This window comes from Microbacterium sp. LWH7-1.2 (assembly GCF_038397755.1).
Taxonomy (GTDB): domain Bacteria; phylum Actinomycetota; class Actinomycetes; order Actinomycetales; family Microbacteriaceae; genus Microbacterium.
Window position 1 is genome coordinate 2,324,674 of the sequence record NZ_CP151637.1, and the last position, 913,829, is coordinate 3,238,502.

The 913,829-nt window shown below is 69.8% G+C and carries 812 protein-coding genes, 8 tRNA genes, 14 pseudogenes and 1 riboswitch (2 of these 835 only partly in view); of the genes and pseudogenes, 395 read left to right on the forward strand and 439 right to left on the reverse strand.

What is annotated here, in order from left to right:
- The 9 genes from MRBLWH7_RS10865 to MRBLWH7_RS10905 all read left to right on the forward strand — a co-directional run.
- Positions 1-4,539: the 3' portion of a DEAD/DEAH box helicase gene (locus tag MRBLWH7_RS10865; RefSeq protein ID WP_341994331.1), read on the forward strand. It extends 336 nt beyond the left edge of the window; the window shows 4,539 of its 4,875 coding nt (coding positions 337-4,875); its start codon lies beyond the left edge, outside the window; the stop codon is at positions 4,537-4,539.
- The gene (locus tag MRBLWH7_RS10870) at positions 4,532-5,320 is read left to right on the forward strand and encodes a DNA-formamidopyrimidine glycosylase family protein (protein WP_341994333.1); all 789 of its coding nucleotides are present in this window, start codon (positions 4,532-4,534) and stop codon (positions 5,318-5,320) included. Before MRBLWH7_RS10865 ends, MRBLWH7_RS10870 begins: the two co-directional genes overlap by 8 nt.
- 308 nt (positions 5,321-5,628) lie before the next feature.
- Positions 5,629-6,825 (forward strand): ABC transporter ATP-binding protein, encoded by a 1,197-nt coding sequence (locus tag MRBLWH7_RS10875; RefSeq protein ID WP_342002017.1) that lies wholly within the window; start codon positions 5,629-5,631, stop codon positions 6,823-6,825.
- Positions 6,826-6,945: 120 nt separating this feature from the next.
- Positions 6,946-8,130: an extracellular solute-binding protein gene (locus MRBLWH7_RS10880; protein ID WP_341994335.1), complete on the forward strand. Its 1,185-nt coding sequence runs from the start codon at positions 6,946-6,948 to the stop codon at positions 8,128-8,130.
- The gene (locus tag MRBLWH7_RS10885; protein ID WP_341994337.1) at positions 8,123-9,073 is read left to right on the forward strand and encodes an ABC transporter permease; all 951 of its coding nucleotides are present in this window, start codon (positions 8,123-8,125) and stop codon (positions 9,071-9,073) included. Before MRBLWH7_RS10880 ends, MRBLWH7_RS10885 begins: the two co-directional genes overlap by 8 nt.
- Entirely contained in the window at positions 9,070-9,990 is a 921-nt protein-coding gene (locus MRBLWH7_RS10890) for an ABC transporter permease (protein WP_341994339.1), read from the forward strand. The genes MRBLWH7_RS10885 and MRBLWH7_RS10890 overlap by 4 nt, the downstream gene beginning before the upstream one ends.
- 28 nt (positions 9,991-10,018) lie before the next feature.
- A complete protein-coding gene (locus MRBLWH7_RS10895; RefSeq protein ID WP_341994340.1) occupies positions 10,019-10,576 on the forward strand; it encodes a cysteine hydrolase family protein in 558 nt (185 codons plus the stop codon).
- 112 nt (positions 10,577-10,688) lie between these two features.
- The gene (locus MRBLWH7_RS10900; protein WP_341994343.1) at positions 10,689-12,119 is read left to right on the forward strand and encodes an FAD-dependent oxidoreductase; all 1,431 of its coding nucleotides are present in this window, start codon (positions 10,689-10,691) and stop codon (positions 12,117-12,119) included.
- A complete protein-coding gene (locus MRBLWH7_RS10905; protein ID WP_341994345.1) occupies positions 12,116-12,457 on the forward strand; it encodes a cupin domain-containing protein in 342 nt (113 codons plus the stop codon). The genes MRBLWH7_RS10900 and MRBLWH7_RS10905 overlap by 4 nt, the downstream gene beginning before the upstream one ends.
- Before the next feature lie 5 nt (positions 12,458-12,462).
- On the opposite strand, the gene MRBLWH7_RS10910 is transcribed toward MRBLWH7_RS10905, so the two are convergent.
- Positions 12,463-14,046 (reverse strand): PucR family transcriptional regulator, encoded by a 1,584-nt coding sequence (locus tag MRBLWH7_RS10910; protein ID WP_341994347.1) that lies wholly within the window; start codon positions 14,044-14,046, stop codon positions 12,463-12,465.
- A gap of 168 nt (positions 14,047-14,214) precedes the next feature.
- Here MRBLWH7_RS10910 and MRBLWH7_RS10915 point away from each other — a divergent pair, with 168 nt between their 5' ends.
- The 4 genes from MRBLWH7_RS10915 (at position 14,215) to MRBLWH7_RS10930 (ending at position 18,457) form a co-directional block, all read left to right on the forward strand.
- A complete protein-coding gene (locus MRBLWH7_RS10915; RefSeq protein ID WP_342002020.1) occupies positions 14,215-15,768 on the forward strand; it encodes a CoA-acylating methylmalonate-semialdehyde dehydrogenase in 1,554 nt (517 codons plus the stop codon).
- A gap of 32 nt (positions 15,769-15,800) precedes the next feature.
- Entirely contained in the window at positions 15,801-17,189 is a 1,389-nt protein-coding gene (locus MRBLWH7_RS10920; RefSeq protein ID WP_341994349.1) for an aspartate aminotransferase family protein, read from the forward strand.
- A 146-nt stretch (positions 17,190-17,335) separates the two neighbouring features.
- Positions 17,336-17,743, forward strand: coding sequence for a transferase (locus tag MRBLWH7_RS10925; RefSeq protein ID WP_159847092.1), 408 nt, complete (start codon positions 17,336-17,338; stop codon positions 17,741-17,743).
- A gap of 144 nt (positions 17,744-17,887) precedes the next feature.
- Complete coding sequence (locus MRBLWH7_RS10930; RefSeq protein WP_341994352.1) at positions 17,888-18,457, forward strand: thermonuclease family protein; 570 nt, start codon at positions 17,888-17,890, stop codon at positions 18,455-18,457.
- 21 nt (positions 18,458-18,478) lie between these two features.
- Here MRBLWH7_RS10930 and MRBLWH7_RS10935 read toward each other — a convergent pair whose 3' ends face one another.
- A complete protein-coding gene (locus MRBLWH7_RS10935; protein ID WP_341994355.1) occupies positions 18,479-18,877 on the reverse strand; it encodes a DUF1304 domain-containing protein in 399 nt (132 codons plus the stop codon).
- Between MRBLWH7_RS10935 and MRBLWH7_RS10940 the strand changes: the two genes are divergently transcribed.
- On the forward strand, positions 18,876-19,064 hold the full coding sequence (locus MRBLWH7_RS10940; RefSeq protein WP_341994356.1) for a hypothetical protein: 189 nt from the start codon (positions 18,876-18,878) through the stop codon (positions 19,062-19,064). The two genes, MRBLWH7_RS10935 and MRBLWH7_RS10940, sit on opposite strands and share 2 nt — an antisense overlap.
- A 7-nt stretch (positions 19,065-19,071) precedes the next feature.
- Complete coding sequence (locus tag MRBLWH7_RS10945; RefSeq protein WP_341994357.1) at positions 19,072-19,671, forward strand: LysR substrate-binding domain-containing protein; 600 nt, start codon at positions 19,072-19,074, stop codon at positions 19,669-19,671.
- Between the two features lie 215 nt (positions 19,672-19,886).
- Here MRBLWH7_RS10945 and MRBLWH7_RS10950 read toward each other — a convergent pair whose 3' ends face one another.
- From MRBLWH7_RS10950 to MRBLWH7_RS10965, 4 genes are all read right to left on the reverse strand, one after another.
- Positions 19,887-22,418, reverse strand: coding sequence for a CHAT domain-containing protein (locus tag MRBLWH7_RS10950; RefSeq protein WP_341994358.1), 2,532 nt, complete (start codon positions 22,416-22,418; stop codon positions 19,887-19,889).
- A gap of 20 nt (positions 22,419-22,438) precedes the next feature.
- Positions 22,439-24,217: a S8/S53 family peptidase gene (locus MRBLWH7_RS10955; RefSeq protein WP_341994360.1), complete on the reverse strand. Its 1,779-nt coding sequence runs from the start codon at positions 24,215-24,217 to the stop codon at positions 22,439-22,441.
- Between the two features lie 72 nt (positions 24,218-24,289).
- Positions 24,290-24,757, reverse strand: coding sequence for a hypothetical protein (locus tag MRBLWH7_RS10960; protein ID WP_341994362.1), 468 nt, complete (start codon positions 24,755-24,757; stop codon positions 24,290-24,292).
- A complete protein-coding gene (locus MRBLWH7_RS10965) occupies positions 24,747-25,364 on the reverse strand; it encodes a sigma-70 family RNA polymerase sigma factor (protein WP_341994364.1) in 618 nt (205 codons plus the stop codon). Before MRBLWH7_RS10965 ends, MRBLWH7_RS10960 begins: the two co-directional genes overlap by 11 nt.
- 124 nt (positions 25,365-25,488) lie before the next feature.
- Here MRBLWH7_RS10965 and MRBLWH7_RS10970 point away from each other — a divergent pair, with 124 nt between their 5' ends.
- Positions 25,489-26,232 carry a GMP synthase gene (locus MRBLWH7_RS10970; protein WP_341994366.1) on the forward strand — a complete coding sequence of 248 codons (744 nt, stop codon included), beginning with the start codon at positions 25,489-25,491 and terminating at the stop codon, positions 26,230-26,232.
- Position 26,233: 1 nt separating this feature from the next.
- On the opposite strand, the gene MRBLWH7_RS10975 is transcribed toward MRBLWH7_RS10970, so the two are convergent.
- The 4 genes from MRBLWH7_RS10975 to MRBLWH7_RS10990 all read right to left on the reverse strand — a co-directional run bounded on the left by MRBLWH7_RS10975 (position 26,234) and on the right by MRBLWH7_RS10990 (position 29,957).
- Positions 26,234-27,034 carry a tryptophan-rich sensory protein gene (locus tag MRBLWH7_RS10975; protein ID WP_341994369.1) on the reverse strand — a complete coding sequence of 267 codons (801 nt, stop codon included), beginning with the start codon at positions 27,032-27,034 and terminating at the stop codon, positions 26,234-26,236.
- A 76-nt stretch (positions 27,035-27,110) separates the two neighbouring features.
- A complete protein-coding gene (locus tag MRBLWH7_RS10980; protein WP_341994372.1) occupies positions 27,111-27,596 on the reverse strand; it encodes a glutaminase in 486 nt (161 codons plus the stop codon).
- On the reverse strand, positions 27,593-28,795 hold the full coding sequence (locus MRBLWH7_RS10985; RefSeq protein ID WP_341994374.1) for a cation:proton antiporter: 1,203 nt from the start codon (positions 28,793-28,795) through the stop codon (positions 27,593-27,595). Before MRBLWH7_RS10985 ends, MRBLWH7_RS10980 begins: the two co-directional genes overlap by 4 nt.
- Before the next feature lie 19 nt (positions 28,796-28,814).
- The gene (locus tag MRBLWH7_RS10990) at positions 28,815-29,957 is read right to left on the reverse strand and encodes a hypothetical protein (RefSeq protein WP_341994376.1); all 1,143 of its coding nucleotides are present in this window, start codon (positions 29,955-29,957) and stop codon (positions 28,815-28,817) included.
- A 65-nt stretch (positions 29,958-30,022) separates the two neighbouring features.
- On the opposite strand from MRBLWH7_RS10990, the gene MRBLWH7_RS10995 reads away from it, so the two are divergent.
- Positions 30,023-30,613 (forward strand): TetR family transcriptional regulator, encoded by a 591-nt coding sequence (locus MRBLWH7_RS10995; RefSeq protein WP_341994377.1) that lies wholly within the window; start codon positions 30,023-30,025, stop codon positions 30,611-30,613.
- A gap of 14 nt (positions 30,614-30,627) precedes the next feature.
- On the opposite strand, the gene MRBLWH7_RS11000 is transcribed toward MRBLWH7_RS10995, so the two are convergent.
- The 7 genes from MRBLWH7_RS11000 to xylA all read right to left on the reverse strand — a co-directional run bounded on the left by MRBLWH7_RS11000 (position 30,628) and on the right by xylA (position 38,468).
- Entirely contained in the window at positions 30,628-31,449 is an 822-nt protein-coding gene (locus MRBLWH7_RS11000; protein WP_341994379.1) for a GTP pyrophosphokinase family protein, read from the reverse strand.
- A gap of 74 nt (positions 31,450-31,523) precedes the next feature.
- Entirely contained in the window at positions 31,524-32,366 is an 843-nt protein-coding gene (locus MRBLWH7_RS11005; RefSeq protein ID WP_341994381.1) for a transposase, read from the reverse strand.
- A gap of 186 nt (positions 32,367-32,552) precedes the next feature.
- Positions 32,553-33,641: a class I SAM-dependent methyltransferase gene (locus MRBLWH7_RS11010; protein ID WP_341994383.1), complete on the reverse strand. Its 1,089-nt coding sequence runs from the start codon at positions 33,639-33,641 to the stop codon at positions 32,553-32,555.
- 140 nt (positions 33,642-33,781) lie between these two features.
- Positions 33,782-35,398 carry a LuxR C-terminal-related transcriptional regulator gene (locus MRBLWH7_RS11015; RefSeq protein ID WP_341994385.1) on the reverse strand — a complete coding sequence of 539 codons (1,617 nt, stop codon included), beginning with the start codon at positions 35,396-35,398 and terminating at the stop codon, positions 33,782-33,784.
- Positions 35,343-35,714, reverse strand: coding sequence for a hypothetical protein (locus MRBLWH7_RS11020; RefSeq protein ID WP_341994386.1), 372 nt, complete (start codon positions 35,712-35,714; stop codon positions 35,343-35,345). Before MRBLWH7_RS11020 ends, MRBLWH7_RS11015 begins: the two co-directional genes overlap by 56 nt.
- 93 nt (positions 35,715-35,807) lie before the next feature.
- On the reverse strand, positions 35,808-37,112 hold the full coding sequence (xylB, locus tag MRBLWH7_RS11025; RefSeq protein ID WP_341994388.1) for a xylulokinase: 1,305 nt from the start codon (positions 37,110-37,112) through the stop codon (positions 35,808-35,810).
- Positions 37,113-37,277: 165 nt separating this feature from the next.
- Entirely contained in the window at positions 37,278-38,468 is a 1,191-nt protein-coding gene (xylA, locus tag MRBLWH7_RS11030; RefSeq protein WP_341994390.1) for a xylose isomerase, read from the reverse strand.
- Positions 38,469-38,832: 364 nt separating this feature from the next.
- Here xylA and MRBLWH7_RS11035 point away from each other — a divergent pair, with 364 nt between their 5' ends.
- A complete protein-coding gene (locus tag MRBLWH7_RS11035) occupies positions 38,833-39,099 on the forward strand; it encodes a hypothetical protein (protein ID WP_341994391.1) in 267 nt (88 codons plus the stop codon).
- Between the two features lie 84 nt (positions 39,100-39,183).
- A complete protein-coding gene (locus tag MRBLWH7_RS11040) occupies positions 39,184-40,353 on the forward strand; it encodes an ROK family transcriptional regulator (RefSeq protein WP_341994392.1) in 1,170 nt (389 codons plus the stop codon).
- Between the two features lies 1 nt (position 40,354).
- Here MRBLWH7_RS11040 and MRBLWH7_RS11045 read toward each other — a convergent pair whose 3' ends face one another.
- Positions 40,355-41,350 carry a LacI family DNA-binding transcriptional regulator gene (locus tag MRBLWH7_RS11045; protein ID WP_341994393.1) on the reverse strand — a complete coding sequence of 332 codons (996 nt, stop codon included), beginning with the start codon at positions 41,348-41,350 and terminating at the stop codon, positions 40,355-40,357.
- Positions 41,351-41,521: 171 nt separating this feature from the next.
- Between MRBLWH7_RS11045 and MRBLWH7_RS11050 the strand changes: the two genes are divergently transcribed.
- Genes MRBLWH7_RS11050 through MRBLWH7_RS11065 form a run of 4 tightly spaced genes read left to right on the forward strand, consistent with a single transcriptional unit; the run spans position 41,522 to position 47,024 of the window.
- Positions 41,522-42,811 (forward strand): extracellular solute-binding protein, encoded by a 1,290-nt coding sequence (locus tag MRBLWH7_RS11050; protein WP_341994395.1) that lies wholly within the window; start codon positions 41,522-41,524, stop codon positions 42,809-42,811.
- A 12-nt stretch (positions 42,812-42,823) separates the two neighbouring features.
- The gene (locus MRBLWH7_RS11055) at positions 42,824-43,849 is read left to right on the forward strand and encodes a sugar ABC transporter permease (protein WP_341994397.1); all 1,026 of its coding nucleotides are present in this window, start codon (positions 42,824-42,826) and stop codon (positions 43,847-43,849) included.
- Positions 43,846-44,730, forward strand: coding sequence for a carbohydrate ABC transporter permease (locus MRBLWH7_RS11060; protein WP_341994399.1), 885 nt, complete (start codon positions 43,846-43,848; stop codon positions 44,728-44,730). The genes MRBLWH7_RS11055 and MRBLWH7_RS11060 overlap by 4 nt, the downstream gene beginning before the upstream one ends.
- On the forward strand, positions 44,727-47,024 hold the full coding sequence (locus tag MRBLWH7_RS11065) for a glycoside hydrolase family 3 N-terminal domain-containing protein (protein ID WP_341994401.1): 2,298 nt from the start codon (positions 44,727-44,729) through the stop codon (positions 47,022-47,024). Before MRBLWH7_RS11060 ends, MRBLWH7_RS11065 begins: the two co-directional genes overlap by 4 nt.
- A gap of 74 nt (positions 47,025-47,098) precedes the next feature.
- On the opposite strand, the gene MRBLWH7_RS11070 is transcribed toward MRBLWH7_RS11065, so the two are convergent.
- The 3 genes from MRBLWH7_RS11070 to MRBLWH7_RS11080 are packed head-to-tail and all read right to left on the reverse strand — an operon-like array spanning position 47,099 to position 50,105.
- Complete coding sequence (locus tag MRBLWH7_RS11070) at positions 47,099-48,190, reverse strand: Gfo/Idh/MocA family oxidoreductase (protein WP_341994403.1); 1,092 nt, start codon at positions 48,188-48,190, stop codon at positions 47,099-47,101.
- Positions 48,175-48,867 carry a ThuA domain-containing protein gene (locus tag MRBLWH7_RS11075; protein WP_341994405.1) on the reverse strand — a complete coding sequence of 231 codons (693 nt, stop codon included), beginning with the start codon at positions 48,865-48,867 and terminating at the stop codon, positions 48,175-48,177. The genes MRBLWH7_RS11070 and MRBLWH7_RS11075 overlap by 16 nt, the downstream gene beginning before the upstream one ends.
- Complete coding sequence (locus MRBLWH7_RS11080; protein ID WP_341994407.1) at positions 48,864-50,105, reverse strand: Gfo/Idh/MocA family oxidoreductase; 1,242 nt, start codon at positions 50,103-50,105, stop codon at positions 48,864-48,866. Before MRBLWH7_RS11080 ends, MRBLWH7_RS11075 begins: the two co-directional genes overlap by 4 nt.
- 77 nt (positions 50,106-50,182) lie before the next feature.
- On the opposite strand from MRBLWH7_RS11080, the gene MRBLWH7_RS11085 reads away from it, so the two are divergent.
- The 3 genes and pseudogenes from MRBLWH7_RS11085 to MRBLWH7_RS11095 form a co-directional block, all read left to right on the forward strand.
- Entirely contained in the window at positions 50,183-51,181 is a 999-nt protein-coding gene (locus tag MRBLWH7_RS11085; RefSeq protein ID WP_341994409.1) for a LacI family DNA-binding transcriptional regulator, read from the forward strand.
- Between the two features lie 107 nt (positions 51,182-51,288).
- Complete coding sequence (locus MRBLWH7_RS11090; RefSeq protein WP_341994411.1) at positions 51,289-52,704, forward strand: aspartate aminotransferase family protein; 1,416 nt, start codon at positions 51,289-51,291, stop codon at positions 52,702-52,704.
- A gap of 37 nt (positions 52,705-52,741) precedes the next feature.
- Positions 52,742-53,032 (forward strand): annotated as a pseudogene (locus tag MRBLWH7_RS11095) (hypothetical protein); the annotation flags it as partial.
- Between the two features lie 150 nt (positions 53,033-53,182).
- On the opposite strand, the gene MRBLWH7_RS11100 reads toward MRBLWH7_RS11095, so the two are convergent.
- The 9 genes from MRBLWH7_RS11100 to MRBLWH7_RS11140 all read right to left on the reverse strand — a co-directional run bounded on the left by MRBLWH7_RS11100 (position 53,183) and on the right by MRBLWH7_RS11140 (position 63,399).
- The gene (locus tag MRBLWH7_RS11100; RefSeq protein WP_341994414.1) at positions 53,183-53,506 is read right to left on the reverse strand and encodes an ATP-dependent DNA ligase; all 324 of its coding nucleotides are present in this window, start codon (positions 53,504-53,506) and stop codon (positions 53,183-53,185) included.
- 42 nt (positions 53,507-53,548) lie between these two features.
- A complete protein-coding gene (locus MRBLWH7_RS11105) occupies positions 53,549-54,124 on the reverse strand; it encodes a helix-turn-helix domain-containing protein (protein ID WP_341994415.1) in 576 nt (191 codons plus the stop codon).
- 548 nt (positions 54,125-54,672) lie between these two features.
- Positions 54,673-56,232 carry an SLC13 family permease gene (locus MRBLWH7_RS11110; RefSeq protein WP_341994417.1) on the reverse strand — a complete coding sequence of 520 codons (1,560 nt, stop codon included), beginning with the start codon at positions 56,230-56,232 and terminating at the stop codon, positions 54,673-54,675.
- Positions 56,233-56,270: 38 nt separating this feature from the next.
- Complete coding sequence (locus tag MRBLWH7_RS11115; RefSeq protein ID WP_341994419.1) at positions 56,271-58,328, reverse strand: NAD(P)-binding protein; 2,058 nt, start codon at positions 58,326-58,328, stop codon at positions 56,271-56,273.
- Positions 58,329-58,352: 24 nt separating this feature from the next.
- On the reverse strand, positions 58,353-59,513 hold the full coding sequence (locus tag MRBLWH7_RS11120) for a cystathionine gamma-synthase (protein WP_341994421.1): 1,161 nt from the start codon (positions 59,511-59,513) through the stop codon (positions 58,353-58,355).
- A complete protein-coding gene (locus tag MRBLWH7_RS11125; RefSeq protein ID WP_341994423.1) occupies positions 59,510-60,523 on the reverse strand; it encodes a pyridoxal-phosphate dependent enzyme in 1,014 nt (337 codons plus the stop codon). The genes MRBLWH7_RS11120 and MRBLWH7_RS11125 overlap by 4 nt, the downstream gene beginning before the upstream one ends.
- Before the next feature lie 190 nt (positions 60,524-60,713).
- The gene (locus tag MRBLWH7_RS11130) at positions 60,714-61,481 is read right to left on the reverse strand and encodes an ABC transporter ATP-binding protein (RefSeq protein ID WP_341994426.1); all 768 of its coding nucleotides are present in this window, start codon (positions 61,479-61,481) and stop codon (positions 60,714-60,716) included.
- Positions 61,457-62,332, reverse strand: coding sequence for an ABC transporter permease (locus tag MRBLWH7_RS11135; RefSeq protein ID WP_341994427.1), 876 nt, complete (start codon positions 62,330-62,332; stop codon positions 61,457-61,459). The genes MRBLWH7_RS11130 and MRBLWH7_RS11135 overlap by 25 nt, the downstream gene beginning before the upstream one ends.
- Positions 62,332-63,399, reverse strand: a complete 1,068-nt coding sequence (locus MRBLWH7_RS11140) for an ABC transporter substrate-binding protein (protein ID WP_341994429.1) — start codon at positions 63,397-63,399, stop codon at positions 62,332-62,334. Before MRBLWH7_RS11140 ends, MRBLWH7_RS11135 begins: the two co-directional genes overlap by 1 nt.
- A 247-nt stretch (positions 63,400-63,646) precedes the next feature.
- Here MRBLWH7_RS11140 and MRBLWH7_RS11145 point away from each other — a divergent pair, with 247 nt between their 5' ends.
- Positions 63,647-65,062: an LLM class flavin-dependent oxidoreductase gene (locus MRBLWH7_RS11145; protein ID WP_341994431.1), complete on the forward strand. Its 1,416-nt coding sequence runs from the start codon at positions 63,647-63,649 to the stop codon at positions 65,060-65,062.
- 267 nt (positions 65,063-65,329) lie between these two features.
- Here MRBLWH7_RS11145 and msuE read toward each other — a convergent pair whose 3' ends face one another.
- The 10 genes from msuE to MRBLWH7_RS11195 form a co-directional block, all read right to left on the reverse strand.
- Entirely contained in the window at positions 65,330-65,905 is a 576-nt protein-coding gene (gene msuE, locus MRBLWH7_RS11150; RefSeq protein ID WP_341994433.1) for an FMN reductase, read from the reverse strand.
- Entirely contained in the window at positions 65,902-66,531 is a 630-nt protein-coding gene (locus MRBLWH7_RS11155; protein WP_341994435.1) for an alkylhydroperoxidase domain protein, read from the reverse strand. The genes msuE and MRBLWH7_RS11155 overlap by 4 nt, the downstream gene beginning before the upstream one ends.
- Entirely contained in the window at positions 66,528-67,136 is a 609-nt protein-coding gene (locus MRBLWH7_RS11160; RefSeq protein ID WP_341994437.1) for a CMD domain protein, read from the reverse strand. Before MRBLWH7_RS11160 ends, MRBLWH7_RS11155 begins: the two co-directional genes overlap by 4 nt.
- Positions 67,133-68,245: an LLM class flavin-dependent oxidoreductase gene (locus MRBLWH7_RS11165; RefSeq protein WP_341994439.1), complete on the reverse strand. Its 1,113-nt coding sequence runs from the start codon at positions 68,243-68,245 to the stop codon at positions 67,133-67,135. Before MRBLWH7_RS11165 ends, MRBLWH7_RS11160 begins: the two co-directional genes overlap by 4 nt.
- The gene (locus MRBLWH7_RS11170; protein WP_341994440.1) at positions 68,242-69,879 is read right to left on the reverse strand and encodes an ABC transporter ATP-binding protein; all 1,638 of its coding nucleotides are present in this window, start codon (positions 69,877-69,879) and stop codon (positions 68,242-68,244) included. The genes MRBLWH7_RS11165 and MRBLWH7_RS11170 overlap by 4 nt, the downstream gene beginning before the upstream one ends.
- On the reverse strand, positions 69,876-70,685 hold the full coding sequence (locus tag MRBLWH7_RS11175) for an ABC transporter permease (protein ID WP_342002022.1): 810 nt from the start codon (positions 70,683-70,685) through the stop codon (positions 69,876-69,878). The genes MRBLWH7_RS11170 and MRBLWH7_RS11175 overlap by 4 nt, the downstream gene beginning before the upstream one ends.
- 271 nt (positions 70,686-70,956) lie before the next feature.
- Positions 70,957-71,937 carry an ABC transporter permease gene (locus MRBLWH7_RS11180; protein ID WP_341994442.1) on the reverse strand — a complete coding sequence of 327 codons (981 nt, stop codon included), beginning with the start codon at positions 71,935-71,937 and terminating at the stop codon, positions 70,957-70,959.
- Between the two features lie 16 nt (positions 71,938-71,953).
- Complete coding sequence (locus MRBLWH7_RS11185; protein ID WP_341994444.1) at positions 71,954-73,597, reverse strand: TIGR04028 family ABC transporter substrate-binding protein; 1,644 nt, start codon at positions 73,595-73,597, stop codon at positions 71,954-71,956.
- Positions 73,598-73,772: 175 nt separating this feature from the next.
- Positions 73,773-75,182, reverse strand: a complete 1,410-nt coding sequence (locus tag MRBLWH7_RS11190) for an NtaA/DmoA family FMN-dependent monooxygenase (protein ID WP_341994446.1) — start codon at positions 75,180-75,182, stop codon at positions 73,773-73,775.
- Positions 75,179-76,039 carry a sulfurtransferase gene (locus tag MRBLWH7_RS11195; protein WP_341994448.1) on the reverse strand — a complete coding sequence of 287 codons (861 nt, stop codon included), beginning with the start codon at positions 76,037-76,039 and terminating at the stop codon, positions 75,179-75,181. Before MRBLWH7_RS11195 ends, MRBLWH7_RS11190 begins: the two co-directional genes overlap by 4 nt.
- 215 nt (positions 76,040-76,254) lie before the next feature.
- Between MRBLWH7_RS11195 and MRBLWH7_RS11200 the strand changes: the two genes are divergently transcribed.
- A complete protein-coding gene (locus tag MRBLWH7_RS11200) occupies positions 76,255-76,845 on the forward strand; it encodes a hypothetical protein (RefSeq protein WP_341994450.1) in 591 nt (196 codons plus the stop codon).
- A gap of 118 nt (positions 76,846-76,963) precedes the next feature.
- On the opposite strand, the gene MRBLWH7_RS11205 is transcribed toward MRBLWH7_RS11200, so the two are convergent.
- Entirely contained in the window at positions 76,964-79,096 is a 2,133-nt protein-coding gene (locus tag MRBLWH7_RS11205; RefSeq protein ID WP_341994452.1) for a DEAD/DEAH box helicase, read from the reverse strand.
- Positions 79,097-79,171: 75 nt separating this feature from the next.
- Between MRBLWH7_RS11205 and MRBLWH7_RS11210 the strand changes: the two genes are divergently transcribed.
- Positions 79,172-79,435 (forward strand): hypothetical protein, encoded by a 264-nt coding sequence (locus MRBLWH7_RS11210; protein WP_341994453.1) that lies wholly within the window; start codon positions 79,172-79,174, stop codon positions 79,433-79,435.
- A 20-nt stretch (positions 79,436-79,455) separates the two neighbouring features.
- Here the strand turns inward: MRBLWH7_RS11210 and MRBLWH7_RS11215 are convergent, their stop codons facing one another.
- Positions 79,456-80,514, reverse strand: a complete 1,059-nt coding sequence (locus MRBLWH7_RS11215; RefSeq protein WP_341994455.1) for an FUSC family protein — start codon at positions 80,512-80,514, stop codon at positions 79,456-79,458.
- Positions 80,515-80,525: 11 nt separating this feature from the next.
- Complete coding sequence (locus MRBLWH7_RS11220) at positions 80,526-81,152, reverse strand: TetR/AcrR family transcriptional regulator (protein WP_341994457.1); 627 nt, start codon at positions 81,150-81,152, stop codon at positions 80,526-80,528.
- A 131-nt stretch (positions 81,153-81,283) separates the two neighbouring features.
- Between MRBLWH7_RS11220 and MRBLWH7_RS11225 the strand changes: the two genes are divergently transcribed.
- The 3 genes from MRBLWH7_RS11225 to MRBLWH7_RS11235 all read left to right on the forward strand — a co-directional run bounded on the left by MRBLWH7_RS11225 (position 81,284) and on the right by MRBLWH7_RS11235 (position 83,602).
- Positions 81,284-82,105 (forward strand): sugar phosphate isomerase/epimerase, encoded by an 822-nt coding sequence (locus MRBLWH7_RS11225; protein WP_341994459.1) that lies wholly within the window; start codon positions 81,284-81,286, stop codon positions 82,103-82,105.
- Positions 82,105-83,235: a Gfo/Idh/MocA family oxidoreductase gene (locus tag MRBLWH7_RS11230; protein ID WP_341994461.1), complete on the forward strand. Its 1,131-nt coding sequence runs from the start codon at positions 82,105-82,107 to the stop codon at positions 83,233-83,235. The genes MRBLWH7_RS11225 and MRBLWH7_RS11230 overlap by 1 nt, the downstream gene beginning before the upstream one ends.
- A 67-nt stretch (positions 83,236-83,302) precedes the next feature.
- The gene (locus tag MRBLWH7_RS11235; RefSeq protein WP_341994462.1) at positions 83,303-83,602 is read left to right on the forward strand and encodes a hypothetical protein; all 300 of its coding nucleotides are present in this window, start codon (positions 83,303-83,305) and stop codon (positions 83,600-83,602) included.
- Here MRBLWH7_RS11235 and MRBLWH7_RS11240 read toward each other — a convergent pair.
- The 7 genes from MRBLWH7_RS11240 to iolC form a co-directional block, all read right to left on the reverse strand.
- Positions 83,577-85,121, reverse strand: coding sequence for a M20/M25/M40 family metallo-hydrolase (locus tag MRBLWH7_RS11240; protein WP_341994463.1), 1,545 nt, complete (start codon positions 85,119-85,121; stop codon positions 83,577-83,579). The two genes, MRBLWH7_RS11235 and MRBLWH7_RS11240, sit on opposite strands and share 26 nt — an antisense overlap.
- A gap of 369 nt (positions 85,122-85,490) precedes the next feature.
- Positions 85,491-86,768: a GNAT family N-acetyltransferase gene (locus MRBLWH7_RS11245; RefSeq protein WP_341994464.1), complete on the reverse strand. Its 1,278-nt coding sequence runs from the start codon at positions 86,766-86,768 to the stop codon at positions 85,491-85,493.
- A gap of 39 nt (positions 86,769-86,807) precedes the next feature.
- Positions 86,808-88,721, reverse strand: coding sequence for a 3D-(3,5/4)-trihydroxycyclohexane-1,2-dione acylhydrolase (decyclizing) (iolD, locus tag MRBLWH7_RS11250; protein ID WP_341994465.1), 1,914 nt, complete (start codon positions 88,719-88,721; stop codon positions 86,808-86,810).
- Positions 88,721-89,635, reverse strand: a complete 915-nt coding sequence (iolB, locus tag MRBLWH7_RS11255; RefSeq protein WP_341994467.1) for a 5-deoxy-glucuronate isomerase — start codon at positions 89,633-89,635, stop codon at positions 88,721-88,723. The genes iolD and iolB overlap by 1 nt, the downstream gene beginning before the upstream one ends.
- Before the next feature lie 92 nt (positions 89,636-89,727).
- Entirely contained in the window at positions 89,728-91,281 is a 1,554-nt protein-coding gene (locus MRBLWH7_RS11260; RefSeq protein ID WP_341994469.1) for a CoA-acylating methylmalonate-semialdehyde dehydrogenase, read from the reverse strand.
- Positions 91,282-91,300: 19 nt separating this feature from the next.
- On the reverse strand, positions 91,301-92,197 hold the full coding sequence (locus MRBLWH7_RS11265) for a deoxyribose-phosphate aldolase (RefSeq protein WP_341994471.1): 897 nt from the start codon (positions 92,195-92,197) through the stop codon (positions 91,301-91,303).
- Positions 92,194-93,153, reverse strand: coding sequence for a 5-dehydro-2-deoxygluconokinase (iolC, locus tag MRBLWH7_RS11270; RefSeq protein WP_341994473.1), 960 nt, complete (start codon positions 93,151-93,153; stop codon positions 92,194-92,196). The genes MRBLWH7_RS11265 and iolC overlap by 4 nt, the downstream gene beginning before the upstream one ends.
- Positions 93,154-93,324: 171 nt before the next feature.
- On the opposite strand from iolC, the gene MRBLWH7_RS11275 reads away from it, so the two are divergent.
- Positions 93,325-94,083, forward strand: a complete 759-nt coding sequence (locus MRBLWH7_RS11275) for a GntR family transcriptional regulator (RefSeq protein ID WP_341994475.1) — start codon at positions 93,325-93,327, stop codon at positions 94,081-94,083.
- A gap of 26 nt (positions 94,084-94,109) precedes the next feature.
- On the opposite strand, the gene panB is transcribed toward MRBLWH7_RS11275, so the two are convergent.
- The 4 genes from panB to MRBLWH7_RS11295 all read right to left on the reverse strand — a co-directional run bounded on the left by panB (position 94,110) and on the right by MRBLWH7_RS11295 (position 99,105).
- Entirely contained in the window at positions 94,110-94,970 is an 861-nt protein-coding gene (panB, locus tag MRBLWH7_RS11280) for a 3-methyl-2-oxobutanoate hydroxymethyltransferase (RefSeq protein ID WP_341994477.1), read from the reverse strand.
- Positions 94,970-95,815, reverse strand: a complete 846-nt coding sequence (panC, locus tag MRBLWH7_RS11285; RefSeq protein ID WP_341994479.1) for a pantoate--beta-alanine ligase — start codon at positions 95,813-95,815, stop codon at positions 94,970-94,972. Before panC (MRBLWH7_RS11285) ends, panB begins: the two co-directional genes overlap by 1 nt.
- Positions 95,812-96,549: a Rossmann-like and DUF2520 domain-containing protein gene (locus tag MRBLWH7_RS11290; protein ID WP_341994481.1), complete on the reverse strand. Its 738-nt coding sequence runs from the start codon at positions 96,547-96,549 to the stop codon at positions 95,812-95,814. Before MRBLWH7_RS11290 ends, panC (MRBLWH7_RS11285) begins: the two co-directional genes overlap by 4 nt.
- A gap of 201 nt (positions 96,550-96,750) precedes the next feature.
- Positions 96,751-99,105 (reverse strand): arylsulfatase, encoded by a 2,355-nt coding sequence (locus MRBLWH7_RS11295; RefSeq protein ID WP_341994484.1) that lies wholly within the window; start codon positions 99,103-99,105, stop codon positions 96,751-96,753.
- A gap of 332 nt (positions 99,106-99,437) precedes the next feature.
- Here MRBLWH7_RS11295 and helR point away from each other — a divergent pair, with 332 nt between their 5' ends.
- A complete protein-coding gene (helR, locus tag MRBLWH7_RS11300; protein ID WP_341994486.1) occupies positions 99,438-101,612 on the forward strand; it encodes an RNA polymerase recycling motor ATPase HelR in 2,175 nt (724 codons plus the stop codon).
- A 144-nt stretch (positions 101,613-101,756) separates the two neighbouring features.
- On the opposite strand, the gene MRBLWH7_RS11305 is transcribed toward helR, so the two are convergent.
- The 3 genes from MRBLWH7_RS11305 to MRBLWH7_RS11315 form a co-directional block, all read right to left on the reverse strand.
- Positions 101,757-102,224 (reverse strand): hypothetical protein, encoded by a 468-nt coding sequence (locus MRBLWH7_RS11305; RefSeq protein WP_341994488.1) that lies wholly within the window; start codon positions 102,222-102,224, stop codon positions 101,757-101,759.
- Between the two features lie 47 nt (positions 102,225-102,271).
- Positions 102,272-103,195, reverse strand: a complete 924-nt coding sequence (locus MRBLWH7_RS11310; RefSeq protein WP_341994489.1) for a trypsin-like peptidase domain-containing protein — start codon at positions 103,193-103,195, stop codon at positions 102,272-102,274.
- 61 nt (positions 103,196-103,256) lie between these two features.
- Entirely contained in the window at positions 103,257-104,225 is a 969-nt protein-coding gene (locus MRBLWH7_RS11315) for a squalene cyclase (RefSeq protein ID WP_341994490.1), read from the reverse strand.
- Positions 104,226-104,351: 126 nt separating this feature from the next.
- Between MRBLWH7_RS11315 and corA the strand changes: the two genes are divergently transcribed.
- The 3 genes from corA to MRBLWH7_RS11330 all read left to right on the forward strand — a co-directional run bounded on the left by corA (position 104,352) and on the right by MRBLWH7_RS11330 (position 109,075).
- Positions 104,352-105,350 (forward strand): magnesium/cobalt transporter CorA, encoded by a 999-nt coding sequence (corA, locus tag MRBLWH7_RS11320; protein WP_341994492.1) that lies wholly within the window; start codon positions 104,352-104,354, stop codon positions 105,348-105,350.
- A 111-nt stretch (positions 105,351-105,461) separates the two neighbouring features.
- Complete coding sequence (locus MRBLWH7_RS11325; protein WP_341994493.1) at positions 105,462-107,552, forward strand: primary-amine oxidase; 2,091 nt, start codon at positions 105,462-105,464, stop codon at positions 107,550-107,552.
- A 188-nt stretch (positions 107,553-107,740) separates the two neighbouring features.
- Entirely contained in the window at positions 107,741-109,075 is a 1,335-nt protein-coding gene (locus MRBLWH7_RS11330) for a DUF222 domain-containing protein (RefSeq protein ID WP_341994495.1), read from the forward strand.
- A 103-nt stretch (positions 109,076-109,178) separates the two neighbouring features.
- On the opposite strand, the gene MRBLWH7_RS11335 is transcribed toward MRBLWH7_RS11330, so the two are convergent.
- Positions 109,179-110,702 (reverse strand): APC family permease, encoded by a 1,524-nt coding sequence (locus MRBLWH7_RS11335; protein ID WP_341994497.1) that lies wholly within the window; start codon positions 110,700-110,702, stop codon positions 109,179-109,181.
- A 162-nt stretch (positions 110,703-110,864) separates the two neighbouring features.
- On the opposite strand from MRBLWH7_RS11335, the gene MRBLWH7_RS11340 reads away from it, so the two are divergent.
- The 3 genes from MRBLWH7_RS11340 to MRBLWH7_RS11350 all read left to right on the forward strand — a co-directional run bounded on the left by MRBLWH7_RS11340 (position 110,865) and on the right by MRBLWH7_RS11350 (position 113,780).
- Complete coding sequence (locus MRBLWH7_RS11340; protein WP_341994499.1) at positions 110,865-111,782, forward strand: helix-turn-helix domain-containing protein; 918 nt, start codon at positions 110,865-110,867, stop codon at positions 111,780-111,782.
- A gap of 89 nt (positions 111,783-111,871) precedes the next feature.
- Positions 111,872-113,281, forward strand: a complete 1,410-nt coding sequence (locus MRBLWH7_RS11345; RefSeq protein WP_341994501.1) for an aldehyde dehydrogenase family protein — start codon at positions 111,872-111,874, stop codon at positions 113,279-113,281.
- Between the two features lie 109 nt (positions 113,282-113,390).
- Positions 113,391-113,780 carry a DUF5684 domain-containing protein gene (locus MRBLWH7_RS11350; protein ID WP_341994504.1) on the forward strand — a complete coding sequence of 130 codons (390 nt, stop codon included), beginning with the start codon at positions 113,391-113,393 and terminating at the stop codon, positions 113,778-113,780.
- A 60-nt stretch (positions 113,781-113,840) separates the two neighbouring features.
- Here the strand turns inward: MRBLWH7_RS11350 and MRBLWH7_RS11355 are convergent, their stop codons facing one another.
- The 7 genes from MRBLWH7_RS11355 to MRBLWH7_RS11385 all read right to left on the reverse strand — a co-directional run bounded on the left by MRBLWH7_RS11355 (position 113,841) and on the right by MRBLWH7_RS11385 (position 120,068).
- Complete coding sequence (locus tag MRBLWH7_RS11355; protein WP_341994506.1) at positions 113,841-114,848, reverse strand: alcohol dehydrogenase catalytic domain-containing protein; 1,008 nt, start codon at positions 114,846-114,848, stop codon at positions 113,841-113,843.
- Positions 114,849-114,872: 24 nt separating this feature from the next.
- Positions 114,873-116,585, reverse strand: coding sequence for an IlvD/Edd family dehydratase (locus MRBLWH7_RS11360; RefSeq protein ID WP_341994508.1), 1,713 nt, complete (start codon positions 116,583-116,585; stop codon positions 114,873-114,875).
- Between the two features lie 141 nt (positions 116,586-116,726).
- Positions 116,727-116,987 carry a hypothetical protein gene (locus MRBLWH7_RS11365; protein WP_341994510.1) on the reverse strand — a complete coding sequence of 87 codons (261 nt, stop codon included), beginning with the start codon at positions 116,985-116,987 and terminating at the stop codon, positions 116,727-116,729.
- 185 nt (positions 116,988-117,172) lie between these two features.
- Positions 117,173-117,613, reverse strand: coding sequence for a VOC family protein (locus tag MRBLWH7_RS11370; protein WP_341994513.1), 441 nt, complete (start codon positions 117,611-117,613; stop codon positions 117,173-117,175).
- A gap of 10 nt (positions 117,614-117,623) precedes the next feature.
- Positions 117,624-119,138, reverse strand: a complete 1,515-nt coding sequence (locus tag MRBLWH7_RS11375; RefSeq protein ID WP_341994515.1) for an aminotransferase class V-fold PLP-dependent enzyme — start codon at positions 119,136-119,138, stop codon at positions 117,624-117,626.
- A gap of 62 nt (positions 119,139-119,200) precedes the next feature.
- Complete coding sequence (locus tag MRBLWH7_RS11380; protein ID WP_341994517.1) at positions 119,201-119,656, reverse strand: GyrI-like domain-containing protein; 456 nt, start codon at positions 119,654-119,656, stop codon at positions 119,201-119,203.
- A gap of 10 nt (positions 119,657-119,666) precedes the next feature.
- Positions 119,667-120,068, reverse strand: coding sequence for a PPOX class F420-dependent oxidoreductase (locus MRBLWH7_RS11385; protein ID WP_341994519.1), 402 nt, complete (start codon positions 120,066-120,068; stop codon positions 119,667-119,669).
- A 123-nt stretch (positions 120,069-120,191) separates the two neighbouring features.
- On the opposite strand from MRBLWH7_RS11385, the gene MRBLWH7_RS11390 reads away from it, so the two are divergent.
- Positions 120,192-121,049, forward strand: coding sequence for an aldo/keto reductase (locus tag MRBLWH7_RS11390; RefSeq protein ID WP_341994521.1), 858 nt, complete (start codon positions 120,192-120,194; stop codon positions 121,047-121,049).
- 47 nt (positions 121,050-121,096) lie between these two features.
- Here MRBLWH7_RS11390 and MRBLWH7_RS11395 read toward each other — a convergent pair whose 3' ends face one another.
- A complete protein-coding gene (locus MRBLWH7_RS11395; protein ID WP_341994524.1) occupies positions 121,097-121,399 on the reverse strand; it encodes a hypothetical protein in 303 nt (100 codons plus the stop codon).
- A 118-nt stretch (positions 121,400-121,517) separates the two neighbouring features.
- Here MRBLWH7_RS11395 and MRBLWH7_RS11400 point away from each other — a divergent pair.
- Positions 121,518-121,608 (forward strand) — tRNA-Ser (locus MRBLWH7_RS11400).
- A 609-nt stretch (positions 121,609-122,217) separates the two neighbouring features.
- On the opposite strand, the gene MRBLWH7_RS11405 is transcribed toward MRBLWH7_RS11400, so the two are convergent.
- The 4 genes from MRBLWH7_RS11405 to MRBLWH7_RS11420 form a co-directional block, all read right to left on the reverse strand.
- The gene (locus MRBLWH7_RS11405) at positions 122,218-123,054 is read right to left on the reverse strand and encodes a carbohydrate ABC transporter permease (RefSeq protein WP_341994526.1); all 837 of its coding nucleotides are present in this window, start codon (positions 123,052-123,054) and stop codon (positions 122,218-122,220) included.
- Positions 123,054-123,899 carry a sugar ABC transporter permease gene (locus MRBLWH7_RS11410; protein WP_341994528.1) on the reverse strand — a complete coding sequence of 282 codons (846 nt, stop codon included), beginning with the start codon at positions 123,897-123,899 and terminating at the stop codon, positions 123,054-123,056. The genes MRBLWH7_RS11405 and MRBLWH7_RS11410 overlap by 1 nt, the downstream gene beginning before the upstream one ends.
- 194 nt (positions 123,900-124,093) lie before the next feature.
- A complete protein-coding gene (locus MRBLWH7_RS11415) occupies positions 124,094-125,422 on the reverse strand; it encodes an extracellular solute-binding protein (RefSeq protein WP_341994530.1) in 1,329 nt (442 codons plus the stop codon).
- A 98-nt stretch (positions 125,423-125,520) separates the two neighbouring features.
- A complete protein-coding gene (locus MRBLWH7_RS11420; RefSeq protein WP_341994532.1) occupies positions 125,521-126,552 on the reverse strand; it encodes a LacI family DNA-binding transcriptional regulator in 1,032 nt (343 codons plus the stop codon).
- Between the two features lie 17 nt (positions 126,553-126,569).
- On the opposite strand from MRBLWH7_RS11420, the gene MRBLWH7_RS11425 reads away from it, so the two are divergent.
- From MRBLWH7_RS11425 to MRBLWH7_RS11480, 12 genes are all read left to right on the forward strand, one after another.
- Positions 126,570-128,114 (forward strand): alpha-L-fucosidase, encoded by a 1,545-nt coding sequence (locus MRBLWH7_RS11425; protein ID WP_341994534.1) that lies wholly within the window; start codon positions 126,570-126,572, stop codon positions 128,112-128,114.
- Between the two features lie 34 nt (positions 128,115-128,148).
- A complete protein-coding gene (locus MRBLWH7_RS11430) occupies positions 128,149-129,450 on the forward strand; it encodes an enolase C-terminal domain-like protein (RefSeq protein WP_341994536.1) in 1,302 nt (433 codons plus the stop codon).
- A gap of 140 nt (positions 129,451-129,590) precedes the next feature.
- Positions 129,591-129,725, forward strand: coding sequence for an aldo/keto reductase (locus MRBLWH7_RS11435; RefSeq protein WP_342002024.1), 135 nt, complete (start codon positions 129,591-129,593; stop codon positions 129,723-129,725).
- A gap of 348 nt (positions 129,726-130,073) precedes the next feature.
- Positions 130,074-130,706, forward strand: coding sequence for a hypothetical protein (locus MRBLWH7_RS11440; protein WP_341994538.1), 633 nt, complete (start codon positions 130,074-130,076; stop codon positions 130,704-130,706).
- 144 nt (positions 130,707-130,850) lie between these two features.
- Positions 130,851-132,008, forward strand: coding sequence for a DUF4232 domain-containing protein (locus tag MRBLWH7_RS11445; RefSeq protein ID WP_341994540.1), 1,158 nt, complete (start codon positions 130,851-130,853; stop codon positions 132,006-132,008).
- A gap of 155 nt (positions 132,009-132,163) precedes the next feature.
- Positions 132,164-135,715 (forward strand): putative Ig domain-containing protein, encoded by a 3,552-nt coding sequence (locus MRBLWH7_RS11450; protein WP_341994542.1) that lies wholly within the window; start codon positions 132,164-132,166, stop codon positions 135,713-135,715.
- Positions 135,716-136,250: 535 nt separating this feature from the next.
- On the forward strand, positions 136,251-137,462 hold the full coding sequence (locus MRBLWH7_RS11455) for a hypothetical protein (RefSeq protein ID WP_341994544.1): 1,212 nt from the start codon (positions 136,251-136,253) through the stop codon (positions 137,460-137,462).
- 190 nt (positions 137,463-137,652) lie between these two features.
- Entirely contained in the window at positions 137,653-138,474 is an 822-nt protein-coding gene (locus tag MRBLWH7_RS11460) for a sugar ABC transporter permease (protein WP_341994548.1), read from the forward strand.
- Entirely contained in the window at positions 138,471-139,442 is a 972-nt protein-coding gene (locus MRBLWH7_RS11465) for a carbohydrate ABC transporter permease (RefSeq protein WP_341994550.1), read from the forward strand. Before MRBLWH7_RS11460 ends, MRBLWH7_RS11465 begins: the two co-directional genes overlap by 4 nt.
- Positions 139,443-139,528: 86 nt before the next feature.
- Positions 139,529-141,664: a glycoside hydrolase family 36 protein gene (locus tag MRBLWH7_RS11470; RefSeq protein WP_341994552.1), complete on the forward strand. Its 2,136-nt coding sequence runs from the start codon at positions 139,529-139,531 to the stop codon at positions 141,662-141,664.
- Positions 141,665-141,749: 85 nt separating this feature from the next.
- Positions 141,750-142,745 carry a hydroxyacid dehydrogenase gene (locus tag MRBLWH7_RS11475; protein ID WP_341994554.1) on the forward strand — a complete coding sequence of 332 codons (996 nt, stop codon included), beginning with the start codon at positions 141,750-141,752 and terminating at the stop codon, positions 142,743-142,745.
- A 17-nt stretch (positions 142,746-142,762) separates the two neighbouring features.
- Complete coding sequence (locus MRBLWH7_RS11480; protein ID WP_341994556.1) at positions 142,763-143,341, forward strand: hypothetical protein; 579 nt, start codon at positions 142,763-142,765, stop codon at positions 143,339-143,341.
- A 234-nt stretch (positions 143,342-143,575) separates the two neighbouring features.
- Here the strand turns inward: MRBLWH7_RS11480 and MRBLWH7_RS11485 are convergent, their stop codons facing one another.
- Positions 143,576-144,556 (reverse strand): glycoside hydrolase family 43 protein, encoded by a 981-nt coding sequence (locus MRBLWH7_RS11485; RefSeq protein ID WP_341994558.1) that lies wholly within the window; start codon positions 144,554-144,556, stop codon positions 143,576-143,578.
- Between the two features lie 333 nt (positions 144,557-144,889).
- Here MRBLWH7_RS11485 and MRBLWH7_RS11490 point away from each other — a divergent pair, with 333 nt between their 5' ends.
- From MRBLWH7_RS11490 to radA, 7 genes and pseudogenes are all read left to right on the forward strand, one after another.
- The gene (locus tag MRBLWH7_RS11490) at positions 144,890-145,930 is read left to right on the forward strand and encodes a LacI family DNA-binding transcriptional regulator (protein ID WP_341994561.1); all 1,041 of its coding nucleotides are present in this window, start codon (positions 144,890-144,892) and stop codon (positions 145,928-145,930) included.
- Positions 145,931-146,024: 94 nt separating this feature from the next.
- Positions 146,025-146,936, forward strand: a complete 912-nt coding sequence (locus tag MRBLWH7_RS11495) for a family 43 glycosylhydrolase (RefSeq protein ID WP_341994563.1) — start codon at positions 146,025-146,027, stop codon at positions 146,934-146,936.
- Between the two features lie 315 nt (positions 146,937-147,251).
- Positions 147,252-147,791 carry an alpha-L-fucosidase gene (locus MRBLWH7_RS11500; RefSeq protein ID WP_342002026.1) on the forward strand — a complete coding sequence of 180 codons (540 nt, stop codon included), beginning with the start codon at positions 147,252-147,254 and terminating at the stop codon, positions 147,789-147,791.
- Positions 147,683-147,907, forward strand: a complete 225-nt coding sequence (locus MRBLWH7_RS11505; RefSeq protein ID WP_341994565.1) for an alpha-L-fucosidase — start codon at positions 147,683-147,685, stop codon at positions 147,905-147,907. The genes MRBLWH7_RS11500 and MRBLWH7_RS11505 overlap by 109 nt, the downstream gene beginning before the upstream one ends.
- Positions 147,908-148,056: 149 nt before the next feature.
- Positions 148,057-148,879, forward strand: a pseudogene (locus tag MRBLWH7_RS11510) (MFS transporter); the annotation flags it as partial.
- Between the two features lie 52 nt (positions 148,880-148,931).
- Positions 148,932-149,885: an L-lactate dehydrogenase gene (locus MRBLWH7_RS11515; RefSeq protein ID WP_341994567.1), complete on the forward strand. Its 954-nt coding sequence runs from the start codon at positions 148,932-148,934 to the stop codon at positions 149,883-149,885.
- Between the two features lie 126 nt (positions 149,886-150,011).
- On the forward strand, positions 150,012-151,382 hold the full coding sequence (gene radA / locus MRBLWH7_RS11520; RefSeq protein WP_341994569.1) for a DNA repair protein RadA: 1,371 nt from the start codon (positions 150,012-150,014) through the stop codon (positions 151,380-151,382).
- A 186-nt stretch (positions 151,383-151,568) separates the two neighbouring features.
- Here radA and MRBLWH7_RS11525 read toward each other — a convergent pair whose 3' ends face one another.
- From MRBLWH7_RS11525 to MRBLWH7_RS11550, 6 genes are all read right to left on the reverse strand, one after another.
- A complete protein-coding gene (locus MRBLWH7_RS11525; RefSeq protein ID WP_341994571.1) occupies positions 151,569-151,979 on the reverse strand; it encodes a dehydrogenase in 411 nt (136 codons plus the stop codon).
- 43 nt (positions 151,980-152,022) lie between these two features.
- Positions 152,023-152,739, reverse strand: coding sequence for a GntR family transcriptional regulator (locus tag MRBLWH7_RS11530; protein WP_341994573.1), 717 nt, complete (start codon positions 152,737-152,739; stop codon positions 152,023-152,025).
- Positions 152,740-152,867: 128 nt separating this feature from the next.
- Positions 152,868-153,641 (reverse strand): 3-oxoacyl-ACP reductase, encoded by a 774-nt coding sequence (locus MRBLWH7_RS11535; RefSeq protein WP_341994575.1) that lies wholly within the window; start codon positions 153,639-153,641, stop codon positions 152,868-152,870.
- 11 nt (positions 153,642-153,652) lie between these two features.
- On the reverse strand, positions 153,653-155,011 hold the full coding sequence (locus MRBLWH7_RS11540) for an aldehyde dehydrogenase family protein (RefSeq protein WP_341994576.1): 1,359 nt from the start codon (positions 155,009-155,011) through the stop codon (positions 153,653-153,655).
- Entirely contained in the window at positions 155,008-155,733 is a 726-nt protein-coding gene (locus tag MRBLWH7_RS11545) for a gamma-glutamyl-gamma-aminobutyrate hydrolase family protein (RefSeq protein ID WP_341994577.1), read from the reverse strand. Before MRBLWH7_RS11545 ends, MRBLWH7_RS11540 begins: the two co-directional genes overlap by 4 nt.
- 7 nt (positions 155,734-155,740) lie before the next feature.
- Positions 155,741-157,096 carry a glutamine synthetase family protein gene (locus MRBLWH7_RS11550; RefSeq protein ID WP_341994579.1) on the reverse strand — a complete coding sequence of 452 codons (1,356 nt, stop codon included), beginning with the start codon at positions 157,094-157,096 and terminating at the stop codon, positions 155,741-155,743.
- Between the two features lie 190 nt (positions 157,097-157,286).
- Between MRBLWH7_RS11550 and MRBLWH7_RS11555 the strand changes: the two genes are divergently transcribed.
- On the forward strand, positions 157,287-158,855 hold the full coding sequence (locus MRBLWH7_RS11555) for an amino acid permease (protein WP_341994581.1): 1,569 nt from the start codon (positions 157,287-157,289) through the stop codon (positions 158,853-158,855).
- Positions 158,856-158,980: 125 nt separating this feature from the next.
- On the opposite strand, the gene MRBLWH7_RS11560 is transcribed toward MRBLWH7_RS11555, so the two are convergent.
- From MRBLWH7_RS11560 to MRBLWH7_RS11570, 3 genes are all read right to left on the reverse strand, one after another.
- Positions 158,981-159,676 (reverse strand): hypothetical protein, encoded by a 696-nt coding sequence (locus MRBLWH7_RS11560; protein WP_341994583.1) that lies wholly within the window; start codon positions 159,674-159,676, stop codon positions 158,981-158,983.
- Positions 159,677-159,754: 78 nt separating this feature from the next.
- Positions 159,755-160,258 (reverse strand): amino-acid N-acetyltransferase, encoded by a 504-nt coding sequence (locus MRBLWH7_RS11565; protein ID WP_341994585.1) that lies wholly within the window; start codon positions 160,256-160,258, stop codon positions 159,755-159,757.
- Between the two features lie 80 nt (positions 160,259-160,338).
- Complete coding sequence (locus MRBLWH7_RS11570) at positions 160,339-162,864, reverse strand: ATP-dependent Clp protease ATP-binding subunit (RefSeq protein WP_341994586.1); 2,526 nt, start codon at positions 162,862-162,864, stop codon at positions 160,339-160,341.
- A 214-nt stretch (positions 162,865-163,078) separates the two neighbouring features.
- On the opposite strand from MRBLWH7_RS11570, the gene MRBLWH7_RS11575 reads away from it, so the two are divergent.
- Positions 163,079-163,702, forward strand: a complete 624-nt coding sequence (locus tag MRBLWH7_RS11575; RefSeq protein ID WP_341994588.1) for a hypothetical protein — start codon at positions 163,079-163,081, stop codon at positions 163,700-163,702.
- Positions 163,699-163,929 carry a helix-turn-helix domain-containing protein gene (locus MRBLWH7_RS11580; RefSeq protein WP_341994590.1) on the forward strand — a complete coding sequence of 77 codons (231 nt, stop codon included), beginning with the start codon at positions 163,699-163,701 and terminating at the stop codon, positions 163,927-163,929. Before MRBLWH7_RS11575 ends, MRBLWH7_RS11580 begins: the two co-directional genes overlap by 4 nt.
- 128 nt (positions 163,930-164,057) lie before the next feature.
- Here MRBLWH7_RS11580 and MRBLWH7_RS11585 read toward each other — a convergent pair whose 3' ends face one another.
- The 4 genes from MRBLWH7_RS11585 to MRBLWH7_RS11600 form a co-directional block, all read right to left on the reverse strand.
- Positions 164,058-165,038, reverse strand: coding sequence for a hypothetical protein (locus tag MRBLWH7_RS11585; RefSeq protein ID WP_341994591.1), 981 nt, complete (start codon positions 165,036-165,038; stop codon positions 164,058-164,060).
- Positions 165,039-165,370: 332 nt separating this feature from the next.
- Positions 165,371-166,108, reverse strand: a complete 738-nt coding sequence (locus tag MRBLWH7_RS11590; protein ID WP_341994593.1) for a hypothetical protein — start codon at positions 166,106-166,108, stop codon at positions 165,371-165,373.
- Positions 166,109-166,234: 126 nt separating this feature from the next.
- Positions 166,235-167,701 carry a cardiolipin synthase gene (gene cls, locus MRBLWH7_RS11595; RefSeq protein ID WP_341994595.1) on the reverse strand — a complete coding sequence of 489 codons (1,467 nt, stop codon included), beginning with the start codon at positions 167,699-167,701 and terminating at the stop codon, positions 166,235-166,237.
- A gap of 164 nt (positions 167,702-167,865) precedes the next feature.
- Positions 167,866-168,060: a hypothetical protein gene (locus tag MRBLWH7_RS11600; RefSeq protein WP_056372494.1), complete on the reverse strand. Its 195-nt coding sequence runs from the start codon at positions 168,058-168,060 to the stop codon at positions 167,866-167,868.
- 171 nt (positions 168,061-168,231) lie between these two features.
- Here MRBLWH7_RS11600 and MRBLWH7_RS11605 point away from each other — a divergent pair, with 171 nt between their 5' ends.
- Positions 168,232-169,542, forward strand: coding sequence for a DUF4192 family protein (locus MRBLWH7_RS11605; protein WP_341994599.1), 1,311 nt, complete (start codon positions 168,232-168,234; stop codon positions 169,540-169,542).
- Positions 169,543-169,571: 29 nt separating this feature from the next.
- On the opposite strand, the gene lysS is transcribed toward MRBLWH7_RS11605, so the two are convergent.
- Entirely contained in the window at positions 169,572-171,095 is a 1,524-nt protein-coding gene (lysS, locus tag MRBLWH7_RS11610; protein ID WP_341994601.1) for a lysine--tRNA ligase, read from the reverse strand.
- Positions 171,096-171,243: 148 nt separating this feature from the next.
- Here lysS and MRBLWH7_RS11615 point away from each other — a divergent pair, with 148 nt between their 5' ends.
- On the forward strand, positions 171,244-172,452 hold the full coding sequence (locus MRBLWH7_RS11615) for an MFS transporter (protein WP_341994603.1): 1,209 nt from the start codon (positions 171,244-171,246) through the stop codon (positions 172,450-172,452).
- A 28-nt stretch (positions 172,453-172,480) separates the two neighbouring features.
- On the opposite strand, the gene MRBLWH7_RS11620 is transcribed toward MRBLWH7_RS11615, so the two are convergent.
- The 13 genes from MRBLWH7_RS11620 to tilS form a co-directional block, all read right to left on the reverse strand.
- Positions 172,481-172,780, reverse strand: a complete 300-nt coding sequence (locus MRBLWH7_RS11620; protein WP_341994605.1) for a hypothetical protein — start codon at positions 172,778-172,780, stop codon at positions 172,481-172,483.
- Between the two features lie 27 nt (positions 172,781-172,807).
- The gene (gene panC, locus MRBLWH7_RS11625; RefSeq protein WP_341994607.1) at positions 172,808-173,653 is read right to left on the reverse strand and encodes a pantoate--beta-alanine ligase; all 846 of its coding nucleotides are present in this window, start codon (positions 173,651-173,653) and stop codon (positions 172,808-172,810) included.
- On the reverse strand, positions 173,650-174,363 hold the full coding sequence (locus MRBLWH7_RS11630; protein ID WP_341994609.1) for a Rossmann-like and DUF2520 domain-containing protein: 714 nt from the start codon (positions 174,361-174,363) through the stop codon (positions 173,650-173,652). Before MRBLWH7_RS11630 ends, panC (MRBLWH7_RS11625) begins: the two co-directional genes overlap by 4 nt.
- Positions 174,360-176,177, reverse strand: a complete 1,818-nt coding sequence (locus MRBLWH7_RS11635; RefSeq protein WP_341994611.1) for a PH domain-containing protein — start codon at positions 176,175-176,177, stop codon at positions 174,360-174,362. The genes MRBLWH7_RS11630 and MRBLWH7_RS11635 overlap by 4 nt, the downstream gene beginning before the upstream one ends.
- Positions 176,174-176,773, reverse strand: a complete 600-nt coding sequence (locus MRBLWH7_RS11640) for a PH domain-containing protein (RefSeq protein WP_341994613.1) — start codon at positions 176,771-176,773, stop codon at positions 176,174-176,176. The genes MRBLWH7_RS11635 and MRBLWH7_RS11640 overlap by 4 nt, the downstream gene beginning before the upstream one ends.
- Entirely contained in the window at positions 176,715-177,212 is a 498-nt protein-coding gene (locus tag MRBLWH7_RS11645) for a DUF3180 domain-containing protein (RefSeq protein ID WP_341994614.1), read from the reverse strand. Before MRBLWH7_RS11645 ends, MRBLWH7_RS11640 begins: the two co-directional genes overlap by 59 nt.
- On the reverse strand, positions 177,209-177,766 hold the full coding sequence (gene folK, locus MRBLWH7_RS11650) for a 2-amino-4-hydroxy-6-hydroxymethyldihydropteridine diphosphokinase (protein ID WP_342002028.1): 558 nt from the start codon (positions 177,764-177,766) through the stop codon (positions 177,209-177,211). The genes MRBLWH7_RS11645 and folK overlap by 4 nt, the downstream gene beginning before the upstream one ends.
- Positions 177,763-178,158: a dihydroneopterin aldolase gene (folB, locus tag MRBLWH7_RS11655; protein WP_341994615.1), complete on the reverse strand. Its 396-nt coding sequence runs from the start codon at positions 178,156-178,158 to the stop codon at positions 177,763-177,765. Before folB ends, folK begins: the two co-directional genes overlap by 4 nt.
- Complete coding sequence (gene folP, locus MRBLWH7_RS11660) at positions 178,158-178,985, reverse strand: dihydropteroate synthase (RefSeq protein WP_341994616.1); 828 nt, start codon at positions 178,983-178,985, stop codon at positions 178,158-178,160. Before folP ends, folB begins: the two co-directional genes overlap by 1 nt.
- Complete coding sequence (folE, locus tag MRBLWH7_RS11665) at positions 178,982-179,572, reverse strand: GTP cyclohydrolase I (RefSeq protein WP_341994618.1); 591 nt, start codon at positions 179,570-179,572, stop codon at positions 178,982-178,984. Before folE ends, folP begins: the two co-directional genes overlap by 4 nt.
- Positions 179,573-179,581: 9 nt before the next feature.
- On the reverse strand, positions 179,582-181,591 hold the full coding sequence (ftsH, locus tag MRBLWH7_RS11670) for an ATP-dependent zinc metalloprotease FtsH (RefSeq protein WP_341994620.1): 2,010 nt from the start codon (positions 181,589-181,591) through the stop codon (positions 179,582-179,584).
- Between the two features lie 291 nt (positions 181,592-181,882).
- The gene (hpt, locus tag MRBLWH7_RS11675) at positions 181,883-182,434 is read right to left on the reverse strand and encodes a hypoxanthine phosphoribosyltransferase (protein ID WP_341994622.1); all 552 of its coding nucleotides are present in this window, start codon (positions 182,432-182,434) and stop codon (positions 181,883-181,885) included.
- Between the two features lie 14 nt (positions 182,435-182,448).
- Complete coding sequence (gene tilS / locus MRBLWH7_RS11680) at positions 182,449-183,447, reverse strand: tRNA lysidine(34) synthetase TilS (protein WP_341994624.1); 999 nt, start codon at positions 183,445-183,447, stop codon at positions 182,449-182,451.
- Between the two features lie 159 nt (positions 183,448-183,606).
- On the opposite strand from tilS, the gene ppa reads away from it, so the two are divergent.
- Positions 183,607-184,140 carry an inorganic diphosphatase gene (gene ppa, locus MRBLWH7_RS11685; RefSeq protein ID WP_341994626.1) on the forward strand — a complete coding sequence of 178 codons (534 nt, stop codon included), beginning with the start codon at positions 183,607-183,609 and terminating at the stop codon, positions 184,138-184,140.
- A 70-nt stretch (positions 184,141-184,210) separates the two neighbouring features.
- Here ppa and MRBLWH7_RS11690 read toward each other — a convergent pair whose 3' ends face one another.
- Positions 184,211-185,506: a peptidoglycan DD-metalloendopeptidase family protein gene (locus tag MRBLWH7_RS11690; RefSeq protein WP_341994628.1), complete on the reverse strand. Its 1,296-nt coding sequence runs from the start codon at positions 185,504-185,506 to the stop codon at positions 184,211-184,213.
- Between the two features lie 321 nt (positions 185,507-185,827).
- On the opposite strand from MRBLWH7_RS11690, the gene MRBLWH7_RS11695 reads away from it, so the two are divergent.
- From MRBLWH7_RS11695 to MRBLWH7_RS11705, 3 genes are all read left to right on the forward strand, one after another.
- A tRNA-Glu gene (locus tag MRBLWH7_RS11695) sits at positions 185,828-185,900 on the forward strand.
- Between the two features lie 20 nt (positions 185,901-185,920).
- A tRNA-Asp gene (locus MRBLWH7_RS11700) sits at positions 185,921-185,994 on the forward strand.
- Positions 185,995-186,071: 77 nt separating this feature from the next.
- Positions 186,072-186,144, forward strand: a tRNA-Phe gene (locus MRBLWH7_RS11705).
- Between the two features lie 123 nt (positions 186,145-186,267).
- Here the strand turns inward: MRBLWH7_RS11705 and MRBLWH7_RS11710 are convergent.
- On the reverse strand, positions 186,268-187,392 hold the full coding sequence (locus MRBLWH7_RS11710; protein ID WP_341994630.1) for a site-specific integrase: 1,125 nt from the start codon (positions 187,390-187,392) through the stop codon (positions 186,268-186,270).
- A 167-nt stretch (positions 187,393-187,559) separates the two neighbouring features.
- On the opposite strand from MRBLWH7_RS11710, the gene MRBLWH7_RS11715 reads away from it, so the two are divergent.
- Together MRBLWH7_RS11715 and MRBLWH7_RS11720 are read left to right on the forward strand one after the other, a co-directional pair.
- The gene (locus tag MRBLWH7_RS11715; RefSeq protein WP_341994632.1) at positions 187,560-187,871 is read left to right on the forward strand and encodes a transposase; all 312 of its coding nucleotides are present in this window, start codon (positions 187,560-187,562) and stop codon (positions 187,869-187,871) included.
- A gap of 640 nt (positions 187,872-188,511) precedes the next feature.
- A complete protein-coding gene (locus tag MRBLWH7_RS11720; RefSeq protein WP_341994634.1) occupies positions 188,512-188,742 on the forward strand; it encodes an integrase core domain-containing protein in 231 nt (76 codons plus the stop codon).
- Here the strand turns inward: MRBLWH7_RS11720 and MRBLWH7_RS11725 are convergent.
- Complete coding sequence (locus tag MRBLWH7_RS11725; RefSeq protein ID WP_341994636.1) at positions 188,715-189,143, reverse strand: DUF3237 domain-containing protein; 429 nt, start codon at positions 189,141-189,143, stop codon at positions 188,715-188,717. The genes MRBLWH7_RS11720 and MRBLWH7_RS11725 overlap by 28 nt on opposite strands.
- A gap of 774 nt (positions 189,144-189,917) precedes the next feature.
- Positions 189,918-190,241: a helix-turn-helix domain-containing protein gene (locus MRBLWH7_RS11730; RefSeq protein WP_341994638.1), complete on the reverse strand. Its 324-nt coding sequence runs from the start codon at positions 190,239-190,241 to the stop codon at positions 189,918-189,920.
- A 689-nt stretch (positions 190,242-190,930) separates the two neighbouring features.
- Between MRBLWH7_RS11730 and MRBLWH7_RS11735 the strand changes: the two genes are divergently transcribed.
- Positions 190,931-191,542 (forward strand): GIY-YIG nuclease family protein, encoded by a 612-nt coding sequence (locus tag MRBLWH7_RS11735; RefSeq protein ID WP_341994639.1) that lies wholly within the window; start codon positions 190,931-190,933, stop codon positions 191,540-191,542.
- A 279-nt stretch (positions 191,543-191,821) separates the two neighbouring features.
- The gene (locus MRBLWH7_RS11740; protein WP_341994641.1) at positions 191,822-192,406 is read left to right on the forward strand and encodes a hypothetical protein; all 585 of its coding nucleotides are present in this window, start codon (positions 191,822-191,824) and stop codon (positions 192,404-192,406) included.
- A gap of 115 nt (positions 192,407-192,521) precedes the next feature.
- Here the strand turns inward: MRBLWH7_RS11740 and MRBLWH7_RS11745 are convergent, their stop codons facing one another.
- A complete protein-coding gene (locus MRBLWH7_RS11745; protein ID WP_341994643.1) occupies positions 192,522-193,499 on the reverse strand; it encodes a hypothetical protein in 978 nt (325 codons plus the stop codon).
- Between the two features lie 155 nt (positions 193,500-193,654).
- On the opposite strand from MRBLWH7_RS11745, the gene MRBLWH7_RS11750 reads away from it, so the two are divergent.
- The 4 genes from MRBLWH7_RS11750 to MRBLWH7_RS11765 all read left to right on the forward strand — a co-directional run bounded on the left by MRBLWH7_RS11750 (position 193,655) and on the right by MRBLWH7_RS11765 (position 196,153).
- Positions 193,655-194,392, forward strand: a complete 738-nt coding sequence (locus MRBLWH7_RS11750) for an AAA family ATPase (RefSeq protein ID WP_341994645.1) — start codon at positions 193,655-193,657, stop codon at positions 194,390-194,392.
- A 94-nt stretch (positions 194,393-194,486) separates the two neighbouring features.
- Complete coding sequence (locus MRBLWH7_RS11755; RefSeq protein ID WP_341994647.1) at positions 194,487-194,915, forward strand: DUF6228 family protein; 429 nt, start codon at positions 194,487-194,489, stop codon at positions 194,913-194,915.
- A gap of 46 nt (positions 194,916-194,961) precedes the next feature.
- Entirely contained in the window at positions 194,962-195,513 is a 552-nt protein-coding gene (locus MRBLWH7_RS11760) for a DUF6578 domain-containing protein (RefSeq protein WP_341994649.1), read from the forward strand.
- A 67-nt stretch (positions 195,514-195,580) separates the two neighbouring features.
- Positions 195,581-196,153, forward strand: coding sequence for a hypothetical protein (locus tag MRBLWH7_RS11765; RefSeq protein ID WP_341994651.1), 573 nt, complete (start codon positions 195,581-195,583; stop codon positions 196,151-196,153).
- Positions 196,154-196,292: 139 nt separating this feature from the next.
- On the opposite strand, the gene MRBLWH7_RS11770 is transcribed toward MRBLWH7_RS11765, so the two are convergent.
- From MRBLWH7_RS11770 to MRBLWH7_RS11810, 9 genes are all read right to left on the reverse strand, one after another.
- Positions 196,293-196,844, reverse strand: a complete 552-nt coding sequence (locus MRBLWH7_RS11770) for a hypothetical protein (protein ID WP_341994653.1) — start codon at positions 196,842-196,844, stop codon at positions 196,293-196,295.
- Between the two features lie 314 nt (positions 196,845-197,158).
- A complete protein-coding gene (locus MRBLWH7_RS11775; protein WP_341994634.1) occupies positions 197,159-197,389 on the reverse strand; it encodes an integrase core domain-containing protein in 231 nt (76 codons plus the stop codon).
- Between the two features lie 640 nt (positions 197,390-198,029).
- A complete protein-coding gene (locus MRBLWH7_RS11780; protein WP_341994632.1) occupies positions 198,030-198,341 on the reverse strand; it encodes a transposase in 312 nt (103 codons plus the stop codon).
- Between the two features lie 184 nt (positions 198,342-198,525).
- Positions 198,526-198,936, reverse strand: a complete 411-nt coding sequence (locus MRBLWH7_RS11785) for a RidA family protein (protein WP_341994655.1) — start codon at positions 198,934-198,936, stop codon at positions 198,526-198,528.
- A gap of 1 nt (position 198,937) precedes the next feature.
- The gene (locus MRBLWH7_RS11790; RefSeq protein ID WP_341994657.1) at positions 198,938-199,375 is read right to left on the reverse strand and encodes a cupin domain-containing protein; all 438 of its coding nucleotides are present in this window, start codon (positions 199,373-199,375) and stop codon (positions 198,938-198,940) included.
- 1 nt (position 199,376) lies between these two features.
- Positions 199,377-200,105, reverse strand: coding sequence for a ribonuclease activity regulator RraA (locus tag MRBLWH7_RS11795; RefSeq protein WP_341994659.1), 729 nt, complete (start codon positions 200,103-200,105; stop codon positions 199,377-199,379).
- Positions 200,102-200,506, reverse strand: coding sequence for a nuclear transport factor 2 family protein (locus tag MRBLWH7_RS11800; protein WP_341994661.1), 405 nt, complete (start codon positions 200,504-200,506; stop codon positions 200,102-200,104). Before MRBLWH7_RS11800 ends, MRBLWH7_RS11795 begins: the two co-directional genes overlap by 4 nt.
- Complete coding sequence (locus tag MRBLWH7_RS11805; protein WP_341994663.1) at positions 200,503-201,351, reverse strand: VOC family protein; 849 nt, start codon at positions 201,349-201,351, stop codon at positions 200,503-200,505. The genes MRBLWH7_RS11800 and MRBLWH7_RS11805 overlap by 4 nt, the downstream gene beginning before the upstream one ends.
- 107 nt (positions 201,352-201,458) lie before the next feature.
- Positions 201,459-203,036: a 4-hydroxyphenylacetate 3-hydroxylase N-terminal domain-containing protein gene (locus MRBLWH7_RS11810; RefSeq protein WP_341994665.1), complete on the reverse strand. Its 1,578-nt coding sequence runs from the start codon at positions 203,034-203,036 to the stop codon at positions 201,459-201,461.
- Between the two features lie 200 nt (positions 203,037-203,236).
- Between MRBLWH7_RS11810 and MRBLWH7_RS11815 the strand changes: the two genes are divergently transcribed.
- Complete coding sequence (locus MRBLWH7_RS11815) at positions 203,237-204,154, forward strand: adenylyltransferase/cytidyltransferase family protein (RefSeq protein WP_341994667.1); 918 nt, start codon at positions 203,237-203,239, stop codon at positions 204,152-204,154.
- On the opposite strand, the gene MRBLWH7_RS11820 is transcribed toward MRBLWH7_RS11815, so the two are convergent.
- Together MRBLWH7_RS11820 and MRBLWH7_RS11825 are read right to left on the reverse strand one after the other, a co-directional pair.
- The gene (locus tag MRBLWH7_RS11820; protein ID WP_341994669.1) at positions 204,119-205,123 is read right to left on the reverse strand and encodes an AraC family transcriptional regulator; all 1,005 of its coding nucleotides are present in this window, start codon (positions 205,121-205,123) and stop codon (positions 204,119-204,121) included. The two genes, MRBLWH7_RS11815 and MRBLWH7_RS11820, sit on opposite strands and share 36 nt — an antisense overlap.
- Before the next feature lie 173 nt (positions 205,124-205,296).
- Positions 205,297-206,790 carry a cytosine permease gene (locus MRBLWH7_RS11825; protein WP_341994671.1) on the reverse strand — a complete coding sequence of 498 codons (1,494 nt, stop codon included), beginning with the start codon at positions 206,788-206,790 and terminating at the stop codon, positions 205,297-205,299.
- 280 nt (positions 206,791-207,070) lie between these two features.
- Here MRBLWH7_RS11825 and MRBLWH7_RS11830 point away from each other — a divergent pair, with 280 nt between their 5' ends.
- The 4 genes from MRBLWH7_RS11830 to MRBLWH7_RS11845 are packed head-to-tail and all read left to right on the forward strand — an operon-like array spanning position 207,071 to position 211,251.
- Positions 207,071-208,648: a 4-hydroxyphenylacetate 3-hydroxylase N-terminal domain-containing protein gene (locus MRBLWH7_RS11830; RefSeq protein WP_341994673.1), complete on the forward strand. Its 1,578-nt coding sequence runs from the start codon at positions 207,071-207,073 to the stop codon at positions 208,646-208,648.
- Positions 208,641-209,210, forward strand: coding sequence for a flavin reductase family protein (locus tag MRBLWH7_RS11835; RefSeq protein ID WP_341994675.1), 570 nt, complete (start codon positions 208,641-208,643; stop codon positions 209,208-209,210). The genes MRBLWH7_RS11830 and MRBLWH7_RS11835 overlap by 8 nt, the downstream gene beginning before the upstream one ends.
- Positions 209,207-210,409, forward strand: coding sequence for a hypothetical protein (locus MRBLWH7_RS11840; RefSeq protein WP_341994681.1), 1,203 nt, complete (start codon positions 209,207-209,209; stop codon positions 210,407-210,409). Before MRBLWH7_RS11835 ends, MRBLWH7_RS11840 begins: the two co-directional genes overlap by 4 nt.
- Positions 210,406-211,251, forward strand: coding sequence for a fumarylacetoacetate hydrolase family protein (locus MRBLWH7_RS11845; protein ID WP_341994683.1), 846 nt, complete (start codon positions 210,406-210,408; stop codon positions 211,249-211,251). The genes MRBLWH7_RS11840 and MRBLWH7_RS11845 overlap by 4 nt, the downstream gene beginning before the upstream one ends.
- Before the next feature lie 13 nt (positions 211,252-211,264).
- Here the strand turns inward: MRBLWH7_RS11845 and MRBLWH7_RS11850 are convergent, their stop codons facing one another.
- Entirely contained in the window at positions 211,265-211,609 is a 345-nt protein-coding gene (locus tag MRBLWH7_RS11850; protein WP_341994686.1) for an L-rhamnose mutarotase, read from the reverse strand.
- On the reverse strand, positions 211,606-212,256 hold the full coding sequence (locus MRBLWH7_RS11855; RefSeq protein ID WP_341994689.1) for an alpha/beta hydrolase fold domain-containing protein: 651 nt from the start codon (positions 212,254-212,256) through the stop codon (positions 211,606-211,608). The genes MRBLWH7_RS11850 and MRBLWH7_RS11855 overlap by 4 nt, the downstream gene beginning before the upstream one ends.
- 44 nt (positions 212,257-212,300) lie before the next feature.
- On the opposite strand from MRBLWH7_RS11855, the gene MRBLWH7_RS11860 reads away from it, so the two are divergent.
- The gene (locus tag MRBLWH7_RS11860; RefSeq protein WP_341994692.1) at positions 212,301-212,663 is read left to right on the forward strand and encodes a hypothetical protein; all 363 of its coding nucleotides are present in this window, start codon (positions 212,301-212,303) and stop codon (positions 212,661-212,663) included.
- A gap of 366 nt (positions 212,664-213,029) precedes the next feature.
- Here MRBLWH7_RS11860 and MRBLWH7_RS11865 read toward each other — a convergent pair whose 3' ends face one another.
- From MRBLWH7_RS11865 to MRBLWH7_RS11880, 4 genes are all read right to left on the reverse strand, one after another.
- On the reverse strand, positions 213,030-213,413 hold the full coding sequence (locus MRBLWH7_RS11865) for a hypothetical protein (protein ID WP_341994694.1): 384 nt from the start codon (positions 213,411-213,413) through the stop codon (positions 213,030-213,032).
- A 324-nt stretch (positions 213,414-213,737) separates the two neighbouring features.
- The gene (locus tag MRBLWH7_RS11870) at positions 213,738-214,556 is read right to left on the reverse strand and encodes an MBL fold metallo-hydrolase (RefSeq protein ID WP_341994696.1); all 819 of its coding nucleotides are present in this window, start codon (positions 214,554-214,556) and stop codon (positions 213,738-213,740) included.
- Positions 214,557-214,598: 42 nt separating this feature from the next.
- A complete protein-coding gene (locus MRBLWH7_RS11875; protein WP_342002030.1) occupies positions 214,599-215,375 on the reverse strand; it encodes a cyclase family protein in 777 nt (258 codons plus the stop codon).
- Between the two features lie 132 nt (positions 215,376-215,507).
- Positions 215,508-216,152 carry a TetR/AcrR family transcriptional regulator gene (locus MRBLWH7_RS11880; RefSeq protein ID WP_341994698.1) on the reverse strand — a complete coding sequence of 215 codons (645 nt, stop codon included), beginning with the start codon at positions 216,150-216,152 and terminating at the stop codon, positions 215,508-215,510.
- Between the two features lie 309 nt (positions 216,153-216,461).
- Between MRBLWH7_RS11880 and MRBLWH7_RS11885 the strand changes: the two genes are divergently transcribed.
- From MRBLWH7_RS11885 to MRBLWH7_RS11915, 7 genes are all read left to right on the forward strand, one after another.
- Positions 216,462-218,054, forward strand: a complete 1,593-nt coding sequence (locus MRBLWH7_RS11885) for an ABC transporter substrate-binding protein (RefSeq protein ID WP_341994700.1) — start codon at positions 216,462-216,464, stop codon at positions 218,052-218,054.
- Positions 218,055-218,116: 62 nt separating this feature from the next.
- Entirely contained in the window at positions 218,117-219,058 is a 942-nt protein-coding gene (locus MRBLWH7_RS11890) for an ABC transporter permease (protein WP_341994702.1), read from the forward strand.
- Positions 219,055-220,917, forward strand: a complete 1,863-nt coding sequence (locus tag MRBLWH7_RS11895) for a dipeptide/oligopeptide/nickel ABC transporter permease/ATP-binding protein (RefSeq protein ID WP_341994704.1) — start codon at positions 219,055-219,057, stop codon at positions 220,915-220,917. The genes MRBLWH7_RS11890 and MRBLWH7_RS11895 overlap by 4 nt, the downstream gene beginning before the upstream one ends.
- The gene (locus MRBLWH7_RS11900) at positions 220,914-221,789 is read left to right on the forward strand and encodes an ATP-binding cassette domain-containing protein (RefSeq protein ID WP_341994705.1); all 876 of its coding nucleotides are present in this window, start codon (positions 220,914-220,916) and stop codon (positions 221,787-221,789) included. The genes MRBLWH7_RS11895 and MRBLWH7_RS11900 overlap by 4 nt, the downstream gene beginning before the upstream one ends.
- Before the next feature lie 87 nt (positions 221,790-221,876).
- Positions 221,877-224,306 carry a glycoside hydrolase family 3 C-terminal domain-containing protein gene (locus tag MRBLWH7_RS11905; protein WP_341994707.1) on the forward strand — a complete coding sequence of 810 codons (2,430 nt, stop codon included), beginning with the start codon at positions 221,877-221,879 and terminating at the stop codon, positions 224,304-224,306.
- 104 nt (positions 224,307-224,410) lie between these two features.
- Positions 224,411-226,900, forward strand: a complete 2,490-nt coding sequence (locus MRBLWH7_RS11910) for a TIM-barrel domain-containing protein (protein ID WP_341994709.1) — start codon at positions 224,411-224,413, stop codon at positions 226,898-226,900.
- Positions 226,901-227,024: 124 nt separating this feature from the next.
- On the forward strand, positions 227,025-228,032 hold the full coding sequence (locus MRBLWH7_RS11915) for a Gfo/Idh/MocA family oxidoreductase (protein WP_341994711.1): 1,008 nt from the start codon (positions 227,025-227,027) through the stop codon (positions 228,030-228,032).
- Positions 228,033-228,414: 382 nt separating this feature from the next.
- Here MRBLWH7_RS11915 and MRBLWH7_RS11920 read toward each other — a convergent pair.
- The 5 genes and pseudogenes from MRBLWH7_RS11920 to MRBLWH7_RS11940 all read right to left on the reverse strand — a co-directional run.
- Positions 228,415-228,621, reverse strand: a pseudogene (locus tag MRBLWH7_RS11920) (IS110 family transposase); the annotation flags it as partial.
- 320 nt (positions 228,622-228,941) lie between these two features.
- Positions 228,942-229,145: pseudogene (locus MRBLWH7_RS11925) on the reverse strand (IS110 family transposase); the annotation flags it as partial.
- Positions 229,138-230,539 (reverse strand): annotated as a pseudogene (gene glgP, locus MRBLWH7_RS11930) (glycogen/starch/alpha-glucan family phosphorylase); the annotation flags it as partial. The pseudogenes glgP and MRBLWH7_RS11925, both read right to left, overlap by 8 nt.
- Positions 230,523-232,092: pseudogene (locus MRBLWH7_RS11935) on the reverse strand (alpha-amylase family glycosyl hydrolase); the annotation flags it as partial. The pseudogenes MRBLWH7_RS11935 and glgP, both read right to left, overlap by 17 nt.
- The gene (locus MRBLWH7_RS11940; RefSeq protein ID WP_342002032.1) at positions 232,091-233,197 is read right to left on the reverse strand and encodes a LacI family DNA-binding transcriptional regulator; all 1,107 of its coding nucleotides are present in this window, start codon (positions 233,195-233,197) and stop codon (positions 232,091-232,093) included. The gene MRBLWH7_RS11940 and the pseudogene MRBLWH7_RS11935, both read right to left, overlap by 2 nt.
- Before the next feature lie 56 nt (positions 233,198-233,253).
- Between MRBLWH7_RS11940 and MRBLWH7_RS11945 the strand changes: the two genes are divergently transcribed.
- The 4 genes from MRBLWH7_RS11945 (at position 233,254) to MRBLWH7_RS11960 (ending at position 237,927) form a co-directional block, all read left to right on the forward strand.
- On the forward strand, positions 233,254-234,621 hold the full coding sequence (locus MRBLWH7_RS11945; RefSeq protein WP_341994713.1) for an extracellular solute-binding protein: 1,368 nt from the start codon (positions 233,254-233,256) through the stop codon (positions 234,619-234,621).
- Positions 234,618-235,601: a sugar ABC transporter permease gene (locus MRBLWH7_RS11950; protein WP_341994715.1), complete on the forward strand. Its 984-nt coding sequence runs from the start codon at positions 234,618-234,620 to the stop codon at positions 235,599-235,601. Before MRBLWH7_RS11945 ends, MRBLWH7_RS11950 begins: the two co-directional genes overlap by 4 nt.
- Positions 235,602-235,726: 125 nt before the next feature.
- On the forward strand, positions 235,727-236,545 hold the full coding sequence (locus MRBLWH7_RS11955; protein ID WP_341994717.1) for a carbohydrate ABC transporter permease: 819 nt from the start codon (positions 235,727-235,729) through the stop codon (positions 236,543-236,545).
- Between the two features lie 5 nt (positions 236,546-236,550).
- Entirely contained in the window at positions 236,551-237,927 is a 1,377-nt protein-coding gene (locus MRBLWH7_RS11960) for a lyase family protein (RefSeq protein ID WP_341994719.1), read from the forward strand.
- A 402-nt stretch (positions 237,928-238,329) separates the two neighbouring features.
- Here the strand turns inward: MRBLWH7_RS11960 and MRBLWH7_RS11965 are convergent, their stop codons facing one another.
- Positions 238,330-238,500 carry a hypothetical protein gene (locus tag MRBLWH7_RS11965; RefSeq protein WP_341994721.1) on the reverse strand — a complete coding sequence of 57 codons (171 nt, stop codon included), beginning with the start codon at positions 238,498-238,500 and terminating at the stop codon, positions 238,330-238,332.
- A 767-nt stretch (positions 238,501-239,267) separates the two neighbouring features.
- Between MRBLWH7_RS11965 and MRBLWH7_RS11970 the strand changes: the two genes are divergently transcribed.
- Positions 239,268-239,732 carry a hypothetical protein gene (locus tag MRBLWH7_RS11970; RefSeq protein WP_341994724.1) on the forward strand — a complete coding sequence of 155 codons (465 nt, stop codon included), beginning with the start codon at positions 239,268-239,270 and terminating at the stop codon, positions 239,730-239,732.
- Between the two features lie 9 nt (positions 239,733-239,741).
- Here MRBLWH7_RS11970 and MRBLWH7_RS11975 read toward each other — a convergent pair whose 3' ends face one another.
- The 5 genes from MRBLWH7_RS11975 to MRBLWH7_RS11995 form a co-directional block, all read right to left on the reverse strand.
- Positions 239,742-240,467: a hypothetical protein gene (locus tag MRBLWH7_RS11975; protein ID WP_341994726.1), complete on the reverse strand. Its 726-nt coding sequence runs from the start codon at positions 240,465-240,467 to the stop codon at positions 239,742-239,744.
- A gap of 1,042 nt (positions 240,468-241,509) precedes the next feature.
- On the reverse strand, positions 241,510-241,818 hold the full coding sequence (locus MRBLWH7_RS11980) for a hypothetical protein (RefSeq protein ID WP_341994727.1): 309 nt from the start codon (positions 241,816-241,818) through the stop codon (positions 241,510-241,512).
- 139 nt (positions 241,819-241,957) lie between these two features.
- Complete coding sequence (locus tag MRBLWH7_RS11985; RefSeq protein ID WP_341994729.1) at positions 241,958-242,218, reverse strand: hypothetical protein; 261 nt, start codon at positions 242,216-242,218, stop codon at positions 241,958-241,960.
- 144 nt (positions 242,219-242,362) lie between these two features.
- Positions 242,363-243,694: a hypothetical protein gene (locus tag MRBLWH7_RS11990; protein ID WP_341994731.1), complete on the reverse strand. Its 1,332-nt coding sequence runs from the start codon at positions 243,692-243,694 to the stop codon at positions 242,363-242,365.
- 34 nt (positions 243,695-243,728) lie between these two features.
- Positions 243,729-245,855: a CHAT domain-containing protein gene (locus MRBLWH7_RS11995; protein WP_341994733.1), complete on the reverse strand. Its 2,127-nt coding sequence runs from the start codon at positions 245,853-245,855 to the stop codon at positions 243,729-243,731.
- A gap of 197 nt (positions 245,856-246,052) precedes the next feature.
- Here MRBLWH7_RS11995 and MRBLWH7_RS12000 point away from each other — a divergent pair, with 197 nt between their 5' ends.
- From MRBLWH7_RS12000 to MRBLWH7_RS12010, 3 genes are read left to right on the forward strand one after another with little or no spacing between them, the layout of a single operon-like run.
- A complete protein-coding gene (locus tag MRBLWH7_RS12000) occupies positions 246,053-246,838 on the forward strand; it encodes a hypothetical protein (RefSeq protein WP_341994735.1) in 786 nt (261 codons plus the stop codon).
- Complete coding sequence (locus MRBLWH7_RS12005) at positions 246,835-247,845, forward strand: zeta toxin family protein (protein ID WP_341994737.1); 1,011 nt, start codon at positions 246,835-246,837, stop codon at positions 247,843-247,845. The genes MRBLWH7_RS12000 and MRBLWH7_RS12005 overlap by 4 nt, the downstream gene beginning before the upstream one ends.
- Positions 247,842-248,423: a recombinase family protein gene (locus MRBLWH7_RS12010; RefSeq protein ID WP_341994739.1), complete on the forward strand. Its 582-nt coding sequence runs from the start codon at positions 247,842-247,844 to the stop codon at positions 248,421-248,423. Before MRBLWH7_RS12005 ends, MRBLWH7_RS12010 begins: the two co-directional genes overlap by 4 nt.
- Here the strand turns inward: MRBLWH7_RS12010 and MRBLWH7_RS12015 are convergent.
- The 8 genes from MRBLWH7_RS12015 to MRBLWH7_RS12050 form a co-directional block, all read right to left on the reverse strand.
- Positions 248,420-248,755: a hypothetical protein gene (locus tag MRBLWH7_RS12015; protein WP_341994741.1), complete on the reverse strand. Its 336-nt coding sequence runs from the start codon at positions 248,753-248,755 to the stop codon at positions 248,420-248,422. The genes MRBLWH7_RS12010 and MRBLWH7_RS12015 overlap by 4 nt on opposite strands.
- Positions 248,756-248,999: 244 nt before the next feature.
- On the reverse strand, positions 249,000-249,221 hold the full coding sequence (locus tag MRBLWH7_RS12020) for a hypothetical protein (protein WP_341994743.1): 222 nt from the start codon (positions 249,219-249,221) through the stop codon (positions 249,000-249,002).
- Between the two features lie 39 nt (positions 249,222-249,260).
- Positions 249,261-249,566 carry a hypothetical protein gene (locus tag MRBLWH7_RS12025; protein WP_341994744.1) on the reverse strand — a complete coding sequence of 102 codons (306 nt, stop codon included), beginning with the start codon at positions 249,564-249,566 and terminating at the stop codon, positions 249,261-249,263.
- Positions 249,563-250,630, reverse strand: coding sequence for a hypothetical protein (locus tag MRBLWH7_RS12030; RefSeq protein WP_341994747.1), 1,068 nt, complete (start codon positions 250,628-250,630; stop codon positions 249,563-249,565). Before MRBLWH7_RS12030 ends, MRBLWH7_RS12025 begins: the two co-directional genes overlap by 4 nt.
- Positions 250,627-250,902 carry a glutaredoxin family protein gene (locus tag MRBLWH7_RS12035; RefSeq protein WP_341994749.1) on the reverse strand — a complete coding sequence of 92 codons (276 nt, stop codon included), beginning with the start codon at positions 250,900-250,902 and terminating at the stop codon, positions 250,627-250,629. Before MRBLWH7_RS12035 ends, MRBLWH7_RS12030 begins: the two co-directional genes overlap by 4 nt.
- Entirely contained in the window at positions 250,899-251,417 is a 519-nt protein-coding gene (locus MRBLWH7_RS12040; protein ID WP_341994750.1) for a hypothetical protein, read from the reverse strand. Before MRBLWH7_RS12040 ends, MRBLWH7_RS12035 begins: the two co-directional genes overlap by 4 nt.
- 2 nt (positions 251,418-251,419) lie before the next feature.
- A complete protein-coding gene (locus tag MRBLWH7_RS12045; RefSeq protein WP_341994752.1) occupies positions 251,420-252,085 on the reverse strand; it encodes a ParA family protein in 666 nt (221 codons plus the stop codon).
- Between the two features lie 27 nt (positions 252,086-252,112).
- Positions 252,113-252,346 carry a hypothetical protein gene (locus MRBLWH7_RS12050; protein WP_341994754.1) on the reverse strand — a complete coding sequence of 78 codons (234 nt, stop codon included), beginning with the start codon at positions 252,344-252,346 and terminating at the stop codon, positions 252,113-252,115.
- Between the two features lie 125 nt (positions 252,347-252,471).
- On the opposite strand from MRBLWH7_RS12050, the gene MRBLWH7_RS12055 reads away from it, so the two are divergent.
- On the forward strand, positions 252,472-253,050 hold the full coding sequence (locus tag MRBLWH7_RS12055) for a hypothetical protein (protein ID WP_341994756.1): 579 nt from the start codon (positions 252,472-252,474) through the stop codon (positions 253,048-253,050).
- 114 nt (positions 253,051-253,164) lie between these two features.
- Here the strand turns inward: MRBLWH7_RS12055 and MRBLWH7_RS12060 are convergent, their stop codons facing one another.
- Together MRBLWH7_RS12060 and MRBLWH7_RS12065 are read right to left on the reverse strand one after the other, a co-directional pair.
- Positions 253,165-254,433 (reverse strand): IS256 family transposase, encoded by a 1,269-nt coding sequence (locus tag MRBLWH7_RS12060; RefSeq protein WP_341994761.1) that lies wholly within the window; start codon positions 254,431-254,433, stop codon positions 253,165-253,167.
- Positions 254,434-254,856: 423 nt separating this feature from the next.
- Positions 254,857-255,570: a ThuA domain-containing protein gene (locus MRBLWH7_RS12065; RefSeq protein ID WP_341994763.1), complete on the reverse strand. Its 714-nt coding sequence runs from the start codon at positions 255,568-255,570 to the stop codon at positions 254,857-254,859.
- A gap of 90 nt (positions 255,571-255,660) precedes the next feature.
- Between MRBLWH7_RS12065 and MRBLWH7_RS12070 the strand changes: the two genes are divergently transcribed.
- Positions 255,661-256,680: a LacI family DNA-binding transcriptional regulator gene (locus tag MRBLWH7_RS12070; protein ID WP_341994764.1), complete on the forward strand. Its 1,020-nt coding sequence runs from the start codon at positions 255,661-255,663 to the stop codon at positions 256,678-256,680.
- 10 nt (positions 256,681-256,690) lie between these two features.
- Here the strand turns inward: MRBLWH7_RS12070 and MRBLWH7_RS12075 are convergent, their stop codons facing one another.
- A complete protein-coding gene (locus tag MRBLWH7_RS12075; RefSeq protein WP_341994766.1) occupies positions 256,691-258,529 on the reverse strand; it encodes a beta-L-arabinofuranosidase domain-containing protein in 1,839 nt (612 codons plus the stop codon).
- Positions 258,530-258,595: 66 nt separating this feature from the next.
- Here MRBLWH7_RS12075 and MRBLWH7_RS12080 point away from each other — a divergent pair, with 66 nt between their 5' ends.
- On the forward strand, positions 258,596-260,779 hold the full coding sequence (locus MRBLWH7_RS12080) for an alpha-galactosidase (protein WP_341994769.1): 2,184 nt from the start codon (positions 258,596-258,598) through the stop codon (positions 260,777-260,779).
- A 23-nt stretch (positions 260,780-260,802) separates the two neighbouring features.
- Here the strand turns inward: MRBLWH7_RS12080 and MRBLWH7_RS12085 are convergent, their stop codons facing one another.
- The 6 genes from MRBLWH7_RS12085 to MRBLWH7_RS12110 all read right to left on the reverse strand — a co-directional run bounded on the left by MRBLWH7_RS12085 (position 260,803) and on the right by MRBLWH7_RS12110 (position 268,222).
- Complete coding sequence (locus MRBLWH7_RS12085; protein WP_341994771.1) at positions 260,803-261,885, reverse strand: Gfo/Idh/MocA family oxidoreductase; 1,083 nt, start codon at positions 261,883-261,885, stop codon at positions 260,803-260,805.
- A complete protein-coding gene (locus MRBLWH7_RS12090; protein ID WP_342002034.1) occupies positions 261,882-262,634 on the reverse strand; it encodes a ThuA domain-containing protein in 753 nt (250 codons plus the stop codon). The genes MRBLWH7_RS12085 and MRBLWH7_RS12090 overlap by 4 nt, the downstream gene beginning before the upstream one ends.
- Positions 262,635-262,666: 32 nt before the next feature.
- Entirely contained in the window at positions 262,667-264,988 is a 2,322-nt protein-coding gene (locus MRBLWH7_RS12095; protein WP_341994773.1) for a glycoside hydrolase family 3 N-terminal domain-containing protein, read from the reverse strand.
- Positions 264,988-265,896 carry a carbohydrate ABC transporter permease gene (locus tag MRBLWH7_RS12100; protein WP_341994775.1) on the reverse strand — a complete coding sequence of 303 codons (909 nt, stop codon included), beginning with the start codon at positions 265,894-265,896 and terminating at the stop codon, positions 264,988-264,990. The genes MRBLWH7_RS12095 and MRBLWH7_RS12100 overlap by 1 nt, the downstream gene beginning before the upstream one ends.
- Positions 265,896-266,879 (reverse strand): sugar ABC transporter permease, encoded by a 984-nt coding sequence (locus MRBLWH7_RS12105; protein ID WP_341994778.1) that lies wholly within the window; start codon positions 266,877-266,879, stop codon positions 265,896-265,898. Before MRBLWH7_RS12105 ends, MRBLWH7_RS12100 begins: the two co-directional genes overlap by 1 nt.
- Before the next feature lie 62 nt (positions 266,880-266,941).
- On the reverse strand, positions 266,942-268,222 hold the full coding sequence (locus tag MRBLWH7_RS12110) for an extracellular solute-binding protein (RefSeq protein WP_341994780.1): 1,281 nt from the start codon (positions 268,220-268,222) through the stop codon (positions 266,942-266,944).
- Between the two features lie 267 nt (positions 268,223-268,489).
- Here MRBLWH7_RS12110 and MRBLWH7_RS12115 point away from each other — a divergent pair, with 267 nt between their 5' ends.
- Together MRBLWH7_RS12115 and MRBLWH7_RS12120 are read left to right on the forward strand one after the other, a co-directional pair.
- On the forward strand, positions 268,490-269,491 hold the full coding sequence (locus MRBLWH7_RS12115) for a LacI family DNA-binding transcriptional regulator (RefSeq protein WP_341994782.1): 1,002 nt from the start codon (positions 268,490-268,492) through the stop codon (positions 269,489-269,491).
- 318 nt (positions 269,492-269,809) lie between these two features.
- Positions 269,810-272,170, forward strand: coding sequence for a glycoside hydrolase family 95-like protein (locus MRBLWH7_RS12120; protein WP_341994784.1), 2,361 nt, complete (start codon positions 269,810-269,812; stop codon positions 272,168-272,170).
- On the opposite strand, the gene MRBLWH7_RS12125 is transcribed toward MRBLWH7_RS12120, so the two are convergent.
- A complete protein-coding gene (locus MRBLWH7_RS12125; RefSeq protein ID WP_341994786.1) occupies positions 272,163-274,520 on the reverse strand; it encodes a glycoside hydrolase family 2 TIM barrel-domain containing protein in 2,358 nt (785 codons plus the stop codon). The two genes, MRBLWH7_RS12120 and MRBLWH7_RS12125, sit on opposite strands and share 8 nt — an antisense overlap.
- Positions 274,521-274,770: 250 nt before the next feature.
- Here MRBLWH7_RS12125 and MRBLWH7_RS12130 point away from each other — a divergent pair, with 250 nt between their 5' ends.
- A complete protein-coding gene (locus tag MRBLWH7_RS12130; protein WP_341994788.1) occupies positions 274,771-276,096 on the forward strand; it encodes an enolase C-terminal domain-like protein in 1,326 nt (441 codons plus the stop codon).
- Here the strand turns inward: MRBLWH7_RS12130 and MRBLWH7_RS12135 are convergent.
- Positions 276,086-276,847, reverse strand: coding sequence for a FadR/GntR family transcriptional regulator (locus MRBLWH7_RS12135; RefSeq protein WP_341994790.1), 762 nt, complete (start codon positions 276,845-276,847; stop codon positions 276,086-276,088). The genes MRBLWH7_RS12130 and MRBLWH7_RS12135 overlap by 11 nt on opposite strands.
- A gap of 402 nt (positions 276,848-277,249) precedes the next feature.
- Between MRBLWH7_RS12135 and MRBLWH7_RS12140 the strand changes: the two genes are divergently transcribed.
- The 4 genes from MRBLWH7_RS12140 (at position 277,250) to MRBLWH7_RS12155 (ending at position 283,173) form a co-directional block, all read left to right on the forward strand.
- Positions 277,250-278,236 carry an ABC transporter permease subunit gene (locus MRBLWH7_RS12140; RefSeq protein WP_341994792.1) on the forward strand — a complete coding sequence of 329 codons (987 nt, stop codon included), beginning with the start codon at positions 277,250-277,252 and terminating at the stop codon, positions 278,234-278,236.
- On the forward strand, positions 278,233-279,192 hold the full coding sequence (locus MRBLWH7_RS12145; RefSeq protein ID WP_341994794.1) for a carbohydrate ABC transporter permease: 960 nt from the start codon (positions 278,233-278,235) through the stop codon (positions 279,190-279,192). Before MRBLWH7_RS12140 ends, MRBLWH7_RS12145 begins: the two co-directional genes overlap by 4 nt.
- A gap of 70 nt (positions 279,193-279,262) precedes the next feature.
- A complete protein-coding gene (locus tag MRBLWH7_RS12150; protein ID WP_341994796.1) occupies positions 279,263-280,933 on the forward strand; it encodes an ABC transporter substrate-binding protein in 1,671 nt (556 codons plus the stop codon).
- A 275-nt stretch (positions 280,934-281,208) separates the two neighbouring features.
- Positions 281,209-283,173, forward strand: coding sequence for a glycoside hydrolase family 36 protein (locus tag MRBLWH7_RS12155; protein ID WP_341994798.1), 1,965 nt, complete (start codon positions 281,209-281,211; stop codon positions 283,171-283,173).
- Here the strand turns inward: MRBLWH7_RS12155 and MRBLWH7_RS12160 are convergent.
- Positions 283,155-283,712, reverse strand: a complete 558-nt coding sequence (locus MRBLWH7_RS12160) for a dihydrofolate reductase family protein (protein WP_341994800.1) — start codon at positions 283,710-283,712, stop codon at positions 283,155-283,157. The two genes, MRBLWH7_RS12155 and MRBLWH7_RS12160, sit on opposite strands and share 19 nt — an antisense overlap.
- Before the next feature lie 148 nt (positions 283,713-283,860).
- Here MRBLWH7_RS12160 and MRBLWH7_RS12165 point away from each other — a divergent pair, with 148 nt between their 5' ends.
- The 3 genes from MRBLWH7_RS12165 to MRBLWH7_RS12175 are packed head-to-tail and all read left to right on the forward strand — an operon-like array spanning position 283,861 to position 288,421.
- Entirely contained in the window at positions 283,861-284,337 is a 477-nt protein-coding gene (locus MRBLWH7_RS12165; protein ID WP_341994802.1) for a DUF2975 domain-containing protein, read from the forward strand.
- A complete protein-coding gene (locus tag MRBLWH7_RS12170) occupies positions 284,337-284,582 on the forward strand; it encodes a helix-turn-helix transcriptional regulator (protein ID WP_341994804.1) in 246 nt (81 codons plus the stop codon). The genes MRBLWH7_RS12165 and MRBLWH7_RS12170 overlap by 1 nt, the downstream gene beginning before the upstream one ends.
- Positions 284,579-288,421, forward strand: coding sequence for a hypothetical protein (locus tag MRBLWH7_RS12175; protein WP_341994806.1), 3,843 nt, complete (start codon positions 284,579-284,581; stop codon positions 288,419-288,421). The genes MRBLWH7_RS12170 and MRBLWH7_RS12175 overlap by 4 nt, the downstream gene beginning before the upstream one ends.
- A gap of 9 nt (positions 288,422-288,430) precedes the next feature.
- On the opposite strand, the gene MRBLWH7_RS12180 is transcribed toward MRBLWH7_RS12175, so the two are convergent.
- Both MRBLWH7_RS12180 and MRBLWH7_RS12185 read right to left on the reverse strand, forming a co-directional pair.
- Positions 288,431-288,946 (reverse strand): ACT domain-containing protein, encoded by a 516-nt coding sequence (locus MRBLWH7_RS12180; RefSeq protein ID WP_341994808.1) that lies wholly within the window; start codon positions 288,944-288,946, stop codon positions 288,431-288,433.
- Between the two features lie 133 nt (positions 288,947-289,079).
- Positions 289,080-289,502: a hypothetical protein gene (locus tag MRBLWH7_RS12185; protein WP_341994810.1), complete on the reverse strand. Its 423-nt coding sequence runs from the start codon at positions 289,500-289,502 to the stop codon at positions 289,080-289,082.
- Between the two features lie 100 nt (positions 289,503-289,602).
- On the opposite strand from MRBLWH7_RS12185, the gene MRBLWH7_RS12190 reads away from it, so the two are divergent.
- Positions 289,603-290,766: a polysaccharide deacetylase family protein gene (locus MRBLWH7_RS12190; RefSeq protein ID WP_341994812.1), complete on the forward strand. Its 1,164-nt coding sequence runs from the start codon at positions 289,603-289,605 to the stop codon at positions 290,764-290,766.
- Between the two features lie 248 nt (positions 290,767-291,014).
- Positions 291,015-292,589 (forward strand): sugar transferase, encoded by a 1,575-nt coding sequence (locus MRBLWH7_RS12195; protein ID WP_341994814.1) that lies wholly within the window; start codon positions 291,015-291,017, stop codon positions 292,587-292,589.
- Positions 292,590-292,824: 235 nt separating this feature from the next.
- On the opposite strand, the gene MRBLWH7_RS12200 is transcribed toward MRBLWH7_RS12195, so the two are convergent.
- Both MRBLWH7_RS12200 and MRBLWH7_RS12205 read right to left on the reverse strand, forming a co-directional pair.
- Positions 292,825-294,315, reverse strand: a complete 1,491-nt coding sequence (locus tag MRBLWH7_RS12200; RefSeq protein ID WP_341994816.1) for a glycerophosphodiester phosphodiesterase — start codon at positions 294,313-294,315, stop codon at positions 292,825-292,827.
- Positions 294,316-294,393: 78 nt separating this feature from the next.
- Positions 294,394-300,411 (reverse strand): DNRLRE domain-containing protein, encoded by a 6,018-nt coding sequence (locus tag MRBLWH7_RS12205; protein ID WP_341994817.1) that lies wholly within the window; start codon positions 300,409-300,411, stop codon positions 294,394-294,396.
- Positions 300,412-300,910: 499 nt separating this feature from the next.
- On the opposite strand from MRBLWH7_RS12205, the gene MRBLWH7_RS12210 reads away from it, so the two are divergent.
- A complete protein-coding gene (locus MRBLWH7_RS12210; protein WP_341994819.1) occupies positions 300,911-302,281 on the forward strand; it encodes a glycosyltransferase in 1,371 nt (456 codons plus the stop codon).
- A gap of 100 nt (positions 302,282-302,381) precedes the next feature.
- Here MRBLWH7_RS12210 and MRBLWH7_RS12215 read toward each other — a convergent pair whose 3' ends face one another.
- The gene (locus MRBLWH7_RS12215; RefSeq protein WP_341994821.1) at positions 302,382-306,137 is read right to left on the reverse strand and encodes a LamG-like jellyroll fold domain-containing protein; all 3,756 of its coding nucleotides are present in this window, start codon (positions 306,135-306,137) and stop codon (positions 302,382-302,384) included.
- A gap of 258 nt (positions 306,138-306,395) precedes the next feature.
- Between MRBLWH7_RS12215 and MRBLWH7_RS12220 the strand changes: the two genes are divergently transcribed.
- Positions 306,396-307,085, forward strand: a complete 690-nt coding sequence (locus MRBLWH7_RS12220; protein ID WP_341994823.1) for a CDP-alcohol phosphatidyltransferase family protein — start codon at positions 306,396-306,398, stop codon at positions 307,083-307,085.
- A gap of 10 nt (positions 307,086-307,095) precedes the next feature.
- Here the strand turns inward: MRBLWH7_RS12220 and MRBLWH7_RS12225 are convergent, their stop codons facing one another.
- Positions 307,096-308,298, reverse strand: a complete 1,203-nt coding sequence (locus MRBLWH7_RS12225) for a hypothetical protein (protein WP_341994825.1) — start codon at positions 308,296-308,298, stop codon at positions 307,096-307,098.
- A complete protein-coding gene (locus MRBLWH7_RS12230; protein WP_341994827.1) occupies positions 308,295-309,434 on the reverse strand; it encodes a glycosyltransferase family 4 protein in 1,140 nt (379 codons plus the stop codon). The genes MRBLWH7_RS12225 and MRBLWH7_RS12230 overlap by 4 nt, the downstream gene beginning before the upstream one ends.
- Positions 309,435-309,551: 117 nt before the next feature.
- Here MRBLWH7_RS12230 and MRBLWH7_RS12235 point away from each other — a divergent pair, with 117 nt between their 5' ends.
- Positions 309,552-310,106: a DapH/DapD/GlmU-related protein gene (locus tag MRBLWH7_RS12235; RefSeq protein ID WP_341994829.1), complete on the forward strand. Its 555-nt coding sequence runs from the start codon at positions 309,552-309,554 to the stop codon at positions 310,104-310,106.
- Complete coding sequence (locus tag MRBLWH7_RS12240; RefSeq protein ID WP_341994831.1) at positions 310,103-311,206, forward strand: glycosyltransferase; 1,104 nt, start codon at positions 310,103-310,105, stop codon at positions 311,204-311,206. Before MRBLWH7_RS12235 ends, MRBLWH7_RS12240 begins: the two co-directional genes overlap by 4 nt.
- Here the strand turns inward: MRBLWH7_RS12240 and MRBLWH7_RS12245 are convergent.
- Complete coding sequence (locus MRBLWH7_RS12245) at positions 311,203-312,684, reverse strand: hypothetical protein (RefSeq protein ID WP_341994833.1); 1,482 nt, start codon at positions 312,682-312,684, stop codon at positions 311,203-311,205. The two genes, MRBLWH7_RS12240 and MRBLWH7_RS12245, sit on opposite strands and share 4 nt — an antisense overlap.
- A 201-nt stretch (positions 312,685-312,885) precedes the next feature.
- Between MRBLWH7_RS12245 and MRBLWH7_RS12250 the strand changes: the two genes are divergently transcribed.
- Positions 312,886-314,529, forward strand: coding sequence for a polysaccharide biosynthesis tyrosine autokinase (locus MRBLWH7_RS12250; protein ID WP_341994835.1), 1,644 nt, complete (start codon positions 312,886-312,888; stop codon positions 314,527-314,529).
- Positions 314,530-314,538: 9 nt separating this feature from the next.
- The gene (locus tag MRBLWH7_RS12255; RefSeq protein ID WP_341994837.1) at positions 314,539-315,096 is read left to right on the forward strand and encodes a hypothetical protein; all 558 of its coding nucleotides are present in this window, start codon (positions 314,539-314,541) and stop codon (positions 315,094-315,096) included.
- 9 nt (positions 315,097-315,105) lie between these two features.
- On the opposite strand, the gene MRBLWH7_RS12260 is transcribed toward MRBLWH7_RS12255, so the two are convergent.
- A complete protein-coding gene (locus MRBLWH7_RS12260) occupies positions 315,106-316,875 on the reverse strand; it encodes an endo-1,3-alpha-glucanase family glycosylhydrolase (protein WP_341994839.1) in 1,770 nt (589 codons plus the stop codon).
- Positions 316,876-317,369: 494 nt separating this feature from the next.
- Between MRBLWH7_RS12260 and MRBLWH7_RS12265 the strand changes: the two genes are divergently transcribed.
- A complete protein-coding gene (locus tag MRBLWH7_RS12265; protein ID WP_341994841.1) occupies positions 317,370-318,101 on the forward strand; it encodes an SGNH/GDSL hydrolase family protein in 732 nt (243 codons plus the stop codon).
- Positions 318,102-318,232: 131 nt separating this feature from the next.
- Positions 318,233-318,703, forward strand: coding sequence for an adenylyltransferase/cytidyltransferase family protein (locus MRBLWH7_RS12270; RefSeq protein ID WP_341994843.1), 471 nt, complete (start codon positions 318,233-318,235; stop codon positions 318,701-318,703).
- A gap of 57 nt (positions 318,704-318,760) precedes the next feature.
- On the opposite strand, the gene MRBLWH7_RS12275 is transcribed toward MRBLWH7_RS12270, so the two are convergent.
- Positions 318,761-319,909, reverse strand: a complete 1,149-nt coding sequence (locus MRBLWH7_RS12275; protein WP_341994844.1) for a glycosyltransferase — start codon at positions 319,907-319,909, stop codon at positions 318,761-318,763.
- A 136-nt stretch (positions 319,910-320,045) separates the two neighbouring features.
- On the opposite strand from MRBLWH7_RS12275, the gene MRBLWH7_RS12280 reads away from it, so the two are divergent.
- From MRBLWH7_RS12280 to MRBLWH7_RS12310, 7 genes are all read left to right on the forward strand, one after another.
- Positions 320,046-320,318, forward strand: a complete 273-nt coding sequence (locus MRBLWH7_RS12280; protein WP_341994846.1) for a glutaredoxin domain-containing protein — start codon at positions 320,046-320,048, stop codon at positions 320,316-320,318.
- 251 nt (positions 320,319-320,569) lie between these two features.
- On the forward strand, positions 320,570-321,418 hold the full coding sequence (kynA, locus tag MRBLWH7_RS12285) for a tryptophan 2,3-dioxygenase (protein WP_341994848.1): 849 nt from the start codon (positions 320,570-320,572) through the stop codon (positions 321,416-321,418).
- Positions 321,418-322,398 carry a hypothetical protein gene (locus MRBLWH7_RS12290; RefSeq protein ID WP_341994850.1) on the forward strand — a complete coding sequence of 327 codons (981 nt, stop codon included), beginning with the start codon at positions 321,418-321,420 and terminating at the stop codon, positions 322,396-322,398. The genes kynA and MRBLWH7_RS12290 overlap by 1 nt, the downstream gene beginning before the upstream one ends.
- The gene (locus MRBLWH7_RS12295) at positions 322,385-323,650 is read left to right on the forward strand and encodes an aminotransferase class V-fold PLP-dependent enzyme (RefSeq protein WP_341994852.1); all 1,266 of its coding nucleotides are present in this window, start codon (positions 322,385-322,387) and stop codon (positions 323,648-323,650) included. Before MRBLWH7_RS12290 ends, MRBLWH7_RS12295 begins: the two co-directional genes overlap by 14 nt.
- Before the next feature lie 236 nt (positions 323,651-323,886).
- The gene (locus tag MRBLWH7_RS12300; protein WP_341994855.1) at positions 323,887-325,365 is read left to right on the forward strand and encodes an MFS transporter; all 1,479 of its coding nucleotides are present in this window, start codon (positions 323,887-323,889) and stop codon (positions 325,363-325,365) included.
- Positions 325,366-325,534: 169 nt separating this feature from the next.
- Positions 325,535-327,325 carry an aldehyde dehydrogenase family protein gene (locus tag MRBLWH7_RS12305; protein WP_341994856.1) on the forward strand — a complete coding sequence of 597 codons (1,791 nt, stop codon included), beginning with the start codon at positions 325,535-325,537 and terminating at the stop codon, positions 327,323-327,325.
- Positions 327,322-328,968, forward strand: coding sequence for a GMC family oxidoreductase N-terminal domain-containing protein (locus tag MRBLWH7_RS12310; RefSeq protein ID WP_341994858.1), 1,647 nt, complete (start codon positions 327,322-327,324; stop codon positions 328,966-328,968). The genes MRBLWH7_RS12305 and MRBLWH7_RS12310 overlap by 4 nt, the downstream gene beginning before the upstream one ends.
- Positions 328,969-329,192: 224 nt before the next feature.
- Here the strand turns inward: MRBLWH7_RS12310 and MRBLWH7_RS12315 are convergent, their stop codons facing one another.
- From MRBLWH7_RS12315 to MRBLWH7_RS12325, 3 genes and pseudogenes are all read right to left on the reverse strand, one after another.
- Complete coding sequence (locus MRBLWH7_RS12315; protein WP_341994860.1) at positions 329,193-330,764, reverse strand: DEAD/DEAH box helicase; 1,572 nt, start codon at positions 330,762-330,764, stop codon at positions 329,193-329,195.
- Positions 330,765-331,360: 596 nt separating this feature from the next.
- Positions 331,361-332,326 (reverse strand): annotated as a pseudogene (gene pip / locus MRBLWH7_RS12320) (prolyl aminopeptidase); the annotation flags it as partial.
- Entirely contained in the window at positions 332,323-333,192 is an 870-nt protein-coding gene (locus tag MRBLWH7_RS12325) for a neutral zinc metallopeptidase (RefSeq protein WP_341994862.1), read from the reverse strand. The pseudogene pip and the gene MRBLWH7_RS12325, both read right to left, overlap by 4 nt.
- 94 nt (positions 333,193-333,286) lie before the next feature.
- Between MRBLWH7_RS12325 and MRBLWH7_RS12330 the strand changes: the two genes are divergently transcribed.
- The 3 genes from MRBLWH7_RS12330 to MRBLWH7_RS12340 all read left to right on the forward strand — a co-directional run bounded on the left by MRBLWH7_RS12330 (position 333,287) and on the right by MRBLWH7_RS12340 (position 336,735).
- The gene (locus MRBLWH7_RS12330) at positions 333,287-334,315 is read left to right on the forward strand and encodes a malate dehydrogenase (protein WP_341994864.1); all 1,029 of its coding nucleotides are present in this window, start codon (positions 333,287-333,289) and stop codon (positions 334,313-334,315) included.
- A 56-nt stretch (positions 334,316-334,371) separates the two neighbouring features.
- Positions 334,372-336,144, forward strand: coding sequence for a sodium:proton antiporter (locus tag MRBLWH7_RS12335; RefSeq protein ID WP_341994866.1), 1,773 nt, complete (start codon positions 334,372-334,374; stop codon positions 336,142-336,144).
- 99 nt (positions 336,145-336,243) lie between these two features.
- Positions 336,244-336,735: a dehydrogenase gene (locus tag MRBLWH7_RS12340; protein WP_341994868.1), complete on the forward strand. Its 492-nt coding sequence runs from the start codon at positions 336,244-336,246 to the stop codon at positions 336,733-336,735.
- Positions 336,736-336,748: 13 nt separating this feature from the next.
- Here MRBLWH7_RS12340 and MRBLWH7_RS12345 read toward each other — a convergent pair whose 3' ends face one another.
- The 12 genes from MRBLWH7_RS12345 to MRBLWH7_RS12400 form a co-directional block, all read right to left on the reverse strand.
- Entirely contained in the window at positions 336,749-337,501 is a 753-nt protein-coding gene (locus tag MRBLWH7_RS12345; RefSeq protein WP_341994870.1) for a hypothetical protein, read from the reverse strand.
- Positions 337,498-339,123: a serine/threonine-protein kinase gene (locus tag MRBLWH7_RS12350; protein WP_341994872.1), complete on the reverse strand. Its 1,626-nt coding sequence runs from the start codon at positions 339,121-339,123 to the stop codon at positions 337,498-337,500. The genes MRBLWH7_RS12345 and MRBLWH7_RS12350 overlap by 4 nt, the downstream gene beginning before the upstream one ends.
- Positions 339,120-340,535 carry an FHA domain-containing protein gene (locus tag MRBLWH7_RS12355; RefSeq protein ID WP_341994874.1) on the reverse strand — a complete coding sequence of 472 codons (1,416 nt, stop codon included), beginning with the start codon at positions 340,533-340,535 and terminating at the stop codon, positions 339,120-339,122. Before MRBLWH7_RS12355 ends, MRBLWH7_RS12350 begins: the two co-directional genes overlap by 4 nt.
- A complete protein-coding gene (locus tag MRBLWH7_RS12360; protein ID WP_341994876.1) occupies positions 340,535-341,386 on the reverse strand; it encodes a protein phosphatase 2C domain-containing protein in 852 nt (283 codons plus the stop codon). The genes MRBLWH7_RS12355 and MRBLWH7_RS12360 overlap by 1 nt, the downstream gene beginning before the upstream one ends.
- Positions 341,386-342,627, reverse strand: coding sequence for an RDD family protein (locus MRBLWH7_RS12365; protein WP_341994878.1), 1,242 nt, complete (start codon positions 342,625-342,627; stop codon positions 341,386-341,388). Before MRBLWH7_RS12365 ends, MRBLWH7_RS12360 begins: the two co-directional genes overlap by 1 nt.
- Positions 342,624-345,134 carry a transglutaminase-like domain-containing protein gene (locus MRBLWH7_RS12370; RefSeq protein WP_341994880.1) on the reverse strand — a complete coding sequence of 837 codons (2,511 nt, stop codon included), beginning with the start codon at positions 345,132-345,134 and terminating at the stop codon, positions 342,624-342,626. The genes MRBLWH7_RS12365 and MRBLWH7_RS12370 overlap by 4 nt, the downstream gene beginning before the upstream one ends.
- A complete protein-coding gene (locus tag MRBLWH7_RS12375) occupies positions 345,131-346,390 on the reverse strand; it encodes a DUF58 domain-containing protein (protein WP_341994882.1) in 1,260 nt (419 codons plus the stop codon). Before MRBLWH7_RS12375 ends, MRBLWH7_RS12370 begins: the two co-directional genes overlap by 4 nt.
- Positions 346,390-347,361, reverse strand: coding sequence for a MoxR family ATPase (locus tag MRBLWH7_RS12380; RefSeq protein ID WP_341994883.1), 972 nt, complete (start codon positions 347,359-347,361; stop codon positions 346,390-346,392). Before MRBLWH7_RS12380 ends, MRBLWH7_RS12375 begins: the two co-directional genes overlap by 1 nt.
- Before the next feature lie 50 nt (positions 347,362-347,411).
- Positions 347,412-353,414, reverse strand: a complete 6,003-nt coding sequence (locus MRBLWH7_RS12385) for an Ig-like domain-containing protein (RefSeq protein ID WP_341994885.1) — start codon at positions 353,412-353,414, stop codon at positions 347,412-347,414.
- A 271-nt stretch (positions 353,415-353,685) separates the two neighbouring features.
- Complete coding sequence (locus tag MRBLWH7_RS12390; RefSeq protein WP_341994889.1) at positions 353,686-356,034, reverse strand: excinuclease ABC subunit UvrA; 2,349 nt, start codon at positions 356,032-356,034, stop codon at positions 353,686-353,688.
- Positions 356,035-356,280: 246 nt separating this feature from the next.
- The gene (locus MRBLWH7_RS12395) at positions 356,281-358,527 is read right to left on the reverse strand and encodes an LLM class flavin-dependent oxidoreductase (RefSeq protein WP_342002036.1); all 2,247 of its coding nucleotides are present in this window, start codon (positions 358,525-358,527) and stop codon (positions 356,281-356,283) included.
- Positions 358,528-358,566: 39 nt separating this feature from the next.
- A complete protein-coding gene (locus tag MRBLWH7_RS12400) occupies positions 358,567-359,139 on the reverse strand; it encodes a DNA-3-methyladenine glycosylase I (protein WP_341994892.1) in 573 nt (190 codons plus the stop codon).
- Positions 359,140-359,388: 249 nt separating this feature from the next.
- Here MRBLWH7_RS12400 and MRBLWH7_RS12405 point away from each other — a divergent pair, with 249 nt between their 5' ends.
- Positions 359,389-359,796: a glucose-6-phosphate dehydrogenase gene (locus MRBLWH7_RS12405; protein ID WP_341994894.1), complete on the forward strand. Its 408-nt coding sequence runs from the start codon at positions 359,389-359,391 to the stop codon at positions 359,794-359,796.
- An 18-nt stretch (positions 359,797-359,814) separates the two neighbouring features.
- On the opposite strand, the gene MRBLWH7_RS12410 is transcribed toward MRBLWH7_RS12405, so the two are convergent.
- Positions 359,815-361,920, reverse strand: coding sequence for an acyl-CoA dehydrogenase (locus MRBLWH7_RS12410; RefSeq protein ID WP_341994896.1), 2,106 nt, complete (start codon positions 361,918-361,920; stop codon positions 359,815-359,817).
- Positions 361,921-362,130: 210 nt separating this feature from the next.
- Complete coding sequence (locus tag MRBLWH7_RS12415; protein ID WP_341994898.1) at positions 362,131-363,120, reverse strand: IS481 family transposase; 990 nt, start codon at positions 363,118-363,120, stop codon at positions 362,131-362,133.
- A 130-nt stretch (positions 363,121-363,250) separates the two neighbouring features.
- Here MRBLWH7_RS12415 and MRBLWH7_RS12420 point away from each other — a divergent pair, with 130 nt between their 5' ends.
- Both MRBLWH7_RS12420 and MRBLWH7_RS12425 read left to right on the forward strand, forming a co-directional pair.
- The gene (locus MRBLWH7_RS12420; protein ID WP_341994899.1) at positions 363,251-363,607 is read left to right on the forward strand and encodes a VOC family protein; all 357 of its coding nucleotides are present in this window, start codon (positions 363,251-363,253) and stop codon (positions 363,605-363,607) included.
- Positions 363,608-363,611: 4 nt separating this feature from the next.
- A complete protein-coding gene (locus MRBLWH7_RS12425) occupies positions 363,612-364,424 on the forward strand; it encodes a glycoside hydrolase family 16 protein (RefSeq protein ID WP_341994901.1) in 813 nt (270 codons plus the stop codon).
- Between the two features lie 7 nt (positions 364,425-364,431).
- On the opposite strand, the gene MRBLWH7_RS12430 is transcribed toward MRBLWH7_RS12425, so the two are convergent.
- Together MRBLWH7_RS12430 and ddaH are read right to left on the reverse strand one after the other, a co-directional pair.
- Positions 364,432-366,129, reverse strand: coding sequence for a formate--tetrahydrofolate ligase (locus tag MRBLWH7_RS12430; RefSeq protein WP_341994903.1), 1,698 nt, complete (start codon positions 366,127-366,129; stop codon positions 364,432-364,434).
- Between the two features lie 57 nt (positions 366,130-366,186).
- A complete protein-coding gene (ddaH, locus tag MRBLWH7_RS12435) occupies positions 366,187-366,951 on the reverse strand; it encodes a dimethylargininase (RefSeq protein WP_341994905.1) in 765 nt (254 codons plus the stop codon).
- Positions 366,952-367,117: 166 nt separating this feature from the next.
- On the opposite strand from ddaH, the gene MRBLWH7_RS12440 reads away from it, so the two are divergent.
- Together MRBLWH7_RS12440 and MRBLWH7_RS12445 are read left to right on the forward strand one after the other, a co-directional pair.
- Positions 367,118-368,596, forward strand: coding sequence for an amino acid permease (locus MRBLWH7_RS12440; RefSeq protein ID WP_341994908.1), 1,479 nt, complete (start codon positions 367,118-367,120; stop codon positions 368,594-368,596).
- Positions 368,593-369,486 carry a universal stress protein gene (locus tag MRBLWH7_RS12445; protein ID WP_341994909.1) on the forward strand — a complete coding sequence of 298 codons (894 nt, stop codon included), beginning with the start codon at positions 368,593-368,595 and terminating at the stop codon, positions 369,484-369,486. Before MRBLWH7_RS12440 ends, MRBLWH7_RS12445 begins: the two co-directional genes overlap by 4 nt.
- A gap of 64 nt (positions 369,487-369,550) precedes the next feature.
- Here MRBLWH7_RS12445 and recQ read toward each other — a convergent pair whose 3' ends face one another.
- The 7 genes from recQ to MRBLWH7_RS12480 all read right to left on the reverse strand — a co-directional run bounded on the left by recQ (position 369,551) and on the right by MRBLWH7_RS12480 (position 378,020).
- Complete coding sequence (gene recQ / locus MRBLWH7_RS12450; RefSeq protein WP_341994911.1) at positions 369,551-371,566, reverse strand: DNA helicase RecQ; 2,016 nt, start codon at positions 371,564-371,566, stop codon at positions 369,551-369,553.
- A gap of 103 nt (positions 371,567-371,669) precedes the next feature.
- On the reverse strand, positions 371,670-372,317 hold the full coding sequence (locus MRBLWH7_RS12455) for a hypothetical protein (RefSeq protein ID WP_341994913.1): 648 nt from the start codon (positions 372,315-372,317) through the stop codon (positions 371,670-371,672).
- Between the two features lie 352 nt (positions 372,318-372,669).
- Positions 372,670-373,935 (reverse strand): ADP-dependent glucokinase/phosphofructokinase, encoded by a 1,266-nt coding sequence (locus MRBLWH7_RS12460; protein ID WP_341994915.1) that lies wholly within the window; start codon positions 373,933-373,935, stop codon positions 372,670-372,672.
- Positions 373,936-373,963: 28 nt separating this feature from the next.
- Positions 373,964-374,827, reverse strand: a complete 864-nt coding sequence (locus tag MRBLWH7_RS12465) for a ketose-bisphosphate aldolase (protein WP_341994916.1) — start codon at positions 374,825-374,827, stop codon at positions 373,964-373,966.
- A gap of 40 nt (positions 374,828-374,867) precedes the next feature.
- Complete coding sequence (locus MRBLWH7_RS12470) at positions 374,868-375,713, reverse strand: carbohydrate ABC transporter permease (RefSeq protein ID WP_341994918.1); 846 nt, start codon at positions 375,711-375,713, stop codon at positions 374,868-374,870.
- Between the two features lies 1 nt (position 375,714).
- Complete coding sequence (locus MRBLWH7_RS12475; RefSeq protein WP_341994919.1) at positions 375,715-376,647, reverse strand: sugar ABC transporter permease; 933 nt, start codon at positions 376,645-376,647, stop codon at positions 375,715-375,717.
- Positions 376,648-376,727: 80 nt separating this feature from the next.
- Positions 376,728-378,020 carry a sugar ABC transporter substrate-binding protein gene (locus MRBLWH7_RS12480; protein WP_341994921.1) on the reverse strand — a complete coding sequence of 431 codons (1,293 nt, stop codon included), beginning with the start codon at positions 378,018-378,020 and terminating at the stop codon, positions 376,728-376,730.
- Between the two features lie 225 nt (positions 378,021-378,245).
- Between MRBLWH7_RS12480 and MRBLWH7_RS12485 the strand changes: the two genes are divergently transcribed.
- Positions 378,246-379,055 (forward strand): DeoR/GlpR family DNA-binding transcription regulator, encoded by an 810-nt coding sequence (locus MRBLWH7_RS12485; protein ID WP_341994923.1) that lies wholly within the window; start codon positions 378,246-378,248, stop codon positions 379,053-379,055.
- A gap of 9 nt (positions 379,056-379,064) precedes the next feature.
- On the opposite strand, the gene MRBLWH7_RS12490 is transcribed toward MRBLWH7_RS12485, so the two are convergent.
- A complete protein-coding gene (locus MRBLWH7_RS12490) occupies positions 379,065-379,601 on the reverse strand; it encodes a DUF1697 domain-containing protein (protein WP_341994925.1) in 537 nt (178 codons plus the stop codon).
- Positions 379,602-379,782: 181 nt separating this feature from the next.
- Here MRBLWH7_RS12490 and MRBLWH7_RS12495 point away from each other — a divergent pair, with 181 nt between their 5' ends.
- Complete coding sequence (locus MRBLWH7_RS12495) at positions 379,783-380,661, forward strand: SDR family oxidoreductase (RefSeq protein ID WP_341994927.1); 879 nt, start codon at positions 379,783-379,785, stop codon at positions 380,659-380,661.
- 37 nt (positions 380,662-380,698) lie between these two features.
- Here the strand turns inward: MRBLWH7_RS12495 and MRBLWH7_RS12500 are convergent, their stop codons facing one another.
- Together MRBLWH7_RS12500 and MRBLWH7_RS12505 are read right to left on the reverse strand one after the other, a co-directional pair.
- The gene (locus MRBLWH7_RS12500; protein ID WP_342002037.1) at positions 380,699-383,248 is read right to left on the reverse strand and encodes a DUF3516 domain-containing protein; all 2,550 of its coding nucleotides are present in this window, start codon (positions 383,246-383,248) and stop codon (positions 380,699-380,701) included.
- 163 nt (positions 383,249-383,411) lie between these two features.
- A complete protein-coding gene (locus tag MRBLWH7_RS12505; protein WP_341994929.1) occupies positions 383,412-384,269 on the reverse strand; it encodes an SGNH/GDSL hydrolase family protein in 858 nt (285 codons plus the stop codon).
- Positions 384,270-384,471: 202 nt separating this feature from the next.
- On the opposite strand from MRBLWH7_RS12505, the gene MRBLWH7_RS12510 reads away from it, so the two are divergent.
- Positions 384,472-384,792, forward strand: a complete 321-nt coding sequence (locus tag MRBLWH7_RS12510) for a GNAT family N-acetyltransferase (protein ID WP_341994931.1) — start codon at positions 384,472-384,474, stop codon at positions 384,790-384,792.
- 14 nt (positions 384,793-384,806) lie between these two features.
- Positions 384,807-385,793 carry a pirin family protein gene (locus MRBLWH7_RS12515; RefSeq protein ID WP_341994933.1) on the forward strand — a complete coding sequence of 329 codons (987 nt, stop codon included), beginning with the start codon at positions 384,807-384,809 and terminating at the stop codon, positions 385,791-385,793.
- A gap of 114 nt (positions 385,794-385,907) precedes the next feature.
- On the opposite strand, the gene MRBLWH7_RS12520 is transcribed toward MRBLWH7_RS12515, so the two are convergent.
- On the reverse strand, positions 385,908-388,928 hold the full coding sequence (locus MRBLWH7_RS12520; RefSeq protein WP_341994935.1) for a S8 family serine peptidase: 3,021 nt from the start codon (positions 388,926-388,928) through the stop codon (positions 385,908-385,910).
- 140 nt (positions 388,929-389,068) lie between these two features.
- Here MRBLWH7_RS12520 and MRBLWH7_RS12525 point away from each other — a divergent pair, with 140 nt between their 5' ends.
- The 5 genes from MRBLWH7_RS12525 to MRBLWH7_RS12545 all read left to right on the forward strand — a co-directional run bounded on the left by MRBLWH7_RS12525 (position 389,069) and on the right by MRBLWH7_RS12545 (position 394,036).
- Complete coding sequence (locus tag MRBLWH7_RS12525; RefSeq protein WP_341994937.1) at positions 389,069-389,620, forward strand: ECF transporter S component; 552 nt, start codon at positions 389,069-389,071, stop codon at positions 389,618-389,620.
- Between the two features lie 73 nt (positions 389,621-389,693).
- Positions 389,694-391,670 carry an ATP-binding cassette domain-containing protein gene (locus MRBLWH7_RS12530; protein ID WP_341994939.1) on the forward strand — a complete coding sequence of 659 codons (1,977 nt, stop codon included), beginning with the start codon at positions 389,694-389,696 and terminating at the stop codon, positions 391,668-391,670.
- Positions 391,667-392,515 carry an energy-coupling factor transporter transmembrane component T gene (locus tag MRBLWH7_RS12535; protein ID WP_341994941.1) on the forward strand — a complete coding sequence of 283 codons (849 nt, stop codon included), beginning with the start codon at positions 391,667-391,669 and terminating at the stop codon, positions 392,513-392,515. The genes MRBLWH7_RS12530 and MRBLWH7_RS12535 overlap by 4 nt, the downstream gene beginning before the upstream one ends.
- Before the next feature lie 31 nt (positions 392,516-392,546).
- The gene (locus MRBLWH7_RS12540) at positions 392,547-393,419 is read left to right on the forward strand and encodes a siderophore-interacting protein (RefSeq protein WP_341994943.1); all 873 of its coding nucleotides are present in this window, start codon (positions 392,547-392,549) and stop codon (positions 393,417-393,419) included.
- A 53-nt stretch (positions 393,420-393,472) separates the two neighbouring features.
- Positions 393,473-394,036 (forward strand): ECF transporter S component, encoded by a 564-nt coding sequence (locus MRBLWH7_RS12545; protein ID WP_341994945.1) that lies wholly within the window; start codon positions 393,473-393,475, stop codon positions 394,034-394,036.
- Between the two features lie 624 nt (positions 394,037-394,660).
- Here the strand turns inward: MRBLWH7_RS12545 and MRBLWH7_RS12550 are convergent.
- On the reverse strand, positions 394,661-395,824 hold the full coding sequence (locus MRBLWH7_RS12550; RefSeq protein ID WP_341994946.1) for an acyl-CoA dehydrogenase family protein: 1,164 nt from the start codon (positions 395,822-395,824) through the stop codon (positions 394,661-394,663).
- Positions 395,825-395,970: 146 nt separating this feature from the next.
- Positions 395,971-397,317, reverse strand: coding sequence for a M15 family metallopeptidase (locus tag MRBLWH7_RS12555; protein WP_341994949.1), 1,347 nt, complete (start codon positions 397,315-397,317; stop codon positions 395,971-395,973).
- Positions 397,318-397,438: 121 nt separating this feature from the next.
- On the opposite strand from MRBLWH7_RS12555, the gene MRBLWH7_RS12560 reads away from it, so the two are divergent.
- Positions 397,439-399,607, forward strand: a complete 2,169-nt coding sequence (locus MRBLWH7_RS12560) for an intein-containing Rv2578c family radical SAM protein (RefSeq protein WP_341994951.1) — start codon at positions 397,439-397,441, stop codon at positions 399,605-399,607.
- A gap of 10 nt (positions 399,608-399,617) precedes the next feature.
- Here the strand turns inward: MRBLWH7_RS12560 and MRBLWH7_RS12565 are convergent, their stop codons facing one another.
- Positions 399,618-400,538, reverse strand: a complete 921-nt coding sequence (locus MRBLWH7_RS12565; protein ID WP_341994953.1) for an alpha/beta hydrolase — start codon at positions 400,536-400,538, stop codon at positions 399,618-399,620.
- Positions 400,539-400,608: 70 nt separating this feature from the next.
- Between MRBLWH7_RS12565 and MRBLWH7_RS12570 the strand changes: the two genes are divergently transcribed.
- On the forward strand, positions 400,609-401,268 hold the full coding sequence (locus MRBLWH7_RS12570; protein WP_341994955.1) for a TetR/AcrR family transcriptional regulator: 660 nt from the start codon (positions 400,609-400,611) through the stop codon (positions 401,266-401,268).
- Between the two features lie 62 nt (positions 401,269-401,330).
- Positions 401,331-402,608 carry a nucleotide disphospho-sugar-binding domain-containing protein gene (locus MRBLWH7_RS12575; RefSeq protein ID WP_341994957.1) on the forward strand — a complete coding sequence of 426 codons (1,278 nt, stop codon included), beginning with the start codon at positions 401,331-401,333 and terminating at the stop codon, positions 402,606-402,608.
- Between the two features lie 11 nt (positions 402,609-402,619).
- On the opposite strand, the gene MRBLWH7_RS12580 is transcribed toward MRBLWH7_RS12575, so the two are convergent.
- On the reverse strand, positions 402,620-404,290 hold the full coding sequence (locus tag MRBLWH7_RS12580; protein WP_341994959.1) for a DEAD/DEAH box helicase: 1,671 nt from the start codon (positions 404,288-404,290) through the stop codon (positions 402,620-402,622).
- A gap of 1,171 nt (positions 404,291-405,461) precedes the next feature.
- Between MRBLWH7_RS12580 and MRBLWH7_RS12585 the strand changes: the two genes are divergently transcribed.
- A complete protein-coding gene (locus tag MRBLWH7_RS12585; protein WP_341994961.1) occupies positions 405,462-406,082 on the forward strand; it encodes an antibiotic biosynthesis monooxygenase in 621 nt (206 codons plus the stop codon).
- A gap of 61 nt (positions 406,083-406,143) precedes the next feature.
- Positions 406,144-407,229: a DUF998 domain-containing protein gene (locus MRBLWH7_RS12590; protein WP_341994963.1), complete on the forward strand. Its 1,086-nt coding sequence runs from the start codon at positions 406,144-406,146 to the stop codon at positions 407,227-407,229.
- Positions 407,230-407,268: 39 nt separating this feature from the next.
- On the opposite strand, the gene MRBLWH7_RS12595 is transcribed toward MRBLWH7_RS12590, so the two are convergent.
- Entirely contained in the window at positions 407,269-408,075 is an 807-nt protein-coding gene (locus MRBLWH7_RS12595; RefSeq protein ID WP_341994965.1) for a hypothetical protein, read from the reverse strand.
- Between the two features lie 94 nt (positions 408,076-408,169).
- On the opposite strand from MRBLWH7_RS12595, the gene MRBLWH7_RS12600 reads away from it, so the two are divergent.
- Positions 408,170-408,973 (forward strand): MBL fold metallo-hydrolase, encoded by an 804-nt coding sequence (locus MRBLWH7_RS12600; protein ID WP_341994967.1) that lies wholly within the window; start codon positions 408,170-408,172, stop codon positions 408,971-408,973.
- 6 nt (positions 408,974-408,979) lie between these two features.
- Here the strand turns inward: MRBLWH7_RS12600 and MRBLWH7_RS12605 are convergent, their stop codons facing one another.
- Entirely contained in the window at positions 408,980-409,690 is a 711-nt protein-coding gene (locus tag MRBLWH7_RS12605) for a hypothetical protein (protein WP_341994969.1), read from the reverse strand.
- A 49-nt stretch (positions 409,691-409,739) separates the two neighbouring features.
- Between MRBLWH7_RS12605 and MRBLWH7_RS12610 the strand changes: the two genes are divergently transcribed.
- The gene (locus MRBLWH7_RS12610; protein WP_341994971.1) at positions 409,740-410,891 is read left to right on the forward strand and encodes a hypothetical protein; all 1,152 of its coding nucleotides are present in this window, start codon (positions 409,740-409,742) and stop codon (positions 410,889-410,891) included.
- Between the two features lie 311 nt (positions 410,892-411,202).
- Here MRBLWH7_RS12610 and MRBLWH7_RS12615 read toward each other — a convergent pair whose 3' ends face one another.
- Together MRBLWH7_RS12615 and MRBLWH7_RS12620 are read right to left on the reverse strand one after the other, a co-directional pair.
- Complete coding sequence (locus MRBLWH7_RS12615; RefSeq protein WP_341994973.1) at positions 411,203-412,030, reverse strand: alpha/beta hydrolase; 828 nt, start codon at positions 412,028-412,030, stop codon at positions 411,203-411,205.
- Positions 412,023-412,364 carry a hypothetical protein gene (locus tag MRBLWH7_RS12620; protein WP_341994975.1) on the reverse strand — a complete coding sequence of 114 codons (342 nt, stop codon included), beginning with the start codon at positions 412,362-412,364 and terminating at the stop codon, positions 412,023-412,025. Before MRBLWH7_RS12620 ends, MRBLWH7_RS12615 begins: the two co-directional genes overlap by 8 nt.
- A 210-nt stretch (positions 412,365-412,574) precedes the next feature.
- On the opposite strand from MRBLWH7_RS12620, the gene MRBLWH7_RS12625 reads away from it, so the two are divergent.
- Positions 412,575-413,153, forward strand: coding sequence for a TetR/AcrR family transcriptional regulator (locus MRBLWH7_RS12625; protein ID WP_341994976.1), 579 nt, complete (start codon positions 412,575-412,577; stop codon positions 413,151-413,153).
- A gap of 160 nt (positions 413,154-413,313) precedes the next feature.
- Here the strand turns inward: MRBLWH7_RS12625 and MRBLWH7_RS12630 are convergent, their stop codons facing one another.
- From MRBLWH7_RS12630 to MRBLWH7_RS12645, 4 genes are all read right to left on the reverse strand, one after another.
- Positions 413,314-414,393 carry an ABC transporter substrate-binding protein gene (locus MRBLWH7_RS12630; RefSeq protein ID WP_341994978.1) on the reverse strand — a complete coding sequence of 360 codons (1,080 nt, stop codon included), beginning with the start codon at positions 414,391-414,393 and terminating at the stop codon, positions 413,314-413,316.
- Positions 414,394-414,671: 278 nt separating this feature from the next.
- Positions 414,672-415,235 carry a dihydrofolate reductase family protein gene (locus MRBLWH7_RS12635; RefSeq protein ID WP_341994980.1) on the reverse strand — a complete coding sequence of 188 codons (564 nt, stop codon included), beginning with the start codon at positions 415,233-415,235 and terminating at the stop codon, positions 414,672-414,674.
- Between the two features lie 110 nt (positions 415,236-415,345).
- Positions 415,346-416,455 carry an acyl-CoA desaturase gene (locus MRBLWH7_RS12640; protein ID WP_342002038.1) on the reverse strand — a complete coding sequence of 370 codons (1,110 nt, stop codon included), beginning with the start codon at positions 416,453-416,455 and terminating at the stop codon, positions 415,346-415,348.
- Between the two features lie 184 nt (positions 416,456-416,639).
- On the reverse strand, positions 416,640-416,843 hold the full coding sequence (locus MRBLWH7_RS12645) for a cold-shock protein (RefSeq protein WP_045296627.1): 204 nt from the start codon (positions 416,841-416,843) through the stop codon (positions 416,640-416,642).
- A gap of 622 nt (positions 416,844-417,465) precedes the next feature.
- On the opposite strand from MRBLWH7_RS12645, the gene MRBLWH7_RS12650 reads away from it, so the two are divergent.
- Positions 417,466-418,680 (forward strand): MFS transporter, encoded by a 1,215-nt coding sequence (locus MRBLWH7_RS12650; RefSeq protein ID WP_342002041.1) that lies wholly within the window; start codon positions 417,466-417,468, stop codon positions 418,678-418,680.
- On the opposite strand, the gene MRBLWH7_RS12655 is transcribed toward MRBLWH7_RS12650, so the two are convergent.
- The 3 genes and pseudogenes from MRBLWH7_RS12655 to MRBLWH7_RS12665 all read right to left on the reverse strand — a co-directional run.
- Positions 418,665-419,234, reverse strand: a complete 570-nt coding sequence (locus MRBLWH7_RS12655; protein WP_341994982.1) for a hypothetical protein — start codon at positions 419,232-419,234, stop codon at positions 418,665-418,667. The two genes, MRBLWH7_RS12650 and MRBLWH7_RS12655, sit on opposite strands and share 16 nt — an antisense overlap.
- A 134-nt stretch (positions 419,235-419,368) precedes the next feature.
- Positions 419,369-419,863: a hypothetical protein gene (locus MRBLWH7_RS12660; RefSeq protein ID WP_341994984.1), complete on the reverse strand. Its 495-nt coding sequence runs from the start codon at positions 419,861-419,863 to the stop codon at positions 419,369-419,371.
- Positions 419,864-419,988: 125 nt separating this feature from the next.
- A pseudogene (locus tag MRBLWH7_RS12665) lies at positions 419,989-420,399 on the reverse strand (orotidine 5'-phosphate decarboxylase / HUMPS family protein); the annotation flags it as partial.
- On the opposite strand from MRBLWH7_RS12665, the gene MRBLWH7_RS12670 reads away from it, so the two are divergent.
- Positions 420,338-420,490, forward strand: a complete 153-nt coding sequence (locus tag MRBLWH7_RS12670) for a LuxR C-terminal-related transcriptional regulator (protein WP_341994985.1) — start codon at positions 420,338-420,340, stop codon at positions 420,488-420,490. The pseudogene MRBLWH7_RS12665 and the gene MRBLWH7_RS12670 overlap by 62 nt on opposite strands.
- 84 nt (positions 420,491-420,574) lie before the next feature.
- Here the strand turns inward: MRBLWH7_RS12670 and MRBLWH7_RS12675 are convergent, their stop codons facing one another.
- The 5 genes from MRBLWH7_RS12675 to aztB form a co-directional block, all read right to left on the reverse strand.
- Positions 420,575-421,321 (reverse strand): aminoglycoside phosphotransferase family protein, encoded by a 747-nt coding sequence (locus MRBLWH7_RS12675; protein ID WP_341994987.1) that lies wholly within the window; start codon positions 421,319-421,321, stop codon positions 420,575-420,577.
- A gap of 270 nt (positions 421,322-421,591) precedes the next feature.
- The gene (gene aztD / locus MRBLWH7_RS12680) at positions 421,592-422,803 is read right to left on the reverse strand and encodes a zinc metallochaperone AztD (RefSeq protein ID WP_341994989.1); all 1,212 of its coding nucleotides are present in this window, start codon (positions 422,801-422,803) and stop codon (positions 421,592-421,594) included.
- A 28-nt stretch (positions 422,804-422,831) separates the two neighbouring features.
- On the reverse strand, positions 422,832-423,752 hold the full coding sequence (gene aztC / locus MRBLWH7_RS12685; RefSeq protein WP_341994991.1) for a zinc ABC transporter substrate-binding protein AztC: 921 nt from the start codon (positions 423,750-423,752) through the stop codon (positions 422,832-422,834).
- Positions 423,749-424,981 carry an ABC transporter gene (locus MRBLWH7_RS12690; protein WP_341994993.1) on the reverse strand — a complete coding sequence of 411 codons (1,233 nt, stop codon included), beginning with the start codon at positions 424,979-424,981 and terminating at the stop codon, positions 423,749-423,751. The genes aztC and MRBLWH7_RS12690 overlap by 4 nt, the downstream gene beginning before the upstream one ends.
- Positions 424,982-425,040: 59 nt before the next feature.
- Positions 425,041-425,883 (reverse strand): zinc ABC transporter permease AztB, encoded by an 843-nt coding sequence (aztB, locus tag MRBLWH7_RS12695; RefSeq protein ID WP_341994995.1) that lies wholly within the window; start codon positions 425,881-425,883, stop codon positions 425,041-425,043.
- Between the two features lie 56 nt (positions 425,884-425,939).
- Here aztB and aztA point away from each other — a divergent pair, with 56 nt between their 5' ends.
- From aztA to MRBLWH7_RS12710, 3 genes are all read left to right on the forward strand, one after another.
- Positions 425,940-426,623, forward strand: a complete 684-nt coding sequence (aztA, locus tag MRBLWH7_RS12700; protein ID WP_341994996.1) for a zinc ABC transporter ATP-binding protein AztA — start codon at positions 425,940-425,942, stop codon at positions 426,621-426,623.
- 45 nt (positions 426,624-426,668) lie between these two features.
- Positions 426,669-427,232, forward strand: coding sequence for a TetR/AcrR family transcriptional regulator (locus tag MRBLWH7_RS12705; RefSeq protein ID WP_341994998.1), 564 nt, complete (start codon positions 426,669-426,671; stop codon positions 427,230-427,232).
- 209 nt (positions 427,233-427,441) lie between these two features.
- On the forward strand, positions 427,442-428,866 hold the full coding sequence (locus MRBLWH7_RS12710) for an MFS transporter (RefSeq protein ID WP_341995000.1): 1,425 nt from the start codon (positions 427,442-427,444) through the stop codon (positions 428,864-428,866).
- Positions 428,867-429,026: 160 nt separating this feature from the next.
- Here the strand turns inward: MRBLWH7_RS12710 and MRBLWH7_RS12715 are convergent, their stop codons facing one another.
- From MRBLWH7_RS12715 to urtA, 8 genes are all read right to left on the reverse strand, one after another.
- The gene (locus MRBLWH7_RS12715; protein ID WP_341995002.1) at positions 429,027-429,605 is read right to left on the reverse strand and encodes a helix-turn-helix domain-containing protein; all 579 of its coding nucleotides are present in this window, start codon (positions 429,603-429,605) and stop codon (positions 429,027-429,029) included.
- Positions 429,605-430,168 (reverse strand): helix-turn-helix domain-containing protein, encoded by a 564-nt coding sequence (locus tag MRBLWH7_RS12720; protein ID WP_341995004.1) that lies wholly within the window; start codon positions 430,166-430,168, stop codon positions 429,605-429,607. The genes MRBLWH7_RS12715 and MRBLWH7_RS12720 overlap by 1 nt, the downstream gene beginning before the upstream one ends.
- A complete protein-coding gene (locus MRBLWH7_RS12725; RefSeq protein WP_341995006.1) occupies positions 430,168-431,886 on the reverse strand; it encodes a hypothetical protein in 1,719 nt (572 codons plus the stop codon). Before MRBLWH7_RS12725 ends, MRBLWH7_RS12720 begins: the two co-directional genes overlap by 1 nt.
- A 60-nt stretch (positions 431,887-431,946) precedes the next feature.
- Positions 431,947-432,627: an urea ABC transporter ATP-binding subunit UrtE gene (gene urtE, locus MRBLWH7_RS12730; protein WP_341995008.1), complete on the reverse strand. Its 681-nt coding sequence runs from the start codon at positions 432,625-432,627 to the stop codon at positions 431,947-431,949.
- Positions 432,627-433,448 carry an ATP-binding cassette domain-containing protein gene (locus tag MRBLWH7_RS12735; RefSeq protein WP_341995010.1) on the reverse strand — a complete coding sequence of 274 codons (822 nt, stop codon included), beginning with the start codon at positions 433,446-433,448 and terminating at the stop codon, positions 432,627-432,629. Before MRBLWH7_RS12735 ends, urtE begins: the two co-directional genes overlap by 1 nt.
- Positions 433,445-434,536 (reverse strand): urea ABC transporter permease subunit UrtC, encoded by a 1,092-nt coding sequence (gene urtC / locus MRBLWH7_RS12740; protein WP_341995012.1) that lies wholly within the window; start codon positions 434,534-434,536, stop codon positions 433,445-433,447. The genes MRBLWH7_RS12735 and urtC overlap by 4 nt, the downstream gene beginning before the upstream one ends.
- Positions 434,533-435,417, reverse strand: coding sequence for an urea ABC transporter permease subunit UrtB (urtB, locus tag MRBLWH7_RS12745; protein ID WP_341995014.1), 885 nt, complete (start codon positions 435,415-435,417; stop codon positions 434,533-434,535). Before urtB ends, urtC begins: the two co-directional genes overlap by 4 nt.
- A gap of 114 nt (positions 435,418-435,531) precedes the next feature.
- On the reverse strand, positions 435,532-436,833 hold the full coding sequence (gene urtA, locus MRBLWH7_RS12750) for an urea ABC transporter substrate-binding protein (protein WP_341995016.1): 1,302 nt from the start codon (positions 436,831-436,833) through the stop codon (positions 435,532-435,534).
- 276 nt (positions 436,834-437,109) lie between these two features.
- Here urtA and MRBLWH7_RS12755 point away from each other — a divergent pair, with 276 nt between their 5' ends.
- The 8 genes from MRBLWH7_RS12755 to MRBLWH7_RS12790 all read left to right on the forward strand — a co-directional run bounded on the left by MRBLWH7_RS12755 (position 437,110) and on the right by MRBLWH7_RS12790 (position 443,818).
- Entirely contained in the window at positions 437,110-437,412 is a 303-nt protein-coding gene (locus MRBLWH7_RS12755) for an urease subunit gamma (RefSeq protein ID WP_341995018.1), read from the forward strand.
- Positions 437,413-437,421: 9 nt separating this feature from the next.
- Complete coding sequence (ureB, locus tag MRBLWH7_RS12760) at positions 437,422-437,754, forward strand: urease subunit beta (protein ID WP_341995020.1); 333 nt, start codon at positions 437,422-437,424, stop codon at positions 437,752-437,754.
- Positions 437,754-439,457, forward strand: coding sequence for an urease subunit alpha (locus MRBLWH7_RS12765; RefSeq protein WP_341995022.1), 1,704 nt, complete (start codon positions 437,754-437,756; stop codon positions 439,455-439,457). The genes ureB and MRBLWH7_RS12765 overlap by 1 nt, the downstream gene beginning before the upstream one ends.
- Positions 439,457-440,131, forward strand: coding sequence for an urease accessory UreF family protein (locus tag MRBLWH7_RS12770; RefSeq protein ID WP_341995024.1), 675 nt, complete (start codon positions 439,457-439,459; stop codon positions 440,129-440,131). The genes MRBLWH7_RS12765 and MRBLWH7_RS12770 overlap by 1 nt, the downstream gene beginning before the upstream one ends.
- Positions 440,124-440,906 (forward strand): urease accessory protein UreG, encoded by a 783-nt coding sequence (gene ureG / locus MRBLWH7_RS12775; RefSeq protein WP_341995026.1) that lies wholly within the window; start codon positions 440,124-440,126, stop codon positions 440,904-440,906. The genes MRBLWH7_RS12770 and ureG overlap by 8 nt, the downstream gene beginning before the upstream one ends.
- A 4-nt stretch (positions 440,907-440,910) precedes the next feature.
- A complete protein-coding gene (locus tag MRBLWH7_RS12780; protein ID WP_341995028.1) occupies positions 440,911-441,642 on the forward strand; it encodes an urease accessory protein UreD in 732 nt (243 codons plus the stop codon).
- 73 nt (positions 441,643-441,715) lie between these two features.
- Positions 441,716-442,828 (forward strand): HoxN/HupN/NixA family nickel/cobalt transporter, encoded by a 1,113-nt coding sequence (locus MRBLWH7_RS12785; protein WP_341995030.1) that lies wholly within the window; start codon positions 441,716-441,718, stop codon positions 442,826-442,828.
- Between the two features lie 714 nt (positions 442,829-443,542).
- Entirely contained in the window at positions 443,543-443,818 is a 276-nt protein-coding gene (locus MRBLWH7_RS12790) for a MerR family transcriptional regulator (protein WP_341995032.1), read from the forward strand.
- 38 nt (positions 443,819-443,856) lie between these two features.
- Here the strand turns inward: MRBLWH7_RS12790 and MRBLWH7_RS12795 are convergent, their stop codons facing one another.
- Both MRBLWH7_RS12795 and MRBLWH7_RS12800 read right to left on the reverse strand, forming a co-directional pair.
- The gene (locus MRBLWH7_RS12795) at positions 443,857-444,057 is read right to left on the reverse strand and encodes a hypothetical protein (RefSeq protein WP_341995034.1); all 201 of its coding nucleotides are present in this window, start codon (positions 444,055-444,057) and stop codon (positions 443,857-443,859) included.
- Positions 444,058-444,426: 369 nt separating this feature from the next.
- Positions 444,427-444,906 carry a hypothetical protein gene (locus tag MRBLWH7_RS12800; protein WP_341995036.1) on the reverse strand — a complete coding sequence of 160 codons (480 nt, stop codon included), beginning with the start codon at positions 444,904-444,906 and terminating at the stop codon, positions 444,427-444,429.
- 193 nt (positions 444,907-445,099) lie between these two features.
- On the opposite strand from MRBLWH7_RS12800, the gene MRBLWH7_RS12805 reads away from it, so the two are divergent.
- Positions 445,100-445,774 carry a TetR/AcrR family transcriptional regulator gene (locus MRBLWH7_RS12805; RefSeq protein WP_341995038.1) on the forward strand — a complete coding sequence of 225 codons (675 nt, stop codon included), beginning with the start codon at positions 445,100-445,102 and terminating at the stop codon, positions 445,772-445,774.
- Between the two features lie 77 nt (positions 445,775-445,851).
- Here MRBLWH7_RS12805 and moeB read toward each other — a convergent pair whose 3' ends face one another.
- The 6 genes from moeB to MRBLWH7_RS12835 form a co-directional block, all read right to left on the reverse strand.
- Complete coding sequence (moeB, locus tag MRBLWH7_RS12810) at positions 445,852-447,054, reverse strand: molybdopterin-synthase adenylyltransferase MoeB (RefSeq protein ID WP_341995039.1); 1,203 nt, start codon at positions 447,052-447,054, stop codon at positions 445,852-445,854.
- Positions 447,051-447,863 (reverse strand): thiazole synthase, encoded by an 813-nt coding sequence (locus tag MRBLWH7_RS12815; RefSeq protein WP_341995041.1) that lies wholly within the window; start codon positions 447,861-447,863, stop codon positions 447,051-447,053. The genes moeB and MRBLWH7_RS12815 overlap by 4 nt, the downstream gene beginning before the upstream one ends.
- Entirely contained in the window at positions 447,826-448,065 is a 240-nt protein-coding gene (thiS, locus tag MRBLWH7_RS12820; protein WP_341995043.1) for a sulfur carrier protein ThiS, read from the reverse strand. The genes MRBLWH7_RS12815 and thiS overlap by 38 nt, the downstream gene beginning before the upstream one ends.
- The gene (gene thiO, locus MRBLWH7_RS12825) at positions 448,062-449,279 is read right to left on the reverse strand and encodes a glycine oxidase ThiO (RefSeq protein WP_341995045.1); all 1,218 of its coding nucleotides are present in this window, start codon (positions 449,277-449,279) and stop codon (positions 448,062-448,064) included. The genes thiS and thiO overlap by 4 nt, the downstream gene beginning before the upstream one ends.
- Before the next feature lie 9 nt (positions 449,280-449,288).
- Entirely contained in the window at positions 449,289-451,022 is a 1,734-nt protein-coding gene (gene thiC / locus MRBLWH7_RS12830; RefSeq protein ID WP_341995047.1) for a phosphomethylpyrimidine synthase ThiC, read from the reverse strand.
- Positions 451,021-451,129: riboswitch (TPP riboswitch) on the reverse strand. (Overlaps the previous gene by 2 nt.)
- 75 nt (positions 451,130-451,204) lie before the next feature.
- A complete protein-coding gene (locus MRBLWH7_RS12835) occupies positions 451,205-451,804 on the reverse strand; it encodes a TetR/AcrR family transcriptional regulator C-terminal domain-containing protein (RefSeq protein WP_341995048.1) in 600 nt (199 codons plus the stop codon).
- A 77-nt stretch (positions 451,805-451,881) separates the two neighbouring features.
- On the opposite strand from MRBLWH7_RS12835, the gene MRBLWH7_RS12840 reads away from it, so the two are divergent.
- Genes MRBLWH7_RS12840 through MRBLWH7_RS12865 form a run of 6 tightly spaced genes read left to right on the forward strand, consistent with a single transcriptional unit; the run spans position 451,882 to position 456,345 of the window.
- A complete protein-coding gene (locus tag MRBLWH7_RS12840; protein WP_341995049.1) occupies positions 451,882-452,529 on the forward strand; it encodes a biotin transporter BioY in 648 nt (215 codons plus the stop codon).
- Entirely contained in the window at positions 452,526-453,620 is a 1,095-nt protein-coding gene (locus MRBLWH7_RS12845) for a class I adenylate-forming enzyme family protein (RefSeq protein ID WP_341995050.1), read from the forward strand. The genes MRBLWH7_RS12840 and MRBLWH7_RS12845 overlap by 4 nt, the downstream gene beginning before the upstream one ends.
- Positions 453,610-454,734 carry a thiolase family protein gene (locus tag MRBLWH7_RS12850; RefSeq protein WP_341995051.1) on the forward strand — a complete coding sequence of 375 codons (1,125 nt, stop codon included), beginning with the start codon at positions 453,610-453,612 and terminating at the stop codon, positions 454,732-454,734. Before MRBLWH7_RS12845 ends, MRBLWH7_RS12850 begins: the two co-directional genes overlap by 11 nt.
- Positions 454,731-455,414: an ABC transporter ATP-binding protein gene (locus MRBLWH7_RS12855; protein WP_341995052.1), complete on the forward strand. Its 684-nt coding sequence runs from the start codon at positions 454,731-454,733 to the stop codon at positions 455,412-455,414. Before MRBLWH7_RS12850 ends, MRBLWH7_RS12855 begins: the two co-directional genes overlap by 4 nt.
- Positions 455,408-456,019, forward strand: a complete 612-nt coding sequence (locus MRBLWH7_RS12860; RefSeq protein ID WP_341995053.1) for an energy-coupling factor transporter transmembrane component T — start codon at positions 455,408-455,410, stop codon at positions 456,017-456,019. Before MRBLWH7_RS12855 ends, MRBLWH7_RS12860 begins: the two co-directional genes overlap by 7 nt.
- Positions 456,016-456,345 carry a CHY zinc finger protein gene (locus MRBLWH7_RS12865; protein ID WP_341995055.1) on the forward strand — a complete coding sequence of 110 codons (330 nt, stop codon included), beginning with the start codon at positions 456,016-456,018 and terminating at the stop codon, positions 456,343-456,345. The genes MRBLWH7_RS12860 and MRBLWH7_RS12865 overlap by 4 nt, the downstream gene beginning before the upstream one ends.
- 40 nt (positions 456,346-456,385) lie before the next feature.
- On the opposite strand, the gene MRBLWH7_RS12870 is transcribed toward MRBLWH7_RS12865, so the two are convergent.
- Both MRBLWH7_RS12870 and MRBLWH7_RS12875 read right to left on the reverse strand, forming a co-directional pair.
- A complete protein-coding gene (locus tag MRBLWH7_RS12870; protein ID WP_341995057.1) occupies positions 456,386-456,763 on the reverse strand; it encodes a hypothetical protein in 378 nt (125 codons plus the stop codon).
- A gap of 67 nt (positions 456,764-456,830) precedes the next feature.
- Positions 456,831-457,541 carry a lysophospholipid acyltransferase family protein gene (locus tag MRBLWH7_RS12875; RefSeq protein WP_341995059.1) on the reverse strand — a complete coding sequence of 237 codons (711 nt, stop codon included), beginning with the start codon at positions 457,539-457,541 and terminating at the stop codon, positions 456,831-456,833.
- A gap of 90 nt (positions 457,542-457,631) precedes the next feature.
- Between MRBLWH7_RS12875 and MRBLWH7_RS12880 the strand changes: the two genes are divergently transcribed.
- Positions 457,632-458,312: a DUF2461 domain-containing protein gene (locus MRBLWH7_RS12880; RefSeq protein WP_341995062.1), complete on the forward strand. Its 681-nt coding sequence runs from the start codon at positions 457,632-457,634 to the stop codon at positions 458,310-458,312.
- A 77-nt stretch (positions 458,313-458,389) separates the two neighbouring features.
- Positions 458,390-459,121: a flavodoxin family protein gene (locus MRBLWH7_RS12885; RefSeq protein ID WP_341995063.1), complete on the forward strand. Its 732-nt coding sequence runs from the start codon at positions 458,390-458,392 to the stop codon at positions 459,119-459,121.
- A gap of 52 nt (positions 459,122-459,173) precedes the next feature.
- Here MRBLWH7_RS12885 and MRBLWH7_RS12890 read toward each other — a convergent pair whose 3' ends face one another.
- From MRBLWH7_RS12890 to MRBLWH7_RS12935, 10 genes are all read right to left on the reverse strand, one after another.
- Positions 459,174-459,773 (reverse strand): dihydrofolate reductase family protein, encoded by a 600-nt coding sequence (locus MRBLWH7_RS12890; protein ID WP_341995065.1) that lies wholly within the window; start codon positions 459,771-459,773, stop codon positions 459,174-459,176.
- A gap of 73 nt (positions 459,774-459,846) precedes the next feature.
- Positions 459,847-461,517 (reverse strand): alkaline phosphatase D family protein, encoded by a 1,671-nt coding sequence (locus MRBLWH7_RS12895; RefSeq protein ID WP_341995067.1) that lies wholly within the window; start codon positions 461,515-461,517, stop codon positions 459,847-459,849.
- A 45-nt stretch (positions 461,518-461,562) separates the two neighbouring features.
- Positions 461,563-462,156, reverse strand: coding sequence for a hypothetical protein (locus tag MRBLWH7_RS12900; RefSeq protein WP_341995069.1), 594 nt, complete (start codon positions 462,154-462,156; stop codon positions 461,563-461,565).
- Positions 462,157-462,220: 64 nt separating this feature from the next.
- Entirely contained in the window at positions 462,221-462,811 is a 591-nt protein-coding gene (locus MRBLWH7_RS12905; RefSeq protein ID WP_341995071.1) for a dihydrofolate reductase family protein, read from the reverse strand.
- A 62-nt stretch (positions 462,812-462,873) separates the two neighbouring features.
- Positions 462,874-463,731 carry a helix-turn-helix domain-containing protein gene (locus MRBLWH7_RS12910; protein WP_341995073.1) on the reverse strand — a complete coding sequence of 286 codons (858 nt, stop codon included), beginning with the start codon at positions 463,729-463,731 and terminating at the stop codon, positions 462,874-462,876.
- Positions 463,732-463,926: 195 nt separating this feature from the next.
- Complete coding sequence (locus MRBLWH7_RS12915; protein WP_341995075.1) at positions 463,927-464,892, reverse strand: glycoside hydrolase family 43 protein; 966 nt, start codon at positions 464,890-464,892, stop codon at positions 463,927-463,929.
- Positions 464,893-464,939: 47 nt separating this feature from the next.
- On the reverse strand, positions 464,940-466,232 hold the full coding sequence (locus MRBLWH7_RS12920; RefSeq protein ID WP_341995077.1) for a family 1 glycosylhydrolase: 1,293 nt from the start codon (positions 466,230-466,232) through the stop codon (positions 464,940-464,942).
- An 8-nt stretch (positions 466,233-466,240) separates the two neighbouring features.
- Positions 466,241-467,128 carry a carbohydrate ABC transporter permease gene (locus MRBLWH7_RS12925; protein WP_341995080.1) on the reverse strand — a complete coding sequence of 296 codons (888 nt, stop codon included), beginning with the start codon at positions 467,126-467,128 and terminating at the stop codon, positions 466,241-466,243.
- Positions 467,125-468,066 (reverse strand): sugar ABC transporter permease, encoded by a 942-nt coding sequence (locus MRBLWH7_RS12930; protein WP_341995082.1) that lies wholly within the window; start codon positions 468,064-468,066, stop codon positions 467,125-467,127. Before MRBLWH7_RS12930 ends, MRBLWH7_RS12925 begins: the two co-directional genes overlap by 4 nt.
- Positions 468,067-468,134: 68 nt before the next feature.
- Entirely contained in the window at positions 468,135-469,394 is a 1,260-nt protein-coding gene (locus MRBLWH7_RS12935; protein ID WP_341995084.1) for an ABC transporter substrate-binding protein, read from the reverse strand.
- A gap of 177 nt (positions 469,395-469,571) precedes the next feature.
- Between MRBLWH7_RS12935 and MRBLWH7_RS12940 the strand changes: the two genes are divergently transcribed.
- Complete coding sequence (locus MRBLWH7_RS12940) at positions 469,572-470,576, forward strand: LacI family DNA-binding transcriptional regulator (protein ID WP_341995086.1); 1,005 nt, start codon at positions 469,572-469,574, stop codon at positions 470,574-470,576.
- A gap of 196 nt (positions 470,577-470,772) precedes the next feature.
- On the opposite strand, the gene MRBLWH7_RS12945 is transcribed toward MRBLWH7_RS12940, so the two are convergent.
- Both MRBLWH7_RS12945 and MRBLWH7_RS12950 read right to left on the reverse strand, forming a co-directional pair.
- On the reverse strand, positions 470,773-471,198 hold the full coding sequence (locus tag MRBLWH7_RS12945) for a group 1 truncated hemoglobin (RefSeq protein WP_341995088.1): 426 nt from the start codon (positions 471,196-471,198) through the stop codon (positions 470,773-470,775).
- A 242-nt stretch (positions 471,199-471,440) separates the two neighbouring features.
- The gene (locus MRBLWH7_RS12950; protein WP_341995090.1) at positions 471,441-472,157 is read right to left on the reverse strand and encodes a hypothetical protein; all 717 of its coding nucleotides are present in this window, start codon (positions 472,155-472,157) and stop codon (positions 471,441-471,443) included.
- A gap of 308 nt (positions 472,158-472,465) precedes the next feature.
- On the opposite strand from MRBLWH7_RS12950, the gene MRBLWH7_RS12955 reads away from it, so the two are divergent.
- The 4 genes from MRBLWH7_RS12955 (at position 472,466) to MRBLWH7_RS12970 (ending at position 475,066) form a co-directional block, all read left to right on the forward strand.
- Positions 472,466-472,996 carry a sigma-70 family RNA polymerase sigma factor gene (locus MRBLWH7_RS12955; RefSeq protein WP_341995092.1) on the forward strand — a complete coding sequence of 177 codons (531 nt, stop codon included), beginning with the start codon at positions 472,466-472,468 and terminating at the stop codon, positions 472,994-472,996.
- Positions 472,993-473,268 (forward strand): hypothetical protein, encoded by a 276-nt coding sequence (locus tag MRBLWH7_RS12960; protein WP_341995094.1) that lies wholly within the window; start codon positions 472,993-472,995, stop codon positions 473,266-473,268. The genes MRBLWH7_RS12955 and MRBLWH7_RS12960 overlap by 4 nt, the downstream gene beginning before the upstream one ends.
- A 166-nt stretch (positions 473,269-473,434) precedes the next feature.
- Entirely contained in the window at positions 473,435-474,202 is a 768-nt protein-coding gene (locus MRBLWH7_RS12965) for a hypothetical protein (protein ID WP_341995095.1), read from the forward strand.
- 180 nt (positions 474,203-474,382) lie between these two features.
- Positions 474,383-475,066 (forward strand): phosphatase PAP2 family protein, encoded by a 684-nt coding sequence (locus tag MRBLWH7_RS12970; RefSeq protein WP_341995097.1) that lies wholly within the window; start codon positions 474,383-474,385, stop codon positions 475,064-475,066.
- A 144-nt stretch (positions 475,067-475,210) separates the two neighbouring features.
- On the opposite strand, the gene MRBLWH7_RS12975 is transcribed toward MRBLWH7_RS12970, so the two are convergent.
- Positions 475,211-475,735 (reverse strand): nucleotide disphospho-sugar-binding domain-containing protein, encoded by a 525-nt coding sequence (locus MRBLWH7_RS12975; RefSeq protein WP_342002042.1) that lies wholly within the window; start codon positions 475,733-475,735, stop codon positions 475,211-475,213.
- A gap of 118 nt (positions 475,736-475,853) precedes the next feature.
- Positions 475,854-476,081 (reverse strand): hypothetical protein, encoded by a 228-nt coding sequence (locus MRBLWH7_RS12980; RefSeq protein WP_341995100.1) that lies wholly within the window; start codon positions 476,079-476,081, stop codon positions 475,854-475,856.
- A 336-nt stretch (positions 476,082-476,417) separates the two neighbouring features.
- On the opposite strand from MRBLWH7_RS12980, the gene MRBLWH7_RS12985 reads away from it, so the two are divergent.
- Complete coding sequence (locus MRBLWH7_RS12985) at positions 476,418-477,116, forward strand: hypothetical protein (RefSeq protein ID WP_341995102.1); 699 nt, start codon at positions 476,418-476,420, stop codon at positions 477,114-477,116.
- A 103-nt stretch (positions 477,117-477,219) separates the two neighbouring features.
- Here MRBLWH7_RS12985 and MRBLWH7_RS12990 read toward each other — a convergent pair whose 3' ends face one another.
- The 8 genes and pseudogenes from MRBLWH7_RS12990 to MRBLWH7_RS13025 form a co-directional block, all read right to left on the reverse strand.
- Positions 477,220-478,560, reverse strand: coding sequence for a class I SAM-dependent methyltransferase (locus tag MRBLWH7_RS12990; RefSeq protein WP_341995104.1), 1,341 nt, complete (start codon positions 478,558-478,560; stop codon positions 477,220-477,222).
- Complete coding sequence (locus MRBLWH7_RS12995) at positions 478,557-479,936, reverse strand: FAD-binding oxidoreductase (protein WP_341995106.1); 1,380 nt, start codon at positions 479,934-479,936, stop codon at positions 478,557-478,559. Before MRBLWH7_RS12995 ends, MRBLWH7_RS12990 begins: the two co-directional genes overlap by 4 nt.
- Before the next feature lie 1,251 nt (positions 479,937-481,187).
- A pseudogene (locus MRBLWH7_RS13000) lies at positions 481,188-484,250 on the reverse strand (efflux RND transporter permease subunit); the annotation flags it as partial.
- 93 nt (positions 484,251-484,343) lie between these two features.
- Positions 484,344-484,715 carry a fluoride efflux transporter CrcB gene (gene crcB, locus MRBLWH7_RS13005; protein ID WP_341995109.1) on the reverse strand — a complete coding sequence of 124 codons (372 nt, stop codon included), beginning with the start codon at positions 484,713-484,715 and terminating at the stop codon, positions 484,344-484,346.
- Positions 484,712-485,125, reverse strand: coding sequence for a CrcB family protein (locus MRBLWH7_RS13010; RefSeq protein WP_341995111.1), 414 nt, complete (start codon positions 485,123-485,125; stop codon positions 484,712-484,714). Before MRBLWH7_RS13010 ends, crcB begins: the two co-directional genes overlap by 4 nt.
- Before the next feature lie 828 nt (positions 485,126-485,953).
- Positions 485,954-486,970, reverse strand: coding sequence for a DNA topoisomerase IB (locus tag MRBLWH7_RS13015; RefSeq protein WP_341995113.1), 1,017 nt, complete (start codon positions 486,968-486,970; stop codon positions 485,954-485,956).
- A gap of 72 nt (positions 486,971-487,042) precedes the next feature.
- Positions 487,043-487,309 carry a Rho termination factor N-terminal domain-containing protein gene (locus MRBLWH7_RS13020; RefSeq protein WP_341995116.1) on the reverse strand — a complete coding sequence of 89 codons (267 nt, stop codon included), beginning with the start codon at positions 487,307-487,309 and terminating at the stop codon, positions 487,043-487,045.
- Between the two features lie 45 nt (positions 487,310-487,354).
- Complete coding sequence (locus MRBLWH7_RS13025) at positions 487,355-488,239, reverse strand: SDR family oxidoreductase (RefSeq protein ID WP_341995118.1); 885 nt, start codon at positions 488,237-488,239, stop codon at positions 487,355-487,357.
- Between the two features lie 212 nt (positions 488,240-488,451).
- Here MRBLWH7_RS13025 and MRBLWH7_RS13030 point away from each other — a divergent pair, with 212 nt between their 5' ends.
- A complete protein-coding gene (locus MRBLWH7_RS13030) occupies positions 488,452-488,616 on the forward strand; it encodes a hypothetical protein (RefSeq protein ID WP_181911764.1) in 165 nt (54 codons plus the stop codon).
- A gap of 89 nt (positions 488,617-488,705) precedes the next feature.
- Here the strand turns inward: MRBLWH7_RS13030 and MRBLWH7_RS13035 are convergent, their stop codons facing one another.
- Positions 488,706-489,488 (reverse strand): MerR family transcriptional regulator, encoded by a 783-nt coding sequence (locus MRBLWH7_RS13035; RefSeq protein WP_341995122.1) that lies wholly within the window; start codon positions 489,486-489,488, stop codon positions 488,706-488,708.
- 278 nt (positions 489,489-489,766) lie between these two features.
- Here MRBLWH7_RS13035 and MRBLWH7_RS13040 point away from each other — a divergent pair, with 278 nt between their 5' ends.
- Entirely contained in the window at positions 489,767-490,693 is a 927-nt protein-coding gene (locus MRBLWH7_RS13040; protein WP_341995124.1) for a DUF4097 family beta strand repeat-containing protein, read from the forward strand.
- A gap of 5 nt (positions 490,694-490,698) precedes the next feature.
- Entirely contained in the window at positions 490,699-491,307 is a 609-nt protein-coding gene (locus MRBLWH7_RS13045) for a PadR family transcriptional regulator (protein WP_341995126.1), read from the forward strand.
- A gap of 230 nt (positions 491,308-491,537) precedes the next feature.
- Here the strand turns inward: MRBLWH7_RS13045 and MRBLWH7_RS13050 are convergent, their stop codons facing one another.
- Positions 491,538-492,077 carry a universal stress protein gene (locus MRBLWH7_RS13050; protein ID WP_341995128.1) on the reverse strand — a complete coding sequence of 180 codons (540 nt, stop codon included), beginning with the start codon at positions 492,075-492,077 and terminating at the stop codon, positions 491,538-491,540.
- A gap of 168 nt (positions 492,078-492,245) precedes the next feature.
- Between MRBLWH7_RS13050 and MRBLWH7_RS13055 the strand changes: the two genes are divergently transcribed.
- Positions 492,246-492,443 carry a DUF3073 family protein gene (locus MRBLWH7_RS13055; RefSeq protein WP_018173852.1) on the forward strand — a complete coding sequence of 66 codons (198 nt, stop codon included), beginning with the start codon at positions 492,246-492,248 and terminating at the stop codon, positions 492,441-492,443.
- 99 nt (positions 492,444-492,542) lie between these two features.
- On the opposite strand, the gene MRBLWH7_RS13060 is transcribed toward MRBLWH7_RS13055, so the two are convergent.
- Genes MRBLWH7_RS13060 through purM form a run of 3 tightly spaced genes read right to left on the reverse strand, consistent with a single transcriptional unit; the run spans position 492,543 to position 496,482 of the window.
- Positions 492,543-493,778 (reverse strand): MFS transporter, encoded by a 1,236-nt coding sequence (locus MRBLWH7_RS13060; RefSeq protein ID WP_341995131.1) that lies wholly within the window; start codon positions 493,776-493,778, stop codon positions 492,543-492,545.
- 57 nt (positions 493,779-493,835) lie between these two features.
- Complete coding sequence (gene purF / locus MRBLWH7_RS13065; protein ID WP_341995132.1) at positions 493,836-495,296, reverse strand: amidophosphoribosyltransferase; 1,461 nt, start codon at positions 495,294-495,296, stop codon at positions 493,836-493,838.
- 34 nt (positions 495,297-495,330) lie between these two features.
- On the reverse strand, positions 495,331-496,482 hold the full coding sequence (gene purM, locus MRBLWH7_RS13070) for a phosphoribosylformylglycinamidine cyclo-ligase (RefSeq protein ID WP_341995133.1): 1,152 nt from the start codon (positions 496,480-496,482) through the stop codon (positions 495,331-495,333).
- Between the two features lie 129 nt (positions 496,483-496,611).
- On the opposite strand from purM, the gene MRBLWH7_RS13075 reads away from it, so the two are divergent.
- Entirely contained in the window at positions 496,612-497,223 is a 612-nt protein-coding gene (locus MRBLWH7_RS13075) for a zinc-binding alcohol dehydrogenase (RefSeq protein ID WP_342002044.1), read from the forward strand.
- Positions 497,224-497,231: 8 nt separating this feature from the next.
- Here MRBLWH7_RS13075 and MRBLWH7_RS13080 read toward each other — a convergent pair whose 3' ends face one another.
- Complete coding sequence (locus MRBLWH7_RS13080; RefSeq protein WP_341995134.1) at positions 497,232-497,585, reverse strand: potassium transporter Trk; 354 nt, start codon at positions 497,583-497,585, stop codon at positions 497,232-497,234.
- A gap of 116 nt (positions 497,586-497,701) precedes the next feature.
- The gene (locus MRBLWH7_RS13085) at positions 497,702-498,070 is read right to left on the reverse strand and encodes a sterol carrier family protein (protein WP_341995136.1); all 369 of its coding nucleotides are present in this window, start codon (positions 498,068-498,070) and stop codon (positions 497,702-497,704) included.
- 236 nt (positions 498,071-498,306) lie between these two features.
- Here MRBLWH7_RS13085 and purD point away from each other — a divergent pair, with 236 nt between their 5' ends.
- The 5 genes from purD to MRBLWH7_RS13110 all read left to right on the forward strand — a co-directional run bounded on the left by purD (position 498,307) and on the right by MRBLWH7_RS13110 (position 502,547).
- Positions 498,307-499,581 (forward strand): phosphoribosylamine--glycine ligase, encoded by a 1,275-nt coding sequence (purD, locus tag MRBLWH7_RS13090; RefSeq protein ID WP_341995139.1) that lies wholly within the window; start codon positions 498,307-498,309, stop codon positions 499,579-499,581.
- A 3-nt stretch (positions 499,582-499,584) separates the two neighbouring features.
- Positions 499,585-499,977, forward strand: coding sequence for a hypothetical protein (locus tag MRBLWH7_RS13095; RefSeq protein ID WP_341995141.1), 393 nt, complete (start codon positions 499,585-499,587; stop codon positions 499,975-499,977).
- An 86-nt stretch (positions 499,978-500,063) separates the two neighbouring features.
- Positions 500,064-500,765: a DUF2306 domain-containing protein gene (locus tag MRBLWH7_RS13100; protein ID WP_341995142.1), complete on the forward strand. Its 702-nt coding sequence runs from the start codon at positions 500,064-500,066 to the stop codon at positions 500,763-500,765.
- A gap of 4 nt (positions 500,766-500,769) precedes the next feature.
- A complete protein-coding gene (locus MRBLWH7_RS13105; RefSeq protein ID WP_341995145.1) occupies positions 500,770-501,897 on the forward strand; it encodes a histidine kinase in 1,128 nt (375 codons plus the stop codon).
- Complete coding sequence (locus MRBLWH7_RS13110; RefSeq protein ID WP_341995147.1) at positions 501,894-502,547, forward strand: response regulator transcription factor; 654 nt, start codon at positions 501,894-501,896, stop codon at positions 502,545-502,547. The genes MRBLWH7_RS13105 and MRBLWH7_RS13110 overlap by 4 nt, the downstream gene beginning before the upstream one ends.
- Before the next feature lie 128 nt (positions 502,548-502,675).
- Here MRBLWH7_RS13110 and MRBLWH7_RS13115 read toward each other — a convergent pair whose 3' ends face one another.
- From MRBLWH7_RS13115 to MRBLWH7_RS13125, 3 genes are all read right to left on the reverse strand, one after another.
- Entirely contained in the window at positions 502,676-502,834 is a 159-nt protein-coding gene (locus MRBLWH7_RS13115; RefSeq protein ID WP_169583593.1) for a hypothetical protein, read from the reverse strand.
- Between the two features lie 62 nt (positions 502,835-502,896).
- Complete coding sequence (locus MRBLWH7_RS13120; protein ID WP_342002047.1) at positions 502,897-504,399, reverse strand: DHA2 family efflux MFS transporter permease subunit; 1,503 nt, start codon at positions 504,397-504,399, stop codon at positions 502,897-502,899.
- Positions 504,400-504,470: 71 nt separating this feature from the next.
- Complete coding sequence (locus tag MRBLWH7_RS13125) at positions 504,471-505,091, reverse strand: PadR family transcriptional regulator (protein WP_341995151.1); 621 nt, start codon at positions 505,089-505,091, stop codon at positions 504,471-504,473.
- 101 nt (positions 505,092-505,192) lie between these two features.
- On the opposite strand from MRBLWH7_RS13125, the gene MRBLWH7_RS13130 reads away from it, so the two are divergent.
- Positions 505,193-505,546 carry a hypothetical protein gene (locus MRBLWH7_RS13130; protein ID WP_341995153.1) on the forward strand — a complete coding sequence of 118 codons (354 nt, stop codon included), beginning with the start codon at positions 505,193-505,195 and terminating at the stop codon, positions 505,544-505,546.
- Positions 505,547-505,623: 77 nt separating this feature from the next.
- The gene (locus tag MRBLWH7_RS13135) at positions 505,624-506,595 is read left to right on the forward strand and encodes a phosphoribosylaminoimidazolesuccinocarboxamide synthase (RefSeq protein ID WP_341995155.1); all 972 of its coding nucleotides are present in this window, start codon (positions 505,624-505,626) and stop codon (positions 506,593-506,595) included.
- A 25-nt stretch (positions 506,596-506,620) separates the two neighbouring features.
- On the opposite strand, the gene MRBLWH7_RS13140 is transcribed toward MRBLWH7_RS13135, so the two are convergent.
- Both MRBLWH7_RS13140 and MRBLWH7_RS13145 read right to left on the reverse strand, forming a co-directional pair.
- Positions 506,621-508,198, reverse strand: coding sequence for a hypothetical protein (locus tag MRBLWH7_RS13140; RefSeq protein WP_341995157.1), 1,578 nt, complete (start codon positions 508,196-508,198; stop codon positions 506,621-506,623).
- Entirely contained in the window at positions 508,180-508,959 is a 780-nt protein-coding gene (locus MRBLWH7_RS13145; protein WP_342002049.1) for an ABC transporter ATP-binding protein, read from the reverse strand. Before MRBLWH7_RS13145 ends, MRBLWH7_RS13140 begins: the two co-directional genes overlap by 19 nt.
- 259 nt (positions 508,960-509,218) lie before the next feature.
- Here MRBLWH7_RS13145 and MRBLWH7_RS13150 point away from each other — a divergent pair, with 259 nt between their 5' ends.
- Together MRBLWH7_RS13150 and MRBLWH7_RS13155 are read left to right on the forward strand one after the other, a co-directional pair.
- On the forward strand, positions 509,219-510,565 hold the full coding sequence (locus MRBLWH7_RS13150; protein WP_341995158.1) for a solute carrier family 23 protein: 1,347 nt from the start codon (positions 509,219-509,221) through the stop codon (positions 510,563-510,565).
- A gap of 195 nt (positions 510,566-510,760) precedes the next feature.
- Positions 510,761-511,600, forward strand: coding sequence for a VOC family protein (locus MRBLWH7_RS13155; protein WP_341995162.1), 840 nt, complete (start codon positions 510,761-510,763; stop codon positions 511,598-511,600).
- 1 nt (position 511,601) lies between these two features.
- Here the strand turns inward: MRBLWH7_RS13155 and MRBLWH7_RS13160 are convergent, their stop codons facing one another.
- The 5 genes from MRBLWH7_RS13160 to MRBLWH7_RS13180 all read right to left on the reverse strand — a co-directional run bounded on the left by MRBLWH7_RS13160 (position 511,602) and on the right by MRBLWH7_RS13180 (position 517,554).
- Positions 511,602-512,642 carry a LacI family DNA-binding transcriptional regulator gene (locus tag MRBLWH7_RS13160; RefSeq protein WP_341995164.1) on the reverse strand — a complete coding sequence of 347 codons (1,041 nt, stop codon included), beginning with the start codon at positions 512,640-512,642 and terminating at the stop codon, positions 511,602-511,604.
- Between the two features lie 56 nt (positions 512,643-512,698).
- Positions 512,699-514,177 (reverse strand): family 1 glycosylhydrolase, encoded by a 1,479-nt coding sequence (locus MRBLWH7_RS13165; RefSeq protein WP_341995166.1) that lies wholly within the window; start codon positions 514,175-514,177, stop codon positions 512,699-512,701.
- 65 nt (positions 514,178-514,242) lie between these two features.
- Positions 514,243-515,154: a carbohydrate ABC transporter permease gene (locus tag MRBLWH7_RS13170; protein ID WP_341995168.1), complete on the reverse strand. Its 912-nt coding sequence runs from the start codon at positions 515,152-515,154 to the stop codon at positions 514,243-514,245.
- The gene (locus MRBLWH7_RS13175) at positions 515,151-516,179 is read right to left on the reverse strand and encodes a sugar ABC transporter permease (protein ID WP_341995170.1); all 1,029 of its coding nucleotides are present in this window, start codon (positions 516,177-516,179) and stop codon (positions 515,151-515,153) included. Before MRBLWH7_RS13175 ends, MRBLWH7_RS13170 begins: the two co-directional genes overlap by 4 nt.
- A 133-nt stretch (positions 516,180-516,312) precedes the next feature.
- Positions 516,313-517,554: an ABC transporter substrate-binding protein gene (locus MRBLWH7_RS13180; RefSeq protein ID WP_341995173.1), complete on the reverse strand. Its 1,242-nt coding sequence runs from the start codon at positions 517,552-517,554 to the stop codon at positions 516,313-516,315.
- A gap of 345 nt (positions 517,555-517,899) precedes the next feature.
- Between MRBLWH7_RS13180 and purS the strand changes: the two genes are divergently transcribed.
- Positions 517,900-518,148, forward strand: coding sequence for a phosphoribosylformylglycinamidine synthase subunit PurS (purS, locus tag MRBLWH7_RS13185; protein WP_341995176.1), 249 nt, complete (start codon positions 517,900-517,902; stop codon positions 518,146-518,148).
- A complete protein-coding gene (purQ, locus tag MRBLWH7_RS13190; protein ID WP_341995178.1) occupies positions 518,145-518,852 on the forward strand; it encodes a phosphoribosylformylglycinamidine synthase subunit PurQ in 708 nt (235 codons plus the stop codon). Before purS ends, purQ begins: the two co-directional genes overlap by 4 nt.
- 150 nt (positions 518,853-519,002) lie before the next feature.
- On the opposite strand, the gene MRBLWH7_RS13195 is transcribed toward purQ, so the two are convergent.
- The gene (locus MRBLWH7_RS13195) at positions 519,003-519,434 is read right to left on the reverse strand and encodes a DUF1761 domain-containing protein (RefSeq protein ID WP_341995180.1); all 432 of its coding nucleotides are present in this window, start codon (positions 519,432-519,434) and stop codon (positions 519,003-519,005) included.
- Positions 519,435-519,538: 104 nt separating this feature from the next.
- Here MRBLWH7_RS13195 and MRBLWH7_RS13200 point away from each other — a divergent pair, with 104 nt between their 5' ends.
- Positions 519,539-520,471, forward strand: coding sequence for a 2-hydroxyacid dehydrogenase (locus MRBLWH7_RS13200; RefSeq protein WP_341995181.1), 933 nt, complete (start codon positions 519,539-519,541; stop codon positions 520,469-520,471).
- Positions 520,472-520,534: 63 nt separating this feature from the next.
- On the opposite strand, the gene MRBLWH7_RS13205 is transcribed toward MRBLWH7_RS13200, so the two are convergent.
- Positions 520,535-521,089: an NTP transferase domain-containing protein gene (locus MRBLWH7_RS13205; protein WP_341995182.1), complete on the reverse strand. Its 555-nt coding sequence runs from the start codon at positions 521,087-521,089 to the stop codon at positions 520,535-520,537.
- Positions 521,090-521,179: 90 nt separating this feature from the next.
- Here MRBLWH7_RS13205 and MRBLWH7_RS13210 point away from each other — a divergent pair, with 90 nt between their 5' ends.
- The 10 genes and pseudogenes from MRBLWH7_RS13210 to MRBLWH7_RS13255 all read left to right on the forward strand — a co-directional run bounded on the left by MRBLWH7_RS13210 (position 521,180) and on the right by MRBLWH7_RS13255 (position 531,896).
- The gene (locus tag MRBLWH7_RS13210) at positions 521,180-522,361 is read left to right on the forward strand and encodes an XdhC family protein (RefSeq protein ID WP_341995183.1); all 1,182 of its coding nucleotides are present in this window, start codon (positions 521,180-521,182) and stop codon (positions 522,359-522,361) included.
- A complete protein-coding gene (locus MRBLWH7_RS13215) occupies positions 522,358-523,716 on the forward strand; it encodes an 8-oxoguanine deaminase (RefSeq protein WP_341995186.1) in 1,359 nt (452 codons plus the stop codon). The genes MRBLWH7_RS13210 and MRBLWH7_RS13215 overlap by 4 nt, the downstream gene beginning before the upstream one ends.
- Positions 523,717-523,726: 10 nt before the next feature.
- Positions 523,727-524,566, forward strand: a complete 840-nt coding sequence (locus MRBLWH7_RS13220; protein ID WP_341995188.1) for an FAD binding domain-containing protein — start codon at positions 523,727-523,729, stop codon at positions 524,564-524,566.
- Positions 524,563-524,919, forward strand: a pseudogene (locus MRBLWH7_RS13225) (2Fe-2S iron-sulfur cluster-binding protein); the annotation flags it as partial. The gene MRBLWH7_RS13220 and the pseudogene MRBLWH7_RS13225, both read left to right, overlap by 4 nt.
- Positions 524,844-527,315, forward strand: coding sequence for a xanthine dehydrogenase family protein molybdopterin-binding subunit (locus MRBLWH7_RS13230; RefSeq protein WP_341995190.1), 2,472 nt, complete (start codon positions 524,844-524,846; stop codon positions 527,313-527,315). The pseudogene MRBLWH7_RS13225 and the gene MRBLWH7_RS13230, both read left to right, overlap by 76 nt.
- 163 nt (positions 527,316-527,478) lie before the next feature.
- Positions 527,479-528,600: an ABC transporter substrate-binding protein gene (locus tag MRBLWH7_RS13235; protein ID WP_341995192.1), complete on the forward strand. Its 1,122-nt coding sequence runs from the start codon at positions 527,479-527,481 to the stop codon at positions 528,598-528,600.
- Between the two features lie 22 nt (positions 528,601-528,622).
- Entirely contained in the window at positions 528,623-529,489 is an 867-nt protein-coding gene (locus MRBLWH7_RS13240; RefSeq protein ID WP_341995194.1) for an ABC transporter ATP-binding protein, read from the forward strand.
- A complete protein-coding gene (locus MRBLWH7_RS13245; RefSeq protein ID WP_341995196.1) occupies positions 529,489-530,298 on the forward strand; it encodes an ABC transporter permease subunit in 810 nt (269 codons plus the stop codon). The genes MRBLWH7_RS13240 and MRBLWH7_RS13245 overlap by 1 nt, the downstream gene beginning before the upstream one ends.
- A complete protein-coding gene (locus MRBLWH7_RS13250; RefSeq protein WP_341995198.1) occupies positions 530,295-531,155 on the forward strand; it encodes an ABC transporter permease subunit in 861 nt (286 codons plus the stop codon). Before MRBLWH7_RS13245 ends, MRBLWH7_RS13250 begins: the two co-directional genes overlap by 4 nt.
- Positions 531,156-531,278: 123 nt before the next feature.
- On the forward strand, positions 531,279-531,896 hold the full coding sequence (locus MRBLWH7_RS13255) for a TIGR00730 family Rossman fold protein (RefSeq protein ID WP_341995200.1): 618 nt from the start codon (positions 531,279-531,281) through the stop codon (positions 531,894-531,896).
- 35 nt (positions 531,897-531,931) lie between these two features.
- On the opposite strand, the gene MRBLWH7_RS13260 is transcribed toward MRBLWH7_RS13255, so the two are convergent.
- From MRBLWH7_RS13260 to MRBLWH7_RS13285, 6 genes are all read right to left on the reverse strand, one after another.
- Positions 531,932-532,621 carry a YoaK family protein gene (locus MRBLWH7_RS13260; protein ID WP_341995202.1) on the reverse strand — a complete coding sequence of 230 codons (690 nt, stop codon included), beginning with the start codon at positions 532,619-532,621 and terminating at the stop codon, positions 531,932-531,934.
- Positions 532,622-532,676: 55 nt separating this feature from the next.
- Positions 532,677-533,996: a Zn-dependent hydrolase gene (locus tag MRBLWH7_RS13265; protein ID WP_341995205.1), complete on the reverse strand. Its 1,320-nt coding sequence runs from the start codon at positions 533,994-533,996 to the stop codon at positions 532,677-532,679.
- The gene (locus tag MRBLWH7_RS13270; RefSeq protein ID WP_341995207.1) at positions 533,993-535,225 is read right to left on the reverse strand and encodes an alanine--glyoxylate aminotransferase family protein; all 1,233 of its coding nucleotides are present in this window, start codon (positions 535,223-535,225) and stop codon (positions 533,993-533,995) included. Before MRBLWH7_RS13270 ends, MRBLWH7_RS13265 begins: the two co-directional genes overlap by 4 nt.
- Entirely contained in the window at positions 535,222-536,847 is a 1,626-nt protein-coding gene (locus MRBLWH7_RS13275) for an AtzH-like domain-containing protein (protein WP_341995209.1), read from the reverse strand. The genes MRBLWH7_RS13270 and MRBLWH7_RS13275 overlap by 4 nt, the downstream gene beginning before the upstream one ends.
- On the reverse strand, positions 536,840-537,937 hold the full coding sequence (locus MRBLWH7_RS13280) for an acetamidase/formamidase family protein (protein WP_341995211.1): 1,098 nt from the start codon (positions 537,935-537,937) through the stop codon (positions 536,840-536,842). Before MRBLWH7_RS13280 ends, MRBLWH7_RS13275 begins: the two co-directional genes overlap by 8 nt.
- Before the next feature lie 83 nt (positions 537,938-538,020).
- Positions 538,021-539,319, reverse strand: coding sequence for a dicarboxylate/amino acid:cation symporter (locus MRBLWH7_RS13285; RefSeq protein WP_341995212.1), 1,299 nt, complete (start codon positions 539,317-539,319; stop codon positions 538,021-538,023).
- A 295-nt stretch (positions 539,320-539,614) separates the two neighbouring features.
- Between MRBLWH7_RS13285 and MRBLWH7_RS13290 the strand changes: the two genes are divergently transcribed.
- Positions 539,615-540,337, forward strand: coding sequence for an FCD domain-containing protein (locus tag MRBLWH7_RS13290; RefSeq protein WP_341995214.1), 723 nt, complete (start codon positions 539,615-539,617; stop codon positions 540,335-540,337).
- A gap of 52 nt (positions 540,338-540,389) precedes the next feature.
- Here MRBLWH7_RS13290 and allB read toward each other — a convergent pair whose 3' ends face one another.
- Positions 540,390-541,793 carry an allantoinase AllB gene (allB, locus tag MRBLWH7_RS13295; RefSeq protein ID WP_341995216.1) on the reverse strand — a complete coding sequence of 468 codons (1,404 nt, stop codon included), beginning with the start codon at positions 541,791-541,793 and terminating at the stop codon, positions 540,390-540,392.
- A gap of 181 nt (positions 541,794-541,974) precedes the next feature.
- Between allB and uraD the strand changes: the two genes are divergently transcribed.
- The 3 genes from uraD to MRBLWH7_RS13310 all read left to right on the forward strand — a co-directional run bounded on the left by uraD (position 541,975) and on the right by MRBLWH7_RS13310 (position 544,759).
- Entirely contained in the window at positions 541,975-542,502 is a 528-nt protein-coding gene (uraD, locus tag MRBLWH7_RS13300) for a 2-oxo-4-hydroxy-4-carboxy-5-ureidoimidazoline decarboxylase (RefSeq protein ID WP_341995218.1), read from the forward strand.
- Positions 542,499-543,692: an FAD-dependent urate hydroxylase HpxO gene (gene hpxO, locus MRBLWH7_RS13305; protein ID WP_341995220.1), complete on the forward strand. Its 1,194-nt coding sequence runs from the start codon at positions 542,499-542,501 to the stop codon at positions 543,690-543,692. Before uraD ends, hpxO begins: the two co-directional genes overlap by 4 nt.
- A gap of 467 nt (positions 543,693-544,159) precedes the next feature.
- Positions 544,160-544,759, forward strand: coding sequence for a pyridoxamine 5'-phosphate oxidase family protein (locus tag MRBLWH7_RS13310; protein WP_341995221.1), 600 nt, complete (start codon positions 544,160-544,162; stop codon positions 544,757-544,759).
- Positions 544,760-544,786: 27 nt separating this feature from the next.
- Here MRBLWH7_RS13310 and MRBLWH7_RS13315 read toward each other — a convergent pair whose 3' ends face one another.
- On the reverse strand, positions 544,787-545,305 hold the full coding sequence (locus MRBLWH7_RS13315; RefSeq protein ID WP_341995224.1) for an adenine phosphoribosyltransferase: 519 nt from the start codon (positions 545,303-545,305) through the stop codon (positions 544,787-544,789).
- Positions 545,306-545,378: 73 nt separating this feature from the next.
- On the opposite strand from MRBLWH7_RS13315, the gene MRBLWH7_RS13320 reads away from it, so the two are divergent.
- From MRBLWH7_RS13320 to MRBLWH7_RS13330, 3 genes are all read left to right on the forward strand, one after another.
- Positions 545,379-547,061 carry a glycoside hydrolase family 13 protein gene (locus MRBLWH7_RS13320; RefSeq protein WP_341995225.1) on the forward strand — a complete coding sequence of 561 codons (1,683 nt, stop codon included), beginning with the start codon at positions 545,379-545,381 and terminating at the stop codon, positions 547,059-547,061.
- 36 nt (positions 547,062-547,097) lie between these two features.
- Complete coding sequence (locus MRBLWH7_RS13325) at positions 547,098-548,117, forward strand: LacI family DNA-binding transcriptional regulator (protein ID WP_341995227.1); 1,020 nt, start codon at positions 547,098-547,100, stop codon at positions 548,115-548,117.
- 202 nt (positions 548,118-548,319) lie between these two features.
- Positions 548,320-549,546 carry an amidohydrolase gene (locus MRBLWH7_RS13330; RefSeq protein ID WP_341995230.1) on the forward strand — a complete coding sequence of 409 codons (1,227 nt, stop codon included), beginning with the start codon at positions 548,320-548,322 and terminating at the stop codon, positions 549,544-549,546.
- Positions 549,547-549,614: 68 nt separating this feature from the next.
- Here MRBLWH7_RS13330 and MRBLWH7_RS13335 read toward each other — a convergent pair whose 3' ends face one another.
- The 3 genes from MRBLWH7_RS13335 to MRBLWH7_RS13345 form a co-directional block, all read right to left on the reverse strand.
- Positions 549,615-550,085 (reverse strand): SRPBCC family protein, encoded by a 471-nt coding sequence (locus MRBLWH7_RS13335; RefSeq protein ID WP_341995232.1) that lies wholly within the window; start codon positions 550,083-550,085, stop codon positions 549,615-549,617.
- Positions 550,086-550,090: 5 nt separating this feature from the next.
- Complete coding sequence (locus MRBLWH7_RS13340; protein WP_341995234.1) at positions 550,091-550,795, reverse strand: hemerythrin domain-containing protein; 705 nt, start codon at positions 550,793-550,795, stop codon at positions 550,091-550,093.
- 93 nt (positions 550,796-550,888) lie between these two features.
- On the reverse strand, positions 550,889-551,989 hold the full coding sequence (locus tag MRBLWH7_RS13345; RefSeq protein WP_341995236.1) for a VanZ family protein: 1,101 nt from the start codon (positions 551,987-551,989) through the stop codon (positions 550,889-550,891).
- 209 nt (positions 551,990-552,198) lie between these two features.
- Between MRBLWH7_RS13345 and MRBLWH7_RS13350 the strand changes: the two genes are divergently transcribed.
- The 3 genes from MRBLWH7_RS13350 (at position 552,199) to sufU (ending at position 556,057) form a co-directional block, all read left to right on the forward strand.
- Complete coding sequence (locus MRBLWH7_RS13350) at positions 552,199-554,211, forward strand: APC family permease (protein WP_342002050.1); 2,013 nt, start codon at positions 552,199-552,201, stop codon at positions 554,209-554,211.
- 71 nt (positions 554,212-554,282) lie between these two features.
- A complete protein-coding gene (locus MRBLWH7_RS13355; RefSeq protein WP_341995238.1) occupies positions 554,283-555,584 on the forward strand; it encodes a SufS family cysteine desulfurase in 1,302 nt (433 codons plus the stop codon).
- Entirely contained in the window at positions 555,581-556,057 is a 477-nt protein-coding gene (gene sufU / locus MRBLWH7_RS13360; protein ID WP_341995241.1) for a Fe-S cluster assembly sulfur transfer protein SufU, read from the forward strand. The genes MRBLWH7_RS13355 and sufU overlap by 4 nt, the downstream gene beginning before the upstream one ends.
- A gap of 102 nt (positions 556,058-556,159) precedes the next feature.
- On the opposite strand, the gene MRBLWH7_RS13365 is transcribed toward sufU, so the two are convergent.
- Together MRBLWH7_RS13365 and MRBLWH7_RS13370 are read right to left on the reverse strand one after the other, a co-directional pair.
- Positions 556,160-557,020 carry a DUF4097 family beta strand repeat-containing protein gene (locus MRBLWH7_RS13365; RefSeq protein WP_341995242.1) on the reverse strand — a complete coding sequence of 287 codons (861 nt, stop codon included), beginning with the start codon at positions 557,018-557,020 and terminating at the stop codon, positions 556,160-556,162.
- On the reverse strand, positions 557,020-557,514 hold the full coding sequence (locus tag MRBLWH7_RS13370; RefSeq protein ID WP_341995244.1) for a toxin-antitoxin system HicB family antitoxin: 495 nt from the start codon (positions 557,512-557,514) through the stop codon (positions 557,020-557,022). The genes MRBLWH7_RS13365 and MRBLWH7_RS13370 overlap by 1 nt, the downstream gene beginning before the upstream one ends.
- Positions 557,515-558,093: 579 nt before the next feature.
- On the opposite strand from MRBLWH7_RS13370, the gene MRBLWH7_RS13375 reads away from it, so the two are divergent.
- The 6 genes from MRBLWH7_RS13375 (at position 558,094) to MRBLWH7_RS13400 (ending at position 566,047) form a co-directional block, all read left to right on the forward strand.
- Positions 558,094-558,183: a potassium-transporting ATPase subunit F gene (locus tag MRBLWH7_RS13375; protein WP_116195031.1), complete on the forward strand. Its 90-nt coding sequence runs from the start codon at positions 558,094-558,096 to the stop codon at positions 558,181-558,183.
- A complete protein-coding gene (kdpA, locus tag MRBLWH7_RS13380; protein WP_341995248.1) occupies positions 558,183-559,865 on the forward strand; it encodes a potassium-transporting ATPase subunit KdpA in 1,683 nt (560 codons plus the stop codon). Before MRBLWH7_RS13375 ends, kdpA begins: the two co-directional genes overlap by 1 nt.
- 3 nt (positions 559,866-559,868) lie before the next feature.
- Positions 559,869-562,073, forward strand: a complete 2,205-nt coding sequence (gene kdpB / locus MRBLWH7_RS13385) for a potassium-transporting ATPase subunit KdpB (RefSeq protein ID WP_341995249.1) — start codon at positions 559,869-559,871, stop codon at positions 562,071-562,073.
- Between the two features lie 14 nt (positions 562,074-562,087).
- On the forward strand, positions 562,088-562,702 hold the full coding sequence (kdpC, locus tag MRBLWH7_RS13390; RefSeq protein WP_342002052.1) for a potassium-transporting ATPase subunit KdpC: 615 nt from the start codon (positions 562,088-562,090) through the stop codon (positions 562,700-562,702).
- A gap of 139 nt (positions 562,703-562,841) precedes the next feature.
- Positions 562,842-565,367: a DUF4118 domain-containing protein gene (locus MRBLWH7_RS13395; RefSeq protein WP_341995250.1), complete on the forward strand. Its 2,526-nt coding sequence runs from the start codon at positions 562,842-562,844 to the stop codon at positions 565,365-565,367.
- Positions 565,364-566,047, forward strand: a complete 684-nt coding sequence (locus tag MRBLWH7_RS13400) for a response regulator transcription factor (protein ID WP_341995252.1) — start codon at positions 565,364-565,366, stop codon at positions 566,045-566,047. Before MRBLWH7_RS13395 ends, MRBLWH7_RS13400 begins: the two co-directional genes overlap by 4 nt.
- Positions 566,048-566,247: 200 nt before the next feature.
- Here MRBLWH7_RS13400 and MRBLWH7_RS13405 read toward each other — a convergent pair whose 3' ends face one another.
- The 3 genes from MRBLWH7_RS13405 to MRBLWH7_RS13415 are packed head-to-tail and all read right to left on the reverse strand — an operon-like array spanning position 566,248 to position 568,522.
- The gene (locus MRBLWH7_RS13405; RefSeq protein WP_341995254.1) at positions 566,248-567,126 is read right to left on the reverse strand and encodes an alpha/beta hydrolase; all 879 of its coding nucleotides are present in this window, start codon (positions 567,124-567,126) and stop codon (positions 566,248-566,250) included.
- A gap of 17 nt (positions 567,127-567,143) precedes the next feature.
- Positions 567,144-568,124 carry an SRPBCC family protein gene (locus MRBLWH7_RS13410; protein ID WP_341995256.1) on the reverse strand — a complete coding sequence of 327 codons (981 nt, stop codon included), beginning with the start codon at positions 568,122-568,124 and terminating at the stop codon, positions 567,144-567,146.
- A 2-nt stretch (positions 568,125-568,126) separates the two neighbouring features.
- Complete coding sequence (locus MRBLWH7_RS13415; protein WP_341995258.1) at positions 568,127-568,522, reverse strand: metalloregulator ArsR/SmtB family transcription factor; 396 nt, start codon at positions 568,520-568,522, stop codon at positions 568,127-568,129.
- Positions 568,523-568,729: 207 nt separating this feature from the next.
- Between MRBLWH7_RS13415 and MRBLWH7_RS13420 the strand changes: the two are divergent.
- Positions 568,730-568,936, forward strand: a pseudogene (locus tag MRBLWH7_RS13420) (IS481 family transposase); the annotation flags it as partial.
- An 86-nt stretch (positions 568,937-569,022) separates the two neighbouring features.
- On the opposite strand, the gene MRBLWH7_RS13425 reads toward MRBLWH7_RS13420, so the two are convergent.
- From MRBLWH7_RS13425 to MRBLWH7_RS13440, 4 genes are all read right to left on the reverse strand, one after another.
- Positions 569,023-569,763, reverse strand: coding sequence for an ABC transporter ATP-binding protein (locus MRBLWH7_RS13425; RefSeq protein WP_341995260.1), 741 nt, complete (start codon positions 569,761-569,763; stop codon positions 569,023-569,025).
- Positions 569,760-570,611, reverse strand: coding sequence for an ABC transporter permease (locus MRBLWH7_RS13430; RefSeq protein WP_341995262.1), 852 nt, complete (start codon positions 570,609-570,611; stop codon positions 569,760-569,762). The genes MRBLWH7_RS13425 and MRBLWH7_RS13430 overlap by 4 nt, the downstream gene beginning before the upstream one ends.
- Positions 570,612-570,625: 14 nt before the next feature.
- Positions 570,626-571,432, reverse strand: coding sequence for an ABC transporter substrate-binding protein (locus MRBLWH7_RS13435; RefSeq protein ID WP_341995264.1), 807 nt, complete (start codon positions 571,430-571,432; stop codon positions 570,626-570,628).
- A gap of 574 nt (positions 571,433-572,006) precedes the next feature.
- Positions 572,007-573,782, reverse strand: coding sequence for a gamma-glutamyltransferase family protein (locus MRBLWH7_RS13440; protein WP_341995266.1), 1,776 nt, complete (start codon positions 573,780-573,782; stop codon positions 572,007-572,009).
- A 128-nt stretch (positions 573,783-573,910) separates the two neighbouring features.
- On the opposite strand from MRBLWH7_RS13440, the gene MRBLWH7_RS13445 reads away from it, so the two are divergent.
- The 6 genes from MRBLWH7_RS13445 to MRBLWH7_RS13470 all read left to right on the forward strand — a co-directional run bounded on the left by MRBLWH7_RS13445 (position 573,911) and on the right by MRBLWH7_RS13470 (position 580,617).
- Positions 573,911-575,554, forward strand: coding sequence for an amidohydrolase family protein (locus MRBLWH7_RS13445; RefSeq protein WP_341995270.1), 1,644 nt, complete (start codon positions 573,911-573,913; stop codon positions 575,552-575,554).
- Positions 575,555-575,591: 37 nt separating this feature from the next.
- On the forward strand, positions 575,592-576,029 hold the full coding sequence (locus MRBLWH7_RS13450) for a hypothetical protein (protein ID WP_341995272.1): 438 nt from the start codon (positions 575,592-575,594) through the stop codon (positions 576,027-576,029).
- A gap of 105 nt (positions 576,030-576,134) precedes the next feature.
- Positions 576,135-578,468 carry a phosphoribosylformylglycinamidine synthase subunit PurL gene (gene purL, locus MRBLWH7_RS13455; protein ID WP_341995274.1) on the forward strand — a complete coding sequence of 778 codons (2,334 nt, stop codon included), beginning with the start codon at positions 576,135-576,137 and terminating at the stop codon, positions 578,466-578,468.
- Positions 578,469-578,574: 106 nt separating this feature from the next.
- Positions 578,575-578,712, forward strand: a complete 138-nt coding sequence (locus MRBLWH7_RS13460; RefSeq protein WP_181911767.1) for a hypothetical protein — start codon at positions 578,575-578,577, stop codon at positions 578,710-578,712.
- Positions 578,713-578,784: 72 nt separating this feature from the next.
- The gene (locus MRBLWH7_RS13465; protein ID WP_341995277.1) at positions 578,785-579,591 is read left to right on the forward strand and encodes a hypothetical protein; all 807 of its coding nucleotides are present in this window, start codon (positions 578,785-578,787) and stop codon (positions 579,589-579,591) included.
- A gap of 39 nt (positions 579,592-579,630) precedes the next feature.
- A complete protein-coding gene (locus MRBLWH7_RS13470; RefSeq protein WP_341995279.1) occupies positions 579,631-580,617 on the forward strand; it encodes a hypothetical protein in 987 nt (328 codons plus the stop codon).
- A gap of 295 nt (positions 580,618-580,912) precedes the next feature.
- On the opposite strand, the gene MRBLWH7_RS13475 is transcribed toward MRBLWH7_RS13470, so the two are convergent.
- From MRBLWH7_RS13475 to MRBLWH7_RS13500, 6 genes are all read right to left on the reverse strand, one after another.
- Positions 580,913-581,902, reverse strand: coding sequence for an IS481 family transposase (locus MRBLWH7_RS13475; protein ID WP_341995282.1), 990 nt, complete (start codon positions 581,900-581,902; stop codon positions 580,913-580,915).
- Positions 581,903-582,277: 375 nt separating this feature from the next.
- A complete protein-coding gene (locus MRBLWH7_RS13480; protein ID WP_341995284.1) occupies positions 582,278-583,345 on the reverse strand; it encodes a 1-acyl-sn-glycerol-3-phosphate acyltransferase in 1,068 nt (355 codons plus the stop codon).
- Positions 583,345-584,253 carry a patatin-like phospholipase family protein gene (locus MRBLWH7_RS13485; RefSeq protein WP_341995286.1) on the reverse strand — a complete coding sequence of 303 codons (909 nt, stop codon included), beginning with the start codon at positions 584,251-584,253 and terminating at the stop codon, positions 583,345-583,347. Before MRBLWH7_RS13485 ends, MRBLWH7_RS13480 begins: the two co-directional genes overlap by 1 nt.
- A gap of 138 nt (positions 584,254-584,391) precedes the next feature.
- Positions 584,392-585,294, reverse strand: coding sequence for a glycine betaine ABC transporter substrate-binding protein (locus MRBLWH7_RS13490; protein WP_341995288.1), 903 nt, complete (start codon positions 585,292-585,294; stop codon positions 584,392-584,394).
- Positions 585,295-585,315: 21 nt separating this feature from the next.
- The gene (locus MRBLWH7_RS13495; protein ID WP_341995290.1) at positions 585,316-586,293 is read right to left on the reverse strand and encodes an ABC transporter permease subunit; all 978 of its coding nucleotides are present in this window, start codon (positions 586,291-586,293) and stop codon (positions 585,316-585,318) included.
- Complete coding sequence (locus MRBLWH7_RS13500; RefSeq protein ID WP_341995292.1) at positions 586,290-587,639, reverse strand: glycine betaine/L-proline ABC transporter ATP-binding protein; 1,350 nt, start codon at positions 587,637-587,639, stop codon at positions 586,290-586,292. Before MRBLWH7_RS13500 ends, MRBLWH7_RS13495 begins: the two co-directional genes overlap by 4 nt.
- A 413-nt stretch (positions 587,640-588,052) precedes the next feature.
- On the opposite strand from MRBLWH7_RS13500, the gene MRBLWH7_RS13505 reads away from it, so the two are divergent.
- From MRBLWH7_RS13505 to MRBLWH7_RS13515, 3 genes are read left to right on the forward strand one after another with little or no spacing between them, the layout of a single operon-like run.
- Positions 588,053-588,445 (forward strand): GntR family transcriptional regulator, encoded by a 393-nt coding sequence (locus tag MRBLWH7_RS13505; RefSeq protein ID WP_341995295.1) that lies wholly within the window; start codon positions 588,053-588,055, stop codon positions 588,443-588,445.
- Positions 588,442-589,359 (forward strand): ABC transporter ATP-binding protein, encoded by a 918-nt coding sequence (locus MRBLWH7_RS13510; protein WP_341995297.1) that lies wholly within the window; start codon positions 588,442-588,444, stop codon positions 589,357-589,359. Before MRBLWH7_RS13505 ends, MRBLWH7_RS13510 begins: the two co-directional genes overlap by 4 nt.
- Positions 589,356-590,051, forward strand: a complete 696-nt coding sequence (locus tag MRBLWH7_RS13515) for a hypothetical protein (RefSeq protein ID WP_341995299.1) — start codon at positions 589,356-589,358, stop codon at positions 590,049-590,051. The genes MRBLWH7_RS13510 and MRBLWH7_RS13515 overlap by 4 nt, the downstream gene beginning before the upstream one ends.
- A 102-nt stretch (positions 590,052-590,153) precedes the next feature.
- On the opposite strand, the gene MRBLWH7_RS13520 is transcribed toward MRBLWH7_RS13515, so the two are convergent.
- On the reverse strand, positions 590,154-590,447 hold the full coding sequence (locus MRBLWH7_RS13520) for a chorismate mutase (RefSeq protein ID WP_045302127.1): 294 nt from the start codon (positions 590,445-590,447) through the stop codon (positions 590,154-590,156).
- A 133-nt stretch (positions 590,448-590,580) separates the two neighbouring features.
- Between MRBLWH7_RS13520 and MRBLWH7_RS13525 the strand changes: the two genes are divergently transcribed.
- The 3 genes from MRBLWH7_RS13525 (at position 590,581) to MRBLWH7_RS13535 (ending at position 594,816) form a co-directional block, all read left to right on the forward strand.
- The gene (locus MRBLWH7_RS13525) at positions 590,581-591,804 is read left to right on the forward strand and encodes an AI-2E family transporter (protein WP_341995302.1); all 1,224 of its coding nucleotides are present in this window, start codon (positions 590,581-590,583) and stop codon (positions 591,802-591,804) included.
- 72 nt (positions 591,805-591,876) lie between these two features.
- Complete coding sequence (locus tag MRBLWH7_RS13530) at positions 591,877-593,487, forward strand: LuxR C-terminal-related transcriptional regulator (protein ID WP_341995303.1); 1,611 nt, start codon at positions 591,877-591,879, stop codon at positions 593,485-593,487.
- Between the two features lie 210 nt (positions 593,488-593,697).
- On the forward strand, positions 593,698-594,816 hold the full coding sequence (locus MRBLWH7_RS13535) for an NAD(P)/FAD-dependent oxidoreductase (RefSeq protein ID WP_341995305.1): 1,119 nt from the start codon (positions 593,698-593,700) through the stop codon (positions 594,814-594,816).
- Positions 594,817-594,819: 3 nt separating this feature from the next.
- Here MRBLWH7_RS13535 and MRBLWH7_RS13540 read toward each other — a convergent pair whose 3' ends face one another.
- The 3 genes from MRBLWH7_RS13540 to MRBLWH7_RS13550 form a co-directional block, all read right to left on the reverse strand.
- Entirely contained in the window at positions 594,820-596,016 is a 1,197-nt protein-coding gene (locus tag MRBLWH7_RS13540; protein WP_341995308.1) for a beta-propeller fold lactonase family protein, read from the reverse strand.
- Positions 596,017-596,026: 10 nt separating this feature from the next.
- The gene (locus MRBLWH7_RS13545) at positions 596,027-597,313 is read right to left on the reverse strand and encodes an adenylosuccinate synthase (protein ID WP_341995310.1); all 1,287 of its coding nucleotides are present in this window, start codon (positions 597,311-597,313) and stop codon (positions 596,027-596,029) included.
- A 150-nt stretch (positions 597,314-597,463) separates the two neighbouring features.
- Positions 597,464-597,679 (reverse strand): hypothetical protein, encoded by a 216-nt coding sequence (locus MRBLWH7_RS13550; protein WP_342002054.1) that lies wholly within the window; start codon positions 597,677-597,679, stop codon positions 597,464-597,466.
- A 116-nt stretch (positions 597,680-597,795) separates the two neighbouring features.
- Between MRBLWH7_RS13550 and MRBLWH7_RS13555 the strand changes: the two genes are divergently transcribed.
- The gene (locus MRBLWH7_RS13555) at positions 597,796-598,308 is read left to right on the forward strand and encodes a DUF1990 domain-containing protein (protein WP_341995312.1); all 513 of its coding nucleotides are present in this window, start codon (positions 597,796-597,798) and stop codon (positions 598,306-598,308) included.
- Positions 598,309-598,319: 11 nt separating this feature from the next.
- Here the strand turns inward: MRBLWH7_RS13555 and MRBLWH7_RS13560 are convergent, their stop codons facing one another.
- On the reverse strand, positions 598,320-599,588 hold the full coding sequence (locus tag MRBLWH7_RS13560) for a D-alanyl-D-alanine carboxypeptidase (protein WP_341995314.1): 1,269 nt from the start codon (positions 599,586-599,588) through the stop codon (positions 598,320-598,322).
- Positions 599,589-599,862: 274 nt separating this feature from the next.
- Between MRBLWH7_RS13560 and MRBLWH7_RS13565 the strand changes: the two genes are divergently transcribed.
- The 8 genes from MRBLWH7_RS13565 to MRBLWH7_RS13600 all read left to right on the forward strand — a co-directional run bounded on the left by MRBLWH7_RS13565 (position 599,863) and on the right by MRBLWH7_RS13600 (position 610,178).
- Positions 599,863-600,591, forward strand: a complete 729-nt coding sequence (locus MRBLWH7_RS13565; protein ID WP_341995315.1) for a nitroreductase family deazaflavin-dependent oxidoreductase — start codon at positions 599,863-599,865, stop codon at positions 600,589-600,591.
- Between the two features lie 148 nt (positions 600,592-600,739).
- Positions 600,740-601,501 (forward strand): Pr6Pr family membrane protein, encoded by a 762-nt coding sequence (locus MRBLWH7_RS13570; protein WP_341995316.1) that lies wholly within the window; start codon positions 600,740-600,742, stop codon positions 601,499-601,501.
- Between the two features lie 255 nt (positions 601,502-601,756).
- Positions 601,757-602,491, forward strand: a complete 735-nt coding sequence (locus tag MRBLWH7_RS13575; protein WP_341995318.1) for a Pr6Pr family membrane protein — start codon at positions 601,757-601,759, stop codon at positions 602,489-602,491.
- Positions 602,492-602,580: 89 nt separating this feature from the next.
- Positions 602,581-604,023, forward strand: coding sequence for an argininosuccinate synthase (argG, locus tag MRBLWH7_RS13580; protein ID WP_341995320.1), 1,443 nt, complete (start codon positions 602,581-602,583; stop codon positions 604,021-604,023).
- A gap of 136 nt (positions 604,024-604,159) precedes the next feature.
- Positions 604,160-604,801 (forward strand): helix-turn-helix domain-containing protein, encoded by a 642-nt coding sequence (locus MRBLWH7_RS13585; RefSeq protein WP_341995322.1) that lies wholly within the window; start codon positions 604,160-604,162, stop codon positions 604,799-604,801.
- The gene (locus MRBLWH7_RS13590) at positions 604,798-605,556 is read left to right on the forward strand and encodes a hypothetical protein (RefSeq protein WP_341995324.1); all 759 of its coding nucleotides are present in this window, start codon (positions 604,798-604,800) and stop codon (positions 605,554-605,556) included. Before MRBLWH7_RS13585 ends, MRBLWH7_RS13590 begins: the two co-directional genes overlap by 4 nt.
- A complete protein-coding gene (locus tag MRBLWH7_RS13595) occupies positions 605,553-607,391 on the forward strand; it encodes a YhgE/Pip domain-containing protein (protein ID WP_341995326.1) in 1,839 nt (612 codons plus the stop codon). Before MRBLWH7_RS13590 ends, MRBLWH7_RS13595 begins: the two co-directional genes overlap by 4 nt.
- Positions 607,392-607,577: 186 nt before the next feature.
- Positions 607,578-610,178: a penicillin acylase family protein gene (locus MRBLWH7_RS13600; RefSeq protein ID WP_341995328.1), complete on the forward strand. Its 2,601-nt coding sequence runs from the start codon at positions 607,578-607,580 to the stop codon at positions 610,176-610,178.
- Positions 610,179-610,298: 120 nt separating this feature from the next.
- Here the strand turns inward: MRBLWH7_RS13600 and mnhG are convergent, their stop codons facing one another.
- The 7 genes from mnhG to MRBLWH7_RS13635 form a co-directional block, all read right to left on the reverse strand.
- Positions 610,299-610,655: a monovalent cation/H(+) antiporter subunit G gene (gene mnhG / locus MRBLWH7_RS13605; RefSeq protein ID WP_341995330.1), complete on the reverse strand. Its 357-nt coding sequence runs from the start codon at positions 610,653-610,655 to the stop codon at positions 610,299-610,301.
- Positions 610,655-610,921 carry a monovalent cation/H+ antiporter complex subunit F gene (locus MRBLWH7_RS13610; protein WP_341995332.1) on the reverse strand — a complete coding sequence of 89 codons (267 nt, stop codon included), beginning with the start codon at positions 610,919-610,921 and terminating at the stop codon, positions 610,655-610,657. Before MRBLWH7_RS13610 ends, mnhG begins: the two co-directional genes overlap by 1 nt.
- Positions 610,918-611,517: a Na+/H+ antiporter subunit E gene (locus MRBLWH7_RS13615; RefSeq protein ID WP_341995334.1), complete on the reverse strand. Its 600-nt coding sequence runs from the start codon at positions 611,515-611,517 to the stop codon at positions 610,918-610,920. Before MRBLWH7_RS13615 ends, MRBLWH7_RS13610 begins: the two co-directional genes overlap by 4 nt.
- Complete coding sequence (locus tag MRBLWH7_RS13620; RefSeq protein WP_341995336.1) at positions 611,514-613,097, reverse strand: Na+/H+ antiporter subunit D; 1,584 nt, start codon at positions 613,095-613,097, stop codon at positions 611,514-611,516. Before MRBLWH7_RS13620 ends, MRBLWH7_RS13615 begins: the two co-directional genes overlap by 4 nt.
- Complete coding sequence (locus tag MRBLWH7_RS13625; protein ID WP_341995338.1) at positions 613,094-613,639, reverse strand: Na(+)/H(+) antiporter subunit C; 546 nt, start codon at positions 613,637-613,639, stop codon at positions 613,094-613,096. The genes MRBLWH7_RS13620 and MRBLWH7_RS13625 overlap by 4 nt, the downstream gene beginning before the upstream one ends.
- Positions 613,636-616,572 (reverse strand): Na+/H+ antiporter subunit A, encoded by a 2,937-nt coding sequence (locus tag MRBLWH7_RS13630; protein WP_341995339.1) that lies wholly within the window; start codon positions 616,570-616,572, stop codon positions 613,636-613,638. The genes MRBLWH7_RS13625 and MRBLWH7_RS13630 overlap by 4 nt, the downstream gene beginning before the upstream one ends.
- Before the next feature lie 153 nt (positions 616,573-616,725).
- Positions 616,726-617,793 carry a LacI family DNA-binding transcriptional regulator gene (locus MRBLWH7_RS13635; protein WP_341995341.1) on the reverse strand — a complete coding sequence of 356 codons (1,068 nt, stop codon included), beginning with the start codon at positions 617,791-617,793 and terminating at the stop codon, positions 616,726-616,728.
- Between the two features lie 82 nt (positions 617,794-617,875).
- Here MRBLWH7_RS13635 and MRBLWH7_RS13640 point away from each other — a divergent pair, with 82 nt between their 5' ends.
- Complete coding sequence (locus MRBLWH7_RS13640; protein WP_341995342.1) at positions 617,876-619,105, forward strand: MFS transporter; 1,230 nt, start codon at positions 617,876-617,878, stop codon at positions 619,103-619,105.
- Between the two features lie 35 nt (positions 619,106-619,140).
- Here the strand turns inward: MRBLWH7_RS13640 and MRBLWH7_RS13645 are convergent, their stop codons facing one another.
- On the reverse strand, positions 619,141-620,535 hold the full coding sequence (locus tag MRBLWH7_RS13645; protein WP_341995343.1) for a ParA family protein: 1,395 nt from the start codon (positions 620,533-620,535) through the stop codon (positions 619,141-619,143).
- Between the two features lie 139 nt (positions 620,536-620,674).
- Here MRBLWH7_RS13645 and nucS point away from each other — a divergent pair, with 139 nt between their 5' ends.
- From nucS to MRBLWH7_RS13665, 4 genes are all read left to right on the forward strand, one after another.
- Positions 620,675-621,370, forward strand: a complete 696-nt coding sequence (gene nucS, locus MRBLWH7_RS13650) for an endonuclease NucS (RefSeq protein ID WP_341995345.1) — start codon at positions 620,675-620,677, stop codon at positions 621,368-621,370.
- Between the two features lie 63 nt (positions 621,371-621,433).
- On the forward strand, positions 621,434-622,153 hold the full coding sequence (locus MRBLWH7_RS13655) for an HAD hydrolase-like protein (protein WP_341995346.1): 720 nt from the start codon (positions 621,434-621,436) through the stop codon (positions 622,151-622,153).
- Positions 622,146-623,417, forward strand: coding sequence for a hypothetical protein (locus MRBLWH7_RS13660; RefSeq protein WP_341995348.1), 1,272 nt, complete (start codon positions 622,146-622,148; stop codon positions 623,415-623,417). Before MRBLWH7_RS13655 ends, MRBLWH7_RS13660 begins: the two co-directional genes overlap by 8 nt.
- 38 nt (positions 623,418-623,455) lie before the next feature.
- Positions 623,456-625,567: a DUF2156 domain-containing protein gene (locus MRBLWH7_RS13665; RefSeq protein ID WP_341995350.1), complete on the forward strand. Its 2,112-nt coding sequence runs from the start codon at positions 623,456-623,458 to the stop codon at positions 625,565-625,567.
- Positions 625,568-625,661: 94 nt separating this feature from the next.
- On the opposite strand, the gene MRBLWH7_RS13670 is transcribed toward MRBLWH7_RS13665, so the two are convergent.
- Positions 625,662-625,868, reverse strand: coding sequence for a cold-shock protein (locus tag MRBLWH7_RS13670; RefSeq protein ID WP_137845695.1), 207 nt, complete (start codon positions 625,866-625,868; stop codon positions 625,662-625,664).
- Between the two features lie 373 nt (positions 625,869-626,241).
- Here MRBLWH7_RS13670 and MRBLWH7_RS13675 point away from each other — a divergent pair, with 373 nt between their 5' ends.
- Positions 626,242-626,874 (forward strand): GntR family transcriptional regulator, encoded by a 633-nt coding sequence (locus tag MRBLWH7_RS13675; protein ID WP_341995354.1) that lies wholly within the window; start codon positions 626,242-626,244, stop codon positions 626,872-626,874.
- Between the two features lie 128 nt (positions 626,875-627,002).
- Positions 627,003-627,410 (forward strand): GNAT family N-acetyltransferase, encoded by a 408-nt coding sequence (locus tag MRBLWH7_RS13680; RefSeq protein ID WP_341995355.1) that lies wholly within the window; start codon positions 627,003-627,005, stop codon positions 627,408-627,410.
- Between the two features lie 59 nt (positions 627,411-627,469).
- Here the strand turns inward: MRBLWH7_RS13680 and MRBLWH7_RS13685 are convergent.
- Positions 627,470-627,553: transfer RNA gene (locus MRBLWH7_RS13685), tRNA-Leu, on the reverse strand.
- A gap of 157 nt (positions 627,554-627,710) precedes the next feature.
- Between MRBLWH7_RS13685 and MRBLWH7_RS13690 the strand changes: the two genes are divergently transcribed.
- From MRBLWH7_RS13690 to pknB, 7 genes are all read left to right on the forward strand, one after another.
- Entirely contained in the window at positions 627,711-628,454 is a 744-nt protein-coding gene (locus MRBLWH7_RS13690; protein WP_341995357.1) for a DUF3662 and FHA domain-containing protein, read from the forward strand.
- The gene (locus tag MRBLWH7_RS13695; RefSeq protein ID WP_341995359.1) at positions 628,451-628,990 is read left to right on the forward strand and encodes an FHA domain-containing protein; all 540 of its coding nucleotides are present in this window, start codon (positions 628,451-628,453) and stop codon (positions 628,988-628,990) included. The genes MRBLWH7_RS13690 and MRBLWH7_RS13695 overlap by 4 nt, the downstream gene beginning before the upstream one ends.
- A gap of 18 nt (positions 628,991-629,008) precedes the next feature.
- Positions 629,009-630,247: a PP2C family serine/threonine-protein phosphatase gene (locus MRBLWH7_RS13700; RefSeq protein ID WP_341995361.1), complete on the forward strand. Its 1,239-nt coding sequence runs from the start codon at positions 629,009-629,011 to the stop codon at positions 630,245-630,247.
- Positions 630,244-631,638 carry an FtsW/RodA/SpoVE family cell cycle protein gene (locus tag MRBLWH7_RS13705; protein WP_341995363.1) on the forward strand — a complete coding sequence of 465 codons (1,395 nt, stop codon included), beginning with the start codon at positions 630,244-630,246 and terminating at the stop codon, positions 631,636-631,638. The genes MRBLWH7_RS13700 and MRBLWH7_RS13705 overlap by 4 nt, the downstream gene beginning before the upstream one ends.
- A complete protein-coding gene (locus tag MRBLWH7_RS13710) occupies positions 631,635-633,095 on the forward strand; it encodes a penicillin-binding transpeptidase domain-containing protein (RefSeq protein WP_341995365.1) in 1,461 nt (486 codons plus the stop codon). Before MRBLWH7_RS13705 ends, MRBLWH7_RS13710 begins: the two co-directional genes overlap by 4 nt.
- Entirely contained in the window at positions 633,092-634,801 is a 1,710-nt protein-coding gene (locus MRBLWH7_RS13715; protein ID WP_341995366.1) for a serine/threonine-protein kinase, read from the forward strand. The genes MRBLWH7_RS13710 and MRBLWH7_RS13715 overlap by 4 nt, the downstream gene beginning before the upstream one ends.
- Positions 634,802-634,895: 94 nt before the next feature.
- Positions 634,896-636,590, forward strand: a complete 1,695-nt coding sequence (gene pknB, locus MRBLWH7_RS13720; RefSeq protein WP_341995368.1) for a Stk1 family PASTA domain-containing Ser/Thr kinase — start codon at positions 634,896-634,898, stop codon at positions 636,588-636,590.
- Between the two features lie 50 nt (positions 636,591-636,640).
- On the opposite strand, the gene MRBLWH7_RS13725 is transcribed toward pknB, so the two are convergent.
- From MRBLWH7_RS13725 to MRBLWH7_RS13735, 3 genes are read right to left on the reverse strand one after another with little or no spacing between them, the layout of a single operon-like run.
- A complete protein-coding gene (locus MRBLWH7_RS13725; RefSeq protein WP_341995370.1) occupies positions 636,641-637,282 on the reverse strand; it encodes a gamma-glutamyl-gamma-aminobutyrate hydrolase family protein in 642 nt (213 codons plus the stop codon).
- On the reverse strand, positions 637,279-637,464 hold the full coding sequence (locus MRBLWH7_RS13730; RefSeq protein ID WP_341995372.1) for a hypothetical protein: 186 nt from the start codon (positions 637,462-637,464) through the stop codon (positions 637,279-637,281). The genes MRBLWH7_RS13725 and MRBLWH7_RS13730 overlap by 4 nt, the downstream gene beginning before the upstream one ends.
- Positions 637,464-638,228, reverse strand: coding sequence for a class E sortase (locus MRBLWH7_RS13735; protein WP_341995373.1), 765 nt, complete (start codon positions 638,226-638,228; stop codon positions 637,464-637,466). Before MRBLWH7_RS13735 ends, MRBLWH7_RS13730 begins: the two co-directional genes overlap by 1 nt.
- A gap of 97 nt (positions 638,229-638,325) precedes the next feature.
- On the opposite strand from MRBLWH7_RS13735, the gene MRBLWH7_RS13740 reads away from it, so the two are divergent.
- Entirely contained in the window at positions 638,326-638,565 is a 240-nt protein-coding gene (locus MRBLWH7_RS13740; RefSeq protein ID WP_341995375.1) for a cell division protein CrgA, read from the forward strand.
- A gap of 164 nt (positions 638,566-638,729) precedes the next feature.
- Here the strand turns inward: MRBLWH7_RS13740 and MRBLWH7_RS13745 are convergent, their stop codons facing one another.
- Together MRBLWH7_RS13745 and MRBLWH7_RS13750 are read right to left on the reverse strand one after the other, a co-directional pair.
- Positions 638,730-639,623: a rhomboid family intramembrane serine protease gene (locus MRBLWH7_RS13745; RefSeq protein WP_341995377.1), complete on the reverse strand. Its 894-nt coding sequence runs from the start codon at positions 639,621-639,623 to the stop codon at positions 638,730-638,732.
- A gap of 94 nt (positions 639,624-639,717) precedes the next feature.
- Positions 639,718-640,290 (reverse strand): peptidylprolyl isomerase, encoded by a 573-nt coding sequence (locus MRBLWH7_RS13750; RefSeq protein WP_341995379.1) that lies wholly within the window; start codon positions 640,288-640,290, stop codon positions 639,718-639,720.
- A gap of 96 nt (positions 640,291-640,386) precedes the next feature.
- Here MRBLWH7_RS13750 and MRBLWH7_RS13755 point away from each other — a divergent pair, with 96 nt between their 5' ends.
- Positions 640,387-640,902: a DNA helicase gene (locus MRBLWH7_RS13755; protein WP_341995381.1), complete on the forward strand. Its 516-nt coding sequence runs from the start codon at positions 640,387-640,389 to the stop codon at positions 640,900-640,902.
- On the forward strand, positions 640,895-641,392 hold the full coding sequence (locus MRBLWH7_RS13760) for a YbaK/EbsC family protein (protein ID WP_341995383.1): 498 nt from the start codon (positions 640,895-640,897) through the stop codon (positions 641,390-641,392). The genes MRBLWH7_RS13755 and MRBLWH7_RS13760 overlap by 8 nt, the downstream gene beginning before the upstream one ends.
- Positions 641,393-641,406: 14 nt before the next feature.
- Here the strand turns inward: MRBLWH7_RS13760 and MRBLWH7_RS13765 are convergent, their stop codons facing one another.
- The 3 genes from MRBLWH7_RS13765 to MRBLWH7_RS13775 all read right to left on the reverse strand — a co-directional run bounded on the left by MRBLWH7_RS13765 (position 641,407) and on the right by MRBLWH7_RS13775 (position 642,078).
- A complete protein-coding gene (locus MRBLWH7_RS13765; RefSeq protein ID WP_341995385.1) occupies positions 641,407-641,847 on the reverse strand; it encodes an NUDIX hydrolase in 441 nt (146 codons plus the stop codon).
- 73 nt (positions 641,848-641,920) lie between these two features.
- Positions 641,921-641,993: transfer RNA gene (locus MRBLWH7_RS13770), tRNA-Ala, on the reverse strand.
- A gap of 11 nt (positions 641,994-642,004) precedes the next feature.
- A tRNA-Ile gene (locus MRBLWH7_RS13775) sits at positions 642,005-642,078 on the reverse strand.
- An 88-nt stretch (positions 642,079-642,166) separates the two neighbouring features.
- On the opposite strand from MRBLWH7_RS13775, the gene MRBLWH7_RS13780 reads away from it, so the two are divergent.
- Complete coding sequence (locus tag MRBLWH7_RS13780) at positions 642,167-642,880, forward strand: VIT family protein (RefSeq protein ID WP_341995387.1); 714 nt, start codon at positions 642,167-642,169, stop codon at positions 642,878-642,880.
- 57 nt (positions 642,881-642,937) lie between these two features.
- Here the strand turns inward: MRBLWH7_RS13780 and MRBLWH7_RS13785 are convergent, their stop codons facing one another.
- From MRBLWH7_RS13785 to dnaA, 7 genes are all read right to left on the reverse strand, one after another.
- Positions 642,938-643,342 (reverse strand): DUF3566 domain-containing protein, encoded by a 405-nt coding sequence (locus MRBLWH7_RS13785; RefSeq protein ID WP_045301979.1) that lies wholly within the window; start codon positions 643,340-643,342, stop codon positions 642,938-642,940.
- Entirely contained in the window at positions 643,339-645,984 is a 2,646-nt protein-coding gene (gene gyrA, locus MRBLWH7_RS13790; RefSeq protein ID WP_341995390.1) for a DNA gyrase subunit A, read from the reverse strand. The genes MRBLWH7_RS13785 and gyrA overlap by 4 nt, the downstream gene beginning before the upstream one ends.
- A gap of 100 nt (positions 645,985-646,084) precedes the next feature.
- Positions 646,085-648,127 carry a DNA topoisomerase (ATP-hydrolyzing) subunit B gene (gyrB, locus tag MRBLWH7_RS13795; protein ID WP_341995392.1) on the reverse strand — a complete coding sequence of 681 codons (2,043 nt, stop codon included), beginning with the start codon at positions 648,125-648,127 and terminating at the stop codon, positions 646,085-646,087.
- Between the two features lie 121 nt (positions 648,128-648,248).
- Positions 648,249-648,809 carry a DciA family protein gene (locus tag MRBLWH7_RS13800; protein ID WP_341995395.1) on the reverse strand — a complete coding sequence of 187 codons (561 nt, stop codon included), beginning with the start codon at positions 648,807-648,809 and terminating at the stop codon, positions 648,249-648,251.
- Positions 648,802-650,016, reverse strand: coding sequence for a DNA replication/repair protein RecF (gene recF, locus MRBLWH7_RS13805; RefSeq protein ID WP_341995397.1), 1,215 nt, complete (start codon positions 650,014-650,016; stop codon positions 648,802-648,804). The genes MRBLWH7_RS13800 and recF overlap by 8 nt, the downstream gene beginning before the upstream one ends.
- 52 nt (positions 650,017-650,068) lie before the next feature.
- Positions 650,069-651,223, reverse strand: coding sequence for a DNA polymerase III subunit beta (gene dnaN / locus MRBLWH7_RS13810; protein ID WP_341995398.1), 1,155 nt, complete (start codon positions 651,221-651,223; stop codon positions 650,069-650,071).
- Positions 651,224-651,702: 479 nt separating this feature from the next.
- Positions 651,703-653,151, reverse strand: coding sequence for a chromosomal replication initiator protein DnaA (gene dnaA / locus MRBLWH7_RS13815; RefSeq protein ID WP_341995399.1), 1,449 nt, complete (start codon positions 653,149-653,151; stop codon positions 651,703-651,705).
- 310 nt (positions 653,152-653,461) lie between these two features.
- On the opposite strand from dnaA, the gene rpmH reads away from it, so the two are divergent.
- The 9 genes from rpmH (at position 653,462) to MRBLWH7_RS13860 (ending at position 664,661) form a co-directional block, all read left to right on the forward strand.
- Positions 653,462-653,599, forward strand: a complete 138-nt coding sequence (rpmH, locus tag MRBLWH7_RS13820) for a 50S ribosomal protein L34 (RefSeq protein ID WP_005054680.1) — start codon at positions 653,462-653,464, stop codon at positions 653,597-653,599.
- Positions 653,600-653,607: 8 nt separating this feature from the next.
- Positions 653,608-653,943, forward strand: a complete 336-nt coding sequence (gene rnpA, locus MRBLWH7_RS13825) for a ribonuclease P protein component (RefSeq protein ID WP_341995411.1) — start codon at positions 653,608-653,610, stop codon at positions 653,941-653,943.
- Positions 653,940-654,296, forward strand: a complete 357-nt coding sequence (yidD, locus tag MRBLWH7_RS13830; RefSeq protein ID WP_181911772.1) for a membrane protein insertion efficiency factor YidD — start codon at positions 653,940-653,942, stop codon at positions 654,294-654,296. The genes rnpA and yidD overlap by 4 nt, the downstream gene beginning before the upstream one ends.
- A gap of 8 nt (positions 654,297-654,304) precedes the next feature.
- Positions 654,305-655,456: a membrane protein insertase YidC gene (yidC, locus tag MRBLWH7_RS13835; protein ID WP_341995414.1), complete on the forward strand. Its 1,152-nt coding sequence runs from the start codon at positions 654,305-654,307 to the stop codon at positions 655,454-655,456.
- A 35-nt stretch (positions 655,457-655,491) separates the two neighbouring features.
- The gene (locus tag MRBLWH7_RS13840) at positions 655,492-656,010 is read left to right on the forward strand and encodes a R3H domain-containing nucleic acid-binding protein (protein WP_341995416.1); all 519 of its coding nucleotides are present in this window, start codon (positions 655,492-655,494) and stop codon (positions 656,008-656,010) included.
- 47 nt (positions 656,011-656,057) lie between these two features.
- Positions 656,058-656,681: a 16S rRNA (guanine(527)-N(7))-methyltransferase RsmG gene (gene rsmG, locus MRBLWH7_RS13845; protein WP_341995418.1), complete on the forward strand. Its 624-nt coding sequence runs from the start codon at positions 656,058-656,060 to the stop codon at positions 656,679-656,681.
- A gap of 2,661 nt (positions 656,682-659,342) precedes the next feature.
- Complete coding sequence (locus MRBLWH7_RS13850; RefSeq protein ID WP_341995420.1) at positions 659,343-660,332, forward strand: IS481 family transposase; 990 nt, start codon at positions 659,343-659,345, stop codon at positions 660,330-660,332.
- A gap of 2,416 nt (positions 660,333-662,748) precedes the next feature.
- Positions 662,749-663,672: an AAA family ATPase gene (locus MRBLWH7_RS13855; protein WP_342002056.1), complete on the forward strand. Its 924-nt coding sequence runs from the start codon at positions 662,749-662,751 to the stop codon at positions 663,670-663,672.
- Entirely contained in the window at positions 663,672-664,661 is a 990-nt protein-coding gene (locus tag MRBLWH7_RS13860; protein ID WP_341995421.1) for a ParB/RepB/Spo0J family partition protein, read from the forward strand. Before MRBLWH7_RS13855 ends, MRBLWH7_RS13860 begins: the two co-directional genes overlap by 1 nt.
- On the opposite strand, the gene MRBLWH7_RS13865 is transcribed toward MRBLWH7_RS13860, so the two are convergent.
- Complete coding sequence (locus MRBLWH7_RS13865; RefSeq protein ID WP_341995423.1) at positions 664,656-665,921, reverse strand: sigma-70 family RNA polymerase sigma factor; 1,266 nt, start codon at positions 665,919-665,921, stop codon at positions 664,656-664,658. The two genes, MRBLWH7_RS13860 and MRBLWH7_RS13865, sit on opposite strands and share 6 nt — an antisense overlap.
- Before the next feature lie 56 nt (positions 665,922-665,977).
- Here MRBLWH7_RS13865 and MRBLWH7_RS13870 point away from each other — a divergent pair, with 56 nt between their 5' ends.
- Entirely contained in the window at positions 665,978-666,325 is a 348-nt protein-coding gene (locus MRBLWH7_RS13870; protein ID WP_341995425.1) for a tryptophan synthase subunit alpha, read from the forward strand.
- 23 nt (positions 666,326-666,348) lie between these two features.
- On the opposite strand, the gene MRBLWH7_RS13875 is transcribed toward MRBLWH7_RS13870, so the two are convergent.
- The 5 genes from MRBLWH7_RS13875 to MRBLWH7_RS13895 form a co-directional block, all read right to left on the reverse strand.
- The gene (locus tag MRBLWH7_RS13875) at positions 666,349-666,765 is read right to left on the reverse strand and encodes a YciI family protein (RefSeq protein WP_341995427.1); all 417 of its coding nucleotides are present in this window, start codon (positions 666,763-666,765) and stop codon (positions 666,349-666,351) included.
- A gap of 215 nt (positions 666,766-666,980) precedes the next feature.
- The gene (gene trxA / locus MRBLWH7_RS13880) at positions 666,981-667,304 is read right to left on the reverse strand and encodes a thioredoxin (protein ID WP_045301944.1); all 324 of its coding nucleotides are present in this window, start codon (positions 667,302-667,304) and stop codon (positions 666,981-666,983) included.
- 94 nt (positions 667,305-667,398) lie between these two features.
- Positions 667,399-668,403, reverse strand: coding sequence for a thioredoxin-disulfide reductase (trxB, locus tag MRBLWH7_RS13885; protein ID WP_341995430.1), 1,005 nt, complete (start codon positions 668,401-668,403; stop codon positions 667,399-667,401).
- 139 nt (positions 668,404-668,542) lie between these two features.
- On the reverse strand, positions 668,543-670,162 hold the full coding sequence (murJ, locus tag MRBLWH7_RS13890; protein ID WP_341995432.1) for a murein biosynthesis integral membrane protein MurJ: 1,620 nt from the start codon (positions 670,160-670,162) through the stop codon (positions 668,543-668,545).
- A complete protein-coding gene (locus tag MRBLWH7_RS13895; protein ID WP_341995434.1) occupies positions 670,159-672,408 on the reverse strand; it encodes a DUF6049 family protein in 2,250 nt (749 codons plus the stop codon). Before MRBLWH7_RS13895 ends, murJ begins: the two co-directional genes overlap by 4 nt.
- Positions 672,409-672,524: 116 nt before the next feature.
- On the opposite strand from MRBLWH7_RS13895, the gene MRBLWH7_RS13900 reads away from it, so the two are divergent.
- Positions 672,525-674,045, forward strand: coding sequence for a methyltransferase (locus MRBLWH7_RS13900; RefSeq protein ID WP_341995436.1), 1,521 nt, complete (start codon positions 672,525-672,527; stop codon positions 674,043-674,045).
- A 45-nt stretch (positions 674,046-674,090) separates the two neighbouring features.
- The gene (locus MRBLWH7_RS13905) at positions 674,091-675,518 is read left to right on the forward strand and encodes a CCA tRNA nucleotidyltransferase (protein ID WP_341995438.1); all 1,428 of its coding nucleotides are present in this window, start codon (positions 674,091-674,093) and stop codon (positions 675,516-675,518) included.
- A gap of 44 nt (positions 675,519-675,562) precedes the next feature.
- Here the strand turns inward: MRBLWH7_RS13905 and MRBLWH7_RS13910 are convergent, their stop codons facing one another.
- Positions 675,563-676,126: a hypothetical protein gene (locus tag MRBLWH7_RS13910; RefSeq protein WP_341995440.1), complete on the reverse strand. Its 564-nt coding sequence runs from the start codon at positions 676,124-676,126 to the stop codon at positions 675,563-675,565.
- A 26-nt stretch (positions 676,127-676,152) separates the two neighbouring features.
- Complete coding sequence (locus MRBLWH7_RS13915; RefSeq protein ID WP_341995441.1) at positions 676,153-676,602, reverse strand: helix-turn-helix domain-containing protein; 450 nt, start codon at positions 676,600-676,602, stop codon at positions 676,153-676,155.
- 163 nt (positions 676,603-676,765) lie between these two features.
- Between MRBLWH7_RS13915 and MRBLWH7_RS13920 the strand changes: the two genes are divergently transcribed.
- The 11 genes from MRBLWH7_RS13920 to MRBLWH7_RS13970 all read left to right on the forward strand — a co-directional run bounded on the left by MRBLWH7_RS13920 (position 676,766) and on the right by MRBLWH7_RS13970 (position 690,155).
- Entirely contained in the window at positions 676,766-677,968 is a 1,203-nt protein-coding gene (locus MRBLWH7_RS13920) for a globin domain-containing protein (RefSeq protein ID WP_341995442.1), read from the forward strand.
- Between the two features lie 13 nt (positions 677,969-677,981).
- A complete protein-coding gene (locus MRBLWH7_RS13925; protein ID WP_341995444.1) occupies positions 677,982-678,695 on the forward strand; it encodes a DivIVA domain-containing protein in 714 nt (237 codons plus the stop codon).
- A 38-nt stretch (positions 678,696-678,733) separates the two neighbouring features.
- Positions 678,734-679,111 (forward strand): group 1 truncated hemoglobin, encoded by a 378-nt coding sequence (locus tag MRBLWH7_RS13930; protein ID WP_341995445.1) that lies wholly within the window; start codon positions 678,734-678,736, stop codon positions 679,109-679,111.
- Between the two features lie 54 nt (positions 679,112-679,165).
- Complete coding sequence (locus MRBLWH7_RS13935) at positions 679,166-680,506, forward strand: transcriptional regulator (protein WP_341995447.1); 1,341 nt, start codon at positions 679,166-679,168, stop codon at positions 680,504-680,506.
- A 137-nt stretch (positions 680,507-680,643) separates the two neighbouring features.
- Entirely contained in the window at positions 680,644-682,194 is a 1,551-nt protein-coding gene (locus tag MRBLWH7_RS13940; RefSeq protein ID WP_341995450.1) for an aldehyde dehydrogenase family protein, read from the forward strand.
- Between the two features lie 6 nt (positions 682,195-682,200).
- On the forward strand, positions 682,201-682,620 hold the full coding sequence (locus MRBLWH7_RS13945) for a DUF779 domain-containing protein (RefSeq protein WP_341995453.1): 420 nt from the start codon (positions 682,201-682,203) through the stop codon (positions 682,618-682,620).
- Between the two features lie 155 nt (positions 682,621-682,775).
- A complete protein-coding gene (locus tag MRBLWH7_RS13950) occupies positions 682,776-684,413 on the forward strand; it encodes an ABC transporter substrate-binding protein (RefSeq protein ID WP_341995456.1) in 1,638 nt (545 codons plus the stop codon).
- Between the two features lie 87 nt (positions 684,414-684,500).
- Positions 684,501-685,589: an ABC transporter permease gene (locus MRBLWH7_RS13955; protein WP_341995457.1), complete on the forward strand. Its 1,089-nt coding sequence runs from the start codon at positions 684,501-684,503 to the stop codon at positions 685,587-685,589.
- A gap of 1 nt (position 685,590) precedes the next feature.
- On the forward strand, positions 685,591-686,583 hold the full coding sequence (locus MRBLWH7_RS13960) for an ABC transporter permease (RefSeq protein WP_341995459.1): 993 nt from the start codon (positions 685,591-685,593) through the stop codon (positions 686,581-686,583).
- A complete protein-coding gene (locus MRBLWH7_RS13965; protein WP_341995463.1) occupies positions 686,583-688,253 on the forward strand; it encodes an ABC transporter ATP-binding protein in 1,671 nt (556 codons plus the stop codon). The genes MRBLWH7_RS13960 and MRBLWH7_RS13965 overlap by 1 nt, the downstream gene beginning before the upstream one ends.
- Before the next feature lie 93 nt (positions 688,254-688,346).
- Positions 688,347-690,155 carry an SLC13 family permease gene (locus MRBLWH7_RS13970; protein ID WP_341995466.1) on the forward strand — a complete coding sequence of 603 codons (1,809 nt, stop codon included), beginning with the start codon at positions 688,347-688,349 and terminating at the stop codon, positions 690,153-690,155.
- A gap of 26 nt (positions 690,156-690,181) precedes the next feature.
- On the opposite strand, the gene MRBLWH7_RS13975 is transcribed toward MRBLWH7_RS13970, so the two are convergent.
- From MRBLWH7_RS13975 to MRBLWH7_RS13985, 3 genes are all read right to left on the reverse strand, one after another.
- The gene (locus MRBLWH7_RS13975) at positions 690,182-690,670 is read right to left on the reverse strand and encodes an FBP domain-containing protein (RefSeq protein WP_341995469.1); all 489 of its coding nucleotides are present in this window, start codon (positions 690,668-690,670) and stop codon (positions 690,182-690,184) included.
- 248 nt (positions 690,671-690,918) lie between these two features.
- Positions 690,919-692,082 carry a hypothetical protein gene (locus MRBLWH7_RS13980; RefSeq protein WP_341995473.1) on the reverse strand — a complete coding sequence of 388 codons (1,164 nt, stop codon included), beginning with the start codon at positions 692,080-692,082 and terminating at the stop codon, positions 690,919-690,921.
- 93 nt (positions 692,083-692,175) lie between these two features.
- Positions 692,176-692,811, reverse strand: coding sequence for an SGNH/GDSL hydrolase family protein (locus tag MRBLWH7_RS13985; protein WP_341995476.1), 636 nt, complete (start codon positions 692,809-692,811; stop codon positions 692,176-692,178).
- A 206-nt stretch (positions 692,812-693,017) separates the two neighbouring features.
- On the opposite strand from MRBLWH7_RS13985, the gene MRBLWH7_RS13990 reads away from it, so the two are divergent.
- From MRBLWH7_RS13990 to rplI, 7 genes are all read left to right on the forward strand, one after another.
- Entirely contained in the window at positions 693,018-694,217 is a 1,200-nt protein-coding gene (locus tag MRBLWH7_RS13990; protein WP_341995479.1) for an acyl-CoA dehydrogenase family protein, read from the forward strand.
- 29 nt (positions 694,218-694,246) lie between these two features.
- Positions 694,247-694,906 carry a hypothetical protein gene (locus MRBLWH7_RS13995; protein ID WP_341995481.1) on the forward strand — a complete coding sequence of 220 codons (660 nt, stop codon included), beginning with the start codon at positions 694,247-694,249 and terminating at the stop codon, positions 694,904-694,906.
- Positions 694,907-695,073: 167 nt separating this feature from the next.
- A complete protein-coding gene (locus MRBLWH7_RS14000) occupies positions 695,074-696,390 on the forward strand; it encodes a M23 family metallopeptidase (RefSeq protein WP_341995483.1) in 1,317 nt (438 codons plus the stop codon).
- Between the two features lie 167 nt (positions 696,391-696,557).
- Positions 696,558-696,926, forward strand: a complete 369-nt coding sequence (rpsF, locus tag MRBLWH7_RS14005; RefSeq protein ID WP_116195173.1) for a 30S ribosomal protein S6 — start codon at positions 696,558-696,560, stop codon at positions 696,924-696,926.
- Positions 696,927-696,931: 5 nt separating this feature from the next.
- Positions 696,932-697,462 carry a single-stranded DNA-binding protein gene (locus MRBLWH7_RS14010; protein ID WP_341995487.1) on the forward strand — a complete coding sequence of 177 codons (531 nt, stop codon included), beginning with the start codon at positions 696,932-696,934 and terminating at the stop codon, positions 697,460-697,462.
- Between the two features lie 74 nt (positions 697,463-697,536).
- On the forward strand, positions 697,537-697,791 hold the full coding sequence (gene rpsR, locus MRBLWH7_RS14015; RefSeq protein WP_045301896.1) for a 30S ribosomal protein S18: 255 nt from the start codon (positions 697,537-697,539) through the stop codon (positions 697,789-697,791).
- 11 nt (positions 697,792-697,802) lie between these two features.
- Positions 697,803-698,255 (forward strand): 50S ribosomal protein L9, encoded by a 453-nt coding sequence (gene rplI, locus MRBLWH7_RS14020; protein WP_341995492.1) that lies wholly within the window; start codon positions 697,803-697,805, stop codon positions 698,253-698,255.
- Positions 698,256-698,338: 83 nt separating this feature from the next.
- Here the strand turns inward: rplI and MRBLWH7_RS14025 are convergent, their stop codons facing one another.
- From MRBLWH7_RS14025 to MRBLWH7_RS14035, 3 genes are all read right to left on the reverse strand, one after another.
- Positions 698,339-699,613, reverse strand: a complete 1,275-nt coding sequence (locus tag MRBLWH7_RS14025; RefSeq protein WP_341995494.1) for a GNAT family N-acetyltransferase — start codon at positions 699,611-699,613, stop codon at positions 698,339-698,341.
- A 306-nt stretch (positions 699,614-699,919) separates the two neighbouring features.
- The gene (locus MRBLWH7_RS14030; RefSeq protein WP_341995495.1) at positions 699,920-701,536 is read right to left on the reverse strand and encodes a hypothetical protein; all 1,617 of its coding nucleotides are present in this window, start codon (positions 701,534-701,536) and stop codon (positions 699,920-699,922) included.
- Between the two features lie 119 nt (positions 701,537-701,655).
- Positions 701,656-702,636 carry a hypothetical protein gene (locus MRBLWH7_RS14035; protein WP_341995496.1) on the reverse strand — a complete coding sequence of 327 codons (981 nt, stop codon included), beginning with the start codon at positions 702,634-702,636 and terminating at the stop codon, positions 701,656-701,658.
- Between the two features lie 615 nt (positions 702,637-703,251).
- On the opposite strand from MRBLWH7_RS14035, the gene dnaB reads away from it, so the two are divergent.
- From dnaB to MRBLWH7_RS14070, 7 genes are all read left to right on the forward strand, one after another.
- A complete protein-coding gene (dnaB, locus tag MRBLWH7_RS14040; protein WP_116195182.1) occupies positions 703,252-704,625 on the forward strand; it encodes a replicative DNA helicase in 1,374 nt (457 codons plus the stop codon).
- A 105-nt stretch (positions 704,626-704,730) separates the two neighbouring features.
- Positions 704,731-705,225 (forward strand): GNAT family N-acetyltransferase, encoded by a 495-nt coding sequence (locus MRBLWH7_RS14045; RefSeq protein WP_341995499.1) that lies wholly within the window; start codon positions 704,731-704,733, stop codon positions 705,223-705,225.
- Between the two features lie 168 nt (positions 705,226-705,393).
- Positions 705,394-705,942, forward strand: a complete 549-nt coding sequence (locus tag MRBLWH7_RS14050; protein WP_341995501.1) for a hypothetical protein — start codon at positions 705,394-705,396, stop codon at positions 705,940-705,942.
- A 227-nt stretch (positions 705,943-706,169) separates the two neighbouring features.
- The gene (locus MRBLWH7_RS14055; RefSeq protein ID WP_341995504.1) at positions 706,170-706,508 is read left to right on the forward strand and encodes a metalloregulator ArsR/SmtB family transcription factor; all 339 of its coding nucleotides are present in this window, start codon (positions 706,170-706,172) and stop codon (positions 706,506-706,508) included.
- The gene (locus MRBLWH7_RS14060; protein ID WP_341995506.1) at positions 706,505-707,170 is read left to right on the forward strand and encodes a cation transporter; all 666 of its coding nucleotides are present in this window, start codon (positions 706,505-706,507) and stop codon (positions 707,168-707,170) included. The genes MRBLWH7_RS14055 and MRBLWH7_RS14060 overlap by 4 nt, the downstream gene beginning before the upstream one ends.
- Positions 707,171-707,256: 86 nt before the next feature.
- Complete coding sequence (locus MRBLWH7_RS14065; RefSeq protein WP_341995508.1) at positions 707,257-707,763, forward strand: alpha/beta fold hydrolase; 507 nt, start codon at positions 707,257-707,259, stop codon at positions 707,761-707,763.
- 163 nt (positions 707,764-707,926) lie between these two features.
- Positions 707,927-708,376, forward strand: a complete 450-nt coding sequence (locus MRBLWH7_RS14070) for a GNAT family N-acetyltransferase (protein ID WP_341995510.1) — start codon at positions 707,927-707,929, stop codon at positions 708,374-708,376.
- Between the two features lie 188 nt (positions 708,377-708,564).
- On the opposite strand, the gene MRBLWH7_RS14075 is transcribed toward MRBLWH7_RS14070, so the two are convergent.
- Both MRBLWH7_RS14075 and MRBLWH7_RS14080 read right to left on the reverse strand, forming a co-directional pair.
- Positions 708,565-711,639 carry a hypothetical protein gene (locus MRBLWH7_RS14075; RefSeq protein WP_341995512.1) on the reverse strand — a complete coding sequence of 1,025 codons (3,075 nt, stop codon included), beginning with the start codon at positions 711,637-711,639 and terminating at the stop codon, positions 708,565-708,567.
- A 223-nt stretch (positions 711,640-711,862) separates the two neighbouring features.
- Positions 711,863-714,376, reverse strand: a complete 2,514-nt coding sequence (locus MRBLWH7_RS14080) for a transglycosylase domain-containing protein (RefSeq protein WP_341995513.1) — start codon at positions 714,374-714,376, stop codon at positions 711,863-711,865.
- Between the two features lie 157 nt (positions 714,377-714,533).
- Between MRBLWH7_RS14080 and MRBLWH7_RS14085 the strand changes: the two genes are divergently transcribed.
- The gene (locus MRBLWH7_RS14085) at positions 714,534-715,100 is read left to right on the forward strand and encodes a dihydrofolate reductase family protein (protein ID WP_341995515.1); all 567 of its coding nucleotides are present in this window, start codon (positions 714,534-714,536) and stop codon (positions 715,098-715,100) included.
- A gap of 51 nt (positions 715,101-715,151) precedes the next feature.
- Here MRBLWH7_RS14085 and MRBLWH7_RS14090 read toward each other — a convergent pair whose 3' ends face one another.
- Complete coding sequence (locus MRBLWH7_RS14090; protein WP_341995517.1) at positions 715,152-716,063, reverse strand: LysR family transcriptional regulator; 912 nt, start codon at positions 716,061-716,063, stop codon at positions 715,152-715,154.
- A 73-nt stretch (positions 716,064-716,136) separates the two neighbouring features.
- On the opposite strand from MRBLWH7_RS14090, the gene MRBLWH7_RS14095 reads away from it, so the two are divergent.
- Complete coding sequence (locus MRBLWH7_RS14095; protein WP_341995520.1) at positions 716,137-717,111, forward strand: EamA family transporter; 975 nt, start codon at positions 716,137-716,139, stop codon at positions 717,109-717,111.
- Here the strand turns inward: MRBLWH7_RS14095 and MRBLWH7_RS14100 are convergent.
- On the reverse strand, positions 717,108-718,526 hold the full coding sequence (locus MRBLWH7_RS14100) for a DUF222 domain-containing protein (RefSeq protein ID WP_341995521.1): 1,419 nt from the start codon (positions 718,524-718,526) through the stop codon (positions 717,108-717,110). The two genes, MRBLWH7_RS14095 and MRBLWH7_RS14100, sit on opposite strands and share 4 nt — an antisense overlap.
- 360 nt (positions 718,527-718,886) lie before the next feature.
- Between MRBLWH7_RS14100 and MRBLWH7_RS14105 the strand changes: the two genes are divergently transcribed.
- Genes MRBLWH7_RS14105 through MRBLWH7_RS14115 form a run of 3 tightly spaced genes read left to right on the forward strand, consistent with a single transcriptional unit; the run spans position 718,887 to position 722,246 of the window.
- Positions 718,887-720,404 carry an MATE family efflux transporter gene (locus MRBLWH7_RS14105; RefSeq protein ID WP_341995523.1) on the forward strand — a complete coding sequence of 506 codons (1,518 nt, stop codon included), beginning with the start codon at positions 718,887-718,889 and terminating at the stop codon, positions 720,402-720,404.
- Positions 720,405-720,427: 23 nt separating this feature from the next.
- Positions 720,428-720,988, forward strand: coding sequence for a hypothetical protein (locus MRBLWH7_RS14110; protein ID WP_341995524.1), 561 nt, complete (start codon positions 720,428-720,430; stop codon positions 720,986-720,988).
- 10 nt (positions 720,989-720,998) lie between these two features.
- A complete protein-coding gene (locus MRBLWH7_RS14115) occupies positions 720,999-722,246 on the forward strand; it encodes an alpha/beta hydrolase (protein WP_341995526.1) in 1,248 nt (415 codons plus the stop codon).
- A 93-nt stretch (positions 722,247-722,339) separates the two neighbouring features.
- Here MRBLWH7_RS14115 and MRBLWH7_RS14120 read toward each other — a convergent pair whose 3' ends face one another.
- The 4 genes from MRBLWH7_RS14120 to MRBLWH7_RS14135 all read right to left on the reverse strand — a co-directional run bounded on the left by MRBLWH7_RS14120 (position 722,340) and on the right by MRBLWH7_RS14135 (position 726,407).
- Positions 722,340-724,622 (reverse strand): esterase-like activity of phytase family protein, encoded by a 2,283-nt coding sequence (locus MRBLWH7_RS14120; RefSeq protein WP_341995528.1) that lies wholly within the window; start codon positions 724,620-724,622, stop codon positions 722,340-722,342.
- Between the two features lie 167 nt (positions 724,623-724,789).
- Positions 724,790-725,266, reverse strand: a complete 477-nt coding sequence (locus tag MRBLWH7_RS14125; RefSeq protein ID WP_341995530.1) for an ATP-dependent endonuclease — start codon at positions 725,264-725,266, stop codon at positions 724,790-724,792.
- Entirely contained in the window at positions 725,263-726,150 is an 888-nt protein-coding gene (locus tag MRBLWH7_RS14130; protein ID WP_341995532.1) for a LysR family transcriptional regulator, read from the reverse strand. Before MRBLWH7_RS14130 ends, MRBLWH7_RS14125 begins: the two co-directional genes overlap by 4 nt.
- Before the next feature lie 68 nt (positions 726,151-726,218).
- Positions 726,219-726,407, reverse strand: coding sequence for a hypothetical protein (locus MRBLWH7_RS14135; protein ID WP_342002195.1), 189 nt, complete (start codon positions 726,405-726,407; stop codon positions 726,219-726,221).
- Here MRBLWH7_RS14135 and MRBLWH7_RS14140 point away from each other — a divergent pair.
- Positions 726,324-727,200: pseudogene (locus MRBLWH7_RS14140) on the forward strand (aldo/keto reductase). The gene MRBLWH7_RS14135 and the pseudogene MRBLWH7_RS14140 sit on opposite strands and share 84 nt — an antisense overlap.
- A gap of 67 nt (positions 727,201-727,267) precedes the next feature.
- The gene (locus tag MRBLWH7_RS14145) at positions 727,268-728,071 is read left to right on the forward strand and encodes a MerR family transcriptional regulator (RefSeq protein WP_341995533.1); all 804 of its coding nucleotides are present in this window, start codon (positions 727,268-727,270) and stop codon (positions 728,069-728,071) included.
- 60 nt (positions 728,072-728,131) lie between these two features.
- On the opposite strand, the gene MRBLWH7_RS14150 is transcribed toward MRBLWH7_RS14145, so the two are convergent.
- Entirely contained in the window at positions 728,132-728,818 is a 687-nt protein-coding gene (locus MRBLWH7_RS14150; protein ID WP_341995535.1) for a type 1 glutamine amidotransferase domain-containing protein, read from the reverse strand.
- A 118-nt stretch (positions 728,819-728,936) separates the two neighbouring features.
- Between MRBLWH7_RS14150 and MRBLWH7_RS14155 the strand changes: the two genes are divergently transcribed.
- Positions 728,937-729,839: a LysR family transcriptional regulator gene (locus tag MRBLWH7_RS14155; protein WP_341995537.1), complete on the forward strand. Its 903-nt coding sequence runs from the start codon at positions 728,937-728,939 to the stop codon at positions 729,837-729,839.
- A 66-nt stretch (positions 729,840-729,905) separates the two neighbouring features.
- Here the strand turns inward: MRBLWH7_RS14155 and MRBLWH7_RS14160 are convergent, their stop codons facing one another.
- Together MRBLWH7_RS14160 and MRBLWH7_RS14165 are read right to left on the reverse strand one after the other, a co-directional pair.
- Positions 729,906-730,085, reverse strand: coding sequence for a CsbD family protein (locus tag MRBLWH7_RS14160; protein ID WP_341995539.1), 180 nt, complete (start codon positions 730,083-730,085; stop codon positions 729,906-729,908).
- Positions 730,086-730,123: 38 nt separating this feature from the next.
- Entirely contained in the window at positions 730,124-730,915 is a 792-nt protein-coding gene (locus tag MRBLWH7_RS14165; RefSeq protein ID WP_341995541.1) for a YrzE family protein, read from the reverse strand.
- A gap of 160 nt (positions 730,916-731,075) precedes the next feature.
- On the opposite strand from MRBLWH7_RS14165, the gene MRBLWH7_RS14170 reads away from it, so the two are divergent.
- Positions 731,076-731,888 (forward strand): alpha/beta hydrolase, encoded by an 813-nt coding sequence (locus tag MRBLWH7_RS14170; RefSeq protein ID WP_341995543.1) that lies wholly within the window; start codon positions 731,076-731,078, stop codon positions 731,886-731,888.
- Positions 731,885-732,193 (forward strand): SelT/SelW/SelH family protein, encoded by a 309-nt coding sequence (locus MRBLWH7_RS14175; RefSeq protein WP_341995545.1) that lies wholly within the window; start codon positions 731,885-731,887, stop codon positions 732,191-732,193. Before MRBLWH7_RS14170 ends, MRBLWH7_RS14175 begins: the two co-directional genes overlap by 4 nt.
- Before the next feature lie 79 nt (positions 732,194-732,272).
- Here the strand turns inward: MRBLWH7_RS14175 and MRBLWH7_RS14180 are convergent, their stop codons facing one another.
- Together MRBLWH7_RS14180 and adhP are read right to left on the reverse strand one after the other, a co-directional pair.
- Positions 732,273-732,710, reverse strand: coding sequence for a hypothetical protein (locus MRBLWH7_RS14180; RefSeq protein WP_341995547.1), 438 nt, complete (start codon positions 732,708-732,710; stop codon positions 732,273-732,275).
- Between the two features lie 165 nt (positions 732,711-732,875).
- Positions 732,876-733,946: an alcohol dehydrogenase AdhP gene (gene adhP, locus MRBLWH7_RS14185; RefSeq protein ID WP_341995549.1), complete on the reverse strand. Its 1,071-nt coding sequence runs from the start codon at positions 733,944-733,946 to the stop codon at positions 732,876-732,878.
- A gap of 169 nt (positions 733,947-734,115) precedes the next feature.
- On the opposite strand from adhP, the gene MRBLWH7_RS14190 reads away from it, so the two are divergent.
- From MRBLWH7_RS14190 to MRBLWH7_RS14200, 3 genes are all read left to right on the forward strand, one after another.
- Entirely contained in the window at positions 734,116-735,501 is a 1,386-nt protein-coding gene (locus MRBLWH7_RS14190) for an aminotransferase class V-fold PLP-dependent enzyme (protein WP_341995552.1), read from the forward strand.
- Between the two features lie 96 nt (positions 735,502-735,597).
- Positions 735,598-736,326 (forward strand): acyl-CoA synthetase, encoded by a 729-nt coding sequence (locus tag MRBLWH7_RS14195; RefSeq protein WP_341995554.1) that lies wholly within the window; start codon positions 735,598-735,600, stop codon positions 736,324-736,326.
- Positions 736,323-736,667: an amino acid transporter gene (locus tag MRBLWH7_RS14200; protein ID WP_341995557.1), complete on the forward strand. Its 345-nt coding sequence runs from the start codon at positions 736,323-736,325 to the stop codon at positions 736,665-736,667. Before MRBLWH7_RS14195 ends, MRBLWH7_RS14200 begins: the two co-directional genes overlap by 4 nt.
- Positions 736,668-736,706: 39 nt before the next feature.
- Here the strand turns inward: MRBLWH7_RS14200 and purB are convergent, their stop codons facing one another.
- Both purB and MRBLWH7_RS14210 read right to left on the reverse strand, forming a co-directional pair.
- Positions 736,707-738,104, reverse strand: a complete 1,398-nt coding sequence (purB, locus tag MRBLWH7_RS14205) for an adenylosuccinate lyase (protein WP_341995558.1) — start codon at positions 738,102-738,104, stop codon at positions 736,707-736,709.
- A 47-nt stretch (positions 738,105-738,151) separates the two neighbouring features.
- Positions 738,152-738,655: a low molecular weight protein-tyrosine-phosphatase gene (locus MRBLWH7_RS14210; RefSeq protein ID WP_341995560.1), complete on the reverse strand. Its 504-nt coding sequence runs from the start codon at positions 738,653-738,655 to the stop codon at positions 738,152-738,154.
- Positions 738,656-738,818: 163 nt separating this feature from the next.
- On the opposite strand from MRBLWH7_RS14210, the gene MRBLWH7_RS14215 reads away from it, so the two are divergent.
- The 3 genes from MRBLWH7_RS14215 to MRBLWH7_RS14225 all read left to right on the forward strand — a co-directional run bounded on the left by MRBLWH7_RS14215 (position 738,819) and on the right by MRBLWH7_RS14225 (position 743,410).
- Positions 738,819-741,437 carry an ExeM/NucH family extracellular endonuclease gene (locus MRBLWH7_RS14215; protein WP_341995563.1) on the forward strand — a complete coding sequence of 873 codons (2,619 nt, stop codon included), beginning with the start codon at positions 738,819-738,821 and terminating at the stop codon, positions 741,435-741,437.
- A 156-nt stretch (positions 741,438-741,593) separates the two neighbouring features.
- Positions 741,594-741,896 (forward strand): hypothetical protein, encoded by a 303-nt coding sequence (locus MRBLWH7_RS14220; protein WP_341995565.1) that lies wholly within the window; start codon positions 741,594-741,596, stop codon positions 741,894-741,896.
- Between the two features lie 8 nt (positions 741,897-741,904).
- Positions 741,905-743,410 carry a hypothetical protein gene (locus MRBLWH7_RS14225; protein WP_341995567.1) on the forward strand — a complete coding sequence of 502 codons (1,506 nt, stop codon included), beginning with the start codon at positions 741,905-741,907 and terminating at the stop codon, positions 743,408-743,410.
- A gap of 1 nt (position 743,411) precedes the next feature.
- On the opposite strand, the gene MRBLWH7_RS14230 is transcribed toward MRBLWH7_RS14225, so the two are convergent.
- On the reverse strand, positions 743,412-743,801 hold the full coding sequence (locus MRBLWH7_RS14230; RefSeq protein WP_045301844.1) for a phage holin family protein: 390 nt from the start codon (positions 743,799-743,801) through the stop codon (positions 743,412-743,414).
- A gap of 127 nt (positions 743,802-743,928) precedes the next feature.
- On the opposite strand from MRBLWH7_RS14230, the gene MRBLWH7_RS14235 reads away from it, so the two are divergent.
- The 4 genes from MRBLWH7_RS14235 (at position 743,929) to MRBLWH7_RS14250 (ending at position 748,751) form a co-directional block, all read left to right on the forward strand.
- Positions 743,929-745,017: a histidinol-phosphate transaminase gene (locus MRBLWH7_RS14235; RefSeq protein WP_341995572.1), complete on the forward strand. Its 1,089-nt coding sequence runs from the start codon at positions 743,929-743,931 to the stop codon at positions 745,015-745,017.
- Between the two features lie 95 nt (positions 745,018-745,112).
- Positions 745,113-746,243 carry a thiamine pyrophosphate-dependent enzyme gene (locus MRBLWH7_RS14240; RefSeq protein ID WP_341995574.1) on the forward strand — a complete coding sequence of 377 codons (1,131 nt, stop codon included), beginning with the start codon at positions 745,113-745,115 and terminating at the stop codon, positions 746,241-746,243.
- Between the two features lie 56 nt (positions 746,244-746,299).
- Positions 746,300-747,265 (forward strand): transketolase C-terminal domain-containing protein, encoded by a 966-nt coding sequence (locus MRBLWH7_RS14245; protein WP_342002058.1) that lies wholly within the window; start codon positions 746,300-746,302, stop codon positions 747,263-747,265.
- 121 nt (positions 747,266-747,386) lie between these two features.
- Positions 747,387-748,751: a dihydrolipoamide acetyltransferase family protein gene (locus MRBLWH7_RS14250; protein ID WP_341995576.1), complete on the forward strand. Its 1,365-nt coding sequence runs from the start codon at positions 747,387-747,389 to the stop codon at positions 748,749-748,751.
- Between the two features lie 26 nt (positions 748,752-748,777).
- Here the strand turns inward: MRBLWH7_RS14250 and MRBLWH7_RS14255 are convergent, their stop codons facing one another.
- Entirely contained in the window at positions 748,778-748,969 is a 192-nt protein-coding gene (locus MRBLWH7_RS14255; protein ID WP_341995578.1) for a hypothetical protein, read from the reverse strand.
- A gap of 145 nt (positions 748,970-749,114) precedes the next feature.
- Between MRBLWH7_RS14255 and MRBLWH7_RS14260 the strand changes: the two genes are divergently transcribed.
- The 8 genes from MRBLWH7_RS14260 to MRBLWH7_RS14295 all read left to right on the forward strand — a co-directional run bounded on the left by MRBLWH7_RS14260 (position 749,115) and on the right by MRBLWH7_RS14295 (position 756,669).
- Complete coding sequence (locus MRBLWH7_RS14260) at positions 749,115-750,098, forward strand: zinc ABC transporter substrate-binding protein (protein ID WP_341995580.1); 984 nt, start codon at positions 749,115-749,117, stop codon at positions 750,096-750,098.
- On the forward strand, positions 750,095-750,931 hold the full coding sequence (locus tag MRBLWH7_RS14265) for a metal ABC transporter ATP-binding protein (protein ID WP_341995582.1): 837 nt from the start codon (positions 750,095-750,097) through the stop codon (positions 750,929-750,931). Before MRBLWH7_RS14260 ends, MRBLWH7_RS14265 begins: the two co-directional genes overlap by 4 nt.
- Positions 750,928-751,806, forward strand: coding sequence for a metal ABC transporter permease (locus MRBLWH7_RS14270; protein ID WP_341995584.1), 879 nt, complete (start codon positions 750,928-750,930; stop codon positions 751,804-751,806). Before MRBLWH7_RS14265 ends, MRBLWH7_RS14270 begins: the two co-directional genes overlap by 4 nt.
- Before the next feature lie 45 nt (positions 751,807-751,851).
- Positions 751,852-752,265 (forward strand): transcriptional repressor, encoded by a 414-nt coding sequence (locus tag MRBLWH7_RS14275; RefSeq protein ID WP_341995586.1) that lies wholly within the window; start codon positions 751,852-751,854, stop codon positions 752,263-752,265.
- Positions 752,266-752,308: 43 nt separating this feature from the next.
- Entirely contained in the window at positions 752,309-753,319 is a 1,011-nt protein-coding gene (locus MRBLWH7_RS14280; protein ID WP_342002061.1) for a permease, read from the forward strand.
- On the forward strand, positions 753,312-754,502 hold the full coding sequence (locus tag MRBLWH7_RS14285) for a TIGR03943 family protein (RefSeq protein ID WP_341995588.1): 1,191 nt from the start codon (positions 753,312-753,314) through the stop codon (positions 754,500-754,502). Before MRBLWH7_RS14280 ends, MRBLWH7_RS14285 begins: the two co-directional genes overlap by 8 nt.
- Positions 754,492-755,913, forward strand: a complete 1,422-nt coding sequence (locus MRBLWH7_RS14290; protein WP_341995590.1) for a hypothetical protein — start codon at positions 754,492-754,494, stop codon at positions 755,911-755,913. The genes MRBLWH7_RS14285 and MRBLWH7_RS14290 overlap by 11 nt, the downstream gene beginning before the upstream one ends.
- 78 nt (positions 755,914-755,991) lie before the next feature.
- Complete coding sequence (locus tag MRBLWH7_RS14295) at positions 755,992-756,669, forward strand: DNA-3-methyladenine glycosylase (protein ID WP_341995592.1); 678 nt, start codon at positions 755,992-755,994, stop codon at positions 756,667-756,669.
- Here MRBLWH7_RS14295 and MRBLWH7_RS14300 read toward each other — a convergent pair.
- A complete protein-coding gene (locus tag MRBLWH7_RS14300) occupies positions 756,653-761,827 on the reverse strand; it encodes a hypothetical protein (RefSeq protein ID WP_341995594.1) in 5,175 nt (1,724 codons plus the stop codon). The genes MRBLWH7_RS14295 and MRBLWH7_RS14300 overlap by 17 nt on opposite strands.
- A 391-nt stretch (positions 761,828-762,218) precedes the next feature.
- Here MRBLWH7_RS14300 and rpmB point away from each other — a divergent pair, with 391 nt between their 5' ends.
- The 6 genes from rpmB (at position 762,219) to MRBLWH7_RS14330 (ending at position 766,818) form a co-directional block, all read left to right on the forward strand.
- Entirely contained in the window at positions 762,219-762,455 is a 237-nt protein-coding gene (gene rpmB / locus MRBLWH7_RS14305; protein WP_013584774.1) for a 50S ribosomal protein L28, read from the forward strand.
- Entirely contained in the window at positions 762,455-762,625 is a 171-nt protein-coding gene (gene rpmG / locus MRBLWH7_RS14310; RefSeq protein ID WP_013584775.1) for a 50S ribosomal protein L33, read from the forward strand. The genes rpmB and rpmG overlap by 1 nt, the downstream gene beginning before the upstream one ends.
- A 3-nt stretch (positions 762,626-762,628) precedes the next feature.
- A complete protein-coding gene (gene rpsN / locus MRBLWH7_RS14315) occupies positions 762,629-762,934 on the forward strand; it encodes a 30S ribosomal protein S14 (protein WP_018173549.1) in 306 nt (101 codons plus the stop codon).
- A 124-nt stretch (positions 762,935-763,058) separates the two neighbouring features.
- Positions 763,059-764,585, forward strand: a complete 1,527-nt coding sequence (locus MRBLWH7_RS14320; protein WP_341995610.1) for an alpha-L-arabinofuranosidase C-terminal domain-containing protein — start codon at positions 763,059-763,061, stop codon at positions 764,583-764,585.
- Positions 764,586-764,621: 36 nt separating this feature from the next.
- Entirely contained in the window at positions 764,622-765,623 is a 1,002-nt protein-coding gene (locus MRBLWH7_RS14325) for a LacI family DNA-binding transcriptional regulator (protein WP_341995612.1), read from the forward strand.
- 94 nt (positions 765,624-765,717) lie between these two features.
- Positions 765,718-766,818: an alpha/beta hydrolase gene (locus MRBLWH7_RS14330; RefSeq protein ID WP_341995614.1), complete on the forward strand. Its 1,101-nt coding sequence runs from the start codon at positions 765,718-765,720 to the stop codon at positions 766,816-766,818.
- Between the two features lie 285 nt (positions 766,819-767,103).
- On the opposite strand, the gene MRBLWH7_RS14335 is transcribed toward MRBLWH7_RS14330, so the two are convergent.
- The gene (locus tag MRBLWH7_RS14335; RefSeq protein WP_341995617.1) at positions 767,104-767,958 is read right to left on the reverse strand and encodes an alpha/beta hydrolase; all 855 of its coding nucleotides are present in this window, start codon (positions 767,956-767,958) and stop codon (positions 767,104-767,106) included.
- 121 nt (positions 767,959-768,079) lie between these two features.
- Between MRBLWH7_RS14335 and MRBLWH7_RS14340 the strand changes: the two genes are divergently transcribed.
- The 3 genes from MRBLWH7_RS14340 to MRBLWH7_RS14350 all read left to right on the forward strand — a co-directional run bounded on the left by MRBLWH7_RS14340 (position 768,080) and on the right by MRBLWH7_RS14350 (position 771,254).
- Positions 768,080-768,673 carry a TetR/AcrR family transcriptional regulator gene (locus MRBLWH7_RS14340; RefSeq protein WP_341995619.1) on the forward strand — a complete coding sequence of 198 codons (594 nt, stop codon included), beginning with the start codon at positions 768,080-768,082 and terminating at the stop codon, positions 768,671-768,673.
- Between the two features lie 211 nt (positions 768,674-768,884).
- Entirely contained in the window at positions 768,885-769,172 is a 288-nt protein-coding gene (locus MRBLWH7_RS14345) for an HU family DNA-binding protein (protein WP_045301792.1), read from the forward strand.
- A gap of 102 nt (positions 769,173-769,274) precedes the next feature.
- The gene (locus MRBLWH7_RS14350) at positions 769,275-771,254 is read left to right on the forward strand and encodes a cytochrome c oxidase assembly protein (RefSeq protein ID WP_341995622.1); all 1,980 of its coding nucleotides are present in this window, start codon (positions 769,275-769,277) and stop codon (positions 771,252-771,254) included.
- A 1-nt stretch (position 771,255) separates the two neighbouring features.
- Here MRBLWH7_RS14350 and MRBLWH7_RS14355 read toward each other — a convergent pair whose 3' ends face one another.
- From MRBLWH7_RS14355 to MRBLWH7_RS14365, 3 genes are all read right to left on the reverse strand, one after another.
- On the reverse strand, positions 771,256-773,025 hold the full coding sequence (locus tag MRBLWH7_RS14355) for a SulP family inorganic anion transporter (protein ID WP_341995624.1): 1,770 nt from the start codon (positions 773,023-773,025) through the stop codon (positions 771,256-771,258).
- A gap of 69 nt (positions 773,026-773,094) precedes the next feature.
- Positions 773,095-774,234 (reverse strand): hypothetical protein, encoded by a 1,140-nt coding sequence (locus tag MRBLWH7_RS14360; RefSeq protein ID WP_341995626.1) that lies wholly within the window; start codon positions 774,232-774,234, stop codon positions 773,095-773,097.
- 92 nt (positions 774,235-774,326) lie between these two features.
- A complete protein-coding gene (locus MRBLWH7_RS14365) occupies positions 774,327-775,160 on the reverse strand; it encodes an NAD(P)/FAD-dependent oxidoreductase (RefSeq protein ID WP_341995628.1) in 834 nt (277 codons plus the stop codon).
- A 53-nt stretch (positions 775,161-775,213) separates the two neighbouring features.
- Here MRBLWH7_RS14365 and MRBLWH7_RS14370 point away from each other — a divergent pair, with 53 nt between their 5' ends.
- A complete protein-coding gene (locus tag MRBLWH7_RS14370; protein WP_341995630.1) occupies positions 775,214-775,699 on the forward strand; it encodes a MerR family transcriptional regulator in 486 nt (161 codons plus the stop codon).
- 9 nt (positions 775,700-775,708) lie between these two features.
- A complete protein-coding gene (locus MRBLWH7_RS14375) occupies positions 775,709-777,073 on the forward strand; it encodes a DEAD/DEAH box helicase (RefSeq protein ID WP_341995632.1) in 1,365 nt (454 codons plus the stop codon).
- Positions 777,074-777,273: 200 nt separating this feature from the next.
- On the opposite strand, the gene MRBLWH7_RS14380 is transcribed toward MRBLWH7_RS14375, so the two are convergent.
- The gene (locus tag MRBLWH7_RS14380; protein ID WP_341995635.1) at positions 777,274-777,936 is read right to left on the reverse strand and encodes a biliverdin-producing heme oxygenase; all 663 of its coding nucleotides are present in this window, start codon (positions 777,934-777,936) and stop codon (positions 777,274-777,276) included.
- A gap of 30 nt (positions 777,937-777,966) precedes the next feature.
- Positions 777,967-778,308, reverse strand: coding sequence for a DUF2470 domain-containing protein (locus MRBLWH7_RS14385; protein WP_341995637.1), 342 nt, complete (start codon positions 778,306-778,308; stop codon positions 777,967-777,969).
- Between the two features lie 80 nt (positions 778,309-778,388).
- Between MRBLWH7_RS14385 and MRBLWH7_RS14390 the strand changes: the two genes are divergently transcribed.
- From MRBLWH7_RS14390 to MRBLWH7_RS14400, 3 genes are all read left to right on the forward strand, one after another.
- A complete protein-coding gene (locus tag MRBLWH7_RS14390) occupies positions 778,389-779,657 on the forward strand; it encodes a serine hydrolase (RefSeq protein ID WP_342002063.1) in 1,269 nt (422 codons plus the stop codon).
- Between the two features lie 68 nt (positions 779,658-779,725).
- Positions 779,726-780,568, forward strand: coding sequence for an EamA family transporter (locus tag MRBLWH7_RS14395; RefSeq protein WP_342002065.1), 843 nt, complete (start codon positions 779,726-779,728; stop codon positions 780,566-780,568).
- 37 nt (positions 780,569-780,605) lie between these two features.
- Positions 780,606-781,601 carry a Gfo/Idh/MocA family oxidoreductase gene (locus MRBLWH7_RS14400; RefSeq protein ID WP_341995638.1) on the forward strand — a complete coding sequence of 332 codons (996 nt, stop codon included), beginning with the start codon at positions 780,606-780,608 and terminating at the stop codon, positions 781,599-781,601.
- An 18-nt stretch (positions 781,602-781,619) separates the two neighbouring features.
- Here MRBLWH7_RS14400 and MRBLWH7_RS14405 read toward each other — a convergent pair whose 3' ends face one another.
- Together MRBLWH7_RS14405 and MRBLWH7_RS14410 are read right to left on the reverse strand one after the other, a co-directional pair.
- On the reverse strand, positions 781,620-783,083 hold the full coding sequence (locus MRBLWH7_RS14405) for a glutamate--cysteine ligase (protein WP_341995640.1): 1,464 nt from the start codon (positions 783,081-783,083) through the stop codon (positions 781,620-781,622).
- A gap of 35 nt (positions 783,084-783,118) precedes the next feature.
- Positions 783,119-783,313: pseudogene (locus MRBLWH7_RS14410) on the reverse strand (substrate-binding domain-containing protein); the annotation flags it as partial.
- Between the two features lie 116 nt (positions 783,314-783,429).
- Between MRBLWH7_RS14410 and MRBLWH7_RS14415 the strand changes: the two are divergent.
- From MRBLWH7_RS14415 to MRBLWH7_RS14435, 5 genes and pseudogenes are all read left to right on the forward strand, one after another.
- Positions 783,430-783,804, forward strand: coding sequence for a PfkB family carbohydrate kinase (locus MRBLWH7_RS14415; RefSeq protein WP_341995642.1), 375 nt, complete (start codon positions 783,430-783,432; stop codon positions 783,802-783,804).
- 140 nt (positions 783,805-783,944) lie between these two features.
- Positions 783,945-784,115, forward strand: a pseudogene (locus MRBLWH7_RS14420) (2-dehydro-3-deoxyphosphogluconate aldolase); the annotation flags it as partial.
- A gap of 62 nt (positions 784,116-784,177) precedes the next feature.
- Positions 784,178-784,501, forward strand: a complete 324-nt coding sequence (locus MRBLWH7_RS14425; protein ID WP_341995643.1) for a bifunctional 4-hydroxy-2-oxoglutarate aldolase/2-dehydro-3-deoxy-phosphogluconate aldolase — start codon at positions 784,178-784,180, stop codon at positions 784,499-784,501.
- Positions 784,498-784,788: a hypothetical protein gene (locus tag MRBLWH7_RS14430; RefSeq protein WP_342002197.1), complete on the forward strand. Its 291-nt coding sequence runs from the start codon at positions 784,498-784,500 to the stop codon at positions 784,786-784,788. Before MRBLWH7_RS14425 ends, MRBLWH7_RS14430 begins: the two co-directional genes overlap by 4 nt.
- A gap of 39 nt (positions 784,789-784,827) precedes the next feature.
- Positions 784,828-785,718 carry a PfkB family carbohydrate kinase gene (locus tag MRBLWH7_RS14435; RefSeq protein WP_341995645.1) on the forward strand — a complete coding sequence of 297 codons (891 nt, stop codon included), beginning with the start codon at positions 784,828-784,830 and terminating at the stop codon, positions 785,716-785,718.
- Here MRBLWH7_RS14435 and MRBLWH7_RS14440 read toward each other — a convergent pair.
- From MRBLWH7_RS14440 to MRBLWH7_RS14470, 7 genes are all read right to left on the reverse strand, one after another.
- Positions 785,699-786,124 (reverse strand): pyridoxamine 5'-phosphate oxidase family protein, encoded by a 426-nt coding sequence (locus tag MRBLWH7_RS14440; RefSeq protein WP_341995647.1) that lies wholly within the window; start codon positions 786,122-786,124, stop codon positions 785,699-785,701. The two genes, MRBLWH7_RS14435 and MRBLWH7_RS14440, sit on opposite strands and share 20 nt — an antisense overlap.
- Before the next feature lie 117 nt (positions 786,125-786,241).
- The gene (locus MRBLWH7_RS14445; protein ID WP_341995649.1) at positions 786,242-787,339 is read right to left on the reverse strand and encodes an NAD(P)-dependent alcohol dehydrogenase; all 1,098 of its coding nucleotides are present in this window, start codon (positions 787,337-787,339) and stop codon (positions 786,242-786,244) included.
- Positions 787,336-788,838: an aldehyde dehydrogenase family protein gene (locus MRBLWH7_RS14450; RefSeq protein WP_341995651.1), complete on the reverse strand. Its 1,503-nt coding sequence runs from the start codon at positions 788,836-788,838 to the stop codon at positions 787,336-787,338. Before MRBLWH7_RS14450 ends, MRBLWH7_RS14445 begins: the two co-directional genes overlap by 4 nt.
- Before the next feature lie 73 nt (positions 788,839-788,911).
- Positions 788,912-789,631 (reverse strand): alpha/beta hydrolase, encoded by a 720-nt coding sequence (locus MRBLWH7_RS14455; protein ID WP_341995653.1) that lies wholly within the window; start codon positions 789,629-789,631, stop codon positions 788,912-788,914.
- Positions 789,632-789,764: 133 nt separating this feature from the next.
- Entirely contained in the window at positions 789,765-792,017 is a 2,253-nt protein-coding gene (locus tag MRBLWH7_RS14460; protein WP_341995655.1) for a LuxR C-terminal-related transcriptional regulator, read from the reverse strand.
- Between the two features lie 53 nt (positions 792,018-792,070).
- Positions 792,071-794,113, reverse strand: a complete 2,043-nt coding sequence (locus MRBLWH7_RS14465) for a DapH/DapD/GlmU-related protein (protein ID WP_341995657.1) — start codon at positions 794,111-794,113, stop codon at positions 792,071-792,073.
- Positions 794,113-794,186 (reverse strand) — tRNA-Gly (locus MRBLWH7_RS14470). Before MRBLWH7_RS14470 ends, MRBLWH7_RS14465 begins: the two co-directional genes overlap by 1 nt.
- 540 nt (positions 794,187-794,726) lie before the next feature.
- On the opposite strand from MRBLWH7_RS14470, the gene MRBLWH7_RS14475 reads away from it, so the two are divergent.
- Positions 794,727-798,506, forward strand: coding sequence for an alginate lyase family protein (locus tag MRBLWH7_RS14475; protein ID WP_341995659.1), 3,780 nt, complete (start codon positions 794,727-794,729; stop codon positions 798,504-798,506).
- 220 nt (positions 798,507-798,726) lie between these two features.
- Here the strand turns inward: MRBLWH7_RS14475 and MRBLWH7_RS14480 are convergent, their stop codons facing one another.
- From MRBLWH7_RS14480 to MRBLWH7_RS14510, 7 genes are all read right to left on the reverse strand, one after another.
- Positions 798,727-799,188, reverse strand: coding sequence for a VOC family protein (locus MRBLWH7_RS14480; protein WP_341995660.1), 462 nt, complete (start codon positions 799,186-799,188; stop codon positions 798,727-798,729).
- Between the two features lie 59 nt (positions 799,189-799,247).
- Positions 799,248-800,546: a DUF6596 domain-containing protein gene (locus MRBLWH7_RS14485; RefSeq protein ID WP_341995662.1), complete on the reverse strand. Its 1,299-nt coding sequence runs from the start codon at positions 800,544-800,546 to the stop codon at positions 799,248-799,250.
- Positions 800,543-800,947 carry a YciI family protein gene (locus tag MRBLWH7_RS14490; RefSeq protein ID WP_341995664.1) on the reverse strand — a complete coding sequence of 135 codons (405 nt, stop codon included), beginning with the start codon at positions 800,945-800,947 and terminating at the stop codon, positions 800,543-800,545. The genes MRBLWH7_RS14485 and MRBLWH7_RS14490 overlap by 4 nt, the downstream gene beginning before the upstream one ends.
- 225 nt (positions 800,948-801,172) lie before the next feature.
- Positions 801,173-801,967 (reverse strand): hydroxyacid dehydrogenase, encoded by a 795-nt coding sequence (locus MRBLWH7_RS14495; protein WP_341995666.1) that lies wholly within the window; start codon positions 801,965-801,967, stop codon positions 801,173-801,175.
- A 230-nt stretch (positions 801,968-802,197) separates the two neighbouring features.
- The gene (locus MRBLWH7_RS14500) at positions 802,198-803,115 is read right to left on the reverse strand and encodes a carbohydrate ABC transporter permease (protein ID WP_341995668.1); all 918 of its coding nucleotides are present in this window, start codon (positions 803,113-803,115) and stop codon (positions 802,198-802,200) included.
- Positions 803,112-804,104, reverse strand: coding sequence for a sugar ABC transporter permease (locus tag MRBLWH7_RS14505; protein WP_341995669.1), 993 nt, complete (start codon positions 804,102-804,104; stop codon positions 803,112-803,114). Before MRBLWH7_RS14505 ends, MRBLWH7_RS14500 begins: the two co-directional genes overlap by 4 nt.
- 5 nt (positions 804,105-804,109) lie before the next feature.
- Positions 804,110-805,453, reverse strand: a complete 1,344-nt coding sequence (locus MRBLWH7_RS14510; protein WP_341995670.1) for an extracellular solute-binding protein — start codon at positions 805,451-805,453, stop codon at positions 804,110-804,112.
- A gap of 140 nt (positions 805,454-805,593) precedes the next feature.
- Here MRBLWH7_RS14510 and MRBLWH7_RS14515 point away from each other — a divergent pair, with 140 nt between their 5' ends.
- Positions 805,594-806,670 (forward strand): LacI family DNA-binding transcriptional regulator, encoded by a 1,077-nt coding sequence (locus MRBLWH7_RS14515; protein ID WP_341995672.1) that lies wholly within the window; start codon positions 805,594-805,596, stop codon positions 806,668-806,670.
- Positions 806,671-806,738: 68 nt separating this feature from the next.
- Here the strand turns inward: MRBLWH7_RS14515 and MRBLWH7_RS14520 are convergent, their stop codons facing one another.
- Positions 806,739-807,848 (reverse strand): tyrosine-type recombinase/integrase, encoded by a 1,110-nt coding sequence (locus tag MRBLWH7_RS14520; protein ID WP_341995674.1) that lies wholly within the window; start codon positions 807,846-807,848, stop codon positions 806,739-806,741.
- A gap of 248 nt (positions 807,849-808,096) precedes the next feature.
- Here MRBLWH7_RS14520 and dcd point away from each other — a divergent pair, with 248 nt between their 5' ends.
- On the forward strand, positions 808,097-808,702 hold the full coding sequence (gene dcd / locus MRBLWH7_RS14525; protein ID WP_045299427.1) for a dCTP deaminase: 606 nt from the start codon (positions 808,097-808,099) through the stop codon (positions 808,700-808,702).
- A gap of 5 nt (positions 808,703-808,707) precedes the next feature.
- On the opposite strand, the gene MRBLWH7_RS14530 is transcribed toward dcd, so the two are convergent.
- Complete coding sequence (locus MRBLWH7_RS14530; protein ID WP_341995680.1) at positions 808,708-809,634, reverse strand: hypothetical protein; 927 nt, start codon at positions 809,632-809,634, stop codon at positions 808,708-808,710.
- A gap of 265 nt (positions 809,635-809,899) precedes the next feature.
- On the opposite strand from MRBLWH7_RS14530, the gene MRBLWH7_RS14535 reads away from it, so the two are divergent.
- Positions 809,900-810,547: a helix-turn-helix transcriptional regulator gene (locus MRBLWH7_RS14535; protein WP_341995683.1), complete on the forward strand. Its 648-nt coding sequence runs from the start codon at positions 809,900-809,902 to the stop codon at positions 810,545-810,547.
- A gap of 9 nt (positions 810,548-810,556) precedes the next feature.
- On the opposite strand, the gene MRBLWH7_RS14540 is transcribed toward MRBLWH7_RS14535, so the two are convergent.
- From MRBLWH7_RS14540 to MRBLWH7_RS14605, 14 genes are all read right to left on the reverse strand, one after another.
- Positions 810,557-811,240 (reverse strand): hypothetical protein, encoded by a 684-nt coding sequence (locus MRBLWH7_RS14540; RefSeq protein ID WP_341995685.1) that lies wholly within the window; start codon positions 811,238-811,240, stop codon positions 810,557-810,559.
- Between the two features lie 91 nt (positions 811,241-811,331).
- Complete coding sequence (locus MRBLWH7_RS14545; protein WP_341995687.1) at positions 811,332-812,297, reverse strand: NAD(P)/FAD-dependent oxidoreductase; 966 nt, start codon at positions 812,295-812,297, stop codon at positions 811,332-811,334.
- Positions 812,290-812,619: a ferredoxin gene (gene fdxA / locus MRBLWH7_RS14550; protein ID WP_045299416.1), complete on the reverse strand. Its 330-nt coding sequence runs from the start codon at positions 812,617-812,619 to the stop codon at positions 812,290-812,292. Before fdxA ends, MRBLWH7_RS14545 begins: the two co-directional genes overlap by 8 nt.
- On the reverse strand, positions 812,616-814,010 hold the full coding sequence (locus MRBLWH7_RS14555; RefSeq protein WP_341995689.1) for an FAD-dependent oxidoreductase: 1,395 nt from the start codon (positions 814,008-814,010) through the stop codon (positions 812,616-812,618). Before MRBLWH7_RS14555 ends, fdxA begins: the two co-directional genes overlap by 4 nt.
- Before the next feature lie 43 nt (positions 814,011-814,053).
- Positions 814,054-814,842 carry a uroporphyrinogen-III C-methyltransferase gene (gene cobA, locus MRBLWH7_RS14560; RefSeq protein ID WP_341995692.1) on the reverse strand — a complete coding sequence of 263 codons (789 nt, stop codon included), beginning with the start codon at positions 814,840-814,842 and terminating at the stop codon, positions 814,054-814,056.
- On the reverse strand, positions 814,839-815,765 hold the full coding sequence (locus MRBLWH7_RS14565; protein ID WP_341995694.1) for an ABC transporter permease: 927 nt from the start codon (positions 815,763-815,765) through the stop codon (positions 814,839-814,841). The genes cobA and MRBLWH7_RS14565 overlap by 4 nt, the downstream gene beginning before the upstream one ends.
- On the reverse strand, positions 815,755-816,606 hold the full coding sequence (locus MRBLWH7_RS14570) for an ABC transporter ATP-binding protein (RefSeq protein WP_341995696.1): 852 nt from the start codon (positions 816,604-816,606) through the stop codon (positions 815,755-815,757). Before MRBLWH7_RS14570 ends, MRBLWH7_RS14565 begins: the two co-directional genes overlap by 11 nt.
- A 2-nt stretch (positions 816,607-816,608) precedes the next feature.
- Complete coding sequence (locus MRBLWH7_RS14575; RefSeq protein ID WP_341995697.1) at positions 816,609-817,691, reverse strand: ABC transporter substrate-binding protein; 1,083 nt, start codon at positions 817,689-817,691, stop codon at positions 816,609-816,611.
- Between the two features lie 55 nt (positions 817,692-817,746).
- Positions 817,747-819,057, reverse strand: a complete 1,311-nt coding sequence (locus MRBLWH7_RS14580) for a GTP-binding protein (RefSeq protein WP_341995699.1) — start codon at positions 819,055-819,057, stop codon at positions 817,747-817,749.
- On the reverse strand, positions 819,057-820,016 hold the full coding sequence (gene cysD, locus MRBLWH7_RS14585; RefSeq protein WP_341995701.1) for a sulfate adenylyltransferase subunit CysD: 960 nt from the start codon (positions 820,014-820,016) through the stop codon (positions 819,057-819,059). Before cysD ends, MRBLWH7_RS14580 begins: the two co-directional genes overlap by 1 nt.
- Entirely contained in the window at positions 820,013-820,756 is a 744-nt protein-coding gene (locus MRBLWH7_RS14590; protein WP_341995703.1) for a phosphoadenylyl-sulfate reductase, read from the reverse strand. Before MRBLWH7_RS14590 ends, cysD begins: the two co-directional genes overlap by 4 nt.
- Entirely contained in the window at positions 820,753-822,480 is a 1,728-nt protein-coding gene (locus MRBLWH7_RS14595) for a nitrite/sulfite reductase (RefSeq protein WP_342002067.1), read from the reverse strand. Before MRBLWH7_RS14595 ends, MRBLWH7_RS14590 begins: the two co-directional genes overlap by 4 nt.
- A 176-nt stretch (positions 822,481-822,656) precedes the next feature.
- The gene (locus tag MRBLWH7_RS14600; protein WP_341995705.1) at positions 822,657-823,346 is read right to left on the reverse strand and encodes a sirohydrochlorin chelatase; all 690 of its coding nucleotides are present in this window, start codon (positions 823,344-823,346) and stop codon (positions 822,657-822,659) included.
- Between the two features lie 145 nt (positions 823,347-823,491).
- Positions 823,492-824,451 carry a hypothetical protein gene (locus MRBLWH7_RS14605; protein ID WP_341995707.1) on the reverse strand — a complete coding sequence of 320 codons (960 nt, stop codon included), beginning with the start codon at positions 824,449-824,451 and terminating at the stop codon, positions 823,492-823,494.
- 117 nt (positions 824,452-824,568) lie between these two features.
- Between MRBLWH7_RS14605 and MRBLWH7_RS14610 the strand changes: the two genes are divergently transcribed.
- The gene (locus MRBLWH7_RS14610) at positions 824,569-825,174 is read left to right on the forward strand and encodes a MarR family winged helix-turn-helix transcriptional regulator (RefSeq protein WP_341995709.1); all 606 of its coding nucleotides are present in this window, start codon (positions 824,569-824,571) and stop codon (positions 825,172-825,174) included.
- Between the two features lie 91 nt (positions 825,175-825,265).
- Here MRBLWH7_RS14610 and MRBLWH7_RS14615 read toward each other — a convergent pair whose 3' ends face one another.
- From MRBLWH7_RS14615 to MRBLWH7_RS14625, 3 genes are all read right to left on the reverse strand, one after another.
- Positions 825,266-827,311, reverse strand: a complete 2,046-nt coding sequence (locus tag MRBLWH7_RS14615) for a VWA domain-containing protein (protein WP_341995711.1) — start codon at positions 827,309-827,311, stop codon at positions 825,266-825,268.
- Between the two features lie 122 nt (positions 827,312-827,433).
- Positions 827,434-828,015, reverse strand: coding sequence for a hypothetical protein (locus MRBLWH7_RS14620; RefSeq protein WP_341995716.1), 582 nt, complete (start codon positions 828,013-828,015; stop codon positions 827,434-827,436).
- Between the two features lie 123 nt (positions 828,016-828,138).
- Positions 828,139-829,620 (reverse strand): MFS transporter, encoded by a 1,482-nt coding sequence (locus tag MRBLWH7_RS14625; protein WP_341995717.1) that lies wholly within the window; start codon positions 829,618-829,620, stop codon positions 828,139-828,141.
- Positions 829,621-829,701: 81 nt separating this feature from the next.
- On the opposite strand from MRBLWH7_RS14625, the gene MRBLWH7_RS14630 reads away from it, so the two are divergent.
- The 7 genes from MRBLWH7_RS14630 (at position 829,702) to MRBLWH7_RS14660 (ending at position 837,359) form a co-directional block, all read left to right on the forward strand.
- Complete coding sequence (locus tag MRBLWH7_RS14630; RefSeq protein WP_341995719.1) at positions 829,702-831,285, forward strand: MFS transporter; 1,584 nt, start codon at positions 829,702-829,704, stop codon at positions 831,283-831,285.
- A gap of 96 nt (positions 831,286-831,381) precedes the next feature.
- Positions 831,382-831,870: a TrkA C-terminal domain-containing protein gene (locus tag MRBLWH7_RS14635; RefSeq protein WP_341995721.1), complete on the forward strand. Its 489-nt coding sequence runs from the start codon at positions 831,382-831,384 to the stop codon at positions 831,868-831,870.
- 1 nt (position 831,871) lies between these two features.
- Positions 831,872-833,071, forward strand: a complete 1,200-nt coding sequence (locus MRBLWH7_RS14640) for a cation:proton antiporter (RefSeq protein WP_341995723.1) — start codon at positions 831,872-831,874, stop codon at positions 833,069-833,071.
- 203 nt (positions 833,072-833,274) lie between these two features.
- Positions 833,275-835,146, forward strand: coding sequence for a molecular chaperone DnaK (dnaK, locus tag MRBLWH7_RS14645; protein ID WP_341995725.1), 1,872 nt, complete (start codon positions 833,275-833,277; stop codon positions 835,144-835,146).
- A gap of 2 nt (positions 835,147-835,148) precedes the next feature.
- Positions 835,149-835,766 carry a nucleotide exchange factor GrpE gene (locus tag MRBLWH7_RS14650; RefSeq protein WP_341995728.1) on the forward strand — a complete coding sequence of 206 codons (618 nt, stop codon included), beginning with the start codon at positions 835,149-835,151 and terminating at the stop codon, positions 835,764-835,766.
- Positions 835,767-835,781: 15 nt separating this feature from the next.
- On the forward strand, positions 835,782-836,780 hold the full coding sequence (locus MRBLWH7_RS14655; protein ID WP_341995729.1) for a DnaJ C-terminal domain-containing protein: 999 nt from the start codon (positions 835,782-835,784) through the stop codon (positions 836,778-836,780).
- 108 nt (positions 836,781-836,888) lie between these two features.
- The gene (locus tag MRBLWH7_RS14660) at positions 836,889-837,359 is read left to right on the forward strand and encodes a MerR family transcriptional regulator (protein WP_341995731.1); all 471 of its coding nucleotides are present in this window, start codon (positions 836,889-836,891) and stop codon (positions 837,357-837,359) included.
- Position 837,360: 1 nt separating this feature from the next.
- Here the strand turns inward: MRBLWH7_RS14660 and MRBLWH7_RS14665 are convergent, their stop codons facing one another.
- From MRBLWH7_RS14665 to MRBLWH7_RS14685, 5 genes are all read right to left on the reverse strand, one after another.
- Positions 837,361-838,056: a metalloregulator ArsR/SmtB family transcription factor gene (locus MRBLWH7_RS14665; RefSeq protein ID WP_341995733.1), complete on the reverse strand. Its 696-nt coding sequence runs from the start codon at positions 838,054-838,056 to the stop codon at positions 837,361-837,363.
- The gene (locus tag MRBLWH7_RS14670; protein ID WP_341995734.1) at positions 838,053-838,412 is read right to left on the reverse strand and encodes a hypothetical protein; all 360 of its coding nucleotides are present in this window, start codon (positions 838,410-838,412) and stop codon (positions 838,053-838,055) included. The genes MRBLWH7_RS14665 and MRBLWH7_RS14670 overlap by 4 nt, the downstream gene beginning before the upstream one ends.
- The gene (locus MRBLWH7_RS14675) at positions 838,409-838,867 is read right to left on the reverse strand and encodes an OsmC family protein (protein ID WP_341995736.1); all 459 of its coding nucleotides are present in this window, start codon (positions 838,865-838,867) and stop codon (positions 838,409-838,411) included. The genes MRBLWH7_RS14670 and MRBLWH7_RS14675 overlap by 4 nt, the downstream gene beginning before the upstream one ends.
- A gap of 116 nt (positions 838,868-838,983) precedes the next feature.
- A complete protein-coding gene (locus MRBLWH7_RS14680) occupies positions 838,984-839,775 on the reverse strand; it encodes a DUF5979 domain-containing protein (protein ID WP_342002069.1) in 792 nt (263 codons plus the stop codon).
- A 39-nt stretch (positions 839,776-839,814) separates the two neighbouring features.
- A complete protein-coding gene (locus MRBLWH7_RS14685; RefSeq protein WP_341995738.1) occupies positions 839,815-841,212 on the reverse strand; it encodes a DUF2252 domain-containing protein in 1,398 nt (465 codons plus the stop codon).
- 54 nt (positions 841,213-841,266) lie between these two features.
- Between MRBLWH7_RS14685 and MRBLWH7_RS14690 the strand changes: the two genes are divergently transcribed.
- Positions 841,267-842,361 (forward strand): AI-2E family transporter, encoded by a 1,095-nt coding sequence (locus MRBLWH7_RS14690; protein ID WP_341995740.1) that lies wholly within the window; start codon positions 841,267-841,269, stop codon positions 842,359-842,361.
- Positions 842,362-842,403: 42 nt separating this feature from the next.
- A complete protein-coding gene (locus MRBLWH7_RS14695; RefSeq protein WP_341995742.1) occupies positions 842,404-843,489 on the forward strand; it encodes a DUF998 domain-containing protein in 1,086 nt (361 codons plus the stop codon).
- Here the strand turns inward: MRBLWH7_RS14695 and MRBLWH7_RS14700 are convergent.
- Positions 843,478-844,821: an ion channel protein gene (locus tag MRBLWH7_RS14700; RefSeq protein WP_341995743.1), complete on the reverse strand. Its 1,344-nt coding sequence runs from the start codon at positions 844,819-844,821 to the stop codon at positions 843,478-843,480. The genes MRBLWH7_RS14695 and MRBLWH7_RS14700 overlap by 12 nt on opposite strands.
- A gap of 111 nt (positions 844,822-844,932) precedes the next feature.
- On the opposite strand from MRBLWH7_RS14700, the gene MRBLWH7_RS14705 reads away from it, so the two are divergent.
- Entirely contained in the window at positions 844,933-845,802 is an 870-nt protein-coding gene (locus MRBLWH7_RS14705) for a potassium channel family protein (protein WP_341995746.1), read from the forward strand.
- 99 nt (positions 845,803-845,901) lie between these two features.
- Here the strand turns inward: MRBLWH7_RS14705 and MRBLWH7_RS14710 are convergent, their stop codons facing one another.
- Genes MRBLWH7_RS14710 through MRBLWH7_RS14720 form a run of 3 tightly spaced genes read right to left on the reverse strand, consistent with a single transcriptional unit; the run spans position 845,902 to position 847,100 of the window.
- Positions 845,902-846,237 (reverse strand): SHOCT domain-containing protein, encoded by a 336-nt coding sequence (locus MRBLWH7_RS14710; protein WP_342002071.1) that lies wholly within the window; start codon positions 846,235-846,237, stop codon positions 845,902-845,904.
- 29 nt (positions 846,238-846,266) lie between these two features.
- On the reverse strand, positions 846,267-846,683 hold the full coding sequence (locus MRBLWH7_RS14715) for a DUF6325 family protein (protein ID WP_341995749.1): 417 nt from the start codon (positions 846,681-846,683) through the stop codon (positions 846,267-846,269).
- A gap of 24 nt (positions 846,684-846,707) precedes the next feature.
- Positions 846,708-847,100 (reverse strand): SHOCT domain-containing protein, encoded by a 393-nt coding sequence (locus MRBLWH7_RS14720; protein ID WP_341995750.1) that lies wholly within the window; start codon positions 847,098-847,100, stop codon positions 846,708-846,710.
- Between the two features lie 165 nt (positions 847,101-847,265).
- Between MRBLWH7_RS14720 and MRBLWH7_RS14725 the strand changes: the two genes are divergently transcribed.
- Complete coding sequence (locus tag MRBLWH7_RS14725) at positions 847,266-848,405, forward strand: AI-2E family transporter (RefSeq protein WP_341995751.1); 1,140 nt, start codon at positions 847,266-847,268, stop codon at positions 848,403-848,405.
- 57 nt (positions 848,406-848,462) lie between these two features.
- Here MRBLWH7_RS14725 and cls (MRBLWH7_RS14730) read toward each other — a convergent pair whose 3' ends face one another.
- From cls (MRBLWH7_RS14730) to MRBLWH7_RS14745, 4 genes are all read right to left on the reverse strand, one after another.
- Entirely contained in the window at positions 848,463-849,938 is a 1,476-nt protein-coding gene (gene cls / locus MRBLWH7_RS14730) for a cardiolipin synthase (protein ID WP_341995752.1), read from the reverse strand.
- A gap of 112 nt (positions 849,939-850,050) precedes the next feature.
- Positions 850,051-850,965: a formylglycine-generating enzyme family protein gene (locus MRBLWH7_RS14735; RefSeq protein WP_341995754.1), complete on the reverse strand. Its 915-nt coding sequence runs from the start codon at positions 850,963-850,965 to the stop codon at positions 850,051-850,053.
- Positions 850,966-851,111: 146 nt separating this feature from the next.
- On the reverse strand, positions 851,112-851,951 hold the full coding sequence (locus MRBLWH7_RS14740; RefSeq protein WP_341995755.1) for an LLM class F420-dependent oxidoreductase: 840 nt from the start codon (positions 851,949-851,951) through the stop codon (positions 851,112-851,114).
- Positions 851,952-851,964: 13 nt separating this feature from the next.
- Entirely contained in the window at positions 851,965-852,603 is a 639-nt protein-coding gene (locus tag MRBLWH7_RS14745; RefSeq protein ID WP_341995756.1) for a hypothetical protein, read from the reverse strand.
- Between the two features lie 127 nt (positions 852,604-852,730).
- Between MRBLWH7_RS14745 and MRBLWH7_RS14750 the strand changes: the two genes are divergently transcribed.
- The 3 genes from MRBLWH7_RS14750 to MRBLWH7_RS14760 all read left to right on the forward strand — a co-directional run bounded on the left by MRBLWH7_RS14750 (position 852,731) and on the right by MRBLWH7_RS14760 (position 856,598).
- Complete coding sequence (locus tag MRBLWH7_RS14750; protein WP_341995758.1) at positions 852,731-853,948, forward strand: glycosyltransferase; 1,218 nt, start codon at positions 852,731-852,733, stop codon at positions 853,946-853,948.
- A 6-nt stretch (positions 853,949-853,954) separates the two neighbouring features.
- Positions 853,955-855,211, forward strand: a complete 1,257-nt coding sequence (locus MRBLWH7_RS14755; RefSeq protein ID WP_341995760.1) for a glycosyltransferase — start codon at positions 853,955-853,957, stop codon at positions 855,209-855,211.
- Positions 855,212-855,575: 364 nt separating this feature from the next.
- Positions 855,576-856,598 (forward strand): helix-turn-helix domain-containing protein, encoded by a 1,023-nt coding sequence (locus tag MRBLWH7_RS14760; RefSeq protein ID WP_341995762.1) that lies wholly within the window; start codon positions 855,576-855,578, stop codon positions 856,596-856,598.
- A gap of 31 nt (positions 856,599-856,629) precedes the next feature.
- Here the strand turns inward: MRBLWH7_RS14760 and MRBLWH7_RS14765 are convergent, their stop codons facing one another.
- A complete protein-coding gene (locus MRBLWH7_RS14765; protein ID WP_341995764.1) occupies positions 856,630-857,040 on the reverse strand; it encodes a hypothetical protein in 411 nt (136 codons plus the stop codon).
- 216 nt (positions 857,041-857,256) lie between these two features.
- Here MRBLWH7_RS14765 and MRBLWH7_RS14770 point away from each other — a divergent pair, with 216 nt between their 5' ends.
- Together MRBLWH7_RS14770 and MRBLWH7_RS14775 are read left to right on the forward strand one after the other, a co-directional pair.
- Entirely contained in the window at positions 857,257-858,921 is a 1,665-nt protein-coding gene (locus MRBLWH7_RS14770; protein WP_341995768.1) for a SulP family inorganic anion transporter, read from the forward strand.
- A 94-nt stretch (positions 858,922-859,015) separates the two neighbouring features.
- On the forward strand, positions 859,016-861,229 hold the full coding sequence (locus MRBLWH7_RS14775; RefSeq protein ID WP_341995770.1) for an AAA family ATPase: 2,214 nt from the start codon (positions 859,016-859,018) through the stop codon (positions 861,227-861,229).
- Positions 861,230-861,443: 214 nt separating this feature from the next.
- Here the strand turns inward: MRBLWH7_RS14775 and MRBLWH7_RS14780 are convergent, their stop codons facing one another.
- On the reverse strand, positions 861,444-862,025 hold the full coding sequence (locus MRBLWH7_RS14780; RefSeq protein WP_341995772.1) for a nitroreductase family protein: 582 nt from the start codon (positions 862,023-862,025) through the stop codon (positions 861,444-861,446).
- A 129-nt stretch (positions 862,026-862,154) separates the two neighbouring features.
- On the opposite strand from MRBLWH7_RS14780, the gene MRBLWH7_RS14785 reads away from it, so the two are divergent.
- Positions 862,155-862,997, forward strand: a complete 843-nt coding sequence (locus MRBLWH7_RS14785) for a UbiA family prenyltransferase (protein ID WP_341995774.1) — start codon at positions 862,155-862,157, stop codon at positions 862,995-862,997.
- A gap of 172 nt (positions 862,998-863,169) precedes the next feature.
- Here MRBLWH7_RS14785 and MRBLWH7_RS14790 read toward each other — a convergent pair whose 3' ends face one another.
- The 4 genes from MRBLWH7_RS14790 to MRBLWH7_RS14805 form a co-directional block, all read right to left on the reverse strand.
- Positions 863,170-864,303, reverse strand: a complete 1,134-nt coding sequence (locus MRBLWH7_RS14790) for an NAD(P)/FAD-dependent oxidoreductase (protein WP_341995776.1) — start codon at positions 864,301-864,303, stop codon at positions 863,170-863,172.
- Positions 864,296-865,000, reverse strand: a complete 705-nt coding sequence (locus MRBLWH7_RS14795; protein ID WP_341995778.1) for a methyltransferase domain-containing protein — start codon at positions 864,998-865,000, stop codon at positions 864,296-864,298. Before MRBLWH7_RS14795 ends, MRBLWH7_RS14790 begins: the two co-directional genes overlap by 8 nt.
- Positions 865,001-865,016: 16 nt before the next feature.
- Positions 865,017-866,171, reverse strand: a complete 1,155-nt coding sequence (locus MRBLWH7_RS14800) for a type III polyketide synthase (RefSeq protein WP_341995780.1) — start codon at positions 866,169-866,171, stop codon at positions 865,017-865,019.
- 132 nt (positions 866,172-866,303) lie between these two features.
- Complete coding sequence (locus MRBLWH7_RS14805) at positions 866,304-867,728, reverse strand: MFS transporter (RefSeq protein ID WP_341995782.1); 1,425 nt, start codon at positions 867,726-867,728, stop codon at positions 866,304-866,306.
- 57 nt (positions 867,729-867,785) lie between these two features.
- Between MRBLWH7_RS14805 and MRBLWH7_RS14810 the strand changes: the two genes are divergently transcribed.
- The 3 genes from MRBLWH7_RS14810 (at position 867,786) to MRBLWH7_RS14820 (ending at position 869,429) form a co-directional block, all read left to right on the forward strand.
- On the forward strand, positions 867,786-868,322 hold the full coding sequence (locus MRBLWH7_RS14810) for a winged helix-turn-helix domain-containing protein (RefSeq protein ID WP_341995784.1): 537 nt from the start codon (positions 867,786-867,788) through the stop codon (positions 868,320-868,322).
- 88 nt (positions 868,323-868,410) lie between these two features.
- Positions 868,411-868,878: a ribonuclease E activity regulator RraA gene (gene rraA / locus MRBLWH7_RS14815; RefSeq protein ID WP_341995786.1), complete on the forward strand. Its 468-nt coding sequence runs from the start codon at positions 868,411-868,413 to the stop codon at positions 868,876-868,878.
- A 59-nt stretch (positions 868,879-868,937) separates the two neighbouring features.
- Complete coding sequence (locus MRBLWH7_RS14820) at positions 868,938-869,429, forward strand: nucleoside deaminase (RefSeq protein WP_341995788.1); 492 nt, start codon at positions 868,938-868,940, stop codon at positions 869,427-869,429.
- 90 nt (positions 869,430-869,519) lie between these two features.
- On the opposite strand, the gene xdhC is transcribed toward MRBLWH7_RS14820, so the two are convergent.
- The 3 genes from xdhC to MRBLWH7_RS14835 are packed head-to-tail and all read right to left on the reverse strand — an operon-like array spanning position 869,520 to position 874,312.
- The gene (xdhC, locus tag MRBLWH7_RS14825; RefSeq protein WP_341995790.1) at positions 869,520-870,353 is read right to left on the reverse strand and encodes a xanthine dehydrogenase accessory protein XdhC; all 834 of its coding nucleotides are present in this window, start codon (positions 870,351-870,353) and stop codon (positions 869,520-869,522) included.
- Between the two features lie 9 nt (positions 870,354-870,362).
- Positions 870,363-872,795, reverse strand: coding sequence for a xanthine dehydrogenase molybdopterin binding subunit (xdhB, locus tag MRBLWH7_RS14830; protein WP_341995792.1), 2,433 nt, complete (start codon positions 872,793-872,795; stop codon positions 870,363-870,365).
- Positions 872,792-874,312, reverse strand: coding sequence for an FAD binding domain-containing protein (locus MRBLWH7_RS14835; RefSeq protein ID WP_341995794.1), 1,521 nt, complete (start codon positions 874,310-874,312; stop codon positions 872,792-872,794). Before MRBLWH7_RS14835 ends, xdhB begins: the two co-directional genes overlap by 4 nt.
- 136 nt (positions 874,313-874,448) lie before the next feature.
- On the opposite strand from MRBLWH7_RS14835, the gene MRBLWH7_RS14840 reads away from it, so the two are divergent.
- Positions 874,449-874,862: a VOC family protein gene (locus tag MRBLWH7_RS14840; protein ID WP_341995796.1), complete on the forward strand. Its 414-nt coding sequence runs from the start codon at positions 874,449-874,451 to the stop codon at positions 874,860-874,862.
- Between the two features lie 7 nt (positions 874,863-874,869).
- Here MRBLWH7_RS14840 and MRBLWH7_RS14845 read toward each other — a convergent pair whose 3' ends face one another.
- Positions 874,870-876,237 (reverse strand): glucose-6-phosphate dehydrogenase, encoded by a 1,368-nt coding sequence (locus MRBLWH7_RS14845; RefSeq protein WP_341995798.1) that lies wholly within the window; start codon positions 876,235-876,237, stop codon positions 874,870-874,872.
- 251 nt (positions 876,238-876,488) lie between these two features.
- Here MRBLWH7_RS14845 and MRBLWH7_RS14850 point away from each other — a divergent pair, with 251 nt between their 5' ends.
- Positions 876,489-877,328 carry a hypothetical protein gene (locus MRBLWH7_RS14850; RefSeq protein WP_341995800.1) on the forward strand — a complete coding sequence of 280 codons (840 nt, stop codon included), beginning with the start codon at positions 876,489-876,491 and terminating at the stop codon, positions 877,326-877,328.
- A 75-nt stretch (positions 877,329-877,403) separates the two neighbouring features.
- Here MRBLWH7_RS14850 and MRBLWH7_RS14855 read toward each other — a convergent pair whose 3' ends face one another.
- Together MRBLWH7_RS14855 and MRBLWH7_RS14860 are read right to left on the reverse strand one after the other, a co-directional pair.
- Complete coding sequence (locus MRBLWH7_RS14855; protein ID WP_341995802.1) at positions 877,404-878,513, reverse strand: ABC transporter permease; 1,110 nt, start codon at positions 878,511-878,513, stop codon at positions 877,404-877,406.
- A complete protein-coding gene (locus MRBLWH7_RS14860; RefSeq protein ID WP_341995804.1) occupies positions 878,510-879,394 on the reverse strand; it encodes an ATP-binding cassette domain-containing protein in 885 nt (294 codons plus the stop codon). The genes MRBLWH7_RS14855 and MRBLWH7_RS14860 overlap by 4 nt, the downstream gene beginning before the upstream one ends.
- Positions 879,395-879,606: 212 nt before the next feature.
- Here MRBLWH7_RS14860 and MRBLWH7_RS14865 point away from each other — a divergent pair, with 212 nt between their 5' ends.
- Positions 879,607-880,176 carry an NADPH-dependent FMN reductase gene (locus tag MRBLWH7_RS14865; protein WP_341995806.1) on the forward strand — a complete coding sequence of 190 codons (570 nt, stop codon included), beginning with the start codon at positions 879,607-879,609 and terminating at the stop codon, positions 880,174-880,176.
- A gap of 444 nt (positions 880,177-880,620) precedes the next feature.
- On the opposite strand, the gene MRBLWH7_RS14870 is transcribed toward MRBLWH7_RS14865, so the two are convergent.
- Positions 880,621-881,478, reverse strand: a complete 858-nt coding sequence (locus tag MRBLWH7_RS14870) for a response regulator transcription factor (RefSeq protein WP_341995808.1) — start codon at positions 881,476-881,478, stop codon at positions 880,621-880,623.
- Positions 881,475-882,755, reverse strand: a complete 1,281-nt coding sequence (locus MRBLWH7_RS14875) for a sensor histidine kinase (protein WP_341995810.1) — start codon at positions 882,753-882,755, stop codon at positions 881,475-881,477. The genes MRBLWH7_RS14870 and MRBLWH7_RS14875 overlap by 4 nt, the downstream gene beginning before the upstream one ends.
- 191 nt (positions 882,756-882,946) lie before the next feature.
- On the opposite strand from MRBLWH7_RS14875, the gene MRBLWH7_RS14880 reads away from it, so the two are divergent.
- Genes MRBLWH7_RS14880 through MRBLWH7_RS14890 form a run of 3 tightly spaced genes read left to right on the forward strand, consistent with a single transcriptional unit; the run spans position 882,947 to position 884,749 of the window.
- Positions 882,947-883,384 (forward strand): VOC family protein, encoded by a 438-nt coding sequence (locus tag MRBLWH7_RS14880; RefSeq protein WP_341995812.1) that lies wholly within the window; start codon positions 882,947-882,949, stop codon positions 883,382-883,384.
- Positions 883,385-884,104, forward strand: a complete 720-nt coding sequence (locus MRBLWH7_RS14885; RefSeq protein ID WP_341995814.1) for a helix-turn-helix domain-containing protein — start codon at positions 883,385-883,387, stop codon at positions 884,102-884,104. It begins immediately after the preceding gene.
- A gap of 27 nt (positions 884,105-884,131) precedes the next feature.
- A complete protein-coding gene (locus tag MRBLWH7_RS14890) occupies positions 884,132-884,749 on the forward strand; it encodes a dihydrofolate reductase family protein (RefSeq protein WP_341995816.1) in 618 nt (205 codons plus the stop codon).
- Positions 884,750-884,800: 51 nt separating this feature from the next.
- Here MRBLWH7_RS14890 and MRBLWH7_RS14895 read toward each other — a convergent pair whose 3' ends face one another.
- Positions 884,801-885,640, reverse strand: a complete 840-nt coding sequence (locus MRBLWH7_RS14895) for an exodeoxyribonuclease III (protein ID WP_341995818.1) — start codon at positions 885,638-885,640, stop codon at positions 884,801-884,803.
- A 136-nt stretch (positions 885,641-885,776) separates the two neighbouring features.
- Here MRBLWH7_RS14895 and MRBLWH7_RS14900 point away from each other — a divergent pair, with 136 nt between their 5' ends.
- From MRBLWH7_RS14900 to MRBLWH7_RS14920, 5 genes are all read left to right on the forward strand, one after another.
- On the forward strand, positions 885,777-888,125 hold the full coding sequence (locus MRBLWH7_RS14900; RefSeq protein ID WP_341995820.1) for a hypothetical protein: 2,349 nt from the start codon (positions 885,777-885,779) through the stop codon (positions 888,123-888,125).
- 333 nt (positions 888,126-888,458) lie between these two features.
- Positions 888,459-889,190: a hypothetical protein gene (locus MRBLWH7_RS14905; protein WP_341995823.1), complete on the forward strand. Its 732-nt coding sequence runs from the start codon at positions 888,459-888,461 to the stop codon at positions 889,188-889,190.
- A gap of 71 nt (positions 889,191-889,261) precedes the next feature.
- On the forward strand, positions 889,262-889,840 hold the full coding sequence (pyrE, locus tag MRBLWH7_RS14910) for an orotate phosphoribosyltransferase (protein ID WP_341995825.1): 579 nt from the start codon (positions 889,262-889,264) through the stop codon (positions 889,838-889,840).
- Between the two features lie 173 nt (positions 889,841-890,013).
- Positions 890,014-890,604 carry a carboxymuconolactone decarboxylase family protein gene (locus tag MRBLWH7_RS14915; protein WP_341995828.1) on the forward strand — a complete coding sequence of 197 codons (591 nt, stop codon included), beginning with the start codon at positions 890,014-890,016 and terminating at the stop codon, positions 890,602-890,604.
- 10 nt (positions 890,605-890,614) lie between these two features.
- On the forward strand, positions 890,615-891,502 hold the full coding sequence (locus MRBLWH7_RS14920; RefSeq protein ID WP_341995830.1) for an RNA polymerase sigma-70 factor: 888 nt from the start codon (positions 890,615-890,617) through the stop codon (positions 891,500-891,502).
- A 133-nt stretch (positions 891,503-891,635) separates the two neighbouring features.
- On the opposite strand, the gene MRBLWH7_RS14925 is transcribed toward MRBLWH7_RS14920, so the two are convergent.
- Both MRBLWH7_RS14925 and MRBLWH7_RS14930 read right to left on the reverse strand, forming a co-directional pair.
- Positions 891,636-892,208 carry a YdeI/OmpD-associated family protein gene (locus MRBLWH7_RS14925; RefSeq protein ID WP_341995831.1) on the reverse strand — a complete coding sequence of 191 codons (573 nt, stop codon included), beginning with the start codon at positions 892,206-892,208 and terminating at the stop codon, positions 891,636-891,638.
- Positions 892,209-892,218: 10 nt separating this feature from the next.
- Positions 892,219-893,643, reverse strand: coding sequence for a PLP-dependent aminotransferase family protein (locus MRBLWH7_RS14930; RefSeq protein ID WP_341995833.1), 1,425 nt, complete (start codon positions 893,641-893,643; stop codon positions 892,219-892,221).
- A gap of 69 nt (positions 893,644-893,712) precedes the next feature.
- Between MRBLWH7_RS14930 and MRBLWH7_RS14935 the strand changes: the two genes are divergently transcribed.
- The gene (locus MRBLWH7_RS14935; RefSeq protein WP_341995835.1) at positions 893,713-894,750 is read left to right on the forward strand and encodes an aldo/keto reductase; all 1,038 of its coding nucleotides are present in this window, start codon (positions 893,713-893,715) and stop codon (positions 894,748-894,750) included.
- A gap of 517 nt (positions 894,751-895,267) precedes the next feature.
- Here the strand turns inward: MRBLWH7_RS14935 and MRBLWH7_RS14940 are convergent.
- A complete protein-coding gene (locus tag MRBLWH7_RS14940) occupies positions 895,268-896,077 on the reverse strand; it encodes an HAD-IIA family hydrolase (RefSeq protein ID WP_341995837.1) in 810 nt (269 codons plus the stop codon).
- A gap of 40 nt (positions 896,078-896,117) precedes the next feature.
- Here MRBLWH7_RS14940 and MRBLWH7_RS14945 point away from each other — a divergent pair, with 40 nt between their 5' ends.
- The gene (locus tag MRBLWH7_RS14945) at positions 896,118-897,062 is read left to right on the forward strand and encodes an SDR family NAD(P)-dependent oxidoreductase (RefSeq protein ID WP_341995839.1); all 945 of its coding nucleotides are present in this window, start codon (positions 896,118-896,120) and stop codon (positions 897,060-897,062) included.
- A 143-nt stretch (positions 897,063-897,205) separates the two neighbouring features.
- Positions 897,206-897,898 carry a VIT1/CCC1 transporter family protein gene (locus tag MRBLWH7_RS14950; protein ID WP_341995840.1) on the forward strand — a complete coding sequence of 231 codons (693 nt, stop codon included), beginning with the start codon at positions 897,206-897,208 and terminating at the stop codon, positions 897,896-897,898.
- A 130-nt stretch (positions 897,899-898,028) separates the two neighbouring features.
- Here MRBLWH7_RS14950 and MRBLWH7_RS14955 read toward each other — a convergent pair whose 3' ends face one another.
- Together MRBLWH7_RS14955 and MRBLWH7_RS14960 are read right to left on the reverse strand one after the other, a co-directional pair.
- Positions 898,029-898,664 (reverse strand): metal-dependent transcriptional regulator, encoded by a 636-nt coding sequence (locus MRBLWH7_RS14955; protein WP_341995842.1) that lies wholly within the window; start codon positions 898,662-898,664, stop codon positions 898,029-898,031.
- Positions 898,665-898,687: 23 nt separating this feature from the next.
- Positions 898,688-900,001 carry an Nramp family divalent metal transporter gene (locus tag MRBLWH7_RS14960; protein WP_342002073.1) on the reverse strand — a complete coding sequence of 438 codons (1,314 nt, stop codon included), beginning with the start codon at positions 899,999-900,001 and terminating at the stop codon, positions 898,688-898,690.
- Between the two features lie 201 nt (positions 900,002-900,202).
- Here MRBLWH7_RS14960 and MRBLWH7_RS14965 point away from each other — a divergent pair, with 201 nt between their 5' ends.
- Both MRBLWH7_RS14965 and MRBLWH7_RS14970 read left to right on the forward strand, forming a co-directional pair.
- Positions 900,203-900,346 (forward strand): hypothetical protein, encoded by a 144-nt coding sequence (locus tag MRBLWH7_RS14965; protein WP_341995844.1) that lies wholly within the window; start codon positions 900,203-900,205, stop codon positions 900,344-900,346.
- Between the two features lie 117 nt (positions 900,347-900,463).
- Positions 900,464-901,078, forward strand: a complete 615-nt coding sequence (locus MRBLWH7_RS14970; protein ID WP_342002075.1) for a TrmH family RNA methyltransferase — start codon at positions 900,464-900,466, stop codon at positions 901,076-901,078.
- Positions 901,079-901,103: 25 nt separating this feature from the next.
- Here the strand turns inward: MRBLWH7_RS14970 and MRBLWH7_RS14975 are convergent, their stop codons facing one another.
- Complete coding sequence (locus MRBLWH7_RS14975) at positions 901,104-902,423, reverse strand: MATE family efflux transporter (protein ID WP_341995846.1); 1,320 nt, start codon at positions 902,421-902,423, stop codon at positions 901,104-901,106.
- Positions 902,424-902,641: 218 nt separating this feature from the next.
- Here MRBLWH7_RS14975 and MRBLWH7_RS14980 point away from each other — a divergent pair, with 218 nt between their 5' ends.
- The 3 genes from MRBLWH7_RS14980 to MRBLWH7_RS14990 all read left to right on the forward strand — a co-directional run bounded on the left by MRBLWH7_RS14980 (position 902,642) and on the right by MRBLWH7_RS14990 (position 906,787).
- Entirely contained in the window at positions 902,642-904,606 is a 1,965-nt protein-coding gene (locus MRBLWH7_RS14980) for a M13-type metalloendopeptidase (RefSeq protein ID WP_341995848.1), read from the forward strand.
- A 64-nt stretch (positions 904,607-904,670) separates the two neighbouring features.
- On the forward strand, positions 904,671-905,582 hold the full coding sequence (locus MRBLWH7_RS14985) for a serine hydrolase (protein WP_341995849.1): 912 nt from the start codon (positions 904,671-904,673) through the stop codon (positions 905,580-905,582).
- A gap of 74 nt (positions 905,583-905,656) precedes the next feature.
- A complete protein-coding gene (locus MRBLWH7_RS14990; protein WP_341995852.1) occupies positions 905,657-906,787 on the forward strand; it encodes a 5-methyltetrahydropteroyltriglutamate--homocysteine S-methyltransferase in 1,131 nt (376 codons plus the stop codon).
- A gap of 47 nt (positions 906,788-906,834) precedes the next feature.
- Here MRBLWH7_RS14990 and MRBLWH7_RS14995 read toward each other — a convergent pair whose 3' ends face one another.
- Together MRBLWH7_RS14995 and MRBLWH7_RS15000 are read right to left on the reverse strand one after the other, a co-directional pair.
- Positions 906,835-907,620 carry an ABC transporter permease gene (locus MRBLWH7_RS14995; RefSeq protein ID WP_342002078.1) on the reverse strand — a complete coding sequence of 262 codons (786 nt, stop codon included), beginning with the start codon at positions 907,618-907,620 and terminating at the stop codon, positions 906,835-906,837.
- A gap of 5 nt (positions 907,621-907,625) precedes the next feature.
- On the reverse strand, positions 907,626-908,324 hold the full coding sequence (locus tag MRBLWH7_RS15000) for an ATP-binding cassette domain-containing protein (protein ID WP_341995854.1): 699 nt from the start codon (positions 908,322-908,324) through the stop codon (positions 907,626-907,628).
- Between the two features lie 184 nt (positions 908,325-908,508).
- Here MRBLWH7_RS15000 and MRBLWH7_RS15005 point away from each other — a divergent pair, with 184 nt between their 5' ends.
- On the forward strand, positions 908,509-909,054 hold the full coding sequence (locus tag MRBLWH7_RS15005) for a helix-turn-helix domain-containing protein (protein ID WP_341995856.1): 546 nt from the start codon (positions 908,509-908,511) through the stop codon (positions 909,052-909,054).
- Between the two features lie 33 nt (positions 909,055-909,087).
- Here MRBLWH7_RS15005 and MRBLWH7_RS15010 read toward each other — a convergent pair whose 3' ends face one another.
- Genes MRBLWH7_RS15010 through MRBLWH7_RS15025 form a run of 4 tightly spaced genes read right to left on the reverse strand, consistent with a single transcriptional unit; the run spans position 909,088 to position 912,627 of the window.
- The gene (locus MRBLWH7_RS15010; RefSeq protein WP_341995857.1) at positions 909,088-910,053 is read right to left on the reverse strand and encodes a VOC family protein; all 966 of its coding nucleotides are present in this window, start codon (positions 910,051-910,053) and stop codon (positions 909,088-909,090) included.
- Between the two features lie 22 nt (positions 910,054-910,075).
- The gene (locus MRBLWH7_RS15015; protein WP_341995859.1) at positions 910,076-911,155 is read right to left on the reverse strand and encodes a 4-oxalomesaconate tautomerase; all 1,080 of its coding nucleotides are present in this window, start codon (positions 911,153-911,155) and stop codon (positions 910,076-910,078) included.
- Positions 911,142-911,858, reverse strand: coding sequence for a 4-carboxy-4-hydroxy-2-oxoadipate aldolase/oxaloacetate decarboxylase (locus tag MRBLWH7_RS15020; protein WP_341995861.1), 717 nt, complete (start codon positions 911,856-911,858; stop codon positions 911,142-911,144). Before MRBLWH7_RS15020 ends, MRBLWH7_RS15015 begins: the two co-directional genes overlap by 14 nt.
- Positions 911,859-911,871: 13 nt before the next feature.
- Complete coding sequence (locus MRBLWH7_RS15025; RefSeq protein ID WP_341995863.1) at positions 911,872-912,627, reverse strand: PIG-L deacetylase family protein; 756 nt, start codon at positions 912,625-912,627, stop codon at positions 911,872-911,874.
- 143 nt (positions 912,628-912,770) lie between these two features.
- On the opposite strand from MRBLWH7_RS15025, the gene MRBLWH7_RS15030 reads away from it, so the two are divergent.
- Positions 912,771-913,829, forward strand: partial view of an aminomethyl transferase family protein gene (locus MRBLWH7_RS15030; RefSeq protein WP_341995866.1) — the 5' portion only. The gene runs 348 nt beyond the window's last position; only the first 1,059 of its 1,407 coding nucleotides appear in the window; its start codon is at positions 912,771-912,773; the stop codon falls past the right edge of the window.

The window sequence follows — 913,829 nt, forward strand, 5'->3', positions numbered from 1 at the left end:
ATCGGGCAGTCGGCGCGGCGCCTCGGGCTGACCGTGCCCGACGTGACGGTCGGCGTTCGGTCGGGTGACACGCCCGCGGGCGACCGGCGCAAGCTGGTGCAGACGCCGCCCGACATCCTCATCACGACGCCCGAGTCGCTGTACCTCATGCTGACGAGTCGGGCGGGCGAGACGCTGCGCGACGTGCACACGGTGATCGTCGACGAAGTGCACGCCGTAGCGGCCACCAAGCGCGGCGCGCACCTGGCCGTGAGTCTCGAGCGCCTCGACGCGCTGCGCCGTTCGTTCGTCCCCGACGGCGCACCGGCTCAGCGCATCGGGCTGTCGGCGACGGTGCGCCCGATCGACGAGGTGGCGCGGTTCCTCGGCGGTGCGGAGCCCGTCGAGATCGTCGCACCGCGTGCGAGCAAGGCGTTCGACATGAAGGTCGTCGTGCCCATCGGCGACATGCTGAACCCGCCTCCGCCGCCGAGCCCGTTCACGTCCGAGGGTGACGGCGCGTGGGAAGCGCCCGGCGCTGCGGATGAGCCGATCGACGAGGACTGGTTCGCCGACGGTCAGTCGACGGGCTCGGGACCGCGGGCTACCGGCGCCGGCGAGACAGAGATGACGGGGTCGGTCTGGCCGCACGTCGAGGAGGCGATCGTCGACCGCATCCTGCTGCACCGCTCGACCATCGTGTTCTGCAACTCGCGACGCCTCGCCGAGCGCCTGACCGGCCGGCTGAACGAGATCTACTCCGAGCGCCTCGGCCTCGATCTGCCCGACCAGACCGTACCCGCCGCCATGATGGCGCAGGCCGGCGCGACGGCGGGCGCCGACCCGGTGCTCGCGAAGGCGCACCACGGGTCGGTGTCGAAGGAGCAGCGAGCGCAGGTCGAGGAGGAGCTGAAGTCCGGCGCCCTGCGCTGCGTCGTGGCGACGTCGAGCCTCGAGCTCGGCATCGACATGGGCGCCGTCGACCTCGTGATCCAGGTCGAGGCGCCGCCGAGCGCCGCCTCGGGCCTGCAGCGCATCGGCCGCGCCGGTCACCAGGTCGGCGAGGTGAGCCGGGCCGCCCTGTTCCCGAAGCACCGCGGCGACGTGCTCCACACCGCGATCGTCACCGAGCGCATGCTCGCGGGTGAGATCGAGGCGATCGCCATCCCGCAGAACCCGCTCGACATCCTCGCGCAGCAGACCGTGGCCGCCGCCGCCGTCGGCCCCGTCGACGTCGAAGGCTGGTACGAGACGCTCAAGCGCAGCGCGCCGTTCCGCTCGCTCCCGCGGTCCGCCTACGAGGCGACGCTCGACCTCATCGCCGGCCGGTTCCCGTCCGACGAGTTCGCCGAGCTCCGTCCCCGTGTCATCTGGGACCGCGATCTCGGCGTGCTGACCGGGCGCCCCGGCGCACAGCACATCGCCGTGACGAGCGGCGGCACGATCCCCGACCGCGGCCTCTTCGGCGTCTTCATCGCCGGCGAATCGCAGAACGCGCGCGTCGGCGAGCTCGATGAGGAGATGGTCTACGAGTCACGCGTCAACGACGTCTTCACCCTGGGCACGACGAGCTGGCGCATCGTCGAGATCACACACGACCGCGTGAACGTGGTGCCCGCGTTCGGGCAGCCGGGCAAGGTCCCGTTCTGGCACGGCGACGGCATCGGCCGTCCCGCCGAGCTGGGCGAGGCGCTCGGCAGGTTCTCGCGAGAGGTGTCGGCGGCGAAGCCCGACAAGGCCGAGTCGCGACTGCGCGAGGCGGGCCTCGACGAGTTCGCGCAAGACAACCTGCTGGCCTACCTCGCCGAGCAGCGCGAGGCCACCGGCACCCTTCCGACCGACCGCCAGCTCACGGTCGAGCGCGGCCGCGACGAGGTCGGCGACTGGCGCGTGATCCTGCACTCGCCGTACGGCATGCAGGTGCATGCGCCGTGGGCGCTTGCGGTGAACGCGCGCATCCGCGAGCGGCTGGGCGTCGACGGGTCGGCGGTCGCGAGCGACGACGGCATCATCGCCCGGATCCCGGATGCCACGGCCGAGCCCCCGGGCGCGGACCTCTTCGTCTTCGACCCTGACGAACTCGATCAGATCGTGACCGAGGAGGTCGGCGGCTCCGCCTTGTTCGCCTCGCGATTCCGCGAGTGCGCTGCCCGCGCGCTGCTGATGCCCCGCCGCAACCCGGGCAAGCGCACGCCGCTGTGGCAGCAGCGCCAGCGGTCGGCGCAGCTGCTCGAAGTCGCCCGGCGCTACCCGACCTTCCCGATCATCCTCGAGACCCTCCGCGAGGTCCTGCAGGACGTCTACGACGTGCCGTCGCTCCTGCGTCTCATGCGCGGGATCGGCGAGCGCCGCATCCGTCTCATCGAGACGGAGCCCGCCCAGCCGTCGCCGTTCGCGCGCGATCTCCTGTTCGGCTACGTCGGCGCGTTCATGTACGAGGGCGACTCGCCGCTGGCGGAGCGCCGCGCCGCGGCCCTCTCCGTCGATCCGGCGCTGCTGTCCGAGCTGCTCGGCAAGATCGAGATGCGCGAACTCCTCGACCCCGACGTGATCGCCCAGTTCGAGCGCGAGGCGCAGCGGCTCGATCCCGAGCGCCGGGCGCGCGGGCTCGAGGGCGTCGCCGACCTCCTGCGCCTGCTCGGTCCGCTCGACGCGGCCGAGATCGCGGCGCGTCTCGAGCCGGCCCCTGCTGCCCGGTCGGTGAGCAAGCGAGAAACGCGGTCGTTGAGCGAGCCTGCGAGTCGAAACGCAGAGTCGAGACGCGCCGAACCATCGAACGGCCTCGACCACGAGGCCGAGGCATCCGCGCATCTGGACGCCCTCATCTCCGCGCGGCGCGCGATCCCCGTCACGATCGGGGGCATCACCCGCGTCGCCGCGATCGAAGACGCCGGACGGCTGCGCGATGCGCTCGGCGCGGCGTTGCCCGTCGGCATCCCCACCGCGTTCCTCGAGCCCGTGGCCGACCCGCTCGGCGACCTGGTGGCGCGGTACGCGCGCACCCACGGTCCTTTCACGGCGGATGCTGCGGCCGACCGTCTCGGCGTCGGCGTGGCGGTCGCGCGCCTCACGCTGCAGCGACTCGAGTCTCAGGGACGTGTCACGAGCGGGTTCTTCCTGCCCGAGTCCTCGACGACGGCACGCGCCGACGAGGCGGACTGGTGCGACACGGAGGTCCTGCGCCGGCTGCGCATGCGCTCGCTCGCCGCGATCCGCGGCAGCGTCGAGCCGGTGCCGCAGCACGCGTACGCACGATTCCTGCCCGTGTGGCAGCATGTCACGCGTCCCCTCGAGGGCATCGACGGCGTCGCGGCGGTGGTGGAGCAGCTCGCGGGGGTGCCGATCCCGGCCAGCGCGTGGGAGTCGCTCGTGCTCCCGGCACGCATCGCCGACTACACCCCTGGCATGCTCGATGAGCTCACCGCCACCGGGGAGGTGGTGTGGTCGGGCCACGGCAGCCTTCCTGGCCGCGACGGCTGGATCGCACTTCACCCGGCCGACGCGGTACCCCTCACGCTCGCCCTCCCTGACGAGGGCGAGGAGGTCGTCCCGGGATCCCTCGACGCCCAGCTGCTGTCCGCGCTCGGCGGAGGCGGTGCCTACTTCGCCGCCCAGCTGCGCCAGACCACCGGTGCCGAGAACGAGCAGTCCGTCGTCGACGCACTGTGGCGCTTGACGTGGTCGGGTCTCGTGACCAACGACACCTTCGCGCCGGTGCGGGCGCTCGTCTCGGGCGGATCGCAGGCCCACCGCGTGAGCCGCCGGACACCCCGGGCCCGGCTGTACCGGGGCGCGGCGGTGCGGGCGGTGGCAGCATCCGTCCCCGCGCGTCCGCCCGCGATCGGCGGCCGATGGTCGCTGCTGCCCGCCGCCGAGCCCGACGCCGCCGTGCGGGCGACCGCGACGGCGAGCCTCCTCCTCGACCGCTACGGCGTGGTGACGCGCGGGGCGGTGCAATCCGAGGGGGTGCCCGGTGGATTCGCCCAGACGTACCGCGTGCTCGCCGGCTTCGAGGAGGCCGGTCACTGCCGCCGCGGCTACGTGATCGAGAAGCTCGGCGCGGCGCAGTTCGCGGCGTCGGCCACCGTCGACCGGCTGCGCGAGTTCGCCGGCCTCTCCGATCCGCCACCGCTCCGGGCGGTCACGCTGGCGGCGACCGACCCGGCCAGCCCCTACGGGGCTGCGCTCGCCTGGCCCGCGCTCGAGGGTGTGTCGCACCGCCCCGGTCGCAAAGCCGGCGCCCTCGTCGTGCTCGTCGACGGCGCGCTCACGCTGTACCTCGAGCGCGGCGGCAAGTCCGCACTCGCCTTCACCGGCGACGAGGCGGCGCTGGCCGCCGCCACCCGCGATCTCGCGGCGACGGCTCGCGCGCGGCGCCTCGACACCCTCACGATCGAGCAGGTGAACGGCGCGTTCGTGTACGGCACGTTCGTGGGCAAGACCCTCCGCGACGCCGGCTTCGTCGAGTCCCCGCGCGGGCTGACGCTGCGCCGCCTGACGGCGGGCGACGCCCTCCGACAGGCTCAGGGACCGGAGGACAGGGCGGGCGCGCGTGCCTGAGGGCGACACCGTCTTCCGCGCCGCCCGGCGACTGGACTCGGCTCTCGCCGGCGCGACCGTGACGCGCTTCGAGTTGCGCGTTCCTCAGCTGGCGACGGTCGATCTGCGCGGCGAGGTCGTGCACGATGTCGTCTCGCGCGGCAAGCACCTCCTGCATCGCATCGGTTCGTGGACGCTCCACACGCATCTCAAGATGGAGGGCGAGTGGCACGTCTACCGTCGCGGCGAGCGCTGGCACGCACCGGCGTTCCGTGCCCGGGCGATCATCGGCGCGACGGCACCCGACGGCACGGAGTGGGAGACCGTCGGTTTCGACCTCGCCGAGATCAAGCTCGTGCCCACGACAGCCGAAGACGAGCTGGTGGGCTACCTCGGCCCTGATCCGCTCTCCGACTCCTGGGACCCCGAGGAGGCCGCGCGGCGCCTGGCCGCCGACACCCGCGCGGTGCACGTCGCCGTGCAGGACCAGCGCAACATCGCCGGTTTCGGCAACGAGTACGCGAACGAGATCCTCTTCGTCCGCGGTGTCCTCCCCACGACACCGGCGAATGAGACGGATGCCGCCGCCATCGTGGATCTCGGCGCCCGCATGATCCGCGCGAACCGCAACCGGTCCGGCCGCACCTTCACCGGTGACGCCCGCCCCGGTCGGTCGACGTGGGTGTACCGTCGCGAAGGCCGCCCGTGCCGTCGTTGCGGCACCCTGATCGAGGGTGGGAGCCTCGGCGCCGATCCGACGCGAGACCGCATCGTCTTCTGGTGCCCCACCTGTCAGCGCTGAGCCCGGATCCCAGGGGGCATGGGCTCGGGTTTCAGCACGCTTTGATCACGATGCGCGGCGGACGAAGTGTCGCCCCGGGCTGCAGCATCCGTCCCCCGCGTTCGTGTCTCCGGTGAAACCGCGCGGTTCCCTGGGCGTTACACAACGCCGGACGATCTGTCTCACCGGCCGCTGCCGCCGAACAGAATCGTCCGGTTCGGTCTTCGATCCGTTGCGGGTGCCCACATCGCCATATTGAATACCTCCACACCCGATAGGCCGTGCAGAGTGGCGCGACCGGCGATCAGAAGGACCCTCACGAGGTGACGATGTCCACAGGCACGGCCGCAGCGCAGGCGACGGCGGAGCACGTTCCCACCGACGGCGAGGGCGTGCGCGGAGCCGTCGTCCTGTCGGGGATCACGAAGTACTACGGCGAACAGCTCGCCGTCGACGACCTGTCGCTCCAGGTCCAGCCGGGCGAGTTCATCTCGCTTCTGGGGCCGTCGGGCTGCGGCAAGACGACCACGCTGCGGATGATCGCGGGATTCGAGCACCCGGATGCCGGCGACATCCGCATCTCCGGTCGCTCGGTGCTCGCCGCGCCGCCGTACAAGCGTGACGTCAACACCGTCTTCCAGGCCTACGCCCTGTTCCCGCACCTGTCGGTCGCCGAGAACGTCGCATACGGGCTGCAGCAGCGCCGCACCCCGAAGGCCGAGGTACGCGAGCGCGTCACGCAGGCGCTCGACATGGTGCAGATGCGCCGTTTCGGCGATCGTAAGCCGACGCAGCTGTCGGGCGGTCAGCAGCAGCGCATCGCGCTGGCCCGTGCGCTGGTGAACCGTCCCGCGGTGCTGCTGCTCGATGAGCCGCTCGGTGCGCTCGATCGCCAGCTGCGCGAGGAGATGCAGCTCGAGCTCAAGCTGCTGCAGTCACGCCTGGGCATCACCTTCGTCTTCGTGACGCACGACCAGGGCGAGGCACTGTCGATGAGCGACCGCATCGCGATCATGCGTGCCGGCCGGATCGAACAGCTCGCCGACGCCGACACCGTCTACGCACGCCCCGCTTCGGCGTACGTCGCGGCGTTCGTCGGACAGCAGAACTTCTTCCGTGGCCCCGCCGCCGAGGCAGGGGCGGCGATCACCTCGCCGTACGCGCTGGTGCGCGCCACCTCACCCGTGCTCACTGCCACGAACCTCGGCGAGGCGGCCGTGCGCCCCGAGTTCATCCGCATCGAGAAGGACGCCCCGGCGGGCGCGGCGGCCGAGGCGTTACCCGAGGCCAACACCGCGCGCGGCGAGCTGATCGGGGTGTCGCACCTCGGCGACACGATGCAGTTCCTCGTACAGCTCGGGCCGGACCAGAGCCTCATCGTGCGACGCCCGACGCCCGACGCGCCCGCGCTCTCCATCGGCGACGCCGTCGTGTGCACGTGGGCGGCGCACCACGTACTGCTGTTCCCCGCCGCCGACGACGACGCGGCGAAGCAGGGTGGTTACATCGCACCTCCGACCGCCTGACCGCACCATCCAGACCCGACGCACGACCCGCTTGCCCGACGCACCACCCGCAGTCCGACGCCCGCCCGCAGCCGCAGCATCCGCTCGCCCGGCTCCCGTTCTCGAATTCAGGAGTACCCGATGACTCAGCCTCGCACCCCGCTCCGCATCCTCGCTCCCGAGGGCGCCGCGCCCCTCATCGCGCGCGAGCTGTCGCGTCGCCGGTTCCTGAGCCTCGCCGCGCTGGCCGGCGGCGCCACCGTGCTGGCCGCCTGCGCTCCCGGCGGCAGCGGCTCCCCCGCCCCGCAGGCGACCGGAGGCGCCCTCGAGGACAGCCTGTCGGTGTACACATGGGCCGAGTACGACGCGCCCGAGGTCGTCGAAGCGTTCACCGCCGAGCTCGGGCCGAAGGTCACGCTGGACTCCTACGGATCGAACGAGGAGCTCATCGCCAAGCTCGTCGCGGCGAAGGGCACATCGGGCTACGACATCGTCGTACCCACGGGCGTCTTCATTCCGCAGATGATCGAGCAGGGACTCCTGCAGAAGCTCAACAAGGAGCTGCTGCCCAACCTCTCGAACATGGACCCGGCGTTCCTCGGCCGCGCATGGGACCCGGGCAACGACTACTCGATCTGCAAGGCGTGGGGCACGACGGGCTACGTGTACGACAAGACCGTGATCACCCGCGAACTCACCACGTGGGCCGACTACTTCGACGCCGCCCAGAACGAGGCGAGCGGCAAGACCGCGATGTCGGACGACCCTGCCGGCGTCGTCGGTTCGTACTTCTGGGCCAATGACCTGGACTGGAACACCGACGACCCCGACGAGCTCGAGGCGGCTCGCGCCTTCCTCGTGGAGAAGATCGCTCCCCATGTCGCGGCCTTCGACTCCGCGGCGGGCGCCAACACGATTCCGCAGGGCACCCATGCCCTGCTCATGGCCTGGAACGGCGACGCGCGACTGGGCATCCAGGAGTCGTCCGAGCCTGACCGCTGGCAATGGGTGCTGCCGGGCCCGCAGACGGAGCTCTGGATGGACAACTGGGCGATCGCGACCGGGGCGACCCACCCCGAGGCGGCTCACGCCTTCATCAACTTCGCGATGACCCCTGAGAACCAGCTGCTGAACCTCGAGTGGGTCGGCTACAACGTCGGCGGCAAAGACATGCAGGCGGCGGCCGAGGAAGCCGAGGTGGAGCGTCTCGACATGATCTTCTTCACTCCCGAACAGCTCGAGAGCATGCACGAGCAGGTGCTCAACGACTCGCTGAGCACCCGCGTGGAGATCTACAACGAGGTGAAGGCTGCCGCCGGTGCGTAATCGCGCCGCCGGCGCGGTCGGTCCCGCCCTCGCCGGACCGGCGTGGGCGTGGCTGCTGGTGTTCTTCGTCGCGCCGGTCGCCATGGTCGTGTGGTTCAGCTTCGGCTACAAGCCCGGCGTCTTCGGCACCCACGCCAACGACATCCTGTCGTTCGACCGGTACATCGAGGCCATCTCGCCGACGTTCCTCGCGACCTTCCAGAACACGCTGTGGGTGGGGATCATCGGCACGGTGCTCTGCTTCGCGATCGGGGCGCCGGTGGCGTACTGGATGGCCTTCAAGGTCAAGCCGCAGCGCCGCGGCATCCTGATCGCCCTCGTCCTCGTGCCGTTCTGGACCAACTTCCTCGTCCGGACCATCGGCTGGCAGGTGATCCTCGCCCCCGAGGGATGGCTCTCGACACTGCTTCAGGGCATCGGCGTGCTCGACGGGCCGCTCGAGCTGCTGTACACGCGCACCGCCGTGATCATCGGCGTCGTCTACAACTACCTGCCGCTGATGATCCTCCCGCTGTTCGTGGCTTTCGATCGGGTCGGGCCGGCGCTGCGCGAGGCATCCAAGGACCTGGGCGCCGGCAAGATCACGACCTTCTTCCGCGTGACGCTTCCGCTGTCGCAGCCGGGCATCGTCGCCGGCGTGCTGCTGGTGTTCATCCCGCTGATGGGCGACTACATCACCGCGACGGTGCTGGGCGGTGCGAAGGGCAACATGGTGGGCCAGCTCGTCGCGGGACAGTTCCAGACCGCGCAGAACTGGGCCCTCGGATCGGCCATGGCCGTGCTGCTCATGCTCCTGATCATGGTCGCGATCGGGGTGTGCGCCGTGGTCATCTGGCTCGTCGCACAGCCGTTCCGCTCGCGCAACCGGCTGGTCCTGGGGCCGGTTCCCGAAACTGCGGAGACGGATGCTGCGCCCGCAGCGGCGCTGGAGGTGACGACGTGACCACGCAGACCGAGACCGAGACGATCCTGCAGGCCGAGACGCGCGAGGCTCGTCCCGGTGCCGCGCCGCGCCGGCGCGCGCACAGGTGGTGGTCGGACATCGCCTTCGGCGTGTGGGGCGTGCTCGTCATGCTCTTCCTGTTCCTGCCGATCATCGTGATCGTCGTCCACTCGTTCAACACCGGCCGCCTGCTCGCCGTGTGGGACGGCTTCGGCTTCGACGCCTTCGGTTCGATCCTCGTGAAGCCGGCGATCCAGAACGCCGTGCGCGTATCGCTCATCACCGCGCTGATCGCGGCGATCATCGCGACGGTCCTCGGGACCCTCGCGGGCATCGCCATGGCACGGCATCCCGGCAAATGGGTGTGGTGGTTCCTCGGGCTCCTGCTCCTGGTGTCGGTGACCCCCGAGATCGTCGACGCGGTCGCCCTCCTGCCCTTCATGGTGTTCCTCGGACAAGACGTCGGGATCACGATGTTCAACGACGGCATCGTGCGTCTGTCGGTCGGATCGTCGCTGTTCGCGACGGCCGTGGTGTCGTACATCGTGCGCGCCCGGCTGGTGGGTCAGGACGCGCAGCTGGAGGAGGCATCCGCCGATCTCTACGCCAAGCCGTTCACCACCTTCCGCCGGGTCACGCTCGCCCTCGCGATGCCCGCGGTGCTCGCCGGCTTCCTGCTGGCATTCACGCTGAGTCTCGACAACACCATCGTGGCCGCGTTCGTGCAGGTGTCGGGCACGACGCCGTGGCCCGTCTATGTGCTGAGTGCGCTGCGGACCGGTCTGCGCCCCGAGATCGCCGCGGTGTCGACGATCATGCTCGTGCTGACCCTCGTCGCCCTCGCTCTGGTGGCGCTCGTGCTCAAGCGGGCGGGCGACTCCGCGACGCAGATCGCCCGCACGATGACGGGCGGCTGATCCGGTTGCGCGACCCTATGCTGTTGCGGTGACCCGACTCCTGCTCCTCATCGACATTCAGCGCGACTACTTTCCGGGAGGGCGGCATCCGCTCGTCGACCCGGATGCCGCCGCGGATGCCGCCGCGCGACTGCTCGCTGGATTCCGTGCATCGGGTGAGCGTGTCGTGCACGTGCAGCACGTGTGGGACGGACCGGATGCCGCGTTCTTCGCCCCCGGAACCCCCGGGGTCGAATTCGATCCGCGCGTCGCGCCCGACGGCGAGGAGCACGTCATCGTCAAGCACGAGCCGAACGCGTTCCTCGGCACCGGGCTCGAGTCGCTGCTGCGCGCAGCGGATGCCGACGAGATCGTGGTCGCCGGGATGATGTCGAGCATGTGCGTCGACGCCACCGTGCGCGCGGCGTCCGATCTCGGCTTCCGCATCGCGGTCGCACAGGATGCGTGCGCCGCACCCGACCTCGCCTACGATGGCCGCACCGTACCGGGCGTCCAGGTGCACCTCGCGTTCATGGCGGCGCTCGACGGCACCTACGCCCGCGTCGCCGACGTCGATGCGCTGGTCGGCGAACTCGTCGCCGGCTGACACCGCGACAACCTGTCCGGCCCGCCGGACAACTTCCGACACGCCACGCCCGCATCGACCCGCCCGACGGGTGAGGATGGGAGCACCACACACCGCATCGGAGTTGATAACCGTGGGCACGACCGTCTTCGAACGACAGCGGCCGGCAGCATCCGTCGTCCAGCACGCCCTCGCCGAGACGAGGCACTCGGTGTTCTGGCGCGACGACCTTCCCGACAGCCTCCTGCCCGATCGACCCGCGCTCGTCGGCACGCACCGCGCCGACCTGGTCGTCGTCGGCGGCGGCTACACCGGGCTGTGGACGGCGCTCCTCGCCACCGAGCGCGACCCTGATGCGAAGGTCGTCGTCGTCGAGGCGCAGCGTGTCGGGTGGGCGGCGTCCGGTCGCAACGGCGGCTTCTGCGAGGCCAGCCTCACCCACGGCCACGAGAACGGCATGGCCCGCTGGCCCAAGGAGATGCCTGCTCTCGACCGCCTGGGGCATGAGAACCTCGATGCGATCGAGGCGTCCGAGGCCCGCTTCGGCATGGACTTCCAGTTCGAACGCACGGGACAGCTTGCTCCCGCCGTCGAGCCGCACCAGGTGGAGTGGCTGAAGGAGTGGGCCGCCGAGGGCGAGGAGGGCGTGGTCTATCTCGATCAGGCCGAAGCCCAGGCATCCGTCCACTCCCCCACGTACCTCGCCGCGGTCTGGGAGAAGAACGCGTGCGGCATGGTCCACCCCGCGCGAATGGCCGCCGAGCTCGCTCGCGTCTGCGAGGAGCGCGGCGTCGTGATCTTCGAGCGCTCGCACGTCACCGGGCTCGACACGAGCGGACCCGGTGTGGTCGTGATCACCCCCGACGGGCGGGTGGAGGCGTCCCGTGCCGCGCTCGGCACGAACGTCTTCCCGTCGCTCATCAAGCGCAACCGGCTCATGACGGTCCCCGTCTACGACTACGTGCTCATGACGGAGCCGCTCACCGGCGCCCAGCTCGACTCGATCGGCTGGCAGGACCGCCAGGGCATCGGCGACATGGCGAACCAGTTCCACTACTACCGGATCACCAAGGACAACCGGATCCTGTTCGGCGGCTACGACGCGATCTACCGGTACGGCCGCAAGATGAACGCCGAGTACGAGAACCGGCCTGAGACCTGGGCCAAGCTCGCGAGTCACTTCTTCACCACCTTCCCGCAGCTCGAAGGGCTGCGCTTCACGCATGAGTGGGCGGGCGCGATCGACACCTCGACCCAGTTCACGGCGTTCTTCGGCACCGCCCGGGACCGCCGGGTCGCGTACGCGGCCGGTTTCACGGGACTCGGTGTCGGATCGACCCGCTTCGCCGGCGAGGTCATGCTGGATCTGCTCGACGGCGTGAAGAACGAACGCACCGAGCTCGAGATGGTCCGCAAGCGGCCGCTCCCGTTCCCGCCCGAGCCCGCCGCGTCGATGGGCATCAACGCGACCCGCTGGTCGCTCGACCGCGCCGACCACAACAAGGGCAAGCGCAACTTCCTGCTGAAGACGCTCGATGCGCTGGGCCTGGGATTCGACTCGTGAAGCCCGCAATCGTGACGGATGCCGCGTCCCTCGCGCTCGAGTGCGAACCGCTCCGCGCCGACCAGGTGGTCGACGGCTCGCCCGCCACCGGGTTCGCCCAGCTCGGGGAGTTCGGCGGCGCCGAGATCGGCGTGTGGGAGCACACCCCGGGCGCGTCGAGCGACGTCGAAGCGGACGAGGTCTTCGTCGTGCTCTCGGGCTCGGCGACGGTGTCGTTCGACGATCCCGCGCTCGAGCCGATCGAGCTCCGCGCAGGGTCGGTGGCACGCCTGACGGCGGGCATGCGCACGGTGTGGACGGTGCGCGAGACGCTCCGCAAGGTCTACATCACGGGCTGAGCCCTTCAGCGTCCTGCCGACCTCCGTACCAGCAGCGCCAGGTGCAGCGCGGTCTGGGTCTCGCCGTCGTCGAGATCGGCGCCGAGCAGCTCCTCGATGAGGGCGATCCGCTGATAGAACACCGACCGGGACAGGTGGGACGCGCCGGCCGCCGCCGTGCGGTTGCCCGGGTGAGCGAGCATCGCCTCGAGAACGTCGAGCAGGTCGCCCGAGCGAGACAGGTCGTAGGAGATCAGCGGTGCCAGCATCCGCTCGCCGTGCTCGAGCACGCGGTGGTCGTCGCGCAGGGCGGTCACCAGCTGCACGAGCGGGCGGTTCTCGGCGCGCCGCAGGTGCGGACCGCGTCCTGGGCGACGCCGTCGGCCGCCAGCGAGATCCACCGCCTCGTGCACCGAGGCGAGCGCCGCATCGATGCCTTCCGCGCCGCGCCCCACCGACACCGTGACGCGCTCCACGTCGCCGGCGTCGACGAGCGCGCGCACGAATTCGACCACAGCGGCATCGTCGAACACGGCGTCGGGCGGCAGCGAGACCAGCATCGTCGCCGCAGGGGCGGCGACGCCCGCCGGCGCCGAGCCCGCCAGCGCGCGCCCTCGCAGGGTGCGAGCTGCCACATCCGCTCGCTCCGCCGCGACCGGCGCTCCCGACACGACCAGCCCGTACAGCTTGGCTCCTCGTAACGGAAGGCCGGCGGCCTCGAGACGAGCGGCAGCGCCGCCGACCCCGGCGAAGCGGCCGGCGAGCAGTCCATCCACCAGACGCCGCCGGCCGATACGCGCCCACTCGTCGGCATCGCCGTCCGCGAGCCGGCCGACCGCGAGGGCGATCGCACCCTGCTCGAGCACGGCAGTGCGCCCGGCGGCGTGCTCCGGTCCGGGCAGTGCGATGAGATTCCCCCAACGGATGCCGCGCGCCTCGACCGGGACGATCAGCCAGTCGTCCGCACCGGCCGGGATGTCGCGCTCGCGGCGCTGCTCCGAGCGCCGGTGTGCGGAGCGCGACCGCAGCTCCCACTCGGTGAAGAGCTCCTCCTCCATCGCGAGGGGGACCTCGGCGGCCACGACCTCGTAGCCCAGGTTCTCGAGCACGATGGGCGCGCCGAGCGTCTGCGCGAGCTGGTGGACGATGAAGTCCGCGGGCGATCCGCGCAGCACCAGGGCCGTGAAGCGCTCGCGCACCTCGTCGCGGGCGCGCAGCGCGTCGGTCTGCCCCGTGATGATGCGACTGTGGACGGCCTCGGTGACCGTCACGAACTTGAGCTCGCGGTGGAGCACGACGAGGGCGAGGCCGCGTTCGCGAGCGGCCTCGACGACCACCGCGGGGACGTAGCGATAGTGCGTGCCCAGCTCGAGCACGAGGCCGGAGAGTCCTGCGTCAGCGAGCTCGTCGATGAACCGACGCAGCTCGCCGGGCTCGACCGGCCACGACGAGCCGGTCGACAGCAGCAGTTCGCCGCCGTTGAGCAGCCGCGCGACGCCCGCGCTGTCGGACACGTGCAGCCATCGCACGCGCGCATCGAGCGCGTCGTCGCCGACGAGCACTTCGGGGACACCCTGCGCGACCGCGTCGAGCGCGATCACTTCGCGCACGGTCGGGAGGATCTCATCTGCGGATCGATCTGCCGGACGATCCGTGTGGATCGTCCGATCTTCGCGACGGTCGGGCACCTTGGCCGCCTCTTCTTCTCTGACAGGCTGGGACCTGTCAAGCCTAGAGGATCGCCGCACGATCTGTCCGACGCCGAGAAGGAGCCACTCATGAGCATCACCGAGAGCACTGTCGCCACGACCGGCATGGATGCCGACGTCCGTGTCGTCTCGCATTGGATCGATGGGGCGGAGCGTGGGTCGTCGTCGGGTCGGACGGCGCCGGTGTTCAACCCGGCGACCGGTGTTGTGTCGGCGCGGGTGGCGTTGGCGGATGAGGTGGAGATCGGTGCGGCGATCGCGTCGGCCGAGGCCGGCTACCAGGTGTGGAGCCAGTACTCGATCGCGAGGCGGCAGAGCGTGGTGTTCGCGTTCCGGGAGATCCTGAACGCCCGCAAGCGGGAGTTGGCGGAGATCGTGACGGCGGAGCACGGCAAGGTGCTCTCGGACGCGATGGGGGAGATCCTGCGGGGTCAGGAGGTGGTGGAGCTGGCGTGCGGGTTCCCGCATCTGATCAAGGGCGCGTTCAGTGAGAACGCGTCGACCGGGATCGATGTGTACTCGCTGAAGCAGCCGCTCGGGGTGGTAGGGGTGATCAGCCCGTTCAACTTCCCGGTGATGGTGCCGTTGTGGTTCGTGCCGATCGCGATCGCCGCGGGCAACGCGGTGGTCCTCAAGCCCAGTGAGAAGGACCCGTCGGCGGCGTTGTGGCTGGCCGCGGCGTGGCAGGAAGCGGGCCTGCCGGACGGGGTGTTCACGGTGCTGCAGGGCGACAAGCTCGCCGTGGACGGGCTGCTCACCAGCCCGGTGGTGCAGTCGATCAGCTTCGTCGGGTCCACCCCGATCGCGCAGTACATCTACGAGACCGCGTCGAAGCATGGCAAGCGGGTGCAGGCGCTGGGTGGTGCGAAGAACCACATGCTGGTGCTCCCCGACGCCGATCTGGACCTGGTCGCCGACCAGGCCGTGAACGCCGGGTACGGTGCCGCCGGGGAACGCTGCATGGCCATCTCGGTCGTGCTCGCCGTGGAACCGGTCGCCGACGACCTCATCGGCAAGATCACCGACCGCATCAGCCGGCTCACGATCGGCAACGGGGCGGGGGTGGACGGTGTCGAGCCCGACATGGGACCGCTGATCACCGACCTCCACCGGAACAAGGTCTCCGAGTATGTCGACATCGCCGAAGCCGATGGCGCCACCATCGTCGTCGACGGCCGCGACTGCACGGTGGCCGGGCACGAGGACGGGTTCTTCTTCGGCCCCACCCTGATCGACGACATCCCCACCACCAGCAAGGCGTACCGGGAGGAGATCTTCGGACCGGTGCTGTCCGTGGTCCGCGTGCAGTCCTACGACGAGGGGCTGGAGCTGATCAACTCCGGCCGGTTCGGCAACGGCACCGCGATCTTCACCAACGACGGCGGCGCGGCCCGCCGGTTCCAGAACGAGGTGCAGGTCGGCATGATCGGCATCAACGTGCCCATCCCCGTCCCGGTCGCGTACCACTCCTTCGGCGGCTGGAAGGCCTCCCTGTTCGGCGACGCGAAAGCCTACGGCGTCCACGGCTTCGACTTCTTCACCCGCGAGAAAACCATCACCAGCCGCTGGGCCGACCCCGCCAGCCACGGCGGCATCAACCTCGGCTTCCCCCAGAACAACTGACCCGACCCTCGATCCTGAGAGGACTCCCCCGCATGACAGACACACTCGCTCTCATCGACGCCTCCCGCGCGCTCCCCGACCCCGAAGGCGACGCCCGCGTGCGCGCGGACGACCGCGGCCACGTCTTCCACTCGTGGAGCGCGCAGGCGCTCATCGATCCGCTGCCCATCGCGGCGGGCGAAGGGTCGACGTTCTGGGACTACAGCGGCACCGCCTACCTCGACTTCAGCTCGCAGTTGGTGAACCTCAACCTCGGGCATCAGCATCCGGATCTCGTCCGCGCCATTCAGGACCAGGCCGGCCGTCTCGCGACGATCCAGCCGTCCATGGCGAACGACGTGCGCGGCGAGCTGGCCCGGCGCATCGCAGAGGTCGCGGGCGACGGGTTCGAGAAGGTGTTCTTCACGAACGGCGGCGCCGACGCCAACGAGAACGCCGTGCGCATGGCGCGCCTCGTGACCGGCCGTCGCAAGGTGCTGTCGATGTACCGCAGCTACCACGGCAACACCACGACCGCGATCTCGCTGACCGGCGACCCGCGCCGCTGGCCGAACGAGCCGGCCGACGGCTCGACCGCGAAGTTCTTCGGCCCCTACCCGTACCGTTCGGCGTTCCACTCGTCGAGCGTCGAGGAGGAGACGCAGCGGGCGCTCGAGCACCTCGAGCAGACCGTCGTGCTCGAGGGTGCGACGACGATCGCGGCGATCATCATCGAGACGATCGTCGGCACCAACGGTGTGCTCGTGCCGCCGCCCGGGTACCTCGCCGGTGTGCGCGAGCTCTGCGACCGCTACGGCATCGTGTACATCGCCGACGAGGTCATGGTCGGGTTCGGCCGGGTGGGCGAATGGTTCGCGTTCCAGGCGTTCGACCTGCAGCCCGACCTGATCACGTTCGCGAAGGGCGTGAACTCGGGTTACGTGCCGCTCGGCGGCGTCGTGATCTCGGATCGCATCGCGTCCCACTTCGACACCGTGTCGTTCCCCGGCGGGCTCACGTACTCGGGCCACCCGCTCGCGTGCGCGGCGGGCGTCGCCACGTTCGAGGTGTTCGAGCGCGACGGCATCCTCGAGCGCGTGCGCGACCTCGGTTCGCGGGTCGTCGAACCGCGCCTGCGCGACCTCGCGTCGCGGCATCCGTCCATCGGCGATGTGCGGGGAATGGGCCTCTTCTGGGCGATCGAGCTCGTCAAGGACCGCGAGACCCGCGAGCAGCTCGTGCCGTTCAACGCGAGCGGAACGGATGCCGCACCCATCACCGCGGTCGCCGCGGCGTGCAAGCGCGACGGCCTGTGGCCCTTCACGCACTTCAACCGCGTGCACGTGGCGCCTCCGCTCGTGATCACCGAGGACGAACTCGTGCGCGGCATCGACATCATCGACCGTGCCCTCTCAGCCGCCGACGAGTACGTCACGCGCTGATCAGCGCCCCTTTCCGACCCCGCGTCCACCGAGGACGCGGGGTCGTCACGCGCCCGAGACCGAATCGTTCCGATGCGCGGGAATGAATCACCCCGGCCCACCGTTATTCCTGTACTCAGCACCATGTGCTGCTCCAGGAGGGGAACGTGGGCAAGAACTACATCGACATCGAGAACGACCAGGGCGAGACGCTGCGCTACCGCAAGCACGTCAATGGTCGTGGCCTCATCGCGCATGGAGCGAAGGTGCACCCGAGCGCCATCGTCGAAGCGGGGGCGTATGTCGAACCGGGCGTGCAGATCGCCGCAGGCGCGCACGTCGGCCGTGGCGTGTGGGTCGAGACGGATGCCGTCATCGGGCCCGACGCCGAGATCGCACCGCATGCCCACATCGGGCCGCGCGCAGCCATCGGCCCGCGCGCCAAGATCGGGGTGCGCACCCAGGTGGGGCACGACGCCCGTGTGGCCGGAGGCTCGCTCATCGGCGACGACGAGACGATCGCCGACGGCGAGCGCGTCGCCACCGACAAGCGAGGGCTGCGCCTGGCCGCCTGACGCCGTCGGCCTGACGCCCGCCCGACGCCCACACCAACGTCGGCCAGGGCTCCTCGAGGGCCGCAACACGCGGAATGCGCGCGACGAACCCGCGTGTCGTGGCACCGGAGGCGTCACGTCGTCGCCACCGCCTAGGCTCGCGTCGTGGTCAGACGCGTCGTCCTCGGCATCCTGGTGCTCGTCCTCGCGGGCACGGCGTACTGGTGGTTCATCGGGCGCGATGACGCCTCCGTGGAGGTCGCACCGACCGCGCCGGGCACTGCCGCCACGATGCCGGCGATCCCTGCCGACGCGTTCGAGATGACGGTCGAGAGCGTCCACGACGGTGACACGCTGCGCGCTCGCGTCGCGGTGCCGAACGCCGTCGTCGGCGATCTCGAGTCCACGCGCGTGCGCCTTCTGGGAATCGACACCCCCGAGATCTCCCCCGAAGCCGACTGCTGGGGCGCGGAGGCGACGGCGAAGCTGACGTCGCTCGTCCCCGTGGGATCGACGATCTGGGTCGCCGCCGACGTCGAGGTGCACGACCAGTACGGCAGGACGCTCCTCTACATCTGGACGCCCGACGGCCGCTTCGTGAACGGCGAGCTCGTCGCGCAGGGCGACGCGCGAGTGGAGGTCTATTCGCCGAACCGGGCTGAGGAGTCGCTGCTGCGCTCGCTCGAGGCCGCGGCCGTCACCGCGGCTGCCGGGCAGTGGGGGGCGTGCGGCTGAGCCGTCGGGAGAACGCGCCGGTCAGGCGAACAGGAAGAGCACGAAGCCGATGAGCGGAAGCGTGCCCTGGATGAGCGCGGGACGCAGGTATCGCAGCCCCGACGTCAGCAGCACGAGTGCGGCGGCGACCATCGAACCGAGGCTGAACAGCACCAGTGCGAGCCCCGCGGCAGCCATCGGCGAGCCGTCTGCACCGGCGTAGATCAGCACGAGCCCGATCACGACCCCGATGGCGAGGAACAGGTTGTAGAAGCCCTGGTTGTACGCCATCGGCTTCGTCGTGTCGGCGGCCGCCTGATCTGCGACGCCGAACCGCTTCCAGATCTTCGGCTGCGTCCACTGGACGCTCTCCATCACGAAGATGTAGACGTGAAGAAGCGCTGCGAGCGCCGCGAAGACCGTAGCCACAATCGTCACCATGAGCGAACCATATCGCCCCGGCTACGCTGAACAGCATGGCGAAGGGCGGGTCGCGCACAGGCGGACGAGGACGCGGCGCATCGGGCAGGCGTCCGGGCGCAGCATCCGGGTCGTCCTCGAAGCCGAAGACCGCGAAGACCCGGCGGCCGCAGCCGTCGCCCGGCCCGTCGCCGACCCCACCCGTTGAGCCCCCCATGCCCGCGGTCTTCACGCTCGGCGCGATCCCGGGTGCGACCCCCGGCAAGTGGATCGACATCTGGAACGAACGGATGCCGCAGACCCGCCTCGAACTCGTGCCGCTGGCCGTCGCCGATCAGCGGTGGGCGCTCCAGGGCGGCGAGGTCGACGCGGCCATCGTCCGGCTGCCGATCGACCAGGACGGCCTCCACGTCATCCCGCTGTACGACGAGGTCCCGGTGGTCGTGTGCGCGAAGGATTCGCACCTCACCGCGGCCGATGAGGAACTCGACGCCGCCGACCTCGTGGGCGAGGTGCTGATCGTTCCGCAGGACGCCGTGCTCGACCTCCATCTTCCCGGCACGGTTGCGCCACGGTTCGACGCCCCCGCCGACACCGGCGAGGCGATCGCGACCGTCGCCGCGGGCGTGGGGATCGTCGTGGTGCCGATGTCGGTGGCGCGGCTGCATCACCGAAAGGACGTCGAGTACCGCCCTTTGAGCGGGGGCCCGATCTCGACGGTCGCCCTCGCGTGGGACGCCGAGCGGACCACCCCGGCGGTCGAGGCGTTCGTCGGTATCGTGCGCGGCCGCACGGCGAACTCGTCGCGCGGCTGAGATCCGGGGCTCCCACGGCGAGAGCGCGAGAGTGAGGGGTGCCGCCCCCAGTCCTGTGCAGCACCCCTCGAGGATCGGCGACGAAGACCTGCAATCGATTCTGCGTCCCGCGTCGGTCTTCTCGGCCGCTCCCCCGACCCCGGTCGGTGAAGCGCAAGCCGTTCCGATGACCAGGAGCACGCAGCATCCGTCCTGATACACGAAAGTGGGAAATCTCAGAAGCCGGCGCCGTGCACCTGGAAGGGGGCCACGATGCCGGTGCGAACGGATGCTGCGGCCAGCGCCTCCGACGGCGCGACGCCCGCGGCGAGCCCCTCGTGCATCGCGGCGAGGAGTTCGCACGCGGCGTCATCGGCGACGATGACAGGTGCCGCGATCACGCTGCGAGCGCCGGCATGGAGCCAGATCCGCGTCATGCCCAACGCTTCCTCGCCCCATCTCACGGAGGAGCGACCCACTTCGCACGCAGAGAGGACGACGGTTGAGGGAACGCGTGGGATCAGATCGATGTCGTACCCGAACAGGGTTCCGTCGGCGAGTTCGAGGCCAGAGAACATCGGGTTGTCCAGCGCATGCCGACCGTGCGCGGCCACATGCAGAACGTCCACCTGAGAGGCGAGAGCGGTGACTTCGGTGACCGTCGCGTCGCCCCCGGTCTTCACCGCCGCACGACTCCATGCTGCGGAACCCGCGGACACCTCCTCCTCTCCGCGAGCGACGCGCGGCCCGACGGCGAAGCCGGCGATGCTCGGAGCACGAGCCGCGCGCGAACGCTGCGCGATCCAGGCGGTCACCGAGGTCGCCACCGAAACCGGGCGATGGACGATTCCCGGGAGCATCATCCATGGGACTCCGGCGAGGATGCCCGCCGCCGTGATCAGAATCCGCTCAGCTCCCGAGAGTGCGCCGACGGGTGCGCACAGGATCCGGGACAACGTCGCGAGCCGCTCGTCGAGCCCGCGGCGCACCACCGCTGCCATCGGTCCGGCGGTGACCGTTGCGGCCATGTCGAGGTCGGCGCGCAGACCCCTCAGCGCCGATCGGGCGGCAGCCCAGTCCAGCCGGACCAGCTGCGTGCTCTGTGGAGAGGCGGCGAGCGCAGCGAGCTCGACGCCGTCGAACACGTAGGACACGAGCACATCGCCGGCGCCCAGTTCAGCGATCGCGTCACGGAGACTCGCACGGACTCGCAGCTCGCCGGCGGCTGTCTGCGACCACTGCCGCTGACGGGCGCGGTCGCTGAGCAGAGCCGCCCGTGGGGTCGCCAGCCAGTCGCCGTCGGGCGCCGCAGTCCGCAGCACGCGCAGCTCGGCCAGATCGGCCGCGAGCTCGGGGTCAGGCGGCGGGCGCAGCGGCGGAAAGGATCCGCTGACCGAACGTGCTCGCTCCGACCACTCGAAGACCGCGGCATGATCTCCAGACCGGAGCGCCGATGCCAGGCCTGTCGTGATCAGCCCGGCCCCTCTCATCGAGGCGGAGACCTGGATATCGAGACTCCCCACGGCACGGCGGGTGCGGTCGAGAAGATCAAGACCGGCGGCCGCGTGGCGCCGGGTGTCCGCTTCTCGCCCCTCGACGGCGGCGGTCGCTGCACGCAATTCGTGCGCAAGGAGCCCGACCTCGAGCGGCGTGCGACGCCCGACCCGCGCCACCGGCAGTGCAGCACGCCGGTCCGTCCGGAGCCTGGCCAGCGCGTCTGTGAGCCTGAGCGCTTCCGCCTCGGAGCCGAATCCGTGAGCCTGGAGAGCGGCGGTGACGTCGGACACCTTCGTGCGCGGGGGCAGCCGCCGCCCCGCCCGCACCGGGCCACCGGTGCGGTCGACGCGCCCGAGCGTGAGACGCGCACGCAGTCCGATCGCCTCGGCGCGCACCGCCCAGCCCGGACTCCCGATCGCGGCGAAGCGCCGCGCAGAGGCGGCCGCTGCACGCGCCGCCCGGGCGGGGTCGTGACTGAGCAGGGAGCGGGCGAGGTTGTAGTCGGCCGTGGCGCGATCGCGCGGCGCGCGATGGCGTCCGAAGGCTTCCGACACCGCCGCAAGGCTTCGCTCCGCCTCCGTCACGAGTCCGGCCTCCCGCAGCACTTCCGCGCGGTCCAGCTCGTTTACGGCAGCCCACATCGCCGACTCGCCGTCCAGTGGCTCACGCACGGACTGCATCGTCTGCAGAGCGGCGACGAGATCGCCCGCGAGCATCAAGGTGTATCCGCGGTTGTGCACGGCGAGGTTCGCCTCGGTGGTCATGCCGGCCTCGCGGTACGCATGCTCGGCTGCCGCCAGGTCGGCCATCGCGGTCTCGAGCTGACCGCGCTGCATGTCGACGAGGCTGCGATTGATCCTCATGTTCGCCTGTCGCACCGGCTCGTCCCGGAGCCCGCTGATGCTCTTATCGAGCCATGCGGCGGCATCGTCGAGGAGGCCACGCTCCAGCGCGAGGGCGCCGAGCTGACCGTGCAGCTGCGCGATCGTCACGTCGTCCAGCCCACCCTGACGGAGCGCCTCGAGGCACAGTCGCTCGCCGGCATCCACGTCTCCGGTGCGCGCGAGCACGTACGCGGTCGTGCCCACGATGCGCGCCATCAGGTTGCGGTCGCCGTCGCGCTCGGCTGCCGTGCTCGCCTCGGCGAGCACACGCCGCGCGTCTGCGTAGCGACCGAGATTGGCGAGCTCGACGCCGCGGGCATACGAAGCCCCCGCGTCGATACGAGTCCCCATGGAGCAATCATGGCGCCAAGAGCGCCTGCGGGCCACGCCGGATCCCGCCTCGGGCGCTACCCGGCGGGAAGCCGCGACCGATCCAGCGCTGTGATCGACTCCCGTGCCTCCTCCACAGGATCCTTCTTGCTGCTCACGGCGGAGGGACGCATCAGCCGCGGGGCGAGCTTCGCCGCGACGCTTCCCGCCACGAACGGCGCGGCGAACGAGGTGCCGCTCCAGACGGCGAAGCCGCCCTCATCGCCGTTGTCGAAGTCGTCCGGGTCGAGGCTCTGCCGGCGGCGTTCCGCGCGGTCGTTGCGGGACCCGGCCTGCAGCCCACCCTCGAAGGAAGGGAACACGCTCAGCACCGACGTGCCCGGCGCATAGAGGTTCACCCACTCCCCGATGTTGCTGAACAGGGCGACCGACGTCCGCTGCGGGTTGAGTGCACCGACCGCGAAGTGCTTCGCACCTCCGTCAGGTTCGTCGAAGCTGAGGAGCGGGTCGCCCCAGTTGTACAGCGCCGCGGGGAAGGTCGGCCGCTCGGTCGCGTCGTTTCCAGCCGAGCACACGATGACGCACCCCCTCGACCTCAGGTTCCGCAGCGCCTCGAACAGGCGGAGGCTGAACCGGCCATCCTCCGGGGTCTCGTGGTAGTAGCCGAGCGAGAGGTTCAGGACGTCCAGATGATGGGGGTCCTCATCGGTGCCTGCGTCCATCCAGTCCGCGACCTGTTCGAGCGCCGTGATGAGCTCGCTCTCGAGGACGCTGCCGTTGCTGTCCGCCACGCGGATCGCGATGAGGTCGGCGTCAGGACAGACCTGACGGAGTACGCCCGCCACGAACGTCCCATGCCCGGCGGCATCATCGAGGAAGCCGTCGAGGGGACCGGCGAGGTCGCCGAAGCGCTCGGGGTCCGTCGCCGGGTCGTTGACGCCGATGACACCGGAGCCGTCTGCGGCATCGATGGTGCGCACGACGGACCGGCCGTCGGGCGCCGTGAACCAGGGATGCTCGCCGCAGCCGGTGTCGACGAATGCGATCACGGGCCGCCGGCCGCCCTCTGCGAGCGTGTGCCGATCGGCCGGCGGGGCGCCGATGTAGGTGACCAGTTCGAGCCCGCCGGAGCCCGGATACGCGTATCCGTCGGTGCCGCTCGGGTTCGTCCGGCCGTGCGGATTCGTCCGGCCATGCGGGTTGGTGCGTCCGTGCGGATTCGTCCGTCCGTGCGGATTCATGTCGATCGGGTCCACCCCGAGGACGTGGTCGAGGCTCACCTGGGCGAGCACTGGGTCATCGGTCGCCCTGACGCGGCGCGCCTTCACGTCGGGCTCCGCCGCGGCTTCGGCACGGTGCGGCGGGTCGTTCGCGATGGCCGCCTCCAGCGACACACTCCGCGTGGCGGCCGCCCGAGCGGTGAGGTCGACATCTTCCGCCTCGGCCTCGCCCCGCGCGAGGCTGCGGGGTGCTACACCCATCCGCTCGGCGATGAGAACGTCGCGGCGTGCCTGCTGCAGCAGGCGCCAAGCGTCCACGGGCGGAACGGGCTCGTCGTCGCGCCCCTCCCGCGGCGCCTGGACGATGCGAGCGCGCGAAAGTGCCGCCGTGTCCTTCCCACTCGGCAGCGGCTCCAGCTCCACGTCCCACCCCAGCTTCGCTCCTGCCCCCTTAAGCGCCTGCTCGGCGGCGCCGGGGTCTCCTGAGATCACCAGGTGCCCGGGCACGTACACCGTGTCGTAGGCCTGCAGATCGGGGACCGGCTCACGGCGCGGGTCGAGGACGACGCCCTTCGGCTCACCCGCGACCTCTCGCTCTCGCCAGGTGCGCCGCTGCTCGCTCTCGCCCTTCGCCATGTCTTCTCCTCACACACATGGGAGCCGCGACCCCCAGGCCGCGGCATCCGTCTTCGTATCTCGAACTGGTTGTCAGACTTCGAACTGCGGGGTCTGGAAGTCGCGCATCGCGCCGTCGGCGTCGCGCACCACCAGACGAAGCCGCGCCATCCCCGGCGTGACCTCGTCGAAGGCGAAGCGTCCGTGCTCGCCCGGTTCGGCCGACCACTCGCGGTCGCCCTGGATCAATCGGATGGCGAGGGCCGTGGCATCCACCCACCCGTCCACACGACGCCCGCCGTCCTCCGTGGCGGTGACGTGCAGCAGCACGCTGGTCGTGCCGTCGCTGAACTGCAGGGTCGCGGTGTCGGTCTCGCCGCGCACGGCGGCGAACGTCCCCTCGACGAGCGTCAGGAGGGCGTACTCCCTCGACAGGTCCTCGACGGCGACCGCCGCGACCATCCGGTCGACGAGGTCGGCCGGCACCGGGTCGACGTGCTCCCACATGCGCCGCATTCGTGCGAAGAGCGCGGCGTCGGCCGCAAAATCCTCAGTTTCCATCGTCGTCACCTCTCCATCCGTCTCCCTCGAGTACGGCGCGTAGCTTCGCGAGGCAGCGCTGGCGGGTCGGTCCGATCGATCCGATGGGCATCGCGAGGTCTTCGGCGATGCGGGCGTAGTCGGGGCGGTCCTCGAACGCGACGATCCGCAGCAGGCGCTGGCATCGGTCGTTGAGCGTGGCCACTGCGGTCCAGAGACGACGGGTCTCGTCGTCCTGCGCGGCGGTCTGCTCGGCGGATTCGTGGACCGGAAGGTGCGGTTCGAGCGACTCGGCCTCCGTGGCATCGGCACGCCGATGCTGTTTGCCGACCCGCCACGCCTCACGGCGCGCGCACATCGTGAGCCACCCCGACACCGCGAGGGGGTCGTTGATGGTCTCGTGACGACGCACGAGTGTCAGCCAGGTCGTCTGCACGACGTCCTGCGCCAACGCATGGTCGAGCCCGTACGCCCTCACGACGTGCCATAGCGGCGGCGTCATCAGGCGAACGAGTTCGTCCATCGCACGGCTGTCGCCATCACGCCACCGCACGAAGAGTGCGGCGGCGCGCTCCCATCGCGCCGGCTCCACGGAGTCGACGGATGGTTCGGCGCCAGCCTGCGTCATAGCGCCCATTCTGTCCACACCATGCCCGAGCGCGGTAGTGCAGGTTTGATACACGGATACCGCGTGAACACCCACGGTTTCCGCCGTCTCCCAGCTTCACCGGGCGGAGACCTAGACTGCGTGCATGACGACCGCGCCGCTGCTCTATGTCTGCGTGCGCCCGCAGCTGGGTGCGGCGGCCGCCGAATACGAGTCCTTCCGCGCCGCGATGCACCTCGACGAGAGCCGTCTCGCCCACCACGACCTGGTGCGCGAGCCGCTCCCCGACGACGCGTTCGAGCGCTACGCCGGGTTCCTCGTGGGCGGCAGCCCGTTCAACGTGACCGACCCCGAGTCGACGAAGACCGACGCACAGCGGCGCCTCGAAGCGGGTCTCGCGCGCATCGCCGAGCGCACCGCGACGGGCGACGGACCGGCCGCCCTCTTCACCTGCTACGGCATCGGCATCGCCACCCGCACGCTCGGCGGCACCGTGAGCCGCGCCTTCCCCGAAGACACCGGCCCGGTGGCGGTGCAGCTCACGAAGCAGGCCTCGTCCGACCCGCTGTTCGGCCGTCTCGCCAACCGCTTCGCGGCGCTCACCGCCCATAAGGAGGGCACCGAGAGCCTGCCCCCTGGCGCGGTCCTCCTGGCGCGCAACGACGGATGCCCCGTCCAGGCGTACCGCGTGGGCGACCGGCTCTACGCGACGCAGTTCCACCCCGAGCCGACGACGAAGGCGTTCACCGAGCGCATGGCGGTGTACCGCGACGACGGCTACTTCGATTCGGCGGACTACGATGCGATCGCCGGACGCGTGCTCGCAGCATCCGTCACGGAACCCACCCGTCTGCTGCGGGCGTTCGCCGACCGCTTCGCGGCCGGCTGACTCAGGCTTCGGCGTTGCGAAAGGCGATCACCGCGCGCGCCGCGGTGCCGATCAGCGCGGTGCCGAGGATCACGGCGGCGACGATGATGGCCGTCACCCCGATCGCGGTGCTGTGCGGCTCACCCGCCAGCCGGCCGACAGCGACCCAGACCAGCCCCCACGCGAGGGCGAGCGCGGGTGCGAGACGCCAGTGGCTCGCGAGCTCGATCCCGAGCCCGATGACGGCGACGGCGATCAGCACGACGACGCCCCACAGGTCCGCCGATGACTCCCACTCGGGCGGGCCGATCGACGTCAGCCACGCCGCGATGTTCGCGACGGTGGCGAGCGTCACCCAGCCCAGGTGCAAACCTGTCACCCCGTCGACGAGCAGCCGGTCGGCCCAGCCGCCGGCGGGCTCGATGACGGTGCGGCTGAACGTGACGCCCAGAAGCGCCAGCAGGACGATGATCGCGAGCACCGTGAGCGCGAGTGATCCGAACTGGGCCGTCACGAGCCACAGCCCGTTGAGCGCCATCGTGCCGGCGATCAGGTAGCCGAGCGCCCGCTGCCGCTCGCTGCCGCGTTGACGCGGCAGCGCCTGCCACACGGTGTAGGCGAACAGGCCGACGTAGATCACGGTCCAGATCGAGAAGGCCGGACGCGCCGGCGCGAGGTACGAGCCGTCCTGGTCGAGCGCGCCGTTCTGCAGGTCCTGCACCGGTGTGCCGCCGAACAGTCCGGTGCCGACCATCGCAGCCACGATCATGAAGCAGAACGCGCTGATGACGATGATCTGCCGGGCGAGGTCCTTGGCGGTCATGCTCACACGGTAGGACGGGCATCACCCCTGGACGAGGGCTCTTGACATCGGTGACGACGGCCGATAGCGGTCCGCCTCACGCGCCACGTGGCGGGTCCAAGAGCAGCGCGACACGCTCGGAGAGGTACGCCTCGAGCGGCATGAGTCCCCCGGCGGCGCTCCACCTCACGCTGGGCACGCCGTCAGCGGAGTACAGCGGGGCGGATGCCTCGCCTCTGTCGACCGCGCCGGGCTGCAGCATCCGCCATCCGATGTGCACGGTCTCGCCCTCCGCGAAGCCGCCGCGGCGTGCGGCCGCGGCGAGCTCGGCGCGGTGTCGCTGCGATTCGGCGGCGTAGCCGCGCCGGGCCTCCTGGCGGGCACGGAGGATGTCGCCGGTCGCGAAGACGGCGTCGTCGGTGAGCAGGAGCACGCCGAGGTGCCACGCCGCGCCCCGGCGTTCGATCCGCGGTGCGCGCGCCACCCCCAGGAAACGCTTGGGCACCACCAGCTCGCCGAGGGCCTCGCGGGGCGCGCCGGCGAGCCGCGATCGTGCGGCGTCGAGAAGCTCGAGGGTGCTCACGCCATGTCGTCCCGCAACGACGGGCTCGCCTTCAGCCGCTCGCCGCGCAGCGCCATGCCGATGAGGGGGAACAGGAGCACGGACAGCATGCCGCCCGCGACGAGCACGGTCTGCTGCGTGGTGTCGAGGATCTTCTCGTCCACGCCGATCTGGGTGACGGCGACGATGATCGGGAGCCCGGTCGCGCCCAGGAGTGCGATCGAGAGGCGCTCGCGGCGAGACGACCCCTCCGGCGCCGCGAGGGTCGACGGCAGACCGCGGACCACGAACAGGGCGACGAGCACGACCGGCACGAGCCAGAACAGCACCGGGTCGTCGAGCAGCGACTGCAGGTCGAACGTGATGCCGGTGTAGATGAAGAAGATGGGGACGAGGAAGCCGAAGGCGACGCCTTCGATCTTGCTCTCCACGGCGTGACGGTCGTGCTCCGATGCATCGCGCATGAGGAGGCGCCAGATGATGCCCGCGGTGAAGGCCCCGAGCAGCATGTCGAGGTCGAGGATGACGCTGAGCGCGACGAGAGCGGCGAGGATCACGAAGACCACGCGGATCGCGAACTGCCCGGAGGTGTGCAGCGTCGAGTTGACGAACGAGTGCATCGCACCCCGCGGCACGCGGAACGCGAGCCAGAGTGCGAGGCCCGCGAAGAGCGCGAACAGCGCGAGCACGATGGTGGAGAGCCCGGGCTCGCGTCCGCCGAGGAAGATCGAGATGGCGATGAGGGGTCCGAACTCGCCGACGGCGCCGATCGCCGCGACCGCCTTGCCGAACGGCGTGGGCAGCTCGCCGGCGTCCCGCAGGATCGGCAGGAGGGTACCGAGCGCGGTCGAGCACAGCGCGACGCCGATCACGATGGCGGCCTCACCGGGGGCGAGCAGCCAGCCCGCGGCGACGCCGGCGGCGAGGCTGAGAAGCCAGCCGAGCGACGCGCGGCGGCCGAGCCGCCCGCGGAACGACCCGAACTCGATCTCGGTGCCGGCGACGAAGAACAGCATCGCGAGGCCGAAGTTGGCCAGCGTGGCGACGAGGGGGGTGGGGCCTGTCCATCCGAGCACCGCCGGACCGATCAGGATGCCCAGCAGCAGCTCGAACACCACCACCGGCACCCGCACCCAGTGGCCGAGTGCTCGCGCCAGCAGCGGCGCGAGGACCGCCATCAGCGGGATGAGCAGGAGCGTCGCGGGTGTGAGACCGTCCACGCGAACAGACTAGCCAGGGTCACCCCGTCGAGGAGGGCTCCAGCTGGCGCTCCGGCGGCGTCAGCTCGGCGCGGTCGCGCTGATGGCCGATGAGCGCCAGGACCACCCCGCCCGCGAGCCACACGCCGAGGATCGTCCACTGCGCCCAGGTGGAGGCATCCGGGAAGTACATCACCGAGCGCAGCAGGTTCGCCGATGCCCCCGGCACGAAGAACTGACCCACGGCGCCCCAGGGCTCCGGGAGGAACTGCGGCGGCTGCGCCGCACCGGCGATCGGGTTCGCGATGAACATCGTGATGATCGCGCCGACCGCGATCCCCGGAGGGCCCATCAGCGCGGCGAGCCCGATGATGAGCGCGGAGGTCGCCGTCACGCCGAGGCCGAGCACCGCCGCGTTGAGCAGCCAGTCCCCGGTGAGGATGCCGAACCAGGTCTGCATCACCAGCGCGATGAGCGCGCCGGCCGCGACCCCGAAGACGAGGAGGCCCACCAGGCGGCGGACGATGCCCTGCACCAGCAGCGTCAGCAGGATGCCGCCGAGCATGCCGCCCAGCACCATCGGGAAGACGGATGCTGCGAGCCCGGCGCCGATGCTGTCGCCGTCGGCCAGCGGCACGACGTCCGTGACGGTGACCGTCGGGATCTCCGGAGCCGCCCCCGTAGCGCCCTCGGGGAGCTGCGGCATCTGACCTGTTTTCAGCGCCCCCACGATCGCCGTCAGCTGGTCGGTCAGCGCGGCTTTCGCCGCTGTGTCGATCTGCGACTGCATCTGGGCGGCGACGGCGCGCAGCGCCTGCGCGGCGACGGGGCTCGCTGCGGTCGCGACGAGCACCTCCGGCTCGTCGCCCAGGAGGATCGCGCCGTACAGCGAACGGGACTCGATCTGCGATACGGCGTCGTCGCCGGAGTCGACGCCCTCGAGATCGAAGGGCGCGGGGTCCTGCTCGGCGAGCTTGTCTTCGACCGCGCTGACGGCTGCGTCCGGCCCGGCGATGCCGACGGGGAGGTTCTGGGCCTGCGAGGTGGCCGCGGGCCAGACGAAGGCCATCACGATCACGGCGACGATCACCGAGCCGACCAGGCCGAACATCGCGGCGACGCCCCACTTCGTGCGCCGGGCGGGTGCGGCATCCACCGACGCCGTCTCACGGTGAGCGTTCATTGCGTCCTCCTAAAAAAGAATCGTGATTCTGTTTGTGACAATAACAGAATCGCTATTCTGTTTCCATGCCCAAGGTGTCGAAGGAATACCGCGAGGCCCGCCGCGACGAGATCGCGCGCGCCGCACTGCGCGCCCTGGAGCGCAACGGCGTGCGTGACACGTCCATCGCCGACATCGTCGCGGAGTCAGGCCTGTCGACCGGTGCGATCTACTCGCACTTCACCAACAAGGCCGAGCTCGCCCGCTACGTCGTGGGGCGCTATCTGCTTCCCCGGATCGACGCCCTCGAAGGCGCGGGTCGGGGCGGCGAGATCGTGACGCCCCGCGACGCGCTCCGGGGGATGCTCTCGATGTTCGAGGACGTCGGACTGTCCCCCTCGCTCATCCTGCAGTTCTGGGGCGAGGCGATGGTCGAGCCCGGGGTCCACGACGAGATGCTCCGCACCGCTGCACACCTGCGCGCCTCCCTCGCTCTGGCGGTCGGGCCGTGGGCGCGCGCGCAGAGTTCGGACGAGAAGACGGCCGAGATCCTCGCGACCGAGACGGCCCGGTCGATCGCGGCTCTGGCGCAGGGCTACATCGCCAACAGCGCCGTGTTCGGCCCGCGCCCCGTCGAGGACTACCTCGAGAGCGCGGCCGCCGTCCTCGCGAGCTGACCCGCCCGTGCGGCCTAGACGGGTCGGACCTCGGCGTCCTCGCCGCGCAGGGGCGCGGCATCCGCTGCCGTCTCGGCGTGAGCGGTCGCGGCCGTGATCTCGCGGATCGCCACGGGTGCGGTCCGGCCGGCGCTGCCGCCGCCGATCTGCGTGGCACTGCCGCCCCGGATCTGCCGGTGCAGGCGCTCCATGCGCGCGTCGAGCTCGGCGGCGGTCTCGGCCGCGTCCTTGAGGCTCTCGAGCAGCTCATCGGGCACGCGCGTCGCGTACTTGTAGTAGATCTTGTGCTCGAGGCTCGCCCAGAAGTCCATGGCGATGGTGCGGAACTGCACCTCGACCGGCACCTCGATGCGGCCGGTCGACAGGAACACCGGCACCTCGAGGATCGCGTGCAGGCTCTTGTAGCCGTTGGACTTGGGCGACGCGATGTAGTCCTTGACGCCCCGCACCCGCACGTCGTCCTGCGCGGTGAGCAGATCGAAGAGGCGGTACACGTCGGCCGTGAAGCTGCATGTGATGCGGATGCCGGCGATGTCGGTGATGTTCCGGCGGATCGACGCGAAGTCTCCGTCGATGCCCTTGCGCTGCACCTTCTCGACGAGGCTGTCGGGCGACTTGACGCGGCTCGAGACGTGCTCGATCGGGTTGTAGTCGTGCGTCAGCAGGAACTCGTCGCGCAGGATGCCGATCTTCGTCTCGACCTCCTGCAGGCCGAACCGGTACTCCATCATGAAGCGCTGCAGCTCGTCCCTGAGCTCCCGCAGCTCGCTCGGCGAGACCGTGATCTCGCCTTCGTCGGACGCCGTCGCGGGCACCAGAGGTGCGGGAGTCGCCATGCCGTTCACGCTAAGCGGCGGCCCTACGAGACTCCTGTGAAGAACGGATGCTGAGCCCTGGCGACGGCCGCAGGTCAGGCGTCATCGAGGGCCAGCTGGGCGCGCTCGGCAGCCTGCGCAGCCTCGCGGGACTTCGCAGCTGCCTCGGACCGCTCGCGCTCGACGGCGTCGAGCTTCTCGGTGGCTGCGCGCTCGTCGCCTTCGAGCGCGGCGAGATCGCGGCGGAGGTCGTCGATGCGCTCGCGGACATGGTCGACCCGTTCCTGCGCCTTGGCACGGCGGGCGTCGACACGGGCGAGCTCCCGCTCGGCCTCGTTCGCGAGACGCTCGGCCTCGCGCGCGGCCTTCTCCGCCGCCTTGCGCGCGCGGCGATCGGCGAGGTCGTCCCGCGGCGGCGGCGCCGGGATCGCGTCCGGGAGCGTCCCGCCGACGGCGTCGGCGAGCGCGGCCGGGTCGATGTCGCCGGCTTCCAGCGGCTTGACGAGCCGCGCGGTGAGGACGGCGGCCGCGGCCGCAGCATCCATCACCGCCGCATTGATCGTCGCCGCGACGTCGTCGCGCGCCGTCGCGCTCAGGGTGCCGCCCGCCTCTTCGGCGAGTCCGACCGCCTGCTTCGCGAGGGCGGCCACGAGCTGCCGCCGCTGCCGGCTGAGGCGCGAGAGCTCCGCGGCGTCGAGGTCGTCCTGGGCTTCGCGCAGGGCCGCCGACAGCTCGACCGCATCGGCGAGCTGCCCGTCGCGCGCGAGCAGGTTGACCGCCCAGGCGGAGACCGTGGGCTTGCGCAGCGCCTTGAGCCGCTTGGCCAGCACGGGTGCCGCGAGGCCTGCGCGCGCGTTGCGCGCCGCGGTGAACTCCGCCGGCGGCAGGGCGTACAGCTCGGCGGCGAGAGCGTCGAGCTCTGCGTCAACGTCGGCCATGCGCCCATTGTGTCCCATCGCCCGACCGTTCTCAGGACCGACCGCGACGAGCGCGACCAAACGCCGCGGTGCCGCGGCGACCGAGGGGCGCAGCATCCGGAACAGTCCTGCGAACGGTGTGGAACGCCGCAGGATCGCAATTCCGGATGCCCCGCCGCGAAGCACTCGCGACGGGGCCGCCACGGGTCAGACGAACTCGTAGAACCGGAAGGTCCCGAACTCGGGGATGAGGATGCGGACGTCGCTCCAGCCGGCTTCCCGTGCGTAGCCGCGCAGCGTCGACGGGCGCATCACCGTGCCGGTGCCGGCGCTGGGGCGGTGCGAGAGGCCGTCGGGCAGGCACACGAACAGGCTGAACCCGTAGAGCAGGCGCTCGAGTTCACCGGCGTCGGCGCTGAAGTGCTCCTCGGTCGCCTCGTCCATGACCACGACGGGTCCTCCTTCGCGCACCGCACGACGCGCAGCGGCGAGCACCTGGGCGGGATGCGGCATGTCGTGCAGGCACTCGAAGGCGAACACGGCGTCGAAGGGGCCGTGCTCGTGGACGAGCGCGGCATCGCACAGCAGGAACTCGACCCGGTCGGCGACACCGGCCTCGGCGGCGTTGCGCCGGGCGATCTCGACCGACGCCTCGTCGACATCGAAGCCGACCACCGCCAGCTGCGGATACGCCTGGGCCAGCGAGATCGACGACCACCCGCCGCCGGAGCCGAGGTCGGCGATGCGGGCTCCGGGTCGCCGCAGCACGTCGTCGAGGCGACCGACGTCGGCGAAGAGCGCCGGGACCTGCTGCAACCAGGGCCGGTTCAGGTCGGCCTGGGCCTCCCGCGCGTGCGCGCCGAGCTGCTCCCAGCTCACCCCGCCGCCCGTGCGGTACGCATCGATGAGCGCCTCCAGCTGGGTCCCGGACGCCGCAGCCATGCGAGCGAAGGGCTCCAGGTAGGCCGTGCTGGCGCGGTCGAGCAGCACCTCGGCGACCCCGGGAGCGAGGCGGAAGCTCCGGGCGGCGGCATCCGTCGCGCCGTCGACGTCGAGGATTCCCGTCGCCGCCTGCTGCTCGAGCCACTCGCGGGCGTAGCGCGGATCGGTGTGCGTCCGGCCGGCGAGCTCGCCGAAGGTGAGGCCGTCGGCGTCCGCCAGGGCGGCGTACCACCCCAGCTGCGAGCCCAGGTGCACGGACATCAGGTCCATCCAGGCGAGCGTCGCTTTCATGACCCGGTCCGCGAACGCGGTCGTCGCGTCCTGCGCGGTGTCGGTGATGGTGATCGTGGTCATCGTGATCTCCTTCGTGAAGCGTGAGCGTCCATCTGACGACGAAGCTACGGATCCTGCGGCGCAGCGCGCGTCGGGAGAAACGCGCAATCCAGCGGCGGCCGTCTGCACCATTCGATGCAGGACGTCGCCGAGCGCGGTGCTCAGCGGCGCCGGCCGCGCTCGCGCCACCACGCGGCGGCGGCGGTGCGCGAGCCGACGTCGACCTTCACGTAGATGTTGGCGAGGTGCCGGCTCACGGTCTTCTCGCTGATGAAGAGCTCGTCGGCGATCTGCCTGTTCGCCTTGCCCTGGGCGACGAGCTCGACGATCTCGCGCTCCCTGGCTGTCAGCGGCCCGCCGTCTTCGGCAGACGCCGATCGCACGACCACCGGCGGCGCACCGAGCCGCTCGAAGATCACGCCCGCCTGCTCCCGCAGCTGTGCGGCGAGGGCCCGCTCGCCTCGCAGCTCCTGCGCGGTGGCGAGCCAGCTCAGCACGTTCGCCTGCTCCCACGGCTGCCCGAGGCGCCGGAACCGGTCGAGGGCCGTGTGCAGCCGACCGATCGCGCCCACGGCATCGCCGGCATGGATCAGGAGGATCCCCCGGGCATGCGCCGCCCACGCGTGGAACCCGTCGCTGCCGAAGGCCCGCGCGTCCTCCTCGAGTTCGTCGAGCAGGTGCTCCGCCTCCTGCGACCGCCCGTCCGCGAGCGCGATCTCGATCGCCGGACGCAGCAGCCGAGCTCGGCCGACGCGATCCCTCTGCTCGAGCATGGCGGCGATCATCGCCGCCGCGCGCTCGGTGTCGCCCTCCGCGAGCGTCAGCAGCGCTTCGCCCGGCACAGGGTCGACGCCCGCCTCGCTCGCACGGCGGTACGCCTCCCGCGCTCCGGCGGCGTCGCCGCGGAGGCGCCGGATCTCGCCCAGCTGGTTCCAGCCCTCGCCGGCGATCCAGGGATGATGGGATCCGAGGTCCTCGCACGCGCGCTGCAGCGCCGCTTCCGCGGCATCCCATTCCCCGCTCGCCGATTGCAGCTCGAGGCGGTGCACGCGGCAGACGCCGGCGTAGACGACGTGCGCGCCGCGCGCGGCGCACCACGCCTCGGTCGCGCGGGTCCAGTCGGCCATGCGGCGGAAGTCGGCGAGCTCGTGGCACACGTGGATGGTGGTGCACAGCACGTCGCCCGCCCACTCGGCGTCGAGCTCGTCCGACACGACGCACAGCATGGCCTCGTCGAGCTGCGCGAATCCCTCCGCGGTGCGCCCCGCCCGGATGAGGTGCATCCCGGCCACGACCGCGCTCAGCGCCGACACCGCGGGCTGACGCAGCATGGCTGCCAGCTCCCGCATGCGCGACACGCTCTCGGCGGGCCACAGCGCGCCGGTGTCGTCGAGGTCCATGCTCGCCGTGAGGTACACCTCGTAGGCGTGCCCGCGGCCGTCGGGAAGATCGGCGAGGATCCTCCGCGCGCGTCGCAGCCAGGCGGTGCCCACCGTCATCTCGCCACGGGTCAGTCGCACGAGTGTCACGACGAGTGCCGCCTCGGCCGCGCCCATCGCGTCGCCCTCGTCCGTCAGTGCCCGGAACGCCGATTCGAGGTGCGTGAGGCCCGCTTCCTGCCGCCCGAGCCACCATTCGCACGACCCGAGAGCGCGCAGGTCGGCGCCGGTGGCCGCGACGTCGCGGCGGCCTGCCTCGAACGCCTCGCGCGCCGTCTCCCAGTCACCGGACCGGTATGCCGTCCGCGCTCGCTCGAGCGCGTCGACCGTGTCCGCCATGCGGGAATGGTACCGCCGTCGTCGCGCCATGTCCGGGGATCGCTGCGCGGCCTCGCCGCGGGTGCGCCGACAGCCCGTACAGCGCGAGCATGACGGCCATCGTCGTGAGGTAGAAGCCGTGCAGCACCCAGATCGGACCGAACGGCAGGCTCAGCACGTAGACGGTGTAGACGGCGTTGCCGACGTTGCCCATGACGAGCGCGCTGAGGCTGTACGAGCGCAGGTCGCCGGATCGCACGGCCTTCACCACCATCGGCAGGTTGGCCGCGGCGAAGAGCACGGTCGAGACCGTACCGGCGAGCGTCGCAGCGTCCATATAGGGAAGATACGGATGCTGCCACCGCCGATACATCGGCAGTTATACCCATTTCCGCCAGGGGCAGGTCTGCCGCCCGCCCCAGTCGCGGCTTCACGCAGAGAGGACGGATGCCGCCTGCCGCGCGGCGCCGAGGGCAACGTACTCCCCCGGCTCGGGCACTTCGACCGGCAGGCCCAGCACGAGCGGCGCGACCCGGCGCACCGCCTCGGACTGCGCGCCGCCGCCGACGAGCAGCGCGCGTTCGAGCGGCACGCCGAGTCCGCGGAGCGCTTCGAGGCCCGCGGCGAGGCCGGAGAGCATCCCCTCGACGGCGGCGCGCGCGAGATTCTCGCGCGTCGTCGAGGCGAGGGTCATGCCGGTGAGCGACGCCGTGGCGTCGGGCAGGTTCGGCGTGCGCTCGCCCTCGAAGTACGGCACGAGCGTGAGTCCCGCGGCGCCCGGCTCGGCGGCCAGCGCGAGCTGGGAGAGCTCGGCGTGATCGACGCCGAGGACACGTCCGATCGCATCCAGCACGCGCGCCGCGTTGAGCGTGGCGACGAGCGGCAGGAAGCGGCCCGTGCAGTCTGCGAATCCGGCGACCGTCCCAGTGGGGTCGATCGTGCGCTCCTCGCTCACCGCGAAGACGGTTCCGCTCGTGCCGATCGACACGACCACGTCTCCGGGACCCGCGCCGAGCCCGAGCGCCGCGCCCGCGTTGTCGCCGGCGCCGCCGCCGACGCGTCGGCCCGCGGCATCCGTCACCCATTCGTCGGGTCCGAGCACGCGCGGAAGCACGGCGTCGTGCCCGAGTGCGGCGACGAGGAGGTCGCGGTCGTAGCCGCCGGTCGCAGGGTTCCAGTAGCCGGTGCCCGAGGCGTCGGAGCGGTCGGTGACGAGCTCGTCGAGCAGGGGACCGCGCGGCGAGTCGCCGGAGGGCCCGAAGCCGCGCAGCCGCCAGGTCAGCCAGTCGTGCGGGAGCGCGACTGCTGCGACCCGCGCTGCGTTGTCGGGCTCGGTGTCGCGCAGCCAGCGGAGCTTCGTGATCGTGAAGGATGCGACGGGCACGAGGCCCGTCCGCCGTGCGAGCTCGTCGGCCCCGAACTCGGCTGTGAGGTCGGCCGCCGCCTGCGCCGAGCGGGTGTCGTTCCACAGCAGCGCATCGCGGACGACCCGGCCTTCGGCGTCGAGCGCGACCATGCCGTGCTGCTGCCCGCCGATCGCCCACGCCTCGACGTCGTCGATCCCGCCGGCGTCGGCGATCGCCGCCTGCAGCGCGGTCCACCACGCCTCGGGGTCGACCGACGTGCCGTCGGGGTGCGACGCGCGCCCCTGCCTCACCACCGCCTGGGTCGAGGCATCCGTGATCACGACCTTGCAGGACTGCGTCGACGAGTCGACTCCCATGACGAGGCTCATCGCTTCCCACTTTCCTTCATGTCCCGGTTTGTGCTTTTCATGTCCCGATTCCCGCCCCTGGAGCCGCCCCACACAGCGGAAAGTGGGACATGCTCCGCCGGAGACGGGAGGAAGACGGATGCGGCGGCCGACCTGTTCGGTCCGCCGCCGCGGTCTCGCATCAGGTCAGCCGCGGGCGCCGAGCAGGTGCTCGGTCGCGAGCTGCTGCAGACGGACGAAGCCGAAGCCCTTCCCGCCGAGGTACACCGACGGGTCGAAGTCCTCGTATGCCGAGCGGTCCGCGAGGAAGTCGTCGTACGACTCGCCGTCGTTGAGCGTCGGCACCGAGAGCTCGTCGACCTTGGCTGCGGCGAGCGCCTCCTGCACCTCGGGGTCGGCGCGGAAGGCCGCGGCGCGCTCCTTGAGCAGCAGGTAGGTGCGCATGTTCGCGGCGGCCGAGTCCCACACGCCGGTCTCGTCCTCGGTGCGCGAGGGCTTGTAGTCGAAGTGACGAGGGCCGTCGTAGGCGGGGACGCCGCCGGGGCCGCCATTCTCGAGCAGGTCGACCAGCGCGAACGCGTTGTGCAGGTCGCCGTGGCCGAACACGAGGTCCTGGTCGTACTTGATGCCGCGCTGACCATTGAGGTCGATGTGGAAGAGCTTGCCGTGGAACAGCGCCTGCGCGATGCCGGCGGCGAAGTTGAGGCCCGCCATCTGCTCGTGACCGACCTCGGGGTTGAGGCCGACGAGCTCCGGGCGCTCGAGCGAGTCGATGAACGCGATCGCGTGGCCGAGCGTCGGGAGCAGGATGTCGCCGCGCGGCTCGTTCGGCTTCGGCTCGATGGCGAAGCGGATGTCGTAGCCCTTGTCGGTGACGTAGTCGCCGAGGAGGTTCACGGCCTCGCGGTAGCGCTCGAGCGCGGCGCGGATGTCTTTGGCCGAGTCGTACTCGGCACCCTCGCGGCCGCCCCACATGACGAAGGTCTTGGCACCGAGCTCGGCGCCGAGGTCGAGCTGGCGGAAGACCTTGCGCAGGGCGAAGCGGCGCACGTCGCGGTCGTTCGACGTGAAGCCGCCGTCCTTGAAGACGGGAGCCGAGAAGAGGTTGGTCGTCACCATCGGGATGATGAGGCCGGTGTCGTCGAGCGCGCCCTTGAGGCGGTCGATCTGCGTCTGGCGCTCAGCATCCGTCGATCCGAACGCGAACAGGTCGTCGTCGTGGAAGGTGAGGCCGTAGGCGCCGAGCTCGGCGAGCTTCTCGACGGCGTGCACCACGTCGAGGTGATTGCGGGTCGGCCCACCGAAGGGATCGGTGCCGTTGTAGCCGATGGTCCAGAGGCCGAACGAGAACTTGTCGGCGCGGGTGGGGGTGGGCATGACGCTCCTTCGCGAGAAATGTTGCTGCCGACAACCTATACCAGAATGCATGCCGCGTCCACCCCGCATCACCGGCATACGACCGTCGGTGCGCCTCGACGGCCGCCCTGTGTCCGGTTGTGACCGGAAGTTCACCAGGCATTAACACGACCCGCGGAGGACAGGGCGGACAATGGTCTCGGGAACGAGATCCGCTTCGCGGCGACGTCGGCATCAGTCCCTAGTCGGCCTTTCCCACCTGCGTCAACCCCTGTGCGGAAGCTGGCCGTCAGGCGGAGGATCGGGGCATGACGAGAGGAGTCTCCCCATGGTGCTCGAGAGGCCGTCCTCACCCGCGCGGCGCAATGCTCTGCGATCGCGTGTCATGCCGTCACTGAAGGAACTGCCGCCACGGCGCCCCGAGCCCCCGGCCCCCGACGACTCACCCGTCCGGTGGGAGCGCATCGACCTCGACCGCTACGAGGTCCGCGCCGGCGGAGCGACCGTCGGCTTCATCGACGTCGTCGGAGCGGTGTTCGTCGCCCTCGCCGGACGTCGCTATGACCGGGCCGTCGAGGTGCTCCAGACGCTCGATTTCGCGGTGGCGGTCGGGTCGATCTCGCCACCCGGCGCCGAGCGCCCTTCCCCCTGACCCTCCGGACCGCACGTGCGACCCGTTTGACCGGCCGCGCAACAAATCCCGGGACGCCGCCCCGCCGCACCCTACAGTGAGACGGTGAGCGATCCGTCCGCAGCCGAGGGTGTGCGTCAGCGCAACCTGGCGCGGCTGCTGCGTCTGGTGCACCTCGAAGGCCCGCTCTCCCGGGCGCGGCTGACCGAGTCCACCGGGCTCAACCGATCGACGATCGCCGACCTCGTCGCCGAGCTGGTGCGGGAGGGGCTGGTCGTAGAACGTGCGCCCGACCCATCCCGCCGCGTCGGGCGCCCTTCTCCGGTGGTCATCGCGGATGCGCGGGTGATGGCGATCGCCGCCAACCCGGAGGTCGACGCCCTCACGATCGCCGCCGTGGGGCTGGACCGGGGCATCCCGGTCCGCGAACGCATCGAGCTCGACCACCTGCTGTCACCGGAACAGACGGCACGGCTCATCGCCGAGCGCGTCGAGAGCTGGCGGGCCGGCGAACTCGCCGACGCGCGCATCGTCGGCGTCGGACTCGCCGTGCCCGGGCTCGTGAGGGCGGCGGACGGGCTCGTCCGCAACGCCCCGCACCTGCACTGGGCCGACGCGCCGGTTCGCGACCTCGTCGCCGACGCCACCGGCCTGCCGACCGTCGCCGGCAACGACGCGACTCTGGGCGCCATCGCCGAGCACCTCTTCGGCGCCGCAGCCGGCTTCGACGACGTGATCTATCTCAACGGCGGCGCCAGCGGCATCGGCGGCGGCCTGATCGTGCACGGTCAGCCCCTGCTGGGCGCCGGCGGGTACACAGGCGAGTTCGGTCAGAATCGCCCCGGCATCGCCTCGGCGACCGACCGTCGCGCCGGCGACGGCGTCCTCGAGGACGAGGTGAGCAGATCCCGGCTGCTCGCCGCCGTCGGACTCCAGACGGCCGACGAGCCCGCGCTCGCGGCGGCTGTGGCCGCCGCCGGCCCGACCGCGGCCGAGGAGGTCGCGCGACAGCGCCGCATCCTCTCGACCGCCCTCGCCAACGCCGTCAACGCGCTCAACCCCTCGGTGGTCGTGCTCGGCGGCTTCCTCGCCACCATCGCCGCAGTCGATGTGCCGGGACTCGGGGCCATGGTTCAGGAGCAGACCATGTCGGCGACCAGCGAGGAACTCCTCATCCGCGTCGCCTCACTGGCGGAGGATCGCCTGCTGATCGGCGCCGCGGAGGCCGCCTTCGCCGAACTTCTCCGAGACCCCGGCGGCGCCGCTCGGAGCTGAATCACGGTGGTGGCGCGGTGGTGTCCCGTGGCACGAGGCGCGTCGGCAGCTTCACGTGCGTGACCGCGGGCGTCTTGCCCTCCATCAGTTCCAGCAGCATGCCGACCGCCTCGGCACCGAGCACCTGCATGGGCTGGCGCACCGTCGTGAGCGCGGGCGTGGCCTTGGAGGCCTCGGGCACGTCGTCGAATCCGATGACCGACAGCTTGCGCGGGACGTCGATGCCCAGCTCGGACGCGACCCGCACGATCTCGAGTCCCGAGGTGTCGTTGGCGGCGAAGATCGCGGTCGGCCGGTCGGGTCGGCGGAGCATCTCGAGGGCGGCCATGCGCACGGCGTCCTGCTGGTAGCTCCCCGAGCCGACGAGAGCCGGGTCGAGGGGGATGCGCGCATCGGCCAGCGCTCGTCGATAGCCGGCGTCGCGCGCGATCGAAGACCGGAGATCCGGGCGACCCGCGATGAAGCCGATGCGCGTGTGCCCGAGTTCGATGAGGTACCGCGTCGCCAGCAGCGCGCCACCGAAGCTGTCGCACTCGACGGTGGGGAGATCCGCGGGACCGGTGTGCGGGTCGATGGCGACGACCGGCACGTCGGCGCCGACGTTCACCACGGTCGGGGTGACCATGATCGCGCCGTCGATGAGCGTGCCGCTCAGCCGGGAGAGCGACCGCCGCTCCCACCCCTCGGCGGCACCGTGCGACCCGGAATACGCGAGCAGGTCGTATCGCGAGTCGCGCAGCGCCTCGCCCACGCCCTTGAGGATCTCAGCGCTGAAGGGCTCGAAGTCCGCGACGAGGACGCCGATGACACCCGTCTTGCGTGATCGCATGCTGCTGGCGATGAGGCTCGACTCGTAGCCGAGCTCCGCCACCACGGCGAGCACCCGATCCACCGTCTCGCTTGCCACTCCGTAGCGACCGTTCACAGCTTTCGAGACGGTTGCGACCGAGACGCCGGCAGCGGCGGCGACGTCGGTGATGGTGGGTCGGCGGGTCATATCTCGAAATCATAACGGCCTCGAAACCGTTATTGAAAACGTTTGACAAGATATTTGTTGTCAACACAGACTTTTTTTGCCCGGTCTGCACGCCGGGCGGCGCGCGACCCGATCGCGTCGGCCACCTGCACCTCGCAGCAGAGGTGCCCTCGAAGAAGAGACGGGAATCACATGATGGGCAAGAGAATCCTCGCGGGTTCTGCAGCACTGGTCATCGGCGCGCTGGCGCTCGCCGGATGCAGTGCCGGCGGCGGCAACGAGAGCGGAGACGGCAACGTCGAGATGACGCTGTGGCAGAACTCCACCACCGGCCCGGGCCAGCAGTTCTGGAAGGACGCGATCGCCGCGTTCGAAGACGAGAACCCCGGCGTCACGATCAAGATGCAGTCGATCCAGAACGAGGACATGGACGGCAAGCTGCAGACCTCGCTCAACGCGGGCGACCCGCCGGACATCTTCCTGCAGCGAGGCGGCGGCAAGATGGCCGCCATGGTGCAGGCGGGTCAGCTGATGGACCTGACCGGCAAGATCGAGGGCGAGGCGAAGGAGAACATCTCGGAGGGCTCCTTCAAGGCCGAGACCTACCAGGACAAGGTGTGGGCGATGCCCCTGTCGGTGCTTCCCGGCGGCATCTTCTACAGCCAGGACCTCTACAACGCGGCGGGCGTCACCGAGACTCCGACGACGATCGACGAACTCGTCGAGGTGAACGACAAGCTGAAGGCCACCGGCGTCGCTCCGCTCGCGCTCGGCGCGAAGGACGCGTGGCCGGCAGCGCACTGGTTCTACTGGTTCGCGCTGCGCGAGTGCTCCCCCAAGACCGTGGAGGAGACGGGCGACTCGAAGGACTTCAGCGACCCGTGCTGGCTCAAGGCCGCCGAGGATCTCGCGGACTTCGCCGCCACCGAGCCGTTCAACGAGGGCTTCCTCACCACCTCCGCCCAGCAGGGCGCCGGCAGCTCGGCGGGCCTTGTCGCCAACCACCAGGCGGGTGGCGAACTGATGGGGGCGTGGGACCCGGGCGTGATCGCCTCGCTCACCCCTGACGAGAAGCCTCTCCCCGACCTGGCGTGGTACCCGTTCCCCGAGGTGCCGGGCGGTGAGGGCGAGCCCGGCTCGATGATGGGCGGTCTCGACGGCTACTCCTGCTCCGCGCAGGCGCCGAAGGAGTGCGTCGACTTCCTCAACTTCATCGCGTCGGACGCGCAGCAGACCGCCTACTACAAGGCGTTCAACTCGCCCCCCGTCAACCAGGCCGCGCAGGCCGAGGTGACCGAGCCGTACCTCCAGCAGATCCTCGAGGCCTACAACGCGGCCCCGTTCGTCTCGCAGTGGCTCGACACGATCCTCGGGCAGAACGTCGGCAACGCGCTGAACGTCGCCGTGGTCGACATGCTCTCCGGCCAGAGCACGCCCGACGAGATGATCGCTGCGGCCAACTCGGCCGGCGCGAAGGGATAAGGAACACTCCGCATGCACAAGAGCGCGACACCGAGCACGGACGATCGCCCGGAGACGGATCTCGCGCAGCGGACCGGGGGCGGCGGCGACACGCCGCCGCCCTCGGCATCGCCGCGCCGCCGGCGCCGCGGGATCGGATGGTCGGGCCGCCTGGAGATCGCGGTGCTGGTCGGACCCGCACTGATCTTCTTCGTCGGCTTCGTCATCTTCCCGGTCATCATGGCGGCGTACTACGGCTTCTTCAACTGGCACGGCTACGGCCCGCCGACCGAGTTCATCGGCCTCAAGAACTACGTCACGATCCTCACCGACCCGGACTTCCAAGAGGCGCTGGGCCACAACGGCTTCATCATGGTGATGTCGCTGGTGCTGCAGGGGCCCGTGGCGCTGCTGCTGGCGCTCCTGCTCAACCGCAAGATGCGCGGGCAGTCGATCATCCGCGTGCTCATCTTCGTTCCCTACGTGATCGCAGAGGTCGTCGTGGGAACGGGCTTCAGCCTGATGCTCGCCACCAACGGCGCGCTCAACGGGCTGCTGGAGAACCTGGGCCTCGACCAGCTCACACGCGACTGGCTGGCAGATCCCAGCATCGCGATCTGGACGCTCATGGCGATCCTGACGTGGAAGTACGTCGGCTTCGCCGTCATCCTCTTCCTCGCCGGTCTGCAGGGGATCCCGGAGGAGCTCTACGAGGCGGCCGCCATCGACGGCGCCACCTACTGGCAGATCCAGCGACGGATCACGATCCCGCTGCTCGGCCCGACGCTGCGCATCTGGGCATTCCTGTCGATCATCGGCGCGCTCCAGCTGTTCGACCTCGTCTACATCATCTGGGGCCAGTACGTGGCACCCGTCGCCGGCACCTCGACGATGGCGACCTACATGGTCGCCAACGGCCGCAACGCGGGCAACTTCGGGTACGGCAACGCCGTCGCCGTCGTCATCTTCCTCATCTCTCTGATCGTCGCGCTCGTCTACCAGCGCTTCGTCCTGCGCCGCGACACGGCGGGGGCACTCACCGAAAGGACCGACGGATGACCGCCGTCCCCGTCGCGATCGACGCTGTCGCGACCACGCCACCGCACGCGCCGCGGCGCCAGCGCATGCGAGCCGGCACCCCCGCCGTCTACTTCGTCGCGCTCGTCGTGATCGCGCTGATGCTCGGGCCGGTGATCTACATCATCCTGGGCGGCTTCCGCTCCAACTCGCAGATCACCACGAACCCGGCGGGCCTGCCCGATCCGTGGGTGTTCACGAACTACCTCGACGTGCTCACCGAGAGCACGTTCTGGACGCTCGTGCTCAACTCGACGATCGTCGGGGTGGCCACCACGGTCGGAGTCATCGCGCTGGGCCTGATGGCCAGCTACGTCCTCGCCCGCTACCACTTCCGCGGGCGCGGGGCGCTGTACGCGCTCTTCGCCGCGGGACTCATGTTCCCGATCACGGTCGCCATCACGCCGCTGTACATCGTGGTGCGCGACATGGGACTGATCAACACATTGGCCGGCGTCATCCTCCCGCAGATCGCCTTCGCCCTGCCGACGACGATCATCATCCTGGTGCCGTTCCTGCGGGCCATCCCCGACGAGATCCAGGAAGCGGCCTTCATCGACGGCTGCAGCAGGCTCGGCTTCTTCTGGCGGATGGTGGTCCCGCTCGCGGTACCCGGAGTGATCACCGTGGGGATCCTCGCGTTCATCGCGAGCTGGAACAGCTACCTGCTGCCGCTGTACCTGCTCAACGACAACGCGAACTTCACGCTCCCCCTGGGCGTGCAGGCCTTCTCGTCGCAGTACTCGGTCGACACCGCGAAGGTGCTCGCCTTCACCTCGCTGTCGATGATCCCCGCGCTGGCGTTCTTCAGCCTGTTCGAGAGACGGATCGTCGGCGGTCTGACGGGAGCTGTCAAGGGATGAGCGACCACGAACTGCGCGCCGTCTCGGAGCGCGTCCTCGCACTGCACGCCCGGATGTCCCTCGACGAGAAGCTCGCACAGCTCGTCGGGTACTGGGTCGACCAGGGGAACGAGGTCGTCGCGCCGATGGCCGGCGAGATGGTGACCTCGACGCGGTACGAGGACGCCACCGCCCACGGCATCGGACACCTCACGCGCGTCTACGGCACGCGGCCGGTGGACCCGGTCGCCCGCGCCGAGTGGCTCTGGGCGGAGCAGCGACGCCTGCGGGAGCAGACGCGCCTCGGGATTCCCGCCATCGTGCACGAGGAATGCCTCACCGGGCTCGCGGCGTGGAAGGCCGCGACCTTCCCGACGCCGCTGGCCTGGGGGGCGGCCTTCGACCCCGCGCTCACCGAGGAGCTCGGTGCGGCGATCGGTCGTTCCATGGCCGCGCTCGGAATCCACCAGGGCCTCGCGCCGGTGCTCGACGTCATCATGGACCCCCGATGGGGCCGTGTCGACGAGTGCATCGCCGAGGACCCCTACGTCGTCGGCACGATCGGCACCGCGTACGTGAAGGGACTGCAGTCGGCCGGCGTCCACGCCACCTTGAAGCACTTCGCGGGGTACTCCGCGTCGCAGGCGGGCCGCAACCACGCGCCCGTGCACATGGGGCACCGACGGCTGCAGGACATCATGCTCCCGCCGTTCGAGATGGCGGTCCGCGACGGCGGGGTCCGGTCGGTGATGAACTCGTACGCCGAGATCGACGGTGTCCCCGTCGCCTCCAACCCGGGACTGCTCACCGCCCTCCTGCGCGACGAGTGGGGATTCGACGGCACCGTCGTGGCGGACTACTTCTCCGTCGCGTTCCTTCACGCCCTGCACGGGGTCGCGGCCGATCTCGGCGAGGCCGCGCTGCTGGCGCTGCGCGCCGGGATCGACGTCGAGCTGCCGACGGGCGACGCGTTCGCCGAGCCCCTGCGCGCGCTCCTCGACTCGAACGCCCAGGCGCGCGCCGATGTGGACCGCGCCGTGCTGCGCGTGCTCTCGCAGAAGGAGGAGCTGGGCCTGCTCGACGAGGACTTCTCGTCGCCGCCGACCCAGATCGACCTCGATGGCCCGGAGCTTCGCGATCTCGCCCGTCGGACGGCCGAGGAGTCGGTCGTCCTGCTCGCCAACGACGGTGTGCTCCCACTGGCGGCGCCGCGCACCATCGCCCTCATCGGCCCCAACGCCAACGCGGCGGAGTCACTGATGGGCTGCTACTCGTTCGCCAACCATGTGCTCGCTCACCATCCGGGCACGCCGCTGGGCTTCGCGATCCCCACCGTCGCCGAGGCGTTGCGCGCGGAGTTCCGTGACGCGGACATCGTGCTCGAACGGGGCTGCGAGGTCCAGGGCGACGACGAGCACGCCATCGCGGCCGCCGCCAGCGCGGCGGCCGACGCCGAGGTCGCGATCGTGGTCGTGGGCGATCGCGCCGGCCTGTTCGGACGGGGCACCGTCGGCGAGGGCAACGACGTGGACGACCTGGAGCTGCCCGGTGTGCAGCGCCGGCTCGTCGAGGCCGTGGTCGCCACGGGCACCCCCACCGTCGTGGTCGTCGTCTCCGGGCGCCCGTACGCGATCGGCTGGATGCTCGACGGCGCAACGGCTGCCGCTGCGGTGCTGCAGGCCTTCTTCCCCGGGGAGGAAGGCGGACCCGCGATCGCGCGCATCATCTCAGGCGCGACCGAGCCGTCCGGCCGGCTGCCCATCTCCCTTCCTCGCTCGGCGGGCGCCCAGCCCTACACGTACCTGCACCCGGTCCTCGGCGGCCCCACCGAGATCACGAGCGCCGACAACACGCCGGCGCGGCCGTTCGGCTTCGGACTGACGTACACCTCGTTCGCCCGAGAGGATCTCACGGCTTCGGATGCCGCCACCGACGGCACGATCACGGTGCAGGTGCGTCTGTCGAACGTGGGAGACCGCCCGGGCACCGATGTCGTGCAGCTCTACGCACGGGACCTCGTCGGCTCGGTCACCCGCCCCGTCGCACAGCTCCTCGCGTATCAGCGCGTCGCGCTGGAGCCCGGGGAGTCGGCGACGGTCACCTTCACGGTGCCGACGTCCCGGCTCGCGTTCACCGGACGGGACGGTCATCGCATCGTCGAGCCCGGTGCGGTGGACCTGTGGGTCGGCGGCTCCTGCGCCGAACGCGACACCGAAGCCCGGATCGAGCTCGTCGGCCCCGTTCATCCGATCACCGCCGACGCAGCTCGGACGGCCACGGCGACGGTCTCGGCCCTGGTCCCCGACCCCCGTTGACCGAGAAGGGCCCGGAGTGCCGCTCACGGCGCTCCGGGCCCTTCATCGTTCGCGCGGATCACCGCGCACGGTGGTCAGCGGCTTCTCCAGACCTCCGCGGGCGTCAGGGGGACGAGCGAAGGGCGCTCGACGGTCGTCGTCAGCGGCTCCCGCGCACCCGAGGCGGCGGACGCGGCGAGCGCGGTCATGATCTCCAGCACATGCAGGGCCATGGCGCCGCTGGCGCGCACGTCGCCGGCGGCGAAGTCGATGAGCCCGATGCCGCGGCCCGAGTCGACGTACCCCGCCGACGGATCCAGCGTCTCCCACGAGCCGGCGCGCGGATGCAGCTGCACGTCCCCCGCGAAGTTGTTCGGGTCGGGAACGAGCAGGGACCCGTCGACCCCGTGCACCTCGATGGGCGCGGCGGTCGAGCGTACGCCGTCGAAGCTCATGGTCACGGTCGAGATCGCGCCCGACGCGTGATGCAGGATGCCCGTGAGGTGCGTGTCGACCTCGACCGGCACGCGCTCCCCCACTCGGAGGCCGGAGCCGATCACGCGCTCGTCGCGCGACCGCGACGACGCACCCGACACGGCGGTCACGGGTCCGAGCAGCTGCACGAGCGACGTCACGTAGTACGGCCCCATGTCCAGCAGCGGCCCGCCGCCCTCGCGGTAGTAGAAATCGGGCTGCGGATGCCACGACTCGTGGCCGGCAGAGATCCACATCGCCGATGCCGACACCGGCTGCCCGATGCGCCCGTCGTCGATCGCGGCGCGCGCGGTCTGGACGCCGGTGCCGAGCACCGTGTCGGGCGCACCCCCGACGCGCACGCCCGCGGCGGCCGCGGCATCCGTGATCCGGACTGCGTCCGCGAAGGTCGCCGCGAGCGGCTTCTCGCCGTAGACGTCCTTGCCCTGCGCGATGGCGGCGAGTGCGATCTCGGCGTGGGCCGCGGGGATCGTGAGGTTGAGGACGGTGCGGATGCCGCGATCCTCGAGCAGCTCGGAGGTCGTGAGCGCGCGGCACCCCGGGATGCCCTCCGCCGCAGCCTGTGCCCGGGCGAGGTCGAGGTCGGCGACCGCGGCGATGCGCACGCTCGACGCGCTCAGGAGCGTGTCGAGGTACTGCCGTGAGATGACGCCGAGCCCGACGATCCCGATGTCCGTCACCGTGCCGCCCACAGCAGCCCCCTCTCGATGATGGTGCGGACGTTGTCGTCCCGCAGCACGTCGAGGCTGTGCCCCGGCGTCGAGACGAACACGCGGCCCTGGCCCCAATCGCGCGTCCACACCGCGGGCGAGACGATCGGGCGATGCCACGGGTGGTACGGCTGCACGGGGTGCGTCGTCGTCGCCAGCACGTCGTTGAGATCGTCGTGCAGCACCCAGTACTGCTCGGTGGTGAGGACGAAGTCGCCGATGCCGGCGGTGATGTCGTGCGTGCGGCCGAGCTCGGTGATCTCGACCGTGTAGTCGAGGTAGTTGTCGGACTGGTCGCCGTGCACCTCGTCGGGGTGCTTCGACGGGTGGGTCGCGAACTGACCTCCCACGAGCTGGAGGTAGTCCGAGCTCGCGCGGAACGAGTCCGCGATGCCGCCGTGCCAGCCGGCGAGGCCGGTGCCGGCGGCGACGGCGTCGCGGAGTCCACGGATCGCCTCGTTGGAGGCCTGCGACATCGTGACCGACTGCAGCACGAGGTCGACCTCTGCCATGCGGTCGGCGTCGGCGTACACCTCGGGGTCTTCCTCGACGGTGACGTCGAAGCCGCTGGAGCGGAGGAACGGCAGGTAGAGGTCGGTCGCCTCGACCGGGTGGTGGCCGTCCCATCCGCCGCGGACGACGAGGGCGGTGCGGGTCATACGGGGATCCCTTCTTGATTCCGCTCGTCGAGCGTGCTTGTGGGTCGCAACGCGGCGGCTCCCACCGGCGTGAGGATGCTGTCGTGGGCGGCGCTCTGCTCCACCGCGGCGAGCACGCGCTGCACCTGCGTCGCGTCGGCGAAGCCCGGCGAGACCGGGATCTCGCCGGCGACGGCGCGCACGAAGTCGACGGCCTGGTGCGTGAACAGGTGCTCGTAGCCGAGACCGTGTCCTGGGGGCCACCAGGCTCCGGCATACGGATGCTGCGCCTCGGTCACCTGCACGCGCCGGAAGCCCTGCGCGTCATCGGCGGCGGCGTCGTACACCTCGAGCTCGTTCATGCGCTCGAAGTCGAACGCGATCGACCCGCGGTCGCCGTTGATCTCGATGCGGTTGGCGTTGCGGCGACCCGTCGCCAGCCGCGTGGCCTCGAAGACGCCGAGCGCTCCGCCCTCGAAGCGCGCGGTGAAGGCGGCGGCGTCGTCGACAGTCACCGGAAGCCGGTCGGACGTGTCGTCGGCCACGCCTCCCAGCCCCTCGACCGCCGAGCGGCGCGGGCGCGAGGTGACGAATGTGCGCACGGTCGCGGACACCGCCGAGATGCTCTGACCGCTCAGCCACTGGGCGGTGTCGATGCTGTGCGCGCCGATGTCGCCGAGCGCGCCGGAGCCCGCGCGATCGCGATCGAGGCGCCACGTGTGCGGGGAATCGGGGTCGCTCAGCCAGTCCTGCAGGTACTGCGCGCGCACGTGCCGGATCTCGCCGATGCGGCCCTCCGCGATGAGCTCGCGGGCGAGCGCGAGCGCCGGCGTGCGACGGTAGCTGAAACCGCACATCGCGACCACGCCGGAGCGGACGGAAGCTGCGGCCGCGGCATCCGTCATCTCCTGCGCCTCGGCGACCGAGTTCGCGAGCGGCTTCTCGCACAGCACATGCTTGCCGGCGGCGAGCGCGGCGAGCGCGATCTCGGCGTGGGTGTCGCCGGGCGTGCAGATGTCGATCACGTCGATGTCGTCGCGCTCGACGGCTTCTCGCCAGTCGACTCCGTGCTCGGGCCACTCCCAGCGCGCGGCAGCCTCGGCGGTCGCGTCGGCGCGGCGGCCGATGAGGAGCACCCGCTCCGGCGCGAGCGGGAGGTCGAAGAAGTGCGGCGCCGTGCGCCAGGCCTGCGTGTGCATGCGGCCCATGAAGCCGGTGCCGATCAGCGCGATCCGCAGCGGCGATGTCATCGTCGTCATCGTGGTGGCCCTTTCCCGACCACCGACGATGCCACCCGGACTCGCGTCGGTCGAGGAACTTGCGCAAAACTGGTCGCATGCCCGCTCGCGTGACCCTCGCCGCCGTCGCGGCCGACGCAGGAGTGAGCGTGGCCACCGCCTCACGGGCCCTCTCGGGCCGCGGCGACCTCGCGCCGGCGACTCGACGCCGGGTGCTGACTGCGGCGCGCACGCTCGGGTACGCCCGCGACGCGGCAGCCGGCGGGCGTCCGCCCGGCACCGCGCGTCTCGTCGACCTCGTGCTCGGATGGTTCCACAACGCGTACTCCGACGAGGTGACCGCGGGCGCGCGGAGCGCGGCCGCCGCTGCCGGCTTCGACCTGGTGCTCACCGAGGAGCGCGACACCCCCGACGACGACTGGCCGATGCGCATCCGCCGGCGCGGTTCGGCGGGCGTGGTGCTCGGGCTGATCTCGCCGACGGCATCGCAATTGGCCGCGATCACGGATGCGCAGATCCCGGTCGTGCTGATGGATCCGCAGGCCGAGACCTCCCGGGGACTCCCGAGCGTGCGCACGACCGACCGCGACGGCGGGTTCGCGGCGGCCAGCCATCTCGTGCAGCGCGGCGCGACGCGGTTCGCCATCGTGCTCGGCTCTCCGCCGTACCGCTACGGCCGCGCGCGGAACGCGGGCTTCCGCGAGGGACTGCGTTCGGCTGCCCCCGGCGCCGACCTCGTCGCGCTGCAGGCGGACTGGAGCGGCGCGGCCGCGCGCGAGGCGGCGCTCCCGGTGCTCCGCGGCCTGCGGCCCGGTGAACGGCTCGGCATCTTCGCGTGCACGGACGAGATGGCGGCGGGGGTGTACTCGGCGGCTGCCGCGGCCGGGCGCCGCATCCCCGACGAGGTGCTCGTCGTGGGCTTCGACGATCTTCGTGCCGCGCGATGGCTGACCCCGCCCCTCACGACCGTGCGTCAGCCGATCCGCGAGATGGCCGCGGCCGCCGTGACGGCCCTCGCCGACGCCGCGGCCGGCGCTGCACTTCCGCCGTCGCCGATCGTGCTGCCGACCGAGCTCATCGCCCGCGGCTCCACCTGATGATCCGGACGGACCGGTGGCCACGGCATCCGAACCGGACGAAACGTCGCATGTCGGGGCGCGGGGCACGCGAGTAGCGTGGGAGCACGTCCGACGGAAGGCTCCCCATGACCACCACCGCGCAGTCCGTGACCAGACGCCCTGCCCGAAGCGACGCCGAACTGCAGCAGATGGCCAAAGACCACCTGTGGATGCACTTCGCCCGCCAGTCCGTGATGACCGACGGGCCGGGTGTGCCGATCATCGTCAAGGGCGAGGGTCACCACATCTGGGACTCGCAGGGCAAGCAGTACATCGACGGCCTCGCCGGCCTTTTCGTCGTCGCGGCGGGCCACGGCCGCAAGCGCCTCGCCGAGGTGGCTGCGAAGCAGGCGGAGCAGCTCGCGTTCTTCCCCATCTGGTCGTACGCGCACCCCGCCGCCATCGAGCTCGCCGACCGTCTCGCCGACTACGCGCCGGGCGACCTCAACAAGGTCTTCTTCTCCACCGGCGGCGGCGAAGCGGTCGAGACCGCGTTCAAGCTCGCGAAGTACTACTGGAAGATCCAGGGCCAGCCCACCAAGCACAAGGTGATCTCGCGCTCGGTGGCCTACCACGGCACGCCGCAGGGCGCGCTCGCGATCACCGGCATCCCGGCCATGAAGTCGATGTTCGAGCCGGTCACCCCTGGCGGCTTCCGCGTGCCGAACACCAACTTCTATCGTGCCGACGACATGGGCGCACCCTCCGGCAGCCTCGAGGAGTTCGGTGTCTGGGCGGCCGATCGCATCGAGGAGATGATCCTCTTCGAAGGACCCGACACCGTCGCCGCGGTCTTCCTCGAGCCCGTGCAGAACTCCGGCGGCTGCTTCCCGCCGCCCCCCGGCTACTTCCAGCGCGTGCGCCAGATCTGCGACAAGTACGACGTGCTCCTCGTCTCCGACGAGGTCATCTGCGCGTTCGGGCGCATCGGCCACATGTTCGCGTGCGACGCGTACGGTTACGTCCCCGACATGATCACGTGCGCGAAGGCCATGACCAGCGGCTATTCGCCGATCGGCGCCACCATCGTGAGCGACAAGATCTACGAGCCGTTCGCCCACGGCGACCGCGCTTTCTACCACGGGTACACCTTCGGTGGTCACCCGGTCTCGGCGGCGGTCGCGCTCGAGAACCTCGACATCTTCGAGGAAGAGGGCCTCAACGAGCACGTGCGCGAGAACTCGCCGATCTTCCGCTCGACCCTCGAGAAGCTCACCGACCTCCCCATCGTCGGCGACGTGCGCGGCGACGGGTACTTCTTCGGCATCGAGCTCGTCAAGGACAAGGCGACGAGGGAGACCTTCGACGACGACGAGTCCGAGCGGCTGTTGCGCGGGTTCCTGTCGAAGGCACTGTTCGACGCGGGACTGTACTGCCGGGCCGACGACCGCGGCGACCCCGTCATCCAGCTCGCGCCGCCGCTCACGATCGGGTCGAACGAGTTCGACGAGATCGAGCAGATCCTGCGCAGCGTCCTCACAGAGGCGTGGACGCGACTCTGACCGCACACTGCGCCGCCGCGGGGGTTATGGTTGGCGCGTGGGCACGATCTACTACGGCGGCGGCGCCATGCCGATCCATATCGAGGACCGCGCACTCGCGCACCTGAAGGTCGTCATCGCGACCAAGCTGCGACGCGATGAGAGCTTCACGGTGTCGTGGAAGCACCCGGACGACCAGCCCAGGGGCCGCAGCACGATCTGGCTGCACCCGTCGATTCCGCTGCGCTTCGTCTTCGACAATCCCGAGCCCGCGGAGCTCAGCCGCGCATGGATCGAGGAGCTGGCGAACTCGGCCAGCTCCACCGGCGGCATCATGCTGGTCGCCGAGCACTTCGACACCGGCCCGGTGCCCGTGCAGGGCGTTGAGGGCGATGCCCCCGACGTGACGCTCGGCAACGTCGATGTCGACCACCTGGACGTCGACCGTCTCACCGTGGGCGGCACCGAGGTGAACCCTGACGACGTCGCCGGGTAGCGCTCACGCCTCGGTCGCGGGCGGCGCGTCGTCCTCTTCGGGCTCCGGCAGGATCGACAGCCCGCTGGGCCCGCTCGCGGAGAGCATGAGCTCCTCGACCCAGCGACGGTTGATGCGTGGCTGACGACTGCCGAAGAAATGGAACTGGATCGGCACCGCGGGGTGGATCCAGAAGCTCCGCCGGCCGCTGCCGTCGCCGATCTCGACGTCGAACATGAACGGCTCGGAGCGTCGCAGCTTGTTCATCATGACGATACGAAGATGCGCCAGCGTGCGGTCGTCGATGTCGACCGAGTTGGCGTTGGTGTCGTAGATGAACCGGCCCATGGCAGGAGCCTAGTGCCGGATCAGCGCGGCGCGAATGCCTGATCAGCGCGGTGCGAACGCCGCCGCGAACAGCGCTCGCGCCCGGCGTGCGACTGCCGGCCGCTGCGCCGGATCGGCGCGGGCGAGCCCGGTCGCCAGCATCCCCGTCGCGAGGGTCACATCCTCGGTCTCGATCTGCGATCCGATGCGCCCGGCGGCCCGGTCACGCGCGACGAGACGCTCCACGAGCGCCTGGAATCGCGCGCCCAGCGACGCGACCCGGCGGTCGGAGAGATCCGCGGTGATGAGCTCGATGAACGCCGTCGACACGACCGCCTGAGCGACGACGCGGTCGAGCAGGTCGTCGATCGTGCGATCGGGCGACGCCGTGTACTCCTCGAGGTCGCGCACATTGTCTTCGAAGACGGCGACGGCGAGGGCGGTTCGGTCGGGGAAATGACGGTACAGGCTTCCTTGCCCGACGCCGGCGCGCTTGGCGACGGCGCTGAAGGGGGCCTGCAGGCCTCCTTCGGCATAGACCTCACGGGCAGCGGCGATCAACGCCTTCCGGTTGTCGGCTGCTGCGGCGGGGCCTCGGTTCTGGCGAGGGAGCGCACGGGGGGATGCGGTGCTCGGCACGGGTGTAGCCTAGTACCGGACACTGATGTCCGGTAGGAGCGGCCCCGAAGGATCCTCATCCCCCGGACCCGCAGCCCCGCTGACGGCATCACAAAGTGACAGGAATCAGCACCACCACCGCTTGACGAGTCGCCAAGACCCCCGACCCGACGGCCGGCATCCTGGCGAGTCGCCAAACCGCCTCGCCCGACGCCCCCGTTTAGCGAGTCGCCAAGACCCTGCGCCCGACGGCCCACGTTCTGGCGAGTCGCCAAAACCCCTCACCCCCGACGCCCGCGGTTAGCGAGCGGCCAAGACCCTGCGCCCGGCGGCCGGCGTTCTGGCGAGTCGCCAAAACCCCTCACGCCCGACGCCCGACGCCCGCGTTTAGCGAGTGGCCAAGACCCTGCGCCCGACGGCCCGCGTTCTGGACAGTCGCCGAAACCTTGCACCTGACGGCTCGCTTTCCGGCGAGTCGCCAAACCCTTGTCACGGCCCGCGTTCTGGCGACTCGCCAAGACCCCTCACCCTACGGTGCGACCCGTGGCGAGTCGCCAAAACGTACGCCGTCAGAAAGGCCAGACGAGCGGGACGTACCAAACCGCCACCACGAGGAAGAACAGCACGAGCGGCAGGCCGAGCTTCCAGTAGTCGCCGAAGCGGTAGCCGGCGGGCTCCATCACCATGAGGTTCGCGGGCGTCGCGATCGGCGTGAGGAAGGCCGCCGCACCGGCGACGGTCAGCGCCATCATGAAGGGCTGCACCGAGAGGTCGAGCGACTGCGCGACCGAGATGGCGACGGGCGCGACGATGAGCACCGTAGCGGTGTTACTGATGAGCTGCCCGAGCACGACCGTCAGCCCGCAGAGGGCGAGCAATGCCGCGTGCGGCCCCGCCTCGCCGAGGAACGACAGCATCCCGTTCGCCACGAGGTCCGCCGTGCCGGTGCTGATGAACGCCGTCGACAGCGGGATCATGCCGGCGATGAGCACGATGGTCGTCCACGAGATCGCGTGGTACGCCTGCGTCACCGTCACCGTGCGGGTGAGCACGAGGGCGCACGCGGCCAGCAATGCGGCCACCGCCGGGGGGACCAGCCCCGTCGCGAGCAGCAGGATCATCGCGAGCAGGATGCCGATCGCGCGCTTCGCGCCCTTGCCGAGCGGGACAGACCGGCGCAGCTGCGCGGGATCGTCCACGGCGAGCACGCCAGGCTGATTCGTCTTTCGCGACAGGTCGTCCCATGCCCCCTGCAGCAGCAGCGCGTCGCCGGCCTGCACGACGAACTCGGTGCCCTTGAGCTGCTCGTCGCCGCGACGCGCCGCGAGCACCACGAGGTCGCCGTCGGGTGTCGTCATGCCGGCGCACACGTGCTTGCCGATGAGCGGCGACCGTGGCGCCACGACCACCTCCGTGACGCCGGTCTCGGGGCCGAGCAGCATGCCGGTGTCGAGGGTGAGCGAGTACTGCTGGCGCAGCAGGCGCGCGTGCCGCACGAGGTCGAGCGGCATCAGCGCGCCCTTGCGCTCGGGCACGAGACCGCCGCCGACGAGGAGGAACGCGACGGTTCCGAGCAGGACCGGGATGCCGACCAGCGCGAATTCGAAGTACCCGAACTCGCGTCCTCCGGAGGCAGCGGCGAACTCCGAGACGATGATGTTGACCGGCGTGCCGGTGAGCAGCAGCAGCGAACCGGCGGATGCCGCGAACGCGAGCGGCATGAGGAGCTTCGACGAGGCGATGCCCGCGCGGGCGGCGACGACCACCACGAGCGGCAGCAGCGCGGCGACCGCGCCGTTGATGCTGATGAGGGCCGTCAGTGCGGCGACGAGGAGCGCGATCACGACCAGGAGCGTGGAGCGCTTCGTGCCGGCACGCCCGATCACCTTCTGCCCTGCCCAGGCGGTGACGCCGGTGGCGTCGAGGGCCTCGCTCACCACGAAGAGGCCCGCGATGAAGAGGACTGTCGGATCGCCGAACCCCGCGAGCGCCTGCGGCAGTGTCAGCACGCCGGTGAAGAAGAGGGCCAGCGCGACGCCGATAGCCACGACGCCGATGGGCACGCGGTTGCTCACGAAGGCGACCACCGCGAGCACGAGGATGACGAGCGTTGCGGTGACGGGGTCCACGGCCCCAGCGTAGCCACCGCCCCACGGCGGGTCCGATGTCAGCCGCGGAGCGTTGCGAGGCCGGCGACGTCGTAGGCGAGCTCGACGGCGTCGAAGATCGCCGCGTCGATGGTGCGGGGTGCGAAGGCGTCGCCGATGGTGACGACGCGGCGAGGGCCGGATGCTGCGGCCGCGGTGTCCGCGCCGATCCGAGGCGCTTCGAGGCCGGGGACGCCCACCGACGCGCGCGGCTCGATCGCCACGACCGCGTCGACGCCGGGGATCGCGTCGGCCGCGCCGGTCAGCATGTCCCGCGTGGTCACGGCGCCCGCCTCGATGAGCTCGACCCGGTGCGCGACGCTCCGGCGGAAGCCGCCGTGCGTGCCGAGGCGCTCCAGCAGCAGCGGTCGGTCGTATCCGGCACCGATGTGCGGGAACACGGTCTCGAAGGGCGTGATCAGCTCCATCTCGTCGACCCGCTCGAGCAGGGTCAGCACGATGCCCGCCGCGAACGCGGTGCCGTCGCCGTCCACCACCGCGATCCTGCGGCCGAGCCGAGCCCCCGAGACGGCCGCGAACGCGTCGATCGTGCCTTCGGCCGGGAAGCCGCCGACGTACGCGCCGCCGAGCGCGAGCGAGGTCGTGACCGGCGCGACGGCGCCGGTGGCGACGACGATGCCGTCGGCCCCGAGTGCGCGCAGCGTCTCGGCCGTCGCGTCGATGCCGAGCCGCACGTCGACGCCGACAGCCGCGAGGTCGCGCTCGAGATCGTCGACGAGAAGACCCACGCTCTCGCGCCCGGGCACGCGACGGGCGAGGCGCAGCTGTCCGCCGAGCTCGTCGGTCCGCTCCAGCAGGGTGACCGCGTGCCCGTCGGTGGCGAGCTCCACCGCCGCCCGCATCCCCGCCGCCCCGCCACCCACGACGAGCCACCGCTGCGGCGACGTCGTCCGCGGCCGCTCGCCGCGTTCGAGCTCGCGACCGACGAGCGGGTTGACGGTGCACGACATCGCGAGTCCGCGACTGCCGCGGCCGAGGCATCCCTGATTCAGGCGGATGCAATGACGGATGCCGCGCTCCCCCGCGTCGACGGGTGCGAGTCCGAGCAGCTTGCGGCCGAGGTCGGGGTCGGCGATCTGGGCACGGGTGAGCGCGACCATGTCGGCGACGCCGGAGGCGACGACCTCCTCGGCCTCCTCGACCGAGCGGGCCGCGCCGACACCGAACACCGGCACATCCGGGTTCGCAGCCTTGACGGCGGCGACGTCGTCGCGCAGCCAGGCGAAGGGCATCGGCGACGACGGGAAGACGTAGTGCACATTGTGGTAGCCACCGGCGGCGAGATCGAGGAAGTCGATCCGGGCCTCCTGCCGGAGGCGGGCGATGACCTCCCGCATGCCGGCGCCGCCGATGCCTTCGGGGTGGAACTCGTTCGCGACGATGCGGATCCCCACGGTGAAATCGTCGCCCACCCGCGCGCGCACCGCGCGCAGCACCTCACGCGGGAACCGCGTGCGCCCTTCGAGGTCGCCGCCGTACTCGTCGGCGCGGGTGTTGTAGAGCGGCGAGAGGAACTGGTGCAGCAGATACCCGTGCGCCATATGGATCTCGACACCGTCGAACCCGCCCGCGCGTGCGTGCTCGGCCGACACCGCCCAGCCCTCGACGAGCGAGGCGATGTCGGCGCGATCCATCTCGCGGGTCGCATGCCCCGTCGACGGTGAGATGATCCTCGACGGCGCGTACACCGTCCGCGGGCCGTCCGGCCCGTCGGGCTGCGCCTGTGCGCCATGGTGGTTCAGCTGCACGAAGATCCTCGCACCGGCTTCGTGCACAGCATCCGTCATGCTCTTCGAGGCGGCGACGCCCTCAGGACGATACGCGTCCTCGAAACCCCTGATCGACCCCGTCGGGTGCACGAAGTGGTTGCCGGCGACGAACAGCCCGCACCCACCGAGCGCGCGGCGCACGTAGTACGCGGTCTCCCGGTCGGACTCGACACGGTCGGAGTACTGCTTCGAATGCGCCGTCTGCATGATGCGGTTCGGCACTGTGACGCTGCCGATCCGCAGCGGGTCCCCGAGGACGGACGAACGGATGCCGGGCCTCGCGGTCATGCCCCGAGCCTACGTCCGGTCGTGTCAGAGCCCGGAGAGGGCCTGGTCGAGGTCGGCCAGGAGGTCGGCGGACGACTCGATGCCGACCGAGAGACGCACGACCTCCGGCGGGACGGCGAGCTCGGTGCCGCGCACCGAGGCGTGCGTCATCTCGTCGGGGTAGTTCATGAGCGACTCGACGCCGCCGAGCGACTCGGCCAGCTGGAACAGACGCGTCGACTCGGCGAAGCGACGTGCGGACGCGGCATCCGCCAGCGCCACCGACACGATCCCGCCGAACCGGCTCATCTGCCGCGCGGCGAGCTCGTGGCCGGGGTGCGAGGCGAGACCCGGGTAGTACACGCGCGCGACCGAGCCGTGGCCCGACAGGAACTCGGCGATCTCCTGCGCGTTCTCGCTGTGCCGCTGCATGCGCAGCGCCAACGTCTTGATGCCGCGGGTCGTGAGCCACGCGTCGAGCGGGCCGGACACGGCGCCGACCGCGAACTGCAGGAACTTCACCTCGCCGTACAGCGTGTCGTCGTTGAGCACGAGCGCGCCCCCGACGACGTCGGAGTGCCCGCCGAGGTACTTGGTCGTCGAGTGCACGACGACGTCGGCGCCGAGCGCGAGGGGCTGCTGCAGGGCCGGCGACGCGAACGTGTTGTCGACGACCACCAGCGCGCCGGCCTCGTGGCCCAGGCGCGCGAGCCCGGCGATGTCGGTGATGCGCAGCAGCGGGTTGCTCGGCGTCTCGACCCACAGGATGCGTGCCGGGCGCTCCTCGAGGGCCGCGCGCACCGCGTCGAGGTCGCTCATGTCGACGACCCGGATGCCGACGCCCCACCCGCCGAGCACGCGCGCGATGAGGCGATAGGTGCCGCCGTAGACGTCGCTGCCGAGCAGCACCTCGTCGCCCGGCGTGAGTGCCGCGCGCAGCAGCGCGTCCTCGGCGGCGAGGCCCGACGCGAACGACAGCGCGTGCGCGCCACCCTCGAGGGCGGCCAGCTGCGTCTCGAGCGCGGTGCGCGTCGGGTTCCCGCTGCGGCCGTACTCGTACCCCTGGCGCAGCCCGCCGATGCCGTCCTGCGCGTACGTCGTCGAGAAGTGCACCGGCGGGATGACGGCGCCCGTCGTGGGGTCGAAGGCCTGCCCGGCGTGCACCGCCCGCGTCTCGAAGCCGCGGTCGTTCGTGGACTCGGTCACTCGGGTGCTCCTTCGGTGGCGGTGACGGATGCCGCGGGCCCGGGCTGTGCAGGGGGCGCGAGGTCGGCGGGGCCGACGTCGAAGCCGTGGTCGCGCATCCAGCCGTCGTCGTAGAACCGGTGGAGATAGCCGCGGCCGTGGTCGGGCAGCAGGACGACCACGACGGCATCGGCGGGGAGGTCGCGCGCGGTGCGCAGGGCCGCGACGACCGCCATCCCGCTCGATCCGCCGACGAGGAGCCCCTCCTCGCGGGCGAGGCGCCGTGTCATCGCGAACGTCTCGGCGTCGGGGATGCGGTGGATCTCATCCGGCACCGACGGGTCGTAGCTCTCGGGCCAGAAGTCCTCGCCGACGCCTTCCACCAGGTAGCCGTGCAGGGGTCCGCCGGAGTAGATCGACCCCTCGGGGTCGGCGCCGACCACACGCACCGCGCCGCCCGACACCTCGTGCAGGTACCGGCCGGTTCCCGTGATCGTGCCACCGGTGCCGATGCCGGCGACGAAGTGCGTGACGCGGCCGTCGGTGTCGCGCCAGATCTCCGGTCCGGTGGTCTCGTAGTGGCTGAGCGGCCCGTTCGGGTTCGCGAACTGGTTCGGCGTGAACGCGCCGGGGATCTCGCTGACGAGCCGGTCGGCCACGCTGTAGTACGAGCGCGGATCATCGGGAGGCACGCTGGTCTCGGTCACGACGACCTCGGCGCCGTAGGCCCTGAGCACGTCGACCTTGGCGCCGGCGAACTTGTCGGGCACGACGAAGATCATCCGGTAGCCGCGTTCGATGGCGACGAGCGCGAGGCCGACGCCGGTGTTGCCGCTCGTCGGCTCGACGATCGTGCCGCCGGGCTTCAAGAGGCCGTCACGTTCGGCGGCATCGATGATGCGGCGGGCGATGCGGTCCTTGGCGGAGCCGCCGGGGTTGAAGTACTCGACCTTCGCAAGCACCGTCGCGGCGATGCCGTCGGTGACACGGGTCAGCTGGACGAGGGGGGTGTCGCCGACAAGGTCGGCCACGCTCTGGGCGTAACGCACGATGAGTCCTGGTGTGTTGCCGCGCGGGTGCGCGGGAGGTTGTCGGGGTCGCGGAATGAAGCGGACGCTTCAACAGCAGAGGCGACAACACCGACAGGTCAACACGCGGACGAGTCTAGCCCGTGGGTGGGACGGAACGCGATGGGATGCCGCGACCGCCGGCTCATTGCGGTCATGGCGGGTTCACCTCGTCGGTGCCCGCGTCGCCTGCGGAGCGCTGCGGGGCGACCCCGAGCGACTCGAGCAGCTGCTCCCGGTAGCGGATGAAATCGGGATGCTGCGCGCTGCGCTCGTCAGGAAGGTCGATCTCGAGATCGAGGGCGAAGGTCCCTTCGTCGATCACGAGCACCCGGTCGGCGAGCGCGACAGCCTCGTCGACGTCGTGGGTGACCAGCAGCACCGCCGGACGATGCACGCTCAGGAGCGTGCGCAGCAGCGCGTGCATGCGGATGCGCGTCAGTGCGTCGAGCGCCCCGAACGGCTCGTCGGCGAGCAGCAGCTCCGGCTCGCTGACGAGCGAGCGAGCAAGCGCCGCGCGCTGCTGCTCGCCGCCCGAGAGCTCATGCGGCCACGCCCGCTCGCGTCCCGCGAGGCCGACCTCCGCGAGCACCCGGCGCCCCCGCTCGGCGGTTCCGGCACCCGACTGACCGAGGATCACATTGTCGAGCACGCGGAGCCAGGGCAGAAGGCGCGAGTCCTGGAAGACGAGGGACACATTGCGCGGAACGAACACCTCCCCCGAGCCATCCACCCCGTCGTCCAGTCCGGCGACCGCGCGCAGCAACGTGCTCTTGCCGGAGCCGCTGCGCCCGATCAGTGCGACGAACTCGCCGCGCCCGATGCGCAGGTCGACGGCGTCGAGCACGGTGCGGTCGCCGAACGATCGGGTCAGCGCGGAGACCTCGACCGCGGAGGTCAGCCGGCCAGCGTGCGTCGCCATGACAGCACCTTCCGCTCGAGCAGTCGGACGAGGGCGTCGGAGGCGAACCCGAACACGCCGTAGACGACGAGGCCGACCAGGATGATGTCGGACTGCGCATACAGCTGAGCCTGCGCCATCATGTAGCCGATTCCGGATGTCGCGTTGATGGTCTCGACCACGATCAGAGCGGTCCACGACCCGACCACCGCGAGCCGGAACCCGACGAAGAACCCGGGGAGCGCTCCGGGCAACAGCACCGACCGGACGTACTGCCAGCGACTCAGCCCGAGCGACTCGGCGAGCTCGATGTACCGCCGGTCGATGCCGGTCAGCCCGCTGTAGGTGTTGATGTAGACCGGGATCAGCACGCCCAGGGCCACGACGGTGATCTTGAACTCCTCGCTGATGCCGAGCCACAGGATCAGCAGCGGGATCAGCGCGAGGTTGGGAACGGCGCGCTTGACCTGCAGCGTGCCGTCGATGAGCGAGTCGCCGAGGCGGTTGAATCCGGCGAGCACCGCGAGCACGACGCCGGTGAGGGTTCCGATCGCGAGGCCGAGAACCGCCCGGCTCAGCGACGCGCCGATGTTCTCACCGAGCCGGCCGTCCTGGATCAGCGCCCACGCCGTCTGCAGCGCGACGTCGGGCCCCGTGAGCAGGCGCGGATCGAGCAGGCCCGCCCAGGCCGCCGCCTGCCACACGGCGACGATGATCAGCGGGCCCAGCAGTCGCGACCCCGGGATGGCGGGCCGGCGGCCGAGCCGGCGTCGTCGCGACCGGCGGATCAGCCCCGTTGCCGCGCCTTCCGCGACGCCTGAGCGGGAGACGAGGGCGGAGCGTCCGCCGGAGGATGCGATCGTGGTGGTCATCAGCCGGCCCGATACTCATCGGAGACGGCAGCGACCGCGTCGCCTTCGAACCGCCGGTCGAAAAGCACCTCGGCGTCGAAGTCCTCGATGAACCCGCCCTCCACGAGGAGCTCGATGGAGGACTGCGCCCATTCGACCGCGCGATCCCAGTCGGCCGGGAACTGCGGCTTGTTGGCCGTCGCCCAGATGCGGTCGGCATCCTCCACGGTCACGCCTTCGGTGTCGACGTAGTAGAACTGCTTCCACGCGTCGGCGTTCTCCCAGGCCCAGACCTGTCCTTGCGCCCAGACGCGGATGTAGTCGCGAACGGCGCGCACATTCTCGTCATCGGCGAGCACTTCGGTCGGCACCCACAGGATGGTGAGGAGATCGGGCTCTTCGGACGGGATCGCCACTGCGCCGTCCTGCGCGTACTGGTCGATGTACTTCGTCACCGCCGGCTCGGACAGCGGGGCGACATCGACCTGCCCCGATTGCAGGGCCGTGAGGAACTGCGTGCTGGGCAGCTCCACGAACTCCACCTCGTCGTTCGAGATGCCCGCCGTCTTCAGGGTGCGCAGTACCGTGTCGCCCTGCGACTGACCCTGCGAGAACGCGATCCGCTTGCCCCTGAAGTCGGAGAGGTCGGCGATGTCGGTCCCGGGTGCCGTGGCGAACACGTAGGAGGGCTGCGGCCGCTCGAGCACGCCGACGATCGTGGCGTCGAAGTCGATCGCGTGGGCCTGGATCGGCGGGATGATCGCGTTCGACGCGATGTCGAGCGAACCGGAGCGGAACGCCTGGATGACATCCGGCCCGGCGCTCACGTTGACCCACTCCGCCACCGTGAAGGCGGGCGGCTCGATCTCGGATCCCGCCGCTTCGAGCTGCAGCTGCGTCGTGCGACCCGCGACACGCAGGCTCGTGTCGGAGTCCGGCTCGCCGGGCGGCAGCGGTGACGCCGCCAGTTCGGTGGTCGACGTCGCCGCGCTCGCGGAGGCGCATCCTGCGAGGCCCATCGCCACCGCGCTCGCCAGGAGCAGGGAGATCGCTCTGACGGCCGGTCTCGTGCGTGTTGCGTCAGTCATGTCGTCCTTTCGAAGGGAGCGGGGAGAACTCGTTGGGAGCGATCATCGGGACTTCGCCATCCGAGCGATCGCGCTGCCCGTCATCGGCGTTAACAGGGGGATGCGCGACGTCACCGTCTGGCATCCGCGGTCATCGCGCGGCGAGAAACGCTCGCCCGGTGTCAGGGTGGGCCTGGCGCGACCCACCCGCGCGAGTGGGTTTCGCCCGCCGACACCCGCACCGCACCTGAGCCGGAAGGACATGTAGATGACCCATAGGAATCGAAGCTCGGAACACCGTCCGGGACGGCTGCACCTGAACGCCTTCCTCATGAGCACGGGGCACCATGAGGCGTCGTGGCGTCTGCCGGAGAGCGATCCGTCGTGGACCTCGTCGAACATCGAGCATCTGCGGCGTCTGGCCCAGCTCGCCGAACGCGGCAAGCTGGACTCGATCTTCTTCGCCGACGGTCCGGGGCTCCAATCCGATGTGGGGCGCCGGCCGGCCGGATCCCTCGATCCGCTGATCGCGCTCACTGCGATCGCCGCCGCAACCGAGCGCATCGGGCTCATCGCGACCGCGTCGACGACCTACAACTCCCCGTACAACCTCGCGCGGCGATTCGCCTCCATCGATCATGTGTCCGGTGGCCGTGCCGGGTGGAACGTCGTCACGACGGCAGGTCCTGACATCGCCCGCAACTTCGGTCTCGACGACCAGCCCGCGCACGCGGTGCGGTACGAGAGGGCTGGAGAGTTCCTCGACGTGGCCTTCAAGCTCTGGGACTCATGGGAGGACGACGCCGTGCTCGCCGACCGGGCGAGCGGCGTGTGGGCTGACCGGACGAAGATCCACGGGGCGGAGCACGTCGGGAGGCACTTCTCCGTGGCCGGGGCGCTCACCACGCCTCGCTCGCCGCAGGCGCGCCCACTCATCGTGCAGGCGGGCTCGTCCGAGGACGGCAAGGCGCTGGCGGCACGGTACGCGGAGGCCGTGTTCACTGCCCATCAGACGCTCGGCGACGCCCGCGCGTTCTACGCCGACATCAAGGAGCGCACCCTCGCGACCGGTCGAGGCGCCGACGAGATCAAGATCCTGCCTGGCATCGTGCCGGTGATCGGTTCGACCGAGGCGGACGCCCTCGCCAAAGAGCGGGAGCTCGACGAGCTCATCGTCCCCGAGTACGCCCGGGCGCAGCTCGCGAAGACCCTGCGCCTCACACCGGAAGACCTTCCGTTCGATCGCCAACTTCCGGCGGACCTTCCGGGCGAGGACGAGATCGAAGGCGCGAAGAGCCGCTACACCCTCATCGTCGAACTCGCGCGACGCGAGCGGCTGACGGTGCGCGAGCTCATCGGGCGCCTGGGGGGTGGCCGCGGCCACCGCACCTTCGCCGGCACGCCGGAGCAGGTGGCCGACGCCCTTCAGGACTGGTACGACGCGGAGGCCGCCGACGGCTTCAACATCATGCCTGCCGTGCTGCCGTCGGGGCTGGAGCAGTTCGTCGATCACGTCCTGCCGGTGCTCCGGCAGCGCGGGCTGTTCCGCGAGGAGTACGAGGGAACCACCCTCCGGGACCACTACGGACTGGCCAGGCCCGAGAGCCGCTACGCGTCGAGGGAGTCGGCCGTCCAGGCCGGTTCGGGTGCTGAGGTGCGCGAACTCGCGAAAGCGGGCGCCTGACCGCGGCGCCGTCACCGGGCACCGCCCCTCACCGCGGATGCCGGACATGTGGTCCGGCGTCCCTCACCGATCCTGAGCTGGCGCCCGCCCGCGCCGATACGGACGCGGCAGCCTCGGACGAGGCCGCCGCGTTCGCAGCATCCGCCCCTCGATCCTGCAAAGGCTGGCCGCCGGCCGGGCGGCGCGGCGGCAGACCATGCGCGCGAATCCCTCACCCGCGCGGCGAAGGGGCCGACGCACACGCGACGGCCCCTTCGTGGCCGAGTGTCACCAGGTGGTGACGTACTCCGACGAGCTGACGAGCCGCGCCTGCTCGATGATCGGCAGTGACCGGCCCACCGCCTGCGATACCCGGCGCTGGACGTCGGACGACGCCAGCTGACGGTCGACGAAGTCCGAATCGGAGGCGTAGACGCCGAGGGGCAGCGTCAGCGCCTGGAAGAACCCGAACAGCGGCCGCAGCTGGTGCTCCAGGATGAGCGCGTGCCGCTCGCCTCCGCCGGTGGCCGCGAGGAGCACGGGCGTGCCGACGAGATCGTACTGGCCGACGAAGTCGAAGAGGTGCTTGAACAGGCCGGTGAACGACGCGCGGTACACCGGCGACCCCACCACGAGCAGGTCGGCCGACTCGATGAGCTGCAGCGCCTCCTCGACCTCCGGTGCGACCTCGTCGCGCCGGAGCGCGCCGGCGAATCCCGGCCCGAGCGACGCGACCTCGATCAGCGTCGAGTCGATCTCGATGCGGGTTCCCACCTCGGCGAGGATCGTGCGAACGAGCGCAGTGGTGCGGCTCGGCTCGTGGAGGGATCCCGAGACGCCGACGACGTTCAGCGGACGGCTCATCGGCCATCCCCCTCCGGGGGCGCGACCGGACGCCCGATCGACAGCATGAGCCGGTTCGCCCAGTTGAAGAAGGCGGCGCCGTGCACGACGTCGGCGATCTCCAGCTCGTCGAGTCCTGCGGCGCGCAGGAGCGCGACGTGGCTCGCATCGAACGCCAGCGGCGTCGCGGTCAGTGCGGCCGCAGCGGCGACGATGGCGTCCCAGCGCTTCCCGAGCTCCGCCCCGATGCCCTCGGCCAGGAGCCGGTCGACGAGTTCCGGCGCCTTCGAGTGGTGAGCGGCGAAGCGCGCGTGCACCGAGGCGCAGAAGACGCAGCCGTTGACGCGCGAGGCCGCGGTGGCGGCGAGCTCCCGCTCGGCCCGAGGGAGTCCTTCCGCCGCGTTGTAGAAGATGTCCTTGTCGACGAGCGTGCGTGCCCGCAGGATCTCGGGATCCCTCGCGAGCAGCCGGAAGTAGTCGCTCGCTGCACGCTGCCGGTCGACGAGGCCGTCGTAATGGCGTTCGGTGAGCTCGTCGACGGCAAGGGGCTCCAGCCACGGCAGCCAGCCCACCTCGGCGCGCGTGAAATCGCGGGGGTGTGCGTCGTCGTGGACGAGGACGGCCGTCGCGGTGGTGACGCCGGTCATGCGGAGACCTCCTGGGATGCGGCGATGGCGCGCAGGCCGGCGGCCACGCGCTGCTGGAAGGCGAGGAAGGACACCAGCTGAGACAGCGTGATGACCCCGTCAGCGCTCCAGCCGGATCCGACGAGTCGACGCTGGTCGGCGTCATCCGCCTCACGCGGTCGGAACACCAGCAGATGGGCGTGAGCGAGGGCCGCGGTCACGCGTTCCCCGAGGGCGTCACGCACCTCGGCGCCCGGCTCGTAGCGACGACCGTCGCTGCTCTCGCCACGCAGTCCCTCCTCGCGGTAGGCCCCGAACGGACCAGCTGTGGCCGCGGCGGATGCCTCCGCCAGCACGATCGCGGCACGCTCGGGGTCGGCGCCCCGCGCCGCATCGGCGTAGAAGGCGGCCGTCGCGTCGTCGGCGGTGGAGCGGGTGGCGAACGCGGCGACGAGGAGCCGCTCGGGGAGGGGGAACGCGCTGTCGTCGACGGGCGCGAAGAGGGCGTCGTGGCTCGCCTGCAGCTGCTCGCGCGTGACGGGGCGCCGGCGGCGCAGCTCGTCGAGCGCGTCACCGGCGCGCACGCCGACGAGTTCGTCGACGACGTCGAGGGTAGCGGTGGTCATGGTGTCTCCTTTCCGAGACGGCTGAGGGGTTCGAGGCGGCGGTGGCGTGGGTCCCAGCCGAGCGCGGGAGCCACCTCGGTGGCGAACAGCTCGATGGAGCGCAGCACGAAGTCGTGGGGGGCATCCACCGAATGCACCTGGAAGGCGATCTCGGTGGCGCGCGCGAGAGTCGAATCGGCCGCGAGCGACGCGATCACCTGCTCGGGTGTGCCGAGGTGCGTGTCGGTGCCGGCGATGAGCTCGTCCAGAGTGTCGCCGGGAATGTGGTGCCCGGAGCGGCGGAGACCCTCCGCCCCACGGCGCAGACCCACCTCGGCGAACCGCAGCGCGTCGGCGCGATCGTCGGCCACGAAGACGGTGCGGGATGCCGTGATCCGTGGGGTCGTCCCCGCCGGGAGCGCCTCGAGGTAGCGGTCGATGATCGGGTGCTGCACGTCGGCTAGCGTCGCCTCCTGCGCGTCGGCCGGGCGTGGCTGGGTGCGCGAGAGCAGCAGGCCGTGGCCATGGGCGCCGGCGCGGGTGCCTCCCGGGGCCGAGAAGGTGGCCTGCCACACCCGCGACGCGAGGGGCGCGCGCGGCGCGGTGGGCGTGGCACCTTCCCGTCGGGCGCCGGTCCGCGACGTGGCCGTGCCCTCCGTCGTCGGATCGGGGTAGAGCGTGTTGCCGCCGCCGATCTCGCGGCCCGCGAGGGCGTCGAGGAGCACCGCGAGCTTCGCGTCGTACACGGCGGCCTTCGCGGCGACGTCCTGACCGAAGGGCACGAAGGACGACGGGGTGCCGCCGCTCCCGAGGCCGAGGTCGATCCGGCCGCCCGAGAGCAGGTCGGCGACGGCGGCGTCCTCCGCCACACGCACCGGGTCCTCGAGCGGGAGCGTGATGACCCCCGTACCGAGGCGGATCTCACTCGTCGCCGCCGCGGCGTGCGCAAGGAACACCAACGGTGCCGGCAGTCCGCCCTCCGCCGCACGGAAGTGGTGCTGCGCGACCCACGCCCGCCCGATGCCGAACCGCTCGGAGTGCCGGATCTGATCGGTCGCGAGGCGGTACCGCTCGGCGGCGGGCGCATCGTCCAGCAGGCGGGTGAAGAAGGCCAGTGACGTCACGGTCATGCCGCGACCTCCGATCGTCCGGGCACGGCAGCCAGCAGCTCGCGCGTGTAGGCATGGGCGGGGGCGGTGAAGATGTCCTCGGTGCTGCCCGACTCGACGATCCGGCCTCGTCGCATGACCGACACCGTGTGGCTGATGCGGCGCACCACGGCGAGGTCGTGGGAGATGAACAGGTACGTCAGCCCCAGTTCCTGCTGCAACGACGCGAGCAGCTCGAGGATGCGCGCCTGCACGGTCACGTCGAGCGCCGAGACGGCCTCGTCGAGCACGACGACCTCGGGCCGGATCGCGAGCGCGCGGGCGATCGCGACGCGTTGCCGCTGCCCGCCCGACAGCTCGCGCGGCGAGCGCTCGAGCACGTCCGAAGGAAGCGAAACGCGGTCGATGAGCTCGGCGGCCCGCGCCCTCCGCCCGGAGCGCGTGCCCTCGCGGAAGTTGTGCAGCGGCTCGGCAACGATCTGTGCGACGCTCTGGCGCGGGTCGAGCGACGAGAAGGGGTTCTGGTACACCAGCTGCACGCGGCGGCGCAGCCGCCGGAGTTCCTCGCCTCTCAGTCCCGCGATGTCGTCTCCGTCGAGCTCGATGCGGCCGGCGTCCGGATGCAGGAACCGCGTGACCAGGCGCGCGGTCGTGGTCTTGCCCGACCCCGACTCACCAACGAGCGCATGCGTCGTGCCGCGGCGCACCTGGAACGACACGTCGTCCACGGCGCGGAAGGCCTCCCGCCCGCGACCGCTTACGGCGAACTCCTTGACGAGTCCCTCCGCCGCGATGGCGTACGGGTTCTCGCCGGCGACGGCCGCGGCGTCCCGCAGGAACAGCGGCGCAGCCGGCCGCTGGAAGTCGCCGGTCGCGAGGGCGGGCGCGTCGGCGAGCAGCTGACGGGTGTAGGGATCGGACGGCGACGACAGGATGCCGGAGGTCGGCCCTTGCTCGACGATCCGGCCGTGGTTGAGCACGACGACGCGCTGGGCGCGGTCGGCGGCGATCCCGAGATCGTGCGTGACGAGGAGAACCGAGGTACCCTCCTCGCGGCGGAGGTCGTCGATCAGATCGAGGATGCGCCGCTGGACTGTGGCGTCGAGCGCGCTCGTCGGCTCGTCGGCGATGATCAGCCGCGGCCGCAGCGCGATCGCCGTGGCGATGAGCACCCGCTGCCGCATGCCGCCCGACAGCTCGTGCGGGTGCTGCCGTGCCCGCAGCGCGGGATCGTCGAGCCCGACGCGGTCGAGCAGCTCGAGCACACGGGCGCGGCGAGCCGCGGCATCCCGTATCCCGTGAAGGCGGAGGACCTCGCCCACCTGCGCGCCGACCGGACGCACCGGGTCGAGCGACGACACCGGGTCCTGCGGCACCAGGCCGACCTGCGCCCCACGCACGGCGCGGAGGCGCTTCTCGCCCCAGCCGGCGACGTCCACGCCGCCGATCGCGATCGACCCGCCGTCGACACGCCCACCCTCGGGGAGCAGGCCGATCAGGGCGTGCGCGGTGGTCGACTTGCCGGAGCCCGACTCTCCGACGAGCGCGACGACCTCGCCCTCGCCGACCGAGAGGTCGACGTCGTGGACGACCTCACGGCGGCCGGTCCGCGTCTGATACGACACACGCAGGCCCCGCACGTCGAGCACGTTCATCGGGTTCCCCTTCCGATCGACTGGCTGATGCGGTTGGCGCTCAGCACGACCACCAGCACGACGAGGCCGGGCAGCGTGGTGAGCCACCACGCGGTGGCGACGTAGTTGCGCCCCTCGGCGATGAGCAGCCCCCACTCCGGCGTCGGCGGCGGCGCTCCGTAACCGAGGAACCCGAGGGTCGAGATCGCGAGGATCGCGGTGCCGAACTGGAGAGCGGCGAGCCCGACGACGGCGGTGAGCGAGTTCGGCAGCACGTGGCGGCGCAACACCGACAGGAAAGATCCTCCGCTGCCGAACGCGGCCTCGACGTAGTCGGTCCGGCGGACCCGTACGACCTCCGAGCGGGACAGCCGCGCGAAAGAGGCGACGCTGACGATTCCGACGGCGATCGCGGCGTTAACCGTGCCGAAGCCCAGGAGGATGATCACGGAGAGCATGAGCAACAGCCCTGGGATCGAGAGCAGCACGTCGACCAGGCGCATCAGGATGTCGTCGACCCAGCCCCCGACCGACCCCGCGAGGACGCCGACGGCGGTGCCGGCCGCCAGCCCGACCGTGACGGCCATGAGTGCGCCGGACAGCGAGTAGACGGCGCCGTGGACGACGCGCGCGTAGAGGTCGCGCCCGATCGCGTCGGTCCCGAACCAGTGCGCGGGGCTGGGGGGCAAGAGCTTGTCCGCCGGCACGCCGACGAGCGGGTCGTACGCCGTGAACAGCCATGGCGCGACCGCCCAGAGCACGGCGATCACGATGACCGCGATCGCCGCCGCCAGCGTCCACGAGGGTCGCCGTCCGCGCGCGAAGATCCGCGCGACCGACGAGCGACGCACGGGGCGCCTGTCGGGGGCACCTGCGTCGAGCGCGATCGGATCGACGACGGTTCCGCTTGCCTCATCCCGTGCGATCGCGGCGGCACCGGCGTCCTGGACATCTGTCGTGATCTGAGCGCTCACGGACGCACCCACTCCCGCTGTCCACCGTGTCGCGGGATCTGCGAAGCGTGTCCCGCTTTCGGTCGGCTGCGACCCGATCGACCGACCGGATGGGGGACATGGTCGGCTGTGTGGACGAGATCTCTCATGCGGGAGCCTCCTGCAGCGCGGGGGTGGTGGACGGGGTGCGGGCGGCGCGCGCGCCGGCGCGCAGCCGCGGGTCGAGCACGGGGTAGAGCACGTCCACCACGAGATTGACGACGACGAAGGTCAGCGCGGCGAGCACGACGATGCCCTGGAGGACCGGGATGTCCTGGTTGGCGACGGCCTGCTCCGTCACGCGGCCGATGCCCGCGCGTCCGAACACCGTCTCCGTGACGACGGCGCCGCCGATGAGCTCGCCGAACAGCACGCCGGCGATCGTCAGCGTCGGCAGGAGGGCGTTGCGGGCGACGGAGCGCCACAGCACCCACGACGGCGACGCGCCCTTCGCGCGGACCACCGTGACGAACGGCTGCAGCTGCACGTCGTCGATGCTGCGCACCAGGATCTGCGCGAGCGGCGCCGAGATCGGCACTGCGAGGGTGATGACCGGGAGGATGAGGCCCGCCACCGGGTCGGCCCCGACGATCGGCACCCATCCGAGCCCGAACGAGAACACCTGGATCAGCACGATGCCGAGCCAGAACACCGGCACTGCGACGAACACGCCCGGCAGCGCCTGCAGCAGATGGCGGAGCCACGTGAACGGAGACAGAGTCGACAGGAATGCGATCGCGAAGGCGATGACCGCGGCGAGCGCGAACCCGAGGGTCGCGAGCGCTGCCGTCGGAGGGAGAGCCTCGCCGATGAGCTGGAGCACGCCGGTGCCGTACTGCGTGGAGTATCCGAAGTCGCCCTGCACGTAGCCCAGGAGAGTGACCCCGTATTGCTCCCACCATGGCGAATCCGCGCCGTACGCGGTGCGGATCGACTCGATCTGCTCGGGTGTGAGCCCCAGCTCGGGGTTGTCGTACTTGATCAGGATGGCGTCGCCCGGCAGCAGCTGCAGGAGGATGAAGGTGGCCGTGAAGGCCGCGATCAGGACGATCGCGGCCTGCCCGGCGCGGCGGAGCGCGTAGCTCATCGGTCAGGCTCCGGTCCTACTTCTGCTCGTCGAGCCACACGTCGTAGAACAGCGGACGCGCGACCGACTCGAACTCGACGCCGTGGACGTGGGGCGCCGCGCCGTAGACCTGCGGCTCCTCGAACAGCGGGATGACGTACGCCTGCTCGGCGAGGTAGTCCTGCACCGCCTGGGACGCGGCGATGCGCTCGTCGGCGTCGGGCGTCGAGGCCACGGCCTCCAGCAGCCGGTCGAGCTCGGGGTCGTCGGACAGCAGCGTGTTGCGGTTCGTCGTGTAGAACTGGCTCTTGATGACGTCGAGGTCCGCGCGTCCGACCATCGAGTGGTACAGGGGTGTCTTGAGCGGATCCTTGATGTCCTCGGCATAGGTGCCGGCATCCGCCGACTTCACGTTGAGCTCGACGCCGATCTTCTTCAGCTGCTGCGACACGAGTTCGAGCGTCTGCTTGGACAGTGGCTGCGGCTTGGCCTCGTAGACGTCCAGCGACAGGCGCTGTCCGTCCTTCTCACGGATGCCATCGGCTGCGGGTTCCCAGCCGGCTTCGTCCAGGAGCTCCTCGGCCTTCTCGGGGGCGTACTCGTAGTGGTCGGACTCGTCTTTGTAGCCGAGGGCGGAGGAGCTGAGAGCGGAGGTCGCGCGCGGGTAGTTCGCCGTGAAGATCGTGTCGACCACCTCCTGGCTGTCCACCCCCGCCACCAGCGCCTGGCGCACGCGGATGTCGCTCAGCAGCGGATTCGTGAACCGCAGGCTCAGTCCGTTGTTCACGCCGCGGGTCTGCGGCGCGTAGAGATCGAAGCCGGACGACTCGACCCGTGCCTCATCGAACGCCTGCACGTACCGGATGTAGTCGGCCTGGCCCGACAGCAGGGAGCCGATGCGCACGCTGTCCTCGGGGGTGACGATGAGGTGGATCTCGTCCAGGTAGGCCCGGCCCTGGTGCTCGAAGCTCGGCGGCGCCCAGTCGTAGTCCTCGCGGGCCTCCAGCGTGAGCTCGGTGCCGAGCTTCTCGTCGGTGATGACGAACGGCCCCGAGCCGACGATCTCGGTCGCGTTGCCGGCGCCGAGCTCCTCGAGGGTGCGGTCGAGCGTCGCCGGCGACAGCAGGCCCGAGTTGATGGTCGAGGTCGCCTGGAGGAAGCCGGGGGCGGGTGCCGAGAACCGGAACGTCACGGTGTCGGCGTCGACGACCTCGCTCGAGGCGTAGTTGTTGATCGCCTCCGAGACGGTCAGGCCCAAGGCCGCGTCACCGAGGCCGTACGTGTCGAAGTTCTTCGCCACGGCCGCCGCGTCGAGCGGCGTGCCGTCGGAGAACGTCACATCGTCCCGCAGTTCGAAGGTGTACTCGGTCGCGTCGTCGTTCACGGCCCACTCGGTGGCGACCCACGGCTCGATGTCGAGCGTCTCCGGGTTCTGCCACGTCAGGCGCGCCGCGATGTTGTTCACGATGCCGCCGTTGGGGTAGAAGCCGGCCTGCGGCGGGTAGAGGTTCGTGTAGGTCTGGTGCTCGAGGTAGGTGAGTGTGCCCCCGGTGACGGGGTCGCCGGCCGCTGCGGCGGCGTTCTCTGCGGCGGGCTGCGGCGACGCGCACGCCGTGAGGAATGCCGCAGTCAGGAGGACGGCGACGGCACCGGCGACGATTCGCGATGCGGGACGGGACATGGGTTCTCCTGTGGGCCTGGGGTGGTGAGGGGGTACACGCCACGCTAGGGAGCGGCATTCGGTCATCGCCGTCGGGCTGTTACGGCCGTTCACCGCACGAAAGCGGGGGTCACCGACGTTCACATGGGGTAATGCGGGTGGGACTGCGCGCTTCCTCTCGCTGGTTCCCCAGCGCTCAACGACCGGTGGCGGCGGCCGGCGCGGAATCGTGAAGAAGGCAGGGCGAGCCGAGACCGAGCCGATCCCGCAGCGTCGCTCCGGACCGGCCGATGAGCCCGCGGCGCCGCAGCTCGGGCACCGCGAGGGACGTGAAGGCCTCGAACTGGGCGGGCTGGAAGGCCGACAGCACGTTGAACCCGTCGGTGGCTCCGGCGTCGCGCCAGAGCTCGAAGTGATCGGCGATCGCCTGGGGGCTACCGACCACGAAGTTCGCCGGCACGGCGTGAGCGGCGATGAGATGCCGCCACGTCACCGGGTGGGACCCGCCGAGGTCGCGGCCCGTGCGCGCGGCGACGACATCAAGCGTCTGCGCCGCGGCCTCCGCGAAGCGTCCAGCCGTCCCCGGGGGTACGGCGTCGTCGATGGATGCCTCGCGCATCGGGTCGTCCGGACCGATCTCCGCGACGTCGAGGAACGAGGTCAGCGACCGATTCTGGGGGAAAGCGGTGCGTCGGGCGTGGTCCGATGCCCCGTCGTCGATGGGCACGAGCAGCAGGAGGCGGTCGACGATGGCGCGGGCCGCGGCAACCGTCGCCGCCACCACCGGCACGACCGGGACGATGACCTTCAGATCGTCAGGATCGCGACCGGATGCCTCGGCCAGCGCCCGCAGCTCGGCACGCGTGGCCGCGGCCACTGCCGGGTCGCCGGCCGCGATGAGGGCGAGGTCGGCCTCGGCCGCCGCGAGCGCACGCGAGCGCGGCGAGGTGCCGGCGTGCACGATGGGCGGATGCGCCTGCGGGGGACGGGCGACGTTCAGCGGACCCTCGACCCGCACCTGCGTGCCGGCGAAGGCCGCCGGTCGCAGCCGGTCTGCGTCGATGAGCACGCCCGTCGCGGTGTCGGCGATCCAGGCATCGGCATCCCATGACTCCCACAGCAGCCGCAGCGCCCGCACGAACTCCCCCGCGCGGTCGTAGCGCGTCTCGTTGTCGGCGTGCGCGTCGCGGCCGTGGTTCGCGGCGGCGCGCGGTTCGGCGCCGGTGACGAGGTTGATGCCCGCGCGACCGCCCGTGAGCAGGTCGAGGGATGCCGTCGCCCGCGCCGTCGCGTAGGGATCCGCGTACGTCGAGTTCACGGTGGCGATGAGCCCGATGTGCTCGGTGACGCCCGCGAGGTAGAGCGCAGCGCTGAGCGGGTCGATGCGCGCGAGAAGGTAGGGGTCGCGGAACTCGAGGTCGGGGCCCGTCGCCAGCCAGTCGCCGAAGAAGAGGTAGTCGAGGTCCGCGTCCTCGGCGACGCGGGCGATGCGACGCAGAACCGCGGCATCCGTCTGAGGGTCGGCGTGCGCGCCCGGGTACCTCCACCCGGACGGATAGGCGCCGAGCGTGCGCACCATGACGCCGACGATGAGCGGCTCGGTCATACCGGCACCACGTCGAGCGACGGAGCGGGGCCGACGGCGGCCAGTCGGCCTCGCGAGCGCGACCACTGACTCCACGACCCCGGATACACCACGACGTCGATGCCGGCGACGGCGCCGGCGAGCGCCGTGTGCGTCGCCGCGATGCCCGAGCCGCAGTAGGCGGCCACCGCAACGCCGTCCACCACGCCCGCGGCCGCGAACTGGGCGCGTATCTCATCGGGCGAGCGGAACCTGCCCGCGGTGAGGTGCACCGTCGTCGGGAGATTGACGGCGCCGGGGATGTGACCGCCGACCGGATCGTGCGGCTCGCTGTCACCGCGGTACCGCTCCGGCGCGCGAACGTCGAGCAGCAGGCCATGGTCGGGCCACTCCTCGACGCCGTCGATGTCGGCGACACCGCCGGTGATCTCGTCGAGCACGACGTCCCCGGGCGGCCGGGGCAGCACGTCACCGGTCTCGAGCGGCAGACGCTCGGCGAGCCAGCCGCGCAGGCCGCCGTCGAGCACCCGCACGTCGGCGAGACCCGACCGCGTCAGCACCCACCACGCGCGCGCGGCGGCGACGGAGTGCACGTCGTCGTACGCGACGACGGTGTCGCCGCTGCGGATGCCCCACCGCCGCGCCGCAGCCTCGAGCTGCTCGCGAGGCGGCAGCGGATGGCGCCCTTCGCGCGGGTCGCCCCGGCGTGCCAGTTCGTGATCGAGATCGACATAGACCGCACCCGGCAGATGCCCGTCGAGGTAGGCCGGCCGCCCCTCGGGCTGGTCGAGCCGCCAGCGCACGTCGAGGATCCGCGGCGGGGTGCCGCCGCGGATCAGGGTGGCGAGCTCGGTCGGCGAGATGATCGGGGAAGGCATGCGGCCATGCTCGCCCGGCCGCTGACGGCGCGGAATGTCGCGACGACATACGCCGCGACACGACGACACGGAGGGTCACACGCGGTCAAACGGCGTGTCATCCTGGGGGCGTCGCGGGTCGAAGTCGGGACGGCACGTACGGAGTGTCTCGACACGAATCCGGGGCGCGTCGGGCGGGCTGCCATACGATTCCGCCAGAACCGATGGAGGAACGGATGCCGCACCCTCGCGCGACACGTGAGTCCCGGGCTCCGCGACGCTCGCGCCCGACCCGGCTGCTCGCGGCACTCGCCATCGCGGCGGGGCTCACGCTTCTCGTCGGATGCGGCAACGGCGGGATCCCGATTCCCACCGCACTCCCGACGGCCCTGCCCACGAACCTTCCGACGAGCCTGCCGACCCCGACTGCCTCCCCCGCGCCGACGGTCGAGCCGACGCCCGAGCCCACGCGGGTTCTGCCGACTCGCTCCCCCTCCCCGACGCCGGAGCCCACACCGGAACCGACCGTGGTGCCCGAACCCACGGCCGACCCCACGGCACCCGCGCCGGTTCCCACCGTCGTCCCCGAGCCGACGGCCACGCCGGCGCCGGAACCGACACCGACGCCCATTCCGACACCCACGCCCAGGCCTACGGTGACGCCCACCGTCACCGCGACGCCCTCGCCCACCGCCGAAGCAGGCGACAATGCCGCCGCGTCCATCGACTGGGTGCCGTGGGTCGTGCTGGCGGTGCTGCTCGTGGCGGCCGCGGTGATCTACCTCATCGTGCGCCGGCCACGGCCGAAGCCACCCACGGAGCCCTGAGTTCTGCTGCGCGCTCGGCACGTTTCGACTCGCTCGTTCCTCGCTCGCTCAACGACCGGAGGGAAGGCCGGGAGGCGGCAGCGGGAACGGGGAGCGGCAAGGCGGGGAGCGGGAGGCGTCAGCCGCGGAGAGCGAGGGCGAACGGGAGCACCTCGGTCGCCCCCGCGAGGCGGAGTTCCCGCGCAGCGACGGTGAGGGTCCAGCCGCTGTCCACGCGGTCGTCGACCAGGAGCACCGGCCCGGCGGGGAGGCCGAGGCCGGCGGCCGAGAAGCGGCCCCAGACTCCCGCCACACGGAAGGCGCTGTTGCCACCCGGCTGCCCGAGAGGACCGCCGTCGACGAGGTCGAGCGACCCCAGGAACGGGAGCCGCCCGACATCGGCGAGACCTCGGGCGAGCGACTCCACGAGCTGCGTCCGCGACCGCGACGGCATCGCGACGACCGCGACGGGGCGCCGCTCCCAGCCCCACTCCGCCAGCACCCGCGCGCAGGCCTCGAGCACGTTCGGCGGCACCGGCGCGTCCGGTGCACCGGCGGCGAACAGGTCTCGCAGCGCGCCGCCCCACCCGAGGTCGGTGAGACGAGCGAGGGCGCGTCCTTCAGCCGCCTGCTCCTCGGCGGGAATCCGTCCCTTCACCGGCACCCCGAGCCTGTCGGCACCCGTCGGCCACTGCCGCCTGGGCTCGATCGGCACGCCGACGCGGTCGAGGGCGGCGGTCGCAGCATCCGTCGCACCGGAGGCGATCGTCGTGGAGAACCAGGCGCCCGCACAGTTGTCGCAGCGGCCGCAAGGGGCTGCGGTGTCGTCGTCGAGCGAGCGCTGCAAGAACTCCATGCGGCAGCCGGAGGTCTCTTCGTACTCGATCATGTGCTGCTGCTCGGCGACACGCTCGGCCGCGATGCGGCGGTAGCGCTCCTCGTCGTAGGTCCACGGCTCACCGGTGGCGATCCAGCCGCCACGCACGCGGCCGACGGCTCCGTCGACGTCGAGCACCTTCAGCAGCAGCTCGAGCGGCGTGCGGCGGACGTCGACGACCGCCTCGAGCGCAGGCGTCGACATCGGCCCCGTCGATGCGGCGAGCGCGCCGAGCACCCGCTCGGCGCGGTCGCGGTCGGGCATCGACGCGGTCGCGAAGTAGTGCCAGATCTCGCGGTCCTCGGTGCCGGGCAGCAGCAGCACGTCTGCGGAGTCGGTCGCGCGGCCGGCACGACCGACCTGCTGGTAGTACGACACCGGTGACGACGGGGCCCCGAGGTGCACGACGAATCCGAGGTCGGGCTTGTCGAATCCCATGCCGAGGGCGCTCGTCGCCACGAGCGCCTTCACGCGGTTGTCTTTGAGGAGCGCCTCGGACTCCTCGCGCTCGTCGGTGTCGGTCTGCCCGGTGTAGGCGCGGACGTCGTACCCGCGCTCGCGCAGCAGCCGTGCGGTGTCGTTCGCGGCGGCCACCGTCAGGGTGTAGATGATGCCGGATCCCGGGAGGTCGCCGAGGTGGCTGAGCAGCCACGCCAGCCGGCTCGGAGAGTTCGGCAGCCGCAGCACGCCGAGCCGCAGCGACGCCCGCGCGAGCGGACCGCGGATCGTGAGGACGCCGGGGGTCGCCACATCCGTCCCTGCAGTTCCGGCGGTTCCGGCGTCGAGCTGCTCGGCGACGTCGGCGACGACGCGGCTGTTGGCGGTGGCGGTGGTCGCGAGCACCGGCACTCCCGCGGGCATGCGCGCGATCAGGTCGCGCAGGCGCCGGTAGTCGGGGCGGAAGTCATGGCCCCAGTCGCTGATGCAGTGCGCTTCGTCGACGACGAGGAGGCCGATGCGGGCGACGAGCTGAGGCAGCTGCTCATCGCGGAACGACGGATTGTTGAGACGCTCGGGCGACACGAGCAGCACGTCGACCTCGTCGCGGTCGAGCCGGGCGAGCACGTCACCCCACTCGTGCGCGTTGGTCGAGTCGATCTTCACGGCCCGCACCCCGGCGCGCCGAGCGGCGGCGATCTGGTCCCTCATGAGCGCCAGGAGAGGCGACACGAGCACGGTCGGCCCCGCCCCGCGCCGTCGCAGGAGCAGCGTCGACACGAAGTACACCGCCGATTTGCCCCACCCCGTGCGCTGCACGACGAGCGCCCGACGGCGATCGTCGACGAGGGCCTCGATCGCTTCGAACTGCCCATCGTGGAAGTCGGCGTCGTCGCGGCCGACGAGAGTGTGCAGCACATCGAGGGCTTCGCTGCGGGTCGTGGTGGTCGCTGTCACCCTTCCACCCTGCCTGACACGACCGACACCGGCGACCGGTCGTGTTACCGTGGCCGCGACGGAGGGGGTGTGCCCATGGCCGAGACCGTCACCGCTGTGCTCCGCCTCGTCGCCGAGCTGCTCGCCTCCGCGCTGCGCCCCTCGGCCGACCTGCTCGGCTCGGTCGCGCGATCACTGTCGGAGATCGCTCCCGCGCCTCATCCTGAGGCCGGCGCGCTCGTGATCGCGGTCGCCGTCGTCGCAACGCTCGCCGCAGCGCTGTACCTCGCCACGACGGTCGCGTGGACGCTGGTGCAGCGGCTCGTGCTGCGGAGGGTCTATCCGCTCGCGACGGCGTGAGGCCGCAGCATCCGTCCGGATCAGCCCGCCGGGTCGTCGCGCGCGTGGAGCAGACCGCTCACCGCACCGAGCACCGCGCCCGCGAGCGTGTCGACGACGCGCTCCGTCGCCACCGCGACCGTGTCGACCGCTCCGGTCGCCGCTCCCGTGAGCAGAAGCACGAGCGGCGTGATGAAGACGAGGGCGAGAGCGTAATTGCGCACGACGAACAGCTCGATCGTGAACTGCAGCCCGCCCAGGAGCAGCGCGAGCCACAGCGCCGGGATCGGCAGCGGAGCCAGGAGCAGGTAGACGCCGACGCCGAGGATCGTGCCGATCATGCGATGCAGACCGCGGATGAACGCGGCCCGCCGGTCGGCGGCGACGCCCACGACGGCGATCGCGGCACCCACGATCCAGTACGCACGGTCCGGGTCGACCAACAGTCCCACGCCGATCCCGACCACCGTCACGAGCGCGACTCGGGCCACGAGCAGCCGCTCAGCCGGCGGCCACGACGGGCCGGGCAGCACCTCACGCAGCGGCCGCGCGGCGCGCCGACGCCGGCTTCGCAGCATCAGCGGAGCCAACGACACGAGCGAGGAGAACAGGATGCCGCAGGCCACCGCAGCGACGTAGGTGGCAGCATCCGCTCCCGAGGCGACGATGTGCGCCGACAGCCCGTACACGAGCACGACGAAGAGGGGACCGGGCGGACCGACCGCGAAGCCGAACATCGCCACCGCCGCGGTGATCGCGACCACCGCGAGCCCCACCAGCGTCGCCACCGGAGACGGACCCGCGAGGGCGCCCAGCACCGCCGCCAGGACGAGCCCACCGGCGACGAAGGGCACGACGCGCGCCCGCTCGCGCACCGGGAGATGCGTGCCGTACAGCGCGACGAACGCGCCCGTCGCCGCCTGGAAGCCGAGGTCGGGACGCCCGAGCAGGGTCATCGCGGCGATCGGCACCGCCATCGCGATCGCTGCGCGCAGGCCGATCGCCCACCTCGGTGCCGGCGCGGGAGCGAGGCGGAACAGACTCGTCGCCGCGTGGCGCAGGTCGGCTGCGAACCTCCGGCCGGCGCTGCGGTGCGGCATCCGTGCTCCCGTCAGACCGCCGGACGCTCGGCGCGCGCCGGCTCCGAGAGCAGCTGGTCGAGGAGGGCGAGCGCCGCGTCCTGCGGAGCGTCGGGGTCGAGCAGCCACTGGGTCTGCAGACCGTCGGATGCTGCGATCACCAGCGCTGCGGTGGCCATCGGGTCGACGTCGGCCCGGATGCGGCCGGTGCGCTGATTGTGCCGCACGCGTTCGGCGATCTCGGCACGCACGCGCACGAAGCGCTCCGTCGCGAACGCGCGAGCGGCGGGGTGCCCCTCTTCCAGGGCCGAGGCGACGAGCGACGAGTACAGCTGCACGAGGCCCTGCACCTCGTGGTTCGCGTCACTCCACCGGCGAAGGAGCTCGGTGGGCGTCACATCGAGCGGAGCGGGCTCCCAGTCGTCGCCGCGCGCCTCGGACTGCCGGTAGACGGCGATCAGGAGCTCCTCGAGCGACCCGAAGTAGTGCTTCAGCGCGGCGTGAGTCACGCCGACCTCCTCGGCGATGGCCCGCAGGCTGGTGCGGTCCGAGCCGCGCTTGGCGAACACCTCGATGGCGCGGTCGAGGATCTCCTGGCGACGGGCGACGCCCTTCGCGTACGACCCGCGCGGGGTCGTCTGATGCTCGTCGTCGGCCATCCCACCATGTTATCGAAGTAAAACCTCCACCTGGAGGTTTTCGTGGTACCGTTTCCAGCAGCGCGGCGAGTCCGCCCGCGCTCGCCACCCCAGACAGACCTGTCGAAGCAGACACCGAAGGAGCGCGACCGATGCCGGTCCAGACATCCATCCAGCTGTTCACCGTCCGCGAGGCTCTCGAGTCCGACCTCGAAGGCACCCTGGCCGAGCTCGCATCGCGCGGCTTCACCGCCGCCGAGCCCTACGACTTCGTGCACCGGGCCGAGCCGCTCGCGGCCGCACTGAAGGCGACCGGCATCGCCGCGCCGACCGGCCACGCGTTCCTCGCCTCGACGTCGTTCGTCAATCCCGACGGTACGACGACGACCCGCGCGGTTCCCGCTCCCGAGGCCGTCTTCGACGCCGCCGAGACCCTCGGCATGACGACGGTCATCGAGCCCTACACCGACCCCACCCTCTGGCAGAGCCGGGAGCAGATCGCCGACATCGCCCAGCAGCTGAACGCTGCGGCCGAGCTCGGCGCCGCCCGCGGCATCCGTGTCGGCTACCACAACCACGCGCACGAGCTCGAGGCGACGTTCGACGGCAAGACCGGCCTCGAACTCCTCGCCGACCTGCTCGACGAGCGCGTCGTGCTCGAGATCGACCTGTACTGGGCGGCCCGCGCCGGCGTCGACTCGCCGGCCCTCCTGCGCACCCTCGGCGACCGCGTGATCGCCGTCCACGTCAAGGACGGCACGCTCGAGGCCGAGGCCGTCGCCGCCTACCCGCCGGCCGACCAGGTCCCCGCCGGCCAGGGCGTCGTGCCGCTCGCCGAGGCGATCGCGGCGGCGCCGGCCCTCGAGGTCGCGATCGTCGAGTTCGATCACTTCACCGGCGGCGACCTGTTCGACGCGGTCGAGCAGAGCCGCGTCTTCCTCGACGAGACGCTCAGCGAGAAGGCAGCCGTCTGATGGCCACGTCTACCTCCGGAGCCCTCGGCGTCGGCATCATCGGCGCGGGCAACATCAGCGACCAGTACCTGACGCACCTGTCGAGCTTCCCCGACGTGCGGGTCATCGCGATCGGCGACGTACTCGAGGACCGCGCCAAGGCGCAGGCCGAGAAGTACGGCGTGCCGCACGCCGGCGGCGTGGATGTCGTGCTGAACGACCCCGACGTCGACATCGTCGTGAACCTCACGATCCCGGCCGTGCACGTCGAGGTGTCGGAGGCGATCATCGCCGCGGGCAAGCACGTGTGGACCGAGAAGCCCATCGGCATCGACCGCGAGGAGTCGGCGCGACTGCTCAAGACGGCGGATGCCGCGGGCCTGCGCGTCGGCGTCGCTCCTGACACCGTGCTCGGCCCGGGCGTGCAGACGGCCAAGCGCGCGATCGCTCGCGGCGACATCGGCCGCCCGCTGTTCGCGACGACGACGTTCCAGTGGCAGGGCCCCGAGCTCTGGCACCCGAACCCCGCCTTCCTCTACGCCAAGGGCGCCGGCCCTCTGCTCGACATGGGTCCGTACTACGTCTCCACGCTCGTGCACGTGTTCGGTCCGGTCGCGTCGGTCGCGGCTCTCGGGCTCCAGGGCGTCCCGACCCGCACCGTCAAGTCCGGCGAGCTCGCCGGCCAGGAGTTCCCGGTCGAGATCCCGTCGACGCTGTCGGTGCTGATGGACTTCGAGCAGGGCGGTCAGGCGCAGAGCCTGTACAGCACCGACTCGCCCCTCAAGCGCCACGGCATCGTCGAGATCAACGGCACCGAGGGCACCATCGTGATCCCCGACCCGAACATGTTCGGCGGCGACATCTCGATCATCCGTCCGCTCACCGACGCGACGGTGAGCGAGCAGGAGATCCTCGAGGTGCCCCAGGAGGGCGTGCTCGCCGGCCGCGGCCTGGGCCTGCTCGACATGGCACGCTCGATCCGCGACGGTCGCCCGCACATCGCCACCGGCGAGTTCGGCTACCACGTGCTCGACACCCTGCTGTCGATCGAAGAGGCGGCCGCGTCGCGCACCTACGTCGACGTCCAGAGCACCCTCGGCGAGGTCGGCTCGCTCCCCGCGGACTTCGACCCGCTGGCCGCGACGCTCTGATCCGACGCCGGCGCGCTCGAAGGCCCCCTGCCGCACAGCAGGGGGCCTTCGAGCGTTGAGGAGACGGATGCCTCCCCCCGGCGCCTCAACGATCCATCTCACGTCCGACGCGAAAGCGGCGACGTCGAACTGGACATGGCGGCTGCTCGAGCTCGCGGGCAGTCACCGCACGCCGCTCCGCGGAGTCGTACCCGGGCTGTGCTTCGCTGCGCGCCGCGTCGGCGCGCTTCTCGTGCACAGCAGCCGCTCTTGCTCGTCGACGTCGGGGGCCGCGCGTCGCACGCTCGGCCTCACGCTGCTCGTCCCGGATGCCGCGGGCCGCGGCATCCGGGATCCTCCCGTCACCGCAGCGGCGAATTGCCCTTGAACGCGGGCGACCAGTGGCCGAGCGCCTTGCCCTTCGCCGTGCCGTTCACCGCGGACTGGGTCTGCGCGAAGATGAGCGTCGCGTGCGCGGCCGCGTCGGCCAGCTGCTCGAGGAGCACCGGGTCGATGTTGTCTATGTCGTCGCACGCCTGGTGGTAGCACGGGTCGAACGCCACGCCCGCCGTTCCGCCGAACTTCACCGCCTGGTCCGCCGTCTTGATGTCCTCGGCGCCGGAGAACAGACCGCCCGCGGGGATGCCTGCCCCGATGAACGCGAAGTAGTCGCTGCGCCCATCGAACGCCGTCGGCTCGGTGGCCAGGTCCTCCGCGGCAAACCACTCCTCGAACACGCCCTCGACGACGTCGGAGCCGTTGGGACCGGTGGTGCCGAAGCCGTTACCGTCGCCGTCGTAGATGAACCGCCCGCCGTTCGGCGAGCCGAGCATGTCGAAGTTCAGGTTGACGGCGTGGTTCTTGATGTCGGTCTTGCTCAGCTGCGACACGTAGTAGTTCGACCCGTTCAGGCCGTCCTCCTCACCGCCCCAGAAGGCGAAGCGCACGCGGTTCTCGGGTTCGATGCCCAGCGCAGCCATCTGGAGCGCCGTCTCGAGGAGGGTCGCCGTGCCTGAGCCGTTGTCATTGATGCCGGGGCCTTCAGGAACCGAGTCGAGGTGGGCGCCGACGACGACGGTGCGGTCCGTCCGGCCGGCCGGGGTGTCGGCCAGCAGGTTCCAGGTGTCGATCGTGGTGGCATTCGTGACCACCGCGATCTCCATCACCAGTCCCGCGGTTCCGACGAGCTGCTGACCGACCTCGAACGAGGTGCTGACCACGGGGACGGGATCGGCGGTCCAGTCGGCGCTGCCGAGCGTTCCACCGAAGACACCGAAACGGTCGTCACTGGGGTCGACGTTGCCCTGATTGAAGATGATGACGCCCACCGCGCCTTCGGCGACGGCGTTGGCCGCCTTCACGCTGAAGTCGCACGAGCCGCGCTGAAGGAGTGCGATGGACCCCTCGACGAAGTTCGCGAAGTCGGTCGTCTCGCAGCCGCTCGTCGACGCGCGGTCACCGGCGAGATTGACGTCGACCGCCTGCACCGGCGCCTCGACCACCCCGTCTCCGGAGAACTCCATGGGGTAGAACTCGTCGAGGAAGTCGTACGACACCGTTCCCGGGGCCGTCTGCGCGAGGGTCGATCCTTCGTAGTCGACGAGGTCGTACGAGAACGCCTGGCGCTGAGTGAGGTACCCCGCGGCCTGCAGCGTCGACTCGACGTACTCGAGCGAGGCCAGATAGCCGCTGGTTCCGGCTGCGCGGGTGCCGCCGTTGGCGTCCGCGATATCTTGCAGCGCTTGCAGGTGGGTCTCGAGGCCCGTAGCCGTCACGGCGTCGGTCAGTGCCGTGGTGTCGGTGGGCGGGGCTGCCAGCGCCGGGGCGCTGACGGTCGCGACGGTCAGGCCGCCGACGATGAGGGCAGACGCGGCGATCGTGGCGCTGCGTCGATTTCTTTGGGTCACTGCTGCTCCTCAGGGGTTTCGGGAGTTGCGAGGTGCCGGCGCCGATGGCGACGCCTGAGCGGGAACCTACAACTCTCCGAAGCCCCTGGGAAGAGCCCCGGCGACCGCGCGCTCAGTTGCCGAAGAGGTCGCCGATGCCGGGGAGCTCGAAGTTCGAGAGTTGGTCGCCGAAGCCCGACAGCGACTCGCCGGCGCCCGAGACCCGATCGCCCGCGCCGCCGAGCTCCGCGCCGCCCGCGAGGGCGTCGAGGTCGATGCCTCCCGCGATGGCGTCGAAGTCGATGCCCGAGGCGACGACATGCAGCCTGGGCCGGACCGCGCCCGGTCACCGCGCGGACGGCGGCACTCTCAGCAGATTGATCGATTCCGCTACAGGCGGCCGACCGTCTCGATGTCCTCGAGGAAGTCGGCGGCGACCTGGGCCGAGACCGTGGCGCGGGTGCCGGCGATCGCGGCGGTGTAGTCGTCCATGAACGGCCCCTCGGGCTCGGACGAACCCGAGTCCACAGCGTTCTCGAGGGCCGACTGCGACGCCTTCCGCGCGGCGAACTCGATGTCGGCGGGCGAGAAGCCGTCGGTCATCGCGACCAGCTCCGGCACGTCGATCCCCACGGCGGCCTCCGGGATGTACCGGCGCCAGATCGCATCGCGGGCCTGCTGGTCGGGAAGGCCGATCGGGATCACGTAGTCGAAACGACCGTGCCGGAGGAACGCGGCATCCAGCGACCTGATGAAGTTCGTCGCGCAGATCAGGAGGCGTCCCGGCTGCTCGCGGAAGGCCGGAATGATCTTGAGCAGCTCGTTCGTGACGCCCTGCGTGGGCGACGGCGGCTCGCCCTGGCGGTGCGAGGCGATCTCCTCGACCTCGTCGATGAAGACCACGGCGTGCTCGAGCTCGGCGATGGTCGCGAATGTCTCGCGCAACGCACCCGCCAACCCGCCGGGGTGGGCCGCGAGGCGCGACGGGAACACCTCGACGAACGACCACTCCAGGCGCGAGGCGATCGCCTTCGCGAACGTCGTCTTGCCGGTTCCGGGCGGTCCGAACAGAACGATCGCGCGCGGCGGCACCACCCCGAACCGCTCCGCGAGCTCCGACTGCGCGAGCGGCAGCACCACCCGCCGCTCGAGCAGCTCCTTCTCGGTGTTCATGCCGCCGACCGCGTCCCACAGCCCGCGGGGCAGCACGCGCCCGCCGAGCTCGGCGAGGCGCTTGAGCTCCTCACGCTGCACGGGGATATGCCGCTCGAAGTAGTGCAGGTCCCGCATCAATTCGAAGCCCTGGTGCAGGAACGCGCCCATCCGGGTCTCGGCGGCCGGCATGAGGGCGGAGAGTTTGGAGATGCCCTGCGGTGCCATGCGCGCCTCCAGCGCGGCGAGGAGGGAGGAGCCGATGCCCACGCCCCGCACGTGCGAGGCGGTGGCGAGGAACACCACCCAGCCCTGCGCGTGCGCGGCCCGGCCGATCGCCGCGCCGACGACCTGCTCGCCGACGACGGCGACCACGGCGTGGTCCTTCGCGCAGGAGGCGAGCACCTCGGAGAGGCTGTACACCGGCTCGACGCCCTCGGCGGTGACCTGCTCCCAGAGCCGGAGGATGCCGTCGACGTCGTCGGCGTGATAGTCACGGATGCGCCAGCCTGCCATGGCCCGGGCTCCCTTCGGTGCGAGGTGGGTCGCCTCAGGCTAGCCGAGGAGCGGTCTCTGGTTCGCCTGCTGGACGAGGTACTCCTCGCGCGCCCGCCGGGTGGATTCGAGGGTGGAGACCTCGGGCACCGGCACGTCCCACCAGCCGGCCCCGTCGGGCGCGTAGATGAGCGGGTCGCTGTTGATGTGGATGAAGGTCGACCGATCGGATGCCTTCGCCTGTGCGACGGCCGCCTTGAGGTCGTCGATGGCGGAGGCGCCGGGCTCGATCTCGATGACGTCGAGGCCGTAGCTGCGCGCATTCATGGCGAGGTCGACCGGGAGGATCTTCTCGCCCTGGAAGTTGCGGGCCTCGCTGTCGTACTCGCGGTACCTGGTGCCGAAGCGCTCCGAGCCGACCGTCTCCGACAGGTGGCCGATGGAGGCGAAGCCGTGGTTCTGGATGAGCACGACGATGAGCTTGATGCCCTCGGCGACCGCGGTGACGAGCTCGGTGTTGAGCATCAGGTACGAGCCGTCGCCGACCATGACGATGACGTCGCGGTCGTCGCCGTCGGCGAGCAGGCCGCGCTTCGCGCCGAGTCCCCCGGCGATCTCGTAGCCCATGCACGAGAACGCGTACTCGACGTGGTACCCGAGCGGATCACGCACGCGCCACAGCTTGTGCAGATCTCCCGGGAGCGACCCGGCGGCCTGCACGATGACATCCTCGGGCGCGCTCGTCGACTGGACAGCGCCGACGATCTCGGGCTGGCCGGGCAGCGCGAGCCCCGAGGGGGCGAACGCAGCATCGACCGCAGCATCCCATTCCGCTTTCTCGCGCGCGATGCGCTCGCGGTACTCGGGGCTGACCTCGAAGCCCTCCAGCTCGATGGCGAGCTCGGCGAGAGCCTCGCGGGCGTCGGCGATCACGGGAAGCTGCGAGCCGTGCTTGTACGCGTCGAAGGACGCGATGTTGATGTTCACGAACACGACGTCGGGGTTCTGGAACGCCGTGCGAGACGCCGTCGTGAAGTCGCTGTAGCGCGTGCCGATGCCGATGATGACGTCGGCCGCGGCCGCGAGGCGGTTGGCGGCGAGCGTGCCGGTCGCGCCCACGCCGCCGACGTTCTGCGGGTGGTCCCAGTTCAGGGCACCGCCGCCGGCCTGCGTGGTGCCGACCGGGATGCCGGTGGCTTCGACGAGCTCGCGGAGCCGGTCCTCGGCGCCGGAGTAGATGACGCCACCGCCGGCCACGATGACGGGGTTCTTCGCACCACGGATCGCCGCGACTGCGCGGGCGAGCGGCCCGCGCTCGGGCAGCGGGCGGCGGATGTGCCACTCGCGGTCCTGCAGGAACTCCACCGGAACGTCGAGCGCCTCGGCCTGCACGTCCTCGGGGAGCGCGATGGTGACGGCTCCCGTCTCGGCCGGGTCGGTGAGCGCGCGCATCGCCGCCAGCGCGATCGAGAAGAGCTGCTCGGGGCGATGCACGCGGTCGAAGAAGCGCGACAGCGGGCGGAAGGCGTCCGTCACCTGCAGGCCGATGTCCCACGGCTGCTCGAGCTGCTGCAGCACCGGGTCGGCGACACGCGTCGCGAACGTGTCGCTCGGCAGGAGCAGGGCCGGCAGCCGGTTCGTCGTCGCGAGGGCCGCAGCGGTGAGCATGTTCGCCGCCCCGGGGCCGACGGAGGCGGCCGACGCGTAGGTGCCGCGGCGGCGGTGCATGCGCGCATAGCCGACGGCCTGGTGCACCATCGCCTGCTCGTTTCGTGCCTGGTAGTACGGCATCAGGTCGGGGTTCTGGACGTTGACCTGCTTCAGCGCCTGCCCGATCCCGGCCACGTTGCCGTGACCGAAGATGCCGAGCATGCCCGGGATCGTCCGCTCGCGGATGTCGCCGTCCACGGTCCACTGGTGCGCCAGGAACTCTACGAGCGCCTGGCTCACCGTCATCCGTCTGGTCCCGCCCATCAGCGGCCGCCTTCCTTGTCGCTCGTGTACGGCAGTCGCTCGTCGAAGCTCTGCCCGGTCCAGGTGTCGCGCACCCAAGCATGCGCGGGGTCGTCGCTGATCAGCCACTCCCGCTCGGGGTCGGGGCCGGCCATGACGTTGAGGTAGTACAGGTCGTAACCGGGCGCCGCGACGGCGGGGCCGTGGTAGCCGAAGGGCACGAGCGCGATGTCGCCGGTGCGCACCATGGCGTTGATCTCGATCTCGCCCGCCGGGGATGAGTAGGTGCTGAACATGCCGAACGCGGCCTCGGCCGCAGCATCCGATCCCGACACCGGCGCCGTCTCGAAGTAGTAGATCTCCTCGAGGCGCGACTCGTGCCCTGGCACGTGCTCGTCGTGCTTGTGCGGCGGGTACGACGACCAGTTCTCGGCCGGCGTGATGACCTCGCACACGATGAGACGGGCGGCGTCGAGCGCCTGCGGCGTGCCGAAGTTGTGCACCTGCCGGCTCGAGCGACCGGCACCGCGCAGCTCGACCGGCGTCTCGGACGCGGGGATGTACTGCCACTCGCGCGCCCCGCTCGTCGGCGCCTCGGCGATCGCGACGCGCCCCTGGCCGCGGACCTCGGCGGTCGTGCCTGCGGGGAGGTAGAGCACGTCCGTCGGGCCGTCGAACACCGAAGCCCGGCCGTGCAGACGGGTCTCCCACTCACCCGGGAAGTGGCGGTGCACCACCTGGAACGATCCGGCGAGCGGGACGATGATCCGCTCGACGCCACGCTCGTCGAGGGTCAGGTGCTCCCCGTCAGAGAGGGTCCCCACGCGGATGCCGGTGTGCTCCCACCCGGGAGTCGCCCCGTCGACGACGCTCTCCCAGCCGTCACGGGCGAGGTCGCCTCGGCGGTGGAACCAGCGCTGGTCCGAAGTGCTCATCTCGTGCTCTCGTGTGTCGATTCTGCGGGACGGATGCTGCGGCGCACGGGGCGTTTCGACTCGCTTCGCTCGCTCAACGACCGAGGGTCGGGTCAGTTGTTCTGGGGGAAGCCGAGGTTGATGCCGCCGTGGCTGGCGGGGTCGGCCCAGCGGCTGGTGATGGCTTTCTCGCGGGTGAAGAAGTCGAACCCGTGCACGCCGTAGGCTTTCGCGTCGCCGAACAGGGAGGCCTTCCAGCCGCCGAAGGAGTGGTACGCGACCGGGACCGGGATGGGCACGTTGATGCCGATCATGCCGACCTGCACCTCGTTCTGGAACCGGCGGGCCGCGCCGCCGTCGTTGGTGAAGATCGCGGTGCCGTTGCCGAACCGGCCGGAGTTGATCAGCTCCAGCCCCTCGTCGTAGGACTGCACGCGGACCACGGACAGCACCGGTCCGAAGATCTCCTCCCGGTACGCCTTGCTGGTGGTGGGGATGTCATCGATCAGGGTGGGGCCGAAGAAGAACCCGTCCTCGTGCCCGGCCACCGTGCAGTCGCGGCCGTCGACGACGATGGTGGCGCCATCGGCTTCGGCGATGTCGACATACTCGGAGACCTTGTTCCGGTGGAGGTCGGTGATCAGCGGTCCCATGTCGGGCTCGACACCGTCCACCCCCGCCCCGTTGCCGATCGTGAGCCGGCTGATCCGGTCGGTGATCTTGCCGATGAGGTCGTCGGCGACCGGTTCCACGGCGAGCACGACCGAGATGGCCATGCAGCGTTCCCCGGCGGCACCGTACCCGGCGTTCACGGCCTGGTCGGCGACCAGGTCCAGATCGGCGTCGGGGAGCACCAGCATGTGGTTCTTCGCACCACCCAGCGCCTGCACCCGCTTGCCATGCTTCGACGCGGTCTCGTAGATGTACTGCGCGATCGGGGTGGACCCGACGAAGCTGATCGACTGCACCACCGGGCTGGTGAGCAGCCCGTCCACGGCGAGCTTGTCGCCCTGCAGCACCGTGAACACCCCGTCCGGCAGGCCCGCTTCCTGCCACGCCGCGGCCAGCCACAACGCCGCCGACGGGTCCTTCTCACTGGGCTTGAGGACCACCGCGTTGCCCGCGGCGATCGCGATCGGCACGAACCACAACGGCACCATCACCGGGAAGTTGAACGGGCTGATCACCCCCACCACCCCCAGCGGCTGCTTCAGCGAGTACACATCGATCCCGGTCGACGCGTTCTCACTGAACGCGCCCTTGATCAGATGCGGGAACCCGCACGCCAGCTCCACCACCTCCTGACCGCGCAGGATCTCCCCCATCGCGTCCGAGAGCACCTTGCCGTGCTCCGCCGTCACGATCTCCGCCAACTCCCGCTTGCGGGCGTTCAGGATCTCCCGGAACGCGAACACCACGCTCTGCCGCCTCGCGATCGAGTACTGGCTCCACACCTGGTAGCCGGCCTCGGCCGACGCGATCGCCGCACCGATCTCCACCTCATCCGCCAACGCCACCCGCGCCGACACAACACCGGTCGCCGGGTTGAACACCGGCGCCGTCCGACCCGACGACGACCCACGCTCCGCCCCATCGATCCAATGCGAGACGACACGGACGTCGGCATCCATGCCGGTCGTGGCGACTGAAATGTCGGTGATGCTCATAGGAGTTCCTTCGTCGGGTTCAGAGGTCGGTGTGGACGAGGCCGGCCGCGGTGTCCACGGCGGCGGCGACGTCGTCGTCGGGCGGGTAGAGAAGAGTGCGTCCCACGGTCAGCCCGCGCACGCCCGGGAGCGACAGTGCGTCCTCCCAGGCGGCGAACGTCTCGTCGGGGTCGACGCCGGCGTCGCCGCCGAGCAGCAGCGTCGGCATGGTCGTGGCGGCCATCACCCGTTCCATGTCGTCGACGACCGGCAGCTTCATCCAGGTGTAGGCGCTGGCGGCCCCGAGACCGGATGCGATCGCGATCGACAGGATCACGGCATCCGTCGAAAGGTCGTTGACGATGCGCCCGTCGACGCGGCTGCTGAGGAACGGCTCGAGCATGATGGGCAGGCCTGCGGCCGATGCCTGGGTGACGGCATCCGTCATCGCGGTGAGCGTCGAGACGGTGCCGGGGTCGTCCAGGTCGACGCGCACGAGGGTCTTCGCGAAGTCGATGCCAGACGCGACCATGGTGGCAACGTCGTAGGCGGTCATGCGGTCGTCCATCTCGAACGACGCGCCGCGCAGGCCCCCGCGATTCATGGACCCGACGACGATCTTGTCGTCGAGCAGGCCCAGCGTCGCGAGGTCGTCGATGATGTCGGGCGTTCCCAGCACGCCGTCGACACCGGGGCGGCTGAGCGCCGTCGCCAGGCGGTCGAGAAGTCCGTACCGGTCGCCCATCGCCATCGGGTTCGACCCGACCCCGAGCGCGCCACGGGCGGGGTGGTCGGCGGCGACGATGAAGAGGCGTCCGTCGCCCCGCAGCACCTCACGTCGGCGGCGGTCCGCCAGCGCCGCGCCGATGGTGGCGGGCTGCGTGGCACGGATGTCGCGGAGGCGCGCGAAGTCGTCCGCAGTGAGGAACTGCGTCATCGGGACACTCCCGTCTCGAGGATCGCAGCCACCTCGGCCTCGGTGGGCATCGCCGTCGAGCACTCCAGGCGCGAGGCGACGATCGCGCCGGCGACGTTCGCGAAGCGGAGGATGCGCTCGAGGTCCCACCCGGCGAGCAGCCCGTGGCACAGCGCGCCACCGAAGGCGTCACCCGCGCCCAGCCCGTTCACCACGTCGACCCGGTACGGCGGCACGACGACCGACTCGTCGCGAGTCTTGGCGAGCACGCCCTTGGGCCCCTGCTTCACGATCGCGAGCTCGACGCCGCGCTCCAGCAGCGCATCGGCGGCGCGCTCAGGCTCGGTTTCGCCCACGGCGACCTCGCACTCCTCGCGGTTGCCGACGGCCACCGTCGCGTGCTCGAGCACTGCCGCCACCTGGACACCCGCCTCGGCCGGGTCGGCCCAGAACATCGGACGGTAGTCGAGGTCGAACACGGTGTGCCCCGCGGTACGCGCCTGCAGCGCGGCGTGATGCGCCGCACGGCTCGGCTCCTGGCTGAGCCCGGTCGCCGTGAACCAGAAGATGCGCGCCGAGCGGACCGCCTCGAGGTCGAGGTCGGCGGGCGCCACGTCGAGGTCGGGCGCCTTCGGCTCGCGGTAGAAGTACAGCGGGAAGTCGTCCGGCGGGAAGATCTCGCAGAAGGTGACCGGAGTCTTCAGCGCGGGGTTCACACCCACGTAGCGGTTGTCGACGCCGAGACGCTCCAGCTCGGCGAGCAGATAACGACCGAACGGGTCCTCGCCGACACCGGCGATCAGCGCGACACGGCGACCGTGCCGTGCGGCGGCCACGCTGACGTTCGCAGCGCTGCCACCGAGGAACTTGCCGAACGTCTGCACCTCTTCGAGCCCGACTCCGGACTGGAGCGGGTAGATGTCGACGCCCAGCCGTCCGAAGGCCAGGACGTCGAGGGGAGAAGTGTTCTCGGTCATACTCCGCTGTACAACTCTCTGCGCGCCCGAAGGTCGCGCATCGGTGGATGCATTGTCCTGACAATAGCACAAGCACCGCGTGCAATGTCATCCCGCGTGTGGTCGACTGACAAAGTTGAGTCGTTGTAGCATTGTCGGGACATTATGCTGTCGGGACTTGGGAGTTGAGTGATGACAGACGACGTGGTCAAGATCGACGATCTGCTCGCGAGCCTGGACCGTACCGGCCCCGTGCCGCTGTACTTCCAGGTATCCACCGCCATCGAACAGGCGATCCGTTCCGGCGAGATCCCCGCAGGCGCGCGCCTCGAGAACGAGATCGCGATCGGCCAGCGGGCGGGACTCTCACGGCCGACCATCCGCCGGGCGATGGAGGAGCTCGTCGACAAGGGACTCCTGGTGCGGCGCCGCGGCATCGGCACACAGGTCGTGCAGGGGCAGGTGACCCGCCAGGTCGAGCTGACCAGCCTCTACGAAGACCTCAAGAGCTCCCAGCACGAGCCGGGCACCCTCGTGCTCGAGCACGATACCCGGCCGGCCGATCCCGCCACCGCGGAGGCGCTGCGTGTTCCGGTCGGCTCCGACATCGTCTACCTGCGCCGCCAGCGCTCCACCGACGGCGTGCCGGTGGCGGTGCTCACGAACTATCTCCCGATCGAGTTCGCAGACATCACCACGGAGCAGCTGCAGCGGAAGGGCCTGTACGAGATCATGCGCGCGCGGGGCGTCGCCATCCGAGTCGCCAATCAGAAGATCGGTGCGCGCCGCGCCCACGGCGACGAGCCGGGGCTGCTCGACATCGACAAGGGCGGTCCCGTCCTCACGATGGAGCGGGTCGCCTTCGACGCTTCCGGCCGCGCCGTCGAGTTCGGCCACCACTGCTACCGCCCCGACATGTACAGCTTCCAGACGACGCTCGTGGCGAAGTGAGCGCTGAGCGGATGCTGCGGCCCTGATCAGTCGCGCGAGCGGGCGTCGAGCTCGGCGCGGGCGGCCTCGATCGCGACGTCGGTCGCGGAGTACCCGTGCTCGGGGCCGGGGAACACCCCGCCCCGGACCTCGCGGGCGTAGGCGGCGACGCCGGCCACCATGTCGGGGCCGATGGCGCCGTAGCGCTTGACGAACGCCGCGGTCTTGCCCTCGGTGATGCCGAGCAGGTCGTGGATCACGAGCACCTGGCCGTCGGCGGGACCGGCCCCGATGCCGATCACCGGGATCTCGAGCGCCGGCAGCACGACGGCGGCGACATCGGCGGGCACCGCTTCGATGACGAGCACGCTCGCCCCAGCGGCTTGCACGGCGAGGGACTCGCGCACGATGCGCGCGGCCGACTCCGCGGTGCGCCCCTGCGCGCGGAGGCCGCCGAGAGCCACGGCTGTCTGCGGGGTGAGACCCACGTGCGCGACGACGGGGATGCCCGCGTCGGCGATCGCACGGATGCGGCTGAGCCGCGCCTCTCCCCCGCCCTCGAGCTTGACGGCGTCGGCGCCGGCCTCCTTGACGAACCGGATCGCGGTCGTGACGGCCTGTTCGTCCGACACCTCGGTCGACCCGAACGGCAGGTCGGCCACGACGAACGCCGACTGCACGCCGCGGCGCACGGCGCCGGCGAGCACGAGCATCTCGTCGACGGTGACCGCGACGGTGGAATCGTGCCCGAGCACGACCTGCGCGCCGGAGTCGCCGACGAGCACCATGTCGACCTCGGCCTGCTCCGCGACGCGAGCGGTCGGGTAGTCGTAGGCCGTGACCATCACGATCGGCTCGCGGCGCGCCTTCATCTCGGCGAGTCGCTGCAGGGTGACCTGTGCGCGCATCACGCACCTCCTAGGACGGTGTTGTCGATGAGCCGCGTGCTGCCGACGCGGGCTGCGATCGCGACAAGCACCGGTCGGTCGACCGTGTGCTTCGGGGCGAACGTGATCGGGTCGACGAAGGCGACGTACTCGGGACGGATGCCGGATGCCTCGAGCGTCGCGAAGGCACGGGCGCGCAGCGCCTCGGTGTCGGCGATGCCGGCGGCGGCAGCATCCGTCACCTCCTGCAGTGCGTGCGGGATCGCGAGGGCCCGCGTCCGCTCGTCCGGTGAGAGGCGCGTGTTGCGACTGGAGCGGGCGAGGCCGTCGGCATCGCGCGACGTGGGGCACACGACGAGGGTGACAGGTATGCCGAGGTCGGCCACCAGGCGGCGGATGACCGCGACCTGCTGGGCGTCCTTCGCGCCGAAGTACGCGTGGTCGGGAAGCGCCGCGAGCATCAGCTTCGTCACGACGGTGGCGACGCCGTCGAAGTGCGCACGGCCGCGCTCGGCGCCCTCGAGGGTCTCGGCGATCGCGCCGCCGACGCTCACGGTGGTGGCGAAGCCGTCGGGGTAGACCTCGGAGGCTTCCGGGGCGAAGACGACGTCGACCCCTTCGGCCTCGGCGAGCGCGAGGTCGGCCCCCTCGGTGCGGGGGTACGCGGCGAGATCGGACTGCTCGTTGAACTGCGCCGGGTTGACGAAGATCGTCATGACGACGGTCTCGTCGGTGTTGCGGGCAGCACGCACAAGTGTCGCGTGCCCCTCATGGAGGGCGCCCATCGTCGGGACGAGGCCGATGCTGCCGCTACGGCGCTCTCGCAGCGCGGCGCGCAGGTCGGCGACGGTGCGGACGACGATCATGAGCCCGCCTCCTGTCGCGCGCGGAGGTCGCGCGTCGCGGCGACCAGGGCGTCGAAGAGCTCGGCGCGCTCGGGGAGCCGCTGGGCCACGGCGGCGCGCTGGCGGGCGACGGTCTGCTCGTCGCCGCGGGCGATGGGCCCGGTGAGGGCTGCGGCTGCGTGAGCCTCCCAGTTCGCGACCGTGGCGCGCACGAGCGGTGCGAGCGCCTCGCGGGGAACACCCGCGGTCGCGGCGAGGTCCTCAGCGAAGGACTCGAGCGTCACCAGGAAGTTCGAGGCGATCGACGCGGCCGCGTGGTACGCGGGGCGGTCGGCATCGGAAACGTCGAACGGCCTCATCCCCAGCGCGTCGGCGAGCGCATGCGCGGCGGCGAGGGCCTCCGCGGTCGACCCGGCGAGGGCCGCGGGCACGCCCGCGAAGGACGTTTCGCCGGTCACGGTGGTGAGGGGGTGGATGCTGAGCGCCTCGTGCGGTGCGAGCGGCTCGAGCGTCGTCGCGCCCGAGAAGTGTCCTACGACACGGTCCGGTGCGATGAGCGCCGCCGCGACGCCGATCTCGGCATCCGGCACCGCGAGCAGCACGATGTCGGCGCGCTCGCCCGTCGCGCCGCGGCCGAGGGGACCTTGCACGTCGACACCGGCTCGACGGAGCGCAGACACCATGGCACGACCGACGCGACCGTCGCCGACGATCGCGACGCGGGCAAGCGCGTGCGCGGAGTGCGAGTCCGGCATCGTCGTCGTCTCCCGTCACGGCGCATGGATCCGGTCCAGGACGGCTGAACCAGGTTCAAAAGTACCCGGGACGGCGCGAGCAGGCGAACGGGAGGGATCGCACGCCGAGCACGCGACGGGCTGAGGGGCGCAGCATCCGTCGTCCGTGAACGAGAGCGGCCCCCGACCGGCGAGAGTCGGGGGCCGCCGCTTTGTGCCCCGCTACGCCTGGGCGGGCACCTTGTACGCGACGTGGACGCGGCCGATCTCACCGTCGAAGGCGAACGGCATCTTGTCGACGTAGGCGCGGGAGACGGCACCGCCGTAGGCGCGGCCGATGTCGAGGCAGTCGTTCGCCGTGAACAGCAGCGGCGCACTGACGGGCACCGTGCCCGACGCGACCTCCGTTCCGTCGACCCGCAGCACGACGCTGAGCGGGCCGCCCGGTCGCGGCTCGACGTACGACGTCTCGATCTCGATCGTGTGGTCGCCCGCCGCGAGCGGCTCAGCGGCCGCGATGGTCGTCCGTTGCACCAGGAAGAGGTTGTACTCGTACGTGAGGATGCCGTCGACGACGAACGCGGTCAGACCGCCGCCGGCGCCGCCGAGCTTGTAGAGCACGCCGTTGGCCTTCTCGCCCACGGTCGCCTCGACGGTGACCAGGTTCGGTCTGTTGCCGAGAGCGGGCGCGCAGAACTCCGGCACCCGGGTGGTGTCGCCTGTCATCTCCCACTCGGTGTAGGGCGGGGCGAACCGCAACTCCGGGTGCAGCGGCACGACCCACAGTCCGCCGCCGATGGGGAGGACCTTGTTCTTGGCTGCTTCGATCCAGAACACGTCCTTGAGCTGCGCGAGCTTGTCGGGATGCTGGTCGGCGAGATCCTTCGACTGGCTCCAGTCCTCGTCGAGGTGGTAGAGCTCCCACCTGTCGTGGTCGGGCGTCCAGGTCTGGATCCCCGGCGCCAGCCCCGGGACCCAGGGCAGGCGCGGGCCGGTCGTGCACGCCATCCAACCGTCCTCGTAGATCGCGCGGCTCGCCATCACCTCGAAGTACTGCACACGGTGGCGGCCCTCGGCGGTCTTGTCGACGATCGAGTAGGCGAAGCTCGTGCCGTCGATCGGGTCCTGCGGGACGCCGTTCACCGTCTCGGGGTGCGAGATGCCGAGGATCTCGTAGAGCGTCGGAGCCAGGTCGATGACGTGGTGGAACTGGGTGCGCGGCGCCGGGTCGGGCGCGATCCGCCCAGGCCACTGGATGAACATCGGGTTGCGGGTGCCGCCGAGGTGGGAGGCCATCAGCTTCATGCCCTGATACGGGGTCGACCCCGCCCAGGCCCACGCTGCGTGGTACTGGTTGTCGGTCGCCGGCGTGCCCAGTGCGTCGAGGCCGCCGAGCTCCTCGAGAGCCGCGATGTGCTGGTCGATCGTGGTCGGGATCATGTTCTGCGCGAGCAGCTCGCTGATCGTGCCGTTCTGGCCCTCGCCCGATGAGCCGTTGTCGCCCCAGATGTAGATGACGATCGTGTCGTCGGCGTAGCCCAGTCGCTCGAGCTCATCGACCACACGGCCGGCCTGCACGTCGGCGTGCTCGCCGAACCCGGCGCACACCTCCATGAGACGGGCCTGGAACGGCTTCTGGTGGTCGGGGATGTCGTCCCAGCCCTGCAGCGAGTCGGGCCGGGGCGTGAGCACCGCGTCCTCGGGCACCCAGCCCGCCGCCTTCGCCCCCACGAGTGCCTCCTCGCGGTAGACGTCCCACCCGTCGTCGAAGACGCCCTTGTACTTGTCGGCCCACTCCTTGTGCACGTGGTGCGGGCCGTGGATGGCGCCGGTCGCCCAGTACATGAAGAAGGGCTTGTCGGGCGAGAGCGCCTTGTGGTCGCGCAGCCACGCGATCGCATCGTCGGCGATGTCCTCGCTGAGGTGATACCCCTCCTCCGGCGACTTCGGCGGCAGCACCGACGTCGTGTTGCGCACCAGGTTGGGCTCGTACTGCGACGCCTCGCCCGCGAGGAAGCCGTAGAAGTACTCGAAGCCGTTGCCGGTCGGCCAATTCTCGTATGGGCCGGCCTTGGTGGTCTCTTCGGCGGGCGTGTTGTGCCACTTGCCCCACGCCGCGGTCGAGTAGCCGTAGTTGCGCAGCACCTCGGCCATGGTGGCGCTCGACTTCGGGATGTGACCCGAGTAGCCGTCCCAGTCATTGGCGAGCTCGGCGATCTGACCGGCGCCCACGCGGTGGTGGTTGCGACCGGTCAGCAGCGAGGCGCGCGTCGGCGAGCACATCGACGTGGTGTGGAAGCGGTTGTAGCCGATGCCGCCCTGGCGGATGCGATCGAGCGTCGGCGTGGCGACCTTGCCGCCGAGAGGCGCCGGGAGCGCGGGCCCGGCGTCGTCGATGAGGATGACGAGCACGTTGGGCGCGTTCTCGTTCAGATGGCGCTCGGGCGGCAGCGGCGAGTACGTCGACTCGGCGAGCGTGCGGCCCGCGTAGCTGCCGGACGGCTTCGGCGGGAAGGGAAGCGTCCGTGCGGGTGGGAGCGGCTCCCCCACGACAGAGGTGCGGTCGTCAGCGGTCATGCGTGTCTCCTGTCCCCGAGCAGTGGGCGGGCGCAACGGGCCCCCACGAGGTCACCGTATCGAGCGGCGCGCTCAGCGGGCATCATTCGGATCGCGTGAACCCCTCCGCCGAGGTGAACGATGCGTGACAGCGGCGTGAGCTGCCGGGATGGGGCGGGGCCCGCGCACGCAGAGGCGCGACCTTCCTGCCACTACCAGGATATCCGTGGGTGGGGGCCTTGCGGCAAGGGCCCCTCGAGGGCGCATACTGGTCGGTCGCGACGCTCCTGCCCCGTTTCCCACCCACTCACTCCGCCCGAACCCGCGTCGCGAAGCCGCCTGGAGCCGATGCCGTGAATACCCTTCCGATCAGCGATTCGAACCCGCGCTCTCCCTCAGCCGAGCTCACCGCCTTCCACCTTCCCGCCCGCCTCTCCGCCAAGTCCGACCCGGCGCTCATCGGCGGCGACGAGCAGCACTTCGCCGCGATCGCCGACGCCCTCGAGCGCTCGATCGCGGGACTCGGGCTGCGCCTCGACGAGCTGCGCCGCCGCCCCGGCGGGCACGGCCAGGCGGGCGTCGAGCGAGACATCGAGATCCACCGCGTCTCGGCGCGGCTGCGGGTGCTGCGCCGCTTCGGGGTCGACGCGTGTCTGGGCCGCATGGTTCCCGCCGACGGCTCCGAGCCCGTCTACATCGGCCGCTTCGGACTCACGGATGCTGCCGGCCACCGCCTGCTCGTCGACTGGCGTACGCCCGCCGCCGAGCCCTTCTTCGCCGCCACGCACGCGCACCCCTCCGGGCTCGTGAGCCGCCGGCGGTACCGCTGGACCGGCGATCACGTCACCGATTACTGGGACGAGGTCTTCACCGCCGAGGGGCTCGACCACAACGCGGCACTCGACGACCAGTCCGCATTCATCGCGAGCCTCGGAGCGAGCCGCTCGCCCCGCATGCGCGATGTGCTCGGCACGATCCAGGCCGATCAGGACGCCATCATCCGCGCCGGCTCACGGGGTGCGCTCGTCGTGGACGGCGGCCCCGGTACGGGCAAGACCGTGGTGGCGCTGCACCGCGCCGCGTACCTGGTGTACTCCGACCCGCACCTCGGCGAAGGGCGCGGCGGCGTGCTGTTCGTCGGCCCGAGCCCCGCGTACCTCTCCTACGTGGAGGATGTGCTCCCCAGCCTCGGCGAGGAGAGCGTGCAGACCTGCACCCTGCGCGACCTCGTGAGCGAGGGCGCGGCGGCGGGGCCTGAGACCGACCCCGTCGTCGCGCGACTGAAGGCCGACGCACGCATGGTGGACGCGATCGAGCCCGCCGTCCGGCTCTACGAGGAGCCGCCCACCGAGGGCCTGCTCGTCGAGACACCGTGGGCCGAGCTGTGGCTCGCGCCACAGGACTGGGCCGAGGCGTTCGCGTCGGCCGAGGCGGGCCTGCCGCACAACGAGGCGCGCGACCAGGTCTGGGAGACGGTCCTCGACATCCTCACCGACCAGGTCGACGGCGAAGAGGTGCCGCTGCACCAGCTGCGGCGGGCGCTGGCTCGCAACGAGGAGCTGACGCGCGCCTTCGGCCGCGCGTGGCCGCTGGTCGAGGCATCCGTTCTCGTGTCCGATCTGTGGAGTGTCCCCGCGTATCTGCGCCGCTGCGCTCCATGGCTCGAAGCGGATGAGATCGCGGCGCTCCAGAGATCGGATGCTGCCGCCTGGACGACCGCGGATCTGCCACTGCTCGACGCGGCCCGGCGCCGGCTGGGCGGTCCGGGGGCGTCGCGACGACGCCGGGAGCGCGAGGCGAAGCTCGCGCAGGAGCGCGAGTACATGGCGCAGGTCGTCGACCGTCTGAAGGAGGCCGGCGACGAGATGGTGCAGTGGCTCGACGGCGACGACCTGCGCAACAGCCTCGTCGACGAGTCGGTGCTCGACGCCGTCGACCCCGACCTGCTCGCGGGGCCGTTCGCGCACGTGGTCGTCGACGAGGCCCAGGAGCTCACCGATGCGCAATGGCGGATGCTGCTGGCCCGCTGCCCGTCGCGCAGCTTCACGGTGGTCGGCGACCGGGCGCAGGCGCGGCACGGCTTCCACGAGTCGTGGCAGGATCGCCTGGAGCACGCCGGTCTGAGCGAGGTCGGCGTGTCGTCGCTCACGATCAACTACCGCACGCCGAGCGAGGTCATGGCCGAGGCCGAGCCGGTGATCCGCGCGGCGGTCCCCGACGCGAACGTGCCCACGTCGATCCGTTCGAGCGGGGTGCCGGTGCGCCGCGGCGCGGTGGCGGAGCGCGACGCCATCCTCGCCGAATGGCTCGACGGGCACGGCGAGGGTGTGGCGTGCGTCATCGGCGATCCGTCCTTCGCCCCGCAGGAGCGCGTGCGCTCGCTCACCCCTGAGCTCGCGAAGGGCCTCGAGTTCGACCTCGTCGTGCTCGTCGAGCCGTCGACGTTCGGTGACGGGACCGAGGGTGCCGTCGACCGCTACGTGGCGATGACCCGAGCCACCGAGCGCCTGGTGGTGCTGGAGGGTTGATCCCGTCGCCCGTTGCCCTGGACCGCGGCGCTCAGGGGTCGCAACACGCGGAATCGACACGATCATCCCGCGAGTCGCGCCCCCCGAATCCCCGCGTGACCCGCGGGCTGAGCATCGACAACGACACCTACGTGCCGTGACGGGTCAGTCGCGCTGCACGTAGTGGCGCACGGTGTCGTCCCTCTCCACGAGGAACCGATCGTCCTCCGGGTAGTACACCGCCCTGCCGATGTCGTCGCCCGCGAACTCTCGGATGCTGTCCAGGCTGTCCCACCGCGAAAGTGCCAGGATCTCCGTGAGGCCGTGAGGGAGTTCTCGCGTCAGCGTCCACGCGTCCCGATTTCCGGGAAGCGCGCGATACTCGGCGATTCCCGTCCGCTCGACATAGGCGACGTATTCGTCGCGGTCCTCCGTGCGGATCACTCCACGCCACACTCGGACGATGCTCCGGTGGTGGCTGTGGTCTTCGACGTCGGGCTCTGCCCGCGCGACGTCGGCGACCTCCTCCTCGGGGCGGGGTGGGATCGTCTCGTCGACTTCGAGCTCGGGGATGCTCGACTCACCCGGCCCGGGAACGTGGGCGTGAGAGAAGTGCTCGTCATACGTGGACACCGCGACTCCTTCCTTCGTCGACAGTCACAGCGTAGATCCGCGCGCGGTCAGCGCACCCGAAGTTCCTCCGGAAGCACCACGACGTCGACCAGCGCGCCGTTGCGCCAGAGGGTCATCTCCATGCGGCGGCCGATCGCCCCCTCCACCATGCGCCGCTGCAGTGCTGTCGGGTCGGCGATCGTGACGCCGTCGAGCGAGAGCACGATGTCCCCGACACGGGCACCGGCCACGGCGGCGGGACTGTTCGGGACGACCGACACCACCTGCATCCCGACCTTCGACCCGGCCTTCGCCGCGACGTGGGGACCGAGCGGCACGGTCGAGCCGGCGATGCCCAGCCACGCGCGCCGTACGCGACCCGCAACTCGCAGTGCGTCGATGATCTCCCGCGTCGTGGCGTTGATCGGCACCGCGAGCCCCAGGCCGATGCCGGCGACCGCGGTGTTCACCCCGACCATGCGGCCGGCGCTGTCGGCGAGCACGCCGCCGCTGTTGCCCGGATTGAGGGCCGCGTCGGTCTGGATCACCTCGTCGATCACCCGGCCCGAGCGCGTCGGCAGCGAGCGTCCGAGTGCCGACACGATCCCCGCGGTCACGCTGCCCGAGAATCCGCGCGGATTGCCGAGGGCGACCACGAGCTGCCCGACCCCGAGCTTCGAGGCATCCCCCATCGTCAGCGGTGGTGGGGTGTCGACGTCCGCGCGGAGCACGGCCAGGTCCGACAGTGGATCGGCGCCGATGACGGATGCTGCCGCCACCGTGCCGTCCGGGAACGCGACCTCCACCCCGATCGCGCCCTCCACCACATGCGCGCTCGTGAGCAGGTGCCCCTCCGACGTGATGACCGACGCGCTGCCGGCACCCGCGCCCTGGCGGGTGCGCACACTCACCGCCGCGACGGACGGCAGCACGGTCTGCGCGACACGCATGACCGTCGAGGAGTAGGCGTCGAGTGCCTCCTGGTCGTCCACGAAACCAGTGTCGACCCGTCACGGATGCTGCGGCCGAAGTTCGCCGAAGGCGGAAGCCTCGTCAGATCGGGGCATCCCACCAATCCAGCACCCGCGTGCCGATCAGCGTGAGCCAACGCGAGGGCTCGCCCTCGGCGACGTCGACGTCGAACCAGGTGCGACCCGGCAACGGGGTGCCCTGCAGCCAGGTGCCGTCGGGCTGCCGGGCTGCGCGCACGACCTCGACGGCGTCCGCGAGCCTCGGATCGGGTGGAGTGCCCTCGAGCAGTGCGACGTCGCGGAAGTGATCGAGCGCGACCAGGGCGCTGTAGCGATGCCGGTTCGGATAGACGAATCGCGTGACGAAGTCGCCGACGACCTCGCCGGTCGTCGCCCGATTCATGAGATGGCGTGACAGGAGGTACTCCTCGCCGCCGTGGCGGGCGTCGCGCATGCTCGTGTCACCCGTGATCCGCTCGTACGCGAGGATGCCGCGCGCCGCGTTGAGCGTCGAGTGGAAGGACGAACGCACGGAGTCGCCCTCTTCCGCCTCGCAGTTCCAGCCCCCGTCGGCGAGCCGATGCTCGGGGAACCACGCGACCAGTTGCGAGACGTCGGCTCCGAGCCAGGCGCCGCTCGCCAGTGTGTACGAGTTGATGCAGACGTCGACCTCTCCGCCCCAGTACGACAGGTCGTCGTACTCCCACCTGCTGTTCTCGGCGATCTTCTCCGCGGTGCCATCGAGCACGGCGGCATCGACGCCCCACTCACGGAGGTCCTTGAGCACCCACGTCGTCGCGACCCAGGGCTGGCCGGGCTCGTCCTGTTCGGCCCTTCCGAAGAAGCCTGCGGGGAAGAAGGCACCTCCTGCCCATTGCCCGTCGGCGTCTTGTTCCGCCAGCAGCCGCGCACCGAAGCCCTCGGTCCCCACCCGGGCGCGCGTAGCCTCCCAGACTTCGGGCGGAGCCCCCGCGATATCGCGCTCCACCTGCCAGCGCAGCGCCGGATCGGAGTCGAGGAGCCAGTCGAGCACATCGCGATCGATGGTCATGCGGGCAGGCTAGCCACCGCCGCCGACAACGTCGAACTCTGCACACCGCCCCGGCCGCAGCATCCCTCCGTCCGAGAAGCGTGAGGATCGTCGCCCGCCGACCCGCGGGTCAGGCAGAATTGCCCGATGCCCATCGTCGACAACGGCGTGTACGTCGCCGGTAAGCGGATCGAGAATCCGTCGAGCCTCGCCGAGACCTTCGAGTACACCCGCGCACATCACGGGATGGCGTGGATCGGGCTCTTCCGCCCGACCCCGGAGGAGATCGCCGAGGTCGCCGACGAGTTCGCCCTGCACCCTCTGGCGGTCGAAGACGCACTGACCGGACACCAGCGATCGAAGCTGGAGCGCTACGGCGACATCCTCTTCGTGGTGCTGCGTCCGGCGCGGTACATCGATGAGACCGAGACGGTCGACTTCGGCGAACTGCACGTCTTCGTCGGCCCCGATTTCATCGTGACGATCCGGCACGCGGAGTCTCCCGACCTCAGCCGCGTCCGTCGGCGGATGGAGCAGGAGCCCGAGCTGCTCGCACTCGGTCCCGAGGCGGTGCTGTACGCGATCCTCGACGAGGTCGTCGACGAATACACGCCGGTCGTCGAGGGCGTCGAGAACGACATCGACGAGATCGAGGACGCGCTGTTCGAGAACGGCGGTGTCACGCTGTCCAAGCGCATCTACGACCTGTCGCGCGAGGTGATCACGCTGCAGCGCGCGGTCGCACCGCTCGCCGACATGCTCGAGTCGCTGCAGCGCGGCGCGCCGAAGTACGAGGTCGACCTCGAACTGCAGCGCTCGCTCCGAGACGTGCACGACCACGCCCTGCGCATCATCGACAAGACCGCGGCGTTCCGCTCGATCCTCGACAACGCCCTCACCGTCAACGCGACGATCGTCACGCAGCGCCAGACCGATACCGCGCTCGTGCAGAACGAGCAGGTCAAGAAGATCTCGGGATGGGCCGCGATCCTCTTCGGCCCCACCCTGGTGGGCACCATCTACGGCATGAACTTCGTGTATATGCCCGAATTGGAATGGCCGCTCGGCTACCCGATGGCGCTCGCCCTGATGGCGGCGACGAGCCTCACCCTCTACTGGGTGTTCCGCAAGCGCCACTGGCTCTGAGACCTGAGCCCGCGCCGGGTGGCGTCGCACCAGGAGTCACGGTTCCTGCGCACCCGGTCAAGCCACCGGGGCTTGTGAAGGGGAGAGTGGGGGCGGATCGAAGGAGGCCCCATGCCTGCGCACACGCCCGACGCGCCAACTCAGCCCCACGACAACCCGGACCTCATTCCGGTGATCGCCGTGACGGAGGCCGAGCCGCGGCATCCGCTCGACCCGCTCACCGCGGGCGAGATCGAAGCGGCGCGCGAGATCCTCGTGTCGGCGGGCCTGCTGGGCGACACGGTGCGCGTGCCGATGCTGCTGCCCGACGAGCCCACCAAGGACGAGCTCGCCGCCTGGTCGCCAGGTCAGCCGTTCGATCGTCGTATGGACGTGACGCTCATGGATGCCGGCACCGGCGCCGTGACGGAAGCCATCGTGTCCGTCACGCGCGGCGTCGTCGTCGCGACGCGCGAGCTCGATCCGACCGCGGCGCCCTACGGCCAGCCGCAGTACCTGTTCGAGGAGTACGACCGTGCGGCGGAGATCGTGAAGGCCTCGCCCGAGTGGCGCGCCGCCATGAAGCGCCGCGGCCTGGAGGACCGCATCGACCTCGCCTTCTGCTCGCCCCTGGCCCCTGGCTTCGTCGGGCGTGAGAACGAAGTAGGGCGCCGCGTCATCCGTTCGCTCACGTTCCTGCGCGACAGCGAGGACGACATCCCGTGGGCGCACCCGGTCGAGGGCCTCATCGTGCACGTCGACCTCGTGTCGAACGCGGTCATCGGCATCGAGGACGAGGGCGACGTGCCGGTCCCGGCGGGGAGCGGGAAGTACACGCCGGCTGCCGTCGGCCCGGCCCGCGAGACGCTGAAGCCCATCGAGATCACGCAGCCCGAGGGGCCGAGCTTCTCCGTCAGCGGATCGCTCGTGCAGTGGGAGAACTGGTCGATGCGCGTCGACTTCAACGCGCGCGAAGGACTCGTGCTGCACGACGTGCGCTTCGACGACCGCCCGGTGCTGACCCGCGCGAGCGTGCCCGAGATGGTCGTGCCCTACGGCGACACCTCGAACACGCGCTTCTGGATCAGCTACTTCGACGCCGGCGAGTATCTGCTGGGCAAGAACGCGAACCACCTCGAGCTCGGCTGCGACTGCCTCGGCGTGATCCGGTACTTCGACGGCCATATCGCCGACGACCATGGGCACCCCGTGAAGATCCCGAACGTCGTGTGCATGCACGAGGAGGACTACGGGATCCTCTGGAAGCACACAGAGCAGGGACCGGTCGGCTCGCACGTCCGCCGCTCGCGGCGCCTGGTCGTCTCGTACTTCTCGACGATCGGCAACTACGACTACGGCTTCTACTGGTACTTCTCCCTCGACGGCTCGATCCAGCTCGAGGCGAAGGCCACCGGCATCGTGTTCGTCGGCGGTGGTGTGCCCGGCTCGACGAGCAAGCACGCGCCCGAGATCGCTCCGGGTGTGTTCGCGCCGGTGCACCAGCATCTGTTCTCGGCGCGCCTCGACGTCGCGATCGACGGGGAAGACAACGAGCTCGTCGAGATCGACGCCGCCCGCATCCCGATGGGCGACGCGAACCCCTTCGGCAATGCGTTCACCTGGACCGAGACGCCGCTGCGCACCGAGGCCGAGGCCCAGCGCGTCGCCGACACGTCGGTCGCGCGCGTGTGGGAAGTGCGCAGCGCCTCGAAGACCAACTACCTCGGCAAGCCCACGGCGTACCACCTCCTTCCCCAGCCGACCGCGCTGCTCATGGCCGACCCGGCATCGTCGGTCGCGGCGCGCGCCGCCTTCGCGACGAAGCACTTGTGGGGCACCGCGTACGACCACGACGAGCGCTGGCCCGCCGGCCGCTATCCGAACGCGCACCAGGGGGGCGCCGGGCTGCCGGCCTACACGTCGGACGACCGCTCGATCGACGGCGAGGACCTCGTGCTGTGGCACACCTTCGGCCTCACCCACATCCCGCGCCCCGAGGACTGGCCCATCATGCCCGTCGACTACGCCGGGTTCTGGCTCAAGCCCTACGGCTTCCTCGATGTGAACCCCGCGATGAACATCCCCGAGTCCTCGCAGGCGCACGCTGTCGGCCACAGGGTTACGGGCGCCGCGGGCGCCCCGGGCGCGACCGGTCCTCGGGTGGCGGGCGCAACCGCGGACGCCGGCTGCGGCATGGGTGCGGAGTGCGCCTGCGGACACTGAGAGCGCGGGGGCGAGAAGACGGGTGACGGATGCTGCGGCAGCCGTCACCCGTCCGCTCTGGTGACAGCGCCCGGCGTCACCGTGCGTCGTTCGGGGCTTGACCTGAGCGTGGGTTTGCTGCGCGAGAACGTGATGAAACTTCGCCTTCAGGCATTGAGACTTTCGAATATTTGTTCTACTATGGACTCATGCCCGAGACGCCTCCTCCTCCCGAGAGCGAGGATGGCAGGTGGTCGTTCGGGGCGGAGGAAGAGTTCGTGCCGCCCGTGCCAAATGCGGTGGACCTGGTCGTCGAGACCGCGACGATGATGTCGGTGTTCGCGGCGCAGCGATTGCTGCGCGTCGACGCGATGCGGCGGGACCTGCTTCGCGAGGCCGACGGCCGAGGCGACGGGGTGCGGGACATCGTGGAGCGGTCGATCCGCCTCGAGCTGGCGGCGGCGATGCGTGTCACCGAGTACGCCGCGGGGCGTCTGATCGCGCAGGCCGAGGCGCTGGTGCGGCGCTACCCGGCTGCGCTGGAGGCGCTGGGGTGGGGTCGCATGACCGAGAAGCACGCCGAGATCATCGCGGATCTTCTTGATGAGGCGCCGCCGGAGCTACGCGAGATGTTGCTGCAACGTGCGGTGCCGCTGGCGGCGTCGGAGCCGGTGGGCACCTTCCGGCGGGCACTGCGGACGCTGATCGACACCGCCCAGGCGACGACCCTGGAAGAGCGGCACCAGCGTGCGCTCACGCAGCGACGCATCGCCGTCGAGCGGGGGCAGGACGGCATGGCCGGACTGTGGATCTTCGGCGCCGAAGTGGAGATCCACGCCATCCACGGTCGGCTGACGCAGATGGCGAAGGCGATCGCACGTGTGGACGGTAAGACCCGCACCCTCGATCAGCTACGCGCCGACGTCGCGACCGACCTCCTCATCGATGGCACCACCGATCACCTCCCCGAGGCGGCGTCCGGCATCCGGGCGCAGGTCGTCGTCACCGTACCGGTGCTCGCGCTACTCGACGACGAGTACGCCGATGCCGGCGACCCGCCCGTGGTCGAGGGCATGGGCCCGATCCCGCTGTCGAAGGCCCGCGAGTTGTGCGGCGGCGACGCGCGGTGGATGCGGGTGCTGACCCACCCCGAGACCGGCATCGTGCTCTCCGTCGGCCGCGACAGCTATCCGCCGCCGGCCCCATTGAAGAGACTCGTCAGATGGCGGGCCGACCGATGCATGGGTCCCGGCTGCTCGATGCCGGCCTCTCGCTGTGAGATCGACCATCAGATTCGATGGGCCGACGGCGGCGAGACATGCCTCGACAACACCCTGCCGTTCTGCAAAGGCCACCACCTCGTCAAAGACAACACCGACTGGCAGGTCCGGCAGATCGAAGGCTCGGGCGGAGCCGTGGCGTGGACGTCTCCGACGGGGCGCCGGTACATCGTGCAGCCCGAGCGCAAGGTCCCGACATTCACCGTTCGGCCCCCGGCACGTTCTGATATCGGCGATGGACTGGGCGCAGAGGCACCGTTCTGACCGACCGCGAACGACCTCGCCGCGATTCGAGCACACCGTGGCGCCCCGAACATGAGGGGCGACGGATGCTGCACCACCCATCGCCCTTCTCGGCGTCAGCGGGTCACACGCCCACCGCCTCGCTGCCGAGATGCGGTGCATCCGCCTCCTCCGCGCCGTGACCGATCCGGCGGTAGACGTCGGGCTTGGCCTTGCGGAGCCAGTACGCCCACAGCACCGCCGCGACCGACGGCACCAGCAGGATCGCGGGCAGGATGAACGTCGTCGGCGTCGACTGCGGTTGGCCGAGCAGCACGTCCCAGTTCACGAGAATGAGGATCCAGACGATCCCGAGCGCGACGAGCGCGACGATGGGCGCCACCAACCGGGTTCCCGCACCGACGTCGCGCCCGTCCCGTCGGAAGAACCCGATCACGGCGGCCGACACCAGCACCATGAGCAGCACGAGGCCGAAGGCGCCGAGGTTCGTGAGCCAGGTGAAGAGCGTGAGCACCGGGTAGGGGCCGCTCGCGGGGTTCCAGCCGCTCTCGGCGACCGCGAAGCCGATGATCACGACGAGCGCGAGCACCGACTGCGCGAGCGAGCCCGCCCAGGGCGCACCGCTCGAGGTGCGGACCGTGCCCAGTTGACGCGGGAGCACGCCCTCACGGCCGAGCGAGAACGCGTAGCGCGACACGGCGTTGTGGAAGCTCACCAGCGCGGCGAACAGGCTCGTGATGAAGAGGATCGACATGAGGTCGACCCACAGCATGCCGAGGTGCTCGGCGGCGAAGTTGAAGAACAGCGGCGGACCCGCCTCCTCCGGAGTGATCCCGGTGGGGTCGGTGATCTTCGCGGGGCCGACGGCGAGCGCGAGCGCCCACGACGAGATCGCATAGAACACGCCGATGACGGCCACCGCAAGGAAGGTCGCGCGCGGGATGGTGCGCTTCGGGTCCTTCGACTCCTCGCCGTAGATCGCGGCGGATTCGAAGCCCATGAACGCCGCGATGCCGAAGGCGAGGACGGCGCCGACACCCGGCACGAAGAGCGCGGACGGGGTCATCGGCGCCAGGGTGAAGTCCTCGGCGGGGTTCGCGAACGCCACGACGTCGAAGACGATGACCGCGAGGAACTCGAGGGCGACGAGCACGCCCAGCACCTTCGCCGAGAGATCCACGCGGTTCACACCGAGGATGCCGACCACGACGATCCCCAGGATCACCCAGACCCACCACGGGCTGGCCCAGCCGGTCTTCGACTCGATGAACGACGAGATCTGGAAGCCGAACATGCCCCAGATGCCGATCTGCATCGCGTTGTACGCGATGAGCGCGAGCACCGAAGCGCCCACGCCGGTCGGGCGGCCGATTCCCTGTGAGACGTACGAATAGAACGCGCCGGCGTTCGTGATGAAGCGGCTCATCGCGGCGTAGCCGATCGCGAAGATCGCGAGCGCCGCGGCCAGGACGATATAGCCGAACGGGATGCCGTCGACATGCGTGACCGAGTAGGCGCTGGTCACGCCGCCGGCGACGACGGTCAGCGGCGCCGAGGCGGCGATGATCATGAAAGCGACCGCGAGGACCCCGAGGCGGCGATGCGCTGCCGTGCGGGTCGTCGAGGTCGTGGGGCCGGAGGTGGCCATGTGCAGCTCCTTCGATGCTCAGGTCGGGTGGGGATCATCGTCCCGATCCCCGCGCATCGGGGGTTGACGCCGCGGGCAGAGTCCTTGCCTGTGGGGGCACATCGGCCGCTCGCGTGGTAAACTCGCGAATCGTATACGATTCGGCCACAGTGAGGTGAGCCCATGTCTGAAGAACCCCTGTCGTTCACGGCGTACCGCCACGCCGTCTCGCAGGCGGTCGTCGCGCTCGACGTGCACGCCGACCAAGACGAGAGCTTCCGCGGCGCCCTCGACGCGGCCGTCTCGGGCGACATCCACGTCTTCGGCATCGCTGCCGACGGCCACAGCGTCCACCGCACCCCGGGGCTCATCTCCCGCGCACCCCAGCAGTACTTCAAGTTCTCGCTCATCGAGCGGGGGACCGGCCTCATCGTTCAAGACGGCCGCGAGATCTCGCTGCGCGCCGGCGACATGGCGATCTACGACACCGACCGCCCGTACTCGCTCCTGTTCGACGAGACGATGCGGATGTCGGTCGTGATGTTCCCGAAGGTCCTGCTCGACATCCCCGCCGAGACCATCGGCCACGTCACCGCGACCCGCCTCGACGGCGCCGGCGGCGTGGGCGCGATGATCGCTCCGTACGTCGCCTCGCTCGCGCGCGGGGCCGGCGAGCTCGACGCGCATCTGGCGCGCCGCATGTTCCGTACGGCCGTCGACATGGTGGGAACTCTCCTCGAGGCCAATCTCGGCCGCGAGGCGACCAGCACCGACGCCCACGGCGCGCTCATGCGCCGCGTGCTCGACCACATCGATGAGCACCTGTCCGACAGCGAGCTCTCTCCCGGCCAGATCGCCGCCGCGCATTTCATCTCTGTACGTCACCTGCATGCGCTGTTCAACGAGCAGGGCACCACGGTCTCGACCGTCATCCGCACCCGCCGCCTCGAGCGCTGCTACGACGCACTGGTCGACCCGCAGCAGGCGCACCGCTCCATCACCGACGTCGCGCTGGCGAACGGGTTCGTGGATGCCGCCCACTTCAGCCGCACGTTCCGCGCGCACTTCGGGGTGCCGCCGAGCGGGGTGCGTCCGGCGTAGCGCGCGCGGTCAAGCAGCCTGCGCGGGCGGTCAACTGCGGCCCGCAGCATCCTCCGACAATCGAGTCAGACCCGATCGAGGAGGATCCCATGACCGTCGCGACGTCGCTTCTGGACGCCATCACCGTTTCCGAGACGGAGGGGCGGGCGATTCCGGATGCTGCCACCCGCGAGACGATCGGCTACGCGCCCGTCCACACCGTGGCCGACCTCGACGCCGCCGTCGCCGCCGCGCGCCAGGCCCAGCCGGCGTGGAACGCGCTCGGCCACGCCGAGCGTTCGCGCATCCTGAACGCGATCGCCGACGACATCGAGGCGAGCGCCGAGGAACTCGCCCAGCTGCTGTCCCGCGAGCAGGGCAAACCGCTCGACGGCCCCAACGCCCGGTTCGAGGTGGGAGCGTGCGCGGTGTGGACCCGCACCGCCGCCGACACCCCGCTCGAGCCCGAGGTGGTCTTCGAGGCGGGCGACTCGCGCGCCGAGGTGCACTACGACGCACTCGGCGTCGTCGGCGCGATCGGCCCGTGGAACTGGCCGATGATGATCTCGGTGTGGCAGATCGCGCCGTCGCTGCGCATGGGCAACACCGTCGTGGTCAAGCCCAGCGAGTTCACGCCCCTGTCGGTGCTCGCCCTCGCCGAGGTCTTCAACCGGCACCTGCCCGAGGGCGTGCTCACCGTCGTCCCGGGCGACCGCGAGGTCGGCGCGGCGATCGCCGGGCACCCCGGCATCGACAAGATCATGTTCACCGGGTCGACGGCCACCGGCCGCCGCATCGTCGAGTCGTCGGCCGGCAACCTCGCACGGCTCACCCTCGAGCTCGGCGGCAACGACGCCGGCATCGTGCTGCCCGGCACCGACCCGGCCGCGATCGCCGAGGACCTGTTCTGGGGCTGCTTCATCAACACCGGCCAGACCTGCGCCGCACTCAAGCGCCTCTACGTGCACGACTCCGTGTACGAGGAGGTCATCGACACCCTCGCCGGCATGGCCGAGGTGATCCCGATGGGCCGTGGACTCGACGAAGGCAACATGCTCGGCCCGCTCCAGAACGAGAAGCAGTTCGACATCGTGCGCGACCTCGTCGACGACGCCCGTGAGCGCGGCGCCCGGGTCGTCGTCGGCGGCGAAGCCGCACCCGAACTCGGCCCGCTGTTCTACCGCACCACCGTCGTCGCCGACATCGAAGACGGCGCGCGACTGGTCGACGAGGAGCAGTTCGGCCCCGTCATCCCGGTGATCCGTTACTCGGACGTCGACGACGCCGTGCGCCGCGCGAACGCCTCGGAGCAAGGCCTTGGCGCCTCGGTGTGGTCGGCGGATGTCGACGCCGCCGTCGAGGTCGCCAAGCGCCTGCAGGCGGGCACGGTCTGGATCAACGGACACGGCGGCCTGAACCCGATGGTGCCGTTCGGCGGCACCAAGGCGTCCGGCTACGGCCAGGAGTTCGGCGTCGCCGGTCTCAAGGCCGTCGCCGCGCCGAAGGTCATCAGCCGATGACCCGGGCTCACGTGGACACGGCCACCTGCGCGTGTCCACGAGTGTCGGCGGATCGCCGGGTGATGTGGCGGTACCGGGTCGCGCCGCGTGAACCCCATACGCTCAGCGCATGATCTTGCTCTCTGACATCGAACCCATCAACCAGGGCGTCTCCGCCGGTGCCGTCTTCGGCTACGTGGTCGTCGGCCTCATCTACTGGATCGCCTCGATCGCCGCCTACTGGAAGACGTTCACGAAAGCCGGTTATCCGGGATGGCTCGCGATCATCCCGATCGTGAACCTGTTCGTGCTCGTCAAGGTCGCGGGGTACTCGGCCTGGCTCGGACTGCTCTGGTTCGTGCCGATCGCCAACCTCGTGCTCGCGATCATCGTCGCCTTCCGCAACGGCCGCGCGTTCGGCCACGGCGGCGCGTTCTCGTTCTTCCTGCTGTTCCTGCTCAACCCGATCGGGTACTTCATCACCGGCTTCAGCAACGACACCTACACCAAGCCCGCCTGAGCCCGCTCCGGTGACAGAGCGAACGCCCCCGGCTGCGACCGGGGGCGTTCCCGTCTGCGGTCAGAGCACGACATGGAATTTCGGGCCTGGCCCCGCACCCTCCGGCCGCTCGCCGGCGAGGATCGCGGGCAGCTCCTCGAGGGTGACCGTCGCGGCGACCAGCGGGCGGGGATCGACGACGCCGGCGGCGTAGGCGTCGATGGTGCCCGCGAGGCCGGGTGAGGCGCTGAGCACACCGACGGCCGTGACGTCCTTCAGCGCCAGGTCCCGAGTGTCGATGAGGCTCGGCGTTCCCGCCAGGCCGATGTAGACGAGCCGACCACCGGGCTCGACCAGCTCGAGCGCCTTCGCGGGAAGCTGCGGGGCGTTGGATGCCTCGATCACGGCGTCCCACGGCAGCGGAGGCATGCGCTCCTGGGTCCAGATGTGGTCGAAGCCGAGCGACCCGGCGAACTCCAGCGCGCGGTCGTCGCGCGCGAGCAGGTGCACCTCGGCACCGGCGGCGCGCGCGAACATCGCGCTCAAGAGCCCGATCGTGCCGGGACCGAGCACGAGGCAGCGATCGCCCGGGCGGAGAGCCGCGCCCGCGACCGCCCGGAACGCGTTGCCTCCGGGTTCGACCAGGGCGCCCATCGCGTCGTCGACGCCGTCGGGCAGCCGGTGCAGCGATGAGACCGGGGTGGCGACCTTCTCGGCGAGTGCGCCGGCCTTCCCGCCGCGGATGCCGAGTTCGAGCCGGTTCTCGCAGACATGCTGCCGGCCATGCTCGCAGCGGCGGCAGGCGCCGCACCCGAGCATGGTGTCGCCGGTCACCCGCCGCCCGATCCACTCCGGGTCGACGCCCGCGCCGACGCCCGAGACGGTGCCCATCCACTCGTGCCCGATGCGCATCGGGTAAGCGGCGTGGCCGGCGTGCAGGTACGCCATCTCGCCGGTGAAGAACTCGACATCGGTGCCGCAGATGCCCGCGCGGCGCACGTCGACGACGACCTCGCCGGCCGCCGGCTCGGGATCCGACACCTCCTGGAGCTCGGTGCGGTGCGGCGCCGTGATCACGAGCGCCCTCATCGCCGGCCCCGTCCGCGCCACGCCTCAGTGGGACTCACGCGTCACCTCGGAACCCGACGCCCCGACGAGGAAGTCCAGGTCGGCGCCGCGGTCGGCTTGCAGCACATGGTCGATGTAGAGACGCTCCCATCCCCGTCGCGGGTTCGCGAACGCCTTGACGGTGGCCGGGTCCGGCACCCGTCGCGCCAGTTCCTCCGCCGGGACGTCGAGGTCGAGGCGGCGATCGCGCACGTCGAGGCTGATCCAGTCGCCCGTCTGCACGAGGCCGAGAGGACCGCCCGCGGCGGCCTCGGGGGTCACGTGCAGCACCACGGTGCCGTAGGCGGTGCCCGACATGCGGCCGTCGCAGATGCGAACGATGTCACGGATGCCGCGTTCCAGGAGCTTCTTCGGAATGGGCATGTTGGACACCTCGGGCATGCCCGGGTAGCCCTTCGGCCCGCAGCCGCGCAGCACCGTCACGGAGTTCTCGTCGATGTCGAGATCCGGATCGTCGACGCCTGCGTGAAAGTCCTCGATCGAGTCGAACACCACCGCACGGCCGCGATGCGCCAGCAGGTGCGGCGACGCGGCCGCGGGCTTGATGAGCGCGCCGCCCGGCGCGAGCGAGCCCCGCAGTACCGAGATACCGGCGTGCGGCTGCAGCGGGGTGTCACGCGGGGTGATCACGTCGGCGTCCCAGATGCGGGAATCCTCGAGGTATTCCACGAACGGGCGGCCGGTGATCGTGAGCGCAGACGGGTCGAGCTGATCGCGCACCTCTCGCATCACCGCGAGGAATCCGCCCGCCCGGAACAGATCGTCCATCAGGTACTGCCCGGCGGGCTGCAGGTTGACCAGCAGCGGAACCTCGGCGCCGATCCGGTCGAAATCGTCGATCGTGAGGTCGATCCCGAGGCGCCCGGCGATCGCCAGCAGGTGCACGACCGCGTTGGTCGACCCTCCGATCGCAGCCAGGGCGACGATCGCGTTGTGGAAGTTCGCCTTCGTCAGGAACGTGGACGGGCGGCGATCCTCCGCCACCAGCGCCACTGCGAGTGCGCCGGTCAGGTGTGCGGCCTCCAGCAGGCGTGCATCCGGCGCGGGTGTGCCCGCGACCCCCGGCACGACCATGCCGAGCGCCTCGGCGACGAGCGCCATCGTCGAGGCGGTGCCCATCGTGTTGCAATGGCCCTTCGAGCGGATCATGGACGACTCGCTCTTCAGGAACATCGCCTCGCTCAGCGTTCCGGCGCGCACCTCCTCCGAGAGCCGCCAGACATCCGTCCCGCAGCCGAGCGCCTCATTGCGGAAGTGTCCGGTCAGCATCGGGCCGCCGGGCACCACCACGGCGGGAAGATCGACGGATGCTGCGGCCATCAGCAGCGACGGGATCGTCTTGTCGCAGCCGCCGAGCAGCACGACCCCGTCAATGGGGTTCGCGCGCAGCATCTCCTCCGTCGCCATCGCCGCCATGTTGCGCCACAGCATCGCCGTCGGGCGCACGTTGGTCTCCCCCAGCGACACCACGGGCAGCTCCAGCGGGATGCCGCCCGCCTCGTAGATGCCGTTCTTCACCGACTGCGCGACCTCGGTGAGGTGGGCGTTGCACGGGGTCAGGTCCGACGCGGTGTTGGCGATCGCGATCTGCGGACGCCCCGTGAACGCCGAGTCCGGGACACCCCGCCGCATCCACGCCCGATGGATGTACGCGTTGCGGTCATCACCCGAATACCAGTGGGAGCTGCGCAGCGTCACCGTCGACCCTCATCCCCGCCCCGCAGATGCCGGGCGCTTTCCGCCATCCTGCCCGAAAACACCTCGGGCGGAGACCCGAAGGTCGCCGCCCGAGGTGCTCGGGTCGGTCTTACTTGGTCACGGTCACCTTGAGCGGGGCGCTCACCGTGGTGCCGGCGGGGTTCGTGAACTCCACCGTGTAGGTGTACGTGCCCTCGCTTTGCCCGACACCGGCAGGGTCGCGCGCTGCGCGCCTGGCGTCGCCGCCTTCAGGTCACCCGCGCCGGCCTCGACGCCGTTCTCGAGGAACCGGTACGAGGTCGCGTTGGTGCCCCACCACAGGTCGGCGGTGACGATGTACGTGCCCGCTCCGTTCTTGACGTCGGTCGACAGGACGGGCTTGCCGGGCGAGGCATCCGTCACCTTCACGGTGAGCGGCGGTCGAGACGATGGTCGCGCCTCAGCGAGGGCGTGCGCCGCCCGGTGCAGCGCGTGTACCTCCTGCTCGAGCTGCTGCCGCGCGACTCGACGGTCGCCGCCGCGGGCTCCCGGGCGTCAGAGGCCTGATCTGCCGGCACGAGCCGCCGCCCTTCGGCGGGATCGCGGGCTCAGTCGTCGAGCCGTTGCCCGAGTTCGATGATGAGTCCCTCCGGGCCGCGCACGTAGCAGACGAGCCACTGGTCCTCGTAGTTCACGAGCTCGGCCATCGTGTCGTACCCCGCAGCGCGGACCTTCCCGAGCAGCGCCTCGACGTCATCGACGCGGTAGGCGAGATGGCGCAGGCCCAGGGTGTTCGACGGGAGATCACCGACGGGTGCCGGGCTCTCCGGTCGCAGGAACTGCGAGAGCTCGATCGCTCCCGAGCCGTCGGGCGCGGTGAGGAAGACCATCTCGACGTCGGTGCCGGTGAGCCCGTTGACGCGATCGGCCCACGTGCCGCCGACGCGCGCCTTCTCCCCGCAGCGGAACCCCAGCATCTCGAAGAAGTCCGCCACCGCCTTCAGATCCTGGACGATGACGCCGACGTGCTCGAAGCTGCGGACACCCACCCTCGCGACCTTAGGCGCCCGGCGGCGGCAGCGGTACCCCCGCGACGACCTGGATGGTGTCCAGCGTCGGATCGGCGGCGTACGCGATGCGGCCGCCGTCGGCCCGTGCCTCTCGCAGCGCGTCGAGCGCGCCCGCGGTGACGATCTCCCCCGGCGCGAGCACCGGCACCCCCGGCGGATACGGGGCGATGAGCTCCGCGCACACGCGTCCGATCGCAGCATCCGCGTCCACCGTCTCGTGCGTCGCGAAGAAGGCCTCGCGCGGGGTGAGAGCGGGTCGCGACTCCACCGACCACGCCGCCGAGGGCCTGACAGGACGAGGGATGCCGCGGCGCCGGTCGATCGCGGCCGTCAGCGCCTCGACCAGCCCGGTGAGGGAACGCTCGTCGTCGGCCACGGTGATCAGCGGCACGAGCACGTCACGGTCGGCCATCTCGAGCGTGATGCCCTCGGCGAGCAGGTCGTCCTCGATCGCGTGGCCGTGCCCACCGGTTCCTTGGATCAGCACGACGAGCTTCGCCGGGTCGACGGCGAGCGCGCCGTCGGGATGGTCGGCGGGTCGCCCCTCGAGCACCGTGACGCCCTCGACCGCCGAGAGCCGCCGACGGGCCTCCGCCACCAGACCGACCATGCGGCCGACGAGCTCCTCGCCGTCGCGCCGCAGCATCGCACGCGAGGCATCCGTGCTCGCGAGGATCGCGCCGGCGGAACTGGTGGTGTGGGATGCCTCGAACCCCCGCTGCAGCCGGGCCGGGTCGAGCAGTCCGCCGTCACGGGTCGTGCGCGCGAGCAGCAGCGCGCCCTGGCTCCAGGCGGGAAGGGTCTTGTGGGCGCTCGTCACAAGGGCGTCGGCACCGCGAGAGAGCGCGTGGTCGGGCACGAGCGGCGAGAACCCGAAGTAGGCGGCCCACGCCGCATCGACGACGAGCGGCACTCCGGCGTCGTGCGCCGCGTCGGCGATGTCGGCGATGTCGGACACTGTGCCGACGTACGACGGGTCGCCGATCAGCACGCCGCACGCGTCGGGGTTCGCCGCCAGCGCCGCCCGCACGTCGTCCACTCGCACGGCGCCCGGCAGCCCCGTCGTGGCGTCGATCTCGGGCCGGACCCACACCGGCCGGAGCCCGGCGAACACGATGCCGAGCAGCACCGAGCGGTGCAGCGTCCGTGAGACGATCACCGGCTGGCCGGGCCGCCCGAGCGCGAGCACCGCGGCCTGGTTCGCATGGGTGGAGCCGCCGACCGACAGCCGGCACCAGTCGACGCCCCACGCCTGGGCCGCCCGCGTCTCGGCGGCGGCGAGCAGCCCGCGGCTCTGCTTCATCGTGTCGAGCCCGGCGAACAGCGGCGCATCGCCGCGCACGACGTCGCCGAAGAGGTCGCGTCGGTGCTTGTGCCCCGGTATGCTGAAGGGCGCCACCTCGCCGGCGTCGACGTCGCGCTGGAACTGCAGCCATGCGGCGAGCAGCGGGGCGTCCGCCGCGTATCCGCGCGGATCGCGCAGGTCGAGGTCGGATGCGTCCACGAGCACGACCCTAGCGGTGGGGGTGGACGCCGTCAGCGCAGGAGGAAGGCGAGCTCCACGGCTCACCGAGTCTTCCGCGGCTCGAGACGCGGATCCGTGAGGTAGTTGTCGAATCGCGCCGCCCAGCGGTCGCCGGCGGGAGAGCCGGCGACGTCGAACACGAGGCCCTCCTCGGCGGCCCATGTCTGCAGCAGACGGTTGGCCTGCAGCGAGTGGTTCCGGTACGCCGGCACCGCGTACTCCCCCGCGGGGATCGCACCGACGCTCACGCGTGCTCCGCCCGGGGCCGAGGCCGGTGCGCCGACCTCGAGGTACATCTCACCCGCCATGTCGACGGTGTGCAGACGCAGGAAGAACGGCCCTTCGGGTTCGAAACCCTGTTCGTCCAGCCACCGGATGAATTCTGCGAGGAGCCGGTCGCGCTCGGCGAGCATTCCCCGGAACGGCGTCCGCCGGCGGATGCCCAACGTCCGACGTTGTGCACGGGACTCCACTCGGGGGCCGTCGAGGATCTCCATCGGCACGACTCTAGGAGGCGGCGCGGTCCTCTCGGAAGAGTCCGCCGCTGCCCATCGCGCGAGCCGGGGTCAGAAGGATGGCGACCCGGAGCGGGTTCACGCGCGGCTGGCGGTACCGCTCGGCGTAGAGGGCTACCGCGAGCGCCACCTCGTCAGGGTCGTCGTGGACCGTCGCGGTGCCCTGGAAGGAGAGCCAGCGAGCGCCGTCGACCTGGCTGATCGTGGCGGTGCCGTCGCGCCGCACGTTGCGGACCTTCTGCGAGTCGCGCGACGTGATGACCCGCAGCACGCCGTCGTGCAGTGTGAAGCCGACCGCGACCGCGTGTATGCCGCCCCACGACGCCAGCGTCGAAAGCGTGCCGATGTGTCGCTCGTGCACGAACTCGACGCCCGCCTCCGACAGTTCCCGCACACACTCAGACTACCGGGAGGCTCGGCGTCGTGACGCGACGGGACTCCCGCCGGGACCCCGCAGAACCTACAGTCGTTGAAAGACCCGAAGAGGCGCCTCCAGCACCCCGAGAAGGAGGCAGGCATGGTGACCACCATCCCGCTTTCGAGCGGAACACGGATGCCGCAGCTCGGCCTGGGCGTCTACCTCGTGACCGACGTCGCCCTGTGCGAGTCGAGCGTGAGGTCCGCCCTCGGCTCGGGGTACCGGCTCATCGACACCGCGGCCATCTATCGCAACGAGCGGGCGGTGGGGCGCGGCATCCGTTCCTCCGGAGTCCCCCGCGAGGACATCTTCCTCACGACGAAGCTGTGGCCCTCCGACTACCGATACGACAAGGCGCGTGCCGCGATCGGCGGCGCGCTGGAACGGCTCGACTGCGGACCCCTCGATCTGCTCCTGCTGCACCAGCCCGTCGGCGACGTGAAGGGCGCGTGGCGGGCGATGGAGGATGCCGTCGAGCAGGGCGTCGTCCGGGCGATCGGAGTGAGCAACTTCACCGTGCCCGACCTGGAACGCCTGCTCTCGGTGGCGCGGATCCCACCCGCCGTGGACCAGGTCGAGCTGCACCCCCACTGGCAGCAGCCGGAGCTGCTCCCCTATCTCGCCCAGCACGCGATCGTGGCGGAGGCGTGGTACCCCCTCGGTCACGGTTCGACCACGCTCCTGGCGGAGCCTGCGGTCGTGGGAGCGGCGGCCGCGCACGGGAAATCGGCGGTGCAGGTGATCCTGCGCTGGCACGTGCAGCGCGGGTTCGTCGCGATTCCGAAGTCGACCAACCCCGCCCACATCGCCGCGAATATCGACGTCTTCGATTTCGAGCTCAGCCCTGCCGAGATGGCCGGAGTCGACGCGCTCGGCGAGGACCGTCCGATGTTCCGCCTTCCCCGCTGGATGATGGCGGCCACGATGCCGCTGGCGCGCCCGCGACCGCTCGGGTAGAGGATGCCCGGGTGATCAGCGAGGTCGTGATGCCCGTCTGAGCCGGCTCAGCCGGTGCGGGTGCCGACGATGGTCGACGGCGGGAAGGGACCGGCCTGAGCCGTGCCCGTCAGCCGGTTGCCGACGACGTGCAGTGTGACGGCCAACGACATCGGCAGCGGTGCAACGAGGTCGAGCGTGAACTCGGCGGTGTCGCCCGAGACCCTGCCGCCGCGGATCGCGATCGGGCCGGTGGGACCGATCGCGGTGCCGGTGAGCGAGGTGCCGACCGTGGTCAGCGTGACGTCGAAGTGGTGAGAACCCGCCAACGTCGCGACCTCGAGCGCCCACGTGCCGTCTATCGCTGCCACGCCCATCCCTCTTCCGCCCGGACGACCACGCGGCCGTCGAGGCCATTCTGCTCGAACACGCGCCGGCACGCACAGCGCCGATTCGCGGCATCCGTCGTCGTGTCGTAAGCTTGTCGGCGGTGACGTGTCCGAGCGGCCGAAGGTGCAACTCTCGAAAAGTTGTGTAGGGTAACCCCCTACCGTGGGTTCAAATCCCACCGTCACCGCCACTTTTATCCCAGATCAGCCCTGCTTCTTGTGGGGCTGATCTGGGTTGTGGGAAGAAATCGGGAAGAACTCAAGCCGTGCCGGTTAACTCCTTGACCTGCGGTTTGATGCCAGAGTGATTTCGGCCGGTTAATGATCACTAACAGTCCCACGGTAGGTGGTTGCCGCGGCGGTTCCTCGTGACGGCGTTGCCGCCTCGGCAGGAGGCCTGATCAACGGTGTGTCGCCGCAAAGGGCGCAAGGCGCTTCCGCGTGTCTGACGGCACTATCGGGCGAAGGAGCGGGACGAGGGCGAGGAAGACCCCCTCGGTGTTGGCTTGCGCTCCTGATGTGTCTCAGGGTGACCCTTTGCGCCGTCGTGGGTCTGCATCGGACGGATCGGGCTGCCGTCGTGGCTGTGACCGTCGCTGTGTTGGTGAGTGTTCGCGTGGTGGATGGGTTGAGCGTGCCTTGCAGGACGACGGCAGCGGTGTCAACGGCCGGTACCGTCGCGAAGTCGCAGGTGATGTGCACGGCAACGTGGATTGCACAGGGAGAAGTGGCATGAGCTGCGATGGCGGGTCTGCTGGTGGACCGGACGCAGAGTGGTGACGGACTGCCCTGCGTCCCGGTCATTCCTTGAGGCCGCCGACAGCAAGGCCGCGGGTGACGTAGCGGAATGCGAACACGATGATCAGCACGGCCGGCACGGCGAGAAGCACGAGCGCGGCGTAGTACTGCGATGACTCGGCGGGCGTGGCCGCGAACGCGCCGCGGATGCTTTGAACTGCTTGAGCCGCGGTGGCGAGTTCCGGCGATTTCAGGATGACCGAGGCGAACACGAAGTCCTGCAGTGACCACATGATGCTGAGCGCGGCGAGGTTCACGAGCGGTGCGCGCACGAATGGAACGGCGACGTGGCGGAAGATCTGCCAGTGGTTGGCCCGGTCGAGCACCGCTGCTTCGACGTACTGCCGGGGGATGTCATCCATCCGGTTGCGTAGCAGCAGGATAGCGAACGGGAGTGTGAGCACCGCTTCGGGCAGCGCGACGCCGAGATGCGTGTTGAACAGGTGCAGTGTTCCGCTGAGGTAGTACACCGGGACGAGGATGGCGGTGGCGGGCACGGCGAGGAACAGCAGCACGCAGTAGTAGATGGGCTCGCGACCGGGGAAGTCGACGAACGAGAACGCGTACGCGGACAGCGCGCCGATGGTGCAGACGAGCGTGGCGTGCATGATCGCGATGATCGCGCTGTTGAGGAAGGTCTGCGGGATGGATACCCCGTTCAGGTCGCGGGTGAGCACCGATACGTAGTTCTGGATGCCGCCTACGGCGACCGACATCTGTACCGCGTTCACGAGCGGTGCGGCGAAGAACACCGCGATGATGCCGACGGCGGCGTAGATCAGGATCCGGTCCCGGTGGCGGGTGCGGAGGGGTAGGACGTCCTCTGCGGACTTGGACATCAGGATGCCTTCTTCTTTCGCTGGACGAGGACCTGCACGAGTGAGATCGTCAGGGCGATGACGAGCACGATGATGGACGCTGCTGCGGCGAACCCCACACGGTCGGCACCGAGGGTGGCCTGGTAGATGTAGGTGCCGGCGATCGCGGTGCGTCCGCCGGGCTGCCCGCCGGTGGAGAAGAAGATGATGTCGAAGGCGCGGAAGCTGCCCAGCAGCACCGACAAGATCACCGTGATATGGGTGGTCCGCAGCAGCGGGTACAGGATGATGCGGTAGATCTGCCAGATCGAGGCGCCGTCGAGCGTCGCGGCCTCCAGGATGGATGCGTTCACCTGGGTGACATCGGTGGTGTAGTACATGATCGGCAGACCGATCATGTAGGTGAGCAGCACGAAGATGGCCACGTACGCGGCGGTCGGGTTGCCTAGCCAGTCCTGCGCGAGGAACGGCAGCCCGACGCCCCGCAGGAACTGGTTGATCGCACCGTCGCTGGTCTCGAGCATCCGACCGAACACTGTCGCGAACAGCGACAGCGGGATGAGAGACGGCAGCAGGAACACGATGTAGAAGACGCGCCGCAGCCGCAGACCCGACGCCAGCATCATCGCCAGGACGAAGCCGAGCGTGAGGGAGATGAGCACGCTGACGACGCCGAACAGCACGGTGTTGAACAGGGAGATCTGGAACGCGGGGTCCGTCAGCACGAGCAGGAAGTTCTGCCATCCGACGTCGACTGCGTGCTGGAAGGTGAGTCCCACGCGTTGCGTGCTCACCACTCCCAGCAGTCCGAAGCTGAAGAGGAAGTACACGCCGTAGAACAGTGCGAGCGGGGCGAGGAAGATCACGGCGACCCGGATGCTGTGTAGCCGTGACCGGGAGCGCGCACGTCGGGACGATTGCGCATTCGGGTTCGTCGTATCGGCAGCCACTTCGCTGCGCGGGCCTGCCGATCCGTTGCGATGGGGCAGTCGAGGGTTCCCCGAAGGGTCCCGCGGCGTGGTGCCGCGGAACCCCTCGGTTGTGGGGCGGGTGGTCATCGTCACTTTTCGTCGCCGTGCGGGTAGCGCCCGGACTCCCACTCCGCCTGCATGTGCGCCGCGGCATCCTCCGGCGTCGTGGCGCCGCGCAGCACATCGAGGATCGCATTGCCCTCGACCTGATTCAGGAAGTCCTGGTTGCTGTCGCGCTTGGAGGTCGGGGCGGAGATCACCTGTGAGACATTGGCGAAGCCGTCCTGCGCGGCTGCGCTCTGCAGCACGGTGTCAGGCAGCTCGTAGCCGACCCTGCTGGGCACGAGGACGAGGTCCTTCGCCCAGACATCCGCCGCGTCTTTGCCGAGCATGAACGCGATGAACTTCTTCGCCGCGGCGGTGTTCTTCGAGTTGGCAGGGATGGCGAGGCCGCCCTCCGCGAGAGCCCGGACGGCGGGATCACCGCCGTTCAGCACCGGGAGGGGTGCCGCGCCGACGTCCTTGAGCGCGATCTTGTTCGCACCGCGGTAGTCGGCCGACAGCAGCGAGTTCTGCCAGGAGCCGTCGAGGTAGAACAGCGCCTTGCCCGCCGTGAACAGCTCGCTCGGGCGGGAGCCCTGCAGGCTGAGCACGTCGGTGCTGACGATCCCGTCATCGAACAGCGACTTGTACGCGGCGAGTCCCGCGACCAGGGCCGGCTGATCCCACGCCCCGTCGCCGCCGATGATGTCATCGGACAGGCCGGGCGAGTCCTGCTCGGCGATGCCGAACAGCATCTCCTCCTGCCACCAAGGGTCGCCGGCGAACACGACCGGTGTGACGTCGGCGCGGGCGGCCTTGACGGCGTCGACGGCGGTCTTCCACTCTCCACCGGTCTTCGGCACCGAGAGGCCGAGCGAGTCGAGGATCTCCGCGTTGTAGTACAGTACCGGGCTGCCGATGGAGCCCAGCGGGATGGAGTAGAGCACGCCGTCTGACGCGATCTCCTCCGTCTGCTTGACCATCGACGGCTCGACACCGTCGAGCAGGTCGTCGCCCCACTCCGAGACGGGCGTGAGGTAGTCCTTCACGGTGTTGGTCATGGCGGACACCTGGACCCCGACGACGTCGAGGTCTTCGCCGCCGCCGAGGGCCAGCGGCAGCTGCTTCTGGTAGTCCGCGGCCTCGAAGGTGCGCAGCTTGACCGTGATGTCCGGGTTCTGCTTCTCGAACGCCGCGATGGCCGCGTCGAGGGTCGCTTGCGGCGGGAACCAGGTCCAGTAGTTGATGGTGACGGGTCCGGTGTTCTGCGCGACGGGTTCCGCGCCGCCGACGCCGCCGGACGATCCGCAGCCGGCGAGCAGCACGACCGCCGAGACGGCGGCGGTTACACCGAGTAGGCTTCGGGTGAACTTCATGAAAGTCCTCACTTCGTTGTGATGGTGTTCTTGTGTGGTGATAAGACCGGGTCGGGCGTGCCAGCGCCCGATCCGGCATGCTGTGCGAGGGGTGCGGGTTAGGAGGTTCGGTCACCTCGTTTCCCGGCATCCGCGGGCGGTGCCGTAGACGCGTGGACCTCCAAGCGCGTAGGCAGGACGATCTCGCGGCCTTCGCCGGAGTAGTCGCCGCTGACGCGCTCGAGCAGAAGACGAGTCGCCGTTTCCGCCATCTCGGCGGTCGGCTGCAGGATGCCAGTGAAGTAGGGGTCGAGCACGGCGTCGCTGGGTGCATCATCGAACGTGACGATCGAGAGCTCGTTCGGAACCTTCACGCCGAGGTCGCGGCTGGCACGCGCCGCGCCGACCGCGATCAGGTTGTTCGCGGTGACGACTGCGGTGGGGCGGGTGTCCGCTTGCAGAACCGCCTGCATCATCCGGTAGCCGCCGTCCGCGGTGTACGGAGCGTGGTGCAGGGAGACGGGTTCCAGCTCGGCGGCGGCGAGAGCGGCGGCGAACCCCTGGGTGCGCTCGCGCGCGGTGACGATCTCGCGCGGGCCGGACAGCATCGCGAGTCGCTCATGGCCGAGCCCAATCAGGTACCGCGTCAGTTCCTCGGCGGCCGTGCGGGAATCTGACCTGACGACGTCAACGTCGTTGTACGGCATCGGGTAGCCGATCACACTGATCGGCACGTTCTGGCCCATCACGAAATCGACGGAGTCGGGGCGGTTCGTCACGGGGGAGAGCACGACACCGTCGACGCGGTGCTCGATAAGAGTGCGCAGCTGGTCCAGCTCGTTCTTCTCGCTCGCCTCGGTATGGGTGAACACCACGGTGTAGCCCCGTTCCCGCGCCGCTTCTCCGACGCTGCGGATCTGCTGGATGGCGAAGGGGTTGTTGATGTCGGAGACGACCAGGGCGATCACCATGGTGCGATTCGTACGCAGGCTCTGGCCCAGCATGTTGGGCACATATCGCAGCTCGGCGATCACCGCCTCCACACGTGCGCGGGTCGCCGGAGAGACCGAGTCCGGCTGGTTGATCACACGCGATACCGTCATCGGCGCGACTGACGCGCGTTCGGCGACATCACGGATCGTGACCATCATTCCTCCTCGGGAGCTACTTGCCGGACAGCGGTGGTACGCGTACCATCGCCAGGGATGTTACGCGTACCATTGCCGCGACACAAGTCCCGCCCACAAAGTTCAAAGGCAGTTCAATGACGACCTCCTGGTTCACCGACGCCGGCCTCGGCGTGTTCATCCACTTCGGCCACGCCTCCTCACGGGGCTGGGAGCTGTCCTGGCAGATGACCGGGGGTGTCGTCGGGCAGTACCCCGCTCTGGAGCCGGTCCCGTGCGAGGAGTACTTCGCGAACGCCTACACGTTCGATCCGCAGGCGTTCGACGCCGACGCCTGGGCCGACGCAATCGCGGGCAGTGGGGCGCGGTACGCCGTGATCGGGGCCAAGCACCACGACGGATTCGCGATGTACGACTCCGCGCACAGCGACTACTCGATCGTGAAGGCGACGCCGTTCGGCCGGGATCTGCTCGCCGAGGTGCTTGCCGCGCTGCGTGCGCGTGGACTGCGGATCGGGATCTATCTCTCGATGCCCGATTGGCATCACCCGGACTACCCGCGGATGACGGATGCCACCACCACGAAGCCGTATCGGCTGGACAGCTGGGTGCGCACGGATGAGCAGCAGTGGGGCCGCTACCGCGAGTACTTCCTCGACCAGCTCACCGAACTGCTCTCCAACTACGGCGCGATCGACGTGTTGTGGCTGGACGGCGAGTTCGAGCACACCGAACAGGAGTGGGATTTCGCCGACATTCGGGCCCGGGTCCGCGCCCTGCAGCCCGAGTGCCTGGTCAACGACCGCTGCGTCGGGCACGGCGATTTCATCACGCCCGAGCAGCAGCTGCCGGAGAGCGCACCGGAAGGACCGTGGGAGGTGTGCCTCACCATGAACGACACGTGGGGTTGGAGCACCGTCCGCCAGCGCTGGAAGTCGGTTCCCGAAGTGCTCACCCACCTCGTGGAAGCCACCACCACCGGCGGAAACCTGCTCCTGAACGTCGGTCCCCGCGGCGATGGCTCATTCCCGCCGGAGGCCCTCCGGACGCTGCAGGCCGTCGGGCGTTGGATCGACCGCAACCATGAAGCGGTCGGCGGGCTCAGCCCTGCTCCTTCGCACATCTCGAGCCGACTGCCCATGGCGTCTCGGACCGTCCACGGAATCACCCGCGTCTACGTCTATTGCACGCTTCAGCCATACCAGCACCTCACGGTCAGAGGCGTGCCGGTGCAGCGGGTGCGCGCGGTGCGGGTACTCGGAGACGCGCGGGGCCTGCCCTTCACGGCGGTGCCCCGCCTGCCGGACGTACACGCCGGCGCGCCCGATCCACGCGGCGAACTGGTCGTCGAGATTCCGTCCGAGCTCGCTGCGCAGCTCATCCCCGTGATCGCGATCGACCTCGAGCCGGAGCCCGCGGCACGGCCTGCGGACATCCACACACACCCGATGGATACGCACAGGGCGCAGCCGAGGTTCGATCAGCACGACCGACGCCGTTACGCCACCGCGGCGCCTCCCGGCATCACCGACCCGGACGACAGCTGCCGAGAAGAACCATCGCTGGTCCCCGGCACGCTGTCGTAGCGACCCCCTCACCCGCTACTCAGGAAGACCACCAATGAGCACGATTGTCAGCGTCGACACCCAGGATGTTCGCTTCCCGACGTCGCTTCATCTCGACGGCTCCGACGCCATGAACCCCGACCCCGATTACTCGGCCGCGTATGTCACGGTCCGCACCGACAGCACGGACGGTCTTGAAGGACACGCGTTCGTGTTCACGATCGGCCGCGGCAACGACGTGCAGGTCGCCGCGATCGACGCGCTGCGCGGACACTTTGTCGGCGCCGACGTGGAGACTCTCCTGTCGGACATGGGCGGCGTGCATCGAGCGCTCATCCGCGATTCCCAGCTGCGCTGGCTCGGGCCCGAGAAGGGCGTCATGCACATGGCGATCGGCGCGGTCGTGAACGCACTGTGGGACCTGCGCGCGAAGCGCGCCGGGCAGCCGTTGTGGCAGCACCTGGCGGGACTGAGCCCGGAGGAGATCGTCTCCCTCGTCGACTTCCGCTACCTCACCGACGCGCTGACCCCAGGGGAGGCGCTGCAGATCCTGCGGCGGGCGGAGCCGGGACGCGCCGAACGGATCGCCGACCTGACGGCCGTCGGCTACCCGGCATACACGACATCACCGGGCTGGCTCGGCTACTCGGACGAGAAGCTCGACCGGCTCTGCCGGGCTGCCGTCGCCGACGGGTTCCCGCTGATCAAACTCAAGGTCGGAGCGGACGTGGACGACGATGTGCGCCGCCTGCGCATCGCACGCGACGCCGTGGGACCCGACTTCCCCCTCGCCATCGACGCCAACCAGCGCTGGGATGTCGCCGACGCCATCCGCTGGGTGAACACGCTGGCCGAGTTCCAGCTGGCGTGGATCGAGGAGCCCACCAGTCCCGACGACATCCTCGGTCACGCCGCCATCGCCGCAGCGGTCGCCCCGGTCCGCGTCGCGACCGGCGAGCATGCCCAGAACCGGATCATCTTCAAGCAACTGCTTCAGGCCGACGGGATGCAGGTGATGCAGATCGACGCGTCACGTGTCGGCGGCATCAACGAGAACATCGCGAACCTGCTGCTGGCCGCGAAGTTCGACGCCCCGGTCTGCCCCCACGCCGGCGGCGTCGGCCTGTGCGAGGCGGTGCAGCACCTGTCGATGTTCGACTACGTCGCCGTGTCGGGCACCATGGACGGACGGATGATCGAATACGTCGATCACCTCCACGAACATTTCGTCACCCCCACGCGGGTCGTTGGCGGTCGATACCAGGCGCCGGTGGCACCCGGAGCCGGCACTGAGATGTGGCCTGCGTCGCTGGACGTCTACACCTGGCGCGGCGCGCACCCATCGGTGACCGTATGAGCGCCGCCGCGGGCGAGCAGTGGGCGCCGATGGTGGAGGTGTTCCACCATGCGTGACGTGCTCCGCCGTCTCGGGCCGCTGGGGTTCGGTGTGCCGCGCGGTTCGGCAACCTCCCCGTAGAGACCGACAACAAGGCCGGCATCGCTGCCGCGGACGCGGCGTGGGGGCACGGCATCCGGTACTTCGACGCCGCCCCGCAGTTCGGACTCGGACTCTCCGAGCGGCGGCTCGGCGCCGCGCTGTCGACCCGGTCGCGTGATGAGTTCGTGGTGTAGACGAAGGCCGGCCGGGTGCTCGAGCCATCCAGACCGACTACCGTCCGGGTGACCCCGACGATGTTGGTTTGTGGTGCCGTGCGTAATCACAGATAGAGCCGGGAAGTGTCACCACCAAACACCACCGGAACCTCACCGATGTCTTGACCCCGAAATGTCGCCGATGTCCTGAGACATGACACCGCCACTTGGGCCAGATGAACGTCCCTCTCGGACGGTTTGGATCTGCCCATTCTTCGTTCCGTGGCGCAGCGGCCCCTCCTCGACCGAGACGGAGACTCACTCATTCGGGTGAACTTCGCCGGCGCGAAGCGAGAGGGGCAGTCCGTTGCATGAGAGGATCCGATCATGCGTCGACCCGGGCCTGCCCGCGCGGCCGCGAGCATGGTGATCGCTGCGGCCCTCGCTTTGACAGCCACCGCCTGTGCGACGGGTGCCGACGACTCGCCGGCTCCCGCCGATCCTTCGCTCATCGCCGAGAGCGCGAGCAGCTGGGCAATCGCGCCCGAACTCGTCTTCACTACCGTGGTCGTCGGGTACGACCTCGCGCCGCAGTCGGTCGGACCCAGCAACTCGGAGGGGATGTCGGCGACGTGGGTTGACTCGAGCACAAGCGCGATGCTCACCATCCGCACCGATCGCGGGGAGTTCACGCCCGCGATCTGTGCGGCGACACCGCTGGAGGAGGCGGTCGACGCGGCGGTGACATGTGCCGAAGCGGACGGCGTGTGGCATCGATCAGCAGGGGACGTCCACGAGTACGTCGCGGTCCGCGGCGACGCTCTCATCCGAGTGAGCGGCGTGGGCGCACCGCCCGCAGACCTGCTGGCGGCGGCGCAGGCGGTTCATGTCCCGTCGACGACTGAACTCGCGATGCTCTTCTCCGATGCGCCGGCACATCCCACGGCGCCGGTCGAGCGCGGCGATCTGCCCGAGAATGGCGACGGTGCGCCGATCGACCCGACCGGACCGGGCGGCTGAAACCCGGCCCCGACGACACACGCGTCGCCCGGTTCCCGCCCGCCCCTGCCGATCCCGAGGCGGCGCGACAGCTTCTGCCGCTGCCTGCGCCCAGTACACTCGCCCGGGTCCGCTGGTTCGCTGGCACCCATCAGAGGAGAAGGAATGCGTCGTGGCCTGATCGGTGGCGCTGTGCTCGCCGTCTTGTGGTTCGCGTTCGGTTGGACGCCGTTCGTGCTCCAAGGTGCGGGCGGGAGTCTGGCGACCCTGGCTCAGCTCATACCGTCGCCGATGCGGTACGGCATGTTCGGACTGCCGGCACCGTGGGTGGTCCTCGTGCAGGTGCTGACGGCAGCCGTACTGGTCGCGGCGTTTGCGGTACTCGCCATGTCGCTCGCACCTCGCGGGCGCTTCACGTTCGCGGCAGGCTGGCTGGCCGCGGTTCTCAGCGCGTTCCTGATCGGCGCGAGCCTCGATCTCGGGAACCTCTTCGTCTGGATCGGACGATTCGGGGTCCGAGGCGCACTCGGCACCATGGGCGCCGCGCCCCTCACGGTGTGGTGGGCGGTCCTCGTTGGATGGATCCCGTCTCTGGTGACGATGAGCCTGCAGCGCGGACACGCGGTCGAGACGGAAGCGGGCGCGGGGACGGATGCCGCACCCGCTCGCCGCTCCCGAGTCTCGACGTCCGTCGTTGCGGCGGCGTTGGTCGCCGCAGTCGCGGTGATCGCGCTGCCCGTCGCCGCGCAGGCCGGCAGCGCAGCCGCACAGGAGCAGCTGCGCCAGGAACAGGCTGACGCCCAAGCCGGCGCGGACCCGGACGGCGCCGCACTCGCCGATCCCGCCGCATCCGGAGCCCCCGTACCGTCTGCCGCACCCACAAGCATCGAAGCTGCCGACGGCGCCTGCACGGCCGAGAAAACGACGATCCTGGCCCCGGCTGCAGATGCCGCGACCGGTCACCGCGGACAGGCGCTGCAGCTGGTGAACACCTCCGACGCCCCGTGCGTCGTCAACGGGTATCCGGACGTCGCCTACGGCGACCAGAACGGCCACCTCCTGGAGGTGACGGTCGAGCGCGGCCACTCATTCATGGCCGAAGACCCCGGCCCGGAGCCGATCACCCTCCAGCCCGGTGAGGCCGTGTTCGCCGTCATCGGGTGGGATGCCAACTCGGTCCACGGACAGTTGGCCGCCCGCAGCCTCTGGGTCGCGGCATACCCCGGTGCGGCCCGGCTCACCTGGGAAGTCTCGATGGACATCATCCCTGGCACGACGGTGCATGTCACGGCATGGCAGGTTCGCAATCCCGCCGCCGGCTGACGCGTCGCGTCCGCCCGCCACGTGGCAGTGCGCGAGCTTCTCGTCGCGTGGACCCAGCTCGGGTTCGGACACATTCCCTTCCTTTTCGATGACTGCACGAGCACACGTCGTGTGAGCGACGCTGGGAGCGCAATCGACCATTGCCCCGGCACTGCATGTTGGGTATCGTGCGTTTGGATAACGATTGCCTTGATGCGATCCATCGTGTTTCTTCATCAGCCGGGTTGTCCAAACCCGGCCGGCAATCGTTCCATCCCGTGGCCCCCTCAACGAAGAAGGTGCTGATCATGAGTCAATTGCAAGCAGCCTCTCGGAGCTCCGCGCTCCGAAGAGTGCTCACCCTCGGGACCGCGGCAGGCGTCGCGCTGAGTCTCCTGAACTCCGTGCCGGCCGGCGCCGCGAGCGATCCGGCGGGAGCGGGCACCTGTGAGGTGCAGTTCCACCCGACCGAGAGCGAGGCGGGCTTCACCCATCCCGGTATCGGGCTCACGGAGCCCATCCTCCAGAACGTCCGCACGCAGCTCGCGGCCGGAGCCGAGCCGTGGGCATCGGGCTTCGAGGCGCTCAAGCGCTCGAGCGCGGCGGCTGAGTCCGTAAGGCCTTCCAACGCCGCCGGCAACGACCCGACCAAGCCGAGCCGGACCGTCTTCGACGCGGGCACCCGAGGGATGTTCGAAGCCGACGGCCTGAAGGCGTACACCCAGGCCGTCCTGCATGTGCTCACGGGGAAGGCTGTCCATCGGGCGAATGCCCTGGCCATCATCCGCAACTGGGGACAGATGGATCCGACCAGGTTCTCGTACTACGTCGATTCGCACATCCACAACGGCATGCCGCTCTTCCGGATGGCCTCTGCCGCCGAGCTGCTGCGGTACACCACTTGCGGCGACCCCGCTCTCGTGCTGACCGACGCGGACGCAGATGCCTTCAGCACGAACCTGATCCGCCCCGCGATTGCGACGTTCATGTCTTCGCCGGACCGCTTCATGAACCAGCACAACTATCCGCTGCTGGGCTCCATGGCCGGATCGATCTTCATGGACGACAAAGACCTCTACGGCGAGAAGGTCGAGTGGTTCACCGTCAACGAGTCGGCCAAGGACGAGGGTTTCAACGGCTCGGTCGCACGGCTCGCCCGATGGGTCAACCGGAACGACAAGACCGGTGAGGCGATCGACGACCCGCACGTGCAGCTGACCGAGATGGGACGTGACCAGGCGCATGGCGGCGGCAACCTCACGAACTTCGCAGCCCTTTCGCGGATGATGCTCGCGCAGGGCACCGGGGTCGATCCCGTGCACGGCACGGTCTCGACTGCGGAAGACGCGGTCGGGCCGTACGAGTTCCTGGACGATCGCATTCTGCACGCGGCTGACTATTTCTGGCAGTTCATGTCAGGCCGCGACCCCGAGTGGACCCCGATCGCCTACGCGATCTCACCGGACGGCACGATCCGTGACACCTACGACCACATCGCAGACGGCTACCGCGGACGCTACGCCACCGCGAGCTTCTGGGAGATCTACTACTACTACACGTATGTGCGCGGTCAGAACGTCGCGGAACTCGCTCCCTTCTTCGCCGAGGCGTATTCCCAGCGCCCGACCCCGGTGCAGATCGGCTGGGACGGCCGCGACGGCGGCGGCGACTCCTGGATGTTCGCACCCGCCGAGGCGATCGGCGAGGTAGCGACGACGCCGAACTCCGATCCGGACATCCTCGAGGTCGAGCACCGCTACACCCACCTCGCAGGCGACGTCACGCGGGAAGACGGCTTCGTTCGCATGGGAGAGGGCTCGAAGATCGCCTATCTCAGCGGCGCCACCGCCAAACCCGAGCAAGCCCTCCGCGTCCGCACCGAGGGGAACGCCGTGATCCACCTCGGCGGCGTGAGTCATGACGACACCGTCCGGCGCGACACGTCGATCGTGGTTCCGGGCACGGCGGGCCAGTGGCGTTACGTCACGGTCCGACGCGCGATGGACAACATCCTCTTCATCGAGACCGAGGGGGCGACCGTCGACATCGACCACATCCACGCCGACGCCGAGGCCGATCTCGACGGCCCCGTCTTCCCCGAAGACGCGAGCGATCGAGTCGTCGGCTGGAAGGGAGCGGCGATGAGCCTGGATCTGTCGGCGACCGCTACCGAGGCCACGAGCTACACCGTGAACGGGCTGCCCGACGGCGCAGCGTTCGACGCGCAGTCCGGTGCACTGACATGGACGCCCGGTCGGACCGGTTCCTCGACGATGACCGTGGCCGCCGACGACGGCACGAGCGTCGCCGCCCGACAGGTCACGCTCGAGGTCGCGCAGAATCGTGCGGCCGCGATCGAGATCGCTCGGAAAGGCTTCGACGAGAATGCCGGGTACGAGTCCGCGACGGCGGCGACGTACGCGGACGCGGACGCGCGTGCCCGCGAACTCCGTCGCGACGGATCGGACGCCGAGTACCTTCAGTCGCTGGCCGATGTCGTCGCAGCGGTGGGTGGGCTGCGCCTGACATCTCCGAAGACTGAACTGGACGGCAGCCTGGACTACCCCGGGCTCGTCGCCTCCTCGACGGCGGGGGATCGCACCGCGCTGCTGGTCGACGGTGACAACCAGACCGGAACCGTGTACCCGCAGGCGGTGAACATGGCTCATGTCCTCGACTTCGGGGCCGACTTCCGGGTATCGGCCAGTGGGTTCGGATTCCAGAGCAACATCTTCGCGGACCGGCTCGCCAATTCGGCGGTGTTCGGCTCCAATGACGGTGCGAACTGGACACGACTGACTCCTGGCGCCACGGCGTTCACCCAGGACTTCAACACGCTGGACGTCGATCCGGCGTTGCAGGAAGACCAGTTCCGGTATCTGAAGGTCCAGATGCTCGAACAACTTCCCGACGTCCTCTACGGGATCATCCGCGGGGTGTTCGAGATGACCGAGTTCCGCATCTACGGCGAGCGACACGAGATCGGCAACCAGATCGATTCGGCCGTCGTCACCTCCCCCGACGCTGTTGCCAGGAAGGTGTCGGTGGGTGACACCGTGAACGTCACCGTGACGACGAAGCAGCCGGTCGAGGGCGTCACCGTCAACGTGATGGGCGTCGAGAAGACCGCCGCCTCCGAGGACGGCGTCACCTGGCTGGCCCCTGTCGTCCTCGACGGCGTCGCAACCGGTCCGGTCACCCTCGCCGTCGACTACACAGACGACGGCGTCGCCGGACCAACCCTGCACGGCGTCACCGATGGAAAGAGCCTGTTCGTCGGCGGCGCCCGGGATCAGCGGATCGATGTCGCGAGCGTGGGCGCGGTGGTCGCCTCCGACAAGCAGTGGCCGGGCAACGCCCTGCCTGCCGACGAGGTGGGCTACCTGCTGTTCGACGGCGACGCCAGCACGGCGGGCGACCTCATCATGGGTGAGGGCGCGTATTACACGGTGGACTTCGGCTCCGAGAAGTCGCTGCGACTCCGAGAGGTGTTCTTCCTTCCGCGTGAAGGCAGCAACGCCGCTCGAGCGAACGGAGTCCTCGTGCAGGGATCGCATGACGGCCAGACCTGGTCCGACCTGACTGCGCCGCTCGCGGGCAGCGCATCAGGCGTATGGATGCAGCGTGCTGTCACCGACGACGCGTCGTATCGCTACTTCCGGATCTGGAATCCGGTCCGCTGGCACGGCAATATGGCGGAGGTGCAGTTCTTCGGCGACTTCCAGTGACCCGGCGCTGAGCCGGGCGGCCGATGAGCCGTCGAGAGGGGTTCCGTCGGCGCGCAGCCCCCTCCTCGCCTAACCGGCGACGAGGCTGACGTGGTCGAAGTCGGCGTGCCATCCCTCGCCGTCCAGGTCTTCCGCGCGGATTCCGGCGAACGTTCCGGTGAATCGGGCGACCAGCGAATAGTCCGAGTCACGATCCCTTGCGCCAATGATGGATAGCGATTGCCGTTAATCGTGCACTTTTCGCGCGCTCTAGCCCAATGATCCATCCGCCTATCTCCCACTCGATATCAACGTCACATTGACATGGGCAGCGGAGCGCAATCATACTTGGATGACGTTATCCGTCCGATGCTCGGTGGGCCGATGACATCCCTGCAGCAATCCGCACATCGTGGGTGTGCGTCACGAAGGAGTGAACATGCGATCAGAACACCGGGGCGCCCTCGCCCTCACCGCGGGCATTGCCGCCGCCACCCTCCTCGCCGGGTGCAGCGGCACAAGCCCGACCCCATCAGCAACGGAGGAGACGGGGCCCGTGACGATCGATGTCTGGGGATGGGACCCGATCACCCAGCAGATCGTCGACGCGTTCAACGACAGCCAGGACGACATCACGGTCAACTATGTCCTGCAGCCGAGCAACACCGCCGCGCAGACCAACTTCCGCAACGTCATGGAGTCCCAGGACGACATCCCCTGCCTGCTTCCCGGCATCACTCCGCTTGCGACCTCGTTGGTGAACGGCTGGGCGCAGGACATCACCGAGTACGTCGAGCCGGTCGCCGATCAGTTCAACGCCGGCGCCTTGGCCAGCGCCAAGATCGGCGACACGTTCTACGGCGTCCCGACCGGAGCGTCGGCGCAGTTCATGATGGTCAACACGAAGACGCTCGCGGATCACGGCGCAGATGTGCCGTCGACCTGGGAGGAGCTTGTCGAGACGGGAAAGGAGTTGGCTCCTGCGGGTATCAAGGTCATCAATCTCGCGGGTGAGGACCCGTCGACGCTGGTGAACCTGTCTCAGCAGGCCGGCGCCAAGTGGTTCCAGATCGACGGCGACAGCTGGACGGTCAACCTCCACGACAAGGCCACACTCAAGGCCGCAGGCATTCTCCAGGATGTTGTCGACAACGACCTCAACTCCACTCAGACGTATCAGGACCGACCGGCGCTGTACTCCTACTTCGACAGTGGACAGCTCGCAGCTCTGCCCACGCAATGGTGGTCGCTGACCGGTCTGCAGACCAACTTCGTCAATTCGCTCGGCCAGTGGGACGCCGTCCCCCTTCCGCAGTTCTCGGGATCGAAGGAGCACCTCGCAACAGGTTTCGCCAACCCGGCCATCGTGCCGGTCGGCTGCGAGCACCCCGAGGCCGCCGTCGAATACGCCACATTCGCGGCCGTGGACCCGGCGGGTATCGAGGCGAGCCGGAACCCGGACACCGGTGCGATCAGCGTCCCGACCGCGCTGAAGGACGTATCGGAGTACACCGAGGCCATCGTGCCCGACAGACTCTTCGCGCAGTCCCCTGCGGAGGTCGGCGAGATCATCGCCGACGCGCAGGCTGACGTGATCGGCAAGTTCGAGCAGGGTCCGAACTACGACGCGTGGTTCCCCGAGCTGCAGGACCAGTGGGGCAAGTTCGTCGCCAAGCAGATCACCCTCGAGGAGGCCATCGCCAACGTCGAGGCCTACATCGCGACGGACCTCGAGAACAAGGGGATCGACTACTCGATCGCCAAGTAGACCCCCGACACATCAAGGAGAGGAGACGCGGATGTCTTCCGTAGCAGTGGTTCGTGATCGCGGGACTGATCCCTCGGCTCCGTCCGAACCGACCGGGCGCGGAGGATCCGCGTCTCCTCGCCGATCGTGGCGCCACCTCCAGCGGCTGAAAGGGGCGTCGTTCACCTGGCCTTTCTTCGCGGGTTTCGCGGTGTTCACCGTGCTTCCGGTCGTCCTGGCATTGGGCCAGAGCCTGTTTTCGGAGAAGTCCTCGGGCTTGGGGTTCGGTGGCGCCGAGGTCAGCTTCTCCGGTGTCGACAACTTCGTCCGCGGTCTCACCGACCAGATCTTCTGGGAGTCGATGCTCCGGGTCGGGATCTATGCGGCGATCGTCGTGCCCGTGACGCAGGTCGTGAGCCTCGTTCTGGCCCTGCTGGTCGACGCCGTCACGCGTCGCGTGGCCGGTCGCTTCCGCTTGTCGCTGCTGATCCCTTACATGATTCCGGGCATCGTGGCGACGATGATCTGGATCTACCTCTACAGCCCCGTGGTCGGCCCGCTCCAGCCGGTCTTCGATGCCTTGGGCCTCGACATCAATTTCTTCTCGGGGTCGATGATCTGGCTGTCGATCGGCAACCTTGCCCTCTGGGGGACCATCGGCTTCAACATGCTGATCCTGTATGGCGCGCTCCAGGCGGTGCCGCGCGAGCTCTTCGATGCAGCGCGCGTTGACGGAGCATCCGATTTCCGCATCGCGATGTCGATCAAGGTGCCCTACGTGCGAGGTTCGCTCGTCTTGACCGGACTCCTGTCCATCATCGGCACCCTGCAGATCTTCGCCGAGCCGACAGTGTTCCGCGCGGTGTCTCCTGAGACGATCACCAAGGACTTCACTCCAGCGATGGTGATCTTCAACCAGGCGTTCCAGGTCGGCAACCTCAACTACGCCGCCGCGCTGTCGATCATCCTCGCTGCCGTCGTCGGCATCGCCTCTGCGGTCATCTACCGCCTTACGAGCAAGGTCGACCAATGAGCCTTTCAGACATCAGCCTCGCGACCGTCGAGACGACCGAAGAGGTGAGGAGAGCGGAGCGAGCGGCCGTGCAGGCTGCCCGCCGCAACCGGCGACGCGGGCGTGATGGAGACGACGCGGGCACGGCCGTCGCGCGCGGCGGCTCGAAGTGGTTGGTGCTCGCAGGCTTGATCCTGTTCACCATCTACTCCGTCGGCCCGGCGTGGTGGCTGATCGTGTCGGCGACGAAGTCGAAGGAACAGCTCTACACGACGAACGGCCTCTGGTTCGCAGACTTCCACCTCTTCGAGAACTTGTACACGCTCTTCACGTATCAGGATGGCGTCTTCGGGCGCTGGCTGTGGAACTCCACGCTCTACGCCGTTGCCGGCGCGACCGGCCAGACGATCATCGCTCTGGCGGCCGGCTACGGCTTGGCGATGTATCAGTACCGCGGCAAGGGCACGTCGATGGCGTTCATCATCGGCTCCTTCCTGATCCCGGGCGCGCTGCTGACGATTCCGTCCTACTTGCTGTTCGTGCAGCTCGGGATCTACGACACCATCTGGGCGATGATCATCCCTGCGTTCTTCGGTTCCTTCTCTGTCTACCTCGCGAAGGTCTACGCCGAAGGCGCGGTGCCCGCCGAGCTGTTGGAGGCCGCCCGCATCGACGGCGCCGGCGAATACCGCACCTTCTTCAGCATCGGGCTGAGACTGCTCACGACAGCTGGAGCGACGATCTTCCTGCTGCACTTCGTCGGAATATGGAACGCCTTCTTCGGGCCGCTCGTCTTCCTCCGGTCACGCGACCTCTGGCCGGTCATGCTCGGGCTGTACTCGTGGCTCGGTCGCGGCATGGATTCCACCGTCGACCTCACCAGCCTGGTGATCACCGGGTCGCTGGTCGCCACCATCCCCATGGTGATCCTCATGGTCGCCATGCAGCGGTACTGGCGCGCCGGCGTCACCATGGGGAGTCTCAAGTGACGGCGTCGGCCGGACTCCCGCCCAACACCTTTCCATCCCAATCCACCTTCTGGACAGAGGAGTCCGCCATCGTCGACGAAATCGTCATGTCTGCCCGCTTCGGGTCGATCGATGCAGCAGCCGCCGAGGCAGAGGCGGCGGCAGAGGCAACGCGGATGCCCGTCGCCGACGTCCGCTGGTCGGCCCAGCGGCCGATCTCGCTGGCGTCGCTCGACGGTTCGACGATGCTCGGCCGCGACGACGTCCCGCTCGTCGAAGTATTCACGTCGCGTGAGCAGCGCGCCCGATCCAGCCAAGCGTACGTCCGGTCCGCGGTCGGAGCCCGCCTGCGCGTGCGCAAGGTCGTCGAGGACGCCGACGCGGGCGCGGACCGCATGGTGATCGAGCAGCACGACGATGCCTCGGGCCTCACCGTCACGACGACGTTGACCCGTCCCGCCGGGCTGAGCGCGGTGCGCATCGAGACGGTTGTGCACAACACCTCGAACGAGCCCGTCACCGTCACGGCGATCACGACGTCGTTCGGGATCAGGCAGACGGAACAGCTCGACGGCATCATCCTCGGGGTGGCCGCGAGCGAATGGCTCGCCGAGAACCGTTGGCGGGAGGTGCCGCTCACGGATGTCATGCCCACGCTCGATCTCGCCCTCCACGCGCAGGACGGACGTGGGCACTTCGGCATCACGAGCCGCGGTGGCTGGTCCAGCGGCGAACACCTGCCCACCGGTTTTCTCGTCGACGACGACTCGGGGGAGGCCGCCGCGTGGCAGATCGAGACGAGTGCGGGCTGGCACATGGACTTCGCGGCCACCCGCAACGGCGCGACGCTCTCGCTCCTCGGACCGGCAGACCTCGAGCATCACTTCGCCCACGAACTCGACCCCGGCGCCTCGTTCGAGGCCGTGGCCGTCGCCGTCGCAACCTCGACGAAAGGGCGAGACGGCGCGATCGCACAGCTGACGGAGTATCGCCGCTGGCTGCGCGGCGAAGCACGTCAAGCGTCAGATGCGCCGATCATCTACAACGACTTCATGAACACCCTCATGGGCCAGCCGACGACGGAGGCGCTCCTGCCGCTCATCCGTGAAGCAGCCGCAGCCGGCGCGGAGCTGTTCTGCATCGACGCCGGATGGTTCGCCGACCCGACGATCGGCGACTGGTGGGACACCGTCGGTGAGTGGACCGAGGCGCCCGCCCGATTCGTCGGCGGCCTGCGTGCGGTCTTCGACGAGATCCATCGGCTCGGCATGAGATCGGGAATCTGGCTCGAGCCCGAGGTCGTCGGGGTCAAGAGTCCCATCGCCGACTCGCTCCCCGACGAGGCCTTCTTCCAGCGGTTCGGGCAGCGAGTGCGCGAGCACGACCGCTACCATCTCGATCTGCGTCATCCCGCGGTACGGAGCCGACTCGACCTGGTCGTGGATCGCCTGGTCGCCGAGTTCGGCGTCTCCTATTTCAAGCTCGACTACAACATCAACCCCGGCGCGGGCACCGAATGGCGGGCTGCCGCACCCGGAGACGGCCTGCTCGGCCACACCAGGGCGCTCCGCGACTGGCTGGTGGGGATCGGTTCGCGGCATCCCGACGTGCTCGTCGAGAACTGCAGTTCCGGAGCGATGCGGGCCGACTACTCGCTCCTCTCGGTCACGCACCTCCAGTCGACGAGCGACCAGCAGGACTTCCTCCTGTACCCGCCGATCGCGGCGTCGGCCCCGGCGCACATCGTGCCCGAGCAGTGCGGCAACTGGGCGTACCCCGCGGCCGGCATGACCCCCGAGGAGATCGCGTTCACCATGGTCACCGGCCTCAGCGGCCGCTTGTACCTCTCGGGGTTCCTCGACACGCTCGACGAGGCGCAGCGCGCGCTCGTGCACGAGGCCGTCACCTTGCATCGACGTGACCGGCACCGACTGGGGTCGGCCATCCCGTTCTGGCCGCTCGGTCTGCCCGAGTGGGACGACGAGGTCGTCTGCCTGGGCATGCGCCACGACGATGGCCTGACGCTGTTCATCTGGGATCGCGGGGAGGAGCGGGCCGATCTCCTCCTTCCCGACGTGCAGGGGATGGCGTCCGTCGCCTATCCGAGCGCCCCCGCATCACCCTGGTCACTCGAGCCACGCGCCGATGGTCTCGCCGTACGCACATCGCCCGGGCCGACCGCGCGAGTAATCACGGTGGTGGGCCCCCGGCTCGGAGCCCGCCCGACCGGACGCGGAGCGTGACCACCGTGACCGACCGGGTCCCGTTCAACACGCACCCACGAACGGCCGCCGGCGGCACTGCCCGCCGGCGGGAGGAGGAAGCTCGATGCCCACGATGAAGGCCGCGTTCGCCATGACGCCCGAGCTGTTGCCGTTCGTCTTCGGCGACGATGAGGTTCGCCGGCTCCAGCAACTCGTCGACCTGGACCCGCGACGCGTTCTGAATGCGGACGCGGGCCTCCAGGACATCGAGGAGGAAGAGCTCGCGGCCATCAACCTCCTGATCACGGGGTGGGGTGCGCCCCCGATCGGACCGAAGCAGCTCGCCATGATGCCCGCCCTCCGCGGCGTGGTGCACTGGGGTGGGGGCGGTGGATTCCTGGACGAAGTCGCGACGGCCCGAGGCATCCCCGTGTCGACTGCGCGGGCCGCGAATGCCCTCCCCGTGGCGGAGTTCACGATCGCCATGATCACTCTGGCCGCCAAGGACGCGTTCTGGGCCTCACGCCTGTACCGCCGCGAACAGCGACAGATCGATCGCGAAGCCGAGCTCCCCCACACCGGCCTGTACGGCACCACGATCGGCCTCGTCGGGGCATCGACGATCGGGAGACTGGTCATCGAGCAGCTTCAGGGTCGAGACGTCGAGCTGCTCGTCTACGACCCGTACCTGACCGACGCGGATGCCGCACACCTCGGTGTCGAAACGGTCCGCGATCTCGAAGATCTCGCGCGCCGCAGCACCGTGCTCTCGCTCCACGCGCCGGCGATGCCGCAGACCGATGGGATGATCTCGCGTGCGGTGCTCGCCGCGATGCCCGACGGCGCGACCCTCGTGAACACGGCGCGGGGCTCGCTCGTCGACCAGGACGCCCTGGTGGAAGAGCTCGCCGAGGGCCGGCTTGGGGCGATCCTCGACGTCACCGATCCCGAGGTGCTGCCGGAGGGACATCCGCTGTACACGCTTGCGAACGTGTTCCTCACCCCTCACCTCGCGGGATCCACCGGGACGGAGCTCCGCCGGCTCGGCCGCGCGGCGCTCGCCGAGGTCGAGCGATTCGTCGCCGGCGCGCCGTTCGAGTATCCGATCACCAGCCCCTGACCCGGCGGAGTACTGCAGTGACCTCGGCTACCGCTTCGCACGTCGACCAGCGGTCCGCCATCGAGTGGACCCACCCTCGACTGCACCTCCGTTTCGACCACGACGCCGACCACCCGGTCTCCCTCGTGCACTGGTCGAGCCTTCCCGACGCACCGTCGATCGTCGTGCCGTCGGTGATCGTCGACCTCAGCGTCGCCGGGGAGGAGCGCGAACGCCACAACCAGAGCCTCCTCCTCTGGGGGGCCGGGCGGCGCCTGCGCTACACCGGCCACGATGCGGACGGCGACGAGCTGCGCATTGACCAGCACGATCCCCTGAGCGGTCTCGAGGTGACCAGCGTCTTCAGGGCGGCGGGGCCGGGAGTCCAGCTCCGGCACGTCGTGCGCAACGGCGCGCAGGGCGAAACCGTGCTCCTGGCGGTGAGTTCCGCGCTCGTGTCGGTTCCGGCTCTATCTGTCCGGCTTCCTCGAGGGGCTCAGCGAGGAGCAGTTCGCCCTCGCGTGAGGCCGTCGCCGTCCACAAGGAATCGCGCCACCGCATCGCCGGGACGCATCCGGCACGGCCGCTCGACCTCCCGGGCTGGGACGACGACGTGATCGCGCTGCAACTCGATGCCGGTTCCGAGTCGCTGCGGGGCGCTGTGGTCGAGACGTACCGCAACCCAGATCGCGCTGCCGACGCTCCGCGGACGGAGCCTCGAGCAGGTCTATCCGGTCACCTTGCCGGAGTGGACCATCCGAACGGTGCACGGCGCGCCGACCGTCGAGGCTTACGCAGGGCCCTCCGCGCGGATCTTCGCGGTGCGGTGACCGAGCCGCCGCCAGTCACCCTCAGACTCGCTCGACACCGCCCCAGGCGGTGCTGAGCCGCTCGTACTCTTCCGCGGTCACCGGCAGGACGACCCCGTGGCAGGGGTCGCTCGGCAGCCGGAAGTCCTCGGAAGGAGCCCACTGACCGCCCGCCAGGTCGGTCGACTCGAACGGGACATAACGGCGTTCGGGAGTGAACTCATCGATCCAGAGGAACCACTTCTCGTCGGTGTTCGACTTGTACACCAACGGCCCCTCCCCTCGGCTGATCGCACCCAGACCGATGCCTGCGGCCAACGGCCTCCAATGCATCGCGGTCAGCGACTCGGACGTCTCCGAGAACACCGACTTGCCCTGAGGGGCCACGCCGTCCCGGGCCCGTTCATCCTTGAGGAAGCGGTAGTAGAGGCCATCGTGCAGGATCACCGTGGCGTCGATCGTCTGCCACCCGCGGTCGACCCACACGCGAGGCTCGGAGAACTCCCGGAAGTCGCGCGTGAACGCGTACATGATCCGGTTGTAGCTCGCACCCGCGTGCTCGGCGTCGTCGTAGAGCGTGGAAGACCAGTGCACCAGGAAGGCGTCATGCCCGGGATCCCACACCGACTCCGGGGCCCAGGCGTTCCCGGCCTCGGGCGGTGCCACCTCGACCAGGCGACCTTCGTCCCAGTTCACGAGATCCGTAGACTCCCAGACGACGATCGAGCGGCTGCCGTGGCGCACGTGCCGGTCCCAGTCGGTGCTCGCATGCACGCGCAGATCCGTCGCGACAAGGTAGAAGCGATCCTCGCCGGGGGCGCGGACGATGTGCGGGTCGCGTACCCCGCGCTCGCCCAGCTTCGAGGAGAGCACCGGTCTGCCGCCGTTGAGGTCGTCGAAGTGCAGCGGGTCGTTCCTGTCGCTCAGCGCGAAGTGGATCTGCTCACCGTCGTCCGACTCGCGTTTGAAGTGGGCGTAGAGGTAACCGACGTACTCGGGATGCTGTCTACCGTTGGAGGTCATGAAGGTGCACCATCTCTCGGGTCGTTCGATGGACCGGCGTGCCGCCGGGGCCGAGCGTCAGCGCGCCGCGATTATCGCTGACGCCGGTGGATATCGCTATCCTTACTTCGCCCACTATACCGACTCACGCTACGGGCAGTTCTCCGATGTCCGGACGGATGACAGTGGGGTTTCCGTTCCGAGCCGGGTGGTCGTGAGCCCGCCCGGGCGGCGTCGCGTGCAGTGGCACGCGAATGAACCCGGCCGCTTTCATCTCCGCGCCCCAACCGATCGGCCCTGTCGGGTGACGGCTAGGATATCGTTTGCACCGCAAGGGCCTGGAAGGAGCCGATGTTGCCCCCCGAGAAGCCCCCGACACTGACCGACGTCGCTCGCCTCGCCGGCGTGTCCGTGCCCACCGCGTCTCGCGCGTTGAACGGCGGGGTGCGTGGCACCCAGAGCGGCACCCCCGAACTGCGACGCCGCGTGCATGATGCTGCCCGCGCCCTGGGGTACTCCGTGAACCCCGCGGCGCAGGCGACGAAGGGCGGGCGCGCGCGCACCGTCGCACTGCTCGTGAGCGACATCGAGGACTTCGGCTCCGCGACGATGATCTCGGGCGTCATGCACGCCGCCGAGAAGCGCGGCGTCTCCGTCGCCGTGCGCACCACGCTCGACGACCCACTCCGTGAGCTGGACCTGCTCACCGCCCTCAGGGGGGAGCGACACCGCGCGGTCGTCATCGCCACCGCGAGAACGACCGACAAGCACCGCGAGCGAGCACTGGAAGCGCAGCTGCGCACCCTCGCGGAGCACGGAACGCGCGTCGTGATCGTGGGTGACAATTCTCTCGGCTTCCCGTCGGTCACCGTCGACAATCACGAGGCAGCGCGTCTCCTGGCGGATTCGCTGGTCCGATCGGGCAAGCGGCGCTTCGCCGTGCTGTCGGGGCCGACGATCGAGATCACGTCGAACGACCGAGTCCAGGGGTTCCTCGAGGGGCTCTCGGCTCACGGCATCGCCGTGCCCGCGTCGGACATCGTGTCCCGCGCGTTCTCCCGCGACGGCGGGTATGCCGCCGTCGATCAGCTTGCCGAAAGGATCGGGGAGCTCGACGTCGTCGCCGCCATGAGCGACGCGATGGCGGTGGGTGCGATCGCCCATCTCCGTGAGCTGGGCATGGAGTCGCCTCGCGACGTGGAGGTCACGGGCTTCGACCACGTTCCCATGCTGGGCGACGTCCTTCCCCGGTTCAGCACCGTGGAGGTGCCCCTCGAAGCGTTCGGCGAGGCGGCGCTGTCGTTGGCGTTGGACGACGACGATCCGGAGCCCCAAGCCCGCGTCGCCCTCCGCGCGACGCCGATCGTGCACGGCAAACCGGTCGCTCGTTCGTAGCCGCCTCCGGACCCGTTCGCGCGGATTGGCAAACGCTATCCTTATCGATACGCTCTTTCGAACACGCACTGAGCAAGGGAGCATCGTGGAGCCGATGAGCAGACTCGACGTGCACGGTGGCCGCATCCGGCCCGGCGCGATCGTCTACGACGACCGCGACGAGGTCGCTCAGCTGCACGGCATCGGCATCCAGCGCGTCGGAGAGCTCTGGTACGCCTGGGGCGAGGACAAGACGGCCGGGGGAACCTTCACCGCTGTCGCCTGCTATTCCTCTCCCGACCTCGTCTCTTGGCGCTACGAGGGCGACGCGCTCGCCGCGGCGGACGGAGATCTGGGGGCCGACCGCGTCATCGAGCGGCCGAAGGTGCTCCAGCGCCCCGACGGCGCCTGGGTGATGTTTCTCCACGCCGACACCGCAGACTACTCGTATGCGCGCGTCGGATACGCCGTCGCGGAGCATCCGGCGGGGCCCTACCGCTACCTGCACAGCGAACGGCCGATGGGGAACATCAGCCGCGATATCGGCGTGTATCAAGAGGGCGACGTCGGCTACCTCTTGTCCGAAGACCGCGACAACGGGCTGCAGATCTACCGCCTGCGTCCCGACTACCTCGGCGTCGAAGATGTCGTGGCGACGCTCCGACAGCAGCAGCGCCCTGAGGTCGGATACGAATCGCCCACGCTTGTTCGCAAGGATGGCCTCTACTATCTGTTCGGCTCGGACCTCACCGGATGGAGCACGAACGACAACATGTACACCACCGCACCTTCTCTCGAGGGGCCGTGGGACCGGTGGCGTCCCTTCGCTCCCGCCGGCAGCGCCACGTTCGACTCTCAAGTCAGCGTCGTCGTCGCTGTCGGCACCGGCCACCTGTACGTCGGCGACCGGTGGCAGCGGGACTCGCTCGCGACATCTCCCCCTGTCTGGCTTCCGATCACCATCGCCGACGGCGCAGCCACCATGCAGTGGCACGACACATGGAGCCCGCAGGCCGCCTTCGCCTGACCTCCCCGCTCCCGGTCGCTTCGCCGCGCCACACCCCCTGAGCGGGCCCCACGTGCGCTCGCACGCGCTTGAAGTGTCTTCAACCCGAGAACGCAGCGATGATGTGCTGCCTGAGCCCGTGGAGCACCTCGACAACTCCGCCGCGCTCGACGACGTCCGCGCCGTCATCGAGCAGGGTGCGTACGATGCGGATTGGAATTCTCTGTCCGCGTACACACCGCCGCGCTGGTACCGGGACGCGAAGGTTCGGCATCTTCATCCACGGGGGGGGTGTACTCGGTTCCCGCGTTCGGGAACGAGTGGTACTCGCGCAACATGTACCTGGCGGGCACCTCCGAGTTCGAACACCATGTGCAGGTCTACGGCGAACACCGCGACTTCGGGTACAAGGACTTCATCCCCGAGTTCCGGATGGAGCAGTTCGAACCCGCGGAGTGGGCAGCGCTCATGCGCGCCGCCGGCGCCCAGTTCGTCGTTCCGTTGGCGGAGCATCACGACGGATTCGCAATGTACGACACGGAGCGCTCACGGTGGAGCGCGGTGCAGATGGGACCGCGTCGGGACGTGTTCGGCGACCTCCTCGAGGCAGTGGATGCCGCGTGGATGGTGCGCGGAGCATCCTGGCACCGCGCCGAGCACTGGTTCTTCATGAACGGTGGGGCGCGTTCGCCCCCGGAAGCCCGGTCTACGACATCGAACGAGGCACGATGTGAACCCAGCCCGACGTGTGGCAAAACGACACCGCCGTGTCGAAGTCCGCGTGGTGCTGGATCGAGGGTCACCACTACAAGACTGCGCAAGACCTCATCGCGGAGCTCGCGGACGTGGTCTCCAAGAACGGCAACCTCCTGCTGAACATCGGCCCCAAGCCCGACGGCACCATTCCGGAAGCCGAGCAGCGGATCCTGCGCGAGATCGGCGCCTGGCTGTCTGTCAACGGCGAAGCCATCTACGGCATCCGCCCATGGTGATCGCGGCAGAGGGGCCGACGGAGACGCAGGCAGGGTCGATGGTCGACTCCACCACCCCCGCGTACACGAGCAGCGACATCCGCTTCACCACGCGCAGCGACGTCACGGGACGCTACGTGTACGCGATCATCCTTGCCGTCCCCGAGTCGCAGTGGGTCGTCGACGCGTATCTCATCACGCTCGGCGCGCTGATCCTCGTCGCAGGATCCGTGAGCGACGCCTACGGGCGGGGTGCTCGTGCTGCGTATCGGGCTCATCGGCTTCGGCGTCGCCTCTCTCCCGCTTCTGGTCGGCGCAGTGCTCTTCCTCGCGTTCGTGCTGCGGCAGCGTACGGTGCGGCACCCGATCCTTCCGCTCGACCTGTTCCGCGTGCGCAACTTCTGGACGGGCAACGTCTCGACCACGTTCATCTACGGCGCGCTGGCCCTCAACGGGCTCGTCGTGGTCGTGTACCTGCAGGAGGGCGCCGGCCTGCCCGCCACTCTCGCGGGACTCGCGAGTCTGCCGATGACGATCCTGTTGATCCTCTCCAGCTCCCGCGTGGGCGCGCTCAGCGGCCGGTGGGGGCCGCGCTTCTTCATGACCGCAGGCCCCCTGACGATGGGCGTCGGCGCGCTCCTGCTCCTCACGGTGGACACGGACTTCTCGTACTGGTGGCAGGTGCTGCCGAGCATGATCGTGATGGGCGCCGGCCTCGCGCTCACCGTCGCACCTCTGACGTCGGCGATCCTCGGCTCGATCGAGCCCGAGCGCTCGGGCATCGCCTCCGCCGTGAACAATGCGGTCGCACGCGTGGCCGGACTCATCGCCATCGCCCTGCTCGCCACCATCGTCGGCGGCGCGCTCGACCTCGAGGGCTTCCACCGCTCGGCCATCGTCACGGCCGTGCTCATGATCGCCGGTGGGATCACCTCGTTCTTCGGCATCCGCAATCCGGATCGCGCGCAGGGCTCGGGTATCGGCGCGCCTTAGACCCGGCGATCAACGGTGGCTCGCAGCATCCGTGGACTGCAAGACTGACCGCATGGCCGTCATCGAGAATTCGAAAGTCACCATCGTCGGAGCCGGCAGCGTCGGTTCGAGCGCCGCGTATGCCGCGCTCATCCGCGGTTCCGCCCGCCACGTCGCCCTGTACGACATCGCCACTCAGAAGGTCGAGGCCGAGGTGCTCGACCTCGCGCACGGCACGCAGTTCACGGGCACGAGCGACATCATCGGCGGCAGCGATCTGTCGGTCGTCGAAGGCTCGCACGTCGTCGTGATCACGGCGGGCGCCAAGCAGAACCCGGGTCAGACGCGCATCGAGCTCGCCGGGGTGAACGCCGGGATCATGAAGACGATGATGCCGCAGCTGCTGAGTGTGGCGCCCGACGCCGTCTACGTCATCGTCACGAACCCGTGCGACGTGCTCACGGTGCTCGCACAGGAGCAGACCGGCCTTCCGCCCGAGCGCATCTTCGCGTCGGGCACCGTGCTCGACACGTCGCGTCTGCGCTGGAAGCTCGCCGAGCGCGCCGGGGTCTCGACCTCGAGCGTGCACGCGTACATCGTGGGCGAGCACGGCGACACCGAGTTCCCGCTGTGGTCGAAGGCCACGATCGGCACCGTCCCGATCCTCGAGTGGGTCACGCCTGCGGGCGACCGCATGACGGTCGACGAGCTCGACCAGATCGCCATCGACGTGCGCGACGCCGCCTACAAGGTGATCCAGGGCAAGGGCGCGACGAACTATGCGATCGGCCTGTCGAGCGCGCGCATCATCGAGGCGATCCTGAACGACGAGCGCGCGGTCATGCCCGTCTCGCCCGTGCTGCACGACTTCCACGGCGTCGACGGCGTGGCACTGTCGGTGCCGTCGGTCGTCAGCGCGGCGGGCGCCGTGCCCATTCGCGAGACGCAGTTCGCCCCCGATGAGCTCGAGCTGTTCCACGCCTCCGCCGACGCGCTGAGGCAGGTGGCCGACTCGCTGCGCGGCTGATCGGCTGACGTGAGGAGGACGGATGCTGCGGCCCGCGGCATCCGTCCCCCTCATCCGTGCGGGCGGGCCGTCGTTCCCGCGCGGGGGCTCACGGGAGATGTCGCGGGCTGGACGTAGGCTCATCGCATGCCCGCTGCCCGACGCCCGACGCAGACCGCCCCCTACCGGTGCACCGAGTGCGGCTGGACCACGCTCAAGTGGGTCGGGCGCTGCGGCGAGTGCCAGCAGTGGGGCACCGTGGTCGAGGCCGCCGAGCAGACCGGCATCCTCCGGTCCGTCACGCCGGTGTCTCCCGGAGCGGGGCGCGCGGCCCAGCCGATCACGCGCATCGACACGTCCGACGCACCGCGGCGCACCACCGGTGTCGGCGAGTTCGACGGCGTCCTCGGCGGCGGGCTCGTGCCGGGCGCCGCGATCCTGCTGTCCGGCGAGCCGGGCGTCGGCAAGTCCACGCTGCTGCTCGAGGTCGCGGCGCAGTCCGCCCAGGCAGGACGCCGCGTGCTCTACGCGAGCGCCGAGGAGTCGACCGCGCAGGTGCGGCTGCGCGCCGAGCGCACCGGCGCCCTCCACGACGAGCTGTACCTTGCGAGCGAGACCGACCTCGCCACGATCCTCGGGCATGTCGACGACGTGACCCCCGATCTCCTCATCGTCGACTCGGTGCAGACGGTGTCGTCGGCGCTGTCTGAGGGCATGGCCGGGCATCCCTCGCAGGTGCGCGAGGTGGCGGCGACGCTGATCCGCGTCGCGAAGGAGCGCGGGCTGCCGACGATCATCGTCGGCCATGTCACGAAGGACGGCTCGATCGCCGGGCCCCGCATCCTCGAGCACCTCGTCGACGTCGTGTGCCAGTTCGAGGGCGACCGGCAGACGTCGCTGCGGTTCGTTCGAGCGCTCAAGAACCGCTTCGGGCCGACGGACGAAGTCGGATGCTTCGACATGACCGGCGCCGGCATCGCCGAGGTTCCCGACCCCAGCGCGCTGTTCCTCGGGCACGGCAGCACCGAGCCGGGAACGTGCGTCTCGATCGCGCTCGAAGGGCGACGGGCGCTCCCCGTCGAGGTGCAGGCGCTCACCATCGACAGCAAGTCGGGCAACCCGCGGCGCATCGTGAACGGCGTCGATGCCGCACGAGTCGCCACCGTGCTCGCGGTCCTCGAGAAGCGGATGAAGATCAGGACCTCGGATCAGGACGTATACGTCTCGACGGTCGGCGGGGTGAGATTCGCCGAGCCGGCGGCCGACCTCGCGATCGCGCTCGCCGTGGCCAGCGCGGTCGAGGGGTGGACGATTCCCCGGCACATCGCCGTGGTCGGCGAACTGAGTCTGGCCGGCGAGGTGCGGCCCGTCACCCAGGCGACGCAGCGGCGCAGCGAAGGCGCACGTCTCGGCTATCGGGACGTCATCGACCACCGCTCAGGATCGCTGGGCGGCGCCGTCACCGACGTGCGGGTGCGGTCGAAAGACGGGCCCGGTGAGGACATTCCCGAGTTCTGAGGTTCTGCGGGTCCGCTCAGCGGCCGCGAGGCCGACGTCGACGCCCAGGGTCGACGTACCCGAGCATGATGGGGATCACGAGTCCGGCCGCGCACACGATTCCGACGAGCAGGAATTCCACCCGGCGAGTCTGCCCCGTGGTCCCCGCGGACGCAAACCCTTCGCTCGGAGTGTCTGAATCCGCGGTCAGGCGTCGAGCGCGGCGATGAGGTCGGCGGGCGAGGCCTGCAGCGGGTAGGGTCCGGCGATGTCGAAGAAGACCGTGGTGATCTCATCCTCGTGGGCGCCGAGGAAGGAGCGCAGCCACGCCGGCGACTGGAGTGCGACGCCCGGCGGCAGCGTCTCGGGCTTGTGGGCGGCGTCGCTGAACAGCAGCAGCGCGATGTCGCCGGTCTTCGCGTCGCGGTAGGTCCACACCTCGCCGACGTCGAGCGGGTTGTCGCGGTGGCCGGGCCGCATCAGCGGCACGACGGTCGGCCCGTGCCGCAGCGCGAAGGCGACGGCGGCCATGTCCTGGGTCTGGAGCGCGTCGCCGAGCTGCGTGTTGCGGAACTCGAGCGGTTCCTTCGCCTTCTTCGCGCGCTTCTTGCCTGCCACCCGTCCAGCGTAATCGCCCGCAGAAGCGGTCCAGGAGCGGGCGTCAGGCGAGGAAGCCGCGCAGCAGGGCCTCCGAGCCGGCGAGGTGTTCGAGAATGGCGGCCTCCGCGGCATCCGGTCGCCCTGCGAGGATCGCGGTCACGATCCGCTCGTGCTGCACGTTGGAGTGCTCGATGTTGCGCGGCAGCAGCGGGAACGTATCGAGCCACTCGTTCACGCGCGCGCGGTTCTCGGCGGCGAGCGCGACGAGGGAGGGGATTCCGGCGAGCTCGGCGATCGTCAGGTGCAAGAGGGTGTCGAGCCGGCGATAGTCGGATTCGGATGCCTCGGCCACGACCTCGTACCGCGCCCACAGCTCGTCGCGGGCGACGGCGTCGAGCGTGCGTCCTGCGGCGGCGCGGGCCGCGCCTGCTTCGAGCACTCGCCGCAGGCCCAGGACGTCTTCGAGCTCGGCGGGCGTGACGTCGCGCGGGTGCGGCGGCTGCGGCAGCGGATCCGCGACGAACGTGCCGCCGTATCGCCCGCGGCGGCGCACGAGGTAGCCGGTGTCGGCGAGCTCGCGGATCGCCTCGCGCACGGTGTCCCGGCTCACGGCATACAGCACGGCGAGCTCGCGCTCCGACGGCAGGGACTCCCCCGGCGCGACGACTCCGAGCCGGATGGTCTGCACCAGGCGCGCGACGGTGTCCTCGAGCGCGTTGCCCTCGCGCACCGGTCGGTAGACGGCCTTGCGAACCTCCTGCAGCGGGGCGTCGGTCATGGCTGCGCCCCCTTCCCCTGCACCGTTTGCAGGACGATCCCGATGTGACCTGCCCGGCGCGCGGGTTTCGGCATCCGTTCAGGCAATCGGTCCTGCAAACGGTACTGGGTTCGCATTGGAGTCGGACCTTACAGCGGCGTGACGTAGGCGTTCGTGATGCCGCCGTCGACCACGAAGGCGGTCGCCGTGATGAACGACGCGTCGTCCGAGGCCAGGAAGGCGACCGCGGCGGCGAGCTCCTCAGGCTCGGCGAACCGGCCCATCGGCACGTGCACGAGCCGGCGCTGCGCGCGCTCGGGGTCCTTGGCGAACAGCTCCTGCAGCAGCGGGGTGTTCACCGGCCCGGGGCACAGAGCGTTCACGCGGATGCCCTGCCGTGCGAACTGCACGCCGAGCTCGCGGGTCATGGCGAGTACGCCGCCCTTCGACGCGGTGTACGAGATCTGCGACGTCGCCGAGCCGAGCAGCGCCACGAACGACGCGGTGTTGATGATCGACCCCTTGCCCGCCGGCACCATGTGCCGCAGGGCCGCGCGGGAGCACAGGTACACCGACTTGAGGTTCACGTCCTGCACGCGGTCCCACGCCGGCAGCTCGGTCGTCTCGATCGAGTCGTCGTCTGCGGGCGAGATGCCGGCGTTGTTGAATGCGATGTCGATGCGGCCGAACTCGGCGGCGACGCCGTCGAACACCGCGTCGACCTGCGTCTCGTCGGCGACGTTCACCTGGCGGAAGACGCCGTCGACATCGTCCGCGGCGACCTCGCCGCTGGCCGGGTCGAGGTCGGCGATCACGACACGCGCGCCCTCCGCCGAGAACCGCCGCGCCGTCGCCAGCCCGATCCCGGACGCGCCGCCCGTGATGATCGCGACCCGGTCCTTGAGTCTCGCCGTCAGATCCATGCTGTTCCCTCTCAGTCCGTCGCGAAGAAGACGTTCTTGGTCTCGGTGAAGTGCTCGGCGGCGTCGGGGCCGAGCTCGCGCCCGAGACCCGAAGCCTTCATCCCGCCGAACGGCGTCCAGTACCGCACCGACGCGTGCGAGTTGACCGACAGCACACCGCTCTTCACACCGCGCGAGACCCGCACCGCGCGGCCCAGGTTCTCGGTCCAGATGGAGCCGGCGAGTCCGTAGATCGTGTCGTTCGCCAGGCGGATCGCGTCGGCCTCGTCATCGAACGGGAGCACCGCGACGACGGGGCCGAAAACCTCCTCCTGCGCGATGCGGTCGCCGCGATCGGCCAGCACCACAGTCGGCGCCAACCAGAAACCGTCGCCGTCCGGGGCCGAGCCGCGGAACGCCACGTTCGCGCCGTCGAGGAATCCCTCGACCGTGCTCCGATGGGATTCCGAGATCAGCGGCCCCATCTCCGTCCCCTCGTCCGCGGGGTCGCCGACGCGCCACGCCCGCACCGCGGGCTCGAGCAGCTCGAGGAAGCGGTCGTACACGGGCCGCTCGACCAGGATCCGGCTGCGGGCGCAGCAGTCCTGGCCGGCGTTGTCGAACACGGCGCCCGGCGCCGCGGCCGCCGCCTTTTCAAGGTCGGCGTCGGCGAACACGATGTTGGCGCTCTTGCCGCCCAGCTCCAGGGTCACGGGCTTCAGCTCGCGCGCACAGCCGGCCGCGACATCCGTTCCCACCGACGTCGAGCCGGTGAAGACGACCTTGCGCACGTCCGGGTGCGAGACGAAGCGCTGCCCGACCACCGAGCCCGAGCCGGTGATCACCTCGAAGAGCCCCTCCGGCAGTCCGGCGAGAAGCGCGAGTTCCCCGAGGCGCACCGCCGTCAGAGGAGTCAGCTCAGCAGGTTTGAGCACGACGGCGTTGCCTGCGGCGAGCGCCGGCGCAAAACCCCACGACGCGATCGTCATCGGGAAGTTCCACGGCACGATGATCCCGACGACCCCGTACGGCTCGTGGAAGGTGACGTCGAGACCGCCCGCGACCGGGATCTGCTGCCCCGAGAGCCGCTCGGGCGCACCGGCGGAGAAGTTCAGCACCTGCGCCACGTGCGACGCCTCCCACCGGGCCGACGCGATCGGGTGCCCTGAGTTGAGCACCTCCAGCTGCGCCAGCTCCTCGACGTGCGCCTCGACGACACGCGCGAACGACCGCAGCGCGTCCGCACGCGCGACCGGCGGCAGCGACGCCCACGAACGCTGTGCGGCGACGGCGCGCGAGATCGCAGCATCCGTCTCGTCCACGCTCGCCCGCGCGACCTCGCGGATCGGCAGCGCGGTCGCGGGGTTGATGACGGTGAACACGGCGCTCATGCGGTCGGCACCTCCCGAGATGCGTAGACGGATGCCGCGGCCACGAGTCCCGCGAACAGCCGGCGGTCCTCCTGGTTCTGCTCAGGGTGCCACTGCACTCCGAGGACGTAGCCCTCGCCGTCGGACTCGAACGCCTGCACGAGACCGTCGTCGCTGTGGGCGGTCGCCACGAGGCCGTCGCCGAGCCGGTCGACGCCCTGATGGTGGTAGCTGTGCACCGCGAGCGCGCCGGGGCCGACGAGCCCCGCCAGACGCGATCCCTCGTCCACCAAGACGTCGTTCGTCGCGAAGACGCCGCCCCCGACGCGGAACCGTTCGGTGCCGAGCACCTCGGGCAGGTGCTGGTGCAGCGTGCCGCCGCGTGCGACGTTCACGAGCTGCAGGCCGCGGCAGATCGCGAGCACCGGCAGCCGTCGCTCTTCCGCGCCTCGGAAGAGCGCCAGCTCCCACGCATCGCGATCCGGGCGGGCAGCGTCCGTGAGCGGATGCCGCTCGGCACCGTAGAGCTCCGGCTGCACGTCGAGGCCGCCGGTGAGGATGAGGCCGTCGAGCCCGTCGAGCACCGCGTCGGCGGCGATCTCGGGATCCGGCTGCGGCGGCAGCAGCACCGCGATGCCGCCCGACCCCGTCACCGAGTCGAAGTAGACCTCCGGCAGGAAGGCCGCCCGCACGTCCCACACCCCCTGCTTCGCCTGCTCGAGGTAGGTCGTCAGACCGATCACCGGCTTCCTAGAGGCGTTCGAAGCCACGGACCCTCTCCCAGTCGGTCACGGCGCCGTCATAGGCCTCGACCTCGATGCGCGCCTGGTTCAGGTAGTGGTCGACCATGTCGTCGCCGAAGGCCGCGCGGGCGATGGCCGACTCGTCGAACAGCTGCGCCGCTTCGCGCAGCGTCGTCGGAAGGTGGTCGACGCCCGCGGTATACGCGTTGCCCTCGAGTCGATCAGGCAGCGGCAGCTCGTGCTCGATGCCGTGAAGCCCTCCCGCGATGATCGCGGCGATGCCGAGGTACGGGTTGACGTCGCCGCCGGGCACACGGTTCTCGACGCGCAGTGATGAGCCGCGGCCGATCACACGCAGCGCGCAGGTGCGGTTGTCGACACCCCACGCGATGCCGGTCGGGGCGAACGAGCCCTTCGCGAACCGCTTGTACGAGTTGATGTTCGGCGCGTAGAGCAGCGTGAACTCGCGAAGCGTGGCGAGGATGCCGGCGATCCAGTGCTCCATGAACGGGCTGAAGCCGTGGTCGCCTTCGCCCGCCATGACGGGATCGCCCGCAGCGGAACGCACCGACAGGTGGATGTGGCAGCTGTTGCCCTCGCGCTCGTTGAACTTCGCCATGAAGGTCAGGGACTTGCCGTGGTGCTCGGCGATCGCCTTCGCGCCGTTCTTGTAGATCGCGTGCTGGTCGGCGGTCTCCTGCGCCTCGGCGTAGCGGAACGCGATCTCCTGCTGACCGAGATTGCACTCGCCCTTGACGCCCTCGGTGTAGAGGCCGGCCCCGTCCATCGACAGGCGGATGTCGCGCAGCAGCGGTTCGAGACGGCCCGAGGCGAGCAGGTCGTAGTCGACGTTGTAGTCGGTCGACGGCGTGAGATCGCGATAGCCCTTGGCCCAGGCATCCCGATAGGTGTCGTCGAAGACGATGAACTCGAGCTCGGTGCCCGAGAAGGCGACGAGACCGCGGTCGGCAAGGCGCTGACGCTGGCGGTTCAGGATGTCCCGCGGAGACTGCACGACGGGCTCGCCGTTCTCCCACGTGAGGTCGGCCATGACGAGCGCCGATCCGGGAAGCCAGGGGATGCACCGGAGGGTGGAGACGTCGGGCTTCAGCATCATGTCGCCGTAGCCGGTCTCCCAGCTCGACATCGCGTAGCCGTCGACCGTGTTCATGTCGACGTCGACCGACAGCAGGTAGTTGCACGCCTCGGCGCCGTGGGGCAGCACCTCCTCCTGGAAGAGCCGCGCCGACACCCGCTTGCCGACCAGGCGCCCCTGCGCGTCGGCGAACGCGACGACGACGGTGTCGATGTCTCCGGCGGCGATCCCGGCGTTCAGCTGCTCGACGGTGAGGTTGCCCGGCACCCGTTCCTCCTCCTGCTGTCGACGTGCGACGAGACTCGTGAGCGCGGTCCTCCCGAACCGCGCTCACCCGCACACTCTAACCAAAATCCGTTTCAAAGGTAGACACAGCCGACCAATAGGCACCACAATCGGCGAAAAGTGCATGAGCGCGACCCGAGCGCACCTCCCTTCGCGAATCCTTGGAGGACCGATGTCCCAAGCGAGCAGTGCCACTCCGCCGGAATCCCCGGCATCGTCCACCGCCACCTCAGCGAAGGTCGCGGGAGCGACCTATACGAGGGCCGGCCAGGACTACTTCGAGAAGCGCGGCCTGAAACGAACCGCCGGCGTGTGGGGTCTGTGGGGCCTCGCCGTCGCCGCGGTCATCTCGGGCGACTTCTCGGGATGGAACTTCGGCATCGACTTCGCCGGCTTCGGCGGCATGCTGATCGCCTTCGTCATCCTCGTCGCCATGTACTACGGCATGATCTTCTCGATCGGCGAGATGGCCGCCGCCATGCCCCACACCGGCGGCGCCTACTCCTTCGCGCGCTCCGCGATGGGTCCGTGGGGCGGCCTCATCACCGGCGCCGCCGAGACGATCGAGTACGTCGCGACGACCGCGGTCATCGTCTTCTTCTCGGCCTCGTACGCCGACGCCATCACCTCCGAGCTGCTCGGGCTGTCACTGCCCGGCTGGGTGTGGTGGATCATCCTGTACGCGGTCTTCATCGCCCTGAACGCCGCCGGCGCCAGCATCTCCTTCACGTTCGCGATCGTGGTCTCGGTGATCTCGATCGGCATCATCCTGGTGTTCTCCGCGATGGCGCTGTTCTCGGGCGCCTTCCAGTGGGCGAACCTGTGGGACATCGTCCCCGACCCCGGCCAGACGGAGTTCCTGCCGCACGGCGTCCTGCCGATCCTGTTCGCCCTCCCGTTCGCCATGTGGTTCTTCCTCGGCATCGAGGAGCTTCCGCTGGCGGCAGAGGAATCGCACAACCCGGTGCGCGACATCCCGCGCGCAGGCTTCTGGGCGCGGGGCACGCTCATCGTCACCGGTCTGCTGGTGCTGTTCCTCAACACCGGCGTGCTGGGCGCCGAGGCGACGGGCGTGGCCGCCGAACCCCTGCTCGACGGCTTCCGCGCCATCGTCGGCGACCAGCTGGCGGCGCTTCTCGCGCTGTTCGCCCTCGTGGGCCTCCTCGCCTCGCTGCAGGGCATCATGTTCGCCTACGGCCGAAACATGTACTCGCTCTCCCGCGCGGGCTACTACCCGCAGTTCCTGTCGCTCACGGGAAAGCGCAAGACGCCCTGGGTGGCGCTGGTGGTCGGGGCGGTGATCGGCTTCATCGCGCTGGTCATCATCGAGTTCGCCGGCGGCTCGGGCAGTGTCGCGGGCGCCATCGTCCTCAACATCGCGGTGTGGGGCGCGGTGCTCGCGTACTTCCTCCAGATGGTGTCGTTCATCATCCTGCGCAAGAAGCTGCCGAACGTGGAACGCCCCTACCGCAGCCCGTGGGGCATCACCGGAGCGGTCATCGCGGCCGCGATCGCGCTCCTGATCTTCGTCGGATTCCTGCTCAACCCCACGTTCCTGCCCGCGATCATCGCCATCGCGGTCGTCTACGTCGTGCTGCTCCTCGGCTTCGGCCTCTTCTTCCGTCACCGCCTGGTGCTCTCGCCGGAGGAGGAGTACGCGATCTCGGGCGGCTCCCACGGCGACCCGCAGGCGGAGGGCTACGACGCGATGGAGACAGAGGTGTTCGGCGACAAGTCCTAGGTGTTCGGCCAAAACACCTGTGCAAGGGGAACGGAGCGGGGCGCCCTGGGGGACGCCCCGCTCCACTGCGTCACGCGAACGCAGATCGGTTGCGCCCGCGGTCTTCCTGAAGCTCGGGGTTCGGGTCAGTAGAGCAGGAACTGCTTCGGCTCGGTCGAGGGGATGCCGCCGATCTCGACGGAGAGATGGTACGAGGCACCGCCCCCGGGAGCCATCGGCCGGTTGCCGTCGGCGCAGGTGCCGACCGCGGACCGGGTCCGATCCCACGAGAGGGCGGTCGCGCTCGACACGGTCTGACCGGCGGCGATCAGCACGATCATGTCGCTGGGCTCGCTCTGGCAGTCGGTCGACCGCCACCAGATGTCGTCGCCGCTGGTGACCGTGAAGGACTGGGCGCTGGTGCCGACGTTCATCGTGCAGTCGGGGCCGTTGTTGGTGAGCTTGATGGTGAACTGCGGCTGCTGATCGCCCGCGTACGTGTCGGCGCTCGTGACAGGCTCGACTGTGATCTCGCTGGCGACACACGGCTGCGCGGAGGGGGTCGCCCCGGGAGTCGGGGTCTGACCCTCGACGACCGCGCCCTCGACGGCGCCGGTGTCGGGTCCTCCCGTCGACGCCTGCGACGACGGGACCGGCAGCGACTCGGCGGTGTTCTTCGTCTCGGGCTTCTCGTCGGACGACGTGGTCGCCGCGCCCGCCCACGGTTGCGCGATGAGCAGCCAGACGATGCCGGCGATGACCAGCAGCCCCACGATCAGCACGAGCCGCCGGCGACGGTACACCGCCTTCGAGGGACGACGTCGGGGGGTGGTGCCGGTCATGCTCAACAGGCTAACGGCGGGCGTCGCCTTCGCCCGTCGGCGCGCCCCGGATGCCGCGACCCGGCGCGCCAGCGCAGATCAGAGACGCTTCAGCATGCGGGTGTTGCCGAGGGTGTTCGGCTTCACGTGCGCGAGGTCGAGGAACTCCGCGACGCCCTCGTCGGGCGAGCGGATGAGCTGAGAGTAGACGTCGGGGTCGACGACCTGCTCGCCGATCTGCTCGAACCCGCGGCGCGTGAAGAAGTCGACTTCGAACGTGAGGCAGAACAGGCGGGTGAGGCCGAGCGCGCGGGCGTTCGCCTCGAGACCCTCGACGATCGCACGACCCACGCCGTGGTGCAGCCAGCCGTCGGCCACGATCAGGGTGCGCACCTCGCCGAGGTCCTCCCACATGACGTGCAGCGCACCGCATCCGATGATGTCGCCGTTCGCATCCTCGGCGATGAGGAACTGCTGAGTCGCCTCGTAGAGCACGACCAGGTCCTTGCCGAGCAGGATCCGCCGCTGCACGAACGGCTCGAGGAGCGCCTGGATGCGGCGGACGTCGCTCGTGCGCGCCGGCCTGACGGTGAACTCTGCCACCCGTCAAGCGTAGATCCCCGCAACGACGAGAGCGGATGCCGCGGCCCTGGGCCGCAGCATCCGCTCTCGTCGAATCGGGGCTAGGAGTTCGCGGCGAGGTCGGGCGTCGCGGTGATCTCGCCGTTGTGGACGACGCCCACCGCGACCTTCTCACCGCGCGGGCCGTGCTCGAACACGAACTCGCCGTTCTGCGCGTCGACCTTCACGTGGTCGCCGGGGTCGAGCTCGCCGTGCAGGATCTTCTCCGACAGGCGGTCCTCCACCTCGCGCTGCATGGCGCGACGCAGCGGCCGGGCGCCGAGTGCCGGGTCGAAGCCGATGTCGATCAGCTTGTCCTTCGCGGCATCCGTCAGCTCGATCGTCATGTCGCGGTCGAGCAGGCGCTCGCCGAGGCGCTTGGTGAACAGGCCCACGATCTGGCGCAGCTCGTCCTTGTCGAGCTGCGGGAAGACGATGATGTCGTCCACGCGGTTCAGGAACTCGGGCTTGAAGTTGCGCTTCAGCTCCTCGTTGACCTTGCCCTTCATGCGCTCGTACGTGGTGCCGCTGTTGCCCTCGACCTGGAAGCCCACCGGGCCGCCGGCGATCGCCGACGAACCGAGGTTCGTCGTCATGATGATCACCGTGTTCTTGAAGTCGATCACGCGACCCTGACCGTCGGTCAGGCGACCCTCTTCGAGGATCTGCAGGAGCGAGTTGAAGATGTCGGGGTGGGCCTTCTCGATCTCGTCGAAGAGCACGACCGAGAACGGCTTGCGGCGCACCTTCTCGGTGAGCTGACCGCCCTCTTCGAATCCGACGAACCCGGGAGGGGCACCGAACAGCCGCGAGACCGTGTGCTTCTCGCCGAACTCCGACATGTCGAGCGAGATCAGCGCGTGCTCGTCATCGAAGAGGAATTCGGCGAGCGCCTTGGCGAGCTCCGTCTTTCCGACGCCCGTGGGGCCGGCGAAGATGAACGAGCCCGACGGACGCTTCGGGTCCTTGAGCCCGGCACGCTGACGGCGGATCGTCTTCGAGAGGGCGGCGATCGCCTCCTCCTGGCCGATGACACGCTGGTGCAGCGCCTTCTCCATGAAGACGAGACGGCTCGACTCCTCCTCGGTGAGCTTGAACACCGGGATGCCGGTCGCCTGGGCGAGCACCTCGGCGATCAGGCCCTCGTCGACCACGGCGTGGCTGGCGACGTCACCCGAGCGCCACTGCTTCTCGAGGCGCAGGCGCTCGGCGAGGAGCGACTTCTCCTCGTCACGCAGCGATGCGGCCTTCTCGAAGTCCTGCTCCTCGGAGGCGCGCTCCTTGTCTTCGCGGACCTTGGCGATCTTGTCGTCGAACTCGCGCAGCTCGGGCGGGCTCGACAGGATCGACAGACGCAGGCGGGCGCCGGCCTCGTCGATCAGGTCGATGGCCTTGTCGGGCAGGAAGCGGTCCGAGATGTACCGGTCGGCGAGGTTCGCCGCCGCGACGATCGCGCCGTCGGTGATCTGCACCTTGTGGTGCGCCTCGTAGCGGTCGCGCAGGCCCTTCAGGATGTTGATCGCGTGGGGCAGGCTCGGCTCGGCGACCTGGATCGGCTGGAAGCGGCGCTCGAGCGCAGCATCCTTCTCGAAGTGCTTGCGGTACTCGTCGAGCGTCGTCGCACCGATCGTCTGGAGCTCGCCGCGAGCGAGGAGGGGCTTCAGGATCGAGGCGGCGTCGATCGCGCCCTCGGCAGCACCCGCACCCACCAGGGTGTGGATCTCGTCGATGAAGACGATGATGTCGCCGCGCGTGCGGATCTCCTTGGTGACCTTCTTCAGGCGCTCCTCGAAGTCACCGCGGTAGCGGGAACCGGCGATGAGCGAGCCGAGGTCGAGGGAGTAGAGCTGCTTGTCCTTGAGCGTCTCGGGCACGTCGCCCTTGACGATGGCCTGGGCGAGGCCCTCGACGACCGCCGTCTTTCCCACACCGGGCTCACCGATGAGGACGGGGTTGTTCTTGGAGCGGCGCGACAGGATCTGCATCACGCGCTCGATCTCCTTCTCGCGCCCGATGACCGGGTCGAGCTTGTTGTCGCGCGCGGCCTGCGTGAGGTTGCGGCCGAACTGGTCGAGCACCTGCGAGCCGCCCTGCGTGGTGCCCTGGGTCTGCTCGCCCTGCCCGCTCGCGACGCCCGCGGGCTCCTTGCCCTGGTAACCCGAGAGCAGCTGGATGACCTGCTGGCGCACCTTGTTGAGGTCGGCGCCGAGCTTGACCAGAACCTGGGCGGCGACGCCCTCACCCTCACGGATGAGGCCGAGGAGGATGTGCTCGGTGCCGATGTAGTTGTGGCCCAGCTGCAGCGCCTCGCGGAGGCTGAGCTCGAGCACCTTCTTGGCGCGCGGCGTGAAGGGGATGTGGCCGGTCGGCTGCTGCTGACCCTGGCCGATGATGTCCTGCACCTGCTCGCGCACAGCATCGAGCGAGATTCCGAGGCTCTCGAGGGCCTTGGCGGCGACGCCCTCACCCTCGTGGATGAGACCGAGCAGGATGTGCTCGGTGCCGATGTAGTTGTGGTTCAGCATCTTCGCCTCTTCCTGGGCGAGGACGACCACACGACGGGCACGGTCGGTGAATCTCTCGAACATCGTTCACTCCTCCGGGGCGCCTCGGGTCGGATCACCCACTGCGCCTTACATCGAGGGTAGCCAGCGGCTCGTGAGCGCACGGCCGTGTTCGCCGTGGGCATAGCGCGCGCGGGCGGGCCTTGACAGGAGACGGATGGCTTGCGCCGCAGCATCCGTTCGGTTTATCGTTTTTCGATAACAACGTTTATCGATATGTCGAGAGAAGGAGACGCGGATGATCGACAGCACCGTCGAAAGACTCCCCGACCGTGCCGACCGCATCACCATGCGGGTGATCGGCGGGCTTGTGGTGGCGATGGCCCTCGCGCTGGGGGCAGGCCAGGCCACGATCGCGGCGACGTACGCGTGGGCGGACGTCGTGACGCTCTCGCTGCTGGCCGACCATCCGTTGCCGGTCGCGCCCGACCAAGGGGTCACGGCGGCAGCCGTCGAAACGGTCAGGCTGACCACCGACGCGCTCGCGGCCGGCACGCGCGCACTGCTCGCGGGCGGGGCCGCTCTGCTCGGGCTGACCGCACTCATCGTCGGCTGCGCGCTGGCGCTGTTGATGTTCGCGACGGCCTCCGGCCGCCCGTTCCGGCCGGCGCTGTACCGGTTCAGCCTCGTGGCGGGGCTCGCGCTCGTCCTCGGGCCTCTGCTGGCGACCGCTCTCACCGGATTCGCCTCGATGCAGGCAGCGTTCGCACTCGACGACTCCGTCGGCGGCATCCTGTTCCCGGGCTTCGCAGTGTCGTCGTGGGGCTTCGCGATCCCGATCGTCGGCCTCGGCGTCATCGCGCTCGCGTACCTGCTCCGCCGCATGGAAGGCCTCCAACGCGACACGGCAGGCCTCGTATGACTCCGGCCGACGACGAGGGACCCTCCGGGGTCCACTGCCGGCTCGACGAGCTGCTCGAGTCTCGCGGGATGACGCTCACGCGACTCTCCGAGCTGGTCGGCGTCTCGGTCGTGAACCTGTCGATCCTCAAGAACGACCGCGCACGGGCGATCCGCTACTCGACGCTGTCGGCCATCTGCCGGGCGCTCGACTGCGAGATCGGCGATCTCCTGGTGCGGGCGGACTGACCGATTCCGGATGCCGCGACCCGCGGCATCCGTCCCCACCCGGCTCCGCAGTCACTTTCGGCCAACTCACGGTGCGTCGATCGGCCCGAAGCGACTGCGGAACTGCAGGAACGGAGATCGCAGGAAGGTCAGCGACGGGAGCGGACGGCCGACCGAACTCTGCGGATGAGGCCAGTCCGACCGTCGAACACGTCGCTCATCGTGACGCGGATCACGAACCATCCGGCGCTGGCCAGCGCCTCGTAGCGAGCGATGTCCTTCGCCCATTGCTCGGGATCGCGCAGATGGTGTTCGCCCTCGTACTCGAGGGCGATCCTCAGCTCGGGATACGCGAGGTCGACGACTCCGATGAGTCTCCCGATCGCGTCGAACACCGCCTGGTTCAAGAGCGGCTCGGGCAGCCCAGCATCGACGATGATGAGCCGGCACCTCGTCTCCATTCGCGATGCCGAACGAGTGCGCACACGAGGAAGCGCCTCCCTCAGTGCCCTGATGCCCACCCTGCGCCCGGACCGTACCGCCGACTCGAGCTGATCAAGCGTGCCGAGCGGCTGCGGATCCTCCCAGAACATCGGCTCGCGGACGACTCCGTCCGCAATTGCCACCAGGTCATAGTCGTCGCGCACGAGGGCCGCCAGCATCACCCACGTGAACGCGGGAGTGGTCAGCGGCACACCGTGGGTCACGTGGTCGACGACCGCGACGCTCCGTTGCTTCACCTGGTGACCGAGGACTCCGTCGCGCCGCGGATGCCGCAGCGGGGCCCGCACCGCGACATCGAGCAGGCGAGGGCGACCGAACGCGTCCGTCAAGATGCGGGACGGGAGCGGCAGCCCCCACAGCACCGCAGCGGTCACGTGCGAGAAGAACTGATTCCCGGGCATCACCCGTGCATAGAGGAGGGCGTTCGCGCGAATGGCTGCGGCGGCCACCTCTGCCTTGGGCCGCTCTGCCGGCAGCCGAGCAAGCTCGTCGCACACCACGCGGAGCCCGCGGAACGGGGTGTCGAGATCGAGAGCCCGCAGCCTCGACCTCGGCACACCGGCTGTTCGGGCGTCCGCGATCGTGAAGACCTTCCCGAGAACCTCCGGCAACGGCATTCTGCGCATGTCGACCGATCCTGACCCCTGGGTCACTCGCGGCGGAACCCGGTCCAACCTTCTGTGGACGACAACTCCACCGCTCCGCCTGGGGAGGAACCAGCGCTCGCCGCTCCGCAGTCGTCAAGGGTGGGACTCCAGGCCAGGAACGCGCCAATAGCGACTGCGGAACGCAATATGCCGGGCCCACGCGTCCGCACACGACGCCGCCGCGACGTTCCGCAGTCGAAAAGGGCGGGACCTGCCGGTCGGAACGCGCCAAGAGTGACTGCGGAGCAAAGGGGCGAGCGAGCGCTCAGGCCGACGGATGCCGCGAGCCGCGGCATCCGTCGATCGTGGGGTCAGTTGGGGTAGATCGGGATGCGGATGTTGTCGAACTCGCCGCCGGTGAGGATCGCGAAGGTCTCCGCGTCCTCGTCCTCCAGCCCGTTCACCGCGGTCACGACGCCGCGCGGGGCCATGTCCATCGTGCAGACCTGTTCGGCGGGCGGGGTGACGAAGGTCACCGTGACCTCGGTGACGCTCGTCGGCTCGGCGCTCTCGACCTGCGGCGCGCAGGAGGAGGAGCCCCACGACAGGATCACGAACTGGCCGTCGACATCGGTCCATCCCGCGCTGGGCATGTAGTCCGTCTCGCCGCCGACCGCGAGGCCCGCGACGCCCTCGAGATCGGTGTCGCCGTGCCAGCCGTCACCGGTCACCTCGATCTGCACGCCGTTGACGGGGTCGACGTCGGCAGGCGTGCCCACGAGGGTCACCCGCGGAACGAGGTCGGCCGTGCAGGCCTCATCGCCCTCGGCATCGACGAGGGTGACCATCATGACGCCGTCATCGTAGGTGGCCTCCTCGGCGACCGGGATGCACGTCGAGCTGCCCTGCGTGACGATGCCGATCATGCGGCCGCCGTCGAGCCAGGCCGCGCCGACCTCCTGCTCGTTGCTGCTGTCGTCGTCGTCACCGGTCGCGGCCGTCGTCGGGGTGGCGCCGCCGCTGCCGGCGGGCATCGCGCAGGCGGTCAGGCCTGCGGCGAGGAGCGCCAGGCCGAGCCCGGCGAGCAGTGAACGGGAGCGAACGGGCATGCGAGGCCTCCTGGAGTTCCGCGGACGCCATCCCCCGCGGCATCCGTCACCCATATCGTGTCGCAAAACGGCCCGGAATCTCAGTGCTCCGGTCACGTCAAGGTCACGATCCGCCGGGAGAACGCCTTACTGCAGCGCAGACGTGAGACGCGCGAGATTGTCGAGCACCGTTGAGCGCAGCGGCTGCTTCTCCCACTCCTCGAGCGTGAGCTCGCTCGAGAGCGATCGGTACATGTCTTCCACCGCGCGCATCTGGCGCACGAACTCCTCACCGCGCACGAGCACGGAGATCTCCATGTTGAGACCGAACGAGCGCATGTCCATGTTGCTCGAGCCCATGATCGCGACCTCGTCGTCGATCGAGAGGCTCTTCGTGTGCAGGATGAACGGCTTCTTGTACATCCAGATCTTCACGCCCGCGCGCAGCAGCGCTTCGTAGTAACTGCGCTGCGCGTGGTACACGATCGCCTGGTCGCCCTCCTCCGACACGAACAGCTCGACATGGATGCCGCGCTGGCATGCCGTCGTGATCGCGAGCAGCATCGCCTCGTCGGGCACGAAGTACGGGCTCACCACGATGATCTTGCGCTGCGCCGCGTAGAGGAGCCCGGCGAAGAGCTTGAGGTTGTTCTGGAACTCGAACCCGGGTCCCGACGGCACGATCTGGCAGTCGAGGTCGCCGGGCCCGCTGCGCACATCGAAGAGGTCGATCTGATCGGTGAGCACCTCGTCGGTCTCGCTGTACCAGTCGCTCAGGAAGACGGCATTGACGGATGCCACGACCGGGCCCTCGATGCGCGCCATGAGGTCGACCCAGTGCAGGCCGCGCTTGATGTTCTTGCGCAGGTTGTACGTCGAGTCGGTGACGTTCTGCGACCCGGTGAAGGCGACGCGGCCGTCGACCACGAGGAGCTTGCGGTGGTTGCGCAGGTCGGGCCGCTGGTACTTGCCGCGCAGCGGCTGCACCGGAAGCATGAGGTGCCACTGCGCGCCCATCGCGGTCAGGCGCTTGAGGGTGCGCTTGTAGAACGGCTTTCCGCGGTTCGCCCAGTGATCGAGCAGCACGCGCACGGTCACGCCGCGCGCCGCCACCTCTTCGAGAGCACGGAAGAAGTTGTCGGTCGCGGCATCCGCCTGGAGGATGTAGAACTCGACGTGCACGAACCGCTCGGCTTCGCGGATGGCGTCGGCCATCGCATCCAGGCTCTGCTGGTAGTCGGGGATCAGGTGCGCGGCGTTGTCGCCGGCCAGCGGCATCGCGCCGAGATTGCGGTTGAGCGTGACGAGCGACGTGAACCAGCTCGGCGCGTGCGGGCGCAGCGTGCCGAAGTCCAGCGACGCGCTCGTGTCGTGGATGTAGTCGTTGATGCGCTCCTGCTTGCGGCGGCGCTTGCGCGGAAGCCGGGGGTTTCCGATCAGCAGGAACAGGAACACCCCGATGATAGGGATGAAGTAGATCGCCAGCAGCCACGCCATCGCCGCGGTAGGGCGGCGATTGCGCGGAACCACGATGATCGCCGTGACACGGATGACGATGTCGAGGATGAAGACGAGCACCACCCACCACGTCGCGTCGAACGTGATGGTGATCATCGAGCGGCGCCTCTCCCCGGTCGTCGGGCGGATCCGCCCGACGGACGCGCCGATCGAGCGTGAGCCCACACTATCGGGGGCGGCGGACGCGGCCCCGCATCCGGGAGCGGTCGGTGCGGCCGCACGCCCTCCGGTGCGGCGTCAGCCTCTGATGCCTGTGGCGATCAGGCGTCGGTGGAGGCGGTGCCGGGCGCCACCGGCGGCAGCCCGCGCTTGGCGCGCTCCTCGGCCTCGATCTTCGCGTACACGCGGCGCTCGGTGCGGTCCGCACGGACGATGCTGCGCAGCACGAAGAAGAAGATCAGCGACACGAGGACAGTCGGCAACAGCGTCCAGAGCGCCGCGACCCAGTAATCCATGCCTTCAAGGATACGCCGTGCCGGTATCGCCTCCTCCCCAGCGGTCTCGCCGGACCTCTGACCGCGGGTTCGTCCCGCGCCGCTTCCTCCCCAGGGCCCCCGTTCACACCCAGCCGATGCGATGTCTGTGGAGACTGCGGCGGAGGGCTCGGCCGCCACGACACTCATCCCATGACCCCCACCGTCGTGAAAGCCGCGGATGCCGCACAGTTCCTCTCCTTCGTCCCCCGCATGCTCGGCTACCACCCGACGCAGAGCCTCGTCGTGATCCCGTTCCACGGCGCCCGCAGCCTCGGCGTGATGCGGTTCGATCTCCCCGGCGGCGACCGCGACGCCGTCGACCGGATCGCCGCAACGGTCACCGGCATGGTGTGCCGGCTCGCCGAGGCCGACGCGGTAGCCGCGATCGCGTACACGGGCGCAAGGTTCTCAGAAGAGGGACGGATGCCGCATCGCGACCTCCTCGCCGCGCTCGAGCGCCGCGCCGATGCGTGCGGCCTGCGCGTCACCGATCTGCTGTGCGCCGCGGCGGACGGGTGGGGATCGTTCCTCGACGCCGAGTGTCCCGCCGCGGGCAGGCCGCTCGGCGACCTGGAATGGATGGGCTCGGGAGACATCCCGGAGCCCGACGGCGATCAGGCGACCGGCGCCGAACTGCCGGCGTGCTCGGCCGAGGAGCGGGAGCGGGTCGCGAAGGCGATGAACGCGCTCGACACCGCGGTCGCGGTGCTGTGCGGACCGCCCGCGGAAGGCGGCACCGCGTCCCGCGCCGCGCGGTCGGCTCGGACCGCCGCCGCGTGCGACGACTCGGTCGAGGGCTCCGCGCGAGCGACTGTCGCCGCGGACGGCGGATGGCCCGGCGAACCCGCGAGCGACCTCGGCCCCGTTCCCGCGCCGGTGTCGGGCGCGGCGGAGGACGAGGCATCCGTCACCGACGACGAGGCGCGGGTCGACCCGCAGGCGCTCGCCGCGGTGTGCCGGTTCGACGATCTGCCCGGGTTCTTCGAGGACGCCCTGGCGCGACCGCTCGACACGGCGGACGCGTACGACGTCGCCGCCCTCGTGTGGTGCCTCGCGCGCCCGTCGCTGCGAGATGTCGCCCTCGTGCAGTGGAGCGGCAACCTCGCCCAGGGCGACGAGGCCTTCGACGCGCAGCTGCGGTGGGAATCGGGCGAGGACTACCCGGCGCATCTCGCGATGCGCATGTGGGGCGAGGGCGACCGGCCAGAGGTGTCGCGCCTCGAATCCGCGCTCGAGCTGGCGCGGTATTCGGCCACCGTCGCGCCCCGCGACGCGCGGCCGGGGCCGCTCGCGATGTGCGCGTGGCTGTCGTGGGCTCTCGGCCGCTCGACACACGCAGCCGCCTACGCCGACCGGGCGTGCGAGATCGAGCCCGAGCATGGGCTGTCGCAGATCGTGCTCTCGTTCGTGAACGCGGGGCACCTGCCCGACTGGGCCTTCCAGCGCACGGACGCGCGGTGATCCGCGTGCGGATCGATCCCGCCGGCGGACTACTTGACGAGCGGGAAGAGGATCGTCTCGCGGATGCCGAGCCCGGTCACCGCCATGAGCAGACGGTCGATGCCCATCCCCATGCCGCCGGTGGGCGGCATGCCGTGCTCGAGCGCGCGCAAGAACTCCTCGTCGATGCGCATCGCCTCGAGGTCGCCCTTGGCGGCGAGCTTCGCCTGCTCGACGAAGCGTTCGCGCTGGATCACCGGATCGACGAGTTCGGAGTAGCCGGTCGCGAGCTCGAAGCCGCGCACGTACAGGTCCCACTTCTCCACGACGCCGGCGATCGAACGGTGCTCGCGCACCAGCGGGCTCGTGTCGACCGGGAAGTCCATCACGAAGGTCGGGCGCACGAGGCCCGGCTTCACGAAGTGCTCCCACAGCTCCTCGACGAGCTTGCCGTGGATCGCGTGCGGCGGCAGGTCGACCCCCTCGGCCTCGGCGAGCGCGACAAGGTCCTCGAACGGCGTCTCGGGCGTGATCTCGCGGCCGGCCGCCTCCGACAGCGACTCGTACATCGACAGGCGTTCCCACTGGCCGCCCAGGTCGTACTCGGTGCCGTCCGCCCAGGTCACCGTGGTCGAACCCGAGATCGCGATCGCCGCGTTCTGGATCAGCTCCTGCGTGAGGTCGGCGATGCCGTTGTAGTCGCTGTACGCCTGGTAGGCCTCGAGCATCGCGAACTCCGGGCTGTGCGTCGAGTCGGCGCCCTCATTGCGGAAGTTGCGGTTGATCTCGAACACCCGGTCGATGCCGCCCACGACGGCGCGCTTGAGGAACAGCTCCGGCGCGATGCGCAGATACAGGTCGGTGTCGAACGCATTGGAGTTCGTGATGAACGGCCGCGCGGAGGCGCCGCCGTGCTGCACCTGGAGCATCGGGGTCTCGACCTCGATGAAGTCGTGGGACGCGAACGTCTGCCGCAGGCTCGCGTTGACCTTCGCGCGGGCGACGACCGTCTCGCGGGCCCGGTCGCGCACGATGAGGTCCAGGAAGCGGCTGCGGACGCGGCTCTCCTCGCTGAGCTCGGAATGCAGGTTCGGCAGCGGCAGCACTGCTTTCGACGCGATGCTCCACTCGGACACCATGATGGACAGCTCGCCGCGCCGGCTCGAGATGACCTCGCCCGACACGAAGACGTGGTCCCCGAGGTCGACGAGCTCCTTCCAGGCCTGGAGCGACTCGTCGCCGACGGCCGCGAGCGACACCATCGCCTGGATGCGGCTGCCGTCGCCCGACTGCAGCGAGGCGAAGCAGAGCTTGCCGGTGTTGCGGCTGAAGACGACGCGGCCTGCGACCGCCGCGGTGACGCCGCTCTCGGCGCCCGCCTCGAGGTCGGCGAAGCGCTCACGCAGCGCCGGGATCGTGTCGGTGATCGGCACGCTGACCGGATACGCCCCGCCCGCGGCATCCGTCCGCTCCGCGATCAGACGCTCGCGCTTCGCCAGTCGCACGGCCTTCTGCTCGAAGACTTCCTCTTCGGTCGGCTCGGCGGTCTCGGCGGGCGAGGTCGTGTCGGTCACGGGGTGTGCTCCTCGGTGGGGGTTCTCCGCAGAACGCGGACCCCTGAGTCTACCGAGGTGCTCCAGGGCGCGAGTAAGGTCGGGGACGGCTCATCGAACGCCCACCTCGACACGATCGGACGACGCGATGTCGCAAACTCGTCGCACGATGTCGGATCTCGCCGGGTTCTGGGTCGTCGCCGCCGCCTTCACGACCGTCACCGCCTACGCCACGGTGCCCACGCCGCTGTATCCGCTCTACCAGGCGGCCGACGACTTCCCCGTTCCGGTCGTGACCTTCATCTTCGCCGCGTTCGCGGTCGGAGTCGTCGTCAGCCTGTTCCTGATCGGTCACATCAGCGACTGGGCAGGACGGCGCCGGATGGCCGTGATCGCGGTCCTCGTATCTGCGCTCGCGGCAGTCGTCTTCACCGTCTGGAACTCGGTTCCCGGCCTCATCGCCGCGCGATTCGTCGACGGGGTCAGCGTCGGCATGCTCAGCGCCGCGGCGACGGCTCATCTCGCCGAACTGCGCTTGAAGGCGCGCCCCGCGGAGACGCCGGTCGTCGCAGCGTCGGTGGCCGGAGCAGCCAATCTCGGCGGGCTCGCGCTCGGACCACTCCTGGGCGGCCTGTTCGCCGAGTTCGCTCCCGACCCGCTGGAGCTGCCGCACCTCGTGTTCCTGGTCCTCTTCGTCGCGGCCGCGCTCGCGCTGCGCGCCGTGCCCGAGACCGTCGACACCTCGGCGCCGCACACGGCCTATCGCCCACAGCGGCTGGCACTCCCTGCCGGGTCCGGCGCGGCCTTCGCCGCGGCGAGCACCGGCGCGGCGGCCTCGTTCGCGCTCTTCGCGCTGTTCACGTCGCTGGCTCCGACCTTCCTTCACGACACCTTCCAGGTCTCCGATCACCTGGTGGACGGTGCGACCGTCTTCGCCGTCTTCGGCGCCGCGACGGTCGCGCAGGTGCTTCTGGTCCGCGTCGCGCAGCGGGCGCAGCTTCTCATCGCGATCCTGTGCTTCGCGGCGGGTCTCCTGTCCATCGCCGCGGGCGCACTGATCCCCGCTCTCGCGCTCTTCATCGCGGGCGGCATCGTCGCCGGCGCCGGCGCCGGCATCATGTTCCGCTCGGCGCTCGCCGCGGCGAGCGCGCTCGCGGCACCCGATCGCCGAGGCGAGACTCTCGCGCTGCTCTTCCTCATCGCTTACGGGGGCCTTGTCGCACCGGTGCTCCTCGTGGGTCTCGCCCTTCCCTTTGTGGGCGAGACGGCCGTGCTGCTCGTCTTCTCGGCCGTCGTCCTCGCTGCGACGCTCGGCGCGGGTATCGCGATGCGGCGCCACTCGCTCCAGGCGGCCGCGCAGGACGACCCGGCAGGCTGAGCCGGGCTCGACGCGAGTCGGATCGATCTCAGCCGAGCTCGATCGGCACGCCCAGCGGTGCCCAGCGCACCCGTTCCCGCACGTGTCCCGGAGCAGCGTCGAAGACCGCCGCGGCGGCCTCCTCCTGCTGGGAGAAGTGGCTCAGCAGCACCACGTCGACCGGGCCGATCTCCTCCAGCGCGATCGCGGGATCGGTGGTCTTGCGCGACGACGTCCCCGCTGCGAAGGAATATGTCCGCCCCGGCGGGTCGAATGTGGGTTCCGTGAGGATCCGCCACCCTTCCCATTCGACGAGGGCGGTCGGACCGCCTATCCGTGTGACGCGCATGTCGCCCTCCCCGCCCGCCGACCCGGGTCAGCCCAGGTAGATCTCGGCGTTGTCGATGAACCGGTGCCCCGCCACCGAGGCGGCGATGAGCGCCAGTGCCGGTCCGCTGCTGCCTTCGTCGACCGGCAGGAATGTGGCCGGGTCGACGACGCTGAGGTACTCCAGCTGGATGCGCGGCTCTCCCATGAGCGCAGACTGTGCGGCGGCGATGCACGCGTCCACGCCGCGGTCCGCGTTCGCGGCGGCCGCGTCGAGCGCGGCCGGGAGGAGGGCGGCGGCAGCGAGATCGCGGTCCTCGAGCATTCCGACGCGCGTCGACACCGGCAGGCCGTCATCCCCGCGCACGGTCTCGACCGTCGCGACCTCGACGTCGAAGAACAGGTCGCGGATCATGCGGCGCACGAGGAACACCCGCTGCCGGTCGCGGTCGCCATAGACGGCGACATCGGGGTCGACGAGGTGCAGAAGCTTCGCCTCCACCGTGAGGAGCCCGTCAAAGTAGAACGGACGCGCACGCCCCTCGTAGCGAAGGCCGAGGTCACCAGCGGTGACCTTGGTCGTCGCCGAGCCGTCGGGGAGCAGCTCGCTCGCCTCCGGGGCGAACACGACCTCGACGCCGAGCGACTCGAGCAGGCGCTCGTCCTCGTCGGGCGTCCGGGGATACGCCGCGAACTCCGCTGGCGATGCGAAGCGCAGCGGGTTGACGAACACCGAGACGACGACGATGTCCGCCACCTCGCGCGCGCGGTGGACGAGGTCGATGTGTCCGTCGTGGAGAGAGCCGATGGTGGAGATGAGGGCGATACGCGCTCCGGGGGCGGCGGCGCGGACCTCGGCGAGCCGAGCCCGCAGCTCGTCGACGGTGCTGATCATCCTTGGATCGTAGCGGGGGGCTCGGCTGCGGGACCGGAGCCCGCCTCCGCCAGCGCGTGCTCGATCGTCGTGTGCGCGAGGGCGGAGAGGAAAGACCCCGGCTGCGGCACGCCCGCCTCGGCGAGCAGCGCTGTCGCCTGCCGCACGATCGAGCGGGAGAAATCGCGAGCGGTCGCGATCGCCTCCGCATACGCGGGCCTGGCCGACTCCTCGACCACGACCGGCTCGCAGCCGAGCTCGACGGCGAGCGCCTGCGCGATCGGCAGGACGGGGCCGGGGGCGGTCACGGCGGCGTACGCGCTCGAGAGCGCCCGCAGATCCATCGAGGTCCCGCTGAACTCGATCGCGGGGTGCACGGCGAGCGGGATCGCCCCCTTCGCGACGGCGGCCGACAGGATGCCGGTGCCCCAGGCCGGATCCGTGTGCAGCACGAGCTGCCCTGGCTGCCACGCGCCGACCTCCGCGAGACCACCGACCAGTCCTTCGAGCTGGTCGTGCGGTACTGCGACGATCACCAGCTCGCTGCGGCGGACGACCTCGGTGGCGTCGAGGACGGGAACGCCGGGAAGCATCGCCTCGACGCGCTCAGGGTCGGAGCCCTGCGTGATCCCCACGAGTGCGTGCCCCGCTCCGCCCAGCGCTGCGCCCAGCACCGGCCCGACCCGTCCGGCGCCGATGATGCCCACGCCGAGGCGGCCGTCCCGGCTCATCGGCGGTCCTCCCCCGGTCGGGCGACGACCGTGTACCCCGCAGGCGGAGGGGGAACGGATGCTGCGGCGTGAGCGTCTGCGTCGGCCGCAGGTGGCGCGGGGGACGCGGCAGCGGGCACGTACGCCTCGGGCGTCACAGCGACGGAGGCGGAAGCATCCCTCTCGTCCTCTGCCCAGCGGTGAGTACGGTCCGCGAGCGCGGCGCGTACCGACCCGCGGGCGACGTCGTCGAAGAGGGCGAGTGCGCTGTCGCGGTCGACGGCCGCGAGGAACGGCGAGACCGGCCCGGTCACGACGTGCGCGCGCACGTTGGTCACGCGCGACGCGCGGTCGAGCGGCCCTTGATACAGCCCGAGGCTCTGCAGCCGCGCGAGAGGCAGGATCACGAGCTTGCGCCACACCACGCCGCGCCGCATCAGGAGCACGTCCTCGGTGAGGCGGAAGCCGTTGCGCCGGTAGGAGAAGGGCCGGATCCACCACGCGCGCTTCGGCGTGTTCGTGAAGGTGTCGCCCTCGGTCGGCCCGAGGATGCCCTGCTGGACGATGAGCGCGCGCTCCTCGTCGGACAGCGACGGCTGCAGAAGGCGCAGCACCCGCTCGACGTCGGCCGCGGTGCCGACGGGCAGCACCGTCGTGAACTGATCGGTCGTGCTGTCTGCGGCGCTGCGGCCCGTGAGTCGGTTGATCCGGATCGTCCACCATCCGGCGGGGCGCCAGAAGATCCCCTGCGTCACCTCGACGGCGTGCACGCGGCCGGGCGGGACGATCTCGGTGATCGTCGTGAAGAGCCCGAACGTGATGCGCACGCCGTCGGGCGTCGGCGCGATCGAGTAGCGCAGCGAGCGGACGATCGAGCGCACCCAGTACGCGCCGAAGCCGATGATCGCGGGCACGAACCCGAACAGCAGCCAGGTCACGCCCTGGCTGACGCCGATCACGATCGCGACGATCGCGAACAGGAGGCCCAGCGTCGAGGTGCTGAGGACATGCGATGCCACGAGCCGGCCGAGGGGGATGTGCACGACCGATTCGAGTTCGTCGATGGGGGCCTCGGGCCCCTCGATGAGTCCGGTGATCTCGCGACCGACGGTCTGACCGAGAGAGGCGACCCTGCCGGGCTGCCGCGGTGCGGCCGCGCCGGCTGGGCCCGCCATCGCGAGCCGGCGCCCCGACGCGAGGCGCAGGATGTCGGCGCGGACGGCCTCGGCGTTGGCGGTCGAGAGGTACTCCAGCTTGACGTTCGCGTCGGTGCCCGCGCCGACGACCTCGAGCTTGGCCATGCCGAGCAGTCGGGCGATCATCGGCCGCGTGAGGTTGACGCCCTGCACGCGGTCGAGCGGGGCACGCCGTTGCGTGCGGAACAGGATGCCGCTGCGGACCTCGACGTCGTCATCCGTGATGCGGAACGTGTGGAAGCGCCACGACGTGTAGAACACCGCGACCAGCACGATGAGGGCCGCGAGCACCGCGACGGCGGCCAGCACGTAGAGGTTGTTCGCGATGATGAAGTCGACCGGGTCGCCGCCGACCTGCTCCCACTCCACCACCTCGTCCCCCACGCCCGGCGCGAGCCATGGCAGGAAGATGTACACCAGACGATCGCGCAGGTTCGCGAGGACGATGCCGATGACGACGATGAGGAACAGCCCGCCGCGCAGCAGCGGGGTGAGCGGATGCAGGCGGTGCCATTCGCCGTCGCTGAGCGGCGAGCGCACGAGCTGCGGCGGCGGCGCACCGGGGCCGGCAGGAGCGGCGGCCGGCGTCGCACCGGGCCCCGCGGGCGCCGGTTCCGACGGCGGAAGCGGATCGCTCATAGCCCGGTGCGCCGGCTCTCGGCGACCTCGACGAGGTGATCGCGCAGCGTCTCGGCAGTGGACTGGGCGAGGCCGGGGATCACCACGCCGGTCGCGGCGGCGGCGGTCACGAACTTGAGCTGCGCGATGCCGAAGCCGCGGTCGAGCGGGCCGTGCGTGATGTCGATGAGCTGCATGCGGCCGTAGGGCACGGCGACGAAACGCTGCCACAGGATGCCGCGGCGGAAGACGAGGTCGTCGTCGCGCAGCTGGTATCCGATCGCGCGCGCCTGCCGGGGAAGGATGGCGAGCGTCCACGCGAGGATCACCGTCATGATGCCGCCGGGGATCCACGCCCACAGCTGATGCATCAGCAGCGTGAGCACGAGCGTGGCCGCGATGACGACCAGCAGGAACGATCCCGTCGAGATGAACTGCACGATCACGTACTTCGGCGAGATCTGGTGCCACACCCCGCTCTCGAGGGCGAGCCGGTTCTCCGACCGCGGCTCGACGAGCCGCTCGAACTCAGGGGCGGCGTCAGGTGCCGCCGCCGCGTCAGTGGTTGTGGATTCTCGGCTCGAGTCCGGGGTCGTCGCCTCCGGGCTGTTCGTCATCGTCGTCCTTCCGGATGGTGCACAGGTGCTCCGCGACCAGACCTGCGACGACCAGCAGGACGCCGCACACGGTCGTCGCGATGACCGTCCCCAACGAGCCTAGCGAGGGCGTGACCGGTCGGGTCGCGAGAAAGATCCACAGCCCCGCACCCATTCCACCGATCGCGGCGCCGACGATGCTCGACGCCTTGGCGAGCATCGCGATGCGCACCGCGCGGAACGGATCGACCTTCGCCTTCGATGTGCCGCGCGTGGCCCGGCGGATCGGGATCGCGAGCCCGACCACGACCGCGCCCAGCAGCACGAGAAGGATCGGGAGCGTCACCGCGGGGGTGAACGTGGGTCGCCCTGCCGAGGTCAGCAGCTGATCCACGAGGAACCCCGCCGCGACCCCGAGGACCGCCGCGATGACCAGCACTCCCGCACCCGTGCGCTTCATCGAGCCTCCGACCGCAGCCGGCGCAGCGCCTCGTCCACACGGCCGACGCCGGGGAGCACCGCGTCGGGGTCGACCGCCAGCCATGGACCCAGCACGAAGTCGCGCTCCGCCGCGCGCGGGTGCGGGAGGAGGAGCCGCGGGTCGTCGCTGACGACGTCGTCGTAGGTGATGAGGTCGAGGTCGAGCGTGCGGTCCTCCCAGCCTCCTTCGCGCGCGGAGCGCGCCGCCGACCGCACCCGGCCATGCCGCTGCTCGATGGTGTGGAGGTAACCGAGCAGCACCGACGGCGCCAGGCGTGTGGTGAGGATCGCGACGGCGTTCAGGTAGGCCGGGGCCGAGGCATCCGGTCCTTCCGGCTTCAGAGCGACCGACTCGATCGGCTCCGAGACCCGCACCGCGTCGACGAGAGGCACCCGCGCGAGATCCTTGATGGCCGCCGCCATCGTCTCGGCGCGATCGCCGAGGTTGGCACCGAGCGCGACGACGGCTTCGACCGCTGCACGCGGGTGACGCTCGACGTTACCGTCGAACCCCTGAGCGAGACGGCGGTTCACGAGCCCGCCGTCCACGCCGGGTCCGCGGGGCGGCCGCGGCGGATCGTCACCGACACGTCGGAGAACGGGACGGTGATCGGGGCCTGGGGCTTGTGCACGGTGACCGCGACCATCCGCACGAGGTCGTACGAGAGGAGGTCGTCGGCGATGCGCGCCGCGACGCCCTCGATCAGGTTCAGCGGCTCACCGCCGACGAGCTCGACGATGCGCTCGGCGACCTCGCCGTAGTGCACGGTGTCGGCGACGTCGTCGGTCTCGGCAGCCTCCGCGGTGCTGAGGTACAGAGTCACGTCGACGACGAACTCCTGGCCCTCGCGCCGCTCGTCCTCGAATACCCCGTGGTACCCGTAGGCGCGCACGCCGGTGAGCGTGATCTCGTCGATGAAGTCCATCAGCCCTCCCGGCCGCCTGATCGATCCGCGCCCGCCCAGCGCCGGGCGACCACCAGAGCATCTCGCGTGGCGGCGACATCGTGGACGCGCACCGCCCACACCCCCGCCTGCGCCGCGAGCGCGCTCGTGACCGCGGTGGCGAGGTCCCGCCGGGCCTCGGAGGCATCGGCGGGGTCCTCCGCGAGCGCCTCGGCGAGGAACCGCTTGCGGCTCGTGCCGATCAGCACGCGCTGACCCATCGCGACGAAGCGGTGAAGCCCCCGCAGCGTCTCCCAGTTCTGCTCGCCGCGCTTGCCGAAGCCGATGCCGGGGTCGACGATCACCCGCGAGGGGTCGATGCCCGCCGCCGCGGCCGCCTCGACGCGGGCGGCGAGCTCGCCGGCGACGTCCGCGACGACATCGTCGTACACGGCGCCCGCGTACATGTCGGCGGAGTGGCCGCGCCAGTGCTGCAGCACCACGTCCGCGGCGGTGGAGGCGACGGTCGCCAGCATCGCGGGATCCGCCATACCGCCCGAGACGTCGTTGACGATCCGCGCGCCCGCCTCGACGGCCGCGGCGGCGGTGGAGGCGTTCATGGTGTCGATGCTGACCACGACCCCGGCGTCCGCCAACGCCCGCACCACCGGGAGCACGCGCTCCTGCTCCACCTCGGGGCTCACGCGCTCCGCGCCCGGCCGCGTGGATTCGCCGCCGACGTCGAGGATGTCGGCGCCCTGCGCACGAAGCCGCAGCCCGTGGCCGACGGCGGCTTCGGCATCCACGTAGCGTCCGCCGTCGCTGAAGGAATCGGGCGTCACATTGACGACCCCCATGATGAGGGTCATCCGCGACCAGCTCCGATCAGGGCGACCAGCTCGGCCCGCGCGGCGGGATCGGCGAGCTCGCCGCGTGCCGCGATCGTCACGGTCGAGGCATCCGGCTGGCGTCCGCCCCGCATCGTGACGCACTCGTGCGACGCGTCGAGCACGACCAGCACGCCGCGGGCGTCGAGGGACCCGGCGATCACGTCGGCGATCTGCTCGCCCAGGCGCTCCTGCACCTGCGGACGCGACGACAGGATGTCGACGACTTTCGGCAGCGCGCCGAGTCCGACGACCTGCTCCCCGGGGAGGTAGGCGAGGTGAGCGTGCCCGCGGAAAGGGAGGAGGTGATGCTCGCACACCGAGCGGAAGATGATGTCGCGCAGGATCACCGCTCCCGACGGCAGCGTGTCGGGCGCCGGCCCGCGCGACACCGAGATGGTGTGCGCGAGCGGGGCCGCGGCATCCGTCCCCACTCCCGCGAAGAACTCGGCATAGGCGTCGGCGACGCGCTCGGGCGTCTGCTTCAGTCCGGGGCGCTCGGGGTCTTCGCCGATCGCCTCGAGCAGTTCGCGCACGAGCGCGGCGACGCGCTCACGATCGACGGCCATAGGCCGAGCCTACGCGGTCGCCGGGCGCGCCTGTCCGGTGGGGCGGCGCTTGGTCGCCTTCTCGGCAGCCGGCTGCTCGTCAGCCTCGACGCTCGCGGCGAGACCGGCCTCGTCGCGGCGCTGCGGCACCTCGACGGGCGGCAGCTCCGAGACGGGACGCTGCTCGCTCGACAGCCACTGCGGGCGCGGCGGCAGGCGCTTGACGTCCTTGAAGATCTCGGCGAGCTCCAGGTGGTCGAGCGTCTCCTTCTCGAGGAGCGCCAGCGCGAGCTTGTCGAGCACGTCGCGGTTCGCGTTGATGACCTCGTACGCCTCGTTGTGCGCCTGCTCGATGAGGTCGCGCACCTGGACGTCGACGCGCTCGGCGACGCGCTCCGAGAACTCGCGGCCGTGGCCCATGTCGCGGCCCATGAAGACCTCGCCGGAAGACTGGCCGAGCTTGACCGGGCCGATGTCGCCCGTCATGCCGTACTCGGTGACCATCTTGCGGGCGATGTTCGTCGCCTTCTCGATGTCGTTGGACGCACCGGTCGTCGGGTCGTGGAACACGATCTCTTCCGCGACGCGGCCGCCCATCGCGTACGTGAGCTGGTCCTGCAGCTCGTTGCGGGTGACGGAGTACTTGTCGTCGAGCGGCAGCACCATCGTGTAGCCGAGTGCCTTGCCGCGCGGGAGGATCGTGACCTTCGTGACGGGGTCGGTGTGGTTCATCGCCGCCGCTGCGAGGGCGTGGCCGCCCTCGTGGTACGCCGTGATGAGCTTCTCCTTGTCCTTCATCACGCGGGTGCGGCGCTGCGGGCCGGCGATCACGCGGTCGATGGCCTCGTCGAGTGCGCGGTTGTCGATCAGCTGCGCGTTCGAGCGAGCGGTGAGGAGGGCGGCCTCGTTCAGCACGTTGGCGAGGTCGGCGCCGGTGAAGCCGGGCGTCTTGCGCGCGACGACCTCGAGGTCGACGCCGTCGGCGAGCGGCTTGCCTCGGCCGTGCACCTCGAGGATCTTGGTGCGCCCCTTCAGGTCGGGCGCGTCCACGCCGATCTGGCGGTCGAACCGGCCGGGGCGCAGCAGCGCCGGGTCGAGGATGTCGGGGCGGTTGGTCGCCGCGATCACGATGACGTTCGCCTTGGGGTCGAAGCCGTCCATCTCGACGAGCATCTGGTTCAGCGTCTGCTCGCGCTCGTCGTGCCCGCCGCCCAGGCCGGCACCACGGTGGCGGCCGACGGCGTCGATCTCGTCGATGAAGATGATCGCGGGGGCGGTCTCCTTGGCCTGGTTGAACAGGTCGCGCACGCGGCTCGCGCCGACACCCACGAACATCTCGACGAAGTCAGAGCCCGAGATCGAGTAGAACGGCACGCCCGCCTCGCCGGCGACGGCGCGCGCGAGAAGCGTCTTGCCCGTTCCGGGAGGGCCGTACAGCAGCACGCCCTTCGGGATGCGGGCGCCGACGGCCTGGAACTTCGACGGGTCCTTCAGGAAGTCCTTGATCTCTTCGAGCTCTTCGATCGCTTCGTCGGAGCCCGCCACGTCCTGGAAGGTGACCTGCGGCATCTCCTTCGTCACGAGCTTCGCGCGCGACTTGCCGAACTGCATGACCTTGCTGCCGCCGCCCTGGGCGCTCGACAGCAGGAACCAGAACAGCAGACCGAGCAGCAGGATCGGCAGGAGGAGGGAGATGAACCCGTCGAACCACGTCGCGCGCGGCACGGCGTCGTTGAAGCCGTCCTTCGGGTTCGCCTCGTTGACCGCGTCGACGACCTCGGCGGCGCGCGCAGAGACGTAGTAGAACTGCACGTCGGTCGCGCCCTCGTACTCCTTCGAGAGCTTCATGTCGACGCGCTGGTCGCCGTCGGTGTTGACGACCTCGGTGACGGTGTCGCCAGAGAGCAGCTCGAGACCCTCCTGCGTGGAGATCTGCTTCGCGCCGCCCAGGCTCGAGATGAGCGAGAACCCCACGATGAGGAAGACCCCGATCAGCAGGACGTAGAAGAGCGGGTTGCGGGTGATCTTCTTGAAGTCCATGGCGCGGGCGCGAGCCCGACCCCTTTCGTCGACGTGCCGCCGCGGACGGGAATGCCCCCGTCGACGGTTGAATCAGGGTATCGCGCGATTCCTCGGCGCCGTCTGTGCATTCGCCCCGGGCGTAATCACAGTCCGCCCCGACAGCGTGGGGCGAAGCGCTGCACGAACCCGACGATGCGAGAGGCTGCGCCCGTGCGCGGCGATCGCCACGATCGCGCCGCAGATCTGGCTGACGGATGCTGCGGGCCGAGGCATCCGCGTCCGCTATCCGGGCGACGGCTGCTGAGGGCGTCAGCTGTAGACGTGGGGCGCGAGCACCGCGACGTCGCGGAGGTTGCGGTACTTCTCGGCGTAGTCGAGGCCGTAGCCCACGACGAACTCCGTGGGGATGTCGAAGCCGACGTACCTGCAGCGCACCTCGACCTTGGCAGCCTCGGGCTTGCGCAGCAGCGCGAAGACCTCGACGGATGCCGCTCCGCGGGCCGCGAAGTTCTCCAGCAGCCAGCTGAGGGTCAGGCCCGAGTCGATGATGTCCTCGACGATGAGCACGTGCTTGCCGAGGATGTCGGTGTCGAGATCCTTGCGGATCTGCACGACACCGCTGGACTTCGTGCCGGCGCCGTACGACGAGACGGCCATCCAGTCCATCGTCACGTGCTTCTCGAGCGCGCGCGCGAAGTCGGCCATGACCATGACCGCGCCCTTGAGCACCCCGACCAGCAGAAGGTCTTCGTCCGCGTAGTCGTCGGCGACCTGCGCCGCGATCTCGTCGAGCTTGGCTCGGATCTCCTCCTCGGTGACGAGGACTTCGGTGATGTCGCTGGAGACGTCGGCCGCGCGCATGGAGAAGAGTCTATTCAGAGGCGGGACGAGAACTCGATCCGTCCGCCGATCCGGCGGGCGCGGCATCCGGGCAGGTCGATGGGTCCCTGACCCGACCAGTCGGTGACCAGGCGCGCCACCTCGAGCGTCTGCGTCCGCGTGAGGCTCTCGTGGAACTCGCTCGCCACGACGTGCCGGATGATGCGGTTCCGCAGCGCCGCCGGATTTGCGGCGAGCGCGGCCACCGACACCGAGATGCCCGCCTCGGCGTGCTCGACGATGTCTTCGATCGTCTCGTCGATCATCTGGTCGAAGGCCTCGGCGTCCTCGCGCAGCTGCGCCGCGGTCCGCGCGAGCGCCTCGGCGATTCCCGGCCCGAGCTCGGACTCCAGGACCGGCAGCACGGCGTCGCGCACGCGCACGCGCGCGAAGCGCGGGTCGGCGTTGTGGGGGTCGTGCCACGGCTCGAGGCCCTCGGCCGCACAGGCGGCCGAGGTGATGGCGCGGCGCACGCCGAGCAGCGGACGCAGCAGGGTGACCTCGTCGAGGACGGATGCCTCGGCCATGCCCTGCAGGCTGGTCGCACCCGCGCCGCGGGCGAGGCCCAGCAGCACCGTCTCGGCCTGGTCGTCCAGCGTGTGGCCGGTGAGGATGGCGGCCGCGCCGATCGCCCTGGCACCATCGGCGAGGGCGCGGTAGCGCGCGTCGCGCGCTGCGGCCTCGGGACCACCCGCGCCGCCGACCTCGACACGGACGACGCGGGCATCGAGCCCGAGGGCCTCGGCCTTCGCGGCCGCGGAGGTGGCGGCATCCGTCGATCCGTCCTGGAGACCGTGGTCGACGGTGAGCGACGCGGCGCGGAGCCCGAGCTTCGGGGCCTCGAACGCCGTCGCCGCAGCCAGCGCGAGCGAGTCGACGCCGCCTGACAGGGCGACGAGCGCGGTCGTGCCGGGTTCGAGGCCGGTGAGGACCCGGCGCACGGCGAGCCGCACCTCGGCGACAGCGGGGTCGAGTCCGGGTCTGCGCTCCTCCACCCGCCCACCGTACCCGCGGCGTGCGCTCTTAACTCAGGAAGAACCGCGGCGCCGGCCTCTCAGCCCGCACTTTCGCGGGGATCCGCCTGAGTTGTGGACCGCGGTGAGGCGAGAACTAGGCTGGTCGCGGCAATCCACAGTCTTCGAAGGAGCACCACTATGGGCGCGTACGACGCCGTCATCGAGATCCCGCGCGGCAGCCGCGTGAAGTACGAGGTCGACCACGGCACGGGCCGCGTGTTCCTCGACCGCATCCTCTACACGCCCATGGGCTACCCCACCAATTACGGGTTCTTCGAGAACACCCTCGGTGAGGACGGCGACCCGCTCGACGTGCTCGTGATCCTCGACGTCGACCTGGCGCCCGGCATCCTCGCGAGCGTCCGTCCCGTCGGCGTGCTCAAGATGAGCGACGAGGCCGGCGGCGACGACAAGGTCGTCGCGGTGCTCGCCAAGGACCCGCGGTGGGCCCACATCCAGGACGTCGGCGACATCTCCGAATACCTGCAGAAGGAGATCGCGCACTTCTTCGAGCACTACAAGGACCTCGAGCCCGACAAGTGGGTCAAGGTCGACGAGTGGGCGAACGCCGCCGAGGCCGAGCGCCTGGTCGACGAGGCCTTCGCGCGCTTCGCCGAGCACGAGGGCCAGACCGCGACCCAGGGTGAGGGCATCGCGCCGAGCACGCTCTGACCTGTCGATTCATGCGAGAACCGGATGCCTCGGCATCCGGTTCTCGTCGTTTGTGAGGCGTGCGACGCGCTCAGACGGAGATGCCTCGCGCCGCCATGAAGTTGATGGGGTTGGTCGTGCCGCCGTTGACGTAGGTCTCGAAGTGGAGATGGCAGCCGAACGAGTTGCCGGTGTTGCCCTCGCTCGCGATGAGCTGCCCGGCACCGACCCACTGGCCGACGCCGACGAAGATGCCACCGTTGCGGATGTGGCCGTAGCCGGTGCCGATGCCGCCGCCGTGGTCGATCTTGATGTAGTTGCCGTAGCCGCCGTTCGGGCCGGCGTAGACGACGCGCCCTGCCGAGGCGGCGTAGATTCCGGCGCCGCAGCCGGCGGCGAGGTCGACTCCGTAATGGAAGCCGCTGGAGCAGTAGCTGTTGCCGCACTGCACCGTGCGTGGCCCATAGCCCGAGCTGCGCCAGCCGGACGAGGGACGCGCCCAGCCCGAGCCGACGACGGATCCACCTCCGCCGCTGCCTCCACCGCCGCCCTGGTTCTGCTGGGCGAGGCGCTCCGCCTCGGCCCTCGCCGCCGCGGCGGCCGCGGCGGCCGCTGCCGCTTCGGCCTCCTTGCGGATGCGCTCGCCCTCCTGGTAGTCCGCGATGGTCTTCGCCGTCGCGTCCTGCAGGGCGGCCAGCTGCGCCTCGAGCTCGCCGCGCTTGGCGTTCTGCGCGTCGAGGGCGGCCTGCGCCTCGTCGGCGGCCTTCTGCGCGGCGACCATCTTCTCTTCGGCGATCTTCTGCAGCCGGTCGCGCTCGGCGCGCTGCACGGCCGCCTGGTCGCTCAGGCTCTGCGCCGAGTCGCGCGCGGTGACGGCCTGCGCGTACACGTCCTGGTTGCGCTGGACGAGCTTGTCCATCGTGCCCAGGCGCGCCAGCAGGTCGTCGGCGCCCGCGGCGGAGCCCGCGAAGAAGAGTTCCAGCGACGTGTCGTCGCCGCCATTGCGATAGAGCTGTGCCGCGACCCGGCCGGCCTTGTTCGCCGCGTCGATCGCCGCGGCGGCCTGTTCGTCGGCCTGCTGCTGCAGCTGGTCGGCACGGAGGGCCGCGTCGAAGTACGCCTGCTGCGCGACGTAGAACTCGTCGGCCAGCTGCTGCGCGACCTGCTGCTTCGCGGCGACATCGGCCTCGAGCCCGGCGATCAGCTGCTGGATCTTGGTGATCTCGGCGGCTTTGGCCGCCTCGTTGTTCTTGGCGGCGACGACGTCGTCCCACGACGGATAGTCGGCGGCGAACGCGGGAGCGACGAGCGGGCCGAGTGTTCCGCCGGCGGCGCCGAGCGCCGCGACACCGAGGATGCCGAGCCCGAGCGCCGTGCGCCGATTCATCGACGGCCAGAGCCGCCGCTGCTCACGGGCAGATGGAGCGCACCCGCAGTCCACGGAGGTGTCGTCGGACACGGCCTGATCAGTGACGTTTTCGGGCTGCACCGGATCCCTCCCTCGCGGCGTCAACTCGTTTCACACTAGCAACATCAGTAACATGTGCAACCCCCCAGAGGTGCACGGCGACCGCCGCCTCGGGTAGCGGTCACCCGGTCAGTGTGCGCCTCAGCGCAGAGTTGCACAAGGGCGGCGCGCCCTCGATTCGCGTTTTCCCGAGGAGTTACGTATGCTTGGTCCTCGGCAGTGAGCCCCAAAGGTTCACCCGGCCCCATCGTTTAGCGGCCTAGGACGCCGCCCTTTCACGGCGGTAGCACGGGTTCGAATCCCGTTGGGGTCACTCCATAATTCAATAAGCATGGCCCTGTAGCGCAGTTGGTTAGCGTGCCGCCCTGTCACGGCGGAGGTCGCGGGTTCAAGTCCCGTCAGGGTCGCTCCGAGCGACGGGCCCTTTTTTCGAAGAGGGCCTTTCGTCTAGGACGCGGCAGGTCTTGTCTGAAAGATGCCGCGAGGCTCTGTAGCTCAGTTGGTAGAGCGTTCGACTGAAAATCGAAAGGTCACCGGATCGATGCCGGTCGGAGCCACTGAAACCCCCGCGTAGCTTCTACATCGCGGGGGTTTCGCTTTTCCCAGGTCAGGGCCGGTTTTCAGACCCCAACAAACTCCTCCCGCGGACCCCCGAGCCGCGCCGCGATCCGGGTCTCGACTTAGGCCGAGGGGCCGTTTGCCCACATTTTGCCCACATCTGAATCGCGTGCGGCCCGATCGAGAGCGATCGAAACGGATGTCAGATCCTCGGGAAACAGGTCTGCGTAGACGTCCAGCGTCATGGCAGCTGAGGCGTGGCCGAGCATCCGCTGGAGGATCTTGACGTTCGCGCCGGCCGAGATCGCGAGACTTGCCGCGGTGTGCCGGAGGTCGTGCGGCGTGACATCGGGGAAGGCGCCGTTCGAGATGATCTTGAGACGGGCTATCGCGGGACCGAAGACTCGACGCCGGAAGTTTCCGCCGCGCACGGGTGCACCTGAGGAACCTGCGAACACCAGACCGACCCGCGCGCCAGCGGAGACATGGGCGGCGAGGTCGTTGTCGAGGATCGAAGGGAATGGAACTGTGCGCTGCTCGTGGGTCTTGGGAGTCCCCCACACCAACGTGCCGCGCACGTCGGCAACCGCCCGGCGCACGTGCACGAGCCGATTGGGCAGGTCGACGTCCGCTGGGCGCAGCGCTGTGGCTTCACCCCAGCGCAGGCCGGTGTAGGCGAGGAATCTGACCAACGTCTGCCAGTCCCCCACCTCGTTGGCGAGCGCATGAACCTGTGCGTGACTCAGATACTTGCGCTCGGAAGCGACAAGCCGCGGCAACTCGATGTCTGACGCAGGATTGCGCGCCAGCCGCCCATCGCGGACTGCGAACGCGAGCACGCCCGACAGCACCAAGTAGATCTGTCGGGTCGACGACGGCGAAAGGGTCTCCGAGAGTTGGGCAACCCACGCCTGTACACCCGAGTGCTCGATGTCGGCGATCCGGATGCGCCCCCACGCCGGCAGGACGTGCTTATCCAGCGAGTTCCGGTAGCCCGATCGCGTCGTGGGCTTTACACGCACCTTTCCGGCGTACCAGGCCTCGGCAACCTCCCCGAAAAGGACGCGGGACCGGGATGGATCGATCCATTCGCCGCGAAGCTTCGATACCTCGACCGTGGCAAGGAAACCCTCGGCGTCGCGCTTTGTGCGAAACCCACGCTTGTCGGTCTGCGTGTTGTCCGGCCGCCGATACCGCACCCGATAGCGCCTGCCCGACGCGGTTTCATACGCCTCGATGGTAGCCATGACCACAGTTTATGTGTAATGCATCGCCAGTTCAGCAAGATCTCTGAGCCGTCAAGCGGAGACTGAGCGCGAGCGACTTGAGACGCTAGTCGGCTCCGCTTCACACATACGTGCACACATGTCGATGGGGAGCTTGACCCGCCTTTCCGGACACCTGAGTTGAGGCGATGATCGTCTCGGAAGGAGTCCGTGAGATGCCTGCTGCCCACCCGCCGGAGTTCCGGCGTCGAGCCCTGGATCTGGTCGCGCAGGGCAACCCTGTCGGCCAGACCGCCCGTGATCTCGGGATCAGCGAGTCCTGCCTTCGGAACTGGATGAACCGCGACGCCATCGACGGCGGCCGCAAGCCAGGTCTGACGACCGATGAGCACAAGGAGCTTGTCGAGCTTCGCCGCCGGTTGCGTGTGCTGGAGATGGAGAACGAGATCCTCAAGCGGGCGTCGGCATACTTCGCCAGGGAGAACGTGCTCCCAAAATAGGGTTCCGGCTGGTCCAGGAGCTCGCCGCGGACGGTGTCCCCGTCGCGGTGGCCTGCCGGTTCCTCGGGGTCTCGACCTCCGGCTACTACGACTGGCGAGACCGATCATCCTCGCTGCGCGCCATCACGGACGCGGAGCTGACAACAACGATCAGGCGCATCCACGCCGACTCCAGGGAGACGTATGGTGCGCCGCGGGTGCTGGCCGAGCTGCGGCTCGGGCTCGGCGTTCACGTCGCACGCAGCCGTGTCGCTCGGTTGATGCGGCTGGACGGCCTGGTCGGGGTCTCCCACCGCCGGAAACGCCGCGGCTGGAAGCCGGACACCGCGACGCACGAGGATCTCGTGAAGCGGCAGTTCCGCGCCGACGCCCCGAACCGGCTCTGGTTCTGCGACATCACGCAGCATCGTGCAAGAGACGGGTGGGTGTACTGCGCGGCCGTCATCGACGCCTTCAGTCGGCGGATCGTGGGATGGTCGATCTCGGATCGGATCACCGCGGAGATCGTCGTCGACGCGCTTGAGATGGCCCGCTGGCGACGTCGACCCGAACCCGGGACCGTGGTTCACGCGCACAGGGTGCGCAATACACCAGCTGGATCTTCGGGCACCGGCTCCGCCAGGCCGGACTGCTCGGATCGATGGGCAGAGTCGCTTCCAGCGTCGACAACGCACTCATCGAGAGCTTCTGGTCAGTCATGCAGCGCGAGCTTCTCGACCGCACGAGCTGGGACTCGAGGACGCAACTCGCGTCGGCCATGTTCGAGTGGATCGAAGGCTTCTACAACCCCCGCCGCCGGCACTCCGCCCTCGGCTACCTCAGCCCCGCCGACTATGAAGCACTTCACACCGCCGCAGAGATCGCGGCATGATCAACACACAAGAACCGTCCGGGAAACCGGGTCAAGCTCCATGGCGCGCTGTACCGCCGTGTGCCGTTCAACGATACGTCGACGTGGTCCCCGCGTTGCAGCCGGCTGGCAACGTCGGGCGCGGTGCGGAAGTAGCCGCGGTTGAGGATGTCGATGGTGGCGCCGTCGTCGGCTTGGAGCAGATAGCGGGCCTCGAGTCGCGACGTTCCGGATCTGTCGACTCCCCAATCTCCGCCACCGGGCAGGACTTTTCCGTGGAGCCTGGGGCCCTGGACGGTTCCGCCGCGGATGGGTGTGAAGGAGAGCACCTCGCCTGTGCCGCGACCGACGTGGACCGGGTCGTCGATATTGACGTCGATGGTGAAGACCAATTCGAGGCCGGGTTCGAAGCGGCCGGTCACGATACGTCCTGTCTGCTGCTCATGATGGAGATGAGCGGCTGCTGGGCCCTCGACGAGACGGTCGATTCCAGATGATCGGATCTCGGATCGAGCCTGGCGGCGACGGCGGTGAGACGCTCTATACCATCGGGGCAGAGATCAAACTCGTCCACGTGATCAGCGGATCGGTACGAATCGAGTTCAGCGACCGCTCGTGGAATCTCGACAAGGAGACACCCTCACCTTTGAGGCACACGAGCCCCATAACTGGCACGCGAGCTCCACCGTCGGCGCAGACCTCGTCTGGGTCCTGGTACCAGCGGCCTGGACCCCCTGACCCCACCCGGTCGTCCTGCGCGCATGAATGTTGTCGTGGATCGCACCGCACGGCACCGCACGGCACCGCACGGCACCGGCGCGATCCGATCGTAAACTCCGCCGGGTGAATAGTCCGGTGGCGGCATCAAACGAACACAGACGTGCTGACCGGCGCAGTCGTCTGTCGGACACCACCTGTGCGGGGTGTTGCTCCCCGCGAGGGCGGGCCCGGGTGCCGCCGCGGAATTTCGCCTGATAAGGCCGCGGCGAGGACCACCCCTTGCAGGGGCTCTGCGAGGGTGGGGTTGCGTCCGCTTCAACCTCACACGACCTTGCGTTCATGCTTCCCAGTAAGACCGCGGCACGACTAACCGACCCTTGCCGCGGAAGGGGAGCTCAGTCCCGGTCGCCGTTAGCACAAAGGGTTGAGGCGGCCGTGGGCGTCGGCCGACCGGCGTAGGTGACGTCGTTCCCGCACTAGAACTCGCCGATCGCGAGGCCGAGGCGAAGGTACAGGTCGGTGACGGCTTCGTTGTTTGTGCGGTAGGTGATCCACACGCCGCGGCGCGGTTGTCCTGCTGATGCGGGCGGGTCGGAGATCACGAGGCCGGCCTCTTCGAGCTGGTCGAGTCGTGGCTTGATGGTGGTGGGTCGGAGTTCGAGTGCGGCGGCGATGGGCCCGACCGTGGAGTTTGGGTGAGCGCGGAGGTAGCGAAGAATGCCGGCGTTGATGAGGTTGCCCAGATGGGCGATGGGATCTTCGGCGTCTTCCGACCCGGCAGGTTGCGCTAGTCGCGGCATGCGCCCAGTCTTGCGCACCGCCGCTTGATGCGTCCAGGACGAGAAACCTCTTTACATGTTTACTTCGTACCCTAACTGCTATACGGTTTGGGCATGCGCTTCTGGCTTGCGACTCCGGCACCTCCATCGGGAGGAGTGGGATCGCGCGTGTCCCCCGAAGGGACTACAGACAAAAGCCAGATGGTGGGTCTAAGTTGTGCGCGCACGCGCCTCGTGGTGTGCGGTTCCTCCCCAGCGAGCATCTCCGCCCGAGTTATCCACAGATTCTGCGAAACATCGTGTGTTAACCGTTGTGGGGTGCTTAGGATGCCGCCACGGCGACCTTCGCGCGAGCCGCTGACTGCGTGCATTGCGGTTCTTGGTGGGTTGCTCTGTCGGCGGTCTCGTTTCGAGGTCCGTCCTCGGTCGCGGATCGGGTATGGCGGTTGAGGCGCCGCGATCGGGCATCGCATCGCGCTGGCTATACGAGCCCGCTATGCCTCGCGCTTCGCTGTAGGGATCGAACGAATGCTCCCGCATCCCCTGAACGACCGACTTCGGGGCACTGCTCACCGACCAGTTCCGTCCTAAGGAAACGCTCGACGACGAGCCCGGCTGCTGGCACGCGGATGCCGCCAACGAATCAACTCCGGCGGCACCGCTCCCCCGACCATGCGACGGTGTAGCAGCCTCTCGGTAGAGTCACGAAAGTGACCAACCTGCAGTCGCTGGAGCTTCTCGTCGCCGTTGCCGTCGCTTCGCTCACAGGAGAGCGCTGGGCGATCATGGATGCCTCTTCGCATGTTCCCCCTCGGCCCGGCTTGTACGCGATCTACGGCGACGAGCAAGCGTGGACCGATTTAGGACTCGATCCGGAAACACATCGACCGCTGTACGTCGGGAAAGCCGAGGAGAGCCTTGTCTCTCGGGATCTGAACGGGCACTTCGCCACGAACCCGAGCTCCAAGCCCCGCACGGGCGGGTCCACGGTGCGCCGCTCCTTCGCAGCTCTCCTACGCGAGGAACTGGACCTGCACGCCGTGCCCCGGAACCTCATCAAGCCCGAACGTTTCGCGAACTACGCTCTTGCCGACGGCGGCGACGCGAGGCTCAACGACTGGATGCACGCCCGTCTGACGCTCGCGGTCTGGCCGGCACCCGCCGGTATGGGCGTGCAACTCGGCGACGTCGAGACACACGTCATCGTCCGTTTCACGCCGCCGATCAACCTAGACAAGAACCCCGGCAAACTCGCTCGACTCAGCCGTGCCCGCGCAGACATGGCGGCCGAGGCGTCACGTTGGCGAGCGGAGAGCCAGTGAATCGGTCAACGGCCTCATTCAATTCCTGACCGCCACTGAAGGCGGACGGACAAGCCCACCTCGGGACCTGAGCGCAACGCGCAGTGGCGTCGATCGCCGGCCACCAGATCGGCCTCTCGCGACGCGCGGTTGAGCGATCACAGCCGCTTCCACAAGGCTCCTGAGGAGAGAAGCGTTCGGCGGCCGCACACGACCGCCCGGCGAGCGACCGGCATTCGAGCGGTGGTCGAGAGTTTCGAGGTTCTCTTGCGAGAGCCAGGGTGAGTGATGATTGTGCGTGTGGCCAGTATGAAGAAGATCCGAGCAGCGCTGCACGACGCTATCGGTAGCGAGAAGCTGGTCCGTCTGGACCGCGCCTCCCGCCCCTCGCAAGTCATCGATGGCTTTGTCGTTGCCGTCGGCCGAGGATGGGCACTGCTGCAGCGCACCATGGACGGTGGTTTCTTCGACGGACACCTCGCCATCCGGTTGGACGAAATCCGCGGCGTCCGAGAGGACTCGAGCTTCGAGTCGACGTTCGCTCGCAGCCGACCGGAATGGCCGCCCGCACCGCCGGTGCCCGACACCGAGCTCGACCTCGACTCAACGACTCGGATGCTGACATCGCTGCTTCGGGCCGGGGAGCTCTTCGGCATCGAACGAAACAGGAAGTACGACGCCAAATGGATCGGCGTGCCCAACGAACTCACTCGACACTGGTTGTACATGTGGGAGGTGCGTCCAGACGCGAGTTGGCACGAGAAGCCACTCGGCTACCGCATCCGAACAATCACGATGGTGACAATCAACGATCACTACCAGCGGGCACTCGCGGTCGTCGCCGGACAGCCGCCCGCCGACCCCTCAGACCCCGCGTGGGGATAAGTCCGCTCCCCATCGAAGGCCCGGCGACCTGCCCGCTGGCGGACCGCCATCCGCGCGAGGAAGGGCGTTTGCGGCCCTCGCGAATGGGTAACACAACCTCGCCTGAGTCCGCGCGTCAGGCGTCCCGTTCAGCGATGAGTCGCGCGAGCTGCTTGTCGCGCCGATCGCTATCGGGGCCAAGATCGCGCAACGTTGAGTGGTACACGGCGGTAGCCAGCTTCTCGTCCACGCCGAGGATTCGACTGATGCTGGCGATCGCATCAGGGTCAGCTTCCGCCGCCAGGACAGCGGCAGCGAGTCGATCGAGGGCGTCGCGGGCGGAACTCTGCGCCTGGACGTGGGCGGTCTGCTGGTCCAGCATCCGGCGACGATGCGCAGCACTCGAACTCGGGCGGGCGCTCCGCTTCCGGTTCCGTGCGATGGTCTCGGCGGACAGCTGAACCCTGAGCGGGTCCGCCGTACGCAGGCCGAGACTGACCAGCACGGCATGCAACTCGTACACGCCGGGCTCGAGGGTATTCCAGACCCCAGGGTTGATGGAGACACTCACGCGGGCATATTCGCCCGGATCCAACGGCACCGACTTGTACTGGTCCGACCCCATCCACCCGAACGCGAAGTCAGTCCCTCCCTGACTGGTGAACGCTCCGGCGACGTAAAACCCGTCTGCGGCTGACCCCCACCGCGTGGAACCGGTGTTCAGGATGTCGACAACGAAGTCCTGACTCGGTGGTTCGGAACTCATCAGCGCTGGCCATCGCAGTTCCAACCCGCGACGCCGTTCGGCGCGACTGGGGCGCAGCGGCAGCGGATCTGGCTGCACGATCGTCAAGGAGCCGGCAACTCGAGCCTCGACGTGAGCGACCCGCCACATATCGCCGGATGGATCGACCGGCGCTCCAATCACCATCGCGCCAGACTGGTAGCTCTTCAGCACCCGCCACCCGTCCGTCGGTGCGTCACCTGCAGACGACGCGTCCAACGCGACACCCAACTCGGCGGTGAGCTCCGTCAGAGCAATCCCGCGCCCCGCGAGTGCCTCCCGATCCACATCGGCCAGTCCCAACTGCGGAGCATCGTCGGAGAAGTCCATGTTCCGATGCTCACACACCAGACATCCTCGCGCCCGCTGAGCGACCGTTCACGCGCGAACCGGCGCCGTACGCGGCTCACGGTGACCGCGACTCTTCCGGGGAGTTCGGTCGACCGCTCGCGGTGGGAACGTGCCCACCGTGCAAGACTGCCAAGGTGCGTCGCGATATCTTTCGCCAGCCTCCGGTCGTTGGGCTTAGCCCCCGCGACGATGCCGTCGCCGCCGACCGCAGCCGCTGGCCCGCCACGATTCCCGCGGTCGCGCAACTGCTCGAGGAAGGACTCACACTTGACCCGGGTGTCACGTTCCTGGTGGGCGAGAACGGCTCGGGCAAGTCCACCATCGTCGAGGCGGCGGCCATGGCGTATGGCTTCTCGGCGGAAGGCGGCTCGGCATCCGCTCGCCACAGCACGCGGCCCAGCGAGTCGGACCTTTCGGAGCGGCTGCGCCTGCATCGTGGCATCGGAGCTCCGCGGTGGGGCTACTTCCTGCGCGCCGAGACGATGCACTCCTTCTATACGTACCTCGAGGAGAACCCCTCGAACCGCCCGGAGCCGACATTCCATGAGATGAGCCACGGCGAGTCCTTCCTCGCCATCCTCGACACGCGCTTCGATTCTCCCGGCTTCTACTGCCTGGACGAGCCCGAGGCGGCGCTGTCGTTCGGGTCGACGCTCACTCTCATCGCGACGCTGCACCGAATCGCCGCCGACGGCGGCCAGGTGCTGTGCGCGACACACTCGCCCGTCCTCGCTTCCGTTCCCGGCGCCAAGATCATCGAAGTCGGGGAGTGGGGCATGCGCCAATCGCGCTGGGAGGACCTCGAACTGGTCGCACAATGGCGGTCGTACCTCGCGTCTCCGGAGCGATATCTCCGCCATCTGCTCGACTGAGCGGAACCCGGACGTGCGTTGGAGGACCGGGACACGTACGCTGATCTAGCGGGCTCGCGAGCTCTGATTCGGCGATTGCGGCATCATCGTGTGCATGCCTGAAGCGCGCATCGGCGGCCAGTCCGAGTACCTCCTCCTCACGCCACCCGCACCCGGCACTCCGACGCAAGCGGCCGCCACTCTGGCTCTCAGCGGACTGCACGCGGTGACCGCGATCCAAGAGCACTGGAGCGGAGGGTTCGAGTACCTCGCCAAGTTCTTTGCGTCGATGGAGAAGTCGTGGCGCGGCTGGCGAGGGACGCGGAGCTGGAAGTCGTTAGAGGGTGAGCTACGCCTGAACGCGACACACCACGGCGGCGTCATCCAGCTGAAGGTCACGATTCGAAGGTTCGCCTTCGATCGGGGAAACGAGGGTTGGACTGTTGAAGGCGACCTGCTCATCGAACCGGGCGAAGAACTGACGAGGATAACGCGAGAGGTCGCGGCGTTCGCCCGCCCGGATCCAGGACATCGCGTGCACTAGCCCGGTGAACGACCGTCCGCGAGCGGGCGCTCGCTACCGTGGATGCATGACGCTGGTGTGGCTGACGGAGTGCGAGTGGGCATGCTGCGGCGACGCGTTTGCGGTCGGCGACGAGGTCGACTTCGGCGTCGAATCGCGACACCCAGGTTCCTCGCTCGATGAACTGCTCGGTCCCTCGCTGGCCGCGACAGTGGACGCAGTCGAGTCACACCATGAAGAGGAGTTTGCCGATCGCGTTCGTGGTCGCGTAATCGCCGTCCATGCCGTGACCCACGAAGTCGCGGAACGTAGCTCCCTGCGCCGTCCAGGTCACGGCGCGCCGCTGGACGCCGTCATGCCTCCTGACGGAGAGGAATGGCCGGTCGTCCGGCACGAGCTCGCTGGTGGCGTGTCCATGGGTTCGCGGCCGTCTCGCTATGTGATCGAGGTCACGCCGGTACGCGGCACCGCCTTGCTCGAACCAGTTCGCGGCGTTCGGCTGCCTCCGGCCGAGAATGAAGCTGAGCCGCCACCGGCTCTCTCCGATAGCGGCGATCCGCCCATCGAGCGGAGAAGGCGTTGCCTAGCGGGCTGGCTGGTCGACATCGAGGACCGCTGATCCGGACGGGTTGACGCGCGTTCGAGGACCGTTGTCGCGCCGTGGGTGGACGCGAGAATATCGAAGCGTGGACGCTCACCTCGAACCGCAGGCTCTCGCGGATCTCATTTGCACTGAGCTGGATCCGGTGATGACCGCCAACGGATTCCAAGCGGGGCAGTCCGGGGTCGGCGACGACATCGGGATCATCTACTGCGCGCCGCATGTCGAGTTCCGCCGCCGGTTTCCCGGGCTCGGCCCAACAATCCAATACGACGATGCCGGCGCCTGCACGGATCTGAACATTTACGCCGGCATGGGAGTGGGTGGGAGGCTCCACGAGATCCGCTTTGACGGCGTCACGCTTCACGAATTGCTTGCCGAGGAGGGCATTGAGTACGCGAGCGAGGCGGACGCGATTGCAGCTCTGCCCGCAGCTGCCGGGGTTGTGCGGCTGCGGTCGGTTCTGAGCGAGCTGTTCTCTCGCCACGCAACAGCCCGACCAATACGCGGGCAGCAGCGGGTCTCCCTGGTCGGTGTTGGCGTGGTCGCCAACCTGTCCGCGGCGATTCGCGGAGCCACTTCGGCACCAATGAGCGCGCTCATCCTGGACCGTGCGCTTGGCGAGGCCGCATACGCGCATGTGCGCACCGCGCAATGAGGCAGCTTCCAGCTGACATGGTGCCATTTCGGAGAATATTTCAGATCAAGGCTCGTATCCGATATGCGCGTGTCGGAACTGAATCCGCCATCAACGCGACCTGGTTGTGCCGCAGCTTGCGCTGGCAGAACCGAGTTGCCTATTCCTTTCCCAGAATCCCGCGGACCTCCCATGCGAGATCTGGATCGCGCCGACTGTGCTCCAGGAACTGTCTGCCGCGCGCTCCGCCCAGCTCATGGATCGGCCGGAGGAGGAGCACACGAGATGCGCCCAGCTCTCGTCGACTGGCGAGCGCAAGCAGATCGTCGAGATGATCAGCATCCGCCGCGCCAGCGAGCGCTACCGCAAAGCTGTCCCTATCTCTATCCGAGGACGTGGTCAGGTAGAGACGCTCGAGGTCGGCCCACCAGCGAACGGCCGGCTTCACCGCGAGTGCGCGGGCTAGCCCTTCGGTGACCGCGTCGGGATGCGGCCCGTTGAGAAGATGATGCATCAAGATCGGTAGCGCCGTTGGGTATGGATCCGAGGTGTTGACGAGATCCCACACGGAGTCGACGTGCACGCCGGCAGCTCGAAGGTCACTCACGATGTGACGCTCAGCTTCGCTGTAGAACCGTGCACGCGCTGCGAGCTCATCGTCCTGCTGTCGAATCATCGCTTGATAGTCCGCGTCTTCAGCAAGGGCGGTCATAAGCTCCGCCGCAGTGATCCGCTCTCGTGCCCTCTTTTTCACCACGGGATCGGCCTCCCTCGAATGGGTTCCACTCCGGATCTGGCGCTCGAGCGGATCAGACGGGCGCGCTCCCGAACGGATGTAGAGACAGAAAGTGCGTTGGGTCGTACGCGCGTAGTCCAAGCTATCCCGACGTTGCCGCGTAAGGGACAGCCTGGCGACGTTCCTCACCCCACTTATGGATGTCGCGGTCATGCCATCCGCGATGCGTGAGCGACCGTTGATAGAGAAGGGAGCTTGACCCGGTTTCCCGGACGGTTCTTGTGTGTTGATCATGCCGCGATCTCTGCGGCGGTGTGAAGTGCTTCATAGTCGGCGGGGCTGAGGTAGCCGAGGGCGGAGTGCCGGCGGCGGGGGTTGTAGAAGCCTTCGATCCACTCGAACATGGCCGACGCGAGTTGCGTCCTCGAGTCCCAGCTCGTGCGGTCGAGAAGCTCGCGCTGCATGACTGACCAGAAGCTCTCGATGAGTGCGTTGTCGACGCTGGAAGCGACTCTGCCCATCGATCCGAGCAGTCCGGCCTGGCGGAGCCGGTGCCCGAAGATCCAGCTGGTGTATTGCGCACCCTGTGCGCGTGAACCACGGTCCCGGGTTCGGGTCGACGTCGCCAGCGGGCCATCTCAAGCGCGTCGACGACGATCTCCGCGGTGATCCGATCCGAGATCGACCATCCCACGATCCGCCGACTGAAGGCGTCGATGACGGCCGCGCAGTACACCCACCCGTCTCTTGCACGATGCTGCGTGATGTCGCAGAACCAGAGCCGGTTCGGGGCGTCGGCGCGGAACTGCCGCTTCACGAGATCCTCGTGCGTCGCGGTGTCCGGCTTCCAGCCGCGGCGTTTCCGGCGGTGGGAGACCCCGACCAGGCCGTCCAGCCGCATCAACCGAGCGACACGGCTGCGTGCGACGTGAACGCCGAGCCCGAGCCGCAGCTCGGCCAGCACCCGCGGCGCACCATACGTCTCCCTGGAGTCGGCGTGGATGCGCCTGATCGTTGTTGTCAGCTCCGCGTCCGTGATGGCGCGCAGCGAGGATGATCGGTCTCGCCAGTCATAGTAGCCGGAGGTCGAGACCCCGAGGAACCGGCAGGCCACCGCGACGGGGACACCGTCCGCGGCGAGCTCCTGGACCAGCCGGAACCCTATTTTGGGAGCACGTTCTCCCTGGCGAAGTATGCCGACGCCCGCTTGAGGATCTCGTTCTCCATCTCCAGCACACGCAACCGGCGGCGAAGCTCGACAAGCTCCTTGTGCTCATCGGTCGTCAGACCTGGCTTGCGGCCGCCGTCGATGGCGTCGCGGTTCATCCAGTTCCGAAGGCAGGACTCGCTGATCCCGAGATCACGGGCGGTCTGGCCGACAGGGTTGCCCTGCGCGACCAGATCCAGGGCTCGACGCCGGAACTCCGGCGGGTGGGCAGCAGGCATCTCACGGACTCCTTCCGAGACGATCATCGCCTCAACTCAGGTGTCCGGAAAGGCGGGTCAAGCTCCAGGCGTGCGAACGCTGCTTCGCTTCTGTAGCGGCCTGGGTGAGACCAGGAGACGAGCAGCTGCGGTAGACCCCGAACCGCTCGGGCGCCGTTAGCCGATCTGCGGTGTAGTCCTCGGCCGGAGGGCGAGGCGACTCGTCGTTCGCTCAGGCGGCGGGAGCGGTGCTGCTCCCCCGTACGGCGGTTGCTTGGACCTCGACCCGGATCTCGTCCTTCGCAAGCGCTGCCACTTCCACGAGCGCACAGGTGGGGAAGTCGCCGGTGAAGAACTCGCGCCGGGCTCTCCACACCTGGGCGTTCTCGGACATGTCGGTGACGAAGATCGTCATCTGGACGACATCGTCCATCGCTGCGCCCGCGGCCTCGACGAGTGCGCGCATCTTGCGGAAGATCACCCCGGACTGTTCATAGGAGTCCGAGCCCAGGATGGTCGAACCGTCGGTACCGCGGGCGGTCAATCCTGAGATGAAGATGAATTCACCCACGCTGAGGCAGTTCGACCACATACCGGCCTCCGGCTCGCGGACGTCGGGTGAGGTGTGGCGGATCTTCTGCATATCAGTCAGTTCCTTCGTCTGCGCGCTTAGCCACGAAGTCACCGATCGTGTCGGCGGTGTGGAACTCGGGGATCTCGTAGTAGTGGGGTCCGTCATAGATCTCGATGAGCATGCTATGAGTGTGGGCCAGCGTCGGACCGTGCGGGTGGTCCTTCGGGTTCATGTAGAAGGAACCGGGGCGCAGGCGGATCTCGGAGTCGACGTACTCGTAGTCGCCCTCGAGGCAGTACATGAACTGATTCGACGCGTGCGTGTGCTTGATGGGGATGCGACCGCCCGGCGCGAATTCGAGGAGGGCGATGCTGGCCCCCGTCTCCGGATTCTTGTGCAGGAAGTACTGCCGCAGCCCGTACTCGGGGAAGTCGATCCACTGGGACTCTTCGAGATCCGTGTCGTGGATAAGACGTTCCAGCGACGGAAGGGACGGTGTCGATTCCATATCACTCCAATTCCGGACGGCCCGCTGCCGACCATTGTTCGTATAGTTCCCGCGTGGCGGGTGTCGGTGGCAGCACGTCGAGGATGGACGCGCCCCGGCGGATTTCCGCGGAGGCGAACACCTCGTAGTCCTCGGCATCCGCGGTGGCCTCGGCCACCGACTCCGCCAGGTGACGCGGGATGACCACCACACCTTCTGTGTCCCCGACGATGACGTCCCCTGGGTAGACGGCCACGCCCCCGCATCCGATCGGCTCTTCGAGTGCCACCGCGTGGAACGCGAGCGGCGTCGCCGGCCCCGCATTCGCGCGCTGGAACGCGGGAAGACCCGTCGCGCGGATACCCGCGGTGTCGCGAAATCCCCCGTCCGTCACAACACCCGCGGCTCCGCGCGTGCGCAGCCGAAGCGCCATCAGGTCTCCCATGGACGACGCCGCAGGGGACCCCTGCGCATCGATGACGAGAACGCCGGACTCGGGGCACTCCTCGATCGCTCGGCGGTGCAGGTTCTCCGGCTGCGCGTAGCTCGCCATCGAGTCCAGGTCCTCCCTCGAGGGGATGAACCGGAGAGTGTACGCCTCCCCCACCATCGACGGCTGACTGCTGTCCAACGGTGCGACGTCGCGCATCATCGTCCGACGCAGACCCCGCGCCAGCAGGATGTTGGCGATGGCCGGCGTGCTCGCGCTCGCGAGGATCGAGCGCGTTCGTTCATCGAGCAGCGCCGTCATCCGGTACCCGACCCCGTGCGTTTTACCGGGATGGACGCCCACTCCCGGAGCATCCATCCACCGTCGGGCGAGACCCACACCGCCAGGAATGCCAGGTCGAGCACGCGGCGCGCGCCGCCGATCTCCAGGTCGAGGACGACGCGTCCGCGGATGGTGGCCGTGTCGCCGAAGACCCACGCAGCGTGGCGCGTGAGGTCCACTCCGTGGTACCCGGTACGGCCGGACGCGATCGACTCCACGAAGGAGTCCTTCGCCTCCTCCACTCCCGAGGAATGGATGTATACGAAGTCGTCGTCGAGTAGCGATTCGAGGACGACGGCGTCTCCCGCCGCAAGGGCGTCGAGCCGCAGGTCGTCGCGCGCGATAAGCGCGGTGACGACGTCTTCCGAATCGGAGGTCATGCCGATCCCTGCCGTTCCGCGACGTAGGGCGTCGCCTGCGTCTGCCACGACAACGGAGGCGGCGTTCCCCAGCCGCCCAGCCCGGAGAGGGAGAGGGAGGACTTCAGCCAGCGTACCGGTTCGACTTCCAGGTCCATCGACTGGTAATGGTCGGTGAACAGTTCTACCCGGTGGCCGTCGGGATCGCGGAGATAGAGGAACGGCGCATTGCTCGGACCGAAGTGACGCTCCGGACCGTACTCGACGTTGGCGCCGAATCCGTTAGCGGCCGCCACATCCGCAGCCCGGAATAGTCCCGCGACTTCGGGGACGAGCACGCCGAAGTGATGCAGCTTAGGGCCGTCACCGGCGACGATGGCGACATCATGCGGGTTGCCCTTGCGCTGCATGAAGGCGAACAGCATCTCGGCGTCGTCGTCGTCCTCGACATACTCGGTCAGACGGAATCCCATGGACCCGTAGAACTGAGCAGTCACGGGCACGTCCCCGGTCAGGATCTGCACATGGTCGAATCGCTGGACCGCCGCACCCCGGAACAGGTCGTACCTCTCGGACAACCGGGGCGCCACGTCCATCGACGCGCAGAACTCGAGCGGGGTGCCTGCCGCATCCTCGGTGTGGAGGGTGCGTCCCTGGAAGGGCCGATCCACCCACTGCACGGGGGCCCCGACGGTGTACAGGTGATCCGCGAGATGGTCGAGGTCCCCATCCATCATGACCCGATAGCCGACGCGGGCACAGCCGATATCTCTTCCGGCCGTCAGGACCAGGCTGTGGTGCGCGGTCTCGCCCAGGCCCCGGAGATACAGCGTGTCCGAGTCCTGGCAGGTGAGGATGTAGCCCATCGTCTCGACCCAGAACGCCTGCGCCGCCGCGAGGTCGCTCACATGCAGAACGACATGGCTCGCCCGGGTGATGAGGAATCTCGGTCGGAGGTTGATGGTGGGAAGCATCACCGCAGAGCCGACCTGTTCGTGAGGATGCTGACGTCGTCGGGGTTGATGAGGTCGGGCACGGTCCAGCCGTCGAGATCGTACTCGTCCATCGCCGACTGCGCGAAGTCTTTGCAGTGCTGCAGGACACCCGTCGACATCGCGTCGAACAGTGCGAGCTGGCGGGTCGTGTCGTTGCTGCCGATGTAGTTGATCTCGTACAGCTCGTGCCGGGATCCGAACTCCGTGCCGATCGCGTCCCAGAGCAGCTTCATGACCTTCACCCGCTCTTCCGCGTCGATGCCGTGGCTCCCGCGCAGATACGTGTCGAGGTATCCGCGGATCTCCGCGGATTTGAAGTCACTGGTGTGCGAGTTCAGATAGATCAGCCCGCTCGCCACCACCTGCTCGATGATGTTCTTGATGATGGGCATCGCGATTTGATTGATCACCCGGTACGCGCCCACAGGGGCCGGATCCGGGAGCACCATGCCCTGATGCCAGTGCACGGCGCTCTTGGCCATGGCGTCGGAGAGCGCCCAGAAGGTGTTGCGCCATGCGATCACCTCGCCGAGCTGCGACTTCACTCCGTGAAACTCCCCGGCTCCGGTGATCTCAAGCGCCTTCGACAGCGCCCCCACCAGGAAATCCAGCTTCACTGCGAACCGTGTGCACCCGTGGAGCGCGGCGCGCTCGGCCTGGCCGGACTTGGCGGTGAACCTGTTCGCCTGCTCCAGGTCGTTGTGGATGAAGACGTCTTCCCAGGGAACGAAGACGTCGTCGAGCACGAGGATCGCGTCGTTCTCGTCGAGCCGGCTCGACAGCGGGTAGTCGAACGGGCTGCCCAGCACCGCCGCCCGGTACTCGTTCGACACCCGGCCTATCAGCTTCACCCCCGGCGCATTCGTCGGCACGATGAACACCGGCGCATACGCCGGATCCTGGACGGCCACCGGACCGATGTGTCCGACATAGATGTACTGCGTGAGGGCGGCTCCGGTGGCGACCACCTTCGCGCCCGACACGTAGATGCCCTCGGCGGTCTCCCGCGTCACGTGCATGAACACGTCCTTGCCCGCATCCGGGCCCGAATGCCGATCCACGGGAGGGTGGATGATGGCGTGTCCCATGAACCAGGTGCGCTCCTGCGCCTTCCGGTACCAGCGCTCGGCGTTCTGCTGGAAGCGGCCGAAGAACGCCGAGTTCGGACCTAGTGTGGCGAGGAAGTAGCTCTTGTAGTCGGGGGAGCGGCCCATCCATCCCCACCCGATCCGCTGCCACTCCGCGATCGCATCCCGAGACGCGACCTGCTCCTCGATCGATGACGGCGCCCGATAGAACCGATGCGTGAACCCACCCCACTCCGTCGGCACCGTCAGAGTGTCCTTGCGCAGCGGATCATGCAACGCGTCATACATCCGCGCGATCATCCGCGCCGAGTTCCGAAACGCCGGATGCTCCGCAACGTTCTCCACCCGCTCGCCGTAGATCCACACCTCACGCCCGTCATTCAGGCTCCGCAGATACTCCTCCCCCGTGAAAGGAACAAAGCTCTCCGCGGACCCCATCGCCTCCGTGGACACCAACGCATCTGTCATTCGAACTCTCCACTCCCGGCGAAACCGCCGCCCGCACACCCTCGGACCACACCAACCCGGCCCGTCGCGCCCATCATCACCAGAGCACCACCCCCTCCGAAACACCGATCCGCCCCACAACCCCGAAGTGTGCGCGCAACGGACGACACCCAACGCGAAATGGATCGCACCCCGAAGGGCGCTTCAGCAGACTCGTGACGATGATCGTCTTCCGCGACCCCGACACGGTGCCGCGCGACTTCGGTCCGTCGATCGTCGTCGTCGGCAAATTCGACGGCGTGCACGCCGGCCATCGCGCGATGATCGATCACGCCCGCGCACTCGGGGATCACCGGCGCGCGCAGATCGCCGCCGTTACTTTCGACCGCAATCCGCTGCGGACGCTCCGCCCCGAGTCCTGGCGAGGCGACCTAGTGACGCCCGAGCAGAAAGCCCGATTGCTGGCGGATGCGGGAGTGGATGCGACGCTGATGCTGCGGTTCGATCACGACCTCGCGGCCCTGTCTCCCGGCGAGTTCGTCGAGAGGTTCCTCGTCGAGGGGGTGCACGCGTCCCATGTCGTGGTGGGACACGACTTCCGTTTCGGAAAGGGCGGAGCGGGCGACGCGAAACTGCTGCGTCGCGCAGGAAGGACGTTCGGGTTCGGTGTCGACGTGATCGAGAACGTCCGAGTCGTGGGCGTTGACCGACGCGTGTCTTCGACCTGGATTCGGTCACTCGTGCGTCAAGGAGACGTGGATCTGGCCGGTCGCCTGCTCGGACGACCGCCATCGGTGTCCGGTGAGGTCTCGCGCGCGCGTCGGAGCGGCACCGAGTCTCGGTTCAGCGTCGCACAGCTGTCGACATCCATGGACGGCATTCCTCCGGCCGAGGGCGTCTATGCCGGTTGGCTCGTCGGCGGCTGCGCAACCTGGCCCCGCGGTGACGATCATCGCGCGGTGATCACCGTGAGCAACCCGAAGTCCGTTGCCGCATCCGGGGATGGCCCCGTGATCCGTGCTCGCGTGCGCGGCCAGGCCGCGGTCGACCTGCTCGGACAGCGGGTGGATGTGCGGTTCACGGAGCGTCTGACGGATGTACGGTCATCCGTTCCCTCGCCGTCCGGCCGCAGCACGTAGCGTGTCTGAGGGCGACTCACCGAACTTCTCCCGGTAGGCGGCGGCCATCCGGCCGAGGTGGGTGATGCCGTGCCGTGCCGCAACCGCGTACACGGACGTGTCTGCGGAACCGACGTAGAGATCCCGATACACGGCCTCGAGCCGGCGATTGCGCACGTAGGCGATCGGACTGACGCCCAGTTCCCGCTGGAAGCGAATCTGCAGGGCACGAATGCTCATATGCGTCGCGGAGGCGATGTCGAGCACGCCGATCGGAGAGTCGAGATGTGCGTCGATGAACTCGAGCGCGCCCCGCATCGACGGCACCGCCTCCACGTCGGCGGGTGCGTGCCCGTCGCCGCGCACGACCAGTAGCCCGTCGACGATCAGGTTCTCGAAGTAGCCGATCGCACTCGGCAGCGACAGCATGAAAGCGCCCGCGTCGAGGTCGGCGACGCCGGTACGCACCAACTCCATCCACGTGCGGCCGGCACCGTCGGTGACATCCAGCACACCGGGAAGGGCTCGGCCGAGCTCGTCCGCCCTTCCCGTCCCGGCGAACTCGTGCAGCCTCTGCTCTACTAGGGCCGGGGGAATCTTCACCAGCAACCGGGCGCAGTTCGCGCTGTACTGGAGGCGGCTGGTCACGTGGCCCGGTTCGGTGATGACGGCCGTGCCGACCTTCGCCTCGAGACGTTCACCGTCCCTCAAAATGCGCATGGAGCCCTGGAGGGGAATCTGCACGAGGTAATAGGGCTCGTAGGGAGACTGCAGGTGGATCGTGAGTTCCGCCCCGTAGTTGATGTAGAGGAGCGTGAGACCGCCGACGCGCACCGCGTTGTGGGTCAGATCCAGGTCCCCGCTGACGTCGACGACGCGGTGAAGGGAGAGCGTGCGAGCGACGCTCTGCTCGGCTTCCTGGACATGGCCGGTTCTCGCTCGCTGGTACGCAGCGAGCAACGGCGGCCCTGGATCTACGTGAGTGTTCATATCGCCATCTGTCTGGAGCCGGTGGGAGTCCGGACGGTGAGGCAGAGCTGCGCGAATGCGTGCGGAAAGGATAACCCCGCTGGATGAGAAGCACCACCGGGCGCTGGCCGCCGAGGCGAGGGGCCCCGCACCGAAGACGATGCGAAGCCCCTACGGCCGGATCCGTCGAGCCCTTACGCCTCGGTGAGGGCCGTCTTCTCGTCGGTGAACGCGGTACCGGTCCCCTCCGGCAGGATGCGGCGGAGGATCGGGTAGACCACGATCGTCGCCGCGAAAGAGGCAAGGAACCCGAGCGGCCAGATGTTCGCCACCATGAGGACGATGCCGAGCACCGCGGCGCCCACGAGTGTGATGATCCCCGCCCAGTTGAAGCTCTCGATCCGGTGCGTGCTCCTGTCGAACTTCCCTCGCCGGACGATGTAGTAGTCGGCGATCATCACCCCGCACAGGGAGAACGTAATCGCTCCGAGGTACGCCAGCCAGGCGACGAACGAACCCAGGATGCCGGCGCCGATCATGATCAGCGCGATGATGTTCCCGACGATGACCATGGCCGCCCGGGGCACTCGCCGGTTGGTGACGGTCTGGACGAGGTTCACCAGAGCGAGCGAGCCGCTGTATGCGTTCATCGCCTGCGCTTTGGCCTGTGCGGCGAAGATCGTCACGAATCCGAGCCACCCTGCGACGACGACGAAGAACGCGCCAGTGTTGCCCATCGCGTATCCGCCGGCCATCACTGCGGCCTCCTCGACGGTGAGGCCGGGCTGCTGCGCCATCAGGAACTGGATCATGGTGGGCATCGCCGCGACGACGACCACGGCGCCGAGGACACTCATGACCAGGCTCTGCACGGCAGGTCCGGATGCGGCGAGGATCGTCACGTCCCTGCGGGTGCGCGCGAAGCGAGCCATGTCGGTCGTCACCAAGGCGACCGCGGCTCCCGTGGCGCCGGCGAGGGCCACGACGGCCTCGATCTGAGCCCAGGCACCTCCGGGGACGATGCCTGGTGTGGTGAATACGGCCTCCCACGTCGCTCCGCCGGAGGTGAAGTTCTGAACGGCGACGATCACCGCGACGACGAGCGTGATGACGATGAGGATTCCCGAGGCGCGAAGGGCGAGCCTGAGGCCGAAGATGGCGAGCAGGATCCACGCGATCGTCAGGACGGCGTAGACACCGATCTTCGTGACCCAGGTGTCGTCCCAGCCGAAAGCCACGAGAGTTCCCTCGTAGAGGAGGGAGCTCTCCAGCGCTAGGAAGCCCAGGACCATGAAGGCGAAGATCCCGGCGGCGAGAGCCGACCCCCGGAACCCCAGGCCGAAGTAGCGGGCGGTGATGGTGCTGGAGACACCGGTCCGGTGCGCCATCCGTCCGAGGAGATCGCCGAGGATGAATCCCATCGCCCCGACGATGAGGCCTCCAATGAAGGCGTTCCAGAACCCGGCGAGGATGACCGAAAAGCCGGCGATGGCGAAGATCACGAGCGCGGTGACGACACCGATCGTGCTGAGCGAGAGCTGCCATCCGCTCTGTCGGTGCTCGGCGGGAACACTGACCAGCGCATGGTCTTCCGCGGTCTCCGCGAGGGTTCGCTTGGTCGGGGGCGTTGGCTGACGCGATGAAGCGTCGCCGGTGCCGTCGAGCGGCTTCCGAATGGGTGCGGACATGGTCCACCTCTCTTGCCTGGATGGTGCTTCTGGTGGGACTTCTTTCGGGTACCCCTGGACGTCATCGATCACAGGTGTTTAGCGGGACTCTAGGGACAGCGCCCTTCGGGGTGCGATCCATTTCGCGTTGGGTGTCGTCCGTTGCGCGCACACTTCGGGGTTGTGGGGCGGATCGGTGTTTCGGAGGGGGTGGTGCTCTGGTGATGATGGGCGCGACGGGCCGGGTTGGTGTGGTCCGAGGGTGTGCGGGCGGCGGTTTCGCCGGGAGTGGAGAGTTCGAATGACAGATGCGTTGGTGTCCACGGAGGCGATGGGGTCCGCGGAGAGCTTTGTTCCTTTCACGGGGGAGGAGTATCTGCGGAGCCTGAATGACGGGCGTGAGGTGTGGATCTACGGCGAGCGGGTGGAGAACGTTGCGGAGCATCCGGCGTTTCGGAACTCGGCGCGGATGATCGCGCGGATGTATGACGCGTTGCATGATCCGCTGCGCAAGGACACTCTGACGGTGCCGACGGAGTGGGGTGGGTTCACGCATCGGTTCTATCGGGCGCCGTCATCGATCGAGGAGCAGGTCGCGTCTCGGGATGCGATCGCGGAGTGGCAGCGGATCGGGTGGGGATGGATGGGCCGCTCCCCCGACTACAAGGGAGCCCTGCTCGCCACCCTCGGCGCCAACGCGCAGTTCTACCGCGGTTTCGAGGATAATGCGCGGCGCTGGTACCGCAAGGCGCAGGAGCGCACGTGGTTCATGAACCACGCCATCATGAACCCTCCCGTGGATCGGCATTCGGGCCCGGATGCGGGCAAGGACGTGTTCATGCACGTGACGCGGGAGACCGCCGAGGGCATCTACGTGTCGGGCGCGAAGGTGGTCGCCACCGGAGCCGCCCTCACCCACTATTCGCACATCGCGCACATCGGCCAGGTCGCGATCCAGGATCCGGCGTATGCGCCGGTGTTCATCGTGCCGACGAATGCGCCGGGGGTGAAGCTGATAGGCCGGGTGTCGAACGAGTACCGGGCGGCGGTGCTGGGCAGCCCGTTCGACTACCCGCTGTCGAGCCGGCTCGACGAGAACGACGCGATCCTCGTGCTCGACGACGTCTTCGTTCCCTGGGAAGACGTCTTCATCCACAACGATCTCGAGCGCGCGAATCGCTACGGCGTCGAATCAGGGATGCTTGAGCGTTCGTCGATCCACGGGTGCACACGGTTCGCAGTGAAGCTGGATTTCCTGGTGGGGGCGCTGTCGAAGGCGCTTGAGATCACCGGAGCCGGGGAGTTTCACGGAGTGAAGTCGCAGCTCGGCGAGGTGATCGCATGGCGCAACACCTTCTGGGCGCTCTCCGACGCCATGGCGAAGGGGGCTGTGGAGTGGAACGGGATGATCCTCCCCGACCGCGAAGCGGCCGGGGCATATCGCGTGCTGAATCAGATCGCGATGCCGAAGATCAAGAACATCATCGAGCAGGTGGTGGCGAGTGGGCTGATCTATCTGAACTCGCACACCAGTGACTTCAAATCCGCGGAGATCCGCGGATACCTCGACACGTATCTGCGCGGGAGCCACGGCATCGACGCGGAAGAGCGGGTGAAGGTCATGAAGCTGCTCTGGGACGCGATCGGCACGGAGTTCGGATCCCGGCACGAGCTGTACGAGATCAACTACATCGGCAGCAACGACGCCACACGGCAGACCAACTTGTTCTCGGCGATGGGAACGGGTCTGCTCGAGCGCTGCAGAGACTTCGCGCAGTCGGCGATGGACGAGTACGACCTCGACGGCTGGACCGTGCCCGACCTCATCAACCCCGACGACGTCAGCATCCTCACGAACAGGTCGGTGAACCGTGTCTGACATCGCGTGGAATCAGGAGATCTACGATTTCGCGGACCTCGCTCTCGCCGGGCACGAGCCGGAGGCGGCGGGAGAGTTCGACGTCCGCGCCTTCCGTCGGATGATGGGGGGCTTCGCGACCGGAGTGGTGGCGGTGACGTATGAGTCCGACGGGCAACTGTACGGAATGACCGCCAATTCGTTCACCTCGATCTCTTTGACCCCTCCGCTGGCGATGGTCTCGCTGATGCGGTCGTCCCGGTCGCTTCAGTACCTGCTGGATCGCCCGTTCGCGATCAACGTGCTCGCCGCAGTTCAACTCGACGTCGCGCTCCACTTCGCCCGCAAGGAGAACGGCGCAGAGCCGCTCTGGCTCACCGACGGCCGCGCGCCGCGACTGGCCGGCGCGGTGGCGACCATGCAATGCACGCCGTGGGCTGCGTACCCAGCGGGCGACCACATCCTCGTCCTCGGGCGGATCGCGGAGTTCGAGGACAATGAGGAGCTGGCTCCGCTGGTATACCAGCGCGGCTCGTGGACGGGCCTCACCGCTCGGACAGCGCAGACGGAGGCCACGACGTGAGTACGCTCGCCTCCTCGGTCGACTCCGTCGACGGACTCCGGGACTCGCTGGCGGGCCTCAGTCTTCTCTTTAGGTCGGAGGCCGACGAGAGCGATCGGATCCACCGCCCCACGCCCCTCGTCCAGCAGGCGCTTCGCAGGTCGGGCGTGCTCCGCCTCCTGCTCCCGAAGGAGTTCGGCGGCCTCGAAGCGAGCCCGCCCGTGATCGTTGAGGTCATCGAGACCATCGCCCATGCGGACGCATCCGTCGCGTGGCTCGTGCGCGCTCTGATCAGCGAGACGGCGGTCGCGGCGTCCCGGTTGACGTTCAGCACGGCTGCCGACCTGTTCAGCACGCCGGGGTCCGCGGTCATCGCGGGAGTGTCGCGGGGCGAGTCGGGCGTGGGCGCCCTCCTCGACGACGGGAGCGTGCGCATCAGCGGACGATGGCGATACGTGCCCGGCATCTCGATGGCGAGCCACGTCAACCTGCCAGTCCGCGTGCCCGGCGTCCCGACCCTCGTGTGCGTGGTTGCGCGTTCGGAGGTCACCGTCAACGACAACTGGGAGATGCTGGGACTGAGCGCCTCGGGCGCCTTCGACGTCGAGGCACGCGATGTGGTCGTGCCGGGCCATCTGACATTTCCGCGAGACGGTTCGTTCGTGTCCCGGGGAAACCACGTCGACCGGTTGGGTGCGCCGATCCTCGCCAGTATCAATCAGGCGGCATGGGCACAGGGGATCGCGCGTCGGCTGCTCGACGAGCTCGCGAGCTACGTGGAGCACCGGCCGCAGGGCAGGAGCGGTGTACTGCCCGAGGAGTTCTTCGTCGATTTCGCGCGCCACCACGCGCAGGTCCGGTCGAACCGCATCCTGCTCGAGGATTCGTTGCGCTCCGCCCAGGACGCCCTCGAAACTGGCAAGAAACTTCCGGACGAGGTCGAGACGATAATCCGACTGGCTGGAGGACTCTCGACGCAGTCGGCGGTCGACATCAGCCAGTTCGCCCACCGCTTCGCCGGCGTTCACATCGTGCGCAACGGTCCGCTTCAGCGCATCTTCCGGGACGCCCACACGGGCGCGCAACACCGGGGATCGAGCACAGCCGTGGCTCGCCACGCGGGGATGCTCCTCTCGGGGAGCCTCGCATCGGGGAGCGGCTGGTCGCGATTCGACGCGGTGCACACCTCCGGCCCGGACGCGGACGAGGTCGGGGAGTGAAGCTCGCGACGGTCCGAGTCGGTGAGACCACGACCGCCGCACGTGCGACGGAAGACGGATTCGCGCCGATCGAGGGGTATCCCGATCTCAGCACGCTCCTGCGGGATCCCGACTGGATGGACCGCGCACGTGCGGCAACGGTGGTTTACGAGTACGGGAATGCGGGTGAGGGGCTGGGCCTGCCACTGCCGACGCCTGGGAAGATCATCTGCGTCGGACACAACTACCGCGGTCACATCCTGGAACTCGGCCGGCAGCTGCCGACCCATCCGACCCTCTTCGCCAAGTTCCCGGAGACGCTGACCGGACCGGGCGAACCGATCGTGATTCCCGAAGAGGATCCCCAGACGGATTGGGAGGGCGAACTGGCGGTCGTCATCGGCGCGGAGGCATACCGGGTCCCGGTGGAGAGGGCGAGCGACGCGATCGGCGGATACACGATCGCCAACGATGTGTCGATGCGTGGATGGCAGAACCGCACGATCGAATGGCTGCAGGGCAAGATCTGGTACGGTTCGACGCCGCTCGGGCCCCTCATGGTCACCCCCGACGAGTTCGACGCGACCGACGCGTTCATCAGCACTCTCGTGAACGGCGAACGAGTGCAGCACCATGCCATCTCCGACATGGTGTTCTCCCCCGCCGCCCTCGTGTCCTACATCTCGACGATGCTGCCGCTGCATCCCGGCGACGTCATCCTCACCGGCACACCGGGCGGAGTAGGGCATGCGCGGACCCCTCCCGTGTACCTGCAACCTGGAGACCGCGTCGAGGTGACGATCGACGGGATCGGCACACTGTCCAACCTGATGGTGCGCGCCAACGAGGCGAAGCCGGTCTGACCCTGATCGTGCGCTACACGAGATGGAAGTACTGCTCGAGCCTCTGTACCGCCTGATCGGGACGCCCCGAGTCGAAGTACGGAGCCATGGTCTCCTGCCATCGGGTGTTCACATCGCGTCGTCCCATTTCGGCCACCGACATCTCATAGTCGGCTGTCTCGACATAGCCGACGACAAGTCCATCGTCCGGCCGGACGAAGAGGGAGAAATTCGTCCACCCGGTCTCTCGGAGCGCGTCGAGGACCTCCGGCCACACAGACGCGTGCACGGCGAGGTAGTCCGTCACCCGTTCGGGTTTGAGGTGCATCACGAAGCAGACTCGCTGCATCTTATCGGCGGTCGTGCCCTCGTCGGTCATGTCTCTGCTCTCTCTGACGTCGACTCGCCACCGCGGACGAGGGCGCGGATCGCCGCCACCCTTTCGTCGATGGCGGTCTGGGTGATGCGTGCCTCGGACGCCTCGTATTCGAAGCCGTGATAGCCGCGGGGAAGGAATCGGGCGGTGACCTCCACCCCGTCGGCTCCCAGGCGTGACGCGTACCGCCACCCCTCCTCCGGAGCGGGTCGGCGGAGGTGGTGAAGATGTAGGTCGGGAAGCCCCTCCAGCGAGGCGGCTCGCTCCGGCGCTGCACAAGAGTCCGCAGGCCCCGCGCCCAAGTACTCGGCCCAGCACGCGTCCAGATCGGCGCGCCGCAAGGGACCGGCATCGTCGTCCGCGGCGGTGTCGCTGAGCGCAGGGCTGATCAGCAATTGTCCGATGGGCTTCACTCCAGCATGGTCGCGGATGTACAGACACACCTCTTGCGGCGATGGTGGCGCCCGCGCTCGCCCCTGCGACAGCACCGGGCGGCCGCGGTCGACGACCGCTCGATGCACGGCGAGAGCATCCTGCACGGCGGCAGGGTAGGGTTCCTCTGGGGCGAGTCGGTAGTCCATTCCCCACCAGATCGACGCGCTGCTCGGCGAATCGTCGAAGCATCGGATCGTCCCCTTCAGGTTCCCCATAGACCCATCCTCGTACGGGCGATCTGGCAAGCCGACTTACCATCGTGAGAGCAGCCGGAGGTCCATCGCCCGAGATCGTCGAGGTGGAAGCAGCGGATGACCTAGACGTCGCGATTGTGCGCTACGAGGCCATTGCTGAGGAGCAGAGTCTGCAGCAGATCGAGGTCTCGAGGGTCGACCGGACGGTGGCCGGTCGGTACGAAGATTGCACCGCGATCGGCTATTCCGACGCGATGCGCGACTCCACAGCGCATGTGCGGGCTGAGCACGAATTCCACGGAACCATCTACGCGACGGATGATCACGCACTTGGGTATCTGCTCGCAACGGAGGCTCTCAAGGCGACCGGGATGGCCGGCGGCAGCTCCGACGGCAGCCAAGCCTGGGGAGGCTACCGTCGACGATGAGGACCTTTGGTTCGGCGGCCAGAGCGCGTCCGATCGCCACCATTTGCTGCTGCCCGCCGGAGAGCGATCCGGCGCGATTGTTGCGCAGTGGCGCGAGCAGCGGGATGAGTTCGAAGATGCGCTCCACCGCGCCCTTTCGCGCCGATGCCGGGCGGGTGAGTGCACCGAGTCGGATGTTCTCGGCGGTGGAGAGCGCAGGGAACACCTCACGCCCTTGCGGACACAACACGATTCCGTGCCGCGAGCGCTGATGTATGGGGCTTTTCGTCACGTCTCCGCCGTCGAAGTGGATCTGCCCTGAGGAGGGAATCACTCTCCCGGCCAGGACGGACGCGAGGGTGGTCTTGCCTGCCCCGTTCACCCCCGTCAGCGCTGTGACCTGCCGGCGGCGAGACTGAGACTCACCCCGTGAAGGACGACGTCGCCGGCGCCGTAGCCCGCGACCAGATCCAATGCGTCAAGAACTGACATGACTTCTCCCAAGTAGCATTCCATAACCTGCGGGTCGGTGAATGCCTCCGCAGGCCTGCCGTCGAAGATGAGTTCGCCTTGGCGAAGGACGGGCACGCGCGAGCAGACTCGAGCGATCAGCGACATGTCGTGATCGACCAGCAGCGTGCCCACGCCGTGCGCCGTGAGATCGGCAATGATGCCGGGAAGCCTTTGCCTCTCCGACAGGTCCAGGCCCGCTCCCGGCTCGTCGAGGAGGAGGTAGCGCGGCACGCCGTTGATGACGCGCGCCAGTTCCACCCGGCGTCGGTGACCCCAGGAGAAGGTCACCGACGCGGGCGTCGAGATCGCTATCGAGACCGAACATGCGAGCGGTCTCTGTGACGGTCTCCTCGGAACTACGGTGTCCGCCGCGGGCCAGCGCAGCCGACATCGCGATGTTCTCGCGAACCGTCAGCGTGTCGAAGAGCCTGAGATTCTGAAAGTTCCGGGCCAACCCAGCCTTCGCCCTCGCGCGCATCGACGATCGGCCGAAATCCTTACCCTCGAAGGTCACCGACCCCGTGGTCGCTTTCAGCAGACCGGAGAGGCAGTTGACAAGGGTGCTCTTGCCGGGACTGGAGATCAGCCGTTGAAATGCTTGAGATCGAGCTTGTCCGCGAAAACTGCGTCGGCTGCGGCGTCGGTATCGGTCGGCTCCGGTCCCTCGATGACGTCGGTCTCGCCGACCGCGAGGTCGGTGAGCCGCACACCATGCCGATCCGCGAACATTTGGGCGCGCTTGATGTAGAGCGGACGGCCGACGGAGTCATTGAGCAGCGCGTCGTGCACCGGAATCGCCTGTCGTGGACGCACGCCGACGATGAAGTCCACCATCTCGGCCATCTTGTTCCACGGAGCGCTCAGCGGCACCAGAAGGGTGTCGGGGGCCGGTCCAGCGGGGACGATGAAGCTGTCACCCGGGTGGTATACCAGCCCGTCGATAATGTATCCGGTGTTCGCGACCACAGGGATGTAGGCGTGGATCACCGCGTGCTGGCCTCCGACCGTTCGCACCGAGAATCCCGCGCATTCGAACTTCTCACCAGCGCCGGTGGCGATGATCTGAATCGCGTCTACTCCTGCGTCCGCCGCCCGGGCGGCGAGGCGAGCAGCTGGCACTTCCGGTGCGCGTACGGTGGCCGAGCTGTTCGCTGCCAGGAATGCCAGGACGGCGCCCTCGTCCAGGTGGTCAGGATGCTGGTGCGTGATCAGAACGTGCTCGGCGCCCTCGAGTGCGGGGGCAGGATCGCTGTACTCACCCGGATCGATGACGATCCGGCGGCCTTCCTTCTCGAGACGGACACACGCGTGACCGAACTTCGTCAACTCGATGCTGATTGTCATAACAGTTCCCATTCTCGAAACGCTGCCCTGAGCCGTGCGGCAGGTGCCGGACGGCAACGACAGGTACTCACCTGCAGCGCGAGGTGAACCCTGCGGTGATCAGTCGCGCTCGACGAGCGCCAGCACTCGCGCGGGGCTCCCTGTTCCGCCCACGATCGGAAGGGGCGCCACCACGATCACCGCGCCCGTTGCCGGAAGCCGATCCAGGTTCTGCAGCGAGGTGATGCCGTACTTGTCATGGCCAAGCAGGTACCAGTGCATCGGCATCTCGGGGTCCATGCTGTGGCCCAGCCCCGCGTCGAGACCCATCGTCTCCACCCCGACACCCGAGATACGCGTCTCCTCGGCCAGCCAGCAAGCGCACTCGGGGGTGAATCCCGGCGTGTGCATTCCCTCGCTGTCCGCGTTGATGAACCTCTCGGCGTTCTGACTGTGCACAGCCCATCCGGTCCGAACCAGCACCCAGCCGTTTTCAGGGAAGTCTCCGTGCTCCGCCTGCCAAGCCTTGAGATGGTCCACCGTCACCAGGAAGTCGGAGTCCGCTGCGGCCTCAGCCGTGAAGTCCACGACCACCGCCGGCCCGATGAGCCGAGGCAGGGGCGTCTGAGAGACATCGCGGCCCTGGCGTCCCGTGATCCAGTGGATCGGCACATCGAGATGAGTACCCGTGTGCTCGCCGATGTGGATGTCGTTGGCCCGCCAGACGGGACCCCGCTCGTCGTAATGGGCGATCTCCTCGAGCGCGAATGGAGCGGGGCTCGGAAACGGGTCAGGCAGGGTCAGACTCGGCGTGTTCGCCGTCAGCTTGTTCGTCAGGTCGATGATCTCGACGGTGCCGTTCGAAATCGCTGCGATCAGATCGCCCAGTTGCGTCATCACCATGCCTCATCTCGTCAATGCGGCGAAGGAAACCTCGCCGAGCAACCACCGCGGCCTCTGGTTCCACACGAACCGGCCCGCACATGTTCGCCAATACTCACCACCGACGACGCTTCTGTCAATTCTGGCTTACCGCGATACCTCCCCTTGCTCCGCCGACGGGGTCCAATCGATGTCTGCGAGCGTGGCGAAGAACGTGCGCAACTCCCCAGCCATGTCGACGCCGTCGCGATCGAGCAGCCACTGAATCTGCAGGCCGTCCATCATCGCGAGAGTGGCGACAGCAGCGTTGTGCGGAGTGAGTCCCGGCTTCAGGCGCCCCTGCCGCTCCAGGTCCTCGAACGCCCCGATGAGGTGGGTGCGAGCCACCTCGTATCGGCTGACGAAGTAGCCGCGCGCCGGGTGATCGAGGGCGGTCGCCTCGGCAGACAGGATGCAGTAAAGCTCCACGACGCCGGGTGCGGAGGAGTTGTGGTTCGCGGTCTCCACCAGTCCACGGAGCGTCACATCACCGTTGCCATCAGCCATCCGGGTCCACTGGAGCGAATGCTCGTCGCGGCGACCGAGCACAGCCGCGAGAAGAGCAGGCTTGTTCGGAAAGTGATGCACGAGCCCCGCTTCGGTTATTCCGACTCGCTGCGCCACCTCGCGCAGCGATCCTGATCGATAGCCTGCCTCCGCGAACACATCGAGTGCCGCGTCGAGAATCGCGGCGCGTGTGATCCGTGACTTCGCATACTCCCCTCGCGGTCCGCGCTTACTGGGCCTGACCATGCCATTCATCATCTACTCCGAACCTCCGTGGACAGCTTCGCCGCCCACTCTCATTCTGGCGGGTTGCTGCAGTTCACCGACGTGTATCAGGACTTAAACTTCCCAAAACCTAGTGAACAGTCATTTTCTTTGCTACGGTCACGGTCACGGCGGGGAAGCCCCCCTGCGGGTCTCGAAAGATGCGCCCACGGCGAAACGGCCGCCGACGAATACGAACAAGAGTTACCTAGCATCGCGATCGATCAGGGGCCACCCCGACGCTTTCCGAACGCCACCCCGCAACATCTTTCACAGCAAAGGAAGCCATCCATGAGAATCAGATCACGCGCCCTTGCGGCCAGCGCATCGCTGAGCAGGAACGGGCCCCGCGGGCTCCGTTGGAAGGTCTCGGCGGCCACCGTCGCGATCGCCGCTCTCGCCCTGACCGGCTGCGCCGGTGCGGGCGAGGACGGCTCGGCCAGCAGCGGTTCGGGTCGCGCCGACCAGCTCACCATCGCGACGTCCGCCGCCCCCGCGAGCTACGACATTTCAGAGGGTGGCGACTACGGCAACCGCAGCCCGTTCTTCCAGGCCGTGTTCGACACGCTTCTGCAGAAGGACTCCTCGGGTGAGATCGAGCCCTGGCTCGCGACCGAGTGGAGCTACAACGACGACAACACGGTGCTGACGCTCACGCTCCGCGACGATGTCGAGTTCACCGACGGCACCAAGCTCGACGCCGACGCGGTGGCCGCGAGTCTGGCGTATGTACGTGACGGGTCCGGGCCGCTGGCATCCGGACTGGCCGGCAAGGAGTTCACTGCCCTCGACGCGACCACAGTGGCCATCTCCCAGCCCGCACCGGACCCGTCACTGATCGACCAGTTGTCCTTCGCCCCGGGCCTCATCCAGGCTCCCTCCACGTTTGACGACCCCGATGCAGCGACCGAGCCGGTCGGCTCCGGCCCGTATGTCCTCGACACGACGTCCACGGTCACCGGCTCGACCTACATCTACACGGCCAACCCCGACTATTGGAACCCGGACGCGATCAAGTACGACAACCTGACAATCCGCGTTCTGGAAGATCCCACGGCGACGCTCAACGCGATCAAGGCGGGGGAGATCAACGGTGCACGGCTGAAGGACAACGTGACGATCCCGCAGGTTGAGGCTTCCGGATGGACGGTCGAGTCCAACCAGCTGGATTTCCAAGGTCTGCTCCTCTTCGACAGGGCCGGGACGATGGCTCCCGAGCTGGGCGACGTCAGGGTACGGCGCGCGATCAACATGGCCTTCGATCGTGAGGCGCTGCTCGAAGCGCTGCAGGATGGCCATGGCACCGTCACGGAGCAGGTCTTCCGGCCGGCATCCGTCGGGTTCGACGAGTCCCTCGACACCACCTACGCGTACGACCCGAAGGGAGCGAAGGCGCTGCTCGCCGAGGCCGGCTACCCCGACGGGTTCACCCTTGATATGGGGTCCACTCCCCTGTTCCAGACCACCAACGCCCTCGTCGCACAGCAACTGGCCGACATCGGCGTCACGGTGAAGTACGACGAGGCGCCCACAGCCCAGTGGTACAGCGACATGACGGCTGGGAAGCACCCCGCGGAGTGGATGAGCCTCGGCCAGGAGCAGGACTGGATGCAGATCAGGGCATTGATCGCGCCCGACGCGCCCTGGAACCCGCTCCACTCGCAGGACCCGCAGGTGGACGAGTACATCAAGACCATTCAGATGGGCACGAAGGACGAGGCAGATCAGGCCACGAAGGACCTCAACGCCTACCTGGTCGAGCAGGCGTGGTTTGCGCCCTTCTTCCGAGTCGACCTGCCTTACGCGGTTGACGCGAAAACGAACCTGGAGTTCTGGCCCACCAACGCCTACCCGTCGATCTTCGGCTTCTCGCCGAAGGACTGAATCCTCTCCCCGCTCGCTCGCCTTGCGCGGGCGGGCGGGGAGACACCACCCACGGGAAAGTCATGTTTGCATTCATCCTTCGGCGCGTGCTGTCGGGCGTCATCCTCATCGCCGTGATCTCATTCCTCGCATTCGCGCTGCTCCACATCAGCGGTGGCGACATCGCCCGCCGCCTCCTCGGCAAGAATGCGACCGCCGAGACAGTCGCCCAGAAGGCCGAGGAACTCGGCCTCGACCGGCCACTGCTCGCACAGTACAGCGATTGGGCGACCGGGGTGCTGACCGGCAATTTCGGCCGCAGCTGGTCAAGCGGCGAGCTGATCTCCGTGAGCCTCGGCAACCGCCTCGCGGTGACGCTCTCTATCGTGATCGGCGCCACGATCGTATCGGCGATCGTCGCGGTCGTCCTCGGCATCCGCGCTGCCCGCCGCGGCGGATGGGTCGACGGCAGCGTCCAGGTGATCTCCCTCATCGGCTTCGCGATCCCCGGCTTCCTGATCGCGCTCGGGCTCGTGCTCGTGTTCGCGATCAACCTGGGCTGGTTCAAGGCGACCGGCTACGTGCCGATCACCACCTCGGTGTCGGGCTGGCTCTCGTCCGTCACGCTCCCGGTAGTGGCGCTGTCGATCGGCGCGATCGCCGCGGTGTCGCAGCAGGTGCGCGGCTCGGTCATCGACGCGATGTCGCGGGACTACGTCCGCACCCTCCGCTCACGCGGTCTCAGTACGAACTCGGTCGTGTACCGGCATGTGCTGCGCAACGCCGGAGGCCCGGCCCTGGCGGTCCTCGCCGTCCAGTTCATCGGCCTCCTCGGCGGCGCCGTCATCGTCGAGCAGATCTTCGCGATCCCGGGCATCGGCGAACTCACGGTGCGTGCGACGACGGTTGGCGACATCCCCGTCGTGATGGGCGTGGTGATCGCGTTCGCGATCATCGTCGTCATCGTGAACCTCCTCATCGACCTCGCCCAGGCGGCGCTGAACCCGAAGGTGCGACTCTCATGACCGCCATCGACGTCCCCCTCGACGTGCCGGTCGCCCCGGTACGCGTCTCGCTCTGGCGCCGGCTGCTGCGACGCCCCGTCGGCCTCGGTTCGCTGATCTTCCTCGTCTTCCTCGGGATCATCGCGATCATCGGCCCGTGGATCGCCCCACAGGACGCGAACTACGCCGACATCCGCAACGTGCTCGCCCCGCCCAGCGCCGCGCACCTCCTCGGCACGGACGGCAGCGGCCGCGACGTCTTCTCGCGCCTGCTCGTCGCCACGCAGACGACGGTCCTGGCGGCCCTCCTCGCCCTCGTCGTCGCGCTCGTCCTCGGTGTGATCAGCGGCCTCATCGCCGGCTACTACCAGGGCTGGTTCAACAGCACCGCCACCTGGGTGACCGAGCTCACCATGGCCCTCCCGGGCATCGTCATGCTGCTGGCCGCCCGCGCCGTACTCGGCCCGTCGGTGTGGATCTCGATGCTCATCTTCGGCGTCCTGCTCGCCCCGGCGTTCTACCGGCTGGTGTACGCGTCGGTGACGGCCGTGCGCACCGAGCTGTACGTCGACGCGGCCCGCGTGTCGGGTCTCAGCGACACGCGCATCATCGGACGCCACGTGCTCTCGGTGGTGCGAGCCCCGATCATCATCCAGTCCGCGATCATCGCGGGTATCGCCATCGCGATCCAGTCGGGACTCGAGTTCCTAGGGCTCGGAGACCCGGGAGTCCCCACGTGGGGTCAGATGCTCAACGACGGCTTCACGAACATCTACACGCAGCCGCTCCTGATGCTCTGGCCGTCGCTCGCGATCGCCCTCACCTGCCTCGCGCTGACGCTCTTGGCCAACGTGCTGCGCGACGAGCTCGAGCGCACCGTGTCAACCGGCCGCAAGCGTCGGCGTGCGACGAAGTCGGCGACCGGGTCCGTGGCCGCGGTGACGACGTCGGTCGGGCTCAGCGGCGGCGACGTCGTCGACCTCGACGAGCCGCCGATCTTCGAGAGCGCCGGCGTCATCGTCCACAAGGGCGACGCGCGCACCAAGGCCACCGAGAAGGTGCTCGACGTCCGCGACCTGCACGTCGGCTACGACCAGCCCGACGGCTCGTACATCGAGGTCGTCCACGGCGTCTCGCTCGACATCCGCAAGGGCGAGGTGCACGGCCTGATCGGCGAGTCCGGATCGGGCAAGACGCAGACCGCGTTCGCGGTGCTGGGTCTGCTCCCCCGCGGCGGCCATGTCACGGGTGGCTCGATCCTGTACGAGGGCACCGAGCTCGCGGGCGCGGACGACCGCGGCTACGCGGGGCTGCGCGGCAAGCGGATCGGCTACATCCCGCAGGAGCCGATGTCGAACCTCGACCCGTCGTTCACGATCGGCAGTCAGCTGGTCGAGCCGCTGCGCAAGAACCTGGGCCTGTCGAAGAAGGCGGCTACCGACCGGTCGCTGGAGCTGCTCGCGCGGGTCGGCATCCCGAACCCGAAGCGCACATTCGACGCATACCCGTTCGAGGTCTCGGGCGGCATGGCCCAGCGCGTGCTCATCGCGGGCGCCGTGTCGACCGACCCCGACCTCATCATCGCCGACGAGCCGACCACGGCCCTGGACGTCACGGTGCAGGCCGAGGTGCTCGAGCTGCTGCGCGACCTGCAGGCCGAGCGGCACATGGCGATGCTCCTGGTGACGCACAACTTCGGCGTCGTCGCCGACCTGTGTGACCGGGTGACGGTCATGCAGAGCGGCCGGTTCGTCGAGCAGGGCCCGGTGCGCGCGATCTTCAACGACGCACAGCACCCCTACACGCAGGGACTGCTGGACGCGATCCTCGACGAGGGTCCCGCCCGCGGCCCGCTCGTCACGAACGGAGCACGAGCATGAGCACCCCGCTGAACACCCAGGCGCCGGGCACTGCGCTGCTGGATATCAGGAACCTCGTCGTCGAGTACCCGGGCAAGGGGTTCCGCGCGCAGCCGTTCCGGGCCCTCCAGGGCGTTTCGCTCGACATCCTGCCGGGCGAGACGGTGGGCCTCGTCGGCGAGTCCGGGTCGGGCAAGACGACGCTCGGCCGCGCGGCGCTCGGCCTCGCCCCCGTGACCGAGGGGTCGATCGTCTACGACGGCAAGGACATCTCTCATCTCAAGCGTCAGGAGCGCCGCGCGCTCAGCTCCGAGATCCAGGTCGTGTTCCAGGACCCGTACTCGTCGCTGAACCCGTCGATGACGATCGAGCAGATCCTCACCGAGCCGCTCACCGCGGCGGGCGTGTCGACGAGCGAGGCGAAAGGGCGCGTGCGCGACCTGCTCGACCAGGTGGGCCTCCCCACCGACGCACGGGGACGCCTTCCCCGCGAGTTCTCGGGCGGGCAGCGCCAGCGCGTCGCGATCGCCCGGGCGCTCGCCCTGCAGCCGCGACTCATCGTGTGCGACGAGCCGGTGTCGGCGCTCGACCTGTCGACCCAGGCCCGCGTCCTGGACCTCTTCATCGACATCCAGAACCGCACCGGCGTCGCATACCTCTTCGTGACCCACGACCTCGCAGTGGTGCGCCACATCAGCCACCGCGTCGCCGTGATGTACCGCGGCGAGATCGTCGAGACGGGCGACGGCGACCGGGTGACCTCCGAGCCCCAGCACCCGTACACCCAGCGTCTCTTCATGGCCGCGCCGGTCCCCGACCCCGACAAGCAGCAGGAGCGGCGCATCGCCCGGCGCGCCCTCCTCGACGCCGAGGCGGCCGCCGGCGTCGCCTGACGCGACGGATGCTGCGGCCCGGCCTGTGAGCGCCGGGTCGCAGCATCCGCCCCTCTGACCCTCCTTCCGAGAACGGAACCTCCCCCGATGACCGAGACCGCCACCTCCACGCACCCCGAGTCGGTGCTGCACCTCGTTCCGCTGCTCGAGCGCCTCACGCTCGAGCAGAAGGCCGCCCTCGTGCAGGGCGCCGACTTCTGGACCACCGTCCCCGTGCCCGAGATCGGCCTGCGGGCGATGACCCTGTCGGACGGCCCGGCTGGTGTGCGTGGGCAGTCCTGGGACGAGCGCGAGCCGTCGCTCAACCTGCCGTCGGGGTCGGCCCTGGCCGCCTCGTGGGACGTGGACCTGGCGTACCGGTACGGGGCGGCGGCAGCATCCGAAGCCAGACGCAAGGGCGTGGACGTGCTGCTCGGGCCCACGATCAACCTGCACCGCTCCCCACTGGGGGGCCGACACTTCGAATGCTTCAGCGAGGACCCCGAGCTGTCGGCCGAACTCGCCGCCGCCTATGTGCGGGGCCTCCAGGACAACGGCGTCGCCGCGACGCCCAAGCACTACGTCGCCAACGACTCCGAAACCGACCGCTTCACCGTGGACGTCCGCGTCGACGAACGGGCACTTCGAGAGCTCTACCTCGCGCCCTTCGAGCGTGCCGTCGAGGCCGGCGCCTGGACGATCATGAGCGCCTACAACGCGGTCAACGGGGTAACAATGACCGAGAACGACCTGCTCGAGACGCCGCTCAACTCGGAATGGGGCTTCGACGGCGTCGTGATCAGCGACTGGACCGCAGTCCGTTCGCTCGACTCCGTGCCCGCCGCGCAGGATCTCGCGATGCCCGGCCCCGCCCCGGCCTACGGCGACCTCATCGCGGCGGTGCGCGACGGCCGCGTTTCCGAGGCGGACCTCGACCGGAAGGTGCTGCGCCTGCTGTTGCTCGCAGAGCGCGTCGGTGCCCTCGGCGACAACGCGCCGGTGCAACCCGCCACTCTGGACGGATCCGCGTTCGCGCGGGAGGCTGGCGTCGCAGGCACCGTGTTGCTATCGAATGATGGCGTGCTGCCTCTGGATGTCTCGTCGCTGACACGGATCGCCGTCATCGGCCACAATGCGCGAGAGGCCCGCACGCAGGGCGGCGGCAGCGCTACCGTGCTGCCTGAACGCATCACGTCGCCACTGGACGGCATCCGCCATGCGTTCAGGACGACGGATGTGCGCTACCAGCTCGGCGCTGTCGTGCAGGAAGGCGTCGCCGAGATTCCCCTCGCGCATCTCACCAACCCGATCACGGGCGAACCGGGCCTGCGCGTCAGTTTCGTGGGCGCGGACGGCGCCGAGCTGTTCGCCGAGGACCGTCGCTCGACCGCGCTGGTGTGGTTCGGTGATGAGGAGACCATCGCGGCCAGCGACAGGATCATCTTCCAGACGGTGTACACACCGACGGAGTCTGGCGAGATCGAGCTGGGCTTTGCGAGCGCGAACCCCGGCAAGGTGTACGTGGACGGTCGCCTCTTGGTAGACGCGGCGCCGGTGATCGAAGGCACCGGCCTGGATGTCGAACTTCTCAACCTCCCTTCGTTCACCGGGACCGTCGCCGTTGAACGCGGCCGCGAGATCCTGATCCGCGCCGAGATTGTCCGCGCGCGCAGAAGTGCCATGAGTGTGACCCTCGGCGTCGCGCCCGAGCGCACCGACCCTGAGAATCTCATCGCGCGGGCCGTCGCGGAGGCCGCGGCATCCGATGTCGCCGTGGTCGTGGTCGGCACCAACGCGAAGGTCGAATCCGAGGGCTACGACCGCATCAGCCTGGACCTCCCCGGACGGCAGGACGATCTCGTGCGCGCGGTGGCCGCCACCGGCACCCCGACGATCGTCGTCGTCAACGCCGGCTCGCCGGTCGTGCTGCCGTGGGCAGACGAGGTCGGCGCTATCGTGCAGGGCTACTTCGGCGGCCAGGAGTTCGGCCACGCGATCGCCGACGTCCTCACCGGCGCCGTCGAGCCCGGCGGGCGCCTGCCCACGACATGGCCGGCAACGCTGGCCCACACCCCGGTGACGGATGTCACCCCCGACGAGGGCGCGCTCCGCTACACGGAGGGCGTCCACGTCGGGTACCGCGCATGGCTTCGGGATGCCGCCGAGCCCGCGTTCCCCTTCGGTCACGGGCTCGGCTACACCACGTGGTCGTGGGGCGCTGCCCAGCGCCGTGGCGACGACGTCGAAGTGACTCTCGCGAACACCGGACGCCGCCTGGGCAAGCAGGTGGTGCAGGTGTACGCCGAGCGTCCCAACTCCTCTGTAGAACGTCCGGTCCGTTGGCTGGTCGGCTTCGCAACCGTCAGCGTTGCCCCCGGCGAGATCGTCACGGCCACCATCCCGGTGCCCGAGCGCCGCTTCGCCCACTGGGCAGGCGAGTGGGCGGTCGAACCCGGCGCTTACACCCTCCGCATCGGCGCTTCGGTCGCGGACCTGCCCCAGTCACTGCAATGGCTCATTGCCGATGGGCGGGCCTAAAGGCCCTCTCCCGACCGGCGCCGCGCCGGCAAGCAGGCGACCTGTCGCTGAATGCGCCCAGCCGACCTCGCGTCGCTTCAACCAGGAAATGGACCACATCCCTCATGAAACTCCCGCACCCCATCCCCCTCACGTCCCTGTCCACTGTCGAGGCGACACCGAGCGGCCTGATCGCGAAACTGCTCGGCGGCAGCCGCCCGGAGTTCTTCCGCGTCGACGCGATCCGTGAGGACATCGTGCGTCTCAAGATCAGCCGGGGCGGGGTATTCGACGAATCACCCACCTTCGCCGTACGCGATGATCTTGAGCTCCCCGACGTGCCGGTCACCGTCGAAATCACGGCCGACCAGGCTCTTGTCCGAACGGCCGCGCTGACGGTGACGGTCGGCGTGCATCCGTTCCGCATCGACGTCGTTCGGGCCGACGGCTCCGTGGTCTTCGAAACCGCGGCGACCGACACCGGAACCGGCATGTTCGGCATGCTGTCCTCGGACGGCAAATCGTTCGACACCTATGCGTCACTCAACGACGCCTTCACGTTCTCCCGCCGCGTCGAACCGGACGATGTCATCTACGGGTTGGGCGAGAAGACCGGTCCGCACAACCGCCGCGGACTGGACTACACCTTGTGGAACGCGGACGTGCTCAACCCGAACGCCAAGGGCGAGTTCGCGCGCACTCTGGACACCGGCGATCCCCGCGCGGACAACAGAGGCACGCTGTTCGACCCGTACTACGTCTCGGTCCCGTTCCACTACCACCAGGATGCCCGGACCGGGCGTGTGTCCGGATCGTTCGTAGACAACGGGTACAAGGGCTATTACGACTTCACCGCCCCTGACCGTTACACCGTGCGATTCGACGGCGGCCAGTACACCGAGTATGTCTTCGCAGGTCCGAACATCCCCGACATCCTCGAGGGATACACCTGGCTCACCGGTCGCACGCAGCTTCCCCCTCTCTGGTCGCTCGGGTATCACCAGTGCCGTTGGAAGAACTACAGCCAAGGAGATGTAGAAGAGCTCGCCGCCTCCTTCCGGGATCTCGAGATCCCGTGCGACGCGCTCTGGTTGGACATCGATTATATGGACGGGTACCGGGTCTTCACGTGGAATCGCGATCTCTTTCCCGCACCTGAACGGATGCTGGAGACGCTCGCAGCGGACGGCTTCCGCACAATCACGATCGTCGACCCCGGGGTGAAAGCGGAGCCCGGCTACGAAGTCTTCGACTCCGCGCTCGAACGGGACGTCCTGTGCAAAACCGAGGGCGGCGACGTGTACATCGGCCAGGTCTGGCCGGGCGACACCGCCTTCCCGGATTTTGTGACGGAAGAGGCGCGCGCGTGGTGGGGCGAGCTCAATGCCCGTCACGTCGCGTCCGGCCTCGCCGGCATCTGGAACGACATGAACGAACCCGCCACCGGCAACATCCCGCCCAACCGCATGCGGTTCGGTGCAGGCGCGTACCCGCATGAGCGCTACCACAACCAGTACGCGCTTCTGATGGCGATGGGAACCGTCGACGGCCTCAAGAACGCGATGCCGGAGTTGCGCACCTTCGTGCTCTCCCGAGCAGGCTCCGCCGGAATTCAGAGGTACGCGGCGAACTGGATGGGCGACAACCTCGCGAACTGGGACCACCTGCGCGTCGGAATCGCGATGGCATGCGGCTTCGGCCTCTCCGGACAAGCGTTTGTCGGGGCCGACGTGGGCGGCTTCATGGGGCACAGCTCACCTGAGCTGTTCGCACGATGGATCCAGTACGGTGCGCTCACCCCGTTCTTCCGCAACCACTCGAGCATCTTCAATCGGGACCAGTACCCTTGGGCGTTCGGGGACGCCGTTCTGGACATCGCTCGCGACGCCATCGAACTGCGCTACCGTCTCCTTCCCTACATCTACTCCGCGTTCGTACGGTCTTCCGAGGACGGCGCGCCCGTGCAACGGCCCCTCGCCTTCGACTACCAGTACGACGCCACGGTCGCCGACATCGACGACGAGTACCTTCTCGGCTCCGATCTCCTGGTCGCCCCGATCACCGATGCCGGGGTGACAGCACGTCAGGTCTACCTCCCCGCCGGCGGCTGGTATGACTGGCACACGAACGAGTTGCACGAGGGGGCTCGCCATATCGTGGCGCCGACGCCGATGGACCGCATTCCCGTCTATGCCCGCGCCGGGGCGGTGATCCCGATGCTCGAGGTCGCACCCCAGAGCACCTACGAACTCGCCCCTGACGCGATCGAACTGCATGTCTTCGTGCCGGACCAGGACGGCGTCACGTACCAGAGCTTCCTGCAGGAAGACGACGGCCTGACCTTCGCGGCGAACGACGGGATGCGCCTGCGTACGCGCCTCGAGGTCACGCGCCTAGACGATGTTCTCGAGCTGCGGGTGAGCAGCGACGGGGAGGCGTTCGACGGATTCGCGCGCGAGCGGTTCGTGATCACGTTGCATGGCGCGAATCCCGTCCACGTTACGGCCGAAGGCGTCGACGTGGATGTCGTCGCGGGGCGCTTCGAGCTCCCCACCTCGCTGCTGATGGGCGAGTCGGAGGTGTTGATCAGCATGGGATTGGAGGGCGACCGATGACTCGGACATTCATTGCCTTGTGGGGCGCTCTCGGAGGAGGAGCTTCGCGCACCCATCACGCAGGGCGTGAGGCGTACTCGGGCACATCGGCGAGATCGACAAAAGCGACTGGAGAGGATTGACAATGAACAGAATTCGAATCGGGGCCATCGGCCTCGGCAACGTGGGGTCCGCACAGGTCGAGACGATTGCACGATCGGTGGGGGCGGGCGACCTGGTGGCGGTGTCCGACCTTGATGTCGCGCGTGCGCAGGTCATCGCGGATGCGCTGCCGGGCGCGGTTCGCGTATTCGAGATGCCGGAAGAACTCATCGCCTCGGACGAGGTCGATGCGGTGACGATCGCGTCGAGCGCGGAATCGCACCTCTCGCTGGTGCTGGCCTGCATCGAGCATCGCAAGCCGGTGTTCTGTGAGAAGCCCCTCGCTCTGACCGCCGCCGACTGTGAACAGATTCTCGATGCAGAGGTGCGCGCCGGACGCCGCTTCGTCCAGGTGGGGTTCATGCGCCGCTATGACGGGGCTTTCGCCGATCTGAAATCCGTGGTCGACACGGGCGATCTCGGGGAGATCGTGTCGTTGCAGTTCGTCCACCGCGCCGCCGACGTTCCGCCGTGGGTCACCTCATCCGCACACACGACGGAAGCGGTGGTGCACGAGGCGGATAGCACCCGCTGGCTCCTCGACGACGAGATCGTTGAGGTTCGCGTGACGGGAAACGGGGGGAGGTTCGGTCTCGATGAGTGGCTGGACCCGCAGTTCTTCTATTTCCGTACCGCTCGCGGCGTGATGATCTATTCGGAGGTCTTCCTTAAGGCAACGTACGGCTACGAGATCGGCTGTGATGTCGTCGGGCGTCAGGGAGTGGGCCGACTTACGAACGCGACGCCTGTGTCGGTGAGCCTCGACTTCCGCGAGTCGGGGGTACGAGAGGCAGACTTCACGGTCCGGTTCGGAGATGCATACCGTCGTGAGCTGGAAGCCTGGGCGCTGGATGCTGTCGGGGGCGTCGTCAACGGGCCGAATGCGTGGGATGGGTACTGCGCAGCGGCGGTCACCGACGCCTGTCTCCAGTCCCTTGAGAGGGGCACTCCTGTCGACGTGCAGTACCGTCCGCGCCCGACGCTCTACTGAGGATCCGATTCGGAGTGATGTCCGTCAGCTGGACACGAGGGTCGAGATGAGTCCCACCAGCACGTACGCCGCGATCTACAACATCCAGTCCGAAGCAGTATTCCCGCCCGGCCCGCCGGAATCCCCGGCGGGCCCGACCTCCGATTTCTCGCGACCTCTTCCGAAGGACTGTGCATGCTCACCTTCATCGTCCGACGGTCAGCGTCTGGCTTGAACTTCATCGCCGTGATGACGGTGATTGCCTTCATCTGCTCGAACTCGGCGGCGGGAACATCGCGCGCACGATCGTTGGCTAGATGTGATGTCCAGGCAGGTTGTTGAGTCTGCTGATGGGTGCGGCTCCGATGGCGGAGTGTTGCCTGTGGACTCTTCTATGAAGCTTCTATATCTCGTCAACCCCGAGCTTCGTGTCTGACGCGGCGTTGAGGTGTCGGTAGATGCTTCGGGCGAGGTAGCGCTTGAGGATGCGACGGATCTCGCGGTCGGTCTTGCCTTCGGCGCGTCGCCGGTCGACGTAGGAGCGGGTGCCGGGGTCGTGGACCATTCGGACCATCGCGATGACGTTCAAGGCTCGGTTGAGTTGCCGGTCACGCGACAATGGTGCTCACAGCGATCCGGTCCTTTCCTTGAGATGGGCGATGACTCGGTCGCTGACGACCGGCGCCGGCCGGGAGGGGATCACTTCGGGGCATACCTGTGATGAGCCACGACCGTGAGGTCGGACATGCTTCTGATCAAGCCACTGAGGTGGGCCGGGAAGGCGCCGGTCACCCGCCGCGACCGGACAGTTCATAGGCAAGGCACCCCGTGACGGCGGCCAAGTTTGTCATGAGTCACGACCACGGCGGAGCGACCAACGCCCACCCTGCCAGCCAGTCCCGGACCAGCCGCCTCCAGATTCACAGTCTGTCAAGTTGTCTGCAAGGTGGCGTCGGGCTCGGCGTGCACTCGCTCCAGGGTTCGGTAGAGCTGGCGGGCCAGATAGCGCTTGAGGACTCGTCGGATCTCTTTGGTGGTGCGTCCTTCTGCGCGGCGTCGTTCGACGTAGGCGCGGGTTTCTGGGTCGTGGGTCATGCGGGTCACGACGGCCATGTGCAGGGCGCGATTGGGAGTGCAGCTCCGCGACTCCGTTGACCTTCGCGCCGGCGACCGTGGCCAGGTAGGCCATCCGCACCGAACGCTCCGGATGCTCCGCGATGATCGACATGCTGCGGATGCGCAGCTCATCGTCGCCGAACCGCTCACGCACCCCGACCAGGAACTTGTCGTTGATGCGGTAGATGATCTCCAGGTGACGGGGCAGCAGGCGCCCCAGCAGCTCGACCGGCCACACCTCGAGCGCCTCGGGGAGCAGCGTGTGGCAGGTGTACGCGAAGCACCGCTGCGTGATCGCCCACGCGGCATCCCAGTCCATCCCCTTCTCGTCGACGAGCACCCGCATCAACTCCGGCACCGCGATCACCGGGTGGGTGTCGTTCAGCTGGAAGATCACCCGCTCCGGAAGCCTCGCGAGGTCGTAGCCGTCGGCGAGCATGTGGTCGAGGAAGTCGTGGATGGATGCCGCGACCAAGAAGTACTGCTGCTGCAGCCGCAATTCTTTGCCCTGCGGTGTGGAGTCCTCGGGGTACAGCACTTTCGAGATGTTCTCGGCGAACACCTGCGCGCGCACAGCTTCCTCGTAGTCCCCGGAGTTGAAGATGCGCAGGTCGAAGGCGTTGGTGGCGACCGCCTTCCACAGCCGCAGCGTGTTCACCCGGCCGATCTGGAAACCCGGCACCATATAGTTGCAGGGCACTGCTTGCACGTTCCACCCCGGAACCCAGCGGGTGCGCGTCATCCCGTCCTCGTCGTACCGCTCGGTGTGCCCGCCGAAGGAGACGGTCTGCGCGTTCTCCGGGTGCGGAAACTCCCACGGCGAGCCGAGTGCCAGCCACGCGTCTGGCTGCTCCACCTGCTGGTCGTCGATGAACGTCTGCCGGAAAGATCCCGTACTCGTAGCGGATGCCGTAGCCGATGCTCGGCACACCCATCGTCGCGAGGGAATCGATGAAGCAGGCAGCGAGGCGCCCCAAGCCGCCGTTGCCGAGTCCCGGTTCGACCTCCTGCGCGCGGAGGTCATCGAGGTCGGCCCCGCACGCCGCCAACGCCTCCTCCGCGACCTCGGTCAGGCCGCTAGCCAGCAGATTGTTGTCCAGCTGCGCGCCGAGCAGGTACTCCGCCGAGAGGTAGCACACCCCCTTCGCCTGCGTCTCCCGTTGGCGGCGGAGATCCTCCAGCCACCGAGCCATCAGGTAGTCACGCACCGTCAGCGCCAGCGCGAGATAGCGGTCGTTCACGCTCGACGCGGACAGCGGCACGCCGCAGGAGAAGTTGAGGTTGCGCAGGAACTCCTTCGCGAAGCCATCGACGGTGGCCGACGGATGCGACACCGGGGCGAGGGCAAGCAGGTGCGTGGCGGTGGTTGGCTGAGTCACGGGTTGTCCTTGGGCTTCAGTGGAGATCGTCATGCGGGGCGCCGGCCGCGGTTGCCGGTGTCGCTCGAGTGGTCACCTGGAGCCAGAGGAAGCCCCAGGCGGGAAGGTTGAGTCCGTTCTCCAGGTGCACCCGTGCGCCTGTGAGGAGATCGATCGCGTCTGAGTCGAGGCCGGACATGGTGTGATCGTCGATGTGGACGGGATGGTCACCGACGTTGGCGAGGACGAGCACGACGAGGCCCGCACCGGGTCCCGACGACGCCTCGGTGAGGGGTATGGAACGGGACCAGCGTGTTGCCGGCGAACGCGGGTGTGCGTTGACGGGCATGAATGAGGTCTGTCAGGCGACGGTGGATTCGCCCCGCCGTCGCGGTCATGTCATGTCGGGACGCGTAGGCGCTCTCCGGGCGGGCGGGACGATGCACCCACCTGCTGTCATCAGCCCGCGTCGGGTCGTCGAGATAGGTGTAGTCGTTGGCCTGGGCGACCTCGTCACCCAAGTAGAGCAGTGGGATGCCTCCGGTCGACAGCGCGATCGCGTGTGCGAGGATGACGCGGTCCTCCCCGCCGTCGAGGCCAGCTTCGATGCCCGCCAACGACGCGGAAGTCCCGGCGATACGTGCGTCGCCGGTCTTGGGGTTCTCCTGGAAGGCGACCCCGCGTGAGAAGGTGTCGTCGACACGGCCGACATAGAAGTCGTTGAGGAATCGACGGTGTGCATACCCGTCGATTCCCAGCTCGGCGGCGTCTTCGTCGGCGAAGGTCCAGCCGATGTCGTCGTGACTGCGCACGTAGTTCACCCACGACGTTCCCGCGGGGAGGGCGTGGCGACGGTCGAGGGCCTGTTGCAGCAGCCTGGCATCCCGGGTGGCCAGCGCTTCCCAGGTGAGCGCCATCTGCAGTGGGTTGTACGAGAGCCGGCACTCCTCAGGGGAGATGTAGCTGATGACTTCGTCCGGGTGCACGATCGCCTCGGACTTGAACAGCACGGACGGTGCTCCCATGTGGAGGATGGCGTTGAACGCGCGCAGCAGCAGGTGGGCTTCGGGAAGCGATTCGCACGGGGTGCCGAGTCGTTTCCAGATGAACGCGACGGCATCCATCCGCAGCACTTCGACGCCGTGGTTGGCGAGGAACAGCATCTCGCCGGCCATCGCGCGGAACACCGCCGCGTTGGCGTAGTTGAGATCCCATTGGAAGTGGTAGAACGTCGCCCAGATCCACCGGCCATCGGGGAGTTGGACGAAGGCTCCCGGGTGGTCATCGGGGAAGATCTCGCGGACGGTCTGCTCGAACAGGTCGGGCATCGTACGGTCGGGATAGATCAGATAGAAGTCTTCGTACCCTGGTTCTCCGGCGATGGCGCGTCGTGCCCACTCATGCTCGTTGCTGGTGTGGTTGAAGCTGAAGTCGACGACCAGCGAGATCCCCGCGCTGCGGAGATCGGCCGCGAGCTCCGCGAGCTCCGCCATGGTGCCCAGGCGGGTGTCCACCTCCCGGTAGCTGGACACGGCATAGCCGCCGTCGTTGTTGCCCTCGGGAGATGCGAACAGCGGCATGAGGTGGAGGTACGTCAGGCCGAGCTCAGCCGATGCTCTGTGCCGGGCAGCCGCACGACTGACGTACAGCGATCTCGGGAGTGGTGCGCTGAACTAGTTGGGGGTTTCCTCCGGCAAGCTGCTCAAGCAAGTGAGCAGCGGCGCGGTGGCCCAACTCGGTTCCATGGGTCGAGATGCTGGTCAGTGGAGGTTCCCAGAGGGCGGCCGTGGCGACGTCGTCGTATCCGGTGACGGCGATGTCGTCGGCGAGCCCGTGGAGGCGCAGTGCGCGGTAGACGCCGAACGCGACGCTGTCGCTGTGGCAGATGATGACGTCCGGTCGGAGACCGGAGTCGATGAGTTCCCGCCCGGCCTGGAGTCCGCCTGCTCCGCTGGTCTCGGAGGGGAATTCGTGCAAAGACGTCGCGGCGATGCCGGCATCCGCCATTGCCCGCTTGACGCCACCGATGCGATTTTCGCGCGACAGCATGCCGATCGGTCCGCCGACGTACGCGATCGTGGTCGCGTTGTGGACGTCGATCATGTGGCGTGCGGCGAGGTTTCCTCCGAGCACGTCGTCCGCGCCGACATACGGTGCGGGAGTGCCGGGAAGGTACCGCGTCATGAAGACGAAGGGCAGTCCCAGTTCTTGGAGGGAGGCTGGGAACTCTGCTGTTGTCCCCGTCGCGGGCACGATGGCCAGTCCCGCGACCTTGTGGCCACGCAGTTCGCGGACAGCGGCATCCTGCGCGTCAGGGTCGTCGCTGGTGTCGACGAGCAGGCATGCGAAACCCGCTGCGGCCAGCGATTTCTCCAGGCCGTGCAGTAGCTCGCCGAAGAATGGGTTGGCCAGATTGGTGACGACGACTCCGACGGTGTTGCTGGTGTGGTTGCGCAACGCGGCGGCGCCCCGGTCCGGCACGTAGCCGAGGGCGCTCATTGACGCGCGCACGCGTTCCCGGGTCGCCTCCGATACCCGTCCGGTCTGGCGCAGCACGAGGGACGCGGTCGCCCGGGAGACGCCCGCGTGCGCGGCGACATCGTTCAGCGTGACGCCCGCGCCGTTCGGCGCGTGATCGGCCCGTCTCATGCACTTCATCCTTGCAGCGGTTTGAGGTTGCACTTGCATCTCCATGCTAGATCGATCTATCATCCAGGTCACGACCGATTGCTAGATCGGTCTAGCACTCGAAGGAGAGAGGTCTCGCAATGAAGCTGAAGCGATCGGCGGTCATCGCCGCAATTGGGGTCACCGCCGTGATCATGTCGGGCTGTACGTCGTCCGCGGAGCAGCCGGACGACGGGCCCCTCACGGTATGGACTCTGGAGAGCCAGCCCGACCGGGTGGCGACCCTCGAGAATCTCGCGGCCGAGTTCGCGGAGTCGGCCGGCACCGAGGTCGAGGTCGTTGCCGTCGACGAAGCGCAGTACAACCAGTTGCTGGTGTCAGGGGCCGCCGCCGGCGAACTCCCCGATGTGATCGGCGGAGTCGACCTGGTCGGCGTCGGCGCCCTGGCCGCCAACGAGCTGGTCGACGCCGAGGCCGCGCAGCAGGTCGTCGATGCGCTCGGCGCGGACACCTTCGAAGAGCGCTCGCTCGAGCGCGCATCGATCGACGGAGCGGTCTCCGCGGTACCCAGCGACTCGTGGACGTCCGTGCTGATCTACCGTCAGGACCTGTTCGACGCCGCCGGCCTGGACGCGCCGACCACGTACGACGACGTCCTGGCGGCCGCTGAGGCACTGGACGGTCAGGACGGCCGGGCCGGGTTCGTCGGTTTCACCGACAACCATGAAGCGCTCGAGCACTTCGCTCTCGCCAACGACTGCCAGGTCGTCGACGATGACGCGGAGGTCACGCTGGACAGCGAGCAGTGCGTCGACTCTTTCGCGTTGTACAACGAGCTGATCACCGAATACTCGGTCGACGGTGAGCAGGACCCGAACAGTGTGCGGGCGACCTACCTCGCCGGCGGCGCGGCGATGGCGGTGTTCTCATCGTTCATCCTGGACGAGCTGGCAGGGCTGCGCGCGGACCTCACCCCCAGCTGCCCGGAGTGCGCTGCCGATCCGGCATTCCTCGCGAAGAACACCGGCGTGGTCACCACGATCACGGGCCCGGATGGAACCGAGGGGCAATACGGCAAGCAGACCAACTGGGCGATTCCGGTGGATGCGTCGCCGGCCGCGGTCGATTTCGTCGAGTACATGATGAGCGACGGGTACGAAGCGTGGCTGGCGATGGCACCGGAGGGCAAGGTCCCCAATCGCCTCGGTACCGCGGACGAGCCCAGGGAGTATGTCGACGCGTGGCGGGCAATGGCGTCGGGTGTGGAGACGAAGGCGCCGCTCAGCGACTTCTACCCTGCGGAGGTCATCGACGCGATCGCGTCGTCGCCGACCCAGATCAGCGAGTGGGGCATCGAACAGGGGCAGGCGCCGCTGATGGGGGCGATCCTCGGCGAACAGCCGATCGTGCAGGCCATGTCGGACATGTTCGCGGGCAGCCTCACCCCGGAGCAGGCCGCGACCCAGGCCGCGGATGCCATCCGGTCGATTCAGGACTCGCTGCGATGACCACTTCGACTCCCACGGTGGGTCGCGCTCCGGCGCGGCCCACCCGGCCCCGACGCGGGCCGCTGGCCCGCGCCGAGGCCCGCGCCGGGTCCCGGCTGGTGCTGCCCAGTGTGGTGATCGTGTTCGCGCTCGTGGTGGTGCCGATCCTGTGGACGGTGATGCTGGCATTCCAGGACCTGCGCCTGATCGACCTGCGCCGCGCCGGGCTGTTCGGCGACTACACGCTCGACAACTTCGTCACCGTGTTCACCTCACCCGGCTTCTGGCAGGCACTGGGGACGACCCTCGTGTACGCCGTAGTGGGAACGACCGGAGCGATCTTCTTCGGGCTGATCACCGCGATGGCACTGCGCAAACCGTTCCGTGGGCGCACGTTCGTCCGCGCCGCGGTTCTACTGCCATTCGTCGCGCCGATCGTCGCGGTGACGTTCGTGTGGAAGACCATGCTGAACCCGCAGTACGGCGTCGTGAACGTGTGGGGAGCCGCCCTCGGCTGGGAGGACCCCATCGGCTTCCTCACCCAGCGCAGCCTCACCACCTCGTTCTTCGGCATCCCGGTCGATCTTCCCATCGCGCTGATCACCGTCATCGTCTTCGAGATGTGGCGCACCTTCCCGTTCGCGTTCCTCTTCCTCACCGCACGACTCGAGGCCATCCCCGGCGAGTTGGAGGAAGCCGCCACCGTCGACGGCGCGACCCCCTCGCAGTCGTTCTGGCACGTGGTGTTCCCGCAGCTAGTCTCGACCATCGCGATCCTGACCGTGCTGCGCTTCATCTGGACGTTCAACAACTTCGACGACGTCTACCTGCTCACCGGCGGCACGGCCGGCACCGAAGTGGTCAGCGTTCGGGTGTTCAACTTCCTCATCGGCCGCGGCGACATCGGGGCGGCATCCGCACAAGCGCTCGTGCTCGCCGCGATCCTCGCCGTGCTCGTCATCCTCTACATGCGCTTCATCGCAAGGACCCGGGAATCATGATGTCCACACTCGCAACAGCCGAGCCTCGCTCGACGAGCACCACATCGCCGCGTACCCGGACCGGAACCCGGCCGGGCTGGTCACGGGACCGCGCGGAGCGCGCGATCTTTCGCGTCGCCCGTTGGGTGGTCATCGCCCTCGTCCTGCTGGTGACAGTGTTCCCGTTCTTCTACATGCTGCTCCTGTCGGTCCGCGAGCTTTCCTCGATCGTGCGGGAGCCTGGGCGACTGTGGGCGCTGCCCAGCGAGTGGGACCTGTCGTCATACGTCGACGTGCTCAAACCCGTCACAGACGGAGGGCAAGGGTTCCTCGGGCTGATCGGCAACAGCGCGATCATCGCTGTCGGAACCGTGCTGGTCACGCTGCTGATCGCGGTCCCCGGAGCATACGCCGTGAGCCGGCTGGAGTTCTTCGGACGACGGCAGGTCAGCGTCGCGTTCCTCGCCGTCTACCTGTTCCCCACCATCCTGCTCGCCGTTCCGTTGTTCGTCTTCTTCACAAAGCTGGGCCTGCGCGGACAGCTGCCGGTGCTGGTCATCGTGTACGTGTCACAGACGATCGCGGTGGCGATCTTCATGCTGCGGAACTACTTCGAGACGATCCCGGTCAGCATCGAAGAAGCCGCCGCCCTCGACGGACTCGGCCGCATCCAGATCCTCCGGAAGATCATCCTCCCGCTCTCCCTGCCCTCGATGATGTCGACCGCATTGTTCGTGTTCATGATCGCCTGGAACGAGTTCCTCTTCGCACTGCTGTTCCTCGTGGAAGACCGCGCGGAATGGACGGTATCGCTCGGACTCGCGCAACTATCCGAAAACCTCGAGATCCCACCGACCTCCCTCATGGCCGGATCGGTCGTGCTGACCATCCCGATCATCATCATCTTCTTCGCCACCGAACGACTCCTCACCGGCGGACTGACAGCCGGCGCCGAAAAGGGTTGAACACCATGACATCTACGGTAGAAGCCCCGTCAACTCCCCTCCGCGTCCGCGACATCTTCAGCCCGCGATCGCGGCGACAGCGGTGGTTGGACGTTGAAGCCGCCTTAGCACTCGCGGAAGCAGACGCCGGCATCGTGCCCGCAGAAGCCGCAGCAGCGATCGCAGACAACGCCGACCTCTCGAAAATCGACGAGGTCGCCCTCTCCGCCAACGAACAGGCCACCGGCCATGTCATGGTGCCGCTCGTCGCCGCGCTTGCCGACCTCACCGGCCCAGAACACGGCGGGTGGGTGCACTGGGGCGCGACCACACAGAACATCCAACAATCAGGCGACACCGTCGGCATCCACCTCGCGCACCGCATCCTCACTGCGCGGCTCGCGCGAATCCTGGACATCCTCGCGACCGTATCGGAGACGCATGCGGATACGGTCATGGCCGGGCGCACGCACGGCCAGCACGCGGTTCCCATCACCTTCGGATTCAAGACCGCGGTGTGGGCGGACATCATCTCCCGTCACCTCCAGCGGTTGCGGGAAATCGAACCCCGGCTGTTCGTGTCGATGACCGGAGGCGCGGCCGGCACCTTCGCGACGTTCGGAGCGATCGGCCCGGAGATCCAGCGCGGAGTCGCTCAGCGTCTTGGGCTCTCCCCCATGGCCGTCCCCTCCCGCGCGATCGTCGACCACTTCGCCGAGTGGGTGTGCGTGCTCGGCCTTGTCGCTGCCACCGCTCAGTCCATTGCGGAAGAGGTCATCCGGCTCATGTCCGCAGAGATCGGTGAAGTCGAAGAAACACTCACCGACACGGACATCGGCAGCTCCACCATGCCGCAGAAACGCAACGCCAAGACATCCATGGCAATCGTCACAGCCGCAGCGCAAGCACGCGCCCTCGTTCCTGTTGCAGTTGAGGCGACCATCCAGGCGCACGAGGTCGACGGATCCCGCTCCGCCATGATGGACTGTGCCGTCGAGCAATCCGCCACCCTGCTCGACGAGATCCTCGAACACCTCGAACCACTCCTTATCGGACTGCACATCCACCCACAGCGGATGCGGAAGAATCTCGACCAGACACGAGGACTGATCACCGCCGAAGCCGTCATGATGCGGCTTGCCGAGAAGGTCGGGCGACAGCAGGCGCACGCCGTCGTCCATCACGCCGCTGCGCAGGCCACGACAAGTGGCAAGGAATTCCTCGAGATCCTCCGAGCCGATCCGGCAGTGACGAACAATCTGACCACCGCCGAGGTAGAGAACTTGCTCGACCCCGAACACCACGTCGGCCTCAGCGCCGACATCGCCCGAGCCACGGCCCAGCGAGCACGCGCTCTCGTCAAGGCTCTACGCTCTTCAACCGTAAGCACCCATTCCGTGTAACAGACAGCGGAATATCTGAGGGCGCGAAACCAGCACCAAGGTCCGTTGCGACGAATGGATACGGTGCCATGCGCAGCGCGACACCGTCCCCACCTACGCTCTTACGGCTTCCTTAACGCTTACGGTGAGTCGGGAACGCAACGACGAACACATTTGCACGACCAGGGCCCCTTATCGTGCACATGCCCGAATAGGGATCGCTGTTCGCGAGCTCGGCCTTACGCGTGAGTACACACGCCGTCGCCCCACGGTCATGACCGGTGAGCAGGTCGCCGTCGTAAACGAATGGATCAATACCTGTGAGCTCGCGTGGACGACGACCGGCACGAAAGAGGAGGCCGCTGCGCTCGAGTCTCGTCTCCTTCGCCGGTGGCGACCGCCGATCAACGTCGCATAGCGGATCTAGTCGAGGTCTGCGATGAGCGCCTTGAGTGACGCGCGCACCTCCAGGTCGGCCTCGCCAAGATCCCGCGGCTTGCGCGTTGCGAACGCCCGGCCTTGTTCGTCAAGCGCTGTCTGGTAGTCCGCAATCGCGTCGACGAACCGCTTCGTGACTTCGGCGTCATGTGTCATGTCGGCACCCTACTTGGGAAGGACGGCGGCCGAGGTTACAGAATCGGGTAGCGCTTGCGGCGCCGTCCACTATGTTCAACCTGTGCCCTCGCGATCCTCCGGACTAGTGCGAGGGCTGCTCCTTCTACCGCTCGCTCGGTGGCTCCTCGCGAGTCCCTCGGTGGGGTCGGGAACTGCACCGACACCGCCGCAAGTCGCGCCGCGTCGCCCCACAAGTCAGTTGATTCTGGCGTCCGTGCTCACCGTCGCGCTCGGCGTCTTGGGCTGGGGGCTCTACGTCCTTTACGACAACACACTGCCCACGATGGGGGAACCGCCTCCCACGGGGTCGATCCATCTGTACTTCGACCAGCCGAACGTCGTCGCGGAGCTCGATGTTCAGGTCACGTCGGAACTGCCGACCGGAGGCGACGACTTCACGAAGGACTCGTACGCGATCAGCGTGCTCGCCGAGGAATCGACCAAGGCAATCCACCACGCTTCTATCTCGCGCTTGGCGGCTCGGCGCTGCCGCACGATGACGGCCCGACTGCGAGTGAGACCGGCGAGCCCAGCGGCTGCTCATGGGCCGTTGTCAGCCAGGCGCCGGAATTGGCATGCGATCGCACCAAGGGATCGCCCGACTCTGCCTGGGTTGTCGACGAAAGGAAGGAAGACATCGTCGTCGTCTCGGGCTTGCTGTAACCGCTCAATGATCGCGGGCAGGGACTTACGAACGTTGAACTCAGCACGACCCCGGGATCACTCGTCAAAGCGGGGGAACAGAAGTGTTCCAGCTGCCGACCATCGGGACGACCTACATCCCTGCGACGGCAGGCGACGAGGTCGAGATCTCGATCGATGACTTCGGCACGGTGCAGGTGCCTGGGTCGCTGACGATCGTGGTGCGCTATCAGTATCTCGCGCCGACCGACCAACTCGACGCCTTGTCGGTCGAACCGATCTATCGCCAACCGCTGACGTGGGTAGAGACCTACATGTCGACGCTGACCGCCTCCGGCACAATCACGGACACGACCGAAGCCCGCAGTGCGGACCGCAGCACGTTCTTCTGGGGAGTTCTGGCTGGAGTATGGGGCGGCTTCTTCGTCTCACTGATCGCGTTCTGGTCGAGCATCATCGTCGCGTGGCGGCGCCGGCGCCGCTTCGACCGCGCCCAGCCCACGCGCCCGCCGAAGGCGACATCCCAACCGTCAGCGCGGATCTCTAGGTCGTACGTCGCCCTCTCATGAGGCGATCGATCACGCCGCGCAGGCCCCGCGGGGCTTCCTCGGTCTCACTGAGTTCGTCGTCTGAGTCATCTTCGGCCGGCAGGCGTCGCCCGATCTCTCGAAGCTGTCGATTCGTGAGCTTGAGTTCAGCCGCGACGGTCTTGACGATTCCGCGATCGTCTTCATCCGGCCCGGCGTCGAGGTGCTGGAGACGGAGTAGGTCGTCAGCTTGATGATGTCCGCGTGAAGAGGAAAGGTGTCACGGTACTGGCGGATCCGATTGCCCTTGTAACTCACGGTCACCGACACTTCCTCGGGAGTATTGAGGCCGTTGACGAGCTCGTTGGTGCCGGTGTTCTTTCCACGCCACCAGGTGTTAGTGAGCTCACTCCCGGGAGGGAGCAGCGCGATCGCAGCGTCGTAGCGCTTTGCGACCATGTCCGTGAGACCGTCCTTGCGATCTTCATCGGAGAGCGGTGGATCGAACGAGACGTGAAGGTCGCGAGCGGCCGACATTCCGTAGTTCCGGATGACCAATTCGAACGCGGTGTCGCTGTGTGCAGCCATTCGAAACAGCGCCATTACAAGTGGACGACTTCTGTCTCGGCTGTCACGAGCAGTGCTGGCGAGCGCAATCACGGCGATGACTGCCGTGATGATCGCGGCAAACGCAGAGATGAAGTCGGTATACGGCGCAAGCGCGCCAACGATCGGCGCCAGCGGCTCAAGCGGCGTAGGCGAGGGCGTCGGATTCACGCGGCCGAGCCTATCGGCGCTTCTGATGCGGATGAGGGGGTCCCGCGTAGAACCTCGCTCTGGTCTGCCACAGCCGCCGTTGCAATCACTACGACGGGCTAGGGCTTGCCAGGCTACCCCCCTCAACGGGCAATGCCCGTTGAGGGGGCGATACAGTGGCGCCGTGGCCCCCGTCCTCACCATCGGCCTCGCAGATGTCGACAGATGCGCTGACGCACTCAGCGCGGCCGCCAGAGCGATCGTGACCGGCGACGTCGTCGAGGCGCGTAAAGCCATCGGACCAATCGCCTTCGAACGATGGGAGGGGCGGCTCCGCTACGCAGCGCAGGCTGCCTCATCCTCGAAGTTGATCGAGCGCCGCCCGCGACGTCACCGACCGCATGCGCTCGCAGGTCTTCCTGCGGGATGGCATGACCTGCACGTATTGCGGCGGGCGATGCATTCCGAGGAACGTCCTCGTCGCGTTCAGCGACCTGTTCCCTGATGAGCTGTCGTACCACCCGAACTACCGGCGCGGTGAGATCCACCCGATGTACTGGGCACTCGCCCCGAGGCGGACCATACGTTCGCCCACGCTCGCGGGCGTACCGGCGACATCGCAAACCTCACCACCCTCCACACCATGTGCAACGCACGCAAGTCGGACTCGCTCGTCACTGAACTGCCCAAGGTCGACAGGCCCGAGCATGTCGTCGGATGGGACGGCCTTCTCGCGACATGCCGGAGCATCGTCGCGCTTGGCAACTCTCACGGCCAGCGACACTCGGCCGCCGGCTATCACGAGCGATGGTTGCGGCACTTCTCACAAGAACCGGCGTGGGCGTCGCAGCTGACTACAGCCTCTCGATGCGGGTTCGGCAGCTCAATCCAGCACGGTGTAGCCTGCCCGCGACCCACAACTCTCGCGCATCGCGCGTTAACGGATCCTTGGCTTCGTGCATCGCCCAAGGGGCACACATCGCATCACTCGCAATAGCTGTGGCCGTCAGCGTGCCCAGCTGGGTTGCCACCGCCCCGAGAACGGTCGCCGAAACGACTCAGATCAAGACTTCCCAGCGCTCGACCCCTGCACCATACCCGTGAGCGCGGGGATAACTGCCAAGCCAAGGCCGACACAGACGACCACTATCGTTCCGACTCTGGCCCAGACCTCGTGGGCAAGCCACGGACATATCATTGCCGTCAACGCCGTGCCTTCCCCGATCACGAGCAGCGCGCCCGCGAACCAGCCGGCGAGCCGAGCTGGACGTCGATCAGGATCGCGCTCGAATCCGATGCGAGACTCGATCACGACAGCCAGTGCGATCACAGGGATTGTCCCGACGACGGCCGACCAGAATTCGGCGTTCATGGTGCTGTGTCCGGTTCAGGTGTGCTTGTGGTTAGTCCAGGCAGCTCGTGGAGGAGCAGCACGCCGGGGCCGTTCTCGGCACCCACGTAGACGTCATGCGTGACCTCGTCCGTGGCCAGGGTCCCCCTTCGGAAGTTCGTCATCTTGCTTCGCCTCCCCTTTCCGCGGCCAACGCTTGATTGTCGAAGCGAGCCCCGAGCGACACCAGCCAGCCGGTTTGAACATGAGCTACATCGCTGTGCGCGAAGGACAGGTCGGTCGCGTCAGATTCACTGCGAGGCTCACGTACATCGCCGCGCAGCAGATTCCCCGAATCGAGAGTCTCTTCGCCATGCTTAACGGACCCGATCAACGTGCACTCGACATCCACGCCGTTCGCCGTTCTGTCAACCAGTGCCACGCGACTCTCCCGTGTGTGCCTCTGTGGCTGTCGGGCCGACATCTCCCGCGTCGAGCCCAGTCAAGCGTTCGGTCGATAGCGCTTGGAGTGCGCACATCCACGGGTCGATGCGCATGGGGCCACCGCCTCGGATTGGAGTGGGTGTCAGGGGTTGGATAGTGCAGCTCGCCACACCAGCTGTCCCGTCTCCCTGTGGGCGATGTCGTTATGTGCGCCTCCCCACCCACCGCTTTCCGTGTCGTCGATGACGGTGTTGGAGTTAATGTTGTAGACGGCTCCCGCAGCCAGGTGGGTATCGGGTGCGACCTGCGCGATCTTGACGTGGTCTGCGCTCGCACCTTGCAGGCCGAACGTGCCCACTGCTCCCCACTTGGGAACTTTGCCGCCGAGGACGAGGTGCTCGGCGCCGCCAGGGATCCACGCGGCGACGCGGACCCCGGCGGGGTAGAACTTGCCCAGTGCGTAGTCGTACTTGCTTTGGGAGGTGACGATCGGCCCGTCAACGAAGCGAGGGTCCCGCAGCTGCCGGAATCGGCCGGGCCTCCCGGTCCCGAATGCGTCGTCGGCGAACGCCCACAGCGACAGGGCCCCCTGCATCAGCACCATGGAGCGGACCGGGTGTTCAGGCGGCGTGCCGTCGCCGAGCACGGCACCGGAGACCACGATGCATCCGAAGCTGTGACCCATCACGTGTACGCGCGCTTCGTCCCCCGCCGCATCCTGCAGCTCGCGCAGGAGCAGGGATACTCCGGCGGTGCCCACCGTGTAGGCGCGTTGCTTCATCTTCCAGAAGGAGAGTTGTCGCAGCCCGAGGAGGGGCAGCCCAATCAGACCGGGACCGCCCAGCACCTTGCCCCGGCCCTCGATGATCCCGGCCAATGCGATGTCCTCGTCATCATCGCTGGGCAGAGGTGGCTCTTCGAGATTGATCGCGCGGGTGAGATCGCGCAGCGCGTCCCGTGCGGGTTGCGACTTCTCCAGGACGGTGCCGGCCGCCTCGGCATCGAGGATGGTCTTTAAAGCGCGCCGCGTCGCCGGTGTGTCTCCCAGCAAACTTGCGTAGGCATCGACCGCGTCCTCGACGGACACCGGAGTGGAGGTGTCGTCAGGGTCCTCGCCGTCCTTGCTGCCCAGCGTCTTCCCTTTCGAGTTGCGTTCGATGCGCGTTGGCGCGAACGCAAGGCTGGGCCAGTGGACGCCGACCACGAACGGTCGAAATGGTCGGGAGGCTTCCGTTGGGGCCGCGTCGAGGAAGGCAGCGACCCACGCGTTGTATTGCGCTTGGGCGCCTTCCCAGTCGCCGTGCCAGCCGTGGCTGATGAGGAACACGTCCGTGGCGGTGGAGGCGTGCAACGCTTCCTTCACCTCGGTGCTGGCCAGGACACCGGAATCGAACTTCTCGTTGCCGTCCTTGTCGAACTCAACGAGCCAGTACTCGATGTTGCGGCCGTCTACCTGGGTGCGTACGAGCGCCATGTCTCTCCTTCGAGTGTGCGATGAGTCCCGTCGATCAGGCGGTGAGAAGTGCCGGGGCGAGGTAGGTGTCGCTGGCACCGTGCAGTCCGTAGGCGAGGCCGAGCGCGTTGCCGTCGTCGATCATTTCGCGACGCAGATCGAGCATGGCTACACCGACCGGTACTCCCGAGAGCACTGCGGTGAACAGCCGGCGCGCGAACTCGTCAGCGAAGTGCGTGGCGATCTCACATTCCGTCCCGATGACGGTTCGAGCCCCGCGGTCGAGGAAGTAGTTCGGGAAGTTGACCGTGTACTGCGGGGAGAGCTCTGCGGATCGGCAGGCGTTCACGAACACGAAGGGGTTCTTCTTGAGCTTGATCCTCGCGTCCGCGAACAGCGTGAGGTCGCCAACGGTGACGGGCTCTTCGGTGAGCTGGAGCCACGACGCATTCGGCAACGGTTGGCCCTCAGAACTCTTCCCGGCGCCCGCATGACAAAGGAAGTAGATGACCTGGTATCGGGAACCGGATCCGATCGACTTCAGCAGTTCGGAGTTCTTCGTCCGATCCTGCACCTCGATGCCGGGTGAGCAGCCTACGGCATCCGCCCAAAACCGCCGTTGGTTCTTGACGGCGTCCAGGTTCTGCTCCTCGTCGATGTTGGGGTCGAAGTGCAGCGCGACCGAGAGACCCTTATCGACGGGAATCGGCGCGTCGTAGCGGGGCAGATTGACGACGAGTTCTTCGATCACGTGCCGGAAGCCGAGGAACCGGTCCTTGTCGGGGGTGCCTTTGAAGGTGCGGGCCAAGTACAGGGCGTGCCAGGGCACTGCGTGGCCACCAACGACGAACTGGATCGGCCGGGAGGGCGCTGGAACCCCGAGTCGATCGATGAGCAGGTCGCCGATCGCCGCGGCTTGCGTGTTCTCCGGACGCAGGTAGAAGAGGCTATGGAAAAGTAGGCTGCCGGCTTTCGCGAGGTTGGTGAGCGCTTCGCTGGAGGGCTTCTTGTCGATGTGAATGCTGCCTTGATACGCGTCGTCGTGGGACAGGCCGACCAATACGTCTCGCAGTTGCAGGACCGCAGCATTGAGCTCTTCTCGGGATATGTCGAGCTCGGCCTCCATTCCCACCTCGCCGGACACTACGCACTGGAACTTTCCGTTTTTGTAAAGGAAGGTCAGGGAGAGGAAGCGGGAGCTGTCGATCTGTAGGGCGTCCAGCGCGCGCCCGATGCTGGAGGCGGGGATCAGCGGGGTCAACTCGGGACCCTCGTCCTCGGCGCTGGCCACAACATCGACCGTGAAGGCCACCTGCGCCACCACGCTGCCCATCCGCAGCAGGGTCGCTGTCAGGTGTGCTGAGCCCTCCGTGCGGGGGACCACCTTGAACGTTGCGGGTTGTTCGCTGGTGCCGTCCCGCTTCATCACGAGGGGTTGCTGCCCGGCCGCAGCGTCGATGTCGATGTCGGTGGAGGTGAGCTGCACCACCATCGGCAGACGGTTCTTGCCGGGAGGGAAGGTCACCGAAAACTCGCCTTGCTCGGTCGCGTCGTCAGGGTCGGGGATCCCGAAATCGACGACGACGCCGACAGGTGTGTTCACGGCAGGTGTGCCGGTCACCGTGGCCTCGAGCACGGCCGAGACAACTGCCTCTGCCGATGCGCCGGCGCGCGGGGTCCCGGCGGCATCTGCGTCTCCTGGCGCGGCTTCCGCCTGCTTGCCGGGCTTCTTCGCCTTCGACTTCCTCACCGGCTGCGATTCGTGAGAACTGACGTGTCGATCCGGGAGCGGGATCTTTGTCACCAATCCCTCCAGCAGGGACTCACCGAAGTCGCGTCCCGCCTCGCGAGAGATCATCGACCACGTCACATCGGCCGGGGAACCGTAGCGCACGGTCGGCTTCACCATCCAGGACCGCACCGCCGGTTTGAGCACGACTGACCTTGGTCCAGGGGCCCCCTCGAGCAGCGCGCGTCGCAGGGCCTCCTCTTCATCGTCGTCGAGTGCTTCGAGCAGCGCCTCGATCGTTTCGCGCTGGTGCCGCGACTTCCGCGACCCCGAACGCATGATCTCGACGGCGCTGCCGAGTCGCTGATGCGAATCGAACAGGCTCGGATCGACGCCGCCCAGGCGCGACAACACGGACTCAGTGTGCGCGAACAGCTCGTCATGCCCAGTCATGACCGCCCCCTAGTTCCCGGGCAACACAATGGCGCAGTCGAGGGCTGCTGTCCAGAGGCTCGCTGACGCGCTCACCTGGGCGGTCAGGGCCGAGGAATGAAGGGAATGCGTGCGCTGAAACGCCGCTGGCGCCACACTTCGTTCAACGATTCACCAGAGGAGCGGGGCCGAAGATATCCCACGAGGAACCAGCACCCGTGGCCGCCGACCCCGACGCGGTGCCCCGCTTCCATTGGTGGCAGGCCGGAAGCACCACGCCCGGGCGTGAACTGCGATGGTGGGTGCGCGACGTGCTCATCGCAGCGCTCGTCGGTGCGGTACTTGTGCTTGGCCAGATGCTGCTCGACGACGCGCGATCCAACCGGGAGATCGCCGCTGCCCGGCTGCAAAGCGTGGAAGCCGATCAGCGCGAAGACCTTCGGTTCGTCCGAGAACGGTCGGGCCCGGGCGAGCAGGAGCGTATACTGCCGCAGGCTTTGCGGCGAACAACGCCCGCGGCCGCCGGCGTTCCACACAGCCAGCCGACGCGGCTGACCGAACTGTGCAACGCTTCAGGCGGTGGCGGCGCTCTGCACCACGTCGTGCACCATGAAGGGGCACTGCATAGCGAACGCCTCGTGTTCACGGCACCTGCGGCAGCACTGGGTCCGGCATCGGCGAGGACGCCAAAAAGCGCAGCGCATCCTTTTTGGGCGGCAGTACGATGGCGGTACGAAGGAGGCTCGATGCCCGGAGCGACCTCGCCGTGGCGAGTCAACGATGTCGTCGTGTACGACCGGATGCGGGATGCCGCGACGTTCCTCATCGGGCAACTGGCCGCGACCGGGAGGTCGGGCAGCGTCGACGCGGACGCCGCCCGCGCGGAGCTCACCGCGTTGCGTCGTGAGGTCAGCAGCGTCGATGCGTACGACCGGGTGGCCGTCAGCGCACTCGCCGAGCGCATCGGCCGACGTGTCCGTCAGCTCGCGGGAGAACCACGGTGACCGTCATCGCTCTCACGGACGGTGCTCAGGAGGAGATCCTGCGCCGCGACATCCTCCCGCTGTACTTCCCCGACGCCCCTGCGGAGGACGCACCGTCCTTCGTCCTCATCGCCGGGCAACCCGGCGCCGGCCGCTCCCGCGCTCTGACGTCGCTGCGGAAAGAGCACGGCGCGGAGATCGCTGTGCTGAATGGCGACGAGTTGCGGGCGTTCCATCCCGGTTTCACGACTAATTCAGTGAACGCCGATGGGGAGGTCGACGAGTCGATCGCACAGGCGGTTGCCGGTTGGGTGAGTGCCTGCATCCGTCACGCCCGCGAGAATCGGCACTCGATCGCGTTGGAGGGAACCTTCGGTAACCCGACTGCCGCGGCGGGCACGGCGCAGCGGTTCGCTGATGCGGGGTTCACGACACGGGTGGTGGTGTTCGGTTCTGCCCGGGCGGAGAGTCTCCTCACGGTGACGTCCAGCCCGCTGCGGGACGCGCAGGCGGGCCGGCGCCCGCGGTTCACCACCCGGACAGCACACGATGCGGGCCTGGAGGCGACCCGTGGTCTGGTGGCGTCGCTGGAAGAGTCGCCGTGGGCGGATCGGGTCACGGTGCTCGGCCGGGACGGGGGCACCGTCTTCGATGCCACCCGGGACCCGACTGCAGGTTTTTCTGGCGCGAGTGCGGCGTTACGGGCGGCGCAGTCTCAGCGGATGGGCCGGTTCGATGCGACGCAGTGGCTCAGCGAACTGCACCACGTCACCCAGTTCGCCACCACCGCTCGAGGACTTCCCGACGAGGTGACGGAGCTGCTGGTGGATCTTCACGAGACATCGCTGCGGGAGGTGATCCCGCAGCTGCATGTGCCTGCGGAGGGAAAGTTCGCCACCGCGATGGAGCAGAAGACGGTCGCTATGCTGGTGACCCTGCGGACGCTCACGGCACCGGAGCCGCCCATCGATATCGCCGTGCCCGTTATCGCTCCGACCGGCCCAGAACGCGGAGGCCTGTCGCGGTGAATGCCCTCCTCGGGTACACCCGGGGACTCAGCCCTGACGCAGGGATGGAGTCCGACGTCGACGCGCTGACGGCCGCCGGCGCGTCGCAGGTGTTCACTGACGACGCCGACACCGACCCCCGCAAGCGGCCCGGGTTGGCGGAATGCCTGGCGTCGCTGGAGCCGGGTGACGTGCTGGTGGTGCCGAGCGCGTCGCATCTGTCGCACGCGGTGACGCACTTCGTGACCACGGTGAGCGCGCTGTCCGCGCAGGGCGTCGCGTTCCGCTCATTGGCGGAGCCGGCACTGTGCACCGGTGCGGCGACGGCGGTCGATCCGGCGGAGGTGATTGCCGCGTTGGAGGCGCTGCGGCGAAGGCTGGTGAGTGTGCGGACCCGGGCGGGGATGGCGTCGGCGGCGGCCGAGGGCAAGCGGGCGGGTCGGCCGACGGTGATGACCCCGGAGAAGGTCGCGATGGCCGTTGAGCTGCGCAACCTGAACCGCCCGATCACGCATATCGCCCGCGTGCTCGGGGTAAGCTCCAACTCGGTGCAGCGCGCGCTGGCCCCTCTCCCCCGCACCGTCGACCGGGTCGATTAGCGTTCGAGGCTCGGCGAAGCTGCGTGGGTGTCGATGTCGAGCCACCCGCGGACGGCGGGCTCGTGTGCGGAGTCGTCTTCCCAGTCAGGTTCGGTGAGCGCCCACCGGTGCATCAGGCGTGCCGCGGTGCGGGTGTGCCTGCCGGCGTCGAGGACTTCGGCGAGGGCTTGGGCTTCGTCAAACTGGAGGCTGCAGATCACCTGCTCATCGTGACTGTTGAGGATGTGATCCACGATGTCGGCGAGGTGGTCGACGGCGTCTTCCAGGTGGTCCCAGGCGACGATGCTGTCGGGGGCGTGGTGTCCGGTGGGGGACGTCGTTGTCGTATTCATTTCGGTTTCCTCGTTTCTTGACTTCGGGGGTGCCTTTCCTGGCAAGTGCGTCGTAAGCGACCGGAGGGCGTGAAGCGCCGGGACCGTGGAATACCGGAGCCCCGGAGCCTGCGGAGGGGTGAGGATATGCCGCCGAAAGCCCGGCACGGAACGCCAGGAGGGAGCTACGATGACCCGCCAGGAAAGCACCCGGCTCCTGCACTATGTCGTGGCCGCTGCGGCCTCGGGGCGACGCACGGACCCGTCATGGGGGTGGCATGACGTCGGCGATGGGGGTGACGCCGAGGGGAAGCGCGGCCATGAACGCCCCGGCGACGAGCAACCCGGTGGCGATCGTGGTGCGCAGCGCGGCACGCACCCGACCGCGCAGCAACTGCACCATCAGGACGACCAACAGCAGCACGCTTCCGATCGACGCGATCGTGATGAAGCCGAGCAGGATCTGCAGGTCTGCGGGGATGTCCATGGCTCCGTCCTTTCTGCTTCCGGTTGTTGGTTGGCGGGCTCAGGGTCCGTCGAAGGGGTGGTCGCCGCCGCTCAGGGCGTGCAGGCGTCGGATGAAGGCCTGCCGGTCTGCTGTCGGCGTCGTGATGAGCGTGCGAACCTCCGGCGCGAGCGCTGCCAGCTGGTCCATGGGGAGGCCGGCGAGAGGTGCGAGGCACCAGTCGAGGTCCTCGTCGAGGGTCCACCCAGGCTCGTGGACGGCCTTGTCCGGGTAGTAGGTGAAGGCGCAGACGGCGACCCGGTACAGGCTCGCTTCGGCTTGGGCACGGTCGAGCATGGTCGGGTCTCCCGTCGGGGTGGTGGTCATCGGTTCATTCCCATCGGGTTGTTCGGGCCCAGCATGGGGTGCGGGGCGGTGGGATCGAGGTGGTGGGGGCGGCGTGGCGGCTCCTTGCGCCGGAGCCGGTCGTTGACTTGCTTGCCGATCTCGTCCATCCGTGCCTCCTCGGCAGCGGCGCGGATCTGCCAGCCGCGCGGCTGCTGGGCGGCGAGAGCCCGGCGGGTTTCGGCGGTGCGGGAGCGGTCGGCGTAGCTGTAATCGGTGGCGAGGGTGTGCTCGATGCGGGCGCGCTGGCTGTCGCGTTCGAACCTCGCCACAGCCTCCTTAGGGATCGGCTCGTCCGCCTCCGGTGAGAGGCCGCGTCGGCGACGCAGTGCGGCGACTTCCTCCGCCGGCCACTGCCGGGCAAAGAACGCGTCGGCGGCGACTGAATTGGCACGACGCTCGGCGGACGTGGTGGTGTGCAGGCGGCGGGGCGGCAACCCGGCATCGAGGCGGCGCTTCTCGCGCTCCTTCCAGGCCCGGTTTCTGGCGAGGACCTTCTCCCGGTTGGCGGCGTAATACGCCCGCCGCTTCGCCTTCTGCTCCTCCGCGTGCGCGGCGTAGTAGGCGCGTGCCGAAGCGCGCTTCACTTCCGGGTTCTCCCGGTGCTCGGCGCGGAGCTTCGCGTTGCGTTCGTCCTTGTGCTTGTCGTACCACCGCCGCTGGATGACCGCACGGGCGGCACGGTAGGCCTCGGGGTTTTCGGCGAGCTGGCGCAGACGCCATTCCCGCGTGTACTCGTGATGCTTGGCCTTGTTTGCTTCGTAGTACTTCTTCGAGCTGGCTCGCTTCGCCTCCTTGCGATGCCGCTCTAGCCTCTTCCGTTCCGCGTACCGACGCGCCTCCGCACGCTTCTCCTCGCGATGCTCCGCGTCGTACCCGGCCCGATACTGGCGAATGTGATCGCGGTTGCGTTCCCGCCACGCCCGCTTGTACGCGCGGATCTCATCGGCGTACGCCTCCCGATAGCCACGCTTCGTATCCCGCTGCTGTTGCTCGCGGTCGCCGTCGCTGTCCCGGTTCGGCTGGCCGCCCGTGCCGCGGCTCATCGCTGGCTCCCCTGCGCGAGGCTGCTCTCGGCGAGGCGGGCGATGAGGTCGGGCCGGAACCCGGACCAGTGATGCTGCGGGTCGTCCTCGACCAGCACGACCGGCGCTTCGCTGTAGCCGAGCTCGTCGGTGACGAAATCGCGATGCACCGCGTTGCGCTGGTCGGTGAGGTCGATGACGGTGAACGGGATGCTCGCGGCGGTCAGGCACCGGCAGGTGAGTGTGCAGCGCATGCACCCAGGACCGGTCGAGTACACGGTGACAGAGATCATCTCGGTGCCCTCGCCAGACCGTCCACCGGCTCCGCGCCCAGTGGAGTTCGGGGAGCGTCCGGCGTAGGAGAATTCAGTCCCCTCTCGAGCCCGACACCTCCGAACTGCTCAACATCGGCGCTTCCGGAAGGCCGGAGTTCGGTGGATCCGGTGTTCGGTACTTCCGCAGTCGCGGAGTGCGGAAGTACGGGAGTGCGGTACCTGCGGAGTGCGGAAGTCACGGACTGCCGCAGTTCGTCTTCCGTCGACCCGCGCAGCTCGTCCGCGTGCGCGAGCAACAGGTCGATGGCGATGCGGATGAGCGAGTTCTCCGTGATCCGCTCGACCTTCCGGGCGCGGCGGCGCATCACCGTGCGGGCGAGCGCGGTCAGCGCGGCATCCTGATCGGCACGAATCCGGGTGTCCTTGCGGGTGAGCCGCGCGAACTTCGCGAGCCCGCGCTCCTCCGGTGGTGCCTCGGCCTCGACACGTGCGCGCGCGTCGCGGAGCCTGTCGGTGAGATCGATCCGACCCATCGTCACCACCGCCCCGCGACAACCGGAGTGACCAGCCGTTCGAGTTCGCGCGCGATGTTCGTGATGTCCCAGATCGCTCCCTCATTGCGGCGGTTGTGCCGCATGCTCGACACCAGCTGACCGAGGACCGGCGCATCAGCTTGCGCCTTGTACTGCCGCAGGTGCGACTCAAACCGCGGCACCCCGAAATCCACGTCGAGCCGCCGCTGCCATTGCTCGAGTTGTCCGTAGACCCGCGGGTCGATCCGATTCAGCAGCACTCCGTGATGCAAGTGCCGTGGTTCGATCAGCCGGGTCAGAGTCCGCAGCGTTGGGTCCACCGCCAACGGCTCCGGCGTCAGCGGCACCACCGCGAAGTCGGCGGCGTCCAACACGGTCTCCAGCACCGCCGTGTCCTCAAGACTTCCCGGGGTGTCCACCAGGACGAATTCGTAGTCAGTCAGTTCCGCGAGCCGGCCCAGCACGTTCGGGTGCTGACTGCCGGCGAAATCGAACGGGAGCCGATCCTGCGCGTTGTCCGCCCACCACACCGTCGACTGCTGCCGATCCACATCCACAACCAACACACGGTGACGGGACGCGAGCGCCGCGGCGAGCTGCATCGCGATGGTCGTCTTACCTACGCCACCCTTCTGATTTGCCACAGCGACGACCCTCACGACACCCACCCCCGTGTGGTGCGTGAGCCGCGACTTTCACTCGTCAGCAACGGACTCACCGCCGCTTTCGAGCCCTTCGAACCACGCCTCGAGGTCGTCGAAGAGGTAGATGATGATCCGGCCCACCTTGTAGTAGCGGGGACCGGTCTTCTTGTAGCGCCATTCGGCGAGCAGCTTCAGTTTCAATCCCGGGATGAGTTGAACGACGTCCTCAGGCGTCATCAGCCTCCCTGCCAGCACCGGTACGTCCGGCGTGACTGCGTTCTTCATGCGATACACCCCTTTGCTGAATCCGAATCTGATTAAACAAAAGTAAACTCTTAAACCGTATAGTGCGCAAGAGCAATCTGCGGAACGCAGTAGCAGTAAGGCAAACTGGCATCGTGACGGTTGATGTGACGACGCTCGAGGGCGCTCCAATGACAGCTGGCGACGCGACCCAACGGGTCGGCGCCAATCTGCGCGCAGCGCCGGCATTCCGCGCGCGCTCCGTTGATGAGTCCGCAGGTATCGAGACCACACTCGAGGCCCACCTCGACGAGGATCGCGGCCGCTACTCCACCCGAAGCATCCTCAGCCGCGCCGTCCGCGCCGACTTCGACGAGACCCGCCTCAAGCACGCCGCGCCGCAAGCGATCGTCCAAGCGGCAGTGCCCCATTGCGTCGCGATCCTGCTCGATGACACTCCGGGCTCGACATGGACGTCGGTGTCGGATCTGACTCGCGGCGACGGTCGCATCATCCCCGAGTGGATGGCCAACGCAGTCGCCCAGCGTGGGATGAAGGACGAGCGCTGGGAAGTCATCGAGATCTTATACGGGACTGCCGCGCTCGCAGATCTGCCACCCGTCAAGCTCATCGCTCGTGAACTCGGCGTCCCCGAGCGCACCGCCAGCGACTGGATTCAGAAGGCGCGCTCCGCGGGTTGGCTGGTGGGGATCGCGTCAAACGTCGGGCGCCCCGCGGGCTCGTAGAGCACGCCGACCCCACGATTCGATCTCACAAGTCCGTTGTCGGCGTGCCCACATTTTGCCCAGGTCAAGTCCCGTTGAGTGGTGTCACTCCGTTTGCTCCTTGATGGGTGGGGGTCAGGCGGTGAGGTAGAGCTCGGGGCGGGCGGGTTCGGTGTGCGCGTGGAGGGTGTGGACGAGTTTGCGCATGGAGATGTCGGAGAAGTAGCGGCGTTCGCCGTATTGCCATTCCTCGTGCTGTTCCTGCAGGACGGCGCCGATGAGCCGGGTCACGGAGTCGCGGTCGGGGAAGATCTGCACGACGTCGGCGCGGCGTTTGATCTCGCGGTTGAGGCGTTCGATGGGGTTGTTCGACCAGATCTTCTGCCAGTGCTCGCGGGGCATCGCCGCGAACCCGGTGAGGTCGGGTTCGGCGGCTTCGAGCATGGCGGCGATCTCGGGGAATGAGGAGCGCAGGCTGTCGGTGACTTGCTGGTACTGGGCGAGCACGGCCTCCGGGGTGGTCTGCGCGAAGATCGTGGTGATCAGCGCGTTGACCGGCTTGGAGCGGGCCGAGCCCAGGCGTTGGGTGACGTTGCGGGCGAAGTGGACCCGGCAGCGCTGCCACCCGGCTCCGGGCAGGATCGCTTTGACCGCGGCCTTCAGGCCAGCGTGCGCGTCGGACGTGACCAGGGCGACGCCTTCCGGGTCGGCGTCGGTGGCGACCTTCAGGCCGCGGTCGCGGAGGCCGCGGAGGAACTCGGTCCAGAAGTCGGTGGTCTCCGCGTCCCCAAGGCTCATGCCCAGGATCTCCCGCCGCCCATCGCCGGAGACGCCGGTCGCGACGACGAGGGCTTGCGAGACGACGCGGCCGCGGTGGCGGACGTCGAGGTAGGTGGCGTCCAGGAACAGATACGGGAACCAGGTGTGGTCGATCCGACGGTGCAGGAACTCCTGCACCGCCTCGTCGATCTCGGCGCAGATCCGAGAGACCGTCGACCTCGAGATGCCGGTGTCGTTGCCCAACGCGCGGATCAGCTGGTCGACCTTCCGAGTGCTCACCCCGTCGATCCAGGCCTGACAGATCACCGCGTAGAGCGCCTTGTCCACCCGGCGGCGGGGGCTGAGCAGCGACGGGAAGAACGACCCCTCCCGCAGCTTCGGGATCTGCAGGTCGACCTCGCCGGCCGGGGTCGCGAGGGTCTTCGGACGCGTGCCGTTGCGGCGGGTGGTGCGCTCCGGGGTGCGTTCGTGTGGGGCGGCACCGATCTTCATGGTCGCTTCCGCGTTGATCAGATCCTGCAGGCCGGCCTGCAGCATCCGCCGGAAGACGTCGGAGTGGGCCAGGTCGGGATCGGCGAGGACTTCGCCGATCAGGGTCGTCAGGGCAGACTGGTGGTGGGTCATCGTGGGATCTCTGCTTTGCTTCTTGCCGGAAACAACTGGTCATCCCACGATGGCCCTTCATCGTCTACGACAACGAGGGCCCCGCGGGAAGTGACACCACGCTATGGGACTCACCCTTTGCCCACGAACGAGCAGGAATCGCGTGGATCGAGATCGCCCAAACGTGGCAGCAATGATCCGGAAAACCGCTAGATTCCGCGGATTTTCGAGCCAGCCGGATCGAGACGGATCGAGCGGAATGTGACTGAAAATCGAAAGGTCACCGGATCGATGCCGGTCGGAGCCACTGAAACCCCCGCGTAGCTTCTACATCGCGGGGGTTTCGTCGTTCCCGCGGAACCGTCGACCGCTTGCCTCAGCGTTCGAGGCGAGCACGGGCCGCGGGCAGCAGCGCGGATCTTCGGATTGGCAGTGCCGCTGTGGTCATCGACGGCGCGTCGCCCAGAGCATCCCTCGTTGGATGATGGTGCGGACGCTGACGTCGCGCAGGACGGACAGACTGTGACCGGGGGTCGCGACGAAGACGCGGCCCCGACCCCACTCGCGCGTCCACACGGCCGGCGAGATGATGGGGCGATGCCAGGGGTGGTACGGCTGGACGGGATGGCTGGTCGTGGCCAGCACCTCGTTGAGGTCGTCGGTGAGCACCCAGTACTGCTCGGTGCGAAGGGTGAAGTCCTCGACGCCGGCCATGATCTCGTGCGAGCGGCCGAGGTCCGTGAGATCGACCGTGTAACAGAGGAAGTTGTCGCCCTCGCCGCCCTCGCGCGCGTCCGGGTGCCTGGAAGGGTGGGTGGCGAACTGACCGCCGATCAGCTGCAGGTAGTCGGAGCTGTTCCGGTACGAGTCGGCGATGCCGCCGTGCCAGCCGGCGAGGCCCGTGCCGCGCTCGACGGCGCCGCGCAGGCCGGCGAGCGCATCGGCCGAGATCTCGGACATCGTGACGCACTGCAGGATCAGGTCGGTGCGGTCCATCACCTCGCGGTCGGCGTAGACCTCGTTGGAGTCCTCGATGCGCACGTCGAAGCCCTGCTGCTCCAGGAACGGCACGAAGATCTCGGTCGCCTCGACGGGTCGGTGACCCTCCCATCCACCGCGCACGATCAGGGCGCGGCGTCCCTCGTATGTCGTCGTCATCGACTTCATCCTCCGCATCGACGGGTGCTACGCCGTCACACTGCCACCGCGCGGAAGCGAAGCGTATGAACTTTGCGCAAAAATAGCTGCATGAGCGACGGCGCACGTGTGACCCTGAGCGCGGTGGCCGAACGCGCAGGAGTGAGTGTCGCGACGGCGTCGCGGGCGCTCCGCGCGCGTGGCGAGATGGCCGCCGAAACGCGAGCCGCAGTCCTCCGCGCGGCGGCCGAGCTCGGCTACCCCGGCACCGGCGCAGGGCGGGGCCGGCCGCGCCGTGGCACCGCGTTGATGTTCGACCTCGTCCTCGGGCACTTCCACGACCCGTACACCGAGGAGATCACCGCGGGCGCCCGCACCACCGCGTCGTCGCTCGGCTACGACCTCGTGCTGACGGCCGAGCGGGACGACCCCGCGCACGACTGGCCCGAACGCATCCGCTCCCGCGGCTCCGCCGGCGTCGTCGTCGGACTCATCACCCCCACGAGCACGCAGATCCTCGCGATGCACCGCGCCGGCATCCCCCTCGTGCTGATGGAGCCGCCCTCCGAGTCGTCCAGGCCGCTGCCGAGCATCCGCACGACCGACCGGGCGGGCGGTACGGCGGCCGCCGAGCACCTCATCTCACGGGGAGCCCGCCGCTTCGTCGTCATCGGCGGCGCACCCTCATACCGGTACGGACGCGCGCGGGTCGACGGGTTCACCGCAGCCCTGGGCGAGCTCGTGCCCGAAGCACCGTGCGTGCGGACGAGCGCGGACTGGAGCGCGTGGGATGCCCGCCGAGCATGCGCACGGGCACTGTCGGAGCTCGGAGGCGACGGCCCCGTGGGGATCTTCGCCTGCTCGGACGAGATGGCCGCCGGCGCTTATCGCGCGGTCGCCGACAGCAGGCTCGGCATCCCCCGCGACGTGCTCGTGGTCGGCTTCGACGACGTTCGAGGGGCGCGCTGGCTGCAGCCGTCGCTCACGACCATCCGCCAGCCCATCCGCGAGATGGCCGCGACCGCGGTGCGGCTTCTGGCCCGCTCCGCGGCTGGGGAGGAGGTGGCGCCCGAGGCGATCGTCATGCCGACCGAGCTCGTCGAACGCGGCTCGACCCGCACCGCGATCTAGATCGGCGAAGCTACGCCGAGCGCACCGGGAAGTACACCGAGTAGCGCTCGTCGACCACCTCGTGCAACGGCACGAACCGGATCCCCTGCGACTGCCCCACGCTGCGATAGCGCGTGAGCCACTGGGTCCACTGCCGCTCGTCATCGGGCGCGAGCATCGTGGCCGCATCGTCCGGATCGCCTATGAGCGACACTTCGCGATCGACCAGGCCCGCCAGAACGGTCGGACCCTCCACGAAGGCGACCGTCGCCGGCTCGTCGGGGATCGGCACCGTCCGTACGACGAAGGGGAACTCGACCGCGATCTCGGTCTCGCCGCCGGGATGATCGACGTCGAGCCATCGGTCGACGCGGTGCCAAGACGCCTCGGTGTGCACGCGGGGTTCGGCCGAGATCCACGCCGGCACGCGCAGACGCACCCGACTCGCGCTCCCTGTGACGGTGACGCGCACGCGAAGCGCTCGCGGGCGATGACGGTCGCCGCCCGGGCCGGCATTCGCGTCGGGGCCGACGTACCGCGCGTCATCGAGCAGGACGATCTCGATGCGCGCGTCCCGGTCGGGGAAGTCGGCCCGGACCGGCACGTACTGCGCCACCGTCAACGCGGCGCCCGGAGCAGCGTAGACGGCCGACTGGGCATGACGGGTGTGCGCCTGCACGAGAGTGCCGTGGCAGCACCAGAAGTCCTCGGTGGGGCTGCCCCACTCCTTGCGTGCGCCCCCTCCGAGCGGGAGGAAGTACGCGACCATGCCGGTGCGGGGGTTCTGCTGTGCGAGCAGGCCGTTGTGCAGGTTGGTCTCGATGTAGTCCAGCGCCTCGACGTCTCCGGTCCAGCGGAAGACGACGTCCGCCAGCCGGATCATGTTGTACACCGAGCAGTGCTCCTGGGTCTTCGGCCCCCGGCGGGCGGCGAACGCGAAGGGCGGCGTCCAGATCTCCCCCGAGGTCTGGCCACCGGTGCAGAACGTGCCGCGATCGACCACGGCTGACCGCCAGTACGCGGTCACGACCTCGCGCCACCGCTCCTCGCCGGTGACCTCGTAGGCGCGGGCGGCCCCGAGCACCTCGGGGATCGTGGTGTTGGCGTGCATGTTCGTGAGCACGTCCTCGCCCGCCCGCAGCGGGCCGAAGAGGGCGCCGTGCCAGTAGCGGTCGAGCAGGTCGCGGTACTCCTCGTCACCGGTCGCCTCGAGCAGATCAGCCCACACCTCCAGCATTCCGCCCGTCTCGACGTCCAGGATCCGCTGGAACCGCGCGGTGTCGAACCCCCGCGCCCACCGGGCGATCGCCGCCGCCGCGCGATGCGCCACCGCGAGGGCGCGCTCGTCGCCGAGGTCCCGCCACACGTCCACCAGCCCCATGAACGTCTTGTGGATCGCGTACTGGGGCGCCCACGTCTCGCGGCCCTCGCCCAGCCGTCGCAGGAACGACTCAGGGGTGGCGAACACCCATTCGCCGCCGTTCTCGTCCTGGCACCGCTCCAGCGCCGCCACGACGTTCTGGAGGCGGGCTCGCAGCACCGGGTCCCCGGTGGTGGCGACTTCACGCGCCGCCGCGGACATCCAGTGACCGAGGAAGTGCCCGCGCAGCAGCGATCCCGGGGTCTCCCAGCCCCAGTGGCGGTCGAGCCCACGGTCGACGACGTCGGAACGCGAGGGGTGCAGGTGCCAGGCCTGATCGGTCACCCCGGCCTCGAGAAGGTGGTTCTGCAGCAGATTGCGTTCCGTCAGCGAGACGAGGTACTCGCGGTTGAGACGTCGGCGGTTCTCGAACGCCCCGGACGTGAGCCGGACCCGTTCGGGTGCGAGGGCGGTTGCGGCCGGAGCGGGGGCGGCGGGGTTCGCAGTCACGTTCCTCCTCGGTGAGATCGATCTCTGACTGTACTCCTCTCCCCTTCCCCCACCAAGATGGACTCTATGAGTGATCTTCGCGTCGTCCATCTGTCGGCCGCCGACGTGTCGTTGGTGGTGACGCAGCGAGGCGATGAGCTGCCGGCGATCGTGCATTGGGGTGCGCTCCTGGATGTCTCGGATGACGACCTTCGCACCCTGGCCGCCTTGGATCATCGGCCCGGATTATCGGCTGATTCGGACGTGCCGTACCGACCGAGCGTGCTCCCGGAACACTCGCGCGGGTGGTTCGGCCGCCCCGGACTGAGCGTGCACCGCGGTGGTCGCGCATGGTCTCCGCGCTTCCGCGCCGCGCCGCTGCTCGTGGCGGGGGAGCCGGTTCCTGCCGGTGCGACCTCACTCGGTGCCGCGAGCATCACCGCCGAGGCGAGCGACGAGTGGGCCGGGATCGGTGTCACTGTGGAGATCGATCTCACCGCGGTCGGCCTCCTGCGAACACGGGTCGGAGTGCGCAATCGCGGCACCGTCGCGGACGACGTGGACGTCGTCGAGGCCTTGCCGGCGCTGCCGGTGCCTCTGCGCGCGAGGGAGATCCTGGACTTCAGCGGCAGGTGGGCTCACGAGCGGATCCCGCAGCGTCACCCCGTCGTCCGGGGCACCCACGCTCGCGTCTCGCGCCGCGGCCGCACGGGTCTCGACGCCACCACCGTCCTCGCCCTCGGTGTGCCGGGTTTCGCCGCCGACGCCGGCGAGACGTGGCTCTGCCACGTGGGCTTCAGCGGTGACCACGAGCACGCCGTGGAGCGCACCGACGGGTTCCTGGCTTTCCGCGGCGGCGAGCTGCTCCTTCCGGGAGAGGTGCGCCTGAAGGCCGGTGACGAGTACGTGACACCTTGGATCTTCGGCGCGTACGGCGACGGGTGGGACGCGGCATCCGCGCGGTTCCATGCGTATCTGCGCGATCGCAACCGCACCGGCAGCCGGCCGCGGCCGGTCACCTTGAACGTGTGGGAAGCGGTGTACTTCGATCAGGATGCCGCGACCCTGACCGAGCTGGCCGAACAGGGCGCGGCTCTCGGCGTCGAACGGTTCGTGCTCGACGACGGCTGGTTCCGCGGGCGACGAGACGACCGCTCCGGCCTCGGCGACTGGGAGCCGGATCCCGGGGCGTGGCCCGACGGGCTACGCCCCCTGGCCGATCGGGTGCGCTCGCTGGGAATGGAGTTCGGACTCTGGGTCGAGCCCGAGATGATCAACGAGGATTCCGACCTCGCCCGGGCCCACCCCGACTGGATCCTTCGAGCCCGCGACACCCTGCCCGCGCGTTACCGCTTCCAGCAGGTGCTCGACCTGACCAACCCCGATGCGTACGCGCACATCCGCGACCGACTTGACGCACTTGTCACCGAGATCGGCGTGAGCTACCTGAAGTGGGACCATAACCGCGACCTCGTCGACGCCGGGCATCCGGCCACCGGCGCCCCCGCGGTCCACGACCAGACCATCGCGGTGTATCGGCTCCTCGACGAGCTGCGGCACCGGCATCCCCAGCTCGAGATCGAAAGCTGCGCGTCGGGCGGAGGGCGGGTCGACCTCGGCATCCTAGAGCGCACCGACCGTATCCACCCCTCCGACAGCCACGACCCGGTCGACCGCTTCCACATCCTCGGCTGGACCGGCCTGCTCGTACCGCCCGAGATGATGGGGTCGCACGTGGCCTCGGCGGTCTCGAGCACCACCGGGCGCACCTCCACGCTCGCCTATCGCTGCGCCGTGGCTTTCCTCGGGCATTTCGGCATCGAGTGGGACATCCGCGAACTGAGCGGCGACGAGCGGGAGGTGCTCTCCACCTGGATCGCGCGCTGGCGTCGTCACCGCGACCTCATCTCCACCGGCCGAGCCGTGTCGGGTTCGAGCGACCTCGGCGGCCCGTCGCTGCGGGGCGTCGACTCGCCCACCCGCGACGAGGCGATCTACGCGGTGGTGACGCCGGCGACCAGCGCCGACGCGATGGCGCACATCCGTCTTCCCGGACTGGACCCCCGTCGGCGTTACCGGCTGACGGCGAACGCCCCCGAGTCGCTCGGTCCCCCCTGGCAGGTCCCCGCCTGGCTGAACGGGGCCTCGCTGGACCGCGACGACGACGACGCCCCCGTGCTCAGCGGGGCCGCACTCGGGGTCGTGGGGCTCGACTTCCCCGTGTTCCATCCGGAACGTGCGGCCATCCTGCACGCGGAGGCGGTCTCATGACCCGGGCCGCCGGCTGACGGGGGTCAGCGCGGCGGCGCGCCGTTCCAGCTCGCGATCGCCTCGGCGAGGGCGTGGTCGCCGCTCGCGCGCGCCGCCTCCGCGGCGTGTGCGGATGCCGCGGCGAAGACGTCGTCCAGGCGCACGGCCAGGCCCGTCCGAGCCGAGGCAAGGGCCGCCTCGACCATCGCGAGGCTCCAGATGTTGGCCCGTACCTCGCCGGAGGGGACCGGACCGCCGTCCAGGGCAGCGACGAACTCGGCCAGCGCGGCATCGAGCCCCTCCTCCCCGCTGCCGACCGGCACTTCCCGCGGCTCGTCGTCGCGGTGCTGCGCGCTCACCCCTGATTCGCCGTCCCAGGTCACCGAGCCGGTGGCGGTGCTCGCGCGCCAGGACCCGTTCCACGAGGTCGTCAGGCCGTCGGCGCACCAGCTGCCCGAGTAGGCGAATCGAGCGCCGTCTTCGAAGCGGAAGACCGCTTCAGCCGCGGCGTCCCCGCGGTACCAGCTCCACGGCGGCGAGAACTCGTCGCAGTACACCGAGACGGGGTCGGCGCCGAGCACGTATCGCGCCTGATCGAAGGTGTGGATGGCCATGTCGATGAGGAGGGGAGATTCCATCTCGTCCCGGAATCCGCCGAAGCGCGGGTTCTGGAAGAACTGCGAGGTCAGCTGCGCGGCGCCCCCCGCGGCGGCCACCTCCTCACGGAAGGAGCGGATGCCGGCGGAGTACCGCCGTGACTGGCTGGTGGCGAGCAGCACGCCGGTGAGCTCGCTCACTGCGGCGAGCGCGAGAGCATCCGACACCGTCGGGGTGACGGGCTTCTCGCTGAGCACCGGCACGCCGTGCCGCAGGGCGGCTTCGCTCACCGCACGGTGCGCCTCGGGGATGGTGACGTTCAGGAGCATCCCGGGGCGCCCTGCCGCGACGAAGGCCTCGTCCACCGAAGCGACGCACGGGATGTCCCACCCCCGCTCGCCGGCGGCCGCGCGCGCGGTCTCGACCGACACGTCGACGATTGCGCTCACGCGGAGGTCGTCACGGCGCGCGACGGTGTCGAGCCACGCGCGTCCCATCCCGCCCGCACCGACGACGACGACATCCCTCATGAGAGCACCTCGCCGTCCCACTCGCGGGGTGTGTCGAACTCGCCGGCGCGGTGCATCGCGAGGCGGGGCACGGTGCGGGGGCGGTCCTGCCCGGCCCACACCGCGGCGTTGGCGAGGACCCGCTGGATCTCGGGCTGGTGGTAGACGGGATAGTCCTGGTCACCGGGGGAGAAATAGAAGATGCGGCCGTGACCGCGCGAGAACGTCATGCCCGAGCGGAAGACCTCTCCCCCGGTGAAGCTGGACACGAACACCAGCTCGTCCGGGGCGGGCACGTCGAAGAACTCGCCGTACATCTCCTGCGAGCCGATCACGATCGGATGCGGCACGCCGACCGCGATCGGATGCGTCGGGGCGACCGTCCACACGAGTTCGCGATCGTCGGCCTGTCGCCAGCGCAGCGAGCACGTCGTACCCATGAGGCGGATGAAGATCTTCGAGAAGTGGCCCGAGTGCAGCACCACGAGCCCCATCCCCCCGAGTACGTGACGGTGGACGCGCTCGACGACGGCGTCGTCGACGGCGTCGTGCCGCACGTGACCCCACCAGAACAGCACGTCGGTCTCGGCGAGCCGCTCCTCGGCCAGCCCGTGCTCGGGGTCGTCGAGCGTGGCCGTCTCGACGGCTGCGTCCGGCAGCAGCCGGCGGAGCCCCGCCGCGATCGTGCCGTGCATGGTGTCGGGGTACAGCCGCTGCGTCCTCTCGTCATGCTTGTCGTGGTGGTTCTCCCCCCACACGAGCACGCGGATCCCTGGGGCCCGTGCTGATGTTGCCGCTGATGTCACTGTTCTGGCGTTCCTTTCGCGTCGTCCACATCCCATGCGGTCCTGCCCGCCCGAGCCAGGAGGACACGCCGGTCTCCGGACAGACGGACCCGAGCCTCGACGGGACGGTCGGCTGCCGAAGGTCCGGCCGAGAGCACCACGACCCCCGGGTCGACGGCCAGCCGGCCATCGGCCCCGGTGGCGGCCATGCGTGCCGCCTCGATCGTGAAGCGCACGGTCCGGCGTTCGCCGGCGGGCACGCGGATGCGGGCGAAGCCGACGAGCTGAACGTCGGGGCGCACCACGGACGCCGACGGGAAGGATGCGTAGAGCTGGACGACCTCGACGCAGTCGGCGCCGCTGTTGCCGACGGTCACCGTCACCTCGGCCGCCCCCGTCGTCGGGACGATGAGCGGTGCGGAGAGATCCTCGTAGGAGATCCGCCCGGGAGTGAGGCCGAAGCCGAACGGGTACAACGGCGTGGGGTCGGCCACGGTGATCCCCGCATTGTGCAGACCCAGGGGCGGCTGCAGGTAGGTGCCGCCGGAGGCGGGCGTGCGTGGGATCTGCACCGGCAGACGGCCGCTCGGGGCCACTCGTCCGGAGAGGATCCCGGCGACGGCTGCGGCGCCCTCGGCTCCGGGGAAGAACGCCTGCACGATCATGGCCGCCGCGCCGTAGGCGCCCAGGGCGTACGGCCGTCCCGACACGACGACGAGCGTGGTCGGTGTGCCGGTCGCGAGGACCTCGCGGACGAGTTCGTCCTGGCGGCCCGGCAGCCGCAGATCTTCGGCGTCGCAGCCCTCGCCCGAGGTCCCGGCGCCGAACAGTCCCGCGACGTCGCCGACGACCATGATGACCGCGTCGCTGTCGCGCGCCAGATCCACCGCCTCCGTGATCCGCGCCTGCCCGTCGCCCAGGATCGCGCACCCGGGTTCGGTGCGTACGACGGACGCGTCGAACTCGGCGCGCACCGCCTCCTCGATCGTCGGGATGGCGATGCCGGGGTCATGCCCGGGGTACTTGGTGAGCACGTGGTTGGGGAAGGCATAGCAGCCGAGGAGGCTGCGGTACTCGGCGGCGGCAGGCCCGATGAGTCCGATCCGTGCGCCCGCGCGCAGCCCCGCCGTACCGTCGTCCTTGAGCAGGACGATCGATTCCTCCGCCAGTCGCGACGACAGTGCGCGGTTGCGCTCGCCGTCCAGGCACACCTGTTCCGCGCCATCCGGGACGATCGCCCCGCCGTCGAGGAGTCCCGCCTCGATCTTGTGGCGCAGGTGCCGGACCGCGGCGCGGTCGATGTCGCTCTCGTCCACCACCCCCGCGCGCACCAGACGAGGCAGGGCGGCGTACGCGACCGTCGAGGGGAGCTCGACGTCGACGCCCGCCCGCAGGGCCAGCGCGCCGGCGGCGGCGGCGTCACCGGCCACGCGGTGCATCGACACCAGGAACGGCACCGCCCAGTAGTCGGCGACGACCGTGCCGTCGAAGCCCCACTCGGTACGCAGCACGCCGTCCAGCAGGTGCCGGTTGGCCGTGCTCGGGATGCCGTCGACGTCGGTGTACGAGGTCATGACGCTGCGGGCACCGCCCTGCCGGAGCGCCGTCTCGAATGGGGGCAGCACCGTGTCGGCGAATTCGCGCGGACCCATGCTGACGGGAGCGTGGTTGCGGGCTCCGCGCGAGGCGGCATAGCCCGCGAAATGTTTGAGGGTGGCGATGACGCCGGCGCTCTCGAGTCCCGCGACGTAGGCCGCCCCGAGCTGGCCGACGACATAAGGGTCTTCGCCGAGCGTCTCTTCGACCCGGCCCCAGCGGTAGTCACGGACGACGTCGAGCACCGGGGCGAGTCCCTGATGCACGCCGATCGAGCGCATGTCCTCGCCGATCGCCCGAGCCATCTCGCGCACCAGGTCTTCGTCGAAGCTCGCGGCCCATGCCAGCGGGGTGGGAAAGGCGGTGGCGCCGAAAGCGGCGAGACCGGTCAAGCACTCCTCGTGCACCAGCGCGGGGATGCCGAGCCGCTGGTGAGCCATCACCTTCTGCTGCAGCTCGCGAAGCCGGGCGACACCCTCGCGTACGGTCACCGGGGCCGTGCCGAAGACGCGGGTCAGTTGACCCAGGCCGTGGGCGAACGGGTCACCGGCGTCGGCCGCGGCGGCGTCGCCCTCGAGCTTGGGGGCGAAGGCGTCCGCGGCGTCGGTGAGCCACACCGACCCCAGCTGCGCGACCTTCTCCTCCAGGGTCAGCTCGTCGACCAGGGCCTGAGCGCGCTCGCGCGCGCTAAGCGTCGTATCGCGCCACCGACCCTCGTCGACGACGCCTGCATTCGCGCTCATCAGCCCTTGAACGCTCCGTCCATGATCCCGGCGACCATGCGCTTACCGACGAAGAAGAAGACGATGAGCAACGGCAGGGTGGCCATGAACGACCCGCCCATCGTCAACGCGAGGTCGATCGTGCGGTTGGCCTGCAGCTGCTTGAGGACGATCTGGACGGTGAACAGCTCGGGCGACTTCAGGACGATGAACGGCCACATGAAGTCGTTCCACACCGCCGTGAAAGTGATGAGCCCGAGGACGAACGCCGCGGGTCGCACCACGGGGAAGCCGATACGCCAGAAGATCTGCCAGCTGTTGGCCCCGTCGATCCGCGCGGCCTGCATGAGCTCGTCGCTCAGCGTCGTGGCCATGTGCTGACGCATCCAGAAGATGCCGAAGGCGCTCGCCAGCCCCGGGACGATGATCGCCTGGAGCGTGTCGACCCAGTCGAGCCACGAGATGATGAGGTACTGCGGGATCACGCTGAGCTGCGCCGGCACCGTCATGGTCAGCAGCACGATCAGGAACAGTGCGTTGCGGCCGGGAAACTGCAGTTTGGCGAAGGCGAAGCCGGCCAGCGCGCACAGCAGCGAAGCGATGACCGCGATGGCCAGCGACACGATCACGCTGTTGACCAGCGATTGGAAGAACGGCACGGTGTCGAAGACCTTGCCGGCGATCTCGAAGAAATTGAGCCCCGGGTACAGCCGCGGGGGCATCGAGGTGACCGCTGACGCACCCACCGATGCGATGACGAACATGTAATACAGCGGGAAGACGCTGATGAGCACGGCGATGATCAGCATCAGGTAGACCGGCCACGGCACGCGGCCCCCTCGGCCTCTGCGCCTGGGGCGACGCTTCTGCGCAGGCATGAGCGCCTCCTGGCCCACCTGTGGGACCGCCTGGTCGATGACGTCGGACATCAGCGCGCCTTCCGGGTGCGAGTGGTCAGGTAGAAGTTGACGAGCGAGACGACGACGACGATGACGAACAGCGCCACGCCGATCGCCGAGCCGTATCCGAACTCGAACTGCCCGAAGCCCTGCTCGTAGAGGAACAGCGCGAGGGTCTGGCACTGTCGTCCGCCACCGCACGTGAGGCCGGACTCGGGGGCGACCAGCAGCGGCTCGGTGAAGATCTGCAGCCCGCCGATCGTCGACATGATGACGGTGAAGATGATGATCGGGCGCAGCGACGGAATGCTGAGGTGGATGAACTGCTGCCATCCGGATGCCCCGTCCACCGACGCCGCCTCGTACATCTCCCTCGGGACCGCCTGGAGCCCCGCGAGGTAGAGCAGCGTGTTGTAGCCGAACCAGCGCCACATCACCATCGACGAGATGACGACCCACGAACCGACCTGTGAGGCCAGGAAGTTCACGTCGGGGATGCCGAAGATGTTGAGCACCCAGTTGATGAGGCCGAAGTTGCGGTCGAAGATCTGGGCGAAGACGAGGGCAGTGGCGGCCACCGAGGTGATGTAAGGCACCAGAAGCGCCATGCGGAAGAAGTTCGCCCACTTGAGAGTGGCCTGGTTGAGGAGGTGAGCGAGTCCCAGGGCCAGCGCGAGCTGCGGGATCGTGGAGAGGAGGAAGATGCCGAACGTGTTCACGAACGCATTCCAGAAGCGGGGGTCCTGGAAGAGCCGCTCGAAGTTGGCGAGTCCGACGAAGGTCTGCTCGCCGATGGGGTTCCAGTCGAAGAGCGCCACGTAGAAGGTGAAGACGAGCGGGAAGAGCCCGAAGACGGCGAAGATGACGAAGAACGGCGCGATGTAGACGTACGGCGCGATGCGCTCGCCGAAGCTCTGGCGGATGCGCGACGGTGGTCGGTCACGGCGGCGCGTCTTGCGTACGGAGATGATGGTGGCGGTCGCGGTGGTGGTCGCGGGAGCGGTGACGGTCATGTTCCTCGGCCTCGGTCGGGACGGTGGCCCGGGCTGGCCCGGGCCACCGTCTGTCGAAGGGGTCAGCCCCCGATGGCTGCTTTCGCGCTGTCGAGACCCTGCTGCCAGGCGTCCTCGGGTGCGATGTTGCCCGCCTGCATGTCGACGAGCGCGTTCAGGAGCGCAGCGCCGATCGCACTGGTGTCGGGCCCGTTGTAGAACGACTGGAAGTTCAGGACCGACTCGCTCATGATCTGACCGATCGGGGAGTCGCCGTAGAACGGGTCGGTGTAGCTCTTCACCTCATCGCTTTCGAGGGCCGCCTCGGCCGCAGGGAAGGTTCCCGTCGTGGCGAAGTGCTCGGTCTGTCCCTCCGGTGACAGCATCGTCTCGATGTACTGCCAGGCCGCCTCTTTGTTCTCGGCTCGGGCGGGGATGGCGATGACGCTGCCACCCCAGTTGCCGCCGACCCCCGGGATGGAGGCGATGCGCCACTTGCCCTCGGTGTCGGGCGCGTCGTTCTTGAGGCCCGAGAGGATCCACGACGGCGCCGTGGTGACGGCGAAGGCACCGTTGGCCTTGCCAGGCGCCCAGCCCGACGACCACGCCGGGATGTCGGCGCTGAGCCCCGCTTCGTAAGCACGCACCGCGACGTCGAACGCTTCCTCGACCTCGGGGTTGGTGTCATAGATGAGCTCGCCCTCGGGCGTGTAGTACTTCTGGCTCACCTGGTTGACCGTCGAGAAGAAGACCGATGTCTCGACGTTGTCGACGAACGGCTCGCCGGTCGCCTCCGTGTACTTCTCGCCCATGGCGATGAAGTCGTCCCACGTCGACCACATCTTCGCCACCTCGGCCGGGTCGGTGGGCAGGCCCGCCTTCTCGAACAGGTCTGCCCGATAGGCGAAGGCCAGCCCGCCGACGTCGGTGGGAATGCCGATGATGGATCCGTCCTCGGCAGTGGCTCCGTCGATGGCCCAGTCCAGGTACCCGTCGCCGATGTCGTCGCCGCCGAGCGTGCGCAGATCGACGAAATTGCCGGGGTTCTCGACGAACTTGGGCAGGTCGTCGTTCTGGATCATGACCAGGTCGGGCACGCGGCCACCGGCCAGGGCCGCCGTCAGGGCGGTGGCCGTCTCGGTGGTGCTGCCGACCTCCGAGAGCTTGACCTTCGCGTCGGGGTTTTTCTCGAGGTACCGGTCGACCGAGTCCTTCTGGCCGATCCCGGTGAACGACCAGAACTCGAATTCGGCGTTCGGGTCTCCGGCCTCGGAGCCGGAGCCGGACCCTCCCGAGCATCCGGAGATCAGCAGCGCGAGAGCGCCGAGGGCGGCGATGGGCAGGGCCAGTTTGCGACGATTCACAACTGCTCCTCTTCTTCGGGGGACATGTGAGAGCGGGGGATAGCGGATCTTGCCGCCGTGAGAGATCGTTCTCTCATCCGCGAGCCACAGTAACCATGGAGGGCTCGAAAGCACAAGCCCTCACCGGAAAGCGCTTGGTACTCGGAACTGTGAGGGCTGAGGGCACGATAGGCCGGGCGGAATGAGGCGCATGCGGAGCCGTGCGTGCAATGATCGACGTGGTCGTGAGATCGATCTACGGCCAATGTGCATCCTCGGAGGAGAGCCATGGCCCGACCCACCATCGTCGACGTCGCCCAGGCGGCGGGCGTCTCGCGCGCCACCGCCGCGCGCGTGCTCGCGGGGGCCACGAACGTCGACCCTGCGATGACGGAGGCCGTGGCACGTGAGGCCCGGCGGCTGGGCTACGAGACGAACTTCGCCGCGCGGGTGCTGCGAGGGGGCAAGGCAGGCTCGATCGGTCTGGTCATCGCCTTCGACGAGCTCGGCAGCCTCAGTGGCACGTTCTTCACCGCCGTACTCAAGGGCGCGGCGAAGGGCCTGTCCGCCGGCGAGGTGCAGCCGGTTCTGCTTCCCGCCGATCACGAGGATCTCGACCGGATCCCGCGGTTCCTGCGCTCGGGAGCGCTCGACGGCGTGATCGTGATCCTGCAGCACGAGATCACCCACCTCGTCGAGAGCCTCGCCGACTCGCCCATTCCGGTCGCCTGGGTGGGCAGGCCGCACGCCGACATCGGTCCGGAGCCCATCGTGATCGACTCCGACAACTACGGCGGCGGCGTCCTGGCGGCCCGTGCACTCATCGAGCGCGGTCGGCGCTCGATCGGGATCATCACCGGTCCGCTCGATCTCGAGCAGGCTCGAGAGCGCACACGCGGATGGACCGACGAACTGGCCCGTCACGGCATCCCGCCGGGCCCGATCGTCCACGGCGACTTCACCCTCGACAGTGGCACCGCGGCCATGGCGCGTCTGCTCCAGCGCGCGCCCGACCTCGACGGGGTCTTCGCGTCGTCCGACCTCATGGCCGCCGGCGCGATCCGCGTGCTGCAGGCGGCCGGGCGCCGGGTGCCCACGGACGTGTCGGTGGTCGGTTTCGACGACGTGCTCATCGCCAGCACGTCCGACCCGCCGCTGACGACCGTCCGGCAGCCCCTGGAGGAGATGGGCCGGGCGGCGGCCGATACTCTCCTGGCCACGATCCGGGGACTCCCCGCCGAGAAGGAGCAGCTGCTGCCCACGTCGCTCGTCCGTCGCGAGTCGCTCTGACGATGCCCATCCCGCCGGACAAGGCGCTCATCGGCACGGATGCAGCGAACGAAGCCGACGACCGGTCCGCCGTCGTGCAACCCCCGTGAGCGCTCGACCGTAGCCCAGGTCTCCCCGTGTAAAGATTCGATGAATCTGATCGCCTGCTCGCCACTGAACGTCAGCTCGTGGAAGGCAGGCGCATTTTCTTTGCGAATGTGCGCGGGTGGTGCGGGAAGGGTCCCGGCTCGATTACGTCTCGACATGTCATTCATTGGATGATTCTCGATATGGTGGAAGCGGTGGGCTCGCCGGAGGCCATCGGAAGGAGACAGCGTCGTGCCCCACAGGACAGGGTTCTGGAGCTCGTCGGCAGGCCTGGACTGGGAACACGGTCTCATCGCCGGGACGGGCAGCCTGGGCGCCGTTCTCTCCGGGGCACCCGAGCGTCACGTCGTCCATGTGTGCCACGAGGAGTTCTTCGTCCCGGTGAACTCCGCCATCCCCGCGCCTCGCATCGGACCCGTGATCGACGAGGTTCGCTCCGCTGTCCTCGCTGGCGACACCGACGCGGCAGCCGCGATCACCTCGCGGATCGCCTGGGACGACGGGTACGAGGGACAGCTGATCTGGACCGACCCGTTCGTGCCCGTCGCAGCATTGTCGTGGGTCCCTGACGAAGCGCCACGCGCATCGACCTACCGCAGGTCCGGAGACTTCGTGACGGGGCGGGTGGAGGTCGAGTGGTCCGAGGGGGACAGCCACCGCTGCGGCATCGCGATCGTGCCGGATCGCGCCGCTGGAACCCTGTTCCTCGAGCTGTCGTCGAGTCGCGACATCCGTGGTGTGCTGTCTCTGGACCCTGGAGACGGCGCGCGAGGACCCGGCCACTACCCCTCCACGGACTACGGCGTGTTCCTGACCGAGGCGAGCGCTCTGGAATCAGGACGATGGGTCGACGACGTGGAAGTCGACCCCGCGACCCTGCCTCCGTTCGTACGGCAGCACCCGCCGAGCACGTGGTCGCCGACCCGGGCGCGGCTCAGCGTCGACCTGCCCGCCAGTATCGATCCGCAACCCGTGGACGCAGGCGTGCGGATCCGCGTTGCGGGAGGCGCCCCGACCCGACTGCCGATCCGCGTCGAGGTGTTCGGCGGACTCGTGGAGCCCGCCGAACCCTCTGGCGTGACGCACGCATCGCTGTTCGCCGCGTGCTCGCTCGACCTCGAGAGCGACGTCGGCGACGACCACTCCTATGACCAGGTTCTCGAGCGCGCGCGTGAAGGAGACGCGCAGTCCGTGCTCGCGGCGATCGAGCTCGCCTTCGCCTCGGGGCGCCACACGATCCTGTCGGCGACCGGCGTGCTGCCGCCGACCCTCGTCGGCATCTGGCAGGGGACGCGGCGACCTGCCTGGTCGGGGGACTGGACCCAGAACGGCAACGTGCAGCACGGCGGCGTCGCGTCGCTGGTGGCTTCCGGGACACCGGAACTGCTCACCTCGTACCTCCGCGCCGTCTTCCGTCACACCGACCACTACGCGGAGAACGCGGAACGCGTCTTCGGGGCTCCGGGCTGGCTGCTGCCCGCGCGCTTCGACTCTCACGGCCGCAGCAACCACTTCGCCACGTCTTACCCCCACCTCTACTGGATCGCCGGTGGAGCATGGGTCCTCCGGCTCGCCTGGGACCAGTTCAGCGCAACCGGCGACCTCGCGACGCTCCGCGAGTATGCGTGGCCGCTCGCCCAGAACGTCATGGCGTTCGCCTCCGCCATCGGCGTCCCGGACGACACCGGCACGCTCCATCTCGTGCCGTCGTACTCGCCCGAGAACACGCCCGGCAATCGCACGAATCCGATCGCCGTCGACGCGACCATGGACGTCGCCGCCCTCCGCGATGCCGCGCGGCTTGCGATCCGGATCGCCGATCTCCTCGGCGAGGATGCCGATCGCGCCGCGTGGGGATCCTTCGCGGACCGCCTGCCTCCGTATCGAGTCGCCGATGATGGCACGTTCGCCGAATGGCTCGACCCCGATCTCGCCGAGGAACTCGGACACCGGCATGCGTCGCAGCTCTATCCGTTCTGGTACGAAGAGGACGACGCGGCACAGGCCCCTGAGCTCCGCCGGGCAGCGATCGAGACCATCCGCCGGAAGCTCGCATGGCGCGATGAGCGGCCCTGGGCCGGCGAAGACGGGCGCATGGAGATGGCGTTCGGGCTGGTCGGGCTCGGGCTGGCGGCCGCGCGGCTGGGAGACGCGGATGCCGCCCTGCGCTGTGTGGAGTCCCTCGCCCGCGATTTCTGGCGATCCAACGCGGTGTCGACGCACGACGGCGACTCGATCTTCAACGTGGATGCGAGCGGTGGGCTGCCTGCGCTCGTGATCGAGATGCTCGTGCAGTCGCAGCCGGGGTCGCTGGTGCTCCTGCCGGCGCTGCCGGCGGCCTGGCCCTCGGGATCACTCCGAGGCGTGCGCGCGCGGGGCGGCGTCCTCATCGAGGAGTTGCGGTGGGACGCCGACGGCGCGACCGCCGTCATCCGGGCGGTGCCCGGGTCCGATGCGGCGCGCGCCAGCGAGATCCTGAACGTGAGCGGGCTCGGGTCCTCCCTCACGGTGGACCTGTCGCGCGGACCGCACACCATCCGGCTCGACCACCGCACGGCAGCAGACCCCGCCCCGCCCCGCTCGGTCAGCTGACCGCGAGCTCGACCGACACGGCCTCCAGGCCCGGCGATGTCGCCGTCACGATCACGCAGCCCTTCCCCGACGGCCGGATGACGGCAAGTGCGCGTCCGTCGTACAGGCGATGGCGGACGTCGGTGAACGACTCCTCGGTCGCCGGGATCGCGCTCCCGAAGCCCTGGAGCGCGCCCGGGCCATCGATCGTCAGCTCCACCTCGACGGCGCTGTCGGTCGCGCGCACACCGGTGTCGTCCACGAGCTCGACCGCGATGAACGCCAGGTCCTGCCCGTCGGCGTGAACCAGGGATCGCTCGGCCGTCAGGGCGAGTCGACGGCGCTCGCCGGCGGTGTGCAATGCGGTCCGTTCGGCGGGGGACCCGCCGCGGACGGCGACGGCCTCGAGGCGCCCGGGCCGGTAGGGAACGGAGAACAGCGTGCGGTAGCCGTGCGCGCTGCCGGCCGGCTGCCGCCCGAGCGACACGTCGCCTACGAGCAGTTCCACCTCGGGCGCGTCGCTGTAGACCTCGACCTCCAGCGGCTCGGTGCCGGCGTCGCTCCACGTCCAGGAGGGGATGCTGTCGGTCCACGACCAGGGCGCGGTCTTCATGACGCGACCCCGGGTGTGCGGTCGCCGTACCGCGATGAAAGGCGCGGTGCGCAACCCGTAGACGATCTCACGGTAGTAGGACGCAGGGCGCCGCTCACCGGTGATGTCGATGTCGCCCGCGAACGAGATGAGGAACGGGTACTCTCCGAGCGCCTCGCTGCCGGGCGGGTCATCCCGGTAGTGCATCCGGCCGAGCCCCGGCTCGCCCAGGTAGTCCCACCCCGTCCACGTGAAGTCGCCGATGACGTGCTCGTTGGACGTCACGAGTCGCCACAGGCGATCGATCCGCGTGGGAAAGGTCTCCGATCCGACGATCACCCGGTTCGGGTATCGCGTGCGGTCGAGCTCGTACCGCGCGTCCTGGTAGTTCATGCCGGCGATGTCCAGCGCGCCGTATGCCTCCTCCGTCAGTTCAGCGACGGCGTCGGTCACGGCCAGCGCGCTCATGCGCTCTTCGAGGCTCAGCGAGCGGGCGTTGATCTCGTCGACGGGATCCAGCGATGCATCCCCGAGCAGCTCGGGTTCGATCTCCGGCGCACCGTCCATGACGAACAGTGCGCCATTGACGGCCGCGGTCACGTAGCGCGTCGGATCCAGCGCACGAGTGGCTGCCGCCAGGTCTCTGGTCAGCTCGTTCCCCGACCGGGTCGCCGCCTCGGGGATCTCGTTGCCGATCGAGTAGATGATGACACTGGGATGATTGCGGTCCTTCTTCACCATCGCGGCGAGATCGGACCGCCACTGCTCGACGAAGTGATCTGCGCCGTCCTCCGCAGACTTCGCCCGGGTCCACACGTCCGTGAGCTCGTCCATGACGAGCATTCCCAGCCGATCGCAGGCATCCAGCATCGCCGCGCTCATGGGCTGATGTGCGCTGCGGATCGCGTTGAACCCGGCGGACTTGAGGATCGCGACCCGGCGCTCCTCGGCGGCGGCGAACGTCGCTCCGCCGATCACGCCGTTGTCCGCGTGAACGCACGCACCACGCAGCTTCACCGGCTGCCCGTTCACCCTCAGTCCACGTTCGACGTCCAGATGCAGTGACCGGATGCCGAAGCCGACCTCGCTCGCATCCGCCTGCCCCTGAGCACCGGCAGGCTGTGGCGTCAGCTGCACCTGCGCCCGGTAGAGGTCAGGGGTGTCGACCGACCATCGCCGCGGTGACCGCACGAGGATGCGCTGGCTGACGTCGACCGACCCGTCGGCAGGCAGACTGACGCGGGTCCGGTCCATCCCCACGACTTCCCCCGATGGACCGAGGAGCATGGTCTCGAGCCACCGCGCGACGGGCGAGGATTCGAGGTTGCGGACCGTCGTGAGGACCTGCACGACGGCCGACTCCGCATCATGCTCGGGCGTCGTCACGACGATGCCGTCGAGCGGCACGTGCACCTTCGGACCCACGGAGAGGTGCACCGGACGGATGATCCCGCCGCCGGTGTACCACCGGGCGTCGCGGTCGGCTCGGGCCTCGACGATGATCTCGTTCTCGCCGTCGTAGTGCAGAAGCCCGTCCAGCTCCACCACAACCGCTGTGCTCCCCGATCTCTGTCGCGTGGCGAGGTTGCCATTCACGAAGACGGCCGCCGATCGGTGGACGGCCTCGAACTCGAGGACGACATGTCGATCGCGCCATTCCGGCGGTGCGAACAGGCGCGTGCGGTACTCCCACATCCCACCTGGGAAGTACCCCGAGGCCATCTGGCCCTCATCGTCCACTCGCGTCGTGCCGAGCACCGCGTCGTGGGGAATCACCACGGTTTCGAATTCCCCGGCGCCGGCGGATCGGCTTCGGAACTGCCACGTTCCCGGGTAGGTCTCACGTTGCATCTTCGCCCTGTTCCTCTTCGAGTCCACGCCACGCAGATGTCGCTGCGATTCGACCGATACATCTGATCTATGCGGTGTCGTGCAAGACTAAGTATGGACGATCACGCGAACCAGACTGGCGAGACACCGCGAAACATCGAATGATCTAGGGTGTGACGACCTGACGGAGGAATGGTCAATGGCGATCATCAGCGGTATCCGCGTGCACGACATACGCTTCCCCACATCGCTCCAGGCGGACGGCTCCGATGCGATGAACAAGGACGGCGATTACTCCGCCGCCTATCTCGTCCTCGAGACCGACAGCGACCTACGCGGCCACGGCTTCACCTTCACGATCGGTCGCGGGAACGACCTCTGCGCCGAGGCCGCCCGGCAACGAGCCGAGCCGCTCATCGGGCGGGACGTGGACTCCCTGCTCGACGACCTCGGAGGAATCTACCGTGAGCTCGCCGCCGACTCGCAGCTTCGCTGGCTCGGCCCGGAGAAGGGCGTCGTCCACCTCGCCATGGCCGCGGTGATGAACGCGCTCTGGGACATGGCCGCCCGGCGCGCCGGAGTGCCCCTCTGGCGACTGCTCGTGGACATGACGCCGGACCAGCTGGCGGATGCGGCGGACCTTCGATATCTCTCGGATGCCCTCACCCGGGAAGAGGCTGTCGACATGCTCCGCGCGGCGGAACCCGGCCGACAGCGGCGGATCGCCGAGCTGACCGCACGGGGCGGGTATCCCTGCTACACCACCAGCGCGGGCTGGCTCGGATACTCGGACGAGAAGCTCCGGGCACTCCTCCAGGAGGCGAAGGACGAGGGTTATCGCCACTTCAAGATCAAGGTGGGCGCCGACCTCGAGGAGGACCGCCGACGCCTCCGTGTCGCTCGCGAGGTCGTCGGGTGGGACGCCGAACTCATGATCGACGCCAACCAGGTGTGGGATGTCCCCCAGGCGATCGACTGGGTCAACGAACTCGCCGAGTTCCGCCCCCTGTGGATCGAGGAGCCGACCAGCCCTGATGATGTGTTGGGGCACGCCGCCATCCGCAGGGCGGTCAGCCCGATCGGCGTGGCGACCGGCGAGCACGGCATGAACCGCGTGCTGTTCAAGCAGATGTTCCAGGCCGAGGCGATCGACTTCTGCCAGCTCGACTCCGCACGCCTGGCGAGTGTGAACGAGATTCTGTCGGTCTATCTGATGGCGCAGAAGTTCGGAGTTCCGGTGTGTCCTCACGCGGGTGGCGTCGGTCTGTGCGAACTCGTGCAGCACCTGTCGATCTTCGACTTCGTCGCCGTGTCGACGTCGCTCGACAAGCGACTCACCGAATACGTGGACCACCTGCACGAGCACTTCGTCGATCCCGTCGTCGTCTCGAACGGGCACTACGTGCTGCCGTCCAATCCGGGCTACAGCGCCGAACTTCGCGAAGACAGCATCCAGCAGTACGAGTTCCCCACCGGCAGCTACTGGCTCGCCCGCAGCGCGAACGAGGCGCTCGTCAGCCGCTAGACGACTCTGGCGCCTGATCGCCGCCCTCGACCGGATGCTGCGCCGCGAAGACTTCGACACCCAGGAGGTGTGCCGCCATCCGGATGCGCGCTCGTTCGGCATCGCGCGTGCGGAGCGCGGCGAGGATGGCCCGGTGGTCGGCATGCGCCTCGCCGAGGGAATCGCGTTCCGTGATGGCGCGCCACAGGCGGCCGCGGAGTGTGCGGGTCATGAGGGTGTCGATCAACGCCGCGAGCGCGGGGTTGCCGCTGGCGATGGCGATGTGCCGATGGAAGGCGGCGTCCGCGTCGATGAACGCCTCGGGCTCGAGGTTCCCGGAGGCCAACTCGGAGTCGATGCCGGACAGGATCTTCTCGAGGTCGTCGAATTCGGCGTCCGTCAGCCTTACTGCCGCGAGCCCGGCGGACTCCGTCTCGAGCACGCGTCGCACGGCGAGCAGATCGACCGGCTGAGTCGCCTCCTGCAGTCCAGCCCAGAATTCCAGTGGGCGCAGTAGCGAACCCGGGTCGAGCTGGGTCACGTACGTGCCGTCGCCCTGACGCGTCTCGAGCACTCCGAGCGTGGCGAGCGATCTCACGGCCTCGCGCAGCGAGCCTCGCGACACCCCGAGCTGTGCAGCGAGCTCCTTCTCGATCGGAAGCCGGTCGCCGGCCCGCAGCTCGCCGGAGGCGATCATCCGCTTGACCTGGTCGATGACGTGATTCGACCTCGAGACCGGACCTGAGGAAAGGCTTTCAGTCTTGGCTGCCACGCGATCAGTGTATGCGCCGTCACGTCGCGATTCGTTGAATCAATGCCCCACTGAGCCTCAAACATTGAATCAATCCGCAGCACCCCGCCCCCTCCCTCGCACCGCGGTTGGTGGCGTGAGCAATCCGCACGCGACCGCAATAGACGCGAGATCGACCGCCATGCCGCATGCTTCCGCCTGCTTTGGAGTTCGCAGCCGCTGGCAGGCTGCAGCGAAGGCAGAGGCTGATCGCGCAGGTTCGCCGTGCAGAGCGATCGGATTGACACGTATTGATCTGACGTTTACGGTGGGACATGCTGCTGCACCGATGCAGAGAGGAGACGCGATGATTGCCGACGCACGGCCGCTCGAGCGCTCGGCCCGTTCATCGTGCGGATCGCGACGGTGTCCTCGGAGGTGCGCGTGGTGACGCCTCCCGGCGGCGTCGGCCTGGATGTCGGCGGCGTCACACGCAAGCTGCGTGGCCGAAAGGACTCCCGCGGAATGCGCGGCCTGAAGCGCAGCTGGCGCAGGCACTGGCAGTTGTACCTGCTGATCCTGGTACCCATCGCCTACTTCGTGGTCTTCAAGTACGTGCCGATGGCCAACGCCATCATTGCGTTCAAAGATTACAACGTAGTAGATGGCGTCTGGGGCAGTGACTGGGCGGGAACCAAGCACTTCGAGCGCTTCTTCGAGAACCCGGTCTTCTGGCCCGTGCTGCGCAACACCTTCCTGCTCTCGGCCTACGTCGTTCTGGCGAGTTTCCCGATTCCGATCATCCTGGCGCTCGCGCTGAACGAGGTCCGCCTCCGGTTCTTCAAGAACACCGTGCAGATGGTCACCTACGCGCCGTACTTCATCTCGACGGTCGTCGTGGTCTCGATGACCATCCTGTTCCTTTCTCCTCGCCTGGGCATCGCCGGTCACGTGACGCAGTTCTTCGGCCTGGGATCCATCGACTTCCTGAGTGATCCCGACTACTTCCGCCATATCTATGTGGTCAGCGACGTCTGGCAGACGATGGGGTACTCCGCTGTCATCTACCTTGCCGCGCTCGCCGGAATCGACCCCGCGCTGTACGAAGCGGCCCGCGTCGACGGCGCCAGCCGGTGGCAGAAGATCCTCAACGTCGATCTTCCGGGCATCCTGCCCACGGCGATGATCGTGCTGGTGCTCGGCGTGGGAAACGTCATGGCGATCGGGTTCGAGAAGGCCTACCTCTTCCAGAACAGCCTCAACATCTCCCAGTCGGAGATCATCCCGACGTACACGTACAAGGTGGGCCTGCTGAACGCGGACTTCAGCCAGGCGGCGGCGATCGGGTTGTTCAACGGCGCCATCAACCTCTGTCTGCTGCTCGGGGTGAACGCGATCGTGAAGCGACTGACGGGAAACGGACTGTGGTGACCTCGACGCTGGAAGAACATCCCCAGAAGACCCGCGGTGCGCGGCCGGCGCGGACGCGGGACGGGCGCAAGCCGACGCGGATCAAAGAGTCGTCGATCGACCGGTGGTTCATGGCCGGCGTCTACATACTGCTGACCACATTCCTGCTCGCTGTGCTGTTGCCGCTGATCTACATCGTCGCGAGCTCGTTCAGCGATCCACTCGCGGTATCGTCCGGGCAGGTCACGCTCTGGCCCATCAACTTCACTCTCGAAGGCTACGTCCGCGCTCTGAGCGACAACTCGATCCTCAGCGGTTTCGGCAACTCGCTCTTCTACACGATCGTGGGAACGGCCATCAGCCTGGCGCTCACCGTCGCCATCGCCTATCCGCTGTCGCGGAGCGACTTCTGGGGACGCCGTGGCATCACCGTCTTCGTGGTCTTCACGATGCTCTTCGCCGGCGGCATCATCCCGACGTACCTCGTCGTTCAGAACCTCGGGCTGCTCGACACCAGGTGGGCGCTCATCCTGCCTCAGGCCATCGGCGTCTGGCAGGTCATCATCGCCGTCGCCTTCTTCCGGACCTCGATCCCCGACGAACTGTACGAGGCGGCACAGCTCGACGGTGCAAGCGACATGCGCTTCCTCTTCAAGGTGGTGCTGCCGCTCTCCAAGCCGCTGCTCGCCGTGATCGCGCTCATGTACGCCATCTATCAGTGGAACTCCTACTTCGACGCCCTCCTGTATCTGCGCGACCCGGGCCTGTATCCGCTCCAGCTGGTCCTGCGCAATGTGCTGATCCTCAACCAGACAGCACCGGGACTGGATGCCGCGGCCGCGCTCGAGCGGCAGCAGCTCGCGGATCTCATGAAGTACTCCCTCATCGTCATCTCGACGGTTCCCGTCATGCTCGTCTACCCCTTCGTCGCCCGGTTCTTCAACAAGGGAATCCTGATCGGCGCGGTGAAGGGATGACCCGCGGCACCTCCCTGCGACTCGCGCTCCCCTCCCCCGACACCACCTTCGTCCATAGAAAGGCACGACCATGACTGGACAATCGACGTCCCACAGAGTCCTCCGACGCCCTCGCCTGCTCGCAGGCCTTGCGGCGACAGCCGCGGTGGGCATCATGCTCACCGGGTGCACCGCCAGCGCGGAGGACGACCGGAAGGTCATCACCATCTTCGGCGAGCAGGGCGGCCAGATGGATCTGAACACCAACTCGTTCACCAAGCTGCTGGAAGAGAAGTTCGACGTGGACATCGACTTCCAGACCACGGGCTACGACTCGGGAGCAGCGACGGAGGCGCGACAGGTCTCGCTCGCGGGCGGCGAGCTGCCCGAGGCGTACATGCTCGTCCCCTGGGCATCGCAGTTCACGCAGGCGGAACTCCAGCGCTACGGCGACCAAGGCGTGATCCTCCCGCTCAACGACCTCATCGACGAGTACGCACCGAACATCGCCGACGCGCTCGCCTCCGAGCCGGGATTCGAGACCCTCGCGACGGCTCCCGACGGGAAGATCTGGGGCCTTCCGCAGTGGAACGACTGCTATCACTGCTCGTACCCGTACAAGTTCTGGATCAACACCGATTGGCTGGAGACGCTGGGACTCGAGATGCCCACGACGACCGACGAGTTCTTCGACGTGATGATGGCGTTCAAGACCGGCGACCCGAACGGCAACGGCGTCGCCGACGAGATCCCGATCACCGGCAGCGCGCAGTGGTCGATCGTGCCGTTCATCATGAACGCGTTCATCTCGAACTCGTTCAACACGGGCGCGGGTGCGAACAGCCAGCCGATCTCGCTCGGACTCGATGGCGACACCGTGCAGATGCAGACGATGCAGGACGGATGGCGCGAGGGTCTGAAGTTCCTCAACAAGCTGTGGGCTGCCGGACTCATCGATCCCGCGGCGTTCTCACAGGGCGGCGACACGATGCAGGCCACCGGCAACTCGGCCCAGGCGGTCCTCGTAGGCGGCTTCACGGCCATCCACCCGGGCATCGGCGTGAGCATCGGCCAAGAGGACGGCCGTGACAACCAGTACAACCCCGTGCCACCGCTCGACGGCGCCGCGGGTCCGATCACGACCTACCAGCTGCCCAGCGTGCCCGGAGCCACCTTCGTGATCACGAAGGCCGCCGACGAGGCGGAGCAGAAGGTCATCATGGAGATGATGGACTACATCTTCAGTCCTGAGGGTCACCTCCGCGGGCAGCAGGGTGAGGAGAACATCGGCTGGCGGGCCCCGGAGCCCGGCGACGTCGCCCTCGACCCCGATCTCGAGCCGAGCTTCTTCGACCTCCCGCTGGATGAAGAGAACGAGGCCGACTACAACGGCAACTGGGGACCGATGGCGCAGGTCTTCGACACCACCGAGTGGCGCAACTCGCAGGTGCAGCCGCTGGACATCTACACGCAGGAAGGGTTCGAACGGCGTCTCTTCGAAGCGACGGATCTCTATGACGGCAAGGAGTCCGACGCCATGTTCCCGTACTGGAACCTCTGGATTCCCGCCGAAGAGGCGAGCGAGCTCTCCACGCTCACGACCAACATCGAGAGCAACGTCGCGACCGCGACCGCCGAGTTCATCACCGGCGTGCGCGACCCGAACAGCGATGCCGATTGGGACGCGTACCTGCAGGGACTCGACGGCCTCGGCGTCGCGCGCTACGTCGAGATCTGGCAGGCCGCGTCCGACGCGAGCTGACCGACCGCAACCGGGGGCGATCATCCGGATCGTCCCCGGTTCTCCATGACCCAGCACAACCACTTCAGGAGCACTCTTTGCCGCACACCGACACACTCACCTGGCGCCCCGGGGCCATCGAGATGGACATCGATCGAGGGCTGGGCGCGCCCCCCGCTGTACGTCGGCTGGCGCGAGCGGCCGATGGGGTCGTCACCCTCCCCGAATCCGCGCTTCCCATCGCCGAAGTCCATCTCGACGGTGAGGGTTCGGCCACATCGTCTTCGGAGCGGCTCATGGGCAGCGCCGTGGGCCGTCGCCTACGTTTCGTGGAGCACCGCGAGTGGGACGAGAACGGGATGTCTCACCTCGAGATCACGGCGCGCGATCCCGAGTCCGGGATCATGGTGATCACGCGCTGGTCGAGCTGGAACGACCTGCCGGTCGTACGGTGCGAGTCGGAGGTCGTCGCCGGGGATCGGCCCGTCGACCTCCGGGCAGTCTCCTCGGTCTCACTCGGCGGCATCTCCGAGCCCGGCGCGCAATGGTGGCACGACCATGAAGTGGGGTTCGCGCACAACACCTGGTTCCGGGAGGCGGCCTGGCAGCGTCGGACCCCCGCGGAGCTCGGTCTCGACGATGCGGGGCTCGACACGTGGGGCATACCGAGTTCGCGTGCGTCGTTCGCACTCGGTCAGCGGGGTAGCTGGTCGACGGGCGGGCACCTGCCGATGGGCATCCTCCGGTCCCGTGAGAGCGAGCGTTCACTCCTCTGGCAGATCGAGCACAATGGAGCGTGGCGCTGGGAGCTCGGCGACCAGGGGGGCGCGCTGTACCTCGTCGCGAGCGGGCCGACGGATCAGAGCCATGCCTGGAGGCGACGGCTCGCGCCCGGAGACCGGTTCCGCTCCGTGCCGGCGACCCTCGTGCTGGGCGGCAGCGATGACGAGCTGTTCGCGGCCCTCACCCGCGCACGACGCCGGGTGCGACGCCCGCATCCCGACAACGACGCGCTGCCGGTGATCGTCAACGACTACATGAACGCCCTCATGGGCGATCCGACGAGCGAGAACATCCCGCCGTTCATCGACGCCGCCAAGCTGGCGGGCGCCGAGATCTACTGCATGGATTCCGGCTGGTACACCGACGGGGCGGGGTGGTGGAACGACCTCGGGTCGTGGCAGCCGTCGAGGCGGCGATTCCCGGAGGGTCTCGAGGCCATGACGCGCCGGATGCGTGACGCCGGCTTGGTTCCCGGCCTCTGGCTCGAACCGGAGGTCGTCTCGGTCTCGAGTCCGGTCGCCGATCTGCTGCCCGCGGACGCGTTCTTCCAACGTGACGGGCGCCCGGTCGTCGAGGGCGGCAGATTGCAGCTCGACCTCCGGCATCCGGCCGCGCTCGCGCACATCGACACCGCCGTCGAGCGTCTCATCGCGGACCTCGGGCTGGGGTATCTGAAGTTCGACTACAACATGGACGTCACGCAGGGTACCGATGTCGACGCCGACAGCCCGGGCGATGGCCAGCTGGGTCATCAGCGCGCGCTGCTGGCCTGGGTGCGCGACCTCATGGATCGCCATCCCGAGCTCGTGATCGAGAGTTGCGCGAGCGGTGGACAGCGGATGGATGCCGCGACACTCGCCGTGCATCCCGTCCAGTCGACGAGCGACAATCAAGATCCCCTGTTCACCGCGGCCATCGCCGCGGCCGCGCCGACGGCGGTCACACCTGAGCAGGGTGCGGTGTGGGCGTACCCCGACCCCTCGTGGTCGGACGAGCGCATCGCGTTCTCCCTCGCGAACAGCCTGCTCGGGCGTGTCCACCTCGGCGGGCGCATCGATCTCCTCACGAGGGAGCAGATGGAGCTCGTGCAAGAGGGCCTGGCGGCGTATCGCGAGACGCGCGGGAGGATCAAGACGGCCGTGCCCTTCTGGCCTCTCGGGCTACCGGGCTGGCACGACGCGGTCGTCGCCCTGGGCATGAGCGATGACGAGGGCGAGCTGCTGACGGTGTGGAGACGCTCCGGGCCGGCCAGGGTGCGGATCCCGCTGGCGCGGTACGCGGGTGGCGAGGTCGACGTGGAAGTCCTCTTCCCGAAGAGCCTGCCGACGCAGGTGGAATGGGATGCCGCGGCCGGCGAGCTCGTGCTCGACCTTCCCGACGAGCCCGCCGCGCGCACGTTCAGGCTGCGGGGTCGAGGGGCGGGCGATGCAACCCGGTCCCGCGGCGGCTCCGTGTCTTCTCAGCGACCCACGCGGTAGCCCAGGTACACCGACCCGTTGGCGAAACGCCGCTCGGCCGTGAGCTGCAGATCGAGCTGCACCCCCTCATCGAGGAAGCGGATGCCGCCACCGACGACCGCGGGCGCGACCACGATGTGCACCTCATCGAGGATGCCGGCGCGTGCCGCCACCGAGGCGAGCCGACCGCCGCCGATCGCGATCGGGGTGGCCGAGGCATCCGTCATCCGTCTCACCTCGTCGGCATCGAACGAGGTGCGCAGCTCGGTGCGGCGGGTCGTGACGGCGTCGAGGGTTGACGAGTAGACGACCTTGTCGATGTCGCGCCACTGGAGCGCGAACTCGCGCTCGGGCGGTGACAGCTCATCGAGGTCGAAGTCATCCCAGGCCTTCATCACCTCGTACACCCGCCGCCCATAGAGGTGGGTCTTCGCCGGTGCGAGCAGGGCGTTGACGAACGAGTGCACCTCGGCGTCAGGCGTCGCCCAGTCCCAGCGGCCGTCCGGCCCGGCGATGTAGCCGTCCAGCGAGGCGGAGTTGAAATAGATGAGCGACCCCATGCGTCGGCACGCTACCCCGCGGCCTCCCCCATGGCCACCCAGGCGCGTTTGCCAGCCGATCCCCAGCAACCGCCACTTGCGGGAAAGACGGATGCTGGGGCTATTGTTTCTCGATAGCTACATACCGTTTATCGATAGGCAGACTGGCATGCAACGCACCACGATCGTCGTCCTCAAGGTCCTCATCGGGGCACTTCTCGCCCTGCTGCTGTGCTGCCAGGCGTTCGTGGTTCCCGCCGTCGCCGCGCAGTCGGCGGTCCGCTACTCCGAGATCGCGTACTTCGAGATCCCCGGGACGATCGTCGGCATCCTGTTCCTCCTGTGCGTTCAGGTCGTGCTGGTCTGCGTGTGGCGGCTGCTGTCGCTCGTGCGCGAGGACAGCATCTTCAGCGACAGCGCGTTCCCCGACGTCGACGTCAGCCTCGGCGCCGTCGCGTTCGCGACGTTCCTGGTGCTCGTCGCCCTCGTCGCGCTCAGCCTGACCGGGTTCCTGACGCCGTCGATCACACTGCTCCTGCTGCTCGGGGTCGTGGTCGGCGCCGGACTGTCGCTGCTGATCGTGGTGCTGCGGGGCCTGCTGCGCAAAGCGTCGCAGCTCGAGCACGACCTGTCGGAGGTGGTGTGATGCCGATCATCATCAACCTCGACGTGCAGCTGGCGAAGAAGAAGATGTCGGTCACCGACTTCGCCGCCGCGATCGACATCACCCCCGCGAACGTCTCGGTGCTGAAGAACGGCCGCGCGAAGGCGGTGCGGTTCACAACCCTGGACGCCATCTGCCGTGTGCTGGAATGCCAGCCGGGCGACATCCTGGAATGGGTGCCCGACGACCACCCGGCCGCGATCGCGGCTGCGGAGGGCGAGGGATGAGTTCAGCGCCGGCGGGTGCGCGGCCGGCGCCCGCCTGGAGCGCCACGGCCATCGCCGAGCTGCTCGACGTCGTGCGGTGCCCGGTGTGCGGCTCGGGCATCGTCGCCGAGCGGCGCTGCCCGGCGTGCGGCGCCGACTTCCGCGGGGCGATCGGCCGCGACCTGTGGGCCGCGTCGCAGGATGCGGTGGATGCGCTCGAGGCCCGGCAGCTCGTGCTCGAGCGCGTGCCGATCGTCCCGGTCGAAGCACCGCGAGCCGCCGCCGCGGGCGCTGCTCAACCGGTCGCCGCCTACCCTCCTGCGCCGGCCGCGGCGCCAGCCCCCGCCGCGGGGCCGTCCGCGACCGTGCAGTCCGTCCTCGCGATCGCCGGCGCGGGCCTGGTCGCGGTCGCGGCCGTGGTGTTCACGTTCTTCAACCCCGACCTCGCCGACCCGCTGCCGCGCGCGGCGATCGTGGGCGGCATCGCTGCGGCGTTCCTCGGCGGGTGCGCGTTCCTCGCGCGGCGCGGACTGCGTTTCTCGGCAGAGGCGATCGGCGCCCTCGGCGTGGGCTTCCTCGCCCTCACGGTCACGACGTTCCTGGCGCTGCTGCCGACGGGCGTGGACGGCTGGGTCTTCACCGCACTCAGCGCGCTGGTCGCCGGTGGCGCGCTCGCGGTGCTCGGCCCGCGCGCCGGCATCCGCGCGTGGCTCTGGAGCGGCCTGGTCGCCCTCGCCTTCGTCCCGCTGATGCTCGCCCTCGCCTCGTCGTCGATGCTCGCGACCACGGCTGGATGCCTGGCCTCCGCCGCCGCTTCCAGCGCCCTCGTCGCGTGCGCCGCGCGGGCCGGGTCCGACCGGCCGCTCACCGCGGAGGCTGTCACCCTCACCGTCCTGCAGTTCGGCTTCGCGGCGGCGGCGCTGGTCACGGTGTGGGGAACGGATGCCGCCACCGGCGTCTCCCCCGCGCACCTCGCGAGCGCGACCCTGCTGACGGTCGCCGCCCTCGCCGCGGCGTCCGCCCGGCACCTCGCCGGAGCGCTGTGGAGCGGCGTCTCCGGCGCGGCGATCGTCGCCGCCGTGGCGGTGCTGCCGCTCGCCGCGGCGGGTGTCGGCGACTGGTTCGCCGCGTTCCCGGTCGCGGCAGGCCTCGGGCTCGTCGGCGTCGGCACGCTCACCCCGCTGCACCGCGCGGTCGCGCGCGGCGCCCTCTTCACCGGAGCGGTCGCGGTCGTCGCGGCCGTCGCCGTGATCCCGACGCTGACCGCGTTCCTGACGCTCGCCGGTGTCATCGCCGGCACGGCGGGCGGCACAGTCCTCCCGCCGACGACGGCGCTCGGGCTCACCGTGGGACTCGCGGCGCTGGCGCTGTCGCTCGCGTCGTTCGCCGCCCTCACGACCCCGCGCGGGCTCGCCGTCACCGACGTGGCCGGGGCCGCAGCATCCGTCCCCTCGCCTCTCGCGTTCGGGGGGCGCGACGATCGTTCGGGGCGCGCGCCGCACGCCCCGAACGTCGCCGACGCGCCCCGAACCGTCGCCAGCGATGCCGACGCCGACCCGGCCGGGTCGCGGACGCCGGCGGCCATCGGCACCCGCTGGCTCGGGTTCCTGGGCGCGTGGTACGCGGTGCTCGCCTTCCTCACGGTGCTCGCGCTGCCCGGCCTCGAGGTGTGGGCGCGCATCGGGCTCGGGCTCGTCGCCGCGGTGGTGGCCGGCGCCGTCGTGACGACGCGGCTGCGGGATGCCTCGGCCGCGGTCCGCGTGCCGCTCGTGGTCGGCGCGCATGCGTCGGTCGTGGTCGCCGCGGTGCTGTCGTGGCGCGACGACGATCTCACGGTCTGGGCGGGTGCCGCCGCTGTCGCTGCTCTGGCCGTGCTCGCGCTCACCGTGCCTCGCGCAGCGCGCTTCGTGCACGTCGGCGTCGGATTCGCCTACGCGCTGGTGGTGCTGGCGACTGCGCTCGCGCGCGCCGGTGCCGATCCGCTCGTGGTCGTGTGCGTCACGACGTGCGCCGCCGGCACCGTCGCGATCGCGGCCACGTTCGCCCGGAGGGTTCCGTCGCGCGAGTGGTACGCCGTGCTGGCCGTGACGGCCATGCCCTTCGCGATCGGCGTGCTGCAGGTCGTGTTCGAGCGCAGCGGCTGGACCGCCCTGTCGACGGCCGTGATCTTCTGCCTCGCCCTGACCCTCGTGACGACGACGCGACCCGGACTCGGCATCCTCGTGCGGACGCTCGCCGCCGCCACCCTCGTGCCGGCCGTCGCCGTGGTCGCGGTGTGCCTCGGGGCGCAGCTGCTGCCGATGAGCGGGTCGCCGGTCGTGCTTCCCGTGATCGCGGGCGTCGTCGCCGGGGTGCTGGCCTCGGCCGACCTCCTGGCCGACGCGCTCTCACGCCGCGTGCCGCGCACGCATGTGCGGTCCGCCGGACTCGCGGTCGAGGCATCCGCTCTCCTCACGGCGGTGATCGCCGTCTGCCTGTCGCTCATGCGCACGTCGGCGGGGCTGCCGACGACGCTGCTCGTGCTCGTCATCCTGGGGATCGGGTTCGTCGCGACCGCCCTCTTCTCTGCGCGGCGCTACGCATGGTCGCTGGCGGGCGCCGCCTTCACGGGCGCGCTGTGGAGCGCGTGGGGCATCGCCGGCGTCACGGGTCTCGAGCCCTACCTGCTGCCGCCCGCCCTCGGCGTCGCGGTCGTGGCGACCTGGCTGACCGCCCGCGGGCGACCGGGGATCGGCCTCTACTCCGTCGGTCTCGCCGTCGCGGTGGTGCCGGTGCTGATCGCGCTCACCCTGGATGGAACGGATGCTGCGATCCCCGCGCTTGCGATCGATGCGGGCTTCCCCGCCCGGGCCTACGCGCTCGTGGGCGCGGCGTGGGCCCTGGTGGCAGCGTCCGTCATCGTCACCCGGGCCTCCGCACCGCGCGTGCGTCGCCTCCGGGCGCTGCGCGCGCCGACCCTCGCCGTCGCGATCGTGGCGGCCGCGGCCGCAGCCGCACAGGGCGTGCGATGGGGAGTGGGGCTGGACGCCGCACCCACCGATCCGCTGATCTTCGCGGCGCTCGCGTTCGGACTCGCCGGCGGCGGGGCTGCGGCGAGCGCCGCGCGCTCCCTGCGCCGGTCGGCAGACACCGGGACGCTGCTCGCCCGGACCCGCTGGCTCGGCGCCCCCGCCGTGCTGATCCTGGGGGTGGCGGCGTGGCCGGCGATCGAGCGGGACTGGGCGGTCATCTGGACGATGTGGGTGCTGCTGCTGACTCTGCTGACGCTCATGGTGGCCGTCACCGCGCGGGGGCTTCGCGGACCGACCGCGCTGCCGCCGGTGTGGTTCCTGTTCGCCGTCTCGTTCGCGACCGCGGTGGTCGCGTGGAGCCCCCGCGACCTCCGCGTCGAGTGGTTCTCGCTGCCGCTCGGGCTGTTCCTCCTCGCGGCCGGCGCCCTTGCGGTGCGCCGACCCGCGACGTTCCCGCCGACACGGTCGATCGAAGCGTGGCCCTCGGACTGGGCCGGGTCCTGGCCGCTGCTGACGCCCGGACTCGTCGTGATGCTGAGCGCCTCGGTCGCCGCGACCTACACCGACCCCCGCACATGGCGCGCGATCCTGGTGATGGCGATCGCCCTCGTCGCGATCCTCGTGGGGGCCACGCGGCGCCTCGCCGCGCCCTTCCTCATCGGGATCGTCGTGCTGCCGGTCGAGAACGTGCTCGCGTTCATGGTGCAGATCGGGCGCGGCATCGAGGCGATGCCGTGGTGGATCACCCTGTCGGTGGTCGGCGCGGTGCTGCTCATCATCGCCGTCGGCTACGAGCGGCGGGCCGGCGACGGCACCGGGCTCGCGGCCCGGCTCCGCGACCTCGCCTGACGGCGCGGGTCAGGGCTCGAGCGTGACGTCGACCTGGATCTCGCTCGCGAGGCGCTCGAGCTCGCGGGTGAGAGAGTCGAGATCCACGGATGCCGGCACCCGGGCCTTCACCGTGGCCTCGAACAGCCGGCCGCCGTACATGGCCGCCTCACGCGTCTCGGTGGTCATGCGGTCGATGTTGATGTCGTGGGAGCGCAGGACCGTCGTCATCTCCCTGACGATGCCCGGATGGTCGTTGCCGATCACCTGGAGGGTGAGCGGACGCATGGCGGCAGCCTCAGCGGAGGGCTCGGAGCCTGTGCTCACCGTGACGGAGAGCAGACCGTCGAGCACCGACAGTGACTCCCGGAGCTCGTCCGCCCGCCCCGGGACGACGGAGACCTCGACGACCCCGGCGAACACGCCCGACAGCTCGGCGAGCTGGCTGTTCTCCCAGTTCCCGCCGTGGCGGTCGACCACATCGGCGACGGCAGCGACGAGACCGGCTCGATCGCCTCCGACAAGCGTGAGCACGAGGATCGTCATGGCTCACAGCGTACCCATCGGGCGCCGGCGGGTTGAGGGGGACCGCTCGGCGAGTATGGACGCCATCCGCGCGATCTCGGTGCGATGGTCCTTGGAACGCCGCGCACCGGTCGCCGTGGGGGCACGGCGGGGTTCAGCGAGGGGCGAGCTCGGCGGTCACCGGGAACGGCAGTCGGAACCGCTCGGGGTCCGCCCCGACGGCAGAGGCGGCGCCGTATTCGTCCGCGACCACGGTGACTCCCCGGGCGCTCGCCTCGGCGATCCGCACCGGGCGCGCCGTGCCGTCGGGAAGACGCAGGATCCACTGGTCGGCGAGGTAACCGATCCCGAGCTCGTCGAGCAGCTCCTCGGCGGCGAGCCACTCGACCGCGCCGGCGCCGTCCGGCGTGCGTTCGCGACCGAGCAGATCGAAGACGCGGAACCCGTCGCCGGAGGCGAGCATCCATCCCAGGATCTCGCCGTCGGCGCGACGATGCTCGATCCAGTCCGCAGGCAGCATGAGACCCGAGCGTAGCGACACCTCCGGCGCGAGGCGAGGCGAGGCGAGGCGGATCATCCACAACCCGCGCCGCGGTCGGGCGGCGGGCCGCGGCATCCGGGTAGCATCCCCTCAGAGATCGCACGTGGGGATGCGCGGTCCGGATCAGGGGAGTCGTATGGCCACCTTCGGCACACCTCCCGCCCGGCGACCGTCGGCGCGGGTGCGACGCCGGCGCCTGTTCGCGGGCATCGCGGGCGCCGTCGTGCTGCTCGCCGTGATCGGCGGCACGGTCGCCGCGATCGGCTTCGCACGCGCGGGCGCCGAGGACCGGGGGACGGGCGCTGCACCCTCCGCGACCGAGTCGCCTGCACCCACGCCCACCCCGACGCCGCTCACGGCCGAAGAGCAGCTGCTCGCCTCCTCCACCGACCCCGCGGCGTGCGCGGTGAGCTTCGCGGGCGACGGCATCGCCGACGCGCCCATGCTGCAGACGCAGGGCGCGCTGTACGCAGGACTTCCCATCCCCTCGCGCGACGGGCTCGTGTTCGCGGGCTGGTACGCGACGCCGGCGGATGCCGCCGCCTTCGCGGTCCCCGCACGCGTCAACGGCTCCGAGCCCGTCGTGTGCACCGATCAGCGCGTCACGCTTCACGGCGCGTGGATGAGCCCCGAGCAGAACGCGGCCGAGGACGCCCGCATCCCGATCCTGATGTACCACCAGTTCACCGCCAACCCCCAGGGCGAGAGCGGCTGGCTGCGCGGGAACTACGCGTACATCGGCGACTTCGACGCCCATATGAACCACATCGCGACGACGGGCTTCTACCTGCCGACGTGGGACGAGCTCTCGGCGTTCATCGACGGACGCCTGTTCCTGCCGACCCACTCGGTGATCGTCACAGACGACGATGCCGACCAGACGTGGTTCGACCTCGCCGCACCTGTCGTGGACAAGTACAAGGTGCTCACCACGTCGTTCATGATCACCGCCTACAGGCAGGATCCGCCGCCGAACCTCTACGTGCTGCGCCGTTCGCACACACACGACATGCACCGCGCGGGCGCGAACGGCGACGGGCTCATCACGAACCTCCCGGTGCCCGAGATCGTCGCCGACATGGAGACCTCGTACGGCGTCCTCGGGGTCAAGGAGATCGTGGCCTATCCGTTCGGGCACTACAACGACACCGCGAAAGAGGGCCTGCGCCAGGCCGGCTGGGAGATGGCTCGCACCATCGAACCCGGCTACGTCACGATCGGCACGGACAAGCTCGCCCTGCCCACCGTGCGTATCAACTACGGCATGGGGCTGGACGCGCTGATCAACCTCATCGGGTGACGGCGGCGGGCGGAACACCGCGCATTACAGGGTCGAATTAACCTCTGTCAAGCTTTTCGCAAGAAGCCTCTTCCGATCAGGCCCCCACCGCAGTACATTTACAGGGCGCAGGGGGGCGCGGTACCCGAAACCAACGTTCCCTTTCGACCCGACAACCCGGCCGGGTCTGCGCACTGGGGTTGGTCAGTTCGACGTTGCCGTCGCGCCGTCCGACTGGGGAAGCACATGTCTGCTAAGGACGCGTCGTCGTGCGCGCGGTGGACCGCGGTCTGAAGCCGACCGCGATCAACGCGGCGCCCACGGGCGCCGGAGGAGTGACCCGAACGCTCCTCCGACGTCCACCCCTGACGCGCCCGATCTTCGACGTGCTGCCCGACGCGATCGCCCCTCGCGTTCAGCCGTCGCTGGAGCGCCGCCATCTCTGGGAGCGGCGCTACCGGCGACGGTTGGTCGCGACCGACGCGGCCTGCGTCACCGCGGCGGCCATCGCGGCGATGGTCTTCGAGACGGGGGTTCCCGCATCCCTCGCCGCCCTCGCACAGCCGGCACGCATCGGGGTCTTCGTCGTCTGCGCATGGATGGCGCTGCTGTGGCTCGCCCGCACGCGCGAGCCGTCGGTGCTCGGCGCGGGAGCCGCCGAGTACATGCGCCTCGGGCACGCGACGGGCTTCGCCTTCGGCATCCTGTCGACCGTCTTCATCCTGGCTCAGCTGCCCGGGTTGCGCGCGCAACTGATCATCGCTCTTCCGTGCGGGCTCGTCGCGCTCGTGCTCACGCGCCGCCTGTGGCGCAAGTGGCTGATCCACGAGCGCGAGCGGGGCGAGTGCGTCTCCCGGGTCATCGTCGCCGGCACTCGCGACGACGTCGAGTACGTCATCGACAAGCTGACGCACGACCCGCATCACGCGTACATGGTGATCGGCGCGACGACGACGGACGGGGTGTTCGACCCCATCGACATCGAGGATCACCACTACCCGGTGATCGGGTCGATCCGCCTCACCGCGAGGTATGGACGCGAGGCCGGCGCCGACGCCATCGTCGTCGCCAGCACGCCCGAGAACGACCGCGACTTCGTACGGCGACTGGGATGGGAGCTGGAGGGCAGCGCTGCGGAACTCGTGCTGTGCAACAGGCTCACCGACGTGGCAGGGCCTCGCCTGTCTCTGCGGCCCCTCGACGGACTTCCCCTCGTGCAGGTCAAGATCCCGGAGTTCGAGGGGGGCGTCCACGCCATCAAGCGGGGGATGGACGTCGCGCTGTCGCTGCTCGCCCTCGTGCCGATCGCGCTCATCGCACCCTTCGTGGCGATCGCCATCAAACTCGATTCGCGCGGGCCCGTGCTGTTCCACCAGCTGCGTGTGGGCCGTGACGGCCGGCAGTTCTGGATGCTGAAGTTCCGGACGATGGTCGCCGACGCGGAGATACGGCGAGCAGAGCTGGTCCCCCACGACGAGGGCGCGGGGCCGCTGTTCAAGATGAAGAGCGACCCCCGCGTGACGCGGGTGGGGGCGGTGCTGCGAAGGTTCTCGATCGACGAGATGCCGCAGTTCGTGAATGTGCTGCGCGGCGACATGAGCATCGTCGGCCCGCGGCCGCCGCTGCCGTCCGAGGTGACGTCGTACGACGGCACCGTCTACCGCCGCCTGTACATCAAGCCAGGTATCACCGGACTCTGGCAGATCAGCGGGCGCAGCGATCTGTCGTGGGACGACAGCGTGCGGCTCGACCTGCGCTACGTCGAGAACTGGTCCATCGCGACCGACCTCATGATCATGTGGCGTACCGCGCACGTGATGATCGCGCCGAAGGGCGCCTACTGATGCCCCGGCGGACGACTTGGCCGGCGACAACGGCGTCGCCGGCCGCCAACGACCGGATCCGCGGTCACACGCCGCCATACCCGCCGTGTGCAAACCGGCGATCGCGTGTGACGACAGCCCGTTCCCCCAAGCGGGCGTGGCCGCGGGTCCCTGGGGTGGCGTGGAGCAGAGAACATTCCCGTAGAGGAATACTTCTCCCGCTCGATTCCGGGTGGCCCGTCGGCTGGGGTCCGGGTCACCCCGAGACGACGCGGAGTCCCGAGAATTCGACCGCCTGGTCCGTCTTGTAGTCCTTGAACAGGCGCACCCAGGTGCCGCGGAGAGCCGCGCCTGCGAGGACCGCCTCGAGCGCCGTGCGGTCGGCCACCGTCACGCGCACGTGGTCGTCGTCCAGGTCGATCCGGACACGCACCGCTGAGCCTGCGGTCGGCACCTCCACCTTGCCGGTGGACACCGGGGACCCGGTCACACCCCGCTCGTACGGAGCGATCTCGATCGTCCCGTCGACGTCGAACGTCAGCTGACAGCCGGTGGCATCTCCTCGCTCGCCCTGCCCTCCCGGCGCGTCGCCGCTCAATGCGAACACCACGCCGGCGGAGCCCTTCGGGGGTACGGCATCCGGCCAGACGATGGTCGCGTCCAGGCGGCGGATCCTCTTGTCTGGGGCGGCCAGCGAACCCATGAGGTAGCTCGTCGCGCTCGCACCCTGGATGCGCAGGGACTGCCTCGACGGGACGAGCACGGGCTGAGACGACCAGCCGAGGGTGTCGATCGCCGAGGGCAGGTCGCCGGCCGCTCGCCGCCCGGTGGCGAAGGCGTCCCGGTCCGCGGGCCGGCCGTCGACGAGGTAGGCGATATTGGAGCACATCATGCCCCGGACGCCCAGGCCGGCGAGCCGCTGGACCTGATCGTGGAACCGCACCTCCCAGCACATCACGGGGAGCCCTGTGCCCACGACCTTCCGGATCATCTCGTCGGATGCCGAAGTGGGCACACCGAGGATGTCGAATGTCGCCGCGAACTCGTCCAGGCGGTCGAGCTGTTCGTCGTCGAAGTAGCCCCACGCACGGTAGCCCCTCTCCTTCGCGGCCCGCACCTGTGCGGCCGGCGCCCATTGCTTCCACACGAAGCGATCCGTCGGACGGGCCTGAGCATCCAGGATGTCCAGGATCGGCATCGTGTTCGTCCCCTGCTTGTCCTCGATGAAGACGAGCACCTCAGGGCCGAGTTCCCGCAGCACGTCCTCGAGCCTCGAGACCGGCTCCAGCGGGGTGTTGACGCCGAGCCAGCTGCGCGCGTCCACCTCGAGGGCGCTCACCTCGCTCCAGGTCATGTCGCCGATCTTCTTGTCGACGCCGAGCACCCTCTCGGCGGACAGGTCGTGATGGCAGACGAGGACTCCGTCCGAGGTCGAGCAGACCGAGATCTCGATCGCATCGGCCCCGGCCAGCGATGCGTTCCGATACGCCGTGAGGGTGTGCTCCGGCCAGTTGTCGCCGCTCCCGCGGTGTCCGACGTAGAACCTCGGTCGAGCGAGGAGCTCGGCTACCGACGAGGGAGCCGGTGGGCGTGAGGGGGTGGGCGTGGGCGACGGAGAGGGCGAGGGGCTCGGGGGAATCGCGTTCGGCGTGGGCTTCGGCCCTGGCACTGCCGTGCAGCCCGCCAGGAGCGCGGTCGACAGCCCCACGATCAGGAACCCGCGACGCGAGATCGGAGAAGGTGTCATCGCGTCTCCCCCGTTTCTCGTGGGACGCCTGCCCGGCCGTTCACCGAAGAAGCGGCCTGGACCCGGCGATCTGCGGACTTACGGCGCTGCCGTGTAGGTGAGCGTCAATGTCGGGCGATACGCCGCGCTGGTCGCCTCTCGCGACCAGATACGGACATTGTCCGTCCCGGCCGTACTCGACATGCGCACCGTCACCGTCTGACCCGCCAGCCCGGCGAGATCCGCCGCGCTGAGGGTCGCCGTGTAGGCCGTGTTGACAGCGGCGGCACCGGACAGCTGGCCGATGGCACCGGACGCGGTCTGCGTGATCCGGTTGTTCCACGTCATCGTCGTCTCATCCCACGTGCCCGACATCAGGTGGAAGACATGCGTGTCGGCGGATGCCGCGGTGGTGTCTGTCGACGTGCGGACGGCGAGCGAGACGCTTGTCAGCTGCATGCCGGCCGGCGCTGCCGGGAGCGCGAACGACAGGAACGACTCGATCGCCGTGTTGAACCGCGACGACAGCTGGTTGGTCGTGCCGTACAGCCCGGCCGGGTTACTGGCGGCCACCATCGTGTCGGCGCTCGTCACCACCGTCTGCACGACGGGCGGCACGGTCGGTGGTGTGATGGTTGCCGTGGCCGCTGCCGATGCCGCGCTGACGTTGCCCGCAGCATCCCGAGCAGTCACCTTGTAGTGCCATGTGCCCGCCGGCCGCCCGTTGTCGGCATAGGAGGTCGTGGTCACGTCGGCGAGCCGGGACGATGCGTCGGCGGTGAAGTCCGCGGCGCTGCCGCGATAGACCGTGTACCCGGTCACTCCGGTGTTGTCGGTGGAGGCGGACCACGTGAGGTTGACGTCGGCATTGTCGACGACGGATGCCGAGATACCCGCCGGCACCGACGGCGCCTCCGTGTCGGGACCCGCCACGGGGGTGAACGTGAGCTTGACGGACGGCCGGTACGTCGCCGACGTCGCTTCCGCGGACCACAGCCGGACGTTGTCGCCGCCCGCACTCGACATCCGCAGCGTGACCGTCTGACCCAGGGCCGACGCGAACGGCTCGGGGCTCAGCGCGACGGTGTATGGCGTGTTGAGCGCCGCTGCACCGGTGAGACTGCCGAGCACGCCCGAGGCCGTGGTCTGCGGACGGTTGTTCCAGTTGACCGCGGCCTCGGTCCAGGCTCCGGACATCAGCCGGAAATCGTGGGCGTTCGCGGACGCGGCGGTGCTGTCTGTCGACGTGCGCACCGAGAGAACCGCGCCGGTCAGCGCGGTGCCGGCGGGCGCTGCCGGCAGCGGAACAGCGAGGAACGACTCGATCGTTCCGCCCGTCCCGCGGGACGACAGCTGGTTCGACGTGCCGTACAGCGTGGTGGGAGAGGACTGCGCGACCATCGCGTCGTCGGTGATCGGCACGGTGATCTCGACCGGCGTGCCGCCGTTCGCGAGGATGGTCGCGTAGGTGCTCGCAGAGGCGGCACTCACGTTGTTCTCCGCGTCTCTGGCCGTCACCCTGTAGTACCAGATCCCCTGCGTGCGCCCGTTGTCCGAGTATGTCGGCGCCGTCACGTCGGCGATCTTCGAGGCGGCATCGGCGGTGAAGCCCGCCGTCGTCCCTCGATAGACGCTGTAGCCGGTGACGCCCACATTGTCCGTCGAAGGCGACCACGTTACGGTCACGTCGGCATTGTTGGCGACGGAGGTCGCGAGTCCGGCCGGCACGGTCGGCGCCTGCGTGTCAGGACCGGAGACGGGCGTGAACGTCAGCCGCAGGGACGGGCGGTAGCCGGTCGACGACGCCTCTGCGGACCACACGCGGACGTTGTCGGCGGTGGTGCCCGACATGCGCAGGGTCACGGTCTGCCCGAGGAAGGAGGATAGGCCGTCCGCGCCCAGAGCGACGGTGTACGGCGTGTTGAGCGCCGTCGCGCCGCTGAGCGTGCCGAGCACGCCGCTCGCGGACGTGGTCGGGCGGTTGTTCCAGTTGACGGCGTCCTCGCTCCACGCCCCCGTGACGAGCCGGAACTGAGGCGAGTCCGTCGTGGCGGCGGTGCTGTCGTTCGACGTGCGGACCGCCAGCACCGCGCTCGTCAGCACGGTCCCCGCGGGTGCCGCCGGGAGCTGCAGCCGGATGAACGACTCGATGGTGCCGCTCGTGCCCCGCGCCGACAGCTGGTTGGACGAGCCGTACAGCGTGGTGGGCGCGGACTGCGCCACCATCGCATCCTCAGTGGGCGTCAGCGTGACCTCGATCGCCTGGGACGGCGGCTGGACGGTCACCGATGCGGATGCTGCGGCGCTGATGTTGCCCGCGGCATCCTGCGCCGTCACCTTGTAGTACCAGGTGCCGGCGGCGCGACCTGTGTCGACGTGACCCGGCGTCGTGACTTCCGCGATGCGGTTGCCCGCACCCGGTGTGAAGCCTGCGGTGAGGCTCCGGTACAGGACGTAGGAGCTGACGCCGCGGTCGTCGGTCGAGGCATCCCACGACAGCGTGACATTGGTTCCGCTGGACAGGGTCGCAGTGAAATTGCCCGGCGTGCTCGGGGCGGTCACATCCGGCGGGACGATGGTCACGGCTGCGGTGTGGGAGGGCGGGCTGGCGTTGCCGGCCGCGTCCCGTGCGACGACGCGGTAGTACTTCGCGCCCGCCGAGAGTCCGCTCTCGCTGAACGATGTGCCGGCGACCGTCCCGACGAGCGTCCCGTCGGCGATGGCGAAGCCCGAGGTCGCGCCCCGGTAGACCGCGTACTCCGTGACGTCGACGTTGTCGGCCGAGGGCGCCCACGTGACGGTCACGCCGTCCGCCCCCACCTGAGTCGCGGCCGCACTGGCGGGCGTCGTCGGTGGATCGATGTCGGTCACGTCGAGCTGTCCGGCCGACGACGGTGCGCTCTCGTTCTCGGCGCCGTCGACCGCGATCACCCGGTAGTAGTAGGTGCCCAGTGCCGGGGAGTCCTCGTGGTACGAGGTGGTCGCGGTGGTCGCGAGGAAGGAGTCCGCGTCGGCGACGAAGTCGCCCGTCGCGCCTCGGTAGACGCGGTACTCGAGCACACGGGTGTTGTCGGCCGACGCCGTCCACGACACGTCCACCCCACCGGAGCCGTGCGTCGCAGCGACGCCGGACGGCGCGCTCGGCGGGGCGACATCCTGCACCCCGAGCGCATAGTGCCGCGCGATCTCGTTGGCGCTCAAGCCACCGCTGTAGAGCGAGAACTCGTCGAGCGTCCCGCGGAAGTAGGAGTTCAACGTCGCGGACGGCCAGCTGGTGAGGTTGCCTCCGCCGATCCGCCAGTAGCCGTTGGAGGTCTCCGCCCCGGTGACGGTGCTCTGAGCCACCAGCGCGCCGTCGACGTAGAGCTTGCGGCCGGAGGAATCCAGCACCCCGACCGCCTGGTGCCAGTTGCCGTCGGCATAGCCCAGCGGGCTGGTCACGACCACGTTGCTGGAACCGACCCGCGAGCCGAAGACGAGATTGCCGCCCGACGTCATGTACAGGTGCTTGTCGTAGCTCGTGCCATTGCCGATCTGTGCGTTCTCGAACCCGAACAGCTTGCCGCCGGGGGTCGTGGTGTTGAACCAGATCTCACCCGTCATCGCCGCCGTGGGGGTGAGCGAGGCCTGCGTCGCGACGGTGCCCAGGATGGTGCCGGGGGTCGTCACCGCCGTGTTGCCGGGGATGATGCCGGTCTGGCCCTTGGTGACGCCGGTCCGATACGCGCCGGGGTACGTCGCGAAGCGCGCGGCGTCGGCCGCGGTGGTGCCGGATGCCTCACCGAGGCGCCAGTAGAGCGTCGGATCGGCAGCGAAGACGCGGGTCCCGTACGCGTCGGCGGGCGCCTGGTTCAGGCCGAGGTCTCGACCCGCCGCCTGATAGTGGTCGGCCACGGCGCCGGCGGTGAGCGCGGTCGGGTAGACGGCCGTCTCGTCGATCGTGCCGGCGAAGAAGTTGCTCGTCGGGCGGCTCGGCCAGCCGGAGAGGTTGTCACCGCCGACGTGCCACACGCCCCAGTACGCCTGAGCCACGGCGTTCGTGTTCTGCGCCACGCGGACGCCGTCGACGTAGAGCGCCATGCCGCCGGCACCCTGCGTGCCCACCACGTGATGCCACGACCCGTCGTTCAGAGCGGTGGGCGAGGTCAGCGTGACGGTCGAGCCCGTATAGGCGCCGAAGAGCACACGACCCGTGTTGGTCATGTACAGGTGCCGGTCGTAGCTGCCGCTGAGGACCGTCGCACCGTTGTCGGTGCGCGGGCGCCCGCTTCCGAATCCGACGATCTTCCCCCCGCGGGTGGTCGTCGTCTTGATCCACGTCTCGACGCTGTAGGTCGTCGGCGCCGGGGCCAGACCCTCGTGCCAGACGTAGTCGTCGGCACCGTCGAAGGCGAGCGATCCACTGGGGTCGCTCGCGACGGGGGTGTCGACCGAGCCGGCCGTGCCGTTCTCGAGGACGCCGGCTTGGCGGCTGGTGTTCGTGGCAGACGCGGAGGCGTCCTGCAGCCACGAGGCCGCAGCATCCCCACGCCAGAAGATGGCCGGGGCGCTCGCGCGGACGGATGCTGCGTAATCAGCGACCGACGCGACCGCCGTCGCCGTCGCCACCTGCGAGAGAACGGAGGTGTTGCTGCCATCCGTCGCGCGGACGCGGTAGGTGTACGTCTCCCCCGCGACCACCCCGGTGTCCACGAACGTCACCTGCGGACGGTTCCACCAGACGGACGAGGCCGTGCCGCTCCAGATCGGGCTGGACGAGTTGTTGCGGAACACCTGATAGGTCAGCTGGGAGTCGTCGTCGTCGAGCGAGGTCCGGATCCGGACGTCGATGGAGCCGCTGCTCTGTGCCACCGCAGCCACGGCCGGAGCCGGCGGGTTGCCGGTGTCGGTGGTCCCGAAGCGCGTGAGGTGGTCTTGAGCCACGCCGTTGATCGTCGTGAAGTCACCGCCGCTCCACATGTACCGCTGGCCGTTGGACTTGCCGGTCGCGATGACCAGTACGCGTGGCCCGATCCCCTCACCGATCCCGTCGTTGGACTTGGGGTCCCAGGCGAAATGCGATCCGTCGACGGTGCTCTGCGCCAGGAAGTAGTGGCGCATGCCGTCCTGCTGGAAGTGCATCTCGTCGCAGTTGTGGCCGTGGCTCACCGAGTAGAGGGTCGTCTGGTCCTGCAGCGTCATCTGGGTGGCACCGAGACAGGTATCGCGCCACAGCTGGTCGCCCGTGGCCCACGAGAACGCCGCCCGCCCGTCGAAGACCCCGCCGCCGGTGCCCTCGTTGGAGATGTAGAACTTGCCGTCGTCTGCGCTGAAGATGTGCTTGGTCACCGATGTGTTCGCGATGAACCCGGACGGGTAGGTGCGGATGTTCGCACCCGTGACCGCGTCGACGATGGCGATCGAGTGCGAGTACGCACCGTTGACGCTGAAGAAGTCCCCGCCGATCGCGACCTTCGTGCCGTCCGGCGAGACGCCGATGCCGCGTCCGATGTCGTCGACGTTCGCCGTCCAGGGAAGCAGCGCGCCGGTCGTCACGTCGACAGCGGCGAAGCGCTGGCGCGACTCGCCGCCCACGGTGAGGAACATCCCGCCGAAGTACATCGTCGTCCCCTTCACCGCGATCGTCTGCACGATCGAGGAGATGCTGGGGAGTCGCAGCCCCGTCACGGTGCACGTGCGCACGTCGATCTGGGCGATGCGGCCGGTGGAGACGCCGCCGACGTTCGAGAAGTTGCCGCCGATGTAGACGCTGTTGCCGTCGGGTGCCGTCGTGGCGGCGTAGATCGCCGGTGTCCCGCCGACCAGCGAAAGGCTCAGCTGGCAGCTGTCGGGGTTGCCCGTCTCGGCGTCGAGGATCGCAAGCCCGTTCGCGGTGATCGGCGAGCCGGATCCTCCTTCAGGCGGACGCAGCTCGCTGAACGTCCCCCCGGCCACGACCTTGCCGGCCGATTGCGCGAGCGCGTACACCGTCCCGTTGGTCTGCCACGTGGGTAGTTCGTCGGCGGTGAAGCCGACGCCTGGCGAGAGTGCCGAGGCTCGATCGGACGGTGTGACGACCACGAGACCGACGACGAGTGCCAACGATGCGACGACACCCACCCAGATACGTGAGACCACAGGTCACGCTCCCCAATGCCCACGGTCGGGTCCGCGGGCCTCCCAGTAGCACCGTCGGGTTCCCAGTCGCGGGCTCGGACACTCTCCCCTGAGTGTGGCGCTCGGCATTCGGGACGATGCTACGCACACTGTACATCGCGGTCCGCGCTTTGTCTCCTCAGGATTTGCTTGTCAGTGATCACGTGTGCTATGCGGCGACTATCCCTGGTGAGGCGGGTGAACGCCGCTCGCCCGAACGGCGTATTCCGCGGGACGCCGCCGCGATGTATGGTGTGCGCGAAGACATGCACCCCGCCGGCAGGCGGGGGCATGCCGGTCGATGAACCCGAAACCGTCGACCGGCGTACCCGACGATCGTCGTACCCGAAACCGGCGGTCGTCGTACCCGAGATCCACGGCGGACGTCGCCCGAGATCGAGGGGTGGGGACGGACGGCGCTTCAGAGCGCTCTCCGGGTGATGCGTTGCGACGAGGTGGTCGGGCGCGTCTGGGAGGACAGATGGCTGGGCGATCGACCGGTGCGAAGCAGCGCCGAGCACCGCGCGTGCTGTTCATCGGCATCAACTACGCGCCCGAACCGACCGGCATCGCGCCGTACACGGCAGGCATGGCCCAGGCCCTCGCAGGGCGCGGATGGCACGTGGGTGCGATCACGACCCACCCGCATTACCCGTGGTGGAAGGTCCAGGACGGCTTCGGCGGCTGGAAGCGTGTGGAGCAGCAGGAAGGCGTCGACGTCACGCGTCTGAGCCACTACGTGCCACACCGCCACACCATGGTGGATCGAGCGCTGTCGGAGGTGACCTTCGGCGTGAGAGCAGACCTCTCCTCTTGGCGGCATCCGGACGCCGTCGTCCTCGTCAGCCCGGCGATGATCTCCTCGCGGCTGGCCGCCGCCCGGGCCGCGCTCTCAGGGATCCCGACGATCGTCTGGGTCCAGGACATCTACACGCTCGGCGCCCGTGAGACGGGCGCCGTGTCCCGTCGGGCGGAGACGATCGCGGCGCTGGAGCGCGGACTGGTGAGATCAGCCGACCGTGTCGTGGTGATCCACGACCGGTTCCGCCGTGTCCTCCGCGAGGAGCTCTCCGTCGATACTCCCGTCGACGTCGTGCGGAACTGGTCGCACGTGACGACCGACGATGCCGGGCGCGACCGCGCGCTGCGCCGAGAGCTCGGCTGGGGAGACGATGACGTCGTCGTCCTGCACGCCGGGAACATCGGCGCCAAGCAGGGGCTGGAGAACGTCGTCCTGGCGTCGCGCGAGGCCGAGCGCCGTGGATCCCGCGTGAGGTTCGTGCTCCTGGGCGATGGGAACCAGCGTCCGGCACTCGAGGCCATGGGCGCGTGCTCGCGACTGCAGTTTCTCGATCCTCTGCCCGACGGCCTGTTCGAGCGCGCCCTCGCATCCGCCGACATCCTTCTTGTCAACGAGCTTCCAGGGCTCACCGAGATGGCCGTCCCCAGCAAGCTGACGACGTACTTCGCGACCGGGCTTCCGGTGATCGCGGCCGTCGACTCGTCGAGCATCACGCACGATGAGATCTCGGCAGCAGGCGCCGGCCCCTGCGTTCCGGCCGGCGATCCGGTAGCGCTGGTCGATGCGGCGGAACGGTTGGCGGCGGACCCCGCCGCAGCGCGGATGTTCGGCGCGTCGTCGCGAACGTTCCGGGATCTTCATCTGGATGTCGGGGCAGCGGTCGCGGCCTTCGAGGGGAGTCTGACGAGGGCGATCGCCACCGGCCGTCGCGCGCCGTTCAGCGCGCTGGCCGATTCGATGGGCAGGGGACTGGGCACCGTCGCGCGCCGCGCATCGGCCGGCGCGGGTGGTGGCGATCGGCCTCTCACCGGCCGGCACCGCCACCCCTGAGCGGGCCTGGGCTTTCCCCTTCCCGTCGGCGGGCGCACCCGCCCGACGGCGGGACTCGCGGCTGACCGATCCGCTCGCCCCGCCATCGGGCTTTCGCGCGTCAGGGAGTCGTGTAGACGAGGGTGAGGGTGGGGCGATAGTCCGCTGCCGTCGCCTCCCTCGACCACAGCCGCACGTTGTCACTGCCCGCCGCACTCGACAACCGAAGCGTGACCGACGTACCGGCCAGCGGTGCGAGATCGCTCGGCGACAGCGTCGCGGTGTACGGCGTGTTGACGGCGGTCGCCCCCGTGAGCTGGCCCAGAACAGCGGCACTCACCGTGGTCGGACGGTTGTTCCAGGTGATCGTGCTCTCCTGCCACGTACCGCTGCTCAGGCGGAACTCATGGATGTCGGTCGATCCGGCGGTCGGATCGGTCGACGTCCGCAGCGAGATCGTCGCCGACGTGAGGACCTGCCCGGCCGGCGCGGCCGGGAGGTCGAACCGCAGGAAGGACTCGATCGTGGTGTTGAACCGCGAAGAGAGCTGGTTCGTCGTGCCGTAGGCGAACGTGGGGTTGACCGCCGCAGCCATCGAGTCCGCGCTCGTCACGATCGTCTGCGTCGTGGGCGGAGCCGGCGGACTGGTCACCACCGCGTTCGCCGCAGCCGAAGCCGCGCTCACGTTCGACGACGCGTCTGTCGCGGCCACCTTGTAGTACCAGGTGCCCTGTGGTCGGGCACTGTCGGTGAAGGTCGTCTGCATCGCATTGCCGATACGAGAAGCATCGTTCGCCGTGAAGCCCGCCGTTGTGCCCCGGTAGACGATGTAGCCGGTGACGCCGACGTTGTCGGTCGAGGCATTCCAGTTCAGTTCGACGTTGTTGCCGCCTTCGACGGTCGCCGTCAATCCCGTGGGCACACTCGGAGCGGTGTTGTCGGGAGCGACGATGACGACGGAGGCCGCGCTCGACGCGCCTGAGACATTCCCTGCGGCGTCGCGGGCGGTCACCTTGTAGTACCACGTGCCCTCGGAGAGCGGCTCGTCGTGATACGAGGTGCCGGCGACGTTGGCCTGGATGAGGGTATCCGCGCTCGGCACGAAGCCCGCGTCCGAGCCTCGGTAGAGCGCGTAGCCCGTCACCCCTGCGTTGTCGGTCGAGGCCGTCCAGGAGACATCCGCCGCCTGGCCCGCCGCCACCGCGCTCACACCGGTCGGCGTGCTCGGCGGGACGCCGTCCACGACCGTCACGGCAGCGGAAGCCGCCGAGGCGACGCTCGCGTTGTTCGCACCGTCGAATGCCACGACCTTGTAGTAGAACGTGCCCGGAGGCGGAGCCACGTCTTCGAACGTCGTCCCGCTCGCCGTACCGCGGAGCGTGTCGGCGGCGGGAGTGAACCCGGCCGTCGTCCCACGGTAGACCCGATACCCCGCGACGCCGACGTTGTCGGTCGACGCGGACCACGCCACGTCCACGTTGGCACCGTCGAACGATGCCCCGACGCCCAAGGGCGGGGTCGGCGCGACAGTGTCGACGAATCCCGTTCCGACGTTGAAGTGGTTCTGGACCTGCTGCAGCGAGAGTGCCTGGTAGTACACCGCGGTCTCGTCCAGCTGCCCGTCGAAGTAGCGGTTCACGAGCGTGTTGCCCGCGGACGGGTAGCCGTTGAGACTGTCACCGCCGACGTGCCACGTGCCCGTGTACGTGCCGCTGCCGGTCGTGGCGTTCTGCGCCTGCAGCACCCCGTCGACGTACAGGCGCATGCCGCCGGCACCCTGCGTGCCGACCACGTGATGCCACTGCCCGTCGTTGAACGGCGTCAGGCTGCGCAGCGTCGTCGTGCCGAAGCCGGCGCGTACGCCGAAGCGGAGGAAACCGGTCCCGTTCTCCATGTACACGACGCGGTCGACGGTCCCGCTGGTGCGGTCCGTTCCGTTGTCCGAGCGGGGACGCCCGTTCGAGGATCCGTAGTTCGCGAGCGCTCCGCCGGTGGTGGAGGTCGTGCGGAACCAGGTCTCGACCGAGTACACGGTGGGCCCGGGCGCGATGACGTCGTTCCAGATGTACTGCGGCAGGCCGCTCGCCTGCGTGTCGGTGAAGGTCGCGCTCCGACTTGCGTCGTTCGGGATCGCACCGGCCGCATTGCGGTCGACGCCGTTCTGCGCCAGACCGTTGAGGCCCACGACCGTCTGACCGGCGCTGTCGATGATCCACTGCGCGTTCGTGGTGTCGTCGTAGCGGTAGTAGAGCCGCGGCTGATCCGCGATGACGGTCGAGGCATAGACCGATCCCGTCGCCGAAGCTGTGGCCGTCACGGTCCCGGTCAGCGCGCTCTGGTTGTTCGCCCGGTCGATCGCCCGCACGCGATACGAGTAGCTCGTACCGGGTGAGACGTTCGTGTCGACGAACGTCGCCTGGTGGCGGTACCAGTGCTTCGACTGCGCGACGCCGGTCCAGACCGGGGTGGTGGTGTTGGTCCCCCGGTAGACCGCGTAGGTGATGTCGGAGTCATCCGGATCGTAGACGCCCCGGATGTTGACCTGGATCGCATTCGGCGTGATGGCGCGTGCCGCAACTGTCGGCACGGGCGGGGCGCCCGTGTCGGTGGGGCTGAAGCGCGTGAGGCCCTGCTGACTGGCGCCGTTGACGCGGGTGAACTCGCCACCGACCCACAGATACGGCGTGCCGTTCGTCCCGGGTCCGATCGCGAGCGTGCGCGGGCCGATGCCTTCGCCCGTGCCGTCGTTCAGCTCTGGGAGCCAGCCGATGTGCAACTGGGTGGGATCAGCGGCGTGGGTCACGGACAGGAACGTGCGCCGGCCGTCCGGGAACATCCCCATCGCGCCGCAGTCGTGGTGGTGGTGCGCCTCGAACAGCAGCCCCTGGTAGGGCAGGATCGCCTGGAAGGCACCGGCGCAGTTGTCGCGCCAGGCTTGGCTGTAATCGGACCAGTTGTACGCGAGCGCGCCGTCGAATCCAGCGAAGCCTTCTTGCGCCACGAAGAACCGCGTGCCGTCGGAGCTGATCATCTTGGTGCGCGACGTGTTCCCGACGGTGTTCGCGGGCCACGTGCGCAGCACCGCCCCGGTCGTCGAGTCCACGACCGCGAAGCTGTGGGATGCCGATCCGTTGATGTCGAACCAGTCACCGCCGATCGCCAGCCGGGTGCCGTCCGGGGACAGCTGGAGCGCATCGCCGCGGGCATTCTTGCCGGGCACGACGGTGGTGCTGTAGAGCTCCTCTGTCGCTCCGGATGCGTTGGCGACGAACGCTGTCTGCAGGGCGCCTGCGCGATTGACCTTCGCGAAGCTTCGCCTGGTCTGTCCGGCGACGGTCTGGAACACCCCGCCGAAGTAGACGGAGTCGTTCGAGGGCTCGATCTCGAGCACATAGTTGGAGATGCCGCTCACACGGAACGGCGTGACAGTGCAGGTCGCGACATTGATCTCGGCGAGCCGGCTCACCGCGACGCCGCCGACGCTCGTGAACTGTCCGCCGACGAAGACCGTGTTGCCGTCGGGTGCCGCCTTCACGGCGTACACCGCCGCGGTGCCGCCGCTGAAGGCGACCGGCAGCTGGCACGCGTCCGGCTCACCCGTCGCGGCGTTGAGGATGGCGAGGCTCGTCAGATTTCGCGCCGATCCCGACTGCCCTGCGCCGGGCCGGATCTGACTGAAGGTTCCGCCGACGACGGCCCTGCCGCGGGAGACGGCGACCTGCCAGACGACGCCGTTGGTCTGCCACGTGGGTAGCGCGTCGGCGCTGAACGGCAGATCAGGCGAGAGGGCTTCCGCCTCTTCCGCCGGTGGAAGAGCGATCATTCCGATGGCGAGCGCCGCAACAGCGGCGACGCTCGCGAAAAAGCGAGTACGCACGTGAAACCCCGTTCCCAGATATTTCGAGACCGGTCGTCGCACTTCCCCCGTGGATCACCGGTCGCCCACAGGCTCCCCGTCCGCGGGCACACGTGCTGTCGCTGCGCTTCGGCATCATCGTCGTCGGGTGCAACTTGCCAGTACGCTTGACGCGGAGTTTACACGACAGGGCGCCAGACGCCAGTGTGGATTCGAACACTCGCACCACGAGGTGCGGGGGCATGGGGGGACATGTCCGGCCTGACTTTTCGCGAAGCCATGGGTTCCTTGTCGAGCTCGCAGAAGAGCCGAGCGGGCGTCTCGCTGTATTCGCGGTACATCAACCGTCCCGTCGGTCGCGTCTTCGCGGCGGCAGCGGCCTCCGCCGGGGTATCGCCGAACGGCGTGACGGCCGTCTCTGCGCTCTGCACCGCACTGGGTCTGGTCGTGCTCGTCCTCAGCCCCGCCGGCTGGGTCACCGGTCTGGCTGTCGCGATCCTCCTGGCGCTCGGGTTCGCCCTGGACTCCGCGGACGGTCAGGTCGCACGATTGACCGGACGCGGCAGTCTCGCGGGAGAGTGGCTCGACCACGTCGTGGATGCGGGCAAGATGGTCGCGGTCCACGCCGCGGTTTTGATCGCGGCGGCGGCTCAGGGGCTCCTGGCCGGGGCGTGGCTGCTGCTTCCTCTCGCCTACATGCTCGTCGCGGTCGTGCTGTTCTCGGGAATGACGATCTTCGAACTGCTCCGCCGCACACGGCCGCATCAGGCCGATCCACCCCGGTCTCCCTCGACGATCCGCGCGCTCGGACTCCTGCCGGCGGACTATGGCATCCTCGCTCTCGCCTTCCTTCTGTGGGGCTCATCGCAGATCTTCTTCGCCGTCTACGCCGCGCTGGGCGCCTTGACCGCCCTCATCACGATCGCGCTGCTCATCAAATGGTTCCGGGTCCTGCAACGGACCGGCTGACCGATCGAGATCAGGGCGTCTCACGCGTGTCGCGTCGGTAGTGGAACACCGCGACGGGGATGAACAGGACCGGAGCGGAAATCGCGTTCGCTCCGAATCCGAGGACGAGGCTCCACTCGTCTCCGCCGAGGGCGTAGCCGATGAGGAATCCGGCCGTCGTGGCCGACGCGATGCCGATGCGGACCAGAGTGACCGCGGATTGATGATCGAGCACGCGCAGCACGATGCCGTGGATGCCCGACCAGCCCGTCAGGATGGTCGACGCCCCGACCAGCACCATGCCGAGGAGAAGGTCCGCGCGCTCGACTCCGGCCGGCGCCCACCCCGTGAACCAGATGACGCCGGTGAGGATCGCGACGACGGCGGTCGCCAGGAGCCCGAGCCGGATGCTGGCGCGCCAGCCGCGAGCGATGACCGCCGACGCCTGCCGGTAGTCGACATGCGTGGCCCCGTCGGCGATGATGTTCGTCGTCGCCGCCGCGAAGGCCAGATTCAGCGGTCCGAGAAGGGTCTGTGCGAGCCGCACTCCGCCGATCAGGTCGTTCGCGCCGGAGCCGGCGAGCACGAACAGCGGCAGGGAGACGATGAACTGGCCGACGACGAAGTCGAGCGTCTGCCAGGCCGCCGACGAGCGGTAGCGGCGGTACGGATACGCCCCGACGCGCAACGGAACCTGCGGAAGGACAACGGCAGCCGCGATCGCGCACGAGACGCCGATGACGAACATGAACGACAGCGGCGTGGCGGCGAGAAGGGGCAGCGCCGTCGCCGAGACGAGCGTCAAGCGGAGGCCGTCGCCCGCGGCGACGGCCCAGCGCCGGCCCGAGCCGATGGCGCGATAGCGGACCCAGTCGTAGAACACCGGGACCGCGCCGGCGAGGCCGATGAGCCCTGCCTCGGCGGGAGCGGCCCCGGTCGAACTGATCGCGATCGCGGCCACCGCGAGGGCGGACAGCGAGGAGACGACCACCATGTATCGCGCAGGCACCAGCGATGCGGAGTCCGTCCGCTGGAAGATCAGCGCGGGCTGGTAGAGGGCAGCCCGCGACCCTCCGACCGCGAGCACGCTGGCAAGCGTCAGAATCGAGAACGAGGTGAAGGCCGGCGGATCCATCCTGACCGCGGCGATCAGCATGGGCACCGCCCCCGCAGCGCTGGAGAGGATCTGCGCGATCGTCAGCGGGCGGGGAAGCCGCAGACGACGCCGGCTCATTTCGCCGCCGCTCGGATCGCGGCCTCCAGGTTGGCGCCGACGGCCTCGACGCCGAACCGGTCCGGCGGTGCGGACGCGATCTTCAGTTGCGTTGCGAGATGCGCATCGTCGCGGAGGAAGCTCGCGAGAACCGCCGCCAGCGCCCGGGTCTCGACAGGGTCGACGGCGACGGCGGCAGCGCCCGAACGGACGATCTCCTCGGCTGCACCATCGCGCGTGGACAGCACGACGGGACGCCGGGCGTTCACCGCCTCGAAGCCCGCGAGCGAGCGGTAATCCCCTTGCGTCGGGCAGACCACGACTTGCGCGCGCGCGTAATCGGCGGCCACCTCGTCATGCGACCTCCGGCCGTGGAACCGGACCCGCTCGGCGAGCCCGAGCTCGGCGACCTGCTGCTGAAGCGCCGCGCGCTCCGGCCCGTCGCCGACGACATCCAGCGTCCAGTCGCGTGCGTGCTCGGGGAGGAGGGCCAGGGCGGCGAGGAGGAGGTGGAGCCCTTTCCGGCGCTGAAGGCTGTTGAGGAACAGAAAGCGCACGGGGCCGCCGTCGTCCGAACCAGTTGACGCCTCCCCCGGCTGAGATGTCAGGTATGGCCCGACGCGCAGCCGCTCTGCAGGGATGCCGAGCCGCTCCCGCGCGTACTGTGCCGTCCGATCGTTGCTCACCAGAACGACGTGGGACCGACGCGCAAACGCCCTCTTGACCGTCGTCGCGAGTCGGCCGTCACGTCCACCGCGGAACGACGGGTCGGATTCGATCAGCTGAACGACTCGGCGTCGTCGGAGGTGCGCCACGGTCGCCGATACCAGCGCCGTGGGGGTGAACTCGACGATGACGACGACATCCGTCGGACGCCGCAGCATCCGCCACGCCGTCCCGGGCGTCGGGACCCGGAGGTTTCCGGTGTACGTGAACTCTCCCACCCGACGGTCCCGTCGACGCACCCAGAAGCGCAGGTCGGGGGCGAGCGGAAGCTCAGGGTACCGCTCGACGGGATATTCCTCCCTCACGAGAACGGCGGCGCCCGGAAACCTCGCGGCGAACTGCCCGAGGACCTCACGGAAGTACGCGAGATCGCCTTCGAACCCGAACGCGCCGCTCACCCACACCACTCGCAGGTGATCGGACGCTGGCACCCGGCCCTCCCTCGACCCCGTGTTGATCGAGCGCGACGGCAATCGGCGGTCGGCGAGGCGCGCTCGAGTGGATCATAACCGCTGACCAGCGAAAAACTCGTGGCTAGGATGTGGCTCATGGGCGGACGACGCAGTCTCGCCGGCTTCACGGGCGCCGGCTATGACAAGGGACGCGGCATCGCCTGGCAGGCGGCGTGGCAGCTGGCCTCCAGCCTCCTCGTCATGCCCTGGTTCGTGCCTGCCAAGCTCCGCGTCAAGGTTCTCCGAGCGTTCGGAGCGAGGATCGGCGACGGAGTGAACTTCCGTTCCGGCGTCCGCGTCCACTGGCCCTGGAAGCTCACGATCGGCGACCATGCGTGGATCGGCGAACGCGCGTGGATCCTCAATCTCGAACCGGTGATGATCGGCAGCGACGTCTGCATCTCACAGGGAGTGTTCCTCTGCACCGGCAGCCACGACCGGCACTCCCCCACCTTCGAGTTCGACAACGGCCCGATCACCATCGAGGACGGCGCCTGGGTCGCGGCGCGCGCGACCGTCCTGCGTGGCGTGACCGTGGGCAGGGATGCCGTCGTAGGGGCGACGGCACTGGTCACGTCGGACGTCGCGCCCGGAGCCGTCGTCCTGGCACCGCGGGCGTCCGTTCGCGGTGCCGTGGAATCGACCGGATGAAGATCCTCGCAATCGTCACGCTCGTCAGCCCGCTGGGCGAGTACGGCGGACCGACCCGTGTCGCGATCAATCAGCTGCTCGCGCTTCAGGAGCGGGGGCATCAGGTCGTGCTCGCGGGGACGCAGCGAGGCTTCGATGCAAGCGTCCCCACGGAGCTCGAAGGCGTGCCGGCCAAGCTCTTCCCGGCCCGCACGATCCTGCCCGGAAGCGGATTCGCGGGGCTCGGCTCGCCAGAGCTGTGGAGGGCGGTCCACCGCCACGCGCGGGAGTTCGATGTGATCCATGTGCATGCCGCGCGCGACCTCGTGACGCTCCCATCGGCGCTCATCGCGCTCGCACGCAGGGTCCCGATCGTGGTGCAGACGCACGGCATGATCGACGAGACGAGCCATCCTCTCGCCATCCCCCTCGATCTCGCGCTGACACGCCCCGTCCTCACGCGCGCCAAGATCGTCGCGTATCTGACGTCCCGTGAGCGGGCATCGCTGGAGGTCGTCTCCCGTGGCGGGGCGAGACTGGAGGAGCTTCCCAACGGGGTTCCGCTCGCGACTCAGGGCACCACCACCGGCCCCGCCGGCGTGCTGTATCTGGCTCGCCTCGCCGCCCGCAAGCACCCGGTCGCGTTCGTCGAGGCGGCTGCGCGCCTCGCGCCGGAGTTCCCCGAAGCCGCCTTCGCGCTCGTCGGACCCGACGAAGGCGAAGGCGCGCCCGTCCTCGCGGCGATCTCCTCTTCTGGACACGCCGATCGCATCCGCTGGGAGGGTCCCGTCGGCATGAGCGGGGCGGCGGAACGGATGCGGAGGGCCACGGTATACGTACTGCCCAGTGTGGACGAGCCCTACCCGATGTCGGTGCTCGAGGCGATGTCGGTCGGGCTGCCCGTCGTCGTCACCGACACCTGCGGCCTCGCGTCGTTCGTGCGGGACCATGACGCGGGCCTCGTGACGGACGACACGGTCGAGAGCCTCGCGGACGCCCTCCGCATCCTGCTCGCCGACCCCGGCCGAGCCGCCGCGATGGGCGCTCGGGGGAGGAATGCCGTGCGATCGGAGCGCAGCATGGCCGCCATCGCCCAGCGCCTCGAGGCTTTCTACCGCTAGCCTGACCGCGCGTCCGCCGCATCGGGATCGGACGGTGGTGACGGATCCGGCTCCGCAGCGGCTCGCTGCGCCCTGGGGCCGCTGACCACCATGATGCAGACGATGGTGAGGAACAACGCCCCTGTCGCCTGCAGGAGCGATCCGCGCAGGAGGATCGTCATGAACACCGGCAGGATTCCTCCGACGATGGCCCACACTCCGCCGGCACGGAAGGCGGGTACCGTTCGGCTGTCCATCACGCGCAGGACGACGCCGATGAGCAGGAAGGCGATCACGACCGCGATGATGCCGCCGTTCACGAGCGCCTCGGCCCACGTCGGTGCCGAGAGATTGTCGAATGCATATCCTCGGTACTCGGCCAGCAGGATGCCGGTATCCGTCGGCTTGTTCGCCCACAGAGCGCGAGGGACCCAGAACAGGACGCTCCCGGCGAACTGACTCAACGGCGTGACGAGACCATCCAGCCAGTACGACAGGGCGTTGGCGACCTGCCAGAACGCGTCGTAGTCCGGGTTGGACAGGTACTCGGCGAAGAATCCGGATCGCGTGCTCACCTCCCCGCCCGCGCGGCGGAACGCGTCGGCGATCGGGAACACGAACAGGAACCCGGCGATCGCCGCCAGCATGGTGATCCGCGCCCGTCGGCGCGTGGCGACCGCACCAGCGAAGACGGCGAGGGCGAAGACGACGGTCCCGAACGAGTACCTCGCGCTCGTGACGGGATTGACGATGAGCAGGAGGATCCCCGCACCCGCGACAGCGCCGATCAGAGCGAGGCGACGGCTCTGGTCATTGCTGGCGGTGCGACGAAGCTGGGCCAGGGCGCCGACCGAGACGAGCAGGGGATAGATTCCGCTCGCGAAGACCACGCTGCGCACCGCGGGGTCGGGCCACACCGCCGCGCGCGCCGCAGTGGCCGCATCCCGGCTGCCGAGCAGGGCGACCGCCCCGAGCCGCGACAGGACGTAGCCGCTCAGGGCGAGCGATATGAGCGAGAGCACGACGGTGCCCCAGCTGCTGACCGAGCGGACTCCGACTCGTCGCCCCTCCCCATGCCGACGGCTTTCACGCAGCAGCCACAGCAGACGCCCGATCTCGTAGCAGAGGACTCCGAGCAGGACGACTCCCGCCGTCGGCATGTCGAGACCGGTATCCACCCCCGGCGTCGTCGTCGATGTCAGCCCGGACAGGATCTGGGCGGTCGGCGCGATCCCCATGAAGATGTAGACGAACAGCCAGAAGAAGAAATCGAACAGCCTCGGGGTTCCCCGCACCCAGAGGAAGGAGAGCCGGATCCCGGCCCACACCACGAGCGCGAGCGTCATGATCCAGGCGTCGCTGCGCGGCAGGTCGGCGACGTCGGCGACGAGGAACGCAGGGATCCCCACCGACAGGACCGCGAGCGAGGTCACCAGGAACAGGATGCGCAGTCCTCGTCGCAACTCGTCGCCGGCGCCGTCGGCCGCGCGGGGGGCCACTGGCCCGGAGACAGAGCGCCCGGGCCGCGGGCTGGGTTGCGGAAACTGATCGGTTCGCGTCATCGGGCGCCGTCCACAGGGTGTTCGCAGGGGCTGAGCGCTCAGTCCGGGGTTGTAGATTTCTCTGCGGTTGGGGGGAATTATATGGGGATGGGGGAAATTGTGGTTGGGTCCCACCCCTCGACGTGATGGGGCGAGGGTATGGAGACCAGAAGCATGCTGCGGCTCGTCCGGCATCATTGGGCGGTCGTCGTGGCCTGTCTGATGCTGGGCGTCCTCGGGGGGTGGGCGCTGGTCGTCGCGGCGCCGCGTGAGTACACGGCCAGCGCGGACGTGTTCGTCACGGTCACGGGCGGGGCCAGTACCGGCGAACTCGCGCAGTCGTCGAACTTCTCGCAGCTGCAGGCCCGCAACTTCAGCGCGGTCGCCACCCGCGAGGTGGTACTCGCCCCCGTGATCGAATCGCTCGATCTCGATGTCACGATCTCGCAGCTGCGACGTCAGGTCTCGACATCCGTTCCCCTGAACACCAGCGTCATCACCATCTCGGCCACCGACGAGTCCCCCGAGCGCGCCGCCGCGATCGCCAACTCGGTGTCCACCTACCTCGCACAAGTCGTCCCGTCCCTCACCCCCCGAGTGGACGGCCAGTCGCCCGTCCGCCTGCAAGTCATCGAGTCCGCGACCGCGCCATCGGCGCCGTCGTCACCGAACGTGCCACTGCTGCTGCTCACGGGACTGCTCGCCGGGCTGGTCGCGGCGGCCGTCGTCGTCGTGCTGCGCGGCGTCGTCGACGCCCGCGTGCGCGACAAGGACCAGGTCACGGAGATCACCGGGCTGCCGGTGCTGGGGGTCGTCTCCTTCGACCGGCGCGCGCAACGCGACCCCATCGCGGTCATCAAGAGCGGGTCCCGACGCGGCGAGGAATACCGGCAGCTGCGCGCCAACCTCCGCTTCCTGCAACCCGGAGACCCGCACAAGGTGTTCGCCGTCACCTCCTCACGACCCGGCGAGGGCAAGAGCGCCACCGCGGCGAACATCGCCGCCGCGCTGGCCGCCTCCGGCCTCGAGGTCTGCCTCGTCGAAGCCGACCTGCGCCGCCCCACCCTCAGCGACGTGCTCGACCTTCCCGAGTACACCGGCTTCACCGACGTGCTCACCGGCGACATCACCCTGGACGAGGCGATCGTCAGCTGGGGACCCGACGACCTCAACGTCGTCCTCGCCGGCTCCCGGCCCCCCAACCCCAGCGAACTGCTCGAATCCGCCGCCGCCAGCGAAGTCCTGCGACGGATCCGCGAACGCTACGACGTCACCATCATCGACTGCCCGCCGCTGAACCCCGTCCCGGACGGCGCCGTGCTGGCCCGACTGCTCGGCGGCGTCATCCTGGTCATCGGCGCCCGCGTGCTCCGCGTCCGCGAACTGCGGCGGGCCATGGACCGGCTCACCGCCATCGGCGCCACCGTCGAAGGCGCCGTGTTCAACCTGTCCCGCTCCCGCGAAGACCACCGCTACAGCTACGCACCGACCAAAGCGCCCGCCCGCCCCGCCGAACCAGAGAACGACGTCGCCGTGCCCACGGCGACCTCCGGCGAAAGGGACCGGGATGCCGACGCGATTCTCGGCGCCGATACGCCCGGCAGCCGAGGTGTGCGTGATCCGCTCGCGGACGAGTACGAGCGGGTCGGTGCCGATGACAGCTTCGCCGATGACGAGGACGGCATCGACGTCATCGATTGGACGACCGACGAAGGCACGAGTGCCCGGTCGCCCCGACGCCGCTCGGCGCGGCGCGCCAGCGTCCCGCCCATCCGTGGGGCCGACTCGTCGCGTGACGCCTAGCGAATCATCGTGAGCGACGGTCTGGGCTCGATTCTCTTCGTCTGCACAGGCAACGTCTGTCGGTCGCCCTACCTGGAGTGGGGGCTGAGGGGCGCGCTCGAGTCCGCAGGAGGACCGGCCATCCGATTGACATCGGCCGGTCTCGCCCCGCTCACCGGCCACCCGATGAGCAGTCCGCTTCTCGACCGACTGCTGGATCGCGGAATCGACGCATCGGAATTCAGGGCACGGGGCCTCACGGAGGCAATGGTCACCCGCGCCGACGTCGTGCTCACCGCGGCGCGGGGGCATCGGCAGTTCATCGTGCGTCAGCTTCCTGCCGCGGCGACACGGACATTCACGGTGCTCCAGTTCGCGCGCCTACTGAGGGTGCTTCCGGCGCGAGAGGTCGCCGACCTTCCCACGCTGGCACGGCTCGCCCACCAGGCGCGGGGCATGGCCGGCGCGTCGACCGAGCACGACGATCTCGAGGATCCGTGGAAGCGGTCGCGTCGCGTCTACGCACGGAGCGCACGAAAAATGGATGAGGTGCTCGAGGGTGTCCTCGAGCACCTCATCCTGCGATGAGCCGCTGGCTTACCAGCTGCTGACCGCGTAGTACTGCAGGTCCTGCACGTAAGGCGTCGAGACGACGGCGTAGGGAGACGTGACCGACTCCGCCGTCGCGCCCGAACGGACGACCTTCGCCGAGACACTGCCCACCTTGAGCGGCACCGTGTAGGCGGAGACTCCCGCGGGAGCGGAGAAGCTCGTGGTCGTCCCGCCGACGGTGATCTGCACGGTCGCCGGCGACGGCAGCCACACCAGTGCCTCCACCATGTCGCGCGCGGGGGTCGACGTGCCGTCGAGCGCGGGCGCGCCCATCAGCGACTGCGAGTACGACGGCTTGGCGCTGACGAACTGGGTGCGATGGGTGAGGACGATGGCGTCCGAGGTGACCGCCGGCTGGGTGCCCGTGTGGAACCACGAGGTGTAGTACCGCGTCAGGTCGAGGAAGGCCGAGCCGTGGTCCTGCGACGGCGCGATCTGGGTCGACTCGCTGTAGTCGTTCCAGGTCACGAGTTGGACGTAGTCGGCCTTCTCGGCGATCGCCTTGTTCCACTGCGCCCGCACGGAGGCGGTGTTGTTGGCCTCTGCCCACGACAGCGAGTTGAACCGAACGTCCTGAACCGCGACGGGCGCCATCCACGTCTTGCCGAGCGCATGCGCACGGGCCACGTTGTTGGCGCTGTTCAGCGTGGTGCGCTCCGTCCGCGTACCCCAGTTGCCGAAGCCGTCCGCGATCGGAGCGAAGGCCTTGAGGTTCGCGTCGCTCGCGTTGTTGAACACGGCCTGGAACGAGATGGGCAGCGCGTACTTGGTCTCGAGCAGGTTGATGACCTGCGTCCACCAGGAGATCGAGGCGCCTTCCGCCTTGAAGCTGGACAAGACGTACTCGCCGTCCTCCTTGTAGGCGGAGCCGGACTTGTAGAGCTGGCTGAGCAGGGAGGCCGCCGTCTCGGGGGTGGCAGAGGTGAACCCGGAGGAACCGTCGACCATGGGCACGACGGCGAACCCGCCGACCTGAGCCGCGGCCTTCGTGAGGTTGACCGAGGCATCCCAGTTCTGGCCGCTCGTGCTCATGAGGTTGAGCGTGAAGCCGTCGATGCCCGCGGACTTCGCCTGCCGGACCTCGGTCGCGAAGTTGTTCACGCGCCAGTCGGTCGCGGTGGACACTCCGGGGGAGATGGGACGGTCGCGCAGGAGGCCACCCACGGATGCGAACTTGCCGCCCTCACCGTCCGGGCTCAGGTAGTTGCGCGTGTAGTAGTCGGTCGACTCGGTCTTGTTGTCGATCGACAGCGGGTACGGCACGAAGTAGTGCGCGAAGACGAGCGGGCCATCGCCGGGTGTTGCGGCCGGCGGCGTGGGCGTCGGCGTCGGCGTCGGCGTCGGCGTGGGGGCGGGTGTCGTCGAGACCGGCGCCGTGCTCACCTCGATCCGGGGCACATCGGTGTTGAAGCGCTCCATGCGCAGCTGGATGTAGCGCTGACTGTAGTTCAGAGCCACCGCGAAGTCACCGGTCGTCGAGATGGATCGGACGTCGAGCGGGATGCGGAGGGTCTGTCCCTTGACGGCGGTCGCGCTGGGCTGCGACACCGCCGCGCCCGTCGGTCCAGGCTGGTTCTCATGCGTCAGCGAGGAGGACTTCCACGAGGCGGACGTCGGGTACGCGACGAGGCCGGGAGCCGTGGCCGTCGTGCTGTTCACCTTGACGACGAGCGTCGCCGCTGTCACCTCGCGCCCGGCCAGCGAGTCGCCGTCGAACTTGAGGTAGGTGCGGTCGGCCGAAGCGGTGGCGCTCAAGAGGCCTGTCTGCGGCACGCTCGGCTGGCGTGTCGTCGTCCACGCGCTGTCCGTGGCGGTCAGGACCGCCGAGTCGTCAGCAGCGGCACGATCCGCACCGGCGCTGAGCGGGAACAGTGCGCCGGCCACGACCGCGGCGGCGATGAGGGCCCCGAGTGCTTTCGCACGGCGAGGGGCTGTGAAACGGGGTAGGGGGGATGATTTGAGTTTTTCAGTGTGGGGAGATGTCACGAGTCAGTCTTGTCCTTGTTGCGAGTGTTCGGTCGGGATCCGCGACGACCCCCATCGGCGCGACGTCCCTAACGATCTGGTCACGTTAGCCGCAAAGCAATTCCCCGTCCTAATCGAGGGCGGGTATATTAGACGATTCTCAGGAAGCAGGTGATGCGCGACACGGCATGACACCTGACATCTCCGCCCCTTGTCGCTAGCATTGCCTCGTCGGCCCGGGACCCGAACCAGGCCGGGTCTGTCTGCTGGGGACGACCATGCGAATGCTCCGTAGAGATGTCGGCGGCATGCCGCTGTGGGCGATCGCGCTTGTCGCCGTCGCGGGCATCGTGATCGCCGTCTTCCTGGGCAGCGCTTCGGCGGCGGACGGGAAAGCCCCCCGGTACACCCCTCCGAGCGATGCCACCGCGCCGACGATTCCCACCCCCATGCCGCTCGCCGTCTTCATCGGCGACTCGTACACCCAGGGCGTCGGCGGCGGCGGCGTGCAGTGGCCGGCCCTGATCGGGGACGCGCATGGGTGGGACGTCGAGAATCTGGGCTTGGGTGGCACGGGGTACGTCCGGACCTCCGACGTCAACGGCTGCGGTCGAGCGTACTGCGGGAGCTATGGGGAAGCGATCGACGAGATCGTCGGCTCACCGACGTACATCGTCGTGTCCGGAGGCCGCAACGACTTCGGGCTGCCGACGGCCGACATCGCGGCGGCCGCCGACGCGGCGTTCGGCGAGCTCCGCACCCGCTACCCGCAGGCCCAGATCTTCGCGATCACTCCGTGGTTCGACGACGACCCGCCACCGTCGGACCCCGCCGAGTTCACGCAGGCGATCCAGACGGCGGCGCTGAATCACGATGTCACCTTCCTCGATGCCGGCCAGCCGCTCTTCGGGAGACCTGACCTCGTCGCCGAGGACGGTCTGCACCCCAACGCAGCCGGCTACCAGGCCATCGCGGCCGCCGTCGCCGCGGTGCTCGACCCTCAGCTGCAGCAATAGGCGGCCGATCTTGGACAGCACCCGCCCGCACCGTCGCGACGATACCCCTCTGTCCGAGCGGTCGGGACTGCTGTAAGGTGCCGCCAACAGACCCGGTGTGTGGGACACCGAGGGATTCACATGGGGGAATCATGGCTGTACGCATCGGCTACGCCGCCGGGGCTTTCGACCTGTTTCACGTCGGACACCTCAACATCCTTCGACACGCCAAGGAGAACTGCGACTTCCTGATCGCCGGCGTCGTCAGTGACGAGATGCTCCGCCTCACGAAACACGTCGAGCCCGTCATCCCGACGGCGGAGCGCGTCGAGATCGTCCGGAGCATCACCTACGTGGACGATGTCCACATCGAGGACGTCCCCGACAAGCTCGAGACTTGGCGGCAGCTCCATTTCACGCACTTCTTCAAAGGCGACGACTGGCGCGGCACAGAGAAGGGGGCGCGACTCGAGCGGGAGTTCGCGGCGGTGGGCGTCGAGGTCGTCTACTTCCCCTACACCGTGCACACGTCCAGCAGCGCCCTGCGGCACGCGCTCGAAGTGATGGCCGTGTCGCACCCGCGCGATGAAGCGCTCACCGAGGGCCTCATCGCGAACGCCTGAGCGGCGGGCCGGTAGGCCCGTGGAGAACGGATGCCGCGGGGCGAGGCATCCGCGGGTCTAAAGCTCGCCGGGCTGCATGGCCTCGTGGTCGAGTTCCTCGACGAACCGGCGGGCGGGGCTGACCTCGGCACCGGCCTTGCGCGGCGCGTAGACCACGAGCGAGTGGAAGAGGAAGCGCAGGAAGAACGCGACGACGAGCGTGATCGCCGTCGCGACGACCGCCGAGATGTGTCCGGTCGAGACCATCACCGCGACGATCGGGATGCGGATCACGGCCTCGGCGTTGTTGAAGGTGAACGACTTCGCGAAGCGCAGCCAGACGCCGGAGGCGCTCTCGCGCATGTCCTGGAAGACGAAGCGCTCCTGCAGCAGGAAGTTGCCGATGATCGTGACCTCGGCGGCGACGATGGCGGCCACGATGTAGTCCACGCCCCAGTGGGTGAGCGCCCAGACGATCGCGACGTTGGCGACGGCGCCGAGGCCGCCGATCACGGCGAACAGGGACATCTTCCCGAAGCGCAGCGCGGTCAGCTGCGTGAGGAAATGCAGCCCCTGCCTCACCGACGCCTTCGATTCGCCCCCATGGCGATCGGCGAAGTCGAACGGGATCTCGGCCACGCGCAGGGGACGGCGCGCGAGGATCTCGAGCAGGATCTTGAAACCGCGCGGCCGCAGCTGCTCGGAGTCGATCGTGCGCCGGTCGATGAGGAAGAACCCGGTCATCGGGTCGGAGACGTCCTTCAGCCGGATGGGGAACATCGCGCGCGTCACCGCGGTCGACCCCTTCGACACCATCACACGGGTGCGGTCGGCGAGCCCGCCGGCGGTGCCGCCGCCGGCGTAGCGCGAGGCGATCACGAGATCCACGTCGCCGCGCGAGAAGCGGTGCCAGAGCTCCGGGATCTCTTCGGGCGGATGCTGCAGATCGGCGTCCATGACGAGACAGGCGTCCGCCTCGGCCGCCGCGAAGCCCTCCATCACGGCTCCGCCGAGCCCGCCGACGGGACGATCGCGATGGATCAGCCGGACCGGCAGAGACGCGGATGCCGCGACGTCCCGGATCACGGCGGGGGTGGCGTCCGTGCTGTCGTCGACGAAGATGATCTCGGCGTCGAGGCGGTCCTGCACCGCGGCCGTGACACGGCGGACGAGCTCCGCGATGTTGGGAGCCTCGTTGTATGTCGGAACCACGATCGACAACTGCATCGCTGGCCATCCTCCCACGCGGGGACGCCACGTCCCATCGGGGTTCAGTGGACGCAGGGGAGACCCTCGGTCAACGCACGGTGCGTGCCCCGACGTCGTGCACGGCGCCCACCCAGGATCCATCCCTGAGAATGGAATGGTGACTTCCCCCGCGTCCTCCCCCTCCTCCCTCACGATGTTCGGCGCCGACTGGTGCCGCGACTGCATCCGCACCAAGAAGCAGCTCGACGAGCTCGGCATCTCGTACACCTACGTCGACCTCGTCGCCGACCCCGCCGCCGCGGACGTCGCCCGCGACATCTCGGGCCGCACCAACATCCCGGTCGTCGTGTACCCGGATGCCTCGCACCACGTCGAACCGTCGAACGCCGACGTCGAGGCAAAGCTGCGCGAACTCTCCCTCATCTGAGGCCGGTGCCCCCGCTCGTCGAGCGAGCCTGCACCTCCGCTCGTTGAGCGAGCCTGCACCTCCGCTCGTTGAGCGAGCCTGCGCCTCCGCTCGTTGAGCGAGCCTGCACCTCGGCTAGTTGAGCGAGCCTGCACCTCCGCTCGTTGAGCGAGCCTGCGCCTCCGCTCGTTGAGCGAGCCTGCGAGTCGAAACGCCTCGGGACTCCCGCGACACCCTGACGCCGCGGCATCCGTCCGAATTAGGCTGAGGCCGTGAGCGTCGAACGCAATACCCGGGCGATCGAGGGATCCGTCGTCACCGACTTCGAGGACCGCATGAGCTACGGCGGCTACCTCGATCTCGCGACCCTGCTGTCGGCCCAGCGACCGCTCAGCGACCCTGAGCACCACGACGAGCTGCTGTTCATCGTGCAGCACCAGACCACGGAGCTGTGGCTGAAGCTCGTGCTGCACGAGCTCGGCGCCGCCTGCCGGCTGCTGCGCGAGGACCAGCTGGCGCCCGCACTCAAGTGCATCGCGCGCGTCAAGCACATCCAGAAGACCCTCACCGAGCAATGGTCGGTGCTCGCGACCCTCACCCCCGCCGAGTACGGGCAGTTCCGGGGCGTGCTGGGCAACGCCAGCGGCTTCCAGTCCGCGCAGTACCGCGCCGTCGAGTTCACCCTCGGCAACAAGAACGCGGCGATGCTGCGGGTGTTCGCCTCGGATGCCGCCGCCCACGCGCTCGTCGGGGCGGCGCTCGAGGCGCCGAGCCTCTACGACGAATTCCTCCGGATGCTCGCCCGCTCGGGCTATCCGATCCCCGCCGAGGTGCTCGAGCGCGATGTCACGCAGGCGTGGATCTACACGCCGGAGCTGGTGCCGGTGTTCACCGAGATCTATCGCGACCCCGAGGCCCACTGGGCGGCCTACGAGACGTGTGAGGAACTCGTCGACCTCGAGGACAACTTCCAGCTGTGGCGCTTCCGCCATCTCAAGACGGTCGAGCGCATCATCGGCTTCAAGACCGGCACCGGCGGCTCGAGCGGCGTGCCGTTCCTGCAGCGGGCGCTCGATCTCACGTTCTTCCCCGAGCTGTACGCCGTGCGGACGGAGCTGTGATGCCGCACGATCCCGACGCCCTGCGCGAGCTCCTCGGCCCGGGTGCCGCGCTCTGCCATCGCGCCATGACCGGCGAGCACGGCGTCTCGCTTCCCCCGTTCACCGACCACCACGTGCACCTGCACCTCATCGATGAGAGCGCGCTGGCTGCGGGCGGCATCGCCGGTGTGGTCGATCTCGGCGGCGATCCTGTGGCGCTGGCCCGGCGCGAGGACCACGGCATTCCGCGCGTGGCATATGCCGGCGCGTTCCTCACCGCCGTCGGCGGATACCCGGTCGGGCGTCCGTGGGCGCCCGCCGAGATCGTCCGCGAGATCGCCGACACGTCGACCCACCCCGGCGTCGCCGGCGGCGCGGCCACGGCGGTCGACGAGCAGGCGTCGTTCGGGGCATCCGTCATCAAGGCCTCCCTCAACAGCGACGCGGGACCGGTGCTCGACGCGGCGGGGCTGGCCGCGATCGTCGAGGTCGCGCGCGAGCGCGGGCTGCCGGTCGTCGCGCATGCCGAGGGCGACGGGATGCCGCAGCTCGCCCTCGACGCGGGGGTCGACGGCTTCGCCCACACCCCGTTCACAGACTTCGTCGGTCGCACCTTCACCGCGCACGCGGTCAAAGCCGGCCAGGTGTGGATCTCGACGCTCGCGATCCACGAGGACGACGAGGAGGCGGCCGAGTTCGCCCGCGTGAACCTCGCGGGCTTCGCCGCCGCAGGCGGGCGGGTGCTCTACGGCACGGACCTCGGCAACGGCGAGCAGCCGGTGGGTGTCAACCCCGACGAGGTCGCCGCGCTCGACCGTGCGGGCATCCGCGGTGCGGGGCTCATCGCGGCGCTGGCCGATCCATGGCCGTTGGCCGACCCGCCCTCGGGCGTCTCGACGTTCATTCCGGGGCCGCCGCCGACCGGGCTCGACGAGGTCGCCGAGTGGCTGCGCGGCGCGACCGTGGTACCCAGCGAGGAGCTGATCCATGACGACCACTGACCCTGCCGAGTCTGTGGCGACCGAGCCGCTCGAGGACGCGGCATCCGTTCTCGACCAGAGCGACCCGCTGCGCCGTCACCGCGGCGCGTTCGTCGGAGCCGAGACGTCGCTCGTCTACTTCGACGGGAACTCGCTGGGCCGTCCGCTGCGCGCGAGCGTCGAGCGGCTCGCCGCCTTCGCCCGCGACGAGTGGGGCGGGCGCCTCATCCGGGGCTGGGACGAGTCGTGGATGCAGCTGCCCTTCGACATCGGCGACGCCGTGGGCCGCGCGGCGATCGGCGCGGCGCCCGGGCAGACCGTCATCGGCGACTCGACGACCGTGCTGCTGTACAAGCTGCTGCGGGCGGCGTTCGACGCCGCCGTCACCGCGGATCCGGCGCGCGTCGAGATCGTCGTGGACCGCGACAACTTCCCCACCGACCGCTACCTCGTCGAAGGCATCGCCGCCGAGCGGGGCGGGCGCGTGCGCTGGATCGACGTGGATCTCGCGGGCGGGGTCTCCGCCCCGGCGCTGCGCGAGGCCGTGGGACCCGAGACCGCAGTCGTTCTGCTGTCGCACGTCGCGTACCGGTCGGGATATCTGACGGATGCTGCGACCCTCACCCGGATCGCGCACGACGCCGGCGCGCTCATCGTGTGGGACCTCTGCCACTCAGCCGGCTCGGTGCCGGTCGAGGCCGACGCGTGGGACTTCGACCTCGCGGTCGGCTGCACCTACAAGTACCTCAACGGCGGGCCCGGCTCGCCGGCGTTCGCGTACGTCGCGTCGCGATTGCAGGATCGGCTGGCACAGCCCATCCAGGGGTGGATGGGCTCGGCGGACGTCTTCGCCATGGGCCCGTCGTACCGGCCGGCCGACGGCATGCGGCGCTTCCTGTCGGGCACGCCGCCGATCGTCGGCATGATCGCGATGCAGGACACACTCGCCCTGCTCGAGGAGGTCGGGATCGAGGCGGTGCGCGCCAAGTCGGTCGCGCTCACCGAGTTCGCCGTCCGCGTGGCCGACGAACTCCTCGCCCCGCTCGGGGTCGCGGTGGCTTCGCCCCGCGATCCCGCCGAGCGGGGCGGCCACGTGACGCTGTCGCATCCGTCGATGCGCGCGGTCACCGCGCGGCTGTGGACGCAGGACGTCATCCCCGACTACCGCGACCCCGGCGGTCTCCGCATCGGGCTCTCCCCGCTCTCGACGTCGTTCACCGAGACGCTGGAGGGGCTGCGGGCGGTCGAGACCGCTCTCCGCGCGGAGTCCTGACGCCTTCGTCGGACGAGACGCCACGCGGACCTGACCATCGCGCGCACTCGACGCGTTTCGACTTCGGGCGCTAGAGCGCCCTACGCTCAACGACCGGTGGATCTCCCCGCTCGTTGAGCGAGCGAGGGACGAGCGAGTCGAAACGCCCCGGACCGACGAGCAACCCGCAACCCGATCCAACGCCGTCGTCGTCCACAGGCGACCAGCGCGGGCGGGCGCTGACCTACACTGGCGCGATGAGCAATGACGCTCCGCCGGCGACGGGGGTTCCGGCATCCGTCTCCTTCGCCCGGCTCTCCCGCGGCACCATCGCGCGTTACGCGACGGGGTCGCTCGGCACGGGCGGGTTCGCGACGCTGCCCGGACTGGTGCTGACCTACTACCTCACGGACTCGCTCGGTGTGGCGGCGCTCGCGGCCGGCGCCGTCATCACGGTCGCGAAGGTGTGGGACGTCGTCATCGATCCGGTCATCGGCGCGCTCACCGACCGCGACCTCGCCCGCCATGGCAGCCGCCGGCGCCTGATGCTGATCGGAGCGCTCGGGCTGCCGGTGCTGTTCGCGCTGACGTTCGCGGTGCCCCCGTCGCTCGGGCCGGTGGTCGCGGGCATCTGGGTGCTTCTCACGTTCACCATGACGGCGACGGCGTTCAGCCTCTTCCAGGTGCCGTACATCGCGCTTCCCGCCGAGCTCACGCCGCGCTACGACGAACGCACGCGCCTGCTGACCTGGCGCGTGGTCGTGCTGACCCTCGCGATCCTGCTGTTCGGCGCCGGTGGTCCGGCGCTCCGCCGGCTGTCCGACGACCCGTTCGTCCAGTACCTCGTGATGGGCGCGGTCTGCGGCGTCGTGATCGGTATCGGGATGCTGGTTGCCACGGGCGTCGCCGGGCGCGCAGCATCCGTCCCCCCGCCGCCGATCCGCGAGAGTACAGCTGGTGGACGAGAGGTAGGGAACGAACCGACATCTCGGCGACCGGCTGTACTCTCGCGGCAGGGGCAGGCTGCGGATGCCGCGGCCGCGGGGATCCGGGAGCACTTCGCGGACGGAATCGCAGCGCTCAGGCGCAGCCGGCCGTTCCGGATGCTTCTGGCGACCTTCGTCCTGCAGGCCCTCGCGACGGGGCTCATGCTCGCGGGGGCGCAGTACGTCGCGACGTGGGTGCTGCACTCGCAGGCCGCGGTCGAGCTGCTGTTCGTCGCGCTCATCGCGCCGGCGCTGCTCGCCGCGCCGGCGTGGGGCGTGGTCGCGCGGCGGATCGGCAAGGAGCGCACCTTCACGATCGCGAGCGTCGTGTTCGCGATCGCGGCGCTGTCGATCCTCGGCATGCTGTGGGTGCCGGGCGACTGGATCTACGTGCCGGTCGGTGTCGCCGGCATCGCGTACGCGGGCATGCAGTCCCTGCCGATGGCGATGCTGCCCGACGTGATCTCGCACGACGAGCGCACCCACGGTCCGGGGCGGGCAGGGTCGTTCAGCGGCGTGTGGACCGCCGGCGAGACGGTGGGCTTCGCGCTCGGGGCGACGACGCTGGCGGTGATCCTGGCGATCACGGGCTACGTCTCGTCGACGGGAACACAGGTCGTGCAACAGCCGGATGCCGCGATCACGGGCATCGTCGTGAGCTTCAGCCTCGCGCCGGCGGTGCTCATCGCCCTGAGCCTGGTCACCCTCGCCCGGTACCCGCTGCGTCGCGCCGACATCGACCACGACTGACGGCGGAACGGCGCCCGGCGTGTCACCCACGGCCTCCGATTCCGTGCACCCCACCTTGACATCGGGTCGCACGAACGCTGACATCGAGTGCCGGGCGGGGTGACATAGGATGCCCCGAGACACACTCGTCCGAGCCGGGTTCCGGGACGCGAGTTCGAAGGAGAGCAGCATGGCACCCACGTCGTCGCCCTCGGCGAAGGCCGCCGCGAAGCCACGCGCGAAGAAGTCCGCTTCCCACGACGCGGCGCCTGCCCTCCCCGCCGACGAACGCTCGGCCCTCGACGCCGACATCGATCGGCTCGAAGCCGGCGCGAAGGTGTGGGTCGCGCTCACCCTCGACCAGCGGGCGCGCCTGCTCGGCCGCCTCCGCGACGCGGTCGGCGCCGTGGCCGAGGAGTGGGTGGACGCCGCGACGATGTCGAAGGGCCTGACGCCTGGGCATCCGTTGTCGGGAGAGGAATGGCTCGGCGGACCCTATGCCGTCATCGGACTGCTCGACGCGCTGCGCGAGACGCTCGAGGCGCTCGCGAACGGCCGGAGCCCCCTCGACGGCGTCACGCTCGACGAGGCACCGGGCGGGCGTCTGCGGGCGCGCACCTTCCCTCTCAACGGCACCGAGAAGTTCCTGTTGTCGGGCTTCACCGGCGAGGTGTGGTTCGAGCCGGGGGTCTCCGCGGTCGAGGCGACGCGCGCGGCGGGCCTGGCCCAGCTGACGCCGACCCGGTCCGGCGGTGTCGGCCTCGTGCTGGGTGCGGGAAACGTCACCTCGATCCCCGTCGCCGATGTGCTGTACGAGCTGTTCGCGCACAACCGCGTCGCGCTCCTCAAGGTCAACCCGACGCAGGACGCCCTCGTCCCGGTGTTCGAGCGCGCGCTCGCCCCGCTGATCGAACCCGGCTTCGCGCGCATCGTGCGCGGTGGTGCCGCGACCGGCGCGTACCTCACGTCGCACCCGCGCTTCGCCCACGTGCACATCACGGGCTCGGCGGTCACGTTCGACGCGATCGTGTGGGGAACGGGAACGGATGCTGCGACCGCACGCGAGTCCGGAACCCCGAAGCTTCAGGTGCCCATCACCGCGGAGCTCGGCGGCGTCTCGCCGATCATCGTGGTGCCGGGCCGCTGGACGGCAGCGGACCTGAAGTACCAGGCCGAGCATGTCGCGACGATGCGCCTCGTGAACGCCGGACACAACTGCATCGCGGGCCAGGTCGTGATCGTGAGCTCCGACTGGCCCCAGCGCGAGGAGTTCCTGCGTGAACTGCACGCCGCGTACGCCGCCGCCCCTGGGCGCCCGGTCTGGTATCCCCGGGCCGACGAGCGGCTGGAGGCCGCAGCATCCGCCTATCCTGACGCCGTCTGGAGTGCCGACCGCACACGCGCGATCGTCGAGGTCGGCGCGGGTGAGGGCGCCGACCCCGTCGAGACGATCGAGTACTTCGCACCCATTCTCGGGGTCGTCGAGGTAGGCGGCACCGGTCAGGAGTTCCTCGACCGGGCGGTGGCCCACGCCAACGACAAGCTCACCGGCACGCTCGGCGCGAACGTCATCATCGACCCGGTCACCGAGCGGGCGCTCGGCGACGGGTTCGAGCGCGCGATGGCCGACCTCCGCTTCGGCGACATCGCGATCAACACGTGGACGGCCTTCAACTTCCTCACGGCGCGCCTCACGTGGGGCGGCTTCCCGGGGGCGACCCTCGCCGACGTGTCGAGCGGCATCGGCGTCGTGCACAACGCGCTGCTGCTCGACCGCGTCGAGCGGTCGGTCGCGCGCGGCCCGTTCCGTCCCTTCCCGCGGTCGGTCGGCAAGGGCGGCGTGTTCACGATCCTGCCGACGCCGCCGTGGTTCCTGAGCTCGCGCACCGGCGCCGAGGTCAGCGCCGGACTGACGAAGTACCTCATCGACGGCAAGCTGCCCGGGCTCGTGAAGACGCTGACGAAGGCCATGCAGGCGTGACCGCCGAGTTCGGCGGCGATGGCCTCGAGGCCGACTACGTCGTCGTCGGCGCGGGCTCGGCGGGTGCGGCACTTGCGGCGCGACTGAGCGAAGACGCGAACGTCTCGGTGCTGCTGCTCGAGGCGGGTGGGCCCGACAAGGCGCTCGAACTGCACGTGCCGGCCGCCTTCTCGAAGCTGTTCCGCGGCGCGTACGACTGGAACTACGACACCGTGCCGCAGCCGCGCCTCGAAGGCCGCACGGTCTACTGGCCGCGCGGCAAGACGCTGGGCGGGTCGTCGTCGCTCAACGCCCTGATGTGGATTCGCGGCTTCGCCGCCGATTACGACGAGTGGGCGGATGCTGCGGGCCCGACCTGGTCGTGGGACGCCCTGGTCCCCTACTTCCGGCGGGTGGAGCGCACGTCCGACCCGGTCGACCCGACGCAGGGCGTCCACGGCCCGCAGTCGGTCGAGCACCAGCGGGACCCCCGGCCGCACACCGCCGCGTTCCTGGCGGCGGCGCGGGAGGCGGGGCATCCGCTGACTCCGCCGAATCTGCCGACGGGACAGGGATTCTCGCAGACGATGGTGAGTCAGCGCCGCGGTGCCCGTGCCTCGACCGCTGATGCGTACCTGCGGCCGGCGAAGAAGCGGCGCAACCTGCGCGTCCTGACCCAGGCGCTCGCCCGGCGCGTGACGTTCGCCGTCGACAGCGAAGGGTCGCAGCCCCGCGCGACCGGCGTGTACGTCGAGATCGACGGAATCACCCGTCATGTGCGGGCGCGTCGCGAGGTCGTGCTGTCGGGAGGGGCCGTCAACACCCCGCAGCTGCTCATGTTGAGCGGCATCGGCCCGGCGGACCACCTCGCTGAACGCGGCATCGAGGTCGTGGTCGATGCGCCCGGCGTCGGCGCCAACCTGCAGGACCACCTCGTCGCCGGACTCGCTCCTGCGGCGCACGGCGGCACGCTCTACGACGCGACGAAGCCCGCCGAGCTGGTCAAGTACCTGGCCACGCGCAAGGGGATGCTGACGTCCAACGCGGCCGAGGCGTACGGGTTCGTACGCACCTCCGTCGCCGATGCCGTCGGCGTGCCCGAGGGTCTCCCCGACATCGAGATCATCTTCGTGCCCGGTCCCTACATCGGCGAGGGCCTCGTTCCGATGCCCGCGCACGGTCTCACGGTCGCCGCGATCCTGCTCCGGCCCCTCAGCCGTGGCACGATCCGTCTCGCGTCATCGAACCCCGCCGAGGCGCCGCTCATCGACCCCGCCTACCTCTCCGACGCCGACGACGTCGACGCCGCGACGCTGCGCGCCGGCATCGCCGAGTGCGAGCGCCTCATCGACACCGAGGCACTGCAGGCGATCACGACCGGCGGGTGGGTGGTCCCCGAGCACGGCGAGCGCATGACGCCGGCCGAACGCGCCGAGCTGTCGCTCCGCCGCTACTCTCACACGCTCTACCACCCCGTCGGCACGGCACGGATGGGAACGGATGCCGCATCCGTCGTCGACCCCGACCTCCGCGTGCGCGGGGTCAGCGGCCTGCGCGTGGCCGACGCATCCGTCATGCCCACGGTCATCCGCGGCCACACGAACGCCCCCGCGATCGTGATCGGCGAGGTCGCCGCCGATCTCATCCTCGGCCGCCGCGTCTGACCCTTTCTCGAGGTCGGGCCTGCCGCGCCTACTGTTCCTGCGAGCCCGGCTCGCAGCATCCGTCCGCGCCACCGCCCCCTTCCACGGGGTTTGGGGCGCATGCCGTACGTTCGGGGCGCACGCCGCGCGCCCCGTACGTGCGCGACGCGCCCCAACCTGTGCACACAGGCGAAACCCCTCCGCCCTGGGTGAGGGCGGAGGGGGTTCGTGGTCGAGCTGGGGGGTCAGCGGCCGCCGCGGCGGTTGGTGCCGTTGGGGCGGACCACCGAGCCGACCATGAGCTTGCCGGTGCCGCCGGACGAGGCGCGACGGCCCGGGGTGCGGGGGTTGCCGGCGGGCTGGGCCGAACGCGAGTGGCCCGCGCTCTGGTCGTGGCGCTGGTGCGAGGCCTTGTCGTGCGTGGTGGCGGCGTCGCGGCGCTGACCGCCCGCAGCCTGCTGCCGGCCGGCGCCCTGGGCGGAGCCGCCCTGGGCCGAGCCGCGACGGCGACGGCCGCCGCCGGAGCGGCCGGCGGTGGCGGCATCCGTCTCGCGCGCCTCGCGCGCGGCGCGCTTGCGCTGCGCGTTCGCACCCTGGCTGGTGCCGCGCGGGGTCTCGGCGACCGGGACGGGCTTCACGTACGGGGCGACCTGGCCGACGAGCTCGACGACCTCAGGCGAGGTCCCGGTGACGGCGACCGGCTCGACCGAGATGGCGGCCTTGCGCAGCAGCTGCGAGACGTCGCGCTTCTGCTCGGGGAGGACGAGCGTGACCACGGCACCCTCCGCGCCCGCGCGCGCCGTGCGGCCCGAGCGGTGCAGGTACGCCTTGTGCTCCATCGGCGGGTCGACGTGGATGACGAGCTCGACGTCGTCGACGTGAACGCCGCGGGCCGCGACATCCGTCGCCACGAGCACCTTGACGGCGCCCGACGAGAACTCCGCGAGGTTGCGGTCGCGGGCGGCCTGCGACAGGTTGCCGTGCAGGTCGACGGCAGGGATGCCCTGGCCGGTGAGCTGCTTGGCGAGCTTCTTGGCCTGGTGCTTGGTGCGCATGAACAGGATGCGGCGACCTGTTCCCGACGCGAGGGCCTTGACGACGTCCTTCTTGGCGTCGGCGTCGGCGAGCGTGAAGACGTGGTGCGTCATCGCGGCGACAGGCGAGTGCGCCTCGTCGACGGAGTGCAGCACCTCGTTCTGCAGGAAGCGGTTCACGAGCTTGTCGACCCCGTTGTCGAGGGTCGCGCTGAAGAGCAGGCGCTGGCCACCGGACGGCGTCGCGTTGAGGATGCGCGTGACGCCCGGCAGGAAGCCGAGGTCGGCCATGTGGTCGGCCTCGTCGATGACGGTGATCTCCACGGCGTCGAGGTGCACGAAGCCCTGCTTCATGAGGTCCTCGAGGCGGCCCGGGCACGCCACGACGATGTCGACGCCGGCGTTGAGGGCGTTCACCTGACGGTTCTGGTTCACGCCGCCGAAGATCGTCGTGGTGGTGAGGCCGTAGGCCTTCGCGAGGGGAGCGAGGGTCGCATCGATCTGGGTCGCGAGCTCGCGCGTCGGCGCGAGCACGAGGCCGAGGGGACGGCCCTTGCGGCGGTTTCCGCCGGCGAGCTTGCCCCCGAGGCGCGCTGCCATCGGGATCGAGAAGGCGAGGGTCTTGCCCGAGCCGGTCTTGCCACGGCCCAGCACGTCGCGGCCGGCGAGCGTATCGGGAAGCGTGTCGACCTGGATCGGGAACGCGGTGGTCTTGCCGCTCGCGGCGAGCACGTCGACAAGGGGCTGCGGCACGCCGAGCGCGCCGAAGGAGGTTTCGGTCATGAGGGGTGTTCTCCGGGCACGCGAGTGCCCTGTCGGTGGCCGGGGCGTATCTCGCCCGCGGGTCGCCGTACGAAAGATGTCAGCGCGGTTCTTCGGATCGGGGTCCGGATGCCGGCGAGGGAAGCGTTCTACGACGCGAGAAGCGCACGAAGCGCTGCAAGGATTCCCACCCTACCAGGGGACGGCTGGGCGTTCCCCCGGCGGTGAGCGAGGTGTGCGCCGCGCTCAGGCGTTTCGACTCGCAAGCTCGCTCAACGACCGGGAACAAGGTTCCGCGCCCTGGGTCAGAGGTCGGCGGTGTCCTTGCTCTTCTTCGACCGCTTGCGGACTCGCTCTCGGCGAAGTCCGGGCTCGGTGGACGACGGGCCGGGGTCGGTCGCATCCTCGGCGTCGGCCTCGGTCTCGTCGGACGCCTCCGCGTCGGACTCCTCCTCGGGCTCCTCACTGGCCTCGGTCTCGTCGGACGCCTCCGCGTCGGACTCCTCCTCGAGCTCCTCACTGGCCTCGGTCTCGTCGGACGCCTCCGCGCCGGACTCCTCCTCAGGCTCCTCACTGGCCTCGGGCTCCTCGGCGTCGGCGGGGTCCTCGAAGGGGGCCGCGAAGCGGTCGGTCGCGGCGCGCAGCGCAGACGCGATGCCCGGCTCGGACGCCGCGTGCGCAGCATCCGGGATCATGACGAAGTCTGCCTCGGGCCAGGCGCGGTGCAGGTCCCACGCGGTCATGGCGGGGGTGCAGACGTCGTAGCGGCCTTGCACGATGACGGCCGGGATGCCGCGGATCCGCCCCACGTTCGCGATCAGCTGCTCGGGCTCGAACCAGCCGCCGTGCAGGAAGTAGTGGTTCTCGATGCGGGCGAACGCGACGGCCGCGCGCGGCTCGGTCATCGCCTCGATGAGCTCGGGATCGGGCAGCAGCGTGAGGTTCGCGGCCTCCCAGCGCGACCACGCGACGGCGGCCGGCACGTGCACGTCCGGATCGGGGTCGGAGAGCCGGCGGTGGTACGCCTCCATGAGCTGCGAGCGCTCGAGGATCGGGATGGGGGCGATGAAGTCCTCCCACAGATCCGGGACGATGGATGCTGCGCCCCCCTCGTAGAACCATTCCAGCTCGTGGCGGCGCAGGGTGAAGATGCCGCGCAGCACGATCTCGGTGACCGCCTGCGGGTGGGACTCGGCGTAGGCGAGGGCGAGCGCGCTCCCCCAAGAGCCGCCGAAGACCTGCCATCTCTCGATGCCGAGGTTCTTGCGCAGGAGCTCGATGTCGGCGACGAGGTGCCACGTGGTGTTGTGGCGCAGGTCGGCATCGGGCTCGCTCGCGTGCGGGGTGGAGCGTCCGCAGCCGCGCTGGTCGAGCAGGATGATGCGGTACCGCTCGGGGTCGAAGAAGCGGCGGTGCCAGGGCGACGTTCCGGCGCCCGGTCCGCCGTGGAGGAACACCACCGGCTTTCCCTCGGGGTTTCCGCTCTGCTCGTACGCGATGCGGTTGCCCTCGCCGGCGATGAGCGTGCCGGTGTCGTAGGGCTCGATGGGCGGATAGAGGATGTCGTCGAGGTGTTCGTTCATAGGCTTCCCCCCGAGACCGCGAAGGTGTCGCACGCGGAGGGCCCGTTCCGGTAGCCGGTCTCGAACCAGCGCTGGCGCTGCTCGCTCGAACCGTGGGTCCAGGATTCGGGGTTCACGAAGCCCCCGGACTCCTGCTGGATGTGGTCGTCGCCCACCGTGCCGGCCGCGTTGATCGCGTCGGCGATCTGCTGCTGGGTGGGCTCCTTCAGATACGGTACGCCGTTCTCGTCGCGCTGCTCGGTCATGTCGCCGACCCACGCGCCGGCGAAGCAGTCCGCCTGCAGCTCGGTCCTCACGCCGTTGCTGTCGGGACCGGTGCCGTTGTTGGGGTGCTGGTCCATGATCCCGGCGATGTGCTGGACGTGATGGCCGTACTCGTGGGCGAGGACGTAGAGCTGGGCGAGCTCCCCGGCCGACGCGTCGAACTGCTGGCGCAGGAGGCCGAAGAACGTGGGATCGATGTACACGGTCTCTTCGGGAGGGCAGTAGAACGGGCCGGTCTGGTTGGAAGCCGTGCCGCAGGCAGTGCCCGTCTGCTGATCGACGATGATCAGCTGAGGCTCCCGGTAACCCTGCACCTGGGTCTCCCAGTACTGGTCGAGCACGAGGCTCCCGGCGGCGAGACGGCACTCGTCGTTGGCGTTCGCGTCGGCGCCCGTCTCGCACTGCTGGATCTCGGACTCCTCCCCGGACCCGACCTGCGGCTGCGAGGGGATGACGCTCGACAGGTCTTGTCCGGTGAACAGCTGGAACAAGATCACCGCGATCGCACCGAGCCCGGCGATGCCGCCGCCCGCCACCGCCACGCCTCCACCTCGACGCCGCGCCGTGTTCCCCCCGACGTTGGCGTTCTCATTGAACGTCATGCCAGTCACGGTACCCCGACAGCCCTGTGCACAGCAGGAACCATTCCCGAATCACCGGGAATGAGTACAATGCCGCCGGTCTAGGCTCGGGAACATGGCGAGCGAACCCACGACCGTGACCATCACCGGCGGCGGAGGCCAGATCGGCTACGCCCTGATGTTCCGCATCGCCGCGGGAGACATGCTCGGCCCGGATCGTCCGGTCAGGCTGCGGCTGCTCGAGATCCCGCAGGGGATGCGCGCGGCCGAGGGTGCAGCGCTCGAGCTGCAGGACTGCGCGTTCCCGCTGCTCGCCGACGTGGACATCACCGACGACCCCCTCACCGCCTTCAACGGAGCCCGCATCGCGATGCTGGTCGGCGCGCGGCCGCGCGCGGCGGGCATGGAGCGCGGCGACCTGCTCGCTGCGAACGCGGGGATCTTCGGGCCGCAGGGCAAGGCGATCGGCGCGGTCGCCGACGACGACGTGCGCGTCGTCGTGGTGGGAAACCCCGCGAACACGAACGCGCTCATCGCCGCGGCATCCACGTCTCCCGACATCCCGTCGGAGCGCTTCACCGCCCTCACCCGCCTCGACCACAACCGCGCCGTCGGCCAGCTGGCGGAGAAGCTCGGAGTGGGGGCGGGCGAGATCGAGGGCGTCGCGATCTGGGGCAACCACTCGGCATCGCAGTTCCCCGACGTCGCCCACGCGGTCGTCGGCTCGGGCGACACGATGGTGATCGACGTGCTCGCCGAGCGGCTCGGCGGGTACGAGGCGGCGACGACGTGGCTCGACGACGTCTTCATCCCGCGTGTGGCGAAGCGCGGGGCGGAGATCATCGACGTGCGCGGCTCGTCGTCGGTCGCGTCGGCGGCGAACGCGGCGATCGACCATGTGCGCGACGAGCAGCTCTGCACGCCCCGCCGCACCTGGACGTCGGCGGCGATCGTGTCGCGCGGCGAGTACGGCGTCCCCGAGGGGCTGGTGTGCTCGTTCCCCGTCCGCTCGCAGGGCGACGGTGACGGGTACGAGGTTGTCGAGGGACTCGACCTCGACGATCGCGCACGCGCGCGGGTCGCAGCATCCGTCGACGAACTCGTCGCCGAGCGCGACGCGGTGCGTGCGCTCGGCGTGCTCTGACCCATCGGCGGATCGCCGGGTGAGGGCACGAGGGGCCCGGCAATAGGCTCTGAGTCGTGGAAGCCCTGATCGTCGTCATCATCGCGATCGTGGTCATCGCGCTCGCGACGGCGGTCGCCCCGAAGCTCGGGATCGCGGGGCCGCTGATCCTCGTTCTCGTCGGCGGTGCGGTCAGCCTGCTGCCGTTCGTCGAGATCCCCGAGATCAACCCCGAGTTCATCCTCGTCGGGGTGCTGCCGCCGCTGCTCTACTCGGCAGCGGTCTCGCTCCCCGCGATCGAGTTCCGCCGGGACTTCGGCCCGATCGCGGGCCTGTCGTTCCTGCTCGTCATCGTCAGCTCGGTGCTGCTCGGGTTCTTCTTCATGGCCGTGATCCCCGGCATCCATCCGGCGGTCGCGGTGGCGCTCGGGGCGATCCTCAGTCCCACGGATGCTGTGGCCACTTCGATCGTCAAGCGCCTGGGCGTGTCGCGCCGTGTGGTGACGATGCTCGAGGGCGAGAGCCTGCTGAACGATGCGACGGCGCTCGTGCTGCTGCGCACGATGATCGCGTCGGTCGGAATCGCGACCAGCGTCAGCGGCGACACCCGCATCGGCTTCGGGTTCATCCCCGCGTTCGCCTGGGGCGTCGTGGTCGCGGCCGTCGTCGGCGCGATCGTGGGCTGGCTGAACCTGCGGCTGCGCTCGCTCGTCAAGAACTCCGCGGCGAACACCGCGATCGGCTTCGTCGTGCCGTTCATCGCGTACATCCCGACCGAGGAGCTCGGCGGATCCGGCCTCGTCGCGGCGGTCGTCGCCGGGATCGTGACCGGTCAGGGCGCCGCGCGGTGGTTCACCCCCGAGCAGCGCCGATCGGACGAGCACAACTGGCGCACGATCGAGCTCGTGCTCGAAGGCGCGGTCTTCCTCATCATGGGCCTCGAACTCAACGACATCGGCAGGCAGAACGTCGAGCAGCACAACGGCCTCGGCACCGGCCTCGGGATCGCGCTCGGAGCCCTGGCGATCGTCATCGCCGCGCGCGCCGCGTACGTGTCTCTCCTGGTCTGGCTGCAGAGCCGCCGCGCCCGAGGCCGGCAGCGCACCCGGCTCGAGGCGATGAACACACGGCTCGACCAGATCGCGGAGGGCACGGCCGTGCCCGGCCCCCGACACCGCGGCCGGCGCGGCGAGCGGTCATTCGACGACCCGCGCGCGCAGCGGCGCCTCACCTCGATGCGGTCGCGCGTGTCGCGGGCGCTCAGCGACCTCGACTACTACCAGGCCGCCCCCCTCGGCTGGAAGCACGGCGCCATCATCGTGTGGGCCGGCATGCGCGGCGTGGTGACGCTCGCCGCGGCGCAGACGATCTCGAGCGACGTCACCGACGATCGCGCGCTGCTGGTGTTCATCGCATTCGCGGTGGCCGTCGGCAGCCTCATGCTGCAGGGCTTCACGCTGCCGTGGGTGGTCAAGGCGCTGCGGATCGAGAGGGCGGGCGACGACAGCCTCGACAAGGCCGAGCAGTCGGCGCTGGACGACGAACTGCGCGACGCGGCGATCGGCGCGCTGTCGGATCCTGCGCTGCGCCGTCGCGACGGCTCGGAGTTCGCCGAGGACCTCGTCTCGCTCGTCGGCAGCCGCATGGTCGACCCGCCAGACGACGCCGACGGGCTGCCCACCCGCGACCTGCTCGAGCTCCGGCTCGCGATGATCGAGGCGATGCGAGGGCGCCTGAACGAGCTGTCATCGGGGGGCGGGTACAGCACGCCCGCTCTGCGCCACGCCCTGGCCGAGCTCGACGCCGACCAGCTGAGCCTCGAGCTGCGGCTGGACGACGAAGAAGACTGAGCCAAGGGTTGTGCGCCGTGCTCAGGCGCTTCGACTCACAAGCTCGCTCAACGAGCGGGAAAGCGGGTGAGAGAATGGGAGCGAGCGAGGGGGCCTCACATGAGCGAGACGACGAAGACGCCGGATGCTGCGCACACGCACGCGGCTACGACACCGGAGTCCGTCGCGGCCGACACCGCGCCGCTGCATCTGCCGCACCCGGCGGCCGAGTGCCCCAAGTGCTTCACCGAGCTGCAGCAGAACCGCAACTGGTGGCTCGCCCAGCCCGCCGGCTCACGCCTCGTCGGGCTCGTGATCGCCCGCGACGACATGCCCTCCGTGGTCGAGCAGCGGGGCGATCTCACGCGCTTCGGCGTGCCGATCGAGGGCTTCCGCCACCCCGCCCCTGAGACCCTCGAGTCGTGGGAGGAGCGCCTCGTCCGCCTGTTCGGCACGCTCGTCCGCGGCGACGTGCTCGTGGTGGCGAACGTGCACGCCCTCGGCCGTGACATCGACGAGGAGACGCGCACGGTCACGGAGCTGCACCGCCGCGGTGTCGTGGTGAAGGTCGTCAGCCACGGCGGCCGTCACCTGTACGACGCCGGCCGCTGACGCGGCGCCCGCTTCACGCGTCGTCCTCTCCATTCGCGTCGTTCTCGCCGCTGAGTGAGTTCGCACGTTCGACGTCGAGCAGGGGGAGGTCGTCGCGCGTCACCAGGCGTGCCGCGATCGCGTGCTCGACGAGCCGCACGCGGCGGTTGGTGGCATACGAGCGCACCCCGCCCCGCATGCCCGGAACACCGACGCGGTCGAGCTTGTCGCAGACATTGTCGAGCTTGCGGTTGAACCGGGTGAGCGTCCAGCCGAGCCGCTCGGCGGCCTGCGCCGATGTCGGCAGCTCGCTCATGCCGGTGCCATCGCGACGGAGCACCGGCTCGGCGAGCGCGAGGATCATGACGCGCTGGCTGTGGGTCAGCGGCACCTCTCCGATCGTCGACAGCCCGTCGTCGTCGGCGGGCGGCTGCGTGTCGCGGAAGGTCGGCTCGGCCGCGTGGATCGTGAGCTCGTACGTCGTCGGGCCGGCACTGAAGATGACGGATGTCGCGGCGAAGACGAGCGGCAGCCGTGCACCCGGTGCGAGCCAGGCCTGCACGCGTCCGCCCGAGTCGGTGACCGTCGCCGACAGGCGCGAGCCCACATTCGAGAGCAGCCACAGCCCTTCGACGTTCTGGATCGTGAGGAAGTTGCGGTGCAGGAACAGGTTGTCGTCGATCGCGAGGTCGCCCTCACGGCCCACCGTGAAAACCGTGCCGGGCGCGACCGAGAACTCCTCGCCCGCGAACTCGAGCCGGAGCTCGTCGACCTCCGCGGCCGTCACGGCGCGCACCCCCTCGTGGGGGCGTTCTGGAACTGCCCGTTCGCGCGGACCAGCTCCACATCGACGCAGGTCGGCCCCGAGGCGGCGGGCGCAACGACGATCTCGGCCACGTCGACGGAGTCCGGTTCGGGGTTGCTGTCGCTCACGGATACGGCCGTGACGAGGTAGTGGTCACCGTCCTGCGGATCGGGGTTCTTCCACGTGAACTTCACGCCACCGTCCACCGGTGCCCCGATGACGTCGGTGACAGCGGGAATGACCGTCGAGAGCGGGTCCTGCGGCTTCGACGACTCGGTCGGCGTCGGCGGCTCCTGCGCGGTGCCCGACAGGATGCCCGGCAGCGACACCCCGACGATGACCGCGACGATCACGAGCGCGGCGGCACCGAGCCCGATCCAGAGTCCTGTGCGACGGCGACGCGGGGGCGCGGCATCCACCTCCTCCCGCGGAGGGGCCGCGTCGAAGGCGGGCGCACGGACGATCGTCTCGTCGAGCGACACCGGCAGCCCGACCTGGTCGCGCCGGACCGTCTGCTCATACGCGGACGGCGGGGTCATGGGCGCCTGCCGGGCCACCGTCTCGGTCTCGACGGGGGCCGGATCGAACCGCGGCGCGTCGGCCCGGCTCGGCGCGGTTGTGGCCGACGGACGGGTCATGCCGGCCGCCGGCGTCGTCTCAGGGTTGATGCTGACGACACCGCGGACGCGGGTGAGGCCGTCGTCCTCGTCCTGCTCGACGTCTTCCGGGACGTGATCGTCGAGGATGTCGATCGGGGTGACGGAGTGCGACAGCTCGATCTGCACGGTCTGCAGCGCGCGGGCGAAGGCCAGGGCGGTCTCGTACCGGTCGACGGGCGCCTTGGCCATCGCGCGCTCGAGCACGCGCTGCAGCGACAGGGGCGCGTCGGCGCGGCCGAGAGCGGGGAGCGGTAGCGTCTCGATGCGGTGGATGAGCTCGGCCGCACCGTTGCGCTGGCCGGGCAGCTCGAACGGCGAGCGTCCGGCGAGGAGCGTGTACACCGTCGCGCCCAGCGCGTACACGTCCGAGCGCGGGTCGCTGCGCGGCACGTCGGCGAACGACTCCGGCGGCGACCACGGGATCGAAAGGCCCGCCGACTCCGCCGCCGCGTTCGTGGTCGACGCGATGCCGAAGTCGGTGAGCGCCGGGCGGTTGTACTCGGTGACGAGGATGTTCGCCGGCTTGATGTCGCGGTGCAGCACACCCGCGCGGTGCGCCGTCTCGACGGCCGCCGCGACCTGCACGCCGACGCGCAGCGACTCCGCGATCGAGAAGGGCTCGCGCCGGTACCGCACCTGCAGGTTCGGCCGCGGGCAGTACTCCATCACGAGGTACGGGCGGCCGTCCTTGGCGACGCCGGCCTGGTAGATCGTGACGATCGCCGGGTGCGTCGACAGCATCGCCATGACGTTCGCCTCGGCGGTGAACTCCTCGACCGACCCGCTCGACATGCGATCGGTGAGCAGCACCTTGACCGCCACACGGCGCTTCGGCAGCTGCTGCTCGTACAGGAAGACATCGGCGAAGCCGCCCGAGCCGAGCAGGTCGACGTAGGTGAAGCCGGGCAGATCCGGCGGCGCCATGGGCGCGCGCTTCGCGCTCACGGCACCCCCTCGATCGCGACCGTGATGCCGTCGCCGAGATCCAGCACGTCGCCGGGGACGACCACGGTGCCCTCACCCGGGTGCAGGCGCACCGGGTCGGCGCCCTGGCGCAGCAGCGTCGTGCCGTTCGTGGTGCGCAGGTCGGTCGCGACGATGCTCTCGCCCTCGACGCGCAGCTCGACGTGGCTGCGCGAGATGTCCTGCTGCGGGCTGTCGACGGCCACGAGGTGCGGCAAGTCGGTGCCGCTCACGCGCGTCGAGCGCGGGCGCCGGCCGATCACGACGGTGCGATCGAGCGGCAGCACCTGCCCCGTCGAGACGCGGACGCGTCCGGGAGCCGGCGGGCGCGGCGGCGCGAGCGGGGCGGGGGTCGAATCGAGGGGGACTCCGGATGCCGCGCCCCCGGCGCCGCCTGCCGCATCACGCAGCGCGCGGGCCTGGGCCAGCGAGATCGTCGCACCGTCGTGGTCGCCGGCGGGCGTGGGCGTCGCGGCCGGGGCGCCTTCTTCGTCCTCGCCGTCGGGGCGGACGGCCGCGTCCTCGACGGAGCGGATCACGGTGGCGCCCCACAGGTCGTCGTAACCGGTGGTCGAGGCGAACCCCTCCTCGCCGATCGGCGCGGACCCTGGCAGCGCCGCAGGCGCGGGAACGACGGTGTCGGCGGTCGCGGCCGGCGGGGCCAGGGCGGAGTCGAGCGGGAGCAGCGTCTCGGCGTCGGCGACAGAGTGAACGGCGCTGGAGTCGATGAGCCCGGCGGCGGATGCCACCGGCGCGGACTCCCCGGTCCCTTGTTCCGTACCCGGCGCGGATGCCGGAACACGGGCTGGTCCGTCGACACGCCGGGCCGAGGCATCCGTCTCCGGCGTGTCGTCGTGACCGACCCGTGTTTCGGCAACAACCGGAGCCTCTGGAACGGCCGGGACCACCGGGGCCGGGGCCCCCGCAACGACGGGTGCGTCCCGATCAGCCGGGACGGCGGACGCGGCATCCCATTCGATCGTGCTCGCCAGCACGATTCCGTCGGCGATCGGGAACTCTGCCGGGGAATCGGAGCCCGCCGTCGTGAGCGCCACGCGCACCACGCCCGGGATCACGCGCTCGGTCCAGGTCGTGACGCCGGCGCCCGACACGCGCTCGGCGGCCGTCGCGTCGATGTCGAACGCGAAGTCACCGCGGACGGCGACGCGCACGTCGTCACCCTCGGCGAGCGCCACCGCGAACGCGGGGATCGCGGTCAGCGACGCGCCGTACGCTCCGGTGAGCGCCTCGATCACGCCGCCGAGGCCGCGGCCGTCGGCGAGCACCGATTTGATGCGGGTGAGCAGCGCGGCGGAGGTACCGGGCTCGAGCACGGCGAACCCGCGTGTGGTGACGGCGGCCGGCGTGGTTCCCGGGGCGTACAGCGTGGGCATCAGAATCCTCCCGCGACCACCGCGCGCGGCAGCGTGTCGCCGTCGATGTCGGCGTCTTCCCGGGCGGGGGCACTCACCGGAACCGTATCGCGTTCGCACGCACGGCTCGTGCGGGTGCGCACCGCGAGAGCGTCGACGACGATCGCGGTGATGTTGTCGCGACCGCCGCGCACCATCGCCTCGTGCACCAGCCGCGTCGCTGCCGCCTGCGGGTCGGCCTCGGCGAGGAGGATCCCGTGGATCGCCTCCTGCTCGAGCTCGCCCGACAGCCCGTCGGAGCACACCAGGATGCGGTCGCCGTCCTCGGCGGGGATGAGCCAGTAGTCGGGTTCGGCGTCGCTGCCGGCGCCGATGGCGCGCGTGATCACGTTGCGGCGGGAGTCCCGCTGGGCCGCGTCGGCGGCGAGCTGACCACTGTCGACGAGCTCCTGCACGACCGAGTGGTCGACGCTCACCTGCTCGAAGCGCCCCTCGCTGAGGCGGTACGTGCGCGAGTCGCCCAGGTTGATGGCCAGCCAATAGCCTTCGCCGTCGACGTCGGCGATCACGACGCCCGCGAGCGTCGTACCGGCACCCGCACCGGCCCCGGCGGGCAGTGCCGCGACACGGCGGCGCGCGCCGGCGACGCCGGCATGCACGTCGTCGATCGTCAGGCTCTCGCGGCCGATGAGACTAGAGAACTCCTGGATCACCGTGGCGCTCGCGATCTCGCCGGCATTGTGGCCGCCCATGCCGTCGGCGACGAGGAACAGCGGCGACACCGCGAGGTACGAGTCCTCGTTGATGCGGCGACGGAGGCCGGCATCCGTGGCCGCGCCAAACGCGACCGCGATGGGCGGGGATCCTGTCATCACGCGAGGCCCACCGTCACGCGCCGGTCGCCGAACTCCAGCGTGTCGCCGTCGCGCAGGTTCGTGCGGACGCCGGGGGTGAGCGGGATCCGCCCGCCGTCGCGGACCAGCGTCGTGCCGTTGGTCGAGTGGCGGTCGGCGATCCACGCGCCCGTGGCGCCGCCACCGACCTCGAAGTGCGTCTTCGACAGCGACAGCGTCTCGTCGCGCACCGGGATCGCGACCGCGCCGTCTTCGCCCGCGGGGTTGCGGCCGTACAGGGTGCGGCCGTATACGGCCATGCGCGTCCCGTCGTCCCACGTGAGCACCGCGAGCACCGGCGCGCCGTCGTACAGGGCGGCGCGCTGAGCGGGCGGCGGCACGACGATGCGCGTGGACTCGACGTCCTCTTCTTCGGCCGCGGGGATCACGGATGCTGCGACCGCCGCGGTCACGGCGGGCACCGCCGCGGTCGCGATGGCGATCGCGCCGAGCGGCTCGGTCGTCGTCGCCGCGGGGAACGGCATGGTGACGCTGGGGAAGGACTCCGAACGCGGCGGAATCTCGACCGGCGGCTCGTGCGTGCCCCAGGGGATGTCGTGGATCACTCCGGTCGGCACCGGGCGGGCCGGACGCGTCGCGGCCGGGCTTGCCGCGGGCATGAATCCCGCCGCGGGCACCGGGGCCGCGGGCCGCGGCGATGGCGCCGGCGGCAGTGGTGCGGCGTTCGTCGGCGGCGGGAGGTACGGGTTCGCGGTGGCCGTCGCCGCGGGCGCCGGGGGCGCAGCATCCGTGTTCCGGATGTCGACGACGACCGCGCGCGCGGTCATGTCGTGCCAGCCCTGCCTGCGGCCGCTCGCGTCGAAGAGCGGCGTGAAGTAGCCGACCACGATCGACGTGGCGAGGCTGAACACGAGGTTGCGCAGGATCGCGCGCCAGAATCCGATCGGACCGGCGGAGGCGGCGTCGTGCAGGCGCAGGCCGAGGATCCGCTGCCCGATCGAGCCGCCGCGGCCGCCCTGCATGGCGGAGTAGACGAGCCACCAGACGAGCAGCAGCAGCACGATCCCGACGTAGCTGAGCAGGATCATGACCGCCAGGCTGTCGCGCTCCCACGTGGGGCCCACGCCGAAGAGGATGCTCAGGACGATGCCGACCAGCACCGCGCCGATCACCCAGGCGACGCCGATGTCGATCGCGAACGCCCCCACTCGGCGTCCGATGGTCGCCGCAGGGGCGGCGCCAGGGGGGCTTGCGGTCATTCGTTCTCCTGTGTGGGGTGGGCGGAGGGCTCGGGTGCGCTCCGGGTCGTGCTGCCGCGGCGCGAGCGCCGCGTCGAGCTGTTCGGCGTGCCGGGGTCGTGCGCCGGGGTGGCCGCGGGCTGCGGCGTCCGCGAGCGCGGCGCCGGACGTGCCGGCAGCGCGAACCGCGTGCCCTCGAGGAGGGTGCGGATGCTGAGCCTCGCGCCTAGACGCTGCCACGCCGAGCGTCCGTTCCCCATGCCGGCGACGATGTCGTCGACCTGCGTCCAGAAGGCCTCGATGTCGTCGGGCGACGGGTCGGTGGGCCCGAACACCTCCAGGTCGGCCCGCGAAGCGAGCGTCGCGACCCGCGGCTCGGCGAAGGCCGCAGTGAGCACGCCGGCGTCCTCCTGCCGCGTCGCGCCCGCACGCACGGGTGCGCCGAAGTCCGAAGCGCGGTCGACGAGCTCGTCCCATCCCCCGCTGATGCGGTCGGAGGCGCGCTCGGCCTCGCGGCGCTTGCGGCGGCGCGCGGCCTTCAGGGCGCCGATCACGATGAACGGTGCAAGGAGCACGGCGAGCACACCCAGTGCGCCGACGCCGATCGACACGATCGTCCACAGGAGGCCCAGGTCGAAGGCGTTCTCGTCCTCAGACCCGCGGTCGTCCGCGACGGTCGGCGGCAGGTCCACGGGCTCCGTCGGCGGGGGCGGGGGCTGCAGCACCTGCGGCTTGGGGTCGGCCTTGGGCTTCGTCGTCTGGTCGCTCGGGACCTGGTCCTCCGGCGGCGTCGGATCGAACGGCACCCAGCCGGCGCCGTCGAAGGCGACCTCGACCCACGCGTGGAGCGTTTCGCCGGTCGCGGTGTAGACGGGCGCGCCGGCCGCGTCCTCATCGGGGTAGAACCCCATCACGACACGCGCCGGGATGCCGACCTGGGCTGCGAGCAGCGCCATGGCCGTCGCGTACTGCTCGTCGTCGCCCACCATCTGCTCCGAGCCGAGCAGCGTCGCGATGCGCTCGGCGCCGTGGCCGGCGCGCGAGAGCGGCTGTCCGGCGAGCCCATGGCTGAAGTAGCCGCCCTCCGACAGCATCTGCTGCAGGGCGCGCACCTGCTCGACGGGTGTCTCGGCCTCGGCCACCGTCTTCGACGCGATGTCGGCCAGAGACTCGGGGACGCCGACCTGCTTCGGCATCTTCAGCGGCGCGAAGTCCTGGTCGGCGAGCGCCTCGTCGCTCGGCACCTCGGGGATCACGGCGTCGAGCGTGTACTCGTCGCCCTTCTCGAGGCCGAGAGTGACGACGCCGGTATCGGTCGCCTCGTTGTAGTGGGCGGTGCGGCGCAGGTCGTCGGCGCGGGCGCCGTCGAACGTCACGCTCCGGACCGCGCCGGCGTCCGGCATCCACACGCTCTCGAGCTCCCCGATCTCGACGTGCACCGTCGTCGGCGTGCCGTCCGCGTCGGCGGACATGTTGGTGCGCGCGGGGGCGAAGGCGCTCGATGAGCCGGTGCCGTCGTCCGACACGTTGTACACCGTGCCGTTGTAGGCGTCCATCGTGGCCAGGCGCACGCGCGCGCCCTCGGGCAGGCCGCTGACGGTGAAGAGCGGGTCGTCGGGGTGGTCGCGAACGTACGCGCGGAACGACTGCAGAGGGCTTGCGAACTCGCGGACGTCGAACGGCGGGATCACGACGTCGCGCAGCACGTACCGCGGCGACGACGGCGCCGCGAACCCGCTCGTGGCCACGCCCACGACCGCGGCGATCGCGACGACGGCGGCGCCCATCAGCACGCGCCGCAGCCCGGCGCCCGACTTCGCCGACCCTTCGCCGACCGAGATCGCCGCGGCCTGCGGCTGCCATGCCTGGCGCAGTGCGAGCCACACCACGCCGGCGAGTCCGAATGCGACGCCCTGCACCACGGGCACGAACGGCTCGGAGGTGCCCAGCGCGATCTCGATCGCGAGGAACGCCGCCGCTGGCAGCAGCGCCCAGCCGGCGCTGCGCAGCCGCAGCGCCAGCGACGTCGTCAGCACCGCCGCGACGAGCGACAGGATGAGGGGGACGATGAGATGGCCGTCGTCGCTCGCGACGGGAGCGATCGTGGTGAGGAGCTGCTTCCACGACATGACGACGCCGAGCGCGAGCTGACGCAGCGTCTCGAGGGTCGGGATCACGCCCGCGACGGTGGTGTGCGACAGCGCGAGCGCCCCACCGAAGAGGAAGTACGCCCCGATCGTCGCGGCGGTGAGCAGCAGGATGCCCCAGCGGTACAGCCGGCCGAGCACGGCCAGTCCCATGCCGAGCACGAGGCCGCCGAGCGCGGCGACGAGGTAGCTTGGGCCGTCGAACGTGGGCGCGAAACCGATGATGGGGATGAGCAGCAGCAGTGCGACCGCGCCGAGGTCGAGGATCCAGCGGCGGGTCGGCAGAGCGTCGGCACGCGGAGCGCGGGAGACGGATGCTGCCGCCCGCGGTGACGCGGAAGCCCCGGCGCGCGTCGGGAGCGGCGTGACCGGCGCGCTCATGCGAGGACCTTCCGGAGGGCGTTCGGGAGCTGTTCGAGCGCGCCGAGGGTCACGACATCCGCGTCTCCGATCCTCCGCAGCGACGGCGCCGCATGCTCCGCCGACGCGACGACGGCGAGCACGCGCGCGCCGAACGGCAGGCGGCTGCACGCCGTGCGGAGGTCGCCCGGGTCGACCTTGCTGCCGCACACGAGCACCACGACGCTCGCGAGGGGCAGCGTCGCGGCGACGACGCCGGCGAGCTCGACGACCGAGCCCGCCTTCGGCTTGGAGTGGCCGAGCGCCGAGAGCGAGTCGAGGAACTGCTTGCCCGTACCGGACGGCAATGCGCGCTCCTGCACGCGCACCTCGACGCGCTGCGAGTCGCGGAGCGCGCGGAGGCCGAGGGAGCCCGCGGCAGAGATCGCGAGTTCGAACTCGTCGTCGTCGCGGTAATCGGCGGGGCTCGTCGAGAGTCCGATCACGAAGTGCGAGCGGCGCGTCTCCTCGTATTGGCGCACCATCATGTGACCGGTGCGCGCGGTCGACTTCCAGTGCACGTGACGCAGATCGTCGCCCGGCTGGTACTCGCGCAGCGCGTGGAACGAGACGTCGTCGGGCGACAGATCGGTCGCGGGAAGGCCCTCGAGGTCGCGGAGGAACCCGAGCGACTGTCCGTCGAACAGGACGGTGCGCGGGTGCACGAAGAGGTCGACGGGCTCGTCGCGGCGGTGCACACGCTCGAAGAGGCCGAGCGGATCGCCACGCACCACGCTCACCGGGCCGACCTTGACGACCGCGCGCCGCGAGGTGGGGATGGCGAAGAGCTCCTCGGCCGAGTCGCCGGCCGCCAGCCGGTTCACGTCGAACACGCCACGGCCGTTCCCGACCGGCAGCAGCACGCGCGAGGGCAGGATGGCGCGCGAGCCGGTGTTCGCGAGGGTGAGCGCACCCACGGCCCGCTCCCCCACGACGACGCGTGTGCGGTTGAGGTCGAGCGACACGTCGTACGCGGTGCGACCGATGAGGAACAGCAGGCAGAGCGCCAGCACGACGGTGATCGAGATCGCCGCCACGGCGAGCTCCCACCAGCCGAGCGCCTGGCCCGCGATCCACAGCGTGAGCGCGCCGACGATGAGCACCCAGGCGACGGGGCGCACGACCCCGAACACGCGGCCGAGCACGACGCCGGCGCGCCGCAGCGCGCCGAGCATCAGCTGCCCGTACCAGGCGCGGCGGTCCTGAGCGGCCGCCTGCCCGAGTGCCTCCGTCGTCATCAGGCCGCGGACCTCGCCTGCGGTGCGGCGACCGACTCGAGGACGCGCGCGATGACGGCCTCGGCCGATGTGCCGGCGAACTCGGCCTCGGGGTCGAGCACGAGGCGGTGCGTCCACACCGGCGCGACGAGCGCCTTGACGTCGTCGGGCAGCACGAAGTGGCGACCCTGCGCGGCGGCATAGACCTTGGCGACCCGGATCATCGCGAGCGAGCCGCGCACCGAGACGCCCAGGCGCGTGGCCGGGTCGTCGCGGGTCGCCTCGGCGAGCTGCGCGGTGTAGCGCAGCACGGCGGGATCGACGTGGACGGTGCCGGCGAGGTCGGCCATGTCGGCGACCGCGCCCGTCGTGATGATCGCGGGCAGGTGCGCCGACGGGTTGCGGTCGGCCGCGCCCGCGAGGATGCGCTCCGCCACCGCGAGGTCGGGGTAGCCGATCGACGTCTTCACCAGGAAGCGGTCGAGCTGCGCCTCGGGCAGCTTGTACGTGCCCGCCTGCTCGATGGGGTTCTGCGTCGCGATCACGAGGAACGGACGGCCCACCTCGTGGGCGACGCCGTCGACCGTGACGCGCGACTCCTCCATGACCTCGAGGAGCGCCGACTGCGTCTTCGGCGAGGCGCGGTTGATCTCGTCGGCCAGCACGATGGAGGCGAAGACCGGACCACGGTGGAACTCGAAGCGGTGCGAGGTCTGGTCGTAGATCGTGACGCCGGTCACGTCCGACGGGAGCAGGTCGGGCGTGAACTGGATGCGGCTCGACGTGCCCTGCACGGTGGCCGCGAGCGCCTTGGCGAGGCTCGTCTTGCCCGTGCCCGGGGCATCCTCCAGCAGCACGTGGCCTTCGGCGAGCATCGCCGAGAGCACCAGCCCCACCACCTCGCGCTTGCCCATGAGGGCCTGGTCGACGTTGTCGACCAGGCGCGTGAAGGTGCCCTGGAACCAGGCCGCCTGTTCGGGCGTCATCGTCATGAGTGTCTCGTTCTCTCGTTGCGTGTCGTGAAGGATGCTGCGACGCGGGGCTAGTACCAGTTCATGGCGTCGGCATTGCCCCAGCCCTCGATGGTCACCCACACGCGGTTTCCGGGGAAGCCGTAGTAGCAGTTGGCGCGCACGGTGCCGTTCTCGGGGACCCACGTCGTGCTGGCGCCGCCCCACGAGCTGTTGCCGTCGTTGCAGCGGAGGTGGTAGTTCCCGGCGGGGAAGTTCTTCACCGTGACCGCCATGTAGGCGCACGAGGCCGACCCGCAGTCGCCCCAGCTGCCGGACGCGCCCTTGACGGTCTGCGCGGAAGGCTGCGGCGGCGCGACAGTGGTCGCGGCGTCCGAGACGACCGCACTCCACTGGCCCGCGGCATCCTGCGCGCGCGCTTCGATCGTGTGCCGCTCGCTGTAGCCGTAGTTGTTGGTGCGCTCGTTGTTGTTGGCGACGTTCTGCCAGCTGCCGCCGTCGATGCGGATCTGCATCTGCGTGATCGCGCGCCCGTTCTCGGCCGGCGCGCTCCAGCGGTATGTGATGCTCGTGCCGTTCGCGGTCGCCGACACGCTGGGATTGCGCACCGGGCCGTAAGGGATTGCCTGATTCGACGCCGCCGACGGGTCACCGTTGTAGCGGACGCCGTCCATCGCCGTGTACGCGCGCAGTCGGACGGTGTACGTCGTGCCGTTGCTGACGCCGCCGATCGTCCTGCCGCTGAACGCCTGCCAGCCGCCCCCGTTGAGCGAGTACTCGTACTGGACCTCGCCCGCGCTCGCGCCGTTGCCGTCCGCCGGCGTGTAGGTGACGTCGATCGTGCTGTCGCCGCGGGGCGTCGTGGCCGAGACGTTCGTCGGGGCGCCCGGCACGCCGAACGCGCGACGTGGTGCCGAGGTCGCGCCCCACTCGCTCCATCCGGCCTTGTTCGAGGCACGGACGCGGAACGTGTAGTCGCTCGTGGACGTCGTCACGTTGACGGCCTGGCGGGTCTGCGAGCCCGGGATGCCGGTGATCGTCCTGACCACCGACGAACCCTGCAGCACCTGCACCTCGTAACCCGACACGGCATCGCCGTTGTCGGCGGGCGGCGCCCAGACAACCTCGAGCTGCGCCTGGTTCCCCACCGGGTCGAGTCGGTTGACCGACGGCGCCGCAGGCGGCTCGGGGGCGCGTGCCGGGATCTCGCTCACCGACCACGTGCTCCAGCTCGACGGCTCGGGCGCGCGGTTGTGCGCCTGGACGCGCACCTGGTACGCCACGCCGTTCTGCAGGCCGTCCCACACGATCGAGTTGCCGGTGACGTCGGTCTTCTGCGAGATGCCCGACGGCGGTGCGGGAGAGATCTCGAGCGTGTACTTCTCCACCGGCGAGCCCGGCGTGGTGGGCGTCACCCAGGCGACGTTGAGACTCCGGTCGCCGAACGCCAGGGTCGGTGCCGCAGGGGTGTCGGGGCGCGCGTCCGGACGAGCCGTCTCGGACGGCGCCGAGGGGTCGGACGGACCCACGCGGTTCTCGGCCACGACGGTGAAGTTGTACTCGACGTTGTTGGTCAGGCCGTCGAGGGTGCACGTCGTCGCAAGGCACTCCTTCTCGTAGTTGCCCGCGGTCGAGGTCACGAGGTAGCGCTCGATCTCGGCGCCGTTGTTCGCCGGCGGGGTCCACGACAGCACGACCGTGCGGTCCTGGACGCTCGAGACGACCGGCGTGCCCGGCGCGTCGGGCTTGCCCTGCACGGTCAGCCGGATCCGGCCCTCGACCTCCCGCTCGGGATCGCCGGTGGCATCCTGCACCCGGTAGCGGACCGTCATGGTGCCGAAGAACCTCGCGTCCGGCGTGACCTTCACGTCGCTGCCCGACACGACGACGTCGCCCTGGCCGGTCTCGAGCAGCGCGGTGGTGACCTCGAGCGGCTTGTCCGGGAACGGGTTCACGTCGTTGGAGAGCACCGGCACGCTGACGGTCTTGCCCTGGTGCGCCTCATCGACGATGTCGTCGTTGGCTGTCGGCAGCTCACGGGTCGAAGCGATGACGCGGACGTTCACCGTGCCCTCGATGGGCTCGGTGGTGCCGTCGGTGATGCGCAGGCGGATCGTCGCGGCCGTGCCCTTCTTCGTGTCCGCGGCCGCGCTGACGCGCAGCTCGTCGTCCTCGATCGACGCGGTCATGCCCTCGGGCGAGCCGCCGACGATCTGGTACTCGAGGCGACCCTCGTCCTCGGGATCAGGGTCGGTCGTGAGCCCGCCGAGGTCGAGCGTCGTCGCGTCCTCGCCGGGCGCGACATCCATCTGTCCGTTCACGAAGGTCGGCTGCTGGTTCTCCGGCGGCAGCACGGTGATCGGCAGGGTCAGCGTCGCCTTGCGGCCTTCGGGGTCGTCCGGCCCGGTGCCGTCCGTCACCTCGAAGGTGATGGCGTCGGGGCCGAAGTAGCCGGCGGCGGACGTGTAGACGAGCGTCGTCTGGTCCTTCACGAGTGACGAGCCGTCGTTGTGCGCAGCGGTGGCCTTCGCGGCCTCCGTGATGACGACCTTGCCGCCGCCGGCGGCGCGCACGTACTTCGACAGCGCGAGTTCGACGGTCTCACCGCTCTTGACCTCGACCGGCTCCGCCGACACCAGGGTCGGCGGAAGCGACGACAGCGACGGGACGTGGATGAAAGCGGATGCCTCGTTCCCGTCGCGGTCCGTGATCGTGTAGGTCGCGAGCCGGCCGGTGTCGCCGAGCGTGACCCGCACCTTGCCGTCGGCGAGCACGCGCGAGTTCGCATCCGCGACCTCGAGCTCGAGGTCGTCGACGGTGCCGTCGGGATCCTCGTCGTTGGCGAGCACCTCGAGGTCGACGACGCCGTCCTCGACGTCGGCGGCGCGCACGTAGTCGTCACGGGCGATGGGCTTCTGCAGGGGCACGTCCTCGGCGACGGTGATCTGCAGCACCGCCTTCGCCTCGGCGCCGCGCGCGTCGCGGATCGTGTACTGCAACGACGTCTCGACAGGCTGCGACGGCGAGGTCACGACGACACGGTTGCCGTCGACCTTCGCCTTCAGCCCCGCCACGTCGGGCAGGATCAGGCCGTTCTTGACGATGCCGAACTCGTCGCCGTCGGGGTCGGAGTCGTTGGCCAGCACCGGCACCGCGACCGAGCGGCCGGGTCGCATGATCACGGAGTCCTTGACGGCGTACGGCGCCTGATTCACGCCCTCCGCCGGCGCGATGCCGATGCGGATGGTCGCGGTGGCCTCGGCGCCGAGGCGGTCCCTCACACGGTAGGTGAAGGTGTCGACGCCCGCGGTGTCGTCGAACGCCTCGTAGACGAGGTGGTCGGAACCGGTCTCGGTGATCCGGCCCTTGCCGGGCGAGGAGGCGAGCCCGACGAGCTCGACGGAGTCGCCGTCGGAGTCGATGCCGTCCAGCGGCACCGCGACGCGGACGCGGCTGCCGGCGAGCACGCGCGCGGTGATGTCGCGCGGTCGCGGGGCGGCGTTGGTCTCGGCGTTCACCGGCAGCACCTGGATGGTGATGTACCCGGCATCCTTCTGTCCAGAGCTGTCGACGGCCTCGTACGTCGCGTAGACGGTGCCCGGCTCGTCGGACGCGCGGAAGCGCACGGTGTCCTGCGAGACGAAGATCTCGCCGTCCTTGGGCTCGATGAGCGGGGGGACGAGGTCGGGTGCGACATGGATCGTGTCGCCGTTCGGATGGTAGTCGTTGTCGAGCACCGGGATCGTCACGACGTCGCCCGCGCGCACCACGACCTGGTCGTCGTTCGCGACGGGTGGCCGCAGCTGCGCCGGCGCCGGGATCGGGATGACGATGACGTCGCCCTCTGCCGACTGCGAGCCGTTCGAGATCCGGTAGGAGATCCGCACCTGCTCGGACAGCGCTGCCTGGTCGCTGATGCGGAGGGTCTCGTGGTTGAGCACGGCCACCGCGACGCCCGAGTTCGGCTCGACGGTCACCGACTGCACGACGAGGATGCCGCCGGAGGGGTCGGAGTCGTTGGTGAGCACGTTGACGAGCACCTCACCGCCGCTCGGCAGCAGCGCGACGTCGCGCACGGCGACCGGCGGCAGGTCGGTCTCGCCCTCGGGAAGGACGTCGACGCGAACGATTCCGGGGACGCCGGCGGCGCCCGCCGCCACCATGTACTGGACGTAGTAGGTGCCCGGCGTCGCCGAGCGGAACGTGAAGGTCTTGTTCGCGTAGTCGGGGGCGATGTCGGCGCCCGACACGGGGTCGACGCGGGCGAGACGCAGCGGTTCGCGGCCGGCGCCGACGTCGTTCGCGAGCGGGGAAACCGTCGCCGTCTGTCCGGTGCGCACGGCGATGTAGTCGGCGTTGGTGACCGGGTCGATCGAGCCCACCGGGCGCACGTCGAACCGCACCGTGCCGACGGTCACGTCGGTCCCGTCCGAGACGGTGATCTCGACATCCTTGCGTCCCTGCGTGCCGCCCACCGCGCGGTAGGTGATGCGCCCGTCGGAGGTGTGGTCGGACTCGTCGCCCTCGGCCGGCTGGACGGAGCCGAGGAACACGTCGTCGCCGTCGGGATCGATCCAGTCCGGCAGCACGTTGTACGTGATGGTGCCGCCGGCTTCGACGGCCACCGTCGTCACGCGGTTCTGCTTCGGCGGGGAGTTGACGTCCCAGCCGTGCACCGAGAACGACACCTTCGCCGTGTCGGTGCCGCCGCGGCCGTCGGACACCTCGTAGGTGAAGGATGCCGAGCCCTGAGCGTCCTCCGGGACCGCGATCTGCAGCGCCCGTCCGTTGTCGATCGACTGGATCTCGCCGACCGACGGTCCGCCGTCGACCACGCGCGTGGTCAGCACGTCCCCGTCGGGGTCGCTGTCGTTGTCGAGGATGGGGAGGATCGTGGTGCGGCCCGGACGCACACCCAGGTCGTCGTCGTTGGCGTCGGGCGGGGTGTTGATCTCGGAGCGCTCCGGGAGGACCGTCTCGGTCGTCTCCTCGGTCGTCTGCTCGTCGTCCTCGGTCTCGCCCTCAGGAGGGGTCAACTCGTCCCAGTTGTCGACGCGCTGCAGGTCGTCGACGGCCATCCACGTCGCACCGCCCACGACGTCGTTGAGCACCACGACGTCGCGGTTGACGCGGAACTTCAGCAGCGACGTCGGCTCGATGCCGTCGATATCGACCGCGAGGTCGTCGGCCTCACCCGGGCAGTCGCGCACGAACCGGCCCGAGCCCGTCCACGCGGCGTAGCTGCAGCCCTCGAGCCAGACCGGCTCGGCGGGGGCACCGTCGGCTCCGGCCTCGACGGTCGTGGGCTCCGAGCCGTCGAACGGCACGCGCACGAGCGCCGCCGCCGTGGAGAGCGAGACGGCATCGGATGCCGCGGACGGCTGCTGCAGGACGGCGCTGCGCCCGCCGTCGACCACGGTCGCGCGGCCGTCGACGATCACGGTGCCGGTGGCGGTGTCGAGCACCGCCGGCTTGTCGCCGACCGCCGTGACCGAGAGCTCCGCATCGTCGCCGATGTCGGGGAGTCCGGAGCGGCTCGGCTCCTCCGCAGTGCCGTCCGCGCCGAGACGGACCGTGACGAGCTCGGAGGACTTCGGCGAGACGGCGTAGACGACGCCGTCGACGCCGACGGCGACATCCGCCCCCTTGCCGACGTTGGCGGTCGGATCCGTGCCCTCGATCTGGAACGAGCCGACGCTCGCGCTCGGAAGGACCCACAGGTCGCCGGAGGCGCGGTCGAGGATCGCCACGGTGTCACCGCCCAGCGCCACGTCGGCGCCACCCGGAACGCCGGCCGCGCCGGAGAGCGCGACCATCGCGGGATCGACCACGCTCACGGTCGAGCCCGCGTCGTCGACGACGAGGACGGTGCTGCCCGACTGGAGGATGTCGTAGTCGTCGCTCGTGGTGCGCAGGGCACCGTCGAGCACCTGCGACTCGTGGTTGAAGTGTCCGACGAGCAGGCTCGACTGCTTCGTCACCCACACGCCGCCGTCGTGGAGGTCGACTTCAGTGGTGGGCACGCCCTGGTAGACGAACGCGAGCGTCGTGATCGTGACCGCGGCAGCGGTCACCGCGCCTGCCGACGCGAGGGCGCGCGGACGCGATCGAAGCCACGCGAATGAGCTCATGGGGACGTCGACCTCCGGGGCATCGTGCGTCTTGTCGTGGCGTGGGACCCCGGCGAGGGGCGTCGCGAGCTCACAGAAGACCTGGGGGAACACCCCAGCCTAACCTGCACCTGCGAATGCGACGAGACCGGGAGTGTCAACTGCGGAGATCGTATTCCGCCTGATCAGGCCCGATCGATGGGGACAAACACCCATCCGGCCCCGCAGATCACCGTTATGCGCCGACGTACTCCCGCAGATGCTGGGCCGTGAGCGTCTCGCCAGCGGCGACGAGGTCGGCCGGGGTTCCCTCGAACACGATCGATCCGCCGTCGTGACCGGCGCCCGGGCCGATGTCGATGATCCAGTCCGCGTGGGCCATCACCGCCTGGTGGTGTTCGATCACGATGACGCTGTTGCCGGCTTCGACGAGGCGGTCCAGCATCCCGAGCATGTTCTCGACGTCGGCGAGGTGCAGGCCCGTGGTCGGCTCGTCGAGCACGTAGATCGCGCCCTTCTTCGCCATCGAGATCGCAAGCTTGAGACGCTGCCGCTCACCGCCGGAGAGGGTGTTGAGCGCCTGACCGAGCGTGATGTAGCCGAGGCCGACGTCGATCATGCGCATCAGGGTGGTGTGCGCAGGACCTTTGGTGAAGAACGCGGCCGCCTCGGTCGCCGACATCGCGAGCACTTCGGCGATGTTCTTGCCGTCGAGCGTGTACTCGAGCACCTCGTCGCTGAAGCCCGACCCCTCGCACAGCTCGCAGAGCGTCTCGACCGTCTGCGTGAAGCCGAGGTTCGTGATGATCACGCCGAGGCCGCGGCATGCGGGGCATGCGCCCTCGGAGTTGGCGCTGAACAGCGCCGGCTTCACGCCGTTGGCCTTGGCGAACGCGGAGCGGATCGTGTCGAGGATGCCCGTGTAGGTCGCCGGGCTCGAGCGCCGGTTGCCCTTGATCGGCGCCTGGTCGACGACCACGACATCGTCGAAGCCCGGCACGTTCCCGTGGATGAGCGACGACTTGCCCGAGCCGGCGACACCGGTGACGACGGTGAGGATGCCGAGGGGCACATCGACATCGACCTCTTTGAGGTTGTGCTGGGTCGCACCGCGGATCTCGAGTGCGCCCTTCGCGGCGCGCGTCGACTCCTTGAGCCGGGCGCGGTCGTCGAGGTGGCGCCCGGTGATCGTGCCGGAGGTGCGGAGGCCCCCGACATCGCCCTGGTACTGCACCTCGCCGCCTGATCGACCGGCGCCCGGCCCCAGGTCGACGATGTGGTCGGCGATCTCGATGACCTCGGGCTTGTGCTCGACCACGAGCACCGTGTTGCCCTTGTCGCGCAGGAGCTTCAACAGCCGGTTCATGCGCTGGATGTCGTGGGGGTGCAGGCCCGCCGTCGGTTCGTCGAAGACGTAGCTGATGTCGGTGAGCGCCGACCCGAGGTGCCGGATCATCTTGGTGCGCTGCGCCTCGCCGCCCGAGAGCGTCCCCGAGGCACGGTCCAGCGACAGATAGCCGAGTCCGATGTCGATGAAGGAGGCGATCGTCTGACGCAGCCCCACCATGAGCGGGGCGACGGACGGGTCGTCCACGGTGTCGAGCCACGCCGCAAGGTCCGTGATCTGCATGGCCGCGGCATCCGCGATGCTGATCCCGTTGATCTTCGACGACCGCGCGCCTTCGTTGAGGCGCGTGCCGCCGCAGTCGGGGCACGGCAGGAACTTCACGGCGCGGTCGACGAACGCACGGATGTGAGGCTGCAGCGACTCGCGGTCCTTCTGCAGCATCGACTTCGTGATCTTCGGCACGAGGCCCTCATACGTCATGTTGATGCCGTTGATCTTGACCTTCGTCGGCTCCTTGTAGAGGAAGTCGGCGCGCTCCTGGTCGGTGTAGTCCTGAATGGGCTTGGCCGGATCGACGAAGCCGGACTCGGTGAACCCCTTCACCATCCAGCCGTCGGGGTTGTACCCGGGTACCTGGATGGCTCCGTCCTGCAGGGACTTCGTCTTGTCGTAGAGCTCGTCGAGGTCGACGTCGCTCACCTCGCCGAGACCCTCGCACCGCGGGCACATACCGCCGGTGATCTCGAACGAGCGGCGCTCCTCGACCTGCTTGCCGCCCTTCTCGAGGGTGATCGCGCCGGCGCCCGACACGGACGGGATGTTGAACGAGAACGCCTGCGGCGAGCCGACGTGCGGCTGGCCGATGCGGCTGAACAGCAGCCTCAGCATCGCGTGCGCGTCGGTCGCGGTTCCCACCGTGGACCGCGCGTTCGAGCCCATGCGCTCCTGGTCGACGATGATCGCCGGGCTCACGTTCTCGAGCGCGTCCACCTCAGGGCGGTTGAGCTGCCCCATGAACTGCTGCACGAACGTCGGGTACGTCTCGTTGATGAGGCGCTGGGACTCGTTCGCGATGGTGCCGAACACCAGCGACGACTTGCCCGAACCGCTCACCCCGGTGAACACGGTCAGCCGCCGCTTCGGGATGTCGACCGACACATTCTTGAGGTTGTTCTCGCGGGCGCCGACGACGCGGATGACTTCGTGCGAATCAGCGATGTGGGAGTCCGATGCCATGCCGACGAGTATGCCCGCCAACCCGGACACCGCGCTTCCTGAATCCTGCTCGATCCTCGATCGGCGGCTCCCCGGGGCCTCTCGTACTTTTGGCGAGTCGCCAACGATGCCGCTCGCCGCGACGATTCCTGGCGATTCGCCGATTCGGACGACCCGGCCACGTTCGGCGAGTCGCCAGGATTTGCCTTCCGGCACGCCGATCTTTGCCGAGTCGCCAAAGATCGGACGAGGAACGGATGCCGCTGCTCAGGCCGCGTCGGACGCCGCGGGCTCGATCGCGAAGTTGTCGCGGAAGACGCACGTCGGGTCGTACGCCGCCTTCACCTGGCGCAGCCGCTCCAGCGTCGCAGGCGGGAAGGCCTCGGCGATCCGCTCCGGTCGCTCGGAGGAGTCGAAGCTCAGGTACATGCCGTCGACGTGGTCGGCGAGTGTGCGCCACTGCGCGTCGAGCCGGTCGGGGTGCGAGCCGAGGGCGGCGACCGAGAAGTTCGCCGACCGATGCGCGTACGCGGTCGCGTCCTCCTCGACGTCGGCAACGGCGCCGCCGACCGCGCGGAGCTGGAAGAACGGCACCGCGCCGGATTGCAGCATCCGTTCCACCGCCGCCGCGAAGGCGGGCGTGACGTGCTCGATCAGACCCGAGCGGGAGTGCGGCTCGCCCGCGCCGTGCTGCGGGCCGAGGTCGGCATTCGCCATGATCTGCGGATACGTCGTGAGCTGCACGGACTGCTGCACCAGCGGCGCGAGCTCGGCGAAGGGCTGCAGGCGCGCGATGATCGTGTCGGGGTCGTCGGAGTCGACGATGCCGTAGAGCTGCACCACCTGCGGCTGGCCGGGGCTCGGCCCGCCGGTCAGCAGGAACAGCGTGAGGTCGCGCGGCGAGGACTCGACGATGCGACCGTACCCCTCGAGGAACCCGGCGACGTCGTCGACCTGGAACGCGAGCTGCGCGTAGCCCACCTGGCCGACCTCGTCGACCTCGAACTCGAACGCCGTGACGATGCCGACGTTGGCGCCGGCCCCGCGCACCGCCCAGAAGAGGTCGGGGTGGGTCGCAGCATCCGTCCGCACGACCCTGCCGTCGGCCAGCACCACCTCGGCGGCGCGCAGATGGTCGATAGTGAGTCCGTGCTCGCGGGCGAGCAGGCCGATGCCGCCTGCCGTGGCGAGTCCGCCGACGCCCACGCCGCCGTAGTCGCCCGAGGTCAGCGCCCAGCCGTGCTCGCCGAGCGCCGCGGCGACCTGCGCCCAGCGCGCGCCGGGACCGATCCGCACGAGCCGGCGATCGACGTCGAGCACCTCGATCTCGTCGAGGCGGCGGAGGTCGATCACGATGCCGCCGTCGTTGGTGCTGCGGCCGCTGATGCCGTGGCCGCCGCTGCGCACCGCGAGCGGGAGCTCGGGATGCCGGCGCGCGAACGCGAGCGCCTCGGCCACCTGCACGGCCGACGAAGGCTGCAGCACGAGGCCCGGGCGTCCGCCGCGCATGTAGGTGGCACGCACGTCGCCGTAGTCGAAGTCGCCGGGCTCGATCGCGCGGAGGCCGGCCGGCACGTCGTCATAGGCGATTCCGTCACGGCGCGCGGCGAGCGCGGCTGCGGACCGGACGGATGCTGCGGCCGTGCCTCGCCGGCCGCGCTCGGCGGTCACGAGCTCGCGTACCGCGGGGGCGACGTCCTCGCCGAACCGCTGGAGCAGGTTCGGGTCGTCCGCCGCGATGATGAACGTGCCGATGCCGTCCTCGAGCGCGAGATGCGCGAGGCGCTCCGCGAACTCACGTGGGTCTGCGGCGAGCTGCCCGATGTTGAGCAGCCGCCGGACCTCGCGCGGGTCTCGGCCGACGGACTGCGCCGCCTTGTCGATCGCGGCGTTGCCCTTGGCGAGATCGCCCGGCTTCAGGTAGGCGAGCGACGGCAGCCACCCGTCGCCCTTGCGACCGGTGAGCGAGAGCATGCGCGGCTTGTACGCGCCGATGTGGATCGGGATGTCGTGCGCCGGACGCGGGCCGCGCTTCGCGCCATGCGCCGCGTGGTACTTCCCGTCGGTGAAGACGCCCCGGCGCTCGTCGGTGCGCCACAGCTCGCGGATGAGGTCGATCGCCTCCCCCAGCGCCGTCACGGCCTGGCCGGGCGTGAGCCGCGTGCCGCCCATCGCCTCGATGGCATCCCAGAAGCCTCCGGCGCCGAGGCCCAGGTCGAAGCGGCCGCCCGACAGCAGGTCGAGGCTCGCCGCCGCCCGCGCGACGACGGCCGGCGGGCGCAGCGGCACGTTCAGCACGTTGGGCGCGATCCGGACGGTCTCGGTGCGCGCGGCGACGAACGACATGAGCGTCCAGGTGTCGAGGAACGCCGGCTGGTACGGGTGGTCCTGGAAGGTGACGAGATCGAGGCCGGATCCCTCCGCCACCTGCGACAGGAGCACCGGGGCTTGGGGGCTCGCGGCGGAAGGAGTGATGAAGGCGCCGAATTCGAGCGGGTGTCCGTAGTCCACGATCCATTCGAACGCATGGGGACTGCGCGTTGTTCCTCGCCCTCAGCCGACGCGCCAGCAGCCGTCGACGTGGTCGTCGACCATGCCGGCCGACTGCATGAGTGCGTACATCGTGGTGGGGCCGACGAAGCGGAAGCCGCGCTTGCGGAGCGCCTTGCTCATGGCCTCCGCCTCGGCGGTGATCGCGGGCACCTCGGCGAACGTCGAAGGCCGGCGGTGGGATGCCGGCGCGAACGACCACATGAAGGCGTCCAGCTCGCCGGGCTCGAGCTCGAGCACCAGCCGCGCATTGGAGATCGTCGCCTCGATCTTGGCGCGATTGCGGATGATGCCGGCATCCGTCATGAGCCGTGCGACGTCGTCTTCGCCGAACGCCGCGACCGCCTCGGGATCGAACCCTGCGAAGACCTCGCGGAACCGCGGGCGCTTGCGGAGGATCGTGATCCACGACAGCCCGGCCTGGAAGCCTTCGAGGCTCATCTTCTCGAAGAGCGCGCGGTCGCCGTGCAGCGGCACACCCCACTCCTCGTCGTGGTAGCGGGCGTACTCGAGGTCATCGCCGACCCACGCGCAGCGCGCGCGGCCATCGGCGCCGAGGCGGACGTCGGTGCTCACCGCGCCAGCCTAGGCCGCGCCTGCGACTTCGACCCCGCAGCATCCGTTTCCCACTCGAGAAACCACTTCCGCGACGAGAAACCATGCGTGCCGCGATTTCACAGCGGGTCTGCGGTTTCTCACGCTCGACCTTCGCCCCCGCCCACAGGGGCGTTCAGCCGCCCGACACCCGCTCGATTCCCGGATGCCGCCGGCGTCGCTTACCTTGGAATGTCGGGTTGCTCGCGCCCGCAGCTGGGAGGCAGGACCATGAAGATCGTCGCGTCGGCGGATTGGCGGGACTCGGTCCCCTTCGAGAACCCCGTGCTCCTGGCAGACGTGGTCCCGGGCGAGCCGACGCGCTGCTTCTCGTGCGGCCCCGACTCCGAACTGCTGCCCCGCACCGAGCTGTGGGCGTACAAGCACCGGCACCCCAAGAACCACGACGGCTACGTGCGCTTCTACTGCGCGTATCACGTGCCCGCGGCGGCGATCGTCCCTCAGCCGGCGGCGGCCGCGCCGAACGCACGGTCGAAGTCGTCCTCGCCTCGTCCGGCCGCCGAGCGTCGCGTCGCCAAGGCCGTCATCCCCGAGCGCGTGCGCGCGATGTGCCCGAACTGCTTCGTCGAGGTGTCGGCGACCGGCGAGTGCGGGATGTGCGGCTGGACCGCGTCCTGACACCCGCCGGCCGGCGCGTCACTTCTTCTTGAGCGACTTCTCCGACACCGGCGCCTCCCCCGACGCGGCGAGCGCCCGGTAGTACTCGCGCGCCTCGTCCTGGCGCTCGCGCTCGGCACCCGACGCGATCGGCGCGCGCACGTGCTCGGGCGCGAAGCCGTAGGCATCGACGAGATCCTGTGCGTGCGGACGCAGCCGCGCCGCGAGCCGGTCGATGTAGCGGGAGACGGATGCTGCGCGCTGCGTGGAGAGCCGGCCGTTGATGATGTACCACGCAAGGTGCTTCTCGATGAGGTGCAGCCCGAACAGGTCGCGCAGCCACGTCAGCACCTGCTTGGTGCCCTCGTCGGACACGCGGTTCACGCCGTCGGTGAACGCCTCCCACTGAAGGAGCTCGCCGTGGGCGCGGGCTGCTTCGATGAGCTCCGCCTGGTGGCTGTTGAACAGGGCAGCCGCCTCGGCGGGCGACAGCTTGGGCGCCGGACGCAGCGCGGCGGCGACATCCGCCACCATCTGCTGCACCCGGCCTGCGAGCAGTTCGTGCTGCTGGTCGGTGCGCAGGCCGAGCTCGATCGAGCGCGCGGTCGACCCGAAGTCGGTCACCGTCTGTCCGAGCTGACGGAGCCCCGCGCCGTGGAACACCTTGCCCGCCGTCTGGCCGACGGCGAAGCGGGCGAGGGCCGCGGGATCCTTGCCTTTGAACTGCTTGGCGTAGTCCGACAGGAGGCGCTTGCCGACCAGCTGGAGCAGGACGTTGTTGTCGCCCTCGAAGGTGACGTACACGTCGAGGTCCTGGTGGAGGCCGACCATGCGGTTCTCGGCGAGGAAGCCGGAGCCGCCGCAGGCCTCTCGGGCCTCCTGGATCGTGCCCAGCGCGTTCCATGTGCTCAGCGGCTTGAGCGCCGCGGCGAGGGTCTCGAGGTCCTCGCGCTCCTCGGGGGTGTCGGTACGACCCGAGAAGACGGCGTCGAACTTCTTGAGCAGCTCGTCGTGGCTGAAGAACTGCGCGTAGTTCTGCGCCAGAAGCGGCAGGAGGCGGCGCTGGTGCTTGCCGTAGTCGAGCAGCACCACCTCTTCGGTGCCGGCGCCGGAATCGAACTGGCGGCGCTGGTTCGCGTAAGTGAGCGCGATGTGGAGGGCGAGCGCGGTGCCGGTGGTGGCGGCCCCGTCGAGTGACACCCGACCCTGCACGAGCGCCCCGAGCATGGTGAAGAAGCGGCGACCGGGCGTGGGGATATCGCTGGTGTATGAGCCGTCCGCGGCGACCTGGCCGTAGCGGTCGAGCAGGTTGAAGCGCGGGACCCGGACCTGGTCGAACGCGAGCCGGCCGTTGTCGATGCCGTTAAGGCCGCCCTTGACGCCGTCGTCCTCGCTGACGATGCCCGGGAGCATCGCACCCTCGTCGTCGCGGATCGGCACGAAGAAGCAGTGCACGCCGTAGTTGACGCCGCCGGTGATGAGCTGCGCGAACACCGTGGCGGCCTTGCCGTGCAGCGCTGCATTGCCGAGGTAGTCCTTGTACGCGCCGCGGAACGGCGTGTGGATCACGAACTCCTCGGTCTCGGGGTCGTAGGTCGCGGTCGTGCCGATGGCCGCGACATCCGATCCGTGTCCGGTCTCGGTCATGGCGAAAGCGCCGGGGATCGAAAGGTCGGTGATGCCCGGCATCCACTTGTCGTGGTGCTTCTCGGTGCCGAGCTGGAACACGGCCGAGCCGAAGAGGCCCCACTGCACGCCGGACTTGATCTGCAGGCTGGGGTCAGCGAGCACGAGCTCCTGGAAGCCGGCGAGGTTCGCGCCGTTGTCGTTGAGTCCGCCGAACTTCTCCGGCATCGCGCGGCGCGAGCCGCCGTGCTCGACGAGCAGGTGCAGCTGTGTCAGCACGCGCTCACGGTGCTCGTCCATCGACAGCCCGTCGATCCGCCAGAACGCGGGGTCCTTGATCATCTCGCGGGCCTCGCGGCGTGTCTCTGCCCACGTCCCGAGGAGCAGATCCGCGACCCCGGCGACATCGATGCGGGGCTCGGATGCCTCGGCTGCGGTCTGCGGAGCGGTCGGGGCTCCCCCGGCGGGCGTGTTCTTGTGGACGGCGGGCTTCTTGGTGCGGACGGCGGCGTCAGCCATGTGCATCACCTCTCGGTGCGACGGGGGAAGGGTCACGTTCCCCTCGACCGTAGGACTCCCACAACCCCGACTCAAAGCCTCTGGTGGATCTCCACAATGCTCATCCGACACTGGTGACGGATGCGTTGTGCGAGACGCACAGGCGAGCCGCCGCTGGAGCCCGGGCGAAGACCGTTGCCACTGCACCCGCGCGAACGTCCACGGCGAGCCCTAGGTGTGATGTCCAGGCAGGTTGTTGATCCTGCTGATGGGTGGGGCTCCGATTGCGGAGTGTCGCCTGTGGTGATTGTAGAAGTGGATCCAGCCGGGCAGGGCGTCGCGGCGTTCGGTCTCTGACGGGTAGAACTTCGCGTAGGCCCATCCGTCGGCCAGCGTGCGGTGGAAGCGCTCGATCTTGCCGTTGGTCTGCGGGCGGTACGGGCGGGTGCGCTTGTGTCTGATGCCGAGGTCGGCGCAGGCGTCTCGCCAGGCAAGGGACCGGTAGCAGGAGCCGTTGTCGGAAAGGACGCGCTCGACGGTCACGCCGTGATCGGCGAAGAACGCGATCGCGCGGGTGAGGACGCCGACGGCAGTCTCGGCTCGCTCGTCGTCGTGCTCTTCGACATAAGCCACCCGCGAGTTGTCGTCGACGACGGTGTGGAAGAACCCGGTGCCGGTCCTCGGCTTGTGGTCCTTGCCGCGCGGCAGTCCTGGCGTCTCGAGCTTGTTCCGGGCGCCCTGCTGCCGTCCGACGAACCGGTGCCCGCCGCCGTCGGGGATGCGACCGAACTTGGTGACATCGACGTGGATCAGTGCGCCGGGATGGTCGTGCTCATAACGGCGGATCGGCTCCCCGGTGACCCGGTCGATCGCGGAGAGGCGGTTGAGGCCGCAACGCACCAGAACCGCGTGAACGGTCGACGGAGCCAGACCGAGCTCACCGGCGATCTGGACCGGGCCCAGCCGACGCCGCCAGCGGGCCTTCACGATCTTCTTCACAACCGGCGACGGCGTCTTCGCAGGCATCGAGCGGGGGCGGCTCGACCGATCCGACATCCCCGCCGGCCCCTCGGATCGGAATCTGGCCGCCCACTTCCGGGCTGTCACGGTCGAGACCATGAACATCTTCGCTGCCACCTGCAGTGGCCACCCCTCGTCGACGATAAGGCGCGCGAGGCGCAGTCGGGCACGGGGAGTCAGAGCAGCGTTAGCGTGGGACACGAGGGCCTCCTGCGTTCGTGAAGCGGTTGAACTAGACAGCTCCACTTCACAACCGGGAGGCCTTCGCTACTCAGCTACTCCGGGCGTGTCCCGAAACAACGTCCCTGGACATCACACCTAGGCTCAGGTCATGGCCCCGCCCACGGCGATCACGACCGCGTTCATCCCCGTGCACGATCCGCGCGCGAGCGCGCACTGGTACGCGGACGCCTTCGGCCTCGGCGTCATGGAGGAGAACGACTCCTCCAGCGTGCTCGCGGGCTCGCACGGACAGGTGACGCTGATGGGCCCGAAGAGCGGCATCAGTGTCGCGCCCGGCCTGCCGTGGGCCACGTGCAACTTCCGCGTCGACGACCTCGCCTCCGTGCACGAGCGCCTCGCACGGCTCGGCGCACACCCGAGCGACGAGCTCGGCGACCCCGACCGCTGCCTCTTCTTCACCGCCACCGACCCCGACGGGAACACCATCCTCGTCACCGACCGCTGACGAGATGACCGACGACGACGCGACTCTCGACATGTCGCCGCTCGACCTCGACGGCCGCGAGCCCGATCTGGACGAGCGGTTCGGCGAGGGGGTGCTCGATGAGAAACTGTGGTGGCCGCACTACCTCCCGCACTGGTCGTCTCGCGCGCGCACCGCGGCGCGCTACTCGATCGCACCCGATGCGCTCGAGCTGTTCATCGACGCCTACACCGCCCCGTGGTCCCCCGAGTTCGACGGTGACGTCCGCGTCTCGCACCTGCAGACCGGCCAGTTCTCCGGTGAGCGCGGCAGCCGAATCGGACAGCACCGCTTCCGCGACGGCCTGGCGGTGCGCGAAGAGCAGCCGCAGCGCCGGCTCCACCTCCCGCGATTCGGCGTGATCGAGGTGCGGATGGCGGCGGTGCGCCACCCCGACGCGATGGTCGCATTCTGGCCGATCGGCTTCGAGGACCAGCCGGAGAACTCCGGCGAGATCTGCATCGCCGAGATCTTCGGAAGCGACTTGGATGACGCGGGCGGCTGGGTCGGAGTCGGCGTCAAGCGCCAGCACGACCCGCGGCTCCGCGACGACTTCGAGAAGGTCCGCGTCGAGGGCGACCTCACTGAGATGCACGACTACGCCGTCGAGTGGACACCCGACGCGGTGCGGTTCTTCATCGGCCACCGCTGGGTGAAGACCGTGCGCCAGACGATCGACTACCCCGTCCAGCTCATGCTCGACCTCTACGAGCTGCCGCGTGCCGACGGCATGCGCGACATCGCAGCGCTCCCCCATACGCTGCGCGTCGAGCGGGTGCGCACCTTCCCGCCGCTCTGACCCCGGCTCAGAAGAGCCCGACGATGCGCCCCTCGTCGTCGACGTCGATGCTGTTCGCGGCGGGAGTCACCGGCAGCCCGGGCATCGTCATGATGTCGCCGCAGATCATCACGACGAATCGTGCCCCGGCCGCCAGCCGCACCTCGCGGATGTCGACGACGTGCCCCGTCGGCGCACCGCGCAGCTTCGGATCCGTGGAGAACGAGTACTGCGTCTTCGCGACGCACACCGGGTAGGACCCATAGCCCTCGTCCTGCAGGCGCTTGATCTGCGCGCGGACGGTGGTCGAGGCGGTGATCTCCGACGCCCCGTAGATGCGCGTCGCGATCGCGCTCATCTTGCGCCACAGCGACGCGTCATCCGGGTAGGTGAAGCGGAGAGCGGATGCTGCCCCCTCGGGTTCGGCGGCGCGCTCGTCGCAGAGCCTCACGACCTCGCGCGCCAGGTCCTCCGCCCCGGCGCCCCCCTGGGCGAAGTGCTTCGCGACCACGGCCGTGACCCCGACGGACTCGGCCGCCGCAACGAGCGCCGCGGTCTCCGCATCCGTGTCCTCCGCGCGATGGTTGATCGCGACGACCGTCGGGATCCGCCAGGTCTCGCGCAGGGTCTCCAGATGGCGCAGGAGGTTTGCGGTGCCGTGCTCGAGGGCGGCAACGTTCTCGTGCGGAAGGTCGGCGACCTCGACACCGCCGTGGTACTTCATGGCGCGCACCGTCGCGACCACCACCGCGACGTCGGGCCGGAGGCCGGTGGTGCGGCACAGGATGTCGACGAACTTCTCTGCGCCCAGGTCGGCGCCGAAGCCCGCCTCGGTCACGACGTAGTCGGCCATGCGCAGCGCGGAATCGGTCGCGAGGTAGGAGTTGCAGCCGTGCGCGATGTTCGCGAACGGGCCGCCGTGCACGAACGCCGGCGTGTGCTCGAGGGTCTGCACGAGGTTCGGGGCGAGCGCGTCGCGCAGGATCGCCGCCATCGCGCCGTGCGCCTGCAGGTCCCGGGCGCGGATCGGGCTGCGGTCGCGGGCGTACGCGACGACGATCTCGCCGAGGCGATCCTTGAGGTCGGCGAGGTCGGTCGCGAGACAGAAGATCGCCATCACCTCGCTCGCCACGACGATGTCGAAGCCGTCCTCGCGGGGATAGCCGTTGGACGGACCGCCGAGGCCGATCACGGCGTCGCGCAGCGCGCGGTCGTTCACGTCGAGCACTCGCCGCCAGGTCACGCGTCGCACGTCGATGCCGAGGGCGTTGCCGTGGTGCACGTGGTTGTCGATGAGCGCCGCGAGCAGGTTCGTCGCGATCGCGATCGCCGAGAAGTCGCCCGTGAAATGGAGGTTGATGTCCTCCATGGGCACGACCTGCGCGTACCCGCCGCCGGCGGCGCCGCCCTTCATGCCGAACACCGGCCCGAGCGCGGGCTCGCGCAGGCAGATCATGGCCCGCTCGCCGATGCGGGTGAGCGCGTCGCCGAGGCCGACGGTGGTCGTCGTCTTGCCCTCCCCCGCGGGCGTCGGCGAGACGGCGGTCATCAGCACGAGCCGTCCGCGCGGCCTCTCCTGGAGCGTCCGCAGGTGCCGCAGCGACACCTTCGCCTTGAAGCGGCCGTACGGCTCGAGCTCCTCGTCCGGGATGCCGAGCCCCTCGGCGATCCGGGTGATCGGCCAGAGCTCGGCCTGCTGTGCGATCTCGATGTTGCTCGTGGCCACGCTCGCTCCCCGTTGCGGGCCTCGTCGCCCGCCTCCGTCAGCCTATGCGGCGGGCGCTCACTCGTCGCGGATGCGCACCGAGAGGCACGTCACGCAGCCCTCGAGCTTCTCGAACTCCGTGATCGGCGTGGTGACGACCTCGAGCCCGCGCGACCGGTAGAGCTCGGCGGTCTCGGGAGCGTCGGCCGACATGAGCACGGTGGCGTCGTCCAGCACGACGACGGCGGTGCCGTGCTCCTCGGGCACCGCCAGGAAGTCCGGGTAGGCGGCCGGGTCGTCGACGAGCGGCTCGAACCCGACGACCGTGCCGTCGGGGAGCGCGGTCACTCCGCTCTTCAGGTGCAGCACCTTCGACACCGGCACGGCGACGACGCTCCAGCCGCGCGGCGAGAGCAGATCGCGCAGCTGGGTGATCCCTTCGTCGTTCGTGCGCAGCGTCCGCCCGACGTACACCGTGCGCCCGACCTTGAGCACGTCGCCGCCGTCGAGCGTGCCCGGCGGCTCGATCGCGCGATACGGGATGCCGGCATCCTCCAGCGCCGACCGCGTCGAGGCGATCTCGCCTCGACGGGACTCGGCTCCCGGGCTCGTGAGCACCGCCAGGTCGCCGAACATGACGACCGCGTCCTCGATGAACACCCCGTCGGCGTGCTCGTCTGCCGGGTCGACCTGGACGACCTCCCAGCCCCGCTGCCGGAACACGTCGACGTACGACTCCCACTGACGCTGCGCGAGCGCGGCGTCGACCGGCACGCGCTCGATGTGCGTGAGCTCGCCCTCCGCGAGACGGGGGGATGGGCGGCGGACGAGAAGGCGCGGCATGGGCGCAAGGCTACCGCCGCGGCGCCGGGCGGCAGCATCCGTTCCTCTTCTGACGTCTGTGATCCCAGACGCCGTTCGGGCGGGCGGGCTGTGCCCGATGCGCCTCACCCACCAGACTGGGAAGACCCCGGCGCCGTGGCCCGGGCCACCTCGTGGGGAGTCCGACATGGCCGCACTCGGCGAGCAGCTCTTTCGACGCAAGCCCATCGTCATCCAGCAGAAGCACCACAAGGGCGAAGAGCTCGCCCGGAACATCGGCACCTTCCAGCTGATGATGTTCGGCGTCGGCGCGACCGTCGGCACCGGCATCTTCTTCGTTCTGAGCGAGTCGATCCCCGAAGCGGGCCCCGCGGTGATCATCTCGTTCATCGTCGCGGCGATCTGCGCCGGCCTCTCGGCGCTGTGCTACGCCGAGCTCGCCTCGGCTATCCCGGTGAGCGGCTCCACCTACTCGTACACGTACCACGCACTGGGCGAGATCTGGGCGGTGATCATCGCGGGCTGCGTGCTGCTGGAGTACGGCGTCGCCGTCTCGGCGGTCGCGGTCGGCTGGAGCGGCTATTTCAACGAGCTGCTCGAGAACACGCTCGGATTCCGGCTGCCGGATGCCCTGTCGGTGTCGTTCATCCCCGGATCGGACGCAGCGGCGACCGGCGGCATCATCAACCTTCCCGCCGTCGTCCTCGTGGGCCTGTGCTGTCTGCTCCTCATCCGAGGGGTCGCCGAGTCGGCCACGGTGAACACGATCATGGTGCTGATCAAGCTCGGGGTGCTGGCGCTGTTCATCGTCCTCGGCTTCACCGCGTTCAACGCCGACCACTTCGAGAACTTCTTCGCGTTCGGCGCCGCCGGCATCAGCGCGGCGGCAGCGACCATCTTCTTCTCGTTCATCGGCCTCGACGCCGTCGCGACGGCGGGCGAGGAGGTGCGCAACCCGCAGAAGGCGCTCCCGCAGGCGATCGTCGGCGCCCTCATCATCGTCTCGACGGTCTACATCCTGGTCGCGATCGCGGGGCTCGCCGCCGAGCCGGTCGAGTTCTACTCCACCGAGGAGGCCGGTGAGGCAGGCCTCGCCCAGATCCTGGAGAACATCACGGGCAACCCGGTCTGGGGCACGATCCTGGCGGCCGGCGCGGTCGTCTCGATCTTCTCGGTGACGCTCGTCACGCTGTACGGCCAGACCCGCATCCTGTTCTCGATCTCCCGCGACGGCCTCGTCCCCCGCCGGTTCCTCAAGGTCAACGCCAAGACGATGACGCCGATCTACAACACGATCGTCGTCTCGGCGATCGTCGCGGTCATCGCCGGGTTCGTTCCGTCGGACTATCTGTGGGACACGGTCTCGATCGGCACGCTGGTCGCCTTCAGTGTCGTCGCGCTCGCGGTCATCGTGCTGCGGCGCACGAAGCCGGACCTCGAGCGGCCGTTCCGGGTTCCGCTCTACCCGGTGGTGCCGATCCTCACCATCGCGGCGTGCGTCTACATCCTGTCGGGGCTCGCGGCCATCACGTGGGTGATCTTCGGCGCCTGGATCGCGATCGTGCTGCTCTACTACTGGTTCTACGGACGGAGGCACGCGACGCTGAACGACTACACCTCTCCGGAGCAGATCGCCGAGCCGATCCATCCCGAGGACGAGACGTGACGTACCTCGTCGGCTACGGACCGCGCAATGACGATCGCAGCGCGATCGAACTCGCGTTCCAGTTCGCTCGCTCGCATCCCGAGCCGGTCGTCGCGGTGTCGGTCGTTCCGCAAGGGTGGGGCACCCCGCTCGCCGGCGGCGTCGACCGCGAGTACGAGGAGTGGGCCGCCGGCGAGGGCCGGCTGAGCGCGGAGCTGGCCCTGGCGGACTTCGCCCACCACCCCGGCATCCCCGCCGAGGCGGTGTGGGTCGCGGGCAGGTCGGCGCCTGCGACGCTCATCGAGCAGGCCATGGCCCGCGACGCCCGGATGATCGTCGTGGGGTCGGCCGAGGAGGCGGAGCCGGGGCGCGTCCGGCTTACTTCCAAGACCGATCGGCTGGTGCACTCCTCGCCCCTGCCGGTGGCCATCGCGCCGCGCGGCTACCGCACCAGCAGCGCGGTCACGAGGGTGACCGTCGGCTTCCGTGACGACGACGCCAGCTGGTCGCTGCTCAACCGCGTCGCGGAGTTCAGCCGGATCGCGTCGGCCAGGATGCGCCTGGTCACGTTCCTCGTGAACCCGTCGCGCCGCCCCGTCACCACCGACATCAGCCACGCGCAGACCCAGGTCATCGAACTGTGGACCGTGCAGGCTGCCGCCGCGCTGCGGGAGGCGACGACGCACCTGACGGCACTCGGATTCTCGGACGACGAGCTCGAGTACGGCATCGCCGCCGCCGGCGACTGGGGCACCGCGGTCTCGTCGGTCGGCTGGACCGAGGGCGATGTCATGGTCGTGGGGTCGTCGTCGACGCACCGTCTGGCCCAGGTGTTCCTGGGTTCGAGTGCGTCGAAGATCCTGCGCCACGCATCCGTGCCCGTCGTGGTCGTGCCGGGCGCGGGCGCGTAGCGGCGGCACAGGCTCGGACGACGACGGATGCTGCGCCGCGAGGTCGGCGCGCAGCATCCGGGTGTCAGGCGGCGGCGACCACCGCGAGCACGGCCTCGCCGTAGGCCTCGCGCTTCTTGGCGCCGATGCCCGAGACGCCGTCGAGGTCGGCCAGGCTCGCGGGGCGGCGCTCGGCGAGCGCGCGCAGCGTCGCGTCCCCGAACACGATGTAGGCGGGCACCCCGAGCTCTTTCGCGACGCCGGCACGCCAGGAGCGCAGCGCCTCGAACACACCGGCGTTCGCGGGGTCGAGGATCTCGGGAGCGGTGGTCTTGCGCACGCGCGCGACCCCGCCGGAACGGCCCATCACGTCGCGGCGGAGCGGCACCGGCGTCTCGCCGCGCAGCACGCCGGCCGCAGACTCACCGAGAGCGAGCGTGCCGTACTCCCCGCGGGCGACCAGGATGCCACGGGCCAGCAGCTGCCGGATCACGCTGCGCCAGTCCTGATCGCTGAGGTCCGCACCGAGCCCGTACGTCGAGAGCTGATCGTGGCCCTGCTGCCGGATGCGGTCGGTCGAGGCGCCGCGGAGGATGTCCACGAGGTGGCCCGCCCCGAACGCCTGGCCGCGCTCGCGCTGCAGCCGCACGATCGTCGACAGCAGCTTCTGCGCGGGCACGAGTCCGTCCCACGTGTCGGGCGCCTCGAGGCAGGTGTCGCAGTTGCCGCACGGGGCGGAGGCTTCGCCGAAGTAGGCGAGCAGGTTCTGGCGGCGGCATCCGACCGTCTCGCACAGGCCGAGCATCGCGTCGAGGTGCTGGCCGAGGCGGGTCTTGAAGGCGCGGTCGCCGGGCGACTGGTCGATCATGCGGCGCTGCTGCACGACGTCGCCGAGCCCATAGGCCATCCACGCGACGGATGCCTCGCCGTCGCGGCCCGCTCGACCGGTCTCCTGGTAGTACCCCTCGACGGACTTCGGCAGGTCGATGTGCGCGACGAAGCGGACATCGGGCTTGTCGATGCCCATGCCGAACGCGATCGTCGCCACCATCACGACGCCGTCCTCGCGGAGGAACCGGGACTGGTTCGCGGCGCGCGTCTCGGCCGGAAGACCGGCGTGGTACGGCAGCGCGTCGACGCCCTGCGCGGAGAGGAACTCGGCCGTCTGCTCGACCGACTTGCGGCTCAGCGCATAGACGATGCCCGATACCGGACCGGACCCCTGTGAACGGATGAAGGCGACGAGCTGACGCCGGGGGTCTGACTTGGCCTCGATGCGGTACTGGATGTTCGGGCGGTCGAAGCTCGACACGAAGTGGCGCGCCTGCGGCAGCTGCAGGCGCTCGGTCATCTCGCGATGCGTCGCGGGCGTCGCCGTCGCCGTGAGCGCGAGGCGCGGGACCCCGGGGAACCGTTCGGCGAGGGCGCCCAGCGCGAGGTAGTCGGGCCGGAAGTCATGGCCCCACTGCGACACGCAGTGCGCCTCGTCGATCGCGATGACGCTGAGCTTTCCGCGCGCGAGGAACCGGAGCGTCGTCTCGGTGTTGAGCCGCTCGGGGGCGACGTAGAGCAGGTCGAGCTCGCCCGCCAGGTATGCGCGCTCGACGGCCGCGCGCTCGGGCGGCGCCTGCGTCGAGTTGAGGTAGGCGGCGCGCACGCCGTTGGCGACGAGCGCGTCGACCTGGTCGTGCATGAGCGCGATCAGAGGACTCACGACGAGCCCCGAGCCCGGGCGCGCGAGCGCCGGCACCTGGTAGCAGACGCTCTTGCCGCCACCGGTGGGCATGAGCACGACGGCGTCCCCGCCGGCGATCACGTGATCGACGATCGCGCCCTGCTCACCCCGGAACGCGTCGTACCCGTACACCTCGCGCAGCACCGTGCCCGCGTCGGCGCCGGTGAAGTCCCGGCGAGGACCGGCTCCTGCGAACGGGTCGATCGACGTCGAGCCGCCGGCCAGCGGGTCGGGCGGCGGCATCCAGCCGTCCTCCGGCGGAGCCCACGACTCGTCGGGCGGGGGCGCACTGTACTCATCGGCCGGCGGCGCCCAGGCGGGCTCCCACGCGAGGTCGGCGTACGGGTCGCCCTGGGGGATTGTCACCTGTCCCAGGGTAGCCTCGGCATCCGACGCGCTCCCCCCGCGCGCCCGCCCCGGTGCACAACCCGCCGCGAGCCGTCTTCACGCGTCGCTGGGGAGGGAACGGTCAGCGCGGCCGCGGCGGGCGACACACGACGAGTTCCGCGTCGCCGCGCAAGGTCACTACTCCGGCAGCGTGGGGCAGCACGACGGTCGACCCGCGCGTCAGGTTCAGCGTCGATCCGTCGGCGCCCGCTGTCGCTTCTGCCCGGCCGGCGAGCACGACCATCACGGCGAAGCCTGGCTCGACGACGGCTGAGCCGTACACCCGCACGTGCTCGAGTCGAAAGAAGGGGTCGGCCTCTTCCGGCAGTAGCGGCGTCGCTTCCCCGGCACGATGAACGAGCCTGCGGACCGCGGACTCTGATCGGGCAGTCCGCTCGACTGCACCGAGCGCGGTGTCGAATCCGACGCCGAGGTGCCCCTCGGCACGACCGTCGATCGCGAAGCCCGTCCACTCGACGAGGATCGAGAGGTCCTGGGGCTCCTGGAGTTCGACGAGCAGGATGCCTTCGCCGATCGCGTGCAACACCCCGGCCGGCACGTGCACGACATCGCCCGGTGCGACATCCAGCCGATGCATCGCGCCCAGGAGCGCCGCGGTGTCCTGCCGCTCGACGATGCCGTCGAGTTCCGCCCCATCCAGATCCCGTGCGAGAGCGAGGTGGACCTGTCCGGGCGTGAGGATGTACCAGGCCTCGGTCTTGCCGTGCAAGGCTCCGATGTGGGCTGCCGCCCAGGGCCCATCGGGATGAGCGTGCACCGGCAACCGCTGACCCGCATCGCATCCAGGAGCTTCACGAGAAGCATGGGATCTGCTCCGAAGGCCTCGCTGTGCGCCTCGCCGAGCCATCGCAGCGGGTCGGCGGCGAGGGCTTCGGCGAGCAGCCGCCCATCGGCCAGCACCGTCTGCCCCGCCGGCGCTTCTCCGCGAACAGGGGTCGCCGATGCGACCCAGTCCTCCGGCTCGTACTCCCCGCCCTCCTCCTCCCCGCGGAAGTCCGTGATGCGGCGGCCACCCCGGTAGAAGCGGTCCGCAGGGCGGTTGGAGGGAAGATCGGAGATGGTCACGACCGCGCGCCTTTCGCGATTCGTTCGACGGATGCCGCGACCCGCCGTCCGGCCGCGGGGCCTGAGTCCACAGCATCCGACGACATCATCCCCGCGATGAAGCCGCCGACGAAGCTGTCGCCGAGCCCGATCGTGGTCGGAGCGGCGACATCGAGCTTGTATGCCGGTATGCAGACCGCCTGGCCCGAGAATCGCTGCTCGAGTTCGACCGCGAAGCGCGCCGCGCGCTCCTGCCGAGGCAGCAGGCGGGTGGCCGCGTAATCCGCCGCGGTGAGTGCGTCGCCGACCCGGAAGCGGGTGCCCGCCATCGTCACGCCGCCGTCAAGAGCACTCCCCCATCGTTCCGCGTCGTCGCCGACAGCGACGGCCCAGTGCTTCGTATGCACCACCAGGATCGGCGCGGGGATGAGCTCGGACGCAGCCCGCAGGGCATCCTCGACGGCGTCGGGATCGAGCAGGTCGAACGCGCCGCCGAGGTAGCCGAAGAGCTCATCCTCGTTGAGCCCGTACACGTCGACGACGGCTGCCATCGCATCGCGCACCCGCAGCCCGTGCGCCGCATCGTGCGACCCGGCGTCTTCGAACAATGCCACCCCACCGGCGGCCATGCGCGCGATCGCCCCGGCGACCCGCCCCAGGCGGTCCTCGAGGATCGCTCGATCCTGAATCGTGTTGAAGCCCGACGCGAGGAACGCCCGTGCCTCCGCGACGAGGTCGCCGAGCTGCGGCGCGAGCACGAGCTCCCGGTTGGGCAGGTCGTTCACGTAGATGAGCCGGTTGGGATGGGGCGCGACGATCAGCGCGTCGGGGAGCTCCACCGCGGCACCCGCCGGGTACTGCACGATCACGTGCGGTTCCGTGGAATCCCTCGTGGCGCTGTTGAGATACGAGACCTCCGGGGGAAGTTGGCGCCGCACGGTGTCGTCGATGCTGACGAGATGGACCGTGCTCGGCACACCGAGCCTGGCCATCGCGAGCGCGGCGCGCACGCAGGTCCCTCCGAGGGTCGAGGCGTAGCGGAAGCGCGCCGAGAACTCCTCGAGCGCCGCGGGCGTGGCGACGAAACGCTCACCGCCGCGCCCTTCGCGCAGGAACGACAGCACCGAGACGACGAGGCTCCGCTCGTCGACCACGGCCACTGCGGTGTCGAGCTCTGATGCCGTGACGCCGTAGACGCGCGCAGCCTCCTCGAGGACGGCGGCATCCCATTCGATCTCGTAGTCGACGGTGCCGCCGAGCCCGAGCACGATCCCTGAGCTCACGCTCCGATCCTTCCGCGGTCGAGGCCGGTCAGTACAGCGGCGCCTTGCCGTCGGCGCCGAAGAGACGGATCTTCTCGGCCGCCGTGACCTTCAGTGCGGCGATCGGCTCGGGCTGGATGGCGTTCGGCTCGCGCAGGCGCTCGTCGGTGCCGAGAATCTCGCGCATGCGGTTGTGGTACGCCACCTTGATGTCGCTCGAGATGTTGATCTTGTTGATGCCGAGCGAGACCGCACGGCTCAGTTCGCTGTCGGGGTTGCCCGAGCCGCCATGCAGGACGAGCGGGATGCCCACTGCCGCCTTGATCTCCTCGAGCAGGTCGTGACGCAGCTCGGGGTTCTTGTCCGACGGGTAGAGGCCGTGCGAGGTCCCGATCGCGATCGCCAGGCTGTCGACGCCGGTCTCCTGCACGAAGCGGACGGCGTCGTCGACGTTGGTGTAGATGATCTCGGCGGCGCCCGACTCTCCGTAGCTGTCGTTCGCCCCGATCGTGCCGAGCTCGCCTTCGACCTGGACGCCGACGACGTGCGCCGCCTCGACGACCTTTCGCGTCAGGGCCACGTTCTCGTCGAACGGCTTGAGCGAGGCGTCGATCATGACCGAAGTGAAACCGGCCTGGATTGCCGTGATGATCTGCTCGTAGGTGCCACCGTGGTCCCAGTGGATCGCCACGGGGACGCTCGAGCGGTGGGCGCGGGCGTGCATCGCCGGGATGAGGTCGGTGGTGATGTGCCGCACCTCGTCGGGGTGGATCGCGATGATGACCGGAGCATCCAGCTCCTCGCTGATGTCCATCACCCCGTTGAACATCGCCCAGTCGCTGATGTTGAAGGCCGGGATCGCGAAGTTGTCGGCGTTGGCGACGTCGAGGATGGACTTGCCGGTGTAGAGCACGAGAGTATCTCCGTTTCGATGGTGGTCTGCGGGGCGCGCGTCAGCTCTTGACCGACCCGGACGTCAGTCCGCTGATGAAGTAGCGCTGAAAGAAGAGGAAGAGAACGAGGACGGGAATCGACCCGAGGATGCTCATCGCCATGATTTCGTTCCACTCGTACGAGTGCTGGCCCATGAGCAGCTGGATGCCGATGGGCACCGTTCGCATGTCGACGGTCCGCGTCAGCGTGAGAGCGAAGAGGTACTCGTTCCACGCGATCATGAACGTGTAGACCCCGACCGAGACGATCCCTGGCACCGAGATGGGAACGAGGACTCGCCACAGCGCGGTGAACGAGCCGGCGCCGTCCACACGGACCGCCTCGTCGAGCTCACGCGGCAGCGTGTTGAGGTACCCCGTCATCATGATGATCGCGTAGGGCAGCGTGAACACCATGTAAGTGAAGATCAGGCCGGGATAGGTGTTGTACAGCCCGAGCGCCACGACGAGGCCGAAGTACGGGATCAGGAGTGTGATCGGCGGCACGGCCTGGACGCTCACGATCGTGATGTTGAGCAGCCGCTTGCCGCGGAACTCGAAGCGGCTGAACGCGTAGGCGGCCTGAATCGCGACGACGAGGGTCAGCAGCGTGACGAAGCCCGCGACGATGTAGCTGTTGAGGAAGAACCGCAGCTTCTCGGGGTCGGTGAAGATCGCGATGTACGCGTCGAAGGACAACTTCTCGGTCAGCAGCCGAGGCGGCAGCTCGAAGATCTCGGTGTTCGACTTGAACGAGCTCGACAGCATCCAGAGGACGGGTGCCGCCGCGAAGATCGCTCCGAGGATGAGTCCGATGACCACGCCGACGCGCATCGCGCGCCGCCGTGTCTTGAGAGCCATGGTCATGTCAGTCCCTCGCCCTCTGGTGGCGGACGTAGAAGTATGCGAGCACCATCGACATCAGCAGTACGAGCACGGCGCTGGTGGAGGCGAGCGAGAAGTCGTACTTCGAGAACGCGAGCTTGTAGGTGTACGTGCTGAGCATCTCCGTGACGTTGATGGGTCCCCCACCCGTCGTCAGCCAGATCAAGGCGAACTGCTGGGAGGTCCAGATCAGGTCGAGCAGGACGAGGCTGACGATGATCGGCCGCAGCTGCGGGATCGTGACGTTGAAGAAGCGCTGGACGCCGTTGGCGCCGTCGACTCGGGCCGCTTCGTTCAGCTCGGCGGGGATGCCCTGCAGGCCGGCGAGCAGACTCACCATGAAGAACGGGTAGCCGGCCCAGATGTTGATGAACGTGACCGAGCTGAGCGCGAGCTCGGGCGAGGCGAGCCATTCGACGTTGGTGCCCAGGAGGAAGTTGATGACGCCGTTCGGTGCGAAGAGCATCCGCCACAGCACCGCGATCACGGCCGCGGTGAACAGCCACGGAAGGATGTAGAGGGCGCGGAAGATCGCGCGGGGGACGCGGCCGATGAGTTCGCTGTTGAGGAGCATGGCGAAGGTCAGGCCCAGCACGAGGTGGGCGACGACGCTCGTCACGGTGAAGATCAGGGTGTTCGAGATCGCGTTCAGGAAAGCCGGGTCCGTCACGACGGCGACGAAGTTGTCGAGCCCGACGAACTGGGGGCTCTTGTTCAGGATGACGTTGTCCTGGAACGAGTAGCCCACGACCATGACGATCGGGACGACCATGAGGACGACGAGCAGGATCAGGGTGGGGGCGAGGAACCCGTAGGACTCCGCTGTCTTTCGCGCCTGGCTCCGACGACGTCGGATGCCCCCCTTGTCGGGACCGAGAACGAGGGTCTCGGTGTCGGGTGCGATGAGTGGCTGCATGGCTCAGTTCATTTCTGGTCGGGTGCCGCGCCGTGGCCGTTCACGGCGCGACACCCCCGTCTGCAGTGGTCCGGGAGTCCTCAGAACTCCGCCGACCAGGAGGTCTGCACCGCCTCGAGCATCTGGTCGACATCCTGCTGGCCGTCCAGCAGCGCCTGGAATTGCTCGCCGAACTGACGCATCAGCTCCTCCGCGACCGGCAGGCCGGTGAACTCGTTGGCGGGATAGCCGGCCTGGTAGATCTCGAAGGCCGTCGTGAACAGTTCGTCCTTGCCTTCGAGGTCAGGCGTCGAATCGACGTTGCCGGGGAAAGCATTCGCGATGGTCGACAGCTCCGAGTTGACCTCGGTGCTCATCAGGTACTCGACGAGCTTGAACGCGGCATCCTTGTGCTCCGAGTTCTCGGCGACGCCGATGCCCCACGACGCGTATGGGATGCCGCGTTCCCCGTCGAAGCCGTCCTCGGCGGGAATCGCCGAGATCGAGAACTGCAGGTCGGGGTTCGTCTCGCGGATGAGGTTGATGTGCGAGAGCGAGTCGATCATCATGCCGACGCGCCCGTTCGTGAACTCCTCGACCTTGTCCTGCTCCTTCATCGTGAAGGAGCCGGCGGCGATCACGCCTTCGTCCCACAGCCCCTGGATGTATTCCACGACGCTGCGCACATCGTCGTTCGTGACATCGGGCTGTCCGTCGGCGAGCATCGTGCCCCCGGATGCCCAGGCCCACGACATCACGTCGTTCTGGACACCGTTCGGGGTCTCGAGCGACAGCGGAAGCGCCCAGCCCGCTGCGGCGCCGCCGGCCGTAATCGCCTTGGCGGCGTCTTCGAACTCGCTCCGCGTGCTCGGCGGTGCATCGACGCCGGCGTCCGCCAGGAGGGCGTCGTTCGTGAAGAGCGGGTAGACGAAGTTGACGACGGGGATCATGTAGGTGGCGCCGTCCACCTGGATCTGGCTCGCCAGCTCGCTGTCGTCGTAGTCGGCCTCGGCCATGAGGGCGGTGAGGTCGGCGATGACGCCTTGGCTGGCGAAGTCGTTCACCCACGCGCCGTCGAGGCCGACGACGTCGGGCATCGTGCCGGACGCCGCGCCGGCGAACAGCTGCTCCTTCGTGGAGGCGTACGGGCCGCTCACCAGCTCCACGGTGATGCCCGGGTTCTCCTCCTCGAAGCCGTCGATCAGTTCGCGGAACGCTCCGTCGGGAAGCTCGGGCTCCCACCACTGGGCGAACTCGATCGTCACGTCGCCCGAATCGGCCTCCCCCTCGCCGCCGGATGCCGAGCAGCCGGCGACCGCCAGCACACCGACCGTCGCCAACGCCGTCGCCGCGAGCCTTGCCGCACGGCGACGTCCGAGAGCATCGTTGCTCATATTCTCCTCATTCCGGTATCTGCCGCTTTACGCATTTCTTTGCGGGTTAGTGCGACGTTGTGATGCTAGACCTGTCACCGAAGAGCCGTCAAGGACCGAGATGGTTTCGTGACTTTGCTGTCTCCTTCGTGATATCGCGGCTTCATTTCGAAGTAGTTGCTGTTTTAAGCTGTTTTATGCACCGGACGACCGCGTCCGGGCGAACCGATGTGCTAGGAATTCCTCATGGCCAACGATGTGATCTCGGAGCGGTCGCGCCATCTGCCGGCCGGCCGCCGCGCCGCTCTGCTCGAGCTGCTCGGCACGACGGGTCAGCTGAGCGTCGGTGAGATCGCCGAGCAGTTCAAGGTCTCGATCGACACCATCCGCCGCGACCTCGATCAGCTCGATGCCGAGGGGCTGCTGGTCCGCACGCACGGGGGAGCGGTGAGCGTCGCCTCGTCGCCGCGAAGCGATCGCGGAATGGACGTCCGCATGCGCATGCAGACCGCGGAGAAGGAGGCGATCGCCGAGCTGGCGGCGGGGCTTGTGGTCGACGGCTCGGTACTCATGCTCAACGGCGGCACGACCACACTCGCCGTCGCCCGCGCGCTGCGGGAACACCGCGAGCTCACCCTCGCCACGAACAACCTGCGCATCCCTGCAGAAGTGCCGGTGAAGGCACTGCGCGATCTGTACGTCTTCGGCGGGTCGGTGCGCACCGTCGCCCAGACGACCACCGGGCCGGTGAGTTTTCAGCTGACGCCAGGTGGCGAGCAGCTCGCGGTGCAGGCCGATCTCGCGATCATCGGCGTGGGCGCCGTGTCGACCTCCGGCTACTCGACCAGCAATCTGGGCGACGCCGCGATGATGGCCGAGATGATGGCGCATGCGTCGAAAGTCGCGATCCTGGCCGATTCCAGCAAGCTCGGCCGCCGTCTGTTCGCGCAGATCGCAGATCTGGGCCGGGCTGACTGGTTCATCACCGACGCACCGCCGCCCCCAGATCTCGCCGCGGCACTGGCATCCGCCGAGGTCGAGGTGCTCGTCCCCTGACCGTCTCCGTCAGCACCACTTGTCGGCGAGGGTCGTGATGACGTTGAGGTTGCGGTTCGTCGCCACGCCGAGGAGTTTCGCGGCGCCCAGCGGATCGACCGTCCCGGTCTGGTAACCCGGCCCGAGCAGCGCGTGCGCGACCCGGCCGCGCACGACCATCTCGCCGGCATCCGTCGTCAACGCCTCGATCCGGGTGACCGCAGCGGCCGGCAGCTCTTCCTTCAGCAGGTACACGTAGTGGCGCTCAAGGCCGTGGCGGCCGGCAGTGAGCACGACGGCGTCACGGGCGATCGCCGCCAACTCGTCGATCGTGAACACCATCGTCGGCACGTCGAACCCGCGGTCGGCGGCGAAGGCATCCTCGAGCGCCTTCTCGATCTTCGCCCGCGAGCGCATCGGTGTCGTGAAGCGCACGTTGCCGGTGTTGATGTGCGTTTCGACGTCGGTGAACCCGACTCCCTCGACCACGCGCACGATGTCGGCCTTCGGGAACTTCCGGTTCGCCCCGAGATTGATCGCCCGCAGGAACGCCACGTACGTCGGCATGACGCCATCATCCCCGAGAACGCCGCTCCCCGTGCCCGACTGCTGCAGATTCCGGGGCCGGCGATCCGCTAGCCTCGTCGCATGCAATGCCTGTGACCCGTCCTCGTCACCACCCGTCCGCAGGATCCGCGCGGACGCAGAATCACGGATGCCGCGCGCCGGCGTCCTCGAAAGGCATCGCATGTTCTCCTCCCCGTCGTCCCTGCCGCTCGCCGGCAAGACCGCTCTCGTCACCGGCGTCTCGCGCCGGCGGGGCATCGGCTTCGCCGTCGCCACCGAGTTCGCGCGCCTCGGCGCCGACGTCTTCCTCCACCACTACCGCCCGCACGATACGCGCCTGCCGTGGGGCGGCGACGACCTCGACGCCGTGCGCGAGGGCCTGCGCGCGGAACTCGCGCCGGGCGCGCAGCTCGGCGACATGAGCGCGGACCTGCGGGACGCAGCATCCGTCCCCCTCGTCATCGGAGCCGCGAAGGCGCTGACGGGGCGGCTCGACATCCTCGTCTGCAATCACGCGCAGTCGGGCGACGACGGGTCGATCCTCGACATGACGGCCGAGCGGCTCGACGCGTTCTGGCAGACCAACACCCGGTCGACGGTGCTGCTGACGCGGGAGTTCGCGGCGCTGCACGCGGGCGCACCGGACCCGGGCTCGCGCCCCGGTGAGCGCGTCGAGCGGCGGGGTCCGTTCGCCGAGCCGACCGGGCGCGTGTTCTGGATGACGTCCGGGCAGATCCACGGCCCGATGCGCGGCGAAGTGGGCTACGCGACGAGCAAGGCGGCGCTTGCCGGGGTCACGAAGACGGTGGCGGCAGAGCTGCTCGACCTCGGTATCATCCTCAACACGATCGACCCGGGACCCGTCAACACCGGCTATCTCGATCCCGAGACGACCGACCGGCCGCTCGAGGAGATCGAGGCGTGGATGCGGTCGACGCCCTTCGGCCGCTACGGCGAGCCCGCCGATCCCGCACGACTCATCGGGTGGCTCGCGACACCCGACGGCGCGTGGGTCGTGGGCCAGGTGCTGTCGACCAACGGCGGCCTCGGGCTCGGCTGACGCGCGTCTGAAGATTCCGGGCGGCCGCGACCGACTCCTACAGCCGCACGACCTCGGTCACCCTCACGACCGCGGTGCCCTCCTCCTCCGAGGCCGCGAGGTCGACCACGCCGCGGATGCGCCAGTCGTGGTCGCCCGCCGGGTCGTCGATCGTCTGCTCGACGCGCCAGAACCCCGACGCCGCAGCATCCGTCTCGTCCACGGTCACGAGCCGCGGCGACCGCGCCGCACCTCCCGTCAGGATCGCGTCGTGGTCGTCGAAGTAGGCGTCGAGCGCGGCCGGCCAGTCGACTTCGGGGTCGAGCTCGACGAGCTCCTCGTCGCGCTGGAGCGCGGCCAGCTGCACGCGCCGGAACAGCTCGTTGCGCACCAGCACCCCGAACGCGCGCCGGTTCGTCAGCACCGAGGGCGGTGCCGGCGGAACCACCGGCGCCGACGGGTCGTCGACGGGGTTGATCAGCGCCTCCCATTCGTCGACCAGGCTCGAGTCGACCTGCCGCACGACCTCGCCGAGCCACGCGACCAGGTCGTGGAGATCGTCGGTCTGCGCCTCGGCGGGCACGGTCTGCCGCACCGCACGGTACGCGTCGGAGAGATATCGCAGCACGAGTCCCTCGCTGCGGGCGAGCTGGTACAGCGAGATCAGCTCGGAGAACGACAGTGCCCGCTCGAACATGTCGCGCACGACCGATTTCGGCGACAGCTCGAAGTCGCGCACCCACGGCTGGCTCGACGCGAACACCTCGTACGACTGCGCGAGCAGCTCCTCGAGCGGCTTCGGGTAGGTGACCTCTTCCAGCAGCGCCATGCGCTCGTCGTACTCGATTCCGTCGGCCTTCATGGCCGCGACCGCCTCGCCGCGCGCCTTGAACTCCTGCTGCGACAGGATCGGCCGCGGGTCGTCGAGCGTCGCCTCGATCACGCTCACGACGTCGAGCGCGTAGTGCCCGGTTCCGGCGGCGCCCGCCGTGTCGTCCGGGTCGAGCAGTTCGATCGCGGCAAGAGCGAACGGCGACAGCGGTTGATTGAGCGCGAAGTTCGGCTGCAGGTCGACGGTGAGGCGGATGTGATTGCGGATGCTGCGACCCGAGGCATCCGCCTCTCCCGAACGATCGATCTCCACCACGTCGGCGGTGAGAAGCGTGCGGAAGATCGCGATCGCGCGTCGCGCGAGCTCGTAGCGCCGGGCGCGCGGCTCGTGGTTGTCGAACACCAGCGACCGCACGTTCTCGAACACGTCGCCGCCGCGGGCGATGACGTTGATGAGCATGGCGGCGGTGAGCTGCAGCTGCGGCACGAGCGGCTCGGGCTCGGCCTCGACGAGCCGCTCGTACGATCCGAGGCCCCAGTTGACGACGCCCGTCGGCGCCTTCTTGCGGACGATCTTCTTGCGCTTCGCGGGGTCGTCGCCGGCCTTGCGGAGGGCCGCCTCGTTCTCGATCTCCCACTCCGGCGCCATCACGACGACGGTCCCCGCGGTGTCGTACCCGGCGCGACCGGCTCGGCCGGCGACCTGGTGGAACTCGCGGGCGGTGAGCTGCCGCATCTTCGTGCCGTCGAACTTCGACAGCGCCGTGATGAGCACGGTGCGGATCGGCACGTTGATGCCCACGCCCAGGGTGTCGGTGCCGCAGATGACACGCAGCAGTCCCCGCTGTGCGAGGGTCTCGACCAGGCGCCGGTAGCGCGGCAGCATGCCCGCGTGGTGCACGCCGATGCCCGCGCGCACGTAGCGCGAGAGCGTGCGGCCGAACGCAGTCGTGAAGCGGAAGCCGCCGATCGCCTCGGCGATCGCATCCCGCTGCTCGCGGGAGACGATCCGGATCGACGAGAGCGCCTGCGCCCGCTCCATCGCGGCGGCCTGCGAGAAGTGCACGATGTACACCGGCGCCTCGCCGGTCTGCAGCAGCTCCTCGACCGTCTCGTGGATCGGCGTCCGGGCGTACGAGAAGTGCAAGGGCACCGGGCGCTCGACCCCGGTGATGCGCGAGACGGTGCGGCCCGTGCGGCGCTCGAGATCCTCGGCGATCGTGGCGACGTCGCCGAGCGTCGCCGACATCAGCACGAACTGCGCGCGCGGCAGGAGCAGCAGCGGCACCTGCCACGCCCACCCTCTGTCGGGGTCGCCGTAGTAGTGGAACTCGTCCATCACGACCTGGTCGACGGCGGCGTCGGCGCCCTGGCGCAGGGCGAGGTTCGCCAGGATCTCCGCCGTGCAGCACACGATCGCGGCATCCGGGTTCACCGACGAGTCGCCCGTCACCATGCCGACGTTGGCGGCGCCGAAGATGTCGACGAGGGCGAAGAACTTCTCGCTCACGAGTGCCTTGATCGGCGCCGTGTAGTAGGTGCGCCCGCCGCGCGCGACACACGCCGCGTGGGCCGCGACGGCGACGAGGGACTTGCCCGTGCCGGTCGGCGTCGACAGGATCACGTGGGAGCCCGACACGATCTCGATGACCGCCTCGTCCTGTGCGGGGTACAGCGCGAAGCCCCGATCGCCCGCCCATTCGACGAATGCGTCGTACAGCGCGTCGGCATCCGGCGATCCTGATGCGGATCCGGATGCCGCGGCCGCCGCCGCGATCGTCTCGAGAAGCGTCACCGTCCGAGTCTGCCAGGTCGCAGCATCCGCTCTCCCGCTTCCGGTGGGCGCGGCACGACAGCGGACGATGACGGATGCCGCGGCCCGCGGCATCCGTGATCTCACCGGCCGCGCGGCCGCCGTGACGGAACCGGCCGTGGCGGTTCTACAGCTTCGACAGGATGACCTGCGCGTAGGCGGTGTATCCGGCGTACGTCGGGTGCAGGAAGCCGGCCGGGTCGTTCACCGGGTCGAGTCCCCACCACGGGTCGCTCGGCGCCTCCGGGACGAGCTGCACGCCGTGCCCGGCGAACGCCTCGACCACGTCGGCGTAGACCACGTTCGCACCGTTCCCGTGGGCGAGTGCCACGGCTGCCTGGATGGCGCCGTTGAGCGTGTCCGTCGCGGTGTTCACGGCGAGGACGAGGGTGTTGAGGGCTTGGCACTCCTCGATGCTCAGGAACTCGAGACACAGTTCGAGATTCACCGGCTCGAGCAGGTGCGGGTACCCCGTGACGACGATGGTGGCGTTCGGCGCGCGCTGCGCCACGCCGGCGATCAGCATCGCGAGCGGCTCGATGAGGCCGGGTGCGCCCTCTATGACTCCCTGGACCGCCGCCAGGCAGGCGTTGAGGTCGCCGCCCTCCGGAACCGTCGCGCACTGCGCGTACACGGTATCGAGACCGAGGTCGTTCGCGCCCACGGTGAGCGTCACGAGTGTGGTGCCGCGGTTCACCTGCGACAGCTGGGCCCACGTGTCGTCGATCGTCGCCCCGGTGCAGGCGGCGTTGCGGAGCAGATTGATCCTCGGCACGTCGTCGAGCTGGGCGGCATAGCCTCCGTCGGTGCGCGCACAGAAGTCCAGGGGAACACCACCGCCCTGGCCCGCCGCGATGGAGTCGCCGAGAGCCACGTATTTCGCCACCGACGGCGGCGGCGCGGCGGTCGCGCTCGCCGCCCCGGCACCTGTCAGGCCGAGTCCGAGTGCCACTGCCGCCAACGCGGCGAGGATGCGTCGTTTCATGATTCCCCTTCGAATCCTTGACCGGATCGACTCCCCCGAATCGACCCGCGGCTGAATGGCCGTGCTCCTCGCCCGCACGGACGCCGCGGATGACGCCGACGATAGACCCGCCGCATCCTTCCCGCCAGAGGTTCGCGTGTGCGCGCAATGGCGGAATCGCACGGCGGCCACGTACGTTGAGAAGGACGACGGAAGGATTGACGTGACCGAGACGCAGACGCAGATCATCGTGACCCGCAACGATGAGGATCGCCGCTATGAGGTGCACGTCGACGACGTGCTCGCCGGCTTCACCGTTTTCCGCATCGACCCACAGGGGCGCCTGCGCTTTCCGCACACCGAGGTCGACCCGGCCTTCCGCGGTCGCGGCCTCGCGCAGATCGTCGTGTCGGAGGCGATGGCGGATGCTGCGCGCCGAGGCGAGACTGTCGTGCCGCACTGCCCCGTGGTGGCGAAGTACTTGCGCACGCACGATGTGCCCGGGCTCACCGTCGAGTGGCCCGATCAGCCGCACCCGGAGTGATCGGAGCCGCTGACGTGACCCGACTGGACGCCGACGACGCGGTCGCCACCGAGTCCGCGGTGGAGTGCGCCGGCCCGCGCACGCTGCTGCTCGAGGCCCGCGAGGTGCCGCTCGGCGGCGTCCGCGCGATGTCGGTGCACCGCGCGCTGCCGCAGCGCGAGCTGCCGCTCGTCGGCGCGTGGTGCTTCCTCGACCGGTTCGGACCGCAGGAGACGCGCATGCGCGTCGAGCCCCACCCGCACATCGGCCTTCAGACGGTCACGTGGCCATATCTCGGCGACGTGCGCCATCGCGACTCCGTCGGCAGCGACGTCGTCGTGCGTCGCGGCGCCCTCAACCTCATGACGAGCGGCGCGGGCATCTCGCACTCCGAGTACTCCGTGGGAGAGGATGCCGCGCCCCTCGACGCGCTGCAGCTCTGGGTCGCCCTTCCCGAGTCGCGCCGACACGGCGGACCCGCGTTCGAGCAGCACGCGGTGCTGCCTGAGCTGGCGCTGCGCCCGGTCGCGGGTGAGGCGGGGTCGGCCACGGTCGTGCTCGGCGAACTCGCCGGCGTCGCGTCCCCGGCCACCGTCTTCACGCCGATCGTCGGCGCCGAATTGCGGATTCCGGCCGGCTCGACGGTCACCGTGCCGCTCGACCCGGCGTGGGAGCACGCGCTCGTCGCCGTCTACGGCTCGGCCGCGGTCGTCGCGGACGCACCCGACGACGTCGTCGTCGACGCGGCGCACCTGCTCTACCTGGGAACGCGTCGAGACGACGTGGTGATCTCGAGCCCTTCCGGCGCGACCCTGTTCCTCCTCGGCGGCGAGCCGTTCGAGGACGACGTCGTCATGTGGTGGAACTTCGTCGGCCGCACCCACGAAGAGATCGTCGAGGCCCGCGAGGCCTGGGAATCCGGCTCCGACCGTTTCGGCCATGTCGTCGACCACGGCGACGAGCGCATCCCCGCCCCTCCGATGCCGGCCGTGCGCCTCACACGGCGCCGTCGCCGCCTGTAACGCCTTCCGCGCGCACGTCTGCGGTGGACGGATGCTGCGGCCCGCAGCATCCGTGTCGCGGAAAAGCCAGGGGCGCCCGGGGTAGAACCCCGGACGCCCCCTTGCTGAGGTGGGTTACGGCACGTCGACCGAGACCACCGTGCGGACCTGCGAGTCGCCGTAGCGGACGACACCCAGGTAGCTGCCCTGCTCGAGGCCCGACCACGACAGGTTGTACGTGGTGGGCTCGCCCTGCTGCGCGGCCAGCGTGCTCGGCGTGGCGGTGAGCGAGCCCACGCCGTCGGTTCCGACGAGCGCGCTCGTCGCCGTCCACGTGAACGGACCGGTGAACGCGTACACGTCGGCCGAGACGACGTACCACCCGACCGTGGGCTGGGTGATCTGAACGGCCTCGTCGGCCGACTCGGTCGCCGACGACCAGCGCTGGTAATAGCGCAGGTCGGTCGGGCTCACCACGCGGTAGACGGTGAGGTCGAGGTCGGTGCCCGAGGTGTCGACCGACGAGTTCAGCGCGAACTTCGCCACGTCGATGCCCTCCGGCACCTCGACCAGCACGTTGGTCGTGCCGCCGTTCGCCTCACCCGTCTTCTCGGTGCCGTCGATGAGCACGTCGGCCTTGGCGAGACCGAGCACCGTCAGCGGTAGCTGGCCGGTGAAGCCCGGCGTGACCGTGATGTCGAGGTCGCCCTCGGCGCCCGTCCCGGACGCCGTCGGAGGCGCGTCGGCGCTCACCGGGAAGACCGCGACGGGAGAGCGCACGGTGTTGCCGGCGCCCGTCCACGTGAGGAACCCGGTCGCCCACTCCTCGAGCGCGGCGCCCGCGGTCGTGAACGTCACGGTGAACTCCGCCGTGGCACCCGCGGCGACCTCGATGGTCGACGGCGAGACGACCGCATCGATGCCGGGGACGTTCACCGACGCGGTGTAGGTGCCGGCCGTCGTGGCCGTCACCGTGCGCGTGATCGTCTGCGTGCCCGCGAGCGCGCCGATGCCGATCGAGGCGAGGTTCAGGTCGCTCGGGTCGATCGGGTCGACGCCGTCGAAGTAGTCCTGCCCGAGAGCGCCCTCGAGGTATGCGGCCCAGTCGCGGATGCCGTTGTCGTACACGAGACCCGGGTTGAAGTACCGCTTCGGGTCGACGTGGCCCGCACCCTGCGCGAACGTGTCGGCCACCGGCGCGCCGTCGGCGTCGACCAGGTCGTACGCCGTGGTCATGAGCGCGGACTTGATCTTCGCGGGCGACGCCTGCGGGTCCTCACCGAGGTACAGAGCGCCGAGGCCCGCGACCTGCGGCGACGACATCGAGGTTCCCGACTTGAAGCCGAAGGTGGGCTTCTCCTTGGGACCGTTGTGGGTCGCGGCGAGGATCGCGACACCCGGCGCCGAGACATCCGGCTTGATGACGTCGCTGCCGTCGGCGAGGACCGGACCACGGCTCGAGAAGCCCGCGATCTGGGGCGTCGGCGTCACCTTGCCGGTGACGTTGTCGCCCACGAGGGTCGCGGTCGGGCTGTCGCCCTGCGCGCGCACGTACTCCAGCAGCGCCGCGCGATACTGCGCGTCGATGTGCACGGTCGGCACCGAGTGGAAGTCGTTGTCGAGCGACCCCGCGACGACGTTGACGAGGATCATCGCCGTGCCGCCCGCCGCCTTGACCTCCTGCGACTTCTCGACGCGCGCGTTCGTGCCGCGGTCGCAGACCACGGTCTTGCCCGCGGCCTTGGCCGGGTCGAGCGTGCCGAGCATGCACAGCGAGGCCTGAGTGGGGTCGGCGCCCGGCTTCGCGATGTCACCCGAGTACACGACCGGGCCCGTCAGCTCCTCGCCGAACGGAACCGTCACCGAGGCACCGACCGCCTGGAAGCCGTTCCGCAGCTTGACCGTGCCCTCGTAGGTCGGGATGGTGGACGCCGCGACCGTCGTGTACCACGGCGAGCCGTGGTCGGCGGTCGACGCGCCGGGTCCGTCGTTGCCGGCGCTCACCGCGACGAAGACGCCCGCCGCCGCCGCGCCCAGGAACGAGTAGTCGTCGGCGCTCAGGACGGTGGAGGCCGAGCCGCCGCCGATCGAGTAGTTGATGACGTCGACGCCGTTCGCGACGGCCGTGTCGATGGCCGCGATCAGGTCGCTGCCCGCGCAGATGTCGTCGGTCGTGACGAGGTCGTCGGGGCCGACGTAGCAGGCCTTGTAGGCCGCCACCTTGGCCGCCGGGGCGACGCCCGAGACCTTGCCGAACCCGATGCCCTCGACCGACGCGTCCACACCGAAGTTGCCGGCCGCGGTGCTCGCGGTGTGCGAGCCGTGGCCGTCGCCGTCGCGCGGCGAGAGGAAGTCGTAACTGAAGTCGAAGCCCGCCGCGGCGGCACCCTCGGAGAAGTACTGCGCTCCGATGAGCTTGGTGTTGTAGTGGCGCTTGTCCCAGCTCTGGGCGATCGTGATGGGGCTCTTGAACTGACCCCCGTCCGCCTTGTCGAAGACGACAGTGTCGCCGTTGACCGTGTACGGGACGCCTGCGACGCCCTTCTTCTTGAGCGCGTCGCCCGCGAAGGAGGGGTTCTCGGGGGCGATTCCCGTGTCGATAACGCCGACCACGATACCCTTGCCGGCCTCGCTCACGCCGCCGACCGCATCCCAGATGCCGCCGGTGCCCGTCGTGTTCGAGCCGAGGCCCAGAAACTCCGTCGAGGGGACGGCTGCCGTCGGGTGGTAGATCTCGTCGGGGAAGACGCCGAGCACACTCTTGTCGCCGTCCAGCTGGGCGACCTGCTTCGCCGTCAGCGTCGCGCTGAAGCCGTTGACCGTGACGCCGTACGACTGCGTGGGTGTGACGCCGGCCCCGGCCGCGACATCCGCCTGCTGCTTCTTGAGGTGCGCGAGGTACTTCTTCGAGTTCGCGGAGTCCGCGTCCAGCTGCTTGCCTTTGTCGGGCTTCGTCCGCTGAATGCCGTTCGTGCCGCCCTCGTAGGTGGCGAGGGGCGCGTCCTTGAGGAGGACGATGTACTGGCCGTCCTCGGCGTTGATGGGGGTCGGGGTGTTCACCTCCTCCGGGACGCTGCCGAAACTGGCGGTGGCGGTGCCCGTGAACAGTGCGGCGAGTGTGACGACCGCGGCTGCTCTGACGGAGGATCGACCCATGTATGGCCTCCATTGATTTGTGGGGGAGTCGCCGCACCAGATCGTCGGGGCGCAGCGAACTCAAACGTAACTGCCAGGTGAATCTCGGTTAATGAGGATTCAGTGAGAATCGCGTGACCCCATCCCAGTACGCTGGGCATGTGGCTGCCCGCACTCGGATTTCGACGAGCGTTCTGCTCACCTGCGCCGCCATCGGCGTCGCGACCGGCGTTCTGCAGGCCGGCGCAGGGGCGATCAGCGGTTTCGTCTCGGCCGGCGCGCCGATCCTCTACGGGCTCGTGCTCGGTGTCCACGTCCTGCCCGGGGTCGTCGCACAGGAACTGCTCCGACGCCCGTGGGTCGCGCTCATCACCCACATGGTCGCGGCGCTGGTCGCGAGTGCCGTCGTACCGCTCTGGATCGGCCGCTACATCGGCACCGCCCTCCTCATCGGCGGGCTGCAAGAGCTCATCGCCGCGACCGCGCGCTACAAGCGCTGGGAGGCGTGGCGCTTCTTCCTCTCGGCGGTGATCGTGGGCGCGGTGATCGCGGCCGCCATCTGGTTCGCGGCCGATGTGACGCGCTTCCCGCTCTGGGGCCAGATCGTCTACGTCGCGCTGTTCGTCATCGGGCCTGTCGCCTGGACGGCCGTCGGCCTCGCGATCGGCTCGGCACTGCGCCGCGCGGGGGTCGCCCGGCGCAGTCAGCGCTGATTCCGCGGTGCCGTTTCGCCGCCACCGGGTCGGCCGGTAGGTTAGGGAAGGCTAAGTTTCCCTCGACGATCGGATGCCCGTGTCCTCTGCCGTGCCGCTGCTGCGCGTGCGCGAGCTCGGCGTCACCCACGACGGCGAGACCACGCCGGCGCCGGCATCCGTGTCGTTCGACATCGCCCCGGGCGAGGTCGTGCTGCTGCTCGGGCCGAGCGGATCGGGCAAGTCGACGCTGACGCTCGCGCTCAACGGGCTGCTGCCGCAGGTCGTGCCGGCGACGGTGACGGGGGCGGTCGAGGTGGACGGGCTCGACACGCAGGCGACGCCGGTCGCCGAGCTCAGCACGCGCGTCGGCATGGTCTTCCAGGACCCCGACGCGCAGCTCGTGACCGGCACGCTCCTCGACGAGGTGGCGTTCGGACCCGAGAACCTGCGGATGCCGGTGCCCGAGGTGCTCGCCCGCGCCGAGGAGGCGCTGCGGCGAGTAGGCCTGTGGGAGCGCCGGCGTGAGAACCCCGATCGCCTGTCGGGCGGCGGACGCCAGCGGCTCGCGATCGCCTGCGCCCTCGCGATGGGCTCGCCCCTCCTCGTCCTCGACGAGCCGACCGCGAATCTCGACCCCGCCGGGATCGAGGAGGTCTACGCGGCGTTGGCCGAGCTCGTCGCCGCCGGCGACCGCGCCATCCTCCTCGTGGAGCACAACCTCGACGCCGCCGTCGGATTCGTCGACCGGGTCGTCGTGCTCGACCATGACGGGTTCCTCGCCGCCGACGGCACGGTGGACCATGTGCTGCGCGGGCGCGCCGAGGACCTGCACGCGATGGGCGTGTGGCTGCCGGTGTCGACGATCGCCGCCCTGCGGCTCCGCCGCGCCGGGTTCGCGCTCGACCCGCTGCCGCTGACGCCCGACGAGCTGCGCGCTGCGCTCGACGCGGAGCCTGCGCCCGCGGCCGCGCCCGCCGCGAGTGCACGCGCGCCCCTCGCCGCTGAATCCGGAATTCGGAGAATCGCGCCGTCTCCGGATGCTGCGTTCCCAGCTCTCCGGAGAGTCGGCGATTCTCCGAATTCCGGATCCGCAAAAGGTGGTGGCACCGAGTCACCGCTCATCACCGTCCGGAACCTCACCCTTCGCCGCGGGCGCACCGAAGTGCTCCACGGCATCGACCTCGACATCCCCCGCGGCTCCTTCGTCGCCATCGTCGGGGCGAACGGCGCGGGCAAGACGAGCCTCATCCAGGCTCTCGCGGGAGTCGTCTCCCCACCCAAGGACACCGTGCACGTCGGCGGGCTCGACGTCGGCCGCGCCGACGCCCGTACCCTCGGCTCCCGGATCGGGTTCGTCTTCCAGAACCCCGAGCACCAGTTCATCGCGCACACCGTCTTCGACGAGATCGCGCACGGCCTGCGCGGCCGCCATCTCTCCGACGAAGAGGTGCGAGGCCGCACCGAGGCTCTGCTCGAGCGGTTCGGTCTTGCGGCGAAGGCCGGCAGCCACCCGTTCCTGCTGTCGGGCGGGCAGAAGCGCCGCCTCTCAGTCGGCACAGCGCTCGTGGCCGGAGCTCCGGTGCTGGTGCTCGACGAGCCGACCTTCGGCCAGGACCGCGCCCGCGCCGACGAGCTGCTCTCCCTCCTCTCGGAGCTCAACGCCGAAGGCACCACGATCGTCGTCGTCACGCACGACATGCAGCTCGTCACCGACTACGCCGACCGCACGGTCGTGCTCGCCGACGGCCGCGTGCTCGCCGAGGGCCCGACCGCCGACGTCTTCGCCGACGACGCGCTCATCGCGCGCGCAGGCTTGCGCCCGCCGCCGCTCCGCCGCGCGCTCCAGGGGGTTCGCAACCACCCCGGGCTCGCCCGCGTCGCCCGCCTCGCCGACCTCCCCCGCCCTGATACGCCCACTCCTCATACCGTTCTCAGGACCGACGCCCCGAATCCGGTCGAAACCGGGCACATCCCTCCGCTCAGGTCCGTCCGTCCTGAGAACGGCACGGCCTCAGGCACAGATGCGGCACCCATTGCCACCCCGCACACCACGGGAGGTGCCGCGTGACCGACACCGGCCCTCTCACCGCGGCGACGGCCGCGCACTCGACGTTCGATCCGTACGCGCGGCGGGTCGAGGCATCCGCCGTCCGCTTCCTCTACGGGATGAACCCGCTCGCGAAGCTCGCCGCCCCGCTGCCCGCGATGGTGCTGCTCGTGTTCGTCCGGGATGCCGCGACCCCGGCGGCCTTCCTCGCGCTCGCGTACGTCGTGCTGCTGGTGGGGGCGTCGTTCACCCGACGTCTCGCGGCGATCCTGTTCCTGGCGCTGCCGCTGAGCGCGCTGGTGATCGGCTTCGGGTTCGCCCTCTGGACCGATGCGTCGCGCGTCGATCAGTCCGTCGTGGTGTGGCAGATCGGCGGCTGGACGATGTACGGCGCCGCCCTCGAGGTCGGCTTCGCGACGGGGCTGCGCCTCGCCGCGATCCTCGCCCTCACGCTCATCGCCGGCCTCTCGACCACCGGTCCCGACCTCGTGCGCGCGGCCGTGCAGCAGCTGCGCGTCCCCTACCGCATCGGGTACACGGCGCTCGCGGCGTTCCGCTTCGTTCCGCGTTTCGGGCACGAGCTCGACGTGATCCGGCAGGCACACCGGGTCCGTGGCGCTCACGGTGGCCGCGGACCGCTCGCCGCGATCGCCCGCTGGTTCGGGTACGTCGTCCCGCTCATGGCCGGCGCGATCCGCCACGCCGAGCGCGTCGCCCTCGCGATGGACGCCCGCGCGTTCGGCGCCCACCCCGACCGCACTGAGCGATACCTCGTGCCGTGGCGCGCGCGCGACACCGTGTTCGTCCTCGCGTTCTGGCTGGTGTCGGCCGCAATGTTCGCCGTCTTCTTCCCGTGGGGCCTCTGACCCCCTTCACCCTCCCGACAGGAGCACCGACATGGCTCACCCCCGACTCGTCAAGCCAGCGACACAGGGACTCGTGCACCTCACGGTGCTGCGCACCGAGCGCTTGTCGCCGCACTGGATGCGCGTGACGCTCGGCGGCGGTGAGATCGACCGGTTCCGGGCGATGGGCTACGACCAGTGGTTGCGCCTGTTCCTCCCGCTGGGCGGCGACGAGGGCCTCGAGCGCCTGCCCGCGAAGGCGAACAAGATGTTCGGGTACCTGAAGTACCTCCGCATCCCCGACGGCGTGCGGCCCGTCATGCGCAACTACACCGTCCGAGCGTTCCGTCCCGCGACGACCACCTCGGGCGCCGAGCTCGACGTGGACTTCGTGATCCACGGCTCCGCGGCCGACGGCACGGCCGGCCCGGCCTCGCGGTGGGCGGAGTCGTGCCAGGCGGGCGAGAGCGTCGTCGTGATCGACGAGGGGCTCACCTTCAACCCCGACCGCGGCACCGACCGGGTCGTGCTCGTCTCCGACGAGACGGGCCTCCCCGCGATCGCCGGCATCTGCGCCTCGCTGCCGTCGCACGCCACCGGACTCGCGATCGTCGAGGTGCCCTCGGCCGAAGACGCCCTCGACTTCCCGCACCCCACGGGCGTCGCCGTGCGCTGGATCGTCCGCGACTCCGACGTCAAGCCCGGAACCCTGGCGCTGCAGGCGCTCCGAGACGCCTCGATTCCGGATGCTGCGTTCCACGCGTACGTCGTCGGCGAGCAGGCCCTCGCGACCGAGGGTCGCCGCCACCTGGTCGGCGAGCGCGGCGTCTCCAAGGACCACGTGAGCTTCTGCGGCTACTGGCGCGTCGGAGCCGCGTCGCCGGCTCCGAAGTCCCAGCGCGCGACGGCGGAGGCCCACTCGTGAGCGGGCCCGCCGCGCCCGCCGCGCCCACCCCGCCACGGAGCACCCGTGGTCGCGTGACGACCGCGTACCTGCTGACGTGCGCCGCGATCGGCGTCGCCGGCGGCGTGATGCTGTGGGGCGCCGGCTGGATCTCGACCGTGCTGTTCGCCACCGTGCCGTTCGTCTCGGTCGCCATCGCCGGGCTGTGGCTGCTGCCCGCGACCGTCGCCCTGCGCCTGCTCGAGCGGCCGTTCGCCGGCATCCTGGTGGGCGTGATCTCGGGGCTCGTGGTGTTCCCGTTCCTCGGCGCGGCGATCTGGTGGGCGTTCTTCGCCGAGCTGGCGTTCCTCGTGACCCTGTACCGGTCGTGGCGCACATGGCAGTACTACGCCGGAGCCGTGTTCGTCGGAGCGATCTACCCCGTGCTCGCCGCCGAGTCCTTCAACCTCTGGGCGATGCAGCCGTGGGTGCTGGCGACGTTCTTCGCCCTCACGATCGCGAGCTGCGTCGCGGGTGTCGCGCTCGGCATCCTCGTGGCCGACCGCCTCCGCAAGGCGGGCGTCGCGAAGCTCGCGCGCCGCCGCGGCCTGGCAGCGCGCGGCCTCGGCCGCGGCGCCGGTCCCGCCGGCCAGCACTGACCCCGGGAGCTCCCCCGCCCACGCGCCCCGGTTTTGGCGACTCGCCAAGACGCACGGCGCTGACCGCGTTTCCTGGCGACTCGCCGAATCCGGGCGCACCGCCCACGCGCAGCGGTTCTGGCGACTCGCCAAGATTCCCGAGCCTCGCCGCGTTTCCTGGCGACTCGCCGAATCCGGGCGCACCGCCCACGCGCCCCGGTTCTGGCGACTCGCCAAGATTCCCGAGCCTCGCCGCGTTTCCTGGCGACTCGCCGAATCCGGACGCTCCGCCCCCGTGCAGCGGTTCTGGCGACTCGCCAAGATTCCCGAGCCTCGCCCCGTTTCCTGGCGACTCGCCGAATCCGGGCGCACCGCCCACGCGCTCCGGTTCTGGCGAATCGCCAAGATTCCCGAGCCTCGCCGCGTTTCCTGGCGACTCGCCGAATCCGGGCGCACCGCCCCCGTGCAGCGGTTTTGGCGACTCGCCAAGATTCCCGAGCCTCGCCCCGTTTCTTGGCGACTCGCCGAATCCGGGCGCACCGCCCACGTGCAACGGTGACGAATCGCTCGGCGACGAGAGACGGATGCCGCGGCCCGGCGCCTTCGAGGAGGCGCCGGGTCGCGGCATCCGTTATCGAGTACGGGTCAGCGCTTGCCGACGATCTGGCGAGACACGATGTCGCGCATGATCTCGTTTGTGCCGCCGTAGATGCGGTGCACGCGGGCGTCGAGGTAGGCGCGGGCGATCGGGTACTCGGTGATGTAGCCGTAGCCGCCGTGCAGCTGCACGCCGACGTCGATGAGCTCGGCTTCGCGGTCGGTCGTCCAGAACTTGACCTTCGCGGCCTCTTCGGCGGTGAGCTTCTCGTCCTTGTACAGCATCATCGCGCGGTCCACGTAGGCCCACATCACGTCGACAGTCGTGGCCATGTCGGCGAGCTTGAAGCGGGTGTTCTGGAAGTCGGCGATTCGCTCGCCGAACGCCTCGCGGCTGAGCACGTAGTCGCGCGTCCAGACGAACGCCGCCTCACCGGCCGCCGCCGCGGCGACGCCGATCGACAGGCGCTCGAGCGGCAGGTTCATCATGAGCTGGACGAAGCCGAGGCCCTCCTTGCCGCCGATGAGGTTCTCCTCCGGCACGAAGACGTCGGTGAACGACAGCTCGGCGGTGTCCCAGCCGTGGAAGCCCATCTTCTCGAGCTTCTTGCCGTGGTCGAAGCCCTGCATGCCGTCCTCGAGGATCAGCAGGCTGAACGCGTCGGGGCGGTTGCCCTCGCCGGTCTTCACGAACGTCACGACCATGTCGGCGGTCTTGCCCGAGGAAATGAAGGTCTTCGCGCCGTTGACGATGTACCCGCCTTCGACCCGCTTCGCGGTCGTCTTGATGCCGCGCAGGTCGCTGCCCGCGCCCGGCTCGGTCATCGCGAGCGCGCCGAGGATCTCGCCGGTCGCCATGCCGGGAAGCCACTTCTCCTTCTGCTCCTGCGTGCCCATGTGCACGATGTACGGCACGGCGAGGTCGTCCTGGATGCCGAGTGCACCGGCGAGCGAGCCGAGGCCCGCGCCGATGGTCTCCTCGAGCACGATCGAGCGGAAGCGGTAGTCCTGCAGCATGCCCGCGCCGCCGAACTCCTCGGGGACCGACAGGCCGATGACGCCGGCCTCGCCCGCGGCGAGCATGGTCGCGCGGTCGATCTCGCCGTCGGCGTCCCACTGCTTGCGCTTCTCGTCCGACGCGTAGCGCTTGACGAACTCCTTGACGACGTCGCGGAACGCCTCGTGGTCCTCGTCGTAGATCTCGCGCTCCATGATGCGCCTTCCTCTCGTCCTCGAGTCTGTGTGGAGACGCACCCCGATGAAATTGCATCTCACAACATATGGTACTCAGTTTCAGCCGCCACGGATGCTGTGAGCTGCGGCATCCGTCATCCGCAGAGTAGTGCCGGCGCCCGACGTCAGCCGAGGTAGTCGGGAGCGGGGTCGAGCGCGAAGAACTCCTCCAGGGAGGTCCAGCCACCCTCGTGGTAGGCCTTCGCGAGTTCGGGACCGATGTAGCGGAGGTGCCACGGCTCGGGGAGGTAGCCGGTCACGGGCGTCGCCCCGTCGGTGTAGCGGACGATCCACCCGTGCTCCCACGCGTGCTCGGCGACGAACTGGCCCTGCGGCGTCGCGGCGAGCTGGTCGAGTGTGCCGCACTCACCGGCGCACGCGACGACGTCGGCGCCGAGGCCGAGCTGATGCTCGCTGTATCCGGGTCGCGCGCTCACCTGGTCGGCGCGCTCGCCCTTCTCCGCGAAGTGGCGCCCGTACGTCGCCTGCTGGGTCTGGTACGAGCGGAACCCGCTCTCGAGCGCGATCTCGCCGACTCCGGCGTCGCGGGCGGCGGTGACGAGAGAGGCGAGAGCGGATGCTGCGTCCGACCGCAGTGCGCCGCCCTCGATGTTGCGCACGCCATCGGGGAGAACCAGCGCACTGGGGCGGTAGTCGATCGGGTTGGCCGGCCGGATCTTGTCCACGACGGTCCAGACGCGGGCGGAGTCGCCGAGGTCCACGCAGGGGGCACGCCCCTCCACGACCGCGGCGCGGAACGCCTCGCCGCCGCCGGCCGCGACGATCGCGGCCTCGTCGTCGCCGCGCTGCACGGCGGAAGCGACGTCCGGGAGGGTGCAGATGTCGGCAGCCGGCGGCGAAACCTCCACCTGAGGAACGGGAAGCAGCTCGATCCGGGCCGGCTCCGCCGTCAACGTCAGTGCGGAATCGGCGCCGGCAGCTCGCGGCTGCGTCGGGAGCATCATCGCGGTCATGGCGGCCGACCCCAGCAGGAGCGCGGCACCCGTTGCGAGCCCCGCCACGACCATCAGGCGCTTGGTCAGCCGGCGCGGCCGTGCGTGGCGGACGGGCTGAGCGCCCTCGTCGACGTCGAGCAGCTCGGCCGCGCGCGCCGCCCGGCGCTCGCTGACGACGGGCCGGGGCGAGCGGACGGCGCGTCGACGCCCGCGTACCCGCGCCTCGGGAATGCGGTGCGGTGTCGAGTCGGTCGGCTGCGGCGCAGCGCCGGTGGGGAGGAGCTCGAGCGGCAGGGCAGACGGCGCACCCGCCGAGAGGGAGCCGGGCACGAAGTCGTCACTGGGCAGTTCGAACGCCAGCACGCCATCGACGGCATCGGCGGCCGCGGCGGGCGAGGCGGCCGGGGCGGCTTCCCCCGCGCGGGCACGCCTCTCAGCCTCTTCGCGCATCGCTCGGGCGGCGCGACGAGTCTCGGGGGCGGCTCGGGGGGTAGCGAGCCGGCCAGGCTCCGTCACGTCTGCCATTCTGACCCGTGACGGCCGCTTTTGGCCAGGCGCGCAGCATCCGTCCCGTCGATGTTCTAGACACGGCCGCGTCAGCCTTGACTTAAGTTCGAAGCTTTGTTCTCATGGATGCATGAGGTGGCAGGGACAGGAACTGGGCGTGGCGGATGCCGCAGCCCTGCCCGGCCTCGAACAGCTCAACGGTCTGGTTCGTTCGGTGACGACCCCCGAGTTCGCCGGGGTGACGTTCCACGAGGTGCTCTGCAAGTCCGCCCTCAACCACGTGCCGAGCGCTTCGGCCATGCCCTTCGACTGGACCGTGAACCCCTACCGGGGCTGCAGCCATGCATGTGTCTACTGCTTAAGCCCCGACACTCAAGTACTGATGGCCGACGGCCGCAACAAGCGGATCGGCGACGTGCGCGCCGGCGACGAGGTCATCGGCACGCGGCGCGAGGGTAAGTACCGCCGGTACGCGCGTGCTACGGTGTCCGCCCAGTGGAGTACCCGCAAGCGCGCCTACCGCGTGTCGCTCGCCGACGGCACCGAGCTCGTCGCGAGCGGCGACCATCGGTTCCTCACGGAGCGCGGGTGGAAGCACGTGCAGCCGGCGCCGGCAGGCTCCCCCCAGCGCCCCTTCTTGACGACGAACAACAAACTGATCGGCTTCGGCACCGGCGGCGCGATGGCCGACACGACAGAAACCGACGCCTACCGGCAGGGCTATCTGTGCGGGATGATCCGCGGTGACGGGATGATGCTGAAGCGACCGTATCCGCGGTCGAACGGCAGGGGCACATTCGTAGCGCATCGGTTTCGTCTTGCTCTCGCAGATGCCGAGGCACTGGAGCGATCTCGTGAGTATCTTCGCGGCGCTGGCGTCATCACGACGCTTCGACAGTTCACACCCGCCACAGCCGAACGGCGGGAGATGGACGCGATCTTCACGTCCAAAGCAGCGGACTTCGATGAGATTAGTGCGGTTATCCAGTGGCCGGAGTTCCCGACGGCGGAGTGGTCGAGGGGCTTCCTTGCCGGGATCTTCGACGCCGAGGGCAGCTGCAGTCGTGGAGTCCTGCGGATCGCGAACGGGAACGACGAGATCCTTGCGACGATCGGGTTGTCACTCCGGATCCATGGATTCGCATTCGTACAGGAGCCTCCTCGCCCTAACGGGGTGAGCAACGTCCGCTTGCTTGGCGGACTTCCGGCACGACGAAGATTCTTCGAGCTCACTCAGCCCGCCATCACGCGCAAGCTGAACCTGATCGGCGATGCGGTGAAGTCGGACGCGCCACTTCGCGTCGTCTCGATCGACGACCTGGGAGAGACGATCGATATGGTCGACATCACGACGTCGACCGGAGACTTCATCGCGAACGGCGTCGTCAGTCACAACTGCTTCGCCCGCGGCACTCACGAGTACCTCGAGCTCGATGCGGGGCGGGATTTCGACACGCAGGTCGTGGTCAAGGTGAACGTGGCCGAGGTGCTCGAGAAGGAGCTGCGGCGGGGCGGCTGGCACCACGACCCGGTCATGCTCGGCACGAACACCGATCCGTATCAGCGCGCCGAGGGACGCTACAAGCTGATGCCGGGCATCGTGTCGGCGCTCACCGAGTCGGGCACACCGTTCTCGATCCTCACGAAGGGGACGCTGCTGCGGCGGGATCTGCCGCTCCTGACGGAAGCCGCCACACAGGTGCACGTGACGCTCGCGATGTCGATCGCGGTGTTCGACGACGAGCTGCAGCACCTCATCGAGCCCGGTACACCCAATGCCACTGCGCGTCTCGAGACGGTGCGCGCGGCGACCGAGGCAGGGTTCCGCGTCACGGTGTTCCTGATGCCGATCATCCCGCACCTGACCGACTCGATCTCGGCGATCGACCACGCGCTCAGCCGCATCAAGGCGGCCGGCGCGGTGCGGGTCGTGTACGGCGCGCTGCACCTGCGGCCAGGCGCGAAGCAGTGGTTCCTCGAGTGGCTCGCCGAGCGGCACCCCGAACTCGTGTCGTCGTACCGAGGGCTGTACCCCGGGGCGACGGCGTACGCCCCGAAGGCCTATCGCTCCTGGCTCGCGAAGCGGGTGCGTCCGCTGCTGCGCGTCCACGGTCTCGACGGACAGGCCGAAGAAGAGCATCCGCGCGGCGGCCCCGTCGCGGGTCTGGCCGACCGTGCGGATCCGCGCAGCGCGCCGCCGATCATCGTCACCTCGCGCGGACGAGCCTCGGCGACCTCGCTGCGGGCGGCATCCGCGCGGACGGCGCCCGGGGCCGAGGCATCCGCTCGGCTCTTCTGAGTACGCGGCGCTATGCGGCGACAGGCACCGCAGCGGACGCCTCCACCGTCGCCGGCGGCGTCGGCTCGGCGAGCTGGGCGCTCACGTGCGCGAGCACGGCGTCGAGCACGGCGTCGTCGGTGAGGATGCGGTTGTGCCCGAGGCCCTTCGTCGCGAGCAGCCGCGACGCCGGGTTCGCGGCGACGATCCGCCCGGCCTCGCCGAACGGCACGACGCGGTCGCCGTGGTCGTGGGTGACGAGGAGCGGCACCCCGGCCGGAAGCGGGCGCCGCACGGTCGAAAGCCAGGCGAAGGGGTCGGGCTCTCCGGGGAAGTACCGGGTCGCGAAGAGCTCACGCATGCTCGCCGCCACTGCGTCGGGATAGCCGAGCATGCCCTGGAACTGGCTCAGCAGCAGGTCGGCGTCGGCGGGTGCGGCGATGGTCACGACGCGCGCGGCGTCGATGCCACCGGCGACGCCGACGAGGGTCGCGAGGCCGCCGAACGAGTGGCCGACCATGGCGTCGAACGCGCCGTGGCGCTCCTGGAGAGCGGCGAAGACGCTGAGCCAGTCCACGAGATACGTGCGCCGGCCACCCGACGCGCCATGGGCGGGTGCGTCGAATGAGACGACGCGATACCCCTCGGCGACGAGCTCGCGCACGAGTACCGAGAACTGGCTCGCGCGGCCGGTCCAGCCGTGAGACAACACGGCCGTGCGTGGGCCGTCGCCCCACTCGTAGGTGTCGACGTCGACGCCGCGGCGGTCGATCCCGGGGATGCGAACCGCGCGCAGTCGAGCGCGCAGCATCGTGGGCTCATCGTCGGCGTGCACAGGTCGCGGCTTGTTGACGTATCCGAAGAGCGGCATGGCCACGGCGGCTCCCCACCGGGGCGAGAGGGCGGCCGCTGCGCGAACGGACGTGCCGGCGGCGGCGAGTGCGAGAGTCATGATGCTCCGATCAGAAGAATACGAACGATCGTACTTATGAACACGAACGATCGTACGGTATTCTGAAGGCGTGACACAAGCCCCCGTCGACCGGCGCCGCCTGCGAGGCGACGAGTCGCGTCGCGCCGTGCTCTCGCACGCGGTCGACACCGCGACGGTCGACGGCTTGGACGGGCTCACGATCGGGCGGTTGGCGGATGCCTCGGGGCACAGCAAGAGCGGCATCGCGACGCTCTTCGGCTCGAAGGAGCAGCTGCAGCTCGCCGTCGTGGCGGCTGCCCGGGAGGTCTTCATCGACCGCGTCGTGGCGCCTGCCCGCGCTCGCACGCCCCGCGGGCTCGTGCGCGTGTGCACGCTGCTGGGGGACTGGCTGGACTACTCGCGCGACCGCGTGTTCCGCGGCGGATGCTTCTTCGCCGCGACGTCCGTCGAATTCGACGCGAAGCCGGGCGTCGTCCGCGATGCGATCGTCGCCGCCTCGAGCGAATGGGAGGACTATCTCACCGTGAGCATCGAGTACGCGATGGCCGCCGGCGAGCTGCCTCTGCTCGATGACGCGCGGCAGCTCACCTTCGAGATGGTGTCGTTCCTCGAGGCGGCGAACACTCGATCCCTCCTCCACACGAGCGAAGAGCCGTACCGCCGCGCCGAGGTCGCGCTCCGCGCGCGCCTCACGTCGCTCGGCGGCGACCCCGAGCTCATCGCCTCGATCGCCGCGCCGGCCGCCTGACCCCCGGCTGCCGCACGCGGGGGCCCTGGTGCACGCTCCCCCGGTTGCGACACGATGTCTCAATGACCCGGTTCCTGGTGACGGCGATGCCCTTCACCGGGCATGTCACGCCATTGCGGGCAGTCGCGCAGGCGCTCGTCGCGCGCGGTCATGATGTGCGCTTCTACACCGGAGCGGCGTTCCGCCGAGGGGTCGAGGCATCCGGAGCCGTTCTCGTGCCGTGGAGCGAAGCCCCCGACTTCGACGAGAACGATCTGCGCGCGACGTTCCCGCGACTCGAGGGCCGCAAGGGCCTCCGGCAGGTCTTCCTGAACCTCGAAGACGTCATGATCAGCACCGCCCCGGCGCAGGTCGCCGATCTGCAGGCCGAGTGGGATCGCGAGCCCTGGGACGCGCTCGTCGCCGATGACACCTCCATCGGCGCGGCCCTCTTCGCCGACCGGTCCGGCTGTCCGCGGGCGACCGTCGCCGTGCTGCCGCTCCACCTCACGAGCCGGCAGGGGCCGCCGAGCGGCATGGGACTCACGCCGGGCCGCAATCCGCTCACGAAGACGCGGGATGCTGCGCTCCGAGGCATCGCGCCGCTCGCGATGCGGCCGCTGACCAAGCCGATCGTGCGGGCGCGGGTCGCGGTCGGCCTGCCGCCCGCCCCGCTGACGTTCGAGCAGACGGCGCTGTCGCCGGAGAAGATCCTCGCCACCGGGTCACCGTTGCTCGACTTCGCCCGCACCGACCGCCCCGCTCACCTCGACTTCGTCGGCATCCTCAGCGCGCCGCCCGCCGCACCGACCGACCTTCCGCAATGGTGGGGCGACCTCGACGGCCGCACCGTCGTGCACGTCACACAGGGCACGCAGAACATCGACCCGGCCGACCTCATCCGCCCCGCACTCGTCGCCCTCGCCGACCGGGATGTGCTCGTCGTCGTGTCGACGGGCGTGCGCGGCCGCGACGAGCTGCCGTTCCCCGTCCCGGCGAACGCGCGCATCGCAGGGTTGCTCCCCTATGACGAACTCCTCCCCCGCACCGACGTCGTCATCAGCAACGGCGGCTGGGGCGGCACGCTCGCCGCGCTCAGCCACGGCATCCCCCTCGTGATCGCCGGCGGCGACCTCGACAAGCCCGAGATCGCGGCGCGCGTCGCATGGGCCGGCGCGGGCGTCGACCTCCGCACCGGAACTCCGACGGCGACCCAGGTGGCGGCGGGCTTCGAGCGCGCCTCGACGGATCGGACGATGACGGATGCTGCCGCCCGCGTCGCCGCTGAGCTCAGGTCCTTCGGGGGAGCGCCGCGCGCCGCCGAGCTTCTCGAAGGGTTCGCGGCCCGGTCGGGGCGGTGAGCGACGTGACGTCAGCGGCCGGCGAGTTCCTCGAGCAGGTCGTCGCCGGGGCGCACGTCGTCGAACGGCGCCTCGATGTCGGCGCGCTCGAGCAGTTCGGCGAGGCGCTCCCGCCGCGCCCGCGTCACCAGCGTGACGACGGTTCCCGCCCGACCGGCGCGGCCCGTGCGACCGGACCGATGCAGGTACGTCTTGTACTCGTCGGGCGCGTCGGCCTGGACGACGAGATCGATGTCGTCGACGTGGATGCCGCGGGCCGCGACATCCGTCGCCACCAGCACGTCGATCCGACCCGACGTGAGCTTCTCGAGGTTGCGCGTGCGGCGCGCCTGGTCGAGATCGCCATGGAGGGCGAGCGCGCGGATGCCGACCTCGTCGAACTGCTCCGCCAGCATCTCGGCGAACGCCCGCGTGCGCGTGAACACCAGCGTCTTGCCCGAGCGGTCGACGAGCGAGCGCAGGATGTCGCGCTTGTCGCGGTGGTCGACGACGAGCACACGGTGATCGATCGTGCCGGTGTGCTGCGTCTCGCCCGCGACCTCGTACACCGCCGGCTCGCTGAGGAACTCGCCGACCAGCGACGACACCTCGCCGTCGAGCGTCGCGGAGAACAGCAGCCGCTGCGCGTCACGGGGCGTGCGGCGCATGATCCGCTGCACGGGTTCGAGGAAGCCCAGCTCGCACATGTGGTCGGCCTCGTCGAGCACGGCGATGCGCACCTGCGAGAGATCGAGCGCGCGGGACTCGACCAGGTCTTCGATGCGCCCCGGCGTGCCGATGACGATGTCGATGCCCTTCTTCAAGGCGCCGAGCTGCCGCGCCTTCGGCACACCGCCGTAGATCTGGGTCGTGAACAGGCCGACGCTGCGGGCGATCGGCTGGATCGTCGCGTCGATCTGCAGCGCGAGTTCGCGCGTCGGCGCGAGGATCAGCGCGCGCGGCGGCCGGCCGAACTCGCGCCTCTGCCCGGCCTGCGACCGCAGCACGCTCTCGACGAGCGGCGCGCCGAACGCGATGGTCTTGCCGGATCCGGTGCGTCCGCGCGCGAGCACATCGCGACCGTCCAGGATCGCGGGGATCGTCGCGGCCTGGATGGGGAACGGATGCTGCGCCCCGAGCTCCGCGATCGTCTTGACGATGTTCTGGCCGAGGCCGAGATGGGCGAAGGTCGCGCCTTCGACCTCGGCGGGCGCGACCGCGTCAGCCTCGAGCCGCTCGTGCACGACATCGCGGCGAACCGGCTCGTCCCGACGCGGAGCCGGATCCCGGCGCGGCTCGAAGTCCCGTCGCGCACTCGCATCCCGCCGCGGCGCAGCGCCCCGGCGATAAGCCGCGTCCCCGCGCGGTGTCTCCCCACGTCCGGCGTCCCGGCGGTCGTCGCGTTCGGGTCCCGGCCGCCCGCGGTCGTCGCGCGAGTGCGTGCGGATCGCCCGGGCCTCGTCCCGGCCCGCACGCTCCTGCTCGGTCCAGCGGCGCTTCGGGGCCGCAGCATCCGTGGATTCCGGGCGGTGCCCGCGGTGCCCGGCGCTGCGGCTGCCGGGCTTCCCCGTCGACGACTCGCCGGGCCGGCGCCTGCCGTCCTGGCCGTCACGACCTTGGCTCGCCGCGCGGTGCTTCGGGTTGTACCGGGGGTCGAAGTTCTTGGCCGCGCGACCGCCGCCCGGCTTCTTGTTCTTGGGCATCCGGCTCCTCCAGGTGCGGGTCAGCGGCACCCGCACGCCGCCCACGCGGCGCGGCGCGTGAACCGGCGTGTCCAGCGTACCGGGCGTCGTGCGTGCGCCACGGAGACCCCATATACCATCGACCAGCGCTTTCCCGGCTCTACGGGATACAGTTTCGGTAAGCGGTTCGCCGCTGAACTGGGGATTTACCGTCTTGGCCAGCGGACCCCGGACTGGGGGTCCTATGGGGGGATGTCCGGCTTCGGGGACGCCGTACAGAACCGATCGTGAGTCGAATGCCTCCCACGACCATTTCCGACGCTCCACCGGTCACCGTCTCGCCGTCGCGCGCGACGGCTGCCGTCAGCGCGTCCACGCGCACCCTCGTCGACCCCGAATTCGCCGTCGCCCGGGCGCTCTCGCGCGCCGCGACGAGCACCTCCGCCGACGCAGCTCGCCGTTCCTTAACGACGACCACCGCCGTCGCGGCCACCGCCACAGCCACCCCGGTCACGACCACCACCGTCGCGACGACTCCGTCCGAGCCCGCAGCCGCCGCGGCCGATCCCGCCTATGTCGCCCACCGCATCGGCCGGCTGGCCGTGCTGTCGCTCCCGGTGGGGGTGGCCGTCGCGATCCTCACCACGCAAGACGCGACGTGGTGGCAGCTCCATTTCTCGCAGCTCGGCACCCACACCGACTTCTCGGGCCGCGCGTTCAACAGCATCACGCTCTTCTCGGGCTTCCTCCTGGCAGTGTACGGCGTGCTGATCGCGGTGGCGCTGCCCAGCGGCATCCGTCGTCGTGCCTCCCGTGCGTTCCGCGGATCGATCGTCTCCTCCGGCCTGTCTCTCACGGGCGTCGGGCTCGTACCGATCCCGGTGAGCCCGGTGGGGCACGACCTCATCGCCACCGCGCTGGGTCTGTCATTCCTTTCGACGGTCGCGACGGGACTTGCGATTCCCGGTCGCAGCCGACGATTCCGCGGGACCACCGTGATCTGCGTCGCCCTGCTCGCCACGGGCATGGGCGTGCTCGCCGCCGGACTCATCACCCTCGCGCTCTTCGAGTTCGTCGCCTTCGTCACGATGGGCGTCTGGCTGCTGTCGCTGCCGCGCGCCCTCGCCTTCGCCCCGGGGCCCGCGCCCGCCCGGGTGAGCACCACCCTCCCGGCTTGCGCAGAATGGGTGGCATGGCAGAACCCGTGGCCCACCCCATCACCGTCGCGATCGAACGGCGCATCGACCCATCTCGCACCGTCGAAGCCACGAGCTGGATGCAAGCGGGCACCGATCTCGCCGCGGGCTTCGCGGGGTTCCTCGGCTCCGGCTGGGTACGCGCCGGCGAAGGCAGCGACCTCTGGTACATGCTCTACCGATTCCGCGACATCCCGACCCTGGAAGGCTGGGAGGACTCGCCGCAGCGGTCTTGGTGGCTCGACTCCGGCCGCGCCTTCGCGAGCGAAGTCAGGGTCGAGCGACGCACCGGCATCGAGGGGTGGTTCGACGCTCCGTTCGCCACTCACGTCGAGTCGCGGCATCCGGATCACGCGACTTCACCGGTCACCGGCCCGGTGCAGCAGCCCATCCCGGCTGCCCCGCCGCGCTGGAAGCAGGCCGTCACGATCTGGCTCGGCTTCTTCCCCACGAACCTCCTCGCGTCGTGGCTTCTCGGCTTCGTCCCGGGCTTCGCGGAGTGGCCGCTGATCGCGCGCGTGCTGCTCTCGACGGTGCTCCTCACCCCCGTCATGACGTATGCGGTGCTCCCGTGGGTGACGCGGATGCTGCGGCCCTGGCTCCAGCGCGGTGCTTGATGGACCGAATCTCCCTGCGCCGATCACCCTCGGGGTTCTCACGCGGTCGTACTCTGACCTCGTGAGCACTGTGAACACCCCCGCGCTGCCGGACGCCACTGCACCGACACCCGGTCGCCGGGCGGAGTCCGAGGCCGTATACGCCGCGTTCGCCGCCGGCATCCTCGGCGCGATCTACGGCCTGCTGGTGGGCATCTTCGCCCCCGATCTGCAGCTCGCCGGCGTCGCCGACTCGTTCTCGGTCTGGGCCGCGTGCGGCGCGGCGGTGGTCGCCGCCGTCGCATCGACGCTCGAGTATTGGCGCTCCCGCGACCGGCACGGCCAGGAATGGCGACAGTCGCTGCCGTCGTGGAAGTACATCGTCAACACGGTCTCGGTCGTCATCGTGCATACGGCGCTCGCGTTCGTCGCCGTCTACGCCCTGTACCGCGTGCTCGCGATGGGCTTCATCGGACTGCCCATCGTGACGTTCTGGTCGGTCGTGCTGATGTCGGTCACGCTCGGCCTCACGACCTGGTTCGTATACCTGTCGGTGTCGGCGATGACGACGCAGCGCATGTCGTCGCTGCTGCTCACGTTCATCGCGATCGGCACGCTCACCGCCATGGTCACGACCCCCGACCCGAAGTGGTGGACGATCCATTTCAGCCACCTCGGCACCTTCGAGGACGACCTCTCGAGCTGGGTCTTCAACGGCACCCTCATCGCCGCCGGCCTCCTGGTGACGACGTTCGCCGTCTATGTCGCCAACGACATGCGCGAGCTCACCGCGGCGGGCATCCTCGAGAACCCCCGTGCGGTGCGGACGGTCCCGGTGCTCTTCGTCGTCATGGGCATCATGCTCGCGTGCGTCGGCATCTTTCCGGTCGACGTGAACATGCCGGCTCACAACCTGTCGGCCTCGGGCATGGCCGTGATGTACCTGGTGCTGCTCATCGGCGGGCCTCGGTTCTTCCGCGGCATGCCGCGCACCTACTTCGTCGCGTCGTGGGCGTTCCTCGCCGCCATGGTGGCGTCGGTGATCCTCTTCATCCCCGTGGTCGGCTACTTCTCGCTCACGGCGTTCGAGATCATCGTCTTCGCGCTGATCTTCGGCTGGATCGCGGTGTTCATCCGGTTCCTCGGCGTCGCCGGACGCAAGGACTGAAGGAGGCGGGGTCCCAGCCGCGACCCGCCGCAGCCGTCATCACCCGTCGGTCGTGCTGTCGAGATAGACGCCGATGCGGTCGCCGTCGAACACGAACTGCAGGGCGCTGTCGGGCGGGAAGCGGTCGCGCAGCTGCTGCGGGACCGCGCTGTCGACGGCGAACTGCACGGTGGCCGGGAACGCCCCCACCCGGCAACCTGTGTAGAAAAGGCCCGACATGGACCAGCCGTCCGTCTCGGTTCCGGTCTCGGGGATCTGCTCGGTCGGCACCACGCTGAAGCAGTCGGTGCCGACACCGCCGTAGCCTCCGGCGGTCTCGAACAGCGTCACGCCGTAGTACTCGAACGCGAGCGAGCTCGGTCCGGCACCCATGAACCCATCAGGGAGCACGACGAACGGATCCGGCTCGAGGGTGTCGATCTGCGGTGCGCCGCTGGAGGCAGAGACCGGCGAGATCGAGATCAGCGAGGAGGTGAGACCGGCCGCGAGCGCGGCCGCCGCCAGCACCGAGAGCACCCACAGCGCCCAGGTCTGGCTCGACACCCGACGAGTCCTGCGCGGTCGAACGGCCTCGGGCTCGCTCCCTTCGGGGGGCGTCAGGAGCGCGACCTCGTCCTCGTCGGACGGCGGCGGCACCGGCACGGCATCGAGGGCCGGCGCGGGCTCGGCGAGCGCAGGCGGGGCAGAGGGCACCACCACCTCGGCGTCCGGCGTGCCGCGGCGGGCCTCGAGCTCGTGGAGCCGCTGCAGCGCCGCAGGGTCCTGGTCGATGTCGGCGGAGGGGCCATAGGCACGAGCTCGCAGCGTGCGCAGCTCGTCGAGGGTCGCAGCATCCATCTCGTGCATCGTCTCACGCCTCGGGCCGCGGGCTGGATCACGGGTCCGCATCCGGACTAGGGTCGTCCTCGAGCGATCGCACACCCACCTGCGGAGGAATCCGATGCTGAGCCACGTCGCCGAGGACGTTCTCACCCACGAGAGCGACTTCATCCAGACCCAGGCCACCGTGGTGCTGGGGCAGGGGGGCGTGCTCCTCGTCGACCCCGGCATCACCCGCGCCGAGATGGCCAACCTCGCGAACGACCTCCGCGAACTCGGCCGGCCGGTCGTCACGGCGTTCTCGACGCACCCCGACTGGGACCACGTGCTCTGGCACCCGAGCCTCGGCGGCGCCCCCCGCTACGGGACGGCCCGGGGCGCAGCATCCGTCACCGAACTGCTGTCGATGCCGGACTGGAAGGAGCAGGTCGCCGAGGGGCTGCCGCCGGAGTACGCCGACGACATCCCCATGGAACTGCTCGGTCTCATCACCGGCCTGCCCGAGGGGACCACGCACCTCCCCTGGGACGGCCCCGGCGTCCGGATCCTCGAGCACCGCGCGCACGCGCCGGGGCACGCCGCGCTCCTCGTCGAGGGAAGCGGAGTCCTCGTCGCGGGTGACATGCTGTCCGACATCCTGATGCCGTTCCTCGACCTCCAGGCCGACGACCCGATCGGCGACTACCTCGCCGCGCTCGACCTCTTCGACAGCGTGGCCGACGAAGTGGCTGCGGTCATCCCCGGCCACGGCTCCGTCGGCGGTGCCGACGAGGTACGCCCGCGCATCGCCCAGGACCGCGCCTACGTCGAGGCCCTCAGAGACGGCCGCACTCCCGACGACCCGCGCATCGGCCCCTCCGCTGCGCTCGACTGGCTCGTGGACGTGCACGACTGGCAGGCGCGGTCCCTCGCCGAGCGCGGCTGACGTCGCTCAGTCGGCGGGCGGTCGCACGAAGACGTCGACCGTGTCGCCGCGGAAGTGGAAGCGGACGAGGCTCCCTTCGGGAAGCCACTCCCCGAACCCGTCGCCTCCTGCCGGCTCCACGCTCAGCGACAGGGAGACGTCCCTGTCCTGCGGACCGCAGGTGAGGGCGAATCTGCCGCCGCCTCGCACATCCCACACCACGTAGCAGACGCGTCCGGCGGCATTCTCGACAGACCACACCCCCACGTCGTGGTACGTCTCGAACTGGCGGAGCGTGGAGGCGACCGGCCCCCTCCCCTGGGCGCTCAGCACGTCGATGATCGCGCTGTCCGCGTCGGGTTCCGTCTCGCGCAGCGTCGCGTCGGGGTGCGGGAAGAGGAACCAGATCGTGGCGGCGACGGCTGCCGCCACGATCCCCATCGCTCCCGTCAAAAGCCACGCGCGCCATCTGCTGCCGTGAGAGACGGCCTGCCGGACTTCGGCCGTCGACTCGGTCGCGACGGCCGGGGGGACGGATGCCGCGGCGCCGAGGTGCGCGGCTTCGAGCTCGATCAGCCGCGCCACCGCGGCAGGATCGGCGGAGATGTCCGCCTCAGGCCCGTAGGCGCGAGCGCGCAACGCGCTCAGCTCGCGTTCGTCGTCGGTCGCGCGCGAGGGTCCTTCCGTGAGCTCGGGCGACTCGGGGTCGGAGTCCGGTGCGGAGAGCCATCCGTCCACAGCCTCAACGTACGCCCCAAGGACGCCGCAATGGGTGGACAATCAAGCCATGGCACGCGGCGCGTGGTCGCAAGGAGCACGCCTCGAAGCTGCCGCGGTGCGGGTCGAGAGACAGCTGCACCGTGACGGGGTGATCGAAGCGCGACGGTTCGCCGTGCGCACCGAAGCGCGGGCGATCGTCGTCGCCGCGCTCGCGTTCGGCGTCGGCCTCGCGGGTGGGGCCCTGGGGTTCTGGGGCCGTGCGGCGCCTGTGTGGGAAGGGGCCTCGGTCGGTGCGGCCGGCATCGTGGTCGCAGCATCCGTCACCCTCGCCGCGGCGTCGGTGAGCTATCGGCTCGCCGCCCGCGACCCGCGGCAGGCATGGTTGAAGGGCGTCACACACTCGCGGCGACGGTGGATGACCGCGGCGCTGGCTATCTCGCTCGCGGCGGTGTTCGCCATGGTGCAGTGGGTGCTGTTCCACGCCGCGTCGCTGATCTGGCCCGGCGCCGCGGTCGACACGATGACGGCGACCATGATCGTCGCCGTGGTCGCCGGCGCGTGCGGCTACACCGCCTTCACGCTTGCCGCACATGTCACCGCGACCCGGCTCGTGCTGCTGCTGTTCGCCGTCGTGGCCACCGGGTTCACGGTGAGTGTCGCGACGACACAGGACGACGAGTGGTACCGACTCAACTTCAGCGAGCTCGGCGGCCGCGGCGGAGTCACCTCCGCGGTCTTCAACGCGACGCTGATCCTGGCGGGCGGGGTGACGGCACTTCTCGCGATGTACCTGCTGACGAGTCTGGAGGCGTGGGCGCGCACCGAGTCCCGCGTCACGCGAACGAGGGCGCTCATCGTCTACTTCGTGTTCCTCATGCTCTCGGGGTGCTTCATCGGCGCCGCGCTCGTACCGGTCACCTTCAGCCAGCTGGGCCACAACATCTTCGCCATCGGGATGGCCATCGTCTTCGGGGGCTTCCTCCTCGGTCTTCGCTGGGTGCTGCCGTGCCTGCGCTGGCCGATCATCGCGCTCGCCCTCGCGGTGGCGGCGGGCATCTTCTTCTCGGCGAGCCTGTTCTGGATCGGGTACTACACCCTGGCCACCCACGAGATGGTGTGCGCGGGCCTCGTGGTCGGGTGGCTGCTGCTGTTCACGCGCACGCTCGCGGCGGCCGAGCGAGCCGACGCGGCGGCCGCAGAGACGGATGCTGCCGCCTAGCGCCGCCGGCGGCGACCCGCGCGAGTCTGCCTGAGGGGCGAAGATCTCGCTGGACAGGCTGACGCCGGAACCGGCAGACGGTTCGCAACCGGCGACGAGGCGACACCCTTCCCGAGACGTTCACGATCGCGAATTGAAGCGAATCAGCGGTCGGTAGCGTGGGTGGCATGACTCGCGTGTGGCTATCCCATCCGCTCGTCGGTGACCGGTCACCCGAGATGGCGCCACGCTCCTTCGCCGGCGGCGGAACAACGGGTGCTGGGCACCAGCGCTTCGGCCGTCGCCAGCTCTCCGGCGATCAATTTCTCCCTTCACGGTGTCACCTCCGACTCAGCGCGTGCCCACAGCGCCAGCACCAGATCCGCCGAGGCGGCCGGGGCTTCGAGCGGTGTGAGGTAGGCGGAGTCGGGGACGACGGCGAGCTCGCCTCGAGCGAGCCGCGCGACCGCCGCGCGGGCTTGGTCCGGTGTGAACCCGTGATGATCGGCGCCCGTGACGACGAGAGTCGGCTGGGTGATCCTGCCGAGAAGCCCACTCGCGTCAGGACGGCGCATGGAGATCGACACGACCGCGTTGCGCAGCATCCGCTTGTCGGCTCGCCGCAGGCAATCGTGCACGAGGGCGACGGCATCCGGGTCGTGATCGATGGTGTGGGGCGACAGCAGCACCTCGGTCGTGCCGTCGACGATCATCCTGGACGGGCCGGCCAGTCGGTAGAGGACCAGCAGCAGCCGGGTCCGCCGCCGTTCGGCGGGGCTCAGCGCGGCGATCGGCGTTCCCAATGCGACCAGGCTCCGGCAACGCTGCGGCCACTCCGCGGCGAAGATCAGCCCGACGTGCCCTCCCCAGGCGTTGCCGACCCAGTCCACCGGCTCGACCACTCCCCGTGCATCGAGCACTTCGGCCGCCGCCGCCGCGCATTCGTCGAGGGTGTACCGGCGCCCCGGATCTCCGCTCGCACCGTGCCCGGGCCCGGTGACGACAACCAGTCGCCGCCGGTCGGCGAGGGGCCGCAGCATCCGTTCCCATGATCGCTCGTCGACGAAGAGGCTGTGCCACAACAGCGCGGTGGCGCTCGGGCCGCCGGTGTCCGTCACGCGGAGCCGGCCCACCCGCGTGTCGATCAGGTGTTCAGGCATGACGACCTCCCCCACGGTGATCGGGCCGGAGCTCCCGCAGCGCCGCGACGGCGACGAGGATCAGCGGGAGCTGGCCGGCGGTGTAGACGACGTGGACGAGGTAGTGGTCGATCGTCTGCTCGGGGACGAAGGGCAGCACGGGCAGTGGCAGCACCGTGATGATGCCGCCGACGAGCATGTTGACAAGGCCCCACCCCAGGACCACGCTCCACGCCAGGCGGGACGACGGCCATCGCCAGCAGGCGAGCAGGAGCGCGAGGTCGAAGGCGAGGGGGCCCGTGTTCTCGATCGAAACCGGTGTGAGCGGCAGTTCCCATTGGTTGTGGAGGAGCATCGAGGCCCATGACACAGCGAGCGCCGCAGCGAGCAAGGTGAATCTGCGGCGGTCGCGAACCTGTGGATTCTCGGTCGTCTCTCGTGGGTCTTCGGGTCGCATGGCGCGCCTCCCTTGACGTGTTCTGCGCCGCAGATTACGCTGAATGCTATATTCAGTCAATAGGTCGTTCAGCAAATTTGGAGCGTCCGTCGTGAACCCTGGGAGACCATGTCGCCTCGTCGCTACTCGATGTCGGTGCGGGCCGAGCAGGCCGCTCGAACGAGGGAACGGATCCTTGCCGCCGCCCTCGCGTGCTACCGGGACAAGGGCATCTCAGCGACCAGCCTTCAGGCCGTCGCGCGACGCGCGGGAGTCTCCCCGGCGACGATCCTGAATCATTTCGGATCAGCCGAGGCGCTCGCCGACGCCGTCATCGAGGAGCTGTCGTCGACGCTCCAGGTGCCCGATGACAGCGGCTGGCCCGACGAAGAGCCGTCCGCGCGCGTGCGGCGCCTGGTCTCCGAGATGTTCGAGTTCTACGAGCGCAGCCGCCCCTGGTTCGACGTCTTCCGCGCCGAACTCGGCGAGGCGCCGGCCCTCCGCCAGGGTGAGGACGCGTACTGGCGCACCATCGGCGAGGTCTACGCGCGCACCTTCGGGGCGGCGCTGGCTGACGACCGGTCGCGCGCCGCCGTCTTCGGCCTCACCAGTCCGGCCACGTTCGTCGCACTGCGCGACGCAGGGATGGCCGTGACGGATGCTGCGGACCTCATCGCCGACGCGCTCAACCGGGTGGCCGCGGCCTGACCTGGCACGTTCGCAGGCCATTCAGTATCGGAACGTTCCCTCTGCGTCGAACCCGGCCACGTCTCTCCGCGGTCTTGCGGGGTCGCGTCGCGGACAGGCCACGCGAGAAGCGAGAGGGGCGGCAGCGTGCCGTCCCTCTCGCTTGTGCTCGTCGGTGTGCTCAGTCCTCGCCGAGTCCGGCGGCGGAGACGGGTTCTTGGCCTTCGGCTTCGAGCTGCTCGTTGAGCAGGCGCAGGTCGAACAGGCCGTCGATGGAGCCGTCCTTCTGGGTGCCGGCCTGGATGCCGTTCTCCACCAGGGTCTCGAAGGTGTCGGCGTGCGGGTCGACCGAGAAGCTCACGTGCTCCAACGCCCGGGTGATGACGGCGTCCGCGAGCGGCTTGCCGGTCTCCTTCTCGATCGCGCCGTTGATCACCGCCGGCGCCTGGTCGGGGTTGTCCGCGATCCACTGCACCGCGGCCTCGTGACCTTTCAGCAGGTCGGCGACCACGTCGGGGTGCTCGTCGAGGAACTCGGCGCGCACCAGCAGCACGGTGGTCGGGAACTGCCCGTCCTCCCACAGCTCGGCCTCGTCCTGCAGCACATGCGCGCCGGCGTCCACGATCAGCCGCGACACCCACGGCTCGGGCAGCCACGCACCGTCCAGCTGCCCGTCCTGGAACAGCGTCAGCGTCTGCGCGTTCTCGGTCGGCGTGAGCTGCACATCCCCACCCCCGGACGTGTCGGTCTGGAACCCCTCATCGGCCAGCCACACCCGCGCCGCGACGTCCTGCGTGTTACCCAGCTGCGGCGTCGCGATCGTGGTGCCCGCCAGGTCCGCCGCCTCGTCGATGCCGTCGCGCACCACCAGCGCCGCCCCACCGGTCGCCGCGCCCGCGACGATCCGGGCGGACTGCCCGCCGGACTGGATGAACGTGTTGATCGACGGGTTCGGGCCGATATAGGTCGCGTCGATCGCGCCCGCCGACAGCGCCTCGATCGCCGCCGGGCCCGCGTTGAACACCTGCGTGGTCACCTCCACGTCCCCCAGCGCGTCGGCGAACAGACCCTCCTCCAGCCCCACCAGCGCCGGCGCGTGGGTGACGTTCGCGAAGTACCCCAGCCGCACCTCGCCCACCGACGGGCTTTCGCCCCCGGCTGACGACTCGCTCGGGGATGCTGCCGCGGAGGCGCAGCCGGCCATCATCGCTGCCACGAGTCCCAGGGTTGTGAGTGCTGTCGCGGTGCGGATCTTGTTCACGGTGTCGCCTCCTTCAGGTCGGGTATTGCTCAGTCGTGAGAGTGCGCGCAGGATGCCCTGTCCCGCACGATCCCGGCGACGATCCAGCCACCGGGCGGGGACCCTGCCGGGCCCATCGGCGAGCGTAGAAGCGCCGGAGCCGCCGATCCATCCGGCCGTCAAACCCGGTCACCGAACGTCATCATCGGACACCCGAGTTGCGTTCGGAGTTGTGCAGACCCACCCACCACGGGACCGGCCGCGGCGGAACCTGCCTCGGCGTTGCGAACCGACCGCGTTCAGCGCCTCGTCTCGTACCGGGTGAGGAGGACGCCGCCGGGAAGCGTTCGCGTCTCCACCAGACTGAGCTTCACCCAGTCGTCCAGCGTGCTGAAGAACGGGTTCCCGCCGCCGACGACCACCGGATGCGTGATGATCTCGTACTCGTCGACCAGCCCGGCCCGCATGGCCGCGCGGCCGAGCGCTGCACCACCGACCCTCAGCCGACCGCCCTCCTCCGCCTTCAGCCGGGCGATCTCCGCGACCGCATCGTCTGTGAAGAGGCGAGCGTTCCCGTCGACCTTGTCGATCGTCGACGAGAAGACCACCTTCGGCGTCTCCCGCCAGTTCTTCGCGAACGCGATCTGCGCGGGTGTGGCGCCGGGCTGCTGGTCGCCGGTCGGCCAGTAGCCGCTCATGATCTCCCACAGCTTGCGCCCGTACAGGAATCGATCGATCGCGAGCTCCTCCTCGAGCCACCACTGGAACAGCTCGTCGCTCGGCTCACTCCAGCTGAGGTCGTCGCCGGGCGCGGCGACGTAGCCGTCCACGCTCAGGTTCATGCCGTAGACCAGTCTTCCCACCGCGCCACACCCTTCTGTCGGTCGGCGTCGGCCGACGGCAGCCGTTCACCGTCGAGCAAACTCGTCGCGAGTCTTTCGCGCCACCCAGTGCGCCGAGCGGAGCGCTCCCGTCAGGCTCGGCGGTAGGTTCCGACGACGGGGCAATCGAAGGGATCGCGCGCGGCCAGGCCCACGCGGTTGAGGTAGGCGACGACGATGCCATACGAGCGCCAGAGGGTCGTCTCGGTGTACGGCACGCCGAGAGCGCGGCACTGGTCGATCACGATGTCGCGTGCCCGCGCCAGATGAGGGCGGGGCATGTTGGGGAAGAGGTGGTGCTCGATCTGGTAGTTGAGCCCGCCCATGAGCAGGGCCGCCCACCAGCCACCGCTGATGTTCCGGGAGGTGTACACCTGCTTGCTGAAGAAGTCGAGCCTCGCGTCCTCGGCGATGATCGCCATGCCCTTGTGGTTCGGCGCGAACGACGCACCCATGTACACGCCGAACACCGCCAACTGCACGCCGAGGAACGCGAACGCCATCCCGAGCGGGAGGAAGACGAAGATCGGGGTGAGGTAGAGCGCGAAGCGCGCCGTGATGAGCGCGAGCTCGATCCAGCGGTCCTTGACGCCTTCGCGCGAGAACAGGTGCCGGAACGCGTGCCCGTGCAGGTTCAGGCCTTCGAGCGTGAGCAGAGGGAAGAACAGCCACCCCTGCTTGCGTGTCACCAGAGCGCGCCATCGGCCTGCAGACGCGGCATCCGTCTCGATGAATGAGATCGTGTCGATCTCGATGTCGGGGTCCTTGCCCACCCGGTTGGGGTTCGCGTGGTGGCGGTTGTGCTTGTTGTTCCACCAGGAGAGGCTGATGCCCACGATGCCGGCGGCGAGGATGCGGGCGAGCCGGTCGTTCGCGGGACCGGAGGCCAGGATCTGCTTGTGCGCCGCCTCGTGCGCGAGGAACGCGACCTGCGTGAACAGGATTCCGAGGGCACCGGCCATCAGCAGCTGGTACCAGGTCTGGCCGAGCAGGACGAAGCCGGTGACCACACCGCCGAAGCCCAGGAGGAGGCCGACCCCGACGAGGGCGTAGAACCACTCGGCACGACGGAGCAGACCGGTCTCGCGGACGACCTGCGACACCTCGGTGTATGCCCGGGTCATGTGCGGGAACTCGGCCGTGCCGGCGTACGTCTGACGGATGGGACCGAGCCGGGACTCGAGAGCGGTGGAGGAGATGATGCACCAGTTCCGATGGGGACCGTTCGGCCGTTGAGAAGCCAGAGGCGGTTGCCCATCGCTGCTCTCAGGCTACGGGGGTCCACATGAGCCGCAAGGAATACCTCCCCATTCCCGGGTGACCCCCAGGTGAACAGCAGCGCCCGCCCAGGCCGAAGCCGGGACGGGCGCTGTGTACGCGGGAGCGTCAGAGCGGACGGATGTTCGCCGCCTGCATGCCCTTGGGGCCCTGCTCGGCGTCGAATTCGACCTTCTGGTCCTCGCGCAGCTCCTTGAAACCGCTGCCTGCGATCGCGCTGAAGTGTGCGAAGAGATCGGCCGAGCCGTCATCGGGTGCGATGAAGCCAAAGCCCTTCTCGGAGTTGAACCATTTCACGGTGCCAGTGGCCATCGTGTCTTTCCTATTCTTCGGGCCGCCGGAGCGACCGGGGGTGCCGCGCCGACGAATGCGGTGCGGACGTACGGGGACCGGTGCCGGTGTCGACAACGGGGAGGGAACGGATGCTGCGACCGCCGTGCGCGCGTGATCCGGCGTCGCGTGGAGCCCGAGGTCTTCACCGCGGGGTCCGTGCGCGCGGAAACCGCGCGGCGTCGCGTCGATGAAGCCGGCGTATTCGGCGGCGCGCGTCGCGACGTGGACGTCGTCGTCGGCCTGTCGCCAGGCGAGCGCCGGTGGAGCGGAGTGCATGTTCGTGTGTTTCGTTCGTCGGGCGCGAAGCCATGAGAGCTTTCGCGGCGGGCGGCGTGCAGAAGCCGCGGGAAGGATGGGGCGCTCAGACCTGCGTCTCTACGATGAGGCAGAGAGGTGAACGCGCGGTTCCCTAAAGGGAACGTGTCAGTGTAGCACGGGCGTCTGCGATCACCGAAAGCGGGGTAGCCGAGCGGGCGTGCGAGGGATACGGTCGCGTTGTCGTCCGAATCCGGTGGAAAGAGGCGGTGTCGCCATCTCCCAGACAAGTAGCGCACGAACGCTGCCCACTCCGCGCAGGGTGCAAGGCACGTATTACACGCTCATGCTCGGCAACACGCTCGCCGCGTCGCTCATCTGGGGCGTCAACACGCTGTTCCTCCTCGACGCCGGGCTCTCCAACCTGGAGGCCTTCGCGGCGAACGCCTTCTTCAGCGCCGGGATGCTGATCTTCGAGATCCCCACCGGCGTGGTGGCCGACACGGTGGGGCGTCGCGCGTCGTATCTGCTCGGCACGGTGACGCTGGCGGTGACCACGATCCTGTATTGGATGCTGTGGGTCTGGCAATCGCCGTTCTGGGCGTGGGCGGTCGTCTCGGTGCTGCTCGGTCTCGGCTTCACGTTCTTCTCCGGGGCCGTCGATGCGTGGCTCGTCGACGCACTGAAGGCGACCTCCAATCAGGGCAGCCTCGAGACCGTCTTCGGTCGCGCGCAGATCGTGGGCGGGGTCGCGATGCTGTCGGGATCGGTGCTCGGCGGCGTCGTCGCTCAGGTGACGAACCTCGGCGTGCCGTTCCTGCTGCGGGGCGCGATCCTGCTGCTGATGTTCATCGTCGCCGCACTGCTGATGCGGGACCTGGGCTTCGCGCCCGACCGGAGCGAGAGCCCGTTGCGCGCGACGCGCACCGTCTTGCGGGCGTCCATCCGCTATGGCCTCGGTGATCCGCCGGTGCGCTGGCTGATGCTCGCGAGCCCGTTCACCGCGGGTGTCGGGTTCTACGTCTTCTATGCACTGCAGCCGTACCTGCTGGAGCTGTGGGGCGACGAGGAGGCGTACACGGTCGCCGGCCTCGCGGCCGCACTGGTGTCGGGCACCGCGATTCTCGGCGGCGCCCTCGCACCCTGGGTGCGCAAGCTCTTCCGCCGGCGCACGTCGACGATCCTGCTGGCGACGGTCACCAGCGCGCTGGTGCTGGTGGGGATCGGACTGGTGCGCAACTTCTGGGTCGCCGTGGTGCTCGTGGCGCTCTGGGGCGTAGCCTCGGCCATCGATGACCCGGTGCATCGTGCGTACCTCAACGACATGATCCCGTCGAAGCAGCGCGCGACCGTGCTCTCCTTCGACTCGCTCATGGGTTCGAGCGGCGGCGTCGTCATCCAACCCGCGCTGGGCCGGGTGGCCGATGTCGGCGGCTACGGTGCCTCGATGGTGTGGAGCGGCGTGATCGCGGCGATCGCCGTTCCCTTCGTCCTGTTGAGCCGAGGGCAGAACGCGCCCGCCGACACCGCCCGCGAGGTCACCTCTCAGACGCCCCAGTGATCCAGCACCGCGGCACAGAAGTCGTCGTTCGTGCCGGTCGACCCGAAGATCTGCTCCTCATCGATCACGTCGCCGGTCGCGACGTCGATGGTGAACCGCAGCCGGACCTGTCCGTCGTTCTTCGCGATGACCTTGCCGTCGCTGCCGATGGTCCGACCGCCGCCCGTGAGCAGCGCGGTCACGGTCAGCGTCCCGTCGCCGTTGTCGATGATCTTGTGATCCTTCGAGAGGGTATTGGGCTGGATGTCGGTGACGGTCATCCCGTTGTAGGTGAACGTCCGGACTTCGGTGATCTTCTCGTGGAACCAGAGCAGCTCCCCGTCGCCGCGAGTCATGATGAAGCCCGAGCCGGTCAGGTCATACGTGAACGATGGCTGCAGCCCCACACCGCAGAAGTCGTCGGCGACGCCGCTTTCCGAGGCGTCGAGACTGTAGCGCTCGATGACGGCGGCATTCGCTGGGGCAGCGGCCGCGATGATGAGTCCTCCGGCGAGGAGTGCGGCGAGGGGGCTGAGGTTCTTGAACATGATGGTGCCCTTCGGGTGAGCGGACATGCGAACGGATGGTGTGTCCCCGAACAGTCACGCCCAGTTCCCCGGAGAGGACCGGCTGCGATGACGACCTCCTTGCGGCAGACGCTACACCGCCGGTGCGCGCGCCGACAGGCCACCGCGCACTCCGTGCTCTCTCACCACTCGCGCGAGTCACCCGAGTTGTCGTGGTCCAAGCCCAGGAAGCCCGGCACGCCGTGGCGGTGGTGCGTCCTTCCTCCGTCGACAGGGGCGGTTTCGTGCCCAGCCAGCTGGTGGATCCACGGTGGCTGGTGGTCCATCGTCAGGGAACCCGCGCCGGTCGTGAAGTACGCGGCGACGGGAGGGCTCGCGACGAACGCTGCGGCCAACACGCCCCTGCTGCGTATACGCACCAGCGCGTCGCGCGCCATCAGACCGCGCATGAGCAGGGCGAACGCGCCGGGATCGACGGACGCTGCCTCCTTCGGCGCGTCCGGAAGCTCCGCGTACAACTGGCCGACGATCTCCTCGCGCTGCGCCACCGAAAGGTGGGAGAAGGCGGCGAAGTACGCCTTGTCGGCGACGCTCGCCGGCACGTTTCCCAGGACGTACGCGTAACGGTCGATCTGCTCGTCGGAGGTGAGCGCCCGCTGAGCATGCCGCTTCTTCACGGTCCCCTCCCGCCTCGATGAGCGCCAGAATACGCTCACCGACCCCGGCCGTCGATGGGCCGATCGCGGCCCGGGACCGCCGTTTCCGGCGTGCTCCCGAGCCGCGACCCTTTCGCGCGGAGGTGTCAGGCGATGGCTGCGCGCAGCTCCGCGGCAGCAGCCGTGACGTCGGGCGCCCCGTGCAGGGCGCCACCGACGACGGCGATGCGGGCTCCGGCGTCGCGCACCGAGCCGATGGTCGAGGCGTTCACACCACCCGCGATCGAGAAGGGCACGCCCGACTCCTCGCCGGCGCGCAGCAGCGAGTCGAGCGAGTAGCCCTCCTGAGCCTGCTCGTCGAGAGCCGCGTGCACCTCGACGAAGTCGGCGCCGAGCGCGACGATCTCCTTGGCGCGGGCCGGCTTGTCGGCGACGCCGATCAGGTCGACGACGACGCCCTTGGCGTGCTTCTTGGCGGCCTTGACCGCGCCCGCGATGGTGCTGTCGTCGGCCGAGCCGAGCACGGTGACGAGGTCGGCGCCGGCGCCGAAGGCGAGCGAGAACACCGTGAAGTTCCACGTCTCGAACCTGCTGCGCAAATCGGGTGCGGCCTCCCGCACCGAGCTGGTCGCCCTGGCGCGAGGCTGAGCCCACCCTTTCGGCGAGTGCGATACCCATTCGAATGGGTAGCCGACGTCTCGGGCAGCCGCCGTGTCGTGCGTGCGGCGGCGTTCAGGGCTCCCGCATCCGGGATCTGAGCACGTCGAACTCGCACCCCGGGGCGTCGGGATTGAAGCCGTGCTCGATCAGCCACCGCGACGCCACGAGGCTGCGCAGCGACCACCAGGCGCGGATCACATCCCGGTCCGCACCGTCTCCGTAGCCGGCGAGCAGTTCGTTGAGGCGCTCCTCGTGCCCCAGCGTGAGGGTCGCCAGGTCGTACATGGCGTCGCCGGCCGCGGCTTCGGACCAGTCGATGACACCCGTGACCTCGTCGCCGTCGACGAACACATGCGTGATCTGCAGGTCGCCATGGATGAACCGTGGTCGCCAGGGTCGGAGTGCGGCCTGTGCGATCTCGCGGTTGCGTCGGATCGTCTCGGCGGGAAGTACGGCGTTGGCGAGCAGCCAGGCGCACTCGCTGTCGAGTTCTGCGACGACGTCGTCGAGGGTGCGCCCCGGCCACGGCGGCAGCGGCGCATCATGCAGTTCTCGTATGACGGCACCCGCTGCTGCCCACGCCGTCTGCGATGCGGTGGACGGCTCGCCCAGAACCCCCAGCGCCTTGCCGCGCACAGCGGCGATCGCGAGGACCGGCGGCTCGCACCAGAGGACCGATGGCGTCGGTACCGGTGCCATGGCCATCGCCTTCATCTCGACGTCGGCGTGCGCGCGGTCGGTGTCGACCTTCAGGAAGACGTCGCCGACGCGCAGCGTCGCCCGCTGACTGTGCGCGACGATGACCTCCACGTCCTCCATGGGACCATCCTGGCGGATCCACCGCCGCACTGGACCTACAGCCGGAGGGACGGAGTCGGGTTTGCAGCCGACCAGCGGGGAGACACATGGATGAGCGGGACGAACCCGACCGCTGACGTCGTCGGCGACCGCGTCGAGGATTCAGGAGATTCGGGCCGGCGGGCCGCCTTTCCGCCCTCTCGTTCCCTGTTGTCCTGAATCCTCGACGCGCAGGGAGTCCTCGACCACCGCGCGGCGAGGACGGACTCGAGATCCGCCCTCGCCCGTCAGTCATCCCGCGGCCACCGCGATCTCGTTCGGTGTGATGTCGAGGGTCGCCGAAGTAACGATCTCGCCCGTCGTGAGGTCGACGGCATGGATCGCGTCGGCGGCGGGCTCGGTCACGTAGGCGATGTCGCCGCGGACGACGATCGCCGGGTGCGCGTCCTGCCAATCGGCGGGACCCTCCCATGCCTCGATCACGGGGAAGACGTCGGTGATCTCGCCGGCGGCGGGATCGAAGACGTGGACGGCTCCGTCGGTGGCGAGGATGTAGGCGAGATCCTGGGGACCGCGGGCGATGTCGCGGAACGTGTACTCCACGCCCTCGGGAAGGTCGACGACTTCGAGCGAGCCGGCCTCGGTGTCGATGACGGTGACCGCATCGAGGAGGTAGCCCTCCGCATCCGGATCGTTCTTGTAGTCGCCGACGACGAGCGGGCTCGTCTCGCTCACGTACGCGTTGCCCATGCGGCCGTATGGCTGGTCGGGGGCCTCGAGCTTGAGGATCTCGCCGTCGCGGTAGACCAGGGCGCCGTTCTCGCAGCCGAAGACGACGGCCTCGTCGGCCGCGGTCCCCTCGCCGTGAGCGCCGGGGCAGGCATCGCTCGTGGCGATCACCGCGCCCGAGGCGTCGCTCGCCGAGATGCCGGATCGGCCGTCGGCATTGCCCACGGTCGTCAGGAAGGTGCCGTCCTCGAGCACGACCGAGACGCCGTGGTGCGCCTCCACGCCGGGCACGGTCTCAGCCTCGGGAAGCTCGCCGTCGGCCGCGAGCAGCGCGTCGGTGTCGAAGATCGTGGTGTCGCTCGTGCCGTCGGCGTAGAGGATCGTCTTTCCGCCGTGGCGGACGACGTGACCCGGGGCGTCGGCGGCGAAGATCAGGTCGGTGAGCACGGGCTCGTCGGCGCTCCCCGCAGCGGTGTCGAGCACCTGGAACCCCTCGCTCATCGTGACGAGCACGTGGCGTCCGTCTCCGGCGGGGTTGAGGCGGGTGAACTCCTCGGAGGCGAGGTCGGCGACAGGCTCGAGGGTCTCGCCGTCGAGCACGAGGATGCCGCCCTCGTACGAGACCGCGAGCCTCGGCCCGGCGGCGACCGTCGTCGGCGTCTCCGCGCCGGCGTCGACGGACGCCGAGGGCGTCGATGAACAGGCCGCGAGGGTCGCGACGGCACCGGCGGCGACGGCGATCAGGCCGGCGCGCCGCAGCGTGCGTGTGCGCATGTGGTGTTCCTCTTCCTTGGTGTGGGGCTCACTGCGAGAGCCCGGTGACGATGCGCTGCGTGTTCTCGCGCATCATGGTCAGGTAGTCCTCGGCGCCGCCGCCTTCCGCGGTGAGCGACTCGGTGTACAGCTCGATCACTTCGACGTGGGTGCCCGTCTCGTCGGCGAGCGCGCGCATCAGCCGGTCCGGGGAGGACGACTCGGCGAACACCGCCGGCACGCCGTGCTCGTCGATCGCCGTGACGAGGTCGGCGAGGTCGGACGCGCTGGGTGCGGCCAGGGTCGTTCCGCCCGGGATCGCGGCGCCCACCACGCGGAAACCGAACCGCGCGGCGAGGTATCCGAAGACGTGGTGGTTCGTGACCAGCGCGCGGCGCTCGGCGGGAATGGCGGCGAACGCCGCCGTCATGTCGTCGTCGAGGCTCTCGAGCTGCGCGAGGTAGGCGTCGACGTGCTCCTCGACGGCGGCGGCGTCCGCGCCCGCCAGCGCGGACAGCCGCGGGGCGAGCGCCTCCACGACATCGGTCATGCGGCCCGGGTCGGTCCAGAAGTGCGGGTCGGGCGTACCGGCAGCGTCGCCCGTCGCGTAGGCGAGCACCTCGATGGCCTCGCCCGCGACGAAGCTGTCGACCCCCTCCGCGACTGCCGCTTCGAGGTGCTGCTGCAACCCCTCCTCGAGGCCGAGGCCGTTCGACACCAGGAGGTCGGCGGAGCGCAGGTGCGCAGCATCCTGTGCCGAGATCTCGAACGAGTGCGGGTCCGCGTCCGGTCGCATGAGCGTCATCACCTCGACGTCTCCACCCACGAGCTTCTCCACGACGTCCCCGAGGATGTTCGTCGACACGACGACGAGCGGGCGGTCGTCGCCCGTCGGGGCACACGCGGAGAGGACGGATGCTGCGACCCCGGCCGTGAGGATCGCTGCGAGCGCTGCGCGGCGGCGGCTCATCGCCCGGTCTCCACGAGGTGTGTGGGCTGCGTCGACGTCGCGAACGTCCTCGAGATGCGGGCGGCGTCGGCGAAGTCGATCTCGTACACGACGTTCTCCGCCGGACCGTTGAGGTACGCGCGCGGCTGGTCGGCGACGAGCGTCGGACTGCCGGCACCCGTCGCGAGCGACTCGGCGACCAGCGGCTCCGTCTCCGAGAGAAGCTCCCCGGTCGCGCCGTCGATCACGAGCACCCGACCATCCGCCGCGAGCGCGAGCACGTGCTGCGCCTCGTCGTCGACCGCGGTCGCCTGCACGATCGGGCGATCGACCGGCAGCAGCGTCCACGTGCGCTCACGGGTGTCGAGCAGCCAGATCCCGTGGTCTCCTGCGAGACCGGCGACGGTCGGGCGTCCGTCCCTTCCCGCGAACCCCGTCACCGGTGGAGCCGTCGTGCCCGCGGGGTACGGGATCCGCTCGAGCTCCACCTCGCCGTCGACGAGGGTCGCCAGCAGCGCACCGTCGGCGCACCCGATGACCGCGCCCACGCGGGTCGTGACCGTGCCGCGCGCGTCTGCGCAGTCGGCGGTGACGCCGGGCTGCGGCATCCCTTCCTCGTCGAGGACCGAGACGGATGCCGCCACCCCACCGTGCGGCTGCGTGACAAGGGCGTACGACCCGATCGGCACGACGATGCCCTCGTACGGCTCGGTCTCGATGCGGAATCGCTCGACGATCTCACCCTTGGACAGCGCCGCGGTGTCGAGGAGCACCGCCTCGCCGCTGCCGGCGAAGAAGACCCCGGTGCTGCCGGTGGTGGAGGACGAGGTCGTCGCGACAGTGGCCGGGCCGCGCCCTGGCACCTCGCCGAGCATCGCCGGTTCGGCGCGGTAGTAGTGGAAGTGGTCGACGTGGTCCCATGTCCACCGACCGCTGTCGATGACCGAGATGCCCTCGCCGGCATCGGCGAAGACGTAGCGGCCGTCGGTGCTTGCCCGCGACGCCGTCGGCATGTCCCCGAGCTCTGCGACGGACTCGTCGAGCAGGTCGAGCTGGCGGACGAGCCCGTCCGGGTCGATCGTCACCACGGCCAGGGGCGGCTCGCTCAGCTCGCTCGCGCCGGCCACCGCGCCGTGTCCGGTGGATGTCGGGGTGGCGGCGGTGGCATCTGCGTCGGCGCTCCCGCAGCCGGCGAGCGTGACCGCGGCGATCGCGAGCATCGTGGTGAGGGTGGCGGGTCTGTGGAGCACGGTGCGTTCGTTCCTTCGTCGGGAGTCGGTAAGGGATGCTGCGGCCGCCGGTTGTCGGGTCACACGGCGGCCTTCTCGGTGATGCGTGTGCGGACGCGGGTGGCATGCGCGGCCCACGAGGCGGCTGCGAGGAGCACGGCGGTGAGGGCGATGGAGGCGCCGGCGGCGGTGCCCGCGTGCCACGACAGCAGGAGACCGAGCTCGACGGCGGCGATGCCGAAGACGCACGCGAGGGTCATCGCGGACGGCAGCCGCCGAGTCCAGTGGCCGGCGGCGACCGCCGGTGCGATGAGCAGGCCCACCACGAGGAGCGAGCCGACGGCCTGATACGACGCGACGACCGCGAGCGTGACCAGGCCGACCAGCACCGCTTGGGCGATCCTCGGCCGGAGCCCGAGCACCGCCGCCACCCGGGCGTCGATCGCGAGAGTCACGAGCGAGCGGTGCGCGGCTGCGGCGACCACCAGACCGATCCCGGTCGCCCAGGCGAGCAGCACGAGATCCTCGGCCGAGATGGCGAGGATGTCGCCGAAGAGGATGGCCGTGGCATCCGTCGCGAAGCTTCCCGAGTGCGAGATCACGATCACGCCGGCGGCGAGCATGGCCACGAACAGCATGCCGATGCTCGTGTCGTACGAGAGCCGGCCGCGTCGCTGCAGCGCCCCGATCCCGAGGCTCATCGCGGCCGCGCTGAGTCCTGCCCCCAGCAGCACCGGCACTCCGAGCAGGGTCGCCAGCGCGACGCCGGGAAGCATTCCGTGTCCGAGCGCCTCGCCGAGGAAGGCCATGCCCCGCGCGACGACCCAGGTGCCGACGACCCCGCACAGCACGGCCACGAGGCAGCCGCCGACGAGGGCGCGCTGGACGAACTCCAGCGTGAACGGATCGGTGATGAGGGGCACGAGCGACGACCGTAGCGTTAATGAGAACGATTCTCAAAATCAGTTAGAGTGGGCACATGCTCACCGGAACCACGCCGTTCGCCGCCGTTTCCCTGCGTGGGGTGTGTGTGGACTACGCCGGCACCCCGGCCCTCCACGACGTCGACTTCGACGCGGCCGCGGGCGAACTCACCGTGATCGCGGGCCCGAACGGCGCGGGCAAGTCGACGCTCCTCGAGGTGCTCGCCGGGACGATCGCGCCGCGTGCGGGCCGCATCGAGATCGGGGCGGCGTCGCGGGCCTTCGTGCCGCAGCGCGCGGTGATCGCGCCCACCCTGCCGCTCACCGTGCGCGACGTCGTCATCGTCGGAGCGTGGGGGCGGGTCAGGCCGTGGGGCCGACTCGATCGCGGCTCACGGGAGGCGGTCGACGCCGCGCTCGATCGCCTCGACCTCGCCGATCTGCAGCGAACCCCCTTCGGGCGCCTGTCCGGCGGGCAGCAGCAGCGCGCGCTGCTCGCGCAGGGGCTGGCGCGCGGGGCGGACATCCTGCTTCTGGACGAACCGACGACGGCGCTCGACGCGGCCAGCGCGGAGCGCATCGCCGTTGCGATGCGCTCGGAAGCGGATCGTGGCGTCGCCGTGATCTGCGTCAGCCACGATCACGAGGTGATCGCGGCGTCGGACGCGACCTTCCGTCTCGATGCGGGGCGGGCGCGCCCGATCATCGCGCGAACCCCACCGTCGGTTCATGAATCTTGAGGGAGTGATTGACCACTCACTGCTGGTGAGTGTACAGTCACTCTCATGACACCGCGCAGCTCGATCCTCTCCACGGCAGACACCCGCCGGCCCGTCGTCGCGGCAGCCGCGCTGCGGGAGTTCGCGCGCGGCGGCTATCACGGCACCACGGTTGCGGACGTCGCCCGCGCGGCGAAGATCTCGCCGGCGTACGTCTTCAAGCTGTACCCGCGCAAGGAAGCGCTGTTCGTCGCCGCGCTCGAGGCTTGTTTCGATCAGATCGTCGCAGCACTCGCCGAGGGCGCGGATGCTGCGGGCTCACCCGAGCCCGCAGCCGTGCTGGACGCGATGGGAGGCGCTTACGCTGCGCTCATCCGCGACCGCACGCTGCTGATGCTGCAGGTGCACGCACAGTCCGTGGCCGAGATCCCGGAGATCGGCGGAGCACTTCGAGCGGGAGTCGCCCGCGTCACCGAGTTCACCAAGGAGCGCTCCGCGGGAAGCGACGAGGACGTGCAGCGGTTCATGGCGTACGGACAGCTGTGCCACCTGATCGTGACGACGCGGATCGACGAGATCTCCGAAAGCTGGGCACAGACGCTGGCGCGCGGCATCCGTCACCCCGACTGAACCATTCCCGTTGGCGTTCGATGTGCTCGCATGTCCGCAAGAGTGAGTGATTGCTCACTCTCAGCGCACCCCGACCACCCCATCCCAATGAAAGGAATCGGCCTCTGGAACTGACCGCCCGCAGGGGCGGCGCACAGTCGCCCCTGCTTTGACCGACACACCCGACGGATGGCGGGCGCGCCCCGCATCCCCTCGAAAGGAGCACCACCATGACCACCACCGTCACATCGGCCGTCGCGCCGGCCCCGACCGCCCGCAGCACCCGTCGCTGGCTCGCGCTGAGTGTGCTCGCGCTCGCCCAGTTCCTCGTCGTGCTCGACGCGTCCATCGTCAACATCGCCCTGCCCGTCCTCGGTGCCCAACTGGGCATGGACACGGCCGCCCTCGCGTGGGTCATCACGGCCTACGTCCTCGCCTTCGGCGGTCTGCTCCTGCTCGGCGGCCGCCTCGCCGACCGCTACGGTCACCGCCGCATCTTCCTGATCGGCACCGCCGGCTTCGTCGCCGCGTCGGCGCTCGCGGGTCTGTCGTTCACGAGCGAGATGCTGCTGGCGGCGCGAGCGCTGCAGGGGGCCTCGGCCGCCCTGCTCGCCCCCGCCGCCCTGGCGCTCCTGACCCACCTCTTCCCCGAGACAGGCGAGCGTACGAAGGCACTCGGCGTGTGGGGTGGCGTCGCGGGCATCGGCTCTGCCGCGGGCGTCCTGCTCGGCGGGGTGCTCACGGCGACGCTCGGATGGCAGTCCGTCTTCTTCGTCAACGTCCCCATCGGCGCGATCGTGCTCGTCACCATCCCGCTGCTCATCACGCGCGACGCCCCCGCCGCCCGCGGAAAGCTCGACATCCCCGGAGCAGCAACCATCACGGGCGCCCTCGTCGCGGCCGTCGGCGCGCTCAGCGCGATCGAGCAGGTCGGTCTGACCCACCCGCTCACCATCGGCCTCGCGGCGGCCGCGACGGTGCTGGGGTTCGCGTTCGTCCTCATCGAGCGCCGCGCGGCCGAGCCGCTCGTCCCGCTCGGGGTGTTCCGCAACCGCAACCTGACCGTGGGCAACGTCGTCATGCTCCTCATCGGGGCCGCGATGGTCGCGCTGTTCTTCGCCCTGTCGGTCTACATGCAGGCCGTGCTCGGATACGACGCGCTCACCACGGGGCTCACCCAGCTGCCGCTCGCGGGCGCCCTCGTCATCGTCGCCGGCGTCGTGCCTGCCGTGATCGCTCGGATCGGCACCAAGACGACGCTCATCGGCTCGCTGGTCCTGCTCGCGGGGGGCCTCGTCTGGCTGTCGTTCGCGCCCGCCGACGCGCAGTTCATCACCGACATCCTCGGGCCCAGCATCCTGATCGGGATCGGCATGGGCGGCGCGTTCGTCACCACCACCCAGCTCTCCGTCGACGGGGTCGAAGGCGGCGAATCGGGCCTCGCGGGGGGTCTGGTCAACACCAGCCAGCAGATCGGCGGCGCGCTCGGCCTCGCCGTGCTCGGCACCGTCGCCGCACTGCGTACCGAGACGCTGCTCGACGCGGGGGTGGCCGCGCCCGAGGCTGTGACCAGCGGCTTCTCGTGGCTCTTCCTCGGTACCGCCGTCGTCGCCGTCATCGCCGCGATCGCCGCCGGGCTCGCTCGGGAGCATTGAACGGAAGCATCGGCGCTCGCGCCGGCGGGGGGCGTCCACGCGATCGCATCGGACGCTCCCCTCAACGCAGGGCGCGGAAGCAGACGGGTGCTTCCGCGCCCTGTGTGGCGTGGAATCCCGAGGCGGCCGCGAGGCCGACCGGCTCTGCGTCCGGCATGGGTCAGCGCCCCGACTCGCCGTCACGAAGCGGGTCGAGGATGGCCTCTGCCGCCCAGGTCGCGGCATCGGCGATGTCGCGACCGCTCATGCCCAGTTCGCGCCGCATCGTCACCCAGGTCGCGGCGGAGTCGAGGTGACAGAGCGCTGCGACGACGGCTCGCCGGTCGGCGTCGGCGAGCGCGGGAGCCTCGCGGCGCAGCATCCCGTCGAACTCCTCTCGATGCGGTGCGGGATCTGAGCCGTTGACCCCGCGCATCGCCGTCTCGGCCACGACATAGGCGAGCTCCGGCCGCCGATCGTACGCCTCCATCGCTTCACGGATGGCGATGGGCACGTCGAAGATCGAGTCGGACTCGGCGCGCGTGAAGATCGTGCGTTCGATCCAGGCCGCCGTCGCGAGGAGGAGGTCGACGCGTGTCGGGTAGTAGCGGAAGACGGTGCGCTCGCCGACGCCCGCGCGCAGGGCGATCAGGCGGAAGGAGACATCGTCGGTGCCGACCTCATCGATGAGCTCGGTGTAGGCGGCGAGGATCGCCGCCTGCGTCCCCGAGACCTCCGACGCCGGTGCGGGCGTCGCCATCACGCCGCCCGATTCGCCTCGGTCGCGGCGGGCAGTACCCGCCGCAGGGTGAGGTCGAACACCCCGAACGTCTCGTCGGCGCTCATGTCGAATCCCGTCCGCATCCGTGCCCAGAACATCGGGGAGACGAAGTACCGGACGGATGCTGCGGCCCGCCGCGCGTCGCGACGGTTCAGGTTGGGCGCCGCGGCGTCGATCATCGCCACGATCGCCTCGGTGATCGGGGCCGCGGGGTCGTCCGCGGTCGGCGAGAGCGCTCCGCCGCGGGCCGCGACGAAGGCGAACGCCGGTTCGGCGTCGTAGGCGCGGAAGCGCGCGCGCACCGCCTCACGGAACTCGGCAGGCGTGCGGAAGTCCAGGACCGGGAAGTGCTCGGCCTCGATCCAGCGCCCGAGCGCCTCGAGCAGATGCGATCTCGTCGGGAAGCGACGGTAGATCGTGCGCTCCGAGACGTCGGCGATCTCCGCGAGATCGGCGTACGAGATGTCGTCGAACGTGCGCTGGCGCAGCAGCATGGCAGCGCTCGCGAGGATCGCAGACGGAGTGTCGACGATCTCGTCCATCACAGCATCCTTCCCCGCCCGTCTCGATGGAGCGTGGCCGGCTCCGCCGGGAGGACGTAGCGGTCGGAGTCGTCGAGCGTCAACGCCAGAGACGAGACGAACTGCAGCTCACCCCGTGGTCCTGACTCGGCCGAGGCCAGCATATCCGGCCGTTCGAACGTGTAGCCGGTGACGTGGCAGCGCAGCCGCTGGCCGGACGGATTGCCGTCGTTGTCGAGGATCGGGGTCGGGATGCCGTCCGATGTGCGTCGGAGGTAGTACCGTCCGCGCGTCACGACCGCCATGAGCGGGGTGACGACGACGGCGACGCCGATCGCGACGAGGACGGAGAAGGGCTGCATCGCAGGGCCGAAGACGCCCGCGAAGCACAGGAGTGAGAGGACCGAGGCCAGCCCCACCGAGACGGGGCCGACCGGATTCCAGTTGTGGAGCATGCCGCGGCGGAACTCCGGGTAGCGCGGCGAGAGCCGCAGCAGGTGCTTGTTGATCACGATGTCGGCGGAGATCGTCACGAACCAGGCCATGACGACGTTCGCGTACAGACTCAGGACGAAGGAGATGAGGCTGAAGACATCCATCAGCATGAGCGAGAGCGCGATCGCCAGGTTGAAGATGACGAACACGGTTCGGCCGGGGTAGCGCTTCTTGACCCGCGTGTAGACGTTCGACCAGGCGAGCGAACCGGAGTACGCGTTCGTCACGTTGATCTTGACCTGCGCGACGACGATGAGAAGGAGTACGAGTGCGATGGCGATCCAGTCCGGCACCAGCGACTGGTACATGCCGAGGAATTGCTTGACCGGCTCGGCGGCGCGATCGGTGAGCGCCGGGTCCACCTTCGTCACGAGGTAGACCGCGAGGAAGAGCCCGATCACCTGCTTCGTCCCGCTGAAGATCACCCAGCCGGGACCGCTGAACACGAACGCCGCCCACCACGACCGGGAGTTCGCGGCGGTGCGGGGCGGCATGACGCGGATGTAGTCGATCTGCTCGGCGAGCTGCGGGGTCAACGCGAAGCACACCGCTGCGCTGGCGACGATGGCGCTGAAGCTCACCGTGCCGTCGGAGGCGCCGGTGAACCCGATGAACGCCGTCACCGCGTCGGGCTGTGTGAACACGACCCAGATGAGCGGGAGCAGCGCAAGCGCGAGCCAGAGCGGTGTGGTCCAGAACTGGAGGCGCTCGAGCGCCCGCATGCCGTAGATCACGATCGGGATCACCACCACTGTGGAGATCACGTAGCCGATGGGCAGCGGAATGCCCACCGCGACCTCCAGGCCCTGAGCCATGATCGCGCCCTCGAGCGCGAAGAAGATGCACGTGAAGCCGGCGAACACCACCGTCGTGATGATCGAGCCGTGATAGCCGAAGCCCGAGCCGCGGGCGATGAGGTCGAGGTCCATGTTGTACCGCGCCGCATAGAAGGCGACCGGGAAGCCGACCATGAAGATGATCACGGAGGCGAGGAGGATGCCGAGCACGGCGTTCGTCGTGCCGTGCTCCAGTCCCACGCTCGCGCCGATCGAGAAGTCTGCGAGGAAGGCGATCGATCCGAGGGCCGTGCCGCCGACGGACAGCGCGCTCCAGCGCCGGAACGAGCGCGGCACATAGCGGAACGCGTAGTCCTCGAGGCTGTCTTCGGCGGCGGAGCGTGCGTCCCCACCCCGCGCGCCGGCTCTCACGCCCAGCGCATGCACACCCACCTCCAGCGCTTCCACGATGACTGGATCCTGCCGCAGGCGTGTTTCGGCCGCGTTGCCGCGCGGAATCGATCTGAATCAGATCGCCATCGCGTCCCGCACGGTGTCGATGGCGGCGGCCCCTCCCTGCCCGGTGATCGTGATCCGGCCCGACTGCAGCACGTAGAAGGCGTTCGTGGACCGGAGTGCGAATCCGACGTGCTGCTCGACGAGCAGCACCGACAGGTCGCCCCTCCGAGTGAGGTCGATGATGACGCGCTCGATGTCGGCGACGATGTTCGGCTGGATGCCTTCGGTCGGCTCGTCGAGCACGAGGAGCTTCGGCTTCGTCAGCAGCGTGCGGGCGATCGCGAGCTGCTGGCGCTGACCGCCGGAGAGCAGCCCGGCGCGCCGTCCCAGCAGGTCCTTCAACACGGGGAAGAGATCGAAGACCTCGTCGATGTCGGACTGCCGCTTCGCCACCAGCTGCAGGTTCTCGAGCGTCGTCATCTGCGGGAACGACTGCTGCCCCTGGGGGACGTACCCCAGTCCTCGCTTCACGCGCTGGGAAGGCGGCATCCGTGTGACGTCCTCGCCGTCGATCAGCACCTGGCCGCTCATCACGGGGATCAGCCCGGTGGCGACCCGCAGCAGGGTCGTCTTGCCCGCGCCGTTGTGACCCATGACGGACACCGCCTGAGCCGTGGGGATCTCGACCGTGACGTCGTGGAGCACCTTGGTGCGGCCGTAGCCGGCGGTGACTCCCTTGATCTCGAGCATCAGTGATCGCCCTTCCCTTCGACGGCGGCGTCCGCGGCCGTCCCGAGGTAGACCTCCTGGACCCGCTGGTCGGCCTGCACCTGCTCGACCGTCCCCGCCGTGAGGAGCTTGCCCATGTGCATGACGGTCACCCACTCGGCGTAGTTGCGGACGAAGTCCATGTCGTGCTCGATCACGATGATCGTGCGCTCGTCGCCGATGCGGCGCAGCAGCTGACCGGTCTCGTCACGCTCGTCGGCGTTCATGCCGGCAACGGGCTCGTCGAGGAACATGACCTTCGCGTCCTGCACGAGCAGCATGCCGATCTCGAGCCACTGCTTCTGGCCGTGCGCGAGAGTTCCCGCCGGCTTGTCGCGCAGTTCGGTCAGCCCGATCGTCTCGAGCGCCTCCTCGACGTACGAGGGCACGCCGCGCCGGGTCAACGGCAATCGCCACGCTTTGCGGTGCACCCCGCCGGCGATGTCGAGGTTCTGCAGCACCGAGAGCTCGTCGAACACCGTCGCGGTCTGGAACGTTCGGCCCACACCCGCACGGATGATCTTGTTCGTCTTCATCGACAGCAGATCCATGCCGTCGTACGTCGCCGTGCCCGTGGCCGGGACGAGCCCGGTCAGCGCGTCGACGAGCGTCGTCTTGCCGGCGCCGTTCGGCCCGATCAGGAAGTGCACCTGCCCCTTGAGCATGAGCAGGCTCACGTCGTCCACGGCCGTGAACTGGTCGAAGGTCACGGTGAGGTTCGACACCTTCACGGATGTCTCGGCATCGGGAGTCAGCGGCCGCCCGGCACCCGCGAGGGGAGCCGTCGATTCGGTCCCGCTCATGCTGCGAGCCTCCTCTCGGCCTGGGAGCGCCGGTCCGCGCTGGTCCGCACGGTCGACCACATCCTGCTGAAGAGCGAGGCGAGCCCGTTCGGCAGGAACAGGGTCACCACGATGAACAGCAGTCCGAGGATGTAGATCCAGCCCTCGGGCCAGCTCGAGGCGAGACTCGACTGCCCCCAGCCGATCGCCATCGCCCCGAGCACGGGGCCGAAGAGCGAGGCCCGGCCGCCGAGCGCCACTCCCGCGATGAACAGGATGGACGCCGAGGCGCCGATCTCCTGCGGCGTGATGATGCCGACGAGGGGCACGAACATCGCCCCGCCGATGCTCGCCATCACCGCGGCGATCACGAAGGCGACGAGCTTGATGTTCGCCGGGTCGTATCCGAGGAACCGCACACGGTCCTCGGCGTCCCGCGTCGCGAGCAGGAGCTCGCCGAACCGGCTGCGGTACAGCTGCCACGCCACCAGCATGCACACGATGAGCAGGCCCACCGTGATCATGTAGATCATGAGCTTGTTCGCGTCGTCGTTCAGCACGTAGCCGAAGAAGTACTTGAAGTCGCTCAGCCCGGTGTCGCCGCCCGTCTCGCGGATCGTCGAGCTGACGAGCACCGCCAGTGCGACGGCGAGCGCCTGAGTCAGGATCGCGAAGTACGCCCCCTTCACCCGGCGCTTGAACAGCGCGTAACCGAGGACCCCAGCCACGATCACCGGCAGCAGCACGATCGCCAGCACCGTGAACCACTCGCTGCGGAACGGCTCCCAGAACGCGGGGACGGCGGCCAGCGGGTCGTACAGGATCATGAAGGTGGGCGTCGCATCGGGTCCGGCTGTCTCGAGCGTGAGGTGCATCGCCATCGAGTAGGCGCCGAGCGCGAAGAAGACCCCCTGCCCCATCACGAGCATTCCGCCGCGGCCCCACGCCAGGCCGATGCCGACCGCGACGATCGCCCACGCGCTGTACTTGCCCAGGTTGTTGATCCAGTGCATCGAGAGCACGGACGGGGCGACGACCAGCAGGAGCACCGCGAACACGGCGATGCCGATGAGCGAGTACCACGGGTTGAGCTTCGTCAGCTTCTTCATGCCAGCCCCCTCGTCCGCACGGTGAACAGGCCCTGCGGGCGGACCTGGAGGAAGATCACGACGAGGACGAAGGCGAGCACCTGCGCGAGGCTTCCGCTCGTCCAGTCCGCGAAGAACGCCATCGCGACACCGATCACCCACGCGGCGATGATCGTGCCCTTGATCTGGCCGATCCCGCCGGCGACCACGACCAGGAAGGCGGGGATGATGTACTGCACGCCCATCTGGGAGTTCGTGCCGCCGATCAGGGAGGCGGCGACTCCCGCGACCCCGGCGAGCCCCGACCCGACGAAGAACGTGATCCGGTCGACGTTGCGGGTGCGCACGCCGACCGTCTCGGCGAGGTCACGGTTCTGCACCGTCGCGCGGATCCGGCGACCGAAGGACGTGTACTTGAGCCACGCGGCGAGTCCGGCGACGCACACGAGCGCGAGAGCGATGGTGAACGCCTGGCGGTAGGGCCACGCGTAGCCGAACACATCGATCTGGCCCTGCAGCCACCCGGGGTTCTCGACCGGGACGCCCTGGGCGGGGAAGATCTGCAGAGCGACCTGCTGCAGGATCAGCGAGACGCCGACGGTGGCCAGCAGCGTGTCGAGCGGTCTGCGGTACATCCACTGGATGATGCTGACCTCGAGCAGCAGTCCCAGGAGACCGGCCACCACGAACGCGACCGGGAGTGCCACCGGTATCGAGATGTCGCTGGAGGGGATGACGAGCTGGGTCAGGTAGGTGACGAAGGCGCCGACCATGATGAACTCGCCGAGCGCCATGTTGATCACCCCCATCTGACCGAAGATGAGCGTGAGCCCGAGGGCTGCCAGAAGGAGCAGCGCACCCACGGCGCTGCCGTTGAGCAGCGGGGGTATCAGTGCGTCCATGTGCGATCACTCCCTTCTGTGCGGATGCGTCCGTGCGGATGCAGGGTGCGGATCGGATGGGATGCTGAGGCCCCGAGCCGTGCGTGCGACACGAGGCCCCAGCATCCGTGAGAATCAGCCCGCGGCGGCGACGAGCGACTTGCGGACGTCCTCGGGGAACCAGTCGTATTCCTCGAGGTACGGGTCGGGCTCGATGAACCCGTCGGACTCCCAGACGATGTCGAACTGGTTCTCGGCGTTGATCTTGCCGATGTGCCCCGGCTTCGAGATGTGGTGGTTCTCACCGTCGAGCGTGACGACGCCCTCGGGCGCGTCGACGGTGATCTCGTTCTCGACCGCTGCCGCGTTGACCGCGTCGACGTCGAAGGATCCGGCCGCCTCGACGAGGGCCTTGTAGAGGTACATCGAGATGTAGGCGGCCTCCATCGGGTCGGAGGTCACGCCGCTCGAGCCCGGGTAGGCCTTCCAGGCCTCGATGAACGCCGGGTTGTTCGGGGTGTCCAGCGACTGGAAGTAGTTCCACGACGCGTAGTTGCCCGTCACCTCGTGGCCCATGGCAGGGGCCTCCTCCTCGGCGATCGACACCGAGATGATCGGCGTCGTCTCGGGCGAGAGGCCCGCGTCGTAGTACGCCTTGATGAAGCCCACGTTCGACGAGCCGTTGATGGTGTTGAAGATGAAGTCGGGCTCCGCCGCGGCGATCTTCGCCACCTGCGTGGTCCAGTCGTCCTTGTCGAGCGGCACGTACTCCTCGCCGACGATCTCGATGCCGAGCTCCTCCGCGTAGAGCTTGATGATCGCGTTCGCCGTGCGCGGGAAGACGTAGTCGGAGCCCGCGAGGAAGAGCGTCTCGACGCCTTGCGAGGCGAGGAAGTCCATCGCGGGGATGATCTGCTGGTTGGTCGTCGCACCGGTGTAGTAGATGTTGGGCGAGGCCTCGAGGCCCTCGTACTGCACCGGGTAGAAGAACAGTCCGTTGTGCTCCTCGACGACCGGCTTGACGGCCTTGCGGGACGACGAGGTCCAGCCGCCGAAGATCGCGGCGACGCAGTCCTGGGTGAGCAGCTTCTCGGTCTTCTCCGCGAAGGTGGGCCAGTCGGTGGCACCGTCTTCCTGGATGTACTCGATCTGCTTGCCGAGGATGCCTCCGTCGGCGTTGATCTCGTCCGCGGCCATGTGCAGGACGTTCGACACCGTCTTCTCGGAGATCGCCATGCCCCCGGTGAGGGAGTTGAGGAACCCGAGCTTGATGGTGTCGCCGGACGTGTCGACGCAGCTCTCGGCGGCCGCGGCCGTTTCGGTCGGGGCGGCGTCGCCGGCGCGGCTGCCGCAGCCGGACAGGACCAGGGCGGCGCTGGTGGCGAGCGCCCCCGCGGCCAGGATCGCCCGGAGGCGCTTCCTGTGGGTGGTGATCATGCTGTGCTCCGTTTCAAGGGTGATGCGGTGCGTTTCGGGTGTGATGCGATGGGGTGCGAACCGAGCGCACAGGCGCTGCAGGTGGGTCCAACCATGGAGCTGCGGCATTACATTGCCATTGCTCGAACGTATCGAGCATGTAAACACTCCGACCGTCGAAGTCGCTGTTCTCGTTGATTTTCCGGGGTTCTCGGAGCGCTACGCGCGCGCGAAAGAACATCACCGCTCCCAGGCGATGGCAGACTTCTGACACGCATCGATCCGGAGGGAGCCCCCATGCACCTGTCACCCGCAGACACGGAGAAGCTGCTGCTCGCGGTGGCGGGCATGGTGGCGCGCGACCGCAGGGAGCGCGGCGTCAAGCTCAACCATCCGGAGGCGGTCGCCCTGCTGTCGACCTGGGTCATCGAACGCGCCCGCGACGGCGCCGAGGTGGCTCAGCTAATGACCGAAGGACGAACCGTGCTGAGCCGGGAAGACGTGATGGACGGCGTCGCCGACATGCTCGCAGACGTACAGGTCGAGGCGACGTTCCCCGACGGCCGCAAGCTCGTCACCCTCCACCACCCGATCGACTGAGGAACTGCCATGGCATCAGGTTCAGCATCCGGTCCCGGCGCCATCCGGGTCCGGCCCGGGTCGATCGAGCTCAACGCCGACCGCACCGATGACGAGCGCCTCGACCTCGTGATCCTCAACACCGGCGACCGGCCGGTGCAGATCGGCTCGCACATCCATCTGCCCGACGTGAACGCCGCGCTCGAGTTCGATCGCGAAGCGGCCGCTGGCTTCCGATTGGACATCCCGTCCGGCACATCCGAGAGGTTCGAGCCCGGCGTCTCCAAACGCGTCGCGGCAGTCTCCCTGCGCGGGAATCGACGTGTGGCCGGCATCCAGATCCGATCGACGGAGGACGACTGATGGTGCGCATCGATCGGGAGCGGTACGCCCGCATCTACGGGCCGACCACGGGAGACCAGATCCGCCTCGGCGACACCGACCTGTGGATCGAGCTCGAGCACGATCTCACGGTCGGCGGCGAGGAAGCGGTGTTCGGCGGCGGCAAGTCGATCCGCGAATCGATGGCACAGAGCACGGTCTCCCGCGCCGACGGCGCGCTCGACACGGTGATCACCAACGCCGTGATCCTCGACTGGTGGGGCATCGTCCGCGCCGACGTCGGCATCCGCGACGGTCGCATCGTGGGTATCGGGCGCGCGGGCAACCCCGACATCGCCGACGGGGTCGACCCGCGACTCGTCATCGGCCCCTCGACCGACGTGATCTCCGGGGAGGGGAAGATCCTCACCGCCGGCGCCATCGACTCCCACGTGCACCTGCTCTCCCCGTCGCAGATCCACGAGGCGCTCGCGACCGGCATCACGACGATCGTCGGCGGCGGCACCGGCCCATCCGAGGGCTCGAAGGCGACGACGGTGACCCCCGGCGCATGGCACCTCGAGCAGATGCACCGGTCGCTCGACCGGCTGCCGGTGAACGTGCTGCTGCTCGGCAAGGGCAACACGGTGTCCGAGGCGGCCTTCGAAGAGCAGGCTCTGGCCGGCGCGGCCGGCTACAAGGTCCACGAGGACTGGGGCTCCACGCCCGCGGCGATCGACGCCAGTCTCCGTGCCGCCGAGGAGTGGGGGCTGCAGGTCGCCCTCCACAGCGACTCGCTCAACGAGGCCGGGTTCGTCGAGTCGAGCATCGCGGCGATGGCGGAACGCAGCATCCACGCCTTCCATGTCGAGGGTGCCGGCGGCGGTCACGCGCCCGACATCCTGTCGATCGCGAGCCTGCCGTACGTGATCCCCGGGTCGACGAACCCGACCCTGCCGCACACCGTCAACACCGTCGCCGAGCATCTCGACATGCTGATGGTCTGCCACCACCTCAACCCCGGCGTGCCCGAGGACCTCGCCTTCGCGGAGTCCCGCATCCGTGCCACCACGATCGCCGCGGAAGACATCCTGCATGACATGGGCGCGATCTCGATCACGTCCTCCGACGCTCAGGCCATGGGGCGTATCGGCGAGGTGGTCACACGGACCTGGCAGGTCGCGCATGTCATGAAGGCCCGCCGCGGATCGCTCGGGGGGAGCCTTCCCGCCGACAATGAGCGTGCACGCCGTTACGTGGCCAAGTACACCGTCAACCCTGCGATCGCTCACGGCATCGACGACGAGGTCGGCTCGGTGGAGGTCGGGAAGCTCGCCGATCTCGTGCTGTGGGATCCGCGGTTCTTCGGCTTCCGTCCGAGCGTCGTCATCAAGGGCGGCGGACTGGTCTGGGGTGCGCTCGGCGACCCCAACGCGTCGATCCCGACACCGCAGCCGGTGCTGATGCGCCCCTCGTTCGCCGACGCGATCGGCGCTTCCCTGTCGGTCTCGTTCGTCGCGCCCGCGGCGCTGGAGGCCGGACTCGAAGAACGGCTCGGTCTCACCCGCCGGCTGCTGCCGCTGCGTTCGACGCGCGACGTCGGCAAGGCCGACATGCGCAACAACGACGCTCTCCCCCGGATCGACATCCGGCCCGACACGTTCGACATCTCGATCGACGGCGAGCGCGTCGAGCCCGCGCCCGCCGCACGCCTTCCCCTGGCCCAGCTCTACCAGCTGTTCTGATGCCTCCCCTCGCCTCCTCCACCGCCGCCTTGCTGCTGGCCGACGCGCGGCTGCCTTCGGGCGGTCACGCGCACTCTGCCGGAGTGGAGCCGGCGGTGACGGCGGGGGTGGATGCTGCGCACCTCGGTGCGCTCCTGCGCGGCAGGACCGCGACCACCACGCTCGTCGAGGCGGGCACCGCCGTGGCTGCGCGGCACGCCCGCATCACGGGTGGCGATCTCGATGCCGTCGAGGCCGCGTGGGCCGCCCGCACGCCGAGCCGGGCCCAGCGGGATGCCGCGCGTCTGCTCGCGCGAGGGTACCTGCGCGTGGGCGGCACACTGCTCCCGGGCGACGAGGCCATCGCCGCCTGGCGGGAGCGCCCGGTGCCGCCGCCGCGCCCGTGCGTGCTCGGCGTCATCGCCGCCGGACTCGACGTGCCACCGCTGGAGCTGGCGCGGCTCGTCGTCTACGAAGACATGCAGGCGGCTGCCGCAGCCGTCCTCAAGCTCGAGCCGCGCGACCCGCTCGAGCTCGTCTCGCTCGTGGTGGAGCTGTGCAGCGGGGTCGACGACCGCCTCGGCACGATCGCCGCGATCACCGATCCCGCCGGCATCCCCGCGCTCACCGCACCACAATCCGAAGCGTGGGCCGAGGCCCACGCACGATCCACCAGGAGGCTCTTCCGTGCCTGAATCCCCCGCATCCCGCGCTCTGCGCCTCGGCGTCGCCGGTCCCGTCGGCACCGGCAAGTCATCGCTCATCGCGACGATCTGCCGCGCCCTCGCCGACGAGATCCGCATCGGCGTCATCACGAACGACATCTACACCGATGAGGATGCCCGCTTCCTCCGCTCCGCCGGTGTGCTCGAGCCCGAGCGCATCATCGCCGTCGAGACCGGTGCGTGCCCGCACACAGCCATCCGGGATGACGTCACTGCGAATCTCCTCGCCGCCGAGGACCTCGAGCGCGCGTTCGCGCCACTGGACATGGTGGTGATCGAGTCCGGCGGCGACAACCTCACCGCCACGTTCTCGCCGGCCCTCGTCGACGCGCAGATCTTCGTGCTCGACGTCGCCGGCGGCGGCGACGTCGCCCGCAAGGGCGGACCCGGCATCGGCCGCGCGGACCTGCTGGTCGTCAACAAGACCGATCTCGCGCCCTATGTCGGGGTGGACGTCCCGCAGATGGTCGCCGACGCCACCGCCGCGCGCGACGAGCGGCCCGTCCTCGCCCTCTCACGCACCGACGCACCCTCGGTCGCCGCGCTGCGCGCGTGGGTGCTCTCGGTGCTGGCCGCGCACCGCGCCGGCTCGCACATCCCGCAGGACCCCGGGCCGATGGCACCGCACTTCCACGCCGACGAGGAAGGCAACGGCTTCCTCCACACGCACGAGGACGGCGAGGCGCCCCACGGGCATGCGGCGGACGAGTCCGCGCACAGCCACGCCGACCACGTGCACCCGTGAAGCCATGAACCCCACGGTCGTCGACATGTCCCCGCGCGGAGAGGATGTGTCGTGCGCGCTGGCGGGCGAACTCATCGTGCCGCGCCTGGTGCGTCGGCACGGGAGGTCCGCCGAGGTGGCGCTGGTGGCCGGGCGCGCGATGCTGCTTCCCGGCGACGACGTCCGCATCCGGATCGTCGTCGGCGCGGGCTGCGCGCTCACCCTCGTCGACATCGGCGGCCTCGTCGTCTACGGGCGCCCTGGAGAGGCCGGCGACGCGTCGCAGTGGCACGCGCGCGTCGATCTCCAGCCCGGCGCGCACCTCACCTGGGAGGGTCTTCCGACGGTGATCACGGATGCCGGCTCCCTCACGCGGTCGCTGACCATCACGCTGGCCGCCGGTTCGTCGGCGGTCCTGCGCGAGACCCTGGTCCTCGGGCGCACCGGGGAGCGCGGCGGCCGGCTCACGGCGGACATGGATGTCTCGGACGCGATCGGCCCGCTCGTGCGGGAAACCCTCGAGGTGCGTGGCGACTCCCCCGTCCCCGGGATTCTCGGTCCGAATCGGGTCATGGACAGCGTCATCGCCGTGGGTGACCAGGCGTCCGTCGCCGACGTCGCGGGTGCGACCCGCCTCGAACTCGAGCGAGGAGGAACGGTGGTGCGCTACCTCGGCGACGCCGCGCATGAGAGTCCCCTCGGGGGCCTCCTCATCGGCGCAGCGCGGCTCGCGCGGGAACCCGCACGTGTCGCATGACGACGAGGGAGAAGACGGCGCGCCCTCGGCCCCAGGACCGGCGCCCATCGGATCGGGAAGGAAGGGAGCAGCCATGAATCGCATGACACCGGCAGCGCGCCGCGTGCTGATCGTCGCCGGCGCGCTGTTGATCGTCAGTTGGGCGCTGTTCGCGACCGTGGTGCTGCCCGGCGACTATCAAGCCGGCACGTCCACGTTCGGGCCCGGTCTCGCCGTCACGGCCTTCGTGCTCGGCATGCGTCATGCCTTCGATGCCGACCACATCGCCGCCATCGACAACACGAGCCGCAAGCTGGTGGCCGACGGCAAGGACCCGTCGAGTGTCGGCCTGTGGTTCGCGCTGGGACATTCGACGGTGGTGCTGGTGGCGGTCGGCCTCGTGACCGCCGGAGTCGGAGCCCTGACCTCCCAGATCGGGGCGGAGGATTCTCCACTGGCGGTCTTCACGGGGGTGTGGGGACCCACAGTGTCGAGCATCTTCCTGCTCGCCATGGCGACGGCGAACCTGGTCATCCTCGTACGACTTCTCCGTCACGCGCGCGCAGGCGCTTCGGTCCAGGACGCCCCCGCGGCTGGTGGCCCCATCTCGCTGATCATCGCGCGCACCGCGGCCACGCTGAATGCCCCGTGGAAGATGTTCGTCGTCGGCCTGCTGTTCGGGCTGGGATTCGACACCGCTTCCACGATCACGCTGCTCCTGATCGCCGGCGGGGCGGGCATCGTCATGCCGTGGTACGCGGCCATGGTTCTGCCGCTGCTGTTCACCGCGGGGATGGTGACGTGCGACGGCATGAACAGCATCGTCACGGCGAGGCTCTATCGATGGTCGGCGGATCGTCCCGAGCGGCGGAGCCGCTATAACGCCACCCTCATCCTGCTCTCGGTCACGGTCGCCTTCATCGTCGGGACCGTCGGCCTGTGCGGGGTGCTCGTCGACTCCGCGAGAGTCCGGTGGGCACCCGTGGAGGCCATCGCGGCGACGAATCTCGATTCCTTCGGGTTGATCATCGTCGCCGCGCTTCTCGTCGCGTGGCTCACCAGCTGGGTATTCGCGCGCACCGCGCGCGGCTGCAGCATGACCTCGCAGCGGCTACACCGCCACCGCGAGGTGGGCACCGGCCGGTGGCCGGTGCGGGATGGGGATCGGTTTCGTTCTGTTCGGCATGCGAGCGACCACATCCTCTAGCACGGAGTGGACCGAGTGATACCAGCGGTCGAGGGCAAGGCCGCGCACCCACGTCACCTCGTACTCGTCGAGGTCTGCCTGCCAGATGTGGGCGATCACTCGGCGGGGATCGCTCTCGTCGTACGTGAGGTCGTGAACGACCCACTCCAGATCGTTGACCTGCTTGGCCTCGAATCGAGGATGAGGGCCGAGATCCATGGTGACTCCATTCCGTTCGCGCGTGGTGCCGGCCCGGATGTTGCGGCCGGCACCACGCGTCGGCACAGCCGTTGGTCGCGCGGGCGCTCTGGGGCCGAGCCGAATCTTCAGACGCAGGGGCTGGTCTGCGCAGGAGGGGAACGAACCCGGGTGCGAAGAACACTTCTCTGACCGGCTCGGATGAATCGGAGCGATCTCGCCGCGGGAGGGACGATGACCGCTTGCGATGGCAGCTCGGCCGGTGACGTCGCCGTTCGCGCCGGAAACGACCGCCGGATGATGCGGAAGAACTCCTCATCGACCCATCGCTGGTCGGCGCAGAGCGAATCTGCCGGTTCGTGTGCCTGCGGCGCTTCGGCGCGGGCTGCCACCAGCATCATCGAGAATCACCTCTTATCCACTTCACCCGAGAACTGAAGCCGTCACTCAAGACGGAGATAATCTGCGATCTGTGTTGTAGATTTTTTGTAACTCAAGTGGAAGCACGCCGCAACGCCTTTTAAGGAAACTCTCAGGATGCCGGACCGCAACTCCTCGACTCCGCTCTATGGCATCGCCGTGGCGGCCGATCTGCTGGGGATACCGGAGGCCAGCCTGCGGCTCTTCGAGAGCAAGGGGCTGCTGACGCCGTCGAGGACGCAAGGCGGAACACGTCGCTACAGCGACGACGATCTCGTGCGCCTTCGGCGAATCGCGGAACTGCGCGAGCAGGGCGTCAACCTGGAGGGCGTGCTTCGAGTACTCGAACTCCAGGACGAGAACCAGGCGCTGCGGGACGAACTCGCAGGCTGAGGCCTCTGCGATCGCGAAAGCGCAGAACGGGGGACGCCCTAGAGGCGTCTCACGTAGATCGCAGTTCCTGCCTCCTCATCCTCGACGTCGAGGCGATATTCCTCGCCACGGAACCACGCCGCGGTCGGGATCGATCCGTCGGACTCCCGGTCGCGGACTTCGACGCCGACGGCGACCCGGCGCTGCCCGCCGGTGGCCACTTCGTCGAATCGGGCCTCGAACGTGTCCGGAGGTGCCATGAGGCGAGCGTACGCCCACGGCGCGGAGCATTCGGGACAACATGAAGAGCAGTGATGGCCGAGGTCCCGGGTTGCACGCGCGGTCGGTTGCTGAGAGAGCGCACATCTGGGCTCCGTAGCGTCGCAGGATGAGCAGCGGTTCCGAACAGTCCAACGACCAAACTCCGGACGAGAGGCGCGTCGCTCGCGACAAGCGGTGGGCAGCCGCGCAGGCGGATGACTGGCATTCGCCCAGGCCGAGGTCGCAGACGCAGCAGCGATCCGACGCGACCGCGCGTCCACGATCGCTGAAACCTTCCGACATCCAGTCCCGCGCGCCCGGTGTTCCTGCGGAAGAGGCGTCCGAGTCTGAATCTGAGTAGGTATCCGTCATCGTCGAAGGTCGGTCGTCGCGGGATCTGCGGGGACGACGACGGGAGTTCGGGGCCATGTCCAGGCGGAGCGCAGGATGAAGGCCAGGAGCAGCACCTCGATTCCGATGGAGAGGCCGTAGAAGAAGGTCCATTCCCAGGTCGCTCCGGCGGCATTGAATATCGAGTAAGGGATGTAGAGCGCGGCGACGCCGAGGTTCGTGGCGCGGTTCACCTTGGCGGGCATCATCAGGGAGAGCATCACCATGACGGCAGGGAGCGCCACCGACGCGAGCATCACGGTCAGAAGGGTCGGGCTGACCTCGAACCTCCAGACGAGACCACCCAGGATGCTGTCGACGACACCGGGCTTGTAGAAGTTGAGGATGTCGACGTAGACGTAGAGGAACATGAAGCTGGTCCATGCGGCCGCGAGCTTGGCCTGCACGGGGATCCGCGGGTTGTCGAGCTGGTTCGGAGTTTTCGTTCGGATGGTCATCGGTCTTCTTTCGAGAGGAGCCGTTCATCCGCCGGAGTGGCGGCAGGTTCGGCGGGTGCATGCGCATCGGATATCTCGAGCACGGAGGGCGGGCCGTGAGCGACAACCGTCGCTCGTACACCGTACGTCGTACGCTGTACTATGACCGTACGCCGTACGATTGTCAAGCCGTCCGAGCCAGCGAGGAGACTCCGTGCCTGCAAGAAAGCAACGCCAGGTCGCCTCCGACCTGGGATTGAACAGGCAGCGGGTCGTGGTCGAGGCGATCCGCCTCGCCGATTCCGAGGGCATCGACGGGCTGAGCATGCGCAGGCTGGCCGACGCGCTCGGCGCGGGCGCAATGTCGCTCTACCACTACGTGGCAGGTAAGGAGGAGTTGCTCGACGCGATGATCGACGTCGTGTTCGGAGAGATCGAGCTCCCGCCCGACGGAGGCGACTGGCGGTCGGCGATACGACGGCGGGCGGTGTCTGCCCGACAGGTTCTCGCACGCCACCCGTGGGCGAACGGTCTGATGGAGTCGCGGACATCGCCCGGGCCCGCGAACCTCCGCCACCACGAAGCGGTCACCGCCTGCCTCCGGAAGGCTGGGTTCTCGCCCTTGATGGCGACGCACGCCAACTGGTTGCTCGACAGCTATGTCTACGGTTTCTCCCTGCAGGCAGCCAGCCTGCCGTTCGACACCGCGGATGAGCTCGCAGACGTGATCGAGGATGCCTATCTGCCCCAGCTCCCTCCCGACGAGTTCCCCTACCTCCGCGAGTCAGCCACGGCGCTCGTGGCAGCCGGCTTCGACCCGGCGGACGAGTTCACCTTCGGCCTGGACCTCGTCCTCGCCGCTCTCGAGACCCTGAGAGTCTCCGCGTAGCCGAGCTCGCGGACCGTTGCGTGGCGGTGTGATGGTCGGCTCGAGCAGGCCGTGGTGGCGGGCCCATCGCTCAACGCTCAAATCGACGGCGCTTGCCAGTGATCAGGGTCGGCCGGACACACCGCAGTCCATCGGTCGAATCCTCCGGCGAGGACGCGCACATCCCGGTGCCCGGCGTCTGAGAGGAGCGTCGCGGCGGCGTGCGCGCGCGGTCCGGCTTTGCAATAGACGATGATCGGGAGTTCGGACGGCAGGTCGAAGCGCCCCGGTCCGTCGCCGCGCAGCCGAGAGAGCGGCACGGAACGGGAGCCCGAGATACGGGCTCGAGCGTGTTCGTCAGCCTCGCGGACGTCGAGCAGCTCGAACGTCGCCTGGCCCGACGAGCGCTCGAACAGTGACGTGCGCAGCTCCTCGACCGTGATGATGTCGGGTGCGCCGCTGGCCGGGATGCTAACGCCGCAGAGATCTCCCTGACTCCGGACCTCCGTGATCGGCGGTCGGTCGGAGTCGGGCAGGATCCGCAACTCGCGCCAGGTGCCATCGGCGAGGTCGAAGACGGTGAGTCGCCCGAGCAGAGGTCTTCCCGTGCCGGTGATGAGCTTGATCGCCTCTGCGGCCATCACCGAGCCGGCGACTCCGCAGAGGACTCCCAGCACGCCGGCCTCGCCGCACGACGGGGCCGTTCCGGGCGGAGGGGCGTCGGGGTAGAGGTCGCGGTAGGTGGGCCCGCAGGTGCTCCAGAAGACGCTGACCTGGGCACCGAACCGGAGGATCGAGCCCCACACGCACGGCTTCCCGGTCACCGCGGCAGCGTCGGACACGAGATAGCGAGTGGCGAAGTTGTCGGCGCCGTCGATGACGAGGTCGTACGCCTCGAACAGCGTGACGGCGTTCTCGCTCGTCAGGCGAACCGGATGGGTGCGGACGTCCACCAGGGGGTTGATCGCGGCGATGGCATCGCGCGCCGAATCGACCTTGAGGCGGCCGACATCGCCGACACCGTGGACGATCTGGCGCTGCAGGTTGCTGGCTTCCACGCGGTCGTCGTCGACGATCCCCAGCGTGCCGACACCGGCGGCGGCGAGGTAGAGGAGGACCGGGGATCCGAGTCCACCGGCGCCGATGACCAGCACGCGCGCGTTCTTCAGCCGCCGCTGGCCGATCCCGCCGATCTCGGGAAGGAGGATATGCCGGGAGTACCGGTCGAGTTCCGCGAACTCGAGCGTGGGCGCCGGGGCGACGAGCGGTGGCGGGGCCACCGGAGGCAAGGTGGTGGTCAAAGATCCGCTCGTCCTTCCATGGCGGAGGAGGGCTGGGCGGCGGTGCGGCGGGGGATGCGGCCCGACCGGTGGGCGAGCCGCCCGGCGATCACGGCGTGCCGGAAGGCCGTCGCCATGCCGACGGGGTCCTGTGCGCGGGTGACCGCGGTCGCCAGCAGCACGGCGTCGCAGCCGAGCTCCATCGCGAGCGCGGCGTCGGATGCGGTGCCGATGCCGGCGTCGAGCACGATCGGAACGCCGGCCCGTTCGATGATGAGGGCGATGTTGTGAGGGTTGAGGATGCCGAGCCCTGTCCCGATCGGCGCGCCCAGCGGCATCACGGCGGCGGCGCCCAGTTCTTCCAGGCGCAGGGCGAGTGCCGGGTCGTCGTTGGTGTACGCGAAGACGACGAATCCCCGTCCGACGAGCTGCTCGGTGGCGGCGGCGAGTTCGGCGCCATCGGGGAGGAGGGTGTCCTCGTCCGCGATCACCTCGAGTTTGATCCAGTTGGTGGACAGCGCCTCGCGCGCCAGTTCGGCGGTGAGCACCGCCTCCCTCGCGGTGAGGCATCCTGCCGTGTTCGGAAGCAGCCCGATGCCCTGGTCGTTCAGGAGCTGGAAGAGGGAGCCTGTGGTCGACGGGTCATGCCGACGCATCGAGACGGTGGTGAGTTCGGTGCCGGACGCCCGCAGGGCATCGCCGAGCAAGGCATGGCTCGGGGCTCCGCCGGTGCCCATGATCAGTCGCGAGCCGAGGTCGACGCCGTCGATATGCAGGGTGTCGGTGGGCACGTCAGCCTCCCTGCGTGGCGCTGACGATCTCGACCGCATCGCCGTCGGCGAGCTGCTCACGTGCCCAGCCCGCGCGAGGGACGATGACCGAGTTGACCGCGACGGCTATGCCGAGGGTGCTGCCGTCCGGGATGGTGCCATCGGTGGCGACGCGAACGCCCAGGATCCCTTGCACCAGGTCGGCGACCGACTGAGCAGCGGAAGCGTGATGGGGTTCGCCGTTGACGGTGATCGTGGTCATCGGTGGGTCCTTTCTGCCGTGAGATCGGCGTGAGCGGTGGTGAATCGATCGGGGCGGAACGCGCTCCATCGGGGATCGGGGCGGCCGTCGATGAGCCCGAGGGCGATGTCCGCCGCGAGCGGGGCGAGAACGACCCCGTGCCGGAAGAAGCCGGTCGCGACAACCAGCCCACGGACGGCGGCGCCGTCGCGTCCCCGAACGCGGCCCAGCAGGGGCGCGTTGTCGGGCGTGCCCGGTCGCGCCCTGGCCGTCGCTTCGATGAGCGGAAACTCCCCCATCGCTGGGACGACCTGCTGCGCGTCACGGAGAAGCCGATGCACGCCCCCTGCGGACACAGCATCCAATCCGTCCTCGCGCTGCGTCGCGCCGATGACGAGCGTGCCGTCGGACCGGGGCACCAGGTAGACGCTCTCCCCGTGAACCAGGGCACGCACCGTGCTCCGCAGAAGGTGGCGGAACCGCTCGGGCACCCGCAGCCGGAGGATGTCGCCGTACACGGGCCGAAGCGGCAGATCGAGCCGCCCCGGAAGCCCCCCGATGGCCCGCGCACCGACACCATTCGCGAGCACCACCTCCGCCCCGCCGATCGTCGTCCCGTCCGCCAGCCGGACGCCGACGACATCGGAGTCGTCGTCTGCCCGGTCGCGATGCAGGAGCGCGACCGCCTGCACGCGGACGATCCCCACCTGCCGTCCCTGGCGCGCCGCACGCACGAGCTCGTCGAGGAGCCGGGCGGCGAGCTTGCGCGGGTCGATCTGATGGTCGCCCGCAACACGGTAGACACTGGTCACCCGGGGCCCGAGCAACGGCTCGCTGATGCGAGCATCGCGGGTCGTCAGCGGCTCGACGGCCAGCCGAGCACGACGATGCGCGGCGTGGAGATCGGCCAGCGCCTGCCGGTCCCCCTGATCGACGCCTACCAGCAGCGTCTCGTTCCGGAGGTACCCCACCGCCTCGTCCACGGGCTCCAGTTCGCGCACGAACCCGGGATGCAGTGCTGCGGACTCCAGCATCGCGGGCAGGAGCGCATCCTCCTGGTAGTGGTACTCGCTGACCGGAGCGAGCATGCCCGCCGCAGCGAAGGTGGCTCCCTGAGCCGGAGCCGGGTCGACGAGCTGCACCGAGCGCCCGCTCTGCGCGGCGCGCCACGCGATGCTCAGCCCGATGATCCCGCCTCCGACGACGATCACATCGGCGGTCGGTCGGTGAGCCATGCGCGGTGCCTACTGCTGCCGCAGCGCCGGCGCGGGCAGGTAGATCCTCCCGCCGGAATCCCTGAACTCCGCGGCCTTCTCCACCATCCCGGCGGTACGCGCGGACTCGGCGACGATCCCGAACTGATCGCGGATGTCCTGCGAGATGCGCATCGAGCAGAACTTCGGCCCGCACATCGAGCAGAAGTGCGCGGTCTTCGCCGGCTCGGCAGGCAGGGTCTCGTCGTGGAACTCCTCGGCCGTTTCAGGGTCGAGCGAGAGCGCGAACTGGTCCCGCCACCGGAACTCGAACCGCGCCTTCGACAGCGCGTCGTCCCGAGCCTGCGCGCCCGGGTGCCCCTTCGCGAGGTCGGCTGCGTGGGCGGCGATCTTGTAGGTGATCACGCCGGTCTTCACGTCGTCGCGGTTCGGCAGCCCGAGGTGCTCCTTCGGGGTGACGTAGCAGAGCATCGCCGTCCCGTAGCGGGCGATCTCGGTGGCTCCGATCGCAGAGGTGATGTGGTCGTAGCCGGGCGCGATGTCCGTCACGAGCGGCCCGAGCGTGTAGAACGGCGCGCCGTCGCACAGCTCCTGCTGGCGCTCGACGTTCTCGCGCACCAGATGGAACGGCACGTGGCCCGGGCCCTCGACCATCACCTGGACGTCGTACTCCCACGCCCGCCTGGTCAGCTCGGCGAGGGTGTCGAGTTCCGCGAACTGCGCGGCGTCGTTGGCGTCGGCGATCGATCCCGGGCGGAGTCCGTCACCGAGCGAGAACGCGACGTCGTACTGGGCGAAGATCTCGCAGAGCTCGTCGAAGTGGGTGTACAGGAAGTTCTCCTGGTGATGCGCCAGGCACCAGCCGGCCATGATCGAGCCGCCGCGCGAGACGATGCCGGTGACCCGCCCGGCGGTGAGCGGAACGTACCGCAGCAGCACGCCGGCGTGGACGGTCATGTAGTCCACGCCTTGCTCGCACTGCTCGATGACCGTGTCGCGATACACCTCCCAGGTGAGCGCCGACGCGTCGCCGTCCACCTTCTCCAGCGCCTGATAGATGGGCACGGTGCCGATCGGCACCGGCGAGTTGCGCACGATCCACTCGCGAGTGGTGTGGATGTCATCCCCGGTCGACAGGTCCATCACGGTGTCGGCGCCCCAGGTCGTCGCCCACTGCAGCTTGGACACCTCGTCGGCGATCGAACTCGTCACCGCGGAGTTGCCGATGTTGGCGTTGATCTTCACCAGGAACGCCTTGCCGATGATCATCGGCTCGGATTCGGGGTGGTTCACGTTGTTCGGGATGATCGCCCGCCCGGCCGCGACCTCGGACCGCACCAGCTCCACGTCGCAGTTCTCGCGCAGTGCGACGAACCGCATCTCCGGGGTGATCACGCGGTTGCGGGCGTAGTGCATCTGCGTGACCCTGCGCCCCGCCTTCGCCCGGCGCGGACGGCGCTTCTCGCTTTTCCATTCGACGGATGCTGCGCCCCGGCGCACTGCGGAACGGCCGTCGTCGTGAAGAACGCGGTCGCGGCCGGAGTACTCGTCGGTGTCGTCGCGAGCGATGATCCACTCCTCGCGCAGAGGCTCGAGACCCCGCACCGGGTCGCTGCCAGGCCCTTGAGTGCGGTACACGGTCACGGGTGCGTTGGGCGAGCCGTCCGGAGACGGGTCCAGCGGGATCCGGTCGACGGGCACTCGGATGTCGAGTTCGGTGTCGTGCAGATACGCGAGAACGCGCGATGAACGGACGGACTCCATGGAGGCGACTCCTACTTCCTTCGCCGGCATTACCCGGACAGGTTCGAACGGTCGCAGGCCGCGTCAGCCCGATCTCAGCCCTTGCGAGGGCACCCGTGTGGATAGCGCAACGGTACCGCAACCGACCGGGCCGAGCGGCGTCGATGTCGGATCCCGCCGGTCAGCCGCCGGTCAGCCGCCGGTCAGCCGCCGAGGCGACGGGACTGCAGTCCCTCCACCAGGAGTTCGACTCCGAACGCGAAATCGGCCTCCGGGGCGTCGTCCTGTCGGAGGGGCGGAGACGGGTCGCCGTGAACGCCCAACTGGCGGTACTGCTGTCTTTGCTGCTCATGCTGGACCTGACCGAGCACGAAGTGGAGCAGGGCGGATGTCGCTCGCCGGACCGACTCGTCGTCGAATCCGCCGGCGCCGATCGCGGCCGCCAGGCGGTCGTGCGCTGCCCGGGATCCCAGCCCGAGCGCGAAGGTGCTCGCGACGAGCTCAGCACCGTCGCGGTGCGCCAGCAGCGCTCGGCGCAGCGCGCACGCTTCGGCGCGAACCCGGGACACCCAATCCCGCTCAGCCGATCCGGAGTCGACCTCGGTGACGATCCGGTCGGAGAGTTCCGCCAGCAGGCTCTGCTTGTTCGGGAAATGCCAGTAGAGGGCGCTGGGCTGCACCTCCAGCGCGGCCGCGAGCCGGCGCATCGTCAGGTCGGGGAGGCCGTACTCGTCGAGGATCCGCATCGCGGCGTGCGCCACTTCGTCACGGGTGTGACCCCGATTTGCTCTCGCCGTCCCCATCAGCCCACTATATTGAACACCGTTCTAGTGAACACCGTTCAGGTGGTACTCCTCCCCGGCAGAAGGGACCTCGTCCGATGGCCACGCCCCCCGCTTCCTCACTCGACCGACCGGCACGCGCAAGCGCGCTGGACGCGACTGCTCTCGCTCGAGTCGCGGTGTTCGCCGCCATCATCGCGGTCCTGGGATTGCCCGGAGGATTCACGATCCTGGGTTCGGTCCCGATCACGGCCCAGACTCTCGGCGTGATGCTCGCGGGCGCCGTCCTCGGCCCGTGGCTCGGTGCGCTCTCGGTCTCGGTGCTGCTCGGCCTCGTCGCGGTGGGCATGCCACTGTTGGCAGGCGGGCGTGGCGGGATCGGGGTGTTCTTCGGACCATCCGCCGGCTACCTGCTCGGGTGGATCGCCGGCGCGGTCGTGATCGGACTCATCGTGCACGCCGGCGGCCGCAAGCCCACCACCGCCCGCACTCTGCTCGGGATCGTGGTCGGCGGCATCCTCGTCGTCTACGCCTTCGGGATCCCGGTGCAGAGCCTCGTGACGCGACTGCCGCTCGGAGAGACGGCGCTGACCAGCCTGGTGTTCGTGCCCGGCGACCTCGTGAAGGCCGTGCTCGCCACGGCGATCGTGGTCACGCTGGTGCGGGCGTACCCACGGGCGTTCCGCCGGACGTGGACGACGAAGCCCGCTGCCGTGGGCGACAGCGATCCCGCCACCGTGTCGTGATCATCCCGCTGGGCGGCGAGGTCGCCGGTCTCCTCGAGCGTGTGCGCGAGGTACGCGATGCGGGCGACGTCCCGCTCGTGGGCGATCCCCGCTGGCCACGCGCCCAGTGGGAGGCGGTGCTCGGCGCGGCAGCAGAGGCCGGCTCGCCCGAGGGCATCGCCTGGGCCTCGCTCACGTCGGGGAGCAGCGGCAGTGCGCGCCTCGTTCTGCGCACCGCATCCTCGTGGAGCGACTCGTTCCCTGCGATCTCGGAACTGCTGGGCGCAGATCCGGGCGAGGCGGTGGCACTGACCGTGCCGCCCGCCTCCTCGCTGACGCTCTTCTCGATCGCGCACGCGCTGTCGGGCGGCCCGCGTCCGGTGCTCGGCGCCGGCGACAGCGCGGACGTCACGTGCATGCACGGCACTCCGCAGGCACTGCGGGCAATGCTCGACGCAGGCGCGCCACCGCGGCTGCGGACCGCGCTCGTGGGCGGTTCGCACCTCGACACCGCGCTCTGGGAGCGGGCGCGGGCCGCCGGCATCCGTGTCGTGTCCTACTACGGGGCGGCCGAGCTCTCGTTCGTCGCCATCGACCACGGCGACGGGCTGCGTGCGTTTCCCGGCGTGGAGGTGAGGATCCGCGACAGCGAGCTGTGGGTGCGGTCGCCGTTCGTGGCGTCCGGGTACGCGGGAGCGCCCGGTCCGCTGCGCCGCGACGGCGATTGGGCGACGGTCGGCGACCGCGCCGAGCTCATCGACGGACGGCTGCGTCTCCTCGGACGCGCGGACGATGCCATCCTGAGCGCATCCGCGACGATCGTGCCCGAGGAGGTCGAAGAGGTCCTGCGCACGATCCCGGGTGTCCGCGATGCGATCGTGTTCGGTCTTCCTCGCGAACGGGTCGGGGCGCTGGTCGCGGCGTTCGTCGAGCTCGACGGAGCCGGCCCCGACGCCGCCCTGCGCGAGATCGTCGCGACGCACCTGGCACCGGCGCATCGCCCGCGCCGGTGGTTCGCCGGCGAGCTGCCGCGCACCGCGTCGGGCAAACCGGCGCGCGCCGAAGCCGTGCGCCGAGTGTTCGATGGGGAGGTGTCGCGCCTTGTCGTCTGACCGCGATCCCGTGATCATCGCCGCCCGGCGGACGCCCATCGCCACGCGTGGCCGGGCGCTCGCTGGACGGAGCGTCGGCGACCTCGGCGGGGCAGTGATCCGGGCGGCACTGGCGGATGCCCGGGCAGTCACCGGTTCGCCTGCCGGGGTGGCCGACGTCCTGCTCGGCAACTGCATGGGCCCGGGTGGCAACCCCGGGCGGAACGCCGCACTAGCCGCGGGGCTCGGTCCCGAGGTTCCCGGTGGCACCGTCGACCGGCAGTGCGGCAGCGGGCTCGCCGCCGTGCTCGATGCGGTGGCCGCGGTCCGCGCGGGCGACGAGCGGGTGCGGGTGGCCGGGGGCGTCGAGAGCCCCTCCACCGCACCGGTGCGCATCGCGGCGGGCGTCCCGTACGACCGCGCCCCCTTCGCCCCGCCGGGCTTCCCCGACCCCGACATGACACGGGCGGCCGAGGATCTCGCGATGCACGACGGCATCCCCCGGAGCAGACAGGACGCGCATGCGGCGCGCAGTCACGCGCGGGCGCGGGCCGCGCTCGCCGCCGGTCGCTTCGACGCCGAGCTCGTGTCGCTCGCGGGACTCCGCCACGACGACGCGATCGGCGGCGCCGAGGCGCTGCTGCCGCGACTGCCCGCCCTCTTCCCCGGCGGAACCGTCACGGCAGGCACCTCGACGCGAATCGGCGACGGTGCTGCCGTCGTCGTCGTCGCTCCCGCCGGCACCGCGCCGGGTCTCGCCGTACGCACCGCCGCGGTGGTCGGCTGCGACCCCGCGCTTCCCGGCATCGGCGCGGCACCCGGCATCCACTCCGCGTTGCGCGCAGCGGGCGCGACCGTCGCCGACGTCGAGGCATTCGAGATCGTGGAGGCCTTCGCCGCGCAGAGCATCGCCGTGCTCGACCGAATCGGCGTCGACGAGGACGACCCGCGGGTGTGCGCGGACGGCGGCGCGCTCGCCCTCGGACATCCGTGGGGCGCGAGCGGGGCGGTGGCGCTGGTGCGGCTGTTCAGCCGGCTCGTGCGCGCGGAGCGGCCGGCGGGCACGCTCGGTGTCGCCGCGGCGTCGGTCGGCGGTGGGCTGGGCATCGCCGCCGTGGTCGAGGTGGTGCGATGACGATCCGGGTGGCCGCCGCCGATCTCCGCCTCGGCGAGACCGACGTCCTGCGCGACGTGACGGTCGACCTCGCCGCGCGCACCGTCGCGGTCATCGGCGAGAACGGCTCGGGCAAGTCGACGTTCGCCCGCCTCATCGGCGGGCTGGTGCGACCCACCAGCGGGACGATCAGCATCCTGGGGCTCGACGCGGTCAGGCACGCGGCGGAGCTTCGACGGCGCACCGCGCTCGTGTTCAGCAACCCCGACGCGCAGATCGTGATGCCCACCGTCGCTGAAGACGTCGCGTTCTCACTCCGGGCCGAACGGATGCCACCCGCCGACGTCCGCGAACGGGTCGCAGCCGCCCTCGCGAGGTTCGGGCTCACGCCGCTCGCCGACCGCTCCGCGCACGACCTGTCGGGCGGACAGAAGCAGCTGCTCGCGCTGTGCGGCGCGTTCGTGCGTCGCCCCGACCTGGTGATCGCCGACGAGCCGACCGCCTACCTCGACGCCCGCAACGCGCGCCGGGTCGCCGACCACCTGCTCGAAGACGCGGGGCACCGGCTTCTCCTGGTGACCCACGACCTCGCCCTCGCGCAGCGCTGCGAGCAGGCGGTGCTCTTCGCCGGGGGGCGAGCAGTGGCGGTGGGTGAGCCCGCGGCTGTCGTGGCCGAGTACGAGACGACTCTGCGATGCTGACGCACTACCGCCCCGGCGACAGCCGGCTGTATCGGATGCCGGCGGGCCCGAAGACGCTCATGCTCCTCATGCTGGTACTCGGCGTGCTCGTCCTGCCGTCCCAGTGGTGGACGGTCGGCGCGGCGGGCGCGATCAGCGTCATCGCCTACGCGGTGGCGGGCCTCCGAGACGGCGCAGGCGGCATGCGGGAGCTGGGACGTCAGCTGTTCGCGATCCGCTGGGTGGTGCTCATCACGGTTGCGGGGCAGCTGCTCTTCCTCGGACCCGAGGCCGCCGTCGCCAACGCCGCCCGGGTGACTGCATCCCTCGTCCTGGCGGCGCTGCTCGTCCTCACCACCCGCGTCAGCGCCCTGCTGGACGCCTTCGAACGCGGCCTGCGCCCGCTGCGACGCATCGGCGTCGACAGCGAGCGGACCGCGCTCCTCCTGACCGTCACACTCGGCACCGTCCCCGTGCTGGCAAGAATCGCCGCCGACGTACGAGACGCCCAACGCGCCCGAGGCGCGCGCGCGAGTCTGCGGACGTTCGTCGTTCCATTCCTCGTCATCTCTCTCAAGCACGCCGATCAACTCGGCGACGCCCTCGCCGCGCGAGGCCTCCGATGACCCGGGACCGCCCGGACGTGCGTGGCCCTGTCGTCGACGCCGAGACGCGCTGCATCCATTACGCGACACCGCTCGACGTCATCGCGATCAAGTTCCCGTGCTGCGACGAGTTCTACCCCTGTCACCTCTGCCACCAGGAAGCGGCCGAACACCCGGCCGAGCAGTGGCCCGCGGAATCACGTGACGAGCAAGCAATCCTCTGCGGCCCGTGCGGACACCTCCTCACCATTGCGGAGTACGCCCACACGAACGCGTGCCCGGCATGTGCGGCACCCTTCAATCCCCGTTGCAAGCTGCACTGGGACCTGTACTTTCACACCCCCTGAACCTTGCGAGCCGTCGACATCCGCGACGGTCCCGGGCATGTCAGCCCTCGTCGGCGCCCGCCGACGAACCGAGCGCTCGGCGAGCGTCCTGCAACGCTGCCTCGTACGCGTCTCGCTTCCCTTCACCGTCAGGTCTGTCTCGACCGATGATGAATCCGTCTTCGACGACGGGTTCATGCGCCTCCGCGTCGGCTCGACGCCTGAGCGCAGCATCCAGCATCGCGTCGAACCTGCCGGCGCGTCCGACGGCTTCCACCGCTCCGATCGTGGAGCCCACCGCCGCTCGCGTCTGAGCGTCAGCCGCCAGAGCCCGGGTGGATTTCCGGTAGCTGAGCCAGGCGACGATCAATGCGCCGACGCCGGTGAGCGCTCCGACGAGGGAGCCGATGCTTGAAATCCAGTCCGTCACCGATGGCATGGCGCAACGATATCGACGTAGGCGTCAGTCGGCGGGGCGCGTCGCGGGGCAGTTCTGCCGGAGCGGCTCAGTCGCGCGAGGTCGCGTTGACACTGCCGGAGCGTTCCTGCCCGCTCAGGCGTGCGATGGCGGCCATCATGCGCTCGGTGATCTCGCGACGAGCCTTGCCGTCGGGCACGCCCTCGAGGTCGGTGAGGTCGAGCGGCTCGCCGAAGTGCACCTCCAGGCGCGGCCTCCCCGGCAGCAGATGGCTCAGCGGCTTGGCGGTGCCGGTCGCGATCAGCCCGACGGGCACGACCGCGGCGCCCGTGTCGCGCGCCATCCACGCCGCGCCACCGTGACCCTCGTGCAGCTTCCCGTCACGGGAGCGGGTTCCTTCGGGGAACACCGCGAACACGCTCCCGGCCCGCAGGATGCTGCTGCCCGCGTCGAGCGCGGCACGCGCATCGCGACCGGTCGCGCGGTAGACCGGGACACCGCCGATCGATGTGAAGAACCAGCGCTTGACGCGGCCGAGCATCCCGGAGCCCGTGAAGTACGACGACTTGATGAGGAACTGCACGGGGCGGGCCGCGGAGGTCGGGATGATGACCGTGTCGAGCGACGCGAGGTGGTTGCTCGCGAGCAGGATCGGCCCACGCTCAGGCACGTTCCCCCGACCGACGATGCGCGGGCGGTAGATCAGCCAGAACAACGGGCGCAGCACCGCCCGCCCCAGGAAGTAGACGGCACCCGGCCGCGGTGCAGGGGCAGGGCTCGGCGGAGCAGGCGCTGTCACCTCGCCACCCTATCCGTCGTGACCGGGTTCGATCCTCAGCGTGGTGTCGATCGGCCACTGCCCGCGGCATCCGCTCGCTACGATCGGCGGGTGGGATTCGAAGGACTCGATCGCGACGCCGTCTCGTTCTACGCCGAGCTTCGCGCCAACAACACGAAGACGTGGTGGACGGCCAACAAAGCTCGCTACGACACGGCCGTTCGCGGACCGTTCGAGACGCTCGGTGCGGAGCTCGAGCCCGAGTTCGGTGCGGTGAAGATCTTCCGCCCGTATCGCGACGTCCGCTTCAGCGCCGACAAGACGCCCTACAAGCTGCACATCGGCATGGTGTCGCAGGCACGCGTGGCGCACTACCTGCAGTTGAGCGAGGACGGCCTGATGCTGGGTGGCGGCATGTATGACGTGCCGCCCGCGGTGCTGGCCCGCTTCCGCGAGGCCGTCGACGATCCACGCACCGCCGAGGATCTCGACGCGCTGCTCGCGGAGTTGCGCAGTGCAGGCTTCGAGCTCCTCCGCGACGACGCCCTCAAGACCGCGCCTCGCGGCTACCGCGCCGGCCACCCGCGCGTCCAGCTGCTGCAGCTCAGACGACTCGCCGTCGGCAGGCGAGAGCCTCCCGCCGACTGGATGTGGACGCCCGACGCGTACGACATCATGGCCGACGACTGGCGCACCGTCTCGACCTGGTGCGCCTGGCTGACCCAGACGCTCGGCGCCGAGCTGCTCGAGACCGCCCAGTCTTCGAGGCGGGGCGGCAGCGACCGGATGTGACGATCGGTTCTCGCCGACGCTCTCGCGTTTGTGAACCGATGCTGCTTGAGCCGAGTTCCGGGCGTATGGTCGGCGGCATGACCCGTCCGACCAGCCCGCCCGCGACGTATGACGACCTCCGTGCGGTCTACATCAACTGCACCCTCAAGCGCAGTCCCGAGCTCTCCCACACGCAGGGGCTGATGAACCACAGCATCGACCTCATGCGCGCGCAAGGTGTGAGCGTGGACGTGATCCGGTTCGTCGACCACGATGTCGCCACCGGTGTCTATCCCGACATGCGCGAGCACGGCTGGGACGCGGACGCATGGCCGGACGACATCTGGCCGCTCATCGATGCCGCCGACATCCTCGTGATCGGCGGACCGCTCTGGCTCGGCGACAACGCCTCGATCACACGCAAGCTCATCGAGCGGCTCTACGCGATGAGCGGACTGTTCAATGATCGCGGCCAGTACATCTACTACGGGAAGACCGGCGGGGCGATCATCACGGGCAACGAGGACGGCATCAAGCACGCCTCGATGGCGATCCTCTACAGCCTGCAGCACATCGGGTTCGTCATTCCGCCGGCCGCGGATGCGGGCTGGATCGGCGAGGTCGGCCCCGGTCCGAGCTACCTCGACCCAGGATCGGGGGGCCCTGAGAACGACTTCACCAACCGCAACACCACCTTCATGACGTGGAACCTGCTGCACATGGCCAGGCTCCTCAAGGATGCGGGCGGGATTCCGGCCTACGGCAACCTGCGCAAGAAGTGGGACAACGGCGAACACTTCGGGTTCGGCGCCAACCCCGAGTACCGCTGAACGCCCGCAGGGATGCCGAAGCGGGCGGCTCGAGCCGTCCTGTGCCCTGCCGTCAGTACCGGAGACGGTATCGAAGGTGAGTGACGCCGCCCTCCCCCGACAGCACCCTGATCCGTTCGAGCTCCCGGCCGGGAGAGCCCGACGCTTCGAACAGACGGCGCCCGGCTCCGAGCAGCACCGGGATCAGGTGAATCTCGATCTCATCGAGCAAGCCCGCGGCGATCGCGCGCTGCGCTGTGGCGGCGCCGTGCACCAGCACATCTTTGTCTCCGGCGGCCTGTCGAGCCGCCCTGAACGCCTCCGCGATGTCGTTCGTGTAGCTCACCAGCGGCATCGAGCTCGCCCACGTCGGAACCGGCCGGCGGCTGAGGACCCAGATCGGCACTCCGTCGTGATGGTCCCCGTGCCAGCCTTCGGCCGGCTCGAACGTGCCTCGGCCGGCCACGACTGCGCCGGTGGACATGAACTCCTCCACGATTCGGGTGTTCACCTCGCCCTCGGGCGGGAACACCCATTCGTGAAGCCGGTCGCCGCCGTCGCCGAGCCCGTTGTCATCGGTCTCGTTCGGCCCGGCGATATAGCCGTCGAGCGACATGGACATGTACAGCACCGAGTTACCCATCCCGACTCCGCTCTGCGTCGATAGAGGCATTGTCCTCCTCCACTGCGGGTCAGCGGTCATGGAGTCGGCCGCCATCGGGATCGAGTAACCACCGCAGAGTTCGTCAGTGCGAGACTCTCGAGCCTCGCTTCGCCGGCACCGTGATGGATGCCACTTCTTCAAGACGAGGATGCAGTTCGTCTCCGTCCTCGACCACACCGGTGTGCCATGTCATCGTGAGCCCGTCGGCTCGGTCCTGCAGCAGGGCGAGGTTGTTGTCGAACCACGGACCCTTCACTGTCTTCCAGCGGAAGGGCGGGTCGGGGACCCGTGCAGAGTGGGCCGCTGCGGCCCCCAGCGGCGTCGCTGCGCCGTACGACATCACAACCGAGAACCAGCGCAGGAGTCTGGGAAGGGGGTTCCGGATGGGTGAGCAGACGGCCTGCACGATTCGGCTGCCGCTCTCACGCTCCACCTCGGCCAGATACGAGAAGTGCACATCACCGGACAGGAAGGTCACCGTCAGCGGCGACGGGCCGCGGCCGCCGTCTGCCAGCTCCGTCGTGATACCGGCAACCGCCTGGAAGCTGTTCTGAAACGCGCCCCAGTGCTCCAGGTCGAAGGCCTGTCGCAGCCGTTCCCCGACCCAGGCGGCCCGTCGGCCCCAGGCGCCGTGTGCGATCGCCTCATCCCATGCCTCGACATGGTGCAGACCCAGCGGCAAGAGGAACGGGAGCGAGGTGGCGATCAGAACGTGACGGAATCCGCCCTGCATATGGTCGTCGAACCATGTCAGCTCTCGATCGTTCAGCAGCCCCCGATCCGACGGGGTGAGATCTCTCGAGACGCGGGAATCCAGGACGACGAGACGGATTCCATCGAAGTCTCGGGAGTAGCTCCAGCGGTAGGTGTTCGGGTCCTTGTCACAGCGGTCGGCGAACTCGTCCAGCTCGGCGGTGAGGTCGCGGGAAGCACCATCGTCACGCCCACTCACCCGCTGCCACATCTCGTCAGCGGCACGCTCGCGCGGTGAAAGGTTGCCGAGGTGCTGATACACCCAGTACGACGCCAGGCCCGCGACGATGCGCTCGTGCCACCAGGAGGTGGCGTCCATCTTCCGCTTCCAGTCGAGCGAGGCGTTCCAGTCGTCGCGGATGTCGTGGTCATCGAAGATCATCGCGCTCGGCACGCATGAGAGCAGCCACCGATTTGCACCGTCCGACCACGCCAGCTGGTAGAGATGGGCGTACTCCTCGAAGTCCTTGAGTTCCTTGCCCGGTTCCTCGTGAATGTTCCGGCGGGCACGGATGAAGGCCTGCATCTCCTTCGTGGTCGAGTCGGCGTACACCTGATCGCCGAGGAAGAGCAGCAGATCCGGTCGCGCCTCGCGGCCGTCGGCCACCGCGAGCGCGAAGGCGCGCAACGAGTCGACGCCATGGGTTCGGTTGCCTGACTTGTCGTGCGGAACACTGGTGCGGCACGAGCCGTAGGCGATGCGCGACCGTTGCCCGGGCGTGCGCGTGGCGATCACGGATGCTGGGAACTCCGTGCGTGGATCGGGCCAGACGGACACCCCGTCGATCCCGATCTCGTACGGCGAGACGCTGCCAGGCTCGAGCCGGTCGACTTCCACGAGGGCGTAGTGGTGGCCGTGCACGGTGAAGCTGCGCGCTTGCCACGACCGTCCGTCCGCGTGGACGGTCACCAGACAGTCGGCTCGCGTCTCCACCCAGATGCTGGCCGACGTCTCGTCGACGTAGCGAAGCATCGGCCCCAACACCAGCGGGGATCCCATGAACCCGTTCTACCGCGCCGGCCACCATAGCGGCCAGGGGTGCCGTCAGTCATCGCGGCGTGGCGCGGCAAGGATGATGACGATCGCCTCGACTCCGAGCACCACGAGAGGTCCGTGCGGCCAGTATCCCGTGGCAAGGGTGCCCGCCACGAGGAGGGGCAAGGTCAGACTCAGCACGATCCGCACCCACAGAGGCCAGCGTGATCCGGCTGTCACTGCCGCGAGAATGCCGGCCAGGCCGACCGCGATGAGCACGAAGGCCTCTGCGCCCCACAGGAAGTGCAGCGGCGCCTCCGGGGGCGTGTTGAGATAGCTGAGCGCGGTCACGGGCGCCCCAGCGATGACCAGCCACGCCATGACGCCGCCGCCCCACCCGGCCCTCCGCAGATCCGGGAGCAATGCGAGTCCGATCGCCAGGAAAGACAGCCCGGCGAGCGCCCCGAAGACGATGTACGGATCGTGGACCGACGCACGCGCCCAGAAGTAGAGGCGATAGCGGAAGACCCAGTTCCACAACGGCACCCCGAAATCCGTCGCCGGGAACGGCAGGATCGCCAGTGCCCACAGGCCTCCGACACCGGCGAGAACCGCGCGCCAGGATCGTGATCGGTCGATGAACGCCGAACGGCTTGTCCCCATCTGCCGATTGCATCACCACTCCGGCCGACGGCGCCAGCTGTCTTCGCCGAACCGGACGTCGCGCTCAGACGGGCAGGCGGCGCACTCGATAGCGCAGGTGAAGCACCCGGTTGCCCTGAACAACGACGTCTGGGTCTTCCAACAGGTGCTGCGAGTCGATGGACCCGAAGTAACGCTTGCCGGACCCGAGCACGACGGGTGCGACGTCCATGCGCACCTCGTCGACCAAACCTGCGGCGAGCACCTGGCCGCCGACGTCACCGGCAGCGACCTCGACGGTGCGGCCACCGGCGAGTTCCTTCGCTGTGATCACGGCCGCCTCGATGCCGTTGACGAAGTGGAACGGCGCGGCGGGGTCCCAGCCCTCGGGAGCCGGTCGGTGCGTCACGACGACGACGTGGTCGATTCCGCTCGGAGGCTTCCCGTCCCAGCCGTCCGTGATGTCGAAGACGTGGCGACCGGCGATCGTCACCCCGATCTCGTCCCAGTACGGACGGATGTGGTCGAAGGACGCTTGCGACACATTCAGTACGCCGCTGTCGTCCAACGGCACGTCCCCGCTGACCAGCCATTCGAACAGTGGACCGGGATCGTCGTTCTCGGCCGCAATGAAGCCATCCACCGAGACCGACGCGTTCATGACCACTTTCCCCATGGCTTCCTCCTCTGTTCGGGCCCCAAGTCTCGTGTGTGGCGAGTGGTCGCTCTTGTAAGAAATCAATCGACCGGCAGCGGCCATCCCTCCAGTGCGTGGTCGGGATGTTCGCGGAGGAAACGTTGCCGGACTTCGACGTACCGGGTCGGCGTGAGCCCGGTGAACTCTCGGAATTCGTGGACGAAGTGAGCCTGGTCGAAGTAGCCTGCGCGGGCGGCAACGTCGCCCCAGTCGATCGGTGCAGCGACGTTGATCGCCAACACGGTGGCGGTGAACCGGTAGCCGCGCGCCAGCCGCTTGGGCGTGACGCCGATGATCTCCTTGAACCGCTTCGCCAGGTACGTGCTGCTCGCATGGGCTGCGGCGCTGAGGTCGCTGATCGGAACCGCTCCTCCCGTCTCGGCGATGGCGCTGCTCACCTGCCGGACGATGTCCAGGCCGTTGATCGTACGCGCCCGTCGCACCAGTTCCTCCTCGAGCAACGTCAGCATTTCGTTCGGTGTCTCCGCCAAGGTCAGCCGGTGTCTCAACTCAGCGACAGCGGATCGGCCCCAGATCTGCTCCACCGTCGCCGGCCGGTCGAGCAACTCGGAGGCGGGCACCGGAAGGAACGGTGCCAACCCCCATGGCCTGAAGTGGACGCCCACGGACCGGGTCGGGGTCGGGTAGCCGAACTCCCACGCGCGGGTGGGCGTAGCGACCACACAGCCGTCGGCGTATTCCACGGCCTCCACAGCGGTGCGTGTGCGGAGGGCGAACGGCGCCCCGAGGTTGACGATGAGCAACGGCGCCGGCGCCGCCGGCAGCAGCAACCGGGAGTACGGTGGGGAACCGTCCAAGTAGTAGAGGTCGTCAATCAACCCGTCCAGGGGCGGGCCGGGCACCCTGGACACATACTCCACGCTGACATCATCGCCCACGTCACCCTCTGGCATCGCGCGTCACCGCGTGCACGGCGCCGGCAACGAGACTGAATCCCGAGACTCGTGGGAGCTGCTGTCCGCTCCACCGCTCGCGAGATGAGCCCGTCCTGCACGCATCATCGGCCCGACCATCCGCAATCGGGCCGTGCAAACGCCGGCGGGCACCTGACCCTGTCGAGGTCTCCGTCGTGTTCAGGACGCGGCTGGCTCGACGGCAGGTGGGTGATCGGCGAGCAGGCGCTGGCGTTCCGCGTCCGTGATCGGGATCACCGATCCGTGGCGGAACCGCGGCGGGAGACTCTGGGTGGTGCGCGTCCAGCGACCTGAGCCGAGATCGTCCGTTTCGAGGAGGACGTAGCCCGTTCCGCCGCCGTATGGCGGCCAGTCCAGCAGCAGAAACCAGCGGTCGTCGGTGTTCGCGGGCACGACGATGGGGCCTTCCCCGTGCGTGACGTGATCCGATCCGATCCGCTCGGCGACGAGATCCCAGGCCGATCCGACGGCCTCCGTCGTGATACGGAACAGATCGGGGCTGATCTCATGGAAGACGTGCATCACGTCGGGCCGCTCGTCTTTGGTGAAGCGGTGGTAGGCGCCGCCATGGCGGACCACCGTCGAATCGATCGTCCCGTAGCCGGCGGCGCGGCGCACGTCGATCCAGACACGCGGCTCAGAGAAGGTGACGAAGTCGTCGGTCGTCGCAATCATCATGCGGTTGTAGCTGTCGGCGTTACGTCGTTCAGCGACGCCTTCCTCGTAGAGGTTGGAAGCCCAGTAGACGGCGTACGTCTGCGCTTCTTCGCTCCATATGGCCTCGGGCGCCCACACATTGCCTGCCCGTTCCGGCGCCATCACCTCCACTCGCCGCGGGCCGTCCCACGTCACCAGGTCGCTCGATTCCCACACGAGCAGCGCGGTGCTGCCGTGCTCCTGGGCGGTGCGGAAGTGCCCGATGCCATGGACCTTCAGATCGGTCGCCAGAATGACGAACCGTTCGCCGTCACGCAGCCGCAGGATGAACGGGTCGCGGATTCCGCCTGTTCCGACGGACGAACGCAGCACCGGGTCGCCGCCGGCCAGCATGTCCCATTCGCTGAGCGTGTTGCCGCGGCTCACAGCGAAGTGAATCTGCTCCGCATCGGGGCCGTCCTCACCCACGAAGTGGGCGAAGAGATACGCCTCGTACTTCTCCTGTGCGCCATCGCTCATCGCAGCCCCTCCATCGTTCGCTCGGCCCGTGCCCACGCGGCTTCATCCTGTCGCCGTGCGAGCGCCGCGAATGCGTCAGCGACCGCCGTTCGGCGACGTTGAAGACCTCCTGTCGACTCGACCAGTTCGTACAGTCCCATGGCCAGCTGATGGTCCGACCTCGATCCGGAGCTGTGCCGGTATGTCCACTCGTACATGTCGAACAGCGGCCACCAGGTGTACCCGACGACCGCAAGCCCGTCGGTGCGGAGTCGTTCGACTTCTGCGACGGATGCCGTGAGCCAGTCGATCCGGTCCGCGACGGTTCCGGTGACGCACGTCTCGGTCACCATGACCGGCGCCTGGTACCGCCGCGCATACTCGACGAGCATCTCGGACAGCCCCGGCAGCCCATCGTCGCGCGTCGGCCGCGGGTCGGAGAAGCCGCCGCGGTGATGGACGCCCGGTTCGAAGACCTCGGTGGAGTGCCGGGGGTAGTAGTTCACGCCCATGATGTCGGGGTGAGCTGGGCGGTGAGCGAGGTCGTCGAGCGTGCCCTCCTCGACGCCATGGCGCAGCAGGAAATCGAGGAGCGGGTGCTCCGCCCCTACCCGGCCGGTGACGAGGTCTTCGACGAGGAAAGCCTGGTGCCGCAGTCGCTCGGCCGTCTCGCGATGCTCAGGTGCATCGACCGCGCCGGCGTACCGCAGCGAGGCATCCACATGCACGAAGGTCGCTCGCTCCCCCAGCACCTCACGGATGCCGTGCTGGGTCGCCTGGAAGCCCTTCGCGATCGCGACGGCGAGCCGCGCAGCGCCTTCTTCGCCCTCCAGGTACGGCGGCCAGTAGCCGTATTCGCCGCAGAACAGCACGTGGATCATCGGTTCGTTCACCGGGGTGTAGTCGGTGACGAGGTCGGAGTACCGCTCGGCCGCCGCCACCGCGTATTCCGTCACCCGTTGCGGGTAGTCGCGAGCCGCGAACTGCCCGTCCAGCCACAGCGGTGTGCCGTAGTGGAGAAGATCGATGATGGGACGGATGCCGAGCTCGGCCATGCGGCCGATCACGCGGTCCGTCCAGCCCCAGTCCCAGCGGCCGGGTGCAGGGTTCACCCGGTGCCATGGGATGCCCCAGCGGAGGAACTCCGCCCCGACACCGGCGGCGAGGTCGAGGTCGCCTCGCCACCGCGTGTAGTGCTCGGTGAGCTCGTATTCGTCGATCGGCCGCAGACCCGGCCCGCCCTGCGGGACGAACGTGTTCTCGATGCCGAGCCCGAACCGCAGCGGTCCCTCGGTGTACCAGTCAGTCAATCGATCTCTCATTTCAGGCCGGTCGAGGCGACGCTCTCGATGAAGCGCCGCTGCACGAGGAGGAACATGATCGCGAGCGGGAGCACGGCGATGAGGGAGCCGGCCATCATGACACCTTGCGGAATGATCCCGCCGGGGCCGGTCAGCAGCGTGAGTCCGGAGGTGATTGTTCCCATCTCGGCGTCGGTGGTGAACACGAGCGGCCAAAGCAGGTCGTTCCAGTTGTTCACGAAAGTGAAGATCGCGAGCGTCAGGAGCGCGGGCTTCGCGTTCGGCAGCACGACGTTCCAGAAGATCCGCCACTCGGACGCGCCGTCCAGGCGGGCCGCGTTGTCGAGGTCGCGCGGCAGAGAGAGGAAGAACTGCCGCAGGAAGAAGATGCCGAATGCGTCGGCCGCTCGAGGCGCGATCAGCCCGGCGTAGGTGTTCACCCAGCCGAGGTCGCTCACGAGCTGGTAGATGGGGATCAAGGTGGCCTGGAACGGGATCATGAGGCTGGCGATGATCGCGATGAGCAGTACGCGGCTGCCGCGGAAGTCGATTCTCGCGAGCGCATACGCGGCAAGGGAGTCGAACAGCAGAGCGAACGCGGTCACGCCGCCGGCGAAGATGAAGCTGTTCACGATCAGCCGCGCGAACGGCAGCTCCTCGAAGATCTGGATGAAGTTGTCGAGGGTCCAGACCTCGGGCAGCAGCGTCGGAGGATAGGCGTTGACCTCGGCGACGGGCTTGAATGCCGTGAAGGCGATGATCGCGATGGGCAGCAGCACGAAGGCCGAGGCTGCCAGCGCCGCCAGGAGGAGAAGGATGCTGGCCGCCCGCCCGGTCTTGCGGTGGCGGGTCTTGCGCGCGGGCGGGGTGAAGACGGCGACCGTCGGGGTCGTGAGGGAGGTCATTGCGCATCCTTCTCTCGACGACCGAAGAATCGGAACTGGACGAGGCTGAGCACGAGGGTGATGAGCAGCAGCACGTAGGAGAGCGCCGAGGCGAAGCCCAGCTCGAGCTTCTTGAACCCGGACGTGTAGATCTCCATGACGACTGTCTGCGTTGTCCCATAGGGGCCGCCGCCCGTCATCACGTAGATCTGGTCGAAGGCCTGCAGTGCCGCGATCAGGGCGACGATCATGACGAAGGCGAGGGTGTTGCTGAGCATGGGCAGCGTGATGTGCCGGAACCGCTGCCACGCGGTCGCTCCGTCGACCCGGGCAGCCTCGTACAACGAGCCTGGGATCTCCTGCAGGCCGGCGATGAAGATCACGAGGTAGAAGCCGAAGCTCTTCCAGACCGCGACGAGCGCGACCGTCGGCATCGCCAGCGCCGGATCCTGCAGGACGTTCCCGAGCTGGATGCCGAAGACGCGGAGCCAATGGTTCAGCAAGCCGATCTGAGGGTCGAGGAGATAGGACCAGGCGAATGCGGCGACCGCGAGGGAGACGATGAACGGCAGGAACAGCACCGTGCGGAACGCGCCGCGCCCAGGAAGCCGCCGATGGTTCACCAGGAGCGCAAGCAGCAGCGCCGCGATGATGGCGGTCGGCGTGAAGAGGATCGCGTAGTACGCCGTGTTCCCCATCGCCTGCAGCACGTCGGGGTCCGTGAACACTCGCACATAGTTGTCGAACCCGACGTACTCCTCCTGCCCGAAGCCCGAGGCGTCGGTGAACGAGAGCCGGAGTGCCGACAGCATCGGCCACGCCACGAAGACGAGGAGGATGACGAGGGCCGGCGCGAGGAACCCTAGCGCTATCAGAGAGGTGCGCCTGGATGACCCGACGGGCGTCCTGCCGCCCAGTTGAGGCGCCGGGCGATACCGGCGCTGCGTGATTGTCGCCATGTTTCTCCAGGGGCCGCGACGCGGACTGCGCGCCACGGCCCCGATTGGGGTCGAATGATCAGCGGACGCTACTGGAGCGCCGCCTGGACCTCGTCTTGCGCGACGGGCAGCAGGTCGTCCAGGCGCTCGCCGGCGACGGCGCGCTGGGTCAGGTCATCGACGGCGTCGAGGACGTCGACGCTGTTGACGACGCCGGGGAGGAGTGCCCGGCTGGTCGGGGCGATCTCCGTGAGCGAGACGACGACCGGATTCTCCGCGACGGCATCCGCCGGGACATCCGTCCGAAGCGGAGGCCATCCGGAGCCCAGCGACCACTGTGTCGCGACGTCGAGGTCGAAGAAGTAGGAGAAGAAGGCCTCGGCGCCCGCGGTCTCCGCCTTCCCGGCCTGCGCGGTGACTCCCATTGCAACGCCGATGGCGGACGCCGCCTGGGCTTCGGGCCCAGCCGGAACCGCGGCGATGCCGTAGTCGATGCCGCTGTCCTTGGCGATCGACGCCATCCACGGGCCCCCGACATGCATCGCCGCCTTGCCCGAGCTGAACAGCTCGTCAGCGCCGATCCCGTCCAGCCCGGTCGGCGAGATCTTGTCCTCCCGGATAGCCGAGACCCAGTACTCGAGAGCCTCGCGGTTCGCGTCGGAATCGATGACGGCGGTTTCCGCGTCCTCCACCACATCGCCGCCCGCACCGTAGAAGAGCGTCGGCCACAATCCGTTCGCGACGGTGTCGTGGTCGGGCAGCGCGAGCCCGTACTGCTCCGGCGTGCCGTCGCCGTCGGAGTCCACGGTGAGCTGCGTCGCCGCGGTCCGCCACGCGTCCCACGTCTGCGGGAAGTCCGCGATGCCGGCAGCGGCGAACAGCGCCTTGTTGTAGAACACCGAAAGCGGAACGAAGCCGGTGGGCACGCCGTATGGGGCCCCGTTCACGGTGACCATGTCGACCGCCTGCGGATTGAGTTCCTCGGTGTTGCTGTCGGCACTGCCGTACCAGTCGCTGAGGTCGACGAACGCGCCGCGGTCGGCGTAGACGGGCAGGCGCTCCGCCGGCATCGCCACGATGTCGGGGCCTTCGTCTGCGGACAGCGCTGGCAACAGCGTGTCGTCGATAACGGCCCAGGTCTTCACCTCGGTCTTGATCTCGACGTCCTCCTGAGAGGCGTTGAAGTCATCGACGATCTGCTGCAACACGTCGCCATCGGCCTCCGTGTAGCCGTGCCAGAACGTCAGTTCCACCGGGCCGGCGGATTCCTCCGGCGCGCCGGCGGTGCAGCCTGCCAGCGCGAGGGCGGCGGCGGCGCCCACAGCCGCGAGGGCGAGAGGTCGTTTCATGGGAGCACTCCTTCGTGACGACCGGAGACGGGTATCGCCGGCGCGATCCATGGTTTAGGTAATCGATGTCGGTAATCGATGTATGAGACAGTATGAGCCTCTGACGCCGCGCACGTCAAGTTGCGCCGTCGGAGGTATTACATCGATGTACGATGAGCTTCCGGAAGGGAGACTGGTGTGACCGTCAAGATGCAGGACGTCGCGCGCCTGGCCGGCGTGTCCACGAAGACCGTCTCGAACGTCATCAACGGACGACCCTACGTAGCCGCCGAGACCCGCAAGAAGGTCGAGGCCGCGATCGAAGCCCTCGACTACAAGCTCAACCTGGCCGCGCGGAACCTGCGCTCCGGTCGCAGCGGGGTCATCGGTCTCGCCGTTCCGAGCCTTTCCGTCGCGTATTTCGCCGAGCTGGCCGAGGCGACCATCGCCGCCGCCGAGGAGCACGGCCTTGTCGTGCAGATCGAGCGCACCGGCAGCGTCGCCCGCGAACGTGCGCTGCTCGACAGTCCTCGCCTTCAGCACATCGACGGGCTCATCCTGAACCCGATGGACCACGGGGCCGAGGAGCTCGAGAGTGTTCAGCTCTCGGTGCCGACCGTCGTTCTCGGCGACCATCCGGTCGGCGGCGCCGCGGTGCACGTCAGCACCGACCAACGTGCCGCAGCGGCCCTCGCCACCGAGCACCTGCTCCTCACCGGCCGACGACGGATCGCCGTCATCGGTGCCCGAAGCGCCGACACCCGCGGTTCCGCGGCCCTGCGATTCGACGGCTACCGCACCGTGCTCGAACGCGCCGGCATACCGGTCGAGCCCGACCTGATCGCAGAAGCAGACCCGTGGATTCAGGTCAACGGCGCCACCGCCATGCGTGAGCTTCTCGATCGCGGCGCCGAGTTCGACGCCGTTTTCGCGTTCAACGACAGCCTCGCCCTCGGCGCGATGCGTGCACTCGATGACGCCGGGCTGCACGTCCCCGGTGACATCGCCGTAATCGGCATCGACAACACAGCTGAAGCTTCCTATTCCATCCCGAGCCTGAGCACCGTCGACCTCGGCCGCCAACGCATCGCCGAGACCGCCGTCGCCGCACTCACCGAGCAGATGACGTCCAGCGAGCACCCGGCCCCTCGCCGCGTGCTGGTCGACTTCACCCTCCAGGCGAGGGAGTCCACAGGGCGGTAAGCAGCGGGCTCACGGCGACGAACGATGGGTGGCGGCGGTGCGCGGCCGGACCAGTCGACCGCGGATCCCCAAGCGTGAGATGTACGAAAGGCCGGGCCATCGGCGTGCGTCTAGCCCCATAGAGCGCGACCTGCCCGAGCAATCACCGGCGCGCGTCTGCAGGAGAGCTCTCCCTTCTTTGCTCGCTCGCGAGGGATCAACCAGTGTGCCCCTGAGTCACCTCGTCCTTGTGAGCGGCGAACGCGGCGAGCACTTCGCCCTTCTCCTGCGCCTGCACACCGACCGCGTCGAGTGTGCGGCCGAGCTCCGCGGCGACTTCATCGAACTCCTCGGGCGAGATGTGAAATCGGCGATGCGCCTCCTCCAACCCGAGCGTCGTACTCCCGGGCACGGTCGCCGTGTAAGCGAAGGGCCCGCCTGACACGTTGCACACCCAGAGGGTGCGCATGAACTTCAGCCCCGGCAGACGGCCGAGGTTCTGGGTATGCCATTCGCGGAGGGCGGGATTCTGCGACTCCTGGCCGACGATCGGGTTCCGCACCACGGCATCGCTGAAATGGTCAACGACGGCGGCGATGGCGAACACACCGCCGAGACGCTCGTACAGACTCTGATCGGACATGACTATCTCCCTTGATCTGTCGTCCCGGAGACTCAGCCGCCCACGCGACGTCTCCGAACTGGGTTTCCTGTTTTCTGAATCGACGCCTCGCCTCTCGCAACGCGGACGCGACATCGTGGCGACGTATCCCCAATCTCCATCACTGGGCACGTCGACCAGATTCGACGCGGATGTTCGAACCTGCCCCGAGGTGTCCGCTCGTGTGGGACACCATCCTGCGCACGGACTCCGCCCCCGTGTCGTTATCGGAACGACTTCGGGAACTGTTTGATAAGTCCCGCGCTGAGCATGTCGGCCATGTCGTACATGTGCTGCTCTGCGATGCCGTAGTCGGTGATCGCCTTGGTGTAGTCGCCCGTGAGGAGGTCGGTGGCGTACGCGACCGTCTGGGTGATGTGGTCGCGCATCATCTGTTCCGTGTCGGCCTTCTTCCAGTGCGGGTTGGCGTCGGCGAGGAAGTCTGCGATGTCGTGTGCGTTCGCGTACCAGGCGTCCAGGGCGGTCTGTAGTGCAGCCGTGTCGCCGGCTTTCGCCGCCGTCAGCACGGGCAGCGCGCCGTGGATGTGCTCGGTCAGCAGGTCCGTGAGCTGGTCCGCCGCTTCATTGCCGTAGAACGGTTCGATCGCGTTGCCGAGGTCGGCCTGGTTGGCGAGCAGTCGGTTGAGCGAGGCCTGGAGGTCGGGCGCGTCCTGCGCGAACGCGAGAACGGTCGCGTACGTCCACTCCATGTGCTGTGCCCACAGCTGCGTCATCGTCGTGTAGAGCCCGATCTCCTCGGCTGTTGGCATGTTGCCCTGGTGCATGGCCGTCATGCAGACTGCCGCGGTGCCGGAAGCGCCCGCGCTCTGCTCGCCGGTGGCCGTCGCGCAGCCGGCGAGGCCGCCCATTGTCAGGGCGGTGATCACGGCCGCTGCAGCGGCCACCGGCACCACTCGCGGGCGGCGATTCATGTGCGTCATTTCGGATGCCTTTCTCGATCGGCGCACGATGTGTGCCGTGGCTGTGAGTGGCGCCCGACGCCCGTCGTCTTACCGGGCTGGACGACTCCAGAATTCGCCGGTAAGAACTCGCGTCGCGGTGATACAAACTCCTTATGGGCACCCCTGAGGGCGGGCGACTCGACGGTGAGGACCGCCCGCGACCCGGCGACGCGACCGTCGACGCGCCCGCCTCCGATGCGGAACCTGCGGACGACTACGACTGGGTCGGATCCCTCTCCGGGCCGGACCCCGGCCGCGACGAGGCGATTCACCGTCTGCATGCGCTCATGGTGCGCGCCGCGCGCTTCAAACTGTCCCGCATGACCGAATCGTCCCGGCTTGGGCACTTCCGCTCGGAGACGATCGTTCAGTCCAGCGCCGACGATGCCGTCTTGGCGATCCTCACCCGGCTGGCGAGTTTCGAGGGCCGTGCGCGCTTCACGACCTGGGCCTACAAGTTCGCGATCCTCCACACCAGCGTCGCCGTGCGCCGCGAACTCTGGTCCCACACCGAGATCGACCTGTACTCGATCTCCGAGCCGGCCGCGCGATGGGGCGATCCACTCGAACAGCTCGAGGCCTCGGCACTCGCCGAGGCGATCCGGCGCGGCGTCGCCGAGAGCCTCACACCCCACCAGCAGCGCGTTCTCATCGCGATCGCGGTTGAGGGCGTGCCCATCGATGTCTTGGCGGACCGCCTGGGCACCACTCGCAACAACGTCTACAAGACTCTGCACGACGCGCGCACGAAACTGCGGGCCACTCTCACCGTGCAGGGCTACATTCCATCGTCGACTCGTGGGGAGGTGAAACGATGAGAACCACTGACACCTGGGCTGCCGCGATCCTGGCGCAGGTCGTTGAGGCTTTCGAACCGTGGATGTCCTGCGACGAGTGCTTCGAACGCTCCGACCAGATCGTCCAAGCGCTCCTCGACGGCGAGCCCGCTGTGCCCGCGGGGTTTCGTGCGCACCTGGCCGGGTGCGCCGCCTGTCGCGATGAAGTCGCCGCGTTGGCCGCGCTTGCGGCCCACGATCGGGGCCTCGACCCGACCGCCGACGAACCGATCGCTCAATTGATCGTCGACTGATCCAGCGAGATGATCGGGTGGCATCACGAAATCCTCGCGCAGCTCGATGAGATAGGGGATGGCATCCGCGCCAGCGCGTGAGAGCGTGTCGGGTCGCGGCCAGCCTGTTCCGCCTCGATGCGGCTGCCGCCGCTACCGGCAAGAAGCAACCGAGCAGTTCGCGCAGATGTCCACCACTTATCTGCGGACATCCGCAGGAGTCCTTGAATCCCAGCCACGGCTGGCGCACAGTGAATGGAGAGAGGAGTTCCCCATGCGCGACAGGATGGCTCATCCGGATGTCATGCCGATCCTCTCCCCGGGCAGGCACCGCTCGCCACGTCGCGGGGCCTGCTTCATGGAATTCGCGTCGTACCTCGCGGGAGAGCGTTGGAGCGATCATCCCGCGTGCACACACGGCACCCTCGCGCATCTCGCACGGATGGTGAACGATCGAACCAGCGAAGCCGGCCGCGCCCGGCTCACGCCGCTCATCCCGTCAGTCGTCGGCCTGACGAGTGACGACCCGAGGCTCGACGTCCTGCTCGCCATGCGATCTGCGAGCGCCGCCCTGCCTATCGCCGCTGAGGAGCGGCAACGTTCACAGGCCGTGGGGGTCCGCGTCGCCCTCAGGACCCTCGTGGAGCGCGACGAGCTCGCCGCGGAGTTGCGCGAACTGGCAGTGGCTGCCCTCCGCGCCGCCCCCGCCGCCGATACGTGGGCCATCCAGTTCATCGAGAAAGTCGGTCCCGGCCGCCCAGGTATGACCGTGCGGCAGTGCCGGGACATCGTGACCGGCGCCGTCGATGGAATCGCGCGCGCATGCGGCGGGGACCCCGACGAACGACTCGTCGCCTTGCTCACCGCCGCCGTTTCGGACACGGCACGCTTTGTGGGCGCGACGCGTGAGGTAGCGGCTGTCCGCACCGAGGCGGATGTCCCCATCACCGCCTAGCGGACAGCGCGGGCGAGGGGATCTGGCGCGGACGTCGCGCGCTTGTCGCGACGACCCTCCGGTTCGGTACTGCACGCTCAAGGATCGTCCGTGCGTCGCCTGGGGCCCGGCAGTCGGGCGCTTCCCCGGGTGAGGCGCCCGGACCTTCTCCCGTCTATGCAGCGCCACTACGATGCGGGCATGCCGTTGCTCCGAGCTGTCGTTCTGCCGGGGCTCGGCGCGATCGCGGTGTTGGCGGCGGCTGGGCGGGCGATGCGGCTTTTCGGCGGCGACGACCCACGCGAGGACCGGGCCGTGCGTGCGCTCCAGGACGCGTTCGGCCACCGGCCGGCCGACGGCGATGTCGCCGTGGCGAGTGAGCCCGCCGACTCGGGCGGGCGGTGTGATCCGGTCGACCGGATCACCGAGCCGCTCTCGTGGTACTCCGGTGTGCCGCAGACCATCGCGAACGGGGCGATCTGGTGCGGCGTAACATGGTTGCTGACGCGCGACCCGCGCTCAGCGGTCGCCCCGGCGGCGGCGCTCGCCCTCGAGACTGCGTGCTTCGTCGCATCCGCTGCACTCACGGGACGGCCACGACCCGAGGGGGTCTGGCGCCCCGAGCAGCCGCACGCGACGTCGTCATTCCCCTCCGGGCACACGGCGGCAGCCTTTGCGCTCCACGGCACGCTCGCCGACCTGCTCGAAAGCCACGGCGCCCGCGGCGCGCGGCTCCTCGGCCCCCTCCTTCGGTACGGGATCCCCGGAGCGATCGCGTTCTCGCGGGTCTACCGCGGCCAGCACCACATCTCCGACACCGTCGCAGGCGCCACGCTGGGACGGTGGAGCGCCGCTGTGGTGCGGCGGCAGCTGATCTCGTCGTGAGTCAGACGTGCCGCGTGGTGTTCAGGGGAAGAACATGCGTTCAGTCGACCAGGCTGGCCAGGGTATGGACGGCCTCGGCGGTTGAGGGCAGGTCCGCGATCGCTGCCGCGACGCGACGAGCGGCATCGGCGTATGTCGGATCCGTCAGCATGCGGGGCACTCTGCTGCGGCGAGCTGGACGGAGGTCGGACCCCGCTCGACCGTGAGTCCGGCACCCACCGCCGCGACATGGTCGCCGTTGACGACCTGATCTGAGGTGAACAGCGGAACGACCACCTGACGGACTCCCGCGGCCAGGGCGCCCATGGTTGTTCCGAATCCGCCGTGCCCGAGCATCGCCGCGGCCCGTCGGAGCACGGCATCCTGCGGCCACCACTGCTTCACATGGGCGTTGAACGGCAAGGGTCCGAGCGCGTCAGGGTCAACCTTCCGCCCGACCGTCATCAGCACACGCGCGTCGACCTCGGCCAAGGCATCCAGCGCCTGCCGGAAGACGCCGGCGAACGATGGCAGTGAGCCAGTGACTGAACCGAAGGTGACGTAGACCAACGGGGCCGCCGGATCGCCCCAGTCCGGAAGGCGCGGACCATTGGAGGCCGGCGGACGCTCGTGGAACCTCAGGAAATCAGCGCTTGCTGGCGGCGCCAGCCCACCACTGTGGTCGAGCATCTCGGGCACCAGGCTGAGCACAGTCTCGGAGGCCAGCGCAGAGGTGATCCGGCCCTTGACAGACCGGCAAGGCGCCCGAGTTCCTCCAGTGGATCGCTGATGGCCGCTGCGAATCGAGTCAGATCTCGTGCATGCCGATGCAGACGTGCACATGGGGAACCTCAGCCCGCTCGGCAGTGGCGAGAGAGGCGAGCTCAGCGCTTTCGCGGAGCACGAGGTCGGGACGCCAACGCTCGACCGTCTCCAGGAGCGAGGGCAGCGCGGCCTGCGCATCGATCCTGCCGAACACCTCGCGGACGACAAGGTTGTCGGCCTCCTCGAACGCCAGGGTCAGCAACCTGCCCATGACGGCGCGTACGCAGGCGTGGTGGTCGAGGCAGGCTTCACACACGAACCGTTCGCCGCTGGGCCGCGCGAATTGATAGGGGCGGGGGCAGCCACCCGCTTGCGCTCTATCAGGGCGGTCATCGGGCGTACGGTCCGCTACGGAGCATCTGACGAGTGAGCAGCAGCGCGACTGTTGCTTGCGTCCACAGATGACCGCCGCACGCGAACGCCCCGTAGGGAACAGCCAACGCGCGGGTACGCGCGGTGTTCTCTCGAATGTCCTGCCGCCTTCCGCTGAGCTGCCAGGCACGCGATACTGACGGTGTTCCGGCCACCTCGACGCGGGAGGGGCACCATGGTGGACGTTGACGTCCAAACACAGGATCGCTGGCGCCGCCTCGACAGGATCACCGGGATCGCGGGCGTGGCCGCGACGGTCCTGCTCTTCACGCCGATCATCGCGATTTCCACCCTGGGCGAGCCCGGCTTCGACGGCTCGCGCGCCGAAGCCGCGGAGTTCTTCAGCGCAGGCGACACGTCGTGGGTGACGACGGCGGAAGCTACCGCTGCGGTCGGCATGCTGGCTTTCCTTTGGTTCGTTGCATGCCTGACGACCCGGCTTCGCGGCTCAGAGGGAGAGCCGGCGTGGCGGTCAACGGTGGCTCTCGGCAGCGGCGTGCTTGTGGCGGCGTACGGCGTCATCGACGCAAGCTGGGAAGCCGCATTCAACCGTGGAAGCGAGCTCGAGCCAGCCATCGCCGTCTTCGCGTTCGATCTGGGCAACCTCGGCTTCGCGAACGCGTGGGTGGCCTTGGGCAGCTTCGCGATCGCAGCCGGTTGGGCGATCCTCGCCGGACGCGCGCTCGCCGCATGGTGGGCGTGGTGGGCGATCGTCGCCGGGGCCGGCCTCCTCGTCGTGCGGTTCTTCTGGGAGGGGTGGGCGTGGACGGCCCCGTACTTCCTCTTCTGGGTCTGGGTGATCGCGCTCGCGATCCGTCTTCTCGCTCGCCGGGTCCCTGCGCCGGCTCCGAACGACCTTCGTGCGCAGCAGTAGAGGCTTGCACTGCGCCTGGCGGAGGGAAGAGCAGGGTCACACAATCGCGGCACGGAGCGTGGCGGAGTCGAGATGGGAACGCGGCGACTCCGGCCGCGCGCCGCTATGGCGTCCACCACGGCCGTAGCGGAAGGTCGGCACCGTCGCTGTTCCCTCGAGAGTTGACGGCCAGAACGTGGTGCAGCTCGATCCCGCCAGATTCGAAGGCGAGCCGTGATCCGGCCATGTAGAGACCCCACACCTTCGCAGCGGGCAGTCCGATCGCGGTGACCGCTTCGTCCCAGTGCTCGACGAGGTTCGCGCACCAGTCACGGAGCGTCAGTGCGTAGTGGGGGCGCAGGTTCTCCTCGTGCAGCACTTCGAGCCCGGCATCCTGCGCCTCGGCGATGATGCGACCGGAACCGGTCAGCTCGCCGTCCGGGAAGACGTAGCGGTCGATGAACCCCCGCGCCGCGGGCTCGGTCTTGTTGTCACTGCGGGTGATGCAGTGGTTGAGCAGCAGACCTCCCGGGCGTATCCGCGAGCCTAGGAAGCCGAAGTAGGCCGGGTAGTTGCGCACGCCGATGTGCTCGAGCAGCCCGATCGACGACACGGCGTCGAAACCGGTCTCGGCGATGTCTCGGTAGTCGCCGTATCGCACCTCAGCGTGCTCCAGCCCTTCGTCGGCGATGGCGCGCTGCGCCCACCCGGCCTGCTCGCGCGACAGCGTCACCCCGAGGGCGTGGACGCCCTGACGAGCGGCGTAGCGCACCATGCCGCCCCAGCCGCAGCCGACATCGAGCAGCCGGTCGCCCGGCTTCAGCCGCAGTTTCTCGAACACGAGCCGGTACTTGTTCTCCTGTGCCTCCTCCAGCGAAGCGTCGAGGTGCGGGTAGCACGCGCACGTGTAGGTCATCGAGGGGCCGAGCACCCACTCGTAGAAGGTGTTCGAGACGTCGTAGTGGTGGTGGATCGCCTCGGCATCGCGCGACTTGCTGTGCCGCAGGCCACCGACGATGCGCCTCCAGCGCGGGGGCACCTCCTGCGGCGGCGGCGCGACCGGGCGCAGATGCTCGACGCCGATCGAGCGGACGATCCGGGCCATGAGCCGCGGCGATGGTCGCGTGAACTCGAGGCTCTCGAGCGTCTTGAGCAGCTCGTACGGGTCGCCGGGGTGCACACCTCGGATGTCGAGATCGCCGGCGATGTAGGCGCGCGCGAGCCCGAGATCGCCGAACCCGGTGACGAGATAGGTCGTGCCGCGGGGTGTCTTCAGGTCAAGGGCGAAGGGCGCGTCGGGAGGGCCGGCCGTGCTGCCGTCATACGCGGTGAAGCGCAGCGGCAGCCGGCCCGCCGTGAAGATCTCGAGCACCTCCGCGAGCGTGAGTTTTCCGGACTCCGAGTCGGCCGTGCCGGCCGTGTCGCCATCGGCCGAGGCATCCGTCCGGTCCTTGGATGTGGTCATCGTCGTTGCACAGCCTTCTGATAGAGGTCGAGCAGTCGCCCGTCGGGGTCGTACCGCCTTTTCGCCGCTCGATAGTCGGTCCCGCCGTAGAGCGCGTCGAAGTCCTCCCGCGAATAGAACGCGTCGGAGTACAGCGATTTGTGTCCGTCGAGCTCGTGCACCTTCCGCTCGATCAGCCGGTTCGTCTCGCCTTCGGTCGCCCCGACCGGCACGGTCGACCAGAAGCCGACGTTGACGTAGGTCTCGGCGGGATGCAGCGGGTAAAGCGGCCACGCGTGATGGTCGCGCAATCGCAGCGGACAGAGCCAGATGGGCGTGATCGGCACCTTCCCGAGGAACCAGTCGACGAATTCGGCACACCGGGCGATCGGCACTTCGATGTCCTGGATCACGCGCTCGCGTGCGGGGCGCCCGTGCAGCTTCTCGAGGCGATCGCCGATGTCGAAGCGGCGTTCCAGCCGCATGAGCCTGCTGTAGGTGGCGCTGCGGAGGTAGCGTCGGGGCCACACGCGACGGACGAGGGGATGCTGCGCACCGAACGCCGCCGAGCACCAGAACCAGTCGGTGTCCCACCGCCAGAGATAGTCGTGGATGGTCAGTCGGTCGGTCTTCGCGGCGTCGTCGTGCTGGATGGACCGGTAGTAGATGTGTCGACCCGTGTAGTCGCTGACCGGGCCGGGCGCGGAGCTCTGCGTCCCGACGCACAGGTAGCTCTCGTCGGCGCTGAACACCACGCCGTCGAGATAGTCCACCGGCACGTCGTCCAGCCGACGCGTTGCGACGATGCGGTTCATCGCGGCCATCAGATCGGCGATCGTGTGAAAGCGCACCTGCCGGAGAGTGACGAACGGCTGGACCGTCTCGAGTTCGATGCGCAGACGCACCGCGTAGCCGAGAGTGCCGTAGGAATTGGGGAACGCCCGGTACAGGTCGGCGTGCTCGCTCGGGGATGCCGTGATCACCTCCCCCGCGCCGGTGAGGATGTCCATCTCGAGCACCGATTCATGCGGCAGCCCGCTTCGGAACGACGTCGACTCGATGCCCAGGCCCGTGACCGCGCCGCCGAGCGTGATCGTCTTCAGTTGCGGCACGACGAGGGGTGCCAGCCCGTGCGGCAGTGTCGCGGCGACGAGATCCTCGTAGGTGCACATGCCCGCGACGTCCGCTGTCCGACCCTCAGGATCGACGCGGATGACTCCCGTCAACCCCGACGTGTCCAGGCCGGGGGCGGCAGTTTCCGAACGCGAGCGGAACAGGTTCGAGGTGCGCTTGGCGAGCCGGACCTGCGCGTCCGGCGGCAGCGCCCAGTAGCTCTCGAGCAGCCGCCGCACGCCGGCGGCGTGCGCAGTGCGGGCGTCGGTCGCGGGTGCGGACACGACCCCACGCTAGTCCGCGACGGGGTTCGGGTGAAGGATCCCGCTCCCTGCCGGTCTGGTCGTTTCACAGCCAGCGCCGCAGTCGTGTCGAATTCGTTGCCGAAGTGGGCGAGTGCCGGCCCGAAGCACGACGTTGCGTGCACCAGGGGGTGGCTGAGCGTTCACTGCGAGGCACGTGAGCCGGTCTGGGCGCTTACATCAGCTTCATTGCGAACTGCGCTTCTCCATGCAGACGAGGCGCGGACGTTCGTCCCACGTGGGCACAGCGACGAAAGGCGTGTCTCAGTTGGCGTGGTGAGGACGATCCTCGCCGTTCTCGCGCTCGCCGGCCGGTGAGGGTTCACCCTCATCGGGCGTGCCGTTGTCCTCGTCCGCAGCAGGCTCTGCCTCACCAGCCGCGGACTCGGCCTGCCCGGGCTCGGGCGAGTTGCCGCCGTGTTCTTCGCGCTCGCCCTCGGGCGTCGGGTGATCTGCGGGCTCGACGTCGGACGCCTGCGCGTCCCGCGCCCTCGCGTCTGCTTCCGTCTCGTCCTCGGAGTCGCTCGCGACTTCGCGGTCCGCCTCGGTCTCCGGCTCGCCGGCGACGTGTGACTCAGCGTCCGCGGCCGGCTCGGAGTCGTCGCCCCGCTCCTCGCCGGGAACCTCCGCCTGCTCCCCCGCATTCGTCGGCACGGGCGCTGCGTCGAGCGTCCGGCCCTCAGCACCGGGCTCGGCCTCGACGCCGGCGTCCCTGTCGGCCGGGGCAGGTGCCTCTTCCGGCACATCGGCGTCCTGCTCCGCAGCTGCCTCGAGCTCAGGCTCGTGACGTTCCCCGGTGCCGGTGTCCGCGCTCTCGGGCGCGGGCGTCTCGTCGGACTCGCCCGCCTCCCCGGCGTCGAGAGCCGCCGGCTCCGTCGCTGCCTCGACGGGTGCCGGGGTCGAGTCCGAGACCTCGATGTCAGGCCCCTCCTCGATCACGGGTACCGCGATTCCCGCGGTGTCGGTCGCGACGTCGCCGCCGGCCTCGCGCTGACGACGCTGCCGACGGGTCTCGAACGCCGCCGCCGCAACCCCGGCAGCACCGGCGCCCCCCACGGCACCCGACCCCGCAACCTCGCCACCAGCCTCAGCACCGGCCACACCCGCATCCGCACCAGCGCCGGCGCCCACGAGCACGCCCGCGGCCGCAGCATCCGTGCCGCTCCCAGGCCCGTCGCCCTCGGGACCCGGCCCGCCGCCGTCGCCCTCATCGCGGCGACGGCGCCGCTCGATGCGCCGCTCCTTCGCACCCTCGACGAGGTTGTAGAGCGTCGGCAGCACCAGCAGCGTCAGCACGGTCGACGACACGAGGCCGCCGATCACGACGATGGCGAGGGGCTGCGAGATGAAGCCGCCCTGGCCGGTGATGCCGAGCGCCATGGGGGTGAGCGCGAAGATCGTCGCGAGCGCCGTCATGAGGATCGGACGCAGACGGCGAGAGCCTCCGGCCACCGTCGCGTCATGCGCCGACAAACCTTTGACCCGGTACTGGTTCACGAGGTCGACGAGCACGATCGCGTTCGTCACGACGATGCCGATGAGCATCAGCACGCCGATGAGCGACGCAACGCCCAGCGGCACGCCCGTGATGATCTGCAGCAGGATCGCGCCGGTCGCCGCGAACGGCACCGAGACCAGCAGCAGCAGCGGCTGGCGCAGGGACTTGAAGGTCGCGACCATCACGATGTAGACGATCAGGATCGCCGCGAGCAGGGCGAGGCCGAGCTGCGAGAAGGCGTCCTGCTGCTGCGTCACGACGCCGCCGAGCGTCGCGTCGGCCGATGAGGGCAGGTCGGCGTCGGCGAGAGCCGTCGTGACCGAGGCCGTCGCGGTCTGCAGGTTGTCGGTCGACGGGGTCACCGTGACGGTCGAGGTCCGCCGGCCGCCCTCGGTGGTGATCGAGGTCAGGCCCTCGCTCTCCTCGACGCTCGCGACCTGCTCGAGCGGAATCGGGCCGGTAGCGCTCGGCACCTGCAGCTGGCGCAGGTCGTCGAGGGAGGCGGGCGTCTCGGACGCGGCGAGGTACACGGTGAGCGACGTGTCGTCGATCTCGACCGTGCCGATCGACCGCGGCTGCATCGTGTTCGACACCAGCGCGCCGACCGCGACCTCCGAGAGGCCCAGCTCCGCGGCCTTGTCGCGGTCCACTGTCACGGCGATGTACGGCAGCGACGCCGACAGGTTGCTCGTGACCTGACCCACGCCGTCGGCTCCGTCGACGGCCGAGATCACCGCGTCCGTCGCGTCCTGAAGGGTCGAGGAGTCGGGAGCCGTCACGTCGATCGCGATGTCGGTCGAGCCGAACCCGCCGCCACCTGCGGCGACGATGATCTCGCCCGCGTCGTCGAGGTCGGCGACCGCGTCCTGCACCTCTTCGCGCAGCACGACCTGGTCGACACCGGGGTCGGTCGTGATCGAGTAGGTGATGCCGCTGCCGCCGCCCGAGAAGGCGTCGCGCAGCGCCGAGCCGCTCGAGCCGATCGACACCTGCACGGTCTCGATGCCGTCGATGTCGAGCAGGACCTCCTCGACCTGCTCCGCCGCGGCGCTCTCGGCCTCGAGCGAAGGAGCCGGACCGATGTCCTGGGTCATCGTGAACGTGTTCTGACCCGAGTCACCGAGGAAGTTCGTCTTCATGAACGGCGCCGCGGCGATCGTGCCGACGAGCACGAGCACAGCGAGCGCGAGCGTGATCCACGAGTGCCGGAGCGTCCAGCGCAGGATCGGCAGGTACGACTTCTGCAGCCGGCTCGGCGGCGCGGCCGGGTCCTCGGGGTCGACCGCAACGCCCTGGTCGTCGAGGATCGGCTTGCCGGGCTTCAGGAACCAGTACGCGAGCACCGGCACGATAGTGAGCGCCACGAACAGCGACGCCGTCATGGCGATCGTCACGGTCATCGCGAACGGCCGGAACAGCTCGCCCGTGACATCGCCGACGAACGCGATCGGCAGGAACACCGCGACGGTCACGATCGTCGAGGCCGTGATGGCCGAGGCCACCTCACGCACCGCGCGGCGGATGGCGTCGCCCTTGTCGGCGTCGCCGACGTAGTGCCTCTTGATGTTCTCGATGACGACGATGGAGTCGTCGACCACGCGCCCGATCGCGATCGTGATCGCGCCGAGGGTCAGGATGTTGAGCGAGTACCCGAACGCCTGCAGGCCGATGAACGTGATGAGGATGCTCGTCGGGATCGAGATCGCCGCGACGAGCGTCGAGCGCACCGACAACAGGAAGATGAAGATCACGATCACCGCGAAGACGAGGCCGAGCAGGCCCTCCTTCGCGAGGGTGTCGATCGACTCCTGGATGTAGGGCGCCTGATCGAAGACGACCGTGAATTCCGCACCGTCGAGCGAGTCCTCGAGGTCGGGCAGCACCGCGAGCACGCCGCGCGACACGTCGACCGTGTTGGCCGCAGGCAGCTTCGTGACCGCGATCGTGAGCGCCGGCTCGCCGTTCACGCGCGAGATGGTCGTGACCGGGTCGGCTTCCTCCTCGACGGTCGAGACGTCCCCGATGGTCTTCGGGCCGGCCACGAACTGGTCGGCGGTCGACGGCACGAGCGGCAGCGCCGCGATCTCATCGACCGAGCTGATCTTCGCGCCGGTCTGCACCGTCAGCGTCTCGTCACCCTCCGTGATCTCGCCGCCGGGGAACAGCACGCCGTTCTGGTCGAGCGCATCGCGGATCGCCTGCTGCGTGAAGCCGGCCTCGGCGAGGGCGGCCTGGTCGGGCGTGATCGTGACGCGCTGGCCCACTCCACCGACGATCTGCGCGGCGTTGACGCCTGCGACATCCTCGAGATCCGGAGTGACGGATGCCTCGAGCTGCGACTGGATCGTCGCCTCGTCGTCGTAGCCCGTCACGGCCACCTGGATCACCGGGAAGTCGTCGATGCTCGCCGAGATGACGTTCGGCTCGACCCCGGTCGGAAGCTGCGACTTGATGCGGTTGATCGCCTGCGTCATCTTCTGCTCGGCGGTCGCGAGGTCGGTGCCGTAGGTGAAGGACGCCTGCACGATCGAGGCGTTGGTGGTGCTCGTCGCGCTCGTCGACTCGAGTCCCGGAACGCCCTGGATGGCGGTCTCGATGGGCACCGACACGTCGGCGCTCACGACCTCGGGCGACGCGCCCGGGTAGGTCGAGACGACGACGAGGGCGGGGAACTCGATCGAGGGGATCAGTTCCTGCTTGAGGTTCGTGAGCGCGAGACCGCCGAAGATGGCGGCGACGATCGTGATGAGCGCGATGAGCGCGCGGTTCTTGAGACTCAGAACGGCGAGGTTCGACACACGGAGGCCTTCGCTGGTGAGGATGATGCAGGGGGAGGGCGGGAGCCCGCTCGATACTTCCGATGTATCGCGGTTCAGTATTTCATGCGGCTCTCATGAAACCGCTCCCCCGAGGAGCAGCCCGAGGCCGGCGGCGACGGCGGCGAGCGCGAGCGTGCCGAACAGGTTGAGCGCGGCGTGCCGCCAGCGCTTTCGCTGGGCGAGCAGCACGGTCTCGACCGACACCGTGCTGAAGGTCGTGTAACCGCCGAGCAGGCCCAGGCCGAGCACGAGCGAGAGCTCCGGGGCGATGGCCGTTCCGAGCCCGGTGATCACGCCGAGCACGAACGAGCCCGTGACGTTGACCACGAGGATCCCCACGGGGAACCGCCCACCCGCGGCGGGAGTGAGCCACCGGTCGACGAGGTAGCGGAGCCCTGCGCCGACGCCCCCCGCGAGCGCTGCGACGAGCACCCAGGGGCTCACTCGGCGTCCTCCGGGTACTCGATCTCGCCCGGCCGGTCGGCGATGCGGCGTCCGATGAACAGTCCGACGATCGCACCGATGACACCTGCGATGACGGATGCTGCCGCCAGCCCGGCAGCGAGCCACGGCGTCGTGACCCACAGCGCCGTGGCCACCGCGAACGCGCTGTAGGTCGTGAAGCCGCCCATGACCCCGGTGCCGAGGAACGAGCGCAGGACCGGCCGCCGGTCGTCGAGCCAGCCGACCACGACTCCGAGGATCAGGGATCCGAGCACGTTGATCCCGAGCGTCACCCAGGGCACCGCCGTCGGGTCCGTCACCGGGTCGAGCACGAGCGCGCGGGCGAGGACGCCGATCGCGCCGCCGGCAACCGTCACCCCGAGGATCCGGGGATCGACGGGCTGCGGCATCCCTTCACCGTACTCCGGCGATCTCGGATACCCGCGGCGTTTCGACCTCGGGCGCCAGAGCGCCCTCCGCTCAACGAGCGGTGCATCGACCTCCCTCCCGCTCGTTGAGCGAGCGAGGAACGAGCGAGTCGAAACGCCCGAACGCGGCCGCAACGCCGGGCCGACCTCCACGCCGCAGCAGCCGCGGATCGCGGGGTCACGGCATCCCTCCACGCAACTCCGGCGATCTCGGATACCCGCGGCGTTTCGACTTCGGGCGCCAGAGCGCCCTCCGCTCAACGAGCGGTGCATCGACCTCCCTCCCGCTCGTTGAGCGAGCGAGGAACGAGCGAGTCGAAACGCCCCAACGCGGCCGCAACGCCGGGCCGACCTCCACCCCGCAGCAGCCGCGGATCGCGGGGTCACGGCATCCCTCCACGCAACTCCGGCGATCTCGGATACCCGCGGCGTTTCGACTTCGGGCGCCAGAGCGCCCTCCGCTCAACGAGCGGTGCTTTCACCGCCCTCCCGCTCGTTGAGCGAGCGAGGAACGAGCGAGTCGAAACGCCCCAACGCGGCCGCAACGCCGGGCCGACCTCCACCCCGCAGCAGCCGCGGATCGCGGGGTCACGGCATCCCTCCACGCAACTCCGGCGATCTCGGATACCCGCGGCGTTTCGACTTCGGGCGCCAGAGCGCCCTCCGCTCAACGAGCGGTGCTTTCACCGCCCTCCCGCTCGTTGAGCGAGCGAGGAACGAGCGAGTCGAAACGCCCCAACGCGGCCGCAACGCCGGGCCGACCTCCACGCCGCAGCAGCCGCGGATCGCGGGCTGCGGCATCCCTTCACGCTACTCCGCGAGCTCGACGTCCTCCGGAAGCTCGGGCTCGCCGCCGCGGCGTGCGGGCTTCAGCAGGAGCGCGCGGATCGCGGACTCACCCGTCTTGGAGAGGTCGAGGAGGTGTCCGTCGCCGTACCGGACGAAGACGCGAGGGTCGATGTACGAGCCGCGCGCGACCGACGGGGTGTTGCCGAGGGCCTCGGCGGTCGCGCGCACGGCGAGCACCTCGGCGCGCTTGCGCTCGGTCTTGGTGTCTGCGGTGCCGATGCGCGCGAGCGCCTCGGCGGCGAGGATCGTGCCGCGGAGCGTCCGGAAGTCTTTGGCGGTGAACTTGCCGCCGGTGAGCGACCGGACGTAGGCATTCACCTCGGCAGGGGTCAGCGGCACCCGCCTGCTCCCGCGCTGCCACGCGAGCAACGGCGAGCGTGGCCGCCCCGTCGCGAGGAGTTCGATCGCCGCGGCGAGCTCGGCGTCGTCGAGCTCCAGCAGCTGGTGCTTGCCGCTCTTGCCGGGAAAGGCGAAGGTGATGACGGATGCCGCGACCGCGGCATCTCGTCGCTGCAGGGTCGTGAGACCGCGGCTGCCGTGTGCGGCGAAGTAGCGCTCCGAGCCGATGCGCGGCGCGGCCTCGTCGAGGAGCCGGAATGCGACGGCGAGCACGCGTTCGCGGTCGAGGGCTTCGCGGCGCAACGACGTCGTCACCCGGGCGCGGGCGCGCGGCAGCGCCTCGGCGAGGGCCAGCGCCCGCGCGAACTTGCCGCGGTCGCGGCCGGCGGTCCAGGTGGGGTGATAGACGTACTGCCTGCGGCCGGCGTCGTCGACGCCCACCGCTTGAATGTGCCCGTCGGGGCGCGTGCTGATCCACACGTCCTGCCAGGCGGGCGGGATCACCAGCGCCTGGATGCGTGCGAGGTGGCGGGATCCGGGCGGGCGCCCCTTGGCGTCGACGTACCGGAAGCCCGACCCGGAGCGCAGCCGGCGGAAGCCGGGGTCCTCGTAGGGACGGACTCGGACGAGCTTCGGCATCGGTTCACGCTACCGAAATCGCCGGGTCGGCCGACGGGCTCGGGTTACCCGCCGGCCGAGTCTCCCCCGACGTCAGTGGTTGCGGATCATCGAGATGAGCTCGGACTTCTTCTTGCCCGAGTACCCCTTGAGACCCAGCTCCTTCGCGCGCTCGCGCAGCTCCGGAACGGTGCGATCGTCGTAGTCCTTGGCGTTGCCGCCGCGTTTGCCGACCTGCTTCCGGCCCTGGCTCGCGGCGGCGTTCGAGATGCGCGCGGCCTTCTCCTTCGAGGCGCCGTCCTTGCGGAGCTCCTCGTACATGTCGCGATCCTTCAAGTTCGATCCACGTCCTGCGGGCATCGCTTCCTCCTTCCCTGGTCGCTCCCGCCGCAGCGGGTGCGGGTTTCACAGGCCCTTGCCCCCGGTGACCGGGAGGATCGCCCCGGAGGTGTACGACGCCGCGTCGCTCGCGAGGTACACGTACGCGCCGGCGAGCTCGGCGGGCTGACCTGCACGGCCCAGCGGCGTGTCCTGTCCGAACGTGGCGAGGCGCTCAGCATCCCATCCCGTCGCGGGGATGAGGGGGGTCCAGATGGGTCCCGGCGCGACGCCGTTCACGCGGATCCCCTTCTCGCCGAGCTCTTCGGCGAGCGCCTTGACGAACGCGACCTGCGCCGCCTTCGTCATCGCGTAGTCAATGAGTCCGGGCGAGGGGTTGAACGCCTGGATCGACGTCGTGACGATGATCGACGCCCCGGGCTTCAGGCGAGGGATCGCGGCGCGGGCGGTGAAGATCTGCGCGAAGAGGTTGGTGCGGAACACCCGCTCCATCTCCTCGGTCTCGAGCTTGTCGAGGCCCTCGCGGTCCTTCTGGTACGCCGCGTTGAGCACGAGAACGTCGAGCCCGCCGAACTCGTCGACGGCGCGCTCGACGATCTCGGCGCAGAAGCCCTCGTCACGCAGGTCGCCCTCGAGCGGCAGCGCGCGCGCACCGCTCTCGGTGATCCAGCGGGCGGTGTCTTCCGCGTCCTCCTGCTCCTCAGGCATGTAGGTCAGTGCGACGTCCGCTCCTTCGCGCGCGAACGCGATGGCGACGGCCCGGCCGATGCCGGAGTCGCCGCCCGTGATGAGGGCGCGGCGGCCGTCCAGGCGCTGCGCTCCCCGATACGTCTCTTCGCCGTGATCGGGTTCGGGACGGGTCTCGTCGGTGAGTCCCGGCTGGTCCTGCTGCTGCGCGGGGAAGCCGTCCTCGTGGTGAGCGGTCGTCGGATCGGTCGCGGATGTGCTCATACCGCGAAGCTACGGACGCGGCCATGAACCCTCATGGGGGTTGACAGCGCCCGCCCGACCGCCCTACACGCAGCGCTGTGCCCCGGCGTATCACCGGAAAACCGGCGTCGTCAAGCCCCTACGGACGCCGCCCCGCGGGTGCCACTGTCGATATGTGCCCTCGTGGCACGCGATGCATCACATGCATCGACGACGAAGAAGGAGAAGCTCCTATGAACCTCGCCCTGATCATCATCATCGTCGTCGCGATCATTCTTGCGATCGTCGGCGGCCTCAATTCGGCGCTGAGCTGGCTGCTGTGGGTGGCCATCATCGTCGGAGTCATCGCCCTGATCGCCTTCCTGTTCCGAGTCATCAGCGGCGGACGAGGCACCTGACCCCTGCACCACAGGATCAGTTGACGGACGGATGCCGCGGCCACTCGTGGCCGCGGCATCCGTCCGTCTTCTGCGTGAGTGCCGGATTACTACAGGTTCGCCTCCGCGTACACGCGGAGCGCATCGCGCACGAACTCGGCGCCGTGCGTGCCGCCCTGGCTCGTCGCGTAGTTCGCCCCGAAGCGCGGGTCGGCGACATACATCTCGCCGAGGCCGATCACGTAGCCCTTCACGTCGCCGCCGGGCGCCGCCGCCGGGGTTCCTGGGATGCCCGCCAGCCACTCGACGTGCCGCTCCGCGACCGCCTGGGCCTCGTCGCTGTCGGGGGCCATCCCGGATTCCGCGGCCGCGATCCAGTCACGGCCGAGGTCCGAGGCGCGCTGCTGCCACGCCGCCTTCTCATCGGCGCTCATCGAGCGCCACCAGCGGTCGCCGTCGGCGTACGCCTTCTCGCCCCAGCGCTGTTCGACCTCGTCCTTGTACTGCGTGTGGTCGAAGCCGTCGAACATGTTCTCTGCCATCAGTCGTTCACCTCCTCTCACTGCACTGATCGTGTTCTCGACCGACGCGATCTGCCGCGCCAGCCGGTCCTGCTCCTGTCGCAGCCATGCCAGGTGCGCCTCGAGGGCAGGCACCTCCCCGGTCTCACGCTCGATCACCGCCGCGATCTGCGGCAGCCCGAGCCCGAGCTGGCGCAGCAGCAGGATGCGCTGCAGCCGCACGAGCGCGGCCTGGCCGTAGTACCGGTAGCCGTTATGGCCGATGCGCGACGGCACGAGCAGGCCGATGTCGTCGTAGTGGCGGAGCGTCCGACTCGTGGTGCCGGCGAGCTTCGCGATCTGCTGGATCGACCACTCCTGCTCCTCTTCCATGCGACCTCCTTCCTGTCTCGTCGTCGCTGACCACGCTAAAGGTTGACGTCGCGTCAAGGTCAAGGGGCGGCATCCGTGTTGCCCCGCGTTTGGGGCGCGTCACGTGCATGCGGGGCGCGCGCCGGCCGCCCCGAGCGTTCGCCGCGCGCCCCAAACCCGGAGGAACCTGTGGAGTGCGATCGGAGACTTGCCAGAGACGCGATATATCGTGTTACTCTCGAACCACGCGATATATCGCGATATGGATCACCCCTAGAGAAACCGCAGGAGAAGCAGTCATGACCCTGGAGAAGTGGATCATCCACCCGGGCGAGACACGCGTCATCGACATCGAGACCGTGCGCACGCTCAAGATCGGCCTCGTCGGCGGACAGGTCGACGTGATCGCCCACGACGAGCCCGGCATCCGCATCGAGGTCCACGGCGTCACCGTCAAGGACCTCCGTATCGAGGTCGCCGACGACCACGTCGAGATCGACCACCCGCAGCTGCGCTGGGACAACTTCCTCGAGGTGTTCCGCAACTTCGGCACCTCTGGCCCCAAGGCCGAGATCAGCGTCGCGGTCCCCCGCGACGTCGCTCTCACCCTCGGCGTCGTCAGCGCGAGCGCCCTCGTCTCGGGCCTGCAGGCCGGCGCCTCGCTCAACACCGTGTCCGGCGACATCATCGTCGACGGCCTCACCGGCGACCTCTCGGTCAACGCCGTCTCGGGCGACGTGCAGGTGCGCGAACTCGTCGGAGCCCTCAACGCCAACAGCGTCTCGGGCGACGTGGCCGCCACCGGCGTCATCCGCAAGGCCACCATCGACACCGTCTCGGGCTCCGTGCTCGTCGACTCGACCGGCGACATGCTGTCGGTCGGCCTCAACACCGTCAGCGGCACCTCGACCGTGCGCCTCGACGAGGGGCACCCCGCCAACTACGTCATCCGCAGCGTCAGCGGCCGCGTCCAGGTCGACGGCGTCGTGCGCTCCGGCAACGGCACCGGCCCGACCACCAACTACTCCGGCTCGGTCGGCGAGCTCAGCGGCAGCTTCGCCGACGTGCGCGCCCACAGCGTGTCGGGCGACATCACCGTGCTGCGCCGCGCGGCTCCTCCGGTGACGGATGCTGCGCCCCCGGCCTCCGTCGATGCTCCGGCGTCTGCGCCAGCTGATGCCGGCCCGTCGGCCGAGGCCGCCGGCGTCGACGAAGAGGAGTGGTGAACGCCATGGCCCCCGTTTTCTCGCACGGCGACCTGCGCCTGTACCTGCTGAACCTGCTCGATGAAGGGCCGCGCCACGGCTACGACATCATGCAGGCCCTGTCGGACCGCACCGGGGGAACCTACACCCCCAGCGCCGGCACCATCTATCCGCGTCTGGCGAAGCTCGAAGAGGAGGGCCTCGTGACCAAGACCGTCGACGGTCGCAAGACCGTGTACGCGATCACGGAGGCCGGCCACGCCGAGGTGCAGTCGCGCGCGGGCGAGCTCGAGGGCATCGAGGCCGGCCTCGCCGACTCGGTGCGGCTCATCGCCGACGAAGTGCGCGGAAGCGTCCGGGAGGCGATGAAGAGCCTCCGCGCCGACCTCGCCGCCGCGTCGCGCGACGAGCGCGAGTCCACGCCGCAGCCCTCACGCGAGGACGACCCCCGCGTGCGCAGCCGCGAGCAGGTGCAGCGCGTCGACGCCCTCGTGAACGAGTTCCGCGCGAACGTGCGCGGCGACGTCCGCGTCCACGTCGCCCGCGGGGGCGAGCTCGCCGCCGCGGTGGTCGACCAGCTCGCCGGCGAGCTCGACCGTGTGGCGCGCGACGTGACACGCGCGCTGCGCGGCTGAGCCGCAGCATCCGATGTTCGAAACGCTCTGGGCTTGCTCGCAAGCGCAGGGCGTTTCGACTCGCTCGTTCCTCGCTCGCTCAACGACCGGAAGGCCGGGCGGCCGGCGCCTCAACCTCGCTCGTTGAGCGACCGGAAGGCCGGGCGGCCGGCGCCTCAACCTCGCTCGTTGAGCGAAGGGCGCTCTGGCGCCCGCAGCCGAAACGCCTCGGGCTTCCGAGAAAGCGCGGGTCAGGCGGGCCAGATCTCCTCGTCGTCGGGAACCGGCTCGCCGAGCGGCACGATCAGGATCGGTCGGTGCTGCCGGTGCGCGAGGCGCGCGCCGACCGAGCCGGTGAAGAACTCGCGGACCGACTCGCCGAAGCCGCGCTTGCGGGTGCCGACGACGATGAGGCGCGCGTCGATCTCGTCGGCGAAGTGCTTGATGGCCATCGCGGGGTCGCCGACGAGCTGACGCACCGTCCATTCGGGCCCGGTGTCGCCCACGACGGATGCTGCGGCATCCTGCACCTTCGCGAGGTCCCCTTCGCCGGCGGCGATGTTGATGTCGAGGGGTGCGGAGTGGACGTACCCGTCGGGGTCCTCGTAGGTGACGAAGCGCGTGACGTCGACGTGCACGACCACGAGCGGTGCCTGGAAGAGCTTGGCGTAGCGGGCCGCCTCCTTCAGGACGCGCGGCGACTGGTCGGGGATGACCCCCGCGATCACCGCCCCGTGCAGGCTCTCGTCTTTCCTCGCATCGCCTTCCGGCTCGGATGCCTCGTCGGTCATATGTCCGCGCTCCTCCTCCACCGGTGGCGTCGGAACCGCCGGGGTTCGGGGGCTCCGTGTTATCCTGAATGCTACTCTTACCGGTTCGAAGCCGGATTCGTGAATGCCCGGGTTTGCGCGGCTGACAGCCCGCAGAATAGCCCGCGATCCTAAATGAGGGGGTCTCGCATGGGGCGTGGCCGTCAGAAGGCGAAGCACACCAAGATCGCCCGAGAGCTGAAGTACGACACGTACAGCGTGAACTACTCGGCACTCGAGCGCGAGCTCGGTCACCACAGTGAAGACGAGTACGTCGACAAGTGGGCCGACCAGTACAGCGACGAAGACGAGGACGAGACCTCACCGCTCTCGTCGTCGCAGGCGTAATACCCCGCACGTCGGCCGCCGTTTCGGCGGCCTGACCGATGTTCGTCGACCCTCGATGCCTTCCAGGCCTCGCGTGACTCACCGGTCCCCCCGGTGGCCTCACCAGGTGCCGTGGCGTCGCTCCCAGTCGTCCTCGACGGTGTGAGGGCGGGCGGCGACGACACCCGCGGGGATCGCTGCCGCGACGACGATCGCGAGCGCGATGAGCGGACCGGTCCACGAGTCCGTCGCCTCGTGCAGCAGGCCGACGCCGACCGGGAACAGCGCGGCGATCGCGTAGCCGCCGCTCTGCACGAACCCGCTGAGGGCGACCGAGCCCTCATGCGTGCGTGTGCGCAGGCCGAGGAGCACGAGGACCATCGGGAACAGCATGGGCGCGATCCCGAGCAGTACGACCCACAGCCACGGCGCCGCCGTGGGCGCGAAGAGGAAGCCTGCGATGCCCGCGAGCCCGCACGCGACCGCGACGCCGAACAGCAGTCGCGTCGCGTTCCAGCGCGTGACCAGCAGCGGCACCACGAGGGATGCCGGCAGGCCCATGAACCCGAAGAGCGACAGCAGCGCACCCGCCGTGGCCGGAGCCACGCCGGAGATGTCGACCAGCAGCCTCGGCATCCACGCGAACATCGTGTAGGCGATGATGCTCGACATCGCGAACGCGACGAGCAGCGCCCAGGCGAGCGGAACCCGCCACATGCGGCCGAACGCCTGAGGACTCGGCATGTCGTCGTCATCGTCCTTCTCGGCTTGCGCGGCTCGGTGGCGCAGCGACAGACCGATCCATGGAATCATCGCCACCAGGCCGAACACGGCCCACAAGCCCAGCGAGAAGTGCCAGTCCGCGGCATCCGCCATCGGAACCGCGATGAGGGGCGGCACGAAGGTCGCCGCAGCCATCGTGGTCGAGAAGATGGTCGTCATCAGCCCGATGCGATCGGGGAAGTAGCGCTTCACCAGCGGCGGGAGCAGGATGTTGCCCGTGCCGACGGCGGCGAACACCAGCGCGGTGCCGGCGAGCAGCAGTCCCCAGCTCGGCGCGAAGCTGCGCGCGACGAGTCCGAGCGTCACGACCGCCATCGCCGCGACCGCGAGGCGTTCGAGCCCGAAGCGGCGCTCGAGCGCCGGCGTCAGCAGGCCGAAGATCGCGAAGCACACCGGCGGCGCCGTGCCGATGAGCCCGATCACCGCCGGCGGGACGGCGAAGTCCGCCACGATGTGGTCGTACAGCGGCGACAGCGAGGCCACGGCCGACCGCAGCGAGAACGCGAACAGCACGATGCCGACGAGCGCGAGGGTCCTCCCCTGCCAGAGCGGGCGGGCAGGAGACGAATTCACTCGTCCAAGCCTATGCGCGCGAGCGGATGCCCCGGCCCTGCGCGGGCGGCCGGAGGGTCAGGACTCCTGGGAGCCCTCCACCCACGCGAGGTACTCGTCGGTGACCGTGCCGGTGATGTAGCGGCCGTCGAAGCAGCTCATGTCGAGGTCCTCCACATCGGAGCCTTCGAGGATCGCCGCCTTGAGGTCCTCGACCTCCTGGTAGACGACGAAGTCGGCGCCGAGCTCCTCGGCGATCTCGGGGATCGTGCGGCCGTGGGCCACCAGCTCGTGACGAGACGGCATGTTGATGCCGTAGACGTGCGGGTAGCGCACGGGCGGCGCGGCCGAGGCGAACGTGACGCTCTTGGCCCCGGCATCCCGTGCCATCTGGATGATCTCCTTCGACGTCGTGCCGCGCACGATGGAGTCGTCGATGAGGAGCACGTTCTTGCCCTTGAACTCGCTCGACATGGCGTTGAGCTTCTGGCGCACGCTGCGCTTGCGGGCGGCCTGACCGGGCATGATGAACGTTCGGCCGACGTAGCGGTTCTTGTAGAAGCCCTCGCGGTACTCGACGCCGAGCTTGCGTGCGACCTGCATGGCGGCGGGGCGCGACGAGTCGGGGATCGGCATCACGACGTCGATCGCCTCCTTCGGCGTGTACTTCGCGATCGTGTCGGCGAGCCGGTCACCCATGCGCAGGCGCGCCTCGTAGACCGAGATGCCGTTCATCACCGAGTCGGGGCGGGCGAGGTACACGTACTCGAACGAGCACGGCACGAGCTGCGCATCGGTGGCGCACTGCTTCGTGTGGAGGTTGCCCTCGAGATCGATGAAGACGGCCTCGCCCGGATCGACGTCGCGCACGACCTCGAACTCGCCGTTCTCGAGCACGAGCGACTCGCTCGTGACCACCCACTCGTAGTGGCCGTCCTCGTGCTTGCGCGTGCCGAGGATGAGGGGACGGATGCCGAAGGGATCACGGAATGCGAGAAGGCCGTAACCCGCGATCAGCGCGATCGCCGCGTACGAGCCCTCGACGCGCTCGTGCACGCGCGTCACCGCATGGAACACCTGCGCCGGGTCGAGCTCGAGGCCCGAGATCGACGACTGCAGCTCGTTCGCGAGCACGTTGACGAGCAGCTCGGTGTCGGACGACGTGTTGAGGTGGCGGCGGTCCTTGTGGAAGAGCTCCTGCGTGAGCTCGCGGGTGTTCGTGAGGTTGCCGTTGTGCACCAGGACGATGCCGTAGGGCGCGTTCACGTAGAACGGCTGCGCCTCTTCTTCGTTCGACGCGGTGCCCTTGGTCGCGTAGCGCACATGACCGAGGCCGATCTCGCCGAGGAGCGCGCGCATGTCGCGCGTGCGGAACGACTCCCGCACCTGGCCGCGCGTCTTGTGCTGGTGCACGACGCCGTTGCGCTCGGCGGTGGCGATGCCCGTGGAGTCCTGGCCGCGGTGCTGCAGGAGGAGGAGGGAGTCGTAGATCTCCTGGTTGACGGACCTGCGGCCCACCATTCCGACGATTCCGCACATGGGTGTTGCCTGCTCCTGCTGTTTCTGATCCGGCTCAGCGAGCCGCGTGGTCTGCGTAGGCACCGACGAGGCGGACCGCGCCGCCGTCGACGCCCTTGGCGCCCTGCTCCCAGTGACCGCCGGCGGGGCGGTCGCCGGTGTGCACGACACCCACCTGCCACGTCGCGATGCCTTCACGGGAGAGAGCGGATGCTGCGGCCTCGGCCTTGTCGGCCGAAGCGACCGCGAGGAAGCCGATGCCGAGATTCCAGGTGCCCTCGGTCGCCTCGAGCTCGAGGTCGCCGAGGTCGGCGAGGACGCGGAACACCGGGGACGGCGACCACGTGGAACGGTCGACCTCGACCCACGTGCCCTGCGGCAGCACGCGTGCGAGGTTCGCGGCGATGCCCCCACCGGTGACGTGGCTCAGGGAATGGACGGCGTCGCCGGTCTCGGTGATGAGTCGCAGCAGCGGCAGCGTGTAGAGGCGGGTCGGCTCGAGCAGCGCCTCGCCCCACGTGGTGCCGAAGTCGGCGGCGTTGTCGCCGTACTGGATGCCGGAGCCGGCGACGATGTGGCGCACCAGCGAGTAGCCGTTGGAGTGAAGGCCCGAGCTCGCGAGCGCCAGGACGACGTCGCCCTCGCGTACCCGCTCGGCGCCCAGCACGCGCGACGCCTCGACGATGCCGGTCGCGGCGCCCGCGACGTCGTAGTCGCTGATGCCCAGAAGGCCCGGGTGCTCGGCGGTCTCGCCGCCGACGAGGGCGGTGCCGGTGGCCGAGCAGCCGTCGGCGATGCCGCGGACGATGTCGGCGATGCGCTCGGGGAAGACCTTGCCGCACGCGATGTAGTCGGTCATGAACAGCGGCTTCGCGCCGACCACGACGATGTCGTCGACGACCATGCCGACGAGGTCCTGACCGATCGTGTCGTGCTTGTCGATGGCCTGGGCGATGGCGACCTTCGTGCCGACGCCGTCGGTGCTGGTGGCCAGCAGCGGCTTGTCGTAGGCCTTGAAAGCGGTCGCGTCGAAGAGTCCGGCGAAGCCGCCGACGCCGCCGAGCACCTCCGGTCCGTGGGTGCGTCGCACCGCCGACTTCATCAGCTCGACGGCGAGGTCGCCGGCGGCGGTGTCGACGCCCGCAGCCCGGTACGGGTTCACAGGCTGTTCGGGGCGGGAGGGGGCATCGCGTTCGGATGAGGCCACGGCTACCAGCCTACCGGCGACACACCTGGACGGATGCCGGGCGCCATCGCTGTTACGGCGGCCGCAGCATCCGTCCTCGCTTCTGGCCCGGCCCGCCGCGACGTCCCTGCCCGGATCTACAATTGCCGCATGGGCGGCGCCGGTGCTCCGGAATGGCTGATCCGCGAAGACGCCGGTCAGCCGGTTCTTCTCGCCCTCTACCTGCGCCAGGTGCTCGGCATCCGTTCTCCGGAGGAGCTGCCGCACCTGCGCGGCATCCCTCCCCGCGCGAATAATCGGTCCGAAGAAGCGCAGGCGCTGCTCGAACGGCAGTGGCGCGAATTCTGGGCGATGACCGTGGAGCCGCAGGCGCACCCGTCGCCGGTCCCCCTCGATCTGGTCGACGGCTTCGACACCGCGCTGGCCCTGCCCATCGAGGGCTGCGAGGATCTGCGGGCGGCGTTCGAGCCGCACGCGGTCGAGGCGCTGGCTTTCGCGCAGTCCGCGAACGCCCGGTACCGCAAAGAGGCGTCGCACAGCACGGGCACCGCGTACCGCGCCTATGCGGGGGCGATCGCCGAACACGAGCGACAGGTCGGCCGCCGGGCGCACTCGTTCGAGCTCAACGTGCAGGTGCTGCCGTTGAATCAGCGGGGCGTGTGGTGGATCGGCTCGCTCACGGTCGCCGTCACCGACGGACTGCGGGGGGATGTCGCGGCCTTCGACGCCGCGATCCACCCGATCATCGCCGAGCTCGCGTAGACCGCGGGTCAGTGGGCCGGGCCGTGGCCGTTCGTGCCGGGCTCGGGGTCGACGTGCACCTGCTCGTGGTCGACGGCGACCTGCTGCGTGCGGCGCCGTGACCGGCGGTCGAGGATCAGCGCGAGGATGCCGCCGAGGGCGAGGCCGATGGGCGCGCAGATGAGCGCCAGGAAGCCGAACACCTGGGCCTGCGAGTACAGGACGCCGGTGTTGGGGCTCACTTCGGCCGTGCCGTTGAAGGCGAACGTGAGGATCATCGCCACGAAGACGCCGATCAGTGCCCCGACGATCAGGAAGACCGAGATCTTGGGTGCGCGTCGCACGCGCACGGTCTCGATGCGGTCCTGGCTGTGCTCGGGCATGTACCCATTGTCCCACCCGGCGAGCGGATCGCGCCCACGCGGATGGCGGACGATCCGGACCACTGCGAGGGACGCGGTGTGCGCCGTTGATCCGACGAAACGGCACTGGCCAGGCGTCAGGGGCGCAGGGGCAGGAGGTCGGAGATGTCGGCGCGCGTGCCCGAGGCGCTGATGCGACCTGCGGCGGCAGCATCCGTCCACTGCACCGTCCCGGTCGCGAGCGCGATCCACGTCGCGGGGTCGGTCTCGACGACGTTGGGCGGCGTGCCGCGCGTGTGCCGCGGCCCCTCGACCACCTGCACCGCGCCGAACGGCGGCACCCGGACCTCGACCGAGTTGCCCGGCGCCTTCTCGGCGAGCAGCTGCAGCAGATAGCGCACCGCCGTCGCGTTGTCGGTGCGGGCGGGCGGGAGGGATGCCGCGTCCGCCGCCGCGACCGCGCTCAGGGCCGCGCGGCCGTCGTCGGTCGAGATCTTGCGGGCCACGTCACCCACGCTACGCGTGAAGACTCCGGACAGGAGGCGCCGATCCGGCGGCCCGAGGCCCAGAGCACGTCGATTCCGCCCGGAGTCTTGACGCGAATGCCCCCGGTCCCCGCCCGAGTGCGTCGAAAAATCAGGAAGCACGCGGGCTCAGGCCTCTTCTCGGGGCCTGTTCTCGGCATCTCTCCTGAATCCTCGACCGCCGAAACGCCGCGAAGGGCCGCCGGTAGGCTGGAGGCGTGAAGATCCTGGTTCTCGGCTCGGGCGCGCGGGAGCACGCCATCATCCTGGCGCTGCGGTCGGAGGAGGCCGAGCACGAGATCTTCGCAGCCCCCGGCAACGCGGGCATCGGGCAGGACGCGCAGCTCGTCGCCCTCGACCAGAACGACCCCGCGGCCGTCAGCCAGTTCGCGATCGACCACGACATCGCCCTCGTCGTGATCGGCCCCGAGGCCCCGTTGGTCGCGGGCGTCGCCGATGCGGTGCGCAAGCGCGGCATCCCGGCGTTCGGGCCCGGCAAGGAGGCCGCGCAGCTCGAGGGCTCCAAGACGTTCGCCAAGCGGATCATGGAGGCCGCCGGCGTTCCGACCGGCCGCGCCGTGCGCGCGCACACGCGCGCCGAGGCCGAGGCCGCGCTCGACGAGCTCGGCGCTCCGCACGTCGTCAAGGCCGACGGGCTCGCCGCCGGCAAGGGGGTCATCGTCACCTCCGACCGCGAGGCCGCGCTGGCGCACGCCGACGAGTACCTGCCGTCCGGCGCGGTGCTGATCGAGGAGTTCCTGTCGGGCCCCGAGGTCTCGCTCTTCTTCCTCAGCGACGGCGACCACGTGCTGCCGCTCAGCCCCGCCCAGGACTACAAGCGCCTGCTCGACGGCGACGAGGGCCCCAACACCGGCGGCATGGGCGCGTACTCCCCCCTCCCCTGGCTCGACGGCAGGTTCGGCAGCGAGCGCGAGTTCGTGGAGCTCGTCACGCGCGACATCGCCGAGCCCGTCATCCGTCAATTGGATGCTGAAGGCACGCCGTTCATCGGACTCCTCTACGCCGGTCTCATCCTGACCGACGACGGCGTCAAGGTCATCGAGTTCAACGCCCGCTTCGGCGACCCCGAAACCCAAGTCGTGCTGCCCCGGCTCGTCGACCCGCTGTCGGAACTGCTGCTGGCCGCAGCATCCGGTCGCCTGGAGGATCTCCCTCTCCCCGCCTTCGCGAACGACGTCGCCGTGACGGTCGTGCTCGCGAGCGAGGGCTACCCGGCGTCGCCCGTGACCGGTCGCGCGCTCACGAACCTGCGAGAGGCCGAGGCGATCGATGGGGTGCACCTCGCGCACGCCGCCACCGCCGAGACCGACGGCGGCCTTGTCGCCACCGGCGGCCGCGTGCTCAACGTCGTCGGCGTCGGCACCACGTTCGTCGAGGCCCGCGACCGCGCCTACCGCGCGCTCGGCGCGATCGGCCTCGAGGGCGGCCAGCACCGCACCGACATCGCCGCGCGCGTCGCCGAAGGGCTCTGACGCATGCGTCGGCGCGCAGCATCCGCCGCCTGCATCGCCCTGCTGCTGCTCGCCGGTGGAGCGATGTCGGCGTGCTCGGCGAGCGTCGACATCGAGGCCCCGGGCAAGGAGCTGATGGACCAGGCGCACCAGGCCGCGAACGAGGCCCTGGTCGCCGCTGCGACCACCGGGCTGCAGGCGCTGCAGGCGACCGGCGCGGTCACCGAGGACGCCGTGCGTGACGCGCTCGAGAAGGCCGGGGCGGCCGAGGTCGAGACGCGTGTCGTCGGCGACAGCCTGCTGTTCGGGGCAGAGGTCTCGGGCGGGTGCGTGTACGGCTCGGTCGGCGCCTCGGGCACCGTCTCCATCGACCTCGGCGGTGTGAACGCCCACGGAGGGTGCATCCGCGAGGAGTGACAGACCGCGGGTCGGCCGATCGGACGAGGCGTTTCGAGCCGGGCGGCCGAAGCAGCGCGGCATCCGTTGTCGGGAGCATGGGCACCATGACCACCGCCAACACCCTCCCGCGAGGCATCCGACGCCGACCCCAGTGGCTCGTCCCCGCCGGGCTCATCGCCCTGAGTCTCGTCCCGATCGTCGCGGGCTCGGCGCGTCTCACCCAGCTCACCACCGGCGCGACGGTCACGGACGACAACGCCCGCTTCTTCGACTCGCCGGTCCCGGTCGTCGCGCACATCATCGGCTCCAGCGTCTTCCTCGTGCTCGGGGCGCTCCAGTTCGCGCCGTCGCTGCGCCGTCGGCGCTGGCACCGCATCTCGGGGCGCATCGCCGCGCCCGCGGGCCTGGTCTCAGCCCTGTCGGCACTGTGGATGACCCTGTTCTACGACATGCCCGCATCCGTCACCGGTCCGGGCCTCGCGGCCGTGCGCATCGTGCTCGGCACGGCCATGGCCGCCGCGATCATCGTCGCGTTCGTCGCGATCCGACGCGGCGACGTGCGCACGCACAGCGCGTGGATGACGCGGGCCTACGCGATCGGCATGGGCGCGGGCACGCAGGTGCTCGTGTTCCTCCCGTACACGTTGCTCGTCGGCACCCCCGCGCCGATCACCCACACTCTGCTCATGACGGCCGGTTGGGTGATCAACCTCGTCGTGGCCGAGATCGCCATCCGGCGGCGCGCCGGGGCAGGACGCCGCCGCAGCAGCGCCCCGATGGCGGCGACCGGTGCCCGCCTATCATGAGGGCATGACGAGCCCGGTCCGCGCGCTCTGGGACGCGCCCGCGGCGGCTCCGGCGCCGCCTCGGCGGGTCTGGCGCGACTGGCTGCTCGTCGTCGCGATCCCGCTGCTCGCCGTGTTCGAGGCGTCCGTGCGCACCGACGTGCCGTGGCGCTGGCTGTGGGCGGTCGTGCTCATCGCGCTCGCGCCCACGCTGCTGTGGCGCCGGTCCCGCCCGTTCACCATGCTCGCGATCGCCTTCGCCGCAGGCACGACGGTCGGCCTTGCCACGGCCGGGGATCCGCAGCTGTACACGACGGCGTACTTCCTGATCCTGCTGTATGCGGCGTTCCGCTGGGGTTCCGGACGGGCGATGATCGCCAGCGGCGCGCTGGTCGTGATCGGGATGCTGCTCACTTTTCTCGCGACCCCGCCGGAGCTCGCCGACGTCATCGGCGGCGTGGCGGTGGCCGTGACGACGGGCACGCTGGGCCTCGCCGTTCGCTGGCGGCGTCGCGTCCGCACCCGCGAGCTCGAGCAGGTGCGGCTCCTCGAGCGCGAGCAGCTCGCCCGTGACCTGCACGACGCCGTCGCGCACCACGTGTCGGCGATCGCGATCCAGGCGCAGGCCGGCTCCGCCGTGGCTGCCACCGACCCGGGAGCGACGCTGCAGGTGCTGCATGCGATCGAGGCCGAGGCGACGCGGACGCTCCGCGAGATGCGTGCGATGGTGGGTGTGCTGCGTGCGCCCGACGATGCCCTCGCCCCGACGCCGGGGCTCGCCGAGATCCGCTCGCTGCAGGCGACGGATGCTGCGGCCCCGACGGTCGTCGTGCGCCTCGGCGGTGACCTCGACAGCGTGCCGCAGGCGGTCGCCGCCGCGGTGTTCCGGATCGCGCAGGAGGCCGTGACCAACGCGCGCCGCCATGCGCGGGACGCCACCCGCATCGAGGTGGCTGCCGACGTCGACGCTGACGGCGTGCGGCTCGAGGTCCGCGACGACGGCGTGGGCGCGGCATCCGTGACTCCCGGCTACGGGATCACCGGCATGCGCGAGCGTGCGGGGCTGCTGGGCGGGACGTGCGAGGCCGGGCCGGCGCCTGGTGGCGGCTGGGTCGTCGCGGCGCGACTTCCCAGGGCAGGATGGACGGCATGAGCGTGCGCGTACTGGTCGCCGACGACCAGGACCTGGTGCGGACGGGCCTGCGCATGATCCTGGACGCGCAGCCTGGTATCGAGGTCATCGGCGAGGCCGCGGACGGCGCCGAGGCGGTCGCGCGGGCGCGGAGCCTCCGGCCCGACGTCTGCCTTCTCGACATCCGCATGCCGGTGATGGACGGGCTCGCGGCGACCCGAGCCCTCGCTGGACCGGACGTCGCCGACGCCATCCCCGTCGTGGTGATCACGACGTTCGACCTCGACGAGTACGTCTACGAGGCGCTGCGCGCCGGCGCGCGCGGCTTCCTCCTGAAGGACGCGGGCGCGGTGCTGCTCGCCGAGGCCGTGCGCGCGGCGGCCCGCGGCGACGCGCTCATCGACCCCAACGTGACAGTACGGCTCATCGAGGCGTTCGCGGGAGCGACGCCCGAGCCCCCGACGCCGCCCTCGAGCCCGCTCACCGAGCGCGAGGAGGCGGTGCTCGCCGGCGTCGCACGCGGGCTCGGCAACAGCGAGATCGGCGAGGAGCTGCATGTCTCGCTCAGCACGGTGAAGACGCACCTCGCGAGCATCATGGCCAAACTCGGCGCCCGCAACCGCGTCGAACTCGCGATCTGGGCGCACGAGCGGGGGCGCGCGCGGCGGTGAGCCCACGCGCTCACGGACAGAACGCGGACGCCGGCGCCGCGTGATGGGGAGTCACGGGCGCCGGCGTCCAGGGCGACGCCCGCGATCGTCATGATCCGCGGAGGCGTCCAGGACCCGAGCTGGGGGACTCAGGTCTGACGGCGGATGAAGCGCATCAGCCAGGCGATCACCGCGATGACGATGATGACGAGGCCGATCCACAGCAGGAACTTCGCCGCCTCGATGAACACACCGAGCAGCAGCAGGACGATTCCGACGATGAGCAGGATCACTGCGAGTCCGGTCATGTGACCATGGTGGGCGGCGGGGATGCCGCCCACCAACCTCTTGACAAGCCTCCGGAACGGGGTTAGTCCGTCCCGGCAGCGGCGTTGGCCGCCTGCCATTCCTCCGTCGACGTGCTCTTCGGCCGCCGCAGGAAGAGCACCACCACGACCCCGACGAGCATGACCGCGGCCGGGAGCAGGATGGCCTGCGCCATCGCCTGAGAGAAGCCGTCTACGACGAACGGCGGAAGCGATCCCTCGCCGAAGCCGCCCGACGCGTCGGACGCACCGGGCAGGTTCGCCTCGAGGCGGGCCTGCATGAAGGCCGCGATCGATGCCGAGCCGATCACCGACCCGATGGTGCGGGTGGTGTTGTAGATGCCTGCCCCCGCGCCGGCCTGCCGCGGCGGCAGGTTGCGCGTGGCGGTCGTCGCGAGCGGACCCCACATTCCGGCGTTGCCGATGCCCATCAGCGCCGACGGCAGCAGGAACATCCAGATGGGGGTGTCGGCGTTCATGAGGGACGAGTACCAGAACAGCGATCCCGCGACCATGAGAAGGCCGGGCACCAGCAGGAACCTCGGGTCGGTGCGGTCGAGCAGGCGGCCGGCCAACGGCGCACCGACCCCGGAGAGCACCGCCATCGGGATGAGCAGCAGCGCCGATTCGGTCGGGGTGAGCCCGCGCGCGAGCTGAATGAAGAACATCAGCGGCAGCGACATGCTCGTCACGGTGAACCCGACGATCGCGATGCCCAGGTTCGATACCGAGAAGTTGCGATCGCGGAACAGCGGCAACGGCACGAGCGGCTCGTTCTTCGTGCGCGCCTGGGTCCAGATGAAGACCGCCATCACCGCGATGCCGCCCGCGATCATGGCCCACACCCACGGCGCCCAGTCGTACTTCTCGCCCTCCTGCAGGCCGAACACGATGAGGAAGAGGCCGATGGCGCTCAGCACGACGCCGACGACGTCGAAGCGATGCGGGTGCGTCTCGAGCTTCGGCACCAGGATCCAGGCGAGCACGAACGCGATCACGCCGACCGGGATGTTGATGAAGAAGATCCATTCCCAGCCGAGCCCGTCGACGAGCAAGCCGCCGGCCAGAGGTCCGACGAGGGTGGCGACGCCCGCGGTGGCGCCCCACAGCCCCATCGCCGCGCCGCGGTGGTTCGGCGGGAAGGTGCGGGTGATCACGGCCATCGTCTGCGGCGTCATGAGAGCCGCGCCGAGGCCCTGCACGGCGCGCGCCAGGATGAGCATCTCGAGCGTGCCCGACAGGCCGCACCACAGGGACGCGAGCGTGAACACCGACAGGCCGATCAGATAGATGTTCTTCGGCCCGAATCGGTCGCCGAGGCGGCCGGTGATCAAGAGCGGCACCGCGTACGCGAGCAGGTAGGCCGAGGTGACCCACACCACGTTGTCGAGGTTGTTCGTGTCGGGGTCGAGTGCCGCCTTGATCGCGGGGTTCGCGACCGAGACGATCGTCGTGTCAACCAGGATCATGAAGAAGCCGATGACCAGCGCCCAGAGCGCGGGCCAGGGGCTGCGGGGCTTGTGCCCGACGGCGTAGGCCCCGGTGATCGGTCCGGCGACCGGGGCGGTGGCGGATGCTGCACCCGCTGTACGGGGGGAGTCCGGGCTTTCGGGGGTGGTCACTGTCGTGCTGCCTTTCTCTGGGCGAGATAGGGTTCCGGGGGAGTCGGCGCCGGACCCCAGGCGAACCCGGGGTCGGCGATGCGCGGGAGGATCGAGTCCATCCACGCGAGCTCTGCGCCGAAGAGCGCCAGCTCGCGGTCGATCTCGATGAGGTACTGCTCGGGCACGCCCTTGTCGAGGGCGTGACGGTGGCCGTCCTCGAGGGATGCGAGCGCCGCGGCGAGCGCTGCGCGACGGGCGCGGAGCAGCCCGATCGCCTCGTCGCGCTCCAGTCCATGCACCTCAGCGAGTGCGACCCGGAACTCGGTCGGCCGGTCCACGCGCGGCAGTTCGCGGCGAACCCACTCGACGACGGCGGCGGCGCCGGCATCCGTCTGCGTATAGGTGGTGCGCTCGGGGCGATTGCCGTCACGGTCGACGCCGACCTCGGCGATCAGTCCTGCACGTTCGAGCCGGCCGACCGTGTGGTAGACCGTGCCGTTCGTGATGGTGACGAGCCGGTCGTCGCGGCGGAAGTGCATCAGCCGGATCATCTCGTAGGGGTGCATGTCGCCCTCGCTCAGCAGTGCGAGCACAGCCACCCCGAGCGGGGTCAGTCGGGCGACGTCGTCATTCACGATCGATCACTCCAGTTCGATTAGTCCACGTGGACTATACGCTTCTTCGGCACGACGCGCACCCTCGCGCGCTGTCGGTGGGGAGTCGTAGCGTGTGGGGCATGGCAGACAAGGGCGCCGCGCGCCGGGAGAAGTTCCCCGAGTCGTACGCGATCTTCGACCCGATCGTGTCGGAATGGACCGCCCGGCCCGACGTCTCGCTCGGGGCGATGTTCGGCTCCGAGGGCCTCAACGTGCGGGGCAAGGTGTTCGCGTTCGTGACCTTCGAGGGGGCTCTCATGGTGAAGCTGCCCGAGAGCCGGGTCGGTGAGCTGGCCGAGGCGGGCGAAGCCGAGCCGGCCGTCATGCGCGGCCGGCCGATGCGCGAGTGGGCGACCGCGGGAACGGATGCTGCGGACCGCTGGCCCGCGCTCGTGGCCGAGGCGTTCGCGCACGTCGACGCGATCACTCCGTAGCCCGTCCGCCCCGCGTGGCCGGCGCCCGAAACCGCGCCGCCCCGAAACCCGCCGTACCCACCCGGGATAATGGACGGGTGACGGCTATCCCCACCCCCACGACCGAGCTCTCCGGCTGGCGCCACGCCTACTCCGGCAAGGTGCGCGACCTCTACGTCCCGGCGGAGACGCCCGAGGGTGCGACGCCGGAGCGCATGCTCGTCGTCGCGAGTGACCGCGTCAGCGCGTTCGACCACGTGTTGTCGCCGGGCATCCCGGGCAAGGGCGAGTTGCTCACCACCCTCAGCCTGTGGTGGTTCGACCGGCTCGCGGGCGCGGACGGCGGCCGCAACATCCCGAACCATCTCGCCGCCTCGCACGAGCTCACCCTGGGCGCCGACGGCCGGGCGAACACCGCCGACGACGTCAAGAGCCTGATCCCGGATGCCGTCACCGGGCGCGCGATGGTCGTGAAGAGTCTCGACATGCTGCCGATCGAGTGCGTCGTGCGCGGGTACCTCACCGGATCGGGCTGGGTCGAGTACCGCGAGAACGGCACGGTGTGCGGCATCGCGCTGCCGGAGGGCCTGTCGAACGGCGACCGGCTGCCCGAACCGATCTACACCCCCGCCTACAAGGCTCCGCTGGGCGAGCACGACGAGAACATCTCGTACGAGCGCACCGTCGAGCTCGTCGGCGCCGAGCGCGCGGCCGAGCTGCGCGACCTCTCGCTCGAGATCTACGCCCGCGCGGCCGCGACCGCCGAGGCGCACGGCGTCATCCTCGCCGACACGAAGTTCGAGTTCGGGCTCGACCGCAACGGTGTGCTGACCCTCGCCGACGAGGTGCTCACGAGCGACTCGTCACGATACTGGGATGCTGCGGCCTGGGCCTCGGGCACGACCCCCGAGGAGCGCATGGCGAGCTTCGACAAGCAGATCGTCCGCGACTGGCTCGCCGCGAACTGGCCGGCTCCCCGCCAGGGCGAGCCCCCCGCGCTCCCCGCCGAGATCGTCGACCGCACCACCGCCCGCTACCGCGAGCTGCTCGAGCGCCTCACCGCCGCCTGACGCCGCGCCGCGGCATCCGGGGCCGTCACGCGTTCTTCATCGCCTTCAGACGGGCGAGCAGCACCGGGCCGCTGCGGTCGAGCATCCGCCCGCCGATCAGGATGCCGGCGACGAGCACCGCGGTGCCGAACACGATGCCGATGGCGAAGGCGATCCAGCTCAGGGCCGGGCTCTGCATGAAGTACCCGGCCACGCCGACGATCACCGCGGGCGCCGAGAGCGCCAGTGCCACCAGCCAGATGCCGAAGAAGGCGATGCCCTGCAGGAACGTCGTGCCGGGGACGCGCTTGAACGGGTTGTCGCCGGAGCCCGGCACCGGCACGACGAGCTGCGCCGATGTGACGGCACAGACGCCGTAGCAGGTGAACAGGATCCCGAAGGCCATCCCGAGGATGCCGGGCAGCTGCGTCCAGTCGCCTGCGAACGCCGGTGGCAGGATCGCCGCGAGGAGCACCAGCGGCACCGCGACCGCGGCGGCGGCGAGGGTGCGGCCGAGCCGGTCCGCGCGGCCCCGTGCTCCCGTCGCGACCTCGGTGCCGAAGGCCGTGCCGTCGTACGAGATGTCGGCATAGACCACGATCCCGATGATGAACGCGATGATCGGCGCCGAGAATGCGAGCGCCACGAGCGGATCGCCGTCCCGGGCGTAGAACCACAGGAGCACCGGCACGAGCGGCACCGCGATGAGCTGGCGCAGGTACCGCGGGTCACGCGTCCAGTACGTGACCGCCCGCGCGAAGACGGCGCCCGCAGCGCCGGTCGGCACCCGCCCGAACCACCCGATCGACCCGGCGCGCACGGCGGCGCCCGACGCGAGCCGGGGGTGGACGAGCGAGCGAGCGAGCGACGCCCGCCACAGCAGCCACAGCGCCGCAAGGGTGGCGAGGGCGATGAGAAGCTTCGCCGCGGCTGCGGACAGGTCGCCCGCGGCGGCGTCTGCCGGCACCGCCCACGCGGCGCCGAGCGGCGTCCAGCCGAGCAGCGGCAGCAGCTCGGCGAGCGTGTCGGCGTTCACCGTGACGCCGGTGGCCAGGCCCGCGATGATGGGCCCGGCCAGGATGAGCGGGATGAAGACGAGGATGCCCGCGACCTCGCGGAAGCGCCGGCCGCCGCCGAACCCGGACGCGACGGTGGCGACGGCACGCGAGGCGACCACCGCCGTGAGGATCGCGAGCGGCGTGCTCACCAGCCATGCCAGGACCGCGGCCGGCCAGTGCGCCCACGTCGCGATCGTCGCGACCGCGGCGACGGAGGTGATGATGCCGGGGATGCCGCACACGGCGGCGAACGTGAGCGCGACCATCATGCGCGAGGTCGTCATGGGGAACACGACGAGACGGTCGGGGTCGAGCGTCGTGTCGACGCCGAAGGCCACGAGCGGGATGAGGGCCCACCCGAGGGTCACGAGCGACCCGGCGCCGACGACGACGATCCCGGCGAGCCGGACGTCTGCGAATCCCAGGGCCACGAGACCGGCGATGACCCCCATCAGGACCACCGCGCCGTACAGCGCGCCGAGGATGAACCCGACCAGCTGCCACGGGCTGCGAGCGAGCTGATTGCCGAGGACGCGGAACCGCAGCCTCAGGAGCGTCGCAACCATTCCGGTCCTTCTGTGTAGCGGCGGCCGCCGACGAGCTCGACGAAGCGGTCCTGGAGCGACTCCCCGGCCCGCACGTCGTCGACGGTGCCGGCGACGAGCAGACGGCCCGCGGCGACGATCGCCACGTGGTCGCACATGCGCTGGACGAGATCCATCGAGTGGCTCGAGACGATGACCGTGCCGCCGCCGGCCACGTAGCCGGCGAGGATGTCCTCGATGTTCGCCGCCGACACCGGGTCGACCGATTCGAACGGCTCGTCGAGCACGAGCAGCCGAGGTGCGTGGACCAGGGCGCACGCCAGCGCGATCTTCTTGGTCATTCCCGCCGAGTAGTCGACGACCATCGTGCCCGCAGCATCCGTCATGTCCATGAGCGAGAGCAGGTCGGCCGTGCGGTGGGCTATCTCGTCGTGCGGGAGGCCGAACAGCAGCCCGTTGTAGGTGACGAGCTGCTCGCCCGTGAGCCGGTCGAACAGCTTGACGCCGTCGGCGAGGTTGCCGACCATCGCCTTCGCCTTCACGGGTTCCCGCCACACGTCGACACCGTGCACGAGCGCCTGGCCGGCGTCCGGCATGAGCAGCCCCGTCGCCATCGACAGCGTGGTCGTCTTGCCGGCGCCATTCGGACCGACCAGCCCGTAGAACGATCCGGCGGGCACGCGCAGGCTGACGTCGGCCACGGCGAGCTTCTCCCCGAACCGCTTGTGGAGTCCGCGGAGCTCGAGCGCCGCGACGTCGCGCGCCTCATCGGTGGAAAGCATCGGCGGTGTCGCTGGGTCGGTCACGTCTCTCCGTCGCATCGGCATCGGCAGCCCGGGTGCACTCCGGGCCTTGATCAGCCTTTCGGATGCCGCGTCGCCGAGGCAACTGCCACGCCCAGGGCCGCGGCATCCTTCCCCCACTCGAACGGCAGAATCCCGCCGGGACCGGGGACACCGCCCTCGGTCCCGTGGAAGATCCCCCGGCTCGCCGCGCCGCTAGGGTGATCCTCGCACCATCACCCGAGCGCAAGGAGCGCCCATGCCTTTGTGGACCATTCACGGCAACGGCCGGACCGTCGAACCCGGGAAGGTGGTGAAGCCCGACGAGCGGCTGAACTGGCCCGCGACCGTCGCGATCGGCGCGCAGCACGTCATCGCGATGTTCGGCGCCACGTTCCTGGTGCCGGTGCTGACGGGCTTCCCGGTCTCGACCACGCTGCTCTTCTCGGGCATCGGAACGCTGCTGTTCCTCCTCATCACGAAGAACCGCCTGCCCAGCTACCTCGGTTCGTCGTTCGCCTTCATCGCGCCGGTCACCGCCGCGACCGCGTCGCAGGGGATGGGCTCGGCCCTCGCCGGCATCGTCGCCGTCGGCGTGCTCCTGGCCGTCGTCGGCTTCATCGTGCAGTTCGCGGGCCTCGGCTGGGTCGAGAAGCTCATGCCGCCGGTCGTGGCCGGCGCCATCGTCGCCCTCATCGGCTTCAACCTGGCGCCGGTCGCGTGGCAGAACTATCAGCAGGCGCCGATCACCGCGACCATCACGCTCGTCTCGGTGATCCTGTTCAGCGTGCTGTTCCGCGGGTTCCTCGGACGCATCTCGATCTTCCTCGGTGTGATCGTCGGCTACATCGTCGCGCTGCTGCGGGGCGAGGTCGACTTCACCGCGGTGAACGAGCTCGTCGCGAGCGGGCAGTGGGTGGGCCTGCCGACGTTCCAGTTCCCGACGTTCGGCAACCCGGGCACGTGGAGCGTCATCGCGATGTTCCTGCCGGTCGTGCTCGTGCTCATCGCCGAGAACGTCGGACACGTGCGCGGCGTCGCGACGATGACCGAGGCATCCGTCAACCAGTACACCGGCCGCGCGCTCATCGCCGACGGCGCCGCGACCGTGCTCGCGGGCACGTTCGGCGGCTCGGGCACGACGACGTACGGGGAGAACATCGGCGTCATGGCGGCGACCCGCGTCTACTCGACGGCCGCGTACTGGGTCGCGGGCGTCTTCGCGATCCTGCTGTCCTTGTCGCCCGTGGTCGGCGCGGTGTTCAACTCGATCCCCGCCGGCGTGCTCGGCGGCGTGACGACGGCGCTGTACGGCCTCATCGGCATCATCGGCATCAAGATCTGGGTCGACAACCGCGTCGACTTCTCGCGCCCGGTCAACCAGTACACCGCCGCCGTCTCGCTCGTGATCGCGATCGCCGGATTCACCATGGTGTGGGGCGACTTCCAGCTCGGCGCGATCGTCATCGGCGCGGCCGCGGCCCTGCTGATCTACCACCTCGGCAACGCCATCGCGCGCTGGCGCAAGACCGGCGCCGACGACGGCGGCCCGCTCCCCGCCGTCGGCCAGCTCGGTGGGGACCCGCAGGACTCGCGGGTGAAGTAGCCCACGCCGATTCGAGGCATCCGTGTCCCGAGCTCCGGCCTTCATGTCCCACTTTCACGCCCGAGCATGCTGCTTTTGTGCGCGGAAGTGGGACACGGCGGCGCCAAGAGCCAGGGAATGGATGCTGCGGGCAAATGGTTGTAGCTACATGTGAATGAGATTGCGCACCCTGACCGGCTTGCCGCAGACACCTCGATGGGGGCTGTCACGCTGCTCGTCGGAGACCTCGACGGCATGACCGCGTTCTACCGCGACGTCATCACCCTCCAAGTGCTGTCGGCCGAGGGCGACGAGGTCGTGCTCGGACGCGCGGGACGGCCCGTCGTCGTGCTGAAGCATGAACCCGCCCTGCGGCACGCGAGCGCCGGCGCGGCCGGACTCTTCCACACCGCGATCCTGTTCGAGACGCAGGAGGCCCTCGCCGCAGCGCTCTACAGCGTCGCGCAGCGCGCGCCGCACACCTTCACCGGCTCGGCGGATCACCTGGTGAGCCAGGCCTTCTACCTCACCGATCCCGAGGGGAACGGCATCGAGCTGTACTGGGATCGCGCCCGGACCGAGTGGTCGTGGACCCACGGCAGCGTTGAGATGGCGACGCTGTACCTCGACCCCAACGGGTTCCTGCGCGAGCACCTGACCGAACGGGCCGCGAGCGGCGGGACCGGGCAGGACGCCGCATCCGTCGGTCATGTGCACCTGTCGGTCGGCGACGTCGCGAGCGCCCGCGCCTTCTACGTCGACGCGCTCGGCTTCGACCAGACGGCGGCGATAGGCGACCAGGCGCTGTTCGTGAGCGCCGGCGGCTACCACCACCACATGGCGATGAACGTGTGGAACTCGCGAGGCGCCGGACCCCGGATGCCGGCACTCGGCCTCGGCCGCGTCGACCTGGCGCTGCCCGACGCGGACGCCCTCGGCGAGCTCGCCGAGCGGCTGCGCCACCACGGCCTCGAGGTGCGCGACGACGGTCGCACGGTCTCGTTCGACGACCCGTGGCGCAACCTCCTGCACGCGACGGTGCCCGGACGCGGCTGACTCAGACGGAGTCGCGGACGACGAGCTCCGTCTCGAGGATGGTGACGTGCCTCGGATGCCGCCCCGCCAGGAGGTCGAGCAGCACCGTGGCCATGCGCTCCCCCTGTGCGAACGACGGCTGGCGCACTGTCGTCAGCTGGGGGATGACGGACGTCGCCACCGGGGAGTCGTCGAAGCCGATGAGGGCGACGTCCTCGGGGACGCGCAGCCCCTCGGCCGCGAGCACCGTCAGCACGCCGCGCGCCATGAGATCGCTGGCGACGAAGATCGCATCGGGCCGGGCTCCCGTGGCGAGCACCCGGCGCATCGCGTCGGCGCCGCCGTCGGCGGTGAAGTTGCCGTCCTCGACCGCGATCTCGTCGAGGTCCCACGCGGCGAGCGCGTCGCGGTACCCCTGCAGGCGGTCGACGCCGGCGGGCATGTCGCGCGGTCCGGTGATCGTCGCGATGCGGCGGCGGCCGCTCTCGATCAGGTAGACCGTGGCGTCGTACGCCCCGCGGACGTTGTCGACGTCGACGTAGTAGTCGCGCTCGCGCTCGCGCACCGGCCGGCCGCCGTAGACGACCGGCACGACGCTCGCGATGCGGTCGATGAACGTGTCGCTGGTGTGGTGCGAGACCACGATCGCGCCGTCGACGGCGCCCGAGCGCACATACGACGTCGTCTTGTCGCCCGGGTCGTCGCTCGCGATGAAGAGGTTGAGCACGTAGTCCGAGCGGCTGAGGCGGGAGTTGATGCCCGACACGATCGCCGCGAAGAACGGGTCGCCGAAGAACCGGGTGGTGTCCTCGGGCACGATGAGCGCGATCGCGTGCGTCTTCTGGCTCGCGAGCGACCGGGCGGCGCGGTTGGGGACGTAGTTCAGCTCGCTGATCGCGCGGGTCACCGACTCGAGAGCTTCGGGACTCACGGCGGTCGAGCCGTTCACGACGCGGGAGACGGTCGACCGCGAGACCCCCGCCGCCGCCGCGACCTCTTCGATCGTCACGGCGTGTGCGCTGCCGGGTCCCCGCTGGGTATGCCGCATGGCATCGGTGCTCATTCCTGTCCCCTCCTCCCCGGGATGCTACTGCGCGGCAGACATCCCGTGGCGCACTGCTACGACGCGACGGTGGCCGCGCGCGCGGACTCCAGGTCGATCGTCCGGGCGCCGATGATGCGGCTGTACTCGAGCGCGCTGTCCTTCGGCGTGCGCTCCTGGGTGTCGTAATCCACGCGCACGATCCCGAACCGCTTCTCGTACCCCCACGCCCACTCGAAGTTGTCGAGGAGCGACCAGTAGAAGTAGCCGCGCACGTCGACGCCGGCCTCGGCCGCATCGAGGATCGCACCGAGGTGCCCGCGCAGGAACTCGACGCGGTCGGCGTCGTGCACGCGCTTCACGTCGCCCTCGACGACGAGCTCGTCGTCGTATGCGGCGCCGTTCTCGGTGACGTACAGCACCGTGCCGACCGGCTGGGCGTATTCGTCCCACACCCTCTCGAGGAGCGTGGTGAGCCCCTCGGGCTGCACCTCCCACTGCATCGGCGTGCGGGGCAGTCCGCGCTCGTGCCAGTAGATGCCCTCGTGCGAGGGGAACGGCGAACGCCCGGGTCGGTCGGTCGGGGCGTCGCCACCGATCGGCGGGTTCACCGGCTCGTGTCCGCCCACGTACTCGCCGTGGTAGTAGTTCACGCCGAGCGTGTCGATGGGCGTCGCGATGGTCTCGAGGTCGCCCGGGCGCACCGCGGTCTCCCAGGCGGCGATGGCCGCGGCATCCACCTTCCGGATGTCCTCCACGATGTCGGCCGGGTACTGCGCGCGGAAGATCGGGTCGAGGAACCAGCGGTTGAACTGGCCGTCGATGCGGCGCGCGGCGTCGACGTCGGCCGGGTCGCTCTCGTCGACCGGCTCGGCGACCGTGAGGTTCAGCGTGATGCCGAGCTTGAGCGACGCGTCGCGTGCGCGCAGCTCACGGACGGCCTGGCCGTGGCCGAGCAGCAGGTGGTGCGCGGCGAGCACGCCCTCCTCGACGCTGTAACGGCCCGGGGCGTGGAGCCCCGCCGTGTAGCTGAGGAACGACGAGCACCACGGCTCGTTGAGCGTCGTCCAGACGTCCACGCGGTCGCCCAGCGCGTCGTGCATCGTCAGGGCGTATTCGGTGAAGAGGTCCGCGGTGTCGCGGTTCGCCCAGCCGCCCTTCTCCTGGAGCGCCTGCGGGAGGTCCCAGTGGTAGAGCGTCAGCCAGGGCAGGATGTCGGCCCCGAGCAGCTCGTCGACCAGTCGCTTGTAGAAGTCGAGGCCCTTCGGGTTGACCGCTCCGCCGTCGGGTCGCACACGCGACCACGACGTCGAGAAGCGGTACGTCTGCAGGCCCAGCTCCTTCATCAGTGCGACGTCATCGCTGTAGCGGTGATAGTGGTCGCACGCCACGTCGCCGTTGTCGGCGTTGATCACGGCGCCCGGCACCCGGCAGAAGGCGTCCCAGATCGAGTCGCGGCGGCCGTCCTCGTGGGCAGCGCCCTCGATCTGGAAGGCGGCGGTCGCGGCGCCGAACAGGAAGTCCTGGGGGAAGGCGCGAGGGATCGCGGTCGTCATGAGGTCAATGATCCTCTCGGGGAACGTCAGTGTCAGGATGCCGATGGCGGGGGGAGGGGAAGGGCCTAGCCCTTGACGGCGCCGGCCATGATGCCGCTGACCAGCTGCCTGCCGGTGAAGGCGAAGAGGATCAGCAACGGGATGGTCGCCAGCAGCACGCCCGCCAGCACGATGGAGTAGTCGACGAAGTAGTTGGACTGGAGCAGTGACAGGGCGACGGGCAGCGTGGGGTTCTGCCGGTCGAGCACGATGAACGGCCAGAAGAACTGGTTCCACGCGCCCACGAACGTGAACAGGAACAACATCGCCGCCGCCGGACGGGCCGCGGTCACGCCGACTGTCCAGAACGTGCGGATCATGGATGCCCCGTCCACTCGCGCCGCCTCGATCAACTCGTCCGGCACGGTCTGCTGGAGGTACTGCGTCATCCAGAACACGCCGAAGGCGCTCGTGAGGGCCGGGATGATGATCGCGCCGATCTGCCCCGTCCAGCCGAGGTCGGAGAAGAGGAGGTACAGCGGAACGACGCCGAGCTGCATCGGCACGGCCATGGTCGCCACGACGAAGGCGAGCAGCCACTTGCCGCCGGGGAAGCGGAGCTTGGCGAAGGCCCAGCCGGCGAGGGTGGAGAAGAAGACGACGGATGCCGCGATCACGGCCGAGCTCCAGATCGAGTTCCACAGCGCCGGCCAGAAGTTCACGGCCGGGTCGTTCATGACCGCGAGCGCGTTGCTGACGAAGTTGCCTCCGGGCAGCCACGACATGTTGGGGTCGTTGATGGTCGAGGAGTCGCCCGAGCCGATGAGGAACGACCAGTAGAAGGGGAAGATCGCGGAGATCACGACCACCGCGAGGCCGGCGTACACCCAGAAGCTGGCGCGGACGCCGCGGATCTTGGTCGTGCGGCGGCTGCGGCGGTTGTCGTTCGGGATGTTCTCCTCGACGACGGCGAGGGGCGGGGTGCTGATGGCGCTCACTGCTGGGCTCCCTTCCGGCGGCGGCGAGGCCTGACGACTCCGCGGCCGCCCTCGTCGCGCACGAGACGACGGGTGACGAGGAGGTTGATGAGGCCGATCGCCAGGATGATGATGAACAGGATCCACGCGAGGGCTGCCGCGCGGCCGAAGTTGAACTCGCCCCAGCCGATGTTGTAGAGGTACAGCGTGATCGTCAGCCACTGATTGGCGGCACCGCCGCGACCGAACGTGTCGAACATGCGCGGCTCATCGAAGATCTGCAGTCCGCCGATGGTCGCCGTGATGATGACGAAGATCAGCGTCGGCTTCAAGGACGGAAGCGTGATGCTCCAGAACTGCCGGAATGGTCCGGCTCCGTCGACGGTGGCCGCCTCGTAGTAGTCGCGCGGCACCGCCTGCATCGCGGCGAGAAGGATGAGCGCGTTGTAGCCGGTCCAGCGGAAGTTCACCATCGTCGCGATCGCGATGTGGCTCCAGAACGGGTCCTTGTGCCACGCGATGGGGTTCAGGCCGATGCTCGTGAGGAAGTTGTTCACGAGGCCGTGGTTGTCGCCGAACATGTTGCTGAAGATGAGCGCGACGGCCACCGGCGCCATGACATACGGGAGCAGGACGCTCATCCGCCAGAACGTCTTGGCGCGGATGTTGCGGTCGAGCATGGCGGCGATGAAGATCGCGAGGATGAGCTGCGGCACCGAGGAGAGCAGGAAGATGCTGAAGGTGTTGCGCAGCGCGGTCCAGAAGTCGGCCTGCGACAGGATCCAGATGTACTGGTCGAAGCCGATGAAGGTGCCGGAGTTGCGGATCAGATCCCATTCCTGGAACGAGATCACCGCGGTGTACACGATGGGGAAGAGACCCGTGATCGCGAACAGGATGAAGAACGGCGAGATGTAGAGGTAGGGCGAGACCTTCAGGTCCCACCGGCTGAGTTTCTGGGAGAAGGAGAGGACGCGCGGCTGACGTTCGGTTGCCGGCCGGTGGGCCGGCCCGGATGCCGCGGGGCGGGTTGCGGTCGAGGTCACCGGTCGCTCCGATTCGGGTGTCGAGTGTGGCGGGATGAGCGGAGCGCGCGCGGGCCGGGAAAGACCCGCGTGCGCTCCGCTGCTCGGTGAGACCACGTCCCGGCGAGGGGACGTGATCGTCAGTGGCGGCCTATCAGAAGGCCTCGACCTCGGCGACGAACGTGTTCCACGACGTCTCCGCGTCCTCCACGCCGTCGAAGACGCGGGTGATGGCGTCCTGGAGCGCGGTGTTGTACTTGAAGTAGTTCGCGCTCTTGAACGGGGTGACCTCGATCGCGTCAGACCGCTCGGCGAAGATCTGACCGGTCGGGGCGTTGTTGAAGAACTCGTTGGTCGAGTCGACGATGGACGAGGCGCTCTGGGCGTCGACAGCGCTGGGGAAGGCGCCGACGTTGACGAACGTCTTCTCCTGCTGCTCGGGAGCGGTCAGCCAGTCGGCGAGCTTGAGGGCCTCATCGACGTTCTTGCCGTTCCCCGGGACGGTCAGGTACGAGCCGCCCCAGTTGCCGCCGCCGTTCGGGAACGCGTTCGCGATCTCCCAGCCGCTGACGTCGGGTGCGTTGCCCGAGATGATGCCGAGCATCCACGGCGGGCACAGCATCGCGGCGAACTCGCCGTTGGCCATCGACGCGTTCCAGTCGTCCGACCACTGGCCCGAGTAGGCCGAGTTCGGGATGCCGCGCTCGACGACGAGGTCGTACGCCGCCCTGATCTCGGGGTTGGTCGTCGCGACGACGGTGCCGTCGGGCTCGTCGTACGGGAACTCGATCTGGTTGACGATGCCCTGGGTCGTCGAGTTGGCGGCGTCGATCATCGGCTTGCCGGTCGCAGCCTTGTACTTGTCGGCGAGGTCGAAGAAGGTGTCCCAGTCGCCGTCGATCGTCGCGGCGACCTCATCGGGCGTCGAGGGGAGGCCGGCGGCGGCGAACAGGTCGGCGCGGTAGCACACGGCCTGCGGGCCGATGTCGGTGCCGAAGCCGACGAGGCGGCCGTCGGCGTCGGTCGCGGCGGCTTCCTTCCACTCGACCCAGCGGCCCTTGGCGCTGTCAGGCACCTCGGCGAGCAGGTCGGAGTACTGCATCGCCTCGGCGAACCAGTCGACCTCGACCGCTTCGATGTCGGCGAGGCCCTCCTTGCCGAGCTTCGAGAAGAAGTTCGCGCGGGCGTCGTCGGTGATCGCGGCCTTGTTGTGGACGATCTTGATGTTCGGGTTCTCGTCCATGTACTCCTGCAGGAGTTCATCGTCGTACCCGAAGTCGTTGAACGTGGCCAGGGTCAGCGTGATCTCGCCGTCTTCGCCACCGGCTTCGTCTCCGCTGCCGCCGGCGCAGCCGGCGAGGACGATGGCCGAAGCCGAGAATGCGGCGATTGCCACGGCGCTTCTGCGGAAGGCGCGTGCGTTCACTGTCACTCCTTTGTGTTGTCAGGTCGTGTGTGTTGCAGGATCGGCGCGGAGGGAACCGTGCCGGGTGATGGTCGTGGGAGCGTTCCCATCGATCGAGACGAAACGCTATGGGATCGCTCCCACGAAGTCAAGGGAGCGCTCCCATAGTTTGATCACGGTTGTGTCACGGGGTTTCGGGGCCCGGGAGAAACGCCGTGCGCGGGGGCCCGTAGACTGGAGGGGACCCCTGCCCGCGACATCCGGCGTTTCGACTCCTCGCTGCGCTCGTCGCGCAACGACCGACAGCTGCGGCCTGTGGCCGCCAGGAGGATCCACATGCCCACCATCGTCGTCGACGTCATGCCCAAGGCCGAGCTTCTGGACCCGCAGGGGAAGGCCGTCTCCGGCGCATTCGCCCGTCTCGGCGTCTCCGACTTCAGCGGCGTCCGCATCGGCAAGCGGTTCGAGCTCAGCGTCGACGGCGAGGTCACCGACGAGGTGCTCGCCGAGGCCCAGCGCATCGCCGACGAGATCCTCTCGAACTCCGTGATCGAGGACGTCGTCGGCATCGAGGTCGTCGAATGACCGCCCGCATCGGGGTCATCACCTTCCCCGGTTCGCTGGACGACCGCGACGCGCAGCGCGCGATCGAGATCGCCGGCGGCGAGGCCGTCGCCCTGTGGCACGGCTCGCACGACCTCGACGGCGTGGACGCGCTGGTGCTCCCCGGCGGCTTCAGCTACGGCGACTACCTGCGCGCCGGAGCCATCGCGGCGCTCGCGCCGATCATGGCGGAGGTGAAGGATGCCGCGGCCAAGGGCATGCCGATCCTCGGCATCTGCAACGGCTTCCAGATGCTCGTCGAGGCGCACCTGCTGCCGGGCGGTCTGATCCGCAACGCGCACCAGCAGTTCATCCGCCGCGACCAGAAGCTGCGGGTCGAGAACAACGACACCGCGTGGACCAGCGATTTCGCCTCCGCCCAGGAGATCGTGATCCCGCTGAAGAACGCCGACGGCGGCTACATCGCGTCGGAGTCCGAGCTCGACCGCCTCGAGGGCGAGGGCCTCGTCGCCTTCCGCTACCTCGGCGTCAACCCGAACGGGTCGCTCCGCGACATCGCCGGCATCGTCAACGAGCGCGGCAACGTGGTGGGCCTCATGCCCCACCCCGAGCACGCCGTCGAGCCCGGCTTCGGCCCCGACACCGCGGCCGCGATGCGGTCGGGCGTGGACGGCCTGTCGTTCTTCACGTCGGCCGTCGCCGCCGTGGTGGGCGCCGCGGCCTGAGCCGCAGCATCCGCATCCCCAGCTGTCCTCTTCTCCCCGGCTCTTCGTGCCGAAACACGGGTCGGTCACTCCGACACGCCGGTGACGGATGCCGCGCCCCGGCGTGTCGCGTGACGCACCCGTCTTTCGGCAAACGGTCGGGGGTGGGTGTCAGACAGTACCGGCAGGCGGCCACACGCCGATGATGAGCGCCATCACGACGATCGTCACGAGCTCGTGCGAGATGTTGAGCACGGTGAGCGACGACGGGCGTCCTTCGAACGCGTCGTGCGTGATGAAGCGGGCCGCGGTGAACCCGGCCCACAGGATCACGCCCGTCAGGAGCGCCGCCCACAGGTAGCTGCCGCCGTAGAAGTGCCAGGCGATCGACGAGGCGCCGGCCAGCACCCACGCGGTCACGAAGCTGACGATCACGGTGACCACGATCGGCACGACGGCGCTGGCGCCGGGCCGGTCCATGTCGACGTTCGCGAGCTTCGCCCATCGCGTGCCGAACACCTTCGGCGTGTACCAGATCGAGCCGACGACCATGCTCGACGCCGTCGCGATCAGCACCGCCCAGTAGTTGATCTCGGGGACCACGTCCGCCTCCTCCCGCGCGCCGCAGGGGTCGCGGTCGCCGTTCGACGCGAGCGTAGCGCCGCCCGATGACACCGGTGGTGCACCGCGCCGGTAGCGTGGAGCGGGTGAGCACAGACACCCGGAATCTCGTCGTCAGCGTCCCCACCGAGCAGCTCGCCGCGGATCTCGGGGCCTTGCCCGACAACGTCGAACTGGTGGTGTGGCCGATGGATGCTGCGGCCCCGCGCGACCGGTTCGACATCGTGGTGCCGCCCTACATGTCGATGGCCCGCGTGCTGGAGCGTCTCGAGGGCGTCGAGGTCGCGCTCGTGCAGGGTCAGTCGATCGGCTACGACGGCGTCGCCGACATCCTGCCCAAGGGGCTGGTGTTCGCCAACGCGGCGTCGGTGCACGAGACCTCGACGGCCGAGCTCGCCGTGGGACTCGCCATCGCGGCGCAGCGGCACATCGACGCGTTCGCGGTCGACACCGCCGCCGGTCGCTGGGCTCCCGTGTTCGCCCAGAGTCTCGCCGACCGGCGCGTGCTGCTGCTCGGCTACGGCGGCGTCGGCAAGGCCGTCGCGGCGCGACTGGAGCCCTTCGAGGTCGAGCTCACCCCGGTCGCGTCGCGCGCCCGGGACGAGGACGGCGTCGCGGTGCGCGGCATCGACGAGCTGCCCGAGCTCCTCCCCCACGCCGAGATCGTGATCCTCACGCTGCCCGGAGGCGAGGCCACGCAGGGCCTCGTCGACGACGCGTTCCTATCGGCGCTGCCCGACGGCGCGCTCATCGTGAACGTCGGCCGTGGCACCCTCGTCGACACCGATGCGCTCGTCGACCACGTGCGCCGCGGACGCATCCGCGCCGCTCTCGACGTCACCGACCCCGAGCCGCTCCCGGAGGGGCACGCGCTGTGGGGCCTTCCCGGCGTGCTCATCGCCCCGCACGTCGGCGGCGCGTCGAGCGCGATGCGCCCCCGGGTCGCGAAGCTGGTGCGCGCGCAGATCGATCGCCTCGCCGCCGGCGAGCCCCCGGTCAACATCGTCCTCGGCGGCTGACCCGCGTGCCCGGCGGCTGCTGACTCGCACGGCGCCCGGTCCGCACGCAGTCGGCGCCCGCCGTCACGGAGCGTCGATGTCGGCGCCTGACCACAGGTCGGCGCACTCGATCTCCGCAGCGCCATGGCCCGCCAGGTACGCACGCGCACCGCGGTCCCCCGTGAGGCCGCCGATCATCGACGGCAGGTGGTTCGCGCCGATCGCGACCGGGTGACCGGGACGCCCCCCGTACACCGCTCGGGCCAGGCCGTCCCGCGGCACCGGCCCGAGCGCACGGAGCACCCGCGTGACCGCCTGGGGCGCAGCATCCGGAGTATCCACCGGTGTGACGACCGCGACGTCGACGTCGCCCACCGCCTCGAGCCCCGCGCGGAGGGCTGCCGACAGGCCGACGGCCCAGTCGGGCGCGACGACGACCCGCGCGTCGGCGGGGACGAGCCGGGCCACCTCGCGACCCCGCGCGCCGACCACGACGACGGCCCCGTCGCACCCGCCCGCGTGCAGCATGGCGGTCGCCCGCGCGACCCAGGGCGTTCCGTCCGGCGTGCGGGCGAGCCCCTTCGGCAAGCCGTAGCGCGTGCCGGCTCCCGCCGCGAGAACGATGCCGCACACCGGCATGCGGCTCCCCTCGTCGCTCGGGCCCGCGGAGCGCGGGGTGTGTTTCCTGAGCGTAGTCCGCGCGAAACATCGCGGGCCTAGCGTGACCGCATGCTCGAGCTCGCCCGCGACCTGCTGCCGCTCTTGCGCAGCGGCGTCCCTCTCGCGGCGGTCACCGTCACGCGGGTCGCGCGCAGCGCGCCGCGAGGCTCAGGCGCGACGATGGCGGTCACCGCCGACGGGCGGGTGATCGGATCGATCTCGGGCGGCTGCGTCGAGGGCGACGCCGTGCTGCTCGCCCACCACGCCCGCGTCACCGGTCGCCCCCAGACGGCGTGCCTGGGGTTCTCGGACGACGCCGCCCACGCCGCCGGGCTCGCGTGCGGCGGAAGCGTGGACGTCGTCGCCTATCCGGTGCCTCCGGAGGATCGGGATCGGGTCATCGACTCCCTCGAGGCGGCCATGGCCGGGCGCGGCGTGACGATCGGAGTGGTGCTGTCGGGGGCGTCCGCAGGGCAGGCGATGGACGAACGGATGCTGCATCTCGCGGTCGCCTCCGACGCCCTGGCCCCGGCGATCGGGGCGCGCGACTCGCTCGTCCTGCCCCGTGCGTACGCGGGGCACGACGTGCTCGCAATCTCGTCGGCGCCGCGCCCGCGGCTCATCCTTCTCGGGGCCGGCGAGCACGCCGCGGCGCTCTGCCGTGTGGCGACGGCGGCCGGCTTCGCGGTCGAGGTGTGCGACGTGTGGCCGACGCTCGTGACGCGCGAGCGGTTTCCCGATGCCGTACGACTCGTGGCCGAGCTCCCGCAGGACTATCTCGCCGGGCTCGGCCCGGAGACGCTCGACGCCCGCACCGCGATCTGCGTCCTGACGCATGACGAGCGCGTGGACGTGCCCTCCCTCCAGGCCGCGCTCGCGCTCCCCGTCGGCTTCGTGGGAGCGATGGGCGCGCGGGCGACCGTCGCCCGCCGCGCCGCGCTGCTGCAGGAGCGGGGCGTTCCCGAGGACGATCTGGCCCGCGTGCATTCGCCCCTCGGACTGGACCTCGGCGGGTCCACTCCGGAGGAGACCGCGGTGTCGGTGCTCGCCGAGATCATCTCGGCCCGCCACGGCGGAAGCGGGGCGGCGCTGCGGGAACGGTCGGGCCCGCTCCACCGGCGTGCGGCCACCGCCGCCCCTTCGGCCGCGCCCGATGTCGACGCGTCCCCCGCGGACCCCGTCGAGGTCGCCGCGCGTTCGTGCGCAGCATCCGACGTCCCCTTCCCGGCCGGAGCCACAGGAGCCTCATGACCCGCACGATCATCGAGCACGCCCACATCGCCACGGTCGACCCCGCAGGCACCGAGCACCACGACGGGCACGTCGTGATCGACGGCGGACGCATCGCCGCGGTCGGGGCGGGGCCGGCGGACCCCGCGCTGCGAGACGCCGCCGAGATCGTCGATGCGCGCGGCTGCCTCGTGACGCCGGGCCTGATCAACACCCACCACCACCTGTACCAGTGGCTCACCCGCGGGTACGCGCAGGACGCGATCCTCTTCGACTGGCTCACGGCGCTGTATCCGCTGTGGTCCCGCATCGACGCCGACCTCACCGGCGTGGGCGCAGCGGGGGCGATGGCCGTGCTCGCCCGGTCGGGCTGCACGACCGTCGGCGACCACCACTACGTCTTCCCCCGCGGATCGGGCGACATCGTCGGCGCGATCGTCGACGCCGCCTCGGCCGTGGGCGTCCGGCTGCACGCGACCCGCGGATCGATGGACCTGGGCGCCTCGCAGGGCGGGCTGCCGCCGGACTCAGCGGTGGAGACGACGGATGCTGCGCTCGCGGCGTCGCAGGAGGCGGTCGAGCGCTATCACGACGCGTCGTCCGACGCGATGGTCCGCGTCGCGATCGCGCCGTGCTCGCCGTTCTCGGTGACCGCCGATCTGCTGCGGGAGTCCGCGATGCTGGCCCGATCGCTGGGGGTTCGGCTGCACACCCATGCCTCGGAGACCGTCGAGGAGGACGCGTACTGCGCCGAGCACTTCCGCCGCACCCCGACGCAATACCTCGAAGACCTCGGGTGGCTCGGCGACGACGTGTGGACGGCGCACGCGGTGCACCTCGACGGCCCGGCGATCGCGCGCTACGCGGCGACGGGCACGGGCGTCGCGCACTGTCCCTCGTCGAACGGGCGGCTGGCGGCGGGGATCGCACCGGTGCGGGCACTGCTGGATGCCGGGGCCCCCGTGGGACTCGGGGTGGACGGCGCCGCGTCCAACGAGTCGGGGCAGCTGGGCGTCGAGATCCGCGAAGCGGTGCTCATGGCGCGCCTGCGCACCGGATCGGACTCGATGAGCGTGCGCGACGGTCTGCGCATGGCCACGATGGGCGGCGCGCGCGTGCTCGGACGCCAGGATGAGATCGGCTCCCTCGAGGCCGGCAAGCTCGCCGACATCGCCGTATGGCAGGTCGACCGGATCGAGCACGCGGGCATCCTCGACCCGGTGGCCGCGCTCGGCCTGGGCGCCCTGCCGCCGCTGAAGCGGCTGTACGTCGGCGGACGCATCGTCGTCGAGGACGCGACCCTGGTCAGCGCCGACGAAGACCGGCTCGCTCGCGCGGTGGCCGCGGCATCCGTCACCCTCGCCGAGCGGCTCTGACGAGGCACGCGTGGACATCACCTCGGTCACCTCGTTCCGGCGGGCGCGCACGCGCGACGACCTCGTGCTCGCTCCCGGCGAGACGTTCATGGCGGGCGGCACATGGCTCATGAGCGAGCCTCAGCCTGGCACGACGGGGTTCGTCGACCTCACGTCGATGGCGTGGCCGGCGCTCGAGATCACCGCCGCGGGCCTGCGGATCGGCGCGACCTGCTCGATCGCGGACCTCGTGGCGTGGGCTCAGGGCCGCGGAGGCCTGGCCGTGCCGGACGGGTGGGCGGCAGCATCCGTCATTCCCGATGCGGCCAACGCGCTTCTCGCCTCCTTCAAGGTGTGGAACACCGCCACGGTCGGCGGCAACGTGTGCCGGGCGTTCGCGGCCGGATCGATGACCGCGCTCGTCACGACGCTCGACGGCGTTGCCGAGGTGTGGCGGGCCGACGGCTCGGCGTACCGGGTCGCGGTCGCCGACCTGGTGACCGGCAACGGGAAGAACGCGCTCGCGCCTGGCGATGTGCTGCGTGCGATCGACGTGCCGGCCACTGCCCTGCGGGCGCGCACGGTCCTGCGCAAGATCGCCCTCGCCGAACACGGCCGTTCGGGCGCCGTGGTGTCGGGGCGGCTCGACGAGGACGGCTCCTGCGTCATCGTGGTGACGGCTGCGACGGAGCGTCCGACGGTGTTCCGCTTCGCGGGGGCGCCGGATGCCGCGCTCCTCGCCGGCGCGATCTCAGGCGCCGCGGGCTACTACGCCGACCCGCTCGGCGCCGCCGACTGGCGGCGCGGTGTCAGCGTGGTGCTCGGCGAACGGGTCCGCCGCGACCTCTTCGACCGGGAGGAGGCCGCGTGAGGCTTCACGTCAACGGCGAGCCGATCGAGGCGGAGCCGCGGCCCGGCCAGTGCCTGCGGACGCTGCTGCGCGAGAGCGGGCACACCGAGGTGAAGAAGGGGTGCGACGCGGGCGACTGCGGCGCGTGCTCGGTACTCGTCGACGGCGTGCCGGTGCACTCGTGCATCGTGCCCGCCTTTCGTGCCGAAGGCGTCTCGGTGACGACGGCGGCCGGGCTCGCCCCCGGCGACGACCTGCACCCGGTGCAGGAAGCGCTGATCGAGCGCTTCGGATTCCAATGCGGGTTCTGCACGCCGGGCATGGCCGTGACGGCGTCGACGCTGTGCGCCGGCGACCTCCCCGACCTCGATCGCCGCATGAAGGGCAACCTGTGCCGCTGCACGGGGTATCGCCCGATCCGCGAGGCCATCGAATCCGTGCTGGGGTCTGTGCGCGAGACCGGAGCCGTCCCCGACGCCGGAGAGCTCCGCGTCGGGGCGTCCGTGCGGCCCGAGCCCGGCCGCCGCGTCGTGCAGGGCCTCGAGCCGTACACGTTCGACACCGACCTCACCGGCGCGCTCGTGCTGCGCGTGGTCGGCACGCGCACGCGCACGCGCGCATCACGAGCATCGACGACGCCGCGGCGCGCGCGCTGCCCGGGGTGGTCGCCGTCTTCACCCACGAGAACGTCACCGCCCGGCTGTACTCGACCGCCCGGCACGAGCTCCGCGAGGACGACCCCGACGACACTCGCCTGCTCGACGACGTGGTGCGGTTCGTGGGGCAGCGGGTGGCCGCAGTCGTCGCCGAGACGGCCGAGATCGCGGATGCGGCCTGCCGCCTGATCGACGTGACCTACGACGTGCTGCCCGCGGTGTTCGATCCGGAGGCGGCGCGCAGGCCGGGGGCACCCCTGATCCATCCCGACCGGACGCCGCAGGACCGCGTCGCCGAGGCGGGCCGCAATGTCATCGCGACGCTGCACGACGGCATCGGCGGCGATGCGGACGCCGCACTCGACGCGAGCGCCGTGACGGTCTCGGGCACGTGGCGCACGAGCCGCGTGTCGCATGCCCAGCTCGAGACGCACGGGGCGATCGGCTGGCGCGACGACGAGGGCCGGCTGGTCGTCCGCTCGAGCACGCAGGTGCCCTTCCTGGTGCGCAACGAGCTGTCGCGGCTGTTCCACCTCCCCCGCGAGCGCATCCGCGTGTTCGCCACCCGGGTCGGTGGCGGGTTCGGGGGCAAGCAGGAGATGTTCACCGAAGACCTCGTCGCCCTCGCCGTGCTGCGCACGGGGCGCCGCGTCGCCTACGAGTTCTCGCGCGCCGACCAGTTCCGCCGCGCATCGGTGCGGCATCCGTTCCGCGTGGCGGTGACGCTCGGGGCCACGGTGGACGGCGTCCTCACCGCCATGAAGCTCGACGTGCTGAGCGACACCGGCGCGTACGGCAACCACGGCATCGGCGTCATGTTCCACGGGTGCGCCGAGTCGATCAACGTCTACCGGAGCCCCGTCAAGCGCGTCGACGCCGAGGTCGTGTACACGAACACCGTGCCGTCGGGAGCGTTCCGCGGGTACGGGCTCGGGCAGGTGATCCTCGGCGTGGAGTCCGCGATGGACATGCTCGCCGAGAAGCTCGGGATCGACCCGTTCGACCTGCGGCGCCTCAACGCCGTGCGGGAGGGCGATCCGCTCCTGACGGTGCGCGACGAGCACGACGAAGACCTCGTCTGGGGCAGCTACGGCCTCGACCAGTGCCTCGACGACGCCCAGGCCGCGCTGCGCCGCGGCAACGGCGTCGACGCCCCCGAGGGCTGGCTGGTCGGCGAGGGGATGGCGCTGTCGTTCATCGCCGCCATGGCCCCCGGCGGACACCACGCCCACACCGTCGCGACGCTGCGACCGGACGGCGTCATCGTCGTCGCGGCCGGCACGGCGGAGTTCGGCAACGGCACGAGCACGGTGCTGCGGCAGATCGCGGCGACCGTGCTCGAGGCCGAGCCCGAGCGCATCGTGCTCCGCGCCGCCGACACCGACCTGGTCGCCCACGACACCGGCGCGCTCGCGTCGGCGGGGGTCACCGGCGCCGGCAAGGCGCTGACCGCGGCGTGCACCGAGCTGCGAGCTCGCATCCTCGCGACGGCATATGCGGTCGCAGGGTCTCCCGAGGGCATCGATCCCGAGCTCGCACCCCGCGGCGTGCAGATCGGCGAGCGCCTCGTCGCGTTCGACGAGATCGTGCATGCTGCCGCCACCGAGCAGCGGACCCTCGAGGGCCTCGTGGGTCGTGGCAGCGAGCACGGCGACGAACGCAGCCTGTCCTTCAACGTCCATGCGGTCCGCGTCGCCGTCGAGCCTGAGACGGGCGCCGTGCGGGTGCTGCAGTCGGCGCAGGCCGCCGACGCCGGGTACCTCATGAACCCCGCGCAGGTGCGTGGCCAGGTCGAAGGCGGCGCAGCCCAGGGCCTGGGCAGCGCGCTCTACGAGGAGGTGCTGATCGGCGCCGACGGCGCGGTTGCCAACCCGGCGTTCCGGCAGTACCGAGTGCCGCAGTTCGGCGACGTCCCCGTCACCGAGGTGCTCTTCGCCGACACCTCCGACACCGTCGGGCCGTTCGGGGCGAAGTCGATGAGCGAATCGCCCTACAACCCCGTTGCCGCCGCCGTCGGCAATGCGATCGCGCGCGCCGTGGGCCGCCGCCCGTTCCACCAGCCCTTCACCCGCGAGCGGGTCTGGCGGCTGATCCACGGACTCGACGAACACTGACTTCCGACGAACTTCCACGAGACCGGATGCCGCGGTCCGCGGCATCCGGGATCATCCGTCACATCGCCGAAACACCCTGACCCACCGGCTGAAACGCGCTGCGCCTAGCGTCGGCGTGATCACATCACCTGTGCTCACACCGCATGAAGGGAAGCCACACCCGATGGCACGACACAGCAACCTGGGGCGGCGCGGCCGTCTCACCGCGGGCGCAGCCGCGGTCATCGCCTCCGCCCTCGTCTTCGCCGGCTGCGCGTCGGGCGGCACCGCCGCACCCGGCTCCATCGAGGGCGGCGACGAGGTGGCCTCATACGGCGAGATCAGCGTCCAGTACTCCTGGATCAAGAACGAGGAGTTCGCCGGCGAGTTCTACGCATACGAGAACGGCTACTACGACGAGGCCGGCTTCGACGAGGTCATCGGCATCTCCGGCCCCGACACCGGCGTCGCCAAGCTCCTCTCCGGCACGGTTCAGGTCGCGCTGAGCGACGCGGCGTCGCTCGGCGCCGCGATCGCGGAAGAGGACGCACCGCTCAAGATCATCGGCGCGACCTTCCAGAAGAACCCGTTCACGATCCTCTCGCTGGCCGACGGCGGCAACATCACCACTCCCGAAGACCTCGTCGGCAAGACGATCGGCGTGCAGGACTCGAACGCCTCGGTGTTCGCGGCGCTGCTCAACGCCAACGGCATCGACCCGGCCGACGTCACCGTCGTGCCCGTCGACTTCGACCCGACACCACTCATGAACGGAGAGGTCGACGGCTTCATGGCGTACCTGACGAACGAGGCCCTCACGGTCGAGCTGGCCGGATACGAGATCACCAACCTCTCCTACGCCGAGAACGGCGTTCCGTACGTCGCCGAGACGTTCAGCGTGACCGACCAGTACCTCGCCGAGAACAAGGAGCTGCTCAAGGCGTTCCTGATCGCCGAGATCAAGGGCTGGACGGACGTCTTCAAGGAGTCGACCGACGACACCGTGAGCCTCATCGAGCAGTACTACAACCAGGCGGCCGCGGAGTCGGAGGACGGGCTCGAGGCGGTCTTCGGCGCCCTCGACCCCGAGAAGACCGCCCTCGGCCTCGAGGCCGAGAAGCTGCTCATCTCGACGGAGGAGACCGAGGCCAACGGTCTCTTCACGATCTCGGACGAGCTCAAGAAGCAGACCATCGCCTCGCTCGCCGCCGCCGGCTGGGATGTGTCGATCGACGACCTCTTCGACACCACCATCATCGACGAGATCTACGAGGAGAACCCCGAGCTCAAGGACTACCTCCCGTAGTCCAGGATCGGCGCCCTTCATCATGACCGAGACCGACATCACGGATGCCGCGGCCACCGCGTCGCCGGCGGGGGAGACCTCGCCGGCGGCGCCGCCCCTGACCACAGCCACCGGCATCCACATCGACGGACTGAGCAAGACGTTCCAGACCGGCCGCGGCGGCACCGTCACGGCCCTGCAGGACACCCACCTGCACACCGACAAGGGATCGTTCCTGGCCCTCCTCGGCCCCTCGGGCTGCGGCAAGTCGACGATCCTCCGCATTCTCGCCGACCTCGAGACGCCCACCACCGGCGAGGTCTCCGTCGACGGCAAGACCCCCGCCCAGCTGCGTCGCGACAGCGAGCTGGGCATCGCGTTCCAGGACCACGCGCTGCTGCCGTGGCGGAGCGTGCTCACGAACATCCGACTCGTCTTCGAGATCGCCGGCCGCCGCCCCGACAAGGCCTACATCGACGAGCTCATCGCCCTCGTGGGGCTGAGTGGCTTCGAGAAGGCGAAGCCCGCGCAGCTGTCGGGCGGCATGCGGCAGCGCGTGTCGATCGCCCGCGCACTCGCGCTGAAGCCCTCGGTGCTGCTGCTCGACGAGCCGTTCGGCGCGCTGGACGACATGACGCGGCAGAATCTCAACCTCGAGCTGCTGCGCATCTGGACCGAGAAGCCCGCCACGACGCTGCTGGTCACCCACGGCATCTCGGAGGCGATCTTCCTGTCGGACCGCGTGGCCGTGATGTCGCCGCGGCCGGGGCGCATCAAGGAGATCATCGAGGTCGACCTGCCCCACCCCCGCACGCCCGACATGCAGCGGTCGCCCGAGTTCCACGAGCTCGTGGACCGTGCGTCGGAGCTGCTCTTCGGCGCCGACGGCCGCGCGGCCGCGGAGTCCTGATGCGCGGGCGGACCCTCCCGGGCTGGCTCGCGGGACTCGTCGGCGCGGGCGCGCTCATCGCCGCGTGGTGGCTGTTCTCGGTCACGGTGTTCCAGCCGCCGCCGGGAACGACATTCACCCCGGTGCCGTCCCCGTTCGTCGTGTTCCAGACCATCTGGGAGGACGGGCTCGCCGCATATTGGTCGGTGTTCCAGGTGACGATCACCGAGGCCGCGATCGGCTACGCGTGGGGCAACGGGCTCGCCCTGCTCATCGCGGCGGCCGTGCTGCTGCTCCCCCGTATCGAGACGATCGTCGTGCAGGTCGCCGTGGTCAGCTACTGCCTTCCGGTGGTCGCGGTCGGCGGCATCGCGATCGTCGTGCTCGGCGGCGCCAAGCGCGCCGGTGACCCGAGCGCGACGGCGATCTTCCTGGCGGCGCTCGCAGTCTTCTTCACGACCGTGGTCGGTGCGCTGCTGGGCTTCCGCTCCTCCGACACCGCGAGCCTGGACGTCGTGCGCGTCTACGGCGGCTCGCGGTTCACGCAGCTGCGCAAGGTGCGCCTGATCGCCGCGCTTCCCGCGATCCTCAACGCGCTGCAGATCGCCGTGCCGTCCGCGTTCCTCGGCGCGATCCTCGGCGAGTACATGGGCGGCACCGACCGCGGCGTCGGCATCACGCTGATCCGCCTACAGGGCGACCTGGACTCGGCCCGAGTGTGGGCGGTGTTCCTGCTCTCGGCGATCGTCGCCCTCATCGGGTACGGGCTCGTCGGCCTCATCGCCCGCACGGTGACCCCGTGGGTCTCGGGCAAGGCGGTTGCCGCATGACCGCCACCGCTCCCGCCGCCATGCCGCTCGAGGCGACCCCGCACACGGCCAAGCGCGCCACCGCGATCTCGCGGGCCGTCGGCCGATCGCTCCTGAATGCCCTCCTCACGTTCGTGATCGTGCTCGCCCTGTGGTGGGCCGTGGTGAACCTCACCGGCATCTCGCCGTACGTCGCGAAGGGTCCGGCGGACGTGTGGGAGTTCTTCTTCACGTCGCCCGAAGCCGCCGAGAACCGGGCGGAGATGATGCAGCTCCTGGCGCAGACCCTCTCCGACGCCGCGCTCGGCTTCATCGTGGGCATGCTGGTGGCGATCGTGCTCGCCCTCGCGTTCTCATTGTCGCGCTCGGTGGGGATGGGCGTCATGCCGCTCGCGCTGCTGCTGCGTTCGGTGCCGCTCGTCGCGATCGCCCCGGTCATCATCCTGATCACGGGACGGGGGACTCCGGCATCCGTCGCCGTCATCGGCTCGATCGTGGTGCTCTTCCCGGCCCTGGCGTCGATCATGTTCGGTCTGAGCCGCGCATCGAAGGAGAGCCTCGACCTCGTGCACGTGTACGGGGGTGGCCGGGCCACGCAGCTGCGCAAGGTGAACGTACCGGGCGCGCTGCCCTCGCTGTTCGCCGCGGCACGGGTATCGGTGCCGGGAGCCGTGACAGGTGCCCTCCTCGCCGAGTGGCTCTCGACCGGACAGGGCATCGGGGGGATGATCCAGAAGTTCAGCGCCTCGGCCCGCTTCGACGAACTGTGGGCCTCGGTCGCCCTGATCACGATCGTCACGCTGCTGCTCTACAACCTGGTCCAGATCGCCGAGAACATCGTGCTCGCCCGCATGGGGATGACGACCTCCGCCCGCTGAGCGACCGCGGCCGACCTCGTCGCGGCCGCGGCACGGATGACCGAGAGACGCGGACAGGAGGATGATCGGCGGATGTTCCCCCGCTGTCACGGCATGGAAACACCCACCACCTAGCGTCAGTTCATGGAACGCTTCACGATCACGGTCTTCTGCGGTTCATCCCCCGGCACCGACCCGGTCTACGCGCGGGCGACCCGAGCGGTCGGCGAGGCGATCGGACGCGCCGGAATGAACCTCGTCTATGGCGGCGGCCACGTCGGCCTCATGGGCACTGTCGCCGACGGGGCGCTGCAGGCCGGAGCGCACGTCACGGGCGTGATCCCACGGGCGCTTCAGGCGCGCGAGGACGCCCACCACGAGATCAGCGAACTGGTGCTCGTCGACACGATGCACGAGCGCAAGACGATCATGGCCGACCGCGCGAACGCCTTCCTCGCGCTGCCGGGCGGTCCGGGGACGCTCGAGGAGCTGACCGAGCAGTGGACGTGGGCGCAGCTGGGCATCCACGAGAAGCCGGTCGGCGTGCTCAACATCGCCGGCTACTTCGACCCGTTGCTGGCGTTCGTCGCGAACATGCGCGACCGCGGCTTCACCCACCCCCGCTATACCGACATGCTCGTCGTGGCCTCCGAGCCCGAGGAAGCTCTCGCGCGGCTGCGCGACTACGTGCCGCCCGTGCGTTCGGAGGTCTCCCCCGGCGCCGAGATGACCGGCGCGCTGTCGATTCCGCTCCGCCCCTGAATCGAAGGCATCCACTTCGGAGTCGATCGGCGGGGTCAGGCCGTGCGCGCCCGCCGGTGAACCTCGCCGGCAACGACGACGATCGCCGTGACCCCTGCGGCCAGCAGCACACTCCACGAGAAGTGGAGGTCGACCAGGTGCGCGCCCGCCCACGCGCCCAGGCCGATCAACACCACCGACAGGAGCCGGCGGGGCCAGGGACTGCCGCCGTTGCCGCCCGCAAGCCGCGAGTCGTAGACGAGCCCCACCAGGGTCGAGGTGACGACGACCGTGGTTACGTCCTTCGCGCCGACGGCGCGTGCGGCGCCCGCCTGGACTCCCATGGCGAGTCCGAGCAGCGCGGTGAGCACGTTGTGATCGATGACGTCGATGCTCTCGCGCGCGGCACCGAGACCGGCCGCGACGAGAAGTGCGATCGTCACGAGGAGGAGCAGCAGGCTCGTACGGCCCGACCATCCGGACGCCGTCCCGCGGCCGGCCCTTCCCGCGACCGCCGCACCGGCGACGAACGCGATCAGAGCGACGACCGGCCCGAGCACCGGCAGGTCGTCGGCCCCGGCGAGACCCATTCCGAGGATCACGACGTTGCCGGTCATGTTGCCGGTGAAGACGCGGTCGAGCCCGAGGTACCCCGCCGCGTCGATCACACCCGTCGAGAAGGTCAGCGCGAGCATGCACCACAGCTCGACCCGCTCCGGTTCCTGCCTGCCCCACATCGCTCTCATGAACTCCTCGATCCCGTCCCTGTCGCCGCGGCACCCGGCCGCCGGCGCCTCGATGTCACGCGCGGTCCGCGGCGAGCTGCAGCACGGACTCGGCGAGCGCCTGGATGCCGCGGGCGACGTCGCCCGCCGACACGGCCTCGTCCGGGTGGTGGCTGATGCCGTCGGGATTGCGCAGGAACAGCATGCCGACCCCGGTCAGCGCGCCGATGGCCATCCCGTCGTGTCCGGCGCGGCTGAAGATCACCAGCGGGTCGTCCGCGCCGGCGGGCAGTGTCGACGCGATGCCCTCCCGCACGACGTCCTGCAGCACCGGCTCGCAGAAGACGGCCGGTGCTCTGTGCACCTCGCGGGCGCGCCAGCGCAGCCCCCGGCGCCCCATGATCTCGTCGAGCTCGCGCTCGATCGCGAGCCACACCCGGTCGCGCTCGCCGTCGAACTCGCCGCGCAGGTCGAGCGACAGGCGGGCCTCGCCGGCTACGACGTTGACGGCGCCGGGGTACGCCTCGAGCTGCCCGACGGTGCCGATGATGTGGTGCTCGCCGCGGCAGATGCGCTCGACGGCGAGCGCCGCCTCGGATGCGCCGAGCAGCGCGTCGCGACGCCGGTCGTACGGCGTGCCCCCGGCGTGCCGCGCCTCGCCCTCGACCGTGAGCTGGAACCGTCGCGCCGACGCGATGGACGACACCACCGCGAGCGACTCGCCCCGGTCGTCAAGCTCGGGCCCCTGCTCGATGTGCGCCTCGAGATAGCCGACCAGCTCGTCGGGGCGCCTCGCGGCCTCGGCCACGCGTCCGGGGTCGAGCCCGAACTCCAGGAACGCCTCGCGCAGCGTCATGCCGTCAGCATCCGCCAGCGCCCACCAGTCGTCGTTCCACTGCCCCGCCACCGCCGATGAACCGAGCAGCGCCTTGCCGAACCGGGTGCCCTCCTCGTCCGAGAACGCGACGATCTCGAGCGCGAAGGGCAAGGGGACGACGGATGCCTCGTCCCGGGGTGCGGGCGACCGCAGCAGCCGCACCACCTCGAGGGCCATCAGCACCCCCACGATCCCGTCGAACCGGCCGGCGTCGGGCACGGTGTCGAGGTGCGAGCCGAGAAGCAGCGCGGGGGCGTCGGGATCGGGCGCGCCACCTGGCGCCGCGCGATCGATGCGGCCGAGCTGGTTGCCCACCGCGTCCTGCCGGGTGGTCATGCCGGCCTCGCGCATCCACTCGGCAGCGAGCCGGTTGACGCGCGCGTGCTCGGGCGAGAGGTAGACCCGCTCGATCGATCCCGGTGTCGCCGAGATGCGCGCCAGCTCGTCGCAGCGCGCCATCACCCGGCGCGCGGCGAGCGCGATGCGGTCGCGGTCGATGCCGGCCAGGAGGGCCGTCACGCGCGCGCCGCCCGGTAGACGTCGGTCGCGGCATCCGTCCCCCCGCCCGCGGGGACCGTCGCGCCGAAGCGCCGCAGCACGGCCTCGAGGGCGGCAAGGGTGGTGAGCACCGCGTCCTGGCGGGCGTTGTAGCCCATCGTGCCGATGCGCCAGACCCGCCCGTGCAGCGGGCCGAACGACGTGCCGATCTCGATGCCGAAGTCCTCGAGCAGCGCGGCCCGCGCGGCGTCGCCCGGTACCCCGGCAGGGATCTCGACCGCCACGACGTTGTTCATCTTGTGCCCGAGGTCGCCGAACACCTCGAGGCCGAGTCCCTGCACCCCGGCGAGCATCGCCGCCCCGGCGACCCGGTGCCGCTCGATGACGACATCGCGGCCCTCCAGCAGCAGCACGCGCGCGCACTCCCGCGCGGCGTAGAGCATCGAGGTCGCCTCGGTGTGATGGTTGAGGCGCCGCGGCCCCCAGTAGTCCAGGATCATGCCGAGGTCGAAGTAGTTCGAGCGCACGAAGTCGGCCGCCGACGCGTCGCCGTCCTCGCGGATGCCCGCCTCGATGCGCGACCGCGACCGCACCACCTCGAAGGCGCGGTCCGACAGCGTGATCGGCGCCGACCCCGACGGGCCACCCAGGCACTTCTGCAGGCCCGCGGTCGCGGCATCCACCCCCCATTCGTCGGCCTCGAACGCGTTGCCGCCGAGCGACGCCGTGGCGTCGGTGTAGAACAGCACGCCGTGCTTCGCGCACACCGCGCCCACCTCGTCGAGCGGCTGGTTCATCGTCGTCGAAGTGTCGCCCTGCACGAGCGCGAGCAGCGTCGGCTTCACCCGCACGATGGCCTCTTCGATCACCGACACCGGGAAGACCTGTCCCCACGTGGTCTCGATCGTGTGCACCTCGGCCAGCGCCCGCTCGGCGATCTCGGCGAGCAGGTGTCCGAACCTGCCGAACACCGGCACCAGGACGCGGTCCCCGGGCCGGATCAGCGAGATCAGCGCCGCCTCGATCCCGGCGCGCGACGTGCCGTCGATCAGCAGCGTCGCGTCGTTGGCCGTGCCCCACACGCCCCGGTACAGCTGCTGCGTCTCGGCCATCGTCGCCGTCATGAACGGGTCGTACTGCCCCACGAGCGGCGCGGACATCGCCCGCAGCACGCTCGGATACGCCGAGATCGGCCCCGGGCCCATCAAGAGGCGGGCAGGCGGGTCGATCGGGCCGGGGAAAAGGGTCATCGGTTCACTCCAGAAGCGGAAAGTCGGTCGGCGAGCCGGCGCGCGAGGCGCACCAGCGCGATGTCGGTGCCCTCGCGCGAGACGAGGCACACGCCCACCGGGGCGGGCCCCAGCGGAGACGGCACGGTGAGCAGCGGTGCCGACAGGGCCGGAAGACCCGCCACCGCCGCCGGCGTCGTCATGCGCAGGGTCGCGGTGCGCACGGCGTCGATCCGCTCACCGGCGAGCCCTCTCGCGGGCGCCGCACCCGGTGCGGTCGGAAGCAGCAGCACGGCACCGCGCACCCGGTCGCGCACGAGGTCGCGGAGCGGGGCGAGGAGCGAGCGGGCGGATGCCTCGTCCTCGGCGGTCACCGCGGCGGCGGCGCGGAACCGCTCGGCGATCGCAGGGCCGACAGCTCCGGGGTGGGCGTGCAGCCAGGCGCCGTTGTTGCGCCACGCCTCGGCCGCCTGCACGGCGCGGAACGGGACGAGGTAGTCGTCGAGGTCACCGAGCGACACACGGTCGATCGCCGGGGCATCCGGGCCTGCGGCGAGGGCGCCGAGCAGCGTCTCGAAGGCGTCGCGTGTCGTCGGCTCCGCCGCGTCGAGCGCCTCGTCGGGCACGGCGAACCGCCACGGCAGGTCTTCGCCCGACTCGCCCCACCTCCCGCGGCCGGGATCGTCCTCGTCGGACGCCGCCGACGCGTCCGACCCGTCGTAGCTCAGGCACCAGTCGGCCACACGCTGGAGTGTGTCGCCGTCACGGGTGAGCCACCCCACGGTGTCGAACGACTGCGCGAGCGGCAGCATCCCCTGGCGCGGGACCAGCCCGTGGGTCGTCCGCAGGCCCCACAGCCCCTGGTACGACGCGGGAACGCGCACCGATCCGGCGGTATCGGTCGCGAGGCCGATGTCGGCCTGGCCGGTCGCGACGGCAGTGGCGGGTCCGCTCGACGATCCGCCCGGGAGGGCGCCCGGCAGTGCGCCGTTCGGCGGCGTGCCGTAGTGCGCGTTGTCGCCCGCAATGGAGTATGCGAACTCGTCGGTGCGGGCGATGCCGCGCAGCGACGCCCCGCCGCGCAGCAGATCCGAGACGGCGGGCGCGGTCGTCGTCTCGGGGCGGGCGCTGTCGAGGTAGACCGGATTGCCCGCGCCGATCCGGTAGCCCTTGATGGCGAAGAGGTCTTTGACAGCGACGGTGAGCCCCGCGAGTGAGCCCTCCCATGCGCCCTGGAACAGGGGGTCGCCGACGGTACGCCAGACGGTGCGGTCGAGCGGCTGCGCGCGCGGAGTGACGTGGGCCGCGGTGATGCGCCACGCGCCGTCGATCCGCTGCCACAGCTGCGTCTGCAGGCCCCGCCCGCCGCCGGCGTAGCGTGACACGGAAACCAGGAGCGCAGCATCCGTCCCCACCGGACGGTACTCGATGCGCTCGATCGTGCGCGGCGCGACCCCGCCCCGCGTGCCCCGGAAGGCCGAGATGGCGTCGTGGCCGACGAGCAGCCCGGCCCCGTCGCCGCGCAGGGTGTCGGGCCCCGGCGCGAAACTGTCGTCGAGCACCGCGATGTCATCGGCGACGATGGCCGCCTCGTAGCGCTCGAACGCCGCGAGCAGATCGGCGGGAACGGATGCCTCAGCCACGGGTCACCGCCCCGAAATCCGCCTCGCGGATGCGCGCATGGACACCGCACACGATGTCGACGACCTGCGAGATGTCGAAGTCGGTCGCCGCGGAGAGGTAGGCGTAGGCGAGGTGCTCGTCCATGCCGTACCGTGCCTGCAGCAGGGCCAGCGCCGCACGGACCGCCTTGCGCATCGCCTCGCCCAGGTCGGGGTCGAGCCCGGTCGGAACCAGGTACTCGTCGGTGCGCACGAGCGGTCCGGCGAGCTCGCCGAACGCGGCGAGCGCCTCGTCGCGCGGCACCACGTCGAATCGCAGCGTGGCGCGCAGCGATGCCTCGAGCGCGGTGAGCGCGACCTCGCCGTCGCCCTGGGCGAAGTGCGGGTCGCCGACGTACGCGAGCGCCCCCTCGACCTGCACCGGCAGGTAGAGCACGGCGCCCTCGACGAGCAGCTTGATGTCGATGTTGCCGCCGTGCTCGCCGGGCGGCACCGAGTGCGGCCGGTCGTCGGAGTCGACGGCCACGCCCATGGTGCCGAGGAACGGCGCGAGCGGGAACTCCACGATCCGATCGCCTCCGTCGACGAGCGGCAGCACGCCGACCAGCCCGGTGTCGCGGTGCTCGACGGGGGCGAAGACGCTGACGTTCGCGCTCCCCCGAGGCAGCTCGCCCGGCAGCGCGCCCTTGCCGTGACGGTTCGAGATGACGCCGTAGGGAACGCGGGGGGCGAGCTGTTCCACGGTGATCTTCAGCAGGTCTCCCGGGGCTGCGCCGGCGACGTGGATCGGGCCCGTGACGATATGGGGCCCGTCGGCCGCCGGGTCCCGTGAGAGCGCGGTGGCGATCTCCACAGCATCCTCCAGCACGGATGCCGGGTCCACACCGTGTGCTCCGAAGAACGCCAGCGGATCCTTGCCCTGGTCTTCGAGGATGCCCTCGTGGCTCACCGTGTCGATCGTGACGGTCTCACCCGGCGCGATCGTGAGGGCCGGGGCATCCGTCCGACAGGGCAGCCGCCCCCACATCACCGTGGCGGGCGTCGCCGGGAGGTAGTGGTCGCCCGGGGTGGAGCCGGTGTGCGGTTGCAGAATCGGGAATGGGGTATGCACGGCTCCAGTCAACCCGGCTGCCGCCGCAAAGGCATCTTCCGTCGCCCGCGGCACCGTGTCCGGCTCTGCGAATCTCGGACGCATCAGTCGGCAGCATCCGCCTTCTCGAACTGGGCTTGCAGCTCGTCGAGGTCGACCGAGTCCGTCGTCACGGACTTCTTGCCGTCGTAGACGTCACGGTCGATCTCGTTGCTGGCGTTCGCGACGAGCATGGCCACGAAGGTGTCGCCATTGACGTTGAGGAAGGTGCGGAAGATTCCGGCGAACCAGTCGACCGCGATGAGCAGCCCGACTGCCTCGAAGGGCAGTCCCAGCGAGGTCGCGAGGAACATCGCGACGACGGGGAAGCCGCCCGGCACAGTGATGGTGCCCATGTTCAGAAGGATGGCGAGAGCCATGCCCAGGACGATCGTGCCGACGTCGAGAGTCATGCCGCCCGACTGAGCGAGGAACATGACCACGATCATGTAGTTGAGCACCGCACCGTAGGAGCCCATGGTCAATCCGACCGAGAGCGTGAAGTTGGCGACGGTCTGGCTCACGCCGACCTTCTCGACAGCGGACCGCAGCACGGTCGGGAAGGTGACGGCCGAGCTCGTCGTGGTGATGGCGATCAGGGTCTGATCGGCGAGCTTGCTGGGAAGTCGTGCCGGGTTCAGGCCGGTACGCAGCCACACGACCAGGACGAAGAGGGCGAAGACGATCAGCACGCCGACGAGCGTCGACCCGAGGTACTTGAGGGCGCTCGTGATGACCCCGAATCCGACGGTGCCGGCGAGATTCGCCAGCAGGCAGAACACGCCGATCGGTGCGATGAGCATCACGAAGCGGATCATCGTCAGCACCACCTGCTGGATCGAGTCGAAGAACTCGAGAACCAGCCGGTTGCCCGTCTTCGCGATGTAGGCGTTCAGGGCGACGCCGAACAGCAGCGAGAAGATAATGATCGGCACCATGGTCGCGGTCGACATGGCCGCGAAGATGTTCGTCGAGACGAAGTTGAGGAGGGTGTCCTGCCAGCCGGCGGTCTCGCCGGCGGCGTCCTCGAGCGTCGGATCCACCGCACCGGAGAAGTCGATTCCCGCGCCGGGCTGGATCACGACGCTGATCCCCCACGCGATGATCGCGGCCACGATCGAGAAGCCGATCATCCACTTGAACGTGCGGAAGGCCAGCTTTCCCATGCCCGACCCGGTCATCGAGCCGGTCGCCACGATGACAGACGACATGACCAGCGGCACGATGGCCATCTGGATCAGCCGGATGAACAGGTCGCCGATGAACTTGAGGTTGGCTGCCCACTCGCCCACGATCAGGCCGAACACGATTCCCAGGATCGCAGCGACGCCGATCTGGAACGCCGGGTGCTTCACTGTCTTCATATCGGCTCCATTTCGCTTGACGTCAGAGCACGCTCGGACGCGGGGTGCGACCAGGCTAAGGAGCTTCGGTTCGCGAAGAAGTCAGATTGGTAGGACCGTAACGCGGTTTTTACACGGCTGCGGCCCTCTGAAACGTGATGGTTACGTATCGACATGACGATCGCTGGGCAATTGGTCCTACCGGGCGTGACCACGTGCCTCGCGCGGCACGCGCATCCGGACATGCCAGACTGGGGTGGCAGCCGAGGGGGTCGCGCTGCGTCCACCCCGCCCGTGGCCAGTCTGGAGGGCAACCGTGACCGACCGCCTGCAGCTCGGTCCGCTCGCCCGGGAGGGCGGGACGGTCGCCGACGACGTTGTTCGTCATCTGCAGCGTCTCATCGTCACAGGCATGCTCGCGCCCGGCGAACGGCTCGCCCCGGAACGCAGTCTCGCCGCCGACCTCGGAGTCTCGCGCAACGCTCTGCGCGAGGCGCTGCTGCGCCTCGAGCTGCTCGGGCTGCTCGACCGACGGCAGGGCCGCGGCACACGCGTGTCCGCGAATCTCCCCTTGACCAGCACTTTCACGGCGCACCTAGAACAGGATGCCGCCCGGTTCCACGACTCGGCCGAGCTGCGCACGGTCGTCGAGCCGCAGATCGCCCGGCTCGCCGCGGGCCGGATCCAGGCGGACGAGATCGGAGCGCTGACCGAGCTGCTGCGCCAGTCCGAGGCGGCTCCCGACGCGGACGAATCGGTCCGCCTGGACGTCGCGTTCCACGTCGCGGTGGCTCGCGCGACCCGGAATGCGCTTCTGGCGTCGCTGAGCGAGCTGACCGTCGCCTGGACCGTGGAGGCGCGGGTGTACTCGCATCTGGAGGATCAGGGACGCCGGCTGTCGTCCGCCGGGCACGGGCGGATCCTGCGCGCCCTCGCGGCGCACGATGGCGATGCGGCCGAGGCCGCCATGCGCGTGCATCTCGACGAGATCGCCGAGGTCATCGAAGCGGTCCGGGCGGGGACGCCTGATCTCGCCTGATCCCGCCTGATGCCGCGGGAAGCGACTGCGTCGCGTCCGCCGGGGGCACGCGTCATCCGCTGGCCGTGAACCACTCCGCACGCAGCAGCCTGCCGGCAGGCCGCCCGCGGAAGCGCGGGGACTCACCGGGTCCGCCCTCGGTGACGTCGTAGACCGGTCTGCCCGCAAGCCACGTGCGCCGTACGCGCCCCGTGAGCACGCGCGAGTCGTACGCGGTGATCGGGTTCTTGTGCAGCAGCTCGTCGGCGTGCACCTCGAACGGGTCATCGACACCGAAGACCGTGAGGTGGGCGGGCGCGCCCACGGCGATGGCCCCCGCGCCCTCGATCCCCGCCACCGCGGCGGGGCCTGTCGTGTACAGCGGCAGGATGCGCTCGAGACGGATGCCGCGGTGACGAGCCTCGGTCCACACCGCCGACAGGCCGACCTGCAGCCCTGCGATGCCACCCCAGGCGAGCCCGAAGTCGCCGCCGCTCGACCGCTTCAGGTCGACGGTCGACGGGGAGTGGTCGCTCACGATCGCGTCGATGGCGCCGTCGACGACACCCTCCCACAGCAGGTCACGGTTGGATGCGTCGCGGATCGGCGGGCAGCATTTGAACTCGGCCGCGCCGTCGGGGATCTCCTCCGCGGCGATGGTCAGGTAATGGGGGCACGTCTCGACGGTCAGCGCGACGCCCTCGGCCTTAGCGGCGCGGATGGCCGTCAGCGAATGGGCGTCGCTCAGGTGGAGGATGTGGGCACGCGCGCCGGTGCGACGCGCTTCGGCGATGACGGCATCGATCGCCGAGGCCTCACTCGCGGCCGGCCGGCTCGCGAGGAACGCGCCGTACTCAGGGCCGAGCGCGCCGCCGGGAGAGTCGTGCAGCAGGGCGGGGTCTTCGGCGTGCACGATCAGGCGCGAGCCGAGCGCGGCGACCTCGTCCATCGCTGCGGCTAGCTGCGCGCGGTCGAGGTGCCCGAACTCGTCCACCCCCGACGGCGACAGGAAGCACTTGAACCCGTACACACCCGCCTCGTGCAGCCGGCGCAGCGCCCCGAGGTTCTGGGGCACCGCACCACCCCAGAACCCGACATCGACGTGAGCGGATGCCGCCGCTGCCGCCCGCTTGATCTCGAGGGCTTCGACGGTCGTGGTCGGCGGCACGGAGTTGAGGGGCATGTCGACGATCGTCGTGACGCCGCCGGCGGCCGCCGCGAGCGTCGCCGAACGGAAACCCTCCCACTCGGTGCGACCCGGCTCGTTCACGTGGACGTGCGAATCGACGAGCCCGGGGAGCAGGACCGCGTCGTCGGGCACGATCGTCGTGCCGCGCATCACCGAACCCGGTGTGGAGATGCCGGTGATGACGCCGTGCTCGAACTCGACGTCGGCGGGCCGGAACGCGCCCTCGATCCACGCCTGCGCCGCGCGGACGCGGCCGCTCGCGCCTCGGCGAGTGCTCACCTGGGTCATCAGGACTCCTTCCGTCGTGGCGCCAGCATCCCCCACATCTGTTCCCGAAGCGATGCCTTCGGGTTTCAGGGGTGTGAATCGCGCACACCCGGCGTGAGCCGCGCGGCGGTCACACGCTCGTCACAACGTCGAAATGCCCACCGAACGGCACACCGGTAGCGTCCGGAGCGAGGGGATCGACGTGAGAATCGAAGAGTTCAACGAGCTGGACACAGCGTCCGCCTGCGCGCTCGTCGCGGTGTGGGCGGCGATCCCCGCGTGGGTCGATGCCGTCGTCGCGGGGCGTGCGTATGCGTCTGTCGACGCGCTCGCCTCCCGCGCCGCCGACCTCGCCGCCGGGTGGACCCGCGCCGACCTCGACGCGGCTCTCGCGCACCACCCCCGGATCGGCGAGAAGCCCGCGGGCGCGGGCGCGGAGGCTGCGGCATCCCGTCGCGAACAGGCGTCGATGACGGATGCCGCCGCCGATGTCGCCGGACGGATCGCCGCCGGCAACGCGGCCTACGAGCGGCGGTTCGGGCGGGTGTTCCTCATCCGCGCGGCAGGCCGGTCTCCCGAGGAGATGCTCGCCGAGCTCGAGCGCCGGCTCCGGGGTGACGACGAGACCGAGGCCGCCCAGGCGTTGGGCCAGCTCGCCGAGATCGCACTGCTCCGGCTTCGCGCCGCGATCCACGACGGTCACGACGAGGACGAAGGAGCTGCAGCGTGAAGATCTTGATCATCGGGGCCGGGATCGGCGGCACGAGCGCGGGCATCGCCCTCAAGAACCTCGGTCACGAGGTCGTGATCTACGACAGGATGCGCGAGAACAAGCCGGTCGGCGCGGCGTTGTCGCTGTGGTCGAACGGTGTCAAGGTGCTCAACTGGCTCGGCCTCGGTCGCGAGGTCGCGGCGCTCGGCGGCCGGATGGACCACATGGCGTACCTCGACGGGCACAGCGGCGAGCAGCTGTGCCGCTTCAGTCTCGACCCCGTGACGCGGCAGACCGGCCAGCGTCCGTACCCGGTGGCGCGCGCGGACCTGCAGGCGCTGCTGATGCGCACGTTCGGCATGGAGCGCATCCATCTCGGGATGCAGATGGTCGCCGTCTCGGACGACGGCCGCACCGTCACCGCGACCTTCGCCGACGGCTCGACCGACACCGCCGACATGCTCATCGGCGCGGACGGAGCCCGCTCGATCACGCGCGACTACGTCACCCGCGGCGGCGAGCACATCCGCCGCATCGAGCGCACCTACTCGGGGTACACCAACTTCAACGGGCTCATCCCCGCGGACCCGCGCATCGGCCCCGCAGACCAGTGGACCACCTACGTCGCCGAGGGCAAGCGCGCCGCCGTCATGCCCGTCGAGGGCGACCGCTTCTACTTCTGGTTCGACGTGCCGCAGCCGGCCGGCCTGCCCTATGAGCCCAGCGACGGCATCGCACCCCTCGTGGAGGCGTTCACAGGCTGGGCGCCGGGTGTGCAGGCGCTGCTCGGGGCCATCGATCCGGAGGTCTCGCTCAACCGCGTGGAGATCTGGGACATCGACCCGTTCCACACATGGGCGCGCGGCCGGGTCGCGATCCTCGGGGACGCCGCACACAACACCGCGCCCGACATCGGGCAGGGCGCCTGCTCGGCGCTGGAAGACACCTTCGCCCTCGCCATCGCCGTGGCCACCAACACGGTGAGCGTCGAAGACACCCTCCGACGCTACGAACGCAGCCGCACCGACCGTGCCGGGGAACTCGTGCTGCGCGCGCGCAAGCGCGGCGACGAGACCCACGGCTATGACCCCGACGCTACGGCCGCCTGGTACGAGAGCCTGCGTGGCGCCGACGGCGCCGGCATCATCCGTGGGATCGTCGGCAACATCGAGGGCAGCCCCATCAACCTGGGCGCCGGGGTGCTCTGACGCACCCGCGCCCTCTGAACCCGGTCCCCGCTCCCCCACAGCAGGTCATCGTCTTCACGGCGGCGGGGCCCCGGTGTCCGGTGTCCGGGTGCCCGCCGCCGTCCTCCGGCAGAGGGCGCTCGCGCACTGCCTCCGCCTCCTCGTCGAACACTGGCAGGTCCCCGGATGCGCGACACCCGCTCCTCCGGGTGCGCCTGGGCCGTGGCTTTGCGGATCCGACTCGCACATGTGCGCTCCGTTGCGGTGGATCGACGATAGAAGCGCATTCGCGCGGACAACAGGGAGTCGACGAAGTCGTCGCCGAGAGTTCACGTGGTGAAACAGGACCGCAATACCCCGAGAGACCTCACTCGCGCGCCTCCGGCCCGAAGGCCGGTCGGGTTCGTCCCCGGAAACGCGTGGGCCTTCGGGCTCTTCACATCTTCTTCGCACTGGGGTACACCCGAAGGGAAGGAAGGTGTGATGCGATGAACGATTCTCCGAGCGATTCCCCGAGTGCAGAGCCGCCCCCGAGGGTGGAGCGGCTCTCCGCGTCGGCGTGCTGGGAGTACCTGGAGACCGCTGAACTCGGCCGGCTCGCGGTCGACAATGCCGATGGCGCGCCCGACATCTTCCCGGTCAACTATCTGGCCCACGAGGGAGCGCTGTACATCCGCACGGCGCGCGACGCGAAGCTCCTCCATATCGCACAGCACCCGATGGTGGCCTTCGAGGTCGACGGTGCCACCGACGACGACCACTACTGGAGCGTGGTGATCCGCGGCAGGGCCGAGCGCGTCACCCGCGACGATGAGATCCGCGACAGCGGGATCCGTCAGCTCGCGTCGTGGAGCCCGACCGCGAAGTTCTTCGTGATGAAGGTCGTGGCGAACACTGTGTCGGGCCGGCGATTCCCTCAGCACGCGAGCCGCAGGGACCCCCTCAGCGCTTTCGAGGGCGACGCGACGCTGTCGACCGCGCCAGAGCCGTCGCACCAGCCACGGGCCGAGCGGCCGGAGCCCATCCCGCATTTCACGCCCCGCACCGGCCCGCAGGACACGCTCCCCGGACCGCGCTCCGACGGGTGACCGCGGATGCCGACGGCAGGGATGACGTCAGGCGGTGAAGACCGTGTGCACGTCGCCGACGACCTCGCGGCCGTTGAGGGCCGTCAGCTCCATCAGCACCGCGGTGCCCACCACGACCCCGCCCAGCGTCTCGACGAGTTCGTGGGCCGCGACGAGCGTGCCGCCGGTGGCGAGCACGTCGTCGACAAGGAGCACCCGGGTGCCGCCGGCGATGTCGTCGTGCGCCTCGATCGTGGCCGTGCCGTATTCGAGCGAGTAGGTGACGGATGCCGCGGGCAGAGGCAGCTTGCCCGCTTTGCGGATGGGCACCAGGCCTACGCCGGCCTCCATCGCCACGGCGCCCGCGAGCAGGAACCCGCGCGCCTCGACCCCGGCGACGACGTCGAAAGACCCCTCGAACGGGGCGATCATCGCGTGGATGACGGTGCGGACGGCCGAGGCATCCGCCAGCAGGGGCGTGATGTCGCGGAACTGCACACCCGGTTCCGGGTAATCCGGGATCGTGCGGATGAGGGATTCGGCGCGCGTGAGGGCTTCGGAGAGCACCCGCCAACCCTACGCCCGAGCCCTGCATGTCATTCGTTACGAGGAGTGTAAGCGCTTGCAGTATGCTGACCGGATGACTTCCGCAGAGACGCTCGAGCGCACGGACGCGTTCCTCACCCCCGTCGGCGACGAGTGGTGGCGCACCGCCGTCATCTACCAGATCTACCCCCGCTCCTTCGCGGACGCCTCGGGCGACGGCATCGGCGACCTCCCGGGCATCACCTCGCACCTCGACGACCTGGCGCACCTCGGCATCGACGCCATCTGGCTGAGCCCGTTCCAGCGCTCGCCCCAGAAGGATGCCGGCTACGACGTCAGCGACTACTGCGACGTCGACCCGCTGTTCGGCACGCTCGCCGACTTCGACGACATGCTCGCCGCGGCGCATGAGCGCAGCATCCGTGTCATCGTCGATCTCGTCCCGAACCACTCGTCCGACCAGCACGAGTGGTTCCAGCAGGCCCTCGCCTCGGCCCCCCACAGCGCCGAGCGGGCGCGGTACATGTTCCGCGACGGAAAGGGCAGGAACGGCGAGCTGCCCCCGAACAACTGGGAGTCCGTCTTCGGCGGCCCGGCATGGACTCGCGTCGTCGAGGCCGACGGCGAGCCCGGCCAGTGGTATTTGCACCTCTTCGACTCGTCCCAGCCCGACTTCGACTGGTCGAACGAGGAGGTGCGCGAGGAGTTCCGCCGCATCCTGCGCTTCTGGCTCGACCGCGGGGTCGACGGCTTCCGCGTCGACGTCGCCCACGGCCTCGTGAAGGCGGAGGGGCTTCCGGACTACATCCCGGACCCCGAGGCCGGCTCGATGGGCGGCGAAGAGGCGAACGTGCCGTACTGGGGCCAGGACGCCGTGCACGAGGTGTACCGCGACTGGCGCAAGATCCTCGAGGAGTACGAGGGCCACCGCGCCCTCGCCGCCGAGGCGTGGCTGCCGACCGCGGAGCGCACCGCGCAGTGGGTGCGCCCCGACGAGATGCACCAGGCCTTCAACTTCCCCTACCTGTCGACCGAATGGAACGCCGCCGATCTCCGCGAGGTCATCGACGTGTCGCTGCGCGCGTTCCCCGGCGTCGGTGCGCCCTCGACGTGGGTGCTCTCCAACCACGACGTGGTGCGTCACGCGTCACGCCTCGCACTGACCGCCGAGAACCCGCAGGGTCACGGCATCGGCCCGGACTCTCCCGGACAGCCGATCCCCGAGGTGGGGCTCGCCCGCGCCCGCGCGGCGACCGCCCTCATGCTGGCCCTTCCCGGCTCGGCGTACCTCTACCAGGGCGAGGAGCTCGGCCTGCCCGAGGTCATCGACATCCCCGGCGACGCCCGTCAGGACCCGACGTGGTTCCGCACGAACGGCGAGCGGTACGGCCGCGACGGCTGCCGCGTGCCGATCCCGTGGAACGCGGATGCCCCGGCCTACGGCTTCAACCAGAGCGGTGCGTCGTGGCTGCCGCAGCCCGCGGAGTGGGCGACGCTCGCGCGCGACGCGCAGACAGGTGTCGAAGGCTCCACGCTCGAGCTGTACCGTGCGCTGCTCGCCGAGCGCCGGGCACGCTCGCTGGGCGCGGGTTCGCTGGAGTGGATCGACGGATACGGAACGGATGCTGTGGCATTCCGCAACGGGAATGTCACGGTCATCGCGAACACCGGATCCACGCCGATCGCGCTTGCGGGCGGTATCGTGATCGCGTCGAGCGGTCCGCTCGCTGACGGGGAGCTCCCGGGCGACACGACGGTCTGGCTCGAGACCGCCTGACACCCGCGCTGAGCGACAAGAAGGTACGGTGACGACGTGGTCAGCATCGACGAGGTCGCGCGCGCGGCCGGCGTCTCGACGGCGACCGTCTCGCGCGCGCTGAGCGGGCGCGGCCACGTCTCGGCCGGAGCGAAGGCGAAGGTCGAGGAGGCCGCCAAGAGCCTCGGCTACGTCGTGTCGGCGTCGGCCTCGAGCCTCGCCTCGGGGCGCACGCGCAACATCGGCGTGCTGGTGCCCTTCCTCGACCGGTGGTTCTTCTCCACCGTGCTGAGCGGCATCGCGTCGGCGCTGATGCGTCGGGGCTACGACATCACGCTGTACAGCCTCACCGCCGACCTCGGCGAGCGCCACGACGTCTTCGACACGTTCCTCCGGCGCCAGCGCGTCGACGGGGTCATCGCGATCTCGCTCGAGCTGGGCCAGGAGGAGACCGAGCGACTCGTCGAGCTCGATCTGCCGGTGATCGCGATCGGCGGCCCGAACCCGCTGCTCACGACTCTGACGGTCGATGACGTCGCCGTGGCGCGCCTGGCCACCGAGCACCTGCTCGCGCTCGGCCACCGCCGGATCGCGCACATCGGGGCGAGCCCCGAGTTCGACATCGACTTCCACATCCCGACGCAGCGCCGGCAGGGCTTCGAGCTGGCTCTGGCCGACGCGGGCATCGAGGTCAGCCCGTCGCTGTTCGAGCCCGCCGACTTCACCATCGAGGGCGGGTTCCGCGCCGCGAAACAGCTGATGGGCAAGCCCGGCAGCCGGCCGACCGCGATCTTCGCAGCATCCGACGAGATGGCGATCGGGGCGCTTCTGGCCGCCCGCGAACTCGGCTACCGGGTGCCCGAAGACCTCTCGGTCATCGGCATCGACGGCCACGAGCTCGGTGAGTTCTTCCGCCTCACCACGGTCGACCAGTTCCCCCTCGGCCAGGGCGAGCGCGCCGCCGACGCCATTCTCGAAGCGCTGGAGTCGACGGATGCCGAAACCCCGACGCACCGGCCGGGTGAGCTGCCCTTCGAACTCATCGTGCGGGGCTCGACAGCCCGCCTCCCCCAATAGCTCGAGGTCGTCGCCGCGTCCAGGGCGTTTCGACTCGCTCGTTCCTCGCTCGCTCCACGAGCGGCAGAAGCCCAGGCGGCGGGCGTTCCGACTCGCTCGCTCAACGACCGGGAGAAGCCCAAGCGCCGGTCGTTGAGCGGAGCGCGCTCTGGCGCGCGACCTCGAAACGCCTCGAACCCGGCCGCCGCGTAGGCTCGACCGCATGACCCTCGACCTCGAAGCGATCTACGTCGATCTGCACCGGCATCCGGAACTGTCCTTCCAGGAGACCCGCACAGCGGGGGTGATCGCACAGCACCTGACAGGGCTCGGCATCGAGTTCGAGGAGGGGATCGGCAAGACCGGCGTCGCCGGCGTGATCCGCAACGGCGAAGGCCCCGTCGTGTGGCTGCGGGCGGACATGGACGCCCTGCCCGTTCCCGAGCAGACCGGTCTCGAGTACGCGAGCACGGCGCGGGGCACAGACCCCGCCGGCAGCGACGTGCCGGTCATGCACGCGTGCGGCCACGACATGCACGTGACGGCGCTCCTCGGCGCCCTCGAGCGCCTCGTGGCCACGAAGGACGAGTGGTCGGGCACGATCGTCGCCGTCTTCCAGCCCGCCGAGGAGCACGGCGCGGGCTCGCAGGCGATGATCGCCGATGGCGTGCTCGACCGCTTCCCGAAGCCCGACATCGTGCTCGGGCAGCACGTCACCCCGCTCCCCGCCGGCACCATCGGAGTGCGCAGCGGCACGCAGATGGCGGCGTCCGACGGCATCACGGTCACTCTGCTCGGCCGCGGCGGTCACGGCTCGCGCCCGCAGGCGACGATCGACCCGGTCGTCATGGCTGCGGCCACCGTCATGCGCCTGCAGACCATCGTGTCGCGCGAAGTCGACCCCCGCGACGTCGCGGTCGTCACCGTCGGCTCGATCCATGCAGGCCTCAAGAACAACATCATCCCGGCCGAGGCGAAGCTCGAGCTGAGCCTGCGCTACCCCGACGACGCGGCCCGCGCCCGCGTGCTCGAGAAGGTCGAGCGCATCGTGCGAGCCGAGGCGCAGGCCTCGGGCGCGGAGGAGCCGCCCGTCATCGTCACCGACCACACGCTTCCCCCGACCATCAATGACGTGCACGCGACCGCCCGCCTGGTCCTCGCGTTCGACGCGGCGTTCGGCGAGGGGACGGTCATCGACCCCGGCATGTTCACCGGCAGCGAGGACGTGTCGTGGTTCGCCCGCGAGGCCGGCGTGCCGCTGGTCTTCTGGTTCTGGGGCGGCGTGGATCCGCAGAAGTTCGCGGAGGCGTTCGCGGCGGGCACGGTCGAGCGCGACATCCCGACCAACCACTCGCCGTTCTTCGCCCCGGTGCTCCAGCCCACGCTGAGCCGCGGCGTCGAAGCACTCGTGGTCGCCGCGCGCGAGTTCCTCGCCGAGCCGACGGCGTAGAGGCAAGACGGATGCTGCGGGCCGCAGCATCCGTCCCGTCCGGCCTTCTCGCCTGCCGGCGCGAGCGGTCAGGCGGGTTCGGCGACGGCCCCCGCCCGGGCGTCTTCGGCGTCCAGCAGCCGCTGCAGGCCGGTGAAGTCGCGCATGAGGATCCGCGCCAGCACGAACGTCGGCAGCAGGGCGACCAGTCGCAGCCACCCCGCGACATCGCCCCCGTAGTCCGCGAGAACGCGGGTGCCGCCGCCCTCGGGTACGCACGCGTACTCGACGCGCGAGTTCCACGGCGATGTGGAGTGCCAGACGACCCGTGCCTCCGGCTCGACGACCTCGAGCACGTCCTCGAATCGGACGCGGAACGGGCCGATGATGCGGTCGATCGCCGACCAGCGGCTGCCGACGCTCGGCGGTCCGTCGCCGACCCGCCGCCGCATCTCCACGGCGGGCGCCCAGTCCGGCCAGGTGCCGGGGTCGGCGAAGTACGGGAACACGCGGGCGGGCGGGTGGTCGAGGTGCACGTCGAGCGTCACTTGTCGCCACATGGCCGTCACACCATGGCCGGCACGGGGCGATCGGGGTAGAGCTCCCGCATCGCGCGGTCGTACTGCCGCTTCATGAGCAGCAGATACAGCAGCCGGATGGGCGCGGGCACGTTCGCGCGCATCCACTCGTCGCGCTCGCCCTCGGGCACGCTCGCGACCAGCAGACCGAGCTGCAGGGACATGATGTCCTTCCCCAGCTCCTTGCGGTGCGCCATGAGCTCCGCGCGCGTGTGCTCCTCCATCCAGTCCCACTCCTGCTGGGAGAGGACGGCGCCTGCCACCGGGAGGATGTCGTCCTCCTCCTGCCCCAGGTGCACCAGGAGCGTGTCGCGGAGATGCTCGATGTCGCGGGCGAAGGCATCGCGGAGCCCGGCATCCGCGGTCCGGAGCCAGGGGTCGAGCTGCGGCTCGATCCGGGCGAGCTGGGAGGCGACCTCAGCGTGCTGGGCACGCATCTGGTCGACGTGCAGCGCGCAGCCCGGGTCCCGCGAGACCAGCTTGTCCCACAGCGCGACGTCCTCGGTGTGGTGGTGCATGTGCAGCGCGTAGAAGTCGAGGTGCGCATACCGGCCGACGACGGCGGCGCGCTCGACGTCGCCCGGCGGGACACCGCGGACGAGCTGCGGCAGCTCTCGGTAGAGCCAGCGGAAGATCCTGTGCACGAGGATCAGTCCCGACGTGTCGCATCCGGGTTCCTGCCCGTCTGGCATGGATCCGGACGAGGGCAGTCTCGTGGTCATATCGCACCCCCGATCCCCGCACCTCGTCGACGGTGACGACCCCAGGCGGTGATCAGCCGGAGTCTACTCCGGGGGCGCGTCCGCCGCACCGGCCGCTTCTCCCGCCGGTTCGTCCAGCTCCCTCGCGTCGGACAGCCGTTGGCCCGACGCGAGACCCGGGAGGCCGCGACGCCCGGTCGTCGTGAACGCCAGCAGGACCGAGACCACCGCGAAGACGGACGCGACGAACGCCCAGGCGCCCGGAAGCGCGTTGAGCAGGAGGTAGCCGCCGATGCCGGCGGCGAACCGCAGGAAGCGCGCGAGCCCCACCGGGAGCGGGCCGCCGGTGAAGCGCAGCTGCACGGCGTGGTCGCCGATGGTGCCGCCGGTCGCGAGCGTGACGACGAGCCACACGACGATCGGCACGGCGGAGCCGACGAGGCTCGCCGCCGAGCCGTCGCGCACCGCCGCGTCGGCGCCGAGCAGGTAGAGCAGGAGCTGCACCGCGACCACGACGCTGAGGCTCAGCACCCAGGCCGCGAGCCCGTCGCACAGCATGCCGAGAAGGCGCCGGCCGCGCGTGACCGGCTGCGGCTGGTCCGCGTCGGGGAGGCGGGGCGACCCGCGATGGCGGCGCGGCACGGCGAGCGCGAGCAGCGAGCCGAGCACCGCGCCCAGGGTGTTCGTGAGCAGGTCGTCGACGTCGAACACGCGGTAGGCGCAGGGGTAGAGGCCCCAGACCCCGGTGAGCTGGGTGATCTCGACGAAGCCCGACAGCGCGACGCCCACGACGAGCGCCGTGATCACCCCGCGCCCGCCCAGAACGCGCAGGAAGAATCCGAGCGGCACGAACAGCAGGACGTTGAGCAGCAGCTGCAGCACCGCCGGGTCGGCCGCGAAGCCGCTCCCGCGACGCACGACGGCGCCGCGCAGGTCGTCGGCGATCGCGGTCACGTCGATGTTCACGCCCGCACAGGCGATGGTGTCGGGGTCGGGCAGGGGCAGGAGCGTGTAGATCCAGATGGCCATCGCATAGACGAGCGCGGCGCCCCACATCAAGAAGCGCCCGACGCCGAATCCGCCCCGACGGCGGTAGCTGAGCGCGACGAACGGGACGAAGAGCAGCACCCCCACGACCAGCCCGAGCGTGATCGCGAGCACACCCAGGAGGATCTGCTCTTCCACGGTACGAGTGTCCCAGAGAGGCAGCCGCATGGATTCCGTGAGGATGGCCGTCTGGATGCATCGGCACGTTCTGCCCGCGGGTAGCCTTACCGGCCGTGACGAACGAAACCCGCGAGCCGTCAGTGGATGAGACGCCGATCGCCAAGCGCCTCATCCTGGGGGACCCGCTCGCGACCACCGACTCCGACGAGCACCTGCTCCCGAAGAAGATGGCGCTGCCCATCTTCGCCTCCGACGCGCTCTCGTCGGTGGCCTACGCCCCGCAGGAGCTGCTGCTGATCCTTCTCACCGGAGGCCTCGCGTTCCTCGCGTTCGCCCCCTGGATCGCCGCCGCGGTCATCGTGCTGCTCATCGTCGTGGTGATCAGCTACCGGCAGCTCATCAAGGCCTACCCCTCGGGCGGCGGCGACTACGAGGTGGCGCGGAAGAACCTCGGCGAGGTCCCCGGTGTCATCGTCGCGTCAGCCCTGCTGGTGGACTACGTGCTCACGGTGGCGGTCTCCGTCGCGTCCGGCGTCGACAACATCATCTCGGCGCTTCCGGGCCTCAACCCCTGGCGGGTCGAGCTGGCAGTGGGCTTCGTCATCCTCATCGTCATCGTCAACCTCCGCGGCGTCCGCGAGGCGTCCCGCGCGTTCGCGATCCCGACGTACATCTTCATCGGCTCGGTCGGCGTCATGATCGTCGTGGGACTCTTCCAGATCGCCACCGGCAACCCGCCCGTCGCCTCCAGCGCGCAGTACGAGGTGCAGACGGAGAGCCTCACGCAGGCCGCCGTCATCCTGCTCGTGCTGCGCGCGTTCTCGAGCGGCTGCTCGGCCCTCACCGGCGTCGAGGCCGTCTCGAACGGCGTGCAGGCGTTCCGCCAGCCGAAGGTTCGCAACGCCCAGTCGACCCTCGCCATGATGGGCGGCATCGCGATCCTGCTGTTCGCGGGGCTCACGGCGATCGCACTCGTCTCCGGCGTGCATTACGCCGAGAACCCCTGCGACCTCATCGGCTTCGACTGCTCCCACCCGCAGCCGAGTCTCATGGCGCAGGTGTCTTCGGCGGTGTTCGGCATGAGCTCGATCCCGTTCTTCATCATCCAGGGGGCGACTGCGGTGGTGCTGCTGCTGGCAGCCAACACGGCCTTCAACGGGTTCCCCCTGCTCGGCTCGGTGCTCGCGCGCGACGGCTACGCGCCGAAGGCGCTCAACACCCGCGGCGACCGCCTGGTGTACTCCAACGGCATGATCATCCTGGGCCTCGTCGCCATCGGCGTGCTGATCGTCTACCAGGCGAACCTCACGAACCTGATCCAGCTGTACATCATCGGCGTGTTCGTCTCGTTCACGATCGGGCAGATCGGCATGATCCGGCATTGGATCCGGGGGATCCGGGGCATCAGCGGTCTCCCGGCTGACACGCGCCGCAGCGCTTCGACGCGCACAGAACTATTCGGGCTGCGCAAGGGGCTCGTGATCAATTCGCTCGGCGCCACGATGACGGCATCCGTCCTCGTCATCGTGACCATCACGAAATTCACGCATGGCGCATGGCTCGTGTTCCTCGCGATCCCGATCCTGTCGTTCCTCATGGTGGGCGTGCACCGGTACTACCGCGACGTCGACCACGAGATCGCGATGGACGACCACCTCCACTTCGGCTCGACCGGCGACGTCGCCCTCATCCTCGTCAACAAGCTGCAGAAGCCCGTCGTGAAGGCGGTCGACTACGCCCTCGCGGCCAAGCACGACAAGACCTTCGCGGTGCACGTCTCCGTGACCAAGGAGGATGCGGCCGCCCTCGAGGCGGAATGGCGGGAGCACCGTATGCCGATTCCACTCAAGATCATCGAGTCGCCGTACCGCATCTACGCGAGCCCCATCGCGGAGTTCGTGAAGAAGTACCGCGAGGAGCACGGGTCCGCGGTGGTCACCGTCTACCTGCCGCAGTACATCGTCGGCCACTGGTGGGAGTCGCTCCTGCACAACCGGCGCGCCCGCCGCATCGCGCAGCAGCTCATGCTCGTGCACGGCGTCTCGATCACGCTCGTGCCCTGGCTGCTCGACTCGTCGGAGCTCATCTACGGGCGCCGCTCGCGCTCCCTGCCCGGCGACGACCGCGCCGGACGCATCACGGCCCCGGAGGTCCATCGTGTCGGCCGCCGCGCCATCCGGCCCGCAGGTCCGCCCGAGAAGGCGGAGGCCGCGGAGCCGTCGATCACGACCAAGCCCTGACGCGGCACCGGGCGCGCGAACCCGAACGCGCACCCGGCGCCGGGCGGCGGCATCCCGCGTAGCCTGGAGAGGTGAGTTCTCCCGCACCCGCACCCTCCCAGGCCGCGTCTCTGGACGCCGCTCGACTGCGAGCCGACTTCCCGATCCTCGGCGAGCGCGTGAACGGCGAGCGGCTGGTCTATCTCGACTCGGGCGCGACGAGCCAGAAGCCGCAGGCCGTCATCGACGCCGAGGTCGACTTCCTCACGCGGGCGAACTCCGCCGTGCACCGCGGGGCGCACACGCTCGCCGCCGAGGCGACCGAGCTCTTCGAGGACGCCCGCACGACGGTCGCCGGCTTCGTCGGCGCGCGCCCCGAGCAGCTGGTGTGGACGAGCGGCGCGACCACCGGTCTCAACCTCGTCGCCTATGCGATCGGCAACGCGAGCGCCGGCCGCGGCGCACCCGCGAGCTCACGCTTCGCCCTGCGGCCCGGCGACGAGATCGTGATCACCGAGACCGAGCACCACGCCAACCTCATCCCGTGGCAGGAGCTGGCCGCCCGCACCGGCGCCGCGCTGCGCCATATCCCCGTCCAAGGCGACGGAACGCTCGACATGGCTGCCGCGGCCGACATCATCGGCGAGCGCACGCGCATCGTCGCGTTCACGCACGTCTCGAACGTGCTGGGCATCGTGAACCCGGTCGCCGAGCTCGTCGCACTCGCGCAGGCGGCCGGCGCGACGACGGTGCTCGACGCGTGCCAGTCCGCGCCGCACCTGCCGCTCGACTTCCCCGCGCTCGGCGTCGATCTCGCGGTGTTCTCGGGGCACAAGATGCTCGGTCCCTACGGCGTCGGCGGACTGTACGGGCGCGCCGACGTTCTCGAGGCCCTGCCGCCGTTCCTCACCGGCGGCTCGATGATCACCACCGTCACGCTCGACGAGGCGTCGTACCTGCCGCCGCCCCAGCGCTTCGAGGCGGGCACGCAGCCCGTGTCGCAGGCGATCGGACTCGCGGCCGCCGCGCGCTACCTCGACGGTGTCGGAATGGAAGCCGTGCACGCGCACGAGAAGGCGCTCGAGGCCCGCATGGGCGAGGGCCTGCGGTCGATCCCCGGCGTGCGCATGCTCGGCGACGCGCCCGGCGCGGAGCGCGTGGGGCTGTGGGCGTTCGACGTCGACGGCGTGCACGCGCACGACGTGGGCCAGTTCCTCGACGCGCGCGGCGTGGCCGTGCGCGTCGGCCACCACTGTGCGCAGCCGCTGCACCGCCGGTTCGGGCTCACCGCCTCGGTGCGCGCGTCGACCCAGCTCTACAACACGGCCGACGACGTCGACGTGTTCCTCGACGCCCTCTCGGGCGTGCGCGCGTTCTTCGGAGCCGGCGCATGAGCGGCCTCGAATCGCTCTACCAGGAACTCATCCTCGACCATTCCAAGCGCCCGCACGGCAAGGGCCTCGCCGCCGAGGCCGCCGCCGAAGGCGTTGCTCATAGCCAGCGGGTCGCCACGTCGTTCCAGCGCAACCCGATCTGCGGCGACGAGATCACCCTCCGCGTGCGCCTGTCCGACGACGGCACGACCGTCGACGAGGTCACCTGGGACGGGGCGGGGTGCTCCATTTCGCAGGCGTCGGCGTCCATGCTCGCCGCGCTGATCGAGGAGGAGGAACGGATGCCGCGGGCCGAGGCATCCGCTCTCATCGAAGGCTTCCGTGAAGCGCTGCGCTCACGTGGCGAGATCGCGCTGGATGAAGAGGTCTTCGGCGACGCTGCGGCCCTCTCGGGCGTCTCGAAGTTCACCGCGCGCGTGAAGTGCGCGATGCTCGCCTGGGTCGCGTTCGAGGACGCCGCCTCCCGCGCGTAGACGGCGGAGCCGGCCTCGCCCAGCGCCCGGTCGTTGAGCGAGCGAGGAACGAGCGAGTCGAAGCGCCCCGGGTCTGCGAGCGAACCCCGGGCCGGACGATCCTCAATCCCCGCCCGCGACCGGATGCGTGCGGTGCACGGTGATGTCGCCGTATCCGGCGCGCGCGTAGAGCTCGACCGATGCCTCCCCCTCGACGGGACCGGCGGCCGCCGCCAGCTCGTTGCGGACCACGCCGTGCCGGCTCGACACATCGAGCCAGGCGGCCGTGCCTGAGCGGATGCCGAGGTCGACGGCCCCGTACGACGCCTCCACCCTCGCGGTGCCGCCGTTGAGGTCGCCGATGCGCACCGGGCCATAGGCCGAACGAACGGTGAGTGCGGGACCGGGATCGCCCAGGTGCACGACGCCGCTCGACGTCGCGATATCGGCGACGCCCGAGACGGAGCCGACGTCGATGCCGGCGTCCGATCCCTTGAGGCGCAGGGCTCCGTCGACGATGCCGATGCGAGCACGGCCGGATTTGATGTCCACATCGGCGTCGCCGCGCACGTGCTCGACGCGCAGCTCGCCGTGGCCGAGGCCGAGATCGGCGCGGCCGGTGCGCTCGAGGGTGGCGTCGCCGTAGTCCAGCGCGATGCGCGCGGTGCCGACGACGCCTGCGACGCGGATCGAGCCGTACTTGAGCGCGAGCGAGACGTCCGAACCGGTGGGGATGCGCACCGACACGTCGACCGAGTCGCCCGACCCGAAGAGGTTGAACCGCACCGGGCCGACGATGCGCAGGTCGGACCCCGCCTGCGTGACGCGCACGGCGTCGGCCGCGCTGCGGTCGCCCGCGCGATGCGGATTCGCGGGCGCGACGTCGACGGACAGGTCGCGGCGGCGCTCGGCGACGACGTCGATGCGGCCCATCTGCAGTTCGATGCGCACGGCCGCCGGACCCGACACCGGGAACGTCGGCATCAGCGCACCCAGCCTGTGTACGCGGAGCTCGAGCCGCGGGCCGGCGGGGGTGCGGGCTCGACGGCGGCGGCGACGGCGCGCACGAGCCACATGTTGAGCGAGAGCCCCTCGGCTGCGGCCGCCGCCTCTGCACGTGCCTTGAGCGAGTCGGGCAGGCGCAGCGTGGTGCGGGCGGTGGCATCGTCAGGATCGTCGGATGCTGCGCCCGCGAGCACGACCGGACCGCTGGGGTTGCTGGCAGCCTCGACCGCCGACTCGGGTTCGTGGCGCGCGACGACGAAGTCGACCTCGCGTCCGCGCAGACGCAGGTCCACCGACCCCGGCGCCAGCTCTCGCGTGATCTCCCCTACCGCCTCGGACAGCGCCTCGAGGATCGCGAGCCGCGCCGCGGGTTCCAGCGCCGCCGCGAGGCGAGCGACCACCTCGGCGGTCTCGGGGGCCGCGGCCGCGGCGAGCTGGCGCTGAAGCTCCTCGACATGCGTGGTGATCTGCATGACGTCAGAGTGACATCAGTGTGGTGTCAAGTCAACGTCTCGCTCGGCCGCTGCGCGCCGCGCTCCGGCGTTGCGACTGCGGGCGCTAGAGCGCCCTCCGCTCAACGAGCGGCACTTCTGGCCTTTCCCGGTCGTCGAGCGAACGAGGCGCCGCGCTCCGCCCTCCGCCCAACGAGCGACACTTCTGGCCTTTTCTCGGTCGTCGAGCGAACGAGGCGCCGCGCTCCGCCCAACGAGCGACACTTCTGGCCATTTCTCGGTCGTCGAGCGAACGAGGCGCCGCGCTCCGCCCTCCGCTCGACGAGCGACACTTCTGACCTTTCTCGGTCGTTGAGCGAGCGAGGCACGAGCGAGTCGAAACGCGCCGCACCCGGCGCACACGTCAGGGACCCGTGAGCGTCAGCCCGGGCGGCGTTCGGATTCCGTGAGGACGGCGGCTGCAGCATCCGTGCCCGAGTTGCATCGAATGCGCACCTCAACGCACCTACCGGGAGTCCCTGTGCTCGATGTCATCTACCTCGCCCTGACGCTCGCGCTGTTCGCGCTCGTCGGACTCGTCGCCAAGGCGGTGGAGAAGCTGTGATCGTCTTCTCGCTCGTCGGGGCCGTCCTCGGCCTCGCCGCGATCGTCTACCTCGTCGTCGCCCTCGTGAAGCCGGAGAAGTTCTGATGGACGCCACCACCGTGTGGGCCGGCATCCTGCAGATCGCGATGGTCATCCTGATCCTCGGGCTGCTCTACCGCCCGCTCGGCGACTGGATCGCCCACATCTACACCTCAGGCAAGGACTGGCGCGTCGAGCGCGTCGGCTACCGTCTCGTCGGCGTCGACCCGAAGTCGGAGCAGACCTGGCAGGCGTACGCCAGAGGCGTGCTGGCGTTCTCGCTCATGGGCGTGCTGTTCGTGTACGCGCTGCAGCGCTTCCAAGCGGTGCTCCCGTACTCGCTGGGGCTTCCCCCGGTGCCCGAGGGCCTGGCGTTCAACACCGCCGTCTCGTTCGTGACGAACACCAACTGGCAGTCCTACTCACCCGAGCTCACGCTGGGCTACACCGTTCAGCTGGCCGGGCTCGCCGTGCAGAACTTCGTGTCGGCCGCCGTCGGCATCGCCGTCGCCGTCGCCCTCGTGCGCGGATTCGCCCGCCGCGGCTCGCTGACGATCGGGAACTTCTGGGTGGACCTCACGCGCGGCGTCGTCCGGCTCCTGCTGCCCCTGTCGATCCTCGCCGCGATCGCGCTGATCATCGCTGGCGTGGTGCAGAACTTCAACGGGTTCGTGGAGGTCGGCACGGTGTCCGGCGGAACCCAGCTGCTCCCGGGCGGCCCGGTCGCCTCCCAGGAGGCGATCAAGGAGCTCGGCACCAACGGCGGGGGATTCTTCAACGCGAACTCCGCACACCCGTTCGAGAACCCGACACCCTGGACCAGCGTGCTCGAGATCCTGCTGCTCCTCGCGATCCCCGTGGCCATGCCGCGCGCGTTCGGCAAGATGGTCGGCGACAACCGCCAGGGCTACGCGATCCTCGCCGTCATGGCGTCTATCGCCGTGGTCTCGATCGCCGCCGTCACCTGGCTCGAGTCGATCGGCCTCGGCACCGCGCCGCAGCTCGCCGGCGCCGCGATGGAGGGCAAGGAGGTGCGATACGGCATTTGGGGCTCCACGCTCTTCGCCGGCGCGACCACCCTCACCTCGACCGGCGCCGTGAACTCGATGCACGACTCGTACACCGCGCTGGGCGGCATGATCCCGATGATCAACATGATGCTCGGCGAGATCGCGCCGGGCGGCGTCGGGTCGGGCCTGTACGGCATGCTCGTGCTCGCCGTGATCGCGGTGTTCGTCGGCGGGCTCCTCGTCGGCCGCACGCCCGAGTACCTCGGCAAGAAGATCGGGCCGACCCAGATCAAGCTCGCGAGCCTGTACATCCTCGTGACGCCGGCACTCGTGCTCGCCGGCACGGCGCTGAGCTTCGGCATCCCGGCCATCCGGTCCGACGTGGAGTCGACCTCGATCTGGAACCCCGGCGTCCACGGCCTCGGCGAGGTGCTCTACGCCTTCACGTCGGCCTCGAACAACAACGGCTCCGCGTTCGCCGGGCTCACCGCGAACACGCCGTGGCTCAACACGGCGCTCGGCGTCGCGATGCTGCTCGGTCGGTTCATCCCGATCGTCCTGGTGCTCGCACTGGCCGGCTCGCTCGCCGCCCAGACGCCCGTGCCCTCGACGGCCGGCACGCTGCCCACCTACCGCCCGCAGTTCGTCGGCCTGCTCGCCGTCGTCGCCGTCGTCATCACCGCACTCACCTATTTCCCCGTTCTCACGCTGGGTCCCCTGGCGGAAGGGCTCGTCTGAACCATGTCCACTCACGTTTCGACTCGCTTCGCTCGATCAACGACCGAGGCGGGGGAGCCGACCGCACGCCCCGTCGCGGGCACGGTCGCGCGGAAACCTGCGAAGCCGTCGTCCCGCGCGTTCAGCGCGGCACAGCTCTGGGGCGCCGTGCCCGGCGCGCTGCGAAAGCTCAACCCTGCCGCGCTGTGGCGCAACCCCGTCATGTTCCTGGTGTGGGTGGGAGCAGCACTCACCACCGTGATCGCGATCGCGGAGCCGTTCCTCGGCGGCGCCGAGGAGTCCGGCGGCACCCCTGTGCCGTTCGGCTTCACATGGGGCATCGCCGTGTGGCTCTGGCTCACCGTGCTGTTCGCGAACCTCGCCGAGTCGGTGGCCGAGGGCCGCGGCAAGGCGCAGGCCGCGTCGCTGCGCAAGACCCGCACCTCGACCATGGCGCGTCGTGTCACCGCGTACGACGGAGTCACGGATGCCGCGGCCGAGCGTGCCGAGACGGTCGAGGTCGCCTCGTTCGACCTGAAGCTCGGAGATGTCGTCATCGTGACAGCCGGCGACCTCATCCCCGGCGACGGCGACATCGTGTCGGGCATCGCGACCGTGGACGAGTCCGCCATCACCGGCGAGTCCGCCCCCGTGGTGCGGGAGTCCGGCGGCGACCGCTCCGCCGTCACCGGCGGCACCCGCGTGCTGTCGGACCGTATCGTCGTGCGCATCACGTCGAAACCGGGCGAGACGTTCGTCGACCGCATGATCGCGCTCGTCGAGGGCGCCGCGCGGCAGAAGACGCCCAACGAGATCGCGCTCAACATCCTGCTCGCGAGCCTGTCGATCGTGTTCGTCATCGTCGTGCTGACGCTGAACCCGATCGCCTCGTACGCGGCGTCGCCCGTGAGCGTCCCGGTGCTGATCGCGCTCCTCGTCTGCCTCATCCCGACCACGATCGGGGCGCTGCTGTCGGCCATCCGCATCGCGGGCATGGACCGCCTCGTGCAGCGCAACGTGCTGGCGATGTCGGGCCGTGCCGTCGAGGCCGCCGGCGACGTGACGACGCTCCTCCTCGACAAGACGGGGACGATCACGTACGGCAACCGCCGGGCCTCGGACTTCGTCGTCATGCCGGGCGTCGAGGGCGACGAGCTCGCGCGGTCCGCCGCGCTGTCGTCGCTCGCCGACCCCACCCCCGAGGGTGTCTCGGTCGTGGAGCTGGCCGCCGTGCGCGGCATCCACGTCACCGAGCCCGCCGGCTCCACCGTCGTGCCGTTCACCGCCCAGACCCGCATGAGCGGTGTCGACCTCGCCGACGGCACACAGGTGCGCAAGGGCGCCGGGTCTGCTGTGATCGCGTGGCTCGCAGCATCCGGATCCGACGTCCCGCCCGCGCTGCGCGCCCAGCTGACGAGCGAGACCGATGCGATCGGGCAGTCGGGCGGAACCCCCCTCGTGGTCGCAGCACTCGATGCCTCCGGCGTGGGCCGCGTTCTGGGCGTGATCCACCTGAAGGACATCGTCAAGGACGGACTGCGGCAGCGGTTCGACGAGCTGCGCTCGATGGGCATCCGCACGGTGATGATCACGGGCGACAACCCGCTCACGGCCGCGGCGATCGCGAAGGAGGCAGGCGTCGACGACTACCTCGCCGAGGCCACCCCCGAGGACAAGCTCGCCCTGATCAGGCGCGAGCAGGAGGGCGGCAACCTCGTCGCGATGACCGGCGACGGCACGAACGACGCGCCCGCGCTCGCGCAGGCCGACGTCGGCGTGGCGATGAACACCGGAACGTCGGCCGCGAAGGAGGCCGGCAACATGGTCGACCTCGACAGCGACCCGACGAAGCTCATCGACATCGTGCGCATCGGCAAGCAGCTGCTCATCACGCGCGGCGCGCTCACCACCTTCTCCCTGGCCAACGACATCGCGAAGTACTTCGCGATCATCCCGGCGATGTTCATGGGCGTGTTCCCGGGCCTCGCGGCCCTGAACGTCATGCACCTGTCGTCGCCCGCGTCCGCGGTCACGAGCGCGATCATCTTCAACGCGATCATCATCGTGATCCTCATCCCGCTCGCCCTGCGCGGCGTGAAGTACCGCCCGGCGAGCGCCTCGCAGATCCTCAGCCGCAACCTGCTCGTCTACGGGCTCGGCGGTGTGATCGCCCCCTTCATCGGCATCAAGCTCATCGACCTCGTCGTGAGCCTCATCCCGGGCTTCTGAGCCCGACAAGGAGAATCCCCGTGTCCACGCGCACCACCTTCCGCACCGCCGGCGTCGCCGTCCGCGCGATGCTCGTCTTCACCCTCGTCCTCGGGGTCGGCTACACGCTTCTCATCACCGGCATCGGCCAGCTCGCCCTGCCGTGGCAGGCGAACGGGTCGACGGTGCAGAACACGGCCGGTGAGACCATCGGCTCGGCTCTCATCGGTCAGTCCTTCACGGATGCCGACGGCAACGCGCTTCCCGAGTACTTCCAGTCACGACCCTCGGCCGCCGGGGACGGCTACGACGGCGGGGCATCCAGCGGCTGCAACTGGGGTCCGGAGAACGCAGATCTCGTGTCGGCGATCGAGGAGCGCCAGGCCGCGATCGCCGAGTTGGAGGATGTCGACCCATCGGAGATCCCCGCTGACGCCGTGACCGCGTCGGCCTCCGGCCTCGACCCTCACATCAGCCCGGCGTACGCCCTGCTGCAGGTTCCGCGCGTCGCGGCGACGCGGGGCCTCGACGAGTCCGACGTGCGGGCCCTGGTCGAGGCGCACATCCAGCAGCGCGACCTCGGCTACCTCGGCCAGCCCCGCGTGAACGTCGTCGAGCTCAACCTCGCCCTCGACGCCCTCGGGTCCTGACAGTGCCCCAGGCCGCGGCATCCGTCCCCTTCTCCCGGGTTTGGGGCGCACCGCTGTCACTTGGGGCGCGAGCCGTGCGCCCCGAACGCACGAAGTGCGCCCCAAACCCAGGAGCATCAGGAGGAAATAGGGTGAGCACGTGAAGCGCGGGAAGCTGCGGGTGCTGCTCGGCGCCGCGCCCGGCGTCGGCAAGACGTACGAGATGCTCGAAGAGGGCCGCCGCCTCGCCGACGACGGGCGCGACGTCGTGATCGCCGTCGTCGAGACGCACGGGCGGGCCGCCACCGCAGCGCTCATGGACGGGCTGCCCACCGTGCCCCGCACAGTCGTGTCGCACCGCGGCGTCGAGCTCAGCGACATGGACCTCGAGGGCGTCCTCGAGCGCAACCCCGAGATCGCGCTCGTCGACGAGCTCGCCCACACGAATGCGCCGGGCCTGCGGCATCCCAAGCGCTGGCAGGACGTCGCCGACCTGCTCGATGCCGGCATCGACGTCATCACGACCGTCAACGTGCAGCACATCGAGTCGCTCGGCGGGGTCGTCGAGCAGATCACGGGCGTCGCGCAGCGCGAGACGGTTCCGGATGCCGTGGTCCGGGCCGCCGATCAGATCGAGGTCGTCGACCTCTCGCCGCAGTCGCTGCGCGATCGCCTCTCGGCGGGGTTCGTCTACCCGGCAGAGCGGATCGACGCGGCCCTGTCGAACTACTTCCGGCTCGGCAACCTCACGGCTCTGCGCGAACTCGCTCTGCTGTGGCTTGCGGACGAGGTCGACAGCGCCCTGAAGTCCTACCGCGCCGAGCACGGGATCGAGGGCGCGTGGCAGGCGCGTGAGCGCGTGGTCATCGCCCTCACCGGCGGCCCGGAGGGCGAGACGCTGCTGCGCCGCGGCGCCCGCATCGCCGCCCGGTCCGCGGGCGGAGAGCTGCTCGCGGTGCACGTGTCGAGCCAGGACGGCCTGCGCTCGGGCGACCCGGGCGCCCTCGCCGCGCAGCGTTCGCTGGTCGAGTCGCTGGGCGGCACGTACCACCAGGTCGTCGGCGACGACATCCCGCGTGCGCTCGTGGAGTTCGCCCGCTCGGTGAACGCGACGCAGCTCGTGATCGGCGTGAGCCGGCGGGGGCGCCTCGCGAAGCTCTTCACCGGACCCGGCATCGGGGCGACGGTGATCCGCGAGTCGGGCGACATCGACGTGCACATCGTGACGCACGACGCGGCCGGCGACCGGTTCCCCCTGCCGCGCATGACCGGTGGCGCCCTCAGCGTGCGCCGCCGCGTGCTCGGGTTCGCGCTCGCCCTGATCGGCGGACCGCTGCTGACCTGGCTGCTGGTGTCGATCCGCAGCGAGGACACGATCACGAGCGACGTGCTGGCGTACCAGCTGCTCGTCGTGGTGGTGTCGCTCGTCGGCGGCATCTGGCCCGCCGTCTTCGCCGCGGTGATGTCGGGCTTCACCCTGAACTACTTCTTCGTGGCGCCGTACTACACGGTCTCGGTCGCCGACCCGCGCAACGTCTGGGCGCTCGTCCTCTACGTCGTGATCGCCGTGCTGGTGAGCTTCATCGTCGACCGCGCCGCGCGCGCGGCGCGGTCCGCCCGCCGCGCCGAGGCCGAGGCCGAACTGCTCGCGAACGTCGCGGGCAGCGTCCTGCGCGGCGAATCCGCCGTGCCCGCTCTGATCAGCCGCACGCGCGAGTCGCTCGGGCTCGCGGGCGTGCGCCTCGTCGACGCCGACGGCACCGTCGTCGCGACCGACGGCGAGCCCGTGCGCGACGGCCGCTACGAGGCGGTCACGGTCTCGCGCCGCAACGGCGGCCCCCCGGCGATGCTCGAGCTGCACGGCCACGTGCTCGACGCCTCGGAGCGCCGGCTCATCGACGCGGTCGCCGCCCAGCTGTCGGCCGCCCTCGAGCACACCGACCTCGCCGCGACCGCGCGGCGGGCCGGGGTTCTCGCCGAGACCGACCAGGTGCGCAGCGCGCTCCTGTCGGCCGTCAGCCACGACCTGCGACGTCCGCTGGCGGCCGCGGTGGCCGCCGTCGGCGGCCTCAGGGCGGCGGGACCGAACCTCTCGCCCGATGACCGCGCCGAGCTCCTCGCGACGGCCGACGAGTCGCTCGCGACGCTGGCCGCCCTCGTCACAGACCTGCTCGACGTCAGCCGCGTGCAGGCGGGCGTGCTCGCGGTGTCGCTGCAGCCCGTCGACAGCGCCGGCGTCGTGCTGGCCGCGCTCGACGAGCTCGGCGGCAGCCCCGACCGCTTCGAGCTCGCGCTCGACCCCGACCTCCCGCTCGTGGAGGCCGACCCTGTGCTGCTTCAGCGTGTGCTCGTGAATGTGCTCGCCAACGCCGCGCGCCACTCCCCGGCGGGCTCGCGTGTGCGCGTCTCGACGAGCCGCCTCGGCCGCACGGCCGAGATCCGAGTGATCGACCACGGCGCGGGCGTCTCTCCGGAGCGTCGGGACGACATGTTCGTCCCGTTCCAGCGGTTGGGCGACACCGACAACACCGCCGGACTCGGGCTGGGCCTCGCCCTGTCGAAGGGGTTCACCGAAGGCATGGGAGGCACCCTCGCCCCCGAGGACACCCCCGGCGGAGGCCTCACGATGGTCATCGCGCTCCCGGTCGCCGACGCGATTCCCAGTGAACAGAGGTCGCCCACGTGAAGGTCCTGATCGCCGACGACGATCCCCAGCTCGTCCGGGCGCTGCGCATCACGCTCGCGGCGCACGGCTACGAGGTCATCGCCGCACCCGACGGAGCCGCAGCGATCGCCCTCGCCGCCAAGGAGCACCCCGACATCGTGATGGTGGACCTCGGGATGCCGCGCCTCGACGGCGTGCAGGTCATCGAGGCGCTGCGGGGCTGGACCACGGCCCCGATCATCGTGGTGTCGGGCCGCACCGGCTCCGCCGACAAGGTCGAGTCACTGGACGCCGGCGCGGACGACTACGTCACCAAGCCGTTCCAGATCGACGAGCTGCTCGCACGGCTCCGGGCGCTGTCGCGACGCGTGACCGCAGCATCCGGTGTCCCGGTCGTCACCTTCGGAGACGTCGTCGTCGATCTGTCGACGAAGACGGTCACCCGCTCGGGCGAGCGCGTGCACCTCACGCCGACGGAGTGGAAGATCCTCGAGTTCCTCGCCCGCAATCCCGGCTCGCTCGTGACGAGGCAGGCGCTCCTCAAGGACATCTGGGGCACCGAGCAGGTCGCCGACACAGGCTACCTGCGGCTCTACATGTCGCAGCTGCGCAAGAAGCTCGAGTCCGACCCGGGCAACCCCGCGCACTTGCTGACGGAGTCCGGCATGGGCTACCGGCTGCTCGCCGACACCGCCGCCTGACCCGCCGCGCGCCCCCGCGGCGGGCGGTGAGGGACGGATGCTGCGCCCCGCCGCATCCGTCCCGTCCGAGAAACCACGATCCTGCGCAGAAACCACGCGGTACGCGGTTTGCCCGCACGTTCTCGGTTTCTCAACCGAAGCCCTGGCGCTCCTCCTCGACCCCCGGGGTACTGCGGGCGCAACTGCACACAGTGCGGCGATCAGTCGAGGATCTCGCGGAGGCGAGCGGCGAACCCCGCCGGGTCGCCGGGATACCCCGGCTGATCGGTGAAGCCGGCGTGATGACTCGGGAAGTCCGTCACCGGGACGCCGATCGCGGCCGCCGTCGTGCGTGCGCCGCGCGCCGCCATCGTCTCGCCCGATTCGACGCCCGCCGCGATCACCAGACGGTCGCCTCGCGCACGCAGCGCCTCGACATCGACGCGGTACTCGATGATCGCCGGCATGTTGCGCAGCAGCGGGTTGGTGCGCGTGCCGTCGTCGACCGGCGACATCCCGAACATCGCCGGGTCCGGTGCCGCCTGGTCGAGGTAGTCGTCGGGGATCCGGCCGTCGAGCATCACGAACGGGATGAACTTCGCCATGGCGGCGCCGTCGCCCTGCTCGGCGTAGGTGCGCTTCATGTCGGCCACCACCGCGAGCACCGCGTCGCGATCGGGGAGGTGCTCCGCCAGCGGCGGCTCGTGCACCACGGCGATCCGCACGTCGTCCGGGTGCGCGGCGAGCAGGGCGAGGAGGTTCACCGCCCCTCCGCTGGAGCCGAATGCATCCACCGGGCCGACGCCGAGCGCCCCGATGACCCGGTGCAGGTCGTCGGCGTGCCGCTCGGGGCTGATGTCTGTGGTGCCGACCGGGTTGCGACCGGCCCCTCGCGGGTCGTAGGTCACGACCGGACGGTCGTCGAACTGCCCGGCGAGCAGCTCGAACCCGGTCGCGTCCATCGGCCCCGCGAACAGGAACAGAGGCGGACGATCCGGGCTTGCCGCGGCGAGATCGCCATGCACGTCGTAGGTGATCGCGTCGTCGCCACCACCCACGACGTGGGTGGTGACGGTCCGCTCGACGGTGTTCTCGGTCATCTCGGCTCCTCCCGGACTCAGACGCCCGCGAGCACGCCCTCGAGGCGGCCGTAGCTGGCCTCCATGCCGTCGGTCATGCCGGTGGCGAGGACGATGTCGCGCGTCTCCTTGTCGGGGTACTCGATCAGGAGCGTGATGAGGGTGGCGCCGTCCTCCTCGTGGAGGTTGAGGTCGTTGAGCGTCGACGGGTAGTCGGTCCCGGTCATGTGCTCGGTGGTGACAGCGCGGCGCGGCGCCTCGGAGAGCACCGTCTCGCCGTCGAACCCGAAGGTCTCACCCTCGGTGCCCTCGAGCGGCTCCCACTCGTAGCGGTACTTTCCGCCCACGGACGGGTCGACCTCGCACACCGACATGCGCCAGCCGTCGGGGCCCAGCATCCACTTCTCGAGCAGCTCGGGCTCCTGGTGCGCGCGCCACACGAGATCGATCGGTCCCTCGATGAGCCGCGTGATGCGCACGTGGGTGTCGTCGAGGATCTCGGTCTGCGTGCCCTTGCCGGCGGAGTAGGCGCGGAGTCCCTCGAGCACGCGGTCGAGCTGGTTGATGGCCATCGTCGAACCCTCGACCGCGCCCATCGCGACGACCTTCTCCAGCGCCTCGGCGGAGTCGAAGTGCGTCGTGTTGACCAGGCGCGACCCTGTCGCGCTCTGGTCGAACGTGAACACCATGCGCGAGGTCGGCATCTCTGCCAGCACCCTGCCGTCCGCGTCGGCGAACGAGTCGAGTGCGGTGAAGCTGCGGGGTCCGTCGATCTCGAGGAACTCCCACACACCGTGGTACTCCTCGCCCTTCGGGCTGGTCAGGTGGTATCTCGCGCGGCCGCCGGGAGTGAGGTCGAACTCGGTGAACGTGGCGGGGTAGCCGGGAGGGCCCCAGAATCGCTCGAGCTGGCGCGGCTCGGTGAAGGCCTCCCACAGCCTCTCTACCGGAGCGGTGAACTCGGCCGTGAGCGTCATGGTGAGCGCTTCGGGATCGGTGGTGACGTCGGTGACGGGCATCGTCATTCTCCTTCGTTCCTGCGTTGATCGTGCTTCGGTTCTTCGGTGGTGCCGGACGATCCGGCAGGCTCGGCGAGCAGCGCGTCGAGCCGGTCGATGCGGGCACGCCACATCTCCTCGTAGCGGGCGAGCAGTGCGCGCGCGCGGGCGATCATCTCGGGATCCGCCCGGACGAGGCGTTCGCGCCCCTCGGCACGCTTGACGATGAGGCCGGCGGCCTCGAGCACGGTGACGTGTTTCTGCACCGCGGCGAACGACATGTCGTACTCGCGGGCGAGCGCCGACACGGAGTACTCGCCCGAGAGCGTCCGACGCAGGATGTCGCGCCGGGTCGCCGCTGCCAGCGCGTGGAACACGCGGTCGATCTCGTCATCGCTGAGCTCAATTCCTACAACCATTTGGTTGTACGTTAGCTCTGGTCGCAGCATCCGTCAACCCCTGCGGCTCTTGGAATCGCATCGCCGTGACTGACTTGGCCTGACTGCCGTTCTATGTGGCGGGGCCGCTATGTGATGACTTTGGACTTCGGTGACGGATCCGCATCAGGACATCGGCGATGTTTCCGGTGGCCTTCGCGCTGACAGTTCCGCCGCTCTCGTGTCTGGGTGAGCAGAAATGATCCCGTTGATCCTCGTGTCCGCCTGGCGATCTCCCAGTGGCCTGATGACGGGCCGCGAGGGGCGGTGACGACGTTCTGCGTGGAGCACCGCATCTCCCGGACGACATTCCACCTGTTGCGCGCCCGCGTTGTCACCGACGGACCGGCCGCGGCGCTCGATCCGAACTCACGTCGCCCACGAACCTCGCCGACACGGCTCCGCTCCATCCCCAAGGCACAGTCGTTGCAGGTGCGCGCGTCCGTCGGGCCGCCGCCTACCGCAGACGGAACGGGGAGGGCTCAGGCGACATCGGTGACGCCGAGATCGGCCAACAGCTTCGTCCGGAGTTCGACGAAACGGTCGCCCGCCTTCGTGCGCGGGTGAGGCAGGTCGATCTGCGTGTCGGATACGAAGCGCCCCACGTCCATCACCAGAACCCTGTCGGCGAGGAGGATCGCCTCCTCCACGTCGTGCGTCACCAGGAGCACGCCGGGCCTGTGCTTTTGGAACAGGTCGAGCAACAGCGCGTGCATCTTAATCTTCGTCAGGGCGTCGAGCGCCCCGAACGGTTCATCGAGCACCATCAGCTGTGGCTCGCGGATGAGCGCGCGTGCGAGCGACGCGCGCTGCGCCTCGCCGCCGGAGAGGGTCAGCGGCCACACGTCGGCACGATGGTCCAGCCCCACCTCGTGCAGCGTCCGGTTCGCGCGTCCCCGGAGGTCGGGGCCGGTGAGACCCAGCACGATGTTGCGCCACACCTTCTTCCAGGGCAGCAGTCGCGGTTCCTGGAAGCCGACCGAGACGCGGTCCGTCACGGTGATGCTTCCTGTCGCGCCTTTGTCCAGCCCCGTCACGATACGTAGCAACGTGCTCTTGCCTGTCCCCGAACGTCCGAGGAGGGCGACGAACTCGCCGCGCTGGATGTCGAGGTCGATGTCGAAAAGGACCTTCGTGTCGTCGAACGCCCGCGAGACATCCCGCAAAGACGCGACCAGGGAGCCGACCTCGCTGTCTGCCAGCTTCGGTGCCTGAGTGCTCATACCGTCTCCAATCCCTGCCGCCAGGAAAGGGCGCGCTTCTCAATGAGGCGCACCAGCAGGTCGGACAGATAGCCCGCGAGCGCGTAGATGAGGATCCCGAGCACGATCACGTCCGTGCGCAGGTAGAGCCGAGCGTTGTTCATGAGGTACCCGATGCCCTCCGTGGCATTGACCTGCTCGCTGATCACGAGGATCAGCCACGCCACGCCCAGCGACATCCGGAGGCCGGTGAGGAACCCGGGCAGCGCGCCAGGCAGCACGATGTGCCGGATCCGTCCCATCGACGACAGGTGCACGATCGTCCCGACCTCCATGAGCTTTCGGTCCACTCCGCGAATGCCCGCATAGGTGTTCAGGTAGACCGGAAACACCACCGCCAGCGCGATCATGAGGACCTTGGAGGGCTCACCGATCCCGAACCACAGGATGAACAGCGGCACCAGTGCGAGCACGGGCACCGTGCGCATCATCTGCATGAGGGGATCGATCAGCGCGTCGCCGACCTTCCAGAGGCCCGCCAAGATGGCCAGCACCAGTCCGATGCTCACGCCCAGCACCACTGCGTATCCGATTCGCTGGAGCGAGATCAGCAGGTGGATCTGGAGCTCGCCGGTCTGCCAGAGCTCCCAGCCGGTCGTGAACACCTCGCTGGGCGGGGGCAGCACCGTCGGCGGCACCAGTCCGGTCATCGTCGTGAGCTGCCACAACACGAGGACGATGATCGGACCGGCGGCGCGCAGCGGCTTTATCCGTGACCACCAGTGGGTGCGCTTGGGTGCGCGGCGCGGCTGAGGCGCGAGACTGCCTGCCTCGGATCTCGTGCCGATCGATGACGTCTGCGTCGTCATTCGGGCTCCTCCGCTCAGCTCGTGGGAACGGAGGCGACATCGAACACAATGTCGTCCACGTTGAGCTTCTTGGACAGCGTTCCGATCTGGTTCCAGCTGTCGATGGTCTCCTGCAACTCGGCGCGCGTCTGTTCGTCATAGGCCTTGTACGTGAGCAGCCGGTAGTCGGCAAGGTACTGCATCTGCTCCGGGCTGAAATCGTTCGCGGCCTTCTGGATCGACAGATACTCGTCGGGGTTGTCGATGAGATGCTGTCCGCCCTCCGTATACCCCTTGAGCACGGCGGCCGTGACGTCCGGGTGCGCCTCGGCGAACGACCGCGTGACCACGAGCACGGGGTAGTCGGGCTTGCCTGTCAGCTCTTCGTCTCCGGTGGTCAGGATGCGGGCGCCCATCTTGTTGACAGCGGCGGGGATGAAGATGTCGAAGGCCGCCCACGCGTCCACCGACCCCTGGGTGAAGGCGCCGGCTGCATCACCCGGGCCGAGGTAGACCTTCTTGATGGAGTCGGCGGGCATGTCGTGGTTCAGCATCGCTTGGTCGACGATGTACTCGCCCGCCGCGCCCTGGGTCACCGCGACCGACTTGCCCGCGAGGTCGTCGACCTTCTGGATGTCGCTGTCCGCCGGGACGACGATCGACGACCCCTTTCCGGCGGATTCTGTCGCCACACCGAGGAACAGGTAGTCTCCCGTTCCCGTGAGCCCGGTGAGGGCTCCCGAGGTCACGATCGTCGCGAAGTCCGCCGCGCCGCCGTTGAGCGCCTCGAGCGCGGGCTGGGTGGAGGGGAAGTAGCCGGCATCCGTTGCCGTGCCTCCCACCGCCTCGACGGCTTTCGGGACGTCATCGAAAAGGAAGCCTACGTTCGTGCCGGGAGTACCGACTGTGACGACGCGGGCGACCGGGGCGTCTCCACCGGTGCCATCGCCAGTGGATGGCTGCCCGGCACAGGCGCTGACGACGAGCGCGCCGGCCAGCAGAGCAGGAACCGCGAGGACGCGGAATCGGGGATGGGTGGACACAGTACCTCCAGGGGCTCGGTCATCGAGATGATCGATCGGTGATCGGGTAAGGGTGTCGCGCTATCTTCGCGTTTCGTATACGAAACGTATTGTTGCGTCACTATATACATCTCTCGGGTCCGACGACAAGTCCCCTCCGGGCGGCCACGGGCGCCACGGGCGGTCACGAATGGCAACTGCCGGCATCCCGGAGGACAGCGGATGCGGAGCTCGCGCGTGACGTGGCGGCGTGCCGAGTGGTGGATCGGGGACGCGGAGCACGCGGACGAGCACAGCTTCGTCCCGGGACGACTGCCCGCCAACGGTGTCAATGGGCGTCTGGAACCGGGGCTACGACAGTGTGCCCTGGCGACACCGTCGCGGAGCCGCCGGCTCAGCGGCCGACGGCGTAGCCGTGCATACCGCGGGGGTTAGCGGCCCCCACGACGAGCCCGTCGTCACGGCGCCCGGCCGCGACGATCCGGCCCAACGTCCACGGCCCCGAGACCGTCACGTCATGTCCGCGGCCGCGGAGCTCCGCGATGACCTCGTCACCGAGCCGGTCCTCCACGATCAGGCCGCCGGGCTTGAACAACCGCGGATAGAACGAGGACGGCATGTGCGTCGAATGCCAGGTCGCGGCGTCGATCGACTCCTGGAGGTTCAAGCCGTGCACGAGGTGGTTCAGGAGGAACACCACCGTCCACTGGTCCTGCTGGTCACCGCCGGGCGTCCCGAACGCCAGATACGGCTTCCCTTCGCGCAAGAGCATCCCCGGGCTGAGGGTCGTGCGAGGGCGCTTCTTCGGCGCGATCGAGTTCGGCAGACTCTGCTCGAGCCAGAACATCTGGGCGCGTGTCGGCAGCGCGAACCCGAGCCCGGGGATCGCGGGAGAGCTCTGGAGCCAAGCGCCGCTCGGCGTGGCGGCGACCACGTTGCCCCACCGGTCGGAGACGTCCAGGTGGCACGTGTCCCCGCGCACCACGCCGGCCCGGGCCATGGTGGGCTCACCCGTGCCCGCTCCGGCAGGAAGGATGCGGTCAGCGAAGATCGCGTCGGACAGGCGCGGCTCGCGTCCCCCCGGAGACCCGGGTCGCAGATCTTCCGACGCCTCGGGTCCGACCAGCGCCGCCCGCGTGCGCGCGTACTCGTCGGACAGCAGGTCGTCCAGCGGGACGTCGACGAAGGCCGGGTCGCCGTAGAACGCCTCGCGGTCAGCGAAGGCGAGCTTCGCGGTCTCCACCACGGTGTGCACCATCTGCGCGGAGCCCGCGGGGCCGATGTCCTGATGGGCGAGCATTGCGAGCTGCTGAAGGAGGACCGGCCCCTGGCCCCACGGCTGGGTCTTGGCGACCGTGACCCCCGCGAACTCCACTGTCGCGGGGCGTTCCCAGGACGGCTCCCAGTCGGCGAGGTCGGCCGCAGTCAGCAGGCCGGCGTGATCCTCTCCCGACGAGTCGCGGACCGGGTGACGCATCCATGCGTCCACCGCCTCGGCGACGAATCCTCGGTAGAACGTGTTGCGCGCGCGGGCGATGACCGCCTCTCGTGATCCGCCTCCCGCTTCCGCCGTTCGGACGATCCGCTCCAGAGTGTCCGCCAGCAGAGGATTGCGGAAGCGGGCGCCGGCGGCGGGGATGCGCCCTCCGGGCAGATAGATCTCCGCCGACGTGGTCCAGTGCTCGGAGAACAGTTCGGAGACCGAGTCGATGGCGGTCGACGCCTCCGGCAGGAGAGGGAAGCCGTCGCGGGCGTAGCCGATCGCGAACCGGGTGATGCGCTCCAGTGGCAGGGTGCCGTGGCGCTCCAGCATGCTCATCCAGGCGCCGAAAGAGCCGGGTACGACGGCAGCGAGGTGGCCCGTGCCGGGGATGAAGTCCAGGCCGAGATCCGTGAACGCGCTCGCCGTCGCCGCCGCGGGTGCCGGGCCCTGCCCGCACAGCACCCAGGGCTCGCCCGACGCGACATCGTAGCCGATGATCGGGGTGTCGCCGCCCAGGCCGTTGAGGTGGGGCTCGACGACGTGTAGGACGAGCCCGGCCGCCGCGGCGGCGTCGAACGCATTGCCGCCTTCCTCGAGGATGGCCATCCCGGAGGCCGAGGCGAGCCAGTGCGTGGACGCGACCATGCCGAAGGTCCCGATGAGCTCAGGGCGGGTGGTGAAACGCATGGATGAGGGTCCTCTCCAGGTCACGACATCGTGGGATGCCGGCACAGCTAGTCTTTCGCCAAGAGGGACAGTGGTTTATCCCGTGAGTGACGGTAGCCTGAGGCATATCGTATACGAAAGGCGACAGTGTGGCTCGACCGGTTCAGATCCTGCTCGGCGGCAACATCCTCACCCTCGATGAGGCTTCATCTCGCGCGACGGCGATCGCGTGGCGCGACGGGGAGATCATCGCCGTCGGAAGTGACCGAGACGTGCTCGAAAGGACCAGTGCCGACCCCGGCGAAGCGGTGCAGCTCGAAGGACGGACGGTCATCCCGGGACTCACCGACGCGCACGCGCACCTCGACCGCTACAGCCTCGGCGCGGAGCTACCCGGCTTCGAGCACTGCGAGACGCCGGCCGACGTCCTCGACGTGATCGCGGCGGCCGTCGCCGACCGAGAGCCCGGCGAGTGGATCGTGACGCGGCCGATCGGCGCTCCGCCGCGCTACGAGCAGTCGCGGCTGGGTGAGGGATCCCTCGTTCCCACACGCGCAGAGCTCGACCGGGTCGCGCCGAACAACCCGGTGTTCATCCGTTCGATCTGGGGCTACTGGAACATGAGCCTCAACCCCGTCTCGGTGGCCAACACGGCGGCGTTGCGGGCCGCCGGCGTGGATCTGCGCGACACGCCTTCCCCGAGCGCCGCCGTCGAGATGCTCCGAGACGGCTCGGGCGAGTTGACGGGCGTGTTCGTGGAGAGCGTCCGCCACCCGATCGTCGAGCACACGCTCCTGCGCGCCGCCCCCGGATTCACAGCGGCCCAGCGGGCGCGCTCGATCGCCGAGGGAGCTGCGGCCTACGCCTCCTACGGAACCACCGCGTACTTCGAGGGCCATGGAGTCGCCGACGACCTCTTGGACGCCTATGCGCTGTCGGGCGCGGGTGGACTCCGCGCCACGTTGATCTGGAGCCCGAACTGGACCGAAGACGATCCGGCAGCCGTGGGCGGCCTCGTGGAGCAGCGTCGCCGTCTTCTTCGCGCGAAGGACGCGAAGCTGGACCTGCAGGGCATCTATGTCGAGTTCGACGACGGCACCGGCGACGCGACGCTGCGTGCCCGGGGCCGTCGGCAGTCGGGCTGGGCCGGATTCACGACCGGCGCCGGCCTGCCGGAGCAGCGGATGCGGGAGCTTCTCCAGCACGCCGCCGAGGCCGGCATCCGGGTCTGCGGCATCGACATCCGCCTGCTTCCCCTGATCGCCGAGGTCGACGCGGTCACCCCGGTCGCGCCCCTGCGCTGGGTGCTCGCGCATCATCCGGTTCTCTCGTCCGAGCAGATCCAACTGATCGCCCGGCTGGGGATGGTGGTGACCACCGTCGCGCCACACTTCCTCCTCCATGGCGATGGCTCGTTCGGCGGCCCGGATGAGGGCGACTTCCTGCCGCTGCCCGCCCTGATCGAGGCAGGCGTGCCGTTCGCCTTCGGCAGCGACAACGTGCCGATCACGATGTGGGAGTCCATCTACGCCGTCACCGAACGTCTCACGGCCGGTGGGGTGCCGGTTTCCCCGGAGAACGCCCTCACGCGGGAGCAGGCGCTCGTCGCCGCGACCCGGGGAGGCGCGTGGCTGACCCGCGAGGAGACGACCCGCGGAGCCCTTGCGCGGGGGCAGGCCGCCGACCTCGCGGTCCTGGACCGCGATCCGCTCACCTGCAGCGCAGCCGATCTGCGAGCGACGCAGGCGGTGGCGACGGTCGTCGCGGGGACGCTCGTCCACGGCACTCTGTGACGGCTCGCTCAAAGCCGCGCTCGACGTCGAGCACACCATGCTCATCGCGACCTGGCACCTGCCCCGCGATGGCAAGACCTGCGCCGATCCAGGCGCCGACTTCAACACCCGGCTCGATCCGGAACGAGCGAAGAAGAACAAGGCCATCCGCCAACGGCGCAACCTCGGATTCACCCGCTCGCACGGGGACGCACTACCGACCGAGGTCCACCGTGAGGGCCTCGGCTTCCAGGTCGACGATCGCCACCGCGTCCTCGCGGGGGCGGAGACGGCCGGCCGTGATCGTCACCCGGTCGCCCTTCGCGACGGCGAGGCGCGCCCGGTGTGCGAGCATTCCGCTGACGTGCACGGCGTATGCCAAGCGGCCATCCCGGGAAATCCCGAACGACGCGTGCGGCGTCCGATGCTCACCGAGCGATACGACGGCACCCCCCGCTGCGGCGAGCGGCGGCTCCGTCAATCCCCTTTTGGCTGAACGTTCGCGGGGACGGATGCTGCGGCCCGCGGCATCCGTCACCCCGCTCTCGAGCCGAATAGACTTGTCAGGTCCGGCATCCCCGAATTTCTGGAGCTGAGCCGCGTGACCACCCCCTCTTCGACCTCTGTCGCCGATACCGTCGACAACGCCACTGCCACGCCCGAGAAGGAGCAGCCGTACGCGGCGCTCGGTCTCAAGCCGGACGAGTACGACAGGATCCGCGAGATCCTCGGCCGCCGCCCCACGTCGGGCGAGCTGGCGATGTACTCCGTCATGTGGTCGGAGCACTGCTCGTACAAGTCCTCGAAGATCTACCTCCGCAAGTTCGGCGAGAAGGTCTCGGACGAGATGAAGACCCGCCTCATGGTGGGGATGGGCCAGAACGCCGGCGTCGTCGACATCGGCGAAGGCTGGGCCGTCACCTTCAAGGTCGAGTCGCACAACCACCCGAGCTACATCGAGCCGTTCCAGGGCGCCGCGACGGGCGTCGGCGGCATCGTGCGCGACATCATCTCGATGGGCGCGCGCCCGGTCGCCGTCATGGACCAGTTGCGCTTCGGCGCCATCGACAACCCCGACACCGCCCGCGTGGTGCACGGCGTGGTGAGCGGCATCTCGTTCTACGGCAACTGCCTCGGGCTGCCCAACATCGGCGGCGAGACCGTGTTCGACGCGGTCTACCAGGGCAACCCGCTCGTCAACGCCCTCGCGGTCGGTGTCCTCCGCCACGAGGACCTCAAGCTCGCCAACGCGACCGGCGCCGGCAACAAGGTGGTGCTGTTCGGCGCCCGCACCGGCGGCGACGGCATCGGCGGAGCATCCATCCTCGCCTCCGACACGTTCGCCGACGGCGGCCCCACCAAGCGACCCGCGGTGCAGGTCGGCGACCCGTTCGCCGAGAAGGTGCTCATCGAGTGCTGCCTCGAGCTCTACCGCGACGAGCTCGTCGAGGCCATCCAGGACCTGGGCGCCGCCGGCATCTCGTGCGCCACGTCGGAGCTCGCCGCGAACGGCGGCTCGGGCATGCGCGTCGACCTCGAGAAGGTGCTGCTGCGCGACCCCACGCTCACGCCGGAGGAGATCCTCATGAGCGAGAGCCAGGAGCGGATGATGGCGATCGTGGCTCCCGAGAAGCTCGACGCGTTCCTCGCGGTCGTGGGCAAGTGGGACGTCGAGACCTCCGTGCTCGGCGAGGTGACCGGCGACGGGCGCCTGCAGATCTTCTGGCACGGCGAGCAGATCGTCGACGTCGACCCCTCGACGGTCGCGGTCGACGGGCCCGTGTACGAGCGCCCCGTGGCCTACCCCACCTGGATCGACGCGCTGCGCGAGGACTCGGCATCCGCCCTCCCGCGTCCGACCGACGCCGACACGCTGCGCGAGCAGTTCACGAGGCTCGTGGCGAGCCCCAACCTCGCCGACACGTCGTGGATCACGAACCAGTACGACTACTACGTCATGGGCAACACCGCGCTGTCGTTCCCGGACGACGCGGGCATGATCCGCGTCGACGAGCACTCCGGCCTCGGCTTCGCGATCGCCACCGACTGCAACGGGCGCTACTGCCAGCTCGACCCGTATCAGGGCGCCAAGCTCGCCCTCGCCGAGGCGTACCGCAATGTCGCCGTGAGCGGCGCCGAGCCCACCGCCGTCACCGACTGCCTCAACTTCGGCTCGCCCGAGAACCCCGAGGTCATGTGGCAGTTCTCGCAGGCCGTGGACGGCTTGTCGGACGGATGCCTCGAGCTCGGCGTCCCCGTCACGGGCGGCAATGTCTCGTTCTACAACCAGACGGGCGACCAGCCGATCTTCCCGACACCCGTCGTCGGCGTGCTCGGGATCATCGACGACGTCGCCCGCCGGATCCCCTCGGGCTGGCAGGACGCCGGCGAGAACATCTACCTCCTCGGTGTGACCTCGACCGAGCTGTCGGGCTCGCAGTGGGCGGGCACGATCCACGACCATCTCGGCGGTCGCCCGCCGGCGGTCGACCTGGCGCAGGAGAAGAAGCTCGCCGAGCTGCTGCACGCCGCGGGCCAGCAGTCGCTGGTCTCGTCGGCGCACGACCTCTCGTCGGGCGGCCTGGCGCAGGCCCTCGCCGAGACCGTCATGCGCTTCGGCGTCGGCGCGCGCGTCTGGCTGAACGAGATCATGGAACGGGACGGGGTGGATGCCGCCACCGCCCTCTTCTCGGAGTCGACCGGCCGCGTCATCGTGTCGGTGCCGCGCGAGGACGACGTCAAGTTCCGCGGACTCTGCGACGGCCGGGGCTACCCGGTGCTGCGCATCGGCGTGACGGACTCGGCGGCGGACGGCGACGAGCCGGCGCTCGAGGTGCAGGGCCTGTTCACGGTGCCGCTCGCGGAGCTGCGCGACCTCTCGACGTCGACGCTGCCCGACGCCTTCGGCCCGATCATCACCGAGCACACCGCCTGACGCAGTTCGAGCTGTCCGTTCGGGGCGTACGGCGCACGATTGGGGCGCGCGCGATGCGCCCCGAACGCGCGCGGTGCGCCCCGAACCCACAAGTAGGATGGGGTGCATGGCGGCGGAAGACGACGAGTACAGCGGTTTCAACGACACCCGGCAGCGGCGCGTCAAGATCATCGCCTGGGTGACGATCGTCGCCCTGATCCTCGTCGGCGGCGGCGCCACCGTCTTCGCCCTGCTCTTCGGCTGACGTCGTGAGGATGGCCGAGGTGTCAGCAGACTCCCGGCGACAACCGCGCTATATCGCGTTTATCATGGCAGGGTGGAGCCCCTCCTCCTCATCATGTCGAGCTTCTGGTGGATCGCTCCGGCAGCCGCGGGCGCCGGAGCGGCGACCTATGCGGGCATGACGACGCGCAGCCGCCGGGCCCGTCGCCTGGAGCTCGATGCCGCCCGCGCGGAGGAGTCCCAGGCGTATCGCGACCTGGTCGCCGCCAAGGCCCGGCTCCGCACCGCGCAGGCCGACCTCCTCACCGCGAAGTCGCGCTCCTCCGTCCCGCCCGCTCACGCCGCCGAGGCGCGGCGCGAGCTGCAGGCGGCGAGGCAGGACGAGAAGACCGCATCCCTGGCGCTGCGCGCGAGCCGTACCCGCGTGAAGGCGGGCTATGCGCAGTATCGCGCCGCCTCCGCCCGCGACCCGCTGCCGATCGACCGCCTGTACGCCGCGCACGACAGCGTCAACACGCGATGGCTGGCCTACGAGACCGACGTCGACAGCGCGTTGGCGTATCCGCAGATGACCGACCCCCGGCATCCGGCCACCGTCGTCTTCCTGCGCGCGCAGCGTGAGGCCCTCGTGAAGCGCCCGACCCTTCGCGACCGCGTGACGCCGCAGCAGTTCCTGGAGTACCGGGTCGCGGTGCGCCACCTCGAGGCGACGTTCGCCGAGGCCGAGCGGCAGGCGGGGGTTCCCGGCGCTGCGCGCCCCTCCTCGGCGGGCGCGACGGCCGCCGCCGGGCTCACCGCCGCGGCCGCGGTGCTCGCCGAGATCGCCGACCGCCTTCCCGCGCTGATCGCACGGATCCCCCCGCCCCGCGCGAGCGAGCCGCCCGCTGGCAGGGTGCCCTGAGCCGACCACGCGGCGGCGACCGGCCGTTAGCATGACAGTGTGCAGCAGTTCTGGGAGTTCGCGGGCAACTTCTGGTGGCTCGTCTTCCCGCTTATGGGCGTCCTGGGCATGGTCGGCAATGCCTGGGAGCGTGGCGCGCGCATGCGCCACAAGCGCCGTCTCGAGGTGATGCACGCGAAGGCCGAGCTGAAGGCCGCCCAGGCCGCTGCACGCGGAAAGGCGGTGCCCGCGGCCGCCCTCCCCCCGATCACCGCGCCGACGGCGACCGCGGCTTCCGCACACGGGGCGTCGGCGTCGCGCGAGACGCAGGTGACCCAGCTCGAGCGCCTGTTCGCGACGCATGACGCCGTCACCGCGCGCTGGCTCGAGTACGAGCTCGACGTCGCGAAGATCATCGGCTTCCCGGCCATGAGCGACGGGCGGCAGCCGCTCACCGCCGCGTTCCTGCGCGCGAAGCGCATCGCCGACGGGCTGCGTCCCGCCTCCGCCAAGGCGCGCCTGTCGAAGGAGCAGCTCGCCGAGTACCGCAACGCCGTAGCCGACTTCGAGGTGGCATTCGACGTCGCCGAGCGCGACGCGCGACGCCTTCGCGACTCGAGCTTCACGGTCGACGAGCGCAAGCGCCTCGACACCGCCAAGAAGCTGCTCACCGTCGCGATCGACGAGGCCGCGACCCCGGCCGAGCGCCAGCTCGCGTACCGCCGCGTGCGCGAAGAGCTCGACGGGCTCATCTCGATCTCCGACGAAGCGATCGAGGTGCTCGAGAACAAGGTCATGCTCGAGCTCGGTCCCGTCACGAGCACCACGTCGACGGTGACGGATGCTGCGCCCCCGCCCCCCGCGGAGACCGCGGCCCCCGCGGAGACCGCGGCCCGCGCGGAGACCCCGGCATCGCCCGAGCCCGAGCCGCTGCCCGCGCCGAAGCGCCCGAGCACCACCCCACCGCCCGCCGCGACGTGGCCGGTACCGTCACGCGGCAACGGAGATTCACCGGGCCGCGTGACCCACCCCAAACCCCACCGCTGAGCCCTCGCGCACGAGGCGTTTCGACTCCGGGCGCCAGAGCGCCCTCCGCTCAACGACCGGGCAGCAGGTATCAGACCCCTCATCCCGGTCGTTGAGCGAGCTTGCGAGCGAAACGCGCCCCACCGCTGACGAGCGCGCGCACGAGACGTTTCGACTCCGGGCGCTAGAGCGCCCTCCGCTCAACGACCGGGAGATCGGTGTCGACCGGCCCTCATCCCGGTCGTCGAGCGAGCTTGCGAGCGAAACGCGCCCCACCGCTGACGAGCGCGCGCACGAGACGTTTCGACTCCGGGCGCTAGATGTGATGTCCAGGCAGGTTGTTGATCCTGCTGATGGGTGGGGCTCCGATTGCGGAGTGTCGCCTGTGGTGATTGTAGAAGTGGATCCAGCCGGGCAGGGCGTCGCGGCGTTCGGTCTCTGACGGGTAGAACTTCGCGTAGGCCCATCCGTCGGCCAGCGTGCGGTGGAAGCGCTCGATCTTGCCGTTGGTCTGCGGGCGGTACGGGCGGGTGCGCTTGTGTCTGATGCCGAGGTCGGCGCAGGCGTCTCGCCAGGCAAGGGACCGGTAGCAGGAGCCGTTGTCGGAAAGGACGCGCTCGACGGTCACGCCGTGATCGGCGAAGAACGCGATCGCGCGGGTGAGGACGCCGACGGCAGTCTCGGCTCGCTCGTCGTCGTGCTCTTCGACATAAGCCACCCGCGAGTTGTCGTCGACGACGGTGTGGAAGAACCCGGTGCCGGTCCTCGGCTTGTGGTCCTTGCCGCGCGGCAGTCCTGGCGTCTCGAGCTTGTTCCGGGCGCCCTGCTGCCGTCCGACGAACCGGTGCCCGCCGCCGTCGGGGATGCGACCGAACTTGGTGACATCGACGTGGATCAGTGCGCCGGGATGGTCGTGCTCATAACGGCGGATCGGCTCCCCGGTGACCCGGTCGATCGCGGAGAGGCGGTTGAGGCCGCAACGCACCAGAACCGCGTGAACGGTCGACGGAGCCAGACCGAGCTCACCGGCGATCTGGACCGGGCCCAGCCGACGCCGCCAGCGGGCCTTCACGATCTTCTTCACAACCGGCGACGGCGTCTTCGCAGGCATCGAGCGGGGGCGGCTCGACCGATCCGACATCCCCGCCGGCCCCTCGGATCGGAATCTGGCCGCCCACTTCCGGGCTGTCACGGTCGAGACCATGAACATCTTCGCTGCCACCTGCAGTGGCCACCCCTCGTCGACGATAAGGCGCGCGAGGCGCAGTCGGGCACGGGGAGTCAGAGCAGCGTTAGCGTGGGACACGAGGGCCTCCTGCGTTCGTGAAGCGGTTGAACTAGACAGCTCCACTTCACAACCGGGAGGCCTTCGCTACTCAGCTACTCCGGGCGTGTCCCGAAACAACGTCCCTGGACATCACAGCTAGAGCGCCCTCCGCTCAACGACCGGGCAGCAGGTATCAGGCCCCTTCTCCCGGTCGTTGAGCGAGCTTGCGAGTCGAAACGCGCCCCACCGCTGACGAGCGCGCGCACGAGGCGTTTCGACTCCGGGCGCTAGAGCGCCCTCCGCTCAACGACCGAGAGATCGGTGTCGACCGGCCCTCATCCCGGTCGTTGAGCGAGCTTGCGAGTCGAAACGCGTCGCACCAGCGAGCAACACCGGCCCGATACGGCTTCCGCGTCAGGCGGCGAGCTCGGGGTGGGCGTCGATCCAGCCGTCGATGCGGGCGAACCACTCGAAGAGCCACGCCGCGCGGGCGTCGAGGTCGTCGGGGATCTCCGACCGGGGCACGCGCCACGCGCGCATCGTGATGCCCTTGTCCATCGGCAGCTCGCGCCAGATGTCGCGGAGGGTGTGGAGCCGGTCGAGGCCCGTGTGCGCGATGAACACGACGTCGGCGTCCGGGGCGGCATCCAGCGCCGCGTGCATGCCGCCCGGCTGAGGTGCCATGACGTGCGTCATCGCCTCGGCCCGTTCGGCCATCGCCTCGCGGCCCGCGTCACGCAGCCTCTTGATGCGGGAGCGGCGCCGGGTCGGACTGACCTGACCGCCCTCGGGGAAGATGACGAACGCATCGTCGGGTCCGAGCGCCGTCGCGAGCTCGCCGAGCGCCTCCTCGACACGTGAGCCGCCGCCTCTGCGTCCGTGACCGAATCCCGACGGCACGATGAAGCGCGCCGGGATCCGGTGCAGGAGGATGTCGATCGCGGGATCCCACTGCAGCGTGTACTTCAGCACGATGCGCGGCCGGCGCCCTACCTCGTTGAGCAGCGTGTGGATGAGGATGAACGAGTCGCCCGGGCCGCCGTGCCGGCTCGCCACCACGAGCGGAGCGCCAGGGGCGAACAGCGTATCGAACGCTGCGCGGCCGGTCACAGCATCCGTCCCCTCCGAGCCCGTCGTCGTGATGGTAAGCCGGAGCACGCCGCCGAAGATCCAGAAGAGCACGCGCAGCGCCCAGGCGCCGAGCCGGTAGTGGGCGGTGACGAAGGCCGGTCGGCGCAGGGCGTACCCGAAGCCCGACGCGATCCACAGCGCGAACAGCGCTATCACGAGCATCGCGTCCCACAGCAGGTACACGGTCACGAGCCACAGCACACGCGGCAGCCGGAAGCGCCCCGGAACGAGCGACGTCAGCGCGAGGGCGACGAGCAGCCACACCGGCGTGAGCGCCAGCATGAGCAGGGCCGCCACGATCACGAGCGGGGCGAGAAGGATGCGGCGCAGCCAGGCCGGGAGCATCCGCATCAGGTCTCCTCGTCGGCTCGAGGCGTTTCGTCTCCGCGTTTCGACTCGCGAGCTCGCTCGACGACCGGGGAGGTGGTCTCGGCACCCAGCCCGCGGTCCGCGAGGAACACGCGGCTGGCATCGTAGGCTGCGTCGATGCGGCGGCGGACGGTGTCCATCCGGCGGTACGACATGAGCGAGTCGTCGCCCTCGAGCCCGCCGCCGCTGGGAAGCACGTACAGGGCGACGCCGCTGGGCAGGGTCGCGACGTCGCGGGCGTAGCGGTGCCGGCGGGCGATCTCGAAGGCCACGCGCGCGGTGTCGACCGCGGACTTCGGCGCGACAAGCGGGGTCTCGATGCGGCCGACCTGCAGCACGTAGACCGTGGTGGCGCCCACCGCCACCGCTTGTTCGATCGGGATCGAGTTGACGATCCCGCCGTCGATGAAGTGCTCATCGCCGATGCGGGTGGGCGGCAGCAGGCCGGGTACCGACGCCGACGCGAGGATCGCCTCGATGAGCGGCCCCGACTCGAACACGTGCTCCGCCGCGCGCTCGATGCTCGCGGCCACCACCCGCAGCCGCACGGCGAGGTCTTCGAACGTCGTGTCGGCGCCGAGTGCCCGCTCGAGGAGGTGCTGCAGCGGCGCGGGCGAGTTGAGGTGCGTCTTGGTCTTCACGAGTCGCGTGAACTGCGCGAACAGCGAGTCGCCGTACACCGCGTTCGCCTCGGGCGAGGTCCACGCGTCGAGCAGGCGCTCGATCACCGCGGGCGTCGGGTCGCTCGCGACGAGCGCGCCGTTGATCGCGCCGATCGATGTGCCGACCACGACGTCGGGGTGGATTCCGGACTCCAGCAGGGCCTGCAGCATCCCGATCTCGACAGCGCCGCGCACACCCCCGCCGCCGAGAACGAAGGCCACCGTCATGCCCACACCCTATTGCGGCGCCCCCCGCTCAACGACCGGGTCGCAGGTATCAGGACCCTTTCCTCGGTCGTTGAGCGAGCGTGCGAGTCGAAACGCCCCGGACCGGCGAACAACACCGACCAGCGGATCCTCGAACACTCAGGGCGTTCGACCGGAGGCTGTGAGGCTGTCGACGTACTCCTGGTTGTCGGCGATCCACTCCGCCACGACGGGGCCGTAGTCGTCGCCGTCGTACTGGCCGAACATGGCGTCCTCGAGCGAGTACAGCAGCTCGTTGTCCATGCGGAAGTCCTCGAGCCAATCCGAGATCTCGGGGAACTCGTCCGCGAACGAGGTCGACGCCACCGTGTGGATGCCCTCGGCATCGCCGAGCAGGCCGTCCGGGTCTTCGAGGTCCTTGAGCGGGAACGCGTTGTACGCCCAGTGCGGCCGCCAGAGCGTCACTGCCACGTTGCGTCCGGCATCCGTCGCGGCCTGCAGCTCGGTGAGCATCGCGGGCGTCGACGACGTCACGAACTCCATGCCCCCGAGACCGTAACCGGGGATGACGTCGTTCTGCGTGACGGTGACGAGCCCCGACCCCGCCTCGATGCCCACGAGGCGATCGCCGAACACGTCGGCGTTCGCGGCGAGCTCGGTGAGCGAGTCGATGGGGGCGTCCTCGTTCACCGCGATGGTGAGCTGGGCCTCGTCGTTCCAGGCGCCCAGGTCGACGAGGTCATCGCCGTAGGTCTTCATGAAGTCGGCGTGCGTGAGCGGCAGCCACGTGTCGAGGGTCAGATCGTAGTCGCCCTTCGCGATGCCGGTGTAGGCGGCCGCGGGGTCGGCGTACTCGAGGTCGACGGTGTAGCCCTTCTCCTCGAGCACCGCTCTCCACAGCTCGGACGCGGCGATGCCCTCATCCCAGCCGTTGAACACGGCGATCGTCAGGTGACCCTTGCCGGGTCCGCCGACGCCCGCCTGCACGAGCGCGCCGTTGACGAGCAGGGCGGCGGTCCCCGCCAGGGCGAGTCCGGCCGCGATGATGCGTCGCTTGGTCATGTCGATTCCCCTTCTGTCGTCTCAGGCCGGGACGGGCTCGGGCCGCGCGGCGCGGGCATCGGGAACGGATGCTGCGCCCTCGGCCGTCGCGACCGGCTTGGTGTTCACGGGTGCCGGGGCGGCAGCATCCGTGTCCCCGTTCGTGATGCTCCCGGCGCGAGGCTTGCGAGGGCGCGGCCGGGAGAAACCTGACGTGACGCGGTCGAGGATCATCGCGAGGATGACGACCGAGAGGCCGGCTTCGACGCCGAGGCCGATGTCGATGCGGCTGAGGCTCTGCACGACCTGGCCACCGAGTCCGCCGGCGCCGACCATGCCCGCGATGACGACCATCGACAGGCTCAGCATGATGACCTGGTTGACGCCTGCCATGATGCTCGGAAGGGCGAGCGGCAGCTGGATCTGGCGCAGGATGCGTCCTGGCGAGGCGCCGAAGGCGTGGCCCGCCTCGACGATCTCGGGGTCGACGCCGCGGATGCCGAGTTCGGTGAGGCGCACGCCCGGGGCGAGCGCGAACGCGATGGTCGCGACCATGCCGGGCACGGGGCCGACGCCGAAGATGAGCATCGCAGGGATGAGGTAGACGAACGCGGGCATCGTCTGCAGGAAGTCGAGAACGGGCCGCAGGACGGCGGACACGCGGTCGCTGCGCGCGGCCCAGATGCCCAGCGGCACGGCGATCGCGATCGCGACGACCGCGGCGAGGATCACCAGCGCGAGGGAGTCCATCGCGTTGCCCCACTGGCCGACCGCAATGATCACGAGCAGGCCCAGCGCGCTGCCGACGGCGAGCACGAGGCCATTGGACCAGTAGGCGAACGCGGCGATCACGAGGATCACTGCCCAGAAGGGCGGTGTCGACAGCGAGGCGTCGAGCCAGTCGTACATCCCGCGGAAGATCACCGCGACGATGTCGAAGAACCCGCCGAGGGCGTCGATCACCCAGCGCACGCCGGTCTCTACGGCGTCGCCCAGCGGGAGACGGATCGGGTCGTTCATCGCAGGGCTCCTTCCGTGCCGCGCGCGGCCTCGTGGGCGCCGACCTCCGTCGGCGGCGTGGCGCGGCCTGCGGCCGCGGGCTGGTCGACCACCTCGAGCGTCTGCGTGATGACGCTCGCCGGCACCATGGCGGGCGCGTCGATGATGGGGTTCTCACGGGTCACCGGCGGCACGTCGCCAAGGGCGGCGAGCAGCGTCACACGAGGGATCGTGCCGACGAGGCGCCCGGCGTCGTCGATGACGGCGACCGGAACCGGGCTCTCGACCGCGCGCTCCACCACGTCGGTGAGGGGGTCGTCGACATGCACGGCGGGACGGCTGCCCCGCACCAGCGATCGCAGATCGGTGCGGCCGTCCTTGACGGCGCGGATGACGGCGCGGTCGGTGACCGAGCCGAGGAACCGGCGGTTCTCGATGACCGACACCGACCCCACCTGCAGGTCGCGCATGACGCGGAGCGCTCCGCGCACGCCCGCACTCACCGGCGTCGTCGCGACGGGCGGGGCCATGACCGAGCCGGCGGTCAGCACGCGGGCGCGGTCGACGTCCTGTACGAACTGCGCGACGTAGTCGTTCGCCGGGTCGGTGAGGATCTCCTCCGGCGTGCCGTTCTGCACGATGCGGCCGTCGCGCATCACCGCGATGCGGTCGCCGAGGAACATCGCCTCGTTGAGGTCGTGCGTGATGAAGACGATGGTCCGGCCGAGCTCGCGCTGCAGTTCGACGAGCTGCTCCTGCATCTCGCGACGGATGAGCGGGTCGAGCGCCGAGAAGGCCTCGTCCATGAGGAGGATGTCGGTGCCCGAGGTGAGCGCCCGGGCGAGACCGACGCGCTGGCGCATGCCGCCCGAGAGCTCGTCGGGCATCGCGAGGGCACGATCGGCGAGGCCGACCTTCTCGAGGATCTCTCGCGCCCGCGCGCGCCGTTCGTCGCGCCCGACGCCCTGGATCTCGAGTGCGTAGGCGGCGTTGTCGAGCACGGTGAGGTGCGGCAGCAGCGCGAAGTGCTGGAACACCATCGAGATGGAGCGCTGACGGATGCCGCGCAGGGCCTTCGCGGGCGCCTTGGTGACGCTCTGTCCCTGGACGAAGACGTCGCCGGCCGTGGGTGGCAGCAGCCCGTTGAGCATGCGCAGCACGGTGGACTTGCCGGAGCCCGACAGCCCCATGATCACGAAGATCTCGCCGGGCTGCACGGTGAAGCTCGCGTCGATCACGGCGGCCGAGCCGGCGTCGGCGACGTCGGCGCGCGTCGCGCCGGCCCGCAGCCGTTTGACGGCGTCCTTGGGATCGCGTCCGAAGACCTTGAAGAGATTCCTCGCCTCGATGGCAGGCGGAGCGGTCACTGTGCACCTCGGCAGCTCCGGTGTGCAGGGGCTGCATCGGTCACGCCCGGGTGACGGCCGTCCCCGCGGCGGATGTCGGATCCGCGCTACGGCCGCCGACCATACGCTCACCGGTCTGACGCTCAGGCGACACCAGCGACCGCGGACTGGTCGGGAGGGGCCCGAGGAGGGCCTCAAACACCGTTTCACGCACCGACGGGGGCGGCAAATTCGACACCGACCGGCAGTTTCGGTAGCTCGCGCACGCGCGATATCACGTCGGCTGGCGACGAGGGCCGACCCATCCACCGGTCGTTGAGCGGAGGGCGCTCTGGCGCCCGCAGGTGAAACGCGTCGGCATGGCAGATGGGTTGACACGTGGGGACGTTTAATGGTTACTTAGTCAAGTAGGTAACCAACCAAGCGGAGTTGATGTGATCGAAGAAGGCCGGGCGCTGTTCCTCCAGATCGCCGAGAGCGTGGAGGACGCGATCATCGACGGCAGCCTCGCGGAGGAGTCCCAGGCACCGTCGACGAACGAGCTCGCCGCCTTCTACCGGATCAACCCCGCCACCGCCGCGAAGGGAGTCGCGATGCTCGCCGACAAGGGCGTGCTGTACAAACGGCGCGGCATCGGCATGTTCGTGGCGCCCGGCGCGCGCGAGCTCCTGATGAACGAGCGCCGCGCGGCGTTCGCCGACCGCTTCGTCGAGCCCCTGCTCGCCGAGGCCCGCAAGCTCGGGCTCGGGCCCGAAGACCTGCAACTGCTCATCCGCGACCGTGCTGCGGCGCAGGTCGCCGCCATCACTGAAGGGGACGCACGATGACGACCGGGACGCACGTCATCGAGGTGAAGAATCTCACCAAGCGCTACCGCGACGTCGTCGCGGTGGACGACGTGAGCTTCACCATCGAGAAGGACACCATCTACGGCCTGCTCGGCCGCAACGGAGCCGGGAAGACGACGGTCATGTCGATCCTCACGGCGCAGAACTTCGCGACGTCGGGCGACGTGCGCGTGTTCGGCATGCAGCCGTATGAGAACGCCAGGGTGCTGTCGCGCCTGTGCTTCGTGCGCGAGAGCCAGAAGTACCCCGATGACGCACTGCCCAAGCACGCGTTCGGGGCCGCGAAGCTGTTCTTCCCGAACTGGGACGACGACCTCGCCGCCCAGCTCGCCGACGACTTCCAGCTTCCGCAGAAGACGCGGATCAAGAAGATGTCGCGGGGGCAGCTGTCGGCCGTCGGCGTGATCATCGGGCTCGCGGCGCGGGCGGAGATCACGTTCTTCGACGAGCCGTACCTCGGCCTCGACGCCGTCGCGCGCCAGATCTTCTACGACCGGCTGCTGGAGGACTACACCGAGCACCCGCGCACGGTGATCCTCTCGAGCCACCTCATCGACGAGGTGTCGAACCTCATCGAGCGGGTGCTCGTCATCGATCGCGGGCGGATCGTGATGGACGAGGCGACGGACGCCGTGCGCGACCGCGCTGCGAACATCGTCGGCGACGCGAGCGCCGTCGACGCCTTCGTCGCCGGGCGTCAGGTGATCCACCGCGAGAGCCTGGGGAACGTCGCATCCGTCACCGTCCTCGGCGCCCTCACCCTCGCCGATCGCGAGCGGCTCGCGAGCGCGGGCCTGGACGTGGCGCCGGTCTCGCTACAACAGTTGATCGTCCGAACCACCCAGCACGCGGCGTCCGAAGGAGCCGCCACCGAGGAAGGGGCACTGCGATGAACCGCACCGTCAACGTCGTGCGCATGCAGCTGATCAACAAGCAGACCTTCATCTGGGTGCCGCTCATCGTGCTCGGCAGCTCGTTCGCGATGTCGCTCGCGATCTACGCGATCCTGAACTCGTCGGGTCTTCCCGGCCCGTTCTACGGCGGCGGCTCGCAGGCTCCGCTGTGGGTCCTGATGTTCGTCGGCATCGCGTCTTTGACGCTGACCTTCCCGTTCTCGCAGGCCATGAGCGTCACCCGACGGGAGTTCTTTTTCGGCACGATGCTGGCCGCGGCGATGTGCGCGGCGCTGCTGGCAGTCGTCTTCGCGGTCGGGGGCGTGATCGAGGACGCGACGAACGGCTGGGGCATGAACGGGTACTTCTTCGCCCTCGACTGGATCGTCGAGGACGGTCCGCTGGGCGCGGCGTTCTTCTACTTCGTGATGGCGATGCTCATCTTCATGCTCGGGTTCTGGTCCGCGACGGTCTACAAGCGCTTCGGCGCCCTGCTGCTGACGCTGATCTGGGTCGGAGTCGGCGTGCTGCTGCTCCTGGCCATCTGGGCGATCACCCGCTTCGAGGCGTGGGGTGAGGTGATGTCGTCCCTGGTAGGCCTCGGGGCGGTCGGGCTGGCCGCCTGGGGACTCGTCCTCACCGTCGTGCTCGGCGGGGTCTCGTATCTCACGCTGCGGCGCACGGTTCCCTGATCACCTCCCGGCTCGTTGAGCGAGCGTGCGAGCCGAAACGGATGCTGCCACCCGGCGATCGCGCCGGGTGGCAGCATCCGTGGTTCCACGTGAAACGGAAGATCAGCGCGAGTCGGCGGCCTCGGTGTGGTGGCGGATGACCTCGGCGACCACGAAGTTGAACCACTTCTCGGCGAAGGCCGGGTCGAGGTCCGCCTGCTCGGCGAGGCTGCGCAGGCGCGCGGTCTGCTGCTCCTCGCGCGCCGGATCGGAGGCGGGCATGCCGTGCTCGGCCTTCAGATGGCCTACCTGCTTGGTCGCCTTGAAGCGCTCCGCGAGCAGATACACCAGGGCGGCGTCGATGTTGTCGATGCTGCTTCGCAGTCGTGCCAGCGTCGTGGTGGGGTCTTCGGTCATGGCGCTCCTTCTCGCCCCTCGACGATACCCGAGCGGCTGAGCGCCTCCGCCGTGATGACGAGGCCTCACGCGATCCGGGTGAAGTTGCCGCGCGCCCTCGTCGCGCGCACCACCCAGCCCTAGAGTGTGACCCATGACCGATGCCTCGCCCGCCCTCGGTGCCACCGCAGCCGAGGTTGCTGAGCCCCTGTCCGCCGATGCCGCGGCGGGCACGGACAGTTTCGCGACCACCCCCGTCGCCCCCGACGACACCGCACCCGACGCCACCCCGGTCTTCACCGGTGAGGCGCCGGAGGGCAAGACGTTCTGGGCGAACCTCAACAGCCCCTTCCGGTTGGGTCTGGTGCTGACGCTCGGCGGACTCGCGGCGATCGCCCTGGGCCTGGCGTTCTGGAACCTCTCGACGATCATCATCTACGTCGTGTTCGCGCTGTTCGCGGCGCTCGGCCTCGATCCCGTCGTGCGCTGGTTCGGGCGGCACAACGTGTCGCGGCCGTGGGCGATCGTGATCGTCTACACGGCGTTCGCTCTGGTGCTCACCGGCATCCTGCTCCTCGTCGTGCCGACCCTGATCAAGCAGATCAGCGCGTTCTTCTCCGACCTCCCGACGACCATCGCGAACTTCCAGAAGTCGGACTTCTACGGCTGGCTCAGCGACACGTTCGGGTCGCAGGTCGGCCAGATCACCGACCAGGTGGAGTCGTTCCTGACCAACCCGGCGAACATCGCCGCCATCGGCGGCGGCGTGGTGAACTTCGCCGTGAGCGTGGGCACGACGATCTCTGGTCTCATCATCGTGCTCGTGCTGAGCCTGTACTTCCTCGCGGGCCTGCCCGCCATGAAGGTGGCCTTCAACCGCTTCGTCGCTGCCCGCAACCGCAAGAAGGCGGCGGAGATGACCGACCAGATCACCGACTCCATCGGCGCCTACCTGATGGGCATGGTGGTGCTGGCGTTCTGCAACTCGGTGGTCGCGTTCCTGCTGCACCTTTTCCTCGGGCTGCCGTTCCCGGCGCTGATGGGCGTGCTCGCATTCCTCATCACCCTGATCCCTCTCATCGGTTCGGTGCTGTACTGGATCACGGCGACGACGATCGCGCTCTTCACCGGCGGCTGGGTGCCTGCGCTGATCTTCGCGGTCATCTACCTCATCTACATGCAGCTCGAGGCATACGTGCTCACGCCGAAGGTCATGAACAAGGCGATCTCGGTGCCCGGCGCCCTCGTCGTGATCGGTGCGATGGTCGGTGGAACGCTGCTCGGCCTCCTCGGCGCGCTCGTCGCCATCCCGGTGACGGCGTCGATCCTCCTGATCATCAAGCAGGTCTTCATCCCCAAGCAGGACGCCAAGATCTGATGCTGCGAACTCCGTGCCCGCACCGCGGGCACGGGGGTTGTCGGCGCCGGCGACCGCGCTCATACTGTGCGCATGGCGATCCGGGAGGCCGGCGTCGTGGACTGGACGGGCCGTTTCGAGGAGCTCACGGCGCGCGAGGCCGCACTGGCGGGCGATGAGCTGGACGAGCTGGGCCAGGCGGCGTGGTTCGTCGGCCACGACGACGTCTCGGTGCGCGCGTGGGAGCGAGCACACCTGCGCTACTTGGACGACGGCGACCTGTCGTCGGCGGTTCGCTGCGTGTTCTGGCTGGGGTTCACGCTCAGCGAGCACGGCGATGAGGTGCGCGGCGGCGCGTGGATGGGCCGGCTCATGGAGCTGTGCGCCCGCGATGACGCGACCCCGGCCACCGAGGCCGTCCACGCCCTGTGCATCGCCTACGGCGCCTTCTCACGGGGTCGGGTCGAGGCATCCGTCCCGCTCTTCCGTCAGGCGGTGGAGAGAGCGGATGCTGCCGCCGACGTCGATGCGTTCACCCTCGCCACGATGAGCCTGGGCCGTGCGCTGATGATGACGGGACGGATCGACGAGGCCATCGTGGAGCTCGACCGGGTGATGCTGCTGATCGCCGACGGCCGCGTGAGCGACCGAGCCGCAGGCCCCGCGTACTGCGCGGTGATCGCGAGCCTGCTCGGTCGCGGCGACGTGGAACGGGCACGGGTATGGACGCGCGAGCTCGGCGACTGGTGCGATTCGCAGCGGGGGCTGGAACCCTTCCGCGGGGAGTGCACACTGCACAGGGCGGGGGTGCTGCAACTCGGCGGTGAATGGCAGGCCGCCGCCACCGCGACCGATCAGGTCTGCACGACGGAGAAGCGCCCGGAGACTCTGGCGCACGCCTGGTACCGGGCGGCGGACCTGCATCGCGTGACCGGTCGACCCGCTCCTGCCCGCGAGGCGCTGCGCCGCGCGGCGGCGCTCGGACTCGACGTGCAGCCCGGCCTGGCCCTGCTGAAGCGCGACGCCGGCGACCTCGCCGGCGCGTGGGCCGGACTCGAGGGCGCCCGGACGACCGCGGTGGAGCCGGCGGTGCGGGCAGAGGTGCTCGCCGCCGCCGTGCAGGTCGCACTCGACCGCGGCCGCCTCTCGGATGCCGCCGCGGCGGCACACGAGCTGTCGGCGTGCGCCACGGCGTTCGACACCCTGTACCTGCGGGCCCTGTCGTCGCGCGCCGACGGCGAACTGGCGCTGGCCGAGGGCCGCGCGGGCGAGGCCCTGCCGCTGCTGCGCGCGTCGTGGGCCGCCTGGCGCCGCCTCGACGCCCCGTACGAAGCGGCACTCACGCGGGTCGCGATCGGCGCGGCGATCCGGGCGATCGGCGACGCAGAGGGCGCCGAGCTCGAGTTCGACGCGGCCCGGGGCGTGCTCGAGGGCCTGGGCGCGATCCCCGACCTCGCGCGGCTCGAGCGGGTGGCGGCCGCGGCGCCGGTCGCAGCATCCGATCCCGGACTCAGCCGTCGCGAGCGAGAGGTTCTCGCGCTCGTGTCGCGGGGCTGGTCCAACCGGCGCATCGCCGAGCACCTCTTCCTCAGCGAGCGCACCGTGGCGCGGCACGTCGGCAGCATCCTCGCCAAGCTCGGCGTGCCCAGCCGCTCAGCCGCCACCGCCTACGCGTTCGAGCACGACCTAGTCGCCACCACCTGAGACCCCGGCGTGTTCCTCGATTGAGGATCTGCGCCGAGATGTGGAGCCCGACGCGGCGTTTCGCTCCGCATCCCGGCAACGCTCCTCGATCGAGGATCCGCGTCGACTCAGACGGAGCGGCGGACGGATGCTGCGGCCCCGCGGAATTGGTCATTTCTGCCGATTCGGACGGGCGGCGGCCCCTCCTACCGTGAGCGGAAGGAGGTCATCATGGACACCACAGCACTCGACACCGTGATCATCGGCGCGGGCCCGGCGGGTCTTCACACCGCGCGTCTGCTCGCAGAACGCGGGGTCGACTTCGAGATCATCGACGGCCACGACCGCGTCGGAGACGCGTGGCGCGAGCGCTATCGCTCGCTGCGGCTGTTCTCGCCGCGGCGGTGGGCGGAGATTCCGGGCATGCGGATGGGCATCGGGTTCTTCGACTACCCCACCGGCACGCAGTTCGCCGACTACCTCGAGCAGTGCGCCGCCGCGATCGGCGCGCGGCTGCGGCTCTCGACCAGAGTCGAGCGGCTGTCGCTGACAGAGGACGGACGCTTCCGCCTCGCGCTCTCCCCCGCAGGCGAGGTCGTCGCCTCGCACGTCGTCATCGCCGCCGGCGCGCACGAACGACCGGTCCTTCCGGCGTTCGCCGCGGCCCTCGACCCGGCGATCCACGCGCTGCACTCGCTGGACTACCGCGGTCCCGAGGACTTCGCGCCCGGACCGGTGCTCGTCGTCGGCGCCGCCAACTCGGGCACCGACATCGCACTCGAGGCAGCGGTATCCGGTCATGCGACCACGCTCGCGGGCCGCCACCCCGGACAGGTGCCGATCAGCATCGACACGCCGATAGGCAACCTCGTCAGCAGCGTCTTCATCCGCCGGCTGCGCGGCCTGACCCTCGACACCGAGCGGGGCCGGCGCTTCGCGGCCGCGAATCGTGGTCATGGCGTCAACCTCGTGCGTAACCATCTGGCCGACCTCGCCAAGGCCGGCGTGCGTCAGGTCGGGCGCGTCACGGGTCTGGACGCCGAGGGCCGGCCGGTGCTCGAGGACGGAGAGCGGATGGATGCCGCGACCGTCGTGTGGTGCACCGGCTCGCTGCCCGACCTGCACTGGGTGGGCATCCCCGCCGCCTTCGACGGGAATGGCGACGTCGCACACGAGCGCGGGCTCGCGACCGGCGTCCCGGGACTCGCGTTCGTGGGGCTGCCCTTCCAGTACTCGGTCGCCTCGCCCACCCTCATGGGGATGGAGCGGGATGCCGCTTATGTCGTGTCGCACCTGTTCGAGCCGTCGCGCCCGGCGCCCGCGCGGTCGGCGGCATCGGTCGCCGCGTGAGCGTCAGCGCACGGGGAGCAGGCAGGTCGGCGACGGGGCGTCGGTGCGGTGGCGCACGCGGCCGGGCACACCCGTGCGCACGTCGAGTGTGAGCGAGGCGACCTCGTTCGACAGCTGACCGGCGACGAGCAGGATGTCTCGCACCACCACGTGGTGCCGCGGCCAGTCCACCCCGGCGTCGACGAGCGCGACCGGCTCGACGTACTCGCCGGCCCCGCGCACGCGCAGCGTCGCGAGCGCGTTGCTGCCGCGAACCCCGGCGTACAGGAACTCCCCGTCGCGCGATGCCGCGAGCTCGGCGGCGCTGTCGCCCGGGAGGGTCCCCGCGCCGAGCGGCGTGCCCCCGATGAGGCTCCAGGTGCCGTCGGCCGCGGGCGCGAGCACGAACAGCTCGCACGAGAACTCGGTCACGACGTACAGGTGCCCGCTCGGGTGCCACACCATGTGCCGCGGACCGCTGCCCTGCGGCAGCGCCACCTGCTGCACCTGCCGCAGTCCGTTGGTCCCATCGCGCCAGAACCGTACGACGTCGTAGCCCAGGTCGGTCGTCGCGATGAGCCCGCCCGGCAGGAACACCGCCTCGTGCGCACGAGAGGGACGGGCGACGGATGCCTCGGCCCCGGCTTCGTCGGCTGCGGCGGGGGCGTCGCGGTCGTGGTCGGGGACGAGGTGCGCGTACTCCTCGCCGGCGGCCTCACGCAGCGCGCGGGCGGCGGCCGCAAGGTCGATGTCGCCCGCCTGTTCCGGCGCGCCGTCGGGTCCGTAGGGGTCGACGGCCGCAGCAGCGATCACCGGCGACGAGGGTCGGCCCGCAGCATCCAGGCCCATACGGACCACGCGTCCGTCGCCCCAGCAGCTCGCGACGAGGAACCGGCCGTCGGGCGACACCGCGACATGGCACACCGCCTCGCCGGCGGCGATCGGCGCGCCGAGCGGGGCGAACGTCGCCTCCCCTGTGCGGCGGAACGCCTGCACCTGCTGCCGCGCCTCGAGCGCCGCGTACACGACGTCGCCCGGGGCGACGGTCAGGGAACCCGGGTGCGGCACCAGCCACGACGGCGAGTGGGTCGTCGCGACCTCACCGGCGAACGCCAGCGGGCCGCCCGCTGAGGCGTCGTCGGCGGGGCCGGCGAGCAGCATCCCGATTCCGGACGCACTGCCGCCCATGTCGGCGGTGTACCCGCCCAGCCAGAACTTCATGCGGACGAGCTCAGTCGACGAGGTCGTGGCGCACGATGACGGCGTCGCGGGCGGCGCCCACGCCGATCACCGAGATGCGGGTGCCGCTCATCGCCTCGAGCGCGAGGACGTACTGCTGTGCCTCGAGGGGGAGCTCGTCGAACGTGCGGGCCTTCGAGATGTCCTGCTTCCAGCCGGGGAAGTACTCGAGGATCGGCTTCGCGTGGTGGAAGTCTGACTGGTTCACCGGGACCTCGTCGAACCGCTCGCCCTCGACCTCGTACGCGACGCAGACCGGGATCTGGTCGAGGCCGGTGAGGATGTCGAGCTTGGTCAGCACGAGGTCGGTGATGCCGTTGATGCGCGTCGCGTAGCGTGTGATGGGGGCGTCGTACCAGCCCACGCGGCGCGGGCGGCCGGTCGTGGTGCCGAACTCGAAGCCGCGGGAGCGCAGGAAGTCGCCGTTCTCGTCGAACAGCTCGGTCGGGAACGGACCCGAGCCCACACGCGTCGTGTACGCCTTCACGATGCCGACGATGCGGTCGAGGCGGTTGGGGCCGACGCCCGAGCCTGTCGCCGCGCCACCGGCCGTGGCCGACGAGGACGTCACGAACGGGTAGGTGCCGTGGTCGACGTCGAGCATCGTCGCCTGACCGCCCTCGAAGACGACCACGTCGCCGGCGTCGAGCGCGTCGTTGAGGAGCAGCGAGGTGTCGGCCACCATCGGGCGCAGCCGCTCCGCGTACGACAGCAGGTCCTCGACGATCTCGTCGGCGGTGATCGCGCGGCGGTTGAAGATCTTGACCAGCAGGTGGTTCTTCTGGTCGAGGGCGCCCTCGACCTTCTGGCGCAGGATGTTCTCGTCGAAGAGGTCCTGCACGCGGATGCCGACGCGGTTGATCTTGTCGGCGTAGGCCGGGCCGATACCGCGACCGGTGGTGCCGATCTGGCGCTTGCCGAGGAAGCGCTCGGTGACCTTGTCGAGCGTGCGGTGGTACTGCGTGATGATGTGCGCGTTCGCGCTGACGCGCAGGCGCGAGGTGTCGAGACCGCGGGCGTGGAGCGCCTCGAGCTCGTAGAAGAGCACTTCGAGGTCGATGACGACGCCGTTGCCGATCACCGCGTTCACGCCGGGAGACAGGATGCCGGAAGGCAGCAGGTGCAGCGCGTACTTCTCGTCGCCGATCACGACCGTGTGGCCGGCGTTGTTCCCGCCGTTGAACTTGACCACCCAGTCGGTGCGCTCACCCAGGAGATCGGTGGCCTTGCCCTTGCCCTCGTCTCCCCACTGGACTCCGACGATCACGATGCCTGGCATGGGCTACTCCCCCGTTATCGGACGGTTACACCCCATCCTATCGGGATGCTTCGTCACGCCTTCTGGCGCCGTGAGTCCTCCCGTGACATCGTCCAGCGGTTGCCGATCGAGCTGATCCGGTCACGATGGGTCAGCGCGGTGCCCCGGCCGTCACAAGCGACCGCTTCGCGCCGATCGGCGGGCGCGGCGACGCCGGGCGATGCCGATCCAGACCAGCGCCACCCCGACGACGAGCACGATCGGCCCGATCGTGGCCCACAAGGGCGAACCGCTCATCGCCGACCCGCCCAGCACGTTGAGACCCTGCAGGGTCCACACCAGCCCCACGGCGACGAGGATCACACCGGGCACGAGGAACGGCCACATTCGCTTCACGGTGCCGACTCTAGGGTCGCCGCGGCGCGCGCGACAGAGCCCGGGATTCCGCCGTCGCCGCGCCGCCGCTTCGGGTGCGCCGACCAGGGCGGTGGCAGGATCGGAGTGTGGCCGACGGCGAAGACGTCTCTCTGACGCAACCGGGGCGCGCGGACTGGCGCGAGCACCCGGAGGGCTTCCGGCGCTGGGAGAGATCCACGACCCTCGGCGAGGGCGACGACGTCTGGGACTGGGCGCGCGCCGAGGTGCTGAGGTGGGGCGTGAAGACCCGCAGCGGCTTCACCGTCTCTCCGGAGGCGACCGCCGTGCGTCCCGGCGACCGGCCGGTGATCATGGCGCACCCGTTCGGGCTGTCGGTGCGCGAGCCCGTCGAGGTCGTCGCCGTCGTCGATCGGAGCGACCGCGTCGGCTTCGCCTACCAGACGCTCGCCGGCCACCCGGTCACGGGCGAGGAGGCCTTCGTCGTGCACCGAGACGGCGCCTCGGTGCTGCTCACGATCCGCTCACTGACGCGCCCCGGCCGGCGGCAGTGGCGCGCTCTGTACCCGGCCCCGCTCCTCGCGCAGGCGGTCGCACGCCGCCGCTACCTCCGCGCGCTCCGCGTCCGCGCCGCCCGCTGAACGCGCGGGCGTCACCCTCTGCCGAGCTCCCCCGGGTGCGTGAGGCGCCAGGAGTCGGTCGGCGGGACGATGGTGCCGTCGATCTCGATCGGAACCGTCACCGTGTTCGGCCCCGCGGTCCACGTGATGCTCCCGACCTCTTCGCCGTCCCTGTAGGTCTTCGGGGTGGTCGTCGTCATCTCCACAGCGATCGGGGTGTCGGACCACGTGAAGATCGTCGCGTAGTCGGAGACGACGATCTGCGCCGCCGAGCCCCACGGCGTCGTCACGGTGCCGACCGGCTGATCGCGCTTCGCGACCGGCACCTCGTGGAAGCCGGCGCGGATGCTGTCGATCAGCGCCATCACGTCGTGATTCACGTTCGCGCGGGTGAAGCCGCCGAGCACCACTCCGGTCACGCTGAGCGGCTGCGCCGTTCCGACGGGGACGGATGCCGTGAACAGCAAGTTGTAGGTGCCCTCACCGAGGTTCCCGGTCTTGAGGCCGGTGATCCCGTTGCTCCCGAGGAGGTCGTTGGTGTTCACGATGCGGCCGGGACCGGGCAGCGAGAGGGACGACGTCGCGGCGATGCTCGCGATCGTCGGATTCGCGGCGGCGAGCTTGCCGAGCGCGATGAGGTCGGCCGGTGTGCTGGTGTTGCGCGCGTCGAGGCCGGTGGGCTCGACGAACGTCGTGCCGGTGAGCCCGTTCGCCGCGAGCCACCGCTGCGCGGCGCCGCGGAAGGCGCCCTGCGATCCGAAGGCCCATGTCGAGACGGCCTCCGCGTAGTTGCTCGCCGACGGGATGAGCATCGTGGCGATCGCGTCGTGCAGCGACATCGAGCTGCCGGTCGGCATCGCCGCGATCGTCGCGCCCCGCACGTAGTACTGGTCGTAGAGGTCGTGGTCGGCCTTGCTGAAGGTGATTGTGGGGCCGGGATCCGAGGCGTCCGCCAGCGGATGCCGATCGAGGATCACCAGCGCCGTGATGACTTTCGCGATGCTCGCGATCGACCGCGGTTCGCCCGTCCCGCTCGTCGCCCAGATGCCGCTCGCGTCCGCCCCCAGATAGTCGTCCCCTCCGGCGACGGCGATCGCCGAGGCGCCGGTCGACGGGAGCGCGACAGCGGCAGCCGCGGGTACCGTCACGCGCGGCTCGTGCGTCTCGACGACGGGAGCGCTCACCGGTGCCGTCAGCGCCCACCACACGTACCCGCCGGGGACCCCGAGCAGCACGACGAGCACGATCGCGGTGACGATCAGCCCGATGCGGCGGCGCCGGCGCCGTACCTGCGGGTCCACCCATCGGCGGCCCAGGATCTCCCGCTCGTCGCTCAGCAGCTCGGTGAGGTCGTGGAACTCATCGGTGGGCTGCTGCGGCGTCGAAATGGGAGGCTCCCCTCGTGATGCTGAACCCCATCATGCATCATTGAGACTCCCCGTCTCACCACCGGTCGAGGCTCGGGAAACCACCTCCAGGGAAGGAAACCGCGCCCGGTATGGTTTTCCCGCGGGATCGCGGTTTCTCGCGCTTCTCACACGGGCGGAAGCGCCGCCCGCATCGTAGGGTGGACCCGTGTCGGTCGGGTCGGTCGTCAAAAGCGCCGTCGGCGCCGCGTTGCTCGTCAACGCCGTGCCACACGGGGTGAGCGGTGTGCAGGGGCGTCCGTTTCCCAGTCCGTTCGCCGATCCTCCCGGTGTGGGCCTGTCGTCCCCGCGGGTGAACGTCGCGTGGAGCGCCGCCAACGCGATCGCGGGTGCGCTGCTGCTGCGAAAAGGCATCCGTTCCCGGGGCGAAGCCGTCGGGACGGCCGTCGGGGCGGTCGCGATGGCCGCGACGATCTCGTACCACTTCGGCGACGTGCTGGCGGGTGGGACCGGCCTTCGGGGATTCGCGAGCGGGCTCTCGGCAGGTGGCTCGGGACCGCCGCGCGCCCTCGTGAAGTTGACAGAACCGATCGCGATCGCACTGGCCGGACGCCGCTGGTTGCCGCTGTGGGCGGTCCTGCACCATCGAGGCCGCAAGAGCGGTGCGGAGTACGCCACTCCGGTCGCGGTGGTGCCCACGGTGGATCCGGCGCTGGTGCTGATCGGCCTGCCGTGGGGACGGGACACGAACTGGGCGCGCAACGTCGTCGCGGCGGGGTCGGCCGACGTCACGTGGTCGGGCGCGACGCACGCGACGTCGTCGCCGCGCATCATCGAACCGGCAGAGGCGGCAGCTCTCGCGAAGCCGATGTTCCGTCCGATCGTGAGGCGGATGCCGGCGGCGATCGTGCTGCGGCGTTCATCAGAGTCCGGCTGACCTGGCTCCATCCCGTGACGCGCGCCGAGAAGTGCAGCGCGTCGGAGGGGATCCGCTCGTCGGCCGCTCGTCGGCCGCGCGCCGACCCCCGCCACGCGCAGTCACACCCTGACGCATCGCGACACCCCCCACTCGATATGGTGACCCCATGACGCGCACGCGGGGATGGGCGACGACCTGGACGGTGCTGCGACTGGCGATGGCGGCGCTGACGATCGCGGCGATCGCGGCGCAGCTGACGAAATCGATCGGCACGGCCGTCGAGCTCGGCCGCGACGTCCCCACCACGATCGCGAACTTCTTCAGCTTCTTCACGATCCTCTCGAACGCCGCCGCCGCGGTCGTGCTCGCCTGGATCGCGCTCTGGTACCTCTTCATGGGGCGGCGTCAGAACACGGATGCTGAGCCCCGCGGTCTCGCGGTGGCGCTGGCGTGCGTCAGCACGTACATGATCATCACGGGCATCGTCTACAACACCCTGTTGCGCCACATCGAGCTGCCGGACGGCAGTGCCCCCATCCCGTGGTCGAACGAGGTGCTGCATCTCATCGGCCCGATCTTCCTGCTCCTCGACGTGTTCCTCGGCCCGTTGCGCCGAGCCCTTCCGTGGCGGACCCTGTGGGCCGTGGTCGCCCTCCCCATCGTGTGGGTGATCTACACGATGATCCGCGGACCTCTCATCACCAACCCGGTGAGCGGTGATCCGTTCTGGTACCCGTACCCGTTCCTCAACCCGAACAACCCGGGCGGATGGCCGTCGGTGATCCTCTACGTCATCGCAATCGCGGTCGCGATCGTCGCCGTGGGGGCCTTCGTCATGTGGTGGGGACGGCGTCGAGGTGCGGCCGCCGACGCATCGGACGACGCCGGGGCGACGGCATCCATCCCCTCATCGGTCGTGTCGGACTGACACCGACCCGGCCGTTCACGGGGGATGAATCGTGTCCCCCGAACGGCGGACACGCCCGGAGTTCCGCGGCTTTTGTCGACGATGTCCACCAAACGGTGGACACGTTGTAGCTTCCGCACAACGTCGGAGAACGGGCGTGCGTTTTCCGCGCTTCGCCGGCACAAAGGTTTGATACACCCCCGTATCGACGGGAGTACATCTGTGCTCGGGGCAGAAAGCGACACGCACTACGCGTGATGTCGAAAGGGGTAGGACATGCACTGGGCATGGTTTCGAATCGCCGCGGCACTCACCGGTATCTCCGGAGTCGTCGCGGGGTTCATCGTCAACGTAGACCGCGCAGCGCGCCAGGGGCAGGGCCTCGGCGACGTGCTGGCGAACTACTTCAGCCTGTTCACGATCGTCTCGACGCTGCTCAGCATCGTCACCCTGTTCGTGGCCGCATCATGGGCGATGCGGCACCCGGGCTCCTCCCGCGAGCCGTTCGGCATCGCGCTGGCCCTGGCGGCGGTCACGGGTCCCGTGCTGCTGCTCGGGCTCGTCTACAACGCGCTGCTGCGCGGACTGCCGTCGGCCATCGCGCTCGGCGACTCCGCCGGGATCGCGATGCTCGACAAGTACGCGGCCGAGGTGCTGCACGTGGTCCTGCCGATCTACTTCGTGCTGGACCTGCTGCTGGCCCCGCGCCGGCGGGCGCTGCCCTGGTGGTCGCTCGCGGTGCTGGTCGGGTACCCGCTGGTCTGGACGACGTACACGATGGTCCGCGGCGAGCGCGTCGCGAACCCCGACGGGACCACACCGTGGTGGTACCCGTACCCGTTCCTCGACCCGCACGGCGCGGGCGGCTACTCGTCCGCATTCCTCTACATCGGCGTGATCCTGGTCGGTTTCCTGGCGATCGGCTCGATCATCATCCTCATCGGCCGGTACCGCGCGAAGCGGTCGACGCGGCACGGCGCACCGGCCGCTCGCCACACGCTGCTGATCTGATCGGCGCCACCGGGAGGCCGCAGGTGGGCGGGCGTGACGGCCGACGCATCGCGGGGCGGCATCCGTCGCCTTAACTAGACTGGAGGACTATGTCGAAGGTCCTCCAGTCCCTGCCCGTCGGCGAGCGCGTCGGCATCGCCTTCTCGGGAGGACTTGACACCTCCGTAGCGGTCGCGTGGATGCGCGACAAGGGCGCCGTCCCCTGCACCTACACCGGCGACCTCGGTCAGCCCGACGAGGACGACATCGACGCGATCCCGAGCCGGGCGCTCGAGTACGGCGCCGAGGTCTCGCGCCTGGTCGACTGCAAGCCCGCCCTCGTCGAGGAGGGCTTCGGCGCTCTCGCGTGCGGCGCGTTCCACATCCGCTCGGGCGGCCGCACCTACTTCAACACGACGCCCATCGGCCGGGCCGTCACCGGCACGCTGCTCGTCCGGGCGATGAAGGAGGACGGCGTCGACATCTGGGGCGACGGCTCCACCTACAAAGGCAACGACATCGAGCGGTTCTACCGCTACGGTCTGCTCGCCAACCCGGCCCTGCGCATCTACAAGCCGTGGCTCGACGCCGACTTCGTCACCGAGCTCGGCGGCCGCAAAGAGATGAGCGAGTGGCTCGTCGCGCACGGGTTCCCCTACCGCGACTCCGCCGAGAAGGCCTACTCGACCGACGCGAACATCTGGGGCGCGACGCACGAGGCGAAGACCCTCGAGCACCTCGACGTCTCGCTCGAGACCGTCGAGCCGATCATGGGCGTGCGGTTCTGGGACCCCTCGGTCGAGATCGAGACCGAAGACGTCACCGTCACCTTCGAGGCCGGCCGCCCCGTCGCGCTCAACGGCGTCGAGTTCGCCGACCCGGTGGACCTCGTCTTCGAGGCCAACCGCATCGGCGGCCGCCACGGCCTCGGCATGAGCGACCAGATCGAGAACCGCATCATCGAGGCGAAGTCCCGCGGCATCTACGAGGCGCCGGGCATGGCACTGCTGTTCACGGCGTACGAACGCCTGGTCAACGGCATCCTGAACGAGGACACCCTGGCGACCTACCACGAGCAGGGCCGTCGCCTCGGACGCCTCATGTACGAGGGCCGCTGGCTCGAGCCGCAGTCGCTCATGCTCCGCGAGTCCATCCAGAAGTGGGTCGGCTCGACGATCACCGGCTCGGTGACGCTGCGCCTGCGCCGCGGCGAGGACTACACGATCCTCGACACCACAGCGCCGCGCCTGTCGTACCACCCGGACAAGCTCTCGATGGAGCGCGTCGGCGACGCGGCGTTCGGCCCCACCGACCGCATCGGCCAGCTCACCATGCGCAACCTCGACATCGCCGACTCTCGGGTGCGCCTCGAGTACTACGCCGCGAAGGGCCTCATCGGTGGGGCGACCGGCGAGCTCGTCGGCCACCTCACGCAGGGCGAGGCCGGCGAGATCACGGAGCACGCCGAGCACCCGAGCGCCGAGCAGGAAGAACTGGCGGAAGCGACGGATGCTGCCAACGAGGCGTCCGCGTTCGACCTGGGAACCGACTGAACCAAACCGGCCCTCCCCCCGGTCGTTGAGCGAGCTTGCGAGTCGAAACGCCCTGGGCGCGGTCGCAACCTGGGTCTCCGCTTTGAGCTCCTGAGATAACTTGCACACCGCTGTGCAACTTACGTAACGTGGAGGCATGACCTCCCCGATCGATGCTGCGCGCCGTCCGCGGCGCGACGCCCTCGAGAACCGCGCGGGCATCCTCGCCGCGGCTCATGTCGCCCTCGCGCACGACCCCCGCGCGTCGGTCGATGCCATCGCCCGCCAGGCCGGCCTGTCGCGCCGAGCGCTCTACGGGCACTTCGACGACCGCGATGCGCTGGTGCGCGAGCTCGTCGCGCAGGGTGCGACGCGGTTCAACGCGGTGGCCGAGTCGATCGACGATGCCGACGCGCGGGTCGCGCTCGCCCGCCTCGCCGCTGCGCTCTGGAACGAGGCCGCGCACGTGCAGGTGCTCGCGGCGATCGCCCTCGACGAGGCGCACCTCGAGGAGACGGCGACGGCGCTCGCCCCGCTCCGCCGCGCCGTCGTGCGCATCGTGCGCGACGGGCAGGACGCCGAGGTGCTCCGCACCGACGTCGCCGCCCCGACGCTCGCCCGCCTCGTAGAGGAGACCGCACGCACCGTCATCACCCGCATCGACGCCTCCTCACCCGCCGCTCGCGACCTCGCGGTGCGCGCCGTGCTCAGCATCGCGGGCCTGTCGTGGCGGCAGGCCGACGCGCTGCTCGCGGCGCACCCCGAGATCCTCGCGGCCCCCGAGGCGGCGAGCGCGTGAGGGTCGTGCTCGACGCGGTCGGCAAGGGCCGCCGCGAGCACGCGCTGCCCGTGACCTCGGCTGCCTTCGAGTCCGGCCGCGCCACGCTGGTCGCCGCCGAGACCGAGCAGCGACCGGCGGTGCTCGGCCTCATCGCCTCGGGCCGCATGCGCCCGGACACCGGCCGTGTGGAGCTGGACGGGCGGACGGATGCCGCGGGCCTCCGTCGCCGCATCGCCCTGGTCGACGCTCCCGGGGTGTCGGAGCCCGTGCCCGACGTCACCCTCGCCGGCGTCGCCGCCGAGGAGCTCATGTTCGCCGGACGCCGATCCGATCCCGTCGCGGTGCGACGCTGGCTCGACGAGCAGGGCCTCGGGGACGAGGCATCCGTCCCCGTCTCGAACGTCGACCCGGCGGGCCGCGTGCGTGCACTGTGCGAGCTCGCGGTGCTGCGCAAGGGCGTCGAGGCGATCGTGCTGGTCTCCCCCGACCGTCACGGCGGCGAGCCCGCCGCCTGGTGGGCCGTCGCCGAGGACTTCGCCGAGCGCGGATTCGCCGTGCTCGTGATCGCCGGCCAGGCGTCTTCTCCGGTCGTTGCGCGAGTGAGGAACGAACGAGTCGAAACGCGCCGAACCATCGCGGACACCCAGGGCGTTTCGACTTCGGGCGCCAGAGCGCCCTTCGCTCAACGAGCGGGAGGCGGCGTCGGCCGACCGCGCGTGCCCAGGCTGACCGCCCCCGCGAGGCAGGGCCGGGCGCGAAAGTCCCCCAGATGATCCTCGCCGAGCTCCGGCGGCTCGGCTCGACGCGCATGTCGCTCATCGCCCTCATCGCGCTCATGGCCGTGCCCATCCTCTACGGCGGCCTGTACCTGTGGGCGAACCGCGACCCGTACGGTCAGCTCGACCAGGTGCCGGTGGCACTCGTCGTCGCCGACACCGGCGCCGAGCTCAACGGCACCGCGCGCGATCTCGGCGACGAGGTCGCGCAAGAGCTCATCGAGGACGGCACCTTCGACTGGCACCTCGCCACCGCCGAGGAGGCCGACGCCGGCCTCGACGACGGCGGCTACGACTTCGCCATCGAGCTGCCCGCCGACTTCACGGCGGCCATCGCCTCGATCACGACCGGCGCCCCGCGCACGGCCGACGTCATCCTGCGCACGAGCGACGCCAACAACTACCTCGCCTCCACGATCGGCACTCAGGCGGTCGAGCGCATCCAGGCGACGATCACCGAGAAGGTCGTGGCCGAGGCCGGGCTCACGATGCTCGACGCCCTCGACACGATCCGTCTGCAGTTGACGGATGCCGCCACCGGCGCCTCTCACCTGGTCGACGGTCTCGCGCAGGCCGGTGACGGCGCGTCGCAGCTGTCCGACGGCGCTGCCCAGCTCGCGGCGGGAACCGCCCAGCTGCAGGACGGCGCCGTCCGGCTCTCCGACGGTGCCGCCCAGGTCGCGGACGGCGCGGCCCAGGTGGCCGGCGGAACTGCGCAGCTCGACGCCATCGCCGACCGGATCGGCGCAGCATCCGCGTCCGCGATCTCGGCACTGCCCGGGGTGCGCGACGACATCGCCGCGAAGCTCGCTGAAGCCGGTCTCGACCAGGCGCAGATCGACGACGTGCTCGCCACCTTCGATCCGGTGGGCGACCGCCTCGACGCGGTGGACACCCGCGTTCAGGGCGCCGTCGGCCAGATCGATCGGCTGAACTCCGGCGCGCAGCAGGTCTCGGCGGGAGCAGCCTCCGTCGCCGCCGGATCCGCCACGCTCGCCTCGGGCACGGCGACCGCTGCGCACGGCGCGGCGCGGCTGCGCGACGGCGCGGCAACGCTCGACAGCGGCCTCACGCAGCTCGAGGACGGCGCCACGAGGCTGCGCGACGGTCTCTCCGACGGCGCCGCCCAGCTGCCCGCGTACGATGCGACGACCCGTCAGGCACAGGCCGTCACCCTCGCGGCCCCGGTCGACGTCGAGCGCTCGTCGCTCACGCAGGCGCAGAACTACGGTGCCGGACTCGCTCCGTTCTTCACGGCCCTCGCCGGCTGGATCGGCATCTACGCACTGTTCCTCATCGTCAAGCCGGTCTCCAAGCGCGCGGTCACGGCGCTGCATTCGCCGATCCGCATCACGCTGGCCGGATGGGCGACCCCGGCCCTCCTCGGCGGCGTGCAGATGCTCGGCCTGTTCGGCGTGCTGTCGCTCGCGCTCGGCTTCTCATTCGCCCACCCGCTCGCGACGCTCGGCATCCTGCTGCTGGCATCGGCCACGTACGCCGCGATCGTGCTCGCGCTCAACGTGTGGCTCGGCTCGGTCGGGCAGTTCCTCGGCCTCGTGCTCATGGTGCTGCAGCTCGTGACTGCGGGTGGGACGTTCCCGTGGCAGACGCTGCCTGCGCCGCTGGCCGCCCTGCACCACGTGCTGCCGATGGGCTACGTCGTCGACGCGATGCGCCAGGTCATGTACGGCGGCAGCGCCGACCGCGTCTGGCTCGACCTCGCGGTGCTGCTCGCCTGGCTCGTCGGCGCAGGTCTGATCGCCGCGATCGGGGTCACCCGGATGACCCACTTCCGCACCCTCCGGGATCTGCAGCCCAGCGTCATCGGATAGCGGGCGCGGCACAGGGGGACCCACACCCGAGGGGCCGGTCGCGCGATGAAAGCCCAGCGCGATTCGGCCTGGGGCACGGCTCGGGGTTAGCATGCGGATTGGTGCCGCGGCGACCCGACCGCACGCGGCACCGAATGTCGCGGTGTACGGAACCCCGTATCCCCCCTCCGCCCGAAAGCCCTTTCAATGACGAAGCCCCAGCCCTCGCCCTATGCCGTCGACGACACCGTCCGTCGCCGGTCCGTGGGGCGGATCATCGGGATCACCCTCTTCAGCATCCTCGCGGGCATCGTGGTGCTCGCCCTGATCGCGGTCGGCTTCGTCGCGTACACGGCGCAGCGCTCGTTCCCGCAGCTGAGCGGCGAGGTGAAGGCGGCCGGGCTCGAGGCCGAGGTGACGGTGCAGCGGGATGCGCTCGGCATCCCCACTCTCACCGCGGATTCGTCGCACGACCTCTTCTTCGCCCAGGGTTACGTGCACGCGCAGGACCGGTTCTGGGAGATGGACTTCCGCCGGCATGTCACGAGCGGGCGCCTCTCCGAGATGTTCGGCGCGTCGCAGCTCGGCACCGACAAGTTCCTGCGCACGCTCGGCTGGCATGACATCGCCGAGCAGGAGGTCGACGCCCTCGACGCCACGGAGCGCGCCTACTACGACGCCTACGCCGACGGCGTGAACGCCTACCTCGCCGACCACCAGGGCCCCGACGCCTCGTTCGAGTACGCCGTGCTGGGCCTGCAGAACTCCGACTACGAGATCGAGCCCTGGACTCCGGCCGACTCTGTCGCGTGGCTCAAGGCGATGGCCTGGGACCTCCGCAGCAACATCGAGAGCGAGACCGAGCGCGCGGTCATGGCGCCGGACTTCTCCCAGGCCGAGATCGACCAGCTCTACCCCGGCTACCCGTTCGACCGGAACCCGGTCATCGTGCCGAAGATCTCGGCGGTGCCCGCGCTCGGCACAGCTCCCGACCTTCCTGAGACGGACGCCGCCACCTCGTCGATCGAGTGGACGGAGGTCGGCAGCGTGATCGAAGCCGTCGGCGAACTCGTCGGCGGCGCCGGCGAGGGCATCGGGTCGAACTCATGGGTGGTGTCGGGCAACGTCACCGACACCGGGATGCCGCTTCTCGCCAACGACCCTCACCTCGGCGCGTCGCTGCCGAGCGTGTGGCACCAGATCCAGCTGAAGTGCTCGACGGTCACTGAAGAGTGCCCGTTCGATGTGGCCGGGTTCGGCTTCTCGGGGCTTCCCGGCGTCGTGATCGGCCACAACGAGCGCATCGCGTGGGGCTTCACGAACCTCACCACCGACGTCACGGACCTGTATCTCGAGAAGGTGGACGGCGACTCGTACTGGTACGACGGCGCGCTGGTGCCGCTCGAGACGCGCACCGAGACGTTCAAGGTCGCGGGTTCTGACGACGTCGAGCTCGAGGTGCGTTCCACGGTCAACGGTCCGATCGTGTCCGGTCTCACCGGCGACTTCACGTCGATCGCGGAAACTCCCTACGTCGGGGCCGGCGGCACCGTGACAGAGACGCCGACCGACGCACCCGAGGGGGACTATGCGGTCAGCCTGCGCTGGACCGCACTGCAGCCCGGAACCACGGCATCCGCGATCTTCGCCCTCAACACCGCCAAGGACTTCGACGACTTCCGCGGCGCGGCGGCCCTCTTCGACGTGCCGGCGCAGAACCTCATCTACGCCGACGTCGACGGCAACATCGGATACCAGACGCCGGGCAAGCTGCCGATCCGCGGCGCCGGTGACGGCTCGATGCCGCAGCCCGGCTGGGACTCGACGTATGCGTGGCGGGGCTATATCCCGTTCGAGGAGCTTCCGGTCTCGTACAACCCGACCGAGGGGTACATCGTCACCGCGAACAATGCCATCGCGGGGCAGGACTACACCCATCCGCTCACGCGCGACTGGGACTACGGCTGGCGCGCAGCCCGCATCACGGAACTGATCGAGCGGGCGATCGCGAAGGGCCCGGTCACCGCTGACGACCTCAACGCCATCCAGGCCGACAACTACTCCTTCATCGGAATGCGCCTGACGGCGGCCTACGCCGACGTCACCACGGGCGACGACGAGACGGATGCCGCGCTCGACCTCCTGCACGAATGGGACGCTCAGAACGACGCTGACTCCGCGGCGGCCGCGTACGCCAACGTGCTGTGGGACACCCTCGCCGAGAACGTGTTCGTCGACGGGCGCGAGAGCTCGGCGCCGATGAGCGGTCAGGGCCGTCAGTTCCTCGTGATGGACGGGCTGCTCGAGGATGAGACCTCGCCCTGGTGGACCAACGACGAGCTCGGCGTCGACGGCATGGCCGACATGCTGAAGCGCTCCGCCATCGATGCCTACGAGCGACTCGTCGACGACCAGGGGGACAACCCTTCGCGCTGGAACTGGGGCAGCCTGCACGCCCTCCCGCTCGAGAACGGCAGCTTCGGCACGTCGGGCATCCCCGCACTCGAGTGGCTCTTCAACCGCGGGCCGTTCCCGGTCGGCGGCGGCTCGTCTGTCGTGAACGCGACCGGATGGGACCTGACCCAGAGCTTCTCGACCGTCACCGTGCCGTCGATGCGCATGATCATCGACCTGTCCGATTTCGACGATTCGCGCTGGAACCAGCTCACGGGCCAGAGCGGTCACGCCTTCCACACGAACTACATCGACCAGGTGGAGTCGTGGCAGAAGGCCGAGCTGACGCCCTGGGCGTACACGCCCGACGCGGTCGAGGCGGCCACGACCGACACCCTCGTGCTCACGCCCTGACGCTCACGTGACGCGCTCGATGACGTAGCCGTCCTCGACGAGGGTCTCGGCCATGAAGGCGGCGTACCACCGTGGCCAGGCCTCGTCGTAGACCCCGCCCAGCTCTTCCGTCTGGCAGGGTCAGCCGCCGGAGGCGGGCGGGGTGCGCTTGGACTCGGCGAGTTCGTCGACGTGCAGCGCGGCCTCGTCGATCGTGCCGTTGCGGTAGGCCTGCCGGCCGACCATGTGCGCCGAGAGCGGCGCCGTCGCCAGCTGCATGAGCACGACCGGCACGAGGAACGCGACCACCGGCCACGACCGCAGCGACAGCGCGATCGCGAGGCAGATGAGGATCAGCCCGAGCACCTGCGGCTTGGTCGCGGCATGCAGGCGGGTCGGCACATCGCGGAAGCGCAGCACGCCGATCGCGGCGGTGAGGCAGAGAAGTGCTCCGATCAGGATGAGGATCACGGCGGCGAGGTCGAGCATGGCGTCCATCAGCGGTCCTGGTCCCTTCTCGCGACGAACCGCGCGATCGAGATCGACCCGAACACCCCGACGGCCGCGATGATCAGCAGCACCGGCAGCGTGCGTGTGTGGTGGTTGATGGCCATCTCCGCGCCGAGCGCGCACATCACCAGGGTGAGCAAGACATCGGATGCCACGGCCCGGTCGAGGATCGAGGGCCCAATGACGATGCGCCACAGCGTGAGCAGCGCGGCGACCGCGAAGATCACGGAGATCGCGAGCAGCAGCACGTTCATCGGGAACCCCCTCGGGCCAGGGAGCCATGGGGGGCGGCATCCCTCATCGCCTGGAGCTGGGCGTGCGAGCCGACCGCTCTCACAATGCGCTCCTCCCAGTGATGCACGCTCGCGCGCTGCTTCTCGGCGTCGGCGTCGTCGCGCACGCCGATGACGTGGAGGTACAGGATGCGACGGTCGCGGTCGGTGTCGACGATCAGCGAACCGGGGATGAGCGAGCACGTCACACCGACGTGGGTCATGATGAGGTCGTCGTCGGTGACGAGCTGCGCGGCGATGATCGCGGACCCGGGCTGCCGGCGGAAGTCGAGCACCTGCCACGCCACCGTCAGCGAGCCGAGGACCACGGCCACCAGGAACTCCACGACGAACACGAGTCCCCACCAGAGGTTCACGCGGCCCGACAGCTCGACGGGAGGCAGCCGGAAGATGCGCGTCACGACGAGCGCGGCGACAAGCCCCGTGAGGAACGCGAGCCACGTGAACTGGCCCCACAGCAGCATCCACAGAGCGATGAGCCACACGAAGAACGGCAGCTGCCGCCACGCTGTCACGAACCCGCGGCGGAGCCGGCCCTGAGGCAGGTCGGGGCTCATGGCGTCTTCTCCGTTCCCGCGGCGTCGTCTTCGAGCTGGGTCAGCGACACCGGCTGCAGCAGCGCCTCGCCGATGCGCGTGCACACGTCATAGAGCGGCCCGGCGAAGATCGTGAGGGCAACGGTGATCGCGACCATTCCGGTGGTCGCGGCGGTCATGATCTTCGGGATGACGCGGCGCTCGGTCTCGACACCGGCGGCGGGCGCCGAGCCGAGGTAGGAGATGCGCGCCTCGGTCTCGGCCGAATCCTCGTCCTCTCGCCAGAAGGAGAGGTTCCACGCCCGCATGAGCGCATACAACGTGAGGAGGCTGGTCAGGATGCCGCCCACCATCAGCACCATCATGATCGGCGTGCCCACCTGCGCGGCGGCGTCGAACAGCGCGAACTTGCCGATGAAGCCGGAGAACGGCGGCAGGCCGCCCAGGTTGACCGCGGGGATGAAGTACAGCACCGCGATGACCGGCGCCGCCTTCATCAGGCCCTTGACCCGGAGGATGGACGTCGATCCCGCGCGACGCTCGACGAGGCCGACCGCGAGGAACAGCGTCGTCTGCACCACGATGTGGTGGACCATGTAGTAGATCGTCGCGCCGATCGCAGCGGGCGTCGCGATCGCGAGCCCGAAGATCATGTAGCCGATGTGGCTCACGAGCGTGAACGACAGGATTCGTTTGAGCTCCGCCTGGGCCACCGCGCCCAGCACTCCGACGATCATGGTCGCGAGTGCCACCCACATGAGCAGCTGGTTCACGTCGTTGTCGAGGAACAGCTCGGTCTCAGTGCGGATGATCGCGTAGACGCCGACCTTGGTCAGCAGGCCCGCGAAGACCGCGGTCACCGGGGCGGGCGCGGTCGGGTACGAGTCGGGCAGCCAGAACGACAGCGGGAAGACGGCGGCCTTGATGCTGAACGCGAGCAGCAGCATGAGGTGCAGGATGAGCTGAGTCTCCTGCGGCAGCTCGCCCATGCGCTCGGAGATCTGCACCATGTTCACGGTGCCCAGCGCGCCGTAGATCATGGCGATCGCCGCGAGGAAGAGGATCGACGACACCAGCGAGACGACGATGTAGACCACGCCGGTGCGGATGCGAGACTCGGTCGAGCCGAGGGTGATCAGCACGTACGAGGCGACGAGGAGGATCTCGAAGCCGACGTAGAGGTTGAAGAGGTCGCCCGCGATGAACGCGTTGAAGATGCCCGCGCCGAGGATCAGGTACGACGGGTGGAAGATCGAGACCGGGGTGTCGTCGTCGCCATCGGCCGCACCCTGTCCGACGGAGAAGAGAAGGACGGCGAGCAGCACGATGCTCGACACGACCACGAGGAGGGCCGCGAGCCGGTCCACGTAGAGCACGATGCCGAACGGGATCGGCCAGCCGCCGACCGACACGGCGATCGGCTTGTCGCCCACGTCGACCACGTAGAGCAGAATCGCCGCGATCACCGTCACGGCGCTGAGCGTCACGACCGAGACCATGACCTGCGTCTTGCGGTGCCGACCCGCGATGAGCGCGACCGCGGCGCCGAGCAGCGGCAGCGTGACGAGCAGGGGGACCAGCGCGGGGGCGATCTCGATCATTCGTCGCCACCCCGATCCCGGGGGCCCTGATCGGGGCGGTCGACCGGCGCATCGTCGCGGAGACCCGCGAAGTCGCGCGCACCGAGGATCATGATCGGCGCAGTCGCGGTGCCCACGAAGTCCGTGGTGGCATCGTCGTCGGCATCTTCGATCTCGGTCTCCTCGTCCATGGTGTCCTCGTCGGCGGCACCGCGAGAGCGCACCTCGATATCGGCTTCGTCGTCGGTGACGGTGTCGGCCTGACCGAGCTGCCAGGAGCGGTAGATGAGGGCGAGAAGGAACGCCGAGACGGCGAAGGTGATGACGATGGCGGTGAGCGTGAGCGCCTGCGGGAGCGGATCCGACATCTCGTCGACGGATGCCGCGCCGAAGAACGGTGCGACGCCCGGGCGACTCATCACGATCAGGAGGAGCAGGTTTGTCGCGTTGCCCAGGAGCAGGAACCCGATGAGCACACGGGTGAGGCTGCGCTCGAGCATGGCGTAGACGCCGCACGCGAAGAGCACGGCCATCACGATGATGAGCACGAGCGACACGTTCACGGGACCATCACCCCCTGCTGCTCGCGTGCTTCCTGCGCCTGGCGGTCGACCTCGGCGCCGAGGCTGCGCAGCACGTCCAGCACGAGGCCGATGACGACCAGGTACACGCCGATGTCGAACAGCGTCGACGTGACGAACTCGACGTGTCCGAGCAGTGGCACGTCCCACTCCCAGAAGTAGCTCGTGAGCGGCTGGTCACCCAAGAACACCGGCACGATCGCGCACGCGACCGCGATCGTCATGCCCGTGCCCAGGAGTCGCCCGGCGTCGGTGGGCGCGGCGGCGCCGAGCTCGTAGCGGCCGCCCGCGACATATCGCATGACGAGCGCCATGCCCGCGACGAGACCGCCGGCGAACCCTCCTCCTGGCAGGTTGTGGCCGGCGAAGAGCAGATACAGCGAGACGATGATGATCGTGTGGAAGAGGATCCGCACGATCACCTCGAGCATGATCGAGCGGTTCTCGGGCCGCACGCGCTGGCCGCCGACGAGCCACGCCATGCGGCCGCTGCCGCGTGCATCGCCGCGCTGCTTGAGACCGTCGGAGGTCTCGACGAGCGGGCGGCGCGCGCGCGTCGCACCTGCGGGCAGCGGCGCGATGCCCCGCGACAGCGTGTCGGCGCGGTGCGTCACGAAGACGAGGGAGGCCACACCCGTGGCTGCGAGGATCAGCACCGACAGCTCGCCCATGGTGTCCCAGCCGCGCAGGTCGACCAGCGCGACGTTGACGACGTTCTTGCCATGGCCCAGCTCGTACGCGAGGACGGGGAAGGAGTCGGAGATCGGCTTCTCGACCCGGGCGCTGGTTGCGACGATCGCGACGAGGGCCATCGTGATGCCGACCGCCGCGCCCAGCACAGCCCGGGCCACGGGCCATACCGAGGCGTTGTGCTCGCCGAGGCGCGACGGGATGCGGCGCAGGACGAGGGCGAACGCGACGAGCGTGACCGTCTCGACGAGGATCTGGGTGAGCGCGAGATCGGGTGCGCCGCTGGTCGCGAAGAGCAGCACCATGCCGAGGCCCGTGACCGACACCAGCACGACGCCGGTGTACCGCTTGCGCGCACGGATCGCGATGAGTCCCGCGGCGATCATGACCGGCGCGACGAGCAGCTGCGTGGGCGTCTGGTACGCGTCGAGCTTCGCCTGCCAGTCGTCGCTCGCGAGCAGCGCGGTCGACTCCGCCGCGACGAACACGACGAAGATCGTGCCGACGTACAGCGGCAGCGAACCGCGCTGCGTGAGGCTCGTGGTGATCACCGACAGGCGCGCTACCGCGCGCAACGTGCCGTTGTACGCCTCCGCCGCCGTGAAGGGCAGCAGGCGATTCGCGGGACGCCAGCTGCGCGTCAGCCAGAACACGAGCACGCCGATCGCGATCGTGGCGAGCGAGATCCACAGCGCCGGCTCGAGGCCGTGCCACAGCGCGAGGTGCGCAGGGTGCTCGGGCGCAGCGACACCCGGCGTCGACGGCGGCGCCTGGTCGGCATAGGGCGCGAAGGCTTTGTCGAGCCACGGTGCGAAGGCGCCCGCGACGACGGTGAGGCCCGAGAGCACGATCGGCGCGACGAGGAACCCGATCGGCGGGTCGGGCCATTCCGTATCGGGCATACGGTCGCTGTTCGCCGCGCGCTTGGTCGAGAAGGCGCCCCAGAGGAAGCGGATGCCGTACCCCGCGGTCAGCACCGAGCCCAGCGCGACGCCGACCAGCGCGACGATCCCCCACACGGCGCCGCCCAGGGCCTCGTGCAGCAGTGAGGCGAGCGCGCCCTCCTTCGCGACGAAGCCGATCGTGGGGATGATGCCGATCATCGACGCGACGGCGATGATCGAGAACGTCGCCATGACCGGTGCCTGCCTGCCGACACCCGAGAGCTCGGTCAGATCGCGGGTCGACAGCTGGCGGTCGATGACGCCGACCACGAGGAAGAGCGCCGACTTGAAGAGGGCGTGACTCAGCAGCAGCGCGAGAGCTGCGAGCGCAGCATCCCGTGTCCCGTAGCCGAGCACGACGGTCAGAAGGCCCAGCTGGCTCACGGTGCCGAAGGCGAGCACTCGCTTGAGGTCGGTCTCGCGCAGCGCCTGCAAACCGCCGAGCAGCATCGTGAAGACCCCCAGCGCGACGACGATCGGCCGCCACGTCGGAGCGATGGCGAAGACCGGGGCGAAGCGGGCGATGAGATAGATGCCGGCTTTCACCATGGCCGCCGCGTGCAGGTAGGCGCTCACCGGAGTGGGCGCCGCCATGGCACCGGGTAGCCAGAAGTGGAACGGGAAGATCGCCGACTTGCTGAGCGCTCCGACGAGGATCATCACGAGCGCGGCGTCGACGATCGGGCCGGACGGTGCTGCGGCGAGGATCGTCGAGATGCTGGAGGTGCCGGCGTCGACCACGAGCAGCACGACGCCGATGAGCATGACGAGTCCGCCGAGTGTCGTAACGAGGAGGGCCTGGAGGGCGGCACGACGGCTCGCCGCGCGCTTGTTGTAGTACCCGATGAGGAGGTACGACAGCACGCTGGTGACTTCCCAGAACATCACGAGGACGACGAGGTCGTCGGTGAGGACGAGCCCGTACATCGCGCCCGCGAACGCGAGGAGCACGGCGGCGAACTGACCGAGATTGTCACTCTTGCCGCGGAAGTACCAGCGGCAGTAGATCATGACGAGCGCGCCGACACCCGTGACGACCAGCGTCATGAGCCACGACAGCGTGTCCATCCGCATCGAGAGGTCGATGCCGAGAGGCGGGATCCATGCGTATGTCTCGAACGGAATATCACTCGCCAGCACCTGCGGCGTGAGCACGGAGGCGAAGACGAATCCCACGATCGGGAGGACCGCTGCGACGTAGAACGCGCGAGCGCCGATGCGCGCCACCAGCCACGGCAGAAGGATCGGAACGACCGCGAACGCGCCGAGAACGAGGAGCATTCGGGCCTCCTCGGGGTCGTCGGCAACGCACATCAGAGGAGGACGGCGCAAAGCCCAGGCGATCGGGGTGTCGAATCCCATCCTAACGGGCGCGTCGCGCCCGATCGCCTGAACGGCATACATCCTCGCCCGGTGCGGGGCGTTGCGGGCGGTTCAGCCGCGCGGGGGTGGCGGCCCCGTGGTGTTGCCCTCGCGGAAGGTGCAGGTGAACCGGATCGACGCCGCGGGGGTCCCCTCGAGCATCGCTGCGACGGCGGCGCCGGCCGCGCGCCCCTTGTCGGTGGCGGGCTGCACGAGGGTGGTGAGCTCGTACGGGGCGAGGCCGTCGACGACGATGCCGTCGAAGCCGGTGATGCTGACGTCCTCCGGCACGCGCAGGCCGGCCTCTTCGGCCGCCCGGATGACCCCGGCCGCGAGCAGGTCGCTCTGCGCGATGACCGCGGTCGGTCGCCGGTCGGGGTCGGCGAAGATCTCTCGGCCGGCCGCGAACCCCTCGTCGATGAAGCTGCCGGCGGCGGCGAAGGCGGCGGCGTCCGGGAAGACGTCGAGGGCGCCGGCGAGCCGCTCGCGGGTGACGTCCACCGTGACCCCCGTGTCGTCGTGCAACCAGCCGCGCTGCCAGTCGACCCGTGCGGGCAGCGTCACGACGGCCACCTCGCGGTGTCCCAGCGCACGCAGATGACTCGCGGCCTGGCGCTGGGCCTCGCGGTTGTCGAGCCCGATTCGCGGCACATCGTCGCCGGCATCCCCTTCGATGACGACGACGGGGATGCGGCGTGCCTTGACGGTCTGAAGCGACTCGCGCAGCAGACCGCTGCAGCCGATGAGCACAGCGGCGTCCAGCGGTGCGGTGGTGAGCGAGGGGCCGCTCCCGGTCGGCTCGTGGTCTCGGAGGAGCAGCAGTCCGGCGCCGAGCGGAGTGACCGCGTCGGCGAGGCCGTCCATCATGAGGGTCTTGACCGGGTCGAGGAACGCGGTGCCCAGGTGCTCCTCGAACACCACGCCGACGATCCCCGAGCGGCCGCGACGCAGCGAGGCCGCGCGCGGGTCGGGGCCGGTGTAGCCGAGCGCGGCGGCGGCGTCCAGCACGCGGCGGCGGGTCGCGTCCGACACCGGTGTCTTGCCGCTGAACACCACGGAGGCGGTCGACGGCGAGACGCCTGCCTCACGGGCGACGTCCGAGATCGTGGCGCGGCGGATGCCGGTGTCCTGGCGGCTCATGCTGTCACGATCGTAGCCCGTCGCGGAGAGGTGATGTCGAATCGATTCGGGCATCGCCGAATCGATTCGCTAGCATGTGCGGATGGACACCGCGCTCACTCGTCGGCAGCTGGTCGCCTGGCGCACCGCCATCTTCACGATCTTCCTCATCATGGGAGTGGGCTTCGCGTCGTGGGCGTCCCGCCTGCCCGCGGTGAAGGTGGACCTGGGCATCAACGACCTCCAGGTGGGCGTCCTGCTGTTCGTGGCGGGCGCCGCCTCGATCGTGGGCCTGTCGCTGGCCAATGTGATCGTCGCGCGCTGGGGCGCGCGACGGGGCATGTTCGTGACGATCATCACGTTCGCGCTCGGCGTCGTGCTCGCGGGTGTCGGCGTGGAGTTCACGCAGTCGTACGTCGTCGCCGCCCTCGGGCTCGGGCTCATGGGCCTCGGCATGAGCGCCACCGACGTCATGATGAATGTCGAGGCGGCCGCGGTGGAGCAGGCGTTCGAGCGCACGCTCATGCCGCTGTTCCACGCGTTCTTCAGCCTCGGCACGGTCGCAGGCGCCGGACTCGGTGTCGCGATGGCGGCCCTGGGCATCGGGGTCGGCTGGCACCTCGGCGCGGCAGGCCTGCTCGTCGCCGCTGCCGGACTGCTGTCGCTGCGCGCCGTCCCCGTGCGCGAGAGCATGCACGACGATCCTGCGACGAGCAGCACGCGCCGCGAGCGCTTCGCCGAGGTCCTGGCGGTCTGGCGCGATCCGCGCACCTACGCCATCGGCGCCATCATGCTGGGCATGGCCTTCGCCGAGGGCAGCGCCAACGACTGGCTCACGATCGCGATGGTGGACGGCCATGACCAGACCGAGGCCGTCGGCGCCATCGCGCTGACCGTGTTCTCGGTCGCGATGACGACATTCCGCATCCTCGGCGGTCCGCTCGTGGACCGGATCGGACGCGTGTGGTCGCTGCGCATCCTGTCGATCGCGGCCGGCGTCGGCCTCGTCATGTTCATCCTCGCGCCGAACCTGCCGATCGCGTTCATCGGCATCGCGCTGTGGGGCGCGGGGGCCTCGCTCGGCTTCCCTCTCGGCATGTCGGCGGCGGCGGACGACCCGAGGAAGGCGGCGGCGTCCGTCTCGGCCGCCGCGACCATCGGGTACCTCGCGTTCCTGTGCGGTCCGCCCATCCTCGGCTGGATCAGCCACGAGATCGGCATCCTGCCCACGCTCTGGATCATCGTCGGTCTCATCGCGATGTCGGGGCTCGCCTCGGGCGCCGCGAAGCCGATCGCCGGATCGAAGGTCGGCGCGGGGCACGCCCACCACTGAGCCGGCGCGGACCCGGTCGGATCCCACCGACCAGGTCAGAGCCGGTCGGTCACCGTCGCCGCCACGGTGAGCCACGCGTCGCGGGTCTCGGGCGACAGCGCGTCGAAGTCGATGGGGCCGCCGTCGACGAGCGAAGGATCGAACGGTGCGTTCACGACCGCGGAAGTCACCTGCTCGAAGTGCTGCGAGAGGCGCGCCTCGAGCTTGCGATCCGGCCGCGAGGACGGCGCCGTGAGCACGGTCACCGCCTCGTCGATCTTCCTGCCGAAGCCCTTCTCGCGCAGGCCGTCCAGCAGCCAGGCGGCGCTGGCCGCCGTGTCTTCGCGAACGGTCGACACGATCACGAGCTGGTCGGCGGCGGCGACGGCTGCGACCCAGTTGGACGCGCGCATGTTGTTGCCGGTGTCGACGATCATCAGGCGGTAGTACCGGCGCAGCAGGGCGTGGAGCCGATCGAACGCGGCCGCGTCGATCGTCGAGGAGGCCGCGGCATCCTCGTCGGAGGCGAGCACGTCGAATCGCGCGTCGACCTGCGTGCGCACGTAGTGATCGAGCGCCGCGAGGCTCGACCCGCGGAAGTTCGAGGCCTCGTCGAGGTCTTCGAGCAGGTCGACGGCGGTGCGGTGGTGCGGAGCGTGCTGCGCGCGCCAGCCGAGCGTGCCGCGGGTCTCGTTGTTGTCCCACGCCAGGGTCGCCCCGCCGCGCAGCGTCCCGTAGGTCGCGGCCAGCAGCAGGGTGCTCGTCGTCTTGTGGGCGCCGCCCTTCGGATTGAGCACGACGATGGTGCGCGGCGCATCGAGGCGGCGCTGGACCCGCTTCTCTCGGTCCAGTCGCGAGCGCTCGACACGGCCGGGCGCGGGAGAGATGAGGCCACCGGTCGCGCGGCGCACGGCACCCTGCCAGCCCGTCGTCGCCCGCGGGCGGGTGGTGGCGCCGCCGCCACGCGAATCGAGCAGGTCCTGCACGGTCGGCCGCGCCGGTTCCTCCGACACCGGCGCGAGCGTCGGCACCGCCGGTACCGGCGTCGGCGCGGTGACCGGGGTGGCCGACACAGGGGCGGGAGCGGGAGCGGGCGCAGGCGCGGGAACCGGAGCCACCGCGGGAACCGGGGCAGCAGCGGGAACCGGGGCAGCAGCGGGAACCGGAGCCACCGCGGGAACCGCCGACGTGTCCACGGCCGCCTCCTCCAGGGCCTCGTCGAAGGTGCCGTCCGGGTGCACCACGAGAGGCCAGCGGGACGAGCCCTCGACGAGCGTCGCGTGGGCCGGTTCGCCGGCGGATGCTGCGAGCTGGCGGATCTCCTCGACCACGCGGTCGCGCAGGGCGAGGGTGTCGGGAGCGACGACCTCTGCCACGTCGTTGCCGACGTGGACCTCGGCGACAGTGCTGGACAGGATGTGGACGGTCGCGTCGGGCTGACGTGAGTTCATCGGTTCTTCTCCGGACGAAGGGACGGCGTGGGGACCGTAGTCTGAGGGTCGCACGGAAAGCACAGCAGTGCGCGCGACGAGGGCAAAGGCTATCCGACCAGTCTGCGGGCTTGCTGATGCGGGAGGCTAGGCTCTTCGAGTGCGTCTCGTCATCGCCCGCTGCTCGGTCGACTACACCGGGCGGCTCAACGCCCACCTGCCCCTCGCCACGCGCCTGCTGGTGCACAAGGGCGACGGGTCGCTCCTGGTGCATTCCGACGGCGGATCGTACAAGCCGCTCAACTGGATGAGCCCGCCGTGCCGCCTCGACGTCGAGGCGCCCGATGAAGAGTCGGCGTCCGCCGGAGTGCTCGAGCACTGGCGGGTGACCCACGCCAAGACCGGCGACGCGCTGCTCGTGCGCATCTACGAGGTCATCCACGACTCGTCGCACGAACTCGGCATCGACCCGGGCCTGCAGAAGGACGGCGTCGAGGCCGACCTGCAGCGCCTGCTCGCCGAGCAGGTCGACGTGATCGGAGACAACCTCACGCTCGTGCGACGCGAGTTCCCGACGGCGATCGGCCCGGTCGACCTGCTGCTGCGCGATCCCGAGGGCGGCACCATCGCCGTCGAGGTGAAGCGCCGCGGCGACATCGACGGCGTCGAGCAGCTCACGCGCTACCTCGAGCTGCTCGGCCGCGACCCGCACCTGGCTCCGGTGACCGGCGTCTTCGCCGCCCAGGAGATCAGACCCCAGGCCAAGGTGCTCGCCGCGGACCGCGGCATCCGTTGCGTCACTCTCGACTACGAGGGCATGAAGGGGATCGAGTCCGGCGCACCGCGCCTGTTCTAGCCGGGGAGGGTGCAGCACCCTCGCGCGGAAGGGGTCGGGGTCTGCTCCGCATAGGCTGGTCCCATGCCGAGCCGATCGCCGTGGACCTGTGTGCTGTGGGACGTCGACGGAACGATCGTCGACGCGTCCGACGGCATCCTCCGCCGCCTCACGATCGCCCTCGAGCACTTCGGCAAGCGCCCGCCGACCCGCGCCGAGCTCGTGCATTGGATCGGACCGCCGATGTACCAGTCGTTCCAGGTGAACGTCGGCATGACCCCCGAACAGGCGGCAGAGGCGGTCACCTTCTACCGAGGCCTCAACAAGACCGACGGGTACACGACGGGCGCCAAGCTCTTCCCTGGCATGGGTGAGCTGATCACGGATGTCGCGGCCTGCGGCATCCCGCAGGCCACCGCCAGCTCGAAGCCCGAGGTGCAGGTGGTCGCGCTCATGGACTACTTCGACCTGTCGACCTCGCTCACCGCGATCGTCGGCGCGACCCCCGACGAGAAGACGCTGAGCGCCAAGGCCGACATCGTCGCCGAAGCGCTGCGCCGCCTCGCCGCCGCGGGCGTCGACACGAGTCGGCCGGTGCTCATCGGCGACAGGCACCACGACGTCGAAGGCGGCGCCGCCCAGGGCGTACCCGTGATCTTCGTGCGGTGGGGCTTCAGCTGGCCGCACGAGTCCGAGGGCGCGCAGGCCGTGGTCGACGATGTCGACCAGCTGCGCGCGCTGCTGCTGTTCGGCGAGTACGCCGACGAGGGCGCGGCCACCGCCGCCGGCGTCGCCGATGCCTGAGCTCGCCGCCACGATCCTGGGGTGGCTGGTGCCGGCCCTGGTCGTGTTCGGCGTGACGGCGATCGCCGTCGCCGTCATCGCATGGTCCGTCCGCCGTGCCCGGCGGTCACCGCGTGCGCGCGCATCCGCCGAGCAGGCGCGCGCGAAGGCGGGTGCGACGCTCGTGCGGCTCGACGACGAGGTCGGCGAGCTCGACCTCGAGGTCGGCCTCTCGGGCGCCCTCTACGGCGGCGATGCGCCGTCGTCCCTCCGGCGGGCACGCCTCACCGCGCAGCACGTGCGTGACGACGCCTTCGAGGAGTACCGGGCGATCAGCGATCCCGCGGTCGCCCCCCATGAGGTCCACCGCGTCTCGGCGCGCATCGAGCGCCACGCGGGCGAGGCTCTCGCGGCCGTGGCCGCCGCCCGCCAGGAGCACGGGGCGTGGGTCAGGGCGAACGTGTCGGCGGCGGGGCAGATCGAGGCCGCCCGCCGCCGCCTCGCCGATCTGAACGCGTCGATGGGCGATCCGGCCGCGCTCGTCGCCGACCTCTCGTCCCGCTTCGCCGAGGAGGAGTGGCGGGATGCCTCGCGCTCGGCGCATGCCGCCCTCTCCGAGGTGTCCGCCGCCCGCCGCCACCTCGACGCCGCGTCGTCCCGTGCCGCCGACCCGTCGCTGAGCGCCCTCTCCGAGCTCGCCGCGGCCGAGCGGGCGCTCCGCCAGGCGGAGGCCGACGCCCGCAACCTCGAGGAGTCCCACCGGCTCGTGCTGCAGGCCGCGCAGGCCGTGCCGGACGAGATCGCGTCGGCGCGCAACGCCCTGCGCCACGCCGCCGTCACGCGGGAGCACCTCGACGCGGCCGACGCCGCACGGCTCGGCGCGGAGCTGCACGCCATCGACGGCGAGCTGAACCGCATCGAGACGGATGCTGCCCGCCGCCCCACCCGCACGGTTAACGCCATCGCGCGCCTGCGCAGCCGGCTCGACCTCGCCCTGGGCGACGCACGCACGTCGCAGCAGCGCCTGCGCGGCGCGCGCACCGCCCTCCCCGGCACTCTCGCCGCCGCGCGCGGCGCACTCGCGCAGGCCGAGGCATCCGTGTCCCGTTCCCGTGCCGGAGCCGACGCACGGTCGAGGCTGCTCTCGGCCCAGCGCGAGCTCGCTCAGGCCCGCCAGGCGCAGGACCCGGTGGCCGCGCTCGACGCCGCCCGCCGCGCGATGCGCGACGCCGAGGATGCCAAGGCCCTGGCGGATTTCGCCCGTCAGGCTGGCCCGCCCGGATAACGGGGACAGCAGCAGAGCCCACCGCTATCGTGAACCCCATGAGCGACGGGGCGACTCAGAGACCGAACCGCGTGCTCGCCGGGGCGGGGCGGATTCCGGCGACACTCACGATGATCGCGCTGATCCTCGTGGCGGGCGTCGCGTGGCAGGGGCTGTGGCGGCCGTTCGAGGACTCGGACTTCTTCGACGCGGTCGCGTACGGGCTTCCGGCCTTCGAGGAGGGGCGATGGTGGACGCCGGTCACCGGAACATTCTTCGTCAACGCGCCCTGGGTCTACGCGTTCACGATCGCGGGCTTCGTCGGCATGGCGTACCTCGAGTTCCGGCGCGGATGGCGCGTCGCGCTGGCCTACTACTGGGTCGGGCAGCTGTTCGCGATCTTCGCGACCGCGCTCGTGCTGTGGGGGTGCTCCGCGATCGCGTCGTGGGACTGGGCGCAGACCCAGGCCGCGGCACTGGACGTCGGCCCGTCGGGCGGCACGATGGCCTGCATCGCCGCGGCCGTCGGCCTGCTGCGCAGCCCCTGGCGCGTGCGCGCGTGGCTCGTGCTGCTCGGCTTCGTGTTCGTGGCGATGCTCTTCTGGGGCACGCTCGCCGACCTCGAGCACCTGCTCGCGGTGCTCCTCGTGCTCTTCGTCGACCGGTCGCTGCGCGTCCAACGCACGACGATGCGCGAGCAGCGCCTCATCGCCTTCATCTCGGTGCTGGTGCTCGGCGCGGTCGAGGTCATCACGATCCTCGTGCCGACGAGCGGCCCGTTCGGACCGACCCAGCCCGCTTCGGGCGGGTTCTGGGACTTCCTGATCGACGTCGTCATCATCGTCATCATCGCCAACGGGCTGCGCCGCGGACGCCGGTGGGCGTGGGTGCTCGCGGTGATCCTCGCTGTCTTCAACATCCTGACCGCGCTCCTCGTCGGGGTGGCCATCATCCTCGCCTCGGAGGCCCAGGTCGAGGCGACGATCGACGGCGAGACCGAGCTGTCGCTGGCCAGTGGCGCGATGTGGCTGCTCGTGCTCGTCTACCTGATCTGGGTGCGCCGTGCCTTCCGCGCTCGGCGGCGGTCGCGCATCGGCCTGCAGCCCCATCCGGGCGTCGAGGATGTGAAACGGATGCTGCGCGCCCACGGCGGCGGGACCCTCTCGTGGATGACGACCTGGGAGGGGAACACCTACGCCCGCACGACCGACAGCATCGTCGCCTACCAGCGGCGCGCGGGTGTGGCGCTGGCGCTCGCTGACCCGATCGGTCCGGAGGCATCGCGCGCAGCATCCGTGCAGGAGTTCATCCACGATGCCGAGCGGGCGGGACTGGTCCCGTGCTTCTTCAGCGCGGACGAGGCCACGCGGGCTGCGGTGCCGGCGTCGTGGCGCAGCCTGGTCGTCGCCGACGACACGATCGTCGACCTGCCAGGGCTCGAGTTCACCGGAAAGCGATGGAACTCGGTGCGCTCGTCGCTGAACCGCGCGGGTCGCGAGGACATGACGTTCCGCATGACGCGCCTGAAAGACGAGTCGTGGGGTGTGCAGCAGCAGCTGCGGGCGATCTCCGAGATGTGGGTCGGCGACAAGGGCCTCCCCGAGATGGGGTTCACGCTCGGCACGCTCGTGGAGGCGGAGGACCCGGAGGTGCGCCTCGCCCTGGCGCTCGCGCCGAACGGCGACGTCGACGGGTTCCTGTCGTGGCTGCCGGTCTACGGCGATCCCCGGGGCGGCGGAGTAGGCCGCGGGAGCGAAGAAGGCGTCGTCCGGGGCTGGACCCTGGATCTCATGCGTCGACGCGAGGGCGGCTTCGGCCCCGTGATGGAGTTCCTGATCGGCTCGTCGGCGAGGCTGTTCTCCGACGAGGGCGCGGAGATCATGTCATTGTCGGGCGCGCCGCTCGCCCACGACTACCCGCCGGATGCCGGAATGATCGCTGCGCTCAGCGACAAGCTCGCCGACGCACTCGAGCCGGTCTACGGGTTCCGGTCGCTGCACCGTTTCAAGGAGAAGTTCCACCCGCGGTACGAGACGATGTACCTGCTCTACCGCGACGAGAGCGACCTCACCCGGATCGGCGGAGCGCTCACGCGGGCGTTCCTGCCCGACGCGACACTGCGTCAGTTCGCCGGCGCCGGACTCGAGCTCGTGCGCGGCGACCGCGAATGAGTCCTCCCGAGCCGGCCGCCCGCGCGCGACGAAGCCGCGGCACCCACCTCTGGGATACCGCGGCTTCGACCGCGTGAAGCGATCGGTCCGCCGATCAGATCGGGCGGATGTTCTCGGCCTGGAGGCCCTTGGGTCCCTGCGCGATCTCGAACTCGACCCGCTGGTTCTCCTCGAGGGAGCGGTACCCGCTCGACTCGATTGCGCTGTAGTGCGCGAAGACGTCTGCGCCACCCTCATCGGGAGCGATGAAGCCGAATCCCTTTTCCGAGTTGAACCACTTGACGGTGCCCTGCGTGCTCATTACTTGCCGTTCTTCGTTGATCTCGTCGCGATTGCGGCGATTGCAATCCAACGTAGTGAACAGGCGGGCGCGCGGCGAGACCCATTTGCGATGGTGACACAAATGTTGCAGAGCAACCGGTGGACCACAGGGGCCATCGTCCGCCCGGGCTGAGCTTGGCTCGAAAGCCCGGGCGTCGACGGATCCCCCCGGATAGGCCACGTCTTAACGTGGACATGGATCATCGTACCGATATATCAGCGCGAGAGCGAGGCCGGATCCTCAGTGTTCGCGCACTTTCTGATGGGGTCCGGCGGGCTCGCGGGGAACCTCCTTAAGGCCGCCTCGAGAGGGTCTATGCAGATGAATCCTCCGGCGTACACTGGTGCCACTCATGACCGCCCCCTTCGTCCCGCTCGAGCCGAGCCGCGCCGTCCTCGGAGACGAGGTGTATGCACGCCTGGGCGAGGCCATCATCGACGGCCGACTGGCACCGGGCGAGCGCCTGCGCGACCAGGAGCTCGCCGAGTGGCTGGGAGTCTCCCGCACCCCGGTCCGCGAGGCGCTGCAGCGCCTGGAGCGGGCGGGCCTGGTCGAGGTGTCCCCGCACCGCTACACACGGGTCTCGCACCCCAACCAGCAGAACGACACGATCGAGCTCGTCGCCTTCAACATGGGACTCGCGGTGCGCATGGCGTCGGCGCGCGCGGACGCCGAGGCGCTCGAGGCCGCGCTGGAGCGGCTCGACGACGTCATCGCCGCGTCCCGCGCGAACGACGCCGAGGCCCTCGCCGTGGCCAGCCACGCCTTCTTCTCCGTGGTCACCCGCGCGAGCGGCAACTTCGCCCTGCGGCAGTTCGTCCGCGAGTACGAGTTCGCTCTCCGGCGCGACATGGTCGGCTGGCGACCGTTCATCGAATGCCCCATCGGCCGCACGGCCGCCTATGAGGAGTTCCGCGCCGCCTTCGTCGCCCGCGACGGCGACCGTGCCGAATCCCTGCTGCGCAGCATCCACGGTCTGAACTGATCTCCCGCTCTTCTCGGTGACGGATGCCGCGGCTACCGTGAAACCGTGCACCATATCGAGCTGCGACCCGTCGACGAGGACGACCTCGACGCCATCTTCGAGATGATGCGCGACCGCGAGGCGATCGCATGGCCGCCTTCACCGCCGAGGATCCCGACGACCGCGACGCCTTCGATGCGTGGATCGCCCGTCAGTTCGCCACGCCCGGCGTGCTCTCGTTCGTGGTCACCGAGGACGGCGGCTTCGCCGGGACTGCGGCATCCTTCACCGTCGACGGCGACCGCGAGGTCACCTACTGGATCGCGCGCCACGCGTGGGGCCGGGGCGTCGCGACCGCGGCGCTGCGTCATCTCATCTCGCGCGAGCCCATACGCCCGCTCTTCGCCCGTGTCGCGGCCCACAACACCGCCTCGATCGCCGTGCTCACCAAGGTCGGCTTCACCGAGGTGTCGCGAAACGTCGACTTCGCCCCGGGCGTCGGCCGCGAGATCGAGGAGATCGTCTTCACGCTCCCGCCCGCGCTCGACGGCGCGTGAGCGCGCAGGAGCGCACAGAGAAGAAGAGGACCCCCTCTCGGGAGTCCTCTTCTGCGCTGTGCGCGAGGGGGGAGTTGAACCCCCACGCCCTTTCGGGCACTGGCACCTGAAGCCAGCGCGTCTGCCTATTCCGCCACTCGCGCGAGCTGCGTGATCCGGAGATCCCGCGAAACTCAACTTCCCGAGGATATCATGCGTCGCGGCCCCTTCCGAACTCACCTGGTGGGGGGCGCGATTCATGACGGGTACAGCGTGTGCAATTAGCATGTAGCAACCGGCACCCCCCTCTAGAGGAGCTCCGTGGGACTACTTGACAGCTTCGAGAAAGGTCTGGAGCGCGCAGTCAACAGCGCGTTCGCCAAGACCTTCCGCAGCGGCATCCAGCCTGTCGAGATCGCATCGGCCCTGCGCAGCGAGCTCGACAAGAAGGCGGCCGTCGTCAGCCGCGACCGCATCCTCGCGCCGAACACGTTCACGGTGCGCCTGTCGCCCGCCGACGACGACCGCATCTCAGGGTTCGGCGACGCGCTCCTGCATGAGCTCGACACGCTCGTCCATGCGCACGCGAAAGCACAGGGGTACTCGTTCGCGGGCCCCGTGACGATCGCGATCCGGCGCGACGACGAGCTCTCGACCGGCACCCTCCGCGTCGAGTCGTCGACCGCGCAGGGCGGCCGCGTGTCGTGGCGCGGCGTCGTCGACGTCGAAGGCCGCCGCATCCCCCTGACGAAGTCGCGCACGGTCATCGGCCGTGGCAGCGACGCCGACATCACGGTCGCCGACTCCGGCACCAGCCGCAAGCACGTCGAGATCCTGTGGGACGGCGAGCGCGCCATGGTGCGCGACCTCGGCTCCACCAACGGCACGATGCTCGACGGCCGCAAGGTGACCGAGGCGGCGCTCCCGCCCGACGCCACCGTGCGCATCGGCCGCACCGACATCGTGTTCCGCGTCGTCGCGCAGGCGAGCGCGCCCAGGCCCGCAGCATCCGTCGACGATGCCACCCGGGCGTTCGACGCGCAGGAGAGGGGCCCGCTGGCATGAGCGAGCTCACCCTGCTGTTGCTGCGCATCGGGTTCCTGGTGCTGCTGTGGGCCTTCGTCTTCGCCGTCGTGTACTCGCTGCGCGCCGACCTCTTCGGGGTGAAGGTCAGGCGGATGCCGGATGCCGCAGCCGCCGCAGCGGCCGCGCCCGCGGCCTCCGCTCCCGGCGCCGCGTCGTCCGTCACGGCACCCGTCGCGGCCGCGGCCGCGCCGCCGGCCAAGCCCGGCGGACCCGCCACGACCGCCACCGCGGCGCGCATCGTCATCACGAGCGGACCGAAGACCGGACTCGAGCTCCCGCTGGGGAACGAGCCCCTCACGATCGGCCGCTCGAGCGAGTCGGGCCTCGTCGTCCGCGACGACTACACGTCGAGCCACCACGCGCGCCTCGTGCTGTGGGGCGACCAGTGGATGATCCAGGATCTCGACTCGACGAACGGCACCTGGCACGACGGCGTGCGTGTGACCGCCCCGGTCCCCGTGAACCTCGGCGCTCCGATCAAGGTCGGCGCGACGACGTTCGAGCTGCGGAAGTAGCGGGCGGACCCCTCCCACATGGTCTTCCAGGGCTCGAGCGCCGCGATCTCGCACACCGGCAAGGTGCGCTCCAACAACCAGGACTCCGGGTACGCCGGCTCGAACCTGTTCATCGTCGCCGATGGCATGGGCGGCCACGCCGGCGGCGACGTCGCGTCGAGCCTCGCGATCTCGCGCCTGGAAGGCCTCGACAGGCCGTTCGACTCGACCGCGGAGGCGGAGCGGGCGCTGCGCGATGCGATCTCCGACGCCGCGGTCGACCTGGTCGACACGGTCGGCGTCCGGCCGGAGCTCGCCGGCATGGGCACCACCGTCAGCGCGCTGATCATGGTGGAGGACTACGCCGTCATCGCCCACATCGGCGACTCGCGCATCTACCTGTTCCGCGACGGGGCCCTCACGCAGATCACGACGGACCACACGTTCGTCCAGCGCCTCGTCGACTCGGGCCGCATCACCCCCGAGGAGGCGCGCTACCACCCGCGTCGCTCGGTGCTCATGCGCGTGCTCGGCGACATGGACACCGACCCCGAGCTCGACACGTTCATCATGCCGACGCAGCCCGGCGACCGCTGGCTGCTGTGCTCGGACGGGCTGTCGGGCGTGGTCGACGACCCCCATACGTCCAAGGCGCTCGGGCTGGGCCTCGCGCCGGGCCGCACGGCCGACAACCTGCTCAAGCAGGCTCTCGACGGCGGCGCCCCCGACAACGTCACGATCGTCATCGTCGACGTCGGCGGGCAGCATCCGCTCTTCTCGGGAACGCCCACGATCGTCGGCTCCGCGTCGAACCCGATCGGCGTCGACGTGCCGGCCGCCGCGCCGCGGCGCTCGAGCTGGCTGCACCCGAACCGCCAGGCGGCCAACGAGCCCACCCACTTCGAGCCCGCGCCCGAGTTCCTCGAGGAGCTCATCGAAGAGGACCGCCGGCGCGCCCGTCGGCGCCGCATCGGGTGGATCGCGGGCGTCGCCCTCGTGCTCGTGATCATCGCGGGGGCCGCATGGCTCGGCTACCAATGGACCCAGACGCGTTACTTCGTCGGCGCCGACGAGGACACTGTCGTCATCTACCAGGGCGTGCAACAGGGCATCGGGCCGATCTCACTGTCGACCCCGTACGAAGACACGGGGATCCCGCTCGATTCGCTCTCGAACTTCGCCCGTGCGACGGTGGAGCAGACCATCTCGGCGAACTCGCTGTCGCACGCGCGGCAGATCGTGTCGGGAATCAGCGACCTGGCGGGAGGCGGCGGATGAACGCATCCACGGGCACGCCCACCGAGGCGGTCTCTACCGACACCGCCGTGGTGCGGGCGCTGCGCCGCATCCGCGTGCCGCAGACCCAGCGCAACCGCGAACTGGCCCTGCTGATCTTCGCGTTCGCGATCAACGGCTCTGCGATCGCGCTGGTGCAGCTCGGCGCGCAGGACTTCATCGACTGGACGTTCCTCGTCTACTGCGGCGGCCTCACTGCCCTCGTGATCGCGCTGCACATCCTCCTGCGCCTGCGCGCCCGCGCCGCCGACCCGTTCGTCGTGCCGATAGCGACGCTGCTCACCGGCCTCGGCCTCGCGATGATCTACCGGCTCGACCTGTACGGGGAGCGCCACGGGTGGGACGCGTTCTCGACGCGGCAGCTTGCGTGGGCGGCGATCGCCCTGGTCGCGGCGATCCTCGTGGTGATGTTCCTCAAGAACTACCGCGTGCTGTTCCGGTACACGTACATCTTCGGGTTCGTGGGCATCGTGCTGCTGATCCTGCCGGTGATCCCGGGACTCAGCGGCGGCGGCAACGCCGACGTGTGGGTCGACCTCGGCTTCTTCACGTTCCAGCCCGGCGAGCTCGCGAAGATCGCCCTCGGCATCTTCTTCGCCGGCTATCTCGTCCGCACGCGGGAGAGCCTGACGTCGACAGGCACGCGCTTCCTCGGCATGACCTGGCCCCGTGCCCGCGAGCTCGGGCCGCTGCTCGTCATCTGGCTCGTGTCGCTCGGCATCATCGTGCTGCAGCGCGACCTCGGCACCGGCGTGCTCATCTTCGGCATGTTCGTCGCGATGCTCTACGTCGCCACGGGCAAGACCAGCTGGGTGCTCATCGGCGTCGTACTCGCGGTGTCGGGGGCGTTCCTCGCGTCGCGGATCCTCCCGTACGTGGGCGCGCGCTTCAACAACTGGCTCGACGCGTTCAACCCCGAGCTGATGGACAACTCCAGCTACCAGCTCGTCAACGGCATCTTCGGCATGGCGAACGGCGGCCTGCTGGGCACCGGCCTCGGCCAGGGGCGGCCGTACCTCACGCCGGTCGCCGAGAGCGACTACATCCTCCCGGCGCTCGGCGAGGAACTCGGCCTCATCGGGGTCTTCGCGATCCTGTGCCTGTACATGGTGTTCACGAGCCGCGGCATCCGCATCGGTCTCGCCGGGCAGGACGACTTCGGCAAGCTCCTGGCAACGGGCCTGTCGTTCACGATCGCCCTGCAGGTGTTCATCATGGTCGGCGGCGTCACGCGCCTCATCCCGCTCACCGGCCTCACCACACCGTTCCTCGCCGCGGGCGGTTCGTCGCTCGTGGCGAACTGGATCATCGTCGCCCTCCTCCTGCGCATCTCCGACGCCGTGCGGAGCCGGCCCCGGGTGGTGATCGGATGACAAAGGAACTGAGACGTCTCAGCGTCCTGATGCTGGTCATGTTCCTCGCGCTGTTCGGGTCGACGAGCTGGATCCAGGTGATCCAGACCGACGAGCTCGCCGCGAACCCCGCGAACCGCCGCGCGCTGTACGACTCCTACGAGGTGCAGCGCGGGTCGATCATCGCGAGCGGCTCGGCCATCGCGTCGTCCGTGCCGTCCGGCGACCTCTACAGCTGGCAGCGTGTGTACACGGATGCCGAGATGTGGGCGCCCGTCACCGGCTACATCAATCCGGCGCTGAACTCGGCGACCTGGATCGAGCAGGCGATGAACCAGGAGCTCAGCGGCACGGCGGGCTCGCAGTTCCTGTCGCGCGTGGAGCGCATCTTCACCGGGCAGCCCCCGCGCGGCTCGAACGTCGTGCTGTCGCTCGACGCCGGCGTGCAGCGCGCCGCATACGAGGCGCTCGGCGACCTGCAGGGCGCGGTCATCGCGATCGAGCCGTCGACCGGGCGCGTCCTGGCGATGGTCACGAGCCCGAGCTACGACACCAACGTGCTGGCCTCGCACGCCACGAGCGAGGTGAACGCCGCGTACGACGCTCTCGTCGCCGACCCGGGAAAGCCGCTGTCGAACCGCGCGATCGCCGGCGACCTCAACCCACCGGGGTCGACGTTCAAGCTCGTCGTCGCCTCCGCTGCCCTCGCGTCCGGCAAGTACACACCCCAGTCGACGCTCCCGAACCCCGCCACGTACCAGCTGCCGCAGTCCTCGAGCGTCGTGCACAACGCCAGCGGCGGGACGTGCGGCGGCGGTGACACCGTCACCCTCGCCGACGCGCTGCGGCTGAGCTGCAACATCCCCTTCGCGGAGCTCGCGGTGGAGCTCGGCGACGCCGCCATCCGCGAAGAGGCTGAGAAGTACGGGTTCAATAAGTCGTTCGAGCTTCCGGTCGTCTCGACGCCGTCGGGGTATCCCCGCACGATCCAGGACGACGCGCAGACGGCGCTGAGCGGCTTCGGTCAGGGTCAGGTCACGGCGACGCCGCTGCAGATGGCCATGGTGTCGGCGGGCATCGCGAACGACGGGATCGTGATGAACCCGAGGATGGTGGACCGCGTGATCGGCCCGGATCTGTCTGTTCAGAAGACCTTCGACGACAGTGAATTCGGGCGGGCCCTCGAGGCGGACCTGGCGGACGAGCTGGTCCGGATGATGGTCGCCAATGTCAGTGACGGTGCCGCGTCGGGTGCAAGAATAGACGGGGTCGACGTGGCCGGAAAGACGGGAACCGCGGAGAACACGGGCGATGAGCCGTACACGCTCTGGTTCACCGGGTTCGCACCTGCTGCCAACCCCGAGGTCGCCGTCGCCGTGGTCGTCGAGGACGGCGGCAGGCAAGGACAATCGGGCAGCGGCAACACCATCGCCGCTCCTATCGCGAAGAAGGTCATGGAGGCGGTGCTGGGACGATGAGACCGACGCAAGGCGTGACCTTCGGCGGCCGATACGAACTCGATTCGCGCATAGCGATCGGCGGCATGGGCGAGGTCTGGGAGGCGACCGACCACGTCATCGGGCGAACCGTCGCCATCAAGATCCTCAAAGACGAGTACATGGGCGATCCGGGCTTCCTGGAACGCTTCCGTGCCGAAGCCCGCCACGCGGCGCTCGTCAACCACGAGGGCATCGCCAGCGTGTTCGACTACGGCGAGGAGAACGGCAGCGCCTTCCTCGTGATGGAGCTCGTTCCCGGCGAGGCGCTGTCGACGATCCTCGAGCGCGACGGATCCCTGTCGACGGACAAGACCCTCGACATCGTCGCCCAGACGTCCGCGGCGCTCCAGGCCGCGCACGCGGCCGGTCTCGTGCACCGCGACATCAAGCCCGGCAACCTCCTCATCACCCCCGACGGGCGCGTGAAGATCACCGACTTCGGCATCGCGCGCATCGCCGACCAGGTGCCGCTCACCGCCACCGGTCAGGTCATGGGCACCGTGCAGTACCTGTCGCCCGAGCAGGCGTCCGGACACCCGGCGTCCCCCGCCACCGACATCTACTCGCTCGGCATCGTCGCTTACGAGTGCCTCGCGGGCAAGCGTCCGTTCACAGGCGAGTCGCAGGTCGCGATCGCGATGGCGCAGATCAACGAGCAGCCGCCCGCGCTGCCCGCGACAGTGGCCGTCCCGGTGCAGAACCTCGTGATGGCGATGATCGCCAAGAAGCCCGAGGAACGCCCGGCGTCGGCGGCAGCCGTCGCACGCGCCGCCACGGCGCTGCGCCGTGGTGATGTCGCCGCCGCCGCGGCGGCGGTCCCGGCGATCGCGGGCGCGGCAGCCGCAGGCGATGCGGCGACCCAGCTCCTCGCCTCCGGCTCCGACACATCTGCGGCGACCCGCCTCATGCCCGCGCCGGGCGAAGAGGGCGCCGAAGAGACGCCCGAGAAGAAGAAGCGCAGTCCGTGGACGTGGCCGCTGATCGCGCTCATCGCCCTGCTGCTGCTCGTGCTGATCGGCACGATCTGGGCCGTCGTCGCGAACTCGGGCAACGAGCCCGAGCCCGACCCGACGAAGACCTCCGCCTCGCCCACGGCGACGCCGACCAACACGCCGACGCCGACGCCGACCACGGTGAACGTCGTCGCGGACGACTACGTCGGGCAGGACTGCCCCACCGCGTCGGCCGCGCTCGACGCACTCGGCCTCGGCGCGAGCTGTCAGGAGGGTAACGCCGCGCCCGACGAGGCCAGCGTCGGCAAGGTCTACAGCGTCACCCCGACGGGCAACGTGCCGAAGAGCACGATCATCGAGCTGACGACCTACGCGGGTCAGACCCCGATGCCGACGCCCGCGACCCCGACGTTCCAGGGATCCCCGGCGACGGTCGAGCCCGGCGGCGACCTGACGGTGATGTGGGACGGCTACACGTGTCCGTCCGGCACCGGCTCGGTCAGCTCGTACACCTTCGCCGTCCAGAACGGCACGATCGCCAACGGTCCGAACTTCCCCCAGAACGCGCGCAACGCGACTGTGACCGCGGGAGACACGGCCGGTCAGACCGTGATCGTCACGTACACCGTCACCTGCAGCGGCGGCACGGCGGGCAACCGCACGTCGGGTGCGTCCGGCGAGGCGACCGTGCTGATCGAGGCCGCGGTCCCGATCCCGACGCCCACGCCGTGAGCTTGACTGAGTGAGTCCTCCGAGCGGGTCGTACGGCACGTGCGACCCGCTCGGGCTCGGCTAATGTGGCTGATGTTCCAGGCAGGGAGTGACCGTGACAGCTGAGCCGCGCGTGCTTTCGGGGCGCTATCGCATCGATGAGCCGATCGGCCGGGGCGGCATGGCGAGCGTCTACCGCGGGTACGACCTCACGCTCGGCCGCGAGGTCGCGATCAAGATCCTCGACCGCGAGCTGGCCGACGACAACGCGTTCCGGACCCGGTTCCGCCTGGAGGCGCAGGCGGCTTCCCGCATGGCGCATCCGACGATCGTGCGCGTCTACGACGCCGGCGAGGATTCGCTGACCGCGCCGGACGGCACGGTGCGCCCCGTCCCGTTCATCGTGATGGAGCTCGTCAAGGGGCGCCTTCTCAAGCAGATCATCGCTGCGGGCCCGGTTCCCGTGCCGGATGCCGTCCGCTACGTCGACGGCATCCTCGAGGCTCTCGAGTACTCGCACCGCGCGGGCGTCGTGCATCGCGACATCAAGCCCGGCAACGTCATGGTGACGGATGCCGGTCAGGTGAAGGTGATGGACTTCGGCATCGCCCGCGCCGTGTCGGACTCGTCGTCGACGGTCGCCGAGACCACGCAGATCCTCGGCACCGCCGCGTACTTCTCGCCTGAGCAGGCCAAGGGGGAGCCCGTCGACGCGCGCGCCGACGTGTACTCGACGGGTGTGGTGCTGTACGAGCTCCTGACCGGCCGCCAGCCGTTCCGCGGCGAATCCCCCGTCGCGGTCGCGTACCAGCACGTCAGCGAGGCACCGGTCCCGCCCTCCGAGGTGAACGAGACCGTGCCGCGGGCCCTCGACACGGTGGCGCTCCGCGCCCTCGCGAAGGATCCGTTCCAGCGCTACCAGGACGCTGCGGGGTTCCGCGAGGCCCTCGATGCGACCGTCGACGGCAGGCAGCCCACCAAGCGCCAGGTCGGCGCCCTCACCAGCGAGCTCTACGGGCCCAACCCGCGGCAGGCCGCAGAGACGGCGCGATCGCTGCGTCAGCTGAGCACCGACACCACGATGAAGCGCACGCAGGCCGGGCCGCCGGTCGCGTGGATCTGGGCGGGCGTGGCGCTCCTCGCGGTGCTGCTCATCTCGCTGCTGTTCTGGGTGCTCACGATCCAGCCGCGCGACGATGTTCCTGGCAACGCGCGGGAGGTGCCGGACGTGTCGGGCATGACGTACGAGCGGGCGAACGACACGCTTGCCGAATCGGACCTCCGCGCAATCCGCCTGGACGAGGAGAGCACCGAGGTCGTGGAGGGCAACGTCATCCGCACCGATCCCGCGGCGGGGACGTCGGTCACCCCGGATCAGCAGGTGAAGGTCTACGTGTCGAGCGGGCAGCAGATGTCGACCGTGCCGACGCTCACAGGACTCGGACAGGATGCCGCGACCACCGCCATCACCGGAGCGGGCCTGCAGCTGGGCACCATCACGCAGCAGAACGACAAGGATCTCGCCGCGGGAACGGTCATCTCGAGCAACCCCGTCGGCGGGTCGAGCGTGCCCACCGGCACGATGGTGAACCTCGTGGTCGCCTCCGGCCGGGTGGCCATCAACGACGTGCGAGGCTACACCGTGGACGCCGCGACGCGGGAGCTCGAGGGCCTCGGCCTGACCGTGATCCCCGCGGAGGACCCGAACTGCGCGGGCTCCACCCCGCCGACGGTGTCGTCGCAGTCCCTGACGCCCGGCGACGTCGCCGTGCACTCGGAGATCACGCTGACGTACTGCACGGGCGCCTGAGCCGGCGGCACGCCGCCCTGGCTCAGCGCCGGGGGCTCAGCGCCGAGGGCTCAGCGCCGGGGGCTCAACGCCGCGCCCCGGGCCGCGGCATCCGTGTATCCGATCGAGGCGAGCCAGTTGCCGAGCAGCCGATACCCGCCCTCGGTGAGCACGCTCTCGGGGTGGAACTGAACCCCGACGATGGGCGCGGTGCGGTGCGCGACGCCCATGATGACGCCGCTCGCCGTGCGACTCGTGACGACGAGGTCGTCGGGCAGCGTCTCGGGAACGATCGCGAGCGAGTGATAGCGGGTCGCGGTGAACGGATCGGGCAATCCCTCGTAGAGGCGCGAGGAGTCGTGGTGCACGAGCGACGTCATGCCGTGCATCAGCTCGGGGGCGTGATCGACGGTCGCGCCGAACGCCTCGCCGATCGCCTGATGGCCGAGACAGACTCCCAGGAGCGGGATGCCGCCGGCCGCTGCCGCACGGACCACCTCGATCGACGCGCCCGCGTCGGCGGGGGTTCCGGGTCCGGGGGAGACGAGGACGCCGGACCGGCCGGCGACGTCGCGTGCCGGGTCGGCGAGCGCGTCCGCCTCGACGAGGTCGGTGTCGGCGCCCAGCTCGTGGAGGTACCCGATCAGGGTGTGCACGAAGCTGTCGTGGTTGTCGACGACGAGGACCGGCGCCGACGCCGAGGGGTCGGTCACGACAGCGGAACCCCGCCCGGTGCGGGGAGCGTCACGGTGACCTCCTGCGGGTTCACGAACTGGCTCACCCACGGGAAGACGTAGAAGAGGAGTCCGTACAGCGCCGCGGCGATCAGCACGACCAGGATGAGGACCCGTACCCAGGCCGGCCCGGGAAGGATGCGCCAGAGACCCGCGTACATCAGGCCACCGCCTGGAGGGAGGCGGGCTCCTCGCCCGACGCCGTACGGGGTGTGAAGGACTCGAACACGCCGTACGCCACGATGCGCTCGGTCATCGCGTACATCGGGCTGCAGCTCGTGAGCGTGATGTAGGCCGTGCCCGCGGGGACGTCCATCGCCTGGGGGACCGGCAGGAGCACCTCGACCTCGTTCGGTGTGACGTACTCGAGCGTGCGGAAGCGGTACGTGTACCAGCCCTCCTTCGTCTCGACGACGATCGCGTCGCCGACGTGCAGATCGGCGATGCGGTTGAAGGGCTTGCCCCACGTCGTGCGGTGCGCGGCGAGGGCGAAGTTGCCCACCTCGCCCGGCATCTTCGTGCCGGGGTAGTGACCGATCCCGATCGGGTCGAGGGTGCGGGCCCGCGTCACCCCGCCGGCCATCGGCACGGCGTAGTCGGCGCCGAAGCGGGGGATCCGCATGATGGCGAAGGTCTCGGCGTCAGCGGGCTCTGGGATCACCGGTGGTGCCGCGGTGACCGGCTGGACCTCGGGGTCGGTCAGGGCGTCCTCCGTGGGGGCGGGCGCGGCCTCGGGATTCTGATCCTCGTACTGCGCCTGCCATTCCTGCGACAGCTCGGTGCCTTCGGCGTTGCGCTCGGCACCATAGATGAGGTCGCCTACCCACAGCTGCCACACGACGTAGAGGAGCACGATGGCGCCGGCGGTGATCAGGACCTCGCCGATGACGCCGACGACGGACGTGCGCCGGCGTGGGGTTCTCACCCCGCGGGCAGATCGCCTCGGGCCGGGCAGCGCGTCATCCACAGGTGGATTCTAATCAGGGCGGGCTGTGGCGTGGCTGGCAGTTAGACTCTTGTGCATGGCACGACCCGGCAAAGACGACGACTCGCTCGTCGAGCGCGCAGAAGGCGAAGCCGCACCCAACCCGGTGTGGTTCAAGCCGATCATGATCGGACTGATGCTCGTCGGTCTGGTGTGGATCCTCGTCTTCTACCTGAGCGGCATGGCGTTCCCGATCCCCGACATCGGGGCATGGAACCTCGTGATCGGCTTCGGCATCGCCTTCATCGGCTTCCTGATGACGACGCGCTGGCGATAGCGACACTTCGAAGAGAAACCCCGGTCTATGACGACCGGGGTTTTTCCATGCCCGGATGCTGCGGATCCGGCTGATCCGCGGGTTGTTAACAAGTCTGTTAACACCTGTGAATTACACCCGTGTCATTCTCCCCAGGGTGTGGATGAACCTGTGGATAACTCTGTTCAGAGGATCACGAGCGCCGGGAAGAAGACCGGCACGAGCAGCAGCGCCACCAGCCCCGCACCGACGGCGACGAGCAGACCGATCTGCAGTCCGCGCTGGCGGACTGCGCGCGTGCGCGTGAAGATGAACGCGACGAGCAGCCCGACGACGAGTCCGCCGACGTGCGCCTGCCACGACACGTTGAAGCCGGGAATGAACCCGATCACGAGGTTGATTCCGAGCACCAGCGCGATGCCTGCGATGTTCGCGCCGATGTGACGGCCGATCACCAGGAGCGCTCCGAAGAGGCCGAAGATGGCCCCGGATGCCCCGACCACGGGCGTCGTGAACGCCAGGAGCGTCACCGCGACCGAGCCGCCGAGCGCGCTCAGCAGATACAGCGTGAGGAACCGCCACCGCCCGAGAAGAGGCTCGAGGCTGCGCCCGATCATCCACAGAGCGAGCATGTTGAGTCCCACATGCCAGATGCCCGAATGCACCAGGGCGACGGTGAGCAGGCGCCAGGGCTGGGAGGTTCCCCTGAACTCGGGGTAGAGCAGCGGCGCCCAGAAGTACAGCGCGTCCTGGACGATGTCGCCGAAGCCGCCGGGGATGAGCGTGAGCAGGTAGACGAAGGCCGTGATCGCGATGATCGTGTACGTCACGACCGGCTGCCCGGACGACGCCGACATCGCGCGGGGGCGAGACCACCGCCGTTCGGCCTTCTTCTGCGCGGGCGACTGCGCCTTCTGCTGGTCGCGCAGGCACTCCGGGCAGATGACTCCGACGGCGCCCTGCGTCTGACACTCCGGGCAGATCGTGCGCAGGCAGCGCTGGCAGAGCACGAAGCTCTGTCGGTCCGGATGCCGGTAGCAGAAGTTTTCGCGGTTGCGCTGGAAGTCCTGCGTGCTCACGCGGGCCCCGTCTCTGTCTCGCCTGGGCTCAGGGATGCGGATGTCCGGGTCCGGGGCAGCGCACGCTGCTCCGGACCCGGTCGGCGCGGAGCGCTCAGACCGCGGCGATGTCGATCGACTCGATGACGACGGGCTCGACCGGGCGGTCGCCCGCAGCCGTCGGCACCTCGCTGATGGTGTCGACGACGGCCTTCGAGGCGTCGTCGGCGACCTCGCCGAAGATGGTGTGCTTGCCCTGCAGCCACTCCGGGCCGCGCCCGCCCTGGCCGGGAACCGTGATGAAGAACTGGGAGCCGTTGGTGCCCTCGGGTTGACCGGTGATCGCGTTGCGGCGCAGGCCCGCGTTCGCCATGGCGAGCTTGTAGGGAGCGGTGAACGTGAGTTCGCCGTTGATCTCATCGTTGAAGTTGTAACCGGGACCGCCCACGCCCTGACCGAGCGGGTCGCCGCCCTGGATCATGAAGCCCGAGATGATGCGGTGGAAGATGACGTCCTTGTAGAGCGGTCCATCGCCCGGCTTGCCGGTCGCCGGGTGCGTCCAGGCCTGCGAACCGTCGGAGAGGCCGATGAAGTTCTGCACCGTGCGAGGAGCCTGGTCGCCGAACAGGTTGACGACGATGTCGCCGTGGTTGGTGTGGATCGTTGCGACAGCAGTGTGAAGCGGCATTCCTACATTGTCTCAGAGTTCCCTGCAACCCCTCCCGTCTCAGCCGTCGTCTGGCAAGATGAAGAGACCGACATCCCCACGACAGGGAGGGCAACCGTGAGCCTCAGCCGCAAGCGCAAGAAGGAACTCCAGAAGCTTCAGAAGCAGGCCGGAAACCTATGGGAGGCCCAGCAGGTCCTGGTCGGAGAGGCCGCGACCGTCGCCCGTGAGGCGAGTCGCCAGCTGGGTCACTACGGTCGCGAGCAGGTCAAGCCGCAGGTGCAGGCGAGCTACGACAAGTACGCCGCCCCCTACGTCGACAAGGGCAAGAAGGTCGTGAACAGCACGGTCATCCCCGCAGCAGGCGCCGTGGTCGGCTCCGCGCTGTCGGTGTGGGACGCCGCGAACGAGCAGCGTTCGCACCTCGCCTCCGGGCGCGGGTTCCCCCTGCCGTCGTCCTGGGCGAAGGCCGCGCCGGTTCCGGCGAAGAAGGGCATCGGCGCCGGCGGCGTCATCGCCATCATCCTCGGGGTCGCCGCTGCGGTCGGCGTGCTGTACGCCGCGTGGCAGACGCTGCGCGCCGACGACGAGCTCTGGGTCGCGGACGACCCGCTGCGCGCACCGGATGCCTGAACCCGCCACGGGTGAGGCTCTGACCGGGGTCGACCGCGTCCGCGCGGCGGCCGCCGAGCGCGGCCTGGACGTCGAGATCCGGGAGCGTCCGGCGGCGAACAGCCTGCCGGAGGCTGCGGAGATCCTCGGCATCCCGCCGTCGGGAATCGTGAAGACGCTGGTCGTCAAGCGCAGCGACGACACCTACCTGTTCGCCCTGATCCCGGGCGACCGCGCGATTTCGTGGCCCAAGCTGCGCGCCGTGGTGGGCGTCAACAAGCTCCAGCTCCCTGACCCGGCGCGCGCCCTGGCGGCCACCGGCTACGAGAGGGGCACGATCGTGCCCCTCGGCAGCACGCACGACTGGCCCATCTACGCGGACGGCGAGATCGTGGGCCAGCGCATCGCGATGGGAGCCGGCGCCCACGGGTACAGCATGTTCGTCGACGCCGACGCGCTCATCGCCGCGTACGGCGCGACGGTCGCCGACATCTCGCAGCCCATCGACTGACGCATTCGAGTCCGTCAGTCTGGCGGCGGCACCTCGATCCCCGCCATGTCGAGGGCGATGTCGACGAGCTTGACCCGCTGCAGCGCGCGGACCTCTGCGAGGGAGAACCACTCGGCGCGATCCGTGGACCCACCGGTCTCGTTCCGGAGCTTGCCACCCGTGATGCGGGCGCGATAGACGATGCGCAGCGTGTGCAGGGGAAGATCCGCGCCGGGTTTGAGCCTGCGCCCCGGGGGGATCACGCGGGAGTGGATGCCGAGGAGCCCTTCGATCTCGACCCGGTAGCCGGTCTCTTCCTTGACCTCACGGCGGGCGGCGCTCGCGGGGTCCTCACCGGGCTCGAGCCCACCGCCGGGCATCGTCCACGCGGCACGGCGACCCTCGTTCCAGTGCGCGAGCAGCAGACGATCGTGATCGTCCACGATCACCGCGTACGCCGCGACGCGCAGGTCCATGCTTCACCCTAACTGCGCGAGCCTCGTGCCAGAACGCAGAAGCCGGTCCCTCTCGGAACCGGCTTCGTGTCTGTGGAGCCTAGGAGATTCGAACTCCTGACATCCTGCTTGCAAAGCAGGCGCTCTACCAACTGAGCTAAGGCCCCGGGGCTTACGGTGGGGCTACCAGGACTTGAACCTGGGACCTCTTCATTATCAGTGAAGCGCTCTAACCGCCTGAGCTATAGCCCCGCTTTGACTGCGGAACCTGCGCTCCGCAACCTCCAAGACTTTACCCGACGATTCTTGATTTCACGAATCGGCCTGGTTGACTGGGCGCGTGGCGCGGACTTCTCATCCCGGCGAGCCGCACGGCGTCGGCCTTGGACAGCGACTCAACTGGCTGCGCGCGGGTGTTCTCGGGGCGAATGACGGCATCGTGTCCGTCGCGGCGCTCGTCGTCGGGGTCGCGGGAGCGACGACGAACACCGGTGCGCTGTTCACCGCCGGAATCGCCGGCCTCGTCGGCGGTGCCATCTCGATGGCCCTGGGCGAGTACGTCTCGGTGAGCAGTCAGCGCGACTCCGAGCGGGCGCTCATCGCCAAGGAGAGCGGCGAGCTGCGCGACATGCCCGACGCGGAGCTCGAAGAGCTGACACAGCTCTACCGCGACCGCGGTCTGACCGACGCCACAGCCCGCCAGGTCGCGCAGGAACTCACGGCGCACGACGCTCTGTCCGCACACCTCGAGGTGGAGCTCCACATCGACCAGCACGACCTCGTGAACCCGTGGCACGCCGCGATCTCATCCGCGATCGCGTTCACCCTCGGCGCGCTGCTGCCGCTCCTGGCGATCCTGCTCCCACCGCCCGAGTGGCGCGTGCCCGTCACCTTCGTCGCCGTACTCGTGGCCTTGGCCGCGACCGGCACGATCTCGGCCCACCTCGGCGGTGCCCCGAAGGCGCGCGCCGCCACCCGCCTCGTGCTCGGAGGCGCGCTCGCCCTCGTCGCGACATGGCTCATCGGCACGCTGCTCGGCACCACCGTGGTGTAGGCCGCAACCGCCGAGCGCCGGCATCCGTCATCGAATGCCGGCGCCGAGCGTCGTGCGTCAGTTCGAGGTGAAGCCGACCAGGAGGCCGCCGGTCACCTTGACGGCGAGGTTGTAGATGCCCGCGATCACGGCGCCGAGCACCGTCACGACCACGAGGTTCAGGATGGCGACGACGGCCGAGAAGGCCAGCACCTGTGGGAAGCTCACGAACTGCGACAGCAGGATGCTGCCGTCGGAGAAGCTCGAGAAGAACTCGTCGGCCTTCGCGATCAGGCCGGTGGTCTGCACCACCAGGAAGACCATCACGAATGCCACCACCGTCACCACCGCGATGGCGATGGCGGCGAGGAAGGACAGCTTCACTGCGGACCAGAAGTCCACGTACACCAGCCGCAGGCGAACCTGCTTCGCGCTGGTCTTGTGACTCGATTTCTTGGCGAGCTTGTCGGCTACCGTGCTCATGCGTCAGTGCTCTCTTCGGGGGTCTGGGGCGAGGCATCCGATCCGAGGGTGTCGGCCTGGTGGAGCGTGTCGGATGACGGTGCTGCGTCGGCGCCGTCGGTGGCTGCATCCTCGGGTTCTTCTGCGAGGCCGCGTTCGCCGTTGCGCGCGATCGCGATGATGCGATCGTCGTCACTGGAGCGGGCGAACACGACACCCATCGTGTCTCTGCCCTTGGCGGGGACCTCGGCCACGGCAGAGCGTACCACCTTGCCACTGGCAAGAACCACCAAGACCTCGTCGTCCTCCGAGACGATGAGACCGCCCGCGAGATCACCGCGATCCTCGCTGAGCTTGGCCACCTTGATGCCCAGTCCGCCGCGGTTCTGCACGCGGTACTGGTCGACCGCGGTGCGCTTCGCGTACCCGCCCTCGGTCACGACGAAGACATAGCCGTCGTCGGTCGCGAGGGATGCCGAGAGCAGGCTGTCGCCGGCGCGGAAGTCCATTCCCTTCACCCCGGACGTCGAGCGACCCATCGGTCGCAGCGCCGAATCGGTCGCCGAGAAGCGCAGCGACATGCCGTGGCGGCTGATGAGGAGGATGTCGTCGCCCTCGTCCACGAGCAGGGCGCTGACGACCTCGTCCTCGGGGCCGGCCTCGACCTCGTCGTCCTCGTCGGGGACCTGGCCGCGGATCTTGATCGCGATGATACCGCCCTGGCGGTTGGTGTCGTACTCGGTGAGTCGCGTCTTCTTGACGAGACCGCTCCGCGTCGCGAGCACGAGGTAGGTCGCGACGGAGTAGTCGCGGATGTCGAGGATCTGGGCGATCTCCTCGTCGGGCTGCAGAGCGAGGAGGTTCGCCACGTGCTGGCCCTTGGCGTCGCGGCCCGCCTCCGGCACCTCGTACGCCTTCGCGCGGTACACGCGGCCCTTGTTCGTGAAGAACAGCAGCCAGTGGTGCGTCGTGGTGACGAAGAAGTGCTCGACCACGTCGTCGGCCCGCAGCTGCGCGCCCTTGACACCCTTGCCGCCGCGGTGCTGCTGGCGGTAGTTGTCGCTGCGAGTGCGCTTGATATAGCCGTCGCGCGTCACCGAGATGACCATCTCCTCCTCGGGGATCAGGTCTTCCATCGACATGTCGCCGTCGAACCCGTGGAGGATGTGCGTACGGCGCTCGTCGCCGAACTTGTCGACGATCGCCGTGAGCTCCTCACGGATGATGTCGCGCTGGCGCTGCGGCGTGGCCAGGATCTCCTTGTAGTCGGCGATCTGCAGCTCGAGCTCGGCGGCCTCATCGATGATCTTCTGCCGTTCGAGGGCCGCGAGCCGGCGCAGCTGCAGCTGGAGGATGGCATCGGCCTGCGCCTCGTCGACGTCGAGGAGCTTCTGCAGTCCCTCGTTCGCCTCCTGGGCGTTGGGCGACCGGCGGATGAGCGCGATGACCTCGTCGAGCGCGTCGAGCGCCTTCAGGTAGCCGCGCAGGATGTGCATGCGCTCTTCGGCCTTGCGCAGACGGAAGCTGGTGCGACGGACGATGACGTCGATCTGGTGCTCGAGCCACAGCGTGACGAAGCCGTCGAGCGACAGCGTGCGCGGCACGTTGTCGACGATCGCGAGCATATTGGCGCCGAAGTTCTCCTGCAGCTGGGTGTGCTTGTACAGGTTGTTCAGCACGACCTTCGCGACAGCATCCCGCTTCAGCACCACCACGAGGCGCTGACCGGTGCGGTCCGAGGTCTCGTCGCGGATGTCGGCGATGCCGGTGATCTTGCCGTCGCGGGCGAGGTCGCCGATCTTGACCGCGAGGTTGTCGGGATTGACCTGGTACGGCAGCTCGGTGATGACGAGGCAGGTGCGGCCCTGGAGCTCCTCGATGGAGACGACGGCGCGCATCGTGATCGAGCCGCGGCCGGTGCGGTACGCCTCGCGGATGCCCTTGGTGCCGAGGATCTGCGCGCCGGTCGGGAAGTCCGGGCCGGGGATGCGCTCCATGAGCGCCTCGAGCAGCTCTTCGCGCGACGCCTCGGGGTGCTCGAGCGCCCACAGCGCGCCGGCGGAGACCTCGCGGAGGTTGTGCGGCGGGATGTTGGTCGCCATGCCGACCGCGATGCCGACAGAACCGTTGACGAGCAGGTTCGGGAAGCGCGCCGGCAGCACCGACGGCTCCTGGGTCTGGCCGTCGTAGTTGTCGTGGAAGTCGACGGTCTCTTCCTCGATGTCGCGCACCATCTCGAGCGCGAGCTGGGCCATCTTGGTCTCGGTGTACCGCGGGGCGGCGGCGCCCATGTTGCCGGGCGAGCCGAAGTTGCCCTGCCCCTGCGCGAGCGGGTAGCGCAGCGACCACGGCTGCACGAGCCGGACGAGCGCGTCGTAGATCGCGGTGTCGCCGTGCGGGTGGTACTGACCCATGACCTCGCCGACGACGCGCGCGCACTTCGAGAACGACTTGTCGGGACGGAACCCGCCGTCGTACATGCCGTAGATCACGCGGCGGTGCACCGGCTTCAGGCCGTCGCGCACGTCGGGGAGCGCGCGGCCGATGATGACGGCCATCGCGTAGTCCAGGTAGCTGCGCTGCATCTCGAGCTGCAGGTCCACCTGATCGATGCGTCCGTGGTCGTGCTCGGGGGTGGGGTCGGGACGTTCTTCGTCAGCCATCGGATTCTTTCGTCTCTCTACGTTTCGAGATCGGCTTGCGGCGTTTCGATTCGCTGCGCTCGCTCAACGACCAGGGGCAGCTCGCTGCGCTCGCCTGTGCTTATATGTCGAGGAAGCGGACGTCCTTGGCGTTGCGCTGGATGAACGTGCGGCGCGACTCGACGTCCTCGCCCATCAGGACCGAGAAGATCTCGTCCGCAGCAGCCGCGTCGTCGATGGTCACCTGGCGCAGCGTCCGCGTGCTGTGGTCCATCGTGGTCTCCCACAGCTCCTTGGCGTTCATCTCGCCGAGACCCTTGTAGCGCTGGATGCCCTCCTTCGGGATCCGCTTGCCGTTCGCGAGGCCGTCGGCGAGCAGCGCGTCGCGCTCCTTGTCGGAGTAGACGTACTCGTGCGCGGAGTTGGTCCACTTGAGGCGGTACAGCGGCGGCATCGCGAGGTAGACGAAGCCGGCCTCGATGAGTCCCCGCATGTAGCGGAACAGCATGGTGAGCAGCAGCGTGGTGATGTGCTGGCCGTCGACGTCGGCATCCGCCATCAGCACGATCTTGTGGTACCGCGCCTTGTCGATGTCGAAGTCCTCGCCGATGCCCGTGCCGAAGGCCTGGATCATGGCCTGAACCTCGCGGTTGCCTAGCGCCTTGTCGAGGCGCGCGCGCTCGACGTTGAGGATCTTGCCGCGCAGGGCCAGGATCGCCTGGGTGTGCGGGTCGCGGCCCTGCACCGCCGAGCCGCCGGCCGAGTCGCCCTCGACGAGGAAGATCTCGCTGATCGACGGGTCTTTGCTGGTGCAGTCCTTCAGCTTGTCGGGCATCGCGGCCGACTCGAAGACGCTCTTGCGGCGGGCCGTCTCGCGTGCCTTTCGAGCCGCCATGCGGGCGGTCGCCGCGTCGATCGCCTTGGTGATGACGCGCTTGGCCTCCCCGGGATTGCGGTCGAGCCAGTCGGCGAGCTGATCGCCGACGACCTTCTGCACGAAGGCCTTCGCCTCGGTGTTGCCGAGCTTCGTCTTGGTCTGCCCCTCGAACTGCGGCTCGGAGAGCTTGACCGAGATGACGGCGGTGAGACCCTCGCGGATGTCGTCGCCGGTGAGGTTGTCGTCCTTCTCCTTGAGGAGGTTCTTGTCGCGTGCGTAGGTGTTGATGCGCGTGGTCAGCGCCGCGCGGAAGCCCTCCTCGTGAGTGCCGCCCTCGTGCGTGTTGATCGTGTTCGCGAAGGTGAAGACGTTCTCGGTGTAACTCGACGTCCACTGCATCGCGAGCTCGAGCGAGATGTGTCGGACGGTGTCCTCCGACTCGATCTCAATGATCTCCTCGTTCACGACGTCGGCGTGACGCACCTTGTTGAGGTACTCGACGTAGTCGACGAGTCCCCGCTCGTAGTGGAAGTCGTCGAACGGCTGGCGCTCCTCGGAGCCTCCGCCCTCGGCATCCGTCACATACGTGGACTCGGGGCGCTCGTCGGAGAGCGTGATGCGCAGCCCCTTGTTGAGGAACGCCGTCTGCTGGAAGCGTGTGCGCAGCGTGTCGTAGTCGAAGTTCACCGACTCGAAGATGGTGTCGTCGGGCCAGAACTGGATGATCGTTCCGGTCTCGTCGGTCGGCTCGCCCTTCGCGAGGGGCGCCTGCGGCTGCCCGCCGTCGCGGTAGGACTGACGCCAGACGTGACCCTGGCGCTTGACCTCGACCTCGAGGCGCGTCGAGAGCGCATTCACGACCGACGAGCCCACGCCGTGCAGGCCCCCTGAGACCGCGTACCCGCCCCCGCCGAACTTGCCGCCGGCGTGCAGCACGGTCAGCACGACCTCGACGGTCGACTTGCCCTCGGTGCGATGGATGTCGACCGGGATGCCTCGGCCGTTGTCGACACAGCGGATGCCGCCGTCGGGCAGGATCGTGACGTTGATCGTGTCGCAGAAGCCGGCGAGGGCCTCGTCGACGGAGTTGTCGACGATCTCGTAAACCAGGTGGTGGAGGCCGCGCTCACCGGTCGAGCCGATGTACATGCCAGGGCGCTTGCGGACGGCTTCGAGGCCCTCGAGCACCTGGATGGCGTCTGCCCCGTAGTCGCTGGGTGATCCGTTGGGAGCCTGGGTGGGCGTTTCGGGTTCCTCGGAAACGTTATCGGGGTTGTCAGACGTCATCTTCGCGAGGGCTCCAAATCCTTCGACACGGGCCCTGACAGTCTATCGGGTAACGGCCCGATCACAGCGCTCTACGCCCCTGTAAGAGGATGAAATTCGCCTGGATGCCTCCTGACGTGACTTATCCGTAGGTATCGCGCGGACCCCGCCCTGGAATCGTTCTGGGACCCCATTTCCAGGAGGGGACGTCCGGCCCGATGAAGCGGACCGCGTCGACCCCCGCCTCTGGGTACCGCCGGACGATCTCGGAGAGGATCTGCGCGCGCATCAGCTGGAGCTGCTTCGCCCATGCCGTCGAGTCGGCCTGGATGGTGAGCGTCCCATCCGAGAACGCGACCGGCCGGGTGTGCTTCGCGGTGTCCTCGCCGGCCACCTGATCCCATGCGCGCACCACGTCCTCCCGTGCGAGCTGAGGGTCCCAGCCTGCCTCGCGGGTGAGGTCTGCCAGCACGTCGCCCACGCCGCGCGGGTCGCGCCCCGGCGCGAAGGGGATGTTCTCGTCGTCCTCGGTGCGGCGGCGGCGCTTGCGGTACGACCGGGCGGAGGGCTCCAGTCCGCGCAGACGCAGGTAGGTCGAGATCGTCTCCGGGACGGTCGTGCGATCGAGGGGAGCAGGCTTCGCGGGCACGGATGCTGCGTCCCGCGGCTGCTCGGTCCCCGAGCCTGTCGAAGCGTCAGCCATCCGTGTCCTCCGACTCGACGGGGCCGAGGATGCGGCCGCCCTCGACGCGCACCATCCGGGCGCGGAGCTCTCCGGGCACGTCGCCCTCGACCGCGGCGGTCACCACGACCTGCTCGTAATCGGCGGCGAGGTGCGCCAGGCGGGCGCGGCGATCGGTGTCGAGCTCGGCGAAGACGTCGTCGAGGATGAGGACAGGGTCGCCGAGGCGCGAATCCGCACGAAGGAGTTCGGCCGAAGCCAGCCGGAGCGACAGCGCGACGGACCAGGACTCGCCGTGGGACGCGTACCCCTTCACCGGAAGACCGCGGATCCGCAGGAGCAGGTCGTCGCGGTGCGGTCCCACCAGCGTGAGGCCGCGCTCGAGCTCGGACGTGCGCTTCGCCGCGAGCGCCAGACGGAAGAGCTCCGCGATGCGGGTGGTCGAGGCATCCGTCCGTCCTGCCTCCACGGTCGGCCCGGCGGCCGCGGGATGACCCGAACCGCTGTCGCCGTCTTCGCCGGTGTCTGCCCCGGCGACCGAGAGCGCCCACTCGATCTCGGGGTTGTGGTCGGCGCCGGCGATCGCGGTGTACGCGGCCGCGAGGGGGGTCGCCAGATCAGTGGCGAGGGCGAGGCGCGCGGCGATGAGCTGCGTGCCGAGCGAGACGAGCTTGTCGTCCCACACGTCGAGGGTCGACAGGGCGTCGCCGCGGATGCCGCGGGCCTTCGCGGACTTCAGCAGCGCGGTGCGCTGCTTGAGCACGCGGTCGTAGTCCGCGATCACGCCCGCCATGCGCGGAGCACGCTGGACCAGGAGCTGATCTGCGAACCGGCGGCGCGCGGACGGATCGCCGCGCACGATCTGCAGGTCCTCCGGCGCGAAGAGCACGACCTGCGCGTAGCGAGGGAGTTCCGCCGGCTTGACCGCTGCGCCGTTGACCCGGGCCTTGTTGGAGCCCTGCCGGTTCACCTGCGCCTCGAGTTGCACGCGACGCTCGCCGTGGGCCAATCGAGCGCGGATGATCGCGGCATCGGCTCCGTCCCGCACCATGGGTGCGTCGTTCGAGACCCGGTGCGAGCCCAGCGTCGCGAAGAAGCCGATGGCCTCGGCCAGATTCGTCTTGCCCTGGCCGTTGCGGCCGACGAAGACGTTCGGACCGGGGCCGAGCTCGACGTCGGCGGCCGCATAGTTGCGGAAGTCGACGAGACTCAGGTGCTCCACGATCACCGGACAAGCCTAATGACCGGCTCCGACGAACCTCTGGTCAGCGCCGGACCTGTCAGCGCAGCAGCAGGTTCGGCTGCAGCAGGTAGCGGAACGAGTCCGAACCGGCGCGGTCCACCGAGGTCTGCGGCGTGATGAGCACGGGGCTGAGCTTGTTCGCGTTCTCACTCGAGGTGAACGTGATCCGCACGAATTCGCTCTTCACCGCACCGAGCGACTCGAGCAGGTACTGGGGGTTGAGACCCAGCGTGACCTCGTCGCCGCCCAGCAGCGTCGCGTCGACGGACTCGGTGGCGCGAGCCTGCTCGGTGCCCGAGGCATCCATCGACACGCTGTCGGTCGTGAAGGTGAACCGCAGCGGAGCCGAGCGGTCCAGCACGAGCGACACACGGCGCACGGCCTCGGCGAGCTCGGCGGTGTTGACGACGGCGTGGTGCTCGGTCTGCTCGGGGAACAGGCGCCGCACCGGGGGGAAGTTGCCCTTGATGAGCAGTGACGTCACGGTCTTGTTGCCCGCGGTGAAGGCGATGATCTCGCGATCGCCAGAACCCGAGAACGCGATCGAGATGTCGCCGCCGTGTGCGAACGTCTTGCCCACCTCGGTGAGGGTGCGAGCGGGAACGAGAGCCGTGGTCGACTCGTCGCTCGCAGTGGAGCCGCCGTCCCACGGGATCTCGCGGAGCGCGACACGGTAGCGGTCGGTGGCGACGAGGCTGAGGCTGGTTCCCGAGACCTCGAGCTGCACGCCTGTGAGCACGGGGGTGACGTCGTCGCGCGACGCGGCGAAGGCGACCTGCGCGATGGCGGTGGCGAAGTCCTCGGAAGGCACGAGCCCGGAGTCGCCGGTGACCTCGGGGATCGCGGGGTACTCCTGCACGGGCATGGATGCCAGGGTGAACCGGGCCGAGCCGCACGTGAGCAGGATGCCGCCGTCCTCGTCGACCTCGATCTGGATCGGCGCGTTGGGCAGACGGCTGGCGATGTCGGAGAGCAGCCGGCCGTGGACGAGGATCGTGCCCGGTTCATCGACGGTGGCCTCGATCGTGGTGCGCGCGGATGCTTCGTAGTCGAAAGCGGCGAGCGAGAGACCTTCAGCGGATGCCTCGATCAGCACGCCGGCGAGGATCGGCTGAGGGTTGCGCTGCGGCAGGAGTTTGACGACGAACGATACGGCTTCGCTGAACACATCGCGATTGACGTGGAACTTCACGAACGCTCCCTCTGCAGCGGGCCCTTCGACTGCGGGCTCGGGGTTCTCATGCTAGTGCCAGCCTCGGAGATTGCCAGTCCGCTTCCGGTGTCGGGACCTGTCCACCGCCAAGGTGATCGGACGGGGTTCATCTCAAAGATTTCTTGTCATGGTGTTAACGGCTGTGGAAACTGTGGACAACTGTCGCCTCATCAGTCGGGAGACGGAAACCACACACGTGTGAGTTGTGGAGACGCTCCGGAGAGCGGTCGGAAAGACGAATGACAAGAACTGTGGATTCCGCAATCCATCCACAGGTCTCCCCCGCTCGTTCACAGCGGTTTCCGCAGCTTGGGAGAGTTATCCACAGGTTTTCCACACTGTGAAGAACCGAAATGATGGCCCTGCTCTCCGCGCGTGTCAAGAACTTCTTCAGGCATATACACCGAGGGGCCCGCGCGTCGTCACGCACGGGCCCCTCGAGGGGTGTAGGGGAGGATTCAGCGACCGTTGCGGCCGAGCTGAGCGGTGATCTCGGTCACCTGGTTGTAGATCGACCGGCGCTCCTTCATGAGCTCGCTGATCTTCTTGTACGCGTACATCACGGTCGTGTGGTCGCGGTTGCCGAACAGCTGCCCGATCTTGGGCAGTGACAGGCTCGTGCGCTCACGACACAGGTACATCGCGATCTGACGGGCGGTCGCGACGGATTGCGACCGGCTCGACCCGTAGAGGTCGTCGACGGTGAGCTTGAAGTAGGCCGCGGTCGCTGTGATGATGTCGGTCGGCGAGATGACGTTGGCGTCGTCCTGGTCGACGATGTCACGCAGCACGGTCTGGGCCAGCGACATGTCGAGCGTCGAGCGGTTGAGGCTCGCGAACGCCGAGACACGGATGAGGGCGCCCTCGAGCTCGCGGATGTTGCTCGAGACCACGGTCGCGATGTACTCCATCACCTCGTCGGGGATGTGGAGCCGCTCGGACTGCGCCTTCTTGCGGAGGATCGCGATGCGCGTCTCGAGGTCGGGCGCCTGCACATCGGTGATGAGCCCCCATTCGAAGCGGCTGCGCATGCGGTCTTCGAAGCCGGTGAGGTGCTTGGGGGGCACATCGCTCGTGATCACGACCTGCTTGTCGTGGTCGTGCAGCTGGTTGAACGTGTGGAAGAAGGCTTCCTGCGTCTCGGCCCGGCCTTGGAGGAACTGGATGTCGTCGATCAGCAGGATGTCGACATCCCGGTATCGGGCCTGGAACGCCGAGCCGCGGTTGTTGGCGATCGAGTTGATGAAGTCGTTGGTGAACTCCTCGCTCGACACGTAACGCACGCGGATACCGGCATAGAGACTCAGCGCGTAGTCGCCGATCGCGTGAAGAAGGTGCGTCTTGCCGAGACCCGAGTCCCCGTAGATGAAGAGCGGGTTGTACGCCTTCGCCGGCGCCTCGGCGACAGCGACCGCCGCGGCATGGGCGAACCGGTTGGACTGCCCGATGACGAAGTTGTCGAACGTGTACTTCGGGTTCAGTCGCGTATCGCTGCGCGAGACGGATGCTGCGTCCCCCGTGTCGTCGAGCGGCGGGCGTCCGACGGGCGTGGTCTGGAGTCCGATCGGCGGCGCGACGGGTGCCGCGACCGACTGGACCGGGATCGGCGCAGTGAGATGCACGTCGGCGAGATCCGGGTTGACCACGACGCGGAAGTTCGACGCGGGGTCCTGGACGTCCTGGGCGACGCGCGTGAGCGCCTCCAGGATCGGCGCGCGCATGCGCTTGGTGAACTGGGCCGCGGTCAGATCGTTGGGAACGTCGAGATAGAGCGTTCCGCCCATGACACCCTGCGGAACGGCCAGACTGATGAAGCCGTGCAGCTGCGGGGTGATGCGATCGTCTCGCACGAGTTCGTCCAGGACGGCCGTCCAGACCGGTACATCTGGAACTTCGTGCGGTGTCATGGCCCCCCCGGGTTGTTGATGATTCCACCGGAGGCCGCGGAAACGTCGGTCCCAGGCCTGTGGATAACTGCCGGAGCCACGCTAGTCAGGAGGCGTCGCGTGAGCAAACTCCACTGTAGAACCGGCCTGCGTGTCGGTGCCAGGGTCGGTAGCATCGCCGGTGCATAATGACACGTTCTGTGCTCGGTTTGAGTTCTCGGGCATCTCGACGTAGCCTTAATCGGTTGACTTATGCCTTCGTGGCAGTCGCCCCTGTACACACGTCCCCGGTCTCGAGCGTCCCGGTGACACCTGATCGGAAGCAGTCCCTATGAGCAAGCGCACCTTCCAGCCCAACAACCGTCGCCGCGCCAAGAAGCACGGCTTCCGCGCCCGCATGCGCACGCGCGCCGGCCGCAGCATCCTTTCGGCTCGCCGCGCCAAGGGGCGCACCGAGCTCTCGGCCTGACCCGAGCGGTGCTCGCGAGGCCGAACCGACTCACCCGCGGATCGGAGTACAAGGCCGTCGTCCGTCGGGGTCGTCGGTGTGCCGGAGCGCACACCATCACCTACGTGAACCGCGTCGTGACCGATGGTCCGGCGCGGTTCGGTTTCATCGTGAGCAAGCAGGTCGGTGGCGCGGTCGTGCGCAACACCGTCCGACGCCGGCTCAAGGCGCTGTGCTTCGAGTCGATCGAAGCGGTCGCGCCGGGCAGCGAGGTCGTCATCCGCGCACTTCCCAGTTCGGCATCCGCTTCTTTCGATGATCTGCGCAGCGACGTCGTGAAATGTCTTGCGCGGAGGGCCGTATGAGCGTTCTTCCCGCCTACGCGTTCGGAGACGCCGAGTTCTCGGCATCCGATTCCCTGCGCAGCATCCCTCTGCTCCCCCGCAACGCGGTGCTCGCACTGCTGCACGGCTACCGCGCCACGATCTCGCACACCTACGGCGACGTCTGCAAGTACTACCCGTCATGCTCGGCGTACGCCGTCGGCGCAGTGCAGCAGCACGGGGCCGTCGTCGGTTCGGCGCTGACTGCGGCGCGGATCGCGCGGTGCCACCCCTGGGCGGCCGGCGGCGTCGATGACGTGCCGCCCCGCAAGAACTTCCGGCACGCGCTGACCCGCCACGGGTTCGTCGTGCCTGCCCCCACCGGAAAGGACTGATCCTCCGCATGGATCTCTTGTCAGCCCTCGCCTCGTCGCCGTCCGCTCCGGCGACGAACGGCGGATTCGATCTCTTCGGGATCATCCTCTGGCCGCTCAAGTGGGCGGTCGAGGCGGTACTCGTCTTCTGGCACTGGCTGTTCACCGCGATCGGGCTTCCGCCGGCAGACGGCATCACGTGGGTGCTGGCGATCATCGGTCTGGTGATCGTCGTGCGTTCGGCGATGATTCCGCTGTTCGTGCGGCAGATCAAGAGCCAGCGCAAGATGATGGAAATCGCTCCTGAACTGCGGAAAGTTCAGGAGAAGTACAAGGGCAAGAAGGATCAGCTCTCTCGCGAGGCGATGAGCCGCGAGACGATGGCGCTCTACAAGAAGCACGGCACGACGCCGGTCTCGAGCTGCCTGCCGCTCCTGGTGCAGATGCCCGTCTTCTTCGCGCTGTTCAGTGTGCTCAATGACGTCACCAAGCACTACGACGCCGGCACGGGCGGAGTGGGTCTGCTCAACGCGACCCTGACAGCCGAGTTCTACAACGCCAAACTGTTCGGCGTCGCTTCTCTGCACGAGACGCTCATCGACGCCGTGAACACCGGCAACACACCGGCGATCATCATCCTCGTCGTGCTCGTCGTGCTCATGATCGCGTCGCAGTTCTTCACCCAGCTGCAGATCATCTCGAAGAACCTGTCGCCTGAGGCCAAGACCGGCCAGGCGTACCAGATGCAGAAGATCATGCTGTACATCCTTCCGCTGGGCTTCATCTTCTCCGGCGTCTTCTTCCCCCTCGGTGTCGTCATCTACTGGTTCGTGTCGAATCTGTGGACGATGGGCCAGCAGTTCCTCGTCATCCGTGAGATGCCGACGCCCGGCTCCGACGCCGCGAAGGCACGCGAGGAGCGCCTCGCGAAGAAGGGCAAGGCGATCGACGCGTCCGGCAAGGTCGTCCCGATGGAGAAGTACGTTGCCGAGCAGCAGCGCCTGTACGAAGAGGCCGAGCGCGCCAAGGCCGCAGCGCCGAAGCGTCAGCAGCCGGTGAGCAAGCAGCGTGCGAAGAAGCAGGGACAGAAGCAGCCCGGGTCCGGGCAGAAGCAGGGCGGGCAGGTCTCCGGTGGGACAGACCCCAGTGCGTCCGGCGCCGGCGCCGGCTCCGCTTCCTGACCGCACCCGACCGACGCCACACCGAGGATCACGCCATGACCACGTCCCCTGAGTACGCCCCTGTCGACGCGCGCGACGAGCGGGTCCCCGCGACCGTCGCCCAGCTCGAGGAGGAAGGCGACGTCGCCGCCGACTTCATCGAAGGCCTGCTCGACATCGCCGACATCGACGGCGACCTCGATCTCGACGTGCGCGCCGGCCGCGCCTACGTCTCGGTCGAGGCACCCTCCGGCGGATCGGTCGCCCTGATCGCGGCGCCCGACACCGTTCAGGCGCTCCAGGAGCTCACCCGCATCGCGGTGCAGAACCGCACCGGCCGCTTCTCCCGCCTGATCCTCGACATCGGCGGCTCGCGCGACGCGCGCCAGAGCGAGCTGACCGCTCTCGTCGACCGCGCGATCGCCCGTCTGGATGACGGCGCCTCTCAGGCGTCCCTGCCCGCGATGTCGAGCTACGAGCGCAAGGTCGTCCACGACATCGTGGCTGAGCGTGGCTTCGTCTCCGAGTCCTACGGCGAGGGCGCCGACCGTCACACGGTGATCCGTCGCGGCTGAGCCGCGCGTTTCGCGTGAAACACTGTGCTGAGCTTGTCGAAGTATCGATGATCGAGATCGAGCAGGAACCCGCGGCAGCCGCCGAGATCTTCGGCGACCGCATCGAGGTCGCGCGGAAGTTCGCCGACGCGCTCGGCCGACACGGTGAAGAGCGCGGTCTGATCGGACCCCTCGAGCCGCCGCGCCTGTGGTCGCGTCACATCCTGAACAGCGCGGTCATCGCTCCCCTGTTTTCCGGCCGGGTCGGAGATGTGGGCTCGGGTGCCGGTCTTCCCGGGCTCGTGCTCGCCATCGCTCGTCCCGACGTCGAGTGGGTGCTGATCGAGCCGATGGAACGCCGTGTGGCGTGGCTCTCGGAGCAGGTCGAGTCCCTCGAGCTCGACAACGTCGAGGTGCTTCGCGCGCGGGCTGAGGACTGGAAGCGTGGCCCCGTTCTCGACGCGGTGACTGCGCGGGCCGTCAGTGCTCTTCGCACCTTGGTGCCGATCACCGCTCCCCTGGTCCGCGACGGCGGTGAGCTCATCCTTCTCAAGGGGACGAGTGCCACCAATGAGATCGAGGCAGCAGAGAAGCAGCTCCGCAGGTTCAAGGTGACGAACGCGCGCGTCGAGATCGTCGGCGACGGTCTGCTCCCCGAACCGTCACGGGTGATCCGAGCCACCGTCCGCTGAAGCCGCCAGTCCGTGAGGCCGCCCACGCACGGGTGATCCGGCTCCCGATCGGGCTTGGTGCCGGGTGACCGGGGATGCGGTCGTCGCGAGATCTGGCGGAGTGGATCGGCGTTCACCGTGGACTTTGCGGCCGCGCACGTTGAGGTGAACCGCGGGCTGCTGGCAGCGCTGCGCGAGCTGGAGGCGTCTTGAGCACTCCCCCGATGAGTAACTACGGACCTTTGTACGTTGCCCTGCATGCCGTGTATGGCGGCTTGGCTGTGAACGCGGGTCCGTGCGGATCAAGCCAGGGCGATGGAGCCGGCATGTTTCACGTGAAACGGAGCTGCGTCCATTCTCGATGGGGTCCCTCGAACAAGCGCGGCGACTCGCGTGTCCACGCATGGGCCGTGTTCGCCGTCCTCACCGCGTTCTCGCTGCCGGCTTCGCGGCCTCAGCAGCCGCCGGCGCAAGGCGCGGAGGCTATCCGTCCTTGCCCGGCTTCGCCAGCGGACGTCGCCGCCGTTCCCCACCGAGCCCCCGCGGTAGAGTCGCCGGCGGGTCGAGTGCTCCCCTGCGAAGGCGCTTCTCCGCATCCGCCTGTTCGATTCAACGGGTATCCGATGGAGGAGCCGCGATCGACTGCTCGAGCCGAGGCCAGAGTCGCGTACACGCGTGAGTCCTCCTCGCCGGGAACAAGGCGACCGGTGCTGGCGATGACACGTAGCGGTGGGAACGGAAGGGCTCGGGGTGAATCGCGTCTCCGCGAGCCTGGATGGTGAAGCGTGGGACATGCCGCTCATCGCGAATGGGAACATCGGGTCTTTCGCATCACCGCTGACTGCCGCCGCTACAGCGAAAGCGGGGTCTTCCCGGGTGTGGGCGCGCGGCGCAGACGAGAGCACGCATCGCGAGCCGCTGCGGGCCTTCAGGCTGCGAGTTCTGAGCCAGGTGACGCCCAGCACGAGCTGGTCGGGCGTTTCGGATCCGCAGTCACGGTGTTTCACGTGAAACGGTATGCCCTAGCTCCTTGATTTGACGCGTCTACCGCCGCCGTGCGGGTGGACGACCGCGTAGGACGCCAAGTCGGTGCCGTTCGCGTGTTGCGGGCCTGTCGGTCGGCAGATCAGACTGGGATCGGGGTGGCCGGGCCCTCCGGCGCGCACTATACCCATCTCGTTCATCGATCCCTTCCCTACCTCGCGCGGGAAACACTAGCGATTGCTCGAGCGGTCGATCGCTCACGCCCGCTGGTCATGACGACGTCTGCAGATCCGTTCGTGTGATGGAACTCCATCGGGGGTCGCCCCACGTGCATGTGAGCCGAGACGGTGGAGTCTAGAACGGCTCGCCTCAGCACTGCCCCCGAACCAGACGTTGACTCGGCCTCGCGGTTGCATCTGAGCCGGAACACGCATCACCCCTGGATGCGGACGGAAAGAAGTCCGTCGCGCTGCGGCGCAGATCGGGCTCACTTGGGCAACGCCCGGACTGCCCGGCGCTTCGCACCGCACCCAGCCGTGCCGGCGAACTCGCCTCGTCTATCGCTCTCCGCTGCTCGTTGCGGGGCAATCCGCGTGGCCGTTTGCACGCTCGGTTGTCGGTGACATTCCCGCGCTGGTGCAGGTCGCCCGCTCCCATGGCTGATCGGGGCGCGCAGGACCGCAGCGCGGGATCCGGCATCGCCCGATGCCGGGACGACATCTTCGCGCGTGGGGCTGTCTCGACTGGCGGCGCACGGCGGCCAAGAGTTTCCTGAACCCGCGGATATGTGAGTCCGTTTCACGTGAAACACCGTGAAGCACACGGTGATGTCGTGGGCCCCGATTGACGGGCGGTTGATTGCGCCGGTCGACGGAGGTCGATGCCCGATCACGGCGGTGGTCCTGCTCCCTGTACCTGAGCGGCCGTCTATGCCGGCTGAAGCATTGCCGCCTGCCGCACCGATGGTCGACGAACGGAGGACGTCATCCCCAGGAAGCGGCTTCGAGCTGAAGCCCAGCGCAGGAACCCGACCAGGGTCAGTCTGATCGCCGGCGCGATCCTCAACTCCATGCGGGGCGAAGTGTCAGAGTGGACAGTGAACGACGACAATTGGATCGGGCCGCATGGCCATCCTCTTTCAGCTCTCGACATCTTGGAATCCGATGCCGCCCGTCACGAGAGGACGGTTGGCTTCGCCCGCCCGAGGCCCCGGGAATGCCGAGAGGGTCGAGGAGGCGGTCGACCTTCACCATCGGCGCGAGAACCCGCATGTTTCACGTGAAACGTGGGCCAGCTGTCCCTGCTCTCAGCGATGATCGACCGGCTCGCCGCCGGCTCGCCAGTTCCGGGCGGAAGGTCCACACCCGGGTGGGATGCCATCGCCGATCCGCATGTCGCAGAGGTCTCCGCGACGGGAGCCCGTGGCGCGGGCGGTGCCCCGGGGGCCGTGGTCAGTACACGGCGCGGACCGTGCCTGACAGCCCACCGGCTTGACCAGCTCGGGCTGGACCGACCTCCTCGTCGAGGCCGATTCCCCACTCCCCTGTTGAGGGTGCAGCGTGATCTCGTGGCCTCGGCTAGGTGTGATGTCCAGGGACGTTGTTTCGGGACACGCCCGGAGTAGCTGAGTAGCGAAGGCCTCCCGGTTGTGAAGTGGAGCTGTCTAGTTCAACCGCTTCACGAACGCAGGAGGCCCTCGTGTCCCGCGCTAACGCTGCTCTGACTCCCCGTGCCCGACTGCGCCTCGCGCGCCTTATCGTCGACGAGGGGTGGCCACTGCAGGTGGCAGCGAAGATGTTCATGGTCTCGACCGTGACAGCCCGGAAGTGGGCGGCCAGATTCCGATCCGAGGGGCCGGCGGGGATGTCGGATCGGTCGAGCCGCCCCCGCTCGATGCCTGCGAAGACGCCGTCGCCGGTTGTGAAGAAGATCGTGAAGGCCCGCTGGCGGCGTCGGCTGGGCCCGGTCCAGATCGCCGGTGAGCTCGGTCTGGCTCCGTCGACCGTTCACGCGGTTCTGGTGCGTTGCGGCCTCAACCGCCTCTCCGCGATCGACCGGGTCACCGGGGAGCCGATCCGCCGTTATGAGCACGACCATCCCGGCGCACTGATCCACGTCGATGTCACCAAGTTCGGTCGCATCCCCGACGGCGGCGGGCACCGGTTCGTCGGACGGCAGCAGGGCGCCCGGAACAAGCTCGAGACGCCAGGACTGCCGCGCGGCAAGGACCACAAGCCGAGGACCGGCACCGGGTTCTTCCACACCGTCGTCGACGACAACTCGCGGGTGGCTTATGTCGAAGAGCACGACGACGAGCGAGCCGAGACTGCCGTCGGCGTCCTCACCCGCGCGATCGCGTTCTTCGCCGATCACGGCGTGACCGTCGAGCGCGTCCTTTCCGACAACGGCTCCTGCTACCGGTCCCTTGCCTGGCGAGACGCCTGCGCCGACCTCGGCATCAGACACAAGCGCACCCGCCCGTACCGCCCGCAGACCAACGGCAAGATCGAGCGCTTCCACCGCACGCTGGCCGACGGATGGGCCTACGCGAAGTTCTACCCGTCAGAGACCGAACGCCGCGACGCCCTGCCCGGCTGGATCCACTTCTACAATCACCACAGGCGACACTCCGCAATCGGAGCCCCACCCATCAGCAGGATCAACAACCTGCCTGGACATCACAGCTAGGTTCGGGTCTCCTCAGGTGCACGCGCTTCTGCCGGCGAGGGCGCGACGAGTGGCGGAACGGGTGCTGCGAAGCGGGGCAGGTGTGTCCCGTCGAACGTGCGACTTGCGCCTAGGTGTAGCGAGGCGTTGGCAGCGGAGTGCAGTGACGCGTGTCGCACGTCCAACAGTTCCGTTTCACGTGAAACATCGAAGACGTGGCTGGCGCTAGCGACTGGTGCGACAGGCCGGTTGGGCGGCGCCGTCCCGCGCTCGTGATCGCCCGGCTGGCGTCGATCACGCGCGCTCCGAGTCGGGTGGGGTGCTACGCAACGTCGGCTGCTCCAGGTCGCGTCACCGTGAGACACGCCGGCGTTGGCGAGCAGGGGCGGTGGGTTGCGTGGTGCGGTGGCCGCATGGCCGCATGTCCGCGTGCACCGGCATGGTCTCGTTGGCACACGTCGTGCGGCTGGCGTACATCGCCGAACGGGGCTCCGTTTCACGTGAAACGGGCGAGACCTGGTTGATTGGTCGGCGCAGGAGTCGAACGTTCCCCGCTTCGGGGATGCGTCGCCGGACGCGGGCCTGCCGTCCTCGCACAGTGCCGCGACGGGTTCCTGGACAGCCCCAGTGGGTTCCGGTGGAACGTGAGACACAATGGAAGTTGCTCGAGCGATGTCGCATCTACAGGAGCGGCCGTTTCGATATACCGCGGCGCATCTGACTGTTGACTGCGCACCGACGGTGTGCGCTCGCTAGGGATCCGTAGATGACCGGGGTGCTCGCCCCCCGCCGATGTTTCACGTGAAACGAGCTCATCTTCTCTCGGGCGATCACCTTTTTCGGGACGGTCGATGTGCGCCGTGGCCGGCGGACGCGGCTGGCAACGTCGATCCCGCGGCGGCAGGGCGATCGTACGCCATGCCACGTATACGCCGCAGCGACCGCGCCTGCCTACGAGATGCGCCGGCCTCGACTGGGTCTGCATCTTGTGAGCAGCACAACTCCCGCGCCCGGCACCGTTGGTCAGGCCGCCAGCTACCCACCCAGTGGATCGAGCAAACGAGCTTCCACCTCGCGGGCACGACGGCGGTGACGATGTGAACGACACCGTCGGGCCGATGGCGGCTCAGCAGCACAATCACTCGCTCGGCACACGTGTTGCGCTTGGCCGGCGACGTCCGGAGGACGGCGGCCGACAACGTCCCGCCCCAGCACCGAGGCGACAAGGATGCGTCGAGCGGACCCTCATCTCCATGTCGAGATGCCCTGTGTGGCCGTGGAGGGGGAGGCGCATCGCGGGAGCGGACCGGTCGCGGAATAACGAGCGCTCGGACGCGAGTCGGCGTCACGGATTGGAAGGGCAAAGCAGTCTGCTCCACGTGATGCACGTGCCGCGGGCTGGGGTGTGGGGCTCCCCGGCACACTCCGGCGCCTCGTTCGGCGGAAGTGGGGAGTCGGCTGCCGGGTTCGCGCGGACCGCGAGGCGCGAGTGAGCGAAGTGGTGCGGGGCCGGAGACGCAGCCTGCGGTGGCGTGAAGCCGGTGGAATCGAGGATGGCGTTTCACGTGAAACTCCGAACAGATGCCGGCACGACGTGTGAAAGCGAAGTCGGTGCGCGTGCCGCAGTTCGCGCCTCCCACACCGGACGTTTCACGTGAAACACGGGCAGGTCAATCCCCTGCAGCGCGTCCCCCGCCCGATGCCGGGAGGGCGGTGCGTCGGGCAGTTCTCTCACTCCCGCCGCCGTCGCTCAGGATGCTGATCCTCCGACCTGGTCCTCTGTCGGGACGAAGGCGTCTTCGGGGGCGACGGGTCGGGCGGAGTCGGGGAGGACGCAGATCGCCCTCGCCACGGACGTGTCGCCCAGGGGCGCCCGCAAGAACCAGCACCCCGATTACTCGTTGGTTCGCGGGTACCGGCACAAATCCGCATGGGTCCGCTTCGTCTTCAGGCGGCGGGTTGGCGTGCCCGATCGGGTCGCCCGAGGTTGACTAGGAAGGGTGGATCATCCACGCGGAACAGTAGGGAACGCATGAATAAGTGGCTCCGACGGCTAGGGATGGGGGGAAGGCGGGATAGGGTGGAAGACGATGTTGAGCGGCTCGGGCACGGGGGAGAGTTTCACGTGAAACAACCCGACGAGATCGAGGCTCAGGCATCCTTCTCGTCCGATGAGCCGCCGACCGTCTGGACGCCGGAGTCTTCCGCAACGGAGGACACCTCCACTGACGAGGACACCAGCGACGGCGAGACCACCTCGAACAGCGAAGGCTCCAGTCCCGACGAAGGGGTCCTTTCCGAGGAGCCCTCGGCCCAGGGCGACGAGGACGAATCGCCGGACTCCGACGGCGATGTCGCATCGGATGAGTACGCTGAATCCCCCCAAGACACCGCACCGCCCGAGGGTGACACCGTCACGCAGGAAGAGGAATCCCCCATCGTGCAGCAAGACGGCGCAGCGCTCGCGCAGGACGAAGACGACTCGCCCATCGCGCGGGAGCTCGCAGACCTCTCCGCCCGTCGCAAAGCCCTCGAAGAGGCCGACGTCGAACTCACCGGGCGCACTCGAGTACTCACCGTCTCGAACCAGAAGGGCGGCGTGGGCAAGACGACCACGACCGTCAACCTGGCTGCTGCCCTGGCTGAGCGCGGTGCCAAGGTGCTCGTGATCGACCTCGACCCGCAGGGCAACGCATCGACGGCGCTGGGAGTGCCGCACACCGCTGACACGCCGAGCGTGTACGACGTGCTCATCGACGAGTTCCCCCTCGCGGACATCATCCAAGTGAGCCCCGAGTCGCCCAACCTGCTGTGCGCGCCGAGCACCATCCACCTCGCCGGCGCCGAGATCGAGCTGGTGTCACAGGTCGCCCGCGAGCACCGCCTGCGTGTCGCCGTCGACGAGTACCTCACCACGAACGCCGGAGAGCTCGACTTCATCCTCATCGACTGTCCGCCGTCGCTCGGACTGCTCACCATCAACGCGTTCACCGCCGCGAGCGAGCTTCTGATCCCCATCCAGTGCGAGTACTACGCGCTCGAAGGCCTGAGTCAGCTCCTCGGGACGGTGCGGATGATCCAGAAGCACCTGAACCCGCGCCTGGAGCTGTCGACCATCATGCTGACGATGTACGACGGGCGAACGAGACTCGCGCAGCAGGTCGCCGACGAGGTGCGTGCCCACTTCCCCACCGAAGTGCTCGACACGATCATCCCGCGGTCCGTGCGCGTCTCGGAGGCGCCGAGTTTCGGGCAGTCCGTCCTCGCTTACGATGGACAGTCGGCCGGTGCCATCGCATACCGCGAAGCGGCTGTCGAGATGATCCGGCGCGACAGCGCCTCGAATGAAAGGGGCGCGTGATGGCAGCGAAGCGCACAGGACTCGGCCGCGGAATCGGCGCACTGATCCCGACCAGCGAGCAGGCCGATGAGCGTCCGGCCGATGTCTTCTTCCCTCGTGCGGTCGCCGTGGCCGAAGCGGAGCCGTCCGTCGAGGTCGTCGAGCCCGACGGACACGACGACCTCGTCGAGGTGCCCGGTGCCCGACTGGCGCACATCGACCCGCACGACATCGTGCCGAACCCGCGTCAGCCGCGTACGAACTTCGACCCCGAGCACTTCGCAGAACTCGTTCACAGTGTCCGTGAGTTCGGCGTCCTGCAGCCCGTCGTGGTCCGGCTCAACGAGAAGGGCGACTACGAGCTCATCATGGGTGAGCGGCGTACCCGCGCCGCCCGCGAGGCGGGCCTCACCTCGATCCCCGCGATCGTGCGCGACACCGCCGACGAGCACCTGCTCCGCGATGCCCTCCTCGAGAACCTGCACCGCTCGGAGCTGAACCCCCTGGAAGAGGCCTCTGCGTACCAGCAGCTGCTCGAGGACTTCGGCATCACGCAGGAAGAGCTCGCCACCCGCATCGGCCGCTCGCGTCCGCAGATCAGCAACACGATCCGCCTGCTCAAGCTCCCGATGCCGGTGCAGCAGCGGGTGGCCGCGGGGGTGCTCACTGCCGGGCACGCCCGTGCGATCCTGTCGCTCGAAGACGCGGCGGCGATGCAGCGATTCGCCGACAAGATCGTCAACGAGGATCTCTCGGTCCGTGCCGCGGAGGCGGCGGCGAAGCTTCCGGATGCCTCCCCCACCCGTTCGACGAAGCCGCAGGCGGGTTCGCGCCGGGCACACCTGGACGATGTCGCGGGACGCCTGGGAGACCGGCTCAACACACGTGTGAAGATCTCGCTGACCGCCCGAAAAGGCCAGATCAGCATTGACTTCGCTACGATTCAGGACCTCAACCGGATCCTCGCTGAGCTCGGTGAGACGGAGTACGGAGCCCTCGAGGCCTCATAGCGGCCGGAGTGCCTCGGCGCGCCGGCGCAGGGCCTCGGCCTCGGCCGCGTTGCCCGGCAGCGCTGCGGCCGCGAGGAACTCCGCGGCCGCAGCATCCGCTCGTCCGAGGCGCTCCAGAAGCTCCGCACGGACCGCGGGCAACGGGCGGAAGCCCGACAATTCGGGTGCGAGCGCGTCCACCACGGCGAGAGCGGGCTCAGGGCCGCGGGCCATGGAGAGCGCGACGGCGCGATTGAGGCGCACGACGGCCGACGGCGCGAGCGACTCCAGAGCGTCGTAGAGCCGGAGGATCTGCTCCCAGTCCGTCTCGGCGAACGTGGGGGCCACCGCATGGCATTGCGCGATCGCGGCCTGCAGGCCGTAGTAGCCGAGCCCGCGGGTCGAGGCATCCGCTCGTCTCATCGCGTCGCTGCCTCGGGTGATCGCGGAGCGATCCCATCGGCGGCGATCCTGATCTTCGAGGGTGAGCGGCAGACCCTCGGCATCGATGCGCGCCGCGAAGCGCGACGTCTGGAACTCCATGAGCGCGATGAGCGACCAGATCTCGGGCTCGCGTGGCATGAGCGCGACGAGCTGCCGACCGAGCCGCACCGCCTCGCGAGCGACGTCGGGACGAATGAGCCCCTCCCCCTCTGCGGCCGAGTATCCCTCGGTGAAGAGCAGGTAGATCACCTGCAGCACGCTCGCGAGCCGCGCCGGGCGCTCGGCGCGGCCGGGCACCTCGAAAGGCACGCCTTCCGCAGCGAGTGTCCGCTTGGCCCGGACGATCCGCTGCTGCACGGTCGGCACCGTCATGAGCAGCGCCCGCGCGATCTGCTCGGTGGTGAGGCCCGCCACGGTGCGCAGCGTCAGGGCGAGACGCGCCTGCGCGGGAAGCACGGGGTGGCACGCGACGAAGACGAGACGCAGCACGTCGTCGTCGATGCGGTCGGGGTCGGCGTCGTCGGGCACCGAGTCGATCGCCTCGATCGCGAGGGCCTCTGACACGAAGAGCGGCTCGCGCTGAGACATCCGTTCGCGTCGCCGCCACCCGTCGATCGCGCGCCGCTTGGCCACCGACATGAGCCATGCTCCGGGATTGTCAGGGATGCCGCTGCCCGGCCATGCGGCGATGGCCTCGACGAGCGCCTCCTGGGCAAGATCCTCGGCCCAGGCGAAGTCGCCAGTGTGCCGAGCCAGCGCCGAGACGATGCGCGCGGACTCGTCGCGCCATACGGCCTCGACCGCACGGCGCGCGTGGCCAGCGTCGTCGGGGGTCATGCTGTCAGCGTAAACGGGTGACCCACGGTGTCGGGATCGCCACGTACCCTGGTTTGATGGCGAACGACGAGCAGACCCCGCGGCGACGTGCGAGCCTCGAGCTGCTCCGTGCCGAAGCCGCCGACGAGCTCTCGGTGCTGGTGCACGAGCGCCTTCGTGCCGGCGAGGATCCGTGGGAGTTCATGGACGATCTGCCGTCCGTCGACGAACTCGTCGTCTACCTGCTCCGCGCCGAGAACATCGCGGCAGACGGCGGGTCGCGTCCGAACGCCAACCGCCATTACCGGGTGCTGAGGCAGATCGCCCTCGACTATCCCCCGCTCACCCGTGCCGTGTGGTCGCTGCTCGGCGACGCCAACACGCACCGCCGGTGGGATCCGACGGTGCGTGCCGAAGCGAGCTGACGAACGCGGCCCGAGAACCCGGGTCACGAGTTGGCGGCGCGCCACTCCTTCTCCTTGGCGATCCACTCGTCGTTCTGATCGAAGTCGCTGAGCTCGTTGACGCGACGCACCTCGAGTGCGGTGCCGGGGCCGAGCGGGCACTTGCGCGCCCAGTGCTCGGCTTCCTCCCGCGATGCGACCTCGAGGATCCAGTAGCCGGTGAAGACCTCGCGCGCCTCGGCGAACGGTCCGTCGGTCACGGCGGGCGGGACCGAGTCGAAATCGACGCGGAATCCTTCGGACGCATCCGACAGGCCCTCGGCGCTGAGGAACACGCCGGCCTTCTGCAGTTCCTCGTTGTAGCGACCCATCGCGGCGTACGCCTCCGCCATGTCGAAGGTCTCGGGGTCGAAAGCCGCAGCAGCCTCGGAGCCGACCTGCATGATGAGCATGTAACGCATGGGATTCCCTTTCGTCGGGGCGATGTGGCCCGGTCGGAGGGCCGTTCGGCCCCTTCACCATGTCCGTCGAACAAGCCTCGCGCAGATCGACACGGGCCACGAAGAAATCTGGGGAATCGCGGATGCTGCGACCGGCATATTCCGAAAACACCGGGTAGATGCCGAAAACCCCCGCCGAATGGGCCGGCGGGGGTTTTCGTGACGAGGTGAGCAGCTCAGCCGATGTAGGCAGCGAGATCCTGCTCGAGGGCGAACTTCGGCTTCGCGCCGATGATCGTCGTCTCGACGGCGCCCTTGTTGAACACCTTCATCGCGGGGATCGAGGTGATCTGGTACTTCATCGCGAGGTCGGGGTTCTCGTCCACGTTGAGCTTGAGGATCGTGATCTTGTCGGGGTGCTCCGACTGGATCTGGTCGAGGACGGGCGAGACCATGCGACACGGGCCGCACCACTCCGCCCAGAAGTCCACGAGCACCGGACCCTCGGCCTGGAGCACGTCCTGCTCGAACGTGGCGGAAGTCGTCGCCTTGGCGGTCATCTGTGTTTCTCCTTCGGTGGGAAAGTCTGTCCACGCTCATACAACGCGACACGCGCGAGAAGTGTTCCCCGCTTGCGCGGCGCCGGTCCTCGCGCTAGGCGGCCTCGACCTTGGCGACCGGCTCCGCACCGGGAAGCCCGTCGATCTCGGCGGCGTCCGGGGTTGGGGCGCCCGCCTCGCCGAGGGCGGCGAGGAAGTGCTCGACGTCGAGAGCCGCCACGGTGCCGCTGCCGGCGGCCGTGACCGCCTGACGGTAGGTGGGGTCGATGACGTCGCCGGCGGCGAACACGCCGGGCACCGACGTGCGCGACGAGCGGCCGTCGACCCAGACGGTGCCTTCGGGGGTGAGCTCGAGCTTGTCGTGCACGAGGTGCGTGCGGGGGTCGTTGCCGATCGCGACGAACACGCCGTCCAGCGCCAGCTCGCGGCGCGAGCCGTCGACGGTGTCCTCCAGGACGACGCCGGTGACCGCGTCGTCGCCGAGGATGTCGACGACCTCGCTGTTCCACACGAACTCGATCTTCTCGTTCTTGAACGCGCGCTCCTGCATGATCTTCGAGGCGCGCAGCTCGTCGCGGCGGTGGATGATGTGCACCTTCGACGCGAACTTGGTGAGGAACGTCGCCTCCTCCATCGCGGAGTCGCCGCCGCCGACGACCGCGATCTCGCGCTCACGGAAGAAGAACCCGTCACACGTCGCGCAGTACGAGACGCCGCGACCGGAGAGGCGCGCCTCGCCCTCGATGCCGATCTTGCGGGGCGCGGAGCCGGTGGCGAACACCAGCGCGTCCGCCTCGTGCGAGGCGCCGCTGCCGAGGGTGACCTTCTTCACGGGGCCGTCGATGTCGAGCGAGACGACGTCGTCGTACAGCACCTCGGCACCGAACCGCTCGGCCTGCTCCTGCATCTTCGCCATGAGGTCCGGACCCATGATCGCCTCGGGGAACCCGGGGAAGTTCTCGACCTCGGTGGTGTTCATCAGCTCGCCGCCGGCCTCGACCGAGCTCGCCACGACGAGCGGGCTCAGGTTGGCGCGCGCGGCATAGATGGCCGCCGTGTAACCCGCGGGACCCGAACCGATGATGATGACCTGACGCACGTGCGCACCTTTCCTCGTGAAGCCCCGCGCAACGTCTCATGACACGCGTGACGGCTCCGGATGCCTCAACACATGGTAACCGCGTGGCATTCCGTGGCCCGTCCCCCGCGCCCCACCCGGACACATGGGCCGGCCGGACTCAGCGGCGACCGGGCAGGAAGCGGCGCACCAGGCCGGTGGCCACCGCAAGCTCGGGCGCGCGGAAAAGGGCGAGGATGCCGACGTACACGGCGATGACGACCGTGCCGATGACAGCTGCACCGGCCGCACCGAGGATCTGACTGGAGGCCGTCCAGCCTTCGGCGCCACCGCACCACACGAAGACGAGCCAGCCAGCGGCCGCCGCGGGAATTGCTGCGAGGACGAAGCGGCCGAGCGACAGCATCCAGGCGCCCGTGCGCAGACCTCCGAGGCGGCGTTCGAGGAGCCACGTCGCAAGGACGACCTGCACGATGCTGGCGAACGACTGGCCGATCGCGACAAGTGCAGCCAGGTACTCCAGTCCGATGACCCCGGCGTCCACGAGTGTGCGGGCACCGAGTGCCGTGGCGACGACGATGGCGCACTGAAGCAGCGTGAAGAAGAACGGAGTGCGCGTGTCGTTGTAGGCGTAGAAGGTGCGCTGGATCACGAACAGAACCGCCAGCGGGATCAGACCGACCAAGAATGCGAGCAGCACCCACGCCGCCTGCACGGCCTCGTTCGCGGTGTTCGTGAATATGCGGGAAGCCGGCACGGCCGCGGCGGCCAGTGCGAACGTCGAGATCACGATGAACACACCGAGCGTGCGGATGCTGCGCCCGATGTCGGAGCGAACGTCATCGTCGCGTCCGGCGTGCGCGTGCTCGCTCAACTGGGTGAAATAGGGCGTTCCGATCGACAGGACGATGATCGAATAGGGCAGCATGAAGAGCAGCCAGGCGTAACCTGACGCGGCCGCGGCAGGTCCGGCACCCGAGGCGTCAGACAGCACACGCGACTGGAGCAGTCCCGCGAGCTGACCCGCGACGACCATCAAGAATGTCCAGCCTGCAAGGCGCCCGATCTGGCCGAGGCCGACGCCGCGCCACCGGAAGTCTGGTCGCACGTGGAGGCCGGTGCGTCGCCAGAAGAAAAGCAGCATGACCGCCTGCACCACGATTCCGAATGTCGCGGTGCCGGCGAGGATCGCGATCATGGCCGGCGTCCAGTCAGCCGCAGTCGTGATCGGACCGCCGAAGAGGGCGAGGAAGGCGAGGAACCCGCCGATCGATACCACGTTGTTGACGATCGGCGCCCACGTGAACGGGCCATAGATGCGGCGTGCGTTCAGGGCTTCGCCGACCAAGGCGTAGAAGCCGTAGAACAGGATCTGAGGCAGGCACCAGTACGCGAAGGTCGTGGTGAGTGCAAGTTGCTCTGTCGTGTAGCCAGGAGCGTACAGCTGCACGAGCCAGGGCGCAGCGAGGGTCGCCAGCGCGGTGGCGGCGAGCAGCACGACCGTGCCGAGCGTGAACACCTTCGAGATGAAGGAACGACCTCTGTCTTCGTGCGATGCGGCCCGCACGATCTGGGGAACGATGACGGCGGTGAGCAGGCCCGTCGAGATGATCGCGTAGATGTTGTTCGGCAGCTGGTTGGCCGTTCCGAACGCATCGCCGGCGCGGCTGCCCACCGAACCCACGACCGCAACGAGGACGATCCCTCGAAGGAACCCGGTGAGGCGCGAGACGATCGTGCCGGCGCCGATGAGGGCGCTCGCGCGCCCGATCCCGCTCACCGCACGTCTCCCTCAGCCGCTGCGGGCACCTCGGCTTCGGCCTTCGCGTCGGCCCTGTCCGGCTCGGCGCCCAGGACCGTCTCACCATCGGCACCACCTGGGGCGGCAGCATCCGTCGCCTTGCGTCGGCGGCGCACGCGCAGGACGGTACGCGCGATGCCGAACAGCAGGAGCATGCCGACGAGCACGGCGAGGGCGGCGATGCCGACGGCCTCCCAATCGGCGTACACGTTGACCTCGACGGATTGCGGCTCGCCGATGGCGACGAACGCGGGGCTGCGCAGCTGCAGGGTCAGGGTGACGTCGCCGCGGCCGACGCGCGCCTGCACGGGCACCTCGACGCGCGTGTTGCTCTGCGGCGTCGCGACGATGGGGGTCTCGCCCTGCACATCGAGGCGGAGATTGTCGCGGGTCGTGTAGAGCACGAGGTTGACGGGGTACGGCAGGTCGTTGCGCACCCAGAACCGCAGTGCGGCGCTCGAGCCGTAGAGGTCGCTCGGGCTCGTGGGGAGCAGCGCGACGGAGTCCAGCGTGCCGGCGGTCGCGGCGCGGTGCTCGGCCAGCACGGTCGGCCACGTGGTGTCACCGATCCACGCGACGCCGAGGACCTGCAGGAGGTCGGCGCGCTCCGGTCCGGTCAGCAGGGACGGCTGGTCGAGGATCGTCGCGAACCGCGCGAGCTCGCCCTCGTCTGCGACGAGAGCGGATGCTGCGGCCGCGCGCTCCGGCGAGGACTCGACGCCGGTCAGCTCGACGTCGAACGCCTCACCCGCCGCGACCGTCGCGATCGTCCGGGGCGTCATGCGGGGTGCGGAGAAGGCGGCGGAGATGGCCGCCGCGAGCTCGACGCGGGAGCGCCCGTCGCCGCGACCGACGGTGACGAGGAGCGGGCCGTTCGTCTCGGCCGCCGCGAAGGCGAGGTAGGCGGTCGCGGCGGTGAGCGGTGCGCCGCGCAGCCAGGGCTCCTCCCGCTGAGATGCGTCGTCGAGGGCGGCGGAGACGTCGCTGTCGTGGACGAGAACCTCTCCGGCGCCGACGCGGCCGTGCGCCGAGACGGTGCGGCCGTCGGAGCCGGCGTCCGTCGTCGAGGAAGGGATGAGGGTCGAAGGAGCGGTGCCGTCGGTGGTGGCGATGTCGGTGAGGCGCGAGATGATCTCAGCGTCCGCAGTGCCCTCGGCGGGCCAGTACACGCCCTGCCGCGTGGCGGGGCCGACCGTCAGCAGCTCGTCCGTGCTCGGCAGGGCGGCGTCGGGCTGTGGGGTGGGCGCGGTCGTGGGGGCGTCCGACGGGGCCGGGGTCGGCGTCGGCGTCGGCGCCGCGAAGTTGGACTCCGACATGTATGCGGTGAAGGACGTGGGCTGCAGCGGCCGCGGCAGGCCCGCCTGCAGCTGCGCGGTGACGTCGGCGTCTCCGAACTGCAGGGCGAAGCGCGAGTTCGGGATGCTCTCGAGGCGCGTGAGCCACTCGAGCGCGGAGTCGGGCGCCGACGTGCCCAGCACGCGGATCGACGCGGGCACGGCCGGGTCGACAGCGAGGATCGCGGGGGTCCCGGTCACGCCGTCGAGCTGGTTGGTGAGGTCGCCGTCGGGCGCGGTGAGCTCGGCGAGCTGCTCCGCGGTGAGGAGGCCCTCGCTGAGGGCGCCCGTGGTGATCGGGACGATCACGCCGATGCCGACGTCGGTCGCCTCGGCGGGAGGGACGATCATCGTACTCGTGGCCGTCACGGTGCCGTCCGTGCCGGGATACGACGCGGCGAGCGGGTAGACGCCGGGAGCGAGACCCGCGAGCGCCGGGTGGTCGGCGGCGATCGTGATGCCGCGCACCTGGAACCCGCCGGGATCGACCGCTGCGATCTGGTCGGTGGCGATCGCCTCGAGCGCGACGTCGGTCGATGTGCCGTCGAGCCAGTCGCCCAAGTCGTCGCGGTCGGCGATCGGCGTGCGCCCGAGCGACAGCGTGACGGGGGTGGGCGCCACCTCGGCGTCCGTGCCGTTCTGGATCGAGACAGACGCGCTCAGCGCGTCGCCGGGGTTCACGATGCCGTTCGCCACGGGTGACAGGGTGAACACGGTGGTGCCGGTGGGGACGGCGGACGTCGCGGTCGGCGAGGGCGTCGGCGTCGGGTCCGCCGCGACCGCCGGAGCCGGCAGCAGAAGCCCGGCGAGCACCGCCACGGCCGCCAATCCGGCGGTCACGAGGCGCGGTACGTGGCGCGGGGCACGCCGCGGGGCTCGCGGTGAAGTCACGATCATCCTGTCGGGGGGTTCGCTCCTGTGCGATGTCCTGACCGCACGATCGAGGAGATTCTACGGTCCGCGGCTCCGAGCCCGCCTGAGGACAGGCGGCGCGGTTGAATGGTCCCGTGCTTCCCGAACCGGATACCGACCTCTGCCGTGACCTCGCCGCCGACCTCCACGGCGCGGGATTCACCGCCGAAGCCCTGCGCGACGCGTGGGGCGGCGCGGCCGACGACGCGATCGCGCGGGGCCTCCGGTCGCCGGCGTCGCGCGCCCTCGGCAGCCGCGACGACGCCCTCGCCGTGCTGGGGAGACTTCTGGTGCTCGGGATGCCGCAGGCCGTGGCATCCGTCGATCAGGCGCTCTCGCGAGCCGGCGCAGCGGGACTCGTGCGGCTGGGGCTCGCCGAGGTCGACGGCGGCGAGGCGCGCCCGCTCGCCGTGGTGCGGCCGCAGTCGTACGCAGACGCGTCCGGGTCCGGACAGTGGTGGATCGCCAGCGACCTCGACGAGGCCGCGCTCGGCGGGCCGCTGCCCGAGGATCACGTGCTGGGCGTCGGCGGTGCGTCGCTGACGCTCGCCGGGCTGCAGCTGCCGACCCGCGCCGAGCGCGCCCTCGACATCGGGGCGGGCTGCGGCATCCAGGCGCTCCGCGCCCGCGCGCATGTCGAGCACGTGGTGGCGACCGACATCTCGCCGCGCGCGCTCTCGTTCACGCGCCTGAACGCCCTCCTCAACGGCATCGACGGCATCGAGGTGCGCCTCGGCAGCCTCTTCGAGCCGGTCGCCGGCGAGCAGTTCGACCGGGTCGTGTCGAACCCGCCGTTCGTCATCACACCGCGGGTCGCGCACGTTCCCGCCTACGAGTACCGCGACGGCGGCATGGTCGGCGACGACGTCGTGGCCGCTTTCGTGACGGGCGTCGGCGACCACCTGGCGCCGGGCGGCATCGCGCAGCTGCTGGGCAACTGGGAGACCCGGGACGGCGCGCCCGGGCTCGAGCGCGTGCGCGGGTGGGTCGAGTCGTCGCCGGTGCCGCTCGACGCCTGGGTGGTCGAGCGCGAGAGCCTCGACCCGCTGTCGTACGCCGAGTTGTGGGTGCGAGACGGCGGCACGCTGCCCGGCACGCCCGGCTTCGCACGACTCGTCGACGCCTGGCTCGACGACTTCGCGGCCCGCGCCGTGACCGAGGTGGGCTTCGGGTACCTTCTGCTGCGGCGTCCGGCCGACGGCGGCCCCACGCTCGCCCGGTACGAGACGCTCCACACGGCGCTCGCGGGCGAGGGCCTCGGCACGCACCTCGCCGCCGCCCTCGAGGCCCACGACCGCCTGAGCGTGCTCGACGACGCGGGGCTCGCAGCATCCGTTCTCCTCGTCGCCCCCGATGTCACCGAGGCGCGCCACCACCTGCCCGGCGCCGAGGATCCGACGGTCATCGAACTGCGCCAGGGCGGCGGCTTCGGCCGGGCGCTGGGCGTGGATCCGGGCCTGGCCGCGCTGGTCGGGGCGTGCGACGGCGACCTCCCGGTGGGCGTGCTGGTCGACGCGATCGCCGATCTGCTCGACGTCGACGCGACCGCGCTGCGCGCGGACCTGCTGCCCCGCGTGCGCGAGCTGACGTTCACCGGGTTCCTGCGATTCGCGTGAACGGCGCTCGGTAGGCCCAGCCTGCGCGCGGATAAGCTCGGTGCCATGCTCAACATGGCCGAGGGCATCGCGCGCCTCGGCGCGCTCGCCGAGTCCCCCGTCGTCGCCGCGCTGGCACGCGCGTTCGCCGACGCCGGCTACGACCTCGCGATCGTGGGCGGTCCCGTCCGCGACGCCCTGCTCGGCCGGCCGACCAACGACCTCGACTTCACGACGAACGCGCGCCCCGACGACATCCTGCGGATCGTGAAGCCCATCTCGTCCGCGCAGTGGGACATCGGCCGCGCATTCGGCACGATCGGTGCGCGCGTCCACGGCGAGCAGGTCGAGATCACCACGTACCGCGCCGACAGTTACGACGGCGTCACACGAAAGCCCACCGTCGAGTTCGGCGACACCATCGAGGGCGACCTCGTGCGCCGCGACTTCACCGTGAACGCGATGGCGCTGCGCGTTCCCGGCCGGACGCTGGTCGACCCGACCGGGGGCGTCGAGGATCTCGTCCACGGCGTGCTGCGCACCCCCACCGACCCCTCCGTGAGCTTCGGCGATGACCCGCTCCGGATGCTGCGGGCCGCCCGGTTCGCGTCGCAGCTCGGCTTCGCCGTCCACCCCGACACCGAGGCCGCGATCCAGGAGCTGCGCCGCACGCTCGAGATCGTGAGCCCCGAGCGCATCCAGGCCGAGCTCGTGAAGCTGCTCGCGACGGACGACCCGGTGCGCGGCATCCGTCTGCTCGTCGAGACGGGACTCATGGCCGAGTTCCTGCCCGAGATCCCCGCGCTCCAGCTCGAGGTCGACGAGCACCACCACCACAAGGACGTCTACGAGCACTCCCTCACGGTGCTGCGGCAGGCCATCGAGCTGGAGAAGACCCGGAACCCGGATGCCGCACCCGACGTCGCGCTCCGGCTCGCATCACTGCTGCACGACATCGGCAAGCCCGCGACCCGCCGGCTCGAGCCGGGCGGGGGCGTGACCTTCTACCACCACGACCTCAAGGGCGCGCGGATGGCCCGCAAGCGCCTGCAGGAGCTGCGCTTCGACTCCGCGACGATCGCGACGGTGAGCCGGCTCATCGAGCTGCACCTGCGCTTCTTCGGGTACTCCGAGGGCGCATGGACCGACTCGGCGGTGCGCCGCTACGTGCGCGATGCCGATGCCGAGCTCGAGCGCCTCCACATCCTGACGCGCGCCGACGTGACGACACGCAACGTCAAGAAGGCCGCGCGTCTCGCCCGCGCCTACGACGACATCGAGCGCCGCATCGCCGAGCTCGCCGCGCAGGAGCAGCTGGACGCGATGCGCCCCGAGCTCGACGGCAACCGCATCCAAGAGGTGCTGGGCCTGAAGCCCGGCCGCGAGGTGGGCGAGGCGTACCGGTTCCTCCTCGACCTTCGCCTCGACGAGGGCATCGTCGGCGAAGAGGAGGCCGAGCGCCGCCTGCGCGACTGGTGGTCCGCGCGCGCCTGACCCCTTTCAGGGCGACGGATGCTGCGCTGCGCCGCTGTGCGGAATCAGCCGGCGAGCGCGCGCAGATGCGCGGAGACCCGCTCGGCGAAGGCAGGGCAGCCGGCCCAGCTGAGCGCGTCGGCGAGGGCACCCTGGTGGCGGTCTCCGCGCGATAGGAGCACGCGCTCGCGCTGCGCGGAGGTCACGTGCCGCACGTCGGCACCCGCGGTGTCGTCGATGAGGCAGAGGAACTCGTCGGGGGTGCAGACCTCGAACGGCAGCGGGTCCCCTGTCCCGATCCCACGAGGGTGGGTCGAGACCAGCACGTGAGCGCCGGCGGAGGCGGCGTCGGTCGCGGCGAGGCGGGGCTCGATGGCCTCCTCGAGGTCGATGTCGGCCTCGACGGCGCCGATCACCTCGTCGAGGCTGCTCGCGAGGAGCTCGAGCCGCCGCCGTGAGGCCGCCCGCCGGCTCGGCTGCCTCCCCGACCACAGCCGGACGGAGTCGGCCACGACGCCCGCCGACGAATGCAGCTGGAAGGACCCGGTCTGGTGGCGCAGCAGCGCGAGCCATTCGTACGGGGTGCGCGCGGCGAGGACGTCGCTGTCGACGAACACACGGTGCAGCACCCGGTCAGACTACCCAGCGCAGGTTGTCAAACGGCTCCGAGTTCCGCTCCCCGTTCCTCCCCGAACTCGTCGTCGAGCTCGCGCAGGGCGTCGAGGGCCTCGCGGCGCGCCCGGGCCCGGCTCCGCCGCAGTGCGAGGACGTCGGCGGTGCGCAGTCGCGTGTGCGTTCCCACCCGGTGGGAGGCCAGCTCACCCGTCCGCACCAGCTTCATCAGGGTGGGCCGGGACACCCCGACGAGCTCCGCCGCCACGGTGGTGGTCAGCTCGTCAGGCAGAGTGGCGACCGACACGCGCCCGCGGGCGAGACCCTTGAGGACATGGGTGAGGAGTGAGGTCAGCTCCGCCGGGATCGGAGTCACGACCCCGTCCTCCGCGGTGACGGTGAACCCGACGGAGCCCAGATCGGGGACCCGGCCGAGGAGGTCGGCGGCCTCCTCGCTCAGACCCTCTTCGACGAAGACTGTCCCGTTCGACAACAACACGCTCATACGGCCCCCCGACCTGCGTCGCGCACCACCCCTGAGCGCTCTACAGGGCAATGCTATCCGGTTGCAGTTGCACGTGCATGCTTTGCAGATACATCTGTAACGCGCTAGCGTCGCCCGAGACCGACTCACCGATCGAGGGGACAGGAACCACGTGGATGCGGTAGCGCTCAAGCGGACCTGGAATCAGGTCGCCGCCCACGGGGACGCGGTCCCCGGGTACTTCTACGCGCACCTCTTCCTCGCTCACCCCGAGACTCGCGATCTGTTCCCCGTCGCGATGGCGGCGCAGCGCGACCGCCTCGTCAAGGCGCTCGGCCACATGGTGAGCAACGTCGACCGCGTCGGGGACGTCGTCCCGTACATCGAGGATCTCGGCCGCGATCACCGCAAGTTCGGAACCATCGCGGCCCACTATCCCGCGGTGGGCGCGTCGCTGCTCGCGACCCTGAAGCACTTCCTCGGCGACGCCTGGACGGCGCAGCTCGCCGCCGACTGGGCAGAGGCGTACGGGCTCATCGCGACCACGATGATCACGGCCGCCGAGTCCGTCGAATCACAGCCCGCGACATGGGCCGCGGAGGTCGTGGCGACCGAGAGACGGGGAATGGATGTCGGCACCCTGACGATCCGTCCCGATGACCGCTACCGCTACCAGGCCGGCCAGTCGCTGGCGATCGAGATCCCGCAGCGACCCCGCCAGTGGCGCTACCTGTCTCCGACGCACGCGCCGCGCGCGGACGGCACGATCACCTTCCACGTCCAGCTCGTCGCGGGCGGCCAGGTCAGCGGAGCGCTGCTGCGCGACGTGCGGGCCGGCGACCGCGTCCGCCTCGGACCGCCGATCGGCGAGCTGCTCACCCTGCCCTTCGACAGCGAGTGGCCGGATCTGCTCCTCGTCGCCGGCGGCACCGGCCTCGCTCCGCTGCTCGCCGTGATCGACCAGGTCGCCGCACGCCACGCCGCCCGCGGGAACGGCCCGCACGTCGCGCTGTACCAGGGGGTGCGGCATCCGTGGGGCTTCTACGCGAAGCCCGAACTCGAGAAGTACGCCGCCGCGCCATGGCTCGACGTGGAGTACGGCGTCTCGGACGACCCCTCCCACCCCGGACGCCGCGGGCTGATCGGCGACCTCGCGGCCGCGGACGGCCCGTGGGACGACCGCCTCGCGATGGTGTGCGGCTCGCCCCGCATGGTCGACCACACCATCGCCGCCCTGCGCCGCGCAGGCCTCGACGAGCACCGCATCCGCAGGGAGAAGTACGAAGACCCGTTCACCCAGCAACCCAGCGCCGCCACCGGACGAGCAGACTCCCCGGAGCTCGTCCGCCCCGCCGTCTCGCTGGGAGTCCAGTAGAGCGAAGGCGATCATGACCGCGATCCAATCCGTATCCACCACGCCGGAATCGCTCCGTGCTGCGTCCTTCTCGGACGAACGCCACGGCTACGCCCGTGGTGAGGTCGACGCGCTGCTGACCGCGGCGGCCGACGCGCTCGAGGTCGCCTGGCGCGAGAACGCGGCACTGACCGCGAGCGGCGTGAGCTCGGACGAGGGCGAGATCTCGAGCCGAGCCGTCCTCCTGCTCAGCAGCGCGCAGCGCATCGCCGACGACGCGGTCTCCGAGGCCGAGTCGTACGCCCGGGACCTCATCGAGACCGCACGCAAGCAGTACCGCGAGATCGTGGAGCGGGCTCAGCAGGTCGCTCACTCGATCGAGAAGGAGGCGGCGGCGCACCCGGGTCAGGTCGCGGCTGCGCAGGCCGGAGCGTCTGCGCCCGCAGCGCCCGCACCCGGCGCACCGGCGGTCCCGTCGTGGGCCACCGACCGCTCGCCCGCGCTCGCGTTCGCCACGGATGATCTCGAGGTCGCGGGGCCCGCCTCGCCGGACGATGTCGTGCGCGCCCGCCAGTTCGCCCGCATGGCCACCGCCCAGGTGCATTCGCTGCTCGAGTCGATCGAGCGGGAGCTCGGACGCCTCGGTGCCGGCACCGCGCGGGCCACCGCGGCGGCCCCAGCGCCGGCGCCCGCCCCCGCCGAGCCCTCCGACGAGGGCCCCCGCCGGCGAAGCGACATCGAATACTGAACCCCGCACGACGACATCCCCACGATCGGAGCACCCGCATGACTGACACGAGCGAAGCGACCCTGTACCAGCGACTCGGCGAAGGCGCGGGCATCGCCGCGGTCGTCGACGGCCTGTACAGCCGGATCATGGCCGACGAGACCCTCGCGCCCTTCTTCGAGGACACCCGAATGATCGAGCAGAAGCGTCACATGGCGCTCTTCCTCGCCGCCGCGGCCGGCGGCCCCGACGGATACCGGGGCAAGGACCTGGGCGTCGCGCACGCCGGCCGCGGGATCACCGACGCCGACTTCGACCGCGTCATCGGCCACGCCGCAGCGGCCCTCGCTGACGCGGGCGTCGACGCCGACGCGATCGACCAGGTCGCCGGCGCGCTCCTCCCCCTGCGCGCGATGGTCACCACGGCGGCGGCGTAGTCCGGCTCGCACCTACACTGGAGGCACGCTCCACCGACGTCGATCGGAGCCGCCGTGCCATCATCCTGGTCGCAGCGCCGCGAGGTCTCGCCAGAGACCTCCCGCCTGCTCATCGAGCGCGCCCACGAGGAACTCGTGGCAGGCAACACCGCCGACGAGCGGCTGCGCGACGTCCGCCTGCTCGTGCGCGACTCGTGGCACCGCTCGCTCGAGCGCCTCGTCGGCGCCGAGACGCTGCCCCCTCTCGATCTGACGGCCGAGGAGCTCGAGGCATACCGCCGCGCCCATCCGCTGTCCGCGGTCATGGACATGGTGCGCGGGCTGCTGCTTCCGGGCGAGGCATCCGAATCCGGCGTCGTCGTCGCGGTGGGCGACGCCGCCGGGCGTCTGCTGTGGGTCGAGGGCGACCGCAACGTGCGGCATCTCACCGGCGACATGGGCTTCGTCGAGGGCGCGAACTGGTCGGAGGACGCCGTCGGCACGGCGGCCCCGGGCACCGCGCTCGCTCTCGACCGATCGGTGCAGATCGCCGGTGCCGAGCACTTCAACCGGCTCGTGCAGCCGTGGTCGTGCAGCGCCGCGCCCGTGCACGACCCCGAGACGCGGCGCATCCTCGGCGTGATCGACGTGACCGGCGGTCTCGAGGCCGTCACGCCTCAGGCGCAGCTGCTGGTGGATGCCACGGCCCGGGCGATCGAAGGCGAGCTGCTGGTCGCGCGGCTCCGGGTGCGCGCCGAGCCGCAGAGACCCGCGCGCCGCGCGCCCGCACGGCGGGCCGAGCCTACGCGCGCGACGCTGCGGGTGCTCGGCCGCGACCGCGCGCAGCTCGAGGTGACCGGCGAGGGCTTCGAAACGGTGTCCGAGCTCGGTCCGCGCCATGCCGAGCTGCTGCTCATGCTCGCCGTGCATCGGCAGGGGTTGTCGGCAGAGCGGCTCGGCGACCTCGTATACGGAGAGTCGGCCGGGGATGCGGCATCCGTCACCCTCCGCGCCGAGATGGTGCGCCTGCGCAAGGCGCTCACGTCGGCCGCCCCGGCGCTCGTGCCGGAGTCGCGCCCGTACCGCCTCGGCGTCGAGGTCGAGACAGATGCGCACCAGGTGCTGTCGCTGCTCGACCGGGGCGCACACCGCGTCGCCCTCGCCGCCTACCGCGGCGACGTGCTCCCCGACTCGGTCGCGCCGGGGGTGGAGGAGTTCCGCGAGACCGTGCGCGCCGCGCTCCGCGAAGCACTCATGGCCGAGGCATCCGTCGACGTCCTCCTCGCATTCGCGGAAACGGATGCCGCCGCCGACGACGTCGAGCTGCTCCGGCTGTGCCTGTCGATGCTGCCCGCGCGCTCGCCCCGCCGCGCCGGCCTCGTCGCCCGCATCGAGAGGCTCGAGTCCGAGGACTGACCCCACCCCCCGCTCGTTGAGCGAGCTTGCGAGTCGAAACGCCCTGGACGCGGTCGCAACATCATGCAACGTCGCCCGGCCTACCTTCGACACATCGCGACGACGACCGTCGCGGAACGCGTCGAAGGAGACCAGCAATGACCATCGTGGAAGAGGGCGTCTCGAGCGTCTACGCCGCACCCGGGCAGCGAGGATCGATCGCCGACTACCGGCCCCGCTACGGCCACTACATCGGCGGTGAGTTCGTCGAGCCGATCAAGGGGCAGTACTTCGAGAACATCACGCCCGTCACCGGCAAGCCCTTCACCGAGGTCGGCCGCGGCACCGTGGAAGACGTCGACCGGGCGGTGGATGTCGCGTGGAAGGCGTTCGAGTCGTGGAAGCGCACGACGCCCGCCGAGCGCGCGGTCATCCTCAACAAGATCGCCGACCGCATCGAGCAGAATCTCGAGCGGATCGCCGTCGCCGAGACGTGGGAGAACGGCAAGCCCGTCCGCGAGACGCTGGCTGCCGACATCCCGCTCGCCGTCGACCACTTCCGGTACTTCGCGGGCGTGCTGAGGGGCCAGGAGGGCTCGCTCAGCCAGCTCGACGAGGACACGGTGGCGTACCACTTCCACGAGCCGCTGGGGGTGGTGGGGCAGATCATCCCGTGGAACTTCCCGATCCTCATGGCCACGTGGAAGCTCGCCCCGGCACTCGCCGCGGGCAACTGCGTGGTGCTGAAGCCCGCGGAGCAGACGCCGGCGTCGATCCTCTTCCTCTTCGAGATCATCGGCGACCTGCTGCCGGCCGGCGTGGTCAACATCGTCAACGGCTTCGGCATCGAGGCCGGCGCGCCGCTGGCGCAGCACAAGCGCATCCGGAAGGTCGCATTCACGGGCGAGACCACGACCGGCCGCCTCATCATGCAGTATGCGTCGCAGAACCTCATCCCGGTGACGCTCGAGCTCGGTGGCAAGAGCGCCAACGTGTTCTTCGAAGATGTCGCGCGCTCCACCGACGACGCCTACTACGACAAGGCGCTCGAGGGATTCACTCTCTTCGCCCTCAACCAGGGCGAGGTCTGCACGTGCCCCTCGCGTGCGCTCATCCAGCGCTCGATCTACGACGGGTTCCTCGGCGACGCCCTCGGCCGCGTCGGCAAGATCGTGCAGGGCAATCCGCTCGACCCGGCGACGATGATCGGGGCGCAGGCATCGAACGACCAGCTCGAGAAGATCCTGTCGTACATCGAGATCGGCAAGGCGGGCGGGGCGAAGCTGCTCACGGGCGGTGAGCGCGTCGACCTCGGCGGCGAGCTGTCCGGCGGCTACTACGTGGCGCCGACCGTCTTCGAGGGCACGAACGACATGCGCATCTTCCAGGAGGAGATCTTCGGGCCGGTCGTCTCGGTCACGTCGTTCGACGACTTCGACGACGCCATCTCGATCGCCAACGACACGCTGTACGGGCTCGGCGCCGGCGTCTGGAGCCGCTCCGGCGACACCGCATACCGCGCCGGCCGTGCGATCGAGGCGGGTCGCGTCTGGACGAACACGTACCACCAGTACCCCGCGCATGCGGCGTTCGGCGGGTACAAGCAGTCCGGCATCGGTCGCGAGAACCACCTCAAGATGCTCGACCACTACCAGCAGACGAAGAATCTGCTGGTGTCGTACGCCGATGGAGCCATGGGCTTCTTCTGAGCTGACATGACACACACGAAGCACTGCAGCAGGGTGGCCGTGACGGATGCCGCGGCCGCCCTGGTGCGGCTGCTCACGGCTCAGCACGGCACGCTCATGTTCCACCAGTCCGGTGGTTGCTGCGACGGCAGCGCACCCATGTGCTACCCGGTGGGGATGTTCCTGACCGGACCCTCGGACGTGAAGCTCGGCAACCTCGACGCGGGTCTCGACGATCCCGTCGAGGTCTTCATCTCCGAGGCTCAGTTCGAGTACTGGAAGTACACGCACCTCACGATCGACGTGGTGCCCGGACGGGGTGCGGGGTTCAGCGTGGAGGGTCCGACGGGCAACCGGTTCATCATCCGCAGCCGCATGCTCGACGATTCGGAGCTCGTGCATTTCGGCCTTGGACCGGAGGTGTCAGGGCGCACTTCGCCCAGCTGAACGGGCGTCGAAAGCGCATCCGGCTCGATCGCGGACGGGTTTCGTTCTGGTTACGAATCGTTTACTGGATTGCCGTAACGCCTCCGCGGGGCGAAGATAGCCTCTGGCCGCGACCATCAGACGCGACTGACACCACTACGCAGAGGTAGCACTACATGTCACTGCATCACAGCACGCGTGGCCGCTTCGGCCTCGCGATCGGCGCCTTCGGCGCCTCGGCACTCCTCCTCGCCGGCTGCGCCGGCGGTGGTGGCGGCGGAAACGACGACGACGGCGGCGCCTCGGGCGAGCCCATCATCGTCGGCACCACCGACAAGGTCACCACGCTCGACCCGGCCGGCTCGTACGACAACGGCTCGCTCGCCGTTCAGACGCAGGTCTTCCCGTACCTCCTCAACACCGACTACAACAGCACCGAGGTCGTCCCCGACCTCGCCGAGTCGGCCGAGTTCACGTCGCCGACCGAGTACACCGTGACGCTGCCCGAGGGCCTCAAGTGGGCGAACGGCAACGACCTGACGTCCTCCGACGTCAAGTTCTCGTTCGACCGCAACATCAAGATCGCCGACCCGAACGGCGCGTCGAGCCTGCTCTACAACCTCGACAGCGTCGAGACTCCCGACGACACGACGGTCGTGTTCCACCTCAAGACCGCGAACGACCAGGTCTTCCCGTACATCCTCACCAGCTTCCCGGGCGCCATCGTCGACGACGAGGTGTTCTCGGCGGACGCGGTCACGCCCGACCAGGACATCGTCGACGCCAACGCCTTCGGCGGCCCGTACGCGATCACGTCGTGGGACTTCAACAAGACCGTCGAGTTCTCCCCGAACGAGAACTACCAGGGCCTGCTCGACGCGCCGGTCAACAGCGCCGTGATCCTCAGCTACTTCGCCGAGTCGTCGAACCTGAAGCTCGCCGTGCAGGAAGGCGACATCGACGTGGCGTACCGCGCGCTGTCGTCCACCGACGTCGAGGACCTCAGCAAGAACGAGGACGTCCAGATCGTCAACGGCCCCGGCGGCGAGATCCGCTACATCGTCTTCAACTTCAACACGCAGCCGTACGGTGCGACGACCCCCGAGGCCGACGCGGCCAAGGCCCTCGCCGTCCGTCAGGCCGTGGCCCACCTCGTCGACCGCGAGGCGCTGTCGACGCAGGTCTACAAGGGCACGTACACGCCGCTGTACTCGTTCGTCCCCGAGGGCTTCACCGGCGCCATCGAGCCCCTCAAGGAGATGTACGGCGACGGCGCCGGCGGCCCCGACGCCGAGAAGGCGAAGGCCACCCTCGAGGCCGCGGGCGTCGAGACGCCCGTCGCACTCAGCCTGCAGTACAGCCCCGACCACTACGGCCCCTCGTCGGGTGACGAGTACGCCCTGGTGAAGTCGCAGCTCGAGGAGAGCGGCCTGTTCTCCGTCGACCTGAAGTCGACCGAGTGGGTGCAGTACTCGAAGGACCGCACGTCGGACGTCTACCCCGCCTACCAGCTGGGCTGGTACCCGGACTACTCCGACGCCGACAACTACCTCACCCCGTTCTTCCTGACGAAGAACTTCCTGGGCAACCACTTCAGCGACCAGCAGACCGAGGACCTCATCCTCCAGCAGGCCGTCGAGACCGACCCGGCGAAGCGCACGCAGGAGATCGAGGACATCCAGACGCGCGTGGCCGAGCTGCTCTCGACCGTGCCGCTCCTGCAGGGTGCCCAGGTGGCCGTTGCCGGCACCGGTGTGGAGGGCGTCACGCTGGACGCATCGTTCAAGTTCCGCTTCGCGCCGCTCACGAAGTAACGCCTATCCATCGATGGGGCGGCCCGCTCACCCGGGCCGCCCCATCGGCATTCGCCCTCCGGCAGCACACACAGTTAGGCCACCACGATGACGAGCGACATCGCCGCATCCGTTGACCAGCCGCCCGCGATGCTGGCGCGCCGCAGACCCGCCTCGGGCGGGACCCTGGGCCGTTACCTCCTGGTGCGGTTCCTCCTGATCTTCCCGACCGTGCTCATCCTGGTGACGCTGGTCTTCTTCCTCATCCGCCTCACCGGCGATCCGATCACCGCGGCCCTCGGCGGCCGCCTCCCCGCCGACCAGCTGCAGGAGCGGATCCACGAGGCCGGCTACGACCGGCCGATTCTCGTCCAGTACATCGAGTACATCGGGCAGGTGTTCACCGGCAACTTCGGCACCACGATCACCGACAACCAGCCCGTCACCGAGGTGCTGCTCACCTACGGCGCCGCCACGTTCGAGCTCGTCTGCTACGCGCTCATCATCGCCTTCATCGTCGGCATCCCGCTCGGCATGGTCGCGGCCGCCAAGCGCGAGAAGGCCACGGATGCCGGACTCCGCGTCAGCGCGATCCTCTTCTATGCGACGCCCGTGTTCTTCTCCGGCCTGCTGGCCAAGCTCGTCTTCTCGGTGTGGCTGGGCTGGTTCCCGGTCAGCGGCCGGGCCAGCGTGCGGACGGAGATCGCCCTCAACCGCGAGGGTGGCACGGGCATCTACCTCATCGATGCGATCGCCTCGGGCAACCCGGCCTACGTGCAGGACGTGCTCCTGCACGCCTTCCTCCCGTCGATGGTGCTGGGCCTGTTGACCGCGAGCATCTTCCTGCGTCTGGTGCGCACGAACGTCATCGGCACGCACAACATGCCCTACATCGACGCAGCCCGCTCGCGCGGCGTGAGCGAGTACCGCCTCGTGCGCCGTCACGCGTACAAGCCCGCGCTGATCCCGATCGTGACGGTGATCGGCCTGCAGATCGCGCTGCTGCTCGGCGGCGCGGTGCTGACCGAGACGACGTTCGAGTGGCAGGGGATCGGTTTCCAGCTCGCCGAGTATCTGAAGGCCCGCGACTTCGTCGCGATCCAGGGCATCGTCGCCATGATCGCGATCCTCGTCGCCGTGACGAACTTCGTCGTCGACGTCATAGCCGCGTTCCTCGACCCGAGGGTGAGGTACTGACATGGCCAAGCGCCGCTTCTCCGACCGGATCCCGGTCCTCCACCAGCTCCGCCAGAGCGTCGGCCTCCAGCGCGGCATGCTCATCGCGGGTCTCGTCCTCACCGCGCTGTTCCTGATCTTCGCGATCTTCGCGCCGTGGATCGCGCCGTACAGCTACAACCAGCTCCGCGACGCGCAGGGCAACTTCGGCTCGACCCAGCCGCCGAGCGCCGAGCACTGGCTCGGCACCACGGTCGGCGGGTACGACGTGCTGTCTCGCACGATCTGGGGCGCCCAGACCGCGATCCTCGTGGTCATGGTCGCACTCCTGCTCGCAGTAGTCGTCGGCATCCTGCTCGGTCTCGTCTCCGGCTACCTCGGTGGGTGGGTCGACCGTACGCTCGTCGTCATCGCCGACGCGATCTACGCCTTCCCGACGCTGCTGCTGGCGATCGTCGTCGCGATCGCGATCAGCGGCGGTCAGTCCGGACTCTGGCCGGGCATCATGGCGGCCGCGATCTCGATCACCGTCGTGTTCGTGCCGCAGTACTTCCGGGTCGTGCGCGCCGAGGTGGTGCGCATCAAGGCGGAGGCGTTCGTCGAGTCGGCGAAGGTCATCGGCGCGCCGACGTCGCGCATCATGTTCGTCCACGTGCTCCGCAACGCGACGCGCACTCTGCCGCTCATCGTGACCCTCAACGCGTCGGAGGCGATCGCGACCCTCGCGGCGCTCGGCTTCCTCGGCTTCGGCATCGAGCCGTCGGCCGCCGCCGAGTGGGGCTACGACCTGCAGCGCTCCATCAGCGACGTCGCCGCCGGCATCTGGTGGACGGCGATCCCGCCGGGCGTCGCGATCGTCCTGACGATCCTCGGCATGACCCTCATCGGCGAGAGCCTCAACGACCTCGCCGACCCGCGTCTGCGTGCGCGCCGCCGGGCGACCAACCAGACGCCGGCCGACGCGGTCGCCGCGAGCCGGCCCGCATCGCGCGAGTTCATGGGAGAGGTGGAGTGATGGCTTCGGCAGCCCCCGCATCCGACGACCTCGCGGTCGACATCCGCGATCTGACCGTCACCTTCGCCAGCGACGCCGGTGACGTGCATGCCGTCCGCGGCGTGACACTCGACGTCCGCCGCGGCGAGGTGCTCGCGATCGTCGGCGAGTCCGGCAGCGGCAAGACGGTCACCGCCCGCACGATCCTCGGGCTCCTGCCTGAGACCGCGGTCATGAACGGCGCCGTCGTGCTCGACGGCACCGAGATCGTCGGCCTGGACAAGAAGGAGCTCCGCGAGGTGCGCGGCTCGAAGGCCGCGATGATCTTCCAGGAGCCGTCGACGGCGCTCAACCCCGTCTATACGGTCGGCTGGCAGCTCGCAGAGGGCCTGCGCGCCCACGGCAGCTACAGCAAGGCCGAGGCGAAGGCGAAGGCGATCGAGATGCTGGGCCGGGTCGGCATTCCCGACCCCGAGCGCCGGGTCGACGACTACCCGCACCAGTTCTCGGGCGGCCAGAAGCAGCGCATCGTCATCGCGATGGCCCTGGCTCTCGAGCCGACCGTCATCATCGCCGACGAGCCGACGACGGCGCTCGATGTGACGGTGCAGGCCGAGATCCTCGAGCTGCTGCGGGAGCTCCGCGATCAGGAGGGCACCGCGATCGCGCTCATCACGCACAACATGGGCGTGGTGGCCGATCTCGCCGACCGCGTCGCCGTGATGTTCAACGGCGGGATCGTCGAGACGGCCACTGCGCGCGACCTGTTCGCCGCGCCGCAGCACGAGTACACGAAGAAGCTCCTGGCCGCGGTGCCGCGCCTCGAGATCGTCGACCGGCAGCTCCCCGCGGCCGCGGCCCCGGCCGACCCCGTCGTCGAGGCGAAGGAGCTCGTCATCGAGTACGGCGGCCGGTTCGGCCGGGCGCCGTTCCGCGCCGTGGACCGCGTGAGCTTCTCGATCGCCCCGGGCGAGGTGCTCGGCCTCGTGGGTGAGAGCGGCTCGGGCAAGACGACGATCGGCCGCGCCATCGCAGGCCTCACGCCGGTCGCCGGCGGCTCGCTGCGGGTGCTGGGGACCGAGATGCTCGGCGTCAAGGAGCGGGAGTTCCGTCGCCGTCGCAGCGAGCTCGGCTTCGTGTTCCAGGACCCGGCGACGAGCTTCAACCCGCTCTTGACCATCGGCCGCAACGTCGCCGAGCCGCTCATCGTGCACGGCGCCGCGAAGGGCGCCGCCGAGGTGCAGGCCAACGTCGATGAGCTCCTCGAGGCGGTGCAGCTGCCGAAGTCGTACGGCGAGCGGTACCCCCACGAGCTGTCCGGGGGCCAGCGCCAGCGCGCCTCGCTCGCGCGTGCCCTCGCGCTCAACCCGAAGCTGCTGATCGCGGACGAGCCGACCAGCGCGCTCGACGTGTCCGTCCAGGCGCGCGTGCTCGAGCTGTTCGGCGAGCTGCAGAGTCAGTTCGGCTTCGCGACGCTGTTCATCACGCACGACCTCGCGGTCGTCGACATGCTCGCGCACAAGGTCGTGGTGCTGCACCACGGCACGATCGCCGAGGCCGGCCCGACAGCCCGCGTGCTGGGCGACCCTCAGGACGCCTACACGCGGCGGCTGATCGCGTCGCTCCCGGTGCCCGACCCCGAGGAGCAGGCCGCGCGCCGCGCCGTCTGGCAGGCCACCCGCGACGAGTGACCCGCCCGCGGCGCCGTCGCGCCGCACGCGGGTCCGTCGGTAGCATGCGCGGAGCGGGCGGATGCGGCGGGCCCGGCCGACGGTGGAGGTTCGATGAGCGGCGAGCTGGTCCTGGTCCTGGCGCTGCTGGCGATCACGATCGTGCTGTTCGCGATCGGCCGGCCCCGCATGGACGTCGTGGCGGTCCTCGTGATCGTCGCCCTGCCGCTCACCGGGGTGCTGACCGTGCCCGAGACCCTCGCCGGCTTCGCCGATCCGAACGTGATCCTCATCGCCGCGCTCTTCGTCGTGGGCGAGGGTCTCTCACGCACGGGCGTCACCTACCGCCTCGGCGACTGGCTCTCCGCCCGGGCCGGGAAGAACACCCCGCGACTCATCGTGCTGCTCATGCTCTCGGTCGCTGCGCTCGGCGCGGTGATGAGCTCGACGGGCGTGGTCGCGATCTTCATCCCCGTGGTGCTCAGCATCGCGGCGCGGACCGGCCTCTCGCCGCGGCAGCTCATGATGCCGCTCAGCATGGCCGGCCTCCTGAGCGGCATGCTCACGCTCATCGCGACGGCGCCGAACCTCGTCGTCGACGCGGAGCTGCGCCGCATGGGCCTCGAGGGCTTCGGCTTCTTCAGCGTGACCCCGTTCGGCATCGTCATCCTGGCGCTCGGCATCGCCTACGTCCTCCTGGCGCGCCGGCTCCTCGGGGACGATCACGGCGCCTCCGGCAGCGAACGCCGCACCTTCCGCAGCCTCCTCGCGCACTATGCGGTCGACAGCAGGACGGGGCGATACCGTGTCGGCGCGGCGTCGCCCCTCATCGGCCGGACCCTCGCCGTCGCCGACCTCGCCCCGTCGCTCAGCTCGGTGCTGGGTCTCGAGCGCACCCGCTTCCTGCGCGGGACCGCGCTCCTCACGGCCGGCGAGACGGTGGTGCAGCGGGGCGACACCCTCATCCTCGACATATCGCCGTCCCTGGCCGAGCGGCGACGACTCGACCTCGAGCGCCTCGACGTCGTGGGCGACTTCTTCGACTCGTACGCGCGGCAGGTCGGCATGGCGGAGGTGATCGTCACCCCCGACTCGGCGGCGTCGGGGCGCAGCATCCGTGAACTGCGCTTCCGTACCGAGTACGAGGTGACCGTCCTCGGGGTGCGCCATGCGGGGCACGCCGCGGGCGAGGACTTCAGCGACCGCCGGCTGCGTCCGGGTGACACGCTGCTGGTCACCGGCGGTTGGAATCAGATCCACCGGTTCCGCGAGGAAGCGCGTGACTTCGCCCCGATGGACCTGCCGACCGAGGGCGACGAGGTCGCTCCGGCAGCCGACCGCGCGCCGTTGGCCCTGCTCAGCGTCGCCGTCATGATCGTGCTGATGGTGACCGGCATCGTGCCGAATGTCATCGCGGGCCTGATCGCCGCGCTGATGATGGGCCTGTTCCGCGTGATCGACATGCCGTCGGCCTACCGGTCCATCCATTGGCCGACGCTGCTGCTCATCGCGGGCATGCTGCCGTTCGCCCAGGCTCTCCAGGTGACGGGCGGCATCGATCTCGCAGCCGACGCCCTTTTGAACGCCTTCGGCGGCGCGGGTCCGGCGATCGTCCTCGCAGCCCTCTTCACGATGACCGCCGTCATCGGTCTCTTCGTCTCCAACACCGCGACGGCCGTGCTGATGGCCCCGATCGCGATCACCGCCGCCGAGCATCTCGGCGCGTCGCCGTATCCGTTCGCGATGATCGTGATGCTCGCGGCATCCTCCGCGTTCATGACGCCGGTGTCGTCGCCGGTCAACACCCTCGTCGTCGAGCCCGGACGCTACCGCTTCGGCGATTTCGTGCGGGTGGGCGTGCCGTTCACCGTGCTCGTGCTGATCGTGAGCGTCGTGATGGTGCCGCTGCTCCTGCCGCTGTAGCAGCGGCAGGAGCAGCGGGTGAGCGATCAGGCGCTGTCGCGGATGTCGCGCGCGAAGCCCTCCGCGTGCGCGCGCAGCGCCTCGATGCGCCGCCGACGGGCGGCCACCACATCGAACCCGAGGTACGCCGGCGGCATCGGCCGGCGTGCGTTGGCCGAGCACTCGAACCGCTCGCACAGCAGGGTGCCGACGGTGTCGCCGTTGCGACCGGCCTTGCCGGCGCGCTTGGCGCCGAAGAGCACGACGTCGTTGGGCAGGGTGACGTCCTCGCACCACGAGCACTGCGCGCGGGTGCGGGTGCGCTGCTCCGTCTGGCGCAGCAGGATGCCGACGGGCGCGTCGTCCACGGGCACCACGATGAAGCCGGCGAGCGGCTGCTTCGGGTCGCGCCAGCCGAAGTAGTCGAGCGCGTCCCAGCCCACGTGGCCGAGCTCGGGAACGACGATGGAGGTGCGCTCGCGCAGCGAGGCGTTGACGAAGGACGCGCGGATGTCCTTCTCGGTGAAGGCGTGCATTATTTCCCTTTCATAGGGCAGAGTTCACGAAGGGCTCGCCGAAGAGTCGGCGAAGATCCGGATGCCGCGGACCGGTCGGTCCGCGGAGAGTCGGGCTGCGTCGCAGCAGGCCAGAGGCCCGGCGACACGCGCGGCTACCTCCGCTCGGCGCGTGGAGCGCCGAGGACCCCCTCACGCCCGCCGGGCGTCATGAACGTCGAATGCACGCCCGACAGCATACGCTCGTCGGCCGGTGCGCCTGCTCGTGCTCAGCGCAGGAGCGCCGGGGCGATCTGGGTGAAGATCCAGAACAGCACCATGACGCCGCCCACGATGATCGGCACCCACGGCACGCCGCGCTGCAGGCGACGGCCTTCCGCGGCGACACCGGGCGGGGGGCGCAGGGCATCGAGCGGCGGAGTGAAGGGAACGGATGCTGCGCCCGCCTGGCGTGTGCCGACGCCCGCCGCGGCTGCCGCCAGCCGCTCGTCGCGCCACCGCGCCCACTGCGCGAACTTCTCGAGCAGCGCGCCGACGACGGAGAAGAGCCACGCCCAGGTCGCGGGATCGAGGGTGGAGAAGTCGCGCTTGGCGTAGAGGAAGAGCCAGTCGTCGACGATCTCGACGTCGAGCGCGGCCGCGTTGTCGATGAAGCGCGCCATGATGTCGGGCGTGAAGAGATACAGTGCGTCGCGCTCGTAGTCGGCGGGGCAGTACAGCGAGAAGTACTCGTCGAAGTCGCCCTCGAGGCTGAGTCGCTGGTCCTTGTCGAAGGTGAGCGGCAGGTTCGAGCCGAACAGGCCGTTGTTGCTGGTCGCGTCGAGCACGATGTGAGGCAGCGGCGTGTCGAGCTTCACCGCGACGTAGCCCCAGTGGTGGGTCTGCCGGTTCTTGCCGGAGCCGGTCGTGTACCGGTAGTTGGCGAACTCCACGAAGCGCGGGCGGTCGCCGCGGACGAGGTCGCTGGAGTGGCGGCTGCTGCCGACGGCGAAGATCATCCCCGGAAGCCCGGGAGCGTCGAGCCGGGGCTCGTACTGCATCGCGTTCGCTCGCGCGAAGCGGTCGAGGCGGTACATGCGCTCGCTGTTGCTGCGCGCACCCCGCACGAAGAGCGTGATCCCGACGGCCGCGATGATGCCGATGACGACGATCGGCAGGAACCCGAACAGGAGCGCGAGTCCCCCGCCGTCGCCCCCGGCGGTCGCGGCGCTGACGGCACTCGTGACCAGGGTGATCGTGACGGAGCCGAACAGCACGACCACCACGAACGCGATGACGCTCACGACGAGCACCCCGAACACGGGCGAGCCCTCGAGTCTGCCGGCGCGTCGCAGCTCCTGCACGAATGCGCGCGCGGCGCCGGAAGGCACCGGTTCGACCAGCGGGCGCGCGTCGAACGGGTACGAAGCGGGCGCTGCCGGAGGAACACTCACCCCGACCACGCTACCGGCGTCCGGCGGGGAGGCCACGAGAGGATGGCGAGCAATCGCCGCGCTCGAGCTCGGTCACAGCGCTCAGCGCGTCGGTCAGGATGCGACCGCCGAGGTCGCGGCGCCGACGGGCGCCGTGGCGTACGACGCGAGCCACGCGTCGGCGATGAGGGCCGAGCCCTGCGGCGTCGGGTGCACACCGTCGGGCGCGATGGCCCCGGCGCCGTGGGCAGCCGCGGCCGCCCCGACGCTGTCGTGCAGCTCGACGAGCGTCGCGTCGAACCGCTCGGCGAGGCGACGTACGGCGGCCCGCTTCGGGTCGAGGTCCTCGAGCCACGCGTCCTGCCCGTCGCTCACCGGCACGAAGAACGGCTCGACGAGCAGGAACCGCTCGACGCCCGCCTCGCGTGCCGCTTCGAGCAGAGCGGTGACGGTCTCCTCGAAGTCCTCGGCGGAGGTCGGGTCGCCGCTGTCGAAGCGGCGCCACATGTCGTTGACCCCGATGTAGACCGTGAGCACGGTCGGCTCCGCGGCCAGCACGTCGTCCCAGCGCGCGGCGAGGTCGACGGCGCGGTCGCCCGCGATGCCCTTGTTGACCACGACGGCGTCCTCGCCGAGCGCCTCCGCGATGAGCCGGACGTAGCCGTCCCCCAGCGAGGCCGCGTCGCCGCGGTCGCGGCCGGCATCGGTGATCGAATCGCCGGCGAAGACGAGGCTGGTCGAGCGAGGCATCCGTGGTCCCATCGTTGGAGGTGTTCCGTCAGCATGATCGACAATCGCGTGCGCGCGGGTCGACGGCCGGCTCACCCGCAGGCCTAGTGGCGGTTCCCGCGACCATATCGCCTGCGGGGCTCACGAGGCGAGAGCGGACCGGGCGGCCGGCATCGGGGAGAATCGACGCACAAGCGCGAGAGCGCGATTCGACGCGAGGAGGCGCCGTGCCCGATGTCCGCCGTGACCCCGACGATCTCGCCGCGCTGCGCGAGGCATCCGACATCCTCGGCATCGACGGCCGGCTGAGCCCCGACGAGCGCGCGACGCGCGAACGGGTGCGCGCGTTCGTCGACGCCGAGCTGCGCCCCCACATCGCGGATTGGTTCGACCGCGCGCACTTCCCCGTCGAGCTCGCGCCCGCGCTCGGGCGCCTGGGCGTGCTCGGCATGGAGCTGGAGGGGTACGGATGCCCCGGCCGCAGCGCCGTCGAATACGGTCTGGCCGCGCTCGAACTCGAGGCCGGCGATTCGGGAATCCGCACGTTCGTCTCGGTTCAGGGCTCACTGGCGATGGGATCGATCCACCGGTGGGGAAGTGAGGAGCAGAAGCAGGAGTGGCTCCCAGGCATGGCGGCGGGCGAGGTCATCGGCGCGTTCGGGCTCACCGAGCCGGGTGCAGGATCGGACCCGTCGAGCATGACGACGTTCGCCCGGCGCGACGGCGCCGACTGGGTGATCACGGGCGCGAAGCGCTGGATCGGGCTGGCGTCGGTCGCCCAGCTCGCGGTGGTCTGGGCGCAGACCGACGACGGCGTCCGCGGCTTCATCGTCCCGACCGACGCCGCCGGGTTCGGGATCACGGTGCTCGAGCCGAAGGGCTCCATGCGGGCGTCGGTGCAGACGGCGCTGCACTTCGACGAGGTGCGGCTGCCGGCATCCGCTCTGCTTCCCGGAGCGCGAGGACTGCGCGGCCCGTTCTCGGCGCTCAACGACGCGCGGTACGGCATCGTGTGGGGTGCGCTCGGCGCCGGTCGCGACAGCTACGAGGCGGCCCTGCGTCACGCGCTGCGGCGCGAGCAGTTCGGGCAGCCGATCGCGGGCTTCCAGCTCACGCAGCGCAAGCTCGTCGACATGGTCGTCGAGCTGCAGAAGGGCGCCCTGCTCGCACTGCAGATCGGGCGGGCCAAGGATGCCGGCACTCTGACCCCCACCCAGATCTCGCTCGGCAAGCTCAACAACGTGCGCGAGGCCATCGAGATCGCACGCGAGGCCCGCACGATCCTCGGCGGGGAGGGAGTGCTGCTCGAGAACTCGCCGATCCGCCACGCCGCGAACCTCGAGTCGGTGCGCACGTACGAGGGCACCGACGAGGTGCACACGCTGATCCTCGGCCAGCACCTCACCGGGCTGGGCGCGTTCCGCTGACGAAGGCGGGGCGCCGGTACACTCCTCGCGTGGAGTCCAGGTCGCTCGCCCCGATGGCGTGGGCGTGGCGCGACTCCGCCGTGGTGCGGGTGCTCGGCTCCTTCGTCTCGTGGGCCGGATTCGTGCTCTGCTTCTCGCTGCTCTACCGCGTCTCGTACGCGGTCCTGGCGCTCGGCGGGTCGTGCGCGAGCGGCGGGCCGTACGCCATCGAGGTCGAGTGTCCCGCCGCCGTGGCACTGTTCGCGCCGCTCAGCATCTTCGGCGGCCTCCTCTTCGGCGGCGTCTGGTTCCTCTTCGCCCAAGGCTTCGGCACTCCCCTCCTGGTCTGGGCGTGGCCCATCCTCTTCGTCGGCCTGAGCGTGCCCTTCTTCGTCTCCGCGGTCACGGGCTCGATCTCAGGCATCGTCGTGGGCCTGCTGTTCCTCGTCATGGGCGTGGCGCCGGTCTGGCTCCTGCTCCGTCAGCCCGACTCGTGGCTGCTCTTCCTGGGCGGGCGCAACGCAGGTGGCCGGTCGTTCGCCGCGGCCGGCGAGGGCCCGACGACGCGCCTCATCGGCCGACGGCCCGGTGCGGTCACCGATCCGGTCGCCCCGACGGTGGCGGATTGGATGCTGTCGCTCGGCGTGCTCGGCATCTCCGTGGCGTCGGGCGTGGTCGGCGCGCAGGCGCTGTGGGATCTCGCCTCCTGACGCCCACCCGGAAGCGATGACGAGGGCGCGATCTCCGTCGCGGTCGCACATCGGGCGGGACGCAACGACCCGCCCCCATTGATGAGCCACGAGCGCGGCGATAGCGTGTGCACGACGACGCTCGCCGGTCGTGGTCCGGGCGTGCGGGGGCGCGACGAGGGGGCATCATGACCGGCAAGAGGGCGGCGTCGCGAGGCGCTCCGAGGATCGCGGTACTCCTGGCGGTCGTCCTGGCCACGACCGGATGCACGGCCGATCCCACCGACCCCGAGGATCCCTCCGAGTCCGCTCCGGCGCCGAGCGCGTCGCCCACCGAGACCGAGGCGGGCGAGCCGCAGGCGGGTGGGCTCGATGCGGGAACCCGCTTCACGCCGCTGATGAGCTCGCTGATCACCGATCCGATGCCCGTCACGGGCACCGACGACAAGATCCATGTCACCTACGAGCTGCTTCTCACGAACGCCACCACGCTGCCCTTCCGGCTCGACGGCCTCGAGGTGGTCGACCCGGAGTCGGAGGCGACCCTCCTCGTCGAGGACGACGAGCGACTGCCGCAGACCGTCACGCGGCTCGGCGCCTCGGCCGGTGGCGAGCCCGGGTCGGGTTCCGTCCTCATCGACCCGGCCGAGACGTGGATCGCGTGGCTGGACGTCCAGCTCGACGCCGACGCCGCGGTCCCGGCGACCCTCGAGCATCGCGCGCAAGGGGCGGTGGTCGTGCCGGAAGGGGAGCCCCGCGAATTCGACGTGGTCATCGGCACCACGCCGGTCGACGCCGGTCCCGCGACCGCGGTGGGAGTGCCGGTCGCGGACGGCATCTGGATGATGAGCGAGGGATGCTGTCGCGACGACACGCACCACCGCCGCGGGTTCGCCCCGGTGAACGGCCAGGGTCTCGTGCCGCAGCGCTTCGCCATCGACTTCTACCTGCTCGACGAGGAGCACCGCACGTGGGAGGGCGACCCGTCACAGATCACGAGCTACTTCTCGTACCGGCAGCCGATCGTCGCAGCCGCCGCGGGGACGGTCGTGCGGGCGCTCGACGGCCTTCCGAACACCACGGCGCTTCCCGAACCTCCTCCCATCCCGCCCATCGAGGAGACCGTCGGCAACCACGTGGTGATCGAGATCGCACCGGGGCTGTACGCGCTGTACGGGCACATGGATCCCGGCTCGGTGCGCGTCGAGGTCGGCGACCGCGTCGAGAAGGGCCAGGAGCTGGGCCTCATCGGCAGCAGCGGCAACTCCACGACACCGCACCTTCACTTCCACCTGCAGACCGCCGAGACCTTCTTCCCCTCCGACGGCGTGCCCTACGTCTTCGACGAGTTCGAGCTTCTGGGATGGGTCCCCGAGCGCATCTGGGACGACGACCTGGGCCTCCAGCCGACGGGCGTGCTGCCCTTCGAGGAGTTCGAGCCGAGCGTGCGGCGCGCGGAGCTGCCCCTCGACCGCACGGTCATCGCGGTCGATCAATCCGAGTGAGGCCGCGCATCACCGAGGCCGCCGATTCGGCGGAGGCCCAGGCATCCGGTACCATAGGAGGGTTGTCCGCACGCGCAACCTTGCGCGGCCATTCGGACGACGTGCTACACACCCTCCTGCTGCCGGGAAATGCCCGACAGCCGTTCTAGTCCGAAGGAGGTGGGTTAGTGACGCACCAGTACGAACTCATGGTCATCCTGAACCCCGAGATCGACGAGCGCCAGGTCGGCGCCAACCTCGACAAGTTCCTGAAGGTCATCACGACCGACGGCGGCACCATCGAGAACATCGACATCTGGGGCAAGCGCCGTCTTGCTTACGAGATCCAGAAGAAGACCGAGGGCATCTACGCCGTCGTCAACTTCACCGCGACGGCTGAGACCACGCAGGAGCTCGACCGCCAGCTGAACCTGAGCGAGCAGATCATGCGCACCAAGGTCCTCCGCGCCGAGGAAGCGATCGCCATGATCGCCTCGGAGAAGCAGCGTGCCGACGAGCGCGCCGCCCGCAAGACCGCCAAGGCTGCGAAGGCGTAAGGACGATGGCCGGCGAGACGATCATCACCGTCGTGGGCAACCTCACGGCTGATCCCGAACTGCGGTACACGCAGAACGGCCTCCCCGTCGCGAACTTCACGATCGCGTCGACGCCTCGCAACTTCGACCGTCAGGCGAACGAGTGGAAGGACGGCGAAGCGCTGTTCCTCCGCGCGAGCGTGTGGCGCGAGTTCGCCGAGCACGTGGCCGGCTCGCTGACCAAGGGCATGCGGGTCATCGCGACCGGCCGCCTCAAGCAGCGCAGCTACCAGGACCGCGAAGGCAACAACCGCACCGCGATCGAGCTCGAGGTCGACGAGATCGGCCCGTCGCTGCGCTACGCGACCGCGCAGGTCACCCGCGCTGCGGGCGGCTCCGGTGGCGGTGGCGGCAGCTTCGGCGGCGGTGGCGGTCAGCCGCGTCCGCAGGTCGCCGACGAGCCGTGGTCGACTCCCGGTTCGCAGAACGCCGGCGGTGCCGGCGGCGGCGACGCATGGGCGGCCCCCGGCGCCTACGGCGACGACACCCCGTTCTGATCGGTCAGATCTCACAACAGGTTCCGGACGCCTCGTGACGAGGCATCCGATCAAGAAAACGTAAAGGAAACACCATGGCTGGAAAGGCAACCGGCGACCGCCGGAAGCCGCGGAAGGGCGCGAAGAACGCGGCCCCCGCGAAGGCGATCCGTGTCGGTCTCATCGACTACAAGGACGTCGCGACGCTTCGCAAGTTCATCTCGGAGCGCGGGAAGATCCGCGCCCGTCGTATCACCGGTGTCTCGGTGCAGGAGCAGCGTCTGATCGCCAAGGCGATCAAGAACGCGCGCGAAATGGCGCTCCTGCCTTACGCCGGCGCTGGCCGCTAAGGAGTACCCACATGGCAAAGCTCATTCTCACGAACGAGGTCGCCGGGCTCGGTAGCGCCGGTGACGTGGTCGAGGTCAAGAACGGGTTCGCCCGCAACTACCTCATCCCCCAGGGCTTCGCGGTCGCATGGACCCGCGGTGGCGAGAAGCAGGTGGCGTCGATCCGCGCCGCTCGCGAGGCGCGCGCGATCCACGACCACGAAGAGGCTGTGGCGCTCAAGAACTCCCTCGAGACCAACAAGGTCCGCCTCGCCGTCAAGGCCGGCGCCGAGGGTCGCCTGTTCGGTGCGGTCAAGACCGTCGACGTGGCGGAGGCCGTCAAGGCCGCCGGCCTCGGCGAGCTCGACAAGCGCAAGATCCACATCACCTCCCCGATCAAGTCGGTGGGCGAGCACGAGGCGACCGTTCGCCTGCGCGACGACCTCACCGCCGTGATCACCCTGCAGGTGGTCGCCGCCAAGTAATCCCTTCGGGATACGGCGAAACGGATGCCGCGGACCGGTGCTTCTGAAGAGCACCGGGTCCGCGGCATCCGTCGTCTGCGGGCTCAGAAGATCCAGTTCGCGCCGGCCGCGACCGGCCAGGACCACGCCGCCGAGGCTCGGCGCAGCGCGTCGGGCGTCCGGACCTCGATGAGCCCGGCCTGCGCGAGCGACGCGAGCGAGACCGACCCGAGGTGCGCCGCTCCGAGCTCGCGGATGTCGAGCACGAGGTCGGGTTCGGAATCGGATGCCGCCACCTCTGCGTGCTCCCACGCTGCGGCCCGCACGCGCCAGCGACCGGCATTCGCGGGCAGCATCGTGTCGGTCACCTCGAGCACCACGTCGACGTCGCCCGCGTAGCACCGCCCGCCGAGGGCCGCCGGCAGGTCGAGGATCCGGATCCACGAGTTGTCCTGGTAGTCGGGCACCGCGGGCCGGATGTCGACGAGCAGCGAGACGATCGGGTCATCGATGGGCAGGTGGGAGATCTGGACGCGGCTCGTGAGATCGAGGTCGAGCAGCACCGACCACATGCGGTGCGCGGCGGCCGCCGTGAGCGCGACGGCCTCGCGCACGTGCACGGTGCCTTCGGCGCCGGCGCGCTCCCACGACATCGCACGCCGGAAGGTCGCGTACGCGAGCGTGTTGTCGGCCGTGTCGCGCACCAGCAGCAGTCGCAGCGACTCCTTGCCACCGCGGTACGCGGGCGGATCGGCCTCGCGCGCCGTGCGCTGCTCGGGCGTCTCGCGCGTCGCCCACCCCGGGCGGCCGAGCCCCGCGGGCAGCCGCGCGTAGTCGCGATGGATCGAGGCCACGAGATCGCCGTGTGCCTCAGCATCCCATTCCTCCAAGTCGACCTCGAGCTCCGACGCCCCGGCGACCGGCCGAAGTGCGGCGCGCCGGGGGATCGTGAGGTCCAGCTGGGTCGAGGCCATTCCGTATCCGAAGCGGCCGTAGATCGGGGTCTCTGCGGCCATCAGGCCCGAGATCGCCTCGCCGTTCGCCAGGCAGTCGGCGAAGTGGTGCTCGATCATGCCGCGGAGGATGCCGCGGCGCCGGTGCCCCGGGTGCACGCCGACCCAGGTGAGCCATCCGCAGGAGACCTCGGCCCCGGGGACGGGATAGGCGCGCAGCGGATACGCGCCGTGGAAGCCCGCGAGCACCTCGTCGTCGCCGACGCGGGCGACGCCGTAGGTGCGATCCCAGCTGAGCGGGCTCGGCAGCTCCCGCAGCGTGTCGATGGAGCGTTCGGTGGGAAACGCCCACGTGTCCAGGCGGAGGACGTCTTCGAGCCGATCGGCGTCGACGGGGGTGAGGCGGTAGGACTCGGGAAGCGGCATCCCTCCACTCTGGCGACGGGGCGACGGGCGCGCAACGCGCGGGCACGACGAGGCGGATGCCGCGAGCCCCCCGGGTCGCGGCATCCGCTCGTGGCATCTCCGGGCGCGGTGACCCGATCCGGGCTGTGCCCGGACACCGCACGCCGGAGATGGTGTGGAGCCCCCGATCGCGGCATCGGTCCAGGCAAGGCCGGTGCCGCGATCGGAGGCGGTCAGGGCGGGAGGGCCGCTGGGGTTCGGCCCTCCCGCGTGCTCACGCGGGTCGATGTGAGGGGCACTGGGGGAGCGCCGGCGTGCCCCTCAGACTCACGCGGAGCGCCGCCGCGACGCGCGTGCGATAGCGCCCGCTGCGAACAGCGAGAGCCCGAGCAGCAGGAACGGCATCACACCCGTCCCTCCCGTCGCGGCGAGCTGAGTGGCGGTGCCGGCCGAAGCCGCCGAACCGGTCGTGACCGTGCCACGGGGCGTCCCGTTGTCCCCCGGGTTGGTGGGGTCCGTCGGGTCGGTCGGGTCCGTGGGGTCCGTCGGGTCCGTGGGGTCCGTGGGGTCCGTCGGGTCCGTGGGGTCCGTCGGGTCCGTGGGGTCCGTGGGGTCCGTCGGGTCCGTCGGGTCCGTCGGGTCGGTCACGTCCGTGTCGCCGAGCAGGTCCGTGAGCAGATCGTCGACGAGCCCGGTGCTGTCCACGGCGTCGGCGACATTGTCGCCCACGTTCTGCACTGCGTCGGAGACCGCGCCGATCACGTCACCGCCGGTGAGCGACTCGTCCACGACCGCGCCGGCGTCGCCCAGCGCATCGTTCACGAGCCCGTCGAGCACCTGGTCGGCGGTGTTCTCGGTCGCGTCGGTCACCGTGACGCCGAGATCGGCGCCGAGGTCGCCGACGGTGGTGCCGAGGTCGTCCACGGCGCCGTTGAGATCGCCGTCGAGGAGGTCGTCCACGGTGTTGTCCGCGTTATCCACCAGGTTGCCCACCAGGCCGCCCTCGACCAGGATGCCGTCACCGACGACATCGTTCAGGCCGGAGTCTTCCCCGAGCAGGCCGTCCAGGATGCCGGTGCCCGCGGTCGTTCCCGTGATCCCGTCGAGCAGGTCGCCGACGGGGTTGGTGAGTGGCGCCGCAGCACCGTCGTCGCCGAGAACGGGATCGAGCACGCTGTCGCCGAGGAGACCGTCCAGGAGCCCGTCATCCTCCGTCAGCCCGGTCAGCAGGCCGTCGGCGTCGTCGACCGGCGTGGCGGGCGTGGAGGCGGGGCCACCCTCCAGGGTCTGCTGCAGCGCGTCCTCCAGCAGGCCGCTCGTGTCGATGGCGTCGGCAGTGTTGTCACCGGCGTGCTGGATCAGGTCGTCGACCCCGGTGGTGTCGTCGCCGGACAGGATGCCGGCGAGGTCGTCGACGGCGTCGCCAACGAGACCGTCGATGATCTGATCGTCGGTGTTCGTCGCGGCATCGGTGACGGTCTGGCCGACGTCTGCCCCGAGGTCCTGGACGGTGGTGCCCAGGTGCGTGACAGCCGCGTCCACGTCGCCCGCGGCGACGTCGTCGAGCACGGCATCGACGTTGGCCGCCGCGGTGCCCACGGTGCCGCCTTCGACCAGGGCGCCGTCGCCGACGACGTCGTCGAGAGCGCCGTGGTCGCCCACGAGCGTCCCGACGACGGCAGTGCCGGCGGTCGTGCCGGTGACGTCATCCACCACGGACGCCACCCCGTCCGCCATGGGGGCCAGGTCGCCGTCGTCGCCGAGCAGCGGTTCGACGACGGCATCGCCGACCGCCGAGTCCACGAGGCCGTTGTCGGCGACCAGCGAAGAGATCGGATCAGGGTCGGTCGGAGGTTCGGCCGCGTTGGCGACCGTTGCGCCGAGCAGCGTGATGCCGCCGGCCAAGAGCGTGCCCCAGAGGGCGCGCTTGTAGAAAGTGCGCATGATGTTCCCCTTTTTGGATTGATCGGTTCTCAGCGCGGGAAGGAGTCGCGCTGTTCAGCGCGAATGCGCGCTGATGCTCTGCCGCCCGCGCTCAGGTGAGCTGGGTGGCGGCGAGCCGATCAGTCGGGGGAGACGTCGGTGGATCCGGCAGGCGCCGGCGGGGCGTGCTCGTCCTCCGGCCCGCGGCGCCGCACCCAGGCACGGTGTGCGGCGAGCGGAAGAAGGGCAGCGAGCGCCCAGGCGCCGGGACCCGCACCACCGGATCCCGCGGAAGAGATCGACAGGCAGAGTGCACCTGCAGAACCGAGGAGCCCGCCGGCGACGAGCGCGGCGGACGAGACGACGACGACGGCACGCGTGGCCGCTTCGGAGACGGATGCTGCGGCCCAGTGGCCGAACGCACGCGCGGTCGTCGAGAAGAGAGTGGCGGCAGCATCGGTCCGCGCCGCGAGGGCGATCGCGGTCGGCGCCGCCGCATCGGCGGAGCTGCCCAGAAGGTCGGTAAGCCGCGGAATCACGGGAAGAGCGGGGATGCCCGGGCCTGTTGCCGGCGGCTGACCGATGGTCGCGCCCGTCTCGTCGACGGCCTCGACGAGCCCGCCGAGCGTCTCGTCGACCGTGCCGCCGAGATCGGTCACGGCGTCATCGACGCCGGTGCCCGAGACGATCCCGCCGACGACCGGCACCTCGGTGACGAGGTCGACGACCGGCGTCGCGATGTGGCTCACGACACCGCCCGAGGCGACCTCAGTGACCGGCCGAGTCACCGTCGTGGCGACAGTGCCGACGGTCTGCACGACCTGGTTCACCGGCTGCTGCGCGGGAGCGGGAGTCGCGGCGACGACTGTGTTCACGGCGCCGCCGGCGCCGGTCGTGACGGTCGAGACCGTACCGGTGACGGTCGATGCGGTCGTGTCGACCATCGAGGTCGCCGCCCCGAGGGCACCCCCGAGCGCTCCTGAATCGTCTGCTTCGTCGGCGTGCGCCTGTCCGAGACCGAGGCCGAGGACCAGCGAGACGACGATCCAGGCGAACGCGGTCCCGACCCCGATGAGGGCCAGCCGCACGATCCTCGGCAGCTGCGAGGTTGCGATCTCCACGTTCACCTCCCACGACGAAAGAGCCGCACGTTCCGGACGGATCGTGCGTGAGGGTGCCTGGAGTTGAGAGGCTACTCCTTCTCGTTTCGGTCTGTCCAGACTTCTTTGGACGGTGAGTTCCTTTGTCCTGGCGGGCGAGCGCCGGGCGAGGCGGGCGACGCGCAATTGTGCACAGGACAGTGTCCGCATCCAAACCTTCAACCCCGACTTCAACCACATCTCTCTCCACAGCCTGTGAAAAACGCAAAGCCTGGTCACGCGGATTTTCGTCGACATAACCCCCAGAAAGGGGGTGAGTTCTCCACAGGGGTTGTTCACAGGCGTGACGGCGTTTCTCCCCGACTCTCCACAAAGTTATCCACAGGGTGTGTTGCGACTGTCGGGGCCCATCCTTAGCGTGGGGTGCGGCCCATTCGGGCGGCGCGCCTCCGTGCTGGGTTCGGCGACGCGACGGCGGCCGGAATCGAACGGCGAAAGCACGTGGGGGTGGGATGCCGCGGCATCCCTCTCTTTACTCGTGCCCGGGCGCGCCGACGCGGCGAGCCGTCCCGACGCCGCCGACAGAGCTCGGATGATGTGAACAACGGTAGGAACGGTAGGGAGGACGCGCAGCCTATGTCGATCGCCGACATCTCAGAAGAGCGCATGGGGGGCCCTCGCGACTTCGAACGCACTCCCCCGCACGACCTGCTCGCCGAGCAGAGCGCCCTGGGTGGGATGCTGCTGTCGAAGGACGCCGTCGCCGACGTCATCGAGACTCTGCGGGGCACCGACTTCTATGTGCCCAAGCACGAGCTGATCTTCGAGGCGATCCTCACCCTCTACTCGCATGGCGAGCCGACGGACGTCGTCGCCGTCACCGACGAACTCATCAAGACGGGCGAGCTGCAGCGCGCCGGCGGCGCCGACTACCTGCACACGCTCACCTCGATCGTGCCGACGGCCGCGAACGCCGGCTACTACGCCTCGATCGTGTCGGAGCGTGCGCTGCTGCGCCGCCTCGTCGACGCCGGCACCCGCATCGTGCAGATGGGGTACTCCGGTCAGGGCGAGGCGCTCGACCTCGTCAACAACGCGCAGGCAGAGATCTACTCGGTGACCGGCGCGGAGCAGGCCGAGGACTACGTGCCGCTCACGATCGCGGTCGACGCCGCGGTGGAAGAGATCGAGGCCGCGCGCGGTCGCGACGGGCAGATGACCGGCATCCCGACCGGCTTCTCGGGTCTCGACTCGCTGACCAACGGTCTGCACCCCGGGCAGATGATCATCATCGCCGCGCGACCCGCGATGGGTAAGTCGACGCTCGCTCTCGACTTCGCGCGATCGGCGGCGATCAAGGCGAACATGCCGACGATCTTCTTCTCGCTCGAGATGGGTCGCAGCGAGATCGCGATGCGTCTGCTCAGTGCCGAGGGCGCGATCCCCCTGCAGTCGATGCGGAAGGGCACACTCGACTCCCGCGACTGGACCACCGTCGCCGCGACCCGCGGCCGCATCAACGACGCACCGCTGTACATCGACGACAGCCCCAATATGACGCTCGTCGAGATCCGCGCCAAGTGCCGCCGCCTCAAGCAGCGGGCCGGCCTCAAGCTCGTCGTCATCGACTACCTGCAGCTCATGACGTCGGGCAAGCGCGTCGAATCGCGTCAGCAGGAGGTCTCGGAGTTCTCACGTGCGCTCAAGCTGCTCGCGAAGGAACTCGGCGTTCCGGTCATCGCGCTGTCGCAGCTGAACCGTGGTGCCGAGCAGCGCGCCGACAAGAAACCGGCGTTGAGTGACCTGCGTGAGTCGGGCTCGATCGAGCAGGATGCCGACATGGTGGTGCTCCTGCACCGCGAGGCCGCGTACGAGAAGGACTCGCCGCGCGCGGGCGAGGCCGACCTCATCGTCGCCAAGCACCGCAACGGCCCCACCGACACCATCACGGTCGCATTCCAGGGCCACTTCTCCCGCTTCACCGACATGGCCCCGGGAGACTTCGGGTAGTTGGTGTAGGTCTTTTTGAAGTTGTCCATTTCGCAGATGAAATGTCCACGCGATGTCCACCTGGACATTTCGACCGAGAGTTGCGAGCTCTGACAGCATTGGCGGATGGCATTCACGATTAGGGAGCCGCGCTCGGAAGAGGCGTCCGCGATCGCCGATGTTCACGTCGCGACGTGGAAGGAGGCTTACTCTCACCTGCTTCCCGAGGACTACTTCTCGGAGGAGTACATCGCGGGCCGTCACCGAATGTGGCATCACGTCTTGACGCACCCGCGTGACGACATGCTCGTTCGAGTGGCTGAGACCGATGGCGCGATCGTCGGATTCGCTTGGGTTGGGCCGGGCGGGGGAATCAACGGCGAGGAGCCGCCTCGCGATCGACTCCTCTACGCGATTTACGTTCAGGCTGCGCACTACGGGACGGGAGTTGGCCAGGCACTGCTGGATGGGACGCTGGGGGATGGCCCCGCGATGCTCTGGGTGGCCAAGAAGAATCCGCGCGCGTCGGCGTTCTATCTCCGTAATGGGTTCCCCTTCGACGGCGTCGAACAGGTCGACCCCCACGCTCCGTTGATCACCGACGCGCGGATGGTCCGTTAGCCGGGTGGGAGACGGGCAACCGGTTCGACGCTGTCAAGGCCGCGGAGTTGGCCCTGCTCGACAGCGATGTCAGGCGTGATCCGGATCGAGTGCGTGAGCATTTCGGTGACTACAGGGCCTCTGGCGGACCTCCGAGTAGCCGCCGTTGCGAGCGCATAGGCTCAGACGGTGAACAATCCGCAGCCCCACATTCCCGATATCGCGGCGAGCGGTCGCTGGCTTGAACCTCTCGAACTGGTAGTGGGCGGACTACCCCGAACGCAGCTCATTGAGGCGCTGACGGCAGAAGGCGTGGCTCTGAACGCTCACGCAGAGACGCTCATCGCCCACCCAGTTTTCGACGACCTCACTACCCATTCAGTCCGCATCGCCGACCGCAGCGTGGAAGAGCTCGGACTCAACGAGGGTGGGACATTGCCTCAGGTATTCGCCGCCGCGGAGGCCCACGGTCTTGGACTGTGTCCGGTCGTTACAGCGCCCTATCTCCGACTCGTCTGGGCGACGCAGACCAACTCCTCCAACTCCGTGATGTCGGCCGGAGAGTCACCCGATGGCGCGCTCAACATTGCCTCCCCGGTCTTGACTGATGATGCTGAATTCCCCAAAGGGTTCTACCTGCGCGTCGTCGATGGGCGACCGTGGTTACGGGGCTATCGATGCGACGACCTCTACGTCTTGTCTCCCGACGTTCGGTTCGCGTTCCGCCAGGTCGACTAGATCCCACGCCGTTCTCACCGCGGCGAGTGAGCCGATCGGACATTTCGAGCCACGATCGATCACGCGAGTCGCGGACACGTCGCCCCCTCGGGTGTTCGATTTGCGGCGATCCTCCGGGCATTTCCGATTGGTCCCTACAGCCGTTGTACGTTCCGCGTGGAGACGTCCGGTTCCGGAGCCATTGTCCTCGACGCCGATAGTTCAGCGTTTCGTGTATCGTCGCTCTCATGCCGACGATGACCGCCACGGTGACGCACACTGCAGCGCTTGCGCGACTCGGCCATGCGCTCTCTGACCCGACGCGAGCCGGCGTGCTGCTTGCCCTGCGGGAAGCGCCGGCGTACCCGTCCGATCTGGCTGATGCACTGGGTGTTTCGCGGCAGGTGATGTCCAACCAGCTCGCGTGCCTTCGCGGTTGCGGTCTCGTCGAGTCGGTTCCCGATGGAAGACGTACCTGGTACCGGCTGGCCGACCAGCACCTCGCGCCGGCGCTGGACGAGCTCCTGCGCGTCGTGCTCTACGTCGAGCCGGGATGCTGCGCCGGCGAGGACTGCAGCTGCGCATGAGCGCCACGCACACGCCAACTGAGCGGCGTCGGCACGTCCTGCAGCGCCGTATCGGATGGATCGTCTTCGCGACGATCGGCTACAACGTCGTCGAGGCCGTCGTGGCGATCACGGCTGGGACCATTGCGTCTTCGGCCGCACTCGTCGGCTTCGGGCTCGATTCGACGATCGAAGTGCTCTCTGCGGCCGCTGTCGCGTGGCAGTTCACCCGCCGCGATCCCGAGCGGTGGGAGAAGGGCACGCTGCGGGTCATCGCGTTCGCGTTCTTCGCCCTTGCGGTATACGTCACCGCCAGCTCTCTGCTCGCGCTGATCACGCGCGTCGAGGTCGAGCATTCCCCTGTGGGCATCGCGATCACCGCGCTCAGCGTTGTCGTCATGCCCTTCCTCTCGCTCGCCGAACGTCGGGCCGGGCGGGAACTCGGATCTGCCACGGCCGTCGCGGATTCCAAACAGACCCTCATCTGCACCTACCTCTCCGCCGCAGTCCTGATCGGCCTCTTGCTCAACAGCCTGATCGGCTGGTGGTGGGTCGACGCGATCGCCGGCCTGGTGATCGTCGCCCTCGCCATCCGTGAAGGCCTCGAGGCTTGGCGTGGGGATGCCTGCGCAACCTCGGTCGGCACGATCCTCGAAGAGCCCGGCACTCACAACGACGATTGAGCCGAGCGCTTCGGGACATCCGACCGAATCATGAGCCGAAGACACCCTCCTTGAGCATGAACGACCGCCTTGCCGAGTATGGAGGTATGGGTTCCTCCATCAACCTGACGCCGGCAACATCGCGTCTGACGCTGTCGGGCGGAACGGAGCTTTCGTACACGACAGCCGGCAGACCCGACGGATCGCCAGCGCTCGTCCTGCTCCACGGCTTCCCGAATTCGTCGCGCGGTTTCCGGGACGTGATTCCGATCCTTGCGCGTCACGCCCACGTGATCGCGCCCGATCTTCCCGGGTTCGGGGAGTCGGAGCCTCTCGAGGCTCCGTCGTTCGACGCGTTCACCGATGCGGTTCTGGAGTTGCTCGAACACCTGCAGGTCGGCCCCAGATTCCTCTACGTGCACGACTTCGGCGCTCCTGTAGCGCTCAGCATCGCCATGAGGCAGCCCGACGACGTCCTCGGGATCGTCATCCAGAACGCCAACGCGCACAGCAGCGGACGGAGGCCGGGATGGGCGGCGCCCGCGGCGACGTCGAAGAATGCGTCGTGTCGGCCCCAGAACATTCCCGCCGCAGGCTGTCTTTCTCGGGAGTGACTGCATCCATGACAGCGTCTCGCGCATAGCTCGGGCGCCCGCCGCCCGGCGCGCCTTGCTCACCCCGGAACCGTGACCTTCGTCGAATGCACCCCGGCCCGACGGTCTCCTCCGGCACCCCGACCAGATCGAGCACAAGCTGTCGATCTGAGAGGCTAGGGCAGTGGTCGATGGGATTGTCGTGCGGCTTGCTGCGGAACTGGACCTCGTCGGACTTCTCAACCTGAAGATCGAGTGGGCCGGCCGGCCGGCCGCCGCTGACGAACGCGAGCAGCTGCGCTTCGCGCTCGACGATTGGCTGCAACGGCCCGACGTCGTGTGTGCCGTCGCGGAGTATCGAGGTGAGCTGGTCGGGATGGCGTGGATGGTCGTCTTCGACCGTGTGCCGGATCTCGGGAATGTGGAGCGTCAGTCCGCAGATGTGCAGAGCGTCTTCGTGACCCCGCCGCACCGCGGCGATGGTCTGGGGTCTGAGCTTGTCGGGTTGTTGTGCGCGGTCGCGGATCAGCGATCGATTCCTCGGGTCATCGTGCATTCGAGCACCCGCGCAATGGGTCTCTATCGCCGGGCCGGGTTCAGCGCGTCGCAGAAGTTGATGCAACGCGAGTTGTGACCACAGCTCCGGTTCGGCCGATGCCCGACCGAACGCGATCGAGTCCCAACTCCTGCGGAATCGCGGCGTCCTCCGCCATCTCATACGAGCCTTGCAGTAGTCCTGACTCATGAAACGGCTCCTGCTCGTCGGCGGCGGTGAGGCGGCCGGCCGGGAAACCCGACCGGCCGCCTCAGCGCTTCAGCCGATCAGTGGACCGCGATCAGATCGGTGGTCCAGCCGATCATGCGCTGTGCGAACGCCGCGTCCACGCCCTTGCCGAGCTGGCCCTCCAACTGCTCGACCACCGCGGAGAGCTGGTTCACCTCGGTCGGGTGCCTGCCCGTCGCATGGCTCTTCAGTGCCGCGTTCAACTTGTCGCGCAGCCCCTTCTCGACCTTCGGGTCCGTCACGAGCTTCTCGGCGACAGCCCGTGTGAGGTTGTTGCCGAGCGACTCGGTCGTGGCCAGGAGCGTGAAGGCCCGGGTGGCCGTCGCGCTGTTGCCGACGAAGTCCGTCGCCGTCGCCACCGCGGCGTGTGCACCGGTGTCGAGCGTGAACATGTCGAGCACGTAGCCCGTCGGCACCTCGGCGCCGTCGAACTGCACGGACTGCGTCTCGACGCCGCTCAGCGAATCCGTGATCGTGTACTGCACGCTCGCGAAGTCGTCGGTGTCGTAGCCGGTGGCTGCGGGCTCGGTGAGGTCGACGACCGGAGCCGTCCGGTCGACGCGGACCGTCCGGGTGCCGCTGACCGTCTCGCACTCGCTCGACGTCTTCCACTCGATGACCCACTCGAGGGTCTCGTCGGCGTCCGCGGGCAGGGCGAACTCGACGACCGCGCCGTTCACCGTCGTCCAGGCCGGCGGAGCGCCGACCGGGTGCACAGCGTACGTGGTCGTCAGGGACTCCGGCGTGAAGGATTCGTCGGCGGCGGTCACGGTGAACGTGTGGTCCACGCCCACCCACTGCACGCCCGAGACGACGGCTTGATCACCGGTGATCTGGAAGTCCGCGCTGAGCGACCCGGCGATCCACGCCGGCGCGCTCGGCACGTCGCCGTGGTCGGGGAAGTTCTTCCCCGGCAGGTCCCAGGCGCCGTTCTCCCAGTCGCGGAAGACGTCGCGGAAGGTCGAGCGCGCGATGCACGACTCCCACAGCGGCATCTGGCCGGTGCCGGCGTAGTGCGGCTCCTCATCCGAACTGTGGCCGGGGTCGGGCGAGTCGAAGATCGGCAGACGATCGGCGCGCCACGAGTGGTCGGAATCGATGCTCCGCAGCCAGGGCTGACCGTCGAGACCGTCGATCATGACGTTCGCGGGGCGACCGGCGGGATCGGCGTAGATCGCGGTCGACACGCTCGGGAGCAGGCCGGGGCTGCGGTGATCGGAGATGACCTGGTTGAGGCCGTTCGCGTCGAGCAGCAGCAGCTTCGCCATCTGCACGGCGTCGTAGGCGGGCTCGAAGTCCTCGAGCGTCCACTCGGCGCTGTCCTTGAGGCGTGAGGAGGGCACGATCGTGCCGTCCGGCAGCTCCACCTGGTCGCCGACGAGCGGGTCGACGAGACCCATCACGGCGTCGAGATACTCGCGGTCGCCGTCGTCGAACAGGTCCACGTGCACATCGTCGTCGGAGAACGGCACGTCGATGTCGGCCGAGCCGACCTCCATCCAGTGCGTCGGGTGCTTGAGGAAGTCCGACAGCAGTTCGACGTCGAAGCCGAGCGCCTCTGAGGCCAGCTCGAGCACGAGTTCTTTGGCGTCGGCCATCACCGGGTCGAGGAAGTCGATGTCGGGCATGACGGTCGACATCAGGTCCTCGAGCCACAGGAAGACGTCGCCGCCCTCCTCGACCACCTCGCCGACGAAGTCGGGAGCGCCGAGCATCGACAGCAGGTACTCGTTGATGAAGCCCGGCCGATCGGTGTCGTCCAGTCCGCCCAGCGTGTAGCCCGCGACCTGGAAGATGCCGACGCCGTCCTCGCACGTCGCTCGGTCGGTATCGAGCACCTCGTCGGTCTCGCCCTCTTCGTCGTCGTTGCGGCAGATGAAGTTCTGCGCGTCGCGGAACGTGCCGGCGTCGAACAGCGTCTTCGAGAGCGCCTCGCCGAGCTCCGGCCAGTGCCGCAGACCGCGGTCGATGTCGGCGATCCACGCGTCGAGGTACGAGACGATCGCCGGGTTGACGACGGCGTCGTCGGCCTCGTCGATCGGGCTCGTGACGCAGAAGACCTCCGCGCGGCACTCCTGCACGGTGACGGCCTTGACCGTCACGCCGCGCACGGTGTCGACCGTGACGTTCTCGACCACCTCGTAGCAGTCCCAGTCGACGATGTTGCAGTCCTCGTAGTCGAGGTCCTTCTGGATCGCCGCACGCTCGACCTGCAGCTCGGCCTTCAGGTCGATGAAGTAGTCGATGAGCGGCCCGCGGTTCGGCTCGGGGTCTTCGCCGACGGTGTACGCGAGGCCGGGGCATCCGTCATCCGCGGTTCCATCGCCGTCGTCGTCGATGCCGTCGCCACAGGTGCCGACCGGCAGCGGGCTGTTCGGATCGACGAGTGTGTCGTAGATCCAGTCGTTCGGGGCGGCGTACTCGAACGCCGGCGTGGCGTCGTTCGAGTACTCGGGTCCCGTCTGGTCGGTCTCGCCCGCGACCTGGGAGCGCCGCGAGTTGCCGTCGAAACCTGCCGTCGCGTCGCCGACGTAACCCTCGGCGATGACGTGGCGCAGGGCGATCTCGAGCGCGGTCGGGTCCTCGATGTCGAGGATCTCGCCGACCCCGGGGAAGACGCCCTCCGCGACCTGGTTGATGAGCGTGTGCGCCCACATGTCGCCGGCGGCGTGCGTCATGAAGCCGTATGCGAAGGCGAGGATCTGCTCCTTCTCCGCGCCGCTGCGGTCCGGGTCATCCTGCGCGTCCCACGCCTCGGCCATCACGTGCTGCAGCCACCTGCCGGTCTCGTCGGGGTGGATCGCCGACTGGCCGTAGGCCAGGTCGGGGAACCCGTCGGGACCGATCACGCCCGCGTTGTATGCAGCCGGCTGGTTGCGCAATGCCGTGACGATGTCGCCGCGGACGGTGTACTCGGCGCCCTCGATGGTCACCTTCCCGTCGTCGGTGACGTCGTCGTAGGCGTTCTCGGCGGTGGCGTTGTGGGTGTACGGCTTGAAGGCGGCTGCGGGCAGCGCGGTGACGACGAGTGTCGTCACCGTGAGCGCCGCGGTCGCGGTCAGGCCGGCCGCGAGCTTGGTCAAGCTGCGGCGTCGGCCGGCGGATCGAGACATGGGCATTCCTCCCAAAGAACGGACGTGCGGAACTGAGGCACCACGAGACTGGTTGTCCCGATGCACCGAGAGTCACCTCGGGCTTCGCCAGATACACGATCCGGGGACGGATGCTGCGCCCCGGCGCTCGCTCACGCGCTCGACGCGCGGACACGAGGCGGGGGAGGTGCGCTCGATGCGCTCCCTCCCCCGCGATCAGGGACCTACCGGACGGTGATGCGAGTCAATCGTTTCCGTTCCCGTTCCCGTTGCCGTTCCCGTTCCCGTTCCCGCTGTCGTCCGGGGGCTGGTCTGGGGCGGGAGCGGGCCCCGGGCCGGGTGCGGGAGCAGGGCGGGGTGGCGGCGCGGCGCGGCGCACCAGGTCGGCGGGAGGAGCGGGGAAGCCGCCGCCCGGGTAGAGCTGGTTGGCCGCCGCCTGGATGTCGCGGGTCATCGGAAGGCGGATCGTCGACAGCGCGCGGCCGTTGTGAAAGGACCGGAACATGTCGCCGAACCCGGTCGTGTTCCCCACCCACACCGCCGTCGTCACGCGGGTGCTCGACTCGACGAGCCACGTCTGGATGTTCTCGTGCGTTCCCGTCTTGCCCATCATCGGCGTGCCGTCGTTGGGGTTGCCGCCAGACCCGGTGCCGCCGGGGCGCATGACGCCCTGCAGGGCGAACGCCGTCGCGGCCGCCACTTCGGGGCTGATCGCCTGCGTGCACCGGTTGCCGGGGACCGGCAGCTCGACGCCGTCGGCGTTCACCACGCGCTCGATGGCGCGCGGCTTGCAGTAGACGCCGTTGTTCGCCACCGTGGCGAACGCCCCGGCGAGGGCGACGGGTGCGATGTTCTTGGTGCCGATGATCGACGCGGCGCCGTCGAGGTTCACGGGGCCGCCGTCGCCGAGGGTGACGCCCATGCGGGCCGCGACGTTCTCGATGTCGCACAGGTCGAGCTGCTCCGCCATGCCGAGGAAGCCGCTGTTGAGCGACTGCGCCGTGAACTGCATCGGCGTTCCCACGTAGCCCGGAACGCCGCCGAAGTTGCGCACAACGTGGTTCTCGCGGTTGACCCAGGTGCCTTCGCAGCGGTCGCGCAGGCGAGGGATGGCCCGCAGCGTGCCGTTGACGCTGTCGGACAGCGTGTGCCCTGTCTCGAGCCAGTCGACCAGGGTGAACAGCTTGAACGTCGATCCGGTCGGGAATCCCGTCGAGACCCCGTGCATCATGTCCCCCGCATAGACGAGCGATGTGTACGCGGGGTCCGTGAGCGCGAGGTCGCGGTCCTCTGTGAACCGGTTGTTCTGGCTGATGGCGAGAATGCGCCCGGAGCCGGCTTCGACGCTCACCGACGCCGACCCGAACGACATGCCTGCCACGGTCTCCGGAGCGTACCGGCGCATCGCATCCTGCGATGCGTTCTGCAGGCTCCAGTCCAGCGTCGTGTAGATGTTCAGGCCCTCGCGCGTCAGCGACCTCTTCCTGTCTTCCGGGGACTCGCCGAACGCGCTCGCGTAGTCCGGATCCAGGCGCACGGTGTTCACGACGTACTGGCAGAAGAAGGGGGCGGCGCTGGACCCGCACCTCGTGGGCGGCGGCTGCAACGCCGGCGTGATCGGCTCGATCGCCGCCGCCACATACTGCTCGGCGGTGATGCGTCCGTCTTCGCGCATCCGGTCGAGCACGTAGAGCTGCCGGCCCTTGGTCGCACTGTAGGCGTCGCCGGCCGCCAGGTACTGCTCCGGCGTGATCGTCCCGTCGGCGAGGAGGGTGTCGAGGCCCGCCAGCGTGCCGGGGGTGACGTCGTCCACCGAGCCGTCGGCCGCCTTGTTGTACGTGGCCCCGTCGGCGCCGAAGATCGAGCCCCCCGGCCGGTCGATCCGGAACGTGTTGGGGTTCTGCACGATGCCCGCGAGCGTCGCCGCCTGGATCAGTGTGAGGTTCGCGGCCGTGGTGCTGAAGTAGTAGCGTGCCGCGGCTTCGATGCCGTAGGTCGTGCCGCCGAAGTTCGCGATGTTCAGGTAGCCCAGCAGGATGTCGTTCTTCGAGTACTTCTGCTCGAGCTGGACGGCGTAGCGGATCTCCTGGAGTTTGCGCTCGTAGCCCTCGACACCTTCTGCCTGGGTCGCGTCCCTCCAGCACTCCTGCAGCACCTGGTCGCGAGTCATCTTCACCACGGGGCCGTTCTCGTCGACCACCGTCTCACCCGCCTCGTTCGTCTCGTACACCGTCTCGGCGTCGCGTTCGCAGCGCTGCACCAGCACGTTCTTCACGTACTGCTGGCTGATGGAGGAGCCGCCCTGGGTCTGACCACCCTGGGCGTTCTTGATGAGTGCGCGCGTGGTGCCGAGGATGTCCACGCCGCCGTGCTGGTAGTACCGGGGATCCTCGGACGCCAGGATCGCGTCATACATGACGAGCGACACCTGATCGAACTCGACGGGCTCGCGATTCTGGTCGTAGAAAGATGTCAGCTCGACGTCCTGCCCGCTGGCCGGGTCGCGGGCATAGATCGTCGTCGGGAGCATCAGGCGGTCGATCTCGAGGTAGCTCGGCATGCCGTCGAACAGCGACACGGCGGAACTCGCCGCGTGCCCGGAGATCGCGATGGCCGGGGCGAGGGGGGCGACGACCAGTACGCCCGCGATGACGCTGAGCGCGAGGAGTCCGACGAGACCGCCCAGCACCCCGGCGGCGGTGCGCCGGTAGGGCGGCAGGGACGGGTCCTCTGCCGGGACCTCTCGTGACCGCTTCATGCTGCTTCCCATCTGCGGTGGGAGAAATCATGTCAGACCGCTCGCGATTGCGCGACGGGTTCCGATATGCCGAGCGGGCGCATAGTCTCGGGCACGAGGCATCCGCTCGAAGAGGAGTCCTGCGCGCAGGCGCGGAACCGGACACGAGGAGACTCCCATGCAGACCGTGACGGTCGACTTCATCATTTCGCTCGACGGCTACGGGGCCGCGGAGGGCTGGCCCGGATTCTGGGGGATGGAGGGACCGGAGTACCTCGGCTGGCTCGCGGAGTCGCCCGAAAAGGACGACCCGCTGCTCATGGGTGCGACGACTTATCGCCTCATGTCGGAGCTCACCGCCGGGGGTGAGGAAGGCACCGACATGCTCGGTGGGATGCAGAAGTACGTCTTCTCATCGACCCTCGACGAGCCGCTGGCGTGGGAGAACTCGACGCTGGTCCGCGAGGACGCGGTCGAGTTCGTCCGGCGGCTGAAGCAGGAGTCCGACCGCCCGCTGCGCACGCTCGGCAGTGTCGCTCTCTGCCGGTCGCTCCTGCGCGCCGGGCTCGTCGATCGGTACCGCGTCGGCGTGTTCCCGGTGATCACCGGCGCGACCGGACAGGACCGGATCTTCGACGGCTACCCCGACGTACGGCTGGAACTCGTCGAGGCCCGCACGTTCGACGGGCGCATCCAGCTGCTCGAGTACGTGCCGACCGTGCTGGACGGCCCGCCAGGCAGGTGAGCGGGCACACCTGAACGGTGAACGGATGCTGCGGCCGCAGCATCCGTCTCCTCACATCGTGCGCGCGTGCTCCACGAACGCGTCGAGCGTGGTGCGCAGCGCGGGGGAATCCTCCTGCGATCGGCGATGGACGGCGAGCACGTCGCGCGTCGACGCCGGCGCAGCAGTGGGGATCGCGACGAGGTCCGGTCCGAGGTCACCTCGTCCGAGCCGCGGCACCAGCGCGACCGCCCGGCCGGCGCGTGCGAACTCGAGGTGGTTCTGGAACTCCATCGACTCGTGCACGATGCGCGGCGCGTTCGGGACGCCGTCGAAGAGCCGGCGCAGCCACTGCCGGCAGATCGTCGCCTCGAAGGTCGCGACCCAGGTCTCGCCCGCGAGCTCTTCAGGATGCAGCTCGGTGCGGCCGGCGAGCGGATGGTCGCGGTGCAGGATGACGTCGGCGACGTCGGTGAACAACGCGGTCGAGACGAGGTGGTCGGGCATCGCGAGGGCGACCCCGCCCCAGCGGTGGACGACGCCGAGGTCGCGCTGACCCGACGCGACGAGCGCGATCGTCTCCCAGGGCTCGCTCTCGCGCAGCGGCAGCGAGAGATCGGGGTGCCGCTCGGCCAGCTCGCTCAGCACCGGGATGACCAGCCCGCGCACCACGGTGGAGAACGCCGCGACCCTGATCTCGCCGACGACCCGGTCGTCGGCCCCGGCGGTGAGCTGGAGATCCGCGCGGAGGCGCTCGAGGTCGGCGAGGATCGGCGTGGACGCGACGACGAGGCGCGTGCCCGCCTCCGTGAGGATGACTCCCCGTCCCGCGCGTTCGAGGAGGGCGATGCCGGTCTCGCGCTCGAGGCGCTTGACCTGCTGCGATACCGCGGACGGCGTGTAGCCGAGGCTCGTCGCCGCCGCGACCACGCTGCCCTGCGTGGCGACCGCGCGAAGAGAGAGCACCGCCTCGAGGTCGATCATGAAGCAACGCTACATCGTTTCGTGGAGAAAGCATCGCTGGTGCTTCATTCCCCGCTCCGGTGAAGTGGGACTCATGAATCGACGCGACATGGTGCTGGCAGCGGCCGTGGCATCGTTCTGGGGATTCAACTTCGTCGTGATCGACTGGGGGATGACGGGCGTGCCGCCGCTTCTCTTCGTCGCGATCCGCTTCCTCGTGGTGGCGCTCGCAGTCTTCGTCGTCCCGCGGCCCCGCACTTCCTGGCGCACGGTGGCCGGCGTCGGCCTCTTCATGAGCCTCGGGCAGTTCGGGCTGCTGTACACCTCGATGGCGCTGGGGCTTCAGCCGGGTCTCGCCGCCCTGGTGCTGCAGGCGCAGGCGGTGTTCACGATCCTCATCGCGGCCGCGGTGCTGCGTGAACGCCCGACCGCGCCGCAGATCGCCGGTGTCGCAATCGGCGTGGTCGGCCTCGCCATCGTGGCCTCCGGGCGAGGTGGCGATGCTCCCGCCCTCGCGGTGGCGCTGGCGCTCGCCGCGGCGTTCTCGTGGGGCATCGGCAACGTCATCTCGCGACGGGCCGGGTCCGTCAGCGGGCCAGGCCGCCTGGGCTCGCTGTCGCTGACGGTGTGGTCGGCACTCGTCGTGCCCATCCCGGCGCTGATGCTCTCCTTCGTCGTCGAAGGCCCGGCGGCGATCGCCGCGGGGATCGCCGCATTCGGCTGGCAGTCTGCGGTCTCGACGCTCTACACCGCGCTGCTGTGCACGATCATCGGCTACTCGATCTGGAACGGCCTCCTGGCGCGCAACCGGTCCGCGGCCGTGGTGCCGTGGGTGCTGCTCGCACCCGTCGTCGCGATGGCGTCGGCCGCGCTGCTGCTCGGTCAGATCCCCACGCCCGCGGAGATCCTCGGTGGCATGCTCCTCGTCGGAGGCGTGCTCGTCACGGGAATGCGCCGATTGTCGGTCCGCGGGCGCGCGATGACGGTCCCCACAGCCCCTCCAGGCGCTGGCGCGTCGCCCGGAGCCTCCGGGCGCGTGGGCCCAGCCGCCACCCGGCGGTCCGGTTAGAAGGGTGCGGCGCCGGGGGACCCCGGTGGGTCGTCGGCGGCGAAGAGCCAGGGTTCGCGCATCATCCCCCGGAGCCGTTCGGCGGTGTCGTCGGAGGTGAATCTCACGACCGGTTCGGGCCGGTCCGTGTGCTTTCGCCCGGTCGGGCTGGTCCATACCAGCACGCCGGGCGAGACCTGCTCAACCGACCACGCGGTCACGCCCTTGAGGGTGTGATGGCGCCGGCACAGGTGGGCGAGGTTGGCGTGGTGGGTGGGTCCGCCGTCGGCGGCGGGGATGGTGTGGTCGACGTCGCACCGCCACACCGGCCGGCGGCAGCCGGGAAACCGGCAGCGCTCGTCACGGGCGGCGAGGAACCGGTTCAGCGCCGGTCCGGGACGATACCGATCGACGGCGAGGACGCTGCCTGTGACCGGTGAGGTCATCACGCGTTCCCACCCCGTGGCACCGGCGGCGAGGACGCGGGCGGTGTCGGGGTCGATGGGACCGTACCCGGCGAGCAGTGCCGGCTCGGTGGACGCGCCGGTCATGGTGAGCACCGGGACGGTGACCTGCACAGTGGCGCGGATCGCGTGGAGTCCGGTGCCGGCGACACAATCCGTGGGGCCGGCCGTGAGCAAGGTGTCGGTGAAGATGTCGACGCGAATCTGATCCATCGTGCGCTCGTCGGCCTCGATCTCGACCTCGACGTCGATTTCGGCCGCCTCGTCGGGGCTTCCGTCGCCACCCTCACCGTCGCCACGTGCGGCGATGACCGAGCGCGCCTGCTGGGTGAGGCGGTCGACGATGCCGTGCGCCAGCGTCGCGGGCATGACCGCGGTGAGTGCAGCCATGTCGTCGGGCAGGTCGGCGACGCTGATGTTGCGACCCGCAGCGGCTTGCTGATGGCGTTCCTGGATCGCGCACTCGCGGAACCGTTCGGCGATGACTCTCAGCACCGACGCCAGCCGGCCGGGAGTGAGGGTGACGGCCCGTTCCAGCGCGAGACGGACGAACTCGGCCCGGGCGTCGTCGTCGGCGATCGGGCCGCCCGAGTCGTGGATCACCGCGAGGTGCTGCCGGGAGATCTCGCCGCGCTCGAGCGCCGCGACGCCGGCCGGGAACCGATCGCAGAGGTCGGAAGCCTCCGAAAGCAGCCGGTTCACGGTCCACTCCGAGACACGTGTCGACGTCGCCAGGTCGGCGACGAGTGCCCGGCGGTCGAGCTCCGCCCGCCTTGCCTGTTCCGGCGAAGAGATCGACGGCCGCGCGACGGTGGCGGCGTCCGCCAGCACCCGGATCTCGGCCGCCTCAGCGAGCGCCCGTTGTTTACGGCCGGCCACGAACGACTCGACCAGCCGCCCTACCCGTGCGAACGCCGCAGCGTCCTCGCCGGCGTCGTCAGCACCGGGATCTGGGGGCGGGATCGCAGACATGGGACTCGCAGTCAGAAGGAGTGGAGCGAGATTCCCGCGCATCGCACGCGATCTGCCTCAGCATCTGTCCGCGGCCGAAACCGCGCTCATCCCACGCCCCGAGGGGCCACCTCTTCATCGAATCTCTGATCGATACTCTACTCGATAACCGCCCAAGAAGGAAGCCGATCAATAGTATGAATCTACGCCGTGGTCGAATGTGCAGATGCGCCCCCGGTCGAGGGTTTTGCGCAACGACGTCACCTGAGCATGGCGCTTCCGAATCGATTCGATACACTGGGCGCCTGCCACTCGGCATCTCTCCGTCGCCTGCGGGCGCGGCATCCGTCCTCCCTCGTCTTCTCGTTCGAGAGCCGCCTCATGACCACCGCCCTGACGACGGGCCGCCCGTGGCGCGTCATCGTCCTCTTCTCCGTCCCACTGCTCATCGGCAACGTGGTGCAGCAGCTGTACCACTTCGTCGACGCGGTCGTCGTGGGGCGCCGCCTCGGCGTCGACGCGCTCGCTGCGGTGGGTGCGACGGGCAGCATGCTTTTCCTGCTGCTCGGCTTCGCGTGGGGTCTCACGTCGGGCTTCGCGATCCCCACCGCGCAGGCGTTCGGTGCGCGCGACCACGCGGCGGTGCGGCGCTCGGTCGCTGCGGGCACGATCCTCACCGGCATCTGCACCCTGCTGCTGACCGTCGGCGCGCCGCTGCTGACCGCGCCCCTGCTCGAGCTGCTGCGGACGCCCGCCGAGCTCATGGACGACGCCATCGTCTTCGCGCAGATCAGCTTCCTCGGTGCCGGCGCCATGATGTTCTTCAACTACCTGTCGGCGATCATCCGCGCCATCGGCGACTCGCGCACGCCCCTCGTGTTCCTGACGCTCGCCTGCGCGCTCAACGTCGTCCTCGTGATCGTCATGGTCGGCCCGCTCGCCTGGGGCGTGGGCGGTGCAGCGCTCGCGACGGTGGTCTCGCAGGCGATCTCGGTGCTGCTCTGCCTCGAGTTCGTACGGCGACGGATGCCGGTGCTCCACGTCCGCCGCAGCGACTGGCGTGTCAGCCGGGCCGAGCTCGCGGACCACCTGCGCCTGGGTCTGCCGATGGGCTTCCAGGCCTCGATCATCGCGATCGGAACCCTCTCGGTCCAGGTGGCGCTGAACGAGCTCGGCGCGGACGCCGTCGCCGCGTACACCGCGGCATCCCGTGTCGACGGCCTCGCGGTCGCGCTGCTGCAGTCGCTGGGTCTCGCCGTCTCGATGTTCGTCGCCCAGAACCACGGCGGCGGCCGACCCGACCGCATCCGCCGCGGGGTGGTCCAGGCGACGTGGATGTCGGTGGGCGTGGCGATCGTGCTCGGCGCCCTGCTCATCGCGTTCGGCGCGATGACGGTCTCGCTGTTCATCGACGAGGGTTCGGCCGAGGTCGTCGGCCTCGCGGCGCAGATGCTCGCCATCAACGGTGCGACGTACTGGATCCTCGGCATCCTGTTCGTCCTCCGTGGCGCGCTGCAGGGGCTCGGCCACACCCTCATCCCCACGGTGACCGGTGTGATCGAGCTCGTCATGCGCGTCGGTGCGGCTGTCGTACTGGGCGGCGTCTTCGGCTTCATCGGCGTCGCGGCGAGCAACCCGCTCGCGTGGCTCGGCGCCGTGGTCGTGCTCGTGCCCGCATACATCCACGCCCACCGCCGGCTCGCGAAGGCCCCGGTCACGCCGATGGTTGCGACCCCGACGACGCCCATCGCCGTCATCGGCCCCACCGACGGCTCGATGGTCGTCGACGCGATCGTCACGCAGCCCATCGTGCTGCCGACCGCCGCACAGGGGCCGCCCCGCCGCCCCCGGCGGCTGGGGTCGGTGGCGTCGCGCGACAGGCGCCGCACGCGCGGCTGAGTAGCACTGAGTAGAGTGCGGCCATGACGGGCGCCTACCCGCGGGACCTCGCCTTCATCGCGGCCGTCTTCGGCGTCGCGGCGCTGGTGTGGGCCACGTGGGGGCAGGAGCACCCGCCGCGCGGCTGGTGGTGGCGCGCGATTCTCGGCCTCGAGAGTCTCGCGGGGCTCGCGCTGGGCGTCGGCGGCGGCGTGCTCCTGGGGCGGCTGTGGACGGCGCCCACCGCGATCGAACCCGGGACGACGGCGTTCGTCGTCTCCGTCGTCGTGTTCTGGGTCGAGCTCGCCTTCGCCATCGTGCTGGGGCTCCTCGCGATCCGGGCGGGATGGTCGGACTACGTCTCGCCGGCCCTCCTCCTGCTCGTCGGTCTCGACCTCGCCGTACTCACGCCCGCGCTCCAGCAGCCGTTCCTCTTCATTGCGGCGGTGCTCCTCGTCGGTGTGACGGCCTTCGCGCTGTTCGCTCCGACCGACGACGTGGCGCGCGGCTTCTGGTGCGGCATCCTCGGCGCGCCCGTGTTCGTGGCCACTGGAACGTGGGCCGCTCTCGCGGTCGTTCCCGCTGCCGTCGGAGCCACGCCATAGGCTCGTGGGCATGTCCGTGACGACCCGCCGCATGCAGGATCTGACGATCGACGACCACTTCCTCAGGGTCCCTCTCGTGTGGCGCGACGCGGCCGACGCCCGCACGATCGACATCCACGCGGCCGTCGTCACTCGCGACGGCGGCGAGAGCCTGCCGTACCTGGTGTTCCTGCAGGGCGGGCCCGGTCACGAGGCGCCGCGCGCGTTCCACTCCCCGTCGGGGCCGTCGTGGCTCGACGCGGCGCTCGAGCACCACCGCGTGGTCCTGCTCGACCAGCGCGGCACCGGGCTCTCGACGCCCGTCGGCGACGACGACCTGGAGCGCGACGCGTCCGAGCTCGCCGAGTTCATCACCCATCTGCGCGCCGATGCGATCGTGCGCGACTGCGAGGCCGTCCGGCAGCACCTCGGCGCCGAGCGATGGAGCGTGCTGGGGCAGTCATTCGGCGGGTTCACCGCCCTGGCGTATCTCTCGACGGATGCTGCGTCCCTCGAGCACGTCTACATCACCGGCGGTCTGAGCGCTGTGGGCCGCACCCCCGACGACGTGTACGCCCTCACGTACGACAAGATGCGCGAGGAGTCGGAGAAGTACTACCGCCGGTTCCCCGCTCACCGCGACGCGATGCGGCGCGTGATCGACCTCGCGGTCGACGGCGAGCTCGTGCTCCCTGGCGGTGAGGTCGCCTCGGTCTCACGCGTGCGCTCGGTGGGTTCGGCGCTCGGCACCAACGACGGCTGGCAGACGCTGTGGGGGCTGCTCGAACGCGACCCGCGCTCCAACGCCTTCCGCCACGACCTCGCCGCGGCGTTGCCCTTCAACGCCCGCAACCCGCTGTACTTCGTCTTCCACGAGTCCAGCTACGCCGACGGCCACCCCACCCGGTGGTCCGCCGAGCGCACCGAGCCTGCCGACTTCCGCGAAGACCCGACCCTCTTCACCGGCGAGCACGTGCGCCGGGAGTGGCTCGACACCGTCCCCGGGTTCCAGCCCTGGCGTGACGTGACCCTCGCGCTCGCCGAGTTCGAGTGGCCGTCGCTCTACGACGCGGCCGCGATCGCCGCCTCCGGGGCGCGCGGCGCCGCCGCCGTCTACGTCAACGACGTCTACGTGCCGTTCGAGTTCTCGATGGAGACGGCACGACTCCTCCCGGGCGTCACGCCGTGGATCACGAGCGAGCACGAGCACAATGGACTCCGCGCCGGCGACGTGCTGTCGCGCCTCATCGACCTGGCGCACGGTCGCCGGGTGCGCTGACCGCGCGGCTGCCGCGATCCGCACGACGCCGGATGCTGCGGCACGAGCGCGTGCCGCAGCATCCCCCGCCCGGATCGACGGTGTCGTACCGACTCAGCCGGCGAGCGTCACCGTGTCGATGGTCACCGCGGCGATGCCGGGGTGGTCGCTGAAGACGCCGTCCATGCCGGCGGCGACGAACGCGCGGATCTCGCCGTCCAGGTCGCCGTACGCGGCGGGGTCGGCGCTCGAGCGGAAGTCCACCGGCAGGAACTGGTTCTCGGCGCGGAACGTCCAGCCGTGCACGGTCAGCCCGGCGGCGTGGGCGTCGGCGATGACCGCGGTGGGGGTGCCCAAGCGGCCGTCGACGGTGCGCGGGATCATGACGGACTTCTCGAGGCCCACGCCGTCGGCGTAGGTCGCGATCTCGGCGAGGCCCGCCGGCGTCACGAGGTCCTTGTAGGTCCGATTGTCAGCGGCGAGCGTGAAGTCGTACGGACGGCCCGACCCGTTCACGAGCTGCGCGAGCGTCACGTCGGTCATGCCGTCCAGGTCGCGCAGGTTCGCGGTCTCGAAGCTCTGCAGGATGACGGGAGCGTCGGCGCGGTCGAGGCCGTTCGCCTCGAGGGCTGCGACGAGCGGCTCCTCGAGCGACAGCCCGATGGAGTCGAAGTACGACGGATGCTTCGTCTCGGGGTACACGCCGACGGGCCGGCCGTCGCAGCTCACCGAGTGGCGCGCGAGGTCCATGACCTCGTCGAGCGTCGGGATGACGTAGAGCCCGTCGAACGCGGTGTTCGCCGGACGTGTCTGCGGCAGGCGCTCCTTCGTGCGCAGCGTGCGGAGCTCGGCGAACGTGAAGTCCTCCGTGAACCAGCCCGTGATCGAGACGCCGTCGATGAGTTTCGTGGTCTTGCGCGCGGCGAACTCGGGGTGGGCCGCGACATCCGTGGTGCCGCCGATCTCGTTCTCGTGACGCGCGACGAGCACGCCGTCCTTCGTTGACACCACGTCGGGCTCGATGTAGTCGGCGCACTGCACGATCGCCGTCTCGTACGCGGCGAGCGTGTGCTGGGGGCGCGATCCGCTGGCTCCGCGGTGGCCGATGAGGCTCACCGTCGACGGCTCGATCTTCGTCTTGTCGAGGTCGATGATCGCGAACTCGGTGTCGTCGGGCGTGCCGGGGATGCGCGCGTCGTTGCCCGGGTAGTTGTTGTCGTTGCCGATCAGCAGGCTGCCGTCCTTCAGCTGCACGACCGTCTCGAACGACTGCACGGGGAGGGAGAAGATCTCGCCGGTGCCGTAGCCGTCACCCGCGCCGATGCCGCTCGGATTGGCGATGCGCAGAGCGTCGAGCACGAGGGTCTTCTCGAGGTACCCCTCGGCGTCGGTGCGGCGCAGGTCGACCTGGTAGACGCGCTTGGTGACGGACTGCTCGCCCTCGAAGTCGTCGCGCTCGACGAGGAGCAGCACGTCGTTTCGCACGGTGAACGCGTCGCCGATGGCGTTGGGCTCCTGGTCGGTCTGGTAGCTCCACGTTCGACCGGTGTAGGCGCCGGCGCGCGTGTCGAACTCGAGGATCTCCCGGCGGCGCAGGTCGGAGTCGTCCGCGTAGGAGCCCTCGACGACCGGGTACAGGTACCGCCCGTTCACCGAGGCGGCGAGGGCCTCGAAGCCGCGGCTCGAGCGCACACGTGGGGTCTCGCTGGCCTGGAGGTACGGGTTCTGCGGCGACTTTGCGCCATCGAGCGCGAACGGCTTCTCGAGCAGCGTGCCCTCGGCGTCGAAGTGCAGCAGGAAGGGCCCGAACTCCTCGCCGACCCAGAACGTGCCGTCCTTGGCCTTCACGACCGACTCGATGTCGAAGTCGGCGCCGGTGAGCAGGCGCTCGGCGGTCCCCTCGTTCACGATCGGGAAGTCCAGCACGTCGTTGCGGTCGTTGTACGAGAGGAACCGCTCGATCTGGACCTCGCCCGCGCCGCCGTCGGCGGTCTGCCAGGCCGGGCGGACGAGGTAGCTGCGCAGCAGGAAATCGGCCGAGTTGCCCTTGGCGCCGAACCCGTTGTCGGGCTGCGCCCAGAACGTGCCGTCGCCGTTGTCGATCGCGGCCGAGAACCCGGGGATGACCTGGCCGTCCCAGGGGCCGGTGCGGCCGTTGGCCGAGCTGGCGAGCGCACCCGACGACGGGCCCGGCTCGAGGTGGTCGGCCGACAGCGTGGCGCGGGCGACCAGCGTCGGCACGTGCGTCTGCACGTACGGCGACGGCGAGTTCGCGGACGCGGCGACGATCGGCTGGGCGGACGCGGCGGTGGCAGGGAGGAGCGCGACGGCGGTGACCGTCGCGGCTGCCGCGGCGAGGAGGCGCGGCAGGACGCGTCGTGTGGGGATTCGACTCATGGCACCGACGCAACCGGTGCCGATCGGCCGCACGCTGTCGAGCGGGCGACCGACCCGCGACCGCGCGGTGAACGGGCGGCGAGCGGCTGGTGAGAACGGTCTCATGACCGGTCGGGAAGGCGGATGCTGCCGCCCAACCCCCGAGATCAGAGCCGGTGCGGTGCCGGTCAGAGCGCAGCGAGGAGCGCCGCGAGCGGCGGTGGCACCCGCTCGAGCGGGACCGCCTCCGCGAGCAGCCGGGCGTAGCGCGCCTTGTTGCCGCTGCGGCCGCCGAAGAAGCGTGCGAGCTGTGCCTCGACCGGGCGCTCGCGCTGGAACGGCTGCCCCTGCAGGCTCCGGAACGAGTCGAGCTCGCCCTGCTCGGCGATCACCGCCTCGACCCCCGCGACGCCCAGAGCGCGCACGAACTCGGCCTCGAGATCGGGATCGCACACGAACACCGTGTCGAGCATGCGCTCGAAGTCGCGCCGCTCCCCCACGTCGACGAGCCCGATGAGGCGTTCCCCGGCGAGTTCTTCGACCGCGCGGCGGGCGCCCTTCGAGCCGCCCACGACGCGGATCCGCGGCATCCGTGTCCCCATCCGGGCCGCAAGCGTCTCAAGAGCGATCCGGTCGCTCTCGCCCTCGACCAGCACGACCGTCACGCGGCCTCGGCTTCGGCACGCTCCTCGTCGAGGATCTCGAGAAGACGGGGCGCGAGTGAGGCGTTGCCGGCCACAAGGGTCGACACGACCCATTCGGGAGCACCGGGAGGCACGGGGAGCGCGATCAGGCCCCTCGCCTGGGGTTTGTGCGCGACATGCTGCGGAACGATCGCGACGCCGAGCCCGCGCACGACGAGGTCGAGAAGGGTGTGGACGTCGTCGACGCTGAAGCGCACACGCCGCTCGGCGCTGTGCCGGTGGAACGCGTCGTCGTTGATGGTGCGCAGGGCCCACGCCGGCCGGAAGTCCACGAAGTCGGCGTCGCGAAGGTCCTTCCAGCGCGAGACCGGGCGCTCGGCCAGCGCATGGCCGGGCGGGACCAGCAGCACGAGCGGGATCCGCGCGAGCTCCGCAACGGCGGATGCCGGCGCGGGGTCGGCGCTTGCGACGAACGCGACGTCGAGCTCGCCGGCGGCGACGTGCTCGACCAGCTGGTGCGAACCCGCTTGCACGAACTGGATGTCGACGGCAGGGTGGCGGCGGTGGAACCGCTCGAGGAGCAGGTTCACGTCCACCGCACCGAGGCACTGCTCAGCCCCGACGCGCAGGGAGCCGGCCAGCTGGTGCGAGGCGCGGATGACGGCGTCCCGCCCGGCGGCCGCCTGAGCCAGGATCTCGCGGGCATGCGGTAGGAGCGCCAGGGCCGCGGACGTCGGCTCGACCGACCGGGTGGTCCTCTCGAACAGCTTCGCGTCGAGCTCCTGCTCGAGTCGGCGGATCGACGCCGACAGCCCGGACTGCGAGACGCGGCACCGTTCGGCGGCGCGGGTGAAGTGGCGCTCCTCGGCGAGCGTGACCAGGTACTCGAGCTGGCGCTGCTCCATGCCGCATCCATTCGTTTGGGTTCTCAATCGTAGAATATACAGTTGTTGGACTTCTTTGTGGACGATGCCTAACGTGGACCGGGCAGTAACGACCCGATCCGAGAGCGGACCCAATGAAGACCATCGAACTCAGCGGCATCGAGCGCCCCGCACCCAACGTCGTGCTCGGCCTCATGCGCATCCAGGACCTCGAAGACGATGCGGTGCGCACGCTCGTCCGCACCGCGCGCGACGCCGGCATCGACTTCTTCGACCACGCCGACATCTACGGCCGCGACCTCCACGGCTGCGAGGTGCGCTTCACCGAGGCGATGCGGCTCTCGTCTTCCGAGCGCGCCCAGGTCACGATCCAGACCAAGGCCGGCATCGTGAGGGAGGGTCCGTACTTCGACTTCTCGTACGAGCACATCATCGAGTCGGTCGAGGGGTCGCTGCGCGGGCCTCGACACCGACTACATCGATATCCTGCTGCTGCACCGGCCCGATGCGCTGGTCGAGCCCGACGAGGTCGCGCGCGCGTTCGACGAGCTCGAGGCCGCAGGCAAGGTGCGGGCGTTCGGGGTGTCGAACCACACGCCGCGCCAGATCGACCTGCTCAAGAAGTCGGTGCGCCAGCCGATCGTCGCGAACCAGATCCAGCTGTCGATCACCCACTCCCCGACCGTCGCGCAGGGCGTCGCGGCGAACATGCAGGGCGAGGAGCAGTCCGTCACGCTCGACGGCGGCGGAATCATCGACTACTGCCGCCTCCACGACATCGCGGTGCAGGCATGGTCGCCCTTCCAGGCCGGCTTCTTCACCGGCGTGTTCCTCGACTCGCCGGACTACCCCGGGCTCAACGCGGCGATCGACCGCCTCGCGCGGAAGTACGACGTGCCGCCGATCACGATCGCGGTGGCATGGATCACCCGCCACCCCGCGCGCATGCAGGTGGTGCTCGGCACGACGAACCCCGAACGGGTGAGCGGCGCCGCCGAGGGTTCCGACATCCCGCTCACGCGCGCCGAGTGGTACGAGCTCTTCCGGGCCGCCGGCTACCGCGTGCCCTGATCCGGCGGTCGGCGCCAGGGGTCGCCTTGACCCTCACACTGTGTCATCGTCGAGCGTGGTCTCCACCATGTACACCATCGGAGAGTTCGCCGCACTCGGACGCGTGAGCGTGCGGATGCTGCGGCACTACGACGCGATCGGGCTCCTGGCCCCCGCCCACGTCGACGAGCGCACGGGTTACCGGCGGTACGCGCCGCAGCAGCTGTCACCGCTGCTGCGGATCGTCCAGCTGCGGGATCTCGGCTGCGCGCTCGACGACGCGGCCGAGGTGCTGCAGGCGTCCGATGAGTCGGCGGCGCTGAAGCGGGTGCTCCAGCGCCGCCGGCGCGACCTCCTCGCGTCCGTCGCCGCGGAGACCGCCCGCCTCGCCCGACTCGACGAAGAGCTCCGCAGCATCGAAGGAGAACAACTGATGACCGACATCGAGTATCGGCGGATCGAGCCCATCACCGTCTACGCGGCCTCGGGCGTCGACCCGGGATGTGAGAACCCGCCCGCGGTGATCGACCGCGTCCTGCCCCCGCTGCACGCGGCCCTCGAGAGCGCCGGTGTCGACTACCGCGAGCCGGGCGTGTTCTGGTACGAGCCCATCGAGGGCACCGATGACCAGCGCGTGTGGGTGTCGTGGATCGCGGGCGACGACCCCGTCGAGAGCGACGACTGGCAGCTCGTCGAGCTTCCGGCCGTCGAGCGCTGCGCCGTGACGACGTACCGTGGCGAGATGACGGGCATCCGCAGCGCGTGGCATGGCTTGATGCAGGCGGTGATCGCTGACGGCGCCGCTTTCGCGGGACCGTGCCGCGAGGTGTACGTCTACGCCGAGGGACCCCAGTCCGATTGGGTGACCGAGCTGCAGCAGCCTGTCGCCTGACCCGTCGACGCGAGGTGCGGGTGCCCCGACGCCCGCACCTCGCGGATCACGCTTCCCCGGTCATCGCGCGGCGAGCACTTCGACGAGGCGCTGTGCCGTCGCCACGCTCGATTGCGGGTTCTGACCGCTCACGAGCGTGCCGTCGGCGACGACGGTGACCGACCACGGCTCACCCGATTCGACGATCGCGCCGAGATCGCGCAGCCTCGACTCGACGAAGTACGGAGACGCGTCGCGCAGGCCGCCCTGGTGCTCCTCCTCGTCGGTGAAGACCGCGAGCCGGCGCCCCGCGAACGCGAAGGAGCCGTCGGCGCGCACCGCGCTCAAGAGGCCCGCCGGACCGTGGCACAGCACGCCGACGACCGCGTCGCGGTCGACCGCGTCGACGAGCAGGCGGCCGAGGTCGGCGTCGGCGGCGAGGTCCACCATCGGGCCGTGCCCGCCGGGCAGGGCGATCGCGTCGTACTCACCGTCCTTCACGTCGGCGAGGGCGCGGGGGTGCGCGATCAGTTCGTCGATCGACGCGAGGTACGCGCGCAGTTCGTCGGCGGAGTCCCCGCCGAGGCTGCCGGGGTCGACCGTGGGGCGCGCGCCGCCCGGCGTCGCGACGTCGACCGTGTGACCCGCGGCGACGAGCCCGCGATGGAGCTCGACGAGCTCCTCCGCCCAGAATCCGGTCGGGTGGGTCGTGCCGTCGGTGAGCGCGATGGCGTCCGCGCCGGTGACCGTCATGAGTACGTGTGCCATGTCTTCTCCCGTTCAGGTCGGCGACTCGTGCGAGCCGCTGACGGAGGGAACGAGGCATCCATCGACATCATTTCCTATACTGGAACCCAGTCATAGATTTCTTGATGGACGATGCTGCATGCAAGAGCTCGATCTGCTGCGCACGCTGCTCGAGGTGCACCGCGCGGGGTCGATCACGGCGGCGGCCGCGCGGCTCGGAATGAGCCAGCCGTCCGTGAGCGAGCGGATCACCCGGCTCGAAGCGGAGCTCGGGACGCCGCTGTTCACGCGCTCGGCGCGCGGAGTCGTCCCGACGCCCGCGGGCGACGCACTGGCCGCGCGGGTCGCCGCGCCCGTGGACCGGCTGCGGGAGGTCTGGGCCATGCCGGCGGCGACCAGCCCCGTCGAGACGGTGCGCATCGGCGGCGCCAGCGACGTCGTCGCGGCGCGGGTCATCCCCGCCCTTGCGCCGCTCACCAGCCAGGGCGTGCGCCTCGCGTTCACTCTGGGGCTCGCGCACGACCTGCTCGCGCGACTCGCCGACGGCGGGCTCGACGTCGTGGTGTCATCGGTGCGGACGCCGGTGCGCGGCATCCGCTATCGCGGGCTCATCGACGAGGAGTTCGTGCTCGTCGGGGCGCCGGCGCTCGCACGCACGATCGACCGCAAGCGTCTCGCCGCGGATCCCGCCGGCGCGCTGCAGCACTTGCCGCTCGTGGCCTACGACACGGACCTGTCGATCGTGCGCCGGTACTGGCGCAGCCAGTTCGGCCATCGACCCGCCAACCCCGTGGCGATCACCGTGCCCGACCTGCGAGGGGTGCTCGCGGCCGTCGTGGCGGGGGCGGGCGTCTCCGCGCTCCCGCGCTACCTGGCAGAACCCGCGATCGGCGCGGGCACCGTCGAGGTGCTGCACCGGTCGGAAGAGGCGCCGATCAACACTCTGAACCTCGCTATCCGAGCCGCTGAGCCCGCGACGACGGTGACCATCCGAGTGATCGACGCGCTCGTCGAGAGGGCGCGCGAGTGGGATGTGCTCTGAGCGGGGCCCCCGCGCGCGACGATGCCCCGGGGTCCGCCGGGAGCCCGGGGCATCGTCGCCGGCAGATCACCGGTCGTCAGTGAACGCGTCCTTGATGTCGTCGCCGACCTTCTTCATCTTGGCGCTGGCCTGATCGGCCACGCCCTCGGCCTGCAGCTTCTCGTTGTCGGTCGCGTCCCCGACGGTCTCCTTCACCTTGCCCTTCATGTCTTCTGCGTTGTGCTTGATGTCGTCATCCAGACCCATTTCGGTTCCCTTCTCTTGATGGCTTGTGTCGGCGAGGCTCAGTACTGGACGCGGTCGGCGCGGGCGACCCCATCGAGCCCGACACGGTCGACACGGCGGTGGTAGCTCATGCCCGCCATGCCGCCCAGGACCGCGGCGGCGAGCGTGATCACGGCGGCGCCGACGGCGGTGAGGATGCCGGTGAGCGTGGCGGTGTCGGCGGTCACCGGGATGCGCGGGAAGATGTCGACATTCGCGAGGATGTCCCACTGGCTGCCGGCGATCAGCGTGATCACGGCGACGACGATCGCGATGAGGATCGCCCACAGCCACACGGCGAGGCCCTGCTTGGCGCCGCTGAAGCGCGCCATGCGTCCGGCGACGTAGCCGCCGGCGAAGTACGCGATGAACAGCACCACGGCGATGGCGATGGCGCCGATGATGGTGGCCGCGCCGATGTTGTCGCTCGCGGCCTCGGCGGCGTCGTCGACCGCCTGGGGCGAGGTGAGGCCCGTGGCAGCGCCGATCGCGGCGACCACGGCCGTCAGCGCGACGAGCGCGCCCAGCGCCGTGAGCCAGCCGAAGAAGGCACTGCCGAACTTGATCCCGCCGAAGCGCTCGCGCTCGCGTTCGGCGACGACATCGCGCAACGACGCGTCCCGGTGCTCGCCCACGCTGTCGATGTCGCGGGCACGGCGCGCCTCCTGCGCGTCCGGCACTCCGTCGCGGTCGGCGTCGACCCGGGGATCCGGGGTGAGTGGACGGGTGCGGTCGACGTAGGGGTCCCGGGCGAGGTCCCCGTCGGTCCGCCGCGGATCCGTCGTGCGGTAGTCGCGGTCGTCGGTGCTCATGTCCCGAACGTAGGCGGCCGGCACCCGGTTGCTCAGCCGGTTGCCAATCGGTGCGCGGCGGCGTAACCTGTGCGGCCTTCCGCCCCGCCGGAAGGGAACGACGGCGGTCCGTCGTCCTCGCGTGCAACGCGGTATGAGGGTCCGGGAGCAGAATGGCGATATGGATGCCGTCGCCCCGATCCTGCGCACAGAGATGCCCCCGCCGAGCTACATCATGTCGGCGGAGGGATACCAGCTCGCGACGTACGCGTGGGGCGAGCCCGACGCCGACGCCGTCCTGTGCGTGCACGGCTTCGCGTCGAGCTGCCGCGACAACTGGGTCGAGACCGGGTGGGTGCGCATGCTCACGAACGCCGGGTACCGCGTGATCGGGGTCGATCAGCGCGGCCACGGCGCGAGCGACAAGCCCGACGATCCCGTCGCGTACTCGATGGGCGCGTTCGTCGCCGATCTCATCGCGGTGCTCGACACCTACCTCGTCGACGACGTCCGCTACGTCGGCTACTCCCTCGGTGCCCGCGTCGGCTGGCAGCTCGCAGTCGACGCGCCCGAGCACGTCAGCCGCGCCGTGCTGGGCGGCATCCCCGACGGGCGCCCGCTCGGACGGCTGAGGATCGAGCAGGCCCGCGCGTATGCCGAGGAGGGCATACCCGTCGAGGACCGGGTGACCCAGAACTACGTGACGCTCGCCGAGCGCGTGCCGGACAACGATCTGCGCGCGCTCATCGCGCTCGCCGAGGGCATGCGGTTCGGCGACGCCGACCCCGATCCCGAGCGGCCACCGCGGCAGCCGGTGCTGTTCGCGACCGGATCGGAGGACGCGATCCTCGAGCGGTCGAGGACGCTCGCCGCGACGGCGCCGAATGGACGGTTCATCGAGATCCCGGGGAGGCACCACTTCAATGCGCCGGGCTCGCGGGCGTTCCGCGACGCAGCCGCGACGTTCCTCGGGCCGGGCGGGGGCGCGGCATGACGCACACCATCCGCGTCGTCTACTGCACGCAGTGCGCCTGGATGCTCCGCGCGGCCTGGGTCGCGCAAGAGCTCCTCACGACCTTCCAGAACGAGCTCATGGGCGGCGGTGCGACGCTCGAACCGGGCACCGGCGGCATCTTCGAGGTCTACGCCGACGAGGTTCTCGTGTGGTCGCGCAAGGCCGACGGCGGATTCCCCGACATCGTCGCCCTGAAACGCCGCGTGCGCGACCGCATCGCCCCGGGCCGCCCGCTCGGTCACGCCGACCGGGCCGCTGTGACGCCGGCCGCCCCCGACCACTGACCTCACGCACGACGTCGGGGCGCAGCATCCGTGGCGATGACGGATGCTGCGCCCCGACGTGCGCCGCCAGAGGCAGGGGTCAGGCCACCGCTGTCGCGACGAGTTCGCTGATCTTCTTCTCGACCGCGGGAGTCCATTCGAGCACCGCGAAGCCCGTCGCCCACATGTCGCCGTCGTCGAGGCGGGCGGGCTCGTCGAACTGTATGGTCGCGTAGCGGGTCTTGAACTTCGACGACGGCTGCGTGAAGACCACGACCTTGCCGTTCGCGTTCGCGTACGCGGGGAACCCGTAGAAGGTCTTCGGCACGAGGTCGGGGGCGACCTCGCCGACCACCTTGTGCAGGCCTTCGGCGATCTTCCTGTCGGTGCCGTCGAGCTTGCCGATCGCCTCGAGAACCTGCTTGGTCCCCGCTTCGCGGCTCTTGCCCGCCTTCGCCTGATCGCGCAGCTCCTTCGCGCGCTGCTTGACCGCGTCGCGCTCCTCCTGAGACAGACCGCCCGATGCCGTCTTCGCCATGATGCTCTCCTCACGCTCGTGGGCGCCTCCGCGTCCCGTGATCCTCACGCTACCCACGGGGTTCCGGCGCCGCTTCTCCATTCCTGCTGGATCGCGGCGGCGCGACACGACGCAGGGGCGAGGCATCCGCCCCGCCCCTGCGCTTGCGGCGTCACCGCAGCGGCGTCACTCGAACCGCATCACGATGCGGCCGTCGATCTTGCCGTGCTCCATGCGCTCGAAGATGTCGTTGACGTCGTCGATCGACTCGACGGCGACGGTCGGGTGGATCTGGCCTCGCGCGTAGAAGTCCAGGGCTTCGATCATGTCCTGGCGCGTGCCGACGATCGATCCGCGGATCGTGATCGCGCGGAGCACGATGTCGAAGATGTCGGCGGGGAAGTCCCCCGGCGGGAGGCCGTTGAAGACGATGGTCGCGCCGCGGCGGGCGACGCCCAGCGCCTGCCCGAAGGCCTTCGGGTGCACCGCGGTGACGAGCACGCCGTGCGCGCCGCCGGTGCGCTCCTGCACGACGGCCGCCGGGTCCTGCGTGAGCGCGTTCACCGTGAGCTCGGCGCCGTGCCGGCGGGCGAGCTCGAGCTTGGCGTCGTCGATGTCGACAGCGGCGACGCGCAGGCCCATCGCGCGGGCGTACTGCACCGCGATGTGGCCGAGGCCGCCGATTCCCGAGATCACGACCCACTCGCCGGGCCGGGCCTCGGTCATCTTGAGCCCCTTGTAGACCGTGACGCCCGCGCAGAGGATCGGGGCGACCTCGACGGGGTCTGCGCCCTCCGGGATGCGGGCGGCGAAGCGCTCGTCGACGAGCATGTACTCGCCGAAGCTGCCGTCGACCGAGTAGCCGCCGTTCTGCTGGTCGGGGCACAGCGTCTCCCAGCCGGTTCGGCAGAACTCGCAGACGCCGCAGGCGCTCCAGAGCCATGCGTTGCCGACGAGGTCGCCGACGGCGAGCGAGGTGACACCGTCGCCGAGCGCGACGACGCGACCGTAGCCCTCGTGCCCGGGGATGAGGTCGGACTTCGGGGCGACAGGCCAGTCGCCGCGGGCCGCGTGGAGGTCGGTGTGGCACACGCCTGTGGTCAGCACCTTGACCAGCGCCTGGCCGGGACCGGGCGTGGGGATGGGCACGGCGCGTACTTCGAGGGGCCGGTCGGGCGCGGTCACGACGGCAGCGCGCATCGTTCCCGTGGGCGTCGCGGCGGCGTGTGCGGCGTGCGAGTCGGTCAGGATCGTCATCGATATCACTTCCCTGGGGCGGGCGTTCGCCGCCCTCTGATCCGACGGTAGGCGCGCGGAGGTTGCACGATGTTGCGTTCCGTCGGCCGCCACGGCGGCGCCGGCGCTCCCTTGAACGCCGCCGCCCGCCCCCTTAGCGTGAGGTGTCACCCGATCGCCAGGAGCACCCATGACCTCGCCCAGCGCCCCCGAGCAGATGCACGCCATCTCGGCCGACACCCGCCACACCGTCGAGGACGTGCTGGAGTACGCGCGGCGCCGGGCGCTGTACGAGGACGTGCCGCTCGACAAGCCGATGACCCCGCGCGACCTGGAGCGCCTGGCGTCCGGTTCGATCACGCCGGAGGGGATCGGCTCGCGGCGTGCGATCGCGCTCTTCGAGAACGTCCTCGCCCCGGCGTGCGTGTCGACCGACCACCCCGGGTACCTGTCGTTCATCCCCTCGGCCCCCAGCAAGGCCTCACTCGCCTTCGACGTGGTGGTCTCCGCATCCGCCATCTACGGAGGCTCGTGGGTCGAAGGCGCCGGCGCCGTGTACGCCGAGAACGAGGTGCTTCACTGGCTCGCGAAGGAGTTCGGCCTGCCTGCCGGTGCGGGGGGCGTCTTCGTGCAGGGCGGCACGATCGGCAACCTCTCGGCACTCGTGACGGCACGGGATGCTGCGCGCCGCCGCGCGGTGGACGAGGGACGCCCGACCCCGCCCCGGTGGGTCGTCGTGTGCAGCGCCGAGGCGCACTCGTCGATCGCGTCCGCTGCCGCCGTCATGGACGTCGACGTCGCGGCGGCGGAGGTCGACGCGGCCGGGCGCCTGCACGGCGACGCGGTGGCGCGCGTGCTCGACGAGCACGGCGACGCGGTGTTCGCGGTGGTCGCGACGGGCGGCACGACCAACTTCGGCATCGTCGACGACATCGCGAGCGTCGGGGCCGTCGCGCGCGAACGCGGCATCTGGTTCCACGTCGACGGCGCGTACGGCCTCGCCGCCATGCTCGTCGAGCGCATGCGACCCGCGTTCGCGGGCGTCGAGCTCGCGGACTCCGTCATCGTCGACCCGCACAAGTGGCTGTTCGCCCCCTTCGACGCGTGTGCGCTCATCTACCGCGAGCCCGCCCTCGCGCTGTCGGCCCACACCCAGAAGGCCGAGTATCTCGACACCCTCACCGGCAAGCCCGACTGGAACCCGTCCGACCTCGCCATCCAGCTCACCCGCCGGGCGCGCGGTCTGCCGATGTGGTTCTCGCTCGCCACCCACGGCACCGACCAGTACCGCGCCACGATCGAGTACGGCATCGACCTCGCGCGCCGGATCGCCGACGAGATCGAGTCGCGCGACGGACTGTCGCTCGTGCGCGACCCGCAGCTGTCGGTCGTGGTGTTCCGCCGCGAGGGGTGGACGCTCGCCGACTACGAGGAATGGTCGGATCGCCTGCTCGAGGAGCAGCATGCGTTCGTCGTGCCCAGCTCCCATGCCGGCGAGCCCGTGCTGCGCTTCGCGATCATCTCTCCGCTGACCACGTTCGAGCTGCTGACCGCGATCCTCGACACCCTGCAGTGACCGGGCAGATGGTGCCCGGAAGCTCCCAGCCGGGACCGACGTAGACTGGGAGCATCCGTTCTCGTTCCTGAGAACCCGCCGCTCCGCAGGATCACCGTGACCTCAGCCGATTCCCGCACGTTCGCCGTGCGCCACGTGCAGCTCGCACGCGCCGCGTTCGCTGCGCTCGCTGCGCTCATGATCACGTTCTCGCCCGACCACTCCGCCATGGTCGGCAGCTCGGTGTTCAGCGGCTTCACGATCGCGACCGGGCTCGTGCTGCTGCTGGCGGTGTGGCTGGTCCACCCCAAGGGACTCCGCTGGCCGTCGGCCGCGCTCGGCGGCGTCGCCATCATCGCGGGCATGGCGAGCGGCCTGTACCCGCTCCGCACCGTCGCCGGCTACTTCGTCATCGTGATCGCGTGGGCCCTCGTGAGCGGCGCCATCGAGCTCATCGCCGGATGGCGCGGCCTCGTCGGCCGTCGCGAGCGGCGCGAGATCGCGCCCGGCGTCGCGGACGCGCGGCCCGCTGCACCGGTGGGTCCCCGTTCCGAGAGCCGCGACGCGGCCGTCGTCGGCGCCCTGACGATCCTCCTCGGCGTCGCACTGCTGTTCGTGCAGCCCGCGTACGCGCTGGACTACACGATCGAAGAGGCCCACGCCACGTTCACCCTCACCGGCATCACGATCGGCGTCGGCCTGTTCGGCGGCTACGCCGCCATCGTCGCCGTCTACCTCGCCATCGCCGGCTTCTCTCCGCGCCCCGCCGACGCCGGAGAGTCCCCCGACATCACGGCGGAGGCGTCCGCGTCCGCCGATCCCACCCCGCAGAAGGACTCCGCGTGAGCCACGAAAGCCCCACCCGCCGCGACCTCATGAAGCCCCTGCAGCTGCTCGGGCTCGCCTTCGCGGCCGCCCTGTTCGCGGGCATCGTGACCCTCGTGTCGATGGGCTTCTTCCAGCAGCGCGCCCCCGGTGAGGCCGAGCGCGCGGTCGTCACGGCACTCGTCATCGCCGGCGTCAGCTTCATCGCGGTGCTGCTCATCGTGTCGCTGCTCCTCCTCGCGGTCGACCCCGCGCAGGTGACGAAGCAGATCGACAAGCCGGTGCTCTTCGAGGACGGCGCCGACGCACCCGGGCAGGACCACGGGCCGGATGCCGCAGCATCCGGCGACCCGAAGGCCTGACCCGCAGCACCCGCGCTGCTCGCGGGCGTGGGGACGAGGTCAGCCGAGCTCGTCGACCAGCTTCGAGGCGAGGCCGTCGTAGGTCGCCGGCGTGAGGGCGAGCAGACGCTCCTTGGCCTCGTCGCCGATGTCGAGCCCGCGCACGAACTCGGCGAGCTCGGGGGCGCCGACACGGCGGCCGCGCGTGAGGTCCTTGAGGAGCGCATACGGGTCGCTGATCCGCGAGCGCCCGGCGGCGATCTCGGCGCGCACGACGGTCTGGATGGCCTCGGCGAGCACCTCCCAGTTCGCGTCGAGGTCGGCCAGCAGCACGTCCTCGGCGAGCGAGATCTCCGTGAGCCCGCGCTGCAGGTTGTCGAGCGCGAGCAGCGAGTGCCCGAACGCCACGCCGATGTTGCGCTGCGTCGTCGAGTCGGTGAGGTCGCGCTGCAGGCGGCTCGTCACGAGGGTCTGCGACAGGGTCGCGAGCAGGCCGCCCGAGATCTCGAGGTTCGCCTCGGCGTTCTCGAAGCGGATCGGGTTGATCTTGTGCGGCATCGTCGACGAGCCGGTGGCGCCCGCCACCGGGATCTGGGTGAAGTAGCCGATCGAGATGTAGGTCCAGATGTCGGTCGCGAGGTTGTGCAGGATGCCGCCGGCGTGCCGCACGCGGTCATACAGCTCGACCTGCCAGTCGTGCGACTCGATCTGGGTCGTGAGGATGTTGAAGTCCAGACCCAGGCTCTCGATGAAGGCGCGAGAGACCTCGGGCCAGTCCACGTCGGGAGCAGCCGACAGGTGCGCCGACCACGTGCCGGTCGCGCCGGAGAATTTCGCGAGGTACTCGCCGCCCTCGATCTGGTCGGCGACGCGCGCCAGGCGCCACGCGAACACGCCGAGCTCCTTGCCCATGGTCGACGGCGTCGCCGGCTGGCCGTGCGTGCGCGAGAGCATCGCGGCGTCGCGGTGGTCCACGGCGAGCTCGGTGAGCGCGGCGATGACGGCGCGCAGCTTCGGCAGCCACACGCGCTGCACGGCCCGCTGCACCGTGAGGGCGTAGGAGGTGGAGTTGATGTCCTCGCTCGTGCACGCGAAGTGGGTCAGCTCTGCGATCGCGTCGAGATCGAGCGCCGAGAGGCGATCGCGCACCAGGTACTCGACGGCCTTCACGTCGTGGCGGGTGACCGACTCCTTCTCGGCGAGCCAGTCGATCTCGGCCTGCCCGAAGTCGAGGTAGAGCGCCCGCAGGCGCTCCTTGTCGGCCTCGGCAAGGGGCGAGGTGCCGAAGAGCGAGCGGTCGGTGAGGGCGATGAGCCACTCCACCTCGACCTCGACGCGGGCGCGGTTGAGGCCCGCCTCGGAGAGGTATTCGCCGAGCTCGCTCACGGCGGGGCGGTAGCGCCCGTCGAGGGGACTGAGCGGCTGCCAAGGGAGAGCAGCGGAGTGCAGAGAAGTCATGGGGGCTCCCGTCGGTATCGCCGAAGACGACCGTCGATCCGGTGTCTTCACACCGGGCGGATGGCGGGTTCGAGTTGCCGGAAGAGCGCCCGGCTCGCGCTCTCGATCATACCGAGCACCTCGTCGAACATTCCGGGCCCGGCATAGTACGGGTCGGGCACGTCCATCGTGCGGGCCGCCGGATCGAACGACAGCAGCAGTGCGATCTTGTCGGCGTCGCCCTCGGTGCGCGCCCAGCCGCGGAGGATCCGCTCGTGGCTGCGGTCGAGCGCGACGACCAGGTCGCTGCGCGCGAAGTCCGAGTGGGTGAACTGGCGCGCGCGGTGATGGCTCCCGTCGTAGCCGGCACGCTCGAGCGCCTCGATCGTGCGGAGGTCGGCCCGCTCGCCGACGTGCCAGTCGCCGGTGCCGGCGCTCGTCGAGGCGACACGGGAGCCGAGGCCCGAGGCATCCGCGAACTCCCGGAACACGACCTCCGCCATCGGTGACCGGCAGATGTTTCCGGTGCACACGAACACGACGCGGAAGGGCGTCGCGTCGGTCGCGGTCATGGGATCCATTCTGGACCGAGCAGACACGGAACGTTAACGAGTTCTCCCCCCAGGGTCTTCCGATGAGGGATGCCGCTCCCCTAGCTTGTGACGAAAGGGCGGCGACCAGGCTGCCCTTTCCCCATGCGCGGTCCACAGACCGCCGTCATCCTGTGGAGGTTTCGTGTCCCCAGCACCCCGTCCCATCGCCGCTGCGATAGCGGCCGCGGCGCTCGCCGCCGGAGGAGTCGTGGCATTCGCCGCGCCCGCGGCCGCAGCATCCGGTGATCTGTTCATCAGCGAGTACGTCGAAGGGTCTTCGAACAACAAAGCCATCGAGGTCTACAACCCGGGCACGACGGCGGTCGACCTCGCGGCCACCGGATACAAGCTGCAGCAGTACTCCAACGGCAGCCCCACCGTCAGCCTCACGATCAACCTCACGGGCACCGTCGCCCCCGGGGATGCGTTCGTGTTCTCGCACGCGCTCGCCAACGCGGCCATCCTGGCCCAGGCCGACCAGTCGGCGAACCTCGGCCTCTTCAACGGCAATGACGCCGTCGCCCTCGTCAAGGGCACCGAGATCGTCGACGTCATCGGTCAGATCGGTGTCGACCCCGGTTCCCAATGGGGCACGGGGCTCGCGTCGACGATGGACAACACGCTGCGCCGCAACGCGAACATCGTGCAGGGCGACACGAACGGCTCGGACGCGTTCGATCCTGCCGTCGAGTGGACCGGCTACGCCAACGACACCTTCGACGGCGTCGGCTGGCACCTGACGCCGCCCGACCCCGATCCCGGGCCCGTGGCGGACTGCGCAGCGACGCCGGTGACGATCGGCTCCGTCCAGGGCTCCGGTGCGGCGTCGACGATCCAGGGACAGGACGTGCTGATCGAAGGCCTCGTCGTCGGCGACTTCCAGACCGGCGGGTTCGACGGGTATTACGTGCAGGACGCGGGTGACGGCGACGCCGGGACCTCCGACGGCATCTTCGTGTACGCGCCGGGCGGCGCGCCGGTTGACGTCGGCGACAGCGTCAGCGTCGCGGGCGAGGTCGCGGAGTTCTTCGGCCTCACGCAGATCGTGGCCGCCGACGTCGAGGTCTGCGCCATCGACCAGGCGCTGCCCGCGGCGACGTCGCTCAGCCTGCCGGCGACGGTCGCGCAGCGCGAGGCGCTCGAGGGCATGTACGTGACGCTTCCGCAGAACCTCGCGATCGGCGAGACGTTCGAGTACGGCCGCTTCGGCACGATCACGCTCACCAACGGTCGCCTCGACACGCCGACCGCGGTCGTGGAGCCGGGCGCCGCCGCCAACGCCCTCGCCGCCGCCAACCTCGAGAACAGCATCACGCTGGACGACGGCCGCGGCAGCCAGAACCCCGACCCGGCCATCCACCCGGACGGCGCGGTCTTCACGCTCGACCACTCGTTCCGCAGCGGCGACCTCGTCCAGAACGCCACCGGCATCCTGGACTACCGCTTCGACACGTGGGGCGTTCAGCCGACCGAGGGCGCCGACTTCGCCGTCGCCAACGCGCGGACGGGCGTGCCCGATGTGGGCGGCGACCTGAAGATCTCGAGCTTCAACGTGCTGAACTACTTCACCTCGATCGATCCGACGCCGACGAACTCGAACGACGACGACTACCACCGTGGCGCCGACACGGAGGAGGAGTTCCTGCGCCAGCAGACGAAGATCGTCGAGGCGCTCGCCGCGATCGACGCGGACGTGTTCGGCCTCCTCGAGATCGAGAACAACGGCACCGCCGTCCAGGCGCTGGCCGACGCGCTGAACGCGAAGGTGGGTGCGGGCACGTACGCGCCGGTGACCACCGGCGTGATCGGCACGGATGCGATCACCACGGCCGTCATCTACAAGCCGTCGACTGTCACCCCCGTCGGGGCGCACCAGCTGATGACGAACGCCGTCGACCCGACGTGGTCGGACGCGCGGCACCGTCCCGCGGTCACCCAGCGGTTCGCGTCGACCGAGACGGGCGAGGAGTTCGTGGTGTCGGTCAACCACCTGAAGTCGAAGGGCTCGGCGTGCTCCGAGAGCCCCGACCTCGGTGACGGCCAGGGCAACTGCAGCGCGTCGCGCACGGCGGCCGCGACGGCGCTCACGAAGTGGCTCAACGAGACGGTGGCTCCCGACGGTCGCGCGATCGTGATCGGCGACCTCAACTCGTACGACCACGAGGACTCGATCGACGCCTTCGTCGCGGGCGGCTTCACCGACCTGGAGAAGCAGTTCAACGGCGAGCACGCGTACTCGTACGTGTTCGACGGTCAGCTGGGCTACCTCGACTATGCGCTTGCGCAGCCTGCGCTCACGGCCGACGTGTCGGGTGCGGAGGCGTGGCACATCAACGCCGACGAGCCGAGCCTGATCGATTACGACATGTCGTTCAAGCTGCCGGCGCAGGACGCGCTGTACGCGCCCGACGCCTACCGCTCGAGCGACCACGACCCGGTGATCGTCGGGCTGAACCTGACGCCGCCCGACACGACGGACCCCACCATCGAGGTGACGGCGGACCCGGAGCTGATCTGGCCGCCGGACAACAAGATGCGCACGGTGGAGTTCACGATCGACGCGGCCGATGATCGCGGCGACGTGACCGTCGAGCTCACCGACGTGAGCGTCTCGGGAGCGAAGGCGTCGTGGACCCAGGTCGACGACGACACGTTCACGGTCAAGGCCGCGAAGGGCGCCGTCTATCGCTTCACCTGGACGGCGACGGATGCTGCGGGCAACACCGCGACCGACACGGTCGAGGTGGTCGTGTGCAAGTAGCACGCGATCGCTCCGCCCGAGGGGCGTCGTTCCGCCGAGGAACGGCGCCCCTGCATCGTGTGCGGCTCTCCTCCACATCGGGTGAGCCCGTCCCGGCTGTGAACAGATCGCCGCCGGCGCACCGTGCGACTGCGGCCGCGCGGCGACGATCGACGGGTGACACTGCTTCAATCGACCGCCGAACCGGCATCCCACCAGCTCGCCCAAGCGGCGCGCGACCTTGCGCGGCTCATCGACCGGATCACGGATGCCGCGCTCGTCGCCCGCGGACTCGCCGATGCCGTCGACTGGCAGGCGAAGGCCGCGACCGCGTTCCACGATCGGGCGACGCGCTGGGCGGGCGACGTCTCGGGGCTCGCGTGCCTCGCCGAGACGGCCCGGTACGACCTGGCCCTGGCACAGGACCGCGCCGCCTTCGCGGAGTCCTTCTCCGGCCTGTTCCCGGGGGCGGGGCGATGAGCGACACGATGCCAGGCCCCGACCTCCACAACCCCGACCTGGCGCCGGAGGTGGGTCGCCTCGGCCCGAACGAGGGCGCCGTCGGCCTGATCGCGGAGCATTGGCCGCGGGTCGACGACGGCCTGCAGATCCGCGGCGGGGGCGCGGTGGCCGTCGACACCGCGACGCTCTCGGCGGCGGCGGTCCGCTTCGACGCAGCTCGAGAGGACCTCACGCGGATCGCCGAGCGACTCCGCACGCTCCGGGCTGAGCTCGCGACGCTCCCCGAGCACACCGCCGACGCCCGGGCTTCGGCATCGGTGCTCGCCGCGAAGCTCGACGGTGTGCAGGTCGAAGCGGACGAGATCGCCGCCGCGCTGCGGGAAGCCGGCTACGCGTACGAGATGGTCGAGATCGAGGCAGAGCACCGCGCCGCCGTGCTCGCGGGCGACACCGCCCGGGCGCGACGACTGGACGCCCGGATGACCGCGCTGGCCGACGCGCATCCCGACGCGTGGCGCATGGCGCTCGGAGCCCAGTTCGAGCGCGCCGTGTTGTGGCCGTCCGAACTCGTACGCCAGGCGACGCAATGGGGCGTGACGGTGGGTGGCGAGGTGAGCGACCCCGGTTCGATCGTGGTCGGCGCCGCCGCCGGGCTGCTCACCCTCGGCGGAGCGGCCGGCCTCGGGCTCGCGGGCACCGGGAGGCTCTCGCGCGACGCGCGGCTCTCCGGCACCGCAGGCCCGGTGACCGTGACGTCCGTCGCTCCGGCCTCGCCGCGCAGCGCTGCGCCACCGGTCACGCCCGCGCTCGGCGTGGGGTCGGCGTCGTCGACGCGGTCGCCCGCGTCGGTCGCGCCGCAGAGCCTGGCCGCCGTGACGGAACGGATGCCGGGGGCCGGTGACTCCCGGGTGCGCGTGGAGCGGTATTCGATGCCGGACGGGTCGCGGCAGTACGCCGTGTACATCGCGGGCATGCAGTCCTTCGACCTGGGCGGTCGCGAGCCGTGGGACAACGCCTCCAACGTGGAGCTGTACACGGGGAAGACCTCCGACTCGTACGCCGCGACAGAGGCCGCCCTCGCGCAGGCGGGTGTGGAGCCGGGCGACACCGTCCACATGTTCGGGTTCTCACAGGGCGCGATGATCGCCGGGCACCTCGCCCTGGAGGGCGGCTACGACACGCAGACACTGGTGTCGATCGGGTCGCCCGTCGACACCGATGTCGGATCGGAGACGCTCAGCGTGACGCTGCGGCATACCGATGACCCCGTCGCCGGACTCGCCGGCGGCGGTCACGGCGCCGCGGTCGGCGCGCCGGGGAGCTTCATCGCCGAACGCGTCTTCGATCCCGAGGTCGGCACGGACGAACCTCTGCTGCCGGCCCACCGGCTGAACGCCTACGCCGAGACGGCCGCGCTCGTCGATGCCTCGAGCGATCCGCGAGTCGGCGCCCTGCGCGACGTCTTCGCCGACCTCGCGCGCGCGGAATCGGTCCAGGTGACCGAGTACGCGGCCACGCGCGGTGCGGGCTGAGTCAGTCCTTGCGGGGGCGGATGATGATGCCGACGACCCAGTTGATGAGGGTGATGATGATCGCGGCGACCACGCCCCACCAGAAGTCCTCGACCCGCAGGCCCCAGTTCCAGAAGCTCGTGAACCAGGCGGTGAGCCACAGCAGGAACGCGTTGATGAGGAGGCCGATGAGCCCCAGCGTCAAGATGTAGAGCGGGAACGCCAGCACCTTGATGACCGTGCCGATGATCGTGTTCACGAGCGCGAAGATCGCGGCGACGATCAGCAGGGTCAGGATCAGCTGGAGCGTCTCGCCCGGTGGGAAGGGGATGACCGAGACCTGGAGAGCCGGGATCAGGGTGACGACCCAGATCGCGAAGGCGTTGATGACCACGCGGATGAGGAAGCCCATAGTGGGGCCAGTCTTCCACGCCCCTGCCCGCGACCGATAGAAGCCGTACCCGTGCCCGCGCTACCGGGCCACGGACGCGGGCCACGGCAGGGAGGCGCATCCGATCCGCCGCTCGTAGACTCGGGGCGTGACCGACGCCCCCGAGATCCCCGTTCGCGTGCGCCCCGAGGTCGCCGCTCTGCCTCCGTACAAGCAGGGCAGGCAGGCCGGTGCAGACGCGTTCAAGCTGTCGAGCAACGAGAATCCGTTCGACCCGCTGCCCGGGGTGCTCCAGCGCGTGCGGAACGCGTCGGCGCTGAACCGATATCCGGATGCGACGGCCGCACGCCTGCGCGAGCGGCTGGCCGAGCGCTTCGGGGTCGGGGTCGACTCCGTCCACATCGGCGCGGGCAGCGTCTCGATCCTCGCGCAGCTCGTGCTCGCGACATCCGGTCCCGGTGACGAGGTCATCTACGCGTGGCGCTCGTTCGAGGCCTACCCGTGGCTCGCCGTGGTCGCGGGTGCCACCGCCGTACAGGTGCCCCTCGCCGACGGCGCCCGCCACGATCTCGATGCGATGGCCGCGGCGATCACCGACCGCACCCGCGCGATCATCGTGTGCAGCCCCAACAACCCGACCGGCCCGATCGTCACGCAGGCCGAGTTCGACGCCTTCGTGGAGAAGGTGCCGTCCGATGTCCTCGTCATCCTCGACGAGGCGTACGCCGAGTTCGTCACCGACCCCGAATCCGTCGACGGGCTGCGCGTGCTGGGCGGGTCGGGTCGCCCGAACGTCGTCGTGCTCCGCACGTTCTCCAAGGCCTACGGGCTCGCCGCGCTCCGCGTCGGGTACGCGATCGGGCACCCGCGCGTGCTCGACGCCGCCCGCAGCACCGCGATCCCGCTGTCGGTCACCGCCCACGGCGAGGAGGCTGCGCTCGCGAGTCTCGACGCCGAGGACGAGCTGCTCGAGCGCGTTCGGGTCATCGCGGACCGCCGCGATCGCCTCGCCGACGGGCTGCGCGAGGCCGGCTGGAACGTCCCCGCGGCGCAGGGGAACTTCGTGTGGCTGCCTGCCGGAGACCAGACGATGGCGTTCGCGGCGACGTTCGAGGAGGCGGGTCTGATCGTGCGGCCCTTCGCCGGCGACGGCATCCGCATCTCGGTCGGCGAGGAGGAATCCGTCGAGAAGGTGCTGCGGATCGCGGCGACGGTCGCGGCTCAGCGCGAGGGATGAGTGCCGATGCGATTGTCGATCGCGTGCGGTGGTTTCCGGCATCCCTTGTCGAACGCATGCAGAATCGCGCATGCACGGAGAGATAGCGTGAATCCATGATCCCGGTCGACGACTCCGCCCTGGTGCGGTTTCTGGATGCGGACGGAACGTTCGCGCCGAGCCCTGCCGCCGAACCGTATCGGGAGGCCGTCGAGAGGATCGGCGACGCCGATCTCGAGACGTTCTACCGCGACATGGCGGTCATCCGCGCGTTCGACGTGCAGGCGACCAACCTGCAGCGCCAGGGACAGCTCGCCCTGTGGCCGCCGAGCTACGGCCAGGAGGCCGCGCAGGTCGGCTCCGCCCGCGCCGCACGCGCGCAGGACCACCTCTTCCCGTCGTATCGCGAGCACGTGGTCACGAAGATCCGCGGCGTCGACCCGATCGACATCATCCGCGTGATGCGCGGACTGACGCACGGCGGGTGGGATCCGACCGACCCGAAGAACGGCAACACGCACATCTACACGCTCGTCCTCGGCTCGCAGACGCTGCACGCCACGGGCTTGGGGATGGGGCTCGTCTTCGACGGGCGGTGCGGCACCGGCGACCTCGACCGCGACGAGGCGGTGATCGTCTATTACGGCGACGGCGCCTCCAGCCAGGGCGACGTGCACGAGGCGATGGTCTTCGCCAACAGCTACCGCACGCCCGAGGTCTTCTTCCTCCAGAACAACCAGTGGGCGATCTCCGTGCCCGTCGCCACGCAGTCGCGTTCGCCGCTGCACAAGCGCGGCGAGGGCTACGGCATGCCGAGCACCCTGATCGACGGCAACGATGTGCTCGCGAGCTGGGCCGTGACGCGCACGGCACTCGACGAGGCGCGCGCCGGCGGCGGACCGCAGGCGATCGAGGCGATGACCTACCGCCTCGGAGCCCACACCACGAGCGACGACCCCACCAAGTACCGCACCTCCGACGAGGAGGAGTCGTGGCGCCGCCGCGACCCGATCGCGCGCATGAAGGCGTTCCTGATCGGGAAGGGGGCGTCCGATGCGTTCTTCGCGGACGTGGAGGCCGAGTCGCAGGCGCTCGCCGACGACGTCCGCACCCGCACCAACGCCCTCGGCGGCCTCGAGCGCGACGACATGTTCGCTCACGTGTACTCGGAGCAGCACCCGCTCGTCGGCGAGCAGCGGCAGTGGCTCGCCGACTACGAGGCATCCTTCGAAGGAGGCGCATCGTGACCACGACGACCACCGCTGCGGCAGCCACCGACGCGGCCGCGCCCGCCGCGCAGACCATGCCCTTCAGCCGGGCGATCAACGCCGGTCTGCGCGCCGCGCTCGCGGGCAGCGACCGGGTCCTCCTGATGGGCGAGGACATCGGCAAGCTCGGCGGCGTCTTCCGGGTGACCGAGGGCCTGCAGGCCGAGTTCGGTGAGCAGCGGGTGCTCGACACGCCGCTCGCCGAGTCCGGGCTCGTCGGCACCGCGATCGGACTCGCGATGGCGGGCTTCCGGCCGGTGGTGGAGATCCAGTTCGACGGGTTCGTCTTCCCGGCGTTCGACCAGATCACGACGCAGCTCGCGAAGCTCACGAACCGCCACGAGGGTGCGCTGCAGATGCCCGTCGTCATCCGCATCCCCTACGGCGGGCACATCGGCGCCGTCGAGCACCACCAGGAGAGCCCGGAGGCGTACTTCACGCACACGGCGGGCCTGCGGGTCGTGAGCCCGTCGACGCCGAACGACGGCTACTGGATGATCCAGGACGCCATCGCCTCGCCCGACCCGGTGATCTTCCTCGAGCCGAAGAGCAAGTACTGGCAGAAGGGCGAGGTCGACACGTCGGCGCGCGCGCTGCCCCTGCACGCGTCGCGCATCGTGCGCCGCGGCACCGACATCACCCTCGTCGGTCACGGCGCGATGGTGACGACGATGCTGCAGGCCGCCGCGCTCGCCGAGGCCGAGGGAACGAGCATCGAGGTCGTCGACCTCCGCTCGCTGTCGCCGGTGGACTACGGGCCGATCCTCGACTCCGTCCGCCGCACCGGCCGCATGGTCTACGCGCAGGAGGCGCCGGGCTTCACGTCGCTCGGCTCAGAGGTCGCCGCGACCGTCATGGAGCGCGCCTTCTACGCGCTCGAGGCGCCCGTGCTGCGCGTGTCGGGCTTCGACGTGCCCTTCCCGCCCGCCAAGCTCGAGGGTGCCTACCTCCCTGACGCCGACCGCATCCTCGAGGCCGTCGACCGGTCCCTCGCCTACTGAGGTTCTCGGTCGTTGAGCGAGCGAGGAACGAGCGAGTCGAAACGCCCCAGGCGTGCGAGATCGTCGGGCGCATTTCGACTCGCAGGCTCGCTCAACGACCGGGTCCCCGAAAGGACATGACATGAGCACCCAGACGTTCGTCCTCCCCGATGTCGGCGAGGGCCTCACCGAGGCCGAGATCGTCCAGTGGCGCGTCGGCCCCGGCGACACCGTCGCCGTCAACGACGTGCTCGTCGAGATCGAGACCGCCAAGTCCCTCGTCGAGCTCCCGTCGCCGTTCGCCGGTACCGTCGGCGACCTGCTCGCCACCGAGGGCGAGACCGTGAACGTCGGCGCGGCGATCATCACGATCGCATCGGAGACGGATGCTGCCGCCCCGGCGACCGTCGGGCAGTCCGAGCACGGCGAACCGGCCGAGTCGGCCGGCGAGGGCGCGGTGCTCGTCGGATACGGCACGGGCGGACACGTCCAGTCGCGGCGGCGCAAGCCTGCGGTTGCGGCGGAGGAGCGGGTCGCAGCATCCGTCGGGGTCATCGCCAAGCCGCCGATCCGCAAGCTCGCGCGCGATCTCGGCGTGGAGCTGTCGGCCGTCGCGCCGAGCGGCCCCGCCGGCGAGGTGACCCGTGAGGACGTCGTGCGGCACGCGTCGCAGGCGAGTGTCTTCCGCAACATCGAGACCCCGGAGTGGGGTCGCGTGCGCGACGAGACGATCCCCGTCTCCGCCGCCGCGCCCGCGTCCGGCCCGGCCACCGTCGCACCGTCGACGCCGGCACCCGACGCCGCCGGCCGCGAGGAGACCATCGCGGTGCGGGGCGTGCGCAAGGCGACGTCGTCCGCGATGGTGCAGTCGGCCTACTCGGCCCCGCACGTGTCGGTGTGGACCGACGTGGACGCCAGCCGCACCATGGAGCTCGTCAAGCGACTCAAGACCTCGCCGGACTTCGCCGACATCAAGGTGTCGCCGCTGCTGATCATGGCGCGCGCGGTGATCTGGGCGGCCCGCCGCACCCCCATGGTGAACGCGGCCTGGGCCGATGTCGAGGGTGGCGCCGAGATCCGCGTCCGCAACTACGTGAACCTCGGCATCGCTGCGGCGACACCCCGCGGCCTGCTGGTTCCCAACATCAAGGACGCGCAGGACCTGTCGATGCGCGAGCTCGCCCGGGCGCTGGAGAAGCTCACGCTCACGGCGCGCGAGGGCAAGACGACCCCGGCCGACCAGCACGGCGGGACCATCACGATCACCAACATCGGCGTGTTCGGCATGGACGCGGGCACCCCGATCATCAACCCCGGGGAAGCCGGCATCGTGGCGCTCGGCACCATCCGCCAGAAGCCGTGGGTCGTCGACGGCGAGGTGCGTCCTCGCTGGGTGACGACCGTCGCCGGCTCGTTCGACCACCGCGTGGTCGACGGCGACGGCATGTCGCGGTTCATCGCCGATGTCGCGTCCATCCTCGAGGAGCCAGCACTCCTGCTGGACTGATCCGAGCCCCCTCGGATCGGATCCCGTCAGTAGTCCACGCGGGATTCGGTGACGATGTCCAGCTGGGTCTCGTCGGCCGCCCAATCCGCGAGTGCCGAGGCGAGCTGGCGACGCAGCCACGTCTCGGGCAGCGTCCGGCCCTCGGTCTCGAGCTGAGCCAATCTCTTCGCACGCTCATCCGGCGTCCCGGCCAGGTCCGCCGGTTCGGTCTCGGTCATCATTCCCGCCCTTCGTGATTCACGGCTCGCGAGCATGCGGGCCCGCTTCCGAACATAGGACTTTCCGCGCGCGAGCCATACGACCACTGTCGAGAACCGTTCGGGCGATTTGAGAACGATTCTCAATAGCGTTAGAGTCGGATGCATGACCTCCCTGCGACGTTCCCTGCCTGCGCTCGGCCTGGCGGCAGCATCCGCCCTCGTCCTCGCCGGATGCGCGGGCACGGCCGCGGGTGATGACGCGGGCGACGGGAAGATCGCGGTCGTCGCGTCGACCAACGTGTACGGCCAGATCGCCGAGGAGATCGGCGGCGACCTCGTCGACGTCACGTCGATCGTGTCGAACGAATCGCAGGACCCGCACTCGTTCGAGCCGAGCGCGCGCGACCAGCTCGCCGTGTCGAAGGCCGACGTCGTCATCGAGAACGGCGGCGGTTACGACTCGTTCGTCGACGCGCTGATCGACTCCAGCGGCACCGAGGCGCCCGTCGTGACGGCGGTCGAGTACTCGCACGACTGGCCCGAGAACGCCGGCCACGACGAAGAGAGCGCGGGCGACGCCGAAGACCACGCCCACGACCACGGCGACCACGACCACGTCGAGGGCTTCAACGAGCACGTCTGGTACGACCCGCACACCATCGCACACGTCGCGGAGGCCATCGCCCACGAGCTCGGCGAACTGCGCCCTGACGACGCCGAGACCTTCACCGCCAACGCCGAGGCGTTCGCCGCCGAGATCGCCGGCCTCGAGGCGTCGCTCGACGAGATCGGTGCGGCGCACGCCGGTGAGAAGGTCTTCGTCACCGAGCCGGTGCCGGTGTACCTCGTCGAGGCGGCCGGGCTCGAGAACGCGACGCCCGCGAAGTTCAGCGAGGCTGTCGAGGAGGGGCAGGATGTCGCGCCCGCGACCCTGCTCGAATCCCTTGCGCTCGTGCAGGGCGGCGAGGTGAGCGTCGTGATCACGAACACTCAGACCGGCGGCGCCGAGACGCAGGAGATCGTCGACGAGGCGGACGGGCTCGGCATCCCGGTGATCGCGTTCTCGGAAACGCTGCCGGAGGGGCAGACTTACATCTCGTGGATGCAGGCGAACATCGAGGCGCTGAACGGAGCGCTCCAGGCGTGACGCCGGCATCCCGCGGCGCGGGGCGCCCCGTCGTCCTCAGCATCAGGGATGCCGCTCTCCAGCGCGGCGACCGCGAGCTCTGGGCGGGTCTCGATCTCGACGTGCACTCCGGCGAGCTCGTGGCCGTGCTCGGCCCGAGCGGCTCGGGCAAGACGACACTGCTGCGTGCGATCCTCGGCCTCGAGCCGCTCTCGCGGGGCGCGATCACGGTTCAGGGCGAGCCCGTGGCCCACAAGGGGAGCCGCAGCATCGGCTACATCCCGCAGGCCCGGCCGCTGCCGCGCGACACGTCGCTGCGGGGCCGCGACCTGGTGACGCTCGGCGTCGACGGGCACCGCTTCGGCGTGCCGATCCCGCGCCGCGGCGATCGCGCGCGGGTCGATGCGCTCATCGACGCCGTCGGCGCGCGCGACTTCGCGGATCGACCCGTCGGTCTCCTCTCGGGCGGCGAGCAGCAGCGCCTTCGCGCGGGCCAGGCGCTCGCGGACGACCCGCGGCTCCTGCTGTGCGACGAGCCGCTCACGAGCCTCGACCTCGCGAATCAGCAGGCGGTCATCGGCCTCATCGACCGGCATCGCCGGGAGAAGGATGCCGCGGTCCTGCTCGTCACACACGACATCAACCCGCTGCTGGGCAAGGTCGACCGCATCCTGTACATCGCCAATGGGCGGTTCACCCTCGGCACGCCGCAGGAGGTGCTCCGCTCCGACGTCCTCACGGCGCTGTACGGAGCGCACGTGTTCGTGCTGCGTGCGGGCGACCGGCTCGTGGTGGTCGGAGCGCCCGACGCCGAGGCATCCCACCACCATCACGACCACGGGGCTCACGAATGAACGGGAACGACATCGCGGACGCGATGTTCGGCGGGCTGCCCTATTACGGCGAGATCCTCGCGCTGGTGTCGAACTCGGTGTGGGCGGGCGCGGTGCTCGGGCTCGTCGGCGGGCTCGTCGGCGTCTTCGTCATGCAGCGCGACATGGCATTCGCGGTGCACGGCATCAGCGAGCTGTCGTTCGCGGGTGCCGCGGCGGCGCTCCTCATCGGCTGGGACGTGGTCACCGGGTCCATCGTCGGCTCGCTCATCGCGGCCGCCATCATCGGCGTGCTGGGGGCGAAGGCGCGCGACCGCAACTCGATCATCGGCGTGCTGATGCCGTTCGGGCTGGGTCTCGGCATCCTGTTCCTCTCGCTCTACGACGGCCGCAGCGCCAACCGCTTCAGCCTCCTCACCGGGCAGATCGTGTCGGTGCAGACCGGGCAGCTCGGGTGGCTGATCGGCATCGGCGCCGTCGTGCTGCTCGGTCTGCTGCTCATCTGGCGCCCGCTGCGGTTCGACTCGCTCGACCCGCAGTCCGCCGCGGCACGCGGCGTGCCGACGACCGCCGTGTCGCTCGGCTTCATGCTGCTACTCGGCCTCATCGTGGCCGTCGCCGTGCACATCATCGGCGCGCTGCTCGTGATGGCTCTCCTCGTCACGCCCGCCGCCGCGGCGATGCGCATCGCGTCGGGGCCCCTGTCAGTGCCGCTGCTGTCGGCGCTGTTCGGCTTCGCGTCGGCGGTCGGCGGCATCCTCCTCGCGATCATGGGAACCCTCCCGGTGAGCCCGTACATCACGACGATCTCGTTCCTGATCTACGTCGTGTGCCGCGCGGTCGGTGCCCGCCGCGGCCGCGTCACGCGCGTCGTCCTGCCGGAGTCGGCCCGATGACCGGCGCCCGGGTGACGCACAGGACCCCTCGGTAGACTCGCCCCCATGGCCCAGCGCAACACGTGGCAGCGCGAACGCGTGCGCGAAGCGCTGTCGGACGCCCGCGGATTCGTCAGCGCGCAGTCGCTGCACGCCACCCTGCGCGACGACAACACCGGCATCGGACTCGCCACCGTGTACCGCGCGCTCGCCGGGCTCGCCGCCCAGGGCGAGGCCGATTCCCTGCAGAGCCCCGAGGGCGAGGCGCTGTACCGCGCCTGCTCCAGCACCGGCCATCACCACCATCTGATCTGCCGCTCCTGCGGACTGACCGTCGAGATCGAGGCGACGGACGTCGAGCAGTGGGCCAAGCGCACCGCCGAGCGCCACGGATTCCGCGACGCCGAGCACGTCGTCGACATCTTCGGGCTCTGCGCGAACTGCGCCGCCGCCCGGGATGCCCAGCGTGACGCGAACTGACCCCGGCACGCGGGCGCGCTCTTCGGAGCACCGCCACGGATCGATGACGGATGCTGCGCCGCAGCCATCCGCGCAGGCGCGAACCCTGCTCTGGCTCGGTGTGGGTGTGGCCGTCGTCGGCGGCCTCTTCCTCATCGACTGGCTCGCGCCGAGCCTGTTCCCGGCATCCCTCCCCACCCGCGCGCAGGACGGGCTGACCCTCGCGATCAGCGTGCTCATCGAGTCGCTGCCCTTCGTGGCCCTCGGCGTGGTGCTGTCGATCGTCGTGCAGGTGTGGGTGCCCCCGGGCGTCATCGAGCGATGGATGCCGCGGCGCGGGTGGGCCCGACGCGCGGTGCTGTCCCTCCTCGGCATGATCGTGCCGGTGTGCGAATGCGGCAACGTGCCGTTCGCGCGCGGCCTCCTCATGCGCGGATTCTCGGTGCCCGAGACGCTGACGTTCCTCATCGCGGCGCCGATCGTGAACCCCATCGTCATCATCACGACGCACCAGGCGTTCGGCTTCAGTGACGGCATCCTCATCGCGCGCCTGCTCGGCGGGTACGCGATCGCGAACCTCATCGGATGGCTGTATTCGCGGCATCCGTCTCCCGACGCCCTGCTCACCGACCGCTTCCGCGACACGTGCGAGCTCGTGGTGCACGAGCCGGGCGGCAGGTGGCGGCGCACGCTCGCGCAGTTCGTGATCGAGCTGCGCGCGGTGATGCCGGCGCTCGTCATCGGCTCGGCGCTCGCCGGCGCGGTGCAGGTGCTCATCCCGCGCGAGGCGCTGCTCGCGATCGGCGCCAACCCGGCGCTGTCGATCGTCGCGATGATGGCCCTCGCGATGGTGGTGTCGATCTGCTCGAACGTCGACGCGTTCTTCGCGTTGTCGTTCGCCTCGACCTTCACGCCCGGGTCGATCGTCGCCTTCCTGCTGGTCGGACCGCTCGTCGACGTCAAGATGCTCGCGCTCATGCGCACGACGTTCACATGGCGCACGCTCGGCGGCATCGTCGTGGTCGTCGTGCTGTCGGCCTTCGCGATCGGGACGGCGGTGAACCTCCTTGCGTAGGGCAGGTTTCGTCGGCACGCGGTGGCTCGGGGTCGGGCTCGCCGCGGCGCTCGCCGTCTTCACGCTCTCCCTCGCGGTGACCGGGCGGCTCGGGCTGTACATCAACCCCGACTCGACGTGGTTCGCGGTGTCGATGGCGGTGTTCCTGCTGATCGGCGCAGTGGCCTCGTTCGCGCTCCCGCTCGGGGCGGAGGCCGACCACGGCCACGACCACGGGGACGAACGCGTCCCGCAGACCCGAGGCGTTTCGACTTCGGGCGCTGGCGCGCCCTTCGCTCAACGACCGGAACCCTTCACCCCGCTCATTGAGCGCGGTCGAGAGCAGGTTCCCACGCTCGTTGAGCGAGCGAGGTACGAGCGAGTCGAAACGCCTGAGCGCGTTCCCTCGTTCGTTGAGCGAGCGAGGTACGAGCGAGTCGAAACGCCTGAGCAGGTTCCCTCGTTCGTTGAGCGAGCGAGGTACGAGCGAGTCGAAACGCCTGAGCAGGTTCCCTCGTTCGTTGAGCGAGCGAGGTACGAGCGAGTCGAAACGCCTGAGCGCGGTCGGGAGCACGACCACGAACGTGTCACGCAGGCCCAGCGCGTTTCGACTTCGGGCGCTGGCGCGCCCTTCGCTCAACGACCGGAGACTCTCACCCCGCTCGTCGAGCGCGATCACGACCACGACCACCACGCCCCGCACCCGCTCGCGGTCGCGGCCACGGTCGTCGGCGGGGTGGCGGCATCCGGGGTCGTCGTGCTGACCCTCGTGCTGCCCCCGGCCTCGCTGAGCGCGGAGCTCGCGATGTCGCGCGACGTGGGCGCGACGCCGTTGTTCGGCGGGGCCGACACGGTGCAGCTGGCCTCGACCGGCGACACCGCCTCCTTCGGCGTCGGCGAGTGGGCGACGGTGTTCGCGACGGCGACCAATCCCGACGCGTTCGACGGCGAGACCGTCGAGCTCACGGGGTTCGTGACGCCGGGAGAGGGCGACGCCTTCGACCTCACGCGTCTGGTCATCACGCACTGCGTCATCGACGCGCAACCCGCGAGCCTGCCCGTCGTGAGCGACTCCGGCGCGCCCGACACCGGGCAGTGGGTCTCGATCACCGGCACCGTGCGCTCCTCGTCGGACGGGCAGCTCGTCGTCGACGCGGCCGCGGTCGAGGAGATCGCCGAGCCCGAGGACCCGTATGAGTACTGACCGGACCTCGCGTCGCTCGCGGTCCCGGCGTCGCCGGGGCCGCGCGTTCGTCGGGACCTTCGCGATCGTCGTCGGCCTGCTGGCCGTGTTCGGGCTCGCCGGAGCGGCCGCGAGCGTCGCGCAGGGGCCGCGGGTGACCCAGGCGTACGTGGATCCGGAGGCGGCGGCCGCGGCATCCGGGGCCCGTCTCATCGTGACCACCACGCAGTCGCTCGCCGGCGTCGACCCGTCGCAGGTGACGATCACGCCCGCGACGCCGTTCGCCGTCGACACGTCGGGGCGCAGCGTCGGCGTGCGGTTCACCCTGCCGCTGTGGGACGACACGGAGTACACCGTGACCATCGACGATGTGGCCTCGCTCGGCGGCGGGCCGACCGCGACGATCACGCAGACCTTCCGCACGCCGGCGGCCGAGGTGTTCCTGATGCAGCGCGGGACCAACGCCGGCGACCTCATCTACCGCACAGACCTCACCGGGCAGGATGCCGTGCCGGTGTTCCGGCACGCGCACATCGAGGACTTCCGGGCGACGGCCCAGCACCTCGTCGTCTCGGTGCGCACCGAAGACGACCGGGCCGGCCTCATCGTGACCGACCTCGACGGCGAGAACGCGCACGAGGTGCCGCTCCCGGGAGACGGATACGTGTCGAACTTGCAGACCGCCGACCGCGGTGAGCGCATCGGGTACACCTTCTCGGACGCCGAGCTCAGCGCCGACTCCGGCCGCGAGAGCCGGCTGTACACGGCGTCGCTGAGCGATCCCACCGCAGAACCGGTCGCGATCGAGGTCGAGGGCGCCGATCCTCGTGTCGCGGAGTGGCGGTTCGTGCCCGACACGGACAGCATCCTGCTCCTCTCGTTCGACGGCTCGCTGATGCTGACCGGATCGGAGAGCGCGAACGGTGCGCCGACCGCGCTCGGTGACGCGATGACGATCGAGGGCATCGCGCGCGGCTCCAGCGAGGCCGTGGTCGACCGCCCCGACCGCGCGGCCGTCATCGACCTCACCGACGCGAGCGAAGAGCCGCTCGTCGCTTCCGACATCGACCTCGGGGGCACCACCTCGGTGACGCCGCTCCCCGACGGCTCCACCATCCGCACGGCGGCGGTGCTCGACGCCGACGGCGTGCCGACCGGGCGCACATCGGTCGCCCGCGTGGGCGCGGACGGCGCGGCGACCATGCTCACCGAGATCGCCGACACGGATGCCGTCATCCAGGTGTGCGTGTCGCCCAGCGCCCGATACCTCGCGGTGCTCGTGGCGCCTGACGCGGTGACGAACTCGTACGACACCTACCAGCACCCGCTGCCCGAGCGCCCCGAGACGCGCATCCTCGAGGTGGCCGACGGCGATCCCGTCGTCGCCCTCAACGGCGCCTCGATCTCGTGGTGCCAGGTGCCCCCGCGTTGATCAGGCGCAGATCACCAGCGCTCGCCGAGGTGCCCCGACGCGGTTGTCGCGTCGGCGCGCGGACGTAGACTCGGCCCCATGGCGCGGGACCTCTGGCGTGCGGCGACCCGCGCAGACCTGCAGGGCCTTCCGGCCGACGTCGCGCCCCGCCTGCTCGGGGCACGCCTGACGACGGTGGTCGAAGGCGAGACGGTGGCGGTGCGCCTGACGGAGGTCGAGGCGTACCACGGTCGCGGCACCGGGCCGGTGCCTGATCCGGGCTCGCACGCGCGCATGGGCCAGACCGCCCGCAACGCGACGATGTGGGGCGAACCCGGGCACCTGTACGTGTACCTCAGCCACGGCATCCACTCCTGCGTCAACGTCGTGTGCGGCCCCGACGGGGTCGCCGGCGGTGTGCTGCTGCGGGCGGGTCAGGTGATGGAGGGGACGGATGCTGCGACCCGCCGCCGACCGGCAGCCCGAACACCGCGCGACCTGGCTCGCGGGCCAGGCCGGTTCGGCGATGCGGTGGGACTGCGGCATCCGATGCACGACGGCATCGACGCGATCACCGGTGCGCCGCTGAACGGCGCGGTGGCCAGGCTCGAGCTGCTCGCCGACCCGCTCGCCGAGGTCGCGTCGGGGCCGCGCGTCGGCGTCGCGGGCGTGGCCGGGACCGCCGTGTTCCCGTGGCGGTACTGGATCCCGGGCGAGGAGACGGTGTCGCCGTTCCGCTGGGGGCGCGGCGCGCGCGAGGTCAGCGAAGCGACGTGACCGCGACGACGGTCGTGCGCAGCGCCTTCATGTTCTTCTCGTAGCGGGCGGCCATGAAGATGAGCAGCGCGCCGCCGAGGCCGAGCCACAGCCACCACGGCACCGCGACGTAGGCGGTCGAGATCCAGGGCCACAGCTGGGCGACCCCGTGCACGATCAGCACCGCGGACCCCATCAGGAGCGGCGCTTGGAGTCGGTAGACCGCCCCCACGACGACCATCGCGAGCGCCACGACGCCCAGCGACACGATGCGCCACAGCTCGGACTCGCCCAGCCAGGCCTCGTCCGCGGCGCCCGGGATCGCCGACCCGCCGAAGTCGTGCAATAGCGACGGCACCGTCAGCAGCGCGAGCCATGGGCCGAGCGTGGGCCATGTGCGCGACCGCGGTGCACGGCGCAGAGTGCGCACGCCGTACGCGATCCCGCCGAGGGCCGGCGGCACCGCGACGAGTTCGATGGGCCGGACGTCACCGACGGTGAGCGCCATGATGGCGAAGCCGGCGCCCGCGAGGGCGGCCGTGACCGGCAGGGCCAGGCCGAGCCGCGTGCGCGCGGCGGTGCCGACCACGGTGGCGGCGGTGAGTGCCGACATCACCGCCGCGGTGCGCAGCTCGTCGCCCGTCTGCTGCACGAGCAGCAGCGCCAGCTCGGCGAGGGCGAACAGCGCCGAGGCGACCGCGAAGCCCGCCCCGGCGGTGAGCCCGACGGCGCGCGACGGCGTCGCGCGGAGCGCCGCGAGCGCGACCGCGCCCGCGATCCCCGCGCCGGCGACCGCCCAGAGGTCGGGCTCGAGGCCGCCGGCGGGCGCCACCTCGAGGAACCGGATGCCGCACGCGACGACCGCGATGACGAGCCCGCCCACGGCGAGCACGCCGCCCAGCCGCGTCCAGCGGCGCAGGCCCAGCACCGAGGCGCCGGCCACACCGAGCACCCCCCCGATGACGGCGGTCACGGTCGTGAGCACGAGGTCGGCTTCGGAATGCGTGAGCGACATCGCGACGACCAGGGCGGCGCCGGCGCCGGCGAGGACGGCCGCCCCGCGGGCGGCGGCCGGTGCCGAGCCGCGTGCCGTCAGCAGGACCGCCACCGCGACGGCACCCAGGCCCACGAGGATGGCCACCGCGGCGTCACCTTCGAAGCCGGGCAGGACGAGCCCACGCAGCCCCATCACGACCGCGGCGAGGCCGAGCAGCAGCGACGTCGGTGTGCGCAGCGTCCAGACGTCGACGAACATCGGGGTGCGGGGAGCGGGAGCGGCGACCGGGGCCGGCGCCGGAATGAAGACGGGCTCCGCATCGGCGGGAACGTCCCGCCCGGGTTCCCGGAGGGCGGCCGCTCCGCCCGCTGCCGCGAGGGTGAGTGCCACGTACGCCCAGATCCGCGCGGGTTCCGCCGCGACGAGGAGGCTCGGCGCGCCGGCGAGCACCAGTCCCACGATCCACGCCGGCCCCTCTGCACCGGGCCATGCGGCGCCGGCCCGCCGCCGGCGGAGCATGCCGAGGACGGCGCCGACCAGGCACATCGCGGCGACGGGGAGCGACACCGCCTCGACCTCGGTCGCCGCGCCCAGGAACCAGCCCGCGACTCCCACGACGAAGGCGGCCGTGAGCGAGATCCAGCGGGTGGTGCCGGTCAGCGGCAGGCGGTTGAATCCTGCCGCGGAGAGGTGCAGCGCGGCGAGCATGATGAGCGTCCCGGCGACGATGCGCGGCTCGTCGGCGACCGGCACGATCGCGACGACCGCGGCGACGAGGGCCGCCGGGGGCACGATGAGCGCGTACAGGCCCGACGAGAGGCGGCTCGGCCGGGCGAGCGTCATGCCCCAGCCTGACGCGTACGCGACCGCGACCAGCAGCACGAGCCAGAGCACCTGCGACCCCTGCCCCTCGAAGGCGCGCTCCACGGCGACGAGTCCGATCGCGATCACCGCCACCGCGGCGCCGAGCGCAGCGGCGGGACGGATGCTGCGCACCGGCGTGAACGACAGCGCCAGGCACACCGCCACCGCGACGAGCGCGATGACCACGCCGCGCACCGGGTCCCCGGTCCATCCCTCGACGGCGGGCGCCCAGAGGCCGAGGGCGAGACCGCCGGCCAGCGCGACGCTCGCCTCGGCGCGGCGGCGCAGCCGCACCAGGAGCGCCGCGAAGGCCACGAGCACGACGGCCGACGGCACCACGTACGACTCCACGGCGTCGTGCGTGCCGGGGGTTCCGGCGTCCAGCCACGACCACCACGCGACGATCGCCGCGACGACCGCCGGCCACGCCAGCAGGCGGCGCGGGGCGTCGAGGAGCGGCATCCCGTCCCGCTTCATCGCGAAGCGATCGTCGGCCGGGTCGGCTGAAGTCGTCCCCACCCAGCCACGGGAGACGGATGCTGCGGCGAAGCCGAGGGCGACGAGCACGAGTGCGGCCCACGCGAGGAGGGGAGTCACCGGCCACACCACGACGAGCACGGTGAGGGCTGGGCCGAGATCGGCGGCCAGGCGGCGCAGCACTGCGGCGCGTGGTCGCGGCGGTGCGGACGCGATGTCGGTCGGCCCCTGCGAAGCCGGCGCCGGCGGGGCGTCGTCGCCGGCGCGATGACGCAGGGCGGTGGCCGCCGAGACGAGCGGCACGACGACCGCGGCGGCGGTGAGGGCGAGCGGCGCCCAGTCCGCGTCGCGCAGGCCGACGGCGCCGAGCACGTCGTAGGTCGTCGCGGCCGCGACCGGCGCTGTCAGGGCAGCGGCCAGGATCGGGGGCACTCCGGTGACGCGGGTGACGCCGAACGCGACGATCGCGAGTCCCGCGAGCAGGAGTGCGCCGCGCGCGATGCCGAGGCCGGGCTCGCCGATCGCGGTCAGCAGCGGGTTCGCGGGCGCACCGCTGCCCGGCGTCGTCACGGCCGTGAACGCGCCGATGAGGCTGAACGCCACGAGCACCTCGGCGGAGGCGGCCAGCGCGGTGCGGCTCGCGCGCTCCACCGGCAGCGCGAGCGCAGCGATCAGGGCCGCCAGGCCCACCCACTGCAGCAGCGCCGCGATGACCGGTCCCCCCGCGCCCGTCAGGCCCGTGACGGCAGCGAGGGCGCTCGGAGCGAAGATCGTCGACACCGCGGCGACGGCGACGGGTGCGACGGCCGCGGCGACCGCCGCGACGTCGGTCGGCCGCAGCACCATCCCCAGGGCGATCGGGTACGCCATCGCGGCGGCGATTCCGACGAGCCACAGCCACGGGGTGGCCGCGCCGCCGACGTACGCGGTGACGGCGGCGATCCCGCCGGCGACCAGGTACCCGACCGGGACTCCTCGCGCCGCGATGCCGGTGTCGGGATCGGGCTCGGCGAGGGCCGGGCCGCCGCGGCGGCGATCGCTGCTCCGGACGATCGCGACGACCGCGACCGCGACGATGACCAGCGCGACGGCGATGCCGACGAGGACGGCGGGCACCGCGGTGCGGGCGCCCGCGACCAGCAGGAGGATCGTCGCCACGATCGGAACGAGCCGGCGCGGCAGCGGGCGGGCGAGCGTGGGCGCGGCGAACAGCAGTCCCGCGATGAGCGCCGCGGAGATCAGCGCGAGTAGCGGCGCCTCCGGCGCCGCGGCGGGGAGGGCGAAGGGGTTCGTCCGCCACACCGTCCAGGAGGCGCCGATCGCGGTGACGGCCGTCATTGCCCAGCCGAGCACCACGACGACGATCGACAGCCCGCCGACGGTGGCGGAGGCGATCGCCGCAGGCAGCGACGCGGGGACCCCGCGGCGGCTCCGTACGACGTCGACGACGACGGCGACGAGCACGGCCAACACCGGTGCGACGAGCACGCCGTACAGGGGCAGCTCGCTGCGGAGGGCGAGCTGCCAGCCCGCCAGACCCGCTGCCGCCGTCGCGACGACCGAGCCGACCCCCGAGATCACGCCCGCCGCCGGCAGGGGTGCGCCGTCGACCGGGCGGTGCGCGAGCCGCGCGTGGGCGATGCCGAGCACGACGAGCCCCATGCTGGACCAGATCACGACAGGCAGCGCATCCCAGGTCATGAAGGCCGCGGTGAGCCCCGCCGCCACCAGCGCCCCCACGCCGCTCAGCGAGAGCACGAGGCGCTCGGCGACGGCGTCGGCGCCGCGGCGCGCGGACGAGAGGGGTGCGGGGAGCGCGTGCACCAGGCCGCCGGCCGCGGCCCCGAGCAGGCCGGCCGTCAGCGCCTCGGCGGGCGGCAGCGACGTCAGGCCGCCCACGAGGAATCCGAGGCCCGCGGGCAGCGCGAGCGAGGCGGCGAGGTCGGGTCCGCGCAGGTGCGAGATCCGTGCCCACACGCGGCAGAGCACCGCGACGACGAGGGCGGACACCCCCGCGTACAGCGAGGCATCGGTCGACCCGGTGCCGAGCAGGTCGTTCGCTCGCACGGCCCACGCGTCGAGTGCGAGCAGTCCCACGCCGAGCACGCCGATCGCCTCGGCCGTCGCCCCCAAGTCGCGGCGGCGCAGCCACGACGCCAGCACGATGGTGGCGAGCGTGATGCCGCCGATGATGAGCGCCCGCACGGCGATGCCGGCGACGAACCACGCCAGCAGCAGGAAGAACACGGCGGCGACGCCGACCAGCGAGACCCCGACGATCAGCAGCAGCACCGGGACGGTCAGCCGGCGGCGGGGAGCGGATGCCGTCACCGCCGCGGGTGCGGACGACCCAGGGCGCTGAGGCACCGAGGCGGCGGGTGCGGGCGGTGCGGGCGGGCGCGGGGGCACCACGATCTCGGGTGCCATCCTCGTGGGAGCCGCGGTGGCGGACCCCTGTACGGTGACGAGCCCGATCGCGTCGGGTGTCGTGAGAGACGTCACGTTCGCGGGCCCGGCGGCGACCGTGACCGCGCCGGTCTCTGCCGCGACGGGAACGGGCGATGCGGCCAAGGTCGCGGGCGCAGCATCCGTCGTCGCCATGGCGGCCGTCACGTGCGCGAGGCGGATCGTGTCCATCAGCTGCTGGCGGGACAGCTCGAGCGTGAGCATCTGGCGGCCGAGCTCCAGGACGCGGGGCGCGCGCGGGTCGGTCAGCGCGAAGCCGCACGCCCCGCAGACCTGCGCCGTGACGGCGGTGAAGCACGACGGGCACCGGTGCGCGTCGGCGAGATCGAAGGGAGACGCGGGCCACAGGGGGCCGTCGTCGTGCGATTGGCTCATGTCATCCCCTCTCCGGGATTGACGACATGGTCCAGGAGGATCCGCCGCGCGCGCGAGAATTTGTGGACAGGCACAGGCCTCTCGGCGCCCCAGGCGGCTCGCATTGGACCACTTGCTAGGAGAGATTCCTGCCCCGGAATATAGCGGTGCTCGCACGGATCGCCCCGCAACCTCGACGCGTGAGGCGGAACCGGGCCGCGTCAAGTCCGACACGCCGTCCGTGCTAGACTGACTCTTTGTCTGCGCGCCTCCAGCACGCAGTACGTGTTTCGACTCGCTTCGCTCGTTCAACGACCGGAAGATTCCGGGCGGTGGCGGCGCATGCATCGAGATGCAGACAAGGGATCTTGGGTGAGGCCGTCCGGCCCCACGGTACTAAGGAGACATCACTATGGCAGCAGTGTGCCAGGTGACCGGAGCGGTTCCCGGCTTCGGTCACAACATCTCGCACTCGCACCGCCGGACGAAGCGGCGCTTCGACCCGAACGTGCAGAAGAAGACCTACTTCGTTCCGTCGCTGGGTCGCAACATCAAGCTGAACGTTTCGGCCAAGGGCATCAAGGTCATCGACGCCCGCGGCATCGAGGCGGTCGTGCGTGACCTCCAGGCGAAGGGTGTGAAGCTCTAATGGCCAAGAAGGCACAGGACGTCCGTCCGATCATCAAGCTGCGTTCGACTGCGGGCACGGGTTACACCTACGTCACGCGCAAGAACCGCCGCAACAACCCCGACCGCATCGTGCTCAAGAAGTACGACCCGGTCGTCCGCAAGCACGTCGATTTCCGAGAGGAGCGTTGATCCATGGCTAAGAAGAGCAAGATCGCGCGCAACAAGCAGCGCCAGGAGGTCGTCGACCGCTACGCCGCCAAGCGCCTCGAACTGAAGAAGGCGCTCGTTTCGCCGACGTCGACCGACGAGGAGCGCGAAGCCGCTCGCGTGGGCCTGCAGAAGCTGCCCCGCAACGCGTCGCCGGTCCGCCTGCGTTCGCGCGACGTCATCGACGGCCGCCCCCGCGGTGTCCTCACGAAGTTCGGCATCTCGCGTGTCCGCTTCCGTGACATGGCGCACCGTGGCGAGCTGCCCGGCGTGACCAAGTCGAGCTGGTAAGCACCCGCTTCACAGAAGGCCCGGAGTTCCTCGGAACTCCGGGCCTTCTGCTTTCATTCGACATCTGGACGCGCGGTGTGTATCGTTACAAACCGTCTTATCCGATGTTTCGAAGGAGAACACCGTGCCCGACCTCCGCGCCCGCGCCGTCGTCGACCTGGACGTCCCCGGTCCGGTCATCAGCCGCCACCTCTACGGTCACTTCGCCGAGCATCTCGGGCGGTGCATCTACGGCGGCTTCTACGTGGGCGAGGACTCCGATGTCCCGAACGAGCGCGGCATCCGCCTCGACGTGGTCGAGGCACTCAAGCGCATCGGCATTCCGAACCTCCGCTGGCCGGGCGGCTGCTTCGCCGACGAGTACCACTGGCGTGACGGGATCGGGCCCAAGGAGTCCCGGCCCCGCATGGTGAACACCCATTGGGGCGACATCGTCGAGAACAACCACTTCGGCACGCACGAGTTCATGGACCTGTGCGAGATGCTCGGCGCAGACGCGTACGTGAGCGGCAACGTCGGCAGCGGCAGCGTGCAGGAGATGAGCGACTGGGTCGAGTACCTCACGCGCGACGGCGACAGCCCGATGGCGAGCCTGCGCCGGGCCAACGGACGCGACGAGCCGTGGAAGGTGCCGTTCTGGGGCATCGGCAACGAGGCGTGGGGCTGCGGCGGGAACTTCACCGCCCCCCAGTTCGCCGCCGAGGCGCGACGCTACGCCACCTTCTGCCGCGACCACGGCGGAAACAAGCTGTACCGGATCGCCGCCGGCGCGTCCGACGACGACGTGACCTGGACGACGGCGCTCATGGAGGCGCTGAACTGCCTGGGGTGCCAGCACGACCCCAAGAACATCTTCCAGGCGATCTCGTTCCACTACTACACCGTCGCCGGCACCTGGGAGCACAAGGGCAGCGCCACCTCGTTCTCCACCGAGGACTACTACGCGACGATGTCGAAGGCGCAGGACATCGAGCGGGTCATCAGCACGCACGCCCGGATCATGGACGCCTACGACCCGGGCAAGAAGGTCGGGCTCGTGCTCGACGAGTGGGGCACGTGGTGGGACGTCGAGGAGGGCACGAACCCGGGCTTCCTCTACCAGCAGAACACCGTGCGGGACGCGCTCGTGGCCGCCGTGCACTTCGACGCGTTCCACCGCAACGCCGACCGCCTCGCGATGGCCAACATCGCGCAGACGGTGAACGTGCTGCAGGCGATGCTGCTGACGGATGCGGAGACCGGCGCCCTCGTGCTCACGCCGACATACCACGTCTTCGAGATGAACCGCGGTCACCACGACGCGACGTCGCTCGCTGTCCACGTTCTGGACGCCCCCGACTCCCGCGAGGCGGACGGTCGACCGCTGCAGGTGGTGTCGGCGTCGGCGAGCACCAAGGACTCGACGGCGCTGCTCTCGCTGAGCAACCTGGACGCCGAGGCATCCCTGACCATCGACGTCGACCTCCGCGGCCGAGCCGTGACGACCGCGGTCGCCCGCGTACTCGCCGGCGACTCGGCCGCCGCGCACAACACCGCGGAGAGGCCGGATGCCGTGGCCCCGGTGGCGCTGGACACCGAGCTGCGCGAGGGCACGCTGCGCGTGACGCTGCCGGCGCATTCGTTCGCTACGGTCGCGCTGCAGTTGGCCTGACGGCCCACCCGGACAGCCGAGGGATAGAGTTCGGCAATGGCCACCCTGCGCGACGTCGCCAAGGCTGCCGGCGTCTCGCCGATGACGGTGTCGAACGTGCTCAACAAGCACCCGCATGTGCGCGCGGAGACGCGTGAGCGGGTGCTCAAGGCGATCGACGACCTCGGCTACCGGGTCAACGTGGCCGCCCGCAACCTGCGGGCGGGGCGCACCAACACGATCGGGTTCGCCGTGCCCGAGGTCGAGTCGCCGTACTTCGGGCAGCTGGCTTCGCGCATCATCGCGAAGGCGCACGATGCGGGCTATCGCGTCGCGATCGAGCGGACCGGAGCGTCGCGCGAGAACGAGCTCTCGGCGATCGCGTCGTCGCGCACGCGGATGTACGACGGCCTGATCCTCTCAGCAGTCGGACTCGGACCTGCGGACCGCGAACTGCTCGACACCGACATGCCCATGGTGATCCTCGGCGAGAGCCTGTTCGGCGCACCCGTCGACCACATCGCCCTGCCGAACGAGGAGGGCACCTACGCCGCGACGACGCACCTGATCGAGAGGGGATGCCGCCGGATCGCCATCGTCCAGGGTGGCGACCCGGACAGGCTCAGCGTGACATCCCTGCGCCACGCGGGGTACCGGCGGGCGCTGGCCGATCACGGGATGGACCTCGATCCATCGCTCGTCGTCCAACGCGATCATCTGAGCCTGGAGGACGGGCGAACCGCCGCCCACCAGCTCGTCGACGCGGGCGCCGGACTGGACGCCGTGGTGTGCATCACCGACACCGTCGCGCTCGGCGTGCTGCGGGGACTCGCCGACCGCGGGCTCTCCGCGCCCGCCCAGGTGCGCGTCGTCGGGTTCGACGACATCCTCGAGGCCCGGTACAGCGTGCCCAGCCTCACGACGATCAACCCCGATCACGAGGAGGTCGCCCGGCTCGCCGTCGAGCTCCTGCTCGCACGGCTGGCGGATGCCCCGGACTGGCAGCCCCAGGACCACGTCACCGGGTTCCGCCTGGTCGCGCGCGAGTCGACCGGGTGAGCCCGGCGTGAGATGGCGCGGGGCTCTTCGGAACCCCGGGCCTTCCGCATGTCAACCGCGTGCCTCCCCCGCCCGCGAGCGGGAGGATGGGGACATGCCGCTGGACCCGTTCTTCGAAGAGCGCCTGCGGGTGCATCGCAAGTACATGTTCGATCAGGCGATGGGCGCCGTAAGGACGCGCCTGACCGCCCTGTGGCCGTTCAGCCGCCGCGCCGGCCTTCCCGCCGCAGCACCGGCCGCCGCCGATGCGACGGCGAGACCCGCGAAGAAGAAGGCGGATCCGGCTCTCGGCCCCCACGCCCGTGCGCGGGCGCGGCACCGTCGCGCGGCGCTCGCGTGGGACCGCACAGAGCTGAGCACGGTCGGCACGCCCGGACCCGAGGTGCGCATCACCGAGCACCAGGTCGCCGTGCCGGGGCATCCGTCGGTGCGCGTGCGGGTCTACCACCCGTCCGTCGTGGGCGGTGCGCCGGTGCCCGCAGTGCTGGCGTTCTTCGGCGGGGCCTTCCGCATCGGGGGTATCGATTACCCGACGACGGATGCCGCCTACCGCCGACGCTGCGTCGACGCCCACGTCAGGATCGCCGCCGTCGACTACGCGCTCGCGCCCGAGCACCGCTACCCGGTGCAGATCGAGCAGGGGTATGCGGCGCTCGACTGGCTGTTCGACTCCGCCGGCGAGGTCGGCGCCGACCCCACGCGCATCGGCGTGATGGGCATCTCGGCGGGTGGCGGCCTCGCGGCCGCGCTGACGCTCGTGAACCGTGACCGCGCGAACCACCGCCTCGCGCTGCAGGTGCTGGAGGTGCCCGTCGTAGATCTGACCGGCGCCCACATGGATCTCGGCGCGATGCGCGCACTGCACATCCCGCGGTTCCTCACGAGGCGAGAGCTCCGGTCGGTCGCGCGCACCTACCTCGCCCGGCCTCAGGATGCCCGCGAGCCGTACGCGTCACCGCTGCGCGCAGCCTCGCACGAGGGGCTGCCGCCCGCGGTGATCCTCACCGCCGAGTACGACCCGCTGCGCGGCGACGGCGACGCGTACGGAGCGGCTCTGCGGCGGGCAGGCGTCGACGCGAGTGTCGTCCGCTACCAGGGCGTGACGCACGACGCCCCGATCTTCACGGGTGCGCTGCCGGCTGCCCGCCGCTGGCACGACGACGTGGTGGCCGCCCTCCGTCGCCTCCACGCCTGACGGGGCCCCCGCCGATCCGGAATTCGGACTTTCTGCGGTTTTCCGGATGCTGCCGCCCCGGGGGACCCGGAAACGCACCGAATCTCCGTTTTCCGGATCGGTGGGTGGGCGTGGGGCGGCGGTCGTGAGTGGGCGCAGTGAAGGCCCGGGGTTCCGAAGAACCCCGGGCCCTCTGCGTCCCACCGCGGACACCGGCCGGGACACCACCCGGCCGCCGAACCACCAGTGCGACTGGGAGCTCGACGACCGGGTGCTGATGGAGCGGCGCGGGGGCGCAGCATCCGTCTACTGTGCCGCCTCCGTCTCGGAAGCCTCTGCCGTCTCGCGCACCTGGTGGGTGGTCGCCCACTGCAGGGCGTAGTCTGCGATCTCCTCCCAGCCGTCCTGGCTCACCAGGCGGTGGGTGCGGCCCGCGTACTCCTTGTACTCGACGATCGCGGGGCTGCCGGTGGACCGGTACTTCTTCACGACGGCCTTGCCGATCGCCGGCGGTACGACGTGGTCGATCTCCCCGGTGATGATCAGCAGCGGGGCGCGGTCGATGCGGCCGTAGTCGACGTGGGTGACGCCTCCCTTCTCGTTGAGCACCGACGAGACGCCCTCGAAGAAGACGCGGTTGTAGGAGTTGACCGCGTACTCCGCCCAGAGCTTGTCGGACTCCTCGCGCGGGAGGTCGTTGCCGAACGTGAAGTGGAAGTGGCGCTTGCTGAGCGGCTTGGCGCCGTTGATGCCGAACGGGTTCGACAGGATCGGGGTGCCGGTCCACAGGGTCGAGAGCGGCAGCGTGGTGACGCCGGCGGTCTGTCCGGGCGCGACGCCGACGTAGGCGACGCCGAGGCCGCGGTCGGCGAGCATCTGCGTGAGGACTCCCCCGAACGAGTGCCCGATGATGATCGGCTTCTCGGGGAGCTCGCGGATGATGCGCTCGTAGTTGTCGGCGATCTGCTTGAGGCCGATGCCCTTGAGCGCCTCGGGGTTGTTCCGGATGTCGTCGACCGTGCGGTCGTCGATGCCGGGCCAGCCCGGGACGATCACCTGGTGGCCGGCGGCGCGGAAGCGCTCGGCCCAGGTGTCCCAGCTCTTCGGGGTCATCCAGAGGCCGTGGATCAGGACGATCGGGGTCTTGGTCGTGGTGTTCATCTCGTGCTCCTCGGTGGTGTTGCGGTGGGTTCGGTGGGTCTCAGGGCCCGGATTCCGGTGTGTCTCCGGCTGATGTGTCCCGATGGTAGACCGAACGTTCTATCTATGCAAGACTATTCCCATGAGCACCACCACCGCCGCACCGGATGCGGCATCCCGCCCGTCGTCCGCACGCCGGCGTCTGCTGCAGGCGGCGACGGACCTCTTCTACAACGAGGGCATCCACTCGGTGGGCGTCGACCGCATCATCGAGGAGGCCGGCGTGACGCGGGCCACGATGTACAAGCAGTTCGCGGGCAAGGAGGGCCTGGTGCTCGCCTACCTCGAGGGCGAGGACCAGGGGCTGCGGGCGCTGTTCACCCAGGCGTCGCACGCGTCGGACGACCCCGAGGTGCTCCTCGACCTCGTCGTCGCCGGCATCGAGCAAGACATCCGCGACCGCCACACGCGCGGCTGTCCGTTCATCAACGCCGCCGCCGAGTATCCCGACGAGGGACCGGTGCGCGACCTCATCGCCGACCACCGCGAGTGGTTCCGCGAGACCCTGCGGCAGCTGGCCGCCGGTGCGGGGCTGCGCGATCCCGAGGGGGTCGCGGCATCCTTGGTCCTGCTGCGCGATGCGGCGCTGGTCGGCGGCTACCTCGACGGGCAGGATCGCGTCGGCCCGGCGTTCGCCCGGACCGCACGCGATCTCATCGCCGCGCACAAGCGCTGAACGCTGTCGGCGTAATCGGGGCTCAGGAGCCACTTCCGTCACTCTTTTCACACGACACGCGGCCCTAATCTCCAGAAATCCGCAGAAATACGCGGATCTGTCGGCCATGTCAGGTACATTCGGGACCGGTCGATCCGACCAGCCGGGGGGCGACGCCAACCGGTCCGAGCAATGACAAGACGGCACTCGTCGTCTTTGGAGGACATACCAAATGGCCGACAAGACCATCACCAAGACCGAGCTCGTCGCGAGCATCGCGAGCGCGACCGGCCAGAGCCAGTCCGCCGTCTCTGGCGTGCTCGACTCCCTCTTCTCCACCGTCTCCGACGCGGTCGCCGCCGGCAGCAAGGTCTCGATCCCGGGCTGGATCGCGTTCGAGCAGGTCGCCACCTCGGCTCGCACGGGCCGCAACCCGCAGACCGGCGAGGAGATCAAGATCCCCGCGGGCAAGCGCGTCAAGGTCACCGCGGGCTCGAAGCTGAAGGCCGCCGTCAAGTAATCCGACGCACACCTCCAGAGAGGGGATGCCGCACCTCGCGGCATCCCCTCTCTGCTGTTCAGGGCGGGGATCGGCACGGGCACCGCAACGTAGGCTTGAGGGGTGAACCCCCGCGCTCTGCGGGCCGTCGGGCCCGTGATCCTCGTCGCGGCCGCGCTCGCGGTCATGGTATGGGCGCTGGCGTTCGGCGGCGGGGCCGCGCCGCTCGCGATCGCGGACCCCGGACCCCTCGTCCGCTGGGGGCTTCCGACCGCGAAGCTCGTCGTCAACCTCTCCGCCGCCGGCATGGTGGGCGTGCTGGTGACGGCACTGTTCACGTTGCGGGCGGGGGACCGCGCGTTCGACGTCGCCCTGGACACGGCGTCGATCTCCGCCGCCGTGTTCACGATGGCCGCGGCCGCCACCGGGTTCCTCACGTTCGTCGACGCGTTCAACCCCGTTTTCAGCATCGGGCCGGAGTTCGGCGCCCAGCTCGGCCGCTTCATCGTCGAGACCGAGGTCGGCCGCACGTGGCTCATCACCACGGTCGCCGGCGCCGCGCTCACCGTGCTCACCTTCGCGGTGCGCTCGTGGACCGCGACCTTCTTCGTGGCGCTCCTGGCCGCGGCATCCCTCGTCCCGATGGGGACCCAGGGCCACTCCGGCGAGGAGGCGTTCCACCACGAGGCGATGACCGCGCTCATCCTGCACATCATCGCTGCGGCGGTGTGGCTGGGCGGCCTGCTGCTCCTGGTGCTCGTGCGGCCGCTGCAGTCCCGTGACGACAGCGTCGCGACCGTCGCCCGTTACTCGAGCATCGCGCTCGCCGCCTTCGTCGTGGTGGCGGTGTCGGGCACCGTGCGCGCGGCGATCGGCCTGCAGGACTGGTCGGCGCTCGTCTCGCCGTACGGCGTGATCCTCGGCATGAAGGTGCTGGCGCTCGTCGGGCTCGGCCTCCTCGGCGCCTGGTACCGCAGCCGCCTGATCGGGAAGATGAAGATCGCGGATGCTGCCACCCGCGCCTTCTGGACGCTCATCGTCTTCGAACTCGTGCTGATGGGCGTCGCGAGCGGTGCCGCGGCTGCCCTCGCGCGCACGCCTCCGCCGGTCGCGCCGCTGATCCCCGCGACGCCGACGCCGGCCGAGCGCCTGACCGGCGCGCCCCTCCCGGCCGAGCTCACGGTCGACCGGTGGCTCACCGCGTGGAACATCGACCTGCTGTGGGCCGTCGTCGCCGGCTTCGCGATCTTCTTCTACCTCGTGGGCGTGTGGCGTCTGCGCCGCCGCGGCGACGCGTGGCCGGTGTACCGCACGATCATGTGGGTCGTCGGCTGGCTGCTGCTCGTGTGGGTCACGGGCGGGGTCATCAACGTCTATCAGGACTACCTCTTCAGCATGCACATGGTCGGGCACATGCTGCTGACCATGGCGATCCCGCTGCTGCTCGTGCCGGGCGCGCCCATCACGCTCGCGGCGCGCGCCATCCACAAGCGCGACGACGGCACTCGCGGCGGCAGGGAGTGGCTGCTCTGGGCCGTGCACTCGCCGGTGGCGCGCGTCCTCACGAACCCGTTCGTCGCGGCAGGCCTCTTCATCGGCTCGCTGTGGGTCTTCTACTACACCGACCTCTTCCGCTGGTCGCTGTACGACCACCTCGGGCACGAGTGGATGATCGCGCACTTCCTCATCACGGGGTACCTCTTCGTGATGAGCCTCATCGGGATCGACCCCGTGCCCTACCGCCTGCCGTACGCGGGGCGCCTGCTGCTCCTCATCGGCGTGATGGCGATGCACGCGTTCTTCGGCATCGCGATCATGATGCAGGAAGGCCTCATGATCGCCGAATGGTTCGGCTCGATGGGCCGCACGTGGGGCGCGACGCCGCTCGAGGACCAGTACACGGGCGGCGGCATCGCCTGGTCGATCGGCGAGATCCCCACGCTCATCCTCGCGATCACGGTCGCCATCCAGTGGAGCCGCAGCGACGACCGCGAGACCAGGCGCCGCGACCGCCACGCCGACCGGACGGGCGACGCCGAGCTCGAGGAGTACAACGCCCGCCTGGCCGCCCTGGCCGAGCGCGACGCACGTATCGGCGGCTGAGCTACCCTTTCGCGTTTCCGGAGGGCTCGTCGCCCTCGTCGCGGCGCGGCGATTCGGGCGCAGCATCCCATTTCGTCCCGGCGATGTCGCCGCGCAGCGTGCCCGTGACCTCGTCGACGGCGGCGCCGACGGTCGGGGCGAAGCGATCGGGCGTGAACCGCTCGGTGAGGCCGTAGCGGCCGAGGGCGTCGACGACCGGCGACTTCATCTCGGCGATGATGAGACGGATGCCGCGTGCCCGCAGGTACTCGTCTAGCTCGACGAGCTCGTCGGCGGCGGTGGTGTCGATGTCGGTGATCGGCTCGGCCGCGAGGATGAGGGTGGTCACGTCGGGGCCGGCGGCGCGGACGCGCGAGCGCACCCAGTCGTCGAAGATCGCTCCGTTCGCGAAGAACAGCGGCGCGTCGAACCGCACGATCACGACGCCGGGAACCCTCTTCCCTTCGGGGTTGCGCGACAGGTCGTGGTAGCCGCGCAGACCCTCGACCCGCCCGAGCTCGGCCCGGTACGGCCGCCACGAGCGGTTGACGAACGCGATGAACGACAGCCCGATCGTGATGACGATGCCCTCGAGCACCCCGAACACCAGGACGCCGAGGAACGCGGCCGCGGAGAGAATCGCGTCGACGACGTTGATGCGCACCAGTCGCACCACGCCGCGCGCGTCGATGAGGCTGATCGCTGCGCTGATGACGACGGCGGCGAGTGTGGCCGACGGGAGGAACCGGGTGAGGTCGGGCACCACGAGGATGAACACGATGAGCAGGACGGCGCCGATGACGCCGGTCAGCTGCGTGCGCGCACCCGCCTGTTCGGCGACCGGAGTGCGCGACGACGACCCCGAGACGGGGAACCCGCCCAGCGCGCCGCCTGCCATGTTGGCCACGCCCAGCGCCGCCATCTCCTGGCTGCCGCTGACGCTGTCGCCGCGGCGGGCGGCGAAAGTGCGTGACAGCACCGCGGTGTCGGTGAACGCGATGAGGGCGATGCCGGCGGCAGGGAGCGCGAGGGCCGCGACATCCGTCCACTCAAGTCCCGCGAGTGCGGGCGCCGGGAGCCCCTGCGGAAGGGCTCCGACGACGGGGATCGCGGACGCAAGACCCAGGATCGCGACGAGCACCATCGACAGCACCACCACGACGAGGGTGCCGGGCACGCGCGAGCGCAGCGCGCGGAGCGCGAAGATCACGACGAGGGATCCGACGCCGAACGCCGTCGCCACGGGGTCGATTCCTCCCGCAGCGATCGCCTCGACGATCCCGACGGCGCCCTGCCACACCGTCGGTGCGTCCACTGAGAACCCCAGCAGCTTCGGCAGCTGCGACAGGATGACGATGATCGCGATCGCGTTCAGGTAGCCGACGCGGATGGGCTTCGACAGGAGGTCGGTCACGAAGCCCAGGCGCACGAGCCCGCCGATCAGCAGCAGCACGCCGACCATGATCGCCAGCAGCCCCGCGAGCGCGACGGCCTGGGTCTCATCGCCGAGCGCGAGGGGCAGGATCGCCGCCGCGATGATGGGCGCGAGTGACGAGTCCGGCCCGAGCACCAGTACCCGCGACGGCCCGAAGACGGCGTAGGCGAGCAGCGGCACGATCGTGGCGTACAGTCCCGTCACCGGAGGCAGGCCGGCGACCTCCGCGTACCCCATGCCTGCAGGGATCAGCAGCGCGGTCACGACGACGCCCGCCCGTACGTCGGGCCACAGCCACGCGCGCTTGTACTCGCGTGCGACCTCGACGACCGGAACCCAGTGCGCGATGCCTTTCATCGACCTCATCATCGACCCCGGCACCCATCCTGGCGGAAAGCGCCGGTGGACTGCGCGAAGGGGCTGGTGCTACCTCGTGTCGGGTCCGGTCACCACGATGGTCGCGGTGCCGTCGGGGCGCACGGTGATCGTGCCCTTGACGATGAAGGGGACGTCCTCGCTGACGGCGCGCACGCGGCCGTCGAAGAGCGAGCGGATGCCGACCTCGATATGGGCGACGGCCTCGGCCGCGAGGATCGACCAGCCGGCGCCGTCCGGCTCGACCGCGACGGTCGGCTGCTGGGTGATGGACCACTTGGGCAGCGAGGTGATGCGGTCCTCGACGAAGTAGCCGAACGGGCACGCGGTCGGCTGCAGCACCTCCTGCGTCGCGCAGGAGGTGAGGAACTCCTCCACCTTCTCCTGGACGACGCTGAGGAACTTCTCGGTGGGCTGGGCGACGACGTTCACGGGGATGGCGCGGAACGGGCTGTCGGAGAGGACGGCGACGCCCGGCGTGCTCGAGATCGCGGTGTCGACCGACACGGAGTACAGCCCGGGCGAGAAGACGAGGAGCGAGACGGGGGCGGCCGGGTCGGCACCCGCCCCGTCCGGTGACACTTGACGCTTGTCGATCTCGAAGCCGTTCACATCGAAGACCATCGAGCCCGTGACGCCGAGGTTCATGACAGCGAGCGGGCTCTTCGCGAATCGCCACGTCGGCGCGAGGCCGATGGAGCCGTCCCGCTCGACCGAGAACGTCGTGCGGCCGTCGTGGCCGCGCGCCGTGTACTCGATGGTGACGTGCGTCACGTCGCCGTCCTGTTCCTCGGAGACGACTTGCGCATCGCGGATCGGGGCGAGGGCCGAGCTGCGCAGCAGCGCCTCGGACGCCGTCGGCGGCAGACCGGCCGCTTCGAGCTCGGCGGAGGTCACGGCGACACCGGGCACCGCGAGCGCGTCGGCCGCGCGCCCCTCGGCGAGCAGCTGCACGTAGCCTTCGACGAACGCCTTGGGGCTGTAGTACTCCCGCTGGATGACCCCCCACGCCGCGAATGCGGCGCAGAGGAGGAGTACGCCGACGATGCCGAGCAGCGTGAGATCGAGCGCGAGGCGGCGGCGCGTCCGTCCCTTCGCCGGGGGCTGGATGACGTCCCGTCCGGGGGTCGCCGGAGTGGCCGGAGGCGCACTCGCGCGACCGGACGACGTGTCCATCACCCCCTGGTCCACACGCCCAGTCTAGGAAATCGTGGCCGGGAGGCCCCTGTGGATGGCCAAGTTTGGACGGGGAGTCCACTCGCCGTTCATCCCTCCGGGAGGAGTCAGGGCATGATCGCGTCGCGCACCGCACTCGCGCCGGCGAGCTGCCCCGAGGCGATGGCGGCGGCCAGCGACACCATCGGGCCGGGCACCGCCGCCAGGTGCGCCATGTCGCCGCCCGCGTACACGCCCGGCACGGTCGTACGTCCCATCGCGTCGATCTCCACGCCGCCGCTCGGAAGGACGCCGCAGCCGAGCTGTCCGGCGAACGGTGCGCGCTGCGCGGCGGTGGCCGCGGTGAACACGCCGGCGACGTGCTCTGCCGAGCCGTCGCGCAGCGAGAGCTCCAGTCCGCCGTCGACCTCGGATACGAGCGCGACGTCGGCGGGACGGGCGATGAAGGCGGACGCGACGACGGGGCGCAGCATCCGTTCGATCATTCCGGCGTGCTCGCCGTCGATGAGGATGCCGACGCGCCGGCCGGCGAACTCGTGCCCGTGGCAGAACGGGCACTGCGCGACGAGGCGGCCCCACTGCTCGGCGAGCCCGGGGACCGACGGCAGCTCGTCGCGCATGCCGGTGGCGAGGACGAGGCGCGCGGCGCGCTCAGTGCCGTCGGGGGTGGTCACCGCGAAGTCGCCGAGCGATCCCGACACGGCGGTGACGGCCGCCGGGCGGACCTCGACGGTGTCGTACGCGGCGAGCTCGTCGCGCGCGATGCGGCGCAGCTCAGCAGGGCTGCGACCGTCGTTGGTGAGAAGGTTGTGGGCGTGCTCGACTGTCGCGTTGCGGTACTCGCCGGAGTCGAGCAGGAGCACGGTGCGGTGCATGCGGCCGATGGTGAGCGCCGCCTGGAGGCCGGCCGGGCCGCCGCCGATCACGATGACGTCGTACATGGGGATCCTCTCGTCGGGTTGCATCTGCGTCGATCCTGTGACTTCATGTCGACATGAAGTCAAGTCTGGCGATCGGAGACGCCGCCGCGCGGTTCTCGCTGCCCACGAACGTGCTGCGGCACTGGGAGGAGGTGGGACTGCTGCGGCCCGCGCGGGACGGGGGCGGTCGCCGGCGGTACGGGGACGACGACCTCGTGCGCATCGGCGTGATCGTGCGCAGCAAGAACGCCGGGATGAGCCTCGAACAGATCGGCGTACTGCTGGACGAGCAGGCGCCCGAGCGGCACCGCGTCCTCGAGGAGCACCTCGCCGACCTCGAGCGTCGCATGACCGACATGGAGCGCTCGCGACGCATGACCGAGCACGCCCTGCGCTGCCGCTCCCACGACATCACGACATGTCCGCGGTTCCGGGCGATCATGGACGAGGTCGTGGCGGGCACGGGACGATGGCGCGAAGCGGACGAGCCGCCTGTGGAGAGCGGTGGGGTGTCCACCGATCGGGCCGTGGAAGGCCGGGAGGCAGCATCCGCTCGTTAGCATGATTCGGTGAACACTCCGCCGCTGTCTGCCGAGCAGGAGGCGCTGTTCCGGCTCATCGAAGACACCCGCGAGCACGTGTTCGTGACCGGACGCGCAGGCACCGGCAAGTCGACGCTGCTGCAGCACCTCGCGTGGAATACGAACAAGCAGATCGCGGTGTGCGCACCGACGGGTGTGGCGGCGCTCAACGTCGAGGGCCAGACGATCCACTCGCTCTTCAAGCTGCCCCTCGGCATCATCGGCTCGCACGACGAGGACCAGTCGGACGCGACCCGCAAGCTCCTCAACGCCATCGACACGCTCGTGATCGACGAGATCTCGATGGTCAACGCCGACCTCATGGACGCGATCGACCGTTCCCTGCGCAAAGCGCGCGGCCGGCGCGGCGAGCCGTTCGGCGGCACGCAGATCGTCATGTTCGGGGATCCGTACCAGCTGGCGCCCGTGCCGCCGCGCGGCGACGAACTGCGTTACGTGCGAGACCACTACCGGTCGTTCTGGTTCTTCGACGCCATGGTGTGGGTGGGCGAGACCGCGACCGACGGCGTCCTGGATGTCGGGTCGTATGGGGCGGACCTCAACATCCGCGAGCTGGTCGACATCCACCGGCAGTCCGACCCCGCGTTCAAGGCGATGCTCAACGCGGTGCGGTACGGCCGGGTGACGGCCGACATCGCCGAGGTGCTCAACAGCACCGGCGCCCGCACTCCCCCGGATCCCCTCGATGGCGAGCATCCGATCATCACGCTCGCGACCCGCAACGACATCGTCAACAACATCAACCGGCGCCACCTGGCCGAGCTGGTCGGTCGCGAGCAGACGGCGACGGCCGAGGTCAACGGCGACTTCGGACGAGGGGATGCCGCCTACCCGGCCGATCTCGAGCTCAAGCTGAAGGTCGGGGCCCAGGTGATGTTCCTGCGCAACGACACCGCCGCGTTCGGCGAGCCGCCGCGGTGGGTCAACGGCACGATCGGCACCGTCACCCGCATCGCCGGCGAGACCGTGCGCGTCGACGTGGAGGGCGAGGAGTTCGACGTCGAGCCGTCGGTGTGGGAGAAGTACCGCTACTCGTACAACCCCGGCTCGAAGGAGCTCACCCGCGACATCGTCGCCGAGTTCACGCAGTTCCCACTGCGGCTGGCGTGGGCGGTCACGATCCACAAGTCGCAGGGCAAGACCTACGACCGCGCGGTCATCGATCTCGGCTCCGGGGCCTTCGCGCCGGGTCAGACCTACGTCGCCCTGTCGCGGCTGACCTCGCTCGACGGCCTGTACCTCTCACGACCGCTCCGGCCCCGCGACATCCAGGTCGACCCCGACGTACAGCGCTTCATGCGCTCCGCGGTGCGCCGGACACCTGTGGCCTGAGCCGACCGCGGTGCCGCAGCATCCGTCCTGCTGCTCAATCGGTGGGGGTCGTCCCTGATGGGGGATGCCGAAACACGGGTCGGTAACGGCGACACGCCGGTGATGGATGCTGCGCCCCGGTGTGTCGCGCGACCAGCCCGTCTTTCGGCACGAACTGCGCGAGCACGGACTGACGCTGTGGCGCGGGTCTCCGGCGAGGCTCAGGCGACGTGGGGGGCCCGGGCGGCCTTGGCGGCGGCGAGGTCCTCGAACAGCTCGGTGTTGAATCGATAGGCGAGCAGGACCTCGTCGATCACGCGCTCCTGTTCCTCGGCGTCCCACGGCGCGGCGTCGAGCTGCTCTCGGTAGACGTCCTTGAAGGCCTTGGGGTCGGCGATGTCCTCGAAGAGGTAGAAGCCGATGCCGTTCGTGTCGAACCCGAAGCGGCGGGCCATCAGGCGCCCGATGAACTGGCCCCCGGAGAGGTCGCCGAGGTAGCGCGTGTAGTGGTGTGCGACGAAGCCGCCCGCCCACGTGGCGCCGACCTCGTTGATGCGGTCGACGTACCGCTTCGTCGTCGGCAGCGGCTCGATGCGGTCGCGCCAGTCGGGGCCGACGAGGAACTCGAGGTCGGCCTCGAGCGCGGGGAGCCGCGTGAGCTTGTCGGAGATGAACACCGCCGCGACCGGGTCGTTGCGCATCTGACCCGCAGTGCGCTCCAGCGCCTCGTAGATGAACCAGTGCTGGACGACGAGGGCGACGTAGTCCTCGCGGGTGCCCTCCCCCTTCATGAGGTCCGCCATGAAGCCGGAGTGCTCGCTCGACGAGTGCGAGCTGCTGGAGCGCTCGCGCAGCGCGGCGGAGAACGGGATCGGGTCGCTCATACCTTCATGCTAACTGAAGATAAGGCGAACCTAACCACCCATTTCCTCCGCGTGCGGTCGTGGCTCGATTCCCAGGCGGCGGCACGCCTCGTCGTACAGCGCGACGATCTCGCGCCGGACCTCCCGGCGCTCCGTGATCGGTCCGGTCGGCCACGGCACTGCGATCTCGGCGGTCGTGCCGTCGTCGAGCGTCGCCTGCCAGACACCCTGATCCCCGTCGAACCCGGTCATCGTCGCGGCGCTGATCTCGGCATCCGCCACTCCCGCGTCCGCGGCGAAGGCGCGCGAGATCAGGAGGTTGTCGCCGGCGTGGTCGCCGTTCATGTGGCCGAGCACCCCGGTCAGGGCGGCCTCGTCGAAGAGGTGCGTCATGACTTCACCCTACGGATCGCCGTTCAACGCAGGCGGCGATGGTGTGTTTGAATTCATTGCACGATCATCGGGGGGTGAGAATGCGGACCCGCTCCACACATCGACGCGCCATCGCGGTGCTCGCCGGTGCCATGACGTCCGCGCTGCTCCTCGCCGGGTGCTCGTTCGAAGGCGACATCCAGCCTGATGTGCCCCCTCAGACGACCGCGCCTTTCGCCGATGAGACCGTGCAGCAGCTGACGGATGCCGTCACCCACGCGATGGGCATCACCGGGTCGTCCGGCGCGATCGTGGGCGTGTGGGCACCATGGAGCGGCAGTTGGGTCGCAGGCCTCGGCACGCAGCGGCCCGACGGCGGCGGCGAGGTCACCGACGACCTGGTGTTCCGCGCCGGCAAGGTGACGCGCGCGATGACGTGCGACGTGCTCTTCGAGGCCGCTGCCGAGGGCAAGGTGGAGCTCGACGACAGCATCGCCGAGTACGTCTCGGGCGTGCCGGACCTGAAGGACGTGACGCTCATCGAGCTCTGCGACGGGACGTCCGGCATCGGCTCGTACGCCGGCCAGCTGTACTCGTCGTGGCTCTCGAACCCCGACAGGGTGTGGGACCCGCGCTACCTGGCGAGCTTCGGCCTCGGCCAGCCGCGCACGAGCGACCCGGGCGCCGCCTATCGCGATTCCGATGCCGGGTACGTGCTGCTCGGCCTCGCGCTGCAGCGCGCGACCGAGCAGACGGCCGCCGACCTCATCCGCGGCTACGTCGCCGATCCACTCGGGCTCGATGCCACCGCGCTCGGTGAGCTGCCATCCTCGGGCGTGCTCCAGGGAGGGCAGTCGGTCAACAACGCCGAGGGCGCACTCGACTGCGCGCAGCCCCTGGATCTGACCGGCGCCTCGTCGAGCAGCGGCTTCACCGACGCCGGGGTGATCACCGACATCCACGATCTCGGGCGCTACGTGCAGTCGCTGGCGTCGGGTTCCCTCGTCGAGGACGACGACCGATTCAACGCACCGGTCGCGGTCGCCGCCGATGCCCCGTCGTGGTACGCCGCGGACGGGGGTGCGCTGATCGCGGGATCGCTCATCGGCCAGTACGGCAAGGTGCCGGGCTACATCACCGCGGCCTTCGCAGATCCCACGACAGGTCTGACGGTCGCCCTCGTGCTCAACAACTCCGCGGCCGACGCCGCCGTGGGCGAGTACCTCGCGTGGGAGCTGGCGGCGATCGCGTCGAAGACGCCCGCGTCGGCGGGCGAGACGGCGCCCGAGGCAGGCCTTCCCTGGACCGCCGAGCAGTACCACGCCGCGATCGACACCCTCGCGGTGTGCACTCCTCCGGCAGCGGAGTGAACGCGGGGGCGCGCCCCGGAAGCACTGCCGCCGCAGGCGCCGGACCGTCGGGGACGACGCCCGCGATCCTGTTGGTGATCGTCGGCCTCGCATGTCAGGAGGTCGGCGCATCGATCGCCGTGCTCCTGTTCCCGCAGGTCGGGCCGCTCGGCATGGTGATGCTCCGCCTGGTGTTCTCGGCGATCGTGCTGCTGCTGATCGCGCGCCCTCGTCTGCGCGGCCACTCGCGCGCCGACTGGACCGCGGTGGCGCTGTTCGGACTCGTGCTCGCGCTGATGAACGGCTTGTTCTACCTCGCGCTCGAGCGTCTGCCGCTCGGCGTGACCGTGACCATCGAGGTGCTCGGCCCGCTCGTGCTGTCGATCGTCGCTGCGCGCCGCGCCTCGGCGTGGCTGTGGGCGCTGCTCGCGCTCGTCGGCGTCGTCGCGCTGGGCGGCGGCGGGTGGGACCGGCTCGACCCGCTCGGCGTGCTGTTCGCACTGGGCGCCGCGGGCAGCTGGGCGTTCTACATCCTCGCCTCGGCGCGGGTCGGCCGGGCGTTCCCGAAGCTCGACGGGCTCGCGCTCGCGATGACGATCGGGGCGCTGATCGCCGTGCCGTTCGGGGTCGCGGACGCCGGCGTCGCCCTCCTGCGGATCGAGGTCGTCGCGCTGGGCGCGGCCGTGGCGGTGCTGTCGTCGACGATCCCGTACGCCCTCGAGCTCGTCGCGCTCCGGCGCCTTCCCGCCGCGGTCTTCGCGATCCTGATGAGCCTCGCGCCCGCGACCGCGGCCCTCGCCGGTTTCATATTCCTCGGGCAACATATGACGTGGCTCGAGATCCTCGGCATCGCACTGGTGATCGCCGCGAGCATCGGCGCGGTCCGCTCGTCCGCCCTCGCCGCGCGCGAGGCGGCCGAGCCGATCGCCTGATCCGGCGCGAGGTGCTGCGGCTCGATAGCATCGGGGCGTGACTCAGGCGAAGACGAGATGGGCGGTCCTCGGGCCGGGACAGATCAGCCGGGACTTCGTGGTCGGGCTTCGTGCTTCGGAACACGGGATGCTGCATGCCGTGGGCAGCTCGTCGGCCGAGCGCGCGTCGGCGTTCGCGACGGAGCACGGGGCCGCGGCATCCGGAACGTACGACGACATCCTGGCGCGCGACGACGTGGACGCGGTGTACGTCGGGACGGTCCACACGGCCCACGCCGACCTCGCGATCCGCGCGCTCGAGGCGGGCAAGGCCGTGCTGTGCGAGAAGCCTGCGAGCCCCACGCTCGATGAGGTGGAGCGGATGCTGGAGGCGGCGCAGCGTGCGCAGCGGCCCTTCCTCGAGGCCTTCAAGACGCGGTTCGGTCCCTTCGCCGACGCGCTGCGTGAGCTCGCCGCGGGCGGCGAGCTCGGCGCACTGCACCGGTTCGAGGGTGCGTTCGGCTTCGATGCCGGCACGCGCGAGGGGCGGCTGTTCGATCCGGCGGTCGGCGGCGGGGCCATCCTCGACGTCGGCTGCTACCCGCTGGCGCTCGCGATCGACCTCGCGGCCGCGGCGGGCCAGCCGATCGACGCGCCGGAGTACCGAAGCTTCCAGGCGGAGCTCGTGAACGGCGTCGACGGCTGGGCGACGGCCGAGATCGGGTTCGGCTCGGTGACGGCGCAGATGGCGACGGCGGTGGTCGAAGACCTCTCGGACCTGGCCCTCCTGCGGTTCGACGGCGCCGACGCCGACGTGCTGCTCCCGAACGTGTGGGGCAGCCGCACCGAGAGCCCGTCGACGCTGATCATCCGCCGCGGCGCCGACGAGCGGGTCGTCGAGGTGCCGACCGTGCAGCCGATGGCCGCCGAGGCCGACGCCCTCTCGCTCGCACTCGCCGAGGGCCGGCTCGAAGTGCCGCAGATGCCGTGGTCGCACACCCGTGCTGCGGCGCGTGTGCTCACGGACTGGCGCGCGGCCGCCCTCGCCGGCTGACGGCACCGCGGCCCGGGGTCAGCTCCAGGTGTGCACCGGCTCGTTCGTGTGCATCGCGTCGCGGTACTCGAGCAGGGTGGCGCGAAGGGCGTCGTAGCGCTCCACCCCGGTGCGGCGGCGCATCCGGTCGGTGAACCAGCCGGCGCCGGTGACGCCGGTGAGGCAGCGGCCCTCGATGATGCCGAGCAGGCGATCGCGGTCCGAGGCCTCGATGCCCCACGCATCGAGGCCCCGATACGCGAGAGGCAGCAGGCGCCGCAGCACGAGCTCGGTGGCGGGCACCTGGCCGGCGCCCGGCCAGTAGAGCTGGGCGTCGATGCCGTCTCGGGCGGCGGTGTGGAAGTTCTCCTCGGCAGCGGTGAACGACAGCTGCGACCACAGCGGCCGGTCGCTCTCGGCGATCGCACGCACGAGGCCGAAGTAGAACGCGGCATTGGCGACGGTGTCGACGACGGTGGGCCCGGCCGCCAGCACCCGGTTCTCGACCCGGAGGTGCGGCACCCCGCCCGCGACGTCGTAGATCGGGCGGTTCCAGCGGTAGATGGTGCCGTTGTGCAGGCGCAGCTCCGCGAGGTCGGGGATCCCGCCCGACTCGAGCACGGCCATCGGGTCGTCGTCGTGGACGATCGGCAGGAGCGCCGGGAAGTAGCGGACGTTCTCCTCGAAGAGGTCGAACACCGAGGTGATCCAGCGCTCGCCGAACCACACCCGCGGCCGCACCCCCTGCACCTTCAGCTCCTCGCTGCGGGTGTCGGTGGCCTGTTCGAACAGCGGGATCCGCGTCTCGCGCCACAGCTCCTTGCCCAGCAGATAGGGCGAGTTGGCCGCCATCGCCAGCTGCACGCCGGCGATCGCCTGTGAGGCGTTCCAGTACCCGGCGAACGCGTCGGGAGAGGTCTGAACATGCAGTTGGGTGCTGGTGCACGCCGCCTCGGGCAGGATCGAGTCCGCGGTGGTGAAGAGCCGTTCGGGGCCGTCGATGGAGATCGAGATGTCCTCCCCGCGCGCGTCGAGGATCTGCTCGCTCAGCAGCCGGTACCGGGGGTTCGCGCTGATGCTGTCGGGCCGGAGGTGCCCCTCGGCGACGGTGGGAAGGATGCCGATCATCACGAGGTGCGCGCCGATGGCGGATGACCGGTCCTCGGCGTGGTTGAGGCTGTCGCGCAGACCCCGTTCGAAGGTGGTGAGTCCCCCTTCGCGCAGGCGTGCGGGCGGCACGTTGATCTCCATGTTGAACTGGCCGAGCTCGGTCTGGAACGCCGGATCCGCGATCGCCTCGAGGGCTTCGGCGTTGCGCAGCGCCGGGTCACCCGCCTCATCCACGAGATTGAGCTCGACCTCGAGGCCGGTCAGCGGGTCGTCGGTGTCGAAGTGCGCCTCGGCCAGCATCCGGGCGAACACGTCGAGGTTGCGCCGGACCTTCTCGCGATGACGAGTGCGATCGGCGCGGGTGAACTCCTGTGCCGGGACGTCCTCCCCCATGCCGGAACTCTAGCGAGCCGCGGGCATTTGCGCGCCTACGCACCCCGCGGAGGCGCGGTCGAGCCGCGCACGTTCAGCGTGGGGTTCAGCACGACGCGGTGCACCGGGCGCGTGGGATCCTCGATGCGCCGCGCCAACAGGTCGACGGCGGCGCGGCCGACCGAGTTGCGTGGCGGTCTCACCGCCGTGAGCGCGGGCGTGAAGAGCTCGGCCACCTCGTCGTCGTACGCGACGACGGAGAGGTGGCCGCCGCCTCCGTGACCGACCTGCGACGAGCGGGTTCGGGGCGGTCGGCCCGGCGCCGGCGCGCTCCCTGTGGGGCACCGCGACCGCGACCGACGTGCGGGTGCTCCTTCCCGACGTCGCCGAGCTCGTCGTCAAGGACGGCGACATCGGCGCGACCGCGTTCGTCGGCGACGAGACGGTGTTCGAGCCGGCGCTCGTCGTCGAGGTCGTCGAGCCCATCGGCGCCGGCGACGCGTTCGCCGGCGGGATACGTCGCGGGACGCCTCTCGGGCGACGCCGTGCCCGACGGTCTTCGCGCGGGTCACGTGCGGGCCGCCCGCACCTTGCAGACCACCACCGACTCGATCGACGAGCCCGCGGCATCGCGGCCTGGACCCGCCGCCGGCATCCCGATGTGACGGGTTCGGGGCGCACCACGACCGTTCGGGGCGCAGGCCGCGCGCCCCGAACGCGGGCGATGCGCCCCAAACCTTAGAAGATAACCAGACCAGATGCACGAAGGACCTCCGAATGACCTCCCAGCCCACCTCCTCGACGGGAACGGATGCCGCCGCCCAGGCGGCCTGGTTCGATACGGCGTTCGCCGGGGCACCGCTCATGGCGATCCTCCGCGGCATGGGGGTCGAGCGCTCGGGGCGCCTCTCCGAGACGGCGTGGGACCTCGGCATCGACTCCGTCGAGGTGCCGCTGCAGACCGACGAGGACGAGCGGGCCCTGCGTGCGGTCGTGGAGGCCGCGACCGCCCGTGGCAAGAGCGTCGGGGCGGGCACCGTCATCACTCCCGGCCAGGTGACGCGGGCCGCCCACGCCGGCGCGGTGTACCTCGTCTCGCCAGGTCTCGACCGGTCGTGGTGCGGGCGGCGCAGGATGCCGGCATCCCGATCTTCCCCGGCGTCGCAACCCCCAGCGAGGTGCAGCTCGCGGTCTCGCTCGGGCTGGCGTGGCTCAAGGCATTCCCCGCCACATGGCTCGGCAGCGGCTGGTTCAGACACATCCGCGGCCCGTTCCCGCAGATGAGGTTCGTCGCGACCGGTGGACCTGACGCGTCGAACGTCGACGAGTTCCTCGACGCGGGTGTGCGCGTCGCCGCCGTCGGCTCCGCTCTGGAGGATGCGTCCCAACTCGAGCGCCTCGCCGCGCTGCTCCACGCCCGCACGGGCTCCGCCCGATGACCCTCGGCGCAGACCGCTCACCTGTCGCGAACGGCCGCGCGGACCTGCAGCACGTGACAGGCGCGCAGCGGTTCGCGATCGGTGAGACGGACCTCCTCTTCGACGGGGAGCCGTTCCGGGTGCTCGCCGGGGCGCTGCACTACTTCCGCGCGCACCCGGGGCAGTGGGCCGGCACCTGCGTTCTCGGTTGCCCTGGAGGCGGTCGAGGGGGAAGGGCGCTCGCGACTCTCGAGGCGTTCAAGGTCAGAGCAGCGGGGCGAACTCTCGCGCCGAAGAGGCACGGGTGAATCGTCGTCACGCGGGGGTGTCGCTGGTTGACTGGGCCGATGCCCCTCGCGTCTGACGCCCGGGTCGCCGTGTGCGGACCCGCCTCGTGGAACCACCTCATCCTGCTCGACCGTCTTCCCGAGCCGGTACCGCACATGCAGTTCGCGCTCGGCGACCTGCGTACGCTCGGTGGGACGTCGGCCGGCAAGGGGCTGCACCTGGCCGACCTTGGCGTCGACGTGACGCTTCACGCGCTGCTGGGTGCCGACGACGACGGCCGCCGTGTGTCGGCGGCGCTCGCCGCGGCGGGCGTGCGGGTCGAGGCGTATCCGTCGGAGCGTACCGAGCGCCACGCCAACCTGATGACCGCGGCCGGGGAGCGCGTGAGTCTCTACCTCGCGACGCCGTCGGCGGCATCCGTCGGCACGCTCGACCGTGTCGAGGGCGCCCTCGCCGACGCGGACATCGCGGTCGTCGACCTCAGCGAGGTCGGGGTTGCGATCGTGCGGCGCCGGCTCACCGGTGCGGCGGGTGCCCCGATCGGGACCGACCTCCACGACTACGACGGCTCGGCGGAGTTCCACGAGCCGTTCCTCCGCGCCGCCGATGTCGTCTTCATGAACGACGACGCGACCGACGATCCGTGGTCGCTCATGCAGAGCTGTCTCGACCGCGGACCGCGCCTCGCCGTCTGCACCCTCGGTGCGCGGGGCGCCGTCGCACTCGCCGCGTCGGGGGAGCGCGCGACGGTCGAGGCCGTCCCGGTCGACGTCGTCGACACGAACGGTTCCGGCGACGCGTTCTTCGCGGGCTTCCTCGCCGCCTCGCTCTCGGGTGAGGATGTGGACGGATGCCTCGCCGCCGGCGCCCGTCAGGCGGTCGTGGCGCTGTCGTCCGAGCACCTGCATCCGGCGGTCGCCGCCGGCAGGGTCACCAGCGGGCTTCGGTGACGTTCGCGGGGCTTTTCGACGCGTCGTAGACCCGCACCCACGCGGGGCGGACCACGACGACCGCGAAGTCCGGGTCGAGTGCGCGCGAGCCGGGGAACTGCGCATTGTAGGCGCTGCCGTACTCCTCGCGCAGGGTGCCGTGCACGATCGTCCCGAAGCCGTCGATCTGCGCTGACACGGAGCCGTCCGTCCCGATGACGACCGCGATGCGGTGGTCGTGGCGCAGGTTCTCCGCCTTGCGCGAGCCCACCAGCGTGTCGAACACGAGCGTGCCGTCGTCGAGCGCGGCGATCCCGACGAGCGCCGCCTCGGGCGCTCCCGATGGCGACACGGTCGCGACGACACCCTGCGCTTCGCCGCGCACGAAGGCCACGAATGCCGAAACGTCACGCGGATCGAACGCCATCCGCTCACAGTACGGCAGAGCGTGCCCCGGACATCGACTCGCACGACGACGGATGCCGCGCCGCATCGCCCGTCAGAAGCTCGTGTTGAGGGCGACGATGGCCCGCAACGATCGTGCTCAGAACACGATGACGGGCTTGACGGTGACGCCGTGGTGCATATCGTCGGCCGCGCGGGCGATGTCGTCGAGCGAGTAGCGCTTCTCGAGTCTCTCGAGCGGCAGCTTGCCATCGGCGTGCAGCGCGATCAGCTGCGGGATGAGCGTCGCCGGATCGGAGTCGCCCATCGTGACCCCGCGCAGGATCTTGCCCGGGAGGATCCCCTGGATATCGACGGGGATCTCAGTGCCGGGTGGCGGGGCCCCGCACACGAGCACCGTGCCGCGCACCGAGGCTGCGTCGAGCGCCCCTCGCGCGACCTTCGGGCTGCCCGTCGTGTCGAAGCTCAGGCTGACGCCGCGGCCGCCGGTAAGTCCGGCGAGGCGCGCGGCGACGTCTTCGGTGCCGGCGTCTATCGTCGCGGTCGCGCCGAACTCCACGGCGAGCCGCAGTCGCTCGTCGACGAGATCGATCGCGATCAGCTGGGCCGGGTGACGCTGTGCGGCCGCCATCACCGCCGAGAGCCCGACCGCGCCTGCGCCGTAGACGGCGACGATGTCGCTCTCGCCGGGATCGAGCACGTTCCACATCGACCCGAAGCCGGTGAGCACCCCGCAGCCGAGCGGTGCGAGCACCGCGAGATCCGCACCCGCGTCGACCCGGACGACCGAGCGTTCGTCGGCGATCGCGTACTGGGCGAACGACGATTGGCCGAAGAAGCGGCTCGCGACGGGAGTGCCCTCGCGCATGATGTCTCCGGAGCCCTCGGGGCGCAGCATCCCGAGCAGATTCCGCGGCAGCCACGTCTCGCAATAGGCCGGGTGGCCTGAGTCGCACCCGGCGCACGCGCCACACGAGGTGAAGCTGAGCAGCACCTGGTCGCCGGGCGCGAGACCCGTCACGCCCTCGCCTATGCGGTCGACGATGCCGGCGCCCTCGTGACCGATGATCCCGGGGGCGGGGAACGGGATCCCACCGGCGATCACCCCGAGATCGGTGTGACACAGGCCCGAGGCGACGAGCTTGACGAGCACCTCTCCGTGCCCGGGTTCGGGAAACTCCACGTCGCTGATGACGAGCTCGCCCGCCTCGAGGACGGCGGCGCGTCCCGCGGTCACTGGGCGGACCCCTGCTCGAGGTTGATCACGATCGAGTGCGAGCGCTGGTACGAGGCCATCGCCTCGGGGCCTCCCTCCCGGCCCCAGCCCGAGGCTTTGACACCGCCGAAGGGAGTAGCGGGATCGAGCAGCGCCCAGCCGTTCACCCAGGTGATGCCCGCCTCGAGCCGCGCGGCGACCCGGTGCGCTTTCGCAAGATCCGAGGTCTGGATTCCGCTGGCCAGCCCGTAGCGGGTGGAGTTTGCGAGCTGGATGGCCTCCTCCTCGGTGTCGAAGGGCTGCACCGTGAGGACCGGGCCGAACACTTCTTCGGACACGGCTTCGGCGTCGGCATCGAGGTCGGCGAGCACCGTCGGGCGGTAGTAGAACCCGTCGAGTTCGGAGACCCTCTCGCCTCCGGTGACCACGCGGGCTCCGGCATCCCTCGCCCGGTCGACCATCGCGGCGACCTTCTCGAGCTGGGTCGCGCTCGCGAGCGGACCGATCACCGTCTCGGGCTTCGTGATGTCACCGAAGGGCACGTGAGGCACGGCGTCGGCGAGGACACCGAGCACGATGTCGTAGATCGGACGCTCGACGAGGAGCCGAGGCCCCGCCATGCAGAACTGTCCGGCGTTGAAGACGAACGCGGCGATGACGGTCTGCATCGCGGTGTTCAGGTCGGCGTCGGCGAAGAGGATGTTGGCGGCGTTGCCGCCCAGTTCTGCGGTGAACGACTTCAGAGTGCTGCCCGCGAGCTGTGCCGCGTGGGCGCCGATCTCGGTCGAGCCGGTGAACGCGATCTTGTCGACGCACGGATGCGTGACCAGGTGATCGCCGATCGCCGCGCCCGAGCCGGTGACGACGTTGAAGACGCCGTCCGGTACGCCCGCCTCCTGGAGGATCTGCGCCATCAGCAGTGCGCTCAGCGGAGTGTCGCTCGCGGGCTTGTGCACGATGGTGTTGCCGGCGATGAGGGCGGGAGCGATCTTCGAGCTCGACAGAATTAGCGGGAAGTTGAACGGCGTGATCGCCGCGACGACGCCGATCGGCTCCTTCTTGACGTAGACGTGCGTGTTGCCGGTCGTCTCGCGGACCGAGCCGTCGAGGTGGTGCCCGAGGCTCGCGTAGTACTCGTACAGCTCGGCCGCGTTGTTGACGTCGACGATACGCGCGAACGTGATCGGCTTGCCGACATCGGTGCTCTCGGCCTGGACGAGCTCTTCGGCGCGCTTGCGCATGAGGGTGTACGCCCGCTGCAGGATGCGCGCCCGTTCGCGGCTGGACAGCCCCGACCACACGCCCGAGTCGAAGGCGGCGCGCGCGGCGGCGACGGCGTCATCGACGTCGGTGGTCGTCGCCTTCGCGACGTCGGTGATCTTCGTCCCGGTCGCAGGTGCGATCACGTCCATGCGACCGCCGTCCAGGGCATCCCGCCACTTTCCGCCGATGAACAGCCGCCCGGGCGGGAAGGCAGTGGGGGATGCGGATGCCGTGGGTGCGGTATCGGTGATGGTCATGGTGGTGCTCTTCTCTGAGTGGTGAATGCGTGCGGGTGCAGCTGCGGGGGGCGAGGTTCAGGCAGCCCGAGGTTCAGACGGGGACCGACGACGTGGTCGCGACCCGCTCGAGCAGGTCGGCGAAGCCCGCGGGATCTTCCTGGAACGGCGCGTGGCCGTGGGCGACGCGGACGATCGCTCCGCCGGTGCGCACGGCGAGCGCGTCTTGGAAGGCGGGCGCCACGACCGCGTCGTTCTCGGTGAGCACGTAGGTCGTCGGCTTCGCCCGCCACGCGACCCGCGAGAGCGGGTCGCTGAAGGAGGCGAGCGACTGCGGCCTGAAGAGGTCGGCGAGCTGCTCGGATGCCTCGCGCGGAACGCCCGGCGGCATGTCGGCGGCGATCATCTCCACGCGCTCGTCCCGGTCGCGGCCCAGTGTCAGCTGGTCGTCGGAGATGCCCCACACGCCGGGGAGGGCGCCGCCCATCGAGGTGATGACGCTCTCGCCCGCGTCCAGCGCGAACGCCGCGATGTATACGATGCGTTCGACGGCGGGATGGTCGCCCGCCTCGGTCACCGGCACGCCGCCGTAGGAGTGCCCGACGAGCACGACGGGTCCGTCGGCGCGGTCGATCGCGGCGGTGATGGCGGCGGCATCCTGAACCATGCTCTCGGTGCTCCCCGTCGACGGAAGGTCGAGCGCGTCCACCTCCCAGCCGCGCTCGCGCAGGATCTGCACGAGCGGCTCGAACTCCCACGAGCCGACCCAAGCGCCGTGGACGAGGATGATCCGGGGTCGGAGCTGTGCTGTCATCGGAGATTCCATACCTTTCGGGACTGCGCGTGGGCTCGCGGTCGCGATGCCCGACGGTGCGCATCTGCTGGGGCGACGTCGGTGTCGTGCTCCCCAGAGTGCGCCGCGCGCAGGGGCGGCGGTATCCGTAGGACTACGTAACCTGCGGGGCGGAGGCGTACGTCGCCTCGTACCAGGCTGCGATCTGCGCGCGCGACGAGAAGCCGAGCTTGCCGAGGATGCGCTGCACATGCGTGTCGACGGTGCGCACCGAGAGCACGAGTTCCCCGGCTATGTCGCGGTTGCTCATCCCGCGATGGATGCGCATCGCGACTTGCGTCTCCCGGGCGCTGAGTCCGCCCGCAACCGACGTCTTCGACTCGAGTGCGAACGCGACCACCTCGCCGGGATCGAGACCTCCGCCGGCACCGAGGAGCTTGTCGTACCGCTGGACGCCGAGCTGTCGGCGCAGTTCAGCGATGCACCGGTCATGATGAGCCGAGAGCTGCGGCCCCATGACGGTGATCGCCGACCCGATCAGACGCCAGCGGGCCTCGGTCGCGCCGAGCACGATCGCGGCCCGGTCCGCGAGGCCGCGCTCTGCGTCGACCCAGCTGAGCACCTCGAGCATGAGGCACTCGCCGACGGGATCGTCGAAACCGCGTTCCGTCAGAATGCCCTCGCGTGCGAATCGCTCCGCTGCATCCAGATCACGTTCGACGAACGCGGCGAGGCCGAGCGACCACAGCGCGTGTGACCGCATCCACGTCTCGCCCACCGACTCGGCGTAGGCGAGCGCGTCCCGCCCCGCTCGAGCGGCGTCGGGCTCGCGAAGGTGACTCAGTGCCGTGGTGAGCTGGAACTGCGCAAGGAGGGCGTGCTCGGGGTGTCCGCACTCCTCCGCAACGCGGATCGATGCTTCGAACTCGCCGGCGGCATCCAGCGGCCGGCCCGAGAACATCGCGTGCGTGCCGCGCCAGCGGTGGATCTCCACGCGGATCGTGGCTGCGCGATCCGCCGTGAACGCGGCGTCCGGCAGCGGGCCGTCCGCCTCGTCGAGTCGCGTCTTCGCCTCGTCGAGGTCTCCTTGCAGCAGGCACAGCCAGGCGGCGTTGACGAGCGCCGGGACGCGGTGGGTGGCAGAGCCTCCCGGCAGCGCGAGCACTCGTGTCGCCCAGCCGCGTCCCTCGGGAAGGAACCCGCCGACCGCCCAGTGGTAGCGCAAGTCGGAGAACAGCGCGAGGGCGGTGTCGGTGTCGATCGCCACGGCCATGGTGAGAGCGGACTGCAGTTCAGCGCGGTCGGCACGCAGCCTAGCGAGCACGGCAGCCTGTCCGGGTCCGTACCAGCCCACCCGTGACCTCGCCGCGACGGCGGCGAAGTGGTCGAGGTGGCGCCGGGCAAACGTGGGCGAGCGGCCATCCTCCTCGGCGCGCTCGCGCCCGTAACCGCGGATCGTCTCGAGCATGCGGAATCGCCCGGTCTCGCGATCCGCCTCGACGACGGACTGCGCGACAAGTTCGTCGAGGGGGTCGACGATGTCGTCGATCGTGTAGCCGCCGACCGCTGCGGCGGCCGCGAGGTCGAAGGGACCGGAGAAGACTGCGAGGGCACACCAGAGCTCGCGCTCCTCGGGCGAGCAGAGATCGTAGCTCCAGTCGACGACTGCCCGGAGGGTGCGCTGGCGCCCGACGGCACTGCGGGAGCGACCGCGGAGCAGCGTGAAGCGGGAGGACAGGCCGTTCGCGAGCTCAGCGATCGAGAGCGTGCGAAGGCGCGTCGCCGCGAGCTCGATCGCGAGCGGCAGCCCGTCGAGGGATCGGCACAGCTCGACGGCGGCCTCGGCGTCCGCTTCCCCGAGCTCGAACGCGACGTCGGCGGCCTTCGCGCGGGCAACGAGGAGCGACACCGCCTCGGACGGCCCCTTCGGCGCCGCCTCTACCGACAGCGGTGGCACCGGGTACACCAGTTCGCCGTCGAGCTCGAGAGGTCGGCGGCTTGTGGCGAGTACGGTGAGCTGCGGGAGTGCGAGCAGCAGTTCGTCGGTGAACGAGGCAGCCGCATCGATGAGCTGCTCGCAGTTGTCGAACACCACGATGGCGGAGGTGTCGCGAAGGGCGGAGACAACGACCTCGAGCGGATCGCGCGAAGACTGATCGGCGAGCTTAAGGGCGCGCACGACCGCGAGGGGCACACGCAGCGGATCCTGCACGGACTCGAGCGGGACGAACCAGCAGTCGATGCCGTGGCGCTCGGCGAACTGGTTCGCCGCGCGCACCGCGAGCCGCGTCTTGCCGGCACCGCCGACGCCCGTGAGGGTGACCAGCGACGAGGCGTCGAGCAGCGACTGCAAGGCCGTCAGCTCGCGGTGGCGACCGACGAACGCGCTTCGCGGTTCTCTGATCATCACGGCTCCAGGCGTCCTCGCCCAAGACGGGGCGGGTGCACCCGGCGGGTCGATTATCGCAGTGTTCCGGGCTCTGGTCGCGAGCAGTCCCCGGAGGACGGGTCTGGAGTTCGCCGGAGCCTGCGAATGCCCTCGAGTGTGCTCGGCTCCGGCCGGTGCACGCCGCGCGGCCGGTAGCCGAGGGCGTCCGAGATGCCCGCGAGGTCGGCGAGGTACCACAGGATCGCGAGCCACATCTCGGTGCCCTGGAGGCCCGGCTCGGTCTCGGTGAGCCCGCGCGTCGCAGCAGTCGGCTCGCGGAATGCGAAGCCCGCACCCGGCTCCCAGGTCGCCGGCGCGTCCGCCAGCAGCCGAGCGGCGAGTCTTCGCACCTCGTGGTCGCGGTAGCCGGTCCCGCGCGTGAGCCACAGCGGGTGCGCCACGTCGAGCACGTTGCACGCGTTCCGCGCGCCGGGAGCGAACCAGCGCGGGTCGCGGGTATGCCGCAGCACCGTGTCGATCACGCGCTCGGGGTGCGGGAGCGGCACGCCGAACTGCGCGAACGTGCCGCGCGATGCCCGGTAGAAACCGTTCACGACAGGGAGCAGCCCACGGTCGGGCGTGGCCGACCCCCACATGCCCGTCTGCGGGTCGGAGTTGAGGAGCAGCCAGCCGAACAGCGCCTCCTCCACACCCGCCGGAATCGGATGCCCCGCCCGCTTCGTCCACAGAATCGCCGTGCCGAAGCCGTCGATGTGGTGCCCGGCGCCCCATGCGTCGGTGGCCCACGGCAGACTCTCGCAGAATTCGACGACGCGATCCGGCGTCGCTGCCGTGACCCAGGTGAGAGGAGCAGGAAATGCGGACCCGAGCAGATCGAGCGCGTAGCCGGTGCTCAGCACGTGGTACGCGACGTCCTCGTGAGAGAACCCGAGGCCCGCCTGCTGGCGCCCGTCCGCATCGAGGGGAGCGACCGCGCCGGTCGCGGAATCCTGCCACCCCCGTAGCCGGCGGATCTGCGTGTCGACCGACGACTGCGGCGGCGCCGTGCCGAGCAGCATGTCCGCGATCTCGATCGCGTCGGCCTGCGCCCGAACGCTGGGGGCGGCGCCGGGGCGGTCTGCGAAGAGCCCCAGGTCGTCGTTCCACGCGCGCTCCAGGACGACGGATGCCTCGTCCCTCGCACGTGCGGCCAGCTCGGCGACGCGCTCGGCCAGTCCGGCCGTGTCGTCGGTCGCGGGCCCGGCCACCGGGGTGGGAGCGGGCTCGGCCGTCGGTGGGGGAGCGGTCACGGTGTCGCCGACAACGGTGGGGGCGGACCCGAGGCCTGGCCTCGCTGCCGTTGTGAACCCGTGCTCCGGGGTCGGCGCAGAGTCGGGCTCCGGCGTGCGCGCGGGCTGCGCCTCGCGCTCGACCGCCTGCGTCGCCAGCGCGGCGAGCACAGCAGGCGGTGTCTCGACGGGCTCGCGTGGCTCGGGCGACTCCGGTCGGTCCTCGGTGCCCCGGGCGGCAGCATCCGCCGCCGCATCCGGGTGGATGCCGGTGTCATCGGGCTCCACGCGCCAGCGGATGAAGCGCGCGGGGTTGCCGCCGACGACGGCGCCGGCGGGCACGTCCTTCGTGACGACGGCGCTGGCGGCCAGCACCGAGTGCGATCCGACGCGGACGCCGTCGAGGATCACGACGTGCGAGCCGATCCAGACGTCGTCGCCGATCTCGATGCCCTGGGAGGTGAGTGGCTGACGGAAGACGGGCGTGCCCGACTCCATCGAGGGGTTGAAACCCAGGATCGACGTGTGCGCGCCGATGCGCACGCCGTCGCCCATCGTGACGCGGCCGCGGATCACCGTGTACGGGTTGATGCTGCAGTCGGCGCCCGCGCGGAGGTCGCCCGTGAGGTAGGCGCCCGCTGCGACGTACGTGCGGTCGCCGAGGCGCAGTGAGTCGTTGTCGATCGAGGCGAGCTCGGAGAGGAAGCACTGCTCGCCCAGCTCATGATCGCGGCGGCCGGCGACGACGGTCTGCTGGAGGACCAGTTGCGCCTCGCGTTCGGACGGACTCGCCTCGCTCCAGAAATCCCAGGGGGAGTATTCGTGCGCGGCGATTGCGGGAGTCATGGAGGGGCTGACGGGAATCGAACCCGCGCTGTCTGCTTGGGAAGCAGAAGTTCTGCCATTGAACTACAGCCCCAGTGCCTTGAAATTACTGGGATCGAGAATCCCCGTCAAGGCTGGGTGTACACATCGGTGTGCACATGAGCGTGGGCGCCCGTCTAGCGGGTGCCACGACTCCACCTTACCCGTTGGACTTGCGCAGGCCGCGCTTCACAACCGCTTGCGCCAGCCAGACGGGGATGATGCGGCCCTCTCGGCAGAGCTGAGGTCCGCGATCCGTGGTCTCGCATGAGCTCGTCGATCGATGCGCTGGAGGCGCTAGAGGTGCCGGCGGAACCGGGACGAGGACGAGCCCCCGCGCATCCTGGCCGAGGTGCTCGCCGACCCCGTGGTCTGAACGCCAGCCGGTTCTCGAGACGCCGACGGGCATGCCCCTCACAAGCGCATGCGCCCCCGCGACAGGCCGACGGCGCCGGCCCATGTGCCCGGGATCGCGGGCACATGGGGGAAAGCGCTTGCTACCGCTCCCTTCTGCTTCATAAGCTTGGTGCAACCCGGTGCCGTGCTCGATGGCTTGCGCGGTCCGGTCGCCGGTCCCCAACGCAAAGGAGCGCGGATGTCGCACGGTGAAGGTGCATGGATGCCACCCGCGGAGGTCGAAGGATTCGCGGCGCGGTCGGCGGCAGGGAGACGGACACTCCATCTTCTGGCGGCGACGTTCACGGCGATCTGTCTCGTGCTTGGGATGGTCGCCGCATCCGCAGGTGCCGGCCATGCGGCGACTGTCGATGGTGTCGTTGCGGACACCGCTTCGGTACGTCAGCAAAGCCCCGGCACAAGTTTCGGCACCGCTGAGACGGTCGTCGTTCGGAACGACGTCGTGTACGGGATCGCCGAGAACGTCATTCAGGACGACGCCTGGGTGCGCACGACGACTCCGACCGCGAACTACGGGACGACGGCGAATCTGGTCATCGGAAAGGGCGGGCACGCCTACTTCCGGCTGGATGTCTCGGCGATCGACGAGGCGGATCTGTCCGCGGTGGTTCTGAACCTCACCAAGTACAACAACGCAGCCGACGTGACGGCGGTGCGGGCCGGCGAGTTCCTCAGCAACGGCGGCGCAGCGACGACCACGCGGTGGAGCGAGACATCGGTCACCTGGAACACCCGTCCCCTCGACGTTCCCGGTTCCCCGGTCGCACGGGCCTCGGTTGCGCAGGGCAACACCAACGTGCCTTTGGATGTGACCGAGTTGGTGAAGGATGCGAAGGCCGACGCTGCCGAGGCGCTGACCATCCACATCACCACCGAAAAGGTCGATGACCTGAACGTCGCGGGCACCGACATCTACTCCACGCGCGCGACGAACCCGCTGACGGTGCCGTGGGTCGAGGTCTCTCACACCACCGACGTGGTCGCGGTGGATTATCCCGTTGCGCAGCGATTCGCGGACTACCGGACGAACGCGCACACCGCCCAGGACGTGGTCCGGATCGCGGCCGGCGATGGCCGCTACCTCACCGTCAACGACGCGACCGGCGCCATCGGGCTGACCAGCGTCGCCGACGAGGCGGGGTTGTTCGCGGTCTACGGCTACGACTACACCGCATCTGAGTATGCGGGCACCGGCGGCGGGCAGCAGACCACCTACGCCATCCGGAGCTTGACCAACGACAAGTTCCTGACCATCCAGAACTACGGCACGGCAGGCGACCAGCCGTACTACAACAAGGCGGAGTCGAACTACGTGGTGTCGGCGACAGCGCCAGTGGTCGCGTGGAACGAGCGGTTCTCGCTCACCGGCACACCCGACACGGGCCAGTACATGATTCTCAGCCACCTGAACTCGCTGCGCGACGGCGCCGAAGGTGCGACCTCGCCGACACGCATGACCGACACGGCGATGGTGATCACTCCCGGGGACCGACAGACACACTGGTACGGGTTCGAGTCGGTGGACACCGAACTCCTCGAGGTACACCAGTCGGTCGCGGGCACGTCGGCACGGCTCACCTGGATGCCGGTGGCCGGTGACCAGGATGCTGCGCATTACCGGGTCGACGGCGGCACGGGCGTCACCGTCAGCGACGGCGTCCTGACTGCCACCGTCGACGGCCTGGCCGCCGGTGAGCATACGATCACCGTAAGTTACGACGACGGCTCGGACGTGCTGACGGACGACGTGCGCGTTCGAGTGTTCAGCCATCCCGGCGTCTCGCTCACCACGGAGCAGCTGACCGCTATGCGGGACCGGATCGCTGCGAAGGCCGAGCCTTGGTACTCCGACTACCTGCGGATGAAGAACACCGTTCCCAACTCGCTGGCGTCGCTGGACTTTCAGGTGGTGGCGCGCGCCGGCGTGGGCCGAGGCACTCCGGCCGGATCCGGCAACATCAAGGACTACGAATACTCGAGCGCGGCAGCGTACTTCCACGCGCTGCAATGGGTGATCACCGGGGATGCCCGTCACGCCGACAAGGTGGTCGAGATCCTCAACGCCTGGTCGTCGACGCTGACTCAGATCGACGGCCGCGACCAGATCCTCGGCGCCGGTCTGTCCACGCTGAAGCTCATCAACGCCGCCGAGATCGTGCGGTACTACGACGGCGGCTACACCGGTTATGCCGATGAGGACTTCGCCTCGTTCCAGAAGCTGATGCGCAACGTGGTGTATCCGGTGATCCAAGACGCCGGCGCACCCATGATCGCCAACGGCAACTGGGATGGGGCGGCGATCGTCGCCGTCGAGGCGATCGGGGTGATCACTGACGACGCCGCGATCTTCGATGAGGCTACTTCGATGTATCAGAGCCCCTACATCAATGGATCTCTGGAGAACTACGTCACCGACTGGGGTCAGATCCAAGAGTCCGCCCGCGACCAGGCACACGCGCAGCTGGGCATCGGCCTGATGGCGGACGTCAGCACGATCGCCGGGAACCAGGGCGTGGACCTGTGGTCGCTGGACGACAACAAGCTGGCTCGTGCGTTCAACTGGGTGGCGGAGTACAACCTGTTCCATGGTGAGGGCACGCTGCGCGCCGAGCCGGTGGAGAACGTCTTCGGACGCACCGACGCGAACGCGTACTGGGACGAGATGGACGAGCAGTCCATCCTGCGCGGGCAGCTGCGTCCGGTCTATGAGGCGGCGCTGGCACACTACTCCAAGGTCGACGGGGTCGACGTGACGTGGCTGGCGCGAGCGGCGAAGGCCATGCGGCCGCAGGGTCTCGTGCACTTCGACAACCTCAATTTCGACACCTTGACCATGTACGACGGTGAGCCGACCGCGGAGCCGACCCCGTACTTCCAGCTGCGGACGATGCTGGCACCGTGGTACCAGCGGACCTGGCCGGAAGTCGCAAAGTGGGGCACTGTGCTGCAAAGCGACAGAGCGCTTCAGGACGGCGGGGTTCTGCCGGCCGGGTACACGACGGAGACGCTCGAGTCCTACTTCGCGGTGCAGCCCGATGGAACGATGGCGCTCGGTGCGATGCAGGAGGACGCCCCGTACTTCCGCCTTGTCACGAACCCGGACGAGACGTACTCGATCCAGGAGGTGTCCACCGGGCGTTTCCTGGGAGTTGCGGCGACGGTGGTCGACGGGAAGAACGTCATCACGGCAGCCAGCCTGGTCGCCGGCGACGCGGAGAAGTTCCAGCTGCGCACGACCGGCCTGGGCCGGTACTACCTGGTGCATGGCGGACGACTGGTCGAAGCGACCGTCGAGGGGTCGGTGGACGCCCCGCGGGATGCCACCGTGGCGTTGCGCCTGGGAACGCAGCCGGAGACGCTGAGCACCAACACCACACCGGTGAACGCGCTGCTGTTCTCTTACGGCGACGCAGACACGATCGACAAGGCCTCCGTGACGGCGCACGACTCGTCGATCACCACAGCGGACTCATGGAACCCGGTCGACAACCTGGAGGCTGCGACCGATCAGGCCGGCGATGAGGTGACGGATCTGACTCAGATCGCGGTGTCGGGAACGGTCGATGTGACCACGCCCGGCGCGTATCCGATCACGTACCACTCAGGGACGGCGTCGGCGACGGTGATGGTCACGGTGGTCGCCGCCACCGCCCCCACCGTCGCGATCACCTCCGGGGGTGGAACGGTCAGCCGGGCGGCGCCGCTGAGGGTGTCGGGGACAGCCGACGCCGGCAATACCGGATGGGGCGCGGCCGGCGCAAAGATCACGGTGGAGATCCGTAACGCCAAGGGCGCCGTCGCGTTGACCGGCGAGGCCGCCGTCGATGCCAGCGGCGCCTGGTCGAGCACACTGAACGTGTCGAAGGTGCCGGCCGGTTCCTACGTCATCGCCGCAATCGCCACGTCGCGCGGTGGCGGGGCGGCGAAGGCCGAGGCGGCGCTCAGGCTGAAGAAGTGAGGCCACGCCACCGCGGCGCCGGGCACCCCGCAGTTGTCCAACGACAACGGGGACGAGGACAGCAGCTCCTGGTCACGATGAACGCTGGTCCCGCTCGGAGCAGTCGGGCGATCGCCTTCGGGGCCGTGCTCGCGACCCGGCGCACCCGGCGCGTCTGACGCTCGTCGAAGCTCCCCGCGGGCGAGGGAGGTGCGGCATCCGCCCTCCCTCGCCCCGCCGATCAGCCGGCGTCCGCCGCCGCGCGGAGCGCCGCCACATCGATGCGCCGCATTCCCTGCAGCGCCGTGCCCGCGCGCATCGCGCGCTGCGGGTCGGAGTCGCTGAGCAGGTCGACGAGGGCACGCGGCACGACCTGCCACGACAGGCCGAAGCGGTCGGTGAGCCAGCCGCACCGGCCCTCCTCGCCGCCACCCGAGGTGAGTTCGTCCCAGTAGCGGTCGACCTCCGCCTGATCGGCGCAGTCGATCACGAACGAGACCGCCTCGGTGAAGTGGAATTCCGGACCGCCGTTGAGCGCGAGGTGCGGCTGGCCGTCCAGTTCGAAGGCGGCGGTGAGAACGAGCCCGTCGGGACCCATGCGGCTCACGTCGGTGATGCGCGAGTTCGGGAAGACAGACACGTAGTACTCGGCAGCGTCGAGGGCCTGTCCGTCGAACCAGAGGTTGGGGGTGATGCGAGGCATTTCGGTTCCTTCCGTCTGGCCGCCCCTGCGCGGATCGCGTCAGGTGTGCGGCGGTTTCATCAGGGAGTCGGAGCCGATCCGCCGTTCTCGACATCCGTGGGCGAATCGATTCCGGAATTCTTCGGAACCCCTGACGCGAGACGGGATGCCGTATCCTGCAGGTAGCGGCGTTCCGCCTCATTGGCGGTGCGTGCCGCCGCCGCGAGGAACTCCGCCGTGGCGAGCTCCGCGTCGCCGCCGAGCTCGTGGAGGTGCGCCCGCACGGCGTGCACGCGGTGATGGTCGCCGAGGACGGCGGCTGCGGCATCCGTCGCCGCCAGCCCCGCCGGGATGCCGTCGGTCATCGCGATCGCGACCGCGCTGTTCAGCCCGATCATGGGGTTGTCGCTCAGCCGCGCGAGCGCGCGGTAGAGCCCGGCGATGCGCCGCCAGTCGGTGGCGGCGTACGTCGCGGCCTGATCGTGCACCGCCGCGACCGCCGCCTGCAGCTGGTACTCGCCGACGTCGCCGCGGCGCATCGCGTCGGTGAGCAGCACGACGCCCTCAGCGATGAGCGCGGGCGTCCACCGCCGGCGATCCTGCTCCGACAGCGGCACGAGCCGGCCTGCCGCGTCGACACGCGCCGGCCGGCGGGCCTCGGTGAGCAGCATGAGAGCGAGCAGCCCTGCGACCTCGGGCTGGTCGGGAAGCGACGACTGCAGCATCCGTGTCAGCCGGATCGCCTCGCGGGCGAGGTCCGGACGCACCAGCTCGTCGCCCTCGCTCGCGAGGTAGCCCTCGTTGAACATCAGGTACAGCACGTGCAGCGCCGAGCGCATGCGCTCATGGCGGGCGTCGTCGGGTGGGGGCTCGAATCGTCCGCCGGCCGCCCGCAGCGTCGCCTTGGCTCGGCTGATCCGCTGCGCCATCGTCGGTTCCGGCACGAGGAAGGCCGCCGCGATCTCGCGCGTGCTGAGCCCGCCCACCGCACGCAGGGTGAGCGGGATGGCCGCCCCCGGCGTGAGCGCGGGATGGCAGCACAGCAGCACGAGGGTGAGCGAGTCGTCGGAGTCGCCGTGGCCGACCTCATCCGCGGCCGGCGCGGCACGGTCCTCCCACGTCTCCCGTTCACGACGACGGCGCGCGGCGGCCGAGCGGTACGCATCGACGAGGCGCCGCGAGGCGACAGTGACGAGCCAGGCGCGCGGATCGTCGGGGATGCCTGCCGGCCACTGCTGCGCGGCGGCGAGGAGCGCCTCCTGAACGGCGTCCTCAGCCCCGTCGAAGTCGCCGTGATGAGCCGCGACGATGGCCAGCGCCCGCGGCCCCTGCTCGCGCAGCAGCCGTTCGATCCGCGGATCGGTGCGCGCCTCGGTCAAAGGTCGTCGGTGGAGGGGGCGCCCATCACCTGGCGTACCTCGATGTGCTCCTGGATCGGCACGCCGCCGGGCCCCGGTGCAGCGGAGACCAGTGCCGCGATCTCGATGGCGCGCTCCCACGAGTCGACGTCGACGAGACGATACCCGGCGAGGAGCTCCTTCGCCTCGGCGTACGGGCCATCGGTCACGACGGGTGGTCCGCTTCCGTCCGAGGTCACGAAGCGTGCGGCCTCCGGACCGGCGAGGCCCACCGCGTCGATCAGCTCGCCGAGCTCGGACAGGCGATCGCTGACCTCCCGCTGGAACGCGATGTGCGCGTGGATGTCGCCGGGCTGCCACTCCGAGATCGGCGGCGCCCCCGACCCGGTCGGTGCGTAGTTCTGGAGCAGCATGAAGCGCATGCGGTCATCCTCGCACGGCGGCATGGCCTCGGGACCGTGGACCAGTCCTCGGTGGCCTGGCGGTTTTCGCTGTGGCCCGCGCCGACCGGCCTCGGACGTTACGCTCCGCTCCGGCGCGCGCAGGCGGAGCAGTGGGACAAACTGCTGGCGGATAGCCCCAGGAGCGCCTTCACGCGGACGATCCAGTTGATGGAACGACAGGACTCGTCACGGTGCGGGGCCCGGTCATGCGGACTGCCTCTGGGTGGCGGCGCCGATGGAGGTGCTGGCGTGGCGGGTCGTCGTGTGGAACTGCACCGTCGAAACGACGCGGGTGACCTCGTCGACGATCGACGTACCCATCCGACGTAGCTCGTTGCCCGTTGCTCCGGCGATATGCGGGGTGAGAATGACGTTCTCAAGGTCCCACAGTTCGTGATCAGCAGGGAGCGGTTCGGGGCTGGTGACATCGAGCACCGCCTCCAATCTGCCGCGACGCAGGTGCGGCAGCAGCGCGTCATGGTCGATGAGGGCGCCGCGAGCGGTGTTGACCACCACCCCGCCGTCGCGCAGCCGATCGAGCTCCCGGGCGCCGATCATGTGGTGGGTTTCGGTGGTCTCCGGCGCATGGATGGACACCACATCGGACGCGGTCATCAGCTCGTCGAGCTCCACCTTCTGCGCGCCGAGTTCGGCGATGTCCGCGTCCGTGGCGTACGGGTCGTAGACGAGCACCTTCATGTCGGTGTGCACGAGCAGGCTCGCGACCCGGCGGCCGATGCGTGAGGCGCCGACCAATCCGACCGTCGCTCCGTAGTTGCCGGTATCGCGCAGCTCCGCTTCCCGGTCGATGTGGGTGCGGCGACGACGGTACAGTTGCTCGGCGAAGCGTGCGCGCTTGTTGACGAGCAGGATCATCGCGAAGGCGTACTCGGCCACGGCCTGAGCGTTCGCTTCCCCGGCGTCCGCGCAGACGATGTTGCGGCGGCGGGCCTCGTCGGGAGGAAGGATCTGCGCAGCGGAGCCGCCGGCGAACAGCACCGCCTGCAGATGCGGCATCCGATCCAGCAGCTGAGGCGACAGCTGCGGGGAGCCCCACCCCGCCAACAGGATCTCTGTCTTTTCGAGCACGGCCAGCGACTCGGGGCTGTCGAACTCGGTCAGTACCCCGTCCTTGAGCGCGACGAGCTCAGCCAGTCGCTCCCGCTCGTGGCTGAAGAGATCGTCAGCGAGGGCGGCCGGTCGCATCGCGAAAGCTGCGTGCGGCGGCCTCATTTGAGCGCCCCGAGCGACACGCCGGTGCGCCAGAAGCGCTGCAGCAGGAGCATCACAGTGGCGAGGGGGATCACCGACAGCAGCGACCCGGTGATCACGATGCTGGTGAAGTCGATGGTGCTGGCATTGCTGACCTGGCTTTGACGCAGCCAGTTGTAGAGGCCCAGCGTCATGGTCCAGTTCTCGGGGGACTGCAGCATCGTGAGCGGCAGGAAGAACCCGTTCCACGAGGACACGAATGCCAGAAGGAAGATCGTCGCACCAGCGGTCGGGAGCATGCGCACCACGATGCTGAAGAAGATCCGGGCCTCACCGGCTCCGTCCAACCGGGCAGCCTCAAGAAGCTCGGGAGGGATGCTGGAATCGATGTAGACCTTGGCGAGGTACACGCTGAACGGGCTGATGAAGGTGGGGATCAGCACCGCCCACAGGGTGTTCGTCAGCCCGATGCTGGCGAACAGCAGGTACAGCGGAAGCGTCAGCATCGAGTAGGGGATCAGAAACGACCCCACCACGAGGGCGAGAGCGGCGCCCCGGCCGCGGAAATGGAACCGGGCGAGGCCGTAGCCGGCCATCAGGGCGATCAGCGTGCCGATGCCGGCACCGACGACGGCGAACAGCAGCGAGTTCGCAGTCCACCGCAGGAAGATGCCGTCCTGGTACTCGAAGATCTGCTGCAGGTTCGCCATCAGGTTGAACTCTGCGAACCACAGTCCGTTGGAGAGGAGAAGGTCTCTGGAGTTCTTCGTCGAGTTCACGATCAGCCACCAGACAGGGGCGACCGAGTAGATCAGGAAGATGACCAGTCCGCCGACGACGATCAGGCGTGTGGCACGTGGCAGCGAGCGGTCCTCTCCGCCGGCCCGGCCCTTCGTGCGGGGTCGGACGGAGGGGAGGGTGGTGGTGGCGCTCATACTGCGGCCTCCCGGTTCGTCAGGCGGTAGAACGTTACGGATGCCACGCCGACGACGATGGCGAGGATGACCGACAGTGCGGCGGCGTAGTTGTAGTTGCTCTGCTGGAACGCGAGGTTGTAGATCATCATGATCGGGGTGAAGTCGGCGGTGACCGTCTCAGGCGAGGTGACCCGGAACACCAGGGGCTCCGCGAAGATCTGGAGCATGTGGATGATGGACAGCATGCCGGTGAGGACCAGGGCGCCCCGGACGTAGGGGATCTTGATGGACCATGCGATGCGGAACTCACCCGCTCCATCAAGCCGAGCCGCTTCGAACAGGTCCCGGGGAACCGAGCGCAGCGAGCCATAGATGATGAGCATGTTGTAACCCATGCCCGCCCAGGTGAGGAGGTTCCCGAGCGCCACCCACAGCAGTTGGGGGGAGAACATGTTGACCTCGAGTCCCACCCAGGCGGCGACTTCGGTGATCGGACCCAGTCGCGGCGAGTAGAGATACAGCCACACCAGGGTGGCCGTGATGGCGGGGACCATGTAGGGCACCAGCAGGCCGAGGCGGAAGGACTTTGTGCTGCGTCCCGTGACCAGATCGAGCAGCAGCGCGACCACGAGGCTGAGGCCGAGCATGATCGGGATCTGCACGAGCCCGAAGATCGCCACCCGCAGGATGCTGGCCCAGAACGATTCGTCGGCGAAGCCGAGGAGGTAGTTCTCGAATCCCACGAAGGTGCGCACGGCCCCGCCCAGACCCGCGCCGGAGCGCTTCTGCGCGAACAGGCTCTCCACCACGGCGTAGACGAACGGGATGACGAACACGAACGCGAAGCCGATGAAGAAGGGTGCGGTGAACACGGCGCCCTTCAGCCCGGTGACGTTGACACGCCGCTTGCGTTCGGTGGCCATTGCCGGTCGCGGTTCTCCCGAGGGAGTGCGGGCGGTGTGGCTCGCTTCATGCTGGTGCGCCGCGCGCACCTTCGTGTCGATCATCAGTGTCAGTCCTCGGTGACCGAGATTCCCTGCTGCGTGAGGTCGTCGACGATCCATTCCTGCAGAGCGGGCGCGATGTCGACGGTCTTCATCTCACCGGCGACCGCCTTGCCCCACAGGTCCTGCAGCTCGGTGAACGCACCGGCCCAGTTCGGTCCGTACGTCCAGTCACCGAGCTGGGTGTCGACGGCGTTGAGGACGACGGGCTCCCACTCGGAGGCGTGGTCGCCGATCAGTGCGATCGGCTCTGTTGCGGCCACGTACGACTGCGGATCGGTCACGGCCGGGAAGTACGACAGGCCGGTCGCGGGGCTCGCGAGGGCCTCCACCGACGCCTGCTCCGTGGAGAGTGCGTGCGCGGCGAACACGGCGGCGTCGGTGTTCTCGGTCTTGGAGTTGACGGCGAACACGCGCGTGAAGGCGGCGTTCGCCTCGTCACGGCCTTCCCAGTGGAGGTTGGGCACAGGCTCCCACGTGCCCAGGGTCTGTTTGAGGTTCGCTTGCATGCCCTTGGTCTGCCAGGTGGACAGTTGGCGGGACGCGATCTTGCCCTCGTCGTAGGACTGCATCATCGCTGCGTACTCCGCGTAGGAGATCTTGGAGAACAGGTCGTTCGAGAACGCCTCGTCGAAGTACTCGGCAGCGCGCTGGGTTCCGTCGCTGTCGACGTTCACCTGCCACGTGTCGCCGTCGAGCTCGTACCAGCGCGCTCCCGCTTCCCACGCGAGGTAGATGAACGTCGTCGGATCCTCTCCGGCGACATTGAAGATGTTGATCCCCTCGGCGGCCAGCGTTTTGCCGGCCTCGAGGTACTCCTCATAGGTCTCGGGGTACTCCAGACCGCGGTCCTCGAAGACCTTCGAGTTGTAGAGCATGAAGGTCGGGATGTCAGCCGCCGGGACCGCCCATTGACGCTCGCCCGTCGTGACGGCTTCGTTGACCACGTCCGAGTAGTCCGGCTCGATGCTCTCGTAGTACGGGGTCAGATCCGTGGCGATTCCGTCGGCGATGAACGACGCCAGGTCCGCGGTCTGCGTGATGAACAGGTCGGGTCCGTTGCCTGCCGCGTAGGCGTTGCGGACGGCCGTGTTCAGATCGGTCGTCTCCACGAACTCGATCTCGATGCCCTCCTCCGAGTGGGCGGCGTTGAACGCGTCCACGGCCGGCTGCAGGGCGGCGTTGTCGTGCCAGATCGTGACGGTGACCGGGTCGCCGGTCCACTCGGTTCCGACCTCGATCTGCTCCGAGGTGGGCTCAGCGGCCGGCTCGTCAGCGGGGGTTCCGCAACCAGCGAGCGCGATCGCACCGATCGCGCCCACAGCAAGGAGCGCTGTCGTTCGTACCTTCATTGATCTTCTCCTCATCAAGAGATCGACCGGCCGGTGGGGTCCGTCCGGGGTTCGACTCGGTTCGTCCCGATGTCAGCAGTAAAGCTTTTCTGTCCGCTAGGGTAAAGCTTTACCAAGCGATTGTCCATGATGAGACGGTCATGCTTCAGAACCCGGTGAAGGGGGCAGTGATGGCGGCCACGATTCATGACGTTGCCCGCGACGCCCAGGTTTCGATCGCGACGGTCTCGCGGGTGCTGGCGGGCAACTATCCCGTCGCCGCTGCCACGCGCGAACGGGTTCTCGCCTCCGTCGATGCCCTGAACTACGCGGCGAATCCGAACGCCCGGCGGTTGCGTGGCGCTGCACCGAGCCCGGTCGCGGTGCTCCTAGGGAGCATCACCGGCCCGTCGTTCGCGGCCCTCGCGCAGGGCGTCGAGCGCGAAGCGCGGATGCTCGATCGGATCTGCCTGATTGGCGTTACCGGGGGAGATGCGGAGCGGGAACTCGAGTTGGTCGAGGCAATGCGCCGTCAGCAGGCGTCAGCGATCATCCTCCCAGGCGGCTATTGGCAGAGCACCGAACACCGGGCTCGGATGGAGCAGTATGCCGATCTGCTCGCTCGCGAGGGGAGCCGGCTGGTGTTGGCAGGCAACCGGACTCTGCCGGGGCATGCCGAAAGCATCATCTCGATCCGCTACGACAACCATGGAGGCGCGAACCGGGTGGCGGGCCGCCTAGCCGCTGCCGGTCACCGACGGGCACTTCTTCTTCCGGGGCCGTTCGCGTCGGACACTGCACGGGAGCGTCTGGACGCTTTCCGGAGTGCTTTCGATGTTCAGCCGGACGCCGAGCTTCTCGTGCGCGAGTCGGAGAGCTTCGACCGCGAACCCTCGAAGGCGGCTGTGCTGGACGTCCTCGATGAGCTTGTTCCCGCCGGAGGGTTGCCGCCCTTCACTGCCATCGTCTGCGGTACCGACCAGATGGCCGCCGGCGTGCTCGAGGCCTTGCGGGAACGAGGACTGCGGTGCCCGGAAGACATCTCCGTCACTGGGTTCGACGACATCCCCTCGGCGCGTGATCTGAACCCCGCACTCACCACCGTTCGCGTGCCCTACGAGGAGATGGGCGCACTGGCAGTGCGACTGGCGCTCGACGAAGCACCGGAGAGCCATCGAGCCCTACTGGAGACGCACGTCATCGATCGCGCCTCCGTTGCACCCCCGAGGAACAACTGATGCTGATACCCCTGTCCAACGAACCGCGCGACTGCGCGTAGGGTCCACCTCCCTCATCGCTGCCGGCCTCAGTGTGCGCTGTGCGGCGACCCAGGGATGCCCGCACGCTCGGAGTGGGTCGCGTAGGTGTGTCGGAGCCAGTGGGTGGTCGCGGCGGGTTCGTCGATCCCTGCCCGTTCGAGCACGGTGCGGAGGTGATCGTTGTCGTCGGTGTTGGTCTGAGGCGACCCGTTCGGGCGGTGCCAGACCAGCCCGTACGGGTTCGGCCCGTCGTCGGTGTCGTGAAGCTTCCGCAGCTGCGCCACCACAGCGGGAGCGAGGGGGATCTGCCTGGGTGTGTCGTTCTTGGGGCGGACCAGCACGAGTCGGCCTTCCAACGGGATGGCCTCCCATGAGTCGGACATCTCGAGGATCCGTTGCGGGCAGTTCCCGGCGCGGATCGTTCCACATGTGCCGCCGCAGCCGTGCCGGAACGAGGCTTCGGTGAGCGACCAGGACAACTCGGCGACACCCCGCTCGAAGTCGATGTCTTCCCACCGCAACGCCATCGCTTCGCCGCTGCGCAGGCCGGTGAGAAGACCGAGCGTGGTCCGGGCATCCTCGATTTGGAGCAGCGCTTCGGCTTGGGCGCGGGAGAACGAGTCATTCGCCTTCCCCACCCGTCCCCGCCGGGGTGCGGCGAGCATCGCCACGTTCTCGCCGCTCACCACTCGCTCGGACTTCGCATACTCGAGCATCGTGACCAGCGTGCGATGCGCGCTGGCGACACTGGAGTACCCGGCACCCGAAGCGCGGATCGCGGCATGCATGCGCCGCACATCCGCGGGGGTGAGCTCAGCGACCACCCTCCGGCCGAGGGAGGGGAGGATCTTGGCCCGCACGTTGGACCGGTAGTTCGTGAGCGTCTTCGGCTTGGCCCGGTCCGCGACATCCGTCAGCCATGCGTCGGCGAGGTCGGCGACCCTGGTAGTGCTGCCCAGCACCCTGCCGAGGGAGTCGCGTTCCCGGATCATCTGGTCGAGCTTCTTGACCGCCTGGTCCTTGCTCCTGGACATCCGCGCCTTCTGCAGCCGTTTCCCGGTGACGTCGTCGAACCCGACGTCGAGCACCGCGCGCCACATCCTCCGGGATTCCACCCAGTACAGGGCGCCCTGGCCGTGCTCGCGGGACTTGGGCATGGCCGCCACGATAGCAACGGTGTACACAAAGGTGTACACATGCAGCCGGTGTCACCGCACGCGCTGTGAAAGAGCCCACGGCGGCAGTCCGCGGAAAATCGACGCTCACGGAAGGCAGCGGAACCGCAACCGTTGCTCGGGAAGCAGAAGCCCTGCCAGCGAACCACAGCCATGGACGCGGTATCTCGTTCGCACGCCTGTTGAAGCGCCCGGCGAGCATGACAGCACGGTCCGGATAGGCTGGCTCCGTGCTGCTGAGTGACCGCGACATCCGGCTCGAGATCGACGCGGGGCGCCTCGCGCTCGACCCGTGGGATCCCGCGATGGTGCAGCCGTCGAGCGTCGACGTGCGGCTCGACCGGTACTTCCGGCTCTTCGACAACCACAAGTATCCGTTCATCGATCCCGCGGAGGACCAGCCGGAGCTCACGCGCCTCATCGAGGTCGATCCTGAAGAGCCGTTCATCCTCCACCCGGGCGAGTTCGCGCTCGGCTCCACATTCGAGCAGATCACGCTTCCCGACGACATCGCCGCGCGCCTCGAGGGCAAGTCCTCGCTCGGCCGTCTGGGGCTGCTGACGCACTCGACGGCCGGCTTCATCGACCCCGGCTTCTCGGGCCACGTCACGCTCGAGCTCTCGAACGTCGCGACGCTTCCGATCAAGCTCTGGCCCGGCATGAAGATCGGCCAGGTCTGCTACTTCCGCCTCACCTCGCCGGCCGAGAGCCCGTACGGCTCGGGCCCGTACGGCAACAGGTATCAGGGGCAGCGCGGGCCTACAGCATCCCGTTCGTTCCAGAACTTCCACCGCAGCGACGTGGGCGCCACGGATGCCGGGAGCCGCGGCGCCTGACCGACTCAGGGCTCGACGATGCCGGGCTCGCGCGCGTAGATGTGCACCTGCTCGCCGTCGAGCACGAACTGCATCGCTGTTCCGACGGGGAAGCGGTTGCGCAGCTCCGACGGAGCCTGCCGGCCGACGATGAAGACCGCTTCCGCGGGGAACGAACCCGCGCCGCACGAACCGCCGAGGTATGAGGGGTTGTCACCCACTCCGCTGAAGACGATGAGGCACGGCACCGGCGGCTGCGTGCCGTCGCCCGTCACCTGCGGCTGCGACAGCACCGTGAGCCCGTAGAAGGTCTCGAAGGCGACGGAGTCCTCGGTCTCACCCGCCCACACGTCCTCGGGCCACTCCGCCTCCGGATCCACCTGGAGCACGCCGACCTTGCCGGCCTCCATGCTCTGCACGAGCAGCGTGAGCGCGACCCCGACCAGCACGGCGGCGACGACCGAGGCGGCCCAGAGCACCGGGATGCGCCGCCACCACGGGCGGGCGGGCGCCGCCTCGGCGCCCTCGGCGTCGGGATCGACGACATCGTCACCCGCGTCGCTGCGTGAGTCCGCAGCATCCGTCCCGCCGGTGCCCGTGTCCGCGTCAAGAGTGCCGAGAGCCGCCGGGGCGGGTGAGCCGGGTCCGTCGCCACCCGGGGTGGTCGGGTCGCGGGCTGCCGCAGCATCCGTCTCCTCCGCTGCGGGCAGCGTGAGCGCGGCGGGTTCCGCGTCCTCCTCGTCGTCGACGGCCGACCTCCGGGGAGATCCGCCGTTGGTCGACATGCCCGTCCGCGCGGAGAGCGCGGCGATGTTCGCAGCAGCCGCCTGCTCCTCGAGCTCGCTCAGCCGCGCCAGTGCTGCCGGATCGTCGTGGATGTCGGCGTTCAGCCCATAGGCGCGCTCGCGCAGCGCGGCGAGTTCGTCGCGCGAAGAGTCGGTCGGCGTGGACATGGAACCATCCCCCGGCGGCGCATCGTCGCGCCCCCCTGGTGCCAGTGTCGCAGAGATGTGCGGCGGGCGGTCCCCCCGGACCGCCCGCCGCAGGGCGGGCCTGCGTCCCCACGTGAGTCCCGCCGACGGCGACCGTCCGCGTCCCCACGCCGGATGCCTCGCCGATGTTTACTGCAATCTGCAGTATAGGGTCGTTCCAGCGTCCGCGGGATACCCTTTACGTTCCGCGTCGGCGGCCCCAAAGCCGGCCGGGAAGGAGCTTGTCGTGCCCGAACGCGAAGTGTCGACCACGGGGTACCTCACGCTGGGCCTGCTGGCCGGGCGCGATTGGTCGGCGTACCAGCTCGCCGAGCAGCTGGGGCGCGGCGTCTCGGAGCTCTGGCCGTCCGCCGACCGCGGCCGTTACGCCGTCCTCAACCGGCTCCACAAGGCCGGACTCGTCGACACCCGCCAGGAGCACACCGGCAAGCGCGCCCGCACGATGTACTCCATCACGCCCGAAGGGCGTGAGGCGCTCGCCGCGTGGCTGAGCACCCCGGTGCGCCCGCCGGCCCTCGAGTTCGAGGGGATGGTGCGGGTGCTCCTGTCCGACCAGGGCTCGCTCGAGGACCTGCGTGCGACCCTCGCCCGCACGCGGGAGCAGGCGCTCGCGCACCGCGAGATGTTCGCGCGGTACGCCGCCTTCATCAGCGCGACCGGCGGCACCTTCCCTGAGCGAAAGCACCTGTTCGCGCTGGCCAACACGTTCATGATCGGCCACTACGAGCACATCATCTCGTGGGCGGACTGGGCCGAGCAGCAGATCGGGGACTGGCCTGACACGGTCTCACCTGCCCGCACCCACGGCGGGCAGGTGCACGACATGCTGGCGCCCGGCCGCGAGGCGCTGGCGGGCGACCTCACGGCCGAGTGAGCCCAGCTGCTACGGCCCCTGCGCGTAGACGACCACGCGGTCGCCGTCGCGGACGAACTCCAGGGTGGTGCCCTCGGGGAACTCCTCGAGCACGGCCGGCGGCGCCTGCGAAGTGACGGCGATCGTCGTGGAGGCGGGAGCCGAGCCGGCCGTGCACGACCCGGCCGACAGGCCGAAGTTGACCGAGCCGGAGTCGTACACCCACAGGCAGGTGCTGTTGGTGCCGTTGCCGAAGTCGCGTGCCGACACGATCGCGGTCAGGCCGAGATACTCCTCGAACGTCACGCCGTCCGGCGGCCGCGCTCCCCACATCTGCTCGGGCCACGGTCCGTCGTCGTCCTGGCCGAGGGTCGCGACCTCCTCGCGACCAGGCGACAGCGGCATCGAGGCCACCGCCGCGCCGAGAAGAGCCGCGGTCAGCAGCGATCCGCCCCAGAGGAGCACGAGATGGCGCTCCCACCAGGACGCCCTCGCGGCGGCTTCCGCAACAGGCTCGACCTGCCCCTCCCCGGGGGGACCCGCGTCGCAGGGGAGCGGGGTCTCCGGCGCCGGCGCATCGATCGCTCGCGCTTCGAGGTCGCGCAGTCGGCGCAGCGCCTCCGGGTCGGCGTCGATGTCGGCATCCGGTCCGTAGGCGCGCAGCCGCAGCGCCTTCAGCTCGTCAGCCGGGTCGTCGGCGAGGTCGTCGGACATCGGCGACATCCTCGCCGATCCCGGCGTCGGGAACCCGAACGGGCAGGTGTCCGATCGGTGAACATCGTGCGGCGCGCCCCGCGAGCCGATCTCAGTGGGCGGTGCGCACCCCGACGAGATCGTGCACCATCACGGCGGCCGCCCGTGCGCCCTGGCCCGCGGCGACGATGAGCTGCTGGGGGCCGGGCGACGCAGCATCCCCCGCGGCATACACGCCCGGCGCCGACGTGCGTCCCGAGCGATCGGTCACCAGGTTGCCGAACCCGTCGCGCTCGAGGTCGATGCCGCCGACGAAGTCCAGCGCCGGGTGCCACTGCGGCCGCACGAACCCGCCGTCGATCTCGACGCGCGCGCCGTCGGCGAGGCGCACCGCCGACACCGTGCCGCGGTCGCCTTCGAGGTCTTCGATGACCCGTCGTTCGACGACGATCCCGGATGCTGCGAGCTCGGCCTCTTCGACCGTGTCCACCGCATCCGTCCCGTTGGTGAAGACGGTGAGCCTGTCGGTCCAGCGGGCGATGAGCCGGGCGCGGGCGGCGAGGTCGCGGGTCTCGCCGATGAGGGCGAGCCGCCGGTCCTGGAGCTCCCACGCGTCGCATGCGGCGCAGCTGAAGAGGGTCATGCCATAGAAGGCCCGCAGGCTCGGGATGGTGGGGAGCGTCTCGCGCAGGCCCGTCGCGACGAGCACCGAGCGCGCGGCGACGGCGGGTGGGATGCCGTTCCCACGGCCCTGCAGTGCGGCGAGGAAGCGGAGCCCCTCGCCGCAGTCGCGCTCCTGCAGCGCCGTCACGACGGTGCGATCGAACACCTGCACGTCGGGATAGGCGCGGAGCTCGGCCCGCGCGAGCTTGCGCAGCTCGAGCGGCGGGACGCCGTCCCGCGTGAGGAAGCCGTGCGAGCGCAGGGTCGCGGCGTTGCGGGGCCGGCCGGCGTCGACGAGGACGACCGACGCGCGGGAACGCCCGAGGTTGAGCGCCGCCGACAGCCCTGCGGGGCCGCCGCCGATGATGACGACATCGACCTCGGTCGTGGGTGCGGCGGACGTGGGATCAGTCATGGCCGTCTCCTTGGGGAGGAAGCGCCGCGATGACCGGGTGGTCCTTCGCGATGACGCCGGTCTTGGCCGCACCGCCGGGCGACCCGATGTCGTCGAAGAACTCGACGTTCGCGGTGTAGTAGTCCTGCCATTCCTCGGGCAGGTCGTCTTCGTAGTAGATCGCCTCGACCGGGCACACCGGCTCGCAAGCGCCGCAGTCGACGCACTCGTCGGGGTGGATGTACAGCGACCGCTCACCCTCGTAGATGCAGTCCACCGGGCACTCGTCGATGCACGCGCGGTCCTTCACATCGACGCACGGCAGAGCGATCACGTACGTCACTGGACGAGCGCTCCCCGCGAGATGGCGACCTGCTCGTCGCGCGGCACGACCTTGACGCGCTCACGCGTGTGGAGGTGCTCGGCGCCGAGCGAACGCTCGTGCGCGTCGAGGGCGAGCCAGCCGTCCCACGTCGTGAAGGCGACGTCGCGCTCCTCCAGCACGTCGAGCACATCGCCGTCGACGGTCGGAGCCGACAGGCGTCCGGCCTCGACGTCCGAGACGAGGTGCGCGATGGTCTCCATCGCGTCGGACTTCGTGTGGCCGATGAGGCCGACCGGCCCGCGCTTGATCCAGCCGGTGGCGTAGAGGCCGGCGATCACCGGCGCCTCCGAGTCACCCGTCACCGCAGCATCCTTCACCCGTCCTTCGACGTTCGAGACGACGCCTGCCTTCTCGTCGAACGGCGCGTCGATGACCGGCGTGCCGTAGTAGCCGACTGCCCGGTATACCTGCTGCACCGGGTACTCGCGGAACTCGCCGGTGCCGCGCACTCGGCCGTCCTCGATCGGCTCCGTGCGCTCGAAGCGGAGGCCCTCGACCTTGCCGTCGCCGAGCACCTCGACAGGCGAGTGGTAGAAGTGCAGGTGCAGGCGGCGGCTCGCGCCGGTCGACTCGCGCGTGCGCCAGCTCTCGAGGATGCGGAGCATGACCTTGAGCTGGTTGTTCGCGGGCGTGAAGCCCTCGAGGTAGGCGAAGTCCTCGTCGCTCACGACGATGTCGACGTTCGGCACCTCGCCGAGCTCGCGCAGCTCGATCGGCGTGAACTTGATGTCGGCGGGGCCGCGGCGGCCGAAGACGTGCACGTCGGTGACGGCCGACGCCTCGAGGCCCGCGAGCACGTTGTCGGCGATCTCGGTCGAGCGGAGGTCCACCGCGTGCTTGGCCAGGATGCGGGCGACGTCGAGGGCGACGTTGCCGTTGCCGATGACGGCGACCTCGGGCTGGTCGAGCGTCCACTCGGTGGGGACGTCCGGGTGGCCGTCGAACCACGCGACGAAGTCGGCGGCGCCGTACGACCCGGGCAGGTCGATGCCGGGGATGTCGAGTGCGGCGTCGCGGATCGCGCCGGTGGCGAGGATCACGGCGTCGTAGCGCTCCTGAAGCTCGTCGATCGAGATGTCGCGGCCGACCTCGACGTTGCCGATGAAGCGCGTGGTGCCGGCATCGAGCATCTCGTGCAGGGAGTTGACGATGCCCTTGATGCGGGGGTGGTCGGGGGCGACGCCGTACCGGATCAGGCCGTAGGGCGCGGGCAGCGACTCGAACAGGTCGATGGCGACGGTACCGCCCGCCTCGACCACGGAGTTCGTGAGGATGTTGCCCGCGTAGATGCCGGCGGGACCGGCGCCGACGATCGCGACGCGGAGGTTCTGGAGGCTCGAAGAGGTCACAGTGGTGTCTTTCGGGTCAGGCGGAGAGGACGCGCGGCGGCCGTCAGGCGCGCCGGCGCGGCGGGGTGAACGGGTCGAAACGGGTGAGATCGAGGGTTGCCAGCTCGGCGGGCGCGTACGGGCTGAGCCGCACCACATCGCCGACGACCACGACGGCGGGGGAACGGATGCCTCGTTCCGCGGCCTGGTGCGCGATGGTCGAGAGCGTGCCGACCGTGACCCGCTGGCGGGGTCCGTATCCGTCCTCGACGACGGCGACGGGGCAGTCCGCGCCGCGCTCGCCGCGGGCCAGCGTGATCGTGGAGTTCGCGAGCGTGCCGATCCCCATGAGCAGCACGACGGTGTGGTCGCGCCCGCCGCCGAGGGCTTCGATCTGGTCGTGGGCGGTGGCGACGGTGAAGGCCGTCGCGACACCACGATGGGTGAGCGGGATGCCGGCGATCGCTGGCACCGAGATGGCGCTGGTGATGCCGGGCACGACCTCTACGGCGACGCCCGCCTCCTGGCAGGCCTGCAGCTCCTCGCCGCCGCGGCCGAAGACGTAGGGGTCGCCGCCCTTGAGTCGGACGACGGTCTTGCCCTCTTGGCCGAGGTGGACGAGCAGCGCGTTGATGGCGTCCTGCGGCACGGCGTGGTGACCCGGCCGCTTGCCCACGTCGACGACCTCGGCCCGCAGCTCGACGCCGTCGGCAGCGAGCCCCTCGAGCACCGCGCGCGCACCGAGGCGGTCGGCGACGATGACGTCGGCCGCCTCGAGGGCGCGCAGGCCCTTGACGGTGAGGAGCCCGGCGTCACCCGGTCCCGCGCCGACGAGCCACACCTTGCCGGTCATCGCGCACCCCCGGTGATGAGCAGGCCGCGGCGCTTCAGCATCCGTCGCTCCAGCGGTCCGAAGAAGACGAGCTCGATGAGGATGCCGATGGCGAGGATGAGGATGATCGTGGCGAGCACGCCGGCCATGTCGGCGAGCTCGCGCGACTGGTCGAGCATCGAGCCCAGCCCGAAGCCGATCGAGCCGCCCGTCGCGATGATCTCGGCGGCCATGAGCGAGCGCCACGAGAAGGCCCAGCCCTGCTTGAGCCCGGCGAGGTAGCCGGGGAGCGCGGCCGGCAGGATGACCGACGTGGCCAGCTGCCAGCGCGAGGCGCCGAGTACGGTGCCGACGCGCCGCAGCTGCGGCGGCACCTGGTCGATGCCGGCGATGAGGCCGTTCACGATCGACGGGATGGCGCCCATCAGGATGACGAAGTAGACGGTCGCGTCCGACAGGCCGAACCAGATGATGGCGGCGGGCACCCAGGCGACCGACGGCAGCACCTGCAGGCCCGAGATGATCGGTCCGACGGCCCGGCGGATCGGGCGGACCTCGGCGAGCAGCAGGCCGATCGGCGTGCCGACCACGATCGCGATGAGGAAGCCGACGACACCGCGCTCGAGGCTGGTGGCGACGGCCTCCTGCAGGCGGCCGGTTTCCCAGGCCAGGCCCAGCGCGTTCCACACGTCCAGGGGGCTCGGAACCTTGTCGGGGCGCGGCTCGGCGATCACGACGTACAGCTGCCAGGCGACGATCAGCAGGACGAGGAACACGATCGGCGGCACGACGCTCTGCGCGATGCGGCGCCAGCGGCCCGTGCCCGCGGCTGCGTCGGTCTGCAGCCGGTCCAGGCCGGCCTCGAGCGACCGAAGGTCGTCGGCGAAGGGTACGGCGGCGCTGTCGGCGGCCTGCCGCAGGGCGGCGGGGGTCTCAAGCGGCATTGCGGCGGATCTCCTTGCGCAGCTGCTCGGTGATCTCCACCGAGAGGGCGGCGACCTCGGGCGACTCGATGCGCCGGCCGGTCGTCTTCGCGATCTTCCACTCCTGGACGATGCGGCCGGGCCGGCTGCCCATGAGAACGACGCGCTGGCCGAGGCGCGCGGCCTCGCGCACGTTGTGGGTGACGAACACGATCGTGCGGCCGGTCGCGCGCCAGACGCGCTCGAGCTCTTCGTGGAGCAGGTCGCGCGTGATCGCGTCGAGCGCGGCGAACGGCTCGTCCATCAGCAGCACCGGCCGGTCTTGCGCGAGGGCGCGGGCCAGTGCCACGCGCTGGCGCATGCCGCCCGAGAGCTCGTGCGGGCGCTTCTCGGCGGCATCCGCCAGGTTCACGGTGTCGAGGAGGGCGAGCGCCTTCTCGCGGCGTTCGCCGCGGGGGACGCCGCGCAGGCGCAGCGCGAGCTCGACGTTCTTGCGGGCCGTGAGCCACGGCATGAGCGCCGACTCCTGGAACATCACGGCAGAGCCCTCGGCGGGGGTTTGGATGCGGCCCGCGCTGGGCTTGTCGAGTCCCGCGACGAGGTTCAGCAGTGTCGACTTGCCGCAGCCGGACGCCCCCAGCAGGCAGACGAACTCACCTGGCGCGATGTCGAGTGAGACATCGTCGAGGACGACCGGGCCGGTGCCGAAGCGCTTGGAGACGCCGTCGATGCGCACGGCGGGTGGGGTGGCAGGAGCGGCCACGGGGACCGGCGTGACGCTGTCGAAGCTCGGGACGAGCGGTTTGGACGTGCCCGCGGAAGCGATCGCGGAAGCTGCCTTTGGGCCGGGTGCGGTGCTCATGGTCAGTCCTCGCCGAGTCCGGCGGCGGAGACGGGTTCTTGGCCTTCGGCTTCGAGCTGCTTGTTGAGCAGGCGCAGGTCGAACAGGCCGTCGATGGAGCCGTCCTTCTGGGTGCCGGCCTGGATGCCGTTCTCCACCAGGGTCTCGAAGGTGTCGGCGTGCGGGTCGACCGAGAAGCTCACGTGCTCCAGCGCGCGGGTGATGACGGCGTCCGCGAGCGGCTTGCCGGTCTCCTTCTCGATCGCGCCGTTGATCACGGCCGGCGCCTGGTCGGGGTTGTCGGCGATCCACTGCACCGCGGCCTCGTGACCTTTCAGCAGGTCGGCGACCACGTCGGGGTGCTCGTCGAGGAACTCGGCGCGCACCAGCAGCACGGTGGTGGGGAACTGCCCGTCCTCCCACAGCTCGGCCTCGTCCTGCAGCACATGCGCGCCGGCGTCCACGATCAGCCGCGACACCCACGGCTCGGGCAGCCACGCACCGTCCAGCTGCCCGTCCTGGAACAGCGTCAGCGTCTGCGCGTTCTCGGTCGGCGTGAGCTGCACATCCCCACCCCCGGACGTGTCGGTCTGGAACCCCTGGTCGGCCAGCCACACCCGCGCCGCGACGTCCTGCGTGTTACCCAGCTGCGGCGTCGCGATCGTGGTGCCCGCCAGGTCCGCCGCCTCGTCGATGCCGTCGCGCACCACCAGCGCCGCCCCACCGGTCGCCGCGCCCGCGACGATCCGGGCGGACTGGCCGCCGGACTGGATGAACGTGTTGATCGACGGGTTCGGGCCGATATAGGTCGCGTCGATCGCCCCCGCCGACAGCGCCTCGATCGCGGCCGGGCCGGCGTTGAACACCTGCGTCGTGACCTCGACGTCATCACCGAGCGCGTCGGCGAAGAGACCCTCCTCCAGCCCCACCAGCGCCGGCGCGTGGGTGACGTTCGCGAAGTACCCCAGCCGCACCTCGCCCACCGACGGGCTTTCGCCCCCGGCTGACGACTCGCTCGAATCCGCCGCGGCGGAGGCGCAGCCGGCCATCATCGCTGCCACGAGTCCCAGGGTTGTGAGTGCTGTCGCGGTGCGGATCTTGTTCACGGTGTCGCCTCCTTAAGGTTCGGTGTCGCCTGTGTGGGATGAGATGCGGACGGGTTCAGTCGCGCACGATGCCGGCGGCGAGAGTCGCGCCGTCGGACGGATGGATCACGAGGAACGAGCCCCCGTGGCGGCTGGTCGCGTACGGCTCGAGCGGCAGGTCTGCCGCCAGCCGCACCCGCACGCGGCCGATGTCGTTGGTCTCGAGCGTCTGCGCCGGCTCGTGCGTGAGCGCGTCGAGGTCATAGCGCGACTCGATCTGCGCGACGATGGCCTGCACCGTCGCGGTGCCGTGCTTGACGAGCACACGGATGCCGGGCGTCAGCGTCCGCGCGTCGAGCTGGAAGAGCTCGGCATCGAACTCGCGACGCCCCGCGGGCAGCGTGCCCGCTGCGCCCACGAGGGCTCCGCGCGCGGTGTCGATGTCGCGGTCGAACTCGAGCGAGACGGACTGTGGAGCCGTCGCTTCCTCGACCTCGGCACCCGCGGCGCGGATGCCGGTGACCGTGGTGGTCGAGCCCCCCGGGAAGATCTCGACCCGGTCGCCGATTCGCACGACGCCGCTCGAGATGCGGCCGGCGACGGCGCGGTAGTCGCGCAGGCGCTCGGCTTCGGCCGGGTCGATGCCGGGGGCGAGGCCGCCCTGCGGACGCAGCACGAGCTGCACCGGCAGGCGCAGCGGCTCGACCTCGCGCTCGGCGTCATCGGCGGCGGGAAGGGTCTCGAGCAGCTCGAGCAGCGCCGGTCCCTCGTACCACGGCGTGCGCTCCGAGCGGTCGACGATGTTGTCGCCCTCGAGTGCCGACACCGGGATGACGTGCAGGTCCTCGATGCCGAGCTCGGCCGCCACGGCCTCCGCCTGTGCCGCGACGTCGGCGAACGTCTCCTTCGAGAAGCCGACGAGGTCGATCTTGTTGACGGCGACGATGACGTGCGGAACGCGCAGCAGCGCCACGACGGCGAGGTGGCGCTTCGTCTGCTCGAGCACGCCCTTGCGGCCGTCGACGAGCACGATCACGGCGTCGGCGGTCGTCGCGCCGGTGACCATATTCCGCGTGTACTGCACGTGCCCGGGGCAGTCGGCGAGGATGAACGACCGCGCGCCCGTCGAGAAGTAGCGGTAGGCGACGTCGATCGTGATGCCCTGCTCGCGCTCGGCGCGCAGACCGTCGGTCAGGAGTGCGAAGTCGAAGGAACCGTGCGCGAAGCCGCGGTCGGCCGACGTGCGCGCGACCTGCTCGAGCTGGTCGGCGAGGATCGCCTTGGAGTCGTGCAGCAGGCGGCCGACGAGCGTCGACTTGCCGTCGTCGACCGAGCCCGCCGTAGCGAACCGGAACAGCGTCGGCTGGGCGGTGAGAGTCGCGGTCATCAGAAGTACCCGTCCTTCTTGCGGTCCTCCATGGCCGCCTCGCTGAGGCGGTCGTCGGCGCGGGTGGCGCCGCGTTCGGTGATCGTGGAGATGCCCACCTCGGCGACGATCGCGGCGAGGTCCGCGGCATCCGACTCCACCGCTCCGGTGCAGCTCATGTCGCCGACCGTGCGGTAGCGCACCGTGCGGCGCTCGACGGTCTCGTTCTCGCGCGGGGGCGAGAACGGGCCGACGGGACGCCACATGCCGTCGCGGGCGTACACGTCGCGCTCGTGTGCGAAGTACAGCGGCGGCAGCGCGATGCCCTCGCGCTCGATGTAGCGCCAGACGTCGAGCTCGGTCCAGTTCGAGATCGGGAAGGCGCGCACGTGCTGACCCGGCGTGTGGCGGCCGTTGTAGAGACTCCAGAGCTCGGGACGCTGGTTGCGCGGGTCCCACTGGCCGAACTCGTCGCGCAGCGAGATGATGCGCTCCTTCGCCCGGGCCTTGTCCTCGTCGCGACGTGCGCCGCCGAAGACGGCGTCGTGGCGGCCGGCGGCGATCGCGTCGAGCAGCGGCAGCGTCTGCAGCGGGTTGCGGGTGCCGTCGGCGCGTTCCTGCAGGCGGCCGTCGTCGATGTAGTCCTGCACGCGGGCGACTTCCAGACGGATGCCGAGGCGCTCGACGGTCTCGTCGCGGAAGGCGAGGACCTCGGGGAAGTTGTGGCCGGTGTCGACGTGAAGCACCGGGAAGGGCACCTTGCCCGGCGCGAACGCCTTGGTCGCGAGGTGCAGCACCACGACGGAGTCCTTGCCGCCGGAGAACAGCAGCACGGGCCGCTCGAACTCGGCGACGACCTCGCGGATGACGTGGATCGCCTCGGCCTCGAGCAGGTCGAGCGTGGACAGCGCACTCTGCCCGGTCGTCGAGCGAGCAGGGAACGAGCGAGTCGAAACGTCCTGAGTGTTCGAGAGGGTCATTCGTGGAGCCCGCATTCGGTCTTCGAGGAGCCGGCCCAGCGGCCGGATCGGGGGTCTTCGCCGGGCGCGACCGGCTTCGTGCACGGCTCGCAGCCGATCGAGGGGTAGCCGAACCCGACGAGCAGGTTCACCGGCGCCTTGTGCGCGGCGGCGTACTCGAGCACGTCGTCGAAGCTCCACGCGGCGACCGGGTTCACCTTCACCAAGCCGTTGCGCTCGTCCCACGTCACGAGGGGCGTGTTCGTGCGGGTCGGCGCCTCGTCGCGGCGCACACCCGTGAACCACACCTCGTAGCCGCCGAGGGCGCCCTGCAGGGGCGCGACCTTGCGACGCGCGCAGCACAGGCTGGGGTCGCGCTCGAAGAGCTTCGCGCCGAACTCGGCGTCCTGCTCCGCGACGGTCTGGTCGGGCGTGATGTCGACGATCCGCACGTCGAGCGCGCGCTGCACCTCGTCGCGCGTCGCGTACGTCTCCGTGAAGTGGTACCCGGTGTCGAGGAAGAGCACGTCGACGCCGGGCAGCTGCTCGGCCACGAGGTGGGGGAGAGCGGCGTCGGCCATCGAGCAGGCGACGGCCGCGGCATCCGTTCCGAAATTCCGTGCGACCCACGCGACCACCTCGGCGGCGGATGCCTCGTGGTCGGTCAGGCTGCCGAGCTCGAGGTTGCCCTGTTCGGCGAGGGCGGCGAGCTCTTCGTGCGAGCGCTTGACGGCCACGCGGGGGGCGAGCGAGACGGTCACTGGAGGGCCTCCTCTTCGGCGCGGTGGGCCCACTGGGCGAACGTCTCGTCGGCGGCCACGTCGCGGTCGGCGAGGAAGCGCTTGACGACGCGCTCGGTGTAGTCGGCGATGCCGTCGGCGGCGACCTTGAGGCCGCGAACGGTGCGGCCGAGGCCGGCGTCGTCGCGGTCGGCGCTGACCAGCCCACCGCCGAGGTGCACCTGGTAGCCGGGAACCTGCTCGCCGTCGATCGTGACCAGCTGGCCCTTGAGGCCGATGTCGGCGGTCTGGATGCGGGCGCACGAGTTGGGGCAGCCGTTGACGTGGAGCGAGATCGGATGCGGCAGCTCGAACTGCTCGAGACGCTTCTCGAGGTCGAGCACCGCCGCCGTCGCGTAGGCCTTGGTCTCGACAATCGCGAGCTTGCAGAACTCGATGCCGGTGCAGGCGATCGTGCCGCGGCGGATGAGGCTCGGACGCGCCGACAGGCCCAGTTCGTCGAGGCCCGCGATGAACGACTCGACGTTCTCCTCGGCGATGTCGAGGAACACGAGCTTCTGATGCGGCGTGGTGCGCAGCCGCGTCGAGCCGTGGGCTTCGAGCAGGTCGGCGAGCCTCGCGAGCGTCAGGCCCGAGACGCGGCCGACGATCGGCGTCGCCCCGATGTAGAAGCGACCGTCCTTCTGCCTGTGCACGCCGACGTGGTCGCCCTGCGTGAGCGGCTTCGGGGCGGCGGGACCGTCGGGCAGGGCGTAGCCGAGGTACTCGTCCTGCAGCACCTGGCGGAACTTCTCGGCGCCCCACTCAGCGAGCAGGAACTTCAGGCGCGCCTTGTTGCGCAGGCGCCGGTAGCCGTAGTCGCGGAAGATCTGCGCGACGCCGTGCCAGGCATCCGCGACCCGCTCCGGCGAGACGAAGACGCCGAGGCGCTCCGCAAGGCGCGGGGTGGTCGAGAGGCCGCCGCCGACCCACAGGTCGTAGCCGATGCCGAGCTCGGGGTGCTCGACCGCGACGAAGGCGACGTCGTTGATCTCGTGCACGACGTCCTGGCTCGGGTGGCCGGTGATCGCGGACTTGAACTTGCGCGGCAGGTTCGCAAGCGTCTCGTCGCCGATGAAGCGCGACGAGATCTCGTCGATCTGCGGCGTCGGGTCGATCAGCTCGTCGGCCGAGATGCCCGCGACGGGGGAGCCGAGGATGACGCGGGGCACGTCGCCGCACGCCTCGGTCGTGCCGAGGCCGACGGCCTCGAGGCGGCGCCAGATCTCGGGCACGTCCTCGACGCGCACCCAGTGCAGCTGCACGTTCTGGCGGTCGGTGAGGTCGGCGGTGTCGCGTGCGAAGTCGGTGGAGATGCCGGCGATGACGCGCAGCTGCTCGGTGGTGAGCTGGCCGCCGTCGATGCGCACGCGCATCATGAAGTACTCGTCCTCGAGTTCCTCGGGCGTGAGGGTCGCGGTGCGGCCGCCGTCGATGCCGGGCTTGCGCTGCGTGTAGAGGCCCCAGACGCGGAACCGCCCGTGCAGGTCGGTCGGGTCGATCGAGGCGAAGCCACCCTGCGAGTAGACGTTCTCGATGCGGTCGCGGACACTCAGACCGTTGTCGACCTGCTTCCACTCCTCGTTGCCGTTGAGCGGGGTGGTGCCGTCGACCTTCCACTGGCCGTTCGGCTTCGACGACGCGCGCGGCGGGCGCACGGCCGCGCGCGGGCGCTCTGCGGCTTCGCGCGCTTCGGTGTCGCTGATGGTCACGGTGGCCTCCGGGGTGATTCCCGGGGCGTCCCCCGGGCGGGACCCTATCGAGTCCATTCCGCGAATCTAGAAGCGGTCGCGCGTGAGACCTATCCGAGCGTCAAGAGGCGTTAACCGACGTAATGGGGCGTCACACAGTTGCGAGTGCGGCCTTTGTGGACTCGATCCGACTACCTTGCGGCTTCGTTGTAGCGATCGACCACGATGTCGACGAGGGATGCCGGCGGCTCATCGGCGCCGAGCAGAGGCGGCGCGACGGGGGCGCCTGCGGCGAGCCGCACGGCGAGGTCGTGGAAGTAGCCCGGGGCGAGAAGGTAGTCGGCCACGACGACGCGCCCGGCGTGCTCGCCGGCCTGGGCGACTGCGACGTCGACGCGCGGGTCTGCCGCCGCGAGGAAGCCGACCGTGACCTCCCGGTCGAGTCTGGCGCTCAGCATCCGTCCGATCTCGCGGCAGTCCTCGTTCGCGCGGTCGTCAGTGGAGCCCGCCACCGCGAGCACGAGGGCGTCGTCCGGACCGAGGGGTTCCAGACGCGCGATCAGTGCGTCCACCAGGCGCGGGTCCGGACCGAGCGCCGGGGCGATCACGACGCCGTCCCGCCCCGCGGACTGCTCGATGAGGTCGACCCGCACGTGATACCCCGCTGAGAGCAGCAGGGGCACGATCACGACGGGCGCCCCCTCCGGGATCGCGTCGAGGGATGCTGCGACATCGGGCTGCTGCACGTCCACGTGCCCGAGCCGCACCGTGACGTCGGGGAGGCGTCGTGCGACGGCATCCACCAGCGACGCGACGGCCGCCTGCCCCGCGGGCGACGACGTTCCGTGCGAGATGGCGAGGAGCGCGGGCGCGGTGGTCACGCGCCCATTGTGCCCCCGGCTTGTGTCGCGCGTGTGACGGCGTCCGTGCCGAGAAATCACGAACGCGGCGAGACACCATGCCGGGCATGGTGTCTCGCCGCGAATATGGTTTCTCGGCGGGTGTCGAGATCACGGATGCTGCGGCTCAGGCCGCGCCGGACTCCCGGCCGCGTGCGAAGCCGGCGTCGAAGCCGCGCTCGTACGCCTGCTGGGTGCGGCGTCCGCCGTGGTCGCCGCGACCGTGGCCGTGGTGACCGCCGCGGTGACCGTGCTCGCCGTGCGGGTGGCCGTGGGCCTCGTGGTCGTGGTGGCCGTGGCCGGCGTGCGGGTGGTGACCGCCGTGGTGACCGGGGCCGGCGTGCGGGTGGCCGTGGGCCTCATGGTCGTGGTGGCCGTGGCCGGCGTGCGGGTGGTGGCCGTGGCATCCGTCATCTCCGTAGCCGCGCATCGGCTCGTCGAAGCGCTCGGCGGGGTGGCCGGGGCGCCCGGGACCGAAGCCGCGGTGACGGTTGCGGCCGTAGCCGTCGTGCACGTCGGGGTCGAACGGACGCGGACGCCCGCCGAAGCCGGGGCCGAAGCCGGGGCCGAATGCCCCGAAACCGGGACGGGAGCGCGGACCGAAGCCGGGCCGCCCGAAGCCGCCGAAGCCGCGCTCGGGGCCGGTGGTGTTCTCGTCCCAGCCGAGCTCGCGGGCGATCGCCTCGAGGGAGCCGGTCAGCGCCGCATAGGCCTCGTCGTCGCCGACGGCGGCGACCACACGGGTGCGGATGCCGCCCACGATCGCGCCGATGCGCTCCTTCTCGGAGCGGCCGAGGTCGGTCAGGGTCCACGTTCCGTCGCCCTGCTCCTCGGCCCAGCCGCGCTCCTCGAGGCCGCGCAGACGCTTGCCCTTGCGAGCGAGACGCTCACGGAACTCGGGGGCGTCGATGTCGCCCGACAGCACGTTCAGCAGCATCCAGTCGCGTCGCGTGATGCCCTCGGCCTCGAGCGCCGACGCGAACTGGCGCGTCAACAGACCGTCGACCGCGCGCAGCCAGTAGCCGAGCGGCCGCTCGTCGGCGGGGCGGGTGGTGTCGTTCTCTTCGTTGTCGTTGATGTCGTTCATGGGAAAGTCCTTTCGAGGACGGCTCGGAGGGCCGCCGGGTGATACATGTCGAAGTGCATGTACATGCAGTGTGACATGTATCAGAGATGCATGTCAAGTGGCATGTACATTGGAGGAATGCCGTCCACTCCCGACGACCCGTCCGAGGCGATCGCCGCCGCCCTCGCCCGCCTGCGCGGACGACGGGGCCCTCGCCCGCCATGGATGGAAGGCCCGGGCCCGCACTCGGCGGGCCCTCACGCACACGGCCACGCCGGCCCCCACGGTCACGGCGGCGACGGCGCGGAGCACGTCCACGCAGACGGCACGACCCACGGGTTCCCCGGTCGCGGCGGTCCATGGGGTCGCGGGGCACCACCCTGGGCCGGGGGCGGGCGCTTCGGCGGCCCGGCACGCATGAGGCTCCTCGAGGCGCTGGCCGCAGCATCCCACCCGCTCTCGGTGGGGGAGATCGCCGACGCCGTGGGCGTCGATCAGCCTCGCGCGTCGCGACTCGTCCAGCAGGCCGTCGCGATGGATCTGGTGCGGCGCGAGGCGGACCCCGACGACGCCCGCCGCACGCGCGTCGCATTGACGGACACCGGCACCCGACTGGTGCGCGGATTCCGTGGCGAACGCCGCGAGGCGATCGACTCGGCTCTCGCCGCCTTCACCGACGAGGAGCGCGCCGAGCTCGCGCGCCTGCTGACCAAGCTCGCTGATTCCTGGCCCAACGCGTCGTAGTCGCGGGGCCCACTGCTACGCGCTGGTCCGGCACGTTTCGACTCGCAAGCTCGCTCGACGACCGGTGTCCCGGCCGCGATACGGGCCTAGGTCAGAAGCTGGTGACGAGATCGCCGAGCACGGCCTCGAGCTTCGACGGGTCGGTCGCGTCGTAGTAGTGCGCGCCCGTCGCGCTCGAGATGGACTGCAGCGTCGCCACGTCGGCGTCGGCGCCGTAGGCGAGCGTGAAGATGAGCACCGGCGTCGCGTGGTGCATGTCCTTCAGGTTCGCGAGCATCTGGTCGGCGCCGATGGTCGGGGCGTTCGGGGTGTCGTTCTCGCCGTCCGAGAGCAGCACGATCGCGTTGATGTGGTCGCTCGACCACGATGCCGACTGCTGCGCCGCGAACGTGTCGACCGCCTGGTAGAGCGGGGTGTCGCCCATCGAGGTGATCCCGCCGAGCGCGCCGAGGAAGCCGTCGCGCGCCGAGCCGATGTCGGAGACCGGCGACACGAGACCCGGGACCATCGCGCCGTCGGGCGCCTGTGCGAAGGCGGCGAGGCCGACGTCGTCGCCGTTCGTGAAGTGGCCGAGGGCGGCCTCGATCGCCTTGCGGGCCTGGGTGAGCTTCGTGTCGCTCGCCGAGATGGGCTCGTCCATCGATCCCGACACGTCGAGGAGGAACAGCACGTTCGCCCGCTTGCGGACGTCGGGGAACGACGCCTGCACCGCGGTCACGACGTCGGCACCGGGGAAGGCGAGCATGCCGCCCTGCTCACCGTCCAGCTGCCCGACCTGCTGGACGCCCTCGTCGAGGTCACGGTTGAGGTCGCGGTAGCCCGCGGTGCGCACGGCCGCCTGGCCCTGCGCGGTCTGCGTGAACCGGATGAAGTCGGCCGCCGCCTCCGACTCGACCGGGTCGATCCACCCACCGGTGAGACGCATGACGGGGTTGTCGGCCGTGTAGTAGCCGTCGGCGGGGTAGATCGGCACGAGCTGCTCGGCCGGCGGATCGGCCTGCGTGCGGGTGATCCCGTCGCGGCTCGTGATGCCGCGGTTGTAATCCCACACCGACTTCTCGTCGACGATGACCGCCGAGAGGAAGTCGGCGGCGGAACCGGATGCCTCGGCCTGGCGTGCGTGCCAGAGGAAGTGCTCGGGCGTGGCCATGTAATGGCTCGTCGCCGTCTCGTTCTCGTGCACCTGCGCCTGCACGGCGGGGTCCTTCACCTGGGGGGCGGTGAAGTCCGTCATCGAGCCGGCGGCGGTGCCGTAGGACGCGAACATCGCGGCCTCACCGCTCGTCGCGACGAGCGGGCTCGTCTTGCCCAGCTTGAACGCCCCCCACTCGGGGTGCCCGAGGCCGCTCCAGAGGTCGGGGTCGCCCGCGGACTCGAAGATCTCGGCCCACGTCGGCGATTCGGCATCCCACCCGATCGCCGCAGCCAGGTCCTCGGGCATGGCCAGCACGATGTCGGAGAGCGCGACGCTCGTGCCCTCGGCGCGGAGGCTGGTCGCGCCATCGGCCTGCGCCACGTCGACCCACGTCGACGAGTCGGGCAGCCACACGGTGGGCTTCTGGTCGTCGGCGAGGTTCGGGAAGCCGGTCGCCACGACGGCCGCGGCGACGCCCGACTTCTCGCGGCTCGTGGTGACCGTCACGCACGAGCCCGCGACGTTGCGCGGCTGGCTGTTGTAAGCGGCGGCGAGCCCTTCGACCATTTCGGCGTTCTCGAACGAGGACAGCACCTGCACGGTCGTGCAGGGCTCCGCGCCGGCGGTGGCGGCGGGCTCGTCCTCGGGGAAGACCATCGGCTCGGCGACGGCGGGCGCCTCGGGAGCGGGGCCGGCGGCCGGCTGCTCGGTGCCGGCGAGGTTCGAGATGATGGCGTACGACACGGTGCCGATCGAGCCGACCAGCACCACGATGCCGACGATCGTCGTCGCGATGATCGCCTGACGGCGGCGCTTGCGACGGCGCTCGCGGCGCTCGTCGATCGCGGACGGCTTCCTCGGCTTCGACGCCGCGGTGGCGGTCGAGAAGGTCGGGGCGGGGGTCGGCGAAGACGCCGATGTCTCGGGTGCGGTCTTCGGCTCGGAGGTCTGGCCCCGGCGGGGGCCAGGGGCGTCTTCGTTGCCGCGCGTTCCATCGCGCATGGGGGGTGATCCTCAAAGCGGGTACGGCTGTTAGGCCGGGCGGGGGGCACCGGTCCCAAGTCCGGTGTGGCTAGAGCCTAACCCGAGTGATGTTGCGAGGCGAGGGCGAGGACGCCGTGAGATCACCGTGAAGCGGTGCTCAACATGCCGATCAGGACCGCGGTCCACCAGGCGGTCTGCGACACGACGGCGCTCCAGATGCACCAGAGCCGCAGCCTGCCGGGGAGCGCCGAGAACCGTGCCCGGCCGGGCAATCGGTCGAGTTGGTCGGTCAGTCTCGTCATGGCCACGCCGTTCATCGCCGCGACCAGCACGGCGATCATCTTGATCGCGGTGAGCGGCTGCGAGAGATCGGGCTGGAGGAACGCGCCCGTCGCGAGCAGGCCCGCGATGCCCAGCCATGCCAATGCCGTCACCGGGGGCTCGGTGCGGCGGAGGTCGTCGAGAGACGTGCGGCGCAGCATCCAGAGCAGTCCGCTCATCTCGAGCAGCACGGCGGCCCCGAGTCCCACGATCACGGAGGCCAGATGGCCGAAGAGCGCCGGCGCGTGCAGCCAGTCGTGGGGCACGACCGACGTGCCGATCCAGATCGACAGCAGCCACGCGATCAGCACCCACCAGTAGCCGACCGCGCGGCGGTGACGCGCGGCGCGCAGGTGCTCGGCGCGCTCGGCGCGCAGGCGCGGGATCGGCGGGGTCGTCACGGTGCCTCTCGGGTTCGGCGAGGTGAGGCACGCGTGCGCGACGACCCCCCGTGCGCATGGTGCCCGAAAGTGAGGGTATCCGATGCGACGGGTGTTGCGACCGGCGGGATCGATCCGCTGCGGTCAGCGAGTGATGTCTTTGGGCCGCAGCTTCACGGGAAGCAGGAGCAGGAGTCCGACGAGCAGCACGATCACGATGCCGAGGATGCCGTAGTGCGTCGCGCCGAACCAGCCGATGAACAGCGCCCACAGCAGCGGCGACAGGAAGCTCATGACGCGTCCGGTGGTCGCGTAGAGACCGAAGACCTCGCCCTGCATCCCGGTCGGCGTGACGCGCGCGAGCAGCGATCGGCTCGACGCCTGCGCCGGGCCGACGGCTGCCGACAGGATGATGCCGCCGACCCAGAACACCGGCTTGCCACCCTCGCGCAGGAAGAAGACGAACAGCGCGCTGACGATGAGGATCGTGAGCGCCGTGATGATGACCGCGCGCGCCCCGAAGCGGTCGTCGAGGCGGCCCGCGATGATCGTGGAGACACCGGCGACGAGGTTCAGGGCGATGCCGAACGCGATGACCTCGGTCGCGCTGAACCCGAACGAGACCGCGGCGAGCACTCCGCCGAATGCGAAGACGCCCGCGAGGCCGTCGCGGTAGACGGCGCTCGCGATGAGGAACCAGAAGGTCGGCCGGTGCTCGCGGAAGAGCGCGACGATGTCGTGCACGAGCACGGCGTACCCCTCGAAGAACCCGACCTTCCTGCGGCCGGGATCGGCCGGGGACTCCGGCACCAGGAAGACGAACGGCAGGGCGAACAGCACGGTCCACACCGCCGCACCGACGGCGATGAGGCGGTAGGCGAGGCCGTCCGACACATCGAGGCCGAACCAGTCGAACGTGTTGAGCACGACGACGAGGGCGAGCGCGAGGATGCCGCCGATGTAGCCCATTCCCCAGCCGAGCCCGCTGACGCGGCCGATCGTCTTCGGCGTCGAGACCTGCACGAGCATCGCGTTGTAGTTGACGCCTGCGATCTCGGATGAGACGGATCCGAGCGCGACCAGGATCGCCCCGAGCCAGAAGAACTGCGGCTCGGAGTACACGAAGAAGAGTGCGAACTGGAGGAGCGCGAGCACCGCGGTCGCGCCGACCACCCAGCGCTTCTTGGTGCCCGCCGCGTCGGCGCGCTGACCCAGCACGGGCGCGAGCAGGAGGATCAGGATGCCGGCCGCGAAGGTGACCCAGCCGTACCACTCCGACAGATCGGCGAGCGCGCCGCAGTACGCCGTGCCCGAGTCGGCCGCGCTCGAGCACACCACGCCGCCGTCAGCGTTCTGCGCCGCGATGTCGGCCGGCAGGAAAGCGTCCGACACGAGATACAGCGAGACGAAGACGAACGTGAGGATGACCGAGTTGAAGGGCTGCGTCGCCCAGTCCCACAGCGCCCAGGCGAACACGCGGCGCCCGGGCACGGGTGTGTCGTCGAGGCCGTCGGTGTTGAGGGCGGCGGTCGACAGCACGTGCTCGGACGAGGGGCCGGACTCCGCCGGAGAGGCGGGCGTCGACGGCGTGCCGGGCTCGTCGGAGCCGGGGGCGGGGGAGCTCATGTCGGTCACACTATGACCCTTCGGTGAACTGGTGCGGAATCAACGTAGCGCTCGGAGGCGCCGCGGTGGTTTGCTTCGTTCATGACAGGGGAAACCTCGCCCGGGACGACCTTCAACGGGCGTCTCGCGTTCCTTCTCGCGATGGCGATGTTCGTTCTCGTGGTCGACACGTCGATCATGAACGTCTCGATCTCGGCGGTGGTGAAGGAACTCGGCACGACCGCCAGCGGGGTGCAGGGCGCGATTGCCCTCGAAGCCCTGGTCTCTGCAGCATTCATCCTGATCGGCGGCAAGACCGGCGACCTCATCGGGCGCAAGCTCGCGTACATCCTGGGCCTCTGCGGCTACGCGGTCGGCGCGGTGGCGATGACGTTCGCGCAGAGCCTGACCGCCGTCATCATCTTCTGGGCGGTGATCGGCGGGATCGGAGCATCCCTTCTCCTCCCCTCCATGCAGTCGCTCATCCACGGCAACTTCTCCGGCGGCCACCAGAAGCGCGTCTACGCGCTGGTGGGCGCCTCGGCCGCGATCGCGGCTGCCGTCGGGCCCCTCCTCGGCGGCTTCATCACCACCTTCTGGTCGTATCGCGTCGCCTTCGGCCTCGAGGCGGTCATCATCGCGATCGTGCTGCTCGGCGCCGGCCTCGTGAAGGACGTCACGTACACGGGCGACCGCTCCATCGACCTCGTGGGCGCGGCGCTGTCGGTCATCGGCATGGGCGGCGTCGTCCTCGGCATCCTGGTGTGGCAGGAGGGCGGCGGCTACGTCGGCATCATCATCGGCCTCGGCGCCGTCGCGCTCGGCGGCCTGGCGTGGTGGCTCAACTCGCGCAAGAAGCACGGCAAGCCCGTCCTCCTCGATCCGGCGCTGTTCTCGTCGAAGCCCTTCCGCACCGGCGTGAGCGGGCAGCTGCTGCAGCAGATCGCCCTCGGCGGCACGATGATCGTGCTCCCGCTCTATCTGCAGATGGTGCTGGAGTACAACGCCCTGCAGGCAGGTCTGTCGATCGCGCCGCTGTCGCTCAGCATGTTCGCGGTCGCCATCTGGGCAGGCCGCCGGGCCAAGGGGCGCCCCGCGAACCTCATCCTCCTGGGCTTCTCGCTCGCCGCCGTCGGCCTCATCGCGATCGTGCCGCTGGTCCCCATCGCCGACAACGGGTGGTACCTGACGATCCCGCTCATCATCGCGGGGTCGGGTCTCGGGCTCCTGGTCTCCCAGCTCAACAACTACACGCTGTCGCCGATCTCCGACGAGCGGGTCAGCGAGGCCGCGGGCGTCAATTCCGCTGCGGGCTCGTTCGGCCTGTCGTTCGGCCTCGCGTTCGCCGGCGCCATCATGCTCGCGACCCTGGCGGCCTCGTTCACCTCGCTCGCGTACTCGAGCACGGTGCTCACGTCCGAGCAGCAGGAGCAGGTGGCCACGGTGCTCGAGGAGGACGCCGAGCTCATGTCGAACACGGGGCTCGAGCAGCTCCTCGCCGACGAGCCGCCGGAGGCGTCGGCCGAGGTGGTGCGCATCAACACCGAGGCCCGCCACATCGCGCTGCAGGTCGCGCTGCTCATCCCGATCCTCGCGGCGGTGCTCGGCGTCCTCAACGGGTTCCGGATGCGGCGTCTGCCCGATCCCAAGCCGAACGAGGCGGCGGAGGGGGTCCTGGGCGGGTGACCCCGCTGCCCACGGCACTGCCGGTGTGACGTGACCGTTGCGGCTGCGGCGGGAGATTCCTCACCGTGACCTCGCGTGCGGTGCCATCATGAGGGCATGTCCGTGCATGTGGAGCGTGCAGAGCTCGCGGGGATCGGCGTGCGGCACGACCTCGAGACGAGCGCCGGTCGCCGGCTCTCGGTCATCACCTTCCGTGACGGCGGTCGCGAGCTCGCCGTCGCGGACGCGCGTGATCCAGACCGTGCCGCGCAGACGCTCGCGCTGACCGACGAAGAGGCCACCGCCCTGTCCGAGGTGCTCGGGGGCTCCGTGATCCTCACCCAGCTGGCGGGCCTGCGGGAGCAGATCGACGGCCTGTCGACGGCCAACATCACTCTGCGTGCCGACAGCCCGTTCGCCGGCCGTCCCCTCGGCGATACGAGGGCGCGGACGTTGACGCGATGCTCGATCGTGGCGATCGTCCGCGGCGGCGCGGTGATGCCGGCACCCGGGCCCCTCGATCCCTTGATCGTGGGCGACACGGTCGTGGCGGTGGGCACCCCCGAGGGCCTGGACCATCTCGCGCGGATCATCGACGGAGTGTGACATGGACCACGGGGCGCTCGTTCTCATCGAGATCGGCGCGCTCCTCCTCGGGATCGCCCTGCTCGGCCGGCTCGCGGGACGGCTCGGAATCTCGTCGATCCCCCTGATCCTCCTGGCCGGACTCGCCTTCGGGGAAGGAGGACTGCTCCCGTTCAGCTCGGGGGAGGAGTTCATCGAGGTGGGCGCTGAGATCGGCGTGATCCTCCTGCTGCTGATGCTGGGGCTGACGTACACGGCTGATGAGCTCTTCGGCAACCTTCGCCGCTCTCGGCGTGCCGGCGCGCTCGACGCGCTGCTGGGCGCGATCCCGGGGGCCCTGGTCGCGCTCATCCTCGGCTGGGGGCCGGTGGCCGCGCTCGCGATGGCAGGGATCACGTGGATCTCGTCGTCGGGCGTGATCGCGAGGATGCTGCACGATCTGGGGCGTCTGGCGAACCGGGAGACGCCCGTCGTGCTGTCGATCCTGGTGATAGAGGACCTGGCGATGGCGTTCTACCTGCCGATCCTCATGGCGGTCCTCATCGGTCTCGACGCCGGCGCGGCCCTCGTGACGGTCGTCGTCTCTCTTGCGGCGGTCATGCTCATCCTCTACATCGCGCTGCGGCACGGACAACTCGTCTCTCGCCTCGTCTGGTCCCGCAACGCGGAAGTGCTCCTGCTGTCTGTGCTCGGGTTCACGCTCATCGTGGCGGGCCTCGCCGCACAGGCCAACGTGTCGGCCGCAGTCGGCGCGTTCCTCGTGGGCATCGCGATCTCGGGACCCGTCGCGGCGCACGCGCATCGACTGCTGGCGCCGCTGCGCGACCTCTTCGCGTCGGTGTTCTTCCTGTTCTTCGGCTTGTCGACCGATCCGGCCGACATCGTCAGGTTTCTCCTCCCCGCCGCGGCACTCGCGATCGTGACGATGGCGACGAAGGTCCTCACCGGATACCTGGCGGCTCGTGCCGCGGGCATCGCAGAGGCCGGCCGATGGCGTGCGGGATTCGCGCTCACGCCCCGCGGGGAGTTCTCGATCGTGATCGCCGGGCTCGCCGTCGGCGCCGGAGTCGACAGGTCGCTCGCCGTCTTCGCCACCGCATACGTGCTGATCACGATGATCGCCGGCCCTCTGCTGGCGCGACTGCCCGACACGAAGTGGTTCGAAGGGTGGGCGGGGCAGGTGCAGGCCGGCCGTCGACCACGAGGGGTGAGCGCGGCCTGATGCCGCAGCATCCGTGTGCCCGACTGCTCCAGGACGACGGTATGAAAGTTGAGCCGTTCCATATCAACTTTGATTTGACGGATGCTCCGTCCCGGGCGTATGGTTGAGCCATCGCGACTCAACCTCATGGTGGGTCGCGAGAAGACTTCCCTGTAACCCCGGGTGGCAGCATCCGTCTGCGCCCATATGAAGGAGAGAAACACATGGCACGTGCTGTTGGAATCGACCTCGGTACGACCAACTCGGTCGTGAGCGTCCTCGAGGGCGGCGAGCCCAAGGTCATCGCGAACGCCGAGGGCTTCCGCACGACCCCGTCGGTCGTCGCGTACACCAAGGACGGCGAGGTGCTCGTCGGCGAGACCGCCAAGCGCCAGGCCGTCACCAACGTCGACCGCACCGTCTCGTCGGTCAAGCGCCACATGGGCACCGACTGGGGCTTCGACGTCGACGGCAAGCACTGGACGCCGCAGGAGATCTCCGCGCGCATCCTGCAGAAGCTCAAGCGCGACGCCGAGCAGTACCTGGGCGACACGGTGACGGATGCCGTCATCACGGTGCCCGCATACTTCAACGACGCCGAGCGCCAGGCCACCAAGGAGGCCGGCGAGATCTCTGGCCTCAACGTGCTGCGCATCATCAACGAGCCCACCGCGGCGGCTCTGGCCTACGGCCTCGACAAGGGCAAGGAGGACGAGCTCATCCTCGTCTTCGACCTCGGTGGCGGTACCTTCGACGTCTCCCTCCTCGAGGTGGGCAAGGACGACGACTTCTCGACCATCCAGGTGCGCGCGACCGCCGGTGACAACCGCCTCGGCGGCGACGACTGGGACCAGCGCGTCGTCGACTACCTGATCAAGCAGTTCAAGGACACCACCGGTGTCGACGTCTCGGGCGACAAGATCGCGCTGCAGCGCCTCAAGGAGGCCGCCGAGCAGGCGAAGAAGGAGCTCTCCTCGTCGACGAGCACGTCGGTGAACCTGCCGTACCTGTCGCTGACCGACTCGGGCCCCGTGTCGCTGTCGGAGACGATCACGCGCGCGAAGTTCGAGGACCTCACCAAGGACCTCCTCGACCGCACCAAGAAGCCCTTCGAGGACGTCATCCGCGAGGCCGGCATCAAGGTCGGCGACATCGACCACGTCGTGCTCGTCGGCGGCTCGACCCGCATGCCCGCGGTGTCCGAGCTCGTCAAGCGCGAGACCGGCGGCCAGGAGCCCAACAAGGGCGTGAACCCGGACGAGGTCGTCGCCGTCGGTGCGGCCCTCCAGGCCGGTGTCCTCAAGGGCGAGCGCAAGGACGTCCTCCTCATCGACGTGACCCCCCTGAGCCTCGGCATCGAGACCAAGGGCGGCATCATGACGAAGCTCATCGAGCGCAACACCGCCATCCCGACCAAGCGTTCGGAGACCTTCACGACCGCCGACGACAACCAGCCGTCGGTCGCGATCCAGGTCTTCCAGGGCGAGCGCGAGTTCACCCGCGACAACAAGCCGCTGGGCACGTTCGAGCTGACCGGCATCGCGCCGGCGCCGCGCGGCATCCCGCAGATCGAGGTCACCTTCGACATCGACGCGAACGGCATCGTCCACGTGTCCGCGAAGGACAAGGGCACCGGCAAGGAGCAGTCGATGACGATCACCGGCGGCTCGTCCCTGCCGAAGGACGACATCGAGCGCATGGTGCGCGAGGCCGAGGAGCACGCCGCCGACGACAAGAAGCGTCGCGAGGCCGCCGAGGTGCGCAACCAGGCCGAGACGCTGTCGTACTCGATCGAGAAGCTCATCAAGGAGAACGAGGACAAACTCCCCGAGGACGTCAAGACCGAGGTCCAGGGCGACGTCGACGCACTCAAGACCGCACTGGCGGGCGAGGACGACGACGCCGTGAAGACCGCGTTCGACAAGCTCAACCAGAGCCAGGGCAAGCTCGGCGAGGCGATCTACGCCTCGAGCCAGGCTTCGCCGTCGGCTCCGGATGCCGCCGCCGGCGCAGCGGGCGACGGCCAGGCTCCGACGGACTCCGATGAGGACGTCGTCGACGCCGAGGTCGTGGACGAAGAGGACGAGAAGAAGTAACCATGGCGAACAAGGACCACAACCGCGAACCGGTCGAAGAACCGGGAGACGGCGAAGAGGTCCGGCCTGAGGGCGAGGGGTCGGAGGCGAACGCCTCCGGCCCCGCGCCGCAGGACGGGCAGGACGACGAGCTCACGGTCGACGACATCCTCGGCGCCGCGCAGAACGCGGACGCGGCGGCCGAGGACGCCGTGCTCGCCGACCTCGAGTCGCAGCTGCTGAACGATCTCAAGAGACTGCAGGCCGAGTACGCCAACTACCGCCGCCGCACCGAGGACCAGCGCGAGCTCGAGATCGAGCGCGCGCAGGGCGCGGTCGCGAAGGGCATCCTGCCGGTGCTCGACGACCTCGACCGTGCGGAGAAGCACGGCGACCTCGAGGAGGGGTCGGCGTTCGCCGCGATCGCGGACAAGCTCCGCGGCGTCGCCGAGCGCATCGGGCTCACCACCTACGGCGCGGCCGGCGAGACGTTCGACCCGCAGCAGCACGAGGCGATCTTCCAGGTGCCGACGCCGGGCGCGACCGAGCAGACGATCGTCGAGGTCGTCGAGATCGGCTACCGTCTCGGCTCGGTGGAGCTGCGTCCGGCCAAGGTCGTCGTCGCCGTTCCCGCCGAATAACCCGAAGGAGGCTCCATGGCCAGTCAGGACTGGTTCGACAAGGACTTCTATTCGGTGCTCGGCGTCTCCAAGGACGTCAGCGAGGCTGACCTCAAGAAGACGTATCGCAAGCTCGCGCGAAAGTATCACCCCGACTCCAACCAGGGTGACGCGGCCGCCGAGGCGAAGTTCAAGGAGGTCAGCGAGGCGTATTCGGTGCTCTCCGACGCGGAGCAGCGCAAGGAGTACGACCAGATCCGCGCGATGGGGTCGGGCGCCCGCTTCACCGCCGGCGGCCAGGGCGGAGCCGGGGGGTTCGAGGACGTCTTCTCGATGTTCAACCAGGGCCGCGGCGCCCGCTATCAGAGCGCCGAGGACTTCGACGACATCTTCGCGATGTTCAACCAGCAGCAGGGCGGCACCGGCTTCGGCTCCGGGCGGTTCGGGCAGCCGAGCGGCGGCTACCGCGGCTTCGGCGGCCCGACCCGCGGTGCCGACGTCACGGCGCGCACGACCATCGACTTCGTCACGGCGACCAAGGGCGAGACCATCACGCTGCAGGGCGAGGACGGCAAGCCGTTCAAGGTGAAGATCCCCGCGGGCGTCGCGGACGGACAGAAGATCCGGCTGCGCGGCCGCGGGCGTCACTCGCCGGACGGCGGCGAGAACGGCGACATCGTCGTGCAGGTCGCCGTGCGACCGCACCCCGTGTTCACGCGGGACGGACTCAACCTGCGCGTCACCGTGCCGGTGACGTTCACCGAGGCCGCGCTCGGCGCCACCATCGAGGTGCCGACGCTCGGCGGGGATCCGGTGCGGCTGCGTGTCGCCCCGGGCACGCCGTCCGGCCGCGTGCTTCGCGTCAAGGGGCGCGGCGTCGAGACGGCGAAGGGCACCGGCGACCTCCTCGCCGAGGTGCAGGTGGCCGTGCCGTCGCACCTCGACGAGGCCGCGCGCGAGGCGCTCGAGCGCTTCCAGAGCCTCGAGTCGAAGGAGAACCCGCGCGCCGACCTGATGGCCAAGGCGCAGGGCTGAGATGCTGGCCGAGAACAGGAGATCTGGCGAGAACAGGACGATTCCGCGGCGAAGCGTCCTGTGCTGGCGAGATCTCCTGTTCTCGTGAGCGATGAGGAGGTGACGAGAATGACCGAGGACGACATCGACGAGGATGCCCCGATCTTCGCGATCGCCGTCGCCGCCGAGCTGTCGGGCATGCACCCGCAGACGCTTCGCCAGTACGACCGGCTCGGGCTGGTCGTGCCCGCCCGTACCCAGGGCGGTTCCCGCCGTTACTCGCTGCGGCACGTCGAGCAGCTCCGCGAAGTCGCTCGCATGTCGTCGGACGGCATCGGCCTGCCCGCGATCGTGCGCATCCTCGAGCTCGAGAACCGCGTGCAGGAACTCCACGGCCGCGTCCGCGACCTCGAGGACCGTATGCGTGCCGAGCTCGAGAAGCGGCCGGGGGCGCGCGTGTTCGCGGCCGGCTCCACCGGGTCGGTCGTGACGCTTCGGCACGGCACGCGGGTCCGCCGCGCGACCGAGGTCGTCGTGTGGCGTCCGCGCGCGCCGATCGAGCAGCAGAGCGAGCCGCCCGGGCAGACTCCGGAGGGCTGACTCATGGTCCGGAGTGGCCGAGGGACGTCAGCCGCTCCCGGCCGCGAGGAGTGATCGTCAACGCTCGGTCGTCGCGGCGGCGGCGCACCCAGCCATCCGAGATCATCGCGTCGAGGATGCTCGCGCCGAGGCGTCCGGCGAGGTGCGGCATCCGTTCGGTCCAGTCGGCGCAGGGGCGGACGGCCGGGCGCGATGATCGCTGCCAGGGCAGGTCCAGTCCGAGTCCGCCACCGATCGCGGTCACGTCCTCCGGGTGCGGCAGCATCCACGCCCCGGCCTCATCGCTGACCCATCCACGCGCCACTGCGAGCTCGGCGATGAACACGCCCGCGCGTCCGGCGAGGTGGTCGTAGCACGAGCGCGCCTCACGCATCGCGGCACGTCGATCGAACCCCGTGAGCGAGTTCACCTTCGCCTCGCCGGAGAGTCGCAGCAGCGCCTCGACCGCCTCGGCGACCGCGGGGTCGGCGATGCTCGCGAGCCGCGCACGCCCGCGCTGCTCGACGCGGATCAGTCCGGCATCCTGGAGTTTCGCGAGGTGCGCGCTCACCGTCGAGGCCGCGAGGCCGAGTCGGGTCGCGAGGGCTCCTGCAGGCAGCGGGGTGCCACCGAGCAGGTCGTGCAGGATGCGCAGCCGTGCCGGCTCGCCCAGCACACGACCGAGCTCGTCGAGCGGAAGACGGACCCGATCGGTCATGCGAGTGCTGCCCGTGCCGCGCGCGGGTCGTCGACGACCAGCACTTTGCGGTTGTCGTGGTCGCTGTACTGCGCCGACAGGCGGATGCCTCCCACCGCGAGCCGGTTCATGATCCACCCCAGTGCGCCCGGCACGTCGGCGTCCAGCGGGACGACGACCGCCGGGCGCACCTCGACGCCGTCGACGCCGGCGGATTGGAGTTCGCGAGCGGCGGCGTCACCGTCGGCCACGAGGTAATGCGCAACGCCCGACCACATGCCGCCTCCTTCGAGCGAGATCCCTGCCCCTCCCAGAATCGCACCGATGCGCGCGAGCGACGCCGCGCCGTCCGGGGCCGGCACCGAGATGTCGTTCACGACACGACCTCGACGTCTGGAAGGACGGTGACGGGAGTGGCCAACGTGTGCGCGATGTAGCACTCCTCGTGGGCCTTCGCGATCAGCTCGCGGACTGTCCGGTCATCGGTGCCACGTGCGACCACGCTCACGTGCAGGGTGATCTCGGTGATCCGCATCGGGGAGGCATCGGCGTGCATGATCGCCTGGGCGCGGTCGGTGTAGCTCACGACGTCGACGTGAGCGAGCGCGGCGACCGCGAGGAACGACAGCAGCTGACACGAGCTCGTGGCCGCGAGCAGCAACTGCTCCGGATTGGGCAGCGCCGCGTCACCGCGGAAGGCGGAATCGGCGCTGAGCGTCAGCGCCCCGGCGGCACCGAGGTCCACCGCGTGCGAGCGGCCGTAGGTGCGGTATCCGTCGCCGGTGCTGCCCGACCAGCGAAGCTCTGCGGAGTATGCGTGATGGTTGTTCATGCATCAATCGTGGAGCGGAAACATTTCGGCGGCGGCCGAAGGGTCCGCCGAGGCGGGAGGCAGTTCCACGAGGGGACGGATGCCGCCCCTCCCTTCGCGTGCGCTGCCGTGGTGCGTCAGACGCGTCGCGCGCGTCGCGCGACCAGCAGCCCGCCCAGGGCGATCAGACCGACGGCCCCCAGCGGAACGAGGGGCGACAGTCCGCCGCCACCCGTTGCCGGGAGCGGCCTCGTGGTCGCGGTGTTGGTCAGGGTCAGCTCCGCCGTCCGCGGAGTGCGCACCTGCGACATCGGCAGCGTCACCTTGCCGTCCTGGTCGGGGACGAGCGCCTCGCCGTCGACGGTCCACGTGGGCGTGCCCCAGTCGACTCCGGGGATCGACGGCAGGTCCGCTTCGCGCGCCTCGATGATCGTCCCGACCGGGAAGTACGGCGAGGTGATCGTGACGTTCGGCTCGAGCTCGATGCGAGGCTGAGCAGCGCCGTCGAGCCACCAGTCGGCGGGGAACGTCGCTCCCGCGGGGACGGACGACGCGCCGTTCCCGGCGACCGCCTTCGTGACGGCCCAGCGGGTCATGGCGACCACGGAGTTCGTCACCTCGAGCACGGGAGGCGTCTCATCGAGGCCGATCTCGACGAAGCTCGCCGGGCTCCACGTGGTCGCTCCCCACTCGTAGCCCTCGGGCAGCGCAGACGGGGCCGGCTCCTCCTCGATGAGGTTGACGACCGTGCCGATCGGGAACGAGATCGGATCGCCCTCGTCATCGACGGGGCCGGCGGTCTCACCGTCGGCCGGCAGCTCGAACCTTCCCGCCACCACGTCGCGGCTCGGCAGATGCGCCACGTAGTCGATCGTGAACGAGTCGACGAGGAGCTCATCCGGATCGACGCCGTCCATCGTCTTCTGCACAAGGAAGGTGCCCTGCAAGAGCCCCAGCCCGCCACGTGCTCAGCTCGCGGCGGCGACTCCGCGGTGCGTGCGGAACAGCTCCCAGTCGGCGCGCGAGAGGTCGGCGTACGCGTACGCCCACTCGAGGATCGCCTCACCCGCCACGCGGCCGCCGCCGACGTAGCCGGCGACCGACGACGACAGCGGAGACTGCCCGTGCGCCCGGGCCAGCGTCGCCGCGCACGCGTCGGCGTACCAGAGGAAGGCCGCGTCGTCGAGCTCGTCCATGTCGAACCCGCCCTTCTTGTCGCGGAACTGGCGGACGTAGAAGTCGCGCTGCGCGCCGTAGGTCGTGCGGCGCACGTAGCCGAGGAAGGGGTCCGACACGGATTGCAGGATCCGCTGCATGCCGACCACGCGGGCGCCGTCACCGTACTGGTCGATGAAGCGGGTGACGACCTCCGGCTGCTCGGCCTTGCCGTATTCGATCAGCACGCTCTTTCCCGCCTCCTTGCCCTGGAGCAGCAGCACGCCCTCGTCGCCGTCCTGCATCGAGATCACGAAGCACCGCGTCCCGACGCTGCCGACGCCCACCACGCGGAGGGCGATGTCCGACATGCGGTACTTCTGCAGCAGCGCGCGGATGTCGATGTTGGCCGACTGCACGTACTGGTCGAAGACGCCGAGCACCCGCTCCTCCGATTGGGCGTCGACGTGGGTCATGGTCGGCGGCGCCTCGATGAAGACGACCCGGCCTGCGGCATCGACCTGCGTCATCTTCTTCGCCGCGCGGGCACCGGTGCGCTTCTCGGCCCCCTTGACCGCGGAGTCGATGGCGGCGCGGGTGTCGTCGTCCACGGCTCGCTCGGCGGCCATGGCGTCGAACCGGTCGTAGTAGCGCTTCAGCGGGCTGCGCTTGGCGCCCGTGCCGATCGCACGGGCGTAGACGCGCACCGCATCCAGCGACGCCTCGCGCACCACCGAGTCCGCGCGCCCGGTCGACTGCCCCGCGATGACGATGCTGGTGACGAGTCGCTTGACGTCCCACTCCCATGGCGCCCACGCGGACTCGTCGAAGTCGTTGAGATCGAACACGAGAGTCCGCTGCGGCGACGCGTACAGCCCGAAGTTCGACACGTGCGCGTCACCGCACGACCCGACGCTGACACCGCTCGACGGCGAGCGGGACAGGTCGGCGGCCATCAGGGCGGCCGTGCCGCGGTAGAACGCGAACGCGCTCGCGGCCATGCGCTCGGTGCGCAGCGGCACGAGTTCGGGGACGCGGTCCTCATCCTGCGCGTCGAGGATCCCCATGGGATCGCGGTCGTTCGTCGGCAGTTCGGCGAGCGATTCGCGGGGATTGCGCTCGCGCGCGGCGCGGCCCTCGGCGACGTGGTCGGCGTAGGACGGCAGCGGAGCCCACGTGCGGCCGATGGGCGAGGCGTCGAGCGTAGACATGGGCCCAGTGTGGCACTGTGCGGCGCCGCCCCGGAAGGGCGGTACCCTGACGCCGTGACCCGCGCCGCGCAGCCCGCTCCGCCCCCTGCGATCTCGCCGAGCCTGCGCGTGCTGCTGGTGCTCGCCGCGACCGTGGTGGTGCTCGCGGGCGTGTACTTCGCGCGCAGCCTGATCGGCCCGCTCGCCCTCGCCATCGTCCTCGTCGTGATCTGCGAGCCCGTACGGCGTCCGCTGGAGCGCCGCGGCTGGCCCCGGTGGACCGGCACCACGGCCGTCATACTCCTCGCCTACCTGATCCTCGCGGTCATGGGCGTGCTGCTGTGGGTCGCCGGGGTGCAGTTCGCGGGCCTCGTGTCGGACTACCTCGACCAGCTGCGCGGCAGCCTCGACGACTTCCTCGCGTGGCTCCAGTCCGTGGGGCTGGATCAGGAGGCGACGGATGCTGCGGCCTCGGTCCTCGACCCGCAGGCGCTGCTGCGGCTCGTGGGGAGCATCGGCGGCACGGTGATCGGGGTGGTCACCGCCCTCTTCTTCGTCGTCTCCTACATCATCTTCACGGCAGCCGACGCGGCACGGTACCGCGAAGCGGAGCGGGTCTTCGGCGCCGCGCGCCGCCCGGCCCTCGCCCGCATCGGGCGCCTCAACACGGGGGTTCGTCGCTACTACGTCGTGAACGCGTCGTTCGGCGCGATCGTCGCGATCATCGACGGCCTGGCGCTCTGGGCCCTGGGCGTGCCCGCACCCATCGTGTGGGCGGTGCTCGCGTTCGTGACGAACTTCATCCCGAACATCGGATTCGTGCTGGGCCTCATCCCGCCCGCGGTGCTCGCGTTCGTCGTCGGCGGCTGGCCGCTGTTCCTCGCCGTCATCGCGATCTACTGCGTCGTGAACGTCGTGCTCCAGGTGCTCGTGCAGCCCAAGTTCGTGAGCGATGCGGTCGACCTGAGCCTCACCCTGAGCTTCTTCTCGGTGGTGTTCTGGACCTTCGTGATCGGCCCGCTCGGCGCGATCCTCTCGATCCCGCTGACATTGTTCGTCCGGACGCTGGTGCTCGAGGGCGACCCCGGCTCACTATGGCTGCGGTGGCTGTCGGGGGACCGCGCGGCCACGCCGGCGTCCGTCGCCCGCGAATCGCTCGCCGACTCCTGATCCAGCCCTCGCCCGTACCACCCGAGTCCTCCCGGAGCCCCGATGACCCAGACCTCGCTCGATCGGCCGATCCCCGAGCAGCCCTCGCCTCGCAACTCCGCGGGCATGTTCGACGCCTCGAGCGAGCGCTCGCTCGAGGCGCTCGCGCTCGGCGTCGGTGCGATCTGCTTCGTCGTCGTCGCCCTGATATCGCTGATCGCGTTCCAATTCCAGGCCGCACCGATCTCGGGGCCCGGCTCGGTCGGACAGTTCGCCGCGATCGCCTCGGGCGTCGTCGCATTCCTGGCCGTGATCGCCGGCCGGTTCGTCGTGCACCGCCACGAGGGCGGCCGCCGCCTGAACCTGCTGGACTACATCGACGTCGCGGCCCTCGCCTTCGCGCACGGCGTGATCGCGCTGCTCGGCTGGACGCTGCTCGCCGTGATCCTCGAGCAGGCGTTCATCGGCGCGACGGTCTTCGCGCTGCCCGTGCTCCTCCTGGCAGGCGCCACCGCCGCGATGAGCGGCTACATCGCCTTCTACTCGGCCACGCACATGGATCTGCAGCTGCTGGCGATGGTGCTCGCGGTCTTCCTGGTGTTCGGCGTCCTCGCGAGCATGCTCACGGCGAGCGACCCGGACTGGTGGAAGGACAACCTGAGCGCCCTCGGCATGTCGTCGAACGTGTCCGCCTTCGCGTTCAACATCACGATCATCGTCGCGGGCTTCCTCGTCACCACACTCGCCCGCTACTCGACGCGCGGCATCCCGACCGCGAACCCCAAGGGGATCGGCCGCGTGCGCGTGACCCTCGTCGTGCTCGGCGTGTTCCTCGGCATGGTGGGGCTCTTCCCGGTCGACAGGTTCTTCGCGCTGCACACCGGCGTCGCATCCGGCATGGTCGCCGCGTTCGGCGTGCTCGTGATCGCGCTTCCGAAGTGGATCACCGGGATCTCGCGGGCCTTCGTCGTGCTCGGCTGGCTCTTCCTCGCGGTCACGCTGCTGCTCGCCGTGTTGTTCTTCATCGGCTACTACACGCTGACGGCCGTCGAGCTCGTTGCCGGCATCCTCGTGTTCACGTGGATCGTCCTGTTCATCCGCAACGCGGCGGCACTGCAGCAGGACTCGCGGCAGACGTCAGCGGGCTGACGTCACCCGGTCCCACGGAAGACGCGCGCCGGGCCGCTCGCGCGCGAGGTCATCGGGCGTGATGAGCATCTCGCGCGCCCGCGTGACGACGAGCCATGCGGGCAGCACGATGATGCACAGCATCGGCAGCACCGTCACATCGTCCACGATCGCGACCGCGACGAAGAGGGCCACCCAGCCGTCGCGGGCGATCGCCAGCACGACGCCGAGCACGCCGCATGCGACTGCGAGCGACAGCGGCAGGCCGGGCAGCAGCGCGCCGCCCAGAAGGCCGGCGGCCACCCCGAGGAAGACCGCGGGGAAGATGCGGCCGCCGCGGAATCCCGCCGACGCGGCGACGACGAGCGCCGCCATCTTCACGAGCAGGATGACGGTGAGCTGACCTGGCGGGTAGGCGCTCGGGTCGGCGAGCAGCTCCGCGCTCTGGTCGAGCCCCTTGAACAGCGTGATCGGGCCGCCGATCGCGCCGAGCAGACCCAGCACCACTCCTCCCAGCGCGGTGAAGAGCAGCGGATGCCGCAGCGCATGGAAGGCGCGGTGCACGAGCGGGAAGAGGTAGATGCCGACGAGCCCGAATGCCGCCGCCACGACTGCGAGGAGCGACCCCATGAGCAGATCGAAGGGCTGCGGCGCGCCGTACGGGTCGAACGGCGACTGGGTGCCGAAACCCCCTCCGAGGAGGAAGGTCGTGACGGAGCCCGCCCCGGCTGCCACGAGGGGCAGGAAGAGTTTGTCCCACAACGACCCGCCCATCTTGAACTCGCCGACCATGCCGGTGAAGACGAGTGCGGCGGCGACCGGCGTGCCGAACAGCGCGCCGATCGTCGCCGAGATCGCCAGCGCGCCGATGAGGGCGGGCGGCACCGCCTGGGAGATGCGGGCGAGGATGGCGACCGCGAGCGACACGTTGATCGCGATGATGGGGTTCTCAGGGCCGAGGCTGACGCCGCCCGCAAGGCTGAGGATGATGACCGCGGCGAGGCCAGGCAGCACCGACAGCTTGAGGGGCGTGGCGGCGAGCTCGGTCGTCGCCGAGTCCGGGCCGGCGTGACCGGGCACGAGCCACACCACCAGCCCGACGGCGATGCCGGTGAAGGTGACGACCGCGAAGATCCACCACGGGGAGTCGGACGCGATGCCCAGTGACTTCGGAAGATTCGTCCACAGCCCGTCGTCGAGCTGATCGGCGAGGAGGTCGACGGCCCTCAGCGAGAGCGCGGAGAGGACTCCGATGAGGATCGCGGGGATCGAGAGCAGGATCAGCCGTCGGACGGTGAGCTGCGGACCCGGCGGTGCGGCCGGAGCGGGCGAGGCGGCGGTGGGGCCGGGCATGGCCACACGATAGCGGCAGCCAGGCGCCCGCCGCGAGGACGCACAGGAGCGATCCGCGCAGTGGGGCGCGTCCCGCCGCGCCCCGTGTCGCGGATGCGCCATGATTCGGCTGTGGACGAGCACACCTGGCACAAGCGGACCCAGACTCCGCTGATCATCGCGAGCCTCGCGTACCTCGTCGCGTACTCGTGGCGAGTGATCGGCGATCTGCAGGGCCTCGCCTGGACCATCGCCTCGATCATCGTCTTCGTCACCTGGGCCATGTTCATCGCCGATTACCTCGTGCGACTCAGGCTCGCCGACCACAGGCGGCTGTGGTTCCGCAAGCATCTGCCGGCGCTCGCCTTCGCGCTCGTTCCGGTGCTCCGCCTCGTTCGGCTGCTGCGGTTCCTGACGCACATTCCCGGCATGAAGACGACCGCGGGCGGTGTGCTGCGGACCCAGATCCTCGTCTACGGCGTCGGCGCGTCGCTCATCCTGATCTACATCGCGTCGCTCGCGGTGCTCGAAGCCGAACGGCACGCACCGAACGCCTCGATCACGACCTTCGACATCGCGATCTGGTGGTCGTGCGTGACCGTCACGACGACCGGCTACGGCGACTACACGCCCGTCACCGGTGCCGGCAGGTGGGTCGGCGTGGGGCTCATGTTCGGCGGCGTCGCCCTGGCCGGCGTCATCACCGCGACCCTCGCCTCGTGGGTGCTCGAGCGCGCCGCCCGCGACCACGACGACGAGGAGCCCGCGACGCGCGCCCAGCTGCGTGCACTGATCGAGAGGATCGACGCGCTGGCTCTGCCGGCAGGCTCCGCCAGCGCGGCGCACCGGGCTCCGGGCACGAACGATGCGCCGCGAGATGCCGGGGCGCCCGGCCACGTCACGCCCGACACCGACGACGACCCCGGCTCGCCCGGCGCCATCGGCCCAGAGCGGCACCCGAGCGGCTTCGGCGACGGCGGCGACGATCGTCCGGGCGGCTGATCGGCGGCATCGCGGCGGACCGCGGGCCGCAGCATCCGTCTCCCGTCTCACGCAAGAAGGCCGCGTCCCCGAGGGACGCGGCCTTCTCGACGGTGTGCGTCAGGAGAGCAGCTTGGCCTTCGCGGCCGCGAACTCCTCGTCCGACAGGATGCCCTGAGCGTGCAGCTGCGCGAGCTGCGTGAGCTTGGCCATCATGTCGTCCTGCGCGGGCGCGGCAGCCGGCGCGGGCGCCTGCGCGGCCTGGGCGTTGGCGACGGCCTGGGCCGCAGCCTGGTCCATGGCCGCCTGCTGGGCCTGGGCCTCGTAGGCCTGCTGCTGCGACTGGTCGTAGTACTTCTGCTGCTGGTGGCGCGCGACGCTGCCGGAGACGGCCGTCGCCGTGCCGGCGACGACAGCGGTGCGGGCGGCCATGCCGATCAGGCCGGGGCGGCCCATTCTTCCGAGTGGCATGTGTCTTTCCTCCTTCAGTCCGCGTTCTCGGCGAGGAACGCGTTGACGATCGGTGCCGGGATGCCCTCGCGTGCGATCACGGCGCCGCCGGCGTCGTACAGCGCCGCGGCGAACGACTTCGCCCACAGCAGCTCGACCACGAGGATCGCGGCCGACGAGCCCGGCTCGAGGTTCTCGGCGAGGTACAGGATGTCGTCCTGGCCCGCGAGGCCCGCGAGGTCCAGTGCGGGAGCGCCGTCGTCGACGGTGTCGGAGAGCTCGAGCACCTCGATCTCTCCCTCGGGCGAGCGACGGGCGAACACGAGGTCGAGCACGTTCACCGTGCCGGAGGCGACGAGATCGTCGATCGCCTGGAGCACCGCCGGACCCGGGCGGTCGCCCTCGAAGCCGATCGCGTAGAACTCGATCGGGCCGTAGTCGAAGGTCGTCATGTCTTCTCCTGTTCCGGGGCCGGCTTAGGCTGCCAGCGCCTTGGCCTTGAGGGCGTCGAACTCGGCCTGCGAGATCGCGCCCGAGTCGAGCAGCGACTTGGCCTTCGCGATGTCATCGGCGGCGCTCGAGCCGCCGGTGCCCGCGGTCTGACGGATATAGGCGTCCTGCGCGGCGCGCAGCTCCTGCGCCTGCGCGATGGAGCGCTTCTGCATGCCGTTGCCCCGGGCGATCAGGTAGATCAGCGCCGTGAGGAACGGCACGAAGATCAGGAAGATGATCCAGATCGCCTTCACCCAGCCGTTGACCGAGTCGTCACGGAACAGGTCGCCGATGATCGAGAAGATCACCATCAGGTACGCGACGAAGACGAAGATCCAGAACATCCAGAGGATGAAATCCCAGAAGCCGCCACCCATGTCACACCAGCTTTCTCGACGGGACGAGCCGTCGGAATCATTTGACTGCAGGGGTCGACTCTCATCCCCTGGCAGAACCGTACTACCTAATAGCGCCCGAGAACGAAGGAAATTTGAGCCGCGTCGGACTGTTCTCCGGGCGTTCAAAGGCCCCATTATTAGGGCATGACCGACCCCCTCGCGCCCGCCTCGCCGCCTTCGCCCGCCGAGGAAGTCGCCGGCGTGGCACCGGAGCCGCCGCGGCGCCTCTCCAAGGTGCTGGCCGGGCTCGATCATCCGCTCGCGACGGGGTTCCTCGTGACGATCGGCGTGCTCGGTGCGCTGGTGCTCGGATCGGCCATCGGGTCGATCTCGACGATCCTGGTGTACATCGTGCTGGCGATGTTCCTCGCGGTCGGGCTCGACCCGATCGTGCGCATGCTCGAGCGCCACAAGGTCAAGCGCGGCGCCGGCATCGCGATCGTCTTCGCGGGCTTCGCGCTGGTGATGGTCGCGTTCTTCGTCTTCGTGCTGCCACCCGTCATCGCCCAGATCGTGCAGCTCGTGCAGGCCATCCCCGAGCTCGTCGAGAACATCCCGCAGTCGGAGTGGTTCTCCCGGCTCGCCCCCGACGCGCAGATCGCGGTCCTCGGCGCCCTCGAGCAGATCGCCACGTGGATCTCAGCGCCCTCCACCCTCGCTGCCCTCGGCGGCGGCGTGCTCGCCGTCGGCGTCGGCTTCGTCGCCGCGATCTCCGCGAGCTTCGTCGTCATCGCGCTGACGCTGTACTTCCTCGCGTCGCTCACGGCCGCGAAGCGCGCTTTCTACGACCTCGCGCCGGCCCACAGCCGCGTGCGCCTCGCGGACCTCACCGAGCGCATCACCGACTCCGTCGGCAGCGCCCTCATCGGCTCGGTCATCCTGTCGTCGATCAACGCGGCCGTGGTCTTCGTCCTGCACATCGTGATCGGCCTGCCCTTCCCCGCTCTCATGGCCGTGATCGCCTTCGTCGTGACACTCATCCCGCTGTTCGGCTCGGTGATCTTCTGGATCTTCGCGTCGATCATCGCGCTGTTCACGAGCCCGACGCAGGCGCTGATCTTCTTCATCGCGTACCTCGTCTACATCCAGATCGAGTCGTACGTCGTCAGCCCGCGCGTCATGAACAAGGCGATCGAGATCCCCGCCGCCCTGGTGCTCATCGGCGCCCTGGCCGGTGGCGCGCTCGCCGGCATCGTCGGCGTCCTGGTCGCCCTGCCCGTGATGGCGTCGATCCTGCTGATCATCCGCGAGGTGGTCGTGCCGAGGCAGAACCTCAAGGTCTAGCGGGTTCCCTCTGTGGGGGACGGATGCCTCGGGCCGAGGCATCCGTCACCCGACACGTCAGTTCAGCGCAGACGTAAGGCGCATCAGGCCGTCGAGGAAGGTCGCCTTGGCGGGCTCGCGGCGCCACTCCTCGAGGGTGAGCTCGCGGCCCGCGTCGCGGTAGGCCTGCTCGACCTCGCGCATGCCGGCGACGAAGGACTCGCCGCGGACGAGGAGCGAGACCTCGCTGTTGAGGCTGAACGAGCGGATGTCCATGTTGCTCGACCCGATCACGGCGATGTCGTCGTCGATCGAGAAGTGCTTCGAGTGCAGGATGAACGGCGCGGGGTAGAGGAAGATCCGCACGCCGGCCTCGAGCAGCACCTGGTAGTACGACCGCTGGGCGTGCCACACCATGAACTGGTCGCCGATCTCGGACACGAACAGCTGCACCTCGAGGCCGCGCTGGCACGCACTCGTGATGGCGTAGACCATCGCCTCGTCGGGCACGAAGTACGGGCTCGTCAGGATGACCTTCTCGGTCGCGCCGTAGATGAGCGACAGGAACAGGCGCAGGTTGTTCTCGGTGTCGTAGCCCGGCCCCGACGGCACCACCTGGCACTGGAGGGCGTCGGGCGCCGTCGACACCGGCAGCCGCGCGGCCGGCACCTGGGCGGTCTGCGACAGGTCCTCGCCGGTCTCGATGAGCCAGTCCGACAGGAAGACGGTGTTCACGGATGCCACGACCGGCCCGGTCAGCCGCGTCATGAGCTCCTGCCACTTGAGGCCGCGCTTGATGTTCTTGGGCGAGTCGTAGTGCCGGGCGATCAGGTTCTGCGAGCCCATGAAGCCGACGCGGCCGTCGACCACGACGATCTTGCGGTGGTTGCGCAGGTCGGGGCGCTGGTACCTACCCTTGAAGGGCTCCACCGGGAGCATCCACGCCCATTTCACGCCGATGCGGTCGAGCTCGGCCACCATCTTCTTGCTGTCGGACACCTTCTTGGTCGCGACGTAGTCGGCCAGGAGGCGCACCGTCACCCCGCGCGCGACGGCTCGCTCCATCGCGGCGAAGAATCCGCGGGTGGTGTCGTCCCACCCGACGATGAAGAACTCGATGTGCACGAAGTCCTTCGCGGTGTCGAGCTCGGCGGTCATCGCGTCGATCGACTCCTGGTAGTGGGGCAGCAGCGTCGCCTCGTTGCCCGTCGACGCGGGAAGCGCCGTCAGCGTCTGGTTCTGCTGCACCACGCGCTGGAACCACCGCGGCCACGAGGCATCCGTCTCATCCAACGCGTTGTCGGCGACCCTGCCGCGGATGATCTCGTCGATGCGCGCCTGCTCGGCACGTCTCTTCGCCGGCAGGCGGAAGTTGCCGATGACGAGGTAGAGCACCACACCGACGCCCGGCAGGACGACGATGAGCAGGATCCACGCCATCGCCGCGGTGGGCTTGCGCCCGCGGGGGATGACGATGAGCGCGGTGATGACGATCGCGGCGTGCACCAGCGCTGCGAGCGACCAGGTCAGGTTGGCGAAGAAACCGGAGTCCACGGGGTAAGTGTGGCATCGCGATGCGCTCAGGCGCGTCGTTCAGAGCGCGTGATCGCGCGGCGCGTCGCGGCGGCAGAGGGGTGTCCTGCGCCGGATCGAAAGGCGAAACGCGTCAGGCGTCGCTCGCGCAGCGGAAGCCGATGTGCGACATGCCGGTGTCCTCCGCCTGGGGCGAGCGCGCCGCGGGGCGGAAGCGCAGGCAGTAGTCCGGCGAGCAAAGGTGCGAGCCGCCCTTGAGCACGCGGCGCGGGATCGACGGGAAGCCGTCCTGCGCGCTCGCCGCGGCGAGCAGGTTCGCGCGCGTGCCGGCGTCGACGGGCTTGTCCGACAGGCGCAGGTGGCGCGGGGTGTAGTAGTCGGTCGTCCACTCCCACACGTTGCCGGTCATGTCGTACAGGCCGTAGTCGTTGGGTTCGTACGAGCCCACCGGCGCGGCATCGCCGACGCCCTCGTTGTCGTAGGGGAACCGACCGAGCCACGAGTTCGCCTGCGCGACGCCGCCGGGGTACGGCTCGTCGCCCCAGGCGAACCGCTTGCCTTCGAGCCCGCCGCGCGCGGCGTACTCGTGCTCGGCCTCGGTGGGCAGTCGCAGTCCCGCCCATTCCGCGTACGCGGTCGCGTCCTCGAAGGCGACGTGGACGACCGGATGCTGCAGCCGCTCGTCGATCGAGGACCCGGGCCCGAACGGCCTGCGCCAGAACGCGCCCGGCTGCCACCGCCACCAGTTGCGCCAGTCGCGCAGGTCGACGGGGCCCGGCGTCGGGGTGAACACCATCGCGCCCGGGACGAGGTCGGCAGGGTCGGCGCCCTCGAATGCGGCGGGGTCGAGCTCGCGCTCGGCGACCGTGACGTACCCGGTGTCGGCGACGAACGCGGCGTACTGCGCGTTGGTGACGGCGTACCGGTCGATGCGGAATGGCGCGACCTCGCGCTCGTGCACGGGCTGCTCGTCCGGGTAGAACTCGGCGGACCCCATGCGGAACACGCCGCCCTCGAGGAGCACCTGGTCGTGGGTCGCCGAAGTCACCGCTCCACCGTAGCCCGCCCCCTGAAACTCGGAGATCGTCTGGATCTCGGATGGATCCGGGGCGTCGGGTCCGAGGTCGGGCAGATCTCCGAGTCCGTGGAGGAGGGTCCGGGCGATGTCGGGCGAGGGGTCGGAAGCCGCCGCGCTCAGACGCCGTCGATCCGCTCGCGCCACTCCAGCAGCGCCTTCACCGGCGCGAGGTCGTAGTCGGGGCCGTCGATCGCCGGCACGATCAGCCGGAAGCCGAGATCGTACAGGCGGGCCGCAGCATCCGCCCCTTCGAGCAGCGGGCCGAATCCGCGAACGGTGTACCCGGTCGACAGCTCGATGTCGGCCGGGTCGCGACCCTCGCGCGCGCACCATTCGTGCAGCACGCCGATCTTGCGGTCGAGGTCGTCGAGACGCGTGAAGGTGTGCCAGATGTCGGCGTGCTGGGCGACGAGCCGCAGCGTCTTGCGCTCCCCCTGGCCGCCGATGAGGATCGGGATCCTCCGCGTCGGCGCCGGATTCAGACGGTCCCACCGGGCGCGCACGCGCGGGAGGTCGTCGGCGAGATCGTCGAGGCGGGAGCCCACGGTGCCGAACTCGTAGCCGTACTCGTCGTAGTCGTGCTGCGCCCAGCCCGATCCGGTGCCGAAGATGAGCCGGCCCGTGCCGGTGGCGCGGGCGCTGATGTGGTCGACGGTGCGGGCCATGTCGGCCTGCAGGTCGGGGTTGCGGTACGAGCTGCAGTTGACCAGGGGTCCGAATTCGACCCGCTCGGTCTGCTCGGCCAGCGCGGCCAGCACCGTCCACGCCTCGAAGTGCTCGGCCTCGAACGGCTCGGTGAGCGGGAAGAAGTGGTCCCAGTTGAAGATCGCGTCGACGCCGAGATCCTCCGCCCGCAGCACCGCGTCACGATAAGCCGTGTACGACCCGTGCTGCGGCGCGAGCTGCACGCCGATCCGCAACGGGCGATGGGACGACGGATGCTTCGGCTCGGTCACGACCGGGAGTCTCTCAGTCCTTCGGCTCGATACGGAGCACCTCGGGCGACTCGCCGACCGTGAGGTCGTCCACGATCCGGAGGGTGCGCGCGAGGTCGTCGACGCTGCCGATCACGGTGCCGAAGCGCTCGCGGTCGGAGCAGACCGCGGTGACCGTGACGAAGTGCGTGCCGGTGTCCCACGTGTAGGTGGCGAACGGCGGGGTGCGCTGGTCGGACGGCAGCGCCATCTCGAGCTTCTCACCGACGCCGAGGTAGGGGTTGCGGAAGCTCTCGGTGTCGTCGTACTCCATCGGCATCATGGCGCGCGCGGCGCGGAGGTCGTTCGTGGCCTGCTGCACCTGCGCCATCACCACGACGAGCTCGGCGTCGGCCTTCCACACCCATACGAGAACGCGGCCGGCGGCCTTGCGGATCAGGAACGGCGCCGCCTGGCTCATCGCCCAGGCGGCGAAGCCCGACCCGGAGCGCGGCTGCCCACCGGTCGTGGGCGACTCGAGCTGCGCCGCGCCCGCAGGGCCGATCATCATTCCGCCGGCCTGGTTGAGCAGCATCCGTATCGCCGTCTTCCGGTGACGGCGCCCGCGGAAGCCGAGTGACTCGGTCACGGGCACCCACAGGTTCGGGTCGGCGTCGGCCTGAAGTCGGGGCATGCGACCAGGGTACGTGCCGCGACGGGCGCGTTCCTGGGGAGACCCGGAAACGCCTCGGGTAGGGTGGAGGGCGCGTGGCGACCAGCCGCTGCCGCGCGTCCCCGCCGCACAGACAGGCCCCCAACCCGTGACCGATCCTGCGACGCCCGACGACACCCCCGCCGACGCCGCGAGTCCTCGCGCGCTGAAGATCCTCTACGGCGCCGACACGTTCCTCCCGCACGTGAACGGCGCCGCCCGCTTCGCGGAGCGCCTCGCCGCCGGCATGGTGGAGCGCGGTCACGAGGTGCACGTGATGGCGCCCAGCAAGACGCACCGCGAGCACGGCACGTTCACCGAGGTCGTCGAGGGCCAGTCGATGACGATGCACCGGCTGCCGTCGTGGCGCTGGTATCCCCACGACTGGCTCACGTTCGTCATGCCGTTCCGGTCGAAGTACTACGCCCGCCGCGTGCTCGACGAGGTGCAGCCCGACGTGGTGCACATCCAGTCCCACATCGTGATCGGCCGCGGCCTCACGCGCGAGGCGCGCAAGCGCGGCATCCCCGTCGTCGCCACGAACCACGTCATGGCCGAGAACGTGCTCGACTTCACGGTGCTCCCGCCGTCGTGGACGCGGTACGCGGTCAAGCTCGCGTGGGAGGACGCGGAGCGCACGTTCAAGATGACGCGCGCCGTCACGACGCCGACCCGCAGGGCGGCCGAGTTCCTCGAGCGCACGATCGACATCCAGGACGTCATCCCCGTCAGCTGCGGCATCGACGCCTCGAACTACACCGCCGACCTCACGCCCCGCGACGCGCACCGGCTGGTGTTCGTCGGCCGGCTCACGACCGAGAAGCAGATCGATGTCGTGCTGCGCGCGATCGCCATGCTCGACCCCGCGCTCGACGTGCGCTTCGACATCGTCGGCTCGGGCGACCAGCGCCGCAACCTCGAGCAGCTCGTCGGCGAGCTCGGCCTCGGCGACCGCGTGCACTTCCACGGCCACACCACCGACGAGGAGCTGCGGTCGCTCCTCACCCACGCGAGCCTGTTCGTGATCGCCTCGATCGCCGAGCTGCAGTCCATCGCAACCATGGAGGCGATGGCGTCGGGCCTGCCGATCGTCGCCGCCGACGCGGTGGCCCTCCCGCACCTGGTGCACGACGGAGAGAACGGCTACCTCTTCCGCCCCGGCGACGTCGACGACCTCGCCGCCAAGCTCACGACGGTGCTGACGCAGTCGCCCGAGGATCGTGCACGCATGCAGCATGCTTCGCTCGAGGGCGTGAAGGTGCACGACATGAAGCGCACCCTCGACACGTTCGAGGCGCTGTACCGCGACGAGCCCCTGCCCGAGTAGGCCGCCGTGCACGTCGTGATGTTCGGCGACCAGCACGCCCAGTCGCTGGGCGGGGCGCAGGTCTCGATGCGGCTGCAGCGCCGCTTCCTCGAGAAGGCCGGTCACACCGTCACGATGGTCGCGCCCGCGATGCACGGCCAGCGGGCGCGGGCGGCGGCGCAGGACTCGGCCTACGTGGACCTGCCGTCGATCCCCATCACGGCGGACCGCGAGTACTCGATGACGTGGCCGGGCCGGCGCACCGATCGGTGGTTGGATGCTGCGATGCGAAGCCGCCCGCCGGTCGACGTGGTGCACATCCAGGGCGACTTCTGGGGCGCGTTCATCGGCGTGCGGTACGCCGCGCGGCACGGCATCCCGATCGTGCACACGATGCACAACCGGCTCGACGTCGGGATCGAGGCGACCACGCCCTTCCCCCAGACCGTGCTGCGGGTGCTCAACGCGTGGCAGCGCCGCGCGCTCGGGCGGCGCGACGGTGAGTCGGAGCGCGGCCACGACGGCTGGGCGTACCTGCGCCGGTTCGGCGCCCGCGCCGCCGCCATCACCGCCCCGTCGACGCATTTCGCGCGCCGGCTCCAGGCGAACCGTGTCCTGCCCGGGGCCGGTGCGCCGGTGGAGCGGGTGGTCGACGTCATCTGGAACGGCATCGACGACGACGTGCTCGACGAGGTGCTCGCGGGTCTCACCGATGTCCCGCCCGACCCCGCGTCGGTTCTGGAGCGTCGGCCGCGGTTCGTGTGGCTCGGGCGGATGAGCCCCGAGAAGCGGCTGATGCCCTTCCTCGAGGCGCTCGCCCTGTCGGGGATCGAGGCGGAGGTCGAGGTCATCGGCGGCGGCGGGCAGCTGCGCGCCGCCCGACGTCTCGTCGAGAAGCTCAAGCCGCGCGCGACCGTCATCTTCGCGGGACGGATGCCGTACGCCCGGACTCTGCGGCGCATCGCTGCCGCGGACGCCGTCGTGCAGACCTCGATCGGCTTCGAGACGCAGGGCATGACGATCTTCGAGGCGGCATCGCTCGGCACCCCGTCGGTGGTCAGCGATCCCGACCTCGCGGCCGAGCTGGGCACCGGATTCTGGGCGGTGGGCGACGGCGTCACCCCGGATCCGTCGGTCGCCGCGCTGGCGGACGCGCTGCGGGCCGCAGCATCCGATATCTCCGCCGGAACGGCCGGCGTGCCCGACCCCACCATCCGCGAGCGCTTCCGGCAGTCGTCGCGCACCGCGGCGATGGTCGAGGTCTACGACCGCGTCACTTCCTGACTCACCGCGGCGTCGCGTGGGCCGCGCTGACTCACCGCGGCGTCGCGTGCTTCGAGCCTCATTCGAGGACGAGAGCCGGGATGAGGAGCGAATCGCGGGATCCGCTGCTCATCCCGGCTCTGATCCTCAGTTGAGGGAGGGGCTGGGGTGGCCGGCGCCGTCAGGGGAGGCGGGTGCGGTCGGTGGGAATCCGGCGGTAACCGTCGGAGTGGAGGGCGGCGATCGTCGATGCGAACGCCACCGCGGACAGGGCTGCGAGAAGAATCACCATGAACATGGCAGAAACGCTACGCTTGCGGGGGAACTGCCACGAGTGGCAGAATAGCCACACATCGTAGGAAAACTGCCAGTCGCGGAGGTTCGCATGAAAACGGTGGCCTGCATCGTCACGGACGGCTTCGCGCCGTTCGAATTCGGAGTCGCGTGCGAGGCGTTCGGCCTCGACCGGTCCGACGACGGCATCCCCAACTTCGACTTCCGGGTGGTCACGCCCGACCCCGGCGTCGTGCAGTCCAAGATGGGCTTCTCGATCAACGTCGACGCGGACCTGTCCTTCGCCTACGAGGCCGATCTCGTCGTCGTGTCGCCGGTTCCCCACCAGTACTGGGGAAGCATCGACGAACGGGTGCTCGACGTGATCCGCGACGCGGTCGCCCGCGACGCGTGGGTGCTGAGCGTGTGCAGCGGCTCGTTCGTCGTCGCCGCCTCGGGTGTGCTCGACGGCCGCCGCGCGACGACGCACTGGATGTACGCGCAGAAGATGAAGGACATGTACCCGTCGATCGACGTCGACCCCGACGTGCTCTACGTGCAGGACGGCCGCATCATCACGAGCGCCGGCACCGCGGCCGGGCTCGACGCCTGCCTGCACCTGCTGCGTCAGGAGCTCGGCGCCGAGCTCACCAACATCATCGCCCGCCGTATGGTCGTGCCCCCGCAGCGCGACGGCGGCCAAGCCCAGTTCATCGCGAACCCGCTGCCCGCCACGACGTCGCTCTCGCTCGCGCCGGTCACCGACTGGATGCTCGACAACCTGCGCCTGGACCTCACCGTCGACCAGCTCGCGACGAAGGCGCACATGTCGCCGCGCACGTTCGCCCGCCGCTTCAAGGCCGACTACGGCGCGACGCCCGCCGCCTGGCTCGCGCGTCAGCGGATCATCCACGCCCAGCGCCTGCTCGAGAAGACCGACCTCGGCCTCGACCGCATCGCCTACGAGAGCGGGTTCGGTTCGGCGGCGGTGCTGCGCCAGAACTTCGCGCGCGTGCTCGGCACCACGCCGACGGCCTATCGCTCGCGCTTCGCCTGCAACCTCGATGAGATGACGGATGCCTCGGCCTCCGTCGAAGTGGGGGCCGAGGCATCCGTCCTCGAATCCGTGGCGTAGGGGTCGCGGTTCGGGCGACCCCTACAGCGGGTCAGGCCTTCTTGGCGTCGATCTCGCGGCCGTGCACGGTGAGCGCGTAGATCACGAGGATGTCGACGGCGAGGAGCGCCAGCGACAGCCACGGCTGAACCGAGATGAGCGTGATCTGGCCGATCGCGTTGATCGCGACGAGCACGATCGCGGTGATGCGGGCCCAGGTGGCGCCCAGGAGCAGGAAGATGCCGACGAGGATGAGCAGCGCGCCGGCGATCAGGTGCCACCAGCCCCAGCCCTGCACGTCGATCGAGAAGAGCGCCTCCTGCCCGAGGAAGTACGCGGTGTCGGGGCCGATGAGGGCCTGGAGGCCGTGGAAAGCGTCGATGGTGCCGCCGACGATGAGCACGACGGCAGCGAAGACGCCCCATCCTGCCCATCCGGAGGTGTTCACGTCGGTGTTGGTCATGGCGAGGGTCCCTTCATGTCGGCCCGAGGGCCGTTCGATGTCGGGCGGCATCCCCCACCCGAGCGGGCCTGAGTCCCGCTAGGCGCCACATTAGCCATCCTGGGAGAATCCTGGGAAGAGGTCGTCTCATGCAGGTCGTGTGAATTACGCGGAATGACTCCGCGGGTCGGGAAAGGAAGCAGCCGACCGCATCCCGGCCTTCGCTAGCGTGTGACCGTGGGGTTCGATCCGAGATCGTGGTTCTCCCGTAAGACGCTGCGCACAGACGCCGTCGCGGGCGTGATCCTCGGTGTCGAGGCGGTGCCGGACGGTCTCGCGGCCGGTCTCCTCGCCGGGGTGAACCCGCTCGCCGGCCTCTACGGCTACCTCTTCGGCATGGTCGGCGCGGCCGTGCTCACCAGCAGCGCGTTCATGGCCGTGCAGGCGACGAGCGCGATGGCGCTCGTCGTCTCGGACGCGGGGCTCGACACGCTCCCCGATCCCGACCGCGGACTCTTCACGCTCGCCATCCTGACCGGCATCATCATGGTCATCGCCGGCCTGCTGAAGGGCGGCCGGCTCATCAGCTTCGTGCCGACCGCCGTCATGACGGGGTTCGTCACGGCGATCGGCGTCAACATCATCCTGGGCCAGCTGTCGAACTTCACCGGGTACCAGGCGCAGGGGGCGAATCGGCTGCTCAAGACCATCGACGTCCTCGTGCACGTCGGGCAGTGGAACATCCCGTCGCTCGTGGTCGGCGCGATCGCGATCCTCGTCATCGTGGTGCTCCTGCCGACCCGGGTGGGCAGCATGGGCCTCGTCATCGCCGTCGTCGGGGGCTCGGCGTGCGCGGTGCTGCTGAACCTCTGGGTGCCGAACTCCGTCCTGCTGCTGCGCGACATCGTGGACGTGCCGCGCGGCCTGCCCGCGCCGGTGCTGCCCAGCATCGCCGACGTGCCGACGCTCGTCATCCCCGCGCTGTCGCTGACGTTCATCGGCCTCGTGCAGGGTGCGGCGGTGTCGGCCGGGATCCCGACCGCCGACGGCAGGCGCGCGGACGCGAACCGCGACTTCATGGGGCAGGGGCTCGGCAACGTCGTGTCGGGCGTCTTCCAGGGCATGCCGGTCGGCGGGTCGATGTCGGGATCCTCGCTCATCGTGCAGGCGGGGGCGAAGACCCGGCTCTCGCTCTTCGTCGCCGGGGCCGTCATGGCGGTCGTCGTGTTCCTCCTGGCGGACGTCGTCGCCTTCGTGGCGATGCCGGCGCTCGCGGGCCTGCTCATCGTCGTGGGATGGCGTGCCATCAAGCCCAGTCGCGTGTACTCGGTCATGAGATCCGGGCCCCTCCCGACGACGATCATGGCGGTCACCTTCGGGCTGACACTGATCATCCCGCTGCAGTTCGCGGTGCTCGTCGGCGTCGGCCTCGGCGTCATCCTGTACGTCGCCGAGCAGTCCAACAGCGTGCGCGTGCGGGCGGTGCACCTCGCGGACGACGGCCGCATGCGCGAGAGCGACCCGCCGGCCGTCGTCCCGCCGGGGGAGGTGCTCGTGCTGCAGCCCTACGGCAGCCTCTTCTTCGCCAGCGCGCCGGTGTTCGAGCGGCAGCTGCCCGACGTGAGCCGCCAATCGAGTGGCTCAGTCGTCATCGTGCGCCTGCGGGGCACCGACGAGATCGGGCTCTCGCACGTCGAGGTGCTGCGCCGGTTCGCAGCCCAGTTGCGCGACGCCGACTCGACGCTGAAGGTCGTCGCGACCGAGGACCGCGTCATCTCGCAGCTCGACGCCGGCGGGCTCACCGCCGACATCGGCGTCGACAACGTCTACCGCGGCACGGAATGGGTGGGCGAGGGACTGCGCCGCGCCTACGCCGACGCCCGCGCGGAGATCACGGGCTAGTGCCGCATTGCTCGTTGAGCGGCTCGCTGGTAAACTTGAGCCATGACGACTCAACTTTGACGAAGAGTTGAGGTCCACAGATTTCAGGAGACAGATGAACGCCACGCAACAGCCCGGGCAGGAGGACGCGCAGAGCGCCCTCGAGCAGTTCGGGATCAACCTCACCGACCGTGCCCGACAGGGCAAGCTCGACCCCGTGATCGGGCGCGACAGCGAGATCCGGCGCGTCAGCCAGGTGCTGACCCGCCGCACCAAGAACAACCCCGTCCTCATCGGCGAGCCCGGCGTCGGCAAGACCGCCGTCGTCGAAGGGCTTGCTCAGCGGATCGTCGCGGGAGACGTCGCCGAGTCGCTCAAGAACAAAGAGCTCGTCACCCTCGACATCTCGGCGCTCGTCGCCGGCGCGATGTACCGCGGCCAGTTCGAGGAGCGGCTCAAGAGCGTGCTCAAGGAGATCACCGAGTCCGACGGGCGCATCATCACGTTCATCGACGAGCTCCACGTGCTCATGGGCGCGGGCGGCGGCGAGGGGTCGGTCGCAGCATCCAACATGCTCAAGCCCATGCTCGCCCGCGGCGAGCTTCGACTCATCGGCGCGACCACGCTGAACGAGTACCGCGAGTTCATCGAGAAGGATGCTGCGCTCGAGCGCCGCTTCCAGCAGGTCTACGTCGGCGAGCCCAGCGTCGAGGACACCGTCGCGATCCTCCGCGGACTCAAGGGCCGGTACGAGGCCCACCACGGTGTGACCATCAACGACGGCGCGCTGGTGGCCGCGGCATCCCTTTCCCACCGTTACATCCCGAGTCGCCAGCTCCCCGACAAGGCCATCGACCTGATCGACGAGGCGATGAGTCGGCTGAAGATGGAGATCGACTCGAGCCCGCTCGAGATCGACCAGCTGCGGCGCCAGATCGATCGCATGCGGCTGGAGGAGCTCGCCCTCAAGAAGGAGAAGGACTCCGCGTCGAAGGAGCGTCTCGCCACGCTCCGCGAGCACATGACCACCGCGGAGGCGGAGCTGTCGGTGCTCGAGCAGCGCTGGCAGCGCGAGCGCGCGGGCCTCAACCGCGTCGGCGAGCTCAAGAAACAGCTCGACCAGGCGATCATCGATCGCGACCGTGCCCTGCGCGAGGCCGACTACACGCGCGCCTCCAAGCTCGAGTACGAGACCATCAAGCGGCTCGAGGTCGAGATCGCGCAGGCGGAGCAGGCCGAGGCCGCGTCGACCGAGGAGCGCATGGTCAACGAGCAGGTCACCGACGAGGACATCGCCGCCGTCATCGCGGCGTGGACCGGCATTCCCGTCGGCCGGCTGCTGCAGGGCGAGACCGAGAAGCTGCTGCACCTCGAGTCCGAGCTCGGCAAGCGCCTGATCGGGCAGAAGGACGCCGTGAAGGCGGTATCGGACGCGGTTCGCCGGTCGCGTGCCGGCATCAGCGACCCCGGTCGGCCGACGGGCTCGTTCCTCTTCCTCGGCCCGACCGGCGTCGGCAAGACCGAGCTCGCCAAGGCGCTCGCCGAGTTCCTCTTCGACGACGAGCACGCCATGGTTCGCATCGACATGTCCGAGTACGGCGAGAAGCACACCGTCTCGCGCCTGGTCGGCGCCCCTCCCGGCTACATCGGGTACGAGCAGGGCGGCCAGCTCACCGAGGCGGTGCGGCGTCGCCCGTACTCGGTCGTCCTGCTCGACGAGGTCGAGAAGGCGCACCCCGAGGTGTTCGACGTGCTGCTGCAGGTCATGGACGACGGCCGCCTCACCGACGGTCAGGGTCGCACGGTCGACTTCACGAACGTGATCCTGATCCTCACGTCGAACCTGGGCTCGCCGATCCTCATCGACCCGACCCTCACGACCGAGCAGAAGCGCGACGCCGTCATGGCGATCGTGCGCCAGGCCTTCAAGCCCGAGTTCCTCAACCGGCTCGACGACATCGTGATGTTCGCCGCGCTCACCGAGGACGACCTCGCGCAGATCGTCGAGCTCGCCGTGGACGCGCTGCAGCGCCGCCTCAAGGACCGCCGCCTGACGCTCGCCGTCACGCCCGACGCCCGCGCCTGGCTCGCCGAGCGCGGCTACGACCCGGTCTTCGGGGCGCGGCCGCTGCGCCGGCTCATCCAGTCCGAGATCCAGGACCGCCTCGCGATGGCGCTGCTCTCGGGCGGCGTGCGCGACGGCGACGTCGTCCGCGCGGATGTCGCCGCCGACGGCTCGCAGCTCGTGCTGACCAGCGACGGCCCGTCCGCGCCCGAGCCCCTGGCCGAGGACGACGACGTGATCGAGGCCGAACTCCTGGACGACTGACGCCCCAGTGGTGCCCGGATTGCGCCGCTGTCGCCCCTGTCCGCGAGCCCAGGGTCACCGAAACACGGGTCCGTCGTGCGACACGCCGGCGCCCAGCATCCGTCACCGGCGTGTCAGCGTGACCGCCCCGTCTTTCCGCGCATCGAGCGGGAGGGGACGGATGCCTCGACCGCGCGTGGCGGTCGAGGCATCCGTTTCGTGTGATCGGGGTGGCTCAGTCGTTCACGAGCACCGAGTCGGCGGCGGGGCGGCGCACGCGCGGGGCGTTCTCGCGGGACTGCAGCTCTTCCGAGGCGAGGCGGATGTCGCCGAGCTCGCCGATCGCCATGACGGTGACGGGGGTGAAGTCGGCGCTGAGGTCGAAGCCGGCGGAGATCGCCTCGGGGTCGAAGCCGCCCATCTGATGGGTCGACAGGCCGTCGGCGTGCGCCTGCACGGTGAAGTGCGCGGCGACCTGGCCGGTGTCGTACTGCGCCCAGCGCATGGGCTCGCCGTCGCGCGTGGTCTCGGCGACGAACACGACCAGGGCGGCGGCGTCGCCCGCCCACGCGCTGTTGAAGCCGGCGAGCGAGCCGAGCACGGTCGCGTGCGCGGCCGAACCGCGGCGGGCGACGATGACGCGCCACGCCTGCGTGTTGGCGGCGGTCGGCGTCCAGCGGGCGGCCTCGAGCGCGCTCGCCAGGGCGGCCTCGTCGATGACGGACTCGCGGTCGAAGATGCGAGTGCTCCAGCGCTCGGCGAGCACGTCGATGATCGGCGCGTCGGTCTCGGCGGTGCGGGCGGTGAGAGTGGACATGGTGCTCCTCTGGGGTCGAGCGATATCTGCCGGGACCCCGTCGGCCCAAATCCATGCAACGACATGGATCCGGGAACATTTCCGCGATGTCCTCGCGCGTCGCAGGGCGGGCCGTGAGAGCATCGACCCGTGCGCACCGTCCGGGCCCTGTGGGGCTCCTCGCATCCGGGGCCGACGCTCGTCGTGACCGCGCTGGCGCTCGCGCTCGGCGTGGCGACCGGGCTCGAGGCGTGGCGGCTCGCTCTGCTGACGCTGTCGGTCTTCGCCGGGCAGCTGTCGGTCGGGATCTCGAACGACGCGCTCGACGCGGCGCGCGATCGTGCGGTGGGGCGAACAGACAAGCCGATCGCCCGCGGTGAGGTGCCGGTGCGGGTCGCCTGGGATGCCGCCCTCGGTCTGCTGGCGCTGGCTCTGCTGCTCTCGGCGCCGTTGGGATGGCGGATGCTGGCGGCCCACGCCCTGACGCTCGGCTCGGCATGGTCCTACAACGCGGGTCTGAAGTCGACGCCGTGGTCGATCGCGCCCTTCCTCGTGAGCTTCGGGATCTTCCCGTCGCTCGCGACGCTGTCAGCGCCCGATCCCGCGTTCGCCGCGTGGTGGGCATGGATCGCCGGCGCCTCGCTCGGCGCCGCCGTGCACCTCACGAACGTGCTTCCCGACCTCGACGACGACGCCCGCACCGGCGTCCGCGGGCTTCCGCATCGGCTGGGCCCGCGGGTGTCGGCGATCGTCGCCGCCTTCGCCGTCGTGGGCGGTGCGGTCGCGGTGCTGCTCGGCGCCGCGGGAGGAGACCTCGCGGCGGCGTCACCGGTGTCGTGGATCTTCTTCGGCGCGGTGGTCGCCGTGGCGGCGGTGACCGCGTGGCGCGCGATCGCGAGACCGCCGACGCGTGCGCTGTTCCGGCTGGTCATGCTGGCCGCGCTGCTCCTCGCGGCTCAGCTCGTGGCGTCGGGCAGCGCTTTCGTCGCCTGAGCCGTCGGTGCAGAGTGGCGAGAAACCATCATCCCGCTGAGAAACCGCGGGGTTCACGGTTTCTCGCCGCGATCGTGGTTTCTGGCCGCGCGTGGTTCCGGGGCCGCACGCGGTGCTGGGGCCGTGCGCCCCAGGGGGACGCCAGGCGCCCCAAACCCCGGACAACGCCGGGTCAGGCGTCGACGTCGAAGCCCATCGAGTACGCGCGGGCGAAGAGCCGGGCCGACGGGCCGGTGAGCATCCCGCGCACCGCCGTGCGCCGCAGCACATCGCCGCGGCCGCTCGGCCTGCCGAGCGAGGTGTTCACGCTCGCGAGCGCGGCCGCGCGTCGCGCCGACTGCACACGACGTGCTTCCCACCGCAGCAGCCCGAGGTCGGGCGCCGTGCCGGTGCGCACCCAGGAGGCCAGGAGCGGCGCCAGCGTCACCGCGTCGAGAAGGCCGAGGTTCATGCCCTGCCCGCCGATGGGACTGACCTCGTGAGCGGTGTCTCCGATCGCCAACACGCGGCCGTTCCGAAGCCGGGGCGCCACGATGCGCCGCACGCCGAACGACGTCGCCGTCGACACCGCCTCGGCCGCCGCCTCCTCCCCGCGGCGCGCGAGCGCGTTGCGCAGCCGCCGCGCGCGTGCGTCCGGCTCGTCGTCGGAGCCCGGTGCGTCCCAGGCGACGAACCGGCGGCGGCCGCCGGGCAGCGGGAAGGACTCCAGCACGCCGTCGGGATCGAGGTGGATCACCGCGAGTTCGTCGTCGGAGGCGGTGGCGGCATCCGTCATCAGATATCGGTCGCGATAGTCGCGCGCCGGCACGGCGCCGGAGCGATAGACGAGGTCGCGTGCTGCGCCGCCGCCCGCGACGACGACGATGCGGCTCTCGGACTCGATCGGACGGCCGAGCAGACCCGCCCGCACCACGACCGAATCCCGGCGCGGGATGACCGCGAGCACGTAGGCGCCGCGCAGCGGCGGCGGCGCTGCGGCGCCGAGCACGGACTCGGTGGTCGTCTGCGGAAGCGTCGCCACGAACGGGAAGCGGGCCGACAGCACGTCGAAGTGCACGGTTCCGAGCACACGGCCTCGCGACCGGGCTTCGCCCCGTCGCACGCGCACCGCCCCGGCGAGCAGACGGTCCGTGAGGCCAGATGGTTCGAGAGCGGCCAGGACGGGGGAGTGGATGCCGATGGCCCTGGTGCCGTCGCCGACAGCGGGTCGCCGCTCCAGGAGCTCGACGTCGACTCCGTGGCGGGCGAGCTCGCCGGCGAGCAGCATCCCGACCGGCCCGGCGCCGACGACGGTGACGTCACGCACGACCGCGCCCCACGGCGAGGATGCGGAAGGGCACCGGCGTCTGCACCGTCCACGCGCCTGGGCGACCGGCCTCGAGCGCTGCCGCGAGCTCGGAGCGGGTGTAGCTGCGGCGGATCGATCGGAGGCCGTCGGTGCGCAGGAACGTGCCGCGCTGAAAGGGCGTGATGCCCACGGCGTAGAGCCCGTAGGCCAGCCGCGAACGCGCGATGTCGCTGTGCAGCACGATGCCGCGGGAGAGGGCGCGCGACTCGTCGGCGAACGCGGGAAGCTCGTCGCCGAGGTGGTGGAGCACGTGGTTCGACAGCACTGCGTCGTACGTGCGTCCTTCGCGGACGAGGGTGGCGGCATCCGCCTCCCGGAAGCTCGCCCCGCCGATCGGCGGGCGCGCCAGGGCGACCTCGAGGGCCCGCGGGTCGGGGTCGATGCCGGTCCACGTCACCTCGAGCCCGTCGCGCCGGGCGGCCGCGGCGAGGCGGGCGACGAGGTCTCCGCCTCCGGCCCCGATGTCGAGGACGTGCGCCGGTCGTCCGAGCGAGGTCAGGTGCGGGCGCAGCCGCGTGCGGTACACGACGCCCCAGCCCGATACGAGGCGGTTGACCGTGCCGAACCGCCGCAGCGTGGCACGGAGCGCGTCCGGATCGCAGTCCGGATCGTCCATGAGCTCGGCGAGCCGGTCGTCGCGGACGGCGAGGCTCATGCCGGCACCGCCGCCCTCACGCGGAGGCCGCCAGGGCGAGGTCGACGTCGTCGGCGTTCGCGACCGCCGGGCGGCGACGGGTCATGAGCGCCGACTCGACGGTGAGCCCCGGACCGAAGGCGAGGCCGGCGACGCGCGCGCCGTCGCGGACGTCGTCGTCGCGCAGCAGCGACGCGAGGATGAAGAGGATCGTCGCGCTCGACATGTTCCCGAAGTCGCGCAGCACCGCGCGCGATGCCGCGAGGGCGTCGGGCGGGAGGTCGAGACCGGCCTCGACGCGGTCGAGCACGCTGCGCCCGCCGGGATGCACCGCCCAGACCTCGGGGGCGGCGTCGTCGCCCAGGAAGCGGCCGACCGCGCCCTGGATCTCCCGGCCGATGATGCGCGGCACCTCGGCCGAGAGGATCATCTCGAACCCGTTGTCGCCGATCGTCCAGACCATGTCGGTCTCGCCCTCGTCGGTGAGGGCGGTGCCGAACCTGTCGAGGTCGAGTCCGCCGGGGCGCCCGGCGGACGGATCGGCGGTGACGATCGCGGCCGCGGCGCCGTCGGCGAAGACGGATGCTGCGACGATCTGCTGCGGATCGTTGGAGGAACGCAGGTGCAGTGTGCAGAGTTCGGTGCACACGACGAGCACGACGGCGTCCGGTCTCGACGCAGCGAGTGCCGCGGCGACGCGCAGCGCGGGCAGCGCCGCGGCGCACCCGATGAAGCCGAGGTGGCACCGCTCGACGGTCGGGCGCAGCCCGAGATCGCGCACGAGGCGGTAATCCGGACCCGGTGCGAACAGCCCCGTGCAGGAGACGGTCACCACGTGGGTCACCGCGGAGGGATCGATTCCCCCGTCGGTCAGTGCGGCGCGCGCGGCGGCGGCGGTGAGTTCGGGTGCCGCCGCGATGTAGCGCTCGTTGCGCGGCCCGGTCGTGGGGGAGAGCAGCCGCCCCTCGGCGTCGACGAAGGCGGCGGTGGAGGGTGCCGAGGGCGGCCCGGCCGCGAACTCCGTCAGCACCGTGTGTCGCTGTGCGATCGCCGACCCGTCGAACACCGCGTGGATCTGTCGCCGGGCGAGACGGTCAGCCCCCTCCTGCGCCGCGAAGATGTCGCGCGCGACCTCCTGCGCGATGCGCGTGGGCGGAACAGCTGTGCCGATCGAGACGATGCGGGCCGTCATGGAGCAACCTAAGCATGCTCGCACCCCGAAGAGCACGACCTTGCCGGAATCCGAGGTGTCGGGTATCGCGGGGCGACCGGGGACGGATGCTTCGACCCGCACCCTGCGCGGCGGGCCGAAGCATCCTGGTCCTCAGCCCGTCGCCTCCGCGTCGGCGTGCTCGGCGTGCGCGTCGGGGAGCTCCCGCATGCGCCAGAAGGGTCCGATGACCACGAACAGGCACGCCAGGAGCTCGCCGGTCGCGGCGATCCACAGGGTCGGAACGGTGCCGATCCACGTTCCGAGGGCGCCCGCCAGGAGTGCCCCGATCGGCATGACCCCCCACACCACGAAGCGGATCGATGCGTTCATCCGACCGAGGAGGCGCGGCGGCGTGATGCGCTGACGGAAGGTCACCTGCGTGATGTTGTACAGCAGGATCGTGAAGCTCATGATGAATCCCTGAATCACCAGCAGCGGAAAGGCCAGCGCCGGCACGAGGGAGATCGCGGGGAGGAAGAACGGCGCGACGCTGAAGGCGATCGCGCTGATCGGGATGGCCCGGGCCTCGCCGACCAGCGCGATGATCCGCGGTGTCACCATGGCGCCGACGAGGCCGCCGACGGCCGACAACGAGAACACGATGCCGAACATCTGCGGGCTCAGGCCCAACTCGCGCAGCACGAAGATCGGCACGAGCGTCTGCGCGATGGTCCCGAAGAAGTTCGCCGTGCCCGTCGTGCCGACGATGCGGCGCAGCAGCGGGTTGCCGAACACCCAGCGCAGGCCCTCGCCGATCTCGTGGACGAGCGGCTTGCGATCCTCGGCCGGGCGCGGCTTCTCGTGGTCGCGTGTGAAGAGCAGGGCGATGAACGAGGCGACATAGGTGCCGACCGTGGCGAAGATCGCGAACGGCGCCGTGAGCACGCCGATGAGCCAGCCGCCGACGCCGGGGCCGGCGATGTTGGCGAGCTCGTAGGTCGACTGCAGCTTGCCGTTCGCCTCGCCGATCTGATCGGTGCGCACGAGCGACGGGATGATGCTCTGATACGACACGTCGAAGAACACGGTCGCGACGCCCATGATGAGGGCGACGACGATCATGTGCCAGATCTCGAGCACGCCGAGCAGTGCGAGCACGGGGAGCGTCGCGAGCGCCACCGCCCGCACCGCATCCGCCCAGATCATCACGCGGCGCTTGCGCATACGGTCGATCCACGCTCCGGCGGGAAGGCCCACCACGAGGAAGGCCGCGACCTGCGCCGCGTTGAGGAGCCCGACCTCCCATTCCGTCGCGTCGAGCATCAGCACCGCGAGCACCGGGATGGCGAGCTCGGTGATCTGCGCGCCGAACTGGCTGAGCGCTTGACCGCTCCACAACGTCAGGAAGTTCCGATCCCGCCAGAGCGAGCCCCTCGGCGCCGGCGCGGGGCGTGCGGGGTCGACGGCATCCCGATCCGCCAGGACCGCCTCGTCGGCGCTCGCGCGCGAGGTCGGGACGGATGCCTCGGCCCGCGCTTCCGCAAGCACGGCGTCGTCGAGGTCCTCGGTCGCCCTAGGCTCGTCTGATTGAGACATGTCAATCAGTGTGCGCCACTGATTGAGGTCTGTCAATCAGTCGAGTACGCTGGCCCCGTGGCGGCCGAATCCGAAGAGCGGATCGAACTTCGCCGGGGGGATCCCGGGGCGGAGGCGCGGATGCGCGCCCTCAGTTCGCCGCTTCGTCTGCGGGTGCTGCGGCTGTGCGCGTTCGAGTCCCGCACGAACAAGGAGCTCGCTCAGCTTCTCGGCGTGAATCCGGGCACGATGCTGCACCACGTCCGCACCCTCGTGCAGACCGGGTATCTCGCCGCCGAGCCGGAGCGCACCGGATCCCAGGGCGCGCGCGAGGTGCCGTACCGCGCCACCGGTCTCTCGTGGCGAACCTCGATGCCCGGCGGCTCGCCCGTGCTGATCGAGACGTTCCTGCAGCAGATCGAGGGCGTCGACCCCGAAGACCTCGACGCGACGTGGCTCGGCCTCAAGCTCACCCCCGAGCACAAGCTCGAGTTCCAGCAGCGCCTCTACGAGCTGGTCAACGAGTTCAAGGAGCGCGGTCCCGACCCGGGCGGCGAGACGTACTCGTTCTTCAGCACGCTCCACCCCGACGAGAACCCGCCCGCCCCCGCCTGACGTCCGTTCTTGCGATTCGCAGAAGGGCGCGCGAACTTCTCCGGATGACGGATGCCGCGGCCCGCAGCATCCGTCATAGCGTGAGGCCATGACGACCGCGACGGCCGACCTCTACGACGAACGCGGCGACGAGCTCGACTCGCTCGCGCTGCAGCTGCACGACTTCGGCGGGCGCGTCGCGTTCGATGGACCGATCCGCACGGTCCGGTGCCACCGCGACAACGCGCTCGTGAAGGCGCTGCTCGCGACCCCCGGCGACGGCGCCGTGCTCGTGATCGACGGCGGTGGATCGCTCGAGTCGGCGCTGGTGGGCGACCTCATCGCGGCGTCCGCGGTCGAGAACGGGTGGGCCGGGCTCATCGTGCACGGAGCGATCCGGGATCGGGTCGCGATCGGCGGCCTCGACCTCGGCGTCAAGGCGCTCGGCTCGAACCCGCGCAAGAGCGCCAAGGCGGGCGTGGGGGAGGTCGACGAGCCGGTGGTCATCGCCGGCGTCGTATTCGTCCCCGGCAGGCACGTGTGGGCCGACGCCGACGGAGTGCTCGTCGAGCGGTGACGGATGCTGCGCCCGGAGGTGGTGCGCGCGGCGCGGCGCACTCGTAGGGTGGAGGCCTGATGTCCTCCACCGACGCGACGCCCGCCCGCCACCTCGCCCGGGCGCTCGAGATCGCGACCGAGAACGTCCGCAACGCGGGCGGTCCGTTCGGTGCCGTCGTGGTCTCGGCGGACGGGCAGGTCTTCGAGGGCGTCAATCGCGTCACCGCCGATCTCGACCCGTCCGCGCACGCCGAGGTCGTCGCCATCCGGCGGGCGTGTCAGGGACTGGGCACCTTCGACCTCACCGGCGCCACGCTCTACACGAGCTGCGAGCCGTGCCCGATGTGCCTCGGCACCGCGCTCTGGGCCCGCATCGAACGCGTCTACTTCGCCGCGAACCGCGACGATGCGGCCGCCGCCGGATTCGACGACGCCGTCTTCTACCGCTACTTCGACGGCCACCCCGAGCACCGCGACATCATGCCGGTGGAGTCCATCGAGCTCGTGCCCGAGGACCGCATCGCGCCGTTCACCGAGTGGGGCCAGACCTCGACCCGCATCGAGTACTGACCCCCCGGACTTTCTCCCGCGAGGCCCTTCCCAGGCGACTCGACGAGCTGCCCGGCGCGCGGGGAGCGGGCGGGGGGAGCGGGAGGGGACTCAGGGGGTGGCGACGGGCGCTGCTTCCTCGATGAGCTGCAGCAGCCGGGCAGACACGCTGACCGCGATGGTCGCGGGCTGCTTGCCGGGGATCTCGGCCAGCCCGATGGGCGTCGTGACGCGGGCCAGCGCGGCGTCGTCGTGGCCTGCGTCGTTCAGACGCGCCCGGAAGCGCGCCCACTTCGAACGCGAGCCGATGAGACCGATCGAGGCGACGCCGTCCGTGCGCAGGGCCTGGTCGACGATCGCGAGGTCCTCCGCGTGGTCGTGGGTCATGACGAGCACGTGCGTGCCCGCCGGCACCGAGCCCAGCACGGCCTCGGGCACGGGGGCGTGGTGCACGTGCACCCGCGCGACCGCGTCGGCGAGCGGTCCCGGCACGCCGCCGATCCCCAGCCGCGTCGGCGCGAGCATCGCCTCTCGGGAGTCGACGAGATGCAAGTCGAGGTGCTGGCGCGCGAGGATCCGCGCGACCTCGAGCCCCACATGCCCCATCCCGAACACCGCGACCGACGGCACCACCCGCACCGGCTCCAGCATGAGCGTGACCTCTCCTCCGCAGCACTGCACACCGTACTCCGTGGTCTCCTTGTCGCTCAGGGTGAGCGTGAGCAGCTCCGGCTCGGCGGTCCCGGAGACGAGCATCGCCCGCGCGTGCGCGACGGCGGTCGCCTCGAGGTTGCCGCCGCCGATCGTCTCGAAGACCTCGCCCGGCGAGACGACCATCTTCGCGCCGCCGTTGCGCGGGGCGTGGCCGCGCACCATCGCGAGCGTCACGATCACCGCGGGCATGCGGGCGTCGCGCAGCCTTCGCACCGCGTCGAGCCAGTCCATGGGCGGGCCTCAGCGGCCCGCCGTGAGCAGGTCGGGCTCCGCAGACCCCGAGTCACCGGCTCTGGCCGGTGCCGCAGCATCCGTGCCGTCAGGAGAGACGGATGCTGCGCCCGCGACTCGCGAGCCGCGCGCGGCCTCGACCGCCCAGAACACCGCCTCCGGGGTCGCGGGCGAGGCGAGCTCGACGCTGCGCCCGGCGGGACCGAACGCGCCCACCGCCTGCCGCAGCGCCTCGCGCACGCTGAACGCGAGCAGCAGGGGCGGCTCGCCCACAGCCTTGGACCCGTACACGGCGCCGTCCTCGCGGGCGTCCTCGAACAGCGCGACGTGGAACTCCTCGGGCATCTCGGAGAAGCTCGGCAGCTTGTAGGTGCTCGCCGACGGCGTCTGCAGGCGCCCGCGGGTCGCCCCCTCGCCGGTGTCCCAGCGCAGCTCCTCGAGCGTCAGCCATCCGGTGCCCTGCACGAAGCCGCCCTCGATCTGGCCGATGTCGAGCAGCGGCGACAGCGAGTCGCCGACGTCGTGGACGATGTCGACGCGGCGGAGGCGGTACGCGCCCGTGAAGCCGTCCACCTCGACCTCGGCGGCCGCCGAGCCGTAGGCGAAGTACTTGAAGGGCGACCCCTGCTGGCGGTCCGCATCCCAGTGCAGACCCTCGGTGCGGTAGTACCCGGCGGCGAACAGCTGCACGCGCTGCAGGTAGGCGGCCGCGACGACGTCGGCGAACAGCATCCGTTCCCCTCCGCCCAACGCCTCGACATACCCGCTCGAGAAGCGCACGTCGCGCGCGTCGACGCCGAGCAGGCGCCCGGCGACCGCGGCGAGCCGCCCACGGATCTCCTCGCACGCGAGCTTCACGGCGCCGCCGTTGAGGTCGGCGCTGGACGACGCGGCGGTGGCCGACGTGTTCGGCACCTTGTCGGTGCGCGTGGGCGCGACGCGCACCGCCTCCAGCGGCACGCCGAGCGCGGTCGCCGCGACCTGCAGCATCTTCGTGTGCAGACCCTGGCCCATCTCGGTGCCGCCGTGGTTGATGAGCACGGAGCCGTCCTTGTAGACGAGCACGAGCGCGCCGGCCTGGTTGAACGACGTGAAGGTGAACGAGATGCCGAACTTCACCGGGGTCATCGCGAGCCCGCGCTTGCGGTCGGGGTGTGTGTCGTTGAACCGCGAGATCTCCCGCAGCCGGGCGTCCAGATCGGACTCGCGGCGCAGGCGGTTCCAGATCGCCGGAAGCCGCTCGGCGTCTTTCACGAGCTGCCCGTAGTGGGTGCGCTGGCCGGGGCGGTAGAAGTTCTTCTCGCGGAGATCGAGCGGATCGATCCCGAGCACCGGGGCTGCGCGCCCCAGGATGTCCTCGATGAGGAACGCCCCCTGCGGGCCGCCGAACCCGCGGAAGGCCGTGTTCGACGGCTTGTGCGTCTGCGCGACGCGGCCGTGCACGCGCACGTGGGGGATCCAGTACGCGTTGTCGACGTGGCAGAGCGCGCGCCCGAGCACCGGCTCGGAGAGGTCGAGGCTCCAGCCGCCGTCGGCCGTGAGCGTCGCGTCGAGCGCCTGCAGGTAGCCGTCGGCGTCGAACCCGGCCCGCCATGCCAGGTGGAACGGGTGGCGCTTGCCCGACATCGTGATGTCCTGCGTGCGGTTCAGCCGCAGGCGCACGGGGCGTCCGGTGAGCTTCGCCCCCAGCGCCGCGATCGCAGCGTACCCGTGCGGCTGCATCTCCTTGCCGCCGAAGCCGCCTCCCATGCGGAGGCACTCGACGGTGACCTCGCTCGACGACACGCCGAGCACGTGCGCGACGATCTCCTGCGTCTCGGACGGGTGCTGCGTCGAGCACTCCACGAAGTAGCGCCCGTCGGGGTCGCGCACCGCGAACGAGGCGTGGGTCTCGAGCGAGAAGTGCTCCTGCCCGCCGACCACGCTCTCGCCCTCGAACACGAACGCGGACGATTCGAGAGCGGATGCCGCGTCCCCCCGCGAGATCGTGCGCGGCACGCCCTGGAAGGAACCGGCGTCGATCGCCTCCTGCACGGTGATGAGCGACGGCAGCGGTTCGTACGACACCCTGACGGCGGCGGCGCCTCGGCGCGCAGCATCCGTCGTCTCTCCCAGCACCCACACCAGCGCATGGCCGAAGAACATCGCCTCGGTCGGGAAGAGCGGCTCGTCGTGCTTGACGCCCGCGTCGTTGACGCCCGGCACGTCGTCGGCGGTCAGCACCCGGACGACCCCGGGCACGTCGTAGGCGGGCGCGACATCGACCGCGACCCGCGCGTGCGCGCAGGTGGACGGCACCGGCCACGCCGTCAGCACGCCGTGGGCGCGGGCGGCGACGTCGTCGGTGTACACGGCCGCGCCCGTGACGTGCAGCGCCGCACTCTCGTGCACCGCCGGGCGGCCGACGACCGGGTTCTCGGGACGATCGGCGAGCGCGCTCATGCCGTCGCCTCCACGTCTTCGGCCCACGCCGCGAAGAGCGCCGGCAGCGCCGTGCCGAGCATGCGTCCGCGGTACGCGGCGCTCGCGCGATGGTCGTCGAGCGGCGTCCCCTCGCGTTGCAGGACGACGGATGCTGCCGCCACGGTCGCGGAGTTCCACGGGCGTCCCTCGAGGGCGTGCTCGGTCGCGTACGCGCGCAGCGGCGTGGCGGCGACGCCCCCGAGGCCGATCCGCGCTCTCGTGACGGAGCCGCCGTCGAGGTCGAGGGCGAAGGCGACCGCCACCGAGGAGATGTCGTCGAACCGCCGCTTCGCGATCTTGTGGAACGCGGTCAGCCTGCCGCGTCCGCGGCGTTCGAGGCCGAACGGGGCGGATTGGTCGTGCAGGGCGTTGTGGGGCGGGCGTTCGCGCCGGTTCGCTGCCGGCCCCGCGTCGTCGTCGGGGACGGGGATCCGGATCATGCGGATGAGCTCGTCCCGGCGCCGGACCGAGGTGCGGTATCCCGTGAAGTAGTCGGCGAGGTCGACCTCGCGCTCGCCGCCGTCGGCCGAGACGAGCACGAGGCTCGCGCCGAGCGCGAGCAGCGCCGGTGCGGCGTCGCCGATGGGGGAGGCCGTGCCGAGGTTGCCGCCGAGGGTCGCGCGGTTGCGGATCAGGCGGGACGCGAATTGGGGGAGCAGCTGCGCGAGCAGCGGCACCTGCGGGCCGACGGTGCGCTCGATCTCCGACAGCGGCACCGCCGCGCCGATCTCGACACCGTCGCCGCTGACGTCGACTCCGCGCAGCTCGGGCAGGCGGTCGATCGCGACCACGAGCGGTGCGCGGGCCGCGCGCAGGTTGACGTCCACGCCCCAGTCCGTGCTGCCCGCCACCGCGAGCGCGTCCGGTTCGTCGCGCAGGAGCTGCAGTGCCTCGTCGAGCGTCTCCGGTCGCACGAAGCGCCCGTCGCCCGCTCGCACGTCGGTGGCGACCGCCGGCGGCGCCGGCTCGCTCAGCCGCTTCCGGAGCGGATCATCGGGCCGCGGCATCCCGAGCCCGAAGGCCGCGTCGCGGATGGGCCGGTAGCCCGTGCAGCGGCACAGGTTTCCGCCGATCGCATGCAGGTCGAACCCGTTCGCCCCGTGCTCGGCCCCCGCCGTGCCGGCAGCGCGGTCGGGTCGGTAGAACTCCGCGGCCATCGCGCACGCGAATCCGGGCGTGCAGTAGCCGCACTGCGAGCCGCCCGCGGCCGCGAGCTGCTGCTGCACCGGATGCAGGTCGTCGGGCGAGCCCAGCCCCTCGGAGGTCACCACCTCCTGCCCGGCGAGCGCGTGCGCCGGCAGGAGGCAGGCGTTGACGGGGGTCCACACAGCGGTTCCCTCGGGTCCCGCCGTGGCGACCAGCACGGCGCATGCGCCGCACTCGCCCTCGGCGCAGCCTTCCTTCGCGCCGGTCAGCCCCAGACCGCGCAGCCAGTCCAGCGCGGTGGCGTGCGCGACCGCGCCCACGAGCGGGGCGACCCGCCCGTTGACGGTCACTGCCTCATCACGGTTCGTGCGGATGCCGGGAGTCTACGCCGCGGTTCCGGCGCTGCGAAGCCGCGGCACGGCCCCTCTGGACACGCCCTGCGGGCAAGAGGATCGTTGGCGGCGGCACAACCACTGGGAGGCTGTCATGTTCACACCCGATCGGCCGTTTTCAAGCTTCGCCGTCCCCGACGTCGGCGCAGCCGTGGCCTTCTACCGTGACACTCTGGGGCTCGACGTCACGGTCTACGAAGAGATGGGCGGAGGATTCACCATCGCCCTGCCCGGCGGCGGCGCCGTCTTCGTCTATCCGAAGGAGGACCACGAACCGGCCGTGTTCACGATCCTCAACTTCAGCGTGGAAGACGTCGATGCCGCAGTCGACGACCTCAACTCGAGGGGCGTGGTCACGAAGATCTACACCGACCCCGACTACGGCACCGACGAGAAGGGGATCTCGCGCGGATTCGAGGGCGGCCCCGACATCGCGTGGTTCAAAGACCCTGCAGGCAACGTGATCTCGGTCGGCCGGATGGAGCCGCAGATGATGGGGGAGCAGTAGCGCCGGATCACGGCAGCGCGGGCCACCGCTCGGGGCCGAGCGAGCCCGCCGGATACTCCTCCAGGGGTACGTCGCCGACGCGCCACGCGGCCAGCACGGGGTCGACGATGCGCCAGGACTCCTCGGCGGCGTCACCGCGCACCGCGAGGGTCGCGTCGGCATCGAGGATGCCCGAGAGCACCTCGCCGTAGGCCTTCAGTGCGCCCTCGCCGAGATCAGCGCCGATCGTCGCGCGCTCGAGCTCGAACGGGTCGTCGCCGCCGTTGACATTGAGCTCGAGATCCATGTGGTCGGGACCGAGCGAGAAGCGCAGCACCGAACCGGGCGCGGGGCCCGTCAGGCCGTCGGGCACATGGTTGACGCGGCGGAACGTCACGACGATCTCGCCCTTCTTCTCGGGTAGTGCCTTGCCAGACCGCAGGCGGAAGGGCACGCCCGCCCAGCGGTCGTTGCGGATCTCGCAGACCAGCTCGGCGAGCGTCTCGGTCTGGCGCGAGGGGTCGACGCCGGGCTCGTCGACGTAAGAGGGCAGCCGTCGCTCGCCGATCGCGCCGGCCGTGTAGCGGGCCCGTCGTGAGGCCTTCGCCGGGTCGTCACCCCAGACGTGGGTGGCGCGCAGCACCGCGGAGGTGGCGTCGCGGAAGTCACGCTCGTGCAGGGTGGCGGGCGGCTCCATGGCGAGGATCGCCATGACCTGCAGCAGATGGCTCTGGATCATGTCGGCCAGGGCACCGGCTTTGTCGTAGTAGCCCGCGCGGCCCTCGAGCCCGAGCGTCTCGTCGTAGCGGATGACGACCGACTCGATGTCCTGCGCTCGCCAGACCGGCGCGAAGACCCGGTTCGCGAAGCGCACGCCGAGCAGGTTCAGCGTGGTCGATCGGCCCAGGAAGTGGTCGATGCGGAAGATCTGGGCCTCGGGCACGAGCCGCGCGAGCGTGGTGTTGAGCTCGCGGGCGGTCGCCTGGTCGACGCCGAACGGCTTCTCGAGCGCGAGCACCGTTCCTCGGGGGATGTCGACGTCGACGAGCGCCTCGCACGAGGCCTTGGTCACCGCCGGCGGCACCGCGAAGTACAGCGCGAGCCGGCCGTCGTGAGTGGCGAGCAGCCGGGTCAGATCGCCGGGATCGGTGATGTCGGCACGCTGGTACGTCGTGTCGGCCACGGCGTCGAAGGCCCCGGCGAACCCGGCGTCCTCGAACGAGGAGCGGACGGTCTGCCGCCAGTGCGCGTCGTCCCAGTCGTCGATGCCCGCGCCGCACAGCCGCACCTTGCGCTCCGCCTCGAGGGTGAGCAGCTGCCCGAGCGCCGGCAGCAGCAGCCGCGAGGTGAGGTCGCCCGAGGCGCCCAGGATCAGGAGCGTGGTATCCGCCGACATGACGCCACGTTATCGACGGTCGTCAGGGCCAGGGCAGGGACTGGCGGGCGGAGCGCTCCTGTGCAAAGGCCGACCGACCTCCGTCGTCCCCTCTTCCCACAATCGGCGAAAAGAGGAAAATGAGCACAGACGCCTTGGCCGTACAGCACCCGACCCGACAGGCGTGGTGTCTCCCTCGTGATCCCCGCCTCCAGGCCAGGGGTGTCCGTCACGTTCGCGTCCGACCAACTCGATCACTGGGAGGGACCGCGATGTCCACTTTCACGCGCCTGCGGACACTGGCCGCGGGAATGGCCTTGGCCACGGTAGCCGCGTTGGCGGGCGCAAGCCCGGCCTGGGCCGCGGCGCCCGGCAACGACGACATCAACGGCGCCACGGTTGTGTCCGAGCTGCCGTACACCGACACCGTCGACACTCGTGAGGCCACCTATGATCCGTCGACCGACCACGCCGAGTGCGGCGTAGCGACCGTCTGGTACCGCTGGACCCCATCGTCCGACGGCCTCGTCGGATTCAGCACGGTGGGCAGCGATTATGAGGCGACGCTGGCGATCTACACCGGTGAGGCGTCCGATCCTGTTCTGCTGGAGTGCAACGTCGGCACCTACGGATTCCCGACCGAGATCGTTCGGCTGGTCGAGGCCGGCGCCACGTATTTCATCGCGGCCGGCACCTGCTGTGGTGGTGAAGCCGGCCAGGTCGGGCCCGGCGGGACCCTGGTGTTCACTGCGCAGGAAGCGGAACCGCCTGTCACCGACGTCGCCGTGACGGTCGACTCCGGTGTCGTCTCCCGCGGCGGCGTCGTGACCCTGCAGGGAACGGTCACCTGCGACCATGCCGCGACGTCCTTCGTCGAGGTGACGGTGATGCAGCGCCGGGGGCACCGCCTGGCCGAAGGGCGCGGATCCAGCCTGATCGAGTGCGGACCGGCCTCGACCGCGTGGACGTTCGCGTTCGAGTCGTCAACCGGCATCGGTTTCGGCCCAGGGAACGCGACTTTCAACGCGATCGCCAGCGCGTACGGCTACGGCGGGGGATTCACCAACACGAGCATGATCGACCAGCCGCTGCAGCTGCGGCCCGGAGGTTGACGGTAGCCGGCGACACAGGACGGATGCCGCGACCCCGGGCCGCGGCATCCGTTCCCCTCCTGCGGAGCCGGCGGGTCAGCCGGCGAGGGCCTCGGAGAGCTTCACGCGCCCGCCCATGCGCAGCAGCGAGTTCTCGTAGATGCGGGCGGCGACGAGGATCGCGGCGACACACGTCGCGATGAGGATCGCGATCGACAGCAGCGGCTCCCACCACTGCGCCTCGCCGAGGAAGATCCGCATCGGCATGCCCACCGGCGCCGAGAACGGCACGTACGACATGACCGCCAGCACCACCGGGTTGTCGTTGAAGAAGATGACGAGGAAGTACGGCGCCATCACGAGCATCGTGAGCGGCATCGTGGTCGAGCCGATGTCCTCCTGGCGCGAGACCATCGACGCGGCGGCGGCGAAGAGCGACGCCAGCAGGATGAAGCCGAACAGGAAGAAGATCGCGAACCAGGCGATGGGGGCGCCCAGCCCCTGCAGCAGCGCGGTCTGATCGGTCACGGTGAGGCCGATGATCGCGATCGCGGCGAGGATCAGGATCTGCCCCATCGCGAGCACCGTGTTGCCGATGACCTTGCCGGCCAGCAGCGATCGCACCGGGATCGCCGAGATCAGCAGCTCGACCACGCGCGTCTGCTTCTCTTCCACGACGCTCTGCGCGATCGTGCCGCCGAAGAGCGAGGCGGCGAGCAGGAACACGACGCCGAAGCCGACCGCGGCGATGTAGCCGAGCGCCGCGTTGCCCTCTTCGGGGGCGAGCAGCTCCACCGGCGGCACCTGTGCGAGCTGGAGCATGAGCGACGTCGGGGCGGACGACTCGGCGACGATCGCGAACCCGAGCGGCGACGAGGTGTCGGCGACGACCGCGGCGTCCACCTCGCCGTCCTTCACGAGCGCCTCGGCGGCGGCGCGGTCGGCGACGTCGGTGATGTCGAGACCCTCTGCCTGGGCGACGTACTGCTGCGCGTCGGCGGTCACCGCCACCGGTGTGCCGGTGGTGTTGGCGGCCTGGAGTCCACCCCAGATGACGATGGCCAGCGCGCCGATGAACAGGATCGCCGTCGAGACGACGAACGCCTTGCTGCGCAGCTTCGAGCCGATCTCGCGCTCGGCGACCAGCCAGATGGCCTGGCCCGCGCCGAGCGAGCTCGCGCCGCGACGGGTGTCGGTGCTGCTCACTGGATGACCTCCTTGAAGATCTGGGCGAGGGACGGATGCTGCGGCGCGAAGCTCGCGACATCCCCGTGTGCGACCGCCCGGCGCAGCACCCGCTGCGCCGTCTCGTCGCTGTCGACGTCGAACACGGCGTAGCCGCCGTCGAAGTCGAGCACCTCGACGCCGGGCTCGCCGCGCAGCCACCCGGCATCGCCGGCCGAGACGAGCTCGAAGCGTCGGGTCGAGTGCTGGGCGCGGAGCGTGTCGCGGGCGCCGGCCGCGCGGATCGTGCCGCCGGCGATGATGACGAGGTCGTCGCACAGGCGCTCGACGACGTCGAGCTGGTGCGACGAGAAGAGCACCGCGGCCCCTGCGGCTGCGCGCTGCTGCAGCACACCGGCCACGACGTCGACCGCGAGGGGGTCCAAGCCCGAGAAGGGCTCGTCGAGGATCAGCACCTGCGGGTCGTGCACGAGCGCGGCGGCGATCTGCGCGCGCTGCTGGTTGCCGAGCGAGAGCGTCTCGACGTTGTCGTTCAGGCGCTCACCGAGCCCGAGCTGCTCGAGCAGCGCGCGGGCGCGGGTGGCAGCATCCGTCTTCGAGAAGCCGTGCAGGCGCGCGAGGTAGGTGATGTGCTCGTGCACCTTCATCTTGGGGTACAGCCCGCGCTCCTCGGGCATGTAGCCGAAACGACGGCGGTCGGATGCCGTGACCTCGGCGCCGTCGAGCGTCACCGTGCCGGCGTCCCCGGCGAGCACCCCCAGCACGATCCGCATGGTCGTCGTCTTGCCCGCGCCGTTGCCGCCGACGAAGCCCGTCAGCCGGCCGGGCCGCACGTCGAACGACACGTCGTCGAGCACGCGGCGTCCTCCGTAGCTCTTGCCGATACCGCGAAGCTGCAGCATCCCTGTCTCCTCTCGATTCCCCTGCGATCGAACCTACGGATGCGGGACCGCGGTGTCCTCCCCCTGGGGGTGGATCGGCGTTCCTCCGCCGTGCGGGGGATGAGAGATCTTTCATGCGCCGGAATACATAGGAGGTTCACGTGCTTGCATGGATGTGGAACGTCCACGGTGGTCCCCACCGGGGACGCCTTTGCTTTCAAGGAGAACCCCACATGTCCGAGCGGACCATCGGCTACATCGTCGGCAGCATCTCGTCGACCTCCATCAACCGTCGCCTGGCGAAGGCGCTCGAGCGTCTCGCCCCGGAGGGCACCACGCTCGTCGAGATCCCGATCAAGGACCTCCCCTTCTACTCGCCGGACTTCGACGCCGACTTCCCCCAGGTCGCGCGCGACTTCAAGCAGGCCATCGCCGACGTGGACGGCGTCATCATCATCACTCCCGAGTACAGCCGCTCGATCCCCGGCGTGCTGAAGAACGCGCTCGACTGGTCGGCCCGCCCGTGGGGCCAGGGCTCCTTCGACGGCAAGCCCACCGCGGTCATCGGCACTTCGGGCGGCGGCATCGCGACCGCGGCGGCGCAGCAGCATCTCAAGGCGATCCTCAGCCACTACAACGCTCCGACGCTCGGCCAGCCCGAGGGCTACGTGCAGACCACGCCGGGCCTGTTCACCGAGTCCGGCGAGGTCACCGACGAGCAGACCGCCGACTTCCTCGTCGGCTACCTCCAGGCCTTCGGCGCCCTGGTCGACCGCTACGCCGCGGTCCCCGTCGCCGCCTGATCCACCCCGGTTCGGCCCGCCGGCCTTCTTCCCGCACCCCGGATGCCCCGGACCTGGCGCCCCTCGCGGCGCTCGGGCCGGGGCATCCGTCGTTCCCCCATGGCGTTGCCCGCCCCGCGTCTTGGCGAGTCGCCAGAACCGAGCGTGTTCGGGCGCGCTCTTTGGCGACTCGCCAGAATGCGCGCGGGCGTCGCCGCCCTCCGGCGGCCCCGCCCTCCGGCGGCCCTGCCTTCTGGCGGCCCTGCCTTCTGGCGGCCCTGCCTTCTGGCGGCCCTGCCTTCTGGCGGCCCTGCCTTCTGGCGGCCCTGCCTTCTGGCGGCCCTGCCTTCTGGCGGCCCTGCCTTCTGGCGGCCCTGCCTTCTGGCGAATCGCCATGAACGGCTGCATTTCGGCTGAGTTCTGGCGAGTCGCGAAGAAGTGGAGGCTGCAGAGCGAGCGAACAGGTCAGGTGAGACCGTGGCGGTGGGCGTAGACGACGGCCGCGACGCGGTCGCGGGCGCCGAGCTTCTGCAGCACGTTGGAGACGTGCGTCTTCACGGTGGCCTCGCCGATGTACAGGCGCCGGGCGATCTCGGCGTTGCTCATCGCCTGCGCCACGAGCCGCAGCACCTCGCCCTCGCGCTCGGTGAGCTCGACCGCCGCTTCGTCCCGCGAGAGTACAGCTGGTCGCCGAGAGGTAGGGAACGCCCCAGCATCTCGTCCACCAGCTGTACTCTCGCGGTCGAGGGAGGGGGTCGAGCGGACCTCGGGGGATGCGGGCACAGCGGCGGGCACAGCGGCGGGCGGGGCGGCGGGCACAGCGGCGGGTACGGCGGCGGGCATGGCGGCGGGCACAGCGGCGGGTACGGCGGCGGGCACAGCGGCAGGCACGGCGGCGGGCGGGGCGGCGAACCGGGCGATCACGCGGCGCGTCACCTCGGGGGCGAGCAGCGCATCGCCGGCCGCCGCGACGCGCACGGCCGCGATGAGCTCCTCGGGGCCGGCGTTCTTCAGGAGGAACCCGCTCGCGCCGGCCGCGAGCGCGTCGAACAGGTAGTCGTCGCGATCGAAGGTGGTCACGACCACCACGGCCGACTCGACCTCCGGGTCGCCGACGATGCGCCGGGTCGCTTCGAGGCCGTCCATGTCGGGCATCTGCACGTCCATGCAGATCACGTCGGGAGCCAGATCGGATGCTGCGACCACCGCCTCCACGCCGGTCGAGGCCTCGCCCACCACGGTGATGTCACCCGCCGACTCGAGGATCATGCGGAAGCCCGCGCGCATGACGGCGTGGTCGTCCACCAGGAGCACCCGGATCATGCGCGGACCGCCTCGGCCGGCACCGCCAGCGGCACGCGCAGTCGCACGAGGAAGCCGCCGCGGGTGCGCGGGGTCGCCTCGAGCTCGCCGCCGGAAGCGGCGGCGCGTTCGCGCATGCCGACGAGGCCGAGGCCGGGCCGCATCGGCGCGGCGACTGCGCGCCCGGTGTTGACGACCTCGAGTTCGAGGGCCTCGGGCGCATAGCGCAGGCGGACGTCGGCGGTGGCATCCGGTCCACCGTGGCGGCGTGCGTTCGTCAGTGCCTCCTGGGCGACGCGGTACACGTTCACCTGGACGAGCTCGGGGATGTCCACGGCGTCGCCGACGACGGTGAGCGTCGTGGGCAGTCCGTTGTCGTTCGCGTGGGCGACGAGTTCGGTGAGCGCCGAGAGGTGCACCGTCGATCCGCCCTCGGCGTCGCCACCGGAGGTGCGGAGGGTCTCGAGGAGCTGCCGCAGCTCGACGAGAGCGGAGCGGGCAGACGTCTCGACTCCGAGGAGCGCGCTGCGCGCAGCATCCGGATCGCGTTCCAGCACGGCGCGTGCGGCTCCGGCCTGAACCCCCATCGCCGAGACGTGGTGCGCCACGACGTCGTGCAGCTCGCGGGCGATCCGCACGCGGTCGAGGGCCACGGCCTGCGCGGCGGTGACCTCGCGCTCGCGCTCGAGCTCGTGCGTGCGCTCCTCGAGGGCGGCGCGCGACATCGCGGCGGCATACGCGCGGTCGCCCATGTAGTACGCGCCCCCGAAGAAGCCGGCGTTGACGAGCAGCTGGATGAGCACCATCGCCGCGAACGGCGAGAAGAGGCCGGCCTTCGACAGGCTGTCGTCCGATGGGTCGATCGCCTCCTGGAACATCGTGACGAGCAGCCACACGAACATCGCGACGATCACGCCGACGCGCACCCACAGCGCCCGTCGACGGTCGTCGACCCACGCGCCGACGGTGTACATCGCGATGAACATGGCGATGTTCGAGACGTACAGGTCGGGGATGCGGAAGGTCACACCCACGAAGAACACGAGGGCGATCGCCAGGACGACCACGGCGGGGAAGCGCCGGCGCACCGCGAGCGGGGCGGTGAGGCCGAGGCTGTAGAGCAGCGCCCATTGCATGTCGGCGGTGACGTCGGCGCCATAGACCCCGGCGACCGAGCCGAGGGCGGTGCTGATCACCGCCGCGACGAAGAGGGCGCCCGCGAGCCAGACGTCGTTGCGCAGCTCGCCCGCAGTCGGCGACGGGCGCCCCGCCGGGCGCGCGGAGGGCAGGTCGGACATCCCTCCACGCTACGCAAGCGCGAGCGCGGCAGCATCCCCCGCAAGACGGAGAACCAGGATGCCGCGTACCCGACGCGAAGCCGTGGGGCGCAGCATCCGTTCATCTACTTGCTATTGACAAGCTCACTTGCTTTTTGCAACCATTGTCGCACCGGCGCAGACGCCGGCCCACGGACCAGAGGAGCACGGCAATGACGCACATCTTCGTCAACATCCCGACGAACGACCTCGAGCGCTCGAAGGCGTACTACACCGCCCTCGGCTGCGAGCTGAACCCGCTGTTCACCGACGACAACGCCGCGTGCGTCGTGTGGAGCGACGACATCTTCTTCATGGTCCTCACCAGGGAGTACTTCGCGACGTTCACCGACAAGGAGTTCGCCGACCCCAGGACGCACGCGCAGGTGCTGCTGTCGATCAGCCGCGAGACCCGCGAGGACGTCGACCGGATCGTCGAGGCCGGTGTCGCCCACGGCGGCACCGCGCCGGGCGAGCCGCAGGACTTCGGCTTCATGTACGGCCGCGACCTCATCGACCCGGACGGCAACGGCATCCAGTTCATGTGGATGGACCCCGAGGCTGCCGCCAAGGGACCCGAGGCCTACATGGCGGAGCAGGCGCGGGCGTAAGTGGCGTCCCGCAGCTACGGGCAGTACTGCGGGGTCACGACGGCCGTCGAGCTGATCGGGGAGCGGTGGGCGCTGCTCATCGTCCGCGATCTGCTCGTCGGCCCCCGCCGCTACACCGACCTCAAGCAGGGGCTGCCCAAGATCCCGACCAACATCCTCTCCACGCGGCTCAAGGAGCTGCAGGAGGGCGGTGTCGTGCGCCGCGTCCCTTTGTTGCATTGCGGACTCGTGTACGAGCTGACCCCGTACGGGCGCGAACTCGAGCCGGTCGTGCTGGCCCTCGGCCGGTGGGGGTTCCAGGAGATGGGTGAGCCCCAGCCCGAGGACGTCGTCACGGCGGACTCGCTCACGATGGCGCTCCGGACGGCATTCCAGACGGATGCTGCGGCCACACTGCCGCCTGCCGACTACGAGCTGCACGTGGCCGATGTCGTGCTGCGCGTGCAGGTCGACGCGTCGGGGCTGCGGATCGCGCAGCTGCAGCCGGCCGGCCGGCCCGTCGACCCGCGGCTCGGGACACAGGCCTCGACCACCGGAGAGCCCGACCTGACCTTCGCCGCAGGCCCCGGCATCCGTCGTCTCATCTCCGGCGAGCTCACGCCCGCCGACGCGATCGACCGGGACGTGCTCGCGGTCGTCGCAGGCGACGGCACCCTGCTCGAGCGATTCGCCCAGACGTTCCACATCCCCATCGACCCCGGGGTCGTGCTCGTCGCCTGAGCCGGCCCGCCCTGGAAGGAGGCGGCCATGACCGGTCGCATCTACATCGACCTGTTCACCACCCTCGACGGCGTCGCGCAGGCGCCCGGCGGCCCCCAGGAGGACCCGTCGAACGGGTTCCCGTACGGAGGCTGGCAGGCGCCGTTCCCCGACGAGGCGATCGGCGCCTCGATCGGGAAGGGCATCTCGGAGCTCGACGCGCTGCTGCTCGGGCGACGGACCTACGACATCTTCGCCGGGTACTGGCCGCACCAGTCAGGGATGATCGCGGACGCCCTGAACAGCGCGCCGAAGTACGTCGCCTCGCGCGGCCTGCCCACGCTCGACTGGGAGGGGTCGTCGCAGCTCGGCATGGACCTCACCCGCGAAGTGGAGGCGCTGCGCGAGAAGCACGAGAACATCCACGTCATCGGCAGCATCGACTTCGTGCAGACGCTGCTGAAGGAGCAGCTGTTCGACGTGCTGACGCTGTGGGTGTACCCCGTCGTGCTCGGGCAGGGCAAGAAGGTGTTCCCGGAGGGCGCGCACCCCGCGAACGTCACCCTGCTCGAACCGGCCCTCACCGGCCCGTTGGGCGTGCTGCAGCTGCGGTACGGTCCCGCACCCGGCGAACCGCAGACCGGCGAGGTGGGGCCCGAGGACTGAGGTCGAGGCATCGGCGCTTCCTGCGGCGACCGCCCGGAGCGCCTCAGGGTCTCAGAAGATCATCGGACGATCGTCGTCGTCAGGACCCTCCAGGTCGAGGTCGACGACGACCGGCACGTGGTCGCTCGGAAGCTCGCCCTTGCGCTCGTCGCGGTGGATGGTCGCGCCGGTCACCGCGTCGGCGAGCGCGTGCGAGCCGAGGATGAAGTCGATGCGCATGCCCTCGTTGCGGGGGAACTTCAGGCGCTTGTAGTCCCAGTACGTGAAGCCGGTGGGGAGCAGCGGCCGCACGACGTCGTGCAGGCCGGCGGCTTCGAACGCGGCGAACGCCTCACGTTCGGGCGGTGACACGTGCGTCGAGAAACCGGGGACGACGGCGGGGTCGCCGTTGTCGGCATCCGTCGGCGCGATGTTGAAGTCGCCCACCAGCGCGAGTGCGAGGTCGGGGTTCGCGGCGAGGGAGTCGGTCGTGTACTGCTGGAGCGCCGACAGCCAGTCGAGCTTGTAGTAGTAGTGCGGGTCGCCGAGCGAGCGGCCGTTCGGAACGTAGAGGCTCCACACCTCGACCCCGCCGATCGTGGCGCCCATGGCCCGTGCCTCTTGCGGCGCGTCGGGGCCGTTGTGCCCCTTCTCGAAGCCGGGCATGCCCGGAAAGGCGGTGCGCACGTTCGTGAGCGGCTCGCGGCTGGCGATCGCGACGCCGTTCCACTGCGAGAAGCCGTACGCCTCGACGTGATAGCCCGCCTCTTCGAACCTGTCGAAAGGGAACTGGTCGGTCTTGCACTTGATCTCCTGCATCGCGAGCACGTCGATGTGCTCGCGCACCGCGAACTCGACGATGCGGTCGACCCGCGCACGGATCGAGTTGACGTTCCAGGTGGCCAGGCGCATGGGATCAAGCCTAGGCTGGGCGGCCGACGTCCAACGGCGCGGTCGGGTGCCCCCGACCCCTGGCGTATCAGTGCTGCGAGGAGGACGCTCCTTTCTGTCAGCGGCCGCGTCCGCGGTCGGGAAAGCGAGACCCACCATGGACCACGACTGCGGCTGCGGCCACGCGGCCTCCGCCGCGCATGACAGCGCACCTCTCGAGTTCGGGGCTGACGGCGAGGTCATCCTCCCCGACCCGATCATCCGTCCGGAGGTGCTGACCCGGGCGTGCCCGATCGGCGCGCTCGACGGATCCTGGCTGCTCGAGCTCCAGCGGCGCACGGTGTTCGGCCCCGAGGTGCGCGGCGCGATGCGCATCGAGGTCGGCACGTCGTCGCTGCGCGTCTCGGGTGACATGTACTCGCGACGGGTGTTTCCGCCCGTGGTCATCCCCGAGTTCGAGGTGCAGCGCCCGTTCCCCGGCCCGGGGCCGGGGCCCGAGCCGTTCGGCGGGCAGGGACCGGTCCCCCGACCGGATCCGACACCCTTCGGCGGCGACGCGGGTCCCGACTCCGCCGAGCGCAAACCCGGGGGCGAGGACGAGCCGCCCGTGCTCTCCGAGTTCCCGGCCTTCACCCCGCGCTGGTATCCGACCTTCCCGGCATCCCAGTACTCCTGGTACTTCCGCTCCAACGGCGCGACGTACGCCGACGGCACGCTCACCGTCCAGATCGTGCGGCACCTGTGGAACCGCACGACCCAGGAGTTCGTGTCGACCGACACCGGCACGCTGGTACTCCGCTGCCGGCGGCCTCTCGTCGTGACGACAGCGTCCAGCATCCTGGCTCCGGCTCAGCGCATGACCGGCACACTGTCGATCGGGGGCACCGTCACGAACGTCACCGCGACCAAGACGTCGCCGATGTATCGGGGCTGCCGGATCGAGGTCGACGCCATGGTCAACCGCGTGTTCCCGGCATCCGCCACCATCGGCTCCGGGGCGGCGGCCACCGTGCGCTCGGTCTACGCGACGGCCGGATGGGATGTCACCGTCGTGACGGACGAGATCACCGTGCCGAACGACGCCGACCTCACCAACGCCGAGCTCGCCACGCTCATGACCGGCCATCGTCAGGTGGTGAGCGGCGAGCAGTGGCGACTGTGGCTGTTCATCGGCTCGTCGCAGGGCGGGCTGTTCGGGATCATGTTCGACGACGACACCGTGCCGCGCGAGGGCGCCGCCGGCTTCGCCGACGTCGAGCTGGGAGACGACTCGTTAATCGCGGCGGCGGCGCGCAACCGCCCGCTCGACGAGGTGCCGGCGGCGTTCCTGCGGACCCTCGTGCACGAGGCCGGCCACGCGTTCAACCTGTGGCACCCGAAGCACGACGTCCACAACCCGGGCATCGGCATCGAGATCATGAACCAGACGGGCGACGTCATGGGGTTCGCGACCACGGCGAACCCCTACCCCGGCAACGCGGGCTTCGTGTTCTCAGAACACGACCGCACGTCGCTCATCCACTCGCCCGATCCGCAGGTGCGACCCGGCTGGAAGAACTTCGGCTGGGGCCACGGCAACCTGTCGGCGGGGCTCCCGGCGCCGGTCGACGTCGCAGGCCTCGCAGGGGACGCCGGCGACGACGCGCTCGAGCTGACCGTCGCGATGCCCGCACAGGCGTTCGTCGGCGAGTACGTCACCGCCGAGGTCGTGCTCACGAATGTGTCGGACCAGCCCCGTACGGTCACGACGCTCATCAACCTCTCGGAGGGCGACCTCGTGTTCCTGCACACGTCGCCCGACCGGTCGCTCGAGCACCTCGTCGACGTCGCGATCGGCTGCGGTCCGCGACCGACGACCGTGCTGCAGCCGGGCGAGTCGATCCGGGGACACGTGCAGGTGTTCTTCACGAACCAGGGTGTGACCTTCACCGAGCCGGGCCGCCACACGGTCGCCGCGCAGCTCGAGGTCGATCCGGTGACGACCGTGCGGTCGGCGCCGGTGACGGTCGACGTGCGCGGTCCCGCCTCCGAGGCCGAGGTCGACATCAGCGCCAAGACGCTCACGCCGGGTGTCGGGCGCGCGATCGCCCTGGGCGATTTCGCGACGGATGCTGCGGCCCGAGCTGTGCTGACCGACTTGGCCGAGCAGCACAGCGACACCGACACGGGCGCCGCCGGGGCACTGGTGCTCGCGAACTCGCTGGCGCGGTCGTTCACCGACGTCCGCGCCCGCGGCGTGCGGGACGCGGCGCCGGACGAGGCGGCGCACTTCCTCGAACTGGCGCTGGCGGGCCGTTCGGCCGAGCGCGTGGCTGCGCTCGCCGTGACGATCGCGAGCCCGACCGAGAAGAACGCGCCGGTCGTCGCCGACACGGTGGCTGCGCTCAGGGCCCGAACGAAGGGTGGCGCGCGGTCGGCGGCGGGGAAGGACGTCTCGGCGGCGGGGAAGGACGTCTCGGCGGCGGAGCGCATCGTCGAGGACTTCGTTCGCCCGCAGGCGCGCTGACCCGGCGGGGGCGGCCGGGCCGGTCCTGCAGGGCCGGCCGCGGTGGACGCTCAAAGTCCAGGGGTCGCAACACGCGGGGTGGCTGGGCTGATCCCGCGTGTTGCGGCCCCCCAACGGGGGGGCGGAAGTGGCGGCGCGTGCTCAGGGGTCGCAACACGCGGGGTGGCAGGGCTGATCCCGCGTGTTGCGGCCCCTCAACGGGGGGCGGAAGTGGCGGCGCGGGCTCAGGGGTCGCAACACGCGGGGTGGTTTCGCTGAGCCCGCGTGTTGTGGCCCCGAATAGGAACTCCAGGCTGGGGTGACAGGGCGGCAGACGAGAGCAAGGATCAAGGAGTGACGACTGAGGCCCAGGGCAGCGACGGGCTGGAGCTGCGGCTCCGGCGGGTCGCGGCATCCGTTCCGCTCGACCGCATCGCGTTCGCCGAGGTGGAGCTGGTCGCTGTCGGCGGCGCAGCCGGGCCGGTGAGCGCGCGGCTGAACATCGTCGAGGGGGACCTCGAGATCCTCGTCACGCCCGCCGGCGGCCCGCCCGTGCGGGCGGCATGGCCGTGGCCGGTCGACTCGGCACCGCGCTCGGTCGAGCTGACGGCGGGGGAGCGCCTCGTGGCCTCCGTGCCGCTGCTGGCAGCGGGGAGCGTGCCGCTGTTCCCGGTGCCGGGGCGGTACGAACTCGTCGCCCGCTTTACGGCGCGGCCCGGAGTGACCCTGGAGTCGAGGCCGGTCGCGCTGGTGCGCACGGCGGCCGACGACGCGGCGCTCGCCGCCGGGCTCGGCGATCGGGATGTGCTGCAGAGCCTGCTGGGCGCCGGGGTGATCGGCGCGGCCTCGCCGAAGCTGGAACGGTTGGCCGATTCGTCGGATGCCGGCACCGCCGCGGCGGCGAACCTCGCGCTCGGCCGCACCGAGGCGCTGGCGGGCGCGGCCGACGATCCCGCGGTCGCGCGTGCCGTGGCGGCGCTGCTGCCTCCGGGCGCCACCGGGCAGGACGAACGGCGCGATGCGGTCGCGTCGCGTGCCGCCACCCGCGACGCCGCGATGCTGAACGGACGCCCGGTCGGCGAGTGATCGCGAGCCGGGATCAGCCGGCGATGAGACCCGGACGGGCGCGAGGGCGCAGCATCCGTAAAATCGAGGGCATGACCGCCGCCTCCACGCCCGAGCTCGAAGCCGACCGCCAATACCTGATCGCTCTGATCCAGGACGAGGCGGTGTTCCACGGGGACTTCACCCTCTCGAGCGGCAAGAAGGCGACGTACTACGTCGACATGCGCAAGCTCACGCTCGACCACCGTGCGGCGCCCTCGATCGGCCGCATCATGCTCGACCTCATCCGTGACGTGGACGGCATCGTCGCCGTCGGCGGGCTCACCCTCGGTGCCGACCCCATCGCGAACGCCGTGATGCACGAGTCCGCGCGCACCCACAAGCCTCTCGACGCCTTCGTCGTGCGCAAGGAGCCGAAGGACCACGGCCGCGGCCGCCAGGTGGAGGGGGCGGACGTCGCGGGCAAACGCGTCGTCGTCGTCGAAGACACCTCGACCACGGGTCAGTCGGCGCTGAAGGCCGTCGAGGCGCTGCGCCGCGAAGGTGCCGAGCCCGTCGCCGTCGCCGTGATCGTCGACCGCAAGACCGGTGCGCAGGCCGCGGTCGAGGCCGAGGGGCTGCAGTGGCTCGCCGCCATCGACCTCGACGACCTCGGCCTCGACGCCCAGTAGAGCACCCCGGCAGGCGGCGGGCTCGACTGCCGCACTCTTCTGCACCCGCGGCGTCGCGCGACGCCGCAGTCGCAGGAGTCTGCAGCATTCGCGGCGATTTTCGCGGCCGATGTCACACGCCGGCGGCGGCCGGTGTCTCCATGTCGAAGGACTCGTTCGACACGGAGGTAGACATGACCAGCGACACCCGCATCCCCACCGCAGACGTCACCGGCCCCCAGGGCGCGATCATCAAGTTCGCCGCGCGCAGGATGATCGGCCGCGTCCCCGACTCCCTCGGTGTGCTGTGGCACCATCGGCGGGTCATGAAGGACGCGATGGGCATCGGCCAGAAGGTCGAGGGCTGGCACGAGCTCGACCCGAGCCTCGCGACCTTCGCTGCCATGGCGTCGGCGGCGACCATCGGCTGCAGCTTCTGTCTCGACTTCAACTACTTCATGTCGCGCAATCGCGACGTCGATGCGGCGAAGGTGCGCGAGGTGCCGCGGTGGCGCGAATCGCGCCTGTTCACGCCACGCGAGCGCCGCGTGATGGAGTACGCGGAAGCCGCGAGCCAGACGCCGCCGGCCGTCACGGATGAGCTGTCCGACGCGCTGCTCCAGGATCTCGGCCCCGCGGGACTCGTCGAGCTCGCGGCCCGCGTCGCGTTCATGAACATGTCGGCGCGGATGAACATCGCGCTCGGCATCCGTTCCGAGCACTTCGCGGACGCCTGCGGCCTGCCTCCGCTCGCCGAGCGTCCGGCCGTCGGCGCTTCCGCGTAGGCTCCCGGCCATGAGCACCGCCGCCGTCGACGACCCGTTCGTCACGCACCGGAGCCTGCTGTTCACCGTCGCGTACGAGATGCTGGGCTCGGCAGCCGACGCCGAGGATGTGCTGCAGGAGTCGTGGCTGCGGTGGGCGGCGGTCGACCGCGACACCGTGCAGGAGCCGCGCGCCTACCTCGTGCGCATCGTGACGCGCCAGGCGCTCAACCACCTGCGCACGGTCTCGCGGCGCCGCGAGGAGTACGTCGGCGAATGGCTTCCCGAGCCGCTCCTCACAAGCCCGGACGTGGCAGACGACGTCGAGCTCGCCGAGAACCTCTCGATCGCGATGCTCACGGTGCTCGAGACGCTCGGGCCCGCGGAGCGCGCCGTGTTCGTGCTGCGCGAGGTGTTCGACGTGCCGTACGACGAGATCGCGGACGCCGTGGGCAAGACTCCTGCGGCGGTGCGGCAGATCGCGCACCGCGCGAGGGACCACGTCGCCGCCCGCAGGCCCCGCGTCACGGTCGGGCCCACCGAGCACGAGGAGGTCGTGGAGCGCCTGGTCGTGGCGCTCAACAGCGGCGACCTGCAGGGGCTCATGGACGTGCTCGCGCCCGACGTCGTGTCGGTCGCCGACGGCGGCGGCAAGGTCCGCGGTGCGGCCCGCCGGCCGATCGTCGGCGCGGATCGGCTCGCGCGGTACCTCGTCGGCGGCATGGCGAAGGTCGAGGGCACCCTCGTGGCGTCGTCGACGTGGGTCAACGGCCAGCCGGGGGTGCGCATGGAGCTCGACGGCGTGCTCGTCGGCGTCGTGAGTCTCACCGTCGTGGACGGGCGCATCACCCGGGTGTACTCGATCGCCAACCCCGAGAAGCTCGGGCATGTCGACGCCGAGGCCGTGGTCGCCCGCTGAGCTGGCGCGTCGGGCGCCCGCGCTCAGTCGCGCTTGCCGCGGCGGCGCCACCACTGCCAGATGATGACGGTGAGTGTGCCCAGCGTGATCAGCGCGGCGGTGAGCAGGAGCAACGTCTGCTCGGTCTCGGAGATCACGGGCGCTTCCCTTCCGCGGCATCCGCCACGATCTTCGCGACCCGCGCGGCCCGCGTGTCGGGGCGCCGTGCCATGTCGACGTTCGTGATGCCGAGCTTGCGGCTCGACGGCGGGAACGCGTCCCACGCGGCGCGCGCCGCGGGTACGGCGTCGAGCGCCGCCGCGAGGTCGTCGGGCTCGCGCAGCGCCTCGGCGTTGTCGAGCACGGTCCACGCGCCGTTCGCCTTGGCGACCTCGACGGCGCGATAACCGGCCTCGGTGATCAGGCCTGCCTCCTCGAGCTGGATGAGCCGTGCTTTGTTCGTCGCCGCCCAGCCGCTCGTCGCGCGCCGCGGCGCGAACCACAGGCCGCCGCGCTCGTCGTCGAACGAACGCACCGGACCGTCGATCCACCCGAAGCACAGCGCCTGCAGGATGGCGTCCTCGTAGCCGATGACCTCGAGCCCCGAACCCGGTCGCGCCCGCACGAGCCACGCCCCCTTCGAGGTGCGGTGGTTCGCGTCGAGCCACGAGCGCCAGGCCGCGGCATCCGTCACTTCCACCATCTCGCCGTCGTCGAGCGCTCCCATGATCGCGACCCTACCGGGAGCCGCCGACCTCGCGCACGGAGTCGGCCAGCACCCGCACGGCCTCGTCGACGAGGGGATCGGCGAGGTCGCCGTAGCCGAGCACGAGACGCTCGGGCGCCGGCGCGTCGGGCGATACGCGGTAGCGGCGGATGTCGGTGAGGCCCAGGTCGCGGGGCTCCGCTGCGCGCACGACATCTGCCGCGCGCACGCCGCGTGGCAGGCCGAGCACGACATGGAGCCCCGCCGCGATGCCCGCCACGCGGCACTCCGGCAGCTCGTGCGCGAGCGCCGCAAGCAGCGCCTCGCGCCGCCGGCGGTAGCGGCTGCGGGCGCCGCGCAGGTGGCGGTCGAGCCCGCCCGATGTCAGGAACCGCGAGAGGGCCAGCTGGTCGAGCGTCGACGGCGCCGCCCCTCCCGCCGCGCGCACCCCCTCGCGCAGCCATGGCGGCAGCACGAGCCAGCCGATGCTGAGCGCGGGAGTCGCGGTCTTGCTGAGGCTGCCAGCGAGCACCACGCGGTCCGGCGCCATCGCCTGCAGCGCCCCGATCGGGCGCCGGTCGTAGCGGAACTCGGCGTCGTAGTCGTCCTCGATCACGACGCCGTCGCACGCACGGGTCCACGCGATGAGCCGCTCGCGCCGCTCGGCCGACAGCGGAACTCCCGTGGGGAACTGGTGCGCGGGCGTCACGAGGGCGGCGCGCGCGCCGGTGCGGACGGAGGCCTCGACCAGCGCCGCGACATCGACCCCGTCGTCGTCCACCGCGACGGGCACCGACGTGAGACCCTCCGCCGCGGCGACCTGACGCATGCGCTGCCAGGACGGGTCCTCGACGAGGAGCGCGGTGTGCCCGAGGGTGCGGAGCGCCCGCGCCACACGGCGCATGCCGTCGGCGGCGCCGTGCGTGACGAGGACCGACTCCGCGTCGGCCCGTGCGAAGCGCGACCGCGACAGATACGCCGAGAGTGCGTCGCGGGCGGCCGGCACATCCCCGTCGAGGCGGAACAGCTCGGCGTCCGGGCTCTGGGTCAACGCCTCGGTCATCGCGCGCAGCCAGAGGGCGCGCGGCGCGTTCCGCAGGTCCGGCACGCCGGGGGCGAGGTCGTACCGGGGACGCCGGAGCGGGGCGACGGGTTGCGGATCGGGCCGGGCAGCTGTGGCGCGGACGGATGCTGCGACCCGCGTCGCCGAGCCGGTCCGGGCATCGAGGATGCCTTCGGCCGTGAGACGCCCGTACACCTCCGTGACCACCCACCGCGAGACGCCCAGCGACGCCGCGAGGAGTCGGCTCGGGGGGAGTGCGGCGCCGGAGGGCAGGCGACCCGCGGCGACAGCATCCCTCACCGCCTGCTCCAGCCGCACGTGACGGGGGCCGTCGTACGCGGCGAGGTCGAGCAGTGTCTCCCACGCCACCGGATTGGTCTGGGTTTCTGCCATGGAATCGGATCGTACTCCCAGACCGCTGGCGATCCACGATGGGATCACCAACCACGGAAAGGGCACCTCATGCAGTACCGCACCATCTCCAACGGCACGACCTCGTTCGAGGTCTCGACCCTGTGCCTCGGCACCATGTTCTTCGGCACCCGCACCGACACCACCACATCGCTCGAGATCCTCGACCGCTTCGCCGACGCCGGCGGCACCTTCGTCGACACCGCGAACAACTACAACGCGTGGGTCGGCGGGAACGGCCGCGACAGCGAGGACGTGCTGGGGCAGTGGATCCGCCGCCGCGGCGGCCTCGGCGACGTGCGCCTGGCGACCAAGCTCGGCGCGGCGAAGAAGGATCCCTCGCTGCCGCTGCAGAACGTCGAGCCGACGAACTTCCAGGGACTGTCGGCCGAGGTCGTCGCCCGCGAGGCGCGCCTCAGCCTGCAGCACCTCGGCGTCGACCGCCTCGACGTGCTGTACGGGCACGTCGACGACCGCGAGACGCCCATCGCCGAGACCGTCGCCGCCTTCGGGCAGCTCCAGCGCGAGGGGCTCGTCGGCATCTCGGGCATCTCGAACGTCGCGCTGTGGCGTCTGATCGAGGCGCGCGACGAGGCGCTGCGCCAGGGCGTCGACCCCTACGGCGTCGTGCAGCAGGGGTACAGCTACGTGTACCCGAGCCCGGGCGTCGGGCGCACGAACGACGTGTCGGTGGAACTCCTCGATTATGTCGAATCCTTGGCCTCAGGCGCTGCCGCGGCCGCGGGCGCGGACGGCCGGCCGCCGCTCACCATCACGGCGTACTCGCCGCTGCACCAGGGAGCCTTCACCCGCGACGACAAGCCGATGTGGGCGCCGATGCGTCACGCCTCGAACCGCGAGCGCGTGCGCGCGCTCCACGACGTCGCCACCGAGATCGGCGCGACCCCGAACCAGGTCGCGCTCGCCTGGCTGCTGGGCGCGGAGGTGCCGGTGATCCCCGTCGTCGGCATCTCGAGCGTCGCACAGCTCGAAGAGGCGCTCGCCGCCTCCGAGCTCGTCCTCGACGCCGACGTCCGCGCCCGGCTCGACACCGCCGACCTCGACGTGCGCGCCACGGTCGCGGTCTGACCGGGTTCGGCGGGCGCTGCGGAAGCCCGCCGCACCTTGCGGGAGACGGATGCCTCGGCCCGAGGCATCCGACCTCCCGATGTCGTGAGCAGCGCAGCTGCTCCCGGCGCGGACGCGCCGGTTTCCGGCGAATCGCCATATCCGGCGTCTTGCGCGCCCGGTCTGTGGCGAATCGCCGGATTCGACCGGCGTGCGCCGCCGCGCGGGTTCCTGGCGAGTCGCCAAGAATGGTCGAGACCCGCACCGGTTCTGGCGAGTCGCCGAGAATGACGGAGAACCGCGCGGGTTTTGGCGAGTCGCCAAGAATGGCCGAGAACCGCACCGGTTCTGGCGAGTCGCCGAGAATGACGGAGAACCGCGCGGGTTTTGGCGAGTCGCCAAGAATGGTCGAGACCCGCACCGGTTCTGGCGAGTCGCCAAGATGACGGAGAACCGCGCGGGTTTGGCGAGTCGCCGAGAATGGCCGAGAACCGCACCGGTTCTGGCGAGTCGCCGAAATCCCAGGTGCGAAACGGGCCTACAGGAGCTCGGGATCCTCGGATTCGACAGGCTCGTGGTCGAGGAGGGCGGCCACCGAGTTCAGCACCTCGTCGGGGCGGAACGGGTAGCGGGCGATCTCGGCGGCGTCGCTGATGCCGGTGAGCACGAGCACCGTGTGCAGGCCCGCCTCGATGCCGGCGACGACGTCGGTGTCCATGCGGTCGCCGATCATGCCGGTGTTCTCGGAGTGCGCGCCGAGGCGGTTCATCGCCGAGCGGAACATCATCGGGTTCGGCTTGCCCACGACGTAGGGCTCCATGCCGGTCGCCTTCGTGATCAGCGCCGAGATCGCGCCCGTGGCGGGCAGCACACCCTCGGTCGAGGGGCCGGTGGCGTCGGGGTTGGTCGCGATGAAGCGCGCGCCGGCGTTGATGAAGCGGATCGCCTTCGTGATCGCCTCGAAGGAGTAGTTGCGGGTCTCACCGACGACGACGTAGTCGGGATCGGTCTCGGTCATGATGAAGCCCGCCTCGTGGAGGGCTGTCGTCAGCCCCGCTTCGCCGATGACGAAGGCCGAGCCGCCGGGCATCTGCGACTCGAGGAAGTCGGCGGTGGCGAGGGCGGAGGTCCAGATCGACTCCTCCGGCACGAGGAGGCCGGACGCCCGCAGCCGGGCCGACAGATCGCGGGGCGTGAAGATCGAGTTGTTGGTGAGCACCAGGAACGGCACGCCCTGATCCCGCCACTGCTGGAGCAGGTCGGAGGCCCCGGGGATGGGGGTGTTCTCGTGGACCAGCACGCCGTCCATGTCGGTGAGCCAGCATTCGATGTCCGCGCGGGTCCGCATGCGTCCAGACTAGGTGCCGGGCAGGCGTAGGGTCGTTCCCGTGACGTGGGACCCCCGGACCCTCCCGGACCTTTCCGGACGCGTGTACCTCGTGACCGGATCCAATGCCGGCCTCGGCTACTTCGCCTCGGAGCAGCTCGTGCGCGCCGGCGCGCACGTGCTGATGTCGGCGCGCCATCCGAACCGGCTGTCGGCCGCGCGCGCGGCGATCCGCCGGCGGGTTCCGGATGCGGCACCCGACGCGACCGAGCCCCTCATCCTCGACACCTCCAACCTCGCGTCGGTGCGCTCCGCCGCGGCGAGCGTGCGGGGCAAGGGCGGCCTCGACGGCGTGCTGCTCAACGCCGGCATCGTCCACGCGCCGAAGGAGCGCGAGACCACGATCGACGGGCACGAGGTCGTCTTCGCCACCAACGCCCTCGGCCATTACGCGCTCGCCGGCGAACTCCTCCCCGCGCTCGCCGAAGCCCACGGACGCATGGTGTGGGTGGGCAGCATGTCGACCTCGCTCACGCCCTACGACCCCGTCGACCCGCAGCTCGTCGACGGATACACGGCCTGGCGCGCGTACGTGCAGTCGAAGGTCGCGACGTCGGCGCTGGGCTTCGAGGCCGACCGGCGCCTGCGCGCGGCCGGCATCCCGGTCGCGAGCGTCGTCGCCCACCCCGGCTATTCGACCGGGGGTCGCACGCCCGGCATCGTCGGTGTCAACGAGCCCTCGCGCGCCAAGCGCTTCCGCGACAACCTCCAGGCGGCGATGGCCCAGTCGAAGGAGCACGGCGCGTGGCCGCTCGTGCGAGCCCTCACCGACCCCGACGTGGAAGGCGGCGAGTTCTGGGGTCCGCGCACCGGCTCGCGCGGAGAGCCCCGCAAGCAGACCGCCTCGAAGATCACGCGCGATCCGGTGGTCGCCGCCCGCCTGTGGGACGTCGCCGAGACCACCACAGGCGTGCGCTGGCCGTTCGAGATGGCCGCGCGCCGCTGACCTGACCCGCACAGGGTCGGCGGTTCTGCGCGGCACGCCGGCGCGCAGCATCCGTTCCCCGGCCCGGCCGCCGCGAACCTCCGATCCTGTGTCGGGACGCGGATGCCGCCACCCCGGCTGTCAGACTGACCGCGGGAGGTCGCATGGCCGAGGTCGCCCCGTCGCTGTGGTCGCGCTTCGTCGCGCGCGTGCGCGAGACCTCGTGGGCGATCGACGCGAACGACGGGATCATCGCGACCGCGGGCCTGCTGCAGGGCTTCGCGGGCGCCGGTGCCGGAGACCGGCTGCTGCTGTTCACGGCTGTTGCCGCGATGATCGCCGGCGGGCTGAGCGCCGGCGGCGCGAAGTGGGCCGAAGTCGCGGCGGAGCGCGAGTCCGAGCTCGAGATCGCGGCGCAGGAGGAGGAAGACCTCCAGCGCGATCCCGCAGGGGAGCTGGCGACGCTCGCGGCGCACTGGGAGTCCCGCGGGCTCTCGTCGCAGCTCGCGCTCGAAGTGGCCCAGCAGCTCACGGCGCGGGACGCGCTCGCCGCTCAGCTCGATGCCGAGCACGGGCTCGAGGAGATCACCCACCGGTCGGCGCCGTGGTGGGCCGGCCTCGAGACCGCGATCGCATTCATGATGGGTGCCGCGATCCCGGTGCTCATCACGTACTACGCCCCTGTCGCGATCGAGACGTGGGCGATCATCGTCGCCGTCGTCGTGTCACTCGCCCTCACCTCGCTGGTGGCGGCGGGCGTCGGCCGCCTCTCGGCGCTGCGCATGCTCATCCGGAGCCTCGCCGTCGGCCTCGGCACGATGGGCGTCAGCTACGCCGCCGGCGTGATCTTCTTCTAGCCCCGTGTCGGGGCCTCCGCCTCTTCCCGAGTCGCCAGGACACGCCGTGCGGCGGGTCCTCCAACCGGCGTGTTGTGGCGACTTGGCGACTGGAGGAAAAGGAAGCCGCGTGAGAGGGCCGGGGAGCGGATCAGGCGGTGAGCCAGACGGCCGCAGCGGCCGCGTGGGGCAGTGACACCTCGGAGCCGTCGATACGGAGGGCGGCAGCATCCGTCACCGTCACGGTCGCGCCGACGGAGACGCCGGCCGACTCGACAGCCCTGAGCAGCTCGGGGTCGCGGTCGCTCACGCGCAGCACCCGTCCGACATGCCCGGTGGGCGCGTGGGCGAGCAGCACGAACGGCTCGCGGTGGACATGGCCCGCGGCATCCGGGATCGCATCGCCGTGCGGGTCGAAACGCGGGCGTCCGAGCCGCTCGTCGATGCCCTCGAGCAGCCGGTCGCTGATCGCGTGCTCGAGCACCTCGGCCTCGTCGTGCACCTCGTCCCATGCGTAGCCGAACTCGCCCACGAGCCAGGTCTCGATGAGCCGGTGCCGGCGGATGATCGCCGCCGCGCGGCGCTCGCCCTCCTCGGAGAGCGCGATGGGACCGTAGGGGCGATGCGTCACGAGACCCTGCGCGGCGAGCTTCTGCACCATCTCGGTGACGCTCGACGGCGCGAGGCCGAGCTCGCCGGCCAGCTGCGACGGCGTGATGCGATCGTCCTGCCACTCGGTGTGGTGGTAGATCGTCTTCAGGTAGTCGTCGATCGCAGGGGAGGCCACGTTTTCAGGGTACCGGGCGGTCCTCACGCCCCCGTCAGCACGAGATAGAGCAGCATTCCGTTGAGCGCGATGAGGAACACGGATGCTGCGATCCCCGCGATCGTCGTCCACACGCGGTTGCGGTAGCCGCCGAGCACCTCGCGGTTCGCGGTGAGCGCGATCAGCGGGATGAGCGCGAACGGGATGCCGAAGGACAGCACGACCTGGCTCAGCACCAGCGCGACCGTCGGATCGAATCCGACCGCGAGGATCGCGAGCGCCGGGATCAGCGTGACGAGGCGGCGGGCGAGGAGCGGCACGCGGATGTGCAGCAGGCCGTGCATGATCTCGGCCCCGGCGTAGGCGCCGACCGACGTGCTGGCGAGGCCGCTCGCCAGGAGGCCCACGGCGAACAGGGTCGCGACCAGCGGGCCGAGGCCCGCGTACAGCGCGGCGTACGCGCCCTCGAGGGAGTCGGTGCCCGGCACCCCCGCCAGATTCGCCGCCGCGAGCAGCAGGATGCAGAGGTTCACGGTGCCCGCGATCAGCATCGCGATGGTGACGTCCCACTTGGTCGCGCGCAGGAGGCGACGAGTGGGGATGCCGCGCAGCTCGGCCAGCGTCGGGTCTGCCGGAGCCCCGATCGGGGCATCCGCAGCGCGGGAGCCGCGCGGCACCAGTCGATCGCCGCCGAGCGCGACGGCGGCCGTCGCCGGTGGCGGGGCGAAGCGGTCGCGCGCCAGGGCGCTGTGCGCATAGATGGCGTGGGGCATGATCGTCGCGCCGAGGATCGACGCCGCCAGCAGCACCGAGTCGGTGCCCTCGAAGCGCGGCACCAGGCCCGCGACCACGCTCGCGCCGTCGGGCGGCGCGACGAAGACGCCGAACGAGAACCCGATCGCGATGATGGCGAGCAGGCCGATGACCACGAACTCGAACGTGCGCGGACCCCGTCGCGACTGGATGAGCAGGAGCGCGATCGACACGGTCCCGGTGATCACGCCGCCCCACACGAGCGGCACGCCGAACAGCAGGTTGAGCGCGACCGCCCCGCCGATCACCTCGGCGATGTCGGTCGCCATCGCGACGAGCTCGGCCTGCAGCCAGTACGCGCGCCGCCCCCAGCGGTTGCGGATGCGGTGGCCCAGGGTCTCGGGGAGGCTCTGGCCGGTGACGATGCCGAGCTTGGCCGACAGGTACTGGATGAGCCACGCCATGACGTTGCCGATCACCACGACCCACACGAGCAGGTACCCGTACCGCGCGCCGGCGGTCATGTTGCTCGCGACGTTGCCGGGATCGAGATACGCGACCCCCGCGACGAGCGCCGGGCCGATCAGCCACGCGAGGCGGGGCATCGACAGGCGCCGACTCGCGAGCGGCGTCGGCGTGCTGAGATCCTCGGCAGTTTTCGGCATACCGAAAACCTAGCCTGTTTTCGGCGTACCGAAAAGAGCGGATCGGCGCACGCACGGCGAGCGATGTCAACCCCCGACCGCCGCTGTCGGCTCGCGAGTACCCCTGTGTCATACGCCGAATCACCCGAAAGCAGGCGAAGCATGACGACGAAGCTGGTCGCATTCATCCAGGAGCTCGTGGCCGGAGTGCGCCTCCGCACGCAGCCGCGGCCGCGCCGCAGCACATGGCGCTCCTCGCTCGCGGAGACGCGGCGGGGCCAGTGGCACCGGTCGCCCGAGCCCTGACACCCGGACGCGGGGGCGGTCGCGAGCCCGGGATAGCCTGGGCCGGTGACGACGCCCGACTCGACCGCCGCCGAGCACGGCGAACCCGCCGAGCACGGCGAACCCGCCGAGCCGACGCTGCCGGTCGGCGTGGGGCCGTGGCCCGGGGGTCCCGATGCCTGGCCCGACGACGCGCGCTACGACCGCGAGCTCCTCGCGCACGGCGACGCGCGCAATGTGGTCGACGCCTACCGGTACTGGACGATGGACGCCATCGTCGCCGACCTCGACACGCGCCGCCACGCGTTCCACGTCGCGATCGAGAACTGGCAGCACGACATGAACATCGGCTCGATCGTGCGCAGCGCCAACGCGTTCCTCGCATCCGAGGTGCACATCATCGGCAAGCGCCGCTGGAATCGCCGCGGCGCCATGGTGACCGACCGCTACCAGCACGTGCGCCATCACGAGACCGTCGAGGCCTTCACCGCGTGGGCGGATGCCGCGTCCCTGCCCGTCATCGCGATCGACAACGTCGAGGGCTCGCTGGCGCTGCCCGCCGCCGATCTGCCCGAGGCCTGCGTGCTGCTGTTCGGTCAGGAGGGACCGGGGCTGTCGCCGGAGGCGCTGGCCGCAGCATCCGGAACGATCCAGATCGAGCAGTACGGCTCGACCCGCTCGATCAATGCGAGCGCCGCAGCCGCCGTCGTGATGTACGAGTGGTGCCGCCGCTGGGCCGCGCCCGGTCGCTGAGCGATCTTGCGAGTCGAAACGCGGGTCACGCGCCGGCGGTGAGCCAGGCCGAGCCGCGCACGCGCCACCCGAGGGTGGCGAGCCGGGCGAGCATGTAGACGCCGAAGAACGCGACGGCCAGCCACGCGAGCCCGGCGGCGCCCACGGGGTGGAGCCAGGCGACCACGAGCAGCGCGGGGACGAAGGGCACGAGATTCAGCACCCCGACGATCGCGAGGTACTTCGCATCGCCCGCGCCGATGAGCACGCCGTCGAGCACGAACACGACACCGCACACGGGTTGGGCGATCGCCAGCACGATGAGGGCGGGCTGCACGAGCACCGCGATGCCGGCGTCGCCGGTGAACGCCAGCCCGATCACCCCGGACAGCGCCCCGATGATCGCGCCGGTGATCACTCCGAACCAGGCGCCCCACGCGACGGTGCGGCCGAGCACGCGGCGCACGAGGGGCGAGTCCTCGGCGCCGAGGCCCTTGCCGATGAGGGCCTGGGCGGCGATCGCGAGCGCGTCGAGCGCGAATGCCGCGGTCGAGAAGATGGTGAAGGCGACCTGCCAGCCGGCGAGCTCGACCGTGCCGAGCCCGGTCGCGACGGCGACCGTCGCGAGGAGCGCGAACCGCAGTGAGACCGTGCGCAGGAACAGCCACCCGCCGGACCGTGCCGAGCCCTGCACGCCCTCGCGCTGGGGACGGACGGATGCCTCGTGCCGCCGCGCGAGGCGTCCGATCACGACCGCGTAAGCGGCGACCATGCCCCACTGCGCAACGACGGTGCCGATCGCCGAGCCGGCGATGCCCCACCCGAAGCCGTAGATGAACAGCCAGTTGAGCAGGGCGTTGGCGGCGAAGCCGAGGCCGGCGATCCACAGGGGCGTCACGGTGTCCTGCATGCCGCGCAGGAGCCCGGTGGCGGCGAACACCACGAGCATCGCAGGCAGGCCCCACATCGAGATGCCGAGATAGATCTCGGCCTGCTGCGCGACGTCGGGCGTCGCGCCGAACAGGCCGACGAGGAGCGGGGTCGCGACGTAGCCGACCAGCGCGAGCACGGCACCGATGCCGAGCGCGAGCCACATGCCGTCGATGCCCACCGACACCGCACGAGACGGGTCGCCCGCCCCGAACCGGCGCGCGACCGCGGGCGTCGTCGAGTACGCCAGGAACACCATGAGCCCGACGATCGTCTGCAGCACCGCCGAAGCGATGCCGAGTCCGGCGAGCGGCTCGACGCCGAGGTGCCCGACGAGCGCCGAGTCGACGATGAGGAAGAGCGGCTCGGCGATCAGGGCGCCCAGTGCCGGCACCGCAAGCCGCAGGATGTCGCGGTTCAGGGTGTCGGTCGTCACCCCTCGAGCCTAGGAGGCCGCGCCGACGCTCTGGCGCGGCATCCGTCGCTCCTCAAAGAGGACGAGAGCCGAGATGCGGGCCGATCCTCACCGCCGCGTCGCATTTCGGCAACGGACCTCGACTGAGGATCGAGGATGCTTCATCACAATGTCGTCACGGGCGGCGATCCCGCCTCTCCCGAGAGTTGTCCAGGCTGCGGGCGGCTACCCTGGAACGCATGACCGATGCCCCCCGCTCCGGTCTCGCGCTCGATGAGCTCAGCGCCGAGATCCGCCCCCAGGACGACCTGTTCCGCCACGTCAACGGCAGCTGGCTCGAACGGACCGAGATCCCGGAGGACAAGGCGCGGTGGGGGTCGTTCCACCTCATCGCGGAGCAGGCCGAGAAGGACGTGCACGCGATCGTCGAGGAGTCGCAGCAGGCCGAGCCGGGCACCGAGGCCCGCAAGATCGGCGACCTCTACACGAGCTTCATGGACACCGAGCGCATCGAGGCGCAGGGCGCCGCGCCGCTCGCCGAGTCGCTGGAGCGGGTCGAGGCGATCGCCGACATCCCCGGGTTCCTCCGCACGATCGGCGAGTTCGAGCGCGACGGCGTCGCCGCGCTGATCCACCTCTACTTCGAGCCCGACCCGGGCAACCCGGAACGCTACGTGCCCTTCTTCATCCAGGGCGGCCTGTCGCTGCCGGACGAGAGCTACTACCGCCTCGACAATTTCCAGGAGACGCGCATCGCGTTCCGCGCCCATGTGCAGCGCATCCTCGAACTCGCGGGTGTGGCCGAGGCCGAGGCATCCGCCGACCGGATCGTCGCGATCGAGACGGAGCTCGCCACCCACCACTGGGACAACGTCTCGAGCCGTGACGCGGTGAAGACGTACAACCTCAAGACGTGGGACGAGGTGCAGGAGCTCGTCGGCGTCGACCTGACGCCGTGGCGCGAGGGCGCGGCGCCGGGCCACGCCGACGCGTTCGCGGAGATCAACGTCTACCAGCCGAGCTTCTTCGAGGGTCTCGGCGCCCTGCTCGTCGAGGATCGCCTCGAGGACTGGAAGGCGTGGCTGCGGTTCGCTGTCGTGCACTCTGCGGCGCCGTTCCTGTCGGAGGAGTTCGTCGCCGAGAACTTCGGGTTCTACGGCACGCAGCTGACCGGCGTCCCGGTCAACCGCGAGCGCTGGAAGCGCGGCGTCAGCCTCACCGAGGCCGCTATGGGCGAGGCCATCGGCCGCGTCTACGTCGAGCGTCACTTCCCGCCCGCCGCCAAGGAGGCGATGGACGAGCTCGTCGCCAACCTCATCGAGGCCTACCGGCAGTCGATCGCCGAGCTCGAGTGGATGAGCCCCGAGACCCGGGAGCGCGCGCTCGCGAAGCTCGACGCGTTCACCCCGAAGATCGGGTACCCGGTCAAGTGGAAGGACTACTCCACCCTCGAGATCGCGAGCGATGACCTCGTCGGCAACGTCCGCCGTGCGCACGTGTGGGAGCACGACCGCCAGCTCGCGAAGGTCGGTCAGCCGATCGACCGCGACGAGTGGTTCATGACGCCGCAGACGGTCAACGCGTACTACAACCCGCTGATGAACGAGATCGTGTTCCCGGCGGCGATCCTGCAGTACCCGTTCTTCGACGTCGAGCGCGACGCCGCGGCCAACTACGGCGGCATCGGCGCGGTCATCGGCCACGAGATCGGCCACGGCTTCGACGACCAGGGCAGCCGCTTCGACGGCGACGGATCCCTGCGTGACTGGTGGACCGACGACGACCGCGCCGCCTTCGAGGAGCGCACCAAGAACCTCATCGCCCAGTACGACGCCCTCGTGCCGCAGGGGCTGGCCGACGACAACCACGTCAACGGCGCGCTCACCATCGGCGAGAACATCGGCGACCTGGGCGGTCTCGGCATTGCGATCAAGGCCTACGCGCTGTCGCTCGACGGCACGGGCGCGCCCGAGCTCGACGGCTTCACGGGCATCCAGCGACTGCTGCTCAGCTGGGGACAGATCTGGCAGCAGAAGGGACGGGATGCGGAGACGATCCGCCTCCTGACGATCGACCCGCACTCCCCCAACGAGTTCCGGTGCAACCAGATCGTCCGCAACATCGACGCGTTCTACGAGGCGTTCGGTGTGACCGAAGCGGATGCGCTCTGGCTCGACGAGGACCAGCGCGTCACTATCTGGTGACGTCCGGGCCGCGTGCGGCTCGATCACCCCGCAACAACGTCAAGGGGAGGGAAACTCCGTGGGCATGGAGCCCAGAAAGGATGCCGAGTCGCAGCGGGGGGCGCGACGGAGCACCGGTCGGCGGCTGCCGAAGAGGGCGGCCGCCGGTCGTCGATCGTTCACGTCGACGCTGAAGGCGCTCGACGATCTCGCCGCATCGGGAGCCAAGATCTCGGTGCGCATCACCGACCTCGACCGCGGCACATCCGTCCTGTCGGGCGACGACTTCGTGACCCTGCCGGTCGCCGGGCTCGGCGTCGTGCCGCTGCTCATCGAGGTGGCGGCGGCGTTCGAGTCGGGGCGTCTCGAGCCGCTCGAGATCATCGACCGCGCGCACATCGAGCCGGTCGGCGTCGGGGGAGTGTGGCAGCACCTCAAGGCGCCGGCCCTTCCTCTCGTCGACCTCGCCGTGCTCACCGCCTCGACCGGCGACGCGCTGGCGGCCAATGCGCTGCTGTGGCGCGTGGGCCTGCCGGCGGTGCGCGCCCGCATCGAGGAGCTGGGGCTCGCCCGCTCGGCGCTGCTCGACCGCTTCCGCGACGAGCGCGGGCCGGACGACGCGCCGCACTTCGCGCTCGGCTCCGCGCGTGAGCTCGCCGAGGTGTTCGCGGCACTGGTGAACTCGCAGGTCGTCTCCCCGGGCGTGAGCGCTCAGGTGGCGGAGTGGCTGAGCCTGAACCACGACCTGTCGCTCGTGGCATCCGCCACCGGTCTCGACCCGTTCTCCCACGAGAACGACGAGCACGGCCTGCTCTTCATCAACAAGACCGGCCGGGATGCCGGCATCCGTGTCGAAGCGGGGGTGCTCGCCGGCCCGCGCGCCGGGGTGTCGTACGCGCTCATCGTGTGCTTCGACGACCTGTCGATCTCGCACCGCCTGCGCGCACACGAGGCTTTCCGCATCCTGGGCACGGACCTCATGGAGTACGTGTTCTGAGCCGGCGGGGCGGGCGATGACGCCGAGTGACGGGCGAGTACCTATGGCGGGAGGGATCGACTAGCCTCGCAAGGGTGTCAACACCGCCGTTCCGCGCCGACATCGTCGGCAGCTTCCTCCGTCCCGCCGAGCTCGCAGGGGCGCGCCGCCGTTTCGCCGCGGGAGACATCGATGCCGATGCGCTGCGCGTCGCGGAGGAGACCGCGATCGCCGAACTCGTCGTGCGCGAGGCCGATGCGGGCCTGAAGCTCGCAACCGACGGCGAGTTCCGCCGCTCGTGGTGGCACTTCGACTTCTTCGGCCTGCTCGACGGCGTCGAGATCGTCGAGCTCGACCACGGCATCCAGTTCCAGGGCGTGCAGACCAAGCCGCGCGGCATCGAGATCTCGGGCAAGATCGGCTTCAGCGACACGCACCCGTTCCTGGACCACTTCCGCTCGCTCAAGAGCCTGCTCGAGCGCACCACCGGTGCGGTGCCCAAGTTCAGCATCCCCGCCCCGACCGTGCTCGACTTCCGCCTCGAGCCCGGCCATCTGTCCGGGTCGGGGTACGACGGCCGCGAGGACATCGTCGACGACCTCGTGCAGGCGTACCGTGACGCCGTCGCCGCGTTCTACGACGCCGGTGCGCGCTACCTGCAGTTCGACGACACCGCCTGGGCGTACCTCTGCTCCGAGGTCGAGCTCGAGAAGGCGCGCGAGCGCGGCATCCACACCGACGGCATCGCCGAGCGCTACGCCGGCATTCTGAACCGCATCCTCGACGGCAAGCCCGACGACCTCACGATCACCACCCACGTCTGCCGCGGCAACTTCCGCTCGACGTGGATCTCGTCGGGCGGCTACGAGCCGGTCGCCGAGCAGCTGCTCGGCAACACCGCCTACGACGGCTACTTCCTCGAGTACGACAGCGAGCGCGCCGGCGGCTTCGAGCCGCTGCGGTTCCTGCCCCGAGGCAGTGAGGGGAACGGCCGTGACAAGACGGTCGTGCTCGGGCTCATCACGTCGAAGAGCGGTGAGCTGGAGGATGTGGATGCCGTGAAGCACCGCATCGACGAGGCTGCGGCGTTCGCCCCGCTCGAGCAGCTCGCCCTCAGCCCGCAGTGCGGCTTCGCCTCGACCGAGGAGGGCAACGTCCTCACCGAGGACGAGCAGTGGGCCAAGGTGCGCGAGGTCGTCGACATCGCCGCCGACGTCTGGCGCTGAGCCCGCTGGGCCCCCGCGCCCCCGGCCAGAACCGCCGAGCCCGGGGCTCACGTCAGATCTCGACGGAGTGGCGCGATGATGGCGATCCCCGTCGCCACGAGGGCATACGCGACGAGGATCGCGGCCCCTGCCGCGGGTGAGGTCAGCGGCGCCGACGCGAGCATCGTCTGCTCGCCGATGGTGTCGGTCAGGAAGGTGAAGCGGGTGAGCGAGGCCGTGGCGCCGCCGGGGAGGAACGGGTACAGGGCGTTCACCCCGGGGACCAGCATGAGCACGTTCTCCAGGAAGTAGAAGTACCCCAGCACGATCCCGATCGCCAGGAGCTGATGGCGCGCCAATGCCCCGATCGCGACGCCGAGCACCATGTAGACCGCCGAAGCCACCGCGAGCTGCGCCAGGGTGATGGCGAGCTGCTCACCCGTGAGTCCGACGTCCACCCCGCGCAGCGCGGCGGCGGCGACGAGCGCCGAGCCCGAGGCGACCGAGGCGACGATGCCGTAGACCAGGCCGAGCAGCGAGTAGATCGCGAGCTTGGCGAGCAGGACGCGACCGCGCCGCGGCACCGCCAGGAAGGTGGTGCCGATGGTGCGGTGGCGGTACTCCCCGGTGATCGCGATGGTGCCGATGAGCGCCGGAACGAACAGCAGCAGGACGCCGAGGCCGACGACCAGGCCCGCGCCCTCCGCGGTGTCGATGCCGGGCATCGGCGTGCTCGAGTTCTCGGGTCCGATCAGGGCGAGGAGGCCCGTGATGCCGCCCCCGCAGCCGACAGCGGCGAGGAGGGTCCAGAGCGGGAGCCGGGTGGAGAAGAGGCGGACGAGCTCGCCGTGCATCGCGTTCACAGGTGTGCGCCTTCCTGGGTCAGGTGGAGAAAGGCTTCCTCGAGCGAGGTGCCGGCCGTGAGCAGGTCCTCGAGGGTGCCGGTGAAGGAGATGCGGCCGCGGTCGATGAGCACCACGTCGTCGACGGCGTGCTGGAGATCGTTGAGCTGGTGACTCGAGATCAGCACGGCTCCGCCGGCGGCCGCGAACTGCCCGAGGAAGCCGCGCAGCCACGCGATGCCGACGGGATCGAGGCCGTTGGACGGCTCGTCGAGCACGAGGATCCCGGGATCGCCGAGCAGCGCCGTCGCGAGCGAGAGCCGCTGCCGCATGCCCGTTGAGAAGGTGCCGATCCGCCGGTCGGCGAAGCTCTCGCCCTGCACCAGGGACAGCACCGCGTCGACCCGCTGATCGGCGAGCCCCGCCAGCGCGGCGTACGTGCGCAGGTGCGCACGAGCCGTCATCAAGGGGTGAGCGCACGCGATGTCCAGCACGGCGCCGACGGTACGGAGGGGAGAGGCGAGGTCGGCATACTTCCGGCCCCGGATCAGTGCTGTGCCCCGATCGGGACGGATCAGTCCCAGCAGCATGCGCAGCGTCGTCGATTTGCCGGCGCCGTTCGCACCGAGAAAGCCCGTCACCCGGCCCGCCGCGACAGCGAAGCTGACGTCGTCCACGGCGTTCACCGGCCCGAACCGCTTGCTCAGCCCGGCCACCTCGATGACCGTCGAAGCCCGGCCTGCCTCGCCGTGCCCTGGTGTCGACCGGGGGGCGGCCCCTGTCGTTTCCTGCCTCATCGCTCGCACCCTGTGGTCCGCATATTGCTCTCCTCGTTCTCGATAGGATCGTTCCTAGCAAGTGGAACATTATCACGATGAGAATAATGGATCGGAGCCCGACGTGAACGACTCCTCGATCGCCGACGTCGTCCTGCATCCCGTGCGCCTGCGGATCGTCCAGCAGTTCGGCGGGAGGAGCCTGACGACGGCGCAGCTGCGCGCGTTGCTGCCCGACGTGACGCAGGCGACGCTGTACCGGCACGTCGCCACCCTCGTGGATGCCGACATCCTCACGATCGTCGAGGAGCGACGGGTCCGCGGCGCAGTGGAACGCACGCTGGCCCTCGGAAACCGGATGGCTCACGTGGACCACGGCGAGCTGCGCGCGATGAGCGACGCGCAGCTGCGCTCGGCGATGCTCGCGTTCCTCGGGTCGGTCGCGGCGGATTTCGATCGGTTCCTCGACGGCGACGACTCGGGACTGCGCGATTTCGTCGGATTCGGGCGCGTCCCGCTGTACGTCGGCGCGGCGGACCTCGCCGCGATCCAGTCGGCGCTGTCGGAGCTTCTCGGCCCCTATCTGTCCGATCGCGGCGGCGATCGTCGGCGCGTCAGCTTCGCGACGCTCCTGGTCCCGGAGGTCGACCCTCCCTCACCGAACGGCTGAGCGGGGCCCTCCCGGTGCTGGACCGGGCCGGGCTCAGTGGCCGGGCGCGTCGACCACCGGGGTGCCGTGGGTGTGGAAGGTCTCGATCGTCTTCATGCCCCAGGCCTGGCCCTTGCGGCGCTCGGCCTCCGTCCATTCCACGACGGGCTGATCGGGGTCCAGCAGGAGTCGGGCGCCGGCGTTGGCGAACTCGATGCGGTTTCCCCCGGGCTCCCAGACGTAGAGGAAGAACGTCTGGTTGATCGCGTGCTTGTGGGGGCCGGACTCGATGTGGATGCCGTTCTCGAGGAAGATGTCGGCGGCCTTGAGGATGTCCTCGCGCGTGTCGGGGGCGAACGCGATGTGGTGAAGGCGGTTGCCGTGCTTGGTCCAGTCGTCGGAGTAGACCACGTCGTACGACTTCAGCGAGAAGTGGAACCACCACGCGGCGAACTTGCCGCTGTCGAGTCGGATGCGCTCCGACTCCCGCATCCCCAGCGCGTCCCGCAGGAACGCGCCGTTCGCCTCGACGTCCTTGGCGAGGTAGTTGATGTGGTCGAGCCGACGCGCGTTGACCCCCCGGCCCGGGAAGCGGGAGGCCTGGTTCTTCAGGGCCGGCCGGTCGTCGTCGCCGGCCTCGTACCGCTCGGCTTCGTAGAAGATCCCCATCGCGTGCCCGTCGGGGTCGGCGAACTCGTAGGTGGGCCCGCAGCCGACGTCGCCATCGGTCCACCCGACGCCGAGCCCGGTCGCCTCGATCGCCGCGACCCGCCGCTCCAGCGCCTGCGGCGATGAGGCCCGGAATGACGTGCGACCCACGCCCGCAGCATCCGATGCCGTCAGCTTGATCGTGTACAGCTGGTACTCGTCCCACGTGCGCAGGTACACCGAGTCGCCGTCCTCGGCGACCACGCGCATCGCGAGCAGGTCCTCGAAGAACCAGCGGCTCTGGGTCGGAGTCGGCGTCAGCAGCTCGACGTGGGCGAGGTGGGCGACGTCGAACGACGTGTCGGCGGTCATGGTGCGTCCTCTCTGACGGGGTTCATCGGCGCGGCCGGGGAAAGACCGTGCCGTCGAAGAGCTTGCGGGCCGTGCGCAGCGAGAACGAGGTCGCGCGCCAGGCCCCGGCGTCGTCTTGCGTGACGTGCACGCGGGAGGGGAAGGTGCCGCTCGGGTGCTCGATGGCGGTGTCCTCAGCGCCGAGCGGGCCGGCCATATCGGAGCCGACGGCGCCGGGGATCCGGAGGGCGGCGGCGACGGATGCTGCCATCAGCACGCCGATCGCCGTGTGCACGCGCGCCGGGATGAACGCGCGGGTCGAGATCGCGCCGCCCGCGCGCGGCGGCGAGAGGAGGATCATCTTCGGCACCGTCTGCGCCGACACGTCGCCGAGCCCCATGAGGGGGCCGGCGGCGAGCCGGAGACGCTCGATGCGCGTGGCAAGGCCGGCGTCGGCCTCGAGTGCTGTGGCCGACTCCGTGCCGTCGACGCCGAGCTGATCCGCCCGCAGCAGCACGACCGGCATCCCGTTGTCGATGAGTGTCGCGGTGACGCCGTCGAGGTCGTCGGCGGGGTTCCCGGTCGGCAGCAGCGCCTTGTCGGGGCCGCCCCCGACCTCCAGCTCGATGGCGGATGCCGTGCCCGGGACGCCGTCGATGGCGGCATCGCCGTCGTAGTCGGGGCGGCCGTCTGCCGTCGTGAAGACGGCGGTCGCGGCATCCCCCGTGTTGAGGAGCCGGATGCGCACCGTGGTGCGTGAGCCGGTCGCAGGGACGACGCCCCGTTCGAGGGCGAACGGCCCGATGCCGGCGAGCAGGTTGCCGCAGGTCTGCGCGTCGCTCACCGTCGCCGTGTCGACCCCGATCTGCAGAAACAGGTAGTCGACGTCGACGCCCTCGGCGCCCGACGGCGAGACGATCGCCACCTTGCTCGTGAGCGGGTGCGCGCCGCCGATGCCGTCGATCTGGCGGGGATCGGGTGAGCCCATGATCCGCAGCAGCAGGTCGTCGCGTTCGGCCGGGTCATCCGGCAGGTCCGACGCGAGGAAGTAGGCGCCCTTCGACGTGCCGCCCCGCATGAGCATGCAGCGGATGCCGCCCTCTACCGGGTCAGTCGCGCCCATGATCGCGCGCCTCGTACTCGGCCTGTGTGACGTACTCGATGCCGAGCTCGGCGAGCAGGGGTCGAAGCCCCTTGCGGTCGAGGCTCAGCTCACCGCCCCGGTACGCGAAGCGGTCGGCCTCCTCTTTCGCGATGCGCGCGTCGGCGGCGGCGAGGGCGTCAGCCGCCTCCCGACGGGGGACGCACAGCACACCGTCGTCGTCCGCGACGATCACGTCGCCGGGGCGCACCGTGACCGCTCCGACCGTGACCGGCACGTTCACCGACCCGGGCGTCGCCTTGACGGTGCCCTGAGCGAACACCGCCGCCGACCACACCGGGAAGCCCATCGCGCGCAGCTCCGCGACATCGCGGACTCCCGTCGTCGTGACGAGCCCGCGCACTCCGCGCGCCTGCAGCGCGGTGGCGAACAGCTCGCCGAACGCGCCGTCGAGCGACGGCGATGTCGTGGTCACCACGAGCACGTCGCCCTCGCGGCACTGCTCGACGGCCGCGTGGATCATGAGGTTGTCGCCGGGGTGGCTCAGCACCGTGACCGCGGTTCCGGCGACGCGCACGTCGTCCTGGATGGGACGGATGCCGGGACCCACGAGTCCCGTGCGACCCATCGCCTCGTGCACCGTCGCGACGCCGTGGGCTCCGAGCGCACGGGCGGTCGCAGCATCCGTCCGCGCGATGTCGGTGACGATGACGGGCGTGATCACGGACCCACCCCGCTCACGAGAGCACCGCGGTGACCTGGGGGAAGTGCCGCATGTAGGCCTCGCCCATTGTCTCGTGGTGAAGGCCCAGGTTCGGGCCGGCGTTGCGCTTGAGCTGCACGCCGCGGCGGACCGCGAGGTCGGTGTAGTACGACCACATGTGCTTCTGGGCGGGCAGGCATTCCATCGCCGCGCGCTTGCGTCCGAACGCCTCGGTGATGTCGAGGAGCACGTCGGGGGTGAAGTCGCACTGCTCGGGCTGGTGCGGCTCGAAGAAGAACACCGGCGGGGCCCCGATGATGTCGTCCTTCGTGGGGTAGTTGCCGTCCGAGTTCGCGACGCCGATCGCCTGCGCGAGCACGCGAGCCTCGAGCGCCATGCGCGCCGCCGCCGGGTGATCGCCGTTGTAGGGGTCGCGCAGGGTGTGGGTGAGCACGACCGTGGGCTGCACCCGCCGGTACAGGTCGACCAGCCGCGACACGGCCTCACGCGACTCGAGGAGCGGGTAGTCGCCGAGGTCGAGGAACTCGATCTCAGCGCCGAGAGCGGATGCCGCGGCCTCGGCCTCGTCGCGCCGGATGCCCTTGATCTCGTCCAGCGACTTTCCATCGAGCCACTGGCTCGCCGACTCGCCGCGCTCGCCGTATGACAGGCACGCGACCACCGCGCGCTCACCGCGCAGGGCGGCGGCGGCGATCGCGCCGCCCGCCCGCCACACGAAGTCGCCGGCGTGGGCGCTCACGACGAGGAGCGTGTCGGACGTCTCTGTCATGGGGCCAGCGAACCACACCTATGGCGGAATGGTCAACAAATTGTCTACAATCGTGGCGACTAAATACCTTTCGATGTAGGTATCGGGCGCATCGCGCTCAGGTCACCCGGCACGAACCACTGGACGAGGAAGTCGAGACAGGCATGGCGAGCAATCTGCAGGAGCTGCTGGATCAGAAGGGGAACGTCGTCGACATGCTGCGCAACTCGCAGCTGGGCACGTACATCTACCCGGTCGTACCGGCGGAGTTCACGAACTGGCGGCGTGAGCAGAAGGCCTGGCGCGAGACCGCCGTGCTCTACGACCAGACCCACCACATGGTCAACTTCTTCATGACCGGTCCCGACGCGCTGAAACTGCTGTCCGACACCGGCATCAACTCCTTCGCGAACTTCCCGGTCGACACCGCCAAGCAGTTCGTGCCCACGTCGTCCACCGGCGGGGTCATCGGCGACGGCATCCTGTTCCATCTCGCCGAGGACGAGTACGTCTACGTCGGGCGCGCGCCGGGCGCGAACTGGCTGCAGTTCCATGCCGAGACCGGCGACTACGACATCGAGACCCGCTACGACGACCGTTCGCCCTCGCGCCCGTACGGCCAGGCGGTCACGCGCGAGTTCTACCGCTTCCAGATCCAGGGCCCGAACGCCTGGCCCATCATCGAGAAGCTCGCCGGCCGCGAGGTCGAGCAGGTGCGCTTCTTCCACATGGGCGAACTCGAGATCGCGGGACAGCAGGTGCGCACGCTCCGCCACGGCATGGCCGGTGCTCCGGGCCTGGAGATCTGGGGGCCGTACGCGCAGCATGGCCGGGTCCGCGACGCCGTGCTCGAGGCCGGGCGCGAGTTCGGGATCGAGCCCTGCGGGTCGCGGGCATACTCGTCGAACACGCTCGAGTCGGGGTGGATCCCGTCGCCGCTGCCGGCGATCTACACCGGCGGCGACATCGAGCGCCGCTACCGCGAGTGGCTCCCGGCCGACAGTTACGAGGCGATCAACGCCCTCGCCGGCTCGTTCGTGTCGGACGACATCGAGGACTACTACCTGAACCCGTGGGACCTCGGCTACGGCTCCTTCGTGAAGTTCGACCACGACTTCATCGGCCGCGAGGCGCTCGAGCAGGTCGACCCCGAGACGCAGCGCAAGAAGGTCACGCTCGCGTGGAACGACGAGGACCTCGGCCGCATCCTGACGAGCGTGATC

Excerpts from the sequence above, each read along its gene's own strand:
- MRBLWH7_RS10875 (WP_342002017.1), top strand. The coding sequence starts at position 5,629 with ATGTCCACAGGCACGGCCGCAGCGCAGGCGACGGCGGAGCACGTTCCC.
- MRBLWH7_RS10880 (WP_341994335.1), top strand. The coding sequence starts at position 6,946 with ATGACTCAGCCTCGCACCCCGCTCCGCATCCTCGCTCCCGAGGGCGCC.
- MRBLWH7_RS10915 (WP_342002020.1), top strand. The coding sequence starts at position 14,215 with ATGAGCATCACCGAGAGCACTGTCGCCACGACCGGCATGGATGCCGAC.
- MRBLWH7_RS10920 (WP_341994349.1), top strand. The coding sequence starts at position 15,801 with ATGACAGACACACTCGCTCTCATCGACGCCTCCCGCGCGCTCCCCGAC.
- MRBLWH7_RS10940 (WP_341994356.1), top strand. The coding sequence starts at position 18,876 with ATGAGCGAACCATATCGCCCCGGCTACGCTGAACAGCATGGCGAAGGG.
- MRBLWH7_RS10935 (WP_341994355.1), bottom strand. The coding sequence starts at position 18,877 with ATGGTGACGATTGTGGCTACGGTCTTCGCGGCGCTCGCAGCGCTTCTT.
- MRBLWH7_RS10945 (WP_341994357.1), top strand. The coding sequence starts at position 19,072 with ATGCCCGCGGTCTTCACGCTCGGCGCGATCCCGGGTGCGACCCCCGGC.
- MRBLWH7_RS10955 (WP_341994360.1), bottom strand. The coding sequence starts at position 24,217 with ATGGCGAAGGGCGAGAGCGAGCAGCGGCGCACCTGGCGAGAGCGAGAG.
- MRBLWH7_RS10960 (WP_341994362.1), bottom strand. The coding sequence starts at position 24,757 with ATGGAAACTGAGGATTTTGCGGCCGACGCCGCGCTCTTCGCACGAATG.
- MRBLWH7_RS10965 (WP_341994364.1), bottom strand. The coding sequence starts at position 25,364 with ATGACGCAGGCTGGCGCCGAACCATCCGTCGACTCCGTGGAGCCGGCG.
- MRBLWH7_RS10970 (WP_341994366.1), top strand. The coding sequence starts at position 25,489 with ATGACGACCGCGCCGCTGCTCTATGTCTGCGTGCGCCCGCAGCTGGGT.
- MRBLWH7_RS10975 (WP_341994369.1), bottom strand. The coding sequence starts at position 27,034 with ATGACCGCCAAGGACCTCGCCCGGCAGATCATCGTCATCAGCGCGTTC.
- MRBLWH7_RS10990 (WP_341994376.1), bottom strand. The coding sequence starts at position 29,957 with ATGAACGCTCACCGTGAGACGGCGTCGGTGGATGCCGCACCCGCCCGG.
- MRBLWH7_RS10995 (WP_341994377.1), top strand. The coding sequence starts at position 30,023 with ATGCCCAAGGTGTCGAAGGAATACCGCGAGGCCCGCCGCGACGAGATC.
- MRBLWH7_RS11000 (WP_341994379.1), bottom strand. The coding sequence starts at position 31,449 with ATGGCGACTCCCGCACCTCTGGTGCCCGCGACGGCGTCCGACGAAGGC.
- MRBLWH7_RS11005 (WP_341994381.1), bottom strand. The coding sequence starts at position 32,366 with ATGGCCGACGTTGACGCAGAGCTCGACGCTCTCGCCGCCGAGCTGTAC.
- MRBLWH7_RS11010 (WP_341994383.1), bottom strand. The coding sequence starts at position 33,641 with ATGACCACGATCACCATCACCGACACCGCGCAGGACGCGACGACCGCG.
- MRBLWH7_RS11015 (WP_341994385.1), bottom strand. The coding sequence starts at position 35,398 with ATGGCGGACACGGTCGACGCGCTCGAGCGAGCGCGGACGGCATACCGG.
- MRBLWH7_RS11020 (WP_341994386.1), bottom strand. The coding sequence starts at position 35,714 with ATGGACGCTGCGACGCTCGCCGGTACGGTCTCGACCGTGCTCTTCGCC.
- xylB (WP_341994388.1), bottom strand. The coding sequence starts at position 37,112 with ATGAGCCTCGTCATGGGAGTCGACTCGTCGACGCAGTCCTGCAAGGTC.
- xylA (WP_341994390.1), bottom strand. The coding sequence starts at position 38,468 with ATGCCCACCCCCACCCGCGCCGACAAGTTCTCGTTCGGCCTCTGGACC.
- MRBLWH7_RS11035 (WP_341994391.1), top strand. The coding sequence starts at position 38,833 with ATGCCGTCACTGAAGGAACTGCCGCCACGGCGCCCCGAGCCCCCGGCC.
- MRBLWH7_RS11045 (WP_341994393.1), bottom strand. The coding sequence starts at position 41,350 with ATGACCCGCCGACCCACCATCACCGACGTCGCCGCCGCTGCCGGCGTC.
- MRBLWH7_RS11050 (WP_341994395.1), top strand. The coding sequence starts at position 41,522 with ATGATGGGCAAGAGAATCCTCGCGGGTTCTGCAGCACTGGTCATCGGC.
- MRBLWH7_RS11055 (WP_341994397.1), top strand. The coding sequence starts at position 42,824 with ATGCACAAGAGCGCGACACCGAGCACGGACGATCGCCCGGAGACGGAT.
- MRBLWH7_RS11060 (WP_341994399.1), top strand. The coding sequence starts at position 43,846 with ATGACCGCCGTCCCCGTCGCGATCGACGCTGTCGCGACCACGCCACCG.
- MRBLWH7_RS11065 (WP_341994401.1), top strand. The coding sequence starts at position 44,727 with ATGAGCGACCACGAACTGCGCGCCGTCTCGGAGCGCGTCCTCGCACTG.
- MRBLWH7_RS11075 (WP_341994405.1), bottom strand. The coding sequence starts at position 48,867 with ATGACCCGCACCGCCCTCGTCGTCCGCGGCGGATGGGACGGCCACCAC.
- MRBLWH7_RS11080 (WP_341994407.1), bottom strand. The coding sequence starts at position 50,105 with ATGACGACGATGACATCGCCGCTGCGGATCGCGCTGATCGGCACCGGC.
- MRBLWH7_RS11085 (WP_341994409.1), top strand. The coding sequence starts at position 50,183 with ATGCCCGCTCGCGTGACCCTCGCCGCCGTCGCGGCCGACGCAGGAGTG.
- MRBLWH7_RS11090 (WP_341994411.1), top strand. The coding sequence starts at position 51,289 with ATGACCACCACCGCGCAGTCCGTGACCAGACGCCCTGCCCGAAGCGAC.
- MRBLWH7_RS11100 (WP_341994414.1), bottom strand. The coding sequence starts at position 53,506 with ATGGGCCGGTTCATCTACGACACCAACGCCAACTCGGTCGACATCGAC.
- MRBLWH7_RS11115 (WP_341994419.1), bottom strand. The coding sequence starts at position 58,328 with ATGACCGCGAGGCCCGGCATCCGTTCGTCCGTCCTCGGGGACCCGCTG.
- MRBLWH7_RS11130 (WP_341994426.1), bottom strand. The coding sequence starts at position 61,481 with ATGGCGACGCACGCTGGCCGGCTGACCTCCGCGGTCGAGGTCTCCGCG.
- MRBLWH7_RS11135 (WP_341994427.1), bottom strand. The coding sequence starts at position 62,332 with ATGACCACCACGATCGCATCCTCCGGCGGACGCTCCGCCCTCGTCTCC.
- MRBLWH7_RS11140 (WP_341994429.1), bottom strand. The coding sequence starts at position 63,399 with ATGACTGACGCAACACGCACGAGACCGGCCGTCAGAGCGATCTCCCTG.
- MRBLWH7_RS11145 (WP_341994431.1), top strand. The coding sequence starts at position 63,647 with ATGACCCATAGGAATCGAAGCTCGGAACACCGTCCGGGACGGCTGCAC.
- msuE (WP_341994433.1), bottom strand. The coding sequence starts at position 65,905 with ATGAGCCGTCCGCTGAACGTCGTCGGCGTCTCGGGATCCCTCCACGAG.
- MRBLWH7_RS11155 (WP_341994435.1), bottom strand. The coding sequence starts at position 66,531 with ATGACCGGCGTCACCACCGCGACGGCCGTCCTCGTCCACGACGACGCA.
- MRBLWH7_RS11160 (WP_341994437.1), bottom strand. The coding sequence starts at position 67,136 with ATGACCACCGCTACCCTCGACGTCGTCGACGAACTCGTCGGCGTGCGC.
- MRBLWH7_RS11165 (WP_341994439.1), bottom strand. The coding sequence starts at position 68,245 with ATGACCGTGACGTCACTGGCCTTCTTCACCCGCCTGCTGGACGATGCG.
- MRBLWH7_RS11170 (WP_341994440.1), bottom strand. The coding sequence starts at position 69,879 with ATGAACGTGCTCGACGTGCGGGGCCTGCGTGTGTCGTATCAGACGCGG.
- MRBLWH7_RS11180 (WP_341994442.1), bottom strand. The coding sequence starts at position 71,937 with ATGAGCTACGCGCTCCGCCGCGCCGGGCAGGCCGCGATCGTCCTGATC.
- MRBLWH7_RS11185 (WP_341994444.1), bottom strand. The coding sequence starts at position 73,597 with ATGTCCCGTCCCGCATCGCGAATCGTCGCCGGTGCCGTCGCCGTCCTC.
- MRBLWH7_RS11190 (WP_341994446.1), bottom strand. The coding sequence starts at position 75,182 with ATGACCGAGCCGCTCATCGTCGGCGTCATGGTGCGCACGCTCGGCGCC.
- MRBLWH7_RS11195 (WP_341994448.1), bottom strand. The coding sequence starts at position 76,039 with ATGCCTTCCCCGATCATCTCGCCGACCGAGCTCGCCACCCTGATCCGC.
- MRBLWH7_RS11200 (WP_341994450.1), top strand. The coding sequence starts at position 76,255 with ATGCCGCACCCTCGCGCGACACGTGAGTCCCGGGCTCCGCGACGCTCG.
- MRBLWH7_RS11210 (WP_341994453.1), top strand. The coding sequence starts at position 79,172 with ATGGCCGAGACCGTCACCGCTGTGCTCCGCCTCGTCGCCGAGCTGCTC.
- MRBLWH7_RS11215 (WP_341994455.1), bottom strand. The coding sequence starts at position 80,514 with ATGCCGCACCGCAGCGCCGGCCGGAGGTTCGCAGCCGACCTGCGCCAC.
- MRBLWH7_RS11220 (WP_341994457.1), bottom strand. The coding sequence starts at position 81,152 with ATGGCCGACGACGAGCATCAGACGACCCCGCGCGGGTCGTACGCGAAG.
- MRBLWH7_RS11225 (WP_341994459.1), top strand. The coding sequence starts at position 81,284 with ATGCCGGTCCAGACATCCATCCAGCTGTTCACCGTCCGCGAGGCTCTC.
- MRBLWH7_RS11230 (WP_341994461.1), top strand. The coding sequence starts at position 82,105 with ATGGCCACGTCTACCTCCGGAGCCCTCGGCGTCGGCATCATCGGCGCG.
- MRBLWH7_RS11235 (WP_341994462.1), top strand. The coding sequence starts at position 83,303 with ATGCCTCCCCCCGGCGCCTCAACGATCCATCTCACGTCCGACGCGAAA.
- MRBLWH7_RS11245 (WP_341994464.1), bottom strand. The coding sequence starts at position 86,768 with ATGGCAGGCTGGCGCATCCGTGACTATCACGCCGACGACGTCGACGGC.
- iolD (WP_341994465.1), bottom strand. The coding sequence starts at position 88,721 with ATGGGCGGGACCAGACGGATGACGGTGAGCCAGGCGCTCGTAGAGTTC.
- iolB (WP_341994467.1), bottom strand. The coding sequence starts at position 89,635 with ATGAGCACTTCGGACCAGCGCTGGTTCCACCGCCGAGGCGACCTCGCC.
- MRBLWH7_RS11260 (WP_341994469.1), bottom strand. The coding sequence starts at position 91,281 with ATGAGCATCACCGACATTTCAGTCGCCACGACCGGCATGGATGCCGAC.
- MRBLWH7_RS11265 (WP_341994471.1), bottom strand. The coding sequence starts at position 92,197 with ATGACGCAGTTCCTCACTGCGGACGACTTCGCGCGCCTCCGCGACATC.
- iolC (WP_341994473.1), bottom strand. The coding sequence starts at position 93,153 with ATGACCGAGAACACTTCTCCCCTCGACGTCCTGGCCTTCGGACGGCTG.
- MRBLWH7_RS11275 (WP_341994475.1), top strand. The coding sequence starts at position 93,325 with ATGACAGACGACGTGGTCAAGATCGACGATCTGCTCGCGAGCCTGGAC.
- panB (WP_341994477.1), bottom strand. The coding sequence starts at position 94,970 with ATGCGCGCACAGGTCACCCTGCAGCGACTCGCCGAGATGAAGGCGCGC.
- panC (WP_341994479.1), bottom strand. The coding sequence starts at position 95,815 with ATGATCGTCGTCCGCACCGTCGCCGACCTGCGCGCCGCGCTGCGAGAG.
- MRBLWH7_RS11290 (WP_341994481.1), bottom strand. The coding sequence starts at position 96,549 with ATGCCGGACTCGCACTCCGCGCACGCGCTTGCCCGCGTCGCGATCGTC.
- MRBLWH7_RS11295 (WP_341994484.1), bottom strand. The coding sequence starts at position 99,105 with ATGACCGCTGACGACCGCACCTCTGTCGTGGGGGAGCCGCTCCCACCC.
- MRBLWH7_RS11315 (WP_341994490.1), bottom strand. The coding sequence starts at position 104,225 with ATGACCATCGATCGCGATGTGCTCGACTGGCTCCTCGACTCCGATCCG.
- corA (WP_341994492.1), top strand. The coding sequence starts at position 104,352 with ATGCCCATCGTCGACAACGGCGTGTACGTCGCCGGTAAGCGGATCGAG.
- MRBLWH7_RS11325 (WP_341994493.1), top strand. The coding sequence starts at position 105,462 with ATGCCTGCGCACACGCCCGACGCGCCAACTCAGCCCCACGACAACCCG.
- MRBLWH7_RS11330 (WP_341994495.1), top strand. The coding sequence starts at position 107,741 with ATGCCCGAGACGCCTCCTCCTCCCGAGAGCGAGGATGGCAGGTGGTCG.
- MRBLWH7_RS11335 (WP_341994497.1), bottom strand. The coding sequence starts at position 110,702 with ATGGCCACCTCCGGCCCCACGACCTCGACGACCCGCACGGCAGCGCAT.
- MRBLWH7_RS11340 (WP_341994499.1), top strand. The coding sequence starts at position 110,865 with ATGTCTGAAGAACCCCTGTCGTTCACGGCGTACCGCCACGCCGTCTCG.
- MRBLWH7_RS11345 (WP_341994501.1), top strand. The coding sequence starts at position 111,872 with ATGACCGTCGCGACGTCGCTTCTGGACGCCATCACCGTTTCCGAGACG.
- MRBLWH7_RS11350 (WP_341994504.1), top strand. The coding sequence starts at position 113,391 with ATGATCTTGCTCTCTGACATCGAACCCATCAACCAGGGCGTCTCCGCC.
- MRBLWH7_RS11355 (WP_341994506.1), bottom strand. The coding sequence starts at position 114,848 with ATGAGGGCGCTCGTGATCACGGCGCCGCACCGCACCGAGCTCCAGGAG.
- MRBLWH7_RS11380 (WP_341994517.1), bottom strand. The coding sequence starts at position 119,656 with ATGGAGATCCTCGACGGCCCCCGAGTGGAGTCCCGTGCACAACGTCGG.
- MRBLWH7_RS11390 (WP_341994521.1), top strand. The coding sequence starts at position 120,192 with ATGGTGACCACCATCCCGCTTTCGAGCGGAACACGGATGCCGCAGCTC.
- MRBLWH7_RS11405 (WP_341994526.1), bottom strand. The coding sequence starts at position 123,054 with ATGTCCAAGTCCGCAGAGGACGTCCTACCCCTCCGCACCCGCCACCGG.
- MRBLWH7_RS11415 (WP_341994530.1), bottom strand. The coding sequence starts at position 125,422 with ATGAAGTTCACCCGAAGCCTACTCGGTGTAACCGCCGCCGTCTCGGCG.
- MRBLWH7_RS11420 (WP_341994532.1), bottom strand. The coding sequence starts at position 126,552 with ATGATGGTCACGATCCGTGATGTCGCCGAACGCGCGTCAGTCGCGCCG.
- MRBLWH7_RS11430 (WP_341994536.1), top strand. The coding sequence starts at position 128,149 with ATGAGCACGATTGTCAGCGTCGACACCCAGGATGTTCGCTTCCCGACG.
- MRBLWH7_RS11440 (WP_341994538.1), top strand. The coding sequence starts at position 130,074 with ATGCGTCGACCCGGGCCTGCCCGCGCGGCCGCGAGCATGGTGATCGCT.
- MRBLWH7_RS11445 (WP_341994540.1), top strand. The coding sequence starts at position 130,851 with ATGCGTCGTGGCCTGATCGGTGGCGCTGTGCTCGCCGTCTTGTGGTTC.
- MRBLWH7_RS11450 (WP_341994542.1), top strand. The coding sequence starts at position 132,164 with ATGTTGGGTATCGTGCGTTTGGATAACGATTGCCTTGATGCGATCCAT.
- MRBLWH7_RS11465 (WP_341994550.1), top strand. The coding sequence starts at position 138,471 with ATGAGCCTTTCAGACATCAGCCTCGCGACCGTCGAGACGACCGAAGAG.
- MRBLWH7_RS11470 (WP_341994552.1), top strand. The coding sequence starts at position 139,529 with ATGTCTGCCCGCTTCGGGTCGATCGATGCAGCAGCCGCCGAGGCAGAG.
- MRBLWH7_RS11475 (WP_341994554.1), top strand. The coding sequence starts at position 141,750 with ATGCCCACGATGAAGGCCGCGTTCGCCATGACGCCCGAGCTGTTGCCG.
- MRBLWH7_RS11485 (WP_341994558.1), bottom strand. The coding sequence starts at position 144,556 with ATGACCTCCAACGGTAGACAGCATCCCGAGTACGTCGGTTACCTCTAC.
- MRBLWH7_RS11495 (WP_341994563.1), top strand. The coding sequence starts at position 146,025 with ATGAGCAGACTCGACGTGCACGGTGGCCGCATCCGGCCCGGCGCGATC.
- MRBLWH7_RS11500 (WP_342002026.1), top strand. The coding sequence starts at position 147,252 with ATGTACCTGGCGGGCACCTCCGAGTTCGAACACCATGTGCAGGTCTAC.
- MRBLWH7_RS11515 (WP_341994567.1), top strand. The coding sequence starts at position 148,932 with ATGGCCGTCATCGAGAATTCGAAAGTCACCATCGTCGGAGCCGGCAGC.
- radA (WP_341994569.1), top strand. The coding sequence starts at position 150,012 with ATGCCCGCTGCCCGACGCCCGACGCAGACCGCCCCCTACCGGTGCACC.
- MRBLWH7_RS11530 (WP_341994573.1), bottom strand. The coding sequence starts at position 152,739 with ATGACCGACGCCCCGCTGCAGGAGGTTCGCAAGGCCGTCTACCGACCG.
- MRBLWH7_RS11535 (WP_341994575.1), bottom strand. The coding sequence starts at position 153,641 with ATGGATCTGACGGCGAGACTCAAGGACCGGGTCGCGATCATCACGGGC.
- MRBLWH7_RS11540 (WP_341994576.1), bottom strand. The coding sequence starts at position 155,011 with ATGAGCGCCGTGTTCACCGTCATCAACCCCGCGACCGCGCTGCCGATC.
- MRBLWH7_RS11555 (WP_341994581.1), top strand. The coding sequence starts at position 157,287 with ATGTCCCAAGCGAGCAGTGCCACTCCGCCGGAATCCCCGGCATCGTCC.
- MRBLWH7_RS11560 (WP_341994583.1), bottom strand. The coding sequence starts at position 159,676 with ATGACCGGCACCACCCCCCGACGTCGTCCCTCGAAGGCGGTGTACCGT.
- MRBLWH7_RS11570 (WP_341994586.1), bottom strand. The coding sequence starts at position 162,864 with ATGTTCGAGAGATTCACCGACCGTGCCCGTCGTGTGGTCGTCCTCGCC.
- MRBLWH7_RS11575 (WP_341994588.1), top strand. The coding sequence starts at position 163,079 with ATGATCGACAGCACCGTCGAAAGACTCCCCGACCGTGCCGACCGCATC.
- MRBLWH7_RS11580 (WP_341994590.1), top strand. The coding sequence starts at position 163,699 with ATGACTCCGGCCGACGACGAGGGACCCTCCGGGGTCCACTGCCGGCTC.
- MRBLWH7_RS11585 (WP_341994591.1), bottom strand. The coding sequence starts at position 165,038 with ATGCGCAGAATGCCGTTGCCGGAGGTTCTCGGGAAGGTCTTCACGATC.
- MRBLWH7_RS11590 (WP_341994593.1), bottom strand. The coding sequence starts at position 166,108 with ATGCCCGTTCGCTCCCGTTCACTGCTCGCCGGGCTCGGCCTGGCGCTC.
- cls (WP_341994595.1), bottom strand. The coding sequence starts at position 167,701 with ATGATCACCATCACGTTCGACGCGACGTGGTGGGTGGTGCTCGTCTTC.
- MRBLWH7_RS11600 (WP_056372494.1), bottom strand. The coding sequence starts at position 168,060 with ATGGATTACTGGGTCGCGGCGCTCTGGACGCTGTTGCCGACTGTCCTC.
- MRBLWH7_RS11605 (WP_341994599.1), top strand. The coding sequence starts at position 168,232 with ATGACCCCCACCGTCGTGAAAGCCGCGGATGCCGCACAGTTCCTCTCC.
- MRBLWH7_RS11615 (WP_341994603.1), top strand. The coding sequence starts at position 171,244 with ATGTCGGATCTCGCCGGGTTCTGGGTCGTCGCCGCCGCCTTCACGACC.
- MRBLWH7_RS11620 (WP_341994605.1), bottom strand. The coding sequence starts at position 172,780 with ATGCGCGTCACACGGATAGGCGGTCCGACCGCCCTCGTCGAATGGGAA.
- panC (WP_341994607.1), bottom strand. The coding sequence starts at position 173,653 with ATGATCAGCACCGTCGACGAGCTGCGGGCTCGGCTCGCCGAGGTCCGC.
- MRBLWH7_RS11630 (WP_341994609.1), bottom strand. The coding sequence starts at position 174,363 with ATGAGCCGGGACGGCCGCCTCGGCGTGGGCATCATCGGCGCCGGACGG.
- MRBLWH7_RS11635 (WP_341994611.1), bottom strand. The coding sequence starts at position 176,177 with ATGAGCGATCCGCTTCCGCCGTCGGAACCGGCGCCCGCGGGGCCCGGT.
- MRBLWH7_RS11640 (WP_341994613.1), bottom strand. The coding sequence starts at position 176,773 with ATGACGAACAGCCCGGAGGCGACGACCCCGGACTCGAGCCGAGAATCC.
- MRBLWH7_RS11645 (WP_341994614.1), bottom strand. The coding sequence starts at position 177,212 with ATGAAGCGCACGGGTGCGGGAGTGCTGGTCATCGCGGCGGTCCTCGGG.
- folB (WP_341994615.1), bottom strand. The coding sequence starts at position 178,158 with ATGGACTTCATCGACGAGATCACGCTCACCGGCGTGCGCGCCTACGGG.
- folP (WP_341994616.1), bottom strand. The coding sequence starts at position 178,985 with ATGACCCTCATCATGGGGGTCGTCAATGTGACGCCCGATTCCTTCAGC.
- folE (WP_341994618.1), bottom strand. The coding sequence starts at position 179,572 with ATGGCCGTCGATCGTGAGCGCGTCGCCGCGCTCGTGCGCGAACTGCTC.
- ftsH (WP_341994620.1), bottom strand. The coding sequence starts at position 181,591 with ATGGACTTCAAGAAGATCACCCGCAACCCGCTCTTCTACGTCCTGCTG.
- hpt (WP_341994622.1), bottom strand. The coding sequence starts at position 182,434 with ATGCGCGCGGCCGACGTCTCCAGCGACATCACCGAAGTCCTCGTCACC.
- ppa (WP_341994626.1), top strand. The coding sequence starts at position 183,607 with ATGGGCGCGTACGACGCCGTCATCGAGATCCCGCGCGGCAGCCGCGTG.
- MRBLWH7_RS11690 (WP_341994628.1), bottom strand. The coding sequence starts at position 185,506 with ATGAATCGGCGCACGGCGCTCGGGCTCGGCATCCTCGGTGTCGCGGCG.
- MRBLWH7_RS11710 (WP_341994630.1), bottom strand. The coding sequence starts at position 187,392 with ATGGCTACCATCGAGGCGTATGAAACCGCGTCGGGCAGGCGCTATCGG.
- MRBLWH7_RS11715 (WP_341994632.1), top strand. The coding sequence starts at position 187,560 with ATGATCGTCTCGGAAGGAGTCCGTGAGATGCCTGCTGCCCACCCGCCG.
- MRBLWH7_RS11720 (WP_341994634.1), top strand. The coding sequence starts at position 188,512 with ATGGGCAGAGTCGCTTCCAGCGTCGACAACGCACTCATCGAGAGCTTC.
- MRBLWH7_RS11730 (WP_341994638.1), bottom strand. The coding sequence starts at position 190,241 with ATGCCGCGACTAGCGCAACCTGCCGGGTCGGAAGACGCCGAAGATCCC.
- MRBLWH7_RS11745 (WP_341994643.1), bottom strand. The coding sequence starts at position 193,499 with ATGGACTTCTCCGACGATGCTCCGCAGTTGGGACTGGCCGATGTGGAT.
- MRBLWH7_RS11755 (WP_341994647.1), top strand. The coding sequence starts at position 194,487 with ATGCCTGAAGCGCGCATCGGCGGCCAGTCCGAGTACCTCCTCCTCACG.
- MRBLWH7_RS11760 (WP_341994649.1), top strand. The coding sequence starts at position 194,962 with ATGACGCTGGTGTGGCTGACGGAGTGCGAGTGGGCATGCTGCGGCGAC.
- MRBLWH7_RS11770 (WP_341994653.1), bottom strand. The coding sequence starts at position 196,844 with ATGACCGCCCTTGCTGAAGACGCGGACTATCAAGCGATGATTCGACAG.
- MRBLWH7_RS11775 (WP_341994634.1), bottom strand. The coding sequence starts at position 197,389 with ATGGGCAGAGTCGCTTCCAGCGTCGACAACGCACTCATCGAGAGCTTC.
- MRBLWH7_RS11780 (WP_341994632.1), bottom strand. The coding sequence starts at position 198,341 with ATGATCGTCTCGGAAGGAGTCCGTGAGATGCCTGCTGCCCACCCGCCG.
- MRBLWH7_RS11785 (WP_341994655.1), bottom strand. The coding sequence starts at position 198,936 with ATGCAGAAGATCCGCCACACCTCACCCGACGTCCGCGAGCCGGAGGCC.
- MRBLWH7_RS11790 (WP_341994657.1), bottom strand. The coding sequence starts at position 199,375 with ATGGAATCGACACCGTCCCTTCCGTCGCTGGAACGTCTTATCCACGAC.
- MRBLWH7_RS11795 (WP_341994659.1), bottom strand. The coding sequence starts at position 200,105 with ATGACGGCGCTGCTCGATGAACGAACGCGCTCGATCCTCGCGAGCGCG.
- MRBLWH7_RS11800 (WP_341994661.1), bottom strand. The coding sequence starts at position 200,506 with ATGACCTCCGATTCGGAAGACGTCGTCACCGCGCTTATCGCGCGCGAC.
- MRBLWH7_RS11805 (WP_341994663.1), bottom strand. The coding sequence starts at position 201,351 with ATGGGCTACATCCTCACCTGCCAGGACTCGGACACGCTGTATCTCCGG.
- MRBLWH7_RS11810 (WP_341994665.1), bottom strand. The coding sequence starts at position 203,036 with ATGACAGATGCGTTGGTGTCCACGGAGGCGATGGGGTCCGCGGAGAGC.
- MRBLWH7_RS11815 (WP_341994667.1), top strand. The coding sequence starts at position 203,237 with ATGATCGTCTTCCGCGACCCCGACACGGTGCCGCGCGACTTCGGTCCG.
- MRBLWH7_RS11820 (WP_341994669.1), bottom strand. The coding sequence starts at position 205,123 with ATGAACACTCACGTAGATCCAGGGCCGCCGTTGCTCGCTGCGTACCAG.
- MRBLWH7_RS11825 (WP_341994671.1), bottom strand. The coding sequence starts at position 206,790 with ATGTCCGCACCCATTCGGAAGCCGCTCGACGGCACCGGCGACGCTTCA.
- MRBLWH7_RS11830 (WP_341994673.1), top strand. The coding sequence starts at position 207,071 with ATGACAGATGCGTTGGTGTCCACGGAGGCGATGGGGTCCGCGGAGAGC.
- MRBLWH7_RS11850 (WP_341994686.1), bottom strand. The coding sequence starts at position 211,609 with ATGACCGACGAGGGCACGACCGCCGATAAGATGCAGCGAGTCTGCTTC.
- MRBLWH7_RS11855 (WP_341994689.1), bottom strand. The coding sequence starts at position 212,256 with ATGGGGAACCTGAAGGGGACGATCCGATGCTTCGACGATTCGCCGAGC.
- MRBLWH7_RS11875 (WP_342002030.1), bottom strand. The coding sequence starts at position 215,375 with ATGACGCAACTGGGCGATCTGATCGCAGCGATTTCGAACGGCACCGTC.
- MRBLWH7_RS11880 (WP_341994698.1), bottom strand. The coding sequence starts at position 216,152 with ATGGTCAGGCCCAGTAAGCGCGGACCGCGAGGGGAGTATGCGAAGTCA.
- MRBLWH7_RS11885 (WP_341994700.1), top strand. The coding sequence starts at position 216,462 with ATGAGAATCAGATCACGCGCCCTTGCGGCCAGCGCATCGCTGAGCAGG.
- MRBLWH7_RS11890 (WP_341994702.1), top strand. The coding sequence starts at position 218,117 with ATGTTTGCATTCATCCTTCGGCGCGTGCTGTCGGGCGTCATCCTCATC.
- MRBLWH7_RS11895 (WP_341994704.1), top strand. The coding sequence starts at position 219,055 with ATGACCGCCATCGACGTCCCCCTCGACGTGCCGGTCGCCCCGGTACGC.
- MRBLWH7_RS11900 (WP_341994705.1), top strand. The coding sequence starts at position 220,914 with ATGAGCACCCCGCTGAACACCCAGGCGCCGGGCACTGCGCTGCTGGAT.
- MRBLWH7_RS11905 (WP_341994707.1), top strand. The coding sequence starts at position 221,877 with ATGACCGAGACCGCCACCTCCACGCACCCCGAGTCGGTGCTGCACCTC.
- MRBLWH7_RS11910 (WP_341994709.1), top strand. The coding sequence starts at position 224,411 with ATGAAACTCCCGCACCCCATCCCCCTCACGTCCCTGTCCACTGTCGAG.
- MRBLWH7_RS11915 (WP_341994711.1), top strand. The coding sequence starts at position 227,025 with ATGAACAGAATTCGAATCGGGGCCATCGGCCTCGGCAACGTGGGGTCC.
- MRBLWH7_RS11940 (WP_342002032.1), bottom strand. The coding sequence starts at position 233,197 with ATGATAGATCGATCTAGCATGGAGATGCAAGTGCAACCTCAAACCGCT.
- MRBLWH7_RS11945 (WP_341994713.1), top strand. The coding sequence starts at position 233,254 with ATGAAGCTGAAGCGATCGGCGGTCATCGCCGCAATTGGGGTCACCGCC.
- MRBLWH7_RS11950 (WP_341994715.1), top strand. The coding sequence starts at position 234,618 with ATGACCACTTCGACTCCCACGGTGGGTCGCGCTCCGGCGCGGCCCACC.
- MRBLWH7_RS11960 (WP_341994719.1), top strand. The coding sequence starts at position 236,551 with ATGACATCTACGGTAGAAGCCCCGTCAACTCCCCTCCGCGTCCGCGAC.
- MRBLWH7_RS11965 (WP_341994721.1), bottom strand. The coding sequence starts at position 238,500 with ATGACACATGACGCCGAAGTCACGAAGCGGTTCGTCGACGCGATTGCG.
- MRBLWH7_RS11980 (WP_341994727.1), bottom strand. The coding sequence starts at position 241,818 with ATGAACGCCGAATTCTGGTCGGCCGTCGTCGGGACAATCCCTGTGATC.
- MRBLWH7_RS11990 (WP_341994731.1), bottom strand. The coding sequence starts at position 243,694 with ATGGCGCTCGTACGCACCCAGGTAGACGGCCGCAACATCGAGTACTGG.
- MRBLWH7_RS11995 (WP_341994733.1), bottom strand. The coding sequence starts at position 245,855 with ATGACTGGGCATGACGAGCTGTTCGCGCACACTGAGTCCGTGTTGTCG.
- MRBLWH7_RS12015 (WP_341994741.1), bottom strand. The coding sequence starts at position 248,755 with ATGAATACGACAACGACGTCCCCCACCGGACACCACGCCCCCGACAGC.
- MRBLWH7_RS12020 (WP_341994743.1), bottom strand. The coding sequence starts at position 249,221 with ATGGACATCCCCGCAGACCTGCAGATCCTGCTCGGCTTCATCACGATC.
- MRBLWH7_RS12025 (WP_341994744.1), bottom strand. The coding sequence starts at position 249,566 with ATGACCACCACCCCGACGGGAGACCCGACCATGCTCGACCGTGCCCAA.
- MRBLWH7_RS12030 (WP_341994747.1), bottom strand. The coding sequence starts at position 250,630 with ATGAGCCGCGGCACGGGCGGCCAGCCGAACCGGGACAGCGACGGCGAC.
- MRBLWH7_RS12035 (WP_341994749.1), bottom strand. The coding sequence starts at position 250,902 with ATGATCTCTGTCACCGTGTACTCGACCGGTCCTGGGTGCATGCGCTGC.
- MRBLWH7_RS12040 (WP_341994750.1), bottom strand. The coding sequence starts at position 251,417 with ATGGGTCGGATCGATCTCACCGACAGGCTCCGCGACGCGCGCGCACGT.
- MRBLWH7_RS12050 (WP_341994754.1), bottom strand. The coding sequence starts at position 252,346 with ATGAAGAACGCAGTCACGCCGGACGTACCGGTGCTGGCAGGGAGGCTG.
- MRBLWH7_RS12060 (WP_341994761.1), bottom strand. The coding sequence starts at position 254,433 with ATGACCCACCACCAGTCTGCCCTGACGACCCTGATCGGCGAAGTCCTC.
- MRBLWH7_RS12065 (WP_341994763.1), bottom strand. The coding sequence starts at position 255,570 with ATGACGACGACATACGAGGGACGCCGCGCCCTGATCGTGCGCGGTGGA.
- MRBLWH7_RS12070 (WP_341994764.1), top strand. The coding sequence starts at position 255,661 with ATGAGCGACGGCGCACGTGTGACCCTGAGCGCGGTGGCCGAACGCGCA.
- MRBLWH7_RS12080 (WP_341994769.1), top strand. The coding sequence starts at position 258,596 with ATGAGTGATCTTCGCGTCGTCCATCTGTCGGCCGCCGACGTGTCGTTG.
- MRBLWH7_RS12085 (WP_341994771.1), bottom strand. The coding sequence starts at position 261,885 with ATGAGGGATGTCGTCGTCGTCGGTGCGGGCGGGATGGGACGCGCGTGG.
- MRBLWH7_RS12095 (WP_341994773.1), bottom strand. The coding sequence starts at position 264,988 with ATGAGCGCGAATGCAGGCGTCGTCGACGAGGGTCGGTGGCGCGATACG.
- MRBLWH7_RS12100 (WP_341994775.1), bottom strand. The coding sequence starts at position 265,896 with ATGTCCGACGTCATCGACCAGGCGGTCCCACAGGTGGGCCAGGAGGCG.
- MRBLWH7_RS12105 (WP_341994778.1), bottom strand. The coding sequence starts at position 266,879 with ATGACCGTCACCGCTCCCGCGACCACCACCGCGACCGCCACCATCATC.
- MRBLWH7_RS12115 (WP_341994782.1), top strand. The coding sequence starts at position 268,490 with ATGGCCCGACCCACCATCGTCGACGTCGCCCAGGCGGCGGGCGTCTCG.
- MRBLWH7_RS12130 (WP_341994788.1), top strand. The coding sequence starts at position 274,771 with ATGGCGATCATCAGCGGTATCCGCGTGCACGACATACGCTTCCCCACA.
- MRBLWH7_RS12150 (WP_341994796.1), top strand. The coding sequence starts at position 279,263 with ATGACTGGACAATCGACGTCCCACAGAGTCCTCCGACGCCCTCGCCTG.
- MRBLWH7_RS12155 (WP_341994798.1), top strand. The coding sequence starts at position 281,209 with ATGGGCAGCGCCGTGGGCCGTCGCCTACGTTTCGTGGAGCACCGCGAG.
- MRBLWH7_RS12160 (WP_341994800.1), bottom strand. The coding sequence starts at position 283,712 with ATGGGGTCGCTCATCTATTTCAACTCCGCCTCGCTGGACGGCTACATC.
- MRBLWH7_RS12165 (WP_341994802.1), top strand. The coding sequence starts at position 283,861 with ATGCAACGCACCACGATCGTCGTCCTCAAGGTCCTCATCGGGGCACTT.
- MRBLWH7_RS12170 (WP_341994804.1), top strand. The coding sequence starts at position 284,337 with ATGCCGATCATCATCAACCTCGACGTGCAGCTGGCGAAGAAGAAGATG.
- MRBLWH7_RS12175 (WP_341994806.1), top strand. The coding sequence starts at position 284,579 with ATGAGTTCAGCGCCGGCGGGTGCGCGGCCGGCGCCCGCCTGGAGCGCC.
- MRBLWH7_RS12180 (WP_341994808.1), bottom strand. The coding sequence starts at position 288,946 with ATGACGATCCTCGTGCTCACGCTTGTCGGAGGCGATCGAGCCGGTCTC.
- MRBLWH7_RS12185 (WP_341994810.1), bottom strand. The coding sequence starts at position 289,502 with ATGATCCGCCTCGCCTCGCCTCGCCTCGCGCCGGAGGTGTCGCTACGC.
- MRBLWH7_RS12190 (WP_341994812.1), top strand. The coding sequence starts at position 289,603 with ATGGCCACCTTCGGCACACCTCCCGCCCGGCGACCGTCGGCGCGGGTG.
- MRBLWH7_RS12200 (WP_341994816.1), bottom strand. The coding sequence starts at position 294,315 with ATGACACCTTCTCCGATCTCGCGTCGCGGGTTCCTGATCGTGGGGCTG.
- MRBLWH7_RS12210 (WP_341994819.1), top strand. The coding sequence starts at position 300,911 with ATGGCTGGGCGATCGACCGGTGCGAAGCAGCGCCGAGCACCGCGCGTG.
- MRBLWH7_RS12220 (WP_341994823.1), top strand. The coding sequence starts at position 306,396 with ATGGGTTCCTTGTCGAGCTCGCAGAAGAGCCGAGCGGGCGTCTCGCTG.
- MRBLWH7_RS12225 (WP_341994825.1), bottom strand. The coding sequence starts at position 308,298 with ATGAGCCGGCGTCGTCTGCGGCTTCCCCGCCCGCTGACGATCGCGCAG.
- MRBLWH7_RS12235 (WP_341994829.1), top strand. The coding sequence starts at position 309,552 with ATGGGCGGACGACGCAGTCTCGCCGGCTTCACGGGCGCCGGCTATGAC.
- MRBLWH7_RS12240 (WP_341994831.1), top strand. The coding sequence starts at position 310,103 with ATGAAGATCCTCGCAATCGTCACGCTCGTCAGCCCGCTGGGCGAGTAC.
- MRBLWH7_RS12250 (WP_341994835.1), top strand. The coding sequence starts at position 312,886 with ATGGAGACCAGAAGCATGCTGCGGCTCGTCCGGCATCATTGGGCGGTC.
- MRBLWH7_RS12265 (WP_341994841.1), top strand. The coding sequence starts at position 317,370 with ATGCTCCGTAGAGATGTCGGCGGCATGCCGCTGTGGGCGATCGCGCTT.
- MRBLWH7_RS12270 (WP_341994843.1), top strand. The coding sequence starts at position 318,233 with ATGGCTGTACGCATCGGCTACGCCGCCGGGGCTTTCGACCTGTTTCAC.
- MRBLWH7_RS12275 (WP_341994844.1), bottom strand. The coding sequence starts at position 319,909 with ATGCAGTTGTCGATCGTGGTTCCGACATACAACGAGGCTCCCAACATC.
- MRBLWH7_RS12280 (WP_341994846.1), top strand. The coding sequence starts at position 320,046 with ATGGTGACTTCCCCCGCGTCCTCCCCCTCCTCCCTCACGATGTTCGGC.
- MRBLWH7_RS12290 (WP_341994850.1), top strand. The coding sequence starts at position 321,418 with ATGCCGCACGATCCCGACGCCCTGCGCGAGCTCCTCGGCCCGGGTGCC.
- MRBLWH7_RS12295 (WP_341994852.1), top strand. The coding sequence starts at position 322,385 with ATGACGACCACTGACCCTGCCGAGTCTGTGGCGACCGAGCCGCTCGAG.
- MRBLWH7_RS12300 (WP_341994855.1), top strand. The coding sequence starts at position 323,887 with ATGAGCAATGACGCTCCGCCGGCGACGGGGGTTCCGGCATCCGTCTCC.
- MRBLWH7_RS12305 (WP_341994856.1), top strand. The coding sequence starts at position 325,535 with ATGGCACCCACGTCGTCGCCCTCGGCGAAGGCCGCCGCGAAGCCACGC.
- MRBLWH7_RS12315 (WP_341994860.1), bottom strand. The coding sequence starts at position 330,764 with ATGACCGAAACCTCCTTCGGCGCGCTCGGCGTGCCGCAGCCCCTTGTC.
- MRBLWH7_RS12325 (WP_341994862.1), bottom strand. The coding sequence starts at position 333,192 with ATGACGTTCAATGAGAACGCCAACGTCGGGGGGAACACGGCGCGGCGT.
- MRBLWH7_RS12330 (WP_341994864.1), top strand. The coding sequence starts at position 333,287 with ATGGCGAGCGAACCCACGACCGTGACCATCACCGGCGGCGGAGGCCAG.
- MRBLWH7_RS12340 (WP_341994868.1), top strand. The coding sequence starts at position 336,244 with ATGAGCGAGACGACGAAGACGCCGGATGCTGCGCACACGCACGCGGCT.
- MRBLWH7_RS12355 (WP_341994874.1), bottom strand. The coding sequence starts at position 340,535 with ATGCCCACGCTGTACGCCCCGGGAACCACGCCGGCCGCCGTCACCACA.
- MRBLWH7_RS12360 (WP_341994876.1), bottom strand. The coding sequence starts at position 341,386 with ATGACAGGATCCCCGCCCATCGCGGTCGCGTTTGGCGCGGCCACGGAT.
- MRBLWH7_RS12365 (WP_341994878.1), bottom strand. The coding sequence starts at position 342,627 with ATGACCGCAAGCCCCCCTGGCGCCGCCCCTGCGGCGACCATCGGACGC.
- MRBLWH7_RS12370 (WP_341994880.1), bottom strand. The coding sequence starts at position 345,134 with ATGAGCGCGCCGGTCACGCCGCTCCCGACGCGCGCCGGGGCTTCCGCG.
- MRBLWH7_RS12375 (WP_341994882.1), bottom strand. The coding sequence starts at position 346,390 with ATGACGACGGAGGCACTCGGGCAGGCGGCCGCTCAGGACCGCCGCGCC.
- MRBLWH7_RS12380 (WP_341994883.1), bottom strand. The coding sequence starts at position 347,361 with ATGACGATGACGCCCGAACAGGCGGCCTGGTTCCAGGGCACCTTCACG.
- MRBLWH7_RS12390 (WP_341994889.1), bottom strand. The coding sequence starts at position 356,034 with ATGGCATCGGACTCCCACATCGCTGATTCGCACGAAGTCATCCGCGTC.
- MRBLWH7_RS12405 (WP_341994894.1), top strand. The coding sequence starts at position 359,389 with ATGAAGATCGTCGCGTCGGCGGATTGGCGGGACTCGGTCCCCTTCGAG.
- MRBLWH7_RS12410 (WP_341994896.1), bottom strand. The coding sequence starts at position 361,920 with ATGGCTGACGCCGCCGTCCGCACCAAGAAGCCCGCCGTCCACAAGAAC.
- MRBLWH7_RS12420 (WP_341994899.1), top strand. The coding sequence starts at position 363,251 with ATGGCCCCGCCCACGGCGATCACGACCGCGTTCATCCCCGTGCACGAT.
- MRBLWH7_RS12425 (WP_341994901.1), top strand. The coding sequence starts at position 363,612 with ATGACCGACGACGACGCGACTCTCGACATGTCGCCGCTCGACCTCGAC.
- ddaH (WP_341994905.1), bottom strand. The coding sequence starts at position 366,951 with ATGCCGCGCCTTCTCGTCCGCCGCCCATCCCCCCGTCTCGCGGAGGGC.
- MRBLWH7_RS12440 (WP_341994908.1), top strand. The coding sequence starts at position 367,118 with ATGGCCGCACTCGGCGAGCAGCTCTTTCGACGCAAGCCCATCGTCATC.
- MRBLWH7_RS12470 (WP_341994918.1), bottom strand. The coding sequence starts at position 375,713 with ATGACCATGGCTCTCAAGACACGGCGGCGCGCGATGCGCGTCGGCGTG.
- MRBLWH7_RS12475 (WP_341994919.1), bottom strand. The coding sequence starts at position 376,647 with ATGCAGCCACTCATCGCACCCGACACCGAGACCCTCGTTCTCGGTCCC.
- MRBLWH7_RS12480 (WP_341994921.1), bottom strand. The coding sequence starts at position 378,020 with ATGAGCAACGATGCTCTCGGACGTCGCCGTGCGGCAAGGCTCGCGGCG.
- MRBLWH7_RS12485 (WP_341994923.1), top strand. The coding sequence starts at position 378,246 with ATGGCCAACGATGTGATCTCGGAGCGGTCGCGCCATCTGCCGGCCGGC.
- MRBLWH7_RS12490 (WP_341994925.1), bottom strand. The coding sequence starts at position 379,601 with ATGCCGACGTACGTGGCGTTCCTGCGGGCGATCAATCTCGGGGCGAAC.
- MRBLWH7_RS12495 (WP_341994927.1), top strand. The coding sequence starts at position 379,783 with ATGTTCTCCTCCCCGTCGTCCCTGCCGCTCGCCGGCAAGACCGCTCTC.
- MRBLWH7_RS12505 (WP_341994929.1), bottom strand. The coding sequence starts at position 384,269 with ATGAAACGACGCATCCTCGCCGCGTTGGCGGCAGTGGCACTCGGACTC.
- MRBLWH7_RS12520 (WP_341994935.1), bottom strand. The coding sequence starts at position 388,928 with ATGGGTCGATCCTCCGTCAGAGCAGCCGCGGTCGTCACACTCGCCGCA.
- MRBLWH7_RS12530 (WP_341994939.1), top strand. The coding sequence starts at position 389,694 with ATGCCCGTGTCCTCTGCCGTGCCGCTGCTGCGCGTGCGCGAGCTCGGC.
- MRBLWH7_RS12540 (WP_341994943.1), top strand. The coding sequence starts at position 392,547 with ATGGCTCACCCCCGACTCGTCAAGCCAGCGACACAGGGACTCGTGCAC.
- MRBLWH7_RS12550 (WP_341994946.1), bottom strand. The coding sequence starts at position 395,824 with ATGGAGCGCGAGATCTACGACGAGGACCACGAGGCGTTCCGCGACGTC.
- MRBLWH7_RS12560 (WP_341994951.1), top strand. The coding sequence starts at position 397,439 with ATGAGGTGGCAGGGACAGGAACTGGGCGTGGCGGATGCCGCAGCCCTG.
- MRBLWH7_RS12565 (WP_341994953.1), bottom strand. The coding sequence starts at position 400,538 with ATGACTCTCGCACTCGCCGCCGCCGGCACGTCCGTTCGCGCAGCGGCC.
- MRBLWH7_RS12575 (WP_341994957.1), top strand. The coding sequence starts at position 401,331 with ATGACCCGGTTCCTGGTGACGGCGATGCCCTTCACCGGGCATGTCACG.
- MRBLWH7_RS12580 (WP_341994959.1), bottom strand. The coding sequence starts at position 404,290 with ATGCCCAAGAACAAGAAGCCGGGCGGCGGTCGCGCGGCCAAGAACTTC.
- MRBLWH7_RS12585 (WP_341994961.1), top strand. The coding sequence starts at position 405,462 with ATGGCAGAACCCGTGGCCCACCCCATCACCGTCGCGATCGAACGGCGC.
- MRBLWH7_RS12595 (WP_341994965.1), bottom strand. The coding sequence starts at position 408,075 with ATGCACGAGATGGATGCTGCGACCCTCGACGAGCTGCGCACGCTGCGA.
- MRBLWH7_RS12600 (WP_341994967.1), top strand. The coding sequence starts at position 408,170 with ATGCTGAGCCACGTCGCCGAGGACGTTCTCACCCACGAGAGCGACTTC.
- MRBLWH7_RS12610 (WP_341994971.1), top strand. The coding sequence starts at position 409,740 with ATGGCACGCGGCGCGTGGTCGCAAGGAGCACGCCTCGAAGCTGCCGCG.
- MRBLWH7_RS12615 (WP_341994973.1), bottom strand. The coding sequence starts at position 412,030 with ATGCCTGAACACCTGATCGACACGCGGGTGGGCCGGCTCCGCGTGACG.
- MRBLWH7_RS12620 (WP_341994975.1), bottom strand. The coding sequence starts at position 412,364 with ATGCTCCTCCACAACCAATGGGAACTGCCGCTCACACCGGTTTCGATC.
- MRBLWH7_RS12625 (WP_341994976.1), top strand. The coding sequence starts at position 412,575 with ATGTCGCCTCGTCGCTACTCGATGTCGGTGCGGGCCGAGCAGGCCGCT.
- MRBLWH7_RS12645 (WP_045296627.1), bottom strand. The coding sequence starts at position 416,843 with ATGGCCACTGGCACCGTGAAATGGTTCAACTCCGAGAAGGGCTTTGGC.
- MRBLWH7_RS12650 (WP_342002041.1), top strand. The coding sequence starts at position 417,466 with ATGCTCGGCAACACGCTCGCCGCGTCGCTCATCTGGGGCGTCAACACG.
- MRBLWH7_RS12655 (WP_341994982.1), bottom strand. The coding sequence starts at position 419,234 with ATGTCCGCTCACCCGAAGGGCACCATCATGTTCAAGAACCTCAGCCCC.
- MRBLWH7_RS12670 (WP_341994985.1), top strand. The coding sequence starts at position 420,338 with ATGGTGCTGTCGTCGGCCGAGCCGAGCACGGTGACGAGGTCGGCGCCG.
- MRBLWH7_RS12675 (WP_341994987.1), bottom strand. The coding sequence starts at position 421,321 with ATGGAGGACGTGGAGGTCATCGTCGCGCACAGTCAGCGGGCGACGCTG.
- aztD (WP_341994989.1), bottom strand. The coding sequence starts at position 422,803 with ATGCGCACACGCACGCTGCGGCGCGCCGGCCTGATCGCCGTCGCCGCC.
- aztC (WP_341994991.1), bottom strand. The coding sequence starts at position 423,752 with ATGAGCCGCCGCCGCGCAGCGCTCGCAGCGATCCTCACGGCCGGGGTC.
- aztA (WP_341994996.1), top strand. The coding sequence starts at position 425,940 with ATGCTCACCGGAACCACGCCGTTCGCCGCCGTTTCCCTGCGTGGGGTG.
- MRBLWH7_RS12705 (WP_341994998.1), top strand. The coding sequence starts at position 426,669 with ATGACACCGCGCAGCTCGATCCTCTCCACGGCAGACACCCGCCGGCCC.
- MRBLWH7_RS12710 (WP_341995000.1), top strand. The coding sequence starts at position 427,442 with ATGACCACCACCGTCACATCGGCCGTCGCGCCGGCCCCGACCGCCCGC.
- MRBLWH7_RS12715 (WP_341995002.1), bottom strand. The coding sequence starts at position 429,605 with ATGGCGACGCCCGCACCGGCGTCGGAGGTCTCGGGGACGCAGGCGGCG.
- MRBLWH7_RS12720 (WP_341995004.1), bottom strand. The coding sequence starts at position 430,168 with ATGGACGAGATCGTCGACACTCCGTCTGCGATCCTCGCGAGCGCTGCC.
- urtE (WP_341995008.1), bottom strand. The coding sequence starts at position 432,627 with ATGCTCGAGATCAAGGGAGTCACCGCCGGCTACGGCCGCACCAAGGTG.
- MRBLWH7_RS12735 (WP_341995010.1), bottom strand. The coding sequence starts at position 433,448 with ATGAGCGGGACCGAATCGACGGCTCCCCTCGCGGGTGCCGGGCGGCCG.
- urtC (WP_341995012.1), bottom strand. The coding sequence starts at position 434,536 with ATGAAGAAGCTGACGAAGCTCAACCCGTGGTACTCGCTCATCGGCATC.
- urtB (WP_341995014.1), bottom strand. The coding sequence starts at position 435,417 with ATGGACGCACTGATACCCCCGCTGCTCAACGGCAGCGCCGTGGGTGCG.
- urtA (WP_341995016.1), bottom strand. The coding sequence starts at position 436,833 with ATGATCACCACCCACAGGAAGCGCCTCCGGGCGATCCTGGCCGCGGGG.
- MRBLWH7_RS12755 (WP_341995018.1), top strand. The coding sequence starts at position 437,110 with ATGCACCTGTCACCCGCAGACACGGAGAAGCTGCTGCTCGCGGTGGCG.
- ureB (WP_341995020.1), top strand. The coding sequence starts at position 437,422 with ATGGCATCAGGTTCAGCATCCGGTCCCGGCGCCATCCGGGTCCGGCCC.
- MRBLWH7_RS12765 (WP_341995022.1), top strand. The coding sequence starts at position 437,754 with ATGGTGCGCATCGATCGGGAGCGGTACGCCCGCATCTACGGGCCGACC.
- MRBLWH7_RS12770 (WP_341995024.1), top strand. The coding sequence starts at position 439,457 with ATGCCTCCCCTCGCCTCCTCCACCGCCGCCTTGCTGCTGGCCGACGCG.
- MRBLWH7_RS12780 (WP_341995028.1), top strand. The coding sequence starts at position 440,911 with ATGAACCCCACGGTCGTCGACATGTCCCCGCGCGGAGAGGATGTGTCG.
- MRBLWH7_RS12785 (WP_341995030.1), top strand. The coding sequence starts at position 441,716 with ATGAATCGCATGACACCGGCAGCGCGCCGCGTGCTGATCGTCGCCGGC.
- MRBLWH7_RS12790 (WP_341995032.1), top strand. The coding sequence starts at position 443,543 with ATGCCGGACCGCAACTCCTCGACTCCGCTCTATGGCATCGCCGTGGCG.
- MRBLWH7_RS12795 (WP_341995034.1), bottom strand. The coding sequence starts at position 444,057 with ATGGCACCTCCGGACACGTTCGAGGCCCGATTCGACGAAGTGGCCACC.
- MRBLWH7_RS12800 (WP_341995036.1), bottom strand. The coding sequence starts at position 444,906 with ATGACCATCCGAACGAAAACTCCGAACCAGCTCGACAACCCGCGGATC.
- MRBLWH7_RS12815 (WP_341995041.1), bottom strand. The coding sequence starts at position 447,863 with ATGCGGTCGAGATCGTCAGCGCCACGCAGGGAGGCTGACGTGCCCACC.
- thiS (WP_341995043.1), bottom strand. The coding sequence starts at position 448,065 with ATGACCACGATCACCGTCAACGGCGAACCCCATCACGCTTCCGCTGCT.
- thiO (WP_341995045.1), bottom strand. The coding sequence starts at position 449,279 with ATGGCTCACCGACCGACCGCCGATGTGATCGTCGTCGGAGGCGGGATC.
- thiC (WP_341995047.1), bottom strand. The coding sequence starts at position 451,022 with ATGGAGTCCGTCCGTTCATCGCGCGTTCTCGCGTATCTGCACGACACC.
- MRBLWH7_RS12835 (WP_341995048.1), bottom strand. The coding sequence starts at position 451,804 with ATGGGGACGGCGAGAGCAAATCGGGGTCACACCCGTGACGAAGTGGCG.
- MRBLWH7_RS12840 (WP_341995049.1), top strand. The coding sequence starts at position 451,882 with ATGGCCACGCCCCCCGCTTCCTCACTCGACCGACCGGCACGCGCAAGC.
- MRBLWH7_RS12855 (WP_341995052.1), top strand. The coding sequence starts at position 454,731 with ATGACGATCCGGGTGGCCGCCGCCGATCTCCGCCTCGGCGAGACCGAC.
- MRBLWH7_RS12860 (WP_341995053.1), top strand. The coding sequence starts at position 455,408 with ATGCTGACGCACTACCGCCCCGGCGACAGCCGGCTGTATCGGATGCCG.
- MRBLWH7_RS12865 (WP_341995055.1), top strand. The coding sequence starts at position 456,016 with ATGACCCGGGACCGCCCGGACGTGCGTGGCCCTGTCGTCGACGCCGAG.
- MRBLWH7_RS12870 (WP_341995057.1), bottom strand. The coding sequence starts at position 456,763 with ATGCCATCGGTGACGGACTGGATTTCAAGCATCGGCTCCCTCGTCGGA.
- MRBLWH7_RS12885 (WP_341995063.1), top strand. The coding sequence starts at position 458,390 with ATGACCCGTCCGACCAGCCCGCCCGCGACGTATGACGACCTCCGTGCG.
- MRBLWH7_RS12890 (WP_341995065.1), bottom strand. The coding sequence starts at position 459,773 with ATGCCTCTATCGACGCAGAGCGGAGTCGGGATGGGTAACTCGGTGCTG.
- MRBLWH7_RS12895 (WP_341995067.1), bottom strand. The coding sequence starts at position 461,517 with ATGGGATCCCCGCTGGTGTTGGGGCCGATGCTTCGCTACGTCGACGAG.
- MRBLWH7_RS12900 (WP_341995069.1), bottom strand. The coding sequence starts at position 462,156 with ATGGGGACAAGCCGTTCGGCGTTCATCGACCGATCACGATCCTGGCGC.
- MRBLWH7_RS12905 (WP_341995071.1), bottom strand. The coding sequence starts at position 462,811 with ATGGGGAAAGTGGTCATGAACGCGTCGGTCTCGGTGGATGGCTTCATT.
- MRBLWH7_RS12925 (WP_341995080.1), bottom strand. The coding sequence starts at position 467,128 with ATGACCTCCCTCACGACCCCGACGGTCGCCGTCTTCACCCCGCCCGCG.
- MRBLWH7_RS12930 (WP_341995082.1), bottom strand. The coding sequence starts at position 468,066 with ATGGCGACAATCACGCAGCGCCGGTATCGCCCGGCGCCTCAACTGGGC.
- MRBLWH7_RS12935 (WP_341995084.1), bottom strand. The coding sequence starts at position 469,394 with ATGAAACGACCTCTCGCCCTCGCGGCTGTGGGCGCCGCCGCCGCCCTC.
- MRBLWH7_RS12945 (WP_341995088.1), bottom strand. The coding sequence starts at position 471,198 with ATGTCCGATCAGAGTCTGTACGAGCGTCTCGGCGGTGTGTTCGCCATC.
- MRBLWH7_RS12950 (WP_341995090.1), bottom strand. The coding sequence starts at position 472,157 with ATGACGCACATGAATCGCCGCCCGCGAGTGGTGCCGGTGGCCGCTGCA.
- MRBLWH7_RS12955 (WP_341995092.1), top strand. The coding sequence starts at position 472,466 with ATGGTGCGCGCCGCGCGCTTCAAACTGTCCCGCATGACCGAATCGTCC.
- MRBLWH7_RS12960 (WP_341995094.1), top strand. The coding sequence starts at position 472,993 with ATGAGAACCACTGACACCTGGGCTGCCGCGATCCTGGCGCAGGTCGTT.
- MRBLWH7_RS12965 (WP_341995095.1), top strand. The coding sequence starts at position 473,435 with ATGTCCACCACTTATCTGCGGACATCCGCAGGAGTCCTTGAATCCCAG.
- MRBLWH7_RS12970 (WP_341995097.1), top strand. The coding sequence starts at position 474,383 with ATGCCGTTGCTCCGAGCTGTCGTTCTGCCGGGGCTCGGCGCGATCGCG.
- MRBLWH7_RS12975 (WP_342002042.1), bottom strand. The coding sequence starts at position 475,735 with ATGCTCGACCACAGTGGTGGGCTGGCGCCGCCAGCAAGCGCTGATTTC.
- MRBLWH7_RS12980 (WP_341995100.1), bottom strand. The coding sequence starts at position 476,081 with ATGGGCAGGTTGCTGACCCTGGCGTTCGAGGAGGCCGACAACCTTGTC.
- MRBLWH7_RS12985 (WP_341995102.1), top strand. The coding sequence starts at position 476,418 with ATGGTGGACGTTGACGTCCAAACACAGGATCGCTGGCGCCGCCTCGAC.
- MRBLWH7_RS12990 (WP_341995104.1), bottom strand. The coding sequence starts at position 478,560 with ATGACCACATCCAAGGACCGGACGGATGCCTCGGCCGATGGCGACACG.
- MRBLWH7_RS13010 (WP_341995111.1), bottom strand. The coding sequence starts at position 485,125 with ATGCCGCAGCCCGTCGATCCCCGGATCCTCGGGGTGACGGTTGCCGGC.
- MRBLWH7_RS13015 (WP_341995113.1), bottom strand. The coding sequence starts at position 486,970 with ATGCCGAAGCTCGTCCGAGTCCGTCCCTACGAGGACCCCGGCTTCCGC.
- MRBLWH7_RS13020 (WP_341995116.1), bottom strand. The coding sequence starts at position 487,309 with ATGCCCGCAGGACGTGGATCGAACTTGAAGGATCGCGACATGTACGAG.
- MRBLWH7_RS13025 (WP_341995118.1), bottom strand. The coding sequence starts at position 488,239 with ATGAGCACATCCGCGACCGATCCGACGACCGCTCACCACGAGGACGGC.
- MRBLWH7_RS13030 (WP_181911764.1), top strand. The coding sequence starts at position 488,452 with ATGAACCTCGCCCTGATCATCATCATCGTCGTCGCGATCATTCTTGCG.
- MRBLWH7_RS13035 (WP_341995122.1), bottom strand. The coding sequence starts at position 489,488 with ATGGAAGAGGAGCAGGAGTGGTCGATCCAGCAGATCGCGAAGCTCGCC.
- MRBLWH7_RS13040 (WP_341995124.1), top strand. The coding sequence starts at position 489,767 with ATGACCCTGGAGAAGTGGATCATCCACCCGGGCGAGACACGCGTCATC.
- MRBLWH7_RS13045 (WP_341995126.1), top strand. The coding sequence starts at position 490,699 with ATGGCCCCCGTTTTCTCGCACGGCGACCTGCGCCTGTACCTGCTGAAC.
- MRBLWH7_RS13050 (WP_341995128.1), bottom strand. The coding sequence starts at position 492,077 with ATGACCGACGAGGCATCCGAGCCGGAAGGCGATGCGAGGAAAGACGAG.
- MRBLWH7_RS13055 (WP_018173852.1), top strand. The coding sequence starts at position 492,246 with ATGGGGCGTGGCCGTCAGAAGGCGAAGCACACCAAGATCGCCCGAGAG.
- purF (WP_341995132.1), bottom strand. The coding sequence starts at position 495,296 with ATGTGCGGAATCGTCGGAATGGTGGGCCGCAGGTCCGTCAACCAGGAG.
- MRBLWH7_RS13075 (WP_342002044.1), top strand. The coding sequence starts at position 496,612 with ATGGGCGGCGCCGGTGCTCCGGAATGGCTGATCCGCGAAGACGCCGGT.
- MRBLWH7_RS13080 (WP_341995134.1), bottom strand. The coding sequence starts at position 497,585 with ATGCCCGAGCACAGCCAGGACCGCATCGAGACCGTGCGCGTGCGACGC.
- MRBLWH7_RS13095 (WP_341995141.1), top strand. The coding sequence starts at position 499,585 with ATGCGTCGGCGCGCAGCATCCGCCGCCTGCATCGCCCTGCTGCTGCTC.
- MRBLWH7_RS13100 (WP_341995142.1), top strand. The coding sequence starts at position 500,064 with ATGACCACCGCCAACACCCTCCCGCGAGGCATCCGACGCCGACCCCAG.
- MRBLWH7_RS13105 (WP_341995145.1), top strand. The coding sequence starts at position 500,770 with ATGACGAGCCCGGTCCGCGCGCTCTGGGACGCGCCCGCGGCGGCTCCG.
- MRBLWH7_RS13110 (WP_341995147.1), top strand. The coding sequence starts at position 501,894 with ATGAGCGTGCGCGTACTGGTCGCCGACGACCAGGACCTGGTGCGGACG.
- MRBLWH7_RS13115 (WP_169583593.1), bottom strand. The coding sequence starts at position 502,834 with ATGACCGGACTCGCAGTGATCCTGCTCATCGTCGGAATCGTCCTGCTG.
- MRBLWH7_RS13130 (WP_341995153.1), top strand. The coding sequence starts at position 505,193 with ATGGCAGACAAGGGCGCCGCGCGCCGGGAGAAGTTCCCCGAGTCGTAC.
- MRBLWH7_RS13140 (WP_341995157.1), bottom strand. The coding sequence starts at position 508,198 with ATGGTTGCGACGCTCCTGAGGCTGCGGTTCCGCGTCCTCGGCAATCAG.
- MRBLWH7_RS13145 (WP_342002049.1), bottom strand. The coding sequence starts at position 508,959 with ATGCTTTCCACCGATGAGGCGCGCGACGTCGCGGCGCTCGAGCTCCGC.
- MRBLWH7_RS13150 (WP_341995158.1), top strand. The coding sequence starts at position 509,219 with ATGCCTTTGTGGACCATTCACGGCAACGGCCGGACCGTCGAACCCGGG.
- MRBLWH7_RS13155 (WP_341995162.1), top strand. The coding sequence starts at position 510,761 with ATGGGGGCTGTCACGCTGCTCGTCGGAGACCTCGACGGCATGACCGCG.
- MRBLWH7_RS13160 (WP_341995164.1), bottom strand. The coding sequence starts at position 512,642 with ATGAGCACCGATGCCATGCGGCATACCCAGCGGGGACCCGGCAGCGCA.
- MRBLWH7_RS13165 (WP_341995166.1), bottom strand. The coding sequence starts at position 514,177 with ATGACGACCGCGATCCCTCGCGCCTTCCCCCAGGACTTCCTGTTCGGC.
- purS (WP_341995176.1), top strand. The coding sequence starts at position 517,900 with ATGCCCACCATCGTCGTCGACGTCATGCCCAAGGCCGAGCTTCTGGAC.
- purQ (WP_341995178.1), top strand. The coding sequence starts at position 518,145 with ATGACCGCCCGCATCGGGGTCATCACCTTCCCCGGTTCGCTGGACGAC.
- MRBLWH7_RS13205 (WP_341995182.1), bottom strand. The coding sequence starts at position 521,089 with ATGCCGGTGTGCGGCATCGTTCTCGCGGCGGGAGCCGGCACGCGCTAC.
- MRBLWH7_RS13210 (WP_341995183.1), top strand. The coding sequence starts at position 521,180 with ATGCTCGAGCTCGCCCGCGACCTGCTGCCGCTCTTGCGCAGCGGCGTC.
- MRBLWH7_RS13215 (WP_341995186.1), top strand. The coding sequence starts at position 522,358 with ATGACCCGCACGATCATCGAGCACGCCCACATCGCCACGGTCGACCCC.
- MRBLWH7_RS13230 (WP_341995190.1), top strand. The coding sequence starts at position 524,844 with ATGCGGGTTCTGCACGCCGGGCATGGCCGTGACGGCGTCGACGCTGTG.
- MRBLWH7_RS13235 (WP_341995192.1), top strand. The coding sequence starts at position 527,479 with ATGGCACGACACAGCAACCTGGGGCGGCGCGGCCGTCTCACCGCGGGC.
- MRBLWH7_RS13240 (WP_341995194.1), top strand. The coding sequence starts at position 528,623 with ATGACCGAGACCGACATCACGGATGCCGCGGCCACCGCGTCGCCGGCG.
- MRBLWH7_RS13245 (WP_341995196.1), top strand. The coding sequence starts at position 529,489 with ATGCGCGGGCGGACCCTCCCGGGCTGGCTCGCGGGACTCGTCGGCGCG.
- MRBLWH7_RS13250 (WP_341995198.1), top strand. The coding sequence starts at position 530,295 with ATGACCGCCACCGCTCCCGCCGCCATGCCGCTCGAGGCGACCCCGCAC.
- MRBLWH7_RS13255 (WP_341995200.1), top strand. The coding sequence starts at position 531,279 with ATGGAACGCTTCACGATCACGGTCTTCTGCGGTTCATCCCCCGGCACC.
- MRBLWH7_RS13260 (WP_341995202.1), bottom strand. The coding sequence starts at position 532,621 with ATGAGAGCGATGTGGGGCAGGCAGGAACCGGAGCGGGTCGAGCTGTGG.
- MRBLWH7_RS13270 (WP_341995207.1), bottom strand. The coding sequence starts at position 535,225 with ATGACCCTTTTCCCCGGCCCGATCGACCCGCCTGCCCGCCTCTTGATG.
- MRBLWH7_RS13285 (WP_341995212.1), bottom strand. The coding sequence starts at position 539,319 with ATGAAGACAGTGAAGCACCCGGCGTTCCAGATCGGCGTCGCTGCGATC.
- allB (WP_341995216.1), bottom strand. The coding sequence starts at position 541,793 with ATGACCCAGGTGAGCACTCGCCGAGGCGCGAGCGGCCGCGTCCGCGCG.
- MRBLWH7_RS13310 (WP_341995221.1), top strand. The coding sequence starts at position 544,160 with ATGAACGATTCTCCGAGCGATTCCCCGAGTGCAGAGCCGCCCCCGAGG.
- MRBLWH7_RS13320 (WP_341995225.1), top strand. The coding sequence starts at position 545,379 with ATGACTTCCGCAGAGACGCTCGAGCGCACGGACGCGTTCCTCACCCCC.
- MRBLWH7_RS13330 (WP_341995230.1), top strand. The coding sequence starts at position 548,320 with ATGACCCTCGACCTCGAAGCGATCTACGTCGATCTGCACCGGCATCCG.
- MRBLWH7_RS13335 (WP_341995232.1), bottom strand. The coding sequence starts at position 550,085 with ATGTGGCGACAAGTGACGCTCGACGTGCACCTCGACCACCCGCCCGCC.
- MRBLWH7_RS13340 (WP_341995234.1), bottom strand. The coding sequence starts at position 550,795 with ATGCCAGACGGGCAGGAACCCGGATGCGACACGTCGGGACTGATCCTC.
- MRBLWH7_RS13350 (WP_342002050.1), top strand. The coding sequence starts at position 552,199 with ATGGCGCTGCCCATCTTCGCCTCCGACGCGCTCTCGTCGGTGGCCTAC.
- sufU (WP_341995241.1), top strand. The coding sequence starts at position 555,581 with ATGAGCGGCCTCGAATCGCTCTACCAGGAACTCATCCTCGACCATTCC.
- MRBLWH7_RS13365 (WP_341995242.1), bottom strand. The coding sequence starts at position 557,020 with ATGCCGACGTTCCCGGTGTCGGGTCCGGCGGCCGTGCGCATCGAACTG.
- MRBLWH7_RS13370 (WP_341995244.1), bottom strand. The coding sequence starts at position 557,514 with ATGCAGATCACCACGCATGTCGAGGAGCTTCAGCGCCAGCTCGCCGCG.
- kdpA (WP_341995248.1), top strand. The coding sequence starts at position 558,183 with ATGGACGCCACCACCGTGTGGGCCGGCATCCTGCAGATCGCGATGGTC.
- kdpB (WP_341995249.1), top strand. The coding sequence starts at position 559,869 with ATGTCCACTCACGTTTCGACTCGCTTCGCTCGATCAACGACCGAGGCG.
- MRBLWH7_RS13405 (WP_341995254.1), bottom strand. The coding sequence starts at position 567,126 with ATGACCGAGAACACCGTCGAGCGGACCGTCACCACCCACGTCGTGGGT.
- MRBLWH7_RS13410 (WP_341995256.1), bottom strand. The coding sequence starts at position 568,124 with ATGCCCGTCACCGACGTCACCACCGATCCCGAAGCGCTCACCATGACG.
- MRBLWH7_RS13415 (WP_341995258.1), bottom strand. The coding sequence starts at position 568,522 with ATGGTTGTAGGAATTGAGCTCAGCGATGACGAGATCGACCGCGTGTTC.
- MRBLWH7_RS13425 (WP_341995260.1), bottom strand. The coding sequence starts at position 569,763 with ATGAGCACTCAGGCACCGAAGCTGGCAGACAGCGAGGTCGGCTCCCTG.
- MRBLWH7_RS13430 (WP_341995262.1), bottom strand. The coding sequence starts at position 570,611 with ATGACGACGCAGACGTCATCGATCGGCACGAGATCCGAGGCAGGCAGT.
- MRBLWH7_RS13440 (WP_341995266.1), bottom strand. The coding sequence starts at position 573,782 with ATGCGTTTCACCACCCGCCCTGAGCTCATCGGGACCTTCGGCATGGTC.
- MRBLWH7_RS13450 (WP_341995272.1), top strand. The coding sequence starts at position 575,592 with ATGCTCATCGCGACCTGGCACCTGCCCCGCGATGGCAAGACCTGCGCC.
- MRBLWH7_RS13460 (WP_181911767.1), top strand. The coding sequence starts at position 578,575 with ATGGCGGCGGAAGACGACGAGTACAGCGGTTTCAACGACACCCGGCAG.
- MRBLWH7_RS13480 (WP_341995284.1), bottom strand. The coding sequence starts at position 583,345 with ATGCGGATGCTCCCGGCCTGGCTGCGCCGCATCCTTCTCGCCCCGCTC.
- MRBLWH7_RS13485 (WP_341995286.1), bottom strand. The coding sequence starts at position 584,253 with ATGACGGTGGCCTTCGTTCTCGGCGGCGGGGGTGTGCGCGGCGCTGTC.
- MRBLWH7_RS13490 (WP_341995288.1), bottom strand. The coding sequence starts at position 585,294 with ATGACCAAGCGACGCATCATCGCGGCCGGACTCGCCCTGGCGGGGACC.
- MRBLWH7_RS13495 (WP_341995290.1), bottom strand. The coding sequence starts at position 586,293 with ATGAACGACCCGATCCGTCTCCCGCTGGGCGACGCCGTAGAGACCGGC.
- MRBLWH7_RS13510 (WP_341995297.1), top strand. The coding sequence starts at position 588,442 with ATGACGACCGGGACGCACGTCATCGAGGTGAAGAATCTCACCAAGCGC.
- MRBLWH7_RS13515 (WP_341995299.1), top strand. The coding sequence starts at position 589,356 with ATGAACCGCACCGTCAACGTCGTGCGCATGCAGCTGATCAACAAGCAG.
- MRBLWH7_RS13520 (WP_045302127.1), bottom strand. The coding sequence starts at position 590,447 with ATGACCGAAGACCCCACCACGACGCTGGCACGACTGCGAAGCAGCATC.
- MRBLWH7_RS13525 (WP_341995302.1), top strand. The coding sequence starts at position 590,581 with ATGACCGATGCCTCGCCCGCCCTCGGTGCCACCGCAGCCGAGGTTGCT.
- MRBLWH7_RS13530 (WP_341995303.1), top strand. The coding sequence starts at position 591,877 with ATGGCGATCCGGGAGGCCGGCGTCGTGGACTGGACGGGCCGTTTCGAG.
- MRBLWH7_RS13535 (WP_341995305.1), top strand. The coding sequence starts at position 593,698 with ATGGACACCACAGCACTCGACACCGTGATCATCGGCGCGGGCCCGGCG.
- MRBLWH7_RS13540 (WP_341995308.1), bottom strand. The coding sequence starts at position 596,016 with ATGAAGTTCTGGCTGGGCGGGTACACCGCCGACATGGGCGGCAGTGCG.
- MRBLWH7_RS13545 (WP_341995310.1), bottom strand. The coding sequence starts at position 597,313 with ATGCCAGGCATCGTGATCGTCGGAGTCCAGTGGGGAGACGAGGGCAAG.
- MRBLWH7_RS13550 (WP_342002054.1), bottom strand. The coding sequence starts at position 597,679 with ATGTGGCCGTTCCTCGTGCCCGGTGTGATCCTCGTCGCCGTGGGGCTG.
- MRBLWH7_RS13570 (WP_341995316.1), top strand. The coding sequence starts at position 600,740 with ATGACGCGCACGCGGGGATGGGCGACGACCTGGACGGTGCTGCGACTG.
- MRBLWH7_RS13575 (WP_341995318.1), top strand. The coding sequence starts at position 601,757 with ATGCACTGGGCATGGTTTCGAATCGCCGCGGCACTCACCGGTATCTCC.
- argG (WP_341995320.1), top strand. The coding sequence starts at position 602,581 with ATGTCGAAGGTCCTCCAGTCCCTGCCCGTCGGCGAGCGCGTCGGCATC.
- MRBLWH7_RS13585 (WP_341995322.1), top strand. The coding sequence starts at position 604,160 with ATGACCTCCCCGATCGATGCTGCGCGCCGTCCGCGGCGCGACGCCCTC.
- MRBLWH7_RS13595 (WP_341995326.1), top strand. The coding sequence starts at position 605,553 with ATGATCCTCGCCGAGCTCCGGCGGCTCGGCTCGACGCGCATGTCGCTC.
- MRBLWH7_RS13600 (WP_341995328.1), top strand. The coding sequence starts at position 607,578 with ATGACGAAGCCCCAGCCCTCGCCCTATGCCGTCGACGACACCGTCCGT.
- mnhG (WP_341995330.1), bottom strand. The coding sequence starts at position 610,655 with ATGGACGCCATGCTCGACCTCGCCGCCGTGATCCTCATCCTGATCGGA.
- MRBLWH7_RS13610 (WP_341995332.1), bottom strand. The coding sequence starts at position 610,921 with ATGAACGTGCTGCTGCTCGCGATCTCCGTGATCTTCGCGGTCGCCGCG.
- MRBLWH7_RS13615 (WP_341995334.1), bottom strand. The coding sequence starts at position 611,517 with ATGAGCCCCGACCTGCCTCAGGGCCGGCTCCGCCGCGGGTTCGTGACA.
- MRBLWH7_RS13620 (WP_341995336.1), bottom strand. The coding sequence starts at position 613,097 with ATGATCGAGATCGCCCCCGCGCTGGTCCCCCTGCTCGTCACGCTGCCG.
- MRBLWH7_RS13630 (WP_341995339.1), bottom strand. The coding sequence starts at position 616,572 with ATGCTCCTCGTTCTCGGCGCGTTCGCGGTCGTTCCGATCCTTCTGCCG.
- MRBLWH7_RS13635 (WP_341995341.1), bottom strand. The coding sequence starts at position 617,793 with ATGAGCCGCCAGGACACCGGCATCCGCCGCGCCACGATCTCGGACGTC.
- MRBLWH7_RS13640 (WP_341995342.1), top strand. The coding sequence starts at position 617,876 with ATGGACACCGCGCTCACTCGTCGGCAGCTGGTCGCCTGGCGCACCGCC.
- MRBLWH7_RS13645 (WP_341995343.1), bottom strand. The coding sequence starts at position 620,535 with ATGAACTCACGTCAGCCCGACGCGACCGTCCACATCCTGTCCAGCACT.
- MRBLWH7_RS13655 (WP_341995346.1), top strand. The coding sequence starts at position 621,434 with ATGCCGAGCCGATCGCCGTGGACCTGTGTGCTGTGGGACGTCGACGGA.
- MRBLWH7_RS13660 (WP_341995348.1), top strand. The coding sequence starts at position 622,146 with ATGCCTGAGCTCGCCGCCACGATCCTGGGGTGGCTGGTGCCGGCCCTG.
- MRBLWH7_RS13665 (WP_341995350.1), top strand. The coding sequence starts at position 623,456 with ATGAGCGACGGGGCGACTCAGAGACCGAACCGCGTGCTCGCCGGGGCG.
- MRBLWH7_RS13670 (WP_137845695.1), bottom strand. The coding sequence starts at position 625,868 with ATGAGCACGCAGGGCACCGTCAAGTGGTTCAACTCGGAAAAGGGATTC.
- MRBLWH7_RS13675 (WP_341995354.1), top strand. The coding sequence starts at position 626,242 with ATGACCGCCCCCTTCGTCCCGCTCGAGCCGAGCCGCGCCGTCCTCGGA.
- MRBLWH7_RS13680 (WP_341995355.1), top strand. The coding sequence starts at position 627,003 with ATGGCCGCCTTCACCGCCGAGGATCCCGACGACCGCGACGCCTTCGAT.
- MRBLWH7_RS13695 (WP_341995359.1), top strand. The coding sequence starts at position 628,451 with ATGAGCGAGCTCACCCTGCTGTTGCTGCGCATCGGGTTCCTGGTGCTG.
- MRBLWH7_RS13700 (WP_341995361.1), top strand. The coding sequence starts at position 629,009 with ATGGTCTTCCAGGGCTCGAGCGCCGCGATCTCGCACACCGGCAAGGTG.
- MRBLWH7_RS13705 (WP_341995363.1), top strand. The coding sequence starts at position 630,244 with ATGAACGCATCCACGGGCACGCCCACCGAGGCGGTCTCTACCGACACC.
- MRBLWH7_RS13710 (WP_341995365.1), top strand. The coding sequence starts at position 631,635 with ATGACAAAGGAACTGAGACGTCTCAGCGTCCTGATGCTGGTCATGTTC.
- MRBLWH7_RS13715 (WP_341995366.1), top strand. The coding sequence starts at position 633,092 with ATGAGACCGACGCAAGGCGTGACCTTCGGCGGCCGATACGAACTCGAT.
- MRBLWH7_RS13730 (WP_341995372.1), bottom strand. The coding sequence starts at position 637,464 with ATGTACGCGGGTCTCTGGCGCATCCTTCCCGGGCCGGCCTGGGTACGG.
- MRBLWH7_RS13740 (WP_341995375.1), top strand. The coding sequence starts at position 638,326 with ATGGCACGACCCGGCAAAGACGACGACTCGCTCGTCGAGCGCGCAGAA.
- MRBLWH7_RS13750 (WP_341995379.1), bottom strand. The coding sequence starts at position 640,290 with ATGCCGCTTCACACTGCTGTCGCAACGATCCACACCAACCACGGCGAC.
- MRBLWH7_RS13760 (WP_341995383.1), top strand. The coding sequence starts at position 640,895 with ATGCCTGAACCCGCCACGGGTGAGGCTCTGACCGGGGTCGACCGCGTC.
- MRBLWH7_RS13765 (WP_341995385.1), bottom strand. The coding sequence starts at position 641,847 with ATGGACCTGCGCGTCGCGGCGTACGCGGTGATCGTGGACGATCACGAT.
- MRBLWH7_RS13785 (WP_045301979.1), bottom strand. The coding sequence starts at position 643,342 with ATGAGCACGGTAGCCGACAAGCTCGCCAAGAAATCGAGTCACAAGACC.
- gyrA (WP_341995390.1), bottom strand. The coding sequence starts at position 645,984 with ATGGCTGACGAAGAACGTCCCGACCCCACCCCCGAGCACGACCACGGA.
- gyrB (WP_341995392.1), bottom strand. The coding sequence starts at position 648,127 with ATGACGTCTGACAACCCCGATAACGTTTCCGAGGAACCCGAAACGCCC.
- MRBLWH7_RS13800 (WP_341995395.1), bottom strand. The coding sequence starts at position 648,809 with ATGGCTGACGCTTCGACAGGCTCGGGGACCGAGCAGCCGCGGGACGCA.
- dnaA (WP_341995399.1), bottom strand. The coding sequence starts at position 653,151 with ATGACACCGCACGAAGTTCCAGATGTACCGGTCTGGACGGCCGTCCTG.
- rpmH (WP_005054680.1), top strand. The coding sequence starts at position 653,462 with ATGAGCAAGCGCACCTTCCAGCCCAACAACCGTCGCCGCGCCAAGAAG.
- yidD (WP_181911772.1), top strand. The coding sequence starts at position 653,940 with ATGAGCGTTCTTCCCGCCTACGCGTTCGGAGACGCCGAGTTCTCGGCA.
- yidC (WP_341995414.1), top strand. The coding sequence starts at position 654,305 with ATGGATCTCTTGTCAGCCCTCGCCTCGTCGCCGTCCGCTCCGGCGACG.
- MRBLWH7_RS13840 (WP_341995416.1), top strand. The coding sequence starts at position 655,492 with ATGACCACGTCCCCTGAGTACGCCCCTGTCGACGCGCGCGACGAGCGG.
- rsmG (WP_341995418.1), top strand. The coding sequence starts at position 656,058 with ATGATCGAGATCGAGCAGGAACCCGCGGCAGCCGCCGAGATCTTCGGC.
- MRBLWH7_RS13860 (WP_341995421.1), top strand. The coding sequence starts at position 663,672 with ATGGCAGCGAAGCGCACAGGACTCGGCCGCGGAATCGGCGCACTGATC.
- MRBLWH7_RS13865 (WP_341995423.1), bottom strand. The coding sequence starts at position 665,921 with ATGACCCCCGACGACGCTGGCCACGCGCGCCGTGCGGTCGAGGCCGTA.
- MRBLWH7_RS13870 (WP_341995425.1), top strand. The coding sequence starts at position 665,978 with ATGGCGAACGACGAGCAGACCCCGCGGCGACGTGCGAGCCTCGAGCTG.
- MRBLWH7_RS13875 (WP_341995427.1), bottom strand. The coding sequence starts at position 666,765 with ATGCGTTACATGCTCATCATGCAGGTCGGCTCCGAGGCTGCTGCGGCT.
- trxA (WP_045301944.1), bottom strand. The coding sequence starts at position 667,304 with ATGACCGCCAAGGCGACGACTTCCGCCACGTTCGAGCAGGACGTGCTC.
- MRBLWH7_RS13905 (WP_341995438.1), top strand. The coding sequence starts at position 674,091 with ATGCTCAACATGGCCGAGGGCATCGCGCGCCTCGGCGCGCTCGCCGAG.
- MRBLWH7_RS13925 (WP_341995444.1), top strand. The coding sequence starts at position 677,982 with ATGACCGCGATCCAATCCGTATCCACCACGCCGGAATCGCTCCGTGCT.
- MRBLWH7_RS13930 (WP_341995445.1), top strand. The coding sequence starts at position 678,734 with ATGACTGACACGAGCGAAGCGACCCTGTACCAGCGACTCGGCGAAGGC.
- MRBLWH7_RS13940 (WP_341995450.1), top strand. The coding sequence starts at position 680,644 with ATGACCATCGTGGAAGAGGGCGTCTCGAGCGTCTACGCCGCACCCGGG.
- MRBLWH7_RS13945 (WP_341995453.1), top strand. The coding sequence starts at position 682,201 with ATGACACACACGAAGCACTGCAGCAGGGTGGCCGTGACGGATGCCGCG.
- MRBLWH7_RS13950 (WP_341995456.1), top strand. The coding sequence starts at position 682,776 with ATGTCACTGCATCACAGCACGCGTGGCCGCTTCGGCCTCGCGATCGGC.
- MRBLWH7_RS13955 (WP_341995457.1), top strand. The coding sequence starts at position 684,501 with ATGACGAGCGACATCGCCGCATCCGTTGACCAGCCGCCCGCGATGCTG.
- MRBLWH7_RS13960 (WP_341995459.1), top strand. The coding sequence starts at position 685,591 with ATGGCCAAGCGCCGCTTCTCCGACCGGATCCCGGTCCTCCACCAGCTC.
- MRBLWH7_RS13965 (WP_341995463.1), top strand. The coding sequence starts at position 686,583 with ATGGCTTCGGCAGCCCCCGCATCCGACGACCTCGCGGTCGACATCCGC.
- MRBLWH7_RS13970 (WP_341995466.1), top strand. The coding sequence starts at position 688,347 with ATGAGCGGCGAGCTGGTCCTGGTCCTGGCGCTGCTGGCGATCACGATC.
- MRBLWH7_RS13975 (WP_341995469.1), bottom strand. The coding sequence starts at position 690,670 with ATGCACGCCTTCACCGAGAAGGACATCCGCGCGTCCTTCGTCAACGCC.
- MRBLWH7_RS13985 (WP_341995476.1), bottom strand. The coding sequence starts at position 692,811 with ATGCCTCGCTCGACCAGCCTCGTCTTCGCCGGCGATTCGATCACCGAT.
- MRBLWH7_RS14000 (WP_341995483.1), top strand. The coding sequence starts at position 695,074 with ATGACCGGCAAGAGGGCGGCGTCGCGAGGCGCTCCGAGGATCGCGGTA.
- MRBLWH7_RS14010 (WP_341995487.1), top strand. The coding sequence starts at position 696,932 with ATGGCCGGCGAGACGATCATCACCGTCGTGGGCAACCTCACGGCTGAT.
- rpsR (WP_045301896.1), top strand. The coding sequence starts at position 697,537 with ATGGCTGGAAAGGCAACCGGCGACCGCCGGAAGCCGCGGAAGGGCGCG.
- rplI (WP_341995492.1), top strand. The coding sequence starts at position 697,803 with ATGGCAAAGCTCATTCTCACGAACGAGGTCGCCGGGCTCGGTAGCGCC.
- MRBLWH7_RS14025 (WP_341995494.1), bottom strand. The coding sequence starts at position 699,613 with ATGCCGCTTCCCGAGTCCTACCGCCTCACCCCCGTCGACGCCGATCGG.
- MRBLWH7_RS14030 (WP_341995495.1), bottom strand. The coding sequence starts at position 701,536 with ATGCGCACTTTCTACAAGCGCGCCCTCTGGGGCACGCTCTTGGCCGGC.
- dnaB (WP_116195182.1), top strand. The coding sequence starts at position 703,252 with ATGTCGATCGCCGACATCTCAGAAGAGCGCATGGGGGGCCCTCGCGAC.
- MRBLWH7_RS14045 (WP_341995499.1), top strand. The coding sequence starts at position 704,731 with ATGGCATTCACGATTAGGGAGCCGCGCTCGGAAGAGGCGTCCGCGATC.
- MRBLWH7_RS14055 (WP_341995504.1), top strand. The coding sequence starts at position 706,170 with ATGCCGACGATGACCGCCACGGTGACGCACACTGCAGCGCTTGCGCGA.
- MRBLWH7_RS14060 (WP_341995506.1), top strand. The coding sequence starts at position 706,505 with ATGAGCGCCACGCACACGCCAACTGAGCGGCGTCGGCACGTCCTGCAG.
- MRBLWH7_RS14065 (WP_341995508.1), top strand. The coding sequence starts at position 707,257 with ATGGGTTCCTCCATCAACCTGACGCCGGCAACATCGCGTCTGACGCTG.
- MRBLWH7_RS14075 (WP_341995512.1), bottom strand. The coding sequence starts at position 711,639 with ATGTCTCGATCCGCCGGCCGACGCCGCAGCTTGACCAAGCTCGCGGCC.
- MRBLWH7_RS14080 (WP_341995513.1), bottom strand. The coding sequence starts at position 714,376 with ATGAAGCGGTCACGAGAGGTCCCGGCAGAGGACCCGTCCCTGCCGCCC.
- MRBLWH7_RS14085 (WP_341995515.1), top strand. The coding sequence starts at position 714,534 with ATGCAGACCGTGACGGTCGACTTCATCATTTCGCTCGACGGCTACGGG.
- MRBLWH7_RS14090 (WP_341995517.1), bottom strand. The coding sequence starts at position 716,063 with ATGATCGACCTCGAGGCGGTGCTCTCTCTTCGCGCGGTCGCCACGCAG.
- MRBLWH7_RS14095 (WP_341995520.1), top strand. The coding sequence starts at position 716,137 with ATGAATCGACGCGACATGGTGCTGGCAGCGGCCGTGGCATCGTTCTGG.
- MRBLWH7_RS14100 (WP_341995521.1), bottom strand. The coding sequence starts at position 718,526 with ATGTCTGCGATCCCGCCCCCAGATCCCGGTGCTGACGACGCCGGCGAG.
- MRBLWH7_RS14105 (WP_341995523.1), top strand. The coding sequence starts at position 718,887 with ATGACCACCGCCCTGACGACGGGCCGCCCGTGGCGCGTCATCGTCCTC.
- MRBLWH7_RS14110 (WP_341995524.1), top strand. The coding sequence starts at position 720,428 with ATGACGGGCGCCTACCCGCGGGACCTCGCCTTCATCGCGGCCGTCTTC.
- MRBLWH7_RS14115 (WP_341995526.1), top strand. The coding sequence starts at position 720,999 with ATGTCCGTGACGACCCGCCGCATGCAGGATCTGACGATCGACGACCAC.
- MRBLWH7_RS14120 (WP_341995528.1), bottom strand. The coding sequence starts at position 724,622 with ATGAGTCGAATCCCCACACGACGCGTCCTGCCGCGCCTCCTCGCCGCG.
- MRBLWH7_RS14130 (WP_341995532.1), bottom strand. The coding sequence starts at position 726,150 with ATGGAGCAGCGCCAGCTCGAGTACCTGGTCACGCTCGCCGAGGAGCGC.
- MRBLWH7_RS14145 (WP_341995533.1), top strand. The coding sequence starts at position 727,268 with ATGTACACCATCGGAGAGTTCGCCGCACTCGGACGCGTGAGCGTGCGG.
- MRBLWH7_RS14150 (WP_341995535.1), bottom strand. The coding sequence starts at position 728,818 with ATGGCACACGTACTCATGACGGTCACCGGCGCGGACGCCATCGCGCTC.
- MRBLWH7_RS14155 (WP_341995537.1), top strand. The coding sequence starts at position 728,937 with ATGCAAGAGCTCGATCTGCTGCGCACGCTGCTCGAGGTGCACCGCGCG.
- MRBLWH7_RS14160 (WP_341995539.1), bottom strand. The coding sequence starts at position 730,085 with ATGGGTCTGGATGACGACATCAAGCACAACGCAGAAGACATGAAGGGC.
- MRBLWH7_RS14165 (WP_341995541.1), bottom strand. The coding sequence starts at position 730,915 with ATGAGCACCGACGACCGCGACTACCGCACGACGGATCCGCGGCGGACC.
- MRBLWH7_RS14170 (WP_341995543.1), top strand. The coding sequence starts at position 731,076 with ATGGATGCCGTCGCCCCGATCCTGCGCACAGAGATGCCCCCGCCGAGC.
- MRBLWH7_RS14175 (WP_341995545.1), top strand. The coding sequence starts at position 731,885 with ATGACGCACACCATCCGCGTCGTCTACTGCACGCAGTGCGCCTGGATG.
- MRBLWH7_RS14180 (WP_341995547.1), bottom strand. The coding sequence starts at position 732,710 with ATGGCGAAGACGGCATCGGGCGGTCTGTCTCAGGAGGAGCGCGACGCG.
- adhP (WP_341995549.1), bottom strand. The coding sequence starts at position 733,946 with ATGACGATCCTGACCGACTCGCACGCCGCACACGCCGCCGCGACGCCC.
- MRBLWH7_RS14190 (WP_341995552.1), top strand. The coding sequence starts at position 734,116 with ATGACCTCGCCCAGCGCCCCCGAGCAGATGCACGCCATCTCGGCCGAC.
- purB (WP_341995558.1), bottom strand. The coding sequence starts at position 738,104 with ATGACTTCTCTGCACTCCGCTGCTCTCCCTTGGCAGCCGCTCAGTCCC.
- MRBLWH7_RS14210 (WP_341995560.1), bottom strand. The coding sequence starts at position 738,655 with ATGACCGCGACCGACGCGACGCCCTTCCGCGTCGTGTTCGTGTGCACC.
- MRBLWH7_RS14225 (WP_341995567.1), top strand. The coding sequence starts at position 741,905 with ATGCCAGGCCCCGACCTCCACAACCCCGACCTGGCGCCGGAGGTGGGT.
- MRBLWH7_RS14230 (WP_045301844.1), bottom strand. The coding sequence starts at position 743,801 with ATGGGCTTCCTCATCCGCGTGGTCATCAACGCCTTCGCGATCTGGGTC.
- MRBLWH7_RS14240 (WP_341995574.1), top strand. The coding sequence starts at position 745,113 with ATGATCCCGGTCGACGACTCCGCCCTGGTGCGGTTTCTGGATGCGGAC.
- MRBLWH7_RS14245 (WP_342002058.1), top strand. The coding sequence starts at position 746,300 with ATGCCCTTCAGCCGGGCGATCAACGCCGGTCTGCGCGCCGCGCTCGCG.
- MRBLWH7_RS14250 (WP_341995576.1), top strand. The coding sequence starts at position 747,387 with ATGAGCACCCAGACGTTCGTCCTCCCCGATGTCGGCGAGGGCCTCACC.
- MRBLWH7_RS14255 (WP_341995578.1), bottom strand. The coding sequence starts at position 748,969 with ATGACCGAGACCGAACCGGCGGACCTGGCCGGGACGCCGGATGAGCGT.
- MRBLWH7_RS14260 (WP_341995580.1), top strand. The coding sequence starts at position 749,115 with ATGACCTCCCTGCGACGTTCCCTGCCTGCGCTCGGCCTGGCGGCAGCA.
- MRBLWH7_RS14270 (WP_341995584.1), top strand. The coding sequence starts at position 750,928 with ATGAACGGGAACGACATCGCGGACGCGATGTTCGGCGGGCTGCCCTAT.
- MRBLWH7_RS14275 (WP_341995586.1), top strand. The coding sequence starts at position 751,852 with ATGGCCCAGCGCAACACGTGGCAGCGCGAACGCGTGCGCGAAGCGCTG.
- MRBLWH7_RS14280 (WP_342002061.1), top strand. The coding sequence starts at position 752,309 with ATGACGGATGCTGCGCCGCAGCCATCCGCGCAGGCGCGAACCCTGCTC.
- MRBLWH7_RS14290 (WP_341995590.1), top strand. The coding sequence starts at position 754,492 with ATGAGTACTGACCGGACCTCGCGTCGCTCGCGGTCCCGGCGTCGCCGG.
- MRBLWH7_RS14295 (WP_341995592.1), top strand. The coding sequence starts at position 755,992 with ATGGCGCGGGACCTCTGGCGTGCGGCGACCCGCGCAGACCTGCAGGGC.
- MRBLWH7_RS14300 (WP_341995594.1), bottom strand. The coding sequence starts at position 761,827 with ATGAGCCAATCGCACGACGACGGCCCCCTGTGGCCCGCGTCTCCCTTC.
- rpmB (WP_013584774.1), top strand. The coding sequence starts at position 762,219 with ATGGCAGCAGTGTGCCAGGTGACCGGAGCGGTTCCCGGCTTCGGTCAC.
- rpmG (WP_013584775.1), top strand. The coding sequence starts at position 762,455 with ATGGCCAAGAAGGCACAGGACGTCCGTCCGATCATCAAGCTGCGTTCG.
- rpsN (WP_018173549.1), top strand. The coding sequence starts at position 762,629 with ATGGCTAAGAAGAGCAAGATCGCGCGCAACAAGCAGCGCCAGGAGGTC.
- MRBLWH7_RS14325 (WP_341995612.1), top strand. The coding sequence starts at position 764,622 with ATGGCCACCCTGCGCGACGTCGCCAAGGCTGCCGGCGTCTCGCCGATG.
- MRBLWH7_RS14330 (WP_341995614.1), top strand. The coding sequence starts at position 765,718 with ATGCCGCTGGACCCGTTCTTCGAAGAGCGCCTGCGGGTGCATCGCAAG.
- MRBLWH7_RS14335 (WP_341995617.1), bottom strand. The coding sequence starts at position 767,958 with ATGAACACCACGACCAAGACCCCGATCGTCCTGATCCACGGCCTCTGG.
- MRBLWH7_RS14340 (WP_341995619.1), top strand. The coding sequence starts at position 768,080 with ATGAGCACCACCACCGCCGCACCGGATGCGGCATCCCGCCCGTCGTCC.
- MRBLWH7_RS14345 (WP_045301792.1), top strand. The coding sequence starts at position 768,885 with ATGGCCGACAAGACCATCACCAAGACCGAGCTCGTCGCGAGCATCGCG.
- MRBLWH7_RS14355 (WP_341995624.1), bottom strand. The coding sequence starts at position 773,025 with ATGAAAGGCATCGCGCACTGGGTTCCGGTCGTCGAGGTCGCACGCGAG.
- MRBLWH7_RS14365 (WP_341995628.1), bottom strand. The coding sequence starts at position 775,160 with ATGTACGACGTCATCGTGATCGGCGGCGGCCCGGCCGGCCTCCAGGCG.
- MRBLWH7_RS14370 (WP_341995630.1), top strand. The coding sequence starts at position 775,214 with ATGAAGTCAAGTCTGGCGATCGGAGACGCCGCCGCGCGGTTCTCGCTG.
- MRBLWH7_RS14380 (WP_341995635.1), bottom strand. The coding sequence starts at position 777,936 with ATGAGCGACCCGATCCCGTTCTCCGCCGCGCTGCGCGAGCGCTCCAGC.
- MRBLWH7_RS14385 (WP_341995637.1), bottom strand. The coding sequence starts at position 778,308 with ATGACGCACCTCTTCGACGAGGCCGCCCTGACCGGGGTGCTCGGCCAC.
- MRBLWH7_RS14390 (WP_342002063.1), top strand. The coding sequence starts at position 778,389 with ATGCGGACCCGCTCCACACATCGACGCGCCATCGCGGTGCTCGCCGGT.
- MRBLWH7_RS14405 (WP_341995640.1), bottom strand. The coding sequence starts at position 783,083 with ATGGGGGAGGACGTCCCGGCACAGGAGTTCACCCGCGCCGATCGCACT.
- MRBLWH7_RS14430 (WP_342002197.1), top strand. The coding sequence starts at position 784,498 with ATGACCCTCGGCGCAGACCGCTCACCTGTCGCGAACGGCCGCGCGGAC.
- MRBLWH7_RS14435 (WP_341995645.1), top strand. The coding sequence starts at position 784,828 with ATGCCCCTCGCGTCTGACGCCCGGGTCGCCGTGTGCGGACCCGCCTCG.
- MRBLWH7_RS14440 (WP_341995647.1), bottom strand. The coding sequence starts at position 786,124 with ATGGCGTTCGATCCGCGTGACGTTTCGGCATTCGTGGCCTTCGTGCGC.
- MRBLWH7_RS14450 (WP_341995651.1), bottom strand. The coding sequence starts at position 788,838 with ATGACCATCACCGATACCGCACCCACGGCATCCGCATCCCCCACTGCC.
- MRBLWH7_RS14455 (WP_341995653.1), bottom strand. The coding sequence starts at position 789,631 with ATGACAGCACAGCTCCGACCCCGGATCATCCTCGTCCACGGCGCTTGG.
- MRBLWH7_RS14460 (WP_341995655.1), bottom strand. The coding sequence starts at position 792,017 with ATGATCAGAGAACCGCGAAGCGCGTTCGTCGGTCGCCACCGCGAGCTG.
- MRBLWH7_RS14465 (WP_341995657.1), bottom strand. The coding sequence starts at position 794,113 with ATGACTCCCGCAATCGCCGCGCACGAATACTCCCCCTGGGATTTCTGG.
- MRBLWH7_RS14475 (WP_341995659.1), top strand. The coding sequence starts at position 794,727 with ATGTCGCACGGTGAAGGTGCATGGATGCCACCCGCGGAGGTCGAAGGA.
- MRBLWH7_RS14480 (WP_341995660.1), bottom strand. The coding sequence starts at position 799,188 with ATGCCTCGCATCACCCCCAACCTCTGGTTCGACGGACAGGCCCTCGAC.
- MRBLWH7_RS14490 (WP_341995664.1), bottom strand. The coding sequence starts at position 800,947 with ATGCGCTTCATGCTGCTCCAGAACTACGCACCGACCGGGTCGGGGGCG.
- MRBLWH7_RS14500 (WP_341995668.1), bottom strand. The coding sequence starts at position 803,115 with ATGAGCGCCACCACCACCCTCCCCTCCGTCCGACCCCGCACGAAGGGC.
- MRBLWH7_RS14505 (WP_341995669.1), bottom strand. The coding sequence starts at position 804,104 with ATGATCGACACGAAGGTGCGCGCGGCGCACCAGCATGAAGCGAGCCAC.
- MRBLWH7_RS14510 (WP_341995670.1), bottom strand. The coding sequence starts at position 805,453 with ATGAAGGTACGAACGACAGCGCTCCTTGCTGTGGGCGCGATCGGTGCG.
- MRBLWH7_RS14515 (WP_341995672.1), top strand. The coding sequence starts at position 805,594 with ATGCTTCAGAACCCGGTGAAGGGGGCAGTGATGGCGGCCACGATTCAT.
- MRBLWH7_RS14520 (WP_341995674.1), bottom strand. The coding sequence starts at position 807,848 with ATGCCCAAGTCCCGCGAGCACGGCCAGGGCGCCCTGTACTGGGTGGAA.
- MRBLWH7_RS14530 (WP_341995680.1), bottom strand. The coding sequence starts at position 809,634 with ATGTCCACGCCGACCGACTCTTCGCGCGACGAACTCGCCGCGCTGCGC.
- MRBLWH7_RS14540 (WP_341995685.1), bottom strand. The coding sequence starts at position 811,240 with ATGTCCGACGACCTCGCCGACGACCCGGCTGACGAGCTGAAGGCGCTG.
- MRBLWH7_RS14545 (WP_341995687.1), bottom strand. The coding sequence starts at position 812,297 with ATGACTGATCCCACGTCCGCCGCACCCACGACCGAGGTCGATGTCGTC.
- cobA (WP_341995692.1), bottom strand. The coding sequence starts at position 814,842 with ATGACCGGCAAGGTGTGGCTCGTCGGCGCGGGACCGGGTGACGCCGGG.
- MRBLWH7_RS14565 (WP_341995694.1), bottom strand. The coding sequence starts at position 815,765 with ATGCCGCTTGAGACCCCCGCCGCCCTGCGGCAGGCCGCCGACAGCGCC.
- MRBLWH7_RS14570 (WP_341995696.1), bottom strand. The coding sequence starts at position 816,606 with ATGAGCACCGCACCCGGCCCAAAGGCAGCTTCCGCGATCGCTTCCGCG.
- MRBLWH7_RS14580 (WP_341995699.1), bottom strand. The coding sequence starts at position 819,057 with ATGACCGCGACTCTCACCGCCCAGCCGACGCTGTTCCGGTTCGCTACG.
- cysD (WP_341995701.1), bottom strand. The coding sequence starts at position 820,016 with ATGACCCTCTCGAACACTCAGGACGTTTCGACTCGCTCGTTCCCTGCT.
- MRBLWH7_RS14605 (WP_341995707.1), bottom strand. The coding sequence starts at position 824,451 with ATGAACGACATCAACGACAACGAAGAGAACGACACCACCCGCCCCGCC.
- MRBLWH7_RS14610 (WP_341995709.1), top strand. The coding sequence starts at position 824,569 with ATGCCGTCCACTCCCGACGACCCGTCCGAGGCGATCGCCGCCGCCCTC.
- MRBLWH7_RS14615 (WP_341995711.1), bottom strand. The coding sequence starts at position 827,311 with ATGCGCGATGGAACGCGCGGCAACGAAGACGCCCCTGGCCCCCGCCGG.
- MRBLWH7_RS14625 (WP_341995717.1), bottom strand. The coding sequence starts at position 829,620 with ATGAGCTCCCCCGCCCCCGGCTCCGACGAGCCCGGCACGCCGTCGACG.
- MRBLWH7_RS14630 (WP_341995719.1), top strand. The coding sequence starts at position 829,702 with ATGACAGGGGAAACCTCGCCCGGGACGACCTTCAACGGGCGTCTCGCG.
- MRBLWH7_RS14635 (WP_341995721.1), top strand. The coding sequence starts at position 831,382 with ATGTCCGTGCATGTGGAGCGTGCAGAGCTCGCGGGGATCGGCGTGCGG.
- MRBLWH7_RS14640 (WP_341995723.1), top strand. The coding sequence starts at position 831,872 with ATGGACCACGGGGCGCTCGTTCTCATCGAGATCGGCGCGCTCCTCCTC.
- dnaK (WP_341995725.1), top strand. The coding sequence starts at position 833,275 with ATGGCACGTGCTGTTGGAATCGACCTCGGTACGACCAACTCGGTCGTG.
- MRBLWH7_RS14650 (WP_341995728.1), top strand. The coding sequence starts at position 835,149 with ATGGCGAACAAGGACCACAACCGCGAACCGGTCGAAGAACCGGGAGAC.
- MRBLWH7_RS14655 (WP_341995729.1), top strand. The coding sequence starts at position 835,782 with ATGGCCAGTCAGGACTGGTTCGACAAGGACTTCTATTCGGTGCTCGGC.
- MRBLWH7_RS14660 (WP_341995731.1), top strand. The coding sequence starts at position 836,889 with ATGACCGAGGACGACATCGACGAGGATGCCCCGATCTTCGCGATCGCC.
- MRBLWH7_RS14665 (WP_341995733.1), bottom strand. The coding sequence starts at position 838,056 with ATGACCGATCGGGTCCGTCTTCCGCTCGACGAGCTCGGTCGTGTGCTG.
- MRBLWH7_RS14675 (WP_341995736.1), bottom strand. The coding sequence starts at position 838,867 with ATGAACAACCATCACGCATACTCCGCAGAGCTTCGCTGGTCGGGCAGC.
- MRBLWH7_RS14685 (WP_341995738.1), bottom strand. The coding sequence starts at position 841,212 with ATGTCTACGCTCGACGCCTCGCCCATCGGCCGCACGTGGGCTCCGCTG.
- MRBLWH7_RS14695 (WP_341995742.1), top strand. The coding sequence starts at position 842,404 with ATGACCCAGACCTCGCTCGATCGGCCGATCCCCGAGCAGCCCTCGCCT.
- MRBLWH7_RS14700 (WP_341995743.1), bottom strand. The coding sequence starts at position 844,821 with ATGCCCGGCCCCACCGCCGCCTCGCCCGCTCCGGCCGCACCGCCGGGT.
- MRBLWH7_RS14710 (WP_342002071.1), bottom strand. The coding sequence starts at position 846,237 with ATGGGCCGCCCCGGCCTGATCGGCATGGCCGCCCGCACCGCTGTCGTC.
- MRBLWH7_RS14715 (WP_341995749.1), bottom strand. The coding sequence starts at position 846,683 with ATGACGACCTTCGACTACGGCCCGATCGAGTTCTACGCGATCGGCTTC.
- MRBLWH7_RS14720 (WP_341995750.1), bottom strand. The coding sequence starts at position 847,100 with ATGGGTGGCGGCTTCTGGGATTTCATCCTCTGGATGTTCTGGATCTTC.
- MRBLWH7_RS14725 (WP_341995751.1), top strand. The coding sequence starts at position 847,266 with ATGACCGACCCCCTCGCGCCCGCCTCGCCGCCTTCGCCCGCCGAGGAA.
- MRBLWH7_RS14745 (WP_341995756.1), bottom strand. The coding sequence starts at position 852,603 with ATGCCCCGACTTCAGGCCGACGCCGACCCGAACCTGTGGGTGCCCGTG.
- MRBLWH7_RS14760 (WP_341995762.1), top strand. The coding sequence starts at position 855,576 with ATGAAAACGGTGGCCTGCATCGTCACGGACGGCTTCGCGCCGTTCGAA.
- MRBLWH7_RS14765 (WP_341995764.1), bottom strand. The coding sequence starts at position 857,040 with ATGACCAACACCGACGTGAACACCTCCGGATGGGCAGGATGGGGCGTC.
- MRBLWH7_RS14775 (WP_341995770.1), top strand. The coding sequence starts at position 859,016 with ATGAACGCCACGCAACAGCCCGGGCAGGAGGACGCGCAGAGCGCCCTC.
- MRBLWH7_RS14780 (WP_341995772.1), bottom strand. The coding sequence starts at position 862,025 with ATGTCCACTCTCACCGCCCGCACCGCCGAGACCGACGCGCCGATCATC.
- MRBLWH7_RS14795 (WP_341995778.1), bottom strand. The coding sequence starts at position 865,000 with ATGAGCCTCGCCGTCCGCGACGACCGGCTCGCCGAGCTCATGGACGAT.
- MRBLWH7_RS14800 (WP_341995780.1), bottom strand. The coding sequence starts at position 866,171 with ATGACGGCCCGCATCGTCTCGATCGGCACAGCTGTTCCGCCCACGCGC.
- MRBLWH7_RS14805 (WP_341995782.1), bottom strand. The coding sequence starts at position 867,728 with ATGTCTCAATCAGACGAGCCTAGGGCGACCGAGGACCTCGACGACGCC.
- rraA (WP_341995786.1), top strand. The coding sequence starts at position 868,411 with ATGACGACCGCGACGGCCGACCTCTACGACGAACGCGGCGACGAGCTC.
- MRBLWH7_RS14820 (WP_341995788.1), top strand. The coding sequence starts at position 868,938 with ATGTCCTCCACCGACGCGACGCCCGCCCGCCACCTCGCCCGGGCGCTC.
- xdhC (WP_341995790.1), bottom strand. The coding sequence starts at position 870,353 with ATGGACTGGCTCGACGCGGTGCGAAGGCTGCGCGACGCCCGCATGCCC.
- xdhB (WP_341995792.1), bottom strand. The coding sequence starts at position 872,795 with ATGAGCGCGCTCGCCGATCGTCCCGAGAACCCGGTCGTCGGCCGCCCG.
- MRBLWH7_RS14840 (WP_341995796.1), top strand. The coding sequence starts at position 874,449 with ATGTTCACACCCGATCGGCCGTTTTCAAGCTTCGCCGTCCCCGACGTC.
- MRBLWH7_RS14845 (WP_341995798.1), bottom strand. The coding sequence starts at position 876,237 with ATGTCGGCGGATACCACGCTCCTGATCCTGGGCGCCTCGGGCGACCTC.
- MRBLWH7_RS14850 (WP_341995800.1), top strand. The coding sequence starts at position 876,489 with ATGTCCACTTTCACGCGCCTGCGGACACTGGCCGCGGGAATGGCCTTG.
- MRBLWH7_RS14860 (WP_341995804.1), bottom strand. The coding sequence starts at position 879,394 with ATGCTGCAGCTTCGCGGTATCGGCAAGAGCTACGGAGGACGCCGCGTG.
- MRBLWH7_RS14865 (WP_341995806.1), top strand. The coding sequence starts at position 879,607 with ATGTCCGAGCGGACCATCGGCTACATCGTCGGCAGCATCTCGTCGACC.
- MRBLWH7_RS14870 (WP_341995808.1), bottom strand. The coding sequence starts at position 881,478 with ATGATCCGGGTGCTCCTGGTGGACGACCACGCCGTCATGCGCGCGGGC.
- MRBLWH7_RS14875 (WP_341995810.1), bottom strand. The coding sequence starts at position 882,755 with ATGTCCGACCTGCCCTCCGCGCGCCCGGCGGGGCGCCCGTCGCCGACT.
- MRBLWH7_RS14880 (WP_341995812.1), top strand. The coding sequence starts at position 882,947 with ATGACGCACATCTTCGTCAACATCCCGACGAACGACCTCGAGCGCTCG.
- MRBLWH7_RS14890 (WP_341995816.1), top strand. The coding sequence starts at position 884,132 with ATGACCGGTCGCATCTACATCGACCTGTTCACCACCCTCGACGGCGTC.
- MRBLWH7_RS14895 (WP_341995818.1), bottom strand. The coding sequence starts at position 885,640 with ATGCGCCTGGCCACCTGGAACGTCAACTCGATCCGTGCGCGGGTCGAC.
- MRBLWH7_RS14900 (WP_341995820.1), top strand. The coding sequence starts at position 885,777 with ATGGACCACGACTGCGGCTGCGGCCACGCGGCCTCCGCCGCGCATGAC.
- pyrE (WP_341995825.1), top strand. The coding sequence starts at position 889,262 with ATGACCGCCGCCTCCACGCCCGAGCTCGAAGCCGACCGCCAATACCTG.
- MRBLWH7_RS14915 (WP_341995828.1), top strand. The coding sequence starts at position 890,014 with ATGACCAGCGACACCCGCATCCCCACCGCAGACGTCACCGGCCCCCAG.
- MRBLWH7_RS14920 (WP_341995830.1), top strand. The coding sequence starts at position 890,615 with ATGAGCACCGCCGCCGTCGACGACCCGTTCGTCACGCACCGGAGCCTG.
- MRBLWH7_RS14925 (WP_341995831.1), bottom strand. The coding sequence starts at position 892,208 with ATGGGAGCGCTCGACGACGGCGAGATGGTGGAAGTGACGGATGCCGCG.
- MRBLWH7_RS14930 (WP_341995833.1), bottom strand. The coding sequence starts at position 893,643 with ATGGCAGAAACCCAGACCAATCCGGTGGCGTGGGAGACACTGCTCGAC.
- MRBLWH7_RS14935 (WP_341995835.1), top strand. The coding sequence starts at position 893,713 with ATGCAGTACCGCACCATCTCCAACGGCACGACCTCGTTCGAGGTCTCG.
- MRBLWH7_RS14940 (WP_341995837.1), bottom strand. The coding sequence starts at position 896,077 with ATGCGGACCCGCGCGGACATCGAATGCTGGCTCACCGACATGGACGGC.
- MRBLWH7_RS14950 (WP_341995840.1), top strand. The coding sequence starts at position 897,206 with ATGGCCGAGGTCGCCCCGTCGCTGTGGTCGCGCTTCGTCGCGCGCGTG.
- MRBLWH7_RS14960 (WP_342002073.1), bottom strand. The coding sequence starts at position 900,001 with ATGCCCCGCCTCGCGTGGCTGATCGGCCCGGCGCTCGTCGCGGGGGTC.
- MRBLWH7_RS14965 (WP_341995844.1), top strand. The coding sequence starts at position 900,203 with ATGACGACGAAGCTGGTCGCATTCATCCAGGAGCTCGTGGCCGGAGTG.
- MRBLWH7_RS14980 (WP_341995848.1), top strand. The coding sequence starts at position 902,642 with ATGACCGATGCCCCCCGCTCCGGTCTCGCGCTCGATGAGCTCAGCGCC.
- MRBLWH7_RS14985 (WP_341995849.1), top strand. The coding sequence starts at position 904,671 with ATGGAGCCCAGAAAGGATGCCGAGTCGCAGCGGGGGGCGCGACGGAGC.
- MRBLWH7_RS14995 (WP_342002078.1), bottom strand. The coding sequence starts at position 907,620 with ATGCACGGCGAGCTCGTCCGCCTCTTCTCCACCCGGCTCCCGCTCTGG.
- MRBLWH7_RS15010 (WP_341995857.1), bottom strand. The coding sequence starts at position 910,053 with ATGACCGCCGACACGTCGTTCGACGTCGCCCACCTCGCCCACGTCGAG.
- MRBLWH7_RS15015 (WP_341995859.1), bottom strand. The coding sequence starts at position 911,155 with ATGGGCGCGACTGACCCGGTAGAGGGCGGCATCCGCTGCATGCTCATG.
- MRBLWH7_RS15025 (WP_341995863.1), bottom strand. The coding sequence starts at position 912,627 with ATGACAGAGACGTCCGACACGCTCCTCGTCGTGAGCGCCCACGCCGGC.